The sequence below is a fragment of the Micromonospora sp. NBC_01392 genome, from assembly GCF_045040125.1.
Classification (GTDB): Bacteria; Actinomycetota; Actinomycetes; order Mycobacteriales; family Micromonosporaceae; genus Micromonospora.
The window spans coordinates 4,889,651-5,812,396 of sequence record NZ_CP109549.1; the positions used below are offsets into that span (position 1 = coordinate 4,889,651).

The window sequence follows — 922,746 nt, forward strand, 5'->3', positions numbered from 1 at the left end:
ACCGATCCAGCACCACGAACGCCGCCGGCACCATGTACTCCGGCAACGACACCGCCAACGCCTGCCGCAACGACGCCACATCCAACCGCGCATCCGGCACCGCCACCACATAGGCCACCAGACGGGCCTCCACCCCGCTGCCACGCAGCAACACCACCGCGTCCCGGACCCCGGCACAACCGGACAACACCACCGTGATCTCACCCAACTCGATCCGATAACCACGCACCTTCACCTGGTCATCGGCCCGACCCACAAAATCCAGACTCCCGTCCGCACGCCGCCGCGCCAGATCACCCGAGCGATACAACCGCCCACCCGACCCGAACGGATCCGGCACGAACCGCTGCGCCGTCAGATCCGGCCGACCCAGATACCCACGCGCCACCCCCGGACCCGCCACACAGATCTCACCGGTGACACCCACCGGGACCGGGCGGCCCAGCGTGTCCAGCAGATAGACCCTGAGGTCACCGAGCGGGTAGCCGATCGGGTTGCGCGGGCCGGGAGTCAGGTCCCCGTCGACCAGCCGGTGGTAGGTGGTGTGCACGGTGGTCTCGGTGATGCCGTACATGTTCACCAACGCCACCCGCGCCAACGGATGCACCCGCACCCACGGCACCAACTCCGCAACCTCCAACCGCTCCCCCGCGAACACCACCACCCGCACCACCAACTCACCCACCCGCACATCACCCTCCGCCGCCGCCGACACCAACGACCGGAACGCCGACGGCGTCTGCGACAACACCGTCACCCCCGAACCCACCAACACATCCAGGAAATCCTCCGGCGAACGCGTCACCTCCTGACCCACCACCACCACCGACGCCCCATGCGCCAACGCCGCCCACATCTCAAAAACCGACACATCAAACGCAAACGAATGAAACAACGAAAAAACATCCGACGCATCAAACGCAAAATGCTCCTGCGCCGACGACAACAAACGCACCACATTCGCGTGCGACAACACCACACCCTTCGGCCGACCCGTCGAACCCGACGTGTAAATCACATACACCACACCATCCGGCGACACCACCGAACCCACATCCCCCACCGGCATACCATCCAACACACCCGGCTCATCCACCACCAACACCACACCACCACAATCGACAAGCCCCACCGTCTCCCGCTCACACACCAACACGCCCACACCCGCATCACCCACCACAAAACTCAGCCGCTCCACCGGCACCGCCGGATCCAACGGCACATAACCAGCACCCGCCTTCAACACACCCAACAACACCGGCAACAAATGCACACCACGAGTCAGACACACACCCACCAACGACTCCGCACCCACACCCCGCCCCCGCAACCAATGCGCCACCCGATTGGCCCGCGCATTCAACTCCCCATACGACAACGACACCCCACCCACCACCACCGCCACCGCATCCGGCGACCGCCGCACCCGCTCCTCGAACAACTCGTGCAGGCACGACCGGACGGGAGCCGCCGACCGGGGTGCACCGATCACCACAGCTCGTTCCGCGGCGTCGAGCAGTTCCAGGCTCGCGAGCGGCGCGTCCACGTCGGCCACCGCGGCGGCGAGCAGGTTGCGCAGGTGGGTGGCCATGCGCTCGACGGTGGACTCGTCGAACAGGGCGGTCGCGTAGACGAGATGGCCGCCCAGACTGCCGTCGCCGGCGTCGCCGACCTGCAACTCCAGGTCGCACTTGGCGATGCCGCCGGTGAGCGGGTACGGCCACATCCGCGCATCCGGCAGCGCCACGGCGTCGCGGCGCGGCTCGTGCATGGTGAGGGCGACCTGGTAGAGAGGGCTGCGCGACATGTCCCGCTCCGGCTGCAACTCGTCAACCAGCCGCGCGAACGACACGCTCTGGTGGTCGTAGGCGTCGGCCAGCACCTCGCGGGCCGCCGCGACGAGTTCGGCGAAGCTCTGCCGCTCGTGCCAACGGGTGCGCATCACCAGGTTGTTGATGCCGTACCCGATCAGTCCCTGCAGCTCCGGCCGGCTGCGCCCGGACACGACGGTGCCGACCGGCACGTCGTTCAGGCCGGTGTACCGGGAGACGAGCAACTGGAACGCGGCGAGGAAGACCACGAACGGAGTGGTGCCGAGCCGCTCCGCAAGCTGCCGCACCTGGCCGGCGAGCGCGGCGGGAAGCGCGAACTCGACCGCGGCGCCGTCATGCTCGCGCACGGCGGGACGCTGCCGGTCCGCGGGCAGGTCGATCGTCGGCAGCTCGGCGAGCTGCTCGCGCCAGTAGTCCAGGTGCCGGGCGGTCTCCCGCTCGGCGCCGGCGGTGTGCTGGGCGGCGGCGAAGTCGGCGTACTGCACGGGCAGGTCGGGCAGGTCGGGGACGGCGTTCTCGACGAACGCGCGGTAGAGCTGGGTGAACTCACGCACGAAGACCTGCGCCGACCAGGCGTCGAACGCCACGTGGTGGAAGATCACCGCGAGGACGTGGTCGTCGGCTTCGAGGGCCACCAGCCGGGCCCGGATCGGCCAGTCCCGCTCGAGGTCGAACGGCCGGGCCGCCTCGGCGGCGAGCACCTCGGCGCAGCGCGCCTCCCGCTCGTCGGCCGACCCGGTGAGCACGTCGGTCGCCACCTGGATCGGGGCCGGCGCGTCGATCACCTGCTCCGGCTCGTCGCCGGTGAGCACGTAGCGGGTACGCAGGATCTCGTGCCGGGCGATCAGCGCGGACAGCGCCCGCTCGATCGCGTCCCGATCGGCCACGCCGCGGATCCGGAACGCGAGCGGGACCAGGAACTCGCGGCTGTCCGGGTCGAGCCGGTTGAGGAACCACATCTGCTGCTGACCCGACGACAGGCGCAGCGGCCGGTCCCGGTCGGCGCGCGGCAGCACGGATCGCCTGGCCGTCCGGCCCCCGCCCAGCCGGCGCAGTAGCAGTTCGCTGCGCAGGTCGGACACGGACGGGACCTGATCGATATTTTCGGTGGTCATCCGAGACCGCTCCCTTGCTCGCGACGGTTCCGCTCGTGGCGCGGACGTAGTGGTGGTGCGGGACAGCACGGCACCAAGGCAGCCTCTCGGCGGGCGCGATAGTTCATCTATACGGCGACTATCCGCGCGTCCGCGCAGCTCACGGGCGGGTGGCCGCCGGCGGCGCCTCGGCCGGCTCGTCGTACGCGCGCAGCCGCATCTCCTCGTCCGCGGTGATCTGCAGCCGGGACATGCCGAACCGCAGCAGTGGCGGACTCATCAGCGAGGTCACGATCGCGATGAGGACGATCGTGGTGTACATCGTGGTCGTCAGGACGCCCAGCTGCACACCGACCATGGCGATGACCACCTCCATCACGCCGCGCGCGTTCATGCCCGCACCGAGAGCGACCGCCTCCCAGCGGTTGAGGCCACTGAGCCAGGCGCCGAGGAACGCGCCGCTGAACTTGCCCACGATGGCGATCACCAGCAGCAGCGTCGCGATGCCGAGCACGAGCGGCTTGGCCAGCAGCGTGAGATCCATGCGCAGCCCGGCGGTGGCGAAGAACAGCGGCGCCAGCACCGCGGTCACCAGCAGGCGCAGCGGGGCGAGGCGGCGCACCACCTCCGGCCCGGCACTGCCGATCAGCATGCCCCCGATCAACGCGCCGAAGATGGCCTCCAGATGCAGCGCCTGAGTGGCGGCCGCGCACAGCAGAATCAGGATGGTCGCGCTGACCAGGACGGGGCCCTGGCCCGCCGACCGACTCGCGACCCGCATCACGCGGCCGACCAGCGGACGCCCGACGAACACGGCGACCAGCACCACCGCGGCCAGGTACGCGATCGGCAGCACCAGGTCGCTGGCGCGCAGTCCCGTTGTCGCGACGGCCGTCACCACGGACAGGCCGAGCCACCCCAGCAGGTCGTCGACCGTGCCTGCCATCAGGATGAGCTGGCCGACGTTGCGGTGGATCATCCGCAGGTCCATCAGGGTCTTCGCGATCACCGGAATGGCGCTGACCGCCATGGCGATGCCCAGGAACAGCGCGAACGCCGGCCGTTGACCGTGCTCCGACAGCAGCGACCGTGGAAGCAGCAGCCCCACCGTGACGCCGAGGGCCAGCGGGATCAGCAGCCCCGGCAGACTCACCCGCAGCGCGGTCTGGTGGCGCCGGCGGATCATCCGCAGATCCAGGCTCGCGCCGGTGAACGCCACCAGCAGCACCAACCCGACCTGCCCGACGGCATCGAGCAGGTGAAACTGTTCGACGGTGGGCGGAAACAGCCATCGGAACGCCGCCGGTGCGACGCCCCCCAGCAATGACGGTCCCAGCAGGACGCCGGCCAACAGCTCGCCGACAATGGCGGGGAAGGAGAGCCGCGCGGCCAGCTTGCCGAGCAGCGCCGCGGCCAACAGCAGCACGCCGATCTGCAGGAGCAGGAAGAGCAGTGGGGTGCCACCGAGCGGGCTGACTGGGTCTGCGACGTACATGGAATCCCCTGCCTGAAGGCGACCGAGAGGGCTCGTTCACCATGAGCAGGATCCCTATACTCCATCAGTATCCCCAGCTTGGCGCCGCTCGCCGAGCTGGCGTTGGCACGCTCGCCTCGCCGGCGCCGCGGGCTGGCCGCCGGGGGCTGTGCGGGATGGTGACGCGGGCCCGTCGTCGGCTCTCGCCGCGGGCGGCGCCGGCAATGGCCGATCCGGTATGGTATTTGCCTCAGTGGCCGGGCGAAGTGTGGGGGGTTTCCTTGGGGCGTCGAGGGTTCCTGTGGACGTCCGGGCCGGCCGACCGGCAGAGGATGAGGACGTGACCCGGCCCGCGTCCACGTCCACCAACGACCCGCTCCGGCCCGACAGGCGGCCCGGCGCCCGGTCCGATCCGCCGCGGACCCGGCTCCGTCGACTCTGGGCGCGTCACCTGGTCCGGGACGAGGGCGGCGCGGACCGGTTCACGCTGTTCCTCGTCGCCGCGGTGGTCACGATCCTGGTGACCAGGGCGTTCCTGGGCATGGCCGGCTACCCCCAGGTGGGCAGCGGCGGGCTGCACGTGGCACACGTGCTGTGGGGCGGCCTCGGAATGCTCGCCGCCCAGCTGATGACCATGCTGTTCCTCGGCAGCGCGGTGAAGAACGCCGCCGCTCTCATGGCCGGTGTCGGGTTCGGGCTGTTCATCGACGAGGTCGGCAAGTTCCTCACCGCCGACAACAACTACTTCTACGAACCCGTCGCCGCCATCATCTACGCCGTCTTCGTCGCGACGTACGTCGCGGTGCGACTCGCCGTCAACCGGCGGCCCCTGAGCGAGCGGGAACGGCTGGTCAACGCCGCGCAGCGGACGGCCGACGGCTACGCCGGCTCGGCGACGGGCGGTGAGTGGCTGACCCGGATCCGCGAGCAGTGGCGGGCGGCGCTGGCCCGTTTCTGCCGCCGCCCGTTCGTCCGTCGCTGGACCGCCCCGGCGATCGCGCTGATCACCCTCTTCTCACTGGGTCGCCCACTCGTGCTGCTGTCTCGGCAGCCCAACCTGCCCAACGCCATCTACGCGGCGTTCGCGGCCACCGCGTTCGTGCTCGGGGTCCTCGGGCTGTGGCGCTCGACCCGTGGCCGGCCGGCGGCCGGGCTGTTCGAGGTGGCCCTGATGGTGGAGCTGCTCGTGGTGCAGGTTTTCTGGCTCCTGGACAACGAGTTCGCCGGCATCCTGCCGGTCGCCTGCACCGTGGCGCTGCTCGTCGTGAACCGGCAACACGCCGCCGCCGCGAGGCCTGACGGGGCAGCATGAACCAGTCGGGTGTGGCAGCCCCCGATCCGGAGATCGACGCGGGCCGCCCCCGACGCTCGGCCGTCGTCCCTTGCCGTGGTACGCGGCCCGCATGAGCGCCTGAGTGTCGTCGAGCATCGGCCGGACCGCCTCCGCTGTGGACCGTCGCCCCCGTGGCGGCGGCTGACCGGGCGCGGCAGGTCTCGCCTCCGGCCGAGGTCGTCGCGGCGGTCTTCGCGCCGCTCCACGACGAGGCGGCACGGGCGGGCGGTCACGATCCGTCGGTGGGCGGGACGGCGGGCGGAGCACCGAGTCGCTCACCCATCCGTACGGTCGCCCCGACCGGCAGCGGCTCGATGGTGCCGGCGTCTCGTGAGCAGGCCAGGACGACCGTGGAACCGAACTCGAAGTGCCCCAACTCGGCGCCGGCCGACGCGGGAAGCGCCGGATCGTAGCGACGACGGCGCACCTCGCGCCGTCGGGCGTTGGTGTGCAGGTCGTCGAAGGCGAGACGGGTCATCCCCACCATGGTGGCGCCGACGGCGACGATCGCCACCCGCCCGCCGCGCTCGCCGTCGACCTCGATGACGATGCGCTCGTTCACCGCGAAGAGGTTCGCCACGTTGGCCACGGCGGCGACGTTGACCGGCCAGAGTTCACCGGGGATGTAGGTGGCCGCGGTGACCTTTCCGGACAACGGGAAATGAATGCGGTGATAGTCCTTCGGCGAAAGGTAGAACGTGGTGTACGTGCCTCCGTCGAATCTGTCCGCCAACTCGCGGTCACCGAGCAGCGCGGTGAGGGAATAATTGCGCCCCTTGGCCTGCACGAGCGTGTCGGACTCGATGACTCCGTATGCGCCGACGGTGGCGTCGACCGGGGAGACGATGGCGTCGGCCGCGAGCGGACGTGATCCCGGTCTGAGCGTACGGGTGAAGAACGCGTTGACGGACGGGTACTGCTCAAGGGGAAGAGCCGCCTCCTCCGGCCGAGCACCGAAGATACGGCTGTAGGTGCGGTACGCCGGGCCGCGCCACCGTACCGGAACGGTGCGGGTGGCGAGCCATCCCGCGCCGCGACTGATCGCGTGCTTCGGGATGACCGAGAGGACAAGAATGAGCATTCGGCCGAGCATCGCGGAACTCTAACACGACACCAATTGTCGAGATCGGGTGCGTCAACCCGGAATGGTGTCGACGCGCTCGGACTCATTGTGCGTATTCAGCTGTCCGGCGCCGACCGCCCGATGTGCGTGGGCTCCGGACCGCGCACCGTCAACGCGGCCTTCTCCAACAACTCGTAGCCGTACTCGCGGGACATGGCCAGGGCCCGCGACGCGTACGCCCGCGCCTCGTCGTCCCCGGTCCCCCCGCGCAACCGGTGGGCCCGGGCCAGACCGATCAACGCCTGCGCCTCGGCGTGCCGGGCCCCGTCGCCCCGGGCCAGGGCGAGGACCTGCCCCAGGCGGTCGATCGCCGGATCGGCGTCGCCGGCCCGCAGGTCGAGGTCGGCGCGGGCGAGCAGGGCGTGCGCCTCGACCCACCGGTCACCGACCTCGCGGGCGATCCGCAGCGCCTCGACCGCGTCGCGTCGCGCCCGGTCGAGGTCACCGGTGGCCCCGTGCACCGCCGCCAGCAGCCGCAGGGTGTCGGCCTCGCAGCTACGGGCGCCGGCCCGCCGGTGCGTGGCCAACGCCCGCCCCAGATGGACCGACGCCTCGTCGTAGCGGCCGAGCAGCAGGTGGGCCTCACCCAGGCAGCCGTGCGCCGTGCCCTGCCCGTGCCACTCGCCGACCCGGCTCTCCAGCTCGATGACCTGCTCGCAGTAGGTGACGGCGTCGGCCAGCCGGCCCTGCTGGAGACGGATGTTGCCGAGATTGGCCAACCGCGCCAACCGGCCGGCGAACCGGCCGATCCGGGTGTCGATCTCCAACGCCTCGAGGCTGTAGCGGGCGGCCAGGTCCAGCCGGCCGGTCTCGAACGACACGTGGGCCAGATTGCTCAGGGCGCTGCCCTCGCCCTCGGCCCAGCCACCACGCCGGGCGAACCCGAGCGCCCGCCGGAAGTCGTCGAGCGCGTCGGCGTACCGGCTGGTGGCCAGCAGGACGGTGGCCCGGCTCAGGTGGGCGGCGGCCTGCCCCAGCGGATGGTCGTCCTCCCGTGCGTACGCCAGAGCGGCCTCGGTGACCGGCAGCCACTCCGCCGACGGCGAGGTGAAGTCGAGGTGCCAGCGCAGGTGGTCGGTGAGCCGCCAGGCGGCCGTCCGGTGCTCCGGCCCGGCGGCCATGACGGCGGCGATCATGTTGTCCCGCTCGGCCTCCACCCAACTCCGCGCCTCGGCCGCGGTGGAGAACCCGACCCGGTGCCGCGCGCTCACGCCGGACGGCAGTGGCAGCCGCACGACACTCGGATAGAGCAGGCCGGCGGCGAGGTCCATGCTGGACAGATAGTGGTCGTACAGTCGGTCGAGCGCGGCCCCCCGGTCGGTGTCCTCGACCGAGGCACGTCGCCGGGCGTAGAGGCGCACCAGGTCGTGCCAGCGGTAGCAGGCAGGAGCGGACTGCTCCAACAGGTGGGCCCGGGCGAGGGCGTCGAGCAGCGGCTCCACCTCGACCACCGGCACGTCGGCCAGGGCCGCGGCGGCCGGCGGGGTGACGACATCTCCCGGGGCGACGCCCAGCAGCCGGAACACCCGGCGGGCAGCCGCCGGCTGCGCCTCGTACGACAGGTCGAAGGCGGCCACGGTGGCGGTCGTGGCGTCGCCGGGAACACCGAGCGCCGCCAGCCGGTCACCGGCGGCGAGCCGCTGGTTGTACCGGCCGATCGGGGTCAGCTCGGCCCGCAGGTTGGCGGCTGCGATGCGCATGGCCAGCGGAAGGTAGCCGCACAGTCGGGCGAGTTCCGCCGTGTCCCGCCCGGCCGCCCCGGGCAGCAGCATGGCCAACAGGTCATCGGCCTCGTCCGGGGAGAGCACGTCCAACCGGAGCCGGGCCGCGCCCTCCCGGGCGGTCAGGCCACGCAGTTGCTCACGGCTGGTCACCAGCACCACGCACCCGGCTCCCCCGGGCAGCAGCGGACGGACCTGGTCGGCGTCGGCGGCGTTGTCGAGCACGACGAGGATCCGCCGCAGGGCGGTCACGCTGCGGTAGAGCCCGACCGCCTCGTCCGGCTCCGCCGGGATCTGCTCCGCCGGTACGCCCAGCGCCTGGAGGAAGTGGACGAGCGCGGCCATCGGTGTCACCGGCGGCCGTGGTGAGCTGCCGCGCAGGTCGACGTAGAGCTGACCGTCGGGAAACCGGTCCCGCTCCGCGTGCCCCCAGCGGACGGCCAGAGCCGTCTTGCCGACCCCGGCCAGCCCCGTGACGACCACCGGCGGCGCGGGCCGCTGGCCGGCGAGGGCGTCCAGGGCCGCCAGCGGATCGCGGCGGCCGGCGAAGTGCGTGACCACGGCCGGCAACTGCGCCGGGGTCACCGGCCGGACGGCGGGCGCGGCGAGGCTCCGGTCGTCGGTGAGCACGGCGCGTTCCACGTCCCGCAGCTCCGGGCCGGGCTCGATCCCGGTCTCGCTGACGAGCACGTCACGGACCCGGCGGTACGCCTCCAGCGCCTCGGCCCGCCGCCCGCAGCGGTACAGCGAGACCATCAGGTGTCGGCAGAGCCGCTCGCGCATCGGATGCGCGTCCGCGAGCGCGGCCAGTTCCTCGACGATCTCCGCGTGCTGGCCCAACTCCAGTTGCGCGGCGAAGCGTTCCTCGTACGCCGCCAGTCGGAGCTGCTCCAGGCGGGCCGCCGCCGCCGAGACGGTGAGCGTCTCGGGCACGTCGGCCAGCGCCGGGCCGCGCCACAGCGCCAGGCCGCCGGACAACTGGCGGACCCCGTCGGCGACGCGGCCCTCGGCGACCTCCCGCTTCCCGGCGCGCGCCATCCGCTCGAACACCTGGACGTCGATCGTGTCCTCGCCGGTCACCAGCTCGTAGCCGGCCGCACGGCTGACCACGTCGCCGGCCCCACCGGCCCGCAGCAACCGGCGCAGACGCATGACGTACCCGTTGACGGCGCTGGCCGCCGTCCGGGTGGGACGGCCACCCCAGATCTCGTCGACCAGTCGATCCCGGCTCACCGGTTGCCCGGCCTCGGCCAGCAGCACGGCCAGCACGACGCGGTGGTGCGGCGCCGTGACCGGCGCCCACTGCGCGCCGTCCCAGATCCGCACCGGTCCCAGCGCTCGTATCCGCACGACCAGTCCCACCGCCTCATCGCGGATTCATCGACGAATTATCACCCGTGGCTACGTTCCACGCGAGGCGTAGGAGCACCGACCGGCGTCGTGCGCCCGCGCCGGCCGACCGCACGAGAGGAGAACGCCAGCTCATGACATCCGCGTTGCACCGAAGGGCGAGGGCATCGGGCGCCGTCACCGCCACCCTGGCGACGGTGGCCGTCCTCGGCCTCACCCTGGGGACCGGCGTCCACGTCACCCCTCCCGAGCCACTGACCGTCAGTCCGGTGGCGGCCCAGGCCGGCGCCGACCCGGGGATCTGCACCCGCGACATCACCTACCGGGGCGTGCTCACCCGCTGGACCTTCGACCCCTGTGTCCCGGACGGGGAACCGCTGCCCGCCGACGTGCACCGGGCGTTGGTGGAGGACTGGCAGGAGGTGAACGGCTGTCCGTCGGCGACCCCGACCGCGGCGGCGACCCCGGTGCAGCGGACCGTGCCCGCGGAGCCGGCCCTCGCCGGGACGACGGCGTCGGCCTACCCGAGCGGCCCCACCGGCAGCCCGAGCGCACCGGCGAGCACCAGCGTGAGCCCGAGCAGCAGCTCCTCGCCGTGCGCCAGCTCGTCGCCGGGACCGAGTGGCAGCCCGAGCGGTTCCCCGTCGGGCAGCCCCAGCGGTTCACCGTCGACCAGCCCGAGCGGGTCGACCAGCCCCAGCGGGTCCCCGTCCACCAGCCCGACCGGATCCACCAGCCCCAGCGGGTCCCCGTCCACCAGCCCGACCGGATCGACCAGCCCCAGCACCTCACCGTCGACCAGCCCCAGTGGATCGACCAGCCCCAGCGGGTCCCCGTCCACCAGCCCGAGCGGATCCACCAGCCCCAGCGGGTCCCCGTCGACCAGCCCCAGCGGATCGCCGACGGACAGTCCGCCGCCCACCGACCCGCCCACCGATCCGCCCACCGGCCCGGTGGACCCGCCGCCCAGCCCGACGCCCGGCCCGCCGTGTCCGGGCAACGCGGCCGACGAGAGGCTGGGCGAGGCGCGCAAGGACCGCTACTGCCCGCCGAACCGCAACCCCGCTCAGCCGGTGGTGCTGGTGGCCACCGGAGACTCGGTCACCTCCGCCCACCTGCAGTTCATGAACGCTTTCCCGATGGGCGCCTGCGTGGGCAACACGAGAGCCGACTTCCGCGGCATGCCCGGCAACGACATGCTGTTCAGCTACGCCGGCAAGTACGCCGTCAATCGCAACCAACGGGTCGTCGAGTACTACAACTTCGCCCGCACCGGCTACGGCACCCAGCAGATCCTCGGCGCGGCCCCGGGACACCAGGACGCCTGCCAGAACCCCTGGGCCCGGAACTGGCCCCCCGTCGACCTGGCCACCCGGGCCATCCAGCAGGCCAAGACCGACCGGAAGGCCGCCTACTTCGTCAGCACCGGCGGGGTGAACAACACCACGTGGACGGGGCTGCTCAAGGCCCTCGCCAGTTGCGGGCTGATGGACCACTACCGCGAGCTGATGCAGCGGTACTTCACCGAGCACAAGCTGCCGTTGCAGGCGCAGATGGACTGGTTCGACCGGGCGGGCAACTTCACCGCGAAGGCCAGGGTCATCGACGGCGGCGCGTGTCACGGCAAGATCGTCGGTGACGTCACCGGGATCAGGTACATCCACCACCGGGTCGAGGTGCCCACCTGGGACGGCCCGGCCCTCTACCAGCAGATCAAGGCGGACGTCGAGGAGATCGTCGACGAGGTGCTCGGCGCCGGCGCCGACAAGGTGGTGTGGATGGGCTACTACGACATCAGCCCGGCCCGGTTCGACGTCGGCCGGCTCGCCGAGCAGTACCGGGTGAACCTCGCCCAGGAGCTGCACGGCTACCTGCCGGGTCAGATCCCCTCCCAGGAACGGGACCTGATCGACGACCCGGGCTGGAAGGCGACCGTCGCGCAGTGGACGAACCAGCTCAACCTGGTGATCCGCACCGGGCTGCCGGCGGACAACCCGAGGGTACGGTTCGCCCCGGCTCCGGCCCTCGGGGTCACCGACCTCCAGAAGACCGCCTTCGGCGGATCCCCCCACCCCAACGAGTCGGGTCACGACAAGCTGGCCGCGGCGCTGGACGCGACCTTCAACTGATCGCTGTGCCGACCGGTCGGGGCCCGTCACCACCCGGTGGCGGGCCCCGACCGGGAGGTGGCCCGCCGCACGACGCCGGGCCCGGCGCCACGGCCCGCGGTGACGACGCGGCGGCGCTAGAGTTCGCCGACGCCCGCCGACGCCACCGGGACGGCCGGCGCGGCCAGCTTCGCCCGAGGACGGTCGGCGTCCGGATGGCGCAGCTCGTCGAAGATCGTCAGCGCCTCCCGCCACGCCCGGCGGGCGGCGTCGACGTCACCGGCGGCCCGCAGACTGTCGCCCAGGTTGTCCAACACCTCCGCCTCGTCGTACCGGTCGCCGAGTTCCCGGTGCAGCGCCAACGCCCGCCGGTAGCAGTCCGCGGCCCGGTCGTGGTCGCCCAGGCCGTGCCGGACGTAGCCGAGGCTGTCCCAGGTCAGCGCCGCGCCGTGCCGGTCGCCGTTCTCCTCGTGCAGCCGCAGGGCGGCCCGGCAGCAGCGCAGCGCCGGCCCCGGCTCGTCGAGCCGGGCGTGCATCCAGCCCAGGTTGTTGAGCGCCTTCGCCTGGCCGACCCGGTAGTCGGCGGCCCGGTACAGGTCGAGGGCCAGCCGGGTCTCGTCGAGAGCCGCCCGCAGCCGGCCCTGCCGCGCGAGCACCCAGCTCACCCCGAGGTGCGTGTGCGCCCGGCCGGTGTCGTCGCCCAACTCGCGGTACAGCTCGAGGTCGCGTCGGTAGTGCCGGTGCGCCGCCTCGTGCTCGCCCGACCAGGTGCAGGCGATGGCGAGTCCCCGATGCGCCAGGGCCTGACCGGCCAGGTCGTCCCGACGCACCGCCGCCGCCAGAGCGGTCCGCTGCGCGGCGGCCAGCTCGGGCCAGTGCCCGCTGCGGTCGAGATAGGTGGTGAGGGCCGCCGCCAGCGTCCACGCGTGCCGGTCCAGGCCGATGGCCGCCGCCTGCTCCACGCACGCCAGCAGGACGTGGTGCTCGGCGGCGAACCACGCGGTCGCCCACGCGTGCTCCGGCCGGTCGCCCACCGTCACCCCCGGGTCGGGCGGCGGCAGTGCGGCCGGCCGCGCCAGCCGGTACGGGTCGAGCAGGTGGTCGGCCGCGTGCGAGGCGTGCAGGTAGTGGTCGAACAGGCGACGCCGGGCCGCCTCCCGCTCGGCCGCGGGGTCGGTGTCGTGACACAGCTCCGAGGCGTACGCGCGGAGCAGGTCGTGCATCGCGTACCGGCCGGTGGCGCGTTCGGTGAGCAGGTTCGCCCGGGTGAGCCCGGCCAGCAGCGGGCCGACCCGGGCCGGTGGCAACCCGGCGAGGCTGGCCACCGCCGCCCGGCCGGCGTCCGGGCCGGGGTGCAGCCCGAGCAGCCGGAACAGCCGGGCCGAGTCGGCGTCCAACGCGCGGTACGACCAGGAGAAGACCGCCCGCACATCGGTCGCGGGGTCGCCGGTGGCCAGCGCGGTGAGCCGGTCCGGGTCGGTGTTCCGCAACTCGGTGGCGAGCGCCGCCAGCGGCACGTCGGGCTGCCCGACGGCGCGGGCCGCGACGACGGCGAGGGCCAGTGGCAGGCCGGCGCAGCGGCCCACGATCTCGTCCAGCGCGGTCGGATCGCGCCCGGCCCGGCCGCGACCGAGCCGACCGGACAGCAGCTCCCGGGCCTCGGCCGGCGGGAGCAGGTCCAGCGTCACCGGATGGGCCCCGTCGCTGACCACCAGCCCGGTGAGCCGGTTGCGGCTGGTCACCACCACCAGGCTGCCCCTCGATCCCGGCAGCAGCGGTCGCACCTGCTCGTCGTCACGGGCGTTGTCGAGCAGCACCAGGACCCGGCGGTCGGCGAGCAGGGTCCGGAACAGCGCGGCCTGCCCGGGCAGGTCGGTGGGCACCCGCTGGGGCGGCACGTGCAGCGCCTCCAGGAAGCCACGCAGCGCCTCGCCCGGCGGCACGGCCCGCCCGTCCAGGTCGAACCCGCGCAGGTTGACGTAGAGCTGCCCGTCCGGGTAGCGGTGCGCGACCCGGTGGGCCCAGTGCACCGCGAGGGTGGTCTTGCCGACCCCGGCGGTGCCGGCGATCGCAGAGATGACCACCGCCCGCCCCGGCGCACGCTCACCGCCGTCCGGGGTCGCCCCCGACGGTTCGGCGGGCAGCAGCGCGTCCAGTCGGCGCAGCGCCGCCGTCCGGCCGGTGAACCAGGCGGGGTCGCCCGGAAGCTGCGCCGGGGGCGGGCCGGCGGGCGGCGCGGGTGCGGGTGCCGGCCCGGCCGGGGTCTCCCCCCGCAGCACCCGCAGGTGAGCCCCGCTCAACTCGGGGCCGGGCTCCACACCCAACTCGTCGACCAGGTGGCGGCGGGTCTCGGCGAAGACGCGCAGCGCGGCGGCCCGCTGGCCGCAGCCGGCCAGGGCGAGCAGGTAGCCGGCCACCAGTGGCTCCCGCAGCGGATGCTCGACCACCAGGGGACGCAACACACGCGCGGTCGCGGCGAACCGGCCGAGGCCGAGTTCCACGGCGGCGAGCCGCTCGTACGCGAGCAGCCGCTGCTCGTCCAGGCCGGCGACGGCGTCGTCGACGAAGGCCCCGGCCGCACCGGCCAACGCCGGCCCGCGCCACAGCGCCAGCCCGTCGCGCAGCAGCCGCGCCGCCTCCGCCCGCCGGCCGGCCGTCTCCTCGGCGCGGGCCCGTTCGACCGCCACGGTGAACTCGGCGAGGTCCAGCTCGGTCCCGCGCACGGTGAGCCGGTAGCCGCCGCCCTGGGTCGCCAGCAGGTCGGCCGCGCCCGCGTCCCGCAGGGCCGCCCGGATCCGGGAGACGCAGACCTGCACCTGGGTCCGGGCGCTGGCCGGCGGGTCGGTGCCCCAGAGCGCCGACACGAGCTGCCCGAGGGGCACCAGCCGGCCGGCGTTGAGGAGCAGCAGCGCGAGCACCGCACGTTGCTGCGGGCGGTCGATGGGAAGGACCCGCCCATCGGCGGTCACCTGGACGGGACCGAGGAGGGACCACCGCATGGCTTTCCCCGTCAGTCGTGGTCGGACGACCCAGTCTATGGACGGCGTGGCCGACGTGGCCGACGACAAGCGGTCGGATAGCGGACGACAAGCGGCCCCGCCCAGGCTTTCCCCAGCCGCCGGAGCACGGGTCCGGCGGGAGGCGGGCCGGCGCGACGCCGGTCGAGACGGACAGGGAGAGCGAGATGCGGGTAACCAGGGGACGGGGCGCGCTGACGGCCGTCATGTCGACGGCTGCCGTGGTGGCCGGATTGGGCTGGGCGACGCCGGCCTCGGCGACGCCGGCGGGATTGGAGACGGTCACCCAGTCGGTGGCCGAGAGCAGCACGGACAAGTCGGCGCTCGCGTCCTGCCCGGCCGGCAAGGTGGTCACCGGGGGCGGTGGCTTCCTCACCGCCGGCTCGTCGGCCGCCGGACGGGTCGGGCTGGACCGGCTGGAGCCGCTGTCGAACGGCACCGGGTTCGTCGCGACGATGCGGGAGGTGGGCCCGGTCAACTTCGTCGGCGACTGGGGACTCCAGGGCCTCGCCCAGTGCGCCACCGCGCCGGCCGGCTACCAGGTCGTGGCCACGACCGGGGCGGTCGGGACGGCGCTCGTCACGGCGAGCTGCGGGACGAAGAAGGTCATCGGGATGGGCGGGCGGATCAACAGCGGCCTGGGCGACGTCGTGCTCGACCAGGTGGTGCCGTCGTTCGACCTGACGTCGGTGACCGTCCGGGCGGTCGCGGTGCAGGGCACCTCGCCGGCCGGCTGGAGCGCCACCGCGATCGCCGTCTGCGCCACCGCGCCCGCCGGGCTGGAGCGCATCTCCCTGATCGGGACGAGCGCGAGCAACCCGTCCGACAACAGCAACACGGCGTGCCCGGCCGGCAAGGGCCTCTACGGCGCGGGCGCGGACATCAACGCCGGCAACGGCCAGGTGCTGCTCACCGCGGTCAACATCACCGGGGGGAACACCGTGCGGACGCGGGCGGACGAGGACGCCGACGGCTTCGCCGGCTCGTGGAGCCTCAACGCGTACGGCATCTGCGGAAGCTGACCCGTCGGTCGGGGCGGCACGGTCACCGGATCGGGCCACCCCGACACCCCGTGCCCTGATCCACGGCGTCCCCCGGGTGGGACCGGCCCGCAGGCCGGTCCCACCCGAACGGGTCAGAGCCCGCCCTCGCTGAGCCGCCGACGGTAGCCGCGGGCGCCCTCGGAGCCGACGTTCTCGTTGACGTCCACGCCGCCCGGGTTGGTCTGCACGTGGTAGTACGTGGCGCCCCACAGGTTGCTGGCGACCGAGTTGTCGAAGTGGATCAGGTTGGCGTACTTGTAGCCCTTGTCGTACTGGGAGATGGCGGTGGTGCGGATCGAGTACTCGGTGCCGATCACCCGCTTGCCGGGCCAGATCGACGCGGCCCGCTGCAACGTCTCGGCGTAGGTCAGCTCGTTGACGTTGCCCTGTTCGGTGAAGCTTCCGTTGCTCGGGTTGCTGTAGAAGTGGACACCGACGAAGTCGCACTTGGCGATCGCGTCCCGGTAGTTCTGGTTGCCGTACCAGTCGTCGGGCCGCACGCCCTTGTTCGGCGACAGGGCGGTGCCGCAGATCAACGCGCCGGGGAACTCCGCCCGGATGCGGTCGATCGTGGCGCTGAGGCACCATCCGTAACCCCAGATGTCGCTCACCCCGATGTTCGGCTCGTTACCGAGCTCGATGATGCACTTACCGGCGCCGGACCGGATCCGCTTGTACTCGAAGAACCGCGAGTTCCGGATCTCGTTGACCGCGTTGTTCGCGTCGATCATGGTGTTCGTGTCCCCGGTGACGGTCCGCACGATCAGGTAGTCCGTGGCGCCGCACGCGGTCCAGACGTGATCCGGGTTGGCCGCCCAGCCACCCGCCAGCCCCCACCCGGTGACGACCTTGGCGAGGTTGGCCGACTGGTTGGAGATCGCGGTCAGCCAGGTCTGGTAGCCGTCGGTCAGCACCGGGCCGTGCGCCCGGTAGAACGGCGCCGCCGAGGCCGGCTGACCCGCCCCCAGATACGCGCCCACGCCGACCGCCGCCGCCGCGCCGCCGGTCAGCCGGATGAGCGAACGCCGGGACAGCCCCCGACCCGACCGGCTGTTCTCGTCCTCGTCCACTGGTGTCTCCTCACGCATCGATGCGGACGTGGCCCGGACGGTCGCACCGCCGACCGGGCCACGTCCGCGGTCCCGTACCGATCCCGGTCGACGCCGGGCCCCACCACCATCCGGCCGGGCCGGTATAGCGGTGGTATACGGGCGCGCTGAGCAGGGCGTACGGGCGGACCGGCGCGACTCAGACGCCGCCCGCGTGGATGGGCGGGGCGGCCAGCAGCCCTCGGGTCCGGTCGATCCAGAGCGCGGCTGCCATCCGCTCGAAGATCCGCAACGCCCCGCGCAGGGCGTCGCGGGCCTCGTCGGGCCGGCCCCGCGCCAACTCCAGCCGGCCGATGCTGAACAACGCGTAGCCCTCCCAGCGGACGTCCCCGCCGGTGCGGAAGACCGCCAGCGCGGCCGTCAACTCCCCGGCGGCCTCCTCGTGCCGCCCGAGCCCGGTCAGCGCGTCGCCGAGACCACGTCGGGCGTACGCTTCGCCGAGCGCGTCCGCGACGTCGGCGAACGCCGCGCGGCAGTCCCGGTAGGTGGGCACGGCCCGCGCGAAGCGCTCCTGGTCGACCTGGGTCATCCCGAGACCGAGCAGCGCCGCCGCCTCGCCCAGCCGGTCCCCCAGCGCGGCGAAGTCCGCCCGGCAGCGCAGGAAGCACTCGGTGGCCTCGTCGTAGCGTTCCTGGTCCAGCCGGATGCTGCCCAGCGTGCGCCGGGCGTACGCCTCGCCGTCGCGGTCACCGAGCGCGGCGAACGCGCGCAGGCACCGCTGGGCCGCCACCGCCGCGTCGGACAGCCGGCCCAGGCCCCGGTACGCCACCGACAGCCCTCGCAGTGTCTCCGCCGTGCCGCGCCGGTCGTCACCGGCGACGAACAGCGGCAGCGCGGCACGGTAGCGGGTGATCGCGGTCCGCGCGTCGCCGCGTCCCCAGCCGGCGTCGCCGAGCCCGCGCAGCGCCGCGGCGCGCTGGAGGTCGTCGCCGGTCCGTCCGGCCAGGTCCAGGCAGCGGCCGAAGTGGTCGGCGGCCTCGGCGAAGCGGCCCCGGTCCCGGTACAGGTCACCGAGGCGCTGGGTGAGCGCGACCTCGACGGCGACGTCCCCGGCGCGGCGGGCCGCGTCCTGCGCCAGCTCGTGGGTGGTCCGCCAGGCCTCCCACTGGGAGCGTTCCTCCAGGAACCGGGTCAACGACCGGGCCAGACGCCAGGTGATCGACCAGGCGCCGGCCCGGTGCGCCTGTTGGACGGCGGCCACCAGATCGGCCTGCTCGGCGGTGAACCAGCACCGCGCCTGCTCGGCGTCCGGGCCGGTCAGCGCCGCGGCGGCGCGTTCCGCCGGCGTCAACCAGGCCCGCAGCGCCGAGCCGACGGCCGACCGCCGCGCCGGTTCGGGCTCGGCGGCGGCCATCTCCGCGGCGTAGACCCGAAGCAGGTCGTGCAGGCGGTACCGGTCACCGGCGGACGACTCCAGGAGCTGGGCGTCGACAAGCGACTCCAGCAGCCGTTCCGCGCCGGTCGGCGTGGTGCCGAGCAGGGCGGCGGCCAGCCACGCGGTGACGGTCGGCTGGTCCAGCAGGGCCAGCAGGCGGAACGCGCGACGGGTGTCCGGTTCCAGGCCGTCGTAGCTGAGCTGGAAGCTGGCCCGTACGTCGAGGTCCCCGGCGCGCAGTTCGTCGAGCCGCCGCCGGCTGTCGGCCAGGCGCCCGGCGAACGCGGCAAGCGTCCAGTGCGGACGGGTGGCCAGTCGGGCGCCCGCCACCCGCACGGCCAGCGGCAGCCGGCCGCAGAGCCGCACCACCGTCGCGGCGTCGGCCGGATCGACCCGCGCGCGGTCCCGGCCGGCGGCGGCCAGCAGCAGCGTCACCGCCGCCTCCGCGTCCAGCACGTCCAGCGGCAGGTGCCGGGCGCCGACCAGGCCGGCCAGCGGGGTGCGGCTGGTCACCAGCGCCGCGCAACCGGCGCCGCTGGGCAGCAGCGGGCGGACCTGCCCCTCCCCGGCCGCGTCGTCGAGCAGCACGAGCACCCGGCGGTCGGCCAGCGCGCTGCGGTAGAGGTGGACGCGCTCGTCGAGGTCGCCGCCCGGCGGCGGGGCCGGCCGGCCCAGGGCGCGCAGGAACTGCGCCAGCACGTCGGCCGGATCGACGGGCCGTTCCCCGTGGCCGTGCAGCCGCACGTGGAGCTGCCCGTCCGGGTAGTGCGGTCGGAGCAGGTGCGCGGCGTGCACCGCCAGGCTGCTCTTGCCCACCCCGCCGGTGCCGGACACGGCGTGGATGCGCAGCGCGCCCGCCGTACCGCTGAGGTGGTGGGTGATCTCCGCCACCTGCGCGGCCCGCCCGGTGAAGTCGGCCAGGTCGGCGGGGAGCTGGGCCGGGCCCGGCTCGGCCGCGCGGTGCCAGGGCAGCCGGGCCCCGAGCGCCCGCAGCGTCGGACCTGGCGCGACCCCGACCTCGGCGGCGAGCAGCCGACGGAACTCCCGGTACGCGGTCGCCGCGTCGGCGTGGCGGCCGGCGGCGAGCAGCCCGCGCAGCTCGTGCTCGCGCAACGGCTCGTGCAGCGGGTGGTCGACGATCAGCCGCCGGGCCCGGGGCAGGACGGCGACCGGCCCGTACAGGCGGGCCTCCACCGCCAGGGACTCGTCGAGCGTGACGAGGTGCCGGCGATCCAGCAGGGTGGCCTCCGCCCGCAGCAGGCCCCGGTCGACCAGGTCGGCCAGCGCGCGCCCCCGCCACGTCGACAGCCCCCGCCGGTAGGCGTCGTGGGCCGCCGGCAGGTCGTCGGCGGCGGCGGCCCGCCGGGCGGCGGCCACCAGGTCGTCGAACTCGGCGGCGTCCAGCCGGTAGGCCGCCCGGTCGAGCCGGTAGCCGCCGTTGCGGTGGCTGAGCGCCGTTCCGAGCAGCTTGCGGAGCTGGTGCACGTAGAGCTGGAGGTTCTTGACCGCCGACCGTGGCGGGTCGTCCGGCCAGAGCGTGTCGACGAGTTCGGTGACGGTCGCCGCCCGCCCGGCGCGTAGCACCAGCGCGGCAAGCAGCGCCCGCTGCTTGGGCGGGCCGAGCGGCACCGCGTCGCCCCGGTCGGTCTCGGCGGTGCAGGGTCCGAGGACGCGGACAAGCATGCTGATCACCCCGTCGGAGGCGGTCACCGACCACGCACGGTGCTCCGCGACGCAGTTTAGATCGCCTGTCGACGATGCGTCCGGGTCCGCCCGGTCACCGGCGCAGGGCGTCGGCGAGGGCGGCCAGGTACGCGCCGGCCCGCGCCCCGTTGACCAGCCGGTGGTCGTAGGCCAGGCCGAGGTCGGCGGTGGTCCGCTCGCGTAACCCGCCGTCGGCGTCGAGCACGACCTCGCGGTGCACGTCGGGCACCGACAGCGCGCAGGTGACACCGGGCGGGATGATCGGCCGGGCGTGGGTCACGCCCGGGGTGTCGTTGAGCGCGACCAGGAAGTTCATGCCGGCCATGTCGTCCTCGCCGAGCCGGTTGCGCAGCGCCCGCATGCGCAGCGCGACCACGGTGTCGGCGAGGTCGCCCAGGTCCAGCTTCGCGGCGTCCCGGATCACCGGCAGGAACAGCCCGGTGCCGACGTCCACGGTCAGCCCGACCGCCGGCTGCGCCGCGTCGCGCACCCGACCGTCGCCGGTGAGCGTGGCGTACAGGTCGGGGAACCGGTCGTGCAGCGCGGCCACGGCGGCGATGACGAGCTCGGTGAGGCCGACGTCGGCGCCGGTCTCCTCGGCGGTCCGGCGGGCGTACCCGAGGGCGGCCGTCACGTCGACGCGCACCACGGTGAACGCGGCCGGGATCTCCCGGTGCGAGGTCGCCACCACCTCGGCGACGCGGCGTTGCGCCGGTGACAACGGCCGTCCGGCCGGCGACGCCACCGGCGGCCGGGCCGCGGCGGCCGGGCCCGGCGGCGGTTCCGGGGCCGGGCCCGGCGGCAGTTCCGGGGCCGGGCCCGGCGGCAGTTCCGGGGCCGGGCCCGGCGGCAGTTCCGGGGGCGGCGACGGTTCCGGGGGCGACGGCAGTTCCGGGGGCGGCGCGGTCGGGGCGGGCGCGGCCCCGACCGGCAGGACGCGGCCGATGACGCCGCCCGGGACGCAGTCCGCCCCGGCGGCCACGTCGTGCCGCAGCACGCCGGCGTGCGTCGCGGCCAGCTCCTCGATCGCCTTGGCGGTCTCCACCGCCGCGATCGGCTCCCCGACGCCGACGGTGGCGCCGGCCGGCGCCAGCCACTCCAGCAGCAGGTAGCTCTCGTCGGTCGGATTGAGCGTGGGCACCCGCACCGGGACACCCGGCTCGGCGGTCCCCGCCGGACGCGACCCGGCCGGCGGCGGGTCGACGCCGGCCGCCCGTGGCGCGGCGGGCCCGCCGGCCGGAACCCGCATGATCCGCTCCAGGATGGTGTCCGCGCCGAGCAGGACCGCGCGTTCCAGGTGCGGGGCGGACGGGATGACCCGGTCGGCGGAGCTGACCAGCTCGACCGGCCGGCGCAGCAGCGGCCACGCCTCGGCGTGCAGCCGGGCGGCCACCTCGCCGCCCCAGGTGCCACCGGCCGTGCTCTCCTCGGCGACGATCACCCCGGCCGCGCCGTCGAGCACGCCGCGCAGCCCGTCCACGTCGACCGGGTAGAGCCGGGCCGGCACCAGCACCTCGACGGCACGGCCCCGCCCGGCGGCGTCCCGCGCGGCGGCGATGGCCCGGTCGGCGACCCCGCCGGGCGCGATGACAATCGTCGGCGCGGTGTCGGCGGCCGGGTCGTGCACGCGGGCCCAGTTGCGGTCCGCGCCCCGCATCTCGACGGCGAAGCGGTCGTCGACGCGGCCGTCGACGTACCGGCGGCGGGTGTAGAGGATCTTGTCCTCGAACAGCATCGCCGGTTCGCCCCGGCGCAGCGCGGCGGCGAGCACGTCGGCCGCGTCGTGCAGGGGCGACAGTTCGAAGAGCGCGAGGTGCGGGATGCCGATGAAGTGCTTCTGCACGCTCTGGCTGTGCGTCGCGCCGTAGCCCCGCCCGCCGCCCACCGGACAGCGGACCACCACCCGCATCGGGACGCGCTCGCCGTACATGCTGACGGACTTGGTGAGGAGGTTGAGGATCGGGTCGAACGCGAGACCGACGAAGTCGCCGAACATGATCTCGACGATCACGGTGTCACCGCAGAGCGCCAGGCCACCCGCGACGCCGGTGATGCCGTTCTCGCTCAGCGGCGTCGACAGCACCCGGTCCGGGTAGGCGGTGGACAGCCCCCGGGTGACCTTGAACGCGCCGCCGTACGGGTCGGCGACGTCCTCACCCAGCAGCCAGACCCGGTCGTCGGCGGCGAACAGCTCTTGCAGGGCGCGGTTGAGGTTCTCGCTCACCCGTTCGGCGCGGGTCACGCCACGCCGCCGCTCACCAACGGCCGGGACAGCACCTCGGCCGAGACGTCCGCGACCCGCCGCCGGGCCCGCGCGTCCGCTGCCGAGAACTGCTCCGGGTACGCGGTGGCGTAGCGCTCCAGCCAGTCGAGCCGCCGCAGCTCGCGCAGCTCGTCGGCGGCGCGGGAGTCGTCGCCCTTGCTGTGCGGGCCGAGCCGGACCGTGTGCTGCACCAGCACGTGCGGTTGCCGGGTGGCGCGGACCCGCGCGACGTGCGGCGCGGCGCCGGCCCGCACCTCGTTGAGGTCGAGCGAGTCCGACTCGCTGACGGTGATCCCGAACCCGGCCACCCGGCCGGCGATGGTGCCGGCCAACTGCGCCGTGGTCGGGGTGGACTGGGCGATCCGGTTGTGCTCCACCACCACCAGCAGCGGCACCCGCCAGAGCTGCGCCATGTTGAGCGCCTCGTAGACCGCGCCCTCGCCCCAGGTGCCGTCGCCGACGTAGGCCGCCACGATCCGGTCCTGCCCGGTGCGGTTGAGGTGCAGCCCGACGCCGACCGCGGCGGGCAGGCTCTCCCCCTGCACCCCGGTGGACAGGAAACCGTCCCGGCGCAGGTGCTGGCTGCCGCCGTGCCCGTGGCACACCCCGCCGTCCCGGCCGAGCAGTTCCGCCAGCAGGCCGTGCGGGTCGGCGCGGTGGGCCAGGTAGTGCCCGTGCCCCCGGTGGTTGCTGAACACGAAGTCCCCGGTCAGCAACGGGGCCAGCGCGACCGGGATGTGTTCCTGGCCCAGGCAGGTGTGGGTGGTGCCGGCGAGGTGGCCGTCGGCGTACAGGCGGAGCAGCTCCTCCTCGAAGCGGCGGATGAGCAGCCCGGCGTCGAGGTCGGCGTCGCCGAGCGGGGACGGCGCGGCGGCCGTCATTCCTCGACGCCCCGCCGCGCCAGCAGCGCGCGCAGGTCCGCCACCGACCGCACGGCCCGGATCTCCCGCGGCGTGATGGTGACCCGGTAGGCGTCCTCGACCGCCGCGACGATCTGGAGGTGACGCAGGCTCACCCAGGCGGCCGTGGTGGCCGGCCCGGTCTGCGCGTCGACCTCGTCGACCGGCAGCTCCAGCACGTCGGCGACGAGTCGCACCAACCGACTGGACATGCCGTGTCCCTTCCGGAACGGGTCCTCCGGCGGCAGCGGCGGCGGCGCGCTGGCACACCGACCGGATGATCGATGCCTATACCGCGACGATGGTACAGGCCCAGTGCATGCCCCGGCCCAGCGAGATCAACGCGACCCGGTCACCCGCGTCGAGCTCCCCGGCGGCCAGCAGGCGGCTCAGCCCGAAGAGCTGGTCCGCGGCCCCGAGGTGCCCGTGCTCGGCGGCCAGCTCGCGGTTGGTCCGGGCCAGCGGCACCCCGTGCGCCTCGGCCAGCGACGTCATGGCCCGCTCGTTGTCGCCGACCAGGATCAGCCGCGCCAGGTCGGCGACCGCGACACCGGCCCGGGCGCAGGCCCGCTCGGTGACCCGCACGGCCCGTTCGTCGAGTTCGCGGGCGAACTGCGCGAACTGCTCGGCGTCGTAGTCGAAGAACTCCATCACGTGCCACCCGTCGAGGGCGGCGGGTGGATCGCCGCCGGGCCCGAAGGGCGTCGCCGCGCCGCCGCTGTCGAGCCGGTGGAACCCGGCGTAGCGGCCGTCGGTCACGGCCTCGGTGGCCAGCCAGCGCAGCCGCGGGTGCCCGCGCCGGGCCACCGTGGCGACCGCGCCGTCGGAGAACACCATCGGCTGGGTGTCCATCCGGTTCCAGTACGCCTCACAGGTCCGGTTCGCGGCCACCACCAGCGCGGTGGCGTACCCCGGGTGGGTGGCGAACCGGCCCGCGACGGTGTCCAGGCTGAGCACACCGGTGGTGCACGCCTGGGTGAGCAGCACCGCCTCGGCGTCCACCAGGCCGAGCCGGTGCGCCAGATCGGCGGCGGCGTCCCAGTAGAGGTGTTCGGTGACGTCGGTGACGGCCAGCACCAGCAGGTCCACCTCGGCGGCGGCCAGCGCGGCGGCGTCGAGCGCCCGGCGGGCGGCCCGTTCGGCGAGGTCGGTCACGCCGACCTCCGGCGCGGCGCGGTGCACCTGCCGGTAGCCGTAGCCGAGGACCCGTTGCACGTCGTCGGTGTACTCCCCCACCACGTCCGCCACCGGCGCCGGGTCGCCGAGCGCCTCCCCGAAGGACACCAGCCCGAAGCTCATGTTCGCCCGTCCCGCCGTGGATCCCGTCGATGCCTACCATTGCCGGGTGCCCCGAGAGCATCTCACGCCCCTGACCGGAACCCCGTGGCACGTCTGGCGTTCCGCGCTGCTGCGCTCGGCCGGCTTCCCGGCCGCCGGGATGCGCCGGTTCGCCGCGCCCGCGCTCGCCGCCGTCGCCGACGCCCACCTCGCCGGGGCCTGCGACGAGGCCACGTTCGACGCCGCGTTCGACGACGCCGCCGCCGAGCTGGGCCGGGCGGTCCACGACGTCGCCGGGGACGACGCGTTCCGCACGGCGCTCACCTGGCAGAACCCGGCGGTGCTGGTGGCCGTCGACGCGATCCGGCGGGACGGCCCGCACGCCCCGCGCAACCTGCGCCGGCGCCACCGGGAGGAGGTGGTGGCGAAGTACTGGCAGCGCTACTGCCTCAAGAACGACACGGTCGGCTTCTTCGGCCCGATCTGCTGGACCGAGCTGGGCGGACCCGGTCCGGTCGTCACCGTCCGGCCGGGTCCGGCCCTGACCCGCGACCGCCGGGTCTTCCTGGAACGGTGGGGGCTGGACGCGCTCGGCGCGGCGTTCGCCCGCGCGGCCGGCGTCCGCGACTGGCTGCCGGTGCGGCTGTCGCCGGAGCTGACGCTGCGGGACCGGGTGCTGCGGCACCCGCACCGCGCGCCGCAGGCGCTGCCGGCGGGGACGGCCGCGCTGCTGGCGCTGGCCCGGCGGCGACCGCGGGTCGGGGACCTCGTCGCCGGGCTGCTCGCGGACCCGGCCAGCGGTTTCCGTCGCGCCGCCGACGTGCACGCGCAACTCGACGCGCTCGCCGGCAGCGGCGTGCTGCGGATCGGGTTCGACCTGCCGGTCGACCTCACCGCCGAGGACACGCTGCGCGACCAGCTCGCCGCGATCGGCGACGACGCGCTCCGCGCCCGGCTGCTCGGCGAGCTGGCCGACGTCGGCGCGCTGCGCGACGCGGTGGCCGCCGCCGCCGACCCCGACGCCCTGGCCGCGGCGATGTCCACGCTGGAGCGCCGGTTCGTCGAGCTGACCGGCCGGCCCGCGCGGCACCAGCCCGGCGAGGTGTACGCCGGGCGCACCCTGTGCCACCTGGAGACCGTACGCGACCTCGACATCCGCTTCGGCGACGCGCTGCTGCGCCGGCTCGCCCCGCTGGAGCCGCTGCTGCTGTCGGCGCGGTGGCTGACGGCGGCGATCGGCGACGCGTACGCCGACGCGCTGGCCGCCCTCCACCGCGACCTGTCGGCCGACGCGGGGAGCCCGGACGTGCCCCTGGCCGACCTGTGGTTCCACGCCCAGGCGGTGGTTTTCGGGGCGGACCCGCCCAGCGCCGCCGTCACCGCCGACTTCCTGGCCCGCTGGACGACCGTGCTCGGGCTGGCCGACGCCGACCCCGACGCCCGCGAGTTGCGCTTCGACGCCGCCGAGCTGACCGCGCGGGTCGCCGCCGCGTTCCCCGCCACCGCGCCCGGCTGGGCCGCCGCCCGGATCCACAGCCCGGACGTGCACCTGTGCGCCCCGGACGAGGCGGCGCTGCGACGCGGCGACGTCACCGTCGTGCTCGGCGAGCTGCACGTGGCCCTGGCCGCGTTCGACACGCACTTCTTCGCCCACGGCCACCCCGATCCGCAGCGGCTGCGCGACGCCATGCGCGCCGACCTGCCCGAGGGCCGGGTACGGCTGCTGGCCCCGGTGGACTGGCCCCGGCACACCGCCCGCATCGCGGAGTGGCTGCACGGGCCCGCCGACGCGCAGCTCGGCTTCACCGGCGCCCCCGGCGCCGACCCGGACCGCCTCGTGCCGATCACCGACCTCACGGTGCGGCCCGATGCCGACGGCGGCCTGCGGGCGTACGCCGGGGACGGCCGGCAGTGGCCGCTGCTGGAGGTGTTCGCGCCGCTCGTCGACCACCAGGTGTTCGACACGTGGAAGCTGGCCGGGAACGCCGGGCACACGCCCCGGGTCACCGTCGACGGTCTGGTGCTGGTGCGGGAGACGTGGCGCACCACGGTCGGCGCGACCGGGCTGCACACGGTGAAGGGCGAGCGGGCGCGCTACCTCGCGGTGCGGCGCTGGCGGCGCGCGCTCGGCCTGCCCGAGCAGGTCTTCGTCCGGGTCGACACCGAACTCAAGCCCACCTTCGTGGACCTGACCAGCGGCGTCTACGCCCGGCTGCTGTGCACGCTGCTGCGCGGCGCGCACGAGCGGGGCGGGGACCGGGTCGGGTTGACGGTCACCGAGCTGCTGCCCGGCCCCGGCGACGCCTGGCTGACCGACGCGGCCGGCCGGGCGTACGCCTCGGAGCTGCGGCTACAGATCGTCGACCCGGCGCCCGCGCGGTAGCCACCGCGTCGCGTCCGCCGGGGCGTCCGGGGCCTCGGTGTCGAAGTGGCGCAGCCGGCGCATGCCGTAGGCGCCCGCCGCCACCACGGCCAGCGCCAGGCCGGACACCACGAACGCGAACCCGAGCCCCCGGCCGGGGCCGGTGCCGATCAGCGCGCCGACGCTGCCGGCCAGGGCGCCGCCCGGGGCGAACATCGGTTCGAGCACGGACCCGCTCAGCGGCACCAGCACGGCGAAGCCCAGCGGCAACGTCGCCCAGGTCAGCGTCTGGATGATCGCCAGCACCCGGCCGTGGAACCGCTGCGGCACCTTCACCTGGATGAGCGACAGGTAGATGCCGTTGTGCAGGCCCAGACCGAGGCCCACGCCGAAACTGCCGAGCGCGATCAGCCACAGGTTCGGGCGTACGCCGCTGAGCACCAGGCTGATCGCGACCCCGAACGCGATGGCGATCAGCGCGGGCATCCGGCGTCGGGTCGGTCCACCCCAGACCGCGACCGCCAGCCCGCCCAGGACGGCGCCCAGCGCCTCGGCGAACGCCACGGTGCCGACCTGGCCCATGGTGCCGAACGCCAGCACCATCGGCGGCACCAGCAGCAGGCTGGCCAGGCAGAGGTTGTAGAGCGAGAAGAAGCCGAGCATGGCCCGGAAGCCCGGCTCCGCCCACGCCATCCGCGCCCCGCCGACCAGTTCGGCCAGGAACGGCTCCTTGCGGCGGCGGCCGAGCAGCCGGGGGAAGCGCACCACCGCGAGCACGCCGATCGCGACCGTGTAGCTCACCATGTCGATCACCAGCACCCCGGTCAGGCCGACGGCCGCGAGCAGGCCCGCCGCCAGCAGCGGCACCGCCAGCGAGCTGAGCCCCACGGCGAGCTGGGCGATGCCGTTGGCGTGGCCCAGGTAGCGCTTCGGCACGACCTGCGGGATCGCGGCCAGGTAGGTGATGCGTTGGAACACCGACGCCGCGCCGAGCACGCAGACCAGCGTGTAGACGGCGGCCAGCCCCAGCCGGTCGGTCCACAGCAGCGTGGCCAGCAGCGCCTCCGCCGTCACCGCGACCGCGCAGGCGGCGATCAGCACCCGACGCCTGTCGAACCGGTCCGCGACGGTGCCGGCGACCGGCAGCGCCAACAGCGCCGGCAGGTAGGCGATCACCCCGGACAGGCCGAACCACAGCATCGACCCGGTGCTCAGGTAGACCCAGACCGGCACCGCCCACTGGGTCAGCGCCGAGCCGGTGGCCGAGACGAGCTGGCTCACGGTGAGCGCCAGGAACCGGCGTACGCCGGGTTGCACCCCGGCCTCGACGGCGGCCGGGTCGGCGCTTGTCGCGGCGAGTTCCCAGCCGTCACCGGCGACCGGGGCGGGCGCGGTGCCCGGCGCGGACAGACCCGGGTGGGTGAGCACCTCGGCGAGCGCCCGGGCCCGCTGCTTGACGAAGTAGTGCCCGGCCTGGTCGAGCACCACCAGCGCGGTGGAACCGCCGAGGAAGCCCCACTCGCGGTAGCGCTCCTCGTAGTACTCGGTGAGCACGTCGTGGGTGCCCACGACGGAGATCACCGGCGCGGGGACCCGGACCGGCTCGGCGTCCAGCCAGGCGGTGAACCGCTCCTGCGCCTCGGCCGCCTCGCGCCGCACGTGGTGGACGAACCGGTCGACCTGTGCCGGGTCCAGGTCGGCCAGCTCGGCGCCGATCGACCGCAGGAACGTCTCGTAGCGCCGGTCCGCGCCCCGCGCGTCGACCCAGTCGACCAGCCGGCCGAGCATGTTGTCCGGCCGGGCGGTGGGGAACACGCCACCGGCGTAGATCGCCTCGATCGGCCGGCCCCGCTCGTGCAGCCGCCGGGCGATGCCGGTCAGCAGCGCGCCGCCGACGCAGTGGCCGTAGAGGACCAGCGGGCCGTCCACCCGGTCCTCGATCTCGGCCACGCACCGCTCGACCAGCTCGTCGAAGGGCAGCTCGGTGTCGTCGACCCCGACGTCGTGCCCGGGGACGGCCAGCGAGTAGAGCGTGTGCCCGGGCGGCAGTTCGTCGGCCAGCGGCTGGTAGATGCTGGCCAGCCCGCCGCCGTAGGGCACGCACACGTAGGACCGCACCCGTTGTGCCGCCGGCACCGGCCGGGTCAGCTCGTAGAGCAGCGGACGCCGGCGGTCGTCGGCCGGACCGTCGATCAGCGCGGCCAGCCCCGCCACGGTGGGGTGCTGGAACAGGTCCATCACGCCGACGTCGACCGGCCCGTACGCCGCGCGCAGCGTGGCCAGCATCCGGATCGCCAGCAGCGAGTGCCCGCCGAGGGCGAAGAAGTCGTCGTCGAGGCCGATGTCGGCGACCCCGAGCGCGTCCTGCCAGGCGGCGGCGACGGCCCGTTCGACAGGGGTGACCGGTGGGCGGTGCGCGGCGGTCCCGCCGCCGTCGGGCACCGGGTCGGGCAGCGCGGCGGTGTCCAGTTTCCCGTTGGCGGACAGGGGCAGCGCGTCCAGCGGCACGAACGCCGACGGCACCATGTAGTCCGGCAGCCGCCGCCGCAGCGCCTCCCGCAACGCCGCCGGGTCCACCGCCCCGGCGCCCGCCGCCGGTGTCACGTACGCGACCAGGCGCTGACCGGCGGGGGTGCCGCCGCGGACCGCGACGGCGGCGGCGCCGACGCCCGGCTGCTCGCGCAGCACGGCGGCGATCTCCCCCGGTTCGATCCGCAGCCCTCGCAGCTTCACCTGGTCGTCGAGGCGACCGAGGTACTCCAGCGTCCCGTCGGCCCGCCAGCGGGCCCGGTCGCCGGTGGCGTAGAGCCGCCCGCCGGCCGCGCCGAACGGGTCGGGGCGGAACGCGTCGGCGGTGAGCCCGGGCCGGCGCAGGTAGCCCCGGGCCACCTGCACCCCGCCGAGGTGGAGCTGCCCGGCCACCCCGACCGGCACCGGCCGCATGGCCCGGTCGAGCACGTGGGCGCGCACGTTGCGGATCGGCCCGCCGATCGGCACCCGGGTGACGGCGGCCAGCGCGGCGGGGGTGGCCGCCCAGGCGGTCACGTCGATCGCCGCCTCGGTGGGCCCGTAGAGGTTGTGCAGCGACGCCGCCGGGAGCGCGGCCACGGCCCGGCGGGCGAGGTCCAGCGGCAGTTCCTCGCCGCTGCACACGATCCGCCGCAGCGAGCCGCACCGGGCCAGGTCGGTGGCGTCGGCGGTGGCCAGGAACGCGTCCAGCATCGACGGCACGAAGTGGACGGTGGTGATCCGCTCGCGTTCGATCAGCTCCCGCAGGTACGCCGGGTCGCGGTGCCCGCCCGGCGCGGCCAGCACCAGCCGCGCGCCCACCACGAGCGGCCAGAACACCTCCCACACCGACACGTCGAACCCGATCGGCGTCTTGTGCAGCACCGCGTCGTCCGGCCCCAACGCGAAGGCGTCCTGCATCCAGTCGAGCCGGTTGACCACACCGGCGTGCGCGTTGACCACGCCCTTCGGCCGCCCGGTGGACCCGGAGGTGTAGATCACGTAGGCCGCGTTGTCCGGCCCGGCGGCCCGGCCCGGCACCGGTCCCGGCCGGTCCGGTCCGGTCAGCGGCACCGGCCGGTCCGGTCCGCCCACCGGCCCCGGCCGGTCCGGACCGGTCAACGGCAGCACCACGCCCGCCCCGGCGAGGCCGGTCGGCACCTCGTCGGCGAGCAGCACCTCCGCGCCGGCGTCGGTCAGCATGAACGCCAGCCGCTCCGGCGGATGGTCCGGGTCCAGCGGCAGGTACGCCGCGCCGGCCCGGTGGACGCCGAGCAGCCCGGCGACGAGACGGCTGGAGCGGGGCTCGTGGACGGCGACGACCGACTCCGGCCCCACCCCGTGGGCGGTCAGCCGCCGGGCCACCCGGTCGGCGGCGGCGGACAACTCGGCGTAGGTCAGCCGGGTGTCGCCGTCGACCAGCGCCACCGCGTCCGGCGTGCGCCGGACCTGGGCGTCGAACAACTCGGCCAGGGTGCTCCGGCGCACCGGGGCGGCGGTGTCGTTCCAGCCGGTCACCACCCGGTCCCGTTCGGCGTCCGACATGACCGGCAGCGCGCCCACCCGGGTCTGCGGCGACGCGACGGCGGCGGCGAGCAGCAGCAGGTAGCGGTCCGCGAACGCGGCCATGCCGGCCGGCTCGAACAGCGCGGTGTCGTACTCCAGCCGCAGCTCGTCGCCGGCGATCTCCAACGACAGGTCGTCCATCGCGCCGCCGAACGCCGCGCCGCGCCCGGTCGGCAGGTGGTGGAACGTCACCTGGTAGAGCGGCGGCAGACCGGGGTCGCGACGCACCGCCAGGTCCTCGACCAGCTTCTGGAACGGCATGTCCTGGTGGTCCCACGCGTCGAGCACCACCCGGCGGACCCGGCGCACAAGCGTCCGGAACGGCGGATCACCGGAGACGTCGACGCGCAGCACCAGCATGTTCATGAACATGCCGAGCAGCGGTTCCAGCTCGGCGCGGTCCCGGCCGGCCACCGGCATGCCGACCACGACGTCGTCGCTGCCCGACAGCCGGTGCAGCAACGCCACGAACGCGGCGAGCTGCACCATGAACGGGGTGGCGGCGGTCTGCCGGGACAGCTCGGGCAACGCCTCCGCCACGCCGTCGGGCAGGGCGCGGCGCACGTCGGCGCCGTGGAACGCGCGCGTCGACGGGCGCGGGCGGTCGGTGGTCAGCCCGTGCACGGCGGGCAGGCCGGCCAGCGTCTCCCGCCAGTACGCGCGCAGCTCGCCCCGGCGGGGGCCGTCGAGACGGTCGCGTTCCCAGGCCGCGTAGTCGGCGTACTGGACGGGCAGGTCGGGCAGGTCCGGCGCGCGGCCCGCCACCGCGGCGGCGCACAGTTCGGTCAGCTCCGCGCGCAGGTTGAGCAGCGACGTGCCGTCGAGGATCACGTGGTGGCCGGCGAAGAGCAGCCACCAGGTGTCCGCGTCGAGCCGCAGCAGCCGCGCCCGCCACAGCGGCAGGCCGTCCATCGGCAGGTCGAGGCGGGCGTACTCGGCGACGATCCCGACGCGGGCACGCTCCCGCTCCGGCGGCGGCAGTCCGGACAGGTCGGTCACCGGCAGCTCCACCGGCACGGTCGGGTGGATGTCCTGCCGGAGTTCGCCGTCCACCAGGCACAGCGTGGTGCGCAGCGCCTCGTGCCGTTCGGTGACCGTCCGCAGCGCGGCGAGCGCCTGCTCCGGGCCCGCCCCGGCCGGCAGGGTGACCGCGTCGGTCATCGTGAACAACGGCTGCCCCGGGCTGAGCTGGGCGGTGAACCAGACCCGCTCCTGGGCGTACGAGGCGGCGGCGCGGTAGACGCCGTCGAGCGCTGTGAGGTCCGGCGGCGACTCGGTCACGCCGGCCGCCCCGGCCGGCGCAGGCGCGGGATCGGTGCCTCCGCCGCCGTGGCCGGCGGGGTGGCGCGCAGCGCCTCGATCCGGGCGGCCATCGCGGCGACCGTCGGCGCGTCGAACAGCACCCGCATGGACAGCCGGGCGCCGACGGCCTGGCGGATGCGCAGCACCAGGTGCGCCGCCACCAACGAGGTGCCGCCGAGCCGGAAGAAGTCGTCGTACGGGCCGACCTCGGCGACGCCCAGGACGTCACGGAAGATCCCGGCGACGGTGGCGGTCAGGTCGCCGTCGACGGCGGTCGCGGTGGCGGTGGTCGCGGCGGTGACCGAGGCGAGCCGCCGCTCGTGGCCGGCGACCGCGGCCACGGTGTACGCGCCGATCGCCACCGAGCCGGCGCGGCCCCCGGCGAGGACCCGCCGCGCCGCCGCCGTCGCCGCCGCGGCGGGCAGCCCGTCGTGGTCGGGCACGCCGTCCTCCCGCCACGCGCCCCAGGCCAGCGCCACCACCCGGGTCGGCCAGCCGTGCGGGGCGCGGGCGTACGCGTCGAGGAACGCGTTGGCCGCCGTGTCGTCGACCCGGCCCAGGCCACCGGCGAGCGCGGTCACCGAGGCGCTGAGCGCCACGAAGTCCAGCGGCAGGTCACCGAAGACCTCGCGCAGCACCAGCGCGCCGGTGAGCTTCGGCCGCAGCTCCGCGGCGGCCTCCGCCAGCCGTGACCCGGCGGCCGGGCCGGTGTCCGGCCGCCGCGCGGCGTGGATGATGCCGTCGAGACCGCCGAGGTCGCGCAGCACCTCGGCGCGGACCGCCCGCATCGCGTCCGGGTCGGCCACGTCGGCGGTGAGGTGCCGCACCCGGGCGCCCGCCCGCTCCAGCGCCTCGATCCGGGCGGCCGGCGGCGCGGTGGCGCGACTCACCAGCACCAGCCGCGCGCCGGGCCGGGCCAGCTCGGCGGCGAACGCGCCGCCGACCTGGCCCGAGCCGCCCGTGATCAGATACCGCCCGCCGTCCCGGACGACCGGCCCGGAACCGGCCCGACCGCCGGCCGGCACCGCCGCGAACTCGCGGATCCAGCGACGCCCACCGAGCCGCAGCGCGACCGCCTCGGCCCGGTCGACGCCGAGCAGCTCGTCGGCCAGCGGGTCGACGGCGGGTTCGCCCGGGTCGGCGTCGATCCAGTGACCACGCAGCCGCGGGCGTTCCAGCGGCGCCGAACGCACCACCCCGGCGACCGTCGCGTGTTCCGGGCGCAGCAGGTCCGCGCCGGTCACGTCGGCCACCCCGGCGGTCACCACGTCCAGCTCCACGTCGGTGTCCGGCAGCGCCTCCAGCAGCGTCAGCAGTGCGAGGTAGCCGTGGTCCTGGGCCGCCGACACGGCCGCCACGTCGGAGCCGGCCGGGTCCCCGTCGAGCGGCCAGGCGTGCACGACCCGGCCGGCGCGCTCGTCGTCGGCGCACTCGTCGAGCAGCCGACGGTGGTCGGTGACGCTTGTCGGCCGTACCTGGTAGCCGTCCGGGCGGACCGCGAAGGCCGGCCCGGGGCGGACCACCGTGACGTCGACGCCGCGTTCCCGCAGCCGATCCGCCAGTGCCGTGCCCCGCCGGCCCGAGGCGAACAGCAGCAGCGCGGCCGGCACGTCGGCGGACGCCGCGGCGGGCAGCTCACGCCAGAGGGGAACCTCGACGACACCGTCGTCGTGGCGGCGGTCGGCGGCCGGCGCGGCGGGCGCCACGGCCGCCGGCGCCGGGTCGATCCAGTGCCGGGTCCGCTGGTACGGGTAGCCGGGCAGGGACAGCCGACGCGGCCGGCCGGGCGTGGGCAGGTGGACCGGCACCCCGGCGGTCCACAACCGGCCGGCCGCCTCGTGGGCGGTCTGCCGGTCGGTCAGCCGCTCCCCCGGCGCGGGCAGCGTGCGCAGCGGCGCGCGGGCCCCCGGCGGCAGGCTGAGCCGGGCCAGCCCGGCGAGCTGGCGGCCGGGGCCGCACTCCAGCAGCAGCCACCCGTCGGGCGGGCCGGTCGCCGCGAGGGCCGCCACCGTGGCCCCGAAGCGCACCGGCCGGCACAGTTGCTCCGCCCAGTACGCCGGGTCGGTGAGCTGCGCGTCGGTGAACGGCGCGGCGTTCGCCGCCGACCACACCGGCGCCGTCGGCGCCCGGCGCGGCACCGCCGCCACCAGCGCCGCGAACTCGTCGCGCACCGGCTCCAGCAGCGGCACGTGCATCGCGTACGGCGTGCGCAGCGGCGTGCAGCCGATGCCGCGTCCGCGCAGCGTGTCGGCGAACGCGGTCACCGGCTCCGGCGCGCCGGCCAGCACGCAGGTCTGCGGCCCGTTGCTGATCGCCACCGCGACCCCGGCCGGCAGCAGCGGCGTGATCTCGTCGGCGCCGCGCTGCACGGCGAGCATCCGGCCCTCCGGCGCGGCCCGGACGAGCCGGCCCCGGGCGGCGGCGAGGCGCACCGCGTCGGGCAGGTCGAAGACCCCGGCGACGGTGGCCGCCACCAGCTCGCCGATGGAGTGGCCGAGCACCGCGGCGGGCGTGACGCCCCAGTGCCGCCACAGCGTCGCCAGCGCGTACCCGACCGTGAACAGCGCGGGTTGCAGCACCTCCGGCTCGGCCAGTCGCTCGTCGGCCCCGGGTCCCGCGCCGACGAGCAGCTCGTGCGGGTCCCGGCCGAGGACCCGGGCGCACTCCTCGACGGCGGCGGCGAAGACCGGCTCGGTCGCGGCCAGGCCCGCGCCCATGCCCGGGTGCGCCGAGCTCTGGCCGGAGAAGAGCAGACCCACCCGGGGCGGGTGCGCCGCGTCCCCGTCGGCCCGGCGTCGCGGATCGGTCAGGGCAGCCGCCGCCCGGCTCCGGTCCACCGCGACCACCGCGGCCCGGTGCCGGTACGCCGGCCGTCCCTCCCGCAGCGTGTACGCCACGTCGCGCAGCTCCAGCTCCGGCCGGTCGGTGAGGTGGGCGGCCAGCCCGGCGCACGCCGCCGCCAGCGCGGCCGGGGTCGCGGCGGACACCTGGAGCAGCTCCCCGCCGCCGTCGTCCGGTTCGGTGGGGGCGAGCGGTGGGGCCTCCTGGAGCACCAGGTGCGCGTTGGTGCCGCCGAGGCCGAGCGAGCTGACTCCGGCCCGCAGCGGGCGCTGCTCCGCCGGCTCCCACTTGGTCAGCGTCGACACCACGTAGAACGGGCTCGCCGCGAAGTCGATCTCCGGGTGGGGCCGGTCGTGGTTGATGCTGGGCGGGATCAGCCGGTGCCGCATCGACAGCACGGTCTTGATCAGGCCGACCACGCCGCCGGCCGCGCTGAGGTGACCGATGTTGGCCTTGGTCGAGCCGACCCCGCACCAGCCCCGCTCGGCCGTGCGCCGCCCGTACGCCGCGCTCAACGCCGCGATCTCGATCGAGTCGCCCAGGACCGTGCCGGTGCCGTGCGCCTCCACGTAGCTGACCGAGCGCGGCGCGACGCCGGCCACCGCGAGGGCCTGCACGACGACCTCCACCTGGCCGGTGACGCTGGGCGCGGTGAAGCCGGCCTTGGTCGCGCCGTCGTTGTTGACCGCGTTGCCGATGATCAGCGCCCGGATGTCGTCCCCGTCGGCCCGCGCGTCGGACAGCCGCTTGAGCACGACGACACCGACGCCGCTGCCGTACACGGTGCCGTCGGCGTGCGCGTCGAACGGGCGGCAGTGCCCGTCGGCGGAGGTGTAGCCCTCGTCCGCGACGTACCCGACGGCGTGCGGCAGCTCCACGCAGACGCCGCCCGCGAGCGCCGTGTCGCACTCGCCGTTGCGCAGCGCCTCGCTGGCCAGGTGCACCGCGACCAGCGACGACGAGCAGGCGGTCTGCACGGTCATCGCCGGGCCGCGCAGACCGAGCCGGAACGACACGCTGCTGGCCAGGTAGTCCGGCTTGTTGCCCAACGACACCCGCAGCTCACCGGCGTCGGCCAGCGCGCGCGGGTTCCGCCGGACGTTGAGCCACTGGTAGAGGTCGGCGTTGCCGCCCGCGTACACGCCGATCTCGCCGTCGTAGCGGGCCGGGTCGCAGCCGGCGTCGGTCAGCGCGGCGTGCGCGTGCTCCAGGAACAGCCGCTGCTGCGGGTCGGCCAGCTCCGCGTCGCGCGGGCTCATCCCGAACAGGCCGGCGTCGAACTGGTCGACCTGGTCGAGCACGGCGGCCACCGGCACGTACGCCGGATCGTCGAGTTCGTCGGCGGCGACGCCCCGGGCCAGCAGTTCCGCGCGGCTGAACCGGGTGAACGACTCGGCGCCGTCGACCAGGTTGCGCCAGAACCGCTCCGCCGAGGCCGCGCCCGGCACGCGCAGGCTGAGCCCGACGATCGCGATCGGCTCCACTGTCTCGTTCGTCACGGCATGACCTCCGGCTCGGCGGCATCGCGGATGTGCAGGCGCAGCTCGCTGACGTAGTGGCGGCCCCGGCCGTCGGGCAGCCACGCCTGCGCCGGCGTGGGCAGCAACTCGGTCACCGTGACCGGCACGTCCGCGCCGCCCGCCCGTCGGGCCGCCCGCAGCATCAGGCAGAGCCGGTTGGCGTAGAGCGGGCTGGTCAGGTCGACGTACTCGGGTTTCAGCTCGGTGGCCACCCGGACGAAGACCCGCTCCGGCAGGCCCAGCGCGGCCCGCCACCGGCGTACCGCGAGGTAACGGCGCGCCGGGTCGACGGCGTCGGTCAGGCCGGTCGCCCCGACGGTGGTGCGCCACGTCTCCCGGGCCAGCACCAGCCGGTCCACGGTGACCCGGGGGCTGTGCGGGCGTTCGGTGATGAGTTTGAACGCGTCGCCGGCGTGCACCGCGATCAGGTCGGAGAACACCTCGACAAGCGGCCAGCGGGTGCCGTCGGGGCCGGTCGCCACCAGCACGCCGGCCACCTCGGAGACCACCGCGGCGTTGGCCGGCACCAGCCGTTCCCGGCCCGCGCCGGGGGCGTCGGCGAACGCGAGCCGGTGGTCGTCCGGCCCGAACAGGGACGCCGACAGCCGGCCGCCGACCCGGGGGAAGTCGACCGGGTAGACCGGACGCAGCCGCGCCGGGCCCAGGTCCGCCGCGTACGCCCGGCGCAGCCGCGCCAGGTCCGGATGGCAGTGGGTGAACAGCTCGGCGTTGAACGTCGCGTACGCGGCGTGCAGCTCGCCGAGCACCGCGACGACCTCGGCGTCGGGCGACTCCGCGACGAGTTGGAGGTCCGGGCTGTGGACCCGGCCCGCGCTCCAGCCGGGTCGGGTGGCCGGGAACTCCGCGGCGACCCGGGGCGCCAGCTCGGCCGCGTCGACCGTCAGCCGCGCGGTGCCGGCGGGCAGGTCGGCGAGCCGGAGCACCCGTTCCCAGCGGGCGGCGAACTCGCGCGCGACCCGGTCGGCGGGCCGGTCACCGGGACCGAACAGTGGCCCCTGGGCGACGAACCACAGGTCCCCGAGCCGGACCGGCCCGTCACCGCTCAGGTCGTCGTGGAGGTCACGCAGCGCGTCGCCGTACGCCGTGGCCAGCTCGGCGGTGAGCCAGCGCGCGGCCCGCAGCGGCAGGTCCAGTGCCGGGGCGAGGGCGTCGAGCAGGTCACGGCCGACGGTGAACTCGACGTCGCGGACGGTCTCCTCGTGGCACAGCGCCCGCCCGGCGTAGTTCTGCCCGGCCCGGCGGCGCGGCGACCGGCCGGTCAGTCCGGTGAACTCGGTGTCCAGGTCGGCCAGCGCGGCGGCCAGCGCGGCGGGGTCACCGGCGGCGTCGGCGACGCGGTCGCGGGCGGCGGCGAGCCGGTCCAGTCCGGCGCGGGCCGGCTCCCGGGCCCCCGGGTCGCCGACGGCGTCGATCCGGGCGCGCAGGCCCGCCTCCGCGGCGAAGCCCGGCGGCAGGTCGAAGTCCCAGCGCAGCAGCCCCCGCTCGGCCAGGTGGGTGAGGAGCAGGAACCCCTCCTCGGGTCGGCGCACGCCGGTCTGTTCGTCGCGGACCAGGTCGTCGACGATCTCCCGGGCGGGGCGGCGTCCGTCGCAGCGGGCCAGCGCGATCGACTCGGTAAGCGACACCGGGGCGGGACGCTGGGCGGGCCGGTGCACGACCCGCCCGTCCAGGTGGGCGTGCGGCGCCAGCCTGGGGGCCAGCCACGACCGCAGCAGCGGGTCCGCCACCAGCCGGTCGGCGTACGCGGACAGCGCCCAGTGTTCCAGGTGGACGACGCGCCGGCGGAGCAGGCCGGGGCCGGGCCGGGCGGTGACGGCAGCCGGACCCGGCGCCACGACGCCCCAGCACACCGGGCCGAAGAAGCCGATGGTCTCGCACTTGGCGACGTAGCGCTGCCAGTAGCCGGCGACGACGTTCTCCCGGCCCCGGCGGCGGACGTTGCGCGGCCCGTCCGGGCCGTCGCGGACCAGCCCGTCCAGCGCCACCAGCACGTCCGGGTTCTGCCAGGTGACGGCCTCGCGGAACAGCGGGTCGGCGGCGATCCCGCACACCGCCGCCGACGCCGCCCGGGTGGCGTCGGCGTACGCGGCGGGGAACGCGGCGTCGTCCACCTGGCCGGCGAGGTGCCGGTCGGCGGCGGCGGCGCACTCCGGGGCGGCGAAGCGGTCCAGGCCGTCGGCCGGGAACCCGGCGCTGCGCAGCAGCGCGTCCCGCCAGACCGACCAGCCGGTGTCGCCGAGGGGCACCAGGTGCGTCATTCCGGTTCACCCACTCCGGCCGGCCCGTCGGCGGCCCGGCGCAGCACCCGCTGGCGGCGCACCGCGCCCCGGCGGGCGGCCCGTTCCACCGCCGCGTCCTCGGCGCTGTCGCCGGGCGACCCGGCGGCCCGGCCGTTGTCCAGGTGCGCGGCGAGCGCGCGGACGGTCGGGTGGTGGAACAGGTCCACCACCCGCAGGTCGGTGCCGAGCAGCCGGTTGAGCTGCCGCTGCACCACGGCGACGGCCAGCGAGCCGCCGCCGACGTCGAAGAAGCTGTCCGTCGCGGCCACCTCGGGCACACCGAGCACGTCGCACCAGACCGAGGCGATCCGCCGTTCGGTGGCGGTGGCCGGGCGGGCGGCGGTCGCCCCCGGCCGGCTCGTGGCGCGGGTGACCGGCGCGGCCCGGGGCACCTCGCCCGGGCTCCCGGCGGGAACGGCCGTCCAGGCCGGCAACTCGGAGACCGGCCGCCCGGGATCGGCGGCCCCGGCGCGCAGCACCCGCTCCACCTCGCCCAGCACGGCCGCCATCAGGTCGCCGCCGTAGACGTCGGGGTTGAACACGATCTCCACCCGGAGCTGCCCGTCCCGGGTCACGCCGTACAGGGTGAGGTCGAACGGGGACCCGGGCGCGGCCACCGGCACCGGCTCGCTGGTCAGGCCGGCCAGCTCCAGTTTCGGCTCGTCGAACGTGTACATGTTGAACAGCACCTGCACCAGCGGGCTGCGGTCCAGCAGGCCGCCCAGGCCGAACCCGCCGACGACGCGTTCCACAGGCGCCTCCGGGTGGGCGAGCGCGGCGAGCAGCTCGGCCCAGGCGGCGCGGACGTGCGCGGCGAAGCCGACCTCCGGGAACGGACGCAGCCGCAGCGGCGCGATCTCGATGAAGAACCCGACCATCGGCGCGAAGTCGGCCGCGCGCCGGTCCACCGTCGGGGTGCCCACGAGCAGGTCGGGCAGGCCGGCGCGGCGGGCCAGGACCAGCGCGAACGCGGCCAGCACGGTGGCGGCCGGGGTCGCGCCGAGCCCGGCGGCGAGGTCGGTCAGGGCGGTGGTGGCGGCCCGGTCCAGCCGGGTGCCGACCGTCGCGCTGGCGTACGTCTGCTCGGCCGGCCGCTGCCGTCCCCCGGGCAGCTCCACCACCACCGGCGCGCCGTTCAGGTGCGCCAGCCACCAGTCCAGGTCGGACGCGCCGCGGCGCCGGGAGCGCTCCTCCCGCCACGCGACGTAGTCGCCGTAGGTGGCGGCCAGCGGCGGCAGCGGCGGCCCCTGCCCGAGCGCGGCGCGGTAGGCGGTGGCCAGGTCGGCGTGGAACAGCGACTGGGACCAGCCGTCGAACACGGCGTGGTGGGCGTAGACGGCCAGCACGTGCTCGTCGACGCCGGTCCGGATCAGCTCGGCCCGCCACAGCGCGTCGGTGGCCAGCGCGAACGGCCGCGCCGCGCCGGCCGCGAGGTGCGTGGCGAGGTCCGTGCCCGGCGGCAGGTCGCGTACCGGTAGCGGCACCGGCGCGGGCGGGTCGACCACGGCGTACGGCACGCCGTCGGTGTCGGGGATGCGCCACCGCAGGATCTGCTGGCGGTCCGCGACGGCGGTGAGCGCGGTGGCGAGGGCCGCGACGTCGAGTGCGCCGGTGAGCCGTTCGGCGAAGGCGACGTTGTAGGCGGACGCGGCGGCCGGGAAGTAGCGGTCGAGGAACCACAGCCGGCGCTGCGCCGGGGACAGCGCCGGCGGCCGGCCCCGGACGGTGGTGGCCGGGTCGGTCCCGGCGGCGGCGTCGACGCGGGCGGCGATGCCGCGCAGCGTCCGCCCGAGCAGCACGTCCTCGACCGCGACGTCCCGGCCCAGCCGCTCCCGCAGGTCGGCGACGAGCCGCATCGCGGCGATCGAGTGTCCACCGTGGTGGAAGAAGTCGGCGTCGCGGTCGACGGCCGGCGCGTCCAGCAGCGCCGACCACGCCCGCGCGACCAGGCGTTCGGTGTCGGTCGCCGGCGCCTCGCCGGTCGGTGCCGGCTCCGGCGCGGCGGCGGTGAGCGCGGCCAGCCGGTCGACGTCGATCTTGCCGTTGATGGTGACCGGCAGCGCGGGCATGGTGTGCATCCGCGCCGGCACGGCCGCCGCCGGCAGCAGCCGCGCGCAGTGGGCGCGCAGCTCGGCCACGTCCAGGCGGGTCGCCACGTACGCGACGAGTTCCGGCCCGCCGGGGCCGCCGCCCGCCTGGACGCTGGCCAGGTCGACGTCGGGGTGGCGGCGCAGCACCGCCTCCACCTCGCCCAACTCGATGCGCTGCCCGCGGATCTTGACCTGCCGGTCGGCCCGGCCGAGGAACTCCAGGTTCCCGTCCGGCAGCCGGCGGGCCAGGTCACCGGTGCGGTAGAGGCGCTGCCCGGGCCGGTCGGTGAACGGGTCCGGGACGAACCGCTCGGCGGTGCGCGCGGCGTCGAACAGGTAGCCCCGGCCGAGACCGGGCCCGCCGGCCAGCACCTCACCGATCTCGCCGGGGCCGACCTCGCGGAACCGGTCGTCGACGAGGTGGATGCGGTGGTTGGCGGCCGGCCGGCCGATCGGGATGGGCCGGGTCCACACGCCGCTGCCCTCGAACCAGGTCACCAGCACGGTCGCCTCGGTCGGGCCGTAGACGCTGACGAACCGCCGGCCGCCCTCGGTCCACCGGCCGACCTGCTCCGGGCCGGTCGCCTCCCCGCCGGTCATCACCAGCCGTACGCCGGGCAGCCGGGCCGGGTCCAGCAGCGGCAGGACCGGCGGCGGCAGCACCACCACGTCGACGTCCTGCTCGGCGCAGACGCGGTACAGCCGGGTCGGGTCGGCCCGCTCGGCGTCACCGGCCAGCACGACGGTGCCACCGGCGGCGAGCGGGGCGAGCAGGTCGGCCACCGACGCGTCGAACCCGATCGAGGCGAAGGCCAGGCAGCGGGTCGAGGGGCCGAAGCCGGAGAACTCCGCGATGCCGGTGACCGCCTCGGTCAGCGCCCGGTGCTCGATCACCGCGCCCTTGGGCCGTCCGGTCGACCCCGACGTGAACATCACGTACGCGGTGGTGGCCAGCGTGGCGGGCGTCGGCCGCCAGCGCGCCGTCGCGGTGGGCACGTCCCGCACGGCGTGGTCGGCGAAGACGCCGGGAGCGACGGCCGGCGCGCCCACCACGACGCGCAGGCGGGCCTCGGCGGCCAGCTCGCGCAGTCGCGGCGCCGGCAGCGCCGGGTCGAGCGGAACGTAGCCGGCGCCGGCCGCCTGCACGCCCAGCAGCGCCACCACCAGGTCCGGGCGGCGGTCCACGCAGACGCCCACGAGGTCGTCCGGGGCGATGCCGTCCGCGCGCAGCGACGCGGCGAGGGCGGCGGCGCGGCCGACCAGGTCGGCGTAGCTCAGCGTCCGGCCGCCCTGCGTCACGGCCGGCGCGTCGGGCCGCCGGGCGGCGTGTCCGGCGACCAGGTCGGGCAGGCACACCTCGGGATAGGGCAGGTGGGGGCCGGTCATCGCGCCGCCTCGATCCAGTGCCGGGTCCGCTGGAACGGGTAGCCGGGCAGCGGCACCCGCCGTCCCGGCGCCACCGGCGGGTCGTCACCGGCGCGCCAGGACCGGGTCGCGGCGTCGTCGGCCACCGGCTCGCCCCGGGCGAACGCGGTGAGCTGCGCGACCGCCTCCGGCACGTCGGCGCAGCCGACCGCGCCCCGGTGGGCCAGCCGCCGCCGGCCCACCGCCAGCGTGTACGCCACGTCCGCGACCGCGAGGTCGCCCTCGGCCAGCCGCCCGGCCAGTCGCCCCGCCAGCTCCCGCAACGCGGTCGGGCTGCCCGCCGACAGGCCGAGCACCACCCGGTCGCCGCCGGCGCCGCCCGGCCCGTCCCGGTCGCCCGCGGCGGGGGCCTGCTCCACCAGCACGTGCGCGTTGGTGCCGCCGAGGCCGAACGAGCTGACCCCGGCCCGCCGCGGCCCGTCCCACGACCGGGTCCGCGCGGTGACCTCGACGCCCGCCGCGGCCAGGTCGACGTCGCGGTGCGCGCCGGTGAAGCACGCCGTGCCCGGCACCTGCCCGGTCCGGACCGCGTACGCGGCCTTGATCAGCGAGATCACGCCGGCGGCGGCGTCCAGGTTGCCGACGTTGCCCTTCACCGAGCCGAGCAGCAGCGGGGCCCGGCTGCCCCGCCGGGCCCGGACCAGCGCCTCGACCTCGATCGCGTCACCGACCGGCGTGCCGGTGCCGTGGCCCTCCAGGTAGCCCACGTCGGCCGGGTCCCAGCCCACCGACGCCAACGCCTCCGCCAGCACCGCCGCCTGCCCGGCCACGCCCGGCACGGTGAAGCCGGGCCGGTCCGCGCCGTCGTTGTTCACCGCCCACCCGGCCAGGACGGCGTGCACGTGGTCGCCGTCGGCGCGCGCGTCGGCGAGCCGTTTGAGCACCACCGCGCCCGCGCCGTTGCCGAACACCTGCCCGGTGGCCGCCGCGTCGTAGGGGCGGCACACCCCGTCGGCGGCCAGCAGTCCGCCCGGCCGCAGGCGGTAGCCGGCCTGCCGGGTCGACACCACCGCCGCGCCACCGGCGACCACCACGTCGCAGCGGTAGTCCAGCAGGCTCTGCGCGGCCTGGCAGACCGCGACCAGCGACGTCGAGCAGGCGGTCCGGACCGCCACCGCCGGCCCGGTCAGGCCCAGCGCGAACGCGACGCGGGTCGGCAGGTAGTCGCCGTCGGCGCCGGTCAACGCGTCGTCCCAGTCCTCGGCCAGGTCCCCGGCGGCGGGCCGCAGGGCCGGGCTGCCCAGCAGGTGGTGACGCAGGTAGCGGTTGGGGCCGCAGCCGGCGAACACGCCGATCTGGGCCGGGTCGCGGTCGGGGTCGATGCCGGCGTCCTCCAGCGCGTGCCAGGCCACCTCCAGGAACAGCCGGTGCTGCGGGTCGAGCAGCGCCGCCGCCCCGGCCGGGTAGCCGAACAGGTCCGCGTCGAAACCCGCCAGGTCGTCGAGCCGGCCGAACACCGGCACCCAGTCGGGGTCGGTGGGCGCGCCGTCGGCGGCGGTCAGCCGGCGTACCGACACCGTGCCGGCCAGCAGGTTGCGCCACAGGGTGACCGCGTCGTCCGCGCCCGGCACCCGGCAGGCCAGCCCCACCACCGCGATCCGGTCGTCCTCACTCATGTGTCGCCCTCCCCCGGGCCGCCGCCCCGCGCGGCCCGGCGCCGCGCCATCCGGCGGCCGACCGCCGCCAGGCGACCGTCCTCCGGCACGCCGACCGCGCTTCCCGCCGCCAGGTGCGCGGCCAGCGACGCCACCGTCGGGAACTCCACCAGCCGGGCCAGCGGCACCCGCCGCCCGAGCTGTTCCTCCAGGTGCTTCTGCACCAGGGCGAGCTGGAGCGAGTGGCCGCCCGCGGCGAAGAAGTTCACCCGCCGGTCCACGGTGGGCAGTCCCAGCACCGCGCGCCAGCCCGCCGCGATGGTCTCCTCGACCGGCCCCGACGGCGGCCCACCGGTCGGGCCGTCGGCCTCCGCGTCCGGGTCGGGCAGGGCGGCCGGGTCGAGCTTGCCGGTCGGGCCGGTCGGCAGGTCCGCCACCGGCACCACGGCCCGGGGCACCATGAAGTCCGGCAGCACCGCCGCCAGCCGCTCCCGCAGCACCGCCGGCCGCAGGTCCGCCCCGCCGGCCGGCACGACGTACCCGATGATCTCCTGCTCGCCGGCGCCGGCCGCGCCACGCCGCGCCACCACGGCCGCCCGGCCCACCCCGGGCAGCCCGGCCAGGTGGGCCTCGACCTCACCCAGCTCCACCCGGTAACCGCGGATCTTCACCATCCGGTCGCTGCGGCTGAGGAAGACCAGCGTCCCGTCGGGCAGCCGCCGGGCGACGTCCCCGGTCCGGTACGCCCGCACCCCGTCGTGCGCGGTGAACCGGGCCGCTGTCAGCTCCGCCAGCCCCAGGTAACCGAGCGCGACGTGCGGGGTGCGCACGACGACCTCGCCGGTCCGGCAGGTGGGGCGCCCGGCCGGGTCGGTCAGCACCACCTCGACGCCCGGCAGCGGGTGCCCGATCGGCACCACGGCCCGCTCCGGTCGGGCGTCGGGCGGCAGGTGGTGCTGCGTGGCGAAGCTGATCTCGGTGGTGCCGTACCCGTTGACGAACACCACACCCGGTGCGAACGACCGCCGGGCCAGCGTCACGTCGTGCCGGGTGACCTCCTCGCCGCCGAGCAGGACCGCCCGGACCGACGGCAGCCGCCCGCCGTCGCCCAGGCTCGCCACCAGGTAGCGGTAGACGGTGGGGGTGGAGTGGTAGACCGTGACGCCCCGGTCGGCGAGCGCGCCGGCCAGGTGACCGAGGCCGTGCGCCCGCACGTCGACGGGGACGGCGGCGGCGCCGGACAGCAGCGCGGCGAACGTGTCGGTGACCGCCATGTCGTAGCCGAACGAGGTGAGCACGCTGGTGCGGTCGTCCGGCCGGACGGCGAAGTTGCGCACGTGGTTACGGATGCCGAACAGCACGTTGCGGTGGCTCTGCACCACCCCCTTCGGCCGCCCGGTCGACCCGGAGGTGTAGAGCACGTACGCCGGGTCGTCCGGCCGCGCCGGGCCGGGCGGCACCGGCGGGCCGGACCCGGGAACGCCCGGTCGCAGCGGCACCACGGGCAGCGCCGGCAGCCCGGCGTCGGCGGCCAGCGTGGCGGCGAGCCGCGCGTGTGCGGAGTCGGTGACGACGGCCCGTACCCCGGCGTCGCGCATCATGCCGGCCAGCCGGACGGTCGGGAACACGGGGTCCAGCGGCACGTACGCCGACCCGGACGCCAGCGCCGCGAGGATCCCGGTGATCGTGGCGACCCCGTGGCGGCACAGCACCGCCACCGGCGCGGGCGGCGTCGCGGGGTGGCCCGGCCCGGCCAGCGCCGCCGCGGTCGCGGTCACCGCCGCGCCGAGGTCGCGGTAGGTCACCGTCGCGTCGTCGGCCAGCACCGCCACCCGGTCCGGGTGCGCGGCGACCACCGCGGCGAACGCGGCGGGGATCGTCTCCCCGCGTACGGCGTCGGCCTCGGTGCCGTCGCCGCCGTGCAGCCGGCCCAGGTCGGGTGCCGGACGCCGCTCGTAGCGGGCCACGCGCAGCACGTCGGCCGACGACGCGTCCGGGTCGAGCGCGGACAGCACGTCGGTCAGGTCGGCGCGCAGGTCGTCGGCGTAGTCGTCGGGCAGGCCGGTCAGCGTGCCGGCACGCAGGTCGGGGTCGATCCGGACGACCGCGTCGGGGGTGACGCCGGGCGGCGCCGGGCGCAGCGCGCGCCACAGCCGGCGGATCGGGGCGTCGACGGTCAGGTCCAGCGTCACCGGCTCGTCGCCGTGGCCCAGCGTCACCACCTGGACGCCGGTGTACCGGCGGACCAGCAGCGCGGTCGCGGTGAGGACCACCGTGGCCGGCTCGACCCCGGCGGTCCGGGCCCGCGCGACGAGCCGCTCGGCCGGCCCGGCGGGCAGGCCGAGCGGGTGGGCGGCCGGCGTCTGGCTCACCGCCGGCCCACGACGGCCGCCGCGACGTCGGCGACGGTGGACACCTCGGCGTCCGCGTCGGCGACCGTGAAGTCGTCGGCGTAGCTGCCGGTGCCGTGCACCACGATGTCGTGTCCGGCCGGCACCAGGCCCCGGTCGACGGCGTTGCAGACGCCGGTCAGCGCCATCACGATGGACCACTCCCGCAGCCGTCCGGGCTCGGCCGGCAGCACGAGCCCGGCGTCGGCCAGCCGTGCCCGGGCCGCCGGGTAGCGCGTGACGCACTCGCGCCGCGACACCACGATGCCGTCGCCGCCGTGCCGGTCGATCAGCGCGTTCATCGCCGGGGAGGTCACCGGGCGGTGGGTGTAGAAGGTCGGGTCGAGCACCTCGGCCGGGTCGTCGGTGACGGCCGGGAAGCGTGGGTCCTTGTCCTGCGTCCAGGCGTCCAGGCTCTCGTCGCGGGTCCAGGTCGGGACGTTGTCCCGCGCGAACGAGCCGTGGCGCAGGCTGAGCACCATGTCGGGCGTGCCGAGGTGCTGCACGAGCAGGAAACCGGGACGGTCGTCCGGGTCGGCCCGGCCGGCCGCCTCCAGCACGTCGCGGCCGAGGTTGTAGCCGAGCAGACCGAACGCGCTGGAGACGGCGTGGGCGTGCCAGCGGGCACCGGCCCCGCCGGTCGGGGCGACCTCGGCCTCGAACGCGGCCCGGGCCGCGTCGGCCACCAGGTAGTTCTTCAGGTCCAGCGTGTACCAGAGCGTGACGCCGTGCTCGTCGTGCAGCCGGGCGGCGTACGCGTCGACGAACGCGCGGCCGAGCGCCTTCACACCCTCCGGGTCGTCGCCGGTGTAGCGCAGCAGCGGGTTGAGCCGGCGGGCGACCGGGTCGGCGGCGAGCGCGTCGTGGCGGAACTTGTGCCGGGTCGCCCGCGGCGCGAGCACCACGATGGCGAGTTGCTCGGGCGTGACCAGCCCGGCCGCGTACGCGCGGGCCACCGCGTCGCGCAGCGCGACACCCTTGTTGGCGGAGGTCGGGGTGACGATGCGCAGCCGGGCGCCGGTACGCCGGATGTGTTCCACCGCGCGGGCGACGATCACCAGGGACGCGAACGTCTTGGTGGTCCGGGTGCCCGGGTTGCCGGTGAGGTCGAGCAGGTGGAGGCGGTGGCCGCCGTACTCACCGAGCGGGGCCCAGCGCACCGTGGCGGCGGCGTAGAAGTCGCGCACGGCCGGGGTCAGCTCGGGCAGGTCGAAGCCGGGCGCGAAGCCGGGCGTGCCGGCGGCGTCGCCGGGGACCGCGCCGCACCGCCGCACCGCCGAGGCGATGACGTCCTGGTAGTCGGTGATCAGGTTGCGGACGGTCGGGGCGGTCACGGACATCGGGCTTCCTCCCACACACTCCGGGCACGGGCCGGCGCCGGCGGCACCGTTCGCAGGTGGTCACGCAGGGCGGTGAACCGGGCGAAGACCTCCGGCAGCTCGCCGGCGTGCCAACCGCCGGCCAGGTCCGGCCGGTACGCCGCCAGCGCCGCCCGGGCCCGCTCCGGGTAGCGCACGTGGCCGTCGTCGACCTCGACGCCGTCCCGGCGCCCGGCGGCGGTGTTCCAGGCCGACGCGTGCGCCACGTCGACGCCGGCCGGCAGGCGCAGTTCGGCCCGGCCGTCGCGCAGCCGGACCGGATAGCCGCCCGGCAGGCCCAGCGGACCGGGCAGGTTCGCCACCACCTCGTCCACCCCGGCGGCCAGCGCCGCCACCACGGCGGCCCCGGCGTGCCCGGCCAGCGCGTTCAGCTCCGGGCGGGGCAGGGCGCGGTAGCCGGCGAGCAGCGTCGTGACGTCCGGGACCTCCCGGCCGTCCAGCCAGGCGCGCACCTCGGCGGTGTCGTCGGCGGCGGCCGGGTCGGGCGCCGCGAGATGGGCGTGGTGACCGAGCACGGCCAACCGCCGGGGCCCGGGGCCACCCAGCGCGGCGTCCAGGCAGGCGGCCAGCGTCGCCACGTTGCCGATGCCGCAGAGCACCGGCCGGCCCGCCGCGGCCAGCAGCGGGTTGACCGCGTCCGGGAAGGCGGCGTTCACCAGCGACGCGTCCGGCGCGCCGGCGGCCAGCGCGGCGGCCAGCCGGGACACCAGCTCGGCCTGCAACGCCAGCGTCACCCCGAACCCGGCGGCGGTGACCAGCTCCGTCCAGGCCGACGGCGCGTGCGTCCGCTCGTACGGCGACTGGGCCGACGCGGCGCAGACCAGCACGTCGGGCCGGAGCCGGGCCATCGACGCGGCGTCGGCGGCGTAGCCGGCCCCGGGGCCGGTGGTGGCCGGGGTGAACGGCCGGGCGGTGAACCCGACGGCGGCGCCGGTGACAGTGGCCCGTACCTGCGCGCCCCGGGCCAGCCGGTCCGCCGCGCCCGGGTCGCGGGCCAGCACGGTCACCCGGAGCCGGACGGGGGTGGGGATCGCGGCCAGGGAGTCGCAGAGCGCGCGGGCGAGCCGGCCGCCGCCCACCACGACGACGTGCCGGGACGCGTCACCGGGCGGCGCGGACATCGCGTCCCCCGTCGGTGACCCGGGTCAGCCAGTCGGCGAACGACCCGGCGCGCAGGCAGCCCGCCGGGCTGACCTCCAGGCCGGCCATCTCGCGCACCCGCACCGCCACCCGCAGCGCCGTCAGCGAATGCCCGCCGAGGGCGAGGAAGTTGTCGTCGTCGTGGACCGCGTCGACGCCGAGCGTGACCCGCCACGCCTCGCGCAGCCGGTCGGTGAGCACGCCGCCCGCTTCGGCGGCGAGGTCCGCCCGCGGTCGGGGTGGCGGCGGCAGCTCCCGCCGCGCCACCTTGCCGTTGGGCAGCCGGGGCAGGTGGTTGACGAGGACGATCTGGTCCGGGCGCATCGCCGCCGGCAGCGCCGACGCCAGGTAGCCCTGGAGCTGGGCGGTGGTCAGCATCTGGTCGGCGGGCTCGGCCCAGGGCGACCCGGCCGGCGGCTGCTCCCCCGACCGCACCGCGTAGAGGTAGCTGACGTCGGCGTCGGCGCCGACGTTCCAGTCGCCGATCTCGTGCACCGTGAACCCGGCCGCCGACAGCAGCTCCCGTGCCGGTGGCGCGGTGACGCTGCTGCGCTCGACCTCCAGGCACACCTGGCGGACGCGGGGCCAGTGCTCCGGGCGCACCCCGCGCAGCACGCTCAGCTCGGCGCCCTCCACGTTGACCTTCAGCAGGTCGACCCGGTCGAGCGCGAACCGGTCCAGCAGCTCGGACAGGGTCACCGTCGGCACGACGTGCGCCACCGGGGTCAGCCGGCGGCGCGCGTCCGCCAGCAGCGCGGCCCGTTCGGCGTCGTCGGCGGCGCCGCCGCCGTGCCGGTAGTGCGACCGGACCAGCTCCGACGCCGCCCCGGCCCGGTCGGCGCCGAGGCCGGACAGGTAGCTCAGCTCGGGAAACGAGATCAGCTCGGCGGTGCCGGCGACGTCGGTCACCGCCGCCTCGACGACGGACGCCGACGCGGCGTAGAGGCCGAGGTTGGCCCGCAGGTACGGCAACGTGTCCGGATTCGGTTCGACCGCGACCAGGCGTACGTCGCGGGCCTGCCGGGTCGCCCAGAGCGCGAACAGGCCGATGTTGGCGCCCACGTCGACGACGACCGCGCCGTCACCGAGGCGGACGCCGAACCGGGAGTATTCCGCGTGGTCGAAGATCTGCCGGTAGAGGAAGACCGCCTCGTCGGGTGAGGCGGCGGTCACCGCCATGCCGTTGGGCAGCCGGAACCGGGGCAGCCCACCGACCGTCGGGGCGCGTCTCGGCCGGGGCACGACGTAGCCGACCAGGCGCGGCCCGGCGTCGGCGTCGGGCGCGGTCACCACCACCGCGTCGTGCACCGCCGGATGCTCGCGCAGCACGGCCGCGACCTCGCCCGGTTCCACCCGCACGCCCCGGACCTTGACCTGGTCGTCGACCCGGCCCCGGAACTCCAGGAACCCCTGCGGCGCGACCCGCACCAGGTCGCCGGTGCGGTAGAGCCGGCCGCCCGGCCGCTCCGGGTCGGGCCGGAAGCGTTCCGCGGTGAGCGCGTCGTCGCCCAGATAGCCCAGGCCGACCGCCACCCCGCCGAGCCACAGCTCACCGGTGTCCCCGTCGGCGACCGGCCGGCCCTCCTCGTCGCGCACGTGGGCGACCACGCCGTCGACGAGCCGGCCGATCGGGGCGATGCTGCCCGCGTACGGCTCCGCGCAGTCCCAGTAGGACACGTTGATCGACGTCTCGCTCGGGCCGTACCCGTTGAACAGCCCGCACGGCAGCACCTCCCGCAGCCGCCGGACCAGCCGCATGTCCAGCGCCTCACCGCCGCACAGCACCCGCCGCAGCGTCCCGCAGCCGGCGAACTCCGGCTCGTCCAGCACGTGCCGCAGCATGGTCGGCACGAAGTGCGCGGTGGTGACCGCCTCCCGCCGGATCAGCCGGACCAGGCCGAGGCTGTCGAACGGCAGCCCCGGACCGGCGACGACCACGACGCCGCCCGCGACCAGCGGGGCGAAGATCTCGTGCACCGACGCGTCGAACCCGATCGACGCCTTGTGCAGCACCCGGTCCTCGGCGGTGAAGCCGAACCGGTCGTGGCCCCAGGCCAGTCGGTTGACCAGCCCGGCGTGGTGCAGCACCACCCCCTTCGGCCGGCCGGTGGAACCCGAGGTGAACAACACCAGCGCGGCCTGTTCCGCGGGCGGCGCCCAGCCCGCGCGGTCCGGCGGGTCGAGGCCCACCCCCACCTCGGCGGTACGCACGTCGCGCCAGAGGGTGCCCGCCGGTGCGGCCACCGTCGCGGGCCGGTCCGCGTGGAGCACGACGCGCGGGGCGGCCAGGGCGAGCATCTGCTCGGCCCGGCCGGAGGGCAGCTCGGGATCGACCGGGACCGCGACCGCGCCCGCCCCGAGCGTCCCCAGCAGCGCCGTCACGTAGTCGGCGGACCGGTGCAGGTGCAGGCCGACCCGGTCGCCCGGCCGGACGCCGGCCCGGCGCAGCAGCTCCGTCGTCGCCTCGGCCCGCTCCCACAGTCGCGCGTAGCTCAGCTCGCCGTCCGGGGCGACGACCGCGATCCGGTCGGCGTCCGGGCCGGTGGGCCGGTGCACCAGATCGGGCAGGTAGCGCGGATCGGACATGGTGGTCACGCCGTCCTGGTCGCGGTCGCGACGATCGCCATCCGGGGCACCTCGGCGACGAACTGCCCGTCGGCCCGGTAGACCACCGGCCGGACCGGGATGCCGTCCCGACCGCCGATCGCGGCCAGGTAGCCGGTGTGGTCGAAGTGGTGGGTGAGCAACCGCCACACCGCGTCGTCGCCGATCGTCGCGAAGAAGTCCCGGACGCCGTACATGTCGCCGACGTAGTCGCGCATCCCGGCGTACGCGGCCCGCTCGGTGTCGGCGCGCACGATCAGCGGGTCGTACAGGTCGACGACGCGCACCGGCAGGTCGGCGTCGGCGAACAGGCCGGCCAGCTCCGCGCGGGTGAAGTGCCGGTAGTCGTGGCCGCCGGCGGCGTGCGGATGCACCACCTCGGCGAAGAACCCGGCCATCGGGCTGGACTCGTCGAAGTCGTGCAGCACGATCCGGCCGCCGGGGCGGACCACCCGGGCCGCCTCCGCCACCGCCGGTGGCCGCCGGTGCGCCGGGATGTGGTGGGTGCCGTACGCCAGCAGCACCGCGTCCACGCTGCCGTCGCGCAGGAAGAGGAAGTGCGCGGCCTGGCGGACGGCGGGCAGGCCGTGCGCGAGCGCCCGGTCGACCATGTGGCCGGACACGTCACCGGTGACGAACGCCAACTTGGACTCGAAGCAGGCGGACTGGCTGCTCGCGGCGCGGGCCACGGTGCCGTCGCCGCCGAGCACGTCCAGGATCACGGTGACCGGCTCGGCGTCCGCCGGGGTGGCCAGCTCCAGCAGGCGCCGCATCCCGGTCCACCGCACCAGCGTGTCGCGCTGGGCCCGGCGGTACGAGTCGCCCCGGCCGGTGGAGTCGGTGTCGAACTCGCTCACCGTGGCGGCCAGTTCGGCCAGCGCCTCGGCCGCGCCCGGCCGCCCGAAGTCGAGCATCCCGCGCAGGTGGGGGTGGAGTGTCGCCACCGCGTGCAGGTAGTCGCGCAGGACCAGGGACGGCAGGTACGGCCGGCTCATCAGCACCTCGGCGCGCGCTACGGTGTGCCGCCTCGGCAGCGGCGTTCCTCGACGAAGGAATGGCGAACTCTAGCACCGCGTCTCGTCGATCCACCATGTCCGCCGGCCGGCATCGTGGAAGCCCCCGCGCACCGATGGGTCCTTACCTGTCCTTTGTCGCGGAATGCGCCGGAGCGGTGGGACAGGTGACGATGCGTCGCATCAGGTCCAGGATCTCCGACCGGTGCTCGGCCAGGAAGAAGTGCCCCCCGGCGTACACGTGGACCCGCGGCGGGGCCGCGCAGTCCCGCGCCCACCCGGCCGCCCGGTCCGGGTCGACGTGCTCGTCGCGGTCGCCGAGCAGCACGTGCACCGGCAGCTCCAGCGGCGGTCCGGGACGGTAGGCGTACCGCTCGGAGAGGGCGAAGTCGGCCCGGATCCCCGGCAGGATCAGCTCCATCAGCTCCCGGTCGGCCAGCAGCGCGGCCGACGTGACCCCGAAGTCGCGCAGCGCCTCGATCAGGTCGGTGTCGTCGAGCTCGTGGCAGCGCCGCGCGACCCGCCGGGTCTGCGGCCCCTCGGCGCCGCTGACCAGCAACGCCAGCGGATCGGGGCCGCCCCGGCGACGCAGCTCCCGGGTCACCTCGAACGCCACCAGCGCGCCCAGGCTGTGCCCGAACAGCAGGAACGGGCCCGACGCCCGCTCGGTGACCGCCGTCGTCAGCTCCGCCACCAGCCCGGTCAGATCGTCGACGGGCGGTTCGTGCAACCGGACCCCCCGGGCCGGCAACTGCGCGACCCGCACCGACAGCTCCGGCGGGGCCGCCTCCTGCCAGGGCGTGAACGACGCGGCGATGCCACCGGCGTACGGGAAGAGGAACACCTCGGCCCGGCCGGCCGTCCCGGTCGCCGACTCGAACCAGCGGTCCGCGCCGCCCGCGCTCCCCAGGGACATGACCACGAGCATAGACACGACCGCATCGCCGCGTCCGCGTCCAGCTTGACGCCGGGAAGCGACAGCGACGGCGACCGGGGGGTCAACCCGGGGTACGTGCCGTAGACTCATCGACAGATGTCACCAGCTGCTGATCCGGCCGGCCCAGCCGACCGACCAGTCCGATGGGGGGACTCACGTGGATCGCCCGACGACCACCGCTCCGCTGGCCGATCTCCGACGCACTCCGCTCGGCCAGATCCCGCTCTCCCGTGCCCGTGCCGTGGCACTGTCCGACACCCGCGCCGCGGACCAGCCGGCCCGCGTCGACGTCGCCGCCTTCGGCTCCTCGATCTGACCCCGCCGAGCCCGCGCCGCCCGACGCCCCTGAGCCAGTACGTTCTCAAGATCGTCAGTCGGTGCGACCTGTCCTGCGACCACTGCTACGTCTACGAGCACGCCGACCAGTCCTGGCGTCGGCAGCCGCACACCATGCCGCCACGGACGGTGGCGGCGGCGGCCCGGCGCATCGCGGAGCACGCCACCGCGCACCGGCTCGACGGCGTGCGGGTCGTGCTGCACGGCGGTGAGCCGCTGCTGGCCGGGGCGGCCGGGCTCGACGCCGTGGCGACCGAGCTGCGCCGTCGACTCGACCCGGTGACCCGGCTGGACCTGCGGATGCAGTCCAACGGGGTGCTGCTCACCGAGGAGATCGCCGAGGTGCTGGTCACCCACGGCGTGGCGGTCGGCATCTCGCTCGACGGCGACCGGGTCGCCAACGACCGGCACCGCCGCTACGCCAACGGGGCGAGCAGCCACGAGCGGGTGTTGCGGGCCCTCGCGTTGCTGCGCCGCCCGGAGTACCGGCCGAGCTTCGCCGGGCTGCTGTGCACCGTCGACCTCGCCAACGACCCGGTGCCGGCCTACCGGGCGCTGCTCGCCGAGGACCCGCCGCAGATCGACTTCCTGCTGCCGCACGCCAACTGGGACCGCCCACCGCCCCGTCCGTCCGGCGCCGCCACCCCGTACGCCGACTGGCTGCTCGCGGTGCACCGGGCCTGGACGGCCGACGGGCGCCCGGTGCCGATCCGCCTGCTGGACTCGCTGCTCGCCACGGCGGCCGGCGGTACGACCCGCACCGAGGCGGTCGGGCTGGCCGCCGCGGACCTCGCGGTGATCGAGACCGACGGCAGCTACGAGCAGGTCGACTCACTGAAGTCGGCGTACGACGGCGCGCCCGCCACCGGCCTGGACGTCTTCCGCCATCCGGTGGACGCGGTCGCCGCGCACCCGATGATCGCGGTCCGGCAGAGCGGCCTGGCGGGCCTCTGCGCGACCTGTCGGGCCTGTCCCGTGGTGCGCCGGTGCGGCGGCGGGCTGTTCGCCCACCGCTTCCGCGTCGGCAGCGGCTTCGACAACCCGTCCGCCTACTGCACTGACCTGCTCCATCTGGTCCACGGCGTGACGGGCGGTCCGGACGCGCCGGAACCGGCGGGTCCGGACGTCGCGGTGCCGCCGGCGTCGACCCGTCCGGCCGGCGCGGCCACCGTCGGGCCGGCGGCGTCGGCCCGCGACGGTCGCCCGGCCACCGTGCCGCCGGCACCCGGCCGGTCGGTCCGCGACGCGCCGGCCGACAACGGTCCGGCGCCGGACGCGCTGGACCCGGCGGTGCTCGACGACCTCGGCACCGGGTACGGCACCGAGACCTCCGTCCGCCAGCTCACCGAGGTGCACCTCGCCAAGACCCGCGCGCTGCTGGTCGCGCTCAGCCCGGCGACGGCCGGGCACCCGTTCGCCGGGCCCGCCTGGGACCGCCTGGTCGAGCTGGACGTCACCGCTCCGGCGGCCGTGGCCGACGTGCTGGGCCACCCGTTCGTCCGCCGGTGGGCGCACCGCTGCGTCCGGACGCCGGCGCTGGCCGACCTCGGCCGGCTCGCCGCGGTGGCCGCTGCGGCGGCGATCCGCGCCGGTGTCCCGGGCGACCTCGACGTGCCGCTGCGCGACGGCGTGCTCAGCCTCCCCACCCTGGGATCGCTCAGTTGGCCGGACGCGACGGGCCCGGTCACCGTCACCGCGGTGCCCGGCGGCTTTCGGGCTCGCGCCGGCGGCCGGACGGTCACGGTGCCGGTCGACGACGTCCCGCCCCGGCCGGAACCGGTCGGGGTCGACGCCCCGTCGGGTGGTCCGGTTCGGCTCCGGCCGGAACCGGCCGGGTCAGGCGTGCCGCCGGGCGGTGCGGTCGGGCCGGCCGGGTGGCGGCCGGCGCGTCGGGCCGAGGATCCGGCCGTGCTGATCGAGGACCTCGATCCGTACCGCGACAGCTACCAGGACCTGCCGGTGGCGCCCCGGCTCGGCCCGGCCGCCGCCGCCCGGTGGGCCGCCCAGCTCACCGCGGCGGTGCGGCGGATCGACACCACGGCCGGCGGATACGCCCCGGGCGTACGGGGGCTGCTGCGGGCCGTCGTGCCGCTGCGGCCGGACCCGCTAGGTCGGCACCGCAGCGCCACCGCCGCGTCCGCCTTCGGCGCGGTCGCGGTGACCCCGGTGCCCGACGACGCCGCCCTGGCCGTGCTGCTCGTGCACGAGGTGCAGCACCTCAAGCTCGACGGGTTGCTGGACGTGTGCGAGCTGGTCGACCGGGACGACACACGGCGGCTCACCGTGCCCTGGCGGGCGGATCCGCGCCCGGTCGAAGGGGTGCTGCACGGCACGTACGCCCACCTGGCGGTCGCCGACGTGTGGCGCCGACGCCCCGGCCCGGAGGCTGCGGCGCACCACCGCCGCTACCGCGACTGGACCCTCGACGCGCTCGACGCGCTGCACGGCCTGGGGGTCCTGACCGCGGCCGGCCAGCGGTTCACCACCCGGATGCGTGCCACGCTGGACGGCTGGTCGTGACCGTCGGGCATGCGACGCCGCACGCGCGGATGCTTGGCGTTGCCGACCACGGGCTCCATGATGGGGTGATGGACCGGTTCTGGCGTGGTGGTCTGGCGGCGGTGTCGGTGGTCGTCGCGGTTTCCGGGGTCACCGTCGTCCTGCTCGGGGAGGGACTGGACCGGGCGGAGAAGTGGGTGTCCATCGCCGGCGTCGTGCTCTCGGTCATCTTCGGTGCGGCCGGCGCGGTGCTCGGCTTCCTGCACTGGCGACACTCCGAGGCCACGCGGAGGCCGCCGGCGACCGGGGCCGGCGCGGGCAGCTCGGCCGCCACCAGCACCGCCGAGCCGGTCCCGGGACCGGACCTGCGCCACGCGCGGGGCGTCCAGGTGGGAAACGGCAACACCCAGGAGAACACGTTCCACTGACCCCGCGACCGTCCATGACGCCCGCCGGAGCCGGCCGCCGCTGATCAGTGGTCGGATCGCCGCCTGGTCTCGGCCGGCAGTTCGTCGATCTCGCCGCGCCAGTAGGCCAGGTTGTGCCGCGCGTTGCGGGTGTCCGGGTGGTCCGGGCCGAGCACCCGTTCCCGGTCGGTCACCAGGCGCCGGAACAGGTCCGCCGCCCCGGCACGATCTCCTGCCGCACCGGTCCAGCGGGCGATCTGGTACCGGGTCGCCAAAGTGTACGGATGATCCGGTCCCAGCACCCGGGTCCGGTCCCCGAGCAACTGGGCGAAGTCGGCGAGGGCGCCCGCCACGTCTCCGGAGAAGCCGCGCCACCGGGCGAGGCTGTGCCGGAAGTGGAAGGTGTCCGGATGGTCGGGACCCAACACCCGGATGCCGTCGACCACCAGCTCCCGGGTGGCCTCGGCGGCTCCCCACGGGTCACCGGCGATCGCCTGCCAGCGGGCCGCCAGGTGCCGGGCCGCCAGCGTGTCGCGGTCGTCGGGGCCGAGGAGACGCAGGCGGTCGGCGAGCAGGTCCCGGAACGCCGCCACCGCCCCGGGCGCGTCCCCGCTCTCCCCGCGCACGTAGGCGAGTCGTGAGCGTAGCCGCAGCGTGTCCACGTGCTCGGGGCCGAAGACCCGACGGTAGACGGGCAGCAGTCGCTCGAAGGCCGCGAGGGCACCCGACGCGTCGCCGGCCTCGCCGCGCCACAACGCGTGCTGGAAGCGGGCGGCCAGGGTCTCGGGATGATCCGCCCCGAGCCGGCCCTCCCGCTCCCGGGCGAGTTCCTCGAACGTGCGGGCAGCCTCGGCGAACTCGCCGGATTCGCCCCGCCAGTAGGCGATCTCGTAGCTGGTGCGCGACAGGAACGGGTGATCCGTTCCGAGCTGGGCGGCGGCCGTCGCGTGGAGGTGTCGGAAGTAGCGGACCGCCGCGTCGACGCGACCGGCCCGCCCGAGGCTGGTCCCCACGCGCAGCAGCAGCGGGTGCCCGCCGGTGCTGTCGTCGAGCAGGACCTGTCGGCGGTGGGTCACACCGTGGGCCGTCACGCTCGCGGCGTTGGCCCGCAGGAGCGCAACGAGGTCGTGGTCGCGTTCGTTGCGGGGCCACGCCTGGTACAGGGCGTCCGCCGCGACGCGGACCGTCTCGTCGAGTCGTTCCCCGAGCTGTTCCCGGGTGGCCCGCTGGACCAGCGCGTGCACCCGGACGGGACGGGGCGACCGGTAGGTGATCAGGCTGAGCCGGTCCAGGGCGTGCAGCGCGTCCCGCACCATGTCGGCGTCCACGGCCGACGACCGGGCGCCGGAGAGGCTGTCGAGGACCGGTCCGCTGGTGAGCACCGTCGCGGGCACGCCGTTGGGATCGAGCACGCTGAGGAGGTCGAGCACCAGCCCGGCCAGGCCCACCGGGCGCAGCTGATTCGCCAACTCCACGGACATGGACCAGGTCGTGGCGATGGTCATCGACTGGTCGTCGGGGAGCAGGTCGCTCTCCGGCGTCAGATCCAGCAGCCGATGCTTGCGGTCGGCGAAACGCCGACGGTAGGCGGCGCAGTCGAGGCCACGATCGATCATGAACGCGGCTGCCTGCGCGAGCGCCAGCGGAAGGTGGCCGACATCCTCCGCCAACCGAGCCGCCGCCTCCGCGTCGGCGGCGAGCGGACCGAGTTTGCACTGCAGGTACCGCGTCGCCTCGGTGGGCGTGAAGAGCTCGACCATGGCCGTTTCCCGACTGTGTGAGGTCATCGCGGCGTCCCGACGCCGGGTGGTCAACAGGACCCGACCCGCCGGCGAGATCGGGGGCCACCAGCCCCGCAGGTCGCCCGGGTTGGCGACGTCGTCGAGCACGACCAGCCATCGCCGGTCCGTCCGCTGGAGCCAGGCGAGCAGCGCGACGGCCGCCCGCTCCCCCTCGTCGGCCCTGGCGACGCCGACCGCGGCGGCGGCCCGCACGTAGGCGGCGACGACCGCGTCCCGGGTCGAGGCGGTCGCCCAGAGCAGGAGGTCGACCTCCTGCGCGGCCCACGCCGCGTTGGCCACCTTGGCCGCCACCTGCGTCTTGCCCACTCCGCCGAGCCCGGACAGGACGAGCGTCCCCGACGCCCCCTCGCGGCCGTGGACCAGCCGGCGGGCCTGGTAACAGTCCGCTTCAGCCGGCACCACCCCCACCTGCACCGGCCAGTCGACCGCCGACGACCGGTGGTGGAAGTGGTTGTGCTGGACGTTACCGGAGCCGACCTGCACTCCCTGGCCGCTGCCGAGCCGAACATCCGCGGCCGGCTGATCAACCTCGGTCATGGCCGCCGCCCAGGGGGATCACCGCACGGCTCCTTCTCGTACACCGGAGCGTTCGACTGAGGGTGTTGGTAAAGTCACAGGTCCTTGTGGACACCGGCAGCTTACCCTCCGTGATCACAGGGCGGCAACACGTCAGACGTGTACGGCAGGTGCGTCGCGCCCGTGCGTCCCGGGTGGTGCGGCAGGGTGGTGGGGATGACAGCGCCGATCGACCGCGCCGGGCTCGCCGCCGCACTGCGGGCTGTCGGCCTGACCGAGGGTCGCCCCGTGCTGGTGCACGCGTCGTTGCGGCGGATCGGGCCGGTGGTGGGAGGACCGGCCACGGTGCTCGCCGCGCTGCGCGACACGCTCGGGGAGGCCGGAACGATCGTGGTGCCGGCGCAGACCGCCGGCAACTCGATCACCTCGCCGGCCTTTCGGGCCCGCACCGCCGGCCTGAGCGCGCAGGAGGTGACCGCGGTCGAGGCGACCATCGCGCCGTTCCACCCCGGACACAGCCCGTCGGAGGGCATGGGCGCGCTGGCCGAGCATGTCCGACGGCAACCGGGCGCGCGGCGCAGTCGGCATCCACAGACGTCGTTCGCCGCACTCGGTCCGGACGCCGCGACGGTGACCGGCGTCCACGACCTGGAGTGCCACCTCGGCGAACGGTCCCCGCTCGGCGCCCTGTACGCCGCCGACGCCCTGGTCCTGTTGCTCGGCGTCGGCTACGAGGCCTGCACGGCGTTCCACCTCGCCGAGTACCGGCTCGCCCGTCGCCCTCCGAGGCGCCCGTACCGCTGCTACGTCCTCGACGACGCGGGCCGGCGGGTCCGGCGCGACTTCCACGGCCTCGCCCTGAACGACGCGGACTTCCCACGGATCGGCGCGGCCATGGATGCCCTGCCCGCCGTCCGACGCGGATCGGTGGGCGCCGGCACCGGGCGGCTGTTCGGAATCCGGGCAGCGGTCGATTTCGCCGGACGGTGGATGAGCGACCACCCACCGGAGCAGCAGCGACGAGGGGAAGACCGATGACGGAGGAGCGCGACGGTCAGATCGTCACCTTCTACTCGTACCAGGGCGGCACCGGACGGACGATGGCGCTGGCCAACACCGCCTGGATCCTCGCCGCCAACGGCCAGCGGGTGCTCGTCGCCGACTGGGACCTGGAATCGCCGGGCCTGCACCGGTTCTTCGCCCCCTTTCTCGACGCCGAGCAGGTCGCCTCTACCGGCGGCGTGCTGGATCTGATCCTCGAGTACGAGTGGGAGAGCTCGAGGAGGTCCGCGGAGGCCGAGCACGCCGGGCGCTCCCCGGCGGCCTACCGGCCCGGCAACTGGCACCGGCAGATGGCGAGGGTGTGGAAGTACGCCTTCCCGGTCGGCTGGGAGTTCCCCGGCGGCGGCAGCCTGGACCTGCTGCTCGCGGGCCGGCACAACCCGGACTACGGCACCGGCGTCGCCGGCCTGGGCTGGGACAACTTCTACAACCGCCAGGGCGGCGCGCTCTTCTTCGACGCCCTGCGGGAGGACATGAAGCGGCACTACGACTGGACGTTGCTGGACAGCCGCACCGGCCTCAGCGACGTCGCCGAGATCTGCACCATCCACCTGCCGGACGTGCTGGTCGACTGTTTCACCCTGAGCGACAGAGGCATCGACGGGGCCGCGGCCGTCGCCACCCGGATCCGCGATGTCGGGGCGCGGCGGACCCGGCGGGTGCTGCCGGTGCCGATGCGGGTGAAGGAGCGGGAGGCGGGCCGGACGGAAGCCCGCCGGGCGCTGGCGATGCAGCGCTTCGCCGGCCTGCCGGACGGGATGACCGACGCCGAGCGGCGGACGTACTGGCACACCGTCGGAGTCCCCTACCGGGCCTCCTACGCGTACGAGGAGACGCTGGCCACCTTCGGCGACCGTGCGGGCGACGGGACCACGCTGCTGGCCGCGTACGAGACGCTGACCAGCTATCTCACCGGCGGGCGGATCAGGGCGCTGCCCCGGATCGACGAGGCGCTGCGCCGCCGCACGCTAGCCCGGTTCGCACCCGGGTCAACCGTCGCCGACCAGCTCGTCAGCCCGGCCCTGGTGTTCAACCCGCCCAGCCGCAACCCGCGGTTCACCGGCCGGAAGGAGCTGCTGCGCCGGCTGCGGGAGGAGTTGGTGGCCGCAGCCGGCACCGGTCTCCCGGTGGTGCTGCGCGGCGGCCCGGGCATCGGCAAGACACAGCTCGCCATCGAGTACGCGCACCGCTTCCGCGGCGCGTACGACGTCGTCTGGTGGATCCCGGCGGACCCGCCCCAGTTCGTCGACGTGCGGGTGGCCGACCTCGGCGACGCGCTGGGGCTTCCCCGGCCGCCCACCGTCCCGGAGATGACCCGGGCGGTACGGCAGCGGCTCAGCCGGCCCGACGGCGGGCCACCGGAGCGGTGGCTGCTGGTGTTCGACGGCGTCGACGACTACGCGCACGTCCGCGACCACCTGCCGCAGGGCACCGGGCACGTGCTGATCACCAGTCGTGACCCGGCCCGGGTGCACCCGGGCCGGACGCTGGACGTGACGGCGTTCGAGCGGGCCGAGAGCGTGGCGCACCTGCGTGGCCGGGTCAGCGGCCTGTCGACGACCGAGGCCGAGCAGATCGCCGACGCGGTCGAGAACGTGCCGAGCCTCGTGGCGCTGGCCGGCGCGTGGCTGGCCGACACCGGCGCCCCGGCGGCGTCGGTGATGTCCCACCTCTCGAAGCGGTCGGAGTCGCCGTAGCCGGGCCGGTCGTGGCTGATCAGCGTGCCGCCAGGCGGTAGCGGACGATGCCTCGCTGCTTCGGCCCGTGCGGCTGCCCGGCGCCCCACCCGAGCCCTCCTGCCTCGCCCACGTTTCGCCGGAGCCGCCACGGGTGAATGTCGGCGCATGTCATCGCTGTCCTCGCGGGCTCGCGGCACCGTCTCCCGCGCCGCCGACAATCCCACCCTGGAGCGTCTCACCCGGGCCGGCTTCATCGGCTACGGCATCCTGCACCTGCTCTTCGCCTGGGTGATCGTCCGGGTCGCATCCGGCGGGCCGGCCGCCGACGGCGACCAGTCGGGCGCCATGCAGGAGATCGCCGACGAGCCGTTCGGCCTGGTGCTCGTCGTGGCGATCGTCGTCGGGCTGGTGGCCATGGCGGTCTGGCAGGTGCTGGAGATGCTCCGGGAGCGCCGGCCGACCGAGCGGCTGGCGTCGGCCGGCCGGGCCGCGTTCTACCTCTACCTCGCGTTCAGCGGGGTGAAGGTGGTGCGCGGCAAGAAGTCGTCAAGCGCCGACACCCAGCAGGACACCGCCGAGGGTCTGCTCGCGTCGAGCGGCGGACGGGTCGCCGTCCTCGTGGCGGGCCTGGTCCTGGCCGGGCTCGGGGGCTGGTTGGCGTTCGTCGGAGTCACCGGGCGCTTCGAGAAGCACCTGCGGGTCGGCGAGACGGCGGCGGCGACCCGGCGGCTGGTGCGCCGGCTCGGCACGGCGGGTTTCGTGGCCAAGGGGCTGGCGTACGGGATCGCCGGGGTGCTGTTCGTCCTGGCGGCGTGGCGGTACGAGCCGGACCGGGCGCGCGGGCTCGACGCGGCGCTGCGGACGCTGGCCGGCGAGCCCTACGGCACCGGGCTGCTGCTCGTGGTCGCGGCCGGGTTCGCGGCGTACGGGCTGTTCGCGGTGACCGAGGCACGCTTCCGCAAGGTGTGAGCCGGGGCGCGCGCCGGCACCGGGTGCCGGGGCGCGCCCCCGCCCGTGCGCTCAGAAGCCGGTCAGCCCGGCGCCGTAGGGGTAGAGCGGATTGCCGTACGTCGTCGCCGGGGGCTGGCCGGCGTCGATCGCGGCCCGGATCTGCCCCCGCTCGGTCGCGGTCGCGCCCAGGTCGTACGGCAGGTCCCACGACTCGACCGCGTCGGTCGGGGTGTCGGTGCCGCCCGGACGCAGCACGTCGGAGAGGTTGCGGGGCAGTTGCCAGGGCAGCTTGCCGCGCGGCTGGTAGTCGCCGAAGAGCAGGCCGGCCAGGGCCGGGCCCATCTCCTCGCCGCCCCGGTAGGTGACCACTATGGCGCTGGCCAGGTCCCGCCACTCGGTGATGACGTAGGGCCGGGGCAGCACCAGCGCCACCACCACCGGGATGCCCCGGGCGCGGAACTTCTGGATCACCGCGAGCTGGTCCGGCGGCAGGTACGGCTGTTCCTTGGGCCAGTTGGTCGCGTGGGTGTAGGAGGCCTCGCCGACCGCGACCACCGCCAGCTTCGGGTTCGGGCTGTCGTCCTGGTGCACGGTCACCCCGGCCTCGGCGGCCCGGGCCCGGATGGCGTCCAGGATGGTCCGGGAGCCGTACTCGGCGTGGAAGAAGCTGGTCCACACGCAGCAGGAGCCGCCGTCGGCCGCCCGCGGACCGGCGACCACGATGTCGTCACCGGCGGCGAGCCGCACCGGCAGCGTGCCGGCGTCGTTCTTCAGCAGGGTCATCGCCTCGCGGGCGGCCTGGTCGGCCAGCGCCGCGTACGCCGGCTGGTGGAAGCGGTACGGGCCGTTGACCGGGTCGCCGTACGGGGCCTCGAAGATGCCGAGCTGGAACTTGAGCCGCAGCACCCGCCGGACCGCGTCGTCGATGCGCGACGCCGGCACGTTGGCCACGAAGTCGGCGATCGAGAAGCCGGCCGCGCCCGGGTCGGCGCCGCCCATCACGTCGGAGCCGGCCTTCGCCGCGCCGATCCAGGAGCCCGACGGCAGCCAGTCGGTGGTGATCAGTCCCTGGTACCCGAGGTTCTGCCGCAGGTAGGCGAGGATCTTGGCGCTGTCGCCGGCACCGGGGCCACCCGGGTCGAGCAGTGAGCTGCCCGCGTATCCGGGCATGATGTTGACCGCGCCGGCCTCCATGGCCGCGCGGAACGGGATCATGTGGTACTTGATCGTCACGTTGTCGTAGACGATCAGGGCCTCGCCGCCGGCGCCCTCGCCGGGCCAGTGCTTGACCGTCGCCAGCACCGAGTGCGGGTTCAGCTCCGGGCCGCCCTGGAGGCCGGCCACCAGGGCGCGGACCTGGGCCGCGGCGACCTGCGCGTTCTCGCCGTTGCCCTCCTGGATCCGGGGGTAGATCACCTTGGTGCCGACCTCGGCCAGCGGCCCGAGCACGCCGCGGGTGCCGACCTCCAACTGTTCCCGCCGCTGCATGTCGCCGAGCCGGTAGTCGAGGGGGTAGTTCCTCGCCGCGGCCAGCGCGCTCTGCATCGGGTACGTCGTCTGGTAGCCGTGGATGGTGTCGCCCGCCGAGACGAACGGGATGCCCAGCCGGGTGCCGGCCGAGGCGAGCAGTTGGCTGTGCAGGTCCGCCGCCTGCGCGGGGCCGAAGTGCCAACCCGATCGGGGGTACGCCTGGGCGTTGTAGAACAGCTGGTACGCCTTCTCCTCGGGCGTCATCCGGGCGAGCAGGTCGTCCACCCGGCTCGACACCGGCAGCCGCCAGTTCTCGTACGGTTCGATGGCGCCGCTGCGGTTGAGGTCGCGGGCGCCGGCGACAATGCCGATCCCGTCGGCGACGTTCTCCAGCACCGGCAGGTAGACGCTGAAGCGCCGGATGGTCGAGGTGACCGGTGTGCCGCCGACGGTGGTGACGTACCACTGGTAGGTCCAGCGGTCCGGCAGGTCCCAGGTGGGCGTGTAGGTCGTGCCGGTCGGCTCGGCGACCTTGGTGTAGAGGTCGAGCAGGTTGCCGGCGGCGGTGAAGTCGTAGTCGGTGCGACTGATGTTGATCCACACCTGGTAGCGGGTCGCGCCGGCGACCGCCGTCCAGCTCAGCGCGGGCCGGCGGGTGGTGGTGACCATCGCCGCGTCGGCCGGCGCGGTCAGCGCGAACTGGTCGCGGGTCGCCGGCGGGCGGGTGGGGCCGGAGAGCAGCGGCGCGGTGGTGGCGGTGTCGTCGACGCCGCCGTACGCCTGCACCTCCCACAGCGAGTAGCCGTAGCCGGTGGCCCGGGCGGTGCCGTAGAGACGCAGGTAACGACCGGTGCCGGTGACGGTGAGCTGTTCGGTGCCGCCCCGGCCGGTGGTGGTGGCGTAGATCGTGGTCCAGGTGGCACCGTCGGCGGACGTCTCCAGGCGGTAGCCGGTGGCGTAGGCGGCCTCCCAGGCGAGCACCACCCGGTTGATGGTGGCGACGCCGCCGAAGTCGATGCTCAGCCACTGCGGGTCGCTGCCGAACTGGCTCGACCAGCGGGTGGTGCTCCGCCCGTCGAGCGCGGCGGCGGGCGCGTTGCCACCCTCCCACGAGGACGCGGCGACCTTCCGGAACTCCGAGATGGGCCGGCCGGTGGGCGGCGGGGTGGTGCCGATGCTGCCGAAGACCTTGAACTCCCAGAGCGAGTAGCCGTAGCCGGTGGCCCGGGCGGTGCCGTACATCCGCACGTAGCGACCGGTGCCGGTGACCGTGAGGGTCTGCGTGCCGCCGGTGCCGGCGGTGGTGGTGTGGATGGTGGTCCACGGTCCGGTCGGCGCGGCGGCCACCTGGAGCTGGAACGCGGTCGCGTAGGCCGCCTCCCAGACGAGCTGTACCTGGTCGACGGTGGCGGTGGCCCCGAGGTCGACCTGGAGCCACTGCGGGTCGGCGAACGCGCTGGACCAACGGGTGCCGGCGTCGCCGTCGGTGGCGGCGGCGGCCGGGGTGGCGGCGCCCTCGGACGACGAGGCGGTGGTGGGGCGTCCCTGCGAGATCAGCGGCCCGGCCGCGACGGCGGCCGGGCCGGGCACGACGAGACATGTGGCGAGGAGGGCGAGCAGCGCCAGCGCCACGCCGGCCGGGCGGTGCCGGCGGCGTACGGGTGCGGGCAGCGGTGGTGTCGCGGGCATGCGTGGCTCCCAGACGGTGGTGGTGGGGACCTTGCGGAGAGAGCGCCCTCGCACCCAGCGTCATCGACGCTCTTCACTGAGTCAACGATGCGCGGAAAGTCCGGAAAAGATCATGGAGCGCCGGTTGTTCCTTGACAGCGACCGCGATCCGGGTCCACCCTCGGTGACCGAGAGAGCGCCCTCCGTCGGATCCACCGAAGGAGGCGTTCATGTCCCCCACCCCACCCGTCCCGCACCGGCTCGTGCCGGCCCGTCCCGTCCCCGGCCGTCCCGGGCGTCGGCTGCTCGCCGCCGCCGTCACCGCGCTCACCCTGCTCGCCGGCGGCATGCTCGCCGCCGCCCCCTCGGCGGGCGCCGCCCCGGGCCTCGCCGCCTGCGGCGGCAACGTGGCCGCCGGCCGCCCGGCGGTCGCCTCGTCCACCGAGAGCGCCGCCTTCCCGGCCTCGGCCGCCGTCGACGGCAACACCGGCACCCGGTGGTCGAGCGCCTTCGCCGACCCGCAGTGGCTACGCGTCGACCTCGGCGCCACCCGGACCATCTGCCAGGTCACGCTCCAATGGGAGGCCGCGTACGCGGTGGCCTTCCAACTCCAGGTGGCCGCCGCACCGGACGGGCCGTGGACCACCGTCTCCTCGACCACCTCCGGCACCGGCGGCACGCAGACCCTCGCGGTCACCGGCACCGGCCGCTATCTGCGGATGTACGGCACGACCCGGGCCACGCCCTACGGCTACTCGCTCTGGGAGGTGGCGGTCGCCACCACCGACGGCTCGACGACGCCGCCGACCACCCCGCCGCCGACCGGCGGGTTCTGGGGTGACACGACGAGCATTCCGCCGGCCCGCAACGTGCTCACCGTCAAGGTGCTCAACCGGACCAACGGCCGCTACCCCGACAGTCAGGTCTACTGGAGCTTCAACGGGCAGACCCACTCCATCGCCGAGCAGCCCTACCTGGACATGCCGGTCAACTCGGCCGGTCGGATGTACTTCCGGCTCGGCTCGCCGACCAGTCAGTACAGCGACTTCATCGAGTTCACGGTGGGTACGAACCAGTTCAACGGCAACACCACCCGGGTCGACGCGTTCGCGCTCAAGCTGGCGATGCGGCTGCACGCGCGCGACGGCTACGACGTCGCGGTCGGCGAGAACGAGGCGACCTTCGCCGAGGACCGCTCGGTGACGTTCCAGCGCTTCGCCGACGCGGTGCCGGCGGAGTTCAAGCATCTGGCCAGCATCGAGGCGCCCTACCGGATCCCGGCGCCGGGCAGCTCGCCGCAGTTCCGGGCCGGCGGCCAGTACGCCGGCTACTTCACCGCGTACGCCACCTCGGTGGGGCTGCCGGCGGCCACGTCGGACATCTTCGGCTGCGCCGGCCGGTTCGCCGGTGACCCGACCGGCTGCGCCGCGCTGAACCGGCACACCGCGCAGCTCGCCCGGACGCAGTGGGAGGACCCGACCCGCTTCTACCAGCAGTCGCCGGCCAACTGGTACGCGAAGTTCTGGCACGACCGCGCCATCAACGGCCGCGCCTACGGCTTCCCGTACGACGACGTCGCCGACCAGTCGTCGTTCGTCTCGCACGGCGACCCGCAGTGGCTGCTCGTCGCCGTCGGCTGGTGAACGCGTGACGGTTCCGGAGCCGCCCCGGGCGGCTCCGGAACCGACGCGAACGACCGCGCCGACGGCGCCACCGCGCCCGCTCCGTGGTCTTTCTTCCTCCGCCCCGTTGACGTGTCGGTCATCCGTCTGAAACATTGACGGCCATCCTTGCAAGAACTCGCTAGAGGAACGCAAGAACGTAACGAGGCCACGGAAGAAGCCGGGAACCGCATCCGTGTGATGCGAGCCGCCCGCCCCGCCACCCACGGATCGAAGGACCCGATGACACCGAAGAAGCACCGCCGACGGCTCGTCAGTGGGCTCACCGCAGCCCTCCTGACCGGCCTGTCGGCCCTCGCACCCACCCCGGCGGCGGCAGCCGGCGGCGCGAACCTCGCCGCCGGCAGGGCCGTGTCCACGAGCGGCTCGGTCGAGAGCTACGTCGGAGGCAACGTCACCGACGGCAACCAGCAGACGTACTGGGAGAGCCCCGCCCAGGCGTTCCCGCAGTGGGTGCAGGTCGACCTCGGCAGCAGCGTCGCGGTGGACCAGGTCACACTCAAACTGCCGGCGTCGACTGCCTGGGCGACCCGGACCCAGACGCTGGCCGTGCAGGGCAGCGGCGACGGCAGCACCTTCAGCACCCTCTCCCCCTCGGCGGGACGGGTCTTCGACCCGGCCTCGGGGAACACGGTGACGATCGACTTCACCGCCGCGACCGTCCGCTACCTACGGTTGACCATCACCGGCAACACCGGATGGCCCGCCGCCCAGATCGCCGAGCTGGAGATCTACGGCGTCGCCGGGCAGGGCGGCGGCGACCCGGGCACACCGTCCGGCACCAACCTGTCCGCCGGCAAGCCCGTCGACGCGTCCTCCTCGGTGTTCACGTTCGTGGCCGCCAACGCCACCGACAACAGCCCCACCTCGTACTGGGAGTCGAACGGTCTCCCGGCGACCCTGACGGTCAAGCTGGGCGCCGACGCCGACGTCACCGGGATCGTGGTCAAGCTCAACCCGGACCCGGTCTGGGGCGCCCGCACCCAGACCATCGAGGTGCGGGGACGCGCCCAGGGCGCCACCACGTTCACCACCCTGAAGGCCGCCGCGGCCTACGGCTTCGACCCGTCCGGCAACCGGAACTCGGTGACCATCCCGGTCACCGCCCGGGTGGCCGAGGTGCAGCTCAGGTTCACCGGCAACACCGGAGCGCCCGGCGCGCAGGTCGCCGACCTCCAGGTCTTCGGCGGCTGGGCGCCGAACCCGGACCTGGTCGTGACCGCGGCGAGCTGGACCCCCACCGCGCCGAGTGAGGCCACGCCGGTCAACCTGAGCGCGACGGTCCGGAACAGCGGCAGCGCGACCGCGGCCGGCACCAAGGTCGACTTCAGGCTCAACGGCGGCGTCGTCGCCAGCGGCGTGGTCGGTTCCCTGGCCGCCGGCGCCACGGCCACCGTGTCGGCGACCGCCCCGGCGCAGGCCATCGGCACCTACACCCTCGTCGTGGTCGTCGACCCGGCCGACACCGTCGCCGAGCAGAACAACGACAACAACAGCTTCACCGCGTCCGCGCCGCTTGTCGTCGGTCAGGCCCCCGGCCCGGACCTCCAGGTCGTCGCCATCACCAGCAACCCGCCGAGTCCCGCCGTCGGCGCCACCGTGACGTTCTCCGTCAGCGTCCGCAACCGTGGCACCAGCGCCGCCGCCGCCAGCGTCACCCGGCTCGTGGTCGGCGGCACCACCCTGAACACCGCCACCGGGGCACTGGCCGCCGGAGCGACCGCCACCGTGGCCGTGACCGGCAGTTGGACGGCGACCACCGGCGGTGTGACGCTGACCGCGACCGCCGACGCCACCGGCGTCGTCACCGAGACCAACGAGACGAACAACTCGCTGTCGCAGTCCATGGTGGTGGGACGCGGCGCGGCCGTGCCGTGGACGGAGCACGAGGCCGAGGCGGCCCGCTACCAGGGCACCCTGCTGGAGGCCGACCCGCTGCGGACCTTCGGCCACACCAACTTCGCCACCGAGTCGTCCGGCCGCAAGTCGGTCCGGCTGACCAGCACCGGCCAGTTCGTCGAGGTCACCTCCACCAACCCGGCCAACTCGATAGTCGTCCGCAACTCCATCCCCGACGCGCCCAACGGGGGCGGGCTGACCGCCAGCCTCAGCCTCTACGTCAACGACACGTTCGTCCAGAAACTGACGCTCTCCTCCCGCAACAGCTGGCTGTACGGCACCACCGACGACACCGAGTCGCTCTCGAACACCCCGCAGGCGAACGCCCGGCGGCTGTTCGACGAGTCGCACGCCCTGCTCGCCCAGTCGTACCCCGCCGGCACCCGGTTCCGGCTGCAACGCGACGCGACCGACACCGCGTCGTTCTACGTCGTCGACCTGATCGACCTGGAGCAGGTGGCGCCACCGGCCAGCAAGCCGGCGGAGTGCACCTCGATCACCGCCTACGGCGCCGTCCCCAACGACGGGATCGACGACACGGCCGCCATCCAGCGGGCCGTGACGGACGACCAGAACGGCGTCATCGGCTGCGTCTGGATCCCGGCCGGCCAGTGGCGGCAGGAACAGAAGATCCTCTCCCCCGACCCCAACCGGGGGCAGTACAACCAACGAGGGATCCGCAACGCGTCGATCCGGGGCGCGGGCATGTGGCACTCGCAGCTCTACACCGAGACCGAGCCGCAGAACGTGGTGGGCAACATCAACCACCCGCACGAGGGCAACGTCGGCTTTGACATCGACGACAACACCACCATCTCGGACCTGGCCATCTTCGGCATGACCACCAACCGCGCCAACCGCGGGCACGGCCTGAACGGACGGTTCGGGAAGAACACGAAGATCAGCAACGTCTGGATCGAACACGTCAACGTGGGCGCCTGGGTGGGACGCGACTACTCCGACACCCCCGCCTACTGGAACCCCGGCGACGGGCTGGAGTTCACCGGGATGCGCGTCCGCGACACCTACGCCGACGGGGTCAACTTCTCCAACGGCACCCGCAACTCACGGGTGTTCAACTCCTCCTTCCGCACCACCGGCGACGACTCGCTCGCGGTGTGGGCCAACCCCCGCGTCAAGGACGCCGCGGTGGACGTGGCACACGACAACCGCTTCCTCAACAACACCGTGCAACTGCCGTGGCGGGCGAACGGCGTCGCGATCTACGGCGGTCACGGGAACACGGTGGAGAACAACCTGATCTCCGACACCATGAACTACCCCGGGATCATGCTGGCGACCGACCACAGTCCGCTGCCGTTCTCCGGCACGACGCTGGTGGCCAACAACGGCCTCTACCGGTGCGGTGGCGTGTTCTGGAACGAGGACCAGGAGTTCGGAGCCATCACCCTGTTCCCCGCCAGCGGCGACATCACCGGCGTCACCATCCGCGACACCGACGTCATCGACTCCACCTACGACGGCATCCAGTTCAAGAACGGCGGCGGCAGCATGCCGAACGTCACGATCAGCAACGTCCGCATCGACCGGTCGAACAACGGCGCGGGCATCCTCGCCATGAGCGGCGCCCGGGGCAACGCCACGCTGACCAACGTCACCATCAGCAACTCCGCCGACGGTGACATCGTCCGGCAGCCCGGCACCACGTTCACCATCACCGGCGGCTGACGCCGGTCAGGACCGCCGGACGGGCGGCGGGGTGGTCCGGGCGCCGGTCGGCGCGCGGGCCACCCCGTTCCGTACCCCGTCAGGTCGGGGTCGGCCGGCGCCCCGCGGCTCAGAGCGCCCGCTGGTACTCCTCCCAGGTGCGCTTCGGGCTGACCACCGGACCGTCGTCGGGTGCCCGGTTGGCCAGTCCGTTACGGCCCAGGTAGTAGTCGCCGGCCTGGTTCTGGGCACCGGTCGACTGGTCGGTGTCGGCCAACGCGATCGCGTGGATGTGGTATCCCCAGTCGCCCTGGTCCGGGGTCCGGTACCAGGCGGCGAAGCCCACCGTGCGCAGCCGGCGCAGCACGTCGGTCCGGGTCGCCGACGACAGCCCGCTGACCGAGATGTCCAGCGCCCCGCCGCCGTCGTGGGTGCCGGCGGAGGCTCCGACGCCCGTGTTGTAGGAGCCCTGGGTGAGGCCGAGCTGACGCCCGAGCAGCCGTTCCGCCTCCAGCAGCATCGACCGGGTGCGGGTGTTGACCTGCACCCCGCGCATCGTCACGATGCTGCCGGGTGAGATCGACCGGACCACGGTGTAGCGTCCGTCCCCCAGCGACCGCAGCGAGGACGGGCCCGGCAGTCCGGTCGCGTCGAGGCCGGTGTAGCCGAGCGAGCGCTGGTACGCCGCGTACGCGGCGACGGTGCTGGTGCCGAAGTGTCCGTCCACGTACGTCGAGGCCAGCAGCCCTCGGGCCTGCAACGCGCGCTCCACCAGCAGGACGCTGTCCCGGGCGCCCTCGGTGAGCGCGGTGTCCGCCCGGCGCGGATCGATCTGCGCTGCCTTGATCAGGGCTTCCATGTCGACCTCGGGCAGTGCGGCGCCGGCACGCAGCGGTGCGCCGGCACCGACCGCCACCGCCGCCGCCGAGACGAGCAGGCTCCTTCTCGTGATCACGTGACCTCCGTACGCTGTCGGGATCGGGCCACCCGGCCGGGCGGCCCGGAAGGCACGGCGAGGCCCCGGGGGCTCCCGCCCCACGAACGGCGTCACCCGTGCCGACGATCAGGCGATCTCCAGGTAGTCGAGTTCCGCCCAGCGGCTGCGCCGGGTCAGGCGCAGCGTGTTCCACCCGGCGTTCAGCACCACGTCCGCGCGGGCCTGCCGCCAGGTCTCCCACCCGGTGTTCGGATACGCGAGCACCTGCGCGCCACCGCCGTTGACGGTCAGCGTGTGCTCGGCGTCGCCGTAGCCGGCGGAGTAGCCGACGTACGCGGTGTAGCCGCCGGCGCGCGGCGCGAAGACGCTGACCTCGACCCAGCTGTCGGCGTAGTCGAGGTAGGCCGCCACCTGTCCCTGCGAGGCGGTCGCGGTGCTGCGGACGCCGCAGTGGTGGAGTGTGCCCCGCTCGGCCTCGTAGCGCACCCGGCTGCCCCGCACGACCGGGTTGTCCCCGGCCCAGCCGAGGTCGGCGACGTACATGCCGCGCGCCGAGTAGTCGTTCACCCAGCCGTGGAAGACCAGCCGGTCGCCGCCGGCCTCGCGCACCACGTCCGCGCCGCCCGGCCCGCGTACCGCGCCGTCGAGGCTGGCGGTGGTCAGCAGCGACCGGTACGCCTTGGTGTACGGGCCGGTCAGCGACGTGGCGCTGGCGTAGCTGGTCTGGTAGCCGTCGCCGCCGTACCCGCCGAGGGAGTAGAAGAGCACGTAGTGCGCGCCCACCCGGGTCAGCACCGGCGCCTCGATGACGCCCGCCTCCTCGGCGCGGCCACTGCGCAGCAGTTCCACCCGGCCGCCCTGGAGCGTCACCCCGTCGGCGGCGACCGCCTGCGCCCACAGGCTCGTCGGCTGCCCGACCGCGTTGCCGTCGTCCTTGTAGAGCAGGTAACGCCGGCCGTCGGTGTCGACGAAGCTGGACGGGTCGATGTCACCGCCCTCGGCGGCGTCGCAGACCAGCGGGCCGGAGCCGACCGGGGCGAAGGGGCCGAGCGGCGAGGTCGAGGTGGCCGCGCCGATGCACTGGCGGCCGGCGGCACGGCTGCGGGCGGTGTAGTAGAGCAGGTAGGTGCCGTCGGCCCGGCGGGACACGTCCGGCGCCCAGGTGAGGCCGCCGGAGGCCCAGGCGCCGAGCGTCGGCAGCGCGTCGGCGCGTCGGGTCCACGGGCCGGTGAGCGCCGACGCGGTGGCGACCGGCACGTTGCCGTTGCCGTTGTTCGTCGAGTAGGCGTGGTAGGTGCCGCCGACCTTGAGGATGTCGGGGTCCGGGAAGTCGGTGCCGAGCACCAGGGACGGCGCGGTGGTCGCCGCGCCGGCCGGCGCGGCGACGAGCACGCACGACGCGGCGACGAGCACGGCCAGCAGGTGGGCGAGAGTGCGACGCATGCCCACATGCAACCACAGATGTCGATGCCGCGGCGCGGCGGCGGCGTGGTTCCGGAACCGCCGGATTTCCTTGACACGCGCCTGTCGCGCGCCGAACCTGGTCACCAGGGAGCGCTCTCCATCGCTGGTCACGGCCGACCGGCGAGCCATTCTCCGGCCACCGCCCGCTCCTGGAGACGCCCATGGACCGCCAACCCGTCCGCACCGTCGACCCGCCGACGCGTACCCGTCGCCGCCTCACCGCCGCCGCCCTCGCGGCGACGCTCGTCGCCACCCTGACCGGCCTCGCCGCCGGTCCGGCCCAGGGCGCCGACCCGCTGCTGTCCCAGGGCCGCCCGGTCACCGCCTCGTCCACGCAGAGCGCCGCCTTCCCCGCCTCGGCGGCGGTGGACGGCGACTCCGGCACCCGGTGGTCCAGCGCCGCCGCCGACCCGCAGTGGCTCAGCGTCGACCTGGGCGCCGCCGCGACCGTCAGCCAGGTGGTGCTCGCCTGGGAGGCCGCGTACGCCACCGCCTACCAGGTGCAGGTCTCCGCCGACGGCGCGACCTGGACGACGCTGCGCGCCGTCACCGGCGGCGACGGCGGCGTCGACACGCTCGCGGTCGCCGGCACCGGACGGTACGTGCGGGTCACCACCACCGCCCGGGGCACCGCGTACGGGGTCTCGCTCTGGGAGTTCCAGGTGTCCGGCACGCGCGCCGCCACCGGGTGCGACACCACCGGCAACGCCGCGTTGAACCGCCCGGCCACCGCCTCGTCGACCGAGAACGCCGCGCTGCCCGCGTCGGCGGCGGTGGACGGCAATCCCGGCACCCGCTGGTCCAGCGCCGCCGCCGACCCGCAGTGGCTGCGCGTCGACCTCGGCGTCGAGCGCGCCGTCTGCCGGGTCGACCTCACCTGGGAGGCGGCCTACGCGACGGCGTACCAGATCCAGCTCTCCACCGACGGCGTCACCTGGACCACCGTCCACGCCACCACCACCGGCGCCGGCGGCGGCCAACAGCTCACCGTGACCGGTTCCGGCCGCTACCTGCGGGTCCTCGGCACCGCGCGGGCCACGGCCTACGGCTACTCGCTCTGGGAACTCGCGGTCCGCACCACCGGAGCGACCCCGACGACACCGACGACACCGCCGCCGTCCGGCGGCGACGTGCTGCTGTCCTACGGCAAGCCGGCGGTCGCCTCGTCCCACCAGGACGACGGCGCCTGCTGGCAGTGCTCGCCGGCGCGGGCGTTCGACCTGGACCCGGCCTCACGCTGGGCGACGAGCCCCACCACCGGCTGGGTGGACCCGGGTTGGATCTACGTCGACCTCGGGGCCACCGCGACCGTGCACCGGGTGGTCCTCCAGTGGGATCCGGCCTACGCCAGCGCGTACCAGATCCAGACCTCGACGGACGCGACCACCTGGACCACCGTCTACCGCACCACGACCAACCCGGGCTTCCGGCAGGACCTCACCGTCACCGGCACCGGCCGCTACGTGCGGATGTACGGCACCGCGCGCAGCAACGGCTACGGGTACTCGCTGTGGGAGTTCCAGGTGTACGGCACCGGAGGCGCCCCGACCGCTCCCCCGGCCCGGCCCGCCGACCCCACGTTCCCGGCCACCACCCTCGTCTTCGCCGACGAGTTCGACGGACCGGCCGGCGCCCCGCCGGACGCGGCGAAGTGGACCGTCGACCCGGGCACCGGGCAGAACAACGAGTCGCAGTACTACACCGACAACGCCAACGCGGCGGTGAACGGCGCCGGCCACCTCGTCATGGAGGCCCGGCGGGAGAACGCCGGCGGACGCGCCTACACCTCGCACCGGATGAACACCGGCGCCAGGTTCCAGGTGCAGTACGGCCGGATCGAGGCGCGGATCAGGGTGCCCAAAGGCAACGGCCTCTGGCCGGCGTTCTGGATGATGGGCGGCGACTTCCTCACCGGCCGGCCGTGGCCGTACAACGGCGAGATCGACATCATGGAGATTCTCGGCCGCGACACCTACCGCAGCTACACCACGCTGCACGCGCCCGCCTACAACGGCGGGGGCGGCTACGGCCAGGAGCACGTCTGGACGGTCGACCTGTCCGCCGACTTCCACGTCTACGCGGTCGAGTGGGACAGCCGGGGCATGCGGTTCCTCGTCGACGGCACGCAGGTCTTCTACGCCAGCAAGGAGACGGTGGAGACGACCCGCGGCCCGTGGGTGTTCGACCACCCCTTCTATCTGATCCTCAACCTGGCCGTGGGTGGCGACTGGCCCGGCCCGCCGGACGCGTCGACGCCGTTCCCGGCGCGGATGCTCGTCGACTACGTGCGCGTCTACAAGTGACCTGCGGGGGCGCGGGCCGGTCCGGCCGGCCCGCGCCCCGTCCCGTCGCGGCTAGGCGTGGGCCGGCTGGACGGCGACGTGGAAGTTGAACACCGCGCCGTTGCGGGTGAGGACGAGATTCCACTTCCCGCCGTTCTTGAGCACGGCGGGGTTGGAGTTCGGATAGCGCCGCACGAACCACGTCTCCAACCGTTGCGCCTCGGCGGCGGAGAGCACCCCCACCTCCCCCACCTGCGCCGCGTGGTGCGGCTGGGGGTTGCAGCCGGCGTTGAACCGGTAGCTGGTGTCCCGGTTCCACCGGCCACAGCCGAGCATCGTGACCGTGACCGGACCGGACTGCTGGAAGGCCAACTGCGGGACCGGAGGATCGGCGACGACCACGTCGGGTGGCGTCTCCAGGGACGGGAACGGCACCGCCACCGTCTCGATGACGGCCTGCGACGCCCAGTTGAAGTCGACCTCGAACGACATGTCCATCTCCCTGTCCGGAGTGCCACGCCCACCGGCCCGTAGCGGCGGCACGTCGACGGACCCATCATCGACCGGCCCGGACGCCGGCACGCGCGCACTGTCCGTGCCCGGACACTGGCGGTCAGGCGACAGCGACGGCAACGGCTCCCGGGGGCGACCCGTGCGACGGTCGTCCCCGGGAGCCGGTCAGCCGGGCGTGGACCCGGACGGGGCGGCTAGTCGCCGCAGCCGACCCACACGCTGTACGTGCTGTAGTCCCGGCAGTAGAAGTAACTGAAGGTGCTGGTGGGCGCCTCGGGCGCGGGCTCCTGCTCGACAGTGACGCCCTGCAGGTTCAACAGAAAGTTCATCTCATCACCCCCCTCCGCTCTCGTCGCGGCACCGTCCCGCCGAGAAACGGCAGGACGGGGACAGGTTCACGCTGCGCGGCGGCCCAGAGCACGAGGAGGACGCCCGCCGCGCCGGTGGCCAGATCGGTGGACAGCCGTTCGAGCTGGTCCCCGGGGAAGGCGAGACCACCGCGATACGCCACGGCGTGCCAGGAGAACGCGGCCACGTGCCGACGTACGAGGTCGGCGACGGTCATGCCGCCGCCGTCCGCGGCGACGACGGGAACGTCGGACCGGTCCAGGCCGAGCAACAGGGCGAGCAGTCCGGCCCGCCCGTTGAACAGGCCGGACTGGACCGTGAACTCGGCACACGCCGCGCGGGTCAGCTCGCCGAGCACCGTCCCCAGCTCGTCACTCGGACAATGCCGAAGAAACTCCCGCAGCACCATCGCCATGCCGGCGCTGCCGGCGGCGAGGTAGGGCAACACGCGCCACCCGTCGTCCACCTGACGCGACCCGTCCGGCATCAGGACGCAGCGGCCCAGGTCGTGCCGCAACCAGCGCTCCGCCGACTCCAGGTGGGCGCGGTCACCGGTCGCCTCGAACAACCTGACCGACAACAGCGCGACGCCGCTGGCTCCCCGCAGGAGGCCGGCGGCCGGGCGGTTGCCGGCGGCGGCCCGGCCCGCGTCGCGGTCGTCGAGCCGCGACGCGATGTCCAGCGCGGCGGTCGTCCAGCTCCGGTCACCGGTCGTGGTGGCGAAGTGCAGATAGTTGAGACCGATGCCGGCGAGCCCGTCGAACAGGTGACTGGACAGCAGGTCCAGCCCACCGGCCCGGGGCGCGCGGTCGAGCAGGGTCAACGCCTCCTCGTGCCGGCCCAGCCCGTCGAGGGCGTGGCACACGCCGTGCAGACCGTCGTAGAAGCCCGGCGCCAGCGCGCTCCGCTCGTCCCGCACCCGGCGGACGAGCCACTCCTCGTGCTCGGGGAACCGTCCGACCCCCGTCCGGTGCAGGACGTGCAGCACACCCGCCGCGCCGTAGGCCAGCCCGAGACCGCCGACCTGGAACTGCTCGATGTCCCCCGGGAACAACCGGTCCGGCCGCCCGGGGGTGGCGGTGGCGAGAATGCCCGTCGCCAGGGCGGTGCGGACGCGGGTGACCGGCACCTCCGGCGTGTCCAGGTCACCGGGGAGCATCTCCGGCGACGCCGCGGACACCGCACCCTGGCCGTCCCCGGCCAGGCCGAGGTTGGCCATCACCTCGGGCCCGAACCCGGCGGGAAGGTCGAAGCGCCGCATCGCCGCGGTGACGAGTTGCGCGGCCTTGCCCGGCGCGAGCGGCAACACGGCGGTCAGCGGAAGGAACATCGACAGTTGCAGGCACCCCAGCGCGTACCGGTCCGCGGCGACTCCGGTGCGACCGTCCGCGGCGACGTAGCCGGGCGCGCCCATCGCGGGCCGGGCGCTGTCGTCCACCCCGGTGGCGAGCTCGAAGTCGATGAGCCGGACCGCGCCGTCCGGCTGCACCATGACGTTGTGCGGATGCAGGTCGCCGAAGACGACCCCGCGACCGTGCAGGTCCGCGAGGACGTCACCCACCTTCCCCAGCACGTCGAGCGCCCACCGGACGTGGTCCCGGATCTCGTCCGGACCGGCGTCCGCCCGGGTGAGCGGGTACCGCGCGCTGAACTCGCGACCGAGCGTCCGCCCCTCGATGAACTCCTCGGCGAGGAACACGTGCTCCCAGCAGGTGAACTTCTCGTACAGGGCCGGGACGCAGGGCAGCCCGCGCAGCCGGGCCAACATGTCGGCCTCGCAGTCGAGTCGGTGCACCGCGTCCCGGCCGAGCCCGTCGATGCCGGCGTGCGGTCGGCCCTCCCGCAGCACGACCACCCGGTCCGTTCTGACGTCCCGGGCCCGGTAGACGCCGCCGCCGTTGGAGAAGTGCAGCACACCCTCGATCTCGTACGGGAACTCCTCGGGTCGCGTCTCCTGCCGGCCGCGATCGTCCACCGCCGGCCGGAGGAAGGCCGGGACGTCGACCCAGGCGGGCACCGAGAAGGCGGGTTCCCGCCGGTCGGGCACGAGCGTGCCGTCCGGCTGCCGCACCGCGAGAACCCGCGAGCCGTCGGCCGTCGTGACCCGGCGGGGCGCGAACCCGCCGAAGCGCACGAACAGTGGGCCCCGGTCCCACCGTAGATCGCTGAGGATGTACGGGCCGGGTTCCCCGTCGAGCCGCGCGCCGAGCCGGCGGAGCGCGGCCTCCAGCTCGTCGGTGTCCTCGGGGTAGATCGTGATGAACTTGCCGCTGGCCGCCCGGTCCGCGTACTTCGAGTTGCGCAGGGTCAGGTCGAGTTCGGTGCTGAGGAATTTGTACGCGAGTTGCGCCCGCTGGCAGTACGTCCAGACGGTGTCGAGAATCCGTGCGGCGTTGTCCAGCGTCGCGGACACGTGGATCTTCCACCCCTGCGTCGCGACGAGGCCCCGTGGCGGCGTCACCATCGTCCACCCGTCCCGGGTCGACAGGTTCCATCCCGGCCCGGCCCGCAGGTCCGTGCCGAAGCGGTCCCGCCGGGGGCCGCCGTCCGCACCGGGTCGGTCGTAGAAAGTCGGATCAGCGATGCGGTAGTACTGATACCGGTTGTCCATCGGCCCTTCACTACGTCAGCCACGGCTCGCACCAGCATCGTGAGCCCTGCGCGGCGCCCTGGGCGGGTTCGACAGCGATCGTGGCACACGGTCACACGCTTCGATACCCCAGAAAAGTGACGCCGCTGGTCGGGAGCGGTGGTCCCCGCACCGGGGTCCGCGACCGGCGGGCGAGGTCTCCGGTTTCGGGTTCCCGCCTGGTCGCGGAACCGTCCACCGGAGACCTCCGGGCCTAGAAGCCGGCGGAGATGCGGCTGAACTCCCAGTCGCTCTGGGCGATGCCGCTGCAGGTGGAGACCACGCCCCCGCCGGCGCAGCCGCGATCGCGGTTCACCGCCCAGAAGGTGAACCGGGCGAGGCCGCTGCTCCTGGCGTAGTCACGGATCCGCGTCCAGGTCTCCGGGGTGGTGACCTCCTGCTGGTCGGACAGACCGTTCATGCCGGAGATGCCCATGTGGGCGTAGGCGGTCTGGTCGTTCCAGCCGAACGTGGACTTCAGTTGGTTCTTCAGGCCCTCCGCGGCGTTGCGGGTGCTGGTGTACATGTCGCTGCCGCCGCCGAAGTCGAACGGCATGATGGTGAAGACGTCCACGTTGGCGTTCAGCGCCCGGGCCTGGTTGATCAGCCGGACGCCGTGCGCGTTGGGGCCACTCGTGGTCGTCCCGAAGGTGAGGATCGTGGTGACGCCCGGGTTGTTGCGCTTGATGATGCCCAACGCGCTCACGATGCGGTCGGCGACCACGTAGTTCTCGAACTCGTCGTAGTTCTCGATGTCGATGTCGATGGCCTTCAGACCGAAGGTGTTGATGACCTTCTGGTACGCCCCGGCGAGGGCCTCCGGGGTGGCGCAGTTCGGGCCGAGCTTGTTGCCCTGCCAGCCGCCGATCGACGGGACGATCGTCGCGCCGGCCGCCTTGGCCTGGTTGATCCAGGACTCGTGGGCGCCGCCGGTCAGGCCGCCCTCACCGTCCCAGACCGGGTTGCAGCCGTTGGCCAGCACGAACGCGACGGTGAACGCGCGGACACCCTGACCGGTGATGGTCGAGGGCGCCGGCGGGTTGCCCCAGCCGGGGTAGACGTAGGGCGACGCGGCCATCTTGCCGGCCGGCGGCGGGTTGGTCGGGCCGGTGGGCGGCGGGGTGGTCGGGGTGGTGCCGCCGCCGCACGCGCCCTGGTTGGCCCAGACGTCCCACTGCCCGCTGTGCGTGGCCGGGTTCTCGTTCTGGGTCCACCACTTGGCCTGGTAGTTGACGCCCTGGTAGGACGCCTGACCGCCGCCGACGTACACGGCGGACGACGACCAGGCCGGGTAGCAGGCCACGGCCGCGCTCGACGTGGACATGGGGACGATCGCGATCGCGGTGGCGGTGACCGTGACGGCGGCCAGAGCCAGGATCTTCTGCCTGAGTTTCATGACACGCTCCTGCGGGGGTTCAGGGCAAGGTGGTGAGGTGCGGGCGGACGGTGTTGGCGAATCCGTTGCCGTTGGTGACGTCCCAGTTGATCGACCACGTCATGGCGCCACGGATTCCGGGGTAGGTGCGCGGCGGCTTGACGGAGCCGCAGTTGGTGCCGCGGGCGAGGCAGTCGAGGGCCTGGTTGACCACGGAGGGGTTGACGTAGCCGCCACCGGCCGCGCTCGGCGCGGCCGGCAGCCCGAGGGACACCTGGTCCGGCCGGAGCCCGTTCTCGAGCTGGATGCAGGCGAGCGCCACGAGGAAGTTGACCGACCCCTGGCTGTACGCGGCGGTGTTGTCGCAGCCGAGCATCGCGCCGGAGTTGTAGAACTGGGTGTGGACGACGGTCAGGATGTCCTTGATGTTCAGCGCCAGCTGGAAGTACTGGCCGCCGGTGCTCTGCATGTCGATCGTCTGCGGCGCCATCGTGATGATCAGGTTGGCGCTCGTCCGGTTGCGGATGTCGCGCAGCGCCTGGGCCATGTACGTCGCGTTGACGCCGTTCTCCAGGTCGATGTCGACGCCGTCGAAGCCGTAGGTTCCGATGAGGCCGACGATCGAGTTGGCGAAGTTCGTGGCGGCACTGGAACTGGCGACCGAGATGGTGCCGCGCTCGCCGCCGACCGAGATGACGACCTTCTTGCCCCGCGCGTGCAGGGTGGCGACGTCGTTCTTGAAGTCGGCGTTGGTGTAGCCACCGAGCGAGGCGCTCAGGCCCGCGTCGATGCCGAAGGACACCGCGCCCGGTGTGCTCGTCGCGTCGGCGAACGCGACCGCCACCAGGTCGTAGGAGGCCGGCACGTCACGGAGCCGGATCTCCTGGGCCGGGTTGTCGAAGTTCTGCCAGTACCCGGTGAGGAAGTGCTTCGGCAGCTGACCGTTGCCGGTCGGCGGAGGCGTGGTGGGTGGCGGGGTGGTCGGGGGCGGCGGGGTGGTCGGGGGTGACGTGGTCGGGGGTGACGTGGTCGGCGGCGTGGTGCCGCCGCAGGCGCCCTGGTTGGCCCAGACGTCCCACTGCCCGCTGTGCGTGGCCGGGTTCTCGTTCTGGGTCCACCACTTGGCCTGGTAGTTGACGCCCTGGTAGGAGGCCTGACCGCCGCCGACGTACACGGCGGACGACGACCAGGTGGGGTAGCACGCGGCGGCCGCGGAGGCGGACGACGCCAGATAGACGGTGGCGGCGCCGGCGGCCAGGACGGCGGCCAGGGCGAGGACGGCGGGGCGGCGCATGGGGTGGGCCTTCCGGAGGGGGCGGAACCGAGGACCCAATTATTAGGAGTGTTAACAGTAAAGGTCCAGAGTTAGACCACCTTGAATTTTCTGTCGAGAGGTGCCAAGGCCCGTCGGCACGCTGGCCGCCGCCTGCACACCCCTCCCGCGAGCTTTCCCGATCCGGTGGTCCGATGTCTTGAGTGATCTCCACGAATTTGGGAAGGTCGATGCGTTGGTGACAGCTCCGCCGCGGCGTTTCCCGTCCGCGTCCGCGCGGCGCATCGAAAGGACTCCTGGTGGCCATACCGGTCGCACCTCTCGGCACCCATTCGCTGCTGATCTTCCTGCTCCAGGTGGGCATCCTGCTGGCCGCCGCCGTCGCGCTCGGGCGCCTCGCGGTACGCGCGGGCATGCCCTCGCTGGTTGGTGAACTGACCGCAGGCGTGGTGCTCGGTCCGTCGATTCTCGGCGCGGCCGTGCCCGACCTGTCCCGATGGCTGTTCCCCGCGCAGTCCGAGCAACTGCACCTGCTCGACGCGGTCGGTCAACTCGGCGTGCTTCTTCTGGTCGGCCTCACCGGCATGCACCTGGACCTCGGGCAGCTACGCCGCGACGGTGGCGTGGCCGCCAGGGTCAGCATCGGAGGGCTCGTCGTCCCCCTGGCGCTCGGCGTCGGCCTGGGCCTGCTCCTCCCCTCCAGCGTGCTCCCGGCCGGCACCGACCGCCCGGTCTTCGCCCTGTTCCTCGCGGTGGCGATGTGTGTCAGTGCCATCCCGGTCATCGCCAAGACCCTGTGGGAGATGCGACTGCTGCACCGCGACATCGGTCACCTGATCATGAGCGCGGCCATCGTGGACGACGTTGTCGGCTGGCTGCTGCTCTCGGTCGTGGCCGCGATGGCAGCCGGCAGTCTCGGCGGCCTCGACGTCGCCCTCGCGGTCGGCACCGTGGCCCTCGTCGTCGTGGTCGCCCTGTGGCTCGCCCGGCCGCTCGTCGGCGCGCTGCTGCGGCGGGTACGAGCTGGTGGAGAGCCTGGCCCCACCGTCGCGTCGGTGGTGGTGATCCTGCTGCTGTTCGCCGCCGCCACCCACGCGCTGCACCTGGAGCCGGTCTTCGGCGCCTTCGTCGGCGGTCTGGTGATCAACGGCTGCGCCAGCCTGGACCGTGCGGCTCTTGCCCCGTTGCGGCTGGTCGTGATGAGCGTGCTGGCGCCGCTGTTCTTCGCCACCGTCGGCCTCCGCAGCGATCTGACCGCGCTGGCCCGGCCCACCGTGCTCGGTGTCGCCCTGCTGGTGCTGGCCGTGGCGGTCGTCGGCAAGTTCGTCGGCGCGTACGTCGGGGCCCGGGCCGCCCGACTGGGTCACTGGGAGGGCCTCGCCGTCGGCGCCGGCCTCAACGCCCGAGGCGTCATCGAGATCATCGTCGCCACGGTCGGGCTGCGCCTCGGCGTGCTCGACACCGCCATGTTCACGGTCATCGTGCTGGTCGCCATCGTCACCTCGGTGATGGCGCCGCCCTGCCTGCGCTACGCGGCCGCCCGGCTGCCCGCGTCGGCGCGGGAACACCGTCGGGCCGAGGCGTTGAGCTGATCTCCGCCCGTCACGCCGTGGAAGCCCGACCGTGGGCACCACTGTCGGCGCGCCGTCGCCTCCCGGACGTCGCCGGCGATCCGGGGCGGCGCGCCTCCGGGTTACGGAGCCTGGGTCCTGGCGCGCAGTCGGTCGACGGCGGCGCGGATCATCACGCTGTACGGGTCGTCGCCCAGCGCCGACCGGGTGGCGTCGGCGCGGTCGAGGTGACGGCGGGCGGCGGGGAGGTCGCCCAGGCGCAGGTGCGAGGCAGCGAGGTTGAGGTGCAGCGAGGGATAGAACGGGGCGGCCGACGGGGGCGGGGCGGTGTCCGCGTCGGCCAGGGCGCGCTCGTCCCAGGCCAGTTCGTCGGCCGGGTCGGGGCTGAGGTCGGCGATGTGGTGGGCCAGGACGCAGCGGGTCAGCGGATCCGACGACGCGGCCCACTCGCTGATCAGGCGGTCGCGGGAGACGTCACCGCCGCCGATCAGAGCGGCCGCCCGGGCCAGCTCGGTGGTCACGTCCGCCTGGTGCACACGGTGACTCTAGCCGGGACGCCGGGCGGTGGCAGTGAGCCACCGGCTTCGGTACAGTGACGCTCATCCAATCCAGCGAAGGTCGTCTATGCAGATCTGGATCACGAGTCACGCGATGACGTCCCATGTCCGGCCGCTGCTGCCGGTGGCCGACGCGGCGCGACGGGCCGGACACGACGTCACGGTCGCGGTGCCGGCAGCGGCGGAGCCGCTGGCTCGACGGCAGGGGTTCGCCACGGCCGCGGTCGGGGACGACTGGCTGGCGCAGCTCACCGGCGAGGACGGTCGGTCGGCTGTCGTGCCGCTGGCGGAGCTTGAGGACGGGGCGCGCACCGTGGCGCAGCAGATGGCGGGAGGGCCGGCCGGACGAACCGCCGCTGACCTGCTGGCACTGGCCGAGCGGAAGGCGCCGGATCTCATTGTCCGGGCGTCGACCGAGTTCGGCGGCGCGCTGGCGGCGGAGGTGCTCGGCGTGCCGCACGTCTCGGTGTCGACCGGGGGCGCGACGGCGCTGACGTACGGGCCCGATCGGCTGGCGGCCTCGCTGGCGCCGCACCGGGAGGCGCTCGGCCTTGCGCCGGATCCGGAAGGGCTGGCGAGTTACCGCTATCGGCACGCCTCCTTCCTGCCGCCCGGCTATGACCGGGCCGAGGAGTCCCTGCCGAACACGCGTTGCTACCGGCACGCCGATCCGCTGACCGCCGGTGAGTCGTTGCCGGAATGGCTGGAGCAGCGGCGTTCCGGACGCCCGCTGGTGTTCGCGAGCCTCGGCACCCTGGTGCCGCATGTGACCGGCTACGGGCCCGCGCTGGTCCGGATGCTGGTCACGGCGCTGGACGGGCTCGAGTTCGACGCGATCGTGTCGACGGCAGGCGTGCTGCCCGCGGGCGTGGCGCCGGGGCGCCCGCACGTGGTGCTGGTCGACACGATCCCGCAACCGTTGCTGCTGGCCCGCTGCGACGTGTTCGTCACGCACGCCGGGCAGAACAGCGTGCGCGAGGCGCTGAGGGCCGGGGTTCCCATGGTGACGATGCCGATCATGGGAGATCAACTGTACAACGCCGCCCGCTGCGTCGATGCCGGCGTCGCGGCGACGGCGCCGGCCCCCGAGGCGACGATCGCGCGGCTGCGGCGGGAGATCCGGCGGGTGCTGAGCGAGCCGGCCTACCGCGAGCGGGCGGACACGGTGCGCCGGCAGATGGCGGCGCTGCCGTCGGTGGACGATCTGGTCGCCGAGTTCCCCGCGCTCACCGGGGTGCGGTAGGCAGGATCTCCCACACCGCGACCGTCCAGCCGAAGCCGGCACCGGAGCCGATGGCCACGACGTGACGCCCGGCTCGGACCAGGCCGTTGACGAGCAGGTGATGGAGCTGGACGAACTGGTCCGCGGCGCCGAGGTGCCCGATGTCCCGGCCCCAGTCGTAGAGGGTCGCCGTGGCCGGAATGCCCAGGCGCTCGCCATAGGTGTACGCCACGACCGTCTCGCCGATGACGGGGTGGACGAACAGGTCCACCCCGTCGACGGTGATGCCCGCGTCGGCCAGGGCGTTGTCCAGGGCGGTGCGCAGGCCGGCCTGGGTCTGCTCGATCGCCTCGTCGTAGCGCTCCGGGCTGAGCAACAGGTACTCCCGTTTGCGGCCGCGCAGGTCCACCGGGCCGCCGCCGGGCATCGGCACCGCCGCCCACTCGGACGCGCCGCGGTAGATCGGCTCGAGGCCCGAGTCGGTGACGGTGGCGGTCGCGACCAGGCGGGCGAGGCCGGGCTCGCGGGTGAGCACCAGGGCGCCGGCGCCGTCGCCGTACACCTGTTGGTTCTCGCTGCGCCACCGGTCGACGTACGGCAGGGCGAACGCGTCGGCCGCGGTGATGACGGCTGCCGTGACGGAGGGCATCGCGGTCAGGTAGGCGGCGGCGGTCTCGATCGCGGCCATCCCACCGTTGGAGCTGTGCCGGATCTCGAAGGTCGGGCCGTCACCGCCGATCGTCTCGCGGCGGATGTAGTGCGCCGGCGTCCAGAAGTCCAGGCCCTGGTGGCCGAGGCTGGCGTGGATCACCAGGGTCGGCCCACCGTCGGTGGGGCGGCCCGCCCGGTCGAGCGCCTGCCGCACGGCGGCGACGGCCATCACGGGCGGCGGCTCGTCGGGGCCGGCGACGCGGACGGCGCGGATGCCGTTGGCGGTGTTCTCGGCGGCGTCGTAGCGCCCCGTCGCGACGGCCCGCCGCGCGGACTCGCGACGCTCGGGCAGATACGCACCGGTCCCGGCGAGATAGACGTCGGCCCAGCGCACGGTGTTCCCTTCGGTCGGCAGGTCCGGCCCGCAAGCCGGTCAACGCATAGACTAACGTGAAATTCAGTGGGGACGTCGCATGGCGGCACCGGTCGACGGTGACGTCCGGCGAGGGTGAGGGGGCGAGATGACGCAAGCCGACCCGCTCTGGTTCCGGTGGCATCGGCGGGTGCCGGCTCCCACCGCGCGGCTGGTGTGCTTCCCGCACGCCGGCGGCGCGGCAAGCTTCTTCCGCGGCTGGCCGGGCGCGCTGCCGCCCGGCGTCGAGGTGCTCGCGGTGCGCTACCCGGGCCGCGAGGACCGCATCCGGGAGCCGTTCATCGAGGCGATGGCGCCCATGGCCGACGCGATCAGCAAGGCGACGGCGACGCTCGTCGGCCCGCCGCTGGCGTTCTTCGGCCACAGTCTGGGGGCATCGGTGGCCCACGAGGTCGCGGTGCGCCTGGAACGCGACCTCGGCCCGGTGCTGCGCATGCTGTTCGTCTCCGCGCGACCCGCGCCCCATCGCCTGTCGCGCAATGATCTGCACATCCGCGGGGACGCCGCGCTGATCGACGACATCCGCCGGCTCGACCGTCACACCGCACATGTCTTCGACGATCCGGAGTTGCGCACGATGCTGCTGCCGATGGTGCGGGCTGACTACCGGTTGGTGGAGACGTACTATCCGGATCACGTCGATCGGGTGGACGTGCCGATCGTCGGCTACAGCGCCGACACCGATCCGGAGGTGTCCGTCGACGACGTCGCCGCGTGGCGGGACGTGACCCGGGGCCGGTTCGAGCTGCGGACGTGGTCCGGTGACCATTTCTTCCTGACGCCGCAGGAACGTGCGGTGGTCGAGGACGTGGGCCGGCGGTTGCTCGCGGCGGTGCCGGGTCAGTCCGGCGCCGCGGTCGCGCGGCGGTAGATGCCACGCAGGGTCCGCTGGGTCAGCAGGGCGCCGACGGGCACCCGGTGGCCGGTGCGCCTCTCCATGGCCACCACCAGCCGCAGCACATGGATCGAGTCCCAGCCGGGGACCGCGTCGAGGTCCACGTCGAGGTCACCGGTGTCGGCCACCGGCAGGCTCAGCTCGTCGCGGACGAGCCGGAGGAACTCCGCCTCATTGATCATGACGCCGCCTCCGTCGGGGCAAGGTCGTTCTCGACCGCGAGGTGCTCCGGCTGCTCCGGCACGGCCCGCAGGTCGTGGCGGAAGCCGCCGGCGGCGGGCGCGAAGCCGAGCGCCGGGTAGAACCGCGCCGCACCGGCGTTGCGGCCGGTCGGCCGGTAACGACCGATCACCTGGTCGCATCCGGTGTCGCGGGCGTGGTGCAGCATGCTGATCACCGCTGCCTCGGCGATGTCCCGGCCGAAGACCCGGCAGCTGAGCACGACGTTGGTGAGGTCGAGCGTGTCACCGTCGCGGCAGGCGAAGACGGCGCCGACGATGCCGTAGCGGCCGTAGCGGTCGGTGACCTCCACGGCGACCACGAGATCGTCCAGCCGCCGTTGGACACCGGCCGGCTGCACCCGCTCGCCGGTGAGGTTGAACTGGTTGGTGCGCAACGTCAACTGCGAGATCCGGCCGATCTCGTGCGGGCGCGGCCGGGCCAGGCGCACCACAGTGCCGAGGCTTCGCAGGTACGCCGCGGTCGAGCCGGCCTGATCGCGCAGCTCGGTGCGGGCGGCGTCGGCGTGGTAGCCGGCGGTGCGGGTGCGGTCCTGATCGGTCAGGTCGAGCACGTCGAACCAGCCGTCGGCGAGCAGTCGCGACACGTGGGACGCCGGCTCGTCGTCGAGCTCGACCACGGCGATCTCCGGTCGGGCGGCGGCGATCAGGCCGGCTTCGTAACGCGAGTCGTCGGCGAAGACGAGACTGTCCGCGCCGACGTTCAGCCCGGCGGCGAGATCGTCCAGGTTGACGTCCTTGGGGTGCCAGTTGGCGTTGAGGCGCGCGAAGTCCGCCTCGCGCAGCACCATGTCCGGGTGCTCGCGCAGCACGGCGCGTACCGCGTCGATGTCGTTCTTACTGCTCACGGCAAGGAGCACCCCCTGCCCGGACAGGTGTTTGAGGAGCTGTTGGACGGCGCGGAACGCCTCCCCGCGCAGCGTTCCCGCGGCGGCGATCCCGGCCGGACCGTCCTCGCCCAGGATGCCGTCCCACAGGGTGCCGTCGAGATCGACCACGAGCACCTTGCGGGTGAGCCCGGCCGCCGCGGCGGCGAGGTGGCCGACCTCGCGGGCGTACGCGGCGAACAGCTCGTCGCTGAGGTGCACCCCCGCGTACCCGGCCATGCGCTCGTCGCTGACGGGTCCGGTGGCGTTCGCCAGCGGTTCGAGGTCGATGACCACGACGCGTGGATCGCGCGCGCTCAGCCGGAGCAGGGCCGCGTTGAACTCGCGCCACAACGCGCCGACCTCGGCCCGGGTCCGCAGGTCGCGCGCCTGGTGGCTGAGCGCGCGGACCAGCGGCGTCGTGTTGAGCACCAGCAGCCCGGTGGTGGTGGCGAGAACCTCGCTGACGACCGCGCCGATCTCGTCGCCGACGGCGGCGAGCACGGCGGCGAGATCCGGTGCCCGCCAGCCGGGTGACAGCCGCGAGGTGACCATCGGCGGGGCCAGCAGCCAGAGCGTGAGATCGGGCCGGGCCGCCTCGACGGCGCCGCCCCGGCGCAGCGCGAGCGCGTGCGGGTCCTGTTCGGTCACGTGGGGCCGCACCAGCAGACCGTGTCGCGCGCACTCGGCGGTCAGCGGCGCCAGCAACGGCCGTACGGTGGTGGCGCTGGTGATCGCGACCGTGAGCAGACCGCGCCGGTCCGGCCGGGGCACGTCGGCCGGATCCATGCGGGTCAGTAGCTGGCCGGCCCGGATCAGGTTGGCGGCGGCGTCGGGAGCGCGGGCCAGCTGGTTCAGCAGTGGCGGCACGCGACGGAACCCGGTGGCCAGCACGCCGGCGGCGTGCAGCGACCGCAACGCCTCCAACGGCGGCTGTCCGTCAACCGGCATGTCGGATCAGCGTCATGCCGTCCCGCACCGTCAGCAACACGTTCTCCACCCGCGGATCGGCCGTGATCGAGGCGTTGAACGCGGCCAGGTGCCGCGCCCAGTCGCCGCGCATGGCGCGCAACCACTCGTCGGCGTCGGTGGTGCGGTCGAGCTCGACGCCGGAGGCCGGCGGCGGGTCGGTGACCGCCCCGCCCCACAGGGTGTTGTCGAAAATGAGTAATCCGTGCGGGGAAAGCAGCCGCCGTTGCATGATGCGGTCGAAATACCGTTGGTAGTTCGGCTTGTCGGCGTCGACGAAGATGATGTCGAAGGGTCCGTTCACCTCGCCGAGAACGTCAAGCGCGTCACCTTCCACCAGCCGGATCTTGTGACCGTGCGGACTGGCGTCGAATGCCGACTTGGCGACCGCGCGGGCCTGCTCGTCGGCGACGAAGCTGTCGACGGTGATCACCTTGCCGTCGGCGGGGAGCGCGGACGCCATCGCGACCGCGCCATGACCGGTGAAGGTGCCGACCTCCAGCACGTTCCGGGCCTGCGCCAGGGATACCAGCATGCCGAGGAAGACGGCCTGGATGGAGGTGGACGCGATGTCCGCCCACTGTGGGCACTCCCGTTGCGTGCGCTGCTGTATCTGGTGCAGTTCTCCGGCGACCGGCGAGGTGTGCGCGGTGGCATACTCTTCGATTCCGGGCCGGAAGATGGGCGGCTTTGTGAAGACGATGTCCTTGCGATGGAGCACGAAGCCTCCCCCTGCATGACCGCCCCGGCCCGGTGCGTGGCGATGTCAAGCGCCGAGGTGCACTGATCGTTTCGCGAACAGTCGATGATGATCAAAGCATTTATTGACTTCTATATCGCTACCAGAGGCCCCGGACGAGGTCAAGCCTTGACTGTCATCGATGCGCGCTCTAGCTTCGAGGCATTCCAGGAGGCTGCTCGCCGGGACAATTTTCGACCATCGCAGGGGGATTCGAGCGGCATCGCTGCCGACGCGATCGGCGAGCTTGAGGAGCGCTATGACGGACACCGCGACGGAGCGCGCCCAGCACTCGGGGCGGACCAGCGCGACGTTGCCGCAGATGTTCGAGGCACAGGTGATCCGTACGCCCGGCGCGGAAGCCGTGGCGGCTGGCCACGACCGCCTGACCTACGGCCGGCTCGACGAGCGCGCCAACCGGCTCGCCCGCCTGCTTGTCGAACACGGCGCGGCGCCCGGCCGCATCGTCGCCCTGGCGCTGCCGCGCTCGGCGGACCTGGTCGTCGCCGTCATCGCGGTGCTCAAGACCGGCGCCGCGTATCTCCCGCTCGACCCGGACTACCCACCGGATCGCCTGACGTTCTTCGTCTCCGACGCGCGGCCGGCGTGTGTGGTGACAACCGGGGCGAGCGGTGTGGGCCTGCCCGCCACCGCGACGGTCATCGAGCTCGACCACCCGGAGACGGTGGCACGTCTGGCCGAGCTTCCCGCCGACGCGCTGAGCGTCGACGAGATCGGCGGCAGCCTCACCCCCGGGCACACCGCCTACGTCATCTACACCTCCGGGTCGACCGGCCGCCCCAAGGGCGTCGCCGTCGCGCACCGCAACGTCATCCGGCTGTTCGCCACCGACGCACCGTGGCCCGGTCTCGGTGACGACCAGGTGTGGACGCTGTTCCAGTCGTACTCGTTCGACTTCTCCGTGTGGGAGATGTGGGGACCGCTGTTGCACGGCGGCCGGCTGGTGATCGCCAGCCGCTCGGACACCCGCTCCCCGCTGGACTTCCTACGACTGCTCGCCGCCGAGGGCGTGACCGTGCTCAGCCAGACGCCGTCGGCCTTCGCCGAGCTGTTGGCCACCCGCACCGTGGCCGCCGAGCTGTGGGCGTCACTGGCCCTGCACACCGTCGTTCTCGGGGGCGAGGTGCTGCCCGCCCAGACCGTCCGGGACCTCCACGAGACCCGGCCGGACTGCCGCATCCTCAACATCTACGGCCCGACCGAGACGACGGTGCACGCGACCACCTGCTTCGTCGAGCCGGAGATGGGCTTGCCGCCGATCGGGCGGCCGGTCAACGGCGCCCGCGTCTACGTGCTCGACCCGGCGCTGCGCCCGGTGCCACCGGGGGTCGACGGCGAGCTCTACATCGCCGGCGCCGGGGTGGCGCTCGGTTACCTGAACAGACCGGCGTTCACGGCGGAGCGGTTCGTGGCCGATCCGTACCATCCGGGCGGCGGCCGGATGTATCGCACCGGCGACATCGTCCGATGGCGGCCCGACGGCGTGCTCGATTTCGTCGGCCGCGCCGACGGCCAGGTGAAGGTACGCGGCTTCCGCATCGAGCTCGGCGAGGTCGAGGCGGTGCTGGCCGCCCACCCCGGCGTCGCACAGGCCGCGGTGACCGTGCACGAGGTCCAACCCGGCGACCAGCGCCTCGTCGGGTACGTGGTGCCGGCCACCGACGCCGCCAGCATCCAGGAGGTCGCGGCTGAACTGGTCGGCGAGTGGCGCGACGTCTACGACGATCTCTACTCCGGTCTGTCCACCGCGCCGGCGCCGTTCGACGACGACTTCAGCGGCTGGAACAGCAGTTACGACGACGCGCCGATCCCGCTGGACGCGATGCGGGAGTGGCGCGACGAGACCGTCACGCGGATCCGTGCGCTGCGACCCCGCCGCGTGCTCGAGATCGGAGTCGGCAGCGGCCTGCTGCTGGGGCCGCTGGCGCCGCACACCGAGGAGTACGTGGCGACCGACTTCTCGGGTCCGGCCGTCACCGCGTTGCGGACACGGACGGCCGCCGATCCGACGCTGGCGGGCCGGGTGCGGGTGCGCGAGCAGGCCGCCGACGATCCGACCGGCCTGCCGGAGGCCCACTTCGACGCCGTGGTGGTGAACTCCGTCGTCCAGTACTTCCCGAGCGCCGACTACCTGGTCGACGTGGTCAACATCGCGCTCCGGTCGGTCCGGCCGGGCGGTGCGGTGTTCCTGGGCGATCTGCGCAACCTCGCGCTGGTGCGCTGCTTCCACGCCGGTGTCCGGCTGGTCGACACCCCGGCGTTCGCCGACGTCGACCAGGTCCGGCAGCGGCTCGACCACGATATCGACCTCGAGCGGGAACTGCTTGTCGACCCACGGATGTTCACCGACGCCGCAGCCGCGTTCCCCCTGCTGGGCGCGGTCGACGTGCGGCTCAAGCGGGGACGCCACGACACCGAGCTGAACCGCTACCGCTATGACGCCGTGCTCTACCGCGCCGGTGGGCCGGATCCGGCGGCGCCGGCCGAGATCACCTGGCGCTGGGACGTCGACGTCTCGTCGGTGGCGGCCGTGGCGCAGCGGCTGGCCGGCGTCAGCGAAGCGGTACGCGTCACGGGTGTCCCCAACGCGCGCGTCGCCGCCGACGCCGCCGTGGCGCGTGTCGTGGACGCCGGACGGGTCTGGGTCGACGCCGTCGCCGCCGCGTACGACGCGGGCGGCGTGGACCCGCAGGACGCGCTCGACGCCGTGCACCGGGCCGGGCGCGTGGCGGCCGCCCGATGGTCGGCGGAGGAGGTCGACCGGTTCGACCTCGACATCGCCGCCGGCACGACGGCAGACAGTCCGCCCGGCACCGGCCTGGCGGTGGCCGTCGCGCCGGCCACGCCCGGTGGCCGGCACGCGGCGGCCGCGTTCACCAACCGCCCGCTCGGGGGTGATCCCGGCCGCCTGCTCGTCGGCGCGCTGCGCCAGCATCTCCGCCATCGGTTGCCGGAATTCATGGTGCCGGTCGTGATGGTGGTGGAGTCGTTGCCGCTGACCCCGAACGGCAAGCTCGACCGGGCGGCGCTACCGGCACCCGAATTCGGTGTCACCGGCGGCGCCGAGGCGCGCACACCGCAGGAGGAGGTGTTGTGCGGCCTGTTCGCGGAAGTGCTCGGGTTGTCCTCGGTGGGCACCCGGGACAACTTCTTCGACCTTGGCGGGCACTCACTGCTGGCGACCCGCCTGGTCAGCCGGGTGCGGTCCACCCTCGGGGTGGAGCTGGAGGTGCGGACGCTGTTCGAGACGCCGACGGTAGCGGGGTTGGCGTCGCGGCTGGACGCCAGCCGGCTGTTGCGCCCGGCCCTCACACCGCGGGCACGGCCACGCGTGGTGCCGCTGTCGTTCGCGCAACGCCGGCTGTGGTTCCTGCACCGCCTCGAAGGCCCCAGCCCCACCTACAACATCCTCTTGCCGTTGCGGATCACCGGCACGTTCGACCGCGCCGCGCTGCGGGCCGCGTTGACCGACGTGGTCGCCCGCCACGAGAGCCTGCGCACGCTCTACCCGGAGGTCGACGGCACGCCGTCCCAGTTGGTCCGGCCGCCGGACCATGCCGGTGTGGACCTCACCGTCACGCCGGTGACGTCGGAGACGATGGAAGCGGTGTTGCAGCGGGCAGCCCGCTACTCGTTCCACCTCGCATCGGAGCCACCCGTGCGGGCCGACCTGCTGGTGCTCGCGCCCGATGACCACGTGCTGCTCCTCAACGTGCACCACATCGCCGCCGACGGCTGGTCGATGGCGCCGCTGGCCCGCGACCTGTTCACCGCGTACGCCAGCCGGACGCAGGGGCGTGCGCCCGGCTGGTGGCCGCTACCGGTGCAGTACGCCGACTACACGCTCTGGCAGCAGGAGCTGCTCGGTGCCGAGCACGACCCGGAGAGCCTGGCCGCCCAGCAGACCGACTACTGGCAGCGGGCGCTGTCCGGCCTGCCCGACCGCATCGCGCTGCCCACCGACCGGCCCGTCTCGGCGCTCTCGTCCTACGAGGGCGACCTGCTCGACTTCAGTGTCGACGCGCGGCTGCACGAGCGGATCGTCGAGGTGGCCCGGTCGTCCGGCGCGACCGTGTTCATGGTGCTGGTGGCCGGCCTGGCCGGGCTGCTCTCGCGGCTGGGCGCGGGCCGGGACGTGCCGATCGGCACCCCCGTCGCCGGGCGGCTCGACGAGGCGCTCGACGACCTGGTCGGCTTCTTCGTCAACACGCTCGTCATGCGGGTCGACCTGAGCGGGGACCCGTCGTTCGCGGACCTGCTCGAGCGCGTCCGCGGCACGGCGCTGGCCGCGTACGCCCATCAGGACGTGCCGTTCGAGCGTCTGGTCGAGGTGATCAACCCGGTCCGGTCGCTGGCCCACCACCCGCTGTTCCAGGTCATGCTCGCCCTGCAGAACGCGCCCGAGGCCGGCTTCGAGCTGCCCGGCGCGCACGTCACGTTCCAGCCCGTCGGCACCGCGACGTCCCGCTTCGAGCTGTTCTGGAACGTGGTCGAGCGCCACGACGCCACCGGGCGGCCGACCGGCATGGACGGCATCATCGAGTACCGCAGCGACCTGTTCGACCGGGCCACGGTGGGCGTCCTCGCGCGGCGTTGGATCCGGTTGCTGGCCGCGGCGGTCGCCGATCCCGACCGTCGGCTCGGCGCGCTCGACCTCCTCGATCCGACCGAGCGGGCGGATCTCGCCACGTGGAACGACACGGTACGGCCGGTGCCCGCCGAGTTGCTGTACCAGCGGGTGGAGGCGCAGGTGACGCAGGCGCCCGAGCGGATCGCGGTCGAGTCCGGCGGCGAGCGGGTGACCTACGCCGACCTCAACGCGCGCGCCAACCGGCTGGCCCGCCTGCTCGTCGCACACGGCGCCGGCCCGGAACGCCTCGTCGGGCTGTTGATGCCGCGGTCGGTCGACCTGATCGTGGCACTGCTCGCGGTGAACAAGACCGGCGCGGCCTACCTGCCGGCGGACCCCGGCTTCCCGGCCGAACGCGTCGACTTCATGTTCGACGACGGGCAGGTCGCCGCCGTGCTCACCGTCACCGCGCTGGCGGGCGGCGTGGACCACGACGTCGCGCCGGTGATCGTGGTGGACGCCGACGAGGTACGCGACCGGCTGCGCACCGTCCCCGCGGGCGACCTGGCCGACGCCGAGCGCACCGGCCGGCCGCATCCACTCAACCCGGTCTTCGTGCTCTACACCTCCGGCACCACCGGCCGACCCAAGGGCGTCGTCATGCCGACGACCGTCATCGCCAACATGCTGCGCTGGCACGACGCGCACATCGGCGCCGACCCCGACGCCCGGGTGGCCCAGTTCACCACCGTCACGTTCGACGTGGCCACGCAGGAGGTCTTCTCGGCGCTCACCACCGGCAAGACGCTCGTGTTGCCGGCTGAGACCGTCCGCCGGGACGCGGGTGCGCTGGCCGAATGGCTGGCGCACCACCGCATCCGGGAGTTCTACAGCCCGACGCTGGTCATCGAGGCGGTCTGCGAGGCGGCGAACGAGCACGACACGGCTCTGCCGGCGCTGCACGAGGTGTCGCAGTCCGGGGAGGCGCTGCTGCTCAGCAGGCAGATCCGTGACTTCATGCGCCGTGGTCCGCAACGCCGCCTGCACAACCACTACGGCCCGATCGAGGCGCACGTCGTCACCGCGTGCGAACTGCCGCCGGGTGTGGACGACTGGCCACCGGCGGCCCCGATCGGCCGGCCCATCACGAACCAGCAGGTGCATGTGCTGGACCCGTGGCTGAACCCGGTGCCGCCGGGGACCACAGGTGAGCTGTACATCGCCGGTCGTGGCGCCGCTCGCGGGTACCTGCGACGCCGCGGGCTGACCGCCGAACGCTTCGTCGCCGACCCGTTCGGCGCGGCCGGTGGCCGCATGTACCGCACCGGGGACCTGGTGCGGTGGCGGCGCGACGGCACGCTGGAGTACCTGGGCCGCATCGACCACCAGGTGAAGATCCGCGGTCATCGCGTGGAGCTGTCCGAGGTCGAGGCCGTCGTCACCGAGCACCCCGACGTCAACCAGGTCGCCGTCGTCGCACACGACCGGCCGGGCGTCACCCAGATCGTCGCCTACGTCGTGCCCGCGCCCCACGCCGGGCTCGTCGAGTCCCGCCTGCGTGACTGGATCAGGGACCGGTTGCCGGAGTTCATGGTGCCGGTCGTGATGCTGCTGGAATCCTTGCCGACAACCCCGAACGGCAAGCTCGACCGCTCGGCGTTGCCGGTGCCCGAGTCCGGTGCCACCAGCGCGGTGGCGGCCCGCACACCGCAGGAGGAAGTGCTGTGCGGCCTGTTCGCGGAGGTGCTGGGCGTCTCGGCGGTGGGAGTTCACGACAGCTTCTTCGATCTGGGCGGCCATTCGCTTCTGGCGACCCGGTTGGTCAGTCGCGTGCGCTCCACGCTGGGAGTCGAACTGGAGGTGCGCAAGCTCTTCGACGCGCCCACGGTGGCCGGACTGGCGACGGCGCTGGACCCGCACCGCTCGCTGCGCCCGGCCCTGACGCCGATCGCCCGGCCGGACGTGGTGCCGCTGTCCTTCGCGCAGCGCCGGTTGTGGTTCCTGCACCGCCTCGAAGGTCCCAGTCCCACCTACAACGTGCCGGTGCCGATCCGCCTCGACGGGGCGGTGGACGAGGCCGCCCTGCGGGCCGCCTACCGAGACGTGCTCGAACGCCACGAGTCGCTTCGTACCGTCATCACGGACACCGACGGCGTACCGTCGCAGCGGGTGCTCCCGATCGGCGAGGTGGTGGCCCACGTCGAGACCGTCGGGGTGCCCGCCGCCGACCTGGCGGCCGCGCTCGTCGAGGCCGCCGGTCACCGGTTCGACCTGGCGGCCGAGCCACCCGTGCGGGCGTGGCTGTTCACCGTCGACGAGCACTCCTCGGTACTGCTGATCCTGATGCACCACATCGCGGGTGACGGCTGGTCCATGGCGCCCCTGACCCGCGACCTGCGCACGGCCTACTCCGCCCGCGGCCTCGGGCAACCGCCGGCCTGGACACCGCTGCCCGTGCAGTACGCCGACTACACGATGTGGCAGCACGAGCTGCTGGGCGCCGAGGGCGATCCCGACAGCGTCTACACGCAGCAGGTGAGCTACTGGCAGGACGCGCTCCGGGGCCTACCGGAACAGCTCGTGCTGCCGGCCGACCGACCGCGGCCACCGGTCGCCGCGTACCACGGTGACGTGGTCGCCTTCACGCTCGACGCCGACCTGCACGCCGCGCTCGTCGCCACCGCCCGTGGTCACGGCGCCACCATGTTCATGGCGCTGCTGGCGGGACTGGCCGGGCTGCTGTCGCGGCTGGGCGGGGGCTGCGACGTGCCCATCGGCACCCCGGTGGCCGGGCGGTTGGACGAGGCGCTGGACGAACTGGTCGGGTTCTTCGTCAACACTCTGGTCCTGCGCATGGACACCAGCAGTGATCCGACCTTCGCCGACCTCCTCGCGCGTGCCCGGTCGACCGCGCTGGCCGCGTACAGCCATCAGGACGTGCCGTTCGAGCATCTCGTCGAGGTGCTCAACCCGACCCGGTCCCTGGCGCACCAGCCGTTGTTCCAGGTCATGTTCGCCCTGCAGAACGCACCGGGCGGGCAGTTCAGGTCGGCTGATCTCGCGGCCGGCGCGCACGGGCCCCGCGTCGGCGCCTCCCGGTTCGACCTGTTCGTCAACGTCGCGGAGGAACGCGACGAGACCGGCGCGCCGGCCGGCATCTCGGGCATGGTGGAGTTCAACACGGACCTGTTCGACCGGGCCACCGTCGAGGCTCTCGCCGACCGCTACCGCCGCCTTCTCGCCGCCGCCGTCGCCGACCCCGGCATCCGGCTGGGCGCGGTAGATCTGCTGACGCCCGCCGAACACGCCACGGCGCCCGACCCGGACGCCGCTCGAACCGTCGAGGTGGACGACGTGCTCGCGGCGCGGGCGCGGGCGCTGGCCACCGCACTGGGCATCGGCCCCGACGCCCGCGTCGCGCACGAGGCGACCGCCGGGCCCGCCGTGGCGCGAGCGCTGGCGCTGTTGGCCGCCGAAACCGGTGCGTCGCTGTTACCCGTGCCGACCGACTCGGCCGATCTCGACGGCTGGCTGCACACCGGACGCGTCAGTCACCTCATCACCACCCCGACCCGCCTCAGCGACCTCGACCCGGACGCGGCGCCCGCCGGCCTCGGCGGCATCGCCGTCACCGGGGAGAACTGCCCGCCCGCGATGGTGACGGACTGGGCCGCCGGCCGGCGGTTCGTCAACGTGTACGGCACCGCCGCCCACCCCTGGCTCACGATCAGCGACCCGCTCGAACCCGCCGCGGGCACCGCCGCGATCGATCCGCTGCCGATCGGGCGACCCGCTGCCGGTGAACGCCTTTACCTGCTCGACGCCTGGCGGCGGCCCGTGCCGCCGGGCGTCGCCGGCGACATCCACGTGCACGACGGCACCGGCCTGGTCGCGACCGGTGACCGTGGCCGGTTGCGCCCGGACGGGCAGCTCGACCTCTACGGCCCGGCCGAACAGGTCGACGGCCTCGAACCGGGTCTGCTCCCCTGCCGTGTCGAGGCGGCCGTCGCGGACTACCCGGCGGTCCGGCGCGGCGTCGTCGTCCGCTCCGGCGAGGAGACGCCGCCACGGTTCGTCGCCTACGTCGCCGGGCACGCCGGACATCACGTCGACGCCGCCGCACTACGCCGGCACGTGCCCGCCCACCTGCTGCCGTCGGCCACCGTCGTCCTCGACGATCTCCCGCGGACGCCGTACGGGACGGTGGATCGGGCCGCCCTTCCGGCCCCCGCCGCCACCCCGTCACGTGTCACCCGCGCGCCCGGCACGCCGCAGGAGGAGATCCTGTGCGACCTGTTCGCCGAGGTGCTGGGCCACCCCGCCGTCGGCGCGGAGGAGAACTTCTTCACCCTGGGTGGGCACTCGTTGCTGGCCACCCGGTTGGCCGCGCGCATCCGGGCCGTGCTCGGCGTCGAGATACCGGTGGGACAGATCTTCGTGGCCCCGACCCCGGCCATGCTCGCCGAGCACCTCACCGACGCGGTCGCCACCACCCGGCCCGCGGTCCGGCCGATGCCCCGCCCCGCCGTCGTGCCGCTGTCGTACGCGCAGCGGCGGCTGTGGTTCGTGGAACGTCTCGGCGTGGCCGACGCCGCCTACAACGTGCCCATCGGGCTGCGGCTGCGCGGCGAACTCGACGTGCCGGCGCTACGGGCCGCGCTGACCGACGTGGTCGGCCGGCACGAGTCGCTGCGCACCACCTTCCCGGAGACCGCCGGCCACCCGGCGCAGCAGGTCCAGCCGGTCGACGGCCTCGCCGTGCCGATGACCGTGACACCCGCCGACGAGGCCGGCCTGGCGGAGGCGCTGGCCGTGGCCGCCGCCTACCGCTTCGACCTGGCCGCCGAGCTGCCGGTACGGGCGTGGCTGTTCACCATCGACGCCCAGACGTCGGTCCTGTTGGTGCTGATACACCACATCGCGGGCGACGGCTGGTCCATGGCGCCGCTGACCCGCGACCTGCTCACCGCCTACACCGCCCGCAGCGACGGGCGGCCACCGGCCTGGTCGCCACTGCCGGTCCAGTACATCGACTACACACTGTGGCAGCGGGAACTGCTCGGGGCCGAGGACGACCCCCACAGCCTCTACGCGGACCAGGTGGCCTTCTGGCGGGAAACCCTGCGTGGCCTGCCTGAACAACTCGTGCTGCCGGCCGACCGGGCACGGCCACCGGTCGCGTCCTATCGCGGTGGGGTCGTCACCTTCACCTTCGACGCCGACCTGCACGGCGCGCTCGTGGCCACCGCCCGCAGCGTCGACGCCACGACGTTCATGGTGCTGCTGGCCAGCCTTGCCGGGCTGCTCTCCCGGCTCGGCGCCGGGGACGACATCCCCATCGGCACACCGGTCGCCGGGCGCCTCGACGAAGCTCTCGACGACCTGGTGGGGTTCTTCGTCAACACACTCGTCCTGCGCGTGGACACCAGCGACGATCCGAGCTTCACCGGCCTCGTCGAGCGGGCCCGGTCGACGGCGCTCGCCGCGTACGGTCACCAGGACGTGCCGTTCGAACACCTGGTGGAAGCCCTCAACCCGACCCGGTCCCTGGCCCACCAGCCGCTGTTCCAGGTTCTGCTCGCGTTGCAGAACGTGCCGTTCACCGGCTTCGGTCTGCCCGGTGTCACGGTGGGCGCGGAGCCGGTCCCGACGGCCAGCGCCAAGTTCGACCTGTCCTTCCAGCTCATCGAACGCAAGGCGGCCGACGGCACGCTGCTCGGGATGGACGGCATCGCCGAGTTCCGCACCGACATGTTCGACCGCGCCACCGTCGAGGCCCTGGTCGGCCGCTGGCGCCAACTGCTGACCGCCGCCCTGGCGGATCCGGAGCGGTCCCTGTCGCGGTGCGACGGGGCCCGGGTGGTGGCGGCCGAGGCCGTCACACCCCTGGATCTCGGTCAGGTGCGCGCCGCGTTGCGCGGCGAGGCCGGTGTCCGCGACGTGGATCTCGCCCTGCACGGCGACGGCAGAGCCACGCAGGGGCTGTCGGCCTATCTGGTGGCCGATCCGGGCGCGACTCTGGACGTGGCGGCGCTGGGCGATCGACTGCGGACCCGGCTGCCCGCCCACCTGGTGCCCGCCGACATCACTGTCGTGCCCGCCGACGAGCCCGCGCCGGCGCCCGTGACCGGGGTCGGGGGTGCCGCCGGCACCCCCCGCGAGGAACTGCTGTGCGCGCTGTTCGCCGAAGTGCTCGACCGGCCGCACATCGGCCCGAACGACGACTTCTTCGCCGCGGGCGGGCACTCGTTGCTGGCCCCGACGCTGCTGCGACGGATCGAGGAGACGCTCGGCACGCGGCTCAGCCTGCTGCACCTGTTCGAGACGCCGACCGTGGCCGACCTGGCCCGGCGGCTCGACGACGGCGACGGTCACCTCGATCCGTTCGCGACACTGCTGCCGCTGCGGCCCAGCGGCACGCTCCCACCGCTGTACTGCCTGCCGCCGGGCGCCGGTGTCGGCTGGTCGTACGCCAGACTCGCCCGGTTCGTCGAACCGGACCGGCCGCTGTACGCGCTGCAGTCACCAGGTCTGCACGGCGACCCGGCTCCGGCCGACATGCCGGCGCTTGTCGACAGGTGGCTGGCCGAGATCCGCGCGGTGCAGCCCGAAGGCCCGTACCACCTGCTCGGCTGGTCGTTCGGTGGCATCGCCGCGCACGCGCTCGCAACCACCCTGCAGGCGGCCGGCGACACCGTCGAGCTGCTGGCGATCCTCGACACCTACCCGCAGAGCGCGTTCTCGACGCCACCGGCCATGCCGTCCCGCGAGGAGATCCTGGCCGGCTTCCTCATGTTCGTCGGCGCCGATCCCGGTGACCTCGAGGAGATCACGGTGGCCGCCACGGTACGCCGGCTCCATGCCTCCGGTGGTGCGTTGTCCGGGGTGGACGAGGCCGGTATCGAGGCGGTGCTCGGCACGTTCGAGAACAACATCCGCCTCCAGTTCGACTACCGACCGCAACGGTTCGACGGCGACGTGTTGCTGGTCGTCACGACCGCCAACCCGGTGGACGACTGGCCCGAACCGACAAGCTGGCAGCCCTACGTCAACGGGGCGGTCCGCACGGTCGAGGTCGCCTCCACCCATCCACGGCTGCTCGAACCGGACGCGGTCGCCGCATTCGGGCCGGCGCTGGCCCGGGCGCTCACCACCGATCCGCACACCACGTCAAGGAGCCGAGAATGACCAACCCCTTCGAAGATCCCGACGGCCGCTTCGTCGTGCTCGTCAACGACGAGGACCAGCACTCACTGTGGCCGACGTTCGCCGACGTGCCCGCCGGGTGGCGGGTGGTGCACGGTGAGGACACCCGCGAGGCCTGCCTGAGCTACGTCGAGGAGCACTGGACCGACATGCGGCCACGCAGCCTGGTCGAGGCGATGGCCGAGACCGACACCTGACCGGAGCCCGCCCGCATGGACGTCACGGCCACCCGCCGACCATGGCTGCTGCGCAAGCCCACGGCCGACAGCACGTACCGCCTGTTCCTGCTGCCGTACTCCGGAGTCGGCGCGTCCATGTACGCGCGCTGGCCGGCCCGGCTCGGCCCGGCCGAGGTGTGCCTGGTGCAGCCGCCGGGGCGCGAGAACCGGTTCCGCGAGCCGCACTACGGCCGGTACGAGGACTACGCCGCCGCCCTGGTGGACGACATCCGGCCGCTGCTGGACCGGCCGTTCGCGTTCTTCGGGCACTGCAGTTCGGCGTTGGCGGGGTTCGCCACCGCGCTGCATCTGCAGCGGCTCGGACTTCCGGTACCGGACCGGCTTTTCGTGTCGTCGGAGGTGGCCCCCCACGACGGCCCGTACGGTCGGTTCCTCGAGATGGACGACGAAGCCCTGGGCGTCGAACTGGCCGGGTTGATCCGGGCGATGGGCGGCCGGCCGCAGCCCGACGCCATCGAGGTCGGGCTGGGCGTGCTGCGAGCCGACCTGGCGGCCAACCGCCGGTACGTCTTCCCGGAACCGGTCCGGCTGGCGACGGCCATCACCGTGATCGGCTGGACCGACGACCGGGAGATCCGGCCCGAGCAGATGGTCGGCTGGCGCGCCTACTCCAGGGATGTGCGTTTCGTGACGCTGCGTGGCAACCATCACGCGTTCCTGACCGCACCGCCGGCACTGCGCGGCGAGATCATGCGCGACCTCGAAAGGACGGCCAGCGATGCCGACACCTGAGTCCGCCGGCACCGTCCTCGACATGATCGCCGAGCAGGTCGCCACCCGCCCGGACGCGGTCGCGGTGAGCTGGCGCGACGAGCGGCTGACCTATCGGGACCTCGACGCCGCCGCGAACCGCCTCGGCCATCGCCTGATCGCGGCAGGCGTCCGGCCGGACACCCCGGTGGGGGTCGGCGTGCCGGCGTCGGTGTGGCTTCCGGTCGCGCTGCTCGGCATCCTCAGGGCCGGCGCCGCCTACCTCGGCGTCAACCCGTCGCAGCCACCGGACTACCGGCGTGCGCTGCTCGACGACGCCGGCGTGCGGATCGTGGTCACCGCCGGCGACGACAGCGCGGCGGACGGCCGTACCGCCGTCCCGGTCGACGGTGACGGCCCCGATGCCCCCACGCCCCGACGGCCGCATCCGGACAGCACCGCCTACGTCGCGTACACCTCCGGTTCGACCGGCCGTCCCAAGGGCGTCCGGATACCCCATCGCGCCGTCACCAGGCTCGTCGCCGCACCGGACTACGTCGAGGTGACCGCGGCGGACACGGTGCTGCACGCGGCGCCCGTCGCGTTCGACGCGTCCACGTTCGAGCTGTGGACGCCGCTGTGCCACGGCGCGCGGGTGGCCGTGCGGCCACATGACGCCGTCGAGCCGCGTGACCTGCTCGACGTCATCGCCCACGAGCGGGTCACCGTACTGTGGTTGACCGCGGGTCTGTTCCACCACATGGCCGCCGGGCCGCTCGACGCATTCGGCGGGGTTCGCACGCTCCTCGTCGGCGGTGACGTGATCGACCCGGCGGCGGTCAACCGCGTGCTGGCGGCCGTACCGGGGTTGCGCGTGGTGAACGGTTACGGGCCGACGGAGAACACCACGTTCAGCCTGTGCCACCCGGTGCGCACGCCGGTCGACGGGCCGGCGGTTCCCATCGGCCGGCCGGTGCCGGGCAGCGGCGGGCACATCCTCGACGCCAGGCTGCGCCCGGTGCCCGACGGCGAGACCGGTGAGCTGTACGTCGACGGAGCCGGGCTGGCGCGTGGCTACCACGCGCAGCCGGCCCGCACCGCGGAGCGTTTCGTGGCCAACCCGTTCGTGGCGGGCGCCCGCATGTACCGCACCGGCGACCTGGCGCGCCGCCGCCCGGACGGAGCGGTGGACTTCCTCGGCCGCGTGGACGACCAGGTGAAGATCAGCGGCTACCGCGTCGAACCGGGCGAGGTGGAGGCGGCGCTGCGCCGCTGTCCGCCGGTGCGGTCCGCGGCCGTGGTGGCACAGGGCGCCCCGGACGGCGGTCAGCGCCTGGTCGCCTTCGTGGCGGGTGATCCCGCGGAGCCTCCGCTGTCGACGCTGTCGATCCGCCGCCACCTGGCCGCGTCGCTGCCCCGATACGCGGTGCCGGCCGCGATCACCGTCGTGGAGGACCTGCCGCTGACGCCCCACAGCAAGGTGGACCGAGCGGCCCTGGCTGCCTGGGCCAGCCGGGACCGGCCCGAGGTCAACGCCGAGTTCCAACCGCCGGGCACCCCGACGGAGCAGGCCGTCGCCGCGGTCTGGGCCGATGTGCTGGGCCTGCTCACCGTCGGCGTGCACGACGACTTCTTCGAGCTCGGCGGCTACTCACTGGCGGGCATGCGGATCACCGGCGAACTCGAGGCGAACTTCGGCCTCTCTCTGCCGGCCAGGACGTTCTACGAGAACTCGACGGTGGCGGAGCTGGCCCGGATCGTCGACGCGCATCTCGGCACCGGGAGCTGAGGAACTGGAATGCGGATAACCGTGCCCACCGCGGACGCCGAGGTCGACCTGAGCCGGGTCGACCTGTTCGACCCCGAGCTGTATGCCACGGGTGACCCGCACCCGATCTGGCACGCGCTGCGCCGGCATGCGCCCGCGCACCACCAGCGGCTGGCGGACGGCCGCGAGTTCTGGTCGGTGACACGTCACGCCGACGCCTGCCGGGTGCTGGCCGACCACACCGAGTTCACGTCGCAACGGGGCACGTTGCTCAACGCGCTGGGCCGCGGTGACCCGGCCGGTGGCCAGATGATGGCCGCGACCGATCCGCCGCGGCACACGTCGATGCGCGAGCCGCTGGCCCGGGAGCTGTCGCCGCACCGGCTGAACCAGCGCCGGCACCTGCTGACGCGCGCGGTGCGCCAGGCTCTGGAGCCCGCCCGCGACGGGGACGTGTGGGACCTGGCGGTCGCGGCCGCCGGTTTCCCGATGTCGTTCACCGGTGCGTTGATGGGCATCCCGGAGGCCGACTGGCCCCGGTTGACGCGCGCGACGACGATGGCGATCGCGCCCGACGACACCGAGTTCCAGGAGGGGGACAGCCACATCACGCTCGTCGGCGTCCACCACGAGCTCTTCGACTATTTCTCCAGCGAGGTCACCCGCCGCCTCGCCGAGCCGTCCGACGACCTGATCGGCTTCCTGACGCAGATGCGGCCGGACGGCGGGCCGCTGCGGCACGACGCGATCGTCTACAACTGCTACAGCCTGCTGCTCGGCGCCAATGTCACGACGCCGCACGTGCTCACGGCACTGATCTGCGCGTTTCTCGAGCACCCCGACGAGTTCCGGCGCCTCAAGGCCGACCCCGGTCTGATCGCGCCCGCGGTCGAGGAGGGCCTCCGGTGGTCGTCGCCGGCCAACCACTTCATGCGGTACGCCCGCACGGATGTGACCATCGCGGATCAGCGGATCCGGCGTGGCACCGCGGTCGCGGTGTGGCTCGGCTCGGCCAACCGCGACGAGACGGTCTTCGCCAACCCGTACCGCTTCGACATCGGCCACCGGACCGAACGTCATCTCGCCTTCGGGTACGGCCCGCACTTCTGCGTCGGCGCCTCGCTGGCCCGCATCGCACTGCGGATGCTGCTCACCGAGTTCGTGGCGCTGGTCGACGACATCGAGCCGGCCGGGCCGGTGCGCCACCTGAAGTCCAACTTCGTGGCGGGCATCAGCCACCTCCCGATCCGGACCCGCCGCGCCGAGCGACCGGCGGCGAGCTGACTCAGCGGGTCGCGGCACCCCAGCGCGGCAGGCCGCTGAACTCGTCCTCGCGGAACTCGACGCGCTCGCCGCCCTGCCGCTGCCACGCCTGCACCTCACCGCGCTGCACCTTGCCCGTGCTGGTGCGCGGAAGCTGCACGAACTCCAGCCGCCGCACCCGCTGGTACGGCGAGAGCCGGGTGGCGATGAACCGGAACAGCTCACCGGCCGCGTCGGTGTCCGGTGGGGTACCGGGTGTCAGCTCGACGAACGCCTTCGGGACCGTGAACCGGACCGGGTCGGCCGCCGGCACCACGACGACGTCGGTCACGGTGTCGTGCTCGCGCAGCGCCCGCTCCAGTTCGAAGGGTGAGATGCGGTAACCGGACGACTTGAACAGGTCGTCCGCCCGGCCGACGTACCCGAAGTGCCCGTCGCCGTCGAGGCGCGCGATGTCGCCGGTGTGGTAGAAGCCGTCCCGAATGACCCGGTCGGTGGCGGCCGGGTCGCCGAGGTATCCCGCCATCAGGCCGATCGGGTCCGACGCGAGATCCAGGCAGATCTCGCCCTCGTCGGCGAGCGCGCCGCGGCTGTCCCGCAACACCAGCGGCAACCCCGGTAGCGGCCTGCCCATCGACCCGGGCCGTACGGTGACGCCGGGTGAGTTCGCGATCAGGCCCGGAATCTCGGTCTGGCCGTAGCCGTCGCGGACCGTGACGCCGAATTCGGCACGCACGCCGTCGAGTAGCGCCGCGTCGAGGGGTTCACCGGCCGACGTCGCGGCGTCCAGCCGCAGCCGGGTGCGGGCGGTCGTGCGCGGCAGGAGCTGCCGCCACACCGTCGGCGGCGCGCAGAACGTGGTGACCTCGCCCCGGCGTAGCGTCTCGAGGGTCACGTCCGCGTCGAACCTGCCGGCGCGCAGCGCCACCACGCACGCCTCGGCCGACCACGGCGCGAACAGGTTGCTGCACACGTGTTTGGCCCAGCCCGGCGACGCCACCGCCAGGTGCCGGTCGTCGCGCCGCAGCCCGATCCAGTACATCGTCGACAGTTGTCCGACCGGCAGTGACGAGTGGGTGTGACTGACCAGCTTGGCGTGCGAGGTGGTGCCGGAGGTGAAGTACAGCATCAGCGGGTCCTGGGCACGCGTCGGACCGGACGGGGTGAACGTCGTGGCCGCCGTGGCGGCGTCCTCGAGGTCGAGCCACCCGGGGGGCACCGGCTGACCGGGCTCGTCCCTGCTGGCGATGAACGTGACGTCGCCGCGCCCGGCCTCGTCGAACACCGGCGCGCTCGCCACCGTCGCGATCACATGCCGGACACCGCCCCGGAGCATCCGGTCGGCGATCCCGTCGACGCCGGTCATCGGGCTGGCCGGCACGATCACGGCGCCGAGCTTCATCACGGCCAGGATGGTCTCCCACAGCGCCACCCGGTTGTCGAGCATCACCAGCACGGCATCACCGCGGGCCACCCCGTGCCCGAGGAGCCAGTTGGCCAGCTGATTGGAGCGGGCGGAGAGCTGCGCGTACGTCAGCGTGGTCTCGCACCGCGGACTGCCGGTGCTGGTCTCCCACAGCTGCAACGCCGGTCGGTCGCGGCGATCCGGTCGCTCCGCCAGGTGGTCGAACCAGTCGAGCGCCCAGTTGAACGACGGCAGCCTCGGCCACCTGAAGGCGGCGGTGGCGGCGGCGTAGTCGTCGCGGTGTCTCTGCAGCAGGTCACGCGCGGCCCGGAAGAGATCGCTGGCGGAAGCCGACGAGGATGCGGACACGGTAAACCTCCGGACACGGTGCACGGCCACGCGACAATCGGTCAGCTGATCGATCGTTATCGTTTCACGCAGACGACCGCAGCGGCAAACCCCGGACGATCACAGTCGCGGACTACCGGCACGCAAACCCTTTTCGTGAACCCCGGTCGATGCAATAGTGGGTAGCGACGGATGTCGATCTATGTGGGGAGTGGACATCGTGTCCGAGACAATCCGGGAAGAAGTCGACGCCATCGTGATCGGAGGCGGCCCGGCCGGCTCCTCGGCCGCGCGGCTCGTCGCGGCGAGCGGGCACTCGACAGTTCTGCTGGAGCGCGCGCAGTTTCCCCGGTTTCACATCGGAGAGTCGATGCTGACCTACACCGCCGCGCTGCTCGACCGCCTGGGCGTCCGGGAGGAGGTCGACGCGACCGACTTCCCGGTCAAGACGGGGGCCGAGTTCTGCGACGTCGACGGCGGCTACACCCGGGTGGATTTCACCGACCAGGGCGCGGGGCGCGAGCTGACCACCTACCAGGTCGAGCGGTCCGCCTTCGACGACATGCTGTTGCGGCACGCCGCCAAGGCGGGCGTCGACGTGCGTTTCGGCGCACGGGTCACCAGGTTCGAGAGCGCGGGCGAGCGCCTCACCGGCGTGACCTACACCCAGGACGGCGTGACGCGTCACCTGTCCGCGCGCCGCATCATCGATGCCAGCGGCCGGGCCGGCGTGATCAGCACCGGCGTGCTGCGCAGCCGTCGCACCCCGGACCGGCTGCGCATGGTCGCCGCGTTCCGCCACTACGACGGGGTGCGGGAGGCCACCAATCCCGGCGTGTCGGGCGACATCCAGATCGGCAGCCACGCCGACGGCTGGGTGTGGGCCATCCCGATCCGGCCCGAGCGGATCAGCGTCGGCGCGGTCACCCGACCCGAGATCCTGCAACGGATGGGCGCCGATCGGGTGTTCGACGAGTTCACGCGGCGGATACCGCGGGTGCATCAGCGGATCGCGGATCTCACCGAGCACAGCGAGACGCGGGTGGAGAGCGACTTCACCTACTTCTCCGACCAGGTCGCCGGTCCGGGTTACCTGATGGCCGGCGACGCGGGCTGTTTCGTTGATCCGATCTTCTCCGCCGGGGTCTACCTGGCGCTCACCTCGGGAATCCGGGCCGGTGAGACGACGGTGGCGATCCTCGACGGCGCGCAGGACGAGACGGAGGCGACCGAGCTCTACTCGCGGTTCTACAAGACCGGTTACGACACGTACTTCCGGCTGATCTACGCGTTCTACGAGCACGACTTCCGGCTCGGCCGGTTTCTCAAGAGCACCGGCGCGCGGGTGGCGCCGATCTGGATCGCGCGGCTGCTCGGCGGCGACTTCTGGAGCCAGAAGAACCCGCTGGCCCGACACCTGCGCACGATCGAGGCGTACCGGAGCTTCGCGCCGTACGAGCCGCTCTACGGCTGCCCGGTCTATCCGGAACTCGAAGCCGCCGAACGCGACCACGTCGCTCTCGGCGAACCCGCCAACGCGTAGCGCCGCGCGAGGTTCACAGGGTCCCGGCGATGAGTTCCTTCATCACCTCGTTGGCTCCGCCGTAGATGCGCTGCGCCCGGGCGTCGACGTAGAGCTGGCCGATCGGGTAGTCGCGGGTGTAGCCGTTGGCGCCGTGCAGTTGCAGGCACCGGTCGAGCACCTGGCACTGCACGTCGGAGAGCCAGAACTTCGCCATCGACGCGGTGCGCGCGTCGAGCGTGCCGTCCAGGTGCCGGGCGACGCAGTGATCGACGAAGACCCGGCCGACCTGCGCCAACGTCGCGCACTCGGCCAGTTCCATGCGCACGTGCTGCAGGGCGAACAGCTCGTCGTCGTACACCATGCGCTGATGGGCATAGGCCACCGTCAGCTCGACCGCGCGCTCCGTCACGGCGGCGGCCATGACCCCGACCAGCAGGCGCTCCCACGACAACTGGTCGAGCAGCATCGCGTAGCCGGCGTTCTCCCGGCCCAGCAACGCCTCCGCCGGCAGCCGCACGTCGTCGAGGGTGATGTCCGACGTGTCGGCCGACTCCTGGCCGATCTTGTCGAGCACCCGGCCACGTACCACCCCGGGCTGATCTCCCACCGGCACCAGGAACAGCGATATGCCCCGCGCCCCGGCGGACGCGTTGGTCTTCGCCGCCACGACGAGCAGATCGGCCGATCCACCGTTGGTGACGAACGTCTTGGCGCCGCTCACCCGCCAGCCGTCGCCGTCGCGCTCGGCGCGCGTGCGGATCGCCTTCAGATCCGATCCCGCCTCCGGCTCGGTCAGCGCGATCCCGGCGATCACGTCACCGCTCGCCATCGGCGGCAACCACCGGCGCTTCTGCCCGTCGGTGCCGTAGCTGACCAGATACCGGGCCACGACACCGCTGTGCACCGCGTTCCCGAAGCCGAACTCCCCCGCGCGCACCTGCTCGGCGATGACGACGAGATCGTGGCGGGCGTCGCCGCCACCGCCGCCGTACTCGGCCGGCACGCCGGCGCACAGCAGGCCGAGTTTTGCCGCCTGGCGCCAGAAGACCCGGTCGACGTGCCGCTGCGCCGCCCACTCGGCACGCCGCGGCGCGGCCTCGGTGGTGAAGAATCGGCGGCTCAGGCTGGCCAGCTCGGCGACGTCGTCGACCTGCCACGGCGATCGGTAGGTGTCGTCCACCACCTCACCTTAACCACTGCCGACGGCCACTCGCATCGACTCACATCGTTCACCTTCGGCGCCGGCGGTCACCCCCCTCCCTCGCGGATAAAAACGATCACTAAGACCCTTACATCGAAGCGAACCGAAGTGTTGACAGCGTTCCGGGCATCATGAAAGCCTGACCAAACATTTATGCACTTCGAATTAAGTGCACCGCGGGGCAAGGGACCTGCGTCTGTTTTGTGCGGCAACCACAGCAACACCGATCGCGCCGCCGATCGGTGTGCCGGTCAGACTCGACGAGGGGAGTGCCGTGTCCGTAGCGTCACCCACGCGGTACCCGTTGCTGGCGGCCCAGACCGGCGTCTGGCTCGGGCAGGAGATGGACCCGGACGCGTCGCTCTATCTCTGGGGCAACTACCTCGAGATCCACGGGGCGGTCGACGTGGGGGCGCTGGTGCGGGCCATCACCCTGGCGGTGGCCGAGGCAGAGGCGCTGCACGTGCGGTTCGCCCGCTCGGCCGACGGGCCGGTGCAGGTGCTGCACCCACCGGCGCCCGTCGCGCCCCGCGTCATCGATCTCGACACCGGTCAGGACGCGATCGTGGCCGTCGACGCGTACGCCCGCGCCGACCTCGCCCGGCCGGTCGATCTCACCACGGACGCGCCATTCGCCCATGTCGTGTTCACCGCCGGACCGAATCGGGTCTTCTGGTACCAGCGCTACCACCACATCGCGGTCGACGCCTACGGCGCGAGCCTGATCACCCGCCGCGTCGCGGCCCTCTACACGGCACTCGTCTCGGGCCGGACCCCACCGCCGACCCCGTTCGGCTCACTGGCGGCGCTCGTCGACGAGGAAGCCGCCTACCACAGCTCGGGAACCCGCGCCGCCGACCGCGCCTTCTGGCACGAGCGGTTCGCCGACCGGCCCGAGCGCATCAGCCTGAACCCCGTGGACACGTCGATCAGCTCCACCTTCGTCCGCAGTCGTCACGAACTGCCCGCCGACTCCGTCGACGAACTGCTGGCGGCCGAACGGCGTACCGGTGTGCGCTGGTCCCGGCTGCTCATCGCCACCACAGCCGTGTACCTGCACCGCATGGCCGGCGCCGACGACATCGTGCTGGGTCTGCCCGTCGCGGGCCGGAGCGCACCCCACGCGGGCCGCACCCCGGCGATGACGACGAACGTCGTGCCGCTACGCCTGACCGTGCGTCCCACGACCACCGTGGCCGACCTCGTCGGGCAGGTCGACGGCGAACTGCGCGCCGCGCTCGCGCATCAGCGTTACCGCGGCGAGGATCTGCACCGCGAACTGCGACTGGGCGGGCCCGACCGGCGCTTCTTCGGCCCGATGGTCAACGTGATGCGGTTCGAGGAGCTCCGGTTCGGCGAGCACCGCACGATCATGCACAACCCGGCCGCGCCGCTGCTGGAAGACCTCTCCGTGGTCGCCTACGACCGCGCCGGCGCCGGACCCCGCGTCGACCTGAACGGGCATCCCGCGCTCTACACCCCGTCCGACCTCGATGGCCACGCCACCCGCCTGCTCGCGTTGCTGGCCGCCACCGCCCGCCGGATCGACCGGCCGGTCGGCGGCCTGAGCATGGGCGTGGGCGCCGGAGCCGGCGTCGCCCCCGCCACCGCATCCGCCACCGCCGACACCACCCTCGTCGACCTGGTTCGCCGGCAGGTCATCGCCACGCCCGGCGCTCCGGCGGTCACCGACGGGTCCCGCACTCTCAGCTACGGCGACCTCGAATCGGACTCGACGCGGCTGGCCACGCTGCTGCACCGGCACGGCGTCCGGCCCGAGCAGCGCGTGGCGCTGGTGTTGCCCCGCTCCGCGGAACTGGTCACCGCGATGCTGGCCGTGACCCGGCTGGGGGCCGCCTACGCGCCGATCGATCCGGACCACCCCGCCGACCGCGTCGCCTACCTGCTGGCCGACACCACACCCGCCGCCGTGGTGACCACGAGCGCGCTGCGAAACCTGCTGCCGCCGCTCGACATCCCGGTGCTGACCGTCGACGGGGGCGACGACACCGGTGTGCCCGAGACCGCCGAGCCGGTGGCCGGCCCCACCCCGGACAGCGCGGCGTACGTCATCCACACCTCCGGCTCCACCGGCGCGCCGAAAGGCGTGGTCGTCACCCACCGCAACGTCGAACGGCTGCTGGCGAACACGCTCGTCGACCTGGACGTGGGCCCGGCCGACGTCTGGACCATGTTCCACTCCCACGCGTTCGACTTCTCCGTCTGGGAGATCTGGGGCGCGCTCACCACCGGCGGCAGCGTGGTCATCGTGCCCCGCGACGTCGCTCGCGCACCCGACGCCTTCCGGCGGCTGCTCGCCCGCGAACGCGTCACCGTCCTGAGCCAGACGCCCTCCGCGTTCGCCGCGCTCGACCGCGCCGACGTCACGGCGCCTGACGACCTCAGCCTGCGCTACATCGTCTTCGGCGGCGAACGCCTCGCCCCGGACCGCCTCGGCGGCTGGTTCGACCGGCACGGCGCCGACCGCCCGCGGCTGGTCAACATGTACGGCATCACCGAGACGACGGTCCACGTGACCCGCTACGACGTCACACCCGACGATGTCGGTCGTCCGGTCAGCCCGATCGGCACGCCGCTGCCCCATCTCGCCGCCTACATACTCGACGGCAGCATGCACCCGGTGCCGGCCGGCGCCGCCGGGGAACTCTACGTCGCCGGTGCCGGTGTCGCCCGCGGCTACCTCGGCCGACTCGGCCTCACGGCCACCCGGTTCGTCGCCGATCCGTTCGGGCCGCCCGGCGCGCGCATGTACCGCACCGGTGACCGGGTCCGGTGGACGGGGCATGCCCTGGAGTTCCTCGGCCGCACCGACGACCAGGTCAAGGTCCGCGGCTTCCGGGTCGAGCCGGGCGAGATCGCCGCCGTGCTGGCCCGGGACACCCGCGTCGCCGAGGCCGTGGTGGTGCCACGGGAGAACGACGGCGGCGAGATCAGTCTCGTCGCCTACGTGGTCCCCGCCCCGGACACCACGCTCGACCCGGCCGCCCTGCGCCACGACCTGGCCCGGACGCTGCCTGATCACCTGGTGCCGGCGGCGCTGGTGATCGTGGACGCGTTGCCGCTGACCGCCAACGGCAAGCTGGACCGCGCCGCGCTACCGGCACCGGCGTCGCCCGGCGTCAGCGCGGGCGTGCACCACGAACCGTACGCCCAGATCCTCGCGGAGCTGTTCGCCGACGCGCTCGGCGTTCGCGCGGTCGGCGCCGAGGACAACTTCTTCGACCTCGGCGGCCATTCGCTGCTCGCGACCCGGCTGATCGGCCGCATCCGGTCCACGCTGGCCACCGATCTGGAGATGGCCGACTTCTTCGCCCGGCCCACCGTCACCGGCGTGCTCGCCCACGTGGCACCCGGTCGCGCCGCCCGCCCGGCGTTGCGCCCCGCCGGTCGACCGGATCTCGTCCCGCTCTCGCCCGCCCAGCGACGGCTGTGGTTCCTCGACCGGCTCGGCAGCCGGGACACCTACCACGTCCCGCTGGCCGTGCGGCTGCGCGGACCGCTCGACCGGGACGCGTTGCGCGCCGCCCTCAACGACCTCGCCACGCGCCACGAGTCGCTGCGTACCGTGTACCCGGAGGTCGACGGCGACCCGCACCAGGCCGTCCTCGACGCCGCCGGCCTCGACATCGCGCTGGACGAACGTTCCGTACCGGCTGACGATCTCGGGCCCGCCCTGCGACGCGCCGTGGCAGCGCCGTTCGACCTCACCCGCGACCTACCCGTGCGGTGTCACCTGTACGCCGTGGACGACTCGACGGCGGTACTGCTGATCGTTCTGCACCACATCGCCGCCGACGGCGCCTCCATGGGCCCGCTCGTGCGCGACCTGGGCACCGCCTACCGGGCCCGGCTCGCCGGCACGACACCGGCGTGGCCACCGCTGCCCGTGCAGTACGCCGACTACACGCTCTGGCAGGAGGAGTACCTCGGCTCGCCGGACGAGCCCGACAGCCGCCTCGCCCGCCAGACCGGCTACTGGCGGTCGGTGCTCGCGGGACTGCCCGAGATCGTCACGGTGCCACTGGCCCGGCCACGGCCGGCGGCCGCCTCCTTCCGCGGCGACACCTACCGCTTCACGTTCGACGCCGACGTGCATGCGGGCCTCGTCCGGCTGGCCCGGGAGACCGGTACGACGGTGTACATGGTGTTGCTGGCCGGTCTGGGTGGGTTGTTGAGCCGGTTGGGTGCGGGTGTGGACATCCCGATCGGTTCTCCGGTGGCGGGTCGGTTGGACGAGCGGCTGGACGATCTGGTCGGTTTCTTCGTCAACACGCTGGTGATGCGGGTGGACACCTCGGGCGACCCGACGTTCACCGAGTTGCTGCGCCGGGTGCGCCACACCACCCTCGACGCCTACGCCCACCAGGACGTCCCCTTCGACCACCTGGTGGAGGTGCTCAACCCCGCCCGCTCACTGGCCGCGCACCCGCTGGTCCAGATCCTGCTCGCGATCGAGGACGACATCCTCGAGACCGCCTTCGACCTGCCCGGCCTCGACGCGGATGTCCTGCCGGTCGGCCGCGACAGCGCGCGCCTCGACCTCAGCGTCATCGTCCGCCAGCACCGCGGTCCGGACGGCCGTCCGTCCGGGATGGATGGGGTGGTGGAGTTCTCGTTGGATCTGTTCGACCGGGCGGTGGTGACCGAACTGGTCGACCGGTGGCTCCGAATCCTGGCCGCACTGGCCGCCGGGGGCATCGAAGCCCGACTCTCACAGTGGGACGTCGTGTCCGCAGCCGAGCGTGCCGATCTGCTGCGCTGGGGCGACGGCGGCGACCGCCAACCCGTCCTGTCCCTGGCCCAGATGGTCGCCGCTCAAGTGACCGCCCAACCGGACGCCCCCGCCGTCACCGCCGGCGACCTGACCCTGACCTACCAGCAACTGTGGCAACGCGCCGGCGCCCTGGCCACCCGACTCACCACCGCCGGCGTCGGCCCCGAAACAGTCGTCGGACTCCTCCTCCCACGCGGCATCGACCTCGTCACCGCAGCACTCGCCGTCTCCCAAGCCGGCGGCGTGTTCACCCCCCTGGACCCCACACTGCCCACCCCACGCCTGCACACCATGACCACCCAGGCCGACGTCCACATCGCCGTCACCGACCACACCACCACCCAACTGGCCACCACCCTCAACCTCACCGCGACACCCGCCGACGACATCCCCACCGAACCGACCGAACCCGTCGACCTCGTCGCCCCCACCACACCACACGCCAGCGCCTACGTGATCTTCACATCCGGATCCACCGGCCAACCCAAAGGCGTACGAGTCCCCAACACCGGACTCACCTCACTGACACACACCTTCCACACCCGACTCGCCCTCGGACCCGACTCCCGCGTCCTGCAACTCTCCACACCCAGCTTCGACGCCTGGGTCATGGAACTACTCATGTCCCTACCCCACGGCGCCACCCTCACCATCGCCCCACCCGGAATCATCGCCGGACACGACCTCAGCGACCTCCTGCACCACGCCCGCATCACCCACACCCTCATCCCACCCACACTCCTGGCCACCGTCACCCCCACCCCCCTACCCCACCTCCGCTGCCTCCTCGTCGGCGCCGAAGCCTGCCCCGGCGACCTCGTCCACCACTGGTCCCCGAACCGGCTCATGATCAACGCCTACGGACCCACCGAAACCACCATCGCCGCCACACTGTCCGACCCCCTCACCGGCAACACCACCCCACCCATCGGCCGACCCGTCACCGCCACCCACCTCTACGTCCTCGACGACCACCTCAACCCCGTAGCACCCGGCGTCGCCGGAGAGCTCTACATCGCCGGAGCCGGCACCGCCCACGGCTACACCAACCAACCAGCCCTCACCGCCACCCGATTCATCGCCGACCCCCACAGCACCACCGGCGCCAGAATGTACCGCACCGGAGACATCACCCGATGGCGCCCAGACGGACAACTCGAATACCTCGGCCGCACCGACAACCAAATAAAAATCCGCGGCTACCGCATCGAACTCGGCGAAATCGAAACCACCCTCAGCACCCACGAAAACATCAGAACCGCCGCCGTCACCACCACCCCCGACCACCAACTCATCGCCTACATCGTCCCCCAACCCCACACCACCATCGACCCCCACACCATCAAAACCACCCTCACCCAACACCTACCCGACTACATGATCCCCCACCACATCATCACCCTCGACCAACTCCCCACCACCCCCAACGGCAAACTCAACCACGCCGCCCTACCCCCACCCCAAACCACCACCAACACACCCCACACCACCCGCACACCACACGAAGAAATCCTGTGCGGACTCATGGCCGACATCCTCAAACAACCCACCCTCACCCCCACCGACAACTTCTTCGACCACGGCGGACACTCCCTCCTCGCCACCCGCCTCATCAGCCGCATCCGCAGCACACTCGGCGGCGACGTGCCGATCCGCACGCTGTTCGAGTCCCCGACGCCCGCCGCACTCGCCACCCGGCTCGCCGCCACACCGACCGAGCGGCCACGGTTGCGCCACCGGCCGGACGACGACCCGGCCGCCCTGTCCGCCGGGCAACAACGTCTTCTGCTGCTCAACCGCATCGACGGTCCCAGCCCGACATACACCATCGGTTTGCGCCTGACCTTCGACGGTGACCTCGACGTGCCGGCGCTGGCCGCCGCCCTCGGTGACGTCGTCGGCCGCCACGAGCCCCTGCGCACGGTCTATCCGGACCGGGACGGCCAGCCGGCGCAGCGCCTGCTGCCCACCGACACTCCGGTCGACCTGCCCGTCATCACGGTCGGCGTGGCCGATCTGCCGACGGCGCTGTTCGAGGCCGCGCGCGTGCCGTTCGACCTGGCGACCGACCTGCCGCTGCGCGCCATCCTGTTCCGCCTCGGCCCGAGCGACCACGTCCTGCTGCTGCTGATGCACCACATCGCGGCCGACGGCTGGTCCCTGGCCCCCCTGTCACGCGACCTCGTCACCGCGTACGCCGCCCGCCGCACCGGCGAGGCGCCGCGGTGGGAGCCGCTGCCGGTGCGGTACGCCGACTACGTCGGCTGGCAGCGCGAACTGCTCGGCGGCGTCGGCGACCCGGCGTCGCGGCTCACCGCCCAGACCCGCTTCTGGCAGGACACGCTGGCCGGCCTGCCGGAGCGGATCGCGCTGCCGGCCGACCGGTCGGACCCGGCGACCGCCACCCATCGGGGCGCGATGCTCGACCTGGTGCTGGACGCCGACCTGCACGCCGGCATCCTCGCGACCGCCCGCGCCGGAGGGGCCACCGTCTTCATGGTGCTGCTCGCCGGGCTCGCGGCCACGCTGGCCCGGCTCGGCACCGGCACGGACGTCCCGATCGGCACGCCGGTCGCCGGGCGCACCGACGAGAAGCTCGACGACCTGGTCGGCTTCTTCGTCAACACGCTGGTGATGCGCGTCGACCTGACCGGGAACCCGACCTTTGCCGACCTCGTCGCCCGGGTCCGCGACGTCGCGCTCGACGCCTACGCCCACGACGACGTCCCGTTCGAGCATCTCGTCGAGGTGCTCAACCCGGCCCGGTCCCTGGCCCACCATCCCCTGTTCCAGGTCATGCTGGCGTTGCAGAACACGCCGGACGCCGCCTTCGACCTCGCCGATCTCCACGTGGAACTGGGGCCCGTCACCACCGGCACGGCCCGGTTCGACCTGTTCTTCAGCCTGCTGGAGCGCTACGACGCCGGCCGGGCCGGCGGCCTGCGCGGCATCGTCGAATACGCCACCGACCGGTTCGACGCGGCGACCGTCGAGGCTCTGGTCGACCGGTGGCGGCGGCTGCTCGCCCAGGCCGTCGCCGACCCCGGCCGCCGGCTGAACGACATCGACGTGCTGACCGCCGACGAACGCGGTGAACTGGACCGCTGGGGCACCGACGCGGCGTCCTGCGGAACAGCCACGCCGATCGCCGACCAGATCGCCGCGCAGGCCGCCGCGACCCCGGAGAACGTCGCCGTCGAAGCGCCCGACGGCAGCCTGACCTACGCCGAACTGCTCCGCCGCGCCGACGACCTCGCCGCCACCCTGGCCCACCACGGGGTCGCCGCGGAGTCGATCGTCGCCGTCGCGCTGCCCCGCTGCCTCGACCTCTATGTGGCCCTCGTCGCCGTGCTCCGCGCCGGCGCCGCCTACCTGCCGATCGACCTCGGCCACCCGGCGGAGCGGATCGGGTTCATGCTTGCCGACACCCGCCCCGCGCTGCTGCTCACCACCGATGCCGATCTCGCCCGACACGGCACACCGGTCATCGGTCCGGAGTCGTGGTCGTCCGGCCACCCGCTCGCCAGGCCCGTGGTCCGGCCCGACAATCCGGCGTACGTCGTCTACACGTCCGGCTCGACCGGTGCCCCGAAGGCGGTGGTCATGCCGTCCGGCGCGCTGGCCAACCTGCTGGCCTGGCAACGGGAGGAACTGCCGGGCGGGCCGGGTACCCGCACCGTACAGTTCACCTCGGTCGGCTTCGACGTCGCCGCCCAGGAGATCTTCGGCGCCCTCACCACCGGTCGGACGCTGCTCGTCCCGGATGACGACACCCGCCGCAGCGGCGAGTTGCTGGCCGGCTGGCTCCAGGACAGCGCCGCCACCGAACTGTTCGCGCCGCAGCCGGTGCTGGCCGAGATCGCGGAGGCCGCCGCCGAGGGCGACCGCCGGCTCCCGGACCTGCACGTGATCGCACAGGCCGGCGAGGCCCTGGTGGTCGGGGAGCAACTGCGCCGCTTCTTCGCCACCCGCCCACACATCGGGCTGCACAACCACTACGGCCCGGCCGAGACCCACGTCGTCACCGGCACACCGCTGACCGGCCCGGCCGGCGGCTGGCCGGTGCGCGCACCGATCGGCCAGCCCGTAGCCGGTGCCCGGCTGCTGGTGCTCGACGCCTGGCTCAATCCCGTACCGGTGGGCGTCGCCGGTGACCTCTACATCGGCGGTCCCGGACTCGCCCGCGGGTACCTGGGCCGTCCGGACCTGACCGCGGAGAGGTTCGTCGCGGGCCCGAACGGCTCCCGGCTCTACCGCAGCGGTGACCGTGCCCGCTGGCGCCCGGACGGTCAGCTCGAGTTCCTGGGCCGCACCGACGACCAGGTGAAGATCCGCGGGTTCCGGGTCGAGCCCGGTGAAGCCGCCGCCGTGCTGGCCCGCCATCCCGGCCTGGTTCGCGCGACCGTGATCGCCCGCACGGACCAGCCCGCGGTGGTACGCCTCGTCGGCTACGCCGTACCCGCTCCGGGTTGGACCGGTACGCCCGGCGAACTGGTCGACTGGCTGCGTGACCGGCTGCCCGACTACCTGGTCCCCACCACGGTCGTGCTGCTGGACGCGTTGCCCGTCACACCGAACGGCAAGCTCGATCGCGCCGCCCTGCCCGCTCCCGTGCACACACCCGGGCGCGCCGCCCGCAACCCGCGCGAGCAGATGATCGCCGACCTGTTCGCCGAGGCGCTGGGCGTCGACGCGGTCGGCGTCGACGACAACTTCTTCGACCTCGGCGGCCATTCGCTGCTCGCGACCCGGCTGATCAGCCGCATCCGCACCACGATGAGCGCGGACGTGCCGATCCGCGCGCTGTTCGAGACGCCCACCGTGGCCGGTCTCGCCGCCCGCCTCGACCCGGGCAGAGCACACCGACCACCGGTACGCCCGGCGACGAGCCGGCCGGAGCTGCTACCGCTCAGCTCCGCCCAGCGCCGGCTGTGGTTCCTGCACCGGCTGGAGGGCCCCAGCCCGACCTACAACATGCTCATCTCGTTCCGCCTCACCGGCGCCCTCGACCCCGCGGCGCTCCGCCAGGCCCTGCACGACGTGGTCGCCCGCCACGAAGCGCTGCGCACCGTGTACCCCGAGGTCGACGGCCGGCCGTGGCAACGCATCGTGCCGACCGAGCAGGCCCGGGTCGAGTTCGACGAGGCCGACGTGACGCCGGAGCAGATGACGGAACTGCTCGCGGCGGCCGCCCGGTTCGCCTTCGACCTCGCCACCGACCTGCCGCTGCGGGCCAGCCTGCTCCGGCTCGGCCCCGCCGAGCACGTGCTGCTGCTCGTGCTGCACCACGTCGCGGGCGACGGCTGGTCGATGGCGCCCCTGTCGCGCGACATCGTCACCGCCTACGCCGCCCGTCACGGCGGCCGGCCACCGCACTGGACTCCCCTGCCGGTGCAGTACGCCGACTACACGCTCTGGCAGGAGGAACTGCTCGGCGCCAAGGACGACCCGCACAGCCTGTTCGGCAGCCAGACCGCATACTGGCTGACCGCGCTCACCGGGTTGCCCGACCAGATCAACATCCCGGCCGTACGCACCCGCCCGGCCGCCGCCTCCTACCGCGGCGACCTCCTGAAGCTGCGCATCCCGGCCGACGTGCATGCGGGCCTCGTTCGGCTGGCCCGGGAGACCGGTACGACGGTGTACATGGTGTTGCTGGCCGGTCTGGGTGGGTTGTTGAGCCGGTTGGGTGCGGGTGTGGACATCCCGATCGGTTCTCCGGTGGCGGGTCGGTTGGACGAGCGGCTGGACGATCTGGTCGGTTTCTTCGTCAACACGCTGGTGATGCGGGTGGACACCTCGGGCGACCCGACGTTCACCGAGTTGCTGCACCGGGTACGCGGTACGGCGCTGACGGCCTACGCCCACCAGGACGTTCCTTTCGAGCACCTGGTCGAGGAACTGAACCCGACGCGCACGCTGGCCCACCATCCGCTGTTCCAGATCATGCTCGCGCTGCAGAACACGCCCGACCCGCACTTCGCGCTACCCGGCCTCGATCTGCAGGTGCAACCCGTGAGCACGGGGACCTCCCGCTTCGACCTGGCCCTGAGCCTGTGGGAACGCCACGACGGCGCCACACCCTCCGGGATGGATGGGGTGGTGGAGTTCTCGTTGGATCTGTTCGACCGGGCGGTGGTGACCGAACTGGTCGACCGGTGGCTCCGAATCCTGGCCGCACTGGCCGCCGGGGGCATCGAAGCCCGACTCTCACAGTGGGACGTCGTGTCCCCGGCGGAGCGTGCCGATCTGCTGCGCTGGGGCGACGGCGGCGACCGCCAACCCGTCCTGTCCCTGGCCCAGATGGTCGCCGCTCAAGTGACCGCCCAACCGGACGCCCCCGCCGTCACCGCCGGCGACCTGACCCTGACCTACCAGCAACTGTGGCAACGCGCCGGCGCCCTGGCCACCCGACTCACCACCGCCGGCGTCGGCCCCGAAACAGTCGTCGGACTCCTCCTCCCACGCGGCATCGACCTCGTCACCGCAGCACTCGCCGTCTCCCAAGCCGGCGGCGTGTTCACCCCCCTGGACCCCACACTGCCCACCCCACGCCTGCACACCATGACCACCCAGGCCGACGTCCACATCGCCGTCACCGACCACACCACCACCCAACTCGCCACCACCCTCACCGTTGCGGCGATACCCGCCGACGTCCCCGGCGAGCCCGTCGACCCACCCCACCTCGTCGCCCCCACCACACCACACGCCAGCGCCTACGTGATCTTCACATCCGGATCCACCGGCCAACCCAAAGGCGTACGAGTCCCCAACACCGGACTCACCTCACTGGCACACACCTTCCACACCCGACTCGCCCTCGGACCCGACTCCCGCGTCCTGCAACTCTCCACACCCAGCTTCGACGCCTGGGTCATGGAACTACTCATGTCCCTACCCCACGGCGCCACCCTCACCATCGCCCCACCCGGAATCATCGCCGGACACGACCTCAGCGACCTCCTGCACCACGCCCGCATCACCCACACCCTCATCCCACCCACACTCCTGGCCACCGTCACCCCCACCCCCCTACCCCACCTCCGCTGCCTCCTCGTCGGCGCCGAAGCCTGCCCCGGCGACCTCGTCCACCACTGGTCCCCGAACCGGCTCATGATCAACGCCTACGGACCCACCGAAACCACCATCGCCGCCACACTCTCCGACCCCCTCACCGGCAACACCACCCCACCCATCGGCCGACCCGTCACCGCCACCCACCTCTACGTCCTCGACGACCACCTCAACCCCGTAGCACCCGGCGTCACCGGAGAGCTCTACATCGCCGGAGCCGGCACCGCCCACGGCTACACCAACCAACCAGCCCTCACCGCCACCCGATTCATCGCCGACCCCCACAGCACCACCGGCGCCAGAATGTACCGAACCGGCGACATCACCCGATGGCGACCAGACGGACAACTCGAATACCTCGGCCGCACCGACAACCAAATAAAAATCCGCGGCTACCGCATCGAACTCGGCGAAATCGAAACCACCCTCAGCACCCACGAAAACATCAGAACCGCCGCCGTCACCACCACCCCCGACCACCAACTCATCGCCTACATCGTCCCCCAACCCCACACCACCATCGACCCCCACACCATCAAAACCACCCTCACCCAACACCTACCCGACTACATGATCCCCCACCACATCATCACCCTCGACCAACTCCCCACCACCCCCAACGGCAAACTCAACCACGCCGCCCTACCCCAACCCACCACCACCACCAACACACCCCACACCACCCGCACACCACACGAAGAAATCCTGTGCGGACTCATGGCCGACATCCTCAAACAACCCACCCTCACCCCCACCGACAACTTCTTCGACCACGGCGGACACTCCCTCCTCGCCACCCGCCTCATCAGCCGCATCCGCAGCACACTCGGCGTGCATCTGGACGTGTTCACCCTCTTCGAGGCGCCCACCGCGAAACTGCTCGCCGAGCACCTGCAGAACGACGACGACGGTCGGGCCCCGATCGAGGCCCGCGACCACGCGCACGGCGCACCGCTGTCCTTCGCCCAGCGCAGGCTCTGGTTCCTGCACCGGTTCGAGGGCGAGGCGACCTACAACGTGCCGCTGGCGTTGCGGCTGTCCGGCCGGCTCGATGTCCGCGCGCTCACCGCCGCGCTCAACGACGTCGTCGGCCGCCACGAAAGTCTGCGCACGGTGTTTCCCGAGCGTGACGGGGAGCCGTGGCAGGAGATCAGGCCGGCGGCCGAGGTCCACGTCCCGATCGCCGTCGAGACGGTCACCGCCGAGACGCTGCCCGACGCGCTCGCCCGCGCCGCGCAGACGCGCTTCGACCTCGAACGCGACCTGCCGCTGCGCGCCGCGCTCCTCCGCCTCGGCCCGAGCGAACACGTCCTGCTGCTGCTGATGCACCACATCGCGGCAGACGGCTGGTCCATGGCGCCACTCGCCCGCGACCTGTCGAGCGCGTACGCCGCCCGCCTCACCGGCGAGGCACCGCAGTGGGAGCCGCTGCCGGTGCAGTACGCCGACTACACGGTGTGGCAGCACGAGACGCTCGGCGCCGGCACCGACCCGGCCAGCCGCCTGGCCCGGGAGACCGACCACTGGCGCACCACGTTGACCGGGCTGCCCGACGCGCTGGCCCTGCCCACGGACCGGCCCCGCCCGACCGTCGCCAGCTACCAGGGCGAGACGTACCGGTTCACCATGGACGCCGTCCTGCACGAGCGGGTGGTGACGATGGCCCGCGCCCGCGGCGCGACCGCCTTCATGGTGCTGCTCGCCGGGCTGGCCGGCCTGCTCAACCGGCTCGGTGCGGGCACCGACGTGCCGGTCGGCTCCCCGATCGCCGGGCGTACCGACGAGAAGCTCGACGACCTGGTCGGCTTCTTCGTCAACACGCTGGTGATGCGCATGGACGTGTCGGGCGACCCGACGTTCGGTGAGCTCGTCGAGCGGGCCCGGTCCACCGCGCTCACCGCGTACGCCCACCAGGACGTGCCGTTCGAGCACCTCGTCGAAGCCGTCAGCCCGGCCCGGTCCCTGGCGCACCATCCCCTGTTCCAGGTCATGCTGGCGCTGCAGAACACACCGGAGGGCCGACTCGACATGCCCGGCATCACCGCGAGTTACCAGCCCGCGCACACCGGAACATCCCGGTTCGACCTGTTCTTCAGCCTGTGGGAGAGCTACGACGACGGTCGCCCGGCCGGGCTCGCGGGTGTCCTCGAATACCCCACGGACCTGTTCGACCCGGCGACCGTGCGGACGCTCATCGAGCGCTGGAGCCAGTTCCTCACCACCGCGCTGCAGGAGCCGGACCGCCCGATCGGGCGCATCGACGTCACCACACCGGAAGAACTACGGCGAGTGCTGGCCGAATGGTCATCCGGGGCCTGACCTCCGCCACGGACGGAAGGGAAGGTAGGAGATGGCACTTCGCGTCGTGGCGGTCGCCCCGCCCGAACTGCCCGCGAGCGGGCTCGGCCGGCACACGCTGACCAGCGCCGACCCCGCCAGCCTGTTCAACGCGTGCCGCGTCGCGGGGCAGCGGGCGGCGAACGGCACCGGCGCCTGGGGCGACTCGAACTGGGCCGGAAGCCGCGCGTCCCGGCGGGAGTCGGTGCTGCTGATGCACAGCCTGGTGGAGGACATGGCGCGGTTCGATGCGCTCCTGGAGCGGTTCGAGCCGAACCTGCTGCTGCTCGGCGCCATGTCGGTGTGTCTGCCCGGCGCGGTCGCCTGCGCGGTCCGCGCCAAGCAGCGCCTCGGCGACCGGGTCCACGTCGTCCTCGGCGGCCGGCACGCGTCGGAGACGATCTGGCGGGCCGGCGGCACGGTGCGGCACCATCCGGGATCGCCGGTGCGCCTGATCGCCGACGGCACTCTGCCGCCCGTCTTCGACCTGGTGGTCGCCGGTCCGGGTGAGCATGTGATCGCGGGGCTCGGTGAGGTGATCGCCACCGCCACACAGCCCGCGACGTCCGCCGACCTGGCCGCCGGGATCGCCGACGAGCCGGGCGACTGGATAGCCAGCTGGGCCGACGGCGACCTGCCGCGGGCGGTCACGTCACGGCGGCCGACATTCAGCCGTGACCAGCTACCGAGCCCGGCCGAGATCTTCGGCGTCGGCGCCAGCTTCGACGTGTTCGGCGGCCGGCTCACCGGGCACGTCTTCAGCGACACCGGTAACGGCTGTGTCTTCGACTGTGACTTCTGCAGCGAACGGCGCAGCGTCACCGGCGGCCTGGTCGACCTCGGCAACGGCGCCGACCGCCTGGTCCGGCAGTTGCGCGCCGTCAGCGACGTGGTCGCGGCCGACGCGCCCGGTCGCGGCGCCAGCGCCTTCATCGAGGACTCCACCATTCTCGGCGGATCACCGCGGGAGATCACCCGGCTGGTCGACCTGCTGGACCGGACCGACCTGGACATCCGGTTCGGCGGGCAGTTCACCATCGACCAGATCCTCAGCCGCACCGACCTCATCAAGGGACTGACCGAGGTCGGCATGGACTACGTCTTCATCGGGGTGGAGACGCTCGACCCGGGTGGCATCGGCGGCATGAGCAAGGACCGGCGGCCGGACGGGGCCGCGTGGATGAGCCGCACCGAGCAGGCCATCGACCAGCTCACCCAGCTCGGCGTCCAGACCGGGGCGGCGGTGCTGTTCGGCCTCGGCGAGCCGCACCGCGATCGGCTCGCCCTCCTGCGCCAGCTGAGCGACTGGCGCGACCGGTACGGCGGACCGTGGCCGGTCAGCCTCAACTGGGCCACCCAACATCCGTTGCGCGGCGCCGACGGCGGCACCGGCTACCGGTACAGCGAATGGTCGGTGCCCGCCGGCGAGTGGGCCGAAGCGTTCGACGACTTCGGGGAAGCCACCACGCGTTACCCGCTCAGCGGCTGCGCGCCGCCGGTGCTGGCGGAGGTGCAGGAGATCCGGGCGACATTCCACGCACTCTACGAACGGCCGAGCGATGGTGGTGCGCGGTGACCGCCCAGTTCTACGCGAGCGGTGCCGGCGACCGGCTGGTGGACGCCGACCTGCTCCCACCGGTGGTGCGGGCGCTGCTCGCGCACGAGGAGCGGATGCTGGACTCGATCAGTGCCGGGATCGACGTGCTCGTCGAGGTCGGCAGCATGTCGGGCCTGCATCTCGAGTGGGCGGTCCGCCGCGGCCTGGGGTACGTCGGCGTCGACGTCGTCTCCCGCTACGTGGCCGAGGGCAGGGCACGGCTGGCCGATCGCGCGCTGCCCGCGGACCGGTACCGCTTCGCGCTCGCCGACGCCGAGGAGCTGCCGGCCGTGGCACTGCCACCGGGGCGAGCGGTGGCGCTGTTCCCGTTCAACAGCTTCGGCAACATGGCCCGGCCCCGCGCCGTGTTGACCGCGCTGGCCGGCAGCGGCCTGCCGTTCGCCATCAGCACCTATCGCACCGACCGGGACGCGTCGCGGCGGCGGCGGGAGTACTACGACGCCTGCGGCTACACCGGGCTGCGGCTCACCGAGGACGCTGACGGGGTGCGGTTCCGCAACGACGAGGGTCTCGACACCGTCGCCTACCACCCGTCGCGCCTGGCCGAGTGGTTCCGTGCGGCGGGGCTCGCCGCGGAGCCCGTCGAGTTCGGTGGCTTCGGGTTGTTCTACGTCGGCGCGCCCACCGGCTCGCCACTCGCGCCAGCCTGAACGGCAGGGAGGCCGGTGGATGAATGCCACCGGCCACGACAGTGACAAGGGGAACACCGATGCGAACGGTCGGCATGGTTGAGCTCTCCGTCTTTGAGCGGATCACCCCGCTGGTCTCCGGATACCTGGAAGCGTATGCCCGCGCCGACGACGTCCTCACCGGTGAGTACGTGTACCGGACGTACACCACCAGCATCAAGACCCCGGCCGCCGAGGTGACGCGCCACGTCCTGGACCTCGACGCCGACATCTACACGTTCAGCTGCTACGTGTGGAACATGGGCCTGGTGCGGCAGGTCCTGGCCGCGCTGCGCGCCGCCAGACCACACGTGCCCGTCCTGCTCGGCGGCCCCCAGGTCATGCACCACGCCGACCAGCAGCTCAGCCCGACCGACACGGTCACCGCCGTCTGCAACGGCGAGGGCGAGGGCATCTTCGCCGCGTACCTGCGCGAGCTGACCGAAACGACGCCGGACCTGACCAAGGTCCCCGGCCTCAGCGTGCGCCGCGACGGGCAGCTCATCACGACGCCCGCACCGCCGCGGCTGGCCAACCTCAACGAGATTCCCTCGCCGTACCTCACCGGCCTGTTCGACGACGAATACACCATCGGCCTGCTGGAGACCAACCGCGGCTGCCCCTACCACTGCGGGTTCTGCTACTGGGGCGCGGCCACCAACGACCGGGTGTACCGGTTCGACGAGGAGCGCGTCCGCGACGAGATCACCTGGATGGGACGCAACAACGTCTTCTTCGTGTACCTCGTCGACGCCAACTGGGGCATGCTCGGCCGGGACATCGAGCTGTCGCAGCACATGGCCGACTGCACCCGCGAATACGGCATGCCCAAGACGGTCTACTTCTCGGCGGCGAAGAACAAGCCGCAGGCGGTCACCAAGATCACCGAAATCTTCCAGCACGCTGGTCTCGTCGCCTCCCAGCCGGTGTCGATCCAGAGCATGGAGCCCCGCGTCCTGGACCTGGTCGCCCGCTCCAACATCAAGCTCAGCGCCTTCGCCGCGCTCCAACAGGATCTGCGCGAGAAGCGGGTCAGCTCGTTCATCGAACTCATCTGGCCGCTGCCCGGCGAGACACTCGACTCCTTCAAGAGCGGCATCGGGCAGCTCTGCGACAACGGCGCGCAGACCGTCATCGCCTACTCCCACCTGCTGCTCAACAACACCCCCATTTACCACAACCGGGATCGCCTGGGCCTGACCACCCGGCCGGCCGGCGGGGACGTCGCCGACGCCCGCATCGTGATCGCCACCCGCGAGGCCAGCACGGCCGACTTCGCCGACGGCATGCGCTTCTTCTACGCCGTGCACGCGCTGCACAACACCCGCAGCCTGCGCACCGTCGCGGAGTACCTGGTCGGCGCCGGTGTCACCACCTACGCGGCCCTGTTCTCCGAGTTCGTCGACTACTGGCGCAGCCGCCCCGACGACCCACTGGTGCGCTTCGTCGAACACTCGATCGCCAGCGCCGACTACTACGACCTCGGCAACTACGGCCTCTTCGTCCACCTCGCGCTGCACCAGCATCGCGACGTGTTCGCCGACCAACTGCGCGACTTCGCCACCAGCCGCGACTGGTGGGCCGACCCGAAGGCCCGCGCCCGCTTCGAGATCGACACCATCAACCGCCCGTACGTCTACTCCAACACCCCGTTGGACGAGCCGTCCGGCGCCGGCGCAGCCGTCCGGGTCCTCGGCCGCACCGGCCGCCAGTACACCGTCGAACTGGCCAGCGAGTGGACCGAGGAGCTACAGGACGCCGCGCGGCTGCCCGCCGGCGGCCCCGGCTACGTCGTGGACCACAAGCGGTTGCAGTTCCCCAACATGGCCACGCAGACCCTGGAGCACAACGCGCACTACTGCCACGGCATGATCGAGAAGGTCGAGAACATCGCCCCCGTATGGCGAGCGGTCCCGGCACCGGCTCACCACTGACAGCGAGGCGGGTGGATCAGCCCTTACCGAAGGCGTACGGCGTGCGGCGAGGCAGCAGTGCGCGTAGCTCGGCCGCCACGTTGTCGGAGATGTCACCCAGGCCGCGCGCGACGACGTCGGCCGGGTCCAGCACACCGTAGGCCAGTCCGGACAGTCCAGCGGCGGTGAGCGTGGCCCTCTCCCCGGCCTGTCCGGCGACGGTGACGTCGATCGTCCCGCGGGTTCCGTCGAGCAGATACCGCCCCGCGAGCAACTCGTCCTCGACGATCTCTATCTGAGTCCGTCCGGAGCCACAGGGCACGTCGCGGAGCGCGTCCATCGACAGGAGCCGACCCATGAGGGGCGGTGACGTGGGGAAGGCCGCCCTCGCCTCGGTACGGACGGCAAGGGAGCCCGCCCAGGTCTCGGGGTGCTCGTCCGGCGCGACGGTGACCGCGATCTGGGCGACCTGGTGGACGTGCTGGGCGAGGAACTGGAGCAGCAACGCCCGCCCGAGCCCATTGGTGTACAGCAACTCGTCACCGTGCAGGCGGCCGCCGTAGCCGTCGATGCGGTAGGTGAGCACACCGACCACCTCCCCGTCGACCGAGGCGACGGCCAGCCACCGGTCGGCGGGGGCGAGGATGCGGGCAGCTCGGTAGTCGGGGGTGAACATGAAACCGTGCCGTTGCGCCAGCAGGCGTCGCTGGAAGGCGCGGTAGACCTCGAAGCCATCCTGTATTCCCTGCCAGGACACGTCGCCGGGGAGTTCGACGCCCAGCAGCGGCGCCAACCCCTCGGGCGCGAACGTCGCCGTACGGTTGAGTGGCAGCCCGACGTAGCCCAGTTGTTCGTAGAACGACGGATGGAAGGGATAGAGCGTGGCCAGCAGGTGTCCCGTGTCGAGCATGTCGCGGTGAAGCTGGCGCATCAACCGACGACAGTGGCCCTGTCGGCGGGCCGCGGGATGGGTGGCCACCCAGGCGATGCCCGCCATGCGCATGACGATGCCGCGCAGGTTCTGGTGCGTCGGGATCGCCGCCGCCGTGGCGAGCGTCCGGCCACCGTCCTCAGCGATCAGCGTGTGGTTGCCCTCGTGAAAGGGGAGGATGCTCGCCAGGCCCTCCGCCGCGTCCGGGGACGGCGATTCGTCGAAGGCGTACGGATAGAGGGTGAAGGCGGTGCGCAGGCGTTCGTCGCCGGAGACATGGCGGATGTCGCTCATCGGGATCAACCTTTCCTTGCACGGCATGCTCGATCGGGACATTCCGGCCCGCCCTCGGGCGGGGCCCGTCATCTGGCGTGCGACGTCGCGCGGCGGTCGCACTACGGCGTCTGGCGCGGGGTCTTCATTCCGAGCCGGGCGCACCAGGCCGCCACCAGGCCGAGTCCGCCGCACAGCCACCAGACCCCGTTGCCCAGCCACACCCACGCCGCGACCCCGATCAGCGGGCCGGCGGCCATCCCCAGGCCGAACGTCGCCTGGTGCGCGCTGATGTAGCGCGCGTTCACCGGCGCGGGAAACGTGGCGGGGTAGGCGAACATGGTGGGCCCGTTGATCATGGTGCCGAACACGAACACGACGGTGCACGCGACGAGCGCCACGGCCGAGCCACCGCTGACCCCGAAACTGGCCGCACCGACTGCCATGAGCACGGTGCCCGCCGTCGCCGCGACGTGACCGGGCCAACGCGCGACGCTTGCGGTGATCTTCAGTTCGCAGAGGATGAGCACGATCGACGCGGTGACCAGTACGCCGCTGTACAGGCCGGTGGAGTGCCCCTCGGCGCTGATCTTGAGCGGGAGGACGACGTTGAACTGGACGTAGATGACCGCACCGATCAGCGTCGAGACGAGGAAGAACCAGAAGCGCCTGTCGCGCAACAGGAGGCCGTACACCATGCGGGTACCGCTCCCGCCCTGGACGGCCGCGCCGGGCGCCCCTCGTCCGGTCCGCAGGTCGGGCAGCAGCCAGCGGGCGAGGATCGCGTAGACCAGAGCGGTGGCAGCGTCGAACCACAGCAACAGGTTCCAGTCCAGCAGGATCAGCCCGGCGGCGATCAGCGGGCTCAGCGCGGCGCCGATGTTCAGTGCGATGCGCATCATCGAGAAGCCCATGACGCGCATGTCGTCCGGCATCAGGTCGCTCAACAGTACGGCCGCGGCGGGACGGTAGCTCTGGGTCGCGAGCCCGGCCAGCAGCATGGCGATCATCAGCACGCCGAACGTCGAGGGTCGGCTGAGCAGAGGCAGGACGGCGAGGATCGCGGCAGAACCGAGCATCGCGACGGTGATGGCGCCGCGCGGGCCGATGCGGTGGATCAGCTCGCCGCCGACGAGCACGCCCACCACCGATCCGACGCTGTAGGCGGCGATCGCGGTGCCGGCCTGCCCGGCGGAGAACCCGCGGAAGACCAGGTAGAGCACCATGAACGTCTGGACCACCGCGCCAAGCTGGTTGACCAGCACGCCCCCGAGCAGACAACGCACCGGTGTCGGGGTCCGGCGTAGGACGGTGAGCACACCCGCGGGTCTGTCGATGGTGGCGGTCACGGCGATGTCTCCAGGTGGCTCGTCGTCAGATGGCATGCGGGCACGACATCGAAGGTCGTCCCTCCCACCTCTGGCTGCCATTGCAGCGCGCCGAAGAGTTGGTCGGAAGTTTTGATCGCGCAGAATAACCAATTCACACACCCCCGTGGGAATAGCTCCCAGCAGAATTAGCGGCGGCGACGGATGGCTGCGGATGACAGCCGCCAAGTCGGCGGCCGGATCCTGCCGCGATCCGGCCGGAGTCGCGACCGGACTGCTCGCGCGCCACACATCCGGATCCCTTTCATTCGGCCGACAAAGGTCGTATCCGCCATACCGATAAACTCATCGACCACGGTCACGATCACTTGATTGTCTTCCGCTCCCAATGCTTTCCATCAATACGCACTTCGGCTTGAGTGAATGCACGACAGCCGGAAAACGCTGTTGTCGACGGTGCGCCGCGCCCCCACGGCGTGCCGTCGCGGCACGTCACACCGTCCCGGAAGGAATACACGTGTCTGTCCACGACGTGGATGTTCTGATGATCGGCGCAGGTCCGTCGAACCTCGCGCTGGCGGTGGCCCTCGAGGAGTGCGACTCACCCGAGGTCGCCGGCAGGGCCATGGTCCTTGAGCAGTACGGGGATGTGAAGTGGCAGCGGAATCTGCTTCTGCCCTGGACCCGCAGTCAGGTGTCGTACCTCAAGGATCTGGTGACCCTGCGGAACCCGCGCAGTCGCTTCTCGTTCCTGAACTTCCTGCACGAGAACGGGGAACTTGACGCATTCGTCAACCTCGGCACGTTCAACCCGTTCCGGTGGCAGCTGTCGGCCTACCAGCAGTGGGTGGCCGACACGCTGGAGCACGTCCGGGTGCGGTACCAGGTCCGCGCCGAGCGGATCCAGCCGATCCGAGCCGACGACGCCGCGGTACTCGGCTTCGTGGTGCACCTGTCCGACGGCGACACGATCGTCTGCCGCGACCTGGTCTTCGGTGGCGGCCGGGACGCCTTCGTGCCCGAGGTGTTCCGCGGCCTGCCCACCGAGCGCGTCATCCACAGCACCGAGTACGGCAGCCGGGTCGGCGCCGCCACGAGCCTGGCCCGCCCGGGCGGGCCACTGCGGCCGGTGGTCGTCGGTGGCGCGCAGAGCGCGGCCGAGATGTTCATGGCGCTGCACCAGGACGCCCCCGGCTCGTCGCCCGTGATGCTGCTGCGCTCGATCGCCCTCAAGAACTACCAGACCAGCAAGTTCGTCAACGAGCTGTTCTACCCGTCCTTCGTGGACACCTTCTTCGGCATGTCCGACCAGGTTCGCCACAAGGTGCTCAACGAGATGCACCTGACGAACTACGCGGGCCTGGCGCCGCCGTTCCTCGACGAGTTGTACGCCATGATCTACCGGCAGAAGATGCTCGGCCAGCCCGTCTCCAGCGTCCGCGGGCTCACCGAGGTCGTCGGGGCGAAGGTCGAGCCCGTGCCCGGAGGCGGTGCGGAGGTGGTGCTCGACGTTCGCGACCTCCGGTACGACAGCGTGGAGCAGGTCCGATGCGACGCGCTTTTCCTGGGCACCGGTTTCGACTCACGGATGCCGGCGATGGTGCGCCAACTGGCCGACACCATCGGTCTGCCGAAGGTCACCGTCAACCGGCACTACCGCGTCGATCTGGGCGCGGACGCCAGGGGCGCCCTGTACCTCCAGGGCGTCAACGAAGCCACGCACGGCATCTCCGACTCGCTCATCAGCGTGCTCGCGCAACGCTCGGCCGACATCGTCGGCGACATCGTCGACCGCCGTGTCGCCGACCGGGGCGCCGGCGTCGACCAGGTATCGGCCGACCGGGCGCTGGCGGTGCGGGCATGATCGACATTCGCCGCCTCGACCGTGATCGTCTGGAGCCTGCCTACGGGATCGACGGCCAGCGCCTGCTGCCCTGGCCGGCGCTCAACGCGCCGTTCGAGGGCGCCTGGTGCGTCCTGCGTGCCGGGACCGAGTCGACTCCGCACTCCCACCACGAATACGAGATCTTCATCGCCGTCTCCGGCACCGCCACGGTGGTCGTCGACGAGGCGCGGCATCCGTTCGCCGCGGGCGACATCGTCCGGTTGCCGCCGGGTTCCACCCACCGGGTGGTCAACGACGGCCCCGCCGACTTCGAGTACTACGGACTCTGGTGGGACCCCGAGATGTCGGCGACGTTCCTGGCCCGGCACGAAGCGGATCGACGATGAGCACCCGGACGGTGATCATCTCGCCGGCGCCGACTGCGAACGGGGACCTGCACCTCGGGCACATCGCGGGCCCGTTCCTCGCCGCCGACGTGCACACCCGCTACGCGCGGGCGCTGGGGCGGGAGGTGCTCCTGGGCACCGGCTTCCAGGACACCTCGACGTTCGTGGTGACGACCGCCCACCGCCGCGGCGTCCACCCGGACGAGCTGGTGGCCACCTCGGCCGCGCAGATCGCGTCGACCCTGCGGACGATGGGAATCGGTGTCGACAGCTACACCGGCGACGACGACCGATTCACCGGGTGGGTCGTCGACTTCATCGGCCGGCTGCGCGCGGCAGGCCGGCTGGAGCTGAGGACGATGCCGTTCCCGTACTCGGAGCGGACCGGGCAGTTCCTGGTGGACGGCTTCGTGTCCGGCAACTGCCCGGAGTGCCTGGCCGAGGGCTGCGCCGGGCTGTGCGAGAGCTGCGGGCACCTGGTGCCGGCGGGCGAACTGCTCAACGTGCGGTCCACCCTGGACCCGGACGAGCCGGTACCGCTGCGGGACGCCCGGGTGCTCGTCCTCCCGGTCGAGCGCTATCGCGACCGGCTCCGCACGCACTTCGAGAGGCACGCCGACGGCATGCGGCCGCACATGGTGCAGGCGATGGCGCGGGTGCTGTCCCGACCACTGCCTGACTTCCCGGTGACCTATCCGGTGCCGTGGGGCATCAAGGTGCCGTTTCCGGAGGTCGCGGGGCAGGTGGTCAACCCCAACGCCGAAGCGATGGCGTGGAGCATGCACTGCTCGGCGCTGGCGGCGGAGAACCGGGGGCACCCCCCGGCCGGCGAGGACGGACTGTGGCTGGCCGGCAGCGAATCGGAGATCGTCTACTTCCTCGGATTCGACAACTTCCACCCGTTCGCGATCACCGGTCCGGCGATGCTGCTGGCCTGCGACGACCGTTACGAGCTGCCCACCCGCTACCTGACCAACGAGTTCTACGAGCTGGACCACCAGAAGTTCTCCACCAGCCGCGGACATGTGGTGCGGGGCCGGGACCTGGCTGCCGAGGTGCCACGCGACCTGATCCGGTTCTACCTGGCCACGACCAGCCCGGAACACCAGCGGACCAGCTTCAGCCGGGACGCGCTCGCGAGAGTCACCGAGTCCCGGCTGACCGGGCCGTGGAGCCGGATCGCCGATCGGGTGAACCGCTGGGTCGGGCGCGGCCCACTGCCGGTGTCCGCGCGCTCGCGCCACGCCGCAGCTCGCATGTCCGACCGGTTCGCGGCGTCCTACGAGCTGCCCGGGTTCAGCCTCAACCGCGCGGCGGAGGCGATCAGCGACCACCTGGCCAGGCTGGACCGCTGGCCGGCGGCAGACGACGACGCCGGTGACTTCTGCTTCGAGGTCGGCTGGCTGCTCCGGTCGGCCGCGCCGATCCTGGTCGATCTGGCGGCCCAGGCCCTGGGTGAAGCCGCGACCGCCAGCACGGATCCCGCCGAGGTCACCTCCGTCGTTCCGGTGCCGCTGCCGCGGCTGGCCGCGGCGAGGGGCGGGCGATGACCGGGGGCACCTACCAGGCGGACCGGAACCGGCCGCGGGTCGTGGTGGTCGGTGCCGGCGTCACCGGGCTGCTCTCCGCGATCCGGTGCGTACTGGCCGGGCACCGCGTGGTGCTGCTGGAGCACGGCCCGATCCCGCATCCGGAGTCGACGTCCTTCGACCAGCACCGTGTCCTGCGCGCCCTTGCCACCGGCGACGTGGCCGGCACCGAACGAGCGGCACGACTGCACCGCCGCTGGTGTGAGCTGGACTCCCTGATCAGCGGAGGTCTGTCGGGCGCCCGCCTCTATCGGCGCGTCGGGGTGCTGACGGCGCTCCCCCCCGACGAGGTCGCTTCGGCCGTCGCCACGGCCGAAGCCACCGGGCTGCCGATCCGGGTCACCGATCCGGCGGACCGTCCGCACATCGGTTTTCCGGCCGGCGCCGCGGTCGTCTTCGAGCCGCACGCGGGCGTCCTGCTCGCCGACCGCATCCTGCGGGCAGCGGTCCGGTGGTTGCGGCGTCACCGGCTGGCGGACCTGCGGCCCGGCCGGGAGGTCGTCGGCGTAGGACCGGACACCGGCCGGGTGCTGCTGGCCGACGGCTCGGTCGAGTCCGGTGACGCGGTGCTCGTTACGGCCGGGCCCTGGTCGGCGGCCCTGATCGACCTGCCGGTGACGCTGCACCGGCAGACCATGGTCTATCTGCGGCCACCGGCTGAGCTGGTCCACAGCTGGGCGGCGGCACCCGCTGCGGGTGGGATCGGCGCCGACGGCCGAGCATGGTTGCTGCCCGCGGTGGCGGGCACCCTGCTCAAGATCAGCACCGATGCCGTCCGGCGTGGGGTGTCCACGCTGTCCGATCCGGACGACGGGGCGGGCTGGGCCGCCCGGGTGCTCTCGGCCGGCATCGTGGCCGACGTCCACCGGTACGACGTCGTGCGCGTGCGGCACTGCCACTACGCCACCGCGGCCGGCGCGGACACCGGCTTCGTCCGGATCGGGCTCCGGGCCTGGGCCCGCCCGGCCAGCGGCGGCGACGGATTCCGCACCGCTCCGCATGCCGTCGACGCGGTCGTCGACGAGCTTCCGGGGTCGAGCCGCGGGTGCCGCGGCGTCGACCCCATGACACCCACCGCACCCTGGAGGACACCCTCATGACCGCACCCGCACCCGGCGCGCTGCTCGTTGTCGGCAGCGGCCTCAGGCTCTACCGCGAGTACATCGTCCGTGCCGTCGCCGAACGTGCCCACAAGGCCGGGCTGCGGCTGGTGCTGATCAACAATCTCCGGCCGACCTGGCAGCACGAGTACTTCGACGACATCGTCGTGGTCAACGTGTTCGATCACCGGTTGCTCGCCGAGACCGCCCGCGAGCTGGCCGGCAGGTACACCGTCACCGGGTTGATGTGCTGGGACGAGCCGCTGGTGATGCCCGCGGCCGAACTGGCCGCCGAGTTCGGCGTGCCCGGCCTGGGCGTACCAGGAGTGCACGGTTGCCGGGACAAGTACAGCTGCCGTACCCGGTTGACCGCGGCCGGCGCACCGCAACCCGGGTTCGAGCTGACCGCCGATCTCGACCAGGCCCGCACGGCCGCCGCCCGGATCGGGTACCCGGTGATCGTCAAGCCGCGTGCGCTCGGCGCCAGCATGGGGGTCTCGCTCGCTTCCGACGAGCGGGAACTCGAGTTCGCGTACCGGGTCGCGCACGAGGCCAGCCTGATCGGCGACGAGCCCTACCGCGGTGGAGCGATCGTCGAGGGCTTCGTCGACGGTCCGGAGATCAGCGTCGACGGCGCCGTGCACAAAGGCGAGTACCTGCCGATGTTCGTCGCCAGGAAGACCACCGGCCTGCCACCGTTCTTCGAGGAGACGGGGCACGTCGTGGACTCCGCCGACCCGCTGCGGTCCGACGACACGCTGCTGGACGCGCTGGTCACGGCGCACCGGATTCTGGGCATCGAGAACGGCATCACGCACACCGAGGTTCGGCTGACCCCGGGCGGCCCGGTGATCATCGAGGTCAACGGCCGCCTCGGCGGTGACCTGATCCCGTATCTGGGTCAGATCGCCACCGGCATCGAACCGGGCAGCGTGCTGTTCGACGTCGCCACCGGCCAGCGGCCCGACCTCACCCATGCCCGCGCCGGCGTCGCCGGCATCCGGTTCGGCTACCCCGACCACGACTGCGTCGTACACTCGGTCGCCGTACCCGAGCAGGCGCCCGGCCTGGTGCTCGCGTCCCGCATGGTCGAGCCGGGCACGACACTGCGGCTGCCACCGGGCGGCTACATCGCCCGCCACTCGTTCGTCGTCTGCTCCGCCCCGGACCCGGAAACCTGCGCCCGGCAGCTCGACGACGCGGTGGCACTTGTCGAACTGGATGCCGAACCGGTCGCTCCCCCGCCGCCGGGCACCACTCTGACGATGCCCGCCGGGCTGCTGGACGTGGACGCGTGAGCATCGACTACGACGGCCGTCGGTTTCGCGCGCTGGGCGGCGGCGACGGCACCTGCGCCGTGTACCACCAGCGCGGGAACCTGGTCTGGGCGGTATTCGAGGGTGGCCGAGTTCGGCGGGGCACGATCACCGGCACCTGCGACGAGCGCGGCGTGCTCAGCCTCGCCTACACCATGGTGCTGGCCGGCGGCGAGGTGATCGCCGGGCACAGCACCAACACGCCGCAGTGGCTCGGCGACACCCTGGTGCTGCGTGAGGTCTGGCAGCGCTACGGCGAGCACACCGCCGCCGGCGTGTCGTACCTTGAGGAGATCCCGGGAGCGGCGCGATGACCGGATGGCGGATGCTGCGCGGCCTCGTCGACGGCGAGCTCCGGCTCCCCGGCGATCCCGGCTTCCCGGAAGCATGCTCGCCGGCGAACCGGCGGTTCGCCGGCATCCGACCGGCGGCCGTCCTCACGGTCGCCCATGCCGGGGATGTCAGCCGAGCCATCGACTGGGCCCGTGCCGAGTCGGTGCCGCTGGTCGCCCGCGGCGGCGGTCACAGCTACGCCGGCTACTCCGTGTCCTCCGGGCTGGTGCTGGACCTGCGGAAGCTCGCGGGTATCCGGTTCGACCCGGACAACGGACAGGCCGTGGTGGCGGGCGGCACCCCGATGAAGGCCATCTACGCGGCCCTGCGGCCGTACGACGTCACGTTCCCGCTGGGCAACTCCGACACGGTCGGCATCGGGGGCCTGACCCTCGGCGGGGGTGTCACCACGATCTCTCGCGCGCACGGTCTCACCTGCGACGCGCTGGTCTCGACCGACGTGGTGCTGGCCGACGGGACCAGGGTCACCGCCTCGGCGCGGGAACATCCGGACCTGTTCTGGGCGTGCCGGGGTGGCGGGGGCGGCAACTTCGGTGTCAACACGAGCTTCACCTTCCAGGTCCGCCCCGCTCCGGCCGGGTCGACCTGCCTGGTGCTGTGGTCGTGGTCGCACGCGGTCGAGGTGCTCGCCACGATGCAGGAGATCATGCGGACGGCGCCGGACGGCTTCTCCGCCCGCATCGGCATCGCCCGCTCGTCCGGCGGCGCGGGTGTCGTGTCCGTGGTGGGCCACCATCTCGGCCCGGCAGCGGAGCTGCGCGAGTTGCTGGCGCCCGCCCACGCCGTCGCCCGGCCCCACCGGGCCGAGATCGAGGACCGGGACTTCTGGGCCGCCGCCACCTACCTGCACCACAGCAGCGCCGGCGGCGCCTTCGCGGTACGGAACCGCTGCGTGCCGCACCCGATCGACGACGCCGGACTGGTCGCACTGGTCCGGGCCGTGGAGACGTGGCCCGGCAGCGGGAACGCGGACGGGGCCGGGGCCGCGCTGTTCGCGTGGGGCGGGGCGATCAGCCGCGTACCGGTGGCGGACACCGCGTTCCCGCATCGCGACACGCGGTTCCTGCTCAGCCTCGACACCTCATGGGCCGAAACCGACTCGCCGGAGGTCGTTCGCGCCAACCTGGAATGGCTGCACGCCCGCTACGTCGAGTCGGGCCGGTTCGCCCCCGACGCGTCCTACGTCAACTTCGCCGACCCCGACCTCGAAGACTGGCAGCGGGCCTACTACGGGCCGAACGCCGAGCGGCTCGTGCAGGTCAAACGCCGGTACGACCCGGACCGCTTCTTCGCCTTCCCACAGGCGGTGTGACCGCGTTCCGGCGAGGTTCGACGCTCCTCAGGGATCCAGATCCCCCCGGCCGGCGGGCGGGAGTATCGCCGGCCCGGTGGTAGGGCCGACCCACCGCCCGCACGGTGCACCCGTCCGAGCCCTGCCACCGGGGCCGGGCTCGGACGGGTGCACGACCGGCGAGTTCGCTCGCGATCAGACCGCGACGGGCACCGGATGACGAATCCCGGCTCCGTTCACCAATGCGCGGAACATCCCGCCGGACCCGGGCGGAGCGACCAGCGAAAAGCCATCCACCCCACCCGGCCGATACTGCCGCGAAAAGGCGAAAGCCCACATTGAGCGAATGGTAGAACCAATCACCTCACCTCATGAGCATGCGTACGCGGCGTCCGCACGAATTCGGGCATGAGACGTGCCTGGGGATCAGCTGTCGCGGATCAGGCAGCGGAGACACCGACTCAACAGTTCGGCGAACATCAAGGTTCGGTTCCCGCAGGGAGAGCCGATTGCGCCGTGTTGAACAACGTGTGGGGGAGAAACCATCATGGGTAGACCCGAGAAGCCGGTCAATAAAGCCAGAGAACGCGTCGCGCAGTTTGCCGACGAATTGCGGCAACTGCGTGCGCTGGCGGGGAACCCGACATATCGCCAGATGGCGGAATGCGCGCTGTTCTCGCCGTCCGTGCTGTCCAGCGCCGCGAGCGGCAACCGGATGCCGTCCCTGCCGGTGACGCTCGCATTCGTCGCCGCCTGCGGTGGCGACGAGGACATCTGGCGGCAGCGCTGGCTCGCCGCCACGGGCGGGGAGGTACGGCTCTCCACGCGGGTACGGCCGACGGGCCGGCGCGCCGGCGAGCTCCCGTACCCGATGCAGCTGCCACCGCGACCACGCGGATTCATCGGCCGGGCGGCGGAACTGGAGTGGTTGCGGATCCCCGGCGACACCCCGATCGTGATCAGCGGTCCGGCGGGGGTCGGCAAATCGGGCCTGGCTCTGCACCATGCCCACACGCAGGCAGCCGAGGCGACCGACGGGCAGCTGTACGCCGACCTCGGCGCGCACCATGCCCGCAGCGTGTCCAGCCCCTACGACATCCTGGACGGGTTCCTCCGGGCACTGGGGGTGTCGGGCGACCAACTGTCCGGCACCCTCGACCACCGCGTGGGCCTGTACCGCACGTTGGCGGCCGAACGCCGCCTGTTGATACTCCTCGACAACGTGTGGGACGAGCAGCAGGTGCGCCCGCTGCTGGTGGACAGTGACACGAGCACGACAATGCTGGTCAGCCGCAACCGGCTGCTGGGACTACGCGACGTTCGCCGGCTACAGGTCAGACCACTGGCGCGCACCGACTCCCTCGCCATGATCGAATCGGCCCTGCCCCTCACCGTCACGGCCGAGCCCGACGACCTCGACCGTCTCGCCGCGGCCTGCGGCGACCTGCCGCTGGCCCTGGACATCGCGCTCCGGAGGATCGCCCTGCGTCCACACACGGCCCTTCGGCAGGTGGTGGACGGTTGGCACCGTGGTGGAGACGTGCTGAGCTGGCTCCGCATCGGCGACCTGTCGATGCGGGAGCACCTCCGGTCGGCCTATCTGGCGCTGAGCCAGCCGGCCCAGTTGCTGCTGCACTGGTTGGCCCCGGTCGCCGCGGATGCGGTGAGCCCGCTGCCGCCGGAGGACGACGAGCTGGTGGACGAACTCGTTGATGCGGGCATGCTCAGCAACACGCCCAGCGGATGCGCCGAGCTGCGTCTGTCGCCGCTTGTGCGTGCGTTCGTTTCCGATACCGCCAGATCGGTGGCGCGCGGCCGGCCAGCCGTCGTCGGTCCGCTCCGTGCCAGCTACACCATGCCGCCTCGTAGCGAGACGTCACTGACAACTCCCAACTTCATGATGTTGGGCGTGTCCTCGGGACGTGGAGATCGCTCTGTCTGATCGTGCGGAGGGGTGAGCAGCCGCTGTGGATCGTCTCGGACGATCTCTGGGCCGAGATCGCGCCGCTGCTGCCACCCCGACCACCGCGCCAGCCGCGGTTCCGGGCCGCAAGTGCCTGGATGACGGGTGGGCGCCGGAGCCGCACCGTTCTCCGATCTCCCCGTCGGCAGCGCGCCTCGCCACACAGTCGATCTCGCGCGGGGTCCTGGTCGGCCACCGCGGCGTCCTCATCCGAGTCGGTCAGCCGCCGACGAGGGTGGGGCGCTCCCCCGCGTGACCTCGCGGCAGGTGGCTGTACGGCACGACCTCCGGTGTGTCGGAGCGGTTGAGCCGGCGGAAGAAGCAGAGGACACCCGCGTTACCGGTGGCCCAGGACCACGGCGCGTCCTGCCGGTTGGCGTCGACGAACCGCGGCGCGTCGTCCGGCCCGTGGCTGCGGGTGAGCAGTTGCGCGACGACCGCCCGCGCCGCCCGCCGGTGCCGGTCGTCGCCGGTGTGCCGGGCGCAGTCGACGAGAAACCCGCCGACACCTGTCACTCCGCAGCACTGACCGAGGTTGGCCAGGCGGGGGATCCAGTCGGCGCAGGCGTCGGCCGCCGCCACGGCGGTCTCGGTGAACCGGGTGTCGGCCAACACCTCGGCGGCGTGCAGCAGGGTCCGGCCGATGCCGGCGAGGCCCTGGCACCAGGACACGGAGAGCGGGATCGCGCGGGGATCGCGGGCGCGGGCGACCAGCACCTCGGTACGCTCGCGCAACTCCCGGGACCGCTCCCCGGCCGCCGCGAGCACACGCGGGTCGCCGGTGCGTGCGGCGTAAGCGAGAAACAGGTCGACGAGCCCGGCCCGGCCGTGGGAGTAGCTGGCCGTCGGGTCGGTGTCGATCTCCTCGGGCAGCCCGGCGTCGAGCGTCACCGACAGGGTCATCTCGGTCTTGCCGAGCAGCCGGTCGACGCAGACCCGGGCGGCGTCGAGGTGGGCCGGGTCGTCGAGCACGTCGGCCAGGTAGAGGTGGCCGAGGCCGACGCCGGCCGTGCCGGTCATGATGTCGTCGTGCTCGTCGTCGGTGTCGAACGGCACCGTCGGGATCGGGGGCAGCGCCACGTCGAAACCGGCCTGCCGCAGCCGGGCGAGGAAGAGGTGGCTGCCGGTGGAGCCGAGGAACAGGCCGGGCGGCACGTCGGTGCGCGCGTTGGCCCGGACGGTGTGCGTGGCCAACCGGTCGAGCAGCTCCGGCACGCCCGGTACGTCCAGGTGGTGCAGCAGTTCCAGGCCGACCCCGGCGCTGCCGGTGTAGACGCTGCCGTCCACGTTGGCGAACGCGGACGCCGGCTGCCGCAACTGCCGGAGTTCGACGTCGCGCATCAACTCGTCGAGCACCTGCCGCTCCACGACGAGCGGGTCGGCATGGGGCGCCTCCCGGCGGCGGGCGGGGACGGCAGCTGTCGCCCACCGTTCGCCGGCCAGCGCCCGCAGCGCCGCGTCGGCCCGCGAGGGGGTCCCTTGGAGCAGGTCGGCCACCAGGGCGGTGAAGGTGGCGTGCGCGGGGCCGAGGATACGGTCCAGCGACTGAAGCATCCGCAGCGTAGGCACGCCACGCTCGGTCTCGCCCACGACCGGCGCCAGGCCGGTGGCGGCGAAGGCGAGGGTCATGCCGATGCCGTGGTGGTCGTCGGAGACGGTGGCGGGACCGTCGCGCATCTGGTCCCAGGAGGCGTAGCCGTGCGTGCCGCCGGGCACGTGCAGGCCGTCCAGGGCGGAGATGCCGAAGTCCACCAGGTGCGCCCGGTCCGCACCGAGCACCACGTTGCGCGGGGTGATGTCCCGCATGACCACGCCGCGCTCGTGCAGCGCCAGCACGGTACGCGCCAGCTCGCCCACCGTCCGGAGGAACTCGCCCGACACCGGCGTGCCGGCGCGGAGCATGGCGCCGCGGTTTCCGACCCGGTAGGCGAGGTCCTGCTCGCCGACGTCGGTGGTGACCAGGAACTCGTCCTCGCCGTGGGCGAAGTGGTCGATGAATCCGGGCACCCCCGGCACCCCGTCGCAGGCGGTGAGCACCCGGCGTTCGTTGCGGAGGCGGGAGCGGGCGTCGAGGCCGTTGCCGGAGTCCCCCACGTAGGCCCGGGCCTGCTTGACGATGACCACCCGGTCGGTGGCGGTGTCCCGGGCGCGGAAGACGCTGCCCTGCGCGGTCCGCTGGAGGCCGTCCTCCGGCCGGTACCGGCCGCCGAGCAGCGCCGGCATCTCGTCGTCGCCCGACTGGAAGGGGTCGCTCACCCAGTCCGGCTGGCGGTAGTCGAGGTCGGCGACGGCGTCGAACGACTCCCCGTCCGGTCCCGGGATCCGCATCGCCAGGCGCCCACGCTCGCCCCGGTACCAGCGGGCCACGAACGGGCCGTAGCGGTAGTAGACGGGGGCGTCGTCGGCGACGCGGCGGTCGCTGAGCACCCGTGGGCCGGGATGCCCGCGCAGCAACACGGCCAGCGCGAGGCCGAGTTCGCGGACCCGGTCCTGCTCCGGGTAGATCGTCATCGCCTTGCCGACGGTGGCCGGCGAGTCGATGCCGTAGTTCATCCCGCTGAGCACGTCACCACTGCTGGCGAGCTTGAAGCTGCACCCCGCGTCGAGCAGGAACGGCACCGCGCGGATGGCGAGCGCCGGGAAGTCCTCGGCCCGCGAGGAGACGTGCAGCTTCCAGCCGTGGTCCGGAAGCCGCACGCCCTCGCGGTCGACGTAGCACCACTGCGGCCCGAGGCGCACTGTGAACCGGCCGCCGTACCGTTCGTCGACGAGCCGTTGGATGAACGGCGCGGGTTCCCAGTCGGACACGGAGATCTACCTCCTCGGGCAGCAGGAGCGGTCAGGCCGGGATCAGACGGTGCGCCCGGTGGCGATGCACCGGTCGCTGTAGCGGTCGGTGCACGGCCCGCAGGTGTACGGGCAGCGGTTGGCGGAGTGCAGCGACTGCTGCACCTCCTCGAAGTGGATCCGCGGCTCCACGGTGGCCGGTCCACCGCTACGCGGCGCGAGTTCCAGCAGGGTCGCCTGCAGTCTCTGGGTCATGTCGCCTCCATCGAGGTAGCGGGGCACGACGGCCTGGTTGCCGACCGGCCCCTGGGCTGTGCGGGACGCTAGCGCAGGGCGCTAACTAATCACTAAGAACGAAGACGCGGCTACACATAGTGTCCGGACATCGACGGGATCGATGCTCTACTCTCGACCTCCAGCCCGGATCCCGGAGCGCGACCGGGCGGCGCAGCGGGAGGAGGCGTACCCGATGACCGAGGCCGCCGTCGCGGACGACCGGCACGCCGACCCGCGTACTCCCGGGGACCGCCCGCCCGCCGCGGAGTCGGTGCTGCCGGAGCTGCGCGAGATGTGGTGGGAGACGGGCCTGCGGACCCGGGCGGAGGCCGGTCTGCTGACCGTGCTGGCCGAGCTGCCCCGCCTGGTCGCCGCCGCGACACGGATCAGCTGGCGGGCGGACCGGGCCCGCACCGCGGTGGTGGCCGCCGCGACGGTCGGCGGCGGGTTGCTCGCCGCGTTCGGGCTGCTGGCCACGCAGCGGGTGCTGGTCGAGCTGTTCGCCGGCGGCCCGACCGCCGACAAGGTGGTCGCCGCGCTGCCCGCGCTCGCGGCGCTGGCCGGGGCGACCGCGCTGCGCGCCGGCCTGGGCATCGTCACCGGGTACGCGCAGAACGGGCTGACGCCGCGGGTCAGCCGCGACGTGGAGCGCAGCCTGTTCGAGACGACCACGGCCGTGCGGCTGGAGGCGTTCGACGCGGACGCGTTCGCCGACGACATGGAACGGGCCTCCCGGGGCCCGGAGTCGGCGACCGGGTTGGTGCAGGCGACCACGAACCTGCTGGCCGGCCTGGCCGGGCTGGTCGCCGTCGCGGTGGCGGTGGTGGTCATCCATCCGCTGCTGCTGCCGGCGCTGCTGGTCGCCACGCTGCCCCGGGCGTGGGCCGCGCTGCGGGCCGGGCACCTGCAGTACCGGACGTACGCGGCGGGCTCGGTGCGCCGGCGCCGCATCTGGATCCTGCACCGCCTGATGGCCGAGCGGGTCTCGGCGCCGGAGCTGCGCTCGTACGGGCTGCGCGCGTTCCTGCTCGACCAGTACGACCGCGTGATGGGGGCGGAGACCGACGTCCAGCTCGCCCTCGCCCGGAGGGTCACCACGACCACCACCGTGGGCTCACTGACCGGCGGCGCGGCGACCGGCGCGGTCTACCTGCTGCTCGGACTGCTGCTCGTGGGCGGGCACATCCCGCTCGCCGCGGCCGCGACCTGTGTGCTCGCCCTACAGGCCGCGCAGCGCTCCCTGACCACCGCCACCACGCAGGCCGACAAGGTCTACACCGAGGGCCTGCACTTCGCCGACTACACCGGGTTCCTGACCCGCGCGGCGGCGTACCTGCCGGACGTCCCGGGCGGGGACCGGCCCGGGCCGCTGCGCGAGCTGAGCGTCCGCCACGCCGGCCTGCGCTATCCCGGGCGCGACGACGCCGCCGTGCGCGATGTGACGCTGACCGTCCGGGCCGGCGAGACGGTGGCGCTGGTCGGGGAGAACGGCTCCGGCAAGACCAGCCTGGCCGCGCTGATCGCCACGCTGCGCACGCCGACCGGCGGCGCCGTCTGCTGGAACGGGCGACCACTGGCCGAGTGGGACACCGACGACCTGCGGTCGCGGATCGCCGTGGTCACCCAGGACCACCACCGCTGGCCGTTCACCGCGGCCACCAACATCGCGCTGGGCGACGTCGGCGGCGAACCTCGCCGGGAGCGCATCGAGGCCGCGGCGGACCAGGCCGCCGCCCACCGGATGATCACGGAGCTGCCGTACGGGTACGAGACGCTGCTCGACCGCACCTTCGCCCACGGCCAGGACCTCTCCGGCGGGCAGTGGCAGCGGATCACCGCCGCCCGGGGCTTCCTGCGCGACGCCGAACTGCTGATCATGGACGAGCCGTCCTCCGCCCTCGACCCGCGCGCCGAGGAAGCCTTGTTCCAGGCGATCCGGGAGCGGCAGGGCCGGGCCACCACCATCCTCATCACCCACCGCCTGGCCAACGTCCGGCACGCCGACCGGATCTTCGTGCTGCACGACGGCGCGCTCGTGGAGGATGGCAGCCACGACGACCTGGTCGCCGCCGGCGGCCGGTACGCCGAGCTGTTCGCGCTGCAAGCGGCGGGCTACCGCGCGTGACAATATTGAGGGGTGGGAATACGTAGACTCGATGGGCGTTGACCGTGGCGGGGCTGTACTTCCGCGTTCTCGGCCCGGTGGGCGTCCAGTGGGACCGGCAGCCGGTGCACCTGGGTGGGCCGCAACGCACGCTCGTTCTCGCTGTCCTCCTCTCCCGCGCCAACCGACCCGTCCCCCTCGACGTCCTCGTCGACGAGCTGTGGCCGGAAACGCCTCCACCCTCGTACCGGGTGCAGTTGCAGGGCCTGGTGTCCGACCTGCGCCGCCGGCTGGCGCCGGGCGGCACCCGAGCCGCCGCGCCGATCGCCACCCACGGCTCGGCCTACCAGTTGGAGGCCGACCCCGAGCGGTACGACCGGGACCAGTTCCAGAACGGGCTCACGGCGGCCCGCACGGCCCGGGTCGACGGCGACGACGCCACCGCCGCCCGGCTGCTGCGACACGCCCTCGGGCTCTGGCGCGGACCGGCGTTCGGCGGCCTCGGCGGTCGCCTGATCGGGCCGTCCGCCGCGGCGCTCGACGAGGCCCGCATCGACGCCGCCGCCGAGTACGTCGACGCCCGCCTCGCCGCCGGGCAACTCGCCGGCCTGGTCCCGGAACTGGTCCGGCTGGTCGCCGAACGCCCCCTGGACGAACGTTTCGCCCGCGCGCTGATGACCGTGCACAGCCGGGCCGGCCGGCGCTCCGACGCGCTGGCCGTCTATCGGGACCTGCACCGACGCACGGTCGCGGAGCTGGGGATCGAGCCGTCCGTCCAGTCGCGGGAACTGCACCGGCGGATCTCGTCGGCCGACCCGCAGCCGCCCCGGCCACGACCGCACGGCGCCGGGCAGGGCCCGGCCCGTACGTACCGTCATCTGCCACCGGACATCGCGGAGTTCGTCGGGCGGCGCCGCGAACTCGCCGAGCTGCTGGCGGCGGGCGCCACGGGGGGCGCCGCCGCGCCGATCGTGGTCGTGGAGGGGATGGCCGGGGTGGGCAAGACCCGCCTGGCCGTGCACGCCGCCCACCGGCTCGCCGCCCGATACCCGGACGGGCAGTTCCACGTCGACCTGCACGGCTTCACCGGCGACGTCGCGCCGGCCGACCCGAGCGAGGTGCTGGAGTCCCTGCTCCGGCTGCTCGGGGTGCCGGCCGCCGGCATCCCCGACACGCTCGCGGCCCGCGCCGCGTTGTTTCGCGACCGGCTGACCGACCGCCGGGTGCTCCTCGTCGTCGACGACGCGGCCGACGAGTCGCAGATCCTGCCGTTGCTGCCCGCCCACGGCGACTGCCTGGTGATCGTCACCAGCCGCCGCAGCCTGGCCGTGGACGGCGCGCGTCCCGTCCGGCTGGACGTGTTCCACCCGGCGGACTCGCTGAGCCTGCTCAGCACCATCGTCGGCGGCGAGCGGGTGGCCGCCGAACGGCCCGCCGCGGACGCGCTGCTGGCCCGTTGCGGCCACCTGCCGCTCGCCGTCGCCGTCGCCGCGCGCCGGCTCCGGGCACGTCCGGCCTGGCGGATCGACCATCTGTTGTCCCGGCTCACCGACGAGCACCACCGCCTCGACGAGCTGTCCGACGGCGGCCACGCGGTGCGCAGCGTGCTCACGTCGTCGTACCGGGCGCTGAGCCCGCGGCGGCGACGCCTGTTCCGGATCATCGGCGTGCACCCGGGCGACGACGTCACGCCGGCGTCGGTGGCCGCGCTGGCCGGGTGCTCGCCGCGGGCTGCGCGGGACGCCCTCGAATCGCTGCTCGACGAGCACCTCGTACAGCAGGTGCGGGCAGAGCGCTACCGGATGCACGATCTGCTGCGGGAGTACGCCGTCCGGCTGTGCGTCGACGAGGACGACGGCGACGACGTGGTGGAGGCCAAGGAACGCCTGCTCGACTGGTACGTCGCCACGGTCGGGGCCGCGACCCGTCCGCTACGCCGGTTCCGTCCCCCGCCGGTCGGGCGGGTCCCGCTGCCGCGGGTCGCCCCGGTCCGGTTCACCGACGAACCCGGGGCGCTGGCCTGGCTCGACGCCGAGTACCCGAATCTCGTCGCCGCGATCCGCAGCGCGGCCGACGTCGCCTGCCACCGGCACGTGGTTCTGCTCTCCCACCTGCTTCAGCCGTATCTGACCCGGCGCGGGCACACCGACGACTCGGTCGAGATCCTGCTGCGCGCCGCCGACGCCGCCCGGGTGCTCGGCGACACCGGGGCAGAGGCGTACACACTGACGATGCTCGGGCACGTCTACGACGGAGCGGGCCGGACGGAACCGGCGCTGGCCCAGCTCGACCGGGCGCTGACCCTGCACCGGACGCTTCGGCAGCCGGACGGCGAGGCGGTCACCCGGCACCACCTGGCGCTCGTGCACCGCCGGCTCGGCCGCCACGACCAGGCCATTACGGAGCACCACCGGGCCATCGCCCTGTTCCGGGCCGTCGGCGACCGGCAATGGGAGGCCACCGCGCTCAGCGGCCTCAGCATCGACCTGCACCTGCTCGGCCGCAACCGCGAGGCGCTCGACCACGCCGAGCGGGCGCTCGACCTCCAACGACAGCTCGGCGGGCCGGGCCTGGCCAGCCTGGAGAACAACGTCGGCCTGCTCCACGCCCGACTGGGCCGCCATCCCGAGGCGGTCCGGCACACCCGACGGGCGTTGGCGCTGCAACGCCGCACGGGAAGCCTGCCGGGCCAGGCAAACGCGCTGGCCAATCTCGCCTTCAGCTACGCGCGGCTCGGTCGGCCGAAGGCGGCGCTGCGGGCCGGACAGGCGGCGCTCGTCCTCGCCCGCACCCTCAACCCGGACATCCATGCCAACGCGTTGAACACGCTCGGGGAGGCGTACCTCCTGGCGGGCGACCGCGAGGCGGCGCTACGCCACCACCGGGAGGCACTCGCCATCGCCGACCGGATCGACGAGGCCGACGAGCGCGCCCGCGGCCGGGCCGGGATCGCACAGGCGAACGTCGGGGCCGGCTGACCGTCCGGCCGATTCCCGGGTACCGGCCACGACCCGTACCGATCCCGCGCTGACCGACGCACCACCTGGATCAGCCGCCGCGCGGCTGATCGTGCACGCCAACCCGCTCGCGGTCGCCGCGACGCTGCTCAGCTCCGCCCTGACCTACCTGCTCACGGCAGTCACCGTCGACGGTGTTCGTCGGCTCCGGTCGCGCCGGCGGAGGCGGCGAGCCACACCCGCCACCGACCGTGACGGGGGCGCAACGCCAGCAGCGGCACCAACGCCAGCACCGCCAGGCGCGGGCCCATCGGCAACGCCACGAGCCAGGACAAGTACGGCCTGCCGTCCCGGCACTGCATCACGGCTCGAGCCCCGGGGGTGTCCTTCAGCTGGACCGCCTGGTCGCCGGCGACGACGACCGCCGGCACCGAGTCCTTGATCGACGGCCACGGGAAGACCTTCGCGGTCTCCCCCACGCGGGACCGGCCGAGCCGGGTGATGTCGGCGGCGACGAAGTCTCCCTCGAAGAGCATGGCGGCCCTCGGCGTGGCGCCGAACACGTCCGCGATCGACTGGTCGAAGGTGATCTGCGGCGCGCCGACGGGGCCACCGAGGATCGTCCGGGGCGTGCGCCAGTACGCACCCAGTGTCAACGTCTCGACGACGGCCGGGTCGGTCCAGGGAATCTCGTGGCGAGCGAGTCGGTCGTACTTCTCCGGCCCGCCGATACGCAGGAAGGCGTTCTCGAACCAGTCGGTCAGCACCCAGCCGTCACCACCGGCGGCGACCATCGGGGTGGTGCCCCGAACGCACCAGGGCGCGCGAGACCGCCCGGAGGTCGTCCCAGGTCGCGGGCGGCGCCACGCCGGCGGCCCGGAGCGACTCCGTGCGATACCAGATCACCGATTTGTTGGCCACCTTGAAGTAGAAGCCGTACCGGGTGCCGTCGACCGCGCCGAGCCGCTGCCACGTGTCGTTGTAGTTCGCCGTGACGGCGTCCGCGGTCCGACCGCTGAGTGGGACGAGCGCACCGCGTCCGGCGAGCGCGGCGACCACACCCGGCTGGGGGACGAGCGCGACGTCGGGTGGCGACCCGCTGGCGATGCAGCTGTTGAGCAGCACCGGCAGGTCGTTGCCGCCGGCCGTGTACCGCACGGTGGCGCGGTCGCGCCGCGCCCCCGCGGGCAGCCCCCGCTCGCGGTGGAGGGCGACGATCTCCGTACGGGATCGGCAACCCAACTTGGCCAGGATGTGCGACACGTGGGTCTGGACGGTGTTGCGGGAGGTGTACAGCTCGGTCGCGATCTCCGGGTTGGACCGGCCGGCGGCCACCAGGCGGCACACGGTGACCTCGGTCGGAGTGAGGGCCTCCCACCCCGTCACTGGCGTGGCGCAGACGGGTCCTCATGGCCACCACGTCGAAGCCGTTGATCCGGGCGGTGCCCGCGTCGGCGCGCAGCAGTGTGGCCAGGATCTTCACCACGGTGGTCTTGCCGGCCCCGTTGGACGCTGCGTCAGGGTCAGGCCCACCGGGCGGGCCAGAGCGCCAGGCTGTCGCGCTCAGGGCCGATAGCGGTAGCCCATGCCCGGTTCGGTGATGAGGTGCCGGGGGCGGGCGGGATCGTCTTCGAGCTTGCGCCGCAGCTGGGCCATGTACTGCCGCAGGTAGTTGGTCTCGTGCTGGTATTCGGGTCCCCACACGTCGTGCAGCAACTGCCGCTGGCTGATCAGCTTGCCGGGGTGGCGCAGCAGCTTGTCGAGCATGGCCCACTGGGTGGGGGTGAGCCGGACCTCGGCACCATCGTCGCGGGTGACGGTCCGGTCGGCGAGGTTGACGGTGTGCCGGCCCACCCGGGGGGCAGCCGTCGCGGAGGGCGCCGGAGCATCGGCCGCTGTTGGCGTGAGGCGGCGGGTGACCGCGCGGATGCGGGCGAGCAGTTCGTCCACGCCGAAGGGTTTGGTGACGTAGTCGTCGGCGCCGGCGTCGAGGGCGGCGACCTTGTCCTCGCTGCCGGCCCGGCCGGAGAGCACGATGATCGGCACGCCGGTCCAGCCGCGTAGGCCGCGGATGACGTCGATGCCGTCGATGTCGGGCAGGCCGAGGTCGAGCACCACCAGGTCCGGCGGGTGGCCGGCGGCCGCCTTCAGCGCGGCCGCGCCGGTGTCGGCGACCTCGACGTCGTAGCCGCGGGCCCGCAGGTTGATCCGCAGTGCGCGCAGGATCTGCGGCTCGTCGTCCACGACGAGGATGCGGGTCATTCCCGCGGCCCTTCCGACCCGGTGGCGGCCGGCAGCCGCAGCACCATGGTGAGACCGCCGCCGGGCGTGGTCTCGGGGGTGATGCTGCCGCCCATCGCCTCGGCCAGGCCGCGGGACAGGGCGAGTCCGAGCCCCACCCCGGTCTGGTTGTCCCGGTCGCCGAGGCGCTGGAACGGCAGGAACACGTGTTCCCACTGGTCCTGCGGGATGCCCGGGCCGGTGTCGATCACCCGTAGCTCGACCTGGCCGGCGTGGGCGCTGGCGGTGACGGTGGGCGGCTGCCCGGGTGGGCTGTGCCGCAGCGCGTTGGCGACGATGTTGACAAGCACCCGCTCCAGCAGCCCCGGGTCGGCCTCGGCGGCCGGCAGGTCCGCCGGGATGTCGGTGGTGACGTCGGCCGCCATCGGGCCCAGTTCGTCCAGCGCCCGCGGTACGGCGTCCTCCAGTCCGATCGCTGTGGATCTGACGCCCAGCACGCCGGCCTGAAGTCGGCTCATGTCGAGGAGGTTTTCCACCAACCGCCCGAGCCGGTCCAGTGACTCGTCGGCGGTGGCCAGCAACTCCTCCCGGTCGTCCGGGTCGAACTCGATGTCCGGGCTGCGCAGGCTGCTGACAGCGGCCTTCGCCGACGCGAGCGGCGTACGCAGGTCGTGGCTGACGGCGGCGAGCAGCGCGGTGCGCATCCGGTCGGCGGCGGCCAGTGGGCGGGCGGTGGCCGCTTCCTCGGCGAGGCGCTCCTGGCGCAGCGCGACGGCGGCCTGGGCGGCGAACGCCTCGACGATGCGCCGGTCGGCGGCCTCCAGGCGACGACCGGAGAGCACGACGGTCAGCCGGTCGTCGACCGGTACCGCCGTCTCCCCCGCGCTGGGGCTGCACGCCGGTGCCTCCCCCACGCTGGCCACGACCCGCCAGGCGCCTTCCTCGCGGGCCCGGCCGGGCCGCCCCTCGGCGTCGGCGGCCAACTCCAGCACGCTGACCGCGCGCAGCCCGAAGGTTTCCCGGAGCCGGTCCAGCAGCGCGGGCAGTGGCCGCTGCCCGCGCAGCACCCCGCCGGCGACGACGGCGAGGGTCTGCGCGTCGGCGGAGGCCCGGGCCGCTTCGCGGGTACGGCGGGCCGCCACGTCGACCACCCAACTGACCGCGAGGGCGACGCCGACGAAGACGCCGAGGGCAAGCAGGTTGTCCGCCTCGGCGATGGTCAGCGTGTAGAAGGGCGGGGTGAAGTACCAGTTGAGCAGCAGCGAGCCGCCGAGCGCGGCGACCAGCGCCGGCCACAGCCCGCCGACCAGCGCCACCCCGACCACGCCGGCGAGGAACAGCAGGATGTCGTTGGTCAGGGTGAGATCCGGCAGCGCCCACAGCAGCAGGGTGAGCAGCGGCATCCCCAGCCCGGCCAGCGCGAAGCCGAGCAGCCGGCGTCGGCGCGACAGTGCCGCCGGCACCGCCGAGGAGCGCCGGCCCCGACCCGCCTCCGGATGGGTGACCAGGTGTACGTCGATGGCGCCGGACAGGGCGGTGGTGGTGACCCCGACGCCGCGGGAGAACACCTGGGCGAGGCGTCCCCGTCGGCTGGCGCCGAGCACGAGTTGGGTGGCGTTGACGCCCTGGGCGAAGTCGAGCAACGCCTGCGGCACGTCGGTGCCGAGAACCTGGTGGTAGGTGCCGCCGAGGCTCTCCACCAGCACCCGCTGCCGGGCGAGCTGGGCGGGGTCGGCGCCGGCCAGGCCGTCGCTGCGGGCGACGTGCACGGCGAGCAGGTCGGCGCCCTTGCTGCGGGCGGCGATCCGGGCCGCCCGGCGGATCAGCGTCTCGCCCTCGGGGCCGCCGGTGAGCGCGACCACGACCCGCTCCCGCGCCTCCCAGGTGTCCGAGATGCCCTGCTGGGCGCGGTACCGGTCGAGCTGCTCGTCGACCTTGTCGGCGAGCCAGAGCAGGGCCAGTTCGCGCAACGCGGTGAGGTTGCCGACCCGGAAGTAGTTGCCGAGCGCGGCGTCGATCTTGTCGGGGCGGTAGATGTTGCCGTGCGCCATCCGGCGGCGCAGCGCCTCCGGCGTCATGTCCACCAGCTCGACCTGCTCGGCGGCGCGGACCACCTCGTCCGGCACCGCCTCGCGTTGGGTGGTGCCGGTGATCTGCGTGACGACGTCGTTGAGCGACTCCAGGTGCTGGACGTTGACCGTGGTCAACACACTGATCCCGGCGTCGAGCAGCTCCTGGACGTCCTGCCAGCGCTTGTCGTGACGGGAGCCGGGGACGTTGGTGTGGGCCAGCTCGTCGACCACCACCACCTCGGGCCGGCGCGCGAGGACCGCGTCGAGGTCCATCTCGGTGAACTCGGCCCCCCGGTAGGTGATCGTGCGCCGGGGCACCTGCTCCAGGTCGCCGACCATCGCGGCGGTGTGCTTGCGGCCGTGCGTCTCGACGAAGCCGATCACCACGTCCGTGCCGCGTTCGGCCCGACGTTGGGCCTCCTCCAGCATGGCGTAGGTCTTGCCGACGCCGGGGGCGGCCCCCAGATAGATGCGAAGCTCTCCTCGTGACACGCAGAAGATCCTCTCTGGTGGTGACGGTTCGGGCAGGGCCGACCCGGGGCCGGCCCTGCCCGAGGTCGTCCGTCAGCGGGCGGGGAACTTCTCGTCGAGCGCGAGGTTGAGCTCCAGCACGTTCACACCGGGCTCGCCCATGAAGCCGAGCGACCGGCCGGTGGTGTGCTTCTCCACCAGGGCCCGGACCGCTGCGGGGTCCGCGCCGCGCTCGCGCGCGACCCGGGCCACCTGGATGTCGGCGTACGCCGGTGAGATGTGCGGGTCGAGGCCGCTGCCGCTGGCGGTGACGGCGTCGGCCGGCACCGCGGGCGTCGCGGGGGCGTCGCCCCGGACCGGGACGATCAGTCCGCCGGCAGCGACGTAGTCCTCGTCCGGCTCGGCCAGCTCGACCGGTACGCCCTGCCACGAGCTGACGAACGGGGTGGCCGGGGCGACCTGGTTGACGCTGACCACCCGGGTGATGCGGCCCGTGAGGCCGTCGGCGCGGAACACGGCCAGCACCGCGCCCACCCCGTCCGGCGTGCAGTAGGGCCGCCGCCCGTCCACGCCGTCCCGTTCACCGACCGCCTTGGATCGGGCGCAGACCTGGGTGAGCAGGCTCTCGGAGGCTGCCTCGGGGTCGGTCGAGAGGGTGTCGACGACGCTCTCCGGGCCGAGGTTGCTGGCCGAGGTGGAGGTGGGGTCGTAGCCGTCGCCGGCCGCGGACGGGCGGGACTGGAAGTAGCGCGGGACGGGGTTGCCGTCGGCGTCGGTGAAGGACTGCCCGATCAGCGAGCTGCCGACGGTCCGGCCGTTCATGGTGATCAGGGAGCCCTCCGCCCTGCCGGACAGGCCGGGAAGCTGCCCGGCCGCGACCAGGGCGAGCGGATAGGCCAGCCCGAGCAGCACGGTGAAGGCGAGCACGGCACGCAGGGCGGCCAGGTGTTGGGTGAGCCAACTGGGAAGTCGCATGTCAGATCCCGGGGACGAACTGGATGAGCAGGTCGATGAGCTTGATGCCGACGAACGGCACCACGATGCCGCCGAGGCCGTAGAGCAGCAGGTTGCGGCTGAGCAGTTTCGAGGCGCTGGCCGGGCGGTAGCGCACACCGCGCAGGGCCAGCGGGATCAGCGCGATGATCACCAGGGCGTTGAAGATGACCGCGGACAGGATCGCCGATTCCGGGCTGGACAGCCGCATGATGTTCAACGTGTCCAGGCTCGGGTAGATGCCGGCGAACATGGCCGGGATGATTGCGAAGTACTTGGCGATGTCGTTGGCGATCGAGAAGGTCGTCAGGGCCCCGCGGGTGATCAGGAGCTGCTTGCCGATCTCCACGATCTCGATCAGCTTGGTCGGGTCGGAGTCGAGGTCGACCATGTTGCCGGCCTCCTTCGCGGCGGACGTGCCGGTGTTCATGGCCACGCCGACGTCCGCCTGCGCGAGGGCGGGCGCGTCGTTGGTGCCGTCGCCGGTCATCGCGACCAGCCGGCCGCCCTCCTGCTCCTTGCGGATCAGGGCGAGCTTGTCCTCCGGCGTGGCCTCGGCTAGGAAGTCGTCCACGCCGGCCTCGTCCGCGATGGCCTTCGCGGTACGCGGGTTGTCCCCGGTGATCATCACGGTGCGGATGCCCATCCGGCGCATCTCGTCGAACCGTTCCTTCATGCCGGCCTTGACCACGTCCTTGAGGTGGATCACCCCGAGGGCGCGGGCCGGTTCCCCGTCGACGTGCTCGGCGACGACGAGGGGGGTGCCGCCGATGCCGCTGATCTCGTCGACGATCTGCCCCACCTGCTCGGTGGGGTGGCCGCCGTTCTCGCGTACCCACTTCATCACGGCGGCGGCGGCGCCCTTGCGGACCCGGCGCGACGGGCTCTCACCGGTGTCGGCGGTGAGGTCGACGCCACTCATCCGGGTCTGCGCGGTGAACGGCACGAAGGTGGCGTGCGGGATGAGGCCGGGTTCGCGCTCGCGCAGCCCGTACGCGTTCTTGGCCAGCACCACCACCGAGCGTCCCTCGGGCGTCTCGTCGGCCAGGCTGGACAGCTGGGCGGCGTCGGCGACCTCGGCCGCGGTCCCGCCCTCGACCGGGACGAACTCGGCGGCCTGCCGGTTGCCCAGCGTGATCGTGCCGGTCTTGTCCAGCAGCAGCGTGTTGACGTCGCCGGCCGCCTCGACCGCCCGGCCGCTCATGGCCAGCACGTTGCGCTGCACGAGGCGGTCCATGCCGGCGATGCCGATCGCGGACAGCAGCGCGCCGATCGTGGTCGGAATGAGGCAGACCAGCAGCGACACCAGCACCACGCCGGTGACGCCGGCGTCGGTGATCGCCCCGGAGTCCGGCGCGGCGGCCTGATAGCCCTTGGAGAAGATGGCGAGGGGTTGAAGGGTCACCACCGCGAGCAGGAAAATGATCGTCAGCGCGGCCAACAGGATGTTGAGCGCGATCTCGTTCGGCGTCTTCTGCCGGTTGGCGCCCTCGACCAACGCGATCATCCGGTCGATGAAGCTCTCCCCCGGCTTCTGGGTGATCTTCACGACGATCCGGTCGGAGAGGACCTTCGTCCCCCCGGTGACCGCGCTGCGGTCGCCGCCGGACTCCCGGATGACCGGGGCGGACTCGCCGGTGATCGCCGACTCGTCGACGCTGGCGATGCCCTCGACGACGTCACCGTCGCCCGGGATGATGTTGCCGGCCTCGACCAGCACGACGTCACCCTGCTTGAGTTCCGGCGCCGGGACGGCCTCGTCCCGGTAGGTGTTCGCGGCGGCGCCCGGCGTCCAGCCGACCAGCCGGGTCGCGACGGTGTCCTTCTTCGCCTGCCGCAGCGTGGCTGCCTGCGCCTTGCCCCGGCCCTCCGCGACCGCCTCGGCGAGGTTGGCGAAGAGCACGGTCAGCCAGAGCCAGATCGCGATGGCGATCGCGAACACCGACGGGTCGGCGACGGCGAGCACGGTGGTGAACAGCGCGCCGATCTCGACGATCAGCATCACCGGGTTGCGCCACAGCGTGCGCGGGTCGAGCTTGCGCAACGCGTCGGGCAGGGATCGGAGTAGCTGCTTCGGATCGAGCAGGCCGCCTCCGACCCGGTTGCCCTGGGTGGCGGGTGTGCCGGCGGTGGCCGCGTCGGCGGTGCCGTGCGGCGCCGGCGTGGACGTGGTCATGTCCTTCTCTCTCATGGTGGTCACAGCCCTTCGGCCAGCGGGCCGAGCGCGAGCGCAGGCAGGAAGGTGAGCGCGACGAGGACCACCGTGACGCCGACGACCATGCCGATGAACAGCGGCTTGTGGGTCGGCAGGGTGCCCTCGGACGCGGGGGTGGGATTCTGGCGGGCCAGCGAGCCGGCCAGCGCGAGCACGAAGATGATCGGCAGGAACCGGCCGAGCAGCATGCACAGCCCCAGCGCGGTGTTCCACCAGGGCGTGTTCACGGTGATGCCGGCGAACGCCGAACCGTTGTTGTTGCTCGCCGAGGTGAACGCGTAGAGCACCTCGGAGAGCCCGTGCGGGCCGACGTTGAGGGCGGTGGAGTTGTTACCGGTCGCGAAGGCCGCCGCTGTTCCGGCCAGCACCAGCGCGGGGGTGACCAGGAAGTACATCGAGGCGAACTTGATCTCCCTCGAACCGATCTTCTTGCCCAGGTACTCCGGCGTGCGACCGACCATCAGGCCGGCGACGAACACGGTGATCACCGCGAGGATCAGCAACCCGTACAGGCCGGATCCGGTGCCGCCCGGGGCGACCTCGCCGAGCATCATGTTGATCATCGTCATCATGCCGCCGAGCGCGGTGAACGAGTCGTGGAACGAGTTGACCGCGCCGGTCGAGGTCAGCGTCGTCGCCGCGGCGAACGTCGCGGAGTTCGAGACGTCGAACCGGACCTCCTTGCCTTCGAGGGCCGCGCCGACCGCCTGCGGCACGGTGCCGTGCCCGGCGAGTTCGAACACGTTGGTCAGGGCGACGCTGGCGACAGCCAGGATTCCCATCACGGCGGCGATCGCGTAGCCCTGCCGGTTCTGCCCGACCATCCGGCCGAAGACCCGGGGCAGGCTGAACGGGATCAGCAGGATCAGGAAGATCTCGATCCAGTTGGTCCACGAGGTGGGGTTCTCGAACGGGTGGGCGCTGTTGACGTTGTAGAAGCCGCCGCCGTTGGTGCCCAGCTCCTTGATCACCTCCTGGCTGGCCACCGGCCCGCCGGTGATCGTCTGGGTTCCCCCGGTCAGGGTGGAGACGTCGGTGCCGCCGGAGAGGTTCTGCACCGCGCCGCCGAGCATCAGCGCGAGCGCGCCGAGCACCGCGATCGGCAGCAGGATCCGCAGGACGATCCGGGTCAGGTCGACCCAGAAGTTGCCCAGCTCGCCGGTACGGCTGCGGGCGAAGCCCCGGACCAGCGCCACCGCGACGGCGATGCCGACCGCGGCGGAGACGAAGTTCTGCACCGCCAGGCCGGCCATCTGCACCAGATGGCCCATGGTCGACTCACCCGAGTACCACTGCCAGTTCGTGTTGGTCACGAACGACACCGCGGTGTTCCAGGCGCCGTGCGGCACCACCGGATCGAAGCCCAGCGACAGCCACAGCTTGTCCTGCACCCGCTGCAACAGGTAGAGGAACAGGATCGAGATCGCGGAGAACGCCAGCACGCTGCGCGCGTACACGCCCCACGACTGCTCGGCGGCCGGGTTGACCCCGACCAGGCGGTACATGCCCCGCTCGACGCGGGACTGCTTGGTGCCCGACACCACCCGGAACATGTAGTCGCCGAACGGCTTGTAGACCGCGACCAGCGCCGCGACCAGGGACAGGGCAAAGACGACGCCCGCTGTTGTCATGGTCATCAGAACCGCTCCGGGAACAACAGGGCGACCACCAGGAACACGGCCAGCCCGATCGCCAGCACCAAGCCGACGGCGTTGACGGCACTCACAGCTTCTCCACACCCCTCACCACGAAAGCGAGAGCCGCGAACAGCCCCACCGTCAACACCACGAACAGCACGTCAGACACCGCTGACTCCTCTAACCGGCAATGGAATCGTCACGACCGCCATCCGGTCGCGCCGGGCAATCAAAGCGCCTCTGACGTGCGGCGGACAGGGTCGTTAACGCAACCATGACGCCGCCCGGGCGATTCTTGACGCCCTTTTAACGCCGGACGCTGATCAGGTGAAACGGGTCACCGGGGGCGCGGGACGTGTCGCCGGCGGTGCCGGCGGCGCGGGGCGGCGACCCACCGACCTGGGCGCCCCAGGAGGGCAGGATCGGCGGCAGGTCCGACAGCAGCGTCGACGAGCCGCGCGGCGGCGGGGCGCTTACCCGGTCGTCGGCCCGGTGACGCCCGTACTGGTCGGGGAGATCGCCCCAGCCGCGGTCGGGCCGGGGCGACTGCGGCGGCGCGGCGCAGGGGTCGGGGCGGCGGACGGTGCACAGGTGCGTCCAGTCCTCGCCCAGGTCGAACACGTACGCGAAGACCGTGCCGACGGTCAGCGCGTTCAGCCGGCTGGAGCGGCCGTCACGGGTGCCGGGGAACGCCGGCCCGTCCCGCCAGGCCGACCAGCTCACGTCGATGCCGTCGGGCAGGACGACCATGCGCAGGTGCGCCAGGTCCCAGCGGCCGAAGGCGACGTCGATCGCCTCGGCCAACTGGGCGAAGGTGTGCCGGCGGTGGGCCGTGAAGACGCGGCCGGGGCGCGGCCACCAGTCCCGGCCACGCCCGGTCACCAACTCCACACAGATGGACAGGAACCCGCCCGCCGCGGCGGCGCGCGGCGGCGCGGGCCGCCGCAATCCGTCGTGTCCGGTGCGGTGCGCGGTCGGTCACGCCCCACGAGAGGTACCGAACGGGGTGTCCGGCGGCGAGACCACCGCGTCGGATCCGCAGGTGAACGGCCGGTACGCCGCCCTGTCGGGCTCCTGCCCGGCCGCCCCCGGCAGGAACCGCATGAATCGGTAGCCGCTGCCGAGCGCGCCGGCGAAGCCGATCACCACGGCGTACGACCAGGCGTCAGCGGTCGCGGTCAGGTCGCCGAACCGGTTGGCCAGGAATCCGACGAACGTGGCCATCCCGAGCACGGTGACGGCGGCCACCGCGCGCAGGTCCGCCACCGCCGACGCGAAGACGCCGGCCGCGACGGCCATGACGAGCATCCGCCCCGGCGCCTCCGACGGCGGGAACACCGCCGCCGCCAGCAGAGCCGCGGCGACCATCACCACCCACCCTGCCGCGACACTGACACCGGTCGGTGTCGGTTGGCGGCCGGCCGGGGCCGACGGATCCGGATCGACAGTCACCACGCGCCTCCTGCGACGATGAGGGCCCGCATCTCGATCCCTCGTCGCCATATCACCCCCGGCGGCCAGCCACCGTCGACGGTTTTCACGCACCCGCTACGACCACGACCCGATTTTTGACGTGGCCGTGACGGCGACCGCGCCGCCGCACGGGCCGGCCCGGTTTCGGCTGATCTGGCCGCGGCGTGAAGACGGCGTAGAAATTGGTCGGCACGTCGTCAAGAATCCGTAGTCGACCCCGCTGGTCCCGCTGTCGGCGGCACATCCTGGGCGCCGTGCTCGACGGCTTCGACCTCGGTCGCCTCCGGCCCCGACGACATCGCCACGACGGGCGCGGATCCGCTGGAGCTTCCCGCGCCGCGCGAGGACGTCACCCGCCCACGTGGATGCCGGGACGGCGGGTCGGGTCCCGTTCGACCTTGCGGATGATCTCCCGCACCACCGGCGGCGTGTCACCCCGACCGAGAAGGAGGTAGCGCAGCAGGTGCGCGATCGGGTTGCCCTCGGACCACTCGAAGTACGCGTGCGGACGCAGACCGGTGGCGTCGCGCAGGGCCAGCAGTACGGCCGCGATGGCGTTCGGCGCGGCCGGGCTCTGCACCCGCAGCACCCGGTATCCGTCCACCTCGACGCCGCGCACCCGCAGCACGTCGCTGAACTCCGACGGGTCGATGACCTCGACCTCCAGGAACAACACGTCGGCGGCGCCCGGAACCGGATTCATGCCCCGCTGCGCGCGTTCCTTCGCCCGGTACTCCGCGCCGGTCCCGGCGTCCGGACGGTGGGCGACGATGTCCAGCCGGCCGTCGAACTCGATCGAGTCGGTGACGAACCGGCGGGCCGGCTCGTCGAACTCGATCCGCTCCGCCCGCAGCTCCGTGGTGCGCGACACCCGGGAGACCAGGGACACGACGATGATCCCGGCGATGAACAGGCCGGAGATGGCGATCCCCTCCGGCTTCTCGATCACGTTGGCGACCAGCGCGTACACCAGCACCAGCGTCAGCGCCGCGAACCCGGCGGTGGCGCGGCGCTGCCGGCCGCGCAACGCGGAGATGGTCACCGCGACCGCGCCGGAGACCATCATCGCCAGGATCCCGGTGGCGTACGCGCCGGCCTGAGCGTTGACGTCCGCGCGGAACGCCACCGTGATCGCGACGCTGATCAGCGTGTAGACGATCACCACCGGCCGGACCGCCCGGCCCCACTCCGGCGCCATTCCGTACGACGGCAGGTACCGGGGCACGATGTTGATCAGACCGGCCATCGCCGACGCGCCGGCGAACCACAGGATCAGCACGCTGCTGATGTCGTAGACGGTGCCGAACGCCTCCCCGAGATACTCGTGGGCGACGTAGGCCAACGCCCGTCCGTTGGCCCGGCCGCCGGGGGCGAACTCCTCGGCGGGAATCAACACGGTGGTGACGAACGTCGTGGTCAGCAGATACCCGGACATGATCAGCGCGGCGGTGGTGAGCAACTTGCGGGTGTTGCCGATGCGCGCCCGCAGGCGTGCCTCACCGTCCGGACCGTCGCCCTTGACCAGCGGCATCATGCTCACACCCGTCTCGAAGCCGGACAGGCCCAGCACCAACAGCGGAAACGCCAACACGGCCGGGCCGACGACGTCACCGACACCGCCGGTGCCGGCGGTCAACGCGGAGGTCCAGCCCGACAGCAACGCCGGATCGCGGACCACCTCGACCAGACCGACCACCACGATCGCGGCGTTCAGCAGGAGGAACACCGCCACCAGAGGGATGGCGACCCCGACGGCCTCGCTGAAACCGAGCAGGAACACCCCGCCGAGGATCAGCAGCAGAACCACGGTCACCACCACGGCCGCGGTCGTGCCGTGCGGGAACGCGTCGGGCAGGACCGGGTTCTCCAACAGGTGCACCGTCGCGTCCGCCGACGACAGGGTGATCGTGATGATCCACGACGTGGCGACGAAGCCGAGCAGGACCAGCACGAACACCTTGCCCCGCCAGAACGGCAGCAGCCGCTCGAGCATCGCCACCGAACCCTGCCCGTGCGGGCTCTCCCGCGCCACCCGCCGGTACATCGGCAACACCCCGAACAGGGTCAACGCCACGATCAGCAACGTCGCCAACGGCGACAGCGCGCCCGCCGCCAGGGCCGCGATGCCCGGCAGATACGACAGGGTGGAGAAATAGTCCACCCCGGTCAGACACATCACCTTCCACCACGAGTGCGGCCTGGCATGCGACTCCCCCGCCTCGGGGCCGGCCGGCTGCACCCGGTGTCTGAGCAACCACCGCGCCACCGTCCCGGCCGGGGGTGTGATCGCCGCCGGCGTGTCCACACACTCGGGCACCAGCAACTCCGCCGCATCCGCCGGTTCCCCCGGCGACCGCGCGACGCCATTCGGCTCGCCGCCTCCACGGACCTCCGCGCCGGCCTCACGCCCGCTGACCATGCCGACTCCGTCCGTCTCCACGCTTCGACCGAGCACGCGGGCCATCGAGCCGGGCGTCCCACCGGTCCTTCCGAGCAGCGAGAGCCTACCCATCCGGCGCAAACCACCAGTGAATTACTGTGCCGCGCTGGTCCCGAGCCCGCAGCGGCGGCGCGGACGACATCCCTCGCCCTCGAACGAGCCGACGGCAGGCGCCGGTCCCCCGGCGCGCACCAGCGGCGTTGATTCGCTGACCAGACGCATGTCAACGGTGTGAAGAAACCTTCGAACTCCGGCCGGGTGAGATGTGCTGGGTGACGTCGAGATGATCGGATCCCGGCCAAGGTAGGTCGAGGCCAGCGTGCGGCGAGACGGGCGCCTGGCGGCACTGCACATCACACAGACGACCTCCTGGGACCGGGCCGCGACGATCCGCGACAGGTGCGCGTACAGGTTCAGGCCGGGCGTGACACCCCAGTGTCCGAGCAACCGCGGCTTGACGTCGTGGCGTCCACCTCGGGTGGGGTCACGGTCATCGGGGTATCGCCTTCCGCCTTGGAGCGTCATGCGACGCGGTGGCGCGGCGGGGGGACGAGTCGCAACGAGTCGACGGCACGCCCGGGGGCAGCCTCAGGAGGCGGGCGCGGCACGGACAGCGCCGTTGACCTGCGGGACGGCGTCCCCGACGGAGCCACGCGGCGCCGGTGCGAGGTTCGCCGCGCCGGCCTCCCGGGCGAGGAAGGCACCGAGTTCGCCGATCGTGCTCATCAGCGGCGCCGGGAACACCACCGTGGTGTTCTTGTCCACCCCGAGCTCGACCAGGCTCTGCAGGTTACGCAGCTGCAACGCCAGCGGGTGGGCCATCATGATGTCCGCGGCGGCACCGAGCGCGTCCGCGGCGAGCGCTTCGCCCTCAGCCGCAATGATCTTCGCGCGCTTCTCCCGCTCCGCCTCGGCCTGACGGGCCATGGCGCGCTTCATGCTCTCCGGCAGCTGGATGTCCTTCAACTCGACGAGCGTGACCTCGACACCCCAGTCCTCGGTGGCCACGTCCAGGATCGTCTTGATGTCGACGTTGATCCGGTCCGTCTCGGACAGCGTCTCGTCGAGGGTGTGCTGCCCGACGACCTTACGCAGGGTGGTCTGCGCGATCTGGTTGATGGCGGCGCCGACATTCTCGATCGCGACGACGGACTTCACCGCGTCGACGACCCGAAAGTACGCGACCGCGGAGACGTCAACGCTGACGTTGTCCCTGGTGATGATGCCCTGCGACTGGATCGGCATGGTGATGATCCGCAGGCTGACGCGGTTCAGCACGTCGATGAACGGGATGATCACGGTCAGTCCCGCGCGGCGGACCCCGATCACCCTGCCGAGCCGGAACAGCACACCCTGCTCGTACTGCTTGACCACCTTCAACGCCAACGACAACAGGAACAGAACCAGTACCAGGACGACGACGAGCCACACGTACGACATGACAGGTTCCTGACTTCGGCCGCAGCCGGATCTTCGTGCACGAGAGACAGTGCCCAGCGAGAAACGCACCCGATCGCTGCGGAGGCGAAGAAACGTCGCCGTGCCCGCAACGGCCAACTACCGGCCACCGGGGTCCAGGGCGACACCCCTACCGTACGCCTGTCGACGGCAACCGTCGTCCCACGAGGCCGCGGCACTGATCGACAACGCCGTGCGGGCGAATGGCGCGTACGGTTAGGTCGCCGTTGCGGAGCCGACCTCCCCGATGACAGCTCTCGGCCAGGTCGGCGCGTGCTCGCGGCCCGGACACCGCAGGCTCGCGCAGGGAGTGCACCGCCAGTCCACCCAGGCCGCTTCGCGCCGCAGCCGCCCCTGCATCGCCTGTCCTCGACACCTGACGGTGTTGCCGTGCTGCACCCACCTCGCCGACCCCGGCGGCACCGTCCGACCGCTCGACGATCAGACCCGCACTGCGGCACGCCGACATCGGCGTCGCGATGGGTCGCTCCGGCACCGACGTCGCCCGCTGCTCGGCGGCGTCTCCGCGGCCCTGGTCATGGGCGGATACCTCTACACCCTCAGCCGCGCCGGGTGGTCCCCCGGCGACCGTCTGGGGAGCGGACGAGGTCGGCCGGTGGGCGATCCGGCGGCGAGACATCGCTCGGTGCGACGCCGTCGACAACCTGCCGGACCCCACCCCCGGCCGGTCTGCGCGCGGCGCGCCGCAGCCAACACCCACCCAGCTCGGGAGGTCGCCCGTACCGATCCAGGGCACAACCCTCGGCGCCTTTTCCACCGACTGGGCGTAGAGTGAGGGCGTCGCTCGGGCCCCCGGTGGCTGACCGCCCGCCGTCGTCGATCCGCCCAGGAGCTGACCGGTCCCCCGCTACCGCCGACCGCGCCACACGCGTGGCGGAATGCGTCGTCGTGGCCTGTGGATCGCCTTCCTGGCAACCGGAACCACCCATGGTCTCCTCAGGCTGTGGGCCCGTAGTTGAGCAGCGAGGGAATGTGAGTGCGATGGCCTACATCGCCAAGGACCACAACGGCGTGGCGCGCGGCGCCGTACCAACCGCCCGGCTGGCGCAACCGGCGACCGATGTCGGTGGGCACCGGCCCCGACCGGGTGACCCGGCCGGTCCGGGACCCACCGCGGCACACCGCGAGGCGACACCATCCGCTGCGACCGGCGCCGGTCCGCAGTTGAGCGCGCCGGTCCGTCACCTGCTCGCGGGGATCCGTCTCGCGTTGGGCTGGATCTTCCTCTGGGCCTTCCTGGACAAGCTGTTCGGCCTGGGACACGAGACGACCGCGGCGAGATCCTGGGTCAACGGCGGCAGCCCGACCAAGGGGTTCCTGGGGTCGGCGGCCACCGGCCCGTTCACCGGCTTCTACCACTCGATCGCCGGCGGCTGGCTGACCGACGTGCTGTTCATGGGCGCGCTGCTCGCGGTGGGTGTCGCGTTGCTCCTCGGGGTCGCGATGCGACTGGCCGCCGGGGCCGGCGCGCTGCTCACCATCATGATGTGGACCGCGGTCCTACCGCCGGCCAGCAACCCCTTCATGGACGACCACCTCGTCTACGCAGCCGTGCTGGTCGTCCTCGCCCTCCTGGGCGCCGGCCACACCCTGGGCCTGGGCGCCCGGTGGGCCGAGGTCCCATTGGTACGACAATTCGCATGGCTCAGGTAGGGCCGGCCGGTGCCGACGATCCGAGAGGCCGTGAGGACGACGACATGGTGAACCGAAGCGAGGAGCAGGACCGACGCATCGTCGTCGGCGTCGACGGATCGGCGGGCTCCCGAACGGCGCTGAGCTGGGCAGTCGGCCAGGGCCGGTTGACCGGCGCGACGGTCGAAGCTGTCAGCGCGTGGCAGGGCCCGCCCGTGTACGGGTTCGCGTACGCGTGGTCGCCTTCGGTGTTCGAGGACGTCGACCTCGCCGCCATCACCGGGAAGATGCTTGCGGAGGCGGTCGAGGACGAGGCCGCCGAGCGGCCACCCGCCGAGATCCGGACCCGGGTCGTGCACGGCCATCCGTCCCAGGCACTGCTCGACGTCGCCCACGGGGCGCAGATGCTGGTGGTGGGCAGCCGAGGGCACGGCGCCTTCGCCGGGATGCTGCTCGGTTCGGTCAGCCAGCACTGCGTTCAGCACGCACCCTGCCCGGTCGTGGTGGTGCCGCCGACCGACCTCGAGCGGGACGAGATCGGGAGTCGGCAATGACCGCCGCGTACGGCCTGACCGGAGGGCGCGACGACGACGTCTCCCGAAGTGCCACCGTGCCCCGCCGATTCGAGGTTCTCGTCGCGGCGGGGCACGGCGACCGGGCGCGCGCTGTGCTGGGGGGCGCGGCACGCTGACCCGGAGATGGTCACGGCTCGACTGGTGTATCCGGTCGGGCCGTGACCAGGTGACGAGTTGCCGGCTGAGGTCGCTGCCGAACCTGGTCGGTGTCCGCGCGGCAACGGTCGGGACGTCAGACGCGGCTGAGCACGACCTTCAGGGCCCCGGTCCGTCCGACGTCACTGAACGTGTCGTAGGCCCGGATGATGTCGTCCAGGCCGAAGCGGTGGGTGACGAAACGCGCCGCGTCGACCCGAGCGGCAGCGAGCAGGCGCAGCAGGGTCGGCGTCGAGGAGGTGTCGACCAACCCCGTGGTGATCGTCAGGTCCCGCGACCAGAGCCGCTCCAGGTGCAGGGTGACCGGTCTGCCGTGTACGCCGATGTTGGCGACCCGCCCCGCCGGCCGCACCAACTCCACCGCGAGCTCGAAGGTCGCCGCCTCATCCGTCGCCGCCCTCGACGCCATCACCACCAAGTACGCCAGCCGGGGCACGACCGTCGAGATCATCGAGCTGAACAAGCCCAGCGCCCGCATCCACGACACCCTCGCCGGCCAACTCGGTGTCGGCCACTGATGGCCACCACCAGCCGGGACACCGGGCCGGGGCAGGACACCACCGGCCCGGCCACCGGCCGCCCGATGCAGATCGGTGAGGCAGCCGAGCGGGTCGGGCTGAGCATCCGGACCATTCGGCACTACGAGGAAGCCGGGTTGATCGTGCCCTCCGCGCGTAGCGAGGGCACTTCCGCCTGTACACCGAGCCCGACCTCGACCGCCTCGCCGCGGTCAAACGGATGAAGCCCCTCGGGTTTCAACCTGGAAGAGATGCGCGACCTCCTCACCGTCCTCGACGCCCTCGACAGCGCCACCGGGGCCGAGCGGGCCGCGCTTCTCGACCGGCTCGGCATGTTCACCAGTGATCGTGGAGGTGTGCCCAGGGAACGGATCCGTCGGCCGCGCTCACCCGGCGACGCGGAAGCTGCGGGTCGCGAACGCGCCGAGCGCGATCCGGTCGGCCGCCGTCTCCCCGCCCACCGGCTGCTCGGCGAGGTCGCACTCGACCAGTCGGCCGTCGAGCCCGGACACCGTGGCCACCACCTCGACGGCGGTCGGATTCACCAGCCGGAGCACCGCGCCGTCGCCGTCCTCGGCGAGCTTGTACGCCGACACCTGCGCCCCGTTCACCCGCAGCCCGGCCGTCGGCGCCGGCGCCGCCGTACCGGGGCGCAGTTGCCAGGTCCGCAGCGGTGCCCGGCGACGGGCCGCCGCGGCGGCGACCACGGCCTCGGCGTCGTCGAGGCGTACGCCGACGGCGGCGGTGATCCGGCGCCGGCACTGCGCCTCCGGGGTGGGCAGCTGCGGACCGGCGCCGGCGGTGCGGGCGCGCAGGTCGGGTCGGGACAGCCAGCCGACCGCGCGCAGCACCGTGACGGCGAGCGACGGGCGCTCGCCGGCGATGCCCTGGATTTCGGGCAGGCCCGGCGCGAGGACGGCGAGGCCGGGCAGGGTGGCCAGGGAACGGACCGGCGCGACGCCGGCGTCGGCCTCGTGGCCGCGTTCCTCGGGCAGCGGCCCGAGCGGCGCCTTGAGCGGGCGGGTGAGCAGGCTGAAGTGGGTGTCCGCGGTCCAGTCGCTCGCCGGGGCGTCGGTCGGGAAGTGGGCCTGGAGGCGGTGGTCGGCGGCGGCGTTGTCGAACTCCAGCCGCCAGTCCAGCTCCGGCACCCCGGCCCAGAGCGTGGCGGTGACGGTCAGCGGCAGCACCACCCGCTCGGTGGACCGGGCGCTCCGGTCGGCGGTGAGGCCGGCCGGCACGTCGAGGTCGGCGCGGACCACGATGCGGGAGGCCACGGCGGTGTCGTGGACCCACGCCTCGCGCAGCACCGGCGTGACCGTCTCGTCGGCCCGGGGCGGGTCGTAGGTGTAGGTGTCCCCGGCGTCGCCGCAGTCGACCAGGCGGCCCAGGCCGGGCAGGGTCCGGCCGGTGGCCGCGTCGGTCAGCGTGAAGGACGCGTCGTCGGCGACCGTGAGCGTCCAGTCGCCGCGGGTCACGGCGCGGCCCGGGCGGCCGGTCGGCACGGCGTCCGGTTCCCCGGCGGCGACGGTGGCGGTGTAGCCGGTCCAGCCGCCGGCCGGCGGGTCGGCGACGAACGCGATGCGGTGCCGCAGCGTGTCCCGGGTGTCCGGGAGGATGTCCAGGTCGGCGCAGAACAGCGGCGTCGGCTCGGTCTCCCGCAGGTCGTACGGCACCGGCGCGCCGCCGGCGTCGACCAGGCCGGTGAGGGTGTGTCCGGGCGCGGTGTACACGTCCACCTCGACCGGTGCGGTGACCGGTGTGGCGTGCGGGTTGACCACGACCAACGCGGCCGCGTCGGTGACCGGGTCGCCGGCGAGCCGGGTGTCCAGCCCGAGGTCGAGCAGGGCTCGCTCGACCAGGTGCTCGCCGGCCTGCCGGGCGCGGGCGAAGCGCACCTCGTTCTCGCGGTGCACCTCGTCCACCGAGCAGCCGCAGATGGAGTCGTGCGGCGCGTTCTGCAGCAGCTGGTCCCAGGCGTGCCGGAGCAGCCCGACCGCGTCGGCGCGGCCGGCGCGGACGGTCAGCGGCTCGGCCCAGGCCTCCAGCAGGGTCTCGGTGGCGGCGTTGGCCTGCTTGAGATGGAGCCGGGCGGAGAGGGTGCCGGCGAGCACGAAGGTCAGCCAGTCCCCCGGGTAGCGCAACTCACCGGTGACCACCTCACCGGCCGGCACCGTGTCCCGGATCGCGTCGAAGTAGTCGGCCAGGGTGCTCTCCACCGCCGCGCCGTCGGCCAACCCCGCCGGCAGCGGGCGCGGTGCGAGGTGGTCGCCGCCGTTGAGCAGCAGGTACGGCCCGTCGGCGTCCCGGCCGGCCTGCTTGTCCCGGAACGTGGTGAGCCGGTCCGCCGCGGCGGCCGCCTCCCAGAGCACCTCCGGCTCGTAGTAGCCCTGGTTGACCGCGAGCACCTCGGAGCCGTCCGGGGCACGCCAGCGGAACCGGGCCAGATGCGGGGGCGCGCCCCGCCAGACCAGCGCGGTGTCCAGACCGAAGCCGCGCAGCACGCGGGGCAGGTCGGCGGGGTGGCCGAAGGCGTCCGGGCAGTAGCCGACGCCGGCGAGGGTCAGGCCGAGGTCGGCGGCGACCCGGCGGGCGGTGAGCAGGTTGCGGATCAGGCTCTCGCCGGAGACGAGCTGGTTGTCGGCGAGGACGTGCCACGGTCCCACGTGCAGCCGGCCGGCGGCGGCGTGCGCGCGGATCCGGTCGGCGAGGTCGGGGCGTACGGCGAGTGCGTCCAGGGCGGTGACGGTCTGCCCGTCCAGGTGGAACCGGCCCAGCTCGCCCGAGTCGAGCTGGTCGCAGACGCGGGCGACCAGCTCGGCGAGACGGGCGCGGAACGACTCCATCGGCCGGTACCACTCGCGGTCCCAGTGGGTGTGGCTGACGACGTGCACGGTCATGACATCTCCGGGCTGGTGACGAGCGCGGCGGCGAATCGGGCGGTGACCACGGCGGGTCGGGTGATGGCGGTGCCGACGACCACCGCGTGCGCGCCGTGGCGCAGCGCGGCGGCCGCCTCGTCGGGCGTGTTGATCCGGCCCTCGGCGACGACCGGTACCGGCAGCGAGTCCGCGAGCGTGGCGATCAGCGCCAGGTCCGGGTCGTGCGGCACCGCGCCGCCGGTGTAGCCGGAGAGCGTGGTGCCGACCAGGTCGACGCCGGCGGCGACCGCGGCGTGCCCGTCGGCGGCGTCGGCCACGTCGGCCATCACCAGCACCCGCGGGTGACGGTGCCGCAACCCGGTCACCGTCTCGGCGAGCGTCAGCCCGTCCGGGCGGGGCCGGCGGGTGCCGTCGAGCGCGACGATCTGCACGCCGGTGGCGGCGACCGCGTCGGCGTGCGCCAGGGTGGGGGTGATGTAGACGCCGCTGCTGCCGGCCTTGACCAGCCCGATCAGCGGGGTGTCGGGCAGCGCGGCGCGCAGTGCCCGCAGGTCGCGCAGGCCCTGGGCGCGGATCGCGGCGGCCCCGCCGCGCAGCGCGGAGCGGGCCAGCGCCACCATGTGCGCCGGGTCGTCGAGCGGTTCTCCGGGGTCGGCCTGGCAGGAGACGACCAGCCGGCCACGGATCGTGTCGAGCACGGTCATCGGGTGATGTCCTCCACTACGGCGCCGAAGGCGCGATCGGGGTCCGGGTCGGACGGTGCGGCGCCCAGCGCCCGGGCGGCCCGGCGCAGCGCAACCAGGTCCGCCGGCCCGGCGCGACGGTCGGGGTCGACGACCAGGTCGGCGGCTCGTTCCCCCTCCAGCGCCCCGTGGGCGGCGGCCAGGTGCACGGCGGCGAACCGTGGATCCTCCGGCGGCACGTCGGCGACCCAGGCCAGCGGCACGCCGGCGGCGACCAGGTCGCGCTGCACCGCGAGCAGGAACGCCGGGTCGTCGCGGACGGCGTGCACCGGCCGGCGGTCCAGGGCGGCGCGGGCGGCGAGCGCGCCGGCCGCCTCGCCCACGGCCCACTCGCCGTGGTGCACCCGGTACGCGGCGGCGGCGACCTGGGTGGCGCCGAGGTTCTTCGCGGCGGCCAGCAGGTTCACCGCACCGCGTGGGACCAGCGCCGTGGCGGGGATGGCGAACGGCGCCGTCTCCCGGTAGACGGGCTCCGGGTGCCCGGTGCGCTCGTGCAGGTCGACGTGATACCAGGTGACGCCGAGCGAGCCGGGCAGGTGGCGGGCGCGGGCACGCCCGGCGACGGGTGCGAGGTCGTGGCCGGTGACCGGCCGGTCGACCACGATCCGGCGCGACTCGCGCAGGTACGGCGCCTCGGCGAAACCGTCGGGCGTGCCCGCGGCCTCCGGGGCGAGCCGCAGCCCGGGGAAGCCCCGGCCACCGTCCTCCCGGGGCGCCTCGGTGCGTAGCCAGTGCACGAACGCGGCGGTCAGCTCGCGGCCGGCGCGTTCCGCCCCGGCCGGGTCGCCGATCGGGTCGTGTCCGGCGCAGTCGTTGGACGCCCAGTTGAGCACCGCCAACTCCGGCCCGGTGGCGCGCAGCCGCCGGTAGGTCCAGAACGGCGGCCGGCCGTCCGGGCCCTCGGTGAACATCCGGTACCGGTGCGTGCCACCGTCCCATCCGGCGATGTCGAAGGAGAGCCGGTGCCGCAGCTCGGCGTAGCGGGCGGGTGCGGGGCCGGTGAAGTCCGCGCCGGGATGGTGTTCCACCAGGGCGCACCAGGTGAACGACTGCTGGGCGGCGGGGTCGGGCCCGCCGGGAACCGCGTCCGGCTCACCGTGCGCCGCGCGGCCCTCGGAGCCGGTGACGGTGGCGAACCCGGCGAGCGGGGCCAGGTCCCCGCGCTCGGTGGCGTCGCAGAACACGGCGGCGGCCAGCACCGTCCCGTCGCTGAGGGTGACGTCGTGTACGCGGCCGTCCCCGGTCCTGGCGGCGACCACCGGGTGGCCGGTCAGCACCGTCACCTTCGCCTCGGCCAGGGCGGTGTCGAGCACCCGCTGGGCGACGGCCGGTTCGAAGCAGAGCCGGCTCACCCAGCCGCCGCCGGGGTTGGCGGTGCCGCCGTAGTGGGCGCGGACGGCGTCGCGGAACGCCCGGTAGCCGGTCGAGGCGCCGAAGCTCTCGACGTGCGGATGTTCGTCGAGCGCCGGCAGCGCCTGCGTGGTGACCTGGCCGCCGACCCGGGACAGTTCCTCGACGAGGATCACCGTGGCGCCGGCCCGGGCGGCGGCGAGCGCGGCGGCCACTCCGCCGAGGCCGCCGCCGATGACGGCCACGTCCGCGGCCAGGTCCGGTACGGGGCTGTTCACCTGTGGTCCTCCAGGGTGAAGTCGATCTCGTAGGTCCGGTGCCAGGGCAGCGTCACCGAGCCAGGTCGGACCGCGAGGTCCGGGATCGCATCGAGCTGTCGCCACCGTTCGCGGAGCAGGTGCTCGACGCGGCCGGTGACGGCTGCGGTCTCCGCGTCGGGGACGTGGTCGTGCCGGGTCGGGTCGGTGCCGCGTTCGTGGCGCAGCCGCGGCCGGGCGTACGACATCCAGATGTGGTCGTCGACCAGCCGGTGGGCGAGCAGCCGCCGGGCGGCGCGCTCGTCGAGGGTGCCGGTGGCCCGCCCGACCTGGTACGCCACGAGCGTGGCGAGCGCGCTGCCGATGGTGTTGCCGGCGGTGTTCCAGCCGGCGAAGCCGGCCAGCCGGGCGTACGTGCCGTCGGTGGCCAGGTCGGCCACGAGCCGGGGATCGGCTCCGTTGCCGAGCGCGCAGTCGGCGAGGGCCACCGGCCGTCCCTCGGCGAGCAGCCGGCGCACCAGCTCGGCCGTCCGCGCCGCCGGGGCAGGGTCGGTGTCCGGCGGCGGGGCGGTCGCCCAGTCGGCCCGGCCGGGTTGCGGCGGGTGGACCACGAGCACCGCGTCGGCCGCGTCGTCCACGATCGTCGCCCCGGCGGCGGCGGCCTGGCTGGCGATCCCGACCCCGACCGGGACGGGCTCGTAGCGGGCCACCCGGTCCAGCCCGTCGGGATCGGCGCAGGCGACCGCGATCCGGGGCACGTGGCCGGTGGCGGCGGTGAGGGCGCGGGCCACCAGCACGGCGCCGATCTCGTCGGCGCCGGGGTGGGCGAGCACCCGGTCGGTGATCTCCAGCCAGGTGGTCCAGGTGCGCAGCCACTGCCACTCGGCGGTGCCGACCGCGGCGACGGCGGTGTCGTCGGCGCCGACGACGAGCGTGTCCAGCACGCCGTCGGCGGCGAGCCCGAGCGCGGCCTGGTTGAGCACGTGGTTGCGCTGGCGGCGGCGCAGGAAGTCCCGGCGGATCGGCGCCGGCACGTCGGTGGTGGGCAGCCGCGACGCGCCGATGTCGTGGTGCAGCGCGGCCGAGTACGCGTGCAGCGCCCGGCCGTGACGGGCCCAGTAGTCGGGTTCCTCGCCCGCGTCGTCGGCGTCGGGCGTGCGTTGCACGACGGTGGCGGCGTACACCGGGGTGGGGCCTTCGGCCAGCGCGGCCCATCGGCCGAGCACGGCCGCGACCGGGTCGTCGCGCAACCGGGAGGCGATCAGGCCGCCGAGGCCGAGCGTCTCCAGCGCGACCACGGCGGCGTCGGCGCGGCGGCCGGCGAGCCAGCCGGCCAGCCGGTCGGGGTCGCCGGGTCGCCGCTGCGCGGGCAGCAGCTCGGCCGGCGGGGTGTGCACCCGGGCGCCGGCGACGGCGGCGACCTGGCCCGGCAGGGTGCGGCAGACCGGCCGGTCGTCGAGCGGCACCAGCGCGATGTCGATCATCGGGTCGCCGCCGCGGCAGGGGTCGGCAGGTCGAGCGCGCGCCGGGCGGCCTCGGCGGCGCCGACGAGCGCGGCGTCCGCCCCGAGCGCGGCCGGGACCAGCGGCACCGCGCCGAGCACCGGCATGCAGGCGGCGGCGAAGGCCGGGCCGGCGGCGGCGAGCAGCTCGGGCACGGCGGCGCCGCCGCCGACGACGATCCGGTCCGGGTCGAGCGTGTTGGCCAGGCCGGCGAGGGCGGTGCCGAGCGCCGCGCCCGCGTCGGACAGGACGGTGCGCGCGTCGTGGTCGCCGGCGCGGGCCCGCCGCACCACCTCGGGCAGGTCGACCGGGTCGCCGGTGCGCTCGGCGTAGCGGGCGGCGACAGCGGGGCCGGCGGCCACCGCCTCCACGTGCCCGGCGGCGCCACACGGGCAGGGGCGTCCGACGGCCTGCGGCACCGGCACGTGGCCGAGGTGCCCGGCGGCGCCGCGGCGGCCGGTGAGCAGGGTGCCGGCGGCGTGCACGCCACCGCCGATCCCGGTGCCGACGGCCACCCCGATCACGGTGGGCAGGCCGCGGCCGGCGCCGTGCACAGCCTCGCCGAGGGTGAAGGCCTGCACGTCGTTGAGGACCGCGCCGGGCAGGCCGAGGCGGTGCCGCAGCGCGCCGGGCACGTCCACCCGGGACCAGTCGCTGATCGAGGTGGTAGCGGCGGTGAGCAGGCCGGTCGCCGGGTCGACCAGACCGGGCGCGCCGACGCCGACCGCCACCGGGTCGGCGCCGAGCGCGCGGACCAGGGCGGCGGCGTGGTCGAGGACGACGGCGGCGCCGTCGCGCGCCGGCGTGGGGGCCTGGGTACGGGCCAGGACGGCGCCGCCGCGCACCAGCGCGGCGGCGGTCTTGGTGCCGCCGATGTCGAGGGCGGCCAGGAGCGGGGCGGTCACGGCGTCCTTCGGGTCACGGTGATGCGGAAGTCGTAGCGGTCGGCGCGGTAGATGCTCTCGGCGCGCTCGACGGCGACGCCGGTGTCGGCGAAGGTCGTCCGGTCCACCCGCAACGCCGGTGAGTAGGGCGCCACACCGAGCAGCGCGGCCTGGTCGGCGTCGACCACGGTCGCGGAGATCACCTGGTCGGCGTGGTCGGGCCGGACGCCACGCTCGGCCAGCACCTCGTAGAGGGACCCGCTGACCAGGCCGGCGTCGAGGTCACCGACCCGTTCGGTGGGCAGCCACACCTCCTCGACGCACATCGGCAGCCCGTCGGCGAGCCGGAGCCGGCGGACGTGGGCGACCTGCGCGCCGGGAGACAGCGACAGCTCACGAGCCACCGCCACACCGGCCGGGACGACGGTGAGGTCGAGCAGTCGCGAGTCGGGGCTGAGCCGGCGGCTGCGCATGTCCTCGCTGAACGAGGTGAGGGCCAGCGACTTGGAGATGGTGGCCGGGTCGGCCACGAACGTGCCCGCGCCCTGGGCGCGGTAGACCAGGCCCTCCTCCTCCAGCCGACCGACGGCCTGCCGGACGGTGGCCCGGCTGACCCCGAACCGGGTGACGAGTTCCCGTTCGCTGGGCAGCGGGTCGTGCGGTCGCAGCGCCGCGCCGATCTCGGCGCGCAGCGCGGTGTAGAGCGCCTCGTGCTTGAAGGCGGTCTTGTTGCCGCTGACGGCGGTCACCCCTTCACCCCTCCCTCTCCGATGCCGCGGAAGAACATCCGCTGCAGGGCGAAGAAGACGGCGAGCAGCGGAATGACTGCGATCATCGTGCCAGCGGCGACCACCCGTTGGTCGTTGGTGAACGTGCCGGAGAGGTACTGCAGCCCGACGGTGAGCGTGAAGTTGTCCGGGTTCTTCAGCACGATCAGCGGCCAGAGGAAGTCGTCCCAGGCGAACAGGAAGCTGAACACGCCGACCACCGCCAGCGAGCCGCGCACGCTGGGCAGCGCGACGCGCCAGAACCGGGCCCACTCCCCCGCGCCGTCGATGGCCGCGGCCTCCTCGGTCTCCTTCGGCAGCGCGAGGAAGGCGGTCCGCATGACCAGGATGGACAGTCCGGAGACCGCGCCGGGCAGCAGCACGCCGAGCAGGGTGTCGACCAGGCCGAGGCTGCGGACGGTCAGGAAGACGTTCACCATGATCACCTCGAACGGCACGACGAGCGAGGCGAGCACGGCGGCGAAGACGGCGCCCCGGCCCCGGAAGCGCATCCGCGCCAGCGCGTAACCGGCCATCGCGCCGAGCAGGCAGTTGGTGAGCACGCTGGCGACCGCGACGATCGCCGAGTTCCCGATGTAGCGCCACACCGGGATGACGTCGGCGACCTTGCCGAAGTTGCCGAGCGTCGGTTCGGCCGGCAACAGGGTGGTGTCCGGTCCGTAGATCGGCTCGCCGGTGCCCTTGAGCGCGGTGGAGAGCTGCCACAGGAACGGGCCGACCAGCAGCGCGGTCATGGCCAGCAGCAGCAGGTAGCGCAGGGCCGGTCCGGCGATGCGACCGACGCCGGCACGTCGCCGGGCCGCGCGGACCGCCGGCTCGGCCTCGCTCCGCTCGGTGCGCTCGCTCATGCCGTACCGGCCGGGCACGCGCTCGCGGCCCTCGCTCCGCTCGGTGCGCTCGCTCATGCCTCGTTCCTCTCGCCTCGGCGGCGCAGCACGAGCGCCAGGACGGAGAGGCCGAGGGTGCCGACGAAGAGCGTCAGGCTCATCGCCGAGGCGTACCCGATCTCGCCGTCGACGCCGAGGCCGACCTCGCGGATGTAGTAGACGATCGACTTGGCCTGGCCGCCCGGTCCGGCGGTGCCGGAGGACAGCACGTAGATCTCGGCGAACACCTTCGTCGCGGAGATCGCGGCCAGCGTCCCGACCAGCAGCATGGTGGGGCGGACGGTGGGCACGGTGACCGACCGGAACCGCCGGACCGCGCCGGCGCCGTCGACGCGGGCGGCCTCGTAGAGTTCGTTCGGCACGTTGGACAGGGCCGCCAGGTAGATGACCATGTAGTAGCCGAGGCCCTTCCAGACGGTCACCAGCATGCAGGAGAACAGCAGCAGGGTGGAGTCGGTGAGGAACGGCAACGGCTCGGCGATCACCCGCAGCTTGACCAGTACGGCGTTGACCAGGCCGTCGGAGGAGAGCAGCCAGCTCCAGATCAAGCCGACCACGACCATCGAGGCGATGACCGGGGTGTAGAACACCGCCCGGAACGCGCCGATGCCGGGCAGCTTCGCGTGCACCAACTGGGCCAGCAGCAGCGGGAGAAGCACCAGGCACGGTACGACGACGACCAGGTAGAGGGCGGTGTTGCCAAGCGCCCGGAAGAACTCGGTGTCGTCGGCGAGGCGGGTGAAGTTGTCCAGCCCGGTGAACTGCCCGCCGCCGAGCGCCTGCGCGTCGGTGAACGCCAGCACGCCCGTGTTGGCGAGCGGTCCCCAGGTCATCAGCGCGGTGACGAGCAGCGCCGGGGTGAGGAAGAGCCAGGGCACGTACCAGCGACGGCCGATCACGTCGGTGAGCTCCTGTCGTGGGAGGGGTGGTGGCGCCGCCCGGCGGGGGCCGGGCGGCGCCGGGCGGCGGTCAGCGGGCGAGCAGCTTGTTGGCCTCGTCCACGGCCTGGTCCAGGGCGGCCTTCGGGTCGAGGTCGCCCTTGACGGCGAGCTGGACCTTCCCGATCACCGCCGCCTTGGTGCGGTCGTCCCACTGCACCGGGGTCAGGTTCTCGGCCTTGGCGATCTGCTCGGCGGAGATCTTGCGGGCCGGCGAGGTCGGGTCGGCGGGGTCCACCTGGGTGAAGTACGGGTCCTTGAGCGAGTCCGCGGTGGACGGCAGGATCGTCACGATCTTGGCGAAGGCGAGCTGGTTCTGCGCGTTGCTGACGAACTTCGCGAACTCCAGGGCGGTCGCCGGGTTCTTGCTCTTCTTCGGCACCAGCAGGCCCATCACCGACATGTTCGTGGTGCCGTCGGCGCTGGCGATCTGGGGGGCGACGGCGGTGGCCTTGGCGACGGCGGGGGCGTTCTGGCCGACCACCTTGAGGAAGTTGGGCCCGGAGGGGAACAGCGCGACCCGCCCGGCGGAGTACGCCTCGGTCTCCTTGGCGTGGTCCTGGGTCAGCCAGTCCGGTGCGATGGCCTTGCTGGTGTAGAGGTCGCGGACCCGGGTCACGTACTGCACGGCCTCCGGGGTGTTGAACGTCCACTTGGTGGCGTCGTCGTTGAGCAGCGGCACGCCGAGCTTCGCCAGGTTGGGCACGAAGCTGTTCTCCAGTGCCGGGTGCCAGCCGTAGAAGCGGCCCTTGCCGGCGGCGGAGAGCTTCTCGGCCTGGGTGAGCAACTCGTCGACGGTCTTCGGCGGGGCGGCGTCGGGCATCCCGGCCTGGGCGAAGAGGTCCTTGTTGTACATGGTGACCTCGCTGGTGAGGTACCACGGCAGGCCGTACGAGCCGGCCTGGCCGGGGACCTTGAAGGCATCCCACGCGCCGGGCACGAAGGTGCTCTTCACGTCGCCGGCGTTGGTCTCCATGTCCACGAAGACGCCCTGCTTCTCCAGCTTCTGGGCGAAGTTGGGGTTCAGGTTGACCACGTCGGGCAGCGTGCCGGCCTGCGCGTCGTTGGTGATCTTCTCCTGCGCGCCCTGGAACGGCAGGTCGACCCACTTGACGGTGGTCCCCGGGTGCTGGGTCTGGAAGTCGGAGATCAGGCCGTTGATGTAGTCGTCGAAGGTGGGCTTGAGCGCGAGGGTGGCGAAGGTGATCTCGCCCTTCACCTCGCCGCTGATCTTGTCGCTGGAGCCGGCTGAGCCGGAGTCGTCGCCGCTGGACAGGCCGCAGCCGCTGAGGAAGAGGGCGGCGGCCAACGCGGCCGCTGCGAAGGCGCGGGTACGCCTCATGAGGGTCCTCCATGCAAGGGGGGTGAAGTGGTACGGACCAGTTCGCCAGAGCTTGGCCGATGATCGCCGCCAGGTCAAGCCTCAGCTCGACTTTTGTGCCGCACGTCCGGAATCGACCTCGACGAGAGCCCTTGACTTGTCCGTACCAGTGCGCCAACGATGGGCCGTATGCCATCCCCCACATCCCTGCGACGGACCGCCGTCTCCGCGGCCGCCGGCGTGGTCCTGCTCGGCCTGCTGGCGGCTCCCGCCGCCGCCCAGCGCGCGCCCGCCGCCGACCCCGGCCTGCCCACCGTCGCCGCCGCCGACGCCGCCACCGCCACCATCGACGCCATCGACCCGTCCTCGCGGGCCGCCGGCATCCTCGCCCTCTACACCCCGGACTCCGGCGCCGAGACCAAGACCAACGCGTTCGGCGGCGAAGCGGTGCTGCGCGCCGCCGGCGGCGGGGCGTACGAGGTGCTGAGCGTCTGCACCGTCCTCGACTCCTGCCCGAAGCCCGGCAACAACGCCATCCCGGCCGACGGGGTGGTGCTCTCCGCGTCCCCACCCGAGACCGGCGGCGTCGACGACCGCCGGTGGCTGCGTGACCACCTGCGCGCCGGCGACCGGGTGCAGCTGCGCAACCTGCTGATCCGGCGCGCCGCCGCCACGCTCGACGCCACCGACCCGACCGCCGCCACGAACCCCGCCGGGGTGGACCCGGCCAAGGGCGAGTGCTTCCCCGGCTGCCGGGGCGCCGAGCAGCTCGTCGCCTACACGCCCGCCGCCGGCCGGGACCGCACCGGCACCAACGACTACGGCTTCGAGGTCGCCGTCCGCGACGGGCGGGTCGTCTCCCGGCAGGGCGGCGACAGCGCCATCCCGGCCGGCGGGTTCGTGCTCTCCGGGCACGGCTCGCGCGGCTCCTGGCTGGAGGGCAACGCCCCGCTCGGCGCGAAGGTCACCGTCGACAGCGCCACCGTCACGGTCGACGTCGACGCGCAGAGCTTCCTGCTCGGCGCCGAGCGGGCGGTGACCGCCGCCCGCGCCGGAAAGACCGCCGCGGTGGCAAGCTGCCTCGACATCGACCCGGCCGCCGTGGACGCCGCCCTCACCGAGGCCACCGACCTGCTGGCCCGGGCCCGCTCCGCGGCCGACGGCGAGCCGGAACGGGCCGCGGAACTGGCCCGCGACGCCACCCGCCGCGCCGACGTGGCCGGCTACCGCACCCGGGAGTCCCGGCCCGTCGAGGGCCGTGGCCTGTGGGTACGCCCCATCGAGACCAGCCCGGAGCAGATCCGCGCCTCGCTGGACCGGATCTCCGCCGCCGGCTTCAACATGGTGTTCCTGGAGACGGTCTGGGGCGGATACACGATCTACCCGAGCGCGGTGGCCGAGCGGGCCGGCATGCCGGCGCAGCGACCCGAGATGCGGGGCTTCGACCCGCTGAAGGTCTGGGTCGACGAGGCGCACGCCCGGGGCATCGAGTTGCACGCCTGGACCCACACCTTCTTCGTGGGCGTGGAGAGCGGTGGCGGCCCGGTGCTGACGGCCCACCCCGAGTGGGCCGCGGTGGAACGCGAGGACGTCGGCAAGGCCGGGCCCCAGCCCTCCCGGATGGAGCCGGGCTACTACTGGATGGACGCGGCGATGCCCGCCGTGCGCGCCCACGTGCTGGCCACCTTCGAGGAGATCCTGCGCGGCTACGCCGTCGACGGGTTGCACCTGGACTACATCCGCTACCCGGTCTCCCTGCCCTACGGGGCGGACTTCTCCTACTCCGCGTACAGCCGCGGGACGTTCGCCGCGGAGCACGGCGTCGACCCGTACACCCTGACGCCCGACTCGCCACAGTGGCCCACCTGGAACGCCTGGCGGGAGAAGCAGATCACCACCTTCGTCGACCAGGTCCGCACCATGCAGCGGCGGGTCGCCGCCGACCGGCAGCTCTCCGCCGCCGTCTTCGCCGACCCGACCGACGGCCTGGCCAAGAAGTTCCAGAACTGGGGCGCCTGGGTCGACGCCGGCACCCTGGACTTCCTCACCGGCATGTCGTTCGGCACCTCGGCCGAGTCCGTCGGCCACGACACCGCCGTCATGCGCGAGCGGGTCGGTGACGTGCCGCTCTACACCGCGACCTACGGGCCGCTGCGGGGCACGTCACCGGACCTGATGCTGGACCAGGTGCAGGCGGTGAACGACGCCGACTCCGACGGTGCGGCGCTGTTCGCCTACAACCAGCTCAACGCCCGCCAGCAGGAGGCGCTGCGCGAAGGTACGTTCCGGACCCGCTCGGTGGTCCCGCACGCCGACTACCGGCACGCCGCCCGCGCCGGCGTCGCCGCCCTGCGCGCGACGGTGAAGCGGGCCACGGCCTGTGCGCCGACGAGGACCACCGCCGACGTCCGGGCCCGGCTCGCGGTGGCCGAACGGCTGCTGGCCGACGGGATGCCCGCCCCGGCGGCCGACGCCGCGGCGAAGCAGCTGGCGAAGGCGGCCGCCGCGGCAGCCCGCTGGGGCGACACCGTGCACCCCGAGCTGATCCGCCGCACCACCCGCGACCTGCGGATGTACAGCCGATGGGCCAACCTGGCCTGACTGTGGGGCTGACGGTGGCGGGGCGCGTCCGGTACCGGACGCGCCCCGCCACTCGTGGTCCACGTCGTAGCCGCGACGCTCATCCACCGGGCGCCGCCCGAAGCATCCTGGTGGCGACCGAGGCCGCCGAACTGGCCGGACGTGTCGCGGTGGCCGATGAGGAAGACGCCCGTCGGCCACACTTGTCGGGTGACGACGACGATCGTGCCAATAACCTCCGCCCACCCGGCGCTCGATCAGGTAACTGCCCTCTTCGACGACTACCGGGTGCACTACGGCCAACCGTCATCTCCCGAGACGACCCGCTCCTGGCTGCACGACCAGCTCGCGCAGCAACGGATCTTCGCTGCTGCTGCCCTCCGAGCCGATGACGTGTGCGGCTTCGTCACGGCCACGATCATGCCCGCCTCGCTGGCGCTGGGCAGCGCATGGTCGATCCGCGACCTCTACGTGGCCCCGCACCATCGCCGTAGCGGTATCGCGAACGCCCTCCTGCAGCACATCATCCACCACGCGCGCACTGCGGGCGCGCGACGCGTGTCACTGCAAACCGAGACCGACAACGTTCCGGCTTTGACGCTCTACACCGATGCCGGCTTCCAGCCCGTCACCGGCCTGGAACTACTCAACCTCAACCTCCACCCCACCTCGCACGATCCAGGCGACACAACCTGAGGCCGCGGACCACAGTCCGGGGAGCGGCCCGGTTCCACGGGCTGAGGCGGTCGGGCCGCGCCGCGTGTTCGAGGCTGCCGATCCGCAGTCGACCGGGTGATCGAGACGGGTCGGGTAAGGAGTGACGGGCGCGCTCGTCTTCCGTACCCGAAGGTCCGCCCCCGGCGGCGCGCTCAGCCGAGCCGCTGACGGATGGTTCCGGAGCACGCCGGGGACCGGCCTTCTCCCAGCGGCAGAACGCCGGCCCCACCGGGCTCGGCGCGCACTACAGTCCAGGCTCATGACGACGGCGACCACGCGCGAGGTCAGATACGCGGCCGACGGCCTGACGATGATCGGGCACCTCGCGCTCCCGGCCGGCGCCGACCGCCGGCCCGCGGTCCTGATCGGCCCCGAGGGGGTGGGGCTCAGCGACGTCGAGCGCGGCCGAGCCGACACGCTCGCCGAACTGGGATACGTGGCGCTGGCCTTCGACCTCCACGGCGGACGCTATCTGGGCGACCCCGAGGAGATGCTGGCCCGTTGCATGCCACTGCTCGCCGACCCCGACCGGATGCGGGGCATCGGCCACGCGGCGCTCGACGTGCTCCGCGCCGAACCGCGGACCGACCCCGACCAGATCGCCGCCGTCGGCTACGGCACCGGGGGCGCGATCGCGCTGGAACTCGGGCGCGACGGCGTCAACCTGCGCGCGATCGGGACCGTCAACGCGCTGACCACCGGTCGACCGGGCGAGACGGCGCGCATCCGCTGCCCGGTCTGGGCCGGGGTCGGGTCGGAAGACCCGATCATGCCGCCCGCGCAACGGGACGCATTCACCGCCGAGATGCAGGCCGCAGGCGTCGACTGGCGCCTCGTGGTCTACGGCGGCGCCTTGCACGCCTTCCACCACCCACCGGTCGACCACACCGTGCTTCCCGGCGTCGGCTACCACCCACGGCACGCGCAGCGGGCTTGGCGTGACGTCGTCGACCTGCTCGCCGAGTGCCTGCCCACGACGGGGTGATCGCCCGGGTGTGGCACCACGCCAACCTGCTGACCCTGGCCTACCAGTTGGGATTCTCCCCCGCCGGCGCCGAGCGCCGCCCTGCCGTGCCAGTTCGAGGGGGCCCGCCGCTGGCGCTCGCTACAGCCGGGCGGGGAACGACGCTTCCACTCCCAGCTCCGCGACAACGGCGCCATCGCCTGCCACCGAGGACGCCCGACGTGCGCCAGCGCCTCAGGACGTCCGACCCGCGGGGGCCGCCGCGTTGCGCGCGACACGGGTCAGGAGGCGGGGCTGACCGTCGACCGGATGTCGGCGGGTGCGGCGGCGATGACGCGTGGCGACAGCAGCACCGGCAGGGGCAACGGCGGACGGCAGAACAACCACTTCGAAAATCTGGAGAATCCGGCACCTGACGAGGGACTTATTCACGGCATATATCTGTCCCACGGCGCCTCGAACAACCTGATCAGCAACAATGCATTCCGGTGGATCAGCGGCGGCCCGATGCGGGTGCGCAACGATTCCAATGGCAACCTCGTCCGGGAGAACCTCTTCACCCGCACCAGCGTCGACCCGGTCGGGTTCTTCTCGGAATGGTCATGTAGCCAGTCCTGCGCAACCACGTACAATCAGCCGGCCGAATGTGGAAGCCACGGCAACGTCTTCGAGTACAACACCCTCTACGACGGTTATGACGGCAAGTGGCTGCCGAGCTGGCACCGCACGCCCGCCGGTGCCGACTACGTCGGGCCCGCCGGGTGCAGCAACGACGGCGAACCGTGGTTGGAGACCCGAAGCAACGTCAGGCCCTGACCGCCGGTTGGTTCCGCGAGGTGATCGGCTGCCGCTCACGATGGAGCTGCCCGTGGATGAAGGTCGCCGCGTCGATCCCTGTGTCGGCTCCGGCTGAAAACTTCAGCCGGCGTTGACAGGCCGGAAGTCGGACGGCAGTGACTGCCTTGGCCTGTCGCCCTGCCGGCGGTCGCGTGCAGGAGGCGACCGCCGTTGCTCCTTGGCTCCGGTGCCAGCGGGCACACAACGGATACGACGACCGAGGCACCAGCAGAACCCCGCGGGGGCGGGCAGCGCTGCCCGTATGCGCGTTGTAGCGTGCGCTGTCATGACGTCAACGTCGGTGCTCGGTCCCAGGCGGGGGCCCCTGTGACACGTCGTCGACGGCTCCTCGTCGCCGCGGCGCTGGCCGTCGCGTTGTGCGCCGCGTATCTGTCAGCCACCACCGGCCATCGCCTCGATCATGGCAGCTCCTGGTGGCATGGAGCTGATGCGGAGTCCCGCACGGAGGGGCCGACGACGGAGGTGCGGTTCGCCTTCAATCCCGGGGGCCAGGTCACGTTCGGCGCGTCCATCCGCAATCCCGGGCCGTGGCCGGTGACGATCACCGGCGTCGCGGGCGAGGGCGGTCCGGGTAATCGGCATGTGTTCAAGATTGCGCGCCTGGCGGTAAACCCTGCCGACGAGGCCACCGCCGTCGTCTTCGACCCGGCTGCGGCGGCACCGTTCCGCTCGATCAGGATCGCCGCAGGCACGGAGTTGCCGGTCTTCGTCACGATCACGATCCCGGACGTGGAGATGGCCCCGGGATCAGGGCTCTTCTTCGATGACCTCTCGGTCGACTACGAAGTACTCGGCCTGCGTCGTCACCAGCGGGTGCCGATGGGATTCCGCTTGTTGGTCCAGTCTGCAAGCGGCCATGTCCCACGCTGACCCCCGACGGTCATAAGCGGCCGTGGTATCAGCATAAGATCGAAGCTACGCGTTCGGTGACTGCGCTCTGGCCCGATGCCGCCACAGGGCGACGGCGACCCATCTAGCGACGAGGGACATCAGCATCGCACCGGCCGCGAGCCACCAACGGCCCGACCACTGCGCAGATGCAGGTGCTGCTGTGACCGGTGCCCGGCACGCCGTCCGCGGCATGAGAGCGAGTCGTCCAGGGGCTCGCCACTCTGTCGCAAACCTGATGAGTGCACAGTAAGCAAGTTGCTTGTCTCCCTCCCGGGAGACGTAGTAGATCTTGTTCCGGTAGTTCCCTTCTTGGAGGTGTCGTGTCGGGATCCGCAGCGCGTCTGCCCCAGATGGCCGTCTACTATCCGTACATTCACTTCCGCGACGTCCGTTGGTTAAAGGTGGCGGCGTTGTACTGGCCGCGTATGGTGCGGGTCGTTCATCCGGATTACCCGACCCGCAACTCCGCCCTGGTCCAAGCGCTGCAGGATGAGCTTGGATTCGTAGTGGATCACTCGCCGACTCCGGCGGCGCAGGCGGTGGTCGGACCGTTCTCCCGGTTCGTCGACACCCTTCCCGCCAAGCGACATGAGGCCTGGCGGATACCCTCGCAGCTTGCCGCCCCGGATCCGAGCGAGTTCTCCGCACCTCAACCGCTCTCGTTGCACGGCACCGAGCCTGGCTGCATCCCCGACCTGGAACACTATGGACCGGCGCAGTGGGCGCATCCGCAGCGACTTGTCGAACGGATCCAGTCTGGAGCACTGGCCGGCGTGCACTCCAGCGAGGTGCTGCCCAACCTAGCCGAGGACCTGATACATGCGGGCCTAGCAGTACCGGCTCGCGGTGACTGGTACGCCATGCACCCGGAACTAGCCTGGATCTACAAGTGTCGACTGATCGAGGAACTAGCCCGGCGAAACAACCTCGCCACTACCACTGACCAACTGGCCGCCCACGCCATCGTCTCCGGTCCACTCACCTTCACACCAGCCGATGACGCCAACCCAGCGGGCACCGACCGGCCGGGCATCTCCGAGACGTTCGGCATGCTGTGCGTTACCGCAGTCACGCCGAGCGACCTCGACCACGTCCCGATAGAAAAGATCATCGAGGTTCGACGTCGCTTCGGCGGACAGTTCGATCGGTGGCGCGAATACATCGACACAGTCGGATCTGATTTGGCCGATCAATTGCGGGATGTCGAGTCGCCAACCATCCTCGCCGCGTACCTGTCTGACGCGGTGTCCCGCTACGCCAAGGCACCCGTGGACGAACTCCGCCGGGGTCTCACGGACGTCGGGATCGAGACGGCCACCCTCGCGATGAACAATAAGTTCGAACTGCCCGCCGGGCTGGCGGCCACCGGCATGCTCGCCCAGCCCCAGCTGGCCCTCGCCAGCGGCGTTGCGCTCGGTGCACTAAGCCTGCGCCGGGCCACGCGAGCAAAGGCGAAGGCGGCTTGGGCCGCCCCAGCCGCCTACCTACTCAGCGTCCAGGAAACGCTAACCCCGAAAACGTGGCTGTCCAGGGTAATCACCGCAGCAAGACGAGCCGCCGGGCTATCGCATTGACCAGCGACAGACGCTGCAACCTGACCGCAGGCCCGAAACCGGTCCGCTGACTGTAGCGCCAAAGGCCCACCGGCTAAGCCCGCCCAGCCGTTCGGCCGCTACGCACTGGCGCCTGTACGACGACAGCTGGTTTCTCGACGGCTCGGACCTGCGCGTTCAACCCGTTGAAGATCTTGTTCAACCCGGCGGCGTCGAGCAAGGTACCCGGCTGGGCAGAGGGCACGCTTTCCAATCCGAGGCCTGGATTTGTAATCCCCTAGTGTCAGCGCTCGTCGGCGGACGTGGCCCACGCGCCCATGCCGAAGTCCCACTCCACTCCCCCCGGTGACCAGCCTCCGCCGGTACCGGTCGGGCTGCTCCTTCCCCACAGCCGCTTTCCCCGCGCGCCTCGAACCGGAGTGCCGCACTGGCACGGGCTATCCCCGAGCCACCTCGCCTACCTCATTTGCCGCTACACCCACGTGGGCGGTGTGGTGCTCGATCTGGACGCGCACCCCGTCGCCATCGCGGCGACCGCCTACCTGCGCCGAGTGCCGGCCCAGCTGATCACCGGTCGCCACGGCTCACGCTTACGGATCCTGCCGCCTGACCCTCAACACGGGGTACGCCGAGCGGAGCTTCGGCCCGGTGCAGGTGTCGACCTGATCCTGGCGAGCCTGCCCGAAGAGGCACAGCCCTTTACTTACGACAGTGCGGCCATGGCAATGACCGCCTGGCGGCCACTGCTGCGTCCTGGTGGGTTCCTGCTCGTCGGGCTCACCAGCGGCCCGGCTCGGCCGGGCGATTTTAGCCACCGCACGACGGTCATCGCCGCCGCCCGCGCTGTCGGGCTCTTCTACCACCAGCACATCCCCGCGGTCCTCGTCCCGCTGCCCGAGCACGAGCCGCGCACTGCCCCGGAGCTACCAGACGAAGCCGACGAGGACCGGCGCCTGCTCGACGGCCGTCATCTCCCGGCGTTCCGGGACTTGCTCGTGTTCGGCACCACCGCCACCGGTGAGGAGGGCACCCGTGCCTAAGCCTCGTCCGCCGTTCCACAATGCCGAACCCCACAACTCCGAGCCGTCGTGCTCTGGCGCGTCTGAGCTGGCGGCTCTGCTCGCCGAGGGCTATCTCGGTTCGGTCTGGCTTACCGGTCAGATCGCGTCGCGTGACCTGCGGCGCGGCCGGTACACCCCGGAGTCGTTGGCCCATCCCGGCAAGATGCTGCCCACCATCCCCCCGGTACGCCATCCGCACCTACACCAACCCCGGCGACGTCGTGTTCGACCCCATGGCTGGTATCGGCACCACCGTCGTCGAGGCCATGCACCTCGGCCGCCACGGCGTCGGCGTCGAGTACGAAGCCGAATGGGTCGCTATGGCGGCGGACAACATCCGCCGCACGGTGCAGGCCGGGGCGCCGGGCCGGGGCGAGATCTACCACGGTGACTCGACCGCACTGCCGACCCTGCTGCCGGCAAGCCTGCACGGCCAGGTCTCCCTCGTGATCACCTCACCGCCCTACGGATCGTCCACCCACGGCCACGTCCGTACCCCTGGCCCGAGACGCGGCAGAGTCCGCAAGGTCCACCACAAGTACGGCGGCGGGGACAACCTCGCCTACCGCAGCCACGGCCAACTCGCCGACGGGTTCACCGCGATCCTCGCCGGCTGCCGCACGCTGCTGCGGCCCGACGGACACGTCGTCGTCACTGCCCGGCCCTACCGCCGCCACGGCGAACTCATCGACATCCCCGGCATGGTCGCCGCCGCCGGCATCAACGCCGGCCTCGAACTGGTCGAGGAGTGCATCGCCCTCATCTGCGGCGTCCGCAACGGTGTGATCATCCCCCGCGCCTCGTTCTTTCAGCAGAAGAACATCCGAGACGCGATCGCCACCGGCGATCCGCAGTGGCTCGTCCAGCACGAAGACGTGGTGATCATGAGGGCTTCCTCATGAGCGACCGCCCGCCCGGGAAGCCGGCTACGCCACCCGGGGCAAGACCAGCGCCGACCATCGAATTCCGTACCGACCCGGAGCTGACCGACGCGGTGGCCCGCGCGCTGCTTACGTTGCTGCAACGCTCGTCCGCCAGCAGTCGCCAGGGGCCGGTCGAGTCCACGGAAGCTTGATCTCTTCATCCCCGTATGGGTGGATCTGGTCGATGGCGCGTCCGGCGCTACCCAACCCCGGATGGTCAGCGGATGCGCACCCCTCAACACCCGGAAGGCACGTTCTGTGACCGTCGACGTACCCCGAATCGAAGAAACTGCCGCTACCTTGCTCGCCGGCCATGCACACCGGCGGTTCGCCTTCTACGGCCGCGTCTCCACCGAGGATCAGCAGGACCCCGTAGCGTCGAGGAACTGGCAGCGCACACGCGCTACCGGCCTCATCGAACCGGCTAGCGGCATCATCGTCGCCGAGTTCTTCGACATCGGTCTGTCCCGCTCCCTGCCATGGAAGCGGCGGCCCCAAGCGGCCAGGCTGCTCGACGCCCTTGCCGACCCGAACCGCGGCTTCGACGCCGTCGTGATCGGCGAGCCCCAGCGCGCGTTCTACGGCAACCAGTACAGCCTGACCATGCCGGTCTTCTCGCACTACGGCGTCGGCCTGTGGGTGCCAGAGGTGGGTGGCGCGATCGATCCCGAGTCCGAAGCGCATGACCTGATCATGAGCGTGTTCGGCGGCATGTCCAAGGGCGAACGCACCCGGGTGAAGGTCCGCGTCCGCACGGCGATGACCTCCCAGGCCAAGATCGAAGGCCGCTTCCTAGGCGGGCGCCCACCCTACGGATACCGCCTCGCCGACGCCGGACCGCACCCGAACCCGGGCAAGGCCGCCGACGGCCGCCGCCTGCACAAGCTCGAACCCGACCCGGCCACCGCGTCCGTTGTACGCCGAATCTTCGCCATGTACCTCGCCAACAACGGCTACTTCGCCATCGCCGAGGCCCTCACCCACGACGGCATCCCGTCACCATCAGCCGCCGACCCCGCCCGCAACCCCCACCGCACCGGCGAAGGCTGGGCCAAGAGCGCCGTCAAGAACATCCTGTCCAACCCCCGCTACACCGGCCGGCAAGTGTGGAACAAACAGCGCAAGGACGAGGTACTCCTCGACGTCAACGACGTCGCCCTCGGCTACGAAACCCGGATGCGCTGGAACGACAAGACCTCGTGGGTGTGGTCCGACGCGATCGCGCATCCGCCGCTCGTCACCGTCAACGACTTCGAGCTTGTTCAGACGATCATGGCGGCCAGCGGTCGGGGCCGCACCGGCACCCGGCAACGAAAGACGCGCCGCCCCTACATCCTTCGCGGTCTCATGCTCTGCGGACTGTGCGGACGCAAGATGCAAAGCCACCAGGCACATGAGACCGCCTACTACCGGTGCCGCTACCCCAACGAATACGCCCTGGCCAACCATGTCCAGCACCCCCGCAACGTCTACGTCGCGGAACGAGACATCGTCCCCGCGCTCGACAACTGGCTGCTCAAAATGTTCGCCCCGCATCGGCTGACCGAAACGATCCGCCAACTGCACGCCGCTCAACCCGACGCCGGCCCCGGCAGCATCGCACCAGAGATCACCGCCGCAAACAAGATCATTGCCGGATGCGACGCCAAGCTCACCCAGTACCGCGCCATCGCAGACGCCGGAGGCGACCCGGCCACCGTCGCCGGCTGGATGGCCGAGGTCAACGCCCAACGCGCCGCCGCCCTCACCCAACGCAATGCGGCAACGACAGCACAAGCGCAGACTCCCCGTCGCCTCACCGAGGACGACATCCGACGCCTCATCGGCAGCTTCGACGACCTCCGGACCACCCTGCGCTACGCCCGCAGCGAGGACAAGAGCACCGTCTACCGCGAGCTACGGCTCGCTCTCACCTACAACCCCGGTGAAAACAAAATCAGCGTCGAGGCTATGCCTGACGCTGATTACTGTGGGGTAACTGTACGTGTCCGAGGGGGGACTTGAACCCCCACGCCCTATACGGGCACTAGCACCTCAAGCTAGCGCGTCTGCCATTCCGCCACCCGGACCTGCTCGTCCAGCCTACCTGGTCGGCCGCGGTGACGTTCACACCGGTTCGGCCGGCCCCGAGGGCCGCACGGGGCATTACTGTACACGGGTCGAAACGATCATGCACATCACCTCCGGCGCCGCACGTCTTCGCAGGTCAACGCCGCCCACGGTCGGGCGGGTAGCGCGCAACCGGCGATTCCGGGCAGCATTGCTCACGTGTCCCACCCCTCCCCGCTGACCGCCGCGCAGCACCAGGCCCTCGCGCTCCGCGCCGCGGGAGACCTGACCGGCGCCCGTCGCCTGCTCGACGACGCGATCGCCGCGGCCCGACCGGCGTACGGCGAGGACCACCAGGACGTGCTGGCCACCGGCCATCTGCTGGCCCGACTGCACCGGGAGGCCGACGACCCGGCCGCCGCCCGTCGCGTCCTCGAAGAGGCGTACGCCGCCGGTGAGCGCCGTCGCGGCGACGCCGACCCGCTGATGCTCGCGCTCAGCTTCGACCTCGCGGGGGTCGCGGAGGAGCTGGGCAACCGGCACGAGGCCCGCCGCAACTACGGCCGCGTGGCCACCGCCGGGCCCGCCGTGCTCGGTCCGGACCACCCCGCGGTACGCACGGCGCGCCACTACCTCGGCGGCTCCGCCGCCGCTCCCGCCGGTTCCGGTCCACTCCCCGGCGGCTCCGCCGCCGCTGCCGGCGGGCACCCCGATCCGGCGTTGGCCGGGCCCACCGTGTCGCTGCCGGCGGTCGCGCCGACGCAGCCGTCCCGGGCGACCGCGCCGCCCTCCACCGTCCCCGCACCGCCTGGTGTCACGCCCGTGCCCGGCGCCGAATGGGCGCCACAACCAGCCCCGGGGTTCCGGGCGCCCGGGGCCTCGTCCGGCGCCGGAGCGCACCCTGTTCCACCCCCGCCCCCGTCACCCCGGTCCGCCCCGGGGCCGGCCCCGCTGCCGCCGCCGGTGGTCCCGTCCCCGCTCCCGCGCACCGGGGCTGACCGGCCGGCGAGCCCCTGGGCGCCCCCGCCACCCCGACCGGGCCTCTCGGCCACGCCGGCTCCGCCGGAAGCCGGCCCGGAGACCGTGCCCTCTCCGTCCGACGCCGACGGCCCGCCGGCCCCACCGAGCCACGGAGCGCCGCCGCCGATCCCGACGCCCAACGGGGTGCCACCGATCCCCGCGGCGCACGGGGCACCGCCGATCCCGACGACCCACGGGTCTCCACCGATCCCGACGACCCACGGCGCACCGCCGGTCCCGACGCCCCGTGGAGCGCCACCGATCCCGCCGCCCCACGGCGTATCGCCGGTCCCATCGGGCCACGGGACTCCACCGATCCCCGCGGGCCACGGGACTCCACCGATCCCGGCGAGCCATCGGGTGACGCCGGTACCGCCCGCTCCCGGCGTGACGCCGGTACCGCCCCGGGCACCGGTCGCCCCGCTTCCGCCTCTCGATCCGGCGGCGTCGACCACCGGCGCCGTCGCGCTACCACCGCCGCCGGTCGTCCCCCCGCCTCGCCGGCCGTCGCCGCGCTCCCCCTGGGCGAGCACCGGGGCGCTTCCGGATGCCGCCGTCCCGCCGCCGGCGCCGGCAACGGGGGCTGATGCGACACCGACGTCTCCGTCCACCCTGGCACGCGTCACCGGGCAGGAACGCGAGGCCGGCACACCCGTACCGCCGACGCCACGGGTCCCGGAGCCCGGGCCCGGTTCGCCGGCCCTCGGCACCACGTCGGCGGGGACACCCGCCACGTCGTCGTCGACCACCGCGCCGGCACACCGGCCCGACGAGCCGGCCGGGGCGGCGGCGGACGGACCCGGATCCGGGCCACTGACGCCCGGCCCGGGCTGGGACAAGCCGACCGTTCAGGTGCGGCAGATCGGCCCGTTGCTGCGCGAGGAGGCGGAGCGGCGGGCCGCCGCCATGCCCTCGGCCGACACCGTCCCGACGAGCGCGCAGCCGGCCGCCCCGCGTTCCGTCGACGGGGCGCCGGCGAGCACCCACCTCCCGGCGAGCTCGCAACCGACGAGCGGGGCGCCGGGCGGACACCTGCCGGACGGACCGCCGTCGGACGGACCGCCGTCGGTTGCGGGTTCGCCGAGCGCACATCGGCCGGAGACGGCCCCGGTGAGCGGCCCACCAACGCGCCCACCCGCGCCCCGTGCACTCCCGGAGAGCGGTCCGGCCGCGCCGGCACGTCCGGCCGCCGGAGCGGTGGCACCGGGGTACTCGCCGGTCCCGCCGGGCAGTGAGGCGTTCGTGCACACCGGCGGCGGGTCACCGACCCGACCCGTGAGCGGACCGCCCGGCCACCCGGTGAGCGGACCGCCGGAATATCCGGTCAGCGGCATACCCGTGAGCGCCACGCCCGTGAGCGCCACGCCCGTGAGCGGCCTACCCGTGAGCGGCACGCCCATCAGCGGCATGCCCGTCAGCGCCGCACCCGTGAGCGGCACGCCGGCGCCCCCGTGGGGGATGACCGCGCCGCCCTGGAGCAGCGTGGCACCGTCCCAGCCGGTTGCCGGGCCCGACCCCGAACCGGCGCCGGACACCGTCGACGCCCCCGAGGCGGGACCGAACGTCGTCGAGGAGCAGCGCGGTGCCGTCGCGGAGCACCGGAGCACGGACCGGCACGACCGGGACGTCGACGGCGATGCGCCGGACCGGGGGTGGCCGCTGCCGGTCAACGACGGGCTGCCGGACTTCCCGGAGGCGGAGCGGCCGGACCCGGCGGCGTACCCGGAACAGGGTTCCTGGCCGGCGGTGCCGCCGGCGTTCCACCAGCCGGCCGCGTACCCGGTGGCGGTGGAGCCCGAGTCGCGCGGCCGGAACCGGACGGTGCCGGCCCTGGTGGTCGGCGGCGCGGTGCTCGCGCTGGTGGCGGTGGTCGCCGGGGGCGCGGTGTGGCTGAACCGGGACGCGGCGCCGCCCGCTCCCGCGCCCGGCGCGGTCAAGCCGAAGGTGACCGGCCCGCCCCCGGGTGACCTGCGGCTGCGGGACGACACCACCACGATCACGGTGACCTGGACCGACCCGACGGACGGCGGGGTGCCGTTCGTGGTGGCCGGCGGTCGGGCCGGGCAGAAGCTCGGCGTGATGGCCACCGTGGACGCCGGGCAGACCCGGTACACCGTGAACGGGTTGAGCGCCCGGCTGGACTACTGCTTCACGGTGCTGGCGGTCTACTCGACCGACTCGTACGCCACGTCGGGTCAGGTGTGCACGGACCGGGAGGGCACCGGCGCCACGCCGAACTGACCGGCCACCGGGGACACGCTCGGTGTCCACAGGAGGACGGTGCGGGTTTCACCTGCCCCGGCCGGCCCCTATGATGGCTCCGGCTCTGGGGAGGGTCGGCCGGGCGCGGCACCCTCCTCCACCGACGGGAAGGCAGCCGGCTGTGACCACCATCGAGGACGTCACGAGCACCGCCGGGCCGGAGACGGCCCGCCCCCGGAAGCGGATGCGCGGCGGGCTGGTGACCATCGGCACCGTGGCCGCGCTGCTGGCGGCGATGGGGTTGACGGTGCTCGGGCTGGGCGCCGCCGACAACGCGGTGGCCAACTTCGACTCGTCGTCCTGGCTGTGGAGCACCACGCGCAGCGAGTTGGCCCGGGTGAACGGCATCACCGCCCGGGTGGACACCCGGATGGAGGTGCCCGGCGGGCGGCGGCACCAGACGCAGGTCGCCCAGACCGACCGGCTGCTGATCCTGCGGGACCTGAACACCGGCCAGGTCAGCTCGCTGGATCTGGCCACCTTGCAGATCACCGCCACCACGCCGACCGCGCCGGGGCTCGGGGTGAGCGTCGCGCTGCACGACGACGAGGCGTTCGTGGTGGACGCGGTGCAGGGCATCGTCCGGCAGCTCGACCCGCGGGCGTTGACGCCGGTGGGCGAGCCGGTCCGGTACCCGCCGGGCATCACCGGCGGGACGTTCGACGGCGCGGGCAAGCTGTGGATCGCGGTGCCGAGCGAGGGCACCGTCTCGGCGGTCACCGCCGCCGACCTGCCGGCCACGCCGGGTGACGCGCCGGCCGGCGGGCTCAGCCCGAAACGGGTCGAGACGTACGAGGTGGCGGAGCCGGCGCACGAGCTGGTGGTGTCCACGCTGGACGAGGGGGTGGCGGTGCTGGACCGCACCTCCGCGTCGCTGGTGACGGTCAGCGGCGGCCGGACGCGGCGGGCCGGCCTGACCATGACCGCGCCGGGCAGCCTGCCGACGCGGACCAGCGGGCCGCAGGTGCCGGTCACGGTCCCCGGTGACCGGTCGGTGCACGTGGTGCGCGACGGGGCCGAGGTGAAGCGGTTCACAGTGCCCGGCGAGGGCGCCCGGCTCAGCCCGGCGGTCGCCTGGGCGGGTCGGTTCTACGTCGCCGACGAGGGCACCGGCACGGTCTACTCGTTCGACGCCGGCGGGCAGCTGGTGGAGGCGATCAAGGGCGCCGGCCGGCCGGGCCCGGTGGAGCTGGAGGTCCGCGAGAACCACCTGTTCATCAACCCGCCGGACTCGTCGACCGCGCAGGTGGTCGACGACCACAACAGGGTGCGCGAGGTGGACAAGTACGCCAACGACGTGCTCGGCGGTGACCCGCCGCCGGCGCCCCCGCCGCCGCCCCCGCCGAAGAAGCCGAAGGTGAGCCGGCCGGGCGCACCGAAGGCGGTCACCGCCGCCGCCGGCGACGCGTCGGCGCGGGTGAGCTGGCAGGCCGCCGCGTCCAACGGCGCCGAGATCATCAGGTACGAGGTGGAGGGCGCCGGCCAGACCCACCAGGTGGGCGCGAACCAGCGCGCGTTGGAGATCACCGGCCTGACCAACGGCGAGACGTACACGTTCGCGGTGCACGCGGTGAACGCCAAGGGCGACGGTCCGGCGCGCCGCAGCAACCCGGTCGTGCCGACCGCCGAGGTGCCGGACCCGCCGACGGCGGTGACCGCCGAGGCGCGCCCGGACGGCACGGTCCGGGTGAGCTGGCCCGAGGCCAACGGCCAGGGCAACAAGGTCGCCCGGTACGCGGTGACCGCGACCTCGGCCGGCGCGAGCGCCCCGGCCGGCGAGTCGCCGAAGCCGGAGCTGGTGGTGCCGGCCGGGCAGTTGGAGTACGGCACGCAGTACGCGTTCACGGTGACCGCGGTCAGCGACAAGGGCGCCGGGTCGAAGGCGTCGCCGGTGAGCAACACGGTGGTGCCGTTCACCGCGCCGAGGGCGCCGACCGAGCTGCGCGCGTCCACGGTGGCCGACCAGCCCGGCACGGTCGCGGTGCAGTGGTCGCCGGCGGTGGAGAACGGTCGCCCGGTGACGAGGTACGTGGTGGAGGCCGGCGGGAAGACGGTCGAGGTGACCGACGTGCGGGCCACCGTGGGCGGGCTCGGCAACGGCCAGAACGTCACGGTGACGGTGAAGGCCGTCAACGAGGCCGGCCCCGGCGCGGAGGCCAGCACCACGGCGCGCACCGTGGCCGCGCCCCGGATCACGGTGACCGGCTCGTCGGCGGACGCCACGTCGGTGACGGTGACGTTCACCGTGGACGCCGGCGGCGGAAAGGCCACCTGCACGGCCGCGACCGGCGGCAAGACGGCCACCGGGAGCTGTGCGAGCCTGCGGGTGACCGGGTTGACGCCGGGCACGGCGTACTCGGTGGCGCTGACCGCGAGCAACGCGGCCGGCAAGGGCACGGCCACCCGCGCCCAGACCACCGACCCGCTCTACGGCGTCGCCACCTGCAAGAACGGGCCGGACGGCGACCAGCGGACGTACTGCGACAAGGACGTCTCGGGCCGCAACGGCAACGAGATCTTCGAGGTCACCCGGCAGGACGACGACCGCCAGGCGGGTTGGGTGCCGGACGGCCACCGGCTGCGGACCTACTGCAAGGCGAAGGGCGAGAACGTGGACGCCTGGATCTACAACAAGAACAAGCAGAGCACCTGGTGGATCCAGGTCGACTACAAGGGCCGGACCTACATCCCGTGGGCCTGGCTCAACCTGGAGGGCGGCGACAACCTCAACCTGCTGCCCGCCTGCTGACCACGATCTCTTCCTCGAAAGGCGCCCCGTGAACACGCACGAACCGCTCAGCCAGCCGGAGGTGCAGGGCTTCGCCGCCCTGGCCGCCCGGCTGGCCGACAACGTCAACGCGGTCGTGCTGGGCAAGCCGCAGGTGGTCCGGCTGGCGCTGACCGCGCTGTTCGCGCAGGGGCACGTGCTGCTCGAGGACGTGCCCGGGGTCGGCAAGACCACGCTCGCCCGGGCGGTCGCGGCCACCGTGCAGGGCGAGTGGCGGCGGATCCAGTTCACCCCGGACCTGCTCCCCTCGGACGTGTCCGGGGTGACCATCTTCAACCAGGCCAGCCGCGGCTTCGAGTTCCACCCGGGGCCGGTGTTCGCGAACATCGTGATCGCCGACGAGATCAACCGGGCGTCGCCGAAGACCCAGTCGGCGCTGCTGGAGGTGATGGAGGAACGCACCGTCACGGTGGACGGCGTACGCCACCCGGTGCCGCAGCCGTTCCTGGTGGTGGCCACGCAGAACCCGGTCGAGATGGACGGCACCTACCGGCTGCCGGAGGCGCAGCTCGACCGGTTCCTGGTGAAGCTCTCCGTCGGCTATCCCGACGAGGCGGTCGAGGTGGAGGTGCTGCGCGGGGCCACGGTCCGCTCCCCCGACTCGCTGAGCGCGGTCACCGACACCGCCACGGTCGGCGAGATGGTGCAGATGGCCCGGCGGGTGCACATCGCCGAGCCGCTGTACGCGTACGCGGTGCGGCTGGCCGCGGCGACCCGTACCCATCCGCAGGTGCGGGTCGGGGTGAGTCCGCGCGGGGTGATCGCGTTGACGCGGGCGGCGTGCGCGTACGCGCTGATCGACGGTCGGGGCTGGATCATGCCGGAGGACCTGAAGGCGCTTGTCGGGCCGGTCTTCGCGCACCGGCTGCTGCTCACCCCGGACGCGCAGGTGCGGGGCGTCACGCCGGCCGAGGTGCTGCGCCAGGCGGTCGCCTCGGTGCCGGTGCCGTTGCCGTCGGGCCAGCCCGCCCCGGTGCACGGCTGAGCGTGGGCATCACCGCCCGGGGGATCGGGTTGCTCGTCGCCGCCCTGGTGCTGCTCGGCGTCGGCTTCCGGTACGCGTACCCGGAGCTGACCGTGCTCGGCGCGGCGGCCGGCGTCGCGGTCGGCTACGCCGGGGTGACCGCCGCCTGGCGGCCCCGGTTGACGGTGGCGCGGCGGGCCGACCCGGACCGGGTGGCCCGGGGCGAGCCGGCGGCGATGGAGCTGACCGTGCGCAACACCGGCCGCCTGCGGGCGGCGAACCTGGTCGCCGAGGACCGCTGCGCCGGCGCGCTGGTGCCGGTGCCGGTGCTGCGGTTGCGCCCGGGGCGGGACACGGTGGTGCGCTACCCGGTGCCGACGCACCGCCGGGGGGTGGTGCCGGTCGGTCCGCTGCGGGTGGTGCGCCGGGACCCGCTCGGGCTGGTGGCGCTGGCCCGTGGCTACGGCGGCACGGTCGGAGTGTGGGTGCACCCGCGCATCCACCCGATGTCCGCGGTGCCCACCGGCGCCGGACGCAGCCTGGACGGGCGCACCGACAGCGTGCCGCACGGGTCGATCACGTTCGACTCGCTGCGTGAGTACGTGGTCGGTGACGAGCTGCGCCGGGTGCACTGGCGGACCAGCGCCCGGGTGGGTGAGCTGATGGTGCGCGAGAACGTGGACACCAGCCTGCCGCGCCTCGTGGTGGTGCTGGACAACCGGGTGGCCGCGCATCCGGGGCGGGTCGCCGGGGTGGCGGAGTCGTTCGAGTCGGCGTGCGAGGCGGCGGCGTCGGTGGTGGCCGCGGCGGCGCGGGAGTCCCTCCCGGTGCACCTGCTGCTGGTCGCGCCGGCCGACGCCGAGCCCGCCGGGGTGGCCGGGCCGCTGGACCGCCTCGCCGCGACCGAGCTGGCCGGTGGCGGGCCGGAGGTGCTGTCGGCGGCGACGGGCCGGCTGCGCCAGGACCGGCTCGGCGACACGCTGGTCTTCCTCACCGGGCCGGGGGCCGCCGACGAGCTGGGGCACGTGGGCGCGCTGCGCGGCGCGTACCCGTCGGTGGTGGTGGGGATGTTCGGCGCGGCGGCGCCGACGGCGGCCGGCGCGGCGGGCCTGGTGGTGCTGGACGCGGCCGACGGCGCGGCGTTCGCCGCCGAGTGGGACGGGATCCGCCGGTGGTGACCGGGACGCCGGCCCGGGAGTGGGCGGTCCGGGCGCTGCGGGCGGCGCCGGTGCCGGTGGCGCTGGTGGTGCTGGTCGCGCTCGCCGGTGTGGTGCTCGGCCGGGTGTACGCGGATCCGCTGCTGACCCGGCTGATGGTCGGCGCGGCGGTCGGTTCGGTGGCGGTCAGCGTGGCCGCCCGACGGTTGGCGTCGTGGCTGGTGGCGCCGTTGTCGGTGGCCGCGCTGGCCGGCTGGACGCTGCTGTCGCTGCGGCTGGCGGCGAGCCACGCGGCGCTGCCCGGCGGGCTGGGCGAGGTGGCCGCCGACGCCGCCCGCAACGCGATCCCCCGGCTGCTGACCGCGATGATCCCGGTGCAGCCGACGCCGGACACCGTGCTGGTCCCGGTGGTGGCCGCCTGGCTGGCCGGGCTGACCGCCGCCGAGGTGGCGGTGCGGGCCGGCCGGGTGCTGGCCGGATACCTGCCGCCGGCGTTGCTCTACGCCGGCGCGCTCTACGTGGTCGGGCCGAACGCGGAACCGGCGGTCGGCCCGACGGTGCTGTTCGCGGCCGTCGCGGCGGTCGGCCTGGCCGCGCCGGGACGCCGGCCCGACCCGGCGACGGACGCCGACCCGGTCGCCGGGCTCGCCCCGGCGGTACGCGCGGCGGTGCGGCTGCGGCTGGCCGCGGCGAGCGCGGCCGGCCTGGTCCTGGTGGTGGCGCTGGCCGCGCTGCTCGCGCCGGTGGTCGCCGGTCAGGTCGACGCGCGTCCGGTCGACCCGCGCCGGTACGTGGAGCCGCCGCAGGTGGAGTCGTTGGACGAGAACCCGCTGATCCGGATCTCGGGGTGGGCGTTGAACCCGGACCAGCGGCTGCTCGACGTGCGCACGGTCGTCGGGCCGGCCGAGGGTGGTCCGCCCCGGATCCGGTTGGCGGTGCTCAGCGACTACGACGGGGTGACCTGGCGGGTCGGGGCCACGTACCGCAACGCGGGGCGGATCCTGCCGGCGGTCGAGCCCGCGCCGGGGGCCACCACCGAGGCGGTGCGCCAGGAGATCACGGTGGGCGACCTGACCGGGCGGCTGCTGCCGGCGGTGCCGACGCCGCGCGAGGTGGGCGGCGCGCGGGTGGCGTACGACCCGGCGAGCGGGACGCTGATCCGCCCGGAGGGGCTCGTGCCGGGGCTGCGGTACGAGGTGTCCTCGGTGCGGGAGCGCCCGGATGTGAACCTGGTGAGCACCGCGAACGTGCCGGCCGGCGACGCGGTGGCGCGGGTGCTGCGGGTGCCGGACGGGGCGCCGGAGCAGTTGCGCCGGCTGGCCGCCCAGCTCGCCGAGGCAAACGGCGCCCCGTACGCGCGGGCCGACGCGATCGCCACGTTCCTCGCCGAGCACTACCGGTTGACCGCGGACGCACCCAGCGGGCACGCGTACCCGAATCTGACGTTCTTCCTGTTCGGGCCGCGTAACGGCGGCGGGCAGCGGGGCACCTCGGAGCAGTTCGCCGCCGCGTTCGCGGTGCTCGGCCGGCTCGCCGGGCTGCCCACCCGGGTGGTGGTGGGGTTCGCGCCGAACGCGGACGGGCCGGTGCGGGCCGCCGACGCGTACGCCTGGCCGGAGGTGCTGTTCGACGGCGTCGGCTGGGTGTCGTTCGATCCGTTGCCGCGCCCGGACTCCGCGCCCCGCCCGGTGGAGGAGGACTTCCGGCCGCAGCCGGAGGAGCCGCCGCCGTCGGAGGTGCCGGCGCCGACCGAGCAGCCCTCGGCCTCTCCCCCGGCCGCGGCGTCCGCGCCGGACCGGGCCCGCGGCGGCCCGGGTACGCCGGTGCTGGTGGGCGGCGGCGTCGGCGGCCTGGTGCTGGTGGTCGGCGCGGTGTTGGCGGCCCTGGCGGCGACGCGCCGCCGGTTGAGCCGGTCCCGGCTGGACCGGGGTGCTCCCGGCGAGCGGGTCGCCGGCGCCTGGCGGGAGCTGACCGACGCGCTGCGGCTGGCCGGCCGCCCGGCCGGGTCGGACCTGGCGGCGGCGGAGGTCGCCGAGCGGGCCCGGAGGGCGCTGGCCGAGGCCCGCGCGGCGACCGGTGCGTCGCCGGCCGACGACAGGGCTTCCGACGACAGGGCGTCCGGTGGCGACGTCGGCGAGCTGGCCGGGTTGGTCAACCAGGTGGCCTTCGCCCCGGGCAGCACCACCGGGCAGCAGGCGGACCGGGCGGCGACGCTCGTCACCGCGTACGGGGAGGCGCTGCGCGACGCCCGGCCACGCTGGCGGCGGCTGTGGTGGCGGGTCCACCCGGGTCCGCTGCGCTGGCGGCGCTGACGCCCGCACGCACGCTGGTTGCCGACCGCGGCACGGTGGCGCGCGGACGCGGGCGCGGCGCGGGCCGGTCAGGAGTCGGCGGCGCGCAGCTTGCGGACGAGTTTGCGCAGGCCGGCCTGCCAGCCGTCCGGGTCCTCGGCGCGGCGGCGGGCGTAGTCGGCGACCTCCGGGTGGGGCAGGATGAGGAACCGTTCCTCGGCCAGCCCGGCGACGACCGCGTCGGCGACCTGGTCGGGGGTGAGGATCGCGCCGGACGCGGCGATCACCCGGGCGCCGAGGTGGCCTTCGGCGAGCCCGTCGGCGAGCATCGGGGTGTCCACGCCCTGCGGGCAGAGCGCGCTGACCCGGATGCCGGCGTCCCGGTAGGTGATGGCCAGCCAGTCGGCGAGGCCGACCGCCGCGTGCTTGGTGGCGGTGTAGGGCGCGTCCCCGACGGCGGTCAGCAGGCCGGCGGCCGAGCAGGTGAGCAGCAGGTGGCCCTGGCCCCGGCGCAGCATCCCCGGCAGCACCGCCCGGGCGCTGTGCAGGTGGCCGAGCACGTTGACCCGCCAGGCCCGGTCCCAGTCGGCGTCGGGCGCGTCGAGGCCGCCGCCGGTGGCGACCCCGGCGTTGGCGCAGAACAGGTCGATCCGGCCGTGGCGGCGTTCCGTCTCGTCGACGAACGCGCGGACCGCCGCCTCGTCGGTGACGTCCAGCCCGACGCCGGTGGCCACCGGGCCGATCGCCTCGGCCGCCGCGCGGGCCGCGTCGGCGGCCAGGTCGGCGAGCACCACGGCGGCGGCGCCCTCGGCAGCGAAGCGGCGGCCCAGCGCCGCGCCGATGCCACCGGCCCCGCCGGTGATCACCACCACCCGGTCGGTCAGGTTCATCTCAGCTCCCGTCCTCGGCGCCGGCCCCGAGCCGGGGCAACAAATCAGCCCAGGCCGTCGCGCCGCCCTCGGTCGTCTCCGGGGTGGGCAGCAACGCCAGCACCGGCACGTCGACGCCGTGCGTGGCGTACCGGCGGGCGGCGGCCACGCACCGCTCGGGCGAGCCGTGCAGGATCAGCGCGTCGACCACGTCGTCGGGCACCGCGGCGGCGGCCCCGCGCCGGTCCCCCGCCGCCCAGGCCCGCCACATCTCGCCGAGCGTCTCCTGCCGACCCAGCCAGCGGTGGAAGGCGGCGTACGCGGGCACGGTGAGATAGCCGGTGATCAGGCGACGGCCCAACGCGCGGGCGTACGCGGCGTCCTCGGTGGGGCAGACGAAGATCCGGGCGGCGACCTCGAAGCCGGGGCGGCGCTCCCCCAGCTCGGCGAGCGCGGTCGGCACGTCGTCGGCGGCGAGCCAGTTCAGGATCACCCCGTCGGCCTCGGCGGCGGCGAGCCGCAGCATGCCGGGGCGCAGCGCGGCCAGCAGCACCGGCGGTGGCACGGCCGGCGGGCGTTCCAGGGTGAAGCGTCGGACCGTGAACGTGTCGTACGCGCCGTCGACGGTCTCGCCGCGCAGCGCCGCCCGCAGGAAGCGCAGCACGTCCCGGGTCCGCCGGTACGGCTCGTCGAACGGCACCGCGTTCCAGTCCCGTACCAGCACCGGCGAGGACGCGCCGACGCCCAGCGCGAAGCGGCCCGGCGCGGCCTCGGCCAGCGCGGCGGCGCTCATCGCCAGCAGCGCCGGGCCCCGGGTGAAGACCGGGGTGATCGCGGTGCCGAGGCGCAGCCGGGGCGCCCAGGCGGCGGCGAGCGCGAGCGGGGTGAACGCGTCGGTCCCGGCCACCTCCGACGACCAGACGTCGGTGAACCCGGCCCGGTCCAGCGTCGCGTAGACCTCGGCGTGGTCGGCGAGCGGGATACCGCCCAGCGGCACGGTCATGCCCCATCGGTTCGTCACCCGTCGATCGTGCCCGCCCGGCACCGCCGGAGCAAGATCGGGGGCGATCCGACCGATCCGCGCCGCCGAGGCCGGTGGGGGTGTTACGACTGCCGGGTGGACGCGATCGAGGGCAGGGCACGACGGTGAGGGTCGACGAGCCCGCCACGCTGCGCTCGGACGACGGCGACGGCGACCGGGCCACGTTCCTGGAGCTGTTCTTCGACCTGGTCTACGTGTTCGCGCTGACCCGGATCTCCGCGCGCGCCTTCGAGGACCTGGCCCTGGAGGGCGGCAAGACCACCTGGTCGGCGGTGACCGGCGGCGGGAAGACGTTGCTGCTGCTGATCGCGCTCTGGATGCTCTGGCAGGGCACCGCGTGGACCACCAGCCGCTACGACCCGTACCACCTGTGGTTGCAGGTCATCGTGATCACCGCCCTGGTGTCGGCGATGGTGATGGGGGTGGCGATCCCCCGCGCGTTCACCGGGAGCGGCCTGGCGTTCGCCGTCGCCTACGTGGTGGCGAACGTCGGCCGTTCGGCGATCCTCCTGCTGGTGCTGCGCCGGATCCAGTACCGCCGGCTGAAGCTGCGGATGCTGATCACGTACGTCGTGTCCGGGGTGCTCTGGCTCGCCGGCGCGGTGCTGCCCACCAACCCCCGGGTGGTGCTCTGGAGCGCCGCGCTGGTGGTGGAGTATCTCGGCAACCGGTTCGGCTGGCCGGTGCCGGGCCTGGGCCGCTCGACGATCTCCCGCTGGGACATCCACGGCAAGCACCTCGCCGAGCGGTACCAGCAGTTCTACCTGGTGGCGATCGGCGAGACGATCCTCGTCAGCGGCCTGACGTTCACCCGCTCGCCGGGCGGCTGGCAGAGCATCGTCGCGTTCTCCGCCGCCCTGGCGACGTCCGTGCTGCTGTGGCGGATCTACGTGCAGCGGGCCGGGCAGATCCTCGGCGAGGCGGTGACCGGCGCCGAGCATCCGGCCACCATCGGCCGCTCCGCCGCCGACACCCACATGGTCATGGTGATCGGCGTGGTGGCCACCGCGATCGGCTACGAGCTGGCCGTCGAGCACCCCAGCGGGCACAACGAGCTGGCGTGGCTCGCCGTGGTGCTGGGCGGGCCGGCCCTGTTCCTGGCCGGCCGGGCCCGCTTCGAGTACGAGGTGTTCGGCCGCGTCTCCCCGTCCCGGCTGGTGGCGATCGTCGCGCTGCTGCTGCCCGTGCCGTTGCTGGTGCGCGTCCCGCTGCTGGTGGCGGCCGGGTACGCGGTCGTGGTGCTGGCGGCGGTGGCGGTGGCCGACGTCCGGCGCGCCTGGGGCCGCCCGCCGGAGGCGGCCGCGCCGCCGTTCTGACCGCGCCCGCCCCGCTTTCCGACCCCGCCCGCACCGCTTTCCGACCGCCCGCGTCGTCGTGCCGGCCGCGTCCGCCGCCTCCCGCCGGTGTGCCGACGCCGCGCCCGCCGCCGGGCTACGATCCGCGCGTGACGTTCTCGCTCGTCGCCCGCTCCGCCGACGGGCACCTGCACGGCGTGGCCGTGGCCAGCCGGTTCCTCGCCGCCGGGGCGCTGGTGCCGGCCGCCGAGGCACGGGTCGGGGCGGTCGCCACCCAGGCGCACGCCAACCTCGCCTACCGGGCGCAGGCCCTCGCGCTGCTGCGCACCGGCGTCACCGCCGCCGACACGGTGGCCGGCCTGGTCGCCGCCGACCCGGGGCGTGACGACCGGCAGCTCGCCGTGGTCGGCGCCGCCGGGGCCGGAGCGACCTGGACCGGGCCGCGCTGTCACCCCTGGGCGGGTGGTCAGGCCGGCGACGGCTGGGCCGCGCAGGGCAACATCCTGAGCGGCCCGCAGGTGATCGACGCGCTGCGCGACGCCTGGCTCACCGGCGTCGATCTGCCGTTCCCGCAGCGGCTGCTCGCCGCGTTGACCGCCGGTGACCGGGCCGGCGGCGACCGGCGCGGCCGGCAGAGCGCCGCGTTGCTGGTGGTGCGGCGCCACGGCGGGTACGCCGGCACCGGCGACGAACTGGTGGACCTGCGGGTGGACGACCATCCGGACCCGGTCGCCGAGCTGCGCCGCCTGCTCGGCCTGCACACCATGATCTTCGGCCGGCCCGACCCGGCCACCTTGCGCGACCTCACCGGGCCGCTCGCCGTCGAGGTGGCGGAGTTGCTCGCCGCCGCCGGGCACCCGGTCGGCCCGGCCGGCCTGGACGACGCGCTCGCCGCCTGGTCCGGCCTGGAGAACCTGGAGGAGCGCTTCGTGCCGGGCCGGATCGACCCGATCGTGCTGGAGCACCTGCGGCGCGGCGCGGCCGACCGGTCGGGTGCCGACGGAACCGCCGGGCCGGCGCCCGCGACCGGCTGACCGGGCCCGGCCGCGACCGGCTGACCCGGCCCGGCCGCGACCGGCTGGCCCGGCCGCCGACGGGAACCGGCCGCCAGGCCGCCGACGGAACCGGCCGACCGGCGTCGGCGATCGGGTGACCCGGCTCAGCCGCCGAAGGCGAGTCGGCGGATGCCGGCCGCCGCCAGCGCCGCCCGCTCCGCGTCGGTCAGCGGCAGCCGGCCGGTGGCCTTGCGCAGCACCGTGAGCGCGTCCCCGCCGAGCCGCTCCGGCACCGGCCGCCCGGCGGTGAGCACGTCGACCGTCACGGCCGCCGCGGTCGGGGCCGTCCAGGGCGGCCGGTCCAGCGCGTCGGCCAGGTCGAGCCCGTGCACCGCGAGCTCCACCACGCGGGTACGCAGGAACTCGGTCACCGCCATCGCGTCACCGTGCCGGGTGCGGACCACCCGGTCGGGCGGCTCGGCGGCCACCGCCGCGTCCGTGGCCCGCCAGGCCCGCCCGAACTCCCGTGCCACGTCGGCCGCGCCGGGCAGCTCCCGGGCCGCCGCCCGGGCCCCGTCGATGCGGTCCCGGTCGACCGCGGGCGCGAACTTGGCCGCGTCGAAGTACCCGGCGGCGGTCACCTCGGCCCGGGGCGGCGCGGGCTCGGCAAGCATCCCGGCCAGCCGGCCGGCGCCGGTGCTCACGTGGGCCAGCAGGTCCCGGACCTGCCACGGCGGGCACGGGGTGGGCCGGTCCAGCGCCGCCTCGTCGAGCCCGTGCAGGACCCGTTCCAGCCGCTCGCACTCGTCGCGGAACGCGGCCCGTACCGGCTCCATCGGGCCGCCTCAGCCCTTCCAGCGGGGCACCAACCGGTGCACCAGGGCGAGCACCAGCGCGGCCACCACGGCGATCGTGCCGACGATGCCGGCCGCGCTGCCCGCGTACCCGATGAACAGCGGACGGCGGCCGAGCTCCTCGACGGCGACGGTGGACCGGTCCACCAGCCAGGACAACGCCAACGCGGAGGCCAGCAGCGCCACCGCGCCGCCGACCCCGAGCACGGCGGCGGCCAGCCGGTGCGCGTCGCCGGGCTCCACCACGGCCCGCTCCCGCTGGAAGACCAGCAGCACCAGCCCGGCCACCGCGGCCCAGGCGCCGACCAGCAGGTACGCGGCCACCGCGTCGCTGGGTCGGTGCCAGCCGGCGGAGAGCGTGGCCACCCCGGCGGCGGCGGCGTAGCCGGCGCCGAGGAACGCCCCCGCGACCCGCAACTGCCGGGGCAGCACCAGGATCAGCGCGACCGCCACCGAGGCCGCGATCGTGGTGTGCCCGCTGGGCAGACTGTTGCCGGCGGCGGCCCGCTCCGGGTCGACGCCGAACTCGGGTCGGGTGAGGACGTACTTGAGCACCTGGGTGCTGACGTTCGCGCCGGCGATCAGCAGCGTGGCGGTGACGGCGAGCGCCTTGCGGCCCCGGATCAGCGCGATGAAGCCGATCACCGCGGTCGCGGCCAGCAACGACACCACCGACATGGCGTTGAGGATGGTGTCCACCGGCCCGTCGACCCGGTCCTGGCCGATCTGGTTGCCGGTCAGGGCGACCGTGTCGAGCCACTGCCCCAGCTCGGTGTGCACGGCGAACCGCCACACCACCAGAAACGCGGCCGTCTGGACCAAGGCCAGTACGACCAACCAGACCGCCGTCCAACCCCTCGCCGTCTCCCGCACCCGGACAACTTAGCGGTCGGGCCGGTGCGGCGCGCGGTGGAGGCCGGGCAAAAAAATAGTGGAGAGGCCGCCACGGGGGGAGCGGCCTCTCCGCCAAATACGTTACTCCGTCCGCGCCACGGATGTGATCCCGTGGAGCGCTGATTTTTCGGTGCCTTTTCGCGCCATGGGTCGCCCCGGGCGGAGTGGTGGGCCGGTCCGTCCGCTGCGTCGGCCGGACGGCCGGCCCACCCGGCCTGACCGTGGGCGTCAGGCCGTCCGCCGACCCGGCCGCTCCGTTCCCCCATCGGCCGGGTCGGCCTCCTCCGTGGGCGGGGCCTCACCCGCCCACGGAGGAGTCGTCATCTCATCCCTGCGGGAAGTAGGCCCCGTAGTCGGCGTACGCCATGGCGACGTCCGCCTGCGCCCAGAACCGGTGGTAGTTGAAGACCGGCTCGGCGCCACCGTTCAGGTACGCCTGTACCTTCGGCCAGTCCGGGTCGTTCTTGTAGAAGGACCGGATGTCCAGGAAGCTCTTGCCGGCGGCGATCGCGTCACCGTTCGGCATCTTCCCGGTCCAGCCCGGCGGGACGTAGAGACCCTGACCGTCGGTGGCGTTGTAGACGTCGTCGAAGCGCTTGTAGTCGCCGCGCTTCTCCGGCATCGAGACGCCCTTGCTGTCGGCGGCCGCCGAGAGCGCGTCCAGCAGGCCCTTGGCGGTGTTCTTCGCCGCGGTGTTGCCGGACTTGGCCGCGTACGCGATGAGCGTGCGGGCGTAGGCGGCGGCGACGCCGACGTCCTGACCCTTGACCGTCACCTCGACGTGCAGGTTGGTGTTCGGCTGCGGGCTGCTCGGGTTCCAGTTGGCCGGCTGACCGGTCCACTTCATGTCCGACGGGATGGACCAGTTGGTGCCCGTGGTGGTGTTGGCGATCGCCCACGGGACCCACTTGTCCAGCAGCGCCTTGGCCTTGGCGTTGCCGGTCTGCAGGTACAGCTCGGCGATGCGCTGCATCGACCAGGCCTGCATGCCGAACCACTGGTTCGACGGCGGGTCGTTGTAGACCGGGTCGACGTCGTAGAACATGCCGTAGAAGGTGGCGGTGCCGGCCGGCGGGGTGCCGTAGTTGCCGTCCCAGCTGTTGGTGGCGCCGCCGGCGATGCCGCCCTCGGCCGACTGGAGCCAGGTGTAGAACTCCAGCTGCCGGTCCATGCTCTTCTGCCAGTCGGAGACCGCGGTCGGCGACTTCGGCTTCAGCTCCGGCACGTTGGTCATCGCCCAGGCCGCGAACGGGTTCTGGTAGCCGAAGTGGCTGTGGCTGGAGCCGATCCGCCACGACCAGTTCTGGCCGGCGTCGTACGCGCCGCCCCAGGCGTAGTACCAGGAGAGCAGGTAGTGCGCCGAGTCACGGCCGCTGCCGGCCGGGCAGGCGGACGCCCCGACGCAGTTGCCGATCTTCTTGAAGTACTTGTCGAACAACGCGTAGCGCAGGTAGTCGCCCATCTTGGCGGCCTTGGCCACGGTGGCCGCCACGTCGGCCTCCTTGCCCTGTGCCTTGGCCCAGGTCAGGGCCCAGTACGCGGCCTGCACGGCCCGCGCGTCGGCGTCCGGCGCGTTGGTGTACTTCCACTGCTTGGCCGGGGCGTTGGACTCCTTGACGAACAGGTCGAGGTAGCCGTACTGGCCACCGTGCTTGAACGTGTCGCAGGACGGCTGCGGCACGGTCTCCCACACCGACTCCTGGGTGCCCCGCTGGAACGTGTTGATGTACGCGGGCCGGGTGGTGCCGTCGCCGCACCGGCCGAAGCCGTAGGTGTTGTCGACGTCGAGCAGCCAGTGCATGCCGTAGATGTCACCGGTGCCGTAGGTGGACTGCAGCTCCGAGCGCAGCGGGTCCTGGCCGACCGGGACGCTGGCCTCCAGCGCCGACGGGTACTGGCTGGGCAGGTTGTGCTCGGCGGCGTACTGCGGGGTGCCCGGCGAGCCGGCCGTGGCCTGGTCCGCGTGGCTGGGAATGATGTACTTCTCCATCACCGTCCACGAGTTGTTGAACGGGCTCCAGTTCTGGGTGACGCGGCCGTACTGCGCCTCCAGCCAGATCCAGAAGCTGAACGCCTCGGAGGTGGTCTCGTGCCCGTGGTCGGGCGCCTCCACGATCAGCGTCTCGACCGAGTGGTACGGCACGCCCTCGGGGCTGAAGTAACCCGAGTTCTTGATCTTGCCGTACTGGTCGAGGAACTTCTTGATGTAGGCGTTGTCGCCACCCGGGGAGTCGTTGTCGACCTCGGTGGCGACCACCGAGACCCCCGCGACACCGGTCGCCGACGCGGCGATGGTGGCGGTGCCGCTGACCGTGTCGGCGTCCTCCGCCGCGGAGACGGTGGCGGTGACGCCGGTGCTCCAGTTGCTCGGGGTGAGCGTCAGCGAGGCCGGCGAGACGGTGACGTCGCTGTCCCCGGTGACCGCGAGCGTCACCGGGACGTTGGCGGTGGGCGCCGCGCTGAGCGTGTACCGGACGCTGGCGCTGCCGCCCTCGTCGACGCTGACCGCCGACGGGGTGGCGACCAGCCTCGGCCCGGTGGCCGCGCCGACCGTGAACGACTTCTCCGCGATCGCGGTGCCGCCGGCGTTGTCGTACGCCTTGGCCTGCACGGTGTAGCTGCCGGCCGGCAGGCTCAGCAGGTCGTAGCCGTACGGGGCGGTGGTGTCGGTGTTGACCAGCAGGCCGTTGCGGTAGAACTCGACCTTGCTGATGGTGCCGTCGGCGTCGCTCGCGGTGGCGGTCAGCGGAACGTCCGCCGGCGCGGTGAACGGGCCTGCCGGCACGCCGAGGGAGACCGACGGCGGCTGGTTGCTGGAGGCGCCGTTGCAGGCGACCCCGTTGAGCGTGAACGCGGTCGGCTTCGGGTTGCTGCCACTGAACGAACCGTTGAAGCCGATACTGGTGGACGCGCCGGTGGGCAGGCTGCCGTTCCACGACTCGTTGGTCGCGGTCACGTCGCTGCCGCTCTGGCTCCACTTGGCCGACCAGCCCTGCGTCACGCGCTGGCTGCTGTTCGGGAACGCGAACTTCAGCGACCAGTTGTTCAGCGCGTCACCCAGGTTCTTGATGGTGACGGTGGCGGTGAACCCGGTGCTCCACTCGCTGGTCGCGTAGGTCACGTCGCAGGCGGGAGCGGCCTGGGCGGCGCTCGCGGGCAGGGTCACCCCGCCGATGGCGAGGGCGGTGGCGGCGAGCATCGCCGTGCGGCGACGTCTGGCCATGAGTCTCATGTGGGCGGTGTCTCCTCGGACCGGGCCGGGGCCGGGGCCCCGGCGGGGCGCCTCCACGCGTCGACGGGCGTACGCGGGGGGACGGAGGCGTCCGGAAAGGTGGTCGTCCCGGTCGTGCCGGGAATCGGGGCGCCGCACCGGATGTCCGGGTGCCCTCGGCGGCCCGCGCTCGCGAGATCTGGCTCCTCGTCGCGTGACGAGAGTGTGCCATGGAAGCGCTCCCACCACAATGTCCAGGGCAGATACCCACGTCCATGTTTCGATCTCGTTTAGGGGCTTTCACAAAGCCGTGACGGGCGTTACAGTCGCAGCATCGCCGATGGGAGCGCTTCCATCGACGGACATGTAAGTTACTGAAGCGCCGGGGACACCCGTGCCCGGCTACCGGCCCAGTGGCCGGCGGCGAACCAGCCCGGACGCCGCCGCCGGCCCTCACCCGCCAGACGGAGGGAGGTGGAACCAGAGCCACTCGCGTGGCCCGGCTCCCGCGCGACACGCACGACGGACGCCAATTCCCAATCGTGCGTGTGTGCATCTCAGTGGGGACGGGGGTTGCCCTCCCCCGTCCCCACACTAAACCCCCGTTGTCGACGGCAAAAGAGGCCGACGGGACAGGCGTGACACGCCACCCGGACGGCCTTTCTCGCTATCTGCCCCACTCTCGCCGCTCGCCCCAGCCCCCGAGCGACACCCGCCCACCCCATTCCGGCCGCCCGCCGGCCGCGCCGCCGCCCGCGCCGCGACCGCCGGATTCGAGGCCGGCCGCCTCCGGCCTATGCTGGGAGCGCTCCCGGCCCCGGGCGGCCCGTCACTTCGAGGAGAAGCCTCATGTCGTTACTCACCCGACGGCGCCTGCTCCGCCGCGCCGCCCTGTCCGCGAGCGCCGCCGGCGCGGTCCGGACCGGGCTCGCCGGTGCCACCGCGGCCGGGGTCGCCGCCACCACCGCCCTCGGCGGCTGCGACAGCCCACCCGAGCGGCGCACCGACTCGGAGCCGGACCGCGGGCTGCGCTTCCCGCCCAACTTCGGCTGGGGCGCGGCGACCTCCGCGTACCAGATCGAGGGGGCCGCCAAGGAGGACGGGCGGGGTGAGTCCGTCTGGGACACCTTCAGCCGCACCCCGGGACGCACCCGCAACGGCGACACCGGCGACGTCGCGGCCGACCACTACCACCGGTACGCCCAGGACCTCGACCTGATGCGCGACCTGGGGCTGCGCAGCTACCGGTTCTCCATCTCCTGGCCGCGCATCCAGGCCGACGGCTCCGGCCGCCCGAACCAGCGTGGCCTCGACTTCTACCGCCGGATCGTGGACGGCCTGCACGAGCGCGGGATCGCGCCGATGGCCACGCTGTTCCACTGGGACCTCCCCCAGGCGCTCCAGGACACCGGCGGCTGGGAGAACCGGGACACCGCCGAGCGCTTCGCCGACTACGCCGACGCGGTGTTCCGCGCGCTCGGGGAGCGGGTGCCGGTCTGGCTGACCATCAACGAGCCGAAGACCGTGGTGCAGAACGGCTACCTCACCGGCCACCACGCCCCCGGCCACCGGGACCCGGCGGCGGCGTACCTGGTCGCCCACCACCTCCAGCTCGCCCACGGCCTCGCCGTGCAGGCGCTGCGCGCCTCCGGCGTGCCCGGGCGCATCGGCCCCGCGCTCAACCTGCACCCCTGCTACCCGGCCGACGAGACCGCCGAGGCGGCCGCCGCCACCCGGCTCTACGACGGCTACGAGAACCGCCTCTACCTCGACTCCGTCTTCAAGGGCGAGTACCCGCGGGACGTGTTGGCCGACCTGGGGCCGGACAGCCGGCTGGCCCGGGGCATCCGGGACGGCGACCTGAAGATCATCTCCAGCCCGGTGGACCTGCTCGCGGTGCAGTACTACACCCCGATCTACGTCACCGGCAGCGGCGACACGATCCAGAAGTGGCCCACCTCCGAGGCCGGCTGGCAGCAGATCTACCCCGAGGGCCTGTACGACACGCTGACCCGGGTCACCCGCGACTACGGCCGGGTGCCGATCACCATCACCGAGAACGGCCTGCCCTGCCCGGACGCCCCCGGCCCGGACGGCACCGTCGACGACGCCGGCCGGGTCGCCTTCCTGCGCGACCATTTCGCCGCCGCCCACCGGGCCATCCGGGACGGGGTGCCGCTGGAGAGCTACCACGTCTGGTCGCTGATGGACAACTTCGAGTGGAACGAGGGGTACGAGGAGCGCTGGGGCCTGATCTACGTGGACTACCCGACCCAGCGGCGGGTGTTCAAGCGCAGCGCCCACTGGTACCGCGACGTGATCCGCCGCAACGGACTCTAGGCGGGCGTGGCCCGGCCGGCGGCGTCGCCGGCCGGGCGGCCCGGCCGGCGCGGGAACGCCTGGCCCGGCTCAGCGCGGCAGCGCCTGTTGCAGCTCGGCCCGCAGCGCCGGGGTGAGCATCTCACCGGCCTGCTTCGCCAGCCGCGCCATCTCGTAGCCGACCACACCGATGTCGGCGTCGCCGCCGGCCAGCGTGGCCAGGATCGAACCGTCCCGGATCTGCATCACCAGGAAGTAGCCGCGGCCCATCTCGACCACGGTCTGCTTGACGACGTCGCCGTCGAACATCTGGGCCGCGCCCGCGGTGATGCTCATCAGGCCCGACGTCACCGCGGCGAGCTTGTCCGCGTGGTCCCGCGGCAGGTGCGCGGAGAGCGCCACCAGCAGCCCGTCGGAGGACACCACCACGGCGTGCGCCACACCCGGAACCCGCTCGACGAACGCGTTCACCAACCAGCTCAGGTCCCGTGCCTCCTGGCTCAACGTCGTCACTGTCGTCGTCCCCCTTCGTCACGCGGCAGGTACATCTCGGTCGTCTCCTCGGCCTCGGCCCGGCGCACCCCGCCGTAGAAGCGGGACAGCATACCGCCGACCGCCTCCGGGTCCGGGTCGTGCCGTACCGCCGCGCGGTCCGGGCCGGCCGGCGAGGAGACCGCGGCGAGCTGGGCCATCGGCACGCGTACCGGCAGGCCGTGCTCGTTGGTCCCCCCGGTGACCGGCGTCCGGGCCGGCGCCGGCGTCACACCGAGCACCGACGACGTCGGTCCCTGGCGGGTGAACCAGCCGCCGCCGGCCGCCGCCGGAACGGCCGGGGCCAGCACGTCCTCGGCCCGGCCGGGCACCGGCCGGGGCCGCGGGGCCACGCGGGGCGGGCCGGCGGGCGCGAGCGCCGGAGGGCCGGCGGGTGCCGGCTCCGCCACGTCGCCGAGCGGCCGGCCGGTCAACGGCGACACCGGCAGCGCCGGCTGCGGCGACTGCGGCGACTGGCCCGAGTGCGGCGACGGACCCGGCTGCGGCCGGAGCAGCGGCGACACCGGGTGCCGACCGGCCACCGGCAGCTCGGCGGTCGCCGCGCCGAGCGCGCGGGACGCCGCGGCGGCCTGGCCGGTCAGCATCCGCGCCGGCACCGGCGGGTCCAGCCCCGGCGCGGGCGCCTCGGCCAGCAGGTGGCCCGGGATCCGGACCCGGGTCACCAGGCCCTCCCGGCCGGCGCGCAACTGCACCCGCACCCCGTGCCGGGCGCCCAGGTGGCTCACCACGAACAGGCCCATCCGCTCGGAGGCGGACACGTCGGCCGCCGGCGGCGCGGCCAGCACCGCGTTCGCCTCGGCCAGCGCGGCCTGGCTCATGCCGAGCCCCTGGTCCACGATCTCCACCAACGCGCCCGGTCCGTCCGGCCCGACCACGACCCGCACCGCGGTGTCCGGCCGGGAGAACGCGGTGGCGTTCTCCAGCAGCTCCGCGAACAGGTGCACCAGGTCACCCACGGCGTGCCCGACCACGTGCAGGCCGGCACGGTTCTCGTGGCGCACCCGCTGGTACTGCTCGATCTCGGCGCTCGCCGCCAGCAGCACCGCGCCGAGCCCCACCGGGCGGTTCCACCGCCGGGTCGACTCGGAGCCGGCGAGCACCAGCAGGCTCTCGTCGTTGCGGCGCATGCGGGCGGCGAGGTGGTCCAGCTTGAACAGGTTCTCCAACTGGTCCGGGTCGCTCTCCTCACGCTCCAGGTCGTCCAGCAGCTCCAACTGCCGCTCGACGAGCACCTGACTGCGCCGGGCCAGGTTGACGAACATGGCGTTCACGTTGCGGCGCATCATCGCCTGCTCGACCGCGACGTCCACCGCGCTGCGGTGCACCGCCACGAACGCCTCCGCCAGCTCGCCCAGCTCGTCCTGGGAGTCGATCACCGCCGGCGGCACGTCGATGCGGTTCACCGGACGGTCCACCACCCGCAGCCGCTCCAGCGTCATCGGCAGCTCCACCTGCGCGATGCGCAACGCCTGGCCGCGCAACTGGCGCATGGCCCGGGCCACCGACCGGCCCACCAGCAGGGAGATGAGCACGGCGACCAGGAGCACCGTGACGATGCCGCCGGCCACCAGCAGCGTCTCGCGCAACTGCCGGGCGCTCGCGTCGTCGGCCCGGCCCACCGCGTCGTCGACGATCTCGCTCTCCAACTGGCGGAACAGCTCCTGCCGCTGCTCGGTGGCCGCCCACCACTGCGGCGCGGACAGCAGCGCCGGCGTCGCCTCGCCGGTGGGCAGCGTCTGCTCCTCCAACCGGGTGGCCGCGACGAAGGCCGGATCGACCGACGTCCGGTCGTAGCGGCGGATCTGGTCGGCGGTCGCCGCCACCCGGAACGCGCCCAACGCGGTGAGCTGCTGGGCCCGCAGGTCGCTGAGCGTCACCTGGGCGTCCGGCTCGTACCGGCCGGCGCGGGCGGCAGCGTACAGCTCGGCGCGGATCCGCGAGGACAGCTCCTTGACGCGGGCGAGCTGCACGTACCGCAGCACCGCCTCGGTCAGCGCCCGTCGCCCCTCCCCCGGCGACGGTTCAGCCAGCAGGTTGAGCAGCGCCGCGACGGCCCGGTGGTAGTTGCCGAGCACGGTGTCGCCGGAGAGCACCGCGGGCGGCACCGCGGCCCGGATGTTCACCACCTGGTCGTACGCCTCCAGCGCCTCCGAGTAGGAGACCCGCCAGGCGGCGTCCGCGTCGGCCAGCGGCTCGGCCGCGGTGCGCAGCTCGTCCACCGCCCGGTCGGTGGCCTCCTGCAACGGCCTCAGCGCGGCGACCGCGGCGTCCCGGTCGGCGCCGGTGCCGGACCGGCGCAACGCGGCCAGCTCACCGGCGGAGCGGTCCCGCTCCTGCTGGAGCCGGTCGACCACGGCGGTGATCTGCCGGCCGATGCCGACCTGCTCGGCGAAGTCGCTCAACGTCGTGGTCTGCCCCACCAGCCCCCGGGTCTGCACGCCGGCCAGCACCAGGAACGCCACCGAGGGGATCACCAGCACCGTGGCGAGCTTGGTGCTCAGCCGCCAGTCCCGCAGCCGGAACCCGGAGCGCCGCCGGTGCGGCGGTGGGGCCGCGCCGCGAACCGGGTCGGGACCTGCGCCCACACTTGCCTCCTCGTCCGACTCCACCACGCCGGGGAGCGGGATCCATCCAACCAGGCCGACGGGCGGTGTCAACGCCCGCCCGGACGGCATGAGCAGGACGGTCAGCGCGTCGGGGTGGTGCCCGGCTCGTCGGCGTACGACCGGTCGACATCGCCGACGCCGCCGATGCGGGCCGCCTCCGCGACCCGCCCCAGGGCCACCAGCGCGGCGCCGGTCGCCCCGATCTCCGGGTTGCGCTGCCACCGCACCGTACGCGGGACGAGCACCTCGGCGAAGGCCGCCCGCCACCACGGCGAGGCGGTCAGCGCCCCGCCGCCGAGCACCACCTCCATCGGGTCGGCGACACCGGCCTCCAGCAGCGCGAGGTCGTCGGCGACGAGCCGGCACAGCCCACCCATCAGGCCGGCGAGGAGTTCGACAGCGGTGGTGCCGAAGCTCAACCCGCCCAACTCGCCCGACCCGGCCGGCGCCGTGCCCGGCGGCCGGTCGCCGCCGAAGCGGGGATTGACACGCAGCGTCCGGGCGTCGCCGGCACGGCGCAGCGCGGCCTCCAACTCGTCGCCCTCCGGCAGCCGCAACTCACGGCTCGCCCAGGCGAACAGGTTCCCGCCGCTGGAGTACGCCGCCCCGGTCACCACGTGGTCGTGGTCGACCCGGTACCGCCAGAGCTGGTCCGGCAGCGGCGGCAGCTCCGCGCCGGCCGGCACGGCCTGGATCACCCGGACCGCGGCGGACGTGCCGACGGTGACCGCGGCGCGGGACTCGTCGACACAGCCGGAGCCCACGTTGGACGCCGCGCCGTCGCCCACCGGCGCCGCCCACCGCGCCTCGGCCAGTTGCGGCCAGCGCCGCGCGTGCTCCGGGTTCAACCGGCCGTGCCAGCCCGCCGGGGCCAGCGACGGCAGCCGATCCGGGCGTACGCCGGCCAGCGCGCACGCCTCCGCGTCCCAGTCCAGGCGGCGCAGGTCGAGCAGGCCGGTGCCGGAGGCCAGCGACATCGACATGGGCGCGTCGTCGAGCAGCGCGCCGAGGACGTACTCGGCCAGGCCGACGAAGCGCGGGGACACGTCGCCCCCGCGTGCCCGCAGCCACGGCAGTCGCACCGACCAGTAGCAGCGGTGCCACCAGGTGCCGGTGCGCCGATGGTAGTCGTCCGGGTCGGCCGGGCCGGCGCCCCCGACGGGCGGCGTCGGCCGGGTGTCCAGCCAGGTCAGCACCGGACCCGACGGGGTGCCGTCGGCGGCCAGCGGCAGCACCGAGTGCCACTGCGCGGACGTCGCCACCAGCCCGACCGCCCGCAGGTGCCCGCCGGCGGCCAACTCGTCGAGGCACTCCACCAGGCAGGCCAGGTAGCCGGCGCCGTCCAGCGTCCCGGCGCCGTCGTCGCCGGTGGCCAGGCGCACCTTGCGACGGGCCAGCGCGCCCGGGCGCGGTACCGCGTCCGCGTCCAGCACCAGCCCGCGTACCGACGAGGTGCCGAGGTCCAGAGCGAGAATGTCCATCGCCGGTCAACCTACCCGGCGCCGGCGACGACTCCGATCGGGTTCCCCCGCCCCGAGCGCGCATGGCGGGGCCGATCGCGGGTAGGCCGAAGGACGACCGGTGGTCCGGACGGGTTCGAGAGCCCCCGTCCGGCCACCGGTCACCCGCGTGCCGGGCCGGTCAGCCGGCCATGCCCCGCTTCAGCGCGGCCCCCATCAGCACGGCCCGCTTGGCGGTGAGCGCGGTGGCGGCCAACGCGACGTGGTCCGGGGCGACCTCGCCGTTGTTGCTGGTGTGCGACGCGCCGTACGGGTTGCCGGCGACGAACTGGCTCTGGTCGGTGTAGCCGGGCGTCACCACGATGCCGCCCCAGTGGTAGAAGACGGTGTAGAGCGACAGCAGGGTCGCCTCCTGACCGCCGTGCGAGGTCGCGGTCGAGGTGAAGCCGGTGTAGACCTTGTCGGCCAGCGCGCCGTTGGCCCACAGCGGTCCGGTGGTGTCGATGAACTGCTTGAGCTGGGCGGCGATCATGCCGTACCGGGTGGGCGAGCCCATGATCACGACGTCGGCCCAGGACAGGTCGTCCGGCTCGGCCTCCATCACGTCCTGGGTCTCCAGCCGGTGCGCCTGCCAGCCCGAGTTCGACCGGATCGCCTCGTCCGGCGCCAGCTCACGCACCTTGCGCAGGCGCACCTCGGCACCGGCCTCCTCGGCCGCCTCGACCGCCGCCCGGGCCATCTGGTAGGTGATGCCGGTCGCGCTGTAGTAGATCACCGCGACCTTGACCTGGCCATCCATCAGAGCTTCTCCTTCGCGAGTTCGCCGGTGAGCTTCGGCGACTACCCGTTGTTTGCCACGTCAAACGTCGGCCGTGCCATGCTCGACCGGTGGAGATCCGTACCGCGACGGCAGCCGACTGGCCGCTGATCTGGCCGTTCCTGCACGACATCGTGGCCGCCGGGGAGACGTACACCTGGCCGCGTGACGTCACCGAGGAGCAGGCCCGCCGGCAGTGGATGGCGACGCCGCCCGGGCGGACCCTGGTCGCGGTCGACCCGGACGGCACGGTGCTCGGCACCGCCCGGCTGGCGCCGAACCAGGCCGGCCCGGGCGACCACGTGGCCAACGCCGGCTTCATGGTCGCCCCCGCCGCCGGGGGCTGCGGCGTCGGCCGGGCGCTCGCCGAACACGTGCTGGACGCGGCCCGCGCGGACGGCTACCGGGCCATGCAGTTCAACGCCGTGGTGGCCAGCAACACCCGCGCGGTACGCCTGTGGCGGTCGCTGGGCTTCGACGTGGTCGGCCGGGTGCCGGAGGGGTTCCGGCACCCGACCGACGGGTACGTCGACCTGCTGGTGATGCACCGACGGCTGGACTGACCACGGCTCAAGATTTGCGCAAGTTCGGCGGGCAACCGCTCTCCCGGCCGGCCGCGCCGGGGATCCTGGTCAGACCGGCGCCGGCCGACCGCCGCCCCGCGCCGGGAGCCTGAACGGGGGATCGCGCTCCGTCGGCAACGACGCCGGCGTAGCGCGATCAGGGGTGCCGTGGTCAGCGCCGGCGCAGCCGGGTGCGGCTGAGGACCAGGTCCGTCGCGGCGGTGAACGATTCGACGGGCGACGTCACCCGGAGCTGGTAGAGAAGCGCCTCCGGCGAGTTCGTCCGGGTCTTCGCGAGATAGCCGTACTCGTCCACCACCTCGCTGTCGGCGCACTCGGCGAACGCGACGCAGGCGGCGATGCTCAGCACCTGGGAGGCGGGATCGTGCTGCGACGTCACCCAGACGAACACCCCCGCCTCCGGGTCGTCGACGCCCGGCAGGAACTCACTGAGGCTCAGCAGCGCGCCGGCGCGCCACTCGGGAATCTCGAGAAAGAAGTCGACGTCGGCGCCGAGGCCGGCGGGTTCGGCGACGCGGTCCAGGGCGTCCGCCGGCAGCGGCACCCCGGGCCCGCCGCGCCGACGCTCCGCGGACGCCTCGACGACGCGGACGGGCGGCGGGGCGTCCGGCTGGCCGAGCAGGTCGGCCAGCCGGACGCGGGTGAGATCGACGGCCTCGTGGAGGGTGAACCGACGGTTCACCCGGAGGTGCCACTCGATCGCCATGCCGCAAACCCTAGCTACAGGACCCGGCGAGGCAGTGGATCCAGCCGGTGGCGGTCTTGATGTAGACCTCCTTCACGATGCCCTGCCGGGTGATGTCCCTGATCGCCGGCCCACCTTCGATGAAGCTCTGCAACCGGGCATGGTCGAGCTTGTCCGCCCGGACGTAGACGATCGCGTCGCGGTAGTTCGCGTTGCGCAGCTGGGACTCGGCCTTCGACAGGTGCTTGAGCACCGCGCTCGGGCTGACGCTGTCGGTGGCCTTCAGGCTGGTCGGTACGCCGTCCAGCCAGCCGTCGATGCCGGGGGTGTCCCGCACCGGCTGCCCCACGAACTCCTTGCCGCCGACGTGGTTGCCCAGCTCGTGCGCCTGGGCGATCTCCACGTCGTTCATCTTGCCGGTGTTGGTGACCTTGCAGGCGCTGGTGTTGTGCACCAGCGCCGACGTCCGACCGACTCCGACGTAGTAGGTGTGCAGCTCGGCGACGGTCAGGTTGTGCACCCGGGTCGTCACCGTACGGCGGCTGACCTGCTCGACCTGCACCGACGTGCCCGCCGCCGTGCGCAGCCACTGGCCCCGGTGCAGCTCACCGGCGGACACCCAGGCGTTGCGCGCGGGCACCCAGAAGGGGTGGTTCTCGGTCGCGGTGACCGTCGCGGTCGCCCGGCCGGCGGCCCCGTCGACGTCCAACCGGACCCGGACGAGGTTCTTCTCCCCCTCGCTCTGGATGGTCCGGGTGATCTCCCTGGCCCCGGTCACCCGCCCGACCGGGTCGGTGGCCAGCACCCGGTCACCGATCCGCAGCTTCTCGATCGGCTTCCGGCTGCCGTCGGCCAGCAGCACCGGCGTGCCGGGCAGGAAACTGCTCGCCTTCTTGCACGCCTTGCTGCCGAACTGGTACAGCTCGCGCAGCAGGTCCACGCCGCGTTTGCCGCCGCCGATCCAGCCGACCACCGGAATCATCCCGGCGAGCGACAGCAGCGCGCCCTCCGTGTCGCCTTCGAGATAGGCGATGAGCGCGTCCACCGCGTCGCACGGCTCCCCCACCACGGGGATGAACCCGCAGATCGTCAGCACGAGCTGCCCGACGAGCTTGCCCTCCTCGGCGTCCTTCTGGTCGAAGTACTTGACCACGCCCTCGCAGAGCGGACCGTGGCCCCACTGGATCGTGCACCAGTTGTCCTCGCGTTCGAGCGCGCCGAGCAACGGGTTGTGACACATCCGGTTCAGGTGCATGTAGAGGTTGCACTCGACGCTGCCCGGGTCGGTCTGACCGGCCGTACGTCGAGCCTCGGCCTCCTGACGTTGCAGGGCCACCACCGCCTGGAACGCCTCGGTCGCCGCCTGCCGCGCCTCGGCCGCGCTCCGGCCGGCCTCCTCGGCCGACGCCTTCGCCCGCGCCGCGGACTGCTGCGCCGCCGCGGCGTAGTTGGCCGCGCGCCGCTCCGACACGGTGGCCGCCGCCGCGGACTGCTGCGCGGCCTGCGCGTCGCTGCGGGCCCGGGCCGCCGCGGCCTGGGCGGTCGCCGCCGACTGCGCGGCCGCGGCGGCGGACTGCTGCGCCGCCAGCGCGGACTGCTGCGCCTGGTCGGCGTAGCCCTGCGCCGCCGCGGCGGACAGCTCCGCCTGCCGGGCGTACTCCGCCGCCTCGGCCGCCGCCGACCGGGCCCGGGCCGCGGCCTCGGCCGCCCGGGCCGCGTCCACCCGCGCGGTGGCCGCGTTGCGCGCCGCGTCGGCGACGAGCGCCCGAACCTTGGCCACGTGCGCCGTCGTCTCCTCGTCCCGGAGACGGGCCTTGTACTGGCCGGCGTCGATGAAGTGCCGGAGCGCCGCCCGGGGGCCGGAGAGCGCGATGGTCGCCGCGGCCTTCACCTCCGGGCCGCCCGCGGTCATGATCTGACCGACCCGGATCCGGTCGTCCTGCTCCGCCGCGTCGTAGCGGCCGGACCGGAGGAACTCGTGCCGGTCCTGGTCGGTCCCGTTCAGCGCGGCCTCGGCGGCCGTCTTCATGGTGGACCCACCGGTGGTGATCAACTGACCGATGAGGATCCGGTCGTCGTCGGCCTTGCCCGGGTACGCCCGGGTGCGGAGGAACTCGCGCACCTGCGCGTCGTCACCGGCCAGGGCGGCCACCGCGGCGGTCTTCGCCGCCGGCTTCGTCGCGGTGTCCGCGAGGTGGCCGACCACCGCCCGGTCGTCCTGGCCGGTGGCCAGCGGCAGCTCGGTCGTCAGGAACGCCCGGACGTCCAGCTCCGAACCGGTGAGCGCGCGCTCGGCGGCCGCCCGGGTCCAGGTCCCCCCGGTGGTCAGCAGCCGGACGGCGACCCGGCGGCCGTTGGTCAGCACCACGTCGGCCGGCGCGTTCGGCGCGGTGGCCTCGGCCAGCCAGCGGCGGGTCTCCTCGTCCCGCTGGGTCTCCTGCGCCTCGTCCCAGGCCGCCTGCGCCAGGCGGGTCTCCTCCTCCTTGCGCTCGACCTCGGCGGCCATCACCCCCTCGGCCGTCATGGCCGCCAGCCGCTCGACGTCCGCCTGACGGGCCGCGGTCTCGACGTCCCGTGCCTGGTTGGCGTACTTCTCCGCGTCCTCCGCGGCCTTCATCGCGTTGACCGCGTGCTGCGTGGCCATCTGCGCCGCGTAGGCCGCCTCCCCGGCGTGCGCGGCGGCGTCCTCGGCCGCCGCGGCGGCGTTGTCCGCGTGGGTGGCCGCCGCTCGCGCGGCGGTCGTCGCCTGGCCGGCCGCGGTCGCCGCGCGCCGCGCCTCGGCGCTGGCCGCGTTCGCCGCCCGCTGGGACTCCTCCGCCTTGGCCCGGGCCCGGGCAGCCGCCTCCCGCGCCCGCGCCGCCTCGGCGGCGGACACGTTCGACTGACCGGCCGCCTGCTCGGCCGCGTCGGCCGCCAGCTTCGCGTTGGCCGCCGCGCTCGCCGCCGCGGTGCCGGCGTTGCCGGCGGCGACGGAGGCACGCTGGGACGCCTCGGACGCGTCCGCCGCCTTCCGCGCCTGCTTAGCCGCGTCCCGGGCGATCCGGGCGGCGTCGCGGGCCTGTTGTGCCTTGGTGGCGTCCCCCGCCGCCTTCGAGGCCGCCGTGTTGGCGCGGGAGGCGGCGTTCCCGGCGAGCGCCGCCGCCTGCGCGGCGCGCGCGGCGGACGCCGAGGCGACCTTCGCCGCGGAACTCGCGGCGTTCGCGGCGCCGATCGCGCGTTGCGCCGCCGCGGCGGCACGACCGGCGGCGGACGCGGCACGCGCAGCCGCCGCCGCCGCGTCCTCCGCGGAGTCCTTCGCCGCCGCGGTCTCGGCCGCGGCACGCTGCGCGGCCTCCTTCGCCAGCCGGGCGGACTCCACCGCACGGTCGGCCGCCTGCTCGGCCTGGAGCGTCTCCTGCGCGGCGAGCCGGCCGGCCTCCTGGGACAGGTCGGCGAGCTGGGTGACGGTGAGCATCTCCTGGTCACGCGCGCGGGCCACGTGCTGCCCGTACAGCAGGAACTCCCGGATGTCCTCGGCCGTGCCGTTCAGCGCGGCCTGTGCGCCGGCCCGGACGTAGGGACCACCGCCGGTGAGGATCTGCCCGATCCGGATCCGGTCGTCGATCTCCCGGGCCTCGTACTGGCCGGTACGGAGGAACTCGGTGATCGCGTCGTCGGTGCTGTTCAGCGCCGCCTGGCCGGCGCGCTTCACCTCGTTCCCACCGGCGTTGACGACCTGCCCGAGGCGGATGCGCTCGTCGACGGCGAACGCGGCCTCCCATCCGCCGTTGAGGAACGCGCGGCGGTCCTCGACGGAACCGCTCAGCGCGGCCACCGCCGCCTGCTTCATCGTCGGGCCGCCCAGGCCCGCGTACTCCTCGACCCGGACCAGGTCGTCCTGCTGGCGAGCGGTGAAGTAGCCCTCGTCGAGGAAGTCGGCGACCGCGTCGTCGTCCCCGACGAGCGCCTCCGCCGCCGCTCGCTCCACACTCGCGCCGCCCGACTTGAGCAGGAGAAGCGCCCGGAGCCGGAGTTCACCCGGCTCCGTCTCGTCCGCCGCGTACGACGGGCCGGGCACGACGAGAAACGCGGCGAGCAGCGTCAGGACGAGGCTGAACGCCAGCCCCGCCCGCCTTCGCACCGCACTTGTCCGCCGGATGACACTGGGTCTTGCCGACACGGTCCCTCCCCTGGAACTGACGCGTCAGAGCAGCGAGCACACGTCGCTGCGGATGGCGAAAAGGAGAGAGCCGACCTCGGCGTGCGAGGTCGGCTCCCGGTGGTGCGTCAGTTGGCGGTGGGGAAGCGAAGCTCGAGCAGCGTCGCCGCGCCCCGGGCCTGTCCCTCGCCGACGGGCTGCCACTCGCCCGGGTCGACCTGCTCGGTCTCGACCACGGTCGGGTCGTCCTTGACTTCGACCTTCGCGTCGACGGTGTTGGTCGAGTCACCCCGCACGAAGTACACCATGGGGATCTCCATGGTGAGGTAACCGCTGGCGCCCTTCGCCTTGAAGCAGAAGTTCTTGCCGGCGGGCAGGCTGAAGTCGTTGCTCTGCACCAGGATCAGGTCGGCCGGCGGGTTGTTGGGAGTCGCGCCGCAGTCGGCCAGCACGATGTGCCCGTCGCCCTTCAGCAGCTTGATGCCCCGCTGGGTGAGCACCTGCGCGGCGCCCGGGTAGGTGAAGTCCTCCTCCAGGGAGGGCTGGGTGTCGACCGCGGCCGACGAGGACTGTTGCAGGGCCACGACGGCCAGACCGAGTGAGAGCGTTGCCGCGACGGCACCCGCCTTGAACGTGCGAGACGACACTCGCGTTACCCCCGTATCACGTGGAAACAAATAGCGGTGAGGCGACGACAGGTCGCCGCATCACCGAATGTCACCGCCAGCACACCCGGTGCCGTCGGCGGCGGAGTCATCATTCCACAGGCCGATCGATGTGTGGGGGCACCTCCGGCGGGGGTCCGGCGTCCTAAGCTGACCGTCCACCTGTCGACGGGAGGCCCCGCCGTGACCGTACGCCTCACCCGCGCCGAGGCGCTCGCGCTGCGGATGACCGGCCTGCTGCTGCGCCCGCACCCGGTCGCCCGGCCGGAGCGGGTGGCCGACGTGGTCGAGTGGTTCGGCGCCATGCAGGCCCAGGACGCGGCCAGCGGCCTGTGGTCGCTCGGCGTACGCCTGCCCGGCCGCACCCGCGACGACGTCCACGCGGCGCTGGAGCGGCGCGAGGCGTTGCGCACCTGGCCGATGCGCGGCACGGTGCACCTGGTGCCGGCGCGGGACGCGCACTGGATGCTGGCGGTGACCGGGGTCCGCGCCCTGGCCGGATCGGCGGCCCGGTGGCGGCAGCTCGGGTTGACGCTCGCCGACGGGGACCACGCCGGCGACGTGCTCGGCGCGGCGCTGGGCGGGGGCGGCCGGCTCACCCGCACCGAGTGCCTGGCCGCGTTGCGCGCCGCCGGGCTGGACACCACCGGCCAGCGCGGCTACCACCTGCTCTGGTACGCGAGCCAGCGCGGCATCACCTGCATCGCCCCGCACGTCGGCACCGAGCAGACGTTCGCGCTGCTCGACGAGTGGGTGCCCGACCCGCACCGCCCGGAGCGGGACGAGGCGCTGGCGTTGCTGGCCCACCGTTACGTGCGCGGCCACGGCCCGGTGACCCGGCACGAGCTGGCCCGCTGGAGCGGCCTGACCGTCACCGACGCGACCCGGGCCGTGACGCTGGCCGGCGACCTCCTCGCCCCGGTCGAGGTCGACGGTGAACCCGCCGTGGTCGACGCCGCGCTGCTCGACACCCCCCGCGAGCCGGTCGACGACCTGCACACGCTGCCCGGCTTCGACGAGTACCTGCTGGGCTACCGGGACCGTTCGCTGATGCTCGACCCGGCACACGCCGCCGCCGTGGTGCCGGGCAACAACGGCATGTTCCAGTCCACCGTGGTGCGTGGCGGCCGGGTGGTCGGCACCTGGCGGCGGACGCTGGGGGCGACCACGGTGACCGTGACGGTGCGGCAGCAGCTCGTCCCGTTCGACGCCGAGCTGCGCGCCCGGGTGGACGCGGCCCTGGCCCGCTACGCCCGCTTCCTCGGGCTGGCGCTGCGTCACTCCTGGTGACGCCGCGCGGTGGCAGCAGCCCGGCGGGCACGGTGTGCCGGCACGGCGCGTCCGCCCGGAGACGGCGGAGGGGCCGACGGCACCCGCCGCCGGCCCCTGCACGCGGAGCGCTCAGTCGGCGAGCGCGCCGGCCGCCCGCCCCTCGTGCAGCGTCAGGTTGCGCCCGCTGCCCGGGTCGAACAGGTGGATCTTCTCCAGGTTGAACCACACCCGGCGGGACTCGCCCTCCCGCGCCGGCGACTCCGCCGACAACCGGGTGACCAGGCTGGAACCCGCGCCGGCGAAGTCGGCGGCGCCGGCGTCCGCGGCCAGCTCCTCCAACTCGGCGGCGGTGGCCCGCTCCCCCTCCACGGTGAAGTAGACGTACTTGTCCGAGCCCATCGACTCGACGATGTCGACAGGCGCCTCGAACTCCAGGCCCCGACGGCGGGTCTCGTCGTCGATCAGCGCGGCGTCCTCGAAGTGCTCCGGCCGGATGCCGAGGATCAGCTCGCGGGGCGCGTCACCGGCCTCCAGCTCGCGGCGGACCCGCTCGCCGATCGGCACGTCGCCCAGCGCGGTCCGCAGCTTCCCGTCCTCCACCGCGGCGTGCACGAAGTTCATCGACGGCGAGCCGATGAACCCGGCGACGAAGAGGTTGCGCGGGTGGTCGTACAGCTCCTGCGGCGGGCCGACCTGCTGCACCGCGCCGCCCCGCATGATGACCACCCGGTCGCCGAGCGTCATCGCCTCCGTCTGGTCGTGGGTCACGTAGACGGTGGTGGTGCCGAGCTGCTTCTGCAACCGGGACACCACCGTGCGCATCTGCACCCGCAGCTTGGCGTCCAGGTTGGACAACGGCTCGTCCATCAGGAACGCCTTCGGCTGGCGCACGATCGCCCGGCCCATCGCCACCCGCTGCCGCTGGCCGCCGGAGAGGTTGGCCGGCTTGCGGTCCAGCAGCGCGGTCAGCTCCAGCACCTTGGCGGCCTCGTCGACCTTCTGGTTGATGGTCTCCTTGTCCATCTTCGCCAGGCGCAACGGGAAGGCCATGTTCTCCCGGACCGTCATGTTCGGGTAGAGCGCGTACGACTGGAAGACCATGGCGATGTCCCGGTCCCGGGGGGCCTTGTCGTTGACCCGCTCGCCACCGATGCGCAGCTCACCGTCGCTGATGTCCTCCAGCCCGGCGATCATGTTCAGGGTGGTGGACTTCCCGCAGCCGGACGGGCCGACCAGGATGACGAACTCGCCGTCGGCGATCTCCAGGTCGACGTCCCGCACCGCGGTGGTCCCGTCCGGGAACCGCTTGCTCACCTTGTCCAGCACGATGTCAGCCATTGTTGTCACCTATCCCTTGACTGCGCCGGAGGTCAGGCCGGAGACGATGCGGCGCTGGAAGAAGAGCACGAACAGGATGATCGGTACGGTGATCACCACGGCGGCGGCGCAGATCGCCCCGGTGGGGTCCTCGAACTGCGACTCGCCGGTGAAGAACTGGAGGGCCACCGGGACCGTGCGGGACCGCTCGGTCGAGGTGAGCGTGATCGCGAACAGGAAGTCGTTCCAGCAGAAGATGAAGACCAGGATGGCCGTGGTGAACACGCCCGGTGCGGCCAGCGGGGCGATCACCCGCCGGAACGCCTGACCCTGGGTGGCGCCGTCCATCTTCGCCGCCTTCTCCAGGTCCCACGGGATCTGCTTGAAGAACGCCGACAGCGTGTAGATCGCCAGCGGCAGCGCGAACGTGATGTACGGCAGGATCAGGCCGGGCCAGGTGTCGAAGAGGCCGAGCTGCCGCTCGATCTCGAACAGCGGCGACACCAGCGACACCTGCGGGAACATCGCGATCAGCAGGGAGACCCCGACCAGCAGCTTCTTGCCCGGGAAGTCCAGCCGGGAGATCGCGTACGCGGCCATCGTGCCGAGCACCACCGCGATCGCGGTGGCGATCAGCGCGATGCCGATCGAGTTGACCAGGGCCCGGACGAACTGGTCGGTGTCGAAGATCGTCCGGTAGTTGTCGAGCGTCCACTCCCGCGGCCAGAAATTGCCGTCCGTGAGCGTGCCCGGGGTCTTGAACGACAGCGAGGCGATCCAGAGCACCGGCACCAGCGCGAAGACGACGACCACGACGTCCAGCACGCCCCAGCGCAGCTTCGCCCGCGTGGTGGTTTCCACGGCCATGTCAGCGCCTCTCCCCATCGTCGCTGCCGGGAGCAGCGGTGCCGAACAGCTTCACGAAGACGAACGCGATGATCGCCACGGTGATGAAGATCAGCACCGACATCGTGGAGCCGATGCCGAGGTTCAGGCCCCGGATCAGGTTGTTGTAGGCCAGCATCGAGACCGACGAGGTCTCGTTGCCGCCGTTGGTGAGCACGAAGATGTTGTCGAAGACCCGGAACGCGTCGAGCGTGCGGAACAGCAGCGCGACCAGGATCGCCGGCTTCATCACCGGCAGCATCACCTTGGTGAACCGCTGCCACGCCGTCGCGCCGTCGGTGGAGGCCGCCTTGAGCAGGTCCTCCGGCACCAGCGCCAGCCCGGCCATCAGCAGCAGCGCCATGAACGGGGTGGTCTTCCAGATCTCCGCCAGCATGATGATCGCCAGCGAGCTGGCCCGCTCGGTGAGCGGCGCGCTGCCGTCGAAGAGGTTCGCCAGGTAACCGGTGCCCGGCGTCCAGGCGTACCGCCAGGAGAACGCCGCGACCACCGTGACGATGCCGTACGGGATCAGCGCCGCGGTGCGGACGATGCCCCGGCCGACAAGCGTCCGGTGCATGATCATCGCCAGGCCCATGCCGAGCACCAGCTCGATCGCCACGGTGACCACCGTGATCAGCATGGTCACCCCGAACGCGGTCCACCAGAAGTCGTTCGTCAGCACGGTGACGTAGTTCTCCAGCCCGACGAACTGCCGCTCGTCGGGGAACCGCAGGTCGTAGCGCTGCAACGACAGCCAGATCGAGTACAGGATCGGGTACGCGGTGACCAGCACCATGACCAGCGCGGCCGGCGCGCACAGCAGCCAGCCGAGGCGTCGCTCGGCCCGCTTGTTGTCGCTCAGCGGAGCGCGGGCGCCCCGGCGGGCCCGCTGGGCGGGCACCGCGGCGTGCCTGGCGGCCGGCTGCTCCGCCTCGGCGGCGGCCTCCGCGCCGGCCGGCGTGGCGTTCACGCTCATGGCAGGACACCCTTCGACTCCAGCGCGTCGGCGATCGCCTTGCGCAGCTCGTCCGCGGTCCGCTCGGGGTTGATCCCCGAGGGCGGCGACAGGATCGCCGACATCACCGTGGAGATGCTCTGGTACGCCGGGGTCAGCGGTCGCACCGCCGGCTCCTTCAGCTCCTCCAGGATGGTCTCCTTCATCGGGTACGCCTCGGCCATCTCCGGGTCGTCGTAGACCGCCTCGATGGTCGGCGGCACGCCGTCGTTGACCGCGGAGAACTTCTGGTGCTCCGCGTTGCGGATGCACCGGGCCGCCTCGAACGACTCGGTCGGGCGCTTCGAGTACTTGCTCACCGCGAGGTTGACCCCGCCGATGGTGACCTTGCTCGGGGTGTTCGCGTCGATGCCGGGCACCCGCGCCCACTTGACGTCCTTGGCCAGCTCCGGGTTGGCCTCCTGCATCGCCGGATACACGAACGGCCAGTTGACCTGGAACGCGCCGCCGCCGGACTGGAACTCCAGCCGGACCGGGTCCTCGACCGCGTTGCTGAACGACGGTGAGGTCACGCCCGACGTGGCGAACGTCTTGAGCTGCTCCAGCGCGCGCACGGTGCCGGCGTCCATGACCGCCTTCTTGCCGTCGTCGCTGAGGATCTTGCCGCCGGCGCTCTCGGCGAGCGTGTTGTAGAGCACCACCAGGCCCTCGTACTGGGCACCCATGGTGAGCACCCGGTAGGGCTTGTTCTGCTCCTTGAGCTGCTGGGCCGCCGAGATCATCTCGTCCCAGGTCTTCGGCGGCTGCGACACCAGGTCGGCGCGGTACCAGAGCAGTTGCACGTTGGTGTTCTTCGGCGCGGCGAAGAGCTTGTCCTCGTACTTGGCGGTGTCCAGCGGGCCGGCGAGCGTGCCCTGCTCCACCTCGGCCTTGTCCTGGCCGGTCCACTCCCGGATCCAGTCCGCGCTGGCGAACTCCTGCGTCCAGGTGACGTCCAGGCCGAGCACGTCCATGCCGCTGTCCTGCGCCGCGAGCCGTCGCACCATCTGCACCCGCTGCTCGTCGGCCTCGCGCGGCAGCACCCGGTAGCTGATCCGGTAGCGCCCCTGGGCCTGCGCGTTGCAGTCGTCGACCACCTTCTGCAGGTTCTGCTCCGGCGGGTAGTACAGGTTGATCGTCGGCGTGCCACCGTCGCCGCCGGACCCGCAGGCGGCCAGCGGGGCCACCAACGCGAGCGCGGCGGCCGCCGCCGCCACGCGTCCGGCCGGCCGCCGTGCGGCCGTGTCGGGGACTGTCGTCATCACCCTCCCCCTCTCTTCGGCGAGAGCCGGGGAGGTCACCCGTGCCCCGGCGCACGGCGAGACGGTCGAGGCACCGGCCCTGCGCCCGACGCCCCGGGCGTTTCGTGCGGCAGAACGTGCCCGACCTGCGACGAAGCGAAACATCACGGTCACGTGACGGTGACCGCCGCGCTGCGCGCCGACCCGTCCGCCCCTAGGTTGGGGGGATGGACGCCACCTTCTTCTTCGACCCGGTCTGCCCGTGGACCTGGCGCACCTCCCGCTGGCTCGTCGCCGTCGCCCAGGCCCGCGGCCTGGCCGTCGAGTGGCGGGCGTTCAGCCTGGCCATCCTCAACGACGGGCAGATCGCCCCCGAGTACGCCGAGGCGATGGCCGCCTCCGGCCGGGTGCTGCGGCTGGTGGAGGCGCTGCGGGCACAGGGCCGGCACGAGGACGCGGGGCGCCTCTACACCGAGCTGGGGGCGCGCAGCCACGACGCCGGGGACCCACTCGGTGACCGGACCGTCGCGGCGGCGGTGGAGGCGGCCGGCGTGACGGACGCGGCGCCCGCGCTTGACGAGGAGCGCTGGGACGAGGCGGTCCGCGAGTCGCACGCGCTGGCGTACGCCTCGGCCGGCCCGGACATCGGCTCGCCGGTGCTCATGGTGCCGGACGCCGGCCGGGGCATCCACGGGCCGATCATCACCGAGGTCCCGGGCACCGAGGACGCGCTGGTCATCTGGGACTCGATGCTGCCGCTGCTGCGCCTGGACACGTTCCACGAGCTCAAGCGCGCGCGCCGCTGACCACCGGCGTTTTACGCGTTGTACGCTGCTGTCGTGATGGAGCGTGAGTACGCCTGGACCGAGACCGGCAAGGCGAGCGCCAGCCGCCACGACGTCTCGGAGCAGGAGGCGATCGAGGCGCTCTACTCACCGCAACGCATCGAGAACCACATCGGGAGTCTGCTGCTCGCCGTCGCCGGCTTGGCGGACACCGCTCGGGTGATCATGGTGCTCTGCGAGCGGTTCGGGAAGGTCAACAGCTACGGGATCCTGGCCGTACGGCTTGCCACGCCCGATGAGGTCAAGCAGTGGATGGAGGGAACGCGATGAGCGCTGGCCGTGATCCGCGGGCGATGAGCCGCGAGGAGTTGGTCGCCTACTTCGACCGGGGCGGCGACATCTCCGAGTTGCTGCGGGACGCGACCCGGGGGCCCGACCTCGGGCCGACGCCCGCGCCGGAGAGCGTCCCGATGGTGGTGACCGGAGTCAGGCTTCCCTCGACGATCGTCCGGCAGCTCGACGAACTCGCCGGCAACGACAAGGGCGGCCGGTCCGGTCTCATCCGCCGGGCGATCGACGAGTACCTGGCCCGACACGCCGGTGAGGCGGCCTGAGCCGCGTCCCACCAGGTGAACGGCGAGACTACCGGGCGGGACGGGGCTGGACTAGCGTTTCCCTCACTCCGTGGCCCCGCGCGTCGCCACCGTTGTCGACCCGCCGCCGGCTGTCCCCCACAGCCTGCTCGATCGGTGGGTTCTCCCGGGAACCGCCGCCCCCGTGCGTGCCGGTTGGGCAGGATTCGCCCCGAGGAGGTGCCGTCGTGCAGGACACCCGCGCTCTCGCCCTGTCGTTCGAGGTGAGCGGCCTGCCCCCGGTCAAGACCGAGGCCCTGTCCATCTTCGCCGCCGGACACCGGCAGGCGACGAGGGTCCGCACCCTGCTCCAGGCCGCCTGCACGGCGGCCCAGCGCACCGGGTGGACCCCGCTCGCCGGGCCGGTCGAGGTGGACCTGACCCTGCGCTGCCCGCCCGGGCACCGGACCTCCGACGCCAGCACCCTGCTGGGCGGGGTGTGCGCGGTGCTCCAGGACAAGAAGCGGGTGTCCACCATCGGCCTCGCCCACCTCGGGGTGCTGGTCGACGTCGCGCTCTGGTCCGACGACCGGCAGATCCGCCGGCTGTCGTACGCCGAGGAGCCGGCGGAGGACTTCTCGTACCTGGTCCGGGTGGCGGCCGTACCGACGATGGTTTGACCGACGGACGCGGTGGGGTACCGCGGACGCCGACGAAGGGAGCGCCGATGTCGGAGCCACATGTCACGCTCGACCCGAGCGGGCTCGATCCGGTGCAGCAGAAGCTGCGCGGCCCGTTGGAGGATCAGCTGACCTCGGCCCTGCAGGCGGCCACCGAGCGGATCCGCGCCGGCTACGCGGGCGAGCCCGTGGAGGACGTCTGCCGGCGCCTGCTCGACGAGACCCGGTCCGGCCTGCACCCCGACATCGCGGCCGGGTTCCAGCCGGACATGGACGAGTTCTGTCGGGTGGCGGTGGCGATCGTCCGGGGCGAGACCGGCTGAGCCCGGCCCGCGCCGGCCCCGACCCGGGCGGCGCGGGCTGGTGGTCAGCCGCGCCGGACGTCGACGGAGACGACGTGGGCGCCGTCCGGGCGGGTGGACTCACCCAACCGCACCGGCAGCCGTGCGCCGTCCGGGGGACGCAGGCCGAGCCCGAAGCTCAGGTGCCCCTCGAAGTCGCCGGCCGCGGCCCAGCCGAGCAGCGTCGGGTAGCCGACCGCGGCCGGCGGCACGTCGGCGGTCCGGCCGCCCCGCGCGTCGTGTGCCTGCGCCGGGAAGAACCGCACCGACAGGTAGTTCGTGCCGGGCAACTCGACCGGGGCGCCGCGCCCCTCGGTCACCACCTGCGGCACGTACCCGACCCGGTAGGACGGGGTGGGCCCACGGAACGCGAACGTGATCCGGCTGAACCCCTCGGCGGGATGGTCGCCGACCTGCACCGACACCAGGACGGGCAGCGACGCCCCGGGCGCCGCGGTGACCGGTACCCGCACCGGGTGGGTGACCCGGGCGGACGTGCCGGGCACCCCCCAGCCCCAGGTCACCCGCCAGGGCCCGGCGGTCCCCTGGTCGGTCGACGTCGGTCGGGTGGCGGCCGGGGGCGGTGCGGCGGCCGTCGTGGCGGCCGGGGCCGATGTGCTGGCCGGGGCGGTGGTCGGTGGCGCCGGGGGCGCGCCGTCGTGGCCGGTCGTCGTGCAGGCCGCCGCGAGCAGCACGACCAGGCCGGCGAGCAGCGGTACGCGCTGGAGAGTCATGGTTCAGTGTCGCTCCGTGACCGGCCGGCGCACCAGGGGTGTGGCGCAGCGGCCCGGACGGGTCAGGACCGGGTCCGCAACTCCCCGGCCCTGACCCCGGTCGTCCGGAAGTGGTAACGGCGCACGCCGCGGGAACACGGCGGGTGCGGCACGACGCCCACGCCGGGCTCCAGACGGCGAGCCGCTCTGCCCGCACTCAGCTCCACGGTGCTCTTACCACCGGACTCCGGTGCGCCCCCGACTCACCCCGACGAGGCGTGGACGCCGGCTCAGGTTAGGCGCGTCCGCGCAGGTCGGACAAGCTTCGACCGGGCCGGGCGATTGTGATTGATGTCTATGTCGAAACGCGGCATGTCGACGTAACGGGGTCAGCCGGGCCGACGCTGTTCGTCTTCGAGACGCCGGGCGCGTTCGGCCCCGCGAACCGGCGCGGACCGGGCCGCCGCCGCGCCGGCGATGAGCGCCAGCCCGCCGACGTGGAGCGCGCGTACACCGGCCGGCCCCGGCACGGTGGCCGCCGGCAATCCGGGCAGCACCAGCGCCCCCAGACCGGTGACCGTCAGGGCGACCCGCCAGAACACCAGCGGGTTCGCCGCCGGGGCGGGCGGGGGTTCGCCGTCGAAGATCTCGCCGTCACGGGCCGCGCGGATCGCCAGCGCCACCACCAGCAGTCCGCCGCCACCACTGGCGAACACGTCCGCGAACTGGAACCAGTACAGCCCGGTCAGGCCGTGGAAGTCGGCGATGCCGATCAGCCGCGGCAGGCGCTCGCTGTGGCTGACCCGGTCCCACCCGACGTGGCTGAACGCGCCGATCAGCGCGGAACAGACCGTGACCTGCCAGGGATGCCGTACGCCGGCCAGCCCGACGTACCGGGGCCAGCCGAACAGCCGGGGCGCGGGCAGGTGCACGGCGATGCCGGCGACCACCCGGCGGGCGATCCAGGCGTACCCGAGGGCGACCGGCAGGCACCACCAGAGCAGCCCGCCGAGCGTGTGGGTGCGCATCCCGAGGTCGAACCGGGTGCCGGTGAACAGGTAGCCGACGTCCGGCGCGACCGCGCCGGTGGCCAACGCCACCCCGTCGAACCAGCGCGGTCGCCACAACTTCAGCGGCAGCACCGGCGCCAGGTGCGACGGGAACGTGAGCGGCACGTTCCGGACGTTACCGGCCGGCTCAGAAGTGTCGGGCCAGGTCGGGAAAGGCGGCGAGTCGGATCACCCGGGGGTCGGACGGGTCCAGCTCGTCGTGCTCCAGCACCCAGGTGTTCTCGTTCGGGATGAAGACCGCGTTCATGCCGGCGGCCCGCGCGGGCAGGATGTCCGAGCGCGGCGAGTTGCCGATCATCCAGGCGACCGCCGGGTCGAACGCGTGCTCGCGGGCCAGCCAACGGTAGGTGGCGACGTCCTTCTCCGGCACGATGTGCGCCGCCCGGAAGTGGTGCAGCAGCCCGCAGGCGTCGAGCTTGCGCTGCTGCTCCTCGCGCTCGCCCTTGGTGAGCAGCAGCAATTCGTGGCGGGTGGCGAGGTCGTCGAGCGTCTCCGCCACGCCCGGCATCAGCTCGACCTGGTGGCCGACCAGCGCGGCGGCGAGCTGCTCGATCTCGCGGCGTTCCCGTTCGGTGGCGGGGCGCTCCCGTAGCTTCTCCAGGCACTCGCCGAGACTGCGCAGGAAGACCTTGCTGCCGTAGCCGTGCGCCACCGCGTTGGCCCGTTCCACGTCGTCGAGCACGGCCCGGAGCTGCGTCCGGTCCAGCGTCGGGTGGTCCAACCAGGTGAGGAAATCCTCGATCACGCGCTCGAACAGGACGTTGTTCTCCCAGAGCGTGTCGTCGGCGTCGAAGACCAGCACCGATCGCATCGCACCTCCCCCGTCGCGGCCCCGCACACCCTACGTGCAAGGCGGGGCCCCCGCTTAACGCCTGTGGTAGAGCAACGGCCCCCGCTCGCCCGGGCGCTGGGGCGGGGCCCGCCGCCCGCCGGACGGACCGCGCGGACCGGCCGATCGTCGACCGGCGCGGAGCGGCTGCCCGACTGTGGATCGCCTGCTCCGGCGGGATGCTTCGACCATGACTCCCGCACCCGCCCCACCACCTCCGCAGCGGGCCCGACGCCGGCGAGTCGCGGCCATCGCCGTGGTGGCCGCGCTCGCCACCACCGCCGGCGCCCTCCCCACGGCTCCGGCCCTCGCCGTCAACGCCACGCACACCACCGTGGTCAGCGCCCGGCCGGCGGCCTGGACGCCGCACGCGCTCGACGGCACCGTGTACCGGATCCTCCAGATCGGCGACCGGGTCTACCTGGCCGGCTCGTTCACCAAGGTGCGCAACGCGAACACCACCGCGCAGCTCGCGATGCCCCGGCTGGTGGCGTTCCACGCCGACACCGGCCGGATCGACACCACGTTCAAGCCGGTGGTCAACGGCACGGTCCGGGCGCTCGCCGCCTCGGCGGACGGCCGCTCGCTCTATCTCGGCGGCGCGTTCACCACGGTCAACGGCGTGGCCGCGCCGCGGGTGGCCCGGATCGACGCGGCCACCGGCGCGCGCGTCGCCGGATTCGCCCCGGCCGCGCTCAACAACCAGGTCAACGACATGCGGCTGGTCGGCAACCGGCTGCTCGTGGGCGGCGCGTTCCAGACCGTGGGCGGGGTGACCCGGCGCGGCCTGGCCGCCCTGAACGCGACCACCGGCGCCGCCGACACCTCGGTCGACCTGCGGCTGGACGGCGCGCGGGTCACCTCCTCCGGGGCCACCTCGCCGGTCAAGGTGGAGGCGCTGGACGTCTCCGCCGACGGCGGCCGACTGGTTTTCGCCGGCAACTTCAGCACCGTGTCCGGCGCGGCACGGCACCAGCTCGCGGTGGCCGACCTGAGCGCCACCGGCGCCACGCTCTCCGGCTGGGCCACCACGCGCTACCAGCCGCAGTGCGCCAAGACGATGCCGGCCTACCTGCGCGGGGTGGACATCTCGCCGGACGGCGCCTGGTTCGCGGTGGTCACCACCGGCGGCCCGTTCCCCGGCACGCTCTGCGACACCGCGGCGCGTTTCGAGTTCGGCGCCGCCACCGCCGGCAAGCAGCCGACCTGGGCCAACTACACCGGCGGCGACACGCTGCTGTCGGTGGCGGTGACCGGCGCGGCGGTCTACGTCGGCGGCCACCAGCGCTGGCTGGACAACCCGTCGGGGCGCAACTCCGCCGGCCCCGGCGCGGTGTCCCGGCCCGGCGTCGGGGCGATCCACCCGACCACCGGCAAGGCGCTGGCGTGGAACCCGACCAAGGACCGTGGGGTCGGCACCGCCGAGCTGTACGCCACCGACCGCGGCCTGTGGGTCGGCAGCGACACGGTGACCGTGGCCGGCGAGTACCACGCCCGGGTGGCGTTCTTCCCGCTGGCCTGACCGGGCCGGGACAACGGCGCGGGCTCAGCGGCGCAGCGTGAGGATCAGGTCGGCGACAAGCGCCGTCCACCCGGTCTGGTGCCACGCGCCGAGTCCCGCGCCGTTGTCGCCGTGGAAGTACTCCGGGAAGCAGATCAGGTCCCGCCAGTCCGGGTGGGTCTGGAACAGCTGCGCCGCGCCGTAGATCGGTCGCCGCCCCCACCCGTCCCGGGTGAACAGCGAGATCAGCCGCGCCGACAGGTCGTCGGCGATCTCGTCCAGCGTCCGCTTGACCCCCGACCGGGTCGGGTACTCGACCTGGAGGTTGTCGCCGAAGAACGCGGCGTGGTCGCGCAACGCGGTGATCAGCAGGAAGTTCGTCGGCATCCAGATCGGGCCGCGCCAGTTCGAGTTGCCGCCGAACAGGCCGCTGGTCGACTCGGCCGGCTCGTAGCCGACGCTGAACTCCTGCCCGCCGAGCGTGACCGTGAACGGCTTGTCCAGGTGGGCGCGGGACAGCGTGCGCAGGCCGTACTCGGAGAGGAACTCGTCGGTGTCGAGCATCCGGGCCAGCAGCCGCACCACCTGCTCCGGGCCGACCATGGACAGCAGCCGCTGCTGGGTGCCGTCCGGGCCGAGCCGGCGGGCGCCGATCACGTCCGCGTACTCGGGGCGGTTGGTGAGGAACCAGCGCAGCCGGGCGTTCAGCTCGGGCAGGCGGCGCATGGTGCGCGTGGTGAGGCGGGTGACCGCGGCCAGCGGCAGCAGGCCGACCACCGAGCGGACCTTCAGCGGCACCTGCGTGCCGTCGGCCAGCCGCAGCACGTCGTAGAAGAACGCGTCCTCGGCGTCCCAGAGCCCCTGGGAGTACGCCGCCGCGGCGATGTACGCGAAGTGCTCGAAGAACTTCGTCGCGGTGTCCACGTACGCGCGGTCGTGCTCGGCCAGCACGATCGCCATGTCGAGCAGGTTGAGCGCGTACATGGCCATCCAGCCGGTGCCGTCGGACTGCTCCAGCGTGCCGGCCACCGGCAGCGCGGCCGAGCGGTCGAACGGGCCGACGTTGTCCAGCCCCAGGAAGCCGCCCTCGAACACGTTGTTGCCGCCGGTGTCCTTGCGGTTGACCCACCAGGTGAAGTTGAGCAGCAGCTTCTGCATCACCCGGGCGAGGAAGTCGTGGTCCCGGGCGCCGTCGATCTCGAAGACCTTCAACGCGGCCCAGGCGTGCACCGGCGGGTTCACGTCGCCGAACGCCCACTCGTACGCCGGGATCTGCCCGTTCGGGTGCAGGTACCACTCGCGGAGCAGGAGCAGGAGCTGCTCCTTGGCGAACCCGGGGTCGACCCGGGCGATGGTGACGCAGTGGAAGGCCAGGTCCCAGGCCGCGTACCAGGGATATTCCCACGGGTCCGGCATGGAGAACACGTCGAAGCTGGTCATGTGCCACCAGGCGCTGTTGCGCCCGTGCCGCCGGCCGGCCGGCGGCGGCGCCGAGCCCGGATCGCCCTCCAGCCACCGCTTGACGTCGAAGTGGTAGAACTGCTTGCCCCACATCAGCCCGGCGATGGCCTGGCGGGCGACAAGCGCCTCGTCGGCGGTCGCCGCGGCCGGGATGACGCTGTCGAAGAACCGGTTCGCCTCGGCGCGCCGGGCCCAGAGCACGGTGTCGAACCCGTCGCCCAGGTCGGCCGGGGCGGGCGGGTCGCCCGCCGGGGGCGGCGCGGTGCGGGTCAGCCGCAGCCGGATCCGCCGCTGCTCGCCGGCCGGCACGTCCAGCACGTAGTGCAGCGCGCCCTTGGTGCCGACCCGCTCCGGGTTGACGGTGGCGGCGCCGGCCACCACGTGGTCGTTGATCCCGTCCTTCGGGTACGCCGACCGCCCGCGCAGCCCCCACAGCCGCTCGGCGTTGGTCTCGTTGTCGCACAACAGCGGCGTCGGGTCGCCGTCGCCCTCCAGCAGCACCTGGCCGAGCACCCAGTGCTCGCCGACCAGCCGGGAACCGGCGCCGCGCAGCTCGGGGACCCGGTCGGCGCCCGGCAGGCCCCACGCCCAGGTGTTACGGAACCAGAGCGTCGGCAGCACGTGCAGGGTAGCGTCCTCCTCGCCCCGGTTCGCCACGGTGACCAGGATGCACATGTCGGTCGGGGACGCCTTGGCGTAGTCGACGGTGACCGCCCAGTACCGGTCGTCGTCGAAGATGCCGGTGTCCACCAGCTCGTACTCGGTGTCGTCCCGGCCGCGCAGCGCGTTCACCGCGACCAGCTCGTCGTACGGGAAGGCGGCCTGCGGGTAGTGGTACCGCCAGCGCATCCAGGAGTGCGTCGGCGTGCTGTCCAGGTACCACCAGTAGTCCTTGGCGTCCTCGCCGTGGTTGCCGCCGTCGCCGCCGAGGCCGAACATCCGTTCCTTGAGGATCGGGTCGCGTCCGTTCCACAGCGCCAGCGCGAAGCAGAACGTCTGCCGGTCGTCGCAGACGCCCGCCATGCCGTCCTCGTTCCACCGGTAGGCTCGGGACCGCGCATGATCGTGGGGAAAGTAGTCCCAGGCCGTGCCGTGCTCGCTGTAGTCCTCCCGTACCGTCCCCCACGCCCGTTCGGACAGATAGGGGCCCCATGCGCGCCAGTCCTGCTCCCCGGCATCGGCCTGGGCGAGCCGGTGCCGCTCGGGGTCGGGGGTCGCGGAGGTCGGGCGGTCGGTGATCACCCGCACATCTTCGACGCCGCCGGAGTACTTCTCCACAGCGGCCATTGTCGTCGTGGCCTGTCACACCTCGCTGCCGGTGGAGGAAAGTTGATCGACATCCGTTTCGGCCCGCAGCTCTGCGGGACGCTGTCCGCCGCCGCCGGGCGGGAATGGCTGGTCACGGACGGGCGCGGCGGCTACGCCACGGGCACCGTGGCCGGGCTGCGCACCCGGCGGTACCACGGTCTGCTGGTGGTGCCCGGCCAGACACCGGCGTCCCGCAAAGTGGGACTCGTGAGCCTCGACCCGGCGGTGACGCTGCCGTCCGGTCGCCAGGTCCGGCTCGGCGCGCACGAGTGGAACTCCGGCGTGGTCGACCCGCGCGGCTTCGAGTTGCTGGAACGCTTCGACCTCACCGACGGGGTGCCGCGCTGGCGGTGGCGCATCGGCGACGTGGTGATCGAGCGGGAAGTCGCCATGACGTACGGCCGGTCCTGCGTCGCCGTGGTCCACCGGCTGGTCTCCGGCGGCCCGGTCCGGCTGGACCTGGCCGCGGCCTGCACCTGGCGGGACGCGCACGGCGAGCGACGGGCCGACGGTCCCGTCCCCCGGCTGGAGCCGGTGGCCGGCGGCGCGGTGGTCGACGGCGCGTTCCGGCTCGCCGGGCCGGACTGGACCCCGGAGGGCCAGTGGTGGCTCGGCGTCCACCACCGGGCGGAGGCCGCCCGCGGCCTCAATCCCGACGAGGACCTCTGGTACGCGGGCCGGTTCTCCGGCGCGCTCGACGAGCCCGGCGCGACGGTGACGGTGACGGCCTGGGCGGACGACCTGGCCGAGGAGCCGCCACCGGCGACCGCCGTGGTCGAGGCGGCCCGGCGGCGCAGCCGGGCGGTGGTGGCCGCCGCGAAGCCCGCCGACGCGGTCGAGGCGACGCTGGCGCTGGCCGCCGACGCGTTCGTGGTCCGCACCGCCACCGGCCCGGACGTGGTGGCCGGCTACCCCTGGTTCGGCGCCTGGTCGCGGGACACGATGATCTCCTACGAGGGGTTGTTCCTCTGCGCCAACCGGGCCGACGAGGGCCGGGAGCTGCTGCGCGCGTACGCGGGCACGCTGAGCGAGGGCATGTTGGCGAACACCGCCGACACCGGCCGGGTCGAGCACAACACGGTCGACGCCACACTCTGGTTCCTGCACGCGGTGAGCCGGCACGTCACGGTCACCGGCGACACCGACCTCGGCGACGAGTTGCTGCCCGCGCTGCACGGCGTGGTCGAGGCGCACGTCGCCGGCACCCGCTACGGCATCGGCGTCGACCCCACCGACGGGCTGCTCACCCAGGGCGGCCCGCCGGACGTGGCGCTGACCTGGATGGACGCCCGCGTGTACGGGGTGCCGGTGACCCCGCGTACCGGCAAGCCGGTCGAGGTGAACGCGCTGTGGATCAACGGGCTGGCCGGGCTCGCCGAGTTGACCGAGCTGGCCGGCCGGGACGCCGGCGCGCTGTGGACGCTGCACTCCCGGGCCACCACGTCGTTCCGCGACCGGTTTCCCGCGCCGGCCGGCTGGCTGCACGACGTGGTGGACGCGCCGGCGCCCGCGTACCCGCTCGGCGGCGCCCCGCACCACGACGACGACCTGCTGCGCCCCAACCAGCTCCTCGCCTGGTCGCTGCCGTTCGCGCCGCTGGAGCCGGACGAGGCCACGCTGCGCCGGCTCACCGAGGCGTTGTTCACCCCGCTCGGGCCGCGCAGCCTCGCCCCCGACTCCCCCGGCTTCACCCACCGGCACCGGGGCGGCCCGGCCGAGCGGGACTCCGGCTACCACCAGGGCACGGTCTGGCCGTGGTTGACCGGGCCGCTGCTCGACGCGTACCGGAAGGCTGGCCTGCCCACCGCGGACCTGCTGGTCGGGCTGGACGGGCACCTGGTCGAGGACGGCCTGGGTTCGGTGAGCGAGACCGCCGACGGCGCGGCCCCGCACACCGCCACCGGCTGCCCGTTCCAGGCCTGGTCGGTGGCGGAGCTGCTGCGCGCGCGGCGGATGCGCCGGTAACGCGTTACAGACCGGCAACCGGCGCGTCTCCGCCGGTTAGCGACGCCTGGGCAGGATGGGTCGCGACCCCGCCGACGGTTCGGGGACGTCCACAACTCCAAGGGGGCCGCGTGTCAGCTGACGCCGAAGTGATCGACATCCAGCCCGCCCGGCGCCTGCGGGTGCTGCTGCTCTCCTGGGAGTACCCGCCCGTGCTCGTCGGCGGCCTCGGCCGCCACGTGCACGCGCTCTCCGTCGCCCTGGCCGCCGCCGGGCACGAGGTCACCGTGGTCACCCGGCACGCCGAGGGCGCGCCGCTGGAGGAGTACGCCGACGGCGTGCGCGTGCTGCGTGCCGCCGAGGACCCGGTCCGCTTCCCGCTCGCCACCGGGTCGCTGCTGGCCTGGACCATGGCGTTCAACCACACGCTCACCCGGGCCGCGCTGCGCGCCGCCGAGTCCGGCGCGTACGACGTGATCCACGCCCACGACTGGCTGGTCGCGCACACCGCGATCACGTTGGCCGAGCACCTGGACGTGCCGCTGGTGACCACCATCCACGCCACCGAGGCGGGCCGGCACCAGGGCTGGCTGCCCGCGGAGATGAACCGCACCATCCACGGCGTCGAGCACTGGCTGAGCAACGCCTCCGCGCGGGTGATCGCCTGCTCCGGCTACATGCGCGACCAGGTGGCCCGGCTGTTCGAGCTGCCGACCGGCCGGATCGACGTGGTGGCCAACGGCGTGGACGACCGCGTCTGGCGGGCCCGCCCGCAGGCGGTCGCCGCCGCCCGCGCCCGCTTCGCCGGCGACGGGCCACTGGTCGGGTACGCCGGCCGGCTGGTCTACGAGAAGGGGGTGCAGCACCTGGTGCACGCCGTGCCGCGCCTGGCCGACCGGCACCCCGGCCTGCGGGTGGTGATCGCCGGGGACGGGCCGTACAAGGACGAGCTGGTCGACCAGGCGCACCGGCTGCGCCTCGGCGACACCGTGCGGTTCGCCGGCTTCCTGGACGCCACCCAGCTCCCGGCGGTGCTCGCCGCCACCGACGCCACCGTGATCCCCAGCCTCTACGAGCCGTTCGGCATGATCGCCCTGGAGGCGGCCGCGGCCGGCGCACCGCTCGCGGTGGCGCGGACCGGCGGGTTGGCCGAGATCGTCGAGCCCGGCGTGACCGGGGTGACGTTCCCGCACGGCGACCCGGACGCGCTGGCCGGCGCCGTCGACCGGCTGCTCGGCGACGAGGTCTTCGCCCGCCGGGTGGCGCGCAAGGCGCGCGCCATGGTGTCCCGGCAGTACGCCTGGTCGGCCATCGCGGCCCGCACCGCCGCCAGCTACGCCGCCGCCCGGCGGGAGCACCACACGTTCCAGACCCGGCGTGCCGCCGCGATGCTGGCCGGGGGCCGGTCCGCGGTGGCGATTCCGGAGGGAAATCTGCTGGCCGGAGCGGCGAGCTGAGGCGACCCGCCCGGACGGGATAGGTACCGTCCGATCCGTTGGCTATTGTGGACCACGACCAGCGGTGAGGAGTGCGGTGCGGGACGTGGTGATCGCCGGACGATACCGCCTGATCGAGCTGGTCGGCCGCGGTGGGATGGGCCAGGTCTGGCGCGCCCGGGACGAGGAGCTCCAGCGCGAGGTCGCGGTGAAGCAGGTCGTCCCACCGAACTGGCTGGCCGAGCACGAGCGGGACGAGCTGCGCGCCCGGACGCTGCGCGAGGCGCGCACGGCCGCGCGGCTCAACCACCCCAACGTGGTCCGGGTCTACGACGTGGTGCGGGTCCAGGGCGACCCATGGCTGATCATGGAGTACGTCCCGTCCCGGTCGTTGCAGGAGCTGATCGAGGCCGACGGCCGGCTGCCGCCCCGGCGGGCCGCCGCGATCGGGATGGCGGTGCACGCCGCACTGCGCGCCGCGCACGAGGCCGGTGTGCTGCACCGCGACGTGAAACCCGCCAACGTGCTGCTGGCCCGGGACGGCCGGGTGCTGCTCACCGACTTCGGGCTGGCCGTGTTCGAGGGCGGGGACGGCGCCATGACCCGTCCCGGGCTGGTGCTCGGCTCCCCGCAGTACGTCGCGCCGGAGCGCGCCGCCGAGGGCGTGTCCAGCATCGAGGCCGACCTGTGGTCGCTCGGCGCCACGTTGCACGCGGCCGTGGAGGGCCGGTCCCCGTACGCCCGCAGCACCGCGATGGCGACGCTGGCGGCGCTGGCCAGCCAGCCCCCGGACCCGGCCCCGCACGCCGGCCCGCTGATGCCGGTGCTGGTCGGGCTGCTGCGCCGCGACCCGCGCCACCGGCTCGGCCACGACGACGTCGCCGGGCTGCTCGCCGACGCCGCCGAGCCGGTCACCGACGCCCCACCCCGGCCGGCCATCGACGCCCCGACCGTGCCCAACCAGCCCGTCCCGTCCGACCGCCGCACGTCCGGAGCGGGGCGCGCGTCCGCAGCGGGGCACGGGTCCGCAGCGGGGCGGGGCTCCGGGATCGGGCCGGCCGTTCCGCCGCTGACCGGGTCCCGGATCGGCGTCCCGCCGGTCCCCCGGCCCGCCCCCACCGTCCCACCGCTGAGCGGCTCCAGCATCGGCGTCCCGCCGGTGCCCCGGTCCGACCCGGCCGAGCCGCCGGCGAGCGGAACCGGCGGCGGTGCCCCACCGGCGGGCGGGAGCACCCGGACCGTCCCGCCGGCCAACGGGGCCCGGTCCCCGGTTCCGCCCGACGGTGGGGTCGGACCGCCACCGACGGGTCCGACCGGCCGGGCCGGGGCGCCCTCGACCTCCGGTGAGGTGCGGGCACAGCCGGACACCGTAGCGCCGGGCCGCCCGGACCCGGCCGACGGTCCGCCTCGGCGAGCACCTGCCGGCCCGGCTGCCGCTGCGGACGACGCGGACCCCGCCGTCCCGCCGACCGTGGCCTACCCGGACCTGATGCCGCCGGCCGCGGCGGCCCGGGCGTGGAGCCGGGCGGCGCTGGGCAGCGAGTGGGCGCGCCCGACCGACGGCGAGCCGGAGTCGCGGCCCGACCGGGAGCGCCGCTCGGGCGAGCCGGAGCAGCCGGAGAGCGGCGGCCGGGCCCGGGACACCCCTGACCGGCCGGTGGGCGGGTTCGGGCCCACGGTCCTGACCAGCTTCGTGGACCCGGGCAGTCCCACCGGCCCGGAGGGGCCGGCCGCCCGCGCCGACGCCAGCCCGGTGCACACGCCGGGGCTCGGCGGCGCTCCCACGACGAGCCCGCCCCCGGTCACCTCCGGCGGCCCGGTCGACCCGGCAGTCGGCCGTCCGACCGGCAGTGGCGCGCTCCGTGACGACCGCGCGCGAGGGAACGCGCCGTCAGGCGTGGTCGGCGACAGCGGCACCGCCTCCGGCGGCCTGACGCCCGGCGTGCCCGGCCGGCCCGGAACCGGTGGCATCGGCTCGCCGGACGACCCCGCCGATGTCGACCGGCGCCGGGCGGCCACCCGGCGCTGGCTCCTCGCCGCGGGGGCCGCGTTGCTGGCGGTGCTGGCCGGCGTCGGCACCGCCCTCGCCGTCAACGGTGACCACCGGCATCAGCCGGACGGTGACGACCAGGGCGCGCCGTCCGGCCAGCCCTGGGAGCGACCGCCCCCGCCCGGCCACGGTCCGGGCGGGCCGCCGCCCCCGCCGTTCCCCTGCATTCGCCCCGACGTGGCCGGCACGCCGGTGCAGAAGGGCCCGCCGCCGGCCGATCCGGCGGTGACCATACCGGCCGGCTGGGTCTGGCCCGCCGACACCGGCGGCTTCCACATCGCGCTGCCCGCCGGGTGGCTCCAGCTCCGCTCCGGCGACACCACCTGCTTCCAGGACCCGGCCACCCGGCGCATCCTGGGCGTCGAGCCGTACCCGGGTGGTGATCCGGTCGGTCGGCTGCGCTCGGCCGAGCGGGACCTCACCTCCGCCGGCCGCCTCCCCCGCTACGACAGGGTCCGGCTCGGCGCCGCCGGCGACGGCGCGGAGTGGGAGTGCCGCTGGGACGCGCCGTACGGGGAACGCATGCACGCGCTGCGGGTGCTGCCCGGCGAGGAGGCCGGGTGGACGCTGGGTCTGACCACCTCGGACGCCGACTGGGCCGCCGCCGAGGACCAGTTCGCGTTGATCCGGGACAGTATCCGGCCGATCCGACCCACCCGCACGGCGGGATGACCGGGGCGTCCCGCCGTCGCACCGACTGACTACAGTGGCGTAGTTTCGTCGATCAAGATCTTCGGGAAGGGCGAGCCGAGATGATGGGACCGTCCCACGCGCTGTCCGGCGCGGCGGTGTGGCTGACCGGCTCCTGGGCGCTGGACCAGTTCGCCGACTATCACCAGACGCCGCTGGCGCTGGCGGTGGGCACCGCGGTCTGCGCGGGCGGGGCGCTCTTTCCCGACCTCGACCTCTCCGGCAAGGTGACCCGCAACCAGGGCGGCGCCACCGTGGCCCGGACGTTCGGCGTGTTCAGCCTCTTCGTCGCCGAGGTGATGGAGAAGATCTCGCTCGGCGTCTACTACGCCACCAAGCTCAGCAAGGATCCGCGCCGCAACAACGGGCACCGCACGCTGACCCACACCCTGCCGTTCACCGTGCTGGTCGGGTGGGGCACCACCGCGCTCTGCGCCCACTACGGCAAGTGGGCGGTGGTCAGCATCCTGTTCTTCATGATCGGCCTGGCGTTGCGCGGGCTCTTCGACGAGTGGGCCGAGCGGGCCGGCTGGGTGGTGGTCACGCTGGTGTCCGCCGCCGCGGCCTGGTTCACGTTCGCCAACCTGCCCGGCGACCGGGGCTATCCGATGATCGGCCTCGCGGTGGGCGTGGGCTGCTTCGTGCACATCCTGGGCGACATGATCACCCGGGCCGGGGTGCCGATCCTCTGGCCCATCCCGATCAGACGGCGGATGTGGACGATGATCGGGCTGCCCAACAAGATCGCGCTGCGCACCGGCAGCAAGGCCGAGACGGTCGTGCTGCGGGGCGCGCTGACCGTGCTGGCCGTGCTCGCCGCGCTGGGCCTGGTCGCGCCCTCGGTGCTGCAACGCTTCGACATCCAGGTCTGACGCGGGGCAGCAGCGCGGCGGTGACGCCTCTGGACCTGGCCTCGGACCGCCTGCAAACCTGATGGCGTAAACGACTCAGGACCGTCGGCCGGCGGGAGCCGGGTCTGAACCGTCCACGCCATCAGGTTCGTAGGTGTTCGACGTCGGCCGGCCTCAGCGGGGCGTCAGCAGGCAGAACTCGTTGCCGTCGGGATCGGCCAGCACCACGTCGTCGGCGGTGTGCCGGCCGGCGCCGACCCGCGTCGCCCCGAGCGAGAGCAGCCGGTCGATCTCCGCTTCCCGGTCGCCGTCGGCCGGCGGCGCGAGATCCAGGTGTACGCGGTCCCGGCCGTGCCTCGGCATCAGCGGCGGACCGCTCCAGGTGACCTTCGCTCCGCCACGTGGCGACTGGATCGCGGTCTCCTGATCCTGGTCCCAGACCAGCGGCCAGCCCAGCGCAGCGCTCCAGAAGTAGCCCACCGCCTGCGTACCGTCGCAGTTCACCGCGCCGACGGACCCGCAGCCGGCGAGGAAGCTGTTGCCCGCCTCGATGACGCAGAACTCGTTGCCCTCGCGGTCGGCGAGCACCACGTGCCCTTCCTCCGCGCCCTGGCCGATGTCGACGTGCCGCCCGCCGAGCCCGATCGCCCGGGCCACCGTCTCCCGCTGCGCCTCCGGCGACGCGCTGGTCAGGTCGAGGTGGATGCGGTTCTGCCCGGCCTTCGGCGTCCCGGTCGGCAGGAACCGGATGCGCAGGCCGGCGTCGCCGTCGGGCCGCAGCGCGACCCCCTCGTACGGGTCGTCGACCACCTCCCGGCCGAGCAGCTCCGCCCAGAATCGCGCCAGCCGTAGCGGCGTCTCCGCGTCGACGCTGATCGCGTAGAGGTGGCTCGTCATCGCGCTGCTCATCTCCGATCCGCCGTCCGGCCCGGTCCGGCTGGTGGCTCAGACTAGGGAAGAACGCCGCCACCCACAGCCGAATATCGGCAGGCGGGGCTGGCATCAGTGCTCGACCTCACCGAGCCGCTCGATGAGGTCGGCGCGGGTCTGCCGGGCGCTGGACAGGTAGTCGGCGAACATCTGCGGCACCATCTGGTGGCGGGCCAGCAACAGGCAGCTCGGATGCGACCGGCCTTGGACACGCTCACCGGCATGTCGGATGCCTGACATCCCCCGGACCGATCAGGCGCCGATGCGCTGCTCGGGGATGGAGAGGCCGTAGAGCGCCATCAGCTCCGGGCTGTCGATCCGGCTGCCGTCGGCCACCGCGTCGCAGGCGATGTCGACGATCTGGTCCTTGTGCGCCAACAGGTAGGGCCGGGCGCCGACGTCGGCGCTGGCCAGCGTGGCGATTCCGGGCCAGTGCCGGCGGCCGAACAGCATCGGGTAGCCGCGCAGGCCGTCGTAGGTGGCGCAGACCAGCACGTCCGGGTACGGCAGCGCGGTCACCCGGCGGACCGCCACCTCGGTGAGCCCGGGCATGTCCACCGGCACCACGACGACCGCCTCGATGCCGTCGTCGGTCAGCGCGGCGAGCCCGGCCCGGATCGAGGAGCCCACGCCGGTGCCCCAGGCGCGGTTGACCACGACGGTGGCGCCGGTCAGGTCGGTGGTCCGCCGCACCTGCTCGGCCGCCGCGCCCAGCACGACCACGACCTGCGCGCAGCCCGCGTCGGTCATCGTGTCGATCATCCGGCGGACCAGCGGCTTCTCGCCCTGGTGCAGCAACGCCTCGGGACCGCCGATGCGGCGTCCCCCACCCGCGGCGATGATCATTGCAGCGATCCGGTTCAGCGGTGCCCCCTCGACCAGGGGGACGGACCGGGCACAGCCGCGCCCGGTCCGTCCCGTCGTACGCACAACGGGCCCAACGAGCACGGCGGCGAGCGAGTAGCGGGGCAAAACGGAAAAATGTGTGGCTATGCCGCGTCGGCGTAGCAGTCCACCGTGGACAGGTCGAGCGGGAACCGGACCGGGGTGTCGCCGAACAACAGCCGGGTGGCCCGCGCCCCGGCGGCGGAGACCGCCTCGGTGACCGCCGCCGCCTCGTCGACCGGACAGTGCACCATCACCTCGTCGTGCTGGAAGAAGACCAGCTCGGCAGCGGTGCCGGCCAACTCGGTGCGGAGCGTGGCCAACAACGTCGACGCCCACTCGGCGGCCGTGGCCTGGATGACGAAGTTGCGGGTGAACCGCCCCCGGGACCGGGCCGCGCGGGCGGCCGGGCCGTGCGGGTCCACCGGGCCGTCCGACACCGCCTCGTCCCCGTCGGTGAACCCGACCGCGCCCGGCGGGCAGGTACGCCCCAGCCACGACCGGACCAGCCCACCCGCCTCGCCGGTGCGGGCGGCGGCCTCGACGTACCCGAACGCGGTCGGGTAGTTCTTCCGCAGCACCGCCAGCGCCGGCACCGCCGCGCCGCCGGTCTGCCCGTACATGGCGCCGAGCAGCGCCACCTTGGCCCGGGCCCGGTCACCGGCGAACGCGTCCCGGGCCAGCGCGGCGTACAGGTCGCCGGCACCACCGGCGGCGGCCAGCCGCTCGTCGCCGGAGACCGCGGCGAGCACCCGTGGTTCGAGCTGGCCGGCGTCGGCCACCACGAACGTCCACCCCGGGTCCGCCACCACGGCCCGCCGGATCACCTTCGGGATCTGCAACGCGCCGCCGCCGCGGGTCGCCCACCGGCCGGAGACCACGCCGCCGGGGACGTACTCCGGGTGGAACCGGCCGCCGGAGACCCAGGCGTCGCGCCAGGCCCAGCCGTGTGCCGTCCAGATGCGGTACAGCTCCTTGTATTCCAGCACCAGCGGCACCGCCGGATGCTCCACCCCGCGCAGCACCCAGGCCCGGGTGTTCGGCAGCTCCACCCCCACGCGGGCGAACGCCCGCAACAGCTCCGCGGGCGAGTCGGCGTGCAACCGGCGTACGCCGAACGCGGCGGCGATCCGGGCCTGGAGCTCGGCCAGCCGACGGGGTGGCCCGCCGACCGGGGACGCCTCGCCGAGCAGCTCGGCCAGGATCGCGTCGTGCACGTCGGCACGCCAGGGCAGGCCGGCCGCACCCATCTCGACGGCGATCAGCGCGCCGGCCGACTCGGCGGCCACCAGCAGCCGGAACCGGCCGGGGTGGGTCGTGGCGGCGATCCGGGCGAGCTGGTCGGCGTACACCCGGGTCAACGCCGTGATGCCCGGGCCCGGCGGGCCGGCCGGCGGGTCGAAGAGCGCGCCCTGGCCGTGGCCGGGCGGCTCGGGCGGGCGGGGCGTCGGGTCCGGCGGGACCGGCGCCCCGGTCAGCCGGGCCCAGGCGGCGGGCAGCGCGCGTGGCTCGCCCCAACGGCCCGCGTGCCCGAGCAGCAGCGTCTCGGTCAGCTCGACATCGTGGCAGCGGTCGAGCCGGACGCCGGCGCGCAGCAGCGCCGGATAGACCGCCGCCCCGCCGGCCCACACCCAGCGGGGCCGCTCGGCCGCCTCCCGGGCGCCGACGGCGGCGGCAAGATCCGCCACCTCCTCGACCGCCCCGGCGGGACGGCCGTCACCGTCCAGCGGTTGCAGCACACCGCCGCCCCGCTCCCCCGCCCCCACCGCCACGACCCCCACAGACGCGATTCTCCCTCGCCCCACCGACACCCTGCGCGGGAAAGGAGGGGCCCCTTGTTAACGCCTGCGGTAGAGAAGGGGCACCTTCTCACCGCGAGGTGTTAACAGGGGGCCCCTCCTTCCCCGCGACGGTGGGGCTACTTGCCGACGCCGGCGGTGAGGCCGGACTGCACCTGGCGCTGGAAGACGATGTACACGATCAGCACCGGCAGCATCGCCATGGTCACGCCGGCGAACAATCCGGACCAGTCGGACTTGTAGCCCTGGTTGACCGACAACTCGATCAGCCCCTGCGCGATGACCTGGTGCTTCGGCTCACCGGCCACCGACTGCATGAGCAGCGTCGGCAGGTACCACTGGTTCCACTGGCCCAGCACGTTGAAGATGCCGATGCTGATCAGGCCCGGCTTGGCCATCGGCAGCATCACGCTGAAGAACGTGCGGGTGTGCGAGGCCCCGTCCACCGACGCCGCCTCCGCGATCGAGTCGGGCAGCGTCCGGAAGAACGAGTGCATGAAGAAGATCGTGAAGGACAGCGACCAGGCCACGTAGACCAGGATCAGCATCACGTGCTTGTTCGGGCCGAGCAGCGGGAAGCTGACCCCGGTGTTGTAGACGCCCTTGAACAGCGGCACCGCGGCCAGGTAGATCGGCAGCGTCAGGCCGGACAGGAACATGTAGTAGATCAGCCGGTTGCCGCGGAACTCGAACCGCGCCAGCGCGTACGCGGCCATCGAGCCGAGCAGCATGGTCAGCGTGACGCTGCCGACCAGCACCAGCAGGGTGTTCAGGAAGAACGAGCCGAGGTGCCCCTCGGTCCAGGCCCGGCCGAAGTTCTCGAAGTGTAGTTTGTCCGGGATCAGGGACAGCGGCTCGCGGATGACCTCCGAGTCGTCCTTGAGCGCGGACATCACCACCCACAACAGCGGGTAGATGACCATCACGGCCCAGACCACCAGGAAGATGTGGGAGAAGCCGTTGAAGATCCGGGCGCCGACTCCGCCGCGGTGCCGCTCCCCCCGGCGTACGGGGGCAGCCCCGGACCCGCTGGTGGCCTGTCCGGCCCGGTCGAGATCGGATGTCGCCGTGCTCATCGCCGCGCCTCCTTCAGTACTCGATACGGTCACGACGGGTGATCCTCAACTGCACGGCGGCGAGCAGGATCGTGAAGATGGCCAGCGCGACGCCCATCGCGCAGGCGTAGCCGAACTGGCCCTTCTGGAACGCGGTGAAGTTGAGCACCGACGCGAAGATCTCGCTGGCGTGGTTCGGCCCGCCCTGGCTCGGCGTCATGACGAAGACCAGCGCGTACATGTCCAGCGCGATGAAGCCCAGGTAGACCCAGGCGACCGAGATGCTGTCCCGCAGCAGCGGCAGCGTCACCTTGAAGAACGTGTGGAACCGGCCCGCGCCGTCGAGGATCGCGGCCTCGTAGATGTCCTTCGGGATCGACTGCATGGCGGCCGAGAAGAGCACCATGTAGAAGCCGGCGCCGCTCCACACCGCGATGAGCAGCAGCCACCACAGCACCGCCGGCACGCCGAGGAACGGCTCCGGGTCGGCGGTGAACGCGATCGGGTTGTCCGCGTCCACCAGCCCGATCTTGATCAGCAGGCCGTTGATCAGGCCCTGCCCGTCGGTCCGGTAGATCTGCTGCCACATCACGGCGATGACCACAAGCGACAGCACCTGCGGGAAGAAGAAGATCACCTTGTAGAGCGCGGAGCCGAAGACCCCGCGGATGCCGGCCCTGTCCTCGCGTCCGCCCACGTTGAGCAGGAACGCGAGGAACAGGGCCAGCGCGATCGTGAACAGCGGCACGGTGACCAGGAAGAACACGTTGTGCCAGAACGCCTTCCGGATCAGCTCGTCGGAGAACAGCCGGACGTAGTTGTCCAGCCCGACGAAGCGCTGGGAATCCGAGTACCCACCCCAGTCGGTCAGCGAGTAACCCGCCGCCTGGGCGAACGGCCACACCACGTAGAACAGGTACAGCGCGACGGGCAGGGCCAGGAAGCCCGTGACGAAACGCGCGACTCCGTGCCGCATTGGACTCACTTCCTCGAACAGCGTCAGGCGGTGCGGGTCTGCTTCTTGATCGACGAGTCCTTGGCGACCTTGTCGGCGGCCGCCTGCATCTTGTCGACGAACTGCGCCGCGGTGAGCCGGCCGGCCATCAGCTCCTCGGAGAGGTTCTGGCTCTCCTTGTCCAGGTCGGCGTAGAAGTCCGGGAACTTCACCGAGATCAGCTCGCCGCTGCCGCCCTTGACCAGGCTGTTGGCGCTGGCCAGCGCCGTGTCCTGGACGTTGTCACCGGAGCCCTTGGTGGAGGCCAGCGACTTGGTCAGCTCGGCGAACTTCGCCGACCCGGCCTTGGACAGGATGGCCCGCAGGAACTCCTTCGCGGCCTCCTTGTTCGGCGCCTTGCTGGGCACCACGAAGCCCTCGCCGGAGGCGGCGAAGACGTCCTTGGCGGCCTTGTCGCCGGGCTTGCTCCAGTAGTCCGACATGGTGAGCTCGAAGCCGGGCGGGATGGTCGCCGCCATCTCGTTCTTCAGCCACGTGCCGACCTGGATGAACGCCGCCTTGCCGTCGAGGAACGCCTGCTGCGACTGGGTGTGGTCGAGCTTGCCCGGCAGCAGCAGCTTGTCCTTGACCAGCTTCTCCCACGGCTCCAGCGCGGCGACGATCCCGTCGGCCTTCCAGGCGCCGTCCTTCAGGTTGTCGATGTCGACGACGGCCTGCTTGCCGACCGCCTTCCAGATGCTGGCGAACAGCGCCCAGCGCGGGTAGTAGCCGTGCGCCGCGTCGTGCACGTACGGCGCCATGCCCTTGGCCTTGATCTTCGGCGCCAGGGCGAAGAACTCGTCCCAGGTCGTCGGCGCCGTCCAGCCCTCCTTCTTGAACAGCGCCGCGTTGTACCAGTTGCCCCAGACCGTGTAGGCGACGTTCACCACGTAGAACTTGCCGTTCTGGGTGCCGTCGCCGACGGTGCCCGGCAGCAGCGAGTCGCCGACCGTGCCCTCGCCGTCCCAGGCGGGCGCCGTGAGCAGGTCGTCGAGCGGCTCGATGGCGCCCTCGTTGATCAGCGTGCTGCGGTCCATCATGTCGGCGCCCGAGTTCATCACCAGGTCGCTCGGCTGGGTCGCCATCTTGGGCTGCTCTTCGGTCTTGATCTTCTGGGTGGAAGACATGTTGACCGTGACGTTCGGGTGCTTGGCGTTGAAGACGACCTTGTCCTCCTTGGCCCACTGGTCGCCCAGCCCGCCGTTGAAGACGACCACCTTGACCGCGCTGCCGTCCTTGACGCCGAACGGGTTGTCCTTGCTCTTGGCCGCGCCGCCGCCGTCGGACTTGCTCGGCTCGCTGCCGGCGCAGGCGCTGAGCAGACCGGCCGCCGGGATGGCCAGCAGACCGGCCGCGCCGGCGCGCTGGAGCAGCGTCCGACGGCTCAGGTCAGACTTCTCGGGGATAACCGACATCTTTGTCTCTCCTTGTGGTGTCGGGTCAGGCGGTTCGCCGGAGGCGCCCGGCGTACCGCGACTCGAGGGCGAGGTTGTGCTCGTCCCCACCGGGGACGTTGGCGGAGAGGTAGACAGGGGGTACCTCTCCGGCCTGGTGGAACCGTCGTACGACCTCCGCGGTCAGCAGCTGCGCCAACAGCGCCGCGGTGACCGAGGAGACCGCACAGACCGCGCCGCCGCCCTCGAGCGGCAGCAGTGCGTCGCCGTACGGCGCGCCGTTGTCCAGCACGACGTCGGCGAGGTCGGCGAGCCGGTGCCCGGAGGGGTGCCGAGAGGCGACCCGGGCGGTGTGCTCGACCGAGGTGACCGCGATCAACGGGTGGCCACCGCGCTTGACCAGCGTCGCCAGCTCGACCACCGAGCCGTTGATGCCGGACTGCGAGGCGACCACGAAGACGTCCTCGGGCTGCGGCGCCGCCAACCCGAACAGCCGGTGCGCCACCGTCGGGTCGCGTTCCAGCTTGGGGTCGGCGAGCACGTCGCGGGGCGCGTCGCCGTGCAGCACGAGGTCGTGCAGGGAGAGTCGGTTGCTGGGGACCAGGCCACCGGCGCGGGCCACCAGCTCGGCGGCGAACGCCTCCGAGTGGCCGGCGCCGAACGCCTGGAGGACGCCGCCGGCACGCAGTCCGCCGGCGATCAGGTCCGCCGCCCGGTCCACCGCGTCCGCCTGGCTGTCCACGAGCCGGTCGAGGACCGGGCGGACGGCGTCCGCGTACCGCTGGGCACTGATCATGAGTGGGCCCCCTTGGCGGCCTTGTGCCCGTCGACGGCCTGGGCGGTACGCCGGAAGGCCGCGTGGGCGCGGTCGTGGGTGCGCTGCGCCACCGCGATGTAGAGCAGGTCGAGCACGACGAGCTGCGGATGCCGGGCGGAGAGCGCGTCCGGCCGGAACGTGGTGGCCTGACTGGCGGTGACCAGGACGATGTCGGCCAGCTCGGCCAGCGGCGAGCGCGGGAAGCCGGTCAGCGCGACGGTGGTGGCCCCGCGACTGCCCGCCTCGGCGAGCAGCTCGATGGTCTCCCGGGTCTGGCCGGTGTGCGAGATGCCGAGCGCGACGTCGCCGACGCCCAGCAGCGCGGCGCTGGCCAGCCCCTCGTGCACGTCGCTCCAGGCCCAGGCGGCCACCCCGATGCGGTGCAGGCTGAACTGCATCTCCTCGCCGACCAGCGCGCTGCCGCTGGCGCCGAAGATGTTCACCCGGTTCGCCCCGGCGATGGCCATCGCCGCCCGCTCCACCTCGTGCAGGTCGAGCAGCGCGGCGGTGTCGTGCATGGCCCGCGTGTCGGCGGCCATGATCTGGTCGAGCACCCGGGACAGCGGGTCGCCGGGCTGGATCTCCCGGCCGATGTCGACGGTCCAGCCCGCCGAGCGGGCCCGGCCGGTCTCGGCGGCGATGCCGAGCCGCAGGTCGGCGTAGCCCTCGAAGCCCATCGCCCGGCAGAACCGGGTGATGGTCGCCGGTGACGTGCCGCTCCGCTCGGCCAGCTCGACGATGGTGGCCCGGGCCGCCGCCTCCGGGTCGCTGAGCACGTGCTCGGCCACCCGGCGCAGCGCCCCGGTCAGCTCCCCCGCGCCGGCCCGGACCCGGGCCAGCACCCCGTCGACGCTCCGCCGGTCGGCCGGCGCGGCATCGACCACCGCGGTCCCCGCGGAAGTCTCGACCTCGTGCTCGGCCATCGGCGAAAGCCTTTCGGAAAAGAGTGTTAACTGTTAGTGGTAAAAGTTCTTACTGACGGCCCCTCCGTGTCAAGAGCGTGGGCGAAGTTTTCAAACTGTTACCTGGCGCACGGCCGCGATCTTGCGCGCGGAGGGCCTGGCCGGACAGCATGAGGACCATGTCGGACACCGTCGTGGTCGGCCTCGATGTGGGAGGCACGTCCACCCGCGCCACCGCCGTGAGCCTCGACGGCGCACGCCTGGGCACCGGCCGGGCCGGGGGCGGCAACCCGACCAGCCACGGCGCCGACCGGGCCGCCGCCGAGCTGCTCGCCGCTCTCCGCGCGGCGCTCGCCGAGGTCGACCCGACCCGGGTACGCGCCGGCGTGATCGGCCTCGCCGGCGCCGGCCGCCTCCGCGCCGATCCCGAGGGGCGCGCCGCCTTCGACCGGGCGTGGGCCGAGGCGGGGCTGCGCTGCCCGTACACGGTGCACGGCGACGCCCTGGTCGCGTACGCCTCCGGCACCGCCGCCCCGGACGGCACCGTGCTGATCGCCGGCACCGGCGCGATCGCCGCCCAGGTGCACGCGCTCCGCCTGGACCGCGTCGCCGACGGCCACGGTTGGCTGCTCGGCGACGCGGGTTCCGGGTTCTGGCTGGGACGGGAGGCGGTCCGCCGGCTCCTGACCGACCTGGACCGGGCCGAGGCGCCGGGGGAGCTGGCCCGCCGCGTGCTGGCGGAACTGACCGGCTCGACCGAGGTGGCCGCCCGCCCCCGGGAGACCGCCGGGGCCGTGGTGCAGGCGGTCACCCGACGACCGCCGGTGGACCTGGCCCGACTCGCGCCACTCGTCGTCACCGCCGCCCGCCAGGGCGAGCAAACCGCCAGGGCGATCATCGCCGAGGCCGCCGCGCTGCTGGCCGAGAGCGTCTCCCGGATCCGTCCCGCCGACGCGACCGACCCGGTGGTGCTCGGCGGCGGCCTGCTCACCGGCGACACCCCGCTGGCCACCGTCGTCCGCGCCGAACTGGCCCGCCGCTGGCCGGCCGCCCCGCTGCACTCCGCCGGGGACGGCGCCGCCGCCGCGGCCTGGCTCGCCGCCCGGGACCTGCCCGAGGTCACCGACCCGGCGGCACTGCACGCCCGGCTCGTCCCACCCCCGACCTGACCGCCGCTCCCATGCCCTGAAGCCGACGGGCGACGGGAGACGGGCTCACCGGCCTGCCGGATCGTCGACGTCACCCGCGGCCGGAGGGCCGGAGGGCCGGAGGGCCGGAGGGGGAATGACCCCACCCGTCCGGCGCCGCCGACGGTTCGCACCCACTCACGGCCGGTTCCGGTCACGACGTCACTCATACCGGCGGGGTAACGGCAAGCAACCGCCTCCGGCCGCACTTCCGGTCGAAGTGCCTACGAACTTGAACGCATAGGTGGGTCGGCGCGATGACCCATCCCTGCACTCAAGTTCGTAGGCACTTCATACCGCCCTCGGGGCTCACCATCCCACGCTGGCCGACGCCACCGGGGCGGGGCGCAGACGCGGCCGTGGGCACGGACGGCGCAGTGGACCCGGCCCCTCCGCAGCGATCAGAATCGGACACGTGACTGTGTCGCCGGGCAAGCGAAGGGCCGGACGACACGAGGTCGACCGGCCCTGGGCAAACGTGGTCAGCCGATCGGACCACCGGACGGTCCCGGCTGGCCCGGGTGCTGCGCCATCGGCTGGCCCGGCTGGGCCGCATTCCCCGGCTGGGCCGACTGCCAGCTCTGGGGGGCCGACTGCCAACTCTGGGGGGCGGGCTGCCCGTACTGGGGCTGCGGCGCCGGGTGGCCCGGCTGGCCCGGCTGGCTCTGCGGCGCCATGCCGTACGGCGCCGGCTGACCGGGGGCGGCCGGGGGGAACATGCCGGGCTGCGGCGCGCCGGCGAACTGGTGCGCGGCGGCCTGCTCGCGAGCCTCCCGGCGGGCCTTCACCGCGCGCACGATCAGCAGGATCGGCAGGATGAAGACGTAGAAGAAGATCCGGTAGCTGCCGCCGTCGAAGAGGAACAGCAGGTAGAAGCCGTACGCGAAGAAGGCCAGGCCGACGATCACGTTGAGGATGCGCGACCCGGTCCCCTGCTCCTTGATGGCGACGCCCACGGCGACCATCGCGATGCCGCCGAGCAGCAACAACAGCGTGTAGATGAGAAAAAACATGGAGTTTCCTGTCAACAAGGTGAGTGTGCCGGCTCACCTTATTGGAGCGCGATCATCCGCACTGTCCCGTTGCCTGTGGCAACCACCTCACTTGAGCTGCCCGGCGGTCAGGCCGGCCTGGATCTGCCGCTGGAACGCCACGTAGACCACCAGCACCGGCAGCACCGCGATGGTGAGCCCGGCGAAGAGCTGGGCGTAGTCGCCGGCATAACCCTGGCTGACCGCCAGCGAGCTGAGCCCCTGGGCGAGCATCCGGTTCGGGCCGTCGCCGGGGATGAGCACCTGGGGCAGCAGGAACTGGTTCCAGTGACTGAGGAAGTTGAAGATGCCGACACTGATCAGTCCCGGTCGCGCCATGGGCAGCATCACCCGGAAGAAGAGCCGGAAGTGGCCGCATCCGTCGATCATCGCGGCCTCCGCCACCGAGGTCGGCAGCGTCCGGAAGAAGGCGGTCAGGAAGAACACCGTGAACGGCAGCGAGTACGCCGTGTAGACCAGGATCAGCCCCGGCCAGGTGCCGAGCAGGCCGACGCTGCGCACCACGAAGAAGAGCGGCACCAGGGCCAGGAACACCGGGAACATCATGCCGCCGACGAACAGGTAGTACACCACCTGGCGGCCACGGAACTCGTACCTGGCGAAGACGTACGCGGCGGTGGCGCCGAGCAGCATGGTCAGGCTCAGCGAGCCGGCCACCACCACCAGGCTGTTCAGGAAGAACCGGCCGATGTGGGCGGTGGTCCAGGCGCGCGCCCAGTTGTCGAACCGCAGCGCCTCCGGCAGGCCCCACGGGTCGGCGATGATCTCGCCGTTGCTCTTCAACGAGCTGAGCAGCATCCAGGCCAGCGGCAGGATGGTCATCGCGGCCCACAGCAGCAGGAAGCCGTGCGAGAAGACGTTGGCCACGCCCGTCTCGCGGCGCGGCGGACGGTCGGCCGGCACCCCGGCCCGTACGGTGCTCACGAGTACTCGATCCGATCACGCCGGGCGGTGCGCAGCGCCAGCACCGCCACCGAGAGGGTCAGGAAGAACATGGCCACGCCGATCGCGGAGGCGTACCCGAACTTGTTCTCGCTGCCGAACGAGGTGTCGTACATCCGCAGGCCGATCACGTCGGAGGAGAAGTTCGGCCCGCCGTTGGTCATGAGCTGCACCAGGATGAAACCGTCAAGCGCGGCGATGGCCAGGTAGATCCAGGCCACCTGGATGGTGTCCCAGAGCAGCGGGATGGTGATCTTCCGCAGCATGGTGGCGCGGGACGCGCCGTCGAGCAGCACCGCCTCGTAGATGTCGCGCGGGATGGCCTGCATGGCGGCGCCGAACAGCACCACGTAGAACCCGACGTTGCTCCACACCATCACGGCCAGCACGCACCAGAACGCGAACCGCGGATCGCCCAGCCAGGCCGGCGGCTCGGCCAGCCCGATCGCGCGCAGGGCGCCGTTGAGCAGGCCGCTGGTCGGGCTGTAGATCTCCTTCCACAGCAACGCGATGATCACCACGGAGAGCACCTGCGGGAAGAAGTAGACCAGCCGGTAGAGCGCGGTGCCGCGTACCCCGGTCACCCCGGCGCGGCCCTTGCGCCCGCCCATGGTGAGCATGCTCGCGAAGAAGAGACCCAGCGCGATGGTCACCACCGGCACCACCGCGAGCAGGATCGCGTTGTTCTTCAACGCGTTCCAGACGTACCCGTCGTGCAGCAGGGTGCGGAAGTTCGCCAGGCCGACCTGGTCGGCCTGCGCGGAGTAGCCCAGCCAGTCGGTGGTCGAGATCTGGAACGCCTGGAGGTACGGCGAGAGCACGAAGATGCCGTAGATCGCCAGCGGTGGCAGCAGGAAGCTGAGGATCAGCGGGAGTCGGCCGTGTCGCATCCGATCGTCACGCGGCCCGCTTGTACTTCTTGACGGAGTTGTCCTGCGCGATCGAGTCGGCGCCCCGCTGGCACTGGTCGAGGAACTCGGTCGGGGAGATCCGGCCGCTGAAGAACTCGCCGCAGGCCGCGTCGACCAGGTTGCGCTCCAGCTTGCGGTAGTAGTTGTTGTAGACCCAGTTGAACCCGTTGGCGCCGGACGCGTCCAGCGCCTTGACCACGGTGGCCAGCCCGAACGGCAACTCGACGCCGTCGGTGGCGCCGGCGACCACGGGCAGGCTGGCGACCTTCTTCGTGAAGTCCTGGGCGCCCTTGCGCGACAGCATGGTCCGGAAGTACTCCAGCCCGCCGGCGGTGTTCTTCGCCTTCGCCGGCACCATGAACGGCTCGCCCGCGGTGCCCCGGATCGCCTCGAACGGCAGCTTGTCGCCGCTGCCCAGGCTCGGCGTCGGCGCGACCGTCATGTTGAAGCCGGCCGGGGTGACGTCCTTCTGCTCGCTCTCCAGCCAGGAGCCGCAGGAGATGAACGCGGCCTTGCCCTGGCACCAGGCGGTCTGGGACTGCTTGTGGTCCAGGCCCGGGGAGCCGGCCAGGATGAACTTGTCCTTGACGATCTGGTGCCAGGCGTCGGCGGCGGTCTTCATGGCGTCCGACTTCCAGGCGTTGGGTTCCAGGTTGTCGATGGCCAGCGCGACCGACGGGCCGCCCACCTTGATCGCGGTGGAGATCACCGGCCAGCTCATGTAGCGCGGGTGCAGGCCGGCGTACGTCCAGGGGGCGATGCCGGCGGCCTTGATCTGCCGGCAGAGCGCGATGTGCTCGTCCCAGGTCTTGGCGTAGTTCCAGCCGCGGTCGGCGAAGAGCTTGGTCGAGTGCCAGATGCCGTACACCGTGTAGGTGTAGTTCAGCACCAGGAACCGGCCGTCGTAGGAGCCGACCTCGACGGTGCCGGGCAGCAGCGTGTCCTTGACCGTCTTGCCCGGTACGTCGAGGCTGGGCGCGGCGAGCAGCTCACCGAGGTCGGCCAGCGCGTTCTGCGAGACCAGGCCGTTGAAGTCGATCTGGCCGGCGCCGGAGTTGTTGACCACGTCCGGCGGGCTGCCGTCGACGAAGCGCGGCTGGAGCGTCTTGCTGATCTCCTGGGTGGCCGAGTGCTTGATCTCCGCCTTCGGGTACTTCTCCCGGTACATGGCCTCGTGGGCCTTGGCGTACTCCTCGCCGAAGCCGCCGTTGAAGATCACCACTTCGAGTGGCGCGTCCTCCTTGACGCCGAGCGGGTTCTGCTCGCTCTTGGTGCCCTGGTACGTGCCGCCGTCGCCCTTGTCGTCGCCACCGGAGGTGGCGCAGCCGGCGAGCAGCCCGGCGGCGGGGGTGGCCAGCAGACCGGCGGCGGCACTGCGCCGGAGGATCTCACGCCTGTTCATCGCATCTCCTCGGTGATTCCGTCGCTTCTCTTCACAGGGCACATTTTCGTTGAAGAATTTCTACGCCGACGCGACGCGGACCACAAGACCTCATGGCCGATCCGTTATCCGTCCCGGCCATCGCCACCGGCGTCGCGCCTCAAGTTCGTTTCCGAAAGGGCTCCGCCTCGCGGCGGCACTCGGCGGCTTTCGTCGTCCAGGCAAACGGACGCCGTCCGTCACTTGACTGGGTCCAGTCCCGGACCTCCGCCGCCACGGCGGCCACGGCGTCGTCCACCCTCCGCTCCACCGCTGCGGCAGCCGGGCCACCGAGGCGCTGACCCACCGAGTCGCGCCACGACGAGCCGGTCGGTGTGAACTCCACGCGGAACCGGGGGTGAGCCGCGAGCCAACGCTGGATGATGTCGGTCATGTGGACCGCGTAGGTGTCGCAGATGACGAGCAGCCTCACGCCGGGTGGCACCGCCCGGTCGACTCCTGTCAGGAACGCGCGGTAGTCGGTGGCCCGACGCCGACCGGGCCCGGAGCCACCACGCACGTGGGCGGACACCAGGTCGAGCGCGTCCAGCAGAGCACCGGTCCCCGCGGACATCGGATCGCGCTCCTCCGCGTCACCCGGCCTGGCGCAGGAGCCCCGCGCCGGCGGTCGTTCTCCAAGACGCAACACGAGCGCCCGCTGCGGCGGATCCAGGTACACGCCCACCACGTCGTGGATTCTCCGGTCCGGCGATCGCCCACCCCTGAGGGGAGTCGCCGTCCCACCGAGATGAGGCCCGATGCCGAAGGCCCTCCAGATCCGCCCCACGGTGGACGGGGACAGTCCTGTCCGCTCCGCCATCAACGACCGTGACCACCGCGCGGGAGCGGTCGCGGACGATCGCAGCGGAGCGGCCGCGATCTGTTCCACCTGCTCGTCGGTGATCTTCCGCGGCGCTCCCGGACGGTCGTCGTCGGCCAGACCGTCCAGCCGGCGCTCGACGAACCGCGACCGCCACTTGCCCACCGTCGGTCGTGAGATCTGAAGCCGCTCGGCAACCTCGGCGTTGGAGAGCCCGTCCGCGCAGGCGAGGACGATAAGGCAACGCAGCACCAACGCCTGCGGGCTCTTGCGTCGCTTCGACCAGGAAACCAATGTCTGACGTTCTTGCTCCGTAAGAACCAACAGCGCCTTGGGGCGACCACGACCAGCCATCCCACCAGTCTCGATCGGTCAGGGAACCGCAGCACCGAAATTGCCGTTGGGTATTTAGAAAACGAACTTAAGGTTCGCCGAACGCATGAACGGCATTCAAGGAAAGGTTCGCACCACCCTTGCGGGTGACAGTTTTCGCGTCGCTTCCGAGACCTTCCAAGAGCCGCCATATGCTCCAACCGACAGCCGGGCCCGAATCACTGAGCGGCCCTATCCCGAACCACGAGGAGGCATCATGCCGCGCGTGCCAAGCAAAGTAAGAATCGAGCTTCTCAAATCAGTAAAACCGACGGTAATCACCCCGGAGAGCATGAAGGGGAACATGGCGGACGTCGGGTTGAGGTGCCCCGACACCAGCACCGCCAGCCTGCAAGGTGCCATCGACGAAGTACGGTCGCAACTGATGCCGTCGCACCTTCAGGCGTTCATGGTCGCGGAACGGACAGAGGGCGTAAAAAAGCAGGCGACCGCAGCTCAGATCAGCCCGGGAGAGGCCCTGTCACGGCTCCTGTCCGATGATGCACAAGGGCTCGTCGAGACCTTGCAGGACGCCGATCATTCAACCCAGAATCTCGCACTCATGCTCGCTGGCCGACACCCTGGCACACGGGAATTCGTACAGGAGCTCGTCCGTAACGACGACACGGCGGCCGAACTGCTCGACGTCGTCGGCCGGCCCGCCCCGAATGCTCATCCTCTTGTCGAACGCGTCCTGGGCGGCGCTGGCGGCCAGCGCTTGGGCCTAGCCGCCCGAGTCGCCGGCCTCGGCTCACCGGCCCTCTCGTTTCTCGCCGGGCTCGCGGAGCAGGATGTACGGCCGCTGGCAACCACCACCTGGACACCAGACAGCACGGGAGTCGTCACCGGGCCGTACACGGCGATGCTGGGAAACGTCATCTACAAGGACCACTTCGCCCAACTTCCGGCTCGGTACCAGGCCCGGACGCAGCAGTTCCCGGGCTACTCCACCGACCTGAGCCAGGGACCGGAATTCATGAAGACCCGGGAGGCGGTCATCGACTTCTTCAAGAAGACGTGCACCGCCGCCACCACCACCGTGGCCACCCAGATCAACGGCAATGACCTAGAAGGTCTCGTCAGCACCTACATCGAACCCATGCAGAAGTCGGTGGACGACTACACGATCAACAAGAACCGGCTCATCTATCTCGCGCAGAACTACAATCCGGCAAACCAGACGGCAGACGGAGTGGGAATCATTGCCATCGACTACGCCCTCTCGGTGGAGAACTACAAGCGGAAAGAGAAGCACGGCGGGGACACGCACCAGGTGAAGCTGACCATGATGGCCCGCGGCATCCAATACCCCGGAGCTATCGGATTCAGCAATCTCTGCCTGGACAACAAGCTCATTACTGGCAAATGCGATCCCATCTGCGACATCACCAAGAGTTGGTACGCGGAAAATCCGCAGTACGGCCTCTGGCCGGCCGACAACACCGAATGCCCACCCAACTGATTCAGCACATTGAAATCCAGACACCAAGGAGTTGAACCATGCCACCCGTTCCTTCGAAGATCAAGGTTTGGGAGACCTGCCCGGACCCGACACAGGAGGTCTTCCTCAGCGGCGCACCAGTAGTCTCGGACTCGAACAGCCAGCAGAAGAGGATCATTCTCTACGGCCAGGACCTCCAAAACATCGGGTACATCGACAACCGGGTCTCGGACGCGACCACGAGCTACGAGAAGAGCATCACCACCGGCTTCGTCTTCACCACCACACAGAGCATCAGTGCCGAAGTCTTCGCGGAGGTCGACGTCGAGTTCGCCAAAGTCGGCCTGAAGTTCAGCGTCACCCTGACCTTCAGCGAGCAGTGGTCGAAGGAGGTCCAGGAGACCTACAACTTCTCGGTGGGTCCGGGGAAGCAGGCATTCACGTACCAGGGATACATCCAATCCCGGGTGCTGATTCATGATCTTTCGGACAACACCTACCGCTGGTCCGGTGATGTCGGCGTCCTGTACACACCGGCCCTGGTCACCCGAAACACCAAGATCGACTAGAGCCTTCCTGGCGCATGGCGACCTCGGGCCGCCATGCGCCAGGAGGCAGCGAACCAGGTCCACGACCGTCACGTATTCATCACAAATGGAGGATGACAATGAATGACACACGGGATCGCGTCCGGGAGATCGTGCTTGATCTGCTGGAACTCGACGAGGCGGAGGTCACCGAGGACAGCCTCTTCAAAGAGGACCACGGGGTCGACTCGGTGAGCATCATCGAGATCCACGCAGCGCTGGAGAAGGAATTCGACGTCATCATCGACTACGACGAGGCGAACCGGATGGTCAACCTCAGCGGAGTGCGCGACGTACTGGCACAGGCCTGGTCCGACCCCGCCACGAGCCCGGCATGACCGGCGGCGCCCCACGACCGCGGGTCGTCGTTACCGGCCTCGGCGTGGTCAGCAGCACCGCCATGGGACCGACGGACTTCCTCACGGCGTTGCGAGCCGGCCGGTGTGGCGCCGCCCCGGTCTCTCTCTTCGACACCACGGGATTTGCGCACGCCAGTGCGCATCAGATCCCCGCCTTCGACGCGGCCTCCTGGCTGCGACGGACGTCGCCCGCGAAACTCGGAAGGGCTGCCCTGTTCACGGCGGTCGCGGCGAGGATGGCGGTCGCTGACGCAGGTTTCACCGACGACGCGCTGATCGAGCGGAAGGGACTGGTGGCCGTCGGCACGACCGACGGCGGCTCCCACGAACTCGACCAGCTCGTCGCTCTCGAACTCGCGCACGGTCCGGCCAGCGTAGATCCCGGGCTCGTCGCCCAGGTGCCCGCCGGTACGCTCGCCGTCGCCGCCGCCCGGGAACTCGGGCTGACCAAGGTGGAGACCGCCACGATCGGCACCGCCTGCGCCGCCGGCAACTACGCTATCGGCGCCGGGCTGGACGCGCTGCGCTCGGGAAGCGTCGATTTCGTCCTCTGCGGCGGCGCGGACGCATTGTGCCGGCGCAACTTCACTGGTTTCTACCGGCTCGGCCTGTCGGCGCCCCGGGTGTGCCAACCGTTCGACGCCGATCGGCGAGGGCTGGTCAACGGGGAAGGCGCCGGCCTCCTCGTGCTGGAAACGGCCACCGCCGCCCAGGCGCGCGGCGCTCGGATCTACGCCGAGGTGCTCGGCTACGGGCTCACCTGTGATGCCTACCATCAGCTCACGCCGCATCAGTCAGGCATCGCCAACTGTATACGGCTGGCGCTGGCCGACTCCGGCGTCAAGACTGACGATGTCGACCTCATCTGCGCGCATGCCACCGGCACGAGAGCCAACGACGCCACCGAGAGTCGCGCGATCCGTGACGTGTACGGGACGAGGCCGCCGCCCACGGTCGGCATCAAGTCCATGCTCGGCCACACGATGGGCGCCGCCAGCGCACTCGGCGGCATCGCGTCCGTCCTGGCGATCACCCACCGGTTCATACCGCCCACGATCAACCACATCCGCACCGATCCCGCCTGCGACGTGGACTGCGTGCCGAACCATTCCGTCGACGCCGATGTCCACATCGTTCAGAACAACGGATTCGCCTTCGGCGGGAACAACGCCGTCGTCGTCTTCGGCCGGTTTTGACCCGCCCGCGTCAGGAAGGACCTACCGATGAGCAGCACCACCTGCTCCGGATCACCCAGCATCACCGCCTGGACCGCCATCTCCCCGTTCGGCCTGGGCAGAGCCGCGCTCACCCGGGCGCTCCGCACCGGTGAGGCGGCGCCCGCCACCCGAGCCTCGGCGCGCCTGCCGCCTCACACCGCACACCTGGTGCCCGACTTCGACCCGAGAGCTCTGCTCGGCAGGAAGGGCACCCGGGCCATGGACCGGGTCAGCGGCCTCGCCGTCGTAGCGGCCCGAGACCTGGTCGCGGTACTCGGCGCTGCCGACGATCCGGCACGAACCGCCGTGGTCCTGGCCACCGCCGGCAGCACCCAGGCCATGCGGGACTTCACCCGCAGCTCCCTGCGTGCGGCGAGACCGTTCCACGTCAACCCCGCCGTCATCCCGAGCGGCGTGCCCAACTGCGCGGCCGGGCTGGTCGCGATCTGGCATGGACTCACCGGACCGAACACCACCATCAGTACCGGTCGCACGGACGCACTGGCCGCGCTGAGCTACGCCCGCCGACTGCTGGACAACGGGCGAGCCGACCGGGTCGTCGTCGGTGCCGTCGAGGAGTACAGCCACACCCGCGCGCTGCTGGAGACCCGGCACGACCAACCCGAGAACGCCAGCGGCGCCATCGGCGAGGGATGCGCCCTCTTCCTGCTCGAGTCCGGGGCCTCGGCGCCAAACCGCCGGCCGCTCGTCGACGTCCTGCACACAGCCCATCGCGCCTTTCCTGCCGCCGGGCCCACCACCGAACTACGCGATTGTGTCCAGGAGGCGCTCGAAGCCTGCGATCTCGCGCCCGACCAGGTGTGGGCGGTCGTGGCTTCCCCGGCAGCCGGCGACCTGGGCCGGTACGAGAAGCACGTCCTCGACGGCCTGTTCGGTCCGGATGCCACCGCGCGGATACCACCGCTGTCCTGCGGAGATGCCGGCTCGGCCAGCGCCGCCCTGCAGATCGCCGCAGTGCTCGCCACTCCACTTCCCGGACACACCGACGTCGCGGTGATTGTCACCGCCGTGGCCGTCACCGGCACCATCTCCTGCGCCGTCCTGCGCCGATCCGCCCAGTGAGCCGGCCCGCAGGGGGCCACCGGACCGACCCGACCACCAACCGTCTTCGGCTGGCATAGCCTGGGTCCATGCGCCGCCTGCGGCAGCTCGCCGAGCGCACGCCGCCGGGGCGGGAGCGCTACGTCGACCTGCTCCGGGCGCTGGCCATCACGATGGTCGTGCTCGGCCACTGGGGCGTGACCGCGATCGGGTACGACCACGGCCGCCCGGCCGGCCACTCGGCGCTCGCCGACCTGCCCTGGGCCTGGCCGCTGACCTGGCTGGCCCAGGTGATGCCGGTGTTCTTCCTGGTCGGCGGCTACGCCAACGCCGCCTCGCTGGCCGCCCGCCGTGACCGGGGCGGGACCACGACCGGCTGGCTGGTGGACCGCAGCGCCCGGCTGGTCCGGCCGACCACCACACTGCTGCTGGTGCTGGCCGCCGGCGCGGCGGTCGCCTCGGCGCGCGGCGCCGACCCGGCGCAGGTCCGGACCGTGGTCTGGTTCGCCACCATCCCGCTCTGGTTCCTGGTCGCCTACTTCGTGGTGGTGGCGCTGACCCCGCCGATGACCGCGTTGCACCGCCGGTTCGGGCTGGCCGTGCCGGTGGGGCTGGTCGCGCTCGTCGCGCTCGGCGACCTCGGTCGGCTCCTCGGCCCGGCGGTCCTGGCCGACGGCAACTACCTGTTCGCCTGGCTGGCCGTGCACCAGCTCGGTTTCGCCTGGTTCGACGCGAGCCGGTCGGCGGCCCACCCCGCCGGAACAGCCGCCCCGGGCCCGGACCGCACGGCCGCGACCGCCGACCCCCGCCCGGGCGCCGCCGCCGAACGGGCCGGTCCGCGCCGTCGCCGGCTGCCACTGGGTCGCCGGGCCGGCGGCACGCTGCTGGCGGTCGGGTCGGTCGCGCTGGTGCTGCTGACCGTCGTCGGGCCGTACCCGGTGGCGATGCTGCACGTGCCCGGCGAACGGCTGGACAACGCCGCGCCGCCGAGTCTGGCGCTGCTCGCCGCCGCCACCGCCCAGCTCGGGCTGATCCTGGTGCTGCGCCGCCCGGCCGGCCGTTGGCTGCGGCGGCCCGGCCCGTGGCAGGCGGTGATCGCGGTCAACGCGGTGGTGCTCACCGTCTTCCTGTGGCACCTGACCGCCGCGATCCTGCTGATCGGCCTGCTGGACGCGCTCGGCGTGCTGCCCACTCCCCCGGTCGGCTCGGCGGCCTGGTGGGGCTGGCGGGTGCCGTGGCTGCTCGCCCTGACCGTGCTGCTGGCCGCGCTGGTCGCCGTCTTCGGCCCGGTCGAGGCCCGCACCCGCCGCCCACCCCCGACCGGGCCGGCCGGCGACGGCGGCCGGCGGCTGCGCACCACGCTCGCCGTCCTCGGGTACGCCGGGCTGGTCGCCGGACTGCTGCTGAACAGCCTCGCGCCGAAGGCCACGCCGGAGCCGCTCGGCCTGCCCGTCCCGGCGCTTGTCGCGTACCTGGCCGGGGCGGGCCTGCTGCGGCTGCTCAGGTCTGGGTGGGGAAGCCGAGGTTGACCCCGCCGTGGCGCGGGTCGAGCCAGCGGCTGGTGACCACCTTGCCCCGGGTGAAGAACGCCACCCCGTCGGCGCCGTGCGCGTGCAGGTCGCCGAAGAGCGACGCCTTCCAGCCGCCGAAGGAGTAGTACGCCATCGGCACCGGGATCGGCACGTTGATGCCGACCATGCCGGCCTCCACCTCGTGCTGGAAGCGCCGGGCCGCGCCGCCGTCATTGGTGAAGATCGCGGTGCCGTTGCCGTACGGGCTGGCGTTGACCAGTTCCACCGCCTCGTCGTACGAGTCGACCCGCAGCACGCTCAGCACCGGGCCGAAGATCTCGTCGGTGTAGATCGACATCTCCGGCGTGACATGGTCGAACAGCGTCGGGCCGAGCCAGAAGCCGCCGGGGTCGCCGTCCGGGGTGACGTCCCGCCCGTCCACCACCGGCACCGCGCCGGCCGCGATCCCGGACTCCACGTAGCTGCGGACCCGCTCCGCGTGCGCGGCGGTGACCAGTGGCCCCATGTCGCAGCCGCGTCGGCCGTCCCCGGTGCGCAGCCGGCTGATCCGCGCGGCGATGCGAGCCACCAGCGCGTCGGCCACCGGCTCCACCGCGACCAGCGCGGAGATCGCCATGCACCGCTCCCCCGCCGAGCCGAACCCGGCGTTGACCGCGGCGTCGGCGGCCAGGTCCAGGTCGGCGTCGGGGAGCACCACCATGTGGTTCTTCGCCCCGCCCAGCGCCTGCACCCGCTTGCCGGCCAGCGCGCCACGCTGGTGCACGTACCGGGCCACCGGGGTGGAGCCGACGAACGACACGGCCCGGACGCCGGGGTGGTCGAGCAGCGCGTCGACCGCCTCCTTGTCGCCGTTGACCACGTTGAACACCCCGTCGGGCAGGCCCGCCTCGGTGAACCACTCGGCCAGCAGCAGCGCCGCGCTCGGGTCCTTCTCGCTGGGCTTGAGCACCACCGCGTTGCCGCAGGCGATCGCCACCGGCACGAACCAGAGCGGCACCATCACCGGGAAGTTGAACGGGGAGATCACCGCGACCACGCCCAGCGGCTGCCGCAGGCTGTACGAGTCGACCTCGGTGGAGACGTTCTCGCTGAACCCGCCGCGCAGCGCCGGGGCGATGCCGCAGGCGTACTCGATCACCTCCAGGCCGCGCTGCACCTCGCCGGCGGCGTCCGCGAGCACCTTGCCGTGCTCGGCGGTGATCGCCTCGGCGAGCCGGTCCCGGCGGGCGTGCACCAGCTCCCGGACGGCGAACAGCACCGCCGTGCGCCGGGCCAGGGAGGCGTCCCGCCAGCCGCGAGCCGCGCGCTCGGCGGCCTGCACCGCGCCGGCCACGTCGGCGGTCCCGGCGAGCGCCACCCGACCGGTACGCCGGCCGGTGGCCGGGTCGAAGACGTCGCCGCGCCGCTCCGAGTCCCCGGTGGTCCGCTTGCCGTCGACGTAGTGCCCGAGGACGGTCATGCCGCCACCGCCACGCAGGTCCGGATCGCGTCGACCAGGACGGCCAGGCCCTCGCGGGCCTCGTCCTCGGTCAGCGTCAGCGGCGGGCCCATCCGCACCACGTTGCCGTAGAGGCCGCCCTTGCCGACCAGCAGGCCGCCGGCCCGGCACGCCTCGAACACCCGGGTGGTCAGCTCCGGGTCCGGCTCGACGGTGCCGGGGCGGACGAACTCGACGGCCAGCATGAGGCCCTTGCCGCGGACCTCGGCGACCCGGTCCAGGCCGGCGGTGGCGGCCCGCAGGCCGTCGGCGAGGATCGCGCCGACCCGGGCGGCGTTGGCCTGGAGGTCGTGGTCGAGCAGGTAGTCGAGCACCGCGTTGCCGGCGGCGGTGGAGACCGGGTTGCCGCCGAACGTGGAGAAGCTGATCGCCGGCACCGTCTCCAGCACCTCGGCCCGACCCACCACGCCGGCCAGCGCGAAGCCGTTGCCGATGCCCTTGGCGAAGGTGAGCAGGTCCGGCGTGACGCCGTGCGCCTGGTAGCCCCAGAAGTGCTCGCCGGTGCGCCCCCAGCCGGTCTGCACCTCGTCGCTGACCAGCAGGATGCCGTGCTCGTCGAGCACCTTCTTCCAGGCCGCGAACAGCCCGTCCGGGGCGTAGGTGAAGCCGCCGACGCCCTGGATCGGCTCGGCGATCAGGCAGGCCACGTCGCCGGCGGTCTGGGTGGCGAGCACCTCGCGCAGGTCCTCGACCGCGGCGTCCACCCGGTCGGCGGCGTCGAGCCGGGCCAGCAGGCCGCGCAGCCGCTCGCCGGAGTGCAGCCAGGCCACCTGCAACGGGTTGAGCGCGCTGGCCGTCCAGCCGCGGTTGCCGGTGATGCCCATGGTCGCGTACGACCGGCCGTGGTAGCTGTTGCGCACCGCGAGGATCTGGTGCGAGCGGCGGTGGTTGGTGGCGACCAGCAGCGCCGCCTCGTTCGCCTCGGTGCCGGAGTTGGTGAAGAAGACGCGGGCGTCCGGGATGCCGGAGAGCCGGGCGATCTTCTCGGCCAGGTCGACCTGCTGCCGGATCAGGTAGAGCGTGGAGCTGTGCACCAGGCCGGTGCGCAGTTGTCGCTCCACCGCCTCGCGGATCTCCGGGATGTCGTAGCCGATCATGTTGGTCAGCACGCCGCCGAAGAAGTCCAGGTAGCTGCGACCGGCCGAGTCGGTCACCCGGCGGCCGGAGCCGGCGACCAGTTCGAGTGGTTCGGCGTAGTAGAGCGGCATCCAGGACGGGAGCACGGCCCGGTGCCGGGCCAGCAGGTCGTCGGTCATCGGGCGCACCCTTCAGCGGCGGGTCTGGTTCCCGCACGCTGCCACCGCGCCGGGGCCGGGACAACTGTCACTGTGTCGCGCGGCGACCCCGCCCACCTGACACCACGTACCCGATCGGGTCGGCGCACGGCGGGGGGCCGGTGCACGGCGAACCGCCGCGCACCGGCCCGGGGGCCGGGTGGTCAGTTGACGAAGACCGCCGGGCTGCCGGTCTTGCTGGTGTCGCGCACCGGCGAGTACGTCGCGGTGAAGTACGCGGTGCTGAAGCAGAGCGACGGGCCGGAGAACTTGGTCAGGGTCTGGTTGGTGAACGCGATCGAGTTGGTGGCGTTGGCCGCCACGCCGGTGAGCGTGTTGGTGCTGGTCCGGTAGACGCAGGTGATCGGGCCGAGCAGCGAGTTCAGCACCACGGTGCTCTGGATCGGCGCGGCCGAGGTGCCGGAGATGGTGACCACGCCGCCGCTGGTGACCGACGTGGTGTACGGCAGGTTGTTGACGGCCACGCTCTGCACGCCGGTGGTGCCGAAGATGTTGCTGGTGCAGCTCGTGAACGACTGCGCGGTGAGGCTCTCGGTGGCGGTGCCGGGAGCGGTCGGGTTGCTCAGCACCTTGGCGCTGAACGTGGACGCGGCGCACTTGACGCCGGTGGTGCCGCTGGCCGAGGAGTAGAAGGTCGCGCTGGTGCCGGTCTTCAGGCTGGCCTGGATGACGTCGTTGACCGACACGGCGGTGCCGGCCGCGGTGGGGTAGGTCAGCACGGCGCTGGCCAGCGAGGTGGAGGGGGCGGCGGTGGCGGGGGTGGCGCCGACCAGACCGGTCAGCAGCGCCAGGGCGGCGAGGCCCGCGCCGATGCGTCCGTACCTGGGCATGGTGGTTCCTTCCGGCGGTGGGACGGGGGTGGTGGTGGAGCCGGACGGCGATAATGACGGCCGTTCGAGCCCTTCCGTGGTGATCACCAATGGTGACGGGCTGTGAACTGAGCGTGTCGAAAGTTATAAACCTCAGAGGGTCGTAAAGTCAACGCATCAAGGAAGGCCGATATCTTGACCATGCAGAGCCCGCCCCCGCCGGCACCGCTGCCGGGGGCCCGGCACGGCCGCGATCCGGACCGCGCCATCAAGCGCGGGCCCCGGCGGGTACCGGCCGAGGAGGTGGCCGCGACCCAGCGCGACCGCCTCTTCGACGGGCTGGTCCGCGAGGTCGCCACCCGGGGGTACGACAACGCCCGGGTCACCGACATCTGCCATGCCGCAGGCGTCACCCGGCCGGCCTTCTACGCCCTGTTCAGCGGCAAGCAGGACGCGTTCCTCGCCACCTACCGGCATGGCATCGCGGTGGTCTCGCAGCTCATGGAGACCGCCTACGCCGACGCCGGGCCGGCCTGGCCGGACGCCGCCCGGGCCGCGTTGCGCACCCTGCTCGACGTGCTGGCCAGCGTGCCCGCCTTCGCGCGGATGGCGCTGGTCGAGGTGGACGCCGCCGGCCCGGACGCCCGCCGGGAACGCGACGCGCTGCTGCACAGCTTCCGCCGGTTCTTCGCCGACGCCGGACCGGGGCCGGCGGTCGCCGGGGTGGACCGGGACGTGCTGGTGTCCACAGTGGTCGGCGGCATCCACGCCACCATCCGCGCCCGGGTCGCACAGGGGCGGGCCGAGGAGCTGCCGCTGCTGCTGCCGGTGCTCACGTACGCGGCCACCGCGCCGTTCCTCGGCCCCGAGGGCGCGCGCCGGGCCACCCGGCGCGCCGGCCCGGACGACGGCCCGAGCACGGCCGCGCCGTGCGCAGCCGACTGACGATCCGGTGAGAAACCGCTGCGGTTTTTCACTTTGGCCGCATTTGGCACATGCCGGCGAACTCTCTGTTGACCGCCACTTTACCCAGCGGTAACTTCGGCCTGCGCCCCTGGCGCGAAATCCTGCGAAGCCAATTCACATCGCCGCACATGAATTGATCTCGAAAGGAAGCCGCCATGTCGGAGCAGACCGCACCGATCGAGCCCGGCCAGCCGAGCAGCGGCGTACGCTGGCGCCGCTTCGCCGTCACGCTCGGCGCCGTCGCGGCCGGCGCCGCCGGCATGGTCGTGCTGACCGCGCAGGGCGTGCTCGGCGCGCAGTTCGCCATCTCCGGCATGCCGTTCACCGTCACCGCCGACAAACTCGAAGGCACCGGCTTCGAGCAGTTCGCCACGCTCGACCAGATGATCCCGGACAGCCCCAACCAGGGCGACACCGGCGGCCAGGTGGTGGTGATCGTGTCGGCCATCGACAAGGCCGAACTGACCAACCTCTGCCAGAGCATCAGCCTGGGCGGAATCAACCTGCGGATCACCGCGGGCGGCTCCGGCAAGCCGGTCACCGCCCGCACGCTCGTCGTCGACGGCGACGAGGTCGCCGGCAACGCCTCGTTCCGCAACATCAACGTCGGGCAGGACGCCAGCACCGTCGACCAGGTCCCCGGCGTGAAGGGCAACCCCGGCGTCTTCGCCCAGCAGGCCGACTCGGTGACCATCACCAACCTGCGGCAGAACAACTACGCCACCACCGCCGCGGTCTTCACGCTGCCCAACCTGCACATGGGCTTCAGCTCCGACGGGTGCTGACGATGACCGTCGGACAGCACGCGGCGCCGGCCACCCGCCCCGGCGGGCGCTGGCGCCACTGGCGGCGGGCCCGCCCGTTCACCGCCGGCCTGCTCATCGCGCTCGGCGGCGTCGAGATGCTGGTGACGCTGCGCGCGCCGCTCGGGGTGCTGCTGCACGTCGGGCCGCAGGGACTGGCCGCCTACCTGGTCCCGGCGATCCTCGTGCTCTGCGGGGCGCTGCTGATCGCCACCCCGCAGCAACGCGTCTTCTACGCGCTGCTGTCGCTGCTGCTCGGGCTGGTCTCCTGGCTCACCTCGAACCTCGGCGGGTTCGTCATCGGCATGCTGCTGGCGCTGGTCGGCGGCGCGCTCGCGTTCGCCTGGACGCCGGACAAACAGCGGGCCGGGAGCGCCCCGCCGCCACCACCCGCGCCGCGGGAGCCGGCCGACGACCCGACGGAGGTCATCCCGCTGGACCGGGGCTGACCGCGCCGCCTCGCCCGACCCGACCGGGACGGGCCGGTCGACGCGGCGACGGGCACGCTCAGGCGACCGCCTGGTACAACACCCGCATGGACCGGATGGCGGACCGGACCTCCTGAAGGATCGCGGAGGTCGCCGGCGGCGGGACCCAGGGGTCGTCGCCGCTGTCGAAGCCCACCGTCTCCACCGCGCAGCCGTACCGCAGGCCCAGCAGCCGGACCGCGTCACAGTGCTGGAACGGCACGAAGATGTCGGTCGTGACCACCAGCAGCCGCGCGCCGACCGACGCCGGCCGCACCAGCTCCGCCCAGCCGACCAACGTGTCCGCCGTGTTGGCCCGCTCCCCCGGCCGGGTCGACGGTGCGGCCAGCACGTGCACCGGCGGGTCCACGTCCCGGTGGGACCGGACCCACCAGGGCTGGCCGGCCCCGGTCGTGCCGGAGTGCCGCTCGGTGGCGGGCGCCGCGCCGAAAGCGTGCCGCAGCGCCTCGTCGACCGCGTCGCCCTCGGTCGCGACGGCGCCCAGCCCGAGCCCGGCGGCGACCACGTTCTGCTCCGGAATCGGCCGCAGGCTGCCCAGCCCCGCGACCGAGCCGGCGCGGACCCCCCGACGCAGGATCGTGGCGGCCAGGTGCGCGCGGGCCATCATGGTGCGGACGCCACCACCGAGCACCAGGACGTGGTCGAACGACCGGCCCCGCGGCGTCACCCGGCCGGCCAGACCCAACGACCTCGCCGCCGACCGGATGCGCGCGTCGGTGTCGGCGGCGAAGCTCTCCCCCACCACCTGGTGCCGCTCCAGCCGCCCCTTGCGGTGGTCCCACCGGGCGGAGAACTCCTCCAGCGCGTCCAGCCGGTCGCCGAGCGGACCGACCGGCCGCGGTCCACCACCGAACTCGGCCAGCAGCGCGGCCAGGGCCGGTGAGTCCACCCAGGAGGCGATCCCCTCGGCGATCCCGGCCCGGTCCGGTGGACCGGAGCCGACGCCGGCCCCGTCCGCCCGGCCCGCCGGCGGCCCGGTGGTGGGCAACGGCACCGCGGCGAAGACCGTCGCCGTCACGCGGCCAGACTCCCGGCCAGCGCCCGGTGCAACCGCTGCATCGACAGGATCCCGGACCGGATCTCCTGGAGGTAGCGGTCGGGGTTGGTGGCGTCCGGCGCGAGCGGCACGGTGGCCTGCGCCGGATCGAACCCGACCGTGTCGATCCCGCAGCCGTAGCGCGCCGCCAGCATGCGGATCGCGTCGCTGTGCTGGAACGGCACGTAGATCGGCGAGGTGACGACGAGGATCCGGTCCGACGGGCGGAGGCGGGAGCGCCGGGCCCAGAAGTCGTACGTGTCGGGGGTGTTGGCGCGACGCAGCTCGGGCTCGCTGGACGGCGCGGCGAGCACCTGCACCGGCGGACCGTCGGCGGGGCGGTAGGTGCGCACCCGCCAGGACCGGTGCGTCACGGCCCCCTCGGAGGACTCGTCGCGCGCCGGCTCGGTGAGCCCGAACGCGTGGCGCGCGCCGACGTCCATCGCGTCCATCTCGAACCGACCGTCGGCCAGGCCGGGCAGCGTGGTCTCCGGCTCGGTGAGCGGTCGGAAGCTGCCCAGCGCCGCCACCTCGCCGACGGAGACGACACCGTCGCGGACGAGCCGGGCAGCGTACTCGGTGCGTTGCAGGCAGGCCCGCCCGAGACCACCCAGGACGAGCAGGTGGTCGTACGCCGCGCGGGGCGGGTCGACCGGCTCGACGAGACGCAGGGCGGTCGCCGCGGCGAGCACGAGCGCCGCCCGGGCCGGCTCGAACGTCGGCGCGGTCACCTGGTCGCGCTCGACGTTGCCCCGCTTGCGGAAGTCCCAGTGCCGGTCGGAGAACGCGTCGAGCCACTCCAGCAGCTCGCCGACGTCGGCCGACGGCAGGGCGTCGCCGTACTCCTCGACCAGCGCCCGCATCGGCGGCGACGAGATCCAGGCGAGGATCTGCTCGGTCGTCGCCTGCGGACGGAAATTCGGCTCGCAAGTCGGAAGGGCGACAGCGTCGAAACTGACCATGTTTCTCCTTCGCGGAACTCGTCGCGGACGGGCCGAGAAGTCGCGACCGCGCCTCGCACTCTAGACGACAACGACGTCCGTCGGTCGCTGGCGCTCCCGGCGTCGGACCGTGCATCGTGGCCGGTCAACACGGATTCGACAGCACGTCGCCCGGCCGGCCCCACCGCATTCGCGACACCCGCGGAATCGATCGGCAGGACCCGCCCGGCGGGCCGGTCCGCACGTGTCGTGGCGCGCCCGCTCGGTCGACCGGTATCGGCGGGTCACCCGTTCATAGGATCGACAGGCGTGCGGCCCCGGGCCGAATCTCGACCGATGCCGAACGCTTCCTTCTCCACCCCGGAACGGATCGCGGAGGAACTCGCGAGGTTGAACTACCTGGCCGATCCCGGACTCGCCGCGGCGGTCTTCCTCGCGATGAAACTCAAGCTGCCGCTGTTCCTCGAAGGCGACCCGGGCGTGGGAAAGACGGTGCTGGCCAGGAAGATCGCCGAGCTGCTCGGCGTCACCCCGATCCGGTTGCAGTGCCACAGCGGCATCGACCGGTCCCAGGCGCTCTACGAGTGGGACTTCACCCGCCAACTGCTGCATCTGCGCGGCACGCCGGACGGCGAGTCGATCTACCGCAAGGAGTTCCTGATCCCCCGGCCCATTCTGCGGGCCGTGCAGCAACGTCCGTCGGTGTTGCTCATCGACGAGATCGACCGGGCCGACGACGAGTTCGAGGCCTTCCTGCTGGAGGTCCTCGAAGGCGAGACGCTCACCATTCCCGACTACCAGACCATCACGATCGACGAGCCGCCGTTCGTGGTCCTCACCTCCAACGGCACCCGGGAGGTGCACGGCGCCCTCAAACGGCGGTGCGTCTACCACTGGGTCGACCATCCCACCGAAGCGGACGAGGCGGAGATCATCCGGCGCAACGTGCCGGAGGTGGCGGACACTCCGTTGGCCACGCAGATCGCGGCCGCCATGGCCAAGCTGCGGCACCTGTCGTTGGTGCGGCCGCCCGGGGTCGCCGAGTCGATCGCCTTCGCCCGGGCCGCCGCGGCGCTCGGCCGGCGCACCGTCGCCGAGGCCGCCGACGACGCGCTCGGGGTGCTGGTGAAGCAGCGCGAGGACCAGGAGACCGTCCGCGACGTCCTGCGCGCGGAGGCCCCGTGACGCCGGACGACGACCCGGTCCGCGACCTGGTCGGGTTCGCCGGTCGGCTCCGCGCCGACGGGCTCCGCGTCGAGGTGGCGCGGGTGACCACCGCGATGCGCGCGCTCGGCGCGTACGAGCGGCTCGACCGGGACGCCGTCTACTGGGCGACCCGGTTGACGTTGTGCTCGCGCCGCGAGGACCTGCCCGTCTTCGACGCCGCGTTCGCCGCCTGGTTCGGGCCGGCCGCGTCCACCGGGCCGGGTGACTCCGCGCTGCCCGGCCCCGCGCGGGTCCGCCCGGCGACGGTCGAGGAGCCGGGTCGGGACGACACCGCCGATCCGGGATCGGCCCGTTCCCGGGCCGGCTCCGGCGAGCGGCTGGCGACCGCCCCACCGTGGACGTTGAGCGCCGCCGACCGCGCCGAACTGGCGTCCTTCGTCGCGGCGTTCACCACGGCGGTTCCGCTGCGCCGCACGATGCGCCGTGCTTCCGGCGGGCGGCGGCACGTCGACGTGCCCCGCACCGCGCGGACGATGATGCGCACCGCGGGTGAGCCGACCCGGCTGTGGTACCGCCGTCGTCTCCACGCGCGACGTCGCCTGGTCCTGCTGCTCGACCTCAGCTACTCGATGCGGGCGTACCGCGCTCTGCTGCTGCGGTTCGGGTACGCGGCGGTCGCCGCCGCACCGCTGACCACCGAGGTGTTCACCATCGGCACCCGGCTCGACCGGATCACCCGGGAGCTGCGGTCCCGCGATCCGCAGGCGGCGATGCGCGCGCTGGCCGCCCGCCGCACGGACTGGGACGCCGGCACCCGGCTCGGGAGCGCCGTCACCGCCTTCGGCCGGGTGTGGGGCGGCCACCGCGTCGTGCGCTCGGCGCACCTGGTGATCGTCTCCGACGGGTGGGAGCTGGCCGATCCGACGCCCCTGGTGGCCCAGGTCAGCCGACTGTCCCGGCTGGCCCACGCGGTGATCTGGGGACACCCGAAGGCCGGCGATCCCGGGTTCACCCCGTACGCGCCGGCGCTGGTGGGCAGCCTGCCGTACGTCCACCTGGTCGCCACGCCCGACGCGGCGGCCCTGCGTGCCCTCGCCGGCATGCTGGCCTGTCCGAGCTGCGGGCCGCGCTGCCGACGTCATCGCGACCACCGGAAGTGGAGTGTCCCGACGTGACCCAGGCCCTCGCCGACGCGGTACGCCGCGCCCTGGCCCGCGACACCATGCTGCGGCTCGCCCACGACGCCGAGCAGGCGTTGGTCATCGTGCGCAAGGACGACCACAAGGCCCGGGTGTTCGACAACGAGGAGGCGTTGCTCCGGATCGCGGTCGAGCGGTACCTGGTGGAGGCGACCACCCGCCGCGAATGGACGGGACAGGTCGACCACGACTGGTCATTCCGCAGCGACGGCAACGCGAACGCGGCCACCATCCTGCGGTTCTGCGCCTACCTGGGTCATCCGCTGGCCGCGACGCCCGCCGTCGAGGAGCTGTACGGGACGGCGCTCGCCGAGATCCGTCCGGCCGACGGGCCGGTGCGTGACAGGTGGACCGAGGTCACCGTGACCTACCGGCTGATCCGCAGCCTCCGGGCGTCGGGGCGACCCGCGGACGCGTTGGCCCTGGCGGCGGCCCTGGACCGCGAGTTCTTCTTCGCCAGCGGCGCGGAGCCGTGCGCCGGCGACGTCGACTTCGAGACCGGCGCCTGCCTGCTGGAGCTGGGCCAGGCCGCCGAGGTGCACAGCGCGCTCGGCGAGCTGGCCCAGACCTACTGGGAGTCGACCGAGGCCAGCTCCTACTCGACCCGGCACCGCTACGGCTTCATCCTGGCGCTGGCCGACCAGGCCACCGGCGACACCGACGAAGCCGTCACCCGGATGACCGCGGCGCTGGCGCATCTGGAGGAGTTCCGGATCGCCGACCCCCAGCACGACGTCTACGAGTTGTCGCTGGCGCTCACGCTCGCCGAGCTGCTCGCGCTGACCGGGCACGGGAACGATCGCGCGGTCGGGCTCGCGGGGCGGGCGCTGACGGTCGCCGAGGGGATCCGGAGCCGATGGGGGGTGATCTCCCGGGCCCGTACCCCGTTGTCGACGGCGTTCCGCCGGGTCTACGGCGACATCGCGCTGCTGGCCGCGGCCCTGCCCGGTCCGGCCGCCGCCGAGCTGGGACTGCGCATGTGCCTGGCGGCCAAGCAGACCGGGCTGGCCGCGCAGATGCGGGCCGAGGTGTCGTTGCTGCCCAACCAGCTTCAGGGCCTGATCGACGACGTGCTGAAGGCCGAACGGGACGACCCCCTCGACCACCGGGCGGACGCGCGTGCGGTGCGGGTTCAGCGGGAGGAGCAGAACCGGGAGATCGACACCCTGCACCGGCGGATCGAGAAGCGGGTGAACCCGATCTTCGCGGAGATGACGCTGCCCACCCCGACGGACCTGACCACCCTGCGCCGCGCGTTGGACGACAGGTACGCGCTCGACTTCGCCGCCCTGCCGGACAGCCTCGCCACGGGGACGAACTGGTTCCGCGCGCTGATCACCCCGGGCGACGGTGTCTTCTTCGAACGGTTCACCCCGGGTGCGCAGCTCGCCGCCTACGTCGCCGGTCGGCGGGCCCGGGACCCGCAGGCGCCGATCGACCTCGACCTGGGTGACCCGGACTGGCACCGGCTGGCCCTCGACCTGCTCCCCGCCGAGCTGCGCGGCCGGCTCGACGCGGTGACCGGGGACCCGCTGGAACTGGTGATCTCGGCGCACCAGGAGCTGTGCCTGGTGCCCTGGGCGGCGCTGGTGCTCGACAGTGGGGGCACCCGGCTGGTGCGCCGGGCCGTGCTCACCCACACCCCGGTGCTGACCTGCCTGTCCGGCTCGCCGCCCCCGGTGGTCACCGGCCCGGCGCTGGTCCGGCTGGTGCCGCTGGCCCACGACGGCCCGTCGGACAACCTGGAACGCAGAGCCTGGAACCTGAACCGGGGGGACGTCCCGCTGAGCCGCTGCCCGTTCGACGAACAGGAACCCACGGCCCACGCGTCCCCGCGGATCAGCGTGGCCCTCCGGCGGGGAACGGAGTGCGGACTGCTCCACGTCAAGGCGCACGGCACCGGCCACGGCCTCGGGCAGCACCTGATCCTGCCGGAGGAGACCGACACCGGGGCGCAGTTGTCCGCCGCGTACGCGTTGGCCCTGCGCTGGCCGGCGTCGACGCTGATGGTGTCCTGTCAGGTCGGCGCGGTGACCAACGTGGCGGACATCGAGCCGGTCGGCCTCGTGGTGGCGGTGCTGGCCGGTGGTGGGCGGTCCGTCGCCGCCGCGATCGAGGAGGTGGCGAAACTCCCGGCCAGCCGGATGGCCGCCCATCTCGTGGGGCTCATCCGGCGGTCCGGGATCCGCCTCGACCACGCGCTCCGGCTCGCCCAACTGCACTACCTGCGGTTGGGCGAGCCGGTGGCGAACTGGGCGCTGTTCAACGCCTACGTCAGATAGGGCGGGTCCGGTTCACCGGCCGGCCCAGCACGGCCGACACCCGCCCGGCCCGGCCCGGCTCGTTGGCGTACTTGTCGAGGATGAACCAGCGTGCGCGCCACGCGCGGTAGCCGGGCCGGCCGCCGAACGCGACGCGGCACTCCTCGACGCCGTCGAAGAAGTTGGGCATGACCGAGCCGCCGAACCCACGCAGGTGGCTGCGCTGCGTCTCGCGGCCCTTCGCGTCGGTGACCGGCTCCGTCAGCCAGGCGGACATGGCTTCCACGGCGTCGTCGTCGAGCACCTCGTGCGCCAGGCACGGCGCGAAGGACAGCGTGCTGGGCAGCCGGTGGCCCGGCATCAGCAGGCCGGCGGCCAACCGGATCTGCACCACGGCGAGCCGGAGGCCGTGCCGCAGCTCCTGCGGCTCGCCCCCGCTGGTCAGGATCGGCCTCTCGATCTTGGAATAGGCGTGGTCGAAGCGGGCCGCCAGGGCCTTCCGACTGTCGTCCCAGGACTCGTCGTCGCCGAGCGGGAAGTACCCGAGCCGCTGCATCTCCGGAGACAACCCCAGCATCAGCAGGATGGCCCGGGCGGTCATGATGCCCGGGTTGACGAAGCTGGTGGGCAGCGCCAGCCGCTCCTTCGTCGGCCTGTCGACGAAGCCGTGCTCCGCGACGCGCTCGGCCGCCGTGAGCGCCTCCTCGCCCCGGGTCGCGCCCTCCGCCAGATCACTGAAGATCATCTGTACGCGTTCCTCGCGGCGCTGCCGGTCCGCGTCGTCGCCCTCGGCCGCGAACTCCTCCGCCCACCTGTCGATCACCCGCTCGGCGATCCGGCACGCGGTCCCGGTCTCCGCCAGCACCAACTGGAGCAGCATCTCGTCGTAGTGCAGCTCGAATCCGGCGAACGGGGAGGGGACGTTCTTCGGATCCCGGTGGTAGGAGAGACAACTGGCGTGCCGGTTGCGTGCCTTCTGGTGAAAGGCCTGCGCGCGGTCGTAGGACGCCTGCGTGTCCTCCTTCGACTCGGCGAGCGCCAACGAACGCAACGCGCCCAACGACCGCGGGGCGTACTCCGGCCACGGCAGGTCGAGGGCGGCGTTCGCGACCCGCAGGATCCACTCGTGATTCCGGTCCCGGTCGCCGTCGCTCCCCCGCCGGTTCGGGATCCGCTCCAGGGCCGACCAGGTCGCCTCGTACATCAGCCAGCCCATCAGCGGCAACAGCTCGGCGACGTCGTCGGGCGGCACCTGGGTACGCGGGTCACGGTCGTACGCCACCACGTCGGCCTCGATGGCGGCCACCAGGTCGTCGTCGCAGGTGATCTCGCCCCGGCGCAGGGCAAGGCAGAGTTCCTCGAGGCGCTCGGCGCTCATCACGGTCACGGATCCTCCTGCGGTCGTCGTCGCACACGGTCGGGATGGGTTCATCGCAGTTCACGTCGGGACCGGATCGCCCGGCGGACCAGCCAGCCGGCGAGCGCCACCGCCGCGGCGGCGGCCGACCAGCCGCGGGTGAGCGGTGCGGCGGGCGGATGCGCGGTCTGCCACCGGACCAGCCAGGTCACCACGAACCAGGTCACCGAGGCGGCGAAGCCGGCGGCGGCCAGGCCGACCCAACGCCGGCGGGTCGACCGGAGCGCCGCGGCGAGCAGCAGGAACAGCCCACCGGCGGCCACCGAGACGATGAACGGCGCCCGCAGCGACGCGTACATCGGCCAGTCGTAGCTGAGCGACTGGGACGCGGCCAGCAGCAGGCCGACGGCGGCGAGGACCGACGTGTGCAGCGCGGTGAGGAACTCGTTGCGTTCGGCGAGGGCACGCAACCGCCGTTCCAGGTCGGCGGCGCCGATCTGCGCCATCGGCTCCGCGTAGGCCACCGTGTTGCGCGCCGTGTCCGCCGCGTCGTCGATCTCGGTCAGCAGCCAGGCCACGTACGCCAGGTCCGCGGCCACCGGCCCGGCCAGGCCCTCGATCCAGGCGAGGCGGTCCGGCACCGCGAGCGTGTCCGCCCAGTCGCGCAGCCAGATCCGGGCGTTGTGCTCCTCGGCCGTGACCGTCCGGGACATGATGCGCAGGTCGGCCTCGTCGGCGGCGCCCAACGCCGTCTCCCGCCGGAGTTTCCGGAGCCGCTCCTCCCGGGCCTCGGTCGGTTCGGGGTCGGCCCGCTCACCGGCCTCGACGCGGGACGCGAGGTCGTACAACCGCGCCTGTCGGTCCGGCGAGCGGCGCTCCGCGAACCGGCGGGCCTCGTGGCGGACCTTGGCCATCTCCCAGAGGTAGCCGGGCAGCGGCCGGAGTCGCGCGTCGCCGTCCGGCCACACCCAGGAGTCGCTCAGCGACTCGCCGGCGGTCGGCGCCAGCAGCACGAGGACGCGTTCCAGGCGAGCCGGGTCGGGCGACGGAACCTCCCACAGCCAGGTGCCCGGCACCGGCTCGGTCGGTTCCGCCCCACGGAGGTCCGCGCCGGCCGGCAGCGCGGCCTCCGCCGCGGCGGCGAGCCGGTCGGCGTCACCGTCGCCGTCGTACAGCGCGTAGAACAGCCGCACCCGACCGGTGCAGTCCTCGTCGGCCGTCGCGCCCACCGCCGTCCGCCACGTCCGGTCGAGGTCGCGCCAGTCCGCGGTGCCGTCGACCGGCGCCAGGCAGACCAGGAACGCGTCGAGGCGGGCTGTGGTGTACCGCAGCGCCTGCCGGGTGCCGGCGCCCGGGGCGGTGAGGAACTGCCGGGCCCGCAGGCCGTCGCCGCGCACGAGCGGCACCCGGTCGGGCTCCCGCATGCCGAGGCTGCGGCAGGCGGCGGTGATCCGGGTCGCGATGCCGGTGTCCCGGAGGCCGTCGAAATAGGTGTACGCGTTGAGCGCGTACGCGTGCAGTCTCATCGGCCCCGGCCGTCCGGTTCCGACCCGTCCCCCTTCTCCCGGCGCAGCCGGTCGGTCAGCCGATCGGCCTGCCCCCGCAGCGGCACCGACTGCCGAACGTCCCTGGTGAGGTCCGCCTTGGCGCCCAACAGATTCTCGAGCGCCTCGATCCGTTGCCGGCACCGATTGACGGCGACCAGGTCGCGCCGATCCAGTGCCTCATTCATCAGCACCAGACAACTGCGGAACTGTTCCCATTTCTCCGGCGGGAGCGTCGCCTCACGGATGTCGGCCAACGCGTCGATGGCGTATTGCAGGATGTCGTCGGGGTCGGGCGCACCGGTCTCGTTCATCGACAGTCACCATAGGCGAGGACGCCTGCGGGGAAGTCGCCCGTCGGAGGCGTGCCGACACCGGAACGGTCGCCCGACGCTCATCCGATCCGGTCGCGAATTGCCGGACGTTCAGCCCTTCGACCAGTTCGACCGCAATCACCGCGGCCACTTCGCATCGACGCCGGCACATTGTCGGCTAACCGACACGCCGAGAAAGACCGTTCAGAAGGAACAGTTGACCAGATCGCATTCGGGCCCCAACCGGATACCGAAACGCGCCTCGACGCCCGCGCGGATGTGCGCCGCGAACTTCATCACCTCGGCCGTGGTGGCGCCACCCCGGTTGGTCACCGCGAGCGCGTGCCGGCTGGACAGCGCCACCGTGCCGTTGCCCCAGTCGTGACCGTAGCCCCGGGGGAAGCCGGCCCGCTCGATCAACCAGGCGGCCGGCAGCTTGGTGCCCTTGACGTCCGGATAGCGGGGGCACTCCCGGGCCTGCTCCGGCACCTCGGCGAGGACCGGGTTGATGAAGAACGACCCGACGCTCCAGGTGTCGTGGTCCGCCGGGTCGAGAACCATGGCGCGGCTGCGCCGCAGCGCGAGCACGGCCTCGCGGACGTCCGCCGGCGCGGCGGTGCCGCCGACGTCGATGCCCAGCCGCTTCGCCAGTTCCACGTACTCGATCGGCCGCGACTGGTCACTGCGGCGCAGCCGGTACGTCACCTCCACCACGACCCACCTGTCGCTGTGCTTGAAGACGGACTGCCGGTGGCTGCCGAAGCCGCAGCGCTCCGGCGTCCACCGCTCCAGAGCGCCGGTCTGCCGGTCGTAGACGGAGAGCGAGTCGAGCACGTCCGAGGTCACCGTGCCGAACGCGCCGACGTTCTGCACCGGCGTGCCGCCCACCAGCCCGGGGATGCCGGACAACGCCTCCAGGCCGGCGAGCCCCGCGTCGACGGTGGCCGCCACCAGATGGTCCCACTCGACACCGGCGGCCGCGGTGACCAGCTCCCCGTCGATGCGGAACTCCGAGGTCGCCAACCTGACGACCGTCCCGTCCCAGCCGACGTCGCCCACCACCAGGTTCGAACCGCCGCCCATGACCAGCAGCGGGTCCCCGGCGGCGGTGGTCCGGCGCAGCAGGTCGAGCAGATCGGGGGTGGTCTCCGGCACGTACAGGCGACCGATCGGACCACCGACCCGCATCGTGGTCAGGTCAGCAAACGTGGTTGTCACCGTGCCAGCCTACTGACCGGCTCACCGCCGTCCGCGGCTTCCTCGGCGCCACCCGTCGGTCAGGCGCCGGAGGCCGACCGGAGCCGCCGGGCCGCGATCTGCACCGCGCGCTCGCCGATCGCGTGCCGGTCGGCGGCCGGGGTCCGGCGCAGGACGAGGCCCGCCAGGATGGTCACCGGCCAGGCGGCGAGATCCTCCGGCGGCCGGCCGTTGACCTCGAGGAACAGCTCCACGTCGTGCTCGTCCGAGGTCTGCGCCAGGTAGTCCTGCACCACGGCGAGGAGGGCGTCGGCGAGGGCCTGGGCCGGCGCGCGGCCGTCACTGACGTCGACACCGGGACCGGCCGCCGTGAGGATCCGGTCCTGCAACGTCTTGGCGTCCATGGCCGCCGTCCGGTACAGGTCCTCGGAGGACATCGGACCGCCCGTCTCCTCGATCACGGCTGGCACCTTCCGTCGAACCGGCCGCCCGTTCGTGGAACCGGTGCGGTGACGCCTGGCGATGCGTCCTCGGCGTGGGCGAGAACGGCAGTATTGAACCGTCGCCCGCCCGGCGGGACAAGACCACCGTCGGGATTCCGTCACCGTGCGGAACCCCGGGGCCCCGGGGGCCGGATCAGGGACGGGGAAGCAGCACGGCGAGCGTCGCGTCGTCGTGCTGCTTGACCGGGCCCCGCCCCGGCCGCGCCAACAGCTCCGGCCGGCCGGTCTCGTGGCGGCGGACGGTGTCGATGACGGCGCCGGGCCCGGACCGCTCGGCGATCCCGAACACCTCCGCCCAGTCGAGCGCGAAGAACTCGGTCAGCCGGGAGACGCCGTCGGTGCAGAGCAGCAGCCGACGCAGCCCGGACCGGGCCACCCGGCCGGTCACCGCCTCGGCCGCCGCCGCCGGATCGGTCGACGCCACCCAGAAGCCGCCCGGCCGGTTGCGCAGCCGGGCCACCGTGTGCCGGTCGTACGCCGGCAGGGTGTCGGTGCGGTCGTCGTGCACGACCGTGCGGCCGTCCGCGTTCTCGAACACCACCGACGAGTCGCACAGCACCAGATAGTCCACCTGGTCGTCCGCGGCCCGGACCACGGCGACCGTCGACGACGGACTGTGCGGGTTGGACAGGTCGCAGCGACCCCCGTGGCGGCCCCGCAACCGGTCGATGGCGGTGGCCAGGACCCGGTCGAGCGGTGCCGCCGGGGCGGCCGTCAGCGCGCCCACCAGGCAGTCGCCCAACTGCCGCACCAGCCAGGCCGGACCGTGTACGCAGCCGGTGTCGAGACCGGGCGGCCGGGTGACGCCGTCCAGCACGAACGCCCAGTCGGCCGACACCACGACGTGGTCCTCGTTGGGCCGGTCCGATCCGGGCGCGGTGGCGAAGGCGAAGTCCACTGTCGCGGCGGCTCAGCCGGCCATGGTCTCCGCGATGGCCTCGCGGAACGCCTCCGACCGGTGCTCGAAGTTGCGGAACCGGCCGTAGCTGGGCGCGGCCGGTGACAACAGCACGACCCCGCCGGTCGGGGTGATCTTGCGGGCCCGGCGCACCGCGTCGGACAGGTCGTCGACGATCTCGCACCGCACGCCCGGCAGCCCGGTCAGCGCCTCGATGATCCGCGGGCCGCTGTCCGGAATGCCGATCACGGTGATCTCCCGCTCGGCCAGGTGCTCGCGGAGCGGCGCGTAGTCCACCCCCCGGTCGGTGCCGCCCAGGATGACCGTCAACGGCCGCCCGTCGTACGCGTCGATGGCGTGCATGGCCGCGTACGGGCTGGTGGCGAGCGTGTCGTCGACGAAGGTGAGCCCGGACGGGTCGGGGATCTCGGTGAGCCGGTGGGCGAGTCCCTGGAACTCCGCGACCGCGACGGCCAGCGTGTCCTTGTGCGCCGCCACGTCGACGCCGAGCACGTCGAGCACGGCGAGCGCGACGCAGAGGTTGCCCTCGTTGTGCCGGCCGACGAGCGGCAGCACCGCGCGGGGGAAGAGCGGCGTGTCCCGCAGGTGGAACCAGGGCGTGCCGTCCGGGCCGGTCGCCACGTGGGTGGTGTCCGGCGAGCCGGCGCGGACCGCCGCCCGGTCGCCGAGCTCCGCGGCGAGCCGGGGGTCCGCCCCGTTGACCACCACGGCGTGCGGGCCGTGCGCCAGCAGGTTCAGCTTGTCCCGGTAGTACTCCCGCTCCCCGCCGTGCGCGTCCAGGTGCTCCGGGAACAACGCGGTGACCACGGAGATCCGCGGCGAGTCGGTCAGGTCGCTGCACTGGTAGCTGGAGAGTTCCAGCACGTACAGCTCCGCGTCGGGCAGCTCCAGCGTGGGCACGCCGATGTTGCCGCCGAACACGTTCGGCCGGCCGACGGCGACCAGCAGATGGCTGATCAGGCTGGAGGTGGTGCTCTTGCCCTTGCTGCCGGTCACCCCGATGGTCCGGTCGGCGTGGTCGGCCATCCACAGCGCGGTGCCCTGCGTCACCGGGACGCCGCGCTGCCGCAGCTCGATCATCCACGGGTGGGTCTGCGGCACGCCCGGCGAACGGACCACCACGTCGGCGGCGGTGAGCGCGTGCCGCCCCTGCTCGCCGGTGACCAGCGGGGCGGTCTCGGCCAGCGCGCCCTCCCAGGGCAGCGACAGGAAGTTCGCCCGGTCGTCCACCGCGACGAGACCGGCCGGACCGTGCGCGGCGACCGCTCGGGCGGCGGCCATGCCCTCACGCCCCGTGCCCCAGATCGCCACAGAGCGTCCGCGCAGGTCAGACAGGCGCACGTCGAATCTCCTTGCTCACGTCCGGGTGGGTCCGGACTAGTATGACCTGTGCTTAACGGACAGCTCGGACGGATGGCCGCCTTCACCTTCCCGTCGTACTCGATCGACTTCGCCACCGGTGAGGTTCTGTTCGACTACGCCCTGACCGGCCCCGACGGCGACCAGCGGTTCACCGAGGTGATCACGCTTCCGCTGCCGGCGGAGCCGGTCTCCGACGCCACCGCGACGCGGCTGGCCCGGGTCCTGGAGCTGCTGCACGTGGTCGCCGGCGTCAGCTACTACAAGGCCGCCGCGCCGCCCCGGCTGGTGCTGCCGGCGCCGCTGGGGTCCGCCGCCGTCGAGCTGGTCACCGCCGTCTACACCAAGGGCCTCGCCGAGTACGCGTACCGCAACGCGCTGCCGCACGTGTTGACGCTGCGCCCGGAGGTCCCGGCCGGTTCCGTCGAGACGGCGGCGCCGTGGGACAACTCCGACCGGCGTCCGCTGTCGGCGGTGGGCGGCGGCAAGGACTCCATCGTCACGCTGGAGGCGCTGCGCCGGGCCGGCCTCGACCCGGTGCCGTTCTCGGTCAACCCGAACCACGTGATCGTCTCGGTGAACGAGGCGTCCGACCTGGTGCCGCTCGCCGCCCGGCGGCGACTCGACCCGGTGCTGTTCGAGCTGAACCGGGCCGGGGCCCGCAACGGGCACATCCCGGTCACCGCGATCAACTCGCTGATCGCGGTCGCCACCGCCGTGCTGCACGGTCTCGGGCCGGTGGTGATGTCGAACGAGCGCTCCGCGTCCGACCCGAACCTGGTCTGGCAGGGCCACGAGATCAACCACCAGTGGTCCAAGGGCGTCGAGGCGGAAGGGCTGCTGCGGGCCGCGCTGGCCGAGCACGCCGGGCTCACCGAGCCGTACTTCTCGCTCCTGCGTTCCCTGTCCGAGCTGCACATCGCCCGGCTGTTCGCCGAGATCGACCGGTACGACGCGGTGGTGACGAGCTGCAACGCCGCGTTCAAGCTGCACGACGCGAGCGAGCGCTGGTGCCGGAACTGCCCGAAGTGCCGCTTCGTCTTCCTGGCCATGGCCCCGTTCATGCCCCGCGAACGGCTCACCGGCATCTTCGGCGGTGACCTGCTGGCCGACGAGTCCCAGGTCCCCGGCTACCGGGAGCTGCTCGGCGTGGACGGGCACAAGCCGTTCGAGTGCGTCGGCGAGGTGGAGGAGTCGGTGGTGGCGCTGAGCCTGCTCGCGCAGCAGGACCAGTGGCGGGACGCCCCCGTGGTGCGCGCCCTGGTCGCGGCCCTGCCGGACACCGCCTGGCAGGCCGCCGCGACCTCCGACGTGTTCACCCCCGCCGGCCCGAACTTCGTCCCCGCCCCCTACGCCAAGACCCTCCAGTCCCTGATCTGACCCCTCCCCTCCCCCGCGAATGGCCGCTCTTTCCCGGAAAGCGTGGCCATTTCGCGCGCCATGGGCCCGCTTTCCGGGAAAGAGCGGCGTACCCGCCCCGGTCACGGGGTGCGGACGGCGTCCAGGGCCAGCAGCGCCACGTGCAGGGAGAGGCACTGGTCGACCGAGTCGAGGTCGGCGTCGAGGATGCGGCCGATGCGGGCCAGCCGCTCGTAGAACGCCGGCCGGGACAGGTGCGCGGCCACCGCGCCCGCCGACTTGTTGCGGCCCTGCTCCAGGTACGCCCGCAAGGTGCCGAGCAACTGCTCCCGGGGATGCTGCGCGTCGTACGCCAGCAGCGGGCCGAGTTCCCGCTCCACGAACGTCTGCAACCGGGGTTCGTCCCGCAGCAGGTGCAGCAGGCCGGCCAGCCCGACGTGCGGCAGCCGGAAGCAGGGCAGGTCACGCGGGTCCCGCCGGGCCGCCTCGGCGATCTGCCGCGCCTCGACCAGCGACCGGCGTGCCTCGCGCAGGCTGCTCACCCCGGAGCCGGCCGCCACGACGACCGCCGGACGGGCCGGCACGTCGACCGGCCGCACGCCCCCGGTGGCACCGCCCCGGCCGGTCCCGTCGACCGGGCGCACGCCCCCGGTGCCCGCAGCCCGGCCGGCCCCGTCCGTCGGGCGGGCCGGGCGGGGGGCCGGCGGGCGGGCCGGGGCGGCGTCGAGGCGTACCCGACGCAACGCGGCGGCGAACGCGGCGAGCGCCCTCTCCTCGGCGGCCGGGTCGGGCAGCGCCAGCAGCGCGCCGACCGCGTGGTCGTCGACGGCGCTGGTCAGCGCCGTCAGTTTGGCCTCGCGCACGGCCTGGCCGACCGCCTCGGCGAGATCGCGGAGCCGGGCCGGGCCGGCCTCCGGGCCGACGGCCTCCGGATCACGGCGGCGCGCCGCACCGGGATCGTCGTGGCCGTCCGGCCCGGCGTCCCCGGCCGGGTCGTCGCTGCGGTGCCGGACCACCACGCCGACCAGGTGCCGCCGGTCCAGGGTGACGCCGAGCGCCTTGGCCCGCAGCGCCACCTCGTCCACCGGGCGGGAGTGGTCGATGAGCGCGGTCAGCAGCGTCCGGTGGATCTGTCGTTCCAGGCCCTCGGCGTCGCGGCGGATCAGCCGGCCCAGGGCGAGCGTGGAGGCGGCCCGCTCGATCAGGATGGTGAGCCGGGTGGGCGGCGCGGCCTCGGCCGCCGGCCAGCGCAGCAGCAGCCGACCCCAGTCCTGCCCCCGCGCGCCGACGGTGGTGACCAGCCAGCCACTGTCCGGGTCGTACGCGGTCCGCCCGGCCGGCCGGATCCGGCGGGAGTGCTGCTCCCAGCCGTCCAGCAGCAGTTCCGCGTTCTCCCCCGCCGGGTCGTACGCGAGCACCTGCCGGGACAGGTTCTCCAGCACCACCGGGCAGCCGGCCAGCTCGGCGGCCTGCCGCAGCACCTCGGCCGGCTCGGCGCCCTCCACGGACAGCTCGGTGAACCGTTGGTGGATCTCCTCGGTGGCCCGCAGTTCGGTGAGCTGGGCGTCGACGATCAGCGCGTGCACCGCCTCGGTGATCCGCACGAACGGGGTGGCCCGGCGCAGCTCGACCAGCGGCAGTCCGCGCCGTTCGGCGGCGGCGGCCATCACCCGGGGCACGCCGCCGACGTAGCGGCGGCCCAGCTCCACGACCAGCCCGGAGACCCCGACGTCGGCCAGGTCGCCGACGAACGCGCGCAGCCCGGCGTCGTCGGCGGGCAGCCCGATGCCGGTGGTCAGCACCAGCTCGCCGCCACCGAGCAGGGTGGCGATGTCCGGCACCTCGGTGACGTGCACCCACCGCACCGGGCGGTCCAGCCCGGCGTCGCCGGCGACCAGGCGCGGCGCGCCGTGGCGCACCGGCACCAGGCCGAGCACCTCACGCACGGTAGGGAACACGGGCGACACGCTACCCTGCGTCACCACCGGAACCGAAGCCCCGTCCGTGCGGTCCCGGTTCAGTCGACGCCGAACTCCATCGCGGCGCGGTCGAGCCACTCGTCCTCCGCCGAGGGGACGCCCCGGGAGGCGATGGCCTCCGCGCCGCCCTCGGGCATCGCGCCGATCAGGCCGGTCGAGGCCGCCTGCGCGGCGCCGACCATCCGCTGCGGGGCGGTGCCGCCGACCATGCCGAGCGAGGCGTACTGCTCCAGCTTGGCCCGCGAGTCGGCGATGTCCAGGTTGCGCATGGTGAGCTGGCCGATCCGGTCCGACGGGCCGAACGCCGAGTCCTCGGTGCGTTCCATGGACAGCTTGTCCGGGTGGTAGCTGAACGCCGGGCCGGTGGTGTCCAGGATCGAGTAGTCCTCGCCCCGGCGCAGCCGCAACGTCACCTCGCCGGTGACCGCCGTGCCGACCCAGCGCTGCAACGACTCGCGCAGCATCAGCGCCTGCGGGTCGAGCCAGCGCCCCTCGTACATCAGCCGGCCGAGGCGGCGGCCCTCGGTGTGGTAGTTGGCCAGGGTGTCCTCGTTGTGGATGGCGTTGACCAGCCGCTCGTACGCGGCGTGCAGCAGCGCCATGCCGGGCGCCTCGTAGATGCCCCGGCTCTTCGCCTCGATGATCCGGTTCTCGATCTGGTCGGACATGCCCAGGCCGTGCCGGCCGCCGATGGCGTTGGCCTCCAGCACCAGGTCGACCGGGCTGCCGAACTCCTTGCCGTTGATGGTCACCGGGCGGCCCTGGTCGAAGCCGATCGTGACGTCCTCGGTGGGGATCTCCACCGTCGGGTCCCAGAACCGGACGCCCATGATCGGGCTGACCGTCTCGATGCCGGTGTCCAGGTGCTCCAGCGTCTTCGCCTCGTGGGTGGCGCCCCAGATGTTGGCGTCGGTGGAGTACGCCTTCTCGGTGCTGTCCCGGTAGGGCAGGTCACGGTCGAGCAGCCACTCCGACATCTCCTTGCGCCCACCGAGTTCGGTGACGAAGGCGGTGTCGAGCCACGGCTTGTAGATGCGGAGCTGCGGGTTGGCCAGCAGGCCGTACCGGTAGAACCGCTCGATGTCGTTGCCCTTGAACGTCGAGCCGTCGCCCCAGATCTGGACGTCGTCGGCGACCATCGCCCGCACCAGCAGCGTGCCGGTGACGGCCCGGCCGAGCGGGGTGGTGTTGAAGTAGGCCCGCCCGCCCGAGCGGATGTGGAACGCCCCGCAGGTCAGCGCCGCGAGACCTTCCTCGACCAGGGCGGCTCGGCAGTCGACCAGCCGGGCGATCTCGGCGCCGTAGCTGAGCGCGCGGCCGGGCACCGAGGCGATGTCGGGCTCGTCGTACTGGCCGATGTCGGCGGTGTAGGCGCAGGGCACGGCGCCCTTGTCGCGCATCCACGCGACCGCGACCGAGGTGTCGAGGCCGCCGGAGAAGGCGATGCCGACACGTTCGCCGGTGGGCAGGGAGGTGAGGACCTTGGACACAGGAAGATTATGCACCAAGCCGCATGGTCATGCAAGCGACCGTCACAGTGGGTCGTCGCGGCCGAGTTCCCAGCAGGCCACCGCGGTCGCGGCGGCGACGTTCAGCGAATCCACGCCCCGACGCATCGGGATCACCACGCGTACGTCGCTGGCGGCCATCGCCGCCGCCGTCAGCCCGGCGCCCTCCGCGCCCAGCAGCAACGCCGCGCGGGCCCGCTGGTCGCCGGTCAGCCGCTGGATCGGCACCGCGTCCGGCGCCGGCGTCAGGGCCAGCACCGTGAAGCCGGCCGCGCGGACCCGGTCCAGCCCGCCCGGCCAGGGCTCCAGCTTCGCGTACGGCACCGCGAACACCTCGCCCATGCTGACCCGTACGCTGCGCCGGTAGAGCGGGTCGGCGCAGGTCGGCGACAGCAGCACGGCGTCCACCCCGAGCGCCGCCACGGCCCGGAAGATCGCGCCCAGGTTGGTGTGGTTGTTGACGTCCTCCAGCACCACCACCCGGCGGGCGGCGGCCAGCACCTCGTCCGTCGACGGCAGCGGCTTGCGGTGGAACGAGGCCAGCACGCCCCGGTGCACGTGGAAGCCGGTGGCCCGCTGGAGCACCGCCGGTGTGGCCGCGTACACCGGCGCGTCGCCGGTGTCGAGGTCGGCGAGCTGGTCCGCCCGCTTCGCGTCGACCAGGTACGACCGGGCCGGGTAACCGGCCCGCAGCGCCCGCCGCAGCACCAGCTCCCCCTCGGCGATGAACAACCCGTGCGGGGGCTCCCAGCGGGTCCGCAGCTCCACGTCGGTCAACGCGCGGTAGTCGGCGATCCGGTCGTCGTCGGGGTCGGTGATCTCGTGGACGGGCACCCGACGATTCTGCCCGGTGCCCCGACCCGTCCCCCGGCGCGGGCCGGGTTTCCGTCGCCCGAGGCGGGGAACGGAGAGCCGGGAAGCGGACACCGACGGAGGGACCACCACGATGGGCGCGGACCATCCCGACGACGGCCGGCTGCCCCGCGGCGCCACCGTGGCCGATCACATCGTGGCCCGGCTCGCCGAGTGGGGCGTGCACCGCTACTACGGCTATCCCGGGGACGGCATCAACGGCCTGACGTCGGCGCTGCAACGCGCCGAGGGGCGCGCCCGGTTCATCCAGGTACGCCATGAGGAGACCGCCGGCTTCGCCGCCGGCGCGCACGTCAAGTACGGCGGCGGCCCGCTCGGCTGCGTGGTGGTGACAAGCGGTCCGGGGGCGATCCACGCGCTCAACGGCCTCTACGACGCCAAGCTCGACCACCAGCCGGTGGTGGCGCTGCTCGGGCACACCGCGCTGCCCGCCGAGGGCGGCGGCTACTACCAGGAGGTGGACCTGCTCTCGCTCTACAAGGACGTGGCCGGCGGCTTCCTGGCCCAGCTCGACGACCCGTCCCAGGTTCGGCACCTGGTGGACCGGGCCTGCCGCACGGCGCTCGCGCGGCGTACCGTGACCGCCCTGGTCCTCCCCGCCGACGTGCAGGACGAACCGGCGGTGCCGCAGCCGCCCCACGCGCACGGGTATTACCACACCAGCGCGGTGCCGAGCAGCCCGCCGACCGTGCCGCCGGCCGCCGACGTACGCCTCGCGGCCGAGACGCTGCGCGGCGGCGAGCGGGTGGCCATGCTGGTCGGGCAGGGCGCGCTCGGCGCGGAGAACGAGGTACGCCGGATCGCCGACCGGCTCGGCGCCGGGGTGGCCACCGCGCTGCTCGGCTTCGCCGCCGTGGACCACCGGCAGCCCTGGGTCACCGGCGCGATCGGCCTGCTCGGCACGCGCCCGAGCTGGCAGCTCATGCAGGAGTGCGACCGGCTGCTGATCGTCGGCAGCCAGATGCCGTACTCGGAGTTCTACCCGCCCGAGGGGCAGGCCCGGGCGGTGCAGATCGACCTCGACGGCAGCCGGATGGGGCTGCGCTACCCGACCGAGGTGAACCTGACCGGCGACGCCGGGCCGACGCTGCGGGCCCTCCTGGACGAGCTGGGCCCCGGCCCGGCGCCGACCGCCTGGCGGGCCACCATCGCCGACGCCACCGGCAAGTGGCGGGCCGCCCAGCGGGAGCTGGCCGGGCAGCCGGCCGACCCGGTCAACCCGCAGTCGCTGTTCGCCACGCTCGACGACGCGCTGCCCGACGACGCCATGCTCGCCGTGGACTGCGGCACGGCCACCGCCTGGTACGCCCGGCACCTGCGGGTCCGGCCCGGCATGCTGGCCAGCCTCTCCGGCACGCTGCTGTCCATGGGCGGCGGCCTGCCGTACGCGCTGGCGGCGAAGTTCGCCCACCCGGACCGCCCGGTCATCGCGCTGCTCGGCGACGGGGCGATGCAGATGAACGGCGTCAACGAGCTGATCACGGTGGCGAGGTACTGGCGGGAGTGGGCGGATCCCCGGTTCGTGGTGCTGGTGCTCAACAACCGGGACCTGTCGTTCGTGAGCTGGGAGCAGCGCTCCGGCGAGGGCACGCCGCGGTTCCCGGACAGCCAGGACCTGCCGGACGTGGCGTACCACCGGTGGGCGGAGGTGCTGGGGCTCGGCGGCGAGCTGGTCGACGCGCCCGAGCAGGTGCCCGACCTGTGGCCACGGGTGCTCGGCGCGGACCGGCCGGTGGTGGTCAACGCGGTGGTCGACCCGGCGGAGCTGATGCTGCCGCCGCACTTCACCGCCGAGCAGGCCCGCAAGACGGCCGCCGCGCTGCTGCGCGGCGACAGCGACCGGGCGGGCATCCTCCGGCGTGGCCTGCCCGCCACCGTGGCCACCTACCGGCCCCGCCGGCGCGGCCGCTGACCGCTCCCGCCGCCACCCGCCCGCGATGCTCGCCGCCGGCCGGTCACGCCCGCTCGGGATGCTCACCCCCGGCCGGTCACGCCCGTTCGTAGCGCAGCAGCACCGACCGGCCGTCGAAGCCGCGCGTGGCGACCAGCCGCAGGGCCTGCCGGTCGAGGCCGGGCAGCAACCGCTTCCCACCACCGAGCAGCACCGGATGCACGATCACCTGGTACTCGTCGACCAGCCCGAGCGCGGCCAGCGCCGCCGCCGCGCCGGTGCCGCCGGTGACCAGCAGGTCGCCGTCGAGCCCGGCCCGCACCTCGGCCAGCTCCGCCGCCAGGTCGCCGCCGCCGATCACCCGGGCGCCGTGGTCGGCCGCGGCGAGCGTGCGGGACACGACCACCTTCGGGGTACGCCGCCAGATCGGCGCGAACGCCAGGTCGTGCGGATGGTCGGAGATCGACTCCACCTGCGGCCAGTAGCCGGCCATCAGCTCCCACACCCGCCGTCCGTACCCGAACGCGCCGGCCCGCCCGGCCAGCTCCAGGGAGTACGCGGACAGCTCGTCCCCCATCGCCGGCCAGTCGAACTCGCCGTTCGGTCCCTCGACGAAGCCGTCGACCGACTGGTGCACCCAGTAGATGACCTTGCCCATGCTGCGCTCCTCCACGTCACGGGGCACCCAAGCGCCCCTCCCGATCGGGTCGGAGCCGCCCACCCGAATCCGACACCTCCGTGCGCGCCGCACACCCGTGCCCGCTGTTTCACGGAAAGCGTGGCCATCGGGGCGCGAATGACCCCGCTTTCCGTGAAACAGCGCGTAGGGGGTGGGGTGGGATGGGTGTGGGGGCTAGTTGCGGTTCTGGAGCCAGCGGAGGATGTCTGCGGGGAGGTCGGCCCGGGGGTCGGGGCGGGGCTGGGCGGGCTGCTGGGGCTGCGGGCGCGGCTGGGGGCGCTGCGGGTCGCCGACCAGCTCGCGGCTCGGCGCGGTGAAGTCCTTCACCGGCTTGCCGGCGACCGCCGCCTTGATGGTCCGGGCCACCGCGTCAATCACCTTCGCCTGCACCGCGGAGCCGACCAGGTCGGTCGCGTCGTCCGGGTTGGCCGCGATGCCGGCCACGGCCACCTGCGGGGTGAACCCGACGAACGTCTCGGTGGCGTTCCGCTCCGAGCTGCCCGTCTTGCCGGCCACCGGCCGGTCGACGATCCCGTCGACGCCGGTGGCGGTGCCGCCATTGCACTGCCCGTACGCCGACTGCTGGCCCACCGGGCAGCGGGCCGCGTCGGTGGCCGCCCGCGCCACGTCGGGTTCGAGCACCTGCTTGCAGTTCGGCTGTCCCACGTCGACCGCGTCGCCGTCGGGCGCGGTGACCGAGACCACCGGCAGCGGCGTGCAGTAGGTGCCCTCGGCGGCCACCGTCGCGTACGCGTTGGCCAGGTCGAGCGGGGTGGTGGCGGCCACGCCGAGCGTGAACGCGCCCCAGTTGGCGGCGTTGTTCCGGGCGAACGCGGCGTCGGAGTCGGCCCGGAACGTGATGCCCAGGCGCTGCGCCATCTCCACCACCTTGTCCTCGCCGACCTGCTCGGCCAGCCAGACGAAGTAGGTGTTGACGGAGCGGCCGAAGCCGTCCCACATCATCCGGTAGCCGTCCATCCACTCCGGGTTGGCGTTGCTCGGGCACCACATGCCGTCGCAGTTGCCCTCGGCGTCGGAGGCGTACCGGGTGGGCAGCTTGGCCGGCGCGTCGAAGCCGGTGGCGAGCGGCTTGCCGGCCTCCAGCGCGGCCAGCATGGTGAACAGCTTGAACGTCGACCCGGCCTGGTAGCCGTCCACGCTCGCGCCGCCGGAGATCAGCGGGTTGACCGTGTTCGGGTGGTTGGCCTGCCCGTCCGGGTTGTCGGCGAGGCTGTAGTGCCGGTTGACCGCCATGGCGAGCACCCGACCGGTGCCGGGCTCGACCGCGGCGATCGGCAGCGCGCGCTTGTCGTCGTACCCGTAGACCTTGGTGGCCTGCGCCTGCGCGGTCTGCTGGATCTTCGGGTCGAGCGTGGTGACGACCCGGTAGCCGCCGCGGCGCAGCGCCTGCTCGCGCTCGTCGGCGGTGTCCCCGAACGCCGGCTGGGTGAGCCACCACTGGCGCAGGTAGTCGCAGAAGAAGCCCCAGTCGTCGTGGCCCTGCGCGGTCGCCGTGCAGCCGTTGGGCTGGGCGGTCGGGCGCAGCCTAAGCGGCTCGGACTTGGCCGCCGCCGCCTGGGCGGCGGTGATCGCGCCGGTCTCGGCCATCGAGTCGAGCACGTACGCCCGGCGGGCCAGCGCCGCGTCCTTGTCGCCGTCGATCGGGCTGTACTCGTCGGGCGACTGGACCAGGCCGGCGAGCAGCGCCGCCTCGCCGAGCGTCAGGTCCGCCGGCGCCGTGCCGAAGTAGCGCTGGCTCGCGGCGGCGACGCCGTACGCGCCGGAACCGAAGTACGCGATGTTGAGGTAGCGGTTGAGGATCTCGTCCTTGGACAGCGACTGCTCCAGCGCGTTCGCGTACCGGATCTCCTGGAGCTTGCGCCCGACGGTCTGCTCGGTGGCGGCCTGCCGTTCCTCGGCGGTGCGGGTGGGGTCGGTCTTGAGCACGTTGCGGACGTACTGCATGGTCAGCGTGGAGCCGCCCTGCTCGGTGCCGCCGCCCTTCACGTTGGCCACCAGCGCGCGGGCGATGCCGCGCAGGTCGGCGCCGCCGTGCGAGTAGAACCGCCGGTCCTCGGCCGAGATGATCGCCTGACGCATCACCGGCGCGATCTCGGCCAGCGGCACGTCGGTGCGGTTCACGTCGTAGAACGTGGTGAGCAGCGTCTTGCCGTCGTTGGCGTAGAGGTAGGAGCGCTGCGGCTGCGCGGGGGTGCGCAGCGCGTCGGGCAGCTCCGCGTACGCGCCGAGGCTCGCCTTGGCGACGAACCCGCCGAGCAGGCCGGTCGGGAGCGCGGCGAGCGCCAGGACGAGCCCGGCGAGCAGGCCCGCGAGCAGCACGGTGAACAGCCGCGACAGTGGCGACCGGGGAGACGGCATGGAGCCAAGGATTGCCACGAAAGCCGCCTACCGGCCACTTCGCCAGGCAACTGTCAGTTACCTCACGGCAACTGTCCAGCCCCGCCGGCGCCCGCGGACCGGTCAACCGGCGGCAAGCGGGCCGTCCGGTGACGGGGGCGGGGCGGCGACGCTGGCGCTGGCGGCGTCGCGGGCGATGGTCTCCGGGACCAGCCGGCCGCTGCGGTAGCCGATACCGATGCCGGCGACCAGCACGAAGATCGCGCCGAACGTCTGCAACGAGCCGATCAGCGCGCCGCCGAGGCCGAGCAGCGGCGCGGCGATCATCAGCATGGTGCCGTCGCCGTAGGAGAACATCCCGGAGCGGGCCACCGACCAACCGGTGAGCAACCAGCCCGCGCTGTAGCAGGTGGCCCCGAACAGCACGATGCCGCGCGCGGTCAGGCCGAACACCGGCGTCTGCTCGGCCAGCCCGGCGAACGGCAGCATCAGCACCATGCCGCCGATGCTGGCCAGCAGCCCGGCCAACGCGACGCGGCGGCAGCGGGTGGCCGCGAGCAGGCCGGTGAGCGCGAGCAGGGCCAGCAGCCCCAGCCAGACCGACAGCACCCAGCCCACCAGGTAGAGCGGCTGGCCCTCGGCCGGATAGGGGTCGTTGCCCACTCCGCCGTCGCTGGCCATCGCCACCACGCCGTAGAGGACCGCGTACGCCGGGAGCAGCCAGACCGCCGCGCGGGCGAACCGGCGGACGGACCAGGCCCAGCTCGCGTCCGTGGCCGGGGCCCCCGGCCCCGGTTCGGAGACGAACGGCAGGACCCGGAACCCCCCACCGGTGCGCCGGGAGCCGAGCGGTCCGCCGGGGTCGTGCGCGCCGGGGACCGGGGTACGGGAGAAGATCCGGTTCGCCGGTTCCGTCATGCGCCACCTCGCTCGCGCCACGGGTGGCCCGGTACGCGCAACGACGCCCCGGCCCTGGTCACCACCCGTCCCTGAGACCGATGGTGGCAGGCGCCGGGGCGCCGGATGAGCGATTCTCGGATTTGCCGGGATCAGCCCCGTTCGCGCTGGTCCGCCGGGTCGTTGAGCAGGGACTCCGGCGATACCGGCTCCGGGGCCGGCAGGCCCTTCGCCGTGGTGCCGCCGGTGGCCTGCGCCTCCGCCACGCGTACCTCGTCGTGGATCTCCTGGGCGGCGACGGCCGCGGCCTGGGCCGCCTCGGCGGCCTCGCGCTCGACCTCGCTGGCGGTCCGGGCGGCCTCCGGCGACGGCTGGTCGCCGACCATGTTCGCCAGCCCGCCCAACGCGCCACCCATGCCCTCCAGGGCCCGGGTCAGCTCGGTCGGCACGATCCAGACCTTGTTGGCGGTGCCGTTGGCGATCTGCGGCAGCGCCTGGAGGTACTGGTAGGCCAGCACCTTCTGGCTCGGGTTGGCGGTGTGGATCGCGTCGAAGACGGTGCGGATCGCCTTGGCCTGACCCTCGGCCTGGAGGATCCGGGCCTGCCGGTCACCGTCGGCGCGCAGCACCGCGGCCTGCTTCTCACCCTCGGCGGTGAGGATCTGGGACTGCTTGTGCCCCTCGGCGTTGAGGATGGCGGCGCGGCGGTCCCGCTCGGCGCGCATCTGCTTCTCCATCGAGTCGCGGATGCTCGGCGGCGGCTCGATCGCCTTGATCTCGACCCGGGTCACCTTGATGCCCCAGCGGCCGGTGGTCTCGTCCAGCACGCCGGACAGGTGCCGGTTGATCTCCTCGCGGCTGGTCAGCGCGCGCTCCAGGTCCAGCGAGCCGATCACGTTACGCAGCGTGGTGACGGTGAGCTGCTCGATCGCCTGGAGGAAGTTGGAGATCTCGTAGGTGGCCCGGACCGAGTCGACCACCTTGAAGTAGAGGACCGTGTCGATCGAGACGACCAGGTTGTCCGAGGTGATCACCGGCTGCGGCGGGAAGCTGACCACCTGCTCACGCATGTCGACCTTGGTGCGTACCGCGTCGACGAACGGCACAAGCAGGTTCAGGCCGGGGCTCAGGGTGCGCTTGTACTTGCCGAGCCGCTCCACCACGTCCTGGCGCTGCTGCGGCACGATCCGCACCGCCTTGGCCAGCGTGACCACCACGATCAGCGCCACGGCGATCAACAGGACCGCTGCAAACTCCATATCTTCACCCTCTCGCTTCGGGCAGCTCGCCCGGGGCGGAAATGTCGTCCTGCCAGACCAGGGCGGTCGCGCCCCGGACCTTTATCACCTGCACCCGCTGGCCGACGGCGTACGTCTGCGTCGCGTCGAACGAGCGGGCCGTCCACAGCTCACCATCGATCTTGACCATGCCGCGGTCGGCGTCCACCGGCTCCAGCACCACCGCACTGGACCCCTCGATGGCCTCGACGCCGAACGGCTGTTCGCCGGCCTCCAGCGCCGACCGGGCGTTGCGGCGGATCGCCGGCCGGGCCAGCGCCAGGGACAGCGCCGACACCACCGCGAAGATCACCGCCTGGAGCGCCACCGGCGCGCCGAGCGCGGCGGCGCCGGCCGCGGCGAACGCCCCGACCCCGAACATGATCAGGAAGAGCGTCGTCGTGAAGATCTCGGCGACCGCCAATACCACACCCAGAACGATCCAGAACACGGCGTCCACGTGGCCAATCGTGACACGTCGGAGCACGTGTCATCGAACTGTCATGATCGCTAGGCTGGCCGGGCCGGACGGCGACGAGGAGGACGAGATGGCTCTGCTGCCCGAGACCGCACGCCAGGTGGACCTGCTGGTCGCCCACGCCCAGGCGGACGGACGCGGGCCGTCGGTCGCCCTCGGCGTGGTCCGCGACGGCGAGCTGGCACACGTGTCGCTCGCCGGCGAACAGCCCCGCCCCCACGTCGACACGCAGTACCGGATCGGCTCGATCACCAAGACCATGACCGCCGTGCTGGTGATGCAGCAGCGCGACGCCGGGCTGCTGACCCTCGACGACCCGCTCGACAAGCACCTGCCCGGCACCCCCGTCGGCGCGCTCACCGTGCGCCAGCTGCTCGGGCACGCCAGCGGGCTGCAACGCGAGCCGGACGGCGGATGGTGGGAACGCGCCGACGGCACCGACCTCGACACGCTGCTCGCCGGGCTGACCCCGGACAAGATCGCCTACCCGCCGCACCGGGTCTACCACTACTCCAACCTGGCGTACGGGCTGCTCGGCGGCGCGCTGGAGCGGATCACCGGCACCCCGTGGCGCGCGTTGCTGACCGAGCGGCTGCTGACGCCGCTCGGCATGCGCCGCACCACCGTGCTGCCGGCCGAGCCGTACGCCCGCGGTTTCGTCGTGCACCCGTGGCACCAGACGCTGCGGGAGGAGCCGCTTACCGACACCGGGGCGATGGCGCCGGCCGGGCAGCTCTGGTCGACGGTCGAGGACCTGGCCCGCTGGGCGGCGTTCCTCGCCGACCCGGACCCGGCGCTGCTCGACCCGGCCACGCTGACCGAGATGTGCGTCCCGGTGGCGATCAGCGACCTGGACTCGTGGACCGGCGGCCACGGCCTCGGTGTGGAGCTCTACCGGGTCGGCGACCGGGTGTACGTGGGCCACGGCGGGTCGATGCCCGGCTTCGTCGCCGGCCTGGTGGTGCACCGCCCCACCCGGACCGCGGTGGTGGACTTCGCCAACGCCTACGGGCTGCGCGGGCACCACGTCGTGGGGATGGCCCGCGACGTGCTCACCCGGGTGCTGGACGCCGAGCCGCCCGCGCCCGCCCCGTGGCGCCCGGCCGCTCCCCCCGCCGCCGACGCGGCCGAGCTGACCGGCCGCTGGTGGTGGATGGGCATCGAGTACGAGTTCCGCGCCGATCCGGCCGGTGACCTGGTGGGTGGGCCGATGGGCGGCCCGCCGCTCCGCTTCACCCCGCAGGGGTCGGACCGCTGGCGGGGCCGGTCCGGCCCGCAGGACGGGGAGGTCCTCACCGTCGTCCGCGACTCCGCCGGCACGCCGGTCGCGCTCGACATCGCCACCTTCGTCCTGACCCGCTCTCCCGACCAGGCCCCCTGACCCCGGGCGCCTACCAACTTGAGTACATGGACGACTCACCCCCCGACCCGTCCACGCCATCAACTTTGTAGCGCCCCGACAGCCCCACCCCCGCACCGGAACCGAGCCACGAATCCGGCGCACGACGGGGCCGGGGGCGACCGTGACCGGCGCAGGGATCAAGCCTGACCGCCCGGAGCCGGTCACGGTCGCCCCCGGCCCTGACCGCAACCACTACTCAGGCGAGGTGACGAAATCGATCAACCGCTCCATCGCGTTGATCAACGGCGTCTCCACGTCCGCGAAACTGTCCACCCGGGACAGGATGTGCCGCCACATGTCGGCCGGCTCGGCCACCCCGAGCGCGGCGCAGACGCCCTCCTTCCAGGGCTGCCCGGGCGGCACCACCGGCCACGCCGCGATGCCCAGCGCCGCCGGTCGCACCGCCTGCCACACGTCCACGTAGGGGTGACCGGTGACCAGCACGTGGGGTGAGGTCACCCGGGCCACGATCCGGCTCTCCTTCGAACCGGGGACGAGGTGGTCGACAAGCACCCCGAGCCGGCGGCCCGGTCCGGGCGCGAACGCGCGCACCTCGTCGGCGAGCGCGTCGATGCCGTCGAGCGGCTCCACCACCACGCCCTCGATCCGCAGGTCGTCGCCCCATATCCGCTCGACGAGCGCGGCGTCGTGCACACCCTCCACCCAGATCCGGCTGGCCTTGGCGACCTGCGCCCGTACGCCGTCCACGGCGACCGAGCCGGAGGCGGTCCGACGCCGGGCGGCCGGGACCGGGGCGCGGGCCGGGCGGCGCAGCGTGACCGGCCGGCCGTCGAGCAGGAACGCGGCGGGCAGCAGCGGGAAGTTGCGTCGCCGGCCGTGCCGGTCCTCCAGCACGACGGCGCCCGAGTCGAAACCGACCACCGCGCCGCAGAACCCGGAGTCGGCGTCCTCGACCACCAGGTCGGGCTCGGCGTCGACCTCGGGGGTCACCTTCCGCCTCCGCCAGTCGCCCGCCAGCACGTCCCCGTCGTATCGCCCCGCCATGACGATCACGCTAGTCATCGGGCCGGCGGCTCGCCCGCCGACGCGCCGGTCCGGGCACCGCCCGAGGGCATACGAAACGGTGCGAACGGGGTAGTTGGGGGCAGGCCACGCCACCCGTGCGGCAGCCGAGACAGCGGCGGCGGCCACCACGTACCCTTTCCGCATGTCCTCCCCCGCAACGGGCGCGGCCACGCTGGCTGCGCGCCGGTCAAGCCGGTTCGTCGCCTGGGTACGCGCCTGGCGCGCCGGCCTGGTGCCGTTCGACGAGGTCGCCGACGCCATCGCCGGCGACGAGGAGCACCTCGTCGCGGACGCGCCCGGCACCTGGACCGACGTGTCGCTGCGGGAGGCGCTGCCCAGCCTGGCCAAGCACTCCCCGGACGAGATCCGCCTGGTCCTGCCCGCGCCGGGCGACCCGCGCGGGCTGCCCGGGCCCGGCGCGTTCGCCGGGGCGGCGCTGCTGGCCGGCGAGGCGGTGGTGGCCAGCGGGCTCGGGCTGGTGCCGGAGGTCCGCACGCACACCTCCGGCTCCGGGATGACCTGGGAGACGGTGCTGTGGCGGGTCCACGCGCTGCCGCCGGACGCGCCGAAGGCGTCCCTGACCGCGCCGGGCGCGGCGGAGGCCGAAGCCGAACTGGCCACCGCGCTGGCCGAGACGACCGCGGCCCTGACCCGGCTGGACGTCGCCCAGTGGCGGCCCGAGCTGGCCGGCGCGCTCGCCGCACTGCGTCGCCCCGACGGCGCCACCGACCTGCCACCCGGCTTCGATCCCCGGTCCCGCCGGCTGTTCGCCCGTGCCGCCGTGCTGGACCGGGTGCTCGCCCTGGCCGGCGAGAGCGCCCCGGGCGGGGCGGTGAACACCCACGAGGCGCAGCAGCGGGACGCGGCGCTCCGACCGTTGACCACCGCCTGCCGGCAGGCGCTGGTGGCCGCCTGCAACGCCCCGCTGCGGCTCTAGGCCCGGCTCAGAGCTCGTCGATCAGGTCGGCCACCGAGTCGACGATCCGGGACGGCCGGTACGGGTACCGCTCGGCCTCGGCCCGGGTGCTGATGCCGGTGAGCACCAGGATCGTCTCCAGCCCGGCCTCCAGCCCGCACAGGATGTCGGTGTCCATCCGGTCGCCGATCATCGCGGTGGACTCCGAGTGGGCGTCGATGGTGTTCAACGCGGAACGCATCATCATCGGGTTGGGCTTGCCGACGAAGTAGGGCTCCACGCCGGTCGCCTTGGAGATCATCGCGGCCACCGAGCCGGCCGCCGGCAGGGCCCCCTCGACCGACGGGCCGGTGGCGTCCGGGTTGGTGCAGATGAACCGCGCGCCGTCGTCGATCAGCCGGATCGCCTTGGTGATCGCCTCGAAGCTGTAGGTGCGTGTCTCCCCCAGCACCACGTAGTCCGGGGCGAAGTCGCTGAGCACGTACCCCACCGCGTGCAACGCCGTGGTCAGGCCGGCCTCACCGATCACGTACGCGGTCCCGCCCGGCCGCTGGTCGGCCAGGAACTGGGCGGTGGCCAGCGCGGACGACCAGATCGCCTCCTCCGGCACGTCCAGCCCCATCCGGGCCAGCCGGGCCTGGAGGTCGCGCGGGGTGTAGATGGAGTTGTTCGTCAGCACCAGGAACGGCTTGCCCGAGGCGCGCAGCTTCTTGACGAACTCCGGGGCGCCGGGCACCGGCTGCCCCTCGTGCACCAGCACGCCGTCCATGTCGGTGAGCCAGCTCTGCACCGGCTTGCGGTCATGCATCGTGTCGTCCCCAGGGTGTGTCGGTGGTCGGTCGGGCTCAGGGCCGGCGGGCCGCGGGCACGCAGCACAGCGCCGGGCAGGTGTCCCAGGCCGGCAACTCGCCGAGCCGGCGGCGCAGCCGCTCCCCGTCCGGGGCGGTGCGCTCCAGGACCAGCTCCCGGACCATCGCCACGAAGCGCGGGTCGGTGCCCGGGGTGCCGGCGCGGACGAAGTCCAGGCCGAGCTGCTTGGCCGTCTCCAGCGCCTCGGTGTCCAGGTCCCAGACCACCTCCAGGTGGTCGGAGACGAACCCGATCGGGCTCACCACCACACCGGTCACGCCCTGCTCGGCCAGGCTGGTCAGGTGGTCGTTGACGTCCGGCTCCAGCCACGGCACCTGCGGCGGGCCGGACCGGCTCTGCCAGACCAGGTCGTACGGCAGGTCGGGCGCGGCGGCGGCGTGCACCAGCCGGGCGGTCTCTTCCATCTGGGCGGTGTACCGGCCGCCGTGCGGGCCGGCGGTGGCGGCCGCCGAGGCCGGGATCGAGTGCGCGGTGAACACCAGCCGGGTGCTGTCCCGCCGGGCCGGGTCGAGCTGGGCCAGCGCGGCGCGGACCGCGTCGACGTGCGGCTCGACGAAGCCCGGATGGTCCCAGAACTGGCGCAGCTTCTCGATCAGCGGCGCGTCCGAACCGACCGCGGCCCGCGCCGACGCGATGTCCTCCTGGTACTGCCGGCAGGAGGAGTAGCCGCCGTACGCGCTGGTGACGAACGCCAGCGCCCGGGTGATCCCGTCGTCGCGCATCTGCGCCACCGTGTCGGCGAGCATCGGGTCCCAGTTGCGGTTGCCCCAGTAGACCGGCAGGTCGACGCCGTTGGCGGCGAAGTCCGCCCGGATCGCCGCCAGCAGGTCGCGGCACTGCTGGTTGATCGGGGACACGCCACCGAAGTGCAGGTAGTGCTCGGCGACCTCGGCCAGCCGCTCCGGCGGCACCCCCCGGCCGCGGGTCACGTTCTGGAGGAAGGGAAGCACGTCCTCGGGCCGCTCCGGGCCACCGAAGGAGACCAGCACCAACGCGTCGTACGCCATGGCCCCATTCTTCCCCGCCCGCCGTGACGCGCGTGCGACGCCCCCTGCTCAGCGCGGTAACGACCCGGGGACCGGATGTTAGGAGGGGCCCCTTCTTATGCAGAATGCGTTAAGAAGGGGCCCCTCCTAACACCTCAGGCGCCGAGGGCGTGGTAGCCGCCGTCGACGTGCACGATCTCGCCGGTGGTGGCCGGGAACCAGTCGGACAGCAGCGCCAGGCAGGCCCGGGCGGCCGGCTCGGAGTCGGACAGGTCCCAGCCCAGCGGCGCGCGCTCGGACCAGGCGTCCTCGAACTGGCTGAACCCGGGGATCGACTTGGCGGCCATGGTACGCAGTGGGCCGGCGGCCACCAGGTTGCTGCGGATGCCCTGCTTGCCCAGGTGCAACGCCAGGTAGCGGGAGGCGGACTCCAGCCCGGCCTTGGCCACGCCCATCCAGTCGTAGACCGGCCAGGCCTTGGTGGCGTCGAAGGTGAGGCCGACCACGGCGCCGCCGGCGGACATCAGCGGCAACGCCGCCATGGCGAGGGACTTGTAGGAGAACGTGGAGACCTGCAACGCGGTCGCCACGTCGGCCCACGGCGCGTCGAGGAACCCGCCGCCGAGGCAGCTCTGCGGCGCGAACCCGATCGAGTGCACCACCCCGTCCAGGCCGTCGACGTGCTCGCGCACCTTGTCGGCCAGCCCGGCCAGGTGCTCGTCGTTGCTGACGTCCAGCTCGATCACCGGCGCCGGCTCGGGCAGCCGCTTGGCGATCCGCTCCACCAGGGAGAGGCGGCCGAAGCCGGTGAGCACGACCTGGGCGCCGTTCTCCTGGGCGAGCTTCGCCACGGAGAACGCGATCGAGGCGTCGGTGATGACGCCGGTGACCAGCAGCCGCTTACCGGCCAGGAGTCCGGACATGCGCATTTCCTCCGTGCTCTCGTCAGTCAGTGACCCATGCCCAGGCCGCCGTCGACCGGGATGACGGCGCCGGAGATGTACCCGGCCGCGTCCGAGGCCAGCCAGGTGACCACGTCGGCCACCTCCGCCGGCTGGGCGAACCGGCCGGCCGGGATGGCCTTGCGGTATTCGGTGCGGCGCTCCTCGGGCAGCGCCGCGGTCATGTCGGTGTCGATGAAGCCGGGCGCCACCACGTTCGCGGTGATGTTGCGCCCGCCCAGCTCACGGGTGATCGAGCGGGCCACCCCGACCAGGCCGGCCTTGCTCGCGGCGTAGTTGACCTGGCCGGCGCCGCCGTAGAGGCCGACCACCGAGGAGATGAAGATCATCCGGCCCCACTTGGCCCGGAGCATCTTCGTCGAGGCCCGCTTGGCGACCCGGAAGGAGCCGGCCAGATTGGTGTCGAGCACGCGGGTGAACTGCTCGTCGGACATCCGCATGATCAGCGTGTCGTCGGTGATGCCGGCGTTGGCGACGAGCACCTCCACCGGGCCCAGCTCGGCCTCCACCGCGGCGAACGCGGCGTCCACCGACTCGGCGTCGGTCACGTCGCACCGCACCCCGAACAGCCCCTCCGGCGCGTCCCCGCTCCGGTGGGTCACCGCCACCCGGTCACCCTGCTTGGCGAAGGCCTGCGCGATGGCCAGACCGATGCCGCGGTTTCCGCCGGTCACCAGCACGGTACGGGCCACGGGTCCCCCTGAAGCTCAGTCTGATCTCTCGGTCGGTGGCGAGCCTAGGGGTTACCGACAGGTAAGCGCTAACCCGCCCAGCTCAGCGGCCGGGGCGTGTCCTCCCGCCCGGCCCGGCGCGCGACACCGCCACCCCCGGTGTACGCTGATCACTGTCTGCGGGCCGGTCTGCGCCCGCGCTCCGGGCTCCGCCGACCGCAGGAGGTGATCGCTGTGCGAGATAGCGATCCTCCCAGTCGTGGCCGGGCCCACCGTCAGCCCCGCTGAGCCACGGCTCGGTCGACGCGGCTGACCCGCTTCCCGCCCTCCGCACCGCACCCGCTCTCCGGCGTTCCACCGCCGGGGGTGGCCCTGCCGCGCGGCGGAGCACCCGGTCACGACTTCGTGTGTGTCCCTCCCGGTCCCCCGCACGGCCCGCCTCACCGGGCCGAAGTCGCCACGGAGCACAACCATGAGCCGTTACGCCGCACCGCTGGGTTTCACCCTCGCCGCCGTCTGGGTGGCCGTCCTGTTCGTACTGGCCGGCGGCGGTCACTGACCACCGCCGGCCCGCCCCGGCTCAGATCAGGCGGGACGTCCACAGCAGACTCAGCGCGCCGGCGCAGAGCGCCAGCAGCAACGCGACCCCCGCGTACCACTGGGTGACCTCGCGCGGCTCGGTGCGGTAGCCGATCGAGCTGCCCATGTCCTGGTAGACCTGCTTCAGCTCGCTCACCGAGGCGGCCTCGTAGAAGAAGCCCTGGGTGGTCTCCGCGAGCTGGGACAGCGCGCTGCGGTCCACCGGCACCCGCTGGAGCTGACCGCCGATGTCCACCTGGCCCGAGTCGGTGCCGAACGCGATGGTGGAGACCGGCACGTTGGCCGCCTGCGCCGCCGCGGCCGCCTCCTCCACCGAGCGGCCCGACGTGCGGTAACCGTCGGAGAGCAGCACGATCCGGGCCGGCGGGATGCCGGCGGCGCCGTCGGCCGGCACCGACCGGATCGCCTCCAGGCAGGTGAACACCGCCTCCCCGGTGGCGGTCGCCTCGGCCAGCACCAGCCCGTCGATGGCGGTGGTCACCGCGCCCCGGTCCTTGGTGGGCGGCACCAGCACGTTCGCCGACTTGGCGAACGACACCAGCCCCAGGTTGTAGCTCTCCGGCAGCTCGCCGACGAACTGCTTGGCCGCCTCCTGCGCGGCCTCCAGCCGGTTCGGCGCCACGTCGTCGGCCTGCATGGACAGCGACACGTCGATGGCGAGCATCACGGTCGCCCGTTCCAGCGGCTCCCGGGTGTCGATCGCCGGCCGGGCCAGCCCGGTGGCCAGCACCAGCAGGCAGAGCAGGAACGCGGTCGCCGCCGCGTGTCGCCGCCAACCGAGCCCCTTGGGCGCGACGGTACGCAGCAGGTCGACGGTGGTGAAGCGCAGCGCGTACTGCCGGCGGTGCAACTGCCGCCAGACGTACGCGGCGGCGAGCGCCAGCACCGGCAGCACGGCCAGCAGCCACCACGGTTGCAGAAAACGGATCATCGGGTCGTCCCTCGGGTACGGGCGTGCCGCTGCGCGGCGACGAAACGCACCATGTCCAGCAGCCAGTCTCGGTCGGTACGCAGGCGCAGGTGGGCCGCGCCGGCGGCGCGCATCTCGGCGGCGATCGCCCCGCGCTGGGCGGCCGCCGCCTCGGCGTACCGGCGGCGCAGTCCCGGATCGGCGGTCTGCACCTCGTGCAGCTCCCCGGTCTCCGGATCGACCACCGGCAGCACCCCCACGTCGGGCAGTTCGAGTTCCCGCGGGTCGACCACCTCGACGGCCAGCACGTCGTGGCGGACCCGCAGCTTACGCAGCGGCCGGCCCCACTGCGCCGGCGGTGACAGGAAGTCGGAGATCACCACCGCCACGCCGCGCCGCCGGGGCGGCCGGTTGAGCGCGTCCACCAGCGCGCCGAGGTCGCTGCGCCCGGGGCGGATCTCGGTGCCGGCGACGGCGCGCAGCAGCCCCTGCGCCTCCTTGCGTCCGCCCCGGGCGGGCAGCCGCAGCAGCGTCCCCGGCGCACCGGTGGTCGCGCCGGTGCCGACCACCGCGCCGATCCGGTTGCCACCGCGCACGGTGAGGTGGGCCAGCGCGGCCACCGCGGCGACCGCCACGTCCCGCTTGAGCCACCGCCCGGTGCCGAAGTCGAGGCTGGCGGAGAGGTCGACCGCCAGCCACGTCTCCAGCTCGCGGTCGGCCACCGTACGCCGCACGTGCGGCATGGTGGTGCGGGCGGTCACCGGCCAGTCCATCCGGCGCACGTCGTCGCCGGGCCGGTACTCCCGGGACTCCCCCGCCTCGCTGCCCGGGCCGGGCAGCAGGCCGGCGTAGTCGCCCTGGAGCAGCCCGTCCAGCTTGCGGGTGACCATGAGCTGGAGCCGGGCCAGCACGGCGCCGGAGCGCTCGCCGGCGGCCGGCAGCCGGGTGGGCGGCGTCACGGGCGCTGCCCGGGCCACCCGTTGTGCGGCCCGGCCGGTGGCGGTGGTGTGGCCTGCTGACGGGGCGCCACCGCGGGCAGCGGGATGGTCGACATCACCCGGTGCACGATGTGGTCGGCCGGCACGTCGTCGGCGAGCGCGTCGTAGCTGAGCACCAGCCGGTGGCGCAGGATGTCCGGCGCGATGTCCTGCACGTCCTGCGGCAGCGCGTAGTCCCGGCCGCGCAGCAGCGCCAGCGCGCGGGTGGCCCGGACCAGGCCGAGCGAGGCGCGCGGGCTGGCGCCGTACTGGATGAGCTGGGCCACGTCGGGCATCCCGTGCTCGGCCGGGGCGCGGGTGGCGAGCACCAGCCGGACCGCGTAGTCGACGAGCGCGTTGTGCACGAAGACCTGGTCGGCCTTGCGCTGGAGCGCGATCAGGTCGGGGGTGTCGAACACCCGGGCCGGCTCGGGCGGGGCCACGCCCATCCGGTAGACGATCTCCCGCTCCTCGGCGTCGGTCGGGTAGCCCACCACGATCTTCATCAGGAACCGGTCCCGCTGCGCCTCCGGCAGCGGGTAGACGCCCTCCTGCTCGATCGGGTTCTGGGTGGCCATCACCAGGAACGGGTCGGGCACCCGGTGCGACTCACCGCCGATGGAGACCTGCCGCTCGCTCATCACCTCGAGCAGCGCCGACTGCACCTTCGCCGGCGCCCGGTTGATCTCGTCGGCGAGCAGGAAGTTGACGAAGACCGGGCCCAGCTCGACGTCGAACTTCTCGCTGGACTGCCGGTAGATCCGGGTGCCCATGATGTCGGCGGGCACCAGGTCGGGGGTGAACTGGACGCGGGCGAAGGACCCGCCGACGACCCGGGCGAGCGTTTCCACGGCGAGCGTCTTGGCCACCCCGGGCACCCCCTCCAGCAGGCAGTGCCCCCGGGCCAACAGCGCGACGAACATCCGCTCGACCATCCGGTCCTGCCCGACGATCACCCGTTTGATCTCGAACAGCGCGCGTTCCAGCAGCGTGGCGTCCTGCGCCGGGGTGGTGACGGCCGGGGGCGGCGGGTCCGGCGTCGCCTCGGTCGGGTTCGGCACGTCGGGCGTGGTCGGCTGGGCCACCGGTCCTCCACAGCTGGGTAGTCGTCGCGGCGTGGTGCGTGTCAAGACTGTCATGCCTTGCTGAGAGCCGAAGGTGGGAGAGGCACGATTTTCGCCGCGCCGTCGGAGTCCGGTGGAAAACGCTGAACACGGGTGGACAACAAGGGGCCCGGCGCGTGTACGATTCACCCCGTCGCCGGGCGGCTCCCCCCGTGGCCGCCCGGCGCTAAAACTCCCCGGTGTGCGGCTCTAGACTCGCCCCGGTGACCACTCCCCGCCCTGATGACGCGCCGATCTGCTCGGCGCGGGGGTGTCGCGCCCCCGCGGTGTTCCAGTTGCGCTGGCGTAACCCCCGCCTGCACGCGCCCGACCGGCGCAAGACCTGGTTGGCCTGCCCGGCGCACCGCGCCTCGCTGGGTGACTTCCTCGACGCGCGCGGCTTCCTGCGCGAGGTGGTGCCGCTGCCCTGATCGCCTACGCTCGAAGCGTGAGCGCGCAGACGATCGGATTCCGCGCCGCCGGCGGACGCGGCGGTTCCCCCCGGTGAGCGCCGACGGCCACGCCGGCCGGCCGGCGTCCCCGCCCGGCCCGTTGGAGCCCTGGCCGGACACGGTCCGCTGGCAGCCGATCTCCCGCGACCTGATCTGGGTGGAGCTGATCCGGCTCGGCATCGGTCTCGCCGTGGCGCTCGTGGTGCTCGGCACGGCCTGGGCGCTCTCCGGGCACTGGCTGCTCGGCGCCGCCGTCGCGGTGGCGCTGCTGCTGTCCGCGTGGCGGGTGGTCACCATCGTGCGCGCGGTGCGTGCCTGGGGGTACGCCGAGCGCGCCGACGACCTGCTGGTGCGCCACGGCCTGCTGGTTCGGCGGCTCTCCATCGTCCCGTATTCGCGGATGCAGTTCGTCGACGTGAGCGCCGGTCCGCTGGAGCGCGCCTTCGACCTGGCCACCGTGCAGTTGCACACCGCCGCGGCGGCCAGCGACGCCCGGGTGCCCGGCCTGCGACCGGCCGAGGCGTCGCGGCTGCGCGACCGGCTCACCGCGCTGGGCGAGGACCGGGCGGAGGGCCTGTGAGCGCGAGGAGCGAGCCGGCCCTGCGAGCCCCGCAGCCGCGAACGAAGGACGGCGCCGCGAGCGCGAGGAGCGAGCCGGCCCTGCGAGCCCCGCAGCCGCGAACGAAGGACGGCACCGCGAGCGCGAGGAGCGAGCCGTGACGAACGGGCAGTCGTGGCCGCCACCGCCGGGCCACGGTCCACCGCCCGACCATGCCCCACCGCCCGGCCCGGGTCCGTGGGCCGGCCCGGGTCCGCAGCCGGTGCCGCCGCCTCCCGGAGCGTGGGTGCCGGCGCCGTGGGGGCCGCCGGGCGAGACGGAGCCGCGACAGCGGCTGCACCCGTTGAGTCCCGCGCTGCACGGCGCGAAGTCGCTGGTCGTGGTGATCGCCGGGCTCTCCTGGTCGACCCTGTCCCGGGTCGGGTTCGGCTGGTTCGCCGTGCTGGTCGCGGTCTTCGTCCTCGGCGCCACCGTGCTGTCCGTGGTGAGCTGGTGGAACACCGGTTACCACGTGGTCGGCCGGGAGCTGCGGGTGTACGAGGGGCTGCTGTGGCGGCGTACCCGGGCCATCCCGCTGGAGCGGTTGCAGGCGGTGGAGGTGGTCCGGCCGCTGCTGGCCCAGCTCACCGGGCTGGCGGAGCTGCGGCTGGAGGTGGTCGGCGGAGGCAAGACCGAGGCGCCGCTGGCGTACCTCGGGGTGGCCGAGGCCGCCGCGCTGCGCCAGCGGCTGCTCGCCGTGGCCGGCCGCGCCCCGGCGTCCGCGCCGGCCACGGTCGGCGCGCCACCCACGCCCGCCCCCGCCGGCCGGCGGCTGCACGCCGTACGCAATCAGGATCTGCTGGTCAGCCAGTTGCTCACGCCGCAGGCGTTCCTGCTGCCGTTCGGTGTGGCGTTCGTGGTGGCGCAGTTCCTGTCCGAGGGTTCCTGGTCGTTCATCGCGGTGGCCAGCACGCTGACCGCGATGGCCGGCGTGCTGCTGCAACCGGTCCGCCGGGTGCTCGACGACTGGAGCTTCCGGTTGGACGCCGACGGCGACACGCTCCGGGTGCACAACGGGCTGCTGGAGACGCGGGTGCAGACCGTGCCGCTGCACCGGGTGCAGACCGTCGGGGTGACCTGGCCGCTGCTCTGGCGGATGAAGGGCTGGTTGCGGCTGCGGCTGGAGGTGGCCGGCTACTCGGCCGGCGAGCCGGACGACCGGAACCGCCCGGACCGGCTGCTGCCGGTCGGCGACGCCGGCACCGGCGAGCGGGTGGTGGCGGAGGTGCTGCCCGGCGTGCGGCTGGACGCGCTGCCCGGCACGCCGCCGCCGCGCCGGGCCCGCTGGCTGCGCCCGCTGAGTCGGGCGGTGGTCGGCGTCGGGCTCGACGAGCGGGTCTTCGTGGCCCGGTCCGGGTTGCTGACGCGCTCGGTGACGCTGGTGCCGTACGCCCGGATCCAGAGCGTGCGGGTCACCCAGGGGCCGGCGCAGCGGCGGCTGCGGCTGGCCACCGTGCACGCGGACACCGCCGGTGGGGCGGGTGCGGCGGCGGTCGACCGGGATTTGGCCGACGCGTGGGAGCTGGCCGCGGAGCTGACCGCGCGGGCGCAGGCCGCGCGGTCGGCCGACCGGAGCCGCTGACCCGGCGCCGCCCGGGGCCGGTCAGCGGCGGTCGGCGGGCACCGCGTCCTGGTCGGCGGCGAGCGTGGTGTCCGGGCCGGCGGCCGGCGCGGTGACGCCGGTCACGGCGGCCGGCGTCGGGTCCCGGCGGGCCCGTCGCGCCCGCCACCAGCGCTCGGCCAGGCCGACCACGAGGAACGTCATCCCCACGTACGCCCAGCCGACCAGCACGTCGATCAGGTAGTGCTCGCCGCTGTACATCAGCGTGAACGTCATGGCCAGCGGGTACGCCAGCAGCAGCGGCCACCACCGCTTGCGCACCGAGCGGAGGAAGAACAGCACCACGAACAGCGCGAACGCGGTGTGCAGCGACGGCATGGCGGCCACCGGGTTGGAGGCGATCTGCCCGGCGTTGAGCAGGTTGCCCGCGCCGTGCATGCCGATCTCCTTCCAGCCCCGGGTGGAGATCCGGGCCACCTCGGTCAGCAACCCGTTCTGGGCCGCCCACCACGGCGGGGCGGCCGGGTAGACGAAGTAGGTGACCAGCCCGGCCGCGCACAGGAAGCCCCATCGGGCCATGTACCCGATCCAGCGCTGCCGGTTGCGCATCCAGAGCACCGCGGCGGCGGCCAGCGTGGCCACGAAGTGCGAGAAGTAGATCCAGCTCACCAGCACGTCCCACCAGCGCACCTGGCTCGGGTCGTAGAGGCGCTGCTGGAGCCAGACGGTCGGCACCTCGCCGCCGGTGGCCCATCCGGTCAGGAACCGGTCGGCGACGATCAGCTCCATGGCGTGCGGGGTCGCGCCGTTGTCGGCGAACCCGCGGGACAGGTTGTACGCGGCGAGCAGCAGCACCACCGGGATCCAGTCCCGGGCGAAGCGCAGGTGGCTGCGCCACGGGCGGTTGGAGTTCCACGCGACGGTGCCGGCCCAGATCCACAGGAACGCGTACGCCGGGTCGGTGGGCAGGCCGATGGCGAGCCAGGTGGCGACGAAGGCGACGCTCCAGACAGCCATCGCGATCACGCGACGGCGCCCGCCGTCGGGGGAGGCGGTGGGTCCGGCGGGGGCGGGGGGCGGGGGATCTGTCAGCACGGCCATCACCGACAAGGTTAACGGCGGGCGTCCGGCCGGCCGACGCCGACCGTCCGGGGAACGGCCCGGGCGGCCACCCGGACGCGGTACGACTCCGACCGCGCTGCACTAGGCTCGGCCGCATGCAGGAGCAGTCGGAGTCGCCCTTCGCACCGGGCCTGACCGCCCGCGTCGAGCTGACCGTCACGGACGCGGACACCGCCGAGGCGGTGGGTTCGGGAGACGTGCCGGTGCTCGGCACACCCCGGGTGGTGGCGCTGGCCGAGGCGGCGACCGTGGCGGCCGTCGCGGCCCGGCTGCCGGCCGGGTCGACCACTGTCGGCGTCCGGGTCGAGCTGGAGCACCGGACGGCCACCCCGGTCGGGCGGACCGTGTCCGCGCACGCCGAGCTGGTGAAGGTGGACGGCCGCCGGCTGGTCTTCGAGGTGACCGTCACGGACGGGCCCGCGGTGGCCGCGCAGGGGCGGGTGGAGCGGGCGCTCGTCGACCGGCGGCGCTTCGTCGAGCGGGCCGGGCGCACGCCGTGACCGCCCGCTTCACCGAGATCGCCGCCGGTGTGCACCTGCTGCGCGAGCCGCTGCTGCGGGTCAACGTGGTGCTGGTGGTCGGCGACGGCGCCGCGCTGCTGGTGGACACGCTCTCCACCGCCGGGCAGGCGCGGGAGCTGGCGTCGGCCGCCCGGGCGGTGACGCCGCACCCGTGGGTGATCGTCAACACCCATCACCACTTCGACCACTGCTTCGGCAACGCCACGCTGGCCGCCGAGCCGGGCACCGAGGTGTACGCGCATGCCCAGGCCGTCGCGGCGTTGCGCGACCAGCCCGACGCGCTGCGCCGGGCGGCGTACGCGGAGATGCGCGCCGAGCAGCCGGCGTTGGCCGAGGAGCTGGCGCGCACCGAGCTGCGGACGCCGACGCACGAGGTCCGCGAGGAGACGGTGCTGGACGTCGGCGGGCGCCGGGTGGTGCTGCGCCATCCCGGGCACGGGCACACCGACGCCGATCTGGTGGTGCACGTGCCGGACGCGGACGTGCTGGTGGCGGGCGACCTGGTGGAGCAGAGCGGGCCGCCGGCGTTCGAGGAGTCGTACCCGTTGCAGTGGCCGGACGCGGTGGCCGACCTGCTGCGGCTGACCACGCCGGCCACCGTGGTGGTGCCGGGTCACGGCGAGCCGGTGGACGTGGCGTTCGTCCGCGAGCAGCACGCCCAGCTCGCCCGGCAGGCGTGGCTGATCCGGGCCGGTCACACCGGCAGCGCCCCGCCGGAGCGGGTGGCGGCGGAGTCGCCGTTCGGCGCCCGGCCCGGCCTGATCGCGGCCCGGCGCGGCTACGCCGAACTCGACGGCACGGCCTGATCGCCGCCCGGCACGAACCCGCCGAACTCGACCGCACGGCCTGATCGCCGCCCGGCAAAGGCCCGGCCCGGTCGAGTTCGACGGCACGGCCGGAGCCGGTCCGCCGGTCCCCGGTGCCCGGCCCCGGTCAGGGGCGGGCGCGCAGCGCGGTGAGCAGCGCGTCGAGGTGCGGGGCGGCGGCCAGCACGGCGGTCCGGGCCACCGGGTCCAGCTCGGCGAGCGCCTCGGCGAGCAGCGCGGCGCGGTGGACCTCGTGGTCGGCCATCCGTCGGCGGGCGGCCTCGGTGAGGCGCAGCCGGACCACCCGGCGGTCGGCGGGGTCGCGGTCGCGGATCAGCAGCCCGGCGTCGGTGAGGTCGCGGACCAGTGTGCTGACCGTGTTCGGCGCGGTGCCGAGCCGCCGGGCCACCTCCTTGCCGCTGATCCCCGGCGTGGCCCGGACCAGCAGGAGCACCTCCACCTGCGCCTCGGGCAGCGGCTCCCGGTCGGCGCGGGCGACGGTCCGGCGGCGCAGCAGCCGGTGCAGCTCCCCCAGCCCCGCGCCGAACCGCGCGATCTCCTCGTCGCCCGTCACCGAGTCACCTGCTTCACATCGCAACAGTTCTGACTACAGAGATAAGGTAACCCGGACCACCGGATCCAGGGGGACCTCTCGTGCACCAGACCGTGCGGCCCGCCGCGCGCCCACCCGTCGACCGACCCGCCGGACGGGGCGGCGGCGTGAGCCTGCTGGTGCTGCTCGGCACGCTCACCGCGATCGGCCCGCTCTCGCTGGACATGTACCTCCCGGCGTTCCCGGCGATGACCCGCGAACTCGACGCCGACCAGGCCGGCATCCAACTCTCGTTGACCACCTGCCTGATCGGCCTGGCGCTGGGTCAACTGGTCACCGGCCCGCTCAGCGACCGCTGGGGGCGACGCCGACCGGTCCTGGTCGGCGTCGTCGCGTACGCCGTGCTGGCGCTGGCCTGCGCCGCGGCGCCGAGCGCCCCGCTGCTGGCCGCCGCGCGGTTCGCCCAGGGGCTGGCCGGCGGCACGGGCATCGTGGTGGCCCGCGCGGTCGTCCGTGACCTCTACGCCGGTCGGGACGCCGCGAAGTACTTCTCCCGGCTCACCCTGGTCTTCGGGGTGGCGCCGGTGGCCGCGCCCGGCGTCGGCAGCCTGGTGCTCCGGTTCGGCTCCTGGCGGGCGGTCTTCCTCACCCTGGCCGTCATCGGGGCGGTGCTCGCCGTGGCGGTCGCGCTGCGCCTGCCGGAGACGCTGCCGGCCGAGCGCCGCAGCACCGGCGGCCTCGCCGCCACCGCGCGGACCATGCGGGCGCTGGCCGGCGACCGGGTCTACCTCGGGTACGCGCTGACCCAGGGCTTCACGTTCGCCGGCCTGTTCGCGTACATCTCGGGGTCGTCGTTCGTGTTCCAGGACGTCTTCGGCGTCTCGGCGGTCGGGTTCGCCGTGGTCTTCGGCGTCAATTCGCTCGCGCTGATCGCCACCGGGCAGGCGAACGCCCGGCTGCTCGACCGGTTCAGCCCGCGCCGGCTGCTGGTCACCACGCTCGCGGTCAGCCTGGTCGCCGCGCTCGGCGTGCTGACCGGCGCGCTCACCGGCAGCCTCGCCGGCACCGCGGTGGCGCTGTTCGTGTTCGTCGGCTCGCTGGGCATGGTGATGCCGAACAGCACCGCGCTGGCGCTGGACGCGCACGCCCGGCACGCCGGCACCGCCGCCGCGCTGATGGGCGGCATCCAGTCGGTGGTCGGCGCGCTCGCCGCGCCCCTGGTCGGTCTCGGTGGCGAGGGCAGCGCCCTCCCGATGGCCGTGGTCCTGACCGGCGCCGCCGCGCTCGCCCTGCTGGCCGTCCGCACGCTCGCCCGGCCCCGCTGACCGCCCGCCGCGCGCCCCACGCCGTTGTTAAGAGGGGCGCCCTCCTATACCGAATGCGTTAACAGGGGGCCCGGCCTTTCACGCGAAGCGGGCCGTGACGGCGGCGCGGGTGGGCATGGCGGTGGCGCCGCCGGGGGACTCGCAGACCAGCGCGGCGACCCGCAGGGCGAACGCGACGCGGTCCTGCCAGCCGTGGGCGTCGGGCGGCTCGCCGGCGGCGAGCAGCTCCGCCACCAGCGCGCCCATCACCGAGTCACCGGCGCCGGTGGCGTCCACCGCGTCGACGGTCGGCGCGGGCACGCGTACCACGTCGTCGGCGGCGGCGACCAGCGCGCCGTCCGCGCCGAGCGTGACCACGACGGTGGCCGCGCCCAGTTCCCGCAGGTACGCGGCGACGCCCTCGACCGGCTCGTCCGGATAGAGCACCCGAGCGTCCGCACTGCTCAGCTTGACCAGGTGCGCCGCGGCGGCGAACTCGGCGACCACCCCGCGCAGGCCGTCCAGCGCGCCGGGCGCGGTGAGCAGGCTCGGGCGCACGTTCGGATCGAACACGCGCAGCCCGCCGGCGATCGACCAGGCCCGACGCGCGGCGGCCAACACCGGCGGGTCGAGCAGCACGATCGAGCCGCAGTAGAGCACGTCCGCGCCCTCGACCAGGGCCACGTCGAGGTCGTCCGGGCCGAGCAGGGCGTACGAGCGCGGCTCGCCGTAGAAGCGGAACTCCGGCTCGGGGCCGGCGAAGGTGGCCACGGCCAGCGCGGTCGGGGCCGGCACGGTCACCGCCCCGGCCACGCCCACCCCGGCGTCGGTGAGGAACGCGCGGACCCGGCCGGCGAGCGCGTCGTCACCGAGCGACCCGACGAACTGCACGTCCCCGCCGAGCCGGGCGATCGCCACCGACACGTTGAGCGGCCCGCCGCCGACCGCCTGCCGGTAGACGGGCGCCCCGTCGTGCTCGGCGTCGAGCAGGTCGACGAGCGCCTCGCCGAGCACCACCGCGTACCCCATGCTGGCTCCTCCCGGTTGTCCTCCCCCGATCCTGGCGCATGCCGGGGCACGGCGCGACGGAACCCCAGGGCATCGACCGACGGCTATTGCATGCGACGGCCGGACGTGATGGGATTGCGCTGACGGGAGGGCGCGGTGGGCTGCCGCGCCGCCGGGTCGAGCCGACGCGAGGGGCATCCGCGGTCCGTGACACGGACCGCAGGCAGTGCGCGTTCCCCGACGGCCCCGGCCGCACGCCGACCGCCGGGCGCGGGCACCGCGATCGTCGCATCCGCTCGTCGCAGCGGGGCAGGCCGAGGGTGGGCCGCTCCGCGAGTCAGGAGATCCCCGTGCACCGATCCCGTACGGCCGCGCTCGTCACCGCGGCCCTCACCCTGGCCGTGGGCGCGTTCGCCCTGGCCAGCGGGCCCGACCCGGCCGCCGCGCACGGCGCGGCGATGACGCCGGGCGCCCGCACCTACCTGTGTTGGAAGGACGGCCTCACCGGCACCGGTGAGATCCGGCCGAACAACCCCGCCTGTTCCCAGGCGGTCGCCCAGAACGGGGCGAACTCGCTCTACAACTGGTTCAGCGTGCTGCGCTCCGACGCCGGCGGCCGGACCACCGGGTTCATCCCCGACGGCAAGCTGTGCAGCGGCGGCAACCCGAACTTCAGCGGCTACGACGCGGCCCGCAACGACTGGCCGGTCACGCACCTGACGGCCGGGCGGTCGATGGAGTTCCGCTACAGCAACTGGGCGCACCACCCGGGCACGTTCTACTTCTACGTGACCAAGGACAGCTGGAGCCCGACCCGGCCGCTGGCCTGGAGCGACCTGGAGGAGCAGCCGTTCCTGCAGGTGACCAACCCGCCGCAGAGCGGCGCGGTCGGCACCAACGACGGGCACTACTACTTCAACGGCACGCTGCCGAGCAACAAGAGCGGCCGGCACATCATCTACTCGCGGTGGGTCCGCTCGGACAGCCAGGAGAACTTCTTCGGCTGCTCGGACGTGACGTTCGACGGCGGCAACGGCGAGGTGACCGGCATCGGCTCGGGCAACAACCCGACGCCGACGCCGACGAACCCGACCCCGACGCCCACCAACCCCACGCCGACGCCCACCAACCCGACGCCGACGCCGACCGGCCCCACGCCGACGCCGACCATGCCGGCCGGCAACTGCATGGCGGTCTACAAGGTGGTCAGCGCCTGGGGCGGTGGTTTCCAGGGCGAGGTCATGATCATGAACCACAGCACCCGCACGTACAGCGGGTGGACCGCGAGCTGGACCTGGCCCAGCGGCCAGACCATCAACCAGGTGTGGAACGGCACGCTGAGCGGCAGCGGGTCGTCGGTGACGGTCACCAACGCCGCGTACAACGGCAGTGTCGCGCCGGAGGGCACCACCACGTTCGGCTTCACCGCGAACTTCTCGGGCCAGAACACCCTGCCCACGGTCACCTGCACCGGCCGGTGACACCGCGGTAGCGAAGGGCCCCCGGCAGCGCGCCGGGGGCCCTTCGACACGCCTGGATCAGCGGACCATGCTGCCCACGACCGGCTTGGTGAGCAGCGCCGACTGGTTACGCTGGATGCCCGGGTCGAGCGTCTTCGCCACGAAGATCGCGTGCCAGACGCAGAAGATCAGCACGGTCCACACCTTGCGGGAGTGGTCGGCCTCCTCCCGCTTGTGCTCGTCGAGCAGGCGCATCGCGTACGACAGGTCGATCAGGTCGCCCGCACCGGAGGTGGCCAGCACGTGCCGGGCCCACTCGTACATCTCGCCGCGCAGCCAGACCCGGGTCGGGGTCGGGAAGCCCAGCTTCTTGCGGTTGACGATGGCCGGCGGCACGACGCCCTGCAACGCCTGGCGCATGGCGTACTTGGTGGCCTCGGAGCGCGGCGGCAGCTTCAGGTCGACCGGGATGCCGGCGGCGACGTTGAACACCTCCCGGTCCAGGAACGGCACCCGGACCTCCAGCGAGTGCGCCATCGAGATCCGGTCCGCCTTGACCAGGATGTCGCCGCGCAGCCAGGTGTAGAGGTCGACGTACTGCATCTTGGTGACGTCGTCCAGCTCGGTGCACTCGGCGTAGATCGGCGCGGTGACGTCGGTGTAGCGCACCGACGGGTCGTAGCGGCGCAGCAGGTGCTGCTTCTCCTCCTCGGTGAACATCCGGGCGTTGCCGTAGTAGCGCTGCTCGATCGGCGTGGTGCCGCGTTCCAGGAAGCTCTTGCCCTTGACGCCCTGCGGGATGGCCTTGGAGACGGCCCGCAGGCCCTTCTGCACGCCGTCCGGGAGACCGTTGACCGAGCTGAGCGAGAGCGGTTCCCGATAGATCGTGTAGCCGCCGAAGAACTCGTCCGCGCCCTCGCCGGAGAGCACCACGGTGACGTGCTCGGCGGCCTTCTTCGCCACGAAGTAGAGCGGCACCAGGGCCGGGTCGGCGACCGGGTCGTCCAGGTGCCAGACGATCTTCGGCAACGCGTCGATCATGTCCTGCGGCCCGATCTTGGTCGGGATGGTGGTCACGTCGAGGTGCCGGGCCGAGTCCTGGGCCACGTCGATCTCGGAGTAGCCGGGCACGTCGTACCCGACCGTGAAGGTGAGGATGTTCGGGTTGAACTCGCGGGCCAGCGCCACCACGGCGGTGGAGTCGATGCCGCTGGACAGGAACGAGCCGACCGGCACGTCCGAGCGCATGTGCATCCGGACGCTCTCCCGCAGCGTCTCCCGGATCTCGTGGTAGAGCTTCTGCTCGTCGGTGACCGGGGCCGGGCGGAACACCGGCCGGTACCAGCGACGCACGTCGATCCGGCCGTCCGGGGTCCAGGTGAGGTACTCCCCCGACCCGATCCGGCTGATCCCCTTGTGCAGCGTGCCCGGCTCCGGGACGTACTGGAGGGTCAGGTAGTGGCTCAGGTTCGCCGTGTCGATCCCGGCGTCGCCCTGGTAGGCGGAGTGCGCGAACGGCAGCAGCGCCTTCTTCTCCGAGGCGAGGTAGAGGCCGTCGGCGGTCTGGAGGTAGTGCAGCGGCTTGATGCCGAAGTAGTCGCGGGCGCCGAAGGCCCGCCGCTCCTGCCGGTCCCAGATCACGAACGCGAACATGCCGCGCAGCTTGGTGAGCACCCGCTCACCCCAGTAGTGGTAGCCGGCGACGATCACCTCGCCGTCGCCGTTGGTGGCGAACTGGGCGCCGTGGTCGCGGATCAGCTCGTCGCGCAGCTCGATGTAGTTGTAGATCTCGCCGTTGAACGTGAGCAGGTAACGACCGCCCGCGTAGGGCAGGGGTTCGTGGCTGAGCGCCACGTCGATGATCGCCAGCCGCTTGTGCGCGAACACACCGTCCGCGTACCGGCCGGAGGCGTCGCCGACCACCTCGACCCCGGTCTCGTCCGGGCCACGGTGGTGCAGGCACTCCAGTGCGCCGGCGATGTTGTCGCGGTGGGCGGCGGCGTCACCGCGCGCGCTGAAGAAGGCCAGGAGTCCGCACATGACGGCCATCTTTCCACGCGCCGGAAGCCGCCGTCGCGGCACCGCAGGCACTCCCCGCTGACGTGTGCGCGGTACCGTCGGGACCAGCGATGGGGCTCAGGGAGGGGCGGATCATGACCGAGGAGCGGACGCAACAGGGCAAAGCGGCGGACGGCACGGAGTCGCACGACCCCGACTTCCCGGAGGCGTTCCTGACGTTCATGCGGCAGGGCTGGCGGGACACCGAACTGCCGGTCGCACCCCGCCCGGAGGTGCCCAACCACGCCAAACGACGGGCCGCACTGGCCGAGGCGTTCCCGGGCGAGACGCTCGTCATCCCCACCGGCAACGAGAAGGTCCGCGCCAACGACACCGAGCACCGGTTCCGGCCGGGCAGCGACTTCGCGTACCTGACCGGCGACCTGGAGCCCGACAGCGTCCTCGTGCTGCGGCCGGGCGGTGAGGCCACGCTCTACATGCGGCCCCGGTCGTCCCGGGTGACCGACGAGTTCTTCCGCAGCCGCCACGGTGAGCTGTGGGTGGGTCGCCGGCCGACGCTGCGCGAGAAGTCGACCGAGCTGGGCCTGCCGACCGCCGACCTGAGCGAGCTGGACGCGGCGCTGGCCGAGCTGGCCCCGGGGCGCACCCGGGTGCTGCGCGGCTTCGACGCCCGGGTGGACGCCGCCGTGCGCCGGTACGACGGCGCGCGCGCCGAGGGCCAGCCGGGCCGCGACCGGGAGCTGGCCATCGCGATCTCCGAGCTGAAGCTGGTCAAGGACGAGTGGGAGATCGCCCAGCTCCAGGAGGCGTGCGACGCCACGGTGCGCGGCTTCGAGGACGTGGCCCGCGCGCTGCCGGCCGACCGGCCGATCTCCGAGCGGCTGCTGGAGGGGCTGTTCGCGCTGCGGGCCCGGCACGACGGCAACGACGTCGGCTACGGCTCGATCGTCGGGGCCGGCGAGCACGCCACGATCCTGCACTGGGTGCACAACCACGGCGCCACCCGCCCGGGTGACCTGCTGCTGATGGACATGGGCGTGGAGAACCGCAACCTCTACACCGCCGACGTCACCCGGGTGCTGCCGGTCGACGGCCGGTTCACGCCGCTGCAACGTCAGGTCTACGACGCGGTCCACGCCGCCCAGCAGGCCGGCATCGACATGTGCAAGCCGGGGGTGGGGTTCCGCGACGTCCACCTGGCGTCGATGCGGGTGCTCGCCGAGGCGCTCAAGGACCTCGGGCTGCTGCCGGTGAGCGTGGACGAGGCGATGGATCCGGCCTCGACGGTCTACCGCCGCTGGACGCTGCACGGCACCAGCCACATGCTCGGCATCGACGTGCACGACTGCGCGAACGCGCGCAAGGAGACGTACCGCGACGGGCCGCTCGGCGAGGGGTACGTGCTCACCGTCGAGCCCGGTCTCTACTTCCAGCCGGAGGACGAGCTGGTCCCCGAGGAGTTGCGCGGCATCGGCGTCCGGATCGAGGACGACATCCTGGTCACCGCCGACGGCCCGGTGAACCTCTCGGCCGGGCTGCCGCGCGCCTCGGGCGAGGTGGAGACCTGGCTGGCCGAGCAGCGCGAGGCGGGCCCGCGCCTGCCGGGCTGACCCATCGACCGTTCGTGTCATCGGCCCCGTGACGCCTGCCGCGTCGCGGGGCCGATGCCGTCGGCGGCACAGCCGTCCTTCAACGCCCTTTATGCGGGCTTTCTTCGGATAAGCGCTTCTCGCGAGGATCCTTCTCCTACGGTGTCGTTCAGGGGCTGAAACCGTTTTGCAGCCGTTCGTGCGGCTCATGGCGATACAACCCGTTCGAGGAGACACCGAAGGGTGGAGGGCGCGCATGTCCAACGACGTAACGGCACCCGACGGCGGGGCGCCGATCGTGGCCCCGCCGGCGAACCGGCGGCGGGCAATCTGGGTCGCCACCGGCGTGGCCGGGCTGACCGGGGTCGTCGGGCTGGCGGCGCTGGGTGGCCTCGCCGCCCGCAACGACAGGGCCGGCGATCCGGAACGGGTGGCGGAGAACCGCCCCGCCGCGCCGCAGGAGGCCGGCGACCACCCGTCCGCCGCCGACCCGAAGGGTGGGAACGGGCCCGGCGGGGAGCGTCGGGCCCGGGGTGAGTGGGGCGGCGAGGACGAGCACGGGACGGCCCGCGAGGTTCCCTGCGACGACGACGCCCTGGTCGACGCGCTCGAACTGACCAACCGCGACCACGGCGGCACCCTCGAACTCGCCGAGAACTGCACCTACGAACTCGGCGTCCAGGACCGCAAGGTCGGCGGCGGCCTGCCCGAGATCACCCAGGACGTCACCATCAAGGGCAACGGCTCCACCATCACCCGCGACGCCGAGGACGCCTTCCGCATCTTCCGCGTCGCTGACGGCGGCCACCTCACCCTTGACGACCTGACCGTCTCCGGCGGGAACGCCTCGGTGTCCGCGTACCCGGGTCGACAGGCGACGACGGGCCGGGCGGACGCGGACGGAGACCGGGGCGCCGGTGACGGCGGCGCGCTGCTTGTCGAGCGCGGCGGCAAGGCCCACCTCCGGCGGGTCGACCTGACCCGCAACAACGCCGAGCACGACGGCGGCGCGGTGGCCAACTTCGGCCGGGTGTGGCTCACCGACAGCACGGTCCGGCGCAACCACGCGCGGGGCGACGGTGGCGGCGTCTTCAACCGGGGCCTTCTGACCATCGAGAAGTCCCAGGTCGACGACAACACCGCCGCCGGCAGCGGCGGTGGCGTCGCCAACGGCAACGACGTCGGCGGGCGGCACGGCACGGGCCGCACCGCGACGCCGACCGGTCCCGGCCGCGACCGCGGCGTCGTGGAGATCGCCGGGGCGTGGGACAGCAAGGAGGGCGAGGGCTCCTCGTTGTCGGACAACCGCGCCGGGAAGAACGGTGGCGGCCTGTTCAGCAGCGGCGGCTACGTCACCGTCTCCTTCACCCACATCACCGGCAACACCGCCTGCGAGAACGGCGGCGGCATCTACGCCGAGAACACCGACCTCGACCTCGACAAGGTCGTCGTCGCCAACAACCACGCCGACGGCGACGGCGGCGGCATCGTGACCAACGGCGGCGGCGCGACGATCGCGGACAGCGTCATCGTCGACAACACCGCCAACCGCTTCGGCGGCGGCATCTACAACGGCGAGTGGCTCGTCAAGATCGAGGACGGCTTCCTCACCCGCGACCACGACGAGGACGACAACGCCGCCCTCACCCTGCGCAACACCGTCATCAAGGGCAACACCGCCCTCAACGGCGGCGGCATCTTCAACAACAAGGCCACCATCACCCTGACCAAGACCCACGTCACCAAGAACACCGCCACCGACACCGCCAAGCTCCACCGCGTCGCCGGCGGCATCCTCAACAACGAGGGCCGCGTCAAGCTCGACGACGAGTCCCTCATCAGCGACAACGACCCCACCAACTGCGCCAACACCGTCAAGGACTGCTTCGCCTGATCGCACCACCACATAACCGGGAGCCCTCCTTCCGCCGCGACCGGCGGAAGGAGGGCTACCAACCCGCCGGCAGGCGCGGGGTCGCACCGCCCGGAGGTCGCCACGTCGGGCGAAACGGAGTCGAACGACCTTGTGGGCACCATCGGGTGATCCCGCCCTCGCTGCGTCAGCCCGCCCCACCCGCACCCTTATGCGGGTTTTTTTCGCATCTGGCCGCGAGGCGAACAAAGCTCTCATAAGTTCGTCTTCAGCAGCTACAACCGATTTGTAGCGCAGGCCGCCTCGCCGTGGCGAAGCGACCTTGTCAGGTACAAGGAGAGGGCAGAGAGCTCCGATGTCCAACTACCTTCGCAATAACAATGACGCCACCACCCGCGAGACCAGTTCCCCGCTCCGGCGCCGCCGGCTGTGGCTCGCCACCGGCGTCGTGGGCCTGACCGGAGCGGTCAGCCTCGCCGGCGTTGCCTACGCGACCACCGGGGTGACCGGTCCGCACCGGCTCGCCGACGTGAAGTGGTCGACCGCGCAGCAGCTCAGCGACGGTGACCACGGCGACGAGGCCACCGGGGACGAGTACGGCAAGGACGAGCACGGCAAGGACGGCAAGGACGGCAAGGGCGAGCACGGCCAGGAAGGCCGGGACCGGGGTGAGTGGGGCCAGGACCGCGGCGAGTGGGGCGGCGAGGGTGACCACGGCAAGGCCCGCGAGGTTCCCTGCGACGACGACGCCCTGGTCGACGCGCTCGAACTGACCAACCGCGACCACGGCGGCACCCTCAAACTCGCCGAGAACTGCACCTACGAACTCGGCGTCAAGGACCGCAAGGTCGGCGGCGGCCTGCCCGAGATCACCCAGGACGTCACCATCAAGGGCAACGGCTCCACCATCAAGCGCGACGCCGAGGACACCTTCCGCATCTTCCGCGTCGCCGACGGCGGCCACCTCACGCTCAAGGACCTGACCGTCAAGGGCGGGAACGCGTCCGGGTTCAAGTACCCGGGCGGCCCGGCGTCGGTGGCGCCCTCGGCGGCGAACGGCACGGCGACCCTGCCGGCTCCCGTCGCCCCGGCGCAGCCGGCGGTCGCGGGCGCGTCGGCCGCCACCGCGGCCCAGTCCGCCACCGCGCCGGCGCAGTCCGCTCCGGTCGCGGCGCCGGTGGCACCGGCGCAGGCCACGACCGCGTCCGTCACCGCGCCGGCCCAGGCCGCCACCACCGGTGCGGCCCAGGCCGCACCGGTTGCGGCCCAGGCCGCCACCACGGCGGCGACCGCGACCACGGTCTCGGGTCCGGCCGACGAGAAGGAGAAGCGGAACGAGGGTGACGGCGGCGCGCTCCTGGTCGAGCGCGGCGGCAGCGCCCACCTGTCCAACGTCAAGCTCACCGACAACAACGCCGAGCACGACGGCGGCGCGGTGGCCAACTACGGCCGGGTGTGGCTGGAGGACAGCAAGGTCGTCGACAACCACGCCCAGGGCGACGGCGGCGGCGTCTTCAACCGCGGCATCCTCAAGGTCGAGGAGACCAAGGTCGACGACAACACCGCCGGCGGCAACGGCGGCGGCATCGCCAACGGCAGCGGGCTCGCCGGCAAGCACGGCGCCGACGCCGCGGAGCTGAAGAGCTACGTCCCGTCGGGCAAGCACGACGAGGCCGGCACGGTCGAGATCATCGGTTCCGACCACGGCAAGAACGGCGGCAAGGAGGGTGAGAACTCCTCGTTGTCGGACAACCGCGCCGGGAAGAACGGTGGCGGCCTGTTCAGCAGCGGCGGCTACGTCACCGTCTCCTTCACCCACATCACCGGCAACACCGCCTGCGAGAACGGCGGCGGCATCTACGCCGAGAACACCGACCTCGACCTCGACAAGGTCGTCGTCGCCAACAACCACGCCGACGGCGACGGCGGCGGCGTCGTGGTCACCGGCGGCAAGCACTGGGGCTACCCCAACACCAAGGACGAGGGCAGCGCCACGATCGCGGACAGCGTCATCGTCGACAACACCGCCAACCGCTTCGGCGGCGGCATCTACAACGGCGAGTGGCTCGTCAAGATCGAGGACGGCTTCCTCACCCGCGACCACGACGAGGACGACAACGCCGCCCTCACCCTGCGCAACACCGTCATCAAGGGCAACACCGCCCTCAACGGCGGCGGCATCTTCAACAACAAGGCCACCATCACCCTGACCAAGACCCACGTCACCAAGAACACCGCCACCGACACCGCCAAGCTCCACCGCGTCGCCGGCGGCATCCTCAACAACGAGGGCCGCGTCAAGCTCGACGACGAGTCCCTCATCAGCGACAACGACCCCACCAACTGCGCCAACACCGTCAAGGACTGCTTCAACTGACCTGACGGACCCGGGGTACGGACCGGCCCCCCAGCCACACGTGGCTGGGGGGCCGGTCCGCTGCCGCGATCAGCTCTGGACGAAGACCGCCACGCTGCGCGCCGGCACGGTGAACGTGCCACCGGCCCGGTCGAACGAGGCGGTCCGCAGCGCCGGGTCGGCGGAGTTCCGCAGCACCGGGTGCAGCGCCACGTTCGCCCCGCGCAGGCCGGTCACGGTCTGCTTCGCCGTCTCCGGGGTGGCGTTGAAGACCACCGTCACCGACTTCCACGTGCCGCCCAACCCACGGGCGTCGAGCGTCATGGTCAGCACGCCCGGGGTCTCCTTCGCCCCGGACAGCGGGAACGCGACCCGCTTCTGCACCTGCTCGGCGGTGGGCAGGCCGAACACCGGCGAGGACCGGCGGATCCGCAGCAGCTCGGCGTACCGGGCGTCGGCCAGGTCGACCGCCGCGCAGTCCGGCACCAGCTTCGGATCGGCCAGCAGCGGCTTGGCGTACGGCCACTTGTCCTTGTTGTCCTGCTCCGGCGGGAGGCCGGCGCCGAAGCCGTTGCCCTGGGCGCAGTCCCAGCGGATCTGGTTGAACCAGTCCCCGGAGTTGAACGAGTTGCGGTCCAGCGACTTCGAGCGCAGCCGCTCCGAGCCGGCCGTGACGAACCCGGTGCCCTGCCCGAACGCGGTGGTGGCCAACGCGAGCACCTGCATCCGGGCCCGGTCCTGCGCCGGGGTCCCCTGCGGCAGCTTGTACGCCAACGCGTCGTACAGGATCTCGTTGTCGTGCGCGTCGACGTAGGTGACCGCCTCGCCCGGCGCGGCGGTGTAGCCGGCCGGGGAGCCGTTGTAGTCGACCTGCGCCCCGGTGACCGTCTTCCCGGCGGAGTCGGTGAACCGGTAGTCGCGCAGGTTACCGGTCAGGCCCACCTTGATCAGGTCGTGGGCGTGCAGCAGCCGGGCCTTCTGCTCGGCGGCCGAGCCGTTGACCTCGTCGCCGTTCGGGTCGGTGTACAGGCCGGAGGCGAAGCCCTGCACCCGCGGGTTGGCGTCGAACGGGCCGCCGCCACGCACCGCGTCGCGGAGCCGGTCGTTGAACGTGCCGATCCCGGTGCCGGCCATGTTGGCCTGGGTGGCCTGCGTGAACCGGGCGTCGTTGGCGACCTCGCCGAAGTTCCAGCCCTCGCCGTACAGCATGATCTTCTTGCCGTCGACGCCGTCGCGGGCGGGCGTGAGCTTGTCCAGCGCGGCCCGCACGGCCAGGATGTTCGCCTTCGGGTGGTGGCCCATCAGGTCGAACCGGAAGCCGTCCACCTTGTACGCCTTGGCCCAGGTGACCAGCGAGTCCACCACGAGCTTGCCCATCATGGCGTGCTCCGGGGCGGTGTTGGCGCAGCAGGTCGAGTTGGCGACCGTGCCGTCGTCCAGCAGCCGGTGGTAGTAGCCGGGCACCACCTGGTCGAGCACCGACTTTCCGTCGGTGCCGGCGGCCGAGGTGTGGTTGTAGACCACGTCCATGACGACCCGCAGGCCGGCCTGGTTCACCCCGGCGACCATCTGCCGAAACTCGGTGGTGCGCTTCGCGCCGTTCGGGTCGACCGCGTAGCCGCCCTCCGGCACCGTGTAGTGCAGCGGGTCGTACCCCCAGTTGTAGCCGTCCTTGTCGGCCACCGCCGCGACGCACTTCTGCTGCTGGTCCGAGTCCGGCGGCAACTTCGCCAGGTCGCAGGCCGGCTGGGCCTGGTCGGCCCGCTTCTCCGGAATGGTGGCGAAGTCGAACGCCGGCAGCAGGTGCAGGTAGTTGACCCCGGCGTCGCCGAGCGCCCGCAGGTGCTTCATCCCGGCCGTGTTCGGGTCGGTGAACGCGAGGTAGGTGCCCCGCTTCTCGGCCGGCACGGTGCCGTCGGCGATGGAGAAGTCGCGTACCGACAGCTCGGAGATCTGCGCCTTCGACGCGGGCACGGCCGCCGGCTTACGCAGCTTCGCCCAGCCGGCCGGCGCCAGCGCCGGGTCGGTCAGGTCGACGATCTGGCTGTGCGTGGAGTCCGGCGCGAGCGCCACCGAGTACGGGTCGGTCACCGACGCGGTGACCACCTTCTGCGCCGCCGGCTGCCACGCCTCGACCTGGTAGCGGTAGTAGCGGCCGGTCCACGCCGTGGTGCCGCGCACCGACCAGACGCCGGTGCGGTCGTTGCGGCTCATCGCCACCGTGCTCGGCGGCGCGGTGGGCGAGTCGAACAGTTGCAGCGACACCTTCCGCGCGGTCGGCGCCCACACCGCGAGCGTGGGCACCCGGCCGGCGAACGTCGGGCCGAGCTTCACCCCGGTGGCCGCCGCGTAGACGTCGTCCAGCACACCGGGGATCTGCACGCCGGTGGCGCTGAGCAGCGCGCCCTCGGCGTCCCGCTCGGTGACCACGAGCTGCCCGCGCAGCGCCGCCGGCACCTTGGCCAGGTCGGCGCGGTCGAGCGTGAACGCGTGATAGGCCCAGAGCTGGGGGTACGCCTGCCGTTGCGCCTCGGTCAGCCCGTTGCGCTGCGCCCGCAGCGGCAGCGTGGTGTACGTGCCGGTCAGCTCGCCGTCGGCGACGCCGATCCCGCCGGCTCCGGCGGCGACGAGCGCGTACTTCTTGCCGTCGGTCGGGCCGGTGGCCCAGGCGACGGTGGACCTGTCGATCCACTGCGCCTTCTGCTTGGCGATGTCGACGTCCTTTGCCGTGCCGGAGCTGGTCGCCGGCAGCAGCCGGCCCTTGACGCCGGCCAGCAGCCAGACCTCGTGCCCGACGCCGGTCAGGTCGAGCCGCTGGTCGTCCGGCTGATCCTTCTCGTCGCCGTTGTGGATGATGTAGCTCAGCCCGGTCGCGCCGGCCGCCAGGGGCACCCGGAACACCGCGCCGTACGCGTCGATCCTCTCCGGCTTCAGCGGGGCGGCCCAGTCGGTCGGGTTGGCCGCGCCGTCCCAGAGGTGCAGGCCCCAGCCGTCGTAGTTGCCGTCGGCCTTGCGCCAGTGGATGACCGCGGTGTTCTGGTCGACCGGCGGGGCGGGCTCGCCGGTGGCCGCCTCGCGGGTCGGGTAGAGCGTCGGGTCGCCCTGCTTGACCCAGACCTCGCCGGTCTGCGTCACGTCGATGGTGCGGTCGTTCGCCACGTCCTTGTTGCCGTCTTTGTCGACCACCAGGAAGCCGACCGACTTCGCGCCGGGCTTGAGCTTCACCCAGGCGAACCGGCCGTACGCGTCCTCACCGGCGAACGGCTGCCCCTTGGGCCACTCGGTGGCGTACGCCGGGTCGATGTCGCCCCAGGCGTAGAGCCCCCAGTCGGCGTAGCCGCCGGCCGGGCGCTGGTAGTGCACGATCGCCCAGTCCCGGGACGCGCCCTGGGCCGGGGTGCCGACCGTGCCGGTGGTGCGGGCGGTGGCGGTCCGGCCCTTGCCGTCGCGGACCACCGCCTTGTACTCGACGGCCGCGCCGCCGGGCAGGCCGGTCAGGTCGTGGTGGACCGTGTACGGCGCGCGGTCGGCGGTGCCCAGCAGCGTCCACTTCCCGCCGGGGACCTTCGCGGCGAACGTGACGGTGGCGAGCGGGTCGCCGCCGATCTGGGCGGTGATCGCGGTCTTGCCGGCCACCGGGGCGTCACCCGGCTCGGTCAGCGTGATCGTCGGGGCCGCGCCGGCCTGCGGGATGGCCCGGTCGGCCTTGAGCACCACTGCCGACATGGCCGGCACGGTCAGGCTCAGCTTGCCGTCGGCGCCGGCCGTGGCGGTCGCGGCGTCGCCGTAGATGCCGGTGAAGCGGGCGCCGGCCGACCAGGTGTCCACCGTGACAGTCTGCGGGGTCGAGGCGTTGTTCACCGCCGCGACGTGTTCCACCCGCTGCGAGGGCAGGACACGGGAGAACGCGAACACGCCGGGGCCGTCGGCCGCGTACCGGGTGACCTGGACGCCGTCGCGCAGCGCCGGGTGCGCCGCCCGCAGTCCGCCCAGCTCGGCGATGGTGCGGTAGAGCGGGTGCCGGGTGTCGTACTGGTCGGCGGCGTGGGTGCGGGTGGTGCCGATCAGGTCGTCGTCGAGGTAGTCCGCGGTCTTCGAGGCGAACATGTCCTGGCGGGCGTCCTTGTCCCCGCCGGGGCCGGTGAAGCCCTGCTCGTCGCCGGAGTACACCACCGGCTGGCCGCGGGTGAGGAACATCAGTTGGTGCGCGAGCTGGTCGCGGCGGAGCTGGGTGGCGTCGTCCCCGCCGGCCGCGGCGATGAACGAGCCGATCCGGCCCATGTCGTGGTTGCCGAGGAACGTGGGCAGCCGGTTGGCGTCGGTGTCACGCGCCGAGTAGAGGTCGTCCTTGGCGTACACGTCGGCGAGGGCCTTGGCCGAGCCGTCGGCGGCGGTGTAGCCGCGCGCCGCCTCCTGGAACGAGAAGTCGAGCGTGGCCGGCAGGCCGCCCTGCCGCACGTACGTCGACTCGATCTCCTGGTCGGCGCTGTAGACCTCGCCGAACATGAAGAAGTCCTTCTTGCCGGCCTTCGCCGCGTAGGCGTCGATGCCGCGGGTGAACTGCGGCCAGAAGTCGAGGTTGGCGTGCTTGACGGTGTCCAGGCGGAAGCCGTCGACGCCGGCCTTGCCGATCCACTGCCCGTAGATGTCGGTCATGCCGCGGACCACCTCGGGACGCTCGGTCCACAGGTCGTCGAGGCCGAAGAAGTCGCCGTACTCGCTGTTCTCCCCGGCGAACGTGGAGTCACCGCGGTTGTGGTACATGGTCGGGTCGTTGAGCCACGCCGGGACCTTGACCTTCGCGTCGGCCGGGCTGGCGAACGTCGGGGTGTACGGGAACGACTCCCGGTTGACCTGCGGGAACTTCCGCGTGCCGTCGGCGTGGTTGCGGTCCTCGAACGCCCGGCCCTGCGCGTCGCGGTACGGGGCGGTCTTCTTGTCGACGTAGCCGTACTTGTCCTCGGCGTAGCGGATGACGTCGGCGGTGTGGTTGACGATGATGTCGAGGTAGACCTTGATGCCGCGCCGGTGCGCGAGGTCGACCAGCTTCTTCAGCTCGGCGTTGGTGCCGAAGTGCGGGTCGACCTGGGTGAAGTCGGTGATCCAGTAGCCGTGGTAGCCGGCCGAGACGTCGGCGCCGGTGCCCTGCACGGGCCGGTTCTTGAAGATCGGGGCGAGCCAGATGGCGGTGGTGCCCATCCCCTGGATGTAGTCCATCTTGTCGATGACGCCCTTGAGGTCACCGCCGTGGTAGAAGCCCTTGTCCGCCGGGTCGAGGCCGGTGGCGAGCCGGTCGCCGCGCAGGCCGCCGGTGTCGTTGCGCTTGTCGCCGTTGGCGAAGCGGTCCGGCAGCACGAAGTAGAACTGCTCCGCCTTGGCGTCGGTGGCGCCCGCCTTCAGCAGCGCCTCGGCGGACGGCTCCCGGTTCCACTGGGGGGCGTTGCCGGCGGCCAGCACGTCGGGGGTGACGGCGCGGTCGGTGCCGTCGGCGCCGAGCTGGTGGAGGGCCACCGGCACGCCGACGAGGGTGAGTACGAGGGAGGAGACCAGGGCGAGCAACGCCTTGGGGGATATCGGCGTCGGTTTCATCGACGGCCTTTCTCTGGTCGCTGATTCGCCCGCACGCTAGCTCTTGCCGAAACATTCTGCAATAGCTTGCAAACAAAGTCGAAACACGACAGCCGTCTTGCAAAACCGTCCGGACCACGCGCCGTCGTCCGGACGGCTGGATCAGAGCCCGGCGCAGGTCACACCGTCGACCGTGCAACTCTCCGGACGGGTGGTGCCGGTCCGTTCGAGGTGGAAACGCACCGGCACCGACGCGCCCGCCGCCAGGTCGACGCCGCTGCGGTACGTGACGACGCCGCCGTCGAAGCCGAACGTGCCCTGTTCGGCGCCCTCCACCCAGGCCGTGACCAGCCGACCCTGCGGGAACGTCAGCCGCACCGTCCAGCCGTGCGCCGTACCCCCGGTGTTGACCAGCCGCACCTCGCCGATGAAGCCGCCGTCGAAGCTGCTCACCACCGCGTACCGGCCGGTCACCGCGGACGGCGGCGCCGGCGGGGCCGGGGGCGGCGCCGGCGGCGCCGGACGCACCTCACCCCGCGGACCGCCGGTCGACACGGCCGGCGTCGGCCTGGCCGGCAGCACCGTCGACCGGGGCGACAGCCCCGGGACCACCGGGCGGCCGGCCGTGCTCGGCGGACCGCCCGTCACGCTGGGCGAGGTCGCCGTGGCGGTCGGCAGCTCCGGCAGCGACATCGCCGGATCGGTGGGCGACGCCGGGAACGTCCGCCGGCCCCGCACCGAGCCGAGCGCCACCACCAGCAGCACCACCATCACGATCACACCGATCGCGACGACCACCCAGGGCGACGAGGTGATGGCGGACCCGGTCGACGGGGTGGCGCGACGCGTGCGGGACATGTTCCTCCTGTTCGCCGGGCCGGGCCAGCCTAGCCACCGACACCCGGGTGCGGCGAGCGGTCCGTTCGGGTCTGACCCGCGGCTCGGCGACCTGATACGTTGCACGCCGATCGATGACCACAATGGCTCGTGCAGCGGCAGGACGGGTGGCCAGTGACAGAGTGGCAGGGCAACATCCGGCGGGCGTCCACAACTGACGCCGCCGTCGTGACCGGGATCCTCGCCGAGGCGTTCATGCGGGACCCGGTGAGCGGTTGGATCTTCCCGGCGGACGACCACCGGGCGCGGGTGCACCCCGCCTTCTTCGGGCCGTTCGTCGCGTTGGCGCTGCGGACCGGCGAGGTCCACGTGGCCGGCGACGGGCTGGGCGCCACGCTCTGGCTGCCGGTCGGCGACGACCACGGCGCCGACGAGGGCGACGAGTTCGCCGAGCTGGAGGCCACCATCGGGCCGGACGCGATGAAGCGGTTCGGCATGCTCGACGAGCAGATGAGTGCCAACCACCCGGCCGAGCCGCACTGGTACCTGCCGTTCATCGCGGTGCACCCGGCACACCACGGCAAGGGCGTGGGCTCGGCGCTGCTGCGCGACAAGCTGGCCGAGTTGGACCGGGCCGGCACCGCCGCGTACCTGGAGGCCAGCTCGGCGCGGAACGCGGCGCTCTACGAGCGGCTCGGCTTCCAACGCCGGCCAACCACCCTGGACCTGCCGGACGGGCCCAGCCTCTACCCGATGTGGCGCGAGCCGGCCTGACCTGGCCCGTCCCGTCCCGGTCCGCCGGGGCGGGACGTCATCGGCGGCAGGTCACCGACGGACCGTCGTGGTGCTGGCGTCCAACGCGCCCACCACGGCGGCCAGCAGCCCGTCGAGCTGCGCCGGCAGGAACCGACGGCAGTCCCGCATCCGGCCGCCGACCTGCGGGTCGAAGATGTGCGCGGCGAGCCCGACGGCCTCGGCGAGGCTCGCCAGCAGCAGCGTGCCCGGGTCCAGCTCGGCCGGGGACGAGTGCATCAGCATGGCGGTCAGGCGTACCCGTGGCGAGGCCGCCTGGTTCGGGTCGGTGGCCGGCCAGCGCACCTGACGGCCGATCAGCTTGCCCTGCTCCCGACGCAGCACGCCGGCGGTGACCAGCCGCGTCCCGACCCGCTCGTTGATGTTGAGCTGGGTCCGCAGGTAGCGGATCCACAACCGGGCCGGATGCGCGCCCTCACGACGCAGGATCTCGGTGATCAGCAGGTCGGTCAACGGCTCCTGCCAGAGCCGCGGGTCGACCGCGGCGATGCCGCCACCGTCGAGCGCGATCCGTCCCTCGAACATCAGCTCGGCGAGCGCGGCGCCGGCCAACCCGCACTCCAGCCGGTCGACGGCGACATGCGGCTTACCGGTGAACTCGTCATGTCCGATGAGGAACAGCGCATCGGCTAGCCGGTACGTGGCTTGTGCCCCGGGGTAGGTCATGGTCCATCCTCGAACGGTGGCCGTGATCGTCGACACGGGACGGTACGGCATGACCACGCACAGCTCAATTCCGGTCGTACACACGCGCCCTAATCGATATCGAAGCGGGGTTGTGACGATCCGTGATCACCAATACCCTGCCTGAGGCTGTTCCGAAGTAGACATCCTCAACCCCTTCCCCTCCCCTGGAGAAGCCTTGTCCTCCGATCCGTTCTTCTCCGACGGTGGGCTACGCCGTGGCCGTCTCGGCACCGCCCATCTCGTCTTCTTCACCGTCGCCGCCTCCGCCCCGCTGACCGTTCTCGGTGGTGGCGTCACCACCATGTACGCGGTCAGCGGCAACATCGGCGCCGCGCTGGGTTACGTCCTGCTCGCGGCCGTGCTCGCCATCTTCGCCACCGGCTACGCCGCGATGAGCCGGTACGTCGCCAACGCGGGCGCGTTCTACGCGTACATCGCCAACGGCCTCGGCCGGGCCGGCGGGGTGGCCGGCTCGGCGGTCGCGCTGGCCGCGTACAACGCCATCCAGATCGGTCTCTACGGGCTGTTCGGCGCCATCATGTCGGACTTCATGTCGGCCAAGGCCGGGCTGGACCTCAAATGGTGGGTCTGGGCGCTGCTGGCCTGGGTCTTCATCGGCGTGCTGGGCGTGCTGCGCATCGACCTGAACGCCAGCGTCCTCGCGGTGCTGCTGGTCCTGGAGTGCGTGGCCGTGCTGATCTTCGACCTGGTGGCGTTCGCCCACCCGGCCGGCGGCGCCGTCACCACCGCCGGCATCAGCCCCGGCCACCTGTTCGGGGCCGGGTTCGGCGCCGTGCTGGCGTTCACCATCGCCTCCTTCACCGGCTTCGAGAGCGGCGCCATCTACAGCGAGGAGGTCAGGGACCCGCGGCGCACCGTGGCCCGGGCCACCTACATCGCGGTCGCGTTCACCGGCCTGTTCTACGCCTTCTCCGCCTGGGCGCTGACGGTGCTGACCGGGCCGGAGAACGCACCGCAGGCCAGCGCCGAGGCCGGCCCCGGCGTGATCTTCGGGGCGCTCGACCAGTACTCCGGCGCCGTGGTCGCGGACATCGCCAACGTCCTGTTCATCACCAGCGTGCTGGCCGCCCTGCTGTCGTTCCACAACGGCGTGGCCCGCTACCTGTTCGCGCTCGGCCGGGAGAACGTCCTGCCCCGCTTCCTCGGCGCGACCTCCAGCCGCAGCGGCGCCCCGGTCGCCGGTTCGGTGGTGCAGAGCATCCTGGCCGTGGTGGTCTTCGTGGGATTCGCGATGTCCGGGCGGGACCCGGTCATCGACCTGTTCACCTGGCTGTCCGGCTCGGCCGCGGTCGGCGTGGTGCTGCTGATGACGCTCACCTCGGCCTCCGTCGTCGGCTTCTTCCGGGGCCGTGGCGGCCCGGAGTCGGCCTGGCAGCGGGCGATCGCCCCGGCGCTCGGCACCGTCCTGCTCACCGCCGTGCTGCTGGTGCTGCTGTTCAACTTCGACGCGCTGCTCGCGCCGGACACCGCCGGCTACCTCAAGTGGCTGCTGCCGGCGATCCCGGTGGTGGCCGGCGTGCTCGGCCTGATCTGGGGCGGCGTGCTGCGCACCAGCCGGCCGGACACCTACCGGCGGATCGGCCAGCTCGACGAGGAGGGCCTGCACGAGCCCGGCCTGCACTCGGCCCCCGAGCCCGACCGCTGGGCCGCCAGCCACCGCTGAACGAGTAAGGCGGGGCCCCTTCTTAACGCCTCCGGTAGAGAAGGGGCCCCCGCTCACCACCGTGGAGGCAGGGCTCAGGCGGTGCGGATGACGGTGCAGATGGCCGGGCCCTCGTCGGTGGCCCGCAGCAGGTAGCGGTAGTGCTCGCCGGGCACCGCGCCACCCTGGCTGTCCAGGAACTCCCACCGCACCGCCACCTCGGTGAGCAGCGCCGAGACCTGCTGCACGTCTTCGATCTGCGCGTTCGCGGCGACCAGCTCCCGCTCCTGGTAGTCGGGCGCGGCGCCGACGAAGCTCAGCGCCACCGCCGCCGGCGAGGTGAACGAGAAGCTGTAGGTGTCGGCGACCACCAGCCCGGGCAGGGCGTAGCAGGCGGCGATGGCCGGCACGTCGGCGGTGGTCAGCGCCACGCCGTACCTGTCGAAGAAGTCGGAGAGCGTGTCGAGGTCGGTGGAAGCCGTCACGACGCTCTCCATTACCGGCCCGCCAGCCCGGCAAACCTGGTCAGCGCGGTGGGATGCGCACCTCGATCTCCTTGCCGAGCTGTGCGCCGCCGGTCAGGTCCAGGTCGTCGCCGCTCCAGAACCGTCCCGGGTCGTACCAGTTGGGCCGGCGGCCGGCCGGCAGCAACCCCATCGCCTCGTAGGTCACCGCCACCACCTCCGCGCAGTACGCGGTCTCCAGCGCACGGTCACGCACCGACGTCCCGTCCGCACCCGGTGCGCCGGCACCGCCCGCTGCCCGGCCCGCGCCCGGTGTCCCGCCCGCGTCCGGGCTGGACGGTCGCCGGCGCGGCATCGGCACCCGACCCCGGGCCCAGCGCCAGGCGAGTTGCGCGGTCGACGGGAACGGGGTGCCGTCCAGACGCGCCACGGTACGCAGCACCGCCTCCTCCATGGCGCCGTCGGCGGGCGGTTCGAGCTGACGCAGCCAGCCCCGCTGGCCGTACCGGTTGGCCCACACGCAGACCGCGTCGCGCAGGTCGTGCAACTGCACGCCGCGCTGGCGGGTGCCGGTCCACATGTCCGGCAGCGAACGGCCCAGCTCCGCGTGCCACATCAACGGCGGCATGTCGTCCAGCACCACCGCCATGCCCACGTGGTTCACCGGGCTGTTGGTGGTGAACTGGATGGCGCGGTCAGGCACGCTGCGCCCACGGAACACCCACAGGTCGCCGGTGCGGGTCAGCTCCACGGCCTCGTCCAGGCTGATGCTCATGGAGGACTACCCTAAGCCGATGCGGCAACGGATGCGGTGGTGGAAGGTGCTCGGCCTGGCCGGCCTGGCGGGCGTCGCGGCGACGGGCGTGGTGGTGGCCCGGGCGGAGCGGCAGCGCCGGGCGTACACACCGGAGGAGATCCGGGACCGGCTGCGGGAACGGCACGCCAAGGCGTCCTCCTCCTGATCCGGCGAGAACCGGGGCGGCGCGCGACGACGCGCTGCCCTAACATCGCCGTCATGGGAAACAGTTTCTGGGAGACACAGTTTGTGCTCGACCCGCCGGCCGCCCCCGTCGAACGACACGGCGAGGTCGACCTGCACCTGCCGACCGGCGACGGCCCGCACCCCGCGGTCGTGGTGGTGCACGGCGTTCCCGGGCCGCCCGACGCACCCGACGCCCGGGACTGGCCGCTCTACCGGGGCTACGGCGCGCTCCTCGCCGACCAGGGCGTGGTGGTCGCGCTCCCCCGGCTCGCCGTGACCAGCCCCGACGACCTGCGCACGGTCGCCGCCCGCGTCGCCGACGCGGCCGACCTGCTCCGCGCCGATCCCCGCGTCGACCCGCAGCGGCTGGCGCTCTGGTTCTTCTCCGGCGCCGGGCTGCTGCTCGGCGACTGGCTCCGCGACCCGCCCCGCTGGCTGCGCGGTCTCGCCGCGACGTACCCGCTGCTGGCCCCGCTCCCCGAATGGCCACCGGTCGACCCGCGCTTCCACCCGCTCGACGCCCTGACGACGGTCGACGCCGGCCGGCCACCGCTCGTGCTGACCCGGGCCGGTCGGGAGCGGCCCGAGGTCACGTCCACCATCGCGGCGTTCACGGCTGCCGCAACCCGGCACGGGCTGCCGCTGCACCTGGTCGACGTGCCGGACGGACGACACGGGTTCGACGCCCTGGACCACACCGAGGAGTCGCGCGCCGCGGTACGCGCCGCCCGCGACGCACTGCTCGCCCTGCTCACCGCATGACCACCCAGCCGAAGTGCCGACACCCTCGGCGCACCCAACCGGTCCGCCTGGGCGGCAGGAGCCCGCCCCACCACGCTGATCATGAAGTTGGCTGCCGGATTGTCGGCGTGTCGACCCGCCAACTTCATGATCAGCGCGGTGGGTGAACGTTTTGCTCAACGGGGGCGGTGGAGATCTTGGTACGCATCGGGCTGCGGAGGTGCGGTTCGGTACCGAGATCTCCACCGGGTTCACCCTTCGGCGGGCTCCGGGTTGAGGGCGCCCTGGGGTGCGGGATGTGCGGTTTCATGGCACTCGGGCGGGGCTGCGGTGAGGCGCCCCTGGGCGAGTGTCGGGTTTTGTCGGGTTTGGGGTGGTCGGGGTCACTGGCTCGGCGGAATGGTCGCCGGGGGCGGGGCGTTGTACCTGGCAGACCGCGTGGAGCCCGGCCCTCGAGGGCTGCTGGCGAGTTTCCGGTCGGAATGAGCGACCACCGGCCGTCGTTACCTCACCGGGCCAGCCACCCCCGGTTAGACGAGCCCCGTGCCGACGGAATGTGCGGCCACCGGCCGTGGTTACATCCCCCGGAGCCGCCGACCCGGCCACCCCCCGGTGAGCCGGTCGCGCCGCCGTCGGGCCCCCGTGCAGGCCACCTGATCGGCCGCCGGGCCCACCCTCACACTCTTTCCCCTTTCGCGGCCCCCCGGCCGCATCCCCCACCCCCCTGGGAGGCATCATCATGGCTACCACTGTGCTGCGTAAGACTGTGCTGACCGCTGCCGGTATCGCCGCGACCGCCGGTGGGATCGCCGGCCCCGCGATCGCCGCCCACGCCGCCCCCGCCCCCACCGGCAAGGCTGCTGTCGTGGCCGCTGACCGTAACAGCGGTGAGCGGGAACTCGACGTGCGCTACGAGGCCCAGCCGAACTTCTACTACTGCGGCCCCGCCGCCGCCCGCAACGCCATCAGCGTGCTCGGCAAGAACATCGACGTGCACGCCATGGCCCGCGAGATGGGCACCACCGAGAACGGCACCAACAGCATCAACGACATCACCCCGGTCCTGAACAAGGAGACCGGCAAGCCCTACCGCTCGGTGGAGATCAAGACCGGTAAGGCCGACGACCGGCAGACCGACAAGCTGCGCACCGACATCGTCCGCACCGTCGACGACGGCCGCGCCGTGGTCGCCAACATCGCCGGCACCACCACCGACACCGACGGCGGCACCCACTCCTTCGAAGGCGGCCACTACATCAGCGTCGTCGGCTACCAGAACAACGGCACCACCGTCACCATCGCCGACAGCGCCAACCCGGACACCGCCTCCTACCGCATCACCGTCGACAACCTCGCCGACTGGATCGCCACCCGCGGCTACAGCACCAGCTAAGCAACACCCGAAAGGGCCCGACCCCACCAACGGGGTCGGGCCCTTGTCAGCGCTCGGTCGCGCCGACCGGCTCGTTCCGCTCGGGCGTCTCGGCCGCGGCCAGTCGCTTCCCGCGCCGGCGCAGCCACCACGTGCTGACCAGGCCGGCCAGCACGGCGAGCACCAGCCCGGCCCAGGAGATGTCCTTGAGCCAGTGCTCGGCGGCCCGGCCGACGTAGAACAGCAGGTACGTCGTGCCGAAGGCCCAGACCAGGCCGCCGGCCGCGTTCGCCACCAGGAACCGGCGGTACGGCACGTGCAGCGCCCCGGCCAGCGGGCCGGCGAGGATGCGCAGCAGCGCGACGAACCGGCCGAAGAAGACCGCCCACACACCGTGCCGGGCGAAGCTCTGCTCGGCGCGGGCCAGATGCGTCGGGCCGAGATGCTTCGGGAAACGCCGGCCCAGCCGTTCCAGCAGCGGCCGGCCGCCACGGCGGCCCACGGCGTACCCGATGGAGTCGCCGACGATCGCGCCGGTCGCCGCCGCGACGGCCACCCACTCGGGCTGGACCACCCCGGTGGCGGCGAGCAGGGCGGAGCTGACCAGCACGATCTCGCCGGGCAGCGGGACGCCCATGCTCTCGACGCCGATCACCCCGGCGACGATCAGGTAGATCACGCCGGGCGGTAGCGCGGAGAGCCAGTGCTGCACGTCGACCACGCTCCGACACTACCCGGGTGGAACTCAGCCCGTGGGGGTCAGAAACTCCAGCCGGTTGCCGTGCGGGTCGTACGTGTGGAACCGCCGCATGCCGGGGATCTCGTCGTCGCCCCAGGTCACGGCGTGGCCGGCGGCAGCCAGCCGAGCGGCCAGCCGGTCCAGGTCGGCGCGGACCAGCGCCGGGTGGGCCTTGCGGGCGGGCACGAAATCGTCCTCCACGCCGAGGTGCAGTTCGGCGTCGTACCCGGTGAACCAGCAACCGCCGCGGGCGGCGAGGGCCGGGGGTTTGGGTTTCTCGGTGAGGCCGAGCAGACCGACGTAGAACGCGCGGGAGCGGTCCTCGGAGCCGCGGGGGCAGGCCAGCAGCACGTGGTGGATCATGGTGGCACCTCCTCGTCCCGCAGCGTGGCACGAGGTTGCGTGAATAGCAAGACGGACGTACGGTTTTGTAGAGACCGACGCAGGTAAGTGTCGCCTAAGCACGGCGGCGCCCCGGTCGGTGCGACAAACTGCTCAGGACTACTCACGGTCGCTGGTGTGAAGGAGTACGACGTGGCGAGCCTCGACACCTTCGGTGCGAAGACCCAGCTACGCGTCGGAGACGCGAGCTACGAGATTTTCAGGATCGGCCAGGTTCCGGGGCACGACAGACTGCCCTACAGCCTGAAGATCCTGCTGGAGAACCTGCTGCGGACCGAGGACGGCGCGAACATCACCGCCGACCACATCCGGCAGCTCGGCGCGTGGGACCCCACCGCCGACCCGAGCGTGGAGATCCAGTTCACCCCGGCCCGGGTGCTGATGCAGGACTTCACCGGCGTGCCCTGCGTGGTCGACCTGGCCACCATGCGCGAGGCGGTCCGCGACCTCGGTGGCGACGCCACCAAGGTGAACCCGCTCGCCCCGGCCGAGCTGGTCATCGACCACTCCGTCATCGCCGACCTGTTCGGCCGCGAGGACGCGTTCGAGCGCAACGTCGAGCTGGAGTACGAGCGCAACAAGGAGCGCTACCAGTTCCTGCGCTGGGGTCAGAGCGCGTTCAACGAGTTCAAGGTCGTCCCGCCGGGCACCGGCATCGTGCACCAGGTCAACATCGAGTACCTGGCCCGCACGATCATGGAGCGCAACGGCCAGGCGTACCCGGACACCGTCGTCGGCACCGACTCGCACACCACCATGGTCAACGGCCTGGGTGTGCTGGGCTGGGGCGTCGGCGGCATCGAGGCCGAGGCCGCGATGCTCGGCCAGCCGGTCAGCATGCTGATCCCCCGCGTGGTCGGCTTCAAGCTCTCCGGTGAGATGCCGGCCGGCACCACCGCCACCGACCTGGTGCTGACCATCACCGAGATGCTGCGCAAGCACGGCGTGGTCGGCAAGTTCGTCGAGTTCTACGGCCCCGGCGTGAGCGCGGTGCCGCTGGCCAACCGCGCCACCATCGGCAACATGTCGCCGGAGTACGGCTCCACCGTGGCGATCTTCCCGATCGACGCCGAGACGATCCGCTACCTGGAGCTGACCGGCCGCGACGCGTCCCAGGTCGCGCTGGTCGAGGCGTACGCCAAGGAGCAGGGCCTCTGGCACGACCCGGGCCACGAGCCGGAGTACTCGGAGCGCCTGGAGCTGGACCTCGGCACCATCGAGCCGTCCCTGGCCGGCCCGAAGCGCCCGCAGGACCGGGTGCCGCTGGGCAGCGCGAAGACGCTGTTCCGCTCGGCGCTGACCGACTACGTGGCGGCCGACGAGACCGGCGGCGACCCGGGCCGCAAGCCGGGCGTGCCGCAGCAGCAGAAGCCGTTCGGCACCGACGGCCCGGCCGACGAGGCCAGCGCCGAGTCGTTCCCGGCCAGCGACGCGCCGGCCAACGGCGTCAACGACCCGGCGGACGCGCCGCGTGACCTGGAGACCGCCGCCGTGGGCGCGGGTGGCCGGGCCACCAACCCGGTCCGGGTGACCGGCGCCGACGGCGTCGAGTACGAGCTGGACCACGGCGCGGTGGTGATCGCCGCGATCACGTCCTGCACCAACACCTCGAACCCGCAGGTGATGATCGGCGCCGCGCTGCTGGCCCGCAACGCGGTGGAGAAGGGGCTGGCCCGCAAGCCGTGGGTGAAGACCACCCTCGCACCGGGCTCCAAGGTCGTCATGGACTACTACGACCGCGCCGGCCTCACGCCGTACCTGGAGAAGCTCGGCTTCAACCTGGTCGGCTACGGCTGCACCACCTGCATCGGCAACTCCGGCCCGCTGCCGGAGGAGGTCTCCGCCGCCGTCAACGAGGGCGACCTGGCCGTCGTATCGGTGCTCTCCGGCAACCGCAACTTCGAGGGCCGGATCAACCCGGACGTCAAGATGAACTACCTGGCGTCCCCGCCGCTGGTCGTCGCGTACGCGCTCGCCGGCACCATGGACATCGACCTGGCCAACGAGCCGATCGGCGAGGACGCCCAGGGCAACCCGGTGTTCCTGCGGGAGATCTGGCCGAACAGCGCCGAGATCCAGGACGTCATCGCCTCGGCGATCGGCGCCACCGGTTTCAGCGCCGCGTACGCCGACGTGTTCGCCGGTGACGAGCGCTGGCAGTCGCTGCCGACCCCGACCGGTGACACGTTCTCCTGGGCGGGCGACTCCACCTACGTGCGCAAGCCCCCGTACTTCGAGGGCATGCAGCAGGAGCCGACCCCGGTGCAGGACATCGCCGACGCCCGCGTCCTCGCGAAGCTGGGCGACTCGGTGACCACCGACCACATCTCCCCGGCCGGTTCCATCAAGGCGGACTCCCCCGCCGGGAAGTACCTGGCCGAGCACGGCGTGGCCCGGCACGAGTTCAACTCGTACGGCTCCCGCCGCGGCAACCACGAGGTGATGATCCGGGGCACGTTCGCCAACATCCGGCTGCGCAACCAGCTCGTCCCCGGGGTGGAGGGCGGCTTCACGGTCAACCACCTGACCGGCGAGCAGTCCTCGATCTACGACGCCTCGATGGCGTACCAGGAGGCGGGCGTCCCGCTGGTCATCCTGGCCGGCAAGGAGTACGGCTCGGGCTCGTCGCGGGACTGGGCGGCCAAGGGCACCATGCTGCTGGGCGTGAAGGCGGTCATCGCCGAGTCGTACGAGCGGATCCACCGCTCGAACCTGATCGGCATGGGCGTCCTGCCGCTGCAGTTCCCGGTGGACACCACCGCGGAGTCGCTGGGCCTGACCGGCACCGAGACGTTCTCGATCAGCGGGGTCGCCGCGCTCAACGACGGCGACACCCCGCGCACGGTGAAGGTCACCACCGACACCGGTGTGGAGTTCGACGCCGTGGTCCGCATCGACACCCCCGGTGAGGCGGACTACTACCGGCACGGCGGCATCCTCCAGTACGTGCTGCGCCGCATGATCGCCAGCTAGCACCTGGTGTGCGAGGAGGGGCCCCTTGTTAACAGACGTCTGTTAACAAGGGGCCCCTCCTTGCACGGTCACCAGGGCACCACGCCGGCGTCCTCGAAGAACCCGCCGGTCGGCCCGTCGTCGGGCAGCGTCGCCAGCCTGATCCCGATCGCCGCGCCCTGCTGCGGCGTACGCACCCCCCGGAAGCCGTTCAGGTCGGTCGCGGTGAAGCCGGGGCAGCCGGCGTTGATCAGGATGTTCGTGTCAGCGAGCGCGCGGGCGTACTGGATCGTCACCGCGTTGAGCATCGACTTCGACGGCGCGTAGGCCACGGAGAGCGGGCCCGTCTGCTCCTCCCCGGTGGAGGCGCTCTGCCGGGTGAGCGAGCCGACGCCGCTGGACATGTTGACGATCCGGGGCGCGGCCGAGCGGCGCAGCAGCGGCAGCATCGCCTCGGTGACCCGGATGACGCCGATCACGTTGACCTCGACCGCGGCCCGCACGGTCGCGACGTCCGCGCCGCCGGGCTGCTGCGGCATGCCGCCGGTGACGCCGGCGTTGTTGACCAGCACGTCGAGACCGCCGACCTGCTCGGCCAACAGGCGGGCGGCGGCGGTCACGCTCGCGTCGTCGGTCACGTCCAGCGGTACGCCGAACGCGTCCACGCCGGCCGCGCGCAGCTTCGCCACGGCGGCCTCCCGGCGCTGCCCGTCGCGGGCGCCGACGCCCACCCGCCAGCCGAACGCGCCCAGCCCGGCCGCGATCTCGTAGCCGATTCCCTTGTTCGCGCCGGTCACCAGCGCGATCGTGCCTGCACTCATGCGATCGATCCTGGCCGCGCCGGCACCGGGCGGCCAACACCGTCTCGGTAGCGGGCGATACCCGACAGGTATCGCCCGGAGGTACGGTGGCCGGGTGGAGACCCGGGAGTTGCGCTACTTCGTCGCGGTCGCCGAGGAGCTGCACTTCGGCCGCGCCGCGCGCCGCCTCGGCATCGCCCAACCACCGCTGTCGCGGGCCATCGCGCAGCTCGAACGGCGGCTCGGGGCGACGCTGCTGGCCCGCGACAGCCGGGCCGTCACGTTGACGCCGGCCGGCGCGGTGCTGCTGCGCGAGGGCCGGGCCGCGCTGGACGCGGTGGCCGCCGCCGACCGTCGCACCCGCCGCGCCGCGTCCACCGCGGCCGGCGAGCCCGGCCTGGTGCTGGCCACCAAGGCCGGCGCGTCGAGCGAGCTGCTGCCGAAACTGCTCGACGCGTACGCCGCCGAGCCCGACGCGGTCGCCGTGGAGGTGCTGCTGTGCGGCATCGGCGAACAGGAGCGGCTGCTGCGTGACGGGCGGGCCGACGTGGCGCTGCTGCACCTGCCGTTCGACTCGACGGCCGGGCTCGACACCGAGGAACTGGTGACCGAACAGCAGGTGGTGGTCCTGCCGGCCGGGCATCCGCTGGCCGGCCGGGCGCAGGTGTGGACGGCCGACGTCGCCGCGCTGCCCGACCTGCCGCTGCCGCGCTGGCCGCGCCGGGACGGCAGCTATCCGGACGGGCCGGGGCCCGAGGTCCGGGACCACGCCCAGTTGTTCCAGTTGATCGCGCTCGGCCGGACGGTGGCAGTGCTCCCCGAGTCGTGCCGGACGCTCCTGCGCCCCGACCTGGCCGCCGTGCCGGTGCCGGACGCGCCGGCGGTGACCACGGTGATCGCGTGGCCGCCGCACAGTCGGTCGCGGTCCCTGGCCGCCCTGGTCCGCACCGCCACCCGCCTCTAGCCACGCCCGCGCGGGCTGCCCAGCCACCGCTGCGGCCACGCGCCGCGCTGCTCTCCTGAGGGCGCGCCGCGCCACCCGGCCGCCTCGGCAGTCGCCGGGTGTGTCCGGAGGCAGCGCTCGGCCGGGCCGGCCGCAACTCGCCTCCGGGGCGTGTCGCGGCCGGCGGCATAGTTGCCTGAGAAGCGGTATACCTCTCGGTCATAATTATGACGGAGAGGTATACCGCACCACAGTGAGTTGTTCCCTGCCACGGCGACGCTCAGTAACCAGCGACCCTGCACGAGTCAAGGGCCGCACAGCCAAAGGTCCGCGCGACCTAGGCGAGCAGGTCCTTGCGCATCTGCTGGGTGACCACCTGGTAGCCCGAGGTCCGGTAGAGCGTCGCCGCCGTCTCGTTGGCGCCGAAGACGTTGAGTTCCAGGGCCCGGGCGCCCCGCTCCCGGGCCATCCGCTCCCCCGCCGCGAGCAATGCCCGGCCCAGGCCCTGACCGCGGCGGTCGGCGACCACCTCGATGTCGTAGATGAAGGCGCAGTGGGGGACGCCGCGCGGATGGGTCAGGCCGATCCACAGCCGGCCGATCGACGAACCGTCGGGCAGCACGCCGATCAGGAGGAGCATGCCGGGCGTGGCCAGGCCGTCCGGCAGCAGGGCGGCATTGGCCTCCCGCGCCCGGTCGAGCGCCTCCGCCTCCGTCCAGTTGCCGGCCGACACGTGCTCCCGCGCGTACTCCACGGCCAGCTCGTCCTGCCAGCGGTCGAACTCCTCCGGGGCCATCGCGCGGACGGACACGGCCGGCTCAGTCACCGGCGGCCCGCCGACGCGCCTCACGCAGCTTCATGGCGTGCTCCAGCAGCGTGATCAGCACCTCCTTGGCCGACTCGCGCTGACGCGCGTCGCAGAGCACCACCGGCACGCCCGGGTCCAGGTCGAGCGCCGCCTGGACCTCGTCGAGCCGAAACTCCCGGGCCCCCTCGAAGCAGTTCACCGCCACCACGAACGGCGTGCCCCGCCCCTCGAAGTAGTCGATCGACGGGAAGCAGTCGGCCAGCCGGCGGGTGTCGGCGAGCACCACCGCGCCGAGCGCGCCCAGCGCCAGCTCGTCCCAGACGAACCAGAACCGGTCCTGTCCGGGCGTGCCGAACAGGTAGAGCACCAGATCGTCGCTGAGCGTGATCCGGCCGAAGTCCATCGCCACGGTGGTGGTCGACTTCGCCTCCACCCCGGACAGGTCGTCGATGCCGATCCCGGTCTCGGTCAGCACCTCTTCGGTACGCAGCGGCCGGGTCTCGCTGACCGCGCCGACCATGGTGGTCTTGCCGACGCCGAAACCACCGGCGATCAGGATCTTGATCGCGGTGGGCAGCGGCGCTGCTCCCGCCGGCCGCTCAGAGCGCCCGTAGTCCATTGATTACCGCCTCGAAAACATGCTCGTCGGGAAGGCCGGCGGGGGTGGCGCGCGGCTCGCGTACCTGCACCAGACTGCGGGCCGCCAGGTCTCCGAGGAGGACCCGGACGGTGCCCACCGGCAGGTCGAGGTGGGCGGCGATCTCGGCCACGGAAAGGATCCGCTGACAGAGGCCGACTATCGCCACGTGCTCCGGGCCCAGCCCGGACTCCGACCCGACCTCGGCGCGGGTCGCGGTCACCAGGGAGATCAGGTCGAACGTGCCGGTCACCGGGCGGGCCCGGCCGCCGGTCACCGCGTACGGGCGGACCACCGGGCCCGCGTGGTCGTCGACCCACTCCTGCTCGGTGGGCTCCCCCCGGCCTGTCATCGCGCCGTGTTCTCGCCGAGGGGCTGTTCCCGGGTGGGTGATGCGACGAACCGGCCGACCCGGGTGACCAGCATGGCCATCTCGTACGCGATCAGGCCGACGTCCGCGTCCTCCGCCGCCAGCACCGCCAGGCAGGCGTTGCGGCCGGCCGCGGTGACGAACAGGAAGGAGGACTGCATCTCGATGATGGTCTGCTGCACCTGACCACCGCCGAACCGCTTGCCCGCGCCCCGGGCCAGGCTCTGGATGCCCGCCGCCATCGCCGCCAGGTGCTCGCCGTCGTCCCTGCTCAACCCGCGGGACGAGGCCATCAGCAGTCCGTCGGTGGAGAGCGCCACGGCGTGTTCCGCCTGCTTGACCCGGCCGACCAGGTCATCCAGCAGCCACGCAAGATCCGCGCTCGAAGCCGTCTTCTGCGCCACTCGTCGTCCTCTTCTCCCCGGCTGGTGTGCCGTTCTCGTCCCGGATGCGTCGGCCTCGACGCCCGGTCAGGTGACCTGCTCGTTTCCGTCGGCCGGCCCGTCACCGGCCCCGTGCGCCCCGCCGAGCAGCCGCGCCGCGTCGGTGCGGCCACGTCGGGTTCCACTCTGGTAGGAGCTCATCATCCGGCGTACCTGCTCCGGCGCGCGCGCCGTGTCGTCCGCCCCGTCGTCGTCCGCCTCGGGCCGTTCGTGCCGCAGCTCCGGGACGAGGTTGGCCTGGCGTACCCGGACGGGCAGCCCGGCGTCGGTCTGCGGCGGCGCCGCCGCCTCGACCGCGGGCGGGGCGGCGCGGTTCTCGACCACGGCCAGCTCCGCGGTCGGCCCGGCCACCGCGGGCTGCCGTTTGCGGGTACGCGCCGGCAGCCCGGACGGCGTCATCCGGGGCGCGGGCGGTGCCGGCTCGGCCTCCGGCGGGCCGGTGTCGACCGGGCCGAACCCGCCGGTGGTGCCGTCCTCGCCCACCCGGACCACGACGGTCTCCTCGGCGGGCCGGCCCGATCCGTCAGGCGCCACGGCGGCCGGCGACGACGCGGCGGCGTCGTCGCGGGCGTCGCCGGAGCCGCCCGGGTCGCCGGCGTCGGTGCTGATCAGCTCGCGCGGGATCAGCACCACCGCGGTCGTGCCGCCGTACGCCGACTCCCGGAGCTGCACCTTCACGCCGTGCCGCTCGGTGAGCCGGCTGACCACGAACAGGCCGAGCCGGGCGGCGTCGGCGAGGTTCAGTTCGGAGCGGTCCACGATGCGCGCGTTGGCGGCGGCCAGCTCGTCGCCGCTCATGCCGAGGCCGCGGTCCTCGATCTCGAGCGCGAAGCCGTTGGCGACCAGTTGACCGCGGACCTCCACAGTGGTCTGCGGCGGCGAGAAGGAGAGGCCGTTCTCGATCAGCTCGGCCAGCAGGTGGATCACGTCACCGACGGCGCGGCCGGTCAGCGACACCGCGCCGAGCGGCCGGACGGTCACCCGGGTGTAGTCCTCGACCTCGGCGACGGCGCCGCGCACCACGTCGACCATCGGCACGCTGCGCCGCCAGGCGCGGCCCGGCGTCGACCCGGAGAGCACGATCAGGTTCTCCGCGTTGCGCCGCATCCGGGTGGCCAGGTGGTCGACCCGGAACAGGTCCTCCAGCTCCTCGGCGTCGTGTTCCCGGCGTTCCATCGCGTCGAGCAGCGTGAGCTGGCGGTGCACCAGCGCCTGGGTGCGCCGGGCCAGGCTGAGGAACACGTCGCGGACGCTGCGGCGCAGCTCGGCCTGCTCGACGGCGGTGCGGACGGCGGTCTCCTGCACGGCGTTGAACGCCTTGCCGACCTGGCCGATCTCGTCGTCGCCGAACTGCAACGGCGGCGCCTCCCGGGCGACGTCCACCTCCTCGCCGTGCCCCAGCCGCTCCACCACGCTGGGCAGCCGCTCGTTGGCGAGCCGGAAGGCGGCCTCGCGCAGCCGTTCGAGCTGCCGGACCAGCGCGCGGGCCGTGGTGATCGAGACGATGACGGACGCGACGACGGCGATCAGGCCGAGACCGGCGGCGAGCACCAGCCGGATGATGACACCGACGGCGACCGGGGTGGCCCGGGACACGATGTCCTCACCGCCGGCGAGGATCACGCCGCGCAGGTCGGCCATCGCCCGGTCGGCGGCGGCCCGCCAGGCCGCGGCGGTGACCGGCGGGCGCACGTCCTCGCCCTTGGCCGCGAGCACCCGGTCCTGGAGCGTGCGTAGCTGCCCGAACGCCTCCCCCTCGACCATCTGCTGGTAGCGGGACCGGTCGGTCGGGGCGAGTTCCCGGGCGGTCCGGTCGGCGAGGAACCACTGGGCGCCGACCAGCCGGGCGAACGCGGTCTGCTCGGCGACGGTCAGCCGGTTGGCCGAGACCGCGCCGGTGAGCAACGCGTCCTGTTGGGACAGCAGCTCACGGGAGCGGTTCAGGTCGATCAGCGCCGCGGTGTCCCGGGCGATCTGGTCGTCGTCGAGACCGCCGAGCGCGTCGAAGACGGCGAAGATGCCGTCCACCGCCTCGTCGTACGCGGCCAGCGTCGCGGTCCGGTCGATGGTCTTGCGACCCACCTCGTCGCGGACCTGGACGAGCTGGCCGAGTTCGGCCTTCAGCTCGGCCAGCCGCTGCTCCAGCTCGTCGCTGGCCGGGACCTCGGTGCGCCAGTCCTGTACCGAGGTCCACAGCGCGGTGGCCGCGCTGTCGGTGCGTCCGCGCTGGGCCTGGAGCTCCTGCAACTGCCCGGGGTCGGACTCACCCAGGTAGCGCAGCGAGAGTCGGCGCTCGTTCTGCAGCTCCAGCAGCAGCGGGTCGCTCGGCTCGAAGACCCGCGCGTTGAGCGCCTGCACGCCGAGCAGGTTGAACCCGTCCCGTACGGTCACCCAGGCCGCGAACGCCCAGAGCGCGGTCAACGACGCCAGCAGCGCGATGATCTTCGTACGGAGATTCGTACTGCGGGAACCCATCACACCGTCCTGGCCCGGTCTTCGGTCGGTCCGGAATCCGATCGACTCCGGCGCACGCTAGCAGCCGTCGTGAACTCCATTCAAGCGATCCTGATCATGGTGGGTGCCGGACGCGGCGACGCCCAGCCGGCACGCCCCGACGCGGCCAGTACCGCCGCGCGCACGATCCGCGTCGGGCGGTAGAGGTCCTTGTCGTGCCAGAGTGCCGGACCACCGTCGCATCCGTCCAGCTCGGACAGTCGGGCCCGGCCCCGGGCCAGCGCCGCGGCGATCCGGGGGTCCCCGGCGCGGCCCGCGCCGGTCAGCGCGAGCACCGCGTACGCGGTCTCCTCGGCGGTGCCCTGCCAGCGCCCCCACGATCCGTCCGCCCGCTGGGTGTCCAGCAGCCAGCCGACGCCCCGCTCGACGGCGGTCCGGGCCGCCCCGTCGGGCGCGTGGTCGGCCAGTGCGAGCAGCACCGCGTACGTCGCGTAGTACGCCGAGGCGTGCCAGCGGTCCTCCCACCGCCCGTCCGGCTCCTGCCGCTCGACGAGCCAGTCGGCGACCCGGCGGCGGGCCGCCGTCACGCCGGGCCGGGTCGCGTGCTCGCCGAGCGCGTCGAGCACGTGCGCGTTGGTGGTCAGCGAGGCGCCGTCCTCCCCCGGCCAGGTGCAGAAGTGGCGTCCGGTGTCGTACCCGGCGAGCGGGGCGACACCGAGCGGCCGGCCCAGTCGGGCCAGCACGTAGAGCACCACGGAGGTGGTGTCGGCGTCGGCCGGCAAGCCGGGCGCGGTGGCCGCGCCGGACGCGCCGACGGCGGCGCCCAACTCGGCCAGCACCGGCTCCGGCACCCGCAGCGGGACGCCGGCCCGGATCAGGGCGGCGAGCGCCCAGGCCCGTTCGAAGACGGTGATCGGGCTGGCGCAGGGCACCGGCCCGGGCCGGCCGACCCCGCGCAGGTAGTCCAGGGCGGGGCCGGGCTCGGGCCGGCCGAGCCAGGCGGCCGTGGCGGCCGGGGAGGCGCCCACCGAGCCGCTCGCCGAGGGGCGGACACCGGCCGCCCCGGGGGCCAGCTCGCCGGTCACCTCCAGCGCGTGCGCCAGCTTCGCCGGGACCGGCCGGCCGGTGGCCAGCAGGCCGCGTACCCGGGTCAGCCGGACCGGGTCGAGACCGGCCGGCAGGGGCAGGCGGGGCCGGTCCGCCCACCCGGCCAGCCCGGGCGGTGGGCCCGCCGGGCCGGTGAGACGCCGGTCCACGGCGGTCAGCAGCGCCGGCACGATCAGGTCGGTGGCCGGCAGGTCGGGCGGGGTGTCGCCGGGCAGCACGGCGGCCAGGAACGCCAGGCCGCGGTGCGCGGCGGTGGCCGGCGCCGTGGCCGGCCCGGTCCGGTGCAGCTCGGTCAGCAGCGCCTCGACGGCGCTCAGCGTCGGCACCAACGCGTAGCCGCCGGGCCCGCCCCAACCGCCGTCCGGGCGCTGCCGGTCGAGCAGCCAGGCCAGCCGGGTGTCGTGGCCGGGCAGCCAGGGTGCCAGCGCGGCCAGCCGGCCGGTCTCGTAGATCGACGGCGAGGTCTGCCCCGTCGGGTCGTCCGCGAGCGCGTCGACGAGTTCCCGCGCGGGCCCGCTCCGGGTGGCGGGCTGGGCGGTGAGGCTCACCGCACGCCCCAGAAGTCGGTGTGCCGGTAGAACCCGGTGGTGAACCCGAGCTGGCGGGACAGGAAGTCGGCCTCCCGGGGCGTCTCGTCGGCCAGTTTCGCCAGCAGCACCCGGCAGTGGTCGACCTGCTCGGCGAACCGCCGCTCGACCTCCGCCGGGTCGTCCACCAGCAGCAACGCGTTGAGGTCGCCCGACTCCGCGTCCCGGCGGTACGTGCCGAGGTCGTTGACCAGGCGCAGCGCCCGCTGCACCTCGTCGCCGACCTCGATGAGCCGGTCGAGCGCGGCGGCGTCGGCGACCGATCCGGTGTGGATCCAGTGCGCCACGTTGACCACCGTGGCGGCGAGATTGTCCGCGTTGGCCAGGTACTCGGCGAGCGTGGGCCGGCCGGTGCGCCGCCACGTCCACTCGCGGGCCATCGCGTCCAGCGTGCGTTCCATGGTGGTGCGCCAGCGTCCGCGCAGGGCGGCGTAGCCGGGCGCGGTGGCGACGTCGTCGCGCAGTTCGGCGAGGAACCGGCCGAGCGGGTCGGTCGTCGACGCGCCGTCCAGCACGTCCAGGCAGGTACGGGCGATGCGGTCCACCTCGGCGCGGCTGGTCGCCCGCTGGTCGACCAGCCAGTCGACGGCGAAGCCCCACAGCACCGCGCGGTTGGTGACCGCCAGCTCGGCGGCGGTGTGCCAGGGCGCGCTGAACGCCATCGCCGAGGCGATGCTGCCGAACAGCGTCGCGTCGAACGGGTCGGCGGGAAACAGGTCGGGGTGCGCGGCGGCCACCCGCCGCAGGCCACGCTGGCCGTGCGCGACGAGCGCGCAGATCCGGCCCTGTTCCGCCGCGGCGGTGATCGGATCCGGCGTCGGTCCGCCGGTCACGCCGGCTCCGCCCGGCCGGCCGCGAGCAACGTCAGCTCGACCCGCTCGCGGGGTCGCAGCGCCGCCGCCAGGCGCAACCAGGGCACGTCGGTGCGACGCAGCCGGAAGCGGTAGCGGCTGAGCATCGTGGCGAGGATGAGCTGGGCCTCCAGGTAGAACAGGTACATGCCGAGGCACTGGTGCGGGCCGCCGCCGAACGGGAAGTGGGCGTAACGGTGGCGGTCGCGGACCCGCTCCGGCCGGAACCGCTCCGGGTCGAACTCGTCCGGCCGGTCCCAGAACTGCCGCATCCGCTGGGTGATCAGCGGGCTGACCGCCATGGTGGCGCCGGCCTCGATCGGCACGCCGTCGATGACGTCGTCGGCTACCGCGCGGCGCGGGATGATCCAGCCGATCGGGTAGAGCCGCAGCAGCTCGTCCAGCACCATCCTGGTGTAGGTGAGGTGGTCCAGGTGCTCCCGGCGTACCGGGCCTTCACCGACCACGTCGTCGATCTCGGCGTAGAGCCGCTCGGCGACCTCGGGGTGCTGGTGCAGGTGCGGCCAGGCCCAGGTGAGCACGTTGATGGTGGTCTCGGTGGTGGCGGCGAACATGGCCACGGTGTCGTTGCGGACCTGCCGCTCGTCGAGCTGCCGGCCGTCGTCGGTGCGGGCCCGCCACAGGGTGGAGATGATGTCGTCGCCGGAGTCGGCGTCGTCGCGGGTCTGCCGGACGATCGGCACGAGCACGTCGTCCACCACGCGCACCGCACGACGGAACGCCCGGTCGCCCGGCATCGGCAGCGACAGCGGCGCGAACGGCACGACGATGCGGGGGATGACCGCGGTGGCGATGCGGTCCTGGGCGTCGATCACGCGCATCGCGTCCGGCACCGAGATGCGGTCGGCGAAGAGCACCTTCATGATCGCCCGGCTGACGATGCGGGCCTGCTCGACGCCGATGTCGACCGGCCGCCCGGCGCGGTACGGCTCGTCCAGCTCGTCGACGGCGTCGGAGATGGCTCCGGCCATGCCGTCGATGAGCGCCTCCACCCGCTTGGCGGTGAACATCGGCTGCAACATCCGGCGGCTGGCGGACCAGACCTGCCCCTCGCCGAGGATGCCCTCGCCGAACAGTCGCTTGACCGGGCGCCAGAACAGTCCGTCGCCGGCCCGTTCGTAGTTGTCCGCCCGGTCGCGCAGCACGTGCTGCACGTGCCGGGGGTGGGTGACCAGGTACGGGCGGAACGAGCCGAGGTTGAGCCGGACCAGTTCGCCACCGGTGCGGTTGCCCACGTCGATCAGCGCGCGGGCCGGGTCCCGCAGGACGGCGGGCAGGATCTGCCGCAGCGGCACGACACGAGGCCGGCCGGTGGGCCGGGACAGGCCGGACGAATCGACCACCTGAACGCTCCCTCGGGTTGCTGAGGGTCGCTACCCCGTCTCGACCCGTGAACGTTGCTCGCGAGCATGCCATCCTGGGCGTTGAATCAAAAGACGGCAACGAGGATATTTCACTTAACAACAATCTCTTTGTCGAGAATGGAGCCCGTGGGATATGCGTCACGCCGAAAGTTTTGCGGGTAAGGACGGGCCCCCGTTCAACGCCTTCGGTATAGCTCGGAGCCCCGCTTGACACCTGCCTCGCCGGCGCGGGAACGCAGGCGCGGGCCCGTCCGCTGTGCCAAGCTTCGGGCATGGACGACAAGACCATCCTGAGCCGGATCTCCGAACTCGTCGACGAGGAGCACCGGCTGCGCGCCGGCGCGCAGCAGCACGAGGCCGGCACCGACGACGAGGCCCGCGAGCGGCTCCGGCACCTGGAGGAGTCCCTGGACCAGTGCTGGGACCTGCTCCGCCGTCGCCGGGCGGCCCGGCAGGCACACGGCGACCCGGACGCCCAGGGTGAGCGCCCGGTGCCGGAGGTCGAGCGCTACCTCCAGTGACCCGCGCTCCGGGTGGCGTCGTCGACACCGCCGTCCCGGGCGGCAAGGCCGAGCCGACGTCCCGAGCGGGACGGATCCCGCCCGGGACGCTCACGGTTCAGCGGATCCCCGCCTCCCGCAGCAGCACCTCGGTCAGCGCCACCGGATCGGTGTCGACGGCGGGCAGCCCCCGGGCGGTGAACCAGGCGGCCACCACGCGCACGTCGCGGGCCAGGAACTCGGCCCCCTGCGGGTTGGCCACCACGTCCACCACCTGCGGCAGGTCGATCAGGACCAGCCGGCCGGCGTGCACCAGGAGGTTGTACGGGGACAGGTCGCCGTGGGCGTACCCGGCCCGCGCCAGCACCACCAGGGCGTCGACCAACTGCTCCCACAGGTCGCGCAGCTCGTCGTCGTCCGGTCGGACCTGGGCCAGCCGGGGCGCGGCCTCGCCCGCCCCGGCGTCGCCCACGAACTCCAGCATCAGCTCGGTGCCGAGCAGCTGCACCGGGTAGGGCACGGCGATCCGCCCGGAGGCGGCGCCGATCTCCCAGAGCCGGGACAGCGCGGCGAACTCGGCCGCCGCCCACTGCCCGGCGATCATCTGCCGGCCGAACGCGGTACGCCCGGCCATCGCCCGCATCTCCCGCGACCGGCGTACCCGGCGACCCTCCAGGTAGCCGGCGTCACGGTGGAAGAGCCGGTGCTGGGCGTCCCGGTAGCGCTTGACCGCCAGCAGGCAGCCCCGATCGGTGTCCGGCACCGCGCGGCGGACCAGGTGGACGTCCGCCTCCTTGCCGGTCTTGAGCATCCCCAGCTCGGTGTCCCGGGCGGCCAGCTCGGTCACCAGCCAGGCCGGGTGCGGCTCCGGGCCGTGGACGGCCTGGTCCCAGGAGGACCAGCGGTCCTCCGCGTCGGGCTCGGCGTCCGGGTCGGCGAGGGTCGGGGCCGGCCGGCCCCGCTTCAGGAAATCGGGTTCGTCGTCGTCGAAGCGGCTCTTGCCGCGGCCACGGCGCGGCTGCGCCGGGAAGTCGTGATCGCGCACGGGTGGATCTGTCCTTCGGTCGAGTCTGGTGGAGGCAGGCGGAACGACCCTGCAAAGACGGCCATGACCGACCTCCTCTCCTCGACCGGGCGACCCGGTTGCGCCCTCGCGCGGCACCATGCTCGTGGGCCGGTCCCGGCGGGGCAAGCGATTTTCCCCGCTCAGCCCGCCAGCACGGCGGCCACGGCCGGGATCAGCCCGTCCTCCACCCGGGTCGGCGCGAACCGGGGATCCGACCAGCGCCGCCCCCGGTGCAGCCAGACGCTGGGCAGGCCCACCGCGGTCGCGCCGCCGATGTCCGCCTCCGGGCTGTCGCCGATCACCCACGCGCCGCGCAGCGGCAACCGGGCCCGCTGGGCGGCGAGCGCGAAGATCCGGGGGTTGGGTTTGCTGACCCCGGCCTCCTCGGAGATCACCCAGTCGGCGACGTACCGGTCCAGGCCGGTCCGGCGGATCTTGGTGTCCTGCTGGCGTTCCGCGCCGTTGGTGACCACCACCGGCACCCAGCCCGCGTCGGCGGCGATCCGCAGCGCGCAGGCCACCAGCGGATCCAGCCGCATGTGCGCCACCACGCCGTCGTGCAGCTCCTCGACCAGATCGATCGACGGGATGCGCAGCCCGTAGCGGTCCCGGATGGCGTCGGCCACGTCCCACCGGTTGGTCAGCCCGTCCGCGTCGACGGAGACCAGCCAGTCGAGGTCGATGGGCGGCGCGCCGATGCTCTCCAGGAAGCGTGCTCCCCAGGCGCGGAACGGCCCGTCGCGGTCCAGCAGGGTGTCGTCCAGAGCGAGCAGGAGCAACGGCACCTGAGCACCCTACGGGAACGCCCTGGGCACCGGCAGGGCCGGAGGTCCTGCTCGCGGTCAGGCGACGAGCGTCGCGCGGGCGGCCCCGGCGTCGGGCAGCCGGTCGAGCAGCATGGTGTGCGCCGCGCGGGTGTCCGCCAGGACCGCCGGGTCCAGCGTCGCCACCAGCACGTCCTCCCCGGTGTCCGCGCCCCGGGCCAGCGCCCGGCCCTCCGGGTCGTAGACCGCCGCGCCACCGTTGAACCGCCAGGGCGCCACGCCGCCGACCGCGTTGGCGAAGACCACGAACATGGTGTTGTCCAGCGCGCGGGCCGCGTAGTAGAGGTCCCGACGGTGCGCCGAGCCGGCCAGGTAGCCGCTGGGGCAGAGGTAGCCGTGCGCGCCGTCGCCCGCCGCGGCCCGGCCGTGCTCCGGGAAACAGCCGTCGTAGCAGATGCCGAGGCCGAACCGCCACGTGTCGACCACCAGCGTGGCGCCCCGCCGGCCGGCGTCGAACAGCTCGCGTTCGCCGCTCCAGAGCTGCTGCTTGTCGTACGCCGCGGTGACCATGCCGGTCGGGTCCACCACCAGCGACAAGATGGTGCGCCGCCGGTCCGGGTGGCGGACCGCCGCGCCGATCACCACGGCGGTCCCGCCGTCCCGGGCGGCGGCGCGCAGCGGGTCCAGCCGGGCGTCGTCGACATGCCCGTCCGGGTCGGCGGTCACGTCCGTCCCGGACGGGTCCGCGCCGAGCGTCGGCGGATGGTACGCGGGCAGGAACAGCTCGGGCAGCACCACGACGCGGGCCCCGGCGGCCCGGCCGACCAGGCGGGCGGCGGCTCGCGCGTTCCCCGCGACGTCACCGGGCACCGGTTGCGCCTGCACGGCGGCGACGGTCAGCGGGGTCATCACCGGATGGTAGCCAACCCGCCTCGCAAGCCGTACGTACGGTTTGCGTCGGCCCCCGCCACCTGCGACGATCGCATCGTGCCCAGAGTAAGTCAGGACCAGCTCGACGCGCGCCGGCAGGAGATCCTCGCCGCGGCGCGGGCGTGTTTCGCCCGGCACGGCTACGAGGGCGCCACCGTGCGGCGGCTGGAGGAGGCCACCGGTCTCTCCCGGGGCGCGATCTTCCACCACTTCCGGGACAAGGACTCGCTCTTCCTCGCCGTGGCCGAGGACGACGCCGCCGCCATGGTGGAGACCGTGGCCCGCAACGGCCTGGTCCAGGTGATGCGGGACCTGCTCGCCCGCGCGGTCTCCCCGGACACCACCGGCTGGCTCGGCAGCCAGCTCGAGGTCTCCCGTCGACTGCGGACCGACCCGGCGTTCGCCAAGCGCTGGTCCGAGCGCTCGGCGGCCATCGCCGAGGCGACCCGGGAACGGCTGCTCCGCCAGCGCGAGGCCGGCGTGCTCCGCGACGACGTGCCGATCGACGTGCTGGCCCAGTTCCTGGAGCTGGCCTACGACGGGCTGGTGCTGCACCTGGCGATGGGCCGGCCCGCCGGCGACCTGGCCCGCGTGCTCGACCTGGTCGAGGAGGCCGTCCGCCGGCACTGACGTCTCGGTCCGGTAACTGGCCGCCCCACGGAGATCGACACTGGCGTACCTGCTCCACAATGAGCCGCGACCCCTCGCGACAGGAGCACAGCATGACCGTCCTCGCGGCCGACACCTGGGGCATCCCCGGCCCCGTCTTCCTGCGCTGGTATCTCGTCGCGGCCGTCGTCCTGGTCGTCGGCACGGCGGTGTACCGGTTCCGCGCGCTGGCCGGCACCCCGGTCCCGGACCACGGCTCGCTCGGCCCGCAGCAGGTCGCGTACCTCAACGGGGGCGACCAGCTCGCGGTCTGGACCGCGCTCGGCGGCCTGCGCCGGGCCGGCGCGGTGGGCGTGCATCCGGACCGGCGGCTGGCCACCGGCGGGCCGCTGCCGGCCGGGCTCACCCCGCTGGACCAGGCCGTCCACCACGCGGCCGGCCAGGGCCTGCGCGCCCGGGAGCTGCCCCGCGACGAGTGGGTCCGGCGCGCCCTCGACGAACTGCGCGACGGCCTGGTCCGCCGCGGCCTGGCGCTGGACCCGGAGCGGCGCCGCACGCTGCGACGCGGGTCCGCCCTGCTCGGCCTGCTGCTGGTGCTCGGCGTGGCGCGTGCCTTCGTCGGGCTGACCAACGGCCGGCCCGCCGGCTTCCTGCTCCTCGTCCTGGTCCCGCTCATCGTCGCGTTCCTGCTGCTCAACCGCGTGCCGTGGCGCACCCGGGCGGCCACCGCCGCGCTGCGCGACCTGCGCCGCCGGCACACCGCGCTGCGTCCCGCCGCCGCGCCGGCGTACGCCACGTACGGCCCGTCGGCCACCGCCATGGCGGTGGCGCTGTTCGGCACCGCCACGCTCTGGACCATGGACCCGGGCTTCGCGGAGCAGGCCGAGATCCAGCGCCAGGCGATGGGTACGGCGGGCAGCTCCGGCAGCTCGTGCGGCGGTTCCTCCTCCTGCTCCGGCGGCTCCTCCTCGTGCGGCGGCGGCAGCTCCTGCGGCGGGGGTGGCGGATGCGGGGGCGGCGGCGGGTGCGGCGGATGAGCGGCCCGTCCGGCGTCGGCATCGGCTGGCGGCCCGAGATCGCCGGCTTCGTGGCCGACCTGCCGGGGCTGCGCTTCGTCGAGGTGGTCGCGGAGGCGGTCGCGCCGACCGGGCCGCTGCCCGACGGCCTGACCGAGCTGCGCGCCCGCGACGTCACCGTCGTACCCCACGGGGTGCGTCTCTCGCTCGGCGGCGCGGAACCGGTCGACCCGGCCCGGGTGGCGCACCTGGCCGCGGTGGCCACGGCGCTGGACGCGCCGCTGGTCAGCGAGCACATCGCGTTCGTGCGGGCCGGTGGCCTGGAGGCCGGCCACCTGCTGCCGCTGCCCCGCAGCCGGGAGGCGGTGGCCGCGGTGGTGGCCAACGTCCGGCGGACGCGGGCGGAGCTGCCGGTGCCGCTGGCGCTGGAACCGATCGCCGCGCTCTTCGACTGGCCCGACGACGAGCTGGACGAGGCCGACTTCCTCACCGAGATCCTCGACGCGACCGACGCGCTGCTGCTGCTCGACGTCGCCAACGTGCACGCCAACGCGCGCAACCGGGGCGGCGACCCGGCCGCGCTGCTGGACCGGCTGCCGCTGGAGCGGATCGCCTACGTGCACGTGGCCGGCGGGTCCGAGGCCGGCGGCTTCTACCACGACACGCACACCGATCCGCTGCCCGCCGAGGTGCTCGACCTGGTCCGGGAGCTGTGCGCCCGGCGCCGCCCGCCGGCGCTGCTGCTGGAACGCGACGGCCACTACCCGCCCGCCGCCGAGCTGCGCGGCGAGCTGGACGCGCTCGCCGCCGCGTCCGGGTACCCGGTGGTCACGTGAGCGGCGACCTGGCGGCCCGGCAGGCCGAGCTGGTGGCGGCGCTGGTCGCGGGCGGGCCGCTGCCGCCCGGCTTCGCCGCCGCGCCGGTCGAGGCCGCCCGTCGGGCGCTGAGACGCAAGCGCGCCGGCGACGTGGCCCGGCACTGGCCGCTGCTCGCCGCCGGCCTCGGCGCCGACTGGCCGGCGGTCTTCGTCGACTGGGCGGCCGGCCGCCCCACCAACGGCTCGCTGCGCGACGGCTGGGACCTGGCCCGCGAGCTGCGCGACCGGGGCACGCTGCCGCCGCTGGGCGCCGACGAGCTGGCCGGGCGGGAGGCGGCGAACCGCTACGACGGCCGCGGCACGCCCCGACGCCGCCGCCTCCCGGCGCTCGCCCGCACCGGCGGCGCCGTCGTGGTCCAGTTCGCCGGCCGGGTACGCCTGCTGCGGCCCGCCCCGCGCTGACAGGTCCTCACCCGATGCGGCAGGATCGGGCCATGGATCTCGGACTGGCCGACCGGGTGTACGTGCTGACCGGCGCCTCCGGTGGCCTCGGTCTCGCCACCGCCCGGCACCTCGTCGCGGACGGCGCCCGGGTGGTGGTCTCCGCGCGGGCCCCGGAACGGGTGGCTGCCGCCGTCGAGGCGCTCGGCGGCCCGGCGCGGGCCATCGGGCTGACCGCCGACCTGGCCGACCCCGGCACTCCGGACCGCCTCGTGGCGGCGGCCCGCGAACACTTCGGCCGGCTCGACGGCGCGCTGATCTCGGTCGGCGGGCCGCCCGGGGGCACCGCCGCCGAGGTCACCGACGCGCAGTGGCGGGAGTCGTTCGAGACGGTCTTCCTGGGCAGCGTCCGGCTCGCCCGCACGTTGGCCGGCGCGCTCACCGACGGCGGCGCGATCGCCCTGGTGCTGTCCACCTCGGTGCGCGAGCCGCTGGCCGGGCTGGGCATCTCCAACGGCCTCCGACCGGGCCTGGCCGGGGTGGCCAAGGACCTGGCCGTCGAGTACGGTCCGCGCGGCGTACGGGTGGTGAGCCTGCTGCCCGGCCGGATCATGACCGACCGCAACCGGGACATGCTGGCCGCCTCCGGGGACGCCGACCGGGCCCGCGCCGCGGCGGAGGCGGCGATCCCGCTGGGCCGCATCGCCGAGCCCGCCGAGTTCGGCCGGGTGGCCGCGTTCCTGCTCTCCCCCGCCGCGAGCTACGTCACCGGGGTCACCGTGCCGGTCGACGGCGGTGCGCTACGTGGCCTGTGACGGCACGTCGACGACCTCGCGGCCCGGTGCCGCGCGGTGACGCGCCCGCGACCCGGTGCATCGCGGTGACGCGCCCGCGACCCGGTGCCATCGCGGTGACGCGCCCGCGACCCGGAACGGCACGTCGGTGAACGACCGACGCCGCCCCGCCGGCGGGCGACCCGAGCCCGCGACCGGTCCCGCCGCGCCCGCCCGGCGTCACCCGCGACCCAGCCGGGAGCAGCTCGCCGCGGCGGCCGACCGGCTGCTGCCCGACGTGATCGGGCCCGGTCTGGACGTGCTCTTCGTCGGCATCAACCCGGGCCTGTGGTCGGCGGCCACCGGCTGGCACTTCGCCCGCCCGGGCAACCGGTTCTGGCCGGCGCTGCACCGGGGCGGGTTCACCCCGCGCCTGTTGCACCCCAGCGAGCAGGACGAGCTGCCCGCGCGGGGGTTGGGCATCACGAACATGGTGGCCCGGGCCAGCGCCCGCGCCGACGAGCTGACCGCCGCGGAACTGGTCGAGGGCGCACGCGTGCTCACCGACAAGGTCGAGCATCACCGACCGCGCTGGGTGGCGGTGGTCGGGGTGACCGCGTACCGGATCGGTTTCGCCCGGCCGAAGGCCGGCTTCGGGCCGCAACCGGAGCCGCTCGGGCCGGCGCGGCTCTGGGTGCTGCCCAACCCGAGCGGGCTGAACGCGCACTTCACGCCGGAGACGCTCGGCGCCGCGTTCGGTGAGCTGCGCGCGGCGGTCACCGGCGGATAGCGCCTTCCGGCGCCGCCGCGCGTCGTCGGCCCGACGATGACGCACCGCGACGACGGGACCGCACGGCGTAGAGGTTTCCTGCGATAATCGCGGCCATGCATGGGTGGGCGTCGGCCGGGCCGTGGGACGTGATCGAGCGGAGCATCGCCACCGGTGTCCCGCCCTTCGTGCTGTCCGTCGTCGGGGTGCTCGTCGCGCTGACCGCGGTGCTGTCCGCGCGGTTCCCGCGGAAGTCGGCCCGGCCGCTCGACGACCTGGCCGACGACCTGGCGGCGGCAATGCGGAAACGAAGCGGCCAGGAGGTCGTCGAACGGGACCTGACCGCGCCCCTGCCGATCACCTGGCACCGCGCCTCCGCGCCGATCGGCGCCCCGGCGCGGCACGCCCTGACCGGCCCGTTCGAGCCGCTCCCCGGGGCGGAACGCGTCACCGGCCAGGAGCTGGCCGAGGGCACGCACAAGCAGCTCTACGCGCTCTACGCCGGTCTGCCCTCCGGCCGGCTGATCATCGCCGGTCCACCCGGCGCCGGCAAGAGCACCGCGGCCGTCCTCCTGTTCCGGGACGCGCTGGCGGCGCGCGAGCAGGCCGGCCCGGAGCACCGGTCCCGCATGCCGGTGCCGATCCTGGTCAGCCCGCGCGGCTGGGACGCGATCACCACGCCGTTCGCGACCTGGATCGCCGACCGGATCGCCGAGGTTCCCGGCCTCACCGCCAAGGACGCGGCACGGCTCGTCGCCGGCCACCGGATCGCCGTGTTCGTCGACGGCCTGGACGAGATCGGCGAGGGTCTGCGCCCCGTCGTCCTGCGGGAGCTGAGCCGACAGGCCAATCTCCGGCTGGTGCTGCTCAGTCGGATCGACGAGTTGACCGGCGCCGTCCGACGGTATCCACTGATCGGCGCGGCGGGCGTCGAGCTGCGGCCCGTCGACGAGGAGGTCGCGGTCGACTACCTCCTGAGCCGGCTCGCCGATCCGCCGCCGCCGGCCTGGCAGAAGGTCACCGACCGGCTCCGGCAGGGGCCGGCCGGCCCGCTCACCGGCCCGCTCAAGAACCCGTTCCTGCTCACCCTGCTCCGGGACGCGTACGAGCCGCTCGACCCGGTGGACGAACTTCTGGACCGTCGACGGTTCCGCAAGGCCAGCCAGGTCGAGCGCCACCTGCTCGACCGGGCGCTGGCCACGGCGTACGCCTCCGGCCCGGACCGGCCACCGTCGCGTTACTCGCTGCGCACCGCCCAACGGACGCTCGGCTTCCTCGCCCATCACCTCGGTCGCACCGGCGCCGACGGCCTGAAGTGGTGGAACATGCCGCCGGCGGGTCCGTCCCCTCCCCTCCCGGCGCTGCTTTTCGCCCTGGCGGTCTGGTACACGACCGCGATCCCGATCAGCCTGCTGCTCGGCCTGTCGTACCGGCTCGCCGAAGGGCGGGAGATCACCAGCGGGTTGCCAGTGGGTCTGCTCATGGCTTTCCTGTCCACCTTCATCGTGATCCGGGAACGGAAACCGATGCCCAGACGGGTGCCCCGGCGCTGGTGGCGAGCGATGTTCGTGCCACGCCGGATGCTGGTCACCGTTCCCCTCGGGTTCGGGTTGATCCTGCCGCTGACACTGCTCGGCTCCGCCCTCCCCGGCATCGGCGGGTGGCTGCTCACCGGGCTGGCGGCCTGGCTCACGATCGAGCTCGGCGGCTCTCTGTTCGCCGCCGCGCAGCCCGACGACTACGCGCTCGATCCTCGCCGGTCGTGGCGGGACGACGCGGCGGCGAGCACGATGCTGGCGGCCACCGCGGCGACGGCGGCGTTCGTGGGCGGCACCGGCTTCGGCATGCACTTCGACGTGAGCCTGCCCCGGGTCCTGGCGATCGGCGTGCTGGGCGCGCTCGCCAGCGCCGTCTGGCTCTGGTCGGTCTCCACCACCTGGCGCACGTGCTGCCGGCAGGTCGAGATGGCCGTGCGCTTCCGGACCCCGCTGCGGATGCGGCGGTTCCTGGAGGACGCGCGGGAACGGCAGGTCCTGCGCACCTCCGGGCCGGTCTACCAGTTCCGGCACGACCTGCTCCGGCAACACCTGGCCGAGACCTGGGGCGGGGCCCGACGGTCGGTGCCGCGCCAACCGGGGGCGTCGCCCGGGCGAGGGGCAGCCGGGCGGGTCACCGGCGCCCGGGGGCGGAACGCCTAGGGCCGGCCGGCTCCGGTGCGACAGACCCTAGTTCGCCGTCGCCGGCGGCATGGTCTCCTGTGCGACGTACGTGCCCATCGGCACCGTGGTCACCACCGGCTCGGGCTGCTCCGGCTCCGCGTACGGGACCGGCGAGTCGGTGACCGCGAACTGGGTCCGGTACAGCTCGGCGTAGAGGCCGCCGACCGCCACCAGCTCGTCGTGCCGGCCACGCTCGACGATGCGGCCCTCGTCGAGCACCAGGATCTGGTCGGCGTCGCGCACCGTGGAGAGCCGGTGCGCGATGACCAGCGCGGTACGCCCGGTCAACGCCACCGACAGCGCCCGCTGCACCGCCGCCTCGCTCTCCGAGTCGAGGTGTGCGGTGGCCTCGTCGAGGATCACGATCGACGGGGCCTTGAGCAGCAGCCGGGCGATGGCGATGCGTTGCTTCTCGCCGCCGGAGAAGCGGTAGCCCCGCTCGCCGACCGTGGTGTCGAGCCCGTCCGGCGTGGCCCGGACCAGGTCGGCGACCTGCGCACCGGCCAGCGCCGCCCAGATCTCGTCGTCGGTGGCGTCGGGCTTGGCGTAACGGAGGTTCTCCCGGATCGTCTCGTGGAACAGGTGCGAATCCTGGGTGACCACGCCGATCTCGTCGCGCAGCGAGGCGAGCGTCGCGTCGCGCACGTCGACGCCGCCGACCAGCACCTGGCCGTCGCTGACGTCGTAGATCCGGGAGATGAGCATGGACAGTGTCGACTTGCCGGCGCCGGACGGACCGACCAACGCCACCATCTGCCCGGGCTCGACGGCGAACGAGACGCCCTTGAGCACCGGCTCGTTCACCGTCCGGTCCAGCGTGGCGACCTCCTCCAGCGAGGCCAGCGACACCTCGGCGGCGCTCGGGTAGCGGAAGCGCACGTCCCGGAACTCGACCCGGCCGTTGCGCGGCGGCACCGGCACCGCGTCGGGCTTCTCCGCGATGGCCGGACGCAGGTCGAGCACCTCGAAGACGCGGTCGAAGGAGACCAACGCGCTCATCACGTCGACCCGGACGTTGGACAGCGCGGTGAGCGGGCCGTAGAGGCGGGTCAGCAGCAGCGCCAGCTTGACGACGGTGCCCGCGCTGACCGCGCCGGTGACCGCGAGCCAGCCGCCCACGCCGTAGGTCAACGCCTGGGCCAGCGAGGCGACCAGCAGCATCGCCACGAAGAACGTGCGCGAATACATGGCGGACTGGATGCCGATGTCGCGCACCCGCTCGGCCCGACCGGCGAACCGGTCGGCCTCCACCTCGGGTGCGCCGAACAGCTTCACCAGCAGCGCGCCCGACACGCCGAACCGCTCGGTCATGGTGGCGTTCATCTTGGCGTCGAGGTCGTAGGACTCGCGGGTGATCTCGGCCAGCCGCCGGCCGACCCGGCGGGCCGGGATGATGAAGATCGGCAGCAGCACCAGCGCCAGCACGGTGATCTGCCAGGACAGCACCAGCATCGCCCCGGCGGTGAGCACGAGCTGGATGACGTTGCTGACCACCCCGGACAGCGTCGAGGTGAACGCGCGCTGGGCGCCGAGCACGTCGTTGTTGAGCCGGCTGACCAGCGCGCCGGTCTGGGTGCGGGTGAAGAACTGCAGCGGCATCCGCTGGACGTGGTCGTAGACCCGGGTGCGCAGGTCGAGGATGATGCCCTCGCCGATGCGGGCCGAATACCACCGCTGGGCCAGCGAGAACAGCGCGTCGGCCACGGCCAGCGCGGCGATGATCAGGGCGAGCCGGACCACGGTGTCACGGGCGTCGGGACCACGGCCGGCGATCGCGTCGATGACGTCGCCGGCGAGCAACGGGGTGGCCACGCCGATCACCGCGGCGACGATCACGGTGAGCAGGAAGACGACGATGTCGCGCCGGTAGGGCTGGGCGAACGCGACGATCCGCCGGGCGGTGCCGCGCTTGAGCCGGTGGGCGGAGACCTCGTCGCGGTTGCGCAGCGACCGGAGCATGCTCCAGCCGCCCATGCCGCCGCCGGCCATGGGGTTGGACACTCGTCACCTCCGGGTCGTCGGGCAGCGCGGACCGCCGGGGTCAATTCTCCCGACGCCTGTGACAACCTCGCGAGTAACCCAGATCTTCCCGAACGGTCCTTACCGCTATTCGCCGCGCCCGGCCAGGTCCCGGATCCGACGGGTCTGGGCCTCCCGCTCGGCGCGCTGCTGCTCGGCGTGCGAGCGCCCGGCCGCGCCGGCGAGCAGCGCCTTGATCTCCACGACGGCGTCCCGGCTGTTGGCCAGCAGCCCGGCGGCCAGGTCGCGCACCGCGGCATCCAGTTCGTCGGTGGGCACCACGAGCGTGGCCAGGCCGATCCGGTCCGCCTCGGCGGCGTCCATCCGACGGCCGGTGGCGCAGATCTCCAGGGCGCGGGAGTAGCCGACCAACTCCACCAGGCGGCGCGTGCCGGCCAGGTCGGGGACCAGCCCGAGCGTCACCTCGGCCATCGAGAGCTTCGCGTCGGCGGCGAGCACCCGCAGGTCGCAGGCGAGCGCGAGCTGGAAGCCGGCGCCGATCGCGTGGCCCTGCACGGCGGCGATCGAGACGACGTCCGGTCGGTGCAGCCAGGTGAAGCCGGCCTGATAGGCGGCGATCCGGTCGGCGCACTCGGACTCGGAGAGCGTGGCCAGCTCGGCGAAGGATCCCGGCCCGGAGGCACCGGCGACCGCGAGGTCCAGGCCCGCGGAGAAGGCCCGCCCCTCGCCGCGTACGACGACGACCCGGACGTCACCGGGCAGGTCCCGGGAGAAGTCGCTCATGGCGCGCCACATCGCCGGGGTCTGGGCGTTGAGCACGTCGGGCCGGCACAACGTCACCGTCGCGACCGGCCCGTCGCAGTCGAGTCGAACTCCGGTCGTCTCGGTGGTCACCGGACCACCCGGAGCGCGACGCTGATGGACGACGCTGGGGGGCGGGTCACGCCTTCTTGCGGCGCCGGGCACCGCCGCGCTGCCGCAGCTGCACCCCGGACTCGGTGAGCACCCGGTGGATGAACCCGTACGAGCGGCCGGTCGAGGCCGCCAGCGCACGAATGCTCTCACCCCCGGTGTACCGCTTTACCAGGTCTTTGGCGAGCGTCTGACGCTCGGCCCCGACGATCCGGCGACCCTTCTCAGTGCTGGTGGCTGTGCCGGTGGCTGCCATGCTGATTCCTCACGTCCCAGACTGTGCGGTTCGGATACGGTCCCACCTATTAGACCGCCTCGAACGATCATGCGCCAGATATCAACTATTCGCCAACCGACACGCTACGCAATGTCAGCTTCCCGATAGAGTGATCCTCCCGGCCGTCCGATCCGTACCGGCCGGGTCGTAACGTGCCCCCGGTGACCGATCTGATCGCCGGCGCGGGCGGTGCCGCCGGAGTGTTCGCCGCCACCAACCTCGACGACGTCGTGGTGCTCACCGTGCTCTTCGTGGCGTCCCGGACCGACGGCCGGCCGCGGCCCTGGCAGATCGTCGCCGGTCAGTACGCGGGCATCGGCGCGCTGGTCGCCGTCGCGGTGGTGGCCGCCGCCGGGTTGCTGGTGGTGCCCGACCCGTGGCCGGGCCTGCTCGGGCTGCTGCCGATCGCGCTCGGCGTCCGCGCGCTGCGGAACCGGGCCGGGGACGACGACCCGCCGGTGGTGGTCGGCACCCTGTTCGGCGTCGCCGGGATCACGGTGGCCAACGGCGCCGACAACATCGCGGTCTACGTGCCGGTCTTCCGCGCCCTCGACCCGCTCACCGGCCTGGTCTGGTTGCTGGTCTTCGCCGTGCTGGTCGCCGTGTGGTGCGCCGTCGCCGCCGCGCTCGGCGGCCACCCGCGGGTGGTGTCGCTGGTCGGCCGCGCCGGCCACTGGCTGGTACCGGCGATCTTCATCGTCATCGGCGCGGCCATCCTGCTCACCTCCGGCGTCCTCCCCCGGCTCGCCGACCTGCTCGGCTGAACCGCGCCGCCGGCCGCCGACCCGGGGTCAGGCCAGCTCGACCAGTTCGAGCAGGTCGTCGGACCAGGCGTCCTCGTCGCCGTCGGGCAGCAGGATGGCGCGGTCCGGCTTGAGCGCGCTGACCGCCCCCGGGTCGTGGGTGACCAGCACGATCGCGCCCGGGTAGCGGGCGATCGCGTCGAGCACCTGCTCCCGGCTGACCGGGTCGAGGTTGTTCGTGGGCTCGTCCAGCAGCAGCACGTTGGCCCCGGAGCAGACCAGCGTGGCCAGCGCCAGCCGGGTCTTCTCGCCACCGGAGAGCACCCCGGCCGGCTTGTCGACGTCCTCACCGGAGAACAGGAACGCACCGAGGATCTTGCGCAGGTCGGTGTCGGTCTGGTCGGAGGCGGCGCTGCGCATGTGCTCCAGGATCGTCCGGTCCACGTCCAGCGTCTCGTGCTCCTGGGCGTAGTAGCCGAGCCGCAGGCCGTGCCCGGGGCGGACCTCGCCGGTGTCCGGCTTCAGCAGGCCGCCGAGCATCCGCAGCAGCGTGGTCTTGCCGGCGCCGTTGAGCCCGAGGATGGCCACCCGGGAGCCCCGGTCCACCGCGACGTTCACGTCGGTGAAGATCTCCAGCGACCCGTACGACTTGGACAGGCCGCTGGCGGTCAGCGGCGTCTTGCCGCACGGCGCCGGGCTGGGGAAGCGCACCTTGGCCACCTTGTCGGCGACCCGGACCTCGTCCAGGCCGGAGAGCAGCCGTTCGGCGCGGCGGGCCATGTTCTGCGCGGCGACCGTCTTGGTGGCCTTGGCCCGCATCTTGTCCGCCTGCGCCATCAGCGCGCCGGCCTTCTTCTCCGCGTTGGCGCGCTCCCGGCGGCGGCGGCGCTCGTCGGTCTCCCGCGCCTCCTGGTACGCCTTCCAACCCAGGTTGTACGTGTCGACGACGGCCCGGGTGGCGTCCAGGAACCAGACCTTGTTGACCACGGCCTCCAGCAGCGACGCGTCGTGGGAGATCACGATCAGGCCGCCCTTGTGGTTGGCGAGGAAGCCGCGCAGCCAGGTGATCGAGTCCGCGTCGAGGTGGTTGGTGGGCTCGTCGAGCAGCAGGATGCCGCCGCCGTTCTCGCCGGCGTCCCGGAACAGGATCCGGGCCAGCTCGATGCGGCGGCGCTGACCGCCGGAGAGCGTGCCGATGGTCTGCGCCAGGGCGCGGTCGGGCAGGCCGAGGTTGGCGCAGATCCGGGCCGCCTCGGCCTCGGCCGCGTAGCCGCCCAGCGAGGCGAACTGGTCCTCCAGCGCGCCGTAGCGGCGGACCAGCCGCTCGTCGTCGGCACCCTCGGCGAGCTTGTCCTCCAGCTCCTTCATCTGTGCCATGAGCACGTCCAGGCCGCGTGCGGAGAGGACCCGGTCCCGGCCGGTGACCTCCAGGTCGCCGGTACGCGGGTCCTGCGGCAGGTAGCCGATGGCGCTGCGCCGGTCGAGCTGCCCGGCGTACGGCTGGCCCTCCCCGGCGAGCACCTTCAGCGTGGTGGTCTTGCCGGCGCCGTTGCGGCCGACCAGGCCGATCCGGTCGCCCGGCTGCACCCGCAGGGTGGTGTCGGACAGCAGGATCCGGGAACCGGCGCGCAGTTCCAGGCCGGTGGCAGTGATCATTTCGGAGTACTCGCTCTCGGGGTCCGGAAGGGCTGACTCAGGGCACGCGAAAGCGCCGGCGGGTCTCGTTCTCCCGTCGGCGCGGGGCCGTTCAGCCTTCGCAGCGCAGCACGGTTCCAGTGTACCGGGCGCGCCGTGGTCGTCCCGCCGGATTACCGCACAAGATCATCGGGTACCGAATTCGCCGTCCGGACCCGGTCCGGTACCGCAACCACCACACACGGACAGATCGGTGATCGGGGTCAACATGGAGCTGAATGAGAACGCGCGGGTCGACACCAGCCAGGTGGACGACCGGCGAGGGTCCGGCGGGGGAGGCGGGATGGGCATCCCGATCCCGACCGGCGGCGGTCGCGGCGGGATCGTGGGCATCATCATCGCCGTGCTGGTCGCCCTGGTGGGCGGCGGCTTCGGCCTCAACGCGGCCACCAACGGCGGCGACGACTCGGCGCAGGGCGACAACACCTCGCTGGAGCAGAAGTGCTCGGCGGACGACGCGTTGAAGCAGCTCGACTGCCGCAACGCGCTCTACGTCAACTCGATCCAGGCGTACTGGCGCACCGCCATGCCGGAGGTGTTCGGCGAGCAGTACAAGCCGTCCAAGACGGTCTTCTTCAGCCAGAACGTCAGCACCGGCTGCGGCGCGGCCGACTCCGGCGTCGGCCCGTTCTACTGCCCGGCCGACGACCTGGTCTACATCGACCTCACGTTCTACCGCCTGCTCGCCGACCAGCTCGGCGCCAAGGGCGAGTTCGCCCAGCCGTACGTGCTGGCCCACGAGTACGGCCACCACGTGCAGGACCTGCTCGGCACCGAGGCGCAGATGCGCCGCCAGCAGCAGCGCGACCCGCAGAGCGCCAACGCGCTCTCGGTGAAGCTCGAACTCCAGGCCGACTGCTATGCCGGCGCCTGGGCCAAGAACGCCACCGGCACCGCCGACGAGCAGGGCCAGAAGATCTTCGAGAGCATCACCGACCAGGACATCCAGCAGGCGATCGACACCGCCGAGAAGATCGGCGACGACGCCATCCAGCAGCGCTCCGGCCGGCCGGTGAACCCGGACGAGTTCACCCACGGCAGCTCCGAGCAGCGCAAGCAGTGGTTCACCAAGGGCTTCTCCACCGGCGACCCGAAGGCCTGCGACACCTTCGGCGCCGGCCAGTAGACCGGCCGCTCCCCGCTCGGGCCGTCGGCCTGCCCGCTGGAACGCCCAGCGGCGCAGGCCGACGGCCCGACATCGGGATGCCGGCGGATCAGCCCGGCAGGGTCACCTGGATCGGCGTGGACCGCTGGACGGTGGTGCCGTCGCCCAACTGCCCCCCGCTGTTGTCACCCCAGCACCACAGGCCGCCGCCGGTACGGATCGCGCAGCTGTGGTCGGCGGCGGCGAGGCCGCCCGTCCAGGTGGTGTCGGCACCGACGCGGGTCGGCGCGGACCGGTGGGTGGTGGTGCCGTCACCCACCTGCCCCGTCGCGTTCTTCCCCCAGCACCACAGGCTGCCGTCGGTGCGGGACGCGCACGTCGTGTCGCCGCTCGCGGCGACACGACTCCAGGTGGTGGTCGTGCCGACCTGGATCGGCGTGGTCTGGAAGTTGCCGCTCACGCCCAGCTGCCCGTACCCGTTCTCCCCCCAGCACCACAACGTGCCGGACCGGACCCCGCAGGTGTGCGCGTAGCCGGCCGTGACGCCCGTCCAGGTGGTGGCGGTGCCGACCTGCGCCGGCGTGGTCTGGGAGCCGAGCGTGCCGAGACCGAGCTGCCCGTCCGAGCTGTAGCCCCAGCACCAGAGCGTGCCGTCGGTCCGGACGCCGCAGGTGTGCGCGAAGCCGGTCGAGACGCTCGCCCAGTTGGTCGCGGTGCCGACCTGGAGCGGGGTGGTCGCGGTGTAGGGCGAGCTGCCGACACCCAACTGCGAGGTGCGGTTGAAGCCCCAGCACCAGAGCGTGCCGTCGGTCCGGACGCCGCAGGTGTGTGCCGGGCCGGCGTCGACCCGGGCCCAGGTGGTGGCGGTCCCGACCTGCACCGGCGCGCTGCGGCTGGTGGTCGTGCCGTCGCCGAGCTGGCCCCGGAAGTTCGAGCCCCAGCACCACAGCGTGCCGTCCGTCCGGACCGCGCAGGTGTGGCCGGAGCCGGCGTCGACGCCGGTCCAGGTGGCGGTGCCGACCCGCGCCGGAGTGTTCCGGTTCGTGGTGGTCCCGTCACCGAGCTGGCCACTGTAGTTGGAGCCCCAGCACCACAGCCCCCCGTCGGCGCTGATCGCGCACGTGTGCGCGCCGCCCGCGGTGACGCTGGTGACCGCCGGGGCGGCCAGCGCGACGCGTTCGGCCGGGCCCGCGGTCGCCGGGCCCCCGGTCAGTGCGGCGGTGAGCACGACGCTTCCGGTGCACATCGCCGCCGCGGCGGCGAGGAGCCTCGTCGCACGGCGCCACCGGGTCCGCAGCCGGCCGTCCTGATGTCCGTTCATGAAATGCTTTCTCCCAACGATGTCGGTGCGTGAACGGCGGAGGCGAAGCTGCCCTGCGGGTCGCCCGGAGACCCACCGCTTCGTGACACCAAGCCTATGCATCGAGTCGATTCGATGCACTAGGAGTGAGCGGGATTGACCGGCTTGATGTGATCTTTCCTGTTCAGCGGACCAGGATGTGGACTGCCCGGGCGGCGGAGACGGCCGCGACCAGGACGGCGCGCCGAGGCTCGGGCACATCCAGGAGGCGCTCGGCGCGCAGCGCCGCGAGCGGAGCCAGCCGCCGGTCGGCCAGCACCGTGTCCACCGCACGCCGGTCACCGCCGCAGACCAGCGCCGTGAGCGTGCCGGCGGCCGGCAACAGCAGGCGTACGGCGAGATCGGCCGCGTCGCCCAGCGCCGCCTTCGCCTGGTTGTCGCGCCGCCTGGCGAACCGCTGCTGGGACCAGCCCCCCGCGGCGGTGCGGCCCTGCACGTACCGGGTGTCGACCTTGGAGGTCACCAGCTCGGTCCCGTCGGCCACCCCGACCGCCACCGCGCCCTTGCGAGCCAGCAGCAGGCCGATCCGGCGGGGCGCGGCGGCGACACCGGCGAACGCGGTCAGGTCCGGTGTGGAACGCGCGCCGGGCGGGGTGTGCAGCTCGGCGGTGGCGCCGTCCGGGGCGGTGAGCAGCAGCCCGAAGCCCCGAACGGTGGTGACGGGTGGGCCGTGCCGGTCGGCGAAGCCCTCGACCCAGCGGAGGACGCGGCCCGGATCGACCTCCACCCACCGGCCACCCCCGGCTGCGGGTCGGCTGCTCATGCCACGACGGTACGCGGTTCAGCCGGACAGCAGGGTGGCCGCCGCCAGGGCGGCGATCAGCGCGCTGGAAACCAGCCCGGTGACCAGCCGACCGCGCGGGCCGGCCAGCACGCGCCCGACCATCGACCCGCCACCGGCCACCAGCAGTTGCCAGCTCGCCGATGCCAGGAACGCGCCGGTCACGAACCACGCGGCGGCGGTCGGGTCCGGGTCGGCGGCGTCCCGGCGGCCGAGCACCAGCGCGGCGAAGTAGAGCACCGTCGCCGGGTTGAGCAGCGTCAACCCGAGCAGCGCCGCGTACGCCCGGCCCGGGGTGTGCAGGCCACGCCCGGACGGCGTCTCGGTGACCTCCCGGGCCCGCCGGCCGGACCAGGTCCGCCACAGGCCGTGGGCGGCGATGCCGAGCAGCACCAGCGCGGCGACCACCCGCAGCGGCCCGGCCACCGGGGCCAACACGCGGGCCAGCCCGGCGCCGCCCAGCGTGGCCAGCGCGGCGTAGAGCCCGTCCGCGGTGGCCACCGCGAGCGCCGCGGCCACGCCGACCCGGAACCCGTGGCGGGCGCTCAGCCCGAGAATGAGGATCGCGATCGCGCCGACCGGCACGGCGACGCCGTAACCGGCCAACAGACCGGCGAGGAACGCCCCGGTCACGACGTCGGACGGGGACGCGAGGCGACCCGCCGAGCGGTGCGCTGTCGACGCGCGGTGGTCGCCGCACGGACAGGAACCTGCTTCGGGTACGCCTCGATCACCCGCTCATCCTTCCCCCCACCCCACCACCCCCACCACCCATTTCCCCCACCCACCCGCCCCGCCCCCACACCCCGCACCGCCCCCGCGCAGATTCACGGAAAGAGGGCCTATCAGCGGCGGGAAGGGGCCTCTTTCCGTGAATCTGCGGACCGAAGAGAGGGGGTGGGTGGGTGGGGTGGAAAGGCGAGGGCGCGGCGCCCCGGAAGGGGTGCCGCGCCCTCGCCTGGTGACCCGTGGAAGGGGTCAGACGTTGAAGCCGAGTGACCGGAGCTGGTCCCGTCCCTCGTCGGTGATCTTGTCGGGGCCCCACGGCGGCAGCCACACCCAGTTGATCCGGATGTCGTTCACCAGGCCGCCACCGGGGCCGGTGGTCAACGCCTGCCGGGTCTGGTCCTCGATCACGTCGGTCAGCGGGCACGCCGCCGAGGTCAGCGTCATGTCCAGCGTGGCGACGTTCTCGTCGTCCACGTGCACGCCGTACACCAGACCCAGGTCGACCACGTTGATGCCCAGCTCGGGGTCGACGACGTCCTTCATCGCCTCCTCGATGTCGCCGACAGCGGCCTTGCCGTTGGCCGGCGTCACCGGGCTGTCGGTCGCCACCGCGCCGGTCTCCGGCGTCGTGGTGGTCTCGTCCTCGCTCATGCCGCCCCCTCGCTCCGCCCGGCACCGGCCTGGGACGCCGCCGCGCTGTATTGATGATTCGCCTTCGTCTCGGGGCCCACGCCCACCCCGGCGCGTGCCGCGGCGTCCTTGAACGCCATCCACGACAGCAGCGCGCACTTGACCCGGGCCGGGTAGCGCGCGACACCCGCGAACGCCACCCCGTCCCCGAGCACGTCCTCGTCCGGCGTGACCTGGCCCCGTCCGGACATCAACTCGACGAACGCCTCGTGCACCACCGCGGCGTCGGCCGCGGCCCGACCGCGCAGCAGTTCGTGCAGGATGCTCGCCGACGCCTGGCTGATCGAGCAGCCCATCCCGTCGTAGGAGATGTCGGTGAACACCGTGCCGTCGGTCGCCACCCGTACGGTGATCTCGTCACCGCAGGTCGGGTTCACGTGGTGCGCCTCGCCGACCCGGGCCGCCGGGTCCGCCGCGTCCCGCAGCCCACGGCCGTGCGGGTGCTTGTAATGGTCCAGGATGATCTCCTGGTAGAGCGAATCGAGCTGCGTCACGCGAACACCTTCCGCACCTGCTCCAGACCCGCCACCAGGGCGTCGATCTCCGCCGTGGTGGTGTAGAGGTAGAACGACGCCCGCGTCATGGCCGGCACCCCGAAGCGGGTGCACACCGGCTTGGCGCAGTGGTGGCCCACCCGCACCTGCACGCCGAGCGAGTCGAGCACCTGCCCGACGTCGTGCGGGTGCACGTCACCGAGCGCGAACGAGATCGTCCCGCCCCGGCCGACCGGCACCGACGGGCCGAAGATCCGCAGCCCGGGCACGGTGGCGAGGGCGTCCAGCGCGTACGCCGTCAGCTCCTTCTCGTGCCACTGGATCGCCCGCATCCCGACGCCGGTGAGGTAGTCCACCGCCGCGCCGAGCGCGACCGCCTCGGCGATCGGCGGCGTGCCCGCCTCGAACCGGGCCGGCGGCGCGGCGAACGTGGTGCGCGCCATCGTCACCGTCTCGATCATCGAGCCGCCGCCCAGCACCGGGGGCATCGCGGCGAGCAGCTCGCCCCGGCCCCAGAGCACACCGATGCCGGTCGGGCCGCACATCTTGTGGCCGGTGAAGACGATGAAGTCCGCGTCCAGGTCGACCACGTCGATCGGCTGGTGCGGCACCGACTGGGAGCAGTCGAGCAGCAGCAACGCGCCGACCTGGCGGACCCGCTCGGTGATCCGAGCGGTGGCGTTCACGGTGCCGAGGATGTTCGACGTGTGCACCAGCGAGACGATCTTCGTGCGCTCGGTGACCAGGTCGTCCAGGCCCGACTCGTCCAGCCGACCGCCGTCGGTCACCGGGAACCAGCGCAGCGTCGCGCCGGTGCGCTCGGCGAGGAGCTGCCACGGCACGATGTTCGAGTGGTGCTCCATCTCGGAGATCACGATCTCGTCGCCGGGGCCGAGCCGGAACCGGGGGTCGGCGTCCGCGCGCAGCGACGCGTTGGAGAACGCGTACGCCACGATGTTGATCGCCTCGGTGGAGTTCTTGGTGAACACCACCTCGTCCACGCTGGGCGCGTGGACGAACGCGGCGACCTTCGCCCGCGCGCCCTCGTACGCCTCGGTCGCCTCGGTGCCCAACGTGTGCACCGAGCGCGACACGTTGGCGTTGTGCCTCGCGTAGTGCTCGGTGAGCACGTCGAGCACCTGACGCGGCTTGTGCGAGGTGTTGGCGCTGTCCAGGTAGACCAGCGGGTGGCCGTTGACCTCCCGGTCCAGGATCGGGAAGTCGGCCCGCACCGCCGCGGTGTCGAAGCGCGGCACGTCGTCGTACTGCGGCATGCCCGCCGGGATCGCGATCGAGGAGGTCATGTCGAGACTCAGGCCCGCGCCGCGCCGGCTCCGGCGACGTACCGCTCGTAGCCCTCTTCCTCGAGCTTGTCGGCCAGCTCGCGACCGCCCTGCTCGACGATCCGGCCGGCGACGAAGACGTGCACGAAGTCCGGCTTGATGTAGCGCAGGATCCGGGTGTAGTGGGTGATCAGCAGCATCCCGGTGTCGCCGGTGTCGCGGACCCGGTTGACGCCCTCGCTGACCACGCGCAGCGCGTCCACGTCGAGGCCGGAGTCGGTCTCGTCGAGGATGGCGATCTTCGGCTTGAGGAGTTCGAGCTGCACGATCTCGTGCCGCTTCTTCTCCCCGCCGGAGAAGCCCTCGTTGACGTTGCGCTGGGCGAACGCCGGGTCCATCTGGAGCTTCTCCATGGCGCCGCGCAGCTCGCCGGCCCAGGTGCGCAGCTTCGGCGCCTCGCCGTCGATGGCGGTCTTGGCGGTACGCAGGAAGTTGGCCACCGACACGCCGGGGACCTCGACCGGGTACTGCATGGCCAGGAAGAGGCCGGCGCGGGCCCGCTCGTCGACGGTCATGGCGAGCACGTCCTCGCCGTCGAGCGTCACCGACCCGCCGGTGATCTCGTACTTCGGGTGGCCGGCGATCGAGTACGCCAGCGTCGACTTGCCGGAGCCGTTCGGGCCCATGATCGCGTGCGTCTCACCGGAGCGCACGGTCAGGTCGACCCCGTGCAGGATCGGCTTGAGCTCACCCTCGGGCAGCTTGACCGACACCTTCAGGTCGCGGATCTCCAGGGTGCTCATTATCGCGTCACTCCATTGCTCGGCGTCATGCTGACGTAGATCTCGCCGTCGCGGACCTCGACGGGGTAGACGGGTACGGGTTCGGTCGCGGGCAGCCCGGTGGGCTCACCGGTACGCAGGTCGAAACGGGATCCGTGCAGCCAGCATTCCAGCGTGCAACCGGACACCTCGCCCTCGGAGAGCGCCACGGCGGCGTGCGAGCACTCGTCGCGTACGGCGTAGAACGCGTCGTCCTCGCCGTGCACGACCGCGATCTGCACACCGTCCACGTCGGCGCTGATCACCGCGCCCTTCGGCACGTCCTCGGTCGAACAGATCCTGATCATCAGGAGCCGGCCTTCGTGAGGCGGGCCTCGATCGCGTCGCCGAGCCGCTCGCGCAGGTCCTCGACCGGGATCTTGTTGATCAGCTCGGCGAAGAAGCCCCGCACCACCAGGCGCCGCGCCTCGGACTCCGGGATGCCGCGGGCCATCAGGTAGAACAGCTGCTCGTCGTCGAACCGGCCGGTCGCGCTGGCGTGCCCGGCGCCGGCGATCTCGCCGGTCTCGATCTCCAGGTTCGGCACCGAGTCGGCCCGGGCGCCGTCGCTGAGCAGCAGGTTCCGGTTGATCTCGTACGTGTCGGTGCCGGTCGCCTCGGCCCGGATCAGCACGTCGCCGACCCAGACGGTGTGCGCGTCGTCGCCCTGGAGCGCGCCCCGGTAGCCGACGTTGCTGCGGCAGTCCGGCACGGTGTGGTCGATGAGCTGCCGGTGCTCCAGGTGCTGGCCGGAGTCGGCGAAGTAGAGGCCGTACAGCTCGGCCTCGCCGCCGCGCTGGGTGTACTCCACGGTGGTGTGCTGGCGGACCAGGTCACCGCCGAGGCTCACCTGCACGTGCACGACCCGCGCGTCCCGGCCCAGCCGGACCTTCAGGTGCTGCGCCTGGACCGCGTCGTCGGCCCACTCGGCGAGCGTGACGAGCGTCAGCTTCGCCCCGTCCGCCACCGTCACCTCGACGTTGTCGGCGAGCGTGGCGGAGCCGACGTGCTCCAGCACCACCGTCACCTCGGCGAAGCGGCCCACCTCGACGAACGTGTGCCCGAACGCGAGCGCCCCGGCGTCCTCGCCGACCACCCGCAGGCGCACCGGCGCGTCCACCACGGCGTCCCGGGCGACGGCCACCAGCAGGGCGTCCTCGGCCGCGCCGTAGGCCAGCGCGCTGACCCGGTCGAACGGCGTGAGCACGCTGCCCACCCGCGGGTCGTCCCGGCCGATCCGGTCGACGGTGACGCCCTCGGGCAGGTCGCCGTGCTCGTGCCGGACCGTGCCGCGCGTCACCCCGGAGCCGTCACCCGCCAGGCCACGGAGGCGCTTGAGCGGGGTGAAGCGCCACTCCTCCTCCAGGCCGGTCAGGGCCGGGAAGTCGGCGACGTCGTACGAGCGGAGCGCCTGCGACTTGGTCGTGGGCGGCGCGGAAGCCTGGGTAGTCATCTCTTCCTTGGTCTGTTCAGCGACGGCGGTGTCAGTGGAACCGGAGACGGGCCGGGCACGAGGCCCGGCCCGACGCGGGCGGCGTCAGCCGACCGCGCCCTCCATCTGCAGCTCGATCAGGCGGTTCAGCTCCAGCGCGTACTCCATCGGAAGCTCCTTGGCGATCGGCTCGATGAAACCGCGCACGATCATCGCCATCGCCTCGTCCTCGCTCAGACCGCGGCTCATCAGGTAGAAGAGCTGGTCGTCGCTGACCTTGGAGACGGTCGCCTCGTGCCCCATCGACACGTCGTCCTCGCGGATGTCGACGTACGGGTAGGTGTCGGAGCGGGAGATGGTGTCGACGAGCAACGCGTCGCACTTGACCGTGCTACGGCTGCTGTGCGAGCCCTCCAGCACCTGCACCAGGCCGCGGTAGGAGGTGCGGCCACCGCCCCGGGCGATCGACTTCGACACGATGGTCGAGGAGGTGTGCGGCGCGGCGTGCACCATCTTGGCGCCGGCGTCCTGGTGCTGGCCCTCACCGGCCATGGCCACCGAGAGCACCTCGCCCTTGGCGTGCTCGCCGGTCATGTAGACCGCCGGGTACTTCATGGTGACCTTGGAGCCGATGTTGCCGTCGACCCACTCCATGGTCGCGCCCTCGTGGCACACCGCGCGCTTGGTGACCAGGTTGTAGACGTTGTTCGACCAGTTCTGGATGGTGGTGTAGCGGCACCGCGCGTTCTTCTTGACCACGATCTCCACGACCGCGCTGTGCAGCGAGTCGGAGGAGTAGAGCGGCGCGGTGCAGCCCTCGACGTAGTGCACGTACGCGCCCTCGTCGACGATGATCAGCGTCCGCTCGAACTGGCCCATGTTCTCCGTGTTGATCCGGAAGTAGGCCTGCAACGGGATCTCCACGTGCACGCCCTTCGGCACGTAGATGAACGAGCCACCGGACCAGACGGAGGTGTTCAACGCGGCGAACTTGTTGTCGCCGACCGGGATCACCGTGCCGAAGTACTCCTTGAAGACGTCCTCGTGCTCGCGCAGCGCGGTGTCGGTGTCGAGGAAGACGACGCCCTGCTCCTCAAGGTCCTCACGGATCTTGTGGTAGACGACCTCGGACTCGTACTGCGCCGCGACGCCGGCGACCAGCCGCTGCTTCTCCGCCTCCGGGATGCCCAGCCGGTCGTAGGTGTTCTTGATGTCCTCCGGCAGGTCCTCCCAGCTGGTGGCCTGCTTCTCGGTGGACCGGACGAAGTACTTGATGTTGTCGAAGTCGATCCCGGTGAGGTCCGCGCCCCAGGCCGGCATCGGCTTGCGGCCGAACAGCCGCAGGCCCTTCAGCCGCAGGTCGAGCATCCAGGCCGGCTCGTTCTTCTTGGCCGAGATGTCCCGCACCACCGCCTCGTTCAGACCACGCTGGGCGGCGGCCCCGGCGACGTCCGGGTCGGCCCACCCGTACTCGTAACGACCGAGGGCGGCGAGCTGCTCCTCCTGGGTCAGGGGCTGGACGATCTGCTCGGTCATCTATCTGTCCTCACAGTGGAGACGGTGGAACCGGACTGGGCGGGAATGTGCGTGGTGCACACGCCGTCGCCGTGCGCGATGGTGGCCAGGCGCTGCACGTGGGTGCCGACCAGGCGGGAGATCACCGCGGTCTCGGCCTCGCACAGCTGGGGGAACTCGGCGGCCACGTGCGCCACCGGGCAGTGGTGCTGGCAGAGCTGCCCGCCGGAGGCGATCGTGGACGCGTTGGCAGCGTAACCCTCGGCGGTCAGCGCCCCGGCGAGCGCCTCGGCCCGCGCGATCGGGGCGTCACCGGCGTCCTCCATGGCGGCCCGGCAGCGGTTCTCCAGCGCGGCGACCTGGTCGGCCGCGAACTCCGCGACCGCCTCGGCGCCACCGGTGCGGGCGATCCACCGCAGCGCGGCGGTGGCCATGTTGTCGTAGTGGTGGGTGCCGCACCGCACCCGGGCCGCCTCGGTCAGCGCGAAGACCTTGGCCGGCCGGCCCCGCCCCCGACTGCCGCGCACGGCCTGCTCCCGGGCGGCCACGTCCCCGTCGGCGAGCATCGCGTCGAGGTGGCGGCGGATCGCGGCCGGGCTGAGGCCGAGCGCCGAACCGAGCTGCGCGGCGGTGGTCGCGCCCCGCTCCAGCAGGAGCTGGGTGACCCGGTCCCGGGTCGACAGGTCGGCAGCGGCCGGCGCGCCGACGACCGTACCGGTCACCGACCCCTCGGACAGCGCTGCCGCGTTTTTCACAACAGCAACGTTACGTAATTCGGCCGGGGCCCGCAAACCCGGGGTCCGGTGATCCCGAACACCGCACTGGCGGAGTCGCCCGATCGTGGTCCACTACGGTGCGTAGGATTCGCCGGGTGAAGCGTTCCGTCCGGTTCCCGGTCTCCCCCACGCTGCTGCGTCGGCTCGCGTACACCTCGATCATCGCGAACGTGGCGATCGTGGTCACCGGCGGGGCGGTCCGGCTCACCGCGTCCGGCCTCGGCTGCCCCACCTGGCCCCGGTGCACCGACGAGTCCTACACCACCACGTCCGAGATGGGCGTGCACGGGGTGATCGAGTTCGGCAACCGGCTGTTGACGTTCGCGGTGGGGATCATCGCGCTCGCCGTGGTGCTGGCCGTGCTGGCCCAACGCCCGCGCCGCCGAGGGCTGCTGCCGCTGGCCGTGGGCGTGCTGTTCGGCATCCCGGCCCAGGCGGTGCTCGGCGGGATCACCGTGCTCACCAACCTCAACCCGTGGGTGGTCGGGCTGCACTTCCTCGCCTCGATGGTGGTGATCGCCGCCGCGTACGCACTCTGGCGGCGCACCGTGGAGCCGGACGGGCCGGTGACGCCGACCGTGCCGGCGCCGCTGCGTACCCTCGCCCGGATCACGGTCGTGGTCAGCGCGGCCGTGCTGGTTGTCGGCACCTGGGTGACCGGCAGCGGACCGCACGCCGGCGACCACGGCGCGGCCCGCAACGGGCTCGACCCGGAGGCGATCTCGCAGGTGCACGCGGACGGCGTCTTCCTGCTGATCGGCCTCTCGGTGGCGCTGCTGTTCGCGTTCCGGGCGGTGGGCGCGGCGCGGGCCGCGCGGGCCGCCGGGGTGTTGCTCGCGGTCGAGCTGGGCCAGGGCCTGATCGGCTTCGTCCAGTACTTCACCCACCTGCCGGCGGTGCTGGTCGCCGCGCACATGCTCGGCTCCTGCCTGGTGCTGCTGGCCACGCTGGGCGTGCTCTGGGCCACCCGGGAACGGCTCCCGGAGGCACCGGCGACGCCCGCCGCCGAGCCGGTGGGCGCCACCGCCTGAGGCCGCACCGGGCGTTACCGCCCGGCGGGAGCGGGAATGCGGTCCGGACGACGGACCGTACGCCCGAGAGGAGCCGCCGGTGTCGCGCAAGGGCCTTGCCACGTCCACCCCGCAGCGGCTGACGCCGGTGGCCGGCGCGCCGCTGTGGTGCGACGCCCGCGAGCACGGCCTCACCGGGGACGGGGTCACCAACGACCAGCCGGCCCTGGCCGCGCTGGTGGACCGCCTCGGCGCCGGCTACGACGCCGACGGCCGGGCCCGGGTCATCCACTGCCCGCCCGGCCTCTACTCGATCCGCGACGCCGGCACGGTGTGGCGCAGCGGGGTGTCCCTGATCGGCGCCGGCCCGGCGGCGACCCGGTTCCTGCTCAGCAACGAGGGCAACCGCGCCGACCCGGTGCCGCTCGCCTACTGGACGACCGTGCAGCACGGCGCGGACCGGGACCGGCACATCGCCGACTGCACGTTCGCCGACTTCGAGATCGACGGCTCGGGCGTGGGCCTGGCCGAGTACGACTACCTGGCCAAGGGCCTGGGCCTGCAGTACGTGGTGCGGGGCGTGTTCCGCAACCTCTACATCCACCACACCGGCGCCACCGGTCTCGGCTGCGACTTCCTCCAGGACAGCCTGATCGACGGCGTGGTCGTGGTGGGCTGCGGCCGACTGGACAACGGCCAGCAGATGGGCGGCGCCGGGATCGGGGTCGGCATCGGCGGCTGGGGCGCCGTGGAGCGCCTCACCATCGCCAACTGCACCACGGTCGGCAACGGCACCAACGGGATCTTCCTGGAACTCCAGAAGGACTACTGGGACCCGCCGCGCGGCATCCGCATCATCGGCTGCCACAGCCAGGCCAACCGGTTCGGCATCTCGGACTGGGGCGCGGACGGGCTGATCGTCTCCGGCTGCACCATGACCAACAACCTGGAGGCCGGCTTCGACGTCTCGGCGAACGGCACCGCCGGGGTCGCCGGGCGCGGCGGCCTGCTCACCGGCAACGTGATCGACTGCAACGTCGGCGACGGCATCAGCATGGGCAACACCCCCGGCCCGTACGCGGTGCAGGTCAACCGGATCAGCAACAACGGCGGGTACGGCTACCACGAGCACGACCTCGGCCACGGTTACCGGGGCGCGGCGGCGGACGTGGTGATCCAGGACAACGACATCCGGGAGAACGCGCTGGACGGGATCCGGATCGACCGGCCGATGCTGGACGCGTCGATCGTCGGCAACCGCATCCGGGACAACGGTCAGCGATCCGCACCGGCCCACCGGGGCTCGGGCGACGCGGTGCGCTACGGCCCGCGCGAGGTCACCGACGCCCACGCGGACTGGCCGCCGGGCGGGCACCGCGGGAAGGTCGTCCGGGTCGGCACCCGGGACGCGGTGGTCGCCGACAACACCGCCGACCGGCTCTCCCTGGCCGAGGTGCGCCCGGACGGCGCCACCGGCTGGAACGAGGCCACCCCGGCGCCGGGCTCCGCGTACGAGCTGCCCGCCGGGCCGCCGGCCTGCGCCGGGATCACCGTCGCCGCCCCGTTCGACTCGGCCACCGTGCGCGACAACCGGATCTGGCACCGGGACGCCGACACCCAGGCGTACGGACTGTGGATCACCGAGGCGGGCAGCTGCGTGTCGTGCGCGGTCGAGGACAACGACCTGGCCGGCACGGTGGCCGCGGTGCGGCTGGACACCCCGCCGATCGGCGGACGCTGGGACCGCAACCACACCGACCGCGACTGACGTTCCCGCCAACTCAGCCCGTGGCGGTGGCGCGGTCAGCGGCGGCGGCTCAGGTGGGACATGACCGCGTCGGCGAGCCGGTCGGGCGCGCCCTCGGCGTACCCGACGAACAGGCTCGGCTCGGTCAGCTCCAGCTCGACCAGCACGGGCGCGCCGTCCGGGCCGGGGATCAGGTCGACCCGGGCGTAGAGCAGCCGGTCGGCGCCGCCCGGGACGGCGGCCAGCACCTGCTCCGCGACGGCCCGCTGCGCCGGCGTCGCGGTGCGGGCGTCGATCCGCTCCTCCTTGTAGAGCGCGGCCTCGCCCCGGTCCGGGCCGGTCAGCATCGGGCCCTTGCGGATCGCGTGGCTGAACGCCAGGCCGTCGCGGCCGGCCAGGAACAGCAGCGCGGTCTCCCCGGCGGTGTCCACCGCGTCGAGGTACGGCTGGACCATGGTGACCCGCCCGGCGGCACCGAGCCGCCGCACGTGCGCCGACGCCAGCTCGCGGTGCTCCGGGTCGGCCAGGTCGTACCGGCCGGTGTCCTGACTGCCGGCGCTGACCGCCGGCTTGAGCACGAACTCGCCGTCGGCGGGCGCCGGCCAGCTCTCCCCCGGCGCGAGCCAGGTGGTCGGCACGGTGGGCACCCCGGCGGCGGAGAGCTCGGCCAGGTAACGCTTGTCGGTGTTCCAGGCGACCACGTCGGCCGGGTTGAGCAGGGCCGGCACACCGCGTGCCCAGGCGACGAACTCGTCGCGGCGCAGCGCGTAGTCCCAGGGTGAGCGGAGCAGCACCAGGTCGTACCGGGACCAGTCCACGGCCGGGTCGTCCCAGACCGCGCCGTCGACGGCGACGCCGCGTGCGGCGAGCGGGCCGAGCGCGAGCCGGTCGTCCGGGTCGAGATCGGGCAGGGCGGCGCAGGTGACGAAAGCGACCCGGGGTTCCCCCCGGGTCGACTGGTGGTGGTCGGTCATGCGGTTATGTGTGTCAACGGGCCATCGTGCGCCGGGCCATCGACCGCCAGAGGTCGTTGCTCGGACGCATCTGGTCCATCAGCTCACGCTCCCAGGCGTTCTCGACGTCGACCCCGGCCTTGGCGCAGGCCTGCCGCGCGACGTCCGTGCCGTCGGCGAACTGGTCGGCCCACACCCCGTCGGAACCCACGAGGACGATCCGTGCGCCGCGCTTGCCGACGTACTCGATGACCGCCTTCGCGCCGCCGTGTCCGGCGGCGAACGACTTGATGCCCGCGACCAGGCCGTTGGAGGCCTGCTCGGTGGTCTGCTCAGTCGTCAGCGTCGTATCGGAACCATCTGCCATGACGCGAAGCCTATGCAGACTTCCACCCGGATGTGCGAGAACCATGAACTGAATGTGATGCCAATTACCCGCTGGTTTAAGGAGAACCAAAGGTAATTTGCCCTGATTAATCCGTCATGTACGGACGAATCTCCCGCATGAGATCGTCACGCTCTGTCCGGGTTGTCCCGCCGTGAAAGAACAGAAGAAAATTTCTGATGAACTGTCTCACGTGCGGTAATCCCGCACGGGGCGAGAACCGCTCAGATCAGCGCGTCGAGGGCGACAGCGGCGAAGAGGATGGTGAGGTACGTGGTGGACCAGTGGAACAGCCGCATCGGCTTGACCGCCTCGCCGCGCGCCGCGCGCCGGCACAGCTTGTGCGCCTCGACCACGAAGATCCCGCCGACCACCAGCGCGGTCACGCCGTAGATCGGGCTCATCCCCAGCGGCCAGACCGCCAGCGACGACAACAGCGTCAGCCAGGAGAACGCGATGATCTCCACGTTGACCCGCCGGACCGACGCCACCACCGGCAGCATCGGGATGCCGGCCCGCGCATAGTCGTCCTTGTACTTGATGGCCAGCGCGTAGAAGTGCGGCATCTGCCAGAAGAAGACCACCGCGAACAGGCCCCACGCGGCCGGCGACAACGAACCGGTGACCGCGGCCCAGCCGATCAGCACCGGCGCGGCCCCGCAGACGCCGCCCCAGAACGTGTTGGCGGCCGTGGTGCGCTTCAGCCACAGCGTGTAGACCAGGTCGTAGTAGGCGATCGCGGCGAGCGTCAGGCCGGCCGCCAGCCAGTTGGTGGTCGCCGCCATCAGCGCCACCGACACCACCGCCAGCACCAGCCCGAAGACCAACGCGTTGCGCGGCGACACGGTGTGCGCGGGCAGCGGCCGGCGCTTGGTGCGCCGCATCAACTGGTCGATGTCGCGGTCGATGTAGCAGTTGAGGACGCTGGCCGCGCCGGCGGCGAGCGAGCCGCCGATCAGCACCACGGCCACCAGCCACAGCGACGGCATGCCGCCGTCCGCGAGCATCATCGCCGGCACGGTGGTCACCAGCAGCAACTCGACGATCCGCGGCTTGGTCAGCGCCACGTACGCGGCAACCACGCCCCGCACGTCCCGCCGGTCGGTCGCCGACGCCTCCGTCACCGAGCCCACCGGCGACTTCCCGGCAGGGTTGCTGACGGGGCGCTCGGTGATCATGCTCACGGATTGCCACCTTCCGGCTTCGGCAAGGGAGATCGATCGGCCCGGACCCGAGCCCGGGTCCACACACCGCCCCACACACTACGCGTCGTCGTTTTGGCTGCCCCGCAGACCCGGCAACGGTGCGGGCCGTCACACCCCGGGTTGAACGACCGGGCCGGCCGCGCCCGCGGAGAAGACCATGCCGAGATCCCCGGGCGGACGTTTAGCACCGCTCGATAGGGTCATCAGTGAGGGTTCCGCCCATCTGCCGAGGAGCACAACCATCGTGGCTGCGAAACGACCCGAGCTTCCCGCTCTCAACTGGTCCGACCTCGACCGCAGGGCCGTCGACACGGTCCGCGTGCTGGCCATGGACGCGGTGGAGAAATCCGGCAACGGCCACCCGGGCACGGCGATGAGCCTCGCCCCGGCGGCGTACCTGCTCTTCAACCGCGTCATGCGGCACAACCCGGCCGACCCGAACTGGCCCGGTCGGGACCGGTTCGTGCTGTCCGCCGGGCACTCCAGCCTGACGCTCTACATCCAGCTCTTCCTCTCCGGCTACCCGCTGGCCCTGGACGACCTCAAGGCGCTGCGCCAGTGGGGCTCGCTCACCCCGGGCCACCCGGAGCACGGCCACACCCCGGGCGTGGAGACCACCACCGGGCCGCTGGGCCAGGGGCTCGGCAACGCGGTGGGCTTCGCCATGGCGGCCCGCCGCGAGCGGGGCCTGTTCGACCCCGAACCGGACCGCGCCGACTCGCCGTTCCGGCACGACATCTGGTGCATCGCCTCCGACGGCGACATCGAGGAGGGCATCACCCACGAGGTGAGCGCGCTCGCCGGCCACCAGCAGCTCGGCAACCTCTGCGTGATCTACGACGACAACGAGATCTCGATCGAGGACGACACCCGGATCGCCAAGAGCGAGGACGTGGCGGCCCGCTACGAGGCGTACGGCTGGCACGTGCAGACCGTCGACTGGCGCACCGGCGACGCCGACCAGGGCGACTACCACGAGGACGTGGAGGCGCTCTACCAGGCGCTGCTGGCCGCCAAGGCGGAGACCGGCAAGCCCTCGTTCATCGCGCTGCGCACCATCATCGGCTGGCCCGCGCCGAACAAGCAGAACACCGGCAAGATCCACGGCTCGGCGCTCGGCGCGGACGAGGTCAAGGCCACCAAGGAGATCCTCGGCTTCGACCCGCAGCAGACCTTCCAGGTCGACGAGGAGGTGCTCAAGCACGCCCGCCAGGTGCTGGAGCGCGGCGCCGAGGCGCAGGCCGAGTGGGACACCCGGTTCGACGCCTGGGCGCAGGCGAACCCGGAGCGCAAGGCGCTGTGGGAGCGGATGGCCACCCGTACGCTGCCGACCGGCTGGACCGACGCGTTGCCGAGCTTCCCGGCGGACGCCAAGGGCGTCGCCACCCGGGCCGCCTCCGGCAAGGTCCTGGAGGCGCTCGCCCCGGTGCTGCCGGAGCTGTGGGGCGGCTCGGCCGACCTGGCCGAGAGCAACAACACCACCATGAAGGGCGAGCCGTCGTTCGTCCCGGCCGGGCACGCCACCAAGGACTTCCCGGGCGACGAGTACGGCCGCACGCTGCACTTCGGCATCCGTGAGCACGGCATGGGCTCGATCCTCAACGGCATCGCGCTGCACGGCGGCACCCGCCCCTACGGCGGCACGTTCCTGGTCTTCAGCGACTACATGCGCCCGTCGGTGCGGCTCGCCGCGCTGATGAAGCTGCCGGTGACCTACGTCTGGACGCACGACTCGATCGGCCTCGGCGAGGACGGCCCGACGCACCAGCCGATCGAGCACCTGTCCGCGCTGCGGGCCATCCCCGGCCTCGACGTCGTCCGCCCGGCCGACGCCAACGAGACCGCGTGGGCGTGGCGGCAGGCGCTGGAGCACACCGACCGGCCGACCGCGCTGGCGCTGAGCCGGCAGGCGCTGCCGACGATCGACCGCGCCGAGTTCGGCTCCGCCGAGGGCACCGCCAAGGGCGGCTACGTGCTGGCCGAGGCGTCCAACGGCAAGCCGCAGGTGATCCTCGTCGGCACCGGCTCCGAGGTGCAGCTCTGCCTCACCGCCCGGGAGCGGCTGGAGGCCGACGGCACCCCCACCCGGGTCGTGTCGATGCCGTGCCAGGAGTGGTTCTACGAGCAGGACGAGGCGTACCGGGAGTCGGTGCTGCCGCGCGGGGTAAAGGCACGGGTGAGCGTGGAGGCGGGCATCGCGATGTCCTGGCGGGGGATCGTCGGCGACAGCGGCGAGAGCGTGAGCATCGAGCACTACGGCGCCAGCGCGCCCCACTCCGTGCTCTTCGAGCAGTTCGGGTTCACCCCCGACCGGATCGTGGCCGCCGCGCACGCGGCGCTCACCCGGGTGGGCGACATCACCGGTTTCACGACCGGCAACTGAGGGGAGCGTGGACGGCATGACGGACAGGCTGAGCGAGCTCCAGAACGCCGGGGTGGCGATCTGGCTCGACGATCTTTCCCGGGTACGACTGAGCTCCGGCGGGCTGGACAAGCTGCGCCGGGAGAGCCACGTGGCCGGTGTGACCACCAACCCGACGATCTTCGCCAAGGCACTGAGCGACGCCGACGAGTACGACTGGCAGCTCCGTGACCTCGCCACCCGCGACGTGGACGTCGAGGAGGCGGTCCGCATGCTCACCACGTACGACGTGCGGTGGGCCTGCGACGTGATGCGCCCGTCGTACGAGGCGAGCGCCGGCGTGGACGGCCGGGTCTCGATCGAGGTGGACCCGCGCTCGGCGCACGACGCGGACAAGACCGCGGCCGAGGCCAAGGCGCTGTGGTGGCTGGTCGACCGGCCGAACCTCTTCATCAAGATCCCGGCGACCGAGGAGGGCCTGCCGGCGATCACGAAGACGCTGGCGGAGGGGATCAGCGTGAACGTCACGCTGATCTTCGGGCTGGACCGCTACTCGCAGGTCATGGACGCGTTCCTGGCCGGCCTGGAGCAGGCGCAGGCCAACGGGCACGACCTGTCGAAGATCGGCTCGGTCGCCTCGTTCTTCGTCTCCCGGGTCGACAGCGAGGTCGACAAGCGGCTGGAGAAGATCGGCTCCGACCAGGCCAAGTCGCTGCGCGGCAAGGCCGCGGTGGCCAACGCCCGGCTGGCGTACGAGCGGTACGCCGAGGTGTTCTCCTCCGCGCGTTGGCAGAAGCTGGCCGACGCGGGCGCCCACCCGCAGCGCCCGCTGTGGGCCTCCACCTCGACGAAGAACCCGGACTACCGGGACGTCATCTACGTCGAGGAGCTGATCGCCCCCGGCACGGTCAACACCATGCCGGAGCCGGTCGTGCACGCCTACGCCGACCACGGCGAGACCCAGGCGGACACGATCACCGGCGCGTACGACGACGCGCGGCAGGTCTTCGCCGACCTGGAGTCCGTCGGCGTGGACCTGGCCGACGTGATCGCCACGCTGGAGAAGGAGGGCGTGGAGAAGTTCGAGGCGAGCTGGCTGGAGCTGCTGGAGGGCGTCAAGAAGTCCCTCGCCGAGGCGGCCAAGGGCGCCGGCAGCCCGCACCGGGCCGCCGAGGGCAACGCGCGCAACGCCCAGCAGGCCGGCGGGAACGCGTGACAGACGGCGTCCGACGCGTCCCGGGGCCCGGCCCCGGGACGCGTCCCGCCGTACCGTGGAACGGGTGAGGTGATCAGGTGGACGACCTGCTCGCCGGGCCGGCGGACGCCGCCGCCGGCCTGGCCGTGCACGGCGCGGACGCGGTGGACCCGTCCGCCCGCGCCGCGCTGGTCGCCCGCGACGTCCCCGCGCGGCTGGCCGCCCAGGACCCGACGCTCTGGGGGGCCGAGGCGACGGCCCGCACCCGGCTGGGCTGGCTGGACACCCACTGCCGCAGCCGGGAGCTGCTCCCCCAGCTCGCCGAGCTGACCGCCGAGCTGGGCGACCTGGACCACGTGGTGCTCGCCGGCCCCGGCGGCGTCACGTCGGCCGCCGGAGTGATCGCCGACTGCCTGGGTCGGCCGCTGACCGTGCTCGACACGGCCGATCCGGGGCCGGTCCGGGCGGCGCTGGCCGACCGGCCGGCGCGTACCGTGCTGGTGCTCGCCGGCCGTGACCTGGACCGGACCACCGACGCCCACCTGCGGGCGTTCCGGCAGTCCTGGCACGACGCCGGGCCGGAGGCGGCCCGGCACCTGGTGGTGGTCACCCCGCCCGGGTCGACGCTGGAGGCGCTCGCCGACGAGCTGGGCGCGGTGCTGATCCCGGCCGACCCGCAGGTGGACGGGCCCTGGTCCGCGCTCGCCGCGGTCGGCCTGGTCCCGGCCGCGCTCGCCGGCGCGCCGGTGACCGAGTTGCTGGACGAGGCGGCGGCGCTGGCCGGCGCGCTCGACCGGGAGCGGGACAATCCCGGTCTCGCGCTCGGCGCGGCGCTGGCCGGGGCGGCGGAGCACGGTCGGACCACCGTGGCGCTGGTGCCCGACGGCACCGGCCTCGACGGGTTGCGCCACTGGGCCGGCGCGCTGCTCGCCGCCGCGACCGGCGGGCGGTTGCTGCCGGTCCCGGCGGAGTACCCGGACGCGCCCGGCGTCGGGGGTCCGGGCGTGCTGACGATCGCCCTGGGCGGCGCGCTCGGCGCGGGCGTGGGGCCCGGGGTGGCCGCCGACGTGGCGGTCAACGGGCCGCTCGGCGCCCAGTTCCTCACCTGGGAGTACGCTGCCGCGACCGCCGCGGTGGCGCTGCGGGTCGACCCGTTCGCGGAGCCGGTGGGCGTCGACGACGACGTGCCCGCGCCGGCGGACGGACCACCGTCGTCGGTCGACGGCGCGGTCGAGGTGTACGCCCCGGCCGGCGCCCCCGGCGACCTGGCCGGCGCGCTGCGCTGGCTGACCGACGGGCTGGCCCCCGACGAGCACCTCGCGGTGACCGCGTACCTCGACCGGCGGGTCGACGCGGCGGTGGCCGGGCTGCGCCCGCTGCTGGCCCGCGTCACCGGGCGGCCGGTGACGTTCGGGTGGGGCCCCCGCCATCCGGGCCACCCCGACGGGCGCGCCCGGCACCTCCAGATCACCGGTGCGGTCACCGATGATCTGGAGGTGCCGGGTCGCCCGTACACCTTCGCGGAACTCCAGGCGGCCCAGGCCGCCGGCGACCGGCGGGCCCTGACCGGCCGGGAGCGACCGGTGCTGCGACTACACCTGACCGAGCGGGCGGCCGGCGTCGCCCAGCTGCTGGATACGGCCGGACGGACACGTACGTGACGATCAATGACCTGGAATCAGTGGACCGAGATGCAGGAGGAGGTGGCCCGGTGAACCCGCTGCGCGACCCCCAGGACCGGCGGCTGCCGCGGATCCCCGAGCCGTGCGCCCTGGTGATCTTCGGGGTCACCGGGGACCTGGCCCGCAAGAAGCTGTTGCCGGCGGTCTACGACCTGGCCAACCGGGGGCTCCTGCCGCCCGGTTTCGTGGTGCTGGGCTTCGCCCGGCGCGACTGGGGCGACGGCGACTTCGAGTCGCTGGCCCACGACGCGGCCAAGAAGCACGCCCGCACCCCGTGGCGCGAGGAGGTCTGGGCCCGGCTGGTCGGCAACATCAAGTTCGTCGGCGGCTCGTTCGACGACGACGCCGCGTTCGACCATCTCGCCACCACGCTGGACGAGCTGCGCGACACGCACGGCATCCACGGCAACGCCGCGTTCTACTTCTCCATCCCGCCGGCCGCCTTCCCGGTGGTGCTCAAGCAGCTCGCCCGCACCGGCATGGCCGACAACGAGAAGTCCGGCGGCTGGCGGCGGGTGGTGGTGGAGAAGCCGTTCGGCAACGACCTGCCCTCGGCCAAGGCGCTCAACGACCTGGTCGACGACGTCTTCACCCGCCAGGACGTCTTCCGGATCGACCACTACCTGGGCAAGGAGACGGTCCAGAACATCCTGGCGCTGCGGTTCGCCAACAACCTGTTCGAGCCGCTGTGGAACTCCAAGTACGTCGACTCGGTGCAGATCACCATGGCCGAGGACGTCGGCATCGGCACCCGGGCCGCGTTCTACGACTCGGTCGGCACCGCCCGCGACGTGCTCCAGAACCACCTGCTCCAACTGCTCGCCCTGGTCGCCATGGAGGAGCCGACCAGCTTCGACGCCGACGAGATCCGGGCCGAGAAGCTGAAGGTGCTCAAGGCCATCGCCGTGCCCCGGGACGTCGCCCGGGACACCGTGCGCGGGCAGTACCTGCCCGGCTGGGTGGGCGGCGAGCGCGCCAAGGGCTACCTGGAGGAGGAGGACGTCCCGGAGGACTCCACCACCGAGACGTACGTGGCGGTGAAGCTGGCCATCCAGAACCGGCGCTGGGCCGGCGTGCCGTTCTACATCCGCGCCGGCAAGCGGCTGCCCCGGCGGGTCACCGAGGTGGCCATCATGTTCAAGAAGGCGCCACACCTGCCGTTCAACCCGGCCGACATGGAGTCCCTCGGCGCCAACCAGCTCGTCATCCGGGTGCAGCCGGACGAGGGCGTGGTGCTGAAGTTCGGCTCCAAGGTGCCGGGCACCACCATGGAGGTCCGCGACATCGCGATGGACTTCCAGTACGGCGAGGCGTTCACCGAGTCCAGCCCCGAGGCGTACGAGCGGCTGGTGCTGGACGTGCTCATCGGCGACCGGACGCTGTTCCCGGACGCCGCCGAGGTGGAGCAGAGCTGGCAGGTGGTGGACCCGCTGGAGCACGCCTGGGAGGGCACCACGCCGGAGCCGTACCGGGCCGGCGAGTGGGGTCCCCGGGCCGCCGACGAGATGCTGGCCGCCGAGGGAAGAGCTTGGCGAAGAGCGTGAGCGAGCAGAGCGAGCGAACCAGGAGGCTCCAGTGATCGGGCTGTGGGACACCACCGGCAACGAGGTGGTCAAGGCGCTGGCCGCCGAGCGGCGCAGCGCGGGCGGGGTGGCCAGCGGCATGGCGCTCACGCTCATCGTCGTGGTGGACGAGAAGCGGGTCCGGGAGGCCGAGGCGGCGGCCACCATCGCCGCCGCCGCGCACCCCTGCCGGCTGCTCGTGGTGGTCCGCTCCGACATCGAGCGGGACCGCAACCGGCTGGACGCGGAGATCGTGGTGGGCGGCCGGCTCGGCCCCTGCGAGGCGGTGGTGACCCGGATGTACGGCCGCCTCGCGCTGCACGCCGAGTCCGTGGTGATGCCGCTGCTGGTGCCGGACGTGCCGGTGGTGACCTGGTGGCACGGCGAACCGCCGGACGAGATCGCCACCGACTTCCTCGGCGTGGTGGCCGACCGGCGGATCACCGACTCGGCGCAGGCCGCCGACCCGATCGCCGCGCTGCGGCAGCGGGCCTGCGACTACGCGCCGGGCGACACCGACCTGGCCTGGACCCGGATCACCCCGTGGCGCACGCTGGTCGCCGGCGCGTTCGACACCACCCAGGCCCGGGTCACCGAGGCGACGGTGGTGGCGCCGCGCACCGACCCGACCGCGGCGCTGATGCGGGGCTGGCTGACCGCACGCCTCGGCATCGAGCCGGCGTGGGAGCACTCCGAGGAGTTCCCGCGCATGCGTGAGGTGCAGCTGCGCTGCGCCAACGGCGACGAGCTGACGCTCACCCGGGACGACAGCGTGGCCCGGTTCCGGCGTACCGGGCAGGAGGACCGGACGCTGCCGCTGGTCCGGCGGCCACTCGGCGACGAGCTCGCCGAGGAGTTGCGCCGGCTCGACGCCGACCAGGTGTACGCCGAGGCGCTCGGTGCGACGGCCGGGTTGACCGGGCTGGACCAGCGGGCGGTCCAGCGGGTGCACGTGTGGAAGGATCCGGCGACCGCCCAGCGGGCCGAGGCGGGCGTGACCGCGCACGCGGGCGCGACCGCCAACGAGTGACCGCCCGGACCGGGCGACCGGACACACAGAGACACGAGGGCACGACGGATGACTGAGGCGAGTGTCGCCGTACACGCCGACCCCGACCTGCTGGCGCAGGCGGTGGCGGCCCGGCTGGTGGTGAAGCTGCTCGACGCGCAGGCCGAGCGCGGTCAGGCATCGGTGGTGCTGACCGGCGGGCGGATCGCCGCGGCGGTGTACCGGGCGGTCGGCCAGCTCCCCGCGCGGGACGCCGTGGACTGGTCGCGGGTCGACGTCTGGTGGGGTGACGAGCGGTTCCTGCCGGCCGGCGACCCGGAACGCAACGAGACCCAGGCCCGGGCGGCGCTGCTGGACGCGGTGCCGCTGGACCCGGCCCGGGTGCACCCGATGCCGGCGTCGGACGGGCCGGCCGGCGACGACCCGGAGGCGGCCGCCGCCGGGTACGCGCGTGAGCTGGCCGCCGCCGCCCGGCCGGGGCACGCCACGCTCCCCCACTTCGACGTGCTGATGCTCGGCGTCGGTGAGGACGGGCATGTGGCGTCCGTGTTCCCGGAGCACCCGGTGCACCACGACAGCCGCCCGGTCAGCGCGGTACGCGGCAGCCCGAAGCCGCCGCCGGTGCGTACCACGCTGACGCTGCCGACGATCAACACGGCCGAGGAGGTGTGGCTGATCGCCGCCGGCACGGACAAGGCGAGGGCGGTGGGCATGGCGCTGGCCGGGGCCGGGTCGGTGCAACTGCCGGCGGCCGGCGTGCACGGCGTCTCCCGCACCCTCTGGCTGCTGGACCGCGCCGCCGCCGCCAACGTCCCGCCCCGCTCCCGCAGCCTCCGCTGAGGTGTAAGGAGGGGCCCCTTCTTAACGTTTCCGGTAGAGAAGGGGCCCCTTCTTGACGCCTCGGGTCAGGCGCGGCCTCGGCGGTGGCGCAGGGCGGCCAGGGCCTCGGCCAGCAGCGCCTCGCCCTCCTCGGGGGTACGCCGCTCCTGCACGTACGCCAGGTGGGTCTTGTACGGCTCGGCGCGGGTGCGGCCCGGCGGGTTGCCCGGGTCGGGGCCGGCGGGCTCGCCGCAGCGGGGGCAGTCCCACGACGCCGGGGTCTCCGCCTCGGCGGCGATCAGGAACTCGACCCGGTGCTCGTGGCGGCACCAGTAGACGACCGGCCGGCGCGGCGCCGGCTCGGCCCGCTGGTCGAAACGCTCAGGGGCGGACCCGATCCGGGTGCCGCGGATGACGTTGTTGCTGGGCACGTTGCGCGCTCCCTGTCGTCGAAGGGGCCGCCGCCGGAAGGGGTCGGCGGCGGGCGACGGGCGGCGGAACAAAACTGCGCGCGGTCCGTGACGGACCGCGCGCAGATTGTACGCGTAGACGCGCTCGCTCAGGTGCCGCTGGCCATCTGGAGGCGCAGCCAGAGGCCGAGCCCGACGATGCACGCGAACCAGACGATCCCCACCAGAACGGTGTAGCGGTCGAGGTTCTTCTCGGCCACGGAGGAACCGGCCAGGCTGGAGCTGACGCCGCCGCCGAACATGCTCGACAAGCCGCCGCCCTTACCGCGGTGCAGGAGGATCAGCAGGGTGAGCAGCACGCTGGTGATGACCAGCAAGGTGATCATCGTGTAGGCGAACCAGATCGGCATGGCGGGGGTCAGTCCTCTCGTTGCGATCACTGCCCGGACCTGTCGGGCACTGCGGCACCGACCGGTGGACGGGCAGCGTCAAGGATAGCGAGCGATCAGCGGGCCGTGTGCTCCGGGAACCGACAGATCCGCGCGAACTCCTCCGCGTCGAGGCTGGCGCCCCCGACCAGAGCCCCGTCCACGTCCGGCTGGGCCATGATCGCGGCGACGTTCGACGACTTGACCGACCCGCCGTAGAGGATCCGGACCTGCTGGGCGGTGGTCTCGTCGTAGGTCTCCACGAGCCGCTTGCGCACCTCGCCGCAGACCTCCTGCGCGTCCTCCGGCGTCGCCGTCTTGCCGGTGCCGATCGCCCAGACCGGCTCGTACGCGACGACGACCTGGGTGACCTGCTCGGCGGTGAGGCCCTTGAGCGCGCCGTCGAGCTGGTCGCAGCAGTGCGCCACCTGCCCCGACTGCTCGCGGACCGCCAGGCCCTCACCGATGCAGAGGATCGGCGTGAGCCCGTTCGCCAGCGCCGCCGCCACCTTCGCGTTGACAAGCGCGTCGTCCTCGCCGTGGTACTGCCGCCGCTCGGAGTGGCCGACCACCACGTACCCGCAGCCCAGCTTCGACAGCATCGGCCCGGCGATGTCACCGGTGTACGCCCCGGACGGGAACGGCGACAGGTCCTGCGCGCCGTAGCCGATCAGCAGCTTGTCGCCGTCCACCGCGGTCTGCACCGTGCGCAGGTCGGTGAAGGGCGGCAGCACCACGCACTCGACGTCGGTGAGCTGCTTCTCGGTCAGGCTCGCGGCCAGCTTCTGCACCAGCAGGTTCGCCTCGAGGTGGTTGAGGTTCATCTTCCAGTTGCCGGCCATCAGCGGCCGGCGGGTGGTGCTCGCCATTCAGTTCTCCAGAGCCGCGATGCCGGGGAGGGTCTTGCCCTCCAGGTATTCCAGGGAGGCGCCGCCACCGGTGGAGATGTGCCCGAACGAGGACTCGTCCAGACCCAGGGCGCGCACCGCCGCGGCGGAGTCACCGCCGCCCACCACGCTGAACGCATCCGTCTTGGTGATCGCCTCGGCCACCCCGCGGGTGCCGTTGGCGAACGCCGCCATCTCGAACACGCCCATCGGGCCGTTCCAGAAGATCGTCTTCGCCTGGGACAGCGCGGCGGCGAAGCCGGCCACCGTCTCCGGGCCGATGTCCAGCCCCAGCCGGTGGCTGGGGATGCCGTCGGCCGGCACGGTGTCGTGCGCGGCGTCCGGGGCGAAGGCGTCCGCGGCCACCACGTCGACCGGGAGCATGATCTTGCCGGCGGAGCGCTCCAGGAGGTTCCGGCAGGTCTCGACCATCTCCTCCTCCAGCAGCGACGTGCCCACCTCGTGGCCCTGGGCCTTGAGGAACGTGAAGCACATCCCGCCGCCGATGAGCAGCCGGTCGACGGTGGGCAGCAGCGCCTCGATCACGGCCAGCTTGTCGGAGACCTTCGAGCCGCCCAGCACCACCACGTACGGCCGCTCGGGCGTGCCGGTCAGCTTGCTGAGCACCTCCACCTCGCGCAGCACCAGGCGGCCGGCCACGTGGGGCAGCCGGACCGGCACGTCGTGCACGCTGGCGTGCTTGCGGTGCACCGCGCCGAACGCGTCGTCGACGTACGCGTCACCGAGCGCCGCGAGCTGGTCGGCGAACGCGCCCCGCTCGGCCTCGTCCTTGCTGGTCTCGCCCTTGTTGAACCGCAGGTTCTCCAGCAGCGCGACCTGACCGTCGGCCAGGCCGGCCACGGTCGACTGTGCCGAGTCGCCGACGGTGTCCTCGGCGAAGTGGACCGGGGCGCCGAGCAGCTCACCGAGCCGCCCGGCGACCGGGCGGAGGCTGAACTGCGGGTCCGGCGTGCCCTTCGGACGGCCCAGGTGCGAGCAGACGACCACCTTCGCGCCGGCCTGCACCAACGCGCTCAGCGTCGGCAGCACGGCGCGGATGCGCCCGTCGTCCGTGATGTCACCGGTCTGCTTGTCGAGCGGGACGTTCAGGTCGGCGCGCACCAGCACGCGCCGACCCGACACCCCCTCGGCGAGCAGGTCGTCGAGGTTACGAATCGTCACAGCGAGGAACCCACCAGCTTGACCAGGTCGACGAGGCGGTTGGAGTAGCCCCACTCGTTGTCGTACCAGCCGACGACCTTGACCTGGTTGCCGATCACCTTGGTCAGCGGCGCGTCGAAGATGCACGACGCCGGGTCGGTGACGATGTCGGCGGAGACGATCGGGTCCTCGTTGTAGACCAGGACGCCCTTGAGCGGGCCCTCCGCGGCGGCCTTGATCGCGGCGTTGACCTCGTCCACGGTGGTCTCCCGGCCGACCTCGACGGTCAGGTCGGTGGCCGAACCGGTCGGGATCGGCACCCGCAGCGCGTAACCGTCGAGCTTGCCCTTCAGCTCCGGCAGCACCAGGCCGATGGCCTTCGCGGCGCCGGTCGAGGTCGGCACGATGTTCAGCGCGGCGGCCCGGGCCCGGCGCAGGTCCTTGTGCGGCGCGTCCTGCAGGTTCTGGTCCTGCGTGTACGCGTGGATGGTGGTCATCAGACCCTTGGTGATGCCGAACGTGTCCTGGAGGACCTTCGCCATCGGGGCGAGGCAGTTGGTGGTGCAGGACGCGTTCGAGATGATGTTGTGCTTGGCCGGGTCGTACTGGTCCTGGTTGACGCCCATGACCACGGTGACGTCCTCGTTCTTCGCCGGCGCGGAGATGATGACCTTCTTGGCCCCGCCGTCGATGTGCGCCTTCGCCTTGGTGGCGTCGGTGAAGAACCCGGTGGACTCGATGACGACGTCGACGCCGAGGTCGCCCCAGGGCAGCTTGCCGGGGTCCTTCTCCTCGAACACCTTGATGGCCTTGCCGCCCACGGTGATCTCGTCGGCGCTGGCCTTCACCTCGTGCGGGAGGCGACCCAGGATGCTGTCGTACTTGACAAGGTGGGCGAGCGTCGCGTTGTCGGTCAGGTCGTTGACCGCGACGATTTCGATGTCGGCGCCGGACGCCAGCACTGCCCGGAAGAAGTTACGGCCGATCCGGCCGAAGCCGTTGATGCCAACCCGGATGGTCACAGGTCCCATCTCCTCGCGTTCTGGTCCGCCGGCGTCAGACCACAGCCGGCGGAGGTGTGTGCGCCGACCGTTGGAGCCGGCCGTTGACGATGTCATCTCGGCCACCCCGCCGCGGTCCGTACCAGACCTGACCGCCCGAGGCGGTGAGTGCGGCGAGGAGTGCCTGTGCCGGCCCCCTTGCCGTACGCAGCGACCCTATCCGAGCGCGTGGCGGCGCGTTGCGCCGGGTGGTGATCCCGAACGCGTGACGCCGCCCCCTCCGTCCTATCAGACCACGAGCATGTCCGGCGTGACGGCCGCTTCCGTATCCGGGATGCCGAGGTCACGGGCCCGCTTGTCGGCGAGCGCGAGCAGCCGGCGGATCCGGCCGGCGATGGCGTCCTTGGTCAACGGCGGCTCGGCGAGCGCGCCCAGCTCCTCCAGCGACGCCTGGCGGTGCTCCAGCCGCAGCCGGCCGGCCGAGGTCAGGTGGTTGGGCGCGTCGTCGGCGAGGATCTCCAGCGCCCGGGTCACCCGGGCGGCGGCGGCCACCGCCGCGCGCGCCGAGCGACGCAGGTTCGCGTCGTCGAAGTTGGCCAGCCGGTTGGCGGTGGCGCGCACCTCCCGGCGTACCCGGCGCTCCTCCCAGGCCAGCACGCTGGAGTGCGCGCCGATGCGGGTGAGCAGCGCGGCGATCGCGTCGCCGTCCTTCACCACCACCCGGTCCACGCCACGCACCTCGCGGTTCTTGGCGGTGATGCCGAGCCGGCGGGCGGCGCCGACAAGCGCGAGCGCCGACTCCGGCCCCGGGCAGGTGATCTCCAAAGCGCTGGAGCGGCCCGGCTCGGTCAGCGAGCCGTGCGCCATGAACGCGCCGCGCCAGGCGGAGACCGCGCAGCAGACGTTGGCGGCCACCACGTGCGGCGGCAGCCCCCGCACCGGGCGACCCCGCACGTCCAGCAGGCCGGTCTGCCGGGCCAGCGACTCGCCGTCCTTCACCACCCGCACGATGAAGTGGCTGCCCTTGCGCAGGCCGCCCGAGGCGAGCACGTGGATCTCACTCGGGTAGCCGTAGACCTCGGCGATCTCCCGCCGCAGCCGGCGGGCCACCGCGCCGGTGTCCAGCTCCGCCTCCACCACCACGCGCCCCGACACGATGTGCAGGCCGCCGGCGAAGCGCAGCAGGGCGGCCATCTCCGCCCGGCGGCAGCAGGGCTTGGGCACGTCGACCCGACTCAGCTCGTCCTTGACCGCAGCCGTCATCGCCATTCCAGCGCCCCCTCACGGACCGGTTCCGGCGTGTCGCCGGTGATTACGTACGTGTCTAACGATCGGCGCCCAGGACCGGCACCAGTGCGGCGCCCAGGGCGGCCGGATCATGACGGGGCGTGCCGTCGACGACGGCGACGGGAGCGAGGACCAGCCGGGCACCCAGCGATTCTGCCGCACGTTCGACCGCCACGGGATCACCCACCGCCGTGGAGTCGGCGAGCACCATGTCCACCTTCAGCTCGGGCAGATAGCGCCGCAGGGTGTCCAGATGGTCGGGCAGGGAGAGCCCGGAGGTCTCCTTCTCGGCCACCAGGTTCAAGGTCACCAGCCGCCGCGCCGGGCTGGACACGATCGCGTCGGCCAGGCCCGGCACCAGCAGGTGCGGCAGCACGCTGGTGTACCAGCTCCCCGGCCCGAAGATCAACCAGTCGGCGGCGCGTACCGCGGTCACCGCCTCGGCGCACGCGGCCGGCGCGGCCGGGGTCAGCCGCAGCGACTCCACCACGCCGGTCGTCACCGCCACCTGGTGCTGGCCGCGCACCGTGCGTACCTCGTCCGGGTGCTCCGGGTCGACGCCGCGGACCCGGGCCTCGATGCCCACCGGCTGGCGGGACATCGGCAGCACCCGGCCGACCGCGCCGAGCATCGCCCCGGCGTGGTCCAGCGCGGCCACCGGATCGCCGAGCAGCTCGGTCAGCCCGTGCAGCAGCAGGTTGCCGACCGCGTGGCCGGCGAGCGGGTCACCCACCGCGGCGGGCGGCGCGCCCAGCGCCGGCGCGGGCGTGGCGGCGGCGAAACGGTGCTGGAACAACGCCGCGCTGCGCCGGGTCGCGGGATGGTCACCGGAGAGCGCCACGAGCGCCTGCCGCAGGTCACCCGGGGGCAGGCCGCCGCGCTCGGCGCGCAGCCGGCCGCTGGAGCCGCCGTCGTCGCCGACCGTGACCACCGCGGTGATGTCCAGGTCCAGTCCGGGTACGCAGTGCCGCAGCGCCCGCAGCGACGCGGACAACCCGTGCCCGCCGCCGAACGCGACCACCCTGGTCGGGGTCATTCCCGCCCCAGGTCCCGGTGCTGCGCGTTGGCGGCGATGCCGGACGCGCGCAGCCGCACGGCCAGCTCCTCGGCGATCGCCACGCTGCGGTGCTTGCCGCCGGTGCAGCCCACGGCCACCGTCAGGTAGCGCTTGCCCTCCCGCTCGAAACCGGCCGTGGTGGCGTTGACCAGGTCGGCGTAGCCGGCGACGAACGCGTCCGCGCCCTCCTGCCCCAGCACGTACGCGCTGACCGCCTCCTCCCGGCCGGTGTGCTCACGCAGCTCCGGCACCCAGTACGGGTTGGGCAGGAAGCGGGCGTCCATCACGAAGTCGGCGTCCGGCGGGAGGCCGTACTTGAAGCCGAACGAGAGCACGGTGATCCGCAGCCGGCGGGCGTCCTCGCCGCCGAACAGCTCCTCGACCCGGCGGCGGAGCTGGTTGACGTTCAGGTGGCTGGTGTCGATGATCACGTCGGCCTGGTCGCGGGCCTCCTCCAGCAGCGCCCGCTCCACCGCGATGCCGTCGGCCAGCCGGCCGTCGCCCTGCAACGGGTGCGAGCGGCGCACGCTCTCGAACCGGCGGATCAGCACCTCGTCGTCGGCGTCGACGAAGACCACCCGGGGGGAGAAGCCGCGCTCGCGCAACTCCCGGATCGCGCCGGCCAGGTCCGTGGAGAACGCGCGCGAGCGCACGTCCAACACCATCGCCGTACGCCGGGCCGCGCCGCCGGCCTTGAACGCCAGCTCGGCCATGTCCAGCAGCAGCGCCTGGGGCAGGTTGTCGACCACGTAGTAGCCGACGTTCTCCAACGCCCGCGCCACCGTGCTGCGCCCGCCCCCGGAGAGGCCGGTCACCACCACAAGGGACGTCTCCGCCTCGGTCGGCGCCGGCCGCCCCACCGCTGTCTCCGTGCCGGTCGGCACCAGGCCCTCCGCCGTCCGCGCCTCGCTCACCCGATGTACCCCCAAGCCGTGGCGCCGCGGCCGGTCGGCCGCGCATGGTCAGTCGACGACTCTAACGGCTGCGACCCCGACCGGGATTCCACGGGGTGACCCCCGGAACACCTGCTCGTCCGGTTTACCGCTCGTCGTCCGGGGCCGCTGAGGTGAACGACGGAGAACCGGGCCAGTTGGTTCGACCCCGGAGCACGGACCGCGTCGGCCGGTCAGTGACGACGGAGCAGGGCCTTGACCCGCTGGCGACCGAGCACGGCGAGGTAGTCCCACGGCTCGTCGAGACAGGAGTCGACCTCGGCCGCCGCGACAATCTCGGCAAGCCGGCCCGCCAGCTCGTCGGGATCCGGCTGCACCTGCTCACAGAGGCGGACCCAGCCGCGCCGCCACCACGCGATCCGTCTCGTCCTGGTCGGCGGTGCCGCGACCGGCCCGGACGATGGCGCGGACGTACTCCTCGGTCTGCAACAGGCCGGGCACGTAGAGGCTCTCGAACGAGCTGATCGACGTGGCCTCCGCCTCGAAGCCGACGTAGTCGTCCGGCAGCACGTCGCCGTACGCGCTCCACCAGCCCTTCAGCCGGGACTGGCGGTGCAGCGCGGCCAGTGATTCCCGCTCGGACTCGGTGGCCTCGTAGAGGTGAAGGAGCGGCGGCATGTCCTTCGGCATCACCCGGGACTGCCCCTGCTCCAAGCGGATGACCTTGGTGCGGTGCCAGCCGAGGATCTTGGCCACCTCCTCGGCGGTGTGGCCGGCGCGATCTCGCAGGCGACGCAGCTCCGCCATTCTTCCCTCCCCTGTTTCACGGAATCAGGGGCTATCCGCGGCGGAATAGCCACTGTTTCCGTGAAACAGGGCCCGGTGGGGCGACGGCGCGGGCGGGCGGCTTCCGTGGCGGTGTCGGCGGGCGCTCGTAGACTGCGCGGATGGTCTCCCCCACCGAGCAACGGGTCGAGGGCGCGCTGGACGTGTTGCGCCGGGTCTTCGGTTACGACGCGTTCCGCGGTGTCCAACAGGACATCATCGAGCACGTGGTGGCCGGCGGTGACGCGCTGGTGCTCATGCCCACCGGGGGCGGCAAGTCGCTCTGCTACCAGATCCCCGCGCTGGTCCGCGACGGCGTGGCGGTGGTCGTCTCGCCGCTGATCGCGCTCATGCAGGACCAGGTCGACGCGCTCACCGCGGTCGGCGTGCGGGCCGGGTTCCTCAACTCGACCCAGGACGCGGCACAGCGCCGCCGGGTCGAGGCGGCCTACCTCGCCGGTGAGCTGGACCTGCTCTACCTCGCCCCGGAAGGACTGGCCGTGCGCTCCACGCTCGGCCTGCTGGAACGCGGCAGGATCGCGCTGTTCGCGATCGACGAGGCGCACTGCGTCTCCCAGTGGGGCCACGACTTCCGCCCCGACTACCTCAACCTGTCGATGCTGCACGAGCGCTGGCCGCAGGTGCCGCGCATCGCGCTGACCGCCACCGCGACGCGGGCCACCCGCACCGAGATCGCCACCCGGCTCCAGCTCACCGACGCCCGACACTTCGTGGCCAGCTTCGACCGGCCCAACATCCAGTACCGCATCGTGCCGAAGCGGGAACCGCGCCGGCAGTTGCTGAGCCTGCTGCGCGACGAGCACCCGGGCGACGCCGGCATCGTCTACTGCCTGTCCCGCGCCTCGGTGGACAAGACCGCCGAGTTCCTGGTCGCCAACGGCGTCCCGGCGCTGCCCTACCACGCCGGCCTGGACGCGGCGACCCGCGCCGCCAACCAGCAGCGCTTCCTGCGCGAGGACGGGCTGGTCATGGTGGCCACCATCGCGTTCGGCATGGGCATCGACAAGCCCGACGTACGCTTCGTCGCCCACCTCGACCTGCCCAAGTCGGTGGAGGGCTACTACCAGGAGACCGGTCGCGCCGGCCGTGACGGGCTGCCGTCCACGGCCTGGCTGGCGTACGGGCTCCAGGACGTGGTGCAGCAGCGCAAGATGATCGAGACGTCGGAGGGCGACCTGGCGCACCGGCGCAACCTGGCCGCCCACCTCGACGCGATGCTGGCGCTCTGCGAGACGGTCCGCTGCCGCCGGGCCCAACTGCTCGACTACTTCGGTGAGACCGGGGCGTCGAACTGCGGCAACTGCGACACCTGCCTGGACCCGCCGGAGTCCTGGGACGGCACGGTCGCCGCGCAGAAGCTGCTCTCCACCGTCTACCGGCTCGACCGGGAGCGCAACCAGCGGTTCGGCGCCGGGCACAGCATCGACATCCTGCTCGGCAAGCACACCGACAAGATCGACCAGCACGGGCACGACGCGCTGAGCACGTTCGGCATCGGCACCGAGCTACGCGACACCGAGTGGCGCGGCGTGGTCCGGCAACTGCTCGCCGAGGGTCTGCTCGCGGTCGAGGGCGACTACGGCACGCTGGCCCTGACCGAGGCCAGCGCCGACGTGCTCGGCCGGCGGCGTACGGTCACCCTGCGCAAGGAGCCGGAACGACCGCTGTCCGGCCGGGCCGCGAAGCCACGGGGCGCGGCCACCGTCGTCGCCGACCTCTCCCCCGCCGCCGCGCCGGTCTTCGAGCGGCTCCGCGCCTGGCGGGCCGCCACCGCGAAGGAGCAGGGCGTACCCGCGTACGTGATCTTCCACGACGCCACGCTGCGTCAGATCGCCGCCGAGCCGCCGAGTTCGCTGGCCGAGCTGTCCCGGTTCAACGGCGTCGGCGAGAACAAGCTCGCCAAGTACGGCGAGGCCATCCTCGCCGTACTCGCTGAGGGGTGACGAAAGGGCCCGACCCCGTTGGTGGGGTCGGGCCCTTGTGCGTTGGTGTCAGCTGGTGCTGTAGCCGCGGGTGGCGATCCAGTCGGCGAGGTTGTCGACGGTGATGCGGTAGGAGGCGGTGTCCGGGTTGGCGCTGTCGGCGATGGTGACGGTGGTGCCGTTGTTCTGGTAGCCGACGACGCTGATGTAGTGGCCGCCTTCGAAGGAGTGGGTGCCGCCGTCGGTGTCGGTGGTGGTGCCGGCGATGTTGGCGACCACGGCGCGGCCGTCGTCGACGGTGCGGACGATGTCGGTGCGCAGCTTGTCGGTCTGCCGGTCGTCGGCCTTACCGGTCTTGATCTCCACCGAGCGGTAGGGCTTGCCGGTCTCCTTGTTCAGGACCGGGGTGATGTCGTTGATGCTGTTGGTGCCGTTCTCGGTGGTGCCCATCTCGCGGGCCATGGCGTGCACGTCGATGTTCTTGCCGAGCACGCTGATGGCGTTGCGGGCGGCGGCGGGGCCGCAGTAGTAGAAGTTCGGCTGGGCCTCGTAGCGCACGTCGAGTTCCCGCTCACCGCTGTTACGGTCAGCGGCCACGACAGCAGCCTTGCCGGTGGGGGCGGGGGCGGCGTGGGCGGCGATCGCGGGGCCGGCGATCCCACCGGCGGTCGCGGCGATACCGGCAGCGGTCAGCACAGTCTTACGCAGCACAGTGGTAGCCATGATGATGCCTCCCAAAGGGGGGTGGGGGATACGCGGACGCGGGGACGCCTGCGTGCGGGGAAAGGTCTGAAAAGGGGTGGGCCCGGCGGCCGAAAGGGGGCCTGCTCGGGGGCCCGGCGCGACCGGAGCCACGGGGGGCCGGGTCGGCGGCTGGGGGATGTAACGACGGCCGGTGGCCGCTCATTCCGACCGGGGCTGCCAGCGGCCCGGGGGCGGGGCTCCACGCGGTCTGCCAGGTATAACACCCCGCCCCCGGCCCCGATTCCCCCGAGCCGGTGACCCCGACCACCCCACACCGGCCCAAACCCGACACCCCACCCAGGCGGCTCCCCTGAGGGAGCCTGCCCGAGGCGAGCACTGGGAGATCTCGGTACCCAACGGCCCCCTCCGGGGGCCGAAACGCACCAAGATCTCCATTGTTCCCGTTATGCGGAACACTCATCCCATCAAGCGAGAATAGACCGGTTAGGCATCCACACCCACCCGTTCATCCCGTCGATCATGAAGTTGGCGGGCCGACACGCCGACAGCACGGCAGCCAACCTCATGATCACCGGAGGCCCGGGTGGGACGAGCCGGGCACAGGTGGGCCCGACCCGGACACGGGCAGGCCGGACGGGGGTGCGGCGGTGACGCCAACTCCTTGATCAACGAGCTGTGGGAGGGCCGCCGGCGGGGGACGGTCAGGACGGGGTGGGGGCGGGGTCGCTGTCGAGGGCGGCGAGGATCGCCTCGGCGGTACGTCGGCCGACGCCGGGCACCTCGGTGATCTCCTCGACCGTGGCCCCGGACAGCCGCTTCAGCGAGCCGAAGTGCCGCAGCAACGCCTTGCGACGGACCTCGCCCAAGCCGGGGACGTTGTCGAGCGCCGACTCGGTCATCCGCTTGGAGCGTCGCTGGCGGTGGAACGTGATGGCGAAGCGGTGGGCCTCGTCGCGGACCCGTTGCAGCAGGTAGAGCGCCTCCGAGGTGCGCGGCAGGATCACCGGGAACTCGTCGTCGGGCAGCCAGACCTCCTCCAGCCGCTTGGCCAGCCCGCACAACGCCACGTCGTCGATGCCCAGCTCGGCGAGGGCCTTCGCGGCGGCGGCCACCTGCGGCGGGCCGCCGTCGACCACCACGAGCTGCGGCGGGTACGCGAACCGGCGCGGTCGCCCGGTGGTCGGGTCGATGCCGGGGCGGTCGGGGTCGGCGGCGGTCTCCTCGCCCAGCTCCCCGGTCTCGGCGCGGGCGTCGAGGTAGCGGGCGAAGCGCCGGCGCAGCACCTCGGACATGGCGGACAGGTCGTCGGTGGCGCCACGCACGATGAAACGACGGTACTCGTTCTTACGGGGCAGCCCGTCCTCGAACACCACCATGCTGGCGACCACGTCGGTGCCCTGGATCTGGGAGACGTCGAAACACTCGATGCGCAACGGCGACGTCCGCATGTCGAGCGCGTCGGCGATCTCGTCGAGGGCCTGACCGCGGGTGGTCAGGTCACCGGCGCGCTTGAGCTTGTGCCGGGTCAACGCGTCCTTCGCGTTGCGCTCGACGGTCTCCAGCAACGACCGCTTGTCGCCGCGCTGGGGCACCCGCAGCGAGACCCGGCTCCCCCGGCGGGTGGAGAGCCAGTCGGCGAGCGCGTCGGCGTCACCGGGCAGCTCGGGGACGAGCAGCTCCCGTGGGACGTCGGCCTCGCCCTGCTCGCCGCCGTAGACCTGGGTGCAGAAGTGGTGCACGAGGTCGCCGGTGGTCAGCTCCTCGGTCTTCTCCACCACCCAGCCGCGCTGGCCGCGCACCCGGCCGTCGCGGACGTGGAAGACCTGCACCGCGGCTTCGAGGGGGTCGTCGGCGAACGCCACCACGTCGGCGTCGGTGCCGTCGCCGAGCACCACTGTCTGCTTCTCCATGGCCCGGCGCAGCGCGGCCACGTCGTCGCGCAACCGGGCGGCGCGCTCGAACTCCAACTGCTCGCTGGCGTCGAGCATCTCCTTCTCCAGCCGGCGGACCATGGTGTCGGTCCGGCCGGCCATGAAGTCGCAGAAGCCGGTGACGATCTCCCGGTGCCGTTCGGCGGTGACGGTGCCGACGCACGGCGCCGAGCACTTGCCGATGTAACCCAGTAGGCAGGGCCGGCCGACCTGGCCGGCCCGCTTGAACACCCCGGAGGAGCAGGTGCGGGCCGGGAAGACGCGGAGCAGCAGGTCGAGCGTCTCGCGGATGGCCCAGGCGTGCGAGTACGGCCCGAAGTAGCGCACCCCCTTGCGCTTCGCGCCGCGCATCACCTGGAGGCGCGGGTATTCCTCGTCGAGCGTGACCGCGAGGTAGGGGTAGGACTTGTCGTCGCGGTAGCGGACGTTGAACCTCGGGTCGTACTGCTTGATCCAGGTGTATTCCTGCTGGAGTGCCTCCACCTCGGTGGCGACGGTGATCCAGTCGACCGACTCGGCGGTGAAGACCATCTGCCGGGTGCGCTGGTGCAGGTTGACCGGATCGGCGAAGTAGGAGTTGAGCCGGCTGCGCAGGTTGCGCGCCTTGCCCACGTAGATCACCCGGCCGGTGCCGTCGCGGAACCGGTAGACCCCTGGTGACTCCGGGATGGTGCCGGTCGCGGGACGGTAGGTCGAGGGGTCAGCCACGCGCCAAGCGTAGTCCGCACCCCCGACACCCCACCGTCGCCGCGCCCCGCCCGGCCGGCGGGGGCGCGACGCCCGGTCAGGCCAGCGTGATCTGGTCGCCGCTGACCTTGATCTCCTTGGCCGCGAGCGGCTTCGTGGCCGGTCCCTGCTTCACCGACCCGTCGCTGATCGAGAACCGGCTGTTGTGGCAGGTGCAGTTGATGGTGCCGCCGTCGACGTTCGACACCGGGCAGCCCTGGTGCGTGCAGATCGGGTCGAAGCCCTTGAACTGGCCCGCCTCGGGCTGGGTGATCACCACGCCCTTGCTGGCGTAGATCGCGCCGCCGCCGACCGGGATGTCGGTGGTGCGGGCCAGCGGGGCGCTGCTGTCCCGGTTGCCGCCGCCGGCGTCACCGGTGGCGCTGGCGCCGGGCGGTCCGCCGCTGGTCGGGGCCGCTCCCGGGGTGGCGTCGTCGTCGCCGCAGCCCGCCAGCACCACGGCCGCGCCGACCGCGCCGGCGCCCGCGAGCAGGGCCCGGCGGCTCTGGGTGACCGGTTCGGTCCGCGCCTGATCGTCACTCATCTCCGGCCTCTCTCTCGGCTGTCGCCACCGGTTCATGATCCGTGGCCACACTGCGGTACACGCACCAGGGTGGCGCACGGTTCATACCGGCGCGTCACGAACTGCATATCCCCGCGGCCGGACCGGCCGGGCCCGCGCCGGTCAGCACGGACGGGCCGGACCCGGCCCGTCCGCGCGTACGCGTCGGTCAGCGTGCCGTCGCCGGCACCTTACGGGCCCGCGACTTGGTGGCGCCGTTGGCCTTGGCCGCCCGGGTGGTGGCCGCCTTGGCGCCCTTGGCGTCGCCGGCCAGCTTGAGGATCGGCCGCAGGAACTCGCCGGTGTGGCTCTCGGGCACCTCGGCGACCTCCTCCGGGGTGCCGGTGGCGAGCACCGTGCCGCCCCGGTGACCGCCCTCCGGGCCCATGTCGATGAGCCAGTCGGCCGTCTTGATCACGTCCAGGTTGTGCTCGATCGTGATCACCGTGTTGCCCTTGTCGACCAGGCCCTCCAGCACCATGAGCAGCTTGCGGATGTCCTCGAAGTGCAGGCCGGTGGTGGGCTCGTCGAGCACGTAGACCGTCCGCCCGGTGGAGCGCTTCTGCAGCTCGGAGGCGAGCTTCACACGCTGCGCCTCGCCGCCGGAGAGCGTCGGCGCGGGCTGGCCGAGACGCACGTAGCCCAGGCCGACGTCGACGAGCGTCTTGAGGTGCCGGTGGATGGCCGGGATGGCGGAGAAGAACTCGGCCGCCTCCTCGATCGGCATGTCCAGCACCTCGGCGACCGTGCGGCCCTTGTAGTGCACCTCGAGCGTCTCGCGGTTGTACCGCGCGCCCTTGCACACCTCGCAGGGGACGTAGACGTCCGGCAGGAAGTTCATCTCGATCTTGATGGTGCCGTCGCCGGAACACGCCTCGCAGCGCCCGCCCTTGACGTTGAACGAGAACCGGCCCGGACCGTACCCCCGGACCTTGGCCTCGGTGGTCTCGGCGAAGAGCTTGCGGACGTGGTCCCAGACGCCGGTGTAGGTGGCCGGGTTGGAGCGCGGGGTGCGCCCGATCGGTGACTGGTCCACGCCGACGACCTTGTCCACGTGCTCCAGGCCGGTGATCCGGGTGTGCCGGCCGGGCACCAGCCGGGCGCCGTTGATCTGGTTGGCGAGGACCGTGTAGAGGATGTCGTTGACAAGCGTCGACTTGCCCGAGCCGCTGACCCCGGTGACCGCGATGAGCTGACCGAGCGGGAAGCTGACGGTGAGGTTGCGCAGGTTGTGCTCGCGGGCGCCGTGCACCACCAGCTCCCGGCCCGGCGTCTGCGGACGACGGGTGGCCGGCGTCGGAATGGCCCGGCGACCGGCCAGGTACGCGCCGGTGACCGACTCCTCGTTGTCGAGCAGCGCCGGCACCGAGCCGCTGTGCACGATCTTGCCGCCGTGCTCGCCCGCGCCCGGGCCGATGTCGACGATCCAGTCGGCCACCCGGATGGTGTCCTCGTCGTGCTCGACCACGATCAGCGTGTTGCCCAGGCCGCGCAGCCGCAGCAGCGTCTCGATGAGCCGGTGGTTGTCCCGCTGGTGCAGGCCGATCGACGGCTCGTCGAGCACGTAGAGCACGCCGACCAGACCGGAGCCGATCTGGGTGGCGAGCCGGATGCGCTGCGCCTCGCCGCCGGAGAGCGTGCCCGCCGGCCGGCCCAGGGAGAGATAGTCCAGACCGACGTCGAGCAGGAACTTCAGCCGGGCGTTGATCTCCTTGAGCACGCGCTCGGCGATCATCTTCTGCCGGTCGGTCAGCTCGATGCCGGCGAGCAGGTCGGCCGCCTCGCCCACGGAGAGGTTGCAGACCTCGGCGATGCTCTTGCCGGCCAGCGTGACCGCGAGCACCTCCGGCTTGAGCCGGGCGCCACCGCAGGCCGCGCACGGCACGTCCCGCATGTACCCCTCGTACTTGTCGCGGGACCACTCGGACTCGGTGTCGGTGTGCCGGCGCTCGATCCACTGCACCACGCCCTCGAAGCCGGTGTAGTAGGAGCGCTCGCGACCGTACTTGTTGCGGTAGCGGACGTGCACCTGGTCGTCGGAGCCGTGCAGGATCGTCTTCTGCGCCCGCGACGGCAGCGCGCGCCACGGCGTGTCGACGTCGAAGTGCTGGCTCTCGCCGAGCGCCTCCAGCAGGCGCAGGAAGTATTCCAGGTTGTGCCCGGTGGCCCAGGGCTGGATCGCGCCCTCGCGCAGCGTGCGCTCCGGGTCCGGGATGATCAGCTCGGGGTCGACCTCCTTCTTGGTGCCCAGACCGGTGCACTCCGGGCAGGCGCCGTAGGGCGCGTTGAAGGAGAAGACCCGGGGTTCCAGGTCCTCGATCGCGAGCGGGTGGTCGTTGGGGCAGGCCAGGTGCTCGGAGTAGCGGCGCTCCCGGGCCGGGTCGTCCTCCGGCAGGTCGACGAAGTCGAGCAGCACCAGGCCGTCGGAGAGGCCGAGCGCGGCCTCGACCGAGTCGGTCAGCCGCTGCTTGGCGCTCCGCTTCACGCTGAGCCGGTCGATGACCACCTCGATGGTGTGCTTCTCCTGCTTCTTGAGCTTCGGCGGCTCGGTCAGCGGGTGCACCACGCCGTCGACCCGGGCCCGGGCGTAGCCCTTGGCCTGGAGTTCGGCGAAGAGGTCGACGTACTCGCCCTTGCGGCCGCGCACCACCGGCGCGAGCACCATGAACTTGGTGCCCTCGGGCATGGCGAGGACCCGGTCGACGATCTGCTGCGGGCTCTGCTTGGAGATCCGCTCGCCGCAGATCGGGCAGTGCGGCTCACCGATGCGGGCGAAGAGCAGCCGGAGGTAGTCGTAGACCTCGGTGATGGTGCCGACGGTGGAGCGCGGGTTGCGCGAGGTGGACTTCTGGTCGATGGAGACGGCGGGGCTGAGGCCCTCGATGAAGTCGACGTCGGGCTTGTCCATCTGGCCGAGGAACTGCCGGGCGTACGACGACAGTGACTCGACGTAACGGCGCTGCCCCTCGGCGAAGATGGTGTCGAACGCCAGGCTGGACTTGCCCGAGCCGGAGAGCCCGGTGAAGACGATCAGGGCGTCCCGGGGCAGGTCGAGACTGACGTCACGCAGGTTGTGCTCGCGCGCGCCACGGATGATCAGACGGTCGGCCACGGTGCGTGTGCTCCCGGAAGAAGAATGTGCGGCGGGTCTGTTCACCAGACGCCGGATCTGGGTGGTTTTACGAATTGTCGAGGCGCAGGGAAAGCGCCCCGGCAACTCTAGCCCCGAGGTGTGACAACTTCCGGCGCGCGGACATTCCCCCAGTTCAGAGTGCGCCGGGAGTGGGCGGCGTCGCCGGACGCCCGGTGCGTCGCCGCCCACCGCGCCAGCCGCCCCGCCGCTCGGCGGCCACCCGGGCCGCGCGGCGACCGCTCTCGTACGCCAGCTCCCGCTGCAACCGGCGCCAGTTCTCCCAGCGGCGGGCCGGCAACGCGCCGCTGTCCAGCGCGTCCCGCACCGCGCAGGCCGGCTCGGCGTCGTGCGCGCAGTCGGCGTACCGGCAGCCGGTGGCCAGCTCGGCGATGTCGGCGAACGCCCGGTCCAGGCCGGTGGCGCCGTCCAGCAGGCCGACCGCCCGGACGCCGGGGGTGTCCAGCACCGCGCCGCCGCCCGGCACCGGCACCAGCGCCCGCCAGGTGGTGGTGTGCCGGCCCTTGCCGTCGACCCGGCGGATCGCCTGGGTGGGCATCACGGCCGCCCCGGCCAACGCGTTGACCAGGCTCGACTTGCCCGCCCCGGACGGGCCGAGCAGGCCCAGCGTGCGCCCCGGCGCGACGTGCCGGCGCAGCGGCGCCAGGCCGGTGCCGCGCTCGGCGCTGACCGGCAGCACCGGCACCCCCGGGGCCAGCTCGGCGAGCTGCCGGGCCACCGCGGCCGGGTCGGCGGCCAGGTCGGCCTTGGTGAGCACCACCAGCGGCTCGGCGCCGGACTCGTGGACGAGGGAGAGCAGGCGCTCGATCCGGGCGGCGTCCGGCGCCGGGTGCACCGGCTCGATCACCGCGGCGGTGTCGAGGTTGGCGGCCAGCACCTGGCCGCTGGCGTCCTTGCCGGCGGTGCGCCGCACCAGCGCGGTGCGCCGGGGCAGCACCGTCTCCACGGTGACCGGGCCGTCCGGCCAGGTGGCCAGCAGCACCCAGTCACCGGCGCAGGGCAACGCGGTCAGGTCGCGGGCCGCGGCGGCGAGCACGCCGCCGCCGAGGCTCGCCCGTACCGGCCCCTCCGGGCGCAGTACGGTGCACACGCCGCGGTCCACCCGGGCCACCCGCCCGGGTCGGTGGTCGGCGCGTCGATCGAGGTGGGTCGCCCAGTCGGCGTCCCAGCCGAGGGCGGTCAGGTCGAGGGTCATGGCGTCCTCATCGGGGTCGTGGGATCAGGGCGGACACACGCGCGGGGACCGGCATGCGCACCACCTCCCTCCGACTCCCGGCGTCACGGCGTGAAGCCGTCGGCCCCGACGGTAGGACGCGCGGCGACGCGCCGAAAGCGATTTCCCCGGCGGCGCGGCGCGGGCCGGCCCGCTACTGTCGAACCCGATGACGACTGACCCCCTGCTGCTGACCGGCGAGCTGGCCGAGGCGAACGACCGGCTGCTGCGTACCGTGACCGCCCTGGCCGCCGCGGACGTCGCGGCGCCGTCGCTGCTGCCGGGGTGGACCCGCGCGCACGTGCTCACCCACCTGGCCCGCAACGCCGACGGGTTCGTCAACCTGCTCACCGCCGCGCGCACCGGCGCGGACATCCCGATGTACGCCTCGGTCGAGGCGCGGAACGCCGACATCGAGGCGGGCGCCGGGCGCGGCCCGGCCGACCTCCTGGACGACCTGCGTCGCAGCGGCCAGCGCTTCGACGTGGCGGTGGCGGAGATGCCGCCCGGTGCGTGGGGCGCCACGGTGCAGACCCGGCGCGGCCCGTGGCCGGCGGCGCTGCTGGTCTGGGCCCGGCTGCGCGAGATCGAGGTGCACCACGTCGACCTGGCCGCCGGCTACCGGCCGGCGGACTGGCCGGAGGCGTTCGCCCAGCGGCTGCTGCACGAGGTGGCCACCGGGCTGGCCGACGACCCGGCCGCGCCGGCCATGCTGCTGCGGCCCGACGGCCCGGCGCGCGACCTCGTCGTGGGCGATCCCGAGGGCGCGCCCACGATCACCGGCCCCGCGCCGGAACTCGCCGCCTGGCTGACCGGCCGGGGCACGGGCGAGCTGCTCACCGTCGATCCCGACGGCCCTCTGCCGAACCCACCGGAATGGATCTGAACCCCGTCATGACCTACACCGGAGACGTCACGCCCGGCGGCCCGCCGGCCGTGCGCGAACTCGACCGGCTCACCGTGACCAAGCTGTCGGTGGGCCCGATGGACAACAACGCCTACCTGCTGCGCTGCCGCGCCACCGGCGAGCAGGCGCTGATCGACGCCGCCAACGAGGCGCCCCGGCTGCTGGAGCTGGTCGGCGACGGTGGGCTGGCGACGGTGGTGACCACCCACCGGCACATGGACCACTGGGTCGCGCTGGAGGAGGTGGTCGCGAAGACCGGCGCCCGCGCGCTGGTGCACGCCGACGACGCCGAGGGCCTGCCGATCGCCGCCGAGCCGCTGCACGAGGGCGACACGGTCCGGGTCGGCGACTGCGAGCTGGAGGTGATCCACCTGCGCGGGCACACGCCGGGGTCGATCGCGCTGCTCCACCGCGACCCGTCCGGCACCCCGCACCTCTTCACCGGGGACTCACTTTTCCCCGGTGGCGTCGGCAACACCGACCAGGACCCGGAGCGGTTCGGCCGGCTCATCGACGACGTCGAGGCGAAGCTCTTCGACCGGCTGCCGGACGAGACCTGGTTCTACCCGGGTCACGGCAAGGACAGCACACTCGGCGCCGAGCGGCCCGCCGTGCCGCAGTGGCGGGCCCGCGGCTGGTGACCCGCGCCGGGTCCGGCCTCCCCCGTGGCGGCCGGACCCGACCCGGTCAGCCGGTCACCGCGCTGCCGCCTTCCGGCCCGCGCCGCCGCCTTCCGGCCCGCGGCGTCGCCGGGCACCAGCACCCCGAGCAGGGGTACGACGTCGGCGAGCATCACCACGCCCAGCAGGCCCGTCAGCGGGGTGGTGGGCAGTCGCCCGAACCGGGTGAGCAGGGCCGTCACGCCGAGCACGCTATGCCCGGCCGGCCACCCGGCACATCGGGCGTGATCCCCCAGCCGCCCCGGAGATCCCCTCCGGATGATCCCCGAGGGGTCAGCGGGGGCGCAGCACCTGGACCCGGCGTACCGGGGAGTCGACCGAGGGCTCGGTGGTGGGCACCGGGTAGCTGGCCACCAGTTCCAGCCCGGCCGGCGGCAGGTGGCCCCGGTCCGGGTCGCCGACCAGCACCTCGACGCCCCGGTCCGCGCACCGTCGCAGGTAGGGCAGCACCCGCGCGGCCAGCTCGGCGTCGTAGAGGGCGTCGCCGGCGACCAGCAGGTCGACGCCGGCCACCCCGTCGAGCAGGTCGTCGCTGTCGACGGCCACCCGGACCCGGTTCGCCCGCGCGTTGACGGTGACGGCGGCCACCGCGTACGGGTCGACGTCGTTGGCGACCACCCGGTCGGCGCCGGCGAGCGCGGCGGCGATGGCGACCAGCCCGGAACCGGCGCCCAGGTCGAGCACGCGCCGCCCGGCGGCGAGTTCGGGATGGTCGAGCAGGTGCCGGGCCAGCGCCTGCCCACCGGCCCAGACCGAGGCCCAGTACGGCGGCGGGAGCGGCCGCCCGGCGGCGGCCTCCATCCGCGCCCACCACAGGATGGCGTCCTCGGCCAGGTGCAGCCGCACCTCGGGCACGAACGGCGTGGCCACCAGGCGCAGGCGGTCGGGGCCCGCACCGGGCGCCGTGATCTCCCGTTCCAGGTCGGCCAGCGCCGTTGTTGTGCTCATCCGGGCAAGCATGCCGTGCCCCGGGTCGGGTCGGGGAGGGTTTCCGGTTCGCAGGTATTCGTGAGCCACGCCGGCACTTCCGCCAGCGGATCCGGGTTCGGGCGGTTACTGTCGAGGAGGTACAGGGGCGATCACCGACCGCGGGTCGGTGCTCACCCGCATTGAACAGGGAGAGACGCATGGCAACCGGCACGGTCAAGTGGTTCAACTCGGAAAAGGGCTTCGGCTTCATCGAGCAGGACGGCGGAGGCCCGGACGTGTTCGTCCACTACTCGGCCATCCAGAGCGGTGGCTACCGCGAGCTGAACGAGGGCCAGAAGGTCGAGTTCGAGGTGACGCAGGGCCAGAAGGGCCCGCAGGCGGACAACGTCCGTCCGATGTGACGTAGTGCCGGTGGCGGCGGTCGGGCTCCGACCGCCGCCGCAGCGCGTCGTCAGGCGGGTGCCGCCGGCAGCTCACGTCGCCGGCGTAGCGGCCCGATCAGCAGGATCAACGGGGTGAGCGCCAGCCAGGCGGTCATCAGACGGATCGCGCCTCCCGGCCCCCAGGCGGCGCCCAGCCCGCCGGCTACCAGCGCGGCGAGCGGGATGGTGCCGTAGTTGAGCAGGTGCATGCTCACGGTGACGCGGCCGAGCAGCCGGTGCGGCGTGTACGTCTGCCGGAAGCTGCCCTTGACCACGTTGCCGACCGCCACGCCCAGGCTCACCAGCGCGCCGCCGAGCACCAGCCAGGCCACCCGCGCGCCGGGGCCGGCGAGTGGGATCAGCAGCGCGGGCGGCCCGGTGAGCGCGCCGGCGAGCAGTAGCGCGCGGGCGGTGCCGAGCCGCCGGGCCAGCCGGGCGGCCAGCGCCGCGCCGACGACCCCGCCGACGCTGGCCAGGCCGATCAGGAGACCGACCAGGCCGGCCGGCAGCCCGGCCGAGCGGACCAGGAAGACGACCAGCACCGCCTGGTAGCCGGTGAGCCCGATGTTGCTCGCCGCGCCGAAGACGGTCAGCACCCGCAGGCACGGATCCCGGGCGACGAAGCGCAGCCCGTCGGCCACGTCCCGGCGCATGGACGCCGTCCCGGTGGCCCGGCACGGGTGTGGCTCGACCGCGCGGATGCGGTGCAGGCACAGCGCGGACGCCAAAAAGCTCACCGCGTCCAGCGCCACCGCGGTCACCGCGCCGGCGAGCTGGGCGATCAGCCCGGCCAGTCCGGGGCCGAGCAGGTAGCTCGCGGTCTGGGTGGCGTGCAGCCGGGCGTTGGCCGGCGGCACCTGGTCGGGCGGCAGCAGGGTGGGCAGGTAGACCTGGTCGGCGGTCTCGAAGAAGACCCGGGCCAGGCCGGCGCCGAGCGCCACGACCAGCAGGTGCCCGACGGTGAGCAGGTCGAGCAGCGCGGCGACCGGGACGCTGGCGAACAACGCGGCGGCGACCAGGTCGGCGGCGATCATCACGGGCCGACGACGGACCCGGTCGACCCATGCTCCCACCGGCAGGCCGGCCAGCAGCCAGGGCAGCCAGGCGGCGGCGGTCAGCACCGCCACCTGGAACGTGCTGGCGTCGAGCACCGCCACGGCGACCAGCGGCAGCGCCACGGCGGTCATGTTGCTGCCCACCGCGCTGATGGTGTGGCCGGTCCAGAGCAGCCGGAAGTCGCGGTGCCGGAACAGGCCGCCGGACGGCGCGACCGCGGGCGGGGCGGAGGCGCCGGCCGGGGCGGTCACGGCCGGGCCGGGACGCCGTGGGTGAACACGAAGACCGGCTCGCGGCGCTGCCCGTCGTCGGGGACCGGACGGTCGGCCCAGCGACTGAACAGCGCGATCACCTCGCGGCTCAGCTCGGCCAGCTCGTCCGGGGTCAGGTGCAGCCAGTGGTCGGTGCTGAACGGGGCATCGCCCCAGGCGGCGTGCGTCTCGTCGGCGGCGGCGTGCCAGGCCCGCACCAGGGCGGTGTGCCGCTCCAGGTTGAGCGAGCCGGCCGCGTCGGCCACGACCCGGGTGGACGGGTCGTCGTCGAAGTCGGACTCGGACCACCGCACGCCTCTGCTCCGCAGCTTCCACCAGCGTTCCCGCCGGTCGCGGGCCAGCTCGGGCGCCTCGACCAGCAGGTCGGCGGCGGCCAGCACCTTCAGGTGGTGACTGACGTTCGCCGGGGCCTGGTCGGTGCGCTCGGCGAGCAGGCCGACGGTGCACGGGCCGTACACCTTGAGCACGTCCATGAGGCGGCGGCGCAGCGGATGGGCGAGCGCGGCGAGCACCCGCGAGTCGGTGACCTGGCGCACGGTGGGTTGGTCCATGCGACCGAGTCTGACATTCGCAAGAGCTGTTGCGCAATGACTGTTGCGGAATGCCCGGCGCCGCGACGCGGCAGTCGTCGCGGCGCGGACGGTCAGGCGGTCAGCCGCCGGGACAACTCGTCGGCGACGTCGCGGGCGATCTGCGGCGGAATGGCCTCGGCGATCTTCTCCGGCGGCAGCCCGGCGAGCACGCCGGTGACGATCTGCTGCTCGTCGGTGAAGTCCCTGCCGGACAGCTCGGTCACCTGCGCCACGAGCGCCGGCCAGGCCCGCAGCATCGCCAGCATCTGCTGGAGCGGGGAGTTCGCCAGCGGCGGGTTGACCAACCCGACCGTGTTGGCCGGCGAGATCAGCCAGTTACGCAGGTTCTGCAGGTCGGCCAGCACGTCGCCGACCGTACGGCTGGTCGAGCCGGTGTTCCCGATGAGTTTGTCGGTCTGTTCCATGTCGTCCTCCGGTTTCGCGGGGGTGATCAGCCCGATGGCGGTGAGGTAGCGGCGGAACAGCGGGGTCTGGTCCCGGCCCGCCCTGGTCGAGTCGCGGAAGAAGCTGATGTGGGTGTGGTACAGGTGGCTGCTGTCGCCGCTGGTGCGCCGACCCAGCCGGTCCCAGCGCCGCACGGTGCGGCCGTCCGGGGAGTAGATGACCTCCCGGATGTCCCGGGTGTCGGCCGCGTTCGCCGCGCACTGCGCCACCAGCCAGGTGGAGAACGTACGCAACGTGTGGATGGCGCCGCCGGAGCGGACCGAGAACGTGCCGACGTCCAACGCGGACGCGTACAGGGTCAGCCCGGAACGGTCCCGGGTGGACTCCACCACCGAGTAGTCGTTGGTCACCACCCGGTCCGAGCCGCAGTGGTAGCCGCCCCGGTGGCTGGGATCACCGACGATGCCGACCTCCGCCGGCTCGAGGTCCTGATCCCGGACGACGTTCTTGTCGACGTTGAGGTAGGTGAGTAACAGGCTGCGGACGGCCAGCAGGTTCGCCGGAGCCGACGTCATGGCGGATCCCCTTTCGAGCGATGTCGGCAAGGGAGCGACCATCACTACGTGTGATGGCTTGAGATCTGCGGACGCGCCCCTGCCGGATGGCTGCACAGCAACGGGCACTTGCTCGGAGCGTATCCCCACTTGCGGAGAAATCCCAGCTCAGGAGCAATATTTGCGATTATCTGCCCGGTGTGGACGCGGGCGGCACGACCGGCAGCAGCAACACCGAGGGATGCTCGGAATCATGCACCACCTCGCGCCATCCCGCACGCAGCGTGACAGCGGTGCCGAGTGGTTCCCCGGTGCCGGGATTACGCGCCCAGCGCGGGTGTGCGCCGCCGGAGACCTGGAGGCGCAGCCGGTGCCCCGGCGCGAACCGGTACGCGGTCGGCCAGAGCGTGACCGGCACCCGCACCACGCCCGACGCGCCGGCCGGGAACCGGCCCGGTTCGACGCGGACCAGGCCGTCGCAGACGTTCCAGGACCGGCCGCGCCGGTCCACGTCGCACAGCCGCACGAACACGTCCAGGTAGGACAGCTCGCTGCGCAGGTGGATCTCGGCGTGCACCGGCCCGATCACCTCGACCGGGTCGTCGAGCGGCTCGCCGGTGTAGGTGAGCACGTCCGGGCGGGACTCCACCGGCCGGTTGTCGACCGCGCCCGCCCGCTGGGCCACCAGCAGCGGGCCGCCCAGCGACGGGGTCGGGTCGGCCGGGTCGTACCGGATCCGGTCCGGCGGACCGCCCACCGGCGGGGCGGGCGACAGGCCACCGCCAGGACGCAGGTGCCAGCGCGTCGGCGTGCCGGGCGGCGGCCAGTCGGGCAGGTCACGCCACCCGCCCCCGACGCCGCCCACGTGCACCCGCACCGGCGCGCGCGCCGCCTCCGCGCCGGGGGACGCCGGCCGGCCGGTCAGGTGCTCGTCGAACCAGTCCAGCCCCTCGCGCAGCGCCGCCACCAGCAGACCCGGACTGCCGTGGGTCCACGGGCCGACGGTCAGCCGTGGCCGGGCGCCGGCGGCGCGCAGCCGGGCGTAGTCGTCGAGCTGGGCCGGGAGGAAGATGTCCTGCCAGCCGCTGACCATGGCGACCGGCGCCCGCACCTCGGTGATCCGGTCGCCGAAGACCCGGGCGCGCCAGTAGTCCGCGCCCGGCGTGTGGTGGCGCAGCCACTCCTGGAAGAACGGCACGGTCACGCCGGTGGCCACCCGGTCCGCCTCGACCAGCGGCAGGTGGGCCAGCGCCCGGACCAGCCGGGGCTGGCCGCGCTTGAGTTCCCACTGCCGGGCCAGCCAGGGCACGGTCTGCGCCTGGAGCAGCTCCGCCCAGGTGAGCACCGTGTCCAGCGCGAACGACTCGCCCGCGTACGTCGAGTCGCGGGTGGCCGAGGCGGTCACCACGGCGACCATCGCGCGCAGCTCGTCACCGGCCTCGGCGGCCACCGCCCACTGCACGAAGCCCTGGTAGCTGGCGCCGAACATGCCGAACACGCCGGTCCACCAGGGCTGGCGGCGCAGCCAGTCGAGCGTGTCCAGGCCGTCGTCGCGCTCGTGCACCAGCGGGTCGAACTCGCCGCCGGAGCCGTACGTGCCACGGCAGGACTGGATCACCACGTGATGACCGCGTTCGGCGACCAGGCGACCGAGCAGCCGCATCGGGCCGCCCCGCCCGTACGGGGTGCGGATCAGCACGCAGGCCGCGCCCGGCAGGTCCGGCGCGTAGTGGTCGGTGCGCAGGGTGACCCCGTCGCGGACCCGCACCGGGGCGTCCCGGGTGACGGTGACCCGGCCGGCGCGGGCGGCGGGCAGCCGCAGCGCGGCCGCGGCGAGCCGGGTGACGAGCCGCACGGTCAGCGGTCGCCGGGCGGTTCGGTGGCGGTGCCGCGGGCGGCGCGCACCTCGTCGCGGTGCGCCCGCATGCTGTGCACCATCTCGCCCATGAACCGGTGCACCACGGCCAACTCGTCGTCGGTGAACCGGTCCATCACCTCGTCGGTGCGCCGGCCCAGCGGGCCGAAGAAGCTCTGCGCCAGCGTCGCGCCGCGGTCGGCGTAGTGCAGCAGGATCTTGCGGCGGTCGGCGGTGTCCCGGTCACGCCGGATGTGGCCGGCGCGCTCCAGCCGGTCGACGAGCGCGGTCACCGAGCCGGAGGAGAGGTTGAGCATCTCGCCGAGGCGGCCGGGGGTGATCGGCTCGCCCACCAGCTCGGCCTCCATCACCGCGATCAGCGCCTGGAGGTCGGTGGGGTTCAACCCGTGCAGCCCGGCGAACGCGTGCCCGACGTGCTGGGCGTCCACCGAGTAACGACGCAGGTCGTTGGTGATCTCCGCGACCATGCGTCCCCGTGGGTCGTTCCGTCGCCGGTACATGCCGTGCCCCGTCACCGCTCGCCGCCATCCCCTCGGTCCGGCTTGCAGCATAGAGCCTTGCCGGATAATCTCGCTCATCAAGATACTCGGCTGGCGAGAATCACCCCGCAGGATCAAGAGGGCATCCGATGTCACTGTTCACCCGCGTCGCCCGGGGCCGGCTGGCCGCCTGGCTCACCGTGGCCGCCGCACTCGTCGTCGGCGCGGTGGTCTTCGGGTTACCCCGGCCGGACAACCCCGAACCGGTCTCCGCCACCGGCCTGTCCGTCGAGTGGCAGTCCACCCAGGTCGAGCGCCTCCAGGACCAGTTGCCGTCGCGGGACACCCAGCCCGCGCTGGTCGTGGTCAGCCGCGCCGACCGGGCTCCGCTCAGCGCGTCCGACCGGTCCGCGCTGGACGCCGCGGCCGGCAGGCTGGGCCCGCTCGCTGTCGGCGGCCGGGTCGCCCCCGCCCAGCTCTCCCCCGACGGCACCGTGGCGCTGGTCGCCGTGCCGCTGTCCACCGCGGGCGACCAGCAGGCCGTGGTCGACGAGGTGGGCAAGGTGCGCGACGCGGTGGCCGACCTGCCCGACGACCTGACCGTCGAGGTCACCGGCGGTCCCGCCTTCACCGCCGACCTGAGCAAGGTCTTCCAGGGCGCCGACACCACGCTGCTGCTGGTCACCGCCGCCGTCGTGGCGCTGCTGCTGCTGATCACCTACCGCAGCCCGTTCCTGTGGCTCGTGCCGCTGCTCGTGGTGGCCGCCACCGAGCAGCTCACCCTGCGCACCGTCGAGACCGTCGTGCCCGCGCTGGGGATCTACCTGCCCAGCGGCCAGGTCACCGGCATCGCCAGCGTGCTGGTCTTCGGCGCCGCGACCGACTACGCCCTGCTGCTCATCGCCCGCTACCGCGAGGAGCTGCGCCGCGAGGAGAACCGGTTCACCGCCATGCGGGCCGCGCTGCGCCGCACCGCCGAGCCGATCCTGGCCAGCGGCGGCACCGTCGTCCTCGGCGTGCTCACGCTGCTGCTGTCCGAGCAGGAGACCAACCGGGCGCTCGCGGTGGCGTGCGCCATCGGTGTGGTGTTCGCCATGCTCTCCGCCCTGTTCGTGCTCCCCGCCGCGCTGGTGCTGTTCGGCCGGGGCCTGTTCTGGCCGTTCGTTCCGCGCGTCGGCAGCGCCGCCCGGGAGGGCCGGCTCTGGGGCCGCCTCGGCGAGCTGGTCGTCCGCCGGCCCCTGCCGGTCGCGGTGCTGGCCACGCTGCTGCTCGCCGGCCTCGCGCTCGGCGGGCTGGGCATCCGCACCGGCCTGTCCGAGACCGAGCAGTTCCGGGAGCGGCCCGAGGCGGTCGCCGGCGCGGAGACGCTCGCCCGCGCCTTCCCGGCCGGCAGCACCCAGCCGGTCGCGGTGCTCACCAACCCGCAGGCGGCACCCGCGGTGCTCGCCGCCGCCGGCGCGGTCGACGGTGTCGCCTCGGCCCGGCCCGGCCTCGCCGGGGACCGGGTCGCCCAGGTCGACGTGGTGCTCACCGCCGAACCCGGCACCGCCGCCTCCGACCGGGCCGTGACGGCGCTGCGCGACGCGGTCGCCGCCGTGCCCGACTCCGCGCCCCCCACCGTCGCCGGGGCGGACGCCCCGGACGGCGCGCTGGTCGGCGGCACGGTCGCCGCCACCTACGACTCCGACCAGGCCAACACCCGGGACCTACGGCTGATCCTGCCGATCATCCTGCTGCTGGTCGGCGCCGTGCTGGTGCTGCTGCTGCGCGGCCTGCTGGCCCCGCTGCTGCTGGTGCTGACCGTGATCGCGTCGTTCTTCGCCAGCCTCGGCGCCGCCTGGCTGCTCTTCGACCACGTGCTGGACTTCCCGGCGCTGGACAGCGGCGTGCTGCTGCTGGCGTTCGTGTTCCTGGTCGCACTCGGCGTGGACTACAACATCTTCCTGGTCACCCGGGCCCGGGAGGACGCCCGCCGGACCGGGACCCGGGACGGCATGCTGTCCGCGCTGCGGGTCACCGGCGGCGTCATCACCAGCGCCGGCGTGCTGCTGGCCGCGGTCTTCGCGGTGCTCGGCGTGCTCCCGCTGATCACGCTCACCCAGATCGGGATCATCGTCTGCGTGGGCGTGCTGCTGGACACGCTGCTCGTCCGGACCGTGCTGGTGCCGGCGCTGGCGTTCCTGCTCGGCGACCGGTTCTGGTGGCCGGGGCGGATCACCCGCGACCCGGACGCGCCCACCGAGGCGACCCACGCACCGGCCGAGCCGGTCACCGCGCGGGACTGACCCGGTGACCGGGCGTCGGCAGCACGCCGACGCCCGGTCGCCGCGGGCCGCTCAGAAGCCGAGGCACTCGCAGCTGGTCATCAGCTCGCGGACGTTGTGGACGTACTGCGGGTTGGGGATCGCCAGCGGCTGCCCCTCCCGGGCCACCGCGCCGTGCCCGTAGTTGTACGCCGAGATCACGGCGTTGAGCAGGCAGGAGTTCAGCTCGGCGGTGCACAGCGAGGCGTCCAGCCGGTAGTCCGACTCGAAGTACATGTCGCCGATGTACTTGGTCAACCAGGCCAGGTAGGTGCCGCCCAGGTAGGCGTTGTCCCGGTAGTCGTCGATGTCGTACGACTGCTCGAACCGCTGGTTCATCCACTCCGCGGTGGCCGGCATGACCTGCATCAGCCCGACGCCGCCGTCGCAGGCCACGATTGTCGACTGCCAGCCGCTCTCCTGCCAGGCGGTCGCCTTCATCAGCGCCGACGGGATGCGGATGTCGGGCGCGGAGGTGGGCCAGTAGGTGCGGGCCGCCGCGTCGGCCAGCGCCGCCTTGACCTGGCTCTGCGTCGCCTTGGTGCCCCGGTGGGTGGGCTTGCAGCCGCTGGGCGCCGGCTTCGGCGGGGGCGGCGGCACCCGCGTCTCGGTCGGCGGCTTCGGCCGGGCCAACGGCGCCGTCGACGTGCGGGACGGCTTCGGCCGTGGCTTCCCGCTCGCCTTCGCGCTGGGGCTGGGCTTGCCACCGATCGCCTCGACCGCCGGCGGCGCCTCGCTCGGCGCGTCGGCCGGCGCCTCCGCCGGCTCCTCGACCGGAGCCGCCGTGGGCAGCTCCGCCGCCACCCCGCGGACCGGCCGTTCCTCGCCGCCGCACCCGGTCACCGTGCCCGCCGCCAGCAGTGCCGCCACCGCAGCCGCGGCCCACCGGCCGACTCCTCGCCGCATCGATCCTCCCCGTGGTCCCCCGTCCGGCGCACCCTAGCAGGGATCGACGGGGGTCCGGGGCCCCCGCGACGCCGGCCGGCGAGCCCGGGGCCGCGGCGGCCCCTCCCCCGCGTCCGGGCCGCCCGGGCCGGCGTCCGCCGGGCCCGACGAATCAGCGACCGCCACCGGGCCGGACTGGTCGGCGTCCGCCGGGTCGGCCCGGCCGTCCCCGCTCGCCGCCCGGTTCCGGGTCGACCAGGCGATCACGAACACGGCGGTCCAGGCGGCGCCCAGCAGCACCGACGAGGCGGTGCCGCTGGCCGCGCTCCAGCCCAGGTAGAGCCGCGCGCCGGTGACCGCCACCACCCCGGCCGAGGCGGCCGTCCAGACCGCCACCCCGACCGGCCAGCGCGCCCCGCGCGAGAGCAGCCAGGCCAGCGTGCCGAAACTCGCCGTCACCAGCGCGTTCTGGCCGGGGAACAGGTCACGGACCCGGTCCGGGACGCCCGGACCGGTCAGGTCGACCACCCCCACCAGCAGCACCAGCGGCACCGCCGCACCGACCGTGCCGACCACCCCGAGCAGGTCCGCCCGCCAGGGCCGGTGCCGCCGGGCCACCACCGCCGCCACCAGGGCCACCGCGGTGATCAGCACCCAGCCACGCAGCACCGACACGACGGCCAGCGCCGCGTCCGCCACCCCCGGGGTACGCCGGGCGGCGAACCAGTCGCCGACCAGCCCGTCGAGCACCCCGAGCCCGCTGTGCCGGACCACCGCCGCCAGCAGGGCCGCCACCGCCAGCCCGGCGGCGAACAGCAGCGCCAGCCCGAACACCAGGTTGACCAGCCACGCACCGACCGGACCGACGCGCATGCCGAGCAGGAGGAACACCACCCCGTACCGGGCCCGGAGCCAGCGCAGCGGTGGCAGCGCGGCGGCGCGGGCCGCCAACGCCCGGGCCGGGTCCGGGTTGCGCCCGAGCCAACGGCCGGCCAGCACCACGCCGAGCAGGCACAGCAGCAGCACCAGCACCGCGCCGGTGGCGCGGCCGAGCAGGTCCGACACCCGCCGGTACGACTCGCCGGCCAGGTAACCGGCCAGCACGGACGCGCCGACCCAGCTCACCACCCCGGCCAGGTTCCACGGCGCGAACCGCCGGTACGACATCCCGGCGCCGCCGGCCAGCCGGGGCGCCAGCGTGCGGGCGAACGCGACCCAGCGCGCGGCCATCATGCCGCGCCCGCCCAGCCGGTCCAGCAACTCCTCGGCGCGTCGCCACCGGTGCGGCCCGATCCGGGCGCCGAGCCCGGAGGCGCGCAACCGCGGCCCGTGACGCCGCCCGGCCCGGTAGGCGAGTGTGTCTCCGATCACGGCGGCGGCCGTCATCACCGCCAGCACGGGGGCGAGCCGTAGCGTCCCCGCGTACGCTAGGAAGCCGACCAGCAGCAGGGTCGCCTCGCCCGGCACCAGCAGCCCGAAGATCACCGCGGTCTCGCCCGCGACGATCAGCGCGGCGACCAGGTAGATCAGCAGGGGCGGCAGCCCTTGCAGCCAGTTCAGCAGATCAGGCATTCGGCACCCGCACGGGAGCCAGCATGCCAGTGGCTGGAACGGTCGGCCCAGCACTTTCGACACAGATCCGGGCCATCTCGGGGTGACCCCGAGGCGTGCCCCGGCAACCGCAGACAGGAGTATGGAGGGTATGCAGCTTCGCACCGACCTCCGCAACGTCGCCATCATCGCCCACGTCGACCACGGCAAGACGACCCTGGTCGACGCCATGTTGCGGCAGGCCGGCGCCTACGGCGCCCGCGGCGAGGACACCGAGCGGGTCATGGACTCGGGGGACCTCGAGCGGGAAAAGGGCATCACCATCCTCGCCAAGAACACCGGCGTGCGGTACCTGCCGGCGGACGGCTCCGACCCGGTGACGATCAACATCATCGACACCCCCGGCCACGCCGACTTCGGTGGTGAGGTGGAGCGCGGCCTGACCATGGTCGACGGCGTGGTGCTCCTGGTGGACGCCAGTGAGGGCCCGCTGCCGCAGACCCGGTTCGTGCTCCGCAAGGCGCTGCGCGCCCGGCTGCCGATCATCCTGGTGATCAACAAGGTGGACCGGCCGGACTCCCGGATCAAGGAGGTCGTGGACGACACCTACGAGCTCTTCCTGGATCTGGACGCCGACGAGGAGCAGATCGACTTCCCGATCGTCTACGCCTGCGCCCGCGACGGCATCGCCTCGCTGACCCAGCCCGCCGACGGCTCGGTACCCGACGACAGCACCTCCCTGGAGCCGCTGTTCCGCACCCTGCTCGACACCATCCCGCCGCCCGCGTTCGAGGACGGCGCGCCGCTGCAGGCGCACGTCACCAACCTCGACGCCTCGCCGTTCCTGGGCCGGCTCGCGCTGTGCCGGGTCCGCCAGGGCACGATCAGCAAGGGTCAGACCGTGGCCTGGTGCCGCACCGACGGCAGCACCCAGCGGGTCCGCATCTCCGAGCTGCTGATGACCGAGGGTCTGGAGCGCAAGCCCGCCGACTCGGCCGGCCCCGGCGACATCATCGCGGTCGCCGGCATCCCGGAGATCATGATCGGCGAGACGCTGGCCGACGCCGAGAACCCGGTCCCGCTGCCGCTGATCACGGTCGACGAGCCGGCCATCTCGATGACCATCGGCACCAACACCTCGCCGCTGGTCGGCCGGGTCAAGGGCGCCAAGGTCACCGCGCGGATGGTCAAGGACCGGCTCGACAAGGAGTTGGTCGGCAACGTGTCGCTGCGGGTGCTGCCCACCGAGCGGCCGGACGCCTGGGAGGTGCAGGGCCGCGGTGAGCTGGCCCTGGCGATCCTGGTCGAGCAGATGCGCCGCGAGTCCTACGAGCTGACCGTCGGCAAGCCGCAGGTGGTCACCAAGGAGATCGACGGCAAGACCTGCGAGCCGGTCGAGCGGCTGACCATCGACGCCCCGGAGGAGTACCTCGGCGCGATCACCCAGCTCCTCGCGACCCGCAAGGGCCGGATGGAGCAGCTGGTCAACCACGGCACCGGCTGGATCCGGATGGAGTGGCTGGTCCCGGCGCGCGGCCTGATCGGCTTCCGCACCGAGTTCCTCACCGACACCCGGGGCACCGGCATCCTGCACCACGTCTTCGAGTCGTACGAGCCGTGGTTCGGTGAGCTGCGTACCCGCAACAACGGCTCGCTGGTCGCCGACCGGGCGGGCGCGGTCACCTCGTTCGCGATGATCAACCTTCAGGAGCGGGGTCAGCTCTTCGTCGAGCCGACCACCGAGGTGTACGAGGGCATGATCGTCGGGGAGAACTCCCGTTCCGACGACATGGACGTCAACATCACCAAGGAGAAGAAGCTCACCAACATGCGGGCGTCGACCTCCGACGAGACCGAGAAGCTGATCCCGCCGCGCAAGCTGTCGCTGGAGCAGGCGCTCGAGTTCTGCCGCGAGGACGAGTGCGTCGAGGTCACCCCGACCGCGGTGCGCATCCGCAAGGTGGTCCTCGACCAGCAGCAGCGCGGCCGGGCAGCGGCCCGCCGCAAGCACGCCGGCTGACCCACCCGCTCCGCATCCCGCACTTTCACGGAAAGAGTGGCCATTCCCCGGGGAATGGCCACTCTTTCCGTGAATCAGCGCCCCCGGTGGGGGTGGGGTTTGGTGGCGGCGAAGGCCAGGGCGTCGGGGATCGGGCCGGAGCCGGACTCGACCACCCGGTCGAGCACCAGGCCGGCGGCGGTGACGGCGGTGAGCAGGTCGGCCAGGGGCAGGTGCCAGGCGCCCACCCGGGCCCGCACGCCGTGCGAGTTCCACGACCGGACGGTGCGCTGCCGCTCGGCGTAGCCGCCGTCGATCACGATGCGCTCCTGGTCGGACCGGTCGGCGAACGCGCCGCAGAAGCACGGATGCACCCCGACGTGCACCAGCCGGCCGCCCGGCGCCAACACCCGGGCCATCTCCGCGACCGCCGCCGGATAGTCCGGCATGTCGGTGTGCGCCAGCAGGCAGACCGCGGCCGGCACCACACCGTCGGCGAGCGGCAGCGCGGTCGCGTCGGCGCGGGCCACCGGCAGCCGGGCCCGGGCGTGCCGCAACTGCCCGGCCGACAGGTCCACGCCCACCGGCGTCCAGCCGAGCCGGCGCAGCTCCGCGGCGTGCGCCCCGGTGCCGCAGCACAGGTCCAGGCAACGACCCGAGCCGCCGCCCAGCAGCTCCGCCAGCACCGACCGGACCCGGTCCATGTAGGTCGCCGAACCGACCGTGGCGTACTCCTCGTACCAGTCGGCGATCTCGTCGTACAGGGGGGTCGTCATTCCCGCACGCTAGACCCGGACACGATGCCGGCGCAGCCCCGCGCCACGAAGATCCGCTACGGTCACCTGCATGATCTGGGATGAGCTCGACGCGCACCTGGACCGGGTGCCCGGCACCGTCTCCGCGTACGTGGGACGCCCCGGCGCCCGGCCCGTCTGGACCCGACAGGCCGACGCCACCCACTACGCGGCGAGCACCATGAAGGTGGCCGTACTGGTGGCGCTGCACCGGGCCGCCGAGGCCGGCCGGCTCGACCTGGACGCGCCGGTGCCGGTGCGCAACGCGTTCGACTCCGCCCAGCCCGGCGCGCCCCGCTTCACCAACGCCCGCGACTACGACAACGACGAGGCGGTCTGGGACGCCGTCGGCGGCACCGCGCCGCTGCGCTGGCTCGCCGAACGCATGATCATCCGATCCAGCAACCTGGCCACGAACCTGTGCATCGGCCAGGTCGGGCTGCCCGCCGTGGCGGACGCCTGGACGCGGGCCGGCGCGCGGCACAGCGTCACCGGCCGCGGCATCGAGGACTTCGCCGCCCGCGACGCCGGCATCGACAACCTGGTCACCGCCGCCGACCTGGCCGCCCTCCTCGGCGAGCTGGCGCTGGGCGCGAGCCGGCCCGGCCCGCTCGCCTCGCCGGCCGGCTGCGCCGCCATGCTCGACGTGCTCGTCGCCCAGGAACACCGCGAGGACCTGGCCGCCGGGCTGCCCGACGGCACCCGCATCGCGCACAAGAACGGCTGGGTACGCGGCGTCCGCCACGGCGCCGGCGTGGTCTTCCCGGACGACGCGCCGCCGTACGCGATCGTGGTGTGCACGACCACCGACCTGGCCGACGGCGGCGCGGACGGCGAGCAGGTCGAGGACGACGCGTGCCGGCTCATCGCGCACGTCTCCGCGCGGGTGTGGGACGCCCGGCACGAGCTGGCCGGCTGAGCGGCTACTCCAGCAACTGCTCCCGCAGCGCCGCCCGGACCTCGTCGGTCACGCCCAGCCCGTCGCGCAGGTACGCCTCGAACGAGCCGTGCACCCGGCGCACCTCGTCGTACGCGGCGTCCAGGTACTCCGCGCGCACCTCCAGCAGTGGCCGGGCCACCGCCGGGTCGAGGTCCGGCCGACGGCGCGTCATCGCCGCCAGCAGCACCTCGCGCAGGCTCTCGGTCAGCTCGTTGTGCCGCAGGTAGTCGGCCCGGATCGCCGGTTCCGGCACGCCCAGCGCGGTCAGCAGCACCACCGACAGCCATCCGGTGCGGTCCTTGCCGGCGGAGCAGTGGAACAGCAACGGCAGGTTCGCGCCGTCCGCGGCCAGCCGCACCGCCGCGCCGAACCCCGCCCGCGCCGGTTCCCCGGTGACGAACCAGCGGTAGATCGCCGTCATCGCCCCCGGCATGCCCTCGCGGGCCAACTCCGCGTACGCCGCCAGGTCGTGCCCCTGCAACACGGCCGAGACGTAGGTGAACACCGGGTGGGCCGCGTCGTACACCGGTAGGTGCACCACGCGGGGCGCGCCCACCAGCCGGTCCGGCGGCGCCACCTCCTGCTCCTGCACGGCGCGCAGGTCCACCACGCAGGCCGTGCCGAGCTTGCCCAGCACCGGCAGATCGTCGTCGGTCAGCCGGCCCAGCGCCGCGGTCCGGACGAGCCGCCCGGCACGGACCCGCCGCCCGTCGGTCGTCGGCAGCCCGCCCAGGTCACGGGCGTTCGGCGCGCCCACCAGCTCCCAGTCCCGCCCGGTCATCGGCCCTCCCCTGCTCGCCACCAGTGCCTATAGGGTGCCCCACATGACGATCGCGGCGGTACGCACCCACCGGCTCTCGGCCCCCTTACACACCCCGTTCGTCACCGCGCTGCGGAGCACCACCACCGTGGAGACCCTGATCGTCGAGGTGATCGACAGCGACGGCCGATCCGGGTTCGGCGAGGCCCCGCAGGTCTGGCAGGTCACCGGCGCGTCGATCGGCGGTGCGGAGGCGTGCGTCCGCGAACTGCTCACCCCGCTGCTGACCGGGCGCGACGCGGACGACCTCCAGGCCCGCTGCGGGCAGGTGCGCCGGGCCGTGGTGGGCAACGAGTCGGCGAAGGCGGCCGTCGACGTGGCGCTGCACGACCTGGCCGCGCGGCGGCTCGGCGTACCCCTGGTGCGGCTGCTCGGCGGCACCGCGCTGCGCGTCCCGACGGACGTCACGCTGGCCGCCGGCGACGCGGTCGACCTGGCCGCGGCGGCCGGTCGGCGCCGGGCCGAGGGTTTCACGGTGCTGAAGCTCAAGGTCGGCACCGACGCCCGGGGCGACCTGGACCGGGTCCGCGCGGTGCGCGCCGCCGTCGGCCCGGACGCGCGGATCCGGCTGGACGCCAACCAGGGCTGGACGCCGCGCGAGGCGGTCCGGGTGATCCGCGGCATCGAGGACGCCGGGCTCGACGTCGAGCTGGTCGAGCAGCCGGTGCACCGCCGTGACCTGGACGGGCTGGCCTGGGTCAGCGACCGGGTGGCGGTGCCGATCCTCGCCGACGAGTCGGTCTTCGACGTGCGCGACCTGGTCGAGGTGATCCGCCGTCGGGCGGCCGACATGGTAAACGTGAAGCTGGCCAAGTGCGGCGGCCTGCAGTCGGCCCGCACGCTGCTGGACCTGGCCGCCGCGCACGGCATGGGCACGATCGTCGGCTCGATGATGGAGGGTCCGGTCGGCGTGGGCGCCGCGGCCAGCCTGGCCGCCGCGCACGGCACCACGGCCGTGTCGGATCTCGACGCCGCCTGGTGGCTGGCCTGGTCGCCGGTCACCGGCGGGCTCCGGTACGAGGGCGCGGACGTGCTGCTGCCGGACGCCCCGGGGCTCGGCATCGCCGACGTGAATGAAGCTAAGGTTCAGCGCCACGGTTGAGTGAGGTTGGATTTTTTCATAGGGTCCCCCACAGGAGCGTGGGAGGAGGGGTGCGGATGGCGTCTCAACCGGGCCACCAGGCCGTGGTACGGGTCCCGGTGGCGACCCTGTGGACAGACCCCGACGCGGTCCGCCCGATCGACGGACCCGCCCTGCGCGACAGCCCCGACGTCGCCGCCTGGGTTGCCGGGATGGATCGCGACCAGTGGGTCGGCGACTGTGTCCTGACCCAGTTGCTGCTCGGCGAGCCGGTGCTGGTCACCGGGGCCGGGCCGGACGGCTGGGTCCGGGTGGTCGCGCTCGGGCAGCCCGCCGCCAAGCTGGACCCTCGCGGCTACCCGGGCTGGATGCGGTCGGCCCACCTGGCCGCGCCCGCCGACACCGGGCCGACCGGGTCCGCGTTGGTGGTCGACGTCCGCCGGACCACACTGCACGAGACCGCGGGCGGGTCACCGGCGCTCACCGGGGTGATCCTGGGCACCCACCTCACCTCCGCCGGCCGGCCGGCGGACGGCTGGCGGCCGGTCCGGGCGCCCGGGCGGGTCGAGCCGCTCTGGGCCCCGGAGGGCGACCTGGTGCCGCTGCCCGCCGAGCGGCCCGAGGCCAAGGAGGTGCTCGCGGTCGCCGAGCGGCTGCGCGACTCGGTCTACATCTGGGGCGGCCTGTCCACCGACGGCATCGACTGCTCCGGTCTGGTGCACCTGGCCTGGCGGCGGTACGGCGTCACGCTGCCCCGCGACGCGGACGACCAGGCCGAGGCGACCACGCCGCTGGCGCTGGACGACGAGCGCCCCGGCGACCTCTACTTCTTCGCCCGCCCCGGCCGGCGCATCCACCACGTCGGGATCGTCACGGCCGAGCCGCACGGCGGCCGGCGCCGGATGCTGCACGCCTGCTACCTCACCCGCCGGGTGGTCGAGGAGGAACTGCCCCCGGACCGGGTCGCCACCCTGGTCGGCGCGCACCGCGTCTGACCCGGTGTCCGGGGCGTCGTCGCCCCGGACACCCGGTGCGGTCAGCGACGCGCCTCGGCCAGTTCCCGGCGCCGGTCCCGCGACGACTTGGCCAGGCTCGCCACGGTGGCCACGGCCAGCGTGCCGAGGATGACCGTCAGCGAGAGCCAGATCGGGATGTGCGGCGCCCACGCCACGTGCTCGCCGCCGTTGATGAACGGCAGGTTGTTGTCGGCCAACGCCTCCAGGACCAGCTTCACGCCGATGAAGCCGAGCACCACGGCCAGCCCGTAGCTGAGGTAGATGAGCCGGTCCAGCAGACCGCCCAGCAGGAAGTACAGCTGCCGCAGCCCCATCAGCGCGAAGACGTTCGCGGTGAACACCAGGTACGGCTCCTGGGTGATCCCGAAGATCGCCGGGATCGAGTCGAGCGCGAAGATGAGGTCGGTGGTGCCGATCGCGATCATCACGATCAACATCGGGGTGAACAGTCGCCGCCCGTGCTCCCGGGTGGTCATCTTCGCCCCGTCGAAGTCCCGGGACAGCGGCAGCGCCTTGCGGCTCCACCGGATCAGCAGGTTCTCGCTGAACTCGTCCTCGTCCGGCTCGCCCTGTCGGGCCAGGTTCACCGCGGTGTAGATCAGGAACGCGCCGAAGATGTAGAACACCCAGGAGAACTGGGAGATCAGCGCCGCGCCGGCGGCGATGAACCCACCGCGCATCACCAGCGCCAACAGGATGCCGATGAGCAGCACCTTCTGCTGGTACTGCCGGGGCACCCCGAAGCGGGCCATGATGATCACGAAGACGAAGAGATTGTCCACCGAGAGGCTGTACTCGGTCAGCCAGCCGGTGTAGAACTGGCCGGCCACGCTCGGCCCGGCCGTCACCCAGAGCACCACGCCGAAGAGCAGCGCCAGCACCACGTAGAAGCCGACCCACAGGCTGGACTCGCGGACGCTGGGCTCGTGCGGGCGGCGGCCGATGATGAACAGGTCGGCGAGCAGGACCGCGATCATCGCGGTCAGGGTTACCGCCCACACCAATGCGGACACGTTCAAATCCATCCTCCGGCAGACACGCAGCGTCGGGCACACCGTACGCCGGGTGTTGGGCCGGGGTGCGTCGACGCTGACTGTGGTGACTGTCGGAGGTCTCTTCCGCCGGCGCCCGGGTGGACTCCGACCGACGGAGCCGGGTCGAGCGACCGGGGGGTGCCGGCGCTCTTCCGTGCTGACGACTCCGTCACGGGGGAATACTCCCCTCCTCGGCCGCCATTGTTCACCATGCCGGCCCGGTAGCGCATCTCCGGGCGCCGATCTGCCGTCATCGGGTGCCGCTCCTCACGTATTCGCGGGACGTCCTAGGAGGCTAGCCTCCCTTCCTGGCGCTGGCAGCTCTCGGTGCCCTTTCGAGCTGAGAGCGGAAACGACTCACGGCAGCGCGTCGACCGACCGCCGGCCACGTCCCACCCGGCGTCCCGAACGCGCCCTGCGTGAGTCGTTACTGCCATCAGCTCGAAAGGGCATCCGGCGAACAGCACCGCCAGGTGCCGGCGCGCCCGGCACACTCCGGTCCGGTGCGGTGCGGAAGAGGGCCTCAGTGGGCGGGCAGCAGCGGCTCGGTGAACGCCCAACCGGCGGCGAGCAGATCCTCGACCGCGGCGGCCGCGGTGGCCAGCCGCTCCTCGTGCGTGCCGCGCAGCTCGACCACCGGCACCCCGCTGGCGGCCAGCTCCACGCGGAACCGCCCGGTCATCCACGCCCGCAGGTGCTCCCCGTCGCGCAGGCCGTCGTCGGCGAAGGGCACCCCCTCGTGGTCGGTGAGCAGATAGAGCGCCGGGCGGCGGGCGGCGGCCCGGACCTCGGCCGACGACGACCCCAGGTAGCGCTCCTCCCAGAGCGCGGTGGCCCGGGCGTCGGTGTCGCAGCACAACAGCGGGCCGCTGACCCGCGCCGCGGCGTCCTCGGCGGCCTGCTGCTCGCGCACCACCTCGACGAAGTCGTCCCGGTCCCAGGTGACGTCGAAGACGGTCGCGTCCGGTCGGGAGCGGCGCAGCGTGGCGAGTTTGCGGGCGGTCAGCTCACGGCCGTACTCGGGGACCCAGGCGGTGCGGAAACGCTCGGCGAGCGCCCGCGCCATGGTGGTGGTGCCGGTGGACTCCGCGCCGACCACCACGACGCGGCGGACCAGCCACGCCCGCACCGGCGCGCTCAGCCACCGCCAGTGCGCCGCCGGGTCCGCGCGCACCGCGGTGCCGGAGACCGGCACCGCCCGCCGCTGCGGATCCACGTCGACCGCGACCGCGCCGAACCGGCGGGCCAGCTCCCCGCCGTACGCCTCGGAGGAGAAGACGGCGTCCACCGACTCGCCGCCCAGCGCGTCGGCGAACACCGCGCAGTGCAGGTCCCAGACCGCCGGGTCGGCGTAGTCGACCGGATGGTCGTCGTGCCGGCCGACGAACCGCACCCACGGCGTGCCGGCGTGCACCTCGCGCAGCCAGGCCAACCGCAGATCCAGCGGGATCGACTCGCGCCGGGACGGCGCCACCACCACGGTCACCGCCGCGCAACGGGCCGCGGCGGCCTCGACGAGCGCGTGGTGCCCGGCGTGCGGCGGATAGAACTTGCCGACCACCAGGCCGTGCCGGAACCGGCGCGGGGCCGCCCCGGTCGCGCTCATGCGGCCACCGGCGCCGGGCCGGGCGGCACCGGCGTGGCCGCCGCGCGCCGGCGCAGGTCCGCCCGCCAGGACCGCAACCCCACCACGCAGAGGGCCAGGAAGATCAGGTACAGGCCGCCGGTCAGCCACAGCCCCTTGTACGCGTACAGCGGGATGTAGATCAGGTCGGCGGCGATCCACAGCCACCAGCTCTCCACCCGCTTGCGGGTCTGGCCGTAGGTGGCCAGCAGCGACAACGCGGTGGTGACCGCGTCGGCCAGCGGGACGGTCGAGTCGGTGGCCCGGTCCAGCAGCGCCCACAGCCCGGCGGTGAGCAGCAGACCGGCCAGGCCCAGCGCCCACCACTCCCGCCGCCCGGTGCGGGCCACGGTGAGCCGGCTGCGCCGGGCCCCGCCGAACAGCCACTGCCACCAGCCGTAGATCCCGAGCACCACGTAGACGAGTTGCAGGCCGGCGTCGGCGTACAGGCCGGCGGTCCAGAACAGCACCATCAGCAGCAGCACGTTGGCGATGCCGACCGCCCAGTTCGCGATGTGCTGGCGGGCGACCAACCAGACGTTGACCACGCCGGTGCCGAAGCCGAGCAGCTCCGCCCAGGTGGTGCCGGCACCGAACACGGTGAACGCGGTGCCGGTGAGCCAGTCGAGCATGTGGGTGTCCCTCCCCCGCCGCCGGAGCGCCCCCGGAGCGTACCGGGGGTGGCCGGGCATGGGAGGCTTCGGGCATGGTTCTTGAGGTCGCGCTGATCGACGTGACGCCCGGACAAGAGGACGACTTCGCCGCCGCCTACGCGCAGGCCCGGCCGATCCTCGCCGAGGCGCAGGGGTGCCGCTCGGTGCGGATGACCCGCGGGGTGGAGTCGCCCACCCGGTTCGTGCTGCTGGTCGAGTGGGACTCGGTGGAGGCGCACGACGTGAACTTCCGGCAGACCGAGCGCTTCGGGCGGTGGCGCGGGCTGATCGGCCCGTACTTCGCCGGCCCGCCGCTGGTCGAGCACTTCGTCGACGTGCCGGCCTGAACTGTCGTACCCCACGCGTAGCCTGCGCGCGACGCGCGGTCACCGGTCCCGGCGGGCAACGGGGGCGCCGGGCCCGGTGGGCGCGCGGCGGCCCCGTTTCAGCCCGGTGGGTGCGCGGCGCCCCTCACCCCGGCTCGCGCGCGTCGCGGGGCCGGGGCACCGGCGCGGGGCCGAGCCGTCGAGCCAGCAGCTCGGCCGTCGCGTCCTCCGGCAGCGCCGCCGCGAGCAGCCGCTGGATCACCTGCTCGTAGCGGGCCACATCCGCCTCGCCGACCAGGCGCAGGTCGGTGGTGAGCGTCTCCACCAGCACGGTGCGGGGATCGTCCGGGTCCGGATAGGCGTAGTAGGAGAACGGCGCCAGCGGGTGCAGGTCGTCGCCGGACGAGGCGTCCCGCGGCAGCACCCGGACCGTGACGTGCGACCGCTCGGCCAGCGCCAGCAGATGCCGTAGTTGCTCCCGCCACACCTCGGCCGGCAGGCCGCCCGGCTCGCAGGCCCGCTCGTCGATCAGCGCGGTGTAGTGCGGCGGGTCCGACCGGACCAGCAGTTCCTGGCGTACCGCCCGGGCGCGGACGTCGGCATCCACGTCCACCTCGTCGGCGACCGACGCGCCGGCCGACACCCGCAGCCGGGCGTACGCCGGGGTCTGCAGCAGGCCGGGCACGAACGCCGGCTGGTATTCCACGATGCGCTCGGCGCCGGCCTCCAACTCCGCGTACGCCCGCTGCCGCTCGCCCATCTCGCCCAGCGCCTTGGACCACCCACGCCCGGTGGCGGCGTCACGCGCGATGACGATCAGATCGTCGCGCTGGTGCGGCGGCACCGCGTAGACGTCGAGCAGGTCGAGCACGTCGGCCAGGTCGGGCCGGCTCTGCCCCAGCTCGATGCGGGACAACTTCGACGTGGACGCCCAACCGAGCCGGGCGCAGACCTGCTCGAGCGTCAGTGACTCACGGCGGCGCAGCCGGCGCAGCTCGACGCCGAGCCGCACCCGCCGGACGACCGGACTTGCTGACATCGGCATGCGCTCCTCCCAGGGTGGGAGCGTACGCATGACCATCACACACGGCAATACCTCGCTTGCGTAGAGCAACAGACGCCGGGACGGTCAGGGACGGTACGTGCCGAACGACCAGACCATGCCGACCAGGTCACGGGCGGCGTAGTCGCGGGAGCCGTAGTCGGTGTCGAACGGCGACCTGACGATTTCCGCGCCGGCCGCGCGGGCCCGCTCGTGGTGCGCGTCCACGTCGTCGACCGCCAGGTAGACGCGGTAGTCGTCGTCGGCCGGGCGGCTCGCCGGTGCGGGCCCCGGCCCGATCATGACGAGGCCGTCGCCGTGACCGAGCTGGGCGTGGCGCACCGCGCCGTCAGGCCCGGCGTGCAGCTCGTGGACCGTGAGACCGAACGCCGACCGGAGGAAGTCGACAGCGGCGTGGACGTCGGGGTACCGGAGGACCGGGTAGATGCTTCGCATGGCACCAGCCTGCCGCGCGCCGGTCAGCCCGGATAGGACGGATGTGATCCGGGCCGGGCCAGCACCGCCGGCGTGGCCCCGGCGAACGCCTGGAACTCCCGGATCAGATGCGACTGGTCGTAGTAGCCCCAGCGGGCCGCCCGCTCCGCCCAACCCGCCCCGCCCGCGCCGGCGGCCGGCGCGGTGAGCACCGTGCGGCCCAGACCGGCGTACGCCCGCTCGAAGCGCAGGAGCCGGGCCACGGTCCTCGGCGGCAGCCCGAACTCCTGGCGGAACCGGACCGCCAGGTGACGACGGGACCAGCCGATCTCGTCGGCCAGCGCGGCGACGCCGACCGCTCCCCCGCTGACGTCGAGCCGCCGCCACGCCGCCCGCAGCCGACCGTCGACCGGGTCGGTGGCCGCCAGCCGGGCGGCGAGGGCGGCGTCGAGCCGGGCGAAGCGCTCCGTCCAGCCGGCCGTGCCGGCCAGCGCGTCCCGCAGGTCGGTCAGCCAGCCGGCGACCCGGTCGACCGGGACCACCCGGTTGGCCAGCTCGCCGAGCGGCAGCCCGAGCACCCGACGCGCCGCCGGGGCGGTCAGGACCACCTGCACGCCGACTCCCGTCCCGGCGGTACGGGTGGCGCACCAACCGTCGAACGGGCCGGCCAGGAACGCGTTGCCGGACGTGCCGCGGCCGGTCGCCCGCGGATCGTGCACGTCGAGCGGGTCGCCCCAGCCCAGGATCAGCACCACGAACGCACCGGCCACCTCGCGGCGCACCAGCGGCGCCGGCGCGTCCTCCCGATAGCCGAGGTACCGGTCCACCCAGGGACGCAGCCGGGCGTCGGGACGCCCGACGACCGCCTCGGTCAGCATGCCGTCCTCCCGGCCGGCGAGCCGCTCACCGCACCCCGGCCGCGTCCATCCCGCGCAACTCCTTCTTGAGGTCGGCGACCTCGTCGCGGATCCGTGCCGCCAGCTCGAACTGGAGCTCGCGGGCGGCGGCCAGCATCTGGTCGTTGAGCTCCTGGATGAGGTTGGCCAGATCGGCCCGGGCCATCCCCTCCCGGGACGGGATCGCCGCGCCGCCGCGGCCACCGCGGCTGCGGGTCTCCTTGACCGGCGCCTTGCCCCGGGACAGCTGCCGCGCGGCGCCGCCGACGGTGGCGGCCTCGGTGTCCTCCGCCTCGCGGTAGATGTCGTCGAGGATGTCGTGGATCTTCTTGCGCAGCGGCTCGGGACTGATGCCGTGGGCCTCGTTGTGCGCGATCTGCTTGGCCCGACGCCGGTCGGTCTCGTCGATCGCCGCCGCCATCGACGGGGTGATCTTGTCGGCGTACATGTGGACCTGGCCGGAGACGTTCCGGGCCGCGCGGCCGATGGTCTGGATCAGCGACCGGCCGCTGCGCAGGAAGCCCTCCTTGTCGGCGTCGAGGATCGCCACCAGCGAGACCTCGGGCAGGTCGAGGCCCTCCCGGAGCAGGTTGATGCCGACCAGCACGTCGTAGTCGCCCTTGCGCAGCTCACTCAGCAGTTCGACCCGGCGCAGCGTGTCCACCTCGGAGTGCAGGTAGCGCACCCGGATGCCGTTCTCCAGCAGGTAGTCGGAGAGGTCCTCGGCCATCTTCTTGGTCAGCGTGGTGACCAGCACCCGCTCGTCGCGCTCGGTGCGCAGCTTGATCTCGTGCATGAGGTCGTCGATCTGCCCCTTGGTCGGCTTCACCACCACCTCGGGGTCGATCAGACCGGTGGGCCGGATCACCTGCTCGACGAACTCGCCCTGGGCCTGCTCCAGCTCCCACGGGCCCGGGGTGGCGGAGAGGAAGACCGACTGGCCCACCCGCTCCAGGTATTCGTCGAAGCGCAGCGGCCGGTTGTCGGCGGCGCTGGGCAGCCGGAAACCGTGGTCGATCAGCATCCGCTTGCGGGAGGCGTCGCCCTCGTACATGCCGCCGATCTGCGGGATGGTGACGTGCGACTCGTCGACCACGGTGAGGAAGTCGTCGGGGAAGTAGTCGAGCAGGCAGTGCGGCGGGCTGCCGGGCAGCCGGCCGTCCATGTGCATCGAGTAGTTCTCGATGCCGGAGCAGAAGCCGACCTGACGCATCATCTCGATGTCGTAGGTGGTGCGCATGCGCAGTCGCTGCGCCTCCAGCAGCTTGCCCTGCCGCTCCAGCTCGGCCAGTCGCTCGGCCAGCTCGGCCTCGATGTCGCGGATCGCCCGCTCCATCCGCTCCGGGCCGGCGGCGTAGTGCGTGGCCGGGAAGATCACCAGGCTGTCGACCTCCCGGACCACGTCCCCGGTCAACGGGTTGAGGTAGTAGAGCTTCTCGATCTCGTCGCCGAACAGCTCGATCCGGACGGCGAGTTCCTCGTACGCCGGGATGATCTCCAGCGTGTCGCCGCGGACCCGGAACGTGCCGCGTTGGAAGGCCATGTCGTTGCGGGCGTACTGGATGTCGACCAGCCGGCGCAGCAACTGGTCCCGGTCGAGCTCCTGCCCCACCTTGGCCCGCACCGCGCGGTCGAGGTATTCCTCCGGCGTGCCGAGGCCGTAGATCGCCGACACGGTGGCCACCACGATGACGTCGCGCCGGGTGAGCAGCGACATGGTCGCCGAGTGCCGCAGCCGCTCCACCTCCTCGTTGATCGAGGAGTCCTTCTCGATGTAGGTGTCGGTCTGCGGGATGTAGGCCTCGGGCTGGTAGTAGTCGTAGTAGGAGACGAAGTATTCCACCGCGTTGTGCGGCAGCAGCTCGCCGAACTCCTTGGCGAGCTGGGCGGCGAGCGTCTTGTTCGGCGCGAGCACCAGCGTGGGCCGTTGGAGCCGCTCGACCAGCCACGCCGTGGTGGCGCTCTTGCCGGTGCCGGTCGCGCCCAGCAGCACCGTGTTGCGGTCGCCGCGACGCACGCGACGCTCAAGATCGTCGATGGCTGCCGGCTGGTCGCCGGCCGGCTGGAACTCGCTGACCACCTGGAAGCGGCCGTCGAGCCGGGGAATGTCGAGCGCCATGACACCAACGGTACGCCCGCGGTCCGACACTTCCCCGCCGACCACGGGCCGTCCCTGACCGGCTTCGATATTCCCATTGTGTGGCTCATCTCACCGGACTACCCTCGTACCGTAGGCCGCTCGCGGCGGCCGACCGGGCCGGTGGCCGCCTCCCTCGTGGGGGCCCGGCCGCCCCCGGCGCCGAAGGCCGCAGCACCCGGGACGACCGGCGTGCGCGCCCATGGTGGTCGCGCCGAGAGGCGCTCACCGGCCGCCGCGAGCGCCCCTGCGTCGTCACCCGCGACCCCGCAGCCGCGTTGTCCCCTCGTGGAGCCCTCTCCCGACCGCCGGACGCGCCGTGACCGCGCGCCCGGCACCGGCGCGTCCACCCCGCCGCCGGAGCCCGGCCGGCCGCCCGCACCGCCGCGCCCGCACCGGGCCACCGCGCGCGGCGACGCCGACCAGCACGTGCCGCGCGAGCCCGGCCGAGGCCATCGCCGATCCCGCACCAGTGTCCCGACCCGGCCCGGCACCACGGTCGGCCGCCGTCGGCGCAGCGGCGCCGCGACCGGCCCGAGACCGGCCGGCACCGGCCGAGCGGGCGACGATCCCGCGCTGGACGGGGCGGGCCACCCACCGGACCGGCCGACCCGCCGACGCGCCGCGCTGGCCTCGCTCGGGCTGGCCGCCGCCGCCTCGGCGACCCTCCTGGTCGCCGGACTGCACGGCGCGTCCCCACCACGGTCGGACCCGGCGGATCGCCCGCTCACCACCGACGAGGCCGAGCGGGTGGCCGCGCTGCGGGTGACCAACGTGCGGGACCTGCGCGCCGGCGTCCGGGTCACAGCCGGCGCCGGCCGGGACCGGATCGAACTGCTCGGCTGGGTCGACTGGGCCCGGCCGCTGCTCTACCTGGACGTCGGCGGTCCCGGCGCGGGCGCCGACCGAGGGCTCGTCCAGGCCACCGCGGCGGCGCTGCTGGTCCGGCCGGCCCCGGCCGCGCTGCCCACGCCGGCGCGACCACCGCTGGTGCCGCCGCCCGACCGGTGGCGGCTCCGCGAGCCGCCGGCCGGCCGAGGGCTGGCCGCCGTCCGCGACCTGCTGCTCGGACTGGGCGCGGACCGGCTCGACCCGGTCGCGCGGGACGGCCGTTGGCTGCGCCGGGATAGCCTCGCCGGCGTCCCGGTGGACGTGCTCCGGGCGTCGCTGGCCGCCCCGTCTGGCGACCCGCGGCCGACGCTCTGGCTGGACCGGGACGCCCGACTGCACCGGCTGGCCGGACGGCTGCCCGACGGCACGCCGGTCACCGTCGACCTGGAGCGCGCCGACCGGCCCGCCCCGCACCCGGTGGACGCGCTCGGCGGCCGGGCCGGGCAGCCCCGGCCGCTGACCGACGACGAGGCGGACCGGTTGGCCGGCCTGCCCGCCCGGCTACGGCGCGCCGGCGGCGCGGCGGTGACCGTGGCCGCCCCGCTCGACCCGTCCACCACCCTGCACGGGGTGGGCACGCTGAACTGGTCGACGCCGTCGGCGTACCTCACGGTGACCGACGACGACACCGGCCGGCGTACGCTGCGCCGGGCCGGACCGGGCGGGGTGGCTCACGCGCAGGCGTCCCCCGACGGGCCCGGAGCGCCGCCACTGCCGACGCCCGGCGGGCTGCCACTGCCGACGCCCGGCGGGCTGCTCACGGCCGCCGCCCGGCCGCCCACCGACGCCCTCGACCGGCTCGTCGAGGCCGCGCTACGGGCCGGCACCCGACCACCGGACCAACCGGCGCTGCGGATCCGGACGGACGCGACCGCAGGCCGTGCGGTGGACGTCATCGAGGTGCCGGGCGGCCTGCGCTGGTGGCTGGACCGGGCCGGACTGCCCCGCCGCCTGGAACTGCGCACCACCCGAAACGTGTGGATCCACCTCACCCTCACCCCCACCCCCTCCCCGCCGAAGCGCGCAGATTCACGGAAAGTGGGGCCATCCGACGCGGAATGAGCACACTTTCCGTGAATCTGGGGGCGGCGGGCGGGGGTGCGGGGGTGGTGGGGGTCAGGGGCGCCAGCCGGTCTGGGCGGCCCAGTCCTCGGCGCGCAGGTGCTCCTCGTCGAACCAGGGATCGGTGAGCGTGCCGTGCTCCGCGCTGTCCGGCGCGGCAGCCACCAGGTCCCGCTTCATCTGGAGGTACGCGGCCCGGCGTGCCGGGTCCGCGCGGAGGTGGTCGCGCATCAGCAGCGCGTACCGCCAACCGGCCGAGCCGGCCACCCGCAGATGCAGCAGCACCGGGCGACCCGGGTCCGCGCCGCCGTGCAGCCGCTTCACCCACTCCACCCGGTCGGGGCGACGCGGCGCGTCCCGCCACTCGCCGGGCAGCCGGGGGAAGCCCGCCTCGGCCAGCCGGTCGGCGAGCGGACCGTCCGCCTCCGCCAGCGAGGGGACGGTGAGCTGGATGTCGATGACGTCCGGCGCGGCCAGGCCGGGCACGGCGGTGGAGCCGACGTGGTCGACCCGGAGGTCGCCACCGGCCGCGTGGTGGATCCGCGCGGCCAGCCGGGCGTACTGCGCGGGCCAGGTCGGATCCGGCTCGATCAGCGTCGACGGCCCGGTCAACGTCGACGGCTCGGTCAACGTCGACGGCTCGGTCAACGTCGACGGCTCGGTCAACGTCGACGGCCCGGTCTGGACGGCGTGCCGCTCGCGGACGTTGCGCTCGTAGGGCAGCAACCGGTCCCGCCAGAGGTCGTCCACCGCGTCGTGCAGGTCGGTCAGCGTGCCGTCGTTGGTGAGCAGCACGTCCGCCACCGCCGCCCGGAAGGCGTCATCGGCCTGCGCGGCGATCCGCCGCTCGGCCTCGGCCGGGTCCATGCCCCGGTCCCGGGACAACCGCGCCAGCCGGGTCGGGACCGCCGTCTGCACCACCACCACCAGGTGGTACGTGGGCGCGAGCCCGACCTCGACCAGCAGTGGCACGTCGTTGACCACCACCGCGTCGGCGGGCGCGGCGGCGACCAGCTCGGCGGCCCGCGCCCGGACCCGGGGGTGGGTGATCGCCTCCAGTCGGCGGCGGGCGGTCTCGTCGCCGAAGACCAGCGCGCCCAGCGCGACCCGGTCCAGCGAGCCGTCCGGGCCCAGGACCCGGTCGGAGAACGCGGCGACCACCTCGGCCAGTCCTTCGGTGCCGGGCGCGACCACCTCGCGGGCGATCCGGTCCGAGTCGACGACCACCGCGCCGAGCGCGGCGAGGCGGGCCGCCACCGCGCTCTTGCCGGATCCGATCCCGCCCGTCAGCCCCACCTTCAGCATCCGGACAGTCAACCGGATCACCGGACACATGCCAAACAGGCCGGCGCTTCCGCGCCGACCGGGGAAGGCACGCGAACGGCGTCCGCACGTGTTCACGACGCGGGCCCCGCCCCCGGCGCTCCGCTGGTGCGGAACGCGGGGACGGGGCCCGTCGTCAGAGGCAGCCGCTGGTGCGTCCGGGTGGACGAACCGGCGTCAGCGACCGGTCACTTGCCGCCGGCGAGCTTCTCCCGCAGCGCGGCGAGCGCCTCGTCGGTGGCCAGCGTGCCGGCCGGCTCCTCGGCCTGACGGCTCGGGGCCGACGAGGTCGAGGTGGTGGTGGTGGCGCTGGCGGGCGGGGCCGGGTTGGCCGCGGCCTCGGCGTCGGCGGCGCGGGAGGTCTGCACCTGCTTGGTGTGGGCCTCCCAACGCTGACGCGCCTCGGCGTACTGGTTCTCCCAGGTCTCGCGCTGCTTGTCGTAGCCCTCGAGCCACTCGCCCGTCTCCGGGTCGAAGCCCTCCGGGTAGATGTAGTTGCCCTCGTTGTCGTACGTCGCGGCCATGCCGTAGAGGGTCGGGTCGAAGTGCTCCTCGCCCTCGACGAAGCCCTCGTTGGCCTGCTTGAGCGACAGCGAGATCCGGCGGCGCTCCAGGTCGATGTCGATGACCTTGACCATGACCTCGGAGCCGACCTGCACGACCTGCTCCGGGATCTCCACGTGGCGCTCGGCCAGCTCGGAGATGTGGACCAGGCCCTCGATGCCGTCGTCCACCCGGACGAACGCGCCGAACGGCACCAGCTTGGTGACCTTACCCGGCACGATCTGCTGGATCGCGTGGGTGCGGGCGAACTGACGCCACGGGTCCTCCTGGGTCGCCTTCAGCGACAGCGAGACCCGCTCGCGGTCCAGGTCGACGTCCAGGACCTCGACCTCGACCTCCTGGCCCACCTCGACGACCTCGGACGGGTGGTCGATGTGCTTCCAGGACAGCTCGGAGACGTGCACGAGGCCGTCCACGCCGCCCAGGTCGACGAACGCGCCGAAGTTGACGATCGAGGAGACGACGCCCTTGCGGACCTGCCCCTTCTGAAGCTTGTTGAGGAACTCGGTGCGCACCTCGGACTGCGTCTGCTCCAGCCAGGCCCGGCGGGACAGGACCACGTTGTTGCGGTTCTTGTCCAGCTCGATGATCTTGGCTTCGAGCTCGCGGCCGACGTACGGCTGCAGGTCACGCACCCGCCGCATCTCGACAAGCGACGCGGGCAGGAAGCCGCGCAGGCCGATGTCGAGGATGAGACCACCCTTGACGACCTCGATGACCGAGCCGCGGACGACACCGTCCTCGTCCTTGATCTTCTCGATCGTGCCCCAGGCCCGCTCGTACTGCGCCCGCTTCTTGGAGAGGATCAGCCGACCCTCCTTGTCCTCCTTCTGGAGGACGAGGGCCTCGATGTGGTCGCCGACCGAAACAACCTCGGCCGGGTCCACGTCGTGCTTGATCGACAGCTCCCGAGAGGGGATCACGCCCTCGGTCTTGTAGCCGATGTCGAGCAGGACCTCGTCCCGATCGACCTTGACGACGGTGCCTTCGACAATGTCGCCGTCGTTGAAGTACTTGATGGTCTCGTCGATAGCGGCGAGGAATGCTTCCTCAGAGCCGAGATCGTCGTGCGTGACCTTGTTGGCGCTCGAGGTGGCCTCGATGCTGCTCGTCATGTGGGCGGTTGCTCCGGTCGGATGGGTTGTCACAGCGGGCATGGGTGTCGCGGTGACTCTTCCGCGCCAGCGGATCCGTCGCCGGGCACACCGAACGATCGACGCAAGAAGATCATTAGTGGCTCCGGTGACCGCACACCTGCTCCCTGCCGAGGCACACGATCCGCGAGCGCATCGTCTAGCCTACCCGCTGCATTACCACAGCGTGCAAGCCCTCCCGGGTCCGTGCGACCTCATCCGCTGCGAAAGCGGAGATTTCGCGCGGTAAGGGGCCACTCCTGTCTCGTCCGTCACATCCGCCCCACCCGCGACACGCCCGGCCCGCCCGCGACGCGGCACCCGACCGGCCCTAGCGTGGACTCCGTGGACGACGACAGGGTGACCCGCCGGCGGGTCGGGGCCGCCGAGATCCGCCGGGCCAACCGCGGCTGGTGGGACACCGACGCCGACGCCTACCAGGCCGAGCACGGCACGTTCCTCGGTGACGTCGACTTCGTCTGGTGCCCGGAGGGGCTGCGCGAGGCCGACGCGAGGCTGCTCGGCGACGTCACCGGCCGCCGGATCCTCGAACTCGGCGCCGGCGCGGCCGCCGCCGCCCGCTGGCTCGCCGCCCAGGGCGCCCGGCCGGTCGCGCTGGACCTCTCCGCCGGCATGTTGCGGCACGCCGCCGACGCCGCCGACCGCAGCGGGGTACGCGTGCCGCTGGTCCAGGCCGACGCGCTGGCGTTGCCCTTCGGCGACGCCGCCTTCGACACGGTCTGCACCGCGTTCGGCGCGATCCCGTTCGTCGACGACTCGGCGGCGGCGATGCGCGAGGTGGCCCGGGTGCTGCGCCCCGGCGGCCGGTGGGTCTTCTCGGTCACCCACCCGATGCGCTGGATCTTCCTCGACGACCCGGGCGAGGGCGGGCTGACCGCCGTGCACTCGTACTTCGACCGCTCCCCCTACGTCGAGCAGGACGCACGCGGCGTGGCCACCTACGTCGAGCAGCACCGCACGCTGGGCGACCGCATCCGGGAACTGGTCGGCGCCGGGTTCCGCCTGCTCGACCTGGTGGAGCCGGAGTGGCCGGCCGATCATGAGGGGATCTGGGGCCAGTGGAGCCCACTGCGCGGCCGGCTCTTCCCCGGCACCGCCATCTTCGTGACGGAGAAGCCGGCGACCTGAGCGCGTCGCACCTCCGGTCCGACCTGGGCCGGCGGTGGCGCGGCACGCTGTTCCGGTGGGCACCGAACAGATGATGACGGAAGCCGTGCCCTGGCGCCCGGACCCGGTCCGGCAACAGCTCGCCGACCATCGGGTGGAAGATCTGCTGGCGCTGCCCCCCGATGCGCCCCGCGTCGAACTGGTCGACGGCATCCTCCACGTGACCCCGCTCCCCACTCTCCGCCACCAGCACATCACCGGCCTGCTGGTCATGTGGTTACGGCGCCGCGCCCCGACCCACCTACGCGCCACCCAGGCGGTGAGCATCGAGCTGGACGTCGACGCGAGCCGTCGGCCGGACGTGCTGCTCCACCACGCCGGGCTGCCGCCCGGCTGCCGCCTGCTCCGCCCCGTGGACGTCGTGCTGGCCGTGGAGATCGTCTCGCCCGGCACCCGGCGGGTGGACCGGTTCGCCAAGCCGGGCGAGTACGCCGCCGCCGGCATCCCGTTCTACTGGCGGATCGAGCAGGACCCGGTGCACCTGTACGCGTACCGCCTCGGTGACCGGATCGGCCCCGGCGGCGAGCGCCAGTACGAGCTGGTGGCCGACGGCAGCGAGGTGGTCGAGTTGGCCGAGCCGTTCGACATCAAGCTGCCGGTCGCCGAGATCCGGCCCTGACCGCACCGTTACTCGGTCCGGCGGGCGGGTAACCGCCGGCATGGCCGAGAAGGAGTTCCGCGCCGGCGACCACGTCTCCTGGGCCAGCCACAGCGGTCGGGCGTACGGCGTGGTCAAGGAGAAGCTGACCGAGCGCACCCACGTCCGCGGGCATCCGGTGCACGCCTCGCCGGAGCAGCCGCAGTACCGGATCACCAACGACGACTCCGGCCGCGACGTCGCCCACCGACCGGAGGTGCTCCGCGATGAGTCGCAGTGAGGACCCGCAGCAGACGTACCGCGAGTTCACCGACGCGGTGAACATGAAACCCGCCGAGCTGACCCGCTGGCTGGAGACCGACGAGTCCAAGCACGTCGGCTGGCACAAGCCGGGCACCAAGGGCGGCGAATCGGTCGGGCACGACTCCGGCCGCCGGATCGTGGACCTGCTGCGCCGCAAGCGCGACCAGCTCACCGCCGCCGACTACAAGCACATGCGCAAGGTGGTCGGCTACGTGCACCGGCACCTGGCCCAGCGCCCGTCCGGCGACGTCCGCGACACGAGGTGGCGCTGGTCGCTGATGAACTGGGGGCACGACCCGCTCAAGGGCTGAGCCCGGCTCGCCGAGAGGCGGGGGGGTCGGTCAGTGGTCGGCGCTGTTCCAGTCGCGGCCCTCGCCGACCGACACCTCCAGCGGCACCGACAGCGGGTACGCCGCGCCCATCTCCTTGCGCACCAGCGCCTCCAGCGCCTCCCGCTCCCCCGGGGCGACCTCGAAGACCAGCTCGTCGTGCACCTGGAGCAGCATCCGGGAACGCAGCCCGGCGTCGCGCAGCGCGCTGTCGACGTGCAGCATGGCGACCTTGATGATGTCGGCCGCCGAGCCCTGAATCGGGGCGTTGAGCGCCATCCGCTCGGCCATCTCCCGGCGTTGCCGGTTGTCGCTGACCAGGTCGGGCAGGTAGCGGCGGCGACCCAGGATGGTGGAGGTGTAGCCGTCCTGCCGGGCCCGGGCCACCACCTCCTGGAGGTAGTCGCGGACGCCACCGAACCCGGCGAAGTAGTTCTCCATCAGCCCGCGGGCCTCCTCGGCGGAGATGCCGAGCTGCTGGGACAGGCCGAACGCGCTCAACCCGTACGCCAGGCCGTAGTTCATCGCCTTGATCTTGCGGCGCTGGTCGGCGGTGACGTCGCCGACCTCGACGGTGAAGACCGAGGAGGCGGTCGCGGCGTGGAAGTCGTGCCCGGAGTTGAACGCCTCGACAAGTGCCTCATCGGCGGACAGGTGCGCCATGATCCGCATCTCGATCTGGCTGTAGTCGGCGGTGAGCAGGCATTCGTAGCCCTCGCCGACCACGAACGCGCGCCGGATCCGCCGCCCCTCCTCGGTGCGGATGGGGATGTTCTGGAGGTTCGGCTCGGTGGACGACAGCCGCCCGGTCGCGGCCACCGTCTGGTTGAACGTGGTGTGGATCCGGCCGTCGTCGGAGACGGACTTGAGCAGCCCGTCGACAGTCGACTTGAGCTTGGCGACGTCACGGTGGCGCAGCAGGTGGTGCAGGAGCGGGTGCTCGGTCTGCGCGTAGAGCCACTGGAGGGCGTCGGCGTCGGTGGTGTAGCCGGTCTTGATCCGCTTCGTCTTGGGCAGCGCCAGCTCGGTGAAGAGGATCTCCTGCAACTGCTTCGGCGAGCCCAGGTTGAACTCCCGGCCGACCACGGCGTACGCGCTCTGCGCGGCGGCCTTCACCTCGGCGGCGAAGTGCGCCTCCAGCTCGGACAGGTAGTCGGTGTCGGCGGCGATGCCGGTGCGTTCCATGGCGGCGAGCACCCGCATCAGCGGCAGCTCCACCTCGGCCATCAGCCGGGCGGACTGCTCGCCGTCCCGGGACAGCTCGGCGTCGATCGCGTCGGCCAGGTCGAGCGTGGCCCGGGCCTGGAGCATCAGGTTCTGCTCGGCCGCGTCCTCGTCACCGAACCCGTCCAGGGTGAGCTGGCCGGTCTCCGGCGCGTCGACGCGCAGCTCCCGGTGCAGGTATCGCAGCGCCAGGTCGGTGAGGTCGTAGGAACGCTGGTCGGGACGGGCCAGGTAGGCGGCGATCTGGGTGTCGCGGGCGATGCCCCGCAGCTCCCAGCCGTGCGCGGCGAACGCCAGCACCGCCGGCTTGCTGTCGTGCAGCACCTTGGGCCGCCCGGCGTCGGCCAGCCAGCCGGCCAGCGCGGCCTCGTCGGCGGCGGCCAGCCGGCTCGGGTCGAACCAGGCGCCCGCGCCGTCGGTGGTGGCCAGCGCCATCCCGGTCACGGTCGCGGTGTGCCGGCGGTTGGGCCCGGTGTCGAGCGTGGCCGCCAGGCCGACCGACGTGCCGGCCGGGGCGTGCGTGCCGAGCCAGCCGGCGAGCGCGCCCGGCTCGGTCAGCACCTCGCCGGCCAGCTCGAAGCCGGCCTCGGCCTCCGGCTCGACGGCTTCGAGGTACTGGTAGAGCCGGTCGCGCAGGATGCGGAACTGGAGCGTGTCGAACACCTGGTGCACGGCCTCGCGGTCCCAGCCCTGCCAGCGGGCGTCCTCGGGACGCACCGGCAGCTCCAGGTCGGTGACCAGGCAGTTGATCTCGTAGTTGCGGATCACGTCGGCGAGCCGCTCGCGCAGGCTGTCGCCCGCCTTGCCCTTGATCTCGTCGGCGCGCGCCACCACGCCCTCGACCCCGTCGTACAGGTTGATCCACTTGGCCGCGGTCTTCGGGCCGACCCCGGGCACGCCGGGCAGGTTGTCGCTGGTCTCGCCGACCAACGCGGCCAGGTCGCGGTAGCGGCCGGGGGTGACGCCGTACTTCGCCTCGACCGCCGCCGGGTCCATCCGGGCCAGGTCGGAGACGCCCTTGCGCGGGTAGAGCACGGTGACCTGGTCGCCGACGAGCTGGAACGCGTCCCGGTCGCCGGTGGTGATCAGCACGTCCATGCCCTGGTCGCGGGCCTGGCAGGCGAGCGTGGCGATGACGTCGTCGGCCTCGTAGCCCTCCTTCTCGACCACCGGCACGCGCAGCGCGGCGAGGACCTCCTTGACCAGGCTGACCTGGCCCTTGAAGTCGGTCGGGGTCTCGCTGCGACCGGCCTTGTACTCCGCGTACCGGTCGGTGCGGAAGGAGCGGCGGGAGACGTCGAACGCCACCACGATGTGGGTCGGCTGCTCGTCGCGCAACACGTTGATCAACATCGAGGTGAAGCCGTAGACGGCGTTGGTCGGCTGCCCCGTGGTGGTGGAGAAGTTTTCCACCGGCAGGGCGAAGAACGCCCGGTATGCCAGGGAGTGTCCGTCGACGAGGAGCAGGCGCGGCGTCGTAGCTGTCACGGCAGCGACTCTAGTCCGTGACCCCGACATCCCCGGCACCTGCTCGCCACGGCCGGCATGGTGGCCGCGTTCAGCGCGCCGGCTTTCGCCGTCTGGGTCAACGGTGGGGTCTACTCGACCCAGTCGAAGTGCATCTCGGTCGGGCAGTCCCGGGTCAGCAGCGGCACCTACCAGACGTACGTCTGCGAGTCGCAGAGCCCCGGCTGGCTGCTCCGGGGCTACGTGAACTGACCGGAGGGGTCCGGTGCGGCGCGCGCCGCACCGGACCCGTCAGAGCACCTTGGCCAGGAACGCCTGGGTCCGCTCGTGCTTCGGCGCGGAGATCACCTCGCGCGGGTCGCCCTGCTCGACGACCACCCCGCCGTCCATGAAGACCAGGTGGTCGCCGACCTCCCGGGCGAAGCCGATCTCGTGGGTCACCACGATCATCGTCATGCCGTCGCGGGCCAGGTCCTTCATCGTGTCCAGCACCTCCCCGACCAGCTCCGGGTCGAGCGCGCTGGTCGGCTCGTCGAAGAGCATCAGCTTCGGCCGCATGGCCAGCGCCCGGGCGATCGCCACCCGCTGCTGCTGGCCGCCGGAAAGCTGACCCGGGTACGCGCCGAGCTTGTCGCCCAGCCCCACCCGCTCCAGCAACTGCGCGGCGTGCTCCCGGGCCTGCGTCTTCTTCGCCTGCCGCAGCAGCAGCGGCGCCTCCATGACGTTCTGCAACACAGTCATGTGCGGGAAGAGGTTGAACCGCTGGAACACCATGCCGATCGCCCGGCGCTGCGCGGCCACCTCCTTGTCCCGCATCTCGTGCAGCTTCCCGCCGCGCTCCCGGTAGCCGATCAGGTCCCCGTCCACCCAGATCCGGCCGGCGTCGATCTTCTCCAGGTGGTTGATGCAGCGCAGGAACGTCGACTTGCCGGATCCGGAGGGCCCGAGCAGGCAGCACACCTCGCCGGCGCGGACCTCCAGGTCGATGCCCTTGAGCACCTCCAGCGGCCCGAACGACTTGTGCACCTGCTCGGCGCGCACCATCAGGTCGGACCCGGCCGTCGGCACGGTGGCCTGCGTGGGCACGATCAGCTCGGTCATGGTGTCCCCGCCCCTCCGGCGCCGCCTCCACCGGTCTCCGCGGCCAGCGTGCGCAGCCGCGCCCGGGCCCGTTGCGTGGTCCCGTACCCCTTGCCGAAGTGGCGCTCCAGGAAATACTGCCCGACCAGCAGGATGCTGGTCAGGAACAGGTACCACAGGCAGGCGGCGACGTACATCGGGAAGATCTGGAACGTCCGCTTGCCGACGGCGTCGAGCTGGAAGAACAGCTCCACGCTCACCGGCACGTAGAGCAGCAGCGACGTGTCCTTGAGCATGGCGATGGTCTCGTTGCCGGTCGGCGGGATGATCACCCGCATCGCCTGCGGCAGCACCACCCGGCGCAGCAACTGGCCCCGGCTCAGGCCGAGCGCCTGGGCCGCCTCGGTCTGCCCCGGGTCCACCGACTGGATGCCGGCCCGGACGATCTCCGCCATGTACGCGGCCTCGGAGAGCGCCAACCCGAGCAGGCCGGCCATGAAGCCGGTGAGGATGTCCCGGGAGGAGAACCCGAACAACCGCAGTTGCAGGTTGTCGATGCCGAACAACTGGCCGAGCTGGGTGTCGAACGGCACGCCGAACTCGACCCGGCTCCACAGGATGCCGATGTTGCCGAAGACGGCCAGCAGCACCAGCCGGGGCACGGCCCGGAAGAACCAGGTGTACAGCCAGGCCACGCCGCGCAGGATCGGGTTGTCGGAGAGCCGCATCACCGCGATCACCACGCCGAGCGTGACGCCGATCAGCATCGCGCTGACCGTCATCAGCACGGTGCCGCGCAGCAGCCCCTCGATGATCGGCGGGCGGAACATCTTGTCGACCATGAAGGACCAGTTGAAGGCCTTGTTGGTCACCAGCAGGTGGACGAACATCGCGGTCAGCACGGCGAGCACCGCCACCGCGATCCAGCGTCCCGGGTGCCGCACGGGCACGGCCTTGATCGGTTCCGGCCGTGCCCGCGCGGTTGTCGCTTCCTCGGTGGTCATGTCGTCACGGGTTGATCGCGGGATCCGTGATCGCGCCGTCCCCCACCTTCCACTTGTCGAGCACCTGCTTGTACGAGCCGTCGGTGATCAGCGCCTTGGTGGCGTCGCGCACCGCCTCGGCGAACTGCGCCTGCTCCTTGGCCACCACGTAGCCGTACGGGGCCGCCTCGTACTGCTTGTCCAGCAGCTCCAGGGCGTCCTTGGACTGGGTCACCGCGTACACCCCGACCGGGTAGTCGGCGAGCATCGCGTCGTCCTTGCCGGAGACGACCGCGGCGGTGGCGGCGTCCTGGCCCGGGAACTGGTCGATCGTGATGGCCGGCTTGCCGGCGTCGGTGCAGGTCTTGGAACGCTTCTGGATGTCCTCGACCTGGACCGTGTCCTTCTGCACCGCGATCTTCTTGCCGCAGGCGTTGTCCAGCGCCACCCCGGCCGGGTTGCCCTTCTTGGTCACCCACTGGGTGCCGACCTGGAAGTAGCTGACCATGTTGGCCTGGCCCTTGCGCTCGTCGTTGACGGTGAACGACGAGACGCCGACCTCGTACTTGCCCGAGTTGACGCCGTTGATGATGTCGCCGAACGGCGCCGAGACGAACTCCGCCTTCAGGCCGAGCTTGGCCGCCACGGCGGTGAACAGCTCGACGTCGAAGCCGATGACGGTCTTGCCGTCGGAGTCGAGGAACTCGGCCGGGGCGTACGTGGAGTCGGTGCCGACCACGATCTTGCCGTCGGACTTGATGGCGTCGGGCACCTTGGCGGCCAGCGAGGAATCCGCGGTGGCGGTCACGCTCGCGCCGCCGCCGGGCTGCTCGGTCTGCTCCTCCTCACCGCAGGCGGCGAGGGAGAGCAGGAGGACGGCCGCGCCGGCGACGCCGAGCGCCGCCCGACGGCCGGGGCTGGGGTGGAACATGGGGTACTCCTTTTGCGAGGGGGGCGTCGGTCAGGCCACGCCGAGGTAGGCCTCTTTGACCGAGGGGTCGTGCAGCAGGTCGGCGCCGGTGCCGCTCTTGACGATCCGGCCGGTCTCCAGCACGTACGCCCGGTGCGCGCGGGCCAGGGCCTGCTGGGCGTTCTGCTCGACCAGCAGGATGGTGGTGCCCTGCTGGTTGATCTCCGTGATGATGGTGAAGATCTGCTGGATGAGCATCGGCGCGAGACCCATCGACGGCTCGTCGAGCAGCAGCAGCTTCGGCCGGCTCATCAGCGCCCGGCCGACCGCGAGCATCTGCTGCTCGCCGCCGGAGAGCGTGCCGCCGGCCTGCTTGCGCCGCTCGGCCAGCCGGGGGAACAGGTCCAGCACCCGCGCCAGGTCCTGCGCGATGCCGGCCCTGTCCCGCCGGGTGTACGCGCCCATGTCGAGGTTCTCCAGCACCGTCATGCCGGGGAAAATGCCCCGGCCCTCGGGCGCCTGGCACAGCCCGCGCCGGACCCGCAGGTCGGCCCGGAGCTTGGAGATGTCCTCACCGGCGAACTTGATGCTGCCGGTGGCGATCGGCCGGATGCCGGAGATCGCCCGCATGGTGGTGGACTTGCCGGCGCCGTTCGCGCCGATCAGCGCGACGATCTCGCCCTCGTCCACGGTCAGGCTGATGCCGTGCAACGCCTGGATCCGCCCGTAGAGCAGGCTCACGTCCTCGATCTCAAGCAGCATCGTCCGGCACCCCCAGGTACGCCGCGATCACCTTCGGGTTGTCCCGCACCTCGGCGGGCAGCCCCTCGGCGATCTTCTTTCCGAACTCCAGCACCACGATCCGGTCGGTCACGCCCATCACCAGGCGCATGTCGTGCTCGATCAGCAGCACCGTCACGCCGGTGTCGCGGATCTGCCGGATGAGCTGGAGCAACTCCTCCTTCTCCGCCGGGTTGAAGCCGGCGGCCGGCTCGTCCAGGCAGAGCAGCACCGGGTCGGTGGCCAGCGCCCGGGCGATCTCCAGGCGCCGCTGCTCGCCGTACGACAGGTTGCGGGCGAACTCGTGCATCCGGGGCAGGATGCCGACGAACTCCAGCAGGCGTTCGGCCTTCTCCCGGCCCTCGCGCTCCTCCTTCCAGTGCCGCGGCAGCCGCAGCAGCGCGGAGAGCACGCTGGTCTTGTGGTGCGCGTCCGCGCCGACCTGGACGTTCTCCAGCGCGGTCATCTCCGGGAACAGCCGGATGTTCTGGAACGTGCGGGCCATGCCCATCCGGGTGATCTGGTGGCGCTTCTTGCCGCTGATCTTCTCGCCCCGGAACCGGATCTGCCCCTCGGTGGGCTGGTAGATGCCGGTCATCGCGTTGAAGCAGGTGGTCTTGCCCGCGCCGTTGGGCCCGATCAGCCCGAGGATCTCGCCCTTGTAGAGCGTGAAGTCCACGTCGTTGAGCGCGACCACACCGCCGAAGCGCAGCGTGACGTGGTCGACCTCCAGCAACGGCTCGCGCTTGTCCACCGTCTCGACGGCGGGCGCCGCGGCCTGGGCCGGAACGGCCGGGGTCTGTTCGGTGTCACTCACCGACGATCACCTCCTTGCGACGGTCCTTGAACTCCGCCGCTCGTCGCCGGTTCGGGATGAGGCCCTGCGGCCGGAAGATCATCATCACCACGAGCACCAGACCGAAGAAGAGGAACCGGTACTCGTACAGCTCGACGCCGAACAGCTCGATGCCGCGGAACCGCTCGATCATGTACGCCACCAGGCCGCCGCCGACGATCGCGCCGACGATGTTGCCGGAGCCGCCGAAGATGACCGCGGCCAGGATGATGATCGAGTTGAGCAGCTCGAAGTTCTGCGAGTTGACGAAGTTCTGCTTGCCGGCGAACAACGCGCCGGCCAGGCCGGCGATCGCCGCGCCGGAGGCGAACGCCCACAGCTTGAACTTGAACGTCGGCACACCCATGAGCTGGGCCGCGTCCTCGTCCTCCCGGATCGAGATCCAGGCCCGGCCGACCCGGCTGTGGGTCAGGTTCCGCACCCCGATCACCACCAGGATGATCAGCGTGAGCACCAGCCAGTAGTAGGGGCGGGCGTCGAGCACACCGAAGAACGGCTTGCCGTCGGCGTACTTGCCGGGCGGGTGCGGGATCTGGTTGAAGCCCCGCTGCCCCTTGAGGAACTCGGAGCTGACCGCCGCGATCCGGATCATCTCGGCGAAGCCGAGCGTCACCAGCGCCAGGTAGTCGCCGCGCAACCGCAGCGTCGGCGTACCAAGCATGACGCCGGAGACCATGGTCAGGGCGATCGCGATCGGCACCACCAGCAGCCACGGCCACAGCGTCTTGATGTTGCTGCTCGGCGACGTCAACACCGCGACCGTGTACGCGCCGACCGCGAAGAAGCCGAAGTAGCCCAGGTCGAGCAGGCCGGCGAAGCCGACCACGATGTTCAGCCCGACCGCCAGCAACACGTAGATCGAGACGGTGAAGAGCACCTGGGTGAAGTTCGCCCCGGGCGTCGGGATCGGCCCGAGGTACTGGTAGAACTCCTTGTTCGGCAACGCGTAGAAGAACACGATCACCGCGGCCAGCAGCACCCAGCGCACCCAGCGCGGAGCGTGGTGCCAGCGGTTCGCGACCGCCTCGCGGCCGTGCCGCAGCCGTACCCCGATCCCCTCCTGCTGCTCCGGGGTCGGCGGATTCACCGTCGTCGTCATGCGCGTGCCCTCCCCAGTGATTCGCCCAGCAGACCGGTCGGCCGGAACATCAGCAGCACGACCAGCACCGCGAACGCGGCGAAGTCCTTCCACTGACTGCCGAACAGGCCCGAGGCGTAGTTCTCCACGACGCCCAGCAGCAGGCCGCCGATCAGCGCGCCGCGGAGGTTGCCGATGCCACCGAGCACCGCCGCGGTGAACGCCTTGAGGCCCAGCAGGAACCCGACGCTGTAGGTGAGCGTCTGGATCCGGACGTCGTAGAGCAGGCCCGCGACACCGGCCATGGTGCCGCCGGCGATGAAGACCATCAGGATGATCCGGTCCTTGTTGACGCCCATCAGCGCCGCCGTGTTGGCGTCCTGGGCCACCGCCCGGATACCGCGGCCGGTGCGGCTGCGGTTGATGAACTGGTCCAGCGCGAACATCATCACCAACGCCGCGCCGATGGTGAGCAGCTGGATGCTGTCGATCGGCACGCCGGCGATGTGGAACAGCGGCTTGGAGCTGACCAGCGACGGCGCGCCCTGGGGCAGGCGTCGGGTGTAGACGCCGAACGCCTCGGAGATCGCGATCGAGGCGCCGATCGCGGTGATGAGGAACGCCAGCGGCGGCGCGTTGCGCTTGCGCAGCGGCCGGTACGCCACCCGCTCGATCACCGTCGCGGTGCCGGCCGAGGCGATGGCCGCCACGATCATCGCCACCAGCAGATAGAACAGGATCGAGCCGACGCCGCTGACCTGCGAGTCCTGGTCGAGACCGAAGCCGTTCCAGGTCCAGATCGCGGCGAACGCGCCGGCGATGAAGACCTCGGAGTGGGCGAAGTTGATGAGCCTGAGCACGCCGTAGACAAGCGTGTAGCCGAGCGCGACCAGGGCGTAGATCGCGCCCTGCGTCAGGCCGGTCGTGGTGAGTTCCCCGAAGTTGGAGAACAGTCCGTCGAAGTTCAAGGGAGGGACGCTCCGTCGCTGAAGAGAAAAAGGGGGTGCGGCCGGGAGCCAGCTCCCGGCCGCACCCGCGATTCACAACTCAATCGCCAGTCGCAGCGATCGACCGATCAGGACTTGGGGATCTCCTGGTCCGGGACGACCTTGCCGCCCTGCACCTTGAACGCCCAGACCTTGACCTGCGCCGGGTCCAGCTCGCCGCCCTCGACGAACTTGTAGCTGGCCGCCACGCCCTCGCCGCTGTAGCCCTTCACGAACTCCAGCAGGTCGGCGCGGGAGGACTTGCCGGCCTTGATGCCCGCCAGCAGGATGTTCGCCGCGTCGAACGCGGTGTCGCTGTAGGTGCCCGGGTCGGCGCCGTTGAGCGCCTTGTAGTCGGCGGCGAAGGTGCCGCGCGCCTCGGTGGACGGCTGGCAGGGGCAGGTGAGGATGGTGCCCTCGGCAGCCGCCGCGCCGGCGGAGGTGATGTACGCGCCGTCGTTGACGCCGTCACCGGCGACCAGCGGGGCGGTGACGCCGGCAGCGGTGAGCTGCTTGCGGATCAGGCCGGCCTCCTGGTAGTAGCCACCGTAGAAGACCGCCTTGACGTTCGCGGCCTTGACCTTGGTGACCACGGCGGAGAACTCGACCTGCTTGCCCTCGCCCTGGACCTTGTCACTGCCCACGGCCGCCGGGCCGAGCACCTTCTTGACCTCGTCGGCCAGGCCCGCGCCGTACGCCGACTGGTCGTCGATGACGTAGACCCGGTCGGCCTTCATCACGTTCTTGATGTAGTTGCCGGCGGCCGGGCCCTGGCTGAAGTCGTTGCCGACCGCGCGGAAGAACGTCTTCCAGCCCTGCTCGGCGAGGCTGGGCCGGGTCGCGGAGGGGGTGATGGTGACCAGGCCGGCCTCGCTGAACAGCGGACCGGCGGCCTCCGACTCGCCCGAGTAGGCCGGACCCACCACGCCGAGGATCTTGGCGTCGTCGATCGCCTTCTGGGCCAGCTGCGGCGCCTGGTCCGGGCTGCCCTGCGAGTCGAGCTCGGCGAGCTCCACCTTGCAGTCGGCGTTCTCCTTGTTGTACTTGTCGACCGCCAGCTTGACGCCGTTCTTCTCGTTGATGCCCAGCGCGGCCGAGCTACCGGTCAGCGCGCCGAAGAAAGCGATCTTGCTCCCGCAGGCGCTGCCCCCGGACGCTTCGTCGTCGCTGCCGCTGGAACAAGCGGTACCACCGGCGACGAGCGCCAGCATGGCGACCCCGCCGATCACGCGTGCGAGCTTCTGCCTCAAGGCCCGAACCCTCCTCCGTCCATGGTCCGAACCACCCGCTGCTGATTGGCACTTGCGGGGGCGGACGAACCAGACCGTCGTCGCCGGTCTGGGCCGGGACGTTATCCCACCGGCCAGCGGTGGCGTAAGACCCGGAAAGCGGGGTTGACCGAACCGTTACACGCCGTGGCGGATTCCCGACGCTTCCCGTAAGAACCGAAGGCGGCGCACGGCGTTCACCGAGGTTTCATCGGTAACGGGTCAACCCGCCATCACCCGCTACTCATCGACGGCCGGCAACGCCGCCCACCAGGCACGGGAGCTTTTCCCGTCGTCGGCGACCACAAGCAATCCGGCATCACCGGCGGCCACCGCCAGCGCGGCGTCCCCGCGGTCCGGCACCGACGCCGGGACGATCACCGGCCGCCACGACGCGCCACCGTCACCCGAAATCCACAGCCGCCGATCCGCGCCGTCCCCGGTCGCCGCGAGCAGCCGGCCGTCGACGCCCACCAGACCCGCCACCGACAGCACCCCGGGACCGGCCGCGCCGAACCCGCCCACCCGCTGCCAACCGTCCGACGACCCCGCCGGCGCGCGCCACACCGCGAAGCCGTCCCGGACCGGACCCACCACGGTCGGCGCGCCGTCGCGCACCACCACCCGCTCCGCCGCCCCGCCGCCCGCCGACACCGGCAGCGCCGACCGCCGCCACGACCGGCCATCCACCGACGACCAGGCCAACGGCATCAGGGCGGCGCCGCCGGTCGGCAGCAACGACCCCACCACCAGCCAGCCGGAACCCACCGCCACCGCGTCGTACGCCGTCGTCCGGCCCCGGGCGTCGCCGGCCAGCTCCGGCACCCCGGCGCGCAGCACGAACCCGCCGGCATCCGGCGACGACCACACCGCCGCCCCGTCGGCGCGTGCCCCGGCGATCAACCAGCCCGCCGGCCCGGCCGCCAGCCGCGCCGCGCTCACCGCGCGCGGCCCGCCGAACAACTCGAACGCCGCCGGCACCTCCCGCACCGGCCCGCCCGGACGCCACACCCACGTTCCGGTACGCGGATTGCCGTGCACGCCGCCCGTCTTCGCGCCGAGCGCCGCCATTCCGTCGTCGCGGCAGGCCACCGCGTAGAGCACGTGCTGCCGGCCGTAGAACGTCTGCGCGCGCACCGGCAACGCCGACCAGCTCAGCCCGTCCGCGCTGGACCAGGCCGCCGGCCGGGTCTCCCCCGCGCCGTCGACCAGCCCGCCGACCGCGTACCAGCGGCTCCCGCAGTGCGCCGCGTCGCGCAGCAGCGGCCGACCCGCGACGCCCACCGGCACGGGCAACTCGACCGCCCGCCAGGCCGGGCGCACCGGGGCCGGATCAGCGGGCCGCTCCGGCGTCGACCGGCAGGCGGTCAGCAGCACCGCCACGCCGGCGACCACGGCGAAGACCGACCTGAGGCGCGGAGAAGGCATGCATCCGATCCTATCGATCGGTCGCTCCCCCGCCCCTTGGGTCAGGAGGCGGGTTGCTGCGCCACCTCGCCGCCGGCGGTCTCCGCGAGGATCCGCTCGGCGACCTCCTTCATGGTCATCCGGTGGTCCATCGCGGTGCGCTGGATCCACTTGAACGCCTGCGGCTCGGTCATGCCGTACGTCGTCATCAGCGCGCCCTTGGCCCGCTCGACGGTCTTGCGGATCTCCAGCCGGTCGGTGAGGCCGGCCACCTCCGCCTCCAGGGCGGAGATCTCCGAGTAGCGGGACAGCGCGATCTCCACGGCCGGCACCAGGTCGCTCTTCTGGAACGGCTTGACCAGGTACGCCATCGCGCCGGCCGCCCGGGCCCGCTCGACCAGGTCACGCTGGCTGAACGCGGTCAGGATGATCACGGGGGCGAGGCGCGCGCCGGCGATCCGCTCGGCGGCGGCCAGCCCATCCATGATCGGCATCTTGATGTCGAGGATGACCAGATCGGGCTTGAGCTCCTCGGCGAGCTTGACGGCGGTCTCCCCGTCGCCGGCCTCGCCGACCACCTCGTAGCCCTCCTCGACCAGCATCTCGGCCAGGTCCAGCCGGATCAGCGCCTCGTCCTCGGCGATCAGAACGCGCTTGCGCTCCGCATCCGTCTGCATCTCGCCCACGAGCCACTCCCACCATCGATCTCGGCACGGTCACCACCCATGCTCCCGCATGAGCCTAGTCGGGTACAGTTACCCCACCCCGCCGGGATGGTGGAACGGCATACACGGAAGTCTCAAACACTTCTGCCCGAAAGGGCTTGCGGGTTCGAATCCCGCTCCCGGCACTTTTGTCATACACCTGTTCGAGGATGCTGCTGTGCATCCTCCCGAGATGCGGGCACGAGCCCGCGCCCTTCGCGCCCGGGGTCGCAACATCCGTTCCGTGGCCCGCAGCCTCTCCCTGCCGTACACCACAGTCTGGCACTGGTGCGTCGACCGGCCTGAACCGGCGATCTTCGGCAGCGCGGTCCGGTGCTTCCGTTGTCGCCCCGACCAGGAAGGTCCGCTCGATCAGGCTGCCTACGCCTATCTGCTCGGGCTCTACCTGGGAGACGGCCATCTGGTCACCACCGACCGAACGCCGGTGCTCCGCATCTATTGCGCGGATGCCTGGCCGAACCTGATCGACCTGTGCGACGCCGCGATGCGCGCCGTCCTGGCCAACAAGGTGCAGCGCATCCAGAAGCGAGGTTGTGTCGCCGTGCAGAGCACCGCACTTCATTGGCCGTGCCTGTTCCCCCAGCACGGGCCCGGCAAGAAGCACGAGCGCCCGATCGTCCTCGCCGACTGGCAACGCACCCTCGTCGAGGCGCACCCGGGTGATTTCCTGCGCGGGCTCTTCCACTCCGACGGCTGCCGTTTCGCCAACCGGGTCGTCGTTCGCGGGAAGGAGTACGTCTATCCCCGCTACATGTTCTCCAACCGCTCCGCAGACATCATGGCGCTGTGCCAGTGGGCCCTCGACCTGCTCGGCATCGCCTGGCGGATGAACCTGCCGTGGTCCCTGTCCGTCGCGCGCCGGGAGGCGGTCGCCGCGCTGGACCGGCACGTCGGCCCGAAGTCCTGACCGGACGCCCGCACGGGCGCGCGAGCGGCGCGCGTCAGATGGACGCCAGCGCCCGCGCCAGATCGGCCCGCAGGTCCTCCGGGTCCTCCAGCCCGACCGAGACGCGCAGCAGCGCGCCGCTCGGCTTGGCGTCGCCCTCGACCGGCCGGTGCGTCAGTGACGCCGGGTGCTGGATGAGCGTGTCGACGCCGCCGAGCGAGACGGCGTGGGTGATCAGTTCGCAGGCGCCGGCGACCGTGGCCGCGGCGGGCGCGCCGCCGCGTACCTCGAAGGCGAGGAGGCTGCCGCCGCCGGACATCTGGCGGCCGACCAGCCCGGCCGGGTCGTGCCGGGACGGGTGGTGGACCCGTTCGACGGCGGGGTGGCCGGCGAGCCAGGCGGCGAGCTTCTCGGCGCCGGCCTGCTGGGCGCGGACCCGCAGCGGGAGGGTCTGGAGGCCGCGGTGCAGCAGGTACGCGCCGAGCGGGTGCAGGACGGCGCCGGTGACGGCGCGCACCTGGCGCAGCCGGGCGGCCCAGTCGGGCGCGCAGGCGACGACGCCGGCGAGGACGTCGCCGTGGCCGCCGATGCTCTTGGTGGCGCTGTGCAGGACGAGCGCGGCGCCGTGCCGGGCGGGCTGCTGGAGTACGGGTGTGGCGACGGTGTTGTCGACGAGCAGCGGGACGTCGCCGGCGGCGGTGGCGAGCGCGGCGATGTCGACGAGGTCGAGCGTCGGGTTGGCCGGGGTCTCCACCACGACGAGCGCGGTGTCGGGGCGGATCGCGGCGGCGACGTCGTCGGCGCGGGCCCAGGTGACCTCGGTGCCGAGCAGGCCGGTGGCGAGGACGTGGTCGGTGCCGCCGTAGAGCGGGCGGACGGCGACGACGTGGCGCTTGCCGTCGCGGGTGGCGGCGAGCAGGGTGGCGGTGAGCGCGGCCATGCCGCTGGCGAAGGCGACCGCTTCGGCGGTGCCTTCGAGGTGGGCGAGCGCGGTCTCGAAGCGGGCCACGGTGGGGTTCCAGAGCCGCTGGTAGACGGCGCTGCCGCCGGCCGGGAGCGGGTTGCCGGTGGCGAGCGTCTCGTAGTCGTCGCCGCCGCCGGCGACCGAGGGCAGCGGGTTGGTGGTGGAGAGGTCGATGGGCGGGACGTGGACGCCGAGCCCGGCGAGGTCGTCACGCCCGGCGTGCACGGCTGCGGTGTCCACGGCGGTCATGCCGGGAAGCGTCGAACATGACGACGGGTCAGGGCAAGGGAACCGAAGAAGATTCTGATGATCTCGCTTTCGTCCGGAGCTTGTTCGGTGGAGGATGTCGGCATGCCTCTCGCACCGAATGATGTACGGCCGTTCTCCGCCCTCGACGACGTCGACCGCGCGATCCTCACCGAGCTGACCGCGGACGGCCGGCTGCCGAACAACGCGCTCGCCGAGCGGGTGGGGGTGGCGCCGTCGACGTGTCTGACGCGTACCCGGGCGCTGCGGGAGTGCGGGGCGATCCGCGGGTTCCACGCCGAGGTGGACCCGGCGGCGGTGGGCCTTCCGTTGCAGGCGTTGGTGTCGGTGCGGTTGACCGCGCACGAGCGGGCCGCGGTGGACGCGTTCCGGGCCCGGTCGGTGCGGCTGCCCGGGGTGGTGTCGGTGTTCCACGTGGCCGGCGCGGAGGACTACGTGCTGCACGTGCGGGCGGCGTCCGGGGACGCGTTGCGGGACTTCGTGCTCGACCATCTGGCGGTCGATCCGGCGGTGCAGCACACCCAGACCAGTCTGATCTTCGAGCAGGCGCGGGGTATGGGCTGACCCACCCGACGGAACAATTCCGGCACCGGGCGGGTTGCACCAGTTCGTGATCGACGTACCGATGTCTGTTCTTGACCTTGCCCCGGTGGCGGCGACCGGCAACGCCGGTGAGGCGCTGCGGCACACCACCGAGCTGGCCCGCCGCACCGAGGAGCTGGGCTACCGCCGGTTCTGGGTGGCCGAGCACCACAACATGCCGGCGATCGCCAGTTCGGCGCCGGCGGTGCTGCTCGCGCACCTGGCCGCGCACACCAGCACGATCCGGTTGGGCTCGGGCGGGGTGATGCTGCCCAACCACGCGCCGCTGGTGGTGGCCGAGCAGTTCGGCACGCTCGACGCGCTGCACCCGGGTCGGATCGACCTGGGCATCGGGCGGGCGCCCGGCACCGACCAGGGGACCGCGCTGGCGTTGCGCCGCACCATGGAGGGCCTGTCCGCCGAGCACTTCCCGCGCGAGCTGGCCGACCTGATGAACTACTTTTCCGGGGCCGAGCCGGGTCCGATCACCGCGACGCCGGGGCGCGGGCAGTCGCCGCAGGTGTGGCTGCTCGGGTCGAGCGGCTTCAGCGCCCAGCTCGCCGGCCTGCTCGGGTTGCCGTTCTCGTTCGCGCACCACTTCAGCGCGCAGAACACCGTCCCGGCGTTGCAGCTCTACCGGCAGCACTTCCGGCCGTCGCAGTGGCTGGACCGGCCGTACGCGATGGTGGCGGTCAACGCGGTCTGCGCGGAGACCGACGAACGGGCGGAGTGGCTGGCCGGGCCGGCCGGGCTGTCGTTCCTGAAGCTGCGGTCGGGGCGGCCGGAGCCGCTGGTCACGCCGGAGGAGGCGGCGGCCTATCCGTACTCCGCGCTGGAGCGGGAGTTCGTGGCGCAGCGTCGCGACGGTCAGGCGACCGGTTCGCCGGAGACGGTGGCCCGGCAGCTCGGGACGCTGCTGGAGCGCACCGGCGCGGACGAGCTGATGCTGACCGCGATGGTCTACGACGTGGACGACCGGGTCCGCTCGTTCGAGCTGATCGCCGAGAAGGTGGCCGGTGGCCTGCGCCGCGAAGGCTGAAACACGCTCTTCATAGCCACGTCACCGCAGCGTCGCGTGGGACGCATAGCTTTGTCCCCGGTGGTGGTACGGCATTCCCGGTCGGGACGGGTCGGGAATGCTGCGGTGTGGTGCACCGGGTCGCCGGCTGAGCGGATTCCGCGGCCGGCGACCCGGTGCCTGCCGTTTCAGCGCAGGTAGATGTTCGGCGCGGCCGGCGTGCTCATGCCGTCCCCGAGGTGGAAGCCCGGGTGCGGCGGCTGGTTGTAGGCGGTGTTCTGCCAGGCGACGGCGACCCGGTACTGCGGGTCGTGCATCAGCGTCGGCAGGCGCAGGCCGGTGGTGACCGGCGTGCTGTAGACGCGCAGCGCCGAGCTGTCGGCGGTGCGCCAGACCACTTCCTCGCGCCAGTCGCCGAGAAGGTCGGCGGAGAGCGCCGGGGTGGACTTGGTGCCGTTGTTGGACGCGACGTTGCTGCCGGTGAGCAGTCGCGTCTCGCCACCGGTGCCGTACTTGTCGATCTTGGTGCCGTCGAGCAGCTCGCGGACCGGGTCGCCGTCCCACCAGATCAGGAAGTTGGCCGAGGACGGCTTGCGGCCGACGTTCTGCCCGCGCGTGTTGAGCAGGCCGTCGACCGCCGAGGACCAGGACTCCGCGCCGGGGCTGCCGGCCCAGATGTCGTCGGAGACGCCGCGACCGTTGTCGCCGTTCGGCGCGGTCTGCCAGAGGAGCTGTCCGGTACGCGCGTCGGACATCCACGAGCTGGGCTTGCTGCCGTCCTCGTCGACCTTGAAGACCTCCAGGCCGGCGCGGGACGGGTCGAGGTCGCCGACGTGCAACGCGTCGCCGTGCCCGTTGCCGGTCGAGTAGAGCAGCCGGCCGTTGTCGTCGATGGTGGCGGCCCCGTACACGATCTCCTGACGGCCGTCGTTGTCCACGTCGGCCACCGAGAGCTGGTGGTTGCCCTGACCGGCGGCGGCGCCGTTGCCGGAGGCGTTGGAGTCGAACGTCCACCGCTTGCGCAGCGTGCCGTCGCGGAAGTCCCAGGCGGCGATCACCGCGCGGGTGTAGTAGCCGCGCGCCATGATCAGCGAGGGGCGCTGCCCGTCCAGGTAGGCGGTGCCGGCGAGGAACCGGTCGACCCGGTTGCCGTACGAGTCGCCCCAGGACGAGACCGTGCCGCGCGGCGGGTCGTAGTCGACGGTGGACAGCGCCGCGCCGGTGCGCCCGTCGAACATGGTCAGGTACTCCGGGCCGGCGAGCACGTAGCCGCTGGAGTTGCGGTGGTCGGCCGAGGACGAGCCGATCACCTGGCCGGTGCCGGAGCGCGAGCCGTCGGCGGTCTTCATGGCCACCTCGGCGTCCCCGTCGCCGTCGTAGTCGTACACCTGGAACTGGGTGTAGTGGGCGCCGGCGCGGATGTTGCGGCCCAGGTCGATCCGCCACAGCCGGGCGCCGGTCAGGGTGTACGCGTCGACGTAGACGTTGCCGGTGTAGCCGGACTGGGAGTTGTCCTTGGCGTTGGACGGGTCCCACTTGAGCACGAACTCGTAGCGGCCGTCGCCGTCGAGGTCGCCCACGCTGGCGTCGTTGGCCGAGTAGCTGTACGCCTCGCCGCTCGGCGTGGTGCCGCCGGGCGGGGCCTGGATCGGCACGTCCAGGTAGCCGTTGGCGAACTGGAGCGCCGGGGCGGACGCCGCCTGCTCGGCGCCGTTCACCACGGCCCGCACGGTGTACGCGGACCCGGCCGCCGCGCCGCCGTCCAGGTAGCTGGTGGCGCCGGTGATCGGGCTCGCGTTGACCTTGGTGGCGCCGCGGTAGAGGTTGAACGACACGCCCGAGGTCTCGGTGCCGAGCAGCCGCCAGGAGACCAGGTTCCCGCTGCCGGAGCGGACGCTGACCAGCCCCCGGTCGAGCTTCTCCATCTGCTTCGCGCCGGCCGGCGGCGTGGTGGGCGGCGGGGTGGTGGGAGGCGGGGTGGTGGGCGGCGGCGTCGTGGGCGGCGGAGTGGTCGGGCCGGACGTCGTCGGCGTCGCGGTCGGGGACGCGCCGGTGCACGTGGTGCCGTTCAGCGTGAACGTGGTGGGGGCCGGGTTGCTGGCGTTGTTCCAGGAGGCGTTGAATCCGAAGTTCGCGGTGCCACCGGTGCCGATGGCGGCGTTGTAGCCGGCGTCGCGGGCGGTGACCTGGACGCCGGACTGGCTGACCGTGGCGTTCCACGCCTGGGCGACCTGCTGACCGGCGGCGAAGCTCCAGCCGAGCGTCCAGCCGTCGACCGGGTCGCCGAGGTTGGTCACGGTGACGTCGGCGCCGAAGCCGCCGCCCCACTGGTTGGTGATCCGGTAGTCGACCCGGCAGGCGGCGGCCGCCGCCGAGGCGGTGACGGTGGTGAGCACGCCGGCCGCCAGCGTGGCCGCCGAGACCGCGGCGAGCAGGGCGAGCCGGCGTGAGGTGGTGTGGTGCACGGGGGTTGCCTTTCGCGAAGGTCGGGCACGCGGCGACGCCGGCCTGCCCGGACCGGCGGGAGTGTGCACGTGCGCTGACGCGACGGGAACGTCGACGCATCGACGTTGATGATTAGGCTCCGCGCTCCGCCAGCGTAGCCACCACCGCGCACCCCCACAAGCACGCCACGCCCCGGCGAAACCTCGCCCGCCATTTCGACCACGGAGAGTGACGTCCCGGCACCACAACGCGCGGGACGGCGATATACCACTGAGGCATAATTATGACGGAGAGGTATATCGCGCGCGAGCGCATCCGCCCCGGGCCGGCGACACGCCGACAAACGCGGCGCGGGCCGCCCGGGACGCCGCGCGTCAGCGACGCCGGCGGCTCAACCCCCGACGCGGGAGGCTCAACCCCCGACGCGGGAGGCTCAACCCCCGACGCGGGAGGCTCAGCCCTCGACGGCGGCGGCGAGCGGCCGGGGCTCCCCCGCCTCGACCGACGGAGCCGGGGCGTCGGCCACCGCGGCCGACGGGGTCGGCGCCGCGGCGAGCGCCGCCTCGGCCGTGGCCCGGGCCCGGCGGGCGCGACGCAGCGCGCGTACCGCCAGCGTCATGGCGACCAGCCAGCCGGCGCCGAGCACGGCGTAGACCAGGGCCGGCACCGGGCCGCCCAGCTCGCCGGCGCGCAGCAGGGTGCGGGCGTTGGTCAGCACGATCACGCCGCCGATCACGGCGCCGAGCACCTGGGCGGGCACGATGCGGACCAGCCAGGCCGCGATCGGCGCGGCGATCAGGCCGCCGATCAGCAGCGCGGCGACGGTGGGCAGCAGGAAGCCCTCCGAGCCGAGGCCGATCAGGAAGCCGACGCTGGCCGCGCCCGCCACCACGAACTCGGAGGTGTCCACCGAGCCGATGACCTTGCGAGGCTCCATCCGGCCGGAGACCAGCAGCGCCGGGGTGGCGACCGGCCCCCAACCGCCACCGCCGGTGGCGTCGACGAAGCCGGCGACCAGCCCGAGCGGGGCCAGGAAGCGGCTACGCAGCCGGCCGGCGGCCCGGTTGGCGCGCAGCGGCCGGGAGAAGCGGATGAGCAGGTACGCGCCGAGGGTGAACAGGATGGCGGCCATCCACGGGGCGGCCGACTCGGTGGAGATGGAGCTGAGGAACGTGGCGCCGGCGAACGCGCCGATCGCGCCGGGCAACGCGATCCGGCCGACCACCTTCCAGTCGACGTTGCCGAAGCGCCAGTGCGAGACGCCGGCGGCGAGCGTGGTGCCGATCTCGGCCAGGTGCACCGACGCGGAGGCCGCGGCCGGCGCGACACCGGCGAAGAGCAGCAGCGTCGAGGACGTCAGCCCGTACGCCATGCCGAGCGCGCCGTCGACCAGTTGCGCGAGGAGCCCGACGAGGGCGAGTACCAGCAGCTTGCGCACGAGCGCCCCCTGACTTTTCGGTATCTCCTATCAACTTGGTCGACAATGCGGCACGGAGGCACCCCGGGTCAAGTCCCCCATCCGGTTGGTGGGACACGCCGGACGGCCGTCAGCTCCAGGCGCGCGGGTCGGCGGCCAGCTCGTTGACCCGGGCGGGCAACGTGCCGGTGGCCACGTCGGCGATCGTGACCAGCTCCAGGATCTCCCGCTCGCTGGCCCGAAGCGCGATCCACACGTCCTGCAACGCGCGGGCCGCGCCCTGGTAGCCGAGTTGCTCCGGGCGGTGGCCGCGGACGTGCGCCAGCGGCCCGTCGATCACCCGGATCACCTCGGCCAGGGAGATCTCCCCGGCCGGACGGGCCAGCCAGTAGCCCCCCTCGGGGCCCCGCTGGGCGTGCACGATGCCGCCCCGGCGGAGCTGGAGCAGGATGCTCTCCAGGAACTTCGGCGGGATGTCCTGCGAGCGGGCGATCTGCTCGGCGGTCACCGGCCGGCTCCGCCCGGCGGCCGTGCCCTCGGCGACCGAGGCCAGCTCGGCAGCCGCACGGAGGGCATAGTCGACCCGGGCGGAGAGACGCATGCCGGCAAGGTTAGTCGCCTGTTCAGCCGCCCGGTCTCCCGACCCTCGGCCGAACGGTCACGGCCGCCGGGTCAGCCACCCACCCGGCGCAGCAGCCCCTCCTGCACGGCGCTGGCGATGTGCCGGCCGTCGGTGGTGAACATCCGGCCGGTGGCCAGGCCCCGGGCACCCGACGCGGACGGGCTCCAGCAGTCGTAGAGGAACCACTCGTCGGCGCGGAACGACCGGTGGAACCAGAGCGCGTGGTCGAGGCTCGCGCCCACCACCCCGCCCGGCCCCCACACCTCGCCGTGCACCGACAGCACCGAGTCGAGCAGCGTCAGGTCCGAGGCGTACGTCAGCGCGCAGGCGTGCAGCAGCGGATCGTCCGGCAGCTTCCCGTCGATGCGCATCCAGACCCGCTGGTGCGGCTCGGCCGGGCGGTCGCCGGGGCGTACCCAGCCGGGCTCGCCGACGTACCGGACGTCGATCGGGCGCGGGATCTGCCCCCAGATGCCGAGCCGCTCCGGGTAGCGGGACAGCCGGTCGGTCATGGTGGGCACGTCGTCCGGGCCGGGCACGTCGGGTGGGAGCGGGGCGTGGTGGTCCAGCCCCTCCTCCTGCCGTTGGAACGACGCCGACATGAAGAAGATCGGCTTGTCGTGCTGGAGCGCCACCGAGCGGCGTACCGAGAAGGACCGGCCGTCGCGGACGTTCTCCACCTGGTAGTCGATCGGCTCGGCCGGGTCGCCGGGCCGCACGAAGTAACCGTGCAGGGAGTGCACGGCCCGCTCCGGGCCGACCGTGCGGCCGGCCGCCACCAGCGCCTGACCGGCGACCTGGCCTCCGTAGACCCGCTGCGGGCCCACCTGCGGGCTCATCCCGCGGAAGGCCATCTCGCCGGTCTGCGCGAGGTCCAGCACCTCCAGGAGCTGGTCGACGGCGGCCTGCCCGGTCGCCACCGGAGCGTCACTCATTGAAGAGCCCGGGCCGCCGCGGCGTCGACGAGCGAGCCGAGCTGGTGCACGCGCAGCGTGTTGGTGGAGCCGGGGGTGCCGGGCGGGCTGCCGGCCACGATCACCACGTAGTCGCCCGGGTTGGCCCGGTTCAGGCCGAGCAGCGCCTGGTCGACCTGGCGGAACATGTCGTCGGTGTGCTGCACGAACGGCATCAGGAACGTCTCCACGCCCCAGCAGAGCGCGAGCTGGTTGCGCACCTCCGGCACCGGCGTGAACGCCAGCAGCGGCAGGTCGCAGTGCAGCCGGCTGAGCCGCTTGACGGTGTCGCCGGTCTGCGAGAACGCCACCATGGCCTTGGCGCCGATGGCGCGGGCGATCGACGACGCGGCGACGGTGAGCGCGCCGCCGTGCGTACGCGGGTCGTGCTGGAGCCGGGGCACGGCGATGGAGCCGGCCTCGGTGGTGGTGACGATCTTCGCCATGGTGCTGACGGTGAGCACCGGGTACTTGCCGACGCTGGTCTCGCCGGAGAGCATCACCGCGTCCGCGCCGTCGAGCACGGCGTTGGCCACGTCGGAGGCCTCGGCGCGGGTCGGGCGGGAGTTCTCGATCATCGAGTCGAGCATCTGGGTGGCCACGATGACCGGCTTGGCGTTCTCCCGGCAGAGCTGCACGGCGCGCTTCTGCACCAGCGGGACCTGATCCAGCGGCAGTTCCACGCCGAGGTCGCCGCGGGCGACCATGACGCCGTCGAAGGCGAGCACGATCGCCTCCAGGTGGTCGACCGCCTCCGGCTTCTCGACCTTGGCGAGCACCGGGCGACGGACGCCCTCCTCGTCCATGATCGAGTGGACGAGCTTGATGTCGTCCGGCGAGCGGACGAAGGAGAGCGCCACCAGGTCGACGCCGAGGCCGAGGGCGAAGCGCAGGTCCTCGGCGTCCTTGTCGGACATGGCCGGGACGCTGACCGCCACGTTCGGCAGCGAGACGCCCTTGTTGTTGGAGACCGGGCCGCCCTCGGTGACCAGGCAGCGGATGTCGTTGCCGGTGACGTCGCTGACCTCGACCGCGACCCGGCCGTCGTCGATCAGCAGCCGGTCGCCCGACTTCACCTCCTGCGGCAGCTTGCGGTAGGTGCAGGAGACCCGCTCCTTGGTGCCGACGATCTCGTCACTGGTGATCACCACGGAGTCGCCGGTGCGCCACTCGTGCGGACCGTCGGCGAAGCGCCCGAGCCGGATCTTGGGGCCCTGGAGGTCGGCGAGCACGGCGACCGGCTGCCCGGCGGCCTCGGCCGCCTCCCGGACCATCCGGCAGACCGACTCGTGGTCGGCGTGACTGCCGTGACTGAAGTTGAGCCTCGCCACGTTCATGCCGGCCTCGACGAGCCCCCGGATGCGCTCCGGGGACGAGGTGGCGGGGCCGAGAGTGCAGACAATCTTCGCGCGGCGTGTCACGCCCATCAGGCTAGTCTCTCCTCCGGGTCGGCTCACCAGCCGACCCCTTGCGGACTTGCGGAACAGTTGTCCAACGATGCGCGAACAAACGCGCGGGCGGGCGGTAGGCCTACCGCACCGGAACGTCGTGTGGCGGGCATCGGCGACCGCGCGGCGGAAATCGTACCGCCCGTCGTCACCGCCCGACGCGGGGTCCGGGCCGGTCGGCCGGCGGCAGCGTGGGCACGGCGGAGAACACCTCGTGCGGGTCGTACCGGCGCCTGGCCCGGCGCAGCCGGTCCCAGTTCGGCCCGTAGGCGAGCCGGACCCGGTCGGTCTCCTCCGGTGCGAGCAGGTTCGGGTAGCCGCCGGGCAGCGCGTGCGGCGCCAGCGCCGCCGCGGTGCGCTCGGCCCACGCCCGGTGCGGCGCCGGGTCCCCGCCCGGCGTCCAGACCGCGATGATCTCGACCAGCAGGTGGTCGGCACGCAGCCCGAACGCGGTCCCGCCGACCGGCACCCGGGCCGCCGCGCCGTGGAAGTGGTGCAGCGCGATCGCCGAGAACGGCGAGCTGACCGCGCCGGCCGCCGCGGTCAGCGCGGCCACCACCGGCTCGTCCACCCCGGCCAGCCACCGGGTCCGCAGCAGGTAGTGGTTGCCGTCGGCCATCCCGCCGTCGAACAGGCGCAGCGCGTCCTCGTACGCCAGCGGGCCGACCTGGTCGACCAGCGGCGTGCCGAGCGCGCGCAGCCGGTCCACCGCGGCCCGGCCCGCCGCCGGGTCGTCGCCGCCGACGAACGGGGCGAGGAAGACCACCGGTTCGCCGGCCGGGCCGGGCAGGAAACCGGCCATCACGGTCACCTCGTCCGGCGCGTCCCGCACCACGTCGGCGTAGCCGCGCAGCACCGCCGTCGCCTGGTCGAGCGGGAACAGCAGCATGCCGGCGAGCACGGTGGCCAGCGGGTGCGTGCGGTAGCGCAGCGCGGTGGCCACGCCGAAGTTCCCGCCGCCGCCACGCAACGCCCAGTACAGCTCGGGTTCGTGCGCCGGGTCGGCGGTCACCAGCCGGCCGTCGGCGAGCACCACCTCGGCGCCGAGCAGGTTGTCCAGCGCCAGCCCGTACCGGCCGCAGAGCGGGCCGTAGCCGCCGGCCATGGTCAGCCCGGCCATCCCGACCGCGCGCACCACGCCGGTGGGGACGACCCGGTCGTACGGCCGCAGGGCGGCCAGCACGTCACCGGCCGTCGCCCCGCCGCCCACGGTGACCACGCCGGCGCCGGGGTCGACGTCCACCCGGCGCAGCGCGGTGAGATCGACGACCAGTCCGCCCTGGCGCAGCGCCCGGCCGGCCCAGTCGTGGCCGCCGGCCCGGACCGACAGCGGCAGGTGGCAGCGCCGGGCGACGCGGACCGCCAGGGCGACCTCGGCGGCGTCGTGGGTGCGGGCCACCAGCGCGGGGACCGCGCCCGGCGCGCCGTTCCAGAGCCGCACGGCGGCCGGGAAGCCGGCGTCGGCCGGGGTGAGCAGGCGGTCGCCGAGCGCCGCGCGGAGCAGGTCGGTGGCGCGCGGGACATCCGGGGCGGAGGTCATGGCGGACTCCTCGGCCGACCCCGGGCCGGCGGGCGCCGGACGTGCCGGGGTCGCTGCGTGGGCCGGACCGTAGCACCGACCCGGGGCGGCCCGCCGTCGCCCGCGCGACAGTCCCTCAGCTCTCCGCCTTGATCAGCGGGAACTCCAGCGAGCCGGCCGGGCAGAGGAAGGTCAGCACCTCCACCCGGTAGAGCCCGGCCTGCACCGCCGGGTCGGCCTCCATGACGCTGCGTACGTCGTCCACCGAGCCGGTCCGGGCCAGCCCGAAGCCGATCGGCGGGTCGGGTTCCCGGGCCGGCCCGTCCACCGAGCCGTCGATCAGCACGATGCCGCGCCGCTGCAACGCCTGCATGTGCCGGAGATGCTCGGACTGCAACCGCTGCACGGTCTCCTCCGGCAGCGCCCGGCCCGAGGGTCCCGGGTAGAGCACGATGCACTCGTAGGTGTCCAACGCGAAGTCGAGCCGGGGCGTGGCGCCCATGCGCACCTCCTGACCGCCGTCGCGTCCAGCCTCGCACGGGGTCGCGTCACCGCGGGGTCGCTCGCCGCAACTGCCCGGGTCACCGCCGGAACCGGGCGTTCGTCCCGCCGTTGCCAGCACCTTCGGGGCATTGATATCTTTCCGCGTGCACATCGCCCGGGGCTCGGCCGCGGCCGCCTCACCGTGGTTGGCCGGCCCGCCGGGCGACGCCGACGTCGACCCGGAGCCGTCCTCACTGGGTCAGGCCCTCCGCTGGTTCGCGACCCGTACGCTCACCGAGTTCGTGACGCGCTACACGCCGCGCTTCCGGGTGCCCCGCGTCTTCGCCGGATTCCCGGTGCAGGCGGACGTGCACGCCGACCTCGCCCACGTCCTCGGGCTGCTGCACGCCGGCGGGGTGACCCGGCTCGCCGGCACGCCGATCGACGACGCGTTGCTGACCGTGCTCGGCGCGGTCGACGGCGAGCGGACCCACACGTTCGCCTCCTACCGGGTGGCGGAGACGCTGCGCCGGTTCGGCCCGTGGGCGGACAACGCGCTGCTCCCCCGGCTGCCGCCGGAACGGCGGGAGCACCTGCGGGCCGCCGTGGACACCGGGCCGCACGAGAGCTGGCTGGACGCCCGCACGCCGCGCAACTACGCGGCGGTGCTGGCCCGGTGCGAGCACGCCCGGGCGGAACTCGGGCTGCCGGTGGACGCCGCGGCGCTGGACGACCTGGTCCGCCGCACCCGCGACCTGATCGAGGAGACCCCGGGTCGGCAGTTGGACGACTCCACCGACGGCTCCGGCCGCTTCGACATCTACGGCCCGGCCCTGTATCCGGTCGCCGAGCCGCTGGCCGCCCGGATCGGCCCGGCCTGGGCGGCGGGCGCCCGCGACGCGCTCGCCCTGGTGGATCTCGTGGTGACCGACAGCGGGAGCGCCGTCGCCTGGGGCCGCTCCGCCGGGGCGCTGGCCCGCTGCCTCACCGTCGAACTGGCCGGGCTCGTGGCGCGTCGTCCCGAGCTGTCCCCGACCGGCCGCGACGAGTGGGCGGCCCGGGCCCGCGACGCGTTCGACGCGCTCCGCCCCTGGTTCGACCAGGGGCTGATCCAGGCCCACCGGCACCGGTCGACCTACGCGTACCGGGGTCCGGCACGGCGGCTCCAGATGACCCTCGACTGCCTCGGCAAGCTGCTGGACGCGGCGAACTCGCTGGACTCCGTCCCGATGCCGGGCCCGACGCCCCGCCGGCCGCGCGACGCGGTCTTCTTCTTCGACCGCGCCCGCCACGCCGGCGTCTGGTCGTACCGCTCGGCGCAGACCGCGTTCGTCCTGCCGCTTGTCGGGTCCACCGTCTCGGACTACCTGCCCGCCCCGCAGTGGCCCGGCCTGTTCGAGGTGCCGGTGGACAGCGCCCTCGCCACCGGCGTGCCGGTGGCGGTGCAGGACGGGCGTACGGTCGTGCCCGCCGGCCGGCCCGACCGGGTGGTCCACCGGCCGGGCGGCCTGGAGGTGGTCCACCACCGCTGGCAGGAGCCCGGAAGGCGGCAGACACCCGCCGACCTCCCGCCGGTGCCCGCGACGCGTCACGCCCGGTACGAGGTGCGCGGCCGGACCCTGCACGTGCACGAGGAGCTGCGCTTCGACCGGCCGCCGGAGGCGGTCGCGCTCCAGGTGACGGAGGCGGCGGCCCGGCCGCTGCGGGTCGAGTTCGGCGTCGGCCCGGCGGACGTGGTCACCACCGTCGAGGTGGCGGGCGTGTCGGCCTACCGCAGCTACTTCGGCGAGCTGCCGGTCGTGCACCAGGTGGAGGTGGCGCCGGCCAGCCGGATGTCGTTCACCTGGTCGGTGACGCCCAAGCTGCGGGTGGCCAGCTCGGCGTACGGCCACCACTACGACGCCCTGCTCTACGGTCCGCTGCGGGACCGGGTGCACGAGGTGGCGCTGGGCCGCGGGCAGCTCGACCGGCACCGGGAGATCCTGGCCGACGTCGACGTGTTCCACCTGCACTGGCCGGAGCGGCTGCTCCCGGCGGAGCTGGCCGGGCACCTCGCGCTGATCGACGCGATCCGGGACCGCGGGGTACGGCTCCTGCTCACCCAGCACAACCTCACGCCGCACGACCGGCAGCCGCGGTGGCGGCCGGTCTACCAGGCCTGGGCGGCGGCCGCCGACGGCGTGGTGCACCACAGCGCGCGCGGCCGGGACCGGGCGCGCGACGTGCTGCCCTACCCGGACGACGCCCGCCACTGGGTCGTTCCGCACGGGCACTTCGGCGACCTGATGACCGACATCCGCGCCGACGACCGGGCCCGTACCGAGCGGGAGTACGGCCTGCGCCCGGGCGCGCTGCGGCTGGGCGTGATCGGGGCGCCCCGCCCGGAGAAGGACACCGCGCTGGTCATCGACGCGGTGGCCGCGTCCGCCCGCGACGACATCGAACTGCTGGTCCTCTCCGGCACCCCGGAGCTGCCCCGGTCACCGGACCCCCGGATCCGGGTGGTGCCCTACGACCTGGTGCCCCGCCGCGAGTACAACCGGCGGCTCGCCGCGATCGACGTGCTGGTGCTGCCGTTCCGCGACGGCGAGATGCTGGCCACCGGCACCGTGGCCGACGCGATCGGGCGGGGGCTGCCGGCGCTGGTGTCGCCGTGGCCCTTCCTCACCGAGATGCTCGGCGGGTCCGCCATCCCGTACGGCCGCACCCGGGAGGACCTGACCCGCTGCCTGGACTCGCTGGACGACGCCCGCCTCGACCGGGCCCGCGCCGCGAGCGGGCGGCTGCGCGCCACGTACGACTGGGCCCGGGTGGCGGAGTCGCACCTCGCCGCGCTGGAGTCCCTGGGTCCCGCGAAGCTCTGAGGAGAGTGGATGACCGACCAGACCACCGACCGGACCGCGTCGCCGGACCACACCGTCGACCACCCGGCCGCGCTGCGCGTCGCCGCCGCCTCGGTGGCGGCCCGGGCCACCCACGCCCGGCCGTCGGCGCGCCCGGTCGACGCCGGCTACCTCGACGAGCTGCGCCGCCAGCCGCCGGTGGAGTCCGGGCTGGCCCGGCTGCCGGACGAACGGACCCGGATCGGCTTCGTGATCGTCCGCGACGCCGTCAACTTCGGCTCCGGCCTGCACCCGCACCTGGTGAAGCTGCCCGGCCTGTCCGGCGCCCGGACCATCGGCCAGCTCCTGCTCGACCGGGTGCGCCGGGACGGCGTGCCGACCCCCGCGTACCTGGCCGGGCTGGACGGGCGGGCCTGCGCGGAGATGTTCGGCCAACCCACGCGGGGTCCGGCGTTCACCCTGATGACCATGTTCGCCACCGCCTGGAACGAGCTGGGCGCGTACACCGGGGACCGGTTCGGTGGGGAGTACCCGGCGCTGGTGGAGGAGGCGGCCGGGTCGCCGACGGCGATGGTGGCGATCCTGGCCGGGATGCCGCACTGGCGGGACGTCTCCCGCCACGGCGACCTGGACGTGCCGTTCCACAAGCGGGCCCAGCTCGCGACGTACGGCCTGTCGTTGTGCCACGACCCCGGCGGCGCGCGACGGTTCACCGACCTCGGCCGGCTGACCGCGTTCGCGGACAACCTCATCCCGCACGTGCTGATCGAGGACGGGCTGCTGGAGATCGACGCGGAGCTGGCCGACTCGCTGCGGGCCGGCCGGCCGTTGGCGCACGGCAGCCCGGCGGAGGTCGAGCTGCGGGCCGCGGCGGTCGAGATCTGTGAGCGGCTGGCCCACCGGGCGGCGGCGGCCGGCGACCCGGTGCACCCGGTGGAGCTGGCCAGCCTGCTGTGGAAGAAGGGGCAGCAGCCGCGCTACAAGGCCCGGCCCCGGCCCCGCAGCGTCAGCTTCGCCTACTGAGGAGGACGCGGATGCTCCCGGCCGCCCTGCTGATGCGCGCGGACCTGCCCGACCAGCTCTTCACCCCCACCAGCCGGGCCCGGCTGGACCGGCTGGTCAGCCTCCCCCCGGCCCCCTGGACCGGCTGGTCCGACGCCACCCCGGCGGCGCTGCGCCGCACCGAGCTGCTGCTGACCGGCTGGGGCTGCCCACGCCTCGGCGTGGCGGAGCTGGCCGCCATGCCCCGCCTGCGGGCGGTGGTCCACACCGGCGGCTCGGTCAAGGAACTGCTGGACCCGGCGGTGTGGGAGCGCGGCGTCCGGGTCACCACCTCGGCGCGGGCCAACGCGGTGCCGGTCGCCGACTACACGGTGGCGATGGTGCTGCTGGCCGGCAAGAACGTCCTCGCCGCCGCCGACCGCTACCGGCGCAGCCTGGACCGCCGCGCCCTGCTCACCGGTTACCCGGCGACGGGCAACGCGGACCGGACGGTGGGCCTGGTCGGCGCGTCCCGGGTCGGTCGGCTGGTGGCGGCCCGCCTGTCGGACCTGGGCTTCCGGCTGCTCTGCCACGACCCGTTCCTGGAACCGGACGACGCGGAGCGGCTCGGGGTACGCCCCGTCGAGCTGGCGCACCTGCTCCGGGAGTCGTCGATCGTCAGCCTGCACGCCCCGCTCACCCCGGAGACGGCCGGGATGATCGACGCGGCCGGGCTGTCGCTGCTGCCCGACGGCGCCACCCTGATCAACACCGCCCGGGCCGGGCTGCTGGACCAGGAGGCGCTGCTCGGGCACCTGCGTACGGGCCGGCTCTCCGCCGTGCTGGACGTGACCGACCCCGAGCCGCTGCCGCTGGACCATCCCCTGCGCGCCCTGCCGAACGTGCTCGTCACCCCGCATGTCGCCGGCGCGCAGGGCAGCGAGCTGCGCCGGCTCGGCGACCAGGCGGTGGAGGAGGTGGACCGGTTCGTCCGCGGCCTGCCGGCGGCGGATCCGGTCCTGGTGGAGCGGTTGCCGTTCCTCGCCTGAGCCGGGGTCGCCTCAGCCGTCCAGCTCCGCGCGGTACTTCCAGTAGCGCCGGCCGAACTCGCTGAAGTCGGGGAACTCGTCGGTCCAGAACTTCTTCGGCCCGACGCAGTGCACCAGGGACGCCTGCGCCGGGTCACCGCCGTAGACCGGCTCCAGCCGCCAGCCCATCATGTGGTTCCACCGGTGCGACAGCCGCAGCCAGCGTCCGAACAGGACGTGGTTCAGCGCGTCCTGGTCGGGGTAGCGCGCGGCGTCCGCGTGCCGCTCGATGTAGTCGAGCGCGCGGCCGGTGACGTCCGCGTCGCGCCACCGCGCGAGGTCGATCAGCAACATGCCGGAGTTGAAGTAGGGCGCCTGCGGGTCCAGCGCGGCCTCCTCCCGCAGCCCCGGGAGCGCGCCCCCGTCGGCCAGCCGCCGGGTGTACGCGTCGCGCACCGCACCGACCACCGCCTCGCCGAGCGCGACGTCGGCGAGCCCGGCCAGCGACCCCGTGCAGAGCATGTCGCAGTCGAGGTAGACCAGCCGGTCCAGCTCGACGGGCACCAGCCAGGGCAGGAACAGCCGCAGGTACATGCCCTGGGAGATGTGTCGCGCGCTGTCCCGGGTGGACAGCGGCAGGTGCGCGACCCGGTCCACCGGCCGGAAGCGCACCTCGCCGCGGTCGCCGACCTGCCGGCGGACCGCGTCGCGCAGGTCCGCCCCGAGGTCGTGATCGGTGACCAGCCAGAAGGTGGGCGTCGCCAGCGCGCCCTCGCGCAGGATGCTCTCGATGAGGACCCGTGCGTGCGGCACGTACGCCTCGTCGAAGCCGAGTCCGAAGTGCACCGCGTTCCCATCGTCGTCCGGGCGCACCCGGCGGTGGCGCCGCTGCCAGCTTCGGGCACGGTGGCCGGATTGCCAACCCCGCACGACCCCTATCCGGCAGCGACGGGAGCCGATGTCCGGCCCGCCGGCCGGTAGGCTCGCCCGGTGGTGCCCTTCCCCGTTTTCTGGTGCTTCGCCCTGCTGTCCAACACCGCGGCGTCGGCCCAGTGGGTGAACATCGCCTGGGCGCTGGGCGACAACCGCCTGCCGGCGGCGGTGCTCGCCGTGTGGCAGATCTCCGCGCTGTTGGGCACGATCCCCGGTGTGCTGCTGGGGGCGCGGGCGGCCCGCCGGCTCGGACACGTCCGTACCCTGGTGTGGTCGTCCGCGGTCGAGGCGGCGAGCTGTCTGGCGGTGGCCGTCGTCGCCTGGGACACCGGCGACGGGCTGTCCACCCGCCGGGCGCTGCTGGTGGCGGTCGTCTGCTCGGTCACGCCGTTCGCGGTCGGCTTCGGCGGCCCGTCCTGGCTGGCCCTGGTCGGCGCCTGGCCGGGCAGCGCGAGCCGGACCCGCCAGTTGCTGCTGGACAGCATCCAGTTCCAGCTCGGCCGCACCGCCGGGCCGCCGGTGGCGGCCCTCCTGATCGCCACCGTCGCCCATCCGGTGCCGGTCGCGGCGGTGGCCAACTCCGTCACGTTCCTCGCCGTCACGGTGATCATGCTGGCCGCGGCGCGTACGCCCGGCGTCGGGCCGCCGCCGCCCCGGCCGGCCGACGCGCCGACGGCCCGGCCCTCCTGGCGGCTGTTCGGCTCCACCGCCGTGCTCGCCGCCGCCGGATACGCGCTGGCCAGCGACACGTCCCGGCTCTACGTCGCACGCCTCATCCGGGCCGCCGACCTGCCCGCCGTGGTCTTCTCGGTGACCGTCTCGGTGGTGGCGCTCACCGCCGCCGGCGCGGCGGCCGTGGCCGCCCGGCGGCGGATACCGGACCGCCGGCTGGCCCAGCTCGGGCTCGGCCTGCTCGCCGTCGGCCTGCTCACCTGGGCGACCGCGAGCACGCTGGGCGTACCGGCCTGGATCGTCGGCGGGGCGCTGGTCGGCGCGTCGCTGCCGCTGGCGCACGCCGCGCTGACCTCGCTGGTGATGGGCGAGGCCGGCGACGCGGACCAGGCGACCGGGGCCGCGGTCACGATGGCGACGAACACCGGCGCGGTGGCGCTCGGCAGCACCGTGGTCGCTCCGCTGGTGAGCCCGCTCGGGCCGCTGGTGTTCCTGCCGCTGGCCGCCCTGGCGGTGATCGCGCTGGCCCGGGTGCGCCGCCGCTACCGGGCCGACGCCCCCGCGCCGCCGCCCGCCGTGCCGGTGCCGGCGGGCGGCGTCAGCGCCGGAGGCAGTCCGCCAGGTCGGCCGCGATGACCGCGGCGCCGCTGACCGGGGCGCGCAGCGCCGCGGGGAGCGGCCGGTCCCGCTGGTCGGGGTGCCGCCACGCCTCGGCGAGCGCCGCGCCGAAGGCCGGATCGGGCAGCACCCGCTCGTTGAGGTCGTGCACCGCCCGGACCCCGTCGCCCTCGGGGAGGTCGGCCCCGATCGGGCGGTACGCGTCGTCCAGCACCCGCCAGGCGGGGCCCAGCTCCGTGCCGTGGTGGCGCAGCAACCGGCGCAGGTTGAGCACCTGCGAGTAGTTCTCCGGCGGCAGCGGCAGCATCGGACGGCCGAGCTGGGCCAGCTCCAGGATCGTGGTCAGCCCCGGGGGTGCCAGGACCGCGCCGGCCCGCCGGAACAACGCGAGCGCCGCGTCGTGGCTGAGCGAACGGGCGTCGACCTCGGCGAAGAGGTCACCGAACCGGTCGATGGCGCCCGCGCTGGTGAGCACCACCGGCGGGCCCGCCGACGCGTCGGCGACCAGGCGCAGCACCTGCGCGAGGTAGACGTGTTGGCTGCCCGGGTACGGGTTGAGCAGGCCACCGAGGCTGGCCACCCACGGCGCCCCGGCCCGGTCCGCCGGCCCGGCGTCGGTCGGCTCCGGCCCGACGTCGGTGATCGGCGGGACGGCCCGGACGTTCGGCACCCCGGTGCGGGCCATCACCTCGACGGAGTCGAAGAGATCCTGCACCCAGTAGCGGCGCACCGACCGGATGCCGGGGAAACCGGCGAACGAGTCCGGCCGCCACATGTAGGCCAGGCTGTCGACGCAGAACACCGGCAGCTCCGGGGCCAGGCGGGCGGCCAACGGCCGGTGCATCACCACGATCATCGCGTCCAGGGTCGGCCGCAGCTCACCGCCGACCTGCTCGGCCTCGTGGACGCTGCCGGTGTCCACGACCCGGGCCGGCAGCCCGGTGCGCCGGAGCAGCTCCAGTCCGAGGCCGCTGGACACGAACGTCCAACGCACCCCGTCGCCGAGCCGCCGGTGGACCGCCTGGGCGACGGCGACGGCCTTGCTCGCCGGCCCGTAGCCGAACGGCAGCGCGTACAGCCCGAGTCGCAGCGGCGTACCGCCCGGGCCGCTCATCCGATCGTCCCGGGCGTCCGGGCGGGCACCGGGGCGCCGGCGCCGACCGGGTCGGGACCACCACCGAGGCTGCGCAGCAGCGCCCGGAGCGAGCGGTCGAGGCTGAACCGCTCGGCGACCCAGGCCCGGCTGCCCGCCGGCACCTCCGGCGCGTCCAACGCGTCCCGCACCGCTGCGGTAAGCGCGTCGAGGTCACCCACGGGCACCGCGACGGCCGCCGGCCCGACGGTCTCCGGCAGGCCCGCGTCGGCGTACACGACCGTCCGCGTGCCGCTGGCCTGCGCCTCGATGGAGACCATGCCGAACGGCTCGCCGACCGACGGCAGGACCACCGCCGAGGCCGCCGCGAACAGGCCGGCCACCTCGGCGGGGGACGACGGCGGCGGGACCAGTCGGACGCCGGGCAGCCGGCGCAGCCGGTCCCGGAACCCGGCGGTCTCCGGGTCGAGCACGCCGGGGGTGACGTCGGTGACCCGCAGCTCCACCCCGAGACGACCGGCGACCGTCGCCGCGTCGGCCAGGCCCTTGTTCGCGACGAGTCGTCCCGCCCACACCACGTGCCGCCCCTTCTCGACGCGGGGCTGCCCGACGAACTCCGCCGCCACGAACGGGGTGACGACGTCCACCCCGGCGGCGACCTCGGCCTCGATCAGCCCGGCCAGCCACCGCGAGCAGGCCTGCCGCGACGGCGCGCCGGCGATGGCGGCGCGCAGCGCCCCGGGGTCGGCGGCGGGCGGCCACACCCGGCCGGGCGTGAAGCACGGCGGATTGTGCATCATCAGGCCGGCCTGGGGGAGGTACGGCAGCCAGTGCGCCTCCTGGTGCAGCGAGACGAGATCCATCCCGGCCACCACCTCGGCGGCCTCCGCCGGGCTGCCCACCGCGTGCTTGCGGACCCCGGCCAACCGGTGCGCGTGCGCGGCGAACGCCTCGTCGAGGTCGTCGGGCACCGTGTCGTAGACGGCGACGACGTGCACGTCGTAGCGTCCGTTGAGCGCCTGCGCCCAGCCGGCCATGACGTTGGAGATGCCCCCTACCCGGAAGCCGGACGGGTAGTGGCCCATGCTGACGAACGCGATCGATCCGGTCGAAGTGTGCACCGGGTCCCCTCCCCGAGGGCTCAGTAGACCATCCCCATGGCGTCGCGGACCTCGGCCAGCGTGGCGTCGCCGACCTCGTTCGCCCGACGGTTGCCCTCGGCCAGGATCGACCGCAGGTAGCCCTCGTCGGCGGCCAGCTCCGCGCGCCAGCTGCGGATCGGGGCGAGCCGTTCGTTGACCGCCTCGGTGACCACGGCCTTCAGCCCCGCGGCGCCGGCGCCGGCCAGTTCGTCGGCGATGGCCTCCGGCGACCGGCCGCTGCTGAGCGCGGCGAGCAACAGCAGGTTGGCCACCTCGGGGCGACGTTGCGGCTCCCAGGTGATCGTCCGCTCGCTGTCCGTGACGGCCCGGCGGATCAGCTTGGCCGTGACGTCGGCGCTCATCGCCAGCTCGATCGCGTTGCCCCGGGACTTGCTCATCTTCTGCCCGTCCACGCCGAGGATGCTCACCGCCTCGGAGAGCAGGGCGTCCGGGCGGGGGAACACGGCGTGCCGCTTGTCGGCCCGGCCGTAGATCTCGTCGAACCGGCGGGCCACCACCCGGGTCTGCTCGACGTGCGGCAACTGGTCCTTGCCCACCGGCACCAGGTTGGCCTTGCAGAACAGGATGTCGGCGGCCTGGTGCACCGGGTAGGTCAGCATCAGCCCGGACATGGGCCGACCGTTCGTCGCCGCGAGCTCCGCCTTCACCGTGGGGTTGCGGCGCAGCTCGGCGTCGGTGACCAGGGCGAGGAACGGCAGCATCAACTGGTTGAGCGCCGGCACGGCGGAGTGGGTGAAGATGGTGCAGCGGCGCGGGTCGAGCCCCACCGCCAGGTAGTCGGTGACCAGCGACAGGACCCGCTCCCCCACCGGGCCGACCGCGTCCCGGTCGGTGATGACCTGGTAGTCGGCGATGATGACGAACGTCTCCACCCCCGCGTCCTGCAACCGCACCCGGTTCTCGAGCGAGCCGAACAGGTGACCGACGTGCAGCCGGCCGGTGGGCCGGTCGCCGGTCAGCACCCGGAATCGGGACGGGTCCTCGCGCAACTCCTGCTCGATCGCCAGCGACCGCTTACGGGCTGCCGCGAGGGAGGCGTTGTCCGACCCGCCGTCGGCCGGATCGTCCGGACCCGCCGCGGCCGGTGGGTCCATCAGCGAGCTGTCCTGCGCAGCGTGCATGAAACGGCAAGCCTCTCTCGTCACCGACGGCTGGGCGCGCCGTCCGTCCCTTTCGTACCGGGAATTGTAGGTGTTCAATCGACCGCCGGACCGGACGACCCGAGCGCCGCGAGGAAGTCCGCCCGGGTGTAGGCGCCGTGGCGCAGGGTGCGCCGGAGCAGCCCTCGACGGACCAGACCCCGGTAGTCGGCGCTCAGGTCGGGAAAGCGCTCGCTCCAGCGCTGCCACAGGTAGGCGGCGGTGCGCAGGCCGTACCCCTGCATCTCCGGCGCGGCCTGGAGGAAGGCGGCGGCCTCCGGCTGCTCGAACAGCTCGGCCAGGTCCGCGCCGGTGATCCGGCCGGCCGCGAAGCGTCCGACGGCGTGCAGGTACCCGGCGCCGTCGGGGAACGGCATCTTGACCCGGTGCGCCAGGTGGGACGGGAGGAACTCCTCCGCGACCTCCCGGAGCGCGACCTTCTGCCGCACCGGCCGCACCGAACGGTCGATCTTGCGGTCCGGCGGCAGGGCCCGCGCGTGGGCGATCACCGCCGAGTCGAGGTACGGCACCCGCGCCTCGACGTGGTGCGCCATGGCGCAGCGGTCCAGCCGCAGGCACTCCCGCGCGCCCAAGTCCTGCTGCTCGAACCGCATCCACGGCTCGACCATGGCCGGTGGCAGGTCGGCGTAGAAGCCGTAGCCGCCGAACAGCTCGTCCGCGCCCTCGCCGGAGAGCAGCACCTTGACCCCGGCGGCGTGGGCGAGGCGGGCGGTGAGCCAGGTGCCGACGCCGCCGAGCACGGTGAAGACGTCCGGGCTGACCGTGTGCGTGACGACGGCGTCGAGCAGGTCGGGGATCTCCGTCTCGTCGAAGATCACCTCATGGTGGTCGGCGCCCAGGTGTTCCGCCACCTCCCGCGCCGCGTCGAGGTCGGGGCTGCCCTCGATGCCGGCGGTGAAGGTGCTGACCCGGCCGGCCTCCCGGGCGGCGATCGCGGTCAGCAGCGAGCTGTCCAGGCCGCCGCTGAGCATGCAGCCCCACCGCACCTCGGTCGGGATCTGGTCCCGTACGGCGGTCACCACCAGGTCCCGCAGCGTCCCCTCGCGCGGGCGGGGCTCGATGGCGACGACCTCCCCGCGCGAGGACCACACGGTCCCCGGGGCCACCCGGCAGGCGAGCGGTCGCAGCTCGGCCGGAATGGTCTCCGGGGTGCTGCTGACGAACGTGGACCCGCCCCCGCGCGCCACGTACAGCGGCTTGATCCCGATGCCGTCCACCGCCACCACCAGGACGTCCTGCTCCACGTCGTAGAGGCAGACCGCGTACATGCCCTCCAGGTGGTCGGCGAAGCGCAGCCCGTACTTCTCGTAGAGGACGCCCACGACGTGGCCGTCGTTGCCCGACGGTGGGCGCACCCCCAGCTCGTCGAGGACCCGGCGATGGTTGTAGACGGCGCCGTTGAACGCCACCCAGGCCCGCCCGCCGGGCGAGCGCAGCGGCTGGTCCCCGTGCGCGACGTCGGTGATGGCGAGCCGGACCACCCCGAGGGTGAACCGCGGGTCGTCGAGCACGGCCGTCGCGTCCGGGCCGCGGTGGCGCATGCCGGCCAGGGCCGCCTCCACGGCGGCCCGGTCGGCGGGGAAGGCGGCAGCTATCCCGCACATGGGACCGTTCCCTCTCTCGTCTCCTCCGACCGGCGCCCCGACCCGCCGGTGATGGTCACGCCGGCCGCCGGCCGGCCGAGGTCGGCGACGAGGTGTCGCCGGCGGTGCAGGTAGTCGAGGTACCCGTCCAGGGCCGGCCCCTCGAAGGTCGGGACGACCACCAGCCGGGGCGGCGTGGGCCGGTGGACCAGGTGCCGCCGCAGCTTCGCCGAGACGGCGGCCTCCAGGGCGGCCAGTTCGTCGTCCCCCGGATCCCGCTCCGGCACGCGCAGGAAGAGCACGTCGTAGAGGAGGCCGAAGCGGAGGCTGCCGGTCAGGCAGTCCTGGAGCGACCGCGTCTTCGGCTCCACGAACCCGCCCGGCAGCTCGGAGAGGAGCGCGGTGGTCACCCGGGCGTTGGTCGGCGTGCCCAGCATGGACAGCGCCGGCAGCGCGTACGTGGTCAGCTCCTGGTCGAAGACCGTGCCACCGAGCTCCACGAACAGGTGGTCCGGACGACCCGCGTCGACCCAGGCCCGGTGCAGGGTGAGCAGGAAGAACCGGCTGAGGTGCGGTACGAAGCTGAGATGTTCCCAGTCGGTGCCGCCGAACTCGCGCAGGAACGAGAGCAGGACGTCGCCGCCGAGGATCTGGTTCGGCCAGCCCATCACGATGCCCGGCAGGAACCGCCGGTAGGTGGCCAGGTCGTCGTTCGGCGAGGGATGGTTGCCGCGCTCGTTGGTGTTGAGGATGCCGTCGAACTTGACCACCGTCGCCGGGCCGGGGGCGAGCGCGGCCAGCCGCGCCACCAGCTGACCCTTGCCGATGTCCGAACGTGGGTGCCCCAGCAGGACGAACACCTGGCAGCCGGCGAAGTCGACGTGCCGGAACGCCTCGTCCAGGCGGTCGGTGACCGGGGTCGGTTCGCTCAACGGCCAGGTGCCGGTCATCGGTCGGTTCCTTCCTGGACGGTCCGGGTGTGCGTGTCGACCCAGCCGAGCGCGCGGGCCCGGGTCACGTCGTACCGCAGGTCGCGGGTGGCGCGGCGGATCCCGTAGCGGAGGTTGGGCCACCGGGCGGGCCGGCCCCGGGCCCGGGCGGCGGACCAGGTCAGCAGACCCAGCGCCGCGTAGGCCGGCCGTGGCACGGGCAGCACCCGCAGGCCGGGCGCGTGCCGGCGGCACCAGGCGCGGGCGAACGGCAGCGCCGGCGCCGGTCGGACCGGCGCGGCGTGGTACACCGCCGGGCGACCGTCCTCCACCGCCCGCCGGACCAGGTCGGCGACGTCCGCCGTGTGGACGAACGGCAGATGGTTGCGGCCGGCGCCGACCAGCAGGCCGACCCGACCGACGGTACGGACGACCGGCGGGGTGCGGTCGTCGAAGAGGATCCCCGGGCGCACCACCACCAGGTTCACGCCGAGCCGTTCCGACGACTCGCGCAGCCGGCGCTCCAGCTCGATCTTCATCGCCGGGTACGGGTCCAGCACCTCGGCGACGTCGGCCGGTGACCGCGTCTCGGGCAGCGGATCCGTGCCGACGCCCGGGTCCAGCCCGTACACCATCACGCTGGACACCTGCACGAAGGTCCGGACCCCGTTCGCGTGTCCGTGCTCCATCAGCCGCAGCGCGGCGTCCAGGTTGTCCCGCCGGTAGTCGGCCGGCGGGTGCGGGGCGAACCGGAAGGCGCAGTGCACCACCGCGTCGACGTCCCGGGTGAGGTCCGCCGCCGTCGCCGGGTCCGCCGGCGTGCCCTGCCGCACCTCGACCCGCCGGCCCGGGACCGGTGTCACCGGACGCCGGTGCTTCAGGGCGCGGACGTCGTGCCCGGCGTCGGCCAGGGCCGCGACGCAGGCCCCACCCAGCCGGCCCGCGGCGCCGGTCACCAGGACGCGCATCAGCCGACCGCCACGCGGTCGCGGGCGAGGCGCAGCACGTGCCCGGCGGTCACCAGGTCGGCCCACGGGTCGCCGGTCGAGCTGAAGACGGTGGTGCGGGACGCCAGGTCGGCCGGGACGTCGGCGAGCAGCGTGCCGAGATCCGTCGCGTCCCGGTGCGCCGGGCCCGCCTCGGCCAGGGCCAGGTCGAGATCCTCCACCAGGACCAGGTGCTCCCGCAGCAGGTCGGCGGCGACCTCCCGGCGGTCCGCCGCGTGCGCGCCCATGCAGTTGACGTGCACCGGCCCGGCCGGCAGCCGGGTGACCAGCGGCTCGGCCGAGCCGGTCGCGGTGCAGATCACGTCGCGCCCGACGAGCACGTCGTCCGGCCCGTCGACGACCTCGACCGGGCACCCCGGGCCGACCAGGCCGACCGCCCACCTGGCGAACGCCTCGGCGTTCGCCGCGCGGCGGCTGGCGACCCGGACCGACGCGATCGGCCGTACCGCGCACATCCCCCGCAGTTGCTGCCGGGCCAGCACCCCGCTGCCGATCAGGCCGACGTGCAGCCGCCGGGAGGGGGTGCAGACGTCGGTCACCAGCGCGGTGACCGCGGCGCACCGCAGGTCGGTCACGGCCGCACCGTCCAGCACCGCCAGCGGTCGCCCGGTCCGGGTCGACATCACCACCGAGAGCGCGTGGATCGCGGGCTCCCCCGCCGGCCGGTCCGGCACCAGCGCGGCCAGCTTCGTGACGAAGAGACCGTCCCGGGCACTGACCGAGGGCATGACGCCGAACATCGCCGGCGGGTCCGCGGTGGTCACGGTGGTCCGCAGCGGCGTACGGGCGGCGGCGCGCCGACCCTCGGCGTACCCCTGGCGCAGTTCCTCGACCAGCGCGGGCAGGTCGGCCGCGTCGGTGACCGCGTCGCGGTCGAGCACCAACGGGACGAGACCGGTCTCCCCGCTCACGCCGCGCCGCTCCCGTCGGCGCACGGGATCAGCGCGCTGCGGGTGAAGGTCATGACCGGGGTGCCGTCGGACTTGAGCCCGCGGGTCCGGAACGTCACGACACCGGTGCCGGGGCGGGACCGGGAGAGGCGCTTGGCCACCACCTCGGACTCGGCGGTGAGGGTGTCGCCGACGAAGACCGGCGTGGTCAGGCGGATCTCCTCCCAGCCGAGGTTGGCCACCGCCCGCGCGCTGGTGCCGTTGGTGCTCATCCCACCGACGATGGCGAGCGTCACCAGGCTCGACACGACGGGACGGCCGAACTCGGTCTGCTCGGCGTAGGCGGCGTCGATGTGCAGGGGGTGGGCGTTGAGGCTGAGCAGCGACATCCAGATGTTGTCGGCGTCGGTGACGGTCCGGCCGGGTCGGTGCTCGATGACGTCACCGACGTCGAACTCGTCGTAGTAGAGGCCCCGGGACTCGCGGTACCGCCCCGGCGAGACCTCGGTGAAGGCGCGCGGCGGCCTCACCGCGACCGCCCCGCCCGCGCGAGCGTGCTCTCGGCCTGCCGCAGGAAGGGCGGCCCGAGCATCCGGCCGTCCATGGTGATGATGCTCGCGCCGGTGCGGCGGAACTCCCCCACGATCCGGTCGGCCCGGTGGACGTCGGCCGCGCTGGGCGTGAACACCTCGTTGATGGCGTCGACCTGGCCGGGGTGCACGGCCACCTTGCCGGTGTAGCCGAGGCCGGCGGCGCGACGGGCGTCGGACTCGAGCGCGGCGGCGTCGTCGAGGTCGAAGGTCGGCCCGTCCACCGCCTCGATCCCCGCCGAGCGCGCGGCCAGCGCGACCCGGGACCGGGCCATCAACAGGGGCTCCCACTCCATGGCGGTGCCGGTGTCGGCGCAGAAGTCGGCCGCGCCGAAGGTCAACGCCACGAGCCGGGGACGGGACCGGGCGACGGCCATCGCGTTCTCCAGCCCGGACGCGGTCTCCAGGATCGCCCAGAGCACGGTGTCGATCCCCGCGCCGGCCAGAACCTCGTCGACGAGTTCGACGTCGTGCGGCGACTCCACCTTCGGCAGCACGATCATGTCCGGGGCGGTCCGGGCGTCGAGCACCATGTGCAGGTCGCGAACGCCCTCGGGGGATCGGACCGGGTTGACCCGCAGGCTGTATCCGTCCGGCACCTCGGCCGGGTCGAGTAGGGCCACCGCCTGCCGCGCGCCGTGCTTGGCCTCTGCCGGCACGGAGTCCTCCAGGTCGAGCAGGTTGATGTCGGCGGCTCCCGAGGCGCTGCCGAGGAACCGTTCCATCCGGGTGGCCGGCGTGACGAGCAGGCAGCGACAGATCCCGCGGGACCGACTGCGGGGCACGCCCTCGACGAGGGTCATCTCGGGTCCCCGGCCGCCACGGCGCCGTCCGCCCCCACCAGGTGGGGCACCACCCAGTCGACGAGCAGGTCGACGAAGCGGCGCAGGTCGTCCTCGCCGAGGTTGGCCCGGATCATGACGCGTAGTCCCTCGCGGCCCCGGGAGGTCACCGGGAAGTAGACCGGCGCGCAGTAGAAACCCTCGTCCAGCAGCCTGCGGGACAGGTCCACGGCCAGGTCGCGGTCGCCCACCGGGAGCGCCCGCACCGGCAGGATGCTGCCGGCGGACTCGCTGGGCACCCGTGAGTCGAAGTAGTCGAGGTTGGCGCGCAGCCGGGTCTGCAGGACGTTCAGCTCCGGGCCGGCGTGCAGCCGGGCGGCGGCCAGGACGCTGCCCATGTTGGCGACGCTCGGGGACTGCGACCAACACATCGGCCCGGCGAACGTGTTGACCAGGGCGGGGTCGACGGAGTCCGGGAGCATCACCACGCCGCCGGAACACCCGAAGCCCTTCTCCAGCGATCCGGTGATGAGGGTCAGGTCGTTGAGCCGGTCCACCGCCGACCGGATGTAGCCCTCTCCCCGGTCACCCATGACGGAAATGGCGTGCGAATCGTCCATCCACAGGAAAAGGCCGTACCGGTCCTGGAGCTGCAACAGGCCGTCGAGATCCGCCAGGCCGCCCATGGAATAGGCGCCGTCGGCGACGTAGGCCACCCGCCCGTACTTCTTGCACGCGTCCTCGACGAAGTCGATGTCGTTGTGCGGGGCCACCAGCACGGGCGCCTCGTCGGCGCAGATCGGCTTCACGTAGTCCATGCAGAAGTGGCTGCGCTTGTCGAACACGGTGACCCGGGGACGGCCGTCGATGAGATGCCCCGAGGACACCAACGGAAGCAGTCCGGCGGTCGCCACGCTGCACGAGATCGCCAGCAGACACTGCGCCCGCCAGATCTCGGAGAGCTGGTCCTGGGCCTGCCGCAGCACCGACGGCCGCATCCGGGTGGGCGTGATGCCGAGGCCGACGCAACCCTGGTCGGTCAGGGCGTCGATCGCCCCCTGCACCACCGCGGGGTGCGTGTTCAGCCCGAGGTAGGAGTAGGAGCTGAGGTTGAGGAACGAGCGGCCCGTGTCCGGGTCGTGCAGGGTGCCGTCGGGCCGGCAGTCGAGGTGCAGGTTGATCAGGCCCCCGCTCTCCGCCTCGCGCCAGTTGCCCTGCGACAGACGCATCATCTTCGCGGTGTCGCGAAAACGGTGGGGACCTTCGGGAACGGCCGCGCCGGAATCGTCCGGCACCGTTTTCGCGGCAGTCTCCGCGACCGATGGACCGCTCATGCTCCCACTCCTTCAGGGGTAGTCGCGCACGAATATAGGGGTCGCGACGCACGCGATAAGGGTCGGCTATAGGGGTGCGAATTCAACACGTGCCGTCACGACCGCGGGAGGCACTCGAGATGCAATTACCATAAGGCCGGTGCCAGCGTATACGGGATTGAATGACGCGCAAGCATTGACTTGCGACAGTAGATCGGATAAGAGCGTTGACTAACATGACGAGTCACCGGGGTGACCCGCCGCCGGTCGCCGGCCCGCCGCGCCGCTGCGACAACACGAGCGTCGGCGTGCTGATCGCCGATCCGGCCGGGCGGCTGTTGTTGCTGCGCCGGGCCACCCCGCCGGTGGGCATGGCCCCGGTCGCCGGTCACGTGGACGACCACGGCACCCCGGCCGACGCGGCCCGCCAGGAGGTCGCCGAGGAGGTGGGCCTGACCGTCCGGACGCTGGACCTGGTGGCGGAGGGTTGGCGGCCCAACGCCTGCCGCCGGCCGGCCGGCCCGCGGGGCACGGGCCACCACTGGTTCCTCTACCGGGCGGTGGTCGCCGGAACCGTCCGGCCGGATCCGGCGGCGGCCCGCGAGGTCCGGTGGCACACCCCGGACGAGATCCAGAACCTCGTCCGGCGCACGGTGGCGTACGCGACCGGACACGTCACCGCGGAACTGTTCGCCGACGCGCCGGGCATCGAGCCGGTGTGGGTGCGGTTCCTCCACGACCTGGCGCTGGCGGACGCGCCGGCCGGGGATCTCGCCGCGGTGGACGCGCTCGCCCGTGGACGGGGCCCCGACCGGACGGCGTGACGATCGCCGCCAGGGCGGGCCGCTGGTACGTTTCGGGTACTGCCGACGTCCACGCCCGAGCGGAGGTTCCGGGTGAGCAGCACCGGACCCGACGACGCCCGGTGGCCGGACGTCCTCGACACCACCGGCGGGGACGCGGTCAGGGCGATCACGGAGCGCGACGGGACGGAGACCCCGCGATCGGCCGACCCCGCCGAACCGGACGCCGCCCGCGCCGAACTCGACGCCGCCCGCGCCGAACTGGCGGCCGCCCGCGCCGAACTGCGGCTGTTCCGCGTCCGGTCGGAGCAGGCGCTGCGGCGGGCCGAGGCGCTCGCCCGGCTGGCCGGCGCGCTCAGCTCGGCCCGGGGCCGGGACGCCATCGTCGAGGTGGTGACCACGGTGGCCCCGGCCGTGGTGGACGCCACCACGCTGCGGGTGGCGATCGCCCTGCCCGGCCGAACCGTGCTCGACGTGGCCGGCGCCGGCGTGTCGCCCGAGCGGCTGCCGGTCGACGCCGACGTCCCGCTGGCCCGGGCGGTACGCGACAACGCGGCGCTGCCGCTGGGCGACGGCCGGGCCACCGGGGTCTGCCTGCCGCTGCGGGACGGCGACGGCGGCGCGCTCGGCGTGCTGGAGGTGCGCTGGGCCGACCCGGTCGCCGACGACGAGGCGCTGCACAGTCTCCTCGACGCGGTGGCCGCGCTGTGCAGTCAGGCGCTGCAACGGGCCGAGCTGACCGGCTCGGCGCAGGCGATGGCCGGGTTCGCGGCCCGGTTGAGCATGACCCGGTCCACCACCGAGGCGATCGCGGTGATCCTGGACGCCGCCACCACCGCGTTCGGCGCGGAGCTGCCCGGCCTGGCCATGCGGGACGAGGGCCGCCGGGTCCGGCTCTGGTACCACGACGACGTGCCGGGCGAGCTGGCCGCCACGTTCCGCGACCTGACCGTCGACGACCCGCGCCCGATCGTCCGCGCGCTGCGCCACGGGGAACGCATCGTGCTGCGCGACCGCGCCGACTTCGCCTCCCGGTTCCCCGGCCTGCCCGATGCGGTCGGCCGGCACGGCATGGTGACCACCGTGGCGCTGCCGCTGTTCGGCGCCGAGCGCCGCCCGATCGCCGCGCTGGGCTTCGGCTGGCGGCGGGAGCGCCCGCTGCGGGACAGCGACCTGGCGCTGCTGGACACCGTCGCCGACCTGTGCGAGCAGACGCTGGAGCGGGTCCGGTTGGCCGCCGCCGAGCACAACCTGGTGACCCGGCTGGCCGGCCGGCTGCGCAGTTCCTCGCTGACCACGCCGAAGGGCCTGGAGGTGGCCACCCGCTACCGGCCGGCGATGAGCGGCCTGCACCTCGGCGGCGACTGGTACGACCTGGTCCGGCAGGACGGCGACCGGCTGGCCGTGGTGGTCGGTGACGTGGTCGGGCACCAGGTCGAGGCCGCCGCCGACATGGCCCAGCTACGTACCGTGCTGAACACGCTGATCCGGATGGGCGTGCCGCTGGAGGAGGTGTTCCTCCGGCTCACCGAGCTGCTCGGCGTCGGGTTCCTGGGCACCTGCCTGGTCGTGGTGGTCGATCCGGCGGCCCGCGTGGCGCACGTGGCCCGGGCCGGGCACCCGCACCCGGTGGTGCTGCCGGCCGGGCGGCCGCCGCGCACCGTGCAGACCGCCAACGCGATGCCGCTGGGCATGGTCGACCGGCCGATGACGATCACCACTGTCGCGTTCCGTCCCGGGGACGTGCTGGTCGCGTACACCGACGGGCTGGTGGAGCGGCGCGGCCAGCCGTACGACGAGGGCGTCGCGGCGCTGCACCGGTCGCTGACCGCGGTGCGGGACGAGCCGGTGGAGGCGATCGCGGACGCGCTCCTGCACGACCTGGCCGGCTCGGAGGACGACCAGGCGCTGGTGGTGCTGCGACACCTCGGTTGAGCAGGCTTCGGCGGCCCGGTTCGGGGAATGATCCTCGGGTCGGCGGACCACCCACCTCAGGAGGACCATGATGGCCACCAGCAACCAGCCCGCCAAGGCGTCGGGCAGCTACCGGATCGGCGGTGACCTGCGGGTCGACCGTCTCGGCTACGGGGCGATGCAGCTCACCGGCCCGGGCGTCTGGGGCGACCCGAAGGACCCGGCGGAGGCGGTGCGGGTGCTGCGCCGCGCGTACGAGCTGGGGGTGACGTTCATCGACACCGCCGACTCGTACGGGCCGTTCGTGAGCGAGCTGCTGATCCGGGAGGCGCTGCACCCGTACGCCGACGACCTGGTGATCGCCACCAAGGCCGGGCTGACCCGTTCCGGCCCGGGCGACTGGCGGCCGGTGGGGCGCCCGGAGTACCTGCGCCAGCAGTGCGAGCTGAGCCTGCGCCACCTGGGCCTGGAGGCGATCCCGCTCTACCAGCTGCACCGGATCGACGCGCAGGTGCCGCTCGCCGACCAGCTCGGTGAGCTGGCGCTGCTCAAGCAGGAGGGCAAGATCCGGCACATCGGGCTCTCCGAGGTGACGGTGGAGCAGATCGAGGCGGCGCGGGCGATCACCCCGATCGTGTCCGTGCAGAACCTCTACAACCTGGCCGACCGCAGCGCCGAGGACGTGCTGACCCACTGCGAGCGCAACGACCTGGCGTTCATCCCCTGGTTCCCGATCGCCACCGGCAACCTGGCCCGGCCGGGCGGTCCGCTGGACGCGATCTCGACCGGGCACGGCGCCAGCCCCGCGCAGCTCGCCCTGGCGTGGCTGTTGCGCCGGTCGCCGGTGATGCTGCCGATTCCGGGTACGTCGTCGGTGGCGCACCTGGAGGAGAACGTCGCGGCGGCCGAGGTGGAGCTGACCGACGACGAGTACGAGGCGCTGGCGAAGGCGGCCTGAAACCCGACACTTGCCAACGGTGATCGAGAAACTACTGTCAGAAGGATTCTCGCGAGTGGGGGTCCTCTCAGTGGTGGAATTCGATTACGTCGTGGTCGGCGCCGGCGCGGCCGGGTGTGTGCTGGCCGACCGGCTGACCGAGGACCCGGGCACCCGGGTGCTGCTGGTCGAGGCGGGCGGCTGGGACCGTAGCCCGTTCGTGCGGGTGCCGAAGGCGTTCTCCCGGCTGATGGACGACCCGCGTACCGCCTGGCACTACCCGGCGGCCACCGGGCCGGGCCGGCGGGAGACGTGGCAACGGGGCCGGATGATCGGCGGCTCGACGTCGGTCAACGGCATGATCTGGAGCCGCGGCGCGGCCCGGGACTGGGACACGCTGGCGCCGCTGGGCTGGGGCTGGTCGACGATGCGGCAGGTGTTCCAGCGGGTGGAGGACCATCCGCTGGGGCCGGCGCCGCACCGGGGCGTCGGCGGGCCGGTGCGGCTCTCCGTCGCCACCGGCACCGACCCGCTCGCCGAGGAGATGGTGGCGACCGGCGTCGAGCTGGGCTGGCGTCGGGTGGACGACCTGGACGCCGACGACGACGAGCGGATCGGCTACCCGACCGCGACCATCCACGCCGGCCGTCGGGTCAGCGCCGCCGACGCGTTCCTGCACCCGGCGCGGCGCCGACCGAACCTGACCGTCGTGGTCGACGCCGTGGTGCTGCGCGTGCTGGTCGAGGGCGGCCGGGCGGTCGGCGTACGGGTGGCGCACCGGGGCCGGGAGGTCGAGCACCGGGCGGCCGGGGCGGTGGTCCTCGCCGCCGGCGCGCTGGCCACCCCGGCGCTGTTGCAGGTCTCCGGCATCGGGCCGGCCGACACGTTGCGCGCCGCCGGCGTGCCGGTCCTGCTCGACCGTCCCCGGGTGGGCGCCGGCCTGCGGGAGCACCGGTCGATCGCGTTGCAGTACCGGCTCGCCGAGCCGGGCGGCTACAACGCCCGGCTGGCGAGCCCGCTCGGGCAGGCCGGCGCCACGCTGCGCTGGCTGCTCACCCGGGGCGGGCCGCTGGCGCTGCCGGTGCTCGACGTCGCGGCGCACGTGAAGTCCCGGCCCGATCTGGACCGGCCGGACGGCCACCTGCTGATGGCGCCGTTCTCGGCCGCCCCGCCCCGCCCCGGCCGGGCGCTGGAGCTGGAGCGGGAGCCGGGCGTGATGTGCCTGGGCACGGTGACCCGGCCGGACAGCGAGGGCAGCCTCACCGTCACCGACGCCGATCCACGCGTCCCGCCGGCGATCGTGGCGAACTACCTGACCACCGAACCGGACCGACGGACGGCGGTGGACCTGTTCCGCCGGATGCGGGAGTTCTTCGCCACCGGGCCGATCGCCAAGCGGCTCCAGGTCGAGACCGTCCCCGGCCTGACGACGCGGACCGACGAGGAGATCGTCGAGGCGGCGGTGGCGCACGGCTACTGCGGCTATCACGCGGTCGGCACCTGCGCCATGGGCGCGGACGACGACCACGTGGTCGACCCCGAGCTGCGGGTACGCGGCGTCGACGGGCTGCGGGTGGTGGACGCGTCGGTGCTGCCGGCGATGGTGGCGGGCTGGACCAGCGCGCCGGTGACGGCGCTGGCCTGGCGGGCCGCCGACCTGATCCGGGGGTGAGCGCGGTCGGGCCGGGCCCACCCCGGGGGGGCGGGCCCGGGCGGCTCAGACCGCGAAACAGTTGGGCCGGATCGCGACGCCGGCCAACGCCTGCCGCACCGCCGTGTAGGTGGTGCCGTCGAGCACCAGACCGAGGTGGCCGACCACCCGCAGCGGGCACCACGCCTGCACCAGCACGTTCGTCGCGCCGTCGGCGAGCACCGCGTTGTCGACCGGACGCACCAGCTCGTCCTGCCAGGTGCGCAGCGTGGTCCAGCGGACCGGTCCCGGGGTGTCGTCGCCGGAGTTCAGGTCGGCCAGGAAGCTCGACCCGATGGTCATCTGCTGGCAGGCCACGATGCCGGCGCAACTGCCCAGCCCGACGACGGCGAGGATGTTGGCGACGTACGTGCCGTACTGCGGGCTGCCGAGGCTGACGTACTGGTCGACCGCGGCGGCGCCGCCGAGGAACTTGACGTACCAGCGGCTCACCAGCCCGCCCTCGGAGTGGGTGACCAGGTCGACCCGGCTCGCGCCGGTGGCGGCGCGGACCTGGTCCACGTAGGACGACAGGGCCCGGGCGGACTCGCGGATGTCGCCGAAGCCGAGGTTCGGCAGCTGGTAGATGGAGACCCGGTAGCCGTCGGCGCGCAGCCGGGCGGCGATCGGCTCGTACGCGATGGAGACGCCGATCAGGCCGCCGACCACGATCACCGGGTCGGCTGCCGCGGCGGCGGCCCGCTCGGCGGCGGTGACGGTGCTGGCCGGGGCGGCGGGGGCGGTGACCGCGTCCGGCGCGGCGGGTGGCGCGGCGGCGTGGGCGGCGGTGGCCGGGACGAGCAGCGCGGTGGCGGTGACGGTGGCGGCCAGGATCGTTCGGAGCAGCATGGGCTGCACCTCCGATGGGAGGGGCACCCGGCGGGAACCGGGCGGGGCGGGTGGGGTCCGATCGATCGTGGGAACGATGATGCGTGTCTGATTTCACACACGTCAATGAAAAGTTACGCGCCGGTAACCAGTTGTTCCACCTGGCGCACGAACCGGCATTCGGGACGGGGCCGGTGCCCCCACCGCCCGGGGCCGCGATGGCATGCTGGGCGCCGTGTCCACCCCACCACCGCCGCCGGAGAAGCCGCTGCGGGTGATGCCCTGGTGGTCGGCGCTGCTCGGGCTGTTGCTGGCCGTGCTGCTCGGCTGGCTGGTGCTGGACTGGCTGCTCGCCGAGGCCGACCGGGCCGGCCAACCCGACACCCGGGCCACGCTGCGCGTCGACGCCATCCGCACCGGCCTCACCGTGGTCGCCGGCACCGGCGGCGGGGTGGCGCTGCTGTTCGCCGCCCGTCGACAGTGGATCAGCGAACGCGGCCAGCGGCACCAGGAGGCGGTCGCCGCCCGCGACCAGACGCACCGCGACCGGGTGCAGGCGCACGCCGAGGTGGTCGCCGAGACCGCCGCCCGCCACCAGGACCGGCAGGCCACCGCCGTCGAGCACGACGCCGCCGAACGGCGGCTCACCGAGCTGTACGTCCGGGCCATCGAGCTGATCGGCAGCGACCACCCGGCGGTCCGCCTCGGCGGCCTGCACGCCCTGGAACGGCTCGGTCAGGACAACCCGGCGCAGCGCCCGACAACCGTGGCGGTGATCTGCGCGTACCTGCGGATGCCGGCGCCCGACGACAGGCGCGAGACCGAGGTGCGGCGGACCGCGCAACGGATGCTGACCCGGCACCTGCGCGCGGACCAGGACGGCTGGTGGCCGGGCATCGCGCTGGACCTGACCGGCGCCCGGCTGGACAACTTCGACGCCGCCGGCTGCACGCTCGTGGACCTCGACCTCACCGGCGCGGTCTGCACCGGCACCACCAGCTTCGCCGGCGCGGTCACGCACGGCCGGCTGCGGCTGACCGCCGAGTTCGCCGACGTCGTCCTCGACGACCTCACCGGCGACGCCGAGATCGTCCTCGACGACGCCCGTCTCACCGGTCGGGTGAGCTTCGAGCGGGCCGACCTCGGCGGCGCGCTGTCCTGCCGGGGCGCGAGCCTCGGACCGGTCTCGTTCCGGGACGCCACGGTGCGGCAGCCGATCAGCTTCGACCGGGCCAGGTTCACCGACAGCGCCAGCTTCCGGGAAACGGTCTTCCTCGGCGGGGTGTCCATGGAGCACACCACGTTCGTCGGGTACGCCGGCTTCCACCGGGCGCGCTTCGCCGACATGGCGTTGTTCCGCTGGACCGAGTTCGGCGCGGAGGCGTGGTTCGAGGGCGCCCGTTTCGAGGGCGCGGCCAACTTCGGCCGGGCCGTGTTCCACGGGCGGGCCCGCTTCGAGGGCGCGACACTGGCCCGCCGGGCACTGGTCGACCAGGCCCGCGCCTCGACATCGGTCACCCACGTCTGGCCACCCGGCACCGCCGTCACCCGCCGCGACGACGACTGGCTGCTGCTGACCGACCCGTGACGCCCGCCCCGGCCGGTCAGTTCCCCAGCGCCTGGACCTTCGCGATGGTCTCCTGCACGTGCTGGCGGGCCGGCTCGCCGCCCTGCGCGGCCTGGGCGAGCGCCTGCCGGTAGGCGTCGATCACCCCGATCAGCGGCCCCGCCGTGGCGCCTTCCAGCGCGCCGGCCACCAACGCCCGCGCCTCGGCCGCGTCCTGCGCGGCAGCGGCCGTACGGGCCTTCGCCTCGTCCAGCTTCCGCGCCGCCGCCGCCAGCCTGGCAATGACCTCCGCCGCACTCACAAGCCCTCCCCACCTCGCCCCCAACCCCACCAACCCTACCGCCCCACCCCCGCCCCACCCCCCTCCGCGATCTTGCACTTGCCGCCCCGACAAAAGCCATGAAAGCCGCATCACCCGGGCCGAAACTGCAAGATCGCGGGCCAGGCCGAGGCGGGTCAGGCCAGGCCGGGTCAGCGGAGGAGGCGGAAGAGGATCAGGTAGAGGCAGAACAGGGACGGGGAGACCAGGGCGCAGATCACGAAGCCCATCGGCACGTACCGGCCGGCCGGGGTCTCGGGGTCGGGCAGCGCGGGGCGGCCCCAGCGGGCCAGCACGACCTGACCGGCCACGAACGACAGCAACGGCACGCCGGCGCAGGACAGCGCCGCGACCAGGTCCATCCCGGACACCGGCAACGGTGAACCGAGCAGCGCGATCAACATGAACACCGAGCCGACAAGCGCGCACCCGGCGTACACCGCGACCGCCCGGGCCGGCGCGGACCAGGTGGGCAGCAGCACCGGCCGCCGCGCCAACGCCTCCGCCTCCTGCCCGTGCCGGTCCGCCTCGTCGGCCAGCCGCCCGGCCGCCGCCAGCTCCGCCGCCGGATCGCTTCCCGGCCCGGCGGGCGCACCGGCCGCGTCCGGAACCGACCCCATCGGTACGCCGACCGCCTGCCCGAGCCGGTCCAGGCGCTCCCCCTGCGCGGCCAGCCGCCGCCCGACCTCGTCCACCCCGGACTGGAGGCCACGCCGGCGCTCCGCCTCGGCGGCGATGGCCCGCTCCCCGCCCCGCTGCCGGGTGGACAGCTCCCGGATCAGGGCCGCGTACTCGTCGAATCCACTCATGGGTTGTCGCTCTCGGGGGCGAACGGCACGATCAGGGCGGTCCGGTGCTCGTGCCGGTCGACCAGCAGGGCGCGGCCGTCGCGCGGCTGGTAGGCGAGGTCGTGCACGCCGAGGTGCAGACCGAGGTCGGCGGCCGGCACGTTCAACGCGACCAGCCCGGTCACGTCGTCGCGGTGCCCACTGCCGCCGAGGTCGTCGGCGAGCCGGCGCAGCCCCCGCCACCAGCCGAGCACGTGCACGCCGCGTGCCGGACCGTGCCGCAGCACCGCGCGCAGGTCGTCGTGCCCGGAGCGGAACGTGCCCGGAGCGGTGACGGCCAGCGTGCCGGCGGCGGCGTCCATCCCGAACACCGTCAGGTAGGTGCGGCCCGGCCCGGACGCGTCGCCGGCCAGCTCGGCGAGGAGCGCGCGCAGCGCGTCGGTGTCCAGCCGGCGGACCGGGTGACCGGCGGCGGCCAGCGTCATCGCCAGGTCGTCGGCAAGGTCGGTGGTGCCCGGCGCCAACGGCGCGAACAGGAACCGGGCGGTGCCCGGCGCGTGCTGCCGGGCCAGCGCCAGGACGGCCGAGCGGAGCACCTCCGCGCCGGCCGCGGCGGTGCCCACCACGGCCAGGTGCCGGCCCGGGCTCGCGTCGAGCGCGAAGCCGGCCGGGCTGCCGGCGACGTCCACCACGCGGCCGAGGAGCGCGTACGGCGGGTCGGCGCCGGGTGTCAGCGCCGCCCACGCCGGATCGTCGGCGAGCCGGGGCGTCTCGTGGCCGCGGAACACCGCCGGCGGCAGGGCGCCCTCCGGGCGGGCCGCGTGCAACTCGTGGCGCAGCGCCGCGAGGTCGGCCGCGGCGGCGTGCGCGTCCGGGAAGTCCACCTCGGTGTCCGCACCGGGCGCGCCGGCGGCGGTGTTCACCACGGCGGCGCCGACCGTGAGCCCCCGTGCGGCGTCGTTGCGCGGGTCCAGCACGGCGTCCCCACCGGGCAACGCGATGCGCAGCGGGAACTGGCCGAAGATGGCCTCGGCCCGGCCGTACAGGGCCTCGATGCCGGTGGTGCTCTGGCTGGCCAGCACCAGGTGCAGGCCGTACGAGCGGCCCTTGCGGGCCAGCTCCTCGATCAGGTCGACGGCCTGCCGGGCCAGCGCGTCGTTGCCGGCGAACAGCACGTGGAACTCGTCCACGACGGTGACGATCCGGGGTGGGCGGGCGTTCGGCGGCAGGTCGGCGAGGCGGCTGACGCCGTGCCGCTTCAGCAGCTCGGCGCGCCGGGTCAGCTCGGCGCGCAGCTCCCGGAGCACGGCCACGCCGTACTCCCGGTCGGACTCGATGCCGACCGCGCGGGCGTGCGGCAGCCAGGACTCATCGCGCGGGGTCGGCACGAACTCGGTGAAGCTGACGCCCTCCTTGAAGTCGAGCAGCATCAGCCGCAGCTCGGCCGGGGAGTAGCGGGCGGCCAGCCCGTAGAGCACGTCGAGCAGCAGCACCGTCTTGCCGGCGCCGGTGCGGCCACCCACCAGCCAGTGCGGCGTGGCGTCGTCGAACGCGACGGTCACCGGCTTCCGCCCGGCCCGGCCGAGCACCGTGCGCAGGCCGGCGCCGGCCGACTCGGCCCACCGCCGCGGCGGGAGCAGGTCGGCGAACGTGACGGCGGAGCTGTCGTCGGCGGCCTCGGCGAGCCGGCGGGCCAACGCGGTCACCACGGCGTGCGACGGGTCGCCGTCGAGCACCACCGGCGCGGCCAGCCCGCTGCCGTCGACGCTGAACGGGCGGCCCGGCGGGTCACCGACGAGCGTGTAGCGCTCGGTGACCCGGAGCTGGGTGGTGGCCCCCAGCGGCGGCACGGACACGCCCGGACCGGCCGCTGCGTAGCCGGCCAGCAGCACGCAGACCGCCGCGGCCGGGCCGGCGTGGGTGAGCGCGGCCAGCCGGGCCAGCTCCCGGGCCGGCAGCGTCGACGCGGCGACCACCACGAGCAGCTCCCGGTCCTCCGGGTCGGCCCGCTGGGCGGTACGCGCGTGTCGCTCCGCGGCGTCCAGCAACGCGGCCGTCTCCGCCTCGGTGGTCGCCGCCGCGCCGAGCACCCCGGCGTCGTGCAGCGGGCGCAGCGGCAGGAACGCCGCCCCGAACGCGGCCTGGTCGATGCCGACCACCCGGACCGCGCCGGCCGGGGCGGCGGTGAGCAGCCGGACCACCACGGCGCGCAGCAACTCGCCGACGCGCGGGTCGCGGGCGTCCACGTCGACCGCCAGGTGGGCGCCCGCCCCCACCGGCACCAGCACCGGGAACACGCCGTCGACGGTGGTCGCCTCGCCGAGGCGTACCGGCACGGGGTGGGTCGCGACGCGGGCGGTGCCGGGCACCGCGGCGGCCAGCTCCCCACCCAGGCGGGCCAGTCGGGCGACCAGCTCGGGGCTGCCGACCGGGGCCGGCCCGGCCGCCCCCAGCAGCCGCCCGGCGGTCGCCCAGTGGCGCCGCGCCGCCCGGTGCCGCTCGACCGCCTGCCGGTACGCCGCCGCGAACCTGTTCACCGTCCGCCCTCCGACGCCGTCTGCGATCGAGGGAACCCTAACGGACGCCCGCCATCGGAGCACGGGGCGCTCGGCACCCGGGATTCGTCCACTGTTCACCCCACCGCCGACGGTCCCGCCGCCCGCCGTTCCCGCGACCCGACTTGCCTGCCAGTGCAACCTCGAGTGCACAGGAAGGCGACGACGTGACCTCCAACTCACCCCTCTCCCGGCGGTCGCTGCTGGGCGGCGCGGCCGGCGGCCTCGGCATCGTGGTGGCCGGCAACCTGGACGCCATCGCCGGGCCGACGGCGGCCCGCGCCGCGTGCCGGCCCGCGGTCGGTTACGGCGACCTGGTCCCGGACCCGGCCGGCCTGCTGGCGCTGCCGCCCGGCTTCTCGTACACCGTCGTCGCCCAGGCCGGCGCGACGCTGCTGGAATCGGGGCAGCCGACCCCGAGCGACGCCGACGGCACCGGCTGCTTCCGCGGCCCGCGCGGCTCGGTGCTGGTCAACAACCATGAGATCGGCGGCAGCGAGCCCTACCCGGTGCCGGCGCTGCCCGGCCTCACCTACGACCCGGGCGCACGCGGCGGCACCACCACCATCGAGGTGGACAAGCACGGCCGGCGGCTGCGCGAATACGTCAGCGTGGCCGGCACGCACAACAACTGCGCCGGCGGCATCACGCCGTGGGGCACGTGGCTGACCTGCGAGGAGACCGAGCAGCGGGCCGGCGGTCAGTTCCTCAAGGACCACGGGTACGTCTTCGAGGTCGACCCGCACGACCGGTCCGCCAACACCGACCCGGTGGCGCTGACGTTCCTCGGCCGCTACTCCCACGAGGCGGTGGCGGTCGACCCGTACACCCACTCGATCTACCTGACCGAGGACGCCAGCGGCCCGAACGGGCTGTACTTCCGGTGGACGCCGCCGCCCGGCTTCCGGGCCGGCAAGGGCGCGCTGCGGGCGCTCGCCCAGCGGCCGGACGGCGCCACCGCCGGCACCCTGGAGGCGATGCGGTGCCGGCGCGGCGACGGGCACGTGGCCGACCTGTCCGAGGCCACCACGCCGGGCACCCGCTACCAGGTCGACTGGGTGGAGGTGCCGGACCGGGACGCCCGGACCGTGTCCGTGCGCAAGCAGTTCACCGACGACGAGGTGACCCGCAGCCGCAAGCTGGAGGGCGCCTGGTGGGGTGACGGCGGCGCGTACTTCGTGGCCAGCTACGCCCGCCACGACGACGGCAGCGTCAACGAGCACGACGGCCAGGTCTGGTTCTACGACCCGCGCCGGCAGACCGTCACGCTGAAGACCATCTTCGGCGTGAACACCGACCCGGAGGCCGACAGCGGCAACTACGACGGGCCGGACAACATCACCGTCTCCCCGTACGGCGGGGTGATCCTGGCCGAGGACGGCGAGGGCGTGTCGCACCTGGTCGGCGTCACCGAGCAGGGCAAGGCGTACGCGCTGGCCCGCAACGAGCTGAACGACAGCGAGTTCACCGGGCCGACGTTCAGCGCGGACGGGAAGATCCTGTTCGCCAACATCCAGACCCCCGGCTACGTCTTCGCCATCACCGGCCCCTGGGCCCGCCCGAGCAACGCGCACCGCTGAGGTTGTAGATCTTGGAAGGAATCGGCCCCTCCGGGGGCCCTTTTCTTCCAAGATCTACGAGCGTTGTCCACAGGGGGCGCGCGGCGGGTCCTGGGGGCGGCAGCCTTGGGGGGTGGGGAATTCGTGGGCGGGGATGCGGCGGGCGCTGCCATCGGACGACGCGGACGAGTTGACCTGGTTGTTGTTCCGTCAGGACGACGTGCTCAGCCTCAATCAGGCACGGGCACATCTCACCCGCAAGGCGATCCGGCACCGGGTGGCCACCGGCCGATGGCGTCAGGCTCACCGTGCTGTTCTCGTCGCGCACAACGGCCCGGTCGGTCCCGCCCAGCGCCGGTGGATCGCGGTGCTGGCCGCCGGCCCGTCCGCGCTGCTCGGCGGCATCACCGCCGCCCAGGCGGGTGGCCTTCGCGGGTTTCCGGACCGCGTCGTCCATCTGCTCCTGCCCGCCACCTGCCGTCGTGCTCCGCTGCCGGCCGGGGTACGCGCACACCGGACCATCCACCTGCCCGACGGGGATGTGGTGCGGGTCGGTCAGCCGCCCCGGACGACGGCCGCCCGATCGGTGATCGACGCGGCCCAGTGGGCACCTTCCGACGCGCAGGCCCGGGCGATCGTCGCGGCGGCGTTCCAGCAGCGGCTGGTGGGCGGTGACGACCTGCATGAGGTGCTGAGTCGGATGCCACGGGTCCGCCGCCGGCGACTCCTCCTGTCCACCGCCACGGACGCGGCCGGCGGTGCGCATTCGCTGGGCGAGTTGAACCTGCTCGACCTCGTGCGTCGCGCCGGCCTGCCCGAACCGACCCGCCAGGTGATCCGGCGCGACGCCACGGGGCGGCGACGCTACCTCGACGCCTACTTCGACGAGTGGCGGGTGCACGTCGAGGTGGACGGCGGCCAGCATCTCGACCCGGCGCACGCCTGGGCGGACATGCGACGGCAGAACGCGCTCTGGGTCGAGGGCGACCGCGTCCTCCGGTTCCCCTCCTGGGCCCTGCGCGACGACCCGGAATCGGTGCTCGACCAGTTACGAGCCGCCCTGCGTGCCGCCGGCTGGCCCGGACAAACGACTGGCGACGTGGGCGGTCTTGGCGATCTTGGCGATCTTGGAAGGAAATGGCCCCCAGAGGGGCCTTCCGCTTCCAAGATCTAGCGTTCTTCCGGTTACTGCCTCACTCGTGGAGAACGTCGGTCTGCGGTTCGAGCACGGTTGGTGTCGAGATCCTCGGCTCGCATCCATGCTCGCACGATGCCGACGACGACCTTGCCAGGGCCGCCGGTCGATGCCTACCACGGAACGACGCCGTTGTCGTCGAAGAAGCCGCCGCGCGGCCCGTCGTCGGGCAGGGTGGCCAGCCGGAGCGCGATCGCGGCGCCCTGTTCCGGGGTACGCGGCCCGGCGAAGTTGGTGAAGTCGGTGGCCACCCAGCCGGGGCAGGCGGCGTTGACGATGATGTTCGTGTCGGCGAGCCGGCGGGCGTACTGGGCGGTGATGCTGTTGAGCAGCGTCTTCGACGGTGCGTACGCCGCCAGGACCGGGCCGGTGGCGAGCGTCAGCGAGCCCATGTTGCTCGACATGTTGACGATGCGCGGTGCGGGCGCCCGGCGCAGCAGCGGCAGCATCGCGTTGGTCACCCGGACCACCCCGAACACGTTCGTGTCGAGGACGGTACGCAGGACGTCCAGGTCGAGCGTCGTCGGGTCCTGCGCGCCCCCGTCGTACCGGCCGGAGATGCCCGCGTTGTTGACCAGCACGTCGAGCCGTCCGGTCGTGCGCTCGACGGTGGCCGCGGCCTCGGCTGCGCTGTCCGCGGAGGTGACGTCGAGCGCCACCCCGAACGCGTCGACACCGACGGTACGCAGCCGCCCGACCGCCTCCGCGCGCCGCGCGTCGTCGCGGGCCCCCACCGCGACCGTGAAACCGAGCGCGCCGAGGCCCGCCGCGACGGCGTAGCCGATGCCCTTGTTCGCGCCGGTGACCAGCGCGGTCTTCGTGTCGTTCACCCGCCCCATGCTGGCGAGCCGCCGACCCGACGGCCAAGACCGATCGGGTACGCGGTGATACCCGGCGGGTATCACCGGCGCGTTAGCCTGCATCCGTGGACGATCTGGAGACCCGCGAGCTGCGATACTTCGTCGCCGTCGCCGAGGAGTTGCACTTCGGGCGCGCCGCCGCGCGGCTCGGGATCGCCCAACCGCCGCTCTCCCGCGCGATCCGGCAACTGGAGCGCCGCCTCGGTGTCCGGCTCCTCGACCGGGACCGGCGCGGCGTGGCCCTCACCGACGCCGGCCGGGTGCTGCTCAGGGAGGCCGGCACGGTCCTCGACGCGGTGACGGCCGCCGCGAGTCGTACCCGACGGGCCGGGACCCCGACGCGACCACTGGTGCTCGTGACGAAGGCCGGGGCCTCGCACGAGCTGCTGCAACGCCTCCTCGACGCGCTCGCGGGCGAGCCCGGCGCACCACCGGTCGAGGTCCTGCTGTGCGAGGTCGGCGAGCAGGCCGGACTGCTGCGCGCCGGCCGCGCCGACGTGGCGATCATGCACCGCCCCGTCGACGACCTGGCCGGATTCGACACCGAGGACCTGGTCACCGAAGGGCAGGTCGCGATCCTGCCCGCCGGGCATCCGCTCGCCGCCCGCGACCGGCTCACGCTCGCGGAGGTCCAGCACGTGCCGGACCTGCCGATCGCGCGCTGGCCCCGGCTCGACGGAACCTATCCGGCGGGGCCGGGCCCGGAGGTACGCACCCAGTCGCAGCTCGCCCAACTCGTCGCGCTCGGCCGGACGCTGCTGGTGATCCCGACCTCCAGCCGCGCCTGGCAGTGGCCGCAACACGTCGCGGTACCCGTCGTCGACGCGCCGCACATCACCACGGTGCTCGCCTGGCCCGCCGGCAGCCGCTCCCGCCCGGTCGCCTCCCTCGTGCACACCGCGGCCAGGCTCCGCGACACCCCCGCCGCGCCGATCTTGCACTCACCGCCCCGACAAAGCGGCACATGAACCGCGTTCCATCGGCCGAAAGCGCAAGATCGGCGTGCGCCGGAACGCGTCCCGGTCGGTGGGACGCTCGCCCGTCCGGCGCTCATGTGCACCCCGTCTCGGCGGGAACATCGCCGACAAGCGGTACGACGCTTGGGCATAAATGTGCAGAGGCATACCGTCGAGATGCCTTCTGTCTGCCACGCGCCTTACGCAGAGTCACCTGGGGCACTCGACCGGCGAGGCGTCAGGCCGACTCGCCTCGCTCGGAGACGAAGACCCCGAGGCCGTGAACGCCCTCCACCCATCCCTGCGTCTGAAGCACGAGGATGGCTTGGCGAACCACTGTCGTCGAGACGCCGTGCTCCGCCTTGAGCTGCGCCGTGGACGGCAACTTGTCCCCCGGCACGAGTTCTCCTGACTGAATCTGAGTGCGGAGCTGATCCGCGAGTTGTTCCCACTTCGGTTTGACGGGCATATGGACTCCCAGGTCTGCCCCGCCATTCGATCACGCACGACATGCCATGACAAGCAACGTGTTGTCGTCCTTGCCATGTGTGACTAGTTGTGTAAAGCTCGATCCGGCCGGCTCCCAGGTCTGCAACCCGGAGTTGGTCCGTTCCCACCGCGTAGAGCGCTCGGCCGGCCAATCCCCCGGACGGCCGAGCGTGCGTACCTGTCCCCGCACGTCGTACTCCGACGGGAGGCCCGATGGGCGAACGCACCGACGACACGTCCCCCGGTGAACCCTTCGTCTCGGCGCAGGACATCGAGGACGCCGATGACATCCTCTTCGCGCACCCGCCGCGCCGGGTCGTCCGCTGGCTGTGCGGCTGCGGCGAGGACTACCCCTGCCTGGAGGTGGTCTACGCGCGCTTCGTCAAGGCCGCCGCGACCGGGCCCGACGAGCCACGGTGAGCGCTCGTCCGATCCGGGCGGGAGACCTGCTGCGCCTCGACCGCGCGGCGAGCGTGCAGTTCTGTCGCCCGATCACCGTGCGGGTCATTCGCGAGATCACCGACCGCTCCACGTTCGACGGTTGGGCATCCATCGAGACTTACGAGTTGGACGGCAGGGGCGAGGCGGTCGCCAAACGGGAACTGTTCGTGCAGCCGGCCGGGCTGCGCTGGCTGGACGCCAAACCCCGCGTTGGCCCATCCCCCGCCCGGGTGCGGGTGCCGGCATGAGCACCGGCGCCCGACCGCATGCACCCATGCGCCCGCTCTGGATCTGCAAGTGCTGCGCCCACCCGTGGCCGTGCGCGGCGGCTCGGCTCGCCCTGCTGGCCGAGTACGCAGGTGACCGCACGGCTCTCTCCGTCCACCTGTACGGGCAGCTCTACGACGCGGCTGTGGATCTGCACCGTCTCAACCCGGACGAGGCGCCGAGCCCGCAGGCGCTGTTCGCCCGGTTCGTCGGCTGGGCACCGCTGCGCTCACCGCCACTCCCGCGCTGATGCGGACCGACGATGCAAGGCCGATCGGCCGCAACCGGAGGTTCCCGCAGATCGTCGAGCATGTCCTGCAATGCCGAACTCAACGCCCGAGCCAGCGCGCGCCGACCGCGATCGACCGGAGCGCGGCGGCGTCCACCACCTCCTGGTCCGCCAGCACATTCACGGCCACTCCGGGTCCGGCGAGCCAGAACGCCTCCGCGTCGCCGATCAGGCCGGGCCCGTCGGGGTGGGTGAAGTCGGCAAGCTCCCAGGTCGCGGGGTCACGCTCCTGGTACTCGGCGAGGAACTCGCGGACCGCGTCCAGATCGGTGAGCCGCTCACTCCGGAGCACGTGCACCCGCAGGTCGACGCGGTAGCCGTCCTCGACCTGGCGCTCCCAGACGCGGGTGGCGAAGCTGACGTCCTCCCACTCGGAGGCGAAGTCCGACACCGCCTCGCCGATCCCGCCGGACAGGTGTCCGATGTGGAAGCCGTCCAACTCCCCGCCGTCGCGTGCCGACAGGTCCCGCTCGTGCGTCATCCGCGCCTCGACCTTCCGGACCACTGATCACCGTCATGCCAGCACGGAGAGGACGCGCTCGCCGCACCGGCACACGACCGCCACCGATATGACCAGGAGGCATGATTATGCCTCTGTGGTATACGGCCCACAAGTCACCTCACCGCAGGAGCCGTCACGCACAGTAACCCTCTTGATGAGCCGCGCCATCGGCAGTCGTCCGCCGACCGCGCGGCCGCGCGCTGGCGGCGGTGCGGGCACCGGGGCAGGGCAGGGCCCCGGTGACCGGGCCCGGGCGGCCGTCACTTCGCGGTGCGGCAACCGGGGTCGGGGCCGGCGTCGGCGACGCCACAGTGGAAGACCTCGACCGGGGCGGCCCCGACGTCGGGCACCTTCGCCACGGTCAGGAGCGCCAAGCGCTTGGCGAGCGGCTCGCCGGCGTCCGGCGCGTACCGGATCAGGCCGCTGACCCCCGGGTAGCCGCCGGCGGCGTTCTGTCGCAGCACCTCGGCGTGCACGCCGACCGGGTTGACCGCGCGCGGCTCCCAGCGGCGGCCGGTGTCGGCGTGCCGCAGCCGGGCGGCGAGACTCTCCAGCGCGCGCACCATCATCATCGCGGCGTCGTAGGCGAGGCTGACCCGCTCGCCGACCGGCGGGCCGGTCCCGGCGCGGCAGCGCGGCGGGTCGAGCAGGTCGTCCGCGCCGATCCAGGTGAGGAAGCTGCCCCGGGCGTCGTCGCGGGCCGCCTGCGCGGCCCGCAGCGCGGTGCACGTGGCCAACGACGCCTTCGACACGTACGTGACCGGCAGGTTGCCCGGCGCGCTGGCGCGCAGCCCCGGGTTGGCCATGTAGCGGTTCACCGAGTCGTCGGCGACCAGGTGCCGGGGCGGGTCCGCGCCGCACTCCTTGAGCGCCCGCAGGAAGCCGTCGAACTCCGACCAGCGGCCGGCGAAGAAGAGCATGCCGGGGTAGCCGCACTCCTGGGTCAGTCGCCGGCCGCTGCGCCACTCGTCGAGCCGGGTCAGTCGGGTGCCGAACCGCTCCCGCAGGCCGTCGACGAGCGTGGCGACGTAGAGGTCGTCGGTGAGCGAGCTGCCCTCGCCGGTGGTCCAGTAGACGTGCGCCTCCCCGACCCGCAGCACCTGCCGGGCGTACGCCTCGACCATGGCGACCTGCTCCCGGTTGGGCGCGGACATGGCCAGGTAGAGGCTGGAGTTCTCGTCCATCCGGTCGGCGGACAGCGTGGGCGCGAGCACCGGCAGGCCGACCCGGTTGAGTTCACGCAGCGCCGCCGCGGTGCTGGCGCGGCTGTCCACCAACCCGACCACGCCGAGCACGGTCGGGTCGTCGCGGGCCAGCCCCTCCAGCATGCGTACCGCGTCGTCGGCGTGCCGCATCTGCCGGCCGGCGTTGGCCACCACGATGTGCAGCAACGCCGCGTCGTCCGCCGCCGCCGACTCCTTCAGCAGCGCGTACTGGGCGGTGGCCATGCCCTCCAGCTCCTCCCGCTCGGAGACGTAGGACTCCTCGTCCGCACGGGTCCGGTTGCCGGTGAGGCTGCCCAGGTAGACGAGCGTCAGGTAGGGGCGGCGGTGCTCGCTGCGCCGCCACACCTCCTCGGTGGCCCGGTTCTGCGCGAAGATGCGCCGCTGCACCGCGCGCAGCCGGTCCTGGCCGGGCTCACTGTTGAAGACCTGCCCGGCGGTGTCGCTGTAGCCGACGCACTCGCCGCCCACCAGGCGCACGCTCACCCGGTCGGTGGGCCAGGGCCGGCAGTCCGACGCCCACCGCCCGTGCGCCCAGACGCCCACGCCGGCCAGCAGCACCACTGCCACCGCCGCCGGCAGGAACCGCCGCGCCCACCAGGGCGGATCCGGCGCCACCAGCGCCGGCGGGGCAACCCCCGGGGGTACGCCGGCAGCGTCCTCCTCCGCCGTCAGCACCAGCAGCCAGGCGCCGGTACGCCGCAGCCGGCGACGTTCCGGCAGCACCTCGGCCCAGTCCTCGTACGCCTCCTCGGCCTGCGCCACCGGCCGGGACGCGGCCGGTTCCGGCGGCGGGTCGGTGGCGACGGCGACCACCAGCAGCGGGTCGTTGCGGCCGGTCTCGTTGCGGACCTCGCCGAAGATCCGGACCAGCGTGTGCCCGACGTTGTCCGGGCGGACGCCGTCGAGCAGCACCATCGGGTAGGCGGTGCGCCGCCAGTCCCCCGGTCGCCAGAACCGCCGCCGGTAGGCCAGCCGCAGGTCCTCCAGGAACGCGTGCAGCAGCAGCTTCTCCACCTGGGCGGGGTGTTCGCCGTCGCGCCAGCCGGCGGTGAGCCGCTCGGCGAAGCCGAGGAACGTCACCGACTGCCGGGGTGCGAGATACTGCTGGCGCATGAACCAGCGGTACTGCCGGCCGACCAGGGGCACCCGCCCGGAGACCGCGATCCGGAACACCACGCTGGGCACCGCCCGGCGCAGCAGCCAGAGCAACACCTGGAGCGCGGTGCCGAGCCCGGAGCCGCCGCCCACCTGCGGGTCCTCGCCGACGCCGACGCGTCGCCCCCGCCAGTCGCGCAGCCGACGCACCAGCGAGGCCCGGCCGCTGTCCGCGGCGTCCACGTCGACCGTGAGCGTCTGGTGCATCAGCCAGTCGGCGAGCGGATAGTGCCGGAACCGCAGCCGGGGCGCGCCGAACGCCTCCAGCGAGAGCTGCCGGTGCAGCTCGCGCAACGCGGTCGCGACGTCGTCGGTGGGCGGCCGGTCGGTCAGGTCCAGCACCGCGTGCGGCACCCGACGCCCGGCGCCCCGGCCGGCGAAGCGGCGCAGCAGGCCGGCCACCGCGCCGTCGTCGGCCGGCCGGAGCAGCCAGAGCAGCGGGAGCCGGCGGTCCCCGCGACGCGGCCGGCGCAGCAGCCGGGCCAGCAGGGTGAGCAGCTCCAGACCGCCGGCCGGGAGCTGCTCGCGGGCAGGCCGCGGCCGGGTCACCGGTTCGCGCATGGTCACCTCCAGGTGACGGCGAGTGTCGCACCATTGTCGACTCCGCGCGCAACCGCCCAGGGATGTAAGGAGGGGCCCCCTGTTAACGCCTCACGCATAGGAAAGCGCCCCGCTTGACGCGCGGGCTCTCCGGGGAGCGACTCACCTGGTCGGCGGACGCAGGCCGTCCAGGGCGATGGTCAGCACGCGGTCGCGCTGTGCAGGGTCCGGGAACTGGTACGCGGCGAGGCCGCTGATCAGGCGCACCACGTCGTCGAAGTCGGCGTCGGGGCGGGCCGCCCCGGCGGCCTGGGCGCGGCGCAGCAGCGGCTCGCCGGCCGCGTAGATCTCGGTGCGGCAGCTCCGGAACACGTCGGAGTCGTGCACCAGCTCCTCGGCCAGCGCCCGCTTCGCGCCGACGTAGGCGACGAACCGGTGCAGCCAGCCGACCAGGGCGTCCCACGGGTCCAGGTCGGCCAGGTCGGCGGCGGAGGCGCTGAGCGCGCGCACCTCCTCGACGTAGACCGCCTCGAACAGGTCACGCCGCTGCGGAAAATTGCGGTAGAGCGTGCCGATGCCGACGCCGGCGCGACGGGCGATCTGCTCCAGCGACGCGCCGGCGCCGCACTCGCCGAACACGTCGCGGGCGGCGGCGATCAGTGCGTCGTAGTTGCGCCGGGCGTCGGCCCGCTTGGGGCGGCGCGCGAAGACCTCGGTCGACTGGTCGGCGCTGGACATGACGCCTGTCACTCCTTCCGTCTTGCAAACGGAGGCACCCCTCCATTACGTTGGTGGAGGCACCCCTCCGGATAGCGTACTCCGGTGGGCCCCGGCCCGACGCGCCGCCATCGCCGCCCACCGCGCGAGCGGCCACCGACTCGTACCGAACGGGAGTTCTCCCACATGATCGACACCTTCCGGCGCGGCTCGCGCCGGATGACGTTCCTCGTCCTCGCGGCCGGCACCGGCTTCTTCGCGATGCTCCAGTCGCTGATCACCCCGGTGCTGCCCACCATCCAGCACGACCTGCACACGTCGCCGAACACGGTGACCTGGGTGCTGACCGCCTACCTGCTCTCCGCGTCGATCTTCACGCCGATCCTCGGCCGGGTCGGCGACATGGTCGGCAAGGAGCGGATGCTCGTCGTCTCGCTCGCCGCGCTCGCGCTGGGCTGCCTGGTGGCGGCCGTCGCGCCGAACATCGGCGTGCTGATCGCCGCCCGGGTGGTCCAGGGCATCGGCGGCGCCGTCTTCCCGCTGTCGTTCGGCATCATCCGCGACGAGTTCCCCGCCGCCCGGGTCAGCTCGGCGGTCGCCTCGATCTCGGCGGTGGTGGCCGTCGGCGGCGGCCTGGGCGTCGTGCTCGCCGGGCCGATCGTGGCCACGCTGGGCTACCGCTGGCTGTTCTGGATCCCGCTGGTCGTGGTCGGCCTGACCGCGCTGGCCGCGCACCGGTTCGTGCCCCGCTCGCCGGTACGCACCCCGGGGCGGATCAACTGGCTCAGCGCCGTCCTGCTCTCCGGCTGGCTGGTGGCGCTGCTGCTGCCGGTCAGCAAGGGCGCCGCCTGGGGCTGGGCCTCCGGCCGGGTGACCGGGCTGCTCATCGTGGCCGCGGTGCTGCTGGCCGTCTGGCTGGCGGTCGAGGCCCGGGCCGCGAACCCGCTGATCGACCTGCGGATGATGCGCCTGCCGGCGGTCTGGACCACCAACCTGGTGGCGCTGCTCTACGGCGCCTCGATGTTCGCCGTCTACGCCTTCCTGCCACAGTTCACGCAGATCCCGACCAGCGCCGGCTACGGCTTCGGCGCCAGCATCACCCAGGCCGGGCTGCTCATGCTGCCCATGCTGGTCGGCATGTTCGCCGCCGGCCTGCTGGCCGGGCGGTTGGAGTCCCGGTTCAGCGCCAAGGCGCAACTGGGCACCGGCGCGGTGTTCAACGTGACCGCTGCCGCGATGCTCACCGCCGCGCACGACACCCGCTGGCAGGTCGGCCTCGCCGGCGGCCTGGTCGGGCTCGGCATCGGGCTGGCGTTCGCCTCGATGGCCAACCTGATCGTGGGGAACGTGCCGGCCTCGCAGACCGGCGCGGCGACCGGCATGAACGCCAACATCCGTACCATCGGCGGCGCGATCGGCGCGGCGCTGGCCAGCACCGTGATCACCGCCAACCCGCAGCCGAGCGGGCTGCCCCGGGAGGCCGGTTTCACCGCCGGCTTCCTGCTGCTCACCGGCATCTCCCTCGCTGCCGCGCTGGCCGCACTCGCCGTGCCCTCCGGCCGCCGCGCCCGGCCTCGGCGGCACGCCGGGCCGACGCCGGAGGTCGCGCTGCCGCAGGCGACGCCCGGCGCCCACGCCCCCGCAACCGCGCTGCCGGAGACGGTCGGCGGGCTGGCGCCGGTGGGCCGCTGACCCGGCCGCCGGTGAGTTGTTAAGAGGGGGCCCCTGCTATGCGGAATGCGTTAACAGGGGGCCCCTCCTTACACCTCAGCCGATGGCGGCGGTGAGGGCGGCGAGGTAGCCGTAGCGGTAGCCGTTGGCGTTCGGGTGGTACGCCTCGATCACGCCGCTGACGTCGCGGATCCACGGGTCGGCGGCGCACACCCCGTGCCCGGTGAAGAACGGCCGCGCGTCGACGAACGTGGCCCCGGCCGCGCCGGCCCGGTCGGCCGTGACGCCGTTGAGCACGTCGGCGGCCTGGTTGAGGATGGTGCGCTTGTAGCTGCTCATGGCGAGCAGCCCGCAGGAGCCGGTCTCGAACAGCCGCGGGTAGCCGAGCACCACCAGCCGGGCGTTCGGGGCCCGGTCCCGGATCGCCGCGTAGGTGGCGTCCAGCCGGGCGGGCAGCGTCGCGGTGGCGAACGCCTTGGCCCCGGCCACCGCGCTCTCGCAGCTCGACGTGCTGCCGAAGCGGCAACCGGTCATCACGTCGGCGAAGCCGGCGTCGTTGCCGCCGATGGTGATGGTGACCAGTGTGGTGGCGGTGCTGAGCTGGCCGACCTGGTTGTTCAGCACGTCCGCGGTGACCGCGCCGCCGCAGGCCGGGAAGCGGAAGCTGGTGACCGCGTGGGCCGCGGCCCAGAGCGGGGCGTACGACTTCTGGCTGCGCAGACAGGTGGAGAGGTCGTACGGCCCGGCGCCGACGCCGGAGGAGTAGGAGTCGCCGAGGGCGACGTAGTTGACGGTGGCGGCACGGGCGGCGCCGGGCAGCAGCACGGCGCCGAGGACGGCCGCCAGGACTGCGGCGAAGGCGGTACGGACGCGACGGGGCATGGGGGGACCTCCACGGGACAGGGATGGTGGAGCCCGTTGACCGCGCGCGTGGTCGAGGGGACGGTGCTTGTTACTAGTCGGTAATGCTATCGAAACATCGACAGTATTTGAATAGCCCCGGCCACCAGCTCGGGGCAGATCCGTTTACATGTGTCGATTAGGTTGGCGGTGCGTACACCCGACGGAGGGAGTCCCACCCGTGCCACGCGCACTCTCGGCGGCGATCGCCGCCCTGACCCTCACCACCGCCGTCACCACCGTGACCGGCGCCCCCGGCCAGGCCGCCCCGACCGGATGGGGCCGCCCGCACGTCTCGGCGGCCACCCCCACGCCGGGCAGTCCCGGGCTGGGCGACAGCTACTTCCCCGACTACGGCAACGGCGGCTACGACGTCGACCACTACGACATCCGGCTGCGGTACGAGCCGGCCACCGACCGGCTCAGCGGCACCACCACGATCCTGGCCACCGCCACCAAGGACCTGTCCCGGTTCAACCTCGACTTCGCGCTGGCCGTCGAATCGGTCCGGGTCAACGGCTGGGCCGCCGGGTTCGCCCGCGCCGGCGACCACGAGCTGGTCGTCACGCCGGCCCGCCCGCTGGCCAAGGGCCAGCAGCTCACCGTCGTGGTGAAGTACGCCGGCGTCCCGTCGGAGACCACCGTCTACGGCTACACCGGCTGGACCCGCACCGCCGACGGCGCGCTCGCCGTGAACGAGCCCGAGTCGGCCTGGTGGTGGTACCCGAGCAACGACCACCCGAAGGACAAGGCCACCTGGGACATCTCCGTCTCGGTGCCGACCGGCCTCGAAGTGGTCAGCAACGGCGTGCAGCCGCGCGACCCGCTGCCCGAGGCCGGCAACCGCACCCGGTGGAGCTGGCGCAGCGTCAAACCCGGCGCCACCTACCAGGCGTTCCTCGCCATCGGGCAGTACGACATCGTCACCGACACCGCGCCGAACGGGCAGCCGGTGGTGAACGCGTACAGCACCACGCTGGGCGAGCGCCTGCCGGCCGCCCGGGCCAGCATCGAACGCACCGCCGAGATCGTCGACTGGGAGAGCGGGGTGTTCGGCCCGTACCCGTTCGAGGCGCAGGGCGGCGTGGCCGGCCCGGTCGACGGCATCGGTTTCGCGCTGGAGACGCAGACCCGACCGGTCTACGGGCCGGGCTTCTGGCGGCGCGGCGCCAACCCGTACGTGGTGGTGCACGAGAACGCGCACCAGTGGTTCGGCGACTCGGTGTCGGTGGCGGCCTGGCGCAACATCTGGCTGAACGAGGGCTTCGCCTCGTACGCCGAGTGGCTCTGGTCCGAGGAGCAGGACGAGGGCACCGCGCAGGAGCTGTTCGACTTCACCTACGACAGCTACCCGGCCGACTCGGAGTTCTGGCAGGTGCTGCCCGGCGACCCGGGTGCCAACCGGGTCTTCGACGACGCGGTCTACGACCGGGGGGCGATGGCGCTGCACCAGATCCGGCTGGCCGTCGGCGACCCGGCGTTCTTCCGGATCCTGCGCACCTGGACGGCCCAGCGGCAGTACGGCAACGGCACCATCGAGCAGTTCCAGGCGCTCGCCGAGCGGATCTCCGGCCGGGACCTGGACGCGGTGTTCACCACCTGGCTGTTCACCGCCGGCCGACCCGAGCTGGGCGCCACCGCGCGCACCTCGGCGGCCCCGGCGCAGCCGGCCTCCTGGACGAAGATCCGGTCGGCGCACGACCTGCTCGCCCGCTGACCGGCGACGGCCGGGCCCGCTCCCCGAGGGAGAGCAGGCCCGGCCGGCCGGTGTTGAGCGGGGCCCCCGCCTCTACCACAGGCGTTAAGCGGGGGCCCCTCCTTACCTCGCGGCGAGCGGCTGGCGGGCCGGGTCGACGGGGGCGGGCAGGTTGCCCGCCCCGCCCAGGTACGCGTGCACGGCCGCGGCGGCGGCCCGCCCCTCGGCGATCGCCCAGACGATCAGCGACGCGCCCCGGTGCATGTCGCCGGCGACGAAGACACCGTCGGCGGCCTGCCAGTCGGGGCGGGCGTCGATCGCACCCCGGGCGTTGCGGGCCACCCCGAACTGGGCCAGCAGCGGCTGCTCCTCGGTGCCCTCGAAGCCGATCGCCAGCAGCACCAGGTCGGCCGGGATCTCCCGCTCCGAACCGGGCAGCGGCGTGACGATGCGCCGGCCGTCGACCTTCTCCACGGTCACCTCGGCGATCCGCACGGCCCGGACCTGCCCGGTGCCGTCGTCCACGAACTCCTGCACCGCCACCGCGAAGACCCGCTCGCCGCCCTCCTCGTGCGCCGGGTAGGAACGCAGCAGCCACGGCCAGGTCGGCCACGGGTCCCGCGCGCCGTCGCGTTCGGTCGGCGGCTGCGGGTAGAGGTCGAGCTGGTGGACGCCGGCCGCGCCCTGCCGGTGGGCCACGCCGAGGCAGTCGGCGGCGGTGTCGCCACCGCCGATGATCACCACGTGCTTGCCGGCCGCGTCGATCGGCGTGCCGTCCGGCAGCGTGGCGAGCGCGGGCCGCCCGGCGCCGGCGGCGGCCACCACCCGGTTCGCGGCCACCAGGTGCGACATCGCCTGGTGTACGCCGCGCAGCGCCCGGCCCGGCGTCTGGAGGGTGTCCCGGCCCTGCAACGCGCCGCAGGCCAGCACCACCGCGTCGTGCTCGGCGCGGAGCTGCTCGGCGGTCACGTCGACGCCGACGTCGACGCCGGTGCGGAAGCGCACCCCCTCGGCGGTGAGCTGGGCCACCCGGCGGTCGACGTGCTGCTTCTCCAGCTTGAAGTCGGGGATGCCGTAGCGGAGCAGGCCGCCGACGGCGTCGTCGCGCTCGTACACGGTGACCGTGTGACCGGCGCGGGCGAGCTGCTGCGCGGCGGCCAGGCCGGCCGGGCCGGAGCCGACCACCGCCACCGACCGGCCGGTCGACACGGACGCCGGCCGGGGGCGCAGCCCGTCCCGGGCCACCGCCGCGTCGGCGATCTCCACCTCGACCTGCTTGATGGTGACCGGCTGCTGGCCGCCCAGGCCGAGCACGCAGGCCGCCTCGCACGGCGCCGGGCAGAGCCGCCCGGTGAACTCGGGGAAGTTGTTGGTGGCGTGCAGCGACTCCACCGCGGCGTCCCAGTTGCCGGTGCGGACCAGGTCGTTCCAGTCCGGGATGCGGTTGCCCAGCGGGCAGCCGTCGTGGCAGAACGGGATGCCGCAGTCCATGCACCGGGTGGCCTGCTCGCGGATCAGCTCCTCGCCGGCCGGCGGGTAGACCTCCCGCCAGTCCGTGATCCGCACCGGGACCGGACGGCGGGCGGGCAGCCGCCGGTCGTAGCGCAGGAAACCGTTCGGGTCAGGCACGGGCCACCTCCTGGGCGACCACCCGCGGCGCGGGCGGCACGGACGCGGTCGAAGGTGTGGTGAGAGCACTCATCACCGCGTCGTCGACGTCGCGGCCGGCGGCTTCGGCGGCCCGCATGATCTCCATGACCCGGCGGTAGTCCCGGGGCACCACGGCGGTGAACTCCTCCACCGCCTCCGGCCAGCGCTTGAGCAGCGCCTCGGCCACCGCCGAGTCGGTCTCGGCGAAGTGCCGCTGGACCAGCTCGTGCAGGCGGTCCCGTTCCTCGTCGCGCAGCGGCGACAGGTCGACCAGCTCGGCGTTGATCCGCCGCCGGTCCAGCCGGTGCACGAACGCGGTGCCACCGGACATGCCGGCGGCGAAGTTGCGCCCGGTCGGCCCGAGCACCACCACCGTGCCGCCGGTCATGTACTCGCAACCGTGGTCGCCGAGGCCCTCGACCACGGCCACCGCGCCGGAGTTGCGCACCGCGAACCGCTCCCCGACCCGGCCGCGCAGGAAGACCTCGCCGCCGGTGGCGCCGTACAGGATGGTGTTGCCGGCGATGATCTGGTCCTCGGCGCGGTGGCCGGGCTCGGCGTCGTGATCGACGAACGGCGCGGCGGCGTCCGGCCGGACCACGATCCGCCCACCGGACAGGCCCTTGCCGACATAGTCGTTGGCGTCGCCGTGCAGGCGCAGCGTCACGCCGCGCGGCAGGAACGCGCCGAACGACTGGCCGGCGGTGCCACGCAGCAGGAACTCGATCGTGTCGTCGGGCAGGCCGGCGCCGCCGAACCGGCGGGTCACCTCGCCGCCGAGCATCGCGCCCACGCTGCGGTGCTCGTTGCGCACCTCGACCTCGACCCGGACCGGCGTGCCGTCGCGCAGCGCCGGACCGGCCAGCTCGATGAGCCGGTTGTCCAGCGCCACGTCGAGCCCGTGGTCCTGGGGCCGGACGCCGCGCCGGGCCGCGCCCTCGGGCAGCTCGGGCAGGTGCAGGACCCGACTCAGGTCGATCCCGTGGCCCTTCCAGTGGTCGATAGCGCCGACCACCTCCAGCAGCTCGGTCTGCCCGATCGCCTCCTCGATGCTGCGGAAGCCCAGCTCGGCCAGGTAGCCGCGGACCTCCTCGGCGAGGAAGAGGAAGAAGTTCTCCACGAACTCCGGCCGGCCGGTGAACCGCTCGCGCAGCACCGGGTTCTGGGTGGCGATGCCGACCGGGCAGGTGTCCAGGTGGCAGACCCGCATCATCACGCAGCCCTCGACGATCAGCGGGGCGGTGGCGAAGCCGAACTCCTCGGCGCCGAGCAGCGCCGCGACCAGCACGTCCCGGCCGGTCTTGAGCTGACCGTCGACCTGCACGGTGACCCGGTCGCGCAGCTTGTTGAGCAGCAGCGTCTGCTGCGCCTCGGCCAGGCCCAGCTCCCACGGGGTGCCGGCGTGCTTGAGCGAGTTGAGCGGGGACGCGCCGGTGCCGCCGTCGTGCCCGGAGATCAGGATGACGTCGGCCTTCAGCTTGGCCACGCCGGCCGCCACGGTGCCCACCCCGACCTCGCTGACCAGTTTGACGTGCACCCGGGCGGCCGGGTTGACGCACTTCAGGTCGTGGACGAGCTGGGCCAGGTCCTCGATGGAGTAGATGTCGTGGTGCGGCGGCGGGGAGATCAGGCCGACGCCCGGGGTGGCGTGCCGGGTCCGGGCGATCCACGGCCAGACCTTGTTGCCGGGGAGCTGGCCGCCCTCGCCGGGCTTCGCGCCCTGCGCCATCTTGATCTGGAGGTCGTCCGCGTTGACCAGGTACTCGCTCGTCACGCCGAACCGGCCGCTGGCGATCTGCTTGACCGCGGAACGCCGCGCCGGGTCGTGCAGGCGCTCGACGTCCTCGCCGCCCTCGCCGGTGTTGGACTTGCCGCCGAGGCGGTTCATCGCGATCGCGAGCGTCTCGTGCGCCTCGGCCGAGATCGACCCGTACGACATGGCGCCGGTGGCGAAGCGCTTGACGATCTCGGTGGCCGGCTCGACCTCGTCCAGCGGCACCGCCGGGCGCACGCCGGTGCGCAGCGTGAACAGCCCGCGCAGCGAGCCCGCCTTGGCGGCCAGCTCGTCGACCTTGGCGGTGTACTGCCGGAACACGTCGTACTGGCGACTGCGGGTGGCGTGCTGGAGCAGGAAGACCGTCTCCGGGTTGAACAGGTGCAGCTCGCCCTCGCGACGCCACTGGTACTCGCCGCCGACCTCCAGCCGGTCGCTGGCGGGCACGCCGGGCGCCGGCCAGGCCAGCGCGTGCCGGGCGGCCACCTCGGCGTGGATCTCGGCCAGCCCGATGCCGCCGATGGTGCTCGGCGTGCCGCGGAAGTAGCGGTCGACCAGGCGGGTGTCCAGGCCGACCGCCTCGAACACCTGCGCGCCGCAGTACGACGACACGGTCGAGATGCCCATCTTGGACATGATCTTCAGGACGCCCTTGCCGAGCGCCTTGACGTAGTTGCGGACCGCCTTCACCCGGTCCACCCCGGCCAGGATGCCTGTGGAGATCATGTCCTCGACCGACTCGAACGCGAGGTACGGGTTGACCGCCGCCGCGCCGTACCCGATCAGCACGGCCGCGTGGTGCACCTCGCGGCAGTCGCCGGACTCGACGACCAGCGCCACCTGGGTGCGGGTCTGCTCGCGCACCAGGTGCTGGTGCACCGCGGCGGTGAGCAGCAGCGACGGGATCGGGGCCAGGTCGGCGTTGGAGTCCCGGTCGGAGAGCACCAGGATGCGGACGCCGTCCTCGATCGCCTCGGAGACGTGCCGGCAGATCTCGGTCAGCCGGGCCTTGATGCCGGGGCCGCCGTCGCGGATCCGGTAGAGACCGGAGACCCGGACCGCCTTGAAGCCGGGCAGGTCACCGTCCTCGTCGATGGAAAGGATCTTCGCCAGCTCGTCGTTGTCGATCACCGGGTAGGGCAGCACGATCTGCCGACAGCTCGCCGGGCCCGGGTCGAGCAGGTTGCCCTCCGGCCCGATGGTGGACGCCAGGCTGGTCACCAGCTCCTCCCGGATGGCGTCCAGCGGCGGGTTGGTGACCTGGGCGAAGAGCTGGTGGAAGTAGTCGTAGAGCAGCCGCGGCCGGGTGGACAGCGGGGAGATCGGGGTGTCGGTGCCCATCGAGCCGAGCGGCTCCGCGCCGCTGCGGGCCATCGGGCCGAGCAGGATCTTCAGCTCCTCCTCGGTGTAGCCGAACGTCTGCTGCCGGCGGCGTACCGAGTCGTGGGTGTAGACGGTGTGCTCGCGGGCGGGCAGGTCGTCCAGCTCGATCAGGCCGGCGTGCAGCCACTCCTGGTACGGCTGCGCGGCGGCCAGCTCGGTCTTGATCTCGTCGTCGGAGACGATCCGGCCGTTGACGGTGTCGACCAGGAACATCCGGCCCGGCTGGAGCCGGCCCTTCGCCACCACGGTGGCCGGGTCGAGGTCGAGCACGCCCGCCTCGCTGCCCAGCACCACCAAGCCGTCGCTGGTGTGCCACCAGCGGCCCGGCCGGAGGCCGTTGCGGTCCAGCACCGCGCCGACGACCTCGCCGTCGGTGAACGCGACCGAGGCCGGGCCGTCCCACGGCTCCATCAGGCTGGCGTGGAAGCGGTAGAACGCGCGCTTGTCGGCGCGCATGTCCGGGTCGTTCTCCCACGCCTCCGGGATCATCATCAGCACCGCGTGCGGCAGGCTCCGCCCGGCCAGGTGCAGCAGCTCCAGGACCTCGTCGAAGTTGGCCGAGTCGGACGCCGCCGGGGTGCAGACCGGGAAGACGCGGCGGATGTTGCCGGACAGGTGGGGGCTGCGCAGCAGCGCCTCCCGGGCCTGCATCCAGTTCCGGTTGCCGCGGATCGTGTTGATCTCGCCGTTGTGCGCGATGAGACGGTACGGGTGCGCCAGCGGCCAGGACGGGAACGTGTTGGTGGAGAACCGCGAGTGCACCAGCGCGATGGCGCTGACCACGCGCTCGTCGGTCAGCTCCGGGTAGAACGCCGGGAGCTGGTCGGGGGTGAGCATGCCCTTCCACACCATGGTGCGACCGGACAGCGACGGGAAGTAGGCGGGCACGCCCCGCTCGGCGGTCTCCCGCTCGACCTGCTTGCGCAGGCAGAACGCCACCCGGTCCAGGTCGAGCCCGGTCAGCGGGGAGCCGGCCGGGCCGGCGGGCGCGTCGGTCAGCCGGTGCGCGGCGACGAAGAGCTGCCGCACCCGGGGCATCGCCGCGAGCGCGGTCTCCCCCAGGCCGGACGGGTCGGTCGGCACCTCCCGCCAGCCGAGCACGTCGGCGCCCTCGACCAGCGCGTACTTGTCCACCACCCGGCGGGCGCGGGCCTCGGCGGCGTCGTCGTCGGGCAGGAAGACCAGGCCGGTCGCGTACTGGCCGGGCGGGGGCAGCGGGAAGTCGACGGTCGCGCGCAGGAACGCGTCCGGCACCTGGATCATGATGCCGGCGCCGTCCCCGGTGTTGTGCTCCGCGCCCCGGGCGCCCCGGTGGTCCAGCCGGCAGAGCGCCCCGAGGCCGTTCGCGACGACCTGGTGCGAACGCCGCCCGTGCAGGTCGGCCACGAAGGCCACGCCGCAGGCGTCATGCTCGTACGCGGGGTCGTACAGCCCCGTCGTCGGCGGGGCCGGTTGCGGGCTGAGAGGGTACGGAAAGGCCACCGGGCCTCCTGTCGTCACTCAGGATGGATCATGGAGGGGACGACGTCGGCCCGCTGGGGTTTATTGAGTCTACGTTAGGGCGTGCCGCGCAAGGCCAGTTCAGATTGATCACACTTCCAGATGCTGGGACATGTAGTCTCGCGCGGTGGATCTCGTGCGTACTGACGTGCTCGACCGGTTGGAGCGGTTCTACGACGCGGTGCCCCGGGACGCGGCCCGCGTGGAGGAGTTCGACACCCTGGTGCTGTTCGTCCGGGACGGGGCCGGTTGGCCGTTCTACGCCCGCCCCCGGCCGGGCGCCACCGAGGCGGCCACGCTCGCCGAGGTGACCGCGGTCCGGGAACGGCAGCGCGAACTGGGCCTGCCGGAGGCGTTCGAGTGGGTGCACGAGCACCAGCCGAGCCTGCTGGCGGTGGCCCGCTCGGCCGGGCTGACCGTGCTGGAGGCGCCGCTCATGCTGCTGGAGGCGGAGCGGCTGCCCGACCCGGGCACGCTCAGCGACGTACCGATGCGGGTGCTGGACCCCGACGATCCCGGCTTCGCGGCGGACATCGCGCTGCGCCGGGCCGTCGCGGCGGTCGGCTTCGCCCACGGCGGCACCGCCCGGGGCGACGCCGGGCCGGCCGAACGGGACGCCGCGCTCGCCCGGCTGGACGTCGACGCGCTGGACGAGGAGGCGGCCCGGGTGGCCGACGGCCGGCGCGTCTCGGTGCTCGCCGGCACCCCGGCCGACGGCGCGCTGGCCAGCGGCATGGCGATGCGGGTCGGCGACGTGGCGGAGATCGCCGGGGTGGCCACCCTGCCGTCCGCCCGACGACGCGGGCTGGGCGCCGCGGTGACCGCCACGCTGGCCCGGGAGCTGCGCGCCGCCGGCACCGACCTGATCTTCCTGAGCGCCGGCAGCGAGGACATCGCCCGGGTCTACCTGCGGGTCGGATTCCGCCGGCTCGGCACCGCCTGCATCGCCGAGCCGGCCGCGGTCATCTGAGCGCCCCCGGCGGCCCTGGCGCAGCCCGCGCCGGGGCGGTCAGGACGGTGGTTGCCAGTCGGCGGCCGCCGCGGCGGCGGTGTTGCGCAGCCGCGGACTGATCGTGCCCAGCGCGGCGTCCCGGGCGCGCAGCGCCAGCCGACCCCGGGTCTGCAACACGGCCGACATCCGGCGGGTCTGCCGAACCATGGTCGCCGCCCGGGGACGGCGCAGCCGGTCGTACGCGGTCACCGCGTCCGGCAGCCGCGACTCGCGCAGCAGCCCGGCGAGCGTGGCCGCGTCCTCGAACGCCAGGCAGGCGCCCTGCCCGAGGTGCGGCGGCATGGCGTGCGCGGCGTCACCGAGCAGCACCACGCCGCCCGGACCGACCGGGAAACCGTACGACCGGGGCAACGGCCGCAGCTCGCGGACCTCCTGCTGCACCACGTCGACCGGATCGGTGGCCTCCAGCAGCGTGGCGATCGGCGCGGGCCAACCCGCGAACCAGCGCTTGAGCAGGGCGAGCTGGATCTCCGGCGGCTCGGGCCGGGGTGCGCCGGCGGCGGTCGCCACCCAGTAGATGCCGCCCCGGCGCGACGCCCCGGCGGTGCCCCGCTCGCCGAGCGAGGCGGCCACGAACCGGTAACCGGCGCCCAGCGTCTCGCCGTGCACCGGCTGGTCGTCGGGAAGCTGCGGGGCGCGGTACCAGGGGATGACCGCGCGCCAGGCGGCACACCCGGAACTCACCACGGCGGTCTCCGGGGCGAGCTGCCGCCGGATCTCGCTGTCCGTGCCGTCGGCGGCCACCACCAGGTCGGCGGAGAACGTGTGCCGGCCGTCGTCCACCGCCGGCCGTTCGCCGGTGACCGCGCGCACGCTGCGCACCGTCACCCCGGTACGCAGCTCCACCCGCTCGCCCAACCCGGCGATGAGCGCGTCGTGCAGGTCCTCCCGGTGCACCACCACCGGCATCCGCTCGGCCGGGACGGGACGGGACTGCACCAGCCACTGCCCGTCCGGGCGGCGGATCCCGCCGTCGGGCAGCGGCGTGGCGATCGCGTCCAGCCCGTCGCCGAGGCCGAGCGCGCGCAGCGCGCGTACCCCGTTCGGCCAGAGCACCACGGCGGTCGCCTCCGGCCGGACCCGGTCGGCCCGCTCCAGCAGCGTGACCTGCCACCCGGAGCGGGCCAGCGCGCCGGCCACCGCCATTCCGCCGAGGCCGGCGCCGACCACCACCGCGCTGCGCATGACTCCCCCGCTCAGCTGTCCCGGTCCGCCGGGCGCCCGCCGCCGTCGGCCCGCCCGGCGTCCGCGTCGGCCCGGTCCGCGTCCTCGGCCCGCACGGCGTCCGCGTCGACCCGGTCGACGTCGTCGGCCCGGTCCGCGTCGTCAGCCCGGTCCACGTCGTCGGCCCGGTCCACGTCGTCGGCCCGGTCCGGGTCGTCGAGCGCCGGGCCGTCGGTCGCCGTGGGCTCCGTCGGGGGCAGCGCGCCGGTCTCCCGGTACGCGCGGAACTGGTCCTCGGTCACCACCCGGTAGCCCTCCGGCGCCACCGTGGCCGCGGCGGGCTCGCGGGCGGCGAGGTCGACCTGGGACACGTCGCCGGCCGGCGTCACCGGTGCCGTCGGCTCACCGATCGGGACGAGGTACTCCCGGGGGCCACGGACCCGGACGAAGTAGGCGAGCGCGCCGAGGAAGACCAGCGCCGCGGTCCAGACGTTGAGGCGTACGCCGAGGATGTGGTTGGCCTCGTCGGTGCGCATCAGCTCGATCCAGAACCGGCCCGCCGTGTAGCCCATCACGTAGAGCGCGAACGCCCGGCCCCGGCCCAGCCGCAGCTTGCGGTCGAGCACCAGCACCAACGCGGCGACGCCGACGTTCCAGAGCGCCTCGTAGAGGAACGTCGGATGGTAGAGCCCGGGTTGCAGGACCGGGTTGCCGGCGTCGTCGCGGAGCGCGCGACCCGGATTGTCCGGGTCCATCACGTGCACCTCGAGGCCCCACGGCAGGCTGGTCCGCCCGCCGTAGAGCTCGTTGTTGAACCAGTTGCCCAGCCGGCCCACGGCCTGCGCCAGGGGCAGGCCGGGGGCCAGCGCGTCGGCGACCACGGAGAGCGGGATGCCGAGCTGCCGGGCGGCGAGCCAGGCCCCGACCGCGCCGCCGGCCACCGCGCCCCAGATGCCGAGCCCGCCCTCCCAGATGGCGAACGCCTTGAGCGGCTGACCGTCGGCGCCGAAGTATTTCTCCGGGGAGGTGATCACGTGGTAGAGCCGGGCTCCGATGATGCCCGCCGGCACCGCCCAGACGGCGATGTCGAGCACGGCGCCCGGTGCGACGCCGCGGCGACGCAGTCGGTACTCGGTGACCACGCAGGCCACCACGATGCCGACGATGATGCAGAGCGCGTACGCCCGGATCGGAACCGGACCGAGCTGCCAGACGGCGGTGCTGGGGCTGGGCATGGCCGCCAGGGGAGTCATCGGGGCGAGGGTCACGGGTGCACACGGTACCGGTGCGGACCGTGTGCGCGGCACCCCGGTCCGCCCTGTCCGGTCGTCGGCGCGCCGCAGCCTGCGCGCCACCACCAGTGCCCCCGGTTGCCTACGAACTTGATGGCACGGATGACTCAGCGCAGGCCCGGGGTGGTCCGGCACCGCCTGAGTCGTTCACGCCATCAAGTTCGTAGGCGAAGAACCAGCACAGGCCCGCCGACGCGGCAGGATTCGACGACGAGGTCAGCGGGCCGGGTTGCGGACGCCCTCGGCGAGTTCGGCGCTGAGCGTGCGCAGCGCGGCCAGGCCGGCGGCCTCGTCCGGCGCGTCGAGCACGCAGCGGACCAGCGCGCTGCCCACGATCACCGCGTCGGCGTACCCGGCGACGGTGGCGGCCTGCGCGCCGGTGCCCACGCCCAGCCCGACGCCGACCGGCAGGTCGGTGACCTCGCGCAGCCGGGCGACCAGGACCGGCGCCGCCTCGGAGGTCTGGGCGCGGGCGCCGGTCACGCCCATGATCGCGGTGGCGTAGACGAAACCGCGGCAGTGCTCGGCGGTCATCCGCAGGCGTGCGTCGGTGGAGGACGGCGACACCAGGAACGTCCGGTCCAGGCCGTGCGCCTCGGAGGCGGCCAGCCACTCGGCCGCCTCGTCGGGGATCAGGTCCGGCGTGATGAGCCCGGTGCCGCCGGCGGCGGCCAGGTCACGGGCGAACGCGTCGACGCCGTACTGCTCGATCGGGTTCCAGTAGGTCATGGTGACCACCGGCGCGCCGGTCGCGGCCACCGCCTCGATGACGCGCAGCGCGTCGGCGGTACGCACGCCGCCGGCCAACGCGATGTCGCTGGCCTTCTGGATCACCGGCCCGTCCATCACCGGGTCGGAGTAGGGGATCTCCACCTCGACGACGTCGACGCCCGCCTCGACCATGGCGGTCATGGCGGCGATGCTGCCCTCGACCGTGGGGAAGCCGGCCGGCATGCAGCCGACCAGCACGGCCCGCCCGTCGGCCCGGGCCTTGTCGAAGGCGACCCCGATGCGACTCACGCTCTCACTCCTTGTCGAGGATGCCGAAGTACGCGCCGGCGGTGTGCACGTCCTTGTCGCCACGGCCGGAGAGGTTGACCAGGATCACCGGCTCCCGGCCCAACTCGGCGGCGAGTTCCGGGGCGATCCTGCGGGCGCCGGCCAGCGCGTGCGCGCTCTCGATCGCCGGGATGATCCCCTCGGTGCGGCAGAGCAGCTCGAACGCGGCCATCGCCTCGGCGTCGTCGACGGGCAGGTAGGTGGCCCGGCCCGTGTCGTGCAGCCAGGCGTGCTCCGGCCCGACGCCCGGGTAGTCCAGACCGGCCGAGATCGAGTGCGACTCGATGGTCTGGCCGTCGGCGTTCTGCAGGACGTAGGTGCGGGTGCCGTGCAGCACGCCCGACGAGCCGCCGGTGATGCTGGCCGCGTGCCGGCCGGACTCGACGCCCTCGCCACCGGCCTCGAAGCCGTAGAGCCGCACCCCGGTGTCGGGCACGAAGGCGTGGAAGATGCCCAGCGCGTTGGAGCCGCCGCCGACACAGGCCGCGACCGCGTCCGGCAGCGCGCCGGTCAGGTCCAGGCACTGCTGGCGGGCCTCCACGCCGATGCCGCGCACGAAGTCCCGGACCATCTCCGGGAACGGGTGCGGCCCGGCGGCGGTGCCGATCAGGTAGTGGGTGTCCTCGACGTTGGCGACCCAGTCGCGCATCGCCTCGTTCATCGCGTCCTTGAGCGTGCGCGAGCCGGCCGTCACCGGGATCACGGTGGCGCCGAGCATCCGCATCCGGGCCACGTTGAGCGCCTGCCGCTCGGTGTCCACCGCGCCCATGTAGACCACGCACTCGAGGTCGAACAGCGCGGCGGCGGTCGCGGTGGCCACGCCGTGCTGGCCGGCGCCGGTCTCCGCGATCACCCGCCGCTTGCCCATCCGCCGGGTGAGCAGCGCCTGGCCGAGCACGTTGCGGACCTTGTGGGCACCGGTGTGGTTGAGGTCCTCCCGCTTGAGCAGGACGCGCGCCCCCACCTGGGCGGAGAGCCGCCGGGCCTCGTACAGCATCGAGGGGGTGCCGGCGTAGTCGCGCAGCAGCGCGTCGAACTCGGCGAGGAACTCCTCGTCCCCCATCGCCTTGCGGTACGCCGCGTCCAGCTCGTCCAGCGCGGCGACCAGCGCCTCGGGGACGAACCGGCCGCCGAACCGGCCGAAGTGGCCGGCGGCGTCGGGAACCTGGCCGGCAGCGGGTGCGGCGCTCATCGCGGGCGTCCTCTCGGTTCGGGTGGACCCGGCGCGGGTCAGCGCACCGGGCGGGGCGTGGCCGGGTGGTTCCCGGCGTTGACCAGCTCGGCGACCGCCTCGCGGGGGCTCTTCTGGGTGACCAGGCCCTCGCCCACCAGGACGGCGTCGGCGCCGGCCGAGGCGTACCGGATCAGGTCGTGCGGACCGCGCACGCCCGACTCGGCGATCTTGACGACGCGGCTCGGCAGCCCGGGCGCGATCCGCTCGAACACCGACCGGTCGACCTCCAGGGTACGCAGGTCGCGGGCGTTGACGCCGATCACCTGCGCGCCGGCCTCCAGGGCCCGGTCCGCCTCTTCCTCGGTGTGCACCTCGACGAGCGCGGTCATGCCCAGCGACTCGATCCGCTCCAGCAGCCCAACCAGCGCGTTCTGCTCCAACGCGGCGACGATCAGCAGCACCAGGTCGGCGCCGTGCGCGCGGGCCTCGTGCACCTGGTAGCTGGAGACCACGAAATCCTTGCGCAGCACCGGCACGTTCACCGCGGCCCGGACCGCGGCCAGGTCGTCCAGCGACCCGCCGAACCAGCGGCCCTCGGTCAGCACGCTGATCGCCCGCGCGCCACCGGCCGCGTAGTCGCTGGCCAGGTCGGCCGGATTCGCGATCTCGGCCAGCCGCCCCTTGGACGGCGACGAGCGCTTCACCTCGGCGATCACGGCCACGCCGGGTCGGCGCAGCGCCGCGTACGCGTCGATCGGCGGCGGTGCGGCGGCGGCCAGCTCGCGGATCCGCTCCAGCGGGAGCTGCTCCTGCCGCCGGGCCACGTCCTCGCGCACCCCGGCCAGGATCTCGTCGAGCACCCCTGCGGACGGCGCCGCTCCGGCGTCGTCCCCCTCCGCGTGCGCATGCTCAGCAGTCACCAACGGACTCCCCTCTCCGGGTGTCATGGGCCGATGCTAGGTGGCGCCACCTGGCGACACGTGCCGGGGGGTATGGCGCACCTCACGACATGGGCTGTGGCATGATGGCCGACTTCGGGTGAACGCGGTGTCACGCAGCGCCACCGCATGCATCGACCATCGCCCATGACCCATCTCACCACGCCCGGCCCGACCTCGCAGCCCGACGTCCGGCCCGCTGTGACCAAGGTCAAGGACTTCCGCCCCTGTGCAGGTCGCCCCGCGTGCGGGAGCGTTGACCTGCGCTTCACGGTGGCGAAACGTGAGCCGGACACCATCGTCGCAGGGCAGACTCGACGAGGCCGCTGCCGACCGAAGCCGAACGATCTCGTGTGGGGTGAACCATGAGCGCCAACGGGCCGCACCAGAACATCGGGTTGACCACCGTCTCCCGAACCGTCGCCGCACTCGCCGTCGGCGTGGTGCACACGCTCGAACGCGCGGTGGCCGGTGACGGCCGGACGCGTACCGCCCAGGGCAACGCCTGGGAGGCGGTCTGCGCCGACCGGGCCCGGGCCGCGCAACGCCGCGAGCTGGAGCGGCTGGTGGCCGAGCTGGCCGCCGCCCGGGCCGCGGCCCGGGACCGCCGGGCGACGCGCGAGGCCCAGCCGGTCAGCTGACCGTCGGGTCCTCGCCCCGGTCCAGCGCGTCCCACGCGTCCCGGGTGCCCCGTTCGACCGCCGGCCGGTCCGCGTCGGCGGGGCCGGTCGACCCGGCCCGCCGCTCGTACCGGGCGCCCATCGCCGGCCACCGCCCGGCCCGCCACGCGGTGCACGCCCCGCCGGTCGCGAGCGCCAGACCGCCCGCCAGCACCAGGGCCGGCCAGAGCCGGCTGACCCCGGTCTCGCCGAGACCGACCCCGCCACCGACCGCGACGGCCAGCCCGACGACCGCCAGCAGCACGCCGAGCAGCCGGCGCAGCCGGCCCCCGGTGGCCAGCACCGCGCCGCCGCCGGCCAACCCGACGTAGGCCAGCGCCGACACCCACGGCAGCAGGTCCGCGCCGGTGCGGCCCGACCGGCCGGGCCCGAGGGAACCACCGGCGGTCGGATCGGCCGACCAGCTCCGGGTCACCGCCCAGGCGGCCAGGCCCGCGCCGGCCAGGCAGAGCAGCACCGCGTACGCCAGCTCGCGCCGGCCCCGGACGGCGGGCGGGCCGACCGCGGCGTCGGTCACGGGGTCACCCCCGGCGAGCTGACCGGCAGCTCGGTGAAGAAGCAGGTGCGGTGACCGGTGTGGCAGGCCGCGCCCACCTGCTCCACGCTGACCAGCAGCGCGTCGCCGTCGCAGTCCAGCGCGACCGAGCGGACGTACTGGTGGTGGCCGGAGGTCGCGCCCTTGACCCAGTACTCCCCCCGGCTGCGCGACCAGTAGGTGGCCCGGCCGCTGGTGAGCGTGCGGTGCAGCGCCTCGTCGTCCATCCAGGCGACCATCAGCACCTCACCCGAGTCGTGGGCGCGGACCACGGCGGCGACCAGACCGTCCGGGGTGCGGCGGAGCCTGGCCGCGATGGCCGGGTCGAGCTGGGAGGGCCGGGCCGGGCCGGCGGCGGAGCGGGTGGAGGCGCCGGTCACGGGCGCGTCAGAGGCGGGCACGGTTGACCATTCTCCCGCACGTGGCGCCGGCACCGTCGACGTGTCCCGGGTCGCCGGTGGCGCCGCGTGCAACGTCCGGCTGAGCTGACCGAGGTAGCGGTCCACCCGGCCGTCGGCGAGCGCCTCGGCCAGGTCCGCGCCGGCCACCGCGGCGACCTCCCCGGCGTACGGGCGGACCAGCGGGACGATTCCGGTGACCAGGCGGCCGGCGGCGGCCCCGACCTCGGCCGGGGCACCGGCGCGCAGCCCGAGGCAGAGCAGCATGTCGGCGCGGTAGCCGGGCGGGGCAACCGGCAGGTCCAGCACGGCGGTCAGCGCGGCCCGGCGGGACACCACCCGGACGGCCGGGTTGGCCAGCCGGAGCACCGAGGGGCAGAGCCGGGCCAGGTCGGCCGCCGCGAGCCGGACCCCGGGGGCGTCGCCGGCCCAGTGCGCCCCGGCCACCTTGCCCAGCGTGGCGATCAGGTCCTCCAGGCGCGGCTCGTCGGCGGGCTGGCAGAGCACCGGCAGGTCGATCCGGCGGCGCCACTCCGGGACCGCCCAGAGCAACCGGGCGGGCGCGGTGACCGGCAGCCCGAACGCCCAGTCGGCGGGCTGGCCGAGCCGGCGCACCCAGGAGCGGACGTCCCGGGAGGCCACCGAGACGTGCACCAGCCGGCCGTCGAACTCGGCCAGGTAGGCGTCCCGGCTCGCGTACGCGCCGGTGGGGCGGGCCGGGGCTGCCGAGGCGGGACGCTCCTCGTCGGTGGCGACGAGGACGTCCACGTCGACGTCGCTGTGCTCGGTGGCGGCCCGTCGGGCGTGGCTGCCGCGCAGCATGATCCCGACGACCGGTCGGTCCGCGGCCCGGCGCAGGCGGGTGGTCCAGTCGTCGAGGAATCCGGACTCGGGCAACGAAGCGGGACCCACCGCGACATGGTGCCGGAAGTCCGATCTCAAGCGCAATGCCCGATGGCGGACCGGGTGTCCGGTGCGGGTGGCTTAGCCCAGTTCCTCTTCGGCCTGCCGGTACAGGTCGATCTTGTGGTCGAGGGCCTTGAGGTCCTCGGTCAGCTCGGCCATCCGGGCCAGCACCCGGGCCCGGTGCGCCTCGAACAGCGCCCGCCGCGCGCCGAGCGTACGGTCGCCCTGCCGGGCCAGCTCGGCGTAGCGGCGCATGTCGCGCACCGGCATCCCGGTCCGGCGCAGCCGCAGGAGCAGGAACAGCCAGTTGACGTCCGCCTCGGTGTAGCGCCGACGGCCGGCGGAGTCCCGCCCGACCGGCGCGACCAGCCCCTCCTGCTCGTACCAGCGCAGCGTGTAGGTGGTCAGGCCGACCCGCTGCGCCGCCTCGCCGACGCTGAGGCTCTTCTCCCGGATACCGATGTCCACCGATCCAGGCTTCCAGTTCGAGCCCACTCGAAGTCAACAGCATTGCCCGGCCGATGGAATTCATCTACCGTTGATTTCAACGGTCAATGAATTGTCGGAGGCGGACATGGACGACGCGGTGGCGGTCCGTGGCCTGGTGGTCGACCGGGGTGGGCGGCGGGTGCTGCACGGCATCAGCTGCGCCGTGCCCCGCGGCACGGTCACCGGGCTGCTCGGGCCCAGCGGCAGCGGCAAGACCACGCTGATGCGCGCGGTGGTCGGCGTGCAGACGGTCGACGCCGGCACGGTCGACGTGCTCGGTCGGCCCGCCGGCACGGCCGAGCTGCGCCACCGGGTGGGCTACCTGACCCAGGCGCCGAGCGTCTACGCCGACCTCACGGTCCGGGAGAACGCCCGCTACTTCGCCGTGCTCCAGGGCCGGGGCCGCGCCGACGCCGACCGGGCGGTGGCCGACGTCGGGCTGGCCGCGGCGGCCGACCAACTGGTCGGCACGCTCTCCGGCGGCCAACGCAGCCGCGCGTCGCTCGCCTGCGCCCTGGTCGGCGACCCGGAACTGGTCGTCCTCGACGAACCCACGGTCGGCCAGGACCCGGTGCTGCGGGCCGACCTGTGGGCCCGGTTCCACGCCATGGCCGCCACCGGCACCACGCTGCTGGTCTCCAGTCACGTGATGGACGAGGCGGCCCGCTGCGACCGGCTGCTGCTGATCCGCGAGGGCCGGCTGGTCGCCGACGACACCCCGGCCGCGGTCCGCGCCGCCACCGGCGTGGACGACCTGGAGGAGGCGTTCCTGCGCCTGATCCGCGACGGCGAATCGGAGGCCACCTCGTGAACGGGCGCATCCTGGCCGCCACGACCGGGCGGATCCTGCGCCAGCTCCGGCACGACAGGCGCACCGTCGCGCTGCTCGTCGTGGTGCCGGCGGTGCTGCTCACGCTTGTCTACTTCATGTACGTCGACCAGCCCACCCCACCCGGCGCGCCGCGCACCTTCGACCGGGTCGCGCTGATCATGCTGGGCTTCTTCCCGTTCATCATCATGTTCCTGGTGACCAGCATCGCCATGCTCCGCGAGCGCACCACCGGCACGCTGGAGCGGCTGCTCACCACGCCGCTGGGCAAGCTGGACCTGCTCTTCGGCTACGGCATCGCGTTCGGGCTGGCCGGGGTGCTCCAGTCCACCGTCGCCTCGCTGGTGGCCTACCAGGTGTTCGGGCTGGACACCGCCGGCAGCCCGTGGCTGGTCGTGCTGATCGCCGGCGTGAACGCGGTGCTGGCCGTGGCGCTCGGCCTGTTCTGCTCGGCGTTCGCCCGCACCGAGTTCCAGGCGGTGCAGTTCATGCCGGTCGTGGTCGCCCCGCAACTGCTGCTCTGCGGGCTGTTCGTGCCCCGCGGCCAGATGGCCGGCTGGCTCCAGGCGGTCAGCGACGCGCTGCCGCTGTCGTACGCGGTCGAGGCGCTCCAGGAGGTCGGCGCGCACACCCGGCCGACCGGCACCATGTGGCGCGACGTGGCGATCGTGGCCGGCGCGGCGGTGGTCGCGCTGGTGCTGGCCGCCGCCACGCTGCGCCGGCGCAGCGGGTGACCCCGCGTCGCACCGGGCGGCGGCCCGGCAACCCGGACACCCGGGAGGCGATCCTCGCCGCGGCCCGGGACGCGTTCGCCGAGCGCGGCTTCGACGCCACCCCGATTCGGACGGTCGCCGCCGCCGCCGGCGTGGACCCGGCGCTGGTGCACCACTACTTCGGCACCAAGGAGGAGCTGTTCCGGGCGGCCATGGCGTTCCCGGTGGACCCGGCGCGGCTGCTGCCGACGGTTCTCGCGGGCGGGCCGGAGGGCATCGGCGAGCGGCTCGTCCGCACGTTCCTTGAGGTATGGGACTCGCCGGTCGGCGCCGCAGGGGTGGCGTTGCTGCGCTCGGCGGTGAGCAACGAGTGGACCGCCCGCCTGCTGCGGGAGTTCCTCGTCACCCAGGTGCTGCGGCGGGTGCTCGACCACCTCGAGGTCGACCCGACGGAGCTGCCGCTGCGTGGCGGGCTGGTGGCGACCCAGCTCGCTGGGCTGGCCCTGATGCGGTATGTGCTCCGCCTCGAACCGATCGCCGGCGCCGAGCCGGCGACCCTGGTGGCCGCCGCCGGCCCGACGGTCCAGCGCTACCTCACCGGCGACGTGCGCTGATCCTTCCCGGCGGCGATCTTGCGCTTGTTGCCCCGACGAAAAGGGACGATCCACCCCTACTGGGGGCCGAAAGTGCAAGATCGCGGGAGTTCGGGGTGGCCGGCTAGCGGGTCTGCTCCAGCCACGAGGCGAAGAGCAGGGCGTAGACCGAGTCGGCGTCCCGGACCAGCTCCTCGTGCGGGCCGCGCTGCACGATCCGGCCCCGGTCCACCACGATCACCTCGTCGGCCGACTGCGCGGTGGAGAGCCGGTGCGCGATGGCCAGCGTGGTGCGCCCCCGGGTCACCGCGTCCAGCGTGCGTTGCAGGCGCACCTCGGTGGCCGGGTCGACCGCGCTGGTCGCCTCGTCGAGCACCAGCAGGTCCGGGTCGGCCACGTACGCGCGGGCCAGCGCCACGAGCTGCCGCTCGCCGACGCTGAGCGCCTCGCCGCGCTCGCCCACCGGGGTGTCCAGCCCGGCCGGCAGCCCGTCCAGCCAGTCGGCCAGGCCCAACTCGGTGAAGGCGCCGGCGAGCCGGGCGTCGGACAGGTCCGGGCGGGCGAAGCGGACGTTCTCCCCGACCGTGGCGTCGAACAGGAAACCGTCCTGCGGCACCATCACCACCCGGGCGCGCAGCGAGTCGAAGCGGACCTGACGCAGGTCGACGCCGGAGAGCAGCACCTCGCCCTCGGTCGGGTCCATCAGCCGGGTGAGCAGCTTGGCGAACGTGGTCTTGCCGCTGCCGGTCTCGCCGACCACCGCCACCCGGCTCTTCGCCGCGATGTCCAGCGTCACGTCGTGCAGCACCGGCGGCCCGCCCGGATAGGCGAACGTCACCTGAGCGAAGCGGACGTCGAGCGGACCGGACGGCAGCTCCCGGCCCCGCTCGCCCGGGTCGGCCACGTCCGGCTCGACGTCCAGCACGTCGAGCACCCGACGCCAGCCGGCGATCGCGTTCTGCGCCTCGTTGAGCACCTCGGTGGCGATCTGCACCGGCTGGATGAAGAGCGTGACCAGGAACAGGAACGCGGTGAGCTGCCCGACCGACAGCGTCCGGTCGACGCCCAGGCTCACCCCGACCGCCACCACGCCGGCCAGCGCCAGGCCGGCGGCCAGCTCGCCGACCGAGCTGCCCAGGATGCTGATCCGGATGGCCCGCTGCTGGGCCACCCGCTGCCCGTCGATCGCCGCGTCCAGCCGGCGGGCGGTGCGCCCGGCGATCCCGTACGCCCGGATCACCGGCGCGCCGACCACGCTCTCGCCGATCGCGCCGAGCAGTGTGCCGGTCCGCTGCCGGACCAGCCCGTACGCGCCGGCCAGCCGGCGCTGCAACTGCCGGATGATCAGCACCGCGGGCGCGAACGCGACGAGCACCACGAGCGTCAACTGCCAGGAGTACGCCAGCATCACGGCGGTGGTCACCAGCAACTGCCCCAGGTTGACCAGGAGGATCACGCCGCCCCACTGGAGGAACTGGGTGATCTGGTCGACGTCGCTGGTGACCCGGGAGACCAGCGACCCGCGCCGCTCGGACTGCTGGTGCAGCATGGACAGGTCGTGCACGTGCCGGAACGCGCGGGTCCGCACGCCGGCCAGCGCGGTCTCGCTGACCGTGAACAGCCGACGCATCATCAGGTAGCCGCAGGCGGTGGTGACCACCAGCACGGCGACGGTGACCGCCACGGTCAGCGAGATGACGCCCAGGTCGAGCCCGCCGACGATGCCGTGGTCGATGCCGCGCTGCACCGCCACCGGCACCGCCACCCGGCCGATCATGTAGACCAGCGCCAACGCCAACGTGGCGGCCAGCCCGGTCTTCAGCTCCGGGGAGAGCGCCAACCCGCGCCGCAGCGTCCCCCAGGTCGACTCGGACCGCTCGGCCGTGATCGTGGTCGTGGTCGCGCTCACCGGTCCACCTCCATCTCCAGGCCGGAGGGCACCGGCGTGACCTCGTCGTACGTGCGGTTCTGCTCGCGTTCCTGCTCGGCCTGCTCGTACGCGGTGACCAGGTCGGCGTACCCGGGCACGGTGGCCAGCAGCTCGGGGTGCGTGCCGCGGGCGACCACCCGGCCCCGCTCCACGTAGATCACCTCGTCGGCGAGCGCGATGGTGGCCCGCCGGTACGCCACCACCAGGATCGACGCGCCACCGTCGCCGGGGGCGCGCAGGCCGGCCAGGATGGCCGCCTCGACCCGCGGGTCGACGGCGCTGGTGGCGTCGTCGAGCACCAGCAGCCGGGGCCGGCCGGCGAGCGCCCGGGCCAGCGTGAGCCGTTGCCGCTGCCCGCCGGAGAGCGAGGTGCCCCGCTCACCGACCATGGTGTCCAGCCCGTCCGGCAGGGCGGCGACGAAGCCGTCCGCCTCGGCCAGCCGCAGCGCGGCCCACACCTCGTCGTCGCCGACGCCGGCCCGGTCGAGCGTGATGTTGGCCCGGACCGTGTCGTCGAAGACGAACGGCACCTGGGCCACCAGCGCCACCGTGGCGGCGAGCGAGGCGGCGGTCAGCTCGCGCACGTCGACGCCGTCCAGCGTGACGCGGCCACGGTCCGGATCGACCAGCCGCACGGCCAGCGACGCGATGGTGGACTTGCCGGCGCCGGTCGGACCGACCAGGGCCACCGTCTTCCCGGCCGGCACCGTGAACGTCACCTCGCCGAGCACCTCCGTGCCGGGCTGGTGCGCCTCGGCCGGCTCGTACCCGAAGTGGACGTCGGTGAAGCCCAGCGTGGCCGGCTCCCGGTGGGCCGGGTCGAGCGTCACGTCGCCGTACGGCATCTCGCCGGTGGCGTCCAGGACCCGGCTGACCCGCTCCCAGCCGGCGACGCTGCGCGGCAGCTCGGCCAGCACCCAGCCGATCGCCCGTACCGGGAAGGCCAGCACGGTGAACAGGAACGCCACGCTGACCAGCTCGGTCACCGTGATCGCGCCCTGTTGGAGCCGGACCGCGCCGACCACCAGCACGGCGAGCGTGCCGAGGCTGGGCAGTGTCTCCAGCATCGGGTCGAAGACGCCGCGCAGCCGGCCGACGGAGATCAAGGCGTCGCGCAGGTCACCGGCGCGGGCGGCGAAGCGGGCCGTCTCCTGGGACTCCCGGCCCATGGTCTTGACCACCAACGCGCCGTCGAAGCTCTCGTGCGCGATGCCGCTGACCTCGGCGCGCAGCCGCTGGGCGCGGGCCTGGCGGGGCGCCATCCGGCGGGAGTAGACCACGTTGAGGGCGAACAGCGCGGGGAAGACGGCGAGGCCGACCAGGGCGAGCGCCCAGTCGGTGACGAACAGCGAGGCCACGGCGCCGACCAGCATCACCAGCGTGCCGACCGCGAACGGCAGCGGCGCGATCGGGTACCAGGCGGCCTCCACGTCGGAGTTGGCGTTGGACAGCAGCGTGCCGGTGGAGTTGCGGTGGTGCCAGGCCAGCGGCAGGTCGAGGTAGCGGCGGGTGACCCGGCGACGGTAGGCGGCCTGGAGCCGGTACTGCATGTAACCGGCGCCGAGCCGCCGGCCGAAGATGCCGACCACCCGCAGCACGCTGATCCCGAACAGCGCCGACGCGGCGAGCGCGAGAGCGCCGCCGGCCACCGCGCCGCGTTCGACCGCCGGCACCACCACGTCGCCGACCACCGCGCCGACCACGTACGCGCTGGCGATGACGAGGAGGCCGAAGAGCACACTGCCGCTGACCGCCACCGCGAAGATCCGGGGTTGCTCCCGGATCGCCCGGCCGAGCACCCTGAGCCCCTTGCCGAGCACGTCCCGACTTGTCCCGCTCGCCACGCTCTCCCCCGCCGTAAGCCACAGTTTTCTCCCCCATCCTTACCGCTCGTCGCCGCGTACGCCGACCCGGCCGGGATATGTCCGCCGTCACGTTCGCGCCGACCGGGGCCGGACGGCGGGCGGCGACCGGCGGCCCGGGACGCCGCGGCGGCCATGGCGCGCCGATCGGGCCGGGCGGGCCTACGATCGGGCCATGCCGCGGTACGCCCGAGCGGAGCGCGAGGCGCTCGCCGATCTGATGCTGGAACTGGGACCGGACGCGCCGACGGTCAACGAGGGGTGGAACACCCGTGACCTGGCGGCGCACCTGCTGGTGCGGGAGCGCCGGCCGGACGCGGCCGGCGGGATCCTGCTGCCGCCGCTGCGGGGGTATGCCGAGGCGGTGCGCCTGCGGGTCGCCGCCGGTCCGTACGCCGACCTGGTCGCCCGGGTCCGCCGCCCGCCGGTGTGGAGCCCGGTGAGCAATCCGCTCACCGACGAGCTGGCCAACGGCATGGAGTTCTTCATCCACCACGAGGACGTGCGCCGCGCCCGGCCCGGCTGGCACCCGCGCGACCTGCCGGCCGGGCAGCAGGCGGTGCTCTGGAAGCGGGTCGCTCTGCTGGCCCGGATGGCGCTGCGGCGGTTTCCGGCCGAGGTGCTGGTGCAGGCGCCGGGGCACGGCGAGCTGCGGGTCGGCCGGGGCGGCGAGCGGCTGCGGCTGGTCGGCGCGCCGGGCGAGCTGGTGCTGTTCCTCACCGGCCGGCAGCGGGTGGCCCGGGTCCAGGTGGAGGGCCCGGCCGGGCCGGCGGAGCGGCTGCGCGCGGCCGAGCTGGGACTCTGACCGAGCGTAGGCATCCCGTGACCGCACTATCACGAAAAGCGCACATCCCAGTGATGAATACCGATCGATTCTGCCGTACGCTCCTGCCCGCCGCCCCGCCCCGCGGGCGGCGGACAGGGGGCACGGATGCGTGGCTTCGCGCTCTCGGCGCTGCACGAACCGCCCTTCCCGGCGCGACGGCACCCCGCCGTCGAGCGGGTCACCGCGGAGAGCGCCGGCTGGGTACGCGACCTCGGCCTGGTCCGTGACCCGGCCGGGCGGCGCCGACTGGCCGGCGCGCACGCCGCGGAGCTGGCCGGACGGGCCGGCCCGGAGGCGTCCCCGGCGGGCCTGCGCCTGCTCACCGACCTGATCAACTGGCTGTTCGTGGTGGACGACGCCTGCGACGACGACGGCCTGGGCGCGGACCCCACCCGGCTGGCCCCCACCGTGGCGGCGCTGCTGAGCGTGCTGGACCGGCACGGCGACCCGGCCGCGCCCGTCCCGGCCGGTGGCCCGCTGGCGGTGGCGCTCGACGACCTGTGCCGGCGGGCCCGCGACGCGCAGCGGCCCGCGCTGCTGCTGCGCCTGGTCGGCCAGTTGCGCGAATACCTGCTGGCGCTGCTCTGGGAGGCGGCCAACCGGGAGCACCGGCGGGTGCCCGGGGTGGCCGAGTACGTGCAGATGCGCCGGCACACCGGCGGCGTACGCCCCGGCTTCACGGTGACCGACCTGACCCACCCGGCGTGCCCCGGCCCCACCCGGCGGGCCGATCCGGCGCTGACCGCGTTGGACGTCCTCGCCGCCGACCTGGTCTGCTGGTGCAACGACCTGTTCTCCTACGACAAGGAGCGCGGCGTCGCCCCGCCGGCGCACAACCTGGTCACCACCATCGCCGGCGAGACCGGCCAGGACGAGGCGGCGGCGCTGCGCGAGGCGGCGGCCCGCTTCAACGCGGCGCTGGCGGCGTACGCGGAGCGGGACGCGGCGCTGGCCGTCGACGCCGACGACGGGGTTCGCGCGTTCCTCGCCACCCGCCGGGACTGGATCCGGGCCACCTACGACTGGTCCCGCGCCGCCACCCGGTACGCCTGAGCCCGAACCCCGGCCGATCCGCACTAGCCGCTGCCCGGGTGCAGGCAATACTCTTCGGTAACCGCAGACCGGCGTGACCCCCGTCACGTCCCTCCACCCCTGAAGGCGGCTTCCACGATGGCTCTCGATGTACCGTACCGTTCCGTACCGGACATGTTCCTCAAGCGCGTGGCGGACTCCCCCGACCGGCACGCCTTCGCCCACCCCGCACCCGACGACTCGGGCCCGGTCTGGTTGACGTGGGAGCAGGTCGGGCAGCGCGCCAAGGCGATCGCGGCCGGGCTGCACGGGCTGGGTGTGGGCCTCGAGGACCCGGTGGCGATCCTGGCCAACACGCGGCTGGAGTGGGTGCTCGCCGACTTCGGCGTGATGTGCGCCGGCGGGGCCACCACCACCGTCTACCCCACCACCGAGCCCGAGGAGGCGGCGTACATTCTCGCCGACTCGGGGTCGCGGGTGCTGTTCGCGGAGAACCCGGCCCAGGCCGCGAAGATCGCCGGCGCGGAGCTGCCGGCGCTGACCCACGTGGTGCTCCTCGACGGCGCGGCCGACCCAGCGGCCGGCGTTCCCCAGCTCACGCTCGCCGAGCTGGAGGAACGCGGCGCCGCCGCGCTGGCCGCCACGCCCGGCCTGATCGACGAGCTGGTCGCCGGCATCGGCCCGGACCACCTGGCCACCCTGATCTACACGTCGGGCACCACCGGCCGGCCCAAGGGCGTGGAGCTGCTGCACGGCGGGTGGTGCTGGGAGGGCGTCGCGCAGGCCGAGCTGGGCCTGCTGCGCGTCGACGACCTGCAATACCTGTGGTTGCCGCTGTCCCACTCGTTCGGCAAGACGCTGCTCTGCGGCGCCACCCACGTCGGGCTGCCCACCTACGTCGACGGCCGGGTGGACAAGCTGGTCGACCTGCTCGGCGTGGTCCGGCCGACGCTGATGTGCGGCGCGCCCCGGGTCTTCGAGAAGGTCTACAACAAGGCGGTCACCACCGCGCAGAGCGCGGGCGGCGCGAAGGCGAAGATCTTCGGCTGGGGCGTCGCGGTCGGCAAGGAGAAGGTCGCGCTGGAGCAGGCCGGCAAGCCCGTCCCGGCCGGGCTGCGGATGAAGTACGCGCTCGCCGAGAAGCTGGTCTTCAGCAAGCTCCAGGCCCGGCTGGGCGGCCGGATGCGGGTCCTGGTCTCCGGCGCGGCGCCGCTGAGCAAGGAGATCGCCACCTTCTTCGCCGCCGCCAACCTGCCCATCTCGGAGGGGTACGGCCTCACCGAGACCAGCGCCGGCGCGTTCGTCAACCCGCCGGACGGTCTCAAGATCGGCAGCGTGGGCCGGGCCATGGGCGACCTGGAGTGCCGGATCGACACCGACGGCGAGATCCTGGTCCGGGGCCGGCCGGTGATGCGTGGCTACCACAACCTGCCCGGGGAGACCGCCGAGGCGTTCACCGACGACGGCTTCTTCCGCACCGGCGACATCGGCACGCTCGACGACGACGGCTACCTGCGCATCACCGACCGCAAGAAGGACCTGGTCAAGACGTCCGGCGGCAAGTATGTCGCGCCGTCGCACATCGAGGGCATGTTCAAGGCGATCTGCCCGTACACCTCGCAGGCGGTGGTGATCGGGCAGGCCCGCAACTACTGCACCATGCTGGTCACGCTGGACCCGGACGCGATCAAGGGCTGGGCGGCCGGCACCGAGCTCGACGGGCGCGACTACACCACGATCGTCACCTCGCCCGAGGCGCGGACGATGGTCGAGGGGTACGTGGACGAACTGAACGCCAAGCTCAACCGCTGGGAGACGATCAAGAAGGTGACGATCCTCCCCCGCGACCTGACCATCGCCGACGGCGAGGTCACCCCGTCGTTGAAGATCAAGCGCCGCAGCGTGGAGACCAACTTCGCCGGCGAGATCGACAAGATGTACGAGGGCACGCTCGCCGAGCTGTGACGTGCCCCCGGCGCCGCGCCGGCCGTGCCCCACCGTCCCGGGGCACGGCCCGCGCGGGACCGGCCCCGGCGGCCCGCGCCGGTCACAGGTGTTCCCGACGCCACCGGCTCTGCTCGGCCTCGGCGGCCAACTGCTCCTCCAGCGCGAGCTGACGCACCCGGCGGCGGCGGCCGTCCTCGCTGCGTGTCTCCCAGGTGACGCCGGCGCCGGTGAGCACCGCCAGCACGCCCAGCGCGGCCACCTCCGGGATCCGGAACGCGAACGGGCCGACCGCGGCCAGCGCCGCCACCGTGACCAGCAGCGGACGGTGCACCTCGCGCACCGCCAACCACCAGCAGCCGGCGATGCTGAGCAGGTAGAGCGCCACCCCGCCGAAGAGGACGCCGCCCCAGAAGTCGCCCAACGGCCACCCCCAGGGCGGGGTGTTCGGGTCGGCGATCTCGGCGAGCAGGTCCTTGAGGCCGAGCGCGTAGAAGATCGTCCCGGTGACCATCGGCAGGTGCAGGAACGTGTAGACCGAGCGGCTCAGCCGCAGCCGGGCGTCCCGGTCCCGGGCGTGGTGCAGCGCCTGCTCCAGCGCGAACGCCAGCGTGTCGAAGTACGCCCACCAGAGCGCCGCCACGATCGCGATGCCGAGCAGCGCGGCCATCGCCACCGGACCGGTCAGCGGCAGCCCGGTCTTCGGTCCGAGCCCCAGCGCGATGATCGACTCACCGAGCGCGACCAGCACCATCAGCGCGTGCCGTTCCGCCCAGTGTCCGGCCGAGACCACCACCCACCAGTGCCAGGCCACGGTGGTGCCGACCACGTACTCGACAAGCACCGCCAGCGTCCAGAGCGCCAGTTGCAGCCCGACCGCGAACCGGCCCTCGGGCAGCCAGGCCCGGACGGTGCCGGCGGCCACGAGCAGCACGGTGGCCACGACCGGCACCAGGACGCGCAGCAGGAACCGTCGACGACGCACCGGGTCGGCCCGGTCCACCCGGCCGAACACGGTGAGCTGGGCCATCCGGATCACGAAGTAGCAGCCGGCGAAGACCAGCGGGCCGGGCAGGCCGCCCGGCCGGTCCTGGAACGCGCCGGGCGCGCTGAGCACGAGCAGGAACGTGGCCGCCACGGTCACGAAGCCGACCAGTGGCAGCATGCCCTGGTCGGCGCGGCAGGCGTTGCCCACCCGCGCGAAGCCGGTCCACGACCACCAGAGCAGCGCCAGCACCAGCAGGAAGCGGTAGAGGTTGACCGGGGTCAGCTCACTGGCGGTCAGCGTGGTGACGCTGAGGAACGCGAAGACGAAGACCAGGTCGTAGAAGAGTTCCAACCGGGTGGTGCGGGAGCCGGGCGCGGCTGCGCGTAGCGCCCACGACCAGCGGGCGTCGCTCCGGTTCCCCACCCGGGCAGTCTGCGGTCCCGCCGCCGGGCGGGGGTCCGGTTCGGCCGGCAACCACCGGAACGGGCACTGTCGCTCAGGTGATGACGCTCGGCTCCCGCCACTGCGGCCGGCCGGCCCGGTCCAGGTCGTAGCGGACCGCGGCGAGCCGCCCGACCGCCTCCGCCAGCTCCGCGGCGGGCAGCGTGAACGGCAGCCGGAGGAACCGCTCCAGCGTGCCGTCCAGGCCGAACCGGGGGCCGGGCGCCAGCCGTACGCCGACCTCCTCGGCCGCCCGGGCCAACGCGCTGGAGATCGGGCCGTCCAGCTCGGCCCAGAGCGTGACGCCGCCGCGCGGCACCCGGAACCGCCAGTCGGGCAGCCGGTCGGCGAGCGCGGCGACAAGCGCGTCCCGCTGGCCGGCGAGCTGGGTCCGGCGGGCCGCCACGATGGCCGGCGCCTGGGCCAGCAGGTGCACCGCGACGAGCTGGTCGAGGACCGGACTGGCCATGTCCACGCCGACCCGGGCCGCGGCCAGCCGCTGCACCTGCGGCGCGGAGGCGCGGACCCAGCCGATCCGCAGCCCGCCCCAGTAGGGCTTGCTCATCCCGCCGATGCTGATCACCCGGGAGTGCCTGTCGAAGACCGCCACCGGCGGTGGCAGCGGGGTGTCGTCAAGCGGCAGGTCGACGAAGGACTCGTCCACCACCAGGTCGGTGCCGGCGGCGTGGGCCGCGCCGACCAGCCGCTCGCGCAGGTCGGCCGCCATCAGGTGGCCGGTCGGGTTGTGGAACTCCGGGATCACGTACGCCAGCTTGGGCCGGGTCTGCCGGAGGCTGCCGAGCAGCAGGTCGGCGTCCCACCCGTCGTCGGAGAGCCCGTGCGTGGCGATCCGGGCCCGCCGGGCGGCGAGCGCGGCGAGCGCGTTGGGGTAGGTGGGCGACTCCACCAGCACCCCGCCGCCGGGGGACAGCGCCAGCCGGAGCACCAGGTCCAGCGCGTGCTGGGTGCCGCTGGTGACCATGATCTGCTCGGGGCTGGTGGGAAGGCCACGCTCGGTGTAGCCGCGGGCCACCGCCTCGCGCAGCTCGATGATGCCGGTGGGGTGGTAGCCGGCGCCGCCGAGATAGCGGGGCAGGTCCTCGGCCGCCGCGCGGGCGGCGGGGACGAGCTGCGGCGGGGCGGAGAGCGCGGCGACCCCGAGGTCGATCATGTCCCGGTCGTCGAGCGGCGTCCAGAGGCCGGTGCTGGCCACCCGGTGGGTGCCCGGCAGCATGGTCCAGCTCCCGGCGCCGCGCCGGCTCGCCAGGTGGCCGCTCTCCCGCAGTTCCCGGTACGCCGCGGTGACGGTGGTCCGGCTGATCCGGAGCGCCTCGGCCAGTTCCCGCTCGGCCGGCAGGCGTACCCCCAGGGGCAGCCGGCCGTCGGCGAGCAGGCCACGGACGGCGGCGGCGAGCGCGACGTAGTCCGGGCTGCGCCGCCGGCCGGGCAGCGCGTGCCACTGGCCGAGCAGCCGCGCCAATTGGACACCGCGCACCTGGCTTGTCATGGCCACTCCTCCCCGATTGGCCTCTCCGGCTGGGGCCGATTGGACCCTAGGGTGGCATGCATGGCACAGCTTGGCAATCTCCGGGACCGGCCGGTGCGGCGACTCACCCAGCTCTACGCCGGCCTGGTCCTCTACGGGCTCAGCATGGCGCTGATGATCCGGTCCGGGCTGGGCCTGGATCCCTGGGACGTGTTCCACCAGGGCCTGGCCCGGCAGACCGGCCTCTCCTTCGGCACGGTCACCATCGCCGTCGGCGCCGTGGTGCTGCTGCTCTGGATCCCGCTGCGGCAGCGCCCCGGGCTCGGCACGATCAGCAACGTGGTGGTGATCGGGCTGGTCGTCGACGGCACCCTGACCGTGCTGCCGCCTGGCGAGGGCCTGCCGGTACGCGCCGCGCTGCTGGTGGTCGGCATCGTCGCCAACGGCGCCGCCACCGGCCTCTACCTGGGTGCCGGGCTCGGCCCCGGGCCGCGTGACGGCCTGATGACCGGCCTGGTCGCCCGCCGCCCGCGCCTGTCGATCCGGCTGGTCCGGACCGTCATCGAGGTGACCGTGCTCGCCCTCGGCTGGCTGCTCGGCGGCACCGTCGGTCTCGGCACGGTGGCCTACGCGCTCGCCATCGGGCCGCTCGCCCAACTGTTCATCCCGATCTTCGCGATCCCGGCCCGACCGGTCCGCGCCTACGCTGCGTGAGCGCGTTCGGGCCGACCGCCACCGTACGGGCCGGCCCGCAGCGCGCTGAGCTGCGACGACGCGCGCCGCGAAAACCGGGTGTTTTCTCCGCCGTCGCGGGCGGGCATCATTCGTGCATGGGGGACAACGGATGGCGTTGGAGCGACGCCTGGATCTTCGTGGCGTTGGTCATCGCGAGCGGCGCCGGCCGGCACCGCCGGGCCGCCGCCACACGCCGCCCCGAGGGGGTACGCCTCGCCGACGTCCTCTCCACCGCCGACCACCTCAACCAGGCCATTCCCGAACGACACGAGGTCGAGGGGGCGGTCCGGCGGCTCGTCGGCGCCGGCCTGGTCAGCGTCGCCGACGGCTGGTTCCGGGTCACCCCGGACGGCGAACAGCTCTGGCGCACCCGGCCCAGCGCCGGGCTCGGCACCACTGTCGACACCGTGCAGGGCGCGCTGACCCGCCGGCACCCGCCGGGCGAGTCCGAGTGGCAGCTCGCCGAGGACGACCACGCCGCCGCCGTGCAGGAGTACGTGGTCCGCTCCATCCCGATGCCCCGCCGGTCCCCGGAGGGGCGCTCCGGGCGGCCGTGACCCGTGGGCCCGGCCCGGGTCAGCGCACCGGGTGCCCGGCGCCGCGCAGCGCGTCCTTGACCTCGCCGACGGTCAGCTCGCCGAAGTGGAAGACACTGGCCGCGAGCACCGCGTCGGCGCCCGCGCCGACCGCCGGCGGAAAGTGCGCCACCGCGCCCGCGCCACCGCTGGCGATCACCGGCACCTCGACCACGTCCCGGACCGCCTGGATGAGCGGCAGGTCGAACCCGGCCTTGGTGCCGTCCGCGTCCATCGAGTTGAGCAGGATCTCGCCGGCGCCCAGCTCGGCGCCGCGCGCGGCCCACGCCACCGCGTCCAGGCCGGTGCCGCGCCGGCCGCCGTGCGTGGTGACCTCGAAGCCGCTGGGCGTCACCCCGGCCGGGGCGCGCCGCACGTCCAGCGAGAGCACCAGCACCTGGCGGCCGAACCGGTCGGCGATCTCGGCGATCAGCTCCGGGCGGGCGATGGCCGCGGTGTTCACGCCGACCTTGTCCGCCCCGGCCCGCAGCAGCGTGTCGACGTCGGCGACCTGCCGGACGCCGCCGCCCACGGTGAGCGGGATGAAGACCGACTCGGCGGTGCGCCGGACCACGTCGAGCATCGTGCCGCGGTCGCTGGACGAGGCGGTGACGTCGAGGAACGTCAGCTCGTCCGCCCCGGCCCGGTCGTACGCCGCCGCCAGCTCCACCGGGTCGCCGGCGTCGCGCAGGTCGACGAAGTTGACGCCCTTGACCACCCGTCCGGCATCCACGTCCAGACACGGAATGACCCGCACCGCCACCGTCATGCCGGAAAGCCTAGCCAACGCGGAAGCGGCGGTGGCCGGCCGGTGAGGCCGGTCACCGCCGCTTCCGTGGGGTGTCAGAGGCGGACGAGCATCTTGCCGAGGTTCTCACCGCGCAGCAGGCCGAGGAACGCGTCCGGGGCCTGCTCGATGCCGTCGACCACCGTCTCGTCGTACGACAGGCGACCCTCGCGCAGCCAGCCGGCCACCTCCTGCACGAACTGCTCGCGCAGGTGACCGTGGTCACCGACGAGGAAGCCGCGCAGCGTCAGCCGCTTGCCGATCACCAGCGCCAGGTTGCGCGGGGCGGCCGGCGGCTCCGCCGAGTTGTACTGGGCGATCATGCCGCAGATGGCGGCCCGGCCGTGCAGGTTCATCGCCCCGATCGCGGCCTCCAGGTGCTCCCCGCCGACGTTGTCGAAGTACACGTCGACACCGTCCGGGGCGGCGGCCTTGAGCTGCTCGTACACCGGCCCGTCGTGGTAGTCGAAGGCGGCGTCGAAGCCGAGCGCGGCGAGCCGCTCGACCTTCGCCCGGGAGCCGGCGCTGCCGATCACCCGGCCGGCGCCGCGCAGCTTCGCGATCTGCCCGACCATCGAGCCCACCGCGCCGGCCGCGCCGGAGACGAAGACCGTCTCCCCCGGCTTCATGACGGCCACGTCGAGCAGCCCGGCGTACGCGGTCAGCCCGGTCATGCCGAGCACGCTCAGGTAGGCGCTGACCGGCGCGAGGCCGGCGTCGACCTTGCGGACGGCCGTCGCGTCGACGAGCGCGTACTCGCGCCAGCCCAGGCCGTGCAGCACGACGTCGCCGGGCTTGACGCCCGCGGCCTCGCCGGCCACCACCTCACCGATCGCGCCGCCGTCGAGCGGGGCGTCGAGCGCGAACGGCGGCACGTACGACTTGACGTCGTTCATCCGCCCCCGCATGTACGGGTCGACGGACATGAACTGGTTGCGAACCACGACCTGACCCGGCCCCGGCGTCGGCACCTCGGTGGTGACCAGCCGGAAGTTGTCGGCGGTCGGCCAGCCCTCGGGGCGGGACGCCAGGTGGATCTCCCGGTTCACGCTGTCGCTACCGTTGCTCACAGGGCCTCCTTCGATCGCGACTGCGGGGCTCGCAAACCCGGCTCGCTCCTCGCGCTCACAGGGCCTCCCGGACGGTCAGCGCGACCTCGATGTTGCCGCGGGTCGCGTTCGAGTAGGGGCAGACCTGGTGGGCCGCCTCGACCAGCTTCTCGGCGGCCGGGCGCTCGACGGCGGGCAGGTCCACCACCAGTGTCACGGCCAGGCCGTAGCCGCCGCTGCCGTTCGGGCCGATGCCCACCTCGGCCTCGACGACCGAGCCGGCGACGTCCGCCTTGGCCTGGCGGGCGACGATGCGCAGCGCGGAGTGGAAGCAGGCCGCGTAGCCGGCCGCGAAGAGCTGCTCGGGGTTGGCCGCGCCGCCGGCGCCGCCCATCTCCTTCGGCACGGCGAGGTTCAGGTCGACGGTGCCGTCGGAGGTGCGGACGTGGCCGTCGCGACCGTCGCCGGTGGCCTTGGCGGACGCGGTGTAGAGGACCTGCATTGTCACTGCTCCTTCTGTCGGTGGATCGTCTCGGTGACCCGGGTGAGCGTGTCGCGGAGATTGACCAGTTCGGCCGCCGTGAGGCCGGTGGCCACGGCCACCCGCATCGGCACGTCCGCCATCCGCTCCCGCAGCGCCCGGCCCCGATCGGTGAGGCCCACCTCGACCCGGCGCTCGTCGGCGGCCGAGCGGGTTCGCACCACCAGGCCGGCCCCCTCCAGCCGCTTGAGCAGCGGGGAGAGCGTGCCGGAGTCGAGCCGGAGCCGCGCGCCGAGCTCGGAGACCGTGGGGGCGTCGTCGTCGCGCTCCCACAGCACCAGCAGCACCAGGTACTGCGGGTAGGTCAGGCCGTGCTCGTCGAGGATGGGCCGGTAGACGTCGGTCAGGGCGCGCGACGCCGCGTAGAGCGCGAAGCACACCTGCCGGCGTAGCACCAGATCATCGGTCACCCGTCGAACTGTAGCGCCCAATCAAGTTGTGCACAACTTGATTGGGCGCGGGTGCGCACGCTCACACCGGTAGCCGCTCTTTCCCGGAAAGCGGGCCTATTCCGGCCCGGATACCCACTCTTTCCGTGAAAGAGGGCGCACCGCCTCTGGGGTCAGGGGTGCGGGAGCCACGCCTCCAGCTCGATCTCGACCAGGTGCTCCGGGTCGAGCAGACCGGCCACCACCACCATGGTCGCCACCGGACGAACCGGGCCGAACACCGCGTTGTGCGCCCGGCCCACCTCGTCGACGTAGAGCCGGTCGGTCACGTACATCCGGGTCCGAACCACGTCGGCCGGTTCCGCGCCCACCTCGGCCAGCGCGTCCAGGCCGATCCGGATCGCCTGCGCGGTCTGCGCCGCCGCGTCCCCCACGTGCGCCACCCGACCGTCCACCGTGGAGGTGCAGCCGGCGGTGATCGCCAGCGCGCCGGCCCGGACCACCCGGGAGTAGCCGTAGAGCGCCTCCCACGGGCCGCCCGAGCCGAGCCGGGTCACCACCGGCGACCCGCCCACCTCGATCGTCACGCGCCGGCCCGCAGCGTGGCGAGCGCCTGGGCGACCGTGAACGCGCCGGCGTAGAGCGCCTTGCCGGCGATCACGCCCTCCACGCCGACCGGCTCCAGCGTGGCCAGCGCCCGCAGGTCGTCGAGCGTGGACACCCCGCCGGAGGCGATCACCGGCGCGTCGGTGCGGGCGCACACCTCGCGCAGCAGGTCCAGGTTCGGCCCTCGCATGGTGCCGTCCTTGGTGATGTCGGTGACCACGTACCGCGCCGCGCCGGCCGCGTCCAGCCGGGCCAGCACGTCGTAGAGGTCACCGCCGTCGCGGGTCCAGCCCCGCGCCGAGAGGGTACGCCCACGCACGTCCAGCCCGATCGCCACGCGGTCCCCGTACTCGCCGCAGATCCGGTCGCACCACTCGGGATCCTCCAACGCGGCGGTGCCGATGTTGACCCGGGCCGCCCCGGTGCCCAGCGCCGCCCGCAACGACTCGTCGTCGCGGATCCCGCCCGACAGCTCCACCTTGACGTCGAGCTTGCCGACCACCTCGGCGAGCAGCGCCGCGTTGGAGCCCCGGCCGAACGCGGCGTCCAGGTCGACCAGGTGGATCCACTCCGCGCCGTCGGACTGCCAGGCGAGCGCCGCCTCCAGCGGGTCGCCGTACGCGGTCTCGCTGCCGGCGGCGCCCTGCACGAGCCGGACGGCCTGGCCGTCGGCGACGTCCACGGCGGGCAACAGGTCAAGGCTCAACGGTTGTCTCCTCGCATCCTCAACGACGGTCCAACGCGATCACCACGATCGCCGGCAGGACCAGCAGCAACAACACGACCAACGCCAGACGCAGCGCGAGGTCGTCGACGAAACTCCAGATGCCGATCACCGCGACGGCGGTGAGCAGCACGATGGCCGCCCGCTCCCGCCGGCTGTGCCGGCGCAGCCGACCGGTGCGCCCCCGCCGCAGCCGGGGCGTCAGCCGGCGTACCCAGGCCCGGCGCCGCTCCCGACGGGCCACCCGCCGGGCCCGGACGGCGCGTTCCCGCTCCTGCTCGGCCTCGCGGGCCGCCCGACGACGGGCCCGCTCCTTACTCATCAGCCGCCGTTCGTTCGCGACTGCGGGGCTCGCAGGACCGGCTCACTCCTCGCGCTCACCCAAGCGTCCCGAGCCAGTTGCGCAGGAGCGCCGCGCCCGTGTCGGCCGACTTCTCCGGGTGGAACTGGGCGGCGGACAGCGCCCCCCGCTCCACCGCCGCGACGAAGTCGCCGCCGTGGTGCGCGGTGGTCACGACGGCGCCGGCGGCGGCGAGCGCGGCCGGGTCGGTGACCCCGTAGGAGTGCACGAAGTAGAACCGGGCGTCGGCCGGCAGGCCGGCGAAGAGCACCGACCCGTCCGGCGGGCGCACCGTGTTCCAGCCCATGTGCGGCAGGCGCGGCGCGGGCAGCTTCGTCACCCCGCCGGGCAGCAGGCCCAGGCCCTTGGTCACGACGCCGTGCTCGTCGCCGTGTTCGAAGAGCACCTGCATGCCGACGCAGATGCCGAGCACCGGGCGGCCCGTCGCCACCCGCTCGGCGATCACCGGGCCGGCGCCGAGCGCCTCGATGCCCGCCATGCACGCGGCGTACGCGCCGACGCCCGGCACCACCAGGCCGTCGGCCCCGGCGGCGGTGGTCAGGTCGTCGGTCACGGTGACGTCCGCACCGGCCCGCTCCAGCGCGCGCTCGGCCGAACGCAGGTTGCCCGAGCCGTAGTCGAGCACCACCACCCGCCGGGCCATCAGCCCTCCCCGGGCAGCAGCCAGAGCAGCCCGCCGGCGGTGGCCAGCACAGCCAGCAGGCCGGTGACCACCACGGCGGCGCGGGCGGCGCCCTGCTTGTGCAGCGACCACGTCCCACCGACCAGCACCCCGGCCAGGATCAGCAGCAGCGTCGGCAACACCTTCACAGGCCGGGCCGCCTTTCATTCGCGACTGCGGGACTCCGCTGCGCTGCGTTCCTCGCGCTCATCAGAGCGCACCCTTCGTGGAGGGCACCACGCCGGCGCTGCGCGGGTCGATCGCGGTCGCCTCACGCAGCGCCCGGGACACGGCCTTGAACTGGGCCTCGACCACGTGGTGCGCGTCCGGGTGGCCGCCGGGCCGGGCCGCCCGCAGCACGTCCACGTGCAGCGTGACCCGGGCCGACTGGCCGAACGACTCCCAGATGTGCCGGGTCATGCTGGTCGGGTAGACCGGCCCGATGTACGGCGACAGCGCCGGCTCGTCGTGCACCACGTACGGCCGGCCGGACAGGTCGACCGCGGCCCGCACCAGCACCTCGTCCATCGGGACGGTGGCCGAGCCGTACCGCCGGATGCCGGCCTTGTCACCCAGCGCCCGGTCGAACGCCGTGCCCAGCGCGAGCGCGGTGTCCTCCATGGTGTGGTGCGCGTCGATCTCCAGGTCGCCGACCGTGTGCACGGTCAGGTCGAAGCCGCCGTGCCGGGCGATCTGGTTCAGCATGTGGTCGTAGAAGCCGACGCCGGTCTCGATGTCGGCCTTGCCGGTGCCGTCGAGGTCGATCTCGACAAGCACCTTGGTCTCGTTGGTGACCCGCTCGATCCGGGCGGTGCGGTTCATGACAACTTCTCCATCGCGGACAGAAAGGCGTCGGTCTCGGCCGGGGTTCCGGCGGTGACCCGCAGCCAGCCGGGCAGGCCGACGTCGCGGACCAGCACGCCGGCGTCGAGCAGGGTACGCCAGGCGGCGCCCTGGTCGCCGCCGACGTCGAACAGCACGAAGTTTGCGTCGCTGTCGGCCACCCGGCGCCCCCGCGCGCGCAGCTCGGCGACGATCCGGTCGCGCTGGACCATGATCGCGGAGACGGTGCCGAGCAACGCGTCCCGGTGCGCCAGCGCCGCCCGGGCGGCGGCCTGGGTGAGCGCGGAGAGGTGGTACGGCAGCCGGACCAGCTGCACCGCCGCCACCACCGCCGGGTCGGCGGCCAGGTAACCCAGCCGGCCGCCGGCGAACCCGAACGCCTTGCTCATGGTGCGGGTGACCACCAGTCGGGGGTGGCCGGGCAGCACGGCGAGCGCGCTGACCGTGCCGGGCCGGGCGAACTCCGCGTACGCCTCGTCCACCACCACCATGCCGGGCGCCTCGGCCAGCACGGCGGCGACCACGGCCGGGTCGAGCGCGGTGCCGGTCGGGTTGTTCGGCGAGCAGAGGAACACCACGTCCGGGCGGTGCGCGCGCACCTGGTCGACCGCGTCGGCGGCGGTCAGCCCGAAGTCGGCGCCCCGGACGCCGGGGATCCACCGGGTGCCGGTGCCGAGCGCCAGCAGCGGGTGCATCGAGTACGCCGGGGTGAAGCCGAGCGCGGTGCGCCCGGGGCCGCCGAACGCCTGGAGCAACTGCTGCTGGATCTCGTTGGAGCCGTTGGCCGCCCACACGTGGTCGGCGGTGAGGTCGTGGCCCAGGTACGCCGCCAGGTCGGCGCGGAGCGCCACCGCGTCCCGGTCCGGGTAACGGTTCAGGTCACGCAGCTCGGCCGCGACCGCCTTGCCGATCGCCTCGACCACCGGCTCGGGCACCGGGTAGGAGTTCTCGTTGGTGTTCAGCCGCACCGGCACGTCGAGCTGCGGCGCGCCGTACGGGGAGCGTCCGCGCAGGTCGCCCCGGATCGGCAGGTCGTCGAGCGTGGTCACGAGTCGTCTCCGGGGAAGCGGACGCGGACCGCCTGGCCGTGCGCCGGCAGGTCCTCCACGCCGGCCAGCGTGACCACGTGCGGGGCCACCTCGCGCAGCGCCTGCTCGGTGTATTCCACCAGGTGGACGCCGCGCAGGAAGGACTGCACGGACAACCCGGAGGAGTGCCGGGCGCAGCCGCCGGTGGGCAGCACGTGGTTGGAGCCGGCGCAGTAGTCGCCGAGCGACACCGGCGACCACGCGCCCACGAAGATCGCACCGGCGTTGCGCACCCGCAACGCCCACTCGCGGGCGTTCTCGGTCTGGATCTCCAGGTGCTCGGCCGCGTACGCGTCGACCACCCGCAGCCCGGCCGCCAGGTCGTCGACGAGGACCACGCCGCTCTGCTCGCCGCGCAGCGCGGTGCCGATCCGCTCGGCGTGCTTGGCCGCCGGCACCTGCCGGGCCAGCTCGGCGTCGACCGCGTCGGCCAGCTCGGTCGACGGCGTGACCAGCACGCTGGCCGCCAGCGGGTCGTGCTCGGCCTGGCTGATCAGGTCGGCGGCGACGTGCGCCGGGTCGGCGGTGTGGTCGGCCAGGACGGCGATCTCCGTCGGGCCGGCCTCGGCGTCGATGCCGACCACGCCGCGCAGCAGCCGCTTCGCGGCGGTGACCCAGATGTTGCCCGGCCCGGTGATCATGTCGACCGGGTCGCAGCGCTCGTCTCCGGCCGGGTCGACAGTCGCGCCGTACGCGAGCATGGCCACCGCCTGGGCGCCGCCGACCGCGTACACCTCGTCCACGCCGAGCAGCGCGCAGGCGGCGAGGACCCGCGGGTCGGGCAGGCCGTCGTTGTCCTTCTGCGGCGGGCTCGCCACCACCAGCGAGCGCACCCCGGCCGCCTGGGCCGGGACCACGTTCATCACCACCGTCGACGGGTACATGGCCAGACCGCCGGGGACGTAGAGGCCCACCCGGTCGACCGGCACCCACCGCTCGGTCACCGTGCCGCCGGGCACCACGGTCGTGGTGTGGTCGGTCCGGCGCTGGTCGGCGTGGACCTTGCGGGCCCGGGTGATCGACTCCAGCAGCGCGGCGCGGACCTGGGGGTCCAGCTCACCCTCGGCGGCGCGGATCACCTCGACCGGCACCCGCAGATGCTCCGGCGCGACGCCGTCGAACCGCTCGCTGGCCTCCCGGATCGCCGGGTAGCCATGCTCGCGGACCGCCTCGACGAGGGGGCGGATCCGCTCGACCGCGACGGAGACGTCGAGCTGGGCACGGGGCAGCAGGCGGCGCGGGTCGGGCACCCCGCCGCGCAGGTCGATCCGATTCAGCACACCTGCGAGTCTAGGCCGCCGCCGGTCGGACCGACCGGGGCCGCCCGCACGCCGGGACGGTGAGCCGGGACACGCAGGCCGGGCGCGGGGGAGCTACGCTCGATCACGTGAGCGCACGGCTGCCGGTGTTCCCGCTCGGGACCGTCCTCTTCCCCGGGCTGGTCCTTCCGCTGCACATCTTCGAGGAGCGCTACCGATCCCTGGTCCGCCACCTGGTCGGGCTGCCCGAGGGCGCGCCACGCGAGTTCGGCGTGGTGGCGATCCAGGCCGGCTGGGAGGTCGCGCCGGCCGGGCCGCCGGGCCGCTCCGGGCTGGCCGGCGGCGAGATCACCCTGCACGAGGTGGGCTGCACGGCCGAGCTGCGGCAGGTCACCGAGCTGGCCGACGGCGGGTTCGACATCGTCACGGTGGGCCGGCGCCGGTTCCGCGTCGCCGAGATCGACGACGACGCCGAGCCGTACCTCACCGCCGAGGTGGAGTGGCTGCCCGAGCCGACCGGCCCGGACGAGGTGGCCGACGTGCTGGCGGCCCGGGTGATCTCGGTGTTCCGGCACTATCTCGGCCTGATCCGGCCGGACCAGGAGGAGATCTCCGAGCAGCTCCCGGAGGACCCGACCGTGCTGTCACACCTGGTCGCGGCGACCGCCGCGCTGACCGTCGCCGACCGGCAGCGACTGCTCGCCATCGACGACACCCCCGGCCGGCTCCGCGCCGAGCTACGCCTGCTCAACCGCGAGTCGGCGCTGCTGCGCCAGGTCCGGGCGGTGCCGGTGCCGCTCAGCGAGCTGGCGGGTCTTCCGACGCCGAACTGAACCCCGGCGGGTCCGCCCGGTCGCCGTCCCCCGGCCCCGGGCCGGCCGGCCCCGGGCCACCGACCTCCGACGCCGCCGGCCACCCAGCGGCCTCCGACGCGGGTGGCCGCCCGCCGCCCGGGCCAGGCGGGGCCGGCCAACCGCCGTCCGGGCCCGACGCCGCCGGCCACGCACCGTCCGGGCCCGACGCCGTCGGCCACCCGCCGTCCGGGCCCGACGCCGCCGGCCACCCGCCGTCCGGGCCCGACGCCGCCGGCCACCCGCCGTCCGGGCCGGGCGGGGCCGGCCACGCACCGGGCTCCGGTTCGGGGCGCAGCGACGGCCATCGCGACCAGCCGGCAAGCAGCGTGTACGTGACGGCCGCGCCGAACGCCGCGAGCAGCAGGTTGCCGTGCGGCAGGGGCAGCGGACCGAACCAGTCGACCCCGCCGGCGCGCAGGTCGGCCGGCTTGGTGAAGTCGGTGCCCGGTGGCGCGGTGTCCAGCAGCCGCTGGAAGGTGCCCAGCCCGATCCGCCGGCCCACCTGCCAGGCCACCACCGCCGCGCCGAGGCCGCCCAGCGTCGCCGCGAGCAGGCCGACCGGGCCGCGCCGGCGGCGCAGCAGCACCCACAGCGCGATGGCGGAGAGGACCCCGAAGCCGAGCGCGAGGAGGCTGAACCAGCCGTCGGCCGCGATCGGTTGCTCCGGCTGCGGGACCGCGTACACCGCGCCGTCCGGCGTCTGCCGCACCGGCGTGCCCGGCGCGGCCCACGCCCACAGCAGACCCAGCGGCACACCGAGCGCGGTGAGCAGCGCCGCCACGCCGAGGACCGTCGCCACCGGCCGTCCGCCGTCGCGGCGCGGGTCGGACATCGCGCCGGGCAGCTCCCGGACGACGTCCGGATGGCCGGCGAGCGGGGCCGCGCCGGGCGCGGTGACCGGGGTGCCGGCGGGCACCGGAAGGCCACCGGGCCAGCCGGACGGCTGCTCGGCGGGCGGCTGCTCCGCGGCGCCGGGACGGTCGGCGGTCCGCTCGGGATCAGGGGTGTCCGGGCTCACCCGGTGATCCTCTCAGGCCCGGGCACGGCGTGGGGCGGTGGTCGGCGCTCAGCGCGCGAACGGCTCCACCATCACCGCCGCCGCCTTGAGCCAGGCGTGCCGGGTCTCGGCCTGGAGCTGGTGGTACTCGATCGAGGAGCCGGTCTCCAGCGCCGGGTCGTAGGGCACCACGGTGACCGCCCGGGTACGGGTGGCGAAGTGCCGTTCCAGGTCGTCCTGGAGCGAGGTGCGCCCCGGCGTCGGGCAGGAAATCAACGTGACCGCGTTGTCGGCCAGCTCGCCCATGCCCACCTCGTGCAGCAGGTCGAGCATCCAGTCCGCGCTGAAGGCGGCGTCCTCACGCGGCACGGTGGTCACCACGAGCTGGTCGGCGGCCTGCATGACGGTGCGCCAGTTCGGGCTCTCCACGTTGTTGCCGGTGTCCACGCAGACCACCTCGTGGGTGCGGCGCAGCAGCTCCAGCACCCGCTTGACGGTGAACTGGTCGAGTCGCTGGGCGAAGCGCGGGCTCTCCTCGCCGGCCAGCACGTCGTACGAGCCGTCGGCGGCGTGCCGCAGGTAGTCGTCGAGGTGGGACAGCAGGGTGTCGCCGTCGAGGATCTCGATCTGCGCGAGGTCGTGGACCAGGTGGCGGATGGTGCGGGCGTGTCGGGCGCTGCCGGCGCGCAGGCCCAGCGTGCCCCGCAGCTCGTTGTCGTCCCAGGCGAGCACGCCGCGCCCGCGCACGCTGCCCACGGTGGCGGCGGCGAGCACGGTGGCGGTGGTCTTGTGCACCCCGCCCTTGGGGTTGGCGAACGCGAGCACCCGGGGGGTGCCCAGCTCGCGGCGGAGCACGCCGGTGGCCCGTTCCAGCTCGGCGTCGGGCGCCGGGGCGCGCCACCGCGCCGGGGCCGCCTCGATCCGGCCCGGCCGTGCCTCGACCGGCCGGCGCGGGGTGGGCACGACGGGTGGTTCCGGCGTCGGCGGGATGCCGGGCCGGTACCGGCCGCGGTCCAGCAACGCGTAACGGGACTCGGCGGGCGGCGGTGCGGGACGGTAGCCGCCGTCGAGCAGGGAGTATCGCGACTCGACGGGCGCCTCGGCCCGCCCGCGCGGCTCCGCCTCGGCCCGCCAGGACGGCTCGGCCGGCGGCTCCGCGGGGTACGACGGCTCGGGTCGCCAGGACGGCTCCGCGCGCGGCTCGACCGGGGACTCCGTGGCGTAGGACGGGTCGACGCGCCAGGACGGTTCGCGCGGTTCCGGGGTGTAGGACGGCTCGGCCCGCCAGGACGGCTCGGCCAGCGGCTCCGGATCGGTGCGGTACGCCGGTTCCGCCCGGTACGCCGGCTCGCCGTCGAGGCGCGGGTCGGCGCGGAAGGCCGGGTCCACCCGGAACGTGGCCTCGGCCCGGTAGCCGGGCTCGGCACCGTACGACCCGTCGGCGGCGCGACCGACGGCGGCGGCGCGGCCGGTCCAGCCGGTGCCCGCGCCACGGCGCGGCAGCGCTTCGGGGGGCGGCGGCACGGATTCCTCGGCGTGCCGGTCGGCGTCGGCGTGCTCCGCGCCGCGACCGCCGAGCCGGGCCCGGTCGAGCAGCGCCCGCCACCGCGGTGCCGGCTCACCCTGCCGACCCCAGCCGGTCTCGCTGCCGTCCAAGGATTCGCCCTCCCCCAGCCCATCGATCTGACGCCTGACAGGCTACGAACGAAACCCTATTCGGACCACTCCCCGCGCCGCACATCGCCCGGTGGCTCTGCTCACCGTGACACCCGGCGGAGCGGCGCGCATCCGGGCGTCTCAGGAGGTGGGAGTGGGATTGGCCGGAGCGGAGCCGGGGACCGGCGACCGACCGGCCGGTGAAGGTCCGCTCACTGTCGGTGCGGCTTCCGACGAATCGCCCATTCCGCCGTCCCCGGGCGGGCCGGTGTCGGCCGGTGGCCGGGCCACGTCCCGCTGCTCGGGCAGCGGCGGGGTGAACACGGTCCGGTCCAACCGGGTCACCTCCGGCGCCGGATCCACCACCCGTACGCCGGGACGGTCGGCGAGCACGCGCAGCGCGTCCGGCGCGGCCCGGACCACCGCGGCGTAGACACAGGCGCACCCGGCCCGGTAGCCGGCCGCCTCCCGGGCCGCGACCGCCGCGCCGGTGTCGTACTCCCGACGGAGCCCGGGATCGGCGGTGGCCGCCGGGGCGGCGGCGCGGGCCCGGTAGTCGGCGGCCTCCCGGTCCTTGCGTGCGGCGACCCCGGCCATCCCGCCGACCACGTCGTCGGGCAGCCGCAGCGCGGCGATCCGGACGATCTCGGTCTGCCGGCCGGGCAGCGGCACGCGCGCGATCACCGCCGAGACCGGCGTCCCGGCCAACGTGGTCGCCACCCGGGCCGGCGTCAGGTAGGCGGAGAACGTGACGAGCGCCCAGCCGTCCGGCGCGTCCAGCCGGGCCAGCTCCGCGCCGGCGGCCCGCTGGTACGCCGGAACGGAACCGCCGGCGGCCACCCCGACGCGGGTCACCTCGCCGACCGTGCGGTCACCGACCGGCCGGTCCCGCCGCTGCGCGACGGCCACCACCAGCACCAGCAGCGCGCAGCCGAGCGCGAGCCAGGTGAGCGCGGCGGCACGCGCGCGGCGCGGCGGCGCGGTGTCGTCGTCGTCCACGGTCAGTCGCGCAGGATCTCCAGCGCCCGGGCCAGGTCGTCCGGGTAGTCGCTGACAAACGTGACCTCGTCGCCGGTGCGCGGGTGCCGGAAACTCAGCGAGCGGGCGTGCAGCCACTGCCGGGACAGCTTGAGCCGGCCCGACAGGGTCGGGTCCGCGCCGTAGGTCAGGTCGCCCACACAGGGGTGCCGCAGGGTGGAGAAGTGCACCCGGATCTGGTGCGTACGCCCCGTCTCCAGCCGCACGTCGAGCAGGCTGGCCGAGGGGAACGCCTCCAGCGTGTCGTAGTGCGTGATGCTCGGCTTGCCGCCGGAGACCACCGCCCACCGGTAGTCGTGGTGCGGGTGCCTGTCGATCGGCGCGTCGATGGTGCCGCGCAGCGGGTCCGGGTGGCCCTGCACCACGGCGTGGTAGCGCTTCTCCACCTCGCGCTCCTTGAAGGCGCGCTTCAACGCGGTGTAGGCCAGCTCGCTCTTGGCCACCGCCATGATCCCGGTGGTGCCCACGTCGAGCCGGTGCACCACGCCCTGCCGTTCGGCGGCGCCGCTGGTGGAGATGCGGTGGCCGATGCCGGCCAGCCCGCCGATCACGGTCGGGCCGGTCCAGCCGGGGCTCGGGTGCGCGGCCACCCCGACCGGCTTGTCGACCACCACGATGTCGTCGTCGGCGTAGACCACGGTCAGGCCGGGCACCGCCTGCGGCACCACGGTCGGCGGGGCGACCGGCGCGGGCAGCGTGACCTCCAGCCAGGCGCCGGCCTTCACCTTGTGCGAGTTGGCCCGGGCCACGCCGTCGACGAGCGCGTCCCCGGCGTCCACGAGCGCCGCCGCGGCGGTGCGGGACAGCCCGAACAGCCGGGACACGGCCTGGTCCAGCCGCATGCCGTCGAGCCCGTCCGGGACCGGCAGGGAACGGTGGTCGCCACCGGTGGCGTACGCGGCGGTCACGCGCGCTCCTTCTCGTCGGCCCGGGCGGCGTCGTCGGTGGTGGGTTTCGCGCCGGCCCGGGAGCCGTCGCGCTGCCGGCCGGTCAGCTCCAGGAAGACCGCCAGCACCACGCCGCAGACCAGCGAGCTGTCGGCCAGGTTGAACACCGGGTAGTGCTCGCCGTACGGGCCGAACAGGCTGATCATGTCGACCACGTGGCCGACGAAGTGCCCCGGCGCCCGGAAGATCCGGTCGGTGAGGTTGCCCAGCGCCCCGCCCAGCACCAGGCCCAGCGACACCGCCCACGGCAGGGAGCGCAGCCGCAGCGCCATCCAGCCGATCCACCCGATCACCGCGAACGTGATCAGCGGAAAGATCCAGGTGTGGTCCGCGCCGATGCTCCAGGCGGCCCCGCTGTTGCGGGTGAGGGTGAAGTAGACGGCGCCGCCGAGCACCGACAGCGGCTCCTCCCGGCCGGGCAGCTCGCTGAGCGCGAGCTGCTTCGTGCCCAGGTCCGCAAGAAGCGAGAAGAGGGCGACGCCGAGCAGCAGGCCGACCGCCGCGCGGCGGGGCGCGGCGCCGGCCCCCGACTCGGTGGTGCCGGGCCCGGCGGGCGGTGCTGCGGTCATCTGCTCCCCATCGACGTTCGCGACGGTGGCGGTCACCGTCTGCGGTTCGGCCGCCGGGGAGCGGACGACGTCAGCGCCGCTCCGCCAGCTGCTTGCAGCTCACGCAGAGGGTGGCCGACGGGAACGCGGCGAGCCGCTCCACCGGGATCGGGTTGCCGCACCGCTCGCACCAGCCGTAGCCACCCTCGTCGAGCCGCTCCAACGCGCGCTCGACCTGCGTGATCCGCTCCTTGATGCTGTTGGCGAGAGAGATCTCCTGCTCACGCTCGAACGTCTTGGTGCCGGTGTCGGCCTGGTCGTCCCCGGCCGAGTCGGTCAGCCGGTCGCGCTGCAGCTCGGTGATCTCGCTCAGCGTCTGATCGTACTCGGCGTTGAGCTCGTCCCGCCGCGCCGCCAGCGCGGCCCGGATCTTCTCGGTCTCCGCCGCGCTGCGGGTGGCCTTCGCCACCGGCTTGCGACCGGCGGTCCTGGTGTCGGCTGGCTTCGCCATCGTCAGCTCCCTCAGCCGCAGTGGCGCGGCGGTCAGCGGTACGTGGGCAGGGGGCACCGGCGCGTCCCCCGCGAACGGAACGGGGCACACGGCGCCCCGCCGTGCACTCCGGAGGTTGGCAAGAATACGGAACGTACAGGCGTCCGACAACGTGCCGCACCGTCGCTCCGGGTTTCCGCCCCGAAGTGCCAACTATCGGGGCAAAAGGAACGCTAGCAGATCAGCCGGTCCGGTCCTCGCCGTACTCCCCAAACCACCGGGCCAGGCGACCGCGACGACTGACCGCCCGCAACCGCCGCTCCGCGGCGTCCCGCACCCCCGCGGTGGCCACGATGAGCAGGCTGTCCCCCACCTTCAGCCGGGTGTCCGGGCCGGGCACGAACCCGACCCCGTCGCGCAGCACCAGCGTGACCGCCGCGCCCACCGGCAGCCGCAGCTCGTCCACGTGCACCCCGCCCAGCCGGGAGCCGGGCGGCACCTCCAGCTGGAGCAGGTCGGCCCGCATCCGCTCCAACGGCGCGGTCTCCAGCAGGATCTCGCTCGCCTCCGCCGGCGCGGTCACCCCCAACCGGCGGGCGGCCGGAGCGAGCGTGCCGGCCTGGAGCAGCGTGAAGATCACCACCAGCACGAAGACCGCGTCGAAGAGCCGGTCCGCGCCCGGCACCCGCAGCGAGAGCGGGATGGTGGCCAGCACGATCGGCACCGCGCCGCGCAGCCCGGCCCAGGAGAGGAAGAGCTGCTCGCGCCGGGAGACCCGGAACGGCAGCGCGGAGACCGCCACCGACAACGGCCGGGCGAACAACAGCAGGGCCAGTCCGGTGATCACGGCCGGCAGCACCGCCGCGTCCAGCCGGGTCGGCGAGACCAGCAGCCCCAGCAGCACGAACAGGCCGATCTGGGCCAGCCAGGCCAGCCCGTCGGCGAACCCGAGGATGGCCTGCCGGTGCGGCAGGTTCGAATTGCCGAGCAGCACCCCGGCCACGTAGACGGCGAGGAAGCCCGAGGCGTGCAGCACCGAACCGGCCGCGTACGCCAGCACGGTGAAGCCCACCACCGCGATCGGGTAGAGGCCGGCCGAGGGCAGCGCGGCGCGACGCAGCGCGTACCGCCCGGCCAGGCCCGCGCCCACGCCGACCGCCGCGCCGGCGCCCAACTCGTACCCGAGCAGCAGCACCTCGTACCACCAGGGGTGGGCCGCCGCCACACCGGCCCGGGACAGCAGCAGCACCAGCAGGACCACCGGCGCGTCGTTCATCCCGGACTCGGCCTCCAGCGTGGCCACCAGCCGGGGCGGCAGGCGCAGCCGGCGCAGCGTGGCGAAGACCGCCGCGGCGTCGGTGGAGGAGAGCACCGCGCCGTAGAGCAGGGCCAGCCGCCAGTCCAGGCCGAGCAGCAGGTGCACCACCACGCCGACGACCACGATGCTGACCACCACGCCGACCGTGGAGAGCACGGCCGCCAGGCCGAGCACCGGTCGCAGCGTGCTCCACCGGGCGCTCAGGCCACCCTCCGCGATGATCACGATGAGCGCGCAGAAGCCCAGTACCCGGGTCAGCTCGACGTCGTCGAAGCGGATGCCCAGGCCGGCCTCGCCGATGAGCACGCCGAGCGCCAGGTAGACCAGGAGGCTGGGTACGCCGAGCCGGGTGGAGAAGCGCACCGCGCCCACCGCGACCAGCAGCACGGCGGCGCCCACCAGCAGCGCGAGGTTCAGCCCCGGCGTCATCGCGTACCGGCCCGCCGGACCCTCATTCCGCGCTGCCGTCGCGCAGCCGACGCAGCACCTCGGGCAGGCGGTCGGCCGGGCGCTCGACCAGGAAGAGCTTGTCCCGGCTGGCTGCGCCGGACCGCAGCGACACCACCGCCGGCCGGACGCCGAGCGCGTCGGCCAGCGCGCGCCGGGCCGCCTCGGTGGCCCGGCCGTCCACCGCCGGCGCGTGCACGGCGACGACCAGGGCCGGGCCGTACGGCCCGTCGAACCGGCCGCCCACCCGGGCCCGGGCCGCGCCGGGCTTCACGCGCACCGCGACGGTGAGCGGGGCGTCCGCGGTCGTCATGGTCAGCGTGGCCGGGCGTCGGTGAGCAGCGTGGTGGCGGCGGCGCAGTACGCGCACGGCGTGAAGCCGAGCCCGACCGCCTCGGCGACCGGCAACGACTCGGCCGGCCGGCCCACCAGGTGGGGACAGTCGGCCAGGTGGAAGCGGGGATGGCCGTCGACCACCCGGACCTCGTCGGGCAGTCGCACCAGCCGGGCGACCTCCCCGGCGGAGAGGAACTCGGCCGACGGATCGCCGGCGAGCGGCCCGCCCGGGGCGGGCGAGGTGGGCGTCGGCTCGGCCTCCGACTCGACCGGCGAGTAGGCCACGAACGGCGCGGCATCCGGCCCCTTCGGCGACGAGTGGGCGCCGGACGACGGGACGTCCGACCCCATCGGCGAGGAATAGTCGCCGGACGACGGGGCGTCCGGGGCGTCCGGCCCGTCCGACGGCGGGAACCCGCGGGCGTCCGGCTCGTCCGGCGGTGAGTAGGCGCGGGCGTCCGGCCCGTCCGACGGCGGGAACCCGCGGGCGTCCGGCCCGTCCGACGGAAAGTAGACGCGGGCGTCCGGTTCGCCCGACGGCGAGTAGGCGCGGGCGTCCGGCGTGTAGGGCTCGGCCACCGGCGGCCCGGGCGGTTGCCGCCACCCGGGTCCACCGGCACCGACCGTGGATGTGTGATGCGGGACCGGGCTCACCGGCTCGTCCGGGGACGGGCCGGCGGGAACGGTCCGGGAACGCGGGCCGGCCTCCCGGCCCGCCGCGGCCCGGGCCGCGGCCGCCTGGCGGGCGAACACGACGAAGGCGACGGCGGACAGCAGGCTGGCCGCGATCGAGACGATCAGCAGCGAGCTGGACCCACCGGCCAGCCCGACCACCAGCAGCACGACCGCGACGAGGATGAGCAGGACGCTGGCGGCTATCACGGCTCACCCCCGGCCGCGTCGTGTCGGACTGGTGCCGTCGGTGGCCGCCACGGGGACGGCCACCGACGTGGGATCAGCGGCCGGACTCGAGCGAGCCGGCGCCGCGGCCCCCGCCGAAGGAGCCGGCGAGGCCGGCGGTGGCGAGGCCGTTGCTGCCGCCGACGGCACGGGTGCCCTCGCGGTTCATCTCGACCTCGATGCCCTGGCCACGACCGTCGAGGTCCCGCAGCTGGCTCTCCAGGTACGCCTTGAGGCGCGTGCGGTACTCACGCTCGAACTGCTTGAGCTCCTCGATGTGCTTCGACAGCGCGGTGCGCTTGGCGTCCAGGCCGCCCATGGCCTCCTGGTGCCGCTGGCGGGCGTCCCGCTCCAGGGCGTCGGCCTTGGCCCGCGCCTCGCGGGTGACCTCCTCGGCCTTGGACCGGGCCTCGGAGAGCAGGCTGTCGGCCTCGCGCCGGGCGTCGGAGACGTGGTCGTCGGCGGTGCGCTGGGCCATCATCAGCACCCGCAGCGCCTGCTGCTCGCCGTCCCCGGTCACGCCCACCGGGCTGCCCTGGGTGCGGACCTGCTCCAGCTCGGCCTGCATCGCGCGGGCCGCCTGCTCGGCGGCCGCCTTGTCGCGCTGCACGCGGTCGAGCTGGGCCTTGACGTCGTTGAGCTCCGCCGCGAGCCGGGCGTCGCCGCCGGGGCCGGCGGGTGCGCCACCCCGACCGCCGCGCTCCACCTGGGCGCGCAGCTCGTTGTTCTCCTCGATCAGACGGGCCAGCTCACGCTCGACCTCGTCCAGGAAGGCGTCGACCTCCTCCTCGTCGTACCCCCGCTTGCCGATCGGCGGCTTTTTGAAGGCGACGTTGTGGACGTCGGCCGGGGTCAGCGGCATCGAAACTCCTCGGGTCAGTTGCGGCCGCGAAAGCGCTCTGGTCAGGCGAACGCCACGATCAGGCGCTGTAACACGAACTCCATCAGCACGAACAGGATAACCAGGAGCACAAGGGAGGCCAGGTCGATGCTCACGGTACCAATTCGCAGTGGTGGGATCACACGCCTCAACGCTCGCAGGGGCGGATCAGTGACGCTCCACACGACTTCCAGTCCCGCCGATGCCCCCCGACCGGGTTGCCAGCGACGGCCGTAGGCGAGCACGGCCCCGAGGACAAATCGAGCCAACAGGACAAGCAGGAAGAAATACAGCAGCAGGTAGAGCACCTGGAACAGGATCGACAACACAGCAGGCGACGTCCCTCGGTCGTGCGGGCTAGCTCAGGCTGAAAAAGCCGCCCTCAGCGATCTTGGCCTTGTCCTCCGCGGTGACCTGGACATTGGCCGGTGAGAGCAGGAACACCCGGTTGGTCACGCGCTCGATCGTACCGCGCAGGCCGAACGCGAGCCCGGCGGCGAAGTCGACCAGTCGGCGGGCGTCCGCCTCGTCCATCTCGGTGAGATTGATGATCACGGGAACGCCGTCCCGGAAGTGCTCGCCGATGGTCCGCGCCTCGCGGTAGGTGGTCGGGTGCAGCGTGGTGATCTGGTAACGCTGCTCGTCCTCCGGGACCACCGTCCGCTCGCGCGGCGGGGCCTGCGGCGCCAGGGCCAGATTGTCCCGGGTGTGGTACGACAACGCGCCGGAACCCTCGCCGGCGGAGGACCGGGTGATGGACCGGACACTGGCCCGCTCGGAACGCTCGGCCCGCTCACCCTCGGAGCGGTCGGTGTCGACCGCGCGGCTGGTGGCGCGCTCGGTCAACCGGCCCCGGTCACCGGCCCGGGTCCGGGGCGCCGGCGGCTCCTCCGACTCCTCGTCGTCCTCGTCGGCGAACTCCTCGGCGTACCGGCTCGACCGGTAGCGCGACGAGTCACGGTAGCCACCCTTGTCGTAGCCACCGTCCTCGTACGCCCGCTCGTCGTCCTCCTCGACGAGACCGAGCCAGACCCCCGCCTTGCGCAGTGCACCCATCCCCGCGCCCTTCCGTCCGCCATGCGGCACGCGCCCCCGTGCCGTGTCGCTTGATCACGAGTGGACGATCATGCCCACCGGACCGGACCGGCAATCCCCTGACGTGCGGTTCGCGGCCCGCCCGCCACGGCCCCCGGGCTTCGGGAGACGCCGTCCTGAACAACACTGATGTAATTTGCTTCCGTCCGGGCCAGGCTACCCCAGCGTGGGGCGCATTCCGAGCAACGCGCTGCCGACGCGGACATGTGTCGCGCCGTGGCCGATCGCGCTCTCCAGGTCGCCGCTCATCCCCGCCGACAGCACCGTCGCGCCCGGATGGTCGGCACGCAGCCGCGCCGCCACCTCGGCCAGCCGGGCGAACGCGCGGTCCGGCTCCCAGCCCAGCGGGGCCACCGCCATCAGGCCGGCCAGCCGCAGCCCGCCCGCCCCGGCCACCGCGGCGGCCACCGGGTCGAGGCCCCGCTCCGGGTCGGCGACGCCCGGCAGCGCGCCACCCCGGGCCGGGTCACCGTCCACACTCACCTGCACCAACACGTCCAGCGGGCGGTCCCGGGCACCGGTCGCGGCGGCGTCCAGGGCGACCGCCAGCCGCACGCTGTCCACCGACTGGACCACGTCGGCGTACCGGACCACCGAGCGGGCCTTGTTGCGCTGCAACTGCCCGATGAAGTGCCAGCGCGGCACCGCCCCGGCGTCGGCCACCGCCGCTGCCTTTCCGGCCGCCTCCTGGTCCCGGTTCTCCCCCACGTCCGTCACGCCGAGCCCGGCCAGCGCGACCACGTCGGCGGCCGGGTACGTCTTGGTCACCGCGACCAGGGTGACCTCGTCGGCGTGGCGGCCGGCCGCCACGCAGGCGTCGGCGATCCGGGCCCGGACCCGGGCCAGCCCGGCCGCGAGTTCGGCGCGACGCTCGGGTCGCACCGCGGTGGATGAATCCGTCATCGGCGGGGCTCAGGACCCGTTCTTGAGGAAGTCGGGCACGTCGACATCGTCGAAGAGCACCCGGCGGGACGGCTGCTGCGGCGCCGGCATGGTGGCCGGCGGGTTCGCCGGCGCGTTCGGCTGGGTGGGCGGGTTCTGGTTGCTCTTGCGCGGCGGGTCGACCGCCTTGTAGGCCGGGGTGCCACCGTCGAAGCCGGCCGCGATCACGGTCACCCGCACCTCGTCGCCGAGCGCGTCGTCGATCACCGCACCGAAGATGATGTTGGCGTCCGGGTGGGCCGCGTCGGTGACCAGCTGCGCCGCGTCGTTGATCTCGAACAGGCCGAGGTCCGAGCCGCCGGCGATGGAGAGCAGCACGCCCCGCGCGCCGTCCATGCTCTGCTCCAGCAGCGGGCTGGAGATGGCCGCCTCGGCCGCCTCGACCGCGCGGTTCTCGCCCCGCGCGCTGCCGATGCCCATGAGCGCGCTGCCCGCGCCGCTCATCACGCTCTTCACGTCGGCGAAGTCGAGGTTGATCAGGCCCGGCGTGGTGATCAGGTCGGTGATGCCCTGGACACCGGAGAGGAGGACCTGGTCCGCGGTGCGGAACGCGTCCATCATGGAGATGTTGCGGTCGCCGAGCGCGAGCAGCCGGTCGTTCGGGATCACGATGAGCGTGTCGCACTGGTTGCGCAGCTCCTCGATGCCCGCCTCGGCCTGCACCTGGCGGCGCTTGCCCTCGAACGAGAACGGCCGGGTGACCACACCGATGGTGAGCGCGCCGAGCTTGCGGGCGATGTTCGCCACCACCGGCGCGCCGCCGGTGCCGGTGCCGCCGCCCTCGCCGCAGGTGACGAACACCATGTCGGCGCCCTTGAGCACCTCTTCGATCTCGTCGCGGTGGTCCTCGGCGGCGTTCTTGCCGACGTCCGGGTTGGCGCCGGCGCCCAGCCCTCGGGTCAGTTCCCGGCCGACGTCGAGCTTGACGTCGGCGTCGCTCATCAGCAGCGCCTGCGCGTCGGTGTTGATCGCGATGAACTCGACGCCCTTGAGCCCAACCTCGATCATCCGGTTGACGGCGTTCACGCCGCCGCCCCCGATGCCGACGACCTTGATGACCGCCAGGTAGTTGTGCGGAGGTGTCATCTCCGGTCCTTTCCCTTCGAGATTGGCATGGGCCGACCCCACACGGCTTGGCCGGACCAGAGGAGAACCCTCACCCTCTACTAGAGGCTTAGAGTTATGTCAACCACTGATCTCTTCGGGGCAACGTATGCGCCGCCGCGCCAGGAGCCAAGGACCCTTTCCGGCGTGTCGCCGACCGAGCGACCGGTCACACACTGCCCGTTCGCTGAGTGACCGGTCACTGGAACGTGACCACGTCCGGCGCGCTGACGTCGATCCGGTCCGCCCGGCGCGGCAACAACGCGGTCGCCACCGCCGACTTGTCCGCGCTGCGCGCGGCGTCCCCCCAGAAGACCTGTCGGTCGTCGCGCAGCAGCAACGTGATCCGGGCCAGCCCGGCCACGTCCACCGTGACCAGCTCCGCGCGCAGCTTCTCCCCGAGCGCGGCGAGCACCGCCAGCCCGGCCCGGGTGCCCGGATCGTCCGGACCCGGCCGGGCCACCCGGACCAGCGGCAACCCGGCCGGGGCCCGGTCCAGGCGCTGGAAGACCACGCCGGCGGCGTCCACCACGGCGAAGCGTCCGCCCTGCGGCACCGCGGCCACCGGCACCCGCTCCTCGACCCGGATCACCAGCGTCGCCGGCCAGTCCCGCTCCACCGTGGCCCGGGCCACCGGCGGCAACGTGCCCACCCGGCGGGCCGTCGCGGCCAGATCCACCCGGGCCAACGGCGCGTCGTCCGGAACCGCCGCGGCGTCCCGGATCTCCACCGCCGTGACCAGCCGCGCGCCGACCACCCGCACCTCACGGACGCCGAACAGCCCGGTGCCGAGCACCGTCCAGGCGACAAGCGCGGCCAACGCGGCCACCGCCGCGGCCAACGCCCACGGCAACGCGGCGCGCATCCGCCGCTGCCGGGCCCGGGCCATGAACCGACGGGTGGACGGCGGCACGGCGTCCGCCCCGGCCCGGACCAGTTGCCAGCGCCGGACCGGGCTGCGCCGCCCCGCGCCACCGTCCTGGCCGGGCGTGCGGCCCCGGGCCGGGCCGGGACTCATCCGGCGGTGGCCGCCGCGCCGTCCGGACCGACGCCGGCGCGGAGCACCGTGGCGCCGCTGGCCCGGGCCAGCAGGGCGTCCAGCAACTGGTCACCCATCAGCGAGATCGGCGGCGCGCCCATGGTCACCACCACGTCGCCGGTCCGGGCCCGGCGGGCCACCTCGGCCGGCACGTCGTCCCACGCCTCGACGAAGACCTTCCGGTCCGCCGGCAGCGGCACCGCCTCGATCAGCGCGACCGACCCCTCACCGGGCTGGCGCGGCTCGCCGGGACCGAAGACCTCCAACAGCACCAACTCGTCGGCGATGCCGAGCGCGGCGGCGATCTCCGCCTGGAGGTCGCGGGTGCGGTACAGCCGGTAGGGCTGGAAGACCACGATCAGCCGGCCGTCGCCGGCCACCTCGCGCAGCGTCTGCAACGCCAGCGTCATCGAGGTGGGGTGGTAGGCGTACTCGTCGTAGACCAGCACGCCGTCCGCCACGCCCTTGCGCTCGAACCGCCGCCGCACGCCGGGGAACGCGCCGAGCGCGGCCTCCGCCGCCGCCACCGGCAGCTCCAGCAGGTACGCGGCGAGCACCGCGGCGGCGCTGTTGAGCGCCATGTGCCGGCCCGGCATCGGCAGCCGGATCTCGCCCAGCGACCGGCCCTCGACCTCGGCCAGGTAGCGCACGCCCTGCGCCGAGGAGACCACGTCGCTCATCCGCAGGTCGGCGTCGGCGGACTCGCCGTACGTCCACACCCGACGGCCCTCCGCCCGGAGCGTCTCGGCCAGCCGCCGGCCACCGGCGTCGTCGGCGCAGGTGACGACGAAGCCGTCCGGGTCGGTGAGCCGGGCGAACTCGGCGAACGCCGCCTCCAGGGTGGCCAGGTCGCCGTACGTGTTGAGGTGGTCCGCCTCGACGTTCGTGATGATCGACACGTACGGGCGGTAGATGAGGAAGGAGCGGTCGCTCTCGTCCGCCTCGACCACGAAGTGCTCGCCGGTGCCGTGGTGCGCGCCGGAGCCGACCTCGGAGATCTCCCCGCCGATGACGAAGGACGGATCGGCGCCGGCCTGCTGGAGCACCATGGTCACCATCGACGTGGTGGACGTCTTGCCGTGCGTGCCGGCCACCGCCACCGTGCGCCGACCGGTCATCGCCGCCGCCAGCGCCTCGGAGCGGTGCAGCACCCGCAGGCCCCGCCGACGCGCCTCGACCAGCTCCAGGTGGTCCTGCGGGATGGCCGAGGAGTAGACGACGGTGTCCACCCCGTCCAGGTTGGCCGCCTCGTGGGTGGAGTGGATCGTCCCGCCCAGCGCGCGCAGGCCGGCCAGCGACGGCCACTCCCGCAGCTCGCTGCCGGAGACCGGCAGGCCACGGGTGAGGAAGAGCCGGGCCAGCCCGGCCATCCCGACCCCGCCCACCCCGATCAGGTGGATGCGGCCCAGGTCCTCCGCGGTCATCGTGCCGGCGGGCGTGAACTGCGCGGTGTTCATGAGGGGTACCTTCCCGTCGCGACGGCCCGCATCAGCGGGAGACCGCCTCGTAGACGAAGTTCAGCAGCGCCACGTCGCCGTCGCGGCGACCGTAGCCGGCCGCGGCGTGGCTCATCGCGTGGAGGCGTCGCGGGTCCCGGATCAGCGGGATCACCGTGCGCTCCACCCAGGCCGGGGTCACCTCGGCGTCGTCGACGAGCAGCCCGCCGCCGGCCTCCACCACGGGCAGCGCGTTGCGCTTCTGCTCCTGGTTGCTGTGCGGGTAGGGCACGTAGACCGTGGGCAGGCCGATCGCGGCCACCTCGGCACAGGTCATCGCGCCGCCCCGGCCCAGCATCAGGTCGGCCGCCGCGTAACCCAGCTCCATCTCGGACAGGTACGGCAGCGTCACGTACGGCACCGGCAGGTCGCTGGGGACGGAGACCGGCTCGTTGCGGGCGCCGATCACGTGCAGCACCTGCACGCCGTTGCGGGCCAGCTCCTTCGCCGCGCCGGAGACGGCCAGGTTGATCGAGCGGGCGCCCTGCGAGCCGCCGGCCACGAAGAGCACCGGCAGGTCGGGCCGGAGCCCGAAGTGCGCGCGGGCGGCGTCCCGCAGCGCCGCCCGGTCCAGCCCGGCGATGCCGCGGCGCAGCGGCACCCCGACCACCCGCGCCTCGCGCAGCGCCTCGGACTGGGCCGGCTGGTGCGGGAAGCCCACCGCGACGTGCTTGGTGAACTTCATGCCCATCCGGTTCGCCACGCCCGGCGGCACGTTCACCTCGTGGATGACGATCGGCAGGTCGCGCCGCCACGCGGCCAGGTAACCGGGGACCGAGACGTACCCGCCGAAGCCGACCACCGCGTCGGCCCCCACCTCGTCGATCACCTTGCCCGCGGCGCGGGCCGCCTTCCACATCCGGTCCGGGGTGCGCACCAGGCTCATGTTGACCGAGCGGGGCAGCTGGTAGGCCGGGATCTGCCGCAGGTCGTAGCCGGCCGGCGGGATCAGCTCGTTCTCCAGCCCCTTCGGGGTGCCCAGGCAGGTGATCCGGACGCTCGGGTCGTGTCGGCGCAGGCAGTCGGCGAAGGCGAGCAGCGGGTAGATGTGCCCACCCGTGCCCCCTCCGCAGAGCACCACCGAACGCAGCGGACCCATCAGCGTCTCCTCTCGTTCGCCGCGCCGGCACGCGCCCGGTCGGACCGGGCGCCGCGGGTCGCGGCCTGATCGTCCTGCCGACGCTGTCGGGACCGGGGCACGGGCCCTCGGTCCGCCGGGGGCGGCGCCGGTCGGCGACGCCGGCCGGGAAGCGGCGGCAACGGGGCCCACACTAGTCGGACCCATCGGGCCGGCGGACGGGCGTTCAGGGCCCGGGCCGCGTCCGGCTCGGCGCGGGCGAAGGAGGCGAGCATGCCGATCGCGGCCAGCGTCACCACCAGCGCGCTGCCGCCGTCGGAGATGAACGGCAGCGGCACGCCGGTCAGCGGCAGCAGCCCGGTGACGCCGCCGATGTTGATGACGGCCTGGCCGACCAGCCAGGCGGTCACGCCGGCCGCGGCGAGCCGGCGGAACGGGTCCTCCACCCGGCGGGCGATGCGCATGCCGGTGTACGCCAGCACGGCGAAGAGCACCAGGATCACGGTGCAGCCCACCACGCCCAACTCCTCGGCGACGATGGCGAAGATGAAGTCGTTGTGTGCCTCGGGCAGCCAGTCCCACTTGAAGACGCTCTGGCCCAGGCCGACGCCGAACCAGCCGCCGTTGCCGATCGCGTACCGGGCCATGATGGGCTGGTAGCAGTTCTCCAGCTTCAGCTCGATGCAGGTCTGCGGATCGGGCGGGTCGAGCCACATGGTGAGCCGGCCCAGCCGGTAGTTCTCGGCGTCCCGGGAACCGGAGCCGGCGCCGAGCGAGGCGGCGGCGACCAGCAGGCCGATGCCGGCCAGGCCGATCGCGGAGAGCGCGGCGAAGACCCGGGTCCGGACGCCTGCTGCCCAGAGCAGGCCGACCACGAGCGCCAGCAGGCACAGCATGCTGCCCAGGTCGTTGTAACCGACCAGCACGAAGATCAGGCCGACCACCGGGAACAGCGGCGTGGCCAGCTCCCGCCACCAGCCCAGCGCGGCCCCCTTGCGGGCCAGCACGTGCGCCGCCCACAGCACCAGCGCGAACTTGGCCACCTCGGCCGGCTGAAGCGAGATCGGGCCGAGGGAGAGCGAGAGGAGTTCGCCCTTCAACGGCCCGATGGACGCCACCCCGAACAGTGATTCCAGCGCGACCAGCAGGTTGAGCAGGAGCAGCAGCGCCACCGCCACGCCGAGCGCGGGGCGGCTCACCGCCCGGAACGTGCGCGCGGGCAGCCGCTGGCAGGCCCAGAACGCGCCGACGCCGATCACCGCGAACACGGCCTGCTTGGTCAGCGAGGCGGCGGCGTCACCGCCCTCGGCGTAGTCCCGCACGCTGGTCGCGGAGAAGACCATGGTGAGGCCGATCAGCAGCAGCAGGCCGGCGCTGGAGAGCAGCAGGTAGTAGGAGGCCAGCGGCCGGGCCAGCAGGCCACGCAGCGCGGCCAGGCCGCCCGCCGGGTCCCAGCGCGCGCCGGCCGGCGGATCGCCCGGCGGCGTGGCCGCGGGCGCGCGGCGGGCCGGCGGTTCGGTGCTGACCTGGATGTCTCGTCCCTCCCCCACCCGCTCATCATGGCGGCTCGACCCGCCCGCCCGTGGCGCAACCCCACGGTCGGCGTGTCGGATCTGAAGGAGGGGCCCCCTTTTAACAGACGTCTGTTAAAAGGGGGCCCCTCCTTCACACCTAGCTCACCGCGGCGAGGAACTCGCTGTAGAACAGGCCCAGCGCGATGGCCACACCGATGCCGGCGATGATCCAGAACCGGACCACGATGTTGACCTCGCTCCAGCCGGCCAGCTCGAAGTGATGATGCAGCGGCGACATCCGGAACACCCGCTTGCCGGTGGTCCGGAACGAGATGATCTGGATCACCAAGGACATCGTGATGATCACGAAGAGGCCGCCCAGGATCGGCAGCAGCAGGATGGTCCGGGTGGACATCGCCATGCCGGCGATCAGGCCACCCAGCCCCAGCGCGCCGGTGTCGCCCATGAAGATCCGGGCCGGCGAGGTGTTCCACCAGAGGAAGCCCACGCAGGCGCCGGCCGCCGCGCCGGCGATCAGCGCGACCTCCAGCGGGTCGCGCACCGTGTAGCAGTACGCCTCGGTGTAGTTCGGGTCCGCGCACCAGTGCCGGTACTGCCAGAACGCGATCAGCGCGTACGCGGCGAGCACCATCACCGAGGCGCCGGTGGCCAGGCCGTCCAGGCCGTCGGTGAGGTTGACGCCGTTGGTCGCCGCCATCACCACCATGATGATCACGATGACCGCGCCGATCTTGCCGATCTCCAGCGCCGGGATGTCCCGGATGAAGCTCAGCGTGGTGCTGCCCACCGTCTCGGTGTTCGTCGCGTTGCCGCTGACGTCGGTCATGCTCGACGGGAAGTAGACCGCCACCGCGCCGAAGACCGCGCCGACCAGGATCTGCCCGGCCAGCTTGCCCCGCTTGTTCAGGCCGCCGCTGTGCCGCTTACGGACCTTCAGGAAGTCGTCGATGAAGCCGACCGCGCCGGAGAACACCATCAGCCCCAGCAGCACCAGCGCCGTGATGGTCGGCTCGACCTGCGCGATCTGCGCGTCCGGCAGCGTGGTCAGGGCCAGGTGCCCGGCGACGTACGCGATGACCGTGGCCAGGATGAAGACCACGCCGCCCATCGTCGGCGTGCCCTTCTTGCCCTCGTTGCTGGCGAGCCCGAGGTTCGATCGGATCGGCTGGCCGGCCTTGAGCCGGGCGAACACCTTGATCGCGATCGGGGTGCAGAACAGCGAGATCAGGAACGCGACCCCGATGGCGACGATGACCGCCCTCATGCGGCGCCGCCCTCCGTCGCCGTCTCCCGGGCGTCCGCGCGCAACGCGTCGGCCACGTCCCAGGTCCGGTACCGGGAGCCCTTCACCAGCACCACGTCGCCCGGACGCAGCTCGCTCCGCAGCACCTCGACGGCCGCCGCCTGATCGGTGAGCAGCACCGACTCTCCTCCCCAGTTGCCTACCGCTGTCGCGCCCTCGTGGATCGGCGCCGCCGGCTCGCCCACCACGAGCAGCCGGTCGATTCCCAGCTCGGCCGCGAGCCGGCCGACCTGCTGATGTCCCTCCCGTTCGAAGTCGCCCAGCTCGGCCATGTAGCCGAGCACCGCGACCGTACGCCCCTCGCCGCGCATGCTGGCCAACGCGCGCAGCGCCACGCCGGTGGAGGCCGGGTTGGCGTTGTACGAGTCGTCGATCACGACCACGCCGTCGGGGCGTTCGAACACGTCCATCCGCCGGGTGGAGACCAGGCCCAGCTCGCCCAGCGCCGCCGTCAGCTCGGTCAGCGGCAGGCCCAGCTCGCGGGCGACCGCCGCGGCGGCCAGCGAGTTCGACACCTGGTGCCGGCCGGTCAGCCCGAGCCGCACCGACGCGCTGCCCTCCGGGGTGACGAGGGTGTACGAGGGCCGTCCCCGGCCGTCGACCGTCACGTCGACCGCGCGCACGTCGGCGTGCGCCGACTCGCCGTACCGGACCACCCGGGCCACGGTCCGGGCCGCCATCGCGTCGACCCGCGGGTCGTCGGCGTTCAGCACCGCCAGCCCGTCGGCGGGCAGCGCCTCGACCAGCTCCCCCTTGGCCAGCGCGATGGCGTCCACCGAGCCGAACTCGCCCAGGTGCGCCACCCCGACGTTGAGCACCACCGAGATCCGCGGCGGCACCACGTCGCACAGGTAGCGGACGTGCCCGACGCCCCGGGCGCCCTTCTCCATCACCAGGTAGCGGGTCTCCGGCGTGGCCTGCAACGCCGTGTACGGGTGCCCCAGCTCGTTGTTGAACGAGCCGGGCGGCGCCACGGTAGGGCCGAGCCGGACCGCGAGCTGGGCGACCAGGTCCTTGGTGGTGGTCTTGCCGGACGAGCCGGTCAACCCGATCACGGTCAGTCCGGGCAGCCGGTCGACCACCGCGCGAGCCAGCCGGCCCATCGCGTCGAGCGCGTCGTCGACAAGCACCATCGGCACGCCCGGCAGCTCGCGGGAGCCGAGCACGGCGACCGCGCCGGCGTCCACCGCCCCGGCCGCGTAGTCGTGGCCGTCCACCCGCTCGCCGGGGAACGCCACGAAGAGCCCACCGGCGGTCACCTTGCGGGAGTCGAACTCCACCGTGCCGGTGACCCGGGCATCCGGGTCGGCCCCGGTCAGCCGGCCACCGACCGCGGCGGCCACCTCGGCCAGCGTCAGCGGGATCATCGGCCACCCACCAGGTCCCCGAAGCGGGCCCGCAGCGCCGCCGCCAGCTCCACCCGGTCGTCGAACGGCAGCACCTCGCCGCCGATCTCCTGGCCGCGCTCCTGCCCCTTGCCCAGCACCGCCACCACGTCACCCGGTTCGGCCACCCGGACCGCCTCCTCGATCGCCGCCCGCCGGCCGGGCACCTCGATGACGCGGGCCGGGGCGGCCGCCGCGTACGCGCCGGCCAGCACCTCGGCCCGGATGGTGGCCGGGTCCTCGGTCCGCGGGTTGTCGTCGGTCACCAGCACCACGTCGGCGCCCCTGGCGGCCACCTCGCCCATCACCGGCCGCTTGCCCCGGTCCCGGTCGCCGCCGGCGCCGAGCACGCAGACCAGCCGGCCACCGGTGAGCCCGCGCAGCGCCGTCAGCACCGCCTCGATCGCGTTCGCCTTGTGCGCGTAGTCGACCACGCCGCGCACCGGGGCGTCGCCGCTGACCAGTTCCAGTCGGCCGGGCACGCCGCCGCAGGCGGCCACGCCGCGCGCCGCGGTGTCCGGGTCGACGCCGGCCGCGACCAGCGTGGCGACGGCCAGCAGCGCGTTGGCCACGTTGTGCCGGCCGGGCAGCGCCACGCCGGTGGGCAGCGCCACCACGTCCGGGCCGTGCAGCGTGAAGTGTTGCGCGTACCCCTCGCCGGAGATCCGGTCGGCCCACCAGGTCGCGTCGCGGTCGCCGGCCGCGGAGTAGGTCACCGTGCCGGGCTTGTGGAGCGGGCGCAGCGCCGGGTCGTCGTGGTTGAGCACCTCGACCCGGCAGCGACCGTCGAAGAGTCGCGCCTTGGCGGCGAAGTAGTCCGCCTCGTCGGCGTGGAAGTCGAGGTGGTCGGAGCCGAAGTTGGTGTAGCCGCCGACGTCGAACCGGACGCCGCCGACCCGGCCCATCACGAGCGCGTGGCTGGACACCTCCATCACCACGGCGTCCACGCCGCGCTCCCGCGCCACGGCGAGCATGGCGTGCAGGTCGGTGGCCTCCGGGGTGGTCCGGACGCTGTCCACCACCAGGTCGCCGAGGCGGGTCTCCACGGTGCCGATCAGGCCGGTGACGTGCCCGGCGGCGCGCAGCCCGGACTCGATCAGGTAGCTGGTGGAGGTCTTGCCGGCGGTGCCGGTCACGCCGATCACGGTCAGCCCGGCGGTCGGGTCGCCGTAGATGGTGGCGGCGACCGTGCCGAGCACCCCGCGGGCGTCGTCGACGACCAGCACGGGCAGGCCGGCGTCGGCGGCCAGCGGCACGCCGGCCGGATCGGTCAGCACGGCCACCGCGCCGGCGGCGGCCGCGGCGGCGGTGAACTCCGCGCCGTGCCGGCGGGAGCCGGGCAGGGCGGCGTACAGGTCACCGGGGCGGACCTCGTGGCTGGCGTGGGTCACCCCGGTGACGGCCAACTCGGCGGCCCCCGGAGGCGGGACCACGGCCAGCAGGTCGGCGAGGTCGCCGAGCCGGACGGGGAGCACGGTGGCGGGACGTGGATTGCCGGGCACGGCGTCAGACCCTACCCGGTCGTCCGGTTCCGACCGCACAGCCGCCCCGGTGGTTCGTCGCCACCCACCGATGATGTCGCGCCCGGCCCGCTCAGCGCGGAAAGACCTCGAACTTCGGCGACTTGTCGGTCAGCGACGGCGGCACCCGGTAGTGCCGGAGCGTGAAGCCCATCATCTCCCGGAACGCCGGCGCGGCGACCGCGCCGCCCCCGCCGTCGGGGCTCCAGACGAAGACCGCCACCACGTAGCGCGGCTTCTCCGCCGGGGCCATCCCGATGAACGAGCCGACCTCGCCGGGCTGCTGCTTGCCGTTGTCGTAGCGCAGGCCGGTGCCGGTCTTACCGGCCACCCGGTAGCCCGGCACGGCGGCGGCCAGGCCGGTGGCCCGCCCGTCCGGGCCGTCGACAGTGGTGACCGCCTCCAGCATCCGGCGCAGCGCGGCGGCGTTGGCCGGGCTGAGCACCGAGCGGGACGCCGGGGCGGCGCCCGGCGTCCGCGTGCCGTCCGGCCCGATGGTCTCCTTGATCAGGTGCGGCTGCACGTACGTCCCGTTGTTGGCGACCGCGTTGTACGCGGCGGCCATCTGCAACGGCGTGGCGTCCACGCTGTGCCCGATCGGCACCGACCCGTACGCCGACCCGCTCCACTGGTCGGCCGGGAGGATCCGGCCCGGCGCCTCGCCCGGCAGGCCCTCACCGGTCGGCTGGCCCAGCCCGAACCGCTTCTGGTAGTCGATCAACCGGTCCTTGCCGAGCTTCTCGGCGATCTCGATGGTGCCCACGTTGGACGAGAACGCGAGCATGCCGGGGATGCTCATGGTGCGCCCGTCCGCCGGGTGGGTGTCGCGGAAGGGGACCCCACCCCGGACGATCGTGTTCGCCACCGGGAACGTGGTGTTCGGCGTGATCACGCCTTCCTGGAGCGCGGCGCCGTAGGTGATCGCCTTGTGGATCGAGCCCGGGTCCACCACGAAGCTGGTGGCCGCGTCGTCCCGGTCGGCCGGCGAGTTGACCTTCGCGGGGTCGGCCGCGTCGTAGGTGGGCTGGCTGGCCTGGGCCAGCACCTCACCGGTCGGGACGTCCATGATCACCGCGGCGGCGACGCTGCCCTTCACCTGGGCGACCTGCTTGGCCAGGATCCGCTGCGTCATGAACTGGAGGTCCCGGTCCAGGGTGAGCTGCAACGAGCTGCCCGGCCTCGGCTGGGTGGTCCGGCTGTAGCCGCCCGGGATGGGCGCGGCGAGGTCGCCCTGGCCCACCTCGTAGGTGCGCTTGCCGGCCTCGCCGCGCAACAGGTCGTCGTACTTCGCCTCCAGGCCCTCCAGGCCGATCATGTCCTGGCTGACGAAGCCGAGCAGGTTGGCGGCCAGGTCACCGCCGGGCACCTCGCGTCGCTCGTCGCGGTGCACGTTGATGCCGGGCAGGTCGAGCGCCATGATCTGCTTGGCGGTGCCGATCTCGACGCCCCGGGCCAGGTAGACGAACTGGAGGTCGGTGTCGGTGCCGGGCAGCTTGCTCGGCTTCATCTTGTCGGCCAGGTCGGAGGCCGGCGCGCCGAGCAGCGGGGACAACGCCCGCGCGGTGGCGAACCGGTCCTTGACCAGGGTCGGGTCGGCGAAGACGTAGCGCGCCTCCACGCTGTGTGCCAGCGGCTCGCCGGAACGGTCGAGGATGGCGCCGCGCGGGGCCGGCAACTCGACCACGGCGACCCGCTTGGGCAGGCCGCCGTCGGCGTACGCCGGGCTGTCCGCGGTCTGGAGGTAGACCAGCCGCACGCCGATGCTGGCGAACAGCGTCAGCGCCAGCACGGTGGCGAGCCGCAGCCGCCGGCGCGGGTCGCCCAGCCGGGGCGGGCGACGTGGCTTGCGGACCGGCCGGCGGGCCGCCGGCCGACGCGGGCCGGGCCGGCGGCGCGGCGGCGCGTCCTCCTCGTCGTCGAACGGCTCCCCGACCGGGCGGGCCGAGACGGTCCGCACCACGCCGGCGCGCCCACCGGCCGCCGTCGCCCGGCGACCGGCGCGGACGCCCTCGCCGGAGGCGGCCGGCTCCCGGCGGCCGGCCCGCCCGGCCCGGCCGCCGTCGAGCACCTGCAACGCCGGCCGGAACGGGTCACCGGACCGGGTGCTGCGGGGGGTACGCCGCTGTTCCGCGCCGCCCTCGCGGATGGTCCGGCCGCGCGGGGTGTACGCCCGCGCGTCGGAGATCCCGCCGACGCCCGGCTCACGCGGCTCGGCCCCACGCGACGAACCGCGCCGGGAGCCCGTAGGGTCCCGGCGCGGCTCGTCCGATCTCGGTGGCACCGCTCAGCCTCCGTTGCCCTGCTGGCCGACGCCGGTGGGCGCACCCTCGGCGGGGTGCGGCACACCGATCGTCCGCCCGTCCGGCAGCCGGATGTAGGCCGGGTCCGCCGACTCGACCAGGCCCAACTTGCGGGCGTTGGCGGTGAGGTTGCCCGGCGCCTTCTGCTCGGCGATCTCCTTCTTCAACTCCTGCTCGTCGACGTCGAGCTTGGCCTGCTGCTGCTGGAGCTTCTCCAGCCGGAAGGCGTTCTCGTTGATCTTGGTGTTGACCGCCAGGATGCCGAGCACCCCGCCGACCACCAGCACCAGGATCAGCCCGACGAAGGGCGCCCGCGGCACCCGGATCGGCGGCGGCGGGGCGACCCGCAGCCGCGGCGCCGTCGGCGTGGCGACCCGGGTGCGCTCGGCCGGCCGCAGCGCGGCGCTGCCCTCGGTCGGGTACTCGCGCGCCCCCCGGGCGCGGGTCCCCTCCCGACGGTCGGCCGCGGTCGTCGTGGTGTCTCGCATGGTGCGCGCCGTGGTCCGGCCCCCCGACCGCGGTGCGCGCTGCCCGACGGCCCCCCGGCCGTCGCGCTTCTCGACGTTCATGTCCCCTCCCCCTCCTCGTCCGTCCCGTTCCCCGGTTGGTGCATCGCCTTCACCCGGCGGCGGTACCGTTCGCGGTCGGTACGCCCCTGCCGGGTCGCCTCCGGGTCGAGCCGTTCCGCGGCCCGCAGCCGCACCGAGGCGGCCCGCGAGTTCGCGGCCACCTCGGCCTCCCCGGGCAGCTCCGCGCCCCGGCTCAGCAGCCGGAACGTCGGACCCGACCCGGGCAGTTCGACCGGGAGGTCGACCGGGCCCTTGCTGCGGACCCGGTCGGCGAGCGCCTGCTTGGTGAGCCGGTCCTCCAGCGAGTGGTAGGACAGGACCACCAGGCGGCCGCCCACGGTGAGCTTGTCCAGAGCGGCCGGCAGCGCCGTCTCCAGCGCCGCCAGTTCTCTGTTTACCTCGATCCGTAAAGCCTGAAACGTTCTCTTTGCCGGGTGTCCGCCGGTTCGTCGAGCCGGCGCCGGGATCGCGTCCCGCACCAGCTCGGCCAACCGCGCCGACGACGTGATCCGGGACCGCTCCCGCTCCCGGATGATCGCCGAGGCGACCTTCCCGGCGAACTTCTCCTCGCCGTACACCCGCAGCAGCCGGGCCAGATCCGGGTGGGAGTAGGTGTTGACCACCTCCTCGGCGGTCACCCCCCGGGTCTGGTCCATCCGCATGTCCAGCGGCGCGTCCTGCGCGTACGCGAACCCGCGGTCGGGCGCGTCGAGTTGCAGGGACGAGACGCCGAGATCGAACAGCGCGCTGTCGATCGCCGGGTAGCCGAGCCGGTCGAGCACCTCGGGCAGCTCGTCGTAGACGGCGTGCTCCAGGTGGATCCGGTCGGCGAACCGGGCCAGGCGGACCCGCGCGTGGGCGAGCGCCTCGGTGTCCCGGTCCAGGCCGATCAGGACCGTGTCCGGGTGTGCCGTGAGCACCGCCTCGGCGTGCCCGGCCAGGCCGAGCGTGGCGTCGACGTGGACGGTCCGGCCGGGGCGGTCCAGCGCGGGGGCCAGCAGCTCGAGACACCGCTCGAGCAGCACCGGCACGTGCGTGCCGCGAAGCTCCCCCATGTCGACCCCCACCGTTCGAAAACCGTCTGTGTGCACGTGTCCGTCGTCGCCACGACGCCTCGCCATACCGCCAGATCCCCATCCGCTCCCGCCCGCCGGAGGCCGCGGCCCTCCGTCTCGGATCGTGCGCCTGGCACCGGGGAAGGGGTGCCAGGAACTCGAAAGCGGCTGGAGATCTCGCAGTACGTCGGGCGCCGTCACGCCCTACAGACCGCCGGGCAGCACCCCCTCCTCGATGTCGGCGAAGTCGTCTTCGCTCTCCGCGAGGTAGGCCTCCCAGGCCGCCCTGTCCCAGATCTCCACCCGGGTGCTCGCCCCGATCACGACCAGCTCCCGGTCGAGGGCCGCGTACGACCGCAGGTGCCCGGGAATCGTGACCCGACCCTGCTTGTCCGGCACCTCGTCGTGCGCGCTGGCGAAGAAGACCCGGCTGTAGGCCCGGGCCGCCTTGCTGGTCATCGGCTGGGCGCGCAACTGGCCGGCGATCCGCTCGAACTCGGGCATCGGGAAGACGTAGAGGCAGCGCTCCTGCCCTTTGGTGATCACGACACCCCCCGCCAGCTCGTCCCGGAACTTGGCCGGCAGGATCAACCGGCCTTTGTCGTCCAGGCGCGGGGTGTGGGTGCCGAGGAACATCGGCCCAACCCCCTCGCCCTGAGCGGCGTTCGCGGCGCCGCTGACCCCCCGGGCCGGTGTGGCCCTCCCGGCCTCACCATCGCGCCCCACTCTACTCCACTTCCCTCCACCTGCAACCAGAATCGCCTGGTCGGCGCGGCGTTTCCGCGCGCAAAACCGCACGTCAACGCGGGTGGGGCCCGGTGGAGGGGGCGGCCGCCCCCGGCGGGGGTCCGTTACCCGACATCGGACCGCCCCCGTCCGGCCGAACGCGCTCCGGCCGTCCGCCGGGCCGTCCTCGGCCGAACGGTTCGCCGTCGGCGGCGATCTGGCGGGAAGCATGGTCCGGTAACCTCGCTCGGGTGACGGACGCGAAGATGCCCTTGCGGGCAAAGGTGGCCAGCTCCGTGTCGCGCACCGCCGCGGCGCTGTCGCGGGCCGCGGGCCGTGGCGACGGCTCGGTGATCGGCGGCTGGATCGGCCTCAAGATCGACCCGGACCTGCTCGCCCACCTCTCGGCCGGGCGGGCCATCGCCCTGGTGTCCGGCACCAACGGCAAGACCACCACCACCCGGCTCACCACCGCCGCGGTCGGCGTGCTCGGCCGGGTCGCCTCCAACGCCTTCGGCGCCAACATGCCGACCGGGCACACCTCGGCGCTGGCCAAGGCCGGCAGCACGCCGTACGCGGTGCTGGAGGTGGACGAGCACTACCTGGCCCAGGTGCTGGAGGCGACCGAGCCGCACGTGGTGGCGCTGCTCAACCTCTCCCGCGACCAGCTCGACCGCGCCAAGGAGGTCGCCATGATGGCGCAGCTCTGGCGCGCCGCCCTGGTCCGGCACCCCGACGTGCGGGTGGTGGCCAACGCCGACGACCCGATGGTGGTCTGGGCCGCCACCCCGCCGGCCGACCCGGCCCAGGGTCACGTGCCGCCGCACGTCACCTGGTTCAGCGCCGGCCAGCGCTGGCACGACGACTCGTGGGTCTGCCCCGAGTGCGGCTCCACCATCCAGCGCTCCGGCGGGCAGTGGTGGTGCACCGGTTGCCCGCTGCGCCGCCCCGAGCCGCAGTGGACGGTGGAGGACGACGGCGTGCTCGACCCCACCGGCGCCTGGCACAAGATCCAGCTCCAGCTCCCCGGCAAGGTCAACCTCGGCAACGCGGCCACCGCGCTGGCGGTCGCCGCCGAGTTCGGCGTCCGCCCGGTGGACGCGGTCTCCCGGCTCGGCTCGGTCACCTCGGTGGCCGGCCGCTACGCCCAGGTCGACCGGGACGGGCGCAACATCCGGCTGCTGCTGGCCAAGAACCCGGCGAGCTGGCTGGAGGCGTTCGACATGGCCGACGTCGCGCCGACCCTGCTCTCCATCAACGCGCGCGACCCCGACGGGCTGGACACGTCGTGGCTGTTCGACGTCGACTTCTCCCCGCTGGCCGGCCGGCAGGTGCTGATCACCGGCGACCGGGCGTACGACCTCGCGGTGCGCCTCGACGTCAACGGCGTGCCGTTCCGACACGTGCGTACGTTCGACGAGGCGGTCCGCGCGGTGCCGCCGGGCCGGCTGGAGGTCATCGCCAACTACACCGCCTTCCAGGACATCCGAGCGGAGCTGGACCGTGTCAACTGAGAGCCTGCGCATCGTCTGGGTCTATCCCGACCTGCTGTCCACCTACGGCGACCGGGGCAACGCGCTGATCCTGGCCCGCCGGGCCCAGCTGCGCGGCATGCCGGTCGAGGTGCTTGAGGTCCGCTCCGACCAGCGGCTGCCCGCCACCGCCGACATCTACCTGATCGGCGGCGGGGAGGACGGCCCGCAGGCGTTGGGCGCCCAGCGCCTGCTCGCCGACGGCGGCCTGCACCGGGCGGTGGCCCAGGGCTCGGTGGTGTTCGGCGTCTGCGCCGGCTACCAACTGCTCGGCACGTCCTTCTTCGCCAAGGGCACCCGCTGCCAGGGGCTGGAGCTGCTCGACCTCTCCTCCGACCGGGGTCCGACCCGGGCGGTAGGCGAGCTGGCCGGCGAGGTCGACCCGCGGCTGGGCATCCCGCACCTGACCGGCTTCGAGAACCACGGTGGCCGCACCCATCTCGGTCCGGGCGTGTCGCCGCTGGCCCGGGTCACCGCCGGGGTCGGCAACGACGGCGCCACCGAGGGCGCGTGGCGGGGCAAGCTGCTCGGCACCTATTCGCACGGCCCGGCGCTGGCCCGCAACCCGGACCTGGCCGACCTGCTGCTGCGCTGGGCGACCGGCATCCACCAGCTCCCCCCGCTCGACGACACCTGGGCCGACCGGCTCCGGTCCGAGCGCCGCGCCGCGGTGGCCGCCGCCGCCCGGGCATGACCGGGGCCGCCCGGCCGGGGCGGCGACCGGCGGTCCGCCGCCTCGTCGGGTTGCTGGGGCAGCCGTCGGCGCGCCGGTTCGGGCTGCTGCTCCTGCTGCTCGCCGGGTTCGGCGTCACACTGCTGCTGGTGCCCCGGCCGGACGCGGCCGACCTGCCCCGGCTCGCCGACTCGCTCGGCGGGTACGCCCCGGTGGCGGCCGTGGTCGGCGGCGCGCTGCTGCTGGTCGCGCTGGTGCCCCGGACGTTCGTCACGCTGGCCTCGGGCGCGATCTTCGGGCCGGTGCAGGGCGCCGCGTACGCGCTCGGCGCGGCGCTGCTCGCGGCGGCGCTCGGCTTCGCGGTCGGCCGGCTGCTGGGCCGGGACTTCGTGGCCGAGCGGGTCCGCGGTCGCCTGGCCCGGCTGGACGGCTGGTTCGCCCGGCAGAGCGTGTTCGGGGTGATCACCGTCCGGCTGCTGCCGATCGCCGGCTTCGGGTTGGTCAGCTACGGCTACGGCACCACCGCGGCCCGGGTGCTGCCGTTCCTGGCCGGCAGCGTGATCGCCTCCGCCCCGACCGCCATCGGCTACGCCGCGATCGGCGCGGCGGTGACCAGCCCCGGTTCGATCAACTGGTACGCCGCCGCGCCGGCCAGCCTCGGCCTGATCGCCAGCGTGCTGATCATCCATCGCTGGTGGCGGGCCGAGCGACAACGCCGGCTCGGTCCGAGCTGACGTGGCCGGCACCGGGGAGACGCTGCCCGGCGGGTTCATCGCCGAGGTGGTCCGGGTCGGGGACACGGTCCGCCGGACCCGGCCGGCCAACGCCGACTTCGTCGCCGCGCTGCTGGTTCACCTGGCGTCGACCGCGCCCGGGATCGCGCCCGCGTACCTCGGGGTGGACGAACAGGGCCGGCAGGTGCTCTCCCACATCGACGGCGTGGTCCCGTGGCGCGACCGGGAGGAGCCGGCCTTCTTCGCCGACGCGGCGCTGACCGGCCTGGCCGGGCTGGTCCGGGCGCTGCACGACGCCTGCGCCGGCACCGGGCTGGCCGGCGGCGCGGAGACGGTCTGCCACCGGGACCTGTCCCCGAAGAACACGGTGTACCGGGCCGGACCGGCCGGTCCGGTGCCGGTGGCGCTGCTGGACTGGGACCTCGCCGGTCCGGGTCGGCGCATCGACGACGTGGCGTTCGCCGGCTGGCACTGGGGCACGCTCGGCGGCGACGCCGACCCGGCCGAGCTGGGCCGTCGCTGCCGGCTGCTCTGTGACGCCTACGAGGGCCCGGCCGGCGGGCTGCTCCCCCGCGCCGAACTGGTCACGGTCATGTGGGACCAGATCGGGACCACCTGGCGGGGCATCGACGCCGGCGCCGACCGGGACGAGCCCGGCATGCGCCGGTTGCGCGCCGCCGGCGCGGTCGAGACGGTACGCGGCTGGCACGACTGGCTGCACCGACACCGCCGGGCGGTCTCCGCCGCGCTCGGCACCACCTGACCGCCGCCCGCACTCGCGGCGGGCCACCGGCCCGCGGCCCGGGTCGCGTGGAGACACGTCCCCGGTGCGGCCTGCGCCTGGGAGTGCCTACGAACTTGATGGCGTAGGTGGCTCAGCCACGACGCCTCCCGGCGTGTGGTGCCGGCGAGTCATCCACGCCATCACGTTCGTAGGCTCCGCGGAGTCACCTCTCCGGTCCCGGACGGCGACCGGCCACGACCCCCGACCTGGGGTCAGGCGACGACCGAGACCATCCGGCCCTTCACCACGATCACCTTGCGCGGCTCCTTGCCGGCCAGCACGCCGGCGACCGCCTCCAGCGCGGTCGCGCGGACCACGTCCTCGGGCGCGTCGGCCGGCACCTCGACCCGGCCGCGGACCTTGCCGTTGACCTGCACCGGGTAGGTCACCGACTCGGCCACCAGCAGGGCCGGGTCGGCCACCGGGAAGTCCGCGTACGTCAGCGAGGTGTCGTGGCCCAGCCGGCGCCACAGTTCCTCGGCGATGTGCGGGGCGAACGGGGCGACCATCAGCACCAGCGGCTCGGCCACCTCGCGCGGCGTCTCCGCCAGCCTCGTCAGGCCGTTGGTCAGCTCGATCAGCTTGGCGATCGCGGTGTTGAACCGGATCGCGTCCATGTCGACGCGGACCCCGTCGATCACCTTGTGCAGCAGCCGCCGGGTCGCCTCGTCGGCGGGCGCGTCGGTGACCCGCGACGCGCCGGTCCCCTCGTCGACCACCGTGCGCCAGACCCGCTGCAGGAACCGGTACGAGCCGACCACCGCCCGGGTCTCCCACGGACGGGACACCTCCAGCGGGCCCATCGACATCTCGTACACCCGGAACGTGTCGGCGCCGTACGCCGCGCACATGTCGTCCGGGGTGACCACGTTCCGCAGCGACTTGCCCATCTTGCCGTACTCGCGCCGGACCTCCGTCTCGCCGTGGAACCACCGGCCGTCGACCTCGACGACCTCCTCGGCCGGCACGTACGCGCCGCGCGGGTCGGTGAACGCGTACGCCTGGATGTAGCCCTGGTTGAACAGCCGGCGGTACGGCTCGAACGAGGAGACGTGCCCCAGGTCGAACAGCACCTTGTGCCAGAAGCGGGCGTACAGCAGGTGCAGCACGGCGTGCTCGGCGCCGCCGACGTACAGGTCGGTTCCCCCGCAGTCGCCGGGCCGCCGCGGGCCCATCCAGTACGCCTCGTTCTCCGGCTCGGCGAAACGGTCGGCGGCGGTCGGGTCGACGTAGCGCAGCTCGTACCAGCAGGAGCCGGCCCACTGCGGCATCACGTTGGTCTCCCGGGTGTACCGCTTCGGCCCGTCACCCAGGTCCAGCTCCACCTCGACCCAGTCGCGTCGCCGCGACAGCGGGGTCTCCGGGTTGCTGGCGGCATCCTCCGGGTCGAACGTCTTCGGCGAGAAGTCGTCCACCTCGGGCAGCTCGACCGGCAGCATCGACTCCGGCAGCGCGATCGGCGCCCCGGTCTCGTCGTACACGATCGGGAACGGCTCGCCCCAGTAGCGCTGCCGGGAGAACAGCCAGTCCCGCAGCCGCCAGGTGGTCGCGCCGACGCCGCGCCCCTCGGCCTCCAGCCAGCCGATGGCCCGGGCCTTCGCGTCGGCCAGCCCCAGGCCGTTCAGGTCCAGGCCGGCCGCGGGCGCGGCGCTGTTGATCCGCGGCCCGTCCCCGGTGTACGCCCCGCCGGTGAACCCCTCCGGCGGCTGCACGGTACGCACCACGGGCAGCTCGAAGACCTCGGCGAACGCGTGGTCCCGCTCGTCCTCGGCGGGCACCGCCATGATCGCGCCGGTGCCGTAGCCGGCCAGCACGTAGTCGGCGATGAAGATCGGCACCGGCGCGCCGGTGACCGGGTGGTCGGCGTAGGCGCCGGTGAAGACGCCGGTCTTCTCCCGGGTGTCGGCCTGCCGCTCCATGTCCGTCTTGGCGGCGGCGGCCTTGCGGTACGCCTCGACCGCCTCGCGCGGGCCCGCGTGCCCGCCGGTCCAGGCGTCCCGGGTCCCCGCCGGCCAGGCCGCCGGCACCAGCGCGTCGACCAGCTCGTGCTCGGGCGCCAGCACCAGGTAGGTGGCGCCGAAGATGGTGTCCGGCCGGGTGGTGAACACCCGCACCGCGGCGGCGTCGGTCGGGAAGTCGATGTGCGCGCCGGTGGACCGGCCGATCCAGTTGCGCTGCATCAGCTTGATCGGCTCGGGCCAGTCCAGCGTGTCCAGGTCGTCCAGCAGCCGGTCGCCGTACGCGGTGATCCGCATCATCCACTGCTTCAGGTTGCGCTTGAAGACCGGGAAGTTGCCCCGCTCGGAGCGACCGTCGGCGGTGACCTCCTCGTTGGCCAGCACGGTGCCCAGCCCGGGGCACCAGTTCACCGGCGCCTCCGAGACGTACGCCAGCCGGTGGTCGTCGACGACGCGGCGGCGCTCGGCCACGGTCAGCTCCGCCCAGGGGCGGCCGTCCGGGGTGGGCCGGGTGCCGCCCTCGAACTCGGCGATCAGCTCGGCCACCGGGCGGGCCCGGCGCGCGTCCGCGTCGTACCAGGAGTTGTAGACCTGCAGGAAGATCCACTGCGTCCAGCGGTAGAACTCGGTGTCGATGGTGGCGACCGAGCGCCGCTCGTCGTGGCCCAGCCCCAGCCGGCGCAGCTGCGCCTTGTACCGCGCGATGTTGGCCACCGTGGTGGTCCGCGGGTGGGTGCCGGTCTGCACCGCGTACTGCTCGGCCGGCAGGCCGAACGCGTCGAAGCCCATCGCGTGCAGCACGTTGTGGCCGGCCATCCGCTGGTAGCGGGCGTAGCAGTCGGTGCCGATGTAGCCCAGCGGGTGGCCGACGTGCAGGCCCGCGCCCGACGGGTACGGGAACATGTCCAGCACGTACAGCTTCTCGGCGCCGGCTCGGGGGTGCCCCGGGTCGGCCAGCGGGCCGGTCGGATTCGGGGCGTGGAAGGTGCCCTCCCGTTCCCAGGTGTCCTGCCAGCGGTGTTCGATCTCCTCGGCCAGGGCGGCGGTGTACCGGAACGGGGGAATGTCGGTGGCCGGTGCGGCTGCCTCACTCATGGCGTCTCCTCAGGTCTGCTGGGGGCACAAAAAAGCCCCTCGCGCAGGAGGGGCGGCCGTGCTGTCGCGCGTTCAGCGCATCAGCACGGCTCGGTAAGAAGCAGGAAGACTCCGGCCATGGGTCGCAGTGTACCCCGGTCCCCCGTCCGGCGAATATTCCGGGCGTAACCGACCGACCACCTGCGGGAGTCGGCGTTCCCGGCAAACATGGTTAGCCTGAGAGGCCAGTGAGATGCGTGCGGCAGACGAGGCTCGGCGTCGCGAACCCAACGGCGGGTCCAGGTGCTCTATACAGAGCTGCCGTTCCGGCGACGAGGAGGAGGCCCGTGACACAACAGACCTGGGACGAGGTGGGCGGTCTGCTGCCGCACGACGAGTTCCGTGCCGCCAGTGAGGCCGTCGTGGCCAACATCGAGCAGGTCATCGAGGGCAAGACGGCCACCGTCCGGCTCGCCCTGGCGGTGCTGCTCGCCGAGGGCCACCTGCTCATCGAGGACGTTCCCGGCGTCGGCAAGACCAAGCTGGCCAAGGCGATGGCCCGTTCCATCGACTGCTCGGTCCGCCGCATCCAGTTCACCCCCGACCTCCTGCCCAGCGACGTCACCGGCGTCAGCGTCTACAACCAGGAGACCCACGACTTCGAGTTCCGCCCCGGCGCGGTCTTCGCCAACCTGGTGGTCGGCGACGAGATCAACCGGGCCTCGCCGAAGACCCAGTCGGCCCTGCTCGAGTGCATGGAGGAGCGGCAGGTCACGGTCGACGGGGTGACCTACCAGCTCCAGACGCCGTTCATGGTGATCGCGACGCAGAACCCGATCGAGATGGAGGGCACCTACCCGCTGCCCGAGGCGCAGCGGGACCGGTTCACCGCCCGCATCGCGATGGGGTACCCGGACCCGAACGCCGAGCTGGCCATGCTGGACGGACACGGCGCCACCGACCCGCTGTCCGGCCTGCGCCCGGTCTCCGACGCGGCCACCGTGCGGCGGCTGATCGGCCACGTCCGCCAAGTGCACGTCGCCGACGCCGTCAAGCAGTACGCGATCGCCCTGGTGACCGCCACCCGAGAGGCGCCCGACCTGCGACTCGGCGCCTCCCCGCGGGCCACGCTGCAACTGCTGCGCACCGCCCGCGCGGTGGCCGCGCTGGAGGGCCGCGACTACGTCCTGCCGGACGACCTCCAGGCACTCGCGGTGCCGGTGCTGGCACACCGGATCATCCCGACCGCGGACGCGCAACTGGCCCGGCGCACCACCGACGCGATCGTCGCCGAGCTGGTGCACCGCCTGCCGTTGCCGCACGACCGGCAGCGCTCCCCGTACGACACCCGGCCCGGTGGCACCGGCAACGGCAACGGCCGGGGGCCGTACGAGCCGCGGAGGCCGTGACGTGCGCGACGGGCTGCGTGGGCTGACCACCCGCGGGCGCTCCTTCCTGGCGGCCGCGGTCGCCGCCGCGATCTCCGCCGCCATCCTCGGTGAGAAGGACCTGCTCCGGGTGGCCGTCCTGCTCGCCGTCCTGCCGCTGCTGGCCGCCGCGTACGTCGGTCGTAGCCGCTACAAGCTGGCCTGCAACCGCACGCTCGATCCGCACCGGGTGCCGGTGGGCGCCAGCTCCCGGGTGGTGCTGCGGTTGCAGAACCTGTCCCGGCTGCCCACCGGCACGCTGCTGCTGGAGGACCGGCTCCCCTACGCGCTGGGCAGCCGGCCCCGGGTGGTGCTGGAACGGCTCGGCGCGCACCAGGCCAGCTCCGTGGCGTACACGGTCCGGGCCGACGTGCGGGGCCGCTACGACGTGGGCCCGCTGGTGATCCGGCTGACCGACCCGTTCGGGCTGTGCGAGCTGACCCGCTCGTTCCCCAGCACCGACCACCTCACGGTGATCCCCCAGGTCACCCCGCTGCCCGCGGTGCGGCTGCCCGGCGAGTACGCCGGCAGCGGCGACAGCCGGGCCCGCTCGGTGGCCGTGCACGGCGAGGACGACGCCGCCACCCGGGAGTACCGGATGGGCGACGACCTGCGCCGGGTGCACTGGAAGTCGACCGCGCGCACCGGCGAGCTGATGGTGCGCCGCGAGGAGCAGCCCTGGGAGAGCCGGGCGACGGTGGTGTTGGACACCCGCGCCGCCGGGCATCGCGGCGAGGGTCCGACGGCCAGCTTCGAGTGGGCCGTCTCGGCCGCCGCCAGCATCGCCGTGCACCTGCGCCAGGCCGGCTACAAGCTGCGCCTGGTCACCGGCAACGGCGCCGACGTGGGCGCCACCGAGGCCGGCGGCGAGGGGGTGCTCCTCGATCACCTCGCCGAGGTGCACCTCGACCGACGCGGCGAGATCACCACGCTGGTGCAGCAGGTCCGGCAGCGGGCCGACGGCGGCCTGATCATCGCGCTGCTCGGCACGCTCGGCGACGCCGAGGCGGAGCTGCTGGCCGGGCTGCGTGGCAACGGCGCCACCTGCGTGGCGTTCCTGCTCGACAGCAACACCTGGCTGAACCTGGCGCCGAAGGCACGGGCCGAGGCGGAGCGGGCGCACGGCAGTGCCGCGCTCGCCCTGCTGCAGAGCGGCTGGCGGGTGATCGGGGTGGAGCACGGCAACCGGCTGCCGGCGCTGTGGCCGCAGGCCGGGCGCGGCTCCCAGGGCTTCGCCCTGCGGGCGGCGCTGGCCGAGACCGTCGCCGGAGGCATGCGATGACCGGAAGGGTGGTTCGGTGATCCCGCACCGCAACATCGGCTTCGTCGCCGCGGCGGCGACGCTGCTGGCGGCGGCCCCGCTGTCGGCGATCTTCGAACGCTGGACGTGGCTGGTCCAGGCGGCCATCGTGGTCGCCGTGGTGGCCGGCGCGGCGGCGCTGGCCCGGCTGGGACGGGCCCCGCTCTGGGGCCAGTTGCTGGCCATGCTGGCCGGCCTGACGCTGGGCCTGACGTGGGTATTCCCGGGCGGCACCGAGGCGTTCGCGTTCGTGCCGACCCCGGCCACGTTCGCCCACTTCGGTGACCTGCTCCAGACCTCGTTGCAGGACATGCGCGGCTACGGCGTCAAGGTGCCCGACGTCGACTCGCTGCTCTTCCTCGCCGTGCTCGGCATCGGCGCGGTGGCCGTGGTGGTGGACGTGCTCGCGGTCGGGCTGCGCCGGCCGGCGCTGGCCGGGCTGCCGATGCTGGCCATCTACTCGGTGCCGGTGGCGGTCTACGTGGACAGCGTCCCGGCCACCCCGTTCGTGGTGGGCGCCGCCGGTTACCTGTGGCTGCTGGTCACCGACAACGTCGACCGGGTGCGCCGGTTCGGTCGCCGGTTCACCGGCGAGGGCCGCGACGTCGACGTCTGGGAGGCGTCGCCGCTGGCCGCGGCCGGCCGTCGGCTGGCCGTGGTCGGGGTGGTGGTGGCGGTGGCGCTGCCGCTGGCCGTGCCGGGGATGACCGGCGGCCTGATGAACAACCTCGGCACCGGCCCCGGCGACGGCAACGGGCGGCCCGGCCAGGGCGGCAGCACGGGCCGGATCGACCTGTTCGCCGCGCTCAGCGGGCAGCTCAACCAGAGCGAACGGTTCGACCTCGTCAAGGTCACCACCAACGAGCCGAACCCGTTCTACCTGCGCCTCGGCGTGGTGGACGATCTGCGGCCGAGCGGCTTCCAGGCGCGCGTGCCCAGTGGGCAGCCGGTCACCCGCGGCCTGCCCGACCCTGCCGAACGCGCGCCCCGCGGGGTCGAGCAGCAGCGCTACCGCGCCACCGTCGAGGTGACGAAGAACCTGAACATGCCACTGATGCCGGTCTACGCCGAGCCGGTGAAGACCGATGACCTGGCCGGCAACTGGCGCTACGACCCGCAGCAGCAGATCGTCTTCTCGAGCCGCGACAACGCCCGCGGCAAGCGCTACTCCTTCGACTACGTACGGTCGACGTTCAGCCCGGCGGCGCTGCGCGCCGCGCCGTCCCTGCCGTCGGACAGCGCGGTGCTGCGCCAGCAGACCGTCACCCCGTCGGTCCCGGCCGTCGACCGGCTGGTCGAACGGCTGGTGAAGGGCCGGCAGACCGACTACGACAAGGTCCGGGCGGTCTACGACTACTTCTCGGTGGAGAACGGGTTCACCTACGCGCTCTCCACCCGCGCCGGCAGCAGCGGGGACGACATCACCGACTTCCTGGCCACCAAGGTCGGCTACTGCCAGCAGTACGCGGCGGCCATGGCCTGGCTGGTGCGGGCGGCCGGCGTACCGGCCCGGGTGGCGGTGGGGTTCACCAACGGCAGCAACGGCGGCGACGGCTCCTACGTGCTGACCAACCAGAACCTGCACGCCTGGACCGAGGTCTACTTCGGCGGGATCGGCTGGGTGCCGTTCGACGCCACCCCGGCGGCGAGCATCCCGGGTTCGGTGCGGTCGGCCTGGGCCCCGGACACCGACGCCCCGGAGGAGGTCACCCCCGCGCCGGGCAGCAGCGCCGCGCCCGACGCGACCGACCCGTCGGCCGGCCCGAACGAACCGGACCGCCTGGACAAGGACGCCGACCAGGGCCTGGCGGTCGGTGAGAACGGGCCGACCCGGCAGGACCGGGTCTGGCCGTGGTGGCTGGCCGGGGTGCTCGCGCTGCTGGCGCTGCTGGCCGTGCCGGCCCTGCGCCGCTCCGCGCTGCGTCGTCGGCGGCGGGTCCGGGCGACCCTGCCGGCGGCCACCGCGATGGCCGTGCCCGGGCAGCGGGGCCGCGGCCCCGAGATGGTGGTCGGGGTGGACGCCGAGGCGGCCCGCGTCGACGCGCACGCCGCCTGGGACGAACTGCTCGACACGCTTGTCGACTTCCATGTGCCGGTGGACGGCACGGAGACGCCGCGGGCCACTGCCGAGCGGTTGAGCCGGGAGGCGCTGGTCGAGGACGCCGGCGCGGTGACCGGGGTACGGCTGCTGGGTCGGGCCGAGGAGCGGGCCCGGTACGCCCGTGACCCGCTGACCGACGCCGAGTTGCAGCCGGCCCTGCGGACGGTCCGGGGAGCGCTCGCCGCCCGGGCGGACCGGCGGACCCGACTGCTGGCGGCGGTGCTGCCGCCGTCGGTGCTGGCGCGGTGGCAGAACGCCCTGGCCGAGCGGTCGGCCCGCCTGGTCACCGTCACCGGGCAGGCCCGGCAGCGAATGCTGCGCTGGAACCCACGTCGCCTGCTGGCCAACCGCCCCGCCCGCTGACCCCCGCCCCCTCTCCCCTCCCCTTCGCAGATTCACGGAAAGAGTGGTTATCCGGGCCCGGATAACCACTCTTTCCGTGAATCAGGGGAACAACGCACGGGGTGGGGGTGACGTGGCGAATGCGCTTGCCGGCACGCCGGCAAGCGTCCGTCGCGGCCCCGCCCGGGTCAGGGGCGGGGCGTGGTCAGCGGTGGCCCTCCGGGCGCTGCCGCCAGCGGTCCTCCATCCGATCGAGGAAGGAGCCCCGGCGGCCACTGCGGCCACGGGGACGACGCCGACTTGTCGTTGTGCCGCCCACCACGTGCAGGTCGGGCGACTGGGACTTGCGGTGCGACTGCACCGCGTAACCCAACGAGGCCAGCATGACGACGAAGCCCGCCACGGCCACCGCAGGAATCTTGATCACGGCACCGTAGATCAACAGTGCCAGACCAGCGACGACCACGCCGGCAGCGACGAGCACGCGACGCCGCGCGTGGAAACGCGGGTCGCTGGCGCGCACGGCCGAGGCGAACTTGGGATCCTCGGCAAGCGACCGCTCGATCTGCTCGAACAGCCGCTGCTCGTGCTCCGAGAGCGGCACGGCACTCCTCCCCGGTCACGTTGGTCGGCCCGGTCGGGCCGACAGACCGTGGCAGCCAACCGGCTGCTTACCCGCAAGTCTACGAGGGGGCTCGCGCGTCGGAAAGCGGGACGACCTACGGCCGGGTCGGTTTTTCGACTTGTCGTGGATCGCGCCGGCCGAGAAGACTGGCCGGACCTATGACGGACCGCCCGAAACGGGCGGCCGCCGCGTCCGCCGCCGCTTCCGCCTCCCGCCACCCCCGCTCCGGTGCACCCAGGGTGAGCTGCTGCGGCGTCTCCTCCGCCGCGGCCAACCCCTCCATCCGTACGCCGACCAGGCGAACCGCCTCGCCAGGGGCGAGAGCGAGCCAGAGCGCCCAGGCCGTGTCGAACATCTCCCGTGCGGTATCGGTCGGCACGCCGAGCGTGCGGGAACGACTGATCGTGCGGAAATCGGCGAACCGGACCTTCAGTGACACCGTACGACCCACCTGACCGGCCGCCCGCAGCCGGGCGCCCGCCTTCTCGGCCAGGGCGAGCAGCGCGCGCCGGATCTCGACCGGGTCGGTGACGTCGGTGTCGAACGTGACCTCCGCCCCGATCGACTTCTCCACCTGCTCCGGGGAGACCCCGCGCGGGTCCCGCCCCCGGGCCAGCTCGTGCAGGTGCGTCGCGGACGCCTCGCCCACCGCCCGGCGCAGCAGACCGGCCGGCGCCTCCGCCAGGTCGCGCACCGTACGCAGGCCGAGCCGGCGCAACGCCTCCGCCGAGCGTTCCCCCACCCCCCACAGCGCCGACACCGGCAGCGGGTGCAGGAAGTCCAGCACCCGGTCGGCGGGCACCACGAGCAGGCCGTCCGGCTTGGCCCGGGTGGAGCCCAGCTTGGCCACGAACTTCGTCGGCCCCACCCCGACCGAGCAGGTCAGCCGCTGCTCCTCGGCCACCCGGCGACGGATCAGCGCGGCGATGGCCGCCGGTCGCCCGAACAGCCGGCGGGCACCGGCCACGTCGAGGAACGCCTCGTCCAGGGAGAGCGGCTCGACCAGCGGGGTGACGTCCCGGAAGATCTGCATGACCGCCCGGGACGCGGCCGAGTAGGCGGTGAAGTCGGGCGGCAGGTAGACCGCGCCCGGACAGAGCGCCCGGGCCCGGGCGGTGGGCATCGCACTGCGGACCCCGAACTCCCGGGCCTCGTAGCTGGCGGAGCTGACCACGCCGCGTGGCCCGACGCCGCCCACCACCACCGGCCGGCCACGCAGCTCGGGGCGGCGACGCACCTCCACCGAGGCGAAGAACGCGTCCATGTCGACGTGCAGGATGGAACAGGCGGTGTCGTCGGCGTCCGGCCCGAAGCGCGGGTCACCGCCGCCCCGGGGCAACGACTGGCTGCGGCCCATGCCCCGCAGGCTAGCCCGCCGGTCCGACAACCCCACCGGTCAGCCCCGTCCGGGCGGGCGCGGCCGGACCGGTCAGCCCCGGACCACCAGCAGCGGGACGGTCATCTCCGCGGCGGTGTCCGCGCCGTGGTACGCCACCAGCCGCGACACCATCGGCGGCTCGGACCGGGTGGCGAGCACCGCGTACGTGTCCCGGCAGACCACCACCACGTCACCGATCCGGGCCAGGTGTGCCTCCGGCACCGGCCCGAACCAGCCGGTGGCCACCGCCTCCGCCCGGGTCAGCACGTCGGCCGCCCCGCCCAGCACCCCACGCCAGGCGGCCACCACGTCGACCTCGGCGCCCGGCTCGACGTGCAGGTAACGGACCCGGGGCTCGCCGGCCACCACCCGCACCCCGGCCCGCAGCCGGGGATCGGCGTCCAGGTCGATCCGGTGCCCCACGGGAATGTCGAGCTGGCCGTGGTCGGCGGTGACCAGCAGCGCGGCGTCCGGCGGCAACCCGTCCAGCAGGCGGGCCAGCAGCGCGTCCACCTCGGCGGCGGCCGTCCGCCAGGGCGCGGAGTCGACGCCGCTGAGGTGCCCGTGGCGGTCCAGGTCGGGGTGGTAGCCGGAGACCAGCGTGGGCCCGACGCCGGCGGCCAGCGCGGTGAGCATCCGGGCGGCGAGCGCGTCGATCCCGGCCGCGCCCCGGTAGTCGCCGCCCCGGTTGGCGGCCAGCGTCAGGCCACTGCCGGCGAACTCGGGGCGGCTCACCACGGTCACCGCCACGCCGGCGGCGCGGGCCCGCTCGTACCAGGTGGGGACCGGTTGCCAGCGGACCGGGTCGGGGTCGCCGGCCCAGTCGACGTGGGTGAGCACCCGGTCGGTGCCGGGCACCCGGACCGTGAAGCCGAGCACGCCGTGCGCGCCCGACGGGGCGCCGGTGCCGAGGCCGACCAGGCTGGTCGGGGTGGTGGAGGGGAAGCCCACGGTGAGCGGTGTGCCGGTGGTGGCGGCCAGCCCGGCCAGCGTCGGCGCGTACCGGGCGGCGGTGGGGATCTGGTGCCAGCCGAGGCCGTCGACGAGCAGCACGGCGACCCGGCGGACCCCGGCGAGCCGGGGCGTCAGGTCGAGCCGGTCGACCGCACCGGGCACGCCGAGCAGCGACAGCGCGCTGGGCAGCACGTCGACCAGGCCGCCGCCGTCGTAGCGGGGCGCGACCCGGTCCAGTGGGGCCGGGACCGGGCCGGTCATGCCGGGCGGCGGGCGAACAGGTGCAGTTGGGCGGCCAGGTCCCGGTACGGCGACCGACCGGCCAGGGCCCGTTCCAACTCCACCAGGGCGGCCGGCTGACCGTCGGCCACGGCGGCCGGCAACAGGTCGGCGAGCACGCGTACGCCGTGGATCTCCTCGACGACGAGCCCGGCGGCGGTGAGCAGCGCGGCCGCGCCGTCGGCGTCGTAGCGGCGGCGCAGCGTGTCCCGGCCCCCGGCGGTGCCGTGCGGGTCGGCGGCGAGCGCGGCGGCGGCGTCGAGCTGCCCGTTCATCGCCCGGCCGAGCACCGCGGCGGCCCGCGCGGCGACCAGCACGCTGGCCGCGCCGCCGGGACGCAACGCGGCGACCAGCGCCGCCGTCACCGGCTGCGGGTCGTCGACCACCTCCAGGACGGAGTGGCAGAGCACCAGGTCCACCGAGGCCGGTTCGACCAGCCCGGCGAGCGCGTCGGCGTCGCCCTGCGTCGCGCGTACCCGATCGGCGACCCCGGCCTCGGCGGCCCGGCGGGTCAGCGCGGCGAGCGCGTCGGGGCTGGCGTCGACCACGGTGACCCGGTGGCCGGCCTCCGCGAGCGGGACGGCGAAGCCGCCGGTCCCGCCGCCGACGTCGAGCACGGCGAGCCGTTCGTCGGCCCGCCGGCTCAGCTCGGCCCGGAGCACCGACCAGATCACGGCGGTGCGGGGGGTGAGGGTTCGGGTCTGCTCCACCCCGCCGAGCCTAGGGGTCAGGACTCGCCGCCGCCGGCCGGGTCCTCCTCGGCGCGGGAGCGCTGGGCGTTGGCCACCGGGCCGTCGGTCACCTGGTGCTCGCGCGGCTCGATCTCGTGGGTGGGCGCCCACCCGGCGCCGAGCCGGGTCCGTCGGGCGTTGGCCACGCCACCGGGGTACGTGCTGTGAAAGGTCATCTGGTTCATCCCCCATACCCGGGTGGGCCGCTCTGCCCACCCGTGTCCGGGAGTCTCCCGTGTCCGGCCCCGGGAAACCGTAATGTGGATCACTACGGTCAACGGAAATCCCGGGACGCCGGCGTGACGGGCGGCTCGATCGCGTCCAGCCGGTCCGCGGTGAGGTTCGTGACGCCCTCGTGCCGCTGCAACCGGCCCCGCACCACCAGCGCGCCGCTGGTGCGGGCGATTCGACGGTAGCGCTGCCACAGCCCTGGCGAACACGTGACGTTGAGCATGCCGGTCTCGTCCTCCAGGTTGAGGAACGTGACCCCGCCGGCGGTCGCCGGCCGCTGCCGGTGGGTGACGATCCCGCCGACCCGGATCCGCTGCCCGGGCGCCACCTGGCCGAGGCGGGCGATCGGCACCGCGCCCAGCGCGTCCAGCCGGCCCCGGATAAACCGGGCCGGGTGGCTCTCCGGGGACAGGCCGGTGGCCCAGACGTCGGCGACCAGCCGGTCCACCGCCGCCATGCCGGGCAGCGTGGGCGGGTCCGCGCCGGTCACCGTGCCGGGCAGCCGACCGGGCCGGTCCTGGGCCGCCGCGCCGGCGGCCCAGAGCGCCTGCCGCCGGGTCAGCCCGAAACCGGCGAACGCGTCCGCGGTGGCCAGCGCCTCCAGCTGCGCGGCGGTCAGACCGGTCCGTCGGGCCAGGTCCGGCATGTCCCGGTACGGCCCGTGCGCGGCCCGCTCCGCCTCGATCCGCTCGGCCGCGTCGTCGCCGAGGGTACGGATGCTGCCCAGCCCGAGCCGGACCGCCGGCCCGCCCAGCCCCCAGGCGTGCGGCGGCTCGCCCGGCAGGCTCCCCCACCGGGTCTCCGGCGTCGACTCCAGCACCGCCTTGGCGCCGCTGGCGTTGATGTCCGGCCGGCGCACCTGGACCCCGTGCCGGCGGGCGTCGTCGGCCAGCGTCTGCGGCGAGTAGAAACCCATCGGCTGCGCGTTGAGCAGCGCGGCCAGGAACGGGCCCGGGTGGTAGCGCTTCAGCCACGAGCTGGCGTAGACCAGGTACGCGAAGCTCATCGCGTGGCTCTCCGGGAAGCCGTAGCTGGCGAACGCGGTGAGCTTGCGGTAGACGTCGTCGGCCAGCTCACCGGTGATGCCCCGCTCGGCCATCCCGGCGTAGAGCCGGTCGGCGATCCGGGCCATCCGCTCCACCGAGCGTTTCGCCCCCATCGCCCGGCGCAACTGGTCCGCGCCGGCCGCGTCGAAGCCGGCCAGGTCGATGGCGAGCTGCATGAGCTGCTCCTGGAACAGCGGCACACCGAGCGTCTTCTCCAGCGCGTTGCGCATCAGCGGGTGCGCGTACGTGACCGGCTCCTGGCCGTTCTTGCGCCGGATGTACGGGTGCACCGAGCCGCCCTGGATCGGGCCGGGCCGGATCAGCGCCACCTCCACCACCAGGTCGTAGAACTCGCGGGGCTTGAGCCGGGGCAGCGTGGCCATCTGGGCCCGGCTCTCCACCTGGAACACGCCGACCGAGTCGGCCCGGCAGAGCATGTCGTAGACCTCGGGGTCGTCGAGCGTCATCCCGCCCAGGTCCAGGCTCATCCCGATCATGTCGTAGCCGTAGTGCAGCGCGGACAGCATGCCGAGGCCGAGCAGGTCGAACTTGACCAGGCCGACCGCGGCGCAGTCGTCCTTGTCCCACTGGAGCACGCTGCGGCCGGGCATCCGGCCCCACTCCACCGGGCACACCTCGATCACCGGCCGATCACAGATGACCATGCCGCCGGAGTGGATGCCCAGGTGCCGGGGAAAGGTCTGCAACTCGTTCGCGTACGCGACCACCTGCTCGGGGATGTCCGCCACGTCGACCGCGGCGACCGAGCCCCACCTGTCGATCTGCTTGCTCCAGGCGTCCTGCTGGCCGGGCGAGAAGCCGAACGCCTTCGCCACGTCCCGCACCGCCGACCGGGGCCGGTACGAGATGACGTTGGCGACCTGGGCGGTGTGCTCCCGGCCGTAGCGGGCGTAGACGTGCTGGATCACCTCCTCCCGCCGGTCGGACTCGATGTCCACGTCGATGTCGGGCGGGCCGTCCCGTTCCGGGGCGAGGAACCGCTCGAACAGCAGCCGGTGCCGGACCGCGTCCACGTTGGTGATGCGCAGCGCGTAGCAGACCGCCGAGTTGGCCGCCGAGCCCCGCCCCTGGCAGTAGATGTCCTGCTCGCGGCAGAACGTGACGATGTCGTAGACCACCAGGAAGTAGCCGGGGAAGCCCAGCTCGTCGATCATCCGCAGCTCGTGCTCCAGTTGCGCGTACGCCTCCGGGTGCGCCTCGGGCGGCCCGTAGCGCTCCCGGGCGCCGTCCATGGTCAGCCGCCGCAGCCAGCTCATCTCCGTGTGCCCGGCCGGCACCGGGTACGCCGGCAGTTGCGGCGCGACCAGGTGCAGGTCGAACGCGAGTTCCGCGCCGAACTCGGCGGCCCGCGCCACCGCCCCCGGGTACGCGGCGAACCGCGCCGCCATCTCCGCGCCGCTGCGCAGGTGGGCGGTGGCCGCGGCGGGCAGCCAGCCGTCGATCTCGTCGAGGCTGCGCCGGGCCCGCACCGCCGCCAGGGTGGTGGCCAGCCGACGTCGCCCCGGCGTGGCGTAGTGCACGTTGTTGGTGGCCACGGTGGGCAGCCCGGCGGCGGCGGCCAGCTCGGCCAGCGCGTCGTTGCGGTCGGCGTCGACCGGGTGGCCGTGGTCGGTCAGCTCCACCGCCACCGTCTCCGCGCCGAACAACGCGGTCAACCGGTCCAGTTCCCGGGCCGCCGCGTCGACCCCGTCGGTGAGCAGCGCGGCCGGCACGTGCCCCTTGCGGCAGCCGGTGAGCACCAGCACGTGGTCCTTCAGCTCGGCGGCGATCTGCTCCAGCTCGCCGTAGACCGGGCGGCCCTTCTCCCCGCCGCGCAACTGGGCCCGGGAGATGGTGGCGGCGAGGCGCGCGTACCCCTCGTGGCCGTGCGCGAGCACCAGCAGGTGCCGGCCGAGCGGGTCGGGTTCGCCGTTCTGCGGGCCGGGCAGCCCGAGCGACAGCTCCGCCCCGAAGATCGTCGGCAGCCGCAGCGCGCGGGCCGCCTCGGCGAAGCGCACCACGCCGTAGAAGCCGTCGTGGTCGGTGACGGCGAGCGCGGTGAGCCCCAGCCGGGCCGCCTCCTCGGCCATCTCCTCGGGATGGCTGGCCCCGTCGAGGAAACTGAAGTTGGAGTGCGCGTGCAGCTCGGCGTAGGGCACCGTGCCGTCCGGGCGGGTCAGCTCCGGCGGCCGGTACTCCGCACGGCTGCGGCTCCAGGCCGGGGCGTCACCGCCGTCGGCGTCGACCGCGAGCGGGTCCACCACCTGCGGGTCCACCACGTGCAGGTGCCGCTCGCCCCGGACGCCCTCGCCCTTCGCTCGCCCGGAGAGCACCTGCTCCAGCTTCGACCAGGGCATCCTCGGGTTGTGGAAGCTCATGCCGCGCTCCCCCGCCCGGCACCCGTCGAGATCCTCCGGTCTGCCGAGATCTTGGAAGATGTCGGCCCCCGGGAGGGCCAGAAGCTTCCAAGATCTCCCGTATCGGCCGGTCGAAGGGTTGCCCGCGGCTGCCTGCCAACTTGATGGCACGGATGAGTCATGGCGACACCAGCGACGGAGGCGGTGGCGACACCAGCGACGGAGGCGGTGGCGACACCAGCGACGGAGGCGGTGGCGACACCAGCGACGGAGGCGGTGGCGACACCAGCGACGGTGGCGGCAACGGTGGCGGTGGCAGCGACACCGGCGGCGACAGGTCGGCGGGGTGACCCGGTTACGCCATCAAGTTCGTAGCCTCCGGCGAGCGGAAGTCGGCCCGGCACGGCGGCACGCCGCCGAGCCGGGGCGGGCCGCTCAGTCATAGATCGCCTCCACCAGCCACTGCCCGCCCTCGACGGCGAGCAGCAGGGCGGAGCCGTCGACCAGGCAGACCTGGAACCGGGCCCGCCGACGCGCCTCGGCCGGCGCCCACCAGCGCTCGTCCACCGGCCACGGGCCGGCCCACCCGGAGATCTCGGCCGGCCGGCCGGCGCCCACGGTCAGCCGGGCCGGCGCCGCGCTGACCGCCAGCCGGGCGCTCACCACGACCGGTTCCCCCGCCGCGTCGTGCACCTCGGCCGCCAGCGGGGTGGGCAGCACCACGGCCGGCGCCGGCGGCGGGATCCGCCCCGGCCACGGCGGCTCGGGCACCGCCCTGGCCCGGCCGGTCCGCCGACCGGCCCGCACCGCCGCCCGGCCCGACTCGGCGGACCCGACGGATGGTGTGGCGCCCGGGGGCGGGAGGGCCGGCAGGGGTGGCGGGCCGGGACGGGCGGGCACCCGCTCGTCGCCCCACGGGACCAGACGCACCTGGTCGGCCGGGGAGCGCCCCCCACCCAGGACGGCGGTGACCACCGCCTCGGGGCCGAGGATGCCCTGCACCCGGTTCAACGCGCGGTGCGCCCGCTCCCGCTCCGCGCCGGTCTCCCCCCACAGCCCCGGTTGCAGGCCGGCCTGGGCGAGCACCCCGTCCGGCACCAGCCGCAGCCGGATGATGCCGGCGGTCGGGCGGGCCGGGCGGGCCCCACCCCGGCCGTTGCTGCCGGAGAGCCACCCGTCGAGCTGCCAGCGGACCCGGTCGGCGATGGCCGCGGCGGTGAGCAGGCCGTCGTGCCGCCAGACCCGGTGCAGTTCCTGGCCGTGCGCGGTGACCGCCTCGATCCCGAGCCGGGTGCAGGCCAGCCCGTACGCGGCGAGCCGCTCGTGCAGTCGCTCGGCCAGCGTCCGCGCGGCGAACGCGGCGGCGTCGACCCGGTCGATCGGCTCGTCGTGCTCGGCGGTGACGGTCAGGTCGGCGGGCGGTTGCCGGACCGCGAGCGGTCGGTCGTCCCGCCCGGCGGCGAGCCGGTGCGCCAGCGCCCCGTCGAAGCCGAACCGGGCCAGGACGTCCCCGGCGGGCAGCGCGGCGAAGTCACCGAGGGTGCGTACGCCGAGGCGGCGCAGCAGGTCGACCAGGGCGGGCCGGCCGAGCGCCTCGACCGGCCGGGTGGCCAGGAACGCCGCGGTGCCGCCCGGGGGCACGATCCGCCCCTCCCGGGCGGCCAGGCCGGCCGCGAAGACCCCGTCGGCGATGCCGACCTGGCTCTCCACCGCGCAGCTCTGGGCCACGTGCTCGACGATCCGTTCGGCCGCCGCCTCCTCACCGCCGAGGTAGCGGCTCGGCCCCCGGGCGGCGGTCGCGCAGGCGCCGGGACGGATCACCTCGACGCCGGCGACCACCTCCTCGACGGCGGCCACCACCGGCTCGAACGCCCGCGCGTCCCGCCCGGGATCGTGGTCGACCACGGTGACCTGCGGGCAGCGGCCCTGGGCCTCCCGCCGGCGCAGCCCACGCCGGATCCCCTCGGCCCGGGCCCGCTCGGAGCAGGCCACCACCCGGTTGGCGTGCAGCACCACGACCGGGTCGGTGGCGGGCACGCCGTCGACGATCTCGGCGGCGAGGACGGGCCAGTCCGGGCACCACAGCAGCAGCGCCCGCGCCGGGGCGCTCACGGCCCGGCCACCGGGGCGACCACGCGCAGCCGGCGGCCCGGGGCGGCGGGGATGCCGGACCCGACCGAGCGGGGAATCACCCGGGTCAGCTCGTCGCCGGGCAGCCACACCTTGATCTCCTTGGGCCGGGCGGCGGCGCCCCGGCCACGGGCCGAGACGGTCACCTCGCGGCGGCGCAGCCGCCCGCGCCCCGGCCCGAGCCCCTGCCAGACGCCCCGGACCACCTGGAGCGTCACGTCCGCACCGTCCCACCGGCCGTACGGGACCAGCACGCTGCCACGTTGCCGGGCCCGGGCGGCCAGCCGGGCGGAGACCGCGGCGGAGACCGCGGCCGGCACGGCGGTGACCACCACGTCGACCCCGTCGATGAGCGCGGCGACGACGGTGGGCCACTCCGGCCCGGGATCGGGCACCAGGGCGAGCCGGTCCAGGGCGATCCCGGCCTCGGCCGCCGCGCCGGCCCCGAACGTGGGCACACCGATCACGGCGCACCACGAGCCGGCCCGGGACGCCTCGGCGAGCAGCGCGAGGATCAGCGAGGTGGCGCCGCTGTGCCGGGGTCGGCCGACGCCGACCGCGACGGTGCTGCCGCGTCGCAGCCCACGGTTGGGCAGCAGCCCGGTCAGCTCGGCCCGGACGGGAAGCACCCGGTGGCCACCGGCCGCGTCGGGCGCGCTCGCCGGACGCACCAGCTCGGCCAGGGCGGCGGAGCCGACCACCATGCGGCCCGCCATCGGACCAACCCCCCGTCGTGTTTTCGCCACGGGCCGGCCCGTGGTTGGTGCTGTGGATCATGTGGTGCGCTGGACCGTGTGGTGCGGCGTCCGGCCCCCCGGGTCCCGCCGATGGCGGCCGGACGCCACGACTTCAGGCGGCGGCCGCCCCGGGGCGCGGCGCGGCAGCCGACCCGGGGCGCGGCGCGGCGGCCGACCCGGAGCGCGGCGCGGTGTCGGAGCCGCCGAGGTGCAGGGGCCGGGGCAGGCCGTCGAGGGCCGGCTGGTGCGGCCGGCCGAGTGCGGTCTCCACCACGGTCACGAACTGTTCGGCGGCCCGGAGCAGGTCGTCGGCCTCCCGGGCGGTGACCACCCGGGGGATGCCGGCCTCGGCGGCGGCTCGCTTGCCGGCGCCGGCGGCGAAGTAGGCGGCCCACTCGTCCAGCTCGGGGGCGACGGTGGCGAGCAGCACCCAGACGCTGGTGATCCGGTTGCGTCGGGTGGGCGCGGGCCGGGCCCGGGCGGCCAGCACGGCGGCGGCGGCGCGCAGCGCCGCGAGGTGGGCGGCGGCGTACCGGAGACCGTCGGGGCGGGTGCGGGCGGCCTCGGCCAACCCCTCGCGGGCCACCGCGAGCAACTGGGCGGGGGTGCGGTGCGGCAGCACGTGCGCGGGCACCGTGGGCGCCTGGGCCGGACTGGTCGGCATGGGTCTCTCCTCCGCGTGTGGCCGGGGCGGGCGGTCGCGCGACGGGGGAACCGTCGCCCGGTCGCCCGGAGCGGTCGGTGCGGAGGAAGACGCACCTCAGGTGGCGGCCGGCCGGATGTGGACGCTTCCCCACACCCACACCCGGCCGGCGTGCCGGCGGGTCCGTCGCCCGCCGCCCGGGGGTCGTGGGCGGCGGGCGACGACCTGCCTGACGGGCTCGGACTCGCGACTGTCCGAAGCCCGGTGCGGCCCGCGGAGCCGCACCTTGTCCGGAAGTCGGCGCCGCGAAACACCGCTTCCGGAGCTGGGGAACGGGTGGGCGACCCGAGCGCGTGCGGAGCGGGTCAACCGCGACCCGCGTCAAACGCGATCCAATCGAACACTCGTTCTAACTACCCTGACAGTACACCTCCCCACCGACGAAAACGCAACGTGTGACGTGCCCGGGACACGCCGGGTGGGCGGCCGGATTCCCAGCCGGCGCACAGCCGCGGCAAAGGCGGCCCGGAACTCGTCGGACCAGGGTTACCCCCATGAACGTCAGCCGTACCGAAAAACCCTTCCGGTGACCGCCACCGTGGCCGGCCGGCGCACGGTGCGCCGCACCCCGCCGGCCGCCCCCGCCTGGTGGGCCGACGTCGCCGGCGGCCTCGCGGCGCTCAGCCTGCTGGTCGTCACCGCCCTCTGGACCGCCGACCGTGGCGTGCAGGAGCTGTGGGCCGGCACGGCCACCGGGCTCACCTCGCTCGGCCGGCTCACCGGCCTGGTCAGCGCCGACCTGATGCTGATCCAGGTGGTGCTGATGGCCCGGGTGCCCCAGCTGGAGCGTCGCTTCGGCCAGGACCGCATCGCCCGTTGGCACCGGCTCGCCGGTCTCACCTCGTTCCACCTGCTCCTGGCGCACGTGCTGCTGACCGTCCTCGGGTACGCCGGCACCGCCCGCCAAGGGGTGCTCGCCGAAGCCTGGGACCTGGTCGTCACGTACCCGGGGATGCTGTTGGCCACCGCGGCGCTGGCGCTGCTGGTGCTGGTGGTGGTCACCTCGGTCCGCGCGGCCCGACAGCGGCTGCGCTACGAGTCCTGGCACCTGCTGCACCTCTACGCCTACCTGGGCGTCGCGCTGGCGTTGCCGCACCAGCTCTGGACCGGCGCCGACTTCATCGCCTCGCCGCTCGCCCGCGCCTACTGGTGGACGGTCTACCTGCTGGCGCTGGCCAGCGTGCTGATCTGGCGGCTCGGCCTGCCGGCCTGGCGCTCGCTGCGGCACCGGATCGAGGTGGCCGCGGTGGTGCCCGAGGCGCCCGGGGTCACCTCGGTCTGGCTGCGCGGGCGGGACCTGCACCGGCTGCCGGTCCGGGCCGGGCAGTTCCTGCTCTGGCGGTTCCTGGACGGGCCGGGCTGGTCCCGGGCCCACCCGTACTCGCTGTCCGCGCCGCCGCGCGGCGACCTGATGCGGATCACGGTCAAGGACCTGGGCGACGGCAGCGCCCGGGTGGCCGCCCTGCGTCCCGGCACCCGGGTGCTGATCGAGGGGCCGTACGGGCGGCTCACCGGGCAGCACTGGCGAGGCGGCGGGATCACCATGCTGGCCTGCGGCGTCGGCCTCACCCCGCTGCTGGCGTTGCTCTGGGAGCTGCCGTACGCGCCGGGGCAGGCGGTGCTCGCCTACCGCGCGCGTACCGGGGAGGACCTGGCCTTCTCCGCCGAGCTGGACCGGCTCGTCGCGGAGCGCGGGCTGGTGGTGCACCACCTGGTCGGCCCCCGGGCGGCGCGGCCGTCCTGGCTGCCGGCGTACGCCGAGGGGCTCGCCGAGGCCGAGGCGTTGCGCCGGCTCTCCCCCGACGTGGCCGGACACGACGTCTTCCTCTGCGGCCCGGACGGCTGGGTCGACGCCGTCCGCGCCGCGACCCGCGCGGCCGGAGTGCCCGACGCGCACGTCCATCACGAACGTTTCGCCTGGTGACAGGCGCGAAGGGAGGATCCGTGCGACGGATCACCATCTGGCTGCTGTCCACCGTGGCCGCGTTGGTGCTGCTGTTCAGCTACCGGACCAGCACCATGGGCGCCGGGGAGACCGGCGCGGTCGCGGCCAGGACCGACCCGGGCGGCGGCTCGTGGAGCGGCACGGACGGTGGCACCACCGGCTCCGACCCATCCACCGGCGGCGGCACCGGCACCGGCGACAGCGGCACCGGCAGCCCCACCGGGGGCGACAGCGGCACGGCCACCGGGTCGGTGGCGCAGACCCGGTGGGGACCGGTGCAGGTGAAGATCACCGTCTCCGGCGGGAAGATCACCGACGTCACCGCCGTGCAGGTACCCGACGGCAACCGGCGGGACCAGGAGATCAACGACTACGCGGTGCCGATCCTGCGGCAGGAGGCGCTCGCGGCGCAGAGCGCCCGGATCGACAGCGTCTCCGGAGCCACCGTCACCAGCGACGGCTACCGGGAGTCGCTCCAGTCCGCCATCGACGCGGCGCACCTCGGATGAGCGACCGGCGGGCCTGGGTGGCCCAGGTGATGGGGCTGCCGGTGAGCGTGCACCTGCGCGGCCCGCGGGTGCGTACCGGGGCGGTCGAGGAGCGGGTGGCCCGGCTCTTCGCCGAGCTGCGCGCGGTCGACGCGGTGTTCAGCACGTACCGGCCGGACAGCGTGCTGGGCCGCCTGCGCGGTGCGCCGCCCGGCCCGGCGGCGACCGCCGACCCGCTGGTGCGCGAGGTGGCCGGGCTCTGCGAGACGGCCCGCGTGCGGACCGGCGGCTGGTTCGACGCCCGCCGCCTGCCGCTGCCGCGGGGCGGCACCGGCTACGACCCGTCCGGCCTGGTCAAGGGCTGGGCGGTGGAACGGGCCGCCCGGCACCTGACCGACCTGGCCGACCACGACCTGTGCCTGAACGCCGGCGGGGACGTGCTGCTGCGGGCCGGGCCGGGCCGGCCGGCCTGGCGGATCGGGATCGAGGACCCCGACCGTCCGGACCTGGTGCTCGACGTGGTCGAGCGGGCCGCCGGCGCGGTCGCCACCTCCGGCACCGCGCGGCGCGGCGCGCACATCACCGACCCGCGCGCCGGGCGGCCGGCCGAGGCGGTCCGGTCGGTCACCGTGGTCGGTCCCGAACTGCTCTGGGCCGACGTGTACGCGACCGCGGCCGTCGCCCGCGGCACGGACGCGCTGGACTGGCTGGCCACCCTGGACGGGTACGCGGCCCTGCTGGTGGACGCCGCCGGCCGGGTCCGGGCCACCCCGGGCTGGCCCGGCTCCCGAGCCGTATCTTCTCCGCTGACGGACGGATGCCGGGGAGGATGAACTCGTGGGGACCGGTGAGGTCGACAAGAAGCGGCTGTTCGAGTTGCTCTGGGGCACGCCCGTCGGGCCCCGGCGCGGGCCGCGTCCCACGCTCTCACCCGCCGTCGTGGCCCGCGCCGGCATCGCCGTCGCCGACGCGGACGGGCTCGACGGGCTGACCATGCAGCGGGTCGCCGAGTCGCTGGCGGTGACCAAGATGGCGCTCTACCGCTACGTGCCGGGCCGGGCCGAGCTGGTCGCCCTGATGCTGGACGCGGCGCTGGGCGAGCCGCCCCCGGCCCCGGCCGCACCCGACGTCACGGCGCCGGGGGCGCTGGGTGAGCCGACGCCGGTCCCGACGGCCGACCGGGCCGCGCCCGGTGTTCCGGCGCCGGCCGGGGCGGGCTGGCGCGGGCAGCTCGACGACTGGACCCGGCGGCTGGTCGAGCGGTTCCGCCGGCATCCCTGGGCGCAGGCGGCAGCCGTCGGCGCGCGGCTGCCCGGCCCGAACGAGCTGGCCTGGGTGGAACGCGTCGTCGCCGCGCTCGCCGGAACCGGGCTCACCGCGTCCGAGCGGCTCGACGTGGCCACGCTGCTGGTCGGCCACGCCCGCAACCTGGCCGCCCTCCCGCCCGGGTCCGGCCGGGAGGCGGCGTTCGGCGCGCTGGTGCACGGCCGCGAGGACCGCTTCCCGGCCCTCGCCGCCGCCCTGTCCGCCCCCGCCCCCCGCGATTCCCCCACCACCCCCGACCCCACCCTGGACTTCGGCCTCGCCCGCATCCTCGACGGCATCCAGACCCTGCTCCACACCCGCACCCCGCACCCGCACTCCCACCCGCCACCCACCGGTCGATCATGAGGTTGACGGTCCGACACGCCGAGGGCGGCACCGCCAACCTCATGATCAACACATCCGGGTCCGGGTGGGGACCGGGTGGGGACCGGGTGGGGGAGAATCGGGGCATGCAGTCACAGGCACATCCGAACGTGCGGGCGGTGCAGCGGGCGCTCGACGACGCGGGAGCACGGGACGGGTCCGGCCGGGGCAGCGCCGTCCGGCTGCTGCCCGAGGCGGTGCACACCGCCGCCGCGGCGGCCGCGGCGCTCGGCGTCGCCGTCGGCGCCATCGCCAACTCGCTGGTCTTCGACGCGGACGGCAAGCCGCTGCTGGTGCTCACCTCCGGCGCGCACCGGGTGGACACCGCCGGGCTGGCCGCCACGCTGGGCGTGACCCACCTGCGCCGGGCCACCCCCGACTTCGTCAAGCGGCACACCGGGCAGGTGATCGGCGGGGTCGCCCCGGTCGGCCACCCCGGGCCGCTGCGCACCCTGGTCGACACCGCCCTTGAGGGGTACCCGGAGCTGTGGGCGGCCGGCGGGGTGCCGCAGGCGGTGTTCCCCACCACGTACGCGGAACTGCTGCGGATCACCGGCGGCGACCCGGCCGGGGTGGCGTGAACCCCGAGCTGGTCACGCTGCACGTGTGGCGCGTCCCCCGGCGGGCCGTGCCCGGGGCGCTGGCCCGGATGGCGACCCACCCGACGCGGCTGCGCCGGCTACCCGGCGTCCGCTTCGCCAAGCTGCTCGGCACCGGGACCGGCACCGGTTTCGGGCCGGGCGACGCCGACCTGACCCGGTGGGCCGCGCTGGTGGTCTGGGACTCCCCGGCCGACGCGACCCGCTTCGACACCTCCCCGGTCGCCCGTTCCTGGGCCCGGATCGCCGACGCCGCCGTCCGGGTGGACCTGCGCCCGCTGACCAGCCGGGGCCGGTGGTCCGGCCGGGAGCCGTTCGGCGCCCCGGCCGGCGGGCGGGTCACCGGGCCGGTGCTGGCGCTGACCCGGGCCCGACTGCGGGCCCGTCGGGCGGCCACGTTCTGGCGGGCCATCCCGCCGGTCGCCGGTGAGCTGCACGCCGCGCCGGGGCTGCTCGCCCGGTTCGGCGTCGGCGAGGCGCCGCTGGGCTGGCAGGGCACGGTGAGCGTGTGGCGTGATCCGGCGGACCTCGTCGCGTTCGCGTACCGTTCCCCCGAGCACCGCGCCGCGATCACCCGTACCCCCACCGAGGGCTGGTACGCGGAGGAACTGTTCGCGCGGTTCGCGGTGGGCGACGTCCGCGGCGACCGTACGGTGCTCGGCTGGGTCGCCGCCGAGGGCGACCCCGACTCCGCGAGAGGGAACGCATGAGGCTGGTGCGGTGGACGCCGGACGACCTGGTCCGGCGGCTGGACGACGTGGTCGCCGTCTACGGCGAGGCGATGGGCTACCGCGCCGACCTGCTGGAGGCCCGGCGCGGCTACATCGCCACCCACGTCCGCCGACCCGGGTTCCGGGCCGTCGCCAGCCTGACCACCGAGGGGCGCCTGGCCGGCTTCGGGTACGGCTACCTCGGCGCCACCGGCCAGTGGTGGCACGACCAGGTGTACCGGGCGTTGAACGCGCAGGCCCGGCAACGCTGGCTGGCCCGCCCGTTCGAGGTGGTCGAGCTGCACGTCCGCCCGCCCGCGCAGGGGCACGGTGTGGGCGCCCGTCAGCTCCGCGCGCTGCTCACCATGGCCGAGGGCGACACCACGCTGCTCTCCACCCCGGAGGCGGACGAGCAGGCGTCGCGGGCGTGGCGGCTCTACCGCCGGTTCGGCTTCGTCGACGTGCTGCGGCACTTCCACTTCCCCGGCGACGAGCGGCCGTTCGGCGTGCTCGGCCGGGACCTGCCGCTGCCCGCCCCCGAGCCGGGGACGACATGAGCCGCGCCCGGGTGCCCTGGGCGCTGCTGGCCGTGCTGGTCCTCGCCCAGATCTGCTACCCGCTCACCGGCGGCACGACCCGCGCCGGGCTGACCGTGGCCACCGTGGTGCTCGGCTGGCTGCTCTCCGTCGGCCACGCGCTGCTCACCCGGGGCACGCGGGTCGCCGCCGCGCTGGTCGCGCTCGTCACCGGCGGCGGGTTCGCGGTCGAGGCGCTCGGCGTGGCCACCGGGTTCCCGTTCGGCAGCTACGACTACTCCGGCGAGCTGGGCCCGAAGCTGGCCGGCGTACCGCTGATCATCCCGCTGGCCTGGACCTGGATGGCCTGGCCGGCGTGGCTCACCGCGGTCCGGCTCACCCGTTCCCGCGCCGCCCGGGTCGCGCTCGCGGCGGTGGGGCTCGCCGCGTGGGACCTGTTCCTCGACCCGCAGATGGTGGCCGAGGGCTACTGGACCTGGCTCGACGCCACCCCGGCGCTGCCCGGCCTGCCCGGCATCCCGGTCAGCAACTATCTCGGCTGGCTGGGCTTCGCGGTGCTGCTCGCCGCCGCGCTGCCCCCGCTCGCCGGGCCGTCCGTCGAGCGGGTGGACGGCCGGGACGGCCCGATGTTCACGCTCTACCTCTGGACGTACGCCTCCAGCGTGCTGGCGCACGCGGTCTTCCTCCGGCTGCCCGCGTCCGCGCTGTGGGGCGCGGCCGGCATGGCGGTGGCCGCGGTGCCGCTGGCGGTGGTGCTGTGGCGGGCCCGACGCGACCGCGCCGCCGCCCCGGATCCCGCGCCTCGGGTCGACGCGCCGGCATGACCGCCGCGCTCGCGCTGGTGGTGGCGGTCGCCGCGCTCACCGGGCACACGCTCGTCAACGCCGTCGCCTGGCTGCGCCGCCCGACCGGCGGCCCGGCCGAGGTGACCGAGCCGGTGGCGGTGCTGCTGCCGCTGCGCGACGAGGCCGCCCGGGTCACCCCGTGCCTGCGCGCGCTGCTCGCCCAGCGCGGCGTGCCCGGGCTGCGGATCGTGGTGCTCGACGACGGGTCCACCGACGGCACCGCCGACGTGGTCCGCGCGGTGGCCGGCGCCGACAGTCGGGTCACGCTGCTCACCGGCGTCGCGCCGCCGCCCGGCTGGCTGGGCAAGCCGCACGCCTGCTGGCAGCTCGCCACCCGCGCCGACCCGGCGCCGACCGTGCTGGCGTTCGTCGACGCCGACGTGGTGCTCACCCCGTACGCGGTCGCGGCGGCGGTGACCGGGTTGCGCACGGCCGACGCGACGCTGCTGTCGCCGTACCCCCGGATCGTGGTGCGGACGGCGGCCGACCGACTGGTGCAGCCGTTGTTGCAGTGGTTGTGGCTGACGTTCCTGCCGCTGCGCGCGATGGAACGCTCGCGGCGGCCCTCGCTGGCCGCCGCCGGCGGGCAGTTCCTGGTCGTGGACCGGGCCGGCTACCTGCGGGCCGGCGGGCACGCGGCGGTGGCCGACAAGGTGCTGGAGGACATCGAGCTGGCCCGGGCGGTGAAGCGGTCCGGCGGCCGGATCGCGCTGGCCGACGGCTCCCGGCTGGCCTCCTGCCGGATGTACGACGACTGGCCGCAGCTACGCGACGGCTACACCAAGTCGCTCTGGGCCTCGTTCGGCCATCCGGCCGGCGCGGCCGTCGTGCTGGCCCTGCTGCTCCTGCTCTACACCGCGCCGCCGCTGCTGGCCGTGGCCGCGCTGGTGGCCGGCGCGCCGGCGGTGGCCGGGGTGGCGTTCGGCGCCTACCTGGCCGGCGTCGCGGGACGCGTGGTCAGCGCCCGGGCCACCGGTGGCCGGGCCTGGCCCGACGCGCTGGCGCACCCCGTGTCGGTCGTGGTCCTGGGTTGGCTGACCGTCCGGTCGTACCATCTGCGGAAGCGACGCCGGCTCACCTGGCGGGGTCGCCCGGTCACCTAGGAGGGGCACCCCATGGCGCGCATCGTGGTCATCGGCGCCGGCGTGGGCGGGCTCGCCACCGCCGCCCGGCTCGCGGTCACCGGGCACGAGGTCACCGTCCTGGAACGGGCCGGCACGGTCGGCGGCAAACTCGGCCGCTACACGCACCACACCCCGGAGGGGGCGTGGCGCTTCGACACCGGGCCGAGCCTGGTCACCCTGCCGCAGGTCTTCTCCGACCTGTTCGAGGCCACCGGCGCGAAGCTCGACGAGTACCTCGACCTGGTCCCGCTGGACCCGATCGTGCGGCACGTCTTCCCCGGCGGCGGTCCCGCGCTGGACTCGTGCGCCGACCCGGACGAGTTCGCCGCGCGGATCGGCGCCGTGTTCGGCGACCGGTCCGCCGCCGACTGGCGGCGGCTGTGGCGCCGGGCCGAGCGGGTCTGGGCGGCCTCGCACCGGGACATCCTGCGCCGCACCGTGGACTCGCCGCGCGATCTGGCCGCGCTGGCCTGGCGGCTGGGTGACCTCGCCGCCATCGGTCCCGGCCGCACGCTGCGCGGGCTGGGCCGCAGCTACCTGTCCGACCGGCGGCTGCGGATGCTGCTGGACCGGTACGCCACCTACACCGGCGCCGATCCGCGCCGCGCGCCGGCCGCTCTGGTCGCCGTGCCCTACGCCGAGCTGGCCTTCGGCGGCTGGTACCTGCGCGGCGGGCTGGGCACGCTCGCCGACGCGCTGCTGTCGCGCTGCCTGGACCTGGGCGTGCTGATCCGCACCGGCGCGGCGGTCACCGGCATCGACGCGGCCGGCGGCCGGGTGCACGGGGTACGCGTCGCCGGGTCGGCCGCGCCGGTCCCCGCCGACGTGGTGGTGGCCAACACCGACGCGCTCACCGTCTACCGGGACCTGCTGCCCGACCCGCGCCGGCTGGCCGCGCTCACCGACCGCAGCCTGGCCGGTTTCGTGCTGCTGCTCGGCGTGCGCGGCGACTCCGGGCTGGCCCACCACAACGTCTTCTTCCCGCACGACTACGACGCCGAGTTCGACGCCGTGTTCGGGGCTCCCGGTCGCGGCGTGCGGGCCCGCCCGGCGCCCGACCCGACCGTGTTCGTCACCGCCGCCGACGACCCGGCGGTCCGGCCGGACGGCCACGAGGCGTGGTTCGTGCTGGTCAACGCGCCCCGGCACGGCACCGCCCCGGACGCGGTGGACTGGCGGCGGCCGGGACTGGCCGAGGCGTACGCGGACCGGGTCCTGGACGTGCTGGCCGAACGCGGCGTGGACGTCCGGGACCGGCTGGTGTTCTCGGAGATCCGCACCCCGGCCGACCTGGACGCGGCCACCGGCGCGCCGGGCGGGGCGATCTACGGCACCGCGGGCGGGCTGCTGCGCCCGGCCAACCGGGGCCCGGCCGCCGGCCTGTGGCTGGTCGGCGGCTCCACCCACCCCGGCGGCGGCCTCCCCATGGTGACCCTCTCCGCGGAGATAGTCGCCGACGCCATCGGCCCCGCCTGGTGAAAGGAGGGGCCCCTTCTTAACGCCTCCGGTAGAGAAGGGGCCCCTTCTCACCACCGCGGCAGGGGTCAGCCGACGTCGACGAGGGCGCGGCGGACCGCGGCGAGCAACTGCCCGAGCCCGAAGCCGGCGAGCAACACCCAGACCGTGGTGGCCATGGTGATGGTGCCGGCGGTCAGGTCGGCGTCGATCAGCCCGGTGAGCCCGGCGACCAGCAGCCCGACCAGGGCCACGGAGACCCGGGTGGGCCGCTCCCCCACGGTGACCGCGCCGATCTCCCGCATCCCGGCCGAGACGGACCGGGCTCGCACGTACTCGTGCAGCCAGGACAGGCCGCCGGCCGCCGCGACCAACGCGCCGGGCGCACCGAGCAGCCAGAACGCGACCAGCCAGGCCACCTCGCCGAGCCGGTCGGCGACCGAGTCGTAGACGTAGCCCAGCCGGGTGGTGCGGCCGGTGGCCACCGCCACCGCGCCGTCGACACTGTCCGCCACGGCGGCCAGCAGCACGAACAACGCGCCCAGGAACGGCCCGTCGCCGGCCCGCCCCACCAACAGGGGTACGCAGAAGCAGAGCAGCACCCCGAACACGGTCACCGCGGTCGGGCCGACGCGCAGCCGGCCCAGCACGAAGCCCACGTGATAGGCGAAGCGCAGCCAGGCGCGCACCACCGGCGCGGCGCTACGGGGATCGAACCCACCGTGCAGCCGCGCCCACGCGGTCGCGTACTGGTCCCAGTTCAGCTGTGTGCCCACCACGGATCAACCGTAGAAGGGTGGCCCGGGTGTCGTGTGTGGCGGGTGGTCGTCACACCCGAGCGTCGGCCCGCAGCCGCTGCCACACCTCGCGGGTCGCGGTGGACCGGTTGAGCGTGATGAAGTGGATCCCCGGCACGCCCTCGTCCAGGAGCTTCCCGCACATCTCCCCGGCCTGCTCGACGCCGAGCTGGCGGACCGCCTCGGGGTCGTCGGCCACCCGCTCGAACCGCTCGGCCAGCGCCGGCGGGAACGGCGCGCCGGAGAGCTGCACCGAACGCGCGATGGTGCCGATCTGGGTCACCGGCATCACCCCGGCGAGGATCGGGGTGTCGCAGCCGGCGGCGGCGACCCGGTCGCGCAGCCGCAGGTAGTCGTCGGCGTCGAAGAACATCTGGGTGATGGCGAACTCGGCGCCGGCCCGGCACTTGCGGACGAAGTGCGCGGTGTCGCTGTCCACGTCCGGCGAGCGCGGGTGCTTGTACGGGAAGGCGGCCACGCCGACGCTGAAGTCACCGCTGTCGCGGACCACGCGGACCAGGTCCTCGGCGTACCGGACGCCCTCGGGGTGCGCGATCCACTCGCCACCCGGGTCGCCCGGCGGGTCGCCCCGCACGGCGAGCACGTTGCGCACCCCGACCGACGCCAGCCGACCGATCACGTGGCGCAGCTCGGCGGTCGAGTGGTTGACGGCGGTGAGGTGCGCCATCGGCAGCAGCGTGGTCTCGGTGGCGATCCGTTCGGTCACCGCGACCGTGGTGTCCCGGGTCGAGCCGCCGGCGCCGTAGGTGATCGAGACGAACGAGGGACGCAGCGACTCCAGCTCGCGGATCGCCTGCCAGAGCAGCTTTTCCCCGGCGTCGGTCTTCGGTGGGAAGAACTCGAACGAGAAGGTCGGTTGGCCGTCACGGATCAGCTCCCCGATGGCCGGCTGGGGGTTGGGGAGGACCGAGGGTAGACCGAGAGCCACGGACCGACTGTAGCCGGACCGGCCCGCTGTGCCGAGAACCTTCCCAGTCCACGAACGGGTCGATACCGGAACGTCGCACCCCCGGAGTAGGAACGACGGCAGCGCGGTGGGGCGGCGGGTGGCCGGCCCGGGGGCCCGCGCGGGGGTCGTCCCGACGGCGACGCGCCGGCGCGGCACGGCCGGGCGTCCGCGTCGCCACCGCGCCGTCGCCCCGGAGGTCCCGATGTCCCCGTCCCCGCCGTCCGGCCCCCGCCAGCTCGGGCCGCTCCTGGCCGAGTTGCGGGCCGCCCGCGGCTGGAGCCAGCAGCGGATCGCCGCCGAGCTGTGCGCCGCCGCCGGCGTGCCCACGCTCACCCGGCACGAGGTGTCCCGGTGGGAGCGCCAGCTCCGGCTCCCCGGCGACTTCTGGTCCGCCTGGCTGGCCCGGGTCCTCGGCGTCCCGGGCGAGCTGATCACCGAGGCCGCGGCCCGCAGCCGCCGGCTCCGCCGCGGGCCGGCCGGTCACCGGCCCGGACCGGCCGCCGGACTCACCGGACCCGCTGGTGCGACCGAGGTGACCGGTCGGCCCGACGCGACCCGGACCGGCAACCCGGCCGCCGGTCCACCGCCCGAACCAGGGCCCGCCGGGGCGGCCGACATCGCCGGTCGGCCCGAACCGGCCCGGACCGGCAACCCGACCGCCGGTCCGCCGCCCGAACCCGCCGGTGCGACCGACACCGCCGGTGCGACCGACACCGCCGGTGCGACCGACACCGCCGGTCGGCCCGAACCGGCCCCGACCGGCAACCCGACCGCCGGGCCGCCGCCCGAACCCGCCGGTGCGACCGATGCTGCCGGTCGGCCCGCGCGGGCCCGTGGCGGCACCCGGGCCGCCGGTCGCCCGGGTCGGCACTCCGGCGCCCGCCGGGGTCGCCCGCGTCCACCCGCCCGTACCGGCCGGCCCCCGCAGCCGGGCGGGCCCGGGTCGGGGCGGGCACGGGCCGTCCCGCGCCGGACGGCGCGCCGGGGCGGCGACGAGGCGGGTCCGACGGGAACCGACTAGCGTCGTGGCGTGACCCACGCTGCTCCCGTCTCCCCCGTCGACCGCGCCGGCCTGCGCCAGCGGATCGACAAGGCGCTCACCGAGTTCCTCACCGGCCAGCGCGCCTGGCTGACCACCGTCGACGACGGTCTGCTGCCGGTCGCCGAGGCGATCGAGGCATTTGTGCTGGGTGGCGGGAAGCGGCTGCGCCCGGCGTTCGGCTACTGGGGCTTCCGGGGGGCCGGCGGAGTCGACTCCGACCAGGTCGTCGCCACCCTGGCCGCGCTGGAGTTCGTCCAGGCCAGCGCGCTGATCCACGACGACCTCATGGACCGGTCGGACACCCGGCGGGGGGAGCCGGCGGTGCACCGGCGGTTCGCCGCCCGGCACCGCACGGCGGGCTGGGGCGGCGACGCCGACTCCTTCGGCGACGCCGCCGCGATCCTGCTGGGCGACCTCTGCCTGGTCTGGTCCGACGAGTTGCTGCACTCCGCGGGCCTGGCCCCGGCGACGGTGGCGCGGGCCCGGCCGGTCTTCGACGAGATGCGCACCGAGGTGACCGTCGGGCAGTACCTGGACGTGCTGACCCAGGCCACCGGCGACACCTCGCTGGAGCGGGCCGGCAAGGTGGCCCGGTACAAGTCGGCGAAGTACACCGTCGAGCGTCCGCTGCTGCTGGGCGCCGCGCTGGCCAACGCCCCGGCCGAGGTGCACGCGGCCTATTCGGCGTACGGGTTGCCGCTGGGTGAGGCGTTCCAGCTCCGCGACGACGTGCTGGGGGTGTTCGGCGACCCGGAGCGCACCGGCAAGCCGGCCGGCGACGACCTGCGCGAGGGCAAGCGGACGTACCTGGTGGCGGCCGCGCTGGAGGCGCTCGACCCGGCCGGCCGGGAGCTGCTGCTGGCCGGGCTCGGCGAGCCGGGTCTGGACGCCGCCGGGGTGACCCGGCTCCGTGAGCTGATCACCACGAGCGGCGCGCTGGAGCGCACCGAGCGCCGGATCGCCACGCTGACCGAGAGCGCGCTGGCCGCGCTGACCGCCGTCGACCTGGACACCGAGGCCCGCCAGGCCCTGGTCGACCTGGCCATCGCCGCCACCCGCCGCGCCGACTGACCCCCGCCCTCCCCTCTCCCTCACCCCCCACCCAAGATCCGCGCAGATTCACGGAAAGCGTGGCTGTCGAGCGCGAAATGGGCACGCTTTCCGTGAATCTGCGGGGGCCGGTGGGGTGGGGGGTGGGGGGTGGGGGGTGAGGGAGGGGTGGACGGGGGTGGGTGGGGTTAGAAGGCGACGGCCTGGGCTCGGCGCTTGACCTCGCGGGCCAGGTCGCCGGAGAGGGCGGCGGCGGGCGTGCCGGGGAGGGACGGGTCCTCCCGGTAGAGCCAGCGCAGCGCCTCCTCGTCGTCGTACCCGGCGTCGGCGAGCAGGTTGAGCACGCCGGGCAGGTGCTTGAGCACGATGTGGTTGGCCACCAGGTCGGCCGGGATCCGGCGGACACCGTCGCGGCGTACCGCGAGCAGTTCCCGGTCCCGGATCATCTGGTGCACCTTGCTGATCGACAGGTCGAGGCGCTCGGCCACGTCCGGCAGCGTCAGCCAGCCGGCCGGGTCGGTCGGTCCGGGCAGGTCGGCACCGGTCTCGGCGGGTACGGAATCGGTCACCAGAACACCCTGCCACGTGCCCGTCGTACCCGGCGCACGGCACCCCCGGACCGGCCCGTGCCGTGTGGCGGTCCACCCGCGTCGCACCCCGGCGGTAGCATCCTGTTCATCCTTCACCCTCCCGACACATAGACTGCCTGCCGATGGACACACAGGTCGCCGACACGTTGCTGGGCTCGCTGATCGACGGGCGCTACCGCATTCGCGGTCGCGTGGCTCGTGGCGGCATGGCGACCGTGTACACCGCCACCGACGAGCGCCTGGAGCGCACCGTGGCGGTCAAGATCATTCATCCCACCCAGGCGCCGCAGGCGCGGGCCCGGATGGCCGGCTTCGTCGAGCGCTTCACCGACGAGGCGAAGACCATCGCCCGGCTCACCCACCCGAACGTGGTCGCGGTCTACGACCAGGGCATCCACGCCGGCCTGCCGTACCTGGTCATGGAGTACGTCCGTGGCCGCACGCTGCGCGACGTGCTCGCCGAGCGGCGGCGGCTCCGCCCGGACGAGGCGCTCGCCATCGCCGAGCAGATGCTCGCCGCGATCGCCGCCGCGCACCGGGCCGGTCTCGTGCACCGCGACGTCAAGCCGGAGAACGTCCTGGTCGCCGAGGCGCCCACCGGCGCCGGCGGCAACCTCGTCGACAGCGTGGTCAAGGTGGCGGACTTCGGGCTGGCGCGGGCCGTCGAGGCCAGCGCCGAGGAGGACAACGGCAACCAGCTCATGGCGACCGTGGCCTACGTGGCGCCGGAGCTGGTCACCCAGGGGCACGCCGATCCGCGCACCGACGTCTACTCGGCCGGCATCGTGCTGTTCGAGATGCTCACCGGCCGGGTGCCCTACGACGGCGACCGCCCGGTGGAGGTCGCCTGGCAGCACGTCGACCGGGACGTGCCGGCGCCGTCGACCCTGGTCCCGGCGCTGCCGCCGGTCCTCGACGCGCTCGTCGCCCGGGCCACCCGACGGGACCCGGCGGCCCGCCCGGCCGACGCCGGGGCGCTGCTGACCGAGGTGCGGTCCGCCCGCGAGGAGCTGGGCGACCCGCACGCGCACACCGCGGTGCTGCGCCAGCTCAGCGACGACACGGCCGTGTTGAGCCAGCCGACCCAGGTGGTGGCCGCCGTCCGCCCGGCCGAGCGGCCGGCCTGGGCCCGGCTGCCGGAGGGGGGCGGCGCACAGCAGCCGCACCGGCGGCGCGCCGACGAGCCGGCGGGGCCCGGTGAGCGGCTGGCCGCCCTGCGTACCCGGATCATGGGCTCGCCGCGCGGTCGGCTGGCGGTCGCCGTGGTGGTCGTGGTGCTCGGCCTGGTGGCCGCGGGGGGCGGCTGGTGGTTCGGGGTGGGCCGGTACACGGTCGCGCCGCAACTGGTGAGCCTGACCAAGGCCGAGGCGGAGGCGCAGGCTCAGCGCGGCGGCTTCACGCTGCGCTACGCCGACGCCCGCTACGACGAGAAGGTGCCCAAGGACACCGTGCTCGGGCAGGCGCCGGGCTCGGCCGCCCGGATCGTCAAGGGCGGCACCATCACGCTGACGCTGTCCCTGGGCCCGGAGCGACTGCCGGTGCCGGACGTGGTGGGCAAGGACTTCGAACTCGCCCAGACCGAGCTGACCGACGCGAAGCTGGCGCCGGCCAAGGGCGCCTCCCGCTACGACGACGCGTTGCCGGCCGGGGTGGTGCTGGCCACCGACCCCAAGGTGGGCACCGTGGTCAAGCCCGGGTCGAAGGTGACGCTGATCCTCAGCAAGGGCCGCGCCCCGGTGACCGTGCCCAACCTGGTCGGCAAGAACATCAACGAGGCCCGGGGCATCCTCGGGAAGCTCGGGCTGACGGCGGAGGAGAACTACAAGGACTCCGACAAGCCGAAGGACGAGATCCTCGGCCAGAGTCCGGCCGACGGCACCGGCGTGGAGAAGGGCGCGAAGGTCAAGCTGGAGATCAGCAAGGGCCCGCCCCAGGTGGCCGTCCCCCGCGTCATCGACATGCCCTGCCAGCAGGCCAAGCAGACGCTGGAGAGCCAGGGCTTCCCGGTCAACGTCCAGCTCAACCCGAACGGCATCGCCCGGTTGCAGAACCCGGCCGAGAACACGCCGGTGCCACCGGGCACCACGGTCACGGTGACCTGCCTGTGAGCCCGGCGGAGGCGACCGGCGGGCACCGGCGGGTGGGCTCGCACACGCCCACCTCGGGTGGGCTGGCGCGGGCGGCGCTGCCGTACGCCGAGGCCACCGCGTCCGAGGTGGTGCAGGTCTACGTCTCCAACTCGCGGGGCTGGGCGCTGCCGGCGGGCGACCCGGCGCAGGACGCGTTGTTCCGCGACGGCTGCGGCGAGCGTGGCCTGCCGGTGTTCATCCACGCCTCGCTGCTGGTCAACCTCGGCTCCCCCACCCCGGCGACGGTCACCCGGTCGGCCGAGACGCTGGCCCACGCGCTGCGCCGGGGCCGAGCCATCGGCGCCGAGGGCGTGGTGTTCCACGCCGGCAGCTCGGTCGACGCCGGGCACGCGGAGGCGGCGCTGCGGCAGGTCCGGGAGTCGCTGCTCCCGTTGCTGGACGAGACCGCGGCCGTCGGCGGGCCGATGCTGCTGGTCGAGCCGAGCGCCGGGGGCGGCCGGTCGCTGGCCTCCCGGGTCGAGCACCTCGGCCCCTACCTGGACGCGGTCGACCGGCACCCGATGCTCGGGGTCTGCTTCGACACCTGTCACGCCTGGGCCGCCGGGCACGACCTGGCCGCCGAGGGCGGCATGACCGCCACGCTGGACACGCTGGTCGCCACCGTGGGCGCCGACCGGCTACGGCTGGTGCACGCCAACGACTCGAAGGACCTGTGCGGCTCCACCCGGGACCGGCACGAGAACATCGGCAAGGGCAGCATCGGCGAGCCGGCGTTCGCCGAACTGATGCGCCACCCGGCGACCGCCGGCGTGCCGGTGCTGGTGGAGACGCCCACGGAGAAGCACGTCGGCCACGCCGCCGACATCGCCACCCTCAGGCGCCTGCACCCCTGACCGGGAACGAAGAACACCCGACCCGCCCCGCAAACTCCTCGGTGATCTGATCAAGGAGTTTGCGTCCCGATCAGCGCCGGAACCGACCCGAACTCCTTGATCACAGGCCAGGCGCGGAGCGCCGGCCTCGCGCGGAGGAGGCGCGGAGCGCCGGCCAGGCGCCTGACGACCGTCAGGCGCGCAGGGCGGCGGTCAGGATCTCGGCGGCGCGGTCGACCTGGGCGTCGGTGACGTCCAGGTGGGTGACCAGCCGGGCGGTACGCGGGCCGAGCACCGAGATCAACAGGCCCTCCGCCCGGGCGGCGGCCGCGAGGGCGTGCGCGTCGAGCGGATGCTTGGTGAGGTCCAGCGGCACGAGGTTGGTCCGCACCCCGGCCGCGAGCACCCCGTGCGGGGCGACCGCCTCGGCCAGCCGGGCGGCCTTGGCGTGATCGTCGGCGAGCCGCTCGACGTGGTGCGCCAGCGCGTACCGGCCGGCGGCAGCCAGGATGCCGACCTGCCGCATGCCGCCGCCCATCCGCTTGCGCAGGAACCGGGCCCGGGCGATCTTCTCGGCGCTGCCCACCACCAGCGAGCCGACCGGCGCGCCCAGCCCCTTGGAGAGGCACACCGACAGCGTGTCGAACAGCACGCCGTACTCGGCCAGCGGCACCCCGTCGGCCACGTGCGCGTGCCAGATCCGGGCGCCGTCGCAGTGCAGCGCCACCCCGTGCTCATCGGCGACCTCGCGCATCCGGCGCAGCGCCGACAGCGGGATCACCCCGCCGCCGCCCCGGTTGTGGGTCTGCTCGACCGCGATCGCCCGGGTCGGCACCGCGAAGTAGCCGTCCGGCCGGATCATCCCGACGACCACGTCGGGGTCCAGCTCCGCGCCGGCCGCCGGCCAGGTCCGGGTGGAGATTCCGGCGTACGCGGCGGCGGCGCCGACCTCGTACGTGACCACGTGCGCGTCGGCGTCGCAGAGCAGCTCGTCACCGGGAGGGACGAGAAGCTGGAGCGCGAGCTGGTTGGCCATCGAGCCGCTCGGGGCGAACAGTGCCGCCTCGTGCCCGAACCGGGCGGCCACCTCGGCCTCGAGCGCGGTGACGGTCGGGTCCTCGCCGTAGACGTCGTCGCCCACCTCGGCGCTGGCCATCGCCTCCCGCATCGCCGGCGTCGGCCGGGTCACGGTGTCCGTCCGAAGATCGATCACACTATCCACGGTATTCCCTCCGGCTGCCGACTGCGGGGCTCGCAAGCTCACTCCTCGCGTCAGCCACTGTCATCTCTTCGGCTGCCGACTGCGGGGCTCGCAAGCTCACTCCTCGCGTCAGCCACTGTCGTCTCTTCGGCTGCCGACTGCGGGGCTCGCAAGCTCACTCCTCGCGTCAGCCACGGAGCATCTCCGCCACCAGGAACGCCAGCTCCAGCGACTGCTGGGTGTTCAGGCGCGGGTCGCAGGCGGTCTCGTACCGGTCGGGCAGGTCGAGGTCCTCGATGCCCTGGGCGCCGCCCAGGCACTCGGTGACGTCCTCACCGGTCAGCTCGACGTGCAGGCCGCCCGGGTGGGTCTCCAGACCGCGGTGCACCTCGAAGTAGCCGAGCACCTCGTCGACGATCCGGTCGAAGTGCCGGGTCTTGTAGCCGTTGGAGGACTCGTGCGTGTTGCCGTGCATCGGGTCGCACTGCCAGACCACCTTCGCGCCGGTCGCGGTGACCTTGGCGACGATCGGCGGCAGGGCGTCCCGGACCCGGTGGTTGCCCATCCGGCTGATCAGCGTGAGCCGGCCGGGGACATTGTCCGGGTTGAGCTTCTCGCACAGCTCGATCGCCTCGTCCGGCGTGGTGGTGGGGCCGAGCTTGACGCCGATCGGGTTCGCGATCCGGGAGATGAAGTCGATGTGCGCCCCGTCGATCTGCCGGGTCCGCTCGCCGATCCAGAGGAAGTGCCCGGACAGGCCGTACGCCCGGCGGTCGGAGATCCGGGTGAGGGCCCGGTCGTACTCCAGCGCGAGCGCCTCGTGGGAGCAGTAGAGCGTGACCGTGCGCAGGGCCTCCTCGTCGGTCATCCCGCAGGCCCGGATGAAGGCGATGGCGCGGTCGATCTCCCGGGCGATCGCCTCGTAGCGCTCACCGGCCGGGGACTGCCGGACGAAGTCCTTGTTCCAGTCGTGCACCGCGTGCAGGTCGGCGAGCCCGCCGGCCAGGTAGGCCCGCATCATGTTCATCGCGGCGGCCGAGTTCGCGTACGCCCGGATCATGCGCTGCGGGTCGGCGACCCGCGCCTCCGGCGTGGCCTCCAGCGAGTTGATCATGTCGCCGCGGTAGGCGGGCAGGCCGCGCGCGTCGGTGGGCAGCGACCGGGGCTTGGTGTACTGCCCGGCGACCCGGGCCACCTTGATCACCGGCAGCGACGCGCCGTAGGTGAGCACGATCGCCATCTGGAGCAGGGTGCGGGCGTTGGCCAGCAGGTGGCTCTCGGTGTTGTCGGCGAACGTCTCCGCGCAGTCGCCGCCCTGGAGCAGGAACGCCTTGCCCTCGCAGACCAGGGCCAGTCGCCGCCGCAGCTGGTCGACCTCGTAGGGCGCGACCACGGACGGCACCGTGTCGAGCACGGTGCAGACCTCGGCGACCTGCGCGGGATCGTTCCACGGCGGGGTCTGCGCGCGCGGCAACTCCCGCCAGCGGTCGAGGCCGAGGGCCACGTCCTCGGCGGAGTCGGCGGTCGGGCGGCTGGTCTGCAGACCAGTGCTGCCCACGGCGGGGTGACTCAGCTGATGCCACTCATGGCGCATGAAGGGAAGCGTACGGCGACCGTCCGGGACGCTCCACCCCGAGGGGGACGGTTCCGGTGCGTGGGAGATCCACGCCAGCCGGCGCCTCGGGTCAGGGCGTGCCGGCCGGCTGGGCGGAGTTGCCGCCCTGGGCCTCGCCGGCGATGCACCAGTCCGCGCCGGTGCGGGTGACCGTGAACAGCAGCGCACGGGTGGCCGTCTCGGAGCCGGCGGCGACCGTGATCGAGGCGCTCACCTCCTGGCCACGCGGCCCGGTCCGGACGTCGGTGATGGTGGCCCGCGACACCGTGAAATGGTCGGCGAAGTCGCCGTTGGGCCCGGTGGCGGCCGTGTCGAAGGCGGCCTGGAGCGGGGCGCAGAGCTGGCTGCGGCCGGCGGCGACGTCGCGGGCGGCCAGCGCCTCGAGGTACGCCTGCACCCGCTCCCGGCTCTTGGTGGCCGCCTCCTGCGCCGGCGCCTGCTGGGTCGCGGACGCGGAGCCGTCGGCGCTCCCGGCGCTCTTGTCGTCGCCGCAGGCGGTCAGCGCGACCGGCAGGAGCGCGAGCACGACGGCGACGGTCACCACCCTCCGGTGCTGCTGACCCATCGATCCTCCCATCGGCGCCGGGGCACCGTGACGTGCCCGGCCGGCGAGTGTGTCACACCGACCCGCGCCGGTCGCCGACCTCCCCCATCCTCGCCTCGATCGCGCCGTTCGGCCAGGCGGCGCGCCTGCCGGCCGCGACCCGGCCGGACGGTCACTAGTCTCGGGTGGCGCGGCGGGCCCCCGGACCGCGCTTCCCGGAGGTGACGAACCATCCTCACCGTGACATCGGTCGACACCGCGTGGCTGCCCCCGGCCGACCGGTTCGACTTCTGGCAGGACCTCGTCGCGCGGCAGTCGACGACGGCCACGATCCGGAGCGCGTACACGGACGACTTCACCGCCTCGGCCCGCGTGCTCGATCTCGGCACGCTCCGCCTCGGCGTGTGGCGTTACCCGCCCCTGGAGCTCATCCGCTCCGCGCGCATGATCGACAGCGCCGATCCGGAGCTGTACCACCTCGCCCTGCCGTTGTCCGGGCGCGGGGTGGTGACCCAGCAGCGTCGCGAGGCGCCGCTCGACCCGTCGGCGTTCACCGTCGTCGACACCGTCCGACCACACGGCTCCCGGTTGCGGGCGGACGGCGCGACGCCGTCGGCGGCGGTGGAGACGTTGACCGTCCTGGTGCCGCACCGGGCGTTGCCGGTGGCCCCGCACCGGCTGGCGGAGCTGTTCGCCGCCGGGATCCCGGCGCGCACCGGGATGGGCGCGCTGCTCGCCGCGTTCCTGCGGCGGATCGTCGCGCACCCGGAGCAGTACGCGACGGCCGACGTCCCGCACCTCGACCGGATCGCGCTGGACCTGATCGCCGGCGCCCTGGCCGGGCGGCTGGACGTCACGCGGGAGCTGCCGGTCGACACCCGCATCACCGGGCTCCGGGTGCGGGTGGCGGCGTTCGTCCGGCGGCACCTGACCGATCCGGGGCTCTCCCCGGCCGCCGTCGCGGCGGCGCACCACCTGTCGTTGCGGTCGCTGCACCGGCTCTTCGAGGGCACCGGTACGACGGTCGGTGGCCTGATCCGCGCCGGCCGGCTGGAGCGGGCGGCCCGGGACCTGGCCGACCCGGCGCTGCGGCGGCTGACCGTCGCGCAGATCGGCGCCCGGTGCGGGTTCACGCACCCGGCGCACTTCAGTCGCGCGTTCCGGAGCGCCTACGGGTGGTCCCCGGGCGAGCACCGGCAACGGGCCGCCCGGGGTTGACCACGTGGGCGGGGAGGGGCTGGTGCGGCCCCTCCCCGCCGGGTGGGTGGTGCGTCGGCCCTCGGCTCAGCCGAGACCGCCCTTGATGGCGCCGATCAGCTCACCGTTGCTGGTGTCTCCGGAGAGCTCCCAGAAGAAGGCGCCACCGAGGCCCTGGGTGTTGGCGTAGCTCATCTTCCCGCCGATGGTGGCCGGGGTGTCGTAGCTCCACCAGTTGCTGCCGCACTTGGCGTACGCCGTGCCGCCGACCGTGGCCGTGGCCGGGCAGGTGTTCTTGAGGACCTTGTAGTCCTCGATGCCGGCCTCGTAGGTGCCGGGGGCCGCGCCGGTGGCGGTGCCGCCGGGTGCGGTCTGGGTCACGCCGGTCCAGCCGCGTCCGTAGAAGCCGATGCCGAGCAGCAACTTGTTGGCCGGCACGCCCTTGGACTTGAGCTTCTGGATGGCCGCGTCGGACCAGAAGCCCTGCTGCGGGATGCCGCTGTAGGAGTAGAGCGGGGAGTGCGGGGCGGTCGGCCCCTGCGCGTTGAACGCGCCGAAGTAGTCGTACGTCATCGGCATCAGCCAGTTGAGGTTGGTCGCCGCGCCGGCGTAGTCGGTCGCGTCGATCTTGCCGCCGTTGCTGCCGTCGGCGGTGATCGCCGCGGTGACCAGGAAGCTGGAGCCGAACTTGCTCCGCAGCGCCGAGACCACGTTCTTGAACGCGTTCGGGCCGCTGGCGTCGCACTGGAGGCCGCAGGCGTTCGGGTACTCCCAGTCGATGTCGATGCCGTCGAAGACGTCCGCCCAGCGCGGGTCCTTGACCAGCGAGTAGCAGGAGTCGGCGAACGCGGCCGGGTTCTGCGCGGCCTGGGTGAAGCCGGCCGACCAGGTCCAGCCGCCGAAGGACCAGAGCACCTTCAGGTTCGGGTACATCTTCTTCAGCTTGCGGAGCTGGTTGAAGCTGCCGCGCAGCGGCTGGTCCCAGGTGTCGGCGACGCCGTCGACGCTGTCCGCCGCGGTGTACGCCTTGTCGTAGTCGGCGTAGCTGTCCCCGATGCTGCACCGTCCGCCGGTGGTGTTACCGAAGGCGTACAGGATGTGGGTCAGCTTCGCGGCGGAGCCGCTGGTGTGGATGTTCTTGACGTGGTAGTTACGGCCGTAGACGCCCCACTCGGCGAAGTAGCCGACCACCTTCTTGCCACCGGTCGGCGGCGTGGTGGTGGGGGGCGGCGTGGTCGGCGGCGGCGTGGTCGGCGGCGCCGTCGTCGGCGGCGTGGTGGTCGGTGGCGTGGTGGTGGGCGGGGCGGTGGTCGGCGGGGTGCCGCCGCCGGCGCACGAGCCGCCGTTGACGGTGCAGTTCAGCGGCCCCTTGTACGCCCCGGTGCCGTTGTAGCCCCAGTTGAAGCTGGCCCCGGGCGCGAGCGACCCGGCCCAGCTCTTGTTCACCGCGACGTAGTGGTCGCCGGTGCGGGTCACGTCGGCGTCCCAGGAACTGCTGATCGAGGTGCCGGAGGGCAGGTCGAACTCGATGCGCCAGCCGTTCACGCTGGCGCCGGTGCCGTTGGTGACGGTCACCCGCCCCTCGTGACCGGTCCCCCAGTCCTGCACCTTGGTGAACGTGGCGGTGACGCTGCCGGCAGCCGACGCGGTGGTCATGGGCACCGCGGCGACCGCGAGCGCGACCACGGCGCCGGTGGCCCAGAGGGCCCGGCGGAGCGATCTCTTCATACGGCGTCTCCCCAAACAGTTAGGAAACTTTCCAGATTGATTGCTGAGACGCTACTCACGCCGTCATCAGTTCGTCAAGATGCAGATGCGTCGATTTCACGGGTGGCGCGGGGCGCGGCCGACGACGGCCCGTAGCCTCGTCGCATGACCGTTTTCGACGTGCAGATCGACGCCCTCAGCGGCGGCCCGGCCGACCTCGACCGCTACCGCGGCCGCGCCCTGCTGGTGGTCAACGTGGCCTCCCGCTGCGGCCTCACCCCGCAGTACGCGGGCCTTCAGGCGCTCGCCGACGCGTACGCGCAGCGCGGGCTCACCGTGCTCGGGGTGCCGTGCAACCAGTTCGCCGGCCAGGAGCCGGGCGGCGCGGCGGAGATCGAGGAGTTCTGCCAGGTGAACTACGGCGTGACCTTCCCGCTCACGGAGAAGGTCGACGTCAACGGCGCGGACCGGCACCCGCTCTACGCCGAGCTGGTGGCCACGCCGGACGCCGAGGGGCACACCGGCGACGTGCGCTGGAACTTCGAGAAGTTCCTGGTCGCGCCGGACGGCGCGGTGGTCGCCCGGTTCGCCCCCCAGGTCACGCCCGACGACCCCGAGCTGCGGGCGGCGATCGAGAAGGTGCTGCCGGCCTGAGCGCACGCCGCAGCGGCGTACCTCCCGCCGGAGGCACGCCGCTCGCGGTGCGCGGGTCAGCCGGCCGCGGACCGGAAGACCGGGTAGTAGCCGCCGGACTGCCCGGCGGCCGTCGGGTGGTACGACACGGTCAGGTTCAGCACGTTCAACGCGTGCAGCCACTTGGTGCCGTAGCTGCACAGCTGGTGCCCGACGAAGATGGACCGGACGTCGGCGAACGTGAAGCCGGCGGAGGTGGCGGCCGTGCGGGTGATGTCGTCGAGCAGGTTGATGCCCTCGTTGATCTTCGCCCGGGAGGTGGCGGTGAGCCCGACGCAGACGGTGCCGAGCTGGTAGAAGACCGGGTAGCCGACCACCACGACACGCGCCGAGGGGGCCCGGCTCTTGATGCCGTTGTAGACGTTGGCGAGCCGGCCGGGCATCTGGGTGCGGGCCACGTTCATGGCCGCGTTCACGGCCGACACGCACTGCGTCTCACCCTGGAGCACGCAGGTGCTCATGATGTTGGCGAAGCCGACGTCGTTGCCGCCGATCGTGACGCTGACCAGCGTGGTGGTCGAGGAGAGCGCGGAGAGCTGGCCGTTGATCACGTCCGCCGTGGTGGCGCCGGAGCAGGCGACCGAGCGGTACGAGGCCGGCCGGATGTTGGCGTTGTAGAGCGCCGGGTAGGCGTTGGTGCTGCGTAGGCAGTTGCCGCTCTCCGAGGTGTAGCTGTCCGCGCCGACGCCGGAGGCGTACGAGTCGCCGAGCGCGACGTACCGGTCGGACGGGGACGCCTGGGCGGGCGCGGCGGCCAGGGACAGCGAGACCCCGATCGAGGCGGCCAGGGACAGGGCGAGGGTGGCAAGACGGGATCTCCGCACGTCGCACTCCTGGGGGTGGGAAGTGGTGGTGAGAGATTGATATCAATGAGATCACTAAACAGGGAAGATCATCGATTCGCTGTCCCTGCCCATAGAGACTTGTCGTTACAAATCGTTGCCGGCCCGAGAAAGCAACCTGAAGGTTTCCGCCGGGCGAACAACCTACCTTCGCGGTCGGGAATGTGGTGGGGCCTCGACCGGGTTGGGACCGGACATGACAACTGTGGGACTGATCGGCAGCGGTAACATCGGCGGCACCGTGGCCCGGCTCGCGGTGGACGCGGGCCACCAGGTGGTGCTCAGCAACTCGCGGGGCCCGGAGACGCTCCACGACCTGGTGAGCGAGCTGGGCCCCCGGGCCCGGGCGGCCACCCCCGAGGAGGCGGCGACCGCCGGCGACCTGGTGGTCGTCACGATCCCGCTGCGGGCCTACCGCCAGGTGCCGGCCGCACCGCTCGCCGGCAAGATCGTGATCGACACGAACAACTACTACCCGGAGCGCGACGGCAGCTTCCCCGAGCTGGACGACGAGTCGACCACCACCAGCGAGCTGCTCCAGCGGCACCTGCCGGAGTCACGGGTGGTCAAGGGCTTCAACAACATCTACTTCGGGCACCTGCGGGCGCTGGGCCGCCCGGCCGGCGCCGCCGACCGGACCGCCCTTCCGATCGCCGGCGACGACGAGGCCGCCAAGGCCACCGTCACCGCGTTCCTCGACTCGCTGGGCTACGACGCCGTCGACGTCGGGCCGCTCGCCGAGGGCTGGCGGTTCCAGCGGGACACCACCGCGTACGCCGGTCTCTACGCCACCGACGGCGACTGGGAGCGGCCGGCGCCGGCCGGCGCGCAGCGGTTGCGCGCCGCACTCGCCGCCGCCCGCCGCTACGCCGACAGCTGACGCACGTCCGTCCGGTGGCCGGTCACACCCGGCCGCCGGGCGGCGCCGGGCCCGCCGGCGACCGGTTCAGACCGGACGACGGCCGGCGAAGCCGCACTCCACCCGGTGGTACCAGCGGACGTCGGTGTCCCCCTCCAGCCAGCACCAGAGGACCGCGCGGCCGTCGCGCTCACCCGGGAAGTCGAGCAGCACCGGCGCGATGCCCTTGACCTCGATGTCGTGCTGGTGGAACTCGTCCACCACGGCGTGCAGCCGGGCCTCGATGGCCTTCACCTCGGCGAGCCCGCCGAGCGCGCTGGCGCCGTGGTCGGCCAGGTCGACCCGCAGCTCGGCGAGGTCGGCCCGAAGTTTGATCAGCTCGTCGACGCGGGGCCGCAGGGTGGCCACCAGGTGTCGCGCCTGGGCGAGAGTGAACACCGGCCCAGTATGCGGCACATGCTCCGCCCCTGTCGCTGGAGCCTTCGCAGGCGATCGGCGGCCCGGGAGCACAAGCAGGCGACGCACAGCGAGTTGTCGAGTGGGGCCCCGCCGCTACCGGAAACGTTGAGCGGGGGCCCGGCCTCACACCTGGGCGGCGAGTTCGCGGGCGCGGTCGCGCGCGGCCTCCAGCGCCGCCAGCATGGCCGCGCGTACGCCGTGGTTCTCCAGCTCCCGGATCGCGGAGATGGTGGTGCCGGCCGGCGAGGTGACCGCCTCGCGCAGCTTCACCGGGTGTTCGCCGGAGTCGCGCAGCATCACCGCGGAGCCGATCGCGGTCTGCACGATCAGCTCGTGCGCCACCTGACGCGGCAACCCGAGCAGGATGCCGGCGTCGATCATGGCCTCGACGAGCAGGTAGAAGTAGGCGGGGCCGGAGCCGGAGAGCGCGGTCACCGCGTCCTGCTGCGACTCGGGCACCCGGATGGTGGAGCCGAGCGGGGAGAACATCTCCTCGGCCAGCGCCAGGTGCGCCGCGGTGGCGTGCGCGCCGGGCGAGATCGCGCTCATCGCCTGGTCGACGAGCGCCGGGGTGTTGGTCATCACCCGGACCACCGGGGTGCCCTCGGGCAGCCGCCGGTTGAAGAAGCTGGTCGGCAGGCCGGCGCAGAGCGAGATGACCAGCTTGCCGGCGGGGACCTTCGGGCCGATCTCGTCGAGCAGGGCGGCGGCGTCCTGCGGCTTGACCGAGATCGCCAGCACGTCGGCCTCGTCCACGGCGGTCGGGTTGTCCACCACCCGCACGCCGTAGCGCTCGGTCAGCTCCTCGGCGCGGGCCGGCCGGCGCGCGGTGGCGAGCAGCCGGTCCACCGGCCAGCCGGAGCGCAGCAGCCCGGAGAGCATCAACTCGCCGATCTTGCCCGCGCCGATCACTGCGACCGTGTTCCCGCCCACCGCGCCTCCTCGTCAGACGACTGTTAGAAGGGGCCCCTGCTATGCACTGGGCGTTAACAAGGGGCCCCTCCTTGCACCTCAGCTGCCGAAGAAGACTTCGGCCTCCTCGTAGCGCTCCAGGGGGACGGTCTTCAGCTCGCGGGTGGCATCGGCCAGCGGGACACGGACGATGTCGGTGCTCTGCATCGCGACCATCTTGCCCCAGTCGCCCTCGTGCACCGCGTCGATGGCCTGGAGGCCGAGCCGGGTGGCGAGCACCCGGTCGAACGCGGTCGGGGTGCCGCCGCGCTGGATGTGGCCGAGCACCACGGTGCGGGCCTCCTTGCCGGTCTTCGCCTCCAACTGCTCGGCGAGCCACTGGCCGATGCCGCCGAGGCGGACGTGGCCGAAGGAGTCGAGCTCCTGGTTGTGCAGCACCATCTGGCCGTCCAGCGGCTGGGCGCCCTCGGCGACCACGACGATCGGGGCGTACTGGTGCTGGAAGCGCTTCTCGACGTAGCCGGCGACCTGCTCGACGTCGAACTGCCGCTCCGGCAGCAGGATCACGTTGGCGCCACCGGCGAGGCCGGCGTGCAGGGCGATCCAGCCGGCGTGCCGGCCCATCACCTCGACGACGAGCGTGCGGTGGTGGCTCTCCGCGGTGGTGTGCAGCCGGTCGATCGCCTCCATGGCGATGTTGACCGCGGTGTCGAAGCCGAACGTGTAGTCGGTGGCGCCCAGGTCGTTGTCGATCGTCTTCGGCACGCCGACCACGTTGACGCCCAGCTCGTGGAGCTTGGTGGCGACGCCGAGGGTGTCCTCGCCGCCGATCGCGACCAGCGCGTCCACGCCCTGCGCGGCCAGGTTCTCCTTGATCCGCTCCACGCCGTTCTCGATCTTGAACGGGTTGGTGCGGGACGAGCCGAGGATGGTGCCGCCGCGCGGCAGGATGCCGCGCACCTCCGCGATGCCCAGCGGCTTGGTCAGCCCTTCGAGCGGGCCCTTCCAGCCGTCCCGGAAGCCCACGAACTCGTGACCGTAGGTGGCGACGCCCTTGCGGACCACCGCCCGAATCACCGCGTTGAGACCAGGGCAGTCGCCGCCGCCGGTGAGCACGCCGATACGCATGATCTGCTCATCCTCCTGAAGCATCAGGTGAAGCCCGGATTAAGCCCCAGGATATGTGTCGGATCAGACCATCGGCGCCATTGCCGGCCCGGGGCGGGCCGTCACTGCGAACTGTAGTCGGCGTACGTGTACGCCGGCACCGCGCCCCGGCCCGTCCCGCCCGCCGGACCGGCTACCGGTCAGTAGCCGACCTCGTGGTTCTCCCCCGCCTTCGGCGGCTTCCCGGTCACCGCCGCCTTGGCGAAACCGAGCAGGTTGACCACCGTGCTGCCGGGCGAGTCCCAGTACTCCGCCGAGCCGGCGTGCACCTTGATCAGGGTGATCCCCGGCGTCTGGAGGCCGTCCGGGAACCACGCCTTGAGCAGCGGGTTCCACAGGTCCTTCGCGCGGTCGGCGTCCCACTCCTCGGTGGCGGTGCCGGCCACCGACACCCAGGCGTTGTGCTTCTGGTCGGAGAAGCCGACATTGACCTGCGGGTTCACCCGGATCTGCCGGATCTTGGCGGAGTCGGCGTACGCGAAGAACCACAGGTCGCCGTCGAAGTCGGCCTCCTGGAGGCCCATCGGCCGGCTGACCAGCCGCCCGTCGACGGCGCTGGTGGTGAGCAGGCAGATCCGGGCGTCCCGGATCAGCTCGGTGACCTTGCGCCGGGCGTCCGCGGCGCTGGTCGGTTCGTCGCTCATGGGGCACTCCTGTCTCGGATCGGCGTGATGCCGCCTCCGGTGCCCCGGGCAGAACGGGTCAAACCTGCCGCGCCGACTGGGCATGCGCTCAGCGCGTGGTCATCGCCCGCCAGCGGGCCAGGTTGTGCCGGGCGTCGACGAGCGCGTCGTGCCGGCCGGCCTCGGCCTCCGGCAGCCGCGGCCGGCCCCGGTCGTCCCAGAGTTGCCGCAGCTCCTTGGTGAACCGGGGGATCTCCCGGGGCAGCGCCGGCATGGCGCCCCAGAGCTGGGCCAGCACCACGTGGTCGTACGCGGCGTACCAGGCCCACAGCTCCAACTGCTCGCCCGGGCGGTCCCGCATTGGGGCCAACAGGAACTCGTGCAGGTCGTCCCGGATCCGCTCCCGGGAACGCCAGGCCCGGTCGGCCGGCGAGGGGAGCTTGTCCAGCACGTTGCGCCGCACCCAGGGCACCGCCCGGGAGTCGTCGAACTCGGTGGAGACCGCGTAGAACTCGCGGCCGTACTCGTCGACGACGCCGATCGACACCAGGTCGACGGTGCGGCCGTCCTCGATGAATTCGCAGTCGTAGAAGTAGCGGTAGACCATCGGTCCCATCCTCGCCCATCGGCTCCGCCGGGCCGTCGCCGGGGCGTCCACCGAGGTCGGCGCGGACCGGCCACCCGGCCGGCCATGGTCACGGAAGTGTCTCCGGGGGTGTACAGCACGCTACCGGCGCGTCATGATCTGATGTGTACCGCCGTCGGGCGCCGAACCGGTTGAACTGCCTCGTACCGGGACTGACCGCTTCACCCGGTGTGCGAGCTGGTGACTTCTGACCGGGGAGGGGTTGAGCCGTGGAGTCTCGCCTGCCGGAGCCGGGTGACGCGCTCACGGGCGTGGAGATGTTCGCCGGGCTGGAGCCGGAGGTGCGGCAGCGGGTCATCGCCGCGGCCGTGCCGCGCACGTACCGCAAGGGCCAGCTCCTCTTCGTCGAGAACGACCCGGGCGAGTCGCTGATCGTGCTGCGTCGCGGCGCGGTGGCGGTGTTCCGCACCGCGCCCACCGGCGAACGCGCCGTACTGTCGGTGATCCGACCCCCGGACGTGCTCGGCGAGGTCTCCCTGCTGGACGCCTCGACCCGGTCGGCCTCGGCGGAGGCGATCGAGGACTGCGCCGCGCTGGCGCTGTCCCGGCCCGCCTTCATGGAGCTGGTGCACTCCAACCCGCGCATCCTGGACGCGGTGATGCGCTCGCTCGGCCAGCTCATCCGCCGACTCACCGAGCAGAACGCCGACCACGTCTTCCTCGACCTGCCCGGCCGGGTGGCCAAGACGCTGGTCCGGCTGGCCGGCGAGAGCCAGGCCCCGATGATCACGATCGAGCTGAACCAGAGCCAGCTCGCCGAGATGGCCGGCGGCTCGCGGCAGAGCGTCAACCAGGCCATCGGCTCGTTCGCCAGCCGCGGCTGGCTGCGCACCGAGGGGCGCCGCATCGTGGTCACCGACGTGGCCGCGCTGCGCCGCCGCGCCGGCATGAGCGACCGCTAGCCCGACCAGGGCCGGCAGCCGGACGACGAGCCGGCAGCCGGGCGACGAACGGGCCCCCCGGACGACGGCGGGGCCCGGCGGTCACCCCGCCGGACCCCACCCGATGGCACCCGTCGTGCCGCGTCAGTTGTCCTTGGTGTCCGCCGGCGGCGCGCTCGGGCCGGGCCCGATCTTCGACGGGTCGGTCTTCTTCGGCGGCGTGGTCGTGGTGGTCGTCGTGGTCTCGGTCGATCCGGTGCCCGTGGGCTGCTCCACCATGCCTTTTTCCTCCAGTTCGGCGAGTGTGACGGCGTCCACGTCGACCGTGTCGCCCGAGGCCCACACCGTCCCCCGTGGATCGGTCCATGAGGCGGAAAGCCGGACGTGCACGGCACTCTCCCTGTCGACGGGACTTCCTGCTAGGGGAGACTAGACCCGGCCGAACAGCCGCGACGTCCCGCCGACCCGTCGGGTACCCGACTGGCCGACCGCGCGGGACAATGGGGACCTCACGCGTACGGAGCCGGACATCGACCTCACCTGTGGACACTGCGCCCGGACCGCCGGGCCGGACGACCGCTTCTGCGGCGGGTGCGGCCGGCCGCTCGCGGCGGCCTGTCCGAGCTGCGGGCACGCCAACGACGTCGGCACCAACTTCTGCACCAGCTGCGGCCAGCCGCTGCGCGACCACGCGGTCGCGGTGCAGGAGGACCGCCGGCAGGTCAGCGTGCTCTTCATCGACATCGTCGACTTCACCACGTACGCCGAGCGGGCCGACCCGGAACAGGCCCGCGGCCTGCAACAGGTCTACTTCGCCACGGTGCGCCGGCTGGTGCACCAGTACGGCGGCGTGGTGGAGAAGTACATCGGCGACGCGGTGATGGCGCTGTTCGGGGCGCCGGTGGCGACCGACAACGACGCGCTGCGCTGCGTACGCGCCGGTCTGGAGCTGCAACGGAGCCTGGCCAAGCAGCCGGCCGGCCCGCACCCGCCGCTCGGTTTCCGGGTCGGCATCGCCACCGGCGAGGCCCTTGTCGACCTGGCCGCGGCGCGCGACGGCGGGCAGGCCTTCGTCACCGGCGACGTGGTCAACACCGCGAGCCGGTTGCAGGCGCTGGCCCCGGCCGGCGGCGTGGTGGTCGACGAGAGCACCTGGTCCGCCACCCGACGCGAGATGGAGTACGCCGACCAGCCCTCGGTGACGTTGCGCGGCCGGTCGGCGGTGAGCCGGATCTGGCTGGCGGTGCGGGCCCGGCCCCGGCGCGACGGGCAGGGCGCCGAGCTGACCCCGATGGTGGACCGGGACCACGAGCGAGGGTTGCTGGTCAGCGCGCTGCACCGCACCGTCACCGAGCGCACCTCCCAACTGCTGACCGTGTTCGGCCCGGCCGGGGTGGGCAAGAGCCGGCTGCTGCGCGAGCTGGCCCGGCACGCGGCGAACCTGCCCGGCGCGCGGGTCACCTGGCTGACCGGCCAGTGCCCGCCGTTCGGCGAGAACGTCACCTACGCCGCGCTCGCCGACATCGTCCGCAGCTGGGCCGGGCTGACCGGCGCCGACGACCCGGCCGGCACCCGGGAGCGCCTGCGCGAGCGCCTGGGCCGGCTCGCCGACCCGCACGCGGTCCGGCTCGCCGAGGCGCTCGGCCCGCTCGTCGGCGTCTCCGGCGAGCGGCTCACCTCGGCCGAGACCGAGGCGGCGTGGCGGCGCTTCCTGCTGGCGCTGGCCGCGACCGGCCCCACCGTGCTCGTCTTCGAGGACATGCACTGGGCGGACGAGGCGATGCTCTCCTTCGTCGAGCAGCTCGGCGCGGCGGCCCGCAACGTGCCGCTGCTGGTCGTCGCGACCGCCCGGCCGGAGCTGCGCGAGCGGCACCCGGCCTGGACCGGGACGATCAGCGGCGCGATGTCCATCTCGGTGCCGCCGATGCACGACGGGGACATCGACACGCTCTACTCGCTGCTGCTCGGCCAGGCCACGCTGCCCAGCGAGGCCCGCGCGCCGTTGATCGAGTTCGCCGACGGCAACCCGCTCTACGCCCAGGAGTACGCCCGGATGCTGCTCGACGGCGGGCTGGTCGAGCGCTCGGCCGGCCCCGGGCGGCTCGATCCGGCCGCGGGCGCCGGAATGCCGCGTACCGTCCAGGCGGTCATCGCCAACCGGCTGGACCTGCTCGACCCGGCGGACCGCGCGGTGCTCCAGGCCGCCTCGGTGGTCGGCGTGCAGTTCTGGGCCGCGCCGGTGGCGCTGGCCCTGGGCCGGCCGACGGAGTGGGTGGAGCGGGCGCTGCACCGCCTCCAGCGCCGCGACCTGGTCTTCGAGCTGCCGGTCTCGACCATGCCCGGCCAGTCGGAGTACCGCTTCCGGCACGTGCTGGTCCGGGACGTCTGCTACCAGCGACTGCCCCGCGCGGAGCGGGTCGTCCGGCACCAACGCGCCGCCGACTGGCTGGAACAGCTCGCCGACGGCCGGCAGCACGACCTGGCCGAGGTGCTGGCCAACCACCGGTGGGCGGCGCACGAGATCGCCCGGACGGTGGGGCTGGACCAGGCGCCGTACGCCGTCGCCACCCGGTCCGCGCTGCACCGGGCCGCCCGCCGGGCGTACGAGCTGCACGCGCTGGAGACCGCGGCCACGCTTGTCGCCCGCGCGCTCAGTGTCGAGTGCGGGCCGGACCCGGCGCTGGAGCTGTTCCAGGCCGAGCTGGCGTTCTACACCGACCGCGACGGCTTCCTGGTCGACGGCGGCGCGGAACTCCTCACCGGCCTGGCCGGGCGGCTGGCCGACGCCGGCGACCTGCCCGGCGCGGCGAAGGCGTGGCGGCTGCTGTCCACGGCCGCCTGGGCCCGGGCCGACCGGTCGGAGACGCGGCGCTGCCTGGACCGGGCGATCCGGCTGCACGCCGAGCTGCCGGACAGCGAGGACAAGGTCGGCGCGCTGCTGGAGCTGGCCCGGGCGCACATGCTCGACGCGGAGACCGAGCCGGCCTGCGCCGCCGCGCGCAGCGCCGCCGAGCTGGCCGAACGGCTGGAGCTGCGGGAGGCGCGGGCCAACGCCCGGATCACGCTGGCGGTCGCCCGCTATCAGGCCGGCGCCGAGGCGGCGTACGCCGAGCTGGCCGAGGTCACCGAGGAGTGCCGGGTGGAACGGCTCACCAGCCGCCGCCGCGCGGTGCACAACCTGGCCTGGGCGTTGCAGGAAGAGGGGGACCTGGCCGGCTCGGCCCGTCTGGTCGACGAGCAGCGCTCGCTCGACCTCGCCGACGAGCACGGCCTGACGGCCAGCTTCAGCGACCAGTGGGCCCGCTCGTACTACCGCGGGGACTGGACCGCGGCGCTGCGGATGGCCGAGGGGTCCACGCGGCGGCCGACCGACGAGTGGGACCTGCACATCGTGGCGGTCTCCGGCTGGATCCGGGCGCTCGGCGACGACCCGGACGACGGCGACGCCGCCCCGGACCTGGTGGACCAGGCGCTGGTCGCGGCCCGGCGCAGCGGCTTCCACCGGGTGCTGCGGTCCACCGTGGCGCACGCCGCGCTCTGCCGGGCGGTGCAGGGTCGGCGGGACGAGGCGCTGGCGTTGCTCGCCGAGCTGGACGAGGACTGGCGGCGGACCCGGATGATCCCGTTCGCCGAGTGGGTGCCGGCGGTCGGTCACGTCGCCGGCCTGCTCGGCGGCGACGCGGCGGTGCTGGTGCGCGACCTGCTGGGCCGCGCCCCGCGCGCCACCCGCTGGGCGCGCGCGGCCGGGCGGTCCGCCGACGCGGCGCTGGCCCGGCGCGACGGGGACGACGCCCGGGCGGGCCGGCTGTTCACCACCGCGGCGGCGGACTACGCGGCGATGACCGACGTCACCGACCAGATGATCGCCTCCGCGCTGGCGGTGGGACCGCTGGCCGAGGCGGATCCGCCGGCCGCGGCGGCGACGCTGGCCCGGGTACGCGTGTTCGCGGACCGGCACGCCGCCGCCGGCCTGCTCCGGGTCGCCGGGGCGGGTTGAGCGTCAGGCGGGGACCGGCTGCCGGGGCGGGTTCTTCGCCTTCTGCGCGTACGTGTCGACGTACTCGCGACCGGACAGCTCCATCAACTCGTACATGATCTCGTCGGTGACCGCCCGCTCGACGAACCGGTCGCCGGCCAGGCCGGCGTAGCGGGAGAAGTCCAGCGGCGGGCCGAAGCGGATCCGGACCCGACCCAGGTTGGGCACGATCTGGCCGGTGGGTTGGATGGCGTCGGAGTTGAGCATGGCCATCGGGACCACCGGGGCGCCGCTGGCCAGCGCGAGCCGGGCCACCCCGGTCTTGCCCCGGTAGAGCCGGCCGTCCGGGGACCGGGTGCCCTCCGGGTAGATGCCGGCGATGCCCCCGGCGCGCAGCACCCGGAGCTGGGTGTCGAGGGCCGCCCGGGCGGCCTGGCCGCCGGAGCGGTCGACCGGGATGGTGCCGGAGCCGACGAAGAACATCTTGGTCAGCCACCCCTTGAGGCCCTTGCCGGTGAAGTATTCGGCTTTCGCGATGAAGGTGACTTTTCGCTTGACGATCAACGGGGTGAAGATCGAGTCGGAGAACGAGAGGTGATTGCTGGCCAGGATCACCGGGCCGGTGGCCGGCACGTGCTCCAGCCCCTCGACCTGCGGGCGGAAGACCAACCGCAGCAACGGGCCGAGGATGATGTACTTCAGCAGCCAGTACAGCACCGGGGTCCTTCCGGGAGAGGTGGCGACACGCGGGATCGTGCGGGACGAGGGTACGAACCACGTACGCCGCGCCACAACGCACTCCCGGAACCGGGTCCCGACGTGTCAGGATTCAGGGCACGACGTCAGGCCGTGGCGAAGGGGGTGGCCGGTGTCAGGGGGCGGGGCCCGTCGAGGGCGGCGGGACAACGGGCTCGACGCGGCCGAGTACGCGGTCGCGGGCGACGTGGATCCGCGCGTCGGTGAGCACCTGCTCGACGTGCTGGCCGCCGGCGGCATCGCCGCCTACCTCCAGCCCTCCGCCGACCTCAACCCGGTGACCCGCACCACCACGGTGCCGGCCCGACCGGTCGACCGGCTCTACGTCGACCGGTCCCACCTCACCACCGCCCGGGACTACCTCACCCAGCTCGCCGACGAGGGGGCCGAGCCGTCCCGCGCCGACGAGCCCGACATCGAGGCCGAGTGGGCCAAGATCGTGGCGGGTTTCCACACCGCGCCGGCCGCCGGCAGTCACCCCTGGCCGGCCGCCGAGGACGTCGACGACCCGGCCGCGCCGGGCGGCGCCGCCGCCGGCCGCGCCGAGGAGCCGGCCGGGCCGACCGCCACGGACGTGCGCCGGCTGCCCTACGCCGCGGACGTGTCCGGCATCTCGCTGAGCCGCGGTCGGCACGACGAGCCGTCCCTGCTGGACGGGTTGGACACGTTCGGCGCCGACCTGCCGGGGGACGCGGAGGAGGAGCACTACACCCCGCCTCCGCCGCCGCCGTTGCCGCGCTTCTCGAAGTACGCGGTGCTGGGCGTGCTCTGCATCGTGGTCGGGTTCCTGTTCTTCCTCTCGCCGACCGTGATGTCGCTCGTCGACCCGTCGGTGGTGACCGTGCTCGGCTTCACCGGCATCCTGGCCGGTTTCGTGATGCTGATCTGGCGGCTGCGCCCGGGCGACCGGGACGACCACGACCCGGACGACGGCGCGGTCGTCTGAGCCGCCGCGGCGGTTGCCCGGATCGCGGGACGCGGTACGCCCCGCGGCGATCCGGTAACAGGGGTGTAACTTACGGTCAGTAGGAATACCGCTGAACGTCACGTCCCGCACCGGCTGTCCGGTTTGCGCTTTCTCCGGTGGCCGGTACCCCTGCTGAGCGGATTGCCCGAGATGCGACAGAGCCCCCTCGTGGTGGTGGCCAACCGCCTCCCCATCGACGACAGTGTGGCGCCGGACGGCGCCTTCGAGTGGCGCCGCAGCCCTGGCGGCCTGGTGAGCGCCCTGCACCCCCTGCTCCGGCACACGCCCGCGACCTGGGTGGGTTGGGCCGGCGGCACCGGCCCGGCACCCGCCCTGCCCGACGTGGACGGTGTGCGGATGCGCAGCGTCCCGCTGAGCGCCGAGGACTTCCGCGACCACTACGAGGGCTTCGCCAACGCCACCCTCTGGCCGCTCTACCACGACGCGGTCGAGCAGCCGGAGTACCACCGCCGCTGGTGGGAGGCGTACCAGCGGGTCAACCAGCGGTTCGCCGAGGCCGCCGCCGAGGTGGCCGAGCCGAGCGGGCTGGTCTGGGTGCAGGACTACCACCTGCAACTGGTGCCCGGGATGCTCCGCGCGCTCCGCCCGGACCTGCGGATCGGCTTCTTCCTGCACGTGCCGTTCCCCCCGCCGGAGCTGTTCATGCAGCTCCCCCGCCGGGCCGAGCTGCTGCGCGGGATGCTCGGCGCCGACCTGATCGGCTTCCAGCGGGCCCAGGCCGCGCACAACTTCGCCCAGCTCGCCGCCAAGGTGCTCGGCCTGTCCGCGAGCGACCGGCGGATCGGCGTCGACGACCGGGTGGTGCGCATCGGCGCGTTCCCGGTCGCCATCGACACCGCCGAGATGTCCGCGCTCGCCGCCCGACCCGAGGTGGCCGAGCGGGCCCGTCGGCTCCGGCAGGATCTCGGCCAGCCGGAGAAGGTGATCCTCAGCGTCGACCGGATGGACTACACCAAGGGCATCGAACAGCGCCTCAAGGCGTACCGGGAACTGCTGGCAAGCGGCGACGTCAAGGTACGGGACACGGTGCTGGTGCAGGTGGCGGTGCCCAGCCGGGACCGGGTGGCGCAGTACCAGATCCTGCGCGACCGGGTGGAGCACCAGGTGGGGCGGATCAACGGCGAGTTCGGCCGGGTCGGCGAGCCGGCGATCCACTACCTCACCCAGCCCTTCGACCGGGCCGAGCTGGTGGCGCTCTACCGGGTCGCCGACGTGATGGCGGTGACGCCGCTGCGCGACGGGATGAACCTGGTGGCGAAGGAGTACGTGGCGGCCCGGGTGGACGGCACCGGCGCGCTGCTGCTCAGCGAGTTCGCCGGCGCGGCCGCCGAGCTGGAACAGGCGTACCTGGTGAACCCGCACGACCTGGACGGGCTCAAGCAGGGGCTGCTCGCCGCGCTGCGGGCCGGCCCGGAGGATGTCGCGACCCGGATGCGCGCGATGCGGGAACACCTGGCGCACAACGACATCCACGCCTGGGCGGCGTCCTACCTGAGCGCGCTGGAGGAGAGCGGGTCGCTTGTCGGCCGCCGGGCCACCCTGCGGTGACCCGGCGCCCGGCGCTCAGCCCGGGGTGGGCGCCGGGTCCTTGTCCAGCCAGTCCAGGATCGCGTCGATCGGCTCCCGCCAGCGGGCGTCGAGCATCAGGTCGTGACCCATGCCGGGGAAGAGCAGCGGGGCCGAGGCGTACCGGCGGGCCGCCCGGGTGAGGGCCGTCGCCGGCAGCACCCGGTCGTCGGGGCTGCCGAGCACCAGCACCGGCGGCCGGCCCACCGCCGGCTCCGGCTGCCGGCCGGTGAGCAGTTGCCACTGCGCGCGACGGCCGGCCCGGCCGAGCCGCGCCACGTGCCGGCGCGCGTCGGCGTCGGGCAGTTCCCGGCTGAACAGTTGCCGCCGGTTGAGCCGCAGCCCGGCGCCGAAGACCGCCGGCACCGTGCCGGCCGGGTTGCGGCGCAGCGCCGCGCCGAACGTCCCCCAGCCGCCGAGCACCGGCGCCACCAGCACCGCCGCCCGCGCCGGGTAGCGGGACATCGCATGCGCCACCACCCGGGCGCCGGCGCCGTGCCCCACCAGCACCGCCTGCCGCGGCAGGCTCGCCGCCACCTGCGTCACGTCATGGGTGTACGCGCGCAGCGTCGCGTCCGGCGCCGGCTCGCTGTCGCCGTGCCCGCGCAGGCTCAGCGCGTACGCCGGGAAGCCGCGACCGGCCGCGTGGCCCAGCCAGTGTTCGGCGAACGCCCACGCGCCGTGGCCGAAGCCGGGCACGAACAGCAGCGGCGGCTTGGCCTCATCCTGCTCGGGCAGCGCGGCCAGCACCTCGCGGCGTACCGGTCGCTCCGGCCGGGCCCACTCCCAGGCCCGGACCACCCGCACCCGCTCGCTGGTCATTTGTCGTCCTCCAGCTCGTGCAGGGCACGCTGCAACGCGCGCAGGTAGTCGGCGTGCCCGACCTCGAACCAGTGCCGGGTGCTGTCCTTGACCTTCGCCGAGTACCGCTCGCCGAGGCCGGCGCGGACCCGGCGGTCGAACGCGGCGACCCGCTCCGGCCGGGCGATGCGCAGGGTGAGCAACCGGGCGAAGAGCACGCTCTGCCAGTGCGAGATGGTGAAGATGCCGGAGTCCGGCTGCACCAGGCCGACCACGGCCAGCGTGGGATGACCGGCGGTGAACGCGTTCAGCCACAGGCGGGGCCGGCCGGAGCCGTCCTCGTCGCCGAGCACCCGGCCGTGCAGGAACTCGAAGCGCGGCAGGTACCCGGTGGCGAAGACGACCAGTTCCGGGTCGATCCGCCGGCCGTCGCTCAGCTCCACGGTGCGGTCGTGGGAGCGGGTCACGTCCGGCACCGGGGTGATCTCGCCGTGCCCGACGTAGTACACGAGTTGGCTGTTGGCGATCGGGTGCGTCTCGTACACCCGGTGGTCGGGCTTCGGCAGGCCGAACCGGGTCAGGTCGCCGACGGTCAGCCGCAGCGTCCAGTGGTAGAGCCACTGCCGCACCCGCAGCGGCACCCGCAGCGCCAGCAACGTGTCGTTGACCTGGTCGGCCGGGCGGCCGAGGACGTACTTGGGGGCGTACCAGTAGCCGCGCCGGGTGGAGTGCCAGCAGTGTGACGCCTGCTGGGCCGCCTCGACCGCGATGTCACAGCCGGTGTTGCCGGCGCCGACCACCAGCACCCGCTTGCCGCGCAACTGGGCCGGGTCCTTGTAGGACGAGGCGTGCATGACCTCGCCCCGGAACTCCGCCAGCCCTTCGTATTGGGGCAGCTTGGGCGACCAGTTGTGGCCGTTGGCCAGCACCACGCCGGCGTAGCGGGAGGTGCGCTCCGGGCCGTAGCCGCCGGTGCTGCGGGTGGTCACGTCCCACCGGTCCCCCTCGACCGGCTCGACCCGGACCACCTCGGTGCCGAACCAGACATGCTGGCGCAGGTCGAAGTGGTCGGCGTAGCGCTCGAAGTAGGACAGCAGCTGGCTGTGGTGCGGGTAGTCCGGCCAGTCGTCCGGCATCGGGAAGTCCGGGAACTGGGTGAACGGGCGGGACGAGATCAGGTGTGTGCTGCCGTAGACCGGGCTGCGGTCGTGCCGCCAGTTCCACGCCCCGCCGACGCCGGTCTCCCGCTCGTAGCAGTCCACGCCGAAGCCGGCCTCGCGGAGGTTCTTGACGGCGGTCAGCCCGCTGGCGCCGGCGCCGATGACGCAGACCGTGTCGCCCCGGTCGGAGACCGGGCGGTCGTCCCGGCTCGGGACGGCCGTGGGGTCCGGTTCGGGGCGGCCGAGATCGGTGGAGGAGGACACCGGGAAATCTCCTTTGTGCGGCACGCGTGCCGGGTCGGTGCGAAATCCTGCCGAGAATGCCCGCCGTTGTCCAGCCGCCCGGAAGCCGGCACGGCTCACTCGGGCGGACCGCCTGACACTGGGTGACCGCTCACCTCTTCACGCACGGTGAGCGCCGCGTGGCGCGGCGGTCCTCTCGGTCCGACGCCTTTGCTCTGCAGCCACGGACGCAGCACGGCCGTGAGCTGGTCAGGTACCGAAGGGCCGCGACAACGAGCCGTGTCACGTCGATCACCATGGGTAGCCGATGCTTATGCGGCTGCAGAGCAAAGGCGCCGACAGGTCGGCTACCCCGGCCGCCGACACCTCACGTTCCGTAACGGCCGGGTCGCGACCACCAACGCACCCGCTCCGAGCCCCGTCTGCCGGCCCGAGCCACGGTCGGACCGGAGCGGGCCACCGGCCGGATTTCGCCCCGGACCACCGGTCCGGCCGCCGCGGCGGTCAGCCGGCGGCGGGCAGCAGCAGGTCGACCAGGACCGGGAAGTGGTCGCTGGCCCGGCGGGTCCGCGGCGTGTCCACCACGTCGTAGTCGACCACGGTGATCCGCGGGTCGACGAAGAGCGCGTCGATGCGGCGCCGGGGATCGGCGCAGGAGAACGTGTGCCGGTCGGCCCGGTCGGCGGCGACCGCGGTGTCGGTCAGCCCCTCGGCCACGGTCCGCCAGGCCGGTCCGTCCGGCCCCTCGTTGAGGTCGGCGCCGGCCACCACCGGCAGCGGGGACGCGGCCAGCTCCCGCTTGAACGCCGCCGCCTGGGCCGGCCGCTCCGCCGGGTCGGTGGACAGGTGCGAGCCGGCCAGCAGGAAGTCGACGCCGCCCACCCGGCACCGCGCGTACGCGGCCCCGCGCAGGTGCCGGCCCGGCGTCAGCGGGTAGCGCGTGCACCGGGTCTCGGTGACCCGTACCCGGAGGCTGGTCAGCAGCAGGTTGCCCAGTGACGGCAGGCCGCCGGCGGCGACCACCAGGCCGAACGAGTCGGCCAGCGTGGCGCACTTCTGCCGCCACCGGAACCGGCGCGGCCCCTCCTGGACGATCACCACGTCCGGCGCGGCCTCGCGGACCACCTCGGCCAGCGCGGCGGTGTCGTCGCGCTGGCTGTGGACGTTGTAGGACAGCACCCGCAGCGGCACACCCGACACGTCAGATCCTCCGGGCCAGGTCGGCGGCGCCGATCACGCCGGCGGTGTTGCCCAGCTCGGCCGGGCGCACCTCGGCGACGGGCAGGCGGCTGCGCTGGGCCAGCGCGTCGGTGAACGACCGCCGGGTCGGGCCGAGCAGCAGGTCGCCGGCGTCGATCACGCCACCGCCGACCACCAGCACCTGCGGGTCCAGGATCTGCGCCATGTCCGCGAGGCTGGTGCCGAGCCAGCGCCCGACCTGGGCGAACGCCTCGGTGGAGACCGGGTCGCCGTCCTTGGCCGCGGCGGTCACCATCGGACCGGTGATCGCCTCCGCCTCGCCGTCGGCCAGCTTCAGCAGCGCGGTGGCCCGGTGCGGCTCCTGCCGGGCGGCGGCGCGGGCGAAGCGGACCAGCGCGCTGCCGCTGGCGTACTGCTCGATGCAGCCGAGCCGGCCGCAGCCGCACTGGTGGCCGTCCGGCACGGTGAGCATGTGCCCCAGCTCGGCGGCGATGCCGTTGGCGCCGCGGACCAGCCCGCCGCCGAGCACGATGCCGCCGCCGACGCCGGTGCCGATGGTGAACATGACCATCGAGTCGTCGGCGTCCCGGGCCGCGCCGTAGCGGAACTCCGCCCAGGCGGCCACGTTCCCGTCGTTCTCCACGATCACCGGCAGGCCGGTGGCGTTGCTGACGTACTCGCGCAGCGGCTCGTCCCGCCAGGCCAGGTTGGGCGCGAAGAGCACGGTGGAGCGGGTGGCGTCGATCCAGCCGGCCGCGCCGATGCCGACCGCCTCGACGGTCCGGCCGGTGGTCAGCTCCGTGACCACCTCGATGATGACGTCCCGGGTCTTGGCCACGTCGTCGGCGGGGGTGTCCCGTCGCGTCTGCACGAGTACCGCGCCGGTGTCGTCCACGACACCACCGGCCACCTTCGTGCCACCGACGTCGACTCCGATGGTCAGCGTCACCGCTGCCACTCCCCTCTGCTGTGCTGCCCCGGACGCCGGCCGAACCGGCCGTGCGATCCGGGATGTCCGGTGGTCAGGCCCCGTCGCCTGGTGCGTCCGCGTCCGCGCCCGCCTCGTCGGGCGCCCGCGAGGCGGGCACCGTGGGACGGCCGGCCGGCGGCCGGCTCGTCGCCGGCCCCGCCGGCCCGGCGGCGTCGACGGGCGGCTGCGACGGCTCCGGCTCGGCGTGCCTGCCGCCACGCCGCGACCCCGAGCCGTCGGAAGCACCCGGATCGGCCGCGCCCTCCCCCCGGGTGGCGGCGGACCACACGTCCTGCTCGGGTGCCGGCTGAGAATCATGCCCGGTACGGGTCGCCTCGCGCCACACGTGGTCCCCCGCCCCGGTCGGCGCGGGGCCGCCGGGGCCGGTCGGCGTCGCCTGGTCCGGCGGGTCGGCCGGTGTCGCCGGACCGGCCGGTTCCGCCGGGGCGAACGCCCGCAGCAGGCTGGCCACACCGGCCGCCAGGTCACCGGCGCCGGTGGCGAGCCGCTCGGCGAATTCCGGACTCGGGTCCCGCAACGCCGCGATCCCCCGGCAGACCGGGCAGACGCAGCATTCCGGCGAGCCGGTGGCGAAACCGGCGCCGGTGCCGGTCGGGATGTGACCGAGGACACCCGAGAGGATCCCACCGAGCGGGCTGCGGCCCCCGGCACCGGACGAGGCGGCGGCCATCCGCGCGGTGGCCAGCAGCGTGACGACGAGGCGCTCGGCCTCTTCCCGGGCCGAACCCGGATCAGTGGTGCCCATGGTTCGGCTCCTCCAGCGTGACGACCGGGACGGCGATCGGATCAGTTGGCCGCACCGGGTGCTTCTACCCGGCGCTTGAGCTGCTTCAACGCCGTATCCATGATCATTTTTTCGGCCTTGCGGCGGAACATGCCGAGCATCGCCACGGACAGCTCCACCTCCAGCGTGTAGGTCACCGTGGTCGTCCCGTCCGGGTTGCCGACCAGGTCGTACGACCCGCGCTGGGACCGCTGCATCGTCGACGGCGCGACCAGGTGCCACTCGATCCGGGAGATGTCCTCGGCGTACTCGTACGCCAGCACGTACTCGTCGGCCAACACGCCCGCGTCAAGCGTGAACCGCACCTGACTCGCGTAGCCGTCCTCGTACTCCTCGATCACCTCGGCCCGGCGCACCGACTCGGTCCACTCCGGGTAACGGGGGAAGTCACAGATGACGGCCGCCACCTGCTCCGGTGACGCGCCGACGATGATCGACTGGGTGGAGGAGTCCGCCATGGGGGGAGGCTACCCGGCTCCCCACCGGGGCGGGCGGGTAGGTTTCGACAGAGCCGACCAGGCCGGCCCGGCGCCGGTGCGAGCACGAGGGAGTGCAGGTGCGCGAGTTCTCCGTCCCGCCGATCGTCACCGTCGGCGACGCGGCCAACCTGACCGACCCGGTCTGGGAAAACGCCGAGGTCGCCCCGGACACCGTGCAGTTCGTCCGGCCGGCCGGCGACGCGGGGCCGATCGAGGTGACCTGCCGGCAGTTCCGCGACGAGGTGGTCGCGGTGGCCCGGGGCCTGATCGCGGCCGGCGTGTCCCCCGGCGACAGGGTCGCTCTGATGAGCCGCACCCGCTACGAGTGGACCCTGCTCGACTACGCGATCTGGGCGGCCGGCGCGGTCACCGTGCCGATCTACGAGACCTCCAGCGCCGAGCAGGCCGCCTGGATCCTCGGTGACTCGGGCGCGGTGGCCGTGGTGGTGGAGAGCACCGCGCACGCGACGCTCGTCGCCGGCGTCCGGGACCGGCTGCCCGACCTGCGCGAGGTCTGGCAGATCGAGCTGGACGCGGTGCCCGAGCTGGTCACCGCCGGCTCCTCGGTGGACCCGGCCGAGGTCGAGGTGCGCCGCTCGACGCTCAAGGCCGACGACCTCGCCACGATCATCTACACCAGCGGCACCACCGGCCGGCCGAAGGGCTGCGTGCTGACCCACCGCAACATCTACGCCGACATCGCCAACGCGGTGCCGGTGCTGCCGAACCTGTTCCGCCAGGGCGCCTCCACCCTGCTCTTCCTGCCGCTGGCACACGCGTTCGCCCGGCTCATCCAGGTCGGCGTGGTGCAGGCCCGGGCCACCATGGCGCACTGCGCGGACACCAGCGACCTGGTCGGCGCGCTCCAGGAGTTCAAGCCGACGTTCGTGCTCTCCGTACCCCGGGTCTTCGAAAAGGTCTACAACGGCGCGCGGCAGAAGGCCGAGGCGGACGGCAAGGGCAAGATCTTCGACCGCGCGGAGAAGGTCGCCATCGCCTGGAGCGAGGCGCTGGAGACGCCGGGCGGGCCGGGCCTGGCGCTGCGCGCCCAGCACGCGCTCTTCGACCGGCTGGTCTACGGCAAGCTGCGGGCGGCGCTGGGCGGCCGGTGCCGCGACGCGATCTCCGGCGGCGCGCCGCTCGGCGCCCGGCTCGGGCACTTCTTCCGGGGCGTCGGGGTGACCGTCTGCGAGGGGTACGGCCTCACCGAGACCTCGCCGGCCGCCGCCGCGAACCTGCCCACCGGCACCCGGATCGGCACGGTCGGCCGCCCGCTGCCCGGCGTCACCGTCCGGATCGACGACGACGGCGAGATCCTGATCTCCGGCGACATCGTCTTCCAGGGGTACTGGCACAACGAGGAGGCCACCGCCGAGGCGCTCACCACCGACGGCTGGTTCCGCACCGGTGACCTGGGCCAGCTCGACGCGGACGGCTACCTCAGCATCACCGGCCGGAAGAAGGAGATCATCGTGACCGCCGGCGGCAAGAACGTCGCCCCGGCGGTGCTGGAGGACCAGGTCCGGGCGCACCCGTTGATCAGCCAGTGCGTGGTGGTCGGCGACCGGCAGCCGTTCATCGCGGCGCTTGTCACCATCGACGAGGAGGCGCTGCCGAAGTGGCTGGCCGGGCACGGGCGCCCGGAGACCACGAGCGCCGCCGAGCTGCGCGACGACGAGGCGCTGCGGGCCGAGGTGCAGGGCGCGGTCGACCAGGCCAACCAGTCCGTCTCCAAGGCCGAGGCGATCAAGGTGTTCCGGATCCTGCCGCAGGACTTCACCGAGGCGACCGGCGAGCTGACCCCCTCGCTGAAGGTCAAGCGGCAGGTCGTCCACAAGACGTACGCCACGGAGATCGCGGAGATCTACCGGCGCTGACTACGATCCGTCAGGTGCCCGCCTCCACATCCGGACAGCCGCAGACGCAGCTCCTCGCGGTCGCGGCCCGCGCGGTTCTCCTCGCGCTGGTCGCCGCCCTGACCCTGTTCGCCACCCGCGACGCCACCGAGCTCTGGTGGATCGCCCTGCTCGGCGTCGCCGGGCTGCCCGCCGTCCTGGCCCCGCAGCACCGGCTACTCACCCCGATCAGCCGCTTCGCCGAGGTGGTGGTGCTCGGGCTGGCCGCCAGCCAGGTCGCCGCCGACGCCCACCTCACCGGCGTCACCGACGGGATGGGCGCGTCGGCGGTGCTGCCGTACCTGGCCGTGCCGGTCACCGTGACCGCGCTGCGCCGCCGGTTCTCCGAGGGCGCCGCGCTGCTCGCGGTCACCGCGGCGACGCTGCTGGTCAGCGCCGCGTTCACCGACGTCGGCGGCGAGCCGCAGCTCGGCCAGCTCGGTTACCTCGCGGTCTGCGCGCAGTGGCTGATCCTGGCCGGCCTCGGCCTCTACACCGCCGGCACGCTCCAGCGGGTGATGCGGGTCCGCGGCGAGGGCAAACCCCAGCCGTACGCCGAGGCCACCCGGCTGTTGACCCAGCTCCGGACGGTGGCCCGGCAGCTCCCCGGCGCCACCCTGGACCCGGGCGGCATCTCCGAGCACCTGCTGGAGGAGCTGCGGGTGGTGGCGAAGACCGACCGGGGCGCGGTGCTCTCCGCCAGCGGCGGCGGCCGGCTGGTGGTGCTCGCCCAGATCGGCGCGGACCGGGTCGACTGGGAGACCACGCTCGACGCCGACTCCGCCATCGCCGACGCCTGGGCCAGCCAGCAGCCGACCGTCTCGGCCCGCTCGCAGGCCCGGTCCCGGCACTCCGGCGAGGTGTCCGCGCTGATCGTGCCGCTGGTCGCCGGCGTGCGCACGGTCGGCCTGGTGGTGATCGAGGCGGACACCGGCGCCGCGTACCCGCCGCCGGTGGTGTCCCGGGTGACCGCGCTGACCGGCCCGGCGGCGCTGCGGCTGGAGGCCGCGCTGCTCTTCGACGAGGTGCGCTCGCTGGCCACCAACGAGGAGCGGCAGCGGCTGGCCCGGGAGATCCACGACGGGGTCGCCCAGGAGCTGGTGATGGTCGGGTACGGCATCGACAACGCGCTGGCGTACGTCGACGAGGACCCGAAGGAGACCGCCGAGGCGCTGCGTACGCTGCGGCACGAGGTCACCCGGGTGATCCAGGAGCTGCGGTTGAGCCTGTTCGAGCTGCGCAGCGAGGTGGACCGGCACGGTGGGCTGGCGGCGGCGATCGCCGAGTACGCCCGCACCGTCGGCGCCTCCGGCGGGCTGCGGGTGAACCTGTCCCTGGACGAGTCCACCGCCCGGCTGCCGGCCGCCACCGAGGCCGAGTTGCTGCGCATCGCCCAGGAGGCGGTGACCAACGCGCGCAAGCACGCCGGCGCGTCGAACCTCTGGGTCACCTGTGAGGTGGATCCCCCGTACGCCCGGATCGAAGTGTCGGATGACGGTCACGGCATCGGTGACCAGCGGCCCGAGGGGCACTATGGTCTTGCGATCATGGCGGAGAGGGCGGAACGTATCCGAGGCCGGTTGGAGATCAGGCCGCGGCAACCCAGCGGCACAACCGTGGCGGTGGTACTCGGCTCGTCGCCCCGGCGCGATAAGGTGCGCGGCAGCGCCGCAGCAGCAGAAGGGGAGTAACCCGAGGATGACCACTAGCCCGACACCGGCCACCCGGACCAAGGTTCTCCTTGTCGACGATCACGACCTGATCCGCAAGGGTCTGCGGCACGCCTTCGAGCGGGACCGGCAGTTCGAGGTCGTGGGTGAGGCCGCCACGGCCGCGGAGGGTGTGCGCCAGGCCGGCGCGCTCCAGCCCGACGTGGTGATCATGGATCTGCGACTGCCCGACGGCAGCGGCCTGGAGGCCACCCGCGCGCTGCGCAAGTCCAGCGCCTCGATGGGCATCGTGGTGCTCACCATGTACGCCGGTGACGACCAGCTCTTCGGCGCGCTGGAGGCGGGGGCGAGCGCGTTCGTCCCGAAGACCGCCCCGGCCGACGAGGTGGTGGCCGCCGCCCGGCACGCCGCCTCCTCCCCCAGCGCGTTCACCGCGGCCGACCTGGCCGAGGCGATGAAGCGCCGGCTGGCCCCGTCCGGTCCGCAGCTCTCCCCCCGCGAGGGGCAGGTGCTGCGGCTGCTCGCCGACGGCATGAGCGTGGCCGGCATCGCCAAGCAGCTCTTCGTCAGCGAGTCCACCGCCAAGACCCACATCTCCAAGCTCTACGAGAAGCTGGGCGCGGCCAACCGGGCCCAGGCGCTGATGACCGCGCTGCGGCTGGGGCTGCTGGAGGCCCCCGACGCGCCGAAGTTCTGACGGCACCGCCGGAGAGGCCCCGTCCGCACGCCGGACGCGGGCCTCTCCGGCATTCCGGGCGCGGGTCGACCGCGTACGGTGAACGGCCGGACGCGGAACGGCGGCGGTCTTTGCACCGCGACAGCGGCCGGGCAGAATACCCGGGTGATCCGCGCGGCGGTGACGCCGCGCGTCGCCGACACCCAAGGGGCAGGGACATGCAGCGGCCGGACTGGGCACCCGAGACGATCGACATCGAACGCCCGAGCGTGGCCCGCATGTACGACTACTACCTGGGCGGTTCGCACAACTTCGCGGCCGACCGGGCCGCCGCGCGGGCGATGGTCGAGGCGGTGCCGGAGGCCCCGCTGATGGCCCAGGCCAACCGCGCCTTCCTCCGCCGGGCGGTGCACTACCTGGCCGAGACCGGGGTGCGGCAGTTCCTGGACATCGGCTCCGGCATCCCGACCGTGGGCAACGTGCACGAGATCGCCCAGGGCATCGACCCCGACTCCCGGGTGGTCTACGTCGACGTGGACCCGGTGGCGGTCGCGCACAGCCAGGAGATCCTGGCCGGCAACGAGCGGGCCGCCGTGGTCCGGGAGGACCTGCGCGACCCGGTGGCGATCCTGCGCCATCCGGACGTCACCCGGTTGATCGACTTCACCCAGCCGGTCGCGGTGATGATCGTGGCGGTGCTGCACTTCATCCCGGACTCCGACCGCCCGGAGGAGATCCTGCGGACGCTGCGCGCGGCGCTGGCGCCCGGCAGCCACCTGGTGCTCTCCCAGGCCAGCGACGACGGCCGGGACGGCACCGGCGAGCGGGCCGAGGCGGAACGGGTCTACCGGCGCACCGACAGCCAGCTCTTCATCCGCGGTCGGGCCGAGCTGACCGCGTTGTTCGCCGGGTTCGAGCTGGTCGACCCGGGCGTGGTGTGGGTGCCGCAGTGGCGACCGGACGCCCCCGACCAGGCGGAACACGCCGAACGGGCGGTCTTCATGGGCGGGGTCGGGCGGCTCGGTGCCTGACGACGTGGCCACCGTGACCGCCGCCGGCCGCTGCCGCCCCGGCGTCTTCGCCCGGGCCTGGGCCAAGGCGGTCTCCGGGACCAGCTACCTGCCGATGACCCAGGCGCAACTGGAGGAGATGCTGCAACGGCTCACCGAGCGGCTCGCGCAGGCGATGCGCGCCGACCCGTTCGACCTGCGGATCGGCCAGCAGGTGGGCGCGGAGCTGGTGCAGTCGCACATCGCCTCCGCCGAGGGCCTGGGTCGCACCGTCGAGGTGATCCAGCTCCGGCTGGTCCGCGACCTCGACCTGGACGTCGACGACGTCGAGGACCGGATGTCCCGGCTGCTCGCCACCGTCGCCACCGGGTACGCCCGGGCGCTGCGCGACCGCACGCTGGACGAGCAGGAGTCCATCCGGCGGGCCGCCATGATGGCGCGCGCCCAGGCCGAACGGGCGCTGCGGGACAGCGAGGCCCGGTTCCGGCACCAGGCCACCCACGACCCGCTGACCGACCTGCCGAACCGCACGCTGTTCACCGAGCGGCTGACCGCCGCGATCGTCGCGCCCGGCCGGGGCGCGGACCGGATCGGGGTCTGCTTCCTCGACCTGGACCGGTTCAAGGTGGTCAACGACTCCCTCGGTCACCAGGTCGGCGACTCGCTGCTGGTGGCGGTGGCGCAGCGGCTGCGCCGGACGCTCGGCGAGCACCTGGTGGCCCGCCTGGGCGGCGACGAGTTCGTGATCCTGGTGGAGCGCACCGCCGGCACCGACGACGTGGTCAAGGTCGCCGAGGCGGCGCTGGAGGCGGTACGCGAGCCCGCGCTCGTCGACGGGCACGAGTTGACGGTGTCGGCGAGCATCGGCATCGTGGAGCGGCCGGTGGCCGGCACCTCCCCGATGGAGCTGATGCGCGCCGCGGACAGCACGCTGCACTGGGCCAAGGCCGCCGGCGGGGCCCGCTGGTCGTTGTTCGACGCCGACCGTAACCGCCGCGAGCTGGCCCGGTACGCGCTCTCCGCGGCGATCCCGGCCGCGCTGGACCGGGGCGAGTTCTACCTCGACTACCAGCCGCTGACGTCGCTGCGTGACGGCCGGGTGCTCGGCATGGAGGCGCTGGTGCGCTGGCGCCACCCGGAGCTGGGGGTGCTCCGGCCGGACAGCTTCATCCCGCTGGCCGAGGAGACCGGCCTGATCGTCCGGCTCGGCAGCTGGGTGCTGGCCGAGGCGTGCCGCGAGGCGGGCACCTGGTCGGCGGCGGGTGGCGACGCGCCGTTCGTCAGCGTCAACCTGGCCGTACGCCAGTTGCACCGGGCCGACCTGGTGCCCGAGGTGCGGGGCGTGCTCGGCCGCACCGGCCTGCCCCCGGAACGGCTGCAACTGGAGGTCACCGAGAGCACCATGATGAGCACCGTGGTCGAGCCGGTCCGGGCCCTGCGGGTGCTCGGCGACCTGGGCGTCCGGGTGGCCATCGACGACTTCGGCACCGGCTACTGCAATCTCGCGTACCTGCGGGACCTGCCGGTGACCGAGTTGAAGGTGGCCGGCGAGTTCGTGACCGGGCTGCGCGCGCCGGCCGGCGATCCGGGCGGCCGTACCGACGAGCGGATCCTCGCCTCGCTGGTCTCGCTGGCGCACGCCCTGGACCTCACGGTCACCGCCGAGGGGGTGGAGACGGCCGGTCAGGCGGACCGGCTGCGCGCCATCGGCTGCGACGCCGGTCAGGGCTGGCACTTCGGCCGCCCCGGCTCGGCGCTGCAACACCTCACCCGCGCGCCCGCGGCGTAAGGAGGGGCCCCTTCTTAACGCTTCAGGCATAGGAGGGGGCCCCGCTTAACAACCTGGCCGAACCTTTCCCGACCCCGGAGGCACCCATGACCGGTCAGCGCGTTCTGGCCCTCGTTCTCTTCGTCGTCGCGTTCCTGGCGCTGGCAGCCTCCCGCGCCTTTCCCTTCCTGGACGACGTCCCCGGTGCGGCAAAGGTTGGCATCGCGGTGGCTGGAGCCGCCTGCGTACTGGTGGGTGTCTGGCTGTGGCGGCGAGCCAGCCCCGAATCCGAGGGCTGAGCGGACGTCTGGTTCACGTACCACACCCGGTCGCCGCACCCGGTCAGCCCGCCTGGCGGCGGGTGTCCGCCCCGTCCAGATAGGCCAGCACGGCCAGCACCCGCCGGTTGTCGTCACCGGACGGCGGCATCCGCAGCTTGCTGAAGATGCTGTTGATGTGCTTGTCGACGGCCTTCTCGGTGACGAACAGCCGGGCCGCCACCGCGGCGTTCGACCGGCCCTCGGCCATCAGGCCGAGCACCTCGCGTTCCCGCGCGGTCAGCTCGGCGAGCGGCCCGGCGCCGTCGCGGCGGGCCAGCAACTGGGCCACCACCTCCGGGTCCATCACGGTGCCGCCGGCGGCGACCCGGCGCACCGCGTCGACGAACTGGTCCACGTGCGACACCCGGTCCTTGAGCAGGTAGCCGACGCCGCCGCGCCGGTCGGCGAGCAGCTCACGGGCGTAGAGCTGCTCGACGTGCTGGGACAGCACGAGCACCGGCAGCCCGGGCAGCTCGGCGCGGGCCCGCACGGCCGCCTGCAACCCCTCGTCGCTGAACGTCGGCGGCAGCCGTACGTCGATCACCGCGACGTCCGGCCGGTGCGCGGCCAGCGCGGGCAGCACTGACGGTCCGTTGTCGACGGCCGCCACCACCTGGCAGCCGAACGCCTCCAGGATCCTGGTCAGCCCGTCTCGGAGGAGGGCGAGATCCTCGGCGATGACAACGCGCACGGCAGCTCCATGCTGATGACGGTGGGTCCACCGGCCGGACTGGTCACTGCCATCGTCCCATCGAACGCGGCCAGCCGGCGTCCGGTCCCGGCCAGACCGCCGCCGGCCGCCGGCGCCGCCCCGCCCCGGCCGTCGTCACCGACCACGGCGGTCAGCCGCCCGTCGGCGTGCCGCAGCTCCACCCAGGCCCGGGTCGCCCCGCTGTGCTTGCCCACGTTGGCCAGCGCCTCGGCGACCGCGAAGTAGACGGCCGACTCGACCGGGGCGGCGGCCCGGCCGGGCAGGTCGACGGTGACCTCCACCGGCAGCGGCACGGCCAGCGCCAGCGCCCGTACCGCGCCGGGCAGGCCACGCTCGGCGAGCACCGGCGGGTGGATGCCGCGAACCAGCCCGCGCAGCTCGGCCAGGGCCTGGCCGCTGGTCTCCCGGGCCTCGGCGAGCAGCCGGCGGACCGCCTCCGGGTCGTCACGGATTAGTTGCTCGGCCAGCCCGATGCTCATGCTCAGCGCGACCAGCCGGGCCTGCGCCCCGTCGTGCAGGTCCCGTTCGATCCGGCGCAGCTCGGCGGCCTGCGCGTCCACCGCCTCGGCCCGGGTGACGGTGAGCTGACGCACCCGCAGCGCCAGCGCGGCGCCGCGGGTCGGGGTCAGGAAGAACCCGGCGAACGTCACGTGCAGCCAGACCAGCCAGCGCCCGGTGGCCACCCCGGCGGCCAGCAGCAGCGCGCCCAACGGGACGCAGAGCACCGCCTCGACGAGATTGTCGAGCGGCCAGAACGGGCCGTAGCCGTACCAGACGCCGACGGCACGCAGCACCAGCGGCACGCCGATCAACCCCTCCAGCCCGTACAGCGGGAGGACGAACGCGGCCAGGCACACCGCGCCGGTGACCGCGCCGGGCAGCAGCCAGGCCAGATCCCGCCAGGTCGCCGGGTCGCCCACCACCCACCGGAACCGCCGCCAGGTGCCGAACTGGGCACCGGCCGGCGCGGGCAGGTAGGGCGTGGGCATCTCGACGCCGCTCCACCGGGCCAGCCGGCGGTGCAGCCCGGCGCAGATCCGGACCGCGCCGGTGACCACCGGGAAGAGGGCGAAGCCGACGCCGAACGCCGGGATCAGCAACAGCGCGACCAGCGACAGCACGAACAGGGCCACGTGCGTGGTCAACGACAGCAGCGCGGTCAGCAGCCCCTGGGCGGCGGTCACCGCGGCGGGCCGCAGCCGGGTCCGGAGCAGTGCCCGTACCGATGCGTCCACGAGTTCCATTCTCCGGTATCACCGCCGGTCCGCCGGTGGTGCTGGCACCACCCGTGGAGTCGGGGCGGCACCCCTGACCGGCGGGCCGCCGGCCCGAAGGATCGAGTCAGGGCCCGCGGTCCGCGCCGGGCGACGAGTGAGAGGAACCCTGATGTCCCCGCACCGAACGGCCCGGCTGCCCGCCGGCCGCCGCGGCAAGTACGCCGTCCTCGTCCTCTGGCTGGCGCTGCTCGCGGTCGCCGGGCCGCTCGCGTTGAAGCTGGGCGAGACGCAGGACAACTCGACGCTCGGTGCGTTGCCGCCCGGCGTCGAGAGCAGCCGCGCCGCACAGCGGGCCGAAGCCGCCTTCCCCGAGTCCCGCCGGCAGTTGGCCGTCGCCGTGTACGTCCGCGACACCGGCCTCACCGCCGCCGACCGGGCCCGGGTCGACGCCGACCGGGCGGCCTTCGCCGGGTACGCCGACGGCGGCGCGGTCTCCGCGCCGGCGCCGAGCGCGGACGGCCGGGCGCTGCTGTTCTCGCTCCCGGTCACCCTCGACGAGGAGCGACGCGCCGACGCGGTACGTGCCATGAAGGACCGGCTCGCCGACGCGGCGCCCGGCCTGCGGACCGCGCTGACCGGCGACGCGGTCGCCGAGAGCGACGTCTGGGACGCGTTCGACGGGATGGACGGCGCGTTGCTGCTGGCCACCGCCGTCACCGTCGCCCTGCTCCTGCTCGTCACCTACCGCAGCCCGGTGCTGTGGCTGGTGCCGCTGCTCGCGGTCGGCGTCGCCAACCAGCTCGCCGGCGCCACCGTCTACCTGCTGGCCCGGCACGCCGGCCTGACGGTGGACTTCCAGAGCCAGACCATCCTCACCGTGCTGGTCTTCGGCGTCGGCGTGGACTACGCCCTGCTGCTCATCGCCCGCTACCGCGAGGAGCTGCGCCGGCACGCCGACCGGCACGCCGCGATGGCGGTGGCGCTGCGCCGGTCGTACGGCGCGGTCTGCGCCTCCGCGGCGACTGTCGCGCTCGGGCTGCTCTGCCTCGTCGCGGCGGACCTGCCCGCCACCCGCGGCCTGGGACCGGTCGGCGCGGTCGGCATCGTGGCCGCGTTGCTGGCGATGACCACGCTGCTGCCGGCGGTGCTCGTGGTGTGCGGGCGGTGGCTGTTCTGGCCGTTCGTGCCGCGCCACACGCCCGGCGCGGACGAGCGCGACCTCGGCGCCGACCACGGGGTGTGGCAGCGGATCGCCGGCCTGGTCGGTCGCCGGCCGCGCCCGGTCTGGGTGGGCACCGCCGTCGCCCTGGTCGCGTTGACCCTCGGGATCGGCAATCTCACCCTGGGCCTGCCCGACGACGAGTCGTTCACCACCGAGGTCGGCTCGGTCGCCGGTCAGCGGCTGGTCGCCGCCCACTACCCGGGCGGGTCGGTCGCGCCGGTCGAGGTGCTGGCCGCCGCCGGCACGGCCGATTTGGTCACGGGCGCGGTCCGCGCGGTGCCGGGCGTCGCGGAGGTGGGCGGTCCGCAGCGGTCCGCCGACGGTCGTTGGGTACGCGTCACCGCGGTGCTCGCCGCCGCCCCGGACAGCGCCGCGGCCCGGGACACGGTGGGCCGGCTGCGCACCGCCGTGCACGCGGTGCCCGGGTCGCAGGCGCTCGTCGGCGGGCGCACCGCGACGCTGCTCGACGAGCGACGCACCGTGGACCGGGACAACCGGGTGGTCATCCCGCTGGTGCTCGCCGTGGTCCTGGTGATCCTGATGCTCCTGCTGCGCGCGCTCGTCGCGCCGCTGCTGCTGATGGCGAGCGTGGTGCTGTCGTACGCGGCGGCGATGGGCGCCGCCGGGCTGCTGCTCGACGCGTTGGGCCACCCGCGGCTGTTCGTCGGCGTGCCGTTGCAGGCGTTCCTGTTCCTGGTCGCCCTCGGCGTGGACTACACGATCTTCCTGATGACCCGGGCCCGGGAGGAGACCGCGTCGATCGGGCACCGGCCCGGGACGCTGCGGGCGCTCACCGTCACCGGCGGCGTGATCACCAGCGCCGGGGTGGTGCTGGCGGCCACCTTCGGCGCCCTGCTGGTGCTGCCGCTGGTGCCGTCGGTGCAGATGGGGGTGATCGTGGCGGTCGGGATCCTGCTCGACACGCTCCTGGTTCGCAGCCTGCTGATCCCGGCGCTGACCCTGGACCTGGGCGTGCGTGTCTGGTGGCCGGGACGGCTGTCGCGTCGCACGGCCGAGCGTCCGGAGGAGGCCCCGCCCACCGCGTCGAGGAGAGAAGCGGCCCCCGCCTGACACGTCGCCGCCGGCGAGCCCGCGCCGTCCGCCCGGAGTGCCACGACCTCGCCCTCGGGGCGGGACGCGGTTCGGGGGCGGGCGGGCGGCGCGCTCGACGGGTCCGGGCGGGAAGCGGCGCACGGGTGAGGCGGAGACGGGACGGCGGTGGCCGGTGAACCGCTCGGGCGTCGGTCAGCCGGCGAGCAGTGTGGCCATCCGCTCGGCCTGGGTCTCCCAGCGCCACTCCCGCTCGACCCAGGCCCGGCCGGCCGCGCCGAGCTGGCGTGCGAGGTCGCGGTCGGCGAGCAGGGTCGCCACCCGGTCGGCGAGCTGGGCGACGTCCCGGCCCCGGACCACGTACCCGGTCTCCCCCTCGCGGACCGCGTCCGGCGCGCCACCGGAGTCGCCCGCCACCACCGGCAGCCCGGTCGCGCTCGCCTCCAGGTAGACGATGCCGAGGCCCTCCACGTCCAGCCCACGGTTGCGGGTGCGGCAGGGCATCGCGTAGACGTCGCCGGCGGCGTAGTGCGCGGGCAGTTCGGCGCTGGGCACCGAGCCGGTGAAGACCACGTCCCGCTCCACCCCGGCCTGCCGGGCCAGCTTCTCCAGGGTGGCCCGGTAGGGCCCGCCGCCGACCACCAGCAGCGCGGCGTCCGGCACCCGGCGGTGGATCTCCGGCAACGCCCGGATCAGCGCGTCCTGCCCCTTGCGCGGCACCAGCCGTGACACGCACACCACGACCGGCCGGTCGGCGAGGCCGAGCCGCGCCCGGACCGGCTCGCCGTCGACGCCGGGATGGTAGGTCTCCACGTCGACGCCGGGCGCGAGGCGGCGCAGCTCGGTCAGCCCGTCCAACGCCCGGGCCAGCCGCACCCGGGTGTACTCGCCGAGGTAGGTGGTCACGTCCACGCCCCGGCCGATGCGCCGCAGCGCGGACCGGGCGCCGGGCAACGCGGCCCAGCCGACCTCGTGCCCGTGCGTCAGCGCCACCGCCCGGCGGATCCCGGCCCGGCGGCGCAGCCCCGACGCGAGCAACCCCAGCGGCGCCGCCGCGCCGAACCAGACCGTGTCGCAGTCGTACGCCCGGGCCAGCCGGGCCGCCCGACGGGCGATCAGCGGCGTGGGCAGCAGCACCCGGGTGCGTTCCCGGACCACCTCGAACGGCTGGTCGGCGTCGAACTTCTCCGCGTCCCGCCAGCTCGACGCGTAGACCACCACCGAGCCGGGCGGCTGGCGCACCGCGAGGTTGTGCACGAAGGACTGGATGCCGCCGGGGCGGGGCGGGAAGTCGTTGGTGATCAGCAAGGTGCGGCTCATCGGCCGTGCTCCCTGGCGTAGGCGCGGGCGGCGGCCATCCGCTCCACGGTGGACGGGTGGGACGCCGACCACAGGTACTCCCAGCGCGGCGGGTCGGGGTCGGCCAGGTTCACCCCGGCCAGCCGGCGCTGCATCGCCTCGAACGTCGTCGGGTCGCCGGTGAGCGCCAGCGCGTGCGCGTCGGCCCGCGCCTCCACCCGTCGGGAGACCAGCGCCTGCACCGGGGTGGCCACCAGCCCGACCACCGTGACCAGCGCGACGAGCAGCGGGAACGCCCGCGGCTGGACGATGGAGTCGACGCCGGCCAGCCGCAGCAGCGGGGCCCAGGAGCCGACCAGGTACAGCGCCACCACCGCGGCGGCGGCGCCGAGCGCGCCGATCAGCGTGCCGGTCCAGACGTCGCGGTCCTTGGCGTGCCCCAGCTCGTGGGCGACCACGCTTGTCACCTCCGCCGGTTCCGCCTCGCGCAGCAGCGTGTCGTAGACCACCACCCGCCGGGTCGGCCCGAGCCCGGAGACGTAGGCGTTCACCGCCCGGGTCCGCCGGGACGCGTCGGCGACCAGCACGTCGCGGACCGGGACCCCGTCCCGGGCGGCCATGGCGGTCAGCTCGGTGCGCAGCGGGCCCGGCTCCATCGGGGTGAACCTGTTGAACACCGGTTCGACGAGCACCGGCAGCACGAACGACAGGATCACCACCAGGGCGGCGGCGCCGGCCGCGCCGTACGCCCACCACCACCGGGGGGCGAGCCGGACCACCGAGTAGAAGGCGAGCAGGACGAGCGCGCCGAGGACCGCGCTGACCGCGTACGACTTGAGCAGGTCGACCGTCCAGCCGCCCCAGCCCTGGGTGCTCAGCCCGTAGCGGACCAGCACGGTGCGCCGCCAGGCCGCGAACGGCAGGGTGAGCAGGTCGGCGAGGACCATGACGCCCAACCCGCCGAGCACGGCCTGGGCCACCCAGTGCCCGCCGAAGGGCCGGCCGGCCAACTCGACCAGACGCCCGCCCAGCGGGGTGAGCCCGAGCAGCAGCGCCACCACCAGACCGACGACGAGCGCCGACCAGCCGGCCGGGCGCAACGCGCCGCTGAACGCCCGGCCTCGGGCCACCTGCTCGACCGGGAGCGCCCGCAACGCGGCGAGCTGGTCGGCGCGGGGCGCCGGCGGCCGGCTCCACGGCACCAGCAGCGCCACGGTGACGACGAGCGCCACCGCCAGCCCGGCCAGGGTCAGCAGCGCCCAGGCGCGCGGGCTCACCACCCCACCCCGCCGTCGCCACCCGTCCGCGTCATGCCGCTCCCCTCCCGCCGTGACCGCCCATCCTATGGCCCGGGCGCGGCGGGACGGCCCGGTGCCCGGGCGGCGCCGCCTGGGTGGGGCTGTGGACGACGGGCGGCGGGTCAGGCCACCCGGCGGCGGCGGGTGGCGCGACGGGGTGCGGGTGCGGATGCGGGTGCGGGGGTGGCCGCCGGTGGCAGCACCTCCACGTCGAAGCCGGCCCGGGCGAACACCTCGATCGCCCGGTGCTCGGCCGGGCCCAGGTCGGCCGCCGGGGATTCGGGGTCGAGCAGCGCGGTCACCAGGCACCCGGCGCAGCCGGCGCCGCGGATGCCGCAGCCGTCGCAGTCGATGAGCATGAACGCCTCCTGACGCGGTCGCCGGTGGCGGTCGGGGAAGGGGCCACCACCGTCGGTCACCGCAAGGCTATGCGTCGGGTACGACAGAACCGGACAACGAGGCAGCACCCACCCCGAAAACGATCATCCAGTCACCAGTCCGCCGAAGCGGCGCGAGCGGGTCAGGAGCGGGCGAGCCGGCGCAGCAGCGAGTCGGCGCCCAGCGGGTACGCGCCGTGCCGGCGTACCCCGTCGGCGACCTCGCGGTCCGACGAGACGACCACCACCGGCCGGCCGGCCGGCTCGGCGCGGACCAGCCGCCGGATCAGCTCGTCCGCGGTCTCGCCCTTGCGGGAGAAGAGCACCCGTACGCCGCGCGGCGCCGGCGGCAGCCCGTGGATCCGCTCGGCGCCGTCGAAGACCACGGTGACCTCGTCCCCGGTCTGCGCCGCGATCCCGCCCAACCCGGTGATCAGCCGCTTGCGCTGCTGCTCCAGCGACATCTCCCCGAAGCCGCGCTTGGTGACGTTGTAGCCGTCCACCACCAGGTGCGCCCGGGGCAGCGCGAGAAGCTGGTCGAGCCGGGCCGGGTCGTCGGTGTCGCGGGCCCGGGTCGCCGGTCCGGCCTGGGCGGCGCCGGGCTGGTCGGCGAACGCGTCGGCGACGAAGTCCGCCGGCAGCGTGTCCACCGGGTCGAGTGCCAGCTCCCGGCGTAACCCGACCGCGGCCTGGCCGATCGTCTCCAGCAGCAGCCACAGCCGGGCGTCGTCGACGGAGCGGGCCTCCTTGGCGCTGGCCCGGGCCACCCCGGCGGCGGCCTCCGCCTCGGCCAGTCGGGCCCGGGCGCGGCGCAGCTCGGCGTCCGCGTCGGCCGCCGCGCGGGCCGCCCGGCCCCGTTCGGTGGCCAGCAGCTCGGTGGCCCGGCGCTCCCGGGCCTGGGTCTCCCGCAGGGTACGGGCCAACTGCCGGGCCTCCTCGCGGAGCTGGCCCAGCTCCTCGCGGACCCGGGCCAGCTCGTCGCGGAGCTTCTCGGCCTCGACCCGGGCCACCGCCCGGTCGTGCTCGGCGCGGGTGGCCCGCTGCTCGGCCTCCCGGACCAGCTCGGCCACGACCGCGCTGTCCGCCTCGGCGCGCACCGCCTCGCCGCTGGCCTCGATCAGCTCCCGCCAGCCCCGGGGCCGGGCCAGGTAGGCCAGCGCGGCCACCTCGACCGGGTCGGCGGCGGCCGGCGCGGTGCCCTCGACCACCGCCGCGCCGAGGTCACCGGCGTCGGCCAGCACCCGGGCGGTGACCCGCTGCCGGAACAGCGGGTCGGCGGTGAGCTGGGCGGCGATCACCGGAGCGCCGAGCCGGGCGCGGCGGTTGGGGGCGAACTTGGCGACCCGGCGCAGCGGCACCGGCACCTCGTCGGCGGGCAGGCCGGGCAGGACCGCGGCGGTCAGCGCGACGATCCGCTGGCGGACCGGCTCGGGGAGCGTGGGCTCGGGCTCGGGCGGCGACGGGTCCTCACCGGGCTCGGGCGCGCCGACCACCGGCTCCTCCGCGGAGGAGCGGTCGTCGTGCGGCTCGGTGAGGGGCATGTGGCAAGTCTCCCACCCCGAACGGGCCCACCGCCCGGTGAGTGAGCCGATCTCTCATCGTACCCCCGTGGTATCAGCGGGGCCGGAGTGACGCGAGTGTCGGACCGTGCCGTTACCGTCCCGCTGGTGACGGGAACGGAGTACGTCCAGGAGTCGCTGGCCGGTCTGGACCGGGCGGCGGGCAGCGGCGTCGACCCCGCGCTGCCGCTCTACGCGACCACCTTCGTGGTCGTCGACCTGGAGACCACCGGCGGCGCGCCGGACGGCGGCGGGATCACCGAGATCGGCGCGGTGAAGGTCCGCGGCGGCGATGAGCTGGGCGTGCTCGCCACGCTCGTCAACCCGGGCGTGCCGATCCCGCCGTTCATCACCGTGCTGACCGGGATCACCCAGGCGATGCTGGTGCCCGCCCCGCCGATCGAGCAGGTGCTGCCGAGCTTCCTGGAGTTCCTCACCGACGCCGTGCTGGTGGCCCACAACGCCCCCTACGACGTGGGCTTCCTCAAGGCCGCCTGCGCGAAGCACGGCTACCGCTGGCCCAACCCGCGGGTGCTGGACACCGCCGCGCTGGCCCGGCGGGTGCTCACCCGCGACGAGGTGCCCAACCGCAAGCTGGGCACGCTGGCCGGCTACTTCCGCACCGCCACCCAGCCCACCCACCGGGCGCTCGACGACGCCAAGGCCACCGTCGACGTGCTGCACGGGCTGATCAGCCGCCTGGGCGGGCACCGGGTCGACACGATCGGCGAGGCGATCGAGTTCGCCCGGGCGGTCACCCCGACCCAGCGCCGCAAGCGGCACCTCGCCGAGGGGCTGCCGAAGGTGCCCGGCGTCTACATCTTCCGGGCCGCCGACGACCGGCCGCTCTACGTCGGCACGTCCGGCGACATCGCCACCCGGGTGCGCAGCTACTTCACCGCCGGCGAGAAACGGGCCCGGATCTCCGAGATGCTGGCCGCCGCCGAGCGGGTGGAGGCGGTCGAGTGCGCCCACTCGCTGGAGGCCGAGGTCCGCGAGCTGCGGCTGATCGCCGCGCACGCCCCGCCGTACAATCGCCGGTCGAAATACCCGGAGCGCCAGGTCTGGCTGAAGCTCACCGACGAGGCGTACCCCCGGTTGTCGGTCGTCCGCGACCTCGGCCCCACCGACACCGCCTACCTCGGCCCGTTCCGGTCCAAACAGGCCGCGGAGCTGGCCGCCGCCGGCTTCCACGACGCGGTGCCGCTGCGTCAGTGCACCCACCGGCTCTCCCGGCGCACCACCATGCCGGCCTGCGCGCTGGCCGAGCTGGGTCGCTGCCCGGCGCCCTGCGAGCACCGGATCACCCCGGAGGAGTACGAACACGCCGCCGCCACCCCGTTCCGCACCGCCACCCGCGACGATCCCGCCGTGGTGGTCGACGCCCTGCTCGCCCGGATCGAGGTGCTGTCCGCCGCCCAGCGCTACGAGGAGGCGGCGGTGGCGCGGGGCCGGCTGGTCGCGGTGCTGCGCGCGGCGGTCCGGATGCAGCGCCTGGCGGCGTTGACCGGCATCGCCGAGCTGGCCGCCGCCCGGCCCGCCGCCCGGGGCGGCTGGGAGCTGGCGCTGGTCCGGCACGGGCGGCTCGCCGGGGCCGGCGTGTCGCCACCCGGTGTCCACCCACGACCGACCATCGCGGCGATCCGGGCCACCGCCGAGACGGTGCTGCCCGGGCACGGGCCGGTGCCGGCGGCCACCGCCGAGGAGACCGAGCGGATCCTGTCCTGGTTGGAACGGCCGGAGACGCGGCTGGTCGAGAGCACCGCCGGATGGGCCTCGCCGGTGGCCGGCGCGGGACGCTTCCGTGAACTGCTGGCGAAGGCCGAGAACGGCGGATCCCACCAACTCTCGACCGAACGCTCATGACCAAGTGTCCGATCGGACGACGCCGACTCCCTTAGGCTGTTGAAGAAGTGCAGCACTGCCCGATTCGCGGGTCTGCTCCCGGTCACCGGCCCCGGTGACCGCGGGCCGGGTGAGGAGGTGTCCCAGGTGGACGTCGACGCCGGACACGGCGCCGCCCTGGGCGGCGCCCTTCCGAACCAGGGCGAGCTACCGCTCACCCGCCGGCTGCGTTCGCTGCTCACCTGGCCCACCGCCGACGGCGACCCGGTCACCGCGCTGGTCCGCGCCCATCGTGGCATCCACGCCAGCGCCGACGTCTCGGTGCTGCGCCGGGCGTACACGATCGCCGAGAACATGCACCGCGGCCAGTTCCGCAAGAGCGGCGAGCCCTACATCACCCACCCGTTCGCGGTGGCGCAGATCTGCGCCGACCTCGGCATGGACACCACCACGCTGGTCGCCGCGCTGCTGCACGACACGGTGGAGGACACCCGCTACACGCTCCAGGCGCTCCAGGAGGACTTCGGCCGCGAGGTGGCCCACCTGGTCGACGGCGTGACCAAGTTCGACAAGGCGTTCTACGGCAAGGCCGCCGAGGCGGAGACCGTCCGCAAGATGATCGTGGCGGCCGGCAAGGACGTCCGGGTGCTGGTCATCAAGCTGGCCGACCGGCTGCACAACATGCGGACGCTCGGCGTCCGCTCCGCCGCCTCGCGGGAGCGGATCGCCCGCAAGACCCTCGACGTGCTGGTCCCGCTCTGCGACCGGCTGGGCATCCAGACGCTCAAACGCGAGCTGGACGACGTGGTGCTGTTGCACCTGCGGCCCGAGGAGCACGCGCGGATCGCCCGGTTCGTGCACGACCGACCCGGCTGGGACGCCTACCTCGCCGACGTGGTGGCCCGCACCCGGGCGGCGCTGCGCCGCAGCCGGGTGGACGCCGACGTCTCCCCCCGCCCGCGGCACCTCTACTCGATCTGGAAGGACACCGTCGCCGGCGGCCACGCCGCCCCGTACGACCTGCCCCGCATCGCCATCGTGGTGGACGGCCCGGCGACCGACTGCTACGCCGCGCTGGGCGCCGTACACGGGCTCTGGCGACCGGTACCGGGCCGCTTCAAGGACTTCATCGCCTCCCCGAAGAACAACCTCTACCGGTCGCTGCACACCAGCGTCTGCGGCCCGCAGGACCGCACGGTCGAGGTGCTGATCCGCACCACCGAGATGCACCGCTCCGCGGAGTACGGCGTGGCCGCCCACTACCGCTTCCCGCGCGCCGCCGGCCGGGCCGCCGACCGGACGGACGAGCTGTCCTGGCTGCGCCGGGTGCTCGACTGGGAGCAGGACACGGTCGACCCGACCCAGTTCATGGCGTCGCTGCGCTGTGACCTGTCGGAGGCGCAGATCCAGGTGGTCGCCGACGGTCGGCAGCTGGTGCTGCCGGCCGGGGCCACCCCGGTCGACCTCGCGTACGAGCTGGGCACCGAACGCGGCGACCACTGCCTCGCCGCCCGGATCAACGGCCGGCTGGCCCCGCTCTCCTCCGAGCTGGAGGAGGGCGACGTGGTGGAGATCTTCACCGAGAGCGACGCGGAGAGCGGCTTCGAGGCCGACGTCGCGCCCCGCGGTCCGCGCCGGGAGTGGTTGGGCTTCGTCAAGTCCCCGCACGCCCAGATGCAGATCAACAGGTGGTTCGCCGAGCACACCGAGCCGGGCATCTCGATCGCCGACAAGGTCCGGCTCGGCCGCGCCTCGATCGGCCTGGCGCTGCGCAAGCACAACCGGGGCCTGGCCAGCGACCTGCCCCTGCTGCGGCTCTCCGAGGAACTGGGCTACCCCGACCTGGAGACGCTGCTGGTCGCGGTCTTCGACCGCTCGGTCGAGCCGGACGCGGTGGTCCAGCAGCTCATCGACCTGGTCGACCACCGGCAGTAAGGTGAAGGGCCTTCGCCCCCGCCGACCCGCCTGCCACTAGCCTGAACGCATGATCCCCCGCGCGCGTGCCACCGGACGGGCCTTCGGCTACCGCCTCTTCTACCGGTTGCCGGTCCCGCTGCGGCGGCGGCTGGTCCGGCTGGCCGTGCCGAAGTACATCGTCGGCGCGGTCACGCTGGTCCGGGACGCGGAGGCCACCGGCGCGGGACGGATCCTGCTGCTGCGCCAACCCCCCGGCCACAGTTGGAGCCTCCCCGCCGGCCTGCTGCAACGCGGTGAGCCCCCGGTGGTCGGCGCCGCCCGGGAGCTGCACGAGGAGTCCGGCGTCCGGCTCTCCCCAGACCGGCTCCGGCCCGCGGTGCCGAACGCGGTGGTGCACGCCAAGGGCTGGGTGGACGTGGTCTTCGAGGTGACGGTGCCGGCGTCGAGCACCACGCTCAAGGTGGACGGGGCCGAGGTGTTGGAGGCCGCCTGGCACCCGCTCGACGATCTGCCCCGGCTCAGCCGCGCCACCGCCAACCTGCTGGCCCACTACGGCATCGGCCCACGCGCCGGCGAGGTCCCGCCGGCGACGCCACCGAGCGCGTGAACGCACCGGTCCCCGACTCGTCCGGCCCGGCGGCCGGGGTCGAGGTGTGCGCGGTGGTGCTGGCGGCCGGCGCCGGCACCCGGTTGCGCCCGCTCACCGAGCGGGTGCCCAAGGCGCTCTGCCCGGTCGGCAACGTGCCGCTGCTCGACCGGGCCCTGGCCCGGCTCGCCGGCCTCGGTCTGACCGGCCCCGAGCGGGTCGCGGTGAACGCCTGCTACCTGGGCGACCAGGTGACCGCGTGGGTCGGCGACCGGGCCCACCTCTCCGTCGAACCGGGCGAACCGCTGGGCACCGCCGGCGGCGTCGGCCGGCTGCGCGACTGGATCGCCGGGCGGGGCGTGCTGGTCGCCAACGCCGACGCGTACCTGGCCGACCCGGCGGCGCCACCCGGCCCCGACGTGGCCGCGCTGTGCGACGGCTGGGACGGGCGGAGCGTACGCCTGCTCGGTCGGCCGGCGGACGACCCGGCCGCCCCCGGCACCTTCGCCGGCCACCGCTTCGCCGGTCTGTCGCTGCTGCCCTGGCGGCTGGTCCGGGACCTGCCGGCCACGTTCGACGAGCTGGTCCGGGCGGTGTGGCGGCCGGCGGAGGCGGCCGGGGCGCTGACCGTGGTCCGCTACCCGGGGACGTTCTACGACACCGGCACACCGGCCGACTACCTGGCCGCCAACCTGCACGCCGCCGGTCCTGCCGGGCTGGTCGACCCGTCCGCGACGGTGGCCGGGCCGGTCACCCGCTCGGTGGTCGGCGCCGGCGCGCGGGTCCACGGCGCGGTCGACCGGTCGGTGATCTGGCCGGGCGCGACGGTCGCCGCCGGGGAACGCCTCGACGGCGTGATCCGGGCCGGCGCCGACCTGACCGTCCCGGCCGCGCGGTGACCGGCGTGGGCTCTAGCATGGGGCTCGTCGCCGACGAACGGAGAAACGTCCCGTGATCACCGCGATCGTGCTGATCGACTGCGCCACCGACTCCATCCCCGAGGTGGCCGAGAACCTGGCCGCCCTGCCCGGCGTCAGCGAGGTCTACTCGGTGGCCGGGCACGTCGACCTGATCGCCATGGTCCGGGTCCGCGAGTTCGAGCAGATCGCCCAGGTCATCGCCGGGAGCATCTCCAAGGTGCCCGGTGTGCTCAACACCGAGTCGCACATCGCGTTCCGGGCCTACTCGCAGCACGACCTGGAGGAGGCGTTCGCGATCGGGCTGGCCAGCGCCGACTGAGACGCCGGTGGCCGGCCCACCCCGGCGAGGGGCGGACCGGCCACCGCCGGTCGTGCGGTCGGGTCAGCTCTGCGCGGGCGCCGGGGTCTCCGTGGTGCCCGGAGCGGGCTCCTCGGTCCCGGTGCCGCCCGGCGCGGACGACTCGGTGCCGCCCGGTGCCGGCGACGTGGTGCCGCCCGGGCTGGGCGTGCCGCTGGCGCTGGTCTGCGGCACCGGGACGCCCAGCGTCTGGGCCAGCGCCACCAGCGCGTCGTAGTGTGCCTGCAGGACCGGCAGCGCGTCCTGGGCGAGCTGCACCACCGACTGCTCGGAGCCCTGCGAGATCTCCGTCTGGGTGGCCTGGATGGCCTGGACGTGGCCGGCGAGCTGGGCGGTCACCCACGCCTTGTCGAACTGGGCGCCGTTGAGCCCGTTCAGCTTGTCGAGGACCTTCTGCTGGTCGGCGGTCGGGTCGGCCGGCAGCTGCACGTTGAGCTGCTGCGCGGTCGACTTGACCGTCTGGTCCAGCTGGGTGTGGTCCGTGACGAACATCTTGCCCAGGTCCTTGACCTGCTGGTTCTGGCCCTTCTGCTGGGCCAGGTTACCGGCGGTGATCTCGAACAGGTTGACCTGGTGCACCGCCTGCAGATACTGGGTGTCCTGCGTCGACGGCTGCGCCGCGGCCTGTGCCGCGGCGGCGGGCGCCAGCCCCACGACCACCAGCGCGGCCAGCAGACCCAGGCGTTTGATTCCCCACATGCGTTCCTCCCCCATGAGACGTCGGACCGCACGGATACCCGGCTGACCGGGGTTATTCCTGCGATTCCACCCGTCCGGGGCGCACCGAACCGCCGATCGGGGCGGAAACGGACGTGGCGCCCGCCGGAGGAGTCCGGCGGGCGCCACGGTCAGTCGTACCCGGAAGGGTCAGCGTCGGCTCTCGCCGCTGCCGATCTCCTCCCGCTCTCCTCGGGGCTCGACCGGCGGGTGGCCCGGCGAGACCGGCGCCTCGGCCGGCTTCTCGATCGGGTAGAAGAAGCCCCGGATGGCGGGCCCGAGGGCACCGAGCCGGTTCATCTTCTTCGGCACCACCCAGCCGACGTAGTCAAGCGCCGGCGCGTGGCCGTCGTGCCCGTCCGCCGACGTGAGCGGCTGGTGGATCTCGACGAACCGGCCGTCGGGCAGCCGCTTGATGATGCCGGTCTCCACGCCGTGGGCCAGCACCTCCCGGTCGTGCTGCTGGAGACCCAGGCAGATCCGGTAGGTGACGTAGTAGGCCAGCGGCGGGATCACCAGCAGACCGACCCGGCCGGCCCACGTCATCGCGTTCAAACTGATGTGGAACTTGTCGGCGATCACGTCGTTGCCGCCGGAGAGCGTCAGCACGACGTAGAAGGCGACCGCCATCGCGCCCACCGCGGTCCGGGCCGGCACGTCCCGGGGCCGCTGGAGCAGGTTGTGGTGCTTGTAGTCCTTGAGGCGACGGGCCTCCAGGAACGGGTACATCGTCGACAGGCCCACCAGGATGCCGGGGAGCACGACCGTCGGCCAGAACAGCGGCGGGATGACGTACCCGTCGCCGATCGGGATGCTGATCTCCCAGCCCGGCATGAGTCGGGTCGAGCCGTCGAGGAACATGACGTACCAGTCGGGCTGGCTGGCCGCCGAGACCACCCACGCCTCGTACGGGCCGAAGTACCAGATCGGGTTGATCTGGAAGAGGCCACCCATCAGCGCGATCACGCCGAAGACGACCATGAAGAAGCCGCCCTGCTTGAGCGCGTAGCGCGGGAACATCCGCTCGCCGACCACGTTCTCGTTGGTCCGGCCGGGGCCGGGCCACTGGGTGTGCTTCTGCTTGAACACCAGGCCCAGGTGCACGCTGATCAGCGCCACCAGCAGGCCCGGGATGAGCAGCACGTGGGCGATGAAGAAACGGCTGATGATGATCATGCCGGGGAACTCGCCGCCGAAGATCGACGAGCTGACCCAGGAGCCGACCACCGGGATCGACAGGATGATGCCGGAGGCGATCCGCAGGCCGGTGCCGGAGAGGCCGTCGTCGGGCAGCGAGTAGCCGGTGAAGCCGGCCAGGAAACCGACCCAGAACAGCAGCGAGCCGATGATCCAGTTGGTCTCACGCGGCTTGCGGAACGCGCCGGTGAAGAAGACCCGGAGCATGTGCACCACGATCGCGGCCATGAACAGCAGGGCCGCCCAGTGGTGCATCTGCCGCATGATCAGACCGCCCCGGACGTCGAACGAGATGTCCAGGCTGGAGGCGTACGCGGCCGACATCGGGGTGCCCCGCAGCGGCGCGTAGCTGCCGTCGTAGGTCACCTCGGTCATCGCCGGCTCGTAGAAGAAGGTCAGGAACACACCGGTCAGCAACAGCACCACGAACGAGAACAGCGCGATCTCGCCGAGCAGGAAGGACCAGTGGTCGGGGAAGACCTTGTTCAGCAGCTTGCGCAGCGGCGTGGCGACCTGGAAACGGTCGTCCACCGCCCCGGCGGTCTTGGCCGGCAGCGCGGCCGCATCGAACTTTCGGCGCTTCATGGCCGCTCCCAGAAGTCGGGACCGATGGTCTCGGTGTAGTCGGACCTCGCCACGAAGAAGCCTTCCTCGTCCACCTCGATCGGCAGCTGCGGCAGCGGCCGGTTCGCCGGGCCGAAGATCGGCTTGGCGTTGTCGGTGATGAGGAACTGGGACTGGTGGCAGGGGCAGAGCAGCCGGTTGGTCTGCTGCTCGTAGAGGCTGGCCGGGCAACCGGCGTGCGTGCAGATCTTGGAGAACGCGACGTAGTTGCCCCACATGTAGTCGCCGCGGCCCTTGCGCTCGTTGGCCGCGCGCGACTTCTGCGCGTCGTCCTCGCGCAGGTGGATCAGCAGGGTCGGGGAGTCGGCGTGCCGGTTGCTGACGCCGCCCTCGATGCCCGGGAACACGGTGAGCTGGCCGCCGACGCTGACGTCCGCCGGGCGGATCGGCCGGCCGTCCTCGCGGATCAGCCGGATCTTCTCACCGCCCTCGGCCGGCGCGAAGCCGGTGGTGAACATCTGGTTGTTCTTGTGCGGCTGCTCGATCAGACCACCGATCAGCGGCGCCGCGGCGACCGCGCCGACCGGCGCCAGGCCGGCCAGCAGCGAGATGCCGAGCAGCGGACGCCGCTTCACGCCCAGCTCGTCGGCCAGGTAGAGCATGGTCTCGCCGGTGATCTTGCGATCCTCCGGGTTGCCGCCCTGGTCGTGCCGGTCCTGGATCGAGACCTCCTTGGGCAGCAACTTCTTGCCCCAGGTCAGGATGCCGAAGCCGACGCCGAGCAGGGCCAGGCCCAGGGTCAGGCCGAGCAGCGGCGTGTAGAGCTTGTCGCCGCCGCGTCCGGCCTCCCACTGCCACGGCCACCAGATGTAGATCACCAGGAAGGCGGTGGCGGCGACGCCGGTCAACAGGAACATCAGCGCGACCGTACGGGTCAGCCGGCGCTCCGCCTTGCTGCCCGGGACGACCTGCTCCTCGTAGTGGACGATCTCGATGTCGTCCCGCCGGGCGCCCTCCTGGACGATCTCGAACCGGGAGAGCCGGGGGTCGTACACGTCGACCGGCTCCGGACCCTGCGGGGCCTGGTGCTCGGTGTGGGTGCTCATGCCGTCACCTCGCTACGCGTGGCACCGGTGGCCGGCACCAGGGCAATGATACAGATGTTCGCCTGGGTCACGACTTGCCCGCAATCCACAGGCTCGCGAAGACCAGCGCGACGATGCCGACCAGGAAGATCGCCAGACCCTCGGTCGACGGGCCGTACCGACCCAGGTTGAAACCGCCCTGGTCCTGGTCGCTCTTCAGCGTCTCCTGGATGTAGGCGATGATGTCCGCCTTCTCCTGCGGAGTGATCTGGTTGTCGCCGAACACCGGCATGTTCTGCGGGCCGCTCAGCATGGCGGCGTAGATCTGCCGGTCGCTGGCCGGCTTGAGGCTCGGGGCGTACTTTCCGGAGGAGAGCGCCCCACCGCCGCCGCCGAACGCGTGGCACTGCGAGCAGTTGATCCGGAACAGCTCGCCACCGGTGGCCATGTTGGCGCCGTCACGCAGGTTGCCCGACGGCACCTGCGGGCCGCCACCGAGCTCCTGGATGTACTGCCCGAGCTGGCGCACCTGCTCGTCGGTGAACTGCGGAGGCTTGCGCATGGCCTGCGCCTCCTGCCGGGCCATCGGCATGCGGCCGCTGCCGACCTGGAACTCGACCGAGGCCGACCCGACGCCGATCAGGCTCGGGCCCCGACCCTCGACGCCCTGGGCGTTGCGACCGTGACAGGTCACGCAGCTCACATCGAACAGCGCCTTGCCCTCGTTACCGGCGGCGGTCAGCGGCGGGTTGTCCTGCGCCTGCACGCCCGGGGCGAAGACGGTGTAGGCGCCGCCGGCCAGCATCAGCGCGGCGGCCAGCCGGACCGCGGCACCCAGCCGGCGGCGGCCCCTGCTGCGCGCCACGGGCCGCCCGCGCAGCCGCGCGAGCAGACCGCGTCGGCGGTCGTTGTCAGAAGTCATGACCTGTGTCCTTAACCGGTTGGACCTTGTCTCAGGGGACGGAGCAGCGGCGCGGTTCGGAACGCGCCAAGATCACTGAAGCCAGTAGATCATGGCGTACAGCCCGATCCACACGACGTCGACGAAGTGCCAGTAGTAGGACACCACGATCGCCGAGGTCGCCTGGGCCGGCGTGAACCGACCCATGGTGGTGCGGACCATGAAGATGATGAAGGCGATCAGCCCGCCGGTCACGTGCAGACCGTGGAAGCCGGTGGTCAGGTAGAACATCGACCCGAAACCGTCTTCGTTGATCTTGACGCCCTCGTGCACCAGGGTCCGGTACTCGTTCGCCTGGCCGAGCACGAAGATCAGACCCATCACGAAGGTGATCGTGAACCACCGACGCAGGGCGTGGACGTCACCCTTCTCGGCCGCGAAGACACCGAGCTGGCAGGTCACCGAGGAGAGCACGAGGATCACCGTGAAGGTGGTCGCGTACGGGATGTTGAGAACCTCGGTGTGCTTCTCCCACTGCTCCGGCGCCGCCGCGCGGATCGAGAAGTACATCGCGAACAGCGCCGCGAAGAACATGAGTTCGCTGGAGAGCCACACGATCGTCCCGACGCTGACCATGTTCGGCCGCGTCAGGGAGTGGATCCGGCTCTTGTCAATGGCTGGGGCCGCAGTCACGCGGTCATTATTGCCCTTGACCGGGACCGACGATCAGCGGGGTGGCAAACCGGTGCCCGCAGTGGCCCGATCGTGGTCGTCCGCTTCGCCTGACCTACCCTGAAAAGCGTGCTGCACGTCGATCAGATCCTCGCCGTCACCTCGGCCGCCGCCCCGGCGACCCTGGCGGCGGGAGGCGAGGCCGCCCCACCGCCGTTCACCGTGGCCCGGGTGCTCACCGAGACCCGGCTGGAGAGCTGGCTCACGCTGGGCCTGGTGCTCGCCGCCGGGCTCTACCTCTACGGGGTGCACCGGTTGCGGCTGCGCGGTGACCGGTGGCCGGTGCTGCGTACCGTCGCGTTCCTCGGCCCCGGGCTCGGCGGCATCGCCGCGGTCACGGTCAGCGGGCTCGGCGCGTACGACACCGCGCTGCTCTCGGTGCACATGGTGCAGCACATGGTGCTGTCGATGATCGCGCCGATCTTCCTGGCGCTGGGCGCCCCGGTGACGCTGGCGCTGCGCACGCTGCCGGTGCGGCCCCGCAAGCGGCTGCTCGCGGTCGTGCACAGCCGGGTGGCCCGGGTCTACACCTTCCCGCTGGTGGCGTTCGCCATCTTCGTGGCGAACCCGTTCGTGCTCTACTTCACCAACCTCTACGAGTTCACGCTGCGCCACGAGTGGGCGCACGAGCTGGTGCACGCGCACTTCATCATGACCGGCTGCGTCTTCTTCTGGCCGCTGCTCGGCCTGGACCCGCTGCCCGGACGCTGGCCGTACCCGGCCCGCGCGCTGCTCATGCTGCTCTCGGTGCCGTTCCACACCGTGCTCGGGCTCACCATCATGCAGAGCACCACGCTGCTCGGCGGCGACTGGTACCCGTCGCTGAACCTGGCCTGGTCCGACCCGCGCAACGACCAGGTGGTCGCCGGCGGCGTCCTCTGGGCCGGCGGCGAGTTCGTCAGCGTCACCATGCTGGCCGTGCTGGTGGTGCAGTGGATCAAACAGTCGGAGCGTGAGGCCCGCCGGCTGGACCGCGAGCTGGACCGCCAGGAGGCCCGCCAGCGCGCGGCCGAGGCGAACGCCGGGGCCGGGACCGGGCCCACCGGCGGAATGTGACGACCGCTACGATCAGCGGGCAGCTACGAGGTGGGAGCCACGTCACGATGAGCGATCGTCTTTGCACCGTCCTGCTCTACAGCGACGACCCGAAGGTCCGGGACCGGATGCGGCTCGCCGTCGGCACCCGGCCGGCGCCCGGCATCGAGATCGAGTTCGTCGAGGCGTCCGACTACGCCGGCTGCGTCCGGCTGGTCGACGACTACGAGATCGACCTGCTCCTGCTCGACGGCGAGGCGAGCCCGGGCGGCGGCATCGGCATCGCCCGGCAGATCAAGGACGACCGGGACGACGCGCCGCCGACCTGCGTGGTGCTGGCCCGCGCCGCGGACCGCTGGCTCGCCGCGTACGCCGAGGTCGACGCCACGCTGACCCACCCGCTGGACCCGGTGATCGCCGGCAGCACCGTGGCGGAGCTGCTGCGCCGCACCCACGCCGCGGCCTGATCCACCTGCGGCGCCACGGCGACGCGGCCGTGGCGCGCCCCCAACCGCTTCACTTCACGCCGCTCGGGAGGCCCGCCATGGGCGAACGGACCTGGCCGCTTCTGCTCAACGCGCTGCTGCGCGGCGAGGAGCTCTCCGCCGCCGACACCGCCTGGGCGATGGGCGAGATCATGGCCGGCTCGGCCACGCCGGCGCAGATCGCCGCCTTCGCCGTGGCGCTGCGCACCAAGGGCGAGACCCCGGCCGAGCTGGGCGGCCTGGTCGAGACGATGCTGACCCGCGCCGTGCCGGTCGAGCTGCCCGAGGAGGTGCGCGCCACCGCGCTCGACGTGGTGGGCACCGGCGGCGACCTCGCGCACACGGTCAACATCTCCACCATGGCGGCGCTGGTGGTCGCCGGCACGGGTGTCCGGGTGGTCAAGCACGGCAACCGGGCCGCCTCCTCCTCCTGCGGCACCGCGGACGTGCTGGAGCAGCTCGGCGTGCCGCTCGACCTGGCTCCGGAGCAGGTGGCCCGCTGCGTCACCGAGGCCGGGATCGGCTTCTGCTTCGCCGCCCGCTTCCACCCCGGCATGCGGCACACCGGTCCGGTCCGGCGCGAGATCGGCGTGCCCACGGCGTTCAACTTCCTCGGCCCGCTGACCAACCCGGCCCGGCCCCGCGCGGGCGCGGTGGGCTGCTTCGACCGGCGGATGGCGCCGGTGATGGCCGCCGTCTTCGCGGCCCGCGGCGACTCGGCGATCGTGCTGCGCGGCGAGGACGGGCTGGACGAGTTCAGCACCGCCGCGCCGACCCGGGTCTGGGTGGCGCAGCAGGGCACCGTCAGGGAGTCGGTGCTGGACGCGGCGGAGCTCGGGGTGCCCCGGGCCACCCTCGCCGACCTGCGGGGCGGAGACGCCGTCCACAACGCCGACGTGGTCCGGCGGCTGCTGGCCGGCGAGACCGGCCCGGTACGCGACTCCGTGCTGGTGAACGCCGCCGTCGCGCTGGCCACTCAGGGCCCGCTCGACGGCGACCTGCACGAGGCGCTGCGGGCCAACCTGGACCGGGCCGCCGAGGCGGTCGACTCGGGCGCCGCCGCGAGCACGCTTGAGCGCTGGCTGGAGGTCGCGCGCTCCGCCTGAGCCGTGGCTGTCGGACCCCCGTGCCAAACTACAGGGGAGTAATTTTCCGTTTTCGGTCGATAGCTCTGTCGGTCGGCGGCGTCCCGCCCCGGCCGGCACCGGAGCGAGAGGAGACGCCCGTGTCGGACCGCGAGCTCTACTGCGACATCTGTGAGGGCGTCGTGCTGTTCGAGACGCCGCACTGCGGCGACGGGCACGGCGCCGACTGCCCGGAGCTGGCCTGCACCGGCTGCGGCGCGGCGGTGCTGATCGCCGCCGGCACGCTCCGCCTCGCGACGCGGTCCCGCCGGCGCGTGCCGCGCCCCGCCCACCGCCACGCCGCCTGACCGCACCCCCGCACCCCCCCGCACACCCGCGCCGCCCCGCAACCCCGGCCCACGGCTGGTGATCATGAGGTTGGCGGCGACAATTCGGACAGTCGACGCCGCCAACTTCATGATCGACTAGGCAGGGGAGGCGGAGGGTGGGAACGGCGGCAGGCCCGCGCCCCGGAGGGGGCGCGGGCCTGCGGCGAAGCTGGTGCGGGTCAGTGCTCGGCGGTGCGGCGGGTGCCCGAGTAGTACTCGAAGAGCAGCCCGCAGGCGGCGAAGACCACCGCCACCAGGCCCAGGCCCAGCAGCCAGAACTGCCAGAACACGAGCCCCAGGCCGGCGATCGCGGCGGCCAGCGCCAGGCCGAACGGCCAGTAGCTGCCCGGGCTGAAGAAGCCGATCTCACCGGCGCCGTCGGCGATCTCGCCGTCCGCCCGGTCCTCCGGACGCAGGTCGATCCGCCGGGAGACGAACCAGAAGAAGCCACCGCACATCGCGCAGAGCAGGAAGGAGAGCAGCAGCGCCACGGTGCCGACCCACTCGACGTGACCGCCGCTGTCGCCGTACGTCCAGGCGCCGTAGAGCACTGTCGCGCCGAGAAGGAACGTGGCGATGGTGAGGAAGATCTTCCACTCGGTCTTCATGCCGAACCCCTCAGCTTCCCGCGCCGGCCGACGCGTCGGACGGGTTGAAGTTCGCGGTGTTGCGCCGCGTGTCGAACGGCTTGGTCTCGGTGGCGTACTCGGGCTCACCGATCGCCTTGAGCGCGTCCTGGGTCGAGTTGCCGGCTTTCTTGGCGGCCAGGAACTGGTCGAACTTCTCCGGCGAGACGACCCGCAGCTCGAAGTTCATGAACGCGTGGTAGCTGCCGCACAGCTCGGCGCAGCGGCCGACGAACGCGCCCTCCTGGTCGATGCTGGAGACCTCGAAGGTGTTACGGACGTTGCCCGGCATGACGTCGCGCTTGAACAGCAGCTCCGGCACCCAGAACGAGTGGATGACGTCGCGGCTCTGCTCCTCGAACCGGATGGACCGGCCGCTCGGCAGCACCAGCACCGGGATGACCTCGCTGGTGCCCAGCGTCGAGGCGACCGTGTTCGCGTCCCGGCCCTGGCCGTCGCGGTAGTTGAACTGCCAGTTCCACTTGAACGCGACGACCTCGACGGTGACGTCGGGGTTCTTCGTCTCCTTGTTCACGTCGGTCTGCACGACCGCGGTGTAGTAGAAGAGCACGGAGACCACGAGGATCGGCGCGATGGTGTAGAGGAACTCCATCGGCAGGTTGTAGCGGGTCTGCACCGGCAGCTCGTTGCCGCGCTTGCGGTAGCGGACCACGCACCAGAAGATCAGGCCCCAGACGAACACGCCGACCGCCAGCGCCGCGATGCAGGAGGCGATCCACAGGTCGTACATCCGGTGCGACTCGGGCGTGATGCCACCCTGCGGCCAGCCGAAGCCGCCGAAGGTCTTGCCGACGTCACAGCCGGTGAGCGCGACCAGCAGCGCCGCTCCGCCGAGACCGAGCCCGGCGAGTCGACCAGCACCACGCCGCCGACGCCCACCGGCCCCCGGGGAAGCGCTGTGCCGTACGGCCGACGGCCGTACCTCCGAACTCCTTGCGACCACCTGGTCCTGCCTCCCTAGCGCGCCGCGGCGGTTGTTTTCCTGACACCGACGGCAAAGGCGTCACCGACGGTCGCAGATTACTCGACCATGGCGGGCCAGGCGGTCTTGGGGTCACTGTCCGCCCCCTTCGGGGAGATCGTGGGCGGGCCCGGGCGATAGCGTGAAGGACCATGAGCGCCTCCCCCGTCTACCTGGACGCCGCCTCCGCCGTCCCGCTCCATCCGGTCGCGCGGCAGGCGCTACTGGCCGCCCTGGACGACGGCTGGGCCGACCCGGCCCGGCTCTACGCGCCGGCCCGCCGGGCCCGCCAACTCCTCGACGCCGCCCGGGAGGCCGCCGCGCAGACACTCGGCGTCCGCGCCGACGAACTCTCCTTCACCCCCAGCGGTACGGCCGCCGCGCACGCCGCCGTGCTGGGCGGACTGGCCGGGCGACGCCGGGCCGGTACGACGCTGGCGCACTCGGCGATCGAACACTCGGCGGTGCTGCACGCGGCCCAACGGCACACCGCCGGCGGGGGCGACGCGGTCTCCGTACCCGTGGACCGGCTCGGCCGGCTGGACCTGGACGCCTGGGCGACGGCGGTGGCCGCCCCCGGTGTGGCGCTGGCCGCGCTGATCGGGGCCAGTCACGAGGTCGGCACCGTGCAGCCGGTGCCGGCCGCGGCCGAACGGTGCGCCGAGGCGGGCGTCCCGCTGTACGTGGACGCGGCCCAACTGGTCGGCCGGGCGCCGCTGCCGGCGGGCTGGTCGGTGCTGACCGCCAGCGCGCACAAGTGGGGCGGGCCACCCGGCGTCGGCCTGCTGGTGGTGCGCAAGGGCACCCGGTGGGAGTCGCCGTACCCGGCCGACGAGCGGGAGTCGGGGCGTACCCCGGGGGTGGTGAACCTGCCGGCGGTGGTGGCCGCGGCGGCGAGCCTGCGCGCGGCGGTGGCCGACGCGGCGGCCGAGGCGGCCCGGCTGGCGCCGCTGGTGGACCGGATCCGGGCCCGGGTGGCGGCGGAGGTGCCGGACGTGGAGGTGGTCGGCGACCCGGTGGACCGACTGCCCCACCTGGTGACGTTCTCCTGCCTGTACGTGGACGGCGAGGCGCTGCTGCACGCGCTGGACCGGCGCGGCTTCGCGGTCTCCTCCGGCTCGTCCTGCACCGCGTCGACGCTGCGCCCCTCGCACGTGCTGGAGGCGATGGGGGTGCTGTCGCACGGCAACGTGCGGGTGTCGCTGCACCGGGAGACCACCGAGGCGGACGTGGAGCGGTTCCTGGCCGAACTGCCCGGCATCGTCGCCGACCTGCGCGCCGAGGCGGGGGTGACCGGCCTGTGAACGCGAGCATGCTCGCGGCTGCGGGGCTCGCCGGGCCGGCTCGAGAGGTGACCCCGTGAGCGCGGACAGCGAGCCGGTCGAGGTGCTCGACTGCCGGGGCCAGCGCTGCCCGCTCCCGGTGATCAACCTGGCCCGCCGGCTGCCCGACCTGCCGGCCGGGGCGGTGGTCCGGGTGCTGGCCGACGACCCGGCCGCGGCCGTGGACATCCCGGCGTTCTGCCGGATGCGCGGCCACGAGTTCCTCGCCGCCCACCCCGACCAGGGCCCCGCCTACGACATCCGCCGCATCCCCTGACCCCGCCCCCGCGCCCAGTCCCCCGCCCCCCGCCCCCCGCCCCCGCGCGATCCCCCCGCAGATTCACGGAAAGTGTGGCTAAATCCGGCTCGTAAGCCACGCTTTCCGTGAATCTGCGCGCTCGGCGGCGGGGGGGGGTGAGGGTGGGGAGGAGGGTCAGGTGAGGTAGGCGAGGATGCCGGGGAGGGGGTCGGCCGCCACGGCGGTGTCGACCACCAGGCGGGGGCCGATCAGCGGCTCGTACTCGGCGCGGCGTACCAGCGTCTGTTCCCAGGTCGCGGGCGCCTGCCCGGCGGCCGGGCGGGCCTCGACCCGACGCCGGTGCTCCGCCTCGTCGCCGCAGTGCACCTCGATCACCCGCAGCGGGACGCCGGCCCGTTCGGCCAGGTCGTGCCAGAGGCCGCGGGCGGACGCGACCGGGTTCACCGCGTCGATCACCACGCTCAGCCCGAGGCCGAGCTGCACCTCGGCGAGCCCGGCGACCGCGCCGTACGCGGCCATCCCGGGCACGTCGCCGACCAGGCCGTAGCGGCCCAGGGCCCGTTCGACCGGGTCGACCGGCAGGACCGGGGCGCGCAGCGCGGCGCCGACCCGCACGGCGAGCGTGCTCTTGCCCACGCCGGGCAGCCCGGCAAAGGCGACAAGCACCGGCCCCCCGCCCGAGCCGGGGCGGACCGCCGCCGGGCCCACCCCGCCGGTCGGGCCGGCCGGGACGCTCACAGCAGGTGCGGCCGGACGTCCTCGGCGGCCGCGTCCCCGTACGACTCGGCGAGCCGCTTCACGAACAGGTCCCGTCGGACCTCGTACTCCTGGCCGCCGAAGTTCTCCAGCACCAGGGTGGCCAGCAGGCAGCCGACCTGGGCGGCGCGCTCCAGCCCGACGCCCCAGTCGAGCGCGGCGAAGAAGCCGGCCCGGAAGCCGTCGCCGACGCCGGTCGGGTCGACCGCCTGGATCTCCCGCGCGATCGGCACCCGGATGGTGTCGATCTCCCGGCCGACGATCTCCACCCCGTGCTTGCCCAGCGTGGTGACCCGCACCTTGACCCGGTCCAGCAGCTGTTCGTCGGTCAGGCCGGCCTTGCTCTGCAGCAGCGACTTCTCGTACTCGTTGGTCATCAGGTACTCGGCGCCCTCGACCAGGCCGAGCACGTCCGCGCCGTCCATGCGGGCGAGCTGCTGGGACGGGTCGGCGACGAAGGCGTAGCCGCGGTCCCGGCACTCGGCGGAGTGCCGGATCATCGCGGCCGGGTCGTTGGCGCTGACCAGCACCAGGTCGAGGCCGCCGAGGCGCTGCGCCACCGGCGCCAGCTCGATGTTGCGGGCCTCGCTCATCGCGCCGGCGTAGAAGGACGCGATCTGGCACATGTCGGTGTCGGTGGTGCAGACGAAGCGGGCGGTGTGCGCCACGTCGCTGACGTGCACCGAGTCGCAGTCGACGCCGTGCCGCTCCAGCCAGGACCGGTAGTCGGCGAAGTCCGCCCCGACGGCACCGAGCAGCACCGGACGCAGCCCGAGCTGGGCCATGCCGAACGCGATGTTGGCCGCGGTGCCGCCGCGCCGGAGCACCAGCTCGTCGACGAGGAAGGAGAGCGAGACCTTGTCGAGCTGGTCCGCGATGAGCTGGTCGGCGAAGCGGCCGGGGAAGCTCATCAGGTGGTCGGTCGCGATCGAGCCGGTCACGGCGATCTTCATGTCAACCCTCGTGGTCGGGAGCACGGCGCGGTCAGACTACCGGGCGTCCCGGCGCTCCGGTCGATGTCGGTCGTGAACCGGCCGTTCACCGCACGTTCGCGTAGTAACGAAAACGGCGGAACCATCCCGGAAGGGATGGTTCCGCCGTTCGGCAGGCGTTTCGGCCCGTCGACTCAGCTGAACGAGTCGCCGCAGGCGCAGGAGCTGCCGGCGTTCGGGTTGTCGATGGTGAAGCCCTGGGCGTCGATCCGGTCGGCGAAGTCGATCGTGGCGCCGGTCAGGTACGGGGCGCTCATCCGGTCGACGACGACCTCGACACCGCCGAAGTCGGTGACGACGTCACCGTCGAGCGACCGCTCGTCGAAGAAGAGCTGGTACCGCAGGCCGGAGCAGCCACCCGGCTGCACGGCGACGCGGAGCCGCAGGTCGTCGCGGCCTTCCTGCTCGATCAGGGCCTTGACCTTCTGCGCCGCGACGTCGGTGAGGACGACGGTGCTGGGGGCCTCCTTGGCCTCGGTCGACTCGGTCTGCGCTGGCGTGGTCACGTGGAAGTCTCCCTGCGCGGTATGAGGTCCGGACGTACTGGCCAACGCCGCACGTCCGCCAGTATTCCCGGTGGTCCGTGTCCGATCGTACGCCGCTGTCGGCGTGATCACCCGGCGGCGTGACCAGCGGAACGCCTCAGCGGCTCCACTGGCCGGCCAGCCGGGCGCCGAGCGCGCGCAGCCCCTCGGCCGGCCGCTCCATCGCCGCCGCCACTCCCCCACGCTCCTCGCCGCCGAAGTGCTCGACCAGGCTGTGCGCCTCGGTCACGCCGACCGCGGCGGCCTCCCGCCGCCCGGTGCTCACCCGTCCCGCCAGCACCACGCACGGCACACCGCGGTCGCGGGCCGCCCCGGCCACGCCGGCCACCACCTTGCCGCGCAGCGACTGGTGGTCGAAGGAACCCTCGCCGGTGATCACCAGGTCGGCGCCGTCCAGCGCGGCGTCCAGGCCGACCGCGCGGGTGACCAGGCCGATGCCCGACTCGCGCCGGCCGCCGAGGGCCAGCACCGCCGCGCCGAGGCCGCCGGCCGCGCCGCCGCCGGGCAGCGCGCCGAGGTCGGGCGGACACCCGGGGAGCGTCTCGACCAGCACGGCCGCCCAGCGCTCCAGCGCGGCGTCCAGCAGCAGCACGTCCGCCCGGTCGGCGCCCTTCTGCGGCCCGAAGACGCTGCTCGCGCCGTGCAGCCCGAGCAGCGGGTTGTCCACGTCGGTGGCGGCGACCAGCGTCGCGCCCCGCAACCGGGGTACGCCGTCGAGCGCGGCGACCCCGGCCAGCGCCGCCCCGCCGTACGGCAGCGCCCGGCCGCCCACGTCGAGCGGGGTGACGCCGAGCGGGACGAGCATCCCGGCGCCGCCGTCGTTGGTGGCCGAGCCGCCCAGCCCGAGCACCACGGTCCGCGCGCCCGCCTCGACCGCGGCGGCGACCAGCAGTCCCAGCCCGTACGACGTGGTGGCCTTCGGGTCCCGTTCGGCGGCGGACAGCAGGTGCAGGCCGCACGCCTGCGCACTCTCCAGGTACGCCACGCCGTCGTCGGTGAGCAGGATCTCACCGGCGGCGGGACGGCCGAGCGGGTCGACCGTGGGCACCGGCAACCGCCGCCCGGGCAGCGCCCCGGCGAGCACCTCGACGAATCCGGGCCCGCCGTCGGCGAGTGGTCGGAGCAGCAGGTCGTCGTCTCCGGCGACGGTCCGCCAGCCCTCGGCCACCGCGGCGGCCACCTCCGGGGCCGGCAGGGTTCCGGCGAACTTGTCCGGGCAGAGCAGCACGCGCATGCCGAGCAGTGTGGCAGGCCACATCCGTGGCGGCTGCGCGGCGGCCGGGCTGTGGGACCATGGGGACGTGACTTCGACCTGGGTTGAGCCCTCCAACACGGCCACTGCGCTGCTGCTCCTCGGCCGCGGCAGCGATCCCGCCACCGAGCGTGGCGTGGAGTGTCCGGGCGACCTCCCCGCGCCGAGCGATCCCGACCTGGTGGCCCGCGCGACCGCCGCGAAGGCGGCGCTCGGCACGAAGGTGTTCGTGCTGGGCCACCACTACCAGCGCGACGAGGTGATCCAGTTCGCCGACGTGACCGGCGACTCGTTCAAGCTGGCCCGGGAGGCGGCGGCCCGCCCGGACGCGGAGTACATCGTCTTCTGCGGCGTGCACTTCATGGCCGAGAGCGCGGACATCCTGACCTCGGACGCGCAGAAGGTGATCCTGCCGGACCTCGCCGCCGGTTGCTCGATGGCCGACATGGCCGTGTTGTCGCAGGTCGAGGCCGCCTGGGACACGCTGACCGACCTGGGCGTGGCGGCGGACACCGTCCCGGTGACGTACATGAACTCCTCGGCCGACATCAAGGGTTTCGTCGGCCGGCACGGCGGCGTGGTCTGCACCTCGTCGAACGCCAAGCGGGCGCTGGACTGGGCGTTCGAGCAGGGCCGCAAGGTGCTGTTCCTGCCCGACCAGCACCTGGGCCGCAACACGGCGGTGCTGGAGATGGGCTTCTCGCTCGACGACTGCGTGCTCTACGACCCGCACAAGCCGGGCGGCGGGCTCACCGCGGAGCAGGTCCGCGACGCGAAGATGATCCTGTGGCGCGGGCACTGCTCGGTGCACGGCCGGTTCACCCTCGACAGCGTGCACGACGTGCGGGCGCGGGTGCCCGGCGTGAACGTGCTGGTGCACCCGGAGTGCCGCCACGAGGTGGTCACCGCCGCCGACCTGGTGGGCTCCACCGAGTTCATCATCAAGGCCATCGAGGCGGCCCCGGCCGGCTCGGCGTGGGCGGTGGGCACCGAGCTGAACCTGGTCCGCCGGCTCGCGCTGGCCCACCCGGACAAGCAGATCATGTTCCTCGACCGGGCGGTCTGCTACTGCTCGACGATGAACCGGATCGACCTGCCGCACCTGGTGTGGGCGTTGGAGGAGCTGGTCGCCGGCCGCGTGGTCAACCAGATCACGGTGGACCCGGAGACCGCCGGGCACGCCCGCGCGGCGCTGGACCAGATGCTGGCGCTGCCCGGCGCCTGATCACCCTCGGTGAGATCGCTGGCACGGAAACGTACCGGACACCCCGGTTCGTGCCCCCGCTGGCGATGTGACCGATTCCATTCTCGTCACGGAGGGCTATGCTGCCGGGGCGACGACATACGCGTGCCGGTTTTCCCATGGCCGCGATCCGGGTAGCGATGAGCAATCGCGAGCCCTCACCTACACGGCAACACCCAACGCGCTGGAGGTTGCGTTGACCGACGACGTCCTGGTCGTACACGGAGGCACTCCGCTCGAAGGGCGGATCCGCGTGCGCGGCGCGAAGAACCTCGTGTCCAAGGCGATGGTGGCCGCCCTGCTCGGCGACACACCCAGCCGGCTGTTCGACGTGCCGCGGATCCGTGACGTCGAGGTGGTCCGCGGGCTGCTCGGCCTGCACGGGGTGAAGGTGACCGACGGCGCCGAGGACGGCGAGCTGGTCTTCGACCCGTCCAACGTCGAGAGCGCCAGCACCGACCAGATCAACGTGCACGCCGGGTCCAGCCGGATCCCGATCCTGTTCTGCGGCCCGCTGCTGCACCGGCTCGGCCACGCGTTCATCCCCGACCTGGGCGGCTGCCACATCGGCCCGCGCCCGATCGACTTCCACCTGCAGGCGCTGCGCGAGTTCGGCGCGACCGTCGACAAGACCCCCGAGGGTCTGCACCTGTCGGCGCCGAACGGGCTGCACGGCACCAAGTTCGCGCTGCCGTACCCGAGCGTCGGCGCCACCGAGCAGGTGCTGCTGACCGCGGTGATGGCCGAGGGTGTCACCGAGCTGCGCAACGCCGCCGTCGAGCCGGAGATCATCGACCTGATCTGCATCCTGCAGAAGATGGGCGCGATCATCAAGGTCCACACCGACCGGGTGATCGAGATCCAGGGCGTCAAGAAGCTGCACGGCTACACCCACCGGCCGATCCCCGACCGCATCGAGGCCGCGAGCTGGGCGGCGGCGGCGCTGGCCACCCGCGGCCACGTCGAGGTGCTCGGCGCGCAGCAGGCCGACATGATGACGTTCCTGAACATCTTCCGCTCCGTCGGCGGCGAGTACGAGGTCACCGACACCCGGCCGCCGAAGCTCGGCGACCCGGGCCAGGAGGGCGGCATCCGGTTCTGGCACCCGGGCGGCGAGCTGAACGCGGTGGCCCTGGAGACCGACGTGCACCCCGGCTTCATGACCGACTGGCAGCAGCCGCTGGTGGTCGCGCTCACCCAGGCCCGGGGCCTGTCGATCGTCCACGAGACGGTCTACGAGCAGCGGCTCGGCTACACCGAGGCGCTGAACACGATGGGCGCCAACATCCAGGTCTACCGGGACTGCCTCGGCGGCACCCCGTGCCGTTTCGGCCGGCGCAACTTCAAGCACTCGGCGGTGATCGCCGGCCCGAGCAAGCTGCACGCGGCCGACCTGGTCATCCCGGACCTGCGGGCCGGGTTCAGCCACCTCATCGCGGCGCTGGCCGCCGAGGGCACCTCCCGGGTGTACGGCGTCGACCTGATCAACCGGGGCTACGAGGACTTCGAGGCCAAGTTGGCTGACCTGGGCGCGCACGTCGAGCGTCCCTGATCCACCCGGTCACCGGCCCGGCGCACCGCGATGTGCGCCGGGCCGCACCGGTTGGCTACCCTTGCCGGCGTGCCGTCGCTGTTTCGCCGCAAGTCCGCCGACCCCGTCGAGGAGTCCGTCACCACGGTGACGACCGACGAGGAGTCCGCCGCCGCCCGCCCCCGGGGCTACACGCCCAGCAAGAAGGAGTTGGGGCGGACCACTCCGAAGCGTCCGGCCGCCGGTCGCCGGGCCGCCGCGCCGGCCCGCCCGCTGACCAAGGAGGAGGCCCGGGAGCAGCGCCGCGCGGCGCGCGCCGAGGCCAGCGCCGAGTTCCGCCGCGAGGGCGGTCCGCGGGACCGGGGGCCGGAGCGCCTGCTGGCCCGCAACGTGGTCGACTCCCGGCGTACGGTCGGCACCTGGTTCTTCGGCGGCGCGCTGATCGTGCTGGTCGGCTCCAACCAGGCCATGCCGCCGGTCGTGCGGCTGGCGTCCAACCTGCTCTGGGGCGCGCTGGCGCTGGGCGTCCTGATCGACTCGGTGCTGATCTCTCGGAAGATCAAGAAGCTGGTCCGCCAGCGCTTCCCGAAGAGCACCGAGAAGCTGGGCTCGCTCTACTTCTACGCGATCATGCGGTCGATCACGTTCCGCAAGATGCGCGCCCCGGCCCCCCGGGTCAACATCGGCGACAAGGTCTGAGCAACGCGTTAAGAAGGGCCCCCTGCTATACGCCAGGCGTTAACAGGGGGCCCGTCCTTTCGCTCTGGTAGAGGCGGGCGACGACCTCCTCGATGTCCGGCTCCACGATCGAGATGTCGCGCAGCGTGGCCAGGCCGGCCAGCCCGGCCACCACCTCGGCGACGCTCGCCCGTTCCAGCGCGAACACCAGCCGCCGCCCGTCCGCCTCCACCCGCTGCACCGGCGCGCCCGGCAGCACCGGCGGCTGAGGCAGCGCGGTGTCCAGCTCGGCGACCACCATCCGGCGTGAGCCGTACCTGTGGTGCAGCTCCGCGATCGACCCGTCGTGCACCACCCGGCCGTGGTCGATGACCACGAGCCGCCGGCAGAGCCGCTCGATGTCGGCCAGGTCGTGCGTGGTGAGCACCAGCGTGGTGTCACCGGCCCGGCCCAGCTCGGCCAGGAAGCCCCGGACCGCCTGCTTGCTGACCACGTCCAGCCCGATGGTCGGCTCGTCCAGGAAGAGCACCTCCGGGCCGTGCAGCAGCGCCGCGGTCAGCTCGCCGCGCATCCGCTGACCCAGGGAGAGCTGCCGGACCGGGGTGTCCAGGAACGCGTCCAGGTCGAGCAGGTCCCGGCAGCGGGCCAGCCGGGCCGCGTGCGCGCCGGCCGGCACCCGGTAGACGTGCCGCAGCAGGTCGAACGAGTCCCGCAGCGGCAGGTCCCACCAGAGCTGCGACCGCTGCCCGAACACCACCCCGATGCGCAGCGCCAGCCGGGTCCGGTCGGCCACCGGCCGCAGCCCACAGACCAGGGCCCGACCCGCCGACGGCATGAGCACACCGGTGAGCATCTTCAGCGTGGTCGACTTCCCGGCGCCGTTCGGGCCGATGTAGCCGAGCATCTCGCCGCGCTCCACCCGCAGGTCGACGCCGTCGACCGCGGTCACCGTCCGTTTCTCGCGGCGCAGCGTCCCGGTCCTGACCCGCACCGTGAACTCCTTGCGCAGCCCGTCCATCTCGATGACGTTCATGACCCCGTACTCCGGTAGTGACGGACCCCGACGCGCCAGGCCACGGCCGCGACCGCCGCCGCGACCAGCGCGACGCCCGGCGCGGCCCAGCCCACCCAGGCCGGCAGGCCCAGCGGGTCGGCGCGGCCGAGCAGCGCCAGCGCCGGGTGGTAACTGACGAACGCGAACCCCATCCCGTACGCGAACAGCGCGCGGAACCACCCGCCGTAGACGGTGACCGGGTACGAGGTGAAGTCGCGCCCGCCGTAGGTGACCGAGTTGGCCAGCTCGCCGGAGTCGACCCAGTAGAACGACACCGTGGCGGTGGTGACGAAGACCGAGGCGAAGAAGACCACCGCGGCCGGCGGGGCGACCAGGGCCAGCGCGACCCGGCCCGGGGTCCAGTCGATCCCGGCCGAGGCGAGCGCGAACCCGAGCACCGCCAGGCCGAACACCGCGCGGGACACCTTGCGCAGCGGCAGGTCCATCAGCAGCAGTTGGGGCAGCGCGGCGAGCGGGCGGACCAGCACCGCGTCGAAGAGGCCGGTGCGCACGTACCGGGGCAGCCGTTCGACGTTGCCGACCAGCAGGTCGGCGGCGGCGAACCCGCACGACGACAACCCGACCACGACAAGCGTCTCGCGCAGCGTGAAGCCGCCCAGCTCGCGCGTCACCCCGAAGATCACCAGGACGGTGACCACGTCGAACACGGTCGCGCCCAGGTTGCCGACCAGGTCGACCACGAACGACGTGCGGTAGGCCGCCTGCGAACGCGCCTGCGCCCCGAGCAGCGCCCGGTACGCCCGCAGCGCCCCGCCGCCGACCTCAGCCACCCCGGGCGCACTGTGGTGCTCAGCCACCCTGCACCACCAGGCGACGCTCGGCCCGGCGCTGCACCAGCCGGCAGAGCGCCAGCAGCAGCACCGCCCAGCCGAGTTGGAGCCCGACCAGGCCGAGACCCGTCGACATCGGCTCCCGCTCGACAAGCACGTCCAGCGGGACCTGGAGGAGGCTCGGGAACGGAGTGGCGTAGCGCAGGGTCGCCTCCAGCCAGCCGGGCAGGAAGCCGAGCGGGAAGTAGAGCCCGGCGAGCACGCCTGAGCCGAGCGTCCAGAGGATCATCGGGCCCCGGACGTCCTGCAACCAGTAGGCGGTGGCGTTGACCAGGTAGCGGCAGCCGAAACAGACCACGACCGCGAGCAGCGCGGAGAGCAGGAACAGCGGCACGGTGGCCCAGTGCCGGGGCAGGTACACCGCGAAGAAGAACGGGCCGACCACCAGCGGGGGCACCAGCCGGGCGAGCGCGGCGAACCCGGCCCGGCCCACGTCGACGGCGAGATAGTTGGTCACCGGGTGCACCGGTCGCAGCAGGTCGGCGGCCACCTCGCCGGAGCGGATCCGGTCGGCCAGCTCGGTCCAGCCCCAGATCGCGATGACCGCCAGCAGCCCCTGCCCGGCCCAGACGAACGTGGCGAGCTGCGCCCGGTCGTAGCCGGCGACGGTGCCGGCCGCGTCGGTGGCGGCGAGGAAGATGTAGCAGCGCAGGAAGCCGAAAACGGTGTTGGTCACCACGCCGGCCACGGCCGCCTGGCGGTAGGTGGCGTGTCGCCGGAACCCGGCCGCCACTATCGCGCCGAATGTCCGAAACCATGGGGTAACGTGTCCGTCGGTGGGTGACGCCACAGTGGCGGTGACCGAGCCCACGCCGTTACCCTCCTTCCGCAGCCAAGACGTGCTGGCCGGGCGACTCTACCGGCACGTCCGCCGCCCCAGCGCGACAATTTCCAACGAGGTGACACCGCCGTGAGCGAGCGACGCGAGCCGGTTCCGGGGCCGCGCCGCGCGAGCCACGGAAGGGGCTGCCGATGAGTGGCTGGGGCAGCTGGCGTGAGCCGGCCGAACCGGCCTGGGCGCTGGAGCCCACCCACGAGTGGCAGCCACAGTTCCCCGGGCAGCGCTACCCGGGTGACATCGGCCTCGAACACCTGACGCCCCCGCCGCGTCGCCGGGCCGTGGTCGGACGCGCCGAGGTACGCCCGGTCAGCCCCGCGCCCGAGGACGCGCATCCGATCAGCCCGGCGCCGACCGACGCGTACCCGGCCGGCCCGGCCGACCCGCGCGGGACGTACCCGGTCAGCCCCGCTGGACGGCGTGAGGCGTACCCGGTCAGCCCGGCCGGACCGCGCGGGACGTATCCGGTCAGCCCGGCCGGCCCACGCGGGACGTACCCGGTCAGCCCGGCCGGGCCGGACGAGCCACGCGGGCAGCGGCCGGTCGGTGCGGCGGGCGAGTGGCGCGGCCGGCCGGACCGCCCCGGCGCGGACGGCCGACCGCCTCGGCCGGCGGACCGGACCCCGCCCGGCCCGCCCCCGACACCTGAACGCTTCGACCAGCGCTGGACCCACCCCGGGTCGCCGTCGCACCGGTCGACCCCGCCGGCACCGGGCTGGATGCCGGAGCCGAGCGAGGCCCCGCAACCCGCCGCGGGCTGGTCCGAACGCCGCCGGCCGGCGGACGACCGCCGCGCCCCGGTGGACGGTCGCGAGCCCGGACCCGACCGTCGCGAGGCCGGACCCGACCGTCGCGAGCCCGGACCCGACGGTCGCTGGGCCGGACCCGACGGTCGCTGGACTCCGGCGGCCGACGCGGGGCGGAATGCCGTACCCGGCCGACCCACGGAACGCCACGGCCAGGTCGGTCCCGCGCCCGAGCGTGGCACCGCGGCACGCGGCGAGCCGGGTCGTGACGGTTGGCGCGAACCGGGACGGCCTCCGACGGACCGGCGCGAGCCGACCGGTGGACGGTGGGCCGACGGCACGCCGCGCCGGGACGCCGCCGGCCCCACCGGGACCGACCGGTACGCCGCCCCACGCCCCGCCGTCGACCAGCGGTGGGACGGTCAACGCCCGCCGCTCGACCGGACCCACGCGCCGCAGGGCGAGTGGCCGGTGATCGAGCGGCGGTCGCGTACCGAGCCGGCCGCGTACCAGCCCGACGAGCGGTCCCGCCCGCACGCGGAGCGGCCGGCGCGGGACGGCTACCCGGGCGGTCCGAGCGACGACCGGCGCCGCGACGGCCACCGTCCGGAGCAGGACGGCCCGGCCCGCCCCCGCCCCGAGTCCCGGGAGGCCCGACCGCCCGCCGCGCGCCCCGACCACCGGCCTCAGCCGGCCCAGTGGCCGGCACGCCCCGACGAGCACCCACCGGTCCGTGCCGGTGACGCCCCGACGCGGCCGGTACCGCCGAGCCGACCCGACGAGCCACGGCGGTCCGCTCCCCCGGCCCCCGGTCGCTACGACGAGATCCGCCGGCCGGCTGCCGAACAGGATCGCCGGGTCCCCACCGGACCAGCCGCCACCGGACCAGCCGCCACCGCTCCGGTTTCCGGCGTGCCCGGAACCGGCGTGCCCGGGACCGGCCGGTCGGCGGCACCCGCGGCACGGGCGTCCGCGCCCGGGGTGGCGGCCGACGCGCCGGCCCCGACCGCTCCCGCTCGCCCGGCTCCGCCTGCCTATCCCGGCCCCGCGTCCGGGCAGACATCCGGAAGTGGCCCGGCCCGATCCGGCCCCTCCGGTCCGGCGGAGGTTCGAACGCCACAGACCGGGCCCGCCACTTCGGCCGGGAATGAACGCCCGACAGCCGGCGCGACCGCCGGCGGCACGGCTGCTGACCCGGATCAGGACCGGCGGGAGCCTGCCCGGTACCGCCCGCCGGTACCCGAGGCGGATCCGGCACCGCAGCCGAGGGACTCCGGTGCGGAGGCATGGTTCCGGCCGAACAAGCCGGCGACGACCGGCGGGCGTGACGGCCAGCCCGACGACACGGCCCGTGCCGAGGCACAGGCTGCGCCGTCCGTTTCCGCCGGGCCGACCTTGCCGGCAGAGCCTGTCCCCGCCACTTCCCCGACCGGCCAAGCGCCAACGGACCGGCTTCAGACTGCCGTACCGACCGGCCAGGCCTGGACTGCCGCACCGGCGGATCAGGACCCGGGTGTCGTGCCGGCGGACGAGGACCCGGGTGTCGTGCCGGCGGACGAGGACCCGGCTGTCGCGCAGGCCGGACCGGAGCGGCGGGTCGCTTCGATCGCGCCCGCCGAACCGATGGGTGTGACAGGCGACCGCTATCGACCTGAGAGCGTGAACGACTCGGCGGTCGTATCCGGGATCGGCACCACACCCCGGACCACCGAACGAGCCGAAGACACCGGGCCCGCCTCCACCTCCGTCGACCATGTCGACCCGCCGGCCGAACCGGTTGCCGCCACGGCAACCGAGGTGACGCTGCCCGACGCGCGCCCGTCGGCGTCCCCGGCGTCGATGCCTGCCGAATCCCCGACGCCGACACCGCCCGCTCCGTCCGCCGCCCCTCGAACCCCCACGCCGGCTGTCCCGGCCACCGGCTCCGTACCATCCGCCGGTCACGACCGGCCGGCACCGGCCGAAGCGCCGACCGCGGACCACACCGTCAGGCCCGGCCAGGTCGACGCGTTGACCGACGACCAGGACGCCCGCACCACCGCCCGCAGCGACGCGTTCACCGACGACCGGGACGCCCGCACGACCAGCGATGCTGCGGCCCGCATCGGGGCCGACGCCGCGCCGGTCGCGGTGGCCGACGATGAGCCGCTCACGGGCACGGGCACGGGCACGGGCACGGGCACCGATGAGACGCCGAACGCCGTGGCCGACGATGAGCCGGCCGCGCTGGTCGGTGACACGCCGCACACGGGCACCGACGACGCGCTGGTCACGGTGGTCGGCGACGCGCCGCACGCGAGCCCGGGCACCGACCTCGGGTCAGACGCGGTGACCGACGACCCACCGCACGCCGACACCGGCGCCCCGCCACACGCGATCGTCGCCGACGAACCGCGCGCCGAGACCGACGCCACGGCATATGCGGTCGCCCACGTCCAGCCGGGTACCGGGACCGACGCCGTGGCGTACCCGGGTGCCATGTCGCAGGTCACGGCGGCCGCGGGGATGACGCGCCCTTCGGGAGCGACAGCTGACCCGGCCACGCCGTCGTCGGGGTCCGGGAGCACCGGTGCGGACGGCGACGGGCGCGGGCAGGTGGTGCCGGGCGACCTGCCCGCTGACGCCGCCGCACCCGGCTCCGCGCCGATCACGGACGCCCTGACCGGTGACGAGCGGGCCGACGACGGCCCGACCCTCGACGAGCGGGCCGCCGACAACGCGACCGACGACAACCTGACCGACGACGTCCCGACCGACCACAGCTTGACCGGCGACGTCCCGACCGACGACAACCTGACCGGCGACGCCCCGAGCGACGACAAGGCGGTCGAGGACGGCGCGCGCGGCAGTGAGCCGGGAGACATCTTCCGACCGGTACCGGACCGACGGGTCACGATGGCCGGCGAGGAGCGACGCGCCGGGGCAACCCGCGCTGAGGAAGAGCCGCGTCGTCCAGTCGCTGCCGAAGAAGATTCGGTCTCGCTACTGCCGGCCGCCATGGATTCCACCGGCACCGCCCCGGCCGGACAAAATACGGCTGGGCCGTCCGCGAGTCCGCCCGACGCCGCCCGGAGCGTCGCCGCGACCGACCCGGAGCCCCCCGGCCCGACCCGGATGGACGGCGCTACGACCGGCTCACGTGCCACCGGCACGACCCTGGCCGACAGCACGACCCCGACCGCCACGAGCCCCACCGGCACGCCCCGGACCGGCGACAGCGGCAGCGGCAGCGGCAGCGGCAACGGCAACGGCAACGGCAACATCGACACGGCCGGCGGAGCGCGGGGCGCACCCGAGCCGACCGGTTCGGCGTCGACACGTGCCGACGCCGAACCCGCACGTGTGGACGAGGCCGACGGGCCGGCTGACGCGCGTACCCCGGAATCGGGGCCGGCGGGCGACGAACCGGCGCCGGCGCGACCGGTGGACCCGGAGCGGGCACTGGCCGCGGTCGGCTGGCGGCTGCACCCGGAGACGCTGCGCGAGGAGGCGCCCGATCCGGCGGAGCTGCGGCGGATCCGGGACGGGCTCACCGGCAAGCTCGACACCGCGCTGGACAACCGCAGCCGGGCCCGGCTGCTCAGCCTGCGTGCGGTGGCGTCCCGGGTCCTCGGTGACGCCGACGACGCGGTCGCCGACGCGCGGCTGGCCCTCACGTACGCGGAGGCCACCGGTGAGTTGCGGCGGACCGCGCTGGCCCGCGCCCGGCTGGCCGAGGTGCTGCGGTGGCGGGGCGAGTACGCGGAGGCCGACCGGCTCTTCGCCGAGGCGAACTCGGCGGAGCTGCCGGACCGGTTGCGTGCGCTGCTGCACGAGCACGCCGGTCGCTGCTGTTACGACCAGGGTCGGCTGACCGAGGCGTGCCTGCACTTCGAGCGGGCGTTGGACCTGCGCCGGGGCGAGGACGCGGCGCTGAACGCGCGGACCCTGGTCGCGCTGGACGCGGTCGCGGCGCGGGCGGCGCGCGACGGGTTCGGGCCGGCGCCGCGCGGGCGGGCGGAGGTGCTCGGCACGCCGCGGTACCCGGTGGCGACGTTCGACGAGGAGCAGGAGCTCTGGGGGTACGCGGACGCCGACGGTGAGCTGGTGATCCGGCACCGGTACGCCGAGGTGCAGCCGTTCCACGAGGGACTGGCCTGGGTCCGGCGGCCGGAGGCGTCCCGCTGGGCGTTGATCGACACGTCGGGGGCGGCGCTGATCGAGGCGAACAACGGCTACCGCTCGGTGGGCGCGTTCGCCGAGGGCCTGTCGTGGGTGAGCATGGACGGCAAGGGCCGGTGGATGGCCGTCGACCGGACGAACATCGTGAGGATTCCGCCCGGTTACGAGGAGGTCCGGCCGTTCCGCAACGGTCTGGCCGCGGTGCGGCAGAACGGCGGCTGGGGGGCGGTGGACCACGCCGGCGAGGTGGTGGTGCCGACCCGCTACCACGGCCTCGGCACGGCGCTGGCCGACGGCCGGCACCTGGACGGCTTCACCGAGGAGGGGCTGGCGGTGGTCGAGCTGGCCGGCCGGCGGGGCGTGGTGGACCGGAACGGCCGGGTCCGGGTGGCGCCCGCGTACCCGACGCTGGTGATCCACCCGGTGGCGTTCCTGGTCGCCACCGAGGCGGGTCGCTGGGGCGCGCTGGACCGGCACGGCGACCCGCTGATCGACCCGGTGCACCCGGGCCGGGCCGCGGTGGCCGCCGAGATCGACCGGCTGCTCGCCGACGCGAACCCGGTGCTCTGAACCGGCGGGTCAGGGGAGTCGGGGCTAGGGTCGGAGCATGGAATTCCGACACCTGGGCCGCTCCGGCCTGATGGTCAGCGAGATCTCGTACGGCAACTGGATCACCCACGGCTCGCAGGTCGAGGAGGATGCGGCGGTCGCCTGCGTGCGGGCCGCCCTCGACAGCGGCATCACCACGTTCGACACCGCCGACGTCTACGCCGGCACCCGCGCCGAGTCCGTGCTCGGCCGCGCGCTGGCCGGCGAGCGCCGCGAGGGGCTGGAGATCTTCACCAAGGTGTACTGGCCGACCGGGCCGGGCCGCAACGACCGTGGCCTGTCCCGCAAGCACATCAGGGAGTCGATCGACGGCTCGCTGCGCCGCCTGCAGACCGACCACGTCGACCTCTACCAGGCTCACCGCTTCGACGTCAGCACCCCGCTGGAAGAGACGATGGAGGCGTTCGCCGACGTCGTGCACGCCGGCAAGGCGCACTACATCGGCGTTTCGGAGTGGACGGCGGCGCAGCTGCGCGAGGCGCACGCGCTCGCCCGTGAGCTGCGCATCCCGCTGGTCTCCAGCCAACCGCAGTATTCGATGCTGTGGCGGGTCATCGAGGCCGAGGTGATCCCGGCCAGCGAGGAGCTGGGCATCGGCCAGATCGTCTGGTCGCCGATGGCGCAGGGCGTGCTCTCCGGCAAGTACCTGCCCGGCCAGCCGCCGCCCGCCGGTTCCCGCGCCACCGACGAGAAGTCCGGCGCGAACTTCATCGCCCGGTGGATGTCCGACGAGGTGCTCACCCGGGTGCAGCAGCTCAAGCCGCTCGCCGAGCAGGCCGGGCTGACCATGCCGCAGCTCGCGGTCGCCTGGGTGTTGCAGAACCCGAACGTGTCCTCGGCCATCATCGGCGCGTCCCGACCCGAGCAGGTGCACGACAACGTGAAGGCGGCGGGCGTGAAGCTCGACGCCGGCCTGCTCAAGGCGATCGACGACATCGTCGAGCCGGTCGTCGAGCGGGACCCGGCGAAGACGGAGAGCCCGGCGCGGCGTCCGTGACGTCAGTCGTCCCCGGGCCGGCGTGGCCGTCGGCCCGGGGACGGCCGGCGCACACCCCGCCGGGCCGGTCGCCCGTGCGGCGGGCCGGTCAGCCCTGCCAGAACCGGATCAGGTGGAGGCCCAGCCGGTAGAGGTCCGGGGGGAGGCCGAGCGCGTCGCCGACCGCGAAGACCCCGCCGAAGAACGCGCCGCCGATCCGCGGGCTTCACAGCAACGCGAAGAGCAGGATGAATCCGTACGGCGCGAAGAGGTCGTACATCCGCCGGTAGGCGGGGCTGAGCCAGGGCTGGATCATGTTGCCGCCGTCCAGGCCCGGCACCGGCAGCAGGTTGAGCACGCTGGCCATGAGCTGGAGGAACGCGAGCAGCCCGACGCCGGCCCAGAACTCCAGCGGCCCGCCCAGCGCCGGCCCCCACGTCACGGCCGCCACCAGCACCAGCGTGAACACCACGTTGGTGGCCGGCCCGGCGAGGCTGACCAGGGTGTGCCGCAGCCGCCCGGGAATGGCGTGCCGGTCCACCCAGACCGCGCCGCCGGGCAGGCCGATGCCGCCGAGCAGCAGCACGACCACCGGCAACACGATCGACAGCAGCGGGCTGGTGTACTTCAGCGGGTTGAGCGTCAGGTAGCCCCGGTGGGCGATGTCCCGGTCGCCGGCCCGGTACGCGACCACGGCGTGCGCGTACTCGTGCAGGCAGAGCGAGACCAGCCAGCCGGCGACCACGAAGAGGAACACGTCGAACCGGACGTTGCCGTACCGGTTCCAGGTCATCACCCCGCCGGCCGCGAAGAGCGCGACCAGGGCCAGGAAGATGGGGCTGGGCCGGAACGCCGCCCGGGGCACGCCGAGGATCAGCGGGTCGCCCGGGCGGTCGTAGCCCGTCATTCGGCCGGGGGTTGCAGGCTCATCCGGTAGTCCACCCGGTCGTCCTCGACCAGCACGACTGTGGTGACGCCGGATGTCGCGAGCTCCCGCCAGGTCTGGCCGATCCAGGACTCGGCGTCCGCCTGGCTCGGGAACGACTCGCCCGGCCCGTCGACCGGGTCGCCGTTCGCGCCCTCGTACCGCCAGCTCCACGCCATGCCGCGTCTCCCCTCGCCGCCCGTCGCCCCGCAGGACCGGAAACCCCCGCAAGCCTAGTCGGCCCGTCGCGCCACAGCCCTCACCGCTCCCGCGATCTTGCGATCGCTGCCCCGACAGAACGGGGCATTTGCCGCGTACGGCGGGCAGCAACCGCAAGATCGGCGCTGGGAGGGGGTGGGGCGGGACGGGGGCGGGAGAACTAAGGTACGGGCATGTCCGTTGACGGGTGGCACACCCTCCTGGTGCTCGGCGGTATCCGCTCCGGCAAGTCCGAGTTCGCCGAGTCCCTGGTCGCCGACGCGCCCATGGTTCGCTACGTGGCCACCGCCCCCGCCGGGGATCCGGATGACACCGAGTGGGCGACCCGCCTCGCGGCGCACCGCGCCCGGCGGCCGGGAAGCTGGACCACCGAGGAGACCGCGACGGATCCGGGCCGGCTGGCCGAGGTGATCACCGCCGCCGGCCCGAACGACACGCTGCTCGTGGACGACCTGGGCGGCTGGGTCACCGTGCTGCTCGACCCGGCCCACCAGCCGGCCGACGACACCGCCACCGTCGCCGAACTGGCCGCCGCGGTGCGGGCGAGCGAGGCCCGGCTGGTGCTGGTCAGCCCGGAGGTGGGCCTGTCCCTGGTGCCCACCACACCGTTGGGCCGGGCGTTCACCGACGCGCTGGGCGCCACCAACCGGGCGGTGGCCGACGCCTGCGACGCGGTCGCGCTCGTGGTGGCCGGGCAGACCGCCTGGCTCAAGCCGCCCGCCGCGTCGCTCCCGACCGTGCCGGCGCACCCGCCGGCGGCCCACGCCCCGACCGACGCCCCCGCCGGGGCCCGCCCGGCCGGGGCCGCGACCGCCGCCGCCACGGGCGGAGCCGGGGCGGCAACCGGCGCCACCGTGGGCGGAGGCCACCCGGCCGGCACGGTCGGCGCGCCGCCCGAGCCACGGCACGCGGCCGGCGGTCGGGGTGTCGACGACGTGGCCCTGCCCGAGGTGTTCACCCCGGCCGCGACGCCGGCACCGGCCGGCGCGCCGGCCGGCCCGGCCGGGGCCGGCGACTGGGCGGCACCCACCATGGCGCTGCCGATGATCGCCACCGGCCTGGTCATCCAGCCGGGCATGGAACTGCCGATGCCGGACGACTACACCGGCCCGCAGGCGGTCGACCGGCTCGCCACGCTCGACGTTCCCGGCGCCGGTCTGGGCGTGCTGGAACAGGTGGTCGGCTTCGCCGCCGCCACCCAGGGCAGCGCGAACCCCCGTCCCTGGGCCAGCGTCCGGGTGCTGCTGCTGCACGGCGACCACGAAGGCGGCGCGTCGGCCGGCGCGGTGGCCGGCGAGTCGGCGCGGCGCGCCCGACAGGCGCGCGCCGGCCGGGGCGCGCTGGCCCGGCTGGCCGCCGAGAACGGCGCCAGCCTCCAGGTCGTCGAGGCGCCCGCCTCGGCGCCGTTCGAGGACGGCCCGGCGCTCACCGGCGAGCAGGTCGAGGCCGCGCTGCGCTACGGGTGGCGGTTGGCCGAGCAGGCCGCCGACGCGGGCGTACAACTGCTGGTGCTGGCGGCGTGCGGGGCCGGCGCCGAGGCGGCCGCCGCGGCGGTGCTGGCGGCCACCGCCGGCGCGGAACCACCGGCGGTGCTCGGTCGGGTGGTGAACGACCAGGGCGAGATCGACGACAACGCCTGGATGGTCCGCTGCGCGGCGGTCCGGGACGCGCTGCACCGCACCCGGCGCTCCCCCCGGGAGGCCAAGGACATCCTGGCGGAGCTGGGTGGCGGCGACATCGCGACGGCCACCGGCGTGCTGCTCGGGGCCACCGCCCGGCGCGTCCCGGTGCTGCTCGACGGGCCGGTCGGCACCGCCGCCGGCATGGTCAGCCGCGACCTGGCCGGGCAGGCCCGGCACTGGTGCCTGCTGCCCGACCACGGCGGCCGGCCCGGGGTGCGGCTCGCCGCCGACGTGCTCGGCCTGACTCCGCTGCTGGATCTGCGCCTCGACCTGGGCGAGGGGGCGACCGCGCTGGCCGCGCTGCCGCTGCTGCGCTCGGCGCTGACGCTCGCCGCCTCGCTGCCGGTGCACCCGTCGCTGGGCGGCGCCGACTCCGAGGCGCCGGCCGGTCCGGCGGACGAGCCGGACTTCGCCGAGCCGGAGCCGGCCGGACCGGGTCCGACCACGGTCGGGTACGACCAGCCGGTCTCGCCCGGCCGACGTGCCGACTGAGCGCCGGCTCGCCGACGGCGTCCGGCTGGCGCTGACCACGTTCACCACCGCGCCGGTACGCGCCGGCCGGGTCGACCGGGCCACCGCCGGCACCGCGATGGCGCTGGCCCCGGCGGTCGGCGCGCTGCTCGGCGCGGTGCTCGGCGGAGCGCTGCTGCTGGCCGGGGCGCTCGCCCCGCCGCTGGTCGCCGCCGGGGTGACGGTCGGGCTGGGCGCGCTGCTCACCCGGGGTCTGCACCTGGACGGGCTGGCCGACACCGTGGACGCGCTCGGGTCGTACCGGCGCGGGCCGGCCGCGCTGGCGATCATGAAGCAGCCGGACGTCGGCCCGTTCGGGGTGGTCGCGTTGGTGGTCGTCCTCCTGCTCCAGACCGCGGTGCTGGCGGAGCTGGTCGGGCGGGACGCGGTCGCGGCGCTCGCCGCGGTGGTCGCGGCCACCGCGGCCGGACGGCTGGCGGTCGGCCTGGCCTGCCGCCGTGGCGTGCCGGCGGCCCGGCCGGACGGGCTGGGCGCGCTGGTCGCCGGCACGGTGGGGTGGGGCGTCGTGGCGCTCGGCGCGGTCGCCGTGGCGCTGCTGGCCGCGCCGGCGGTGCCGGGCCGCCCGTGGCAGGGGCCGCTCGCCGTGCTCGGCGCGCTCGCCGTCGCGGCCGGGCTGCTCCGGCACCTGGTACGCCGCTTCGGCGGCATCACCGGTGACGTCCTCGGGGCCCTGGTGGAGGTCGTCACCACGCTGTCCTACCTGGGACTGGTGCTGACCGGCTGATCGCCGCCCGGTCGGCCGGGTAGCGTTCGGGTGAGTGCACCGGCGTGGTCGAGGGAGACGGCATGCTCATCACGGACGACTTCCTGCCCGTACCGGTGCCGGAGTCGCTCGACGCGACCTACCTGGTGCCGATCGACGGGCTGCCCCGGGTGAGCCCGAAGACCGCGGTCGAGGGGCTGACCGGCCGGCTGGCCGGGCCGGTGCACGGGCTGGCCAAGCAGATGCTGGACAGCCCGCTGATGAGCGTGGACACGCGTTCGATAAGCGAGTTCCCGGAGCTTCCGCCGGACCTGCTGGCCGCGTTCGGCGCCACCGACGAGCAGCTCGCCCGGCTGGCCGCCGCCACCCACCTGGTGGTGGTGCAGGCGGAGTACCGGCCCGGCTGGCCGCCGGCGCACGAGTGGGCGGCCCGGGCGGTGGCCGCGGCCATTGCCGAGACGGTCGGCGGGGACGTGGTCGACGTGTTCGGTCTCCAGTTCCTCGACCCGGCGGCGGCGCTGCGCTCGCTGCCTGACGAGCAGGGCCGGATCCGGCTGGTCGACTGGGTGCTGGTGCCCTACTCGTCCGACGCCGACGGGCTCTGGTTCACCACCAAGGGGCTGCGCCGGTTCGGGCTGCTGGAGTTGCAGGCCCAGGGCGTGCCGGACCACCTCACCCGGGCCTGGGGCGCGGTGATGACCGGCGCGGCCCGACGGCTGCTGCGGGACTGGACCGACGGGCTGGCCGGCGAGGAGGTGCCGGCGTTCGTGCAGCTCCCGGTGCTGGCCACGGTGACCGGGCACGACATCGCGGTCGCGTACGGCAATCCGGAGCAGCACGGCGCGACCGCGCCGGTGCTGCTCCGGCTGGAACTGGACCCGGCCACCGACCCGGACGCCGACTCGTTCCTCAGCCTGAACCCGCCGCCGGGGCATCCCGGGCCGCCGGGCCGCTACTTCGCCGCCGCCTGCGCGACGCTGTTCAACGGCATCCAGCCCGACGTCCGCTACACCCGCACGGACGACGCGATGAGCCGGGCGGTGGCGACCGCCCGGGCCGCGCTCGGCGACATCCGGGCCCGGTTCCTGGCCGGCGGGCTGCCGGCGGAGAGCCAGCTCGTGGTCAAGTACGGCCTGCCCGGCGACGACGGCCCGGAGTACGTCTGGGCGGGGGTGACCTCGTGGGACGCCCCGGAACGGATCGTCGGCGCGAGCGCCACCGACGCCACCACCGACCCGAGCGTGCGGATCGGCTCGCCGGTCGTGGTCGAGGCGTCCGACGTGGTCGACTGGGCCGTGCTGGACGGCACCGGTGTGCTGGAGGGCGGCTGGACCCAGGCCGTCCTCGACGCCGGCGAGCGCGGCGAGGGCTGACCCGGGTCGGTCAGCGCACCGAGGGCTGGACGAACGGCGGCCTGGTCAGGCGCATCCGGGCTCGCCGGCCACGGATGTCCACCGTCAGCTCCTCGCCGTCGGGCAGCTTCGGGTCGGTGTCGACGAGCGCGAGCGCGATGCCGTGCTTGAGCGTCGGGCTGAACGTGCCGCTGGTGACGGTGCCGACCCGGCGGTCCCCGGCGAAGACGGCCATGCCGGGGCGCGGGATGGCCCGGTCGACCGCGGCGAGCCCGCGCAGCGTACGGGCCGGTCCGGCGGCCTTCTCGGCGCGCAGCACGTCCCGGCCCCAGAAGGCCGGCTTGTCCCAGCCCACCGCCCAGCCGGAGCGGCCCTGCACCGGGGTGATCTCCAGGGACAGGTCCTGCCCGTGCAGCGGGTACCCCATCTCGGTGCGCAGCGTGTCCCGGGCGGCCAGCCCGCACGCCCGCACGTCGTCGCCCGCGGCGAACAGCGCGTCCCAGACGGCGACCGCGTGCTCGGCGGGCACGACCAGCTCGTAGCCCAGCTCACCGGTGTAGCCGGTGCGGCAGACGGTCAGCTCGACGCCGGCCGACGTGGCGGTGGAGAAGCTCATGTAGTCGTGGGCGGTGGGCAGCCCGAGCGCGTCGAGCAGCGCCGCCGAGCCCGGTCCCTGGACCGCGAGCACCGCGTACGCCTCGTGCTCGTCGGTGACGGTCACGTCGGCCGGCGCGGCGGCGCGCAGTCGGCGGGCCACCTCGGCGGTGTTCGCCGCGTTGGGCACCAGGAAGACGTGGTCGTCGGCGTGCAGGTAGGCGATGATGTCGTCCACCACGCCGCCGGTGGCGTCGTCGCAGCAGAGCGTGTACTGCGCCTGGCCGGGCGTGATCCGGCCGAGGTCGTTGCTGAGGCAGGCGTTGACGAAGTCGGCCGCGCCGGGCCCGGTGACCCGGACCTTGCCCAGGTGCGAGACGTCGAAGACGCCCACAGCGGTCCGTACGGCGGCGTGTTCCCTGAGCACGCCGCCGCCGGCGTACTCGAGCGGCATCTGCCAGCCGCCGAAGGGGGCGAACTTCGCGCCGAGCGCGGTGTGTCGCTCGTGCAGCGGGGAACGGCGCAGCCGGGTCTCGGCAGCGTCGGAGGTCACCTCGGTCATGGTGGCAACTTACCGGCCGGGACCCCGGTGGTTAGCATCGGCGGGATCCCGTCGGTACGCATCGGCGGGACAGCCACGCCTCCGGCGGGTAGGTTGCCGCCGGAGAGACCTTCATCGCCGGTACGCGACGACGCGGCCGGCCCGGCCCGCCCGGAGTAGCTTTCGTGACATCGCCCCGCACCACCCTCAGCCTGGTCGACACCGACCCCGCCGAACTTCCCGTCGACGCGATCGTGATCGGCGTGCACAGCCAGCCGAACGGACCGGGCGACGGCGCACCCGCCGGCGCCCTGTTGCTGGCCAGCGGCGCGGAGAGCATCGCCGCCGCGTTCGACGGAAAGCTGACCGAGACGCTGGCCCTGCTCGGCGCGACCGGTGGCCCCGGCGAGGTGATCAAGCTGGCCACGCTCGGCACGGTGACCGCCCCGGTGGTCGCCGCCGTCGGGCTGGGCCCGGAGCCCGCCGGCGCCGCGCCCGCCCCCGAGTCCCTGCGCCGGGCCGCCGGCGCGGCGGTCCGGGCGCTGGCCGGCGCTGCCCGCGTCGCCCTCGCCCTGCCGCTGCCGGACGACGCCGACGCGCCGGCCGCGCTGCGCGCGGTCGCCGAGGGCGCGCTGCTCGGCGGCTACCGGTTCGCCGGCTACAAGACGAAGCCGCAGCCGGCCCGGCGCGAGCCGGTGTCCGAGCTGCTGGTCGCGGTGCCGGACGCGGCCGACGCGACCGCCCTGGCCGAGGTCGAGCGCGCGCAGACGGTGGCCGGCGCGGTGCGGACCAGCCGGGACTGGGTCAACACCGCCCCGAACGAGCTGCGCCCGCCGGCGTTCGCCGACGCCGTGGCGACCGCCGCCCGGGAGGCCGGGCTGGAGGTCGAGGTGCTCGACGAGGCGGCGCTGGCGGCCGGCGGGTACGGCGGCATCCTCGCCGTCGGCCAGGGCTCCGAGGCACCGCCGCGGCTGGTGAAGCTCACCTGGACGCCGCCCGGCGGCGGCAACGGCAAGCGGGTCGCGCTGGTCGGCAAGGGCATCACGTTCGACACCGGCGGCATCTCGATCAAGCCGGCGCAGGGCATGTGGGAGATGAAGTCGGACATGGCCGGCGCGGCGGCGGTCGGCGCGGCCATGCTGGCGGTGGCGGCGCTCAAGCCGAACGTGACGGTCACCGCCTACCTGCCGATGGCGGAGAACATGCCGTCGGGCGCCAGCTACCGGCCGGGCGACGTGATCAGCATGTTCAACGGCAAGAAGGTGGAGGTGCTCAACACCGACGCCGAGGGCCGGATGATCCTGGCCGACGCGATGGCCCGGGCCTGCTCCGACGGCGCCGACTACCTGTTCGAGACCTCGACGCTGACCGGTGGCCAGGTGATCGCGCTGGGCAAGCGGATCGCCGGCGTGATGGGCAGCCCGGAGCTGTGCGAGCGGGTCCGGGTGGCCGGTGACGCGACAGGTGAGCCGGCCTGGCCGATGCCGCTGCCGGACGACGTGCGCAAGGGCATGGAGTCCGACGTCGCGGACATCTCCCAGGTCAACGCCGGGATGGACCGCGCCGGTCACATGCTCCAGGGCGGCGTGTTCCTGCGGGAGTTCGTCACCGACGACGTGGCCTGGGCACACATCGACATCGCCGGTCCCAGCTACCACTCGGGCGAGGCCACCGGCTACTGGACCAAGGGCGGCACCGGCGTCCCGGTCCGCACCCTGCTCGCGCTGGTCGACGACGTAGCCGCCAACGGCTGAGGTGCAAGGAGGGGCCCCCTGTTAACGCATTCCGCATAACAGGGGGCCCCTTTTAACACCTGCGGCCCGAGGCGCTCAGAACAGCTCGGGACGGCGCTTGCGACGCTCGTTGTAGTCGCGCATGCGCTGGGGGTAGCCCATCAGCCTCACGTCGTAGATCGGGATGGCGGTCCGGTGCGCCCAACGCCGGGCGTCCTCCGGGCTGCCGACCCGCCGCCGGGTCCACTCGCCGTCGTCGGCGATCAGCATGACGGTGGTCTCGGTGACCGTCGTCCGTGGCTCCAGGAACGCCTCGACGCCCCGTCGGGTGCGGACGAAGTTCTCGAGATGGTCCAGATCGGCGCGCTCGGCGGCACGGTCACGGCTCACCGCGGCCACCCGCTTGCGTCGTCGGAACAGCGCCACCGGACCCACTCCTCCCCCGGACGTCATCGAAGACGATGCCAAGGGTACGTGCCGCCGACGTGTCGTTGGGCACCTCGGTACGCGCTCGGTGCGAGGTGGTGACAAGATGACCGAGGTGGGGTGTGCCTGTTACTCCGCCGTAACCCCCGATGCAGCGACGCGACCTGGGAGTTGGATGTGAGCGAGCCGAACGACACGACCTTCGACATCGTCATCCTCGGAGGTGGTAGCGGCGGCTACGCGGCGGCGCTGCGTGCCGCCCAGCTGGATCTCTCCGTCGCGCTCATCGAGAAGGGGAAGCTCGGCGGCACCTGCCTGCACAACGGCTGCATCCCCACCAAGGCGCTGCTGCACGCCGCCGAGATCGCCGACCAGACCCGCGAGTCCGAGCAGTTCGGCGTGAAGGCCGAGCTGGTCGGCATCGACATGGCGGCGGTCAACTCGTACAAGGACGGCGTGATCTCCCGCCTCTACAAGGGCCTCCAGGGCCTGGTGGGCAGCGCCAAGAAGATCACCTTCGTGGCCGGCGCCGGCAAGCTGGTCGGCAAGAACGTGGTCGAGGTGGACGGCAAGCGCTACACCGGCCGCAACGTGATCCTGGCCTCCGGCTCGTACGCGAAGAGCCTGCCCGGCCTGGAGGTCGACGGCGAGCGGATCATCACCAGCGACCACGCGCTCACCCTGGACCGCGTCCCGTCGTCGGCGATCGTGCTCGGCGGCGGCGTGATCGGCGTCGAGTTCGCCAGCGTCTGGAAGTCCTTCGGCGTGGACGTGACAATCGTCGAGGCGCTGCCCCGGCTGGTCGCCGCCGAGGACGAGGAGTCGTCGAAGGCGCTGGAGCGCGCGTTCCGCAAGCGGAAGATCAACTTCAAGGTCGGCAAGCCGTTCGAGAAGGTCGAGAAGACCGACAACGGCGTCAAGCTGACCATTCAGGGCGGCGACACGGTCGAGGCCGAGCTGCTGCTGGTCGCCGTCGGTCGTGGCCCGACCACCGCCAACCTCGGCTACGAGGAGCAGGGCGTCAAGATGGACCGCGGCTACGTCCTGACCGACGAGCGGCTGCGCACCAGCGTGCCGAACGTCTACGCGGTCGGCGACATCGTGCCCGGCCTCCAGCTCGCGCACCGCGGTTTCCAGCAGGGCATCTTCGTCGCCGAGGAGATCGCCGGGAAGACCCCCGCCGTGATCGACGAGGCCGGCATCCCGCGCGTCACCTACTGCGACCCGGAGCTGGCGTCGGTCGGCCTGACCGAGGCGAAGGCCAAGGAGCAGTACGGCGCCGACAAGGTCAAGACCTACAACTACAACCTGGGCGGCAACGGCAAGAGCCAGATCCTCAAGACTGCCGGCCACGTGAAGCTGGTCCGGGTGGACGACGGCCCGGTGGTCGGCGTGCACATGGTCGGCGCCCGGGTCGGCGAGCTGATCGGCGAGGCCCAGCTCATCTACAACTGGGAGGCCTACCCGGCCGAGGTGGCGCAGCTGGTGCACGCCCACCCGACCCAGAACGAGGCCCTGGGCGAGGCGCACCTGGCCCTGGCCGGCAAGCCGCTGCACGCGCACGCCTGACACGACAACCGCGGCGTCCGGCGACGGGCGATGATCCCACCAGGGGAATGAAGGAGTCTGGAGAACATGCCGGTATCGGTCACCATGCCCCGGCTCGGCGAGAGCGTCACCGAGGGCACCGTCACGCGCTGGCTCAAGCAGGAGGGTGACACCGTCGAGGTCGACGAGCCCCTGCTCGAGGTGTCGACCGACAAGGTCGACACCGAGATCCCGTCCCCCGCGGCGGGCGTGCTGAGCCGGATCGTCGTCGGCGAGGACGAGACCGCCGAGGTCGGCAGCGAGCTGGCGGTCATCGCCGGCGAGGGCGAGGACGCGGGCAGCGCCCCGAAGGAGGAGGCCGAGCCGACCGCCGCCGCCGAGGGCACCGGCCCCGAGCCGGAGCAGGCCGCGCAGGCCGCCGCGGAGCCCGGGGCCGAGGCCGAGCAGCCGGCCGTCGAGGAGCCGGCCCAGCCCGCCGCGTCGTCCGGCGAGGGCACCCCGGTGACCATGCCGGCCCTGGGCGAGAGCGTCACCGAGGGTACGGTGACGCGCTGGCTCAAGCAGGTCGGCGAGACCGTCGAGGTGGACGAGCCGTTGCTGGAGGTCTCCACCGACAAGGTGGACACCGAGATCCCGTCGCCGGTCGCCGGCACCGTGCTGGAGATCAAGGTCGCCGAGGACGAGACCGCCGAGGTCGGCGGCGTGCTCGCGATCGTCGGGGCGGCCGGCGCCGCGCCGGCCGAGCCGAAGGCCGAGCCCAAGCCCGAGCCCAAGGCGGAGGCGAAGCCCGAGCCCAAGGCGGAGGCGAAGCCCGAGCCGAAGGTCGAGGAGCCCACCCCGGGCGTGTCCTACAACGAGCCGTCCGCCGAGGCGGAGCAGGCCGCCGAGCCGGCCAAGGCGGAGCAGGCCGCCCAGCCGGCCGCGCCGACCGCCACGCCGCAGCGCCCGACCGCCCCGGCCCAGGGCGGCGGCGAGGAGGCCGCCGGCTACGTGACGCCGCTGGTCCGCAAGCTCGCCGCCGAGCACGGCGTCGACCTGGGCTCGGTCAACGGCACCGGCGTGGGTGGCCGGATCCGCAAGCAGGATGTGCTGGAGGCGGCCGAGAAGGCGAAGGCCGCCAAGGCCGCGCCGGCCGCCGCCGAGCAGCAGCCGGCCGCGAAGGCACCGGCCCAGCCGGCCGCCAAGCCGCAGCCGAGCGCCAAGCGGGGCACCACGGAGAAGCTGCCGCGGATCCGGGCGACCATCGCCAAGCGGATGCAGCAGTCGCTGCACGAGACGGCGCAGCTGACCACGGTCGTCGAGGTCGACGTCACCAAGGTCGCCAAGCTGCGGGCCCGGGCCAAGGAGTCGTTCCAGGCCCGGCACGGCGTGAAGCTGTCCTTCCTGCCGTTCTTCGCGCTCGCCGCCATCGAGGCGCTCCAGACCTACCCGATCATCCAGGCCAGCATGGACCTGGACGGCGGCACCATCACCTACCCGGCCGCCGAGCACCTCGGCATCGCCGTGGACACCGAGCGCGGGCTGCTCGTGCCGGTCATCCACAACGCCGGTGACCTCAACATGGGCGGCATCGCCAAGCGGATCGCCGACCTGGCCGAGCGCACCCGGTCCAACAAGATCACTCCGGACGAGATGGCCGGGGCGACCTTCACGCTGACCAACACCGGCAGCCGGGGTGCGCTCTTCGACACCCCGATCGTGCCGTCGCCGCAGTCGGCGATGCTCGGCACGGGCGCCGTGGTGAAGCGCCCGGTCGTGGTCAACGACCCGGAGCTGGGCGAGGTCATCGCGGTCCGGTCGATGGTCTACCTGGCCATGTCGTACGACCACCGGCTGATCGACGGCGCGGATGCCGCCCGCTTCCTGACCGCGGTCAAGGAGCGGCTGGAGGCCGGCAACTTCGAGGCCGAACTGGGCCTCTGACGCCTCAGACACACAAGGGGTACGCGGCTTCGGCCGCGTACCCCTTCGTTGTTTCCGCCCCGGCGCGGACCGCACGCTGACAGACTCGGCCGGTGGGCGGGTACGGGTGGCGGGGGCGCCTCGGGCCGGCGGTGCCGGTGGCCCCGGGCGCCCGGGTGGACCGGTTCGAGATCTTCTTCGACCTGGTCTTCGTCTTCTCGTTCTTCATCATCACCCGGGCCACCGCGCTCCAGGTGACCGGCGGCGCGCTGCTGCACGCGCTGCTGGTGCTCGCCGTGCTGTGGTGGTCGTGGGTGGTGCACAGCGTGGTCGCCACCCGGGTCCGGCTCGGCGAGGGCTTCGTCCCGGTGCTCATGACGGTCGGCATGGCGGCGCTGTTCACGTTCGCGTTGTCGCTGCCGAACGCGTTCCACGACCCGCGCGGCAACGCGGCCGGGCCGATCGTCGCGGCGGTCAGCTACACCGTGCTGCGCCTGGTGCACCTGCTGCTCTACCGGCACGTGGTGCGCAACAGCCCGAACGAGCGCCGGCAGTTGATCCGGTTCGCCCCGGAGCTGGTCGCCAGCACCGCGCTGCTGCTGGTCGCCGCGCTGGTGCCGCCGAAGATCGACGGGCTCACCTCGGCGTCGGTGGTCCGGGACGGGCTGTGGGCCACGGTCGTCCTGCTCCAGTACGCCTCCGGCATGACCGCCGGCACGTGGGGCTGGGGTGTCCCCTCGGCCGAGCACTGGACGGAACGGTACGACCTCATCCTGATCATCGCGTTGGGCGAGTCGGTCATCTCGGTCGGCGTGGGCAGCAACCTGCTCGGGCAGCCGCCCACCTGGCCGGCCGTGGCGGCGGCGGTGCTCGGCATCTTCTTCACCGCCGCGCTCTGGTGGGCGCACTACGACCTGGTCGGGCCGGCCGCCCGGATCGCCCTGCACGCCGCCCGGGACGGGCCGCGGGTGGCGATGGCCAGGGACGCGTACGCGTACCTGTTCCTGCCGATGATCGCGGGCATCATCCTGTTCGCGCTCGGTGCCGAGATCATCGTGCACGACATCGCCGACCCGCAGGTGCCGACGGACCGGCCCGCGCACTGGCCGGGCGTACCGCTGCTCTTCGGCGGGGTGGCCTGCTATCTCTGCGGCAACATGCTGTTCCAGGCGCGGACGTTGCGGACGCTGAGCTGGACCCGGGTCGCGGCGGTGCTGCTGCTCGGCGCGAGCATCCCGCTCGCGCAGCGGGTGCCCGGCCTGGTCGCGATGGCGCTGCTGACGGTCGTCCTGGTGGGCATGGTGGCGGCCGAGGTGATCGTCCTCGACGAGAGCCGGCGGGCGCTGCGGAAGCTCGTCTTCGAGGAGCGGACCAGCCACGAGGCGCACGAGGCGGCCTGGCGGGCCCGCTGGCACGAGCAGCCCGACGAGGGTGAGCGGCCCGGCGGTTGAACCGTTTCCGGACGGCCTGCGTGTCACCGCCCGGGCCCACCATGGGGCCTTGACACGAGGAACGGGGACCCGCATGACCATCGACACCGTCCACGCCGACGCGGCCGGCACCTGGCAGCTCGGCGATCTGACCGTCAACCGGATCGGCCTCGGCGCGATGCGGCTGACCGCGAACGCCGACGGCAGCCCGAGCGACCGGGACCGGGCCGTCGCCGTGCTGCGCCGCGCGGTCGAGCTGGGCGTCAACCACATCGACACGGCCGCGTTCTACTTCTCGCCGTTGCGCTCGGCCAACGAGTTGATCAACCGGGCGCTGTCGCCGTACCCGGAGGATCTGGTCATCGTGACCAAGGTCGGGCCGGGCAGGGACCCGTCCGGCGAGTGGCTGCCGGCGGCCCGGCCGGAGCAGCTTCGCGGGCAGGTCGAGGAGAACCTGCGCCAGCTCGGCCGGGACCACCTGGACGTGGTGAACCTGCGGGTGTACGGGCCGGAGCCGCTGGCCGAGCACTTCGGCGCGCTCACCGAGCTGGTCGACGCCGGGCTGATCCGGCACCTCGGCGTCTCGGCGGTACGCCGGCACCAGGTCGCCGAGGCGCGCACGATCGCCCCGGTGGTCTGCGTGCAGAACTCGTACGGCCTCGGCTACCGCCGGATCCACGACGAGCTGATCCGGGACTGCGCCGCGCACGGCACCGCGTTCGTGCCGTTCTTCTCGCTCGCCACCAGCGGGCGGGAGGCCGGGGCCACCGGCGAGGAGCACCCGGAGGTGCTCGCGGTGGCGCGGGAGCACGGCGTCACCGCCGCCCAGGTCCGGCTGGCCTGGACGCTGACCCGGGGCCCGAACGTGCTCGCCATCCCGGGCACCGGCGACCCGGCGCACCTGGCGCAGAACGTCGCGGCCGGCGCGCTCCGCCTCTCCGCCACCGACCTGGCGCGGCTCGACGCGGTCTGAGGTGTGTAAGAAGGGGCCCTTTCTCTACCGGATGCGTTAAGAACTCCTAACGTTGGAGTTGGCGCCAGCAGATGAGGGCGCAGGCGAGGCTGAGGAAGGCTTCGTGGATGTCGTCGCGGATTTCCCAGCGGATGCGTAGGCGGCGGAACCAGTGCAGCCAGGCGATGGTGCGTTCGACGACCCATCGGTGGGTGCCGAGGCCGGAGCCGTGGGGTGTGCCGCGTCGGGCGATGACGGGGGTGACGCCGCGGGCGCGGATCTGTTGGCGGTGGCTGTCGTAGTCGTAGCCCCGATCGGCGTACAGCCGGTCGGGGCGCCGCCTCGGTGGTCCTGGCCGGCCGCCGATGGGCGGGATGGCGTCGAGTAGGGCGGTGGTCTGGGTGGAGTCGTGCCTGTTGCCGCCGGTCAGCGTGACGGCGAGGGGGATGCCGCTGGCGTCGGTGATGACGTGGTGTTTCGAGCCAGGCTTGCGGCGGTCGACCGGGCTCGGGCCGGTTTTGGGCCGCCCTTGAGCGCCCGGATGTGGGAGCCGTCGATCACCGCCCTGGACATGTCCAACTGCCCCGCGCCGCGCAGCCGGGCCAGCAGCACCTCATGCAGCCGTTGCCACACGCCGGCGTTGTTCCAGTCCCGCAACCGGCGCCAGCAGGTCATTCCGGATCCGAACCCGAGCTCCTGAGGCAGGTACTCCCAGGGGATCGCGGTGTAGAGCACGAACAAGATCCCGCACAGCACCTTGCGGTCATCGAAGGGCTTACGCCCTGGATACCGGCTGCGCCGTGGTGGGCGGGGTGGCAGCAGCGGTGCGATCTCGGCCCACAACTCGTCCGAGACGATCCACGGCGGCTGCTCACCCCTCCTCACGTTCAGAGGAAACGACCCTCACGTCCGGTCGGTTACGCCCACCATCATTAAGTTCGGTTACGCCCACCATCATTAAGTTAGGACCTCTAAGCAGGGGCCCCTCCTTACACCTTCGGCCGTGGGCAGAAGGGGCGGCGGAGGGCGGGCGGGGGGCTGGAGACTGGGGGGATGGCGATCTTCTCCGTACAGGCCCGGCCCACGGACGGGGCGAGCTGGGGTGAGCTGGCCCGCACCGTCGAGGCCGCCGGCTTCGACGCGCTGCTGGCCGCCGACCATCCGGGTTTCGGCCCGGCCCCGTTCGTGGCGCTGGCCGCCGCCGCGGCGGTGACCGGCACGCTGGGCCTCGGCTCGTACGTGTCGAACGCCGGGGTCCGGGAGCCGATGCTGCTCGCGGCCGATGTGGCCACTCTGGACGTGGTCTCCGGCGGCCGGGCGCGGCTCGGCCTGGGCGCCGGGCACACGCCGGGTGAGTGGCGGGCGGTCGGGCGCGAGCGCCCCGACGTCGCCGGACGGGTCCGCCGCTGCGTGGCGGTGGCGGAGGCGGTCCGGGCGCTGCTGGCCGGCGACGAGGTCACCGTCGACACGCCGGAGCTGGCCGCGCACGCCGCCCGCCTCGACGATCCGCGGCCGGTCCAGGACCGGATCCCGCTCACCCTCGGCACGGCCAACTCCACGTTGCTGCGGTGGGCCGGCGCGCACGCCGACGTGGTCGGCCTGACCGGCTTCGGGCGCACGCTGGCGGACGGGCACGCGCACGAGGTGCGGTGGCGGGCCGACCAGCTCGAGGCGCAGCTCGCCCACGTGGCGACCGGCGCCGCCGGTCGGGACGCACCGCCGGCCCTGGAGGCGCTGGTCCAGCACGTCGCGATCACCGACGACGCCGAGGCGGTCGCCGCCGAGACGGCCGCCGAGACCGGCCTCACCCCGGCGGAGGTGCTGGCCACCCCGTTCGTGCTGATCGGCACCGCCGACGAGATCGTCGCGGCGGTGGCCGGGCACCGCCGCCGCTGGGGCGTCACCCGCTTCGTGGTACGCGCCGGCGCCGTCGACGCGCTCGCGCCGCTCCTGCCCCGGCTGGCCGAAAACGGGTCGACTTCGAGCGCACTCGAGACAGGACACTGATTCCATGACGACGACACGACGGTTGGGCCGCAGCGGCATCGAGGTCAGCGCGATCGGCATGGGCTGCTGGGCGATCGGCGGCCCGCTCTGGGCGGGCACCCAGCCCCTGGGCTGGGGCGAGGTGGACGACGACGAGTCGATCCGTACCATCCACCGGGCGCTGGAGCTGGGCGCGACCCTCTTCGACACCTCCAGCAACTACGGGGCGGGGCACAGTGAGCGGGTGCTCGGCCGGGCGCTCGCCGGCCGCCGGGACCGGGCGGTGATCGCCACCAAGTTCGGTTATCCCACGGACGAGGCGACCCGACAGGCCACCGGCGAGGACGGCAGCCCGGGGTACGCGCGGCGCAGCCTGGAGGGCTCGCTGCGCCGGCTCGGCACCGACCACGTCGACCTCTACCAGCTGCACCTGGGCGGCCTGCCGGTGCCGCAGGCGCTGGATCTGGTCGAGACGCTGGAGGAGCTGGTCGGTGAGGGGAAGATCCGGGCGTACGGCTGGAGCACCGACGACCCCGCCTCGGCGCGGGCGTTCGCCGAGGCCGGCCCGCACTGCGCGGCGATCCAGCACGACCAGTCGGTGCTGCGGGACAACGCCGCGATGCTCGCGGTCTGCGCGGAGTTCGACCTGGCCAGCCTGAATCGCGGTCCGCTGGCGATGGGCCTGCTCACCGCCAAGTACCAGGACGCACCGACCGCCCGCGGCGGTGACGACGTGCGTGGGGTGGCGCCCGAGTGGCTGGACTGGTTCAGCGACGGCGTCCCGCGCGCCGAGTGGGCCGACCGGGTGGCCCGGGTCCGGGAGGCGCTCACCGCCGACGGTCGTACGCTCGCCCAGGGCGCGCTGGGTTGGCTGCTCGCCCGCAGCCCGCAGACGCTGCCGATCCCCGGCTGCCGGACCGTCGACCAGGCCGGGGAGAACCTCGGCGCGCTGGCGCACGGGCCGCTGCCGGAGGCGGCGTTCGCCGAGGTGGAGCGCCTCCTCGCCGACCTGCGCAGCACCCCGGCGACCGCGTGAGTGCGGCAGGGTGACGAGTACGCCCGGCACCCGGGCCGGGGCGACTCCCTGCGAGCGGACGGGAGACATGTCTCGGCGAATGCGGTATGCCTCAGCGTCATAATTATGACGCTGAGGCATACCGCTGCCGTGGCGTCTCGGCTGCGGGCGCGACACGCCCGGGCGACGCCGCGCCGCGCGGCAGGCGTGACGCGTGAGTGATTTCGCTCCACGCATCCGGATCGCGTCGCGTACCCGAAGATGTGAGTATGCGGATCCTCATGGCCGGCGTGTCCGGCTTCCTCGGCACCCGACTGGTCGACCGGCTCAGCGCCGACGGGCACCAGGTCACCCGCCTGGTCCGCCGCCCGCCGCGCACCCCGGACGAGCGGCAGTGGAATCCGTCCGCCGCGCAGCTCGACCCGCAACTGGTCGCGGACGCCGACGCGGTGGTGAACCTGGCCGGCGCGGGGGTGGGTGACAAGCGCTGGAACGACGACTACAAGAAGTTGATCCGGACCAGCCGGGTGGACAGCACCTCCACGCTCGCCATCACGATCGCCGGCCTGCCCGCCGCGGACCGGCCGGCGGCGCTGCTGAACTCCTCCGCGGTCGGCTGGTACGGCAACACCGGGGACCGCACGGTGGAGGAGGACGCGCCGGCCGGCGAGGGGTTCCTCGCCGACGTCTGCCGCGTCTGGGAGGCGGCGACCCGGCCGGCCGAGGACGCCGGCGTACGCGTGGTGCGGTTGCGGACCGGGCTGCCGCTGCACCGCGACGGCGGCCTGCTCAAGCCACAGCTCCTGCCGTTCCGGCTGGGTCTCGGCGGCAAGCTGGGCAACGGCCGGCAGTGGGTGCCGTGGATCTCGATGCCGGACTGGCTGGACGCGACCGCGTTCCTGCTGGCCCGCGACGACGTGGCCGGCCCGGTGAACGTGGTCGGTCCGGCGCCGGTCACCAACGCCGAGTTCACCCGGGAGTTGGCCCGCCAGTTGCACCGGCCGGCGATCATGCCGATCCCGGCGCTGGCGTTGCAGGTCGTGCTCGGCGGGTTCGCGCACGAGGCGCTCACCAGCACCCGGGTGCTGCCGGGCGTGCTCGGCAAGGCGGGCTTCACCTGGACCCACCCGGACCTGCCGGGCGCGCTGCGCGCCGCCCTCGCCGGGTGAGCCGGCGGGGACGGCGCGGCGCGGGGCGGGCGGGTCAGCAGCCGATGACCCAGTAGCCGGGCCCGGTCTGCTTCAGCGCGGTGGTGTAGAACGTGTTGTAGAGGCCCATCCGCTGGCCGCTGCCGAGCGCGTAGGCGTACCCGCCGGACTGGTAGGCCCGGCCGGCGGTGACGTGCGCGTAGTTGCTGGCGGTGACGCAGACCGGCGCGGTGGTCGGCGTCGGCGAGGGCGACGCGGTCGGGGTGGGCGAGGCGGTCGCGGTCGCCGTCGGGGTCGGGCTCGGCGTGCCGCCGCCGCCCAGACCGAAGAAGAGCGCGTCACGGTACGTCGAGCAGATGGTGTCCAGGAAGTACGCCCCGGCGGTGCCGCACTGGTCCGCCGCCGAGCCCGGGTCGACCGGGGTGCCGTGGCCCATGCCGGCGACCCGGTAGACGCGGACCTGGTCGCTGCCGTAGACCTCCAGGCTGGTGCCGCCCGGCAGCGACGAGGTGCTGGTCGGGGTCGCCGACACGCCGAGCACGTTGGTCCACTGGTCCCGCGACTCGGTCGCGTTGGCCACGTTGACCGTGTAGTCGCTGGTGCCGTGCCAGACGGCCACCCGGGGCCGCTTGCCGGCGTAGCCCGGGTACGCGTTGCGGACCAGGTCGCCCCACTGCGCCGGGGTCTTGTCCACGCCCGGGTTCATGCAGCTGAACGCGCTTGTGGTGCTGGTGGCGCAGCGGTACGGGATGCCGGCGATGATCGAGCCGGCGGCGAACACGTCCGGGTAGGTGGCCAGCATGACGGCGCTCATCGCGGCGCCGGCGGAGAGCCCGCTGACGTAGACGCGGCCGGCGTCGGTGCCGTAGTTCGTCCTCGCGTAGTCGACCATCTGCTTGACCGAGAGCGCCTCGCCCTGGCCCCGGGCGGTGTCGCCGGTCTCGAACCAGTTGAAGCAGGAGTTGGCGTTGTTGCCGGAGGGCTGCTGCGGCACGATCAGCGCGAACTTCCACTGGTCGGCGTACTTCTGCCAGCCGGAGTTGGTGAAGTAGGTCGAGGCGTTCTGGGTGCAGCCGTGCAGCAGCACCACGGCCGGCGCGTTACCGGGCAGGCCGTCCGGCCGGTAGGCGTACATGGCCAGGTTGCCGGGGTTGGAGCCGAAGCCGGTGACCTGGGTCAGCGAGGCGGCCTGCGCGGGCAGCGCGGCGGTCAGGACGCCGGCCGCGGCCAGCACGACCCCGGCCGCCGCCCCGGCGAGGCGGGTGATGAGGGATGAGGAGCGGGACACGGGGACCTCCCGATCATGGAATGTGAACTGGGTCACTCTCCGAGTTGCCGGAACGTTACGTCCGTGTTTCATCGACGGGAATGGCTGTCGGTCACACATTCACCGTCCGGGCGGTGTGCCCGGGTCCGGTTGGTAACGTCCGCTGCGTGCCGTCCTCCCCGGTCGCCGACCCGCCGCCCGCCACCGCCGCCCGCGACCGGCGCGCCGACCTGCTGGTGACACTCACCGCGGTCGCGCTGGCGCTCTGGGTGACCAGCGGCATGTGGCGGGACCCGAACACCCGCACGATCACCGTCAACTCCAGCGACCAGGCGCTGTTCGAGTGGCTGCTGGCGTTCGGCGGGCACGCGCTGACCCACGGCGAGAACCCGCTCTTCACCCACCTGATCAACGTCCCGGACGGGGTGAACCTCGCGGTCAACACCTCGATCACCGTGTACGCGGCGGTCTTCGCGCCGCTGACGTACCTCATCGGGCCGCCCGCGACGTTCCTGGTGATCCTCACGCTCAACCTGGCCGCCACGGCGGTGGCCTGGCACTGGCTGCTCAGCCGGCACCTGGTCGGCAGCCGGCTGGCCGCCGGGGTGGGGGCGCTGTTCATCGCCTACTGCCCGGCGATGGTGTCGCACGCCAACGCGCACCTGAACTGGACGGCCGGCTGGCTGGTGCCGCTGCTGGTCTGGGGCGTGTTCCGGCTGCGCCGGCCCGGCCGCGCGGTGACCGGCGGGATCGTGCTCGGCCTGCTGGTGGGCGTCGCGTTCTCGATCGCCGCCGAGGGGCTGTTCTTCACCGCGCTGGCGCTCGCCGTGTTCCTGCTGGTCTGGGCGCTGCACCCGGCCCGGCGCGCGGAGGCCCGGGCCGCGCTGCCCCGGATGGCGGCCGGGCTGGGGGTGACCGCGCTGGTGGCCGGCGTGCTGCTGGCGTACCCGCTGTGGCTGCACTTCGCCGGGCCGCAGCGCTTCCACGGCACCGGCTTCGACCCGCTGATCCACTCCGAGGACATCGCCGCGTACCTGTCGTACCCGCGCCGGTCACTGGCCGGCTGGGCCGGGTTCGGCACGTCGCTGGCGCCCAACCCGACCGAGGAGAACTCGTTCTTCGGCGTGCCGCTGCTGCTGCTCGCGGTCGCCTGCTTCGCCCTGCTCTGGCGACGCGCCGACCGGGCGTTCCGGGCCACGCTGCTCGCGCTGGGCGTGACCGCGGTGGTCTTCGCGGTGCTCTCCTGGGGGCCGACGGCGAAGTGGAACGGCCGGCGCACCGACCAACTGCTGCCGTTCGGGGTGCTGGACAACCTGCCGGTGATCAACGCGGCGCTGCCGTCGCGGCTGGCGCTCGTCGTCGCACCGGTGATCGGGCTGCTGCTGGCGTACGCGATCGACACGCTGCGCGCCCGGCCGCCCCGGCGGCGGGTGACCGGCGCGGCCTGGGTCGTCGGGTTCGTCGCCGCGCTGCTGCCGCTGCTGCCCACCCCGCTGCTGACCAGCGTCCGCGAGCCGGTCCCGGCGTTCGTCACCACCGGGGCCTGGCAGCGCTACGTCCCGCCCGACGGGGTGCTCACGCCGCTGCCGCTGACCGTCGACGTCTATCCGGACGGGCAGCGCTGGCAGGCGTACGCGCTGGCCCACCGGCAGGGCGAGTTCCGCATCCCGGCCGGCTTCTTCCTCGGCCCGGGCGGCCCGGACGGCCGGGGCCGGATCGGCCCGGTGCCGCGCACCTTCGACACGCTGATGGACCAGGCCGGGCGGACCGGGCTGGTGCCGATCATCACCGAGGGCAGCATCGAGGAGTCCCGGGCCGACCTGCGGTACTGGGGGGTGCGGGTGGTGGTGCTGGCCGACCGGGTGCACGGCGCCAAGTACGACGTCGACGAGGAGGCGCTGCGGCGCACCGCCACCGCGCTACTCGGCCCGCCGGAACGGGTCGATGACGTCTGGCTGTGGCGGGTGCCCGGCGCGTGACGCGACGAGCGTCACGGGTGGGCGGCCGGGCCGGCGGGACTAGGCTGGACGGGTGAGCGTGACGACTTCCGGGTTGACCACCGTCCGTGCCGGCCGGCTCGACTACCAGGCCGCCTGGGACGAGCAGCGCCGGCTGCACGAGGCCGTGGTGGCCGGCGAGCGGGGCGACACGGTGCTGCTGCTGGAGCACCCGAGCGTCTACACCGCCGGCAAGCGCACCGAGCCGTGGGACCGGCCGATGGACGGCACCCCGGTGGTGGACGTGGACCGCGGCGGCAAGATCACCTGGCACGGTCCGGGGCAGCTCGTCGGCTATCCGATCGTCCGTCTGCCCGACCCGGTCGACGTGGTGGCGTACGTCCGGCGCACCGAGCAGCTCCTGATCGACGTCTGCGCCGAGGTCGGGCTGACCGCCGGCCGGGTCGAGGGGCGCAGCGGCGTGTGGGTGCCGGCGGACGACCGGGGCCCGGCCCGCAAGGTGGCCGCCATCGGCATCCGGGTGGCCCGGGGCGTGACGCTGCACGGCTTCTCCATCAACTGCGACTGCGACCTGGGCTTCTTCGACCGGATCGTGCCCTGCGGCATCCGCGACGCCGGGGTCACCTCGCTCACCGCCGAGCTGGGACGGCCGGTCACGGTCGCCGACGTGCTGCCGGTGGTGGAGCGGCACCTGCCCACGCTGACCCGGGTCTGACCGCTGTCACCTGCGCAGAATCCATCAATGCGGACAAAGATATAGATGACCATTGATATCTAGAGTCATAAATGCGACGCTGGGCATGGAAGCGCTCCCACTCCCATCCTATGCGCCGAAGGAGGACGTAACCGTGCGTTCCCACCACCAATCCGGACGACCGCGATCAACCGCCCGCGCGCTCGTCGTGGCGCTCGCCCTGATCGCCGGCGTCCTGGCCGTGCCCGGGGCCGCCCAGGCCCACGGCACGATCGTCAGCCCGGCCACCCGCGCCTACAAGTGCTGGCAGACCTGGGGCAGCCACCACACCGACCCGGCCATGCAGCAACAGGACCCGATGTGTTGGCAGGCGTTCCAGGCCAACGCCGACACCATGTGGAACTGGATGAGCGCGCTGCGCGACGGCCTCGGCGGGCAGTTCCAGGCCCGCACGCCCGACGGGCAGCTCTGCAGCAACGCGCTGTCCCGCAACGACAGCCTGAACCGGCCCGGGGCGTGGAAGACCACGAACATCAGCCGCAACTTCACCGTGCAGCTCTACGACCAGGCGAGCCACGGGGCGGACTACTTCAAGGTCTACGTCAGCAAGCAGGGGTTCAACCCGACCACCCAGACGCTCGGGTGGGGCAACCTCGACTACATCACGCAGACCGGCCGGTACGCGCCGTCGCAGAACATCAGCTTCAACGTCTCGACCTCCGGCTACACCGGACACCACATCCTGTTCGTCATCTGGCAGGCATCCCACCTCGACCAGGCGTACATGTGGTGCAGTGACGTCAACTTCACCTGATCGCGTACCGCACGTCGCTCCGGCCCAGGACCCCGTGGTCCTGGGCCGGAGCCGTGCCTCACGGGGTGAGGCGGTGCAGGTCGCGCGGGAAGGCGGTCACCTCCCGGACGTTCGCCGCGCCGGTCAGCCGGGCGACGAACCGCTCCAGACCGATCGCGAACCCGCCGTGCGGCGGCATGCCGTGCCGGAACGCGTCCAGATAACCGGCGTACGGCTCGACCGGCTCGCCGCGCGCCGCCAGCGCGGCCCGGTAGTCGGCGTACCGGTGCAGCCGCTGCCCGCCGGTGACCAGCTCGATTCCCCGGAACAGCAGGTCGAAGCCGTTCGAGTACGCCGGGCGGGCCGGATCCGGGTGGGTGTAGAAGGGGCGCTTCGCCATCGGGTAGCCGGTGACGAACAGGAAGTCGCTGCCGTGCTCGGCCCAGGCCCACTCCCCCAGCGCCCGCTCGTGCGCGGGAGCCAGGTCCGGCTCGTCGGCAGGCGCCCCGGCGATCGTCAGCGCGTCGGTGAAGTGCACCGCGGGGATCTCGGCGGGCACCTGCGGCACCACCACACCGAGCGTGTCGAGCGCGCCACCGGCCCGGTCCCCGACGCCCGCCAGCATCCCGGCGAGGGTGTCCCGCAGCACGGCCATCACGTCCCGGTGGTCGGTCACGAAGCCCAGCTCCACGTCGAGCGAGGTGTACTGGGCCAGGTGGCGCACCGTGTCGTGCGGCTCGGCGCGGAACACCGGCCCCACCTCGTACACCCGCTCGAAGACGCCCACCATGAGCTGCTTGTAGAACTGCGGCGACTGGGCCAGGTAGGCGGGCCGGCCGAACCAGTCCAGGGCGAAGACGTTCGCCCCGCTCTCGGTGGCCGAGCCGACCACCTTGGGCGTGTGCACCTCGACGAAACGCCGCCGGTCGAGCGTGGCCCGGAAGCCGGCCACCGCCGCCGCCGAGATCCGCAGCGCGGCGGACCGGGTCGGGTGGCGCAACGCGGTCGACGCGTGGTCGAGCTGGGTGGGCAGGCTCGCGGTCAGCACCGGCCGGTACAGGTCGAACGGGGGCGGCACGGCGGGCGGGCCGAGCGGACGTACCGTCGGCTCGACGACCTCGACCCCGGCGGGCGCGGCGGGGTTCGCGACCACCGTGCCGACCACCTCGACGACGGTCTCCTCGCCGAGCGCCTCGACCTGCGCGCGCACGGCGGGCGCGGCGACCACCACCTGGGCGAGCCCGGTGGCGTCGCGGACGATCAGAAAGGCCACCGACTTGAGCAGCCGGCGGCGGTGGACCCAGCCGGCGAGCCGGACGGTCGCGCCGACCTGGGCGGGAAGTTCGTGGGACAGGATGCGTTGCACGGTGGCTACCTCCTTGATCAATCGCAACGCGATCCCCAGGGAGGTGTGGGCGAGCGGGAGCCTCGCGGTGCCACCACACCTTCGCCCCCGCCGGAGCGGGGGCCTCGTTCGTCGCCTTTTCACCGGGGCCAGCCGGGCGGGTTCTACTGGGCGGGTGTCAAGCGGGGGCCCCGCCTCTACCGGAGGCGTCAACAAGGGGCCCTTCCTTACACACGGCCGTTCTTCCCGCAGCTCGGGAGGGTCTTCGCGGGGCCGGCGCCAGACCGCCTTGCAGCAAGTGGCGGCTCTCTGGGCTGGCGGGTCGGTCCGCTACTCGGCTCCGTCGCAGCTCTGCCGGCACGCTAGCACCGCGACCGCCCGGTGTGACGGGGATTTTTTCGGCGTCCGTGTCCGGCGTCACAACGTTTCGGGCGTGACGGCCGTCGCCTGACGTTCATCGACCGTCGCCGACCAGCGTAGGCTCGGTTTTGTGACGATCGAGCATTCTGCGCCGACGACTCAGCAGCCCGCGTCCACCGCGACCGTCGCCCCCGAGGGGCGCCGCATGCTGCGGATCGAGGCGCGCAACGCCGAGACGCCGATCGAGCGCAAACCGCCGTGGATCAAGGTCAAGGCCAAGATGGGCCCGGAGTACACCGAGCTGCGCGGGCTCGTCTCGCGCGAAGGGCTGCACACGGTGTGCCAGGAGGCCGGCTGCCCCAACATCTACGAGTGCTGGGAGGACCGGGAGGCCACCTTCCTCATCGGTGGCGACCAGTGCACCCGGCGCTGCGACTTCTGCCAGATCGACACCGGCAAGCCGGCCGAGTTCGACGCCGACGAGCCGCGCCGGGTCGCCGAGTCGGTCGCCGCGATGGGTCTGCGCTACGCGACCATCACCGGCGTGGCCCGCGACGACCTGCCCGACGGCGGCGCCTGGCTCTACGCCGAGACGGTCCGGCAGATCCACGCCCTGCGGTCCGGCTGCGGCGTCGAGCTGCTGATCCCCGACTTCAACGCGGTGCCCGAGCAGCTCGCCGAGGTCTTCGGCTCGCGCCCCGAGGTGCTCGCGCACAACGTGGAGACCGTGCCGCGCATCTTCAAGCGGATCCGTCCGGCGTTCCGCTACGAGCGCTCGCTCGACGTGATCCGGCAGGCCCGGGCCGACGGCCTGGTCACCAAGAGCAACCTCATCCTCGGCATGGGCGAGGAGCGCGCCGAGGTCTCCCAGGCGCTGCGCGACCTGCACGAGGCCGGCTGCGAGCTGATCACGATCACGCAGTACCTGCGCCCCACCCCCCGGCACCACCCGGTCACCCGCTGGGTCAAGCCGGAGGAGTTCGTCGAGCTGCGCGAGGAGGCCGAGGAGATCGGCTTCGCCGGCGTGATGAGCGGCCCGCTGGTCCGCTCGTCGTACCGGGCCGGCCGCCTCTACCAGCAGGCGCTCGCCGCCCGCGAGGGGATCGCCGTCGCCGGCTGAGGCCGGCCGTCGACCGCGTCACCCACCGCCGGCCACCCGCCGGATGCCATGATCGCAGGCATGACCGCCGGGGTACGCCAGGAGCCACGCGAGGCCGACCCGGCGCGTACGCCCCGGCGACTCCGCCTGCCGACGCTGCTCGCCCTGCTGATCGGCGGCGTCGGCGTCGGCTACCGGTTGGCGCTGCTGCTCGCCGACGCGCCGCCCACCAACAGCGACGAGGCGACCATGGGGCTGGCCGCCCTGCACATCGCGCGGGGCGACGCGTTCCCGGTCTGGTTCTACGGCCAGGCGTACATGGGCACGCTGGAGGCGTACCTGGCCGCGCCGCTGCTCGCGGTCGCCGGGCCGTCCGTGCTGGTGCTGCGGCTGCCCACGCTGGCGCTGTACGCGCTGTTCCTGCTGCTGTCCTGGCGGCTGACCCGCCGGCTCGGCGGCGACCGCTGGTACGCCCTGCTGGTTGTCGCCGTGCTCGCGCTCGGCGCGGACCGGGTGGTGAAGAACCAGCTCATCGCCGGGGGCGGCTATCCGGAGCTGAATCCGGCCGGGGCGGCGCTGGCGCTGCTCACGGTCGGGCTATGCGTCGGCGGGCCGGGCGCGCGGCTGCCCCGCTGGGCGGCCTGGGGGCTGGTCGCCGGGGTGCTGCTCTGGGTCGACCCGCTGATCCTGCCGTACGTGGCGACGCTCGGCGCGCTGCTGCTGGCCTGGCGACGGCGGGAACTGGCCGGCCGTGCCGGGGCGGTGCTCGCCGGCGCGCTGCTGCTGGGCGCCGCGCCGATGGTGCTGGACAGCCTGCGCCACGGTCGCAACCCGCTCACCGCGGTGCTGCGGGCCAGCGGCTCGGACGTGGCGGCGGGCTGGGCCGAGCGGCTGCACGGCGGGCTGGTCCTCGGCCCGTCACTGGCCATGGGCTTCTGCTCCCCCGGTCACTGCGCGCCGTGGCAGCTCTGGTGGGCGGCGGTCTTTCTCCTCCTGCTGCCTCTCGCCGCGCTGGCCGCATGGCGCACCCTGCGCGGCGCGGTTGCGCGCACAGGTCTTGGACACGTTCCGTCCGCGGCGAACGCCACCTGTCCACGATCCGGTGACGATCCCGCCGGACCGGCGGATCGGCGGGTGTCGGCTGGCGTGCGGTTGGCGCTGCTCGCCGGCGCGGCGACGGTGCTGGCGGCGTACACGGCGAGCAACGCAGCCGGGCGGACGCCGATCGAGAGCAGCCGCTACCTGTCCTGTCTGGCGATCGCTGTTCCCGCCCTGCTCTGGCCGCTGTGGCAGGCCGCCCGCCCACTCGCCCGGCCGCTCGGCGGGCGGCTGGCCGGGCCGCTCGGCGGGCGGCTGGCCGGGCCGCTCGGCGGGCGGCTGGCCGGGCCGCTCGGCGGGCGGCTGGCCGGGCCGCTCGGCGGGCGACGCCAGTTCGGCGAGGTGGCGGTGTCGGGGCGGCCGGGATACCGCCACTTCCCCGACCTGGAGTCGATCAAGACCGTGGCGGCGACGGCCACTGTCGGCGGGGCGGCGGCGGTCGCGGTGCTGGCCGGGGTGCTCGGCACCGGGGCGAGTGCCACAGTGGACGTGATCCGGGCGGCGCCCGCCGTGCACGCCGAGGCCGACCGGCACCGGGCGCTCGTCGACATGCTCGGCGCGCTCGGCGTCCGGCACGTGCGGGGCGGCTACTGGACCTGCAACCGGATCGCGTTCGCCACCGGCGAGGACGTGGTCTGCGCCGTGGTCGACGACCGGCTGCGTCCCGGCTTCGACCGGTTGCCGGCGTACCGGCGGGCCGTCGCCGCGGACCCGGACGCGGGCTGGGTGGCCCCGGACGCCTCGCCACTTGCCGCACTGCTCGACCGGCGGCTCGGCACCGCACCGGGCACGCTCGACGTGGTCACCGTCGACGGCTGGCGGATCTACCTGCCCCGTCGCTGACCGGGCCGAGCGGTCGCGGAGTGACCGGCCGGCACGGAACAGGTGGCCACGGATCAACCGGCCGAGCGCCGACCACTAGACTCTGCGGCATGGCAAAGCCCCAGGAGAAGGTCTCGTTCGGCCAGCGGCTGAAGCAGATCGGGATGGTGTTCAAGTTCACCGCCAAGCAGGACAAGTGGTTCGCGCCGCTGACCGCGGCGGCGGTGCTGATCCCGCTCGCGCTCACCGTGGTCGCGGTGCTCGCCTGGGGCTGGCTCTTCCTGCCCATCGGCATCCTGCTCACCCTGCTCGCCGTGCTGATCGTGCTCAACCTGCGCTCCAACAAGGCGATGATGAACGCCGCCGAGGGGCAGCCCGGCGCGGCGGCGCAGATCATGGAGAGCATGCGCGGCGACTGGCGGGTCACCCCGGCGGTCAGCTCCACCACGCAGATGGACATGGTCCACCTGGTGGTGGGCCGCCCCGGCGTGATCCTGCTGGCCGAGGGGAACGCGCAGCGCGTCCGGGGCCTGCTCGGCCAGGAGAAGCGCCGGCTGGCCAAGGTGATCGGCTCGGCCCCGCTGCACGACTACGTGATCGGTCAGGGCGAGGGCGAGCTGCCGGTCCGCAAGCTGCGGATGACGCTGATGCGGCTGCCCCGGTCCCTCTCGCCGAAGGACGTCAACGCGCTCGACAAGCGGCTCAAGGCGCTGACCGCCCGGCCGCAGATGCCCAAGGGCGCGGTCCCGAAGAACATGCGGCCGGCGCGCGGCGCGTTCCGGCAGACCCGGGGTCGCTGACGCCCGGCGTACGCGGAAAAAGGAGCCGGCCCCGCGCGGGGCCGGCTCCTTTTTCGTGTGCGGTCAGCGGCGCGGCGCGTCGGTGACGACCGCGCCGGTGAGCCGGTCGTGCAGGCCACGGCGGTGCTGGTCCATGATCAGGGCCGGCACGACGAGGGACAGCAGCAGGCCCCGCAGCAGCCCGCGGACCAGTCCGATCCGGCCGCCGTCGGCCCAGGCGACGCAGCGCAGCCGGGTCAGGTACATGCCGGGGGTCTGGGCGAAGAGGCCGAGGAAGAAGCCGTACTCCAGGATCAGCACCAGGACCGGCGGCCACCCGTCGCGGACCGGGTCGGCGAAGGACCGGGCGACCATCAGGCAGAGCACCCAGTCGATGATCAGCGCGCCGAACCGGCGGCCGAGGCTCGGGGGCGTGAAGGCGGGATCGGTGGCGGGTGGCACCGGTGCGGCGGCGGTATCGGTCACGCGGCCAGGGTAGCGCCGTCTCGACGCCCACCGAAAAATCCGACAAGGCACTCAAGATCGGGCATAATACACGGGCGATGACGCTCCGCTAGCGACGTAACACGGCGGAAACAGAGGAGACACGGCCGGGCAACCGCCCGGCCATAGCGTCGCCAACAGTCAGCCACCGGAGTGGACCTGCCAGGAGGACGTGTGTTCGCCAATTCCGAGGAACTCCTGCGATACCTCAGCAACGAGGACGTGAAGTTCGTCGACGTACGTTTCTGTGACCTGCCCGGCGTGATGCAGCACTTCAACCTGCCGGTCGAGTCCTTCGACGACAGCGTCTTCACCGACGGCCTCGCGTTCGACGGCTCGTCGATCCGCGGCTTCCAGTCGATCCACGAGTCGGACATGCTCCTGCTCCCCGACGTCGCCACCGCGTTCATCGACCCGTTCCGCGCCCAGAAGACCCTCGCGCTCAACTTCTTCGTCCACGACCCCTTCACCCGCGAGGCCTACTCCCGCGATCCCCGCAACGTCGCCAAGAAGGCCGAGGCCTACCTCGCCGCCAGCGGCATCGCCGACACCGCCTACTTCGGCGCCGAAGCCGAGTTCTACATCTTCGACTCCATCCGCCACGAAACCTCCGCCCACCAGTCGTTCTACTACATCGACTCGATCGAGGGCGCCTGGAACACCGGCCGGATCGAAGAAGGCGGCAACCGCGGCTACAAGACCGCCTACAAGGGCGGCTACTTCCCCGTCCCCCCGGTCGACCACTACGCCGACCTGCGCGACTCGATCGTGCGGCGGCTCGTGGACAGCGGCTTCACCGTGGAGCGCTCGCACCACGAGGTGGGCACCGCCGGCCAGTCCGAGATCAACTACCGGTTCTCGACGCTGCTGCACGCCGCCGACCAGCTCCAGCTCTTCAAGTACATCGTGAAGAACGAGGCGTGGGCCGGCGGCAAGACCGCCACGTTCATGCCCAAGCCGCTGTTCGGTGACAACGGTTCCGGCATGCACACCCACCAGAGCCTCTGGCTGAACGGCGAGCCGCTGTTCTACGACGAGACCGGCTACGCCGGCCTGTCCGACACCGCCCGCTGGTACATCGGCGGCCTGCTGCACCACGCGCCGTCGCTGCTGGCCTTCACCAACCCGACCGTCAACTCGTACCGGCGCCTCGTGCCCGGCTTCGAGGCACCGGTCAACCTGGTCTACTCCCAGCGCAACCGCTCCGCCTGCACCCGCATCCCGGTCACCGGCAGCAACCCCAAGGCCAAGCGCGTCGAGTTCCGCGTCCCCGACCCCTCGGCCAACGTCTACCTCGCCTTCTCCGCGATGATGATGGCCGGCCTGGACGGCATCAAGAGCAAGATCGAGCCGCCGGCCCCGATCGACAAGGACCTCTACGACCTCCCGCCGGAGGAGTGGGGCGACGTCAAGCAGGTCCCCGGCTCGCTGTCGGCCGTGCTCGACTCGCTGGAGGCCGACCACGACTACCTGCTCGACGGCGGCGTGTTCACGCCGGACCTGATCTCCACCTGGGTCGACTGGAAGCGGGCCAACGAGGTCGACCCGGTACGCCTGCGCCCGACCCCGCACGAGTTCGCGATGTACTTCGACTGCTGAGCACGCTCTCGTCAGCACCGGCCGGGCCGGCTCCGCCTTCCGCGGGGCCGGCCCGGCCGTTCCGCTGCCGGGGCGTCTCAGCGCGGCAGGTGCCGGCGGCGCAGGCCGGCCCGGACACCGGCCACCACGACGGCCACCACCAGCACCGTCATCAGCACCGCGCCGGGCGCCTTGGTGAACCGGGCCAGGTTCGTGCCGTCGGGCAGCGTGAGCACCGAGGCCACCGCGCAGGGCGCCACGAACCAGACGGTCCGGGCCGGCGACACCACCGCCACCGCGAGCAGGGCCAGCGGCCAGACCGCGTACCAGGGGTGGAAGACCGGGGCGAGCAGCACGGTGGCGGCCAACGCCAGCCCGGCCCCGAACAACGTCACCCGCTGCCGATCCGCGCCCGACCGGCGCAGCGCCGTCCAGGTCCGCCACCAGAGCGCCACCAGCAGCCCGGCCAGCAGCACCAGCCCGACCATCCGGGTCACCGGCACGGCGTGCGGGTCACGCCCGGCCCACTCGCCGGCGTAGTCGATCACGAAACCGACAGCGGTCGGCGGTGAGGTCCACTGCTGCGAGTCGCCGCTGCGGCCGAGCCCGTCCACCCAGCCCAACCCGAGGCCGGTGGCGAGCGAGAGGACCAGCAGCGTGCCGAGCACCGCCGCGGCCAGCCGGCCACCGTCGCGCAGCAGCGCCCGCCAGGTGTGCCGGCCGGACACCGCGGCGAGCGCCGCGAACGGCAGCACCACCACGGCGACCGCCTTCACCGCGACCGCCAGGCCCAACAACACGCCGGCCACCAGCAGCGCGCGCGGCGCGCCCGGCCGGCGGACGAGCGCCAGCAGCCCGAGCAGGAGCAGCCCGAGCGCGAGCGCGTCGTTGTGGGCGCCGGCCACCAGGTGCACCCCGACCAGCGGGCAGGCCAGCACCAGCCAGGCCGCGCGGCGGGCCGGCACCCCGGCGGCCCGGGCCAGGCCGGGCAGGGCGGCGGCGACCAGCAGCACCCCGGCCACCGCGACCAGCCGCAGCAGCACGATCGCCCCGACCAGGCCACCGCCGGCGAGCACCGCCAGCCCGGCCAACAACACGAAGAACGGCCCGTACGGCGCGGGCGTGTCCCGCCAGATCGGCGACACCGAACCGGTCCACGGGCAGCCGGCCGCCGCCACTCCCACCCGGTACGGGCTGACCCCCTGCGTCCAGGTCCAGCCCTGGCAGGCGTACGAGTAGACGTCGCGGCTGCCCAGCGGCGGCGCGGCCAGCAGCGGCAGCGACCAGAGCCCGGCCGTCAGGTACGCCCACCGGCCCGACGGGGCGCCCCAGCGCAGCGACCACCAGGCGCCGACCAGCAGCACGGTCCCCACCAGCCAGCAGCCGAGCGTCACCGGCCCGTGCGGGGCCTGCCAGAGACCGGCGAGCGTGGTACGCGGCGGCGCGTCGGGCAGCGCCCCGCCCAGCCAGCCGGCGGCGGTGAGCAGGACCGCGCCGACGAGTCCGGCGTACCGGGCGAGCGCGGCGGCCACCGGCCGCACCGGCGCGTCGGGCTCGCTCACCGGCACACTCCTCACTCCACCGGAACCGGCTGCCGCCCCTTCCGAGCCGACCGTACCAACCACACCACCAGCACTATCACGAACAGCGTCATCAGCGGCGCACCCGGCATCTTGGTGTACCGGGGTAAACCGGTCCCGTCCGCCAGCACCAGGAACGACGACACCACTGTGACGATCGAGAACCAGCGCGTGCGGCGCGCGGTGGCGGCGAGCACGGCCAGCGGCCACAGCCAGTACCAGGGGTGGAACAGCGGGGCGAGCGCGACGGTGGCGACCAGCGCCAGCGCCGCGTACCAGAACGGCTCGCCCCGGCGCCACGCCCGGAACCAGAGCCACACCAGCAGCGCGACCAGCACCACCATGCCGATCGCCCGGGTCACCGGCAGCGCGTCGACGTGCACGCCGAACGGTGCCAGCAGGTAGCCGACGGTCTGCCCGACCGCGGTCGGCGGCGAGGTCCAGGCCACCACCAGCCCGCCCTGCTCCAGGCCACTGATGAAGCCGAGCCCGAGACCGGCCACGAGCGTCGCGCCGGCCAGCGCGGCCAGCGCGCCGCCGACCACCCACCCGCCGTCGCGGACCAGCGTCCGGATCCGGTACGGCCCGACGACCGCGGCGAGCGCCGCGAACGGCACCACCACCAGCGCGGTGACCTTGATGCCGGCGGCCAGGCCGAGCAGCAACCCACCGGCGAGCAACGGCCCGGGGCGGCCCGGCCGGCTCGCCACCACGGCCAGCCCGGCGACGAGCAGGCCGACCATCATCGCGTCGTTGTGCGCCCCGGAGGCCAGGTGCACCGGCACCAGCGGGCTGGCCAGCGCCAGCCAGAGCGCCTGCTTCGGCGGCACCCCGCAGCGGCGGGCCAGCGCCGGCAGCGCCCAGGCGGTCAGCGCCACCCCGGCCACGGCGAGCACCCGGAACAGCGCCACGGCGCCCCACAGCGATCCGGTGGCCTTGACCACCGCGCCGGCGATCAGCACGAACAGCGGCCCGTACGGCGCCGGCGTGTCCCGCCAGATGTACGAGATGGTGTCCAGCCACGGGCAGGGCAGCGCCGACACGCCCTGCTCGTACGGGTTGATCCCGGCCGAGAAGCTGGCACCCTGGCAGGCGTACGCGTAGACGTCCCGGCTGCCCAGCGGTGGGGCGACAAGCATCGGCAGCATCCAGAGCGCGACGGTCACCAACGCCCACCTGGCCGAGGGCACCCGGTTCCGCAACGACCACCACGCCCAGGCCAGCAGCGCGGTGCCGGCCAGCCACAGTCCGATGATCAGCGGCCCGTCCGGGCCCTGCCAGATGCTGACCGGGGTGGGACGCAGCTCGCCGTCGGGCAGGGCGCCGCCGACGTACGCGGCCACGGCGAGCAGCACCGAGCCCGCCAGGCCGGTCCAGCGCGAGAGGTGGTGAGACACCCTCGTAATGCTGCCAGTACGGTGGTTCGCGATCAGGAGGTGGGCATGCGGGGCGGTCGGGTGGTGGCGGTGTCCGCCGCGTCGGCGCTCGTCCTCGCCGTGCTCCTCCTCGTCCTGCCGGCCACCGGCTCGGACCTGTCCGCCCAGGTGGCGCGCGCCGGCTTCTTCGCCGCGCACGGGCCGGCCCTGGTCGACCTGCGCTGGTACGGCGGCGTCCACCCGTGGGGCTACAGCCTCGTCTCGCCGCCGCTGATGGCACTGCTCGGGGTACGCCCCACCGGCGCGCTCACCCTGCTCGCCTCGGCCACCGCGTTCGCCGCCCTGCTGGTCCGCCTCCGGGTGCCCCGCCCGCTGCTCGGCAGCCTGGTCGGGGTCGTCACGATCGCCGGCAACCTGGTCTCCGGCCGGGTCACCTACGCGCTCGGCGTCACGTTCGGGCTGGCCGCGCTGCTCGCCCTGACGCTGCCCGCCGAGGTGACCGGTCGGGTCAACCGGGTACGCGCCGCGACCGTCGCCGTCGCCGCGCTGCTCGCCTCCGCGGCCAGCCCGGTGGCCGGGCTGTTCGTCGGGCTCGCCGGCGTCGCGCTGCTGCTCACCCGCCGGTACGCCGACGGCCTGCTGCTCGCCGTGCCGGCGGCCGGGCCGCTCGCGGTGACCGGGCTGCTGTTCGGGGAGGGCGGCTGGATGAACATCAGCCGGGCGGACACGGTCCACGCGGTGGTGACCAGCCTGCTGGTGGCGGCGCTGGTGGGGTACCGGCCGGTGCGGGTGGGCGCGCTGCTGTCGGCGGTCGGGGTGCTGGCGGCGGCGCTGCTGCCCACCCCGGTCGGGCTGAACGCCACCCGCCTGGTGGTGATGTTCGCGCTGCCGGTGATGGGCGCCGCCGCGACCCTGCCGCGCAGGTTGCCCCGGGCCGCCGGGGCGGTCGGGTTGGCCGCGCTGCTGGCGGTGGTCTGCTGGTGGCAGCCGCCGGTGGTCACCGCCGACCTGCGCAGCGCCGACGACCCGACGGCCGATCCGGCGTACTTCGCGCCGCTGCGGGCGGAGCTGGCCCGGCGCGGGCTCACCGGGCGGGTGGAGGTGCCGCCGACCCGCAACTACTGGGAGGCCGCCCGCCTCGGCGAGGTGCCGCTGGCCCGGGGCTGGCTGCGGCAGGCCGACATCGACCGCAACCCGCTGTTCTTCACCACCGTGCCGGGCGCTCCCGGCACCGGCGTCCCGCTGACCGCCGACAGCTACCGGGCCTGGCTGGCCGACAACGCGGTGCAGTACGTCGCCGTGCCGGACGCGGAACTGTCCTGGGTGGGGCGGCCGGAGGCGGAGCTGGTGGCCGCCGGGCAGCCGTACCTGACCGAGGTCTGGTCGGACCGGCACTGGCGGCTGTACGCGGTCGCCGACCCCACGCCGCTGGTCGGCGCGCCCGGTGAACTGGTCCGGCAGGACGGCGCCTCGGTCACGTTCCGCGCCCCCGCTGCCGGCCAGGTCCCGGTCCGGGTCCGCCACGACCGCTGGCTGTCCGTCACCGGCGGCGCCACGCTCTCCCCCGACGGCGACTGGCTCACCGTCACCGTCCCCCGCCCCGGCACCTACACCCTGACCGGTTGACGGCCCTGCGGTGGTGAGCGGGGGCCCCTCCTCTACCGCAGGCGTTAAGAGGGGGCCCTTCCTTACAGTGGGGCTTCGAGGATGCGCTGGACGACGGTGCGCGAGTGGCGGCCGGTGCGCAGGTACTCGTCGAGGAACTCGCCCGGGTCCTCGTGGCCGAGCAGGCGCACCACGCCGGCCAGCTCCACCCCGTGCCTGGGCAGTTGGTCACCGGCCCGGCCGCGCACCAGCATCAGCGCGTCGCGGACCTGCGCGGCGAGCGTCCAGCCGGCGGCCAGCTCGGCCGCGTCGTCGGGGTCGAGCAGGCCGGCCTCGCGGGCCGCCGCGAGAGCGTCGAGGGTACGGGTGCCGCGCAGCGCGGGCAGCCGGCCGGCGTGCCGGAGCTGGAGCAGTTGCACGGCCCACTCGACGTCGGCGAGCCCGCCCCGGCCCAGCTTGGTGTGGGTGGCCGGGTCGGCGCCGCGGGGCAGCCGCTCGGTCTCCACCCGCGCCTTGATCCGCCGGATCTCCACCACCTGCTCGCGGCTCAGCCCGTCGGCCGGGTAGCGCACCGGCTCGACCATCGCCTCGAACTCGGCGCCCAGGTCGGCGTCGCCGCAGACGAACCGCGCCCGCAGCAGCGCCTGCGCCTCCCACACCTTCGACCAGCGCGCGTAGTACTGCGCGTACGCGGCCAGGCTGCGGACCAGCGGACCCTGCCGGCCCTCCGGGCGCAGGTCGGCGTCGACGCCGAGCGGCGGGTCGGGCGCCGGCGCGGAGAGCAGCCGGCGCAGTTCCTCGGCGATCGCGTGCGCGGCGGCGCTGGCGGCCCCGGCCGCGCTCTCGTCCGCCCCGGGCGGCGGGTCGTAGACGAACAGCACGTCGGCGTCGGAGAGGTAGTTGGACTCGTACCCGCCGAGCCGACCCATGCCGATCACGGCGAAGCGCAGGCCCGGTGGCCCGGGTTGGGCGACCTGGGCGGCGCGCAGCGCGGCGGCCAGCGTGGCGTCGGTGACGTGGGAGAGCGCGGTGCCGACCGCGCTGACGTCCACCACAGTGGGACGGCGTGCCCCGCCGCCCGGCGGGCGTGGGGTGAGCGGGGCGAGCGACCCGGCCCGGCTGAGCACGTCGGCGGCGGCGATCCGGACCAGCTCGCGGCGGCGCAGCGCGCGGACCGCCCGGGTGGCCTCGACCGGGTCGTCGTGCCGGGCCGCCGCCGCCACGAAGCCCTCCACGAGCGTCTCCCGGGGACGCGGGGTCAACTCGCTGTCCTCGGCCAGCAGCCGCAGCGCCTCCGGCTCCCGGGCCAGCAGGTCGGCCGCGTACCGGGAGGAGGAGAGCACCCGGGCCAGCCGGCGCGCGACCGGGCCGGAGTCGCGCAGCAGGCGGAGATACCACGGGGTGCTGCCGAGCTTGTCGGACACCTGCCGGTAGTTGAGCAGGCCGCGGTCCGGCTCCGGGGCGTCGGCGAACTCGTCGAGCAGCACCGGCAGCAGCGTGCGCTGGATCGCGGCGGTGCGGCTGACGCCGCCGGTGAGCGCCTGGAGGTGCCGCAGCGCCCCGGCCGGGTCGGCGAAGCCGAGCACCTCCAGCCGGTGCCGGGCCGCCTCCGGGGTGAGCCGCAGCCCCTCGGCCGGCACCCGGGCCACCGACTCCAGCAGCGGCCGGTAGAGCAGTTTCGCGTGCAGTCGGCGTACCTCGGTGGCGTGGGTGACCCACTCGGCGCGGAACTCCTCGACGGCGCTGCGGCCCGGGGTGGCCGCGTAGCCGAGCGCGGCGGCGAGCCAGCGCAGCGCGGCCGGCTCGGTCGGCACGGTGTGCGTGCGGCGCAGGCCCTGGAGCTGGAGCCGGTGCTCGACGGCGCGCAGGAAACGGTAGCCGCGTAGCAGCGCCTCGCCGTCGGCGCGGCCGACGTAGCCGCCGGCGACCAGCGCGCGCAGCGCCGGCAGGGTGCCCGGCACACGCAGCGACTCGTCGCCGCGGCCGTGCACGAGCTGGAGCAGCTGGACGGCGAACTCGATGTCGCGCAGCCCGCCCGGACCGCGCTTGATCTCGCGTTCCAGCTCCTTCGGCGGCACGTTGTCGAGGATCTTGCGGCGCATGGACCGGACGTCGGAGACCGCCTCCGGCCGCTCCGCCGCGGTCCAGACCAGCGGGGCGAGCGCCGCGATCCACTCCCGGGCCAGCGCCACGTCACCGGCCGCCGGGCGGGCCTTGAGCAGCGCCTGGAACTCCCAGGTGCGGGCCCAGCGCTTGTAGTAGGCCAGGTGGCTGGCGAGCGTGCGGACCAGCGGACCCCGGTTGCCCTCCGGGCGCAGCGCGGCGTCGACCGGCCACGCGACCAGCCCGCAGATCCCGATCAGCCGGGTGGCGACCTGGGTGGCGGCGATCAGGTCGTCGTCACCGGCGGCGACGAAGATGACGTCGACGTCGGAGACGTAGTTCAGCTCGTCGCCGCCGCACTTGCCCATCGCGACCACCGCGAGCCGGGGCGGGGCGGTGCCCTCGGGCAGCTCGTCGACCGCGATGTCGTAGGCGGTGGCCAGCGTGGCGTCGGCCAGGCCGGACAGCGCGGCCATGGTCTGCTCCAGGCCACGCCCGCCGGTCAGGTCGGCCGCCGCGATCCGCAGCAGCGCCAACCGGTACGCCTGCCGCAGCAGCGGGACCGCGCCGGTGAGCGTGGTCAGCTTGGCGGCGGCGGTCAGGTCGAGCCGGCCGTCGGCGGTCGGGGCGAGCCCGTCCGGCTCGGTGGCCAGCACCGCCCACTGCCCGGGGTTGGCGACCAGGTGGTCGCCGAGCGCCGAGGACGCGCCGAGCACCGCGACCAGCCGGCGGCGCAGCCCGGGGTCGGCGGCGAGCGCGTCGCGGACGGCGACCTCGTCGCCGTGCTGCCGTTCCGCCTCGACGAGCCGGTGGAGCTGGCGCAGCGCCAGGTCCGGGTCGGCGGCCCGGGAGAGCGCGGTGAGCAGCTCGACGGCCTGGTCGTCGGTGGGTTCCTGGGTGTCCGGCCGCCACAGGCCGAGCCCGTCCGGGCCGAGCAGGTCGACCGCGCGTGGACCGGTGTCGCTCTCGGCGAAGCCGTAGCGGGCCAGGCGCCCGCGGGCCGGCCGGGTCACCTCACGCCCCGAGCAACGGCAGGCTGCGGCGCGGGCTGTCGTCGCCGAGTTCGCCGAGCGCGAGCGCGGCGAACCGGACCGCGAACGGCTGCCAGGCCTCCTCGACGTCGGCCATCGCCCGGTCGCACGCGGCCACCACCAGCTCCGGGTCGTAGCCCAGCTCGACGAGCGTGGCCGAGTCGCGCGACCACTCGGCGATCATCGCGGTGTCGCACTCGATGTGGAACTGCAACCCCCAGGCCCGGTCGCCGAGGCGGAACGCCTGGTGCGGGTAGCGGGTGGACGCGGCGAGCAGCGTCGCGCCGTGCGGCAGCTCGGTGATCTCGTCGGCGTGCCACTGGAGCACGTCGGGCATCAGCGGCACGAAGCGGAACAGCGGGTCGGTCTCGGCGGCGTCGCGCCGGCCGACCACGGTGGGGCCGACCTCCGGCCCGGACGGGCTGCGCTCCACCCGACCGGCGTGCGCGGTGGCGAGCAGTTGCGCGCCCAGGCAGATCGCCAGCGTGGGCAGCCGGTGGCGGACCGCCTTGCGCAGCAGCCCCTCCAGCGCCGGGAACCAGGGCGCGCCCGGGCTGTCGTCGGCCAGCGGATAGGCCTGCTGGTCGCCGCCGAGCACCACCAGGGCGGCGTACCCGTCGAGGTCGGCGGGGAGCGGGTCGCCCGCGTGCGGGCGCAGGACGTGCAGCTCCAGACCCCCCTCGGTGAGCCACTCCCCCAGTCGGCGGAGGTCGTCGGTCGGGTCGTTCTCGATCACCAGCGCGGTCGCCACGACGTCGAGGCTAGCCGGTACGCCCGACACCGGACGGTCCGGCTCGGCCGCACTAGGCTCGCGGTCGTGCCCACCGACGACTGCCTGCGCCCACCGGTCCTGCGCCCCGGCGACGCGGTGATGCTGGTGTCGCCGTCCGGCCCGACCCGGCCCGAACGGGTGGCCCGCGGCATCGAGCTGCTCACCGGCTGGGGGCTGCGGCCGGTGCCCGCGCCGAACGCGTACGCCCGGCGGGGTTACCTGGCCGGCGACGACGCGCTGCGGGCCGCGGACCTGAACGCCGCGTTCGCGGACCCGGAGATCCGCGGCGTGCTCTGCACCCGGGGCGGCTACGGCGCGCAGCGGGTGGTGGACCTGATCGACATGGCGGCGGTACGCCGCGACCCGAAGGTGGTGGCCGGCTTCTCCGACATCACCGCGTTGCAGTTCGCGCTCTGGCGGGGCGCCCGGCTGGCCGGGGTGCACGGTCCGGGCGCCGCCTGGCGGGACGAGCGCACCCCGATCCGCTCGGCGGAGTCGCTGCACGCCGCGCTGATGACCACCGAACCGGTGACGGTGGCGGCGGTCGAGGCGGAGGAGACGTACCCGGTGCGGGTGCCCGGGCGGGCCGAGGGCCGGCTGCTCGGCGGCAACCTGTGCCTGCTCACCGCGTCGATCGGCACGCCGGACATGCCGGACCTGACCGGCGCGATCCTGCTCGTCGAGGAGGTGCAGGAGCCGCCCTACAAGATCGACCGGATGCTGACCCACCTGCGCCGCTGCGGCGCCCTGGCCGGGCTCGCCGGCGTGGCGGTCGGCCAGTTCACCGAGTGCGCCGACGGCTGGGACACCACGGTGGTCGACGTGCTCACCGACCGCCTGGGCGACCTGGGCGTCCCGGTCCTCGGCGGCCTCCCGATCGGCCACGGCCCCGGCCAGCTCACCGTCCCGGTCGGCACCCCCACCGTCCTGGACACCACCACCAACACCCTGACCAGCACCCCCGCCGTCCGCTGACAACCCCTCCACCCCGTCGATCATGAGGTTGGCGGCAGTTGTGGATCTCCAGACTGCCGCCAACCTCATGATCACCGGGGTCAGGCGGGCGGTCAGGCCGGCGGGGACGGAGGGGACGGGGGGGGGGACGGAGGGAGGTGGGCCAGCGCGCCGGTTTCCAGGGCGACCCAGACCGAGCCGTCGGGGGTGACCGTGAGGCCGTGCGGTTCGGAGTTCGGGGTGGGCAGGTCGTGGTGGGTGAACGTGCCGTCGGGGGCGACGTGGCCGAGACGGTTCGCGGCCCACTCGGTGAACCAGCAGCCGCCGGCCGGGTCGGCGACGATCGCGTGCGGCCGGGCCGCCCGGTCCGGCAGCGGGAACTCGTCGATCCGCCCGTCCGGCGTGATCCGGCCGAGCTGCCCGGCGAGGATCTCGACGAACCAGAGCGCCCCGTCGCCGCCCCGGGTGATGCCGACCGGCCCGGCCGCGTCGGTGGGCAGCGGATGCACCGTCACCGACGCGTCGAGGCCGACCCGGGCGATGGCGTTCGCCCGGTTGAGCGTCAGCCAGAGCGCCTCGTCCGGCCCGACGGCCAGCATTGACGGGAAGCCCTTGGCGACCGGCAACGGGAACGTGCTCACCTCCCCGTCGGCGGTGACCCGGCCGACCGTGTCGTCGCCCATGCCGGCGTACCAGAGCGCGTCGTCCGGCCCGGTGACCAGGCCGCACGGCGCGCAGCCGGGCGGCAGCGCGACCGAGCCGCCCCTACCGTCGACGGTGAGCCGGCCGAGCCGGTGGTCGCCGGAGCGGGTGTACCAGAGCGCGCCGTCCGGGCCGGTGGTGATGATCAGCGGCCGGCTCTCCGGCGGGTCGTTGCGGTAGGCCCGTACCGCGCCGTCCGGGCCGAGCCGGGCGACGCCGCCGGAGCCGGCCAGCGTCAGCCAGAGCGCGCCGTCCGGCCCGACCGTGATCGCGTACGGGCCGGAGCCCGGCCCGGTGAGCGCGACCTCGCGGATGACGGACTGTGTCATGGGGGATGCCCTTCCGTCGGGATTTTCGCCAAGCGTCGCGGCCCTCCCGGCGGGATGGCAACCGCATTTGTCCGGATCCTCACCCGATTCCCAGCTCGCTGACAGGGTCGCCACGGGTTGCCCCCAGCTCCGACCGTCACTGTCGGTGACGTCATCGCACCACCACCGAGAAGGAGAACCGCATGATCCGCATGACGAGGAAGCGCCTGCTGGTCGGCCTCGCCGCCGCCGGCGTGCTCACCGTCGGGATCGCCGCCCCGACGGTGGCGCTCGCCGACGACAACAGCCCGAGCGCCAGCACGAGCACCGACCAGGGCGGCGACCGCCAGCAGCGGCACGCCGACCGGCAGGCCGAGTTCGCCGAGGCGCTCGCCAAGGAGCTGGGCGTGCCGTCCGACAAGGTCACCGCGGCGCTGGAGAAGCTGCGCGAGCAGCGGCAGGCGGACCGGCCAGAGCGACCGACGCCGCCGTCGGCGCAGGACCGCCAGGCCGCCCTGAAGGAGCGGCTGGACCAGGCCGTCAAGGACGGCAAGCTGACCCAGGAGCAGGCCGACGCGGTGCTCAAGGCCGCCGAGGCGGGCGTCTTCCCCGGCCCCCACCACCCCCGCTGAGAAAGGCGGGGCCCCCTGTTAACGCATTTCGCATAGCAGGGGGCCCCGCTTAACATTCGACGCCGGGTAAGTCGGGGGCGGTCGACGGGGCGTCGGATGGATCTGGTCTTCGGCAGCATCGAACGGGTCTTCGACCTGCTCCGCCGACGCGTGCCCTGGCTCGCGCTGCTGGTCGCGGCGCTCGGCTGGCTGGCCGCGACGGCCGCGTTCGTCTGGGTGACCCGGCTGGACTCGTACGGGGAGACCTCGCGCCCGGCGCGATGGTGGTCGGTCGCGCCCCTCGTCCTCCCCCCGCTCCTGCTGCTGCTGATCGTCGGCCGACGCGGCGTCGCCGAGGTGCCCCCGGTGGCCTGGCCGCTCGGCTTCACGTCCCTGGTGACGGCCAGCGCCCTGATCGGGGTCACCTACGCCGGCAGCCGGCACAGCGAGAACTACGGCTGGATCGCCTCGCTGTGGAGCTTCCTGTACGTGCAACTCTTCGTGAGCGTCGTCGCCAGCGTCGACGAGCTGGCCCGCCGACGGCGGTACGGCCCCGGCGGCTACCGGCACCCGGACGACGAACGGCGTACCCGCCGCCGCCTGCTCCAGGTGAAGGCGCTGATAGCGGCGGTGTGCCTGGTGACCGTCCTGATCGGTCTCGACGCGGACGGCTTCCTGGAGCGCTTCGGCGAGTCCGGCGATCTGCGGCTCGGTGGCGCCCGGGTGGCGAGTGCCGCCGTCCTGCTCGTTCCGCTGCTGGGGCTGGCGTTGTTCGTCCGGCACCGGTGGACGGCCCGGGTGGCCGCCCTCGCCACCGCCGTCACCGTCGGGCTCGCGTTGTTCGCACTGCCCGCGCGGCAGCGCGCCGACACCGCCCTCCAGTACTGGTGGCTGGTGTTCACGGTCCTCTACCTGCTGTTCAAGGCCGCCAACCGGCCGTACTGGCCGGCCTGGCCGACCGCCGCGTCCCCGTACCCGGGTCGGCGGGCCGGCAACCACGCCGCCGACCTGGGGTGGATCGCGGTCTCCGTGCTGGTCTACCTGGTGTCCTGCTGCGGTGGGAGCTGGTTCCCACCCGACCCGGGATAGCGGCGGCAGGCGGGGACCCGCCTACCGCCATCCCGACCTCAACGCAGGTACGGCCCGTCCGCGCCGATCTTGCCGGGTGCCGGGTTGCCGGGCAGGTCGAGCACGTACACCCGCAGGTTGCCCTGGCCGCTGACCGGGGCGGTCAGCGTGCCGTTCGTGACCGTCCGCACGTCACCGGTGACGGCGTCCACGTACCGGCCGTTCGGCACGCCGCTGAAGGTGGCCGAGCCGGAGACGGTGACCAGCGCGAAGCTGTCCACCGCGCCCTGCGTGAACCGCCGCTTGTACGCCATCGCGCCGCTCACGCCCTCGGTCGAGTACTGCCCCTTCTGCAGCGCCGGCACGGCCCGCCGGATCAGGTTGAGCCGCTGCACGTGCTTGACCAGCGGCTGGGCGAGCGTGGTGGCCACCGCCCCGCTGGCCGACCCGACCACCCCGAAGTCGGCGGCGGTGACGCTGCCGGCCAGGTGGTCGCCGTAGTAGGCGCGGCCGGTGGTGGCCAGCGGGCAGGTCGGCCCGCAGTCGATCCGGGCGCCCTTCTGGAACTCGATCTCCGAGCCGTAGTAGAGCGTCGGGATGCCGCGGAACGTCCACATCAGGCTCATGTTCTCCGCCCAGGCGTCGGTGCCGCCGGTGTAGCGGGTGCCGGACTTGTTCGGCCCGTAGTCGTGGCTGTCGACGTAGACGACGTTGTAGGTGGCGTCATGGTAGCTGTCGTCGGAGTCCTTCCCGTTGCCGAACGCGTTGCCGGCGTCGGAGAAGTTCATGTGCATCCGCATGTCGATGACGTTCATGCCGGAGAACGTCGAGTGGTCCGGCGCGTGGTACGCGTTGCCGCGCAGGAACGCGTTGTCGGTGGTGGGCTGCCCGGACGGGCCGAGGAGCTGCTCGTAGTCGTACTGCTCGATCGCGGCCCGCACGTCGTCGGGGCTGTACTCCTTGCGCTCCTTCCAGGTGAAGAACTGCGCGGAGTGGTTGACCGAGCCACGGTTCCACTTGTCGTTGACGAACGCGGCGACCTCGCCGAAGACGTAGAAGTCCTTGCCCTTCTCGCCGAACTTCGACACCGCGTGCTGCCCGATGGCGGGCAGGAAGCGCCGGTTCCAGGTGACCCGGGGGATGTGCACGGCGGTGTCGATCCGGAAGCCGTCCACGCCCATGTCGATGTACCTGTTGTACGCGTTGATCAGGTATTCCTGCACGGCCGTGTTCTCGGTGTTGAAGTCCGCCAGGTCCTCGTGCAGCCAGCAGCTCCGCGCGTCCTCGCCCTCCCAGTTGCCGATCCAGCACTGGTGGTACTTGTCGGCGGGGAACAGCTTGCTGGTCGGGGTGGGCCACTGGCACTGGTAGAGCGAGTAGCCCTCGGCGCTGCGCCCGCCGGTCGGCGTACCCCAGTTCAGGCACTGGTTGCCGGCCGGCGCGGCGGACGACCACACGTCGCCGTTGTACGGCCGGCCCTTGGCCTTGGCGTTCTGCGCCGGGGTGAGCGCCGGGTCGTTCCCGGTCGCCTCGACCATCGGGTCGTACTCGCGGCCGGCCTGCTGCTGGTCGTAGTACCACTTCCACTGGTCGTCGCGGGTGCCGTAGACGGTGGGCGTGAACAGGCCCTTGGCGCCCCACCGGGAGCTGTGGTTGTAGACCACGTCCTGGAAGATCTTGATGCCCTTGGCGTGCGCCGCGTTGATCAGGTCCTGGTAGGACGCGCCGGCGCTCTCCAGCCGGGGGTCGACGCGGTAGAAGTCCCAGCCGTGGTAGCCGTGGAAGTCGTAGTCGGAGCGGTTGAGCACCACCGGCGTGATCCAGATGGCCGAGAAGCCGAGCGCCTTGACGTAGTCGAGCTTGTCGACCAGCCCCTTGAAGTCGCCCCGGAACATCGGGTCGTTGTTCGCCGCGTTGCCGGAGGCCACGTGTTGGCTACCGCCCCGGTTGTTGGCCGGGTCGCCGTCGGCGAACCGGGCGGTCATCACGAAGTAGATGCTGTCCTCGCGCGGGTCGCCGCCGAGCGGGGCGCCGCCGGCCGGCGCGCTGCCGGTGGTCGCGGACGCCGGCGCGCTCGCCGCCGACCGGTTGCCGGCCGCGTCGAGCGCCCGCACCGTCCAGGTGTACGCCGTGCCGGGCCGCAGGTCGTACGCGACGTACCGGGTGGTGGTGCTGGTGACCGTGACGGTGCCGGCGCCCCCGGTGCGGGTCAGCTCGTACCCGGTGACGGCCCGGTCGTCGGTGGCCGCCGTCCAGGTCAGGGTGACCGCGAGCCCGTCGGCGACGGCGGTCAGGCCGCCCGGCGTGGACGGCGGGGTGGTGTCCGGTACGGCCGGCGCGCAGGGGTCGGCGGCGGAGGCGGTGACCCGGCCGTTGTCGACGACGCTGCGTCCGGTGCCAAGGGTGTAGTCCGCGCCGCCGTTGTTGTCCCAGGTGCCCGCGGCGTTGTTGAACGCGGCGGTCAGCCCGGTGGCCGCGCCGAGGTCGACGATCCGGCGGGCCCAGCCCGCGCAGCGCGTTTCCATGGCGACGCCCGGCGCGGTGGTCCAGGTGCCGCCGGTGGGCCGGTAGTGCAGGTTCGCGGCGGTCCAGCCGCGCGGCGTGAGGTGGTACCAGACCTCGGCGGTGTGCCCGCCGCTGCTGCCGGTCGGTGTCGGCGACGGGGTGCCGGACGGGCTCGGTGACGGGGTGGCCGTGGCGCACGGGTCGCCGGTGCCGACCCGCCCGGCGGCGACGGTCACGGTGCCGGCGCCGAGGCGGTAGTTGGCGCCGTTGTTGTTGTCCCAGACGCCGGTGCCGTTGGTGAAGACGACCTGGGCGCCGGTGGCGGCGCCCAGGTCGACGACCTTGCGACGCCAGCCGGCGCAGGCGGCGTCCATCGGCACGCCGGGCACCGGCGTCCAGGCCTGCCCGTCCACGCCGTAGTGGATGTTCACCGCGGCACCCCAGGCGGCCGGCGGTTGGTAGTAGACGGTGACGGTGTTGGCCGCCGCGGAGGCGGTGAACGGCAGCAGCGCGGCGAGCACGCCGGCGGCGAGCGCAAGCGCTCCCCACCGGCGGCGGGTGGTGGTCCTGCCTCTCATGGCGGCTCTCCTGACACCCCGGCCCAACTCAGCGGACGCAAGGGGATGAAGGCGTTGCAAGAACTTGCGACGCGTGGTGCCAGGAAGTTACCAGCTTCGATCAGAAGAAACCAGATGTTCACCGTCGACGATGTGTGCAACCCCTTGCACCGACCGCCCACCTCTTTCATTCGGACCGCGTTCAGCCACCGGCGGGCGGGGTGAAGACGCCGAGCAGGTTGCCGGACGGGTCGCACAGCCGCGCGTGCACCAGGCCGCTCGGCGCGGTCACCGGCGCCGACAGCACCGTGCCGCCGGCCGCCTCCGCCCGCCGGCACGCCTCCGCCACATCCGTCACCTGGGCGTAGAAGATCGCGTAGTTGTCGGCGGCGGCGTCGGTGCCCCGGATCGCGCCGCCGATCCCCCGCTCGCCGCCGGCCGCCGTCTGCCGGTACGAGTTACCCGGGCCGCCCTGCTCCTCGAAGCTCCAGCCGAACAGGTCGGCGTAGAAGCGCTGCGCCTCGTCCGGACGGTCGGAGCCGATCTCGAACCAGGTCACCGGCGTGCTGGACATGCTGTCTCCTCACCGCGCCGGCCGGTCGGCCGACGTCGTCAGGAACCAGCGTCGGGCAGGTCCACGACAGCGTCCTGTCGGTGTTTCTCCGGCGCGTCGGCGTCGGCCCGCATCAGCAGCTCCAGCCGGTGGGCCCGATCGGGCCACTCGAGCCGGGCCTTGGCCACGAACGCGAGCAACACCACCCGATCCCGCGGGCTGACGCCGCGTTCCAGCAGACGCGTCACCGTCCCGACCGTCGACTCTTCGAGCCGGGCGTGGGAGACGGTCAGCTCGACGATCACACTGGTGAACACCAGCGCGAACGTGTGGTCCACCGCCGCGTCACCCCCCGCCGCCCGCTCGACGCAGTTCAGCATCGCGGTGGCGACCGCCGGATCGTTGACCAGCCCCTCGTTCCGGCAGGCGAGCAGCACCTCCGCGACCACCGCCGGGGACGCCTCCTGGTCCTGCGCCAGCCGGTCCAGGAGCAGACGCAGGAAGGCCGCCCGGTCCCAGACCGGCACCCGCTCGGACACCTCGTCGGTCAGCCGCACGCAGCGCAGGTACACGTCCCGGCGCTGCCGCTGGCTCGCCGGCCGCAGCGGCAACAGCCAGGCGGTGAGCAGCGCCCGCGCGACCGACAAGGCCACCCCGCCCGCCGGGGTCCGGAACGTGGTGAGCGCCGGGTGCAACTGGTCGATCATCGGTTCCAGCGTGTGCACCAGCAACGCCTCACCCCGGTCGCAACTCAGGTGCGCCGCGCGCCGCAGCCGCACCAGCAGCTCCACCGGAAGCCGGTAGCCGGAGCCCAGCCCGCCGGCCGGCAGCCCGGACACCCAGCCCAGGTCCGGCTCGGGTGGCACGGCGAACCGGCCGTCCACCCGGAGCCGCACGTCGCGGGTGGACGCCTCGCCCAGCCGCTCCAGGGCCAGCAGGTCGGCGAAGCCGTCCCACTCGTCGGCGGCGAGCTGTGACCGCCACAGCCCGACCTGGGCGCGCCACTCGTCCACCGGCACGGCCTCGTCCGGGAACAGCTCCCGCCCGGTCACCTCCCCCGCCACCGCCAGGACGAGCAGCAGCAGGTTGGCGCTGTAGGCGGCGTGACGCACGGTCACCCGCAGGCGTCGGGGCCGGTAGCCGTCGAAGCGGCGCGACCCGGCCTCGTACCCCGCGCTCCGGAACAACCGCAGCAACAGGCGGGCCGACGCGTCCCGCCGGGTCTCGTCCCACCCGGACATCTGCTCGGTGAGGAAGCCGAGAACGGTGGCCCGGCTGCTCAGCACCGCGTACGACAGCAACGCGTGCAACAGGTCGTCGGTGGCCGGCTCGCCACCCCAGGGCAGGCTGGCCGCGGACTCCCGGTCCACCAGGTCGGCCACCGCCTGCACGGTCAGCCGCGCGACCAGGAACTCACCGAACGTCGCGTGCAGGAACTCGTACGTCTCGCGACGCCGCTCCTCGTCGACGGCCCGCGCCCGGTGGATGAAGAAGAACCGGCCCAGCACCAGGTCGGCCGCCGGCAACGGGACCCGGAGCCCGGCCGGACGCCCCTCCGCCGGGCCGGCGACCGGCAACGCCGCCAGGTCGGCGCCCAACTCCTCGGCGGTGACCCACTGGGTGCCCCGGTTGAACATCGCGAACGCCACCACGGCCAGCCGGCGCAGCTCCTCCTCGACCGCCCGATCCAGGTCCGGGCCGGGCAGACCCGGGCGATGCTTGCCCACCTCCCGCCGGGCGAACCGGCCCAGCAGCCGCCCGTACAGCTCGCCGCGGCGCAGCTCCGCGGCCCGGCGCAGGTCGTGCCCCTCGGCGTCGTAGAGGGCGAGCATCAACAGCAGCAGCGGCTGCTCGGCCAACTCCCGGTGGGACAGCACGGTGGCCGGATCGAGCGGGCGCGCGCCCGGCGCGCGGAAGGCGGCGGCGTTGACCCGGTTCCAGGTGCGCACCCAGGCGTCGACCCGGGGCTCGTCGAACGGCTCCAGCCGTACCGCCACCGTGCCGGGCGGGGGCTGCGCCCGGTCGGCCACGCTGGTGCGGCTGGTGACCAGCACGGCCACCGGCCGCCCCTGGTCCGCCTCGCGGCGCTGGAAGGCCGCCACCCGCCGCAGGTAGTCGGTCTGGCTGACGCCGGTGGCCTGGAGCAGCTCGTCGAAGCCGTCCAGCAGCACGACCGGCAGCGCGTCCCCGGCCGAGCGGGCCAGCACCGGCCAGTCGAGCCGTTCCCCGGTGTCGTCGCGGATCGCCTGCTCGATCTGGTCCTGGAGGTCGCCGGCCGCGTACACCTCGCGGAGCACCACCCGGACCACGAGGAAGTCCGCCGCCGGCAACTGGGCGGCGACGACCCGGGTGAGCACCGACTTGCCGGACCCGGGCTGCCCGAGGACCAGCAGCGGCGCCCGGGTCCCGCCGAGGCCGGTGAGGTGGACCACGAGGGACTGCCAGAGGTCGTCCCGGACGGGCTGCTCGGCCCACCAGGTCTCGTCGCCGGGCCGCGCGAACGGGCTCAGCTCGGCGATCCGGCAGCGCGGCGGCACGTACGCCTCGCCGAGTGTCGGCACGGTCAGCCCCGCCGGCACGTCACCGGAGGAGATCACCGGCCGGCGCAGCTCGGCGGCGTACGCGGCGGCGAGCGCGGCCCGACGCGGGTCCGGGTCGCGGCCGGTGGAGAGTTCGGTCAGGGCCTGCCGCAGGTCGGCCAGCCCGAGCGAGAGCCGACGCACCTCCGCCCGGGTCGCCTCGTGCTCGTGCAGGTCGAGCCAGAGCGACACCTCGGGGAAGTCGACGGCGAGCCGGGTGAGCAGGTCCCGGTGCCGGTCGGCGGCGAACGCCGGCAACCCGATCAGCGCCCGGCGGACCGGCAGGTTCCCGTCGATGTGGCCCAGCTCGGCGAGCCCGCCCAGGAAGTAGACCAGCGGCCGGAGCAGCCCGTGGTAGTAGTCGACGAGCGCCGCACGGAACGCGGGATACGGCAGCTGCGGGCCGGGCACCGGCGCCGTCATGGCGAAGAGATGTTCGACGAGGTCGTCGTCGGGCGGCACCGGCCCGGACCCGGCCAGGGTCACCTGCTCCGCCGCGGTGATCCGCAGGTCCTCGACGTCGAACGGGAGGTCGACGTCGTGCAGCGCCTCGAAGAACGCGGTCACCGCGATCACCGCGTGGGCCGCCTCCAGCCGCTGCGTCCGCCCGTACCGGGACAGCCCGGAGCGCTTCTCGGACACGCCGCGCACCAGCTCGTGGCCGAGCCGGACGAACTCCGCCTTGGCGTCGAAGATGCCGAGCAGCGCCGGCACCGGCACCGACGCGGCCAGCAGCACCCCGCCGGTCAGCTTGTCGAACCAGTCGACGACCCTGCTCTTCTCCCCGCCGAGCAGGCGTACGGCGTCGGCGTAGCTGAGCGTGTCGGGCACCGGCGTTCCTCCCCGGGGACGGCAGACCCGCCAGCGTCCCCCATCCGAACCGGAGACGCTGTCGGGTTTCAGACCAGGGTCAGCGGGCGCAGCCGGTCGACCGGGAGGTCGAGGTCGTCGAGGTGCAGCTCCCGGGTCACCGGCTCGGCCAGCGGGCGCACCGAGCGGATCCGGTCGGTGCGGAAGCAACGCAGCCCGTCGCGCAGCCGGCACCAGGCCACCAGATACCAGTGCGTCGCGTTGCCCAGGTAGGCCAGCGGCTCCACGTCGCGCGCCGAATCCGCGCCGTCGCGGTCGGCGTACCGCAGGCGCAGCACCCGCCCGGCGGCGACCGCGTCGGCGACGGCGGCCGGGACCGGCGTGCCCGGCCCGTCGCCCACCAGGTGCACCCGGCCGGCGAGCCGGTGCGCCTCGGCCACCGCGGCCGGCGGCATCACCGCGACCAGTTTGCGCAGCGCCGCGCCGGCCGCCGGGGCGAACGGGGAGCCGCCCAGCCGGTGCAGCGCCACGGCCATCGCCACCGCCTCGGCCGGGGTCAGGTTGACCGGCGGCAGCGTGCGGGCGCGGTCGACCACGTAGCCGCCGGTGCGGCCCGGCTCGGCCCAGATCGGCACCCCGGCGCCCTGGAGCGCGGAGATGTCGCGCTCGACGGTGCGGGTGCTGACCTCGAAGCGGCGGGCCAGCCAGCCCGCGCTGCGCGGGCGCGGCGACACCGCCCGCAGCTCCTCGACCAGGGCGTAGAGACGGTCGGTGCGGTTCACGTCCCGGACGCTATGCCCCGGGTCCGACAATCGGTCAGGCGATGCAGGCGCAGACGATCAGCGCGGCGCCGAAGTGGGTGGCGGCGCTGACCCGGGCCGCCGGGTGCGGCTCGTCGGCGGCGATGACGTCGCCGAGGCGGCCCGGCGTGAGAAGGTCCAGCACCAGGAAGGCCAGCGCCATCACCAGCAGGCCGACCAGCCCGAAGATCACCGTGGAGGCCAGCCCCTTGGCGAACGAGCTGTAGCTGGTCAGCACCGCGGTGAAGACGATGCCGGCGATGCCGAGCTGGTTGGCGGCCAGCAGCAGCGCGGCGTTGCCGTTGCGGCGCGTCCAGATCAGCTCGCGCAGCTTGCCCGGGGTGAGCAGGTCGACAAGCAGGAAGCCGGCGGCCATCAGCGCCACCCCCACGACCCCGAACACGATGCTCTGCCACGCCCCGTTGAGCAGGTCTTCCAGCACCGAACGCCTCCCCGGCTCCACCCGCCCGGGCGCGGTGCGCGGGCGGTGCCGCAGACGATAGCGGCACCGCGCAAACTCGATCTAGAGGGAGAGGTAGCGCTGCCGCTCGTAGGGGGTGACCTCGCGGCGGTACTGCTCCCACTCGGCCCGCTTGTTGCGTAGGAAGAAGTCGAAGACGTGCTCGCCGAGCACCTCGGCGACCAGCTCGGAGCCGGCCATCACGTCGATCGCCTCGGACAGGTTCTCCGGCAGCGCCTCGTATCCCATGGCGCGGCGTTCGGCGCTGCTCAGCGACCAGACGTCGTCCTCGGCGCCCGGGGGCAGCTCGTAGCCCTCCTCGATGCCCTTCAGGCCGGCGCCGAGCATGACCGCGAAGGCCAGGTAGGGGTTGGTCGCGGAGTCCAGCGAGCGGACCTCGACCCGGGCCGAGTTCGGCTTGCCGTACGCCGGCACGCGGACCAGCGCGGACCGGTTCAGGTGACCCCAGCAGACGTACGCCGGGCTCTCGGTGATCCGGTCCGGCAGCGCCTGCGGGAACAGCCGCTTGTACGAGTTGACCCACTGGTTGGTGACCGCGGTGTACTCCCGGGCGTGGGTGAGCAGCCCGGCGATGAACGACTTGGCGACCTTGGACAGCTTCATCGGGTCACCGGCGTCGTGGAACGCGTTGCGCTCGCCCTCGAACAGCGACAGGTGGGTGTGCATGCCGTTGCCCGGCTGGTCGGTGAACGGCTTCGGCATGAAGCTGGCCTGTACGCCGGTGGAGAGCGCCACCTCCTTCACCACGTGCCGGAACGTCATGATGTTGTCGGCGGTGGTGAGCGCGTCGGCGTACCGCAGGTCGATCTCCTGCTGGCCGGGGGCGACCTCGTGGTGGCTGAACTCCACCGAGATGCCGATCCGTTCCAGCGCCAGCACCGCCTGGCGGCGGAAGTCGCGCGCCACGGCGTGCGTGGTGTGCTCGAAGTAGCCGCCGGTGTCCACCGGGATCGGCACCGAGCCGTCCTGCGGGCCGTTCTCCAGCAGGAAGAACTCGATCTCGGGGTGGGTGTAGAAGGTGAAGCCCTTGTCGGCCGCCCGGGACAGCATCCGGCGCAGCACGTGCCGCGGGTCGGCCCAGGAGGGGCTGCCGTCGGGCAGCAGGATGTCGCAGAACATCCGGGCGCTCTCGCCGCTGACCCCGCCCTCGAACGGGAACACCTGGAACGTGGTCGGGTCGGGCATGGCGACCATGTCCGACTCGAAGACCCGGGCGAACCCCTCGATGGCGGAGCCGTCGAAGCCGATGCCCTCCTCGAAGGCCGCCTCCAGCTCCGCCGGGGCCACCGAGACGCTCTTGAGCGTGCCGAGCACGTCGGTGAACCACAGCCGGACGAAACGGATGTCCCGCTCCTCCAGCGTACGGAGGACGAACTCCTGCTGACGGTCCACATCCACCCCTCGTGACACGTACGTTCTCCACCGATCGGGTCGGACCGGCTGACCGCTCAGTCTCCACCGACCCCGTTACGCCGACGTTACGCCCTTCCCCGGCCCGCCGCCCTACCGTGTCCCGGCCCGGGAGACGGTGGCCGGGTCCGGAGCATCCGGCCGGATTCGGGCCGGACGGCTGGGGCAAGATGGGGGACATGCCCACCCTGCGTCTCGCCCTGTGCCAGGTCAACCCGACGGTCGGCGACCTCACCGGCAACGCCGACCGGGTCCGCGCGTGGACCCGCAAGGCCGCTGACTCCGGCGCCCAGCTCGCGCTCTTCCCCGAGCTGATGCTGACCGGCTACCCGGTCGAGGACCTGGTCTTCCGGCGGTCCTTCGTCGCCGCGTCCCGGGCCGCGCTGCACCGGCTCGCCGCCGACCTGGCCGACGACGGCCTCGGCGAGCTGCCGGTGCTGGTCGGCTACCTGGACGCGGACGGCCCGCCGCAGGTCAGCGCCGACGCCGAGCCGGGCCGGGGGGCCCGCAACGCGGCGGCGCTGCTGCACCGCGGCGAGGTGGTGGCCACCTACTTCAAGCACCACCTGCCCAACTACGGGGTGTTCGACGAGGACCGCTACTTCGTGCCCGGCGACACGCTGACCGTGGTCCGGGTCGGCGGCGTCGACGTGGCGCTGACCATCTGCGAGGACCTGTGGCAGGCGGGCGGGCCGTTCGCGGTGGCCCGGCAGGCCGGCGTCGGGCTGGTGCTCAGCATCAACGGCTCGCCGTACGAGCTGAACAAGGACGACGCGCGGTTGCCGCTGGTGCGCCGGCGCGCCGCCGAGGCGGGCGCCGCCATCGCGTACGTGAACATGGTCGGCGGCCAGGACGAGCTGGTCTACGACGGCGACTCGCTGATCGTGGCCGCCGACGGCACGCTGCTGGCCCGGGCGCCGCAGTTCGTGGAGCACCTGCTGGTGCACGATGTGGAGCTGCCGCCGGCGCCGGCGGCACGCGGTGGCGCCACCGACCTGGCCGACGGGATGCGGCTGGTCCGGCACGAGGTGCCGGCGGTCCCGGCCGCGCCGACCGGGCCGGCGGCGACCGGCGGGATCATCGAGCCGGTCGCCGACGAGGCCGAGGTGTGGCAGGCGCTGGTGCTGGGCCTGCGCGACTACGCCGACAAGAACCGGTTCCCCTCGGTGGTGCTCGGGCTCTCCGGTGGCATCGACTCGGCGGTGGCCGCGGCGCTCGCGGTGGACGCGCTCGGCCCGCGCCGGGTGGTCGGCGTCTCGATGCCCAGCCAGCACTCCTCCGAGCACTCCCGCACCGATGCCGAGGAACTGGCCAAGCGCACCGGCCTGGACTACCGGGTCGAGCCGATCCAGCCGATGGTCGACACGTTCCTGGCCAACATGTCGCTGTCCGGCGTGGCGGTGGAGAACCTCCAGGCCCGGGTCCGCGGCGTGATCCTGATGGCGCTGTCGAACCAGGAGGGCCACCTGGTGCTGACCACCGGCAACAAGAGCGAGCTGGCGGTGGGCTACTCGACGCTCTACGGCGACTCGGTGGGCGGCTACAACCCGGTCAAGGACGTGTGGAAGACGCTGGTCTGGCGGCTGGCGAAGTGGCGCAACGCGGACGCGGAACGGCGCGGCGAGACGCCGCCGATCCCGGAGAACTCGATCGGCAAGCCGCCGTCGGCCGAGTTGAGCCCCGGCCAGCTCGACAGCGACACGCTGCCCGACTACGACGTGCTCGACCCGATCCTGATCGGGTACGTCGACGGCGACCTGGGCCGGGACGGCCTGGTCGAGTCCGGTCACGACCCGGCGGTGGTCGACAAGGTGCTACGGATGGTGGATACCGCCGAGTACAAGCGGCGGCAGTCCGCGCCCGGCACCAAGATTTCCATGAAGGCGTTCGGGCGGGACCGGCGGCTGCCGATCACCAACCGCTGGCGCGAGGACGGCTGAGCGCGCCCGCGCCGGGAGTGAATTCCTCCACTCCGGCCTGCCCCCGACCGGCCGCCCGGTGCGACGATCGCGGGGAACCCGGGGACCGCGTGCGCGGCCTCGAGGAAGGAGATTGTCATGGTGGAGTCCACCCCGACCGAGGTGACCGCCCTCTACGGCGGGCCGGCCACCCGGCGGATCCGCACCCGCGACCTGATCGCCGCCAAGGAGCGCGGCGAGCGGTGGGCCATGCTCACCTCGTACGACCAGTACACCGCCTCGATCTTCGACCGGGCGGGGATTCCGGTGCTGCTGGTCGGCGACTCGGCCGCGAACAACGTGTTCGGCTACGAGACCACCCTGCCGGTGACCGCCGAGGAGCTGCTGCCGCTGGTCCGCGCCGTGGTACGCGCCACGACGCACTCGCTGATCGTCGGCGACCTGCCGTTCGGCTCGTACGAGGAGGGGCCGGCGCAGGCGCTGCGGACCGCGGTGCGGTTCATGAAGGAGGGCGGCTGCCACGCGGTGAAGCTGGAGGGCGGCCGGCGCTGCGCGGCGCAGATCGAGGCGATCGTCGGCGCCGGCATCCCGGTGATGGCGCACATCGGGTTCACCCCGCAGAGCGAGCACACGCTCGGCGGGTACCGGGTGCAGGGCCGGGGCGACACGGCCGAGGAGGTGCTCGCGGACGCGCGGGCGGTGGCCGAGGCGGGCGCGTTCGCGGTGGTGCTGGAGATGGTGCCGGGCGAGGTGGCCAAGCGGGTCACCGGTGAGCTGTCCATCCCGACCGTGGGCATCGGGGCCGGCCCGGACACCGACGGTCAGGTGCTGGTCTGGCAGGACATGGCCGGGTTGCGCACCGGCCGCGCGCCGCGGTTCGTCAAGCGCTACGCCGACCTGGCCGGCGCGTTGACCGACGCCACCCGCCAATTCGCCGACGAGGTACGCAACAGCGAGTTCCCCGCCGCCGAGCACACCTTCTGACGGCGTAAGGAGGGGCCCCTTGTTAACGCCTGGCGTAGAGCAGGGGCCCCTTCTTGACAGGCACGCTCAGAGATCGGTGACCCGGATGCCGGCGTGCGCCTTGTAGCGCTTGTTGATCGCGATCAGGTTCGCGGTGAACGCCTCGATCTGGTGGGCGTTGCGCAGGCGGCCGGCGTAGATGCCGCGCATGCCGGGGATCCGGGCGGCCAACGCGGCGACCACGCCGACCAGGTCCCGGTCCTCGGTGCAGATCAGCACGTCGAGGTCGATCCGGTCGACCTCCGGGTCGGCCAGCAACGGCGCGCTGACGTGGTTGAACGCGGCGCAGACCCGGGAGGCGGGCAGCAGCGCGGCGGCCTGCTGCACGGCGCTGCCCTCGGCCACGGTGAGCGCGTACGGGCCCTGCTTGTCGAAGCCGAGCGGGTTGACGCAGTCCACCACGATCTTGCCGGCCAGCGGCTCGGCGAGCGCGGTCAGGGTGGCGGCGTGCCCGTCCCACGGCACCGCGACGATCACCACGTCGCTGCGCCGGGCGACCTCGTCGTTGCCGGCGCCGGTGACCGTGGCGTCGCCCGGCACGCCGGGCAGCGCGGCGATCTCGGCCGCGGCCTCGGCGGCCCGGTCGGCCGTGCGGGAACCGATCAGCACGGTCTGCCCGGCCCGCGCGAACCGGTAGGCGAGCCCTCGGCCCTGGTCACCGGTGCCCCCGATGATGCCGACGGTGAGCCCGGAGATGTCGGGCAGCGTGGTCGCGTCGTAAGCCATGCGGCCATCCTCGCAAAGAGCGGCGGCGCACCGCGCGCCGAGACGCTGTGACAATGCCCGCGCGCGAGGGCGACACCGGTCGGGCGGACGCGCGGGCGACCCCGGTCAGGCGCGCTCGAAGGCGACCTTCCGCTCGGCCGGGTCGGCGACGGTCAGCCGGACCCGGACGCGCTCACCGAGCGGCAGTTCCCCGGTGCAGCGGGCCCGTACCGGCGGCTCGTCCAACGCGACCGTGCCGCCCGGCGTTCGGCCGGGCCGGCCGTTGCCCGCCGGTCGCGGCTCGTCCACGTCCAGCACCGCCGCCTCGAACGTCTCCCCCACCCGGGGCGCCAGCAGCACCGCCTCGGCCAGCTCGATCGCGCCGCGGGTGGCCGCGCCGGCCGTCCGGTCGGTCGCCGCCATCACCTCCGGCAGCTTCGGCAGCGCGGCACGGACGTGCGCGGGCACCTCCCGGCCGTCGTGCAGGGCGAGGCAGACCTCGGTGGCGTACCGGTCGGCGAGCCGGCGCAGCGGCGCCGTGACGTGCGCGTACGCGGCGGCCACCCCGCCGTGCTCCGGCTGCTCGGGCACCGCGCCGTCGAAGGCGGTGTACGCGGCCCCGCGCATCAGCTCGGCGGCCTGGTCGACGAACGCGGCGGCCCGGGGCTGCGACGCGTCCAGCCCGGCGAGCACCCGACCGACCGACGTGCCGTCCGGCCAGGGCACGCCGAGCGGGCCGGCGGCCAGCCGCAGCCGGTTGACCGCCTCCGTCCGGGGGCGGGGCATGGTCCGCAGCAGCCCGATCCGGCCGGCGAGCATGATGTCGGCGGCGGCCATGCCGGTCAGCAGCGAGATCTGGGCGTTGTGCTCCTCCATCGGGCCGGGGCCGCGCAGCACCAGCCGCCACCCGTCGCCGTCGGGCTCGACGTCCTGCTCGGGCAGCGGCAGGTTGATCGCGCCACGGCGCAGCCCGCGCTCGGTGAGCAGCGCGCCGATCTCGGGCAGCAGCGCGATCGGCTCGGGCAGCCGGCCGGCGTCGGCGTCGCGCTGCACGCCGCCGTAGTCGAGTTTGGCGCGGCTGCGGACCCGGGCCCGTTCGAGCGTGACCGCGACGGTGCCGCCGTCGGCGTCGAGGTCGATGGTCCAGAGCACGGCGGCCCGGTCGACGTCGGGCAGCAGGCTGGCCGCGCCCTCGCTGAGCGTGTGCGGGTGCAACGGCACGTTGCCGTCCGGCAGGTAGACGGTCTGGCCGCGACGCCAGGTCTCCGCCTCCAGCTCACCGCCGGGGCGGACGTGGGTGAGGACGTCGGCTATCGCGTACCGGACGCGGTAGCCGCCGCCGGCGCGGCGGGCGAGGTGCATGGCCTGGTCGAGGTCGCGCGAGGTCGCCGGGTCGACGGTGACGAACGGGACGTCGGTCCGGTCGGCGACGGCCGGCAGCGGCGCGGCTGCGGCGTCGTCGGCCTCGCGCTGCGCCGCGGGCGGGAAGCTGTCGGGCAGTCCCAGCTCGCGGCGCAGCGCGCCGAAGTCGATGCGGGGCGCCAGTACGCGTCGGATCACCACGCGGTCAATCCTGACAGCGCTCCGCCCGTTCCGCTCACCGACCCGGCGTGGTCGGCAGGCGGCCCCGCCCCGCCGGCGGCAGCCGTCAGGCGGACGCCCGGCGGGCCGGCGCCTTCCGGGCCGTGGTCGTGCGCGCGGTGGTGGTCTTGCGGGCCGGCGCCTTCTTGGCCGCCGTGGTCTTCTTCGCGGCGGTGGTGGTCTTACGCGCGGTGGTGGTCTTGCGCGCGGGCGCCTTCTTGGCCGCCGCCTTCCGGGCCGTCGGCCGGGTGGAGGCGGTGGTCTTCTTCGCCGCCGTCTTCTTCGCGGCCGTGGTCTTGCTGGCGGTGGTCTTCTTGGCCGCCGCGGTGACCTTCCGGGCTCCGGTCGTCTTCTTCGCCGCCGTGGTCTTCTTCGCCGCGGTGGTCTTCTTGGCCGCCGCGGTGGTGGTCTTCCTGGCCGGCGCCTTCTTCGCGGCGGTGGTCCTCTTCGCCGCTGCCGTCGTGGTCTTCTTCGCGGGGGCCTTCTTCGCCGCCGTCTTCTTCGCGGTGGCCTTCCTGGCGGGCGCGCTCTTGGCGGTGGTCCTGGTGGCCGGCGCCTTGCGCGCCGCCGACACGACCTTCTTGGCCGCCGCCTTCTTCGCGACCGCCTTCCTGGCCGGGGTCCGTCCGGCGCCGGCGCCCGAGGCGTTCGGCGACGCCTTGGTGACCGTCGTCGTCCTGCCCGCGGTGGTCCTCTTCGCGGTCGTCCGTTTCGCGGCCGGGCGGGTGGTGGCCTGCTGTGCTACGGCCATCTCGGTTCCCTTTCCTGGGGACGTGCTCTCGCCCTCGCGGAGCACGGATAACCTCGACGCGGTCCGTCCCGCGCCGTCTATCGGCCCTCCCCGGCCCAACGGGCGTCCTCGGCGTCCCACGCGTCGTTGCGCTCCCGCACCTGTTGCAGGGCGTTCTCCGCGTCGGCGGCTGAGGCGTACGGTCCGAGAACGTGCTTCGCGGGGCACACGTCGGCATCGGTCTCGACCCGGTGGTGTCGCGTGCACCAGTAGTAGTGCCCACCACTTCCGTCGTCGCTCATGCGATCACTGTGCACCGGGAACCGCCCGGCCGCCACCGGAACGCCACAAATAGTCGTCGCCTTCTCCACATTAGACCTGATCGGACCCGTTCCGAGGGGGAACGGCGGAAGACCTCCGCCGGGCGTCAGACGGGTGCCGCGACGGGCTCCGGACCGGGTGCCGAAGCCCGGGGCGGCCGGGCCGCCGCGACCGCGTACGCCACCGCGTAGGGCGTGCAGGCCAGGTAGAACATGGGCTCGACCACCACCCGGTCGGTGATGAGGAACCGTTCCCACGCCGTCGGACGGGGCAGCCCGAGCGACGAGTCGGTCCAGCAGGTGAACAGCCAGAGCGGCGCGGACACCCGGTCCACCGCGTCCGGCGGCAGGTCGGCGACGGCGGGTGCGGTCGCCGGGATCGCGGCGACCACCGTGAGGGCCACCGCCGCGTCGGCCGCGACCAGCGCGCCCAGGACCCCGACCAGCCAGGCCGTCCGCGTCCGTCCCCGCCGGGCCAACGCCCCGGCGGCCCAGACCGCCGGCACCAGCAGCGCCAGCCAGAGCAGCACGCCGGGCACCATCGCGGCCACGCCGCGCTCGCCCCGGCCGGCGAACAGGCCGAGCACCACCGCCGCCGTCGCGGCGATCGGCAGCACCACGCCGAGCGCGGTGGGCAGCGCCGGCACGCGTACGGTCCGCCGCGCGCACCGGACGACGGCGACCGCGAGCAGCGCGCCCAGCAGCGCGGTGCCGCCGGCCCAGACCGGGAGCTGTGCCGCGGTGGCCCAGCTCAGCCGGAACACCAGCCACTCGTAGGTCAGGTTCATCGTGGTCGCGGCGAGCACGAGCGCGGCGAGGCCGGCCGGCGGCGCGAGCAGCAACACCCCGGCGGTACGCCACAGGCGCCCGCGCGGCACGGCCCGGTCGACGGGCGACGTGGCCGCCCGGCTGGTCGCCAGGCTGGCGGCGAAGCGGAGCATCGCCCACCGCCGTCCCGACCGGGCCAGCTCGTGCAGCTCGGCGGCCCACTCCCGGCGCAGCTCGGCGCGGGATGCCGCCGGCCACCGGCGTACCGCCGCGCGCAGCAGGAGCGCGGCCAGCCGCCGGGTCACCACGCCGGGGCTCCGGCCGGCCCGACGCCGCCGGAGCGCGGACGGGGCCCGGGTGCCGGCGCGCGCAGCTCGGCCAGGGCCAGCCGGGCCGCGCGGATCCCGTCGCCGGTGAGACGGTAGTAGCGGCGGGCGGGCCGGCCGGCCGCGACCGGGTCGACGTCCTCCCAGTCGGCGGCGAGCCAGCCGGCCGCCCGGAGTCGGTGCAGCACCGGGTAGAGCGTGCCGCTGGGCAGGCCGGTGAGGCGCATCAGGTCGAGGCCGTAGCGCGGCTCGTCGGGTGCGGTGAGCAACGCCGAGAGCACCTTCACCACGGGAATGGTCAGTCGCACCGCCGTACTGTATCGGTTTACTACATAGGGTGGTGTCACCCGCCGGCTCGACGGCGCTTAGCAGGTGGGTCCACGATCGACCATCGGCCGGCGAGTCCCATATACGGGACCAGGGGCCGGCCGGGGCGGACCGGACAGGTGGATCACCGGCCACTCGGGTGCAGGCCGGACCTCCTTGTGGAAGCCTTCGACGAAGCATATTCACGGGAGGCGCCGGCTGTCAGCCCGCACGACACCCCGAGCGGAGACCGGCCCACCCGGCCAACACCCTGGGGAGAACACACCGTGGGCAACCTCGACGTCGCGTTGAAGAACGCGATGAGCATCGACGGCGCGATCGGAGCCGCGCTCGTCGACTACACCAGCGGCATGACACTCGGCGTGGCCGGCGGCACCGGTGAGATCGACCTGACGGTCGCCGCCGCCGGCAACACCGACGTGGTCCGCGCCAAGCTGCGCACCATCGAGATGTTGAAGCTCGACGAGGAGATCGAGGACATCCTCATCACGCTCGGCAGCCAGTACCACCTCATCCGGCCGCTGAGCAACCGCACCGGCAAGGGCCTGTTCCTGTACCTCATGGTGAGCAAGAGCCGGGCCAACCTGGCGATGGCCCGGCACCAGCTGCGCACGATCGAGGAGAGCCTGGAACTGTGAGCCGGGTGGACGATCTCCCCCGCCGTACGCCGGCCGCGGCCGGCACGCTGCCACCGGCGCGGAGGTTGCCGCCGTCGCTGGCGGGCAACCCGACGCTGCCGTACCCGGCCATCAGCCGGGAACTGTCCGCCCTGCGGCTACAGATCCCCGGTGTGCACGGCTGCGTCCTCGGCGGCGTCGACGGCCTGCTGATCACGCACAACCTGCAGAACGAGGCCAACCCGGACGACCTGGCGGCGCTCGCGGCGACCATGTTCGGGCTGGGCCGGCAGGTCGGCTTCCGGCTGGGCCAGGGCGACTTCCAGCAGTCCACCGTGCGCAACGAGAACGGCTACCTCAGCGTGTACGCGGTCAGCCGGCAGGCGTTGCTCGCCGTGGTCGGCACGGACAGCATCAACGTGGCGCGTCTGCACCTGCACGCCCCGGACACCGCGGCCCGGCTCGCCGACCTGCTCGACGGCGTCACCCCGGCCACGCCCTGACCGACCGACCCGGTCGCGCCCGCCCCGTGGCCCGGCGCGACCGGGTCGTCGTCTCACCGGCGGGGAACGTCCCGCGGTTCTACCGGGCCGCCTCCACGAGCCGCTCGACGAGCAGCGCCACTCCGACGAGCACCATCGCCGTGCCGGCGACGTACGTGGTGATCCGGGCGACGCGGGGCCGCACCCCGAGGATGCGATCGGCGGCGTAACCGAGCGGGAGGTAGAAGAGCGCGACGATGAGCACGAAGACGCCGCCGAGGGTGGCGAGCTGCGCCGGCGGCGGCCATCCGCCGGCGCTCCGGGTGAACTGCGGCAGGACCGACAGGAAGATCAGGAGGCCCTTGGGGTTCAGGGCGCTCACGCCGACCCCCCGGATGAAGTAGCGGGCCGGGGAGGAGGCGGTCACGGCGTACGCGTCGACGTCACCGACCCGCCCGGTGCCGCGCAGGGTCCGGACGCCGAGGTGGATCAGGTAAGCGGCCCCGGCCACGGTGAGCCCGCTCAGGGCGAGGGGCAGGCCCGCGACGAGCGGACCGACACCGGCCGCGACCAGGAGCGTGATGAGCGCGTAGCCGGCCATGAGGCCACCCACGGCGGGCGCCACGACGCGGTCGTGCGTGCCGGCCGCGAGCACGAACGCCCAGTCGGGACCGGGGACGACGACGAGGGTGAACGCGATGGCGGCGAACGCGAGCACGGCAGCGGGTTCCACGGCTCCTCCCTCCTGCGAGGAAACCTATCGACCATTCGACAGAATGTGTTTCCGTCTTTTGCCGCCCCGATCGCAGGTTGTGGAAGAATCTCGACGATGGATGCGTCTGATCGGAAGATCCTTGCCGAGTTGCAGCAGGACGGGCGGTTGAGCCTGACCGACCTGGCGGCACGGATCGGGTTGACGGTGTCTCCGACGCATCGGCGGGTGCGTGACCTGGAAGCGTCCGGGGCGATCGTGGGCTACCGGGCGGTGGTGGACCCGAAGAAACTGGGGTTGGGCTTCGAGGCCCTGGTGTTCGTCACCATGAAGCAGGAGGACCGGGCCACGCTGCTCGCCTTCGAGGAGGGCGTGGCAGCCGTCCCGAACGTCCTGCTGGCCCAGCGCCTGTTCGGTGACCCGGACTACCTGCTCCGTGTGCGGACGGCCGACCTGGACGCGTACGCGCGACTGGAGGACGACGTGTTGTCGGCGCTCCCCGGCGTCCAGCGGCTGAACTCCACGCTCGTGATGAAGAGCTTCGTGCTCGACCGCCCCTACCCCACCGACCTCGAATAGCGCGCGGGCAGTCAGCCGCCGAAGCGCGCGGTCCAGGCGGTCACGTCCGCGACTGTGGTGTTGCCGCCACAGACCACCAGGCCCAGCCGGGCGTCCGCACCCACCCGGTCGCGGACCCGACGGGCCGCCGGCAGCAGACATCCGGCGGCCGGCTCGGCCCAGACCTTCGCGTGCTCCGCCAACTCCACCGTGCCGCGCACCGCCTCCGCGTCGGAGACCACGAGCACGTCGGTGACCAGCGCCGTCACGTGGTCGTAGGTGAGCTGCGAGACGGTCGGCGCGCTGAGCGTGGTGACGATCGACGACAGCGACACCTCGACCGGCCCGCCCTTGGCGAGGGCCTGCGACATGGCCTGCGCGCCTTCGGTCTCCACGCCCCAGACGCGTACCCCCGGCCGGCGGGCCCGCAGCGCCGCGGCCACCCCGGAGATCAGCGCCCCGCCGCCGACGCTGACCAGCACATCGGTCAGCTCACCGGCGTCGTCGGCGAACTCCAGCCCGACGGTGCCCTGCCCGGCGAGCACCACCGGGTCGTCGAACGGGTGCAGCAGCGTGCGACCGTCCTCCCGCAACCGGGACATGAGCGCGAACGCGGCGGCCATGTCGTCGGTCAGGCGGACGTCCGCGCCGGCCGCGCGCGAGACCTCGACGGCCCGCGCCGGCGCGGTCCGCGGCATCACCACGGTCGCCGCCACGCCCAGCGTCCCGGCCATCACCGCCACCGCGATGCCGTGGTTGCCGCCACTGACCGCCACCACGCCGGCCGCCCGCTCGGCGTCGTCGAGCGCGAGCAGCTTCGCCGCCGCGCCCCGGGCCTTGAACGACCCGGTACGTTGCAGGAGCTCCAGCTTGGCGGTGACCGGCACGCCGAGCAGCTCGGACAGGCCGGGGCTGGGCACGGTGGGCGTGTGGACCACGTGACCGGCGATCCGGTCCGCGGCGGCCTCGATGTCCGCGAGCGCGATCATCACCGCAGCGTGCCACAACCCCTCGGTCCAGGACCGCGAGGGACCGCCGGCCGACCGAGGCGGCCTCCCCGCACCGGTCGGTCAGTCGGTCGCCTAGGCTGCGCGCATGTCGTTGCCGGTGGCCGGTGGTGCCGTGGCGCGGTGCGGGGCGGTCGCGCTCGCCGTCCACCCGACGGAACGGTGAGCACGATGACCGAACCCGGGTCCGCGCTGCCGTGGGGGATGCTGCACACCATCGGCGTGGTGAGCACGACGCCCAGCATGACCCGGGCCGCCGAGCTGCTGCGGGTCTCGCAGCCGGCGCTGAGCCGACGGGTGAACGCCGCCGAACAACTCGCCGGCACCGACCTGTTCGACCGCACCGGCAGCGGGGTGCAGGTCACCACCGCCGGTCGGGCGCTGGCCGACGCCGCGCGACGCATGGCGGGCCCGCTGCGCGCCGCCACCGCTCCCCCGGTCGCCGGCCCATCCGAGTGCGCCTTCGCCACCTATGTGACCTCGCTCGGCGAGCTGGTGCGGTGGTTCTCGCAACGGTGGCCGGCGAGCCGGTGGCACGGGGCCGAACTCCGGCCGGAACTCGCGATGGTCGAACTGGCGCAGGGCGCCCTCGACATCTTCCTCGGGGTGCACACGCTGCACCACGCGCCGGTCGCCGCGTCGGTACGGCGGCACGTGGCCGTCCGCGATCCGCTGCGGCTGGCGATGAGCACCCGGCATCCGCTCGCCGCGAACCCGGTGCTGACGCTCGCCGAGCTCCGGCACGAGCCCTGGCTGACCAGCAACGATCCGGCGGTCGAGCAACTCCTGGTCGAGGCGTGCCGGGGCCACGGCTTCCGCCCGCGGATCGCGTACCGGACCGACCGCACCCGCAGCATCCGGGATCTGGTGGCGGGCGGGCACGCGGTGACGCTCTGCGTGCCGGTCGCCCGCACCGACGACGAGGTGGTGGTCCGCCCGGTGATCGGCCTGCCCAGCCTGGACCTGGTGGTGGCCTGGAATCCCGAGCGGCTTCCCGCCGCACTCGCCGACCGGTTCTGCGGCGTCCTCATCGGCTGGTATCTCTCCCGCGCGTGGTCCGTGCCGGCGTTTCGGTCCTGGTTGGACACGCACCACGCCGAGGTGATCAGCGCCGGGACGATCGGCGTCGACGAGGCCGGCGACCCCGACCCGGCTCGCGACGTCATCGACTGGAACGACCTCCAGGCCGCCTTCGAGGTGCTGCGCACCGGCTCCGCCCCGCAGGCCGCCTCCCGGCTGGGCTGCTCGCCGAGCACCGTGCAGCGACGCCTCCACCGGCTGGAGCGCCAGGTGGGCGATGCGCTGCTGGAGCGGTCCGCCGAGGGCCGGCCGGAGCCGACCGTACGGGGCTTCCTGTTGCTGCACCACCTCTACCGGGCGCAGGCGGCGCGTGATGCGCAACTGACCGCCGGGACGCCGTCGATCTCCAACAACACATAGCCGCAGGCTAAATTGTCTTAGCATTGGCGGAATGGCTTTTCCGGAGCGGGAAAGCCGGATCCGCGCTTCGCGCGATTCACCTCTGGTTGCTAACGTCCGATCTCATCAAGCGTTCGTCGTCTATGTGACGGCGAGCAATTATCCACGCTCCGAAGTGGCCCACGAACTGGAGGTAAGACGTATGCGGAAACGCGTTCCCCGCCGGATGGGAGCAATGCTGCGGCACGGACTCGCCGCCCTGGCCGTGCTCGGCCTGACCGTCGTCGGCACCGTCGCCGGCAACACCGAACCCGCCCGCGCCGACTCGACTGTCGTCTGCGCCAACGCCGGTGTGCCGGCCGGCTACGTGGTCACCGGCGTCGGGATCAACCAGTGCGCCGGCTACCACCGGCTGGCCATCACCAACGACCTCTACGAGGGCATCCCCGTCTGCAGCCTGTGGGGAATCCCCGGGGGCTGGTACGCCACCGGCGGTGCCGCCAATGACGCCACCTGCGGATACAGCAACCGTTTCCAGATCAGGGCCGGCCTCTACGACGGCATCTCCGTCTGCGCGGCGACCGGCATTCCCGGCGGCTGGATCGCCACCGGCGCCCGGTCCAACGACCCGAACTGCGCGAACCTCAACCGCTACCAGATCACCTCCAGCCTGTACGACGGCATCTCCATGTGCGCGGCGTCGGACGTCCCCGGCGGCTGGGTGGTCACGCAGGTGTTGGCCAACGACCCGAACTGCGCATACCTCAACCGGTACGTCATCCGACGACTCTGATCCCGGTTCGACCTTCGGCGTAATTCCATTCCGCACAGCTCGCATCCCGCACGCGAGAAAGGCAGCAGACAATGGACAGAAGACCCTTCAGAACGTGGGCGACGACGGCCCGGAACGGCGCGGTGGCGCTGACCGTCACGGTGGCCGGAGTGGGCGCGTCCCTGGCGATCGGCAGCCCGGCCCAGGCCGCGACGACCTCCATCTGCGCGGTCGGCTCGATTCCCGCCGGGTGGGTCGCGACCCTGGGCCGCTCCAACGACCCGAGCTGCGGCTACCTGAACCGTTGGCAGATCACGAACGAGATCTACCCCGGCATGAGCATGTGCGCGGCGAGCAACGTGCCGGACGGCTGGTACGTGTCCCAGGTCCTGGCCAACGATCCCAACTGCGCCTACCTGAACAGGTTCACCATCTACCCGTACTGACCGGTGCGACAGGGACGGGCCCGGCCGGCCGGCCGGGCCCGTCCCCGAGTGGGCAGCTGATGGCGGGTGGCTCCTCCGGCGTCCTATGCGCCGCGTCACCGGCCGGATTGACTGTCAGTCGTCGAACTCGAACCCGCTCGCCTCGGCGTCCGCCATCAGCCGACGCATGCGGTCACCGTCGGACGCGACCAGATTCAGCAGGGCTTCCAACTCTTGCAGTGCCTGTCGATCGGTGCCGTAAGCGCAGAACATGCCGCCCTCCGGGTCGTAGGCGAACCGGCCTCGAAGCGTCGGAGCCTCGGTGCTGACGAGAACCTCCGCGACGCCTTCCCAGAAGTACCCGTTGGGCTCGTGACCGAGTTCCTCGACCAAGGCGTCAACCGGCGTGGTCCCCGCATCGAGCAGCAGCGAAAACCGCCCTGGAGTCGTCTCGATCAGCCTGAGCAAGGTCATCTTCGAAGCCTGGCACCGGTCGGTGGCCGGCGCAAGATCCGAACTCGTTGTCATGCCGCAGTTCCGGTTCTCCGGCCACAGCGCGGCCGAGGCGTGGCACCGGGGACACCGAGCCGACGGTCACCTCACATCGCGCAGTACGGACCGGGTCAGTGCGGTCAGCCCGGCGTCCCAGCGCTCGTCGGACCAGTCGCTCAGATGCTCCACGAGGTCGCTGCGGACGGCCGCCAGCAGGGCGTGGGCCAGGTAGTCCGCCGCCTCCGGGCCCCGCGCCTCGGAGACGAGACCGGCCAGCAGGGTGTGCCACTCCTCGTACGACTCGGCACGGTAGGGGCTGCCGTTGCCCGCGTTCTCCAGAGCCAGCGTCAGCACCCGGTTGTCCCGCTTGAACCGCACCAGTTCGCGGAGCAGGTGCAGGACCCGTTCCGCCGGTGGGCCGTCCGGCCGATCCGCCGCGAGTGTCGTCCGGAGGCGGTCGCCGCGGATGCCGTGCAGGGCACGGACGAGGCCCTCCCGGTCGCCGAAGTGCCGGAACAGCGTGCCCTTGCCCACTCCGGCGGCGGCGGCCACGTCGTCCATGGAGATCCGCTCAGGGTCGGTCGCGGCCGCGAACAGCCGATCCGCCGCAGCCAGCACCGCCTCCCGGTTGCGTACCGCGTCGGCTCGCACATGCCCTCCCCAACAAACGGACCGACGGTCCGCTAAGCTCTAAACGGACCGACCGTCCGCTTATCGTAATCCGTGGCGGACGGTCACCGACGTAGAAGGGACGCCTGTGCCGAGAACCACCGTCCAACTGTTCCACCACGCCATCGACCTCCTGCTCGCCAAGGACATGGCGGGCTTCATCGCGCTGTTCGCCGGCGACGGCGTGATGGAGTTCCCGTTCGCGCCGGCCGGGCAGCCCAACCGGCTGGCCGGCCGGGCCGCACTGCACGACTACCTCATCGGCTATCCGAACGTCCTGGACATTCGGGAGATCACCGACGTCACCGTGCACGAGACCGTAGACCCGGCGGTGGTCGTCACCGAGTTCACCGCCGCAGGCGTCGTCGTGGCCACCGGCAAGCCGTACCAGCTGCGATACATCGCCGTCCTGACCGGCCGCGACGGACACCTCGTGCACTACCGCGACTACTGGAATCCGCAGGCCGCGCAGGAACTGCTCAACGGCGGGCTGGTGCAATCATGATCCTCGTCATCGGCGGCACCGGAACGACCGGCCGCCTCGTCACCGAGAGACTCACCGCCACCGCCCACCCGGTCCGCGCCGCCAGCCGCCGGGCATCCGCCGGAGACGTTCGTTTCGACTGGTACGACCCCAGCACCCACGCCGCCGCGCTGGACGGCGCGACCGGCTTGTACCTGATCCCACCCGTCGGCGACGCCAACCCGGCACCCGTCATGCTGCCCTTCCTGGACCTGGCCCGAAGGGCCGGCGTACGGCGGGCCGTCCTGCTCAGCTCCTCGGCGATCGAGGCCGACGACCCGGGGTTGGGCGAGGTGCAGGCCAGGCTCGGCAGACTGTTTCCCCAGTGGGCGGTGCTGCGACCGTCCTGGTTCATGGAGAACTTCGTGGGCGACCATCCGCACGCGGTGAGCGTCCGGGAGCGTGGCGAGATCGTCAGCGCCACCGGCGACGCCCGGGTCGCGTTCGTCGATCCGGCCGACATCGCCGAGGTGGCCGTCCGCGCGCTCACCGACCCGACGTCGCACGACACCGAGCACATCGTCACCGGGCCCGAACGGTTGAGTTACGCCGACATCGCCGCGATCCTCACCGACATCGGCGGACGCCCGGTCCGGCACCGTGCCGTCGACGAGGACGCGCTCGCGGCGTACCACGAGTTGCACGGCCTCCCGCCCGACTTCGCCCGCTTCCTCGCGGGCCTGGACACGGCGGTCGCGGCCGGCGCGGAGGATCGGACCACCACCACCGTCGCGGACGTGACCGGACGCCGGCCCCGCTCCTTCCGGGACTTCTGCCGCGAGCGGCTACCCGGCGAACTCCCGGCCGGAGCCGCATGACGGGCGGCAATGTGCCGGCTGCGCTGGTACAGCCAGATCAGCGTGGAACTGGCGGCGGTCGGGCCCTGGCAGTGGCCCGGCCGCCCAGGTTGGGGCTTCCGCCTGCCGGGGCGGCCAAACCGATCGGCTAGCCACCGGGTGCCGGGTAGCAGCATCGGCTCCACCGCAGGATGCGGTGGTCCCCGGGAAGGCCGGGCCGGTACCGTCCGGGCTGATCAGCAACGCGGACGGCGAGGTGGACATGGGCAGCGGTGACGGTACGACGGTGCTGTGGCGCCCGACCGGGCCGGCGGAGCTGGACCTCGTCCGCGAGTCCGGATGGCGGGCATGGCCGCCGCGCCTGCCGGACCAGCCGATCTTCTACCCGGTCCTGAACGAGGACTACGCGGTCAGGATCGCCCGGGACTGGAACGTGCCCGCCTCCGGCGTCGGCTACGTGACCCGCTTCCACGTGGAGTCGGAGTTCCTGAAGCGCTACCCGGTGCGACAAGCCGGCGGGCAGACCATCCTGGAGCTGTGGGTGCCCGCTGAGGAGCTTGCCGAGTTCAACGCGCACATCGTGGGTCCGATCGAGGTCGTGCACGAGTTCCGGTAGCCGTCGAGGCGGAGAAACGGAGGTCAGCGTCTCTGCTGCCCGACCGTCATGGCTGCCGGGGCGACCCTTCGTTGCACGACCAGTCCGGCAGGCCGCACGAAGATCGATCGTCGCGCCACCGCGTCGCCCGTGGCACTGAGCTGGTATCCGTCAAGCCACACCCAGCCGTCGTAGGTCGTCCAGTCGAGTTGACGGATCACTCGGAACAGGATCGGGCTGACGAACTGCGGGCTGGCCGCCCGAGTCACCGTGATCAGATCTCCTGCCCTCACCCCAGCCACCCGAAGAACCTGTGGCGGAGACTGCTGGGGGCAGCTGGGGCCAGATCCTGACTCGCGCTCAGGTAGCACGAGGCCATGTGAAGCCTCAGCGACGCCGGGGCTCGGCAGTACTCGGTCTGCAACTCGCGTCGGCGGGTGGCACAGGGCCAGGGCCTGCCGCAGGCTTCGCAGATCCAGGTCGGCAGAACCGGCCCGTGAGTGGTCACCGACCTTCCTCCGGCCAGTGCCCACGATTGATCGGGATCCGGTGCTCAGCCCGGCACGGCAGCTCTGCGCCGCAGCGGCAGATCCGCCGCCACCTGCCCCAGGACCAGATCGGTCGATGCCGCCGGGCGAGGGTTAGAGCGGTAGCCAGCAGGTATTCGTTGTAGCGGACCATGGCAGCACCTCACAACCTACGTTACTGGGTACACCGGGTGTACTGACAATACCCCGTGTCGTCCGCCGTGGCGCCTTACGTGTTCCCTTGCGTGGGGAGGGCATCGGATGGCTGAGCCGCTGTATCAACAGATCGCCGACGACATCACACGGCAGATCGAGTCCGGCGTGTTGAAGCCCGGCGACCGGCTGCCCAGCACCCGCCAACTGTGCGACATCTACGAGGTCAGCGAGACGGTGATCCGCTTCGTCATGATTCAGCTCAAGGCGCGGAACCTCGTGTACGGCCAGCCGGGCCGAGGCGTCTACGTCAATCCCCCGGCCAAGTAGCCGAACCGGGGCAACGGGCAACGACGTCCGTCCTTCTGCCTCGGCTCAGGGGCGCTCGGGCCAGGCAGCGGGCCAAGAGCAGCCGACCTGTTTGTCAGTCGTCGAACTCGAACCCGCGCGCTTCGGCGTCAGTGACCAGGCGCCGCATGCGTTCGTCGTTGGTCGCGACCGCGTTCATCAGCGCTTCCAGCTCTTGTAGCGCGGCCCGATCGGTGCCGTACGCGCAAAACATGCCACCCTCCGGGTCGTAGGCGAACCGGCCTTCGAGCGTCGGGGCCTCGGTGCTGACGAGAACCTCCGCGACGCCTTCCCAGAAGTACCCGTTGGGCTCGTGACCGAGTTCCTCGACCAGGGCGTCAACCGGCGTGGTCCCCGCATCCAGCAGCAGCGAATACTGTCCTGGAGTCGTCTCGATGAGCCTGAGCAAGGTCATCTTCGAAGCCTGGCACCGGTCGGGGATCGGCGCAAGATCCGGAAGAGTCAGCCGCCGGGCACCGCCCCACGTCGTCGGTTGTCACACGGACGGGTCCCAGGCGGCGAGCTGATCGAAGACGCGACGGTCGCCTTCGAACTCCAGCGAATCCAGCGGTATCCGGCCGTAGAAGAACAGGACGAGGTCGCTCGCCGTGCCCCGGGCGGAGACGTCGACCGTCGTGGGATCCTCCCCGGCAGCGGACGTGAGGCGGACGACCTGTGCCCCGTCGCGGGAGAGCCGAAGGCGCCAGGAGTGGCCCTCGGTGGCGTGGTAATCGACGACGGCGGGGTCGTGTGGCCAGGCGACCGTGGTCGCGCAGAGGGTGAACTGACAGTCGTCGAACCCGTCGAGGGCGACCTCGTCCGGCAACGGCTGCGGGGCACCCAGGGTGAGCTGGACGTCGTAGGTGTACACGCGATCTCGGGAACCTGTCGCCGCGCCCAAGCACCGGAGGTCTGCGGTGACGGCGAATCATCCCACCACGTCCAACACCTGCGATCCGGGCCGGCCGCACGCAGCGCGCTCGTCAGTTGCTCGATGGACTCCGTCCACCAGGCCAGCAGTGCCTCGCGTTCCCGAGGCGCACCCGAGCCGTCGTCCCAGGCCGACTTCGCCGGGGGCGCGTTCCCGGGCCCGGCGGCGACGATGGCAGCCGATTTGCGGCGGGCCAGGCCCACGTGTTGCACGAGATCGAACAGCGTCCGCTCGGGGTGGGTCGGAACCTGCACGTCGAGACCGGGTGCCGCAGCTACCGCAGCGCGGAAGGCGGTCGACCGTTCGTCGATCAGCCGCAGGTGATCAGAGAACGTAAGAGTCCTATGCACGCGGTTTTCTACCACTACGCTCCGAAGACCGGACAACGAATTTCGCCACCGCCGAGGTGAGAAGTTGCCGTCGCAACACGCCCTCGTCGAACGGTTCAGCATCGCCCGCGAGACCATCAAGGCCGCCTTGCGGAAGCTGCAAGACGGGCGGCTGATCGTGACCCGTCAGGGCAGCGGCGCCTTTGTCCGCGCCAACACCGAACGCCCGGGTGGGGCTCCGGCCGCACATCGAGCGAGCGTTCGAGGCCTCGAACGTCACGATCGACTTCGCCGGCTTTTCCGGAGAGAGCCGTGACGGAAGCCAGCGGGGCCGCTCTGGTCGAATGGACTGGGCTTCGCCTGCCGCGCCGGTCCAACCCCGGGACTGGCTTGCCACCGGATCACCGGTCGCGGCACCAGCTCCACCGCCAAGAGGTGCCCGGCCTTCCCCCACAGCCGCCGGCTCCGCTCCGGAACCATCGAACGGCGGCCCTCAGCGGCATAGCCAGCCCGACTAGGGAAGAGATCCCACTAGCTGCCGACACTGATGACCTTTCCGCCGAGCCCGGACCGGGACGTGGGCTGGCCGACCAGTTCGACGAGCACTTCGTCGCGACAATCCTCGCCGAACACGGCAGTAACGGCTTCGGTGAAGGCGGAGACAAGTTGTGCGATGACTCTGGCTGCGTCCTCTCGCGCGAACACTTCCTCCCGCATGCCGAAGGTGACCGAGGGGGCGGCTGCAGCGACCGCCGCTCCGCCGCGGGCCCATCGACCGGTAGGAACGCCAATCAGCCTGACATCCACCGAACTTCTAGCCCATGCGCCATACACGGAGGCGACCGCATTGGTCAGTTCCTCGATGAGGTGGGATTCATGCCCGACCAGTTCCTCTTCAAGCGCGTAAAGCGTCACGTGGGGCATCGGCAACTCCTCGGTGTCGGATTGCGGCGGCGGGCCGGTGACCGGATCGTCTGCGAGCAAGCAGGGTAGGGCCCGTGTCCGTATGCCGGAAGCGATTTCCATCCTGTCGCCGAACTGAGCCGGCGCTCAGGCGTCTCCAAGGCGTCAGGGCGTCAAACGCCGCCGGCCAAAGTTGGCCAACGACAACCATCGATGCCCGAACACGGAACCAGCTCAGAGTCTTGATCACGGCTCTGAACTGGTGGGCGACGAACGAGTCGACCTGCACGCTGGATTGCGAAGGGCACACGCACTCTGAGCAGGCACTTTACCCTCCTGACACCCTCTCAGGGCGTCGCCAGGGCGTCAGGGGTCTACCAGCCCTTCTCCGACGGGCGCCTTGCTGACTGGCTCCACAGGCGGGCCTCGGCCGACAAGTACGTCATCATTTCTTCCTTCGCGGCCCCGTACTGGGCCCGGCTGTAGGGGTGCAGCTCGGCCGCACGCCTCTTTGCCGCCTCGTAGCGACGGGCAGCGTCGGGGGTGGCCGCGATGTAGGCGCGAAGGACTCGGTTCGCCGCGGGCACCAGCGACGTGACGCCGAAGATATGCAGGTGGTGGCTCCGAACGCCAGCGGTGTCCTTCGCGAAGAACAAGTGGTCATGGTCCTCAGGAAAGGCCATCGGACGATAGACGTACCCAAGCCTTTCAAGCGACCGGAGGTCAGTGACGACCGCATCGGCCTCGGGCACGACCGCCATGATGTCGATGATGGGCTTGGCCGCTAATCCAGGAATGCTGGTAGACCCGAAGTGCTCGACGCTCAGCACCGTAGGCAGCGCCTCAGACAACAGCCGTTGTTCGACCCTGAACCGCTCCGACCAGGCCGGATCGTAGGCCACCACCTCGACTACAGGCTTAGCGTCCGTCACGTCGGCCACCGTAGCGGCTCGGTAGAGCCGTCCGTCCAGTCGCGCCGCCGGCTGATGCCCAGACCGTCCGGTTCTGGGTCGTGAATCAATCTGTGGACGAGGGTTCTTGGAAAGATCATCGATTGCACGACGGGTGCGCTCCTCGCTGGCCGGCATCAGGTGCGTGTAGACCCGGAGCGTGAAGCCGGGGTCGGCGTGGCCGAGGTACGACGCCGGGGCCTTGATGCTCTCCCCCGCGTCGAGCAACAACGAGGCGTACCGGATGGTCCGCTCCGCGGCGGCGGTGCCGGGCGTGACGCCACGAGCGTCGACCTCCACGGCGGCACAGCCAGCCCGACCCGAGATGAGGTCAACTGAGCCGGCGCTCAGGGCGTCGTCAGGGCGTCAAACGCCGGCCAATGTTGACCATGAACGACCATCGACGTCCGGACATAGAACCAGCTCAGAGCCTTGATCACGGCTCTGAGCTGGTGGGCGACGGACGAGTCGACCTGTACGCCGGATTCTGTGCCCGGCACGCCCGTAGGCGCGCCGGCGGCGGCCATCCATCTAGGCCTGCCGTCGCCGGCAGGCTCCAGCGGCCTACCCGCAGACATCGGGCGGGCAGCCCTCAAGCGTCTGCGCGGGTCGTCATCTTGCGGTGACGGCCCTTTCTTGGCCTTGCTCCGGGTGGGGTTTACCGAGCCACCCCGGTCACCCGGGGTGCTGGTGGGCTCTTACCCCACCGTTTCACCCTTACCGTCCCGTGACGGGCCGGCGGTCTGTTTTCTGTGGCACTGTCCCGCGGGTCACCCCGGGTTGCCGTTAGCAACCACCCTGCCCTGTGGAGTCCGGACGTTCCTCGGCGGCGGGCTGTAGCCCGCCGACGCGACCGCCCGGTCGACTCGTCCGTCGCGCCCCCATCCTAACGACGCGCCCGCCGCGCCCATTTCCGCCCCGACACCTTGCGGCGCGTCACCCGGCCTCGGCGAGGATGACCTGCTCCAGCAGCGCGAGCGGGGTCCGCCACTGCTCGGGGTCGTCGTAGTTGCCGGCGGTGACGGCCACGCTGAGGTCCAGGTCGGGCAGGACGTAGAGGCGCTGACCGCCGTTGCCCATCGCCGCCACCAGCTCGTGGCCCGCGACGGAGTCGAGGTACCAGTGGTAGCCGTACCGCGCGCCCCATTCGGTCTGGAGGCGCGGCTGGAGCATCGTGCGGAGCCAGTCGGCCGGGACGAGCGGGCGGCCATCCCACACCCCCTCGTGCAGCACCAGCTCGCCCAGCCGGGCCAGGTCGCGGGGTGTGAGTCGCAGCCCGGACGCGGCGGAGGCCACTCCGTCCGGGCCGGCGAGCCACTCGTGGCGGTCGATGCCCAGCGGGCCGAACAGCGTCGCCTGCGCGTATTCCGGCAGGGACTGCCCGGTGCCGTCGGCGATCAGCCGGCCCAACAGGGCGGTGGCGCCGCCGCAGTAGGCCCACCGGGTGCCGGGCGGCTCGACGACAGGCCGTTCCAGGATGTAGCGGTACCGGTCCGGGGCCAACTCCATCGCGATCTCGGCGTTGGCCGGGCTGTCGTACGGAAGATCCTCGCGCCATTCCAGCCCGAGCGACATGGTCAGCGCGTGCTCGACGGTGAGCCGGGCACGCGCGGGATCCGCCGCCAGGTCGGGATAGCCCGGGAGGTGCGGCAGCAGCGGCTCCCCCGGCGCCGGGACCAGCCCGTCGCCCAGCGCGATGCCGTACAGCAGCGCGGTCACGCTCTTGGTGACCGAACGGATGTCGTGCAGCGTCCCGGGTCCGAACTCCACGACGCCCAGCGAACGCTCCCAGGTGAAATCGTCGCCGACGCCGTAGTGTGCCAACACGATCTCGTCGCCGCGAACCGCCACGACGGCGTGCAGGCCGTCGAGTTGGCCGGCGCGCAGCGCACGGTCCAGTCTGTCCCGCATCGATGCCTCCCCCGTGCCCCCGTCACGCCTGGTTATACCGGAATCCGGGCCGCACAGTGGTCCCCCCGACTCGTACCCGGACAGCCGGACCCGGGCGTACTAGCCTCGGGGATCATGGACCTCTCCGACGTCGCGCTGCTGCTGGTCGCCGGTCTGGCCGCGGGCACGGTGAACGCGGTCGCCGGTGGCGGCTCGCTGATCACGTTCCCGGCGCTGATCGCGACCGGGCTGCCGCCGGTGGCGGCCAACGTGTCGAACTCGGTGGCGGTCTTCCCGGGGTACGCGGCGAGCGTGGCGGGCAGCCGGGCGGATCTGCCGCGCGGTCGGGCGTTGTGGTCGCTGCTGCCCACCGCGGCGGTCGGCACGGCGTTGGGCTGTGTGCTGCTGCTGGCCACGCCGGCGCGCGCGTTCGAGGTGGTGGTGCCGTTCCTGGTGCTCGGCGCGACCGCGATCCTCGCGTTCCAGGATCCGCTGCGCCGGCTGGTGGGCCATCCGTCGCGGTTGAGCCCGCGCCGCCGTACCGTCACCGTGCAGACCATGGTCCTGGTCGGCACGGTGTACGGCGGCTACTTCGGTGCGGCGCTCGGGGTGATGCTGGTGGCCGGGCTGGCCCTGGTGCTGGACGCCACGCTGGCCCGGGTGACGGCGGTGAAGAACCTGCTCTCGGCCGTGGTGGGGCTGACCACGCTGGTGATCTTCGCGTTGTTCGGCCCGGTGCAGTGGGCGGCCGTCGCGGTGGTCGCGCCGGCCACCGTCGTCGGGGGGTACGCGGGCGCCCGGCTGGCCCGCCGGCTCCCGGCGGTGGTGTTGAAGACGGTCATCGTGCTGTTCGGCACCACGATCGGCCTCTACCTGCTGTGGCGCGCGCTGACCTGACGATCGGTCAGTACGCCTCCCCGACCGGCTCCTCCGGGGCGTGTTCGGCGGCGCGGGCGGCCCGGTTCCAGATCACCCGTTCGCCGTAGCCGGCGGCCATCAGGTGACCGAACGCGAGGTAGACCAGCACGCCGACGGCGAGCACCCCGAAGCCGACCCAGAACGGCAGCGCCAGGCCGTGTTCGGCGAGCTTGCCGGAGATGATCGGCGCGGGCGCGGCGGCACCCCAGCGGACCAGGTTGAACGCGCCGGTGGCGATGCGCCGGTCGGCGGAGCCGAGGCCGAGCGCCAAATCGGTCAGGTTGGCGTTGGCCAGGCCCATGAACAGGCCGGCGACGACCAGCACGACGAGCGACATGGCGGTGCCGGTGGAGGTGGCGAACAGCACCATGCAGACCAGCAGGCCGAGGATGGCCACGCCGACGGTCTGCACCGCGCCGATGCGGTGGGCGAGCCGGTGGCCGATCAGCAGGATGCCGGCGGCCAGGCCGAGACCCCAGCCGGTGAACGCGAGGCCCAGCGGGATGACGTCGAGGCGCAGGAACAGCGGCGTGTAGCCGAGCACCACGAAGAACACGAAGTTGTACGCGGCGGTGACCACGCAGAGCGTGATGAACGCCGGCCGGCGGTAGGTGGCGAAGATCTGGCCGACGCGTACCGGGGTCTGCTTGTTCGTGGGTTCGCGGAGCTTGCGGGCGGCGACGCCGAGCGCGAGCACCATGAACACGCCGCAGACGAAGAACGGCAGCCGCCAGCTCACCTCGCCGAGCAGGCCGCCGATGAGCGGGCCGACGGCGAAGCCGAGGCCGAGCGCGGTCTCGAAGAGGCCGACCACCCATTCCCGGTCGTTGGCGAGGTTGACCAGCACCACCATGGCGGTGGCGAAGAACATCGCGTTGCCCAGCCCCCAGACGCCGCGCAGCACGGAGAGCTGGACGATGTCGTTGCTGAACGAGGCTCCGATGGCGGCCAGGCCGACCACCGAGACACCGGTGATGAGCACCGGTTTGAAGCCGAACTTCCCGCTGGCCAGCGTGGCCGGGATCATGCCGACGGCCATCACCGCGATGTACGCGGTGAAGAGCAGTTCGACCTGCCAGGCGGTGACGCCGATGGCGTCGCCGATGGCGGGCAGGATGGGGTCCACCACCGCGATGCCGGCGATGGCGAGGAACGCCACGAGCGTGGTGGCGTAGATGGCACTGCGGTTGGGTTCGGATCGCCGATCCACTCCGCAACCTCCCAGATAGCTGTATCGTACAGGTAATTTCCTTGTATCATACAGCTATGAGCGACGACGACAACGCGAAGGAAGTCACACTCGGCCGCATCGAGACCGAGGTCGCCCTGCTGATGCGGCTGGGCGAGGCCACCCGACGCGGCACCGGCACCATGGAGCACCGGCTGCTCGACCGCGCGGCGTACGTGATCCTGCGGCACCTCGACGACGCCGGCCCGCAGAACGTCTCGGCGCTCGCCGCCCGGCTGAACCTGGACGGCTCCACGGTCACCCGGCAGGTCTCCGCGCTCCAGCGCGACGGCCTGATCGCGCGTACCCCCGACCCGGCCGACGGGCGCGGCACGGTGATCACCGCGACGCCGGCCGGGCTCCAGCGGATGGCGGCCGTGCGGGCCGCGCGGACCCGGCTCTACGGCGAGATGCTGTCGGCCTGGTCCGACGACGACCGGGACACGCTCGCGGAGCTGCTGCACCGCCTCAACGAGGCCCTGGACGCGCGCAACCGTCGCCGCTGAGGCCCTTGTTAAGCGGGGCCCCCTGTTATGCAGAATGCGTTAACAGGGGGCCCCTCCTTCTACGCGACGGGTTCGGGGGCGGGGTCGGCGCGCTCGGCGGAGACGCGGGGCGTGCCCTCGTCGGCGAAGTAGTCGTCCGGCGTGGTGCCGTCCGGGCCGTCGGCCACCTTCGCGGCCCGCAGCACCAGCGTGCCCAGCGCGGCCACCACCAGGTTCACCAGCACCGCCACGATCCCCACGTAGATCGTCTTCTTGGTGTCGAAGCCGAACTCGGAGAGCGGGAACGCCGAGCCGGCGAAGTGCTTCTTCCCGGTCGCCGGGTTGCCGATCTGGTAGAGCATCCACATGCCGAGGCCCATGCCGGCCACCCAGCCGGCGATCAGCGCGCCCCGGTGGAACCAACGGGTGTAGAGGCCCAGCGCCACCGCCGGCAGCGTCTGGAGGATGATCACGCCGCCGATGAGCTGGAGGTCGATGGAGAACTGCGGGTCGAGGAAGACGATGCAGGCCACCGCGCCGACCTTCACCACCAGCGAGGTGATCTTCGAGACGTTCGCCTCCTGCGCCGGCGTCGCGTCCCGCTTCAGATATTCCTTGTAGATGTTGCGGGTGAACAGGTTCGCCGCCGCGATCGACATGATCGCCGCCGGCACCAGCGCGCCGATGCCGATGGCCGCGTACGCGACGCCGGCGAACCAGTCCGGGAACTGCTGGTCGAACAGCAGCGGCACCACCGTGTTCCCGTCGACGCTGCCGGCCTTGGCGCCGGGCAGCGGCTTCACGTTCGCCGCGATGGCCATGTAGCCGAGCAGCGCGATCAACCCGAGCAGCAGGCTGTACGCCGGCAGCGCGGACATGTTCCGCTTGATCACGTCCCGGTTCCGGCTGGCCAGCACGCCAGTGATGCTGTGCGGGTAGAGGAACAGCGCCAGCGCCGAGCCGAACGCCAGCGTCACGTACTGGAGCTGGTTGTTGGCGTTGAGCAGGATGCCGTCGTTCGGGTTGTTGGCCGTCGCCTGGAACTTCGCGTCGGCAGCGTCGAAGATGCTGCCCCAGCCGCCCAGCTTGTACGGCAGGTAGATCACCGCCACCAGGATCACGACGTAGATCAGCGAGTCCTTCACGAACGCGATGAGCGCCGGCGCGCGCAGCCCGGACTGGTAGGTGTAGGCGGCCAGGATCGCGAACGCGATGATGATCGGCAGGTGCCGGGCCACCGCGCTGTCCCCGGTGACGCCCATCGTCTTGAGCACCGCCTCGATGCCCACGAGCTGCAACGCGATGTACGGCATGGTGGCGACGATGCCGGTGATGGCGACCAGCAGCGCCAGGATCGGCGAGCCGAACCGGTTGCGGACGAAGTCGGCCGGGGTGACGAAGCCGTGCCGGTGCGAGACCGACCAGAGCCGGCACAGCACCAGGAACACCATCGGGTAGATGACGATCGTGTACGGCACGGCGAAGAACCCGGCCGCGCCGGCCCCGAAGATCAGCGCCGGCACCGCCACGAACGTGTACGCGGTGTAGAGGTCACCGCCGACCAGGAACCAGGTGATCCAGCCGCCGAAGCTGCGCCCGCCCAGCCCCCACTCGTCGAGGTGGGCCATGTCCTGCGGCCGGCGCCACCGGGCGGCCACGAAGCCCATGGCGCTGACCAGCAGGAACAGCACGGAGAAGACGATGATCTCGGTGAGGTGGTCACGCCACATCAGTGGTCACCCCGCTTCTTCTTGGTCATCTGGTAGACCAGCGTGGTGGTGCCGACGCCCAGCAGGATCCAGGCCAGTTGCAGCCAGTAGAAGCGCGGGAACCCGAACAGCCGGGGCGAGTCGGCGTTGAAGAAGGCCGGGATCAGCGGCACCACGATCGGGATGAAGAGCAGCCAGTTCCAGGGGCTCTTGTCCTTCGCCCGGGAACGCGCCGTGTCCAGCGCCTCCGGTTCCGGTGTGGCCATTGACAACCTCCGGGAAGTCGTAGCGGGCCAGGTGACGGCCGGAGGCTACGACCCGGTGAGCCCGGTCACATTCGACAGGCGGACGTCGATGCGCCGAACGGCCGCCCGGCTGCGCCGAACGGCCGACTCCCGGTCAGAGGTCGGTGAGGTGGGCGGTGTCGTTGACCGAGCGGACCGCGACGCCGCCGTCCGGGTACAGGTCGAGCACCGAGACGCCCGCGGTGTCCAGGTAGAGCCGGTGCAGGAACGCGTCGCCGGCGGCCAGCGCGTCGCGCAGCACCAGCTTGATCGGCGAGACGTGCGAGACCACCACCACGGTCTCCCCCGGGTACGCCGACCGCAGCCGGTCCACCGCCCGGCCGGTGCGTTCCGCCACCGCGGCGAACGACTCCCCCTCCGGCGGCGCGACCCGGGTGGAGGCGAGCCAGGCGTCCAACTCGCCCGCCCAGCCGTCCCGCACCTCGGCGAACGTACGCCCCTCCCAGACCCCGAAGTCGCACTCGATCAGGTCGTCGTCGGTGCGTACCGGCGGGTTGCCGACCAGCGCGGCGACCGCCCTGGCGGTGGCCGTACACCTCGACAGCGGTGAGCTGACCACGGCCGCGACGGACGGCGCCAGCGCGGCCACCCGGGCGGCGGTGGCCCGGGCCTGGGCCCGGCCCCGCGCGGTCAGCGGCACGTCGCCGCGACCGGAGTACTGCTTCTGCACGGTGCGTTCGGTCTCCCCGTGCCGCACCAGGATCAACCGGGTGCCCTCCTCGGTGGGGCGCGGTTCCCAGGAGGCCGGCGTGGTGGCCGGGTCGGTGCCGGTGGCCTTCGCGGTGGCGGCGCGGGCGGCCACCTCGCGGGCGGCGGCCCGGGCCGCCGAGTCGGGGCCGGCGACCTCACGCGGCGGCTGCGCGGCACGCGACGCCGCCGCCGTCGGGGCGCGGCCGGCGGCGGCGTCCATGGCGGCGTTGGCCAGCGCGTCGGCGTGCTTGTTGCGCTCCCGGGGGATCCAGGTGAACCGGACGGCGGTGAACCGGCCGACCAGCCCGGCGGCCTGGGCGGCCAGCGGGCGCAGCCCGGGGTGCTTGATCTGCCAGCGGCCGCACATCTGCTCGACCACCAGCTTGGAGTCCATCCGCGCCTCGACCTCGGCCGCGCCCAGCTCGGCGGCGGCCTCCAGCCCGGCGATCAGGCCCCGGTATTCCGCCACGTTGTTCGTCGCCGTGCCGATCCCCGCCGAGCGTTCGGCCAGCACCTCACCGGTCTCCGGGTCCCGGACCACCGCGCCGTAGCCGGCCGGGCCCGGGTTGCCCCGGGAGCCGCCGTCGGCCTCGATCACGACCGCGCGTACCGCCACGGCGGCTACAGCCCCGACTCGTTGGTCCGGACCATGATCCGGCGGCACTCCTCGCAGCGGACCACGTCGTCCGGGTCCGACTTGCGGATCCGGGCCAGGTCGGCGCCGGACAGCTCCAGCCGGCAGCCACCGCAGCGACCGCCGGTGAGCAGCGCGGCGCCCATCCCGGTGTCCTCGCGGATCTTGTCGTAGAGCGTGACCAGGTCCGCCGGCAGGTCACCGGCGAGCGGCTGCCGGGAGGTGCGCTTGAACTCCTCCTCCTTGGCGATCTCGGCGAGCGCGTCGTCGCGGCGCTGCTCGGTCGCGGCCCGGCGCTCCCGTGCCTCGGCGATCCGGCTCTCGATGCCGTCCAGCACGCCCTGCGCGGTCTCCCGCTGCTCCATCAGCTCCAGCTCGGCGTCCTCCAGGTCGCTCTGCCGGCGGTTCAGCGAGACCAGCTCGTGCTGGAGCGCCTCCAGCTCCCGGGCCGGGCCGTTGCCCGAGGCCAGCCGGGCCTCGTCCTTGCTCTTGCGGGCCCGCACCTGGTCGACGTCCTTCTCCAGCCGGGCGATGTCCCGGTCCAGGTCGTCGACGGCCACCTGGGCGCGGACCCGCTCGTCCTCCAGCGCCGACAGCTCGCGCGCGAGCGCCTCCAGCTCGGCCCGTTCCGGCAGGCTGCGGCGACGGTGCGCCAACTGGGCGAGCGTGGTGTCGATCGCCTGGAGGTCGAGCAGGCGACGCTGCACCTTCGGGTCAGCCTTCACGGTCGGGGCTCCTTGTCGTCCGGTCGGGGCGCGGCGGCGTGCACGGTCCAGGGGTCGGTGTCCAGGTCGGACACCACGGTCTCGACGCCGAGGTCGTCGGCCAGGTGGGCGGCCAGGTCGTCCAGCCAGGGCCGTTCGGTCGCCCAGTGGGCGGCGTCCAGCAGGGCCGGGCCCCCGGCGGCGAGGTGCTCGCCGGCCGGATGGTGGCGCAGGTCCGCGGTGAGGAACGCGTCCACCCCGGCCGCCGCCGCCTCGGCGAGGAAGGCGTCCCCCGAGCCGCCGCTGACGGCGAGGGTACGAACCATACGCCCGGGATCCCCGGCGGCGCGAACGCCCCAGGCGGTGACCGGGAGCACGTCGGCGGCCAGCCGGGTCAGCTCGGCCAGCGTGACCGGCGTGGGCAGCTCGCCGACGCGGCCGATGCCCCGGCCGGGCGCGTCGGCCGGTGAGCCGGGGCGGGGCCGGTGCAGCGGACGCAGCCCGGTCAGCCCGAACCGGGCGGCGAGCGCGTCGGACACGCCGGGGTCGGCCACGTCGGCGTTGGTGTGCGCCACGTACAGGGCGACGTCGGCCTTGATCAGCCGGTGCACGATCCGGCCCTTGAACGTGGTGGCCGCCACCGAGGAGACGCCGCGCAGCAGCAGCGGGTGGTGCGCGACGATCATGTCGGCGCCGGCGGCGAGCGCCTCGTCCACCGTCTCCGGGACCACGTCGACCACGCAGGCGACCCGGCGGACCGGCTGGTCGGGCTCGCCCACCACCAGGCCGACCCGGTCCCACTCCTCCGCCCAGGCGGGCGGGTAGCGGCGGTCCAGGGCGGCCACCACGTCGGCGACCGTGGGCGTCGATCCGGTTGTGCTCACGGCCGGCCAGCTTACCGGCCGTCCGGCGGTTTCCACGTCCACGGCGTTAAGCGGGGCCCCCTGCACCACCGAATGCGTTAACAAGGGGCCCGTGCTTACACCTCAGGCGGCCAACGGGCGGGCCGCGCCGCGCAGGGCGGCCAGGCCGGCCTCCCAGGGGAACGCGTCCAGGTGCTGCTCGCCGGTCCCGGGCGGGTGCAGGCGTACGACGTGGTCGCCGAAGACCACCCGGACGCCCCACTCGGCGAGCCGGTTCAGGCTGGCCCGGAACGCCGGGTGCCCGGCCATCGCCACGTTGGTGAACGGGACCGCCGCGATCGGCACGCCGAGCCCCTGCGCCTCGATCAGCAGGCCGAGCGCGAGCGTGTCGGTGATGCCCGCCGCCCACTTGTTGACCGTGTTGACCGTCGCCGGGCAGACCAGCATGGCGTCCGCCGGGGGCAGCACGTCCGGGTCACCCGGGTGCTTGTAGTGCGTACGGACCGGGTGGCCGGTCTGCCGCGCCAACGCGGCCCGGTCGACGAACTTCGCGCCGTCCGGTGTGGTGACCACGCAGACCGTCCAGCCGTCGGACCGGGCGAGGTCGACCAGCCGGCCGACGTGACGGGCCAGCGGCGAACCGCAGGCGATGACGTAGAGCACCCCGTGGTGCCCGTCGCTGGTGTGCGGACCGCTCATCGGCCCCGGCCCGCGCTCATACTCCGACTCCCATGTGCTCAGCCAACTCCGCAATCGGCGGCGGCGGCGCACCACGTGTGCGACGGAGCACGTCCGACATCAGTTCGTGGGCGATGGGCCGGCACCGGATCTCGGAGGGCGCGAGCCGGTCGCCCTGCAACAGCATGTCGCCGGCGTTGGCGACGTCGCCGATCTGGGCGTACCCCCGGGCCAGGTCGAGCAGGTGGTGCGCGCGCCGCTCCGGCAGGAGCGCGTTGAACGCCGCGGTGGGCAGCCGTTGGTGGGTCTCCACCGCCCGGCCGCCGTCGCCCAGCTCGACCGCCGCGGCGGCGCGGTGCAGCTCCAGGTTGGTCGGGCCGAACGACGTCCAGTAGTGGTTGTGGTCGCCGCCGAGCAGGACGGCCGCCTCGGCGGCACCGCTGATCAGGTCGTCCACGGTCGCCGAGTCGCCGATCCGGGCGGCGGCCATGGCGCCCTGGAGCAGCAGCGAGCCGTAGACCGAGAGACGCTCCGGCCGGGCCTCGGTGTCGCTGCCGGGGGCGAGCCGGTCGGCGATCCGCACGTTGAGTTCGAGCGCGGGGCGGGGGCGGCCCATCGCGACGAGCGCGTTGCAGACCCGGGTGGTGGCGATGCCGGCGAGCAGCGGGTCGTCAGCCCGCTGGGCGACCGCCATCGAGCGGTCGGCGGCCAGCCAGGCCAGGTTGCACTCGCCCAGCTTGCGCAGCACCGAGGAGGCGATCTGGTAGACCTGCCCGAGCAGGTGGGCGGCCTCCCGACCCTGGTCGTCGCCACCGTAGACGGCGTCCGCCGCCTGGGCGTCGCGCAGCAGCTTGGGCAGCGCCCGGGTGAGCATGCCGTAGCGGCCGTACTGGTAGGTGAGCCAGGCGTGGTTGACCGCCTTGCGCATGTCGGCGAGCGGTGGCGGGTACGGCGCCGCGTCGAAGTAGGCGCTCATCGAGTCGTAGCGCTCCAGGGCGGAGCGGATCTCCTCCACCTCGACCTGGTCGATGCAGTTGAGCGCGTCGCTGCGGCGCTCCGGGTCCTTGCCGTGCAGCAGTTGCACGTCGATCTGGAGGATGTCGGCGATCTCGTAGAGCACGGAGAACTTGTCCAACCGGCGGACCCCGCGCTCCACCTTGTCCACCCAGCTCTTGGACTTGCCGAGCCGGTCGGCGAAGACCTGTTGGGACATCTTGCGACGGCTCCGCCAGTACGCCACCCGCCGGCCTATGGGTAGTTCGTCCATCCCCGCACCCTCCCCCTGTCGGCGCCGGCCGGTCACCGCACGTTCACCAGATTTGCCCTGGTCGCACAGGTTGTACGTCAGCCGTCCAGCCAGTTCTCGTAATTTTCGTGCAAGTTGCACCGGCCATTCGTCAGGTCAACGATCCCGGGTTACGGCAGTGACGGTTCTCGACGCGTGGCGGTGGACGATTCGGTGGGGCGAGAGGGGATGGCACACATGTGGGGGAACGTCCGACCGCGCGTCACTCACCTGTCGCCGCTGGAGCGGGTGCGGCTGCGACGGGTCGCGATCCGGTACGCGCTGCACGGCTGGCCGGTCACGCCCGGCGCCTGCCTCGCCAACAGTCGCTTCGTCTGCGGCCGGGCCGGCTGCCCCACGGTGGGCTGCCACCCCGCGCTGGAGGAGTGGGACCACGCAGCCAGCGCCGATCCGGCCCGGGTGGCCACCTGGTGGCGCAGCCGCCCACACGGGGTGCTGCTGCCCACCGGGCGCGCGTTCGACGTGCTGGAGGTCGCCGCCCACCTGGGCCGGCAGGTGCTGGAGACGGTCGCCGCCCACCCGGCCGGCTTCGGCGTACGCGGACCGGTGCTGGTCACCCCGACCGGCCGCTGGATGTTCCTGGTCCGCCCCGGCGACCCGCTGCGACCGGAGCTGGAACACTGCTTCCACGTGGTGCGGCACGGCCCCGGCTCGTGGATCCCGGCCCCGCCCACCCGGCTGCCCGAGGGCGCGGTGCGCTGGGCGGTCGCCCCGGAACAGGCCCGCTGGCAGCTCCCCGACTCCTACCTGGTGCAGAACGCGCTGATCGCGGCGTTGCGGGCAGCCGGCGTCACGCTCACCCCGGAGCTGTTCCCCGGTCATCTCCCGCTGCCCCGCCGGGGTCGCTGACCCGACCGGTCGACTGCCCGACTGTCGCCGAGAGCGACCTCCCCGCCACCGGGCTCGTTGAGCCGGGCGAGGGCGCATCCGCGCCAGAGCGGGGGTTGAGGATGTCCAGGGACGACGCGGCCCGCCACACCGGCGGCACCGAGCCACCACCGCACCACCGCCGCCGCCCGCACCTGTGGGCCTTCACCCGCCCCCGCGGCGCCCGCCCCCCGGGTGCCCGCCCCCCAGGCTCCCGCCCCGCCATCCTCCACCGCCCCCTCCGCTGACCCGCGCCCCCGTTGTCCCCCTTCGCGCTGTCCCCCTTCGCGCTGTTTCACGGAAAGAGTGCCTGTGCGCGGCCGGATAGGCCCTCTTTCCGTGAAACAGCGCATCCGGAGGGCCGGGGGGTCAGGAGGTTGCGGGGAGGGCGTGGGAGCGGAGGAGGCGGGCGTCGTCCGTCACCACGGCGTGCCGCCAGGGCGCGGGAAGACGGTCCAGCCAGGCGATGCCGGGCTCGCCCATGGCCACCGCCGCCGTCGCGTACGCGTCCGCCACGCCCAGGTCGGGGCCGACCACGGTGACCGAACGCAGGCCGGCCGCCGGCGTGCCCCGGCGCGGGTCGACCACGTGGTGGCCGCGCTCGTAGACACCGGAGGTGGCGACCGCCAGGTCGGTGCCGGTCAGCACCAGGCAGGTGGCCGCCGGGTCCCACGGATGCCGCACCCCGATCCGCCACGGCTCGCCGGTCGGGCTGTGCCCCCGGACCCGGACGTCGCCGCCCGCGTTCACGCAGTGGTTCGGGGCGCCGGCCGCCACCAGCCGGTCCGAGGCGACCTGTGCCGCCCACCCCTTCACGTAGCCGGACGGGTCCAGCCGCCCGGTGGCGTACGCGTCGAAGAAGCCGTCCGTGGCCGTCCACAGGTCGGCGCAGCGCGCCAGCACCGCCCGCAGGTCGCCGGAGGCGTCGACCGCCCGCAGCTCGCCCCGGTCCAGCCGGCACACCTCGCTGTCGTCCCGGTACGTGCTGAACCGGGCGTCCACCTCGCGCAGCCAGTCGAACGTGCGCTCGGCCAGCTCGTGCGACGTGGCGGCGGGCAGGTCGTCGGCCAGGTCGAGGCTGATCGCCGTACCCATGATCTGCTCGACCCGACGCAGGCCGGGCCGGCCGGCGGCGGCCAACCGCGTCACGCCCTGTCGAGGGCGGACTGCAACGACTGCTTGTACGCGGTGCTGGTGTACGTGGCGCCGGAGACGGTGTTCAGGTTGGCGCTCTGCTTCGCCACCACCTCGCCGGAGCTGCCGCTGTAGCGGGCCTGCACGTCGTCGGCGCGCTGCCCCTCCTGGCCGCCGACCGGCATGTCCAGCCCGGTCGCGTCGACGATGCGGCTGCCGCTCAGCGTGATCTGCACCCGCAGCGACCCGTACCGGTAGGTGACGGTCGGCCCGGTGACCGTCCGCGTGGTGGGCTTCGGCGCCTTCGTGGTGGTCCTCGGCGCGGCCGGGGCGGTCCGGGTCCGGGTGCTGGTCCGGGTCGCCGGGGTCCGGTCGGCGGAGGGCTTCGCGCTCGGCTTCGCCGAGGTGCTGGGCGCCGCCGACGGCGTCACGCCGGACGCGGTGGGCGGCGGGGCGTCGGGCGCGGGTGAGCCGCCCGGCGCGACCGGAGCCGACGCGGCCGGCACGTCACCGGCGGTGGCCTGCCCGGCACCGGGGCCGCCCTTGAGGACCACAAGCGCGGTGGTGCCGGCGGCCAGTCCGGTGATCGCGATCAGCGCGCGACGCATGGTGGATGCCTTCCTACAGCTCGAACGCGGTGAGGTGGATCTGGCGGCGGGGCACGCCGGCCGCCCGCAGCGCCCGCACGGTCTCGTCGACCAGGCCGCCCGGCCCGCACAGGTAGACGTCGCGGCGGGTCAGGTCGGGCACCAGGTGGCGCAGCCCCTCCGGGTTCATCACCTGGCGGGGCCCGGGGTCGTCGCGGCGGCCGATGACGTACCAGACCGAGGTCTGCCGGGCCTGGGCCAGCCAGTCCAGCTCCTGGTGCAGCAGCACGTCGGCCGGGGTACGCGCGCGGTAGATCAGCGCCGCGCCGGGCGGCAGCTCCTCCAGCATGGCCCGCAGCGGCGCGATGCCGCTGCCGCCGGCGATGAGCAGCGCCCGCTCCCGGGTGCGGTGCGCGGCGGTGAACGTGCCGGACGGGCCCTCCGCCCACACCCGGGTGCCCGGGGTGAGGTCGCGCAGGTCGGCGGTGTGCCCGCCGACCACCTTCACGGTGAGCCGCAGCCAGCGGCCGTTGGTCGCCGCCGAGACCGAGAACGGGTGCGACTGCCACCAGCCGCCGGGGTTGAGGAACCGCCAGCGGAAGTACTGGCCGCCGAGCATGTCGATCTGGTTGAGCCGCTGCCCGGTCAGATAGACCGAGACGGTGTCCGGGCTCTCCGCCACCACGTCGGCCACCCGCAGCCGGTGCCGGAGGTTGAACACCAGCGGCGCGATGATCCGGCCCCACGCCAGCGCGGCCACCACCAGCAGGTACGCGGCGATCCAGCCGGTGCGCACCGGCCCCGGCTCGTGGAGCTGGGCGCCGTTGCTGAACTGGTGCGCGTAGCCGAGCAGCAGGGTGAGATAGCTGGTCAGGTGCAGCACGTACCAGAGTTCGTAGGGCAGCCGGCGGCGGATGCCGCGGACCGCGGTGAACCCGACCACCACCATGATCCCGGCGGCCACGAACGCGGAGAGCATGTCCTCGTAGTCGGTGAGCAGCGCGCCGACCTCGCCGAACACGGAGTTGCGCTCCTGCCGGGCGTAGCCCACCACCAGCAGCGCCATGTGGGTGAGCACCGCCACCAGCAGCGTCGCGCCGAGGTCCCGGTGCAGCCGGGAGATCCGCTCGCCGCCCAGCACCCGTTCCAGCACGCCGAGCCGGCTCATCGCCAGCACCTGCACCAGCAGCAGGTAACCGGCGATCAGGCCGGTGATCCGGCCACCGGCGGTGAGCAGGTCGGCGGTGTCGGCCAGCGAGCCGGCCGGGGTGTCCAGCCACCACGGCAGGACCGCGACGACCAGACCGAGCCAGAACGCCGCCGCCAGCGCCCGCCGGCCGCCGGGCCCGCGACGCGGCCGGCCCGGTGGTACGGGAGCAGCCGGACGGCCGCCGTACGGGGCGGAGTGCCCGGTACGACGGCCGGCGGCGTCGGTGTGCTGATACGTCACGCGTACATCTTGATCGGGGTGAACTTCTGCCGGGGGAAGACCTTGTCCACCTGGGCGGCGGTCAGGCCGAAGCGGCCCTGCGCCACCGACCCGTAGACGTTGAACATGTTGTTGTACTCCGGCACGTCGCCGCTGTCCAACTTGTCCAGGCCGTTCCAGGTGCCCAGCAGCGAGCCGGCGAGCTTGCGCCCGGACAGCACGGTGACCACGCCGCCGTGCCCGTGGTCGGTGCCGCCGCTGTTCGAGGCGACCCGCCGGCCGAACTCGCTGGACACCATGACCGTCACGTCCGCGGCCTTGTCACCCAGGTCGGTGAAGAACGCGGCCATGGCGGTGGCCAGCTCGTTGAGCCGCCGCCAGAGCTGGCCGCCCTCGCTGGTGCCCTGGTTCTCGTGGGTGTCGTAGCCGCCCATGCCGACGGTCGCCACCCGCACGTTCGCCCCGCCCTTGATGAGCTGGGCGAGCTGCTGGAACGCGTTCCCGACGCCCTCGTACTTGACGCCGGCCGCGGCGGCGTACGGCTTGGCGGCGAGCTTCTGGGCGGTGGACAGCGCGCCCATGCCCTCGATGACCGCCTCCTCCACCGGGTGGTTGATGCCGGTGAACAGGCCGCGGATCGCCTTCTCGGTGGCCGCGCGGTACTTGTCGTCGCCGTTGAGCCGCAGCTCACCGACGTTGTTGAGGGAGATCGCGCCGTTCACGCCGACAAGCGAGCGGGGCAGCGTGCTGCCGATCCCGACGCTGCGGAACGCGGTGCCCTTGCCGAGCGTGTCGACCAGGCTGTCCAGCCAGCCCCGGCCGCCGGTCTCGCCCGGCAGGCCGCCCAGGTTGCAGGCGTCGGCGGCCTGGAAGTGGCTGCGGGACAGCCGCGGGTCCGACACGGCCGGCACGAAGCCGAGCTGCCCGGCCTTGAGCCACTTCTCCAGCGGGGCGAACGCGCTGGTCAGCTTGAAGCCGCGGGCCAGGGCCAGCGAGTCGTTGCCGAGCAGCAGGTCGGGGCGGGACTTGCCGAGCACCGGGTCGTTCGCCGGGGCGACCAGGCTCAGACCGTCCAGCCCGCCGTAGAGGAAGACGTGGATCAGCGTGCCGGTCTTGGTCGCCGCGAACGACGCCGAGGTGGTCACGAACTGCGCGGTCGCCAGCGCGGTCGCGGTGGCCGCCGCGCCGGCCACGAAGGTACGCCGGGTGACGCCCCGGCCGTCCTGCTGGGCCTCCTCGACCTCCTCCAGCCGGCGGTACCGGTCGGCCTCGGCCGCGTTCTCGGCCGCGACGATGTCCGCCTCCGCGCGCAGCAGCGCCTCGGCCGGGTTGTCGGCCAGTCGCCGCACGTCGGGGCATTCGGGGTGCAGGGGGTACGGGTTCACGGTCATCTCCATCGAATGCCTCACCGGAGGTGGTGCTGGGGGGACGCGAGGATCGTCCGCGCGACCGCGGCGATGGCCCCGTTGAAGGTGGCGTCGACCTTGGCGCCCTCGGACACCCCGGCCACGGCGAGCACGAGCTTCTTCTCCTTGGCGCTGAGCTTCTGGTGCACGAGCTTCTGCGCCAACGCGTCCACGTACGCCCCGGCGGTCGTCGGCGGCTTCGCCACCAGCTTCTCCGGCTTCACGTAGGTGAACTGCTTGCGCCAGCCGCCGAGCAGGTCGCCGGCCTCGTTCCAGCCGTCGACCATGGTGCCGGCCGAGGTCCAGGCGAGGTAGACGTCGGCGTAGCCGTCCGGGGTGGGCTTGCCCATCGGGTACTGGCCCAGCTCGCGCATCTTGTCCTGGATCTGCCGCAGGCCCTGCGCGAACGGCGTACGACGCTGGTCGCCCTGGAACCCGGCGGTCGCGTCCGGGCCCACGCCCAGCGACCGGTACGTGGCGACCAGGTACTCCATCGGGCGGCGGACCTTCTGGCCGACCGCGGCCCAGAACTCCGAGGAGCTGAACAGCGTCGCCAGCACCGGCCGGATCTGGCCCTTGTTGGTGGTGTACGCCTTCGCCAGCCGGTCCACGATCGACTTCGGCGGCGTGTCGGAGACGAACCGGGTGGCCAGGTTCTGGGCCACGTACTTCGCGGTCGACGGGTGCAGCGCGATGTACCTGATGTACGAGTCGATCACCTTGTCGGCGACCTTCGGGTCGTTCGAGTTGTTGGCGTGGCTGAACCCGAGGATCTTCACCTTGCCGACGTAGTGCCGGTCGCCGAAGAACATGTACTTGCCGTCCGCGACGCCCCGCCCGGTCTGGAGCATGGCGGCCTGCCGCACGTCCTTCTCGGTGTAGCCGCCGTCGACGCCGACCGAGTACAGCTCCAGGTTCTCCCGGGCCAGGTTCTCGTTGATCGCGTCCTTGCGCGAGTCGACCTGGTTCAGGTAGAGCAGCAGCGCCGGGTGCTTGTTCGCGGCGACCAGCATCTCCGGGTAGCTGCCCAGCGCGTGTTTGCGGATGACGTCCTTGTCGAACGAGTTGCGGTACGTCTCGCCGCCGTCGAAGTCGGCCGCCACGTGCAGGAAGTCGTTCCAGAAGTCGACCATCACCTCGAAGAGCTGGCGGTCGGACCAGATCTGCCGGGCGATGGTGGCGTCCACCGTCTCCCGGGCCGGGTCGACGCCGCGCTCGTTGAGCTGGTCGCGCTGGTCGCGGAGCTGGGTCGGGCTGAGCTTCAGCGAGGGCAACTCGGACAGCTTCAGCTCGGCCTTGGTCGGGGCGATCTTCTCCGGCTCCAACTGCTGGCGCAGCCAGTTGTCGATGCCGAGCTTCTTGATGTCGGCGATCACCTTGGGCGTCGGGCCGAACGTGGTCCGGCTGGCCAGGTGGCGGATCGGGTCCTTGGCGAGCACCGTCTTCACGGTCACCTCGGTCGCCGCCGCGGCAGCCGCCGGGCTGCCGAAGATCCGGCCGCCGGTCGGGGCGTTGCGCTTGAGCGCCGCGCCCGCCCGGGAGCCCATGTAGCTCTCGTTCTGCTCGGTGTAGGTCCGCACCGTGCTGGGCTGCTGGCCGCTGGGCCGCGCCTGGGTGCCGTCGGTGGTCACCGTGCCGGTGGCGTCACCGGCCGCCACGTCGTCCGAGAACAGGCCACGAAGCTGCGGGGAGAGCGCGAAGGCCGCGCCGCCGGCGACCACCGCCGCGCCGCCGAGCGTGGCGAGGGCACGACGCCGGCCACGACTCGGGGCGTCGTCGGAGTCGTCGTCCAGGTTGGGCAGTCCCGGGCCGGCCGGCGGCGGGTACCCACCGGCGGGCTGGGCGTAGCCGGGGTGCGGCTGGGGGTGACCCGCGCCGGGCGCGTGGCCGGCCGGGGCGAAGCCGTTCGGTCCGACCCACTGGGGGCCCGGGGCGGGCTGCGGCGCCGGGGCGGGGTGACCGCCGGCGTACGGGGCGGTGGCGCCCAGGTCGCGGTACCCGTCCGGATGGGGGTGCTGGTATCCGTCCCAGCCGCGGTCGTCCCGAGGTCGACGCGGTGGCACGTTCAGGTCGGCCATGTAGCTATCCCGTTTTCTTCGAGCGCCGGCACGCCTGCCACCCGGGGGTTGGGTGGGAGGGGCGGCGACGGTTGCCGGAGAGTTGCTACGGGAAAGTAGCCAGGCCGGACCGGCTGCTCAAGGCGGCCCGGAGCGGCTCCTGAGCACACTTAAGACGGTGCTCAGACCCAGCGCGGGGCCCCCGACGTCGACACCTCTTCCCAGCACCCCCCGGAGCAGGGCCGACTCACCCGGCAACCAACTCGACGCGAGGTTTCGCCCGCCATCGGGCCCTCACCCCCCGTTCACCCCCACAGGCAAACTTAAGACACCGCTAAGCCTCCCCTACCCCTCTCCCCCACCCCGCCTCCCCCGCGCCTCCCCTCACCCACCCCCACCCTCCCGCCGCGCAGATTCACGGAAAGAGTGGCCATTCCGCCTCGGATGGCCACTCTTTCCGTGAAACCGGGCGCTCGTTGTCGGGGGCGGAGGGAAACGAGCAGGGGCAGGGGGCGTGACGGGCGGGGAATCCGGGTAAGCCGCCGAACCGCTGAAGCCGTGAGGGGAAGGCATCGCCATGCTCAGCCAAGAGGATCAGCGCAGGTTCGAACAGATCACCCGCCAGCTACGGGAGAGCGATCCGCGGTTCTTCGCCCGGTTGGACAATCGGATCAGGGGTCGCCGGGGCCGGTACCTGATGCTGTTGACGATCACGCTGTGGGCCTCGCTGCCAGCGATGACCGTGCTGGCCGGCCGGTTGGCCGGGGCGATCTGCGCCACGGTGCTGGTCGCCAACGCGGCCCTGATGTGGCGCTTCCGCCACCGCCTGCGGTGAGCGCAAGCACGGGCCCCCGCTCAACGCCTCCGGTAGAGGTGGGGCACCCGCTCAACCGGTCGGTCCGCGGAACTCCCGGTACGCGCGGCGCAGCCGCTCGACCAGGCCCGGTCCACCGATCTCGGCGCCGGGTGGGCCGAGCTGCCGCAGCAGCAGCTCCGGGCCGGTGTCCAGGGTGGGCGGACGGTCGGGCAGGGCCACCGGTGAGAGCCAGAACCGGTCCAGCTCCGCCGCCGGCTCGATCGGCGTCAACCCGGCCAGCACCCGCCCGGCGCCGGTCACCGACCCCGCCGCCGCCCCGGCCGGCTGGTCCACCGACCCCGCCGACGACACCGCTGCCGCCCCGGCCGGTTCGTCCACCGACCCGGCCGACGACGCCGCTGCCGTCCCGACCGGCGGGTCCACCGACCCGGCCGACGACGCCGCCGATCCGTCGGGCCGGACTCCGCGTAGCGTCCGCAGCCGGTCCAGCAGGTCGGCCCGGGACCGGCCGCGCCAGTGCAGCAGCCGGAACGGGTCCGCGTCGAACGCCTCGGCGAGCAGGTAGAACGTGGCCGCCAGGTGCTTGCACGGCACCGCGAAGTCGGGGCAGCCACAGCGCTGCGCCAGCTCGCCCACCTCGGCCGGGAACAGCGGCGCGCCCGCCGCGGCGAACAGCTCCTCCAGCTCCGCCGGCAGATCACCGGCGAGCAGCCGGGCGCTGAAGAACGCCTGCCCGGCCAGCTCCGCCTCGATCCGACGCCAGACCTCTTCCGGGTACGCGGACAAACCGATCCGCACCGGGTACGGAGTCGGCCGCGACCCCTGCACCTCGGCGGTGACGAGTCCGGGCGCGACGTCCAGCCGGAGCACCTGCCCCCGGCGCGCGTACGCCCGGCCCCGGGTGAGCCGGGAGCCGAGCGCGAACGACTCCAGCACCTCCAGGAACCGCCGCGACCACCAGGAACGCCCGATCGCGCCCCGGGTGCTGCGCGCCCGCAGCCCACCCTCGACCCGCAGCGGCGGCCCGTACTCGTCGAAGCGGGGACCCGTACTCACTCGACCACCGCCCCGGCCTCCAGCGTGAACAGCTCCCGCAGCGTCTCGGTGGACAACTCGGTGACCCACTGCTCGCCGCTGCCCACCACCGACCGGGCCAGGTTCCGCTTGTCGGCGATCATCGCGGCCACCTTCTCCTCCACCGTGCCGGCGCAGACGAACTTGCGTACCTGCACGCGACGACGCTGGCCGATGCGGAACGCCCGGTCGGTGGCCTGGTCCTCGACCGCCGGGTTCCACCAGCGGTCCACGTGCACCACGTGGTTGGCGGCGGTCAGCGTGAGCCCGGTGCCGCCGGCCTTGAGCGAGAGCACGAACAGCGGCGGGCCGTCCGGCGACTGGAACCGGGTGACCATGGCGTCCCGCTCGGCCTTGCCGACGCCGCCGTGCAGGAACAGCACCTCCCGGCCGGTACGCGCCGACAGATGCCCGCGCAGCATCCCGCCGAACTCGGCGTACTGGGTGAAGAGCAGCGCCCGCTCGTCCGCCGCGAGCACCTCGTCGACGATCTCGTCGAGCCGTTCCAGCTTGCCGGAGCGGCCGGCCAGCGCGGAGCCGTCGTGCAGCAACTGGGCGGGATGGTTGCAGACCTGCTTGAGCCGGGTCATGGTGGCCAGCACCAGCCCCCGGCGCTCGATCCCGTCACTGGACTCGATCTTCGCCATCATGTCGTCGACCACCGCCCGGTAGAGCGCGGCCTGCTCGGCGGTGAGGTTGCAGAGCACCTCCATCTCCAGCTTCTCCGGCAGGTCGGTGATGATCGACGGATCGGTCTTGAGCCGCCGCAGCACGAACGGGCCGGTGACGCGGCGCAGCCGCTCGGCCACCTCGGCGTCGCCGTGCCGCTCGATCGGCTCGGCGAACCGCTTGCGGAACGTCGCGGCCGGGCCGAGCAGCCCCGGATTGGCGAACTGCATGATCGACCAGAGGTCGGCAAGCCGGTTCTCGACAGGCGTACCGGTGACTGCGACCCGGTGCCGCGCGGGCAGCGCGCGGACCGCCTCGGCCTGCCGGGTCGCGGCGTTCTTGATCGCCTGTGCCTCGTCCACCACCACCCGGTGCCAGTCCACGCCGGCCAGGTCGACGGCGTCCCGGGCGGCCACCGAGTAGGTGGTGAGCACCAGGTCCGCCTCCTGCACGGCGGCGCTGAACTCCTCGCCCCGGGCCCGCTCCGCGCCGTGGTGCACGTGCACGCGCAGGTCGGGCGCGAACGTCGCGGCCTCCCGCTGCCAGTTGCCGACCAGCGACATCGGGCACACCAGCAGCGTGGGCCCGGCCTGCGGCGGGTCGCCGGCGAGCAACGCGAGCAGCTGCACCGTCTTGCCCAGCCCCATGTCGTCCGCGAGAATCCCGCCCAGCCCCAGCGACTGGAGGAAGGTCAGCCAGGCCAGACCGCGCCGCTGGTACGGCCGCAGCGTCCCGACGAAGCCCGGTGGCGGGTCGGCCGGGGTGAGCCGCCGCTCCGCCTCGCCGGCCAGCAGCTCGCCGAGCGCCCCGTCGGCGACCACGTCCAGCACCGGCAGCTCGCCACCACCCTCCTCGCCGGAGAGCCCCATCCGCAGCAGGTCCGCCACGGTCAGCTCGCCGGAGGACCGCAGCAGGCGCAGCCCGGCCTCCAGCCGCTGCGGGTCCAGCTCGACCCAGCGACCCCGCAGCCGGACCAGCGGCGACTTCAGGTCGGCCAGCGAGGCCAACTCCTCGGCGGTCAGCGGCTGGTCGCCGAGCGCCACCTCCCAGCGGTAGTCGACGAGCGCGTCCATCCCCAGCGTGCCGGCGGCGGTGGCGACCGCGCCCGGAGCGGTGCGGCTGCGCGCCCGCAGCCGGGCGCCGAGACGGGACGAGGAACGCCGCCACCAGGACGGCAGCAGCACTCCGAACCCGGCCGCGTGCAGCACCGGCGCCCCCTCGCGCAGGAACCGGTGCGCGCCCTCGGCGTCCAGCTCCATCCCCTCCGGCGCGGCGGTACGCAGCGCCGCGTCCACCTCCGGCCAGAGCCGGCTGGCCCGGCCCAGCTCCGCCAGCAGCGTCTCCTGCGGGTCGATGCCGCGCGCGGCGAGCGCGGGCACGGGCCGCTGCCAGATGTGCCCGGCGTCGACCACCAGCCCCGGCTCGTCGGTCGGGTGCAGACCGAACTCCACCCGCCACGCGCCGCCCTCGACCAGTTCGGCGACCGGGTCGACGGCCGGCTCGACCAGGCGGAACGTGGCCCGTACCGCGCCGCCGGCGGCGTCGTGCTGCCAGGCGTCCAGCTCGCGCCGCAACGTCGCCAACGCGGCCGGCTCGGTGGTGAAGGCGCGCTCCGGACCGGTGAGCGCGGCCAGCCAGCGCGGCACCGGACCACCGGGTCGCATGCCCCGGTGCAGCCGGGTGTCGGCCAGGGCCGTCCGGGCGGCGGCGTCGACGAGCGCGTCCAGCGCATCCGCCACCAGCTCGCCCGGCCCCACGCCTTCGCGGGCGGCCCGGGCCGCCGGAGGCAGGGCCAGCGCCAGGTCGCGGGCCCAGCCCGCGTCCGTGCCGGTGAGCAGTGGCCGCCAGAGCGCCAGCGCGGTCACCACGTCGGCCTCCGCCACCGCCCGGAGCCGGCGCCGGGCTCGCGCCGGGTGGTGAGAGAGGGCCCCATCTCTACCGGAGGCGTTAAGCGGGGGCCCCTCCTTGAGGGCGAGCACGGTGGGGAGCAGGCGGCCACGGGTGACCAGGTCGGCGGCGAAGTCGGCCAGCTCGGCCAGGTGCCGCACGCTGGCCCCGACCGGGTCCGGCCGGGGCGCGCGCAGCAGCGCGTACGCGTCGTCCGGGCCGTACGCCAGGGCGGGGACCCGCCAACCGGCGCGGGTGACCGGGCCGCGGACCGGGTCCCCGACGGCGGCCCGGACCAGCTCCGGCGAGTCCAGCGGCGAGCCGGCGCGGGTGGGCAGGCCGAGCAGCACGGAGATCGGCTCACCCGGCATCGGATCGAGCGCGGCGGCCAGCGTGGCGTGGTCGGCGGCGAACGGGTGCGGCCGTTCCCGGGGCGCACGGCCGGGGCGGCGCGGCGCGGCGGCCGGCAGCGTGCCGTCCTCGGCCCAGAGGGCAAGCCCCGCGCCGGGCAGCCACAGCCCGTGGATGACCAGCACGCTCTCCCCCTCGCCGACGTCCGGGGCCAGGATAGGCGGCCCGGCGCGGATATCGTCGGCGCCATGGTCGACCTCCTGGTGATCGGCGGGCTGGGCGTGGACGTACGCGCCCGGGTGCCCGCGCTGCCGCTGCCCGCCGCCGACTCGCTGACCGTGCCCCCGGTCGAGCTGCGGATCGGCAACACCGGGGCCGGGGTGGCGCTGGCCGCGCACGCGCTCGGCCTGCGGGTGACGCTCGTCGACGTGCTGGGCGCCGATCCGGCCGGCGACGTGGTGCGGGCGGCGCTGGCGCGTACCTCGGTGCGGACCGTGCTGGTGGGCGCGCCGGCCGGCACCCGCCGGTCGGTGAACCTGGTCGACCCGGCCGGCCGGCGGATGTCGTTGTACGACCCGCGCCCGTGGTCCGGCCCGGCGGCGCCGTTCGCCGAGGCGGAGCTGGCCGCGCTGGTCGCCGGGGCCGCCCACACGCACGTGTCGATCATGGATTGGGCGCGGGACGCGCTGCCGACGCTGCGTGGTGCCGCGTCCCTCTCCACCGATCTGCACGACTGGGACGGCGAGAACGACTACCACCGGCCGTTCGCCGAGGCCGCCGGGCTGGTGTTCGTCAGCGACGTGAAGCTGGGCGAGCGGGCCGGCAAGGTGGCGGCCGGGCTGGCGCCGCGCACGGTGCTGGTCACCGGCGGGGCGGCCGGCGCGACGCTGCACACCCCGGACACGCCGCCGGCGCACGTGCCCGCCGTCACCCCACCGGCGCCGGTGGTGGACACCAACGGCGCCGGGGACGCCTTCGCCGCCGGCCTGATCGCGGCCCGGCTGCGGGGTGCCGACCCGCTCGACGCGGCCCGCTACGCCGCCCGGGTGGCCGCCGCCGCGTGCACCCACGACGGGATGGAGTATCCGGACGGGCTGCTGCCCCGCGGGTGACGCCCGCGGGCCGACGGCTCGACGGGTGCCGCCGCGCCCGGAGCGTGCCCGCCGGCCGGGACGAGGCCGCTCCGACGCTCAGATCGCGCCGGTCTCGCCGTCGGTCAGCTCGCGCAGGATGTCGGCGTGCCCGGCGTGTCGGGCGGTCTCCTCGATCAGGTGCACCAGCACCCAGCGCAGCGACACCTCGCCGAGCTGGGGATGCGGCACCACGTGGTCGAGGTCGAAGCGGGCGGCGACGGCGCGGGACCGGGCGCAGGCCGCCTCGTAGGCAGCGGCGAGCGCCTCGACCGTGTCGTCGGGGCCGAGCGTGAAGCTGGCGCCGGCGTCGGCCTGGGAGGTGAGGTAGACGTCGCCCGGCTCCGGCGCGAACAGGCGGACGAACCAGTTCTCCTCGACCAGGGCGAGGTGCTTGAGCAGCCCGGCCAGCGTGGTCAGCGAGGGCACCAGCCGTCGACCGGCGTCGGCGTCGGCGAGGCCGCGCGCCTTGCGCAGCACGGTGGCGCGGTGGAAGTCGAGGAACGCGTCGAGGATCGCCCGTTCGTCGCCCGTGCGGGCGAGGACCGGACCGAGTGTCGGGTCGATCGTCGGGGTCGCCATCCTGAGGACGCTAGTCGCCGGACCGGCCGCCCGCTGCCCCGCTATCCGCTGCGCGTGCGCGCCGGCCCGGGGCAGGATGGGCGCATGGCTTCCACGGTGCACATTCCCCTGGTCGGCGGCGCGGCCGACGGCGAGACCGTCACGGTCGAGCTGGACAGCAACGGCCGTCCGCCGCTCACCCACCACCACCTCGGGGCGGGTGGGCTGGCGGAGGCGCAGATCTACGAGCTGGAGTCGGACGACCGGCCGGAGCACGAATGGGTCTACACCTGGCGCGGCCCGGCGGTCTGAGCGCGCCGGCTCAGGCCACCGGGGTCAGCGCGCGGGCCCGGATGCTGTCCAGCACGCTACGGGTCACCTGCGAGGTGCCGCGCGCCTGCTCGCAGACCTCGGCCACCCGGCGGGCGGTCTCGTCGGCGCGGGCCGCCCGCTCGTCCCACAACCGGTCCACCTCGGCCAGCAGCGGGCCCTCCACCTCCCGCTCCATGCCGCGCAGCGCCGGCACACCGAGCCGCTGGGCCAGGTCGAAGACCTTGCCGGCGTACGGCAGCGGCAGGAACGGCGTGTTCATCATGGCGGCGAAGATCAGGAAGTGCAGCCGCATGCCGACCGCCAGGTCGAAGTGGCGCATCAGGCCGAGGATCTGCGTCGGCCGGTAGTCGCCGTGCAGGATCCGGCCCCGATCCGCGGCGATCATGTGCGACAGCACGCCGTGCGAGTGCCGGATGTCGTCGCGTTCCATCGGGACGAAGAGCACGTGCGCGTCGATCCGGTGCACCAGGAAGTCGCCGATCTGGGCGAGCAGCCGGTGGTAGCCGTCCACGTCGAGGCGTTCCGCGGCCCGGCCCGGCTCGCGCACGCTCAACCCCACCAGTCGCGAACCGGCCGGCACGCCCTCCTCGCGCAGCCACTGCGCGGGGAACTCCTCGGGCGTGAGCAGGAACGCCGGGTCACCGGTGACGGTGATCGGGTTGACCAGGCCGGCCTCCTCCAGCACCATCCGCGACTCCTGGTCCCGGACGGTCACCTCGACGGCCTGCGCCAGCGTCTCACGGACCATGCCGGTGTCCACCCCGTCGGTGAGCGGACCGACGCCGACCGCGTACGTGAGCAGCGGCAGGCCCCGCTCCTGGGCGACCCGGACCACCCGCAGGTAGCGCCGGGCCTCCTTGTCGTAGAGGATCCCGCCGCCGCCCAGGATGAGCAGGTCGAGCTGGTTGAGCACCTGGGACGAGTCGACCCGGCTGACGCCCTCCCACGGCACCGCCTCGACCTCGGGGTGGGCCAGCGCGGTGTGCGCCGGGTTGCGGGAGAACACGATGATCCGCGCGTTCGGCTCGTGCTGGCGCAGGTCGGCCAGGAGACCCGTGAGGATCGCCTCGTCGCCGAGGTTGCGTCCGCCGTACGAGCCGAGCACGCCGATGGTCAGTCCGGTGCCTCCGGTCATCCGATGCTCCTTTCCGTGGCGTCCGGGCCAGCGTTCCCGCTGCGCACGCCGGGGTAACCCGGTCGGGTGCCGGGCTCAGGGGGCGAGGTCCGCGCCGCCCACCAGACGGGAGACCAGGGTGGAAACCACCTGATCGGGGTCGAACCCGGCGTCGATCGAGGTGGTGAGCAGGTCGAGCAGGAGCCCGTCAACCGCGTAGTGCAGCAGCGCGATCTCGTACGCCCCGCCGGGCAGGCCGGCGGCGACGTGGAAGGCGACGTCGTCGGCGTACCCCCGGCGGAGCACGTCGCCGAGCGCGGCCCGCAGTTCGGGACGGCGGCCGGCCTCCAGCCGCAGCTCCCACAGCGCCCGGGTGAGGTCGGGCTCGCGGGTGGTGCGGGCGACGATGTCGCGCAGGTAGTCGGTGAACAGCGCGAGTGACGGCTCCCGGCGGCCCAGGTCGGCCACCACCGCCGGGTCGGGCGCTATCCGGTCGAAGATCCGCTCGGCCAGGCCGGCGAGCAGCGCCGACCGGGACGGGAAGTAGTTGGAGGTCGTGCCGGTGGGCACGCCCGCCTCGGCGTCGACCGCCCGATGGGTCAGCCCCCGCGCGCCGGCGGCGGCGAGGATCCGCAGGCCGGCGTCGGCGAGCAGGGTACGGCGTTCCGGGTTCCTGGCCACGCCGGACACCCTAGCAACAACCACGACAGGTGTTGTATATTCGTGGCCGAACCACGACGGCCGTCGTGGTTGCCCCGGACATCGGAGTCGGTTTGCGCTCGCTCGTCTACTTCGTCGCCAGCACGCTCGACGGCTTCATCGCCGCCCCCGACGGGTCGTTCGACTTCCTCCCGCTGGAGCCGGACGTGGCCCCCTACCTGGTGTCCGACTGGCCGCAGACGCTGCCCACGTTCGCCCACCCCCAACTCGGCGTCCCGTCGCCACCCACCGGCCGCTTCGACGCCGTGCTGATGGGTCGCGCCACCTACGAGCCGGCCCTGAAGGTCGGCGTCACCAGCCCCTACGCCCACCTGGAGCAGTACGTCTTCAGCCGCTCCCTGGCCCCGGCCGACCACCCGGACGTCTCGGTGGTGACCGGCGAGCCGGCGGCGTTCGTCCGCGAGCTGAAGACGCGCCCCGGCGGCGACATCTGGCTCTGCGGCGGCGGCAACCTCGCCGGCCAGCTCCTCGACGAGATCGACGAGCTGGTGGTCAAGCTCAACCCGGTGGTGGCCGGCAGCGGCATCCCGCTGGTCGACCGCGGCTTCGACCCGAGGCGGTTCACGCTCACCACCACCCGCCCGTTCGACAGCGGCGTCGTGGTGCTGCGCTACGCGCGGTAAGGCCGGGCCCCCTGTTAACGCGTCCGGTAGAGGCGGGAGCCCCGCTTGACACCTCGACGTCGAGCGAAGGCCCCCGGCTAACTCGGTTGCCCGGCGAGGGGACGGCGCGCACGGTGGACCGGGTGAGCAGCCTGACGAAGACCCGACTCCACTGGCACGAGCTGCCGGCCCACGTACGCGCCGCGGTCGAGGCCATCCTCGACGACCGGGTGGTGGCGGCGGAGTCGCAGCCGGGCGGCTTCTCCCCCGGCACCGCCGACCGGGTCCGCACCGCGCGCGGCGGGCGGGCCTTCGTCAAGGCGGTCAGCCCCGCGCAGAACCAGCACACGCCGGCCATGCACCGCGCGGAGGCCCGGATCGCCGCCGCCCTGCCGCCGACCGCGCCGACGCCCCGGCTGCTCGGCAGCCACGACGACGGCGAGTGGATCGCGCTGGTCTACGCCGACGTCGAGGGCCGACACCCGGTCACCCCGTGGGACGCCGGCGAACTGGCCGCCGTGCTGTCCACGCTGGAGACGATGGCCGCGACGCTCACCCCGGCCCCCACGGTCGCGACCACCACCGCGACCGAGGCGCTCGTCCACGACTTCGCCGGCTGGCGACGCCTCGCCGACGATCCGCCCGCCGATCTCGACCCGTGGGCCCGCGACCACCTGCCCGAGCTGTGCGCCGCCGCCGACCGCGGCCTCGCCGCGCTGGCCGGCGACACGCTCTGCCACCTCGACGTCCGCGCCGACAACCTGCTGCTCGGCCCGGACGGCCGGGTCACCGTGGTCGACTGGCCCTGGGCCTGTCGCGGGCCCGCCTGGCTGGACACCTTGCTCACCGTCATCAACGTGCAGGTGTACGGCGGCCACGACCCGGACGCCCTGCTGGCCTCCCGGCCGCTCACCGCGCACGTCGACCCGGCCGATCTGACCGGGGTGCTGGCCGGCCTCACCGGTTTCTTCCTCGACGGCGCCCGTCAACCGCCGCCGCCCGGCATCCCGACCGTGCGGGCGTTCCAGCGACTCCAGGCCGACGCCCTGCTTCCCTGGCTGACCCGCCGGCTGAACCCCTGACCTCCCCCTCCCGTCCTTCCCTCCCCACCCTCCTCGTTGATCTTGCAGTTGCGGCCCCTCGAAGGCCCGATACGCCACTTCTGCCCGGGCCACTTCTGCAAGATCAACGAGGAGGGTGGGGTGGGTTAGGGGCGGAGGGCCAGGGGGTTGGTCAGTAACGGGGTGAAGGCGAGTTCGGCGGCGCCGATCAGGGTGGCGTCATAGCCCAGCGCGGAGACGCGCAGGTCGGCCTTGTCGCGCGAGACGGGGAGCACGTTGGCGGCGATCCGGTTGCGGACCTGCTGGGCCGCGATGCCCGGGAACACCTCGCGCAGCGTCCCGCCGAAGATCACCACGCCGGGGTTGAACAGATTGATCAGGTTCGCCACGCCGATGCCCAGCCAGTCACCGATGCGCCGCAGCGCCTCGCGCGCGGCGGCATCCCCCTGCTCGGCGGCGGCGACCACGGCCCGCACCGCCTCGCGCCCCCGGTGGCCGGCCGGGCGGCCGGCCTCGTCGAGCAGCGCCCGCTCACCCACCTCGGCCTCCAGGCACCCGCGCGAGCCGCAGCCACAGGGCCGCCCCTGGTACGGGTTGACCAGCATGTGCCCGACCTCGGAACCGTACCCACCGTCGCCGTCGAGCAGGTCCCCGCCGACGATGATCCCGCCGCCCACGCCGACGTCACCGTGCAGGTAGATCAGGTTCTGCTCGCCGACGCCGGCACCGCGTTGGTGCTCGGCCATCGCGCCCAGGTGGGCCTCGTTGCCGACCAGCACCGGCAGGCCGAGATCCAACCGCCGGGCCAGTTCCGCGCCGAACGCCTGGTCCACCCAACCCAGGTCCGGCCCGAACCGCACCATCCCGTCCCCGGGCCGGATCATCCCGCAGTAGGACGCGCCGATGCCCACGCAGACCGACGTCGGCGACGCGTCGTGGTGCAGCGCCCGTCCGAAGTCGGCGAGCACGGACACCACCGCGTCGAGGTCGGCCCCGGCCCGGGGCCGGGTCGCCTCGAGCCGGGCCGAAACCGTCCCGCCCAGGTCGACCCGGGCGGCCACGAGCCGGTCCACCGCGATGTCGAAGGCGAGGACGTGGACGGCCGCCGACTCCGGGCGGACCACGAAGGACGGGCGGCCCGCCCGCCCACTCGTCGTGGCGGGCACCTCCCGGACCAGGCCGGCCGCCGCGAGGTCCGCCGTGAGCGCCATGACCGTGCTGCGGTTGACGCCCAGCCAGTCGGCCAGCTCGACGCGGGAGACCGCGCCGCCCAGGTGGACCCGGCGGAGCAGCGCGCCCAGGTTACGGCGACGGGTGTCCACCTGCGCATGCCGATCCGCAGCCAGATCCTTCAGCATCGACCACCCCGTCAGCTGACACACGGCCTGTCCTCCGAGGATAGACCTCAGCCATCGGCCGGTCGGGCGGCGTTCATTCCAGTGCGGGGTCGTTGCGGAAGGCCGATCGCGATGCCCGCCCACAAGCCGACGGCGCGACAGGGTTCAGTCGAGCAGCCCGCGTATGGCCCCTGCCAGGTCGGCAAGCCTCTTGTCGGCACGACGGCGTCTGTGCCTCACCCATTCCTTGCCCTCGGCAGCAACGCCTTCGAGGACGTGCAGGGTATGGGTGAGTCCTGCCGCATCCAGCGACAATTCCGCGATCTTGGCCGGGTTCTCGTCGACTTGAAGCATCTCGTTGTCAGGCTCGGTCACCCGGATGGAAATGGGTTCCCCGTTGAAGAGTGTGAGCTGGAAGGTCTGTCGCCGGGCCGCAATCCCGTCGATTCGGACTGCCGCAACGGCGTCGAAGCGGTAGTTGAGGCGTTGGGTCGCCTCGCTCGTGGCGGTCTCGAATTCCAGGTCGATGTTGACCTGCCGGACGCCGTCGTCGGTAAGCAGGAACAACAGCAGGCGGTACCGGGAGTACCGCCACGGTCCCTGGGGATACCGGGCCTTCTTGCAGGAAGGAGCCGGAGCTTCGATGAAGGCGTGGGCGATCACCTGGCTGGGGAGAAGTCGGTACTGCTGCATGGCTTGGTCGACCAGGACCTTGCGGTCGCTTTCCAACCATGCGGCCATCTCGGCGTCCGACGGCTTGTCGGACAGCTTGTGGCACCACCGGTGGTACGCCTCCCAACGGGCGGCGGCCTCCGCGTCCCGTTCCGCCTGGTCGTCAACGACCCTGCGGCGTTCGGCGACGATTCGGAACCACGAACGCACCGCCGGCACCGCGGACAGCATCGCAAGCAGAAGCCAGGCCGTGCCGGAGAACGGAGCGGTGGTCACGACGGCGGGAACCGCCCAGAAGATTCCGGCGGCGAGGAGAGCCAGCCCTCCGATGCAGAGGGCCCAACTCCTCGTGGGAGTGCGCAACTGCTGACGGTACGCCGTGAGGGTGTCCCGCTCCCATTGCCCACGGACATCGCCGACCAGGTATCGGACGAGCCAGGCGATCTGATCAGCCTCGACGCGTTGCTCCCGGTAGAGTTCGACCACCTCGTCGCGAAGGTGACGCTGAATGCCCGCCGTTTGCGCAAGCCAGTACGCCCGGTCGGTATCTCTCGGCACGTACAAACGGAAGTAGCGGTCGAAGAGACGGTCCACCTGATGCGCAAAGCCGCCCGCCGGCGCCTTACCTCCTCTCTGCTGCGGTGGACGGATCTGCGCCTCCTTCGCGCGCAACCGAGTCGCACGGTGGTACCGGTCGGCCCCACCCACGCAGAAGGCGGCCAGCCCGAGCAGAGCGGCCAGCAGGCCGAGGTACGGGTCGATGGAGCGGTGAGCCGCCATCAGCACGCTCATCTGCACCGTGGCAAGGGCGAACACCGCGACGCCGGCACCGGTCCGAAGCCAATCACGTAACGGAACAGCGGCGGACTGCACCAGCATGGTCCGCGGCCGAGCGGGTGTGGGGTGGAAGAACTTCCACACCCTGCTGGACCGATCGTTCTTCGTGCGCTGAAGCTGCGCCAGCGCGACTGACTTCCGCCACATCTCGTCCTGTGCCGCACCCTCCAGCAGCGCCTCCAGGTGACCGTAGATCGCGTCACGCTGGCGCTGATTCAACGCGTCGATCTTCTTGATCAGAAGATCGGTCTCGGCGTCGGGCGTCCGGGTCAGGAGCTCGATGATCACCGCCAGCCCCGCGGCCCACTCATCGTGGCTGTCGAGATGCGGCAGGCTGGCACAGATGGCGATGAGGCGATCCAACTCCTCTGTGGGGAGCTGGCGAAGGTTGCGTCCGCTCAGCAGAGCGATGAGCCGGAAGAACTGGACCTCCGTGGTGACGTATCCGCCGGCGACCGCCTGCTCGATGAGCGAGCGCGCCTCGTCACGAACCCGTCCGTCAAGGTAGTTCAGGGCGGTGACGAACTGCTCCCGAGGATTGGGATTGGACGAGAGCCGGTACAGGTGGATGTCACCGTGAACGACACCTGCCTGCACCCCGACGTCCGCGCCTTCTTCGGCAACATTGACAGTTGTCGGCGTGGTCATGACATACCCCGCGCCACGGCGATGATCGCCGCAAGCCGCGCCGCGAGCTCAGACACATCGGCTACCAGACCCCGCAACCGTTTGAGCGCGACCATCAGGCCGCTCTTCTTTTCGACCGTGCTGGCCGGGACGCAGGCCGTTGCCGCCTCCAGTTCCGACTCGGCTGCGGCATAGGTCTCTTCGTCCAATTGCCCGTCGAGGTGTGCCTGCTTGAGATGGGTGCGCAAGCTTGCGAGGCTCGCCGCCAGGTCAAGCGGCCGATCGGCGTCAGCGCCGAGGGTGACGTTGCCGTAGATCTGCCCGGCCTGCACACCGACATGGGCGTTCCCGGAGGCGATGTTGCGGTTGCTCATGCGCATCGTGGGGCTCCCGTCTCGGTCCGCGCCGCTTCGGCTGTCCGGCCCATCGATGATCAGTTCTCGTGCCAACGCGGTGGCGAAGACGGCAGCGTGACATGCGGCCTTCGGTTGCCAGTTCTGCCCGTCGGTGGCCGCCTTGCTCCCATCGGCGTGGTCGCTGATGCCGCGCACCACCACCACGGGCAGGGCGCGGTTGAGATGGCCCGCCTGCGCTACACCGGCCGCCTCCATCTCGATCGCCACGGCGTCGTGGTAGTGCTGACGGATCCAGCGGGCCTGCTCGGAGATTCCCGAGTCCTGTACCACCTCTCCCGCAGCGATCGGCCCGAAGTGGACTCTCGGTGCCGCACCTTCGGGGAGACCACGACGCCACTCGGCGGACCTGTCGACGTGGTGGGCGATCTGATCGGCCTCGTGGGGGATTTCCCACGCCTTCGGCCGGGCCTTCAAACCATCGTCCTCGCTCGTGCCGCCGTGGTAGGCGTAGATCTTGCTGGCGACGACGACGTCGCCGAGCCGGATGTTGGGCCAGAGCCCACCGGCGACTCCGACGAACAGCACAGCAGCCGGAGAGAACTCGGCCATCGCACGTTCGGCGAGCACCGCGGCCGGATGGTTGCCCTTTCCGACCAGACCCAGCGCCACCCGACAGTCGCTCTGGGCAGTCCACCCGACTTCGAAGCGCGTTCCGGCCGAGTGCCGATGCACCCGCAGGCCGGTCAACTGGTCGCGGACCGCTTCGTACTCGAGGTCCAGCGCCGTGAGGATCACGACGAGACCGTTGTTCGTACTCACGCTGCCTCCCTGGCTGCCTGGCCGACGGGTCGGATCATCGGAGGGTGAAGGGTTGTGCAGGGCCCGGGGCGGAACAGCCGAGCGGGACGCCCTCCTTCGGCCTTGCGACTCGGCCCAGCGGGCACAATGAAGCCGTCCACGCTCTGCACTTTCCGGTAGAAGTTCCGCGGATCCAGCCGCACACCCCACACTGCTTCGTAGACGTCCCTGAGTTCCGCGATGGTGAAAGTCGGTCCGCAGAACGCGGTGGCGAGCGCCGACCGCTCCAACTTTTCCCGCGCCCGGTCGACCCCATCGGTCAGGATCTGCTTATGGTCGAACGCCAGTTGTGCGTCGCTGGACAATGCCTGGTCCACCGGGGTCCAACACGCCCGGGACGCGTCGGTGCCGGCGACCGGCTCCGGTAGTCGGGGAGCGATGGCCAGGTAGGAGGCGGAAACCACCCGCCCTCGGGGGTCACGGTCCGGCGCGCCGTAGATGCCGAGCTGTTCGAGGTGCAACTGATCCGCTCCCAAGCCGGCCTCTTCGGCCAACTCCCGATGGGCGGCCGTTACAAGATCCTCCTTCTCGTGACTGAGGAAGCCTCCGGGCAGCGCCAGAGCGCCCCGGTAAGGCTCAATCCCACGCTCGATCAACATCACCTGCAGGCGGGATTCCCGCAATGTGAAGATGACCAGATCAACCGCGAGAAGCACGGTCGGTGGCACCCACTGATCGTCAGCCATGGATCAACCCTAGACTTACTGTCACTCTGACAGGAAGGGTGTTGGGCTGTCGGGTTTCGGCAGAAGTGGCGCCCGGCGTCGAGCTGGTCCACGCCGCAGTCGACGCGGTTCGGTCAGCCGGGCACGCGCGCCACGTGGGTGAGGAACGGCAGCACCGCCGCCGGCAGCGCGGGCGACGCCACCACCTCGTCGTGGGTCAGGCCGGGCAGCACGGACAGCCGGGACGCGGGACGGTCCGATCCGTCGTCGCCCGGGTCCCGGTGGCCGCCGCCGAGCAGGCCGAAGAACTCGGTCACGTGACTCATCGGGATCGCGTCGGCGTCCGCGAAGACCAACAGCACCGGCATCGGCAGCGCGGCCACCTCGGCCGACCAGTCGTAGTCGCGGCGCAGCAGCTCACCGCTACGCGCCCAGAGCGCCGGCCAGTCCTGCGGCCGGGGCGCGACCTTCGCGTACCGCTCGTACGGCGGGGTGCCCCGCATCCGCTCGGCGGCGTGTTCGTCGTGCGTGGACATCGCGGCCAGCACCCGCGGGTGCCAGCCGCCGCGCCGGAACGGCGTGGAGACCAGGACCAGGCGGCGGACCAGCGCGGGATGCTGGATCGCGGTACGCAGGGCCACGCCGCCGCCGAGCGAGTAGCCGAGCAGGTCGACCTCGGGCAGGTCGAGGTGCCGCAGCAGCGCGGCCACGTCGTCGGCCATCGACTCGTACCGCAGTGGCCGGTCCACGCCGGCGGTGCGGCCGTGGCCCCGCAGGTCGACCGCGATCAGCCGCCGACGCGCCGCCAGGGCGGACCGGACCGGGGCGAACGTCCCGGTCGACCCGTATCCGCCGTGCAGCAGGACCAGCGGCTTGCCGGCGCCCTGCACCTCGTACCAGATCCGCAGCCCGCGTACGTCCGCATAGCTCACCGTCCGATCGTCGCGCCGCCGGCGGCTCGACGGGTGCCGCACGCCGTGATGATCAGGCCGGGCTCACTCCCGAGCGCGCGGGCGGGCCCGCAGGTGGGCCCGCTCGCCCTGGCTGCCGAAGAGGCTGAGGAACTCCACGCCGTCGGCGTCGGCGCGGCCGAACCAGTGCGGGACGCGGGTGTCGAACTCAGCCGCCTCGCCGGGGACGAGCACCAGGTCGTGCTCGCCGAGCACCAGGCGCAGCCGCCCGTTGAGCACGTAGACCCACTCGTACCCCTCGTGGGTCTTGGGGTCGGGCTCGGCCCGGCCGCCGGCCGGGATGATCAGCTTGTACGCCTGGATGCCGCCGGGCCGCCGGGTGAGCGGCAGCATGGTCATCCCGTGCGCGGCGACCGGCCGCAGGTGGATCCGCGGGTCGCCGGTGGGTGGCGCGCCGACCAGTTCGTCCAGGGCGACGCCGTACGCCTTGGCCAGTGGAAGCAGCAGCTCCAGCGTGGGCCGCCGGCCACCGGACTCCAGCCGGGACAGCGTGCTCACCGAGATGCCGGTCGTGGCGGAGAGGTCGGCGAGCGTGGTCTCCCGCTCGCGGCGCAGCGCACGCAGGCGGGGGCCGACCGCGTCGAGCGCCTGGTCGAGGTCGTCATCCATCCCGCCAGTTTGCCACGTTGGCAACAGGGTTTGCTTCCGTGCCCAGGGTCGTCGCACGCTGGGCGCGGAGGTGGTCACGATGACCGAGGTACGACAGGACGGCTACGAGGTGTTGGTGATCGGCGGCGGCGCGGCCGGTCTGAGCGGCGCGCTGATGCTGGCTCGGGCGCGCCGGTCGGTGCTGGTGGTCGACGGGGGCAGCCCCCGCAACGCGCCGGCCGACGGGGTGCACGCGCTGCTGGGCCTCGACGGCGTGCCGCCGGCCGAGCTGCTGGCACGCGGACGCGACGAGGTCCGCCGTTACGGCGGTCACCTGCTCACCGGCGAGGTCGAGGCGGTGACCCGCGACGGCGAGGGGTTCGACGTGGCGCTGGCCGACGGCCGTCGGGTGCGGGCCGGCCAGGTGCTGGTGGCCACCGGCCTGGTCGACGAGCTGCCGGCGGTGCCCGGGTTGCGCGAGCGCTGGGGCCGGGACCTGGTGCACTGCCCGTACTGCCACGGGTGGGAGGTGCGCGACCGGCCGATCGGGGTGATCGGCAGCGGCCCGCTGTCGGTGCACCAGGTGCTGCTGTTCCAGCAGTGGAGCGACGACGTGGTCTATCTCCGCCACACCGCGCCGCCGCTCACCGACGAGCAGGCGGAGCAGCTCGCCGCGCGCGGCGTGCCGGTGGTCGAGGGCGAGGTCGCGGCCGTCGAGGTGGTCGGGGACCGGTTGACCGGGGTACGCCTGCGCGACGGCCGCACGGTCAGCCGGGAGGTGCTGACCGTCGCGCCGCGGATGGTGGCGCGGGCCGGGTTCCTGGCGACGCTGGGGCTGCGCGTGGCGCCGCACGAGAGCGGTTCGGGCGAGTACGTGCCGGCCGACCCGGCGGGGCGTACCGGGGTTCCCGGGGTGTGGGTGGCGGGGAACGTGACCGACCTGTCCGCGCAGGTCGGAGGCGCGGCGGCGGCCGGTGCCCGGACAGCCGCGATGATCAACGCGGACCTGGTGGCCGCGGAGACGCGCGCGGCGGTCGAGGCGCGGCGGCGGGCGACGGACCGCGAAACGGCCCTAACCTGACAATTCTTCCCCTAGGTTGGAATGCGCAGGAGGCAGTCGACACCGGGGGGCGACGTGGAGAGCTATCCGGCGATCGAGGATCACGGGCTCATCGGCGACCTGCAGACCGCCGCGCTGGTGACCTGCGACGGGACGATCGACTGGTTCTGCGCGCCGCGCTTCGACTCGCCGAGCGTCTTCGCCGCGCTGCTGGACCGGGAGAAGGGCGGCTACTTCCGGATCGCCCCGCACGACGTCCGGTACGTCACCAAGCAGCTCTACCTACCCGGCACACCGATCCTGATCACGCGTTTCATCAGCGCGGACGGCGTCGCCGAGGTGATGGACTTCATGCCGGTCACCGGTGAGCGGGCGACCGACACGCACCGCCTGGTCCGCATGGTCAACATGGTCCGGGGCAGCATGCGCTTCCGGGTGGAGTGCCGTCCCCGGTTCGACTACGCGCGCCAGCCGCACACCCTGGAGCGGCACCAGAACGGGTACGTGTTCCGCAGCCGGTCGGCGACGCTCACGTTCAACCCGGTCGACCCGGTGCGGCAGCTCCTCGCCCAGGGCGGTGACGTCCGACTGGAGGACGGTGACCTGATCGCCCACGGCACGCTCAACGAGGGCGACACCGGCGGGGTGGTCCTGGAGACGGAGGGGGCCGAGCCCCGGGTCATCCCGCCGGAAGAGGTCCAGGGCATGTTCGAGTGGACCCGCGACTACTGGCGGCGCTGGGTCGAGCGGTCCCGCTACACCGGCCGCTGGCGGGAGATGGTCGAACGGTCCGCCATCACGCTGAAGCTCATGACGTACGCGCCGACCGGCGCGATGATCGCCGCGCCCACCGCAGCGCTGCCCGAGCTGGTCGGCGGCACCCGCAACTGGGACTACCGCTACACCTGGGTACGCGACACGTCGTTCTCCGTGCACGCGCTGCTCGGCCTCGGGTTCACCGAGGAGGTCAGCCGATACATGGACTGGCTGGACGAGCGGATCCGCGAGGCCGGCGACCACCAGGACCCGCTGAAGATCATGTATCGGGTGGACGGCTCCTCCGACCTGCACGAGGAGGTCCTCGACCACCTGGAGGGCTATCGCGGTTCCCGGCCGGTGCGGATCGGCAACGGCGCCGCCGACCAGCTCCAGCTCGACATCCACGGCGAGGCGCTCTACGCCATGCACCTCGCCGACGAGCAGGGCATCCGGGTGTCGCACCAGGTGTGGAAGAGCACCGTCCGGCTCGTCGACTGGCTCTGCCACAACTGGGACCAGCGCGACGCCGGCATCTGGGAGAGCCGCCACCACCCCCGCAACTACACGTTCGGGCGGGTGATGTCCTGGGTGGCGCTGGACCGGGCCATCCGGCTGGCCACCCGCACCGGCCGTCCCGGGGACATGTCCTGCTGGACCGAGCAGCGCAACCGGATCTACAACCAGGTCATGGCCCGCGGTTACCACCGGGAACGCGGCAGCTTCGTGCAGGCGTACGACGAGAACGTGCTGGACGCCGCGCTGCTGGCGATGCCGGCGGTCGGCTTCATCACGCCGAGTGACCCGCTCTGGAAGTCCACGCTGGCGTCGATCGAACGGGACCTGGTCTCCGACAGCCTGGTCCACCGGTACGACCCGGAGCACTCCCCCGACGGCCTCCCCGGCCACGAGGGCACGTTCAACATGTGCACGTTCTGGTACGTCGAGGCGCTGGCCCGCACCGGCCGGCTGGACGACGCGAGGCTCACGTTCGAGAAGATGTTCACGTTCAGCAACCACCTCGGCCTGTACGCCGAGGAGATCGCCGCGACCGGTGAGCAGATCGGCAACTACCCGCAGGCGTTCAGCCACCTCTCCCTGATCAACTCGGCGCTGGCGCTGAACGAGCTGCTCGACGCCGAGGCGGAAGCCCGACGCCGCCAGTAGGAGGACTCACGCCGGCACGGTGCCGACCCGGATCCGGTTGCCGTCCGGGTCGGTGACCACGAAGTCCCGCCCCCAGTCCTGGCTGCCGACCTCGACCCCGCCGCACGCCGCCGCCAGCGTGTCCACGTCGTCGACGTAGAGGTAGACCAACGTCCCGGGCCGGGCGTCGCCGGCGTGCTCGGACAGGTGGATCTCCATGCCGGGTCGGGCGATGCTGACGTAGCGCGGCAGGTCGGGCGCGAACCGGTGCTCCCACTGCCGGGCGAACCCGAGGCGGGCGTACCAGGCCACGGCGGCGTCGGCGTCACGAACCCGCAGGACGGGTGCCAGTCGTTCGGTCATGTCGCGATTGTGACCGCCACCTACGACACGCGGTTCGACCGCCGCCGATCCGGGCAGCAACGAGAGATGGCTGAGGAACGGGGACCCGGCTCGGAACCGACTGTGTTGTTCGCGTCGCGGTGGTGGCCGGCGGTGCTCGCCCCAGCCGGTGTGCTCGCCGCCGCAGTCGTCGTCGGCCTGCTGCTGTCCTCCTTCCCCTACGGGCCGGCCGCGCTTCTCGTCGCCACCGTCGTCGCGGCGTGGATCCAACGCGACGGCGCGTTGCTCGCCGACGACACCGGGCTGCTGGTCCGGCACCGGGGCCGCGTCACCCGTAGTTACCGCTGGTCGGAGATCCGGGAGGCGGGGGTGACCCGTCCCGGGTTCGGCCGGCTCGCGCTCGCCGTCTATCCCGAGGGCGGCCCGTGGGACGTGCCCGGGCCGAACAGCGCGGTCGTGGTCGGGCGCGTCTGGCGGCTACGCCAGCCGGACCTGGCGACCCGCGAGCGGGTGGAGGCGTTGCTGCGCTCCCACGGCGTCCGCATCACCAACCCACTCCCCTGACGAGGATGGCATGCGGTTACTCCGCGTCATGTCCGGCAAGGAGCATCTGCTTGTCGGCGTCATACCCCTGAGTCATAAATATGACGAGGAGTCATATTGTGCTCAGGTAATGCCTTTCCCCGCTCCCGCCCGCCGACGTCGGTCGATCCCGAGGTGGGCGCCACGTTGTCCCACCCCCGTGTTCCAATCCCAATCATGCATGTCGTCGTCATCGGGGCGCTCGTGGAGAACGGCGCGGTCCTGCTGGTGCACCGCAGTCCGACCCGCCGGGCCTACCCGGATCTCTGGGATCTCCCCGGCGGGCATGTCGAGGCGGGTGAGTCGGAGCGACAGGCCCTCGCGCGGGAGATGCACGAGGAGATCGGTGTCCACATCGTGGCGGAGTCCTCGTCACCCGTGGGCGACCTGCACCTCGGCAGCGGCGAGGACGCCGTTCACGTGGCCGTCTGGCACGTCGGGGCCTGGGTCGGCACTCCGACCAACTGTGCGCCCGACGAGCATGACGACATCGCCTGGGTTGCGACAGGCGAACTGGGCGACCTACCCCTCGTGCACGGCGGCGTGGTGGGGCTGGTCCGGAAAGTGGTGGGCGCGGCAGGTTTCGAACCTGCGACCCCTCGCTTGTAAGGCGAGTGCTCTCCCACTGAGCTACGCGCCCGGAACGCCCGTACGGCGGGCCGGAGCGGCAAGCTTACCTGCCGCCTCCGGCCCGGTCGAACGACGTGCTCGGGGTGGCTCAGGCGGCGACGGCCTCGGCCAGCGCCTTGCGCCAACCCTGCTGGTCGCGCGCCTCGCCGGGCATGTTCATCTCGGCGAAGCGGACCACGCCGGCCTTGTCGATGACGAAGGTGCCCCGGTTGGCGATGCCGGCGACCTCGTTGAAGACGCCGTACGCCTGGGCCACCGCGCCGTGCGGCCAGAAGTCGGCCAGCAGCGGGAACTGGTAGCCCTCCCGGTCGGCCCAGATCTTGTGGGCGTAGACCGAGTCGACGCTGACGGTCAGCACCTGGACGTCGTCGTTGACGTACTCGTTGAGGTTGTCCCGCACCTCGCACAACTCACCCTGGCAGATGCCGGTGAAGGCGAGCGGGTAGAAGACCAGCAGCACGGTCTTGCGACCGCGCAGGTCGGAGAGTCGAACCTCCTGGTTGTTCTGGTCCTTGAGCAGGAAATCCGGCGCCTCGGCGCCAACCTCGATGGGCATGTGTGCTCCTACTTCTTGCTCTTGGACCCGCGCCGGAGCACGAGGCGGGCGCCGCTCCAGTCGCGGCCCGCGTTGATGGTGGAGGTCTGCTGGAGGCCGGCGGTCTGGGCGCTCTCCGCGACCTCGCTCGGCTCGACGTGGCCGTCCCGGCCGGCCTTGGGGGTCAGGAGCCACACCACGCCGTTGTCCGCCAGCGGGCCGAGGGCATCGACGAGGAGCTCGAAGAGGTCACCGTCGCCGTCCCGGTGCCAGACCAGAACCGCGTCGACCACCTCGTCGGTGTCCTCGTCGACCAGTTCTCCACAGCGGTCGGTCAGGGCGTCCCGGAGATCGGAGTCGACGTCGTCGTCGTAGCCCATCTCCATGACGACCATGCCCGGCTCGATCCCGAACCGGTCCGCCAGGCTGCGTACCCCGTCGGCGGCCTGACCAGCGGTCGCGCTCACTGTCGCGTGCCTCCTCATCTCATCCCTGCCGGCGGCGTCGTGCGACACCGCCGCGCCCAGTCCACACAGTTGCGGCTCGCTGCGCAAGTGGCGCACCGGGTGGAACGGAATTTACCGTGCCAGCAGCGTACGGGCACCCTCGGTAATGGCTTCCTCGGACACCAGAACCTGATGAGCAGCCGGACCTAATGGTACAAACGAGTCAAGAGCGGCCACCCGTCGCGCCGCGCCCACGTAACCGGTGTCGACAAGCGTCGCCAACACCCCCTCGCCCACCCCGCCGGAGCGCCGCGTCTCGTCCACCACCAGCACTCGGCCGGTCGCCGACGCCTCCCGGATGATGTCGGCCACCGGCAGCGGGGCGAGCCAGCGCAGGTCCACCACCCGGGTGCCGACGCCCTCCTCGGCCAGCGTGGCCGCGGCCCGCAGCGACATCCGCACCCCGTTACCGAAGGTGATGATGGTGAGATCGTCGGTGGAGCCGATGCCGTACACCCGGGCGCGGCCGATCGGCACGTGCCGGTCCGCCCAGGCGCCCGGCTCGGCGTACTCGGCCAGCCACTCGCCGTCGCCATCCGCGTGGAGGTCGCGGGTGTGGTAGAGCGCGATCGGCTCCAGGAAGACGCAGACGGCGCCGTCCACCCGGGCCGCCGCGAGGCAGGTACGCAGCATCGGCGCGGCGTCGTCCGGCCGGGCCGGTACGGCGATCACCAGCCCCGGCACGTCCCGCAGCACCGCCACCGAGTTGTCGTTGTGGAAGTGACCGCCGAAGCCCTCCTGGTACGCCAGGCCGGCCACCCGCACCACCATCGGGTTCCGGAACGCACCCCGGGAGAAGAACCGCATGCTGGCCGCCTCGCCGCGGAGCTGGTCCTCGGCGTTGTGCAGGTACGCCAGGTACTGGATCTCCGGCACCGGCAGCATGCCGGCCAGGCCGGCGCCGAGCCCGAGCCCGAGGATCGAGGTCTCGTCGAGCAGCGTGTCGAACACCCGGGCCACCCCGAACCGGTCCCGCAGTCCCTTGGTCACCCCGTACACCCCGCCCTTGGCGGCCACGTCCTCGCCGAACACGGCCATCTGCGGGTGGTCGAGCATGCCGTCGGCCAGCGCCGCGTTGATGCTCTGCGCCAGCGTCAGCGGCCCGGTCAGCTCCGGCGGCTTCCCGCCGAACGCCTCCGCCCGCGCCCCGGCGCCCGGACCGGCCGCGTGTGCCGCCGCGTCGGCGACCGTCCGGGACACCCGCACCGGCCGGCGCGGCGCCAGCTCCGCCACCACCTCGACCGGGGTGGCCAGTTTCGGCTCGTCCAGCACCTCCTCGGCGATCCGCCGGAGCTGCCAGCCCCGCTCGTCGTACCGGGCGAGCAGTTCCTCGCCGCTCGCGTAGCCGCCCGCCACCAGCCGCCGCGCGGTGACCAGCAGCGGGTCCCGCGCCACGTCCGCGGCGATCTCCGCCGGGCTCCGGTACGCGGTCTCCGCGTCCGCGCCGGCGTGCCCCATCAGCCGAACCGTGCGCAGGTGCAGCACGGCGGGCCGGCGGTGCCGGCGCACCCAGGCGGTCGCCTCCGTCGCCGCCCGGTGGCTCGCCACCACGTCCGTGCCGTCGGCGTCGAAGTAGCGGATGCCGGGCCGGGACCGCAGCATGGCGGCCACCCAGCCCTCGGGCGAGCGCACGCTGATGCCCAGCCCGTTGTCCTCGCAGACGAACAGCACCGGGATCCGCAGGCCGGTGTGGTCGTACCAGCCGGCCGTGTTGAACGCGGCGGTGGCCGTGGCGTGGTTGACCGAGGCGTCGCCGAAGGAGCAGACCACCACGGCGTCCAGCGGCCAGGACGCCACCTCCGGGTCGCCGTCGACGCGCCGTCCGCCCCGCCGGAGCCGTTCCAGGGCCAGCCCCAGGCCGACCGCGCGGGGCAGGTGCGAGGCGATGGTCGAGGTGGTCGGCACGACCGCGAGGTCGGCCCGGCCGAAGACCTTGTGCCGGCCGCCGGCGATCGGCTCCTCGGCGGAGGCGACCATGCCGCGCAGCATGTCCCGCGCCGCGCCCGCGAACGCGTCGTCGAGCGACGGCGACGGCGGACCGGGTACGCCGACCGTCGCGTCGCCGTCCGCGTCCACGGTCACTCCGGCCCCGTCCGGCAGCAGCACCGCGTCGACGTCGCCGGAGTCCGCCGGCCCGGCCGCGCCGCTGGCGGGGGCACCCGGAGCGGGATCCTGGTGGGAGACGGCCCCGGTGGGGTCGCTGCCGGCCGGGCATGCGCTCCCGGCCCTCGCTTCGCTCGGCGCGGTCGCCCATGCGCTGTCGGGCCAGGATCCGTCCGAGTCCCGCGGATCGGAATCCTGCTCCCGGCCGGCGGGCGCGGGTGGCGCGTCGGGTGGGAACTCGCCGGCCGCCTGGGCGGCGCGCAGGCAGTAGAACGCGCCGGACCGGTAGTGCAGTAACGCCGGGTCGGTCGGCCGCAGCGCGGCGGCCACCGCCGCGTTGCCCTCGTGGCCGGCCGAACCGATCGTGTAGTACCCCTCACCGAAGCCGCGCAGCCAGCGCCCGGCCAGGTCCACCAGCCGGCTGGTGAGCTGCGCGTCGAACAGGGCCAGCGCCTGCGCCCCGGTGAGCGACCCACCGTCGGGCAGCGGTTCACGCAGGTCACGCCGGTGGTCCGGCGCGTCGAGCGCGGCCAGGTCGGCTCGGAGCCGGTCGTCGAGATCGTGCGGGGAGGTCACGTCGGACAGCATTACCGAATCAGGGCCGCCTCGCCCAGTCGGACACGTTACGCCCGGCGCGGCTCAGACCTCGCCGCGCTCCTCCGGGCAGCCGCCGTCGGAGACCTTCCAGACCAGGTCACGCAGCGTGGCCAGCTCCGCCGTGCTCAACCCGTCGAGCAGCCGTGAGTCCGACATCACCTGGCGTACCCGCTCCCGGACCTGCCGGCCCCGCGCGGTGACGACGAGCGCCCGCTGCCGCCGGTCGGTCGGGTCGGCCCGGCGCTCGACCAGGCCGGCCTGCTCCAGCTTGTCGGCCAGCCCGGTCACGTTGGAGCGGTCGCAGCCGAGTCGCACGGCCAGGTCACGGGCCGGCGACGGGTGGTCCGGGTCCAGCTCGTGCAGCGCCCGGGCCGCCGCCGGGGTCAGGCCCAGCGCGGCGATCTCCTCGTCCTGGTGGTGCCGCAGCGCGGCGGCGACGTGCTGGATCCGGCGCACGGTGTCCCCGGCCAGCCCGAGCCGGTCGTCGGCCGGGGACGGCGTGCGGGGGACCGGGCGGTGCGCCATGCCGACAATCATACGTGACAGATCAACAATTGACTTCCTCCACTATTGCGCCGACTGCTCGGCTGACGTCACCACCTTGCATCCGCCGACCGCTGTTCGGCAGAAAACGCCCCTGCCCGTCACCTGACGGCCATCGACGATCGCCAGGCTGCCCGGAGTCGACGAACCGGACTCCGGGGAGGAAACCGTGGCACTGTCCCGACGTACCATCCTGCTCAGCGGCGCGGCGCTCGGCGCCGCCGGCGCGGCAGCCGGCCTGCCGGTCGCGGCGGCCGCGTCGCCCGGCCCGCTGCGCCGCGACCCGTTCACGCTCGGGGTGGCCTCCGGCGACCCCGACCACGACGGGGTCGTGTTGTGGACGCGGCTCGCGCCGGAGCCGCTGGCCGAGGACGGCCTGGGCGGCATGCCATCCCGGGCGGTGCCGGTGTCCTGGGAGGTGGCCGCCGACGAACGGTTCCGGCACGTGGTGCGCCGAGGGGTACGGCTGGCCCGGCCGGAGTCGGCGCACAGCGTGCACGTCGAACTGGACGGTCTGCTCCCCGGCCGGGAGTACTTCTACCGGTTCCGGGCCGAGCGCTGGCTCTCGCCGGTCGGCCGCACCCGCACCGCGCCGCCGCCCTGGCTGCTGCCGTCCGCGCTGGCCATGGGCTTCGTCTCCTGCTCGCAGTACGAGCACGGCTACTTCACCGCCTACCGGCGGCTGGCCGAGACCGAGCCGGAGCTGATCCTGCATCTCGGCGACTACCAGTACGAGTACGCCAAGGACACGTACACGGTGCCGGGCGGCAACCCGCGCGACCACGAGGGCCCGGAGACCCGGACGCTCGCCAACTACCGGCAGCGGCACGCCCAGTACAAGACCGACACCGACCTCCAGGCGGCACACGCGGTCGCGCCCTGGGTGGTGGTCTTCGACGACCACGAGGTGGAGAACAACTGGGCCGACGAGGTGCCCGAGGCCCCGGACCCGGACTTCCTCGCCCGGCGGGCGGCGGCGTTCCAGGCGTACTACGAGAACATGCCGCTGCGCCGCACCTCGATCCCGCGCGGCATCGACATGCAGCTCTACCGGCGGGTGCGCTGGGGCCGGCTGGCCACGTTCCACATGCTCGACACCCGGCAGTACCGGGACGACCAGGCGTGCGGTGACGGCTACCGGGACTGCGCGGACGCGTCCGACCCGGCCCGGTCGATCACCGGCGCCGCGCAGGAGGCATGGCTGCTGGACGGCTTCCGCCGCTCGGCGGCCCGGTGGGACCTCCTCGGCCAGCAGGTCTTCTTCGCCCAGCGGGACAACAACGCCGGGCCGCTCACGGTCACCAGCATGGACGCCTGGGACGGGTACGTCGCCTCGCGGGACCGGATCACCCGGGGCTGGGTGGCCGCCGGGGTGCGCAACCCGGTCGTGCTCACCGGCGACGTGCACGCGCACTGGGCCAGCGACCTGAAGCTGGACTACGCCGACCCGACGTCGCGCACGGTCGGCAGTGAGCTGGTCTGCTCCTCGATCACCTCGACCGGGGACGGCGCGGACTCGCCGACCGGGTCGCACCCGTGGCTGGCGTTCAACCCGCACCTGCGCTTCCAGAACAACCTGCGCGGCTACGTGCGCACCACGATCACACCGACGGAGCTGACCGCGAACTTCGACGTGCTGCCGTACGTGAGCCGGCCGGACGCGCCGGCGTACACCCGGGCCACGTTCGTGATCGAGGACCGGGTGCCCGGCCTGAACCTGACGTACGACCGCCCGCCCGCCGCCGCACGAACCACCGCACCCGAAACGGACCAGGGCCGCCAAACCGTAGAAACCGAAACCACCCGCCCCTAACCCCTCCCCGTCTCCCCCCGCCTCCTCCCCCCGCCTCCCTGGGCGCTGATTCACGGAAAGAGTGGCTATTCCGCGTCGGATAGCCACTCTTTCCGTGAATCTGGGGGCCCGCTTCGGGGGTGGGGGTGGGGGTGGGGGTGGGGGTGGGGTCAGGCGGGGAGGAAGGAGAAGCGGATCTGGCGGTCCGGGTTGTCGCCGTTCGGGTCGACCAGGCAGATCGACTGCCAGGTGCCGAGCTGGAGCCGCCCGCCGAGCACCGGCACCGTCGCGTACGGCGGCACGAACGCCGGCAGCACGTGATCGCGGCCGTGTCCGGGCGAGCCGTGCCGGTGCCGCCACCGGTCGTCGGTGGGCAGCAGGTCGTCGAGCGCGCGGAGCAGATCGTCGTCCGACCCGGCACCGGTCTCGATGATCGCCAACCCGGCGGTGGCGTGCGGCACGAAGACGTGCAGCAGCCCGTCGCCGGACCCGGCGACGAACCGTTCGGCCTCGGCCGTGATGTCCCGGACGGTCGGCCGGGACCCGGTCCGGACGCTGATCACCTCACTACGCATACGGCGCATTCTGCCGCAGCGGTTCGCTCTCCCGCCCGGCCGGCCGACACGTCCGTGATCGCAGAAAGTTACCGGCGGGTACCTGTGTTCAGCATCGCGTCTGGGGGAGCCGGAGGTGACGACGAGCGCCACGAGGGGGCAGGATGGCGCTAGAGACCTATCCCACACAGAACCGAGGGAACGCCTGTGGCTACGGAACGCAAGCGCCCGGTGATCACCGCTGGTCTGCCGAGCCAGCTTCCGGACATCGACCCTGAAGAGACCAGCGAATGGGTCGAGTCACTCGACGGTGTCATCGACGAGCGCGGAACCAAGCGCGCACGGTACGTCATGCTGCGCCTGCTGGAGCGGGCCCGCGAGCGCCAGGTCGGGGTGCCGTCACTGACCACCACCGACTACATCAACACCATCCCACCGGAGCGGGAACCGTGGTTCCCCGGTGACGAGCACATCGAGCGACGGCTGCGGGCGTACATCAGGTGGAACGCCGCCATGCTGGTGCACCGGGCCCAGCGCCCGGAGATCGGCGTGGGCGGTCACATCTCCACGTTCGCCAGCTCGGCGTCGCTCTACGAGGTGGGCTTCAACCACTTCTTCCGTGGCAAGGAGCACCCGGGCGGCGGCGACCAGATCTACTACCAGGGTCACGCCTCTCCCGGCATGTACGCGCGGGCCTTCCTGGAGGGCCGGCTGAGCGCCGACCAGCTCGACGGCTTCCGGCAGGAGCTGTCGCACCGCGCCGGCTCGCTGCCCTCGTACCCGCACCCGCGGTTGATGCCGGACTTCTGGGAGTTCCCCACCGTCTCCATGGGTCTCGGCCCGCTGAACGCCATCTACCAGGCGCGGTTCAACCGCTACCTCCAGCACCGGGGCATCAAGGACACCTCCCAGCAGCACGTCTGGGCGTTCCTGGGCGACGGCGAGATGGACGAGGTCGAGTCGCTCGGCGCGATCGGCGTGGCCGCGCGCGAGGAGCTGGACAACCTCACCTTCGTGATCAACTGCAACCTCCAGCGCCTGGACGGTCCGGTCCGCGGCAACGGCAAGGTCATGCAGGAGCTGGAGGCGTTCTTCCGGGGCGCCGGCTGGAACGTGATCAAGGTGGTCTGGGGCCGGGAGTGGGACCCGCTGCTCGCGGCGGACACCGACGGCGCGCTGGTCAACCTGATGAACACCACGCCCGACGGTGACTACCAGACCTACAAGGCGGAGTCCGGGGCGTACGTCCGGGAGCACTTCTTCGGCCGCGACGCGCGGACCCGCAAGATGGTCGAGCACCTGAGCGACGACGAGATCTGGAACCTCAAGCGGGGTGGCCACGACTACCGCAAGCTCTACGCGGCCTACAAGGCGGCGATGGAGCACACCGGCCAGCCGACGGTGATCCTCGCCAAGACCATCAAGGGCTGGACGCTGGGCTCGCACTTCGAGGGCCGCAACGCCACGCACCAGATGAAGAAGCTGACGCTCGACGACTTGAAGCTGTTCCGCGACCGGCTCTACCTCGACATTCCGGACAAGCAGCTGGAGGAGAACCCCTACCTCCCGCCGTACTACACGCCGGACGAGAAGTCGGACGAGATGGAGTACCTGCGGGAGCGGCGTCGCCAGCTCGGCGGCTTCCTCCCGTCGCGTACCACCGAGCGCAGGACGCTGGCGATCCCGGGCAGCGAGCGGTTCGCCGACGTCAAGCGCGGGTCGGGCAAGCAGAAGGTGGCCACCACGATGGCCTTCGTCCGCCTGCTCAAGGACGTGATGAAGGACAAGGAGTTCGGCAAGCGCTGGGTGCCGATCATCCCGGACGAGGCCCGCACGTTCGGCATGGACTCGCTCTTCCCGACCCAGAAGATCTACTCGCCGCACGGCCAGCGCTACACCTCGGTCGACCGGGAGCTGTTCCTGTCGTACAAGGAGTCGACGACCGGGCAGATCCTGCACGAGGGGATCAACGAGGCCGGTTCGGTCGCCTCGTTCACCGCCGCCGGCACGTCGTACGCCACGCACGGCGAGCCGATGATCCCGATGTACATCTTCTACTCGATGTTCGGCTTCCAGCGCACCGGCGACGGGTTCTGGGCGGCGGCCGACCAGATGGCCCGGGGCTTCGTGCTCGGCGCGACCGCCGGCCGGACCACGCTCAACGGTGAGGGTCTCCAGCACGAGGACGGGCACTCGCTGCTGCTCGCCGCCACCAACCCGGCGGTGGTCGCGTACGACGCGGCGTTCGCGTTCGAGCTGGCGCACATCCTGGAGAACGGCCTGCACCGGATGTACGGCGAGGCGCAGGAGAACGTCTTCTACTACCTCACCGTCTACAACGAGCCGATCTTCCAGCCGGCCGAGCCGGAGGGCGTGGACACCGAGGGCATCGTCAGGGGCATCTACCGCTACTCGCCGGCGCCGCAGGTGGGCCCGGACGCGCCGAAGGCGAACGTGCTGGCCTCCGGCACCGGCATGCAGTGGGCGCTCAAGGCCCAGCAACTGCTCGCCGAGGACTGGGGCGTGGCCGCCGACGTGTGGTCGGTGACGTCCTGGACCGAGCTGCGCCGCGACGCGGTGGAGTGCGAGGAGCACAACCTGCTCAACCCGGGTGAGGAGCAGCGGGTGCCGTACATCCAGCGCAAGCTGGCCGACGCCGAGGGCCCGAAGGTCGCGGTCAGCGACTGGATGCGCGCGGTACCGGACCTGATCGCGCGCTGGGTACCGGGCGACTACACCTCGCTCGGCACCGACGGCTTCGGCATGTCGGACACCCGGCACGCGTTGCGTCGCCACTTCCACGTGGACGCCGAGTCGGTCGCGGTCGCCACGCTGCGGCAGCTCGCGCTGCGCGGCGCGGTCCCGGCGCACGTGCCGGCCGACGCCGCCCGCAAGTACGCGCTGGACGACGTGAACGCCGCCCCGGTCGGCGAGACCGGCGGCGACAGCTAGACGTGCAAGGAAGGGCCCCTGCTTAACGCCTCCGGCAGAGAGGGGGCCCCTTCTCACCACCGGCGGCGTGCGAGCACGACGATGGTCCGGCGTCCCTGGTTGGGATGCCGGACCATCGTCGTTGCGGGCGACGCCGGGACTGCGACCCGGTCAGCCGACGGCGGCCAGGTCGGTCAGCCGGGCCAGCGAGTCCTCCAGGTCGGCGCCCACCCGGCGCAGGCCGAGCCGCAGCAGTGCGGCCTTGACCGGCCCGGCGGGCCACCGGACGACGATCAGCCGGACCACGGTGCCGCCGGCGTCCTCGTCCGCGGTGAGCTGGACGTAGATCTCGGTACGCGCCTCGGCCCGGGCGCCGGCGCCCTTGGCCCGTTCGCGCCAGCCGATCAGCGTCGGCTCCTGATAGGCGATCACTTCGGCCTCGTGCGCGGCGCCGCGACCGGCCTGGACGAGCTGCCGCCGACCGAACCCCTCCCCGGAGAGGACCTCGGCCGCACGGACCCCCGCCAGCCAGGCCGGCAGTTGCTCGGCGCGCTGCACGACGTCCCAGACCATTTCCACCGGCGCCGCCACGTGTGCGCTGCGTTCCACGAGGATCATGAGCGTCTTTCCCCCACTAAAACTACATCCGCGATATTCGGCACTCTATGTGTAAATCGGACTTAAGTGGACGGGATTGGCTAAGACACGCCGAAACGCCCTGGTGTCACCCGCCGTCCCGGCCTATGGCGTGGCGTTCGCCCGAGCCCTAGAGTCGCGAACACGCTTCACGTATTGGGAGGGCGAATTGACGACCGTGCCGATGCCCGACTTCCCCGCCGGCTTCCGCTGGGGGGTGTCCACCTCCGCGTACCAGATCGAGGGCGCGACCACGGTCGACGGCCGGGGACCGTCCATCTGGGACACGTTCGCCAGGGAGCCGGGCCGGATCGTCGACGGCAGCACCGGCGACGAGGCGTGCGACCACTACCACCGGCACGCCGAGGACACCGCGCTGCTGGCCGGGCTGGGCGTGTCCGCGTACCGGTTCTCGGTCGCCTGGCCCCGCGTCCAGCCCACCGGCGCCGGCCCGGCGCACGCGGCCGGGCTGGACTTCTACGACCGGCTGGTGGACGGCCTGCTCGCCGCCGGCGTCGACCCGGTCGCCACGCTCTTCCACTGGGACCTGCCGCAGGCGCTGGAGGACGCCGGCGGCTGGCTGAACCGGGACACCGCCGCCCGCTTCGCCGAGTACGCCGACCTGACCGCGGCCCGCCTCGGCGACCGGGTGAAACTCTGGATCACGCTCAACGAGCCGTTCATCCACATGAGCCTCGGGCACGGCATCGGCACCCACGCGCCCGGCCGGATGCTGCTCTTCGACGCCTTCCCGGTGGCCCACCACCAGCTCCTCGGACACGGCCTCGCGGTCGCCGCGCTGCGCGCCCGCACCGCGAGCCCGGTGGCGATCGCCAACAACTACTCGCCGGTGCGGCAGGTCGGGGACACCGACGCCGACCGGGCCGCCGCGCAGGCGTACGACGCGCTGCACAACCGACTCTTCACCGACCCGCTGCTCGGCCGCGGCTACCCCGACGCGCCCGGCCTCGACCCGGCCGTGATCCACGACGGCGACCTGGACGTGCTGGCCGCCCCGATCGACGTGCTCGGCGTGAACTACTACAACCCGACCGGCATCCGGGCCCCCGAGGAGGGCTCGCCGCTGCCGTTCGAGATGGTGCCGCTGGACGGGTACCCGCGCACCGCGTTCGACTGGCCGGTGGCCCCGGACGGGCTTCGCGAGCTGCTGCTCCAGCTCCACGACCGGTACGGCGACGCGCTGCCACCGATCCAGGTCACCGAGAGCGGCTGCGCGTACGACGACGTGCCGGACGCGCAGGGCCGGGTGGACGACCCGGAACGGATCGCGTACCTGGACGGGCACGTACGCGCGGTGCACGAGGCGATCACCGCGGGGGTGCCGGTGACCGGGTACTTCGTCTGGTCGCTGCTGGACAACTGGGAGTGGGCCGAGGGGTTCACCAAGCGGTTCGGGCTGGTGCACGTCGACTACCCCACGCAGCGGCGTACCCCGAAGTCGTCGTACGCCTGGTTCCGGGACCTGGTCCGGCGATGACCACCGTGAACCCGACGCCGGCCTCGCTGCCGGCGGCGCTCGCCGAGCCGACCGTGCCGGTCCGGCGGAGCTGGATCGCGCTGATCTTCGCCGCCAACCTGGGCGTCTGGATGGCGTTCTTCACGCCCATCCAGGTGCTGCTGCCGCAGCAGGTGGAACGCATCGCGCCGGGCGACAAGGAGGCCATGCTGGCGGTGGTCACCGGTCTCGGCGCGCTCGCCGCGGTGCTGGCGAACCCGCTGGCCGGGGCGCTGTCCGACCGGACCTCGCTGCGGCTGGCGAACCGGCACTTCGGCCGCCGGCACGTCTGGACCGCGACCGGCGCGGTGGTCGGCGCGTTCGCGCTGGTGCTGCTGGCCCGGCAGGACAGCATCGCCGGCGTGGCGGTGGCCTGGGTGGCCGCGCAGGTCTGTTTCAACGCCATGCTGGCCAGCCTCACCGCCGCGATCCCGGACCGGGTGCCGGTGGCGCAGCGCGGCGGCGTCTCCGGCTGGGTGGGCATCCCGCAGGCGCTGGGCCTGGTGCTCGGCGCGGTGCTGGTCACCGCCGTGGTCACCGGCAACGCCGCCGGGTACGCCGCGATCGCGCTCGCCGTGCTGCTGCTGTCGCTGCCGTTCGCGCTGCTCACCCAGGACGACCCGCTGCCCCGGGAGCACCGGTCGCCGTTGCGGGCGCGCGCCCTGCTCGCCTCGATGTGGATCAGCCCGCGTCGCCACCCCGACTTCGCCTGGGCCTGGTTCACCCGGTTCCTGGTGCAGTTGGGCAACGCGCTCGGCACGCTCTATCTGCTCTATTTCCTCACCGACGGGGTGCGGGTGGCCGACCCCGAGGGCTCGCTGCTGGTGCTGATCCTGCTCTACACGGTGGGCATGATGCTCACCGCCGTGGTGGCCGGGCGGCTCTCCGACCGCTCCGGCCGGCGCAAGGTCTTCGTGATCGTGTCCGGGCTGATCATGGCGGTGGCGGCGACGCTGCTCGCGGTGGCGCCGGTCTGGTCGATGGCGATCGTCGCCGCGCTGCTGCTCGGCGCCGGTTACGGCGTCTACCTGGCGGTGGACGCCGCGTTGATCACCCAGGTGCTGCCGGCCGCCACCGACCGGGCCAAGGACCTCGGGGTGATCAACATCGCCAACTCCGCGCCGCAGGTGCTGGGGCCGGCGCTCTCCGCCCCGATCGTGGTGCACCTGGGCGGTTACCCGGCGCTCTACGCGGTGACCGCGGCCGTCACGCTGCTCGGCAGCGCGCTCGTCGTGAAGATCAGGGCGGTGCCCTGACCGGGCCCCCTGCCGGAAAGCGGTCGCGGCCCGCCGTAGGCTGGGGGACGTGACGGTACGTGTACGCTTCGCCCCCTCCCCGACCGGAATGTTCCACGTCGGCGGCGCCCGCTCGGCGTTGCAGAACTGGATCTTCGCCAAGCAGCAGGGCGGGGTGTTCGTGCTCCGCGTCGAGGACACCGACGCGGCCCGCAACCGGCCCGAGTGGACCGAGGGCATCCTCTCCGCGCTCGACTGGATCGGCATCACCCGCGGCAGCTACGAGGGCCCCTACTTCCAGTCCTCGTACGCGGGCGAGCACCGCGCCGCCGCGCAGCGGCTGCACGAGGCCGGCCGGGCGTACTACTGCGACTGCACCCGCGACGACGTGCAGGCGCGTACCGGCTCGCAGCACCGGGGCTACGACGGCTTCTGCCGCGACCGGGGCCTGTCCGCCGGCGAGGGCCGGGCGCTGCGCTTCCGCACCCCGGACGAGGGCGAGACCGTGGTGGTCGACCTGATCCGGGGCGAGCCGACGTTCGAGAACAAGCTGATCGAGGACTTCGTCATCGCCCGGGGCGACGGCTCGCCGGTCTTCCTGCTGGCCAACGTGGTCGACGACATGACCATGGGGATCACCCACGTGATCCGGGCCGAGGAGCACCTGCCGAACACCCCGAAGCAGCAGCTGCTCTGGGACGCGCTCGGCGTCAAGCCGCCGGTCTGGGCGCACGTGCCGGTGGTGGTCAACGAGAAGCGGCAGAAGCTGTCCAAGCGGCGGGACAAGGTCGCCCTGGAGGCGTACCGGGACGAGGGCTACCTCGCCGACGCGATGCGTAACTACCTGATGCTGCTCGGCTGGGCGCCGTCGGGTGACCGGGAGATCGTGCCCTGGTCGGTGATCGAGGACGAGTTCCGGCTCGACGAGGTCAACCCCTCCCCCGCCTTCTTCGACGAGAAGAAGCTGCGCGCCTTCAACGGGGAGTACATCCGGGCCCTGCCGGTGGAGGAGTTCGTCGACGCGTGCCAGCCGTGGCTCACCGGCACCGACACGATCGCCCCGCCGCCGTGGCAGCCGGCCGAGTTCGACCCGGCCGCGTTCGCCGCGGTGGCCCCGCTGGCGCAGACCCGGATCGCGGTGCTCAGCGAGATCGTGCCGAACGTCGACTTCCTCTTCCTGGCCGACCCGCTGATCGACGAGGCGGCCTGGGCGAAGGCGATGAAGGAGGGCGCCGCCGAGCTGCTGGACGCCGCGATCACCGCGTTCGAGACGCTGGAGACCTGGGACGCCGAGTCGCTGAAGGCCACGCTCGAGGCGGTCGGCGCGGAGCGCGGGCTGAAGCTGGGCAAGGCGCAGGCGCCGGTCCGGGTGGCGGTCACCGGCCGCACCGTCGGGCTGCCGCTGTTCGAGTCGCTCGAGGTGCTCGGCCGCGACCGTACGCTGACCCGGCTGCGCGCCGCCCGGGTACGCCTGGTCTGAGCCCGCGGGTGACGCCCCGGCGTGTCGTCCGGGCGTGTCGCGCGCCGGAAACGTTGCCCTATCGGGCGTCATGCCTCCTGGTCATATTTATGACCAGGAGGCATGACGAGACGCGGTAGAGGTCTCTCCCGTCCCGTCACGCACGGTGACCGGGCGAGCGGACGCCCGCCGCGGATCCGGCCTGCCGTCGAGTGCCCGGCCCGGTCAGCCGCGGGCAGCACGGCGACGCAGCAGCAGGCCACCGCCCAACGCGGCCAGCAGCACGACCGCGCCGGCCGCCCAGAGCCAACCCGTACCCCCGTCGTCGTCCGCGGCGGCGACCGCGGGCGTCGGGCTCGCCGGCGACGGCGCGGCGCTCGTGGGCGGCGTCGCCGTGGTCGGTGCGGTGCTGGTGGGCGTCGACGGCGTCTCGGCCGGGGTGCCGGTGGTCAGCGTGAACCGGATCTCGCCCTTGATCGGATGCCCGTCGTCGGACGCGAGCTGGTAGGCCACGATGTAGAGCCCGGCCGCGGCGGGCTTGAACGGCACGCTCACCCGCTTCCCGGAGAAGGTCGGCGGTCCACCCGCGGCGGCCACGTTGTCCGGCCCGGTGACGGTGACCGTGGTGCCGGCCTCCTTCGGCGTGGCCAGGAACCGCAGCTCGATCCGCTTCGGCGCGGCGGCCACCCGGGCCCCGTTGGCCGGGTCGCTGCCGGTCAACGAGTTGTGCGCGGCGGCCGGCGCGGCCGGCAACAGCAGCGACACCCCCGCCGCCAGCCCGAGCACCGCCAGCCAGGTACGTGTCGTACGGGCAACCCTGCCCCCCATGAGCCCCTCCGTCCAGGTAAGATCCGGCCGCTGATCTTCGACCGTTCATTGGTCGGTCTCAGCTCGCAGATAGTTCCAAATACTCTTCCACCTACTGCAACCACGCGACGTTCTGCGGAGTCTTTGGGGTGGGCGGGTCCAGTGTGACCGGCAGCGGAGGCCAGCCATCGAACGGGGCGAGGAGGCGGCGATGGTCCGGAAGGTGAGGCGGCTGCTGACCGTCGTGGCCGGGGCGGCGGTGCTGGCGTGCACACTGGCCCTCACCGGCACGACGGCGGCCCAGGCCGCGCCGAAGCCGAAGCTCGCCCCCGCCGGGGTGGACATCACCGGCGACCAGCTCGACCAGCCGTTGCAGTTGCGGGCCGACACCAGACCCGCCGAGGTCACCATGATCGTCGACCAGGTCAAGTGGCTGGGGACGACCGGTCAGCTCCGCGGCCCGGCGGCCAAGGACCTCGGTCCGAAGTACACGGTGGTGGTGCTCGCCGCCGGCAGCCCGCAGCACACCTACGACCTCTTCCCGCTGGCCAAGGGCGGCCCCCGGGTCTACCGGCCGGCCAAGCAGCCCGACCTGAGCCACCCCCGGGCCGGCTGGTTCTTCGGCCGCCTCAACATGTCCGAGACGCTGCGCGCCGTCGGGGTGCCGCTGGCGCCCCGGTTCGACACGCTCTCCGGCGGCATCGGCGGCGGCGAGCGCGTCCTGCCGGAGGAGGCGCTCGACCCGGCGGAGGGCCTCGACACCGCGCTCGGCGAGTTGCAGCGGCTGCTGCTGCTCAACATCGGCGTGGTGCTGGTCATCACCGTCGGGCTGGCCGGCATCGCGCTCCTGGTGCGCCGCCGCACCCGCTGAGCCCGGCTCAGATGGTCAGCACGACCTTGCCCCGGACGTGCCCCGCCTCCACCAACCGCTGCGCCTCGGCGGCCTCGGTGAGCGGGAACGTCCGGGCCACGTGCACGGTGAGCCGGCCGGCGTCGACCAGCCCGGCGAGCACCCCCAGGTCGGCCGAGGACGGCTTGACGAAGACGTACGCGCCGCCGAGGCCTGTCACGTGCTCCGGGTCGGCGGTGGAGACCAGCCGCCCCGGCCGGCCGATCAGCTCGGCGGAGGCGTCCAGCGCGTCGCCCCCGAACAGGTCCAGCACCACGTCGACGCCGTCCGGCGCGACCGCGCGGACCCGGTCCGGCAGGCCGTCGCCGTAGCTGACCGGCTCCGCGCCCAGCGACCGGACGAAGTCGTGGTTCGCCTCGCTCGCCGTGCCGATCACCCGGTCGGCGCCGAGCGCGCGGGCCACCTGCACCGCGAGGTGTCCCACCCCGCCGGCCGCGCCGTGCACCAGCACGGTGTCACCGGCCCCGGTCCGGGCGAGCTGCAACGCCTGGTAGGCGGTGAGCCCGGCCAGCGGCAGACCGGCCGCCTCCGGCCAGGACGCCCGCACCGGCTTGTCGGCCAGGCACCGCTCCGGGGCCGGGACCAGTTCCGCGTACGTGCCGTGCTGCACGTCGTCGCGGCGGACGTAGCCGATCACCTCGTCACCGACGGTGAACCCGGACACCGCCGGACCGACCGCCTCCACCACGCCGGCGGCGTCCCACCCCGGCACCAGCGGGAAGTGGGTCGGGAACGCGCCGGCCAGGTGCCCCGCCCGGACCTTCCAGTCGACCGGGTTGACCCCGGCGGCCCGCACCCGCACCAGGACCGTGTCCGGACCGACCGGCGGGGTGGGCAGCTCACGAGCGGTGAGCAGGTCGGCCGGGCCGTACTCGTCGATCGCCATCGCCTTCACCCCACCCACGCTAACCGCCGGACGGACCCCGCGTGGTCAGCACCAGCGGCGCGGCGGCCGTTCCCGGCGGCTCGTGCGGTTGCCGGGGCGCACCGCGCCGTGCCGGTGGCCACCCGCCCAGCCGGCCTGGTCGCTGCGGCAGCCCTGGATCGGCGCCGGGTCGGCCGTGGGACCGGCCGGCTCGACGACCCGCTGACGCGGCGCCGCCGGCTCGTCGTCGGCGCGCTCCGACGACCGCCCGGCGGCCGGCTCACCCGGATGGGCCAGCCCCGCCCGGCGCGGCTGGTCGTGGCCCGGCCGGCAGTGCTCGTGCTGGGCGCAGCCGTGTTCGGCCTCCCCGTGCGCCATCCCGGTCCCCCTCACCCTTCGCCCTCGCCCGTCGGACGGAACGCCCCGACGCGCTCTGACACCGTACTGGCCCGGCCCGACGAGATCGTCAGCGCGTACCGGTGGAGATCACCCGTCGGCGGCGCCGCCGCGGACTCGAAGTGGATCCGCTGGTCAGGCCGTGTCAGGCTGGTGCGGTGAGTGAACCGGGCGGTACCGAGACGTCGGCCACGCTGCGCCGCATCGAGCGGGCCGCGGGAAGCCTGGCCACCGCCAGCGTGGCCCGGATGGACGAGAGTCTGCTGTGGTTCCGCGAGCTGCCCGCCGACCAGCGTTCCTGGGTGATGCTGGTGGCCCAGGCCGGCGTGCGGTCCCTGGTGCAGTGGCTGCGCCAGGGCGGCGGCGCGACCGACCGTACCCAGGAGGTGTCGGACGAGGTCTTCGCCGCCGCGCCGGTGGCGCTCGCCCGCTCGATCAGCCTCCAGCAGACCGTGGCGCTGATCAAGGTGACCATCGAGGTCGTCGAGGAGCAGGTGTCCGAGCTGGCCGTGCCGGGCGAGGAACAGTCGCTGCGGGAGGCGGTGCTGCGGTTCTCCCGGGAGATCGCGTTCGCCGCCGCCCGGGTGTACGCCCGGGCCGCCGAGACCCGCGGCTCCTGGGACGCCCGGTTGCAGGCGTTGCTGGTGGACGCGCTGCTGCGCGGCGACTCGCCGGACGTGCTGGCCAGCCGCGCCGCCGCGCTGGGCTGGTCCGACGCGCCGCCGGTGGCGGTGGCGGTGGGCCGCTCCCCCGGCGGTGAGGTGTCGGCCGTCCTGCACACCGTCTACCGGCAGGCCCGCCGGATCGGTGTCGAGGTGATCGGCGGCGTGCACGGCGACCGCCTGGTGATCGTGCTGGGCGGGGCGGCCGATCCGCTGGCGGCCGCCGGGAAGCTGCGTACCGCGTTCGGCGACGGGCCGGTGGTGGTCGGTCCGGCGGTGCCCAGCCTCGACGAGGCGACCGAGTCCGCGCGGGCGGCGCTCGCCGGGTTCCGCGCCGCGCCGGCCTGGCCGACCGCGCCCTGCCCGGTCGCCGCCGCCGAACTGCTGCCCGAGCGGGCGCTGGCCGGCGACACCGAGGCGCGCCGCCGGCTGCGCCACGACGTGTACGCGGCGCTGGCCCGCGCCGGCGGCGGCGAACTGCTGGAGACGCTCGACGCGTTCTTCGCCGCCGGCGGCACGCTGGAGAGCGCGGCGCGGGCACTGTTCGTGCACCCGAACACGGTGCGTTACCGGCTGAAGCGGATCGCCGAGGTGACCGGCTTCTCGCCGCTCGCCCCGCGGGACGCCTTCGCGCTCCAGGTCGCGTTGACCGTCGGTCGGCTCGACCCGGTGGTCCCGGCCGTCACGCCGGTCCCGAACCAGACAGCGAGCCCAGCCGGTCGGAAAGTGGCCCAGAGCGGCGACGACCGGCGCCGATCTTTGTAGGTTTCCTCTAAAGCTTCTAGTGCGGTTTGGTGCCGTGCGTTACAGCGCGACCCGCGAGTATCCGTCAGAGTCGTACACGTGCTCGCCGTACTCTCCCCCGGACAGGGTTCACAGAAGCCCGGTTTCCTGAACCCATGGCTCGACCTCGCCGGCGCCGAGGCGCGCCTGCGCTGGTGGTCGGCGCTGGCCGGGGTCGACCTGATCCACCTCGGCACCGAGGCGGACGCGGACGAGATCAAGGACACCGCCCGCACCCAGCCGCTGCTGGTCGCCGCCGCGCTGCTCGCCGCCGAGCACCTGCCGATGCACGACGTCCGGGTGGTCGCCGGGCACAGCGTCGGTGAGCTGGGCGCCGCCGCACTGGCCGGGGTGCTGCCCGCCGAGGCGGCCGTGACGCTCGCCGGCGTACGCGGCCGGGAGATGGCCGCCGCCTGCGCGCTGGAGCCCACCGGGATGGCCGCCGTGCTCGGCGGCGACCCGGACGAGGTGCTCGCCGCGCTGGAGACGCACGGCCTGCACCCGGCCAACCGCAACGGCGCCGGCCAGATCGTCGCCGCCGGCGCGATCGCCGGGCTGGAGAAGCTCGCCGTCGAACCGCCGACCCGGGCGCGGGTCATCCGGCTCAAGGTGGCCGGCGCGTTCCACACCCCGTACATGGCCCCGGCCGAGACCGCGCTGGCCGGCGTGGCCGGCGGGGTCACCGTCGCCGATCCGGCCCGCGTCCTGCTGTCCAACCTCGACGGCGCCCCGGTCGGGTACGGCCGGGAGGCGGTGCAGCGGCTGGTCCGGCAGGTGACCGCCCCGGTCCGCTGGGACCTGTGCATGCGCACCCTGGTCGACCTCGGCGTCACCGGCGTGGTCGAGCTGCCGCCGGCCGGCACGCTGGCCGGTCTGGTCAAGCGGGAGCTCAAGGGGGACGGGGCACCGGAGATCGTCACCCTGAACACGCCCGACGACCTGCCCGCCGCGCGGAGCCTGATCGCCCGGCACGGCGGTGGCGGCGTCGCCCGCCCGTCGGCGTCCGGTTTCCGGGTGGTGGTCTCCCCCGCCGCCGGCGTCTTCACGCCGGTGACCGAGCTGACCGAGGGCGCCGGTGTGCACGCCGGCCAGGTCGTCGGCCACGTCGCCGCCCGGCAGGGGCGGGTCGAGGTGACCGCGCACGACAGCGGGCTGCTCACCGAGTGGCTCGCGCACCACGACGACCCGGTCGCCCCGGGCCAGCCCCTCGTCCGCATCGGAGGATCGCACTAAATGGCCGGCAGCCGGATCGCCGCGATGGGGCACTACCAGCCCTCCCGCGTGGTCACCAACGACGAGCTCGCACAGTTCGTCGACACCAACGACGAGTGGATCCGGGACCGGGTCGGCATCGCCACCCGGCGGATCGCCGGCGAGGAGACCGTGGCCGACATGGCCACCGCCGCCGCCGGCAAGGCGCTGGCCAGCTCCGGCCTCACCGCCGCCGACATCGACCTCGTCGTGGTGGCGACCTGCACGTCGGTGGACCGCAGCCCGAACGTGGCCTGCCGGGTCGCGGCGAAGCTGGGCATCAACGCGCCGGCGGCGTACGACCTCAACACCGCCTGCTCCGGTTTCGCGTACGCGTTGGGCACGGTGGATCACGCGATCCGGGCCGGCGCGGCGCGCAACGCGCTGGTGATCGGCGCGGAGAAGCTCTCCGACGTGACCGACTGGACCGACCGGTCGACCTGCATCATCTTCGGCGACGGCGCCGGCGCGGCGGTGGTCACCGCGACCGCCGACGACGAGCCGACCGGGATCGGGCCGGTGGTGTGGGGCTCCGCGCCGGAGAAGAGCGACGCGGTGCGGATCGAGGGCTGGCGTCCGTACATCGCGCAGGAGGGGCAGTCGGTGTTCCGCTGGGCCACCACCGCGCTGGCCCCGCTGGCGCTCCAGGCCTGCGAGCGGGCCGGGGTGGCCCCGTCGGAGCTGGCCGCGTTCGTGCCGCACCAGGCCAACGCGCGGATCATCGACGGCATCGCCAAGCGGCTGAACATCCCGGACGCGATCATCGCCAAGGACATCGTCGAGTCCGGCAACACGTCGGCGGCGAGCATCCCGCTGGCCCTGTCGAAGATGGTCGAGCGACGCGAGGTACCCGCGGGCGCCCCGGTGCTGCTGTTCGGCTTCGGCGGCGGCCTGACCTACGCCGGTCAGGTCGTGCGCTGCCCCTGATGACCCCCTCGGGCGCGAACGCGCTCCAGGTGCGGTGACCGGCGTCGCCGGCCGCCGAGAAACCCCGATGAGAGGAACCAACCGCAATGACCCGTGACGAGATCACCGCCGGCCTCGCCGAGATCCTCGAAGAGGTTGCCGGGGTGAGCCCGGACGACGTGGCCGAGGGGAAGTCCTTCACCGACGACCTCGACGTCGACTCGCTCTCCATGGTGGAGGTCGTGGTGGCGGCCGAGGAGAAGTTCGGCGTCAAGATCCCGGACAACGAGGTGCAGAACCTGAAGACCGTCGGGGACGCGGTCAGCTACATCGAGGCGCAGTCCTGATCATGAGTCGCCCCGACGTCGTCGTCACCGGGCTCGGCGCGACGACCCCGCTCGGCGGGGACGTCGCGTCGACCTGGGACGCCATGCTGACCGGCCGCTCCGGGGTGAGTGCGCTCACCCAGGAGTGGGCCGGGCAACTGCCCGTCCGGATCGCCGCCCAACTGGCGGTGGACCCGGCCGAGGTGCTGGACCGCGTGAAGCTGCGCCGGCTGGACCGCTCCCAGGCGATCGCCCTCATCGCCGCGCGGGAGGCCTGGGCGGACGCCGGGCTGGCCGACGCCGGGCCGGACCCGGAACGGCTGGCCGTCAGCGTCGGCTCGGGCATCGGCGGCGCCACCACCCTGCTCGCCCAGGACGACATCCTGGAGGCGTCCGGACCGCGACGGGTCTCCCCGCACACGGTGCCGATGCTGATGCCGAACGGCCCGGCCGCCTGGGTCGGGTTGGAACTGGGCGCCAAGGCCGGGGTGCACTCGGTGGCCAGCGCCTGCGCGACCGGCGCGGAGGCGATCTCGCTGGGGCTGGACATCATCCGCGCCGGCCGCGCCGACGTGGTGGTGGTCGGCGGCACCGAGGCGGTCATCCACCCGCTGCCGATCGCCGGCTTCGCCTCGATGCGGGCCATGTCGACCCGCAACGACGAGCCGGAGAAGGCGTCCCGACCGTGGGACAAGGCCCGGGACGGCTTCGTGCTCGGCGAGGGCGCGGGCGTGCTGGTGCTGGAGCGCGCCGACCACGCCGCCGCCCGCGGCGCCCGCGTCTACGCGCGCCTGGCCGGCGCCGGGGTCACCTCCGACGCGTACGACATGGTGCAGCCGCACCCAGAGGGCGAGGGCGCGATCCGGGCCATCACCCGGGCGCTCGCCGACGCGGACATGGCCGGACGGGACATCGTGCACGTCAACGCGCACGCCACCTCCACGCCGGTCGGCGACATGCTGGAGATCGGCGCGCTGCGCGAGGCGATCGGTGACCACCCGCTGCTCACCGCCACCAAGTCGATGACCGGGCACCTGCTCGGCGCGGCCGGCGCGTTGGAGTCGATCGCCACCATCCTGGCCATCCGGGACGGGGTCGTGCCGCCCACGGTCAACCTGGACGACCCGGACGACGGCCTCAGCCTGGAGGTGGCCGCGCACAAGGCCCGGCACCTGGAGATCCCGGCCGCGCTGAACAACGCGTTCGGCTTCGGCGGGCACAACGTGGCGCTGGTCTTCACCCGCCCCTGAGCCAGGTCTGCAAGGAAGGGCCCCTTCTCAACACGTGAGTGTGAGAGGGGGCCCCTTCTCTACCGGAGGCGTTAACAGGGGGCCCGTCCTTACACCTTGCAGGTGGTGGGGGGCAGGCCGGGGACCGGGACGGGGGCGCGGCCGGTGGGGCGGGCCTTGCCGGCGAGCACCGCGGCCAACGCGGTCATCGAGGCCCGGGTGGACGAGTAGGTCGCCAGCACCGTCGGCGACTTCGCCCCGGCCAGCACGTACGGCGTGTCCATCGCCACCGTCACCGCCGCGTCGGCGTTCAGGTCCTTCGTGCCGTCGCCGTACCCGACGAGGTGCACGACGGTGCCGCCGGAGGACACCACCTTGACACCGGCGGCGGTGAGCGCCTCGGTCAGCAGGGCCCGGGTGCGGTCCCGCCCGCCGGAGGAGGTGACCCGGACCGGTCCGGTCACCGCACCGCCGCACGTGCCGCGCAGCACGGTCACCGCGGCGGCGGCCAGGTCGGCGGCGGCCTTGCGGTGCTCGGGGCCGTCCAGCGTCGACAGCGCCGGCTGCGGGTGCCCGGCCAGCCGGAACTTCATGGTGAGCACCCGGGTGACCGCCTCGACCAGGCGGGTGCGGGGCAGCGAGCCGTCCGTCAGCGCGGCGCGCAGCCCGTCGTACGCCTGGCCGACGTTCGGCGTCATCAGGATCAGGTCGTTGCCGGCGTTGAGCGCGCGGACCGCCGCCTCGCCGGGCGACCACTTCTTCGCCGGCGCCATGTTCATCCCGTCGGTGATCACCACCCCCTGGAAGCCGAGCTGGCCGCGGAGCACGTCGGTGAGCAGCTTGCGGGAGAACGTGGCCGGGGTGCCCGGGTCGACCGCCGTGACGTTCAGGTGGGCGGACATCACCGCCATGGCGCCGGCGTCGATCCCGGCGCGGAACGGCGGGAACGCGGTGCGGTCCAGCACGGCCCGGGACTGCCCGACCACCGGCAGTTCGGTGTGCGAGTCGGCGGCGCTCAGGCCGTGCCCGGGGAAGTGCTTGACCGCCGCGCCGACGCCCTCGGCCTGGAGACCGCGGACCGCGCCGGCCACCTGGGGCGACGCGGTGGCCGGGGTGGCGCCGAAGGACCGGGAGCCGATCACCGTGCTGCGGGTGGCCAGCACGTCGGCGACCGGGGCGAAGTCCAGGTTGATCCCCATCGCGGCCAGTTCCGCGCCGGCGGCCCGCCAGGCGGCCTCGGTCAGCGCCGGGTTGCCGGCCGCGCCGGCGGCGAGCGGGCTGGGCAGTTGGGTCACCCCGTCGGTGATCCGGGTGACCACGCCGTACTCCTGGTCGGTGCCGACCAGGAACGGCGCGGCGCCGGCGGGCAGCTTGCCGGCGGCGGCGCGCAACCCGTCGGTCAGCGCGCGGACCTGCTTCGGGTTGTCGACGTTCGTGGTCTCCTGGTTGCCCGAGGTCGGGTCGTCGGCGCTGAAGCCGACCAGGATCACGCCGCCGAGGCGGTACTTCGCCACCATCTCGGCGGGCGTGTCGACACCGGCCAGCGCCCGGTTGCCGGCGGCCGAGCCGGCGGAGACCTGGGTGGCCGAGCTGCCGTACGCGTACGGCATCAGCACCTGGCCGACCAGGTCCTCGTCGGAGAGCGTGGCGACGAGCGCGGCGGCCCGGGCGGCGGGATCGGCGGCGGCCGGGTCGGTGGACCCCGACGCGCTCGCGCCCGCCGACGGCGTCGCTGTCGACGGCGTCGGCCGGGGCCGGTCCGGCCCGTCCGAGCAGCCGGTGAGGACCAGCGCGGTCAGTGCGGCGAGCGCGACGGCGGAACGCCGCGAGGAAATCGACACGGGCCCCACCGTATCGGGGCAACTCGCCCGGCGTCACCCCACCCGGGTGAGCAGCGTCACCGGCGCGCCGTCGCCGGCGTACCGGTAGGGCTCCAGCTCGGCGTCCCAGGCGGTGCCGAGCGCCTTGTCGAGGGCGTGTGCGAGCGCCTCCGGGGCGCGGGCGGCGGCCATCAGGGTACGCAGCCGGTCCTCGCCGAGCTGGATGTCGCCGGCCGCGCCGACGGTGGCCCGGAACAGGCCCCGCCCGGGGACGTACATGAAGCGCTCGCCGTCGGCGCCGGGACTGGGCTCCTCGGTCACCTCGAAACGGATCATGGGCCACTGCCGGAGGGCAGCGGCCAGCTCGGCGCCCGTCCCCGGGCTGCCGGTCCAGCCGCACTCGGCGCGCCGCGCGCCGGGGTCGACGGGCTGCCCCGTCCAGTGCAGGTTGACCGGCGCGGCGAGGACGCGCGCGATCGCCCACTCGACGTGCGAGCACACGGCGAGCGGGGTCGAGTGGACGTATACGACGCCACGCGTTGGCACGGTGACCTCCCGGTGAGCCGAGGTGCGTCTTCCCCTACGACCTCGTCACCCGAGTGGCCCCTGGCACACATGATGACCGCTGTGACAGGTGGTGCGCCAGCGAATCGGAAAATTCGCCGCGGTCGGCCGGCCGGAAATACCCGGGTGGGCGACCCGGTTGTGTCCCGGTGACGGCGCGACCACCAGCCAGGCGTCGCGTTCGTGTACAGTTCTCTGGGCGGTTCTGTGCCGCCGCACGTCTTCGCGGGTCGGCGCTCAAACCCGGGCGTCACTCGCACAGCCCCCGGACGGTTCCCGTCCCCACCGTACGTCTGCAAGGAGTACCTCCGTGGCGAGCAACACCTCTAAGACCGCGCGCGCGTCAGTCCGGGCCGGCCAGGCTGGCCAGGGTGGCGCCCTCAGCGTGCTGGGCGAGTTCAAGTACCTGATCCCGCTCAACGGCGGCAAGCACGCCTACGTGCGCAACCTGACCAACGGCAAGACCGCGCACCTGCGCACCGACTCCGACGCCTTCGTCGAGGAGATCCGGACGCTGGCCGCCGCCGGCCACGCCGCCAAGATCCGCGCCGAGATCAACGGCCTGGCCGCGTCCTACCCGGACCACGGCTGGGACGCGACCGAGAAGCGTCTCGTCGAGGCCGGTGTCTTCGAGGGCTGAGCCGCCCCCACCCGCACCACCGCGACCGCCCGTCGGGGATCACCCCGGCGGGCGGTTCCGTGTCTCCTCCGCCGGCAGCAACGTGACCTCACCGGTGGCCAGGTCGTAGAGCGCGCCCACCACGGCCAGTTCGCCGGTGGCGACCCGGTCGGCGAGCAGGTCGTCGGCGCGCAGCGCGGCCACCGTGCGCCGCACGTGCCGGCGGATCGCCAGCGGGTGGACGGCCGGGTCCGCCACGCCGACCTCCCGCACCGCCGGGGTGATCCGGTCCACCACGTACCCCAGCGCGCCGCCGGGCCGCCGCCCGGTGCGCACCGCGTCGACGGTCGAGCCCACCGCGCCGCAGCGCTCGTGGCCGAGCACCATCACCAGGCGTACGCCGAGCTGGCCCACCACGTACTCGATCGAGCCGCAGACCGCGCGGTCGAGCACGTGCGCGCCGGTGCGGATCACGCAGATCGAGCCGAACGTCTGGTCGAAGATCGCCTCCAGCGGCACCCGGGAGTCGATGCAGCCCAGCACCACCGCGTAGGGCTGCTGGTCGCCGGAGGCCACCGCCGCGGCGGCGGTCACGTCGTGCCCGTGCAGCGGTTGGCCGCTGACGAAGCGGCGGTTGCCGGTGAGCAGCTCGGCCAGGGCGGCCCGGGGGCTCCGGGCGGCGGGCGGGGACGGCATGCCTCCAGCCTGGTCACCGATCGGACCGCACGGGAGCGGACGGCGAATCTTCTCACCGGCCCGGTTGCCGTGGTGTCATGACGGGTAACGCCGGTGTCACCACCGGGTAACGCCCCGGTGGCCGGACACCGGGCGGCCCGGGGAGGTGGACCATGTCGGAGCACCAGGAGCTGCGGCTTTCCGACGACGTACGCCTGCACGTCACGGTGACGGGGCCGGTCGACGCCGACGTCACCGTGGTCATGCTGCACGGCTGGACGCTGGACGGGCGGAGCTGGCACCGGCAGCTCGCCGACCTGCGGGACCGCTTCGGCGAGCGGGTCCGGGTGGTCGCCTACGACGCGCGCGGTCACGGCCGGTCGAGCTGCCTGACGCTGCGCGACGCGACGCTGGCCCAGCTCGGGGACGACCTGGCCGCGGTGGTCGACGAGTTCGCCGCGTCCGGTCCGGTGGTGCTGGTCGGGCACTCGATGGGCGGCATGACGGTGATGGAGTACGCGCACCGCCACCCCGACCGGTTCGCCGAGCGCACCGCCGGCCTGGTCTTCGTCTCGACCACCGCCGAGGGGCACACGCACACCGTCTACGGGCTCTCGCCCCGGATCGCCCGGCTGATCCGGCTGGCCGAGACCACCGGCGCCGGGGTGCTGGCCCGCTGCGGCGGCTGGCGTCCGCCGTACGCGTTGCTGCGCGCGCTGCGGCCGAGCATCCGCTGGATGTTGTTCGGCGACCGCTGCGACCCGGCGGACATCCGGCTGGTCACCTCCGCGGTGGCGCGCGCCACGCTGCGCTCGATCGGTGGGTTCCGCGCCTCGATCGGCGCCCAGCACCGGCTGGAGACGTTGGCCGCGTTGGGCGGGTTGCCGGCCGCCGCGCTGGTCGGTGACCGGGACCGGCTCACGCCGCCGCCCTGCGCCGAGTCGATCGCGGCGGCGCTGCCCACCACGGAGCTGACCGTCTGCCCCGGCGCGGGTCACATGCTGATGATGGAACGGCCCGACGTGGTGAACGCCGCCGTGGCCGGGGTGCTGCGCCGGGTGCTGGCCGGCATCGCGGTCCCGGGCCCGGCCCCGGCCTGACGGACGGTCCCGACGCCGGTCCGGGCCGGCGCGCAGGCAGGCCCCGACGTGCGGCTTGCCGGCGGCCCGTACCCTCATTCAGCCCGTCGTGCCGTCCGACCACAGGAGCACCGCGTTGACCGACCAGACCACGCTGGACCGGGAGATCGCCGCCGAGCAGCGGCATCTCGACCGGGTGTACGCCCGGCTGGCCGAACTGCGCCGGTCGGCGGCCGACGCCGAGCGGGAGGGCTACCGGCTGGCCCGGGTCGGCACGTTCGGCGCGCTGGTCGAGCGGGACGCGATGGTCTTCCACGCCGCGCAGCGCCGGCACGTGCTGGACGCCGAGCACGAGGGGCTGGTCTTCGGGCGGCTGGACCTGCGCACCGGGCAGGTGCTGCACGTGGGCCGGCTCGGGGTGCGCGCCGACGACGCGGAGACGCTGGTGGTGGACTGGCGGGCGCCCGCCGCCGCCGCGTTCTACCAGGCCACGCCCGCCGAGCCGCGCGGCGTGGTGCGCCGGCGCACGATCCAGTCCGCCGCCGAGCGGGTCACCCGGATCGAGGACGACCTGCTGGACCCGGAGGCCGCGCCGGCGGACATGGCGGTGGTCGGCGACGGCGCGCTGCTGGCCACGTTGTCCCGGGCCACCGGTCGCGGGATGCGGGACATCGTCGCCACCATCCAGCGGGAGCAGGACGAGGCGATCCGGTCCCCCGGCAGCGGCGTCACGATCGTCTCCGGCGGCCCGGGCACCGGCAAGACGGCGGTGGCGCTGCACCGGGCCGCGTACCTGCTCTATTCCGACCGGGCCCGGTACGCCGGCGGCGGCATCCTGGTGGTCGGCCCGTCCGGCGTGTTCGTCGAGTACATCGCCTCAGTGCTGCCCTCGCTCGGCGAGGAGACCGCCACGCTGCACTCGCTCGGTTCGCTGTTCCCGGGCCTGTCGGCGACCCGGACCGACCCGCCGGAGGTGGCGGCCGTGAAGGGTTCGCTGCGGATGCGCCGGGTGCTGGAGCGCGCCGCGCGGGACGCGGTGCCGGACTCCCCGGCCGAGCTGCGCCTGCTCTACCGCGGTGAGCTGCTGCGGCTGGACCGGTCGGCGCTGGACGCGGTGCGGGACCGCACGCTGACCCGGGGCGCGCGTCGCAACGAGGTGCGTCGGGCCGCGTTCGACGCCGTGCTCGCCGCGCTCTACGCGCAGGCCCGGACGCTGCGGGTGGGCCGGCTGCCGGAGCAGCCCGCGTTCGAGGACGAGATCATCGAGCGGCCGGAGTTCCGCGAGTTCCTCAAGGCCTGGTGGCCCCGGCTGCACCCGCGTCACGTGCTGGGCTGGCTGGCCCGGCCCGAGCGGCTGCGCCGGTACGCCGGCGGGGTCCTCTCCGCGGCCGAGATCCGGCTGCTCACCGACGCGTACCGGACGCTGGACACCGACGGGTTGACCGTCGCCGACATCGCGCTGCTGGACGAGCTGGACGCGCTGCTCGGCAAGCCGGTGCGGCGGGCGAAGCCGAAGCGGGACCCCTACCAGTTGGCCGGCGGCGTGCGCGAGCTGAGCACGTACGCCGATCGGCAGCGCGCGGCCCGGGCCGCCGCCCGGGAGCGCCCGGTGGACTACCGCGACTTCGCCCACGTGGTGGTGGACGAGTCGCAGGACGTCTCGCCGATGCAGTGGCGGATGGTCGGTCGGCGCGGCCGGCTGGCGTCCTGGACCGTGGTCGGCGATCCGGCGCAGACCGCCTGGACCGGCGATCCGCAGGAGCTGGACCGGGCGCGTGACCAGGCGCTGGGGCGGCGGCCCCGGCGTCGCTTCGAGCTGACCACCAACTACCGCAACTCGGCGGAGATCTTCGCGGTGGCGGCGGCGGAGATCCGCCGGCGGTATCCGGATCTGGCGCTGCCCGTCGCGGTGCGCTCCACCGGCGTGCCGCCCATGGAGCGGACGGTGGCCGCGGCCGAGCTGCCGGCGGCCACGGTCGAGGCGGTCCGGGCGCTGCTGGCCGAGGTGGAGGGCACGGTCGGCGTGATCACGCCGGTGCCGCGCCGGGACGAGGTGGCCGGTTGGCTGGGCGACCTCGACGCGGGCCGGCTCCAGGTGGTCACCAGCCTCCAGGCCAAGGGCATGGAGTACGACGGGGTGGTGCTGGTCGCGCCGAGCGAGATCCGGGCCGACCCGGGCTCGGGTGTCCGCACGCTCTACGTCGCGCTGTCCCGGGCCACCCAGCGCCTGACCACGCTCGATCCGGTGGGCTGACGCCACAGTTACTTGCACACATAGCGATGTGAGCATAGATTGGGCTCGTCCGGGACCCGGGGCGGGAGGGTGTGTGCGTGGGCGCAGGTCATGACCACAGCGGTGCGGTGGCCAACGCGGCGCACCGGCACTCCGGCCGGCTCTGGGCGGCGTTCGTGCTGCTCGCCGTGCTGATGGTGGTCGAGGCGGTGGCCGCCGTCACGACCGGTTCGCTCGCGCTGCTCTCCGACGCCGGCCACATGTTCACCGACGTGCTCGGCATCGGCATGGCGCTCGCGGCGATCACCGCCACCCGGCGCGCCCGGACCGACCCGCAACGCACGTTCGGGCTCTACCGGCTGGAGGTGCTCGCCGCGCTGGCCAACGCGGTGCTGCTCGGCGCCGTCGCGGTCTACGTCCTGATCGAGGCGGTACGCCGGTTCGGCGAGCCGCCGGAGGTGCTCGCCGGACCGATGCTGGTGGTGGCCGTGCTCGGCCTGCTCGCCAACGTCGCCGCGTTCGCGCTGCTGCGCTCCGGCGCCCAGGAGAGCATCAACCTGCGCGGCGCGTACCTGGAGGTGCTGGGCGACCTGCTCGGCTCGCTCGGCGTGATCGGCGCCGCGCTGGTCATCACGGTCACCGACTGGTGGTGGGCCGACCCGCTGGTCGCGGTGGCGATCGGCCTGTTCATCCTGCCGCGCACCTGGCGGCTCGGCCGGGCCGCGGTGCGCATCCTGGTGCAGGCCGCGCCGGAACACCTCCAGGTGACCGCGGTGCACGACCGGCTGACCGCCGTGCCCGGCGTGGCCGAGGTGCACGACCTGCACGTCTGGACGCTCACCTCCGGCATGGAGGTGGCCTCGGCGCACCTGACCACCGATCCGGGCGCCGAGGTCGCCACCGTGCTGGCCGCCGCCCGGGCCGCGCTGCACGAGGACTTCTCGATCGATCACGCGACGTTGCAGATCGAACCCGGAGCGTCCACCGGTGCCTGCGGCCCGACCGGCTGGTAGTTAGGACAGACTTAAATCCAAGTGGTTATTGTTAGCTTATGCCGGTTTTGCCCGGTATCCGACTCCGGGTGGCGGAGCCGGCTCCGGGCAACGCCGGTAGGCTCGGTCGCGGCCGACCCGCAGGCGTCATCCGGCGCCGACGGATCGGCCGTCGCCTAATCGCCCGCAGGGCGAGCCGGGGAACCACGTACGTGGGGTGCATCCGCGTCAGCGGTAGGGATCTTCCGTCCCGAACCCGTCAGCTAACCCGGTCGGCGGTTGACGGAAGGACACGTGAATGCCCCCAGTGGCACCTGTACGACGGACGGCCGCCCGGATGGCGGCCCTACTCGTCGCGATGCTGACCCTCGGCCTCGTGACGGCACCGGTCTCCCCCGCCTCGGCGACGCCCCCGACCGGCCGGCTCGCCGCCGCGCCCGGCGACGACGACGAGGGTGGCACGCCGGCGCTGCGCGCCAAGCTCGACGCCGCCAGCAAGGGCTGGCTGGAGGCCAAGGCCGCGCTGAACCGGTCGGTGACCCGGCAGAAGCAGCTCAACGAACGACTCGTGACGATCGACGCGGAACTGACCGAGCGCAACGCCAAGGTCGGTGAGATCGCCGAGGTGGCGTACCGCACCGGCCGGATGGGCACCGCCGCGGCGCTGCTCGGCAGCACCAGCCCGGAAGGCTTCATGGACCGGGCCGCCGCCCTGGAGACGGTCGCCGCGCACGAGGACCGGACGCTGCGCGAGCTGATCACCACCCGCGACGAGGCGATCCGCACCCGTACCGCGCTCGACGGCGAGGTCCGGGAACAACGCAAGCAGGTCACGGTGATGGCCAAGCGCAAGGAGCAGGCCGAGCAGGCGCTGGAGGAGGCCAACAACCGGCCCTCCGCCAGCAGCGGCAGCGGCAGCAGCGGCAGCGGGATCCGGGGCACCTCCACCGCGAACGCGAAGCCGGCCAAGCGCAACTCCGACGGCTCCTGGCCGGCCGAGTCGTGCAGCGTCAACGATCCGACGCCGGCCAGCGGCTGCATCACCCCGCGTACGCTGCACGCGCTGCAACAGGCGAAGGCCGCCGGCTTCACCCGGTACGTCTCCTGCCACCGACCCAGCGGCTCCGGCGAGCACCCGAAGGGCCGGGCCTGCGACTTCGCGGCCCAGAAGAGCGGCTTCGGCGGCGTGGCCAGCGGCGGCGACCGGACGTACGGCAACAACCTGGCCGCGTACTTCGTGCGCAACGCCGACCCGCTCGCCGTGCTCTACGTGATCTGGTTCAAGCAGATCTGGCTACCCAGCAGCGGCTGGAAGTCGTACAGCGGGGGCAACGGCGACCCGTCCAGCGACCACACCAACCACGTGCACCTGTCGGTCTACTGAGCACTACGCCCCACGACGTACACCGGGTGTCGTCGCGCGGCCCACGACGTGGGCCGCGCGACGGGACGACGATCGGGACATGAGACGACTCTCCCCCGCCGGCCGCAAGGCGCTGCTCACCGCGCACCTGGTCACCTCGCTGGGCTGGCTCGGCACCGACCTGACGCTGCTCGCGCTCGGCGTCGCCGGGCTGCGGGGCGCCGATCCCGAGGTGGTCTACCCGGCCGCGGCGCTGCTGGTCACCTGGCTGTTCGCACCGCTGAGCGTGGCGGTCTGGCTGATCGGCACCGCCAGCGCGCTGCTCACTCCGTGGGGCCTGCTGCGCTGGCGGTGGGTGCTGGTGAAGTTCGCGCTCACCACCGTCATGCTCGGCCTGGTGCTGCTCCTGCTGACCCCGCGAATCCGGCACCTCGGCGCGCTCGCCGGGGCAGCCGACGCGCACCTGCGGGTCGACCTGGTGGCGCCGCCGGCCGTCTCCACCACGCTGCTGCTGATCGTCACCGTGCTGTCCGTCTGGAAGCCATGGGGACGGATCAGGCGGGCCGGCCCTCCAGCGTCGCGCCGAGGCGGGCGGCGAGGCCCAGGTGAGCGGCCCGTGCCTGGCGGAACGCGTAACCGAACAGCGGCGCCGGCGCGGTGAGCGTGATCTCCACGTCGATCCGCACCACCCCGTCGGGCTCGTCGCGCAGCCGGGTGTGGTTGCGCACCGTCGTGGCCGGCTGCTGCCGGGCGACGGTGACCACCTCGTCCTCGGTGGCGACCAGCACGTCCGCCTGGTAGGTGACCGGAAAGTGCAGCGGACCGAGCTCCAGCCGGTCGGTGATCGCGAAGCTGGCCAGCGCGCCCGGCCGGGGCGGCAACTGCCGGACCCGCACGATCAGCGGATGCAGCTCGCCCTGCCGGCTCAGGTCGCCGAGCAGGGCCACCGCGTCCGCCCGGCTGCACCGGGCCTGCACGGTGTAGCTGAAGCTGTCGCTGCTCTGCAACCCGTCCCCCTCGCCGTCGTGGGTCCGGACGATCGTCCCGTACCGGGGCCGACCTGGCAACGGGTCGAAGGTCCCCCGGCCGGCGAGGGGCCGGAGGCAGGATCGGTGCGGACGGGTGGCGCTCAGGCGCCGGGGAGCACCTCGGGGGCGTCGTCGGCGAACCAGGGCTCCGGCGCGCCGAAGAGACCGAGCAGGCCGGTCACCCAGAGCTGCCGGTGCACGAACCGGCTCGGCTCGGTGACCACGAGCTTGACGCCGCTGACCTCGCAGGTCTGGAAGCCGGCGACCATGGCGCTGATGCCGACCGAGTCGATGAACGTGACGAGCCGCATGTTCAGCTCGATCCGAACGGGACGCGCCTTGGCCAGCACCTCGGCGATCGCCTCCCGCACCTCGTACGCGGTGTCGACGTCGATCTCCCCACGGGGCGCGATCTGGACGACACCACCCGGACGCACCGATTTCACGATCGACAGGCTCACGCGAGCACCTCCACTCGCCCCAACGGGCGCCTCATCAGTACGCGGGCCGCGACCGAGAGTATTCCTCCAACGGCCCCGGTCGCCACCCCCCGGGATGAGCAATTCGCGGACTGGGCACACCTGGGCGAGCCCAAACCGCACCTCCGGGTTCCGATTTCCCCTTCGACGCGGACCAGTGACCGGCCGAACGACCGGACCGGGTCGGCCGATCCGCCGACCCAGGGTAGCGGGCCCGCACATCCCACCGGGACACCCGGCCCCCGGCGCGTACGGGTGATTCCGCCCACCCCGTCCGTTTCCCCGCCGCTCGACTGACGGAGCGGGCGGGGTTTGGCGCGGGAGCGGGCGGGGCACTGCCCTCGGAAGTGAACCGTGACGCGCCGGATGACCACCGGAGTCCGACGTGGCCGCCGGGCTTCGGCACCCGAGGAGGTAGAACGATGATCGGATCCAGCCTGTTGGACCGCCGCAGCAAGCCCGAGCGGGTCGCGGACCAGGCCTGGCAGCACCTGCTCGACGCGGTCGGCACCGCCGGTGACAGCGTGCGGGACGCCACCCGCGTCGCGCGCCGCAGCTCCTCCGGCCTGGCCGACGAGGCCACCGACCTGGTCGGCTCCGCCGCCGACGAGGCGCGCCGCCGGGCCGGCCTCGCCTTCGAGGCGCTCGCCGGCCGCCGGCCCGCGCTGCCGTGGACGCTGCTGATCGCGGCGGCCCTGGCCGGCGCGGCGATCGGCTGGGCCGCCGGCACCGCCGCCCGCGCCGCCGGCAGCCGGGAGCGTGCCGGCGACGAGATCGAGTTCGTCGACGTCGACCGTCCCAACTCCCCCGCCGGCCTGGACAGCTGACCGCACCCGCACACGACGAACGGTGGCCGCCCCCCGATGAGGGGGACGGCCACCGTTGCGTCAGCGGGCTCCGGTGATCATGAGGTTGACGGGCGGAAGAGCGCTTTCCAGTCCGGCCAACCTCATGGTCATCTCGTGGTGCCGCCCGCGGAACCGGTCAGCGCGCGGCGCAGGAGACGGTCGGTGTCCGGTTGCCGTTGGGGGCGGTGCCGGTGAAGCCGACTGTGGTCGTCGCGCCGACGCCGAGGGTGCCGTTCCAGCCGGCGTCGGTCACCGTGACCGCCGAGCCGGTCTGCGTGTACGTCCCGCTCCAGAGCTGGGCGATCCGCTGACCGTCCGGATAGGTCCAGGTCAGCGTCCAGCCGGCGATCGGCGTGGTGCCGGAGTTGCGCACCGTCACCTCGCCCTGGAAGCCGCCGGGCCAGGAGTTCGTCACCGCGTAGGTGGCGGCGCAGCCGCGCCCGGTCGGCGTCGGGGTCGGTGACGTCGGCGTCGGTGACGGGCCCGTCGGCGTCGGGGTCGGACCGGTCGGCGTCGGCGACGGGCTCGTCGGGGTGGGCGACGGGCCGGTCGGGGTGGGGCTCGCCGACGTCGGCGTGGGCGTGGGCGTGCCGCCGAGGCGGTCCGCGACCAGGATGCCCCGGCCGTTGGTGCCCAGGTAGACCCGGCCCCAGACGCGCGGGTCGCCGGTGAGCGCCTCGCCCGCGTTGCCGTACTGGTGCTGGTCGTCGTTGATCCGGACCCAGGTCGCGCCCGCGTCGTCGGAACGGTGGACCCCGTGCGTGCCGGCCACCGTGCCGACGGTGAACAACGCCGGGTACGTCTTCCCGGGCGCCGCCTTGCCGAAGCCGACGTTCACCGCCGTGGACACGCCGGTCAGCTTCGTGAAGCTCGCGCCGGAGTTGGTGGAGTGCCAGAGGCCACCCTCGCCGGCCAGCCAGATGTCGCCCTCGACGCCTGGTAGCGCCTTGAACTTGACGCCGGTGGTGGGCAGGCCGGTCGCCGCGGTGGCGGTGAACGCCGCCCCGCCGTTGGTGCTGACGTAGAACTTCCCGGCGCTGACACCGTAGAACTTGTTCGGGTTGACCCGGTCGGACTCGACGACGGCGTTGGCCGGGATGCCGGTGGCGGCGGTCCAGGAGTTGCCGAAGCCGACCGAACGGACCACCTGCTGGCCGGCGTCGCCGGGCGACCAGACGAACTGGCTGCCGTCGGCGGACGCGGCCACCGTGCCGCCGTTGTTGATCCCGCCGGGCTCGGTGCCCTGGAACCAGTTCGCGCCGCCGTCGGTGGAGAACGCCACGTGGCTGTCGTTGGGGCGGTCGGCGTCGGTGAAGTTACCGGCCCGGACCATGACCGCCGGCTTGGTCTCCGCGTAGTCGAGGCTGGTGGTGCTGGTGAAGCCCGGCTGGGTGAACATCATCGGCGGCACCGCCGCGAGGTCGGTGTGACGGAAGCCGCCGATGTCGCCGAGAGCGCTGATCAGCGGCGCGCCCGACGGCGGGCTGACCAGGTCGAGCACGGCGGTCTCCTCCAGCCCCTTCACCATCGGCGTGATGGTGAACGTGCCGCCGGTGTCCCACTTCGTCAGGCCGGTGGTGCCGTAGATCGTCGCGCCGGTGCCGTACATCATCCGGTCACTGTCGAACGGGTCGATCTCCAACGACTCGTTCATCCAGCCCAGTTTCGGGGACTCCTCCGGCGGCGCCGGGTTGGTGCCGAACGTCAGCCACGGCACCGAGCTGACGTCCATCGTGTACTTCTTGCTCCGGTTCGGATAGCTGGTGAACTCCCAGATCCGGGTCCAGGTCGCGCCGCCGTCGGTGCTGCGCCAGAAGATCGCGTCCGGCCACCAGGAGACCTGGGTGGCGACCATCAGCGTGTTCGGGTGCTGACGGTCGATGGTCAGCCCGGAGTAGCCGAAGTACGCGTCGCCGCTCGACGACGGCACCGGGCTGATCTGCGTCCACGCGCCGGTGGCCCGGTTGAACTTCCACACGTCGCCCTTGCCGCCGTCGTACGGGCCGCCGGTGTCGCTGGTGGCGAGGTAGAGGAAGCCGCCGACCGGGTCGACCACGCCCTTGTGCGCGAGGTAGCCGGTAGGCTGGCCGGGGATCCGTTCCCAGGTCGCGCCGGCGTCGGTGCTGCGGTAGACCGGGTTCTGCTTGTCCGCCACGCCGACGTAGATGGTCTTCGTGGCGGTGCCGGCCGTGCCGGTGCCCTTGTCGAAGCTGACCCAGGTGAGGCCCTGGTTCTGGCTCTGGTAGCCGCTGCTGTCGTTCGGGTCGGCCCGGTAGTTGCCCACGTTCGGGAAGTTGGCGACCTTGGCCCAGGTCGCGCCGTAGTCGGTGCTGCGCCACAGGCCGTTGCCGCCCTCGGCGCCGTAGTAGAGCACGCTGTTGCGGTTCGGGTCGACCGCCAGCCGCTCCCCCATGCCCCGGCCGGGCATGTTGCCGCCGTTCTTGAACGGCAGCTCGGTGGCCTGCCAGGTGGCGCCCTTGTCGGTCGAGCGCAGGATCGCCCCGTGGTTCGGGTCCCAGTCGTTGGTGTACATGCCGACCGCCGCGTACACCCGGTTGGTCTGCACCGGGTCGGTGGCGAGGCTGACCACCCCGTTCCAGCCCCACCGGTCCGCGCCGACCCAGTCCAGCAGCGGCGTCCACGACCGGGTGGCCTGCTCCCAGCGGTACGCGCCACCGATGTCGGTCCGCGCGTAGATCAGGTTCTTCTCGGTCGGGTTGAAGACGATGCCGGGGACGAAGCCACCGCCGTCGATCCGGACGTTCTTCCAGGTGTACGGCTCGGCGGCTGCGGCGGCGGCCGGGGGTACGCCGGTGGCGACGAGCGGCACGACGACGGTCGCCACGGTGGCGGCCAGCGCGACGGCCGCCAGGCCGGCGAGTTTTCTGCGCATGGGGCGGATCCTCTCGGTTGCCCTTGGGGGCGGGGAACGGGAGCAGGGGGTGGCGCTTCGAGGAGGGGAGCTGCCCGGGCTCCCCGTCGGCGTACTGGCTCCCGCAGCCGAGGGACCCTCAGCGTACGCCGATCAACCGCGCCATGGAAGCGCTCCCATATCACCCGTTCCGGGTGGGGTCGGATCACCCGGTCGCGCGCAGGATCGCAGGGTGCGGGGACCGCCCCGCGCGTCGACCACCCACCGGAAGGAGAACCGGATGACCACCGGGACGATGACGCGTACCGACCGGGAGATCCGGTCCGCGGTACGCGACGAACTGGCCCGGGCGGGCCTCGACGGGATCGGGGTGACCGTCGACGGCGGCGTGGTGACGCTGACCGGCGCGGTGGACGACCCCGCCGCGCGGTGGACCGCCGAACGGGCCACGCACCGGGTCGCCCGGGTCCGCGCGGTCGCCGACGACCTCGCCGTCCCGACCGTCCCCGCCGGCGCCGGCCGGGACGACGCGGGGCTCGCGCTCGCGGCCGTCCGGGCGTTGGAGTGGGACGCGTTCCTGCCGGTCGGGGCGCTGCGGGTGACCGTCGCCGACGGCTGGGTCACGCTGCACGGCGAGGTCGAGTGGGAGTACCAGCGGCGGGCCGCCGAGCGGTCGGTCACCCGGCTCACCGGCGTACGCGGACTGAGCAACGGGATCACGGTGCGGCCGTGAACCGAACCACCCGGCCCGGGTGAGCCCGGCTCACCCGGACGCCCGGCAGGGTGGACGGTATGAGTGATCCGAACGGGCTGATCACGCCCGGGCAGACCGCGCCCGGGTTCACGCTGCCGGCGTCGCCCGACGCGCGGGAGGTGGGCCCCGGGCAGTTCCGTGGCCGGCCGGTCGTGCTGGCCTTCTACCCGGCCGACTGGACGCCGGTGTGCGGTGACCAGATGGCGCTCTACCAGGCGGCGCTGCCCGAGCTGGAACGGTACGACGCGGTGCTGCTGGGCATCTCGGTGGACAGCGTCGACTCGCACCGGGCGTTCGCGCAGAGCCGGGGCATCCGGTTCCCGCTGCTCGCCGACTTCGAACCGAAGGGCGAGGTGTCCCGCCGCTACGGCGCGTACGCCCCGCGCGGGCAGTCGGACCGGGCGCTCGTGGTGATCGATCCGGACGGCCGGGTGGCCTGGAGCCACCTCTCCCCGCCCGAGGTGAACCCGGGCGTGGACGGCATCCTCGACGCCCTGGAGCAGCTCGGCACCGATCGGCGGGTGAGCGCGCGATGACCACCCCGTTGCAGGTCACCACCGCCCGGCTGCGGGTCCCGGTCAGCGACCGGGACCACGTCCGCGGGCCGGCCGACGCCCCGGTCACCGTCGTCGAGTACGGCGACTTCCAGTGCCGGTTCTGCGGCGCCGCCTACCCGAACCTGGCCGAGGTGCTGCGCCAACGGGCCGACGTGGTGCGGTTGGTGTACCGCCACTTCCCCATCACCAACGTCCACCCGTACGCGGAGAACGCGGCGGAGACCGCCGAGGCGGCCGGCGCGCGGGGCCGGTTCTGGGAGATGCACGACTGGCTCTACGAGCACCAGGACCAGCTCGACCCGGTGCACCTGTCGCTCGGCGTCGAACAGATCGGGCTGCCGCCGGACGAACTCGGCGCGGAGGTGGGCCGGCAGGCCCACGCCGACCGGGTCCGGCAGGACTTCGTGGGCGGTATCCGCAGCGGCGTCAACGGCACGCCGACGCTCTTCGTCAACGACATCCGCCACGACGGCGGCTACGACCTGGCCGAGCTGCTGGCCGTGGTGGACGCCGTCGCGCCCACCTGACCGGCCCCGCCCGCGACCGGTCAGATCAACCGCAGCTCGCGCGCCCGCCGCACCGCCTCCCGCCGGCGGGTCGCGTCGAGCTTGCGGTAGACGTTGCGCACGTGCGTCTTCACCGTGTTGACCGAGAGCGACAGCTCGGCGGCGATCTCCACGTTGGTCAGGATGCTCTGGAGATACCGCAGGATGGTCAGCTCCCGTTCGGTGAGCGGCTCGTCCAACGCCCGCGCCGGCCCGTCCGGTGCCCCGTCGGCCCCGGACGCGTCCACGCCCCGGACCAGGTCGCTGACGGTCGCCCAGTACGCGGTGCCGGAGTCCAGGTGGGCGGCGAGCAGGTCGCGTACCCCCGGCTCGGCCCGGGTGAACACGCGCCGGCAGCCGTCCGGCTCGGCCAACGCCAGCGTCTCCTCCAGCAGCCGCCCGGCCCGCCGATCGTCGCCGGCCGCCCCGGCCAGCGCCGCGTCCAGCAGCCCCGCGCCCAGCCGGACCGGCAGCGGCCAGCCCTCCGCGCCCGGCCCGGTCCAGTCCGGCAGCGCCCGCTCGGCCGCCCGGGCGTCGCCGGCCCGCAGCCACAGCCGGGCCGAGACCAGCGCGAGCGCCGGATCGGTGGAGTCGTCGCCGGTCGCGTCCAGCAGCGCGCGGGCCCCGCCCGGGTCGCCCACCGCGGCGCGGAGCTGGGCCTCGCCGGCGGTGAGCCACGCGCCCAGCTCGGGCCCCGGCGCGACCGACCGGGCCGCGGCGAGCGTGTGCAACGCGGCGGCCGGCTCCCCGCCGTCGGCCAGCAGCCCGGCCCGGCAGAGCGCCGCCAGCGTCGCCCCGCCCGGCTCCGCGCCGGCCGGACCGGCGAGCGCGAGCTGCGCCGCCGCCTCCGCCGGCCGGTCCCGGTGCCAGGCCACCAACGCCAACGCCAGGTACGCGTAGCCGCAGTCCAGCCGCGACGACCAGCCCTGGCAGGGCGGCATCGACAGGGTCGCCCGGGCGCGCTCCTCGGCGGTACGCAGCGCGCCCCGGGCCGCTTCCAGCAGCGCCGACCGGCTGGCGCAGAGCAGCTCGACGCGGGGCCGGCCGGCCCGACGCGCCGCGACGAGCGCCGCGGAGAACCGCCCGCCCGCCTCCCGCAGGTCCCCCTCGGCGAGCGCGACCAGCCCGTGCGCGGCCCCGGCCACCGCCCGCACGTCGTCGATGTCGAGGGCACGGGCACCGGGAGCCGCCCCGACGTCGGCGAGGTCCGGGCCGGCGGGGCCGTCGTGCGGGGCGGTGGCGAGCAGGCGATCGGCGGCGCGGCGTACCTCCGCGTGGTCCCCGGCGAGCCGGGCCAGGCTCAGCTCGACCGCGGTGGCCAGCCGGCGGAACCGGTCGCGGCGCGGTGCCGGCAGGTCCGTCGCGTGCCCGACCGCGCGCCGCAGCAGCGCGTCGGCGGCGGCCGGATCCCCGGCGTACGCCCGTTCGGCCGCCGCGGCCAACGCCAGCTCCGGGTCCCGGCGTACCGCCTCGGCCGGGGGCTCGGGCGGCGCCGGCGGAACGGGCCGGGCCGGCTCGTCCGGGGCCAGTTCCGGCCAGCGGGTGACCAGCAGCTCGGTGGCGTCCACCCACTCGCCGGCCGCCAGCGCGTGCCGCAGCGCCTCGGCCGGCCGGTCGTGCGCGGCGAACCAGCCGGCCGCCCGCCGGTGCAGTTCGCCCAGCTCGCCGACGGGCAGCCGGGCCAGCTCGTCGCGGAGCAGATCGGCCAGCAGCGGGTGCGGTCGGTACCAGGGCGGACTGCCCCCGTCCTGCTGGACGAAGCCGCCCTCCCGGGCCGCCTCGGCCAGCAGGCGTCCGGCGTCGGCCCGCCCGGTCACCGCGGCGGCCAGGTCGGCGCGGACCGCGACCGCCACCGCGCTCCGGCGCAGCACGTCACACGCCGCCGGGTCCAGCGGCGCGAGCACCTCGTCCCGCAGGTACGCGGCGATGTCCGGCTGATCGCCGGCGACGTGCGCCACGGCCCGCGCCGGGTCGGCGCCCAACGCCAGGGTGGCCAGGCGCAGCCCGGCCGGCCAACCGGCGGTCCGCTCGGCGAGCTTGGGCACCGCCTCGGCCGGCACCGGCACGCCGTACGCGACCAGCAGGTCGGCCACCTCGTCGGCGGTGAACGCCAGCTCGTCCGGTCCGAGCACGGTCAGTTCACCGGCCAACCGCCACCGGTGCAGGGCCAGCGGCGGTTCACGGCGCGCGCCGGCCACCAGCCGGAGCCGCCCGTCGCCGTGCCGGAGCAGGAACTCCAGCCCGGCCAACGCCTGCGCGTCGGTCACCCGGTGCAGGTCGTCCAGGACCAGCAGCACCGGGTGCTCGCGGGCGGCCAGTGCGGCGGCGAGCGCTTCGAGCTGCGCCGGCCGGGGCGGGTCCACCGGGACCGGCGGGTCCGCCCCCGGGTCACCGGCGACGGCGGTGCGCAACGCCGCGGCCAGGTACGCCCACAGCCGCTCGGTGGTGTCGCCCTCCGCCACGGAGACCCAGACCGGCGCCGGACCCGCCCGTTCCGCCCGCGCCCAACCGGACAGCAGCGTCGTCTTGCCCCACCCGGCCGGCGCGAGAAGCAAGGTGACCGGTCCCGCCGCGCCCCGCTCCAGCCGGTCCAGCAGCCGGGGACGCCGCAGCAGCGGCTCGGGCGGCGCGGGCGGCGCCAGCCGCGACGCCAGCAACGGCGGGCCACCGGCCACGGTCGGCGCGGCGGCGAAGCGGACCCGGTCGACCTGCTCCGGCATACGTCCCTCCCCCGTCGGTGCGGGGGGCGGTTACCCGGACCGCGCCGGTTCACCCCTTCCGGGCGAACCCGCGTCACCCGGGTCGCCGCCACGCTGGGGACACGCGGACGGCCGGCCGCGCACCGCCGGCCGCCCGGGTGACCGCGACCTCGGGGAGGGCCTGTGACCCGGACCGGACGGCTGGCCGACGGCGTACGCGACCTGGCGGCCGGCGCACTGGCACTCGTCCACCGACGGCGGGCCGCGACCGGGGCCCGGCCCGGGCGCTGGCAGGTGGTGACCGTGACCGGACGGCCCGAACAGGTGCTCCCGGGCGGGCGGTGGCCCGAGCCGCTGCGCCGGCTCGACGGCGCGGTGGAGGTCTGGGCCCGCCCGGCGCCCGGCGGGCGCGGCACCGAACTGGCGGTCCGCCCGCTGGGCGGGACACCGGCGCTGGCCGGGTTCGCCGCGCACCTGGTCGGCGACGACCCCGGCCGGTACCTGCGGCAGGTGCTCCGGCAGACCCGGCAGCTCCTGGAGACCGGGGAGGTGCTGCGGGCGGACCGCTCGCCGCTGGACCGCCCGGCGGCGCGGCGGCCCCGCCGACCCGGATCGGAGGCGACCGGGTGAGGGCCCTGTGCTGGGAGGGCACGGACGCGCTCGCCGTGCGCCAGGTCCCCGACCCGGAGCTGCGCAACGCCCAGGACATGATCGTCCGGGTGCGGCGCAGCGCCACCTACGGCGGTGACCTGCCGCTGCTGGCCGGCCGGGTGCCCGAGGCGGCCACCGGCGAGGTGCTCGGGCACGAGTTCGTCGGCGAGGTGGTCGAGGTCGGTCCGGAGGTACGCCGGCACCGGGTCGCGGACCGGGTGGTGGTCGGCGCGGCGATCGCCTGCGGGGCCTGCTGGTTCTGCCGGCAGGGGCTGCTGGCCTGCTGCGACAACGGGACCAGCGACGTGGCCACCGAGCCGGAGTGGGGGGCGCCGCCCGCCGGGTGCTACGGCCGGCCGGCCCGCCTCGGTGGTTTCGCCGGCGGCCACGCCGAGTTCGTCCGGGTGCCCTACGCCGACGTGGGCGCGTTCGCCGTACCGGACGGGGTCGACGACGACCGGGCGGTCTTCGCCGCGGACGCCGCGCCGGCCGGCTGGCACGGCGTCGAGCTGGCCGGTGTCGCCCCCGGGGACGTGGTGGCGGTCTGGGGCGCGGGCGCGGTGGGACAGCTCACCGCGGCGGCGGCCGTGGCCCGCGGCGCGGCCCGGGTGATCGTGGTGGACGAGCACGCCGACCGGCTGCGGATGGCCGCCCGGCACACCGGCGCCGAGCCACTCGACCACCGGTCCGTCGACGTCATCGCCGAGCTGCGGGAACGCAGCGGCGGCCGGGGGCCGGACGTGTGCGTCGACGCGGCCGGCCCGCCGACCGGTCCGACCCGCTGGCCGGCCGGCGGACCGGACGCCGGGGTGGCGCTGCGCGAGGCGGTGCACGCCTGCCGCAAGGGCGGCACGGTGGTGGTGCTCGCCGGCGGGGCGACGTTCGTGGACCGGTTCCCGCTCGGCGCGGTCACCGAGAAGGGGCTGGCGGTACGCGGCGGCGCCCGGGTCGGCCCGGACGCCATCCCGGCGCTGCTGGACCGGATGGCCCGGGACGAGTTGGTCACCGAACACCTCGCCACCCACCGGCTGCCGCTGGACCGGGCCGCCGAGGGGTACGCGTTGTTCCGGGACCGGGCGGACGGCTGCGTCCGGGCGGTCTTCACGCCGTGAGTCCGGCCGGCGGGTGGCACACTCGGCGGATGCCCGAAGACCGCGCGTACGACCTCGTCCTGTTCGGCGCCACCGGCTTCACCGGCGGCCTCACCGCCGAGTACCTGGCCCGGCACGCGCCGGACCGGCTGCGCTGGGCGCTCGCCGGCCGCAACCCGGCCAAGCTGGCGGCCGTCCGCGACCGGCTGGCCGCCATCGACAGCGGCCTGGCCGAACTGCCCCTGCTCACCGCCGACGTCACCGACGCGGCGTCGCTGCGTGCCGTGGCGGACAGCGCCCGGGTGGTCGCCTCCACCGTCGGCCCGTACGTGCACCACGGCGAGCCGCTGGTGGCCGCGTGTGCCGCCGCCGGCACCGACTACCTGGACATCACCGGGGAGCCGGAGTTCGTCGACCTGATGTACGTGCGGCACCACGCCGAGGCGGTGCGCACCGGGGCACGCCTGGTGCACGCGTGCGGCTTCGACTCGATCCCGCACGACCTCGGCGTCTGGTACACCGTCAAGCAGCTCCCCACGGACGGGCCGATCACGGTGGACGGCTACGTGCGCGCCGGCGGCCGGTTCTCCGCCGGGACGTACCACTCGGCGCTGACCGCGTTCTCCCGTACCGGCGAGACGAGCCGGGCGGCGAAGGCCCGGCGGGCGGTCGAGCCCCGGCCGGACGGGCGGCGGGTGCGGGCGGTGCCCGGCCGGGTCGGGCGGGTCCGCGAGTTCGGCCAGTGGGCGGTGCCGCTGCCCACCATCGACCCGCAGATCGTCCGGCGGTCGGCGGCGGCCCGCCCCGAGTACGGCCCGGACTTCCGGTACCGGCACTTCGCCGCGCTGAAGCGGCTGCCCACCGTGCTGGTCGCCGGCGTGGGCCTGGCCGGCGTGGTCGGGCTGGTGAAGGTGCCGCCGACCCGGCGCTGGCTGCTCGGCCGGCTCGCCTCCGGTCAGGGGCCGAGCGCCGCGCAGCGGGCGAAGTCCTGGTTCCGGGTGCGGTTCGTGGGCGCCGGTGGCGGCCGGCGGGTGGTGACCGAGGTGGCCGGCGGCGACCCCGGCTACGACGAGACCGCCAAGATGCTCGCCGAGTCGGCGCTCTGCCTGGCCTTCGACGAGCTGCCGGACACCGCCGGCCAGCTCACCCCGGTCGCCGCGATGGGCGACGCGCTGCTGGACCGCCTGATCCGCGCCGGCATCACATTCCGCACGCTGAAGGCGTAAGGCCGGGCCCCCTGTTAACGCTTTCGGTAGAGGCGGGGCCCCCTCTTAACAACCCGGGGCGTTGACCCTCGACCTGGTGCAGGGCACAGGATGGCGGCCGTGGAGAGCAAGCTTCGCAGCATCGGTGAGCTGGCCCGGGCCAGCGGGTTGACGGTCAGCGCGTTGCGGTTCTACGACCGCACCGGCGTGCTGACGCCGGCCCGGGTGGACCCGGTGACCGGCTACCGCTGGTACGCCGACGACCAGGTCGGCCCGGCCCGCCTGGTCGCCGGCCTGCGCCGGGTGGGCATGCCGCTGGCCGGCATCGCCGAGGCGCTGCGGCACCGGCGTCACCCGACCGAGGTGCACCGCCTGCTGGACGCGCACCTGCGCCGGCTGGAGGACGGCCTCGCCGACGCGCGCCGCGAACTCTCCCGGATCCGTAGCCTGATCGACCCGGAGGAGACCACCGTGACCACCCGACTCGTGCTGTCCCGCACCGACCTCGCCGCTGCCGTGGACGCCGTACGCTTCGCCGTCGGCGCCGACCCGGACCTGCCGGTCCTGTCCGGCGTGCTGCTGGAGGTCGAGGCGGCCGGCGTACACCTGGTCGCCACCGACCGGCACCGGCTGGCGGTGGCCCGGGTCGACGCCACCGTCGACGGCCCGCCGGTGCGCGCGCTGGTGCCGGTGGCGGCGGTCGACGAGCTGCGCGCGCTGCTCGACGGCGACGGGGTGAGCGCGGAGGTGGTCGTCGCCGCGGACCGGGTCACGGTCGCGGTGGCCGGGCGCACGCTGGCCACCGCCCCGCTGCCGTACGACTTCCCGGACCACCGCCGGCTGCTGGGCGCGCGGCTCGGGGTCGCGCCCGCGTACCGGATCCCGGTGGACGGCGCGGCGCTGCGCGCGGCGCTCACCGCCGACGACGTGCGGGTGTGCCACCAGACGCACGACGGTGTCGCGCACCCGGTGGTCGCGCTCGGCCTGGACCAGGGGGGCGAGCTGCGGCTGGTCGACCCGGCCGCCGTCGGGGACCCGGACGGTGGGTTGCGGGTCGGGTTGAACCGGGAGTACCTGCTCGACGCGCTGGACGCCGGCGGCAGCCAGCTCGTGCTGGAGCTGGACGGCCCGATCACCCCGCTGGCGGTGCGCCGGGCGGACGACGCGCACGCGTTCTCGGTCCTCATGCCGGTGCGCCTCTGACCGCTTCGTCGCGCACGGCGGGCCGGTCCGGGCGGGAGAGCCCGGGCCGGGCCAGCGAGGCCGCGACGGTAGCATCTGTGGGTTCCACCTGACGGCCCGGACGAAAGGCGTACGAGCAGCATGCTCGACATGGAGTTGATCCGGAAGGATCGCGAGGCGGTGGCGACCGCGCTGGCGAAGCGTCTGGATCCCGCCGAGGTCACCCGGGCGCTGGACGACATCCAGCGACTCGACCAGGAGCGGCGCGCCCTGATCACGGAGATCGATGCCGAGCGGCAGCGCCGCAAGGCCGAGGCGCGCGCGTACGCGGAGGCGAAGCGTTCCGGCGCCACGCCGCAGCCCGCCGCGCCGGAGGCCGAGCGCAAGCAGCTCGCGGAGCTGGAGTCCCAGCTCGACGACGTGCAGTCCCGGCTGCGCTCGGCGATGAGCGAGCTGCCCAACCTGCCCGCCGACGACGTGGTCGCCGGTGGCAAGGAGGCCAACCGGGTGGTGCGGACGTTCGGCGAGGCGCCGGCCATCGAGCAGGTGCGCGACCACGTGGAGCTGAGCCGCGCGCTGGGTCTGGTCGACCACGAGCGGGGCGTGAAACTGGGCGGCTCCGGCTTCTGGATGTACACCGGCGTGGGCGCCCGGTTGGAGTGGGCGCTTGTCAACTGGCTGATCGAGCGCAACATCGAAGCCGGCTACGAGTTCCTGCTGCCGCCGCACCTGCTGCTGGACACCGCCGGCTTCGCGTCCGGGCAGTTCCCGAAGTTCTACGACGACGTCTACCGCATGGACAAGCAGTCCGCCCCGCGTGGCCAGTTCCTGCTGCCCACCGCGGAGACGGCGATCCTCGGCGCCTACCAGGACGAGATCCTGGAGACGCCGAAGCTGCCGCTGAAGGCGTTCGCCTACACGCCGTGCTACCGGCGCGAGGCGGCCGGCTCGCACTCCGACGAGCGCGGCACGGTGCGCGGCCACCAGTTCAACAAGGTGGAGATCTTCCAGTTCACGCTGCCGGAGCAGGCCGACGCCGCGCTCCAGGCGATGGTGGGTCACGTCGAGGGGCTGGTCGGGCAGCTCGGCCTGCACTTCCAGACCAGCCTGCTCGCCGCCGGCGACGCCAGCGCCTCGATGAAGAAGACGCTCGACATCGAGGTGTGGATGCCGAGCACCGGGAAGTACAAGGAGGTGTCGTCGGTCTCCTGGGCCGGCGACTACCAGGCCCGCCGCGCGGCCATCCGCTACCGGGAGCCGGGCGGCAAGCAGACCCGCTTCGTGCACACGCTCAACGGGTCGGCGCTTGCCACCAGCCGGCTGTTCCCGGCCATCCTGGAGCAGTGCCAGCAGCCCGACGGCTCGGTGGTGGTCCCCGAGGTGCTGCGCGACAAGCTCGGCACCGACCGCCTCACCCCGACCCGCTGACCGCCTCCCGCGCCGCGGCGTCGCTGCTCGCTGCGGCCACGCCGCTCGCGGGGGCCACGCCGCTCGCGCTGCTCGCGGGGGCCTCGCTGTCAAGCGGGGCCCCCGCCTCTACCGGAGGCGTTAACAGGGGGCCCCGCCTTACCAGCAACCCGAGCGCGAGCAGGGTGAGGGAGAGGGCGGCCAGGGGGGCGGGGCCGGCGGTGTTCAGTGTGCTCACCAGGGTCTGCTGGAGCCGGGCGGCGGCGGTCACCACCGGGTCGCCGAACGCGTCGTGGCGGCCCAGGGCCAGCCGCACCTCGTACCAGCCGTACCAGGCGACGTAGCCGCCGGCGACCAGCAGCACCAGGCCGCTCAGCCGGGACACCCACGCGCCGGCGCCGCGCAGCCCGGCCACCACCCGCCCGCGCAGCAGCGCCACGGCGAGCGCGGCCACGCCGACCACCAACGCCATTCCGAGCGCGTACGCGCCGAAGAGCGCCAGCCCGCGCAGCGGCGAGCCGGCCCGCAGGCTGGTCACCACGATCGCCAGGAACGGCGCGATCGCGCAGGTCAGCGACGTGAGCGCGTACGCCGCGCCGAACAGCGCCATGGACGGCCAGGTGCGGATGAGCCGGGGCGCGGTGCGCCACGGGCGGGGCGTGGGCAGCCGCCGGCCGGCGAGCAGCCACAGGCCGGCCAGCGCCAGCAGCACGCCGAGCGTCACGGTCAGCCAGGGCAGCCGGGGGCGCAGCCAGTCCGCCGCCGGTGCCACGGCCAGCCCGAACGCGCCGAAGACGGCCGCGTACCCGAGCGTCAGCCCGGCCGTCGCGGTGAGCGCGCGGCCGACCGCGCCGCGCCCGTCGCCGGGGCCGGCCACCAGCACCGACAGGTACGCGGGCAGCATCGCGAAGCCGCACGGGTTGACCGCGCCGAGCATGCCGGCGGTCAGCGCGAGCAGCAGCGCGCCGGTCATCCCCGGGCCAGCGTCTCGACCTGCCGGGTCAGCGCCTCGCCGTCGAGGAAGCCCTGGTGGACCACCGTGCCGTTCCGGTCGACGATGACGAACGTGCTCTGCTCGGTCACCTTGAACCGGCGCCACAGCGTGCCGGCGCGGTCGTCGAGCTGCGGCGTGCCGGCCAGGTCGAACTCGGTGACGAAGTCCGTCATGGCCCGTTGCTGGCCGAGGCCGGCGACGCCGACGATCGGCACGGTGTCCCGGTAGGTCGGGGCGATCTCGGCGACCGTCCATGCCTGGCTGGCGCAGGTCGCGCACCAGGGGGCCCAGAACCACAGCACGACCGGCCGCCCGGCGAGGGCGGCGGCGGAGAATGTCGTACCGTCGAGCGTCTTCGCGGTGAACGCCAGCGTCTGCGGCACCCGGGCCGGCGGCGTCGACGGCGCACCGGCGGACGGGGTCGGGGCGGACGCGGTCGGGGCGGCGGCGGACCCGGCGGGCGCCGCGCCGGCCGGCGTGGCCCGCTCGGGGCCGACCGCGCAGGCGGCCGTGCCGGCGAGCGTGGCGGCCAGCACGGCGGCGACGCCGAGACGGCGGGCGGTACGGGGTGGCATCGGCGCCTCCTGGGCGGGACGGCTACTCGGCCTTGACCAGCCGGAGCGCGAGTTCGGGGCAGACCTTGACCGCCTTGAGCGCGCCCTCGCGCAGCCAGGTCGGCACCGGGGTGGGCGGGAAGGCCGGGTAGCCGTTGCCGTCGAGCCGGATGAAGTCCGGCACCACGTGCGCGCAGAGCCCGTGCCCGTCGCAGCGGGACCAGTCCAGGGTGAGTTTCTGCGGGTTGCCGTCGGGCGCGCCGGGCAGGCCCATGGTGCCCTTGACGCGTTTGCCGCAGCCCTCCCCGGTGGCGTGCAGCCGCAGGTCGTCGGCGAACACCTCCATGGCGGACAGCGCGAACCGGGCGGTGCCGTCCGGGTGGCTGCACGCGCCGCGTCCCTTCACGTCGCCGGCCGCGGCCCGGACCAGCTCGATCGGCGCGCTGCCGGAGACCGCGAGGTCGACGGAGCGGGCCAGGTCGGGCAGGCCCATCTTGCACGGGCCGCACTGGCCGGCGGACTCCCCGGCCAGGTAGCGGACCACCTGGGCGGCCTCGCCGAGCGGGCAGGTGTCGGTGCCGAGCGGCACGATGATGCCGGCGCCGAGCGTGCCGCCGACCGCGGCCAACCCCTTGCGGGAGACCTCGGCCCGCTCCGCCGCCTCGGCGGTGATCCACTTGCCGTGGTAGCCGCCCATCAGGATGCCCGGCCCGGGGGGCACCTCGCACAGGTCGAGGATCTCGCGCAGCGGGGTGCCGGCGGCACACTCCACCACGGCTGGTCGCTTCGCCGACCCGGTGACGGTGAGCAGCACGGTGCCCGGCTCGTCGTCGGTGCCGAGCGCCGCGTACTCGTACGGGCCGATCCGGGCGGCGACCGCGAGCTGGGCGTACGTCTCGGCGTTGGAGAGCAGGGTGGGCAGCCCGTTGACGCCGGAGTCGCTTGACCGTTTCTTGGTGCCGGGTGGGATGTGCGGCAGCCCGTTGATGCCGTTGACGAGCGCGCCGCCCTCGCCGGAGATGAACCGGTGCGGCACGGTCACGATGGTGGTCGGCACCGGCATCCGCCGTTCCTGCAACGCCTCGGTCAGTGAGGGCCGGCCCACGTCGTCGTCGGACACCCCGATCACGATCTCCTCGGCGTCCAGCGCGAACGCGGCGAGCGCGGCGCCGTCCAGGACGAGGTGCGGGGCCCGGGTGAGCAGCACCTTGTCCTTCCAGCTCGCCGGCTCGCCCTCGGTGGCGTTGACCACCACCACGGTGGCGAGGTCCTGCCGTTCGGCGGACTCCAGCACGGCGCGCATCTTGCGGGCGAACGGGAAGCCCGCCCCGCCCTTGCCCTTGAGGTCGATCGCCTCGGCGAGCCGGAGCAGCGCGGCCGGCTCCATCGGGCCGATCGGGCCGTGCACCTCCTCGTGGGCGAGCAGGTCGAGCCGGCCGAACTCGGCGAACCCGGCGGTGAGCCGGGGCTCCCCGACGCAGGCGACCGGGGGGATGGCCGTCCGCTTCACCGGGCCTCACCCCGCAGCCCGGCCCAGTACGCCCCGTCGACCGCGTCCGCGTCGGCCTTGCGCCGGCGGCTGGGGCGGCTGTCCTTGGTGGCCCGCATCGCCCGGCGGGAGGCGAGGTCGACAAGCGTGGGGGTGTCGTCGACGAACGCGTCGTCCTCGGCGGTGTATCGGGCCGGCGGACGCCAGTAGTCGGGCTCCTCCGGCACGTCCTCCTCGTCCCGGTAGCGTCGCCCGGTCCCGCTGCGCGGCTCCGCCGAGAGCGGGGTGCCGGAGATCGGGCCGGCCGAGACCGGGCCGGCCGAGATCGGCTCGCTCGCCCAGCGGCGCGGACTGTCCCACGGCTCCTCGGCCTCGTCGCTCGGGCGCGGCGGGGCCGAGTAGCGGGCCACCTCGGCGGGGGTGGCGTACCGGCTGCTGTCCGGCGGGGCGGAGTGCCGACCCCCGGTGTCCGGCGGCGCGGAGTGCCGGCCGCCGTTCTCCGGCGGCGCGGAGTACTGGGAGGCGACCTCCTCGTCGACCCGGGACCGGCGGCTGACCCGCTCCTCGGTGTCCCGGCGGCGCCGACGGGACCGTTCCCCGTCGCGCCGGCCGGCGACCGGCTCCAGCTCCTCGTCCCGGCTCCGGCGCACCGGTTCGCGTTCGGTGTCGCGGACCCGGGTGGAGGTGGTCACCCGCTCGGTGTCCCGGCTCCGGGTGGACCGCCGGGCGGCCGGGACCTCCTGCGTGCGGGCGCGCCGCGCCGGCTCGGCCGGCTCCTCGGCGCGCCGCCGGGCGGCGGCGGCACGGACCGGCTCCCGCAGCGATCCGGGCTCCGGCACCACCGGTACGGCGAACCGCTCGGGGTCCCGCTGCCGGGCGGTGCCGGCGGGCGCGGTCCAGGTGGCGGTGGCCTCGGCCCAGCGCCCGCCCCGACCCCGGCCGGTGGCGCTCTCGTCCTTGTCCGCGGTCTTCTTGCGGGCCAGCGCCGCGAACACGCCGGTACGTTCCTCGCTCTTGCCGGCCATCGCCTTGTTCAGGGCGGCGGCCTGGTGCTGTTCGCGGCTGCGCTTGCCGAGGTGGACGGAGAGGCGCACCAGCAGCGCCATCACCACGAGCAGCACGCAGGCGAGATAGCTGAGCACCACCCAGCTCTTCGCGGCCCGGCCGGCGTTCAGGCCGTGGAACAGCGCGAACGGCCAGGACACGTACGCCATCGAGTGCAGCGCGCGCCAGAACCACTTGGGACCGACGCCGGCGAACCGGACCCGGATCAGCCCGGTCCAGAGCACGCCCACCATGAGCAGCGCGGCGACGGTGCCCAGCCCGACGTAGAGGCCGCTGCCGCCGAGGAACGGCACCACCGCGTCGGTCGGCCCGGCCCGGCCGATCGCGATCTTGGTGATGACGTGGAAGACCAGCCCGACCACGCCGAGCACGCCGGTGGCGCGGTGCGCGGACTGGAGCAGCACCCGGTGCCGGATGAGCAGCACCAGCCGGTCGGTGGCGAGCAGCCCCAGCATCACGGTGAGGCTGAGCGAGACCAGGGTGACCACCCCGGCGAAGAACTCGGTGAAGAAGAATCCGTACGCGTACACGGCGCCGCCGGCGCCGGCCAGCTCCACACCCGCCCACGCGAGGCCGAGTGCGGAGGCGGTGAGTGCCACCATCGCGGACTTCGACACGGTCCGGACACCACGGCTGCTGGTGGTGGTCCGGACGGTCGTCGCCTTCTCGTTCTGCTGTGCCCGGGCCATCTGCTCCTCGATCGTCTCGCGGCGGCGCCCCCACCGGCCGACCCTGCTCCCACCTCAGGTACGGAGCGACGGCCCGGACGGATCACCTCCGGTGGCGAATTTCTCGACCGGTTCCTCGAACCGTCCCGGTCGGACGCGCGTGTAGCGGTGCACGCAACGACGGATGCCCATGCGTTGACATTTCTTGCAACATGCTCGTAACCTTGCGGAAAATTTCAGCGCCGGCTGCAAGAACCCGGCACTGAAGCCCTCCCCAGGCTCCACTCCCCCACATCCCCCGTCCCGTAGGAGTCCTGATGCAACGACGTCGACGCCGCGCCACGGCGCTCGTCCTCGGCCTCGCCGCCGGCCTGCTCGTCCCGACCACGGTGGCGGCACCCCCGGCCGCCGCCGCCACGCCCGGCAGCAAGAAGGTCATCGTCCAGCTCTTCGAGTGGAACTGGACGTCGGTGGCGAGCGAGTGCACCAGCACGCTCGGCCCGAAGGGCTACGGCTACGTCCAGGTGTCCCCGCCGCAGGAGCACGTCAACAGCAGCCCCTGGTGGGTGTCCTACCAGCCGGTCAGCTACCGGATCGAGTCCCGCAAGGGCACCCGCGCCCAGTTCCAGTCCATGGTGAACACCTGCCACAACGCCGGCGTCAAGGTGATCGTCGACGCGGTGGTCAACCACATGTCCGGCCAGGAGAACGGCGGCACCGGTTGGGCCGGCACGTCGTACGGCCACTACAACTACCCGGGCACCTACTCCTCGGCGGACTTCCACTACTGCGGTCGCAACGGCAACAACGACATCGCCAACTACAACGACCGGTACGAGGTGCAGAACTGCGAGTTGGTCAACCTGGCCGACCTCAAGACCGAGTCGGACTACGTCCGCACCCGGCTCGCGACGTACCTCAACGACCTGCTCTCGCTCGGCGTGGACGGGTTCCGGCTGGACGGCAGCAAGCACATGCCGGCCGCCGACATCGCCGCGATCAAGGCCAAGCTGTCCCGGCCGGCGTACCTCGTGCAGGAGGTCATCTACGGCGCGGGTGAGCCGGTCCAGCCGACCGAGTACACCGGCAACGGCGACGTGCACGAGTTCCGGTACGGCAAGGACCTGGCCCGGATGTTCAACAACGAGCGGCTGGCGTACCTGAAGAACTTCGGCGAGTCCTGGGGCTACCTGCCGGGCGGCTCGGCGGTGGTCTTCACCGACAACCACGACACCCAGCGCGACGGCGGCGTGCTCACCTACCGCGACCGCGGCGAGTACGCGCTGGCCAACGCGTTCATGCTGGCCTGGCCGTACGGCACCCCGGCGGTGATGTCGAGCTTCACGTTCAGCAACAAGGACCAGGCCCCGCCCTCGGACGGCAGCAACAAGATCACCAACACCACCTGCTACTCGGGCTGGGAGTGCGAGCACCGCTGGGCGGTCATCGCCAACATGGTCGGCTTCCGCAACGCCACCGAGGGCGCCGCGGTCGCCAACTGGTACGACAACGGCTACCAGCACATCGCGTTCAGCCGGGCCGGCAAGGGCTACCTGACGATCAACGACGAGGACTCCGCGGTGAGCGGGCGGTCCTACTACACCGGGCTGCCGGCCGGCCGCTACTGCGACGTCATCCACGGCACGTTCAGCAACGGGTCGTGCAGCGGTCCGGTGATCACGGTGGACTCGTCAGGTTGGTTCGCCGCGACCGTCAACGCGCACGACGCCATCGCCATCCACGTCGGAGCGAAGGTGAGCTGACCTCGCCCGTACCCCCGAGTGAAGCCCTCGTGCCGGCAGTTCCCGGCGCGGGGGCTTCGTCTCGGTTACAGTCACTTTCGTGCATTATGACCATGTCACCGGGCGGCGGATCCCCGGCTGGCTGTTCGCCGCGCTCGGCGTACCGCTGCTGTTGGCCACCGCGCTGCTGGTCGGTCACGCGCTCACCGGCACGCCGGCGCCCACACCGGTCGGCGCCGGACCGGCCCCGACCGGGCCGGCGTCACCACGGCCGTCGCCTGTGGAGTCCGTGCCGCCCGCCGCGCCCGCGCCCGCCGACCTGCCGGTGGTCACCTACGACCCGGCGCCGCGCGGCTTCCCCGCCGACCCGACGCCGGCCGACACCCGGCAGCTCCGCGAGGGGGCGCGGCCGGACCGGAAGATCCCCGCGTACGACGCGCCCGGCGGCCGTCCCCGGGCCTTCCTCGCGCCGACGATCAACGACGTCCCGCTGACCGTGCCGATCGTCGAGCGCCGCACCGGGTGGACCGCGGTGCTGCTCCCCTCCGCGAACCGCACCGTCGCCTGGCTGCCGGAGGGCGGCTGGACCACGGTCGCGCTGCGCGACCAGATCGTGGTGGAACGCCGCACGCACCGGCTCACCTGGCTGCGGGACGGGCGCGCGGTGCACACCTGGCCGGTCAGCCTCGGCATGCCCGGCCAGCTCACCCCGCTCGGCCGCACGTTCATCCTGGGCCGCACCCCGCCGCCGCAGGACGTCTACGGCGGCGTCGACATCTTCGCGCTCGGCGCGATCCCCGACGACCCCGACGCGGTGCCGACCGGCCTGCGGGGCGCGCACATCGGGCTGCACACCTGGTACAACGACGACACGCTCGGCAAGAACGTCACCAACGGCTGCATCCGGCTGACCCGCGCCGCCCAACGCCAACTCCTCGCCGAACTGTCCCCCGGCACCGCCCTCGTGGTCGTCGACCGCCGTTAAGGAGGGGCCCCCTGTTAACGCCTCCGGTAGAGAAGGGTCCCCCTCTCACATGAGTGTGTTAAGAGGTCCTAACTTAATGATGGTGGGCGTAACCGAACTTAATGATGGTGGGCGTAACCGACCGGACGTGAGGGTCGTTTCCTCTGAACGTGAGGAGGGGTGAGCAGCCGCCGTGGATCGTCTCGGACGAGTTGTGGGCCGAGATCGCACCGCTGCTGCCACCCCGCCCACCACGGCGCAGCCGGTATCCAGGGCGTAAGCCCTTCGATGACCGCAAGGTGCTGTGCGGGATCTTGTTCGTGCTCTACACCGCGATCCCCTGGGAGTACCTGCCTCAGGAGCTCGGGTTCGGCTCCGGAATGACCTGCTGGCGCCGGTTGCGGGACTGGAACAACGCCGGCGTGTGGCAACGGCTGCATGAGGTGCTGCTGGCCCGGCTGCGCGGCGCGGGGCAGTTGGACATGTCCAGGGCGGTGATCGACGGCTCCCACATCCGGGCGCTCAAGGACGGCCCAAAACCGGCCCGAGCCCGGTCGACCGCCGCAAGCCTGGCTCGAAACACCACGTCATCACCGACGCCAGCGGCATCCCCCTCGCCGTCACGCTGACCGGCGGCAACAGGCACGACTCCACCCAGACCACCGCCCTACTCGACGCCATCCCGCCCATCGGCGGCCGGCCAGGACCACCGAGGCGGCGCCCCGACCGGCTGTACGCCGATCGGGGCTACGACTACGACAGCCACCGCCAACAGATCCGCGCCCGCGGCGTCACCCCCGTCATCGCCCGACGCGGCACACCCCACGGCTCCGGCCTCGGCACCCACCGATGGGTCGTCGAACGCACCATCGCCTGGCTGCACTGGTTCCGCCGCCTACGCATCCGCTGGGAAATCCGCGACGACATCCACGAAGCCTTCCTCAGCCTCGCCTGCGCCCTCATCTGCTGGCGCCAACTCCAACGTTAGGAGTTCTAAGAGGGGGCCCCTCCTTCAACCCAGCAACCAGCCGTTGGCCTCCGCGACCCGGACCGCGTCGGCGCGGTTGCGGGCGCCGGTCTTGCCGATGGCCGACGAGAGATGGTTGCGGACGGTGCCCTCGGACAGGTGCAGCGTCGCCGCCAGCTCGGCCACCGTGCCGCCGCCCCGGGCCGTCCGCAGCACCTCGGTCTCCCGCTCGGTGAGCGGGCTCGCGCCGGTGGCCAGCGTCTCGGCGGCCAGCGTCGGGTCGACCACCCGCAGGCCGGCGTGCACCCGGCGGACCGCGTCGGCGAGCTGGCGGGCCGGGGTGTCCTTGACCACGAAACCGTTGGCGCCCGCCTCCATCGCCCGCCGCAGGTAGCCGGGCCGGCCGAACGTGGTCACCACCAGCACCCGGCATCCGGGCAGCGCCGCCCGCAGCGCCGCCGCGGCGGCCACCCCGTCCAGGCCGGGCATCTCCACGTCGAGCAGCGCCACGTCCGGGTGGGTACGCAGCGCCTCCGGCACCACCTCGTCGCCGCGGCTCACCTCCGCCACCACTGTCAGGTCCGGTTCCAGCGACAGCAGCGCGGCCAGCGCGCCCCGGACCAACGCCTGGTCGTCGGCGAGCAGCAGTCTGATCGGCGTGGTCATCCGGGTGTCCTTCCGTCGGGGTCGGGCACCGTGACCCGGAGCAGGAAACCGCGCCCGCCGGGTGCCCGGGCCACCGTCACGGTGCCGTCCAACCGGGCCGCCCGCTCCCGCAGCCCGACCAGCCCGTGCCCGGCGCCCGCCGACTCGCCGGCCGGCCCCCGGCCGTCGTCGCGGACCTCCACCCCCGCCGGGTCCACCCGGATCACGCAGCGCCGCGCGCCGCTGTGTCGCACCACGTTCGTCACCCCTTCGCGGACCGCCCAGCCGAACAGTTCGTCCCGGTCCGCCGGCAGCTCCGGCACCGTCCTCGGCAGCTCCGCGACGATGCCCGCGGCGGCCAGCGCCGACCGGGCGCCGGCCACCTCGGACGCCAGATCCACCCCGCGGTACGCCCCGACGGTGCCCCGCACGTCGGCCAGCGCCTCCCGGGCCAGCCGTTCCACGTCGGCGATCTCGACGGCCGCCCGCGCCGGGTCCAGCTCCAGCAGCCGGCCGGCAAGCTCGGCCTTCACCGCCACCACGGTCAGCGAGTGCCCGAGGATGTCGTGCAGGTCCCGGGCGGTGCGGGCGCGCTCCTCGGCCACCGCGAGCCGGCGGATCTCGGCCTGCGCGGCCTGGAGTTCGCCGTTGCGCTGGGCCAGCCGGCTCACCCCGAACATGGCGAACGAGGCGAGCAGCACCGCGAAGACGACAGTGCTCTCCGACTGCCAGCCGGGCACCAGCCGCGACGTGACCGGCGGGGTCGCCGCGGCCAGCACCACCACGACCAGCGCCTCCACCGACGGCAGCAGGAACACCGCGGCGGCGGCCACGAAGACCAGTGTGGTCAGCCAGTCGCCGCCGGTGCCCGGGATGCCGGCCAGGCCGAGCGCGAGCAGCGCCGCGATCAGCAGCCGGGCCCGGTCGGCCGGGATCGGGCGGTGCCGCTGCCGGCGGGCCCGACCCCACTCGAAGATCAGCACGTACGCCACGGCGAACGTGATCACCGAGGCGATTCCGAGCAGTCGCCGCCACAGCTCCGGCTGGTGCAGGGCGGTGACGAACGGGATGTTGAGGAAGAACAGCCAGACCGCCGCCAGCAGCCAGCCGGTGAACCGCCAGTGGCGGCGGTTCACCGGCCGGGCCGGGGCGGTCGGCAACGTCACGCCCACCACGCTAGTGCTCGCCGCCCCGGTCAGACCCGGGTGGTGTCGCGGCGGAACAGGCGGGCCGCGCCGAGACCGAAGAACGCGGTCCAGGCGGCCACGTTGCCGACCGCCGCCCAGTCCACCCCGGTGCCGGTCAGCGGCGCGCGAGCGAGCTGACCGACCCCGTACACCGGGGTGAACGTGGCGATCTGCCGCATCACGTCGGGCAGCAGATCGAGCGGAACGAACAGACCGCCCAGCATGGCCAGGATGGCCAGCGCCGGGCCCATGAACTGCATGACGTTCTCGGCCGGGGCGAGGTAGCCGACGAACAGGCCGAACGCGGCGAAGACCAGCGAGCCGATCCACGCGGTCAGGCCGGACGCCAGCCACACGTGGGCCGGCAACCGCACCCCGGCGGCGGCGCCGACGCCGAACTCGACGAGCACGCCGAGCAGCCCGAGCACCATCGCGGTGGCCACCTTCGTCGCCACGTACGCGGCCGGGCGCAGCGGCGTCAGCCGCAACTGCCGGCTCCAGCCCAGCGCACGCTCGGTGGCGACGGCCGCGCCGGCGCTGGTGGTGGCCACCATGGCCGCGTACACGGCCAGGCTGATCATGATCCAGCCGGTGACCGGCAGGCCGTTGTCGAGCTTCTCGCCGCGCGACGGCAGTCCGAACAGGAGGAAGAAGACCGCCGGCATGACCAGGATGAACATCAGCGTGCGACGGTTGCGCAGGACCCGGCGGATCTCGATGGCGAGCACGGCGGCGGAGAAGCCACCCAGGGCGGGCGGCCGGCGATCGGTCCGGCGCGGGCCGGTGGTGGTGTCGGGTGAGGTGGTGGCGGTCATGCGAGGCTCCCGGGCAGGTCAGGCGGCGGTCAGGGCGAGGAACGCGTCCTCGAGGTTGCGTGCGGTGATCTCCAGGTCCCGGGCGTCGGTGCGGGTCAGCAGGTGCCGGGCGACGACGTCGGAGTCCTCGCTGTGCACCAGGATCGCGTCGCCGCGTACCTCGACGGAGCGGACGCCGGGCAGCGCGGCGAGCGCGGCCTGGTCGGCACCGGGCAGGGTGGCCCGGACCACCCGGCCGGCAGCCAGGTTCTTGATCTCGGCGGTGGTGCCGTCGGCGACCACCCGACCGGCCCGGACCAGCACGATCCGGTCCGCGTACGCGTCGGCCTCGTCCAGGTAGTGGGTGGCGAACAGGACGGTCCGGCCGGAGCGGGCGTCGGCCCGGATCGCCTGCCAGAAGTCGCGCCGGCCCTCGACGTCCATGCCGGTGGTCGGCTCGTCCAGCACCATCAGGTCCGGGTCGGGCAGCAACGCCAGGGCGAACCGCAGCCGCTGCTGCTGGCCGCCGGAGCACTTGCCCACCGGCCGGTCGGCGATCTCGGCGATGCCGGCGCGCTCCAGCACCTCCGCCACCGGCCGGGTGTGGCCGTAGAAGTGCGCGGTCATCCGTACCGTCTCGGCGACGGTGAGGTCCTTGAGCAGCCCGCCGGTCTGCATCACGGCGGCGACCCGGCCGTGCCGGACGGCGTCGGTCGGGCTGCCGCCGAAGAGCCGGACCGTGCCGGCGTCCGGTCGGGCCAGCCCGAGCAGCATGTCCACGGTGGTGGTCTTGCCGGCGCCGTTGGGGCCGAGGAAGGCCACCACCTCACCGGCTGTGATCCGCAGGCTGAGCCCGTCCACGGCGGTCACCGGGCCGTAGGTCTTGGTGAGTCCGGCCAGTTCCACGGCCGGTGCGGTGTCGGTCATGCCCATGATGCTCCGGCCCGCGACCCTCGGGTCCCGGGAGCACCCGTCACGCTCCGCCCATGACATTTGTCAGGCGTAAGCAGGGGCCCCCTGTTAACGCCTCCGGTATAGAAGGGGCCCTCTCTTAACGAGCCGCGTCGGGAGTGAGGGGCGCCGGGCCGGGTAAGCCGCGGCATGGGCGTACCGACCGGACGCGTCGACACGATCGTGCTCATCCACGGGCTCTGGATGACGTCGCGAAGCTGGGAGCACTGGGCCGACCGCTACACGGCGCGCGGCTTCCGGGTGCTCACCCCGGCCTGGCCCGGCCTGGACCGCGAGGTCGAAGACCTGCGGGCCGACCCCACGCCGATCGCCGGCCAGCGGATCGCCACCATCGTCGACCACTACGCGACGATCATCCGGGAGCTGCCCCGACCGCCGATCATCATGGGGCACTCGTTCGGCGGTCTGATCGCCCAACTGCTGCTGGACCGTCGGCTCGGCGCCGCCGTCGTCGGCGTACACCCCGCGCCGGTCAGGGGCGTGCTCAAGCTGCCGCTGAGCACGTTGCGCTCCGGGTTCTCCATCCTGCACAACCCGGCCAACCGGCACCGCGCGGTCCCGTTCACCGCCGAGGACTTCCGGTACGCCTTCGGCAACACGCTCACCCGCGCGGAGTCCGACGCCGCCTGGCAGCGGTACGCCGTACCCGGCGCCGGGCACGTGCTGTTCGAGGGCTCGTTCGCCAACCTGGACCCGGACTCGGCCACCGAGATCGACAAGAAGCGCGGCGACCGGGCACCGCTGCTGATCACCTCCGGTGGCGAGGACCACGTGATCCCGCCGTCGCTGGCCAGCAGTCTCGCCAACCTCTACCGCGGTTCCACCGCGATCACCGGCTACCGGGAGTTCCCCGGCCGGTCGCACTTCGTGGGCGGCGAGCCGGGCTGGGAGGAGGAGGCCGACCACGCGCTGGAGTGGGCGGTCGAGGCGGCCAACGAGTTCTCCCCGACCGTGGTCAGTCAGGCGCCCCGACGCAACCGGGCCGGGTAGCGGTCACCAGGTGGCCGCCACCCGGGGCAAGCTCAGGCCATGAGTCTTGATCGCTCCGGGTCCAGAATCGACCACCTCAACGTCGCCGTGCCCGACCTCGCCGCCGCGGTGGCCTTCTACGAGCCCGTGCTGGCCAGCATCGGGATCACCAAGATGCTCCAGATCCCGCCGAACGCCACCCCGAACCAGCCAACGGCCATGACCGGCTTCGGGCTGGCCGGGGTGAAGCCGTATTTCTGGCTGATCGACGGCGGCACGGTCGGCACGAACATGCACCTGGCCTTCACCGTCGACACCCGCGAGGATGTCGCCACCTTCCATCGCGCCGCGCTCGACGCCGGTGCCACGTCACTGCTGACGCCCGCCGTGCATCCCGAATACCACGACGACTACTACGGCGCCTTCGTGCGGGACCCGCACGGCATCAACCTGGAGGCGGTCTGCCATCGAAGCTAGGCACCTGCCGGTGCCCACCCTCCTGGCACGAGCCCTTCGACGCATAGTCATCCCAGGCAAGGCTCTCCGTAAAGCTCTGGCTGATCTCGCGAGGCGCGCCTGCACGGGCTCACAGACCCAGCTCGTCACGCAGTTCACTCAGCGGGACCGGGGTGTCGCCGGCATCGATGCGGGCCAGGGCGTCGCGGGCCGTCGAGACGTCGGCAGCGTCCTCTGCCAGCCCTTCGTCGTCGCCGAACTGGCGTAGCCACCGCATGTTCCGGTCGTGCTGCTCACTGCTGATCGGCGGTCGCTCCGCCAGCCGGCGGTGAGCGCGTTCGACGTCCTCGTCGGTCACCAGGTAACCGCGCTCGGCCCACCGGGCCCGCAGCCCGTCCGCCCACATCTTCCGTCGCAGGGCGTCCGCGATGAAGCCAGACATCCTGCCGGCTGAGCGCTCGACGTCATCGGCAACGTCGTCGGGCAGGCTGATCGTGATCCGCCGCGTCATGCTCCCAGCATCGTGGGTGCCTGCTTCGTGGCGAGCGCGGCGCGCTGGGCCGTTCGGGACTGGTGTGGGCGTGGGTGGGGCGGGTATGACGGAGCGATGAGGGCGAGTTTCCGGCTCGGTCGGATCGCGGGCGTACCCGTCGGCGTCAACTGGAGTGTCCTGGTCATCTTCGTGCTGATCGCCTGGACGCTGTCGGCCAGCCTGTTCCCGCGCTCGTACCCCGGCCACTCCACGATCGCCTACGTCGCGGCCGGCCTGGCCGCCGCGGTGGTCTTCTTTCTCGGGCTGCTCGCCCACGAGGTGTCGCACGCGGTGGTGGCCAAGCGCAACGGCATCGAGGTCGAGGGCATCACGCTCTGGCTCTTCGGCGGCGTCGCCGAGCTGAAGGGCGAGGCGAAGGATCCCGGCGCCGAGCTGCGGATCGCCGGCGTCGGGCCGCTGGTCAGCCTGATCATCGGCGTGGTGTTCGGCGCGATCGCGGTGGCCGTCGCGGCGGCCGGCGGGCAGGGGCTGCTGCTCGGCGCGCTCTCCTGGCTGGCCGGCATCAACGTGCTGCTGGCGCTCTTCAACGTGCTGCCGGCCGCGCCGCTGGACGGTGGCCGGCTGCTGCGGGCGGCGGTGTGGAAGGCCACCGGCGACCGGACCCGGGCCTCGGTGGTGGCCGCCGGCGCCGGCCGGGTGCTGGGCATCGTGCTGATCGGGCTCGGGCTGTGGCGGTTCCTCAGCGGCGCCGGGTTCGGTGGGCTCTGGCTGGCGCTGATCGGTTGGTTCCTGATCGGCGCGGCCGGGCAGGAGGAGCGGCAGGCGCGCGTCGGTGACGCGCTGCGCGGCGTCCGGGTCGGCGACGTCATGACGCCGCAGCCGCAGACCGCGTCCGGTGACCTGACCGTGGCCGACTTCGTCGACCACTACCTGTTCGCGTACCGGCACTCGGCGCTGCCGCTGACCGTCGACGGCCGGCCGGTCGGTCTGGTCACCCTCGACCGGGTACGCGGCACCGCGCCGGACCGCCGCGCGTCCACCACGCTGGCCGAGGTGTCCTGCCGGGCCGACGAGCTGGTGCTCGCCCGCCCGGAGGAGCAGCTCACCGACCTGCTCCCCCGGCTCAACGAGTGCACCGACGGCCGGGCGCTGGTGGTGATCGACGACCAGTTGGTCGGGATCGTCTCGCCCAGCGACATCAGCCGCGCCGTGCAGCGCGGCAGCCTGCGTCAGCAGACCTCCACCGGTCGCTGACCTCAGTCGCGGGGGAAGTAGCGGTCCAGCTCCGCGGTGCGGAACTTCCCGGCCGGGTCGAACTCGCGCAGCAGCGCGACGAAGTCGGCGTGCCGGGGGTACGCGGCGGCCGGGTCCCGGTCGAACAGCTTGCCCCAGTGCGGGCGCGGCGCGAACGGGGCGAGCCGCTGCTCCACCTCGGCCAGCACCGGCGCGACCGCCGCCGGGTCGCCGATCCAGGTGAAGTGCAGCGCCAGCGTGTCCCGGCGGAAGTTCGGGCTCAGCCACAGCTCGTCGGCGGCCACCGTACGCAGCTCGCAGATCTGGAGCACGGCGGCGATCCGCTCGGCGACCGGGTCGAGCGCGGCGAGCGCCGCCGCCGCGTCGGCGCGGGCCACGTGCCACTCGGACTGCAACTCGTCGCCGCTGCTCGGGGTGAAGCCGAGCCGGAAGTGCGGCAGCCGCTCGTGCCACGGCCCGGGCTCGCCGAACTGGGCGGTGCAGTGCTCGGGTGACATGCCGGGCACCGGGTGCTGCGGCGTCTCGGCCGCCGCCGTGTCCAGCCAGTCGGCCGGCGGCGGCGCCTGGTCGGCAAGCTGCTTGATCCACACCTGGTCGAAGCGCGCCGACCGCCAGCCGGTGAAGACGCTGACGCTGTACGCGGCGTCCAGCGCCTCGTCGAGCGCGGCGCGGGGCAGGCCGAGCCGGACGTACTGCCGGACCGTGAACGTGGGGACCACGTCGAGCGTGAGCCGGGTGATCACGCCCAGCGCGCCGAGGTTGACCACCAGCCCGGCGAACCGGCTGTCGGTCCGGTCGACGGTGAGCAGGTCGCCGTCGGCGGTGACCAGTTCCAATCCGGCGACGGCGGCGGCCAGGTTGCGGTTGGCGACGCCGGAGCCGTGGGTGGCGGTGGCGACCGAGCCGGCCACCGAGATGTGCGGCAGCGAGGCGAGGTTCGCCAGCGCGTACCCCTGGGCGTGGAGTGTGGTGGCCAGGTCGCCGTGGCGCAGGCCGGCGGCGACCGTGACGGTGCCGCGGTCGGGGTCGAGCGCGACGGTGGGCGGCAACCCGTCCAGCGCGACCTGGACGCCCGTGGTGTCGCCGAGCCGGTTGAACGAGTGGCCGGTGCCGACGGCCCGGATCCGGTCCGCCCCGGCGACCAGCCGGCGCAGTTCGTCGAGGGAGGTCGGCCGGTGCCGGGCCCGGGCCGACCAACGGACGTTGCCGGCCCAGTTGGTGTCGGTCATGCGCTGCATCATCCGCCATCCGGCGCGGGCAGGGTTGCTTCGGGGTCGCAGCGGGAATCCTGGACGGATGAGCAGCTACCGCGACCCGAGCCTCCGCGGCGACGTGTACCCGTCGGAGGAGGAGATCGACCCGACCGGCGTCGGCCCCGACCTGACCGAGGCCGGTCCGGACCTGACCGCGCCGGTGCCGACGCCGGAACCCGAGCCGGACCCGGTGCCCCACCCGGGGCCGCCGCCACGCGAGGGGCCGGGCCGGTCGATCGTGACCCGGCATCTGGACGGCTCCGTCGAGGTGGTCACCGACCTGGACGGCGACGGCGTGGCCGACGTGGTGCAGGTCGACCTGGACGGCGACGGTGTCCCGGACCTGACGTACCTGGACAGCGACCGCGACGGCCGGCTCGACACGATCCGGCGGGCGACGGCGGGCTGACCGTCCCGGCCCTGGTCGCGGTCCGCGCTCAGAGCTGCGGCATCACCTCGGCGGCGACCAGTTCCAGGTGGTCCAGGTCGGCCAGGTCGAGCACCTGGAGGTAGATCCGGCTGCTGCCCGCCTCGGCGTACCGGCCGAGCGTGTCGACCACCTCGGCGGGCGTGCCCGCGGCGCCGTTCGCACGCAGTTCGGCGGGCTCCCGGCCGATCGCCTCGGCGCGCCGGGCCACCTCGGCGTCGTCCCGGCCGCAGCAGAGCACCAGCGCGTTGGACCAGGTCATCGTGGCCGGGTCCCGGTCGATCTCGGCGCAGGCGTCCCGCACCCGCCGGAACTGGGCCGTCGTGTCGTCGGCCGAGGCGAACGGCATGTTGAACTCGTCGGCGTACCGGGCGGCCAGGCCGGGCGTGCGCTTCGGACCGCGACCGCCGAGCAGGACCGGCGGGCGGGGCCGCTGCACCGGCTTGGGCAGCGCCGGCGAGTCGGTGACCGGGTAGTACGTGCCGGGAAAGTCGAACGTGGCACCGGCCGGGGTGGACCAGAGTCCGGTGATGACCGCGAGTTGCTCCTCCAATCGGTCGAACCGCTCGCCCACCGGCGGGAACGGGATGCCGTACGCGGCGTGCTCCTCGGCGTACCAGCCGGCGCCGATGCCCAGCTCGACCCGGCCGCCGCTCATCTGGTCGACCTGCGCCACGGTGATGGCGAGCGGGCCGGGCAGCCGGAACGTGGCGGCGCTCATCAGCGTGCCGAGCCGGATCCGGGTGGTGTCCCGGGCCAGGCCGGCGAGTGTGGTCCAGGCGTCGGTCGGTCCGGGATCGCCGCTCACCGAGCCCATTTTCAGGTAGTGGTCGGAGCGGAAGAACGCGGCGAAGCCGGTCTCCTCCGCGCGGCGGGCCACGGCGAGCAGCTGGTCGTAGCTGGCCCCCTGCTGGGGTTCGGTGAAGATCCGCAGTTCCATGCCCCGAGCATAGGGACACCCTCTATGCCTCCACAGACATATAACTGGTATGGCATATTGAACGGGTGCCCGTGGACGCCTTCGCCGTACTGGCCGAGCCCGCCCGCCGCCGCATCCTCGACCGGCTGCGCCGGGCGGAGAGCAGCGTCGGCGACCTGGTGGACGCGCTGGGCATGAGCCAGCCGACCGTCTCCAAACACCTCCGGGTGCTGCGCGAGGCAGGCCTGGTCACCTGCCGCAGCGCGGCCCAACGGCGGATCTACCGGGTCGACACCGGGCCGCTGCGGGCGGTGGACGACTGGCTCGGGCCGTACCGGCTGATGTGGACCGAACACCTCGACGCCCTGGAGCGCCATCTCGACCGTCAGGAGTGACGATGCAGCGTGAAAGCTTCCGCCCCGGCCCGCTCGCCGACGTCGACCGGGTTCCGGTCGACGACCGGTGGGACCTGGTCCTCGTCCGCGGCCTGCGGCACCCGCCCGAGCGGGTGTGGACCGCGCTGACCGACCCGGCGCAGCTCGCCGAGTGGGCCCCGTTCCTGGCCGACCGCGACCTGGGCAGCCCCGGCGAGACCACGCTCCGCACGGTCGACGGCGACTGGGCGCACCCGACGCCGGCCACGATCCTGCGCGCGGACCGCCCGCGCGTGCTGGAGTACACCTGGGGCACCGCCCTGCTCCGCTGGGAGCTGACCCCGACCGACGCCGGCACCACACTCACGGTGCGGCACCGCATCGACCGGCCCGACCTGGCCCCGATGGTGGCCGCCGGCTGGCACCTCTGCCTGGACGTCGCCGGGCACCTGCTCGACGGCGACCCGGTCGGCCCGATCCGCGGCGCGGAGGCGAAGGACTTCGGCTGGGCGGCGCTGCGCGACGCGTACGCCGAGCGCCTGGACCGTCCCTGAGCCTCAGGTCACGGGCGCGGCATCGCCCACGACGTCGAAGGTCCGCCGGGCCGCCTCGACGGCGTCGTGCCGTTCCGCGACCGACCACTCCCGCCCGGCCAGCGCGCGCCGGAAGTCCCGCCAGTCGCGCCCCGGCGAGCCCCCGCTGCGGCGGAAGAACCGGGTCGCCTCCCCCTCGGCCAGCCCCAGCCGGCGCTCCACCTCCGGCGCGATGACGCTGCCGCCCAGGGCACTGCCGAGCAGGACGTACCGGCCGCCGACCGCCCGGGCGAGGGTGTCGAAGCGGAGGCCCGACGAGCCGGCGACCGGCCGGTCGGGCGCGACACCGAGGGCGACCAGGTCGGCGCGGAGCAACGCGGTGGCCCCGCCCAACCGGGGGTCGAGCGGGAGCCCGGACCAGTCGGCGGCGGCGAGGTCCCGCTCCAGCGGCGACCAGGCGGCGAGCAGCCCGGCCAGTGCGGCGGCCAGATCACCTCGGGAGCGGATCCGGTCGGGCAGGCCGAGTCGCCGTTCCACCGCGGCGTGGTGGTCGCCTGTGCCGTCGCGCAGCGCGGCCAGCATCGGCGACGCCGCCGGGCGCCGGGACTGATCGGACATCCGGCGAGTATGCCCAGTCGGGCCGGGCGGCGCACCTCGTCACCGCCGTCCGGGTCGGCCGTTCACCGGTCCAGGTGGTCGGCGGGCGCGGCGAGCGAGCACCTCCTGTCGGTCGGCGACGCGGTGTGCGTACCGGTGTCAGCGTCGTGTGCGCGCGCTGCCAGCGGCGCCCGCCATGGTCGGTGCCATGAGTTACGCATTCGAGGCGGAGGGCCTGGTCAAGCGGTTCGGTTCGACGACCGCGCTGGCTGGGATCGACCTCGCCGCACGACGGGGGACCGTGCTGGGGGTGCTGGGGCCGAACGGCGCCGGCAAGACCACCGCGGTACGCATCCTCGCCACCCTGCTGCGCCCGGACGGGGGGCGGGCCATCGTCGGCGGTCACGACGTGGTCGCCGACGCCGCCCGGGTCCGTCGGCTGATCGGCCTGACCGGGCAGTACGCGTCGGTCGACGAGGACCTGACCGGTACGCAGAACCTGGTGCTGATCGGCCGGCTGCTGGACCTGAGCCGGCGCGACGCCCGGGCGCGGGCGGCCGAACTGCTCGCCTGGTTCGACCTGACCGCCGCCGCCGGACGGCCGGCCAAGACGTACTCCGGTGGCATGCGCCGCCGGCTGGACCTGGCCGCGAGCCTGGTCGGCCGGCCGGAGGTGATCTACCTGGACGAGCCGACGACCGGCCTGGACCCGGCCAAGCGCGAGGAGATGTGGGGGGTGGTCCGCTCGCTCGTCGACGACGGCTCGACGGTGCTGCTCACCACGCAGTACCTGGACGAGGCGGACGCGCTGGCCGACGAGATCTCGGTGATCGACCACGGTCGGGTGATCGCCCACGGCACGCCGGCCGAGCTGAAGCGCATCGCCGGCAGCCAGACCATCGTGGTCCGGCCGACCGAGCCGGATCGGATCGGCGAGGTCGCCGACATCCTGCGCGCCGCCACCGGCGCCGAACCCGAACTCCCCCGGCCCGGCCTGCTCACCGTGCCGGTGGAGGGCGACGCGGCGTTCACCGCGGTCGTGCGCCGGCTCGACGACGCCGGCATCGGGGTGGTCGAGCTGGCGCTACGGCTGCCCAGCCTGGACGAGGTGTTCTTCACGTTGACCGGCCACGGCGCCGAACAGCCCACGGAGGTGGCGGCATGACCACGACCACGCACCCGGCGGCGACGCCGCCCCGGACCCGTACGCCCCGGCCCGGCGCCCGCCCGTTCGGGCTGGTCCGGCACAGCCTCGCGCTCGCCGGCCGCAGCCTGATCAAGACGCTCCGCACGCCGGAGCAGCTCCTCGACGTGACGCTCCAACCGATCGTCTTCGTGCTGATCTTCGTCTACCTGCTGGGCGGCGCGATCTCCGGCTCGCAGCACGAGTACCTGGAGTTCCTGCTCCCGGCGATCATGGTGCAGACCGTGCTGTTCGCGTCCGTCGCGACCGGCGTCAGCCTCAACACCGACATCGAGAAGGGCGTCTTCGACAGGTTCCGCAGCCTGCCGATCGCCCGGTCCGCGCCGCTTGTCGGCTCCGTGGTCGGCGACCTGGTGCGGTTCGTGGTCTCGATCGTGGTGCTGTTCACGTTCGGCTACGCCATCGGCTTCCGGATCGGCACCGATCCGCTGTCCACGCTGGCGGCGTGCCTGCTGACCATCGCGTTCGCGTTCGCGGTGAGCTGGGTCGGGGTGCTGCTCGGCGTGCTGATGCGTAGCCCGAGCGCGGTGCAGGGCACCGCGTTCCTGGTGATGTTCCCGCTGACGTTCGGCACCAACATGATGGCGCCCACCGACACGATGCCCGGCTGGTTGCAGTGGTGGGTCGGCGTGAACCCGGTGGCCGACGTGATGACCGCGGCGCGGGGCCTGATCCTCGGCGGCCCGGTCGCCGGGCCGGTGACCCGGTCACTGATCTGGACCGTGGCGATCATCGCGGTCTGCGCGCCGCTGGCCGTCCGGGCCTACCGACGCCGCGCCTGACCGGCCACACCGAGTCGGGCCGGGTCGCCGCTCGCCGGGGCGGTGGCCCGGCTCAGGCCGTCCGGGCCGGGTCGCCGCTCACGGACGCCAGGGCGGCGGCCCGGCTCAGGCCGTGCCCCCGGGCGTACGCGGCGGCGTACCCGTCGTCGCCCAGCTCGGCGCGCAGCCGCTCGGCGAGCCGCTGCGCGTCCGGGTTGGACCGGTCCGGCCAGCCGCGCAGCGAGTCGGACGTGCCGAGCAGTTCGGCGGCCCGCTCGTACCGGCCCTCCGCCGCGGCGACCGCCACCCAGCCGACCGCGATGATCGCGATCACCGGCATGTCCCGGGCGGCGAGCCCCCGGGCGGTGGCCTCGGACAGGCAGCCACGCGCACCCGGCACGTCGCCCCGGGCGAGCGCGAGATTCGCCATCGCGGCCAACAGCAGCCCGCGGAACTGCGGCGCGACGAGCGGCGCCTCGTCCTGGCGGCGCATCGCCTCCGCGAAACACTCCGCCGCCTCGTCGAGCGAACCCTCGATCCGGGCGATGTCCCCGAGCATCATCAGCGCGAACGCGGCGTCCCGGCCCTCCCGGTCGGCCACCCGCTCGGCCACGAACCGGCGCAGTTCCGCCTTGGCGCCGGCCACGTCCCCGGACCGGGCCCGGATGGCCGCCAGCCAGATCAACTGGAAGCCCGGCTCGGCGCTCGGGTTCAGCTCGCGGACCAGCCGCGCCGACTCCTCCAGCGCGGCCGTGGCCGCCGGGAAGTCACCGCGCTTGGTGAGCGCGTCGGCGTACTGGCTCAGCACCATCGACAGGCTCCACCGTTCGCCGACCACCCGCAGCTCCGCGACCGCCCCGGTCAGGTCGCGCAGCATGCCTTCGGCGTCGCCGTCGTTCTCCCGGATCTGGCCGCGCATGGTGAGCAGCGTGCCGTCGGTCCACGGGTCGGGGTGCCCGCGGGCGCGGTCCACCGCCGCGATCCCGGCGCCGGTGTCGTCGGTGAACATCGACAGGGCCGGTTCGAGCAGCGCCACCAGCGGGTGCCCGGTCCCCTGCGCCGCGCGGACCGCGTCGGTCAGCTCCGCGATCCGCTCCGGCGTGGGCTCGCGGGCGCTGTGGAACATCTCGGTGATCATGCGGATGGCGAGCACCACGGCCCGCTCCGCCGCCGGCGCCGGGCCGGGCAGCGCGAGCGCGCGGGCCAGCACGTCGCCGCCGATCCCGCCGTCGTCACCCCAGATGATCAGCGGCAGCGCCAGCCCGGCGCCGATCCGCAGCGCGGTGTCCGCGTCCCCGGCGTCGCAGGCGAAGTGCAGCGCGCCGACGATGTTCTCCCGCTCCGCGGCCAGCAGCCGCAGCCAGGGGAGCTGGCCGGCGGTGCGCAGGTGCGGCTCCGCGACCACCACCAGGTCCCGGAAGTACGCGGCGTGCGCGGCCCGCGCCTCGGCGGCGCCACCGGACGCGACGAGCCGCTCCAGCCCGTACTCCCGGATGGTCTCCAGCATCCGGAACCGCCCGTCGCCGACCACCTGGAGCAGCGACTTGTCGACGAGCGCGTCGAGCAGCGCGGCGGCGGCCGGGCCGGCGACGCCGGCCGCCGACTCGGCGGTGACCGAGGCCGGGAACACGGCGAGCCGTTCGGCGAGCCGGCGCTCGTCGCCGGTGAGCAGACCCCAGCTCCAGTCCACCACCGCGCGCAGCGTCCGGTGCCGGGGCAGCGCGGTCCGGCTGCCGCCGGTCAGCAGCCGGAACCGGTCGTCCAGGCCGGCCGCGACCTGCCCCGGCGACAGCGTCCGCAGCCGCGCCGCGGCCAGTTCGATGGCGAGCGGCAGGCCGTCCAGGCGGCGGCAGATCTCCACCACGTCGGCGACGTTGTGGTCGGTCACCGTGAACCCGGCCCGCACGGCCCCGGCCCGGTCGCGCAGCAACTGCACCGAGGGGTACGCGACCGCGTCGGCCGGCGACACGTCCGCCGGCGGCAGGCGCAGCGGCGGTACGGGATCCAGCGCCTCGCCGACGATGCCGAGCGGCTCGCGGGACGTGGCCAGCACACGCAGCCCCGGGCAGCGGCCGAGCAGCTCCTCGGCGAGCCGGGCGGCGGCCTCGACGACGTGCTCGCAGTTGTCCAGCACGATCAACGTCTCGTCGGCGGCGAGCGCGTCGACCAGCCGGCCGAGCGTGTCACGGATCGGCGTCCGGGCCGGTTCCAGCGCCCGCTCCCGGCGACCCAGCGTGTCGAGCACGGCGCGGGGCACGTCCGCCGGGTCGGTGATCGGGGCCAGCTCGACCAGCCAGGCCCCACCCGGTACGCCGTCCGCCAGCCGGCCGGCCGCCACGCTCGCCAGCCGGGTCTTGCCGGCGCCGCCCGGCCCGAGCAGCGTGACCAGCCGGTTGCCGGCGAGCAGCCCGGTGAGCCGACGCAGGTCGTCGCCCCGCCCGACGAACGTGGTGAGCGCGGCGCGCAGGTTCCCCCGCCGCCCGGCGGGCGCCGGTGGTGGGGCCGCCTCGCCCCGCAACAACGCCAGGTGCGCGGCCCGCAGCTCGGGCGAGGGATCCACCCCCAGCTCCTCGGCGAGCCGCTCCCGGATCCGCTCGTACGCGGCCAGCGCCTCGGCGGGCCGACCGGCGGCGGCCAACGCCCGCAGGCGCAGCGCGGCCAGCCGCTCCCGCAGCGGGTGCGCGGCGGTCAGCTCGTCCAGCTCGGCCACCAGCAGCTCCGGCCGGCCGGTCCGCAGCTCCGCCTCGATCCGGTCCTCCTGGGCGGTGAGCCGCAGCTCCGTCAGGCGCGCCACGGCGGCGTCCGCGTACGGCGCGTCGGCGACCTCGGCCAGCGCGGGGCCGCGCCACAGCGCCAGCGCGTCCCGCAGTGACCCGAGCGCCCGCTGCGGGTCGCCGTCGCGCAGCGCCTCCCGCCCCTGGCGGGCCAGCCGCGCGAACCGCTCCGCGTCCACGTCGTCCGGCGCCAGGTCGAGCCGGTACCCGGTCGGGCCGCGGCGCACCCCGAGCCCGGGCACCGCGCGGCGCAGCCGGGACACCAGCGTCTGCACGGCGTTCGCGGTGTCGGCGGGCGGCGCGTCCGCCCAGAGCGCCTCGGCCAGCGCCGGCACGCTCACCGGGCGGCCCGGGTCCAGGGCGAGACGGATCAGCAGCGCCCGCAGCCGGGCACCGGCGACGTCGACGGCCTGTTCGCCGTCGCGGACCTCCAGCGGCCCGAGGATCCCCACCCGCACGCCGTCACTCTCTCATCCCCGCGAACAGCCGAGCGCGGCGTGCCCGTGGCAGCCGCTGTCCAGCTGGACTACGCGTCGCCGCGGACGCGGGCGTGCAGGTGCATGTCGTGTCGTCCGTCCGGGTGGACGGCGGCGTTGCGCCTGGTGCCCTCGGCCCGGAATCCGGCCTTGACGGCGACCCGGCAGGACGCCTGGTTGCGGGTCGAGTGGTCGAGTTCGAGACGGTGGAAGCCGGCGCCGAGCGCCCAGTCACTCACCGCCCGCAGCGACCGGGAGGCCACGCCCGCGCCGCGGGCGGCCGGCGCCACCCAGTACGCGCACACCGCCACCCCGTCGCCGAGGTCCATGGCGCCGAGGACCATGCGCCCGAGCGGCTCACCGCCGCCGTACGTCATCGCCCAGCTCGCCGCCGTCTCCTGGCGCCACGCCTGGCGGTAGTACGCGAACCAGTCGCGGACCTGGTCCTCGGAGTCGGGTCGGCGGGTGTGCCAGCGGCGGATCTCGGGATCCTGGTAGGCGGCGAGGAACGCCGACGCGTCGGACCCCTGCCACGGCCGCAGGACGAGATCGTCGCCGACCGCGAGCGTCGGCTGTGGACCGGACGCGAGGGTGCCGGCGGGAATGGCGGGCGGCGTCGAGAGGGGAAATCTCACCCGCCCATCCTCCACTCGGCCGGCTCCTAGAATCGAGTGGTGAGCAGGATCGATCGGGCGAGCAGGACGATCGCCGCGGCGCCGGCGACGGTCTACGACGCGCTTCTGCACCGGGACGCGCTGGAGGCGTGGCTGCCGCCGGACGGCATGCGCGGGCGGATCGAGCGGTGGGATCCCCGCCCCGGTGGCGGCTTCCGGATGGCGCTCACCTACCTCGACCCCACCGGCAGCCCGGGCAAGACGTCGGACGCGACGGACGTCGTCGACGTCGGGTTCGCCGACCTGGTCCGGTCGGAGCGGGTGGTGCAGACCGCGGTGTTCGAGGCCGACGACCCGGCGTACGCGGGGATCATGACCCTGACCTGGCACCTGGCCGCGGTCGGCGACGCGACCGAGGTGACCGTCACCGCGACCGGCGTGCCACCCGGCATCGACCAGGCGGTGCACGAGGAGGGCATCGCGTCCTCGCTGGCCAACCTGGCCGCGTACGTCGAATCGCCGCGCTGACGACGTGGACGCCGTCTCAGGCCGGCGGGGTGAACACCACGGTGAAGAGGGCGACCAGCGACGCCGCCGAGATGACCATCGCCCCGAGTGCCGGATCGACCGCCAGCGCGAGCACGACGCCGCCGACCGCCAGGCCCAGCGCGACCCCGACCACGCGACGCTGCCGCGTGGACATCCGGGACCATGCCGTCGACTGTCGGGCCACGCCGTCAGCGTCCCACAGAGCCGGGCGATCGGCTGGCCGGGTTGCGGCCCGACGGGCTGACGTGCCGGCCGGACACCGGTTTCGGCGCCCGGCCGGCACCCCGTCCGAACTACAGGTACGGACGGGTGATCAGCTCGATGGCGTGGCCCCCGGGGTCCTTGAAGTAGACGCCCCGGCCACCGTGCTCGTTGTTGATCTCACCGGGTCGACGCATCTGCGGATCGGCCCAGTGCTCGACGCCCTGGTCACACAGCCGCTGGTACGCCCGATCGAACAGGTCGTCGTCGATCAGGAACGCGTAGTGCTGCATCTGGATCTCCACCGGCGGCTCGGCGAACTGGAGCAGCACGCCGTCGGAGAGCTGCACGTTGGTGAACGGACCCCAGGACGGCGCCTCCGGCAGCTCCAGCAGTTCCCGGAAGAACCGGGCCGACGCGTGGCGGTCCCGCGCGGCGACGATGGTGTGGTTGAACGAAACGGTCATGCGGTTGACCTCACGGTGCTCGACACGAATGGGAACCATCGGTGCGCGAGCGGCGGGGAGGTCCGCGGGCCCGACCTGGCGGGTGCCCGTGGCGCACCCGTGGCGCGGTCAGACCTCCACCGGATCACCAATCCGTGCATGGCCTCGGGCCGGTCCGGTGTTCACGAACGCTGACGCTAGTCGGCCCGGTCGACAGGCGCAATCGTCACGCCGGCCGGGCCCGCCGGTCGGGAGGCGCCGCGGCGTCGTACGACTCGCGCGCGTCGAGCAGCTCGTCCCAGTGCCGCTCGGTCCAGGCGCACGCCACCGCGATCGGTTCGAGCATGCTGCGGCCCACCGGCGTCAGCTCGTACTCGACGGCGCGTCCGGGGTGGACGGTGCGGGTCACCAGACCGTCCCGTTCCAGGGCGCGCAGCGAGCCGGTGAGCACCTTCGGGGTGACGCGGCGCAGCGGCACCCGCAGCTCGGAGAAGCGCCGGGGCCCGCCTTCGAGGCAGCGGATGATGAGCGCCGCCCACTTGTCACCGAACCGGATCGGGTTGAGCGAGGACGGGCACAGCTCGTCGAACATGTCGGCGGGCAACGGTTGCCTCATGCGGCTCACGATAGCCGGTATCCCCGAGGTAACCAGGCCCGTCGATACCGTCGGCGCACCGGCCGGGCACAGGGCTCCGGCCCTGGTGAGAGGCGTCTTCTCATGAACATCGTGATCTTCGGCGCCGGCGGTCGCGCCGGACGCCGGGCCGTGGCCGAGGCGCGGCGGCGCGGCCACCAGGTCACCGCGGTGGTACGCGACCCCGCCCGGCACCGCGACCCGATCGACGCGCCGGTGGTGGCCGGCGACGTCCTCGACCCGGACAGCGTGGCGCGGGTCGCCGCCGGGCAGGACGCGGCGATCAGCGCGGCGGCGGACCTGACCGTGCCACCGCAGGACTTCTTCCCCGCGTCGTCGCGCGCGCTGGCCGCCGGGCTGACCGAGGCGGGCGTACGCCGCCTGGTGGTGGTCGGTCTCGCACCGGTCCTCCCCGGGCCGTCCGGCGCGCCCCTGATGGACGAGCCCGGCTACCCGAGCGAGTACCGCCCGTTCTTCCTCGGCCACGCGGCGGGCCTCGCCGAGCTGCGACACGGCGACCTCGACTGGTCGTACGTGGCGCCCGCCGGCGACTTCGACCACGACGGAGTCCGCACCGGCCGCTACGAGTTCGCCGCGCACGGCGATCCGGCCAGCCGGATCAGCTACCCGGACTTCGCGATCGCGCTGCTCGACGAGATCGAGGCGCCCCGCCACCTACGGGGCACCGCGAGCGTCCGGGAGGCGTGAGCCCCGAGCCGGCCGGGTCCCGTCCCGACGAGGCTGGTCAGTGTTCGCGGTGGAGGGCCGACAGGCCCCAGACTTCGGCGATGCGCCCGTCGCGTACCCGGAGGAACTCCAGCATGGTCGACGGCGGCTGCCCGGGCACACCGTGCACGCTGGTGCGGACCGCGACCCGGTCCCCCTCGACGACCATGTCCTCGACGACGACCCGGACGTCCGGGACCGCCTCGTGGAACCGCCGCCAGGCCGCCGCCACGTGCTCCGGCCCGGTGGTCCCCAGCGGATGACTGCGGAAGTCCGCCGCGAAGATCCCCGGCACGGCGTCGTAGTCACGATTGTTGAACGCCGCGTACATGCGCCGGGCCACGGCGCGCCCGTCGTCGGTCACCGGCCGTCCGGTTCGGTCGCGTTGGCCCGGACGCGTTGCAGGACGCGCCGCACGGTCTGCCGGTCGCGTGCGGTGACGCCGTCGAGCAGCCGCTCCTGGTACGCCTGGTGGGCCCGCACCAGGTCGTCGGCCACGCGTACGCCGGTGGGGGTCAACGCGGCCAGGGTGTAGCGGTTGTCCGCCGGGTCGAGACGGCGGCCGACCAGCCCTTCGGCCTCGAACTCCTTGACCAGCCGGGTGATGCTCGCGCCGTCGATGCCCAACGCCCGGCGCAGGTCGCGGTGACTGGTCTCCCCCGCGCGTCGCAGCCGGACCAGCACCTGCACGCGCTGCGGGCTCAGGCCCACGTGTCGGGCGAACGCCTGCCGCAGCTCGGCGCAGGTGCCGCCCAACTCCCGGAAGAAGGCGTCCTCGGACGTCTCGTCGGTCACGGTCTCTTTATATCGTCAACTCTTGATAGCATCAAGAGATCGCGCGACGAGGGGGCGACCGATGACGTTGCCGGTGGCGGACCGGGTGGCGATCCACGAGCTGTTGGCCCTGCACGGGCATCTCGTGGACGCCGGCGAACTCGACCGGATGGGCGAGCTGTTCACCGCCGACGTGGTCTACGACGTGACGGCCTTCGGATTCGGCGAGCTGCACGGCCACGAGGCGATCAGGAGTGCGGCCCTCGCCCTGGGGGACCGCAATCCGGTCGGGCACCACGTCACCAACGTCCACGTGACCGAGGACGCGGACGGCACGGTCCGAGCGGTGTCGAAGGGGCTCGGCATCCACACCGACGGGTCGGTCGGCAGCGTCGTGTACGAGGACGTCGTCCGCCGCGAGGGTGCCGGGTGGCGGATCGCGCACCGGAAGGTGATCCCCCGCCGCACGCCCCTGCGACCCTGAGTCAGTCCCCCTCGACGCCGGCGGCCCGCAGAATCTGCCGGACCCGCTCGCGGCTGTAGCCGGTGCGGCGAATGAGGTCCACCTGGCGGGCGCCGGCCCGGTACTCCGCCACCATGACGCGATGCAGCTCGACGCGGGCCGCCTCGACCCGGGCGCGAGCCTCGGCCTTGATCTGCCGGGCGGCCTGCGCGGCACGCTCGTCAGCACCGGGTAGCGCCTCTTCGGCGTCCCGCAGTGCCCGCATGGCCCCATCGAGATCCACTAGGCCATCTTCGCCGGCAGCCCTTTGGGCCAACTGTTGCGGGGCACAGGTTAGGCCAAATGAGTTGATGCATGATTGGGCCTAACTCCCGTAGAGTCAGCTTGGCTTGGAGAGAGCCGCCCTCGGCTCGCGTCGGGAACGCTGGTCGTGGCCTTGATCGCATCGGAGGTACGCACCATGCGCGATCTACCGTTCAGGCTGGCTGATTGTGGAGCACCGGCGGTTGGTCGAATCGAGATCTACAGCGACCTCCTCACCGAGTCGCTGGACGGCGTCGCCTACGTCTGTCGCACCCACCCGGAGGCGGCGGCGCGCGCCATCACGGCAGCCGGCTTGACCGCGTCCATGTCATGGAACCTGCCGCCCGGCGTGGTGCGGATGTGCGGACACGTTCACCTCTTCCCCACCGGCATGTGGGGGGCAGACGACCGGCATCCCCGGTGGTGCGACCGGCACGACTGCGCCCAGCGGGGAGAGCACCGGTCACGGACATCAGAGATCAACACCAGCCGGCCGGAGGCGTACCTGGTCGCCGTGGCGCTGGTGCAGGCCGGTCACGCCGCTGCCGAACCGGTGGTGGTACTGAACGCGACCGACGACACAGGAGGCGCCCAGGTGGTCTTGTCGATCGGTCAGGTGCGCGCGTTGCGGTACCGGCTGGGCAGGTCGCTCGACGCCGCTGGGCGCAGCCGGAGATGACTGCCGCCGACTGCGACTGGCCGGTCGCCACGGTCAGGGACGAGATGGCGGCTGGCCCGAGCAGACCTCAGCGCCCGGCGGCCTCCCGCGCGTTCCGCTCCACCATGTCCCGATGCTCAGCCATGGTCGCCGGGTCCAGGGCCGGCACGTTCGTCATGGTGGGGAGCAGACCGACCGCGCCGTCGATCAGCTCACGGACGATGTCGGCGTGACCGGCGTGGCGCTGCGTCTCGGCGGTCATGTGCACCAGGACGTGGTGCAGCGTCACCGCGCCGCCGTCACCCCACCAGGGCACCCGACCGACCGCGTCCAGCGGCAACGCCTCGATCGTGGCGTCCGCGTGCGCCCAGGACCGTCGGTACAGCTCGATGACGGACTCGCGCGACTCGGTCGGCAGGGCCCACGTCTCCCACGTCTCCTCACCCGCCGGCCACTGTGGAACGGCGTCACTCGGCCGACCGAAGGTCTCACCGAAGTAGCCGAACTCACCTCGGGCCAGGTGCTTGACCAGGCCCAGCAGATTCGTGCCGGTGGGCGTCAGCGGGCGGCGGATGTCGTACTCGCCCAGCCCGTCGAGCTTCCACACCAGCACGCTGCGCGCCCCGCGCAGGTAGTCGAGCAGGTCGGCCTTGGGGTCGAAGATCGCCATGGCGGACAGCATGCGGCATCACCCCTGGCTGCGCAGTCCTGGCCCCGACGAATGGCGTCAGGGTGGGCCGCGCATCGGTTCCGGACCGAGATCCAGGTGTACGAGGAACGCATGGCGCCAACTGACCGCTGACGCCTGTCCTCCGCAGGAGGCGGACAGCGGTCACGGGCTACCGCCGCGAAGAGTTCGCATCCGTCCGTCACCGCCGCATGTCGATCTTATGGGGCAGTGCGGTCCGCCCGTTGTCGGTAGCATCCCCATGTTTTTGCCTACAACGGGGAGGACCATCCACGTGCGATGGAAGTTGTTCGCCGGCGTCCTGGTGGCGCTGGCTTTTCTGATTCCGGCTGCGCCGGCGGCGGCTCAGGCTCAGGTGCCCGGGTTGGACCCGGGCTGCCTGACGATCGAGCGCAAGGTCTACAAGGACTTCCGCGAGCTCATCACCATCGATCTCGACACCGCCACCAACACCGAGTTGCGGTTGTTGGCCTACCGGCTCCTGGCCGAGGCGAGCGCCGAATCGTTGCCCGTTCTCCCCAAGGCCATCGAGGACCGGCTGAACGGCACCGCTGACGATCTGCGTGCGTTCCTCAAGTCGGACGTGCAGGGCCGTTGGCAGACGGACCTGCGCGTCAAGACGAACCAGGCCATGACCGGCGCCGGTCCCAACGTGCGGGCCGCGACCCAGAAGGCACTCGACGATGGGTCCATCGACGTCCTCCTGGCCTTCCTGAACACCGGCCTGTACGACGCCCGTGCGCTCGACTGCGCGGCTCAGCCGACTCCGACGGCGACGCCGACGGTTCAGCCCACGCCGACGGCGAGCGCCACGCCCAGCGCCTCGACGACGGTCGTGCCGACCGCTGCCCCCTCCGTCAGCCCGGGCGCTCCCGGCGGCGAGGGCGGCGGGCTGCCGGTGACCGGTTCCGACACCGCGACCGTGGCCGGCATCGGCGGCACGCTGCTGCTCCTCGGTGGCGTGGGCTACGTGATCGGGCGCCGGCGCCGCGCCCGCTTCGTGGCATAGCTCGCGCGACGGAGTGACGCCCCGGCAGTCAGGCCAGCGGGGCGGGGGCGCGGGTTCATGGGCGGTGTCCGCCTGACAGGAAGCGGCCCCGGCGAGTGCCGGGGCCGCTGATGTGTCGGGTGGTGGCCGCGGGACCACCTCCCATGAGGTTCTGTAGCTTGCCTCAATAGGCCCATAGCAGACGCTGCTGCGGCTTCCGTCCACCCCGACGTGCCACAATCCCCACCGCCGCCAACCCTAACGTGGCAAACGGGCACAGCAGAATCGGCAGCGCGACCAGCACCGTAGTCGTCACGACCAGGCCGAGCACTCCGGCGGTGATCCTCGCGGAGGTGCGAGCGTTGTCGCCCAGCAGTGGCCGGCGGGCTGCGGATGGCCGCTAGCTTGGCTGCCACCGATACTCGCCATACGGCATGGCCGGGTCAGCGATGCGCTGGCGAGGCGCCGGCAACGGCACGTATCCGTCCACGATGACCTCCTCAAGCAGGCAAACGCCCTCGACCGTGAAGGGCGGCTGCGTGAAGCCCGCCCAACTGGCGGACGGGATCCGGTTACAGGACCTTGATGGAGTCGACGCGCAGCAGCGGAACCGTCGTCTCCCCGCCGATCTGGGTGTCGTACGAGAACGACCCGAGCACGGTCACCTTCGCCTGAAACTCGTCGTCCTGCACCAGGTCGGAGAGCCGGCCGGCGTCGCCCTGCAACAGGGTGTTCGTGTCGTACTCGAACTCGTAGGTGAGGTTCCGGCCGCCGACGTTGGCGCGGAACGCGTCGGTGCCGGTCGCGGCGTCGAACTGGGTGACCTGCCCGTACACGACGTACGTGCGGCCGGTGTAGCTGTCCGGGTTTTTGGCGATGAGTTTCCACTGCCGCTCGGTGAGCTTCCCGTACACAACCGGCTTCGGCTTGGCCGGCGGGGTGGTCCTCGTCGGGGCGGGTTTGCTGCTCGCCGCCGCGGCGGGAGTGGCCGGGGCAACGGTTGGGGGTACCGCGGTGGTGGGTGCCGCCGTTGCTGTGGCCGTGGGTGTGCTCACGCTCGGGCTGGTCTGAGCGGCGGGCTTGCTGTCGTCGAGGGCGGCACCGACCGCGCCCGCACCGCAGCAAAGGAGGACGAGCACCCCCAGACCGCCGGCTATCCACACCAGCGGGTTCCGCCGCTTGCCGCCGGGGGCGGGCGGGGAGGCGAAGGTGAGAGGCTGCGTTGGCGGTTGGGCGGGCGGCGGCGTGTACGGGTCGGTCAAGGTTTCTCCCCGGCTGGTGTGTGAGTTGCCGATGCTGCCCTGGCGGGTTGGTTCGAGGCTCAGGTACGTCGCGGAGGCGACAACGGGTGTGCCCGGATGGTGGCGGCTCTGAGCTGACCGTCAGCAGCACCAATCCGGGTATCGCCGATGTGGGACCGTCAGTACACCTCGCACCGGAGCCGGAAGTTCGGGTTGCCGTAGGCGTCGACTTGCCACGGTTTCGCGTTTCCTTGTCGATGCGCTCGTCGTCGGGGCGGTTCGTCCACCCGGTTTCACCCCGGTCGTCGACCACCTGCCCGCAGCACGGGTCCTCCACACGGAGCGGTCGGTTTCCCGGGCGGTCCCCCATGCCGAGGTCGTAGATCCCGGCACGCAGCGCAGGCATCGGACGGGGAACGTCATGGCGACGGTGCCACCTCGGCCGGGCCGTTGGGGACCGGAGTTCAGGCGCGTGGGCGTGGTGTCGACTGTGCCGGTAGGCACCTTCGGCGCGGGCGTCGCGGGCCCGCGCCGCGAGCGGGTGGTTGGGTGCTCTGTCTGACACGTGCTTCGACAGCCAAGAGGCCCCGGACCTGCGAGAGGTCCGGGGCGTGCGGTGAAGATCAGGCGGCGACTTCGTGGTCCGGTTTGACGCCAGGCTTCTCGCCCTTGTTGCTCTTACTTGCGCGGCCGGTTACCACCTTGCGGCTTGCCACCTTGGCTGGTGCCTTTTTCGGCGCCAGCTGCGACACCCGCTGAGCGGAGATGCCGAGCAGGGCACCCGCGTCGCGGACTGTGTAACCCTTGTCGAGCAGCGTTCGGGCCGCAGCGACGGTGGCCTTGTCGGCAGACTGTTCGGCCTCGCGCAGCGCGATACGCGCCTTGCGCGCTCTGGTGACTTCCCTCGGGACTTCGGGCTGCACCTCCACGTCAAAACTGTCGGGCTTGACGTCGAGCATGAGCGCGATCGCTTCCCGTGCCATCTTTTCGACCTGGTCCAGGCGGCGGGCCTGAGAGAAGACGCCCGTGATCTCCGGGACGGTGATGGCCCACCAGCCGCCGGAGCGGACACACGTTGCGGTGTACTTCATCGGCGGTAGTCCCTTCTACCTCAAGCCGAGAGAGCGCAGGATGCCCCGCGCCGTGAGTTCGTTGATCTCCTTGTGTCGGGGTATGACGACGTTCTGCGAGCCGTACCGGTAGATGGTGTGGCTGCCTCCTTCGCGAAGCTTCTCGAAGGTGATGCCCGCGTCGGCGGCGGCCTTGCCGATCCGGTTGATCAGGTCGGTTCGCTTCACGTGGTAAGTCTAGTGTAGTAGACAATGACAGTAAAGCAGGCTTGACTTGATGACATGGGAGCGCCCGCCTGAACGAGGACTTCCAGCCGACGCCGAAAGTTCACTGCGAATCGAATGCTGCTACCGCGCCGGCGACACGTCACGCGACGAGCGCACCGCCTGGCTACGCGGGCGAGGCGGGCAATCGCGATGCCGCACGGCGAAGGCCTGGTTGCAACCCGCCAAGGGCTCACTTCACGAGTGCGATCGGTGGTCGACACGCAACCGTCGGAGCCGGTGCCTGCCGTGCACCGAGAGCTCCTTTTAGATGATCTTTAGACGGACTTTTGCGCTGGTGGGGCGGGCGGGGTTCGAACCCGCGACCGAGGGATTATGAGTCCCCTGCTCTAACCGGCTGAGCTACCGCCCCGTCACCGCGCGTCGGATCGTAACCCGCCGATCGATCACGGGCTACGACGGCGTACGCCGCCGCCATGCCCACGACGAGCAACGTGAGGATAACAGCGAGCAGCCGAGCGCCGAATCAACCCCGCAACTCGTCGAGCACCGCGCCGGCCGTGCGCCAGCCACTGGCCAACGCGCCCTGGATGGACGGGCTGTCGCGGTGGTCGCCGGCCACGAACAGGCCGTCGCCGAGCGCCACCGGCTTGCGCAGCCGGCCCTGCGGCGGCGGGGCGGCCGGCAGCGCGTCGGGCACCGAGACGGTGGTGAGGTGGGTCCAGTCGGCGGTGGACCGGCCGTAGAGGCGGTCCAGCTCGCGGCGGATCACCGGCTCGGGCGGGGCCTGCGGGCCGACCACCGACGTGGCCACCAGGTGCTGGCCGGCCGGCGCGTACGTGGGGGCGGCGTTGCTGATCACCACCGTGTTGACGACCAGCTCCCGGCGGTCGCCGTCGAGCAGCAGGATCGGCTCGTCCAGCGGCGGCGCGTCGGTGCGGTGGTAGTAGGTGGTGTACGCGTGCATGCGTACCCGCTCGACGGCCGGCAGCAGCGTGGCCGCCGCCGGCGGGTCGGCGGCGACCACGACGGCGCGGCAGGTGATCTCGCCGGCCTCGGTGCGGACCCGGCCGGGCGCGACGCCGGTGACCGGCGTGCGCAGCGTGATCTGCTCGGCGGGCAGCGGCGCGGCGACGGCTCGGGGCAGCGCGCCCATGCCCTGCGCGGGCAGCCCGATCCGGCCCCTGGCGAAGGAGCGCAGGATCATCGCGAACACGTGGCTGGAGGTGGCCAGCTCGCGGTCGAGCAGCACGCCGGCCAGGAACGGCCGGATCAGCTCCTCGATGATCGCGTCGGAGAGCCCGGCCCGGCGTAGCGCCGTCTCGGTGCTGGTCTCCGTGGCGTCGAGCAGCCGCCCGACGGGCAGCGTGGCGCAGCCGGCGGCGAGCGCGGCCAGGCGCAGCCGGTCGCGCAGCGACCCGACGCCGGCGGTCAGCGCGCCGGGCGCGCCGGTGGGCTCGCGCAGCGGGTTGACCAGCCGGGCCAGCCGGTCGCCGCGGCGTACCAGCACGCCGGAGGTGAACCAGCCCAGGTCGAGCGCGTCGAGGTCGAGCAGCGCGCCGAGCCGGGGGTAGGCGGTGTTGAGCACCTGGAAGCCGCGGTCCAGCAGGAAGCCGTCGACCTCGTCGGTGGCGACCCGGCCACCGAGCCGGTCGCCGGCCTCCAGCAGTCGCCACGACACCCCGGCGCGGTGCAGCCGGCGGGCGGCGGCGAGGCCGGCCAGGCCGCCGCCGACGACGACCACGTCGGTGTCAGGCACGGTCCACCCCCGCTCCGGCGCGGTCGCCGTCACGGTGCGACCGGGACAGGCGGCTGGGCCACCACACCTTCGGCCCGATGTCGTACGCGAGCGCGGGCACCAGCAGCGAGCGGACCACGATGGTGTCGAGCAGCACCCCGACGGCGACCGCCACGCCCAGCTCCACCAGCACGACGAGCGGCAGCACGGCGAGCGCGGAGAACGTGGCGGCGAGCACGATGCCGGCGGAGGTGATGACGCCACCGGTGACCGCCAGGCCGGCCAGCACCCCGGCGCGGGTGCCGCGCCGTACCGACTCCTCGCGGACGCGGCTCATCAGGAAGATGTTGTAGTCGATGCCGAGCGCGACCAGGAACACGAAGGCGAACAGCGGGAAGGACTGGTCGACGCCGGGGAAGTCGAAGACGTACCTGAACAGCAGCGCGCAGAGGCCGAGCGTGGCCAGGAACGACAGCACCACGGTGGCGATCAGCAGCACCGGGGCGACCAGGGCGCGCAGCAGCAGCGCCAGGATGATCGCGATGACCAGCAGCACCACCGGGATGATCACGTTGCGGTCCCGGACGGACGCGTCGGCGGTGTCCACGTTGATGGCGGTGAAGCCGCCGACCACGGCGTCCGCCCCGGGCACCGCGTGCACGGCCTCGCGCAGGTCCCGGATGGTCTGTTCAGCCCCGTTGCTGTCGGGTGGGTCGGCGAGCGTCACGTTGAGCTGCACCCGGCCGTCGACGACCTTGGGCGGGGCGTTCGGGTCGGGTGGCGCGTTCTGGCCCTGCTGGCCGAGCGGCGCCACCGAGGCGACGCCCTTGACGCCCTGGGCCACCTGGGCGACCCGCTGCGCGGCGGCCTGTTCGGTGAAGATGGTGGCCGGGCTGCCGGTGCCGGCCGGGAAGTGCCTGTCGATGACCTCCTGGCCGGCCACCGAGTCGGTGCGCTGGGTGAAGAGCTGGGACTGGCCGAGGGTGGTGGCGCCGAGCTGGGTCACCCCGATCGCGAGGGCCGCCAGCACCACGGCGGTGACGATCCAGACGGTACGCGCGCGGCGCGCCACGAAGCCGGCGATCCGCCCCCAGAGGCCGTGCTCGGTACGCGGGTCGGCGTCGTCGTGCCGGGGGCGCCGGGGCCAGAACGCCCACCGGCCGCCGAGCACCAGCAGGGCGGGCAGGAACGTCAGCATCACCAGCAACGTGGCGGCGATGCCGACGGCGCTGACCGGGCCGAGCGCCCGGTTGGAGTTGAGGCTGGACAGCAGCAGGCAGAGCAGGCTGACGATGACGGTGGCGCCGGAGGCGATGATGGCCGGGGCGGCGCCCTTCCAGGCGGCCTTCATCGCGTCCCAGGGGCGTTCGTGCCGGTGCAGTTCCTCCCGGTAGCGGGCGATGAGCAGCAGCGCGTAGTCGGTGCCGGCGCCGAAGACGAGCACGGTGAGGATGCCCTGCGCCTGCCCGTTGAGCTTGACCACGTCGTGCTTGGCGAGCTGGTAGACGATGACGGCGGCCAGCGAGTACGACATCCCGGCGGCCAGCAGCGGGAAGACCCAGAGCACCGGGCTGCGGTAGACGATCAGCAGGATGATCAGCACCACGACCAGGGTGACCAGCAGCAGTGGCCCGTCGATGGCGGAGAACACCTCGATCAGGTCGCCGAGCAGGCCGGCCGGGCCGGCCACGTCGACGGTGAGCCCGTCGCGGTCCGGGCCGGTGATGGCCCGCAGTTGGTCGACCACGCTGCGGATCTGTTCGCCCTCGGCGCTGTCGATCGGGACGATCACCTGGGCGGCCTGCCTGTCCTGGCTGACGACCGGCGGTGGCAGCGGGCCGACCACGCCGGGCACCTGGGCGAAGCGGGCCGCGTCGGCCTGGATGCGCTGCTGGTCGGCGGCGGTGATGCCGCTGGTGCGCTCGTAGACGACCAGGGCCGGGGTGGTCTCCCGGTCGACGAAGCCGGCGGCGAGGTCCTGGGCGCGGGTGGCCTCGGCGTCGGCCGGGAGGAAGGACGCGTTGTCGTTGGTGGCGACGTCGCCGAGCTTGCCGGCGTACGGGCCGGCGACGCCGCCGACGATCAGCCAGCCGAGCACCACCGCCACCGCGATCAGCGTCGCGGTCCAGCGGCTGCGTCCTGCGGCCATCTCCACCACCCTCGGATCGACGCAACAATCGACGCAGCGGGAGTCTAAGTCGACCCCGACCATCCTGCCGTCCGAAGCGGCGTTCGCGGGCGGAAACCGGGCGGCCGTACGGGAACCGGCAATGAGAAACGCCCGTCGGCGTGGCCGACGGGCGTGAGGTGGAGCGAAGCTCCCCCGATTGGACTCGAACCAATAACCTGCCGGTTAACAGCCGGCTGCTCTGCCAATTGAGCTACAGGGGACCGTGCACCGCCCGGCTCGGATCTTCCCCGCGCCGTGCGACGGGAAAAGAATACAGGACATCGGGGGGTGACGCGCCAGGGGGTTTGCCGGCGGCGCAGAATCGGGATAAATCGTCATCTCGGCACAGGGAGGCATGAGCGGCGAGCAGGATGGGTAGTTAGCCACCAACAGAGTTCAGGGACGGAAGGAGCCGCCATGCGCGGAAAGATCATGTTTCTTGGCGGGCTGGCAGCGGGGTTCGTCCTGGGCGCCCGTGCCGGCCGCGAGAAGTACGAGGAGCTGGTGGTCCGCGGGCGTAAGGTGCTCGACCACCCGACCGTCCAGGAGGCGGCCGGCGTCGCGCAGGCTCAGGCGACCCGGCTCTACTCCGAGGGCAAGGACAAGCTCGGCCAGACCAAGATCGGCGAGAAGATCTCGACCGGCAACGGCAGCAAGCCGGGGCTGAGCGACGCCGACAAGCCGTTCGCCGGCACGCCGGCCGCGGTGGGCAGCAAGGCCGGCACCACCGGCACGGGCTCGACCGGCGTGACCGGTTCGACCACGACCGGCACGAGCACCAAGCCCAACGGTACGAGCAGCACCCTCTGACACAGACGGACAGCGGGCCGGCTCACCCTCGGGTGACCGGCCCGCTCCCGTGTGTCCTCCCCACACGTCACGCCGCCGTGACGCCGGTGTGGCAGATTCTCCGGTGGGGAGGTGGACGATCACATGACGATGGTCGGACCGGAGACCGCGGATCAGGCGCGGCTGCTGCGACTGCTGCGCGACGACGGCCCCCGGTCCCGGGTCGAGCTGGTCGACGTCCTCGGCCTGCCCCGGGCGCGGTTCGCCGCCGAGGCGGACCGGCTGGCCGCGCAGGGCCTGGTGGAGACCGCCGGGCCGGCCGCGTCCCGGGGTGGTCGCCGCTCGTCGCTGCTGCGGGTCGGCGCGCAGGTGCGCTTCGGCGCGGTGCACGTCGGCGACGGCCGGCTGCGGGTCGCGCTCACCGACGGTGAACTGAACCCGCTCACCCGGATCGACGAGCCCGTCGACGTGCGGCTCGGCCCCGAGGTGGTGGTCGGCCGGACGGTCGAGCTGCTCGGCAAGCTGCGGGCCGAGGCCGGGCTGACCCGGCTGACCGGCGTCGGGGTGGCGCTGCCCGCGCCGGTGGCGGTCAGCGACGGCACACCCGTCTCCCCGCCCGCGCTGCCCGGCTGGCACCGGTTCCCGGTACGCGACACGCTCGCCGCCGAGCTGGGCTGCCCGGTGCACGTCGACAACGACGCGAACGCGATGGCGCTCGGCGAGTCGCACGCCGGCACCGGCCGCCCGTTCGACGACTTCCTGTACGTCAAGCTCGGCGACGCGATCGGCTGCGGGCTGGTGCTCGGCGGCTCGCTCCACCGGGGCGCGACAAACGGCGCCGGCGACATCGGGCACCTCCAGCTGACCGAGGACGGGCCGCTCTGCGGCTGCGGCAACACCGGCTGCGTCGAGGCGTACTGCGGGGATGCCGCCCTGGTCCGGGAGGCGGTGACGGCCGCGCGGGCCGGGCGCTCGACGGTGCTGGCGGAGCGGCTCGCGGCGGCCGGCGCGCTGACGGTGGCGGACGTGGCCGCGGCGGCGACCGCTGGCGATCCGGCGGCGCAGACGCTGGTCCGGGACGCCGCCCGCCGGCTCGGGCAGGTGCTGGTCGGGCTGGTCAGCTTCGTCAACCCGGCCATCGTCATCATCGGCGGCGCGGCGCCCGGCATCGGGCCGGTCCTGCTCGCCGAGATCCGGGGCGTGGTCTACCGGCGCTCCACGCCGCTGGCCACCGGCAGCATGCCGATCGTCCTGTCCGACCTCGACGACCGCGCCGCCCTGATCGGCGCGGCCCGCCTGATCAGCGACCAGGTCTTCACCACCCGTTGACGCGGTGCGACGCCGCTCGTTTGCCTCTCGCGTCCTACGAACTTGATGGCGCAGGTGGGTCACGACCAGGGCAGGCCAGGGGGCAACGGCGGCGGCCGGACCAGCGAGACCGGGGCGGCCGGCGGCGGGCCCAGCGGGGCCGCGACAACCACCGGACCAGGGAGCTACGGCAACCGCCGGGCGAGCGGGGCCAGGGCGGCGGGCGGGAGGGGCGTGGCGGTTGGCGACTCGTCTGTGCCATCAAGGTTGTAGGCCCCGCGAGGAATGCCCGGGGCCGCGCCAGGGCTGCCGCGGCCGACGTGCCGGAGGGCACGTCGGCCGGGCCGAGGGTGTCAGTCGCGGCTGCTGAAGGCGGCGTCGAACGCGGCGGTGGGGGCGTCGAAGGCGAGGCGGCGGACGAACTGGAGCGCCTCCGGCGCGCCGACCAGGCGGTCCATGCCGGCGTCCTCCCACTCGATCGAGATCGGGCCGTCGTAGCCGATCGCGTTCAACGCCCGGAAGCAGTCCTCCCACGGCACGTCGCCGTGGCCGGTGGAGACGAAGTCCCAGCCGCGCCGCAGGTCGGCCCAGGGCAGGTGGGAGGCGAGCCGGCCACGCCGGCCGTCGCCGGTGCGGACCTTCGCGTCCTTGCAGTCCACGTGGTAGATCCGGTCGGCGAAGTCGAAGATGAAGTTGACCGGGTCCAGCTCCTGCCAGACGAAGTGCGACGGGTCCCAGTTGAGCCCGAACGCCGGCCGGTGCCCGATCGCCTCCAGCGTGCGCTTCGTGGTCCAGTAGTCGTACGCGATCTCGCTGGGGTGCACCTCGTGCGCGAAGCGCACGCCCACCTCGTCGAAGACGTCCAGGATCGGGTTCCACCGGTCGGCGAAGTCCTGGTAGCCGCGCTCGATCATGGCGGGCGGCACCGGCGGGAACATCGCCAGCGTGTGCCAGATGGACGAGCCGGTGAAGCCGACGACGGTGCGTACGCCGAGCTTCGCCGCGGCCCGCGCGGTGTCCTTCATCTCCTCGGCGGCGCGGCGGCGCACCCCTTCCGGCTCGCCGTCGCCCCAGATCCGGGCCGGCAGGATGTCCTGGTGCCGCTCGTCGATCGGGTGGTCGCAGACCGCCTGCCCGACCAGGTGGTTGGAGATGGTGAAGACCTGGAGGTTGTGCTTGGCGAGCGTGTCCCGCTTCCGCTCGACGTACGAGTCGTCGGCGAGCGCCTTGTCGACCTCGAAGTGGTCACCCCAGCAGGCGATCTCCAGGCCGTCGTAGCCCCACTCGGCGGCGAGCCGGCAGACCTCGTCGAACGGAAGGTCGGCCCACTGGCCGGTGAAGAGCGTGATGGGTCGCGCCATTGTCGTTCTCCCCTGTCGTGATGGGGGATTCCGTTGCGGGCCGGGGCGAGGGCGACCGGGGACGGCGACGGCCGGCACCGGTGGACGCGTGAGCGTCTGCGCCCGACGGGTTGCGCCTCCCGACGGGTCACCGGCCACCTCGCGGTCGCCGTCCCCACTCTATGGCCTACCTCACGGCAGGGTCCAGCGCTGGTTGGCAGCCCCGGTGCAGGTCCACAGGTGCACCGGCGTGCCGTCGGCCGAGTTGTTGCCGGACACGTCCAGGCACTTGCCGGACTGCGGGTTGCGGACCGTGCCGTCGGTCCGCGCCGACCAGTTCTGCGCGCCGCTGCCGTTGCACGTGTAGAGCTGGATCTTCGTGCCGTCGGCGCTGCCGCCGCCGGCGACGTCCAGGCACTTGCCCAACGCCTTCACCGGCCCGTTCGGGGTCACCGTCCACGTCTGGGCCGTGGACCCGTTGCAGGTGTAGAGCTGGATCTGGGTGCCGTCGGCGGTGGCCGCGTTGCGCACGTCGAGGCACTTGCCGGCCAGGCCCTTCACCGGGCCGGTGCCGGCCGTGCCGCCGCCCCGCACCAGCGTGAAGTCGTCCACGTCGAACAGCCCGGACCCGCTGCCGGTGAACGTCAGGTACACCGTCTGGGTCCCCGACGGCACCCCGCTCAACGCGGTGGTGACGTCGGCGAACGTGGTCCAGCTCCCGGTGTTCGGCACCGCCACCTGGCCGAGCAGCGAGCCGGTCGGCGAGCCGGTGCGCACTCCGATGGTGCCGCCGGGGCCGCCGGAGACCACCCGGGCCCGCAGCGACGTCACGCCGGTCAGGTCCAGGTTCTGGTACGCGGCCCAGTCGCCCGGGTCGACGTACCCCAGGGTCTGCCCGCCGTTGGCGCCGGCCTTGGCGAACGCGCTGACGCCGCTGGCCGAGCTGAACGCCTCGGCCTGGACGGTGGTGGTGCCGCCCGGCGGCGGGGTGCCGCCCAGTTCCTTGATCCGGATGTTGCGGAACGACGCGTCGTCGCCGGTGCCGTGGTTCTGGATGCCGATGTGCCCGGCGAGCGACCGGACCGGGTCGGTGTTGGTGAAGTCGTTGACGCGCACGCCGTTGAGGAAGACCTGCAACCGCTCGCCCTCGACCAGGATCTCGTAGGTGTTCCACTCCCCCGCCGGGTTCAGCGCCGCGTCCCGGGCGGCCAGGTCGGCGGACTTGAAGCCGTAGATCGCGCCGGTGGTCCTGTCCGCCGAGTCGGTGGGGTCGATCTGCACCTCGTAGCCGTTGTTCACCGCCGAGTTCGGGTCGCTCGACGGTGGGAAGCCGACGAACACCCCGGAGTTGTCGTCGCCGGCCAGCCGCCAGTCCAGCTTGAGCGAGTAGTTGGTGAACTGCTTCGCGCTGTACCAGTAGAGGCCCATGCCGCCGACCGAGGTGAGCGTGGCGTCGCTGTTGGTGAAGCTGCCCGGCCCGGCCTGCGACCAGCCGGTGGTGCCGCCGTCGTAGAGCGCGGTGTAGCCGGTCTCCGGCCGGCAGTCGGCCTTGGTGCGGCCGGCGGCGTAGCGGATGCCGCCGAGCAGGTGCGCCCGGAACGCGGGCTCGGCGTACGACGCCTGGGTGTGCCCGCCGCCGGTGTAGAACGACCGGCCGCCGCTGTACGTCTTGCACCAGGCGTGCGGGTGGTCGCCGCCCATCGAGCCGCCGCTGTACGTGGACTCGTCGAGGCTGGCCAGCACGTGCGCGGTGGAGCGCGCGTTGGTGCGGTAGTCGTACCACTCGTCGGTGCGGTTCCACCGCTGCGGCAGGTGCGCGGTGGCGGCGTGCGCCCGGTCCTCCACCTTGACGGTGGCCGGCTGGATCGCCGGGTGGGACGCGAACCACGCGCCGACCAGGTTGCCGTAGAACGGCCAGTCGTACTCGGTGTCGGCGGCGGAGTGCACGCCGACGTATCCGCCGCCACCGCCGATGTACGACTCGAACGCGGCCTGCTGGGTCGCGTTGAGCACGTCCCCGGTGGTGTTGAGGAAGATCACCGCCTCGAAGCGGGCCAGGTTGGCGGTGGTGAACTGGGTGGCGTCCTCGGTCGCGGTGACGGTGAAGTTGTTCGCCGCGCCCAGGTCGCGGACGGTCTGCGTGCCGACCGCGATGGAGTCGTGCCGGAAGCCGGCGGTCTTGGAGAAGACCAGCACGTCGTACGGGGCGTCGGCGGCGCTCGCCGGGGTTCCGGCGACGGTGGCGGCGACGGCGGTCACCGCCACCAGCGCGGTACGGAGGAGTCTCATCGGTGTTCTCCTTGCCATCCTCACGGCAGCGTCCACTTCTGGTTGGCGGCGGCGGTGCAGGTCCACAGGTGCACCGGCGTGCTGTCGGCCGAGTTGTTGCCGGACACGTCCAGGCACTTGCCGGACTGCGGGTTGCGGACGGTGCCGTCGGCCTGCGCCGACCAGTTCTGCGCGCCGCTGCCGTTGCACGTGTAGAGCTGGATCTTCGTGCCGTCGGCGCTGGCGCCACCGGCGACGTCCAGGCACTTGCCGTACGCCTTGACCGTCGAGTTCGGCGTCACGGTCCAGGACTGCGCGGCGGTGCCGTTGCAGGTGTAGAGCTGGATCTGGGTGCCGTCGGCGGTGGCCGCGTTGCGCACGTCGAGGCACTTGCCGGCCAGGCCCTTCACCGGGCCGGTGCGCACGCTCGACGTGGTGAACGTGAACGCGTCCAGGTCGTAGAGCGCCCCGGTGCCGCCGGCGAACGTGAGGTAGAGCGTGGTGGTGCCGGCCGGCGGGTTGGTGATCGTGCCGGTGACCGTGGTGAACGAGTCCCAGGCGCCGGTGACCGGGACGGTGGCCGAGCCGAGCACGGTGCCGGTGGCGGAGCCGGCCCGCACCTGGAGCGTGCCGCCCGCGCCGGCCGAGGAGACCCGGGCGGTGAAGCCGGTGGCGTCGGCGAGCAGGTACGGCTGGAACGCGATCCAGTCGCCGTTGTTGATGTCGCCGACGGTCTTGCCGCCCTCGGCGGTGCCCTTGTCGAACGTGTTGATCCCGGACGAGGTCTTGAAGTGCTCGGCCTGCCGGTGCCGGGGCTGGAGCGTGTGCTGGGTGTGCGTGGTGAGGCCGCCGGCGTCGGTGTACTCGGCGTCGAAGATGGCGAAGATGTTCGCCGCGTCGTCGTGCTCGCCGTCGACCGGGATGGCGATCGTGCCGGTGCAGCCGGTGGCCGAGGTGATCTGGTGGCCGTGCTGGTCGTGCCCGAGCACGTAGGTCATCTTGACCTTGGTGCAGTCGATCGTGCCGTCCTCCGGGTCGGTGACGGTGATCCGGAACGGCACCGTGTCGCCGAAGGAGAACAGCTTGCCGTTGCCGGGCGTCTCGATGACCACGGTCGGCGCGGTGTTGCCCACGGTGATCGTGACGCTGGCGGTGCCGGTGGCGCCCTGCGGGTCGCGGACGGTCAGCGTGGCGGTGTAGCGGCCGTTGGCGGCGTAGGTGTGCGACGGGTTGGCCGCCGTGGAGGTGCCACCGTCACCGAACGCCCAGGCGTACGTCAGCGCGCCGCTCTCCGGGTCGGACGAGCCGGCCGAGGAGAACGCCACGGTCAGCGGCGCGGTGCCGGAGGTCTTGTCGGCGGCGGCGCGGGCCACCGGGGCGCGGTTGCCGCCGCCCAGGTAGTCGAAGCGGTACAACGCCGAGTTGGCGTCCCCGTTGAAGTAGCCGGTGCCGTAGTCGAGCACGTAGTAGGCGCCGTCCGGGCCGAACGCGGAGTCCATCACCTGCTTGCCGGTCCACGGGAACGCGTCGATGGTGCCGGGTGAGCCGTCCGCGTTGACGTGGATCGGCTTGATCCAGCCGCGGCCGAACTCGGTGGCGAAGAACTGCCCGTCGAAGGACTGCGGGAACTTGGTGGTGGACGGGTTCGCCGCGTCGTACCGGTAGACCGGGCCGCCCATCGGCGACTCGGAGCCGCCGCCGAACTCGGGCGGGCTGCCGGCGTCGCCGGCGTAGCGGATCCAGGCCGGCTTGGCGGCCGGCAGCGTGGTCAGGCCGGTGTTGCGGAACGAGTTGTTGGTCGGGCCGCCGGTGCAGTTGAACTTCGCGCCGGCGGTGCCGGTGGCGAAGTCCCACTCGGCGTACGTCTCGGTGGCCGTGTTGGTGCCGGTGCAGTACGGCCAGCCGTAGTTGCCCGGCCCGGTGACCCGGTCGAACTCGACCTGCCCGGACGGGCCGCGCGCCGAGGTGGTGCCGGCGTCCGGCCCGTAGTCGCCGACGTAGACGACGCCGGTGGCCTTGTCGACGCTCATCCGGAACGGGTTGCGGAAGCCCATGGCGTAGATCTCCGGGCGGGTCTTCGCGGTGCCGGGCGCGAAGAGGTTGCCGCTCGGGATCGAGTACGTGCCGTTGGCGTTGACCTTGATGCGGAGGATCTTGCCGCGCAGGTCGTTGGTGTTGCCGGCGCTGCGTTGCGCGTCGTACCCGGGGTTGCGGTTGGTCCGCTCGTCGATCGGGGCGTAGCCGGCGGAGTCGAACGGGTTGGTGTCGTCACCGGTGGAGAGGTAGAGGTTGCCGGCGGCGTCGAAGTCGATGTCGCCGCCGACGTGGCAGCAGAGTCCACGGTCGGCCGGCACGTCGAGCACGTCGACCTTGCTGGTCTGGTTGAGCGTGAAGTCGGCGTTGAGCGTGAACCGGGAGAGCCGGTTGACGCCCTGCCAGGCGGAGAAGTCGGTGCCGGTGGCCGGCGCGTCCCCGGCCGGGGTGGACAGCGGCGGCGCGTAGTAGAGGTAGATGTGCCGGTTGGTGGTGAAGCCGGGGTCGACGCCGACGCCCTGCAACCCCTCCTCGTCGTGGGTGTAGACCGGCAGCGTGCCGATGACGGTGGTGACGCCGGCCGCGTCGGTGCGGCGCAGCGTGCCGTTGCGGGCGGTGTGCAGGACCGACCGGTCGGGCAGCACCGCGAGGGAGATCGGCTCGCCGGTCTCGGCGACGCCGCGGGCGAGTTCGACCTGCTGGAAGTCACTCGCCGAGATGGGGTGGGCGGACGCCGGGACGGGCGTCGTGGCCAGCGTGACGGTGCCGGCGGTGACCGCGAGCAGCAGCGCCGCGCCGGCGGCGAGCCGTCGTCGGGCCCGAGGGTGGGGGTGGTGGTGGGGGTGGCTGGACATGCCGTGCAGTCCTTCCTGACGCGCGCAGCCAGGACCGGGCGCGCGTCGCGCCGGATGCCGAAAGGGGGGAGCGTTGTGCTGGCCACGACATTAGGACCTTTCGATCAGCCTGTCCATAGCTTCTGATCGATCAGCTTTGACTTTTGACGCGTCACGACAAAAGTCGGGTCAGGCGCGGCGCTCGACGGCGTGTTCCGCGAGCGTGGCCAGCGCCCGCCGCGCCGACGCCGCCAGCGGCAGCCCGTCCAGCGCGACAAGCGCCGCGTCCGCCCGCGCGCGGATCATCCGCTCCACCGCGTCCCGCGCGCCCGACGCCTCGATGAGCGCGCGGACCTCGGCCGCCCCCGCCTGGTCCAGGGCCGGATCGCCGACCAGCGCCCGCAGCCGGGCCGCGCCGGCCGGACCGACCGCCGCCCGGGCCAGCGCCAGCAGCACCGTCGGCTTGCCCTCCCGCAGGTCCTCCATGGTGGACTTGCCGGTCACCGCCGGGTCCCCGAACACGCCGAGCAGGTCGTCGCGGAGCTGGAACGCGTCCCCCAGCGGATCACCGAAGCCGGCCAACGCGGCCACCACGTCCGGCGTCGCGCCGGCCAACGCGGCCCCCACCTGGATCGGCCGGGTCACCGTGTAGCGGGCCGTCTTCAGCCGCACCACGGTGAGCGCGCTCGCCACCGAGCCGTCACCGGTCGCCGCCACCACGTCCAGGTACTCCCCCGCGATCACCTCGGCCCGCATCCGGGCCAGCAACGGATGCCCCCGGCGCAGCCGCTCGGCCGGCAACCCACAGCCGTGGAACATCTGGGCCGACCAGGTGGCGCAGAGGTCGCCGCAGAGCAACGCCGCCGCCCGCCCGTACGCCGCCGGGTCGCCCGACCAGCCCGCGCCGGCGTGCAGCCCGGCGAAGTGCCGGTGCAGCGTCGGCTCGCCGCGCCGCCGGTCGCTGCGGTCCAGGATGTCGTCGTGGATCAGGGCGAACGCGTGGAACAACTCCAGCGCCGACGCGGCGACCACGATCGGCCGCCCGTCCGGGCCGCCGGAGCCCCGCCAGCCCCAGTAGCAGAACAGCGGGCGCAGCCGCTTGCCACCGGCCAGGACGAAACGGCGCAACGCGGTGTGGACGGCCCCCGTACCGTCGTCCGGCCGACCCGGCCGCCGCGCGTCCAGGAACGCGGCGAGCGCGGCGTCGAAGCGGCCCCGCAGCAGGGCCGGGTCGGTCCGGTCGACGGCGACGGTCATGGGGCCTCCCGGGCCAGTCCGGCGAGCTGGAGCAGCAACGCCTTGACGTCCGTCGCCGCGACCAGGGAGCGGGCCGCGGCCGGGTCGGAGCAGAGCAGCACCGGCCCGTCCGCCGGGTCGGCGGGCAGCCGGCCGTGCGAGCCGCGCACCGCCCGCGCCCCGGCGTCCAGCCCGACCACGCTCATCAGGTAGCGCATCCCCAGCTTCTTGCGGGCCAACGCCACCGCCGCCCGGCGCTTCGCGGCACCCGGGGCGGCCGGGTCGAAGAACAGCTCCGCCGGGTCGTAGCCGGGCTTGCGGTGGATCTCGACCAGCCGGGCGAAGTCGGGCGCCCGCGCGTCGTCCAGCCAGTAGTAGTAGGTGAACCAGGCGTCCGGCTCGGCCACCAGCACCAGCTCACCGGCGCGGGGATGGGCCAACCCGTACCCGGCCTGCCCGGCCGCGTCCAGCACCTCGGCGACGCCGGGCAGCGCGGCACAGCGCTTCGCCACCGCCGGCACGTCCGCCGGGTCCCGCACGTAGACGTGCGCCACCTGGTGGTCGGCCACCGCGAAGGCCCGTGACGTCCACGGGTCGAGGTATTCCATCCCGGCCTGCGTGTAGACGCGCAGCAGCCCTTCGGCGCGCAGCATCCGGTTGACGTCCACCGGGCGGGAGACGTCGGTGATGCCGTACTCGGAGAGCGCCACCACTGTCGCGTCGCGCTCCCGCGCCGCGTCCAGCAGCGGCCCGAGCACCGCGTCCAGCTCCGCCGCCGCGGCGGCGGCCTGCGGCGCGGACGGCCCGAAGCGTTGCAGGTCGTAGTCGAGGTGCGGCAGGTAGACCAGGGTCAGGTCGGGGGCGTGGTCGGCCAGGATCCGCTGCGCGGCCCGGCTGATCCACGCCGACGACGGCAGCCCCGCGCCCGGCCCCCAGTAGGTGAACAGCGGGAACGTGCCGAGCGCGTCGGTCAGCGTGTCGTGCAGCTCCGGCGGGTCGGTCCAGCAGTCCGGCTCCTTGCGACCGTCGGCGTGGTAGACCGGGCGTGGCGTGACCGTCCAGTCGACGTCCGCGCCCATGGCGTACCACCAGCAGACGTTGGCGACCCGGTAGCCCGGCTCGACCCGGCGCGCCGCCTGCCACACCTTCTCGCCACCGACCAGCGCGTGGTGCTGCCGCCAGAGCAGCACCTCGCCGAGGTCCCGGAAGTACCAGCCGTTGCCCACCACGCCGTGCCCGGCGGGCGGCTCACCGGTCAGGAACGTGGCCTGCGCCGAGCAGGTCACCGCCGGCAGCACGGTGCCCAGCTCGGCGACGAAGCCGGCCTCGGCCACCGCGCGCAGCCGGGGCATGTGCGCCAGCAGGCGCGGCGTCAACCCGACCACGTCGAGCACCACCAGCCGCCGGCTCATGAGGGCACTCCGGCCGCCGTGGCCAGCCCGAGGCCGGTCAGCTCGTCGCGGGCGAAGGCCAGTTCGGCGGCGATGCCGGCGGCCAGCTCCGCGTCGCCGCGCGGCCGCCGCGCCACCGGCAGCACCCCCCAGGTGTACGTCTCCACGTCGAGGTGGTCGCAGCCGGCGGCCGGGCCGGCGAACAGCGCGGCGAGCGCGGCCCGCAGCACCGGCACGGTGGAGCGCAGCGGCGGCTCGGGTGGGGCGTGCAGCGGCACGTGGTAGTGCACCCGCCATGCCCCGGGCAGCCGCGCGTCGAGTGCCGCGTCCAGGTCGTCGGCGGCGTACGCCGGGTCGGCCGGATCGGTGGCGCCGGCGCAGCCCGCCGCGCGGGTCTGGTGCAGGAACCGTGGCTCGACGAAGCGGCGCAGCGCACCGGTCGCGCCGGCCGGGTCGGGGGCCTCGACGGCGGCGGAGACCTGCACCTTGACCACCGGCAGGCCGGCGTCGCGCAGCCGGGCCAGCGCGTCGGCCGGTGCCTCCCACGCGCACGCCAGGTGCGCCAGGTCCAGGCAGATCCCGAGCCGCTCGGTATCCATGGCTGACAATACCGCGCGGGCCTGTCCGGTGGACTCCACCAGACACCCCGGTTCCGGCTCGAAGCCGACCCGGACCACCCGGCCGGTGTCCCGCTGCACGTCGGCCAGCCCGGCGGCGAGCGCGTCGAGCATCCGCCGCGCCGACTCGGCCCGGCCGGCGTCCCACGGCGTACGCCAGGCCACCGGCAGCGTGGAGACCGAACCGCGCGCCGCGTCGTCGGGCAGCAGGTCGGCCAGCACCCGGGCCAGGTCCAGCGTGTACGCCAGCCGCGCCGGCGTGGTCCAGTCCGGCTGGTACACCGCGCCCTTGACCACCGGGGCCTGGAACGCCGCGTACGGGAAACCGTTGAGCGTGACCACCTCCAGCCCGCGTACGGTCAGCTCGTGACGCAGCCGGCGGCGGGCCGCCGGGTCGGCGGCGAGCGCGGCGGCGGCCGGGGCGGCCAGCCACAGTCCCAGCCCGAGCAGGTCGGCGTCGAGCCGGCGGCGTACCGCGACCGCGTACGTGTCGAGCTGGGCGAGGATGCCCGGCAGGTCCTCGGCGGGGTGGACGTTGGTGCAGTAGCCGAGATGGACGGTGCTGCCGTCGGCATGCCGCAGCCGCATCACTCGCCCCCGCGCCGGATCGAGTTGCCGGCGAACGTGGGCGCGGGCGCGTCCACGTCGCTGAGGTCGAGCCGGCCGGACTGGCCGTAGAACTCCACCGGGTTGCGCCACAGCACCCGGTCCACGTCGTCGGCGTCGAACCCGGCGGCCAGCATCGCCTCCCCGGTGTCCCGGGTGAGCAGCGGGTCGGAGCGCCCCCAGTCGGCGGCGGAGTTGACGAGCATCCGCTCCGTCCCGTACGTCTTCAGCAGCTCGACCATCCGCGGCGGCGACATCTTCGTCTCCGGATAGATCGAGAAGCCCAGCCAACAGCCGGTGTCCCGGACCAGCTTCACGGTCACCTCGTTGAGGTGGTCGATCAGCACCCGCCCGGGCGCGATGCCCGACTCGGCGACCACCGCGAGCGTGCGTGCGACGCCGCGGGCCTTGTCCCGGTGCGGGGTGTGCACCAGCGCGGGCAGGTCGTGCGCGACGGCCAACGCGAGCTGACCGGCGAACGCGGCGTCCTCGGCCGGGGTCATCGCGTCGTAGCCGATCTCGCCGACCGCGACCACGCCGTCCTTGTCCAGGTAGCGCGGCAGCACGTCGAGCACCGGCCGGCAACGCGGGTCGTTGGCCTCCTTCGGGTTCAGCGCCACGGTGGCGTGGTGCCGGACGCCGAACTGCCCGGCCCGGAACGGCTCCCAGCCGACGAGCGAGTCGAAGTAGTCGACGAAGCTGTCCACGCTGGTACGCGGCTGGCCCAGCCAGAACGCCGGCTCGACCACCGCGCGCACCCCGGCGGCGGCCATCCGCTCGTAGTCGTCGGTGGTCCGGGACGTCATGTGGATGTGCGGGTCGAAGATGCGCATGTCACGCCTCCGTGGTGGGGATGGTGAGCCGGTCCAGCAGGTCGGCGGCGTCGGCGGGCATGCTCCGGCCGGCGGCGTGCCGCTCGGCGGCGTACCCGGCCAGCATCTGCGCCAGCTCGCCGTCGGCCCGGTCGGTCAGGCTGTCGACCACGGCCAGCGGCACGCCGGTGAACACGCACTTGAGCACCGCCTGCCGCCAGGCCGGCTGTTCCAGGTGCCGGGCGTAGGGGCCGAGCGCGGCGGCGACCAGCCGGGTGTCGTTGGTGCGGATCGCGTCGTGCAGCAGCGGCACGCACTCCGCCCCGATCGGCAGCAGCGGCAGTGCCCGCAGCACGGCCCGTTTCTCGGCCGCGTCGCCCTCCCGGTAGAGCGTCTCGGCCGCGCCGGCGTGCCCGGTGGGCAACGCGGTGAGCAGCAACGCCCGGGCCGCCTCGTCGACCGTCCAGCCGGGCGGGTCGGGCACCGGCCCGCGCCCGCACCGCCGGGCGGCGGCGGCGAAGTAGCGCGGGATCGCCGCGGGTTCGGTCGCGACGCGGCGCCGCGCCGCGTCCAGCCACTGCGGATCGGGTACGCCCCGCAGCGCGGCGCGCAGTCGGTCGGGTGTCATGCCGTCTCCCCTCTGCCGGTGGTGGATGGTGGTCGCCTCACCGCCCCTCGCCGCGCCGGGCGGCGGCGCGCAGGAAGTCGAGTGAGCGGGCGGCGACGGTCGGGGCGGCGTGCGAGTGCCGGGGCAGTTCCACCGCGACCAGCCCGTGGTAGCCGGCGTCGGCCAGCGCGGCAAGCACCGGCGGGAAGTCGATCTCCCCGGTGCCGAACTCCAGGTGCTCGTGCACGCCCCGGCGCATGTCGTCGATCTGCACGTTGACCAGGTGGTCGGCGACCGCCGCCACGCAGTCGGGCACCGGCAGCGGTTCCAGGCAGCGGCAGTGTCCGATGTCGAGCGTGATGCCGAAGCCGGGCGGCGCGTCGAGCGCGTCGCGCAGCCGCCGCCAGCCGGCGATGTCCTCGACCAGCATGCCCGGCTCGGGTTCGAAGCCGAGCGGCACGCCGGCCGCCGCCGCCTCGGCGCAGACCGTGGCGCAGCCGGCGACCAGGCGTTCCCACGCGACCGGTGGCGGCACCTCCGGCGGGCGTACGCCGGCCCAGTAGGAGACCGCCTCCGCGCCCAGGTCGGCGCCGATCCGGACCGCCCGGCGGAGGAACTCGACGCGGCGGGCCGGCTCGTCGTGCAGCAGCGTCGGGGCGTGCTTGTGCCACGGGTCGAGCAGGTAGCGGGCGCCGGTCTCGACCACCACGGCCAACCCGAGCGCGTCCAGCCGGCGGCGCACGGCGGCCACCCGGCCGGCCAGCCCGCTGGCGAACGGGTCCAGATGGTCGTGGTCCAGGGTGAGCGCCACACCCTCGTAGCCGAGGTCGGCGAGCACCGCGAGCGCGTCGTCGAGCCGGTGGTTGGTGAAGCCGTTGGTGCCGTACCCGAATCGCAGCCGACCCGGCGCGGGCGCGGGCCGGCGGGGGGCGGCCGGGGTCACGGTGGTCATGTCGGCGAGACCAGCCGGGCCAGGCGGCGGCCGAGCGGGGCGGCGGCGGCCACCGCGAGGCCGAGCAGCCCGACGCCGGCGCGGGCGGTCAGCGCGCCCTGCAACGCGGGCAGCCCGGTGATGCCGGCGCCGACCGCGGCGCGCACCCGGGCCGGCGACGGGTCGGCGAGCACCCGGGCCTGCGCCCGCCCGTACCGCACGGCGTAGCCGGCCGCGAGCGCCACCGGCACCACCGCACCGAGCCGAAGGAAGGGCCCCCTCTTAACGCATTCGGTAGAGGAGGGGGCCCCGCTTAACACGGTCGGCCGACCCGGGGCGGCGAGCGCGATCAGCGCGGTGCCGGCCAGGGTGAGGCCCGGCAACCGCCGGTCCGCCACCCCGGTCACCTCGCGGCGGGACAGCGCGGTGACGGTCCAGGTGTGCGCGGCGACGGTAAGCGCCGCCGGCAGCGCCCGCAGCAACGCCGGTCCGACGCTCCCGCCCGACCCGCCGGCACCCCGGCCGTAGCCGGTGCCGGACGGTCCGCCGCCGGACCACCGGTCGCCGCCTGCGGCGCATCCCCGGGCGGTCGGGGTCGTGGTTGCGCCGAGCAGCACGTCCAGCCCTCGGCACGCGGCCATCACGGCGGGACCGGCCGTGGTGTCCTTCGCGCTCAGGTCGTACCCCCAGATGGTGGCGGCGAGCGGGACCGCGACGGCCGCCGCGCGGACGCCCCCGGCGGCGGTGGCGACGGCGAGGCCGGCGGCGGTCAGGCCGCCGGCCAGGCCGAGTGCGACGGCGGGGCGGACCCGGCCGGACGGGATCGGCCGCTCCGGGCGCTCCACCGCGTCGAGCCGCCGGTCCGCCCAGTCGTTGGCGGCCATCCCGGCCCAGTAGAGCAGCACCGACGCGCCGGCCAACGCGGGCGTACGCCGGCCGAGCGTCCCGGCCGACGCGGCCCCGGCCAGCACGTCCCCGGGCACGGAGAGCGCGGCCGGCGCGCGGACCAGCTCGGCCAGGTCGGCGAGCCGGGTCACCGGGCCGCCTCCGCGTGCAGGCCGGCCACGAAGTCGCACAGCACCGCCCACTGCTCACCGAGCGCGTGGCCGGTGTCGCCGAGCGGGTCCTTGAAGAAGAACGCCAGCTCGGCGAGGGGGCCTCGGCGGCCGGCGGCGTGCGCGGCGGCGGTCAGCCGGGCCAGGTCGAGCACCAGCGGGGCGGCCAGCGCCGAGTCGCAGCCGTGCCAGGTGAATTCCATCCGCATCCCGGTGCCCAGGAAGCCGGCGAACGTGACCAGGTCCCAGGCGGTCTTGAAGTCGCCCAGCTCCTCGACGTAGTCGATCCGGGTGCTGCCCTGCGGCAGGTAGCCGAGCGTCTCGGCGAGCACCCGCTGCTTGCTGCCCACCTTGGCGGCGTTGGCGGCCGGCTCGGCGAGCGTCGCGCCGTCGCCGCCGCCGAGCAGGTTCGTCCCGGACCAGGAACGCACCGCCAGGTGCCGCATCGCGAACATCGGCGCGAGCACCGACTTGAGCAGCGTCTCGCCGGTCTTGCCGTCATGCCCGGCGTACGGCAGGCCGCGCTCGTCGGCCAGTGCCGCCAGCGCCGGCAGCCGGGCGCCGGTGGACGGGGTGAAGTCGACGTACGGGCAGCCGGCGGTGAACGCCGCGTACGCGTACCGGGAGCTGGCCGGCAGCACGTCGAGCGCGGCGCGCAGCGCGGTCAGGTCGTGGTGGGCCGGGTGCGGGGCGGGCGCCGGCTCGGTGGCGGCCACGTTGACCACCACCACCCGGTCCAGGTCGTACCGGCGGCGGAAGTCGGTCAGGTCGTCGACCACGGCGGCGATCCGCGTGGCCGGGTCGCCCTCGGTCGGCGCGGGTCGCAGCGCCGCCTCGACGTCGGCCAGCTCCGGCGCGACGGCGGCGGCGAGCCGGCCGGGCAGCACGCCGGCGGCGGCGAGCGCCTCGGCGCGTTTGGTCAGCGGGGTGGCGACCACGTCGTGGCCGCCGAAGACGAGATCGGCGAGGCCCGGCAGCGCGGGACCCCGCAGGTCGGGCAGTTCGGTGACGCAGCCGGTCGGTGCGGTGAGCCCGGCCCGCAGGGCGAGCGCCCCGACCACGCTTGTGGTCGCGACCGAACCACGTGCTCCCACCAGCCAGACACCCGTACGCATCGCGTTACCTCCCCAGGTCGGTGCCGGTCCACCGGTGCGGCCGGGGAATCCCGGTCCGGCCGCACCGGAGGGCCGTGCTGGTCGTGCCCCCCGGAGGACTCCGGCGGCACGCTCCCCGACGCCGGCCTCGTGCCCGCCGCGGGGCGCAACCGCGGTGGGCCCTCGCCGGCCGGCGCCGGAAGGGTGTCGGCGGCGCTTCCGCGCCGCGCGGAGTGGGCGGATTGTTAAGCGGGGCCCCCTCCTATACCGGAGGCGTTAAGCGGGGCCCCTTCCTTCGCCACCTCCGTGAAGGTGGCGGCTTCGGCGGAGCGCTCGACCGCGTCCAGTACGAGCTGCACCTGCAACGCGTCGGCGAACGACGGGGTCGGGTCGGTTGCGGTGGCTACCGCCTCGACGAAGTCGCGCATCTGGTGGGTGAAGGAGTGCTCGTAGCCGATGATGTGGCCGGGCGGCCACCACGCGTCCAGGTACGGATGCTCCGGCTCGGTCACCAGGATCCGGCTGAACCCCTGCTCGGCGGCGGGCCGGGTGGCGTCCAGGAACTCCAGTTCGTTGAGGCGTTCCAGGTCGAACACCACGCTGCCGCGTGAGCCGTTGATCTCGACCCGCAGCGCGTTCTTGCGGCCGGTGGCGAAGCGGGTCGCCTCGTACGTGGCGAGCGCGCCGCCGTCGAGCCGCGCCACGAAGACCGCCGCGTCGTCCACGGTGACCGCACCGGTGCCCCGGCCGTTGCCGTCGGCCTGCGCGGCCAGGCCGCTCGACCCGGCCGGCAACGGCCGCTGCTTGACGAACGTCTCGGTGAGCGCGCTGACGCCGCTGACGAGCTGCCCGGTGACGTACTGGGTCAGGTCGATGATGTGCGCGCCGATGTCGCCCAGCGCGCCGGAGCCCGCCCGGTCCTTCTGCAACCGCCACACCAGCGGGAACTGCGGATCGACGATCCAGTCCTGGAGGTAGACCGCCCGGACGTGCCGGATCTCGCCGAGCCGCCCGTCGGCGACGAGCTGCCGCATCAGGGCGACCGCGGGCACCCGCCGGTAGTTGAAGCCGCACATCGCGCGGACCCCGGACGCCCGGGCCCGGGCCGCGGCGGCGGTCATCTCCCGCGCCTCGGCGACGGTGTTGGCCAGCGGCTTCTCGCACAGCACGTGCTTGCCCGCGGCCAACGCGGCGAGGGCGATCTCGCGGTGGCTGTCCCCCGGCGTGCAGATGTCCACCACGTCGATCTCGTCGGACTCGACGAGTCGCCGCCAGTCGGTGGTGTACCCGTCCCAGCCGAGCCGGTCGGCGGCCTCGGCCACCTTCGGTTCGTCCCGGCCGCAGACGAGCGCCATCCGCACCCGCGCCGGCAGGTCGAACACGCGGTTCACGGTGCGCCACGCCTGCGAGTGCGCGGCGCCCATGAACGCGTAGCCGACCATGCCGACCCGCAGGATGCTGTCGTGACTGGACAAGCTGGGTCTCCCCCCGTGTGTGTCAGAACCCGAGCTTCAGGTAGTCGCCCGAGTTCTCCTTGGTGATCGTCTCGGAGGAGAGCACGATCTCCTTCGGTACCTGGAGTTCCACCAGGTCGGACATGCCCTTGCCCTGCCCGATCAGCCGGGCCAGGGAGATGGCCGAGGAGGCCATCGACGGGCTGTAGGTGACGGTCGCCTTCAGCACCGTGTTGTCGGCGGCGATGTCCTCCATGGCCTTCTTCGAGCCGGCGCCGCCGACCATGAAGAACTCCTTGCGGTTGGCCTGGGTGACGGCGGCGAGCACGCCGATGCCCTGGTCGTCGTCGTGGTTCCAGACCGCGTCGATCTTCGGCAGCGCCTGGAACAAACCGGTGGCGGCCTGCTGGCCGGAGTCCACGGTGAACTCGGCCGGCCGGCGGTTGGCCACCTTCAGCCCGTACGAGGCGAGCGTGTCGGCGAAGCCCTTGGAGCGTTCCTGGGTCAGCTCCAGCGACTCGATGCCGGGGATCTCACCGATCACCGGGTTGCTGACGCCCTTCGCCTTGAGCTGCTCGGCGATGTAGGTGGCGGCGGCCACCCCCATGCCGTAGTTGTCGCCCTTGATCTGGAGCCGGTAGGCCTTCGGGTCGGGGAACGCCCGGTCCAGGTTGACCACCGGGATGCCGGCCTTCATCGCCTCCAGGCCGAACGCGTTGAGTTCCTTGCCGTCGTGCGGCAGCAGCACGATCACGTCCGGCTTCTGGGAGATCAGCGTGGACAGCGCCGCCCGCTGGGCCGCCGCGTCCGCGCCGGCCTCCACCGACTTCAGCTCCACGTCGGAGTACGCCCCGGCCTGCGCCTTGGCGTTGTTGGTGATGGCGGCGATCCAACCGTGGTCGGCGGCCGGGGCGGAGAAGCCGATGGTCACCTTCTTGCCCGGTTCGGCGGCGGCGCCGGTCGCGGCGGCCTTGGTCTGCGCCTCGGTGGGGGACTGCTCGTTGCTCGTGCAACCGGCGAGCAGCACCCCGGCGGAGACGGCGGCCCCGCCGAAGAGCAACCGGCGGCGTGACAGGTCACTTGTCATGACGGCTCCCTGATGAGGTGGTGGGGGTGATTTCGGGTGCGGTGGGCCGGGCCACCGTCTGCGCGACGGCGGCCTGGTGGTGCGGTGGGTCAGGTGGTGGTGGCCCGGTTGCGGGCGAGGAACTGGGTCAGGCTGCGGAACTGCACCTGCTGGACCAGGACGGCGGCGACGATGATGCCGCCCTTGACCATGTTCTGGGCCTCGGCGGAGAGGTTGTTGATGGCGAACAGGTTGGTGATCGTGGAGAAGATGATCACCCCGAGCAGGGAGCCGATGATGGTGCCCCGCCCGCCGCTGAGCAGCGTGCCGCCGATGATCGCGGCGGCGATCGCGTCCAGCTCGTAGAGGTTGGCCATCGCCGCCTGGGCGGAGGTGGCCTGCGCGGTCAGCATCACCGCGGCGATGCCGCAGCAGAGGCCGGAGAGCGCGTAGAGCAGCACGGTGTGCCGGCGTACGTTGATGCCGGCGAGCCGGGCCGCCTCCGGGTTGCCGCCGACCGCCACCGTGCGACGGCCGAACGTGGTCCGGTTGAGCAGCACCCACCCGGCCGCCACCACCGCGATCAGGATGTAGACGAGCAGCGGGATGCCGAGCACGTTGGTGGTGGCGATGCCGTTGATGAACGAGCTGGTGGAGACCTGGGTCTGCTTGTCGGAGATCTCCGCCGCGAGCCCTCGGGCGGCCACCAGCATGGCCAGCGTGGCGATGAACGGCACCAGCCGCCCGTACGAGATGAGCAGGCCGTTGACCACGCCGACGGCCAGCCCGACGGTGAGCGCGCTGAAGATCATGCCGCCGGCGCCGTAGCTCTGGGTGGCGAGCGTGGTGGACCAGACACCGGCCAGCGCCACGATCGCGCCGACCGACAGGTCGATGCCGCCGCCGATGATCACGAAGGTCATGCCGACGGTGACCACGCCGACCACCGAGGCGAGCTTGAGGATGGTGAGCGTGTTGCCCCACACCCAGTTCGGGTCGCCGTACAGGTCGGGGCGGGTCAGGATGCCGATGACCACCAGCACCACAAGCGTGGCCAGCAGGCCGAGGTTGCGCTTCGCGCCCTCCCCGCCGTCGCCGCGCCACCAGGAGAGCCGGGCCGGCGCGTCGACCTTGGCGGTCTCCGCCCGGTCCACCGGCGGCGACTGCGCGGGCAGCGTGGTGTGGGTATCGCTCATGCCGGTGCGCCTTCCATGAGGGACCCCGCCATCACGAGGTCGAGCACGGTGTTCTCGTCGAGTTCGCCGGCCGGGGCCTCGCGGACCACCCGGCCCTCCCGCATCACCAGCACCCGGTCGGCCAGGCCCAGCACCTCGGGCACCTCGCTGGAGACCAGCAGCACCCCGACGCCCCGGGCGGCCAGGTCGCGGATCACCTGGTACAGCTCGGCGCGGGCGCCCACGTCCACGCCCCGGGTCGGCTCGTCGAGCAGCAACAGCCGGGTGTCCCCGAGCAGCCACCGGCCGACCACCACCTTCTGCTGGTTGCCGCCGGACAGCGTGCGCACCGGCCGGCGTACGTCCCGGGGGCGCAGCTCCAGCGCGGCGGCGATCCGGTCCGCCTCGGCCCGTTCCCGCCCGGCGTCGGTGAAGCCCAGGCGGGCGTACCTGCCGAACGTGGCGAGCGTGACGTTGCGGTAGATCGGCTCGCCGAGCAGCAGCGCCTGGCTCTTGCGCTCCTCGGGCGCCATGCCCATGCCGGCCCGGACCGCCGCGCCCACGCTGCCCGGCCGCAGTGCCTTGCCGGCCAGCCGGACCGTCCCGGCGTGCGCCCGGCGGGCCCCGAAGATGGTCTCCAGCAGCTCGGAGCGGCCGGAACCGACCAGCCCCGCGATCCCGACGATCTCCCCGGCCCGCACGCCGAGCGAGACGTCGGCGAACTCGCCGTGCCGGGTCAGCCCGTCCACCCGGAGCAGCTCCGCGCCGGCGCGGTCGTCGGCCGGGCGCTGCGGGAAGACGTACTCGATGGTCCGCCCGGTCATCCGGGCGACCAGGTCGCGGGTCGGGGTGTCACGCGCCGGCAGGCTCGCCGCCGTGGTCCGGCCGTCCTTGAGTACGGTCACCCGGTCGCCGATCTCGCGGATCTCCTCCATCCGGTGCGAGATGTAGATGACCGCGATGCCCTGCGCGGTGAGTTCCCGGATGATCCGGAACAGGTTGCCCACCTCGTCGTGGGCCAGCACCGCGCTCGGCTCGTCCATGATGATCAGGCGGGCCTCGTGGGACAGCGCCCGGGCCATGCTGACGATCTGCTTGCCGGCCGCCGGCAGGTGCCGCACCAGCCGCCCGGGCGGGATCTCCGGGTGGCCGAGCCGGGCCAGGATCTGCCGGGTCCGCCGGGCCATGTGCCCGCGCCGGACGAAGCCGAGCCGGCGCGGCTCGTGGCCGAGGAACGCGTTCTCCGCCACCGACAGGTCGTCGACCAGGTCGAGTTCCTGGTAGATGGTGGCGATGCCGGCGCGCATGGCGGCCTGCGGGTTGGCGAACGCGGCCGGTTCGCCGCGCCACACCACCTCGCCGGAATCCGGCCGGTGCACACCGGCGAGCACCTTGATCAGGGTGGACTTGCCGGCGCCGTTCTGCCCCAGCAGGCAGTGCACCTCGCCGGCCCGCACCTCCAACTGCACGCCGTCCAGCGCGCGTACGCCGGGGAACGTCTTCACCACGTCGGTGAGGCGCAGCACCACCTCGCCCGCGACGGCGTCGGCGGGCGCCCCGACCAGCGGTTCCTTCCCGGTCATCTCCCCCTCCTTCATGCGGTGCTGGCTGGGCATGCCCTCACGGCCCTCGCTCCGCTCGGTGCGCTCGGTCATGCGGGGCTGGCTGGGCATGCCCTCACGGCCCTCGCTCCGCTCGGTGCGCTCGGTCATGCGGGGCTGGTCGGGCATGCCCTCACGGCCCTCGCTCCGCTCGGTGCGCTCGGTCATGCGGCTTCCCCGAACGCGACGTCGCTGGCGAGCACGGCGGCGCCGGCGACGCCGGCGCGCGGGCCCAGCTCGGAGAGGACGACCGGCAGGTTGCCGGTGGCCAGCGGCAGCGAGCGGCGGTAGACCACGCTGCGGATCTCGGCGAGCAGGATGTGGCCGAGCTGCGCGAGCCCGCCACCGATGACGATCATGGACGGGTTGGTGAAGCTGACCAGCCCGGCCAGCACGCTGCCGACCCGCCGGCCGCCGTCACGGATGAGCTGGATGCAGGTGACGTCGCCCTCGATCGCGCCCTGGGCCACGTCCAGCGCGGTGACCGCGCCCCGGGCGGTGAGCCGCTCGACCAGGGCTGGTGAGACCTCGGCGCGGGCCGCGGCGGTCGCCTCCCGGGCCAGCGCCGCGCCGCTGAACACCGCCTCCAGGCAGCCGAGGTTGCCGCAGGAGCACATCGGGCCGTTCGGGTCGACCTGGATGTGGCCGATGTCGCCGGCGCAGCCGTCGGTGCCCCGGTAGACCTCGCCGTGCAGGTAGATGCCGCAGCCGATGCCGGTGCCGATCTTGATGAAGAGGAAGTCGTCGACCGAGTGGGCGACGCCGCCGTGCCGCTCGCCGATCGCCATGATGTTGACGTCGTTGTCGACCACGGCCGGGCAGCCGTGCTCGCGGGTCAGCAGCTCGCGGACCGGGAAGCGGTCCCAGCCCGGCATGATCGGTGGCGAGACCGGCACCCCGTCGCGGAAGCTCACCGGGCCGGGCACGCCGATGCCGATCGCGTCGAGCCGCTCGTACGCGCCGTCCACCTTGGCCTTGTGCAGCAGGTCGTTGACCCTTTGCAGGGTCACCTTGGGGCCGGAGCGGATGTCGGCCGGTTCGGTGTACGCGGTGACCGGCTCCAGCCGGCCGTTGACCACCTCGACGTCGATCGAGCTGGCGCCCAGGTCGACCGAGGCGAAGCGCAGGTGCGGGCTCAGCTCGACCAGCGTGGAGCGGCGTCCGCCCCGGGAGGCGGCCAGCCCGGCCTCGGCCACGTAGCCGAGGGAGACCAGCCGCTCCAACTCGGCGAGCAGCCGCGGGCGGGGCATCTGGAGGCGGTCACCGAGCTCGGCGCGGGAGATCGCGCCCTGGTCCCGGAGCAGCCGCAGGAGCCGTACGTGCAGGGGATCGACCGTCCGCACCGGCAGTCACCTCCGCATCGGAGTCGTTCACATCGACGCAACGCCGAGGTGTTGTGTCCGACACAGTAGGAGCCTTCCGGGTCGCGTGTCCA

762 protein-coding genes, 5 tRNA genes, 1 other RNA gene, 18 pseudogenes and 1 riboswitch (1 of these 787 running past the window's edge) are annotated in these 922,746 nt (G+C 73.5%); of the genes and pseudogenes, 312 read left to right on the forward strand and 474 right to left on the reverse strand.

Annotation, left to right across the window (positions count from 1 at the left end; all coding sequences use genetic code 11):
• On the reverse strand, positions 1 to 2,947 hold the 5' end (the start) of the coding sequence (locus OG767_RS21125) for an amino acid adenylation domain-containing protein (protein WP_405090155.1). Its footprint begins 16,682 nt before the window's first position; 2,947 of the gene's 19,629 nt are visible here — the first part of the coding sequence; the start codon lies at positions 2,945 to 2,947; its stop codon lies beyond the left edge, outside the window.
• Between the two features lie 139 nt (positions 2,948 to 3,086).
• Positions 3,087 to 4,352 (reverse strand): cation:proton antiporter, encoded by a 1,266-nt coding sequence (locus OG767_RS21130; RefSeq protein ID WP_405094266.1) that lies wholly within the window; start codon positions 4,350 to 4,352, stop codon positions 3,087 to 3,089.
• 388 nt (positions 4,353 to 4,740) lie between these two features.
• Between OG767_RS21130 and OG767_RS21135 the strand changes: the two genes are divergently transcribed.
• Positions 4,741 to 5,712, forward strand: a complete 972-nt coding sequence (locus OG767_RS21135; RefSeq protein ID WP_405090156.1) for a hypothetical protein — start codon at positions 4,741 to 4,743, stop codon at positions 5,710 to 5,712.
• A 250-nt stretch (positions 5,713 to 5,962) separates the two neighbouring features.
• On the opposite strand, the gene asd is transcribed toward OG767_RS21135, so the two are convergent.
• The 3 genes from asd to OG767_RS21150 all read right to left on the reverse strand — a co-directional run bounded on the left by asd (position 5,963) and on the right by OG767_RS21150 (position 10,960).
• On the reverse strand, positions 5,963 to 6,814 hold the full coding sequence (gene asd, locus OG767_RS21140) for an archaetidylserine decarboxylase (protein WP_405090157.1): 852 nt from the start codon (positions 6,812 to 6,814) through the stop codon (positions 5,963 to 5,965).
• A gap of 98 nt (positions 6,815 to 6,912) precedes the next feature.
• Positions 6,913 to 9,939 (reverse strand): BTAD domain-containing putative transcriptional regulator, encoded by a 3,027-nt coding sequence (locus tag OG767_RS21145; RefSeq protein ID WP_405090158.1) that lies wholly within the window; start codon positions 9,937 to 9,939, stop codon positions 6,913 to 6,915.
• A 508-nt stretch (positions 9,940 to 10,447) separates the two neighbouring features.
• Complete coding sequence (locus OG767_RS21150; protein ID WP_405090159.1) at positions 10,448 to 10,960, reverse strand: hypothetical protein; 513 nt, start codon at positions 10,958 to 10,960, stop codon at positions 10,448 to 10,450.
• Between the two features lie 49 nt (positions 10,961 to 11,009).
• On the opposite strand from OG767_RS21150, the gene OG767_RS21155 reads away from it, so the two are divergent.
• Complete coding sequence (locus tag OG767_RS21155) at positions 11,010 to 12,056, forward strand: hypothetical protein (protein ID WP_405090160.1); 1,047 nt, start codon at positions 11,010 to 11,012, stop codon at positions 12,054 to 12,056.
• A 116-nt stretch (positions 12,057 to 12,172) separates the two neighbouring features.
• Here the strand turns inward: OG767_RS21155 and OG767_RS21160 are convergent, their stop codons facing one another.
• Complete coding sequence (locus OG767_RS21160; protein ID WP_405090161.1) at positions 12,173 to 15,034, reverse strand: BTAD domain-containing putative transcriptional regulator; 2,862 nt, start codon at positions 15,032 to 15,034, stop codon at positions 12,173 to 12,175.
• Between the two features lie 185 nt (positions 15,035 to 15,219).
• Between OG767_RS21160 and OG767_RS21165 the strand changes: the two genes are divergently transcribed.
• A complete protein-coding gene (locus OG767_RS21165) occupies positions 15,220 to 16,074 on the forward strand; it encodes a hypothetical protein (RefSeq protein WP_405090162.1) in 855 nt (284 codons plus the stop codon).
• 113 nt (positions 16,075 to 16,187) lie between these two features.
• Here OG767_RS21165 and OG767_RS21170 read toward each other — a convergent pair whose 3' ends face one another.
• The 6 genes from OG767_RS21170 to OG767_RS21195 all read right to left on the reverse strand — a co-directional run bounded on the left by OG767_RS21170 (position 16,188) and on the right by OG767_RS21195 (position 24,744).
• Entirely contained in the window at positions 16,188 to 17,165 is a 978-nt protein-coding gene (locus OG767_RS21170) for a hypothetical protein (RefSeq protein ID WP_405090163.1), read from the reverse strand.
• Between the two features lie 178 nt (positions 17,166 to 17,343).
• The gene (locus OG767_RS21175) at positions 17,344 to 20,289 is read right to left on the reverse strand and encodes an AfsR/SARP family transcriptional regulator (RefSeq protein WP_405090164.1); all 2,946 of its coding nucleotides are present in this window, start codon (positions 20,287 to 20,289) and stop codon (positions 17,344 to 17,346) included.
• 67 nt (positions 20,290 to 20,356) lie between these two features.
• Complete coding sequence (locus tag OG767_RS21180; protein WP_405090165.1) at positions 20,357 to 22,525, reverse strand: 2-oxo acid dehydrogenase subunit E2; 2,169 nt, start codon at positions 22,523 to 22,525, stop codon at positions 20,357 to 20,359.
• On the reverse strand, positions 22,522 to 23,427 hold the full coding sequence (locus OG767_RS21185; protein ID WP_405090166.1) for a thiamine pyrophosphate-dependent dehydrogenase E1 component subunit alpha: 906 nt from the start codon (positions 23,425 to 23,427) through the stop codon (positions 22,522 to 22,524). The genes OG767_RS21180 and OG767_RS21185 overlap by 4 nt, the downstream gene beginning before the upstream one ends.
• A complete protein-coding gene (locus OG767_RS21190) occupies positions 23,424 to 23,657 on the reverse strand; it encodes an acyl carrier protein (RefSeq protein WP_281939165.1) in 234 nt (77 codons plus the stop codon). The genes OG767_RS21185 and OG767_RS21190 overlap by 4 nt, the downstream gene beginning before the upstream one ends.
• 76 nt (positions 23,658 to 23,733) lie before the next feature.
• Entirely contained in the window at positions 23,734 to 24,744 is a 1,011-nt protein-coding gene (locus OG767_RS21195) for a 3-oxoacyl-[acyl-carrier-protein] synthase III C-terminal domain-containing protein (RefSeq protein WP_405090167.1), read from the reverse strand.
• 46 nt (positions 24,745 to 24,790) lie between these two features.
• On the opposite strand from OG767_RS21195, the gene OG767_RS21200 reads away from it, so the two are divergent.
• Positions 24,791 to 27,106: a lantibiotic dehydratase gene (locus tag OG767_RS21200; RefSeq protein WP_405090168.1), complete on the forward strand. Its 2,316-nt coding sequence runs from the start codon at positions 24,791 to 24,793 to the stop codon at positions 27,104 to 27,106.
• Here OG767_RS21200 and OG767_RS21205 read toward each other — a convergent pair.
• The 11 genes from OG767_RS21205 to OG767_RS21255 form a co-directional block, all read right to left on the reverse strand.
• A complete protein-coding gene (locus OG767_RS21205) occupies positions 27,074 to 32,440 on the reverse strand; it encodes an amino acid adenylation domain-containing protein (protein WP_405090169.1) in 5,367 nt (1,788 codons plus the stop codon). The two genes, OG767_RS21200 and OG767_RS21205, sit on opposite strands and share 33 nt — an antisense overlap.
• The gene (locus OG767_RS21210; RefSeq protein WP_405090170.1) at positions 32,437 to 36,801 is read right to left on the reverse strand and encodes an SDR family NAD(P)-dependent oxidoreductase; all 4,365 of its coding nucleotides are present in this window, start codon (positions 36,799 to 36,801) and stop codon (positions 32,437 to 32,439) included. Before OG767_RS21210 ends, OG767_RS21205 begins: the two co-directional genes overlap by 4 nt.
• The gene (locus OG767_RS21215) at positions 36,798 to 39,101 is read right to left on the reverse strand and encodes a lantibiotic dehydratase (RefSeq protein WP_405090171.1); all 2,304 of its coding nucleotides are present in this window, start codon (positions 39,099 to 39,101) and stop codon (positions 36,798 to 36,800) included. The genes OG767_RS21210 and OG767_RS21215 overlap by 4 nt, the downstream gene beginning before the upstream one ends.
• Positions 39,098 to 42,598: an amino acid adenylation domain-containing protein gene (locus OG767_RS21220; protein ID WP_405090172.1), complete on the reverse strand. Its 3,501-nt coding sequence runs from the start codon at positions 42,596 to 42,598 to the stop codon at positions 39,098 to 39,100. The genes OG767_RS21215 and OG767_RS21220 overlap by 4 nt, the downstream gene beginning before the upstream one ends.
• Positions 42,595 to 44,253 (reverse strand): beta-ketoacyl synthase N-terminal-like domain-containing protein, encoded by a 1,659-nt coding sequence (locus OG767_RS21225; RefSeq protein ID WP_405090173.1) that lies wholly within the window; start codon positions 44,251 to 44,253, stop codon positions 42,595 to 42,597. Before OG767_RS21225 ends, OG767_RS21220 begins: the two co-directional genes overlap by 4 nt.
• The gene (locus tag OG767_RS21230; RefSeq protein ID WP_405090174.1) at positions 44,250 to 46,604 is read right to left on the reverse strand and encodes a non-ribosomal peptide synthetase; all 2,355 of its coding nucleotides are present in this window, start codon (positions 46,602 to 46,604) and stop codon (positions 44,250 to 44,252) included. The genes OG767_RS21225 and OG767_RS21230 overlap by 4 nt, the downstream gene beginning before the upstream one ends.
• Entirely contained in the window at positions 46,601 to 47,962 is a 1,362-nt protein-coding gene (locus tag OG767_RS21235) for a DUF6002 family protein (protein ID WP_405090175.1), read from the reverse strand. The genes OG767_RS21230 and OG767_RS21235 overlap by 4 nt, the downstream gene beginning before the upstream one ends.
• Positions 47,953 to 49,122 (reverse strand): potassium transporter TrkA, encoded by a 1,170-nt coding sequence (locus OG767_RS21240; RefSeq protein ID WP_405090176.1) that lies wholly within the window; start codon positions 49,120 to 49,122, stop codon positions 47,953 to 47,955. The genes OG767_RS21235 and OG767_RS21240 overlap by 10 nt, the downstream gene beginning before the upstream one ends.
• Positions 49,103 to 51,727, reverse strand: coding sequence for an amino acid adenylation domain-containing protein (locus OG767_RS21245; RefSeq protein ID WP_405094267.1), 2,625 nt, complete (start codon positions 51,725 to 51,727; stop codon positions 49,103 to 49,105). Before OG767_RS21245 ends, OG767_RS21240 begins: the two co-directional genes overlap by 20 nt.
• A gap of 5 nt (positions 51,728 to 51,732) precedes the next feature.
• Positions 51,733 to 52,740, reverse strand: coding sequence for a class I SAM-dependent methyltransferase (locus OG767_RS21250; protein ID WP_405090177.1), 1,008 nt, complete (start codon positions 52,738 to 52,740; stop codon positions 51,733 to 51,735).
• Between the two features lie 142 nt (positions 52,741 to 52,882).
• Positions 52,883 to 53,674, reverse strand: coding sequence for a thioesterase II family protein (locus OG767_RS21255; protein WP_405090178.1), 792 nt, complete (start codon positions 53,672 to 53,674; stop codon positions 52,883 to 52,885).
• 133 nt (positions 53,675 to 53,807) lie between these two features.
• On the opposite strand from OG767_RS21255, the gene fxsA reads away from it, so the two are divergent.
• From fxsA to OG767_RS21270, 3 genes are all read left to right on the forward strand, one after another.
• On the forward strand, positions 53,808 to 54,011 hold the full coding sequence (fxsA, locus tag OG767_RS21260; RefSeq protein ID WP_405094268.1) for an FxSxx-COOH cyclophane-containing RiPP peptide: 204 nt from the start codon (positions 53,808 to 53,810) through the stop codon (positions 54,009 to 54,011).
• 29 nt (positions 54,012 to 54,040) lie between these two features.
• A complete protein-coding gene (locus tag OG767_RS21265; protein WP_405094269.1) occupies positions 54,041 to 56,551 on the forward strand; it encodes an FxsB family cyclophane-forming radical SAM/SPASM peptide maturase in 2,511 nt (836 codons plus the stop codon).
• Positions 56,552 to 56,619: 68 nt separating this feature from the next.
• A complete protein-coding gene (locus tag OG767_RS21270) occupies positions 56,620 to 56,958 on the forward strand; it encodes a hypothetical protein (RefSeq protein WP_405090179.1) in 339 nt (112 codons plus the stop codon).
• Between the two features lie 44 nt (positions 56,959 to 57,002).
• Here the strand turns inward: OG767_RS21270 and OG767_RS21275 are convergent, their stop codons facing one another.
• Complete coding sequence (locus OG767_RS21275; RefSeq protein WP_405090180.1) at positions 57,003 to 59,276, reverse strand: tetratricopeptide repeat protein; 2,274 nt, start codon at positions 59,274 to 59,276, stop codon at positions 57,003 to 57,005.
• Positions 59,277 to 59,471: 195 nt separating this feature from the next.
• Here OG767_RS21275 and OG767_RS21280 point away from each other — a divergent pair, with 195 nt between their 5' ends.
• The 3 genes and pseudogenes from OG767_RS21280 to OG767_RS21290 all read left to right on the forward strand — a co-directional run bounded on the left by OG767_RS21280 (position 59,472) and on the right by OG767_RS21290 (position 62,965).
• The gene (locus tag OG767_RS21280) at positions 59,472 to 60,293 is read left to right on the forward strand and encodes an aminoglycoside N(3)-acetyltransferase (RefSeq protein ID WP_405090181.1); all 822 of its coding nucleotides are present in this window, start codon (positions 59,472 to 59,474) and stop codon (positions 60,291 to 60,293) included.
• Positions 60,290 to 61,996, forward strand: a pseudogene (locus OG767_RS21285) (KGGVGR-motif variant AAA ATPase); the annotation flags it as partial. The gene OG767_RS21280 and the pseudogene OG767_RS21285, both read left to right, overlap by 4 nt.
• 165 nt (positions 61,997 to 62,161) lie before the next feature.
• On the forward strand, positions 62,162 to 62,965 hold the full coding sequence (locus OG767_RS21290; RefSeq protein WP_405090182.1) for a DUF1206 domain-containing protein: 804 nt from the start codon (positions 62,162 to 62,164) through the stop codon (positions 62,963 to 62,965).
• Between the two features lie 51 nt (positions 62,966 to 63,016).
• Here OG767_RS21290 and OG767_RS21295 read toward each other — a convergent pair whose 3' ends face one another.
• The gene (locus OG767_RS21295) at positions 63,017 to 66,106 is read right to left on the reverse strand and encodes a discoidin domain-containing protein (protein WP_405090183.1); all 3,090 of its coding nucleotides are present in this window, start codon (positions 66,104 to 66,106) and stop codon (positions 63,017 to 63,019) included.
• 209 nt (positions 66,107 to 66,315) lie between these two features.
• On the opposite strand from OG767_RS21295, the gene OG767_RS21300 reads away from it, so the two are divergent.
• Entirely contained in the window at positions 66,316 to 67,728 is a 1,413-nt protein-coding gene (locus OG767_RS21300) for a beta-1,3-glucanase family protein (RefSeq protein WP_405090184.1), read from the forward strand.
• Positions 67,729 to 67,989: 261 nt separating this feature from the next.
• On the forward strand, positions 67,990 to 71,355 hold the full coding sequence (locus tag OG767_RS21305; RefSeq protein ID WP_405090185.1) for a CARDB domain-containing protein: 3,366 nt from the start codon (positions 67,990 to 67,992) through the stop codon (positions 71,353 to 71,355).
• Positions 71,356 to 71,464: 109 nt separating this feature from the next.
• Here OG767_RS21305 and OG767_RS21310 read toward each other — a convergent pair whose 3' ends face one another.
• Both OG767_RS21310 and OG767_RS21315 read right to left on the reverse strand, forming a co-directional pair.
• Positions 71,465 to 72,289, reverse strand: coding sequence for a peptidoglycan-binding protein (locus OG767_RS21310; protein ID WP_405090186.1), 825 nt, complete (start codon positions 72,287 to 72,289; stop codon positions 71,465 to 71,467).
• A gap of 108 nt (positions 72,290 to 72,397) precedes the next feature.
• The gene (locus OG767_RS21315) at positions 72,398 to 73,714 is read right to left on the reverse strand and encodes a family 43 glycosylhydrolase (protein WP_405090187.1); all 1,317 of its coding nucleotides are present in this window, start codon (positions 73,712 to 73,714) and stop codon (positions 72,398 to 72,400) included.
• Positions 73,715 to 73,896: 182 nt separating this feature from the next.
• Here OG767_RS21315 and OG767_RS21320 point away from each other — a divergent pair, with 182 nt between their 5' ends.
• On the forward strand, positions 73,897 to 76,038 hold the full coding sequence (locus OG767_RS21320; RefSeq protein WP_405090188.1) for a discoidin domain-containing protein: 2,142 nt from the start codon (positions 73,897 to 73,899) through the stop codon (positions 76,036 to 76,038).
• Between the two features lie 51 nt (positions 76,039 to 76,089).
• Here OG767_RS21320 and OG767_RS21325 read toward each other — a convergent pair whose 3' ends face one another.
• The 5 genes from OG767_RS21325 to OG767_RS21345 form a co-directional block, all read right to left on the reverse strand.
• Entirely contained in the window at positions 76,090 to 76,509 is a 420-nt protein-coding gene (locus OG767_RS21325; protein ID WP_405090189.1) for a hypothetical protein, read from the reverse strand.
• A 215-nt stretch (positions 76,510 to 76,724) separates the two neighbouring features.
• The gene (locus tag OG767_RS21330) at positions 76,725 to 76,859 is read right to left on the reverse strand and encodes a hypothetical protein (protein WP_255562982.1); all 135 of its coding nucleotides are present in this window, start codon (positions 76,857 to 76,859) and stop codon (positions 76,725 to 76,727) included.
• The gene (gene lanKC, locus OG767_RS21335; protein ID WP_405090190.1) at positions 76,856 to 79,489 is read right to left on the reverse strand and encodes a class III lanthionine synthetase LanKC; all 2,634 of its coding nucleotides are present in this window, start codon (positions 79,487 to 79,489) and stop codon (positions 76,856 to 76,858) included. The genes OG767_RS21330 and lanKC overlap by 4 nt, the downstream gene beginning before the upstream one ends.
• Before the next feature lie 232 nt (positions 79,490 to 79,721).
• Entirely contained in the window at positions 79,722 to 80,903 is a 1,182-nt protein-coding gene (locus OG767_RS21340) for a carbohydrate-binding protein (RefSeq protein ID WP_405090192.1), read from the reverse strand.
• A 19-nt stretch (positions 80,904 to 80,922) separates the two neighbouring features.
• Positions 80,923 to 82,176: a chitinase gene (locus tag OG767_RS21345; RefSeq protein ID WP_405090193.1), complete on the reverse strand. Its 1,254-nt coding sequence runs from the start codon at positions 82,174 to 82,176 to the stop codon at positions 80,923 to 80,925.
• A 278-nt stretch (positions 82,177 to 82,454) separates the two neighbouring features.
• Between OG767_RS21345 and OG767_RS21350 the strand changes: the two genes are divergently transcribed.
• Positions 82,455 to 83,747, forward strand: coding sequence for a cation:proton antiporter (locus OG767_RS21350; protein ID WP_405090194.1), 1,293 nt, complete (start codon positions 82,455 to 82,457; stop codon positions 83,745 to 83,747).
• 101 nt (positions 83,748 to 83,848) lie between these two features.
• Here OG767_RS21350 and OG767_RS21355 read toward each other — a convergent pair whose 3' ends face one another.
• Positions 83,849 to 84,262, reverse strand: a complete 414-nt coding sequence (locus OG767_RS21355; protein WP_405090195.1) for a hypothetical protein — start codon at positions 84,260 to 84,262, stop codon at positions 83,849 to 83,851.
• Between the two features lie 115 nt (positions 84,263 to 84,377).
• Between OG767_RS21355 and OG767_RS21360 the strand changes: the two genes are divergently transcribed.
• Entirely contained in the window at positions 84,378 to 85,526 is a 1,149-nt protein-coding gene (locus OG767_RS21360) for a glycosyltransferase (protein ID WP_405090196.1), read from the forward strand.
• Here the strand turns inward: OG767_RS21360 and OG767_RS21365 are convergent.
• A complete protein-coding gene (locus OG767_RS21365; protein WP_405090197.1) occupies positions 85,510 to 86,550 on the reverse strand; it encodes a ketoacyl-ACP synthase III family protein in 1,041 nt (346 codons plus the stop codon). The two genes, OG767_RS21360 and OG767_RS21365, sit on opposite strands and share 17 nt — an antisense overlap.
• Positions 86,551 to 86,677: 127 nt before the next feature.
• On the opposite strand from OG767_RS21365, the gene OG767_RS21370 reads away from it, so the two are divergent.
• The gene (locus tag OG767_RS21370; RefSeq protein WP_405090198.1) at positions 86,678 to 87,460 is read left to right on the forward strand and encodes a thioesterase II family protein; all 783 of its coding nucleotides are present in this window, start codon (positions 86,678 to 86,680) and stop codon (positions 87,458 to 87,460) included.
• Here OG767_RS21370 and OG767_RS21375 read toward each other — a convergent pair.
• Genes OG767_RS21375 through OG767_RS21385 form a run of 3 tightly spaced genes read right to left on the reverse strand, consistent with a single transcriptional unit; the run spans position 87,430 to position 90,279 of the window.
• Positions 87,430 to 87,666, reverse strand: coding sequence for an acyl carrier protein (locus OG767_RS21375; RefSeq protein WP_405090199.1), 237 nt, complete (start codon positions 87,664 to 87,666; stop codon positions 87,430 to 87,432). The two genes, OG767_RS21370 and OG767_RS21375, sit on opposite strands and share 31 nt — an antisense overlap.
• Positions 87,663 to 89,540, reverse strand: a complete 1,878-nt coding sequence (locus OG767_RS21380) for an HAD-IIIC family phosphatase (RefSeq protein ID WP_405090200.1) — start codon at positions 89,538 to 89,540, stop codon at positions 87,663 to 87,665. Before OG767_RS21380 ends, OG767_RS21375 begins: the two co-directional genes overlap by 4 nt.
• Positions 89,530 to 90,279, reverse strand: a complete 750-nt coding sequence (locus OG767_RS21385) for an O-methyltransferase (protein ID WP_405090202.1) — start codon at positions 90,277 to 90,279, stop codon at positions 89,530 to 89,532. Before OG767_RS21385 ends, OG767_RS21380 begins: the two co-directional genes overlap by 11 nt.
• Positions 90,280 to 90,556: 277 nt before the next feature.
• Here OG767_RS21385 and OG767_RS21390 point away from each other — a divergent pair, with 277 nt between their 5' ends.
• From OG767_RS21390 to OG767_RS21410, 5 genes are read left to right on the forward strand one after another with little or no spacing between them, the layout of a single operon-like run.
• Positions 90,557 to 102,076 (forward strand): amino acid adenylation domain-containing protein, encoded by an 11,520-nt coding sequence (locus tag OG767_RS21390; protein ID WP_405090203.1) that lies wholly within the window; start codon positions 90,557 to 90,559, stop codon positions 102,074 to 102,076.
• The gene (locus tag OG767_RS21395) at positions 102,073 to 102,291 is read left to right on the forward strand and encodes an MbtH family protein (protein ID WP_405090204.1); all 219 of its coding nucleotides are present in this window, start codon (positions 102,073 to 102,075) and stop codon (positions 102,289 to 102,291) included. The genes OG767_RS21390 and OG767_RS21395 overlap by 4 nt, the downstream gene beginning before the upstream one ends.
• Before the next feature lie 15 nt (positions 102,292 to 102,306).
• Positions 102,307 to 103,065, forward strand: coding sequence for a thioesterase II family protein (locus tag OG767_RS21400; protein ID WP_405090205.1), 759 nt, complete (start codon positions 102,307 to 102,309; stop codon positions 103,063 to 103,065).
• Positions 103,052 to 104,812, forward strand: a complete 1,761-nt coding sequence (locus OG767_RS21405) for an amino acid adenylation domain-containing protein (protein WP_405090206.1) — start codon at positions 103,052 to 103,054, stop codon at positions 104,810 to 104,812. The genes OG767_RS21400 and OG767_RS21405 overlap by 14 nt, the downstream gene beginning before the upstream one ends.
• Before the next feature lie 9 nt (positions 104,813 to 104,821).
• Positions 104,822 to 106,075, forward strand: coding sequence for a cytochrome P450 (locus OG767_RS21410; protein WP_405090207.1), 1,254 nt, complete (start codon positions 104,822 to 104,824; stop codon positions 106,073 to 106,075).
• A 1-nt stretch (position 106,076) separates the two neighbouring features.
• On the opposite strand, the gene OG767_RS21415 is transcribed toward OG767_RS21410, so the two are convergent.
• Positions 106,077 to 107,828, reverse strand: coding sequence for an AMP-binding protein (locus OG767_RS21415; protein WP_405090208.1), 1,752 nt, complete (start codon positions 107,826 to 107,828; stop codon positions 106,077 to 106,079).
• A 199-nt stretch (positions 107,829 to 108,027) separates the two neighbouring features.
• Here OG767_RS21415 and OG767_RS21420 point away from each other — a divergent pair, with 199 nt between their 5' ends.
• Positions 108,028 to 109,350 (forward strand): NAD(P)/FAD-dependent oxidoreductase, encoded by a 1,323-nt coding sequence (locus OG767_RS21420; protein WP_405090209.1) that lies wholly within the window; start codon positions 108,028 to 108,030, stop codon positions 109,348 to 109,350.
• Positions 109,351 to 109,363: 13 nt separating this feature from the next.
• Here the strand turns inward: OG767_RS21420 and OG767_RS21425 are convergent, their stop codons facing one another.
• Complete coding sequence (locus tag OG767_RS21425) at positions 109,364 to 110,512, reverse strand: acyl-CoA dehydrogenase family protein (protein ID WP_405090211.1); 1,149 nt, start codon at positions 110,510 to 110,512, stop codon at positions 109,364 to 109,366.
• 295 nt (positions 110,513 to 110,807) lie between these two features.
• On the opposite strand from OG767_RS21425, the gene OG767_RS21430 reads away from it, so the two are divergent.
• The 4 genes from OG767_RS21430 to OG767_RS21445 all read left to right on the forward strand — a co-directional run bounded on the left by OG767_RS21430 (position 110,808) and on the right by OG767_RS21445 (position 128,962).
• Positions 110,808 to 124,724, forward strand: a complete 13,917-nt coding sequence (locus OG767_RS21430) for an amino acid adenylation domain-containing protein (protein WP_405090212.1) — start codon at positions 110,808 to 110,810, stop codon at positions 124,722 to 124,724.
• A 31-nt stretch (positions 124,725 to 124,755) separates the two neighbouring features.
• Positions 124,756 to 126,318, forward strand: a complete 1,563-nt coding sequence (locus tag OG767_RS21435) for a B12-binding domain/radical SAM domain-containing protein (protein ID WP_405090213.1) — start codon at positions 124,756 to 124,758, stop codon at positions 126,316 to 126,318.
• The gene (locus tag OG767_RS21440) at positions 126,315 to 127,010 is read left to right on the forward strand and encodes a class I SAM-dependent methyltransferase (protein WP_405090214.1); all 696 of its coding nucleotides are present in this window, start codon (positions 126,315 to 126,317) and stop codon (positions 127,008 to 127,010) included. Before OG767_RS21435 ends, OG767_RS21440 begins: the two co-directional genes overlap by 4 nt.
• 74 nt (positions 127,011 to 127,084) lie before the next feature.
• Positions 127,085 to 128,962, forward strand: coding sequence for a cobalamin-dependent protein (locus tag OG767_RS21445; protein ID WP_405090215.1), 1,878 nt, complete (start codon positions 127,085 to 127,087; stop codon positions 128,960 to 128,962).
• Between the two features lie 16 nt (positions 128,963 to 128,978).
• Here the strand turns inward: OG767_RS21445 and eis are convergent, their stop codons facing one another.
• On the reverse strand, positions 128,979 to 130,166 hold the full coding sequence (eis, locus tag OG767_RS21450; RefSeq protein ID WP_405090216.1) for an enhanced intracellular survival protein Eis: 1,188 nt from the start codon (positions 130,164 to 130,166) through the stop codon (positions 128,979 to 128,981).
• A gap of 101 nt (positions 130,167 to 130,267) precedes the next feature.
• On the reverse strand, positions 130,268 to 131,494 hold the full coding sequence (locus OG767_RS21455) for an MFS transporter (protein ID WP_405090217.1): 1,227 nt from the start codon (positions 131,492 to 131,494) through the stop codon (positions 130,268 to 130,270).
• Positions 131,495 to 131,990: 496 nt separating this feature from the next.
• Between OG767_RS21455 and OG767_RS21460 the strand changes: the two genes are divergently transcribed.
• From OG767_RS21460 to OG767_RS21495, 8 genes are all read left to right on the forward strand, one after another.
• Positions 131,991 to 133,337, forward strand: coding sequence for a SidA/IucD/PvdA family monooxygenase (locus tag OG767_RS21460; RefSeq protein ID WP_405090218.1), 1,347 nt, complete (start codon positions 131,991 to 131,993; stop codon positions 133,335 to 133,337).
• Positions 133,334 to 133,705, forward strand: coding sequence for a cupin domain-containing protein (locus OG767_RS21465; RefSeq protein ID WP_405090219.1), 372 nt, complete (start codon positions 133,334 to 133,336; stop codon positions 133,703 to 133,705). Before OG767_RS21460 ends, OG767_RS21465 begins: the two co-directional genes overlap by 4 nt.
• Complete coding sequence (locus OG767_RS21470) at positions 133,702 to 135,255, forward strand: class I tRNA ligase family protein (RefSeq protein ID WP_405090220.1); 1,554 nt, start codon at positions 133,702 to 133,704, stop codon at positions 135,253 to 135,255. Before OG767_RS21465 ends, OG767_RS21470 begins: the two co-directional genes overlap by 4 nt.
• Complete coding sequence (locus OG767_RS21475; RefSeq protein WP_405090221.1) at positions 135,252 to 136,394, forward strand: FAD-dependent oxidoreductase; 1,143 nt, start codon at positions 135,252 to 135,254, stop codon at positions 136,392 to 136,394. The genes OG767_RS21470 and OG767_RS21475 overlap by 4 nt, the downstream gene beginning before the upstream one ends.
• Positions 136,391 to 137,692, forward strand: coding sequence for an ATP-grasp domain-containing protein (locus OG767_RS21480; protein WP_405090223.1), 1,302 nt, complete (start codon positions 136,391 to 136,393; stop codon positions 137,690 to 137,692). Before OG767_RS21475 ends, OG767_RS21480 begins: the two co-directional genes overlap by 4 nt.
• Positions 137,689 to 138,024, forward strand: coding sequence for a hypothetical protein (locus tag OG767_RS21485; RefSeq protein WP_405090224.1), 336 nt, complete (start codon positions 137,689 to 137,691; stop codon positions 138,022 to 138,024). Before OG767_RS21480 ends, OG767_RS21485 begins: the two co-directional genes overlap by 4 nt.
• On the forward strand, positions 138,021 to 139,376 hold the full coding sequence (locus tag OG767_RS21490; RefSeq protein WP_405090225.1) for an FAD-binding oxidoreductase: 1,356 nt from the start codon (positions 138,021 to 138,023) through the stop codon (positions 139,374 to 139,376). The genes OG767_RS21485 and OG767_RS21490 overlap by 4 nt, the downstream gene beginning before the upstream one ends.
• A 526-nt stretch (positions 139,377 to 139,902) precedes the next feature.
• Positions 139,903 to 141,297 carry an NB-ARC domain-containing protein gene (locus OG767_RS21495; RefSeq protein ID WP_405090226.1) on the forward strand — a complete coding sequence of 465 codons (1,395 nt, stop codon included), beginning with the start codon at positions 139,903 to 139,905 and terminating at the stop codon, positions 141,295 to 141,297.
• 240 nt (positions 141,298 to 141,537) lie between these two features.
• Here the strand turns inward: OG767_RS21495 and lanL are convergent, their stop codons facing one another.
• Positions 141,538 to 144,126: a class IV lanthionine synthetase LanL gene (gene lanL / locus OG767_RS21500; RefSeq protein ID WP_405090227.1), complete on the reverse strand. Its 2,589-nt coding sequence runs from the start codon at positions 144,124 to 144,126 to the stop codon at positions 141,538 to 141,540.
• A gap of 42 nt (positions 144,127 to 144,168) precedes the next feature.
• Complete coding sequence (locus OG767_RS21505; protein ID WP_396767866.1) at positions 144,169 to 144,360, reverse strand: hypothetical protein; 192 nt, start codon at positions 144,358 to 144,360, stop codon at positions 144,169 to 144,171.
• Positions 144,361 to 144,574: 214 nt separating this feature from the next.
• On the opposite strand from OG767_RS21505, the gene OG767_RS21510 reads away from it, so the two are divergent.
• Together OG767_RS21510 and OG767_RS21515 are read left to right on the forward strand one after the other, a co-directional pair.
• Positions 144,575 to 146,506 carry an ABC transporter ATP-binding protein gene (locus OG767_RS21510; protein ID WP_405094270.1) on the forward strand — a complete coding sequence of 644 codons (1,932 nt, stop codon included), beginning with the start codon at positions 144,575 to 144,577 and terminating at the stop codon, positions 146,504 to 146,506.
• A gap of 44 nt (positions 146,507 to 146,550) precedes the next feature.
• A complete protein-coding gene (locus tag OG767_RS21515) occupies positions 146,551 to 149,463 on the forward strand; it encodes a tetratricopeptide repeat protein (RefSeq protein WP_405094271.1) in 2,913 nt (970 codons plus the stop codon).
• 161 nt (positions 149,464 to 149,624) lie between these two features.
• On the opposite strand, the gene OG767_RS21520 is transcribed toward OG767_RS21515, so the two are convergent.
• From OG767_RS21520 to OG767_RS21585, 14 genes and pseudogenes are all read right to left on the reverse strand, one after another.
• Entirely contained in the window at positions 149,625 to 150,236 is a 612-nt protein-coding gene (locus OG767_RS21520; RefSeq protein ID WP_405090228.1) for a hypothetical protein, read from the reverse strand.
• A complete protein-coding gene (locus OG767_RS21525) occupies positions 150,217 to 150,828 on the reverse strand; it encodes an extracellular solute-binding protein (RefSeq protein WP_405090229.1) in 612 nt (203 codons plus the stop codon). The genes OG767_RS21520 and OG767_RS21525 overlap by 20 nt, the downstream gene beginning before the upstream one ends.
• 7 nt (positions 150,829 to 150,835) lie before the next feature.
• A pseudogene (locus OG767_RS21530) lies at positions 150,836 to 150,952 on the reverse strand (ATP-binding cassette domain-containing protein); the annotation flags it as partial.
• 53 nt (positions 150,953 to 151,005) lie between these two features.
• Positions 151,006 to 151,704: a response regulator gene (locus tag OG767_RS21535; protein ID WP_405090230.1), complete on the reverse strand. Its 699-nt coding sequence runs from the start codon at positions 151,702 to 151,704 to the stop codon at positions 151,006 to 151,008.
• A complete protein-coding gene (locus tag OG767_RS21540; protein WP_405090231.1) occupies positions 151,701 to 154,247 on the reverse strand; it encodes a DUF4118 domain-containing protein in 2,547 nt (848 codons plus the stop codon). Before OG767_RS21540 ends, OG767_RS21535 begins: the two co-directional genes overlap by 4 nt.
• Before the next feature lie 72 nt (positions 154,248 to 154,319).
• Positions 154,320 to 155,201: a potassium-transporting ATPase subunit C gene (locus OG767_RS21545; RefSeq protein ID WP_405090232.1), complete on the reverse strand. Its 882-nt coding sequence runs from the start codon at positions 155,199 to 155,201 to the stop codon at positions 154,320 to 154,322.
• A 1-nt stretch (position 155,202) separates the two neighbouring features.
• Positions 155,203 to 157,395, reverse strand: coding sequence for a potassium-transporting ATPase subunit KdpB (kdpB, locus tag OG767_RS21550; protein WP_405090233.1), 2,193 nt, complete (start codon positions 157,393 to 157,395; stop codon positions 155,203 to 155,205).
• Between the two features lie 20 nt (positions 157,396 to 157,415).
• Complete coding sequence (kdpA, locus tag OG767_RS21555) at positions 157,416 to 159,071, reverse strand: potassium-transporting ATPase subunit KdpA (protein ID WP_405090234.1); 1,656 nt, start codon at positions 159,069 to 159,071, stop codon at positions 157,416 to 157,418.
• Positions 159,071 to 159,160: a K(+)-transporting ATPase subunit F gene (gene kdpF / locus OG767_RS21560; protein WP_074475088.1), complete on the reverse strand. Its 90-nt coding sequence runs from the start codon at positions 159,158 to 159,160 to the stop codon at positions 159,071 to 159,073. The genes kdpA and kdpF overlap by 1 nt, the downstream gene beginning before the upstream one ends.
• A gap of 217 nt (positions 159,161 to 159,377) precedes the next feature.
• Positions 159,378 to 159,953, reverse strand: coding sequence for a hypothetical protein (locus tag OG767_RS21565; RefSeq protein WP_405090235.1), 576 nt, complete (start codon positions 159,951 to 159,953; stop codon positions 159,378 to 159,380).
• 96 nt (positions 159,954 to 160,049) lie between these two features.
• A complete protein-coding gene (locus OG767_RS21570) occupies positions 160,050 to 160,439 on the reverse strand; it encodes a hypothetical protein (RefSeq protein ID WP_405090236.1) in 390 nt (129 codons plus the stop codon).
• A gap of 454 nt (positions 160,440 to 160,893) precedes the next feature.
• Complete coding sequence (locus tag OG767_RS21575) at positions 160,894 to 162,963, reverse strand: amino acid transporter (protein ID WP_405090237.1); 2,070 nt, start codon at positions 162,961 to 162,963, stop codon at positions 160,894 to 160,896.
• 114 nt (positions 162,964 to 163,077) lie between these two features.
• Positions 163,078 to 163,443: pseudogene (locus tag OG767_RS21580) on the reverse strand (hypothetical protein); the annotation flags it as partial.
• 129 nt (positions 163,444 to 163,572) lie between these two features.
• The gene (locus tag OG767_RS21585) at positions 163,573 to 164,424 is read right to left on the reverse strand and encodes a slipin family protein (protein WP_405090238.1); all 852 of its coding nucleotides are present in this window, start codon (positions 164,422 to 164,424) and stop codon (positions 163,573 to 163,575) included.
• A gap of 1,020 nt (positions 164,425 to 165,444) precedes the next feature.
• Between OG767_RS21585 and OG767_RS21590 the strand changes: the two genes are divergently transcribed.
• Positions 165,445 to 166,116 (forward strand): hypothetical protein, encoded by a 672-nt coding sequence (locus tag OG767_RS21590; protein ID WP_405090239.1) that lies wholly within the window; start codon positions 165,445 to 165,447, stop codon positions 166,114 to 166,116.
• A 44-nt stretch (positions 166,117 to 166,160) separates the two neighbouring features.
• Positions 166,161 to 166,649, forward strand: a complete 489-nt coding sequence (locus OG767_RS21595; protein ID WP_405090240.1) for a universal stress protein — start codon at positions 166,161 to 166,163, stop codon at positions 166,647 to 166,649.
• Between the two features lie 253 nt (positions 166,650 to 166,902).
• Here OG767_RS21595 and OG767_RS21600 read toward each other — a convergent pair whose 3' ends face one another.
• Positions 166,903 to 167,304: a hypothetical protein gene (locus OG767_RS21600; RefSeq protein ID WP_405094366.1), complete on the reverse strand. Its 402-nt coding sequence runs from the start codon at positions 167,302 to 167,304 to the stop codon at positions 166,903 to 166,905.
• Positions 167,305 to 167,409: 105 nt separating this feature from the next.
• On the opposite strand from OG767_RS21600, the pseudogene OG767_RS21605 reads away from it, so the two are divergent.
• Positions 167,410 to 167,682: pseudogene (locus tag OG767_RS21605) on the forward strand (MerR family transcriptional regulator); the annotation flags it as partial.
• 48 nt (positions 167,683 to 167,730) lie between these two features.
• On the opposite strand, the gene OG767_RS21610 reads toward OG767_RS21605, so the two are convergent.
• The 9 genes from OG767_RS21610 to OG767_RS21650 form a co-directional block, all read right to left on the reverse strand.
• On the reverse strand, positions 167,731 to 170,241 hold the full coding sequence (locus OG767_RS21610) for a hypothetical protein (protein ID WP_405090241.1): 2,511 nt from the start codon (positions 170,239 to 170,241) through the stop codon (positions 167,731 to 167,733).
• Positions 170,238 to 170,927, reverse strand: coding sequence for an N-acetylmannosamine-6-phosphate 2-epimerase (locus OG767_RS21615; protein WP_405090242.1), 690 nt, complete (start codon positions 170,925 to 170,927; stop codon positions 170,238 to 170,240). The genes OG767_RS21610 and OG767_RS21615 overlap by 4 nt, the downstream gene beginning before the upstream one ends.
• Positions 170,924 to 172,594, reverse strand: coding sequence for an FAD-dependent oxidoreductase (locus OG767_RS21620; RefSeq protein WP_405090243.1), 1,671 nt, complete (start codon positions 172,592 to 172,594; stop codon positions 170,924 to 170,926). Before OG767_RS21620 ends, OG767_RS21615 begins: the two co-directional genes overlap by 4 nt.
• On the reverse strand, positions 172,591 to 174,057 hold the full coding sequence (locus OG767_RS21625) for a DUF4127 family protein (protein WP_405090244.1): 1,467 nt from the start codon (positions 174,055 to 174,057) through the stop codon (positions 172,591 to 172,593). Before OG767_RS21625 ends, OG767_RS21620 begins: the two co-directional genes overlap by 4 nt.
• Positions 174,054 to 174,980, reverse strand: a complete 927-nt coding sequence (locus tag OG767_RS21630; protein ID WP_405090245.1) for an ROK family protein — start codon at positions 174,978 to 174,980, stop codon at positions 174,054 to 174,056. Before OG767_RS21630 ends, OG767_RS21625 begins: the two co-directional genes overlap by 4 nt.
• Complete coding sequence (locus OG767_RS21635; protein ID WP_405090246.1) at positions 174,977 to 175,708, reverse strand: GntR family transcriptional regulator; 732 nt, start codon at positions 175,706 to 175,708, stop codon at positions 174,977 to 174,979. The genes OG767_RS21630 and OG767_RS21635 overlap by 4 nt, the downstream gene beginning before the upstream one ends.
• Positions 175,705 to 176,595 carry a carbohydrate ABC transporter permease gene (locus OG767_RS21640; protein ID WP_405094272.1) on the reverse strand — a complete coding sequence of 297 codons (891 nt, stop codon included), beginning with the start codon at positions 176,593 to 176,595 and terminating at the stop codon, positions 175,705 to 175,707. Before OG767_RS21640 ends, OG767_RS21635 begins: the two co-directional genes overlap by 4 nt.
• Positions 176,596 to 176,648: 53 nt before the next feature.
• Positions 176,649 to 177,533 carry a carbohydrate ABC transporter permease gene (locus OG767_RS21645; protein WP_405090248.1) on the reverse strand — a complete coding sequence of 295 codons (885 nt, stop codon included), beginning with the start codon at positions 177,531 to 177,533 and terminating at the stop codon, positions 176,649 to 176,651.
• Positions 177,534 to 177,603: 70 nt separating this feature from the next.
• Positions 177,604 to 178,914 carry an ABC transporter substrate-binding protein gene (locus OG767_RS21650; protein WP_405090249.1) on the reverse strand — a complete coding sequence of 437 codons (1,311 nt, stop codon included), beginning with the start codon at positions 178,912 to 178,914 and terminating at the stop codon, positions 177,604 to 177,606.
• Positions 178,915 to 179,082: 168 nt separating this feature from the next.
• On the opposite strand from OG767_RS21650, the gene OG767_RS21655 reads away from it, so the two are divergent.
• The 9 genes and pseudogenes from OG767_RS21655 (at position 179,083) to OG767_RS21695 (ending at position 190,444) form a co-directional block, all read left to right on the forward strand.
• Positions 179,083 to 181,494, forward strand: a complete 2,412-nt coding sequence (locus tag OG767_RS21655) for a glycoside hydrolase family 10 protein (RefSeq protein WP_405090250.1) — start codon at positions 179,083 to 179,085, stop codon at positions 181,492 to 181,494.
• A gap of 189 nt (positions 181,495 to 181,683) precedes the next feature.
• A complete protein-coding gene (locus OG767_RS21660) occupies positions 181,684 to 182,169 on the forward strand; it encodes a GNAT family N-acetyltransferase (RefSeq protein ID WP_405090251.1) in 486 nt (161 codons plus the stop codon).
• 280 nt (positions 182,170 to 182,449) lie between these two features.
• Positions 182,450 to 183,175, forward strand: a complete 726-nt coding sequence (locus tag OG767_RS21665) for a dienelactone hydrolase family protein (protein ID WP_405090252.1) — start codon at positions 182,450 to 182,452, stop codon at positions 183,173 to 183,175.
• A gap of 288 nt (positions 183,176 to 183,463) precedes the next feature.
• Positions 183,464 to 183,970: a hypothetical protein gene (locus OG767_RS21670; RefSeq protein ID WP_405090253.1), complete on the forward strand. Its 507-nt coding sequence runs from the start codon at positions 183,464 to 183,466 to the stop codon at positions 183,968 to 183,970.
• 348 nt (positions 183,971 to 184,318) lie between these two features.
• Positions 184,319 to 184,882, forward strand: coding sequence for a hypothetical protein (locus OG767_RS21675; protein WP_405090254.1), 564 nt, complete (start codon positions 184,319 to 184,321; stop codon positions 184,880 to 184,882).
• Positions 184,883 to 185,253: 371 nt separating this feature from the next.
• Positions 185,254 to 186,477: a DUF6236 family protein gene (locus tag OG767_RS21680; RefSeq protein WP_405090255.1), complete on the forward strand. Its 1,224-nt coding sequence runs from the start codon at positions 185,254 to 185,256 to the stop codon at positions 186,475 to 186,477.
• A 296-nt stretch (positions 186,478 to 186,773) separates the two neighbouring features.
• Entirely contained in the window at positions 186,774 to 187,496 is a 723-nt protein-coding gene (locus tag OG767_RS21685; RefSeq protein WP_405090256.1) for a hypothetical protein, read from the forward strand.
• Positions 187,489 to 188,419: pseudogene (locus tag OG767_RS21690) on the forward strand (TRM11 family SAM-dependent methyltransferase). The gene OG767_RS21685 and the pseudogene OG767_RS21690 overlap by 8 nt, the downstream one beginning before the upstream one ends.
• Positions 188,420 to 188,698: 279 nt before the next feature.
• Positions 188,699 to 190,444 carry a recombinase family protein gene (locus OG767_RS21695; RefSeq protein ID WP_405090257.1) on the forward strand — a complete coding sequence of 582 codons (1,746 nt, stop codon included), beginning with the start codon at positions 188,699 to 188,701 and terminating at the stop codon, positions 190,442 to 190,444.
• Here the strand turns inward: OG767_RS21695 and OG767_RS21700 are convergent.
• Positions 190,426 to 190,509: transfer RNA gene (locus OG767_RS21700), tRNA-Leu, on the reverse strand. The two genes, OG767_RS21695 and OG767_RS21700, sit on opposite strands and share 19 nt — an antisense overlap.
• 199 nt (positions 190,510 to 190,708) lie before the next feature.
• Here OG767_RS21700 and OG767_RS21705 point away from each other — a divergent pair.
• Positions 190,709 to 190,882, forward strand: a pseudogene (locus tag OG767_RS21705) (hypothetical protein); the annotation flags it as partial.
• Positions 190,883 to 192,357: 1,475 nt separating this feature from the next.
• On the opposite strand, the gene OG767_RS21710 reads toward OG767_RS21705, so the two are convergent.
• A complete protein-coding gene (locus tag OG767_RS21710) occupies positions 192,358 to 192,492 on the reverse strand; it encodes a hypothetical protein (RefSeq protein WP_405094367.1) in 135 nt (44 codons plus the stop codon).
• Between the two features lie 400 nt (positions 192,493 to 192,892).
• Here OG767_RS21710 and OG767_RS21715 point away from each other — a divergent pair, with 400 nt between their 5' ends.
• The 5 genes from OG767_RS21715 to OG767_RS21735 all read left to right on the forward strand — a co-directional run bounded on the left by OG767_RS21715 (position 192,893) and on the right by OG767_RS21735 (position 200,992).
• Positions 192,893 to 193,750, forward strand: coding sequence for a hypothetical protein (locus OG767_RS21715; RefSeq protein WP_405094273.1), 858 nt, complete (start codon positions 192,893 to 192,895; stop codon positions 193,748 to 193,750).
• A gap of 142 nt (positions 193,751 to 193,892) precedes the next feature.
• Positions 193,893 to 196,520: a fibronectin type III domain-containing protein gene (locus tag OG767_RS21720; protein WP_405090258.1), complete on the forward strand. Its 2,628-nt coding sequence runs from the start codon at positions 193,893 to 193,895 to the stop codon at positions 196,518 to 196,520.
• 28 nt (positions 196,521 to 196,548) lie between these two features.
• The gene (locus tag OG767_RS21725) at positions 196,549 to 197,544 is read left to right on the forward strand and encodes an AAA family ATPase (protein ID WP_405090259.1); all 996 of its coding nucleotides are present in this window, start codon (positions 196,549 to 196,551) and stop codon (positions 197,542 to 197,544) included.
• Positions 197,545 to 197,546: 2 nt separating this feature from the next.
• Entirely contained in the window at positions 197,547 to 198,701 is a 1,155-nt protein-coding gene (locus OG767_RS21730; protein ID WP_405090260.1) for a DUF58 domain-containing protein, read from the forward strand.
• Positions 198,695 to 200,992, forward strand: coding sequence for a DUF3488 and transglutaminase-like domain-containing protein (locus OG767_RS21735; protein WP_405090261.1), 2,298 nt, complete (start codon positions 198,695 to 198,697; stop codon positions 200,990 to 200,992). Before OG767_RS21730 ends, OG767_RS21735 begins: the two co-directional genes overlap by 7 nt.
• Before the next feature lie 68 nt (positions 200,993 to 201,060).
• Here the strand turns inward: OG767_RS21735 and OG767_RS21740 are convergent, their stop codons facing one another.
• Both OG767_RS21740 and OG767_RS21745 read right to left on the reverse strand, forming a co-directional pair.
• Positions 201,061 to 201,861: an SDR family oxidoreductase gene (locus OG767_RS21740; RefSeq protein ID WP_405090262.1), complete on the reverse strand. Its 801-nt coding sequence runs from the start codon at positions 201,859 to 201,861 to the stop codon at positions 201,061 to 201,063.
• A 1-nt stretch (position 201,862) separates the two neighbouring features.
• Positions 201,863 to 202,843, reverse strand: coding sequence for an LLM class F420-dependent oxidoreductase (locus OG767_RS21745; protein ID WP_405094274.1), 981 nt, complete (start codon positions 202,841 to 202,843; stop codon positions 201,863 to 201,865).
• Between the two features lie 143 nt (positions 202,844 to 202,986).
• On the opposite strand from OG767_RS21745, the gene OG767_RS21750 reads away from it, so the two are divergent.
• Together OG767_RS21750 and OG767_RS21755 are read left to right on the forward strand one after the other, a co-directional pair.
• Positions 202,987 to 204,198, forward strand: a complete 1,212-nt coding sequence (locus OG767_RS21750) for a low temperature requirement protein A (protein ID WP_405090263.1) — start codon at positions 202,987 to 202,989, stop codon at positions 204,196 to 204,198.
• Positions 204,199 to 204,326: 128 nt separating this feature from the next.
• Positions 204,327 to 205,211: a DUF1028 domain-containing protein gene (locus OG767_RS21755; RefSeq protein ID WP_405090264.1), complete on the forward strand. Its 885-nt coding sequence runs from the start codon at positions 204,327 to 204,329 to the stop codon at positions 205,209 to 205,211.
• Positions 205,212 to 205,336: 125 nt separating this feature from the next.
• On the opposite strand, the gene OG767_RS21760 is transcribed toward OG767_RS21755, so the two are convergent.
• From OG767_RS21760 to OG767_RS21770, 3 genes are all read right to left on the reverse strand, one after another.
• Positions 205,337 to 206,008, reverse strand: a complete 672-nt coding sequence (locus tag OG767_RS21760) for a maleylpyruvate isomerase N-terminal domain-containing protein (protein ID WP_405090265.1) — start codon at positions 206,006 to 206,008, stop codon at positions 205,337 to 205,339.
• A 9-nt stretch (positions 206,009 to 206,017) separates the two neighbouring features.
• On the reverse strand, positions 206,018 to 206,899 hold the full coding sequence (locus tag OG767_RS21765) for a phosphatase PAP2 family protein (protein WP_281938848.1): 882 nt from the start codon (positions 206,897 to 206,899) through the stop codon (positions 206,018 to 206,020).
• 346 nt (positions 206,900 to 207,245) lie between these two features.
• Positions 207,246 to 210,143 carry a glycoside hydrolase family 48 protein gene (locus OG767_RS21770; RefSeq protein WP_405094275.1) on the reverse strand — a complete coding sequence of 966 codons (2,898 nt, stop codon included), beginning with the start codon at positions 210,141 to 210,143 and terminating at the stop codon, positions 207,246 to 207,248.
• A gap of 837 nt (positions 210,144 to 210,980) precedes the next feature.
• Between OG767_RS21770 and OG767_RS21775 the strand changes: the two genes are divergently transcribed.
• On the forward strand, positions 210,981 to 212,471 hold the full coding sequence (locus OG767_RS21775; RefSeq protein WP_405090266.1) for a GH1 family beta-glucosidase: 1,491 nt from the start codon (positions 210,981 to 210,983) through the stop codon (positions 212,469 to 212,471).
• Between the two features lie 69 nt (positions 212,472 to 212,540).
• Here OG767_RS21775 and OG767_RS21780 read toward each other — a convergent pair whose 3' ends face one another.
• From OG767_RS21780 to wrbA, 4 genes are all read right to left on the reverse strand, one after another.
• Complete coding sequence (locus OG767_RS21780; RefSeq protein WP_405090267.1) at positions 212,541 to 212,954, reverse strand: roadblock/LC7 domain-containing protein; 414 nt, start codon at positions 212,952 to 212,954, stop codon at positions 212,541 to 212,543.
• A gap of 5 nt (positions 212,955 to 212,959) precedes the next feature.
• Positions 212,960 to 215,587 carry a nitrate- and nitrite sensing domain-containing protein gene (locus OG767_RS21785; RefSeq protein ID WP_405090268.1) on the reverse strand — a complete coding sequence of 876 codons (2,628 nt, stop codon included), beginning with the start codon at positions 215,585 to 215,587 and terminating at the stop codon, positions 212,960 to 212,962.
• Positions 215,588 to 215,688: 101 nt separating this feature from the next.
• Positions 215,689 to 217,089 (reverse strand): FGGY family carbohydrate kinase, encoded by a 1,401-nt coding sequence (locus OG767_RS21790; RefSeq protein ID WP_405090269.1) that lies wholly within the window; start codon positions 217,087 to 217,089, stop codon positions 215,689 to 215,691.
• A 160-nt stretch (positions 217,090 to 217,249) separates the two neighbouring features.
• Complete coding sequence (gene wrbA / locus OG767_RS21795) at positions 217,250 to 217,867, reverse strand: NAD(P)H:quinone oxidoreductase (RefSeq protein ID WP_405090270.1); 618 nt, start codon at positions 217,865 to 217,867, stop codon at positions 217,250 to 217,252.
• A gap of 89 nt (positions 217,868 to 217,956) precedes the next feature.
• Here wrbA and OG767_RS21800 point away from each other — a divergent pair, with 89 nt between their 5' ends.
• Positions 217,957 to 218,448, forward strand: coding sequence for a GNAT family N-acetyltransferase (locus tag OG767_RS21800; protein WP_405090271.1), 492 nt, complete (start codon positions 217,957 to 217,959; stop codon positions 218,446 to 218,448).
• 172 nt (positions 218,449 to 218,620) lie between these two features.
• On the opposite strand, the gene OG767_RS21805 is transcribed toward OG767_RS21800, so the two are convergent.
• From OG767_RS21805 to OG767_RS21815, 3 genes are all read right to left on the reverse strand, one after another.
• Positions 218,621 to 219,175 carry a hypothetical protein gene (locus tag OG767_RS21805; protein ID WP_405090272.1) on the reverse strand — a complete coding sequence of 185 codons (555 nt, stop codon included), beginning with the start codon at positions 219,173 to 219,175 and terminating at the stop codon, positions 218,621 to 218,623.
• A 10-nt stretch (positions 219,176 to 219,185) separates the two neighbouring features.
• Positions 219,186 to 223,274, reverse strand: coding sequence for a polymorphic toxin-type HINT domain-containing protein (locus OG767_RS21810; RefSeq protein ID WP_405090273.1), 4,089 nt, complete (start codon positions 223,272 to 223,274; stop codon positions 219,186 to 219,188).
• 146 nt (positions 223,275 to 223,420) lie between these two features.
• On the reverse strand, positions 223,421 to 223,939 hold the full coding sequence (locus OG767_RS21815; protein WP_405090274.1) for a hypothetical protein: 519 nt from the start codon (positions 223,937 to 223,939) through the stop codon (positions 223,421 to 223,423).
• Between the two features lie 201 nt (positions 223,940 to 224,140).
• Here OG767_RS21815 and OG767_RS21820 point away from each other — a divergent pair, with 201 nt between their 5' ends.
• Positions 224,141 to 225,247 (forward strand): winged helix DNA-binding domain-containing protein, encoded by a 1,107-nt coding sequence (locus OG767_RS21820; protein ID WP_405090275.1) that lies wholly within the window; start codon positions 224,141 to 224,143, stop codon positions 225,245 to 225,247.
• Positions 225,248 to 225,358: 111 nt separating this feature from the next.
• On the opposite strand, the gene OG767_RS21825 is transcribed toward OG767_RS21820, so the two are convergent.
• From OG767_RS21825 to OG767_RS21840, 4 genes are read right to left on the reverse strand one after another with little or no spacing between them, the layout of a single operon-like run.
• Entirely contained in the window at positions 225,359 to 226,567 is a 1,209-nt protein-coding gene (locus OG767_RS21825) for an ABC transporter ATP-binding protein (protein ID WP_281938828.1), read from the reverse strand.
• 9 nt (positions 226,568 to 226,576) lie between these two features.
• Entirely contained in the window at positions 226,577 to 227,413 is an 837-nt protein-coding gene (locus OG767_RS21830) for a carbohydrate ABC transporter permease (protein WP_281938826.1), read from the reverse strand.
• Position 227,414: 1 nt separating this feature from the next.
• A complete protein-coding gene (locus OG767_RS21835) occupies positions 227,415 to 228,410 on the reverse strand; it encodes a carbohydrate ABC transporter permease (protein WP_107156912.1) in 996 nt (331 codons plus the stop codon).
• Positions 228,407 to 229,690, reverse strand: coding sequence for an ABC transporter substrate-binding protein (locus OG767_RS21840; RefSeq protein WP_405090276.1), 1,284 nt, complete (start codon positions 229,688 to 229,690; stop codon positions 228,407 to 228,409). The genes OG767_RS21835 and OG767_RS21840 overlap by 4 nt, the downstream gene beginning before the upstream one ends.
• Before the next feature lie 206 nt (positions 229,691 to 229,896).
• Between OG767_RS21840 and OG767_RS21845 the strand changes: the two genes are divergently transcribed.
• From OG767_RS21845 to OG767_RS21865, 5 genes are all read left to right on the forward strand, one after another.
• Positions 229,897 to 230,475 carry a DsbA family protein gene (locus OG767_RS21845; RefSeq protein WP_405090277.1) on the forward strand — a complete coding sequence of 193 codons (579 nt, stop codon included), beginning with the start codon at positions 229,897 to 229,899 and terminating at the stop codon, positions 230,473 to 230,475.
• 33 nt (positions 230,476 to 230,508) lie between these two features.
• Positions 230,509 to 230,784 carry a hypothetical protein gene (locus tag OG767_RS21850; RefSeq protein WP_396771933.1) on the forward strand — a complete coding sequence of 92 codons (276 nt, stop codon included), beginning with the start codon at positions 230,509 to 230,511 and terminating at the stop codon, positions 230,782 to 230,784.
• Positions 230,781 to 231,068, forward strand: coding sequence for a ribbon-helix-helix domain-containing protein (locus OG767_RS21855; RefSeq protein WP_107156908.1), 288 nt, complete (start codon positions 230,781 to 230,783; stop codon positions 231,066 to 231,068). The genes OG767_RS21850 and OG767_RS21855 overlap by 4 nt, the downstream gene beginning before the upstream one ends.
• A gap of 206 nt (positions 231,069 to 231,274) precedes the next feature.
• Entirely contained in the window at positions 231,275 to 231,706 is a 432-nt protein-coding gene (locus tag OG767_RS21860; protein ID WP_107156907.1) for a hypothetical protein, read from the forward strand.
• A 47-nt stretch (positions 231,707 to 231,753) separates the two neighbouring features.
• A complete protein-coding gene (locus tag OG767_RS21865) occupies positions 231,754 to 232,029 on the forward strand; it encodes a hypothetical protein (RefSeq protein ID WP_405090278.1) in 276 nt (91 codons plus the stop codon).
• Between the two features lie 44 nt (positions 232,030 to 232,073).
• Here OG767_RS21865 and OG767_RS21870 read toward each other — a convergent pair whose 3' ends face one another.
• The 3 genes from OG767_RS21870 to OG767_RS21880 form a co-directional block, all read right to left on the reverse strand.
• Positions 232,074 to 232,781 (reverse strand): hypothetical protein, encoded by a 708-nt coding sequence (locus OG767_RS21870; protein ID WP_405090279.1) that lies wholly within the window; start codon positions 232,779 to 232,781, stop codon positions 232,074 to 232,076.
• A gap of 368 nt (positions 232,782 to 233,149) precedes the next feature.
• Positions 233,150 to 233,935 (reverse strand): DUF4184 family protein, encoded by a 786-nt coding sequence (locus OG767_RS21875; protein ID WP_405090280.1) that lies wholly within the window; start codon positions 233,933 to 233,935, stop codon positions 233,150 to 233,152.
• A 22-nt stretch (positions 233,936 to 233,957) separates the two neighbouring features.
• On the reverse strand, positions 233,958 to 234,641 hold the full coding sequence (locus OG767_RS21880; protein ID WP_405090281.1) for an HAD family hydrolase: 684 nt from the start codon (positions 234,639 to 234,641) through the stop codon (positions 233,958 to 233,960).
• Positions 234,642 to 234,849: 208 nt separating this feature from the next.
• Between OG767_RS21880 and OG767_RS21885 the strand changes: the two genes are divergently transcribed.
• Positions 234,850 to 236,181: a hypothetical protein gene (locus tag OG767_RS21885; protein WP_405090282.1), complete on the forward strand. Its 1,332-nt coding sequence runs from the start codon at positions 234,850 to 234,852 to the stop codon at positions 236,179 to 236,181.
• Positions 236,182 to 236,205: 24 nt separating this feature from the next.
• On the opposite strand, the gene OG767_RS21890 is transcribed toward OG767_RS21885, so the two are convergent.
• Positions 236,206 to 238,908 (reverse strand): MGH1-like glycoside hydrolase domain-containing protein, encoded by a 2,703-nt coding sequence (locus OG767_RS21890; RefSeq protein WP_405090283.1) that lies wholly within the window; start codon positions 238,906 to 238,908, stop codon positions 236,206 to 236,208.
• Positions 238,909 to 238,950: 42 nt separating this feature from the next.
• Here OG767_RS21890 and OG767_RS21895 point away from each other — a divergent pair, with 42 nt between their 5' ends.
• The 4 genes from OG767_RS21895 (at position 238,951) to OG767_RS21910 (ending at position 245,921) form a co-directional block, all read left to right on the forward strand.
• A complete protein-coding gene (locus tag OG767_RS21895) occupies positions 238,951 to 240,894 on the forward strand; it encodes an amylo-alpha-1,6-glucosidase (protein WP_405090284.1) in 1,944 nt (647 codons plus the stop codon).
• 110 nt (positions 240,895 to 241,004) lie between these two features.
• Positions 241,005 to 242,330: a glycosyltransferase family 4 protein gene (locus OG767_RS21900; protein ID WP_405090285.1), complete on the forward strand. Its 1,326-nt coding sequence runs from the start codon at positions 241,005 to 241,007 to the stop codon at positions 242,328 to 242,330.
• 76 nt (positions 242,331 to 242,406) lie between these two features.
• Positions 242,407 to 245,031: a protein kinase domain-containing protein gene (locus OG767_RS21905; RefSeq protein WP_405090286.1), complete on the forward strand. Its 2,625-nt coding sequence runs from the start codon at positions 242,407 to 242,409 to the stop codon at positions 245,029 to 245,031.
• A gap of 80 nt (positions 245,032 to 245,111) precedes the next feature.
• Positions 245,112 to 245,921: a metal-dependent hydrolase gene (locus OG767_RS21910; protein ID WP_405090287.1), complete on the forward strand. Its 810-nt coding sequence runs from the start codon at positions 245,112 to 245,114 to the stop codon at positions 245,919 to 245,921.
• Between the two features lie 153 nt (positions 245,922 to 246,074).
• Here the strand turns inward: OG767_RS21910 and OG767_RS21915 are convergent, their stop codons facing one another.
• From OG767_RS21915 to OG767_RS21955, 9 genes are all read right to left on the reverse strand, one after another.
• A complete protein-coding gene (locus OG767_RS21915) occupies positions 246,075 to 246,797 on the reverse strand; it encodes a VOC family protein (RefSeq protein WP_405094276.1) in 723 nt (240 codons plus the stop codon).
• A 105-nt stretch (positions 246,798 to 246,902) separates the two neighbouring features.
• Complete coding sequence (locus OG767_RS21920; protein ID WP_405090288.1) at positions 246,903 to 247,070, reverse strand: hypothetical protein; 168 nt, start codon at positions 247,068 to 247,070, stop codon at positions 246,903 to 246,905.
• Between the two features lie 12 nt (positions 247,071 to 247,082).
• On the reverse strand, positions 247,083 to 247,676 hold the full coding sequence (locus OG767_RS21925) for an NTP transferase domain-containing protein (protein ID WP_107156896.1): 594 nt from the start codon (positions 247,674 to 247,676) through the stop codon (positions 247,083 to 247,085).
• A 143-nt stretch (positions 247,677 to 247,819) separates the two neighbouring features.
• Positions 247,820 to 249,526, reverse strand: coding sequence for a bifunctional 3'-5' exonuclease/DNA polymerase (locus OG767_RS21930; RefSeq protein WP_405090289.1), 1,707 nt, complete (start codon positions 249,524 to 249,526; stop codon positions 247,820 to 247,822).
• Between the two features lie 107 nt (positions 249,527 to 249,633).
• Positions 249,634 to 250,590 (reverse strand): carbohydrate ABC transporter permease, encoded by a 957-nt coding sequence (locus OG767_RS21935; RefSeq protein WP_374709224.1) that lies wholly within the window; start codon positions 250,588 to 250,590, stop codon positions 249,634 to 249,636.
• Between the two features lie 13 nt (positions 250,591 to 250,603).
• Positions 250,604 to 251,545, reverse strand: coding sequence for a carbohydrate ABC transporter permease (locus OG767_RS21940; RefSeq protein WP_107156895.1), 942 nt, complete (start codon positions 251,543 to 251,545; stop codon positions 250,604 to 250,606).
• A 23-nt stretch (positions 251,546 to 251,568) separates the two neighbouring features.
• The gene (gene ngcE, locus OG767_RS21945) at positions 251,569 to 252,978 is read right to left on the reverse strand and encodes an N-acetylglucosamine/diacetylchitobiose ABC transporter substrate-binding protein (RefSeq protein WP_405090290.1); all 1,410 of its coding nucleotides are present in this window, start codon (positions 252,976 to 252,978) and stop codon (positions 251,569 to 251,571) included.
• A gap of 25 nt (positions 252,979 to 253,003) precedes the next feature.
• Positions 253,004 to 253,753 carry a sugar isomerase domain-containing protein gene (locus tag OG767_RS21950; protein WP_405090291.1) on the reverse strand — a complete coding sequence of 250 codons (750 nt, stop codon included), beginning with the start codon at positions 253,751 to 253,753 and terminating at the stop codon, positions 253,004 to 253,006.
• Positions 253,750 to 254,697, reverse strand: a complete 948-nt coding sequence (locus OG767_RS21955) for a MurR/RpiR family transcriptional regulator (protein WP_405090292.1) — start codon at positions 254,695 to 254,697, stop codon at positions 253,750 to 253,752. Before OG767_RS21955 ends, OG767_RS21950 begins: the two co-directional genes overlap by 4 nt.
• Before the next feature lie 158 nt (positions 254,698 to 254,855).
• Here OG767_RS21955 and OG767_RS21960 point away from each other — a divergent pair, with 158 nt between their 5' ends.
• Entirely contained in the window at positions 254,856 to 255,845 is a 990-nt protein-coding gene (locus OG767_RS21960; RefSeq protein ID WP_405090293.1) for an N-acetylglucosamine kinase, read from the forward strand.
• A 500-nt stretch (positions 255,846 to 256,345) separates the two neighbouring features.
• On the opposite strand, the gene OG767_RS21965 is transcribed toward OG767_RS21960, so the two are convergent.
• The 5 genes from OG767_RS21965 to OG767_RS21985 form a co-directional block, all read right to left on the reverse strand.
• Positions 256,346 to 256,876, reverse strand: coding sequence for a hypothetical protein (locus tag OG767_RS21965; RefSeq protein ID WP_405090294.1), 531 nt, complete (start codon positions 256,874 to 256,876; stop codon positions 256,346 to 256,348).
• A gap of 87 nt (positions 256,877 to 256,963) precedes the next feature.
• Positions 256,964 to 257,737 carry a carbohydrate ABC transporter permease gene (locus OG767_RS21970; protein ID WP_199199721.1) on the reverse strand — a complete coding sequence of 258 codons (774 nt, stop codon included), beginning with the start codon at positions 257,735 to 257,737 and terminating at the stop codon, positions 256,964 to 256,966.
• Between the two features lie 98 nt (positions 257,738 to 257,835).
• The gene (locus OG767_RS21975; protein ID WP_405090295.1) at positions 257,836 to 258,747 is read right to left on the reverse strand and encodes a carbohydrate ABC transporter permease; all 912 of its coding nucleotides are present in this window, start codon (positions 258,745 to 258,747) and stop codon (positions 257,836 to 257,838) included.
• 7 nt (positions 258,748 to 258,754) lie between these two features.
• Positions 258,755 to 260,170, reverse strand: coding sequence for an N-acetylglucosamine/diacetylchitobiose ABC transporter substrate-binding protein (gene ngcE, locus OG767_RS21980; RefSeq protein WP_405090296.1), 1,416 nt, complete (start codon positions 260,168 to 260,170; stop codon positions 258,755 to 258,757).
• 139 nt (positions 260,171 to 260,309) lie between these two features.
• Complete coding sequence (locus OG767_RS21985) at positions 260,310 to 261,362, reverse strand: IS630 family transposase (RefSeq protein ID WP_405090297.1); 1,053 nt, start codon at positions 261,360 to 261,362, stop codon at positions 260,310 to 260,312.
• Between the two features lie 85 nt (positions 261,363 to 261,447).
• On the opposite strand from OG767_RS21985, the gene OG767_RS21990 reads away from it, so the two are divergent.
• The 6 genes from OG767_RS21990 (at position 261,448) to OG767_RS22015 (ending at position 267,575) form a co-directional block, all read left to right on the forward strand.
• The gene (locus OG767_RS21990; RefSeq protein WP_405090298.1) at positions 261,448 to 262,842 is read left to right on the forward strand and encodes a hypothetical protein; all 1,395 of its coding nucleotides are present in this window, start codon (positions 261,448 to 261,450) and stop codon (positions 262,840 to 262,842) included.
• A 38-nt stretch (positions 262,843 to 262,880) separates the two neighbouring features.
• Positions 262,881 to 263,390, forward strand: coding sequence for a hypothetical protein (locus OG767_RS21995; RefSeq protein WP_405090300.1), 510 nt, complete (start codon positions 262,881 to 262,883; stop codon positions 263,388 to 263,390).
• 98 nt (positions 263,391 to 263,488) lie between these two features.
• On the forward strand, positions 263,489 to 263,746 hold the full coding sequence (locus tag OG767_RS22000; RefSeq protein ID WP_405090301.1) for an acyl carrier protein: 258 nt from the start codon (positions 263,489 to 263,491) through the stop codon (positions 263,744 to 263,746).
• Positions 263,743 to 264,963 (forward strand): beta-ketoacyl-[acyl-carrier-protein] synthase family protein, encoded by a 1,221-nt coding sequence (locus OG767_RS22005; protein ID WP_405090302.1) that lies wholly within the window; start codon positions 263,743 to 263,745, stop codon positions 264,961 to 264,963. Before OG767_RS22000 ends, OG767_RS22005 begins: the two co-directional genes overlap by 4 nt.
• A gap of 27 nt (positions 264,964 to 264,990) precedes the next feature.
• Positions 264,991 to 266,067 (forward strand): beta-ketoacyl synthase N-terminal-like domain-containing protein, encoded by a 1,077-nt coding sequence (locus OG767_RS22010; RefSeq protein WP_405090303.1) that lies wholly within the window; start codon positions 264,991 to 264,993, stop codon positions 266,065 to 266,067.
• Positions 266,068 to 266,135: 68 nt separating this feature from the next.
• Positions 266,136 to 267,575 (forward strand): acyltransferase, encoded by a 1,440-nt coding sequence (locus tag OG767_RS22015; protein ID WP_405090304.1) that lies wholly within the window; start codon positions 266,136 to 266,138, stop codon positions 267,573 to 267,575.
• On the opposite strand, the gene OG767_RS22020 is transcribed toward OG767_RS22015, so the two are convergent.
• The 3 genes from OG767_RS22020 to OG767_RS22030 all read right to left on the reverse strand — a co-directional run bounded on the left by OG767_RS22020 (position 267,547) and on the right by OG767_RS22030 (position 271,201).
• On the reverse strand, positions 267,547 to 269,037 hold the full coding sequence (locus OG767_RS22020; protein WP_405090305.1) for a CoA-acylating methylmalonate-semialdehyde dehydrogenase: 1,491 nt from the start codon (positions 269,035 to 269,037) through the stop codon (positions 267,547 to 267,549). The two genes, OG767_RS22015 and OG767_RS22020, sit on opposite strands and share 29 nt — an antisense overlap.
• A complete protein-coding gene (locus OG767_RS22025) occupies positions 269,034 to 270,332 on the reverse strand; it encodes an aspartate aminotransferase family protein (protein WP_405090306.1) in 1,299 nt (432 codons plus the stop codon). Before OG767_RS22025 ends, OG767_RS22020 begins: the two co-directional genes overlap by 4 nt.
• A gap of 182 nt (positions 270,333 to 270,514) precedes the next feature.
• The gene (locus tag OG767_RS22030) at positions 270,515 to 271,201 is read right to left on the reverse strand and encodes a Tat pathway signal sequence domain protein (RefSeq protein WP_405090307.1); all 687 of its coding nucleotides are present in this window, start codon (positions 271,199 to 271,201) and stop codon (positions 270,515 to 270,517) included.
• A 180-nt stretch (positions 271,202 to 271,381) separates the two neighbouring features.
• Between OG767_RS22030 and OG767_RS22035 the strand changes: the two genes are divergently transcribed.
• The 3 genes from OG767_RS22035 to OG767_RS22045 all read left to right on the forward strand — a co-directional run bounded on the left by OG767_RS22035 (position 271,382) and on the right by OG767_RS22045 (position 273,398).
• Complete coding sequence (locus OG767_RS22035; protein WP_405090308.1) at positions 271,382 to 272,125, forward strand: TetR/AcrR family transcriptional regulator; 744 nt, start codon at positions 271,382 to 271,384, stop codon at positions 272,123 to 272,125.
• A gap of 176 nt (positions 272,126 to 272,301) precedes the next feature.
• Positions 272,302 to 272,931 carry a DUF6230 family protein gene (locus OG767_RS22040; protein WP_405090309.1) on the forward strand — a complete coding sequence of 210 codons (630 nt, stop codon included), beginning with the start codon at positions 272,302 to 272,304 and terminating at the stop codon, positions 272,929 to 272,931.
• A 2-nt stretch (positions 272,932 to 272,933) separates the two neighbouring features.
• Entirely contained in the window at positions 272,934 to 273,398 is a 465-nt protein-coding gene (locus OG767_RS22045; protein ID WP_405090310.1) for a DUF6114 domain-containing protein, read from the forward strand.
• A gap of 58 nt (positions 273,399 to 273,456) precedes the next feature.
• On the opposite strand, the gene OG767_RS22050 is transcribed toward OG767_RS22045, so the two are convergent.
• Together OG767_RS22050 and OG767_RS22055 are read right to left on the reverse strand one after the other, a co-directional pair.
• Positions 273,457 to 274,455 (reverse strand): hypothetical protein, encoded by a 999-nt coding sequence (locus tag OG767_RS22050; RefSeq protein WP_405090311.1) that lies wholly within the window; start codon positions 274,453 to 274,455, stop codon positions 273,457 to 273,459.
• Positions 274,452 to 275,435, reverse strand: a complete 984-nt coding sequence (locus OG767_RS22055; RefSeq protein ID WP_405090312.1) for a hypothetical protein — start codon at positions 275,433 to 275,435, stop codon at positions 274,452 to 274,454. The genes OG767_RS22050 and OG767_RS22055 overlap by 4 nt, the downstream gene beginning before the upstream one ends.
• A 315-nt stretch (positions 275,436 to 275,750) precedes the next feature.
• On the opposite strand from OG767_RS22055, the gene OG767_RS22060 reads away from it, so the two are divergent.
• Genes OG767_RS22060 through OG767_RS22070 form a run of 3 tightly spaced genes read left to right on the forward strand, consistent with a single transcriptional unit; the run spans position 275,751 to position 280,062 of the window.
• Entirely contained in the window at positions 275,751 to 276,599 is an 849-nt protein-coding gene (locus tag OG767_RS22060; RefSeq protein ID WP_405090313.1) for an AAA family ATPase, read from the forward strand.
• On the forward strand, positions 276,596 to 277,756 hold the full coding sequence (locus tag OG767_RS22065; RefSeq protein WP_405090314.1) for a VWA domain-containing protein: 1,161 nt from the start codon (positions 276,596 to 276,598) through the stop codon (positions 277,754 to 277,756). Before OG767_RS22060 ends, OG767_RS22065 begins: the two co-directional genes overlap by 4 nt.
• A complete protein-coding gene (locus OG767_RS22070; RefSeq protein ID WP_405090315.1) occupies positions 277,753 to 280,062 on the forward strand; it encodes a CHAT domain-containing protein in 2,310 nt (769 codons plus the stop codon). The genes OG767_RS22065 and OG767_RS22070 overlap by 4 nt, the downstream gene beginning before the upstream one ends.
• On the opposite strand, the gene OG767_RS22075 is transcribed toward OG767_RS22070, so the two are convergent.
• The 7 genes from OG767_RS22075 to murD form a co-directional block, all read right to left on the reverse strand.
• Positions 280,055 to 281,428 (reverse strand): hypothetical protein, encoded by a 1,374-nt coding sequence (locus tag OG767_RS22075; RefSeq protein WP_405090316.1) that lies wholly within the window; start codon positions 281,426 to 281,428, stop codon positions 280,055 to 280,057. The genes OG767_RS22070 and OG767_RS22075 overlap by 8 nt on opposite strands.
• A gap of 41 nt (positions 281,429 to 281,469) precedes the next feature.
• On the reverse strand, positions 281,470 to 282,924 hold the full coding sequence (locus OG767_RS22080; RefSeq protein ID WP_405090317.1) for a CATRA conflict system CASPASE/TPR repeat-associated protein: 1,455 nt from the start codon (positions 282,922 to 282,924) through the stop codon (positions 281,470 to 281,472).
• Positions 282,921 to 283,256 (reverse strand): CATRA system-associated protein, encoded by a 336-nt coding sequence (locus OG767_RS22085; protein WP_405090318.1) that lies wholly within the window; start codon positions 283,254 to 283,256, stop codon positions 282,921 to 282,923. The genes OG767_RS22080 and OG767_RS22085 overlap by 4 nt, the downstream gene beginning before the upstream one ends.
• Positions 283,257 to 283,460: 204 nt before the next feature.
• Positions 283,461 to 284,474: a UDP-N-acetylmuramate dehydrogenase gene (locus OG767_RS22090; protein WP_405090319.1), complete on the reverse strand. Its 1,014-nt coding sequence runs from the start codon at positions 284,472 to 284,474 to the stop codon at positions 283,461 to 283,463.
• 59 nt (positions 284,475 to 284,533) lie between these two features.
• Entirely contained in the window at positions 284,534 to 284,914 is a 381-nt protein-coding gene (locus OG767_RS22095) for a hypothetical protein (protein ID WP_405090320.1), read from the reverse strand.
• A 175-nt stretch (positions 284,915 to 285,089) separates the two neighbouring features.
• The gene (locus OG767_RS22100; RefSeq protein WP_405090321.1) at positions 285,090 to 285,854 is read right to left on the reverse strand and encodes a protein phosphatase 2C domain-containing protein; all 765 of its coding nucleotides are present in this window, start codon (positions 285,852 to 285,854) and stop codon (positions 285,090 to 285,092) included.
• A 12-nt stretch (positions 285,855 to 285,866) separates the two neighbouring features.
• Complete coding sequence (murD, locus tag OG767_RS22105; protein ID WP_405090322.1) at positions 285,867 to 287,216, reverse strand: UDP-N-acetylmuramoyl-L-alanine--D-glutamate ligase; 1,350 nt, start codon at positions 287,214 to 287,216, stop codon at positions 285,867 to 285,869.
• A gap of 48 nt (positions 287,217 to 287,264) precedes the next feature.
• Between murD and OG767_RS22110 the strand changes: the two genes are divergently transcribed.
• Positions 287,265 to 288,614, forward strand: coding sequence for a hypothetical protein (locus OG767_RS22110; protein ID WP_405090323.1), 1,350 nt, complete (start codon positions 287,265 to 287,267; stop codon positions 288,612 to 288,614).
• Between the two features lie 101 nt (positions 288,615 to 288,715).
• Here OG767_RS22110 and OG767_RS22115 read toward each other — a convergent pair whose 3' ends face one another.
• From OG767_RS22115 to OG767_RS22125, 3 genes are read right to left on the reverse strand one after another with little or no spacing between them, the layout of a single operon-like run.
• On the reverse strand, positions 288,716 to 290,560 hold the full coding sequence (locus OG767_RS22115) for a PucR family transcriptional regulator (protein ID WP_405090324.1): 1,845 nt from the start codon (positions 290,558 to 290,560) through the stop codon (positions 288,716 to 288,718).
• A 50-nt stretch (positions 290,561 to 290,610) separates the two neighbouring features.
• Positions 290,611 to 292,062: an argininosuccinate synthase gene (argG, locus tag OG767_RS22120; protein WP_281938741.1), complete on the reverse strand. Its 1,452-nt coding sequence runs from the start codon at positions 292,060 to 292,062 to the stop codon at positions 290,611 to 290,613.
• 42 nt (positions 292,063 to 292,104) lie between these two features.
• Positions 292,105 to 292,914, reverse strand: a complete 810-nt coding sequence (locus OG767_RS22125; protein WP_405090325.1) for a TrmH family RNA methyltransferase — start codon at positions 292,912 to 292,914, stop codon at positions 292,105 to 292,107.
• Between the two features lie 112 nt (positions 292,915 to 293,026).
• On the opposite strand from OG767_RS22125, the gene OG767_RS22130 reads away from it, so the two are divergent.
• Complete coding sequence (locus OG767_RS22130; RefSeq protein ID WP_405090326.1) at positions 293,027 to 294,865, forward strand: thiamine pyrophosphate-requiring protein; 1,839 nt, start codon at positions 293,027 to 293,029, stop codon at positions 294,863 to 294,865.
• A 76-nt stretch (positions 294,866 to 294,941) separates the two neighbouring features.
• On the opposite strand, the gene OG767_RS22135 is transcribed toward OG767_RS22130, so the two are convergent.
• The 5 genes from OG767_RS22135 to OG767_RS22155 all read right to left on the reverse strand — a co-directional run bounded on the left by OG767_RS22135 (position 294,942) and on the right by OG767_RS22155 (position 300,515).
• Complete coding sequence (locus OG767_RS22135; RefSeq protein ID WP_405090327.1) at positions 294,942 to 295,529, reverse strand: dihydrofolate reductase family protein; 588 nt, start codon at positions 295,527 to 295,529, stop codon at positions 294,942 to 294,944.
• A 168-nt stretch (positions 295,530 to 295,697) separates the two neighbouring features.
• Positions 295,698 to 297,902 (reverse strand): transglycosylase domain-containing protein, encoded by a 2,205-nt coding sequence (locus OG767_RS22140; protein WP_405090328.1) that lies wholly within the window; start codon positions 297,900 to 297,902, stop codon positions 295,698 to 295,700.
• A 102-nt stretch (positions 297,903 to 298,004) separates the two neighbouring features.
• Complete coding sequence (locus OG767_RS22145; protein ID WP_405090329.1) at positions 298,005 to 298,799, reverse strand: hypothetical protein; 795 nt, start codon at positions 298,797 to 298,799, stop codon at positions 298,005 to 298,007.
• A 131-nt stretch (positions 298,800 to 298,930) separates the two neighbouring features.
• Positions 298,931 to 300,037, reverse strand: coding sequence for an SPFH domain-containing protein (locus tag OG767_RS22150; RefSeq protein WP_405090330.1), 1,107 nt, complete (start codon positions 300,035 to 300,037; stop codon positions 298,931 to 298,933).
• Positions 300,038 to 300,041: 4 nt separating this feature from the next.
• Positions 300,042 to 300,515, reverse strand: coding sequence for an NfeD family protein (locus tag OG767_RS22155; protein ID WP_396861255.1), 474 nt, complete (start codon positions 300,513 to 300,515; stop codon positions 300,042 to 300,044).
• Between the two features lie 88 nt (positions 300,516 to 300,603).
• Between OG767_RS22155 and OG767_RS22160 the strand changes: the two genes are divergently transcribed.
• Positions 300,604 to 301,914 carry a serine hydrolase domain-containing protein gene (locus OG767_RS22160; RefSeq protein WP_405094277.1) on the forward strand — a complete coding sequence of 437 codons (1,311 nt, stop codon included), beginning with the start codon at positions 300,604 to 300,606 and terminating at the stop codon, positions 301,912 to 301,914.
• 213 nt (positions 301,915 to 302,127) lie between these two features.
• Here the strand turns inward: OG767_RS22160 and OG767_RS22165 are convergent, their stop codons facing one another.
• Positions 302,128 to 302,940: a DUF3097 domain-containing protein gene (locus OG767_RS22165; RefSeq protein ID WP_405090331.1), complete on the reverse strand. Its 813-nt coding sequence runs from the start codon at positions 302,938 to 302,940 to the stop codon at positions 302,128 to 302,130.
• A 163-nt stretch (positions 302,941 to 303,103) separates the two neighbouring features.
• On the opposite strand from OG767_RS22165, the gene OG767_RS22170 reads away from it, so the two are divergent.
• Positions 303,104 to 303,898 carry a hypothetical protein gene (locus tag OG767_RS22170; RefSeq protein WP_107156861.1) on the forward strand — a complete coding sequence of 265 codons (795 nt, stop codon included), beginning with the start codon at positions 303,104 to 303,106 and terminating at the stop codon, positions 303,896 to 303,898.
• Positions 303,899 to 303,905: 7 nt separating this feature from the next.
• Here OG767_RS22170 and OG767_RS22175 read toward each other — a convergent pair whose 3' ends face one another.
• The 7 genes from OG767_RS22175 to OG767_RS22205 form a co-directional block, all read right to left on the reverse strand.
• Positions 303,906 to 304,685 carry an HAD-IIA family hydrolase gene (locus OG767_RS22175; protein WP_405090332.1) on the reverse strand — a complete coding sequence of 260 codons (780 nt, stop codon included), beginning with the start codon at positions 304,683 to 304,685 and terminating at the stop codon, positions 303,906 to 303,908.
• Positions 304,686 to 304,722: 37 nt separating this feature from the next.
• Positions 304,723 to 305,754 carry a ferrochelatase gene (locus tag OG767_RS22180; protein WP_405090333.1) on the reverse strand — a complete coding sequence of 344 codons (1,032 nt, stop codon included), beginning with the start codon at positions 305,752 to 305,754 and terminating at the stop codon, positions 304,723 to 304,725.
• A 134-nt stretch (positions 305,755 to 305,888) separates the two neighbouring features.
• Positions 305,889 to 306,656 carry an enoyl-ACP reductase FabI gene (gene fabI / locus OG767_RS22185; protein ID WP_107156859.1) on the reverse strand — a complete coding sequence of 256 codons (768 nt, stop codon included), beginning with the start codon at positions 306,654 to 306,656 and terminating at the stop codon, positions 305,889 to 305,891.
• 26 nt (positions 306,657 to 306,682) lie between these two features.
• A complete protein-coding gene (gene fabG / locus OG767_RS22190; protein WP_405090334.1) occupies positions 306,683 to 307,387 on the reverse strand; it encodes a 3-oxoacyl-ACP reductase FabG in 705 nt (234 codons plus the stop codon).
• Positions 307,388 to 307,946: 559 nt separating this feature from the next.
• A complete protein-coding gene (locus OG767_RS22195) occupies positions 307,947 to 308,897 on the reverse strand; it encodes a VWA domain-containing protein (protein ID WP_107156857.1) in 951 nt (316 codons plus the stop codon).
• Positions 308,894 to 309,853: a DUF58 domain-containing protein gene (locus OG767_RS22200; protein WP_281938715.1), complete on the reverse strand. Its 960-nt coding sequence runs from the start codon at positions 309,851 to 309,853 to the stop codon at positions 308,894 to 308,896. The genes OG767_RS22195 and OG767_RS22200 overlap by 4 nt, the downstream gene beginning before the upstream one ends.
• Positions 309,832 to 310,938 (reverse strand): AAA family ATPase, encoded by a 1,107-nt coding sequence (locus tag OG767_RS22205; protein WP_405090335.1) that lies wholly within the window; start codon positions 310,936 to 310,938, stop codon positions 309,832 to 309,834. The genes OG767_RS22200 and OG767_RS22205 overlap by 22 nt, the downstream gene beginning before the upstream one ends.
• A gap of 242 nt (positions 310,939 to 311,180) precedes the next feature.
• On the opposite strand from OG767_RS22205, the gene OG767_RS22210 reads away from it, so the two are divergent.
• From OG767_RS22210 to OG767_RS22220, 3 genes are all read left to right on the forward strand, one after another.
• Positions 311,181 to 311,387, forward strand: a complete 207-nt coding sequence (locus tag OG767_RS22210) for a hypothetical protein (RefSeq protein WP_405090336.1) — start codon at positions 311,181 to 311,183, stop codon at positions 311,385 to 311,387.
• Between the two features lie 73 nt (positions 311,388 to 311,460).
• Positions 311,461 to 311,988 carry a PH domain-containing protein gene (locus OG767_RS22215; protein WP_281938711.1) on the forward strand — a complete coding sequence of 176 codons (528 nt, stop codon included), beginning with the start codon at positions 311,461 to 311,463 and terminating at the stop codon, positions 311,986 to 311,988.
• Positions 311,989 to 312,229: 241 nt separating this feature from the next.
• Positions 312,230 to 313,588, forward strand: a complete 1,359-nt coding sequence (locus OG767_RS22220) for a PH domain-containing protein (RefSeq protein WP_405094278.1) — start codon at positions 312,230 to 312,232, stop codon at positions 313,586 to 313,588.
• A 21-nt stretch (positions 313,589 to 313,609) separates the two neighbouring features.
• Here OG767_RS22220 and OG767_RS22225 read toward each other — a convergent pair whose 3' ends face one another.
• Positions 313,610 to 314,668, reverse strand: coding sequence for a phosphatase PAP2 family protein (locus OG767_RS22225; RefSeq protein WP_405090337.1), 1,059 nt, complete (start codon positions 314,666 to 314,668; stop codon positions 313,610 to 313,612).
• Positions 314,669 to 314,784: 116 nt separating this feature from the next.
• Between OG767_RS22225 and OG767_RS22230 the strand changes: the two genes are divergently transcribed.
• Both OG767_RS22230 and OG767_RS22235 read left to right on the forward strand, forming a co-directional pair.
• Complete coding sequence (locus tag OG767_RS22230; RefSeq protein ID WP_357306580.1) at positions 314,785 to 315,189, forward strand: thioesterase, FlK family; 405 nt, start codon at positions 314,785 to 314,787, stop codon at positions 315,187 to 315,189.
• Positions 315,186 to 316,016 carry an MBL fold metallo-hydrolase gene (locus tag OG767_RS22235; RefSeq protein ID WP_405090338.1) on the forward strand — a complete coding sequence of 277 codons (831 nt, stop codon included), beginning with the start codon at positions 315,186 to 315,188 and terminating at the stop codon, positions 316,014 to 316,016. Before OG767_RS22230 ends, OG767_RS22235 begins: the two co-directional genes overlap by 4 nt.
• Before the next feature lie 127 nt (positions 316,017 to 316,143).
• On the opposite strand, the gene OG767_RS22240 is transcribed toward OG767_RS22235, so the two are convergent.
• Positions 316,144 to 316,590, reverse strand: a complete 447-nt coding sequence (locus tag OG767_RS22240; RefSeq protein ID WP_405090339.1) for a MarR family winged helix-turn-helix transcriptional regulator — start codon at positions 316,588 to 316,590, stop codon at positions 316,144 to 316,146.
• Between the two features lie 80 nt (positions 316,591 to 316,670).
• On the opposite strand from OG767_RS22240, the gene OG767_RS22245 reads away from it, so the two are divergent.
• Positions 316,671 to 317,894: a multidrug effflux MFS transporter gene (locus OG767_RS22245; protein ID WP_405090340.1), complete on the forward strand. Its 1,224-nt coding sequence runs from the start codon at positions 316,671 to 316,673 to the stop codon at positions 317,892 to 317,894.
• 78 nt (positions 317,895 to 317,972) lie between these two features.
• Here OG767_RS22245 and OG767_RS22250 read toward each other — a convergent pair whose 3' ends face one another.
• Positions 317,973 to 318,902, reverse strand: coding sequence for a carbohydrate kinase (locus OG767_RS22250; RefSeq protein ID WP_405090341.1), 930 nt, complete (start codon positions 318,900 to 318,902; stop codon positions 317,973 to 317,975).
• A gap of 329 nt (positions 318,903 to 319,231) precedes the next feature.
• On the opposite strand from OG767_RS22250, the gene OG767_RS22255 reads away from it, so the two are divergent.
• Positions 319,232 to 320,362, forward strand: a complete 1,131-nt coding sequence (locus OG767_RS22255; RefSeq protein ID WP_405090342.1) for a lytic polysaccharide monooxygenase — start codon at positions 319,232 to 319,234, stop codon at positions 320,360 to 320,362.
• Positions 320,363 to 320,419: 57 nt separating this feature from the next.
• Here the strand turns inward: OG767_RS22255 and asnB are convergent, their stop codons facing one another.
• On the reverse strand, positions 320,420 to 322,381 hold the full coding sequence (gene asnB / locus OG767_RS22260; protein WP_405090343.1) for an asparagine synthase (glutamine-hydrolyzing): 1,962 nt from the start codon (positions 322,379 to 322,381) through the stop codon (positions 320,420 to 320,422).
• Between the two features lie 113 nt (positions 322,382 to 322,494).
• Here asnB and OG767_RS22265 point away from each other — a divergent pair, with 113 nt between their 5' ends.
• From OG767_RS22265 to OG767_RS22275, 3 genes are all read left to right on the forward strand, one after another.
• Positions 322,495 to 323,970, forward strand: a complete 1,476-nt coding sequence (locus tag OG767_RS22265) for an aminopeptidase P family protein (protein WP_281938696.1) — start codon at positions 322,495 to 322,497, stop codon at positions 323,968 to 323,970.
• Positions 323,971 to 324,205: 235 nt separating this feature from the next.
• Positions 324,206 to 325,843, forward strand: coding sequence for a hypothetical protein (locus tag OG767_RS22270; protein WP_405090344.1), 1,638 nt, complete (start codon positions 324,206 to 324,208; stop codon positions 325,841 to 325,843).
• Positions 325,844 to 326,177: 334 nt separating this feature from the next.
• Positions 326,178 to 328,199 (forward strand): hypothetical protein, encoded by a 2,022-nt coding sequence (locus OG767_RS22275; RefSeq protein WP_405090345.1) that lies wholly within the window; start codon positions 326,178 to 326,180, stop codon positions 328,197 to 328,199.
• A 69-nt stretch (positions 328,200 to 328,268) separates the two neighbouring features.
• On the opposite strand, the gene pulA is transcribed toward OG767_RS22275, so the two are convergent.
• Both pulA and OG767_RS22285 read right to left on the reverse strand, forming a co-directional pair.
• Positions 328,269 to 333,767, reverse strand: coding sequence for a pullulanase-type alpha-1,6-glucosidase (gene pulA, locus OG767_RS22280; RefSeq protein WP_405090346.1), 5,499 nt, complete (start codon positions 333,765 to 333,767; stop codon positions 328,269 to 328,271).
• A gap of 141 nt (positions 333,768 to 333,908) precedes the next feature.
• Entirely contained in the window at positions 333,909 to 334,604 is a 696-nt protein-coding gene (locus OG767_RS22285; protein WP_405090347.1) for a cellulose binding domain-containing protein, read from the reverse strand.
• 153 nt (positions 334,605 to 334,757) lie between these two features.
• Here OG767_RS22285 and OG767_RS22290 point away from each other — a divergent pair, with 153 nt between their 5' ends.
• Complete coding sequence (locus tag OG767_RS22290) at positions 334,758 to 335,357, forward strand: GNAT family N-acetyltransferase (protein ID WP_405090348.1); 600 nt, start codon at positions 334,758 to 334,760, stop codon at positions 335,355 to 335,357.
• Positions 335,358 to 335,408: 51 nt separating this feature from the next.
• On the opposite strand, the gene OG767_RS22295 is transcribed toward OG767_RS22290, so the two are convergent.
• Complete coding sequence (locus tag OG767_RS22295; protein ID WP_281938684.1) at positions 335,409 to 336,062, reverse strand: GPP34 family phosphoprotein; 654 nt, start codon at positions 336,060 to 336,062, stop codon at positions 335,409 to 335,411.
• Between the two features lie 196 nt (positions 336,063 to 336,258).
• On the opposite strand from OG767_RS22295, the gene OG767_RS22300 reads away from it, so the two are divergent.
• Positions 336,259 to 337,767, forward strand: a complete 1,509-nt coding sequence (locus OG767_RS22300; protein ID WP_405090349.1) for an APC family permease — start codon at positions 336,259 to 336,261, stop codon at positions 337,765 to 337,767.
• A 74-nt stretch (positions 337,768 to 337,841) separates the two neighbouring features.
• On the opposite strand, the gene OG767_RS22305 is transcribed toward OG767_RS22300, so the two are convergent.
• Both OG767_RS22305 and OG767_RS22310 read right to left on the reverse strand, forming a co-directional pair.
• The gene (locus tag OG767_RS22305; protein ID WP_343446120.1) at positions 337,842 to 338,231 is read right to left on the reverse strand and encodes a hypothetical protein; all 390 of its coding nucleotides are present in this window, start codon (positions 338,229 to 338,231) and stop codon (positions 337,842 to 337,844) included.
• A gap of 40 nt (positions 338,232 to 338,271) precedes the next feature.
• Positions 338,272 to 338,985 carry a hypothetical protein gene (locus tag OG767_RS22310; protein ID WP_405090350.1) on the reverse strand — a complete coding sequence of 238 codons (714 nt, stop codon included), beginning with the start codon at positions 338,983 to 338,985 and terminating at the stop codon, positions 338,272 to 338,274.
• Here OG767_RS22310 and OG767_RS22315 point away from each other — a divergent pair.
• The 3 genes from OG767_RS22315 (at position 338,984) to OG767_RS22325 (ending at position 341,326) form a co-directional block, all read left to right on the forward strand.
• The gene (locus OG767_RS22315; protein WP_146180017.1) at positions 338,984 to 339,172 is read left to right on the forward strand and encodes a hypothetical protein; all 189 of its coding nucleotides are present in this window, start codon (positions 338,984 to 338,986) and stop codon (positions 339,170 to 339,172) included. The genes OG767_RS22310 and OG767_RS22315 overlap by 2 nt on opposite strands.
• Positions 339,173 to 339,225: 53 nt before the next feature.
• Positions 339,226 to 339,954: a hypothetical protein gene (locus OG767_RS22320; RefSeq protein WP_405090352.1), complete on the forward strand. Its 729-nt coding sequence runs from the start codon at positions 339,226 to 339,228 to the stop codon at positions 339,952 to 339,954.
• A 718-nt stretch (positions 339,955 to 340,672) separates the two neighbouring features.
• Positions 340,673 to 341,326, forward strand: coding sequence for a C39 family peptidase (locus OG767_RS22325; RefSeq protein ID WP_405090353.1), 654 nt, complete (start codon positions 340,673 to 340,675; stop codon positions 341,324 to 341,326).
• Positions 341,327 to 341,372: 46 nt separating this feature from the next.
• Here the strand turns inward: OG767_RS22325 and OG767_RS22330 are convergent, their stop codons facing one another.
• Together OG767_RS22330 and OG767_RS22335 are read right to left on the reverse strand one after the other, a co-directional pair.
• Positions 341,373 to 342,026, reverse strand: coding sequence for a DedA family protein (locus tag OG767_RS22330; protein WP_405090354.1), 654 nt, complete (start codon positions 342,024 to 342,026; stop codon positions 341,373 to 341,375).
• Positions 342,027 to 342,050: 24 nt separating this feature from the next.
• Positions 342,051 to 342,407 (reverse strand): VOC family protein, encoded by a 357-nt coding sequence (locus OG767_RS22335; protein WP_405090355.1) that lies wholly within the window; start codon positions 342,405 to 342,407, stop codon positions 342,051 to 342,053.
• 156 nt (positions 342,408 to 342,563) lie between these two features.
• Between OG767_RS22335 and OG767_RS22340 the strand changes: the two genes are divergently transcribed.
• Positions 342,564 to 345,419, forward strand: coding sequence for an aconitate hydratase (locus OG767_RS22340; RefSeq protein ID WP_405090356.1), 2,856 nt, complete (start codon positions 342,564 to 342,566; stop codon positions 345,417 to 345,419).
• A 68-nt stretch (positions 345,420 to 345,487) separates the two neighbouring features.
• Here OG767_RS22340 and OG767_RS22345 read toward each other — a convergent pair whose 3' ends face one another.
• Positions 345,488 to 346,219, reverse strand: a complete 732-nt coding sequence (locus tag OG767_RS22345) for an SDR family oxidoreductase (RefSeq protein WP_405090357.1) — start codon at positions 346,217 to 346,219, stop codon at positions 345,488 to 345,490.
• A gap of 94 nt (positions 346,220 to 346,313) precedes the next feature.
• Here OG767_RS22345 and OG767_RS22350 point away from each other — a divergent pair, with 94 nt between their 5' ends.
• Positions 346,314 to 347,162 carry a LysR family transcriptional regulator gene (locus tag OG767_RS22350; protein ID WP_405090358.1) on the forward strand — a complete coding sequence of 283 codons (849 nt, stop codon included), beginning with the start codon at positions 346,314 to 346,316 and terminating at the stop codon, positions 347,160 to 347,162.
• Positions 347,163 to 347,478: 316 nt separating this feature from the next.
• Here the strand turns inward: OG767_RS22350 and OG767_RS22355 are convergent, their stop codons facing one another.
• From OG767_RS22355 to OG767_RS22390, 8 genes are all read right to left on the reverse strand, one after another.
• Positions 347,479 to 347,967 (reverse strand): GNAT family N-acetyltransferase, encoded by a 489-nt coding sequence (locus OG767_RS22355; RefSeq protein ID WP_405090359.1) that lies wholly within the window; start codon positions 347,965 to 347,967, stop codon positions 347,479 to 347,481.
• Entirely contained in the window at positions 347,960 to 348,568 is a 609-nt protein-coding gene (locus tag OG767_RS22360; protein WP_405090360.1) for a GTP-binding protein, read from the reverse strand. Before OG767_RS22360 ends, OG767_RS22355 begins: the two co-directional genes overlap by 8 nt.
• Positions 348,549 to 348,938: a DUF742 domain-containing protein gene (locus tag OG767_RS22365; protein WP_405090361.1), complete on the reverse strand. Its 390-nt coding sequence runs from the start codon at positions 348,936 to 348,938 to the stop codon at positions 348,549 to 348,551. Before OG767_RS22365 ends, OG767_RS22360 begins: the two co-directional genes overlap by 20 nt.
• Complete coding sequence (locus OG767_RS22370) at positions 348,935 to 349,360, reverse strand: roadblock/LC7 domain-containing protein (protein ID WP_091573440.1); 426 nt, start codon at positions 349,358 to 349,360, stop codon at positions 348,935 to 348,937. The genes OG767_RS22365 and OG767_RS22370 overlap by 4 nt, the downstream gene beginning before the upstream one ends.
• A gap of 66 nt (positions 349,361 to 349,426) precedes the next feature.
• Positions 349,427 to 351,874: a nitrate- and nitrite sensing domain-containing protein gene (locus OG767_RS22375; RefSeq protein WP_405090362.1), complete on the reverse strand. Its 2,448-nt coding sequence runs from the start codon at positions 351,872 to 351,874 to the stop codon at positions 349,427 to 349,429.
• Positions 351,875 to 351,954: 80 nt separating this feature from the next.
• The gene (locus tag OG767_RS22380; RefSeq protein ID WP_405090363.1) at positions 351,955 to 353,508 is read right to left on the reverse strand and encodes a prenyltransferase/squalene oxidase repeat-containing protein; all 1,554 of its coding nucleotides are present in this window, start codon (positions 353,506 to 353,508) and stop codon (positions 351,955 to 351,957) included.
• The gene (locus OG767_RS22385) at positions 353,505 to 354,380 is read right to left on the reverse strand and encodes a terpene synthase family protein (protein ID WP_405090364.1); all 876 of its coding nucleotides are present in this window, start codon (positions 354,378 to 354,380) and stop codon (positions 353,505 to 353,507) included. Before OG767_RS22385 ends, OG767_RS22380 begins: the two co-directional genes overlap by 4 nt.
• Positions 354,377 to 355,714, reverse strand: coding sequence for a cytochrome P450 (locus tag OG767_RS22390; protein WP_405094279.1), 1,338 nt, complete (start codon positions 355,712 to 355,714; stop codon positions 354,377 to 354,379). The genes OG767_RS22385 and OG767_RS22390 overlap by 4 nt, the downstream gene beginning before the upstream one ends.
• A gap of 341 nt (positions 355,715 to 356,055) precedes the next feature.
• On the opposite strand from OG767_RS22390, the gene OG767_RS22395 reads away from it, so the two are divergent.
• Complete coding sequence (locus OG767_RS22395; RefSeq protein ID WP_107162524.1) at positions 356,056 to 356,304, forward strand: DUF2630 family protein; 249 nt, start codon at positions 356,056 to 356,058, stop codon at positions 356,302 to 356,304.
• Positions 356,305 to 356,401: 97 nt separating this feature from the next.
• Here the strand turns inward: OG767_RS22395 and OG767_RS22400 are convergent, their stop codons facing one another.
• The 3 genes from OG767_RS22400 to OG767_RS22410 all read right to left on the reverse strand — a co-directional run bounded on the left by OG767_RS22400 (position 356,402) and on the right by OG767_RS22410 (position 359,022).
• Positions 356,402 to 357,328 carry a serine protein kinase RIO gene (locus OG767_RS22400; protein WP_405090365.1) on the reverse strand — a complete coding sequence of 309 codons (927 nt, stop codon included), beginning with the start codon at positions 357,326 to 357,328 and terminating at the stop codon, positions 356,402 to 356,404.
• Positions 357,329 to 357,489: 161 nt separating this feature from the next.
• On the reverse strand, positions 357,490 to 358,134 hold the full coding sequence (locus tag OG767_RS22405) for an HAD family hydrolase (RefSeq protein ID WP_107162522.1): 645 nt from the start codon (positions 358,132 to 358,134) through the stop codon (positions 357,490 to 357,492).
• 57 nt (positions 358,135 to 358,191) lie between these two features.
• Entirely contained in the window at positions 358,192 to 359,022 is an 831-nt protein-coding gene (locus OG767_RS22410) for a carbon-nitrogen hydrolase family protein (protein ID WP_405090366.1), read from the reverse strand.
• Between the two features lie 78 nt (positions 359,023 to 359,100).
• Here OG767_RS22410 and OG767_RS22415 point away from each other — a divergent pair, with 78 nt between their 5' ends.
• The 7 genes from OG767_RS22415 (at position 359,101) to OG767_RS22445 (ending at position 365,666) form a co-directional block, all read left to right on the forward strand.
• Positions 359,101 to 359,673 (forward strand): TetR/AcrR family transcriptional regulator, encoded by a 573-nt coding sequence (locus OG767_RS22415; RefSeq protein WP_405090367.1) that lies wholly within the window; start codon positions 359,101 to 359,103, stop codon positions 359,671 to 359,673.
• Between the two features lie 92 nt (positions 359,674 to 359,765).
• Positions 359,766 to 360,689: a TIGR04222 domain-containing membrane protein gene (locus tag OG767_RS22420; RefSeq protein ID WP_405090368.1), complete on the forward strand. Its 924-nt coding sequence runs from the start codon at positions 359,766 to 359,768 to the stop codon at positions 360,687 to 360,689.
• Positions 360,686 to 361,504: a DUF692 domain-containing protein gene (locus OG767_RS22425; RefSeq protein WP_405090369.1), complete on the forward strand. Its 819-nt coding sequence runs from the start codon at positions 360,686 to 360,688 to the stop codon at positions 361,502 to 361,504. Before OG767_RS22420 ends, OG767_RS22425 begins: the two co-directional genes overlap by 4 nt.
• A complete protein-coding gene (locus OG767_RS22430; protein ID WP_405090370.1) occupies positions 361,501 to 361,947 on the forward strand; it encodes a hypothetical protein in 447 nt (148 codons plus the stop codon). The genes OG767_RS22425 and OG767_RS22430 overlap by 4 nt, the downstream gene beginning before the upstream one ends.
• 32 nt (positions 361,948 to 361,979) lie before the next feature.
• Entirely contained in the window at positions 361,980 to 362,741 is a 762-nt protein-coding gene (locus OG767_RS22435; protein ID WP_405090371.1) for an SDR family oxidoreductase, read from the forward strand.
• 127 nt (positions 362,742 to 362,868) lie between these two features.
• Positions 362,869 to 363,489 (forward strand): G/U mismatch-specific DNA glycosylase, encoded by a 621-nt coding sequence (gene mug / locus OG767_RS22440; RefSeq protein WP_405090372.1) that lies wholly within the window; start codon positions 362,869 to 362,871, stop codon positions 363,487 to 363,489.
• 95 nt (positions 363,490 to 363,584) lie between these two features.
• A complete protein-coding gene (locus OG767_RS22445; RefSeq protein ID WP_405090373.1) occupies positions 363,585 to 365,666 on the forward strand; it encodes an NACHT domain-containing protein in 2,082 nt (693 codons plus the stop codon).
• Positions 365,667 to 365,693: 27 nt separating this feature from the next.
• Here the strand turns inward: OG767_RS22445 and OG767_RS22450 are convergent, their stop codons facing one another.
• The 3 genes from OG767_RS22450 to OG767_RS22460 all read right to left on the reverse strand — a co-directional run bounded on the left by OG767_RS22450 (position 365,694) and on the right by OG767_RS22460 (position 368,835).
• A complete protein-coding gene (locus OG767_RS22450; protein WP_405094280.1) occupies positions 365,694 to 367,676 on the reverse strand; it encodes an ABC transporter ATP-binding protein in 1,983 nt (660 codons plus the stop codon).
• 117 nt (positions 367,677 to 367,793) lie between these two features.
• Complete coding sequence (locus OG767_RS22455; protein WP_405090374.1) at positions 367,794 to 368,561, reverse strand: enoyl-CoA hydratase/isomerase family protein; 768 nt, start codon at positions 368,559 to 368,561, stop codon at positions 367,794 to 367,796.
• Between the two features lie 46 nt (positions 368,562 to 368,607).
• Positions 368,608 to 368,835 carry a helix-turn-helix domain-containing protein gene (locus OG767_RS22460; protein ID WP_007072022.1) on the reverse strand — a complete coding sequence of 76 codons (228 nt, stop codon included), beginning with the start codon at positions 368,833 to 368,835 and terminating at the stop codon, positions 368,608 to 368,610.
• A 182-nt stretch (positions 368,836 to 369,017) separates the two neighbouring features.
• Between OG767_RS22460 and OG767_RS22465 the strand changes: the two genes are divergently transcribed.
• Positions 369,018 to 369,620, forward strand: a complete 603-nt coding sequence (locus tag OG767_RS22465) for a cadmium resistance transporter (protein ID WP_405090375.1) — start codon at positions 369,018 to 369,020, stop codon at positions 369,618 to 369,620.
• 27 nt (positions 369,621 to 369,647) lie between these two features.
• Here OG767_RS22465 and OG767_RS22470 read toward each other — a convergent pair whose 3' ends face one another.
• On the reverse strand, positions 369,648 to 371,255 hold the full coding sequence (locus tag OG767_RS22470; RefSeq protein WP_405090376.1) for an ABC-F family ATP-binding cassette domain-containing protein: 1,608 nt from the start codon (positions 371,253 to 371,255) through the stop codon (positions 369,648 to 369,650).
• A 247-nt stretch (positions 371,256 to 371,502) separates the two neighbouring features.
• On the opposite strand from OG767_RS22470, the gene OG767_RS22475 reads away from it, so the two are divergent.
• Positions 371,503 to 372,420 carry a neutral zinc metallopeptidase gene (locus OG767_RS22475; protein ID WP_405090377.1) on the forward strand — a complete coding sequence of 306 codons (918 nt, stop codon included), beginning with the start codon at positions 371,503 to 371,505 and terminating at the stop codon, positions 372,418 to 372,420.
• 88 nt (positions 372,421 to 372,508) lie between these two features.
• Here the strand turns inward: OG767_RS22475 and OG767_RS22480 are convergent, their stop codons facing one another.
• The 11 genes and pseudogenes from OG767_RS22480 to OG767_RS22530 form a co-directional block, all read right to left on the reverse strand.
• Positions 372,509 to 373,720 (reverse strand): RCC1 domain-containing protein, encoded by a 1,212-nt coding sequence (locus OG767_RS22480; protein ID WP_405090378.1) that lies wholly within the window; start codon positions 373,718 to 373,720, stop codon positions 372,509 to 372,511.
• A 163-nt stretch (positions 373,721 to 373,883) separates the two neighbouring features.
• Positions 373,884 to 374,522, reverse strand: a complete 639-nt coding sequence (locus OG767_RS22485; RefSeq protein WP_405090379.1) for an acVLRF1 family peptidyl-tRNA hydrolase — start codon at positions 374,520 to 374,522, stop codon at positions 373,884 to 373,886.
• An 18-nt stretch (positions 374,523 to 374,540) separates the two neighbouring features.
• Positions 374,541 to 375,173, reverse strand: a complete 633-nt coding sequence (locus tag OG767_RS22490; RefSeq protein ID WP_405090380.1) for a LysE family transporter — start codon at positions 375,171 to 375,173, stop codon at positions 374,541 to 374,543.
• A 345-nt stretch (positions 375,174 to 375,518) separates the two neighbouring features.
• Positions 375,519 to 375,920, reverse strand: coding sequence for a metal-sulfur cluster assembly factor (locus OG767_RS22495; RefSeq protein ID WP_281936323.1), 402 nt, complete (start codon positions 375,918 to 375,920; stop codon positions 375,519 to 375,521).
• Between the two features lie 71 nt (positions 375,921 to 375,991).
• Positions 375,992 to 376,453, reverse strand: a pseudogene (sufU, locus tag OG767_RS22500) (Fe-S cluster assembly sulfur transfer protein SufU); the annotation flags it as partial.
• The gene (locus OG767_RS22505; protein ID WP_405090381.1) at positions 376,450 to 377,757 is read right to left on the reverse strand and encodes a cysteine desulfurase; all 1,308 of its coding nucleotides are present in this window, start codon (positions 377,755 to 377,757) and stop codon (positions 376,450 to 376,452) included. The pseudogene sufU and the gene OG767_RS22505, both read right to left, overlap by 4 nt.
• An 8-nt stretch (positions 377,758 to 377,765) precedes the next feature.
• Entirely contained in the window at positions 377,766 to 378,539 is a 774-nt protein-coding gene (sufC, locus tag OG767_RS22510; protein ID WP_405090382.1) for a Fe-S cluster assembly ATPase SufC, read from the reverse strand.
• On the reverse strand, positions 378,539 to 378,865 hold the full coding sequence (locus tag OG767_RS22515; protein WP_281936329.1) for a non-heme iron oxygenase ferredoxin subunit: 327 nt from the start codon (positions 378,863 to 378,865) through the stop codon (positions 378,539 to 378,541). The genes sufC and OG767_RS22515 overlap by 1 nt, the downstream gene beginning before the upstream one ends.
• On the reverse strand, positions 378,865 to 380,010 hold the full coding sequence (gene sufD / locus OG767_RS22520) for a Fe-S cluster assembly protein SufD (protein ID WP_405090384.1): 1,146 nt from the start codon (positions 380,008 to 380,010) through the stop codon (positions 378,865 to 378,867). The genes OG767_RS22515 and sufD overlap by 1 nt, the downstream gene beginning before the upstream one ends.
• Positions 380,011 to 380,094: 84 nt before the next feature.
• On the reverse strand, positions 380,095 to 381,525 hold the full coding sequence (gene sufB, locus OG767_RS22525; RefSeq protein WP_107162484.1) for a Fe-S cluster assembly protein SufB: 1,431 nt from the start codon (positions 381,523 to 381,525) through the stop codon (positions 380,095 to 380,097).
• On the reverse strand, positions 381,522 to 382,259 hold the full coding sequence (locus tag OG767_RS22530; RefSeq protein ID WP_405090385.1) for a helix-turn-helix transcriptional regulator: 738 nt from the start codon (positions 382,257 to 382,259) through the stop codon (positions 381,522 to 381,524). The genes sufB and OG767_RS22530 overlap by 4 nt, the downstream gene beginning before the upstream one ends.
• 98 nt (positions 382,260 to 382,357) lie before the next feature.
• Here OG767_RS22530 and OG767_RS22535 point away from each other — a divergent pair, with 98 nt between their 5' ends.
• Both OG767_RS22535 and OG767_RS22540 read left to right on the forward strand, forming a co-directional pair.
• Positions 382,358 to 383,311, forward strand: a complete 954-nt coding sequence (locus OG767_RS22535) for a COX15/CtaA family protein (RefSeq protein ID WP_405090386.1) — start codon at positions 382,358 to 382,360, stop codon at positions 383,309 to 383,311.
• 79 nt (positions 383,312 to 383,390) lie between these two features.
• Positions 383,391 to 385,058, forward strand: a complete 1,668-nt coding sequence (locus OG767_RS22540; RefSeq protein WP_405090387.1) for a right-handed parallel beta-helix repeat-containing protein — start codon at positions 383,391 to 383,393, stop codon at positions 385,056 to 385,058.
• Positions 385,059 to 385,093: 35 nt separating this feature from the next.
• Here the strand turns inward: OG767_RS22540 and OG767_RS22545 are convergent, their stop codons facing one another.
• The 3 genes from OG767_RS22545 to OG767_RS22555 form a co-directional block, all read right to left on the reverse strand.
• Positions 385,094 to 386,011, reverse strand: coding sequence for a RimK family alpha-L-glutamate ligase (locus OG767_RS22545; RefSeq protein ID WP_405090388.1), 918 nt, complete (start codon positions 386,009 to 386,011; stop codon positions 385,094 to 385,096).
• Between the two features lie 13 nt (positions 386,012 to 386,024).
• Entirely contained in the window at positions 386,025 to 386,357 is a 333-nt protein-coding gene (locus OG767_RS22550) for a hypothetical protein (RefSeq protein WP_405090389.1), read from the reverse strand.
• A gap of 242 nt (positions 386,358 to 386,599) precedes the next feature.
• On the reverse strand, positions 386,600 to 387,559 hold the full coding sequence (locus OG767_RS22555) for a heme o synthase (protein ID WP_281936339.1): 960 nt from the start codon (positions 387,557 to 387,559) through the stop codon (positions 386,600 to 386,602).
• A gap of 265 nt (positions 387,560 to 387,824) precedes the next feature.
• On the opposite strand from OG767_RS22555, the gene tkt reads away from it, so the two are divergent.
• The 6 genes from tkt to pgl all read left to right on the forward strand — a co-directional run bounded on the left by tkt (position 387,825) and on the right by pgl (position 396,230).
• A complete protein-coding gene (gene tkt, locus OG767_RS22560) occupies positions 387,825 to 389,963 on the forward strand; it encodes a transketolase (RefSeq protein ID WP_405090390.1) in 2,139 nt (712 codons plus the stop codon).
• A gap of 16 nt (positions 389,964 to 389,979) precedes the next feature.
• Positions 389,980 to 391,158: a transaldolase gene (gene tal / locus OG767_RS22565; RefSeq protein WP_405090391.1), complete on the forward strand. Its 1,179-nt coding sequence runs from the start codon at positions 389,980 to 389,982 to the stop codon at positions 391,156 to 391,158.
• Positions 391,159 to 391,235: 77 nt separating this feature from the next.
• A complete protein-coding gene (locus OG767_RS22570) occupies positions 391,236 to 392,798 on the forward strand; it encodes a glucose-6-phosphate isomerase (RefSeq protein WP_405090392.1) in 1,563 nt (520 codons plus the stop codon).
• Between the two features lie 50 nt (positions 392,799 to 392,848).
• Positions 392,849 to 394,363: a glucose-6-phosphate dehydrogenase gene (gene zwf, locus OG767_RS22575; RefSeq protein WP_396771707.1), complete on the forward strand. Its 1,515-nt coding sequence runs from the start codon at positions 392,849 to 392,851 to the stop codon at positions 394,361 to 394,363.
• A 31-nt stretch (positions 394,364 to 394,394) separates the two neighbouring features.
• A complete protein-coding gene (locus tag OG767_RS22580; RefSeq protein ID WP_405090393.1) occupies positions 394,395 to 395,411 on the forward strand; it encodes a glucose-6-phosphate dehydrogenase assembly protein OpcA in 1,017 nt (338 codons plus the stop codon).
• Positions 395,412 to 395,459: 48 nt separating this feature from the next.
• Positions 395,460 to 396,230, forward strand: coding sequence for a 6-phosphogluconolactonase (gene pgl, locus OG767_RS22585; protein ID WP_405090394.1), 771 nt, complete (start codon positions 395,460 to 395,462; stop codon positions 396,228 to 396,230).
• A 65-nt stretch (positions 396,231 to 396,295) separates the two neighbouring features.
• Here pgl and OG767_RS22590 read toward each other — a convergent pair whose 3' ends face one another.
• The 10 genes and pseudogenes from OG767_RS22590 to OG767_RS22635 all read right to left on the reverse strand — a co-directional run.
• Complete coding sequence (locus tag OG767_RS22590) at positions 396,296 to 396,640, reverse strand: RNA polymerase-binding protein RbpA (RefSeq protein WP_281936352.1); 345 nt, start codon at positions 396,638 to 396,640, stop codon at positions 396,296 to 396,298.
• Positions 396,641 to 396,768: 128 nt separating this feature from the next.
• Positions 396,769 to 397,029 carry a preprotein translocase subunit SecG gene (gene secG, locus OG767_RS22595; RefSeq protein ID WP_091420428.1) on the reverse strand — a complete coding sequence of 87 codons (261 nt, stop codon included), beginning with the start codon at positions 397,027 to 397,029 and terminating at the stop codon, positions 396,769 to 396,771.
• Between the two features lie 95 nt (positions 397,030 to 397,124).
• Positions 397,125 to 397,916 carry a triose-phosphate isomerase gene (tpiA, locus tag OG767_RS22600; RefSeq protein WP_405090396.1) on the reverse strand — a complete coding sequence of 264 codons (792 nt, stop codon included), beginning with the start codon at positions 397,914 to 397,916 and terminating at the stop codon, positions 397,125 to 397,127.
• Positions 397,917 to 399,116, reverse strand: coding sequence for a phosphoglycerate kinase (locus tag OG767_RS22605; RefSeq protein WP_405090397.1), 1,200 nt, complete (start codon positions 399,114 to 399,116; stop codon positions 397,917 to 397,919).
• A complete protein-coding gene (gene gap, locus OG767_RS22610) occupies positions 399,113 to 400,117 on the reverse strand; it encodes a type I glyceraldehyde-3-phosphate dehydrogenase (RefSeq protein WP_405090398.1) in 1,005 nt (334 codons plus the stop codon). Before gap ends, OG767_RS22605 begins: the two co-directional genes overlap by 4 nt.
• A 267-nt stretch (positions 400,118 to 400,384) precedes the next feature.
• Positions 400,385 to 401,365 (reverse strand): DNA-binding protein WhiA, encoded by a 981-nt coding sequence (gene whiA / locus OG767_RS22615; RefSeq protein WP_405090399.1) that lies wholly within the window; start codon positions 401,363 to 401,365, stop codon positions 400,385 to 400,387.
• Between the two features lie 55 nt (positions 401,366 to 401,420).
• Positions 401,421 to 402,419, reverse strand: a complete 999-nt coding sequence (yvcK, locus tag OG767_RS22620) for a uridine diphosphate-N-acetylglucosamine-binding protein YvcK (RefSeq protein ID WP_405090400.1) — start codon at positions 402,417 to 402,419, stop codon at positions 401,421 to 401,423.
• Entirely contained in the window at positions 402,416 to 403,300 is an 885-nt protein-coding gene (gene rapZ / locus OG767_RS22625) for an RNase adapter RapZ (protein WP_396772084.1), read from the reverse strand. The genes yvcK and rapZ overlap by 4 nt, the downstream gene beginning before the upstream one ends.
• A 266-nt stretch (positions 403,301 to 403,566) precedes the next feature.
• Positions 403,567 to 403,710: a hypothetical protein gene (locus OG767_RS22630; RefSeq protein WP_405090401.1), complete on the reverse strand. Its 144-nt coding sequence runs from the start codon at positions 403,708 to 403,710 to the stop codon at positions 403,567 to 403,569.
• Positions 403,711 to 403,729: 19 nt separating this feature from the next.
• Positions 403,730 to 404,140 (reverse strand): annotated as a pseudogene (locus tag OG767_RS22635) (Scr1 family TA system antitoxin-like transcriptional regulator); the annotation flags it as partial.
• A gap of 140 nt (positions 404,141 to 404,280) precedes the next feature.
• On the opposite strand from OG767_RS22635, the gene recQ reads away from it, so the two are divergent.
• Complete coding sequence (recQ, locus tag OG767_RS22640) at positions 404,281 to 406,122, forward strand: DNA helicase RecQ (RefSeq protein WP_405090402.1); 1,842 nt, start codon at positions 404,281 to 404,283, stop codon at positions 406,120 to 406,122.
• A 48-nt stretch (positions 406,123 to 406,170) separates the two neighbouring features.
• On the opposite strand, the gene OG767_RS22645 is transcribed toward recQ, so the two are convergent.
• The 5 genes from OG767_RS22645 to rsgA form a co-directional block, all read right to left on the reverse strand.
• Positions 406,171 to 406,824: a C39 family peptidase gene (locus tag OG767_RS22645; protein ID WP_405090353.1), complete on the reverse strand. Its 654-nt coding sequence runs from the start codon at positions 406,822 to 406,824 to the stop codon at positions 406,171 to 406,173.
• 683 nt (positions 406,825 to 407,507) lie between these two features.
• Positions 407,508 to 409,445, reverse strand: coding sequence for an excinuclease ABC subunit UvrC (gene uvrC / locus OG767_RS22650; protein ID WP_107162449.1), 1,938 nt, complete (start codon positions 409,443 to 409,445; stop codon positions 407,508 to 407,510).
• A gap of 76 nt (positions 409,446 to 409,521) precedes the next feature.
• Positions 409,522 to 410,007 (reverse strand): Rieske (2Fe-2S) protein, encoded by a 486-nt coding sequence (locus OG767_RS22655; protein ID WP_405090403.1) that lies wholly within the window; start codon positions 410,005 to 410,007, stop codon positions 409,522 to 409,524.
• 187 nt (positions 410,008 to 410,194) lie between these two features.
• Positions 410,195 to 413,137 carry an excinuclease ABC subunit UvrA gene (gene uvrA / locus OG767_RS22660; protein WP_405090404.1) on the reverse strand — a complete coding sequence of 981 codons (2,943 nt, stop codon included), beginning with the start codon at positions 413,135 to 413,137 and terminating at the stop codon, positions 410,195 to 410,197.
• Positions 413,138 to 413,291: 154 nt separating this feature from the next.
• Positions 413,292 to 414,371 (reverse strand): ribosome small subunit-dependent GTPase A, encoded by a 1,080-nt coding sequence (gene rsgA / locus OG767_RS22665; RefSeq protein ID WP_405090405.1) that lies wholly within the window; start codon positions 414,369 to 414,371, stop codon positions 413,292 to 413,294.
• A gap of 187 nt (positions 414,372 to 414,558) precedes the next feature.
• Here rsgA and OG767_RS22670 point away from each other — a divergent pair, with 187 nt between their 5' ends.
• Together OG767_RS22670 and OG767_RS22675 are read left to right on the forward strand one after the other, a co-directional pair.
• On the forward strand, positions 414,559 to 415,275 hold the full coding sequence (locus tag OG767_RS22670; RefSeq protein ID WP_405090406.1) for a maleylpyruvate isomerase family mycothiol-dependent enzyme: 717 nt from the start codon (positions 414,559 to 414,561) through the stop codon (positions 415,273 to 415,275).
• 8 nt (positions 415,276 to 415,283) lie between these two features.
• Positions 415,284 to 415,937: an MBL fold metallo-hydrolase gene (locus OG767_RS22675; RefSeq protein ID WP_396771679.1), complete on the forward strand. Its 654-nt coding sequence runs from the start codon at positions 415,284 to 415,286 to the stop codon at positions 415,935 to 415,937.
• On the opposite strand, the gene OG767_RS22680 is transcribed toward OG767_RS22675, so the two are convergent.
• Both OG767_RS22680 and OG767_RS22685 read right to left on the reverse strand, forming a co-directional pair.
• The gene (locus tag OG767_RS22680) at positions 415,868 to 416,158 is read right to left on the reverse strand and encodes a hypothetical protein (RefSeq protein WP_405090408.1); all 291 of its coding nucleotides are present in this window, start codon (positions 416,156 to 416,158) and stop codon (positions 415,868 to 415,870) included. The genes OG767_RS22675 and OG767_RS22680 overlap by 70 nt on opposite strands.
• Before the next feature lie 91 nt (positions 416,159 to 416,249).
• Positions 416,250 to 416,924, reverse strand: a complete 675-nt coding sequence (locus OG767_RS22685) for a class I SAM-dependent methyltransferase (RefSeq protein ID WP_405090409.1) — start codon at positions 416,922 to 416,924, stop codon at positions 416,250 to 416,252.
• A gap of 179 nt (positions 416,925 to 417,103) precedes the next feature.
• On the opposite strand from OG767_RS22685, the gene OG767_RS22690 reads away from it, so the two are divergent.
• Positions 417,104 to 417,307 carry a cold-shock protein gene (locus tag OG767_RS22690; protein WP_091059998.1) on the forward strand — a complete coding sequence of 68 codons (204 nt, stop codon included), beginning with the start codon at positions 417,104 to 417,106 and terminating at the stop codon, positions 417,305 to 417,307.
• A 50-nt stretch (positions 417,308 to 417,357) separates the two neighbouring features.
• Here OG767_RS22690 and OG767_RS22695 read toward each other — a convergent pair whose 3' ends face one another.
• The 5 genes from OG767_RS22695 to OG767_RS22715 all read right to left on the reverse strand — a co-directional run bounded on the left by OG767_RS22695 (position 417,358) and on the right by OG767_RS22715 (position 422,563).
• On the reverse strand, positions 417,358 to 418,635 hold the full coding sequence (locus OG767_RS22695) for an MFS transporter (RefSeq protein WP_405090410.1): 1,278 nt from the start codon (positions 418,633 to 418,635) through the stop codon (positions 417,358 to 417,360).
• The gene (locus OG767_RS22700; RefSeq protein WP_405090412.1) at positions 418,632 to 419,207 is read right to left on the reverse strand and encodes an ArsR/SmtB family transcription factor; all 576 of its coding nucleotides are present in this window, start codon (positions 419,205 to 419,207) and stop codon (positions 418,632 to 418,634) included. Before OG767_RS22700 ends, OG767_RS22695 begins: the two co-directional genes overlap by 4 nt.
• A gap of 92 nt (positions 419,208 to 419,299) precedes the next feature.
• Positions 419,300 to 420,208, reverse strand: a complete 909-nt coding sequence (locus OG767_RS22705; RefSeq protein ID WP_405090413.1) for a hypothetical protein — start codon at positions 420,206 to 420,208, stop codon at positions 419,300 to 419,302.
• A 166-nt stretch (positions 420,209 to 420,374) separates the two neighbouring features.
• Positions 420,375 to 422,042 carry a CocE/NonD family hydrolase gene (locus tag OG767_RS22710; protein ID WP_405090415.1) on the reverse strand — a complete coding sequence of 556 codons (1,668 nt, stop codon included), beginning with the start codon at positions 422,040 to 422,042 and terminating at the stop codon, positions 420,375 to 420,377.
• A 2-nt stretch (positions 422,043 to 422,044) separates the two neighbouring features.
• Complete coding sequence (locus OG767_RS22715) at positions 422,045 to 422,563, reverse strand: MarR family winged helix-turn-helix transcriptional regulator (RefSeq protein ID WP_405090416.1); 519 nt, start codon at positions 422,561 to 422,563, stop codon at positions 422,045 to 422,047.
• Between the two features lie 128 nt (positions 422,564 to 422,691).
• Here OG767_RS22715 and OG767_RS22720 point away from each other — a divergent pair, with 128 nt between their 5' ends.
• A complete protein-coding gene (locus OG767_RS22720; RefSeq protein ID WP_405090417.1) occupies positions 422,692 to 424,827 on the forward strand; it encodes an MMPL family transporter in 2,136 nt (711 codons plus the stop codon).
• Between the two features lie 51 nt (positions 424,828 to 424,878).
• On the opposite strand, the gene OG767_RS22725 is transcribed toward OG767_RS22720, so the two are convergent.
• Both OG767_RS22725 and OG767_RS22730 read right to left on the reverse strand, forming a co-directional pair.
• Complete coding sequence (locus tag OG767_RS22725) at positions 424,879 to 425,751, reverse strand: transglycosylase SLT domain-containing protein (RefSeq protein ID WP_405090418.1); 873 nt, start codon at positions 425,749 to 425,751, stop codon at positions 424,879 to 424,881.
• Between the two features lie 33 nt (positions 425,752 to 425,784).
• Entirely contained in the window at positions 425,785 to 427,302 is a 1,518-nt protein-coding gene (locus OG767_RS22730) for a DedA family protein (RefSeq protein WP_405090419.1), read from the reverse strand.
• Between the two features lie 130 nt (positions 427,303 to 427,432).
• Between OG767_RS22730 and typA the strand changes: the two genes are divergently transcribed.
• Entirely contained in the window at positions 427,433 to 429,301 is a 1,869-nt protein-coding gene (gene typA / locus OG767_RS22735; protein WP_405090420.1) for a translational GTPase TypA, read from the forward strand.
• 74 nt (positions 429,302 to 429,375) lie between these two features.
• Here typA and OG767_RS22740 read toward each other — a convergent pair whose 3' ends face one another.
• Entirely contained in the window at positions 429,376 to 430,056 is a 681-nt protein-coding gene (locus tag OG767_RS22740) for a class I SAM-dependent methyltransferase (protein WP_405090421.1), read from the reverse strand.
• Positions 430,057 to 430,126: 70 nt separating this feature from the next.
• Here OG767_RS22740 and OG767_RS22745 point away from each other — a divergent pair, with 70 nt between their 5' ends.
• Entirely contained in the window at positions 430,127 to 430,993 is an 867-nt protein-coding gene (locus tag OG767_RS22745) for a serine hydrolase (RefSeq protein ID WP_405090422.1), read from the forward strand.
• Between the two features lie 4 nt (positions 430,994 to 430,997).
• On the opposite strand, the gene OG767_RS22750 is transcribed toward OG767_RS22745, so the two are convergent.
• Complete coding sequence (locus OG767_RS22750; protein ID WP_405090423.1) at positions 430,998 to 431,795, reverse strand: tyrosine-protein phosphatase; 798 nt, start codon at positions 431,793 to 431,795, stop codon at positions 430,998 to 431,000.
• A gap of 43 nt (positions 431,796 to 431,838) precedes the next feature.
• Between OG767_RS22750 and OG767_RS22755 the strand changes: the two genes are divergently transcribed.
• On the forward strand, positions 431,839 to 432,936 hold the full coding sequence (locus OG767_RS22755; RefSeq protein ID WP_405090424.1) for a mandelate racemase/muconate lactonizing enzyme family protein: 1,098 nt from the start codon (positions 431,839 to 431,841) through the stop codon (positions 432,934 to 432,936).
• Between the two features lie 56 nt (positions 432,937 to 432,992).
• Complete coding sequence (locus OG767_RS22760) at positions 432,993 to 433,910, forward strand: NlpC/P60 family protein (RefSeq protein ID WP_405090425.1); 918 nt, start codon at positions 432,993 to 432,995, stop codon at positions 433,908 to 433,910.
• A gap of 41 nt (positions 433,911 to 433,951) precedes the next feature.
• Here OG767_RS22760 and OG767_RS22765 read toward each other — a convergent pair whose 3' ends face one another.
• From OG767_RS22765 to pnuC, 3 genes are all read right to left on the reverse strand, one after another.
• A complete protein-coding gene (locus tag OG767_RS22765; protein WP_107162469.1) occupies positions 433,952 to 434,950 on the reverse strand; it encodes a TerC family protein in 999 nt (332 codons plus the stop codon).
• Positions 434,951 to 435,488: 538 nt separating this feature from the next.
• Positions 435,489 to 436,571 (reverse strand): AAA family ATPase, encoded by a 1,083-nt coding sequence (locus OG767_RS22770; protein WP_405090426.1) that lies wholly within the window; start codon positions 436,569 to 436,571, stop codon positions 435,489 to 435,491.
• Entirely contained in the window at positions 436,568 to 437,221 is a 654-nt protein-coding gene (pnuC, locus tag OG767_RS22775) for a nicotinamide riboside transporter PnuC (RefSeq protein ID WP_405090427.1), read from the reverse strand. Before pnuC ends, OG767_RS22770 begins: the two co-directional genes overlap by 4 nt.
• A 74-nt stretch (positions 437,222 to 437,295) precedes the next feature.
• Between pnuC and OG767_RS22780 the strand changes: the two genes are divergently transcribed.
• A complete protein-coding gene (locus tag OG767_RS22780; RefSeq protein ID WP_405090428.1) occupies positions 437,296 to 437,589 on the forward strand; it encodes an antibiotic biosynthesis monooxygenase family protein in 294 nt (97 codons plus the stop codon).
• A gap of 124 nt (positions 437,590 to 437,713) precedes the next feature.
• Here the strand turns inward: OG767_RS22780 and OG767_RS22785 are convergent, their stop codons facing one another.
• From OG767_RS22785 to uvrB, 4 genes are all read right to left on the reverse strand, one after another.
• Positions 437,714 to 438,613 (reverse strand): DUF5753 domain-containing protein, encoded by a 900-nt coding sequence (locus OG767_RS22785; RefSeq protein ID WP_405090429.1) that lies wholly within the window; start codon positions 438,611 to 438,613, stop codon positions 437,714 to 437,716.
• Between the two features lie 84 nt (positions 438,614 to 438,697).
• Positions 438,698 to 439,066: a VOC family protein gene (locus OG767_RS22790; RefSeq protein WP_405090430.1), complete on the reverse strand. Its 369-nt coding sequence runs from the start codon at positions 439,064 to 439,066 to the stop codon at positions 438,698 to 438,700.
• A gap of 23 nt (positions 439,067 to 439,089) precedes the next feature.
• Positions 439,090 to 439,923 (reverse strand): helix-turn-helix domain-containing protein, encoded by an 834-nt coding sequence (locus OG767_RS22795; protein ID WP_405090431.1) that lies wholly within the window; start codon positions 439,921 to 439,923, stop codon positions 439,090 to 439,092.
• A gap of 25 nt (positions 439,924 to 439,948) precedes the next feature.
• The gene (gene uvrB, locus OG767_RS22800; protein ID WP_405090432.1) at positions 439,949 to 442,060 is read right to left on the reverse strand and encodes an excinuclease ABC subunit UvrB; all 2,112 of its coding nucleotides are present in this window, start codon (positions 442,058 to 442,060) and stop codon (positions 439,949 to 439,951) included.
• 306 nt (positions 442,061 to 442,366) lie between these two features.
• Here uvrB and OG767_RS22805 point away from each other — a divergent pair, with 306 nt between their 5' ends.
• Positions 442,367 to 444,031 carry a hypothetical protein gene (locus tag OG767_RS22805; RefSeq protein ID WP_405090433.1) on the forward strand — a complete coding sequence of 555 codons (1,665 nt, stop codon included), beginning with the start codon at positions 442,367 to 442,369 and terminating at the stop codon, positions 444,029 to 444,031.
• A 54-nt stretch (positions 444,032 to 444,085) separates the two neighbouring features.
• Here the strand turns inward: OG767_RS22805 and coaE are convergent, their stop codons facing one another.
• Together coaE and rpsA are read right to left on the reverse strand one after the other, a co-directional pair.
• Positions 444,086 to 445,336: a dephospho-CoA kinase gene (gene coaE / locus OG767_RS22810; RefSeq protein WP_405090434.1), complete on the reverse strand. Its 1,251-nt coding sequence runs from the start codon at positions 445,334 to 445,336 to the stop codon at positions 444,086 to 444,088.
• Positions 445,337 to 445,542: 206 nt separating this feature from the next.
• Entirely contained in the window at positions 445,543 to 447,075 is a 1,533-nt protein-coding gene (gene rpsA / locus OG767_RS22815; RefSeq protein WP_405090435.1) for a 30S ribosomal protein S1, read from the reverse strand.
• Positions 447,076 to 447,396: 321 nt separating this feature from the next.
• Here rpsA and OG767_RS22820 point away from each other — a divergent pair, with 321 nt between their 5' ends.
• The 4 genes and pseudogenes from OG767_RS22820 to OG767_RS22835 all read left to right on the forward strand — a co-directional run.
• Complete coding sequence (locus tag OG767_RS22820) at positions 447,397 to 448,200, forward strand: class I SAM-dependent methyltransferase (protein WP_405090436.1); 804 nt, start codon at positions 447,397 to 447,399, stop codon at positions 448,198 to 448,200.
• A gap of 55 nt (positions 448,201 to 448,255) precedes the next feature.
• Positions 448,256 to 448,858 (forward strand): Uma2 family endonuclease, encoded by a 603-nt coding sequence (locus tag OG767_RS22825; protein ID WP_405090437.1) that lies wholly within the window; start codon positions 448,256 to 448,258, stop codon positions 448,856 to 448,858.
• Between the two features lie 40 nt (positions 448,859 to 448,898).
• Positions 448,899 to 449,117 carry a DUF2945 domain-containing protein gene (locus OG767_RS22830; protein ID WP_281936414.1) on the forward strand — a complete coding sequence of 73 codons (219 nt, stop codon included), beginning with the start codon at positions 448,899 to 448,901 and terminating at the stop codon, positions 449,115 to 449,117.
• Positions 449,104 to 449,448 (forward strand): annotated as a pseudogene (locus OG767_RS22835) (DUF3140 domain-containing protein); the annotation flags it as partial. The gene OG767_RS22830 and the pseudogene OG767_RS22835, both read left to right, overlap by 14 nt.
• Positions 449,449 to 449,481: 33 nt before the next feature.
• Here the strand turns inward: OG767_RS22835 and polA are convergent.
• Positions 449,482 to 452,181: a DNA polymerase I gene (polA, locus tag OG767_RS22840; protein WP_405090438.1), complete on the reverse strand. Its 2,700-nt coding sequence runs from the start codon at positions 452,179 to 452,181 to the stop codon at positions 449,482 to 449,484.
• Positions 452,182 to 452,238: 57 nt separating this feature from the next.
• Between polA and OG767_RS22845 the strand changes: the two genes are divergently transcribed.
• Entirely contained in the window at positions 452,239 to 452,412 is a 174-nt protein-coding gene (locus tag OG767_RS22845) for a hypothetical protein (protein ID WP_405090439.1), read from the forward strand.
• Positions 452,413 to 452,451: 39 nt separating this feature from the next.
• Here OG767_RS22845 and OG767_RS22850 read toward each other — a convergent pair whose 3' ends face one another.
• The 10 genes from OG767_RS22850 to OG767_RS22895 form a co-directional block, all read right to left on the reverse strand.
• The gene (locus OG767_RS22850; RefSeq protein WP_405090440.1) at positions 452,452 to 453,261 is read right to left on the reverse strand and encodes an amino acid ABC transporter ATP-binding protein; all 810 of its coding nucleotides are present in this window, start codon (positions 453,259 to 453,261) and stop codon (positions 452,452 to 452,454) included.
• Complete coding sequence (locus OG767_RS22855; RefSeq protein WP_281936419.1) at positions 453,258 to 454,244, reverse strand: amino acid ABC transporter permease; 987 nt, start codon at positions 454,242 to 454,244, stop codon at positions 453,258 to 453,260. Before OG767_RS22855 ends, OG767_RS22850 begins: the two co-directional genes overlap by 4 nt.
• A gap of 4 nt (positions 454,245 to 454,248) precedes the next feature.
• The gene (locus tag OG767_RS22860) at positions 454,249 to 455,154 is read right to left on the reverse strand and encodes an ABC transporter substrate-binding protein (protein WP_281936421.1); all 906 of its coding nucleotides are present in this window, start codon (positions 455,152 to 455,154) and stop codon (positions 454,249 to 454,251) included.
• Positions 455,155 to 455,184: 30 nt separating this feature from the next.
• The gene (locus OG767_RS22865) at positions 455,185 to 455,895 is read right to left on the reverse strand and encodes an ABC transporter ATP-binding protein (protein ID WP_405090441.1); all 711 of its coding nucleotides are present in this window, start codon (positions 455,893 to 455,895) and stop codon (positions 455,185 to 455,187) included.
• Positions 455,885 to 456,730 carry an ABC transporter ATP-binding protein gene (locus OG767_RS22870; RefSeq protein WP_374709190.1) on the reverse strand — a complete coding sequence of 282 codons (846 nt, stop codon included), beginning with the start codon at positions 456,728 to 456,730 and terminating at the stop codon, positions 455,885 to 455,887. The genes OG767_RS22865 and OG767_RS22870 overlap by 11 nt, the downstream gene beginning before the upstream one ends.
• Positions 456,723 to 457,868 (reverse strand): branched-chain amino acid ABC transporter permease, encoded by a 1,146-nt coding sequence (locus OG767_RS22875; protein WP_396771614.1) that lies wholly within the window; start codon positions 457,866 to 457,868, stop codon positions 456,723 to 456,725. Before OG767_RS22875 ends, OG767_RS22870 begins: the two co-directional genes overlap by 8 nt.
• Positions 457,865 to 458,815, reverse strand: coding sequence for a branched-chain amino acid ABC transporter permease (locus OG767_RS22880; protein WP_405090442.1), 951 nt, complete (start codon positions 458,813 to 458,815; stop codon positions 457,865 to 457,867). The genes OG767_RS22875 and OG767_RS22880 overlap by 4 nt, the downstream gene beginning before the upstream one ends.
• Positions 458,816 to 458,922: 107 nt before the next feature.
• Entirely contained in the window at positions 458,923 to 460,083 is a 1,161-nt protein-coding gene (locus OG767_RS22885) for a branched-chain amino acid ABC transporter substrate-binding protein (RefSeq protein WP_405090443.1), read from the reverse strand.
• Positions 460,084 to 460,341: 258 nt separating this feature from the next.
• Positions 460,342 to 461,529 (reverse strand): hypothetical protein, encoded by a 1,188-nt coding sequence (locus OG767_RS22890; RefSeq protein ID WP_405090444.1) that lies wholly within the window; start codon positions 461,527 to 461,529, stop codon positions 460,342 to 460,344.
• Between the two features lie 41 nt (positions 461,530 to 461,570).
• The gene (locus OG767_RS22895) at positions 461,571 to 462,194 is read right to left on the reverse strand and encodes an ANTAR domain-containing response regulator (protein ID WP_405090445.1); all 624 of its coding nucleotides are present in this window, start codon (positions 462,192 to 462,194) and stop codon (positions 461,571 to 461,573) included.
• 81 nt (positions 462,195 to 462,275) lie between these two features.
• Between OG767_RS22895 and OG767_RS22900 the strand changes: the two genes are divergently transcribed.
• Positions 462,276 to 462,358, forward strand: a tRNA-Leu gene (locus tag OG767_RS22900).
• A gap of 98 nt (positions 462,359 to 462,456) precedes the next feature.
• Positions 462,457 to 463,140: a transcriptional regulator gene (locus OG767_RS22905; RefSeq protein ID WP_405090446.1), complete on the forward strand. Its 684-nt coding sequence runs from the start codon at positions 462,457 to 462,459 to the stop codon at positions 463,138 to 463,140.
• A 34-nt stretch (positions 463,141 to 463,174) separates the two neighbouring features.
• Here the strand turns inward: OG767_RS22905 and OG767_RS22910 are convergent, their stop codons facing one another.
• A complete protein-coding gene (locus OG767_RS22910) occupies positions 463,175 to 464,332 on the reverse strand; it encodes a trans-sulfuration enzyme family protein (RefSeq protein WP_405090447.1) in 1,158 nt (385 codons plus the stop codon).
• Between the two features lie 102 nt (positions 464,333 to 464,434).
• Here OG767_RS22910 and OG767_RS22915 point away from each other — a divergent pair, with 102 nt between their 5' ends.
• A complete protein-coding gene (locus tag OG767_RS22915; RefSeq protein ID WP_281936438.1) occupies positions 464,435 to 464,914 on the forward strand; it encodes an Lrp/AsnC family transcriptional regulator in 480 nt (159 codons plus the stop codon).
• A 61-nt stretch (positions 464,915 to 464,975) separates the two neighbouring features.
• Positions 464,976 to 465,971, forward strand: a complete 996-nt coding sequence (locus OG767_RS22920) for an LLM class flavin-dependent oxidoreductase (RefSeq protein ID WP_405090448.1) — start codon at positions 464,976 to 464,978, stop codon at positions 465,969 to 465,971.
• A gap of 167 nt (positions 465,972 to 466,138) precedes the next feature.
• On the opposite strand, the gene OG767_RS22925 is transcribed toward OG767_RS22920, so the two are convergent.
• The 7 genes from OG767_RS22925 to OG767_RS22955 form a co-directional block, all read right to left on the reverse strand.
• On the reverse strand, positions 466,139 to 468,415 hold the full coding sequence (locus OG767_RS22925; RefSeq protein WP_405090449.1) for a cellulose binding domain-containing protein: 2,277 nt from the start codon (positions 468,413 to 468,415) through the stop codon (positions 466,139 to 466,141).
• Positions 468,416 to 468,849: 434 nt separating this feature from the next.
• The gene (locus OG767_RS22930; RefSeq protein ID WP_405090450.1) at positions 468,850 to 469,833 is read right to left on the reverse strand and encodes a sulfite exporter TauE/SafE family protein; all 984 of its coding nucleotides are present in this window, start codon (positions 469,831 to 469,833) and stop codon (positions 468,850 to 468,852) included.
• A gap of 109 nt (positions 469,834 to 469,942) precedes the next feature.
• Complete coding sequence (locus OG767_RS22935) at positions 469,943 to 470,413, reverse strand: Rrf2 family transcriptional regulator (protein WP_107157525.1); 471 nt, start codon at positions 470,411 to 470,413, stop codon at positions 469,943 to 469,945.
• Positions 470,414 to 470,484: 71 nt separating this feature from the next.
• Positions 470,485 to 471,369 carry an acyl-CoA thioesterase II gene (locus OG767_RS22940; protein ID WP_281936448.1) on the reverse strand — a complete coding sequence of 295 codons (885 nt, stop codon included), beginning with the start codon at positions 471,367 to 471,369 and terminating at the stop codon, positions 470,485 to 470,487.
• Positions 471,366 to 472,814: a pyruvate kinase gene (gene pyk / locus OG767_RS22945; RefSeq protein WP_405090451.1), complete on the reverse strand. Its 1,449-nt coding sequence runs from the start codon at positions 472,812 to 472,814 to the stop codon at positions 471,366 to 471,368. The genes OG767_RS22940 and pyk overlap by 4 nt, the downstream gene beginning before the upstream one ends.
• A 169-nt stretch (positions 472,815 to 472,983) precedes the next feature.
• A complete protein-coding gene (locus OG767_RS22950) occupies positions 472,984 to 474,375 on the reverse strand; it encodes an FAD-binding oxidoreductase (protein ID WP_405090452.1) in 1,392 nt (463 codons plus the stop codon).
• A 115-nt stretch (positions 474,376 to 474,490) separates the two neighbouring features.
• Positions 474,491 to 474,856 (reverse strand): YciI family protein, encoded by a 366-nt coding sequence (locus tag OG767_RS22955; protein WP_405090453.1) that lies wholly within the window; start codon positions 474,854 to 474,856, stop codon positions 474,491 to 474,493.
• Between the two features lie 145 nt (positions 474,857 to 475,001).
• Between OG767_RS22955 and OG767_RS22960 the strand changes: the two genes are divergently transcribed.
• Genes OG767_RS22960 through OG767_RS22970 form a run of 3 tightly spaced genes read left to right on the forward strand, consistent with a single transcriptional unit; the run spans position 475,002 to position 479,710 of the window.
• Positions 475,002 to 477,701, forward strand: a complete 2,700-nt coding sequence (locus tag OG767_RS22960) for a hypothetical protein (protein ID WP_405090454.1) — start codon at positions 475,002 to 475,004, stop codon at positions 477,699 to 477,701.
• A gap of 9 nt (positions 477,702 to 477,710) precedes the next feature.
• Positions 477,711 to 478,703: a queuosine salvage family protein gene (locus OG767_RS22965; protein ID WP_405090455.1), complete on the forward strand. Its 993-nt coding sequence runs from the start codon at positions 477,711 to 477,713 to the stop codon at positions 478,701 to 478,703.
• Positions 478,704 to 478,714: 11 nt separating this feature from the next.
• Positions 478,715 to 479,710, forward strand: a complete 996-nt coding sequence (locus OG767_RS22970; protein ID WP_405090456.1) for a hydroxyacid dehydrogenase — start codon at positions 478,715 to 478,717, stop codon at positions 479,708 to 479,710.
• Positions 479,711 to 479,722: 12 nt separating this feature from the next.
• Here OG767_RS22970 and OG767_RS22975 read toward each other — a convergent pair whose 3' ends face one another.
• Complete coding sequence (locus OG767_RS22975; protein WP_405090457.1) at positions 479,723 to 480,535, reverse strand: glycosyltransferase family 8 protein; 813 nt, start codon at positions 480,533 to 480,535, stop codon at positions 479,723 to 479,725.
• A 144-nt stretch (positions 480,536 to 480,679) separates the two neighbouring features.
• Between OG767_RS22975 and OG767_RS22980 the strand changes: the two genes are divergently transcribed.
• Positions 480,680 to 481,930, forward strand: coding sequence for an MFS transporter (locus OG767_RS22980; RefSeq protein ID WP_405090458.1), 1,251 nt, complete (start codon positions 480,680 to 480,682; stop codon positions 481,928 to 481,930).
• Here OG767_RS22980 and OG767_RS22985 read toward each other — a convergent pair.
• The 10 genes from OG767_RS22985 to OG767_RS23030 all read right to left on the reverse strand — a co-directional run bounded on the left by OG767_RS22985 (position 481,893) and on the right by OG767_RS23030 (position 492,443).
• The gene (locus OG767_RS22985) at positions 481,893 to 483,026 is read right to left on the reverse strand and encodes a hypothetical protein (RefSeq protein ID WP_405090459.1); all 1,134 of its coding nucleotides are present in this window, start codon (positions 483,024 to 483,026) and stop codon (positions 481,893 to 481,895) included. The two genes, OG767_RS22980 and OG767_RS22985, sit on opposite strands and share 38 nt — an antisense overlap.
• Positions 483,023 to 484,126, reverse strand: coding sequence for a glycosyltransferase family 4 protein (locus tag OG767_RS22990; RefSeq protein WP_405090460.1), 1,104 nt, complete (start codon positions 484,124 to 484,126; stop codon positions 483,023 to 483,025). The genes OG767_RS22985 and OG767_RS22990 overlap by 4 nt, the downstream gene beginning before the upstream one ends.
• A 20-nt stretch (positions 484,127 to 484,146) precedes the next feature.
• Entirely contained in the window at positions 484,147 to 485,262 is a 1,116-nt protein-coding gene (trpS, locus tag OG767_RS22995; RefSeq protein WP_405094281.1) for a tryptophan--tRNA ligase, read from the reverse strand.
• Between the two features lie 101 nt (positions 485,263 to 485,363).
• Positions 485,364 to 486,932, reverse strand: a complete 1,569-nt coding sequence (locus tag OG767_RS23000; protein ID WP_405090461.1) for an asparagine synthetase B family protein — start codon at positions 486,930 to 486,932, stop codon at positions 485,364 to 485,366.
• Complete coding sequence (locus OG767_RS23005) at positions 486,920 to 487,861, reverse strand: hypothetical protein (protein ID WP_405090462.1); 942 nt, start codon at positions 487,859 to 487,861, stop codon at positions 486,920 to 486,922. Before OG767_RS23005 ends, OG767_RS23000 begins: the two co-directional genes overlap by 13 nt.
• Positions 487,858 to 488,808, reverse strand: a complete 951-nt coding sequence (locus tag OG767_RS23010; protein WP_405090463.1) for an NAD-dependent epimerase/dehydratase family protein — start codon at positions 488,806 to 488,808, stop codon at positions 487,858 to 487,860. The genes OG767_RS23005 and OG767_RS23010 overlap by 4 nt, the downstream gene beginning before the upstream one ends.
• Complete coding sequence (locus OG767_RS23015) at positions 488,808 to 489,758, reverse strand: ornithine cyclodeaminase family protein (RefSeq protein WP_405090464.1); 951 nt, start codon at positions 489,756 to 489,758, stop codon at positions 488,808 to 488,810. The genes OG767_RS23010 and OG767_RS23015 overlap by 1 nt, the downstream gene beginning before the upstream one ends.
• On the reverse strand, positions 489,755 to 490,267 hold the full coding sequence (locus OG767_RS23020; RefSeq protein WP_405090465.1) for a MaoC family dehydratase: 513 nt from the start codon (positions 490,265 to 490,267) through the stop codon (positions 489,755 to 489,757). Before OG767_RS23020 ends, OG767_RS23015 begins: the two co-directional genes overlap by 4 nt.
• A complete protein-coding gene (locus OG767_RS23025; protein ID WP_405090466.1) occupies positions 490,264 to 491,130 on the reverse strand; it encodes an HpcH/HpaI aldolase/citrate lyase family protein in 867 nt (288 codons plus the stop codon). The genes OG767_RS23020 and OG767_RS23025 overlap by 4 nt, the downstream gene beginning before the upstream one ends.
• A complete protein-coding gene (locus OG767_RS23030) occupies positions 491,127 to 492,443 on the reverse strand; it encodes an aminotransferase class I/II-fold pyridoxal phosphate-dependent enzyme (RefSeq protein ID WP_405090467.1) in 1,317 nt (438 codons plus the stop codon). Before OG767_RS23030 ends, OG767_RS23025 begins: the two co-directional genes overlap by 4 nt.
• Before the next feature lie 215 nt (positions 492,444 to 492,658).
• Here OG767_RS23030 and OG767_RS23035 point away from each other — a divergent pair, with 215 nt between their 5' ends.
• The 4 genes from OG767_RS23035 to OG767_RS23050 all read left to right on the forward strand — a co-directional run bounded on the left by OG767_RS23035 (position 492,659) and on the right by OG767_RS23050 (position 497,748).
• Positions 492,659 to 493,246, forward strand: a complete 588-nt coding sequence (locus OG767_RS23035) for an NUDIX hydrolase (RefSeq protein ID WP_405090468.1) — start codon at positions 492,659 to 492,661, stop codon at positions 493,244 to 493,246.
• A gap of 72 nt (positions 493,247 to 493,318) precedes the next feature.
• Positions 493,319 to 495,160, forward strand: a complete 1,842-nt coding sequence (locus OG767_RS23040) for a PP2C family protein-serine/threonine phosphatase (RefSeq protein WP_405090469.1) — start codon at positions 493,319 to 493,321, stop codon at positions 495,158 to 495,160.
• A gap of 70 nt (positions 495,161 to 495,230) precedes the next feature.
• Complete coding sequence (locus tag OG767_RS23045) at positions 495,231 to 496,097, forward strand: aldo/keto reductase (protein ID WP_405090470.1); 867 nt, start codon at positions 495,231 to 495,233, stop codon at positions 496,095 to 496,097.
• Positions 496,098 to 496,167: 70 nt separating this feature from the next.
• Positions 496,168 to 497,748: a GMC family oxidoreductase gene (locus OG767_RS23050; protein WP_405090471.1), complete on the forward strand. Its 1,581-nt coding sequence runs from the start codon at positions 496,168 to 496,170 to the stop codon at positions 497,746 to 497,748.
• A 45-nt stretch (positions 497,749 to 497,793) separates the two neighbouring features.
• Here OG767_RS23050 and OG767_RS23055 read toward each other — a convergent pair whose 3' ends face one another.
• Positions 497,794 to 498,615, reverse strand: coding sequence for a lipase family alpha/beta hydrolase (locus tag OG767_RS23055; RefSeq protein ID WP_405090472.1), 822 nt, complete (start codon positions 498,613 to 498,615; stop codon positions 497,794 to 497,796).
• A gap of 214 nt (positions 498,616 to 498,829) precedes the next feature.
• Here OG767_RS23055 and OG767_RS23060 point away from each other — a divergent pair, with 214 nt between their 5' ends.
• Positions 498,830 to 500,182, forward strand: a complete 1,353-nt coding sequence (locus OG767_RS23060; RefSeq protein WP_405090473.1) for a pentapeptide repeat-containing protein — start codon at positions 498,830 to 498,832, stop codon at positions 500,180 to 500,182.
• A gap of 16 nt (positions 500,183 to 500,198) precedes the next feature.
• Here OG767_RS23060 and OG767_RS23065 read toward each other — a convergent pair whose 3' ends face one another.
• The 3 genes from OG767_RS23065 to OG767_RS23075 all read right to left on the reverse strand — a co-directional run bounded on the left by OG767_RS23065 (position 500,199) and on the right by OG767_RS23075 (position 503,805).
• On the reverse strand, positions 500,199 to 500,462 hold the full coding sequence (locus OG767_RS23065; RefSeq protein WP_107157547.1) for a DUF6244 family protein: 264 nt from the start codon (positions 500,460 to 500,462) through the stop codon (positions 500,199 to 500,201).
• A 170-nt stretch (positions 500,463 to 500,632) separates the two neighbouring features.
• On the reverse strand, positions 500,633 to 501,289 hold the full coding sequence (locus tag OG767_RS23070) for a hypothetical protein (protein WP_405090474.1): 657 nt from the start codon (positions 501,287 to 501,289) through the stop codon (positions 500,633 to 500,635).
• Positions 501,286 to 503,805, reverse strand: a complete 2,520-nt coding sequence (locus tag OG767_RS23075; protein WP_405090475.1) for an FtsK/SpoIIIE domain-containing protein — start codon at positions 503,803 to 503,805, stop codon at positions 501,286 to 501,288. Before OG767_RS23075 ends, OG767_RS23070 begins: the two co-directional genes overlap by 4 nt.
• A gap of 185 nt (positions 503,806 to 503,990) precedes the next feature.
• Between OG767_RS23075 and OG767_RS23080 the strand changes: the two genes are divergently transcribed.
• Positions 503,991 to 505,403, forward strand: a complete 1,413-nt coding sequence (locus tag OG767_RS23080; RefSeq protein ID WP_405090476.1) for an alkaline phosphatase PhoX — start codon at positions 503,991 to 503,993, stop codon at positions 505,401 to 505,403.
• Positions 505,404 to 505,515: 112 nt separating this feature from the next.
• A complete protein-coding gene (locus OG767_RS23085; RefSeq protein WP_405090477.1) occupies positions 505,516 to 506,556 on the forward strand; it encodes an endonuclease domain-containing protein in 1,041 nt (346 codons plus the stop codon).
• Between the two features lie 134 nt (positions 506,557 to 506,690).
• Here the strand turns inward: OG767_RS23085 and OG767_RS23090 are convergent, their stop codons facing one another.
• A complete protein-coding gene (locus OG767_RS23090; RefSeq protein ID WP_405090478.1) occupies positions 506,691 to 507,416 on the reverse strand; it encodes an SDR family oxidoreductase in 726 nt (241 codons plus the stop codon).
• Between the two features lie 95 nt (positions 507,417 to 507,511).
• Here OG767_RS23090 and OG767_RS23095 point away from each other — a divergent pair, with 95 nt between their 5' ends.
• Positions 507,512 to 508,405 carry a LysR family transcriptional regulator gene (locus OG767_RS23095; RefSeq protein ID WP_405094282.1) on the forward strand — a complete coding sequence of 298 codons (894 nt, stop codon included), beginning with the start codon at positions 507,512 to 507,514 and terminating at the stop codon, positions 508,403 to 508,405.
• Between the two features lie 226 nt (positions 508,406 to 508,631).
• On the opposite strand, the gene OG767_RS23100 is transcribed toward OG767_RS23095, so the two are convergent.
• Positions 508,632 to 508,862 (reverse strand): winged helix-turn-helix domain-containing protein, encoded by a 231-nt coding sequence (locus OG767_RS23100; protein ID WP_405090479.1) that lies wholly within the window; start codon positions 508,860 to 508,862, stop codon positions 508,632 to 508,634.
• A gap of 233 nt (positions 508,863 to 509,095) precedes the next feature.
• Between OG767_RS23100 and OG767_RS23105 the strand changes: the two genes are divergently transcribed.
• Genes OG767_RS23105 through OG767_RS23115 form a run of 3 tightly spaced genes read left to right on the forward strand, consistent with a single transcriptional unit; the run spans position 509,096 to position 509,840 of the window.
• A complete protein-coding gene (locus OG767_RS23105; protein ID WP_405090480.1) occupies positions 509,096 to 509,302 on the forward strand; it encodes a hypothetical protein in 207 nt (68 codons plus the stop codon).
• The gene (locus OG767_RS23110) at positions 509,299 to 509,571 is read left to right on the forward strand and encodes a hypothetical protein (protein WP_405090481.1); all 273 of its coding nucleotides are present in this window, start codon (positions 509,299 to 509,301) and stop codon (positions 509,569 to 509,571) included. The genes OG767_RS23105 and OG767_RS23110 overlap by 4 nt, the downstream gene beginning before the upstream one ends.
• On the forward strand, positions 509,568 to 509,840 hold the full coding sequence (locus tag OG767_RS23115) for a hypothetical protein (protein ID WP_405090482.1): 273 nt from the start codon (positions 509,568 to 509,570) through the stop codon (positions 509,838 to 509,840). Before OG767_RS23110 ends, OG767_RS23115 begins: the two co-directional genes overlap by 4 nt.
• Positions 509,841 to 509,919: 79 nt before the next feature.
• On the opposite strand, the gene OG767_RS23120 is transcribed toward OG767_RS23115, so the two are convergent.
• The 3 genes from OG767_RS23120 to OG767_RS23130 form a co-directional block, all read right to left on the reverse strand.
• Positions 509,920 to 510,360, reverse strand: coding sequence for a hypothetical protein (locus OG767_RS23120; RefSeq protein ID WP_405090483.1), 441 nt, complete (start codon positions 510,358 to 510,360; stop codon positions 509,920 to 509,922).
• A gap of 281 nt (positions 510,361 to 510,641) precedes the next feature.
• Positions 510,642 to 513,323 carry a hypothetical protein gene (locus OG767_RS23125; RefSeq protein WP_405090484.1) on the reverse strand — a complete coding sequence of 894 codons (2,682 nt, stop codon included), beginning with the start codon at positions 513,321 to 513,323 and terminating at the stop codon, positions 510,642 to 510,644.
• A gap of 141 nt (positions 513,324 to 513,464) precedes the next feature.
• A complete protein-coding gene (locus OG767_RS23130; protein WP_405090485.1) occupies positions 513,465 to 514,040 on the reverse strand; it encodes a TetR/AcrR family transcriptional regulator in 576 nt (191 codons plus the stop codon).
• Between the two features lie 165 nt (positions 514,041 to 514,205).
• Here OG767_RS23130 and OG767_RS23135 point away from each other — a divergent pair, with 165 nt between their 5' ends.
• Positions 514,206 to 515,711 (forward strand): MFS transporter, encoded by a 1,506-nt coding sequence (locus OG767_RS23135; RefSeq protein ID WP_405090486.1) that lies wholly within the window; start codon positions 514,206 to 514,208, stop codon positions 515,709 to 515,711.
• Between the two features lie 75 nt (positions 515,712 to 515,786).
• On the opposite strand, the gene OG767_RS23140 is transcribed toward OG767_RS23135, so the two are convergent.
• Positions 515,787 to 516,572 (reverse strand): SGNH/GDSL hydrolase family protein, encoded by a 786-nt coding sequence (locus OG767_RS23140; RefSeq protein WP_405090487.1) that lies wholly within the window; start codon positions 516,570 to 516,572, stop codon positions 515,787 to 515,789.
• Between the two features lie 148 nt (positions 516,573 to 516,720).
• Between OG767_RS23140 and OG767_RS23145 the strand changes: the two genes are divergently transcribed.
• Complete coding sequence (locus OG767_RS23145) at positions 516,721 to 518,307, forward strand: M1 family metallopeptidase (RefSeq protein ID WP_405090488.1); 1,587 nt, start codon at positions 516,721 to 516,723, stop codon at positions 518,305 to 518,307.
• Between the two features lie 102 nt (positions 518,308 to 518,409).
• Here OG767_RS23145 and OG767_RS23150 read toward each other — a convergent pair whose 3' ends face one another.
• On the reverse strand, positions 518,410 to 519,915 hold the full coding sequence (locus OG767_RS23150; RefSeq protein WP_405090489.1) for a glutamate synthase subunit beta: 1,506 nt from the start codon (positions 519,913 to 519,915) through the stop codon (positions 518,410 to 518,412).
• Positions 519,908 to 524,575, reverse strand: coding sequence for a glutamate synthase large subunit (gene gltB, locus OG767_RS23155; protein WP_405090490.1), 4,668 nt, complete (start codon positions 524,573 to 524,575; stop codon positions 519,908 to 519,910). Before gltB ends, OG767_RS23150 begins: the two co-directional genes overlap by 8 nt.
• Before the next feature lie 145 nt (positions 524,576 to 524,720).
• Between gltB and OG767_RS23160 the strand changes: the two genes are divergently transcribed.
• Positions 524,721 to 525,563 carry a GNAT family N-acetyltransferase gene (locus OG767_RS23160; RefSeq protein ID WP_405090491.1) on the forward strand — a complete coding sequence of 281 codons (843 nt, stop codon included), beginning with the start codon at positions 524,721 to 524,723 and terminating at the stop codon, positions 525,561 to 525,563.
• Positions 525,564 to 525,602: 39 nt separating this feature from the next.
• Here the strand turns inward: OG767_RS23160 and OG767_RS23165 are convergent, their stop codons facing one another.
• The 5 genes from OG767_RS23165 to trpC all read right to left on the reverse strand — a co-directional run bounded on the left by OG767_RS23165 (position 525,603) and on the right by trpC (position 531,154).
• Complete coding sequence (locus OG767_RS23165) at positions 525,603 to 526,790, reverse strand: FAD-dependent oxidoreductase (RefSeq protein ID WP_405090492.1); 1,188 nt, start codon at positions 526,788 to 526,790, stop codon at positions 525,603 to 525,605.
• Between the two features lie 11 nt (positions 526,791 to 526,801).
• Complete coding sequence (gene lgt, locus OG767_RS23170) at positions 526,802 to 528,037, reverse strand: prolipoprotein diacylglyceryl transferase (RefSeq protein ID WP_405090493.1); 1,236 nt, start codon at positions 528,035 to 528,037, stop codon at positions 526,802 to 526,804.
• A 240-nt stretch (positions 528,038 to 528,277) separates the two neighbouring features.
• Positions 528,278 to 529,081, reverse strand: coding sequence for a tryptophan synthase subunit alpha (trpA, locus tag OG767_RS23175; protein WP_405090494.1), 804 nt, complete (start codon positions 529,079 to 529,081; stop codon positions 528,278 to 528,280).
• A 4-nt stretch (positions 529,082 to 529,085) separates the two neighbouring features.
• Positions 529,086 to 530,312 carry a tryptophan synthase subunit beta gene (trpB, locus tag OG767_RS23180; RefSeq protein WP_405090495.1) on the reverse strand — a complete coding sequence of 409 codons (1,227 nt, stop codon included), beginning with the start codon at positions 530,310 to 530,312 and terminating at the stop codon, positions 529,086 to 529,088.
• 38 nt (positions 530,313 to 530,350) lie between these two features.
• Positions 530,351 to 531,154, reverse strand: coding sequence for an indole-3-glycerol phosphate synthase TrpC (trpC, locus tag OG767_RS23185; protein ID WP_281938492.1), 804 nt, complete (start codon positions 531,152 to 531,154; stop codon positions 530,351 to 530,353).
• 443 nt (positions 531,155 to 531,597) lie between these two features.
• Here trpC and OG767_RS23190 point away from each other — a divergent pair, with 443 nt between their 5' ends.
• Positions 531,598 to 531,873: a hypothetical protein gene (locus OG767_RS23190; protein ID WP_107157569.1), complete on the forward strand. Its 276-nt coding sequence runs from the start codon at positions 531,598 to 531,600 to the stop codon at positions 531,871 to 531,873.
• On the opposite strand, the gene OG767_RS23195 is transcribed toward OG767_RS23190, so the two are convergent.
• From OG767_RS23195 to OG767_RS23210, 4 genes and pseudogenes are all read right to left on the reverse strand, one after another.
• On the reverse strand, positions 531,866 to 532,429 hold the full coding sequence (locus tag OG767_RS23195; protein WP_405090496.1) for a Trp biosynthesis-associated membrane protein: 564 nt from the start codon (positions 532,427 to 532,429) through the stop codon (positions 531,866 to 531,868). The genes OG767_RS23190 and OG767_RS23195 overlap by 8 nt on opposite strands.
• The gene (gene hisI / locus OG767_RS23200; RefSeq protein WP_405094283.1) at positions 532,426 to 532,848 is read right to left on the reverse strand and encodes a phosphoribosyl-AMP cyclohydrolase; all 423 of its coding nucleotides are present in this window, start codon (positions 532,846 to 532,848) and stop codon (positions 532,426 to 532,428) included. Before hisI ends, OG767_RS23195 begins: the two co-directional genes overlap by 4 nt.
• A gap of 180 nt (positions 532,849 to 533,028) precedes the next feature.
• Positions 533,029 to 533,667, reverse strand: a pseudogene (locus tag OG767_RS23205) (phosphoribosyl-AMP cyclohydrolase); the annotation flags it as partial.
• A 162-nt stretch (positions 533,668 to 533,829) separates the two neighbouring features.
• Positions 533,830 to 534,219 (reverse strand): MerR family transcriptional regulator, encoded by a 390-nt coding sequence (locus OG767_RS23210; RefSeq protein ID WP_281936523.1) that lies wholly within the window; start codon positions 534,217 to 534,219, stop codon positions 533,830 to 533,832.
• 106 nt (positions 534,220 to 534,325) lie between these two features.
• Between OG767_RS23210 and OG767_RS23215 the strand changes: the two genes are divergently transcribed.
• From OG767_RS23215 to OG767_RS23225, 3 genes are read left to right on the forward strand one after another with little or no spacing between them, the layout of a single operon-like run.
• A complete protein-coding gene (locus OG767_RS23215) occupies positions 534,326 to 535,051 on the forward strand; it encodes an ABC transporter ATP-binding protein (RefSeq protein ID WP_405090497.1) in 726 nt (241 codons plus the stop codon).
• On the forward strand, positions 535,048 to 535,803 hold the full coding sequence (locus OG767_RS23220) for an ABC transporter permease (RefSeq protein ID WP_405090498.1): 756 nt from the start codon (positions 535,048 to 535,050) through the stop codon (positions 535,801 to 535,803). Before OG767_RS23215 ends, OG767_RS23220 begins: the two co-directional genes overlap by 4 nt.
• Entirely contained in the window at positions 535,800 to 536,396 is a 597-nt protein-coding gene (locus OG767_RS23225) for a TetR family transcriptional regulator (RefSeq protein ID WP_405090499.1), read from the forward strand. The genes OG767_RS23220 and OG767_RS23225 overlap by 4 nt, the downstream gene beginning before the upstream one ends.
• 103 nt (positions 536,397 to 536,499) lie before the next feature.
• On the opposite strand, the gene OG767_RS23230 is transcribed toward OG767_RS23225, so the two are convergent.
• On the reverse strand, positions 536,500 to 538,284 hold the full coding sequence (locus OG767_RS23230) for an ABC transporter ATP-binding protein (RefSeq protein WP_405090500.1): 1,785 nt from the start codon (positions 538,282 to 538,284) through the stop codon (positions 536,500 to 536,502).
• A complete protein-coding gene (locus OG767_RS23235; protein WP_405090501.1) occupies positions 538,281 to 540,149 on the reverse strand; it encodes an ABC transporter ATP-binding protein in 1,869 nt (622 codons plus the stop codon). The genes OG767_RS23230 and OG767_RS23235 overlap by 4 nt, the downstream gene beginning before the upstream one ends.
• 193 nt (positions 540,150 to 540,342) lie before the next feature.
• On the opposite strand from OG767_RS23235, the gene OG767_RS23240 reads away from it, so the two are divergent.
• The 3 genes from OG767_RS23240 (at position 540,343) to OG767_RS23250 (ending at position 543,990) form a co-directional block, all read left to right on the forward strand.
• On the forward strand, positions 540,343 to 540,972 hold the full coding sequence (locus OG767_RS23240; RefSeq protein WP_405090502.1) for a TIGR03085 family metal-binding protein: 630 nt from the start codon (positions 540,343 to 540,345) through the stop codon (positions 540,970 to 540,972).
• A gap of 126 nt (positions 540,973 to 541,098) precedes the next feature.
• A complete protein-coding gene (locus OG767_RS23245; protein WP_405090503.1) occupies positions 541,099 to 542,046 on the forward strand; it encodes a terpene synthase in 948 nt (315 codons plus the stop codon).
• A 117-nt stretch (positions 542,047 to 542,163) separates the two neighbouring features.
• Positions 542,164 to 543,990 carry an AMP-dependent synthetase/ligase gene (locus tag OG767_RS23250; protein ID WP_405090504.1) on the forward strand — a complete coding sequence of 609 codons (1,827 nt, stop codon included), beginning with the start codon at positions 542,164 to 542,166 and terminating at the stop codon, positions 543,988 to 543,990.
• An 82-nt stretch (positions 543,991 to 544,072) separates the two neighbouring features.
• Here the strand turns inward: OG767_RS23250 and OG767_RS23255 are convergent, their stop codons facing one another.
• Together OG767_RS23255 and OG767_RS23260 are read right to left on the reverse strand one after the other, a co-directional pair.
• Positions 544,073 to 545,380, reverse strand: coding sequence for a low temperature requirement protein A (locus OG767_RS23255; protein WP_405090505.1), 1,308 nt, complete (start codon positions 545,378 to 545,380; stop codon positions 544,073 to 544,075).
• Between the two features lie 73 nt (positions 545,381 to 545,453).
• Positions 545,454 to 546,905 (reverse strand): PLP-dependent aminotransferase family protein, encoded by a 1,452-nt coding sequence (locus OG767_RS23260; RefSeq protein WP_405090506.1) that lies wholly within the window; start codon positions 546,903 to 546,905, stop codon positions 545,454 to 545,456.
• A 60-nt stretch (positions 546,906 to 546,965) separates the two neighbouring features.
• On the opposite strand from OG767_RS23260, the gene OG767_RS23265 reads away from it, so the two are divergent.
• The gene (locus OG767_RS23265; protein ID WP_405090507.1) at positions 546,966 to 547,598 is read left to right on the forward strand and encodes a YitT family protein; all 633 of its coding nucleotides are present in this window, start codon (positions 546,966 to 546,968) and stop codon (positions 547,596 to 547,598) included.
• Between the two features lie 116 nt (positions 547,599 to 547,714).
• Positions 547,715 to 548,176, forward strand: a complete 462-nt coding sequence (locus OG767_RS23270; protein ID WP_405090508.1) for a hypothetical protein — start codon at positions 547,715 to 547,717, stop codon at positions 548,174 to 548,176.
• A 19-nt stretch (positions 548,177 to 548,195) separates the two neighbouring features.
• Here the strand turns inward: OG767_RS23270 and hisF are convergent, their stop codons facing one another.
• The 12 genes from hisF to hisD all read right to left on the reverse strand — a co-directional run bounded on the left by hisF (position 548,196) and on the right by hisD (position 556,523).
• Positions 548,196 to 548,963, reverse strand: coding sequence for an imidazole glycerol phosphate synthase subunit HisF (gene hisF, locus OG767_RS23275; RefSeq protein ID WP_107157581.1), 768 nt, complete (start codon positions 548,961 to 548,963; stop codon positions 548,196 to 548,198).
• A gap of 74 nt (positions 548,964 to 549,037) precedes the next feature.
• On the reverse strand, positions 549,038 to 550,051 hold the full coding sequence (locus OG767_RS23280) for an NADP-dependent oxidoreductase (RefSeq protein WP_405090509.1): 1,014 nt from the start codon (positions 550,049 to 550,051) through the stop codon (positions 549,038 to 549,040).
• 55 nt (positions 550,052 to 550,106) lie between these two features.
• A complete protein-coding gene (locus OG767_RS23285) occupies positions 550,107 to 550,532 on the reverse strand; it encodes an organic hydroperoxide resistance protein (RefSeq protein ID WP_107157583.1) in 426 nt (141 codons plus the stop codon).
• 2 nt (positions 550,533 to 550,534) lie between these two features.
• Positions 550,535 to 550,981, reverse strand: a complete 447-nt coding sequence (locus OG767_RS23290; RefSeq protein ID WP_281936551.1) for a MarR family winged helix-turn-helix transcriptional regulator — start codon at positions 550,979 to 550,981, stop codon at positions 550,535 to 550,537.
• A 152-nt stretch (positions 550,982 to 551,133) separates the two neighbouring features.
• Positions 551,134 to 551,547 (reverse strand): RidA family protein, encoded by a 414-nt coding sequence (locus OG767_RS23295; RefSeq protein WP_405090510.1) that lies wholly within the window; start codon positions 551,545 to 551,547, stop codon positions 551,134 to 551,136.
• Complete coding sequence (gene priA / locus OG767_RS23300; protein ID WP_357303148.1) at positions 551,544 to 552,272, reverse strand: bifunctional 1-(5-phosphoribosyl)-5-((5-phosphoribosylamino)methylideneamino)imidazole-4-carboxamide isomerase/phosphoribosylanthranilate isomerase PriA; 729 nt, start codon at positions 552,270 to 552,272, stop codon at positions 551,544 to 551,546. Before priA ends, OG767_RS23295 begins: the two co-directional genes overlap by 4 nt.
• 19 nt (positions 552,273 to 552,291) lie before the next feature.
• Entirely contained in the window at positions 552,292 to 552,612 is a 321-nt protein-coding gene (locus OG767_RS23305) for a hypothetical protein (RefSeq protein ID WP_281936557.1), read from the reverse strand.
• A gap of 55 nt (positions 552,613 to 552,667) precedes the next feature.
• Complete coding sequence (gene hisH / locus OG767_RS23310) at positions 552,668 to 553,294, reverse strand: imidazole glycerol phosphate synthase subunit HisH (RefSeq protein WP_405090511.1); 627 nt, start codon at positions 553,292 to 553,294, stop codon at positions 552,668 to 552,670.
• Positions 553,294 to 553,461 carry a hypothetical protein gene (locus OG767_RS23315; RefSeq protein ID WP_405090512.1) on the reverse strand — a complete coding sequence of 56 codons (168 nt, stop codon included), beginning with the start codon at positions 553,459 to 553,461 and terminating at the stop codon, positions 553,294 to 553,296. The genes hisH and OG767_RS23315 overlap by 1 nt, the downstream gene beginning before the upstream one ends.
• Positions 553,462 to 553,522: 61 nt before the next feature.
• Positions 553,523 to 554,134 carry an imidazoleglycerol-phosphate dehydratase HisB gene (gene hisB, locus OG767_RS23320; protein ID WP_405090513.1) on the reverse strand — a complete coding sequence of 204 codons (612 nt, stop codon included), beginning with the start codon at positions 554,132 to 554,134 and terminating at the stop codon, positions 553,523 to 553,525.
• On the reverse strand, positions 554,131 to 555,204 hold the full coding sequence (locus tag OG767_RS23325) for a histidinol-phosphate transaminase (protein ID WP_405090514.1): 1,074 nt from the start codon (positions 555,202 to 555,204) through the stop codon (positions 554,131 to 554,133). Before OG767_RS23325 ends, hisB begins: the two co-directional genes overlap by 4 nt.
• Positions 555,201 to 556,523 (reverse strand): histidinol dehydrogenase, encoded by a 1,323-nt coding sequence (gene hisD / locus OG767_RS23330; RefSeq protein ID WP_281936566.1) that lies wholly within the window; start codon positions 556,521 to 556,523, stop codon positions 555,201 to 555,203. Before hisD ends, OG767_RS23325 begins: the two co-directional genes overlap by 4 nt.
• A 107-nt stretch (positions 556,524 to 556,630) precedes the next feature.
• Here hisD and OG767_RS23335 point away from each other — a divergent pair, with 107 nt between their 5' ends.
• On the forward strand, positions 556,631 to 557,335 hold the full coding sequence (locus OG767_RS23335; protein ID WP_405090515.1) for an LON peptidase substrate-binding domain-containing protein: 705 nt from the start codon (positions 556,631 to 556,633) through the stop codon (positions 557,333 to 557,335).
• Between the two features lie 199 nt (positions 557,336 to 557,534).
• Here the strand turns inward: OG767_RS23335 and OG767_RS23340 are convergent.
• The 25 genes and pseudogenes from OG767_RS23340 to mraZ all read right to left on the reverse strand — a co-directional run.
• A pseudogene (locus OG767_RS23340) lies at positions 557,535 to 558,374 on the reverse strand (DUF2567 domain-containing protein); the annotation flags it as partial.
• A 48-nt stretch (positions 558,375 to 558,422) separates the two neighbouring features.
• Complete coding sequence (locus OG767_RS23345) at positions 558,423 to 560,009, reverse strand: ATPase (RefSeq protein ID WP_405090516.1); 1,587 nt, start codon at positions 560,007 to 560,009, stop codon at positions 558,423 to 558,425.
• Positions 560,010 to 560,150: 141 nt separating this feature from the next.
• Positions 560,151 to 561,008: a hypothetical protein gene (locus OG767_RS23350; protein ID WP_405090517.1), complete on the reverse strand. Its 858-nt coding sequence runs from the start codon at positions 561,006 to 561,008 to the stop codon at positions 560,151 to 560,153.
• Positions 561,009 to 561,010: 2 nt separating this feature from the next.
• The gene (locus tag OG767_RS23355; protein WP_107157595.1) at positions 561,011 to 561,955 is read right to left on the reverse strand and encodes an RluA family pseudouridine synthase; all 945 of its coding nucleotides are present in this window, start codon (positions 561,953 to 561,955) and stop codon (positions 561,011 to 561,013) included.
• A complete protein-coding gene (lspA, locus tag OG767_RS23360) occupies positions 561,952 to 562,563 on the reverse strand; it encodes a signal peptidase II (protein WP_405090518.1) in 612 nt (203 codons plus the stop codon). The genes OG767_RS23355 and lspA overlap by 4 nt, the downstream gene beginning before the upstream one ends.
• 70 nt (positions 562,564 to 562,633) lie before the next feature.
• Positions 562,634 to 563,053 carry a TraR/DksA C4-type zinc finger protein gene (locus OG767_RS23365; RefSeq protein ID WP_107157596.1) on the reverse strand — a complete coding sequence of 140 codons (420 nt, stop codon included), beginning with the start codon at positions 563,051 to 563,053 and terminating at the stop codon, positions 562,634 to 562,636.
• 220 nt (positions 563,054 to 563,273) lie between these two features.
• A complete protein-coding gene (locus OG767_RS23370) occupies positions 563,274 to 564,779 on the reverse strand; it encodes a potassium/proton antiporter (RefSeq protein ID WP_405090519.1) in 1,506 nt (501 codons plus the stop codon).
• Between the two features lie 22 nt (positions 564,780 to 564,801).
• Positions 564,802 to 565,110: a DUF167 domain-containing protein gene (locus OG767_RS23375; RefSeq protein WP_107157598.1), complete on the reverse strand. Its 309-nt coding sequence runs from the start codon at positions 565,108 to 565,110 to the stop codon at positions 564,802 to 564,804.
• A 2-nt stretch (positions 565,111 to 565,112) separates the two neighbouring features.
• Positions 565,113 to 565,787: a hypothetical protein gene (locus tag OG767_RS23380; RefSeq protein WP_405094284.1), complete on the reverse strand. Its 675-nt coding sequence runs from the start codon at positions 565,785 to 565,787 to the stop codon at positions 565,113 to 565,115.
• A gap of 301 nt (positions 565,788 to 566,088) precedes the next feature.
• On the reverse strand, positions 566,089 to 566,895 hold the full coding sequence (locus tag OG767_RS23385) for a DivIVA domain-containing protein (protein WP_107157600.1): 807 nt from the start codon (positions 566,893 to 566,895) through the stop codon (positions 566,089 to 566,091).
• A gap of 41 nt (positions 566,896 to 566,936) precedes the next feature.
• Positions 566,937 to 567,242, reverse strand: a complete 306-nt coding sequence (locus OG767_RS23390; RefSeq protein WP_091059628.1) for a YggT family protein — start codon at positions 567,240 to 567,242, stop codon at positions 566,937 to 566,939.
• Between the two features lie 28 nt (positions 567,243 to 567,270).
• The gene (locus tag OG767_RS23395; protein ID WP_405090520.1) at positions 567,271 to 567,969 is read right to left on the reverse strand and encodes a cell division protein SepF; all 699 of its coding nucleotides are present in this window, start codon (positions 567,967 to 567,969) and stop codon (positions 567,271 to 567,273) included.
• 195 nt (positions 567,970 to 568,164) lie between these two features.
• Positions 568,165 to 568,911 carry a YggS family pyridoxal phosphate-dependent enzyme gene (locus OG767_RS23400; RefSeq protein ID WP_405090521.1) on the reverse strand — a complete coding sequence of 249 codons (747 nt, stop codon included), beginning with the start codon at positions 568,909 to 568,911 and terminating at the stop codon, positions 568,165 to 568,167.
• Positions 568,912 to 568,920: 9 nt separating this feature from the next.
• A complete protein-coding gene (gene ftsZ / locus OG767_RS23405) occupies positions 568,921 to 570,036 on the reverse strand; it encodes a cell division protein FtsZ (protein ID WP_107157603.1) in 1,116 nt (371 codons plus the stop codon).
• Between the two features lie 217 nt (positions 570,037 to 570,253).
• Entirely contained in the window at positions 570,254 to 571,072 is an 819-nt protein-coding gene (locus OG767_RS23410) for a cell division protein FtsQ/DivIB (protein ID WP_405090522.1), read from the reverse strand.
• Positions 571,069 to 572,550, reverse strand: a complete 1,482-nt coding sequence (gene murC, locus OG767_RS23415) for a UDP-N-acetylmuramate--L-alanine ligase (protein ID WP_405090523.1) — start codon at positions 572,548 to 572,550, stop codon at positions 571,069 to 571,071. Before murC ends, OG767_RS23410 begins: the two co-directional genes overlap by 4 nt.
• A gap of 31 nt (positions 572,551 to 572,581) precedes the next feature.
• Positions 572,582 to 573,688, reverse strand: a complete 1,107-nt coding sequence (gene murG, locus OG767_RS23420) for an undecaprenyldiphospho-muramoylpentapeptide beta-N-acetylglucosaminyltransferase (protein ID WP_405090524.1) — start codon at positions 573,686 to 573,688, stop codon at positions 572,582 to 572,584.
• Positions 573,688 to 575,103, reverse strand: a complete 1,416-nt coding sequence (locus OG767_RS23425) for an FtsW/RodA/SpoVE family cell cycle protein (RefSeq protein ID WP_405094285.1) — start codon at positions 575,101 to 575,103, stop codon at positions 573,688 to 573,690. Before OG767_RS23425 ends, murG begins: the two co-directional genes overlap by 1 nt.
• Positions 575,104 to 575,338: 235 nt before the next feature.
• Complete coding sequence (mraY, locus tag OG767_RS23430) at positions 575,339 to 576,466, reverse strand: phospho-N-acetylmuramoyl-pentapeptide-transferase (protein ID WP_405090525.1); 1,128 nt, start codon at positions 576,464 to 576,466, stop codon at positions 575,339 to 575,341.
• Positions 576,463 to 577,872: a UDP-N-acetylmuramoyl-tripeptide--D-alanyl-D-alanine ligase gene (gene murF / locus OG767_RS23435; RefSeq protein ID WP_405090526.1), complete on the reverse strand. Its 1,410-nt coding sequence runs from the start codon at positions 577,870 to 577,872 to the stop codon at positions 576,463 to 576,465. Before murF ends, mraY begins: the two co-directional genes overlap by 4 nt.
• Positions 577,869 to 579,431, reverse strand: coding sequence for a UDP-N-acetylmuramoyl-L-alanyl-D-glutamate--2,6-diaminopimelate ligase (locus OG767_RS23440; protein WP_405090527.1), 1,563 nt, complete (start codon positions 579,429 to 579,431; stop codon positions 577,869 to 577,871). The genes murF and OG767_RS23440 overlap by 4 nt, the downstream gene beginning before the upstream one ends.
• 52 nt (positions 579,432 to 579,483) lie before the next feature.
• The gene (locus tag OG767_RS23445; RefSeq protein ID WP_405090528.1) at positions 579,484 to 581,691 is read right to left on the reverse strand and encodes a peptidoglycan D,D-transpeptidase FtsI family protein; all 2,208 of its coding nucleotides are present in this window, start codon (positions 581,689 to 581,691) and stop codon (positions 579,484 to 579,486) included.
• 3 nt (positions 581,692 to 581,694) lie between these two features.
• The gene (locus OG767_RS23450; protein WP_405090529.1) at positions 581,695 to 582,279 is read right to left on the reverse strand and encodes a hypothetical protein; all 585 of its coding nucleotides are present in this window, start codon (positions 582,277 to 582,279) and stop codon (positions 581,695 to 581,697) included.
• Positions 582,276 to 583,334 (reverse strand): 16S rRNA (cytosine(1402)-N(4))-methyltransferase RsmH, encoded by a 1,059-nt coding sequence (gene rsmH / locus OG767_RS23455; protein WP_107162627.1) that lies wholly within the window; start codon positions 583,332 to 583,334, stop codon positions 582,276 to 582,278. The genes OG767_RS23450 and rsmH overlap by 4 nt, the downstream gene beginning before the upstream one ends.
• Positions 583,335 to 583,538: 204 nt before the next feature.
• Positions 583,539 to 583,970, reverse strand: a complete 432-nt coding sequence (gene mraZ, locus OG767_RS23460) for a division/cell wall cluster transcriptional repressor MraZ (protein ID WP_281936599.1) — start codon at positions 583,968 to 583,970, stop codon at positions 583,539 to 583,541.
• Between the two features lie 356 nt (positions 583,971 to 584,326).
• On the opposite strand from mraZ, the gene OG767_RS23465 reads away from it, so the two are divergent.
• From OG767_RS23465 to OG767_RS23480, 4 genes are read left to right on the forward strand one after another with little or no spacing between them, the layout of a single operon-like run.
• Positions 584,327 to 585,574, forward strand: a complete 1,248-nt coding sequence (locus tag OG767_RS23465; RefSeq protein WP_343447696.1) for a MurT ligase domain-containing protein — start codon at positions 584,327 to 584,329, stop codon at positions 585,572 to 585,574.
• Positions 585,564 to 586,286 carry a type 1 glutamine amidotransferase gene (locus tag OG767_RS23470; protein ID WP_396859432.1) on the forward strand — a complete coding sequence of 241 codons (723 nt, stop codon included), beginning with the start codon at positions 585,564 to 585,566 and terminating at the stop codon, positions 586,284 to 586,286. The genes OG767_RS23465 and OG767_RS23470 overlap by 11 nt, the downstream gene beginning before the upstream one ends.
• Positions 586,283 to 586,999, forward strand: coding sequence for a TVP38/TMEM64 family protein (locus OG767_RS23475; RefSeq protein WP_281936602.1), 717 nt, complete (start codon positions 586,283 to 586,285; stop codon positions 586,997 to 586,999). The genes OG767_RS23470 and OG767_RS23475 overlap by 4 nt, the downstream gene beginning before the upstream one ends.
• Before the next feature lies 1 nt (position 587,000).
• Positions 587,001 to 587,762 carry a phosphotransferase gene (locus OG767_RS23480; protein ID WP_405090530.1) on the forward strand — a complete coding sequence of 254 codons (762 nt, stop codon included), beginning with the start codon at positions 587,001 to 587,003 and terminating at the stop codon, positions 587,760 to 587,762.
• 233 nt (positions 587,763 to 587,995) lie between these two features.
• On the opposite strand, the gene leuS is transcribed toward OG767_RS23480, so the two are convergent.
• Complete coding sequence (leuS, locus tag OG767_RS23485) at positions 587,996 to 590,836, reverse strand: leucine--tRNA ligase (protein ID WP_405090531.1); 2,841 nt, start codon at positions 590,834 to 590,836, stop codon at positions 587,996 to 587,998.
• A gap of 326 nt (positions 590,837 to 591,162) precedes the next feature.
• Between leuS and OG767_RS23490 the strand changes: the two genes are divergently transcribed.
• From OG767_RS23490 to OG767_RS23500, 3 genes are read left to right on the forward strand one after another with little or no spacing between them, the layout of a single operon-like run.
• A complete protein-coding gene (locus tag OG767_RS23490) occupies positions 591,163 to 592,224 on the forward strand; it encodes an AAA family ATPase (protein WP_405090532.1) in 1,062 nt (353 codons plus the stop codon).
• A 1-nt stretch (position 592,225) separates the two neighbouring features.
• Positions 592,226 to 593,524, forward strand: coding sequence for a DUF58 domain-containing protein (locus OG767_RS23495; RefSeq protein ID WP_405090533.1), 1,299 nt, complete (start codon positions 592,226 to 592,228; stop codon positions 593,522 to 593,524).
• Between the two features lie 16 nt (positions 593,525 to 593,540).
• Positions 593,541 to 596,006, forward strand: coding sequence for a DUF3488 and DUF4129 domain-containing transglutaminase family protein (locus OG767_RS23500; protein ID WP_405090534.1), 2,466 nt, complete (start codon positions 593,541 to 593,543; stop codon positions 596,004 to 596,006).
• A 184-nt stretch (positions 596,007 to 596,190) separates the two neighbouring features.
• Here OG767_RS23500 and OG767_RS23505 read toward each other — a convergent pair whose 3' ends face one another.
• From OG767_RS23505 to OG767_RS23545, 9 genes are all read right to left on the reverse strand, one after another.
• On the reverse strand, positions 596,191 to 596,589 hold the full coding sequence (locus tag OG767_RS23505; protein ID WP_405090535.1) for a DUF3040 domain-containing protein: 399 nt from the start codon (positions 596,587 to 596,589) through the stop codon (positions 596,191 to 596,193).
• A gap of 115 nt (positions 596,590 to 596,704) precedes the next feature.
• The gene (locus OG767_RS23510) at positions 596,705 to 597,967 is read right to left on the reverse strand and encodes a DNA polymerase IV (RefSeq protein WP_405090536.1); all 1,263 of its coding nucleotides are present in this window, start codon (positions 597,965 to 597,967) and stop codon (positions 596,705 to 596,707) included.
• 72 nt (positions 597,968 to 598,039) lie between these two features.
• Positions 598,040 to 599,203, reverse strand: coding sequence for an alkaline phosphatase family protein (locus OG767_RS23515; RefSeq protein WP_405090537.1), 1,164 nt, complete (start codon positions 599,201 to 599,203; stop codon positions 598,040 to 598,042).
• Positions 599,200 to 599,931 carry a methyltransferase domain-containing protein gene (locus OG767_RS23520; protein ID WP_405090538.1) on the reverse strand — a complete coding sequence of 244 codons (732 nt, stop codon included), beginning with the start codon at positions 599,929 to 599,931 and terminating at the stop codon, positions 599,200 to 599,202. The genes OG767_RS23515 and OG767_RS23520 overlap by 4 nt, the downstream gene beginning before the upstream one ends.
• Before the next feature lie 17 nt (positions 599,932 to 599,948).
• Positions 599,949 to 600,128: a hypothetical protein gene (locus OG767_RS23525; RefSeq protein WP_089157237.1), complete on the reverse strand. Its 180-nt coding sequence runs from the start codon at positions 600,126 to 600,128 to the stop codon at positions 599,949 to 599,951.
• Between the two features lie 98 nt (positions 600,129 to 600,226).
• Positions 600,227 to 603,607, reverse strand: coding sequence for an error-prone DNA polymerase (locus OG767_RS23530; protein WP_405090539.1), 3,381 nt, complete (start codon positions 603,605 to 603,607; stop codon positions 600,227 to 600,229).
• Positions 603,608 to 604,021: 414 nt separating this feature from the next.
• A complete protein-coding gene (locus OG767_RS23535) occupies positions 604,022 to 605,698 on the reverse strand; it encodes a DNA polymerase Y family protein (protein ID WP_405090540.1) in 1,677 nt (558 codons plus the stop codon).
• The gene (locus OG767_RS23540) at positions 605,695 to 606,432 is read right to left on the reverse strand and encodes a hypothetical protein (protein WP_405090541.1); all 738 of its coding nucleotides are present in this window, start codon (positions 606,430 to 606,432) and stop codon (positions 605,695 to 605,697) included. The genes OG767_RS23535 and OG767_RS23540 overlap by 4 nt, the downstream gene beginning before the upstream one ends.
• Positions 606,433 to 606,565: 133 nt before the next feature.
• Positions 606,566 to 607,117 (reverse strand): SAV_6107 family HEPN domain-containing protein, encoded by a 552-nt coding sequence (locus OG767_RS23545; protein ID WP_405090542.1) that lies wholly within the window; start codon positions 607,115 to 607,117, stop codon positions 606,566 to 606,568.
• A 565-nt stretch (positions 607,118 to 607,682) separates the two neighbouring features.
• Between OG767_RS23545 and OG767_RS23550 the strand changes: the two genes are divergently transcribed.
• The 10 genes from OG767_RS23550 to OG767_RS23595 all read left to right on the forward strand — a co-directional run bounded on the left by OG767_RS23550 (position 607,683) and on the right by OG767_RS23595 (position 616,571).
• The gene (locus tag OG767_RS23550; RefSeq protein WP_405090543.1) at positions 607,683 to 609,080 is read left to right on the forward strand and encodes a ferric reductase-like transmembrane domain-containing protein; all 1,398 of its coding nucleotides are present in this window, start codon (positions 607,683 to 607,685) and stop codon (positions 609,078 to 609,080) included.
• 20 nt (positions 609,081 to 609,100) lie between these two features.
• Positions 609,101 to 609,610: an FMN-binding protein gene (locus OG767_RS23555; protein WP_405090544.1), complete on the forward strand. Its 510-nt coding sequence runs from the start codon at positions 609,101 to 609,103 to the stop codon at positions 609,608 to 609,610.
• A complete protein-coding gene (locus OG767_RS23560) occupies positions 609,607 to 610,422 on the forward strand; it encodes an FAD:protein FMN transferase (RefSeq protein WP_405090545.1) in 816 nt (271 codons plus the stop codon). The genes OG767_RS23555 and OG767_RS23560 overlap by 4 nt, the downstream gene beginning before the upstream one ends.
• Positions 610,423 to 610,426: 4 nt before the next feature.
• Positions 610,427 to 611,260, forward strand: coding sequence for a TetR/AcrR family transcriptional regulator (locus OG767_RS23565; RefSeq protein ID WP_405090546.1), 834 nt, complete (start codon positions 610,427 to 610,429; stop codon positions 611,258 to 611,260).
• A 104-nt stretch (positions 611,261 to 611,364) separates the two neighbouring features.
• Entirely contained in the window at positions 611,365 to 611,859 is a 495-nt protein-coding gene (locus OG767_RS23570; protein WP_405090547.1) for a YbaK/EbsC family protein, read from the forward strand.
• Positions 611,856 to 612,587 carry a monooxygenase gene (locus tag OG767_RS23575; RefSeq protein WP_405090548.1) on the forward strand — a complete coding sequence of 244 codons (732 nt, stop codon included), beginning with the start codon at positions 611,856 to 611,858 and terminating at the stop codon, positions 612,585 to 612,587. Before OG767_RS23570 ends, OG767_RS23575 begins: the two co-directional genes overlap by 4 nt.
• A complete protein-coding gene (locus OG767_RS23580; RefSeq protein WP_405090549.1) occupies positions 612,584 to 613,144 on the forward strand; it encodes a GNAT family N-acetyltransferase in 561 nt (186 codons plus the stop codon). Before OG767_RS23575 ends, OG767_RS23580 begins: the two co-directional genes overlap by 4 nt.
• Positions 613,141 to 613,947, forward strand: coding sequence for a carotenoid biosynthesis protein (locus OG767_RS23585; RefSeq protein WP_405090550.1), 807 nt, complete (start codon positions 613,141 to 613,143; stop codon positions 613,945 to 613,947). Before OG767_RS23580 ends, OG767_RS23585 begins: the two co-directional genes overlap by 4 nt.
• Positions 613,944 to 615,071, forward strand: a complete 1,128-nt coding sequence (locus OG767_RS23590) for a glycosyltransferase (RefSeq protein WP_405090551.1) — start codon at positions 613,944 to 613,946, stop codon at positions 615,069 to 615,071. The genes OG767_RS23585 and OG767_RS23590 overlap by 4 nt, the downstream gene beginning before the upstream one ends.
• 12 nt (positions 615,072 to 615,083) lie before the next feature.
• Positions 615,084 to 616,571: a phytoene desaturase family protein gene (locus OG767_RS23595; protein ID WP_405090552.1), complete on the forward strand. Its 1,488-nt coding sequence runs from the start codon at positions 615,084 to 615,086 to the stop codon at positions 616,569 to 616,571.
• Positions 616,572 to 616,636: 65 nt separating this feature from the next.
• Here the strand turns inward: OG767_RS23595 and OG767_RS23600 are convergent, their stop codons facing one another.
• Entirely contained in the window at positions 616,637 to 617,326 is a 690-nt protein-coding gene (locus tag OG767_RS23600; RefSeq protein ID WP_405090553.1) for a CDP-alcohol phosphatidyltransferase family protein, read from the reverse strand.
• Positions 617,327 to 617,375: 49 nt separating this feature from the next.
• On the reverse strand, positions 617,376 to 618,293 hold the full coding sequence (gene metF / locus OG767_RS23605) for a methylenetetrahydrofolate reductase [NAD(P)H] (RefSeq protein WP_405090554.1): 918 nt from the start codon (positions 618,291 to 618,293) through the stop codon (positions 617,376 to 617,378).
• 223 nt (positions 618,294 to 618,516) lie between these two features.
• Between metF and OG767_RS23610 the strand changes: the two genes are divergently transcribed.
• Positions 618,517 to 619,335, forward strand: coding sequence for a helix-turn-helix domain-containing protein (locus OG767_RS23610; RefSeq protein ID WP_405090555.1), 819 nt, complete (start codon positions 618,517 to 618,519; stop codon positions 619,333 to 619,335).
• Between the two features lie 9 nt (positions 619,336 to 619,344).
• Positions 619,345 to 620,427, forward strand: a complete 1,083-nt coding sequence (locus OG767_RS23615) for a polyprenyl synthetase family protein (RefSeq protein WP_405090556.1) — start codon at positions 619,345 to 619,347, stop codon at positions 620,425 to 620,427.
• Between the two features lie 167 nt (positions 620,428 to 620,594).
• On the opposite strand, the gene OG767_RS23620 is transcribed toward OG767_RS23615, so the two are convergent.
• Positions 620,595 to 620,975, reverse strand: a complete 381-nt coding sequence (locus OG767_RS23620) for an Rv2175c family DNA-binding protein (protein WP_343445907.1) — start codon at positions 620,973 to 620,975, stop codon at positions 620,595 to 620,597.
• Between the two features lie 143 nt (positions 620,976 to 621,118).
• Between OG767_RS23620 and pknB the strand changes: the two genes are divergently transcribed.
• The gene (pknB, locus tag OG767_RS23625) at positions 621,119 to 623,104 is read left to right on the forward strand and encodes a Stk1 family PASTA domain-containing Ser/Thr kinase (protein WP_405090557.1); all 1,986 of its coding nucleotides are present in this window, start codon (positions 621,119 to 621,121) and stop codon (positions 623,102 to 623,104) included.
• Positions 623,101 to 623,979 (forward strand): deoxyribonuclease IV, encoded by an 879-nt coding sequence (locus OG767_RS23630; RefSeq protein WP_405090558.1) that lies wholly within the window; start codon positions 623,101 to 623,103, stop codon positions 623,977 to 623,979. The genes pknB and OG767_RS23630 overlap by 4 nt, the downstream gene beginning before the upstream one ends.
• Before the next feature lie 172 nt (positions 623,980 to 624,151).
• Here the strand turns inward: OG767_RS23630 and OG767_RS23635 are convergent, their stop codons facing one another.
• The 3 genes from OG767_RS23635 to OG767_RS23645 all read right to left on the reverse strand — a co-directional run bounded on the left by OG767_RS23635 (position 624,152) and on the right by OG767_RS23645 (position 627,339).
• Complete coding sequence (locus tag OG767_RS23635) at positions 624,152 to 625,171, reverse strand: threonine aldolase family protein (protein WP_405090559.1); 1,020 nt, start codon at positions 625,169 to 625,171, stop codon at positions 624,152 to 624,154.
• A gap of 175 nt (positions 625,172 to 625,346) precedes the next feature.
• The gene (locus OG767_RS23640) at positions 625,347 to 626,753 is read right to left on the reverse strand and encodes a class II 3-deoxy-7-phosphoheptulonate synthase (protein WP_281936657.1); all 1,407 of its coding nucleotides are present in this window, start codon (positions 626,751 to 626,753) and stop codon (positions 625,347 to 625,349) included.
• A gap of 91 nt (positions 626,754 to 626,844) precedes the next feature.
• Positions 626,845 to 627,339: a hypothetical protein gene (locus OG767_RS23645; RefSeq protein WP_405090560.1), complete on the reverse strand. Its 495-nt coding sequence runs from the start codon at positions 627,337 to 627,339 to the stop codon at positions 626,845 to 626,847.
• A gap of 219 nt (positions 627,340 to 627,558) precedes the next feature.
• On the opposite strand from OG767_RS23645, the gene OG767_RS23650 reads away from it, so the two are divergent.
• Positions 627,559 to 628,536, forward strand: a complete 978-nt coding sequence (locus OG767_RS23650) for a helix-turn-helix domain-containing protein (protein WP_405090561.1) — start codon at positions 627,559 to 627,561, stop codon at positions 628,534 to 628,536.
• Positions 628,537 to 628,602: 66 nt separating this feature from the next.
• Here the strand turns inward: OG767_RS23650 and OG767_RS23655 are convergent, their stop codons facing one another.
• Entirely contained in the window at positions 628,603 to 630,243 is a 1,641-nt protein-coding gene (locus OG767_RS23655; RefSeq protein ID WP_405090562.1) for a glycosyl hydrolase family 18 protein, read from the reverse strand.
• Between the two features lie 144 nt (positions 630,244 to 630,387).
• Here OG767_RS23655 and OG767_RS23660 point away from each other — a divergent pair, with 144 nt between their 5' ends.
• Positions 630,388 to 630,876, forward strand: coding sequence for a glutathione peroxidase (locus tag OG767_RS23660; RefSeq protein ID WP_405090563.1), 489 nt, complete (start codon positions 630,388 to 630,390; stop codon positions 630,874 to 630,876).
• Between the two features lie 56 nt (positions 630,877 to 630,932).
• Here the strand turns inward: OG767_RS23660 and OG767_RS23665 are convergent, their stop codons facing one another.
• On the reverse strand, positions 630,933 to 631,739 hold the full coding sequence (locus tag OG767_RS23665; RefSeq protein WP_405090564.1) for an SGNH/GDSL hydrolase family protein: 807 nt from the start codon (positions 631,737 to 631,739) through the stop codon (positions 630,933 to 630,935).
• A gap of 214 nt (positions 631,740 to 631,953) precedes the next feature.
• Between OG767_RS23665 and OG767_RS23670 the strand changes: the two genes are divergently transcribed.
• Positions 631,954 to 632,637: an NADPH-dependent F420 reductase gene (locus tag OG767_RS23670; RefSeq protein ID WP_405090565.1), complete on the forward strand. Its 684-nt coding sequence runs from the start codon at positions 631,954 to 631,956 to the stop codon at positions 632,635 to 632,637.
• A 66-nt stretch (positions 632,638 to 632,703) separates the two neighbouring features.
• Here the strand turns inward: OG767_RS23670 and OG767_RS23675 are convergent, their stop codons facing one another.
• The 5 genes from OG767_RS23675 to OG767_RS23695 all read right to left on the reverse strand — a co-directional run bounded on the left by OG767_RS23675 (position 632,704) and on the right by OG767_RS23695 (position 636,384).
• A complete protein-coding gene (locus OG767_RS23675) occupies positions 632,704 to 633,054 on the reverse strand; it encodes a DUF2203 domain-containing protein (protein WP_405090566.1) in 351 nt (116 codons plus the stop codon).
• A gap of 144 nt (positions 633,055 to 633,198) precedes the next feature.
• Positions 633,199 to 634,008, reverse strand: a complete 810-nt coding sequence (gene proC / locus OG767_RS23680; protein WP_405090567.1) for a pyrroline-5-carboxylate reductase — start codon at positions 634,006 to 634,008, stop codon at positions 633,199 to 633,201.
• A gap of 78 nt (positions 634,009 to 634,086) precedes the next feature.
• Positions 634,087 to 635,115, reverse strand: a complete 1,029-nt coding sequence (locus OG767_RS23685) for a 6-phosphofructokinase (protein WP_405094286.1) — start codon at positions 635,113 to 635,115, stop codon at positions 634,087 to 634,089.
• A 179-nt stretch (positions 635,116 to 635,294) separates the two neighbouring features.
• A complete protein-coding gene (locus tag OG767_RS23690) occupies positions 635,295 to 635,798 on the reverse strand; it encodes a pyridoxamine 5'-phosphate oxidase family protein (protein WP_405090568.1) in 504 nt (167 codons plus the stop codon).
• Positions 635,799 to 635,886: 88 nt separating this feature from the next.
• Positions 635,887 to 636,384 (reverse strand): polyadenylate-specific 3'-exoribonuclease AS, encoded by a 498-nt coding sequence (locus OG767_RS23695; RefSeq protein WP_405090569.1) that lies wholly within the window; start codon positions 636,382 to 636,384, stop codon positions 635,887 to 635,889.
• A 248-nt stretch (positions 636,385 to 636,632) separates the two neighbouring features.
• Between OG767_RS23695 and OG767_RS23700 the strand changes: the two genes are divergently transcribed.
• Complete coding sequence (locus tag OG767_RS23700) at positions 636,633 to 637,325, forward strand: Crp/Fnr family transcriptional regulator (RefSeq protein ID WP_091059444.1); 693 nt, start codon at positions 636,633 to 636,635, stop codon at positions 637,323 to 637,325.
• 123 nt (positions 637,326 to 637,448) lie between these two features.
• Here the strand turns inward: OG767_RS23700 and OG767_RS23705 are convergent, their stop codons facing one another.
• The gene (locus OG767_RS23705; protein ID WP_405090570.1) at positions 637,449 to 637,622 is read right to left on the reverse strand and encodes a hypothetical protein; all 174 of its coding nucleotides are present in this window, start codon (positions 637,620 to 637,622) and stop codon (positions 637,449 to 637,451) included.
• Positions 637,623 to 637,833: 211 nt separating this feature from the next.
• Here OG767_RS23705 and OG767_RS23710 point away from each other — a divergent pair, with 211 nt between their 5' ends.
• Positions 637,834 to 641,301: an ATP-binding protein gene (locus OG767_RS23710; RefSeq protein WP_405094287.1), complete on the forward strand. Its 3,468-nt coding sequence runs from the start codon at positions 637,834 to 637,836 to the stop codon at positions 641,299 to 641,301.
• A 3-nt stretch (positions 641,302 to 641,304) separates the two neighbouring features.
• Here the strand turns inward: OG767_RS23710 and OG767_RS23715 are convergent, their stop codons facing one another.
• Positions 641,305 to 641,997 (reverse strand): lysophospholipid acyltransferase family protein, encoded by a 693-nt coding sequence (locus tag OG767_RS23715; protein ID WP_396771359.1) that lies wholly within the window; start codon positions 641,995 to 641,997, stop codon positions 641,305 to 641,307.
• Between the two features lie 151 nt (positions 641,998 to 642,148).
• On the opposite strand from OG767_RS23715, the gene OG767_RS23720 reads away from it, so the two are divergent.
• Positions 642,149 to 642,982: a DUF308 domain-containing protein gene (locus tag OG767_RS23720; protein ID WP_405090571.1), complete on the forward strand. Its 834-nt coding sequence runs from the start codon at positions 642,149 to 642,151 to the stop codon at positions 642,980 to 642,982.
• 171 nt (positions 642,983 to 643,153) lie between these two features.
• Positions 643,154 to 644,572, forward strand: a complete 1,419-nt coding sequence (locus OG767_RS23725) for a trehalose-6-phosphate synthase (RefSeq protein ID WP_405090572.1) — start codon at positions 643,154 to 643,156, stop codon at positions 644,570 to 644,572.
• A 15-nt stretch (positions 644,573 to 644,587) separates the two neighbouring features.
• Here OG767_RS23725 and OG767_RS23730 read toward each other — a convergent pair whose 3' ends face one another.
• The 6 genes from OG767_RS23730 to OG767_RS23755 all read right to left on the reverse strand — a co-directional run bounded on the left by OG767_RS23730 (position 644,588) and on the right by OG767_RS23755 (position 650,227).
• On the reverse strand, positions 644,588 to 645,412 hold the full coding sequence (locus tag OG767_RS23730; protein WP_405090573.1) for an alpha/beta hydrolase: 825 nt from the start codon (positions 645,410 to 645,412) through the stop codon (positions 644,588 to 644,590).
• Entirely contained in the window at positions 645,409 to 646,815 is a 1,407-nt protein-coding gene (locus OG767_RS23735) for a flavin-containing monooxygenase (RefSeq protein WP_405090574.1), read from the reverse strand. The genes OG767_RS23730 and OG767_RS23735 overlap by 4 nt, the downstream gene beginning before the upstream one ends.
• Positions 646,816 to 647,298: 483 nt before the next feature.
• Positions 647,299 to 647,994: an endonuclease/exonuclease/phosphatase family protein gene (locus tag OG767_RS23740; protein ID WP_281936695.1), complete on the reverse strand. Its 696-nt coding sequence runs from the start codon at positions 647,992 to 647,994 to the stop codon at positions 647,299 to 647,301.
• A gap of 1 nt (position 647,995) precedes the next feature.
• Positions 647,996 to 648,943 carry an ROK family glucokinase gene (locus tag OG767_RS23745; protein WP_405090575.1) on the reverse strand — a complete coding sequence of 316 codons (948 nt, stop codon included), beginning with the start codon at positions 648,941 to 648,943 and terminating at the stop codon, positions 647,996 to 647,998.
• Between the two features lie 73 nt (positions 648,944 to 649,016).
• Positions 649,017 to 649,730, reverse strand: a complete 714-nt coding sequence (locus tag OG767_RS23750) for a hypothetical protein (protein WP_405090576.1) — start codon at positions 649,728 to 649,730, stop codon at positions 649,017 to 649,019.
• A gap of 41 nt (positions 649,731 to 649,771) precedes the next feature.
• Positions 649,772 to 650,227 (reverse strand): SRPBCC family protein, encoded by a 456-nt coding sequence (locus OG767_RS23755; protein ID WP_107159917.1) that lies wholly within the window; start codon positions 650,225 to 650,227, stop codon positions 649,772 to 649,774.
• 98 nt (positions 650,228 to 650,325) lie between these two features.
• Between OG767_RS23755 and OG767_RS23760 the strand changes: the two genes are divergently transcribed.
• The 6 genes from OG767_RS23760 to OG767_RS23785 all read left to right on the forward strand — a co-directional run bounded on the left by OG767_RS23760 (position 650,326) and on the right by OG767_RS23785 (position 657,566).
• Positions 650,326 to 652,125, forward strand: a complete 1,800-nt coding sequence (locus OG767_RS23760) for an AMP-dependent synthetase/ligase (RefSeq protein ID WP_405090577.1) — start codon at positions 650,326 to 650,328, stop codon at positions 652,123 to 652,125.
• A 14-nt stretch (positions 652,126 to 652,139) separates the two neighbouring features.
• Positions 652,140 to 653,834: a GAF domain-containing sensor histidine kinase gene (locus OG767_RS23765; protein WP_405090578.1), complete on the forward strand. Its 1,695-nt coding sequence runs from the start codon at positions 652,140 to 652,142 to the stop codon at positions 653,832 to 653,834.
• Between the two features lie 7 nt (positions 653,835 to 653,841).
• Complete coding sequence (locus OG767_RS23770; RefSeq protein WP_007072219.1) at positions 653,842 to 654,510, forward strand: response regulator transcription factor; 669 nt, start codon at positions 653,842 to 653,844, stop codon at positions 654,508 to 654,510.
• Positions 654,511 to 654,707: 197 nt separating this feature from the next.
• Positions 654,708 to 655,520: an SAM-dependent methyltransferase gene (locus OG767_RS23775; RefSeq protein WP_405090579.1), complete on the forward strand. Its 813-nt coding sequence runs from the start codon at positions 654,708 to 654,710 to the stop codon at positions 655,518 to 655,520.
• 94 nt (positions 655,521 to 655,614) lie between these two features.
• Positions 655,615 to 657,288, forward strand: coding sequence for a putative bifunctional diguanylate cyclase/phosphodiesterase (locus OG767_RS23780; RefSeq protein WP_405094288.1), 1,674 nt, complete (start codon positions 655,615 to 655,617; stop codon positions 657,286 to 657,288).
• Between the two features lie 86 nt (positions 657,289 to 657,374).
• A complete protein-coding gene (locus tag OG767_RS23785; RefSeq protein ID WP_405090580.1) occupies positions 657,375 to 657,566 on the forward strand; it encodes a hypothetical protein in 192 nt (63 codons plus the stop codon).
• A gap of 43 nt (positions 657,567 to 657,609) precedes the next feature.
• Here the strand turns inward: OG767_RS23785 and OG767_RS23790 are convergent, their stop codons facing one another.
• Both OG767_RS23790 and OG767_RS23795 read right to left on the reverse strand, forming a co-directional pair.
• Entirely contained in the window at positions 657,610 to 658,278 is a 669-nt protein-coding gene (locus tag OG767_RS23790; protein ID WP_281936710.1) for a response regulator transcription factor, read from the reverse strand.
• Positions 658,230 to 659,543, reverse strand: coding sequence for a sensor histidine kinase (locus OG767_RS23795; RefSeq protein WP_405090581.1), 1,314 nt, complete (start codon positions 659,541 to 659,543; stop codon positions 658,230 to 658,232). The genes OG767_RS23790 and OG767_RS23795 overlap by 49 nt, the downstream gene beginning before the upstream one ends.
• A gap of 142 nt (positions 659,544 to 659,685) precedes the next feature.
• Here OG767_RS23795 and OG767_RS23800 point away from each other — a divergent pair, with 142 nt between their 5' ends.
• Positions 659,686 to 661,809 (forward strand): MMPL family transporter, encoded by a 2,124-nt coding sequence (locus OG767_RS23800; protein WP_405090582.1) that lies wholly within the window; start codon positions 659,686 to 659,688, stop codon positions 661,807 to 661,809.
• Between the two features lie 174 nt (positions 661,810 to 661,983).
• Here the strand turns inward: OG767_RS23800 and OG767_RS23805 are convergent, their stop codons facing one another.
• The 4 genes from OG767_RS23805 to OG767_RS23820 form a co-directional block, all read right to left on the reverse strand.
• A complete protein-coding gene (locus OG767_RS23805) occupies positions 661,984 to 663,108 on the reverse strand; it encodes a glycosyltransferase family 4 protein (protein ID WP_405090583.1) in 1,125 nt (374 codons plus the stop codon).
• A complete protein-coding gene (locus OG767_RS23810) occupies positions 663,105 to 664,364 on the reverse strand; it encodes a M48 family metallopeptidase (protein WP_405090584.1) in 1,260 nt (419 codons plus the stop codon). Before OG767_RS23810 ends, OG767_RS23805 begins: the two co-directional genes overlap by 4 nt.
• A gap of 143 nt (positions 664,365 to 664,507) precedes the next feature.
• Positions 664,508 to 664,744: a hypothetical protein gene (locus OG767_RS23815; protein ID WP_405090585.1), complete on the reverse strand. Its 237-nt coding sequence runs from the start codon at positions 664,742 to 664,744 to the stop codon at positions 664,508 to 664,510.
• Between the two features lie 161 nt (positions 664,745 to 664,905).
• Complete coding sequence (locus tag OG767_RS23820; protein WP_405090586.1) at positions 664,906 to 666,303, reverse strand: NYN domain-containing protein; 1,398 nt, start codon at positions 666,301 to 666,303, stop codon at positions 664,906 to 664,908.
• A gap of 126 nt (positions 666,304 to 666,429) precedes the next feature.
• Between OG767_RS23820 and OG767_RS23825 the strand changes: the two genes are divergently transcribed.
• The 5 genes from OG767_RS23825 to OG767_RS23845 all read left to right on the forward strand — a co-directional run bounded on the left by OG767_RS23825 (position 666,430) and on the right by OG767_RS23845 (position 671,908).
• Positions 666,430 to 668,187, forward strand: coding sequence for a DEDD exonuclease domain-containing protein (locus OG767_RS23825; protein ID WP_405090587.1), 1,758 nt, complete (start codon positions 666,430 to 666,432; stop codon positions 668,185 to 668,187).
• 126 nt (positions 668,188 to 668,313) lie between these two features.
• Positions 668,314 to 670,101, forward strand: a complete 1,788-nt coding sequence (locus tag OG767_RS23830; protein WP_405090588.1) for a RelA/SpoT family protein — start codon at positions 668,314 to 668,316, stop codon at positions 670,099 to 670,101.
• Positions 670,102 to 670,150: 49 nt separating this feature from the next.
• Positions 670,151 to 670,690, forward strand: a complete 540-nt coding sequence (locus OG767_RS23835) for an NUDIX hydrolase (RefSeq protein ID WP_405090589.1) — start codon at positions 670,151 to 670,153, stop codon at positions 670,688 to 670,690.
• On the forward strand, positions 670,687 to 671,568 hold the full coding sequence (locus OG767_RS23840; RefSeq protein WP_405090590.1) for an NDP-sugar synthase: 882 nt from the start codon (positions 670,687 to 670,689) through the stop codon (positions 671,566 to 671,568). The genes OG767_RS23835 and OG767_RS23840 overlap by 4 nt, the downstream gene beginning before the upstream one ends.
• A 52-nt stretch (positions 671,569 to 671,620) precedes the next feature.
• Positions 671,621 to 671,908 carry an Lrp/AsnC family transcriptional regulator gene (locus OG767_RS23845; RefSeq protein ID WP_107159942.1) on the forward strand — a complete coding sequence of 96 codons (288 nt, stop codon included), beginning with the start codon at positions 671,621 to 671,623 and terminating at the stop codon, positions 671,906 to 671,908.
• Positions 671,909 to 671,971: 63 nt separating this feature from the next.
• On the opposite strand, the gene OG767_RS23850 is transcribed toward OG767_RS23845, so the two are convergent.
• The 5 genes from OG767_RS23850 to OG767_RS23870 all read right to left on the reverse strand — a co-directional run bounded on the left by OG767_RS23850 (position 671,972) and on the right by OG767_RS23870 (position 677,104).
• On the reverse strand, positions 671,972 to 672,646 hold the full coding sequence (locus tag OG767_RS23850; protein WP_396771321.1) for a DUF4142 domain-containing protein: 675 nt from the start codon (positions 672,644 to 672,646) through the stop codon (positions 671,972 to 671,974).
• Between the two features lie 168 nt (positions 672,647 to 672,814).
• Positions 672,815 to 674,446 carry a cytochrome bc complex cytochrome b subunit gene (locus OG767_RS23855; protein ID WP_405090591.1) on the reverse strand — a complete coding sequence of 544 codons (1,632 nt, stop codon included), beginning with the start codon at positions 674,444 to 674,446 and terminating at the stop codon, positions 672,815 to 672,817.
• A complete protein-coding gene (locus OG767_RS23860) occupies positions 674,443 to 675,531 on the reverse strand; it encodes a ubiquinol-cytochrome c reductase iron-sulfur subunit (RefSeq protein WP_405090592.1) in 1,089 nt (362 codons plus the stop codon). Before OG767_RS23860 ends, OG767_RS23855 begins: the two co-directional genes overlap by 4 nt.
• Positions 675,532 to 675,598: 67 nt before the next feature.
• The gene (locus OG767_RS23865; protein ID WP_107159950.1) at positions 675,599 to 676,432 is read right to left on the reverse strand and encodes a c-type cytochrome; all 834 of its coding nucleotides are present in this window, start codon (positions 676,430 to 676,432) and stop codon (positions 675,599 to 675,601) included.
• 72 nt (positions 676,433 to 676,504) lie between these two features.
• Entirely contained in the window at positions 676,505 to 677,104 is a 600-nt protein-coding gene (locus OG767_RS23870; protein WP_281936738.1) for a heme-copper oxidase subunit III, read from the reverse strand.
• A gap of 108 nt (positions 677,105 to 677,212) precedes the next feature.
• Between OG767_RS23870 and OG767_RS23875 the strand changes: the two genes are divergently transcribed.
• The 4 genes from OG767_RS23875 to OG767_RS23890 all read left to right on the forward strand — a co-directional run bounded on the left by OG767_RS23875 (position 677,213) and on the right by OG767_RS23890 (position 680,095).
• A complete protein-coding gene (locus tag OG767_RS23875; RefSeq protein WP_374709193.1) occupies positions 677,213 to 678,199 on the forward strand; it encodes a cytochrome c oxidase assembly protein in 987 nt (328 codons plus the stop codon).
• A gap of 47 nt (positions 678,200 to 678,246) precedes the next feature.
• Positions 678,247 to 678,645, forward strand: a complete 399-nt coding sequence (locus OG767_RS23880; protein ID WP_107159954.1) for a hypothetical protein — start codon at positions 678,247 to 678,249, stop codon at positions 678,643 to 678,645.
• 77 nt (positions 678,646 to 678,722) lie between these two features.
• A complete protein-coding gene (gene trpD, locus OG767_RS23885) occupies positions 678,723 to 679,769 on the forward strand; it encodes an anthranilate phosphoribosyltransferase (protein ID WP_405090593.1) in 1,047 nt (348 codons plus the stop codon).
• Positions 679,770 to 679,888: 119 nt separating this feature from the next.
• On the forward strand, positions 679,889 to 680,095 hold the full coding sequence (locus OG767_RS23890; RefSeq protein ID WP_405090594.1) for a hypothetical protein: 207 nt from the start codon (positions 679,889 to 679,891) through the stop codon (positions 680,093 to 680,095).
• 200 nt (positions 680,096 to 680,295) lie between these two features.
• On the opposite strand, the gene OG767_RS23895 is transcribed toward OG767_RS23890, so the two are convergent.
• Together OG767_RS23895 and coxB are read right to left on the reverse strand one after the other, a co-directional pair.
• The gene (locus tag OG767_RS23895; RefSeq protein WP_281936746.1) at positions 680,296 to 680,724 is read right to left on the reverse strand and encodes a cytochrome c oxidase subunit 4; all 429 of its coding nucleotides are present in this window, start codon (positions 680,722 to 680,724) and stop codon (positions 680,296 to 680,298) included.
• Positions 680,725 to 680,734: 10 nt separating this feature from the next.
• Positions 680,735 to 681,706, reverse strand: a complete 972-nt coding sequence (gene coxB, locus OG767_RS23900) for a cytochrome c oxidase subunit II (protein WP_405090595.1) — start codon at positions 681,704 to 681,706, stop codon at positions 680,735 to 680,737.
• A 170-nt stretch (positions 681,707 to 681,876) separates the two neighbouring features.
• Here coxB and OG767_RS23905 point away from each other — a divergent pair, with 170 nt between their 5' ends.
• The gene (locus OG767_RS23905) at positions 681,877 to 683,028 is read left to right on the forward strand and encodes a cysteine desulfurase family protein (protein ID WP_405090596.1); all 1,152 of its coding nucleotides are present in this window, start codon (positions 681,877 to 681,879) and stop codon (positions 683,026 to 683,028) included.
• Positions 683,029 to 683,083: 55 nt separating this feature from the next.
• Positions 683,084 to 683,323: a sulfurtransferase TusA family protein gene (locus OG767_RS23910; RefSeq protein ID WP_405090597.1), complete on the forward strand. Its 240-nt coding sequence runs from the start codon at positions 683,084 to 683,086 to the stop codon at positions 683,321 to 683,323.
• Positions 683,324 to 683,479: 156 nt separating this feature from the next.
• Here the strand turns inward: OG767_RS23910 and OG767_RS23915 are convergent, their stop codons facing one another.
• The 4 genes from OG767_RS23915 to OG767_RS23930 all read right to left on the reverse strand — a co-directional run bounded on the left by OG767_RS23915 (position 683,480) and on the right by OG767_RS23930 (position 686,856).
• Positions 683,480 to 684,043 carry an AAA family ATPase gene (locus tag OG767_RS23915; protein WP_405090598.1) on the reverse strand — a complete coding sequence of 188 codons (564 nt, stop codon included), beginning with the start codon at positions 684,041 to 684,043 and terminating at the stop codon, positions 683,480 to 683,482.
• Entirely contained in the window at positions 684,040 to 685,014 is a 975-nt protein-coding gene (locus tag OG767_RS23920) for a carbohydrate kinase family protein (protein ID WP_405090599.1), read from the reverse strand. Before OG767_RS23920 ends, OG767_RS23915 begins: the two co-directional genes overlap by 4 nt.
• A gap of 173 nt (positions 685,015 to 685,187) precedes the next feature.
• The gene (erpA, locus tag OG767_RS23925) at positions 685,188 to 685,559 is read right to left on the reverse strand and encodes an iron-sulfur cluster insertion protein ErpA (RefSeq protein WP_107159973.1); all 372 of its coding nucleotides are present in this window, start codon (positions 685,557 to 685,559) and stop codon (positions 685,188 to 685,190) included.
• A gap of 136 nt (positions 685,560 to 685,695) precedes the next feature.
• Positions 685,696 to 686,856 (reverse strand): glycerate kinase, encoded by a 1,161-nt coding sequence (locus OG767_RS23930; RefSeq protein WP_405090600.1) that lies wholly within the window; start codon positions 686,854 to 686,856, stop codon positions 685,696 to 685,698.
• 43 nt (positions 686,857 to 686,899) lie between these two features.
• Between OG767_RS23930 and nadA the strand changes: the two genes are divergently transcribed.
• From nadA to OG767_RS23945, 3 genes are all read left to right on the forward strand, one after another.
• Positions 686,900 to 688,075 carry a quinolinate synthase NadA gene (gene nadA / locus OG767_RS23935; protein ID WP_405090601.1) on the forward strand — a complete coding sequence of 392 codons (1,176 nt, stop codon included), beginning with the start codon at positions 686,900 to 686,902 and terminating at the stop codon, positions 688,073 to 688,075.
• A 214-nt stretch (positions 688,076 to 688,289) separates the two neighbouring features.
• Positions 688,290 to 689,645 carry a UDP-N-acetylglucosamine 1-carboxyvinyltransferase gene (murA, locus tag OG767_RS23940; protein WP_107159977.1) on the forward strand — a complete coding sequence of 452 codons (1,356 nt, stop codon included), beginning with the start codon at positions 688,290 to 688,292 and terminating at the stop codon, positions 689,643 to 689,645.
• A gap of 30 nt (positions 689,646 to 689,675) precedes the next feature.
• A complete protein-coding gene (locus OG767_RS23945) occupies positions 689,676 to 690,323 on the forward strand; it encodes a DUF3043 domain-containing protein (protein WP_405090602.1) in 648 nt (215 codons plus the stop codon).
• A gap of 25 nt (positions 690,324 to 690,348) precedes the next feature.
• Here OG767_RS23945 and OG767_RS23950 read toward each other — a convergent pair whose 3' ends face one another.
• The 3 genes from OG767_RS23950 to OG767_RS23960 are packed head-to-tail and all read right to left on the reverse strand — an operon-like array spanning position 690,349 to position 693,018.
• On the reverse strand, positions 690,349 to 691,335 hold the full coding sequence (locus OG767_RS23950) for an ATP-binding cassette domain-containing protein (protein ID WP_405090603.1): 987 nt from the start codon (positions 691,333 to 691,335) through the stop codon (positions 690,349 to 690,351).
• Entirely contained in the window at positions 691,332 to 692,147 is an 816-nt protein-coding gene (locus OG767_RS23955) for an ABC transporter permease (RefSeq protein WP_405090604.1), read from the reverse strand. Before OG767_RS23955 ends, OG767_RS23950 begins: the two co-directional genes overlap by 4 nt.
• A 19-nt stretch (positions 692,148 to 692,166) precedes the next feature.
• Positions 692,167 to 693,018 (reverse strand): ABC transporter permease, encoded by an 852-nt coding sequence (locus tag OG767_RS23960; RefSeq protein ID WP_405090605.1) that lies wholly within the window; start codon positions 693,016 to 693,018, stop codon positions 692,167 to 692,169.
• Between OG767_RS23960 and OG767_RS23965 the strand changes: the two genes are divergently transcribed.
• From OG767_RS23965 to OG767_RS23975, 3 genes are all read left to right on the forward strand, one after another.
• Positions 692,984 to 693,121, forward strand: a complete 138-nt coding sequence (locus OG767_RS23965) for a hypothetical protein (protein WP_405094368.1) — start codon at positions 692,984 to 692,986, stop codon at positions 693,119 to 693,121. The two genes, OG767_RS23960 and OG767_RS23965, sit on opposite strands and share 35 nt — an antisense overlap.
• Positions 693,122 to 696,686: 3,565 nt before the next feature.
• Positions 696,687 to 698,522 (forward strand): WG repeat-containing protein, encoded by a 1,836-nt coding sequence (locus OG767_RS23970; protein ID WP_405094289.1) that lies wholly within the window; start codon positions 696,687 to 696,689, stop codon positions 698,520 to 698,522.
• 37 nt (positions 698,523 to 698,559) lie between these two features.
• Positions 698,560 to 699,558, forward strand: coding sequence for an aldo/keto reductase family protein (locus OG767_RS23975; RefSeq protein WP_405090606.1), 999 nt, complete (start codon positions 698,560 to 698,562; stop codon positions 699,556 to 699,558).
• Between the two features lie 88 nt (positions 699,559 to 699,646).
• Here the strand turns inward: OG767_RS23975 and OG767_RS23980 are convergent.
• Together OG767_RS23980 and OG767_RS23985 are read right to left on the reverse strand one after the other, a co-directional pair.
• Positions 699,647 to 700,444: pseudogene (locus OG767_RS23980) on the reverse strand (site-2 protease family protein).
• Complete coding sequence (locus OG767_RS23985; protein WP_405090607.1) at positions 700,441 to 700,641, reverse strand: hypothetical protein; 201 nt, start codon at positions 700,639 to 700,641, stop codon at positions 700,441 to 700,443. Before OG767_RS23985 ends, OG767_RS23980 begins: the two are co-directional and overlap by 4 nt.
• Positions 700,642 to 700,854: 213 nt before the next feature.
• On the opposite strand from OG767_RS23985, the gene OG767_RS23990 reads away from it, so the two are divergent.
• From OG767_RS23990 to OG767_RS24000, 3 genes are all read left to right on the forward strand, one after another.
• Positions 700,855 to 702,855 carry a bifunctional adenosylcobinamide kinase/adenosylcobinamide-phosphate guanylyltransferase gene (locus OG767_RS23990; RefSeq protein WP_405090608.1) on the forward strand — a complete coding sequence of 667 codons (2,001 nt, stop codon included), beginning with the start codon at positions 700,855 to 700,857 and terminating at the stop codon, positions 702,853 to 702,855.
• Positions 702,845 to 703,618 (forward strand): adenosylcobinamide-GDP ribazoletransferase, encoded by a 774-nt coding sequence (locus OG767_RS23995; protein WP_405090609.1) that lies wholly within the window; start codon positions 702,845 to 702,847, stop codon positions 703,616 to 703,618. Before OG767_RS23990 ends, OG767_RS23995 begins: the two co-directional genes overlap by 11 nt.
• 62 nt (positions 703,619 to 703,680) lie before the next feature.
• Positions 703,681 to 704,970, forward strand: coding sequence for a DUF2314 domain-containing protein (locus OG767_RS24000; protein ID WP_405090610.1), 1,290 nt, complete (start codon positions 703,681 to 703,683; stop codon positions 704,968 to 704,970).
• 10 nt (positions 704,971 to 704,980) lie between these two features.
• On the opposite strand, the gene gcvT is transcribed toward OG767_RS24000, so the two are convergent.
• Positions 704,981 to 706,105 (reverse strand): glycine cleavage system aminomethyltransferase GcvT, encoded by a 1,125-nt coding sequence (gcvT, locus tag OG767_RS24005; RefSeq protein ID WP_405090611.1) that lies wholly within the window; start codon positions 706,103 to 706,105, stop codon positions 704,981 to 704,983.
• 164 nt (positions 706,106 to 706,269) lie between these two features.
• Here gcvT and OG767_RS24010 point away from each other — a divergent pair, with 164 nt between their 5' ends.
• Complete coding sequence (locus tag OG767_RS24010) at positions 706,270 to 707,838, forward strand: leucyl aminopeptidase (protein ID WP_405090612.1); 1,569 nt, start codon at positions 706,270 to 706,272, stop codon at positions 707,836 to 707,838.
• 75 nt (positions 707,839 to 707,913) lie between these two features.
• On the opposite strand, the gene OG767_RS24015 is transcribed toward OG767_RS24010, so the two are convergent.
• Entirely contained in the window at positions 707,914 to 708,243 is a 330-nt protein-coding gene (locus tag OG767_RS24015; RefSeq protein WP_107161658.1) for a hypothetical protein, read from the reverse strand.
• A 177-nt stretch (positions 708,244 to 708,420) separates the two neighbouring features.
• On the opposite strand from OG767_RS24015, the gene lpdA reads away from it, so the two are divergent.
• From lpdA to OG767_RS24035, 4 genes are all read left to right on the forward strand, one after another.
• The gene (lpdA, locus tag OG767_RS24020) at positions 708,421 to 709,812 is read left to right on the forward strand and encodes a dihydrolipoyl dehydrogenase (RefSeq protein ID WP_396771270.1); all 1,392 of its coding nucleotides are present in this window, start codon (positions 708,421 to 708,423) and stop codon (positions 709,810 to 709,812) included.
• Between the two features lie 66 nt (positions 709,813 to 709,878).
• Positions 709,879 to 711,714, forward strand: a complete 1,836-nt coding sequence (gene sucB / locus OG767_RS24025; RefSeq protein WP_405090613.1) for a 2-oxoglutarate dehydrogenase, E2 component, dihydrolipoamide succinyltransferase — start codon at positions 709,879 to 709,881, stop codon at positions 711,712 to 711,714.
• 92 nt (positions 711,715 to 711,806) lie between these two features.
• Complete coding sequence (locus OG767_RS24030) at positions 711,807 to 713,144, forward strand: low temperature requirement protein A (protein ID WP_405090614.1); 1,338 nt, start codon at positions 711,807 to 711,809, stop codon at positions 713,142 to 713,144.
• Between the two features lie 73 nt (positions 713,145 to 713,217).
• On the forward strand, positions 713,218 to 714,096 hold the full coding sequence (locus OG767_RS24035; protein WP_405090615.1) for an oxidoreductase: 879 nt from the start codon (positions 713,218 to 713,220) through the stop codon (positions 714,094 to 714,096).
• A gap of 46 nt (positions 714,097 to 714,142) precedes the next feature.
• Here OG767_RS24035 and OG767_RS24040 read toward each other — a convergent pair.
• Positions 714,143 to 714,933, reverse strand: a protein-coding gene (locus OG767_RS24040; protein ID WP_405094181.1) for an IS5 family transposase whose coding sequence is annotated in 2 segments (ribosomal slippage) — positions 714,143 to 714,597 and positions 714,597 to 714,933 — 792 coding nt in all. Because the reading frame shifts where the segments join, the coding sequence is not laid out codon by codon here.
• Positions 714,934 to 715,128: 195 nt separating this feature from the next.
• On the opposite strand from OG767_RS24040, the gene OG767_RS24045 reads away from it, so the two are divergent.
• From OG767_RS24045 to OG767_RS24055, 3 genes are all read left to right on the forward strand, one after another.
• Positions 715,129 to 716,082 (forward strand): LLM class flavin-dependent oxidoreductase, encoded by a 954-nt coding sequence (locus OG767_RS24045; protein WP_405090616.1) that lies wholly within the window; start codon positions 715,129 to 715,131, stop codon positions 716,080 to 716,082.
• 4 nt (positions 716,083 to 716,086) lie between these two features.
• The gene (locus tag OG767_RS24050) at positions 716,087 to 717,097 is read left to right on the forward strand and encodes an aldo/keto reductase (protein ID WP_405090617.1); all 1,011 of its coding nucleotides are present in this window, start codon (positions 716,087 to 716,089) and stop codon (positions 717,095 to 717,097) included.
• Positions 717,098 to 717,345: 248 nt separating this feature from the next.
• On the forward strand, positions 717,346 to 718,245 hold the full coding sequence (locus OG767_RS24055; protein ID WP_405090618.1) for a TIGR01777 family oxidoreductase: 900 nt from the start codon (positions 717,346 to 717,348) through the stop codon (positions 718,243 to 718,245).
• Positions 718,246 to 718,279: 34 nt separating this feature from the next.
• On the opposite strand, the gene OG767_RS24060 is transcribed toward OG767_RS24055, so the two are convergent.
• The gene (locus OG767_RS24060; protein ID WP_405090619.1) at positions 718,280 to 719,512 is read right to left on the reverse strand and encodes a PHB depolymerase family esterase; all 1,233 of its coding nucleotides are present in this window, start codon (positions 719,510 to 719,512) and stop codon (positions 718,280 to 718,282) included.
• 146 nt (positions 719,513 to 719,658) lie between these two features.
• On the opposite strand from OG767_RS24060, the gene OG767_RS24065 reads away from it, so the two are divergent.
• The 3 genes from OG767_RS24065 (at position 719,659) to OG767_RS24075 (ending at position 722,957) form a co-directional block, all read left to right on the forward strand.
• On the forward strand, positions 719,659 to 721,470 hold the full coding sequence (locus tag OG767_RS24065) for a DUF2079 domain-containing protein (protein ID WP_405090620.1): 1,812 nt from the start codon (positions 719,659 to 719,661) through the stop codon (positions 721,468 to 721,470).
• A 52-nt stretch (positions 721,471 to 721,522) separates the two neighbouring features.
• Positions 721,523 to 722,164: a lipoyl(octanoyl) transferase LipB gene (lipB, locus tag OG767_RS24070; RefSeq protein ID WP_405090621.1), complete on the forward strand. Its 642-nt coding sequence runs from the start codon at positions 721,523 to 721,525 to the stop codon at positions 722,162 to 722,164.
• Between the two features lie 133 nt (positions 722,165 to 722,297).
• Positions 722,298 to 722,957, forward strand: coding sequence for a lytic polysaccharide monooxygenase (locus tag OG767_RS24075; protein WP_405090622.1), 660 nt, complete (start codon positions 722,298 to 722,300; stop codon positions 722,955 to 722,957).
• A 58-nt stretch (positions 722,958 to 723,015) separates the two neighbouring features.
• Here OG767_RS24075 and aspS read toward each other — a convergent pair whose 3' ends face one another.
• On the reverse strand, positions 723,016 to 724,302 hold the full coding sequence (gene aspS / locus OG767_RS24080) for an aspartate--tRNA(Asn) ligase (RefSeq protein ID WP_405090623.1): 1,287 nt from the start codon (positions 724,300 to 724,302) through the stop codon (positions 723,016 to 723,018).
• A gap of 469 nt (positions 724,303 to 724,771) precedes the next feature.
• On the opposite strand from aspS, the gene lipA reads away from it, so the two are divergent.
• From lipA to OG767_RS24095, 3 genes are all read left to right on the forward strand, one after another.
• Entirely contained in the window at positions 724,772 to 725,761 is a 990-nt protein-coding gene (lipA, locus tag OG767_RS24085) for a lipoyl synthase (RefSeq protein WP_357302857.1), read from the forward strand.
• 60 nt (positions 725,762 to 725,821) lie between these two features.
• Complete coding sequence (locus tag OG767_RS24090) at positions 725,822 to 727,681, forward strand: DUF423 domain-containing protein (protein WP_405090624.1); 1,860 nt, start codon at positions 725,822 to 725,824, stop codon at positions 727,679 to 727,681.
• Between the two features lie 89 nt (positions 727,682 to 727,770).
• On the forward strand, positions 727,771 to 728,460 hold the full coding sequence (locus tag OG767_RS24095; protein ID WP_281936818.1) for a DUF4191 domain-containing protein: 690 nt from the start codon (positions 727,771 to 727,773) through the stop codon (positions 728,458 to 728,460).
• Positions 728,461 to 728,523: 63 nt separating this feature from the next.
• Here OG767_RS24095 and OG767_RS24100 read toward each other — a convergent pair whose 3' ends face one another.
• The gene (locus tag OG767_RS24100) at positions 728,524 to 728,925 is read right to left on the reverse strand and encodes an RDD family protein (protein ID WP_405090625.1); all 402 of its coding nucleotides are present in this window, start codon (positions 728,923 to 728,925) and stop codon (positions 728,524 to 728,526) included.
• Between the two features lie 192 nt (positions 728,926 to 729,117).
• Here OG767_RS24100 and glnA (OG767_RS24105) point away from each other — a divergent pair, with 192 nt between their 5' ends.
• Entirely contained in the window at positions 729,118 to 730,542 is a 1,425-nt protein-coding gene (gene glnA / locus OG767_RS24105) for a type I glutamate--ammonia ligase (RefSeq protein WP_107161602.1), read from the forward strand.
• A gap of 77 nt (positions 730,543 to 730,619) precedes the next feature.
• Here the strand turns inward: glnA (OG767_RS24105) and mptB (OG767_RS24110) are convergent, their stop codons facing one another.
• Both mptB (OG767_RS24110) and mptB (OG767_RS24115) read right to left on the reverse strand, forming a co-directional pair.
• Positions 730,620 to 732,083 (reverse strand): polyprenol phosphomannose-dependent alpha 1,6 mannosyltransferase MptB, encoded by a 1,464-nt coding sequence (mptB, locus tag OG767_RS24110; RefSeq protein WP_405090626.1) that lies wholly within the window; start codon positions 732,081 to 732,083, stop codon positions 730,620 to 730,622.
• A gap of 11 nt (positions 732,084 to 732,094) precedes the next feature.
• The gene (mptB, locus tag OG767_RS24115) at positions 732,095 to 733,498 is read right to left on the reverse strand and encodes a polyprenol phosphomannose-dependent alpha 1,6 mannosyltransferase MptB (protein ID WP_405090627.1); all 1,404 of its coding nucleotides are present in this window, start codon (positions 733,496 to 733,498) and stop codon (positions 732,095 to 732,097) included.
• Between the two features lie 45 nt (positions 733,499 to 733,543).
• On the opposite strand from mptB (OG767_RS24115), the gene OG767_RS24120 reads away from it, so the two are divergent.
• A complete protein-coding gene (locus OG767_RS24120; protein WP_405090628.1) occupies positions 733,544 to 735,103 on the forward strand; it encodes a hypothetical protein in 1,560 nt (519 codons plus the stop codon).
• Positions 735,104 to 735,165: 62 nt separating this feature from the next.
• Here the strand turns inward: OG767_RS24120 and OG767_RS24125 are convergent, their stop codons facing one another.
• Positions 735,166 to 738,198: a bifunctional [glutamine synthetase] adenylyltransferase/[glutamine synthetase]-adenylyl-L-tyrosine phosphorylase gene (locus OG767_RS24125; RefSeq protein WP_405090629.1), complete on the reverse strand. Its 3,033-nt coding sequence runs from the start codon at positions 738,196 to 738,198 to the stop codon at positions 735,166 to 735,168.
• Between the two features lies 1 nt (position 738,199).
• Complete coding sequence (locus OG767_RS24130) at positions 738,200 to 738,967, reverse strand: type 1 glutamine amidotransferase (RefSeq protein WP_405090630.1); 768 nt, start codon at positions 738,965 to 738,967, stop codon at positions 738,200 to 738,202.
• 66 nt (positions 738,968 to 739,033) lie between these two features.
• On the opposite strand from OG767_RS24130, the gene OG767_RS24135 reads away from it, so the two are divergent.
• Positions 739,034 to 739,963, forward strand: a complete 930-nt coding sequence (locus OG767_RS24135) for an LD-carboxypeptidase (protein WP_405090631.1) — start codon at positions 739,034 to 739,036, stop codon at positions 739,961 to 739,963.
• 92 nt (positions 739,964 to 740,055) lie between these two features.
• Here OG767_RS24135 and OG767_RS24140 read toward each other — a convergent pair whose 3' ends face one another.
• Complete coding sequence (locus OG767_RS24140) at positions 740,056 to 740,973, reverse strand: virginiamycin B lyase (RefSeq protein WP_405090632.1); 918 nt, start codon at positions 740,971 to 740,973, stop codon at positions 740,056 to 740,058.
• 182 nt (positions 740,974 to 741,155) lie between these two features.
• On the opposite strand from OG767_RS24140, the gene OG767_RS24145 reads away from it, so the two are divergent.
• Positions 741,156 to 741,584: a hypothetical protein gene (locus OG767_RS24145; RefSeq protein WP_405090633.1), complete on the forward strand. Its 429-nt coding sequence runs from the start codon at positions 741,156 to 741,158 to the stop codon at positions 741,582 to 741,584.
• A 96-nt stretch (positions 741,585 to 741,680) separates the two neighbouring features.
• Positions 741,681 to 742,652 (forward strand): hypothetical protein, encoded by a 972-nt coding sequence (locus tag OG767_RS24150; protein ID WP_405090634.1) that lies wholly within the window; start codon positions 741,681 to 741,683, stop codon positions 742,650 to 742,652.
• 38 nt (positions 742,653 to 742,690) lie between these two features.
• Here OG767_RS24150 and OG767_RS24155 read toward each other — a convergent pair whose 3' ends face one another.
• The 6 genes from OG767_RS24155 to glnA (OG767_RS24180) all read right to left on the reverse strand — a co-directional run bounded on the left by OG767_RS24155 (position 742,691) and on the right by glnA (OG767_RS24180) (position 752,308).
• Entirely contained in the window at positions 742,691 to 745,714 is a 3,024-nt protein-coding gene (locus OG767_RS24155) for a carbohydrate binding domain-containing protein (RefSeq protein ID WP_405090635.1), read from the reverse strand.
• Positions 745,715 to 745,895: 181 nt separating this feature from the next.
• Positions 745,896 to 746,267, reverse strand: a complete 372-nt coding sequence (locus OG767_RS24160) for a VOC family protein (protein ID WP_405090636.1) — start codon at positions 746,265 to 746,267, stop codon at positions 745,896 to 745,898.
• Positions 746,268 to 746,305: 38 nt separating this feature from the next.
• Entirely contained in the window at positions 746,306 to 749,656 is a 3,351-nt protein-coding gene (locus OG767_RS24165) for an NACHT domain-containing protein (protein ID WP_405090637.1), read from the reverse strand.
• A 68-nt stretch (positions 749,657 to 749,724) separates the two neighbouring features.
• The gene (locus OG767_RS24170) at positions 749,725 to 750,417 is read right to left on the reverse strand and encodes a helix-turn-helix transcriptional regulator (RefSeq protein ID WP_405090638.1); all 693 of its coding nucleotides are present in this window, start codon (positions 750,415 to 750,417) and stop codon (positions 749,725 to 749,727) included.
• Positions 750,418 to 750,451: 34 nt separating this feature from the next.
• Positions 750,452 to 750,877 carry a DUF350 domain-containing protein gene (locus OG767_RS24175; RefSeq protein WP_107161579.1) on the reverse strand — a complete coding sequence of 142 codons (426 nt, stop codon included), beginning with the start codon at positions 750,875 to 750,877 and terminating at the stop codon, positions 750,452 to 750,454.
• A gap of 81 nt (positions 750,878 to 750,958) precedes the next feature.
• On the reverse strand, positions 750,959 to 752,308 hold the full coding sequence (gene glnA, locus OG767_RS24180; RefSeq protein WP_107161577.1) for a type I glutamate--ammonia ligase: 1,350 nt from the start codon (positions 752,306 to 752,308) through the stop codon (positions 750,959 to 750,961).
• A 197-nt stretch (positions 752,309 to 752,505) separates the two neighbouring features.
• Between glnA (OG767_RS24180) and OG767_RS24185 the strand changes: the two genes are divergently transcribed.
• Together OG767_RS24185 and panB are read left to right on the forward strand one after the other, a co-directional pair.
• Positions 752,506 to 754,266 carry an NAD+ synthase gene (locus tag OG767_RS24185; RefSeq protein WP_405090639.1) on the forward strand — a complete coding sequence of 587 codons (1,761 nt, stop codon included), beginning with the start codon at positions 752,506 to 752,508 and terminating at the stop codon, positions 754,264 to 754,266.
• A 117-nt stretch (positions 754,267 to 754,383) separates the two neighbouring features.
• Positions 754,384 to 755,229: a 3-methyl-2-oxobutanoate hydroxymethyltransferase gene (panB, locus tag OG767_RS24190; RefSeq protein ID WP_405090640.1), complete on the forward strand. Its 846-nt coding sequence runs from the start codon at positions 754,384 to 754,386 to the stop codon at positions 755,227 to 755,229.
• Positions 755,230 to 755,295: 66 nt separating this feature from the next.
• Here the strand turns inward: panB and npdG are convergent, their stop codons facing one another.
• From npdG to OG767_RS24220, 6 genes are all read right to left on the reverse strand, one after another.
• Positions 755,296 to 755,994, reverse strand: a complete 699-nt coding sequence (npdG, locus tag OG767_RS24195) for an NADPH-dependent F420 reductase (RefSeq protein ID WP_405090641.1) — start codon at positions 755,992 to 755,994, stop codon at positions 755,296 to 755,298.
• Between the two features lie 105 nt (positions 755,995 to 756,099).
• Positions 756,100 to 757,536: an RNB domain-containing ribonuclease gene (locus OG767_RS24200; RefSeq protein WP_405090642.1), complete on the reverse strand. Its 1,437-nt coding sequence runs from the start codon at positions 757,534 to 757,536 to the stop codon at positions 756,100 to 756,102.
• 85 nt (positions 757,537 to 757,621) lie between these two features.
• Positions 757,622 to 758,305 carry a histone gene (locus OG767_RS24205; protein WP_405090643.1) on the reverse strand — a complete coding sequence of 228 codons (684 nt, stop codon included), beginning with the start codon at positions 758,303 to 758,305 and terminating at the stop codon, positions 757,622 to 757,624.
• Positions 758,306 to 758,382: 77 nt separating this feature from the next.
• Positions 758,383 to 758,586 carry a hypothetical protein gene (locus OG767_RS24210; RefSeq protein ID WP_107161651.1) on the reverse strand — a complete coding sequence of 68 codons (204 nt, stop codon included), beginning with the start codon at positions 758,584 to 758,586 and terminating at the stop codon, positions 758,383 to 758,385.
• A gap of 125 nt (positions 758,587 to 758,711) precedes the next feature.
• The gene (locus OG767_RS24215) at positions 758,712 to 759,680 is read right to left on the reverse strand and encodes a hypothetical protein (RefSeq protein ID WP_405090644.1); all 969 of its coding nucleotides are present in this window, start codon (positions 759,678 to 759,680) and stop codon (positions 758,712 to 758,714) included.
• Positions 759,674 to 760,006: a PadR family transcriptional regulator gene (locus OG767_RS24220; RefSeq protein ID WP_405090645.1), complete on the reverse strand. Its 333-nt coding sequence runs from the start codon at positions 760,004 to 760,006 to the stop codon at positions 759,674 to 759,676. Before OG767_RS24220 ends, OG767_RS24215 begins: the two co-directional genes overlap by 7 nt.
• Before the next feature lie 285 nt (positions 760,007 to 760,291).
• Between OG767_RS24220 and OG767_RS24225 the strand changes: the two genes are divergently transcribed.
• Together OG767_RS24225 and OG767_RS24230 are read left to right on the forward strand one after the other, a co-directional pair.
• A complete protein-coding gene (locus OG767_RS24225) occupies positions 760,292 to 760,663 on the forward strand; it encodes a hypothetical protein (RefSeq protein ID WP_405090646.1) in 372 nt (123 codons plus the stop codon).
• A 5-nt stretch (positions 760,664 to 760,668) separates the two neighbouring features.
• The gene (locus OG767_RS24230) at positions 760,669 to 761,145 is read left to right on the forward strand and encodes a roadblock/LC7 domain-containing protein (protein ID WP_405090647.1); all 477 of its coding nucleotides are present in this window, start codon (positions 760,669 to 760,671) and stop codon (positions 761,143 to 761,145) included.
• A gap of 79 nt (positions 761,146 to 761,224) precedes the next feature.
• Here the strand turns inward: OG767_RS24230 and OG767_RS24235 are convergent, their stop codons facing one another.
• Complete coding sequence (locus OG767_RS24235) at positions 761,225 to 761,857, reverse strand: LysE family translocator (RefSeq protein WP_405090648.1); 633 nt, start codon at positions 761,855 to 761,857, stop codon at positions 761,225 to 761,227.
• Between the two features lie 96 nt (positions 761,858 to 761,953).
• Here OG767_RS24235 and OG767_RS24240 point away from each other — a divergent pair, with 96 nt between their 5' ends.
• The gene (locus tag OG767_RS24240) at positions 761,954 to 762,415 is read left to right on the forward strand and encodes an Lrp/AsnC family transcriptional regulator (protein ID WP_405090649.1); all 462 of its coding nucleotides are present in this window, start codon (positions 761,954 to 761,956) and stop codon (positions 762,413 to 762,415) included.
• 11 nt (positions 762,416 to 762,426) lie between these two features.
• Here the strand turns inward: OG767_RS24240 and OG767_RS24245 are convergent, their stop codons facing one another.
• Positions 762,427 to 763,383 (reverse strand): threonine/serine dehydratase, encoded by a 957-nt coding sequence (locus tag OG767_RS24245; RefSeq protein WP_405090650.1) that lies wholly within the window; start codon positions 763,381 to 763,383, stop codon positions 762,427 to 762,429.
• Between the two features lie 189 nt (positions 763,384 to 763,572).
• Here OG767_RS24245 and OG767_RS24250 point away from each other — a divergent pair, with 189 nt between their 5' ends.
• From OG767_RS24250 to OG767_RS24260, 3 genes are all read left to right on the forward strand, one after another.
• Positions 763,573 to 764,841, forward strand: coding sequence for a LysR family transcriptional regulator (locus OG767_RS24250; RefSeq protein WP_405090651.1), 1,269 nt, complete (start codon positions 763,573 to 763,575; stop codon positions 764,839 to 764,841).
• A gap of 214 nt (positions 764,842 to 765,055) precedes the next feature.
• Entirely contained in the window at positions 765,056 to 765,613 is a 558-nt protein-coding gene (locus OG767_RS24255) for a hypothetical protein (protein ID WP_405090652.1), read from the forward strand.
• 71 nt (positions 765,614 to 765,684) lie between these two features.
• On the forward strand, positions 765,685 to 766,038 hold the full coding sequence (locus tag OG767_RS24260; protein ID WP_405090653.1) for a hypothetical protein: 354 nt from the start codon (positions 765,685 to 765,687) through the stop codon (positions 766,036 to 766,038).
• Between the two features lie 114 nt (positions 766,039 to 766,152).
• On the opposite strand, the gene OG767_RS24265 is transcribed toward OG767_RS24260, so the two are convergent.
• A complete protein-coding gene (locus OG767_RS24265; protein ID WP_405090654.1) occupies positions 766,153 to 766,491 on the reverse strand; it encodes an immunity 51 family protein in 339 nt (112 codons plus the stop codon).
• A 120-nt stretch (positions 766,492 to 766,611) separates the two neighbouring features.
• Complete coding sequence (locus OG767_RS24270) at positions 766,612 to 767,160, reverse strand: TetR/AcrR family transcriptional regulator (RefSeq protein ID WP_405090655.1); 549 nt, start codon at positions 767,158 to 767,160, stop codon at positions 766,612 to 766,614.
• Between the two features lie 106 nt (positions 767,161 to 767,266).
• Between OG767_RS24270 and OG767_RS24275 the strand changes: the two genes are divergently transcribed.
• From OG767_RS24275 to OG767_RS24285, 3 genes and pseudogenes are all read left to right on the forward strand, one after another.
• Positions 767,267 to 767,683 carry a nuclear transport factor 2 family protein gene (locus tag OG767_RS24275; RefSeq protein ID WP_405090656.1) on the forward strand — a complete coding sequence of 139 codons (417 nt, stop codon included), beginning with the start codon at positions 767,267 to 767,269 and terminating at the stop codon, positions 767,681 to 767,683.
• 620 nt (positions 767,684 to 768,303) lie between these two features.
• Positions 768,304 to 768,414: pseudogene (locus OG767_RS24280) on the forward strand (ergot alkaloid biosynthesis protein); the annotation flags it as partial.
• A 346-nt stretch (positions 768,415 to 768,760) separates the two neighbouring features.
• The gene (locus tag OG767_RS24285; protein WP_405094290.1) at positions 768,761 to 769,114 is read left to right on the forward strand and encodes a hypothetical protein; all 354 of its coding nucleotides are present in this window, start codon (positions 768,761 to 768,763) and stop codon (positions 769,112 to 769,114) included.
• A gap of 23 nt (positions 769,115 to 769,137) precedes the next feature.
• On the opposite strand, the gene OG767_RS24290 is transcribed toward OG767_RS24285, so the two are convergent.
• On the reverse strand, positions 769,138 to 769,395 hold the full coding sequence (locus tag OG767_RS24290) for a hypothetical protein (protein ID WP_405090657.1): 258 nt from the start codon (positions 769,393 to 769,395) through the stop codon (positions 769,138 to 769,140).
• Positions 769,396 to 769,881: 486 nt separating this feature from the next.
• On the opposite strand from OG767_RS24290, the gene OG767_RS24295 reads away from it, so the two are divergent.
• Positions 769,882 to 770,103 (forward strand): winged helix-turn-helix domain-containing protein, encoded by a 222-nt coding sequence (locus OG767_RS24295; RefSeq protein ID WP_396775537.1) that lies wholly within the window; start codon positions 769,882 to 769,884, stop codon positions 770,101 to 770,103.
• A 94-nt stretch (positions 770,104 to 770,197) separates the two neighbouring features.
• Here the strand turns inward: OG767_RS24295 and OG767_RS24300 are convergent, their stop codons facing one another.
• From OG767_RS24300 to OG767_RS24310, 3 genes and pseudogenes are all read right to left on the reverse strand, one after another.
• The gene (locus OG767_RS24300) at positions 770,198 to 770,536 is read right to left on the reverse strand and encodes an immunity 51 family protein (RefSeq protein WP_405090658.1); all 339 of its coding nucleotides are present in this window, start codon (positions 770,534 to 770,536) and stop codon (positions 770,198 to 770,200) included.
• Positions 770,537 to 770,617: 81 nt separating this feature from the next.
• Positions 770,618 to 770,992, reverse strand: coding sequence for a hypothetical protein (locus OG767_RS24305; protein WP_405090659.1), 375 nt, complete (start codon positions 770,990 to 770,992; stop codon positions 770,618 to 770,620).
• 62 nt (positions 770,993 to 771,054) lie between these two features.
• A pseudogene (locus OG767_RS24310) lies at positions 771,055 to 771,519 on the reverse strand (maleylpyruvate isomerase N-terminal domain-containing protein); the annotation flags it as partial.
• Here OG767_RS24310 and OG767_RS24315 point away from each other — a divergent pair.
• Positions 771,458 to 771,692: pseudogene (locus OG767_RS24315) on the forward strand (GntR family transcriptional regulator); the annotation flags it as partial. The pseudogenes OG767_RS24310 and OG767_RS24315 sit on opposite strands and share 62 nt — an antisense overlap.
• A gap of 220 nt (positions 771,693 to 771,912) precedes the next feature.
• Here the strand turns inward: OG767_RS24315 and OG767_RS24320 are convergent.
• The 4 genes from OG767_RS24320 to OG767_RS24335 form a co-directional block, all read right to left on the reverse strand.
• A complete protein-coding gene (locus OG767_RS24320; protein ID WP_405090660.1) occupies positions 771,913 to 772,305 on the reverse strand; it encodes a hypothetical protein in 393 nt (130 codons plus the stop codon).
• A gap of 353 nt (positions 772,306 to 772,658) precedes the next feature.
• Positions 772,659 to 773,534, reverse strand: a complete 876-nt coding sequence (locus tag OG767_RS24325; protein ID WP_405090661.1) for a GrpB family protein — start codon at positions 773,532 to 773,534, stop codon at positions 772,659 to 772,661.
• 160 nt (positions 773,535 to 773,694) lie between these two features.
• An RNA gene (rnpB, locus tag OG767_RS24330) (RNase P RNA component class A) lies at positions 773,695 to 774,103 on the reverse strand.
• A gap of 67 nt (positions 774,104 to 774,170) precedes the next feature.
• Positions 774,171 to 775,145 carry a serine hydrolase domain-containing protein gene (locus OG767_RS24335; RefSeq protein ID WP_405090662.1) on the reverse strand — a complete coding sequence of 325 codons (975 nt, stop codon included), beginning with the start codon at positions 775,143 to 775,145 and terminating at the stop codon, positions 774,171 to 774,173.
• A 114-nt stretch (positions 775,146 to 775,259) separates the two neighbouring features.
• Between OG767_RS24335 and OG767_RS24340 the strand changes: the two genes are divergently transcribed.
• Positions 775,260 to 776,021, forward strand: a complete 762-nt coding sequence (locus OG767_RS24340) for a sulfite exporter TauE/SafE family protein (protein ID WP_405090663.1) — start codon at positions 775,260 to 775,262, stop codon at positions 776,019 to 776,021.
• A 7-nt stretch (positions 776,022 to 776,028) separates the two neighbouring features.
• On the opposite strand, the gene OG767_RS24345 is transcribed toward OG767_RS24340, so the two are convergent.
• The gene (locus OG767_RS24345) at positions 776,029 to 777,252 is read right to left on the reverse strand and encodes an MFS transporter (protein WP_405090664.1); all 1,224 of its coding nucleotides are present in this window, start codon (positions 777,250 to 777,252) and stop codon (positions 776,029 to 776,031) included.
• Between the two features lie 56 nt (positions 777,253 to 777,308).
• Here OG767_RS24345 and OG767_RS24350 point away from each other — a divergent pair, with 56 nt between their 5' ends.
• On the forward strand, positions 777,309 to 777,776 hold the full coding sequence (locus OG767_RS24350) for a MarR family winged helix-turn-helix transcriptional regulator (RefSeq protein WP_405090665.1): 468 nt from the start codon (positions 777,309 to 777,311) through the stop codon (positions 777,774 to 777,776).
• A 59-nt stretch (positions 777,777 to 777,835) separates the two neighbouring features.
• Here the strand turns inward: OG767_RS24350 and mctP are convergent, their stop codons facing one another.
• From mctP to OG767_RS24385, 7 genes are all read right to left on the reverse strand, one after another.
• The gene (mctP, locus tag OG767_RS24355) at positions 777,836 to 779,485 is read right to left on the reverse strand and encodes a monocarboxylate uptake permease MctP (protein ID WP_405090666.1); all 1,650 of its coding nucleotides are present in this window, start codon (positions 779,483 to 779,485) and stop codon (positions 777,836 to 777,838) included.
• The gene (locus tag OG767_RS24360) at positions 779,485 to 779,730 is read right to left on the reverse strand and encodes a DUF3311 domain-containing protein (protein WP_281936910.1); all 246 of its coding nucleotides are present in this window, start codon (positions 779,728 to 779,730) and stop codon (positions 779,485 to 779,487) included. Before OG767_RS24360 ends, mctP begins: the two co-directional genes overlap by 1 nt.
• 133 nt (positions 779,731 to 779,863) lie before the next feature.
• Positions 779,864 to 781,075 carry a bifunctional RNase H/acid phosphatase gene (locus OG767_RS24365; RefSeq protein ID WP_405090667.1) on the reverse strand — a complete coding sequence of 404 codons (1,212 nt, stop codon included), beginning with the start codon at positions 781,073 to 781,075 and terminating at the stop codon, positions 779,864 to 779,866.
• A 5-nt stretch (positions 781,076 to 781,080) separates the two neighbouring features.
• A complete protein-coding gene (locus OG767_RS24370) occupies positions 781,081 to 781,818 on the reverse strand; it encodes a zinc ribbon domain-containing protein (protein WP_405090668.1) in 738 nt (245 codons plus the stop codon).
• Entirely contained in the window at positions 781,815 to 782,645 is an 831-nt protein-coding gene (locus tag OG767_RS24375; RefSeq protein ID WP_405094291.1) for a Nif3-like dinuclear metal center hexameric protein, read from the reverse strand. Before OG767_RS24375 ends, OG767_RS24370 begins: the two co-directional genes overlap by 4 nt.
• A 138-nt stretch (positions 782,646 to 782,783) precedes the next feature.
• Positions 782,784 to 783,359 (reverse strand): flavoprotein, encoded by a 576-nt coding sequence (locus tag OG767_RS24380; protein WP_405090669.1) that lies wholly within the window; start codon positions 783,357 to 783,359, stop codon positions 782,784 to 782,786.
• A gap of 16 nt (positions 783,360 to 783,375) precedes the next feature.
• Positions 783,376 to 784,605, reverse strand: coding sequence for a helix-turn-helix domain-containing protein (locus tag OG767_RS24385; RefSeq protein WP_405090670.1), 1,230 nt, complete (start codon positions 784,603 to 784,605; stop codon positions 783,376 to 783,378).
• Positions 784,606 to 784,821: 216 nt separating this feature from the next.
• Between OG767_RS24385 and OG767_RS24390 the strand changes: the two genes are divergently transcribed.
• On the forward strand, positions 784,822 to 785,493 hold the full coding sequence (locus OG767_RS24390; protein ID WP_405090671.1) for a bifunctional DNA primase/polymerase: 672 nt from the start codon (positions 784,822 to 784,824) through the stop codon (positions 785,491 to 785,493).
• Positions 785,494 to 785,880: 387 nt separating this feature from the next.
• Here OG767_RS24390 and OG767_RS24395 read toward each other — a convergent pair whose 3' ends face one another.
• From OG767_RS24395 to OG767_RS24415, 5 genes are read right to left on the reverse strand one after another with little or no spacing between them, the layout of a single operon-like run.
• Positions 785,881 to 786,606: an FAD:protein FMN transferase gene (locus OG767_RS24395; RefSeq protein ID WP_405094293.1), complete on the reverse strand. Its 726-nt coding sequence runs from the start codon at positions 786,604 to 786,606 to the stop codon at positions 785,881 to 785,883.
• A gap of 50 nt (positions 786,607 to 786,656) precedes the next feature.
• Positions 786,657 to 787,253: an FMN-binding protein gene (locus OG767_RS24400; RefSeq protein WP_405090672.1), complete on the reverse strand. Its 597-nt coding sequence runs from the start codon at positions 787,251 to 787,253 to the stop codon at positions 786,657 to 786,659.
• A gap of 13 nt (positions 787,254 to 787,266) precedes the next feature.
• Entirely contained in the window at positions 787,267 to 788,682 is a 1,416-nt protein-coding gene (locus OG767_RS24405; RefSeq protein ID WP_405090673.1) for a ferric reductase-like transmembrane domain-containing protein, read from the reverse strand.
• Complete coding sequence (locus OG767_RS24410; protein ID WP_405094294.1) at positions 788,679 to 790,052, reverse strand: DUF1501 domain-containing protein; 1,374 nt, start codon at positions 790,050 to 790,052, stop codon at positions 788,679 to 788,681. Before OG767_RS24410 ends, OG767_RS24405 begins: the two co-directional genes overlap by 4 nt.
• 14 nt (positions 790,053 to 790,066) lie before the next feature.
• On the reverse strand, positions 790,067 to 792,145 hold the full coding sequence (locus tag OG767_RS24415) for a DUF1800 domain-containing protein (protein ID WP_405090674.1): 2,079 nt from the start codon (positions 792,143 to 792,145) through the stop codon (positions 790,067 to 790,069).
• Between the two features lie 556 nt (positions 792,146 to 792,701).
• On the opposite strand from OG767_RS24415, the gene OG767_RS24420 reads away from it, so the two are divergent.
• On the forward strand, positions 792,702 to 792,959 hold the full coding sequence (locus tag OG767_RS24420; RefSeq protein WP_281936927.1) for a DUF3040 domain-containing protein: 258 nt from the start codon (positions 792,702 to 792,704) through the stop codon (positions 792,957 to 792,959).
• A gap of 51 nt (positions 792,960 to 793,010) precedes the next feature.
• On the opposite strand, the gene OG767_RS24425 is transcribed toward OG767_RS24420, so the two are convergent.
• The 3 genes and pseudogenes from OG767_RS24425 to OG767_RS24435 form a co-directional block, all read right to left on the reverse strand.
• On the reverse strand, positions 793,011 to 793,997 hold the full coding sequence (locus tag OG767_RS24425; RefSeq protein WP_405090675.1) for an SWIM zinc finger family protein: 987 nt from the start codon (positions 793,995 to 793,997) through the stop codon (positions 793,011 to 793,013).
• Positions 793,994 to 796,546 (reverse strand): annotated as a pseudogene (locus OG767_RS24430) (DEAD/DEAH box helicase); the annotation flags it as partial. The pseudogene OG767_RS24430 and the gene OG767_RS24425, both read right to left, overlap by 4 nt.
• Before the next feature lie 113 nt (positions 796,547 to 796,659).
• Positions 796,660 to 797,107 (reverse strand): annotated as a pseudogene (locus tag OG767_RS24435) (ATP-dependent helicase); the annotation flags it as partial.
• Between the two features lie 63 nt (positions 797,108 to 797,170).
• Here OG767_RS24435 and OG767_RS24440 point away from each other — a divergent pair.
• On the forward strand, positions 797,171 to 798,034 hold the full coding sequence (locus tag OG767_RS24440; protein WP_405090676.1) for a carbohydrate kinase family protein: 864 nt from the start codon (positions 797,171 to 797,173) through the stop codon (positions 798,032 to 798,034).
• 78 nt (positions 798,035 to 798,112) lie between these two features.
• Here OG767_RS24440 and OG767_RS24445 read toward each other — a convergent pair whose 3' ends face one another.
• The gene (locus OG767_RS24445; RefSeq protein ID WP_405090677.1) at positions 798,113 to 798,634 is read right to left on the reverse strand and encodes a DinB family protein; all 522 of its coding nucleotides are present in this window, start codon (positions 798,632 to 798,634) and stop codon (positions 798,113 to 798,115) included.
• Between the two features lie 84 nt (positions 798,635 to 798,718).
• Here OG767_RS24445 and OG767_RS24450 point away from each other — a divergent pair, with 84 nt between their 5' ends.
• Complete coding sequence (locus OG767_RS24450) at positions 798,719 to 798,925, forward strand: hypothetical protein (protein WP_107155856.1); 207 nt, start codon at positions 798,719 to 798,721, stop codon at positions 798,923 to 798,925.
• A 10-nt stretch (positions 798,926 to 798,935) separates the two neighbouring features.
• Here the strand turns inward: OG767_RS24450 and OG767_RS24455 are convergent, their stop codons facing one another.
• Both OG767_RS24455 and OG767_RS24460 read right to left on the reverse strand, forming a co-directional pair.
• Positions 798,936 to 800,081, reverse strand: a complete 1,146-nt coding sequence (locus OG767_RS24455) for a polysaccharide pyruvyl transferase family protein (RefSeq protein ID WP_405090678.1) — start codon at positions 800,079 to 800,081, stop codon at positions 798,936 to 798,938.
• Between the two features lie 75 nt (positions 800,082 to 800,156).
• A complete protein-coding gene (locus tag OG767_RS24460; RefSeq protein ID WP_405090679.1) occupies positions 800,157 to 800,741 on the reverse strand; it encodes a TetR/AcrR family transcriptional regulator in 585 nt (194 codons plus the stop codon).
• Between the two features lie 65 nt (positions 800,742 to 800,806).
• Here OG767_RS24460 and OG767_RS24465 point away from each other — a divergent pair, with 65 nt between their 5' ends.
• A complete protein-coding gene (locus OG767_RS24465; protein ID WP_405090680.1) occupies positions 800,807 to 801,403 on the forward strand; it encodes a dihydrofolate reductase family protein in 597 nt (198 codons plus the stop codon).
• A 122-nt stretch (positions 801,404 to 801,525) separates the two neighbouring features.
• Positions 801,526 to 802,464, forward strand: a complete 939-nt coding sequence (locus OG767_RS24470) for a phosphotransferase family protein (protein ID WP_405090681.1) — start codon at positions 801,526 to 801,528, stop codon at positions 802,462 to 802,464.
• A 125-nt stretch (positions 802,465 to 802,589) separates the two neighbouring features.
• Here OG767_RS24470 and OG767_RS24475 read toward each other — a convergent pair whose 3' ends face one another.
• From OG767_RS24475 to OG767_RS24500, 6 genes are all read right to left on the reverse strand, one after another.
• Positions 802,590 to 803,801 carry an ROK family protein gene (locus OG767_RS24475; RefSeq protein WP_405090682.1) on the reverse strand — a complete coding sequence of 404 codons (1,212 nt, stop codon included), beginning with the start codon at positions 803,799 to 803,801 and terminating at the stop codon, positions 802,590 to 802,592.
• 144 nt (positions 803,802 to 803,945) lie between these two features.
• The gene (locus OG767_RS24480) at positions 803,946 to 805,937 is read right to left on the reverse strand and encodes a hypothetical protein (RefSeq protein ID WP_405090683.1); all 1,992 of its coding nucleotides are present in this window, start codon (positions 805,935 to 805,937) and stop codon (positions 803,946 to 803,948) included.
• On the reverse strand, positions 805,934 to 807,091 hold the full coding sequence (locus tag OG767_RS24485) for a purine phosphorylase (protein WP_405090684.1): 1,158 nt from the start codon (positions 807,089 to 807,091) through the stop codon (positions 805,934 to 805,936). The genes OG767_RS24480 and OG767_RS24485 overlap by 4 nt, the downstream gene beginning before the upstream one ends.
• A complete protein-coding gene (locus tag OG767_RS24490) occupies positions 807,088 to 807,816 on the reverse strand; it encodes an NUDIX domain-containing protein (protein WP_405090685.1) in 729 nt (242 codons plus the stop codon). The genes OG767_RS24485 and OG767_RS24490 overlap by 4 nt, the downstream gene beginning before the upstream one ends.
• A 113-nt stretch (positions 807,817 to 807,929) precedes the next feature.
• Entirely contained in the window at positions 807,930 to 808,727 is a 798-nt protein-coding gene (locus OG767_RS24495; RefSeq protein ID WP_405090686.1) for an alpha/beta fold hydrolase, read from the reverse strand.
• Between the two features lie 63 nt (positions 808,728 to 808,790).
• The gene (locus tag OG767_RS24500; protein WP_405090687.1) at positions 808,791 to 809,375 is read right to left on the reverse strand and encodes a helix-turn-helix domain-containing protein; all 585 of its coding nucleotides are present in this window, start codon (positions 809,373 to 809,375) and stop codon (positions 808,791 to 808,793) included.
• 79 nt (positions 809,376 to 809,454) lie between these two features.
• Between OG767_RS24500 and OG767_RS24505 the strand changes: the two genes are divergently transcribed.
• Complete coding sequence (locus OG767_RS24505) at positions 809,455 to 810,435, forward strand: NAD(P)/FAD-dependent oxidoreductase (RefSeq protein WP_405090688.1); 981 nt, start codon at positions 809,455 to 809,457, stop codon at positions 810,433 to 810,435.
• A gap of 54 nt (positions 810,436 to 810,489) precedes the next feature.
• Positions 810,490 to 812,337 carry a glycoside hydrolase family 15 protein gene (locus tag OG767_RS24510; RefSeq protein WP_405090689.1) on the forward strand — a complete coding sequence of 616 codons (1,848 nt, stop codon included), beginning with the start codon at positions 810,490 to 810,492 and terminating at the stop codon, positions 812,335 to 812,337.
• Between the two features lie 6 nt (positions 812,338 to 812,343).
• Here OG767_RS24510 and OG767_RS24515 read toward each other — a convergent pair whose 3' ends face one another.
• On the reverse strand, positions 812,344 to 812,679 hold the full coding sequence (locus tag OG767_RS24515) for a glyoxalase superfamily protein (RefSeq protein WP_405090690.1): 336 nt from the start codon (positions 812,677 to 812,679) through the stop codon (positions 812,344 to 812,346).
• Positions 812,680 to 812,811: 132 nt separating this feature from the next.
• On the opposite strand from OG767_RS24515, the gene OG767_RS24520 reads away from it, so the two are divergent.
• Both OG767_RS24520 and OG767_RS24525 read left to right on the forward strand, forming a co-directional pair.
• Positions 812,812 to 813,222, forward strand: coding sequence for a hypothetical protein (locus OG767_RS24520; RefSeq protein ID WP_405090691.1), 411 nt, complete (start codon positions 812,812 to 812,814; stop codon positions 813,220 to 813,222).
• A gap of 195 nt (positions 813,223 to 813,417) precedes the next feature.
• Entirely contained in the window at positions 813,418 to 813,849 is a 432-nt protein-coding gene (locus OG767_RS24525; RefSeq protein WP_405094296.1) for an NUDIX domain-containing protein, read from the forward strand.
• Here the strand turns inward: OG767_RS24525 and OG767_RS24530 are convergent.
• The 5 genes from OG767_RS24530 to OG767_RS24550 form a co-directional block, all read right to left on the reverse strand.
• Positions 813,806 to 813,880: transfer RNA gene (locus OG767_RS24530), tRNA-Val, on the reverse strand. The genes OG767_RS24525 and OG767_RS24530 overlap by 44 nt on opposite strands.
• A 78-nt stretch (positions 813,881 to 813,958) precedes the next feature.
• A complete protein-coding gene (locus OG767_RS24535; protein ID WP_091572632.1) occupies positions 813,959 to 814,426 on the reverse strand; it encodes a peroxiredoxin in 468 nt (155 codons plus the stop codon).
• Positions 814,427 to 814,434: 8 nt separating this feature from the next.
• On the reverse strand, positions 814,435 to 814,872 hold the full coding sequence (locus OG767_RS24540) for a DUF3052 domain-containing protein (RefSeq protein ID WP_107155847.1): 438 nt from the start codon (positions 814,870 to 814,872) through the stop codon (positions 814,435 to 814,437).
• Positions 814,873 to 814,983: 111 nt separating this feature from the next.
• Entirely contained in the window at positions 814,984 to 817,602 is a 2,619-nt protein-coding gene (locus OG767_RS24545) for a thiamine pyrophosphate-dependent enzyme (RefSeq protein ID WP_405090692.1), read from the reverse strand.
• Between the two features lie 51 nt (positions 817,603 to 817,653).
• Positions 817,654 to 818,136: a MarR family winged helix-turn-helix transcriptional regulator gene (locus OG767_RS24550; RefSeq protein WP_405090693.1), complete on the reverse strand. Its 483-nt coding sequence runs from the start codon at positions 818,134 to 818,136 to the stop codon at positions 817,654 to 817,656.
• Between the two features lie 187 nt (positions 818,137 to 818,323).
• Between OG767_RS24550 and OG767_RS24555 the strand changes: the two genes are divergently transcribed.
• Positions 818,324 to 819,967 carry an alkaline phosphatase D family protein gene (locus OG767_RS24555; protein WP_405090694.1) on the forward strand — a complete coding sequence of 548 codons (1,644 nt, stop codon included), beginning with the start codon at positions 818,324 to 818,326 and terminating at the stop codon, positions 819,965 to 819,967.
• Positions 819,968 to 820,116: 149 nt separating this feature from the next.
• On the opposite strand, the gene OG767_RS24560 is transcribed toward OG767_RS24555, so the two are convergent.
• Positions 820,117 to 820,521 (reverse strand): YjbQ family protein, encoded by a 405-nt coding sequence (locus tag OG767_RS24560; RefSeq protein ID WP_405090695.1) that lies wholly within the window; start codon positions 820,519 to 820,521, stop codon positions 820,117 to 820,119.
• Positions 820,522 to 820,707: 186 nt separating this feature from the next.
• On the opposite strand from OG767_RS24560, the gene aceE reads away from it, so the two are divergent.
• Positions 820,708 to 823,452 carry a pyruvate dehydrogenase (acetyl-transferring), homodimeric type gene (gene aceE, locus OG767_RS24565; RefSeq protein WP_405090696.1) on the forward strand — a complete coding sequence of 915 codons (2,745 nt, stop codon included), beginning with the start codon at positions 820,708 to 820,710 and terminating at the stop codon, positions 823,450 to 823,452.
• Positions 823,453 to 823,602: 150 nt separating this feature from the next.
• On the opposite strand, the gene OG767_RS24570 is transcribed toward aceE, so the two are convergent.
• A complete protein-coding gene (locus OG767_RS24570; protein ID WP_405090697.1) occupies positions 823,603 to 824,049 on the reverse strand; it encodes an SRPBCC family protein in 447 nt (148 codons plus the stop codon).
• Positions 824,050 to 824,251: 202 nt separating this feature from the next.
• Between OG767_RS24570 and OG767_RS24575 the strand changes: the two genes are divergently transcribed.
• The 3 genes from OG767_RS24575 to gltX are packed head-to-tail and all read left to right on the forward strand — an operon-like array spanning position 824,252 to position 828,298.
• Positions 824,252 to 825,565, forward strand: coding sequence for a GH1 family beta-glucosidase (locus OG767_RS24575; RefSeq protein WP_405094298.1), 1,314 nt, complete (start codon positions 824,252 to 824,254; stop codon positions 825,563 to 825,565).
• Complete coding sequence (locus tag OG767_RS24580; protein WP_405090698.1) at positions 825,562 to 826,839, forward strand: MFS transporter; 1,278 nt, start codon at positions 825,562 to 825,564, stop codon at positions 826,837 to 826,839. Before OG767_RS24575 ends, OG767_RS24580 begins: the two co-directional genes overlap by 4 nt.
• 49 nt (positions 826,840 to 826,888) lie before the next feature.
• Positions 826,889 to 828,298, forward strand: coding sequence for a glutamate--tRNA ligase (gene gltX, locus OG767_RS24585; RefSeq protein ID WP_405090699.1), 1,410 nt, complete (start codon positions 826,889 to 826,891; stop codon positions 828,296 to 828,298).
• Between the two features lie 204 nt (positions 828,299 to 828,502).
• Here gltX and OG767_RS24590 read toward each other — a convergent pair whose 3' ends face one another.
• A complete protein-coding gene (locus OG767_RS24590; protein ID WP_405090700.1) occupies positions 828,503 to 829,105 on the reverse strand; it encodes a copper resistance CopC family protein in 603 nt (200 codons plus the stop codon).
• 190 nt (positions 829,106 to 829,295) lie between these two features.
• Between OG767_RS24590 and OG767_RS24595 the strand changes: the two genes are divergently transcribed.
• Entirely contained in the window at positions 829,296 to 829,955 is a 660-nt protein-coding gene (locus OG767_RS24595) for a hypothetical protein (protein WP_405090701.1), read from the forward strand.
• 7 nt (positions 829,956 to 829,962) lie between these two features.
• Here the strand turns inward: OG767_RS24595 and OG767_RS24600 are convergent, their stop codons facing one another.
• Together OG767_RS24600 and OG767_RS24605 are read right to left on the reverse strand one after the other, a co-directional pair.
• Positions 829,963 to 830,880: an NADP-dependent oxidoreductase gene (locus tag OG767_RS24600; protein WP_405090702.1), complete on the reverse strand. Its 918-nt coding sequence runs from the start codon at positions 830,878 to 830,880 to the stop codon at positions 829,963 to 829,965.
• 45 nt (positions 830,881 to 830,925) lie between these two features.
• Positions 830,926 to 831,237: a hypothetical protein gene (locus OG767_RS24605; protein WP_405090703.1), complete on the reverse strand. Its 312-nt coding sequence runs from the start codon at positions 831,235 to 831,237 to the stop codon at positions 830,926 to 830,928.
• A 140-nt stretch (positions 831,238 to 831,377) separates the two neighbouring features.
• Between OG767_RS24605 and OG767_RS24610 the strand changes: the two genes are divergently transcribed.
• The 5 genes from OG767_RS24610 (at position 831,378) to fabF (ending at position 836,433) form a co-directional block, all read left to right on the forward strand.
• Positions 831,378 to 832,682, forward strand: coding sequence for a PucR family transcriptional regulator (locus tag OG767_RS24610; RefSeq protein ID WP_405090704.1), 1,305 nt, complete (start codon positions 831,378 to 831,380; stop codon positions 832,680 to 832,682).
• 78 nt (positions 832,683 to 832,760) lie between these two features.
• A complete protein-coding gene (locus tag OG767_RS24615; protein WP_405090705.1) occupies positions 832,761 to 833,933 on the forward strand; it encodes an acyltransferase domain-containing protein in 1,173 nt (390 codons plus the stop codon).
• Positions 833,934 to 834,878 (forward strand): beta-ketoacyl-ACP synthase III, encoded by a 945-nt coding sequence (locus OG767_RS24620; protein ID WP_405090706.1) that lies wholly within the window; start codon positions 833,934 to 833,936, stop codon positions 834,876 to 834,878. It begins immediately after the preceding gene.
• Between the two features lie 86 nt (positions 834,879 to 834,964).
• Positions 834,965 to 835,204, forward strand: a complete 240-nt coding sequence (locus OG767_RS24625; protein WP_013735281.1) for an acyl carrier protein — start codon at positions 834,965 to 834,967, stop codon at positions 835,202 to 835,204.
• A gap of 2 nt (positions 835,205 to 835,206) precedes the next feature.
• On the forward strand, positions 835,207 to 836,433 hold the full coding sequence (gene fabF / locus OG767_RS24630) for a beta-ketoacyl-ACP synthase II (protein WP_405090707.1): 1,227 nt from the start codon (positions 835,207 to 835,209) through the stop codon (positions 836,431 to 836,433).
• Between the two features lie 89 nt (positions 836,434 to 836,522).
• Here fabF and OG767_RS24635 read toward each other — a convergent pair whose 3' ends face one another.
• The gene (locus OG767_RS24635; RefSeq protein ID WP_405090708.1) at positions 836,523 to 838,253 is read right to left on the reverse strand and encodes a glycoside hydrolase family 3 protein; all 1,731 of its coding nucleotides are present in this window, start codon (positions 838,251 to 838,253) and stop codon (positions 836,523 to 836,525) included.
• 33 nt (positions 838,254 to 838,286) lie between these two features.
• Entirely contained in the window at positions 838,287 to 838,778 is a 492-nt protein-coding gene (locus tag OG767_RS24640; RefSeq protein WP_107155828.1) for a DUF3145 domain-containing protein, read from the reverse strand.
• A gap of 328 nt (positions 838,779 to 839,106) precedes the next feature.
• Here OG767_RS24640 and OG767_RS24645 point away from each other — a divergent pair, with 328 nt between their 5' ends.
• The gene (locus OG767_RS24645) at positions 839,107 to 839,436 is read left to right on the forward strand and encodes a hypothetical protein (RefSeq protein WP_281936990.1); all 330 of its coding nucleotides are present in this window, start codon (positions 839,107 to 839,109) and stop codon (positions 839,434 to 839,436) included.
• A 39-nt stretch (positions 839,437 to 839,475) separates the two neighbouring features.
• Here OG767_RS24645 and OG767_RS24650 read toward each other — a convergent pair whose 3' ends face one another.
• Entirely contained in the window at positions 839,476 to 840,111 is a 636-nt protein-coding gene (locus tag OG767_RS24650; protein ID WP_107155826.1) for a carbonic anhydrase, read from the reverse strand.
• A gap of 152 nt (positions 840,112 to 840,263) precedes the next feature.
• On the opposite strand from OG767_RS24650, the gene OG767_RS24655 reads away from it, so the two are divergent.
• The 5 genes from OG767_RS24655 (at position 840,264) to OG767_RS24675 (ending at position 846,418) form a co-directional block, all read left to right on the forward strand.
• The gene (locus OG767_RS24655; RefSeq protein ID WP_405090709.1) at positions 840,264 to 841,190 is read left to right on the forward strand and encodes an alpha/beta fold hydrolase; all 927 of its coding nucleotides are present in this window, start codon (positions 840,264 to 840,266) and stop codon (positions 841,188 to 841,190) included.
• Positions 841,191 to 841,305: 115 nt separating this feature from the next.
• Entirely contained in the window at positions 841,306 to 843,423 is a 2,118-nt protein-coding gene (locus OG767_RS24660; protein WP_405094300.1) for a HelD family protein, read from the forward strand.
• A gap of 77 nt (positions 843,424 to 843,500) precedes the next feature.
• On the forward strand, positions 843,501 to 844,415 hold the full coding sequence (locus OG767_RS24665; protein ID WP_405090710.1) for a cation diffusion facilitator family transporter: 915 nt from the start codon (positions 843,501 to 843,503) through the stop codon (positions 844,413 to 844,415).
• Between the two features lie 142 nt (positions 844,416 to 844,557).
• Positions 844,558 to 844,688, forward strand: a riboswitch (cyclic di-AMP (ydaO/yuaA leader).
• A 4-nt stretch (positions 844,689 to 844,692) separates the two neighbouring features.
• Positions 844,693 to 845,778, forward strand: coding sequence for a coiled-coil domain-containing protein (locus OG767_RS24670; RefSeq protein WP_405090711.1), 1,086 nt, complete (start codon positions 844,693 to 844,695; stop codon positions 845,776 to 845,778).
• Between the two features lie 79 nt (positions 845,779 to 845,857).
• A complete protein-coding gene (locus tag OG767_RS24675; RefSeq protein WP_405090712.1) occupies positions 845,858 to 846,418 on the forward strand; it encodes a hypothetical protein in 561 nt (186 codons plus the stop codon).
• Here the strand turns inward: OG767_RS24675 and OG767_RS24680 are convergent.
• Complete coding sequence (locus OG767_RS24680; protein WP_405090713.1) at positions 846,312 to 846,824, reverse strand: SRPBCC family protein; 513 nt, start codon at positions 846,822 to 846,824, stop codon at positions 846,312 to 846,314. The two genes, OG767_RS24675 and OG767_RS24680, sit on opposite strands and share 107 nt — an antisense overlap.
• A gap of 62 nt (positions 846,825 to 846,886) precedes the next feature.
• Entirely contained in the window at positions 846,887 to 847,246 is a 360-nt protein-coding gene (locus OG767_RS24685; RefSeq protein ID WP_396755514.1) for an STAS domain-containing protein, read from the reverse strand.
• A 440-nt stretch (positions 847,247 to 847,686) separates the two neighbouring features.
• Between OG767_RS24685 and OG767_RS24690 the strand changes: the two genes are divergently transcribed.
• Positions 847,687 to 848,091 (forward strand): hypothetical protein, encoded by a 405-nt coding sequence (locus tag OG767_RS24690; RefSeq protein WP_405090714.1) that lies wholly within the window; start codon positions 847,687 to 847,689, stop codon positions 848,089 to 848,091.
• 157 nt (positions 848,092 to 848,248) lie between these two features.
• Here the strand turns inward: OG767_RS24690 and OG767_RS24695 are convergent, their stop codons facing one another.
• Entirely contained in the window at positions 848,249 to 851,005 is a 2,757-nt protein-coding gene (locus tag OG767_RS24695) for a cellulose binding domain-containing protein (RefSeq protein WP_405090715.1), read from the reverse strand.
• A gap of 259 nt (positions 851,006 to 851,264) precedes the next feature.
• Between OG767_RS24695 and OG767_RS24700 the strand changes: the two are divergent.
• The 3 genes and pseudogenes from OG767_RS24700 to OG767_RS24710 all read left to right on the forward strand — a co-directional run.
• Positions 851,265 to 851,714: pseudogene (locus OG767_RS24700) on the forward strand (BON domain-containing protein); the annotation flags it as partial.
• A 62-nt stretch (positions 851,715 to 851,776) separates the two neighbouring features.
• A complete protein-coding gene (locus tag OG767_RS24705) occupies positions 851,777 to 852,274 on the forward strand; it encodes a redoxin domain-containing protein (protein WP_405090716.1) in 498 nt (165 codons plus the stop codon).
• Complete coding sequence (locus OG767_RS24710) at positions 852,271 to 852,822, forward strand: DsbA family protein (RefSeq protein ID WP_405090717.1); 552 nt, start codon at positions 852,271 to 852,273, stop codon at positions 852,820 to 852,822. Before OG767_RS24705 ends, OG767_RS24710 begins: the two co-directional genes overlap by 4 nt.
• A 20-nt stretch (positions 852,823 to 852,842) precedes the next feature.
• On the opposite strand, the gene OG767_RS24715 is transcribed toward OG767_RS24710, so the two are convergent.
• The gene (locus OG767_RS24715) at positions 852,843 to 855,560 is read right to left on the reverse strand and encodes a LuxR C-terminal-related transcriptional regulator (RefSeq protein WP_405090718.1); all 2,718 of its coding nucleotides are present in this window, start codon (positions 855,558 to 855,560) and stop codon (positions 852,843 to 852,845) included.
• A gap of 162 nt (positions 855,561 to 855,722) precedes the next feature.
• On the opposite strand from OG767_RS24715, the gene OG767_RS24720 reads away from it, so the two are divergent.
• The 5 genes from OG767_RS24720 (at position 855,723) to serS (ending at position 861,096) form a co-directional block, all read left to right on the forward strand.
• Positions 855,723 to 856,169 carry a hypothetical protein gene (locus OG767_RS24720; RefSeq protein WP_405090719.1) on the forward strand — a complete coding sequence of 149 codons (447 nt, stop codon included), beginning with the start codon at positions 855,723 to 855,725 and terminating at the stop codon, positions 856,167 to 856,169.
• Positions 856,166 to 857,302 (forward strand): zinc-binding dehydrogenase, encoded by a 1,137-nt coding sequence (locus OG767_RS24725; protein ID WP_405090720.1) that lies wholly within the window; start codon positions 856,166 to 856,168, stop codon positions 857,300 to 857,302. The genes OG767_RS24720 and OG767_RS24725 overlap by 4 nt, the downstream gene beginning before the upstream one ends.
• A 29-nt stretch (positions 857,303 to 857,331) precedes the next feature.
• A complete protein-coding gene (locus tag OG767_RS24730) occupies positions 857,332 to 858,507 on the forward strand; it encodes a saccharopine dehydrogenase family protein (protein ID WP_405090721.1) in 1,176 nt (391 codons plus the stop codon).
• A 90-nt stretch (positions 858,508 to 858,597) separates the two neighbouring features.
• Positions 858,598 to 859,689 (forward strand): MerR family transcriptional regulator, encoded by a 1,092-nt coding sequence (locus OG767_RS24735; RefSeq protein ID WP_405090722.1) that lies wholly within the window; start codon positions 858,598 to 858,600, stop codon positions 859,687 to 859,689.
• A gap of 120 nt (positions 859,690 to 859,809) precedes the next feature.
• Positions 859,810 to 861,096: a serine--tRNA ligase gene (gene serS / locus OG767_RS24740; RefSeq protein ID WP_405090723.1), complete on the forward strand. Its 1,287-nt coding sequence runs from the start codon at positions 859,810 to 859,812 to the stop codon at positions 861,094 to 861,096.
• Here serS and OG767_RS24745 read toward each other — a convergent pair.
• Genes OG767_RS24745 through OG767_RS24760 form a run of 4 tightly spaced genes read right to left on the reverse strand, consistent with a single transcriptional unit; the run spans position 861,080 to position 865,866 of the window.
• Entirely contained in the window at positions 861,080 to 862,048 is a 969-nt protein-coding gene (locus OG767_RS24745; protein WP_405090724.1) for a cytochrome c biogenesis CcdA family protein, read from the reverse strand. The genes serS and OG767_RS24745 overlap by 17 nt on opposite strands.
• Positions 862,045 to 862,644 (reverse strand): TlpA family protein disulfide reductase, encoded by a 600-nt coding sequence (locus OG767_RS24750; RefSeq protein ID WP_405090725.1) that lies wholly within the window; start codon positions 862,642 to 862,644, stop codon positions 862,045 to 862,047. Before OG767_RS24750 ends, OG767_RS24745 begins: the two co-directional genes overlap by 4 nt.
• A gap of 22 nt (positions 862,645 to 862,666) precedes the next feature.
• Positions 862,667 to 864,133, reverse strand: coding sequence for an NADH-ubiquinone oxidoreductase-F iron-sulfur binding region domain-containing protein (locus OG767_RS24755; RefSeq protein ID WP_405090726.1), 1,467 nt, complete (start codon positions 864,131 to 864,133; stop codon positions 862,667 to 862,669).
• The gene (locus tag OG767_RS24760) at positions 864,130 to 865,866 is read right to left on the reverse strand and encodes a hypothetical protein (RefSeq protein ID WP_405090727.1); all 1,737 of its coding nucleotides are present in this window, start codon (positions 865,864 to 865,866) and stop codon (positions 864,130 to 864,132) included. Before OG767_RS24760 ends, OG767_RS24755 begins: the two co-directional genes overlap by 4 nt.
• Before the next feature lie 296 nt (positions 865,867 to 866,162).
• Between OG767_RS24760 and OG767_RS24765 the strand changes: the two genes are divergently transcribed.
• From OG767_RS24765 to OG767_RS24775, 3 genes are all read left to right on the forward strand, one after another.
• Positions 866,163 to 867,608, forward strand: a complete 1,446-nt coding sequence (locus tag OG767_RS24765) for an alpha-amylase family protein (protein WP_405090728.1) — start codon at positions 866,163 to 866,165, stop codon at positions 867,606 to 867,608.
• A 79-nt stretch (positions 867,609 to 867,687) separates the two neighbouring features.
• Positions 867,688 to 868,572 (forward strand): L,D-transpeptidase family protein, encoded by an 885-nt coding sequence (locus OG767_RS24770; protein ID WP_405090729.1) that lies wholly within the window; start codon positions 867,688 to 867,690, stop codon positions 868,570 to 868,572.
• Positions 868,573 to 868,748: 176 nt separating this feature from the next.
• Positions 868,749 to 869,539, forward strand: a protein-coding gene (locus tag OG767_RS24775; protein WP_405094301.1) for an IS5 family transposase whose coding sequence is annotated in 2 segments (ribosomal slippage) — positions 868,749 to 869,085 and positions 869,085 to 869,539 — 792 coding nt in all. Because the reading frame shifts where the segments join, the coding sequence is not laid out codon by codon here.
• Positions 869,540 to 869,563: 24 nt separating this feature from the next.
• Here OG767_RS24775 and OG767_RS24780 read toward each other — a convergent pair.
• Genes OG767_RS24780 through OG767_RS24795 form a run of 4 tightly spaced genes read right to left on the reverse strand, consistent with a single transcriptional unit; the run spans position 869,564 to position 873,071 of the window.
• Positions 869,564 to 870,184: a response regulator transcription factor gene (locus OG767_RS24780; RefSeq protein WP_281937037.1), complete on the reverse strand. Its 621-nt coding sequence runs from the start codon at positions 870,182 to 870,184 to the stop codon at positions 869,564 to 869,566.
• Complete coding sequence (locus OG767_RS24785) at positions 870,181 to 871,329, reverse strand: sensor histidine kinase (RefSeq protein WP_405090730.1); 1,149 nt, start codon at positions 871,327 to 871,329, stop codon at positions 870,181 to 870,183. Before OG767_RS24785 ends, OG767_RS24780 begins: the two co-directional genes overlap by 4 nt.
• 29 nt (positions 871,330 to 871,358) lie before the next feature.
• Complete coding sequence (locus tag OG767_RS24790; RefSeq protein ID WP_405090731.1) at positions 871,359 to 872,165, reverse strand: ABC transporter permease; 807 nt, start codon at positions 872,163 to 872,165, stop codon at positions 871,359 to 871,361.
• Between the two features lie 18 nt (positions 872,166 to 872,183).
• Positions 872,184 to 873,071, reverse strand: coding sequence for an ABC transporter ATP-binding protein (locus tag OG767_RS24795; RefSeq protein ID WP_405090732.1), 888 nt, complete (start codon positions 873,069 to 873,071; stop codon positions 872,184 to 872,186).
• Between the two features lie 174 nt (positions 873,072 to 873,245).
• On the opposite strand from OG767_RS24795, the gene OG767_RS24800 reads away from it, so the two are divergent.
• Positions 873,246 to 874,106: an alpha/beta hydrolase gene (locus OG767_RS24800; RefSeq protein WP_405090733.1), complete on the forward strand. Its 861-nt coding sequence runs from the start codon at positions 873,246 to 873,248 to the stop codon at positions 874,104 to 874,106.
• A gap of 39 nt (positions 874,107 to 874,145) precedes the next feature.
• Complete coding sequence (locus tag OG767_RS24805) at positions 874,146 to 874,562, forward strand: VOC family protein (RefSeq protein WP_405090734.1); 417 nt, start codon at positions 874,146 to 874,148, stop codon at positions 874,560 to 874,562.
• A 109-nt stretch (positions 874,563 to 874,671) separates the two neighbouring features.
• On the opposite strand, the gene OG767_RS24810 is transcribed toward OG767_RS24805, so the two are convergent.
• Positions 874,672 to 875,052, reverse strand: coding sequence for a hypothetical protein (locus tag OG767_RS24810; RefSeq protein ID WP_405090735.1), 381 nt, complete (start codon positions 875,050 to 875,052; stop codon positions 874,672 to 874,674).
• A gap of 96 nt (positions 875,053 to 875,148) precedes the next feature.
• Here OG767_RS24810 and OG767_RS24815 point away from each other — a divergent pair, with 96 nt between their 5' ends.
• Positions 875,149 to 876,288, forward strand: coding sequence for a site-2 protease family protein (locus OG767_RS24815; RefSeq protein ID WP_405090736.1), 1,140 nt, complete (start codon positions 875,149 to 875,151; stop codon positions 876,286 to 876,288).
• A gap of 2 nt (positions 876,289 to 876,290) precedes the next feature.
• Here the strand turns inward: OG767_RS24815 and OG767_RS24820 are convergent, their stop codons facing one another.
• A complete protein-coding gene (locus OG767_RS24820) occupies positions 876,291 to 877,517 on the reverse strand; it encodes an FAD-binding protein (protein WP_405090737.1) in 1,227 nt (408 codons plus the stop codon).
• A 67-nt stretch (positions 877,518 to 877,584) separates the two neighbouring features.
• Between OG767_RS24820 and OG767_RS24825 the strand changes: the two genes are divergently transcribed.
• A complete protein-coding gene (locus OG767_RS24825; RefSeq protein ID WP_405090738.1) occupies positions 877,585 to 877,950 on the forward strand; it encodes a hypothetical protein in 366 nt (121 codons plus the stop codon).
• Between the two features lie 28 nt (positions 877,951 to 877,978).
• On the opposite strand, the gene OG767_RS24830 is transcribed toward OG767_RS24825, so the two are convergent.
• Complete coding sequence (locus tag OG767_RS24830) at positions 877,979 to 878,908, reverse strand: LLM class F420-dependent oxidoreductase (protein WP_405090739.1); 930 nt, start codon at positions 878,906 to 878,908, stop codon at positions 877,979 to 877,981.
• A gap of 65 nt (positions 878,909 to 878,973) precedes the next feature.
• Between OG767_RS24830 and OG767_RS24835 the strand changes: the two genes are divergently transcribed.
• Together OG767_RS24835 and OG767_RS24840 are read left to right on the forward strand one after the other, a co-directional pair.
• The gene (locus OG767_RS24835; protein ID WP_405090740.1) at positions 878,974 to 879,282 is read left to right on the forward strand and encodes an ArsR/SmtB family transcription factor; all 309 of its coding nucleotides are present in this window, start codon (positions 878,974 to 878,976) and stop codon (positions 879,280 to 879,282) included.
• 2 nt (positions 879,283 to 879,284) lie between these two features.
• Complete coding sequence (locus tag OG767_RS24840) at positions 879,285 to 879,815, forward strand: SRPBCC family protein (protein ID WP_405090741.1); 531 nt, start codon at positions 879,285 to 879,287, stop codon at positions 879,813 to 879,815.
• A 3-nt stretch (positions 879,816 to 879,818) separates the two neighbouring features.
• Here the strand turns inward: OG767_RS24840 and OG767_RS24845 are convergent, their stop codons facing one another.
• Entirely contained in the window at positions 879,819 to 880,412 is a 594-nt protein-coding gene (locus OG767_RS24845) for a biliverdin-producing heme oxygenase (RefSeq protein WP_405090742.1), read from the reverse strand.
• A gap of 187 nt (positions 880,413 to 880,599) precedes the next feature.
• On the opposite strand from OG767_RS24845, the gene OG767_RS24850 reads away from it, so the two are divergent.
• Together OG767_RS24850 and OG767_RS24855 are read left to right on the forward strand one after the other, a co-directional pair.
• On the forward strand, positions 880,600 to 881,556 hold the full coding sequence (locus OG767_RS24850; RefSeq protein ID WP_405090743.1) for an ATP-binding cassette domain-containing protein: 957 nt from the start codon (positions 880,600 to 880,602) through the stop codon (positions 881,554 to 881,556).
• Positions 881,553 to 882,377, forward strand: coding sequence for an ABC transporter permease (locus tag OG767_RS24855; protein ID WP_405090744.1), 825 nt, complete (start codon positions 881,553 to 881,555; stop codon positions 882,375 to 882,377). The genes OG767_RS24850 and OG767_RS24855 overlap by 4 nt, the downstream gene beginning before the upstream one ends.
• Positions 882,378 to 882,429: 52 nt before the next feature.
• On the opposite strand, the gene OG767_RS24860 is transcribed toward OG767_RS24855, so the two are convergent.
• Positions 882,430 to 885,588 carry a BTAD domain-containing putative transcriptional regulator gene (locus OG767_RS24860; RefSeq protein WP_405090745.1) on the reverse strand — a complete coding sequence of 1,053 codons (3,159 nt, stop codon included), beginning with the start codon at positions 885,586 to 885,588 and terminating at the stop codon, positions 882,430 to 882,432.
• Positions 885,589 to 885,656: 68 nt separating this feature from the next.
• Positions 885,657 to 886,241 carry a GNAT family N-acetyltransferase gene (locus OG767_RS24865; RefSeq protein WP_405090746.1) on the reverse strand — a complete coding sequence of 195 codons (585 nt, stop codon included), beginning with the start codon at positions 886,239 to 886,241 and terminating at the stop codon, positions 885,657 to 885,659.
• A gap of 39 nt (positions 886,242 to 886,280) precedes the next feature.
• On the opposite strand from OG767_RS24865, the gene OG767_RS24870 reads away from it, so the two are divergent.
• Positions 886,281 to 886,748 carry an SRPBCC family protein gene (locus tag OG767_RS24870; protein WP_405090747.1) on the forward strand — a complete coding sequence of 156 codons (468 nt, stop codon included), beginning with the start codon at positions 886,281 to 886,283 and terminating at the stop codon, positions 886,746 to 886,748.
• A gap of 16 nt (positions 886,749 to 886,764) precedes the next feature.
• Here OG767_RS24870 and OG767_RS24875 read toward each other — a convergent pair whose 3' ends face one another.
• The 3 genes from OG767_RS24875 to OG767_RS24885 form a co-directional block, all read right to left on the reverse strand.
• On the reverse strand, positions 886,765 to 886,923 hold the full coding sequence (locus OG767_RS24875) for a hypothetical protein (protein WP_405090748.1): 159 nt from the start codon (positions 886,921 to 886,923) through the stop codon (positions 886,765 to 886,767).
• Positions 886,924 to 887,062: 139 nt separating this feature from the next.
• Complete coding sequence (locus OG767_RS24880) at positions 887,063 to 887,437, reverse strand: VOC family protein (RefSeq protein WP_405090749.1); 375 nt, start codon at positions 887,435 to 887,437, stop codon at positions 887,063 to 887,065.
• A 205-nt stretch (positions 887,438 to 887,642) separates the two neighbouring features.
• Complete coding sequence (locus OG767_RS24885; RefSeq protein ID WP_405090750.1) at positions 887,643 to 888,032, reverse strand: winged helix-turn-helix transcriptional regulator; 390 nt, start codon at positions 888,030 to 888,032, stop codon at positions 887,643 to 887,645.
• A 102-nt stretch (positions 888,033 to 888,134) separates the two neighbouring features.
• On the opposite strand from OG767_RS24885, the gene OG767_RS24890 reads away from it, so the two are divergent.
• A complete protein-coding gene (locus OG767_RS24890) occupies positions 888,135 to 888,758 on the forward strand; it encodes an NAD(P)-dependent oxidoreductase (RefSeq protein WP_405090751.1) in 624 nt (207 codons plus the stop codon).
• Between the two features lie 37 nt (positions 888,759 to 888,795).
• Here OG767_RS24890 and OG767_RS24895 read toward each other — a convergent pair whose 3' ends face one another.
• Both OG767_RS24895 and OG767_RS24900 read right to left on the reverse strand, forming a co-directional pair.
• Positions 888,796 to 889,140 (reverse strand): ester cyclase, encoded by a 345-nt coding sequence (locus OG767_RS24895; protein WP_405090752.1) that lies wholly within the window; start codon positions 889,138 to 889,140, stop codon positions 888,796 to 888,798.
• Positions 889,137 to 889,571, reverse strand: a complete 435-nt coding sequence (locus tag OG767_RS24900; protein ID WP_405090753.1) for a MarR family winged helix-turn-helix transcriptional regulator — start codon at positions 889,569 to 889,571, stop codon at positions 889,137 to 889,139. The genes OG767_RS24895 and OG767_RS24900 overlap by 4 nt, the downstream gene beginning before the upstream one ends.
• Before the next feature lie 61 nt (positions 889,572 to 889,632).
• Here OG767_RS24900 and OG767_RS24905 point away from each other — a divergent pair, with 61 nt between their 5' ends.
• Complete coding sequence (locus tag OG767_RS24905; protein ID WP_405090754.1) at positions 889,633 to 890,034, forward strand: nuclear transport factor 2 family protein; 402 nt, start codon at positions 889,633 to 889,635, stop codon at positions 890,032 to 890,034.
• A gap of 1 nt (position 890,035) precedes the next feature.
• Here the strand turns inward: OG767_RS24905 and OG767_RS24910 are convergent, their stop codons facing one another.
• Positions 890,036 to 890,278: a hypothetical protein gene (locus tag OG767_RS24910; RefSeq protein ID WP_405090755.1), complete on the reverse strand. Its 243-nt coding sequence runs from the start codon at positions 890,276 to 890,278 to the stop codon at positions 890,036 to 890,038.
• Positions 890,279 to 890,443: 165 nt separating this feature from the next.
• Here OG767_RS24910 and OG767_RS24915 point away from each other — a divergent pair, with 165 nt between their 5' ends.
• Positions 890,444 to 890,995, forward strand: coding sequence for a hypothetical protein (locus OG767_RS24915; RefSeq protein WP_405090756.1), 552 nt, complete (start codon positions 890,444 to 890,446; stop codon positions 890,993 to 890,995).
• A 67-nt stretch (positions 890,996 to 891,062) separates the two neighbouring features.
• On the opposite strand, the gene OG767_RS24920 is transcribed toward OG767_RS24915, so the two are convergent.
• Positions 891,063 to 891,644 (reverse strand): DinB family protein, encoded by a 582-nt coding sequence (locus OG767_RS24920; RefSeq protein WP_405090757.1) that lies wholly within the window; start codon positions 891,642 to 891,644, stop codon positions 891,063 to 891,065.
• Positions 891,645 to 891,936: 292 nt separating this feature from the next.
• Here OG767_RS24920 and OG767_RS24925 point away from each other — a divergent pair, with 292 nt between their 5' ends.
• Positions 891,937 to 892,671: an LPXTG cell wall anchor domain-containing protein gene (locus OG767_RS24925; protein ID WP_405090758.1), complete on the forward strand. Its 735-nt coding sequence runs from the start codon at positions 891,937 to 891,939 to the stop codon at positions 892,669 to 892,671.
• 551 nt (positions 892,672 to 893,222) lie between these two features.
• Here the strand turns inward: OG767_RS24925 and OG767_RS24930 are convergent.
• From OG767_RS24930 to OG767_RS24960, 7 genes are all read right to left on the reverse strand, one after another.
• Positions 893,223 to 893,564, reverse strand: a complete 342-nt coding sequence (locus OG767_RS24930) for a hypothetical protein (RefSeq protein ID WP_405090759.1) — start codon at positions 893,562 to 893,564, stop codon at positions 893,223 to 893,225.
• A gap of 950 nt (positions 893,565 to 894,514) precedes the next feature.
• The gene (locus OG767_RS24935) at positions 894,515 to 894,982 is read right to left on the reverse strand and encodes a type II toxin-antitoxin system HicB family antitoxin (protein ID WP_405090760.1); all 468 of its coding nucleotides are present in this window, start codon (positions 894,980 to 894,982) and stop codon (positions 894,515 to 894,517) included.
• A 15-nt stretch (positions 894,983 to 894,997) separates the two neighbouring features.
• Positions 894,998 to 895,189, reverse strand: a complete 192-nt coding sequence (locus OG767_RS24940) for a type II toxin-antitoxin system HicA family toxin (RefSeq protein WP_343445677.1) — start codon at positions 895,187 to 895,189, stop codon at positions 894,998 to 895,000.
• A 332-nt stretch (positions 895,190 to 895,521) separates the two neighbouring features.
• Positions 895,522 to 895,598 (reverse strand) — tRNA-Ile (locus tag OG767_RS24945).
• A gap of 114 nt (positions 895,599 to 895,712) precedes the next feature.
• Entirely contained in the window at positions 895,713 to 896,945 is a 1,233-nt protein-coding gene (locus tag OG767_RS24950; RefSeq protein ID WP_405090761.1) for an FAD-dependent oxidoreductase, read from the reverse strand.
• Positions 896,938 to 899,073: an MMPL family transporter gene (locus OG767_RS24955; RefSeq protein WP_405090762.1), complete on the reverse strand. Its 2,136-nt coding sequence runs from the start codon at positions 899,071 to 899,073 to the stop codon at positions 896,938 to 896,940. The genes OG767_RS24950 and OG767_RS24955 overlap by 8 nt, the downstream gene beginning before the upstream one ends.
• A gap of 169 nt (positions 899,074 to 899,242) precedes the next feature.
• A tRNA-Asn gene (locus OG767_RS24960) sits at positions 899,243 to 899,315 on the reverse strand.
• Between the two features lie 196 nt (positions 899,316 to 899,511).
• On the opposite strand from OG767_RS24960, the gene OG767_RS24965 reads away from it, so the two are divergent.
• Together OG767_RS24965 and OG767_RS24970 are read left to right on the forward strand one after the other, a co-directional pair.
• A complete protein-coding gene (locus OG767_RS24965) occupies positions 899,512 to 899,904 on the forward strand; it encodes a hypothetical protein (protein WP_107155776.1) in 393 nt (130 codons plus the stop codon).
• Between the two features lie 123 nt (positions 899,905 to 900,027).
• Positions 900,028 to 901,212 carry an ROK family transcriptional regulator gene (locus OG767_RS24970; RefSeq protein WP_405090763.1) on the forward strand — a complete coding sequence of 395 codons (1,185 nt, stop codon included), beginning with the start codon at positions 900,028 to 900,030 and terminating at the stop codon, positions 901,210 to 901,212.
• Between the two features lie 332 nt (positions 901,213 to 901,544).
• On the opposite strand, the gene OG767_RS24975 is transcribed toward OG767_RS24970, so the two are convergent.
• The 16 genes from OG767_RS24975 to OG767_RS25050 form a co-directional block, all read right to left on the reverse strand.
• Positions 901,545 to 902,552, reverse strand: a complete 1,008-nt coding sequence (locus OG767_RS24975; protein ID WP_107155774.1) for a sugar phosphate isomerase/epimerase — start codon at positions 902,550 to 902,552, stop codon at positions 901,545 to 901,547.
• 171 nt (positions 902,553 to 902,723) lie between these two features.
• Positions 902,724 to 904,820, reverse strand: coding sequence for a ThuA domain-containing protein (locus tag OG767_RS24980; RefSeq protein WP_405090764.1), 2,097 nt, complete (start codon positions 904,818 to 904,820; stop codon positions 902,724 to 902,726).
• Positions 904,821 to 904,840: 20 nt separating this feature from the next.
• On the reverse strand, positions 904,841 to 907,687 hold the full coding sequence (locus tag OG767_RS24985; RefSeq protein ID WP_405090765.1) for a carbohydrate-binding protein: 2,847 nt from the start codon (positions 907,685 to 907,687) through the stop codon (positions 904,841 to 904,843).
• A gap of 168 nt (positions 907,688 to 907,855) precedes the next feature.
• Positions 907,856 to 908,923 (reverse strand): polyprenyl synthetase family protein, encoded by a 1,068-nt coding sequence (locus OG767_RS24990; protein ID WP_405090766.1) that lies wholly within the window; start codon positions 908,921 to 908,923, stop codon positions 907,856 to 907,858.
• Positions 908,920 to 910,314: a nucleotide pyrophosphatase/phosphodiesterase family protein gene (locus OG767_RS24995; RefSeq protein ID WP_405090767.1), complete on the reverse strand. Its 1,395-nt coding sequence runs from the start codon at positions 910,312 to 910,314 to the stop codon at positions 908,920 to 908,922. Before OG767_RS24995 ends, OG767_RS24990 begins: the two co-directional genes overlap by 4 nt.
• Complete coding sequence (gene eboE, locus OG767_RS25000; protein WP_405090768.1) at positions 910,311 to 911,498, reverse strand: metabolite traffic protein EboE; 1,188 nt, start codon at positions 911,496 to 911,498, stop codon at positions 910,311 to 910,313. The genes OG767_RS24995 and eboE overlap by 4 nt, the downstream gene beginning before the upstream one ends.
• Positions 911,498 to 912,349 carry a TatD family hydrolase gene (locus OG767_RS25005; RefSeq protein WP_405090769.1) on the reverse strand — a complete coding sequence of 284 codons (852 nt, stop codon included), beginning with the start codon at positions 912,347 to 912,349 and terminating at the stop codon, positions 911,498 to 911,500. The genes eboE and OG767_RS25005 overlap by 1 nt, the downstream gene beginning before the upstream one ends.
• 1 nt (position 912,350) lies before the next feature.
• Complete coding sequence (locus OG767_RS25010; RefSeq protein WP_405090770.1) at positions 912,351 to 912,956, reverse strand: EboA domain-containing protein; 606 nt, start codon at positions 912,954 to 912,956, stop codon at positions 912,351 to 912,353.
• Between the two features lie 37 nt (positions 912,957 to 912,993).
• Entirely contained in the window at positions 912,994 to 913,887 is an 894-nt protein-coding gene (locus OG767_RS25015; RefSeq protein ID WP_405090771.1) for a sugar phosphate isomerase/epimerase family protein, read from the reverse strand.
• Positions 913,884 to 914,903 carry an SCO3242 family prenyltransferase gene (locus OG767_RS25020; RefSeq protein ID WP_405090772.1) on the reverse strand — a complete coding sequence of 340 codons (1,020 nt, stop codon included), beginning with the start codon at positions 914,901 to 914,903 and terminating at the stop codon, positions 913,884 to 913,886. The genes OG767_RS25015 and OG767_RS25020 overlap by 4 nt, the downstream gene beginning before the upstream one ends.
• Positions 914,900 to 916,036 (reverse strand): inositol-3-phosphate synthase, encoded by a 1,137-nt coding sequence (locus OG767_RS25025; protein WP_405090773.1) that lies wholly within the window; start codon positions 916,034 to 916,036, stop codon positions 914,900 to 914,902. Before OG767_RS25025 ends, OG767_RS25020 begins: the two co-directional genes overlap by 4 nt.
• A gap of 224 nt (positions 916,037 to 916,260) precedes the next feature.
• Positions 916,261 to 917,457, reverse strand: a complete 1,197-nt coding sequence (locus tag OG767_RS25030; RefSeq protein WP_405094303.1) for a Gfo/Idh/MocA family protein — start codon at positions 917,455 to 917,457, stop codon at positions 916,261 to 916,263.
• A 55-nt stretch (positions 917,458 to 917,512) separates the two neighbouring features.
• A complete protein-coding gene (locus tag OG767_RS25035) occupies positions 917,513 to 918,556 on the reverse strand; it encodes a substrate-binding domain-containing protein (RefSeq protein WP_405090774.1) in 1,044 nt (347 codons plus the stop codon).
• Between the two features lie 89 nt (positions 918,557 to 918,645).
• The gene (locus OG767_RS25040) at positions 918,646 to 919,731 is read right to left on the reverse strand and encodes an ABC transporter permease (RefSeq protein WP_281937119.1); all 1,086 of its coding nucleotides are present in this window, start codon (positions 919,729 to 919,731) and stop codon (positions 918,646 to 918,648) included.
• Positions 919,728 to 921,293 (reverse strand): sugar ABC transporter ATP-binding protein, encoded by a 1,566-nt coding sequence (locus tag OG767_RS25045; RefSeq protein WP_405094304.1) that lies wholly within the window; start codon positions 921,291 to 921,293, stop codon positions 919,728 to 919,730. Before OG767_RS25045 ends, OG767_RS25040 begins: the two co-directional genes overlap by 4 nt.
• 182 nt (positions 921,294 to 921,475) lie before the next feature.
• Positions 921,476 to 922,654, reverse strand: coding sequence for an ROK family protein (locus OG767_RS25050; RefSeq protein ID WP_107155761.1), 1,179 nt, complete (start codon positions 922,652 to 922,654; stop codon positions 921,476 to 921,478).
• Between the last annotated feature and the right edge of the window lie 92 nt (positions 922,655 to 922,746).

Excerpts from the sequence above, each read along its gene's own strand:
- asd (WP_405090157.1), bottom strand. The coding sequence starts at position 6,814 with ATGCTCATTCTTGTCCTCTCGGTCATCCCGAAGCACGCGATCAGTCGC.
- OG767_RS21160 (WP_405090161.1), bottom strand. The coding sequence starts at position 15,034 with ATGCGGTGGTCCCTCCTCGGTCCCGTCCAGGTGACCGCCGATGGGCGG.
- OG767_RS21165 (WP_405090162.1), top strand. The coding sequence starts at position 15,220 with ATGCGGGTAACCAGGGGACGGGGCGCGCTGACGGCCGTCATGTCGACG.
- OG767_RS21185 (WP_405090166.1), bottom strand. The coding sequence starts at position 23,427 with ATGACGGCCGCCGCGCCGTCCCCGCTCGGCGACGCCGACCTCGACGCC.
- OG767_RS21190 (WP_281939165.1), bottom strand. The coding sequence starts at position 23,657 with ATGTCCAGTCGGTTGGTGCGACTCGTCGCCGACGTGCTGGAGCTGCCG.
- OG767_RS21195 (WP_405090167.1), bottom strand. The coding sequence starts at position 24,744 with ATGAGCTTCGGGCTGGTGTCCTTCGGGGAGGCGCTCGGCGACCCGGCG.
- OG767_RS21215 (WP_405090171.1), bottom strand. The coding sequence starts at position 39,101 with ATGACGCACCTGGTGCCCCTCGGCGACACCGGCTGGTCGGTCTGGCGG.
- OG767_RS21220 (WP_405090172.1), bottom strand. The coding sequence starts at position 42,598 with ATGACCGGCCCCCACCTGCCCTATCCCGAGGTGTGCCTGCCCGACCTG.
- OG767_RS21225 (WP_405090173.1), bottom strand. The coding sequence starts at position 44,253 with ATGAGTGAGGACGACCGGATCGCGGTGGTGGGGCTGGCCTGCCGGGTG.
- OG767_RS21235 (WP_405090175.1), bottom strand. The coding sequence starts at position 47,962 with ATGTCCGTGACCGCCCCGACCGTCCGCAACCTGATCACCGACTACCAG.
- OG767_RS21240 (WP_405090176.1), bottom strand. The coding sequence starts at position 49,122 with ATGTCCGCGCCGCCCGGTGACGCGTCCCGGCACGTCGTCGTGGTGGGC.
- OG767_RS21245 (WP_405094267.1), bottom strand. The coding sequence starts at position 51,727 with ATGTCCGATCCGCGCTACCTGCCCGATCTGGTGCACCGGCCCACCGGC.
- OG767_RS21250 (WP_405090177.1), bottom strand. The coding sequence starts at position 52,740 with ATGAGCCGGCCGTACCTGCCGTCCCTGGTCCTGCGCGACTACCTGCAC.
- OG767_RS21255 (WP_405090178.1), bottom strand. The coding sequence starts at position 53,674 with ATGTCCCTGGGGAGCGCGGGCGGCGCGGACCGCTGGTTCGAGTCGGCG.
- OG767_RS21270 (WP_405090179.1), top strand. The coding sequence starts at position 56,620 with ATGGACCGGTTCTGGCGTGGTGGTCTGGCGGCGGTGTCGGTGGTCGTC.
- OG767_RS21275 (WP_405090180.1), bottom strand. The coding sequence starts at position 59,276 with ATGACCGAGGTTGATCAGCCGGCCGCGGATGTTCGGCTCGGCAGCGGC.
- OG767_RS21280 (WP_405090181.1), top strand. The coding sequence starts at position 59,472 with ATGACAGCGCCGATCGACCGCGCCGGGCTCGCCGCCGCACTGCGGGCT.
- OG767_RS21290 (WP_405090182.1), top strand. The coding sequence starts at position 62,162 with ATGTCATCGCTGTCCTCGCGGGCTCGCGGCACCGTCTCCCGCGCCGCC.
- OG767_RS21295 (WP_405090183.1), bottom strand. The coding sequence starts at position 66,106 with ATGCCCGCGACACCACCGCTGCCCGCACCCGTACGCCGCCGGCACCGC.
- OG767_RS21300 (WP_405090184.1), top strand. The coding sequence starts at position 66,316 with ATGTCCCCCACCCCACCCGTCCCGCACCGGCTCGTGCCGGCCCGTCCC.
- OG767_RS21305 (WP_405090185.1), top strand. The coding sequence starts at position 67,990 with ATGACACCGAAGAAGCACCGCCGACGGCTCGTCAGTGGGCTCACCGCA.
- OG767_RS21315 (WP_405090187.1), bottom strand. The coding sequence starts at position 73,714 with ATGCGTCGCACTCTCGCCCACCTGCTGGCCGTGCTCGTCGCCGCGTCG.
- OG767_RS21320 (WP_405090188.1), top strand. The coding sequence starts at position 73,897 with ATGGACCGCCAACCCGTCCGCACCGTCGACCCGCCGACGCGTACCCGT.
- OG767_RS21325 (WP_405090189.1), bottom strand. The coding sequence starts at position 76,509 with ATGTCGTTCGAGGTCGACTTCAACTGGGCGTCGCAGGCCGTCATCGAG.
- OG767_RS21330 (WP_255562982.1), bottom strand. The coding sequence starts at position 76,859 with ATGAACTTTCTGTTGAACCTGCAGGGCGTCACTGTCGAGCAGGAGCCC.
- lanKC (WP_405090190.1), bottom strand. The coding sequence starts at position 79,489 with ATGGACAACCGGTATCAGTACTACCGCATCGCTGATCCGACTTTCTAC.
- OG767_RS21340 (WP_405090192.1), bottom strand. The coding sequence starts at position 80,903 with ATGAAACTCAGGCAGAAGATCCTGGCTCTGGCCGCCGTCACGGTCACC.
- OG767_RS21345 (WP_405090193.1), bottom strand. The coding sequence starts at position 82,176 with ATGCGCCGCCCCGCCGTCCTCGCCCTGGCCGCCGTCCTGGCCGCCGGC.
- OG767_RS21360 (WP_405090196.1), top strand. The coding sequence starts at position 84,378 with ATGACGTCCCATGTCCGGCCGCTGCTGCCGGTGGCCGACGCGGCGCGA.
- OG767_RS21370 (WP_405090198.1), top strand. The coding sequence starts at position 86,678 with ATGACGCAAGCCGACCCGCTCTGGTTCCGGTGGCATCGGCGGGTGCCG.
- OG767_RS21375 (WP_405090199.1), bottom strand. The coding sequence starts at position 87,666 with ATGATCAATGAGGCGGAGTTCCTCCGGCTCGTCCGCGACGAGCTGAGC.
- OG767_RS21380 (WP_405090200.1), bottom strand. The coding sequence starts at position 89,540 with ATGCCGGTTGACGGACAGCCGCCGTTGGAGGCGTTGCGGTCGCTGCAC.
- OG767_RS21390 (WP_405090203.1), top strand. The coding sequence starts at position 90,557 with ATGACGGACACCGCGACGGAGCGCGCCCAGCACTCGGGGCGGACCAGC.
- OG767_RS21395 (WP_405090204.1), top strand. The coding sequence starts at position 102,073 with ATGACCAACCCCTTCGAAGATCCCGACGGCCGCTTCGTCGTGCTCGTC.
- OG767_RS21400 (WP_405090205.1), top strand. The coding sequence starts at position 102,307 with ATGGACGTCACGGCCACCCGCCGACCATGGCTGCTGCGCAAGCCCACG.
- OG767_RS21405 (WP_405090206.1), top strand. The coding sequence starts at position 103,052 with ATGCCGACACCTGAGTCCGCCGGCACCGTCCTCGACATGATCGCCGAG.
- OG767_RS21410 (WP_405090207.1), top strand. The coding sequence starts at position 104,822 with ATGCGGATAACCGTGCCCACCGCGGACGCCGAGGTCGACCTGAGCCGG.
- OG767_RS21435 (WP_405090213.1), top strand. The coding sequence starts at position 124,756 with ATGGCACTTCGCGTCGTGGCGGTCGCCCCGCCCGAACTGCCCGCGAGC.
- OG767_RS21445 (WP_405090215.1), top strand. The coding sequence starts at position 127,085 with ATGGTTGAGCTCTCCGTCTTTGAGCGGATCACCCCGCTGGTCTCCGGA.
- eis (WP_405090216.1), bottom strand. The coding sequence starts at position 130,166 with ATGAGCGACATCCGCCATGTCTCCGGCGACGAACGCCTGCGCACCGCC.
- OG767_RS21465 (WP_405090219.1), top strand. The coding sequence starts at position 133,334 with ATGATCGACATTCGCCGCCTCGACCGTGATCGTCTGGAGCCTGCCTAC.
- OG767_RS21470 (WP_405090220.1), top strand. The coding sequence starts at position 133,702 with ATGAGCACCCGGACGGTGATCATCTCGCCGGCGCCGACTGCGAACGGG.
- OG767_RS21475 (WP_405090221.1), top strand. The coding sequence starts at position 135,252 with ATGACCGGGGGCACCTACCAGGCGGACCGGAACCGGCCGCGGGTCGTG.
- OG767_RS21480 (WP_405090223.1), top strand. The coding sequence starts at position 136,391 with ATGACCGCACCCGCACCCGGCGCGCTGCTCGTTGTCGGCAGCGGCCTC.
- OG767_RS21490 (WP_405090225.1), top strand. The coding sequence starts at position 138,021 with ATGACCGGATGGCGGATGCTGCGCGGCCTCGTCGACGGCGAGCTCCGG.
- OG767_RS21495 (WP_405090226.1), top strand. The coding sequence starts at position 139,903 with ATGGGTAGACCCGAGAAGCCGGTCAATAAAGCCAGAGAACGCGTCGCG.
- OG767_RS21505 (WP_396767866.1), bottom strand. The coding sequence starts at position 144,360 with ATGACCCAGAGACTGCAGGCGACCCTGCTGGAACTCGCGCCGCGTAGC.
- OG767_RS21510 (WP_405094270.1), top strand. The coding sequence starts at position 144,575 with ATGACCGAGGCCGCCGTCGCGGACGACCGGCACGCCGACCCGCGTACT.
- OG767_RS21520 (WP_405090228.1), bottom strand. The coding sequence starts at position 150,236 with ATGGTCGCCGCCGGTGGTGACGGCTGGGTGCTGACCGACTGGTTCGAG.
- OG767_RS21535 (WP_405090230.1), bottom strand. The coding sequence starts at position 151,704 with ATGACCCGCATCCTCGTCGTGGACGACGAGCCGCAGATCCTGCGCGCA.
- OG767_RS21545 (WP_405090232.1), bottom strand. The coding sequence starts at position 155,201 with ATGCGACTTCCCAGTTGGCTCACCCAACACCTGGCCGCCCTGCGTGCC.
- kdpB (WP_405090233.1), bottom strand. The coding sequence starts at position 157,395 with ATGACCACGTCCACGCCGGCGCCGCACGGCACCGCCGACGCGGCCACC.
- kdpA (WP_405090234.1), bottom strand. The coding sequence starts at position 159,071 with ATGACCATGACAACAGCGGGCGTCGTCTTTGCCCTGTCCCTGGTCGCG.
- OG767_RS21570 (WP_405090236.1), bottom strand. The coding sequence starts at position 160,439 with ATGGTCGCCGCGGCTCTGCTGGCGGCGGCGGTGTTCCCGCCGTCGGAG.
- OG767_RS21575 (WP_405090237.1), bottom strand. The coding sequence starts at position 162,963 with ATGGTCAGCGGGCGTGAGGCCGGCGCGGAGGTCCGTGGAGGCGGCGAG.
- OG767_RS21585 (WP_405090238.1), bottom strand. The coding sequence starts at position 164,424 with ATGTCGTACGTGTGGCTCGTCGTCGTCCTGGTACTGGTTCTGTTCCTG.
- OG767_RS21590 (WP_405090239.1), top strand. The coding sequence starts at position 165,445 with ATGGCCTACATCGCCAAGGACCACAACGGCGTGGCGCGCGGCGCCGTA.
- OG767_RS21595 (WP_405090240.1), top strand. The coding sequence starts at position 166,161 with ATGGTGAACCGAAGCGAGGAGCAGGACCGACGCATCGTCGTCGGCGTC.
- OG767_RS21600 (WP_405094366.1), bottom strand. The coding sequence starts at position 167,304 with ATGCGGGCGCTGGGCTTGTTCAGCTCGATGATCTCGACGGTCGTGCCC.
- OG767_RS21610 (WP_405090241.1), bottom strand. The coding sequence starts at position 170,241 with ATGACCGTGCACGTCGTCAGCCACACCCACTGGGACCGCGAGTGGTAC.
- OG767_RS21615 (WP_405090242.1), bottom strand. The coding sequence starts at position 170,927 with ATGACCGTGCTCGACACGATCCGTGGCCGGCTGGTCGTCTCCTGCCAG.
- OG767_RS21625 (WP_405090244.1), bottom strand. The coding sequence starts at position 174,057 with ATGATCGACATCGCGCTGGTGCCGCTCGACGACCGGCCGGTCTGCCGC.
- OG767_RS21640 (WP_405094272.1), bottom strand. The coding sequence starts at position 176,595 with ATGAGCGAGCGCACCGAGCGGAGCGAGGCCGAGCCGGCGGTCCGCGCG.
- OG767_RS21650 (WP_405090249.1), bottom strand. The coding sequence starts at position 178,914 with ATGAGGCGTACCCGCGCCTTCGCAGCGGCCGCGTTGGCCGCCGCCCTC.
- OG767_RS21655 (WP_405090250.1), top strand. The coding sequence starts at position 179,083 with ATGCCATCCCCCACATCCCTGCGACGGACCGCCGTCTCCGCGGCCGCC.
- OG767_RS21665 (WP_405090252.1), top strand. The coding sequence starts at position 182,450 with ATGACGACGGCGACCACGCGCGAGGTCAGATACGCGGCCGACGGCCTG.
- OG767_RS21670 (WP_405090253.1), top strand. The coding sequence starts at position 183,464 with ATGTCGGCGGGTGCGGCGGCGATGACGCGTGGCGACAGCAGCACCGGC.
- OG767_RS21680 (WP_405090255.1), top strand. The coding sequence starts at position 185,254 with ATGGCCGTCTACTATCCGTACATTCACTTCCGCGACGTCCGTTGGTTA.
- OG767_RS21685 (WP_405090256.1), top strand. The coding sequence starts at position 186,774 with ATGCCGAAGTCCCACTCCACTCCCCCCGGTGACCAGCCTCCGCCGGTA.
- OG767_RS21740 (WP_405090262.1), bottom strand. The coding sequence starts at position 201,861 with ATGAACCTGACCGACCGGGTGGTGGTGATCACCGGCGGGGCCGGTGGC.
- OG767_RS21745 (WP_405094274.1), bottom strand. The coding sequence starts at position 202,843 with ATGACCGTGCCGCTGGGCGGTATCCCGCTCGCCGACCACGCCGAGGTC.
- OG767_RS21760 (WP_405090265.1), bottom strand. The coding sequence starts at position 206,008 with ATGGAGCCGGTACGGGCCGCGTTCCGCGACGAGTGCGAGCGGCTGGAA.
- OG767_RS21770 (WP_405094275.1), bottom strand. The coding sequence starts at position 210,143 with ATGGCCAGACGTCGCCGCACGGCGATGCTCGCCGCCACCGCCCTCGCC.
- OG767_RS21775 (WP_405090266.1), top strand. The coding sequence starts at position 210,981 with ATGTCGTTACTCACCCGACGGCGCCTGCTCCGCCGCGCCGCCCTGTCC.
- OG767_RS21790 (WP_405090269.1), bottom strand. The coding sequence starts at position 217,089 with ATGGACATTCTCGCTCTGGACCTCGGCACCTCGTCGGTACGCGGGCTG.
- wrbA (WP_405090270.1), bottom strand. The coding sequence starts at position 217,867 with ATGGATGGCCAGGTCAAGGTCGCGGTGATCTACTACAGCGCGACCGGC.
- OG767_RS21805 (WP_405090272.1), bottom strand. The coding sequence starts at position 219,175 with ATGGCGATCGAGTGGCACCTCCGGGTGAACCGTCGGTTCACCCTCCAC.
- OG767_RS21825 (WP_281938828.1), bottom strand. The coding sequence starts at position 226,567 with ATGGCTGACATCGTGCTGGACAAGGTGAGCAAGCGGTTCCCGGACGGG.
- OG767_RS21830 (WP_281938826.1), bottom strand. The coding sequence starts at position 227,413 with ATGGCCGTGGAAACCACCACGCGGGCGAAGCTGCGCTGGGGCGTGCTG.
- OG767_RS21835 (WP_107156912.1), bottom strand. The coding sequence starts at position 228,410 with ATGAGCGTGAACGCCACGCCGGCCGGCGCGGAGGCCGCCGCCGAGGCG.
- OG767_RS21840 (WP_405090276.1), bottom strand. The coding sequence starts at position 229,690 with ATGACGACAGTCCCCGACACGGCCGCACGGCGGCCGGCCGGACGCGTG.
- OG767_RS21845 (WP_405090277.1), top strand. The coding sequence starts at position 229,897 with ATGGACGCCACCTTCTTCTTCGACCCGGTCTGCCCGTGGACCTGGCGC.
- OG767_RS21855 (WP_107156908.1), top strand. The coding sequence starts at position 230,781 with ATGAGCGCTGGCCGTGATCCGCGGGCGATGAGCCGCGAGGAGTTGGTC.
- OG767_RS21865 (WP_405090278.1), top strand. The coding sequence starts at position 231,754 with ATGTCGGAGCCACATGTCACGCTCGACCCGAGCGGGCTCGATCCGGTG.
- OG767_RS21870 (WP_405090279.1), bottom strand. The coding sequence starts at position 232,781 with ATGACTCTCCAGCGCGTACCGCTGCTCGCCGGCCTGGTCGTGCTGCTC.
- OG767_RS21880 (WP_405090281.1), bottom strand. The coding sequence starts at position 234,641 with ATGCGATCGGTGCTGGTCTTCGACGCCGACGACACGCTCTGGGAGAAC.
- OG767_RS21885 (WP_405090282.1), top strand. The coding sequence starts at position 234,850 with ATGACTCCCGCACCCGCCCCACCACCTCCGCAGCGGGCCCGACGCCGG.
- OG767_RS21890 (WP_405090283.1), bottom strand. The coding sequence starts at position 238,908 with ATGGCCGCTGTGGAGAAGTACTCCGGCGGCGTCGAAGATGTGCGGGTG.
- OG767_RS21910 (WP_405090287.1), top strand. The coding sequence starts at position 245,112 with ATGATGGGACCGTCCCACGCGCTGTCCGGCGCGGCGGTGTGGCTGACC.
- OG767_RS21915 (WP_405094276.1), bottom strand. The coding sequence starts at position 246,797 with ATGACGAGCCACCTCTACGCGATCAGCGTCGACGCGGAGACGCCGCTA.
- OG767_RS21920 (WP_405090288.1), bottom strand. The coding sequence starts at position 247,070 with ATGTCAGGCATCCGACATGCCGGTGAGCGTGTCCAAGGCCGGTCGCAT.
- OG767_RS21925 (WP_107156896.1), bottom strand. The coding sequence starts at position 247,676 with ATGATCATCGCCGCGGGTGGGGGACGCCGCATCGGCGGTCCCGAGGCG.
- OG767_RS21935 (WP_374709224.1), bottom strand. The coding sequence starts at position 250,590 with ATGAGCACGGCGACATCCGATCTCGACCGGGCCGGACAGGCCACCAGC.
- OG767_RS21940 (WP_107156895.1), bottom strand. The coding sequence starts at position 251,545 with ATGCGGCACGGAGTCGCGCGTTTCGTCACGGGCTTCCTGGCCCTGCCC.
- ngcE (WP_405090290.1), bottom strand. The coding sequence starts at position 252,978 with ATGTCGGTTATCCCCGAGAAGTCTGACCTGAGCCGTCGGACGCTGCTC.
- OG767_RS21950 (WP_405090291.1), bottom strand. The coding sequence starts at position 253,753 with ATGATCAGTGCCCAGCGGTACGCGGACGCCGTCCGCCCGGTCCTCGAC.
- OG767_RS21955 (WP_405090292.1), bottom strand. The coding sequence starts at position 254,697 with ATGGCCGAGCACGAGGTCGAGACTTCCGCGGGGACCGCGGTGGTCGAT.
- OG767_RS21960 (WP_405090293.1), top strand. The coding sequence starts at position 254,856 with ATGTCGGACACCGTCGTGGTCGGCCTCGATGTGGGAGGCACGTCCACC.
- OG767_RS21965 (WP_405090294.1), bottom strand. The coding sequence starts at position 256,876 with ATGTTTTTTCTCATCTACACGCTGTTGTTGCTGCTCGGCGGCATCGCG.
- OG767_RS21970 (WP_199199721.1), bottom strand. The coding sequence starts at position 257,737 with ATGACCATCCTGCCGCTGGCCTGGATGCTGCTCAGCTCGTTGAAGAGC.
- OG767_RS21975 (WP_405090295.1), bottom strand. The coding sequence starts at position 258,747 with ATGCGACACGGCCGACTCCCGCTGATCCTCAGCTTCCTGCTGCCACCG.
- ngcE (WP_405090296.1), bottom strand. The coding sequence starts at position 260,170 with ATGAACAGGCGTGAGATCCTCCGGCGCAGTGCCGCCGCCGGTCTGCTG.
- OG767_RS21985 (WP_405090297.1), bottom strand. The coding sequence starts at position 261,362 with ATGGCTGGTCGTGGTCGCCCCAAGGCGCTGTTGGTTCTTACGGAGCAA.
- OG767_RS21990 (WP_405090298.1), top strand. The coding sequence starts at position 261,448 with ATGAACGGCATTCAAGGAAAGGTTCGCACCACCCTTGCGGGTGACAGT.
- OG767_RS21995 (WP_405090300.1), top strand. The coding sequence starts at position 262,881 with ATGCCACCCGTTCCTTCGAAGATCAAGGTTTGGGAGACCTGCCCGGAC.
- OG767_RS22000 (WP_405090301.1), top strand. The coding sequence starts at position 263,489 with ATGAATGACACACGGGATCGCGTCCGGGAGATCGTGCTTGATCTGCTG.
- OG767_RS22005 (WP_405090302.1), top strand. The coding sequence starts at position 263,743 with ATGACCGGCGGCGCCCCACGACCGCGGGTCGTCGTTACCGGCCTCGGC.
- OG767_RS22010 (WP_405090303.1), top strand. The coding sequence starts at position 264,991 with ATGAGCAGCACCACCTGCTCCGGATCACCCAGCATCACCGCCTGGACC.
- OG767_RS22015 (WP_405090304.1), top strand. The coding sequence starts at position 266,136 with ATGCGCCGCCTGCGGCAGCTCGCCGAGCGCACGCCGCCGGGGCGGGAG.
- OG767_RS22020 (WP_405090305.1), bottom strand. The coding sequence starts at position 269,037 with ATGACCGTCCTCGGGCACTACGTCGACGGCAAGCGGACCACCGGGGAC.
- OG767_RS22025 (WP_405090306.1), bottom strand. The coding sequence starts at position 270,332 with ATGACCGACGACCTGCTGGCCCGGCACCGGGCCGTGCTCCCGTCCTGG.
- OG767_RS22030 (WP_405090307.1), bottom strand. The coding sequence starts at position 271,201 with ATGCCCAGGTACGGACGCATCGGCGCGGGCCTCGCCGCCCTGGCGCTG.
- OG767_RS22035 (WP_405090308.1), top strand. The coding sequence starts at position 271,382 with ATGCAGAGCCCGCCCCCGCCGGCACCGCTGCCGGGGGCCCGGCACGGC.
- OG767_RS22040 (WP_405090309.1), top strand. The coding sequence starts at position 272,302 with ATGTCGGAGCAGACCGCACCGATCGAGCCCGGCCAGCCGAGCAGCGGC.
- OG767_RS22045 (WP_405090310.1), top strand. The coding sequence starts at position 272,934 with ATGACCGTCGGACAGCACGCGGCGCCGGCCACCCGCCCCGGCGGGCGC.
- OG767_RS22055 (WP_405090312.1), bottom strand. The coding sequence starts at position 275,435 with ATGGTCAGTTTCGACGCTGTCGCCCTTCCGACTTGCGAGCCGAATTTC.
- OG767_RS22060 (WP_405090313.1), top strand. The coding sequence starts at position 275,751 with ATGCCGAACGCTTCCTTCTCCACCCCGGAACGGATCGCGGAGGAACTC.
- OG767_RS22080 (WP_405090317.1), bottom strand. The coding sequence starts at position 282,924 with ATGAGACTGCACGCGTACGCGCTCAACGCGTACACCTATTTCGACGGC.
- OG767_RS22085 (WP_405090318.1), bottom strand. The coding sequence starts at position 283,256 with ATGAACGAGACCGGTGCGCCCGACCCCGACGACATCCTGCAATACGCC.
- OG767_RS22130 (WP_405090326.1), top strand. The coding sequence starts at position 293,027 with ATGGGCGCGGACCATCCCGACGACGGCCGGCTGCCCCGCGGCGCCACC.
- OG767_RS22140 (WP_405090328.1), bottom strand. The coding sequence starts at position 297,902 with ATGCCGTCTCCCCGGTCGCCACTGTCGCGGCTGTTCACCGTGCTGCTC.
- OG767_RS22145 (WP_405090329.1), bottom strand. The coding sequence starts at position 298,799 with ATGACGGAACCGGCGAACCGGATCTTCTCCCGTACCCCGGTCCCCGGC.
- OG767_RS22150 (WP_405090330.1), bottom strand. The coding sequence starts at position 300,037 with ATGGAGTTTGCAGCGGTCCTGTTGATCGCCGTGGCGCTGATCGTGGTG.
- OG767_RS22160 (WP_405094277.1), top strand. The coding sequence starts at position 300,604 with ATGGCTCTGCTGCCCGAGACCGCACGCCAGGTGGACCTGCTGGTCGCC.
- OG767_RS22165 (WP_405090331.1), bottom strand. The coding sequence starts at position 302,940 with ATGGCGGGGCGATACGACGGGGACGTGCTGGCGGGCGACTGGCGGAGG.
- OG767_RS22170 (WP_107156861.1), top strand. The coding sequence starts at position 303,104 with ATGTCCTCCCCCGCAACGGGCGCGGCCACGCTGGCTGCGCGCCGGTCA.
- OG767_RS22175 (WP_405090332.1), bottom strand. The coding sequence starts at position 304,685 with ATGCATGACCGCAAGCCGGTGCAGAGCTGGCTCACCGACATGGACGGC.
- OG767_RS22180 (WP_405090333.1), bottom strand. The coding sequence starts at position 305,754 with ATGGCGTACGACGCGTTGGTGCTGGTCTCCTTCGGTGGCCCGGAGCGG.
- fabI (WP_107156859.1), bottom strand. The coding sequence starts at position 306,656 with ATGTCCGGACTCCTGGCCGGTAAGCGGCTGCTGGTCACCGGCGTCATC.
- OG767_RS22195 (WP_107156857.1), bottom strand. The coding sequence starts at position 308,897 with ATGATCCGTTTTCTGCAACCGTGGTGGCTGCTGGCCGTGCTGCCGGTG.
- OG767_RS22225 (WP_405090337.1), bottom strand. The coding sequence starts at position 314,668 with ATGGCCGTGCTGACAGATCCCCCGCCCCCCGCCCCCGCCGGACCCACC.
- OG767_RS22230 (WP_357306580.1), top strand. The coding sequence starts at position 314,785 with ATGCAGGAGCAGTCGGAGTCGCCCTTCGCACCGGGCCTGACCGCCCGC.
- OG767_RS22250 (WP_405090341.1), bottom strand. The coding sequence starts at position 318,902 with ATGGGGTACGCGGTGGTGCTCGGCGAGGCGCTCGTCGACCTGCTCGAC.
- asnB (WP_405090343.1), bottom strand. The coding sequence starts at position 322,381 with ATGTGCGGACTCCTGGCCTTCTTCAGCGCGCGCGGTGACGCCGCCGCC.
- OG767_RS22265 (WP_281938696.1), top strand. The coding sequence starts at position 322,495 with ATGACCGAGGAGCGGACGCAACAGGGCAAAGCGGCGGACGGCACGGAG.
- OG767_RS22270 (WP_405090344.1), top strand. The coding sequence starts at position 324,206 with ATGTCCAACGACGTAACGGCACCCGACGGCGGGGCGCCGATCGTGGCC.
- OG767_RS22275 (WP_405090345.1), top strand. The coding sequence starts at position 326,178 with ATGTCCAACTACCTTCGCAATAACAATGACGCCACCACCCGCGAGACC.
- pulA (WP_405090346.1), bottom strand. The coding sequence starts at position 333,767 with ATGAAACCGACGCCGATATCCCCCAAGGCGTTGCTCGCCCTGGTCTCC.
- OG767_RS22285 (WP_405090347.1), bottom strand. The coding sequence starts at position 334,604 with ATGTCCCGCACGCGTCGCGCCACCCCGTCGACCGGGTCCGCCATCACC.
- OG767_RS22295 (WP_281938684.1), bottom strand. The coding sequence starts at position 336,062 with ATGACCTACCCCGGGGCACAAGCCACGTACCGGCTAGCCGATGCGCTG.
- OG767_RS22315 (WP_146180017.1), top strand. The coding sequence starts at position 338,984 with ATGGAGGACTACCCTAAGCCGATGCGGCAACGGATGCGGTGGTGGAAG.
- OG767_RS22310 (WP_405090350.1), bottom strand. The coding sequence starts at position 338,985 with ATGAGCATCAGCCTGGACGAGGCCGTGGAGCTGACCCGCACCGGCGAC.
- OG767_RS22320 (WP_405090352.1), top strand. The coding sequence starts at position 339,226 with ATGGGAAACAGTTTCTGGGAGACACAGTTTGTGCTCGACCCGCCGGCC.
- OG767_RS22325 (WP_405090353.1), top strand. The coding sequence starts at position 340,673 with ATGGCTACCACTGTGCTGCGTAAGACTGTGCTGACCGCTGCCGGTATC.
- OG767_RS22335 (WP_405090355.1), bottom strand. The coding sequence starts at position 342,407 with ATGATCCACCACGTGCTGCTGGCCTGCCCCCGCGGCTCCGAGGACCGC.
- OG767_RS22345 (WP_405090357.1), bottom strand. The coding sequence starts at position 346,219 with ATGAGTGCAGGCACGATCGCGCTGGTGACCGGCGCGAACAAGGGAATC.
- OG767_RS22360 (WP_405090360.1), bottom strand. The coding sequence starts at position 348,568 with ATGGACTACGGGCGCTCTGAGCGGCCGGCGGGAGCAGCGCCGCTGCCC.
- OG767_RS22365 (WP_405090361.1), bottom strand. The coding sequence starts at position 348,938 with ATGACAGGCCGGGGGGAGCCCACCGAGCAGGAGTGGGTCGACGACCAC.
- OG767_RS22375 (WP_405090362.1), bottom strand. The coding sequence starts at position 351,874 with ATGGGTTCCCGCAGTACGAATCTCCGTACGAAGATCATCGCGCTGCTG.
- OG767_RS22395 (WP_107162524.1), top strand. The coding sequence starts at position 356,056 with ATGGACGACAAGACCATCCTGAGCCGGATCTCCGAACTCGTCGACGAG.
- OG767_RS22410 (WP_405090366.1), bottom strand. The coding sequence starts at position 359,022 with ATGACCCCGCTGACCGTCGCCGCCGTGCAGGCGCAACCGGTGCCCGGT.
- OG767_RS22420 (WP_405090368.1), top strand. The coding sequence starts at position 359,766 with ATGACCGTCCTCGCGGCCGACACCTGGGGCATCCCCGGCCCCGTCTTC.
- OG767_RS22425 (WP_405090369.1), top strand. The coding sequence starts at position 360,686 with ATGAGCGGCCCGTCCGGCGTCGGCATCGGCTGGCGGCCCGAGATCGCC.
- OG767_RS22435 (WP_405090371.1), top strand. The coding sequence starts at position 361,980 with ATGGATCTCGGACTGGCCGACCGGGTGTACGTGCTGACCGGCGCCTCC.
- OG767_RS22445 (WP_405090373.1), top strand. The coding sequence starts at position 363,585 with ATGCATGGGTGGGCGTCGGCCGGGCCGTGGGACGTGATCGAGCGGAGC.
- OG767_RS22450 (WP_405094280.1), bottom strand. The coding sequence starts at position 367,676 with ATGGCCGGCGGCGGCATGGGCGGCTGGAGCATGCTCCGGTCGCTGCGC.
- OG767_RS22460 (WP_007072022.1), bottom strand. The coding sequence starts at position 368,835 with ATGGCAGCCACCGGCACAGCCACCAGCACTGAGAAGGGTCGCCGGATC.
- OG767_RS22470 (WP_405090376.1), bottom strand. The coding sequence starts at position 371,255 with ATGATCACTGCCACCGGCCTGGAACTGCGCGCCGGTTCCCGGATCCTG.
- OG767_RS22475 (WP_405090377.1), top strand. The coding sequence starts at position 371,503 with ATGGAGCTGAATGAGAACGCGCGGGTCGACACCAGCCAGGTGGACGAC.
- OG767_RS22480 (WP_405090378.1), bottom strand. The coding sequence starts at position 373,720 with ATGAACGGACATCAGGACGGCCGGCTGCGGACCCGGTGGCGCCGTGCG.
- OG767_RS22485 (WP_405090379.1), bottom strand. The coding sequence starts at position 374,522 with ATGAGCAGCCGACCCGCAGCCGGGGGTGGCCGGTGGGTGGAGGTCGAT.
- OG767_RS22495 (WP_281936323.1), bottom strand. The coding sequence starts at position 375,920 with ATGAGCGAGGACGAGACCACCACGACGCCGGAGACCGGCGCGGTGGCG.
- OG767_RS22505 (WP_405090381.1), bottom strand. The coding sequence starts at position 377,757 with ATGACCTCCTCGATCGCGATCCCGGCGGGCATGCCGCAGTACGACGAC.
- sufC (WP_405090382.1), bottom strand. The coding sequence starts at position 378,539 with ATGAGCACCCTGGAGATCCGCGACCTGAAGGTGTCGGTCAAGCTGCCC.
- OG767_RS22515 (WP_281936329.1), bottom strand. The coding sequence starts at position 378,865 with ATGATCAGGATCTGTTCGACCGAGGACGTGCCGAAGGGCGCGGTGATC.
- sufD (WP_405090384.1), bottom strand. The coding sequence starts at position 380,010 with ATGACTACCCAGGCTTCCGCGCCGCCCACGACCAAGTCGCAGGCGCTC.
- sufB (WP_107162484.1), bottom strand. The coding sequence starts at position 381,525 with ATGACCGAGCAGATCGTCCAGCCCCTGACCCAGGAGGAGCAGCTCGCC.
- OG767_RS22545 (WP_405090388.1), bottom strand. The coding sequence starts at position 386,011 with ATGACCGACCACCACCAGTCGACCCGGGGGGAACCCCGGGTCGCTTTC.
- OG767_RS22550 (WP_405090389.1), bottom strand. The coding sequence starts at position 386,357 with ATGGCAGATGGTTCCGATACGACGCTGACGACTGAGCAGACCACCGAG.
- tal (WP_405090391.1), top strand. The coding sequence starts at position 389,980 with ATGACGGACAGGCTGAGCGAGCTCCAGAACGCCGGGGTGGCGATCTGG.
- pgl (WP_405090394.1), top strand. The coding sequence starts at position 395,460 with ATGACTGAGGCGAGTGTCGCCGTACACGCCGACCCCGACCTGCTGGCG.
- secG (WP_091420428.1), bottom strand. The coding sequence starts at position 397,029 with ATGCCGATCTGGTTCGCCTACACGATGATCACCTTGCTGGTCATCACC.
- tpiA (WP_405090396.1), bottom strand. The coding sequence starts at position 397,916 with ATGGCGAGCACCACCCGCCGGCCGCTGATGGCCGGCAACTGGAAGATG.
- whiA (WP_405090399.1), bottom strand. The coding sequence starts at position 401,365 with ATGGCGATGACGGCTGCGGTCAAGGACGAGCTGAGTCGGGTCGACGTG.
- yvcK (WP_405090400.1), bottom strand. The coding sequence starts at position 402,419 with ATGACCCCGACCAGGGTGGTCGCGTTCGGCGGCGGGCACGGGTTGTCC.
- recQ (WP_405090402.1), top strand. The coding sequence starts at position 404,281 with ATGGTCTCCCCCACCGAGCAACGGGTCGAGGGCGCGCTGGACGTGTTG.
- OG767_RS22645 (WP_405090353.1), bottom strand. The coding sequence starts at position 406,824 with ATGGCTACCACTGTGCTGCGTAAGACTGTGCTGACCGCTGCCGGTATC.
- OG767_RS22655 (WP_405090403.1), bottom strand. The coding sequence starts at position 410,007 with ATGAGTGACGATCAGGCGCGGACCGAACCGGTCACCCAGAGCCGCCGG.
- rsgA (WP_405090405.1), bottom strand. The coding sequence starts at position 414,371 with ATGACCCTCGACCTGACCGCCCTCGGCTGGGACGCCGACTGGGCGACC.
- OG767_RS22670 (WP_405090406.1), top strand. The coding sequence starts at position 414,559 with ATGACGACTGACCCCCTGCTGCTGACCGGCGAGCTGGCCGAGGCGAAC.
- OG767_RS22675 (WP_396771679.1), top strand. The coding sequence starts at position 415,284 with ATGACCTACACCGGAGACGTCACGCCCGGCGGCCCGCCGGCCGTGCGC.
- OG767_RS22685 (WP_405090409.1), bottom strand. The coding sequence starts at position 416,924 with ATGAGCACAACAACGGCGCTGGCCGACCTGGAACGGGAGATCACGGCG.
- OG767_RS22690 (WP_091059998.1), top strand. The coding sequence starts at position 417,104 with ATGGCAACCGGCACGGTCAAGTGGTTCAACTCGGAAAAGGGCTTCGGC.
- OG767_RS22700 (WP_405090412.1), bottom strand. The coding sequence starts at position 419,207 with ATGGACCAACCCACCGTGCGCCAGGTCACCGACTCGCGGGTGCTCGCC.
- OG767_RS22705 (WP_405090413.1), bottom strand. The coding sequence starts at position 420,208 with ATGACGTCGGCTCCGGCGAACCTGCTGGCCGTCCGCAGCCTGTTACTC.
- OG767_RS22715 (WP_405090416.1), bottom strand. The coding sequence starts at position 422,563 with ATGTACCGGCGACGGAACGACCCACGGGGACGCATGGTCGCGGAGATC.
- OG767_RS22720 (WP_405090417.1), top strand. The coding sequence starts at position 422,692 with ATGTCACTGTTCACCCGCGTCGCCCGGGGCCGGCTGGCCGCCTGGCTC.
- OG767_RS22725 (WP_405090418.1), bottom strand. The coding sequence starts at position 425,751 with ATGCGGCGAGGAGTCGGCCGGTGGGCCGCGGCTGCGGTGGCGGCACTG.
- OG767_RS22730 (WP_405090419.1), bottom strand. The coding sequence starts at position 427,302 with ATGCCTGATCTGCTGAACTGGCTGCAAGGGCTGCCGCCCCTGCTGATC.
- typA (WP_405090420.1), top strand. The coding sequence starts at position 427,433 with ATGCAGCTTCGCACCGACCTCCGCAACGTCGCCATCATCGCCCACGTC.
- OG767_RS22740 (WP_405090421.1), bottom strand. The coding sequence starts at position 430,056 with ATGACGACCCCCCTGTACGACGAGATCGCCGACTGGTACGAGGAGTAC.
- OG767_RS22745 (WP_405090422.1), top strand. The coding sequence starts at position 430,127 with ATGATCTGGGATGAGCTCGACGCGCACCTGGACCGGGTGCCCGGCACC.
- OG767_RS22750 (WP_405090423.1), bottom strand. The coding sequence starts at position 431,795 with ATGACCGGGCGGGACTGGGAGCTGGTGGGCGCGCCGAACGCCCGTGAC.
- OG767_RS22755 (WP_405090424.1), top strand. The coding sequence starts at position 431,839 with ATGACGATCGCGGCGGTACGCACCCACCGGCTCTCGGCCCCCTTACAC.
- OG767_RS22760 (WP_405090425.1), top strand. The coding sequence starts at position 432,993 with ATGGCGTCTCAACCGGGCCACCAGGCCGTGGTACGGGTCCCGGTGGCG.
- OG767_RS22770 (WP_405090426.1), bottom strand. The coding sequence starts at position 436,571 with ATGAGCGCGACCGGGGCGGCCCCGCGCCGGTTCCGGCACGGCCTGGTG.
- pnuC (WP_405090427.1), bottom strand. The coding sequence starts at position 437,221 with ATGCTCGACTGGCTCACCGGCACCGCGTTCACCGTGTTCGGTGCCGGC.
- OG767_RS22780 (WP_405090428.1), top strand. The coding sequence starts at position 437,296 with ATGGTTCTTGAGGTCGCGCTGATCGACGTGACGCCCGGACAAGAGGAC.
- OG767_RS22785 (WP_405090429.1), bottom strand. The coding sequence starts at position 438,613 with ATGCCGATGTCAGCAAGTCCGGTCGTCCGGCGGGTGCGGCTCGGCGTC.
- OG767_RS22790 (WP_405090430.1), bottom strand. The coding sequence starts at position 439,066 with ATGCGAAGCATCTACCCGGTCCTCCGGTACCCCGACGTCCACGCCGCT.
- OG767_RS22795 (WP_405090431.1), bottom strand. The coding sequence starts at position 439,923 with ATGCTGACCGAGGCGGTCGTCGGGCGTCCCGACGCCCGGCTGCGTCCC.
- uvrB (WP_405090432.1), bottom strand. The coding sequence starts at position 442,060 with ATGGCGCTCGACATTCCCCGGCTCGACGGCCGCTTCCAGGTGGTCAGC.
- coaE (WP_405090434.1), bottom strand. The coding sequence starts at position 445,336 with ATGCTGAAGGTGGGGCTGACGGGCGGGATCGGATCCGGCAAGAGCGCG.
- rpsA (WP_405090435.1), bottom strand. The coding sequence starts at position 447,075 with ATGCCCGCTGTGACAACCCATCCGACCGGAGCAACCGCCCACATGACG.
- OG767_RS22830 (WP_281936414.1), top strand. The coding sequence starts at position 448,899 with ATGGCCGAGAAGGAGTTCCGCGCCGGCGACCACGTCTCCTGGGCCAGC.
- OG767_RS22845 (WP_405090439.1), top strand. The coding sequence starts at position 452,239 with ATGGTGGCCGCGTTCAGCGCGCCGGCTTTCGCCGTCTGGGTCAACGGT.
- OG767_RS22850 (WP_405090440.1), bottom strand. The coding sequence starts at position 453,261 with ATGACCGAGCTGATCGTGCCCACGCAGGCCACCGTGCCGACGGCCGGG.
- OG767_RS22855 (WP_281936419.1), bottom strand. The coding sequence starts at position 454,244 with ATGACCACCGAGGAAGCGACAACCGCGCGGGCACGGCCGGAACCGATC.
- OG767_RS22860 (WP_281936421.1), bottom strand. The coding sequence starts at position 455,154 with ATGTTCCACCCCAGCCCCGGCCGTCGGGCGGCGCTCGGCGTCGCCGGC.
- OG767_RS22865 (WP_405090441.1), bottom strand. The coding sequence starts at position 455,895 with ATGCTGCTTGAGATCGAGGACGTGAGCCTGCTCTACGGGCGGATCCAG.
- OG767_RS22875 (WP_396771614.1), bottom strand. The coding sequence starts at position 457,868 with ATGACGACGACGGTGAATCCGCCGACCCCGGAGCAGCAGGAGGGGATC.
- OG767_RS22890 (WP_405090444.1), bottom strand. The coding sequence starts at position 461,529 with ATGCCTTCTCCGCGCCTCAGGTCGGTCTTCGCCGTGGTCGCCGGCGTG.
- OG767_RS22910 (WP_405090447.1), bottom strand. The coding sequence starts at position 464,332 with ATGACCGCCGTGGACACCGCAGCCGTGCACGCCGGGCGTGACGACCTC.
- OG767_RS22915 (WP_281936438.1), top strand. The coding sequence starts at position 464,435 with ATGCCTCTCGCACCGAATGATGTACGGCCGTTCTCCGCCCTCGACGAC.
- OG767_RS22920 (WP_405090448.1), top strand. The coding sequence starts at position 464,976 with ATGTCTGTTCTTGACCTTGCCCCGGTGGCGGCGACCGGCAACGCCGGT.
- OG767_RS22935 (WP_107157525.1), bottom strand. The coding sequence starts at position 470,413 with ATGCGTCTCTCCGCCCGGGTCGACTATGCCCTCCGTGCGGCTGCCGAG.
- OG767_RS22940 (WP_281936448.1), bottom strand. The coding sequence starts at position 471,369 with ATGAGTGACGCTCCGGTGGCGACCGGGCAGGCCGCCGTCGACCAGCTC.
- pyk (WP_405090451.1), bottom strand. The coding sequence starts at position 472,814 with ATGGGCGTGACACGCCGCGCGAAGATTGTCTGCACTCTCGGCCCCGCC.
- OG767_RS22950 (WP_405090452.1), bottom strand. The coding sequence starts at position 474,375 with ATGACCTCCGCCCCGGATGTCCCGCGCGCCACCGACCTGCTCCGCGCG.
- OG767_RS22955 (WP_405090453.1), bottom strand. The coding sequence starts at position 474,856 with ATGGGCGCCACGCCCCGGCTCGACTTCGCGTTGGACACCTACGAGTGC.
- OG767_RS22965 (WP_405090455.1), top strand. The coding sequence starts at position 477,711 with ATGACCGACCAGACCACCGACCGGACCGCGTCGCCGGACCACACCGTC.
- OG767_RS22970 (WP_405090456.1), top strand. The coding sequence starts at position 478,715 with ATGCTCCCGGCCGCCCTGCTGATGCGCGCGGACCTGCCCGACCAGCTC.
- OG767_RS22985 (WP_405090459.1), bottom strand. The coding sequence starts at position 483,026 with ATGAGCGGCCCGGGCGGTACGCCGCTGCGACTCGGGCTGTACGCGCTG.
- trpS (WP_405094281.1), bottom strand. The coding sequence starts at position 485,262 with ATGGACCCACCGGCCGCGGCGGGTCCGGACGATCCGGCCGACGGCGGG.
- OG767_RS23000 (WP_405090461.1), bottom strand. The coding sequence starts at position 486,932 with ATGTGCGGGATAGCTGCCGCCTTCCCCGCCGACCGGGCCGCCGTGGAG.
- OG767_RS23005 (WP_405090462.1), bottom strand. The coding sequence starts at position 487,861 with ATGACCGGCACCTGGCCGTTGAGCGAACCGACCCCGGTCACCGACCGC.
- OG767_RS23010 (WP_405090463.1), bottom strand. The coding sequence starts at position 488,808 with ATGCGCGTCCTGGTGACCGGCGCCGCGGGCCGGCTGGGTGGGGCCTGC.
- OG767_RS23025 (WP_405090466.1), bottom strand. The coding sequence starts at position 491,130 with ATGACCCTCGTCGAGGGCGTGCCCCGCAGTCGGTCCCGCGGGATCTGT.
- OG767_RS23030 (WP_405090467.1), bottom strand. The coding sequence starts at position 492,443 with ATGAGCGGTCCATCGGTCGCGGAGACTGCCGCGAAAACGGTGCCGGAC.
- OG767_RS23035 (WP_405090468.1), top strand. The coding sequence starts at position 492,659 with ATGACGAGTCACCGGGGTGACCCGCCGCCGGTCGCCGGCCCGCCGCGC.
- OG767_RS23045 (WP_405090470.1), top strand. The coding sequence starts at position 495,231 with ATGGCCACCAGCAACCAGCCCGCCAAGGCGTCGGGCAGCTACCGGATC.
- OG767_RS23055 (WP_405090472.1), bottom strand. The coding sequence starts at position 498,615 with ATGCTGCTCCGAACGATCCTGGCCGCCACCGTCACCGCCACCGCGCTG.
- OG767_RS23070 (WP_405090474.1), bottom strand. The coding sequence starts at position 501,289 with ATGAGTGGATTCGACGAGTACGCGGCCCTGATCCGGGAGCTGTCCACC.
- OG767_RS23090 (WP_405090478.1), bottom strand. The coding sequence starts at position 507,416 with ATGGGGCGGGTGAACGACACGAAGACCGCGCTGGTCACCGGCGCGAAC.
- OG767_RS23100 (WP_405090479.1), bottom strand. The coding sequence starts at position 508,862 with ATGCCCGTCAAACCGAAGTGGGAACAACTCGCGGATCAGCTCCGCACT.
- OG767_RS23105 (WP_405090480.1), top strand. The coding sequence starts at position 509,096 with ATGGGCGAACGCACCGACGACACGTCCCCCGGTGAACCCTTCGTCTCG.
- OG767_RS23115 (WP_405090482.1), top strand. The coding sequence starts at position 509,568 with ATGAGCACCGGCGCCCGACCGCATGCACCCATGCGCCCGCTCTGGATC.
- OG767_RS23120 (WP_405090483.1), bottom strand. The coding sequence starts at position 510,360 with ATGACGCACGAGCGGGACCTGTCGGCACGCGACGGCGGGGAGTTGGAC.
- OG767_RS23125 (WP_405090484.1), bottom strand. The coding sequence starts at position 513,323 with ATGCGCGAACCGGTGACCCGGCCGCGGCCTGCCCGCGAGCAGCTCCCG.
- OG767_RS23130 (WP_405090485.1), bottom strand. The coding sequence starts at position 514,040 with ATGTCCAGCGCCGACCAGTCGACCGAGGTCTTCGCGCGCCGCCCCAAG.
- OG767_RS23135 (WP_405090486.1), top strand. The coding sequence starts at position 514,206 with ATGATCGACACCTTCCGGCGCGGCTCGCGCCGGATGACGTTCCTCGTC.
- OG767_RS23140 (WP_405090487.1), bottom strand. The coding sequence starts at position 516,572 with ATGCCCCGTCGCGTCCGTACCGCCTTCGCCGCAGTCCTGGCGGCCGTC.
- OG767_RS23145 (WP_405090488.1), top strand. The coding sequence starts at position 516,721 with ATGTGTCGATTAGGTTGGCGGTGCGTACACCCGACGGAGGGAGTCCCA.
- OG767_RS23165 (WP_405090492.1), bottom strand. The coding sequence starts at position 526,790 with ATGCGCAGCGCGGTGGTGGTCGGCGCCGGCCTCGGCGGAATGGCGGTG.
- trpB (WP_405090495.1), bottom strand. The coding sequence starts at position 530,312 with ATGAGCGCCGCACCCGCTGCCGGCCAGGTTCCCGACGCCGCCGGCCAC.
- OG767_RS23190 (WP_107157569.1), top strand. The coding sequence starts at position 531,598 with ATGAGCGCCAACGGGCCGCACCAGAACATCGGGTTGACCACCGTCTCC.
- OG767_RS23215 (WP_405090497.1), top strand. The coding sequence starts at position 534,326 with ATGGACGACGCGGTGGCGGTCCGTGGCCTGGTGGTCGACCGGGGTGGG.
- OG767_RS23240 (WP_405090502.1), top strand. The coding sequence starts at position 540,343 with ATGCCGCGGTACGCCCGAGCGGAGCGCGAGGCGCTCGCCGATCTGATG.
- OG767_RS23245 (WP_405090503.1), top strand. The coding sequence starts at position 541,099 with ATGCGTGGCTTCGCGCTCTCGGCGCTGCACGAACCGCCCTTCCCGGCG.
- OG767_RS23250 (WP_405090504.1), top strand. The coding sequence starts at position 542,164 with ATGGCTCTCGATGTACCGTACCGTTCCGTACCGGACATGTTCCTCAAG.
- OG767_RS23260 (WP_405090506.1), bottom strand. The coding sequence starts at position 546,905 with ATGACAAGCCAGGTGCGCGGTGTCCAATTGGCGCGGCTGCTCGGCCAG.
- OG767_RS23265 (WP_405090507.1), top strand. The coding sequence starts at position 546,966 with ATGGCACAGCTTGGCAATCTCCGGGACCGGCCGGTGCGGCGACTCACC.
- OG767_RS23270 (WP_405090508.1), top strand. The coding sequence starts at position 547,715 with ATGGGGGACAACGGATGGCGTTGGAGCGACGCCTGGATCTTCGTGGCG.
- hisF (WP_107157581.1), bottom strand. The coding sequence starts at position 548,963 with ATGACGGTGGCGGTGCGGGTCATTCCGTGTCTGGACGTGGATGCCGGA.
- OG767_RS23285 (WP_107157583.1), bottom strand. The coding sequence starts at position 550,532 with ATGCAGGTCCTCTACACCGCGTCCGCCAAGGCCACCGGCGACGGTCGC.
- OG767_RS23305 (WP_281936557.1), bottom strand. The coding sequence starts at position 552,612 with ATGAGTAAGGAGCGGGCCCGTCGTCGGGCGGCCCGCGAGGCCGAGCAG.
- hisH (WP_405090511.1), bottom strand. The coding sequence starts at position 553,294 with ATGGCCCGGCGGGTGGTGGTGCTCGACTACGGCTCGGGCAACCTGCGT.
- hisB (WP_405090513.1), bottom strand. The coding sequence starts at position 554,134 with ATGAACCGCACCGCCCGGATCGAGCGGGTCACCAACGAGACCAAGGTG.
- lspA (WP_405090518.1), bottom strand. The coding sequence starts at position 562,563 with ATGACCGCAGCACCGCCCGCCGGGCCCGGCACCACCGAGTCGGGGGCC.
- OG767_RS23365 (WP_107157596.1), bottom strand. The coding sequence starts at position 563,053 with ATGGCGAAGCCAGCCGACACCAGGACCGCCGGTCGCAAGCCGGTGGCG.
- OG767_RS23370 (WP_405090519.1), bottom strand. The coding sequence starts at position 564,779 with ATGACGCCGGGGCTGAACCTCGCGCTGCTGGTGGGCGCCGCCGTGCTG.
- OG767_RS23375 (WP_107157598.1), bottom strand. The coding sequence starts at position 565,110 with ATGACGACCGCGGACGCCCCGCTCACCGTCGCGGTGCGCGTGAAGCCC.
- OG767_RS23385 (WP_107157600.1), bottom strand. The coding sequence starts at position 566,895 with ATGCCGCTGACCCCGGCCGACGTCCACAACGTCGCCTTCAAAAAGCCG.
- OG767_RS23395 (WP_405090520.1), bottom strand. The coding sequence starts at position 567,969 with ATGGGTGCACTGCGCAAGGCGGGGGTCTGGCTCGGTCTCGTCGAGGAG.
- OG767_RS23400 (WP_405090521.1), bottom strand. The coding sequence starts at position 568,911 with ATGACGGATTCATCCACCGCGGTGCGACCCGAGCGTCGCGCCGAACTC.
- ftsZ (WP_107157603.1), bottom strand. The coding sequence starts at position 570,036 with ATGACACCTCCGCACAACTACCTGGCGGTCATCAAGGTCGTCGGCATC.
- OG767_RS23410 (WP_405090522.1), bottom strand. The coding sequence starts at position 571,072 with ATGAGTCCCGGCCCGGCCCGGGGCCGCACGCCCGGCCAGGACGGTGGC.
- murC (WP_405090523.1), bottom strand. The coding sequence starts at position 572,550 with ATGAACACCGCGCAGTTCACGCCCGCCGGCACGATGACCGCGGAGGAC.
- murG (WP_405090524.1), bottom strand. The coding sequence starts at position 573,688 with ATGGGTCCGCTGCGTTCGGTGGTGCTCTGCGGAGGGGGCACGGGTGGG.
- mraY (WP_405090525.1), bottom strand. The coding sequence starts at position 576,466 with ATGAGGGCGGTCATCGTCGCCATCGGGGTCGCGTTCCTGATCTCGCTG.
- murF (WP_405090526.1), bottom strand. The coding sequence starts at position 577,872 with ATGATCCCGCTGACGCTGGCCGAGGTGGCCGCCGCGGTCGGTGGCCGG.
- OG767_RS23450 (WP_405090529.1), bottom strand. The coding sequence starts at position 582,279 with ATGAACGTCGAGAAGCGCGACGGCCGGGGGGCCGTCGGGCAGCGCGCA.
- rsmH (WP_107162627.1), bottom strand. The coding sequence starts at position 583,334 with ATGGGGGAGCTTCGCGGCACGCACGTGCCGGTGCTGCTCGAGCGGTGT.
- mraZ (WP_281936599.1), bottom strand. The coding sequence starts at position 583,970 with ATGTTCCTCGGCACCCACACCCCGCGCCTGGACGACAAAGGCCGGTTG.
- OG767_RS23465 (WP_343447696.1), top strand. The coding sequence starts at position 584,327 with ATGCCCTTGCGGGCAAAGGTGGCCAGCTCCGTGTCGCGCACCGCCGCG.
- OG767_RS23475 (WP_281936602.1), top strand. The coding sequence starts at position 586,283 with ATGACCGGGGCCGCCCGGCCGGGGCGGCGACCGGCGGTCCGCCGCCTC.
- leuS (WP_405090531.1), bottom strand. The coding sequence starts at position 590,836 with ATGAGTGAGGCAGCCGCACCGGCCACCGACATTCCCCCGTTCCGGTAC.
- OG767_RS23510 (WP_405090536.1), bottom strand. The coding sequence starts at position 597,967 with ATGGGCCGCAGCCAGTCGTTGCCCCGGGGCGGCGGTGACCCGCGCTTC.
- OG767_RS23515 (WP_405090537.1), bottom strand. The coding sequence starts at position 599,203 with ATGACCGGCCCGGTCCCGGCCCCACTGGACCGGGTCGCGCCCCGCTAC.
- OG767_RS23525 (WP_089157237.1), bottom strand. The coding sequence starts at position 600,128 with ATGACCTTTCACAGCACGTACCCCGGTGGCGTGGCCAACGCCCGACGG.
- OG767_RS23530 (WP_405090539.1), bottom strand. The coding sequence starts at position 603,607 with ATGAGCTTCCACAACCCGAGGATGCCCTGGTCGAAGCTGGAGCAGGTG.
- OG767_RS23540 (WP_405090541.1), bottom strand. The coding sequence starts at position 606,432 with ATGGCGGGCCGCATGGTGGTCGGCTCCGCCGCCCTGGCCGAGCTGGTG.
- OG767_RS23545 (WP_405090542.1), bottom strand. The coding sequence starts at position 607,117 with ATGCCGACCAGTCCGGCCCAGGCGCCCACGGTGCCCGCGCACGTGCTG.
- OG767_RS23560 (WP_405090545.1), top strand. The coding sequence starts at position 609,607 with ATGAGCGACCGGCGGGCCTGGGTGGCCCAGGTGATGGGGCTGCCGGTG.
- OG767_RS23570 (WP_405090547.1), top strand. The coding sequence starts at position 611,365 with ATGCAGTCACAGGCACATCCGAACGTGCGGGCGGTGCAGCGGGCGCTC.
- OG767_RS23580 (WP_405090549.1), top strand. The coding sequence starts at position 612,584 with ATGAGGCTGGTGCGGTGGACGCCGGACGACCTGGTCCGGCGGCTGGAC.
- OG767_RS23585 (WP_405090550.1), top strand. The coding sequence starts at position 613,141 with ATGAGCCGCGCCCGGGTGCCCTGGGCGCTGCTGGCCGTGCTGGTCCTC.
- OG767_RS23590 (WP_405090551.1), top strand. The coding sequence starts at position 613,944 with ATGACCGCCGCGCTCGCGCTGGTGGTGGCGGTCGCCGCGCTCACCGGG.
- OG767_RS23595 (WP_405090552.1), top strand. The coding sequence starts at position 615,084 with ATGGCGCGCATCGTGGTCATCGGCGCCGGCGTGGGCGGGCTCGCCACC.
- OG767_RS23610 (WP_405090555.1), top strand. The coding sequence starts at position 618,517 with ATGTCCCCGTCCCCGCCGTCCGGCCCCCGCCAGCTCGGGCCGCTCCTG.
- pknB (WP_405090557.1), top strand. The coding sequence starts at position 621,119 with ATGGACACACAGGTCGCCGACACGTTGCTGGGCTCGCTGATCGACGGG.
- OG767_RS23640 (WP_281936657.1), bottom strand. The coding sequence starts at position 626,753 with ATGCGCCATGAGTGGCATCAGCTGAGTCACCCCGCCGTGGGCAGCACT.
- OG767_RS23645 (WP_405090560.1), bottom strand. The coding sequence starts at position 627,339 with ATGGGTCAGCAGCACCGGAGGGTGGTGACCGTCGCCGTCGTGCTCGCG.
- OG767_RS23655 (WP_405090562.1), bottom strand. The coding sequence starts at position 630,243 with ATGAAGAGATCGCTCCGCCGGGCCCTCTGGGCCACCGGCGCCGTGGTC.
- OG767_RS23660 (WP_405090563.1), top strand. The coding sequence starts at position 630,388 with ATGACCGTTTTCGACGTGCAGATCGACGCCCTCAGCGGCGGCCCGGCC.
- OG767_RS23670 (WP_405090565.1), top strand. The coding sequence starts at position 631,954 with ATGACAACTGTGGGACTGATCGGCAGCGGTAACATCGGCGGCACCGTG.
- OG767_RS23685 (WP_405094286.1), bottom strand. The coding sequence starts at position 635,115 with ATGCGTATCGGCGTGCTCACCGGCGGCGGCGACTGCCCTGGTCTCAAC.
- OG767_RS23690 (WP_405090568.1), bottom strand. The coding sequence starts at position 635,798 with ATGAGCGACGAACCGACCAGCGCCGCGGACGCCCGGCGCAAGGTCACC.
- OG767_RS23695 (WP_405090569.1), bottom strand. The coding sequence starts at position 636,384 with ATGGTCTACCGCTACTTCTACGACTGCGAATTCATCGAGGACGGCCGC.
- OG767_RS23725 (WP_405090572.1), top strand. The coding sequence starts at position 643,154 with ATGCGACAGAGCCCCCTCGTGGTGGTGGCCAACCGCCTCCCCATCGAC.
- OG767_RS23730 (WP_405090573.1), bottom strand. The coding sequence starts at position 645,412 with ATGACCAGCGAGCGGGTGCGGGTGGTCCGGGCCTGGGAGTGGGCCCGG.
- OG767_RS23750 (WP_405090576.1), bottom strand. The coding sequence starts at position 649,730 with ATGGGCACCACTGATCCGGGTTCGGCCCGGGAAGAGGCCGAGCGCCTC.
- OG767_RS23755 (WP_107159917.1), bottom strand. The coding sequence starts at position 650,227 with ATGGCGGACTCCTCCACCCAGTCGATCATCGTCGGCGCGTCACCGGAG.
- OG767_RS23770 (WP_007072219.1), top strand. The coding sequence starts at position 653,842 with ATGACCACTAGCCCGACACCGGCCACCCGGACCAAGGTTCTCCTTGTC.
- OG767_RS23775 (WP_405090579.1), top strand. The coding sequence starts at position 654,708 with ATGCAGCGGCCGGACTGGGCACCCGAGACGATCGACATCGAACGCCCG.
- OG767_RS23780 (WP_405094288.1), top strand. The coding sequence starts at position 655,615 with ATGACCCAGGCGCAACTGGAGGAGATGCTGCAACGGCTCACCGAGCGG.
- OG767_RS23785 (WP_405090580.1), top strand. The coding sequence starts at position 657,375 with ATGACCGGTCAGCGCGTTCTGGCCCTCGTTCTCTTCGTCGTCGCGTTC.
- OG767_RS23795 (WP_405090581.1), bottom strand. The coding sequence starts at position 659,543 with ATGGAACTCGTGGACGCATCGGTACGGGCACTGCTCCGGACCCGGCTG.
- OG767_RS23800 (WP_405090582.1), top strand. The coding sequence starts at position 659,686 with ATGTCCCCGCACCGAACGGCCCGGCTGCCCGCCGGCCGCCGCGGCAAG.
- OG767_RS23805 (WP_405090583.1), bottom strand. The coding sequence starts at position 663,108 with ATGAGCCGCACCTTGCTGATCACCAACGACTTCCCGCCCCGCCCCGGC.
- OG767_RS23815 (WP_405090585.1), bottom strand. The coding sequence starts at position 664,744 with ATGCTCATCGACTGCGACGGCTGCGGCATCCGCGGCGCCGGCTGCGCC.
- OG767_RS23820 (WP_405090586.1), bottom strand. The coding sequence starts at position 666,303 with ATGCCCCTCACCGAGCCGCACGACGACCGCTCCTCCGCGGAGGAGCCG.
- OG767_RS23835 (WP_405090589.1), top strand. The coding sequence starts at position 670,151 with ATGATCCCCCGCGCGCGTGCCACCGGACGGGCCTTCGGCTACCGCCTC.
- OG767_RS23850 (WP_396771321.1), bottom strand. The coding sequence starts at position 672,646 with ATGTGGGGAATCAAACGCCTGGGTCTGCTGGCCGCGCTGGTGGTCGTG.
- OG767_RS23855 (WP_405090591.1), bottom strand. The coding sequence starts at position 674,446 with ATGAAGCGCCGAAAGTTCGATGCGGCCGCGCTGCCGGCCAAGACCGCC.
- OG767_RS23860 (WP_405090592.1), bottom strand. The coding sequence starts at position 675,531 with ATGAGCACCCACACCGAGCACCAGGCCCCGCAGGGTCCGGAGCCGGTC.
- OG767_RS23865 (WP_107159950.1), bottom strand. The coding sequence starts at position 676,432 with ATGACTTCTGACAACGACCGCCGACGCGGTCTGCTCGCGCGGCTGCGC.
- OG767_RS23880 (WP_107159954.1), top strand. The coding sequence starts at position 678,247 with ATGAGCGATCGTCTTTGCACCGTCCTGCTCTACAGCGACGACCCGAAG.
- trpD (WP_405090593.1), top strand. The coding sequence starts at position 678,723 with ATGGGCGAACGGACCTGGCCGCTTCTGCTCAACGCGCTGCTGCGCGGC.
- OG767_RS23895 (WP_281936746.1), bottom strand. The coding sequence starts at position 680,724 with ATGAAGACCGAGTGGAAGATCTTCCTCACCATCGCCACGTTCCTTCTC.
- OG767_RS23905 (WP_405090596.1), top strand. The coding sequence starts at position 681,877 with ATGAGCGCCTCCCCCGTCTACCTGGACGCCGCCTCCGCCGTCCCGCTC.
- OG767_RS23920 (WP_405090599.1), bottom strand. The coding sequence starts at position 685,014 with ATGAAGATCGCCGTGACCGGCTCGATCGCGACCGACCACCTGATGAGC.
- OG767_RS23930 (WP_405090600.1), bottom strand. The coding sequence starts at position 686,856 with ATGTGGCCTGCCACACTGCTCGGCATGCGCGTGCTGCTCTGCCCGGAC.
- OG767_RS23945 (WP_405090602.1), top strand. The coding sequence starts at position 689,676 with ATGTGCGCCGGGCCGCACCGGTTGGCTACCCTTGCCGGCGTGCCGTCG.
- OG767_RS23950 (WP_405090603.1), bottom strand. The coding sequence starts at position 691,335 with ATGAACGTCATCGAGATGGACGGGCTGCGCAAGGAGTTCACGGTGCGG.
- OG767_RS23970 (WP_405094289.1), top strand. The coding sequence starts at position 696,687 with ATGGCCGGCGAGGAGCGACGCGCCGGGGCAACCCGCGCTGAGGAAGAG.
- OG767_RS23975 (WP_405090606.1), top strand. The coding sequence starts at position 698,560 with ATGGAATTCCGACACCTGGGCCGCTCCGGCCTGATGGTCAGCGAGATC.
- OG767_RS23985 (WP_405090607.1), bottom strand. The coding sequence starts at position 700,641 with ATGGCGTGGAGCTGGCGGTACGAGGGCGCGAACGGCGACCCGGTCGAC.
- OG767_RS23990 (WP_405090608.1), top strand. The coding sequence starts at position 700,855 with ATGTCCGTTGACGGGTGGCACACCCTCCTGGTGCTCGGCGGTATCCGC.
- OG767_RS24000 (WP_405090610.1), top strand. The coding sequence starts at position 703,681 with ATGCTCATCACGGACGACTTCCTGCCCGTACCGGTGCCGGAGTCGCTC.
- gcvT (WP_405090611.1), bottom strand. The coding sequence starts at position 706,105 with ATGACCGAGGTGACCTCCGACGCTGCCGAGACCCGGCTGCGCCGTTCC.
- sucB (WP_405090613.1), top strand. The coding sequence starts at position 709,879 with ATGCCGGTATCGGTCACCATGCCCCGGCTCGGCGAGAGCGTCACCGAG.
- OG767_RS24035 (WP_405090615.1), top strand. The coding sequence starts at position 713,218 with ATGACCATCGACACCGTCCACGCCGACGCGGCCGGCACCTGGCAGCTC.
- OG767_RS24045 (WP_405090616.1), top strand. The coding sequence starts at position 715,129 with ATGGCGATCTTCTCCGTACAGGCCCGGCCCACGGACGGGGCGAGCTGG.
- OG767_RS24050 (WP_405090617.1), top strand. The coding sequence starts at position 716,087 with ATGACGACGACACGACGGTTGGGCCGCAGCGGCATCGAGGTCAGCGCG.
- OG767_RS24055 (WP_405090618.1), top strand. The coding sequence starts at position 717,346 with ATGCGGATCCTCATGGCCGGCGTGTCCGGCTTCCTCGGCACCCGACTG.
- OG767_RS24090 (WP_405090624.1), top strand. The coding sequence starts at position 725,822 with ATGACCGCCGGGGTACGCCAGGAGCCACGCGAGGCCGACCCGGCGCGT.
- OG767_RS24095 (WP_281936818.1), top strand. The coding sequence starts at position 727,771 with ATGGCAAAGCCCCAGGAGAAGGTCTCGTTCGGCCAGCGGCTGAAGCAG.
- OG767_RS24120 (WP_405090628.1), top strand. The coding sequence starts at position 733,544 with ATGCGGGGCGGTCGGGTGGTGGCGGTGTCCGCCGCGTCGGCGCTCGTC.
- OG767_RS24140 (WP_405090632.1), bottom strand. The coding sequence starts at position 740,973 with ATGACACAGTCCGTCATCCGCGAGGTCGCGCTCACCGGGCCGGGCTCC.
- OG767_RS24145 (WP_405090633.1), top strand. The coding sequence starts at position 741,156 with ATGATCCGCATGACGAGGAAGCGCCTGCTGGTCGGCCTCGCCGCCGCC.
- OG767_RS24150 (WP_405090634.1), top strand. The coding sequence starts at position 741,681 with ATGGATCTGGTCTTCGGCAGCATCGAACGGGTCTTCGACCTGCTCCGC.
- OG767_RS24155 (WP_405090635.1), bottom strand. The coding sequence starts at position 745,714 with ATGAGAGGCAGGACCACCACCCGCCGCCGGTGGGGAGCGCTTGCGCTC.
- OG767_RS24160 (WP_405090636.1), bottom strand. The coding sequence starts at position 746,267 with ATGTCCAGCACGCCGGTGACCTGGTTCGAGATCGGCTCCGACCGTCCG.
- OG767_RS24185 (WP_405090639.1), top strand. The coding sequence starts at position 752,506 with ATGCCCACCCTGCGTCTCGCCCTGTGCCAGGTCAACCCGACGGTCGGC.
- panB (WP_405090640.1), top strand. The coding sequence starts at position 754,384 with ATGGTGGAGTCCACCCCGACCGAGGTGACCGCCCTCTACGGCGGGCCG.
- npdG (WP_405090641.1), bottom strand. The coding sequence starts at position 755,994 with ATGGCTTACGACGCGACCACGCTGCCCGACATCTCCGGGCTCACCGTC.
- OG767_RS24205 (WP_405090643.1), bottom strand. The coding sequence starts at position 758,305 with ATGGCCGTAGCACAGCAGGCCACCACCCGCCCGGCCGCGAAACGGACG.
- OG767_RS24210 (WP_107161651.1), bottom strand. The coding sequence starts at position 758,586 with ATGAGCGACGACGGAAGTGGTGGGCACTACTACTGGTGCACGCGACAC.
- OG767_RS24240 (WP_405090649.1), top strand. The coding sequence starts at position 761,954 with ATGGATGCGTCTGATCGGAAGATCCTTGCCGAGTTGCAGCAGGACGGG.
- OG767_RS24245 (WP_405090650.1), bottom strand. The coding sequence starts at position 763,383 with ATGATCGCGCTCGCGGACATCGAGGCCGCCGCGGACCGGATCGCCGGT.
- OG767_RS24250 (WP_405090651.1), top strand. The coding sequence starts at position 763,573 with ATGACCGAACCCGGGTCCGCGCTGCCGTGGGGGATGCTGCACACCATC.
- OG767_RS24255 (WP_405090652.1), top strand. The coding sequence starts at position 765,056 with ATGCTGCGGCACGGACTCGCCGCCCTGGCCGTGCTCGGCCTGACCGTC.
- OG767_RS24260 (WP_405090653.1), top strand. The coding sequence starts at position 765,685 with ATGGACAGAAGACCCTTCAGAACGTGGGCGACGACGGCCCGGAACGGC.
- OG767_RS24265 (WP_405090654.1), bottom strand. The coding sequence starts at position 766,491 with ATGACCTTGCTCAGGCTGATCGAGACGACTCCAGGGCGGTTTTCGCTG.
- OG767_RS24285 (WP_405094290.1), top strand. The coding sequence starts at position 768,761 with ATGGGCAGCGGTGACGGTACGACGGTGCTGTGGCGCCCGACCGGGCCG.
- OG767_RS24295 (WP_396775537.1), top strand. The coding sequence starts at position 769,882 with ATGGCTGAGCCGCTGTATCAACAGATCGCCGACGACATCACACGGCAG.
- OG767_RS24300 (WP_405090658.1), bottom strand. The coding sequence starts at position 770,536 with ATGACCTTGCTCAGGCTCATCGAGACGACTCCAGGACAGTATTCGCTG.
- OG767_RS24320 (WP_405090660.1), bottom strand. The coding sequence starts at position 772,305 with ATGCCCCACGTGACGCTTTACGCGCTTGAAGAGGAACTGGTCGGGCAT.
- OG767_RS24335 (WP_405090662.1), bottom strand. The coding sequence starts at position 775,145 with ATGCGGGACAGACTGGACCGTGCGCTGCGCGCCGGCCAACTCGACGGC.
- OG767_RS24340 (WP_405090663.1), top strand. The coding sequence starts at position 775,260 with ATGGACCTCTCCGACGTCGCGCTGCTGCTGGTCGCCGGTCTGGCCGCG.
- OG767_RS24350 (WP_405090665.1), top strand. The coding sequence starts at position 777,309 with ATGAGCGACGACGACAACGCGAAGGAAGTCACACTCGGCCGCATCGAG.
- mctP (WP_405090666.1), bottom strand. The coding sequence starts at position 779,485 with ATGTGGCGTGACCACCTCACCGAGATCATCGTCTTCTCCGTGCTGTTC.
- OG767_RS24360 (WP_281936910.1), bottom strand. The coding sequence starts at position 779,730 with ATGGCCACACCGGAACCGGAGGCGCTGGACACGGCGCGTTCCCGGGCG.
- OG767_RS24380 (WP_405090669.1), bottom strand. The coding sequence starts at position 783,359 with ATGAGCGGTCCGCACACCAGCGACGGGCACCACGGGGTGCTCTACGTC.
- OG767_RS24385 (WP_405090670.1), bottom strand. The coding sequence starts at position 784,605 with ATGGACGAACTACCCATAGGCCGGCGGGTGGCGTACTGGCGGAGCCGT.
- OG767_RS24390 (WP_405090671.1), top strand. The coding sequence starts at position 784,822 with ATGTGGGGGAACGTCCGACCGCGCGTCACTCACCTGTCGCCGCTGGAG.
- OG767_RS24395 (WP_405094293.1), bottom strand. The coding sequence starts at position 786,606 with ATGGGTACGGCGATCAGCCTCGACCTGGCCGACGACCTGCCCGCCGCC.
- OG767_RS24400 (WP_405090672.1), bottom strand. The coding sequence starts at position 787,253 with ATGCGTCGCGCGCTGATCGCGATCACCGGACTGGCCGCCGGCACCACC.
- OG767_RS24410 (WP_405094294.1), bottom strand. The coding sequence starts at position 790,052 with ATGACCGTGAACCCGTACCCCCTGCACCCCGAATGCCCCGACGTGCGG.
- OG767_RS24415 (WP_405090674.1), bottom strand. The coding sequence starts at position 792,145 with ATGGCCGACCTGAACGTGCCACCGCGTCGACCTCGGGACGACCGCGGC.
- OG767_RS24420 (WP_281936927.1), top strand. The coding sequence starts at position 792,702 with ATGCTCAGCCAAGAGGATCAGCGCAGGTTCGAACAGATCACCCGCCAG.
- OG767_RS24440 (WP_405090676.1), top strand. The coding sequence starts at position 797,171 with ATGGTCGACCTCCTGGTGATCGGCGGGCTGGGCGTGGACGTACGCGCC.
- OG767_RS24445 (WP_405090677.1), bottom strand. The coding sequence starts at position 798,634 with ATGGCGACCCCGACGATCGACCCGACACTCGGTCCGGTCCTCGCCCGC.
- OG767_RS24450 (WP_107155856.1), top strand. The coding sequence starts at position 798,719 with ATGGCTTCCACGGTGCACATTCCCCTGGTCGGCGGCGCGGCCGACGGC.
- OG767_RS24455 (WP_405090678.1), bottom strand. The coding sequence starts at position 800,081 with ATGACCGGAGGCACCGGACTGACCATCGGCGTGCTCGGCTCGTACGGC.
- OG767_RS24475 (WP_405090682.1), bottom strand. The coding sequence starts at position 803,801 with ATGCTGAAGGATCTGGCTGCGGATCGGCATGCGCAGGTGGACACCCGT.
- OG767_RS24480 (WP_405090683.1), bottom strand. The coding sequence starts at position 805,937 with ATGACCACGCCGACAACTGTCAATGTTGCCGAAGAAGGCGCGGACGTC.
- OG767_RS24490 (WP_405090685.1), bottom strand. The coding sequence starts at position 807,816 with ATGGCTGACGATCAGTGGGTGCCACCGACCGTGCTTCTCGCGGTTGAT.
- OG767_RS24500 (WP_405090687.1), bottom strand. The coding sequence starts at position 809,375 with ATGGATGACGACCTCGACCAGGCGCTCGACGCGGTCGGCCCCCGCCTG.
- OG767_RS24505 (WP_405090688.1), top strand. The coding sequence starts at position 809,455 with ATGACCGAGGTACGACAGGACGGCTACGAGGTGTTGGTGATCGGCGGC.
- OG767_RS24515 (WP_405090690.1), bottom strand. The coding sequence starts at position 812,679 with ATGACCGAACGACTGGCACCCGTCCTGCGGGTTCGTGACGCCGACGCC.
- OG767_RS24525 (WP_405094296.1), top strand. The coding sequence starts at position 813,418 with ATGCATGTCGTCGTCATCGGGGCGCTCGTGGAGAACGGCGCGGTCCTG.
- OG767_RS24535 (WP_091572632.1), bottom strand. The coding sequence starts at position 814,426 with ATGCCCATCGAGGTTGGCGCCGAGGCGCCGGATTTCCTGCTCAAGGAC.
- OG767_RS24545 (WP_405090692.1), bottom strand. The coding sequence starts at position 817,602 with ATGCTGTCCGACGTGACCTCCCCGCACGATCTCGACGACCGGCTCCGA.
- OG767_RS24550 (WP_405090693.1), bottom strand. The coding sequence starts at position 818,136 with ATGGCGCACCGCCCGGTCCCCCGCACGCCGTCCCCGGCCGACGACCGG.
- OG767_RS24560 (WP_405090695.1), bottom strand. The coding sequence starts at position 820,521 with ATGCGTAGTGAGGTGATCAGCGTCCGGACCGGGTCCCGGCCGACCGTC.
- OG767_RS24570 (WP_405090697.1), bottom strand. The coding sequence starts at position 824,049 with ATGATCCTCGTGGAACGCAGCGCACACGTGGCGGCGCCGGTGGAAATG.
- OG767_RS24575 (WP_405094298.1), top strand. The coding sequence starts at position 824,252 with ATGCCCGACTTCCCCGCCGGCTTCCGCTGGGGGGTGTCCACCTCCGCG.
- OG767_RS24580 (WP_405090698.1), top strand. The coding sequence starts at position 825,562 with ATGACCACCGTGAACCCGACGCCGGCCTCGCTGCCGGCGGCGCTCGCC.
- OG767_RS24590 (WP_405090700.1), bottom strand. The coding sequence starts at position 829,105 with ATGGGGGGCAGGGTTGCCCGTACGACACGTACCTGGCTGGCGGTGCTC.
- OG767_RS24595 (WP_405090701.1), top strand. The coding sequence starts at position 829,296 with ATGGTCCGGAAGGTGAGGCGGCTGCTGACCGTCGTGGCCGGGGCGGCG.
- OG767_RS24600 (WP_405090702.1), bottom strand. The coding sequence starts at position 830,880 with ATGGCGATCGACGAGTACGGCCCGGCCGACCTGCTCACCGCTCGTGAG.
- OG767_RS24605 (WP_405090703.1), bottom strand. The coding sequence starts at position 831,237 with ATGGCGCACGGGGAGGCCGAACACGGCTGCGCCCAGCACGAGCACTGC.
- OG767_RS24620 (WP_405090706.1), top strand. The coding sequence starts at position 833,934 with ATGGCCGGCAGCCGGATCGCCGCGATGGGGCACTACCAGCCCTCCCGC.
- OG767_RS24625 (WP_013735281.1), top strand. The coding sequence starts at position 834,965 with ATGACCCGTGACGAGATCACCGCCGGCCTCGCCGAGATCCTCGAAGAG.
- fabF (WP_405090707.1), top strand. The coding sequence starts at position 835,207 with ATGAGTCGCCCCGACGTCGTCGTCACCGGGCTCGGCGCGACGACCCCG.
- OG767_RS24650 (WP_107155826.1), bottom strand. The coding sequence starts at position 840,111 with ATGCCGTCCCCGCCCGCCGCCCGGAGCCCCCGGGCCGCCCTGGCCGAG.
- OG767_RS24655 (WP_405090709.1), top strand. The coding sequence starts at position 840,264 with ATGTCGGAGCACCAGGAGCTGCGGCTTTCCGACGACGTACGCCTGCAC.
- OG767_RS24670 (WP_405090711.1), top strand. The coding sequence starts at position 844,693 with ATGCCCCCAGTGGCACCTGTACGACGGACGGCCGCCCGGATGGCGGCC.
- OG767_RS24675 (WP_405090712.1), top strand. The coding sequence starts at position 845,858 with ATGAGACGACTCTCCCCCGCCGGCCGCAAGGCGCTGCTCACCGCGCAC.
- OG767_RS24690 (WP_405090714.1), top strand. The coding sequence starts at position 847,687 with ATGATCGGATCCAGCCTGTTGGACCGCCGCAGCAAGCCCGAGCGGGTC.
- OG767_RS24695 (WP_405090715.1), bottom strand. The coding sequence starts at position 851,005 with ATGCGCAGAAAACTCGCCGGCCTGGCGGCCGTCGCGCTGGCCGCCACC.
- OG767_RS24705 (WP_405090716.1), top strand. The coding sequence starts at position 851,777 with ATGAGTGATCCGAACGGGCTGATCACGCCCGGGCAGACCGCGCCCGGG.
- OG767_RS24710 (WP_405090717.1), top strand. The coding sequence starts at position 852,271 with ATGACCACCCCGTTGCAGGTCACCACCGCCCGGCTGCGGGTCCCGGTC.
- OG767_RS24715 (WP_405090718.1), bottom strand. The coding sequence starts at position 855,560 with ATGCCGGAGCAGGTCGACCGGGTCCGCTTCGCCGCCGCGCCGACCGTG.
- OG767_RS24730 (WP_405090721.1), top strand. The coding sequence starts at position 857,332 with ATGCCCGAAGACCGCGCGTACGACCTCGTCCTGTTCGGCGCCACCGGC.
- OG767_RS24735 (WP_405090722.1), top strand. The coding sequence starts at position 858,598 with ATGGCGGCCGTGGAGAGCAAGCTTCGCAGCATCGGTGAGCTGGCCCGG.
- serS (WP_405090723.1), top strand. The coding sequence starts at position 859,810 with ATGCTCGACATGGAGTTGATCCGGAAGGATCGCGAGGCGGTGGCGACC.
- OG767_RS24745 (WP_405090724.1), bottom strand. The coding sequence starts at position 862,048 with ATGACCGGCGCGCTGCTGCTCGCGCTGACCGCCGGCATGCTCGGCGCG.
- OG767_RS24750 (WP_405090725.1), bottom strand. The coding sequence starts at position 862,644 with ATGCCACCCCGTACCGCCCGCCGTCTCGGCGTCGCCGCCGTGCTGGCC.
- OG767_RS24760 (WP_405090727.1), bottom strand. The coding sequence starts at position 865,866 with ATGGCCCGGGCACAGCAGAACGAGAAGGCGACGACCGTCCGGACCACC.
- OG767_RS24765 (WP_405090728.1), top strand. The coding sequence starts at position 866,163 with ATGCAACGACGTCGACGCCGCGCCACGGCGCTCGTCCTCGGCCTCGCC.
- OG767_RS24780 (WP_281937037.1), bottom strand. The coding sequence starts at position 870,184 with ATGACCACGCCGATCAGACTGCTGCTCGCCGACGACCAGGCGTTGGTC.
- OG767_RS24790 (WP_405090731.1), bottom strand. The coding sequence starts at position 872,165 with ATGACCGCCACCACCTCACCCGACACCACCACCGGCCCGCGCCGGACC.
- OG767_RS24795 (WP_405090732.1), bottom strand. The coding sequence starts at position 873,071 with ATGACCGACACCGCACCGGCCGTGGAACTGGCCGGACTCACCAAGACC.
- OG767_RS24800 (WP_405090733.1), top strand. The coding sequence starts at position 873,246 with ATGGGCGTACCGACCGGACGCGTCGACACGATCGTGCTCATCCACGGG.
- OG767_RS24805 (WP_405090734.1), top strand. The coding sequence starts at position 874,146 with ATGAGTCTTGATCGCTCCGGGTCCAGAATCGACCACCTCAACGTCGCC.
- OG767_RS24810 (WP_405090735.1), bottom strand. The coding sequence starts at position 875,052 with ATGACGCGGCGGATCACGATCAGCCTGCCCGACGACGTTGCCGATGAC.
- OG767_RS24815 (WP_405090736.1), top strand. The coding sequence starts at position 875,149 with ATGAGGGCGAGTTTCCGGCTCGGTCGGATCGCGGGCGTACCCGTCGGC.
- OG767_RS24820 (WP_405090737.1), bottom strand. The coding sequence starts at position 877,517 with ATGACCGACACCAACTGGGCCGGCAACGTCCGTTGGTCGGCCCGGGCC.
- OG767_RS24825 (WP_405090738.1), top strand. The coding sequence starts at position 877,585 with ATGAGCAGCTACCGCGACCCGAGCCTCCGCGGCGACGTGTACCCGTCG.
- OG767_RS24830 (WP_405090739.1), bottom strand. The coding sequence starts at position 878,908 with ATGGAACTGCGGATCTTCACCGAACCCCAGCAGGGGGCCAGCTACGAC.
- OG767_RS24840 (WP_405090741.1), top strand. The coding sequence starts at position 879,285 with ATGCAGCGTGAAAGCTTCCGCCCCGGCCCGCTCGCCGACGTCGACCGG.
- OG767_RS24845 (WP_405090742.1), bottom strand. The coding sequence starts at position 880,412 with ATGTCCGATCAGTCCCGGCGCCCGGCGGCGTCGCCGATGCTGGCCGCG.
- OG767_RS24850 (WP_405090743.1), top strand. The coding sequence starts at position 880,600 with ATGAGTTACGCATTCGAGGCGGAGGGCCTGGTCAAGCGGTTCGGTTCG.
- OG767_RS24855 (WP_405090744.1), top strand. The coding sequence starts at position 881,553 with ATGACCACGACCACGCACCCGGCGGCGACGCCGCCCCGGACCCGTACG.
- OG767_RS24875 (WP_405090748.1), bottom strand. The coding sequence starts at position 886,923 with ATGTCCACGCGGCAGCGTCGCGTGGTCGGGGTCGCGCTGGGCCTGGCG.
- OG767_RS24880 (WP_405090749.1), bottom strand. The coding sequence starts at position 887,437 with ATGACCGTTTCGTTCAACCACACCATCGTCGCCGCGCGGGACCGCCAC.
- OG767_RS24885 (WP_405090750.1), bottom strand. The coding sequence starts at position 888,032 with ATGAGGCAACCGTTGCCCGCCGACATGTTCGACGAGCTGTGCCCGTCC.
- OG767_RS24890 (WP_405090751.1), top strand. The coding sequence starts at position 888,135 with ATGAACATCGTGATCTTCGGCGCCGGCGGTCGCGCCGGACGCCGGGCC.
- OG767_RS24905 (WP_405090754.1), top strand. The coding sequence starts at position 889,633 with ATGACGTTGCCGGTGGCGGACCGGGTGGCGATCCACGAGCTGTTGGCC.
- OG767_RS24910 (WP_405090755.1), bottom strand. The coding sequence starts at position 890,278 with ATGCGGGCACTGCGGGACGCCGAAGAGGCGCTACCCGGTGCTGACGAG.
- OG767_RS24920 (WP_405090757.1), bottom strand. The coding sequence starts at position 891,644 with ATGGCGATCTTCGACCCCAAGGCCGACCTGCTCGACTACCTGCGCGGG.
- OG767_RS24935 (WP_405090760.1), bottom strand. The coding sequence starts at position 894,982 with ATGAAGTACACCGCAACGTGTGTCCGCTCCGGCGGCTGGTGGGCCATC.
- OG767_RS24955 (WP_405090762.1), bottom strand. The coding sequence starts at position 899,073 with ATGGCCGCAGGACGCAGCCGCTGGACCGCGACGCTGATCGCGGTGGCG.
- OG767_RS24965 (WP_107155776.1), top strand. The coding sequence starts at position 899,512 with ATGCGCGGAAAGATCATGTTTCTTGGCGGGCTGGCAGCGGGGTTCGTC.
- OG767_RS24970 (WP_405090763.1), top strand. The coding sequence starts at position 900,028 with ATGACGATGGTCGGACCGGAGACCGCGGATCAGGCGCGGCTGCTGCGA.
- OG767_RS24975 (WP_107155774.1), bottom strand. The coding sequence starts at position 902,552 with ATGGCGCGACCCATCACGCTCTTCACCGGCCAGTGGGCCGACCTTCCG.
- OG767_RS24980 (WP_405090764.1), bottom strand. The coding sequence starts at position 904,820 with ATGAGACTCCTCCGTACCGCGCTGGTGGCGGTGACCGCCGTCGCCGCC.
- OG767_RS24985 (WP_405090765.1), bottom strand. The coding sequence starts at position 907,687 with ATGTCCAGCCACCCCCACCACCACCCCCACCCTCGGGCCCGACGACGG.
- OG767_RS24990 (WP_405090766.1), bottom strand. The coding sequence starts at position 908,923 with ATGACCGTCGCCGTCGACCGGACCGACCCGGCCCTGCTGCGGGGCCGC.
- OG767_RS24995 (WP_405090767.1), bottom strand. The coding sequence starts at position 910,314 with ATGAGCCGGCGGCTGGTGGTGCTCGACGTGGTCGGGTTGACGCCGCGC.
- eboE (WP_405090768.1), bottom strand. The coding sequence starts at position 911,498 with ATGCGGCTGCGGCATGCCGACGGCAGCACCGTCCATCTCGGCTACTGC.
- OG767_RS25005 (WP_405090769.1), bottom strand. The coding sequence starts at position 912,349 with ATGCGCATCTTCGACCCGCACATCCACATGACGTCCCGGACCACCGAC.
- OG767_RS25010 (WP_405090770.1), bottom strand. The coding sequence starts at position 912,956 with ATGACACCCGACCGACTGCGCGCCGCGCTGCGGGGCGTACCCGATCCG.
- OG767_RS25015 (WP_405090771.1), bottom strand. The coding sequence starts at position 913,887 with ATGACCACCGTGACCCCGGCCGCCCCCCGCCGGCCCGCGCCCGCGCCG.
- OG767_RS25025 (WP_405090773.1), bottom strand. The coding sequence starts at position 916,036 with ATGCGTACGGGTGTCTGGCTGGTGGGAGCACGTGGTTCGGTCGCGACC.
- OG767_RS25030 (WP_405094303.1), bottom strand. The coding sequence starts at position 917,457 with ATGGTCGGCTACGCGTTCATGGGCGCCGCGCACTCGCAGGCGTGGCGC.
- OG767_RS25035 (WP_405090774.1), bottom strand. The coding sequence starts at position 918,556 with ATGACAAGTGACCTGTCACGCCGCCGGTTGCTCTTCGGCGGGGCCGCC.
- OG767_RS25040 (WP_281937119.1), bottom strand. The coding sequence starts at position 919,731 with ATGAGCGATACCCACACCACGCTGCCCGCGCAGTCGCCGCCGGTGGAC.
- OG767_RS25045 (WP_405094304.1), bottom strand. The coding sequence starts at position 921,293 with ATGACCGGGAAGGAACCGCTGGTCGGGGCGCCCGCCGACGCCGTCGCG.